The 899,354-nt window shown below is 62.5% G+C and carries 858 protein-coding genes, 15 tRNA genes, 9 pseudogenes and 1 riboswitch; of the genes and pseudogenes, 346 read left to right on the top strand and 536 right to left on the bottom strand.

The window, feature by feature from the left end:
• Positions 1-186 precede the first annotated feature (186 nt).
• Positions 187-774, top strand: coding sequence for a deaminase (locus AC5J09_RS19510; protein WP_494298272.1), 588 nt, complete (start codon positions 187-189; stop codon positions 772-774).
• Positions 775-777: 3 nt separating this feature from the next.
• Positions 778-1,611, top strand: coding sequence for a nucleoside triphosphate pyrophosphohydrolase (gene mazG, locus AC5J09_RS19505; protein WP_324763311.1), 834 nt, complete (start codon positions 778-780; stop codon positions 1,609-1,611).
• A 370-nt stretch (positions 1,612-1,981) separates the two neighbouring features.
• On the opposite strand, the gene AC5J09_RS19500 is transcribed toward mazG, so the two are convergent.
• The 10 genes from AC5J09_RS19500 to dusB all read right to left on the bottom strand — a co-directional run bounded on the left by AC5J09_RS19500 (position 1,982) and on the right by dusB (position 14,254).
• Positions 1,982-2,272, bottom strand: coding sequence for a GIY-YIG nuclease family protein (locus AC5J09_RS19500; protein ID WP_494298925.1), 291 nt, complete (start codon positions 2,270-2,272; stop codon positions 1,982-1,984).
• Positions 2,273-2,608: 336 nt separating this feature from the next.
• A complete protein-coding gene (gene hflX, locus AC5J09_RS19495) occupies positions 2,609-4,006 on the bottom strand; it encodes a GTPase HflX (protein ID WP_494298270.1) in 1,398 nt (465 codons plus the stop codon).
• A 6-nt stretch (positions 4,007-4,012) separates the two neighbouring features.
• Entirely contained in the window at positions 4,013-4,255 is a 243-nt protein-coding gene (gene hfq / locus AC5J09_RS19490; protein WP_003535434.1) for an RNA chaperone Hfq, read from the bottom strand.
• Between the two features lie 100 nt (positions 4,256-4,355).
• A complete protein-coding gene (locus AC5J09_RS19485; protein ID WP_494298268.1) occupies positions 4,356-5,219 on the bottom strand; it encodes a D-amino-acid transaminase in 864 nt (287 codons plus the stop codon).
• An 11-nt stretch (positions 5,220-5,230) separates the two neighbouring features.
• On the bottom strand, positions 5,231-6,607 hold the full coding sequence (gene trkA, locus AC5J09_RS19480) for a Trk system potassium transporter TrkA (RefSeq protein ID WP_003535437.1): 1,377 nt from the start codon (positions 6,605-6,607) through the stop codon (positions 5,231-5,233).
• Positions 6,608-6,781: 174 nt separating this feature from the next.
• On the bottom strand, positions 6,782-8,146 hold the full coding sequence (ntrX, locus tag AC5J09_RS19475; RefSeq protein WP_018097797.1) for a two-component system response regulator NtrX: 1,365 nt from the start codon (positions 8,144-8,146) through the stop codon (positions 6,782-6,784).
• The gene (gene ntrY / locus AC5J09_RS19470) at positions 8,136-10,451 is read right to left on the bottom strand and encodes a two-component system sensor histidine kinase NtrY (RefSeq protein WP_018097798.1); all 2,316 of its coding nucleotides are present in this window, start codon (positions 10,449-10,451) and stop codon (positions 8,136-8,138) included. The genes ntrX and ntrY overlap by 11 nt, the downstream gene beginning before the upstream one ends.
• Before the next feature lie 178 nt (positions 10,452-10,629).
• Positions 10,630-12,084, bottom strand: a complete 1,455-nt coding sequence (gene ntrC, locus AC5J09_RS19465; protein WP_018097799.1) for a nitrogen regulation protein NR(I) — start codon at positions 12,082-12,084, stop codon at positions 10,630-10,632.
• Positions 12,081-13,229 (bottom strand): two-component system sensor histidine kinase NtrB, encoded by a 1,149-nt coding sequence (locus AC5J09_RS19460; RefSeq protein ID WP_018097800.1) that lies wholly within the window; start codon positions 13,227-13,229, stop codon positions 12,081-12,083. The genes ntrC and AC5J09_RS19460 overlap by 4 nt, the downstream gene beginning before the upstream one ends.
• Positions 13,226-14,254, bottom strand: coding sequence for a tRNA dihydrouridine synthase DusB (gene dusB / locus AC5J09_RS19455; protein WP_018097801.1), 1,029 nt, complete (start codon positions 14,252-14,254; stop codon positions 13,226-13,228). Before dusB ends, AC5J09_RS19460 begins: the two co-directional genes overlap by 4 nt.
• A gap of 148 nt (positions 14,255-14,402) precedes the next feature.
• Between dusB and AC5J09_RS19450 the strand changes: the two genes are divergently transcribed.
• Both AC5J09_RS19450 and AC5J09_RS19445 read left to right on the top strand, forming a co-directional pair.
• Positions 14,403-15,635 carry a bifunctional 2-C-methyl-D-erythritol 4-phosphate cytidylyltransferase/2-C-methyl-D-erythritol 2,4-cyclodiphosphate synthase gene (locus AC5J09_RS19450; protein ID WP_494298924.1) on the top strand — a complete coding sequence of 411 codons (1,233 nt, stop codon included), beginning with the start codon at positions 14,403-14,405 and terminating at the stop codon, positions 15,633-15,635.
• Entirely contained in the window at positions 15,616-16,113 is a 498-nt protein-coding gene (locus AC5J09_RS19445) for a CinA family protein (RefSeq protein ID WP_494298267.1), read from the top strand. The genes AC5J09_RS19450 and AC5J09_RS19445 overlap by 20 nt, the downstream gene beginning before the upstream one ends.
• On the opposite strand, the gene AC5J09_RS19440 is transcribed toward AC5J09_RS19445, so the two are convergent.
• The 17 genes from AC5J09_RS19440 to tpiA all read right to left on the bottom strand — a co-directional run bounded on the left by AC5J09_RS19440 (position 16,101) and on the right by tpiA (position 32,823).
• On the bottom strand, positions 16,101-16,550 hold the full coding sequence (locus tag AC5J09_RS19440; protein ID WP_018097804.1) for a type II toxin-antitoxin system RatA family toxin: 450 nt from the start codon (positions 16,548-16,550) through the stop codon (positions 16,101-16,103). The two genes, AC5J09_RS19445 and AC5J09_RS19440, sit on opposite strands and share 13 nt — an antisense overlap.
• Positions 16,551-16,699: 149 nt before the next feature.
• Positions 16,700-17,671 carry a lipoyl synthase gene (gene lipA / locus AC5J09_RS19435; RefSeq protein ID WP_018097805.1) on the bottom strand — a complete coding sequence of 324 codons (972 nt, stop codon included), beginning with the start codon at positions 17,669-17,671 and terminating at the stop codon, positions 16,700-16,702.
• A gap of 134 nt (positions 17,672-17,805) precedes the next feature.
• On the bottom strand, positions 17,806-18,057 hold the full coding sequence (locus AC5J09_RS19430; protein WP_018097806.1) for a GlsB/YeaQ/YmgE family stress response membrane protein: 252 nt from the start codon (positions 18,055-18,057) through the stop codon (positions 17,806-17,808).
• Positions 18,058-18,132: 75 nt separating this feature from the next.
• Positions 18,133-19,578, bottom strand: a complete 1,446-nt coding sequence (gene lpdA, locus AC5J09_RS19425; protein ID WP_494298265.1) for a dihydrolipoyl dehydrogenase — start codon at positions 19,576-19,578, stop codon at positions 18,133-18,135.
• 17 nt (positions 19,579-19,595) lie between these two features.
• Positions 19,596-20,177: a GNAT family N-acetyltransferase gene (locus AC5J09_RS19420; RefSeq protein WP_494298264.1), complete on the bottom strand. Its 582-nt coding sequence runs from the start codon at positions 20,175-20,177 to the stop codon at positions 19,596-19,598.
• Positions 20,178-20,179: 2 nt separating this feature from the next.
• A complete protein-coding gene (locus AC5J09_RS19415; RefSeq protein WP_494298262.1) occupies positions 20,180-20,821 on the bottom strand; it encodes an SGNH/GDSL hydrolase family protein in 642 nt (213 codons plus the stop codon).
• Positions 20,822-20,877: 56 nt separating this feature from the next.
• On the bottom strand, positions 20,878-22,221 hold the full coding sequence (locus AC5J09_RS19410; RefSeq protein WP_494298260.1) for a pyruvate dehydrogenase complex dihydrolipoamide acetyltransferase: 1,344 nt from the start codon (positions 22,219-22,221) through the stop codon (positions 20,878-20,880).
• Between the two features lie 13 nt (positions 22,222-22,234).
• Positions 22,235-23,614 (bottom strand): pyruvate dehydrogenase complex E1 component subunit beta, encoded by a 1,380-nt coding sequence (locus AC5J09_RS19405; RefSeq protein WP_437407794.1) that lies wholly within the window; start codon positions 23,612-23,614, stop codon positions 22,235-22,237.
• A gap of 17 nt (positions 23,615-23,631) precedes the next feature.
• Positions 23,632-24,678: a pyruvate dehydrogenase (acetyl-transferring) E1 component subunit alpha gene (gene pdhA / locus AC5J09_RS19400; protein WP_003535472.1), complete on the bottom strand. Its 1,047-nt coding sequence runs from the start codon at positions 24,676-24,678 to the stop codon at positions 23,632-23,634.
• 136 nt (positions 24,679-24,814) lie between these two features.
• Positions 24,815-25,135, bottom strand: coding sequence for an FtsB family cell division protein (locus tag AC5J09_RS19395; protein ID WP_018097812.1), 321 nt, complete (start codon positions 25,133-25,135; stop codon positions 24,815-24,817).
• Positions 25,136-25,503: 368 nt separating this feature from the next.
• Positions 25,504-26,258 (bottom strand): IS5 family transposase gene (locus tag AC5J09_RS19390; protein ID WP_494298258.1). Its coding sequence is split into 2 segments (ribosomal slippage): positions 25,504-25,928 and positions 25,928-26,258, totalling 756 coding nucleotides; the frame shifts between segments, so codons are not numbered across the junction.
• A gap of 120 nt (positions 26,259-26,378) precedes the next feature.
• Complete coding sequence (gene eno / locus AC5J09_RS19385; protein WP_010969226.1) at positions 26,379-27,653, bottom strand: phosphopyruvate hydratase; 1,275 nt, start codon at positions 27,651-27,653, stop codon at positions 26,379-26,381.
• Between the two features lie 135 nt (positions 27,654-27,788).
• Entirely contained in the window at positions 27,789-28,631 is an 843-nt protein-coding gene (gene kdsA, locus AC5J09_RS19380) for a 3-deoxy-8-phosphooctulonate synthase (protein ID WP_198516847.1), read from the bottom strand.
• On the bottom strand, positions 28,631-29,521 hold the full coding sequence (locus AC5J09_RS19375) for a VOC family protein (RefSeq protein ID WP_018097814.1): 891 nt from the start codon (positions 29,519-29,521) through the stop codon (positions 28,631-28,633). Before AC5J09_RS19375 ends, kdsA begins: the two co-directional genes overlap by 1 nt.
• 151 nt (positions 29,522-29,672) lie before the next feature.
• Complete coding sequence (gene pyrG, locus AC5J09_RS19370) at positions 29,673-31,310, bottom strand: CTP synthase (RefSeq protein WP_164866966.1); 1,638 nt, start codon at positions 31,308-31,310, stop codon at positions 29,673-29,675.
• A 134-nt stretch (positions 31,311-31,444) separates the two neighbouring features.
• Positions 31,445-31,930 carry a preprotein translocase subunit SecG gene (secG, locus tag AC5J09_RS19365; protein WP_494298257.1) on the bottom strand — a complete coding sequence of 162 codons (486 nt, stop codon included), beginning with the start codon at positions 31,928-31,930 and terminating at the stop codon, positions 31,445-31,447.
• A 122-nt stretch (positions 31,931-32,052) separates the two neighbouring features.
• Positions 32,053-32,823 (bottom strand): triose-phosphate isomerase, encoded by a 771-nt coding sequence (gene tpiA, locus AC5J09_RS19360; protein ID WP_100673945.1) that lies wholly within the window; start codon positions 32,821-32,823, stop codon positions 32,053-32,055.
• A gap of 257 nt (positions 32,824-33,080) precedes the next feature.
• Between tpiA and AC5J09_RS19355 the strand changes: the two genes are divergently transcribed.
• Together AC5J09_RS19355 and AC5J09_RS19350 are read left to right on the top strand one after the other, a co-directional pair.
• Entirely contained in the window at positions 33,081-33,707 is a 627-nt protein-coding gene (locus AC5J09_RS19355) for a cytochrome b (RefSeq protein ID WP_494298255.1), read from the top strand.
• Entirely contained in the window at positions 33,704-34,309 is a 606-nt protein-coding gene (locus AC5J09_RS19350; protein ID WP_494298254.1) for a YceI family protein, read from the top strand. The genes AC5J09_RS19355 and AC5J09_RS19350 overlap by 4 nt, the downstream gene beginning before the upstream one ends.
• Here the strand turns inward: AC5J09_RS19350 and AC5J09_RS19345 are convergent.
• Together AC5J09_RS19345 and AC5J09_RS19340 are read right to left on the bottom strand one after the other, a co-directional pair.
• Positions 34,306-35,631: an FAD-binding oxidoreductase gene (locus tag AC5J09_RS19345; protein ID WP_494298253.1), complete on the bottom strand. Its 1,326-nt coding sequence runs from the start codon at positions 35,629-35,631 to the stop codon at positions 34,306-34,308. The two genes, AC5J09_RS19350 and AC5J09_RS19345, sit on opposite strands and share 4 nt — an antisense overlap.
• A gap of 147 nt (positions 35,632-35,778) precedes the next feature.
• A complete protein-coding gene (locus AC5J09_RS19340) occupies positions 35,779-36,714 on the bottom strand; it encodes an alpha/beta hydrolase (RefSeq protein ID WP_494298251.1) in 936 nt (311 codons plus the stop codon).
• A 192-nt stretch (positions 36,715-36,906) separates the two neighbouring features.
• Here AC5J09_RS19340 and parE point away from each other — a divergent pair, with 192 nt between their 5' ends.
• Positions 36,907-38,967, top strand: coding sequence for a DNA topoisomerase IV subunit B (parE, locus tag AC5J09_RS19335; protein WP_018097823.1), 2,061 nt, complete (start codon positions 36,907-36,909; stop codon positions 38,965-38,967).
• 15 nt (positions 38,968-38,982) lie between these two features.
• Here parE and AC5J09_RS19330 read toward each other — a convergent pair whose 3' ends face one another.
• Positions 38,983-39,453: a GNAT family N-acetyltransferase gene (locus tag AC5J09_RS19330; RefSeq protein ID WP_494298249.1), complete on the bottom strand. Its 471-nt coding sequence runs from the start codon at positions 39,451-39,453 to the stop codon at positions 38,983-38,985.
• Positions 39,454-39,725: 272 nt separating this feature from the next.
• Between AC5J09_RS19330 and AC5J09_RS19325 the strand changes: the two are divergent.
• A pseudogene (locus tag AC5J09_RS19325) lies at positions 39,726-40,155 on the top strand (hypothetical protein).
• A gap of 15 nt (positions 40,156-40,170) precedes the next feature.
• On the opposite strand, the gene AC5J09_RS19320 reads toward AC5J09_RS19325, so the two are convergent.
• Positions 40,171-41,301 carry a DUF2336 domain-containing protein gene (locus AC5J09_RS19320; RefSeq protein WP_494298248.1) on the bottom strand — a complete coding sequence of 377 codons (1,131 nt, stop codon included), beginning with the start codon at positions 41,299-41,301 and terminating at the stop codon, positions 40,171-40,173.
• Between the two features lie 72 nt (positions 41,302-41,373).
• Between AC5J09_RS19320 and AC5J09_RS19315 the strand changes: the two genes are divergently transcribed.
• Positions 41,374-42,117: an aldolase/citrate lyase family protein gene (locus AC5J09_RS19315; RefSeq protein WP_494298246.1), complete on the top strand. Its 744-nt coding sequence runs from the start codon at positions 41,374-41,376 to the stop codon at positions 42,115-42,117.
• 19 nt (positions 42,118-42,136) lie between these two features.
• Here the strand turns inward: AC5J09_RS19315 and AC5J09_RS19310 are convergent, their stop codons facing one another.
• Positions 42,137-42,739: a flavin reductase family protein gene (locus tag AC5J09_RS19310; protein ID WP_324763291.1), complete on the bottom strand. Its 603-nt coding sequence runs from the start codon at positions 42,737-42,739 to the stop codon at positions 42,137-42,139.
• On the bottom strand, positions 42,739-43,323 hold the full coding sequence (locus AC5J09_RS19305; protein WP_494298245.1) for a nitroreductase family protein: 585 nt from the start codon (positions 43,321-43,323) through the stop codon (positions 42,739-42,741). The genes AC5J09_RS19310 and AC5J09_RS19305 overlap by 1 nt, the downstream gene beginning before the upstream one ends.
• 100 nt (positions 43,324-43,423) lie before the next feature.
• On the opposite strand from AC5J09_RS19305, the gene AC5J09_RS19300 reads away from it, so the two are divergent.
• Positions 43,424-44,419, top strand: coding sequence for an RgsD C-terminal domain-containing protein (locus tag AC5J09_RS19300; RefSeq protein ID WP_379940964.1), 996 nt, complete (start codon positions 43,424-43,426; stop codon positions 44,417-44,419).
• 192 nt (positions 44,420-44,611) lie between these two features.
• Here AC5J09_RS19300 and thrS read toward each other — a convergent pair whose 3' ends face one another.
• The 5 genes from thrS to AC5J09_RS19275 form a co-directional block, all read right to left on the bottom strand.
• On the bottom strand, positions 44,612-46,594 hold the full coding sequence (gene thrS / locus AC5J09_RS19295; protein ID WP_494298243.1) for a threonine--tRNA ligase: 1,983 nt from the start codon (positions 46,592-46,594) through the stop codon (positions 44,612-44,614).
• Between the two features lie 113 nt (positions 46,595-46,707).
• The gene (locus AC5J09_RS19290; protein ID WP_494298242.1) at positions 46,708-47,247 is read right to left on the bottom strand and encodes a DUF1697 domain-containing protein; all 540 of its coding nucleotides are present in this window, start codon (positions 47,245-47,247) and stop codon (positions 46,708-46,710) included.
• Between the two features lie 5 nt (positions 47,248-47,252).
• Entirely contained in the window at positions 47,253-47,669 is a 417-nt protein-coding gene (locus AC5J09_RS19285; RefSeq protein ID WP_494298241.1) for a DUF2267 domain-containing protein, read from the bottom strand.
• Entirely contained in the window at positions 47,666-48,040 is a 375-nt protein-coding gene (yidD, locus tag AC5J09_RS19280) for a membrane protein insertion efficiency factor YidD (protein WP_494298240.1), read from the bottom strand. Before yidD ends, AC5J09_RS19285 begins: the two co-directional genes overlap by 4 nt.
• Positions 48,041-48,043: 3 nt before the next feature.
• Positions 48,044-48,490, bottom strand: coding sequence for an iron-sulfur cluster assembly scaffold protein (locus AC5J09_RS19275; protein WP_494298238.1), 447 nt, complete (start codon positions 48,488-48,490; stop codon positions 48,044-48,046).
• Between the two features lie 338 nt (positions 48,491-48,828).
• Between AC5J09_RS19275 and folE the strand changes: the two genes are divergently transcribed.
• The 3 genes from folE to AC5J09_RS19260 all read left to right on the top strand — a co-directional run bounded on the left by folE (position 48,829) and on the right by AC5J09_RS19260 (position 51,293).
• Complete coding sequence (gene folE, locus AC5J09_RS19270) at positions 48,829-49,443, top strand: GTP cyclohydrolase I FolE (protein WP_324763285.1); 615 nt, start codon at positions 48,829-48,831, stop codon at positions 49,441-49,443.
• A gap of 101 nt (positions 49,444-49,544) precedes the next feature.
• Complete coding sequence (gene hisI / locus AC5J09_RS19265; protein ID WP_324763284.1) at positions 49,545-49,997, top strand: phosphoribosyl-AMP cyclohydrolase; 453 nt, start codon at positions 49,545-49,547, stop codon at positions 49,995-49,997.
• Between the two features lie 330 nt (positions 49,998-50,327).
• Positions 50,328-51,293 (top strand): patatin-like phospholipase family protein, encoded by a 966-nt coding sequence (locus AC5J09_RS19260; RefSeq protein ID WP_018097837.1) that lies wholly within the window; start codon positions 50,328-50,330, stop codon positions 51,291-51,293.
• A 157-nt stretch (positions 51,294-51,450) separates the two neighbouring features.
• On the opposite strand, the gene AC5J09_RS19255 is transcribed toward AC5J09_RS19260, so the two are convergent.
• Both AC5J09_RS19255 and AC5J09_RS19250 read right to left on the bottom strand, forming a co-directional pair.
• The gene (locus tag AC5J09_RS19255) at positions 51,451-51,879 is read right to left on the bottom strand and encodes a CBS domain-containing protein (protein ID WP_018097838.1); all 429 of its coding nucleotides are present in this window, start codon (positions 51,877-51,879) and stop codon (positions 51,451-51,453) included.
• A gap of 387 nt (positions 51,880-52,266) precedes the next feature.
• A complete protein-coding gene (locus AC5J09_RS19250; RefSeq protein ID WP_494298236.1) occupies positions 52,267-53,007 on the bottom strand; it encodes a rhomboid family intramembrane serine protease in 741 nt (246 codons plus the stop codon).
• Positions 53,008-53,367: 360 nt separating this feature from the next.
• Here AC5J09_RS19250 and AC5J09_RS19245 point away from each other — a divergent pair, with 360 nt between their 5' ends.
• The 6 genes from AC5J09_RS19245 (at position 53,368) to AC5J09_RS19220 (ending at position 58,850) form a co-directional block, all read left to right on the top strand.
• A complete protein-coding gene (locus tag AC5J09_RS19245; RefSeq protein ID WP_494298235.1) occupies positions 53,368-53,949 on the top strand; it encodes a PAS domain-containing protein in 582 nt (193 codons plus the stop codon).
• 67 nt (positions 53,950-54,016) lie between these two features.
• Positions 54,017-54,625, top strand: a complete 609-nt coding sequence (locus AC5J09_RS19240; RefSeq protein WP_018097840.1) for a PilZ domain-containing protein — start codon at positions 54,017-54,019, stop codon at positions 54,623-54,625.
• Positions 54,626-55,109: 484 nt separating this feature from the next.
• Positions 55,110-55,718: a transglutaminase-like cysteine peptidase gene (locus AC5J09_RS19235; RefSeq protein ID WP_275598055.1), complete on the top strand. Its 609-nt coding sequence runs from the start codon at positions 55,110-55,112 to the stop codon at positions 55,716-55,718.
• Between the two features lie 216 nt (positions 55,719-55,934).
• Positions 55,935-56,663, top strand: coding sequence for a hypothetical protein (locus AC5J09_RS19230; protein WP_494298234.1), 729 nt, complete (start codon positions 55,935-55,937; stop codon positions 56,661-56,663).
• A 249-nt stretch (positions 56,664-56,912) separates the two neighbouring features.
• Positions 56,913-58,409: an SPOR domain-containing protein gene (locus AC5J09_RS19225; protein ID WP_494298232.1), complete on the top strand. Its 1,497-nt coding sequence runs from the start codon at positions 56,913-56,915 to the stop codon at positions 58,407-58,409.
• Positions 58,410-58,580: 171 nt separating this feature from the next.
• Positions 58,581-58,850 carry a hypothetical protein gene (locus AC5J09_RS19220; protein ID WP_100673964.1) on the top strand — a complete coding sequence of 90 codons (270 nt, stop codon included), beginning with the start codon at positions 58,581-58,583 and terminating at the stop codon, positions 58,848-58,850.
• A gap of 234 nt (positions 58,851-59,084) precedes the next feature.
• Here the strand turns inward: AC5J09_RS19220 and AC5J09_RS19215 are convergent, their stop codons facing one another.
• Together AC5J09_RS19215 and AC5J09_RS19210 are read right to left on the bottom strand one after the other, a co-directional pair.
• Complete coding sequence (locus AC5J09_RS19215) at positions 59,085-59,519, bottom strand: DUF1489 family protein (protein ID WP_324763281.1); 435 nt, start codon at positions 59,517-59,519, stop codon at positions 59,085-59,087.
• Positions 59,520-59,605: 86 nt separating this feature from the next.
• Entirely contained in the window at positions 59,606-61,006 is a 1,401-nt protein-coding gene (locus AC5J09_RS19210; RefSeq protein WP_018097846.1) for an L-serine ammonia-lyase, read from the bottom strand.
• Positions 61,007-61,615: 609 nt separating this feature from the next.
• Here AC5J09_RS19210 and AC5J09_RS19205 point away from each other — a divergent pair.
• The 3 genes from AC5J09_RS19205 (at position 61,616) to AC5J09_RS19195 (ending at position 63,982) form a co-directional block, all read left to right on the top strand.
• On the top strand, positions 61,616-62,350 hold the full coding sequence (locus tag AC5J09_RS19205; RefSeq protein WP_494298229.1) for a DUF599 domain-containing protein: 735 nt from the start codon (positions 61,616-61,618) through the stop codon (positions 62,348-62,350).
• A gap of 132 nt (positions 62,351-62,482) precedes the next feature.
• Positions 62,483-63,505, top strand: coding sequence for a heparan-alpha-glucosaminide N-acetyltransferase (locus tag AC5J09_RS19200; protein ID WP_494298228.1), 1,023 nt, complete (start codon positions 62,483-62,485; stop codon positions 63,503-63,505).
• Positions 63,506-63,508: 3 nt separating this feature from the next.
• The gene (locus AC5J09_RS19195; protein ID WP_100673969.1) at positions 63,509-63,982 is read left to right on the top strand and encodes a methyltransferase family protein; all 474 of its coding nucleotides are present in this window, start codon (positions 63,509-63,511) and stop codon (positions 63,980-63,982) included.
• A 166-nt stretch (positions 63,983-64,148) separates the two neighbouring features.
• On the opposite strand, the gene AC5J09_RS19190 is transcribed toward AC5J09_RS19195, so the two are convergent.
• Positions 64,149-64,535, bottom strand: coding sequence for a MerR family transcriptional regulator (locus AC5J09_RS19190; RefSeq protein ID WP_003536722.1), 387 nt, complete (start codon positions 64,533-64,535; stop codon positions 64,149-64,151).
• An 84-nt stretch (positions 64,536-64,619) separates the two neighbouring features.
• Positions 64,620-66,041 carry a magnesium transporter gene (gene mgtE, locus AC5J09_RS19185; RefSeq protein WP_100673970.1) on the bottom strand — a complete coding sequence of 474 codons (1,422 nt, stop codon included), beginning with the start codon at positions 66,039-66,041 and terminating at the stop codon, positions 64,620-64,622.
• 218 nt (positions 66,042-66,259) lie between these two features.
• Here mgtE and AC5J09_RS19180 point away from each other — a divergent pair, with 218 nt between their 5' ends.
• The 3 genes from AC5J09_RS19180 (at position 66,260) to AC5J09_RS19170 (ending at position 67,633) form a co-directional block, all read left to right on the top strand.
• Positions 66,260-66,778 carry a peptide deformylase gene (locus AC5J09_RS19180; protein ID WP_100673971.1) on the top strand — a complete coding sequence of 173 codons (519 nt, stop codon included), beginning with the start codon at positions 66,260-66,262 and terminating at the stop codon, positions 66,776-66,778.
• Positions 66,779-66,856: 78 nt separating this feature from the next.
• Positions 66,857-67,123: a hypothetical protein gene (locus AC5J09_RS19175; RefSeq protein WP_275600019.1), complete on the top strand. Its 267-nt coding sequence runs from the start codon at positions 66,857-66,859 to the stop codon at positions 67,121-67,123.
• A gap of 156 nt (positions 67,124-67,279) precedes the next feature.
• Positions 67,280-67,633 (top strand): hypothetical protein, encoded by a 354-nt coding sequence (locus AC5J09_RS19170; RefSeq protein ID WP_324763276.1) that lies wholly within the window; start codon positions 67,280-67,282, stop codon positions 67,631-67,633.
• 442 nt (positions 67,634-68,075) lie between these two features.
• Here the strand turns inward: AC5J09_RS19170 and AC5J09_RS19165 are convergent, their stop codons facing one another.
• The 4 genes from AC5J09_RS19165 to AC5J09_RS19150 form a co-directional block, all read right to left on the bottom strand.
• The gene (locus AC5J09_RS19165) at positions 68,076-69,623 is read right to left on the bottom strand and encodes a SpoVR family protein (RefSeq protein WP_494298227.1); all 1,548 of its coding nucleotides are present in this window, start codon (positions 69,621-69,623) and stop codon (positions 68,076-68,078) included.
• A gap of 12 nt (positions 69,624-69,635) precedes the next feature.
• Positions 69,636-70,952, bottom strand: coding sequence for a YeaH/YhbH family protein (locus AC5J09_RS19160; protein WP_018097853.1), 1,317 nt, complete (start codon positions 70,950-70,952; stop codon positions 69,636-69,638).
• A 24-nt stretch (positions 70,953-70,976) separates the two neighbouring features.
• On the bottom strand, positions 70,977-72,926 hold the full coding sequence (locus AC5J09_RS19155) for a PrkA family serine protein kinase (RefSeq protein WP_018097854.1): 1,950 nt from the start codon (positions 72,924-72,926) through the stop codon (positions 70,977-70,979).
• Between the two features lie 584 nt (positions 72,927-73,510).
• Positions 73,511-73,595: transfer RNA gene (locus tag AC5J09_RS19150), tRNA-Leu, on the bottom strand.
• Positions 73,596-73,753: 158 nt separating this feature from the next.
• Here AC5J09_RS19150 and lipB point away from each other — a divergent pair.
• From lipB to AC5J09_RS19100, 10 genes are all read left to right on the top strand, one after another.
• Complete coding sequence (gene lipB / locus AC5J09_RS19145; protein ID WP_018097855.1) at positions 73,754-74,512, top strand: lipoyl(octanoyl) transferase LipB; 759 nt, start codon at positions 73,754-73,756, stop codon at positions 74,510-74,512.
• Positions 74,513-74,695: 183 nt separating this feature from the next.
• The gene (locus tag AC5J09_RS19140) at positions 74,696-75,094 is read left to right on the top strand and encodes a helix-turn-helix domain-containing protein (protein ID WP_411923255.1); all 399 of its coding nucleotides are present in this window, start codon (positions 74,696-74,698) and stop codon (positions 75,092-75,094) included.
• A gap of 89 nt (positions 75,095-75,183) precedes the next feature.
• Complete coding sequence (locus AC5J09_RS19135; protein WP_275600017.1) at positions 75,184-76,311, top strand: S-(hydroxymethyl)glutathione dehydrogenase/class III alcohol dehydrogenase; 1,128 nt, start codon at positions 75,184-75,186, stop codon at positions 76,309-76,311.
• Positions 76,312-76,386: 75 nt separating this feature from the next.
• On the top strand, positions 76,387-76,827 hold the full coding sequence (locus tag AC5J09_RS19130; protein ID WP_494298225.1) for a YaiI/YqxD family protein: 441 nt from the start codon (positions 76,387-76,389) through the stop codon (positions 76,825-76,827).
• Positions 76,828-76,849: 22 nt separating this feature from the next.
• Positions 76,850-77,509: a DUF1345 domain-containing protein gene (locus AC5J09_RS19125; protein ID WP_324763274.1), complete on the top strand. Its 660-nt coding sequence runs from the start codon at positions 76,850-76,852 to the stop codon at positions 77,507-77,509.
• Between the two features lie 16 nt (positions 77,510-77,525).
• Positions 77,526-78,359, top strand: coding sequence for an S-formylglutathione hydrolase (fghA, locus tag AC5J09_RS19120; RefSeq protein ID WP_494298224.1), 834 nt, complete (start codon positions 77,526-77,528; stop codon positions 78,357-78,359).
• 33 nt (positions 78,360-78,392) lie between these two features.
• On the top strand, positions 78,393-78,770 hold the full coding sequence (crcB, locus tag AC5J09_RS19115; protein WP_100672253.1) for a fluoride efflux transporter CrcB: 378 nt from the start codon (positions 78,393-78,395) through the stop codon (positions 78,768-78,770).
• Between the two features lie 38 nt (positions 78,771-78,808).
• Positions 78,809-79,801: an RluA family pseudouridine synthase gene (locus AC5J09_RS19110; RefSeq protein ID WP_018099565.1), complete on the top strand. Its 993-nt coding sequence runs from the start codon at positions 78,809-78,811 to the stop codon at positions 79,799-79,801.
• The gene (locus tag AC5J09_RS19105; RefSeq protein WP_494298223.1) at positions 79,801-80,466 is read left to right on the top strand and encodes an HAD-IA family hydrolase; all 666 of its coding nucleotides are present in this window, start codon (positions 79,801-79,803) and stop codon (positions 80,464-80,466) included. The genes AC5J09_RS19110 and AC5J09_RS19105 overlap by 1 nt, the downstream gene beginning before the upstream one ends.
• Complete coding sequence (locus AC5J09_RS19100) at positions 80,459-81,244, top strand: ATP12 family chaperone protein (RefSeq protein ID WP_338279261.1); 786 nt, start codon at positions 80,459-80,461, stop codon at positions 81,242-81,244. The genes AC5J09_RS19105 and AC5J09_RS19100 overlap by 8 nt, the downstream gene beginning before the upstream one ends.
• A gap of 121 nt (positions 81,245-81,365) precedes the next feature.
• Here the strand turns inward: AC5J09_RS19100 and sugE are convergent, their stop codons facing one another.
• The 3 genes from sugE to AC5J09_RS19085 all read right to left on the bottom strand — a co-directional run bounded on the left by sugE (position 81,366) and on the right by AC5J09_RS19085 (position 84,550).
• Entirely contained in the window at positions 81,366-81,680 is a 315-nt protein-coding gene (sugE, locus tag AC5J09_RS19095; RefSeq protein ID WP_014529703.1) for a quaternary ammonium compound efflux SMR transporter SugE, read from the bottom strand.
• Positions 81,681-81,845: 165 nt separating this feature from the next.
• Positions 81,846-83,156, bottom strand: a complete 1,311-nt coding sequence (locus AC5J09_RS19090) for a replication-associated recombination protein A (RefSeq protein WP_100672250.1) — start codon at positions 83,154-83,156, stop codon at positions 81,846-81,848.
• The gene (locus tag AC5J09_RS19085) at positions 83,153-84,550 is read right to left on the bottom strand and encodes a DegQ family serine endoprotease (RefSeq protein WP_100672249.1); all 1,398 of its coding nucleotides are present in this window, start codon (positions 84,548-84,550) and stop codon (positions 83,153-83,155) included. Before AC5J09_RS19085 ends, AC5J09_RS19090 begins: the two co-directional genes overlap by 4 nt.
• Before the next feature lie 287 nt (positions 84,551-84,837).
• On the opposite strand from AC5J09_RS19085, the gene msrP reads away from it, so the two are divergent.
• Together msrP and msrQ are read left to right on the top strand one after the other, a co-directional pair.
• Complete coding sequence (gene msrP, locus AC5J09_RS19080) at positions 84,838-85,779, top strand: protein-methionine-sulfoxide reductase catalytic subunit MsrP (protein ID WP_494298220.1); 942 nt, start codon at positions 84,838-84,840, stop codon at positions 85,777-85,779.
• A 2-nt stretch (positions 85,780-85,781) separates the two neighbouring features.
• Positions 85,782-86,432 carry a protein-methionine-sulfoxide reductase heme-binding subunit MsrQ gene (gene msrQ, locus AC5J09_RS19075; RefSeq protein ID WP_411923627.1) on the top strand — a complete coding sequence of 217 codons (651 nt, stop codon included), beginning with the start codon at positions 85,782-85,784 and terminating at the stop codon, positions 86,430-86,432.
• A 190-nt stretch (positions 86,433-86,622) separates the two neighbouring features.
• On the opposite strand, the gene rplQ is transcribed toward msrQ, so the two are convergent.
• The 31 genes from rplQ to rpsL form a co-directional block, all read right to left on the bottom strand.
• Positions 86,623-87,048, bottom strand: coding sequence for a 50S ribosomal protein L17 (gene rplQ / locus AC5J09_RS19070; RefSeq protein ID WP_003536492.1), 426 nt, complete (start codon positions 87,046-87,048; stop codon positions 86,623-86,625).
• A 45-nt stretch (positions 87,049-87,093) separates the two neighbouring features.
• Positions 87,094-88,104 (bottom strand): DNA-directed RNA polymerase subunit alpha, encoded by a 1,011-nt coding sequence (locus AC5J09_RS19065; protein ID WP_003536494.1) that lies wholly within the window; start codon positions 88,102-88,104, stop codon positions 87,094-87,096.
• A 103-nt stretch (positions 88,105-88,207) separates the two neighbouring features.
• Positions 88,208-88,597, bottom strand: coding sequence for a 30S ribosomal protein S11 (gene rpsK, locus AC5J09_RS19060; RefSeq protein ID WP_003536496.1), 390 nt, complete (start codon positions 88,595-88,597; stop codon positions 88,208-88,210).
• Between the two features lie 230 nt (positions 88,598-88,827).
• The gene (gene rpsM, locus AC5J09_RS19055) at positions 88,828-89,196 is read right to left on the bottom strand and encodes a 30S ribosomal protein S13 (RefSeq protein WP_003536498.1); all 369 of its coding nucleotides are present in this window, start codon (positions 89,194-89,196) and stop codon (positions 88,828-88,830) included.
• A gap of 230 nt (positions 89,197-89,426) precedes the next feature.
• On the bottom strand, positions 89,427-90,005 hold the full coding sequence (locus AC5J09_RS19050; RefSeq protein WP_018099557.1) for an adenylate kinase: 579 nt from the start codon (positions 90,003-90,005) through the stop codon (positions 89,427-89,429).
• On the bottom strand, positions 90,002-91,342 hold the full coding sequence (gene secY, locus AC5J09_RS19045; RefSeq protein ID WP_018099556.1) for a preprotein translocase subunit SecY: 1,341 nt from the start codon (positions 91,340-91,342) through the stop codon (positions 90,002-90,004). Before secY ends, AC5J09_RS19050 begins: the two co-directional genes overlap by 4 nt.
• Positions 91,343-91,577: 235 nt before the next feature.
• Positions 91,578-92,048 carry a 50S ribosomal protein L15 gene (gene rplO / locus AC5J09_RS19040; RefSeq protein ID WP_494298219.1) on the bottom strand — a complete coding sequence of 157 codons (471 nt, stop codon included), beginning with the start codon at positions 92,046-92,048 and terminating at the stop codon, positions 91,578-91,580.
• A gap of 13 nt (positions 92,049-92,061) precedes the next feature.
• A complete protein-coding gene (gene rpmD / locus AC5J09_RS19035; protein ID WP_003536508.1) occupies positions 92,062-92,265 on the bottom strand; it encodes a 50S ribosomal protein L30 in 204 nt (67 codons plus the stop codon).
• Between the two features lie 12 nt (positions 92,266-92,277).
• The gene (gene rpsE, locus AC5J09_RS19030; RefSeq protein WP_003536510.1) at positions 92,278-92,847 is read right to left on the bottom strand and encodes a 30S ribosomal protein S5; all 570 of its coding nucleotides are present in this window, start codon (positions 92,845-92,847) and stop codon (positions 92,278-92,280) included.
• A 133-nt stretch (positions 92,848-92,980) separates the two neighbouring features.
• The gene (gene rplR / locus AC5J09_RS19025; RefSeq protein WP_003536512.1) at positions 92,981-93,343 is read right to left on the bottom strand and encodes a 50S ribosomal protein L18; all 363 of its coding nucleotides are present in this window, start codon (positions 93,341-93,343) and stop codon (positions 92,981-92,983) included.
• A 12-nt stretch (positions 93,344-93,355) separates the two neighbouring features.
• Positions 93,356-93,889 carry a 50S ribosomal protein L6 gene (gene rplF, locus AC5J09_RS19020; protein WP_003536514.1) on the bottom strand — a complete coding sequence of 178 codons (534 nt, stop codon included), beginning with the start codon at positions 93,887-93,889 and terminating at the stop codon, positions 93,356-93,358.
• A 40-nt stretch (positions 93,890-93,929) separates the two neighbouring features.
• A complete protein-coding gene (gene rpsH, locus AC5J09_RS19015; protein WP_003536517.1) occupies positions 93,930-94,328 on the bottom strand; it encodes a 30S ribosomal protein S8 in 399 nt (132 codons plus the stop codon).
• A 12-nt stretch (positions 94,329-94,340) separates the two neighbouring features.
• Complete coding sequence (gene rpsN, locus AC5J09_RS19010; protein ID WP_003536519.1) at positions 94,341-94,646, bottom strand: 30S ribosomal protein S14; 306 nt, start codon at positions 94,644-94,646, stop codon at positions 94,341-94,343.
• A gap of 34 nt (positions 94,647-94,680) precedes the next feature.
• Entirely contained in the window at positions 94,681-95,238 is a 558-nt protein-coding gene (rplE, locus tag AC5J09_RS19005; RefSeq protein ID WP_003536522.1) for a 50S ribosomal protein L5, read from the bottom strand.
• Complete coding sequence (gene rplX / locus AC5J09_RS19000) at positions 95,231-95,542, bottom strand: 50S ribosomal protein L24 (protein WP_003536524.1); 312 nt, start codon at positions 95,540-95,542, stop codon at positions 95,231-95,233. Before rplX ends, rplE begins: the two co-directional genes overlap by 8 nt.
• Positions 95,543-95,556: 14 nt before the next feature.
• The gene (gene rplN, locus AC5J09_RS18995; RefSeq protein WP_003536525.1) at positions 95,557-95,925 is read right to left on the bottom strand and encodes a 50S ribosomal protein L14; all 369 of its coding nucleotides are present in this window, start codon (positions 95,923-95,925) and stop codon (positions 95,557-95,559) included.
• 178 nt (positions 95,926-96,103) lie between these two features.
• Entirely contained in the window at positions 96,104-96,340 is a 237-nt protein-coding gene (rpsQ, locus tag AC5J09_RS18990; RefSeq protein WP_003536527.1) for a 30S ribosomal protein S17, read from the bottom strand.
• 13 nt (positions 96,341-96,353) lie between these two features.
• Positions 96,354-96,554 (bottom strand): 50S ribosomal protein L29, encoded by a 201-nt coding sequence (rpmC, locus tag AC5J09_RS18985; RefSeq protein WP_003536529.1) that lies wholly within the window; start codon positions 96,552-96,554, stop codon positions 96,354-96,356.
• A 12-nt stretch (positions 96,555-96,566) separates the two neighbouring features.
• Entirely contained in the window at positions 96,567-96,980 is a 414-nt protein-coding gene (rplP, locus tag AC5J09_RS18980; RefSeq protein ID WP_003536531.1) for a 50S ribosomal protein L16, read from the bottom strand.
• A gap of 38 nt (positions 96,981-97,018) precedes the next feature.
• Positions 97,019-97,732 (bottom strand): 30S ribosomal protein S3, encoded by a 714-nt coding sequence (rpsC, locus tag AC5J09_RS18975; protein WP_018099553.1) that lies wholly within the window; start codon positions 97,730-97,732, stop codon positions 97,019-97,021.
• On the bottom strand, positions 97,732-98,121 hold the full coding sequence (rplV, locus tag AC5J09_RS18970) for a 50S ribosomal protein L22 (protein ID WP_003536535.1): 390 nt from the start codon (positions 98,119-98,121) through the stop codon (positions 97,732-97,734). The genes rpsC and rplV overlap by 1 nt, the downstream gene beginning before the upstream one ends.
• Positions 98,122-98,123: 2 nt before the next feature.
• Entirely contained in the window at positions 98,124-98,402 is a 279-nt protein-coding gene (rpsS, locus tag AC5J09_RS18965; protein ID WP_002964358.1) for a 30S ribosomal protein S19, read from the bottom strand.
• A 15-nt stretch (positions 98,403-98,417) separates the two neighbouring features.
• Positions 98,418-99,254, bottom strand: a complete 837-nt coding sequence (gene rplB / locus AC5J09_RS18960) for a 50S ribosomal protein L2 (RefSeq protein ID WP_494298216.1) — start codon at positions 99,252-99,254, stop codon at positions 98,418-98,420.
• Positions 99,255-99,297: 43 nt separating this feature from the next.
• Positions 99,298-99,591 carry a 50S ribosomal protein L23 gene (locus tag AC5J09_RS18955; protein WP_003536621.1) on the bottom strand — a complete coding sequence of 98 codons (294 nt, stop codon included), beginning with the start codon at positions 99,589-99,591 and terminating at the stop codon, positions 99,298-99,300.
• Complete coding sequence (gene rplD / locus AC5J09_RS18950; protein ID WP_029964936.1) at positions 99,588-100,208, bottom strand: 50S ribosomal protein L4; 621 nt, start codon at positions 100,206-100,208, stop codon at positions 99,588-99,590. Before rplD ends, AC5J09_RS18955 begins: the two co-directional genes overlap by 4 nt.
• A gap of 12 nt (positions 100,209-100,220) precedes the next feature.
• Positions 100,221-100,907 (bottom strand): 50S ribosomal protein L3, encoded by a 687-nt coding sequence (gene rplC, locus AC5J09_RS18945; protein WP_010969195.1) that lies wholly within the window; start codon positions 100,905-100,907, stop codon positions 100,221-100,223.
• 122 nt (positions 100,908-101,029) lie between these two features.
• Positions 101,030-101,338, bottom strand: coding sequence for a 30S ribosomal protein S10 (gene rpsJ, locus AC5J09_RS18940; RefSeq protein WP_003507767.1), 309 nt, complete (start codon positions 101,336-101,338; stop codon positions 101,030-101,032).
• 142 nt (positions 101,339-101,480) lie between these two features.
• Complete coding sequence (gene tuf, locus AC5J09_RS18935; RefSeq protein ID WP_100672242.1) at positions 101,481-102,656, bottom strand: elongation factor Tu; 1,176 nt, start codon at positions 102,654-102,656, stop codon at positions 101,481-101,483.
• A 71-nt stretch (positions 102,657-102,727) separates the two neighbouring features.
• Positions 102,728-104,827 carry an elongation factor G gene (gene fusA / locus AC5J09_RS18930; RefSeq protein ID WP_018099708.1) on the bottom strand — a complete coding sequence of 700 codons (2,100 nt, stop codon included), beginning with the start codon at positions 104,825-104,827 and terminating at the stop codon, positions 102,728-102,730.
• A 29-nt stretch (positions 104,828-104,856) separates the two neighbouring features.
• Positions 104,857-105,327: a 30S ribosomal protein S7 gene (gene rpsG / locus AC5J09_RS18925; protein ID WP_003536198.1), complete on the bottom strand. Its 471-nt coding sequence runs from the start codon at positions 105,325-105,327 to the stop codon at positions 104,857-104,859.
• Positions 105,328-105,384: 57 nt separating this feature from the next.
• Entirely contained in the window at positions 105,385-105,756 is a 372-nt protein-coding gene (gene rpsL, locus AC5J09_RS18920) for a 30S ribosomal protein S12 (protein WP_003507760.1), read from the bottom strand.
• A gap of 706 nt (positions 105,757-106,462) precedes the next feature.
• Here rpsL and AC5J09_RS18915 point away from each other — a divergent pair.
• The gene (locus AC5J09_RS18915) at positions 106,463-106,759 is read left to right on the top strand and encodes a hypothetical protein (protein WP_010969192.1); all 297 of its coding nucleotides are present in this window, start codon (positions 106,463-106,465) and stop codon (positions 106,757-106,759) included.
• Between the two features lie 121 nt (positions 106,760-106,880).
• On the opposite strand, the gene rpoC is transcribed toward AC5J09_RS18915, so the two are convergent.
• The 14 genes from rpoC to AC5J09_RS18845 form a co-directional block, all read right to left on the bottom strand.
• Positions 106,881-111,086 (bottom strand): DNA-directed RNA polymerase subunit beta', encoded by a 4,206-nt coding sequence (gene rpoC, locus AC5J09_RS18910; protein WP_018099707.1) that lies wholly within the window; start codon positions 111,084-111,086, stop codon positions 106,881-106,883.
• Between the two features lie 184 nt (positions 111,087-111,270).
• Positions 111,271-115,413 carry a DNA-directed RNA polymerase subunit beta gene (rpoB, locus tag AC5J09_RS18905; RefSeq protein WP_018099706.1) on the bottom strand — a complete coding sequence of 1,381 codons (4,143 nt, stop codon included), beginning with the start codon at positions 115,411-115,413 and terminating at the stop codon, positions 111,271-111,273.
• Between the two features lie 265 nt (positions 115,414-115,678).
• A complete protein-coding gene (rplL, locus tag AC5J09_RS18900) occupies positions 115,679-116,059 on the bottom strand; it encodes a 50S ribosomal protein L7/L12 (RefSeq protein WP_014328058.1) in 381 nt (126 codons plus the stop codon).
• Positions 116,060-116,117: 58 nt separating this feature from the next.
• Complete coding sequence (gene rplJ / locus AC5J09_RS18895) at positions 116,118-116,636, bottom strand: 50S ribosomal protein L10 (protein WP_026169172.1); 519 nt, start codon at positions 116,634-116,636, stop codon at positions 116,118-116,120.
• Between the two features lie 332 nt (positions 116,637-116,968).
• Positions 116,969-117,667 carry a 50S ribosomal protein L1 gene (gene rplA, locus AC5J09_RS18890; protein ID WP_018099704.1) on the bottom strand — a complete coding sequence of 233 codons (699 nt, stop codon included), beginning with the start codon at positions 117,665-117,667 and terminating at the stop codon, positions 116,969-116,971.
• 4 nt (positions 117,668-117,671) lie between these two features.
• Complete coding sequence (gene rplK / locus AC5J09_RS18885; RefSeq protein WP_018099703.1) at positions 117,672-118,100, bottom strand: 50S ribosomal protein L11; 429 nt, start codon at positions 118,098-118,100, stop codon at positions 117,672-117,674.
• Positions 118,101-118,316: 216 nt separating this feature from the next.
• Positions 118,317-118,847 (bottom strand): transcription termination/antitermination protein NusG, encoded by a 531-nt coding sequence (gene nusG / locus AC5J09_RS18880; RefSeq protein WP_003536182.1) that lies wholly within the window; start codon positions 118,845-118,847, stop codon positions 118,317-118,319.
• 16 nt (positions 118,848-118,863) lie between these two features.
• Complete coding sequence (gene secE / locus AC5J09_RS18875; RefSeq protein WP_003536180.1) at positions 118,864-119,064, bottom strand: preprotein translocase subunit SecE; 201 nt, start codon at positions 119,062-119,064, stop codon at positions 118,864-118,866.
• Positions 119,065-119,247: 183 nt separating this feature from the next.
• Positions 119,248-119,323, bottom strand: a tRNA-Trp gene (locus tag AC5J09_RS18870).
• 224 nt (positions 119,324-119,547) lie between these two features.
• Entirely contained in the window at positions 119,548-120,441 is an 894-nt protein-coding gene (locus AC5J09_RS18865; protein WP_494298214.1) for an NAD-dependent epimerase/dehydratase family protein, read from the bottom strand.
• A 123-nt stretch (positions 120,442-120,564) separates the two neighbouring features.
• On the bottom strand, positions 120,565-121,230 hold the full coding sequence (locus AC5J09_RS18860; protein WP_379942270.1) for a hypothetical protein: 666 nt from the start codon (positions 121,228-121,230) through the stop codon (positions 120,565-120,567).
• A gap of 326 nt (positions 121,231-121,556) precedes the next feature.
• Positions 121,557-122,732 (bottom strand): elongation factor Tu, encoded by a 1,176-nt coding sequence (tuf, locus tag AC5J09_RS18855; protein ID WP_100672242.1) that lies wholly within the window; start codon positions 122,730-122,732, stop codon positions 121,557-121,559.
• A 261-nt stretch (positions 122,733-122,993) separates the two neighbouring features.
• Positions 122,994-123,067, bottom strand: a tRNA-Gly gene (locus AC5J09_RS18850).
• A gap of 23 nt (positions 123,068-123,090) precedes the next feature.
• Positions 123,091-123,175, bottom strand: a tRNA-Tyr gene (locus tag AC5J09_RS18845).
• 215 nt (positions 123,176-123,390) lie between these two features.
• Between AC5J09_RS18845 and AC5J09_RS18840 the strand changes: the two genes are divergently transcribed.
• Complete coding sequence (locus AC5J09_RS18840) at positions 123,391-124,266, top strand: TrmH family RNA methyltransferase (protein WP_494298213.1); 876 nt, start codon at positions 123,391-123,393, stop codon at positions 124,264-124,266.
• On the opposite strand, the gene AC5J09_RS18835 is transcribed toward AC5J09_RS18840, so the two are convergent.
• Both AC5J09_RS18835 and AC5J09_RS18830 read right to left on the bottom strand, forming a co-directional pair.
• Positions 124,256-124,540: a hypothetical protein gene (locus AC5J09_RS18835; protein WP_100672240.1), complete on the bottom strand. Its 285-nt coding sequence runs from the start codon at positions 124,538-124,540 to the stop codon at positions 124,256-124,258. The two genes, AC5J09_RS18840 and AC5J09_RS18835, sit on opposite strands and share 11 nt — an antisense overlap.
• Before the next feature lie 108 nt (positions 124,541-124,648).
• Positions 124,649-125,269 carry an FMN-dependent NADH-azoreductase gene (locus AC5J09_RS18830; RefSeq protein WP_494298211.1) on the bottom strand — a complete coding sequence of 207 codons (621 nt, stop codon included), beginning with the start codon at positions 125,267-125,269 and terminating at the stop codon, positions 124,649-124,651.
• Between the two features lie 206 nt (positions 125,270-125,475).
• Here AC5J09_RS18830 and AC5J09_RS18825 point away from each other — a divergent pair, with 206 nt between their 5' ends.
• Positions 125,476-126,417, top strand: a complete 942-nt coding sequence (locus tag AC5J09_RS18825) for a LysR family transcriptional regulator (RefSeq protein ID WP_411932877.1) — start codon at positions 125,476-125,478, stop codon at positions 126,415-126,417.
• A gap of 132 nt (positions 126,418-126,549) precedes the next feature.
• Complete coding sequence (locus AC5J09_RS18820; RefSeq protein WP_100672237.1) at positions 126,550-126,975, top strand: bleomycin resistance protein; 426 nt, start codon at positions 126,550-126,552, stop codon at positions 126,973-126,975.
• 173 nt (positions 126,976-127,148) lie between these two features.
• On the opposite strand, the gene AC5J09_RS18815 is transcribed toward AC5J09_RS18820, so the two are convergent.
• Positions 127,149-127,224: transfer RNA gene (locus AC5J09_RS18815), tRNA-Thr, on the bottom strand.
• Between the two features lie 194 nt (positions 127,225-127,418).
• On the opposite strand from AC5J09_RS18815, the gene AC5J09_RS18810 reads away from it, so the two are divergent.
• Both AC5J09_RS18810 and AC5J09_RS18805 read left to right on the top strand, forming a co-directional pair.
• Positions 127,419-128,192: an NAD kinase gene (locus AC5J09_RS18810; RefSeq protein WP_018094900.1), complete on the top strand. Its 774-nt coding sequence runs from the start codon at positions 127,419-127,421 to the stop codon at positions 128,190-128,192.
• Positions 128,193-128,280: 88 nt separating this feature from the next.
• Positions 128,281-128,781 (top strand): hypothetical protein, encoded by a 501-nt coding sequence (locus AC5J09_RS18805; RefSeq protein ID WP_494298209.1) that lies wholly within the window; start codon positions 128,281-128,283, stop codon positions 128,779-128,781.
• A 244-nt stretch (positions 128,782-129,025) separates the two neighbouring features.
• Here the strand turns inward: AC5J09_RS18805 and prfB are convergent.
• The 3 genes from prfB to AC5J09_RS18790 form a co-directional block, all read right to left on the bottom strand.
• Positions 129,026-130,157 (bottom strand): peptide chain release factor 2 gene (gene prfB, locus AC5J09_RS18800; protein ID WP_100672234.1). Its coding sequence is split into 2 segments (ribosomal slippage): positions 129,026-130,087 and positions 130,089-130,157, totalling 1,131 coding nucleotides; the frame shifts between segments, so codons are not numbered across the junction.
• A 97-nt stretch (positions 130,158-130,254) separates the two neighbouring features.
• The gene (locus AC5J09_RS18795) at positions 130,255-132,708 is read right to left on the bottom strand and encodes a penicillin-binding protein 1A (protein WP_494298208.1); all 2,454 of its coding nucleotides are present in this window, start codon (positions 132,706-132,708) and stop codon (positions 130,255-130,257) included.
• A 364-nt stretch (positions 132,709-133,072) separates the two neighbouring features.
• Complete coding sequence (locus AC5J09_RS18790; protein ID WP_494298207.1) at positions 133,073-134,305, bottom strand: N-acetylmuramoyl-L-alanine amidase; 1,233 nt, start codon at positions 134,303-134,305, stop codon at positions 133,073-133,075.
• Between the two features lie 758 nt (positions 134,306-135,063).
• On the opposite strand from AC5J09_RS18790, the gene AC5J09_RS18785 reads away from it, so the two are divergent.
• A complete protein-coding gene (locus AC5J09_RS18785; protein ID WP_494298205.1) occupies positions 135,064-137,838 on the top strand; it encodes an Rne/Rng family ribonuclease in 2,775 nt (924 codons plus the stop codon).
• Positions 137,839-138,001: 163 nt separating this feature from the next.
• Positions 138,002-138,217 (top strand): hypothetical protein, encoded by a 216-nt coding sequence (locus AC5J09_RS18780; RefSeq protein WP_494298203.1) that lies wholly within the window; start codon positions 138,002-138,004, stop codon positions 138,215-138,217.
• Positions 138,218-138,414: 197 nt separating this feature from the next.
• On the opposite strand, the gene AC5J09_RS18775 is transcribed toward AC5J09_RS18780, so the two are convergent.
• Positions 138,415-139,572, bottom strand: a complete 1,158-nt coding sequence (locus AC5J09_RS18775; protein WP_100672228.1) for a pyridoxal phosphate-dependent aminotransferase — start codon at positions 139,570-139,572, stop codon at positions 138,415-138,417.
• Between the two features lie 227 nt (positions 139,573-139,799).
• Between AC5J09_RS18775 and AC5J09_RS18770 the strand changes: the two genes are divergently transcribed.
• The 5 genes from AC5J09_RS18770 (at position 139,800) to aat (ending at position 143,623) form a co-directional block, all read left to right on the top strand.
• Entirely contained in the window at positions 139,800-140,567 is a 768-nt protein-coding gene (locus AC5J09_RS18770; RefSeq protein WP_100672226.1) for a DsbA family protein, read from the top strand.
• Positions 140,568-140,696: 129 nt separating this feature from the next.
• Positions 140,697-141,143, top strand: a complete 447-nt coding sequence (aroQ, locus tag AC5J09_RS18765; RefSeq protein ID WP_494298201.1) for a type II 3-dehydroquinate dehydratase — start codon at positions 140,697-140,699, stop codon at positions 141,141-141,143.
• Positions 141,144-141,166: 23 nt separating this feature from the next.
• Entirely contained in the window at positions 141,167-141,643 is a 477-nt protein-coding gene (accB, locus tag AC5J09_RS18760) for an acetyl-CoA carboxylase biotin carboxyl carrier protein (RefSeq protein WP_003533074.1), read from the top strand.
• 12 nt (positions 141,644-141,655) lie between these two features.
• Positions 141,656-142,999, top strand: a complete 1,344-nt coding sequence (gene accC, locus AC5J09_RS18755; protein WP_100672224.1) for an acetyl-CoA carboxylase biotin carboxylase subunit — start codon at positions 141,656-141,658, stop codon at positions 142,997-142,999.
• 9 nt (positions 143,000-143,008) lie between these two features.
• Positions 143,009-143,623, top strand: coding sequence for a leucyl/phenylalanyl-tRNA--protein transferase (aat, locus tag AC5J09_RS18750; RefSeq protein WP_018094889.1), 615 nt, complete (start codon positions 143,009-143,011; stop codon positions 143,621-143,623).
• 97 nt (positions 143,624-143,720) lie between these two features.
• On the opposite strand, the gene AC5J09_RS18745 is transcribed toward aat, so the two are convergent.
• The 4 genes from AC5J09_RS18745 to gatB all read right to left on the bottom strand — a co-directional run bounded on the left by AC5J09_RS18745 (position 143,721) and on the right by gatB (position 146,863).
• Positions 143,721-144,173: a DUF2155 domain-containing protein gene (locus tag AC5J09_RS18745; protein ID WP_018094888.1), complete on the bottom strand. Its 453-nt coding sequence runs from the start codon at positions 144,171-144,173 to the stop codon at positions 143,721-143,723.
• A 119-nt stretch (positions 144,174-144,292) separates the two neighbouring features.
• Positions 144,293-144,688, bottom strand: coding sequence for an NADH:ubiquinone oxidoreductase subunit NDUFA12 (locus tag AC5J09_RS18740; protein WP_018094887.1), 396 nt, complete (start codon positions 144,686-144,688; stop codon positions 144,293-144,295).
• Positions 144,689-144,860: 172 nt separating this feature from the next.
• On the bottom strand, positions 144,861-145,358 hold the full coding sequence (locus AC5J09_RS18735) for a GNAT family N-acetyltransferase (protein ID WP_494298200.1): 498 nt from the start codon (positions 145,356-145,358) through the stop codon (positions 144,861-144,863).
• 2 nt (positions 145,359-145,360) lie between these two features.
• Positions 145,361-146,863: an Asp-tRNA(Asn)/Glu-tRNA(Gln) amidotransferase subunit GatB gene (gene gatB, locus AC5J09_RS18730; protein ID WP_018094885.1), complete on the bottom strand. Its 1,503-nt coding sequence runs from the start codon at positions 146,861-146,863 to the stop codon at positions 145,361-145,363.
• 332 nt (positions 146,864-147,195) lie between these two features.
• Here gatB and AC5J09_RS18725 point away from each other — a divergent pair, with 332 nt between their 5' ends.
• Complete coding sequence (locus AC5J09_RS18725; RefSeq protein WP_018094884.1) at positions 147,196-147,450, top strand: YjhX family toxin; 255 nt, start codon at positions 147,196-147,198, stop codon at positions 147,448-147,450.
• 101 nt (positions 147,451-147,551) lie between these two features.
• Here the strand turns inward: AC5J09_RS18725 and gatA are convergent, their stop codons facing one another.
• From gatA to AC5J09_RS18710, 3 genes are all read right to left on the bottom strand, one after another.
• A complete protein-coding gene (gene gatA, locus AC5J09_RS18720; protein WP_100672220.1) occupies positions 147,552-149,033 on the bottom strand; it encodes an Asp-tRNA(Asn)/Glu-tRNA(Gln) amidotransferase subunit GatA in 1,482 nt (493 codons plus the stop codon).
• Positions 149,034-149,082: 49 nt separating this feature from the next.
• Entirely contained in the window at positions 149,083-149,370 is a 288-nt protein-coding gene (gene gatC, locus AC5J09_RS18715) for an Asp-tRNA(Asn)/Glu-tRNA(Gln) amidotransferase subunit GatC (protein WP_494298199.1), read from the bottom strand.
• 104 nt (positions 149,371-149,474) lie between these two features.
• Positions 149,475-150,179, bottom strand: a complete 705-nt coding sequence (locus tag AC5J09_RS18710) for a metal-dependent hydrolase (protein WP_494298198.1) — start codon at positions 150,177-150,179, stop codon at positions 149,475-149,477.
• 123 nt (positions 150,180-150,302) lie between these two features.
• Between AC5J09_RS18710 and ruvX the strand changes: the two genes are divergently transcribed.
• Positions 150,303-150,800 (top strand): Holliday junction resolvase RuvX, encoded by a 498-nt coding sequence (gene ruvX, locus AC5J09_RS18705; RefSeq protein WP_018094881.1) that lies wholly within the window; start codon positions 150,303-150,305, stop codon positions 150,798-150,800.
• Here the strand turns inward: ruvX and AC5J09_RS18700 are convergent.
• Both AC5J09_RS18700 and AC5J09_RS18695 read right to left on the bottom strand, forming a co-directional pair.
• Entirely contained in the window at positions 150,734-151,069 is a 336-nt protein-coding gene (locus AC5J09_RS18700; RefSeq protein ID WP_275596409.1) for a DUF6105 family protein, read from the bottom strand. The genes ruvX and AC5J09_RS18700 overlap by 67 nt on opposite strands.
• The gene (locus AC5J09_RS18695) at positions 151,066-151,221 is read right to left on the bottom strand and encodes a hypothetical protein (protein WP_100672279.1); all 156 of its coding nucleotides are present in this window, start codon (positions 151,219-151,221) and stop codon (positions 151,066-151,068) included. Before AC5J09_RS18695 ends, AC5J09_RS18700 begins: the two co-directional genes overlap by 4 nt.
• Before the next feature lie 201 nt (positions 151,222-151,422).
• Between AC5J09_RS18695 and AC5J09_RS18690 the strand changes: the two genes are divergently transcribed.
• Positions 151,423-152,358, top strand: coding sequence for an AEC family transporter (locus AC5J09_RS18690; protein ID WP_494298197.1), 936 nt, complete (start codon positions 151,423-151,425; stop codon positions 152,356-152,358).
• On the opposite strand, the gene AC5J09_RS18685 is transcribed toward AC5J09_RS18690, so the two are convergent.
• A complete protein-coding gene (locus AC5J09_RS18685) occupies positions 152,340-153,992 on the bottom strand; it encodes an acyl-CoA dehydrogenase family protein (protein ID WP_018094879.1) in 1,653 nt (550 codons plus the stop codon). The two genes, AC5J09_RS18690 and AC5J09_RS18685, sit on opposite strands and share 19 nt — an antisense overlap.
• Positions 153,993-154,134: 142 nt before the next feature.
• Between AC5J09_RS18685 and AC5J09_RS18680 the strand changes: the two genes are divergently transcribed.
• The 10 genes from AC5J09_RS18680 to rpmG all read left to right on the top strand — a co-directional run bounded on the left by AC5J09_RS18680 (position 154,135) and on the right by rpmG (position 166,085).
• Positions 154,135-155,076 carry an aspartate carbamoyltransferase catalytic subunit gene (locus AC5J09_RS18680; RefSeq protein WP_003533035.1) on the top strand — a complete coding sequence of 314 codons (942 nt, stop codon included), beginning with the start codon at positions 154,135-154,137 and terminating at the stop codon, positions 155,074-155,076.
• The gene (locus AC5J09_RS18675; protein ID WP_494298196.1) at positions 155,073-156,365 is read left to right on the top strand and encodes a dihydroorotase; all 1,293 of its coding nucleotides are present in this window, start codon (positions 155,073-155,075) and stop codon (positions 156,363-156,365) included. The genes AC5J09_RS18680 and AC5J09_RS18675 overlap by 4 nt, the downstream gene beginning before the upstream one ends.
• 29 nt (positions 156,366-156,394) lie before the next feature.
• Positions 156,395-157,006, top strand: coding sequence for a glycerol-3-phosphate 1-O-acyltransferase PlsY (gene plsY / locus AC5J09_RS18670; protein WP_100672215.1), 612 nt, complete (start codon positions 156,395-156,397; stop codon positions 157,004-157,006).
• Complete coding sequence (dprA, locus tag AC5J09_RS18665; protein ID WP_494298195.1) at positions 157,006-158,154, top strand: DNA-processing protein DprA; 1,149 nt, start codon at positions 157,006-157,008, stop codon at positions 158,152-158,154. Before plsY ends, dprA begins: the two co-directional genes overlap by 1 nt.
• A gap of 210 nt (positions 158,155-158,364) precedes the next feature.
• The gene (gene topA, locus AC5J09_RS18660) at positions 158,365-161,049 is read left to right on the top strand and encodes a type I DNA topoisomerase (RefSeq protein WP_494298194.1); all 2,685 of its coding nucleotides are present in this window, start codon (positions 158,365-158,367) and stop codon (positions 161,047-161,049) included.
• Positions 161,050-161,051: 2 nt separating this feature from the next.
• Positions 161,052-163,421 carry a ribonuclease R gene (rnr, locus tag AC5J09_RS18655; protein WP_324763252.1) on the top strand — a complete coding sequence of 790 codons (2,370 nt, stop codon included), beginning with the start codon at positions 161,052-161,054 and terminating at the stop codon, positions 163,419-163,421.
• A gap of 36 nt (positions 163,422-163,457) precedes the next feature.
• On the top strand, positions 163,458-163,913 hold the full coding sequence (locus AC5J09_RS18650; protein WP_100672211.1) for a DUF983 domain-containing protein: 456 nt from the start codon (positions 163,458-163,460) through the stop codon (positions 163,911-163,913).
• Positions 163,910-164,626, top strand: a complete 717-nt coding sequence (locus AC5J09_RS18645; protein WP_275596417.1) for an NUDIX hydrolase — start codon at positions 163,910-163,912, stop codon at positions 164,624-164,626. The genes AC5J09_RS18650 and AC5J09_RS18645 overlap by 4 nt, the downstream gene beginning before the upstream one ends.
• A gap of 12 nt (positions 164,627-164,638) precedes the next feature.
• Positions 164,639-165,823 (top strand): MFS transporter, encoded by a 1,185-nt coding sequence (locus tag AC5J09_RS18640; RefSeq protein WP_100672209.1) that lies wholly within the window; start codon positions 164,639-164,641, stop codon positions 165,821-165,823.
• A 94-nt stretch (positions 165,824-165,917) separates the two neighbouring features.
• The gene (rpmG, locus tag AC5J09_RS18635) at positions 165,918-166,085 is read left to right on the top strand and encodes a 50S ribosomal protein L33 (protein ID WP_003537640.1); all 168 of its coding nucleotides are present in this window, start codon (positions 165,918-165,920) and stop codon (positions 166,083-166,085) included.
• Between the two features lie 458 nt (positions 166,086-166,543).
• Here the strand turns inward: rpmG and AC5J09_RS18630 are convergent, their stop codons facing one another.
• On the bottom strand, positions 166,544-167,911 hold the full coding sequence (locus AC5J09_RS18630; protein ID WP_324763251.1) for a PleD family two-component system response regulator: 1,368 nt from the start codon (positions 167,909-167,911) through the stop codon (positions 166,544-166,546).
• 17 nt (positions 167,912-167,928) lie between these two features.
• Positions 167,929-168,300 carry a response regulator gene (locus tag AC5J09_RS18625; RefSeq protein ID WP_003537642.1) on the bottom strand — a complete coding sequence of 124 codons (372 nt, stop codon included), beginning with the start codon at positions 168,298-168,300 and terminating at the stop codon, positions 167,929-167,931.
• A gap of 156 nt (positions 168,301-168,456) precedes the next feature.
• Here AC5J09_RS18625 and AC5J09_RS18620 point away from each other — a divergent pair, with 156 nt between their 5' ends.
• The 3 genes from AC5J09_RS18620 to AC5J09_RS18610 all read left to right on the top strand — a co-directional run bounded on the left by AC5J09_RS18620 (position 168,457) and on the right by AC5J09_RS18610 (position 171,564).
• Positions 168,457-168,729, top strand: coding sequence for a DUF3572 domain-containing protein (locus AC5J09_RS18620; protein ID WP_494298193.1), 273 nt, complete (start codon positions 168,457-168,459; stop codon positions 168,727-168,729).
• Between the two features lie 206 nt (positions 168,730-168,935).
• Positions 168,936-170,228, top strand: coding sequence for a DNA polymerase IV (locus AC5J09_RS18615; protein WP_494298192.1), 1,293 nt, complete (start codon positions 168,936-168,938; stop codon positions 170,226-170,228).
• Positions 170,229-170,346: 118 nt separating this feature from the next.
• Positions 170,347-171,564 carry a L,D-transpeptidase family protein gene (locus AC5J09_RS18610; protein WP_494298191.1) on the top strand — a complete coding sequence of 406 codons (1,218 nt, stop codon included), beginning with the start codon at positions 170,347-170,349 and terminating at the stop codon, positions 171,562-171,564.
• A gap of 727 nt (positions 171,565-172,291) precedes the next feature.
• Here the strand turns inward: AC5J09_RS18610 and dnaE are convergent.
• The 32 genes from dnaE to AC5J09_RS18450 form a co-directional block, all read right to left on the bottom strand.
• On the bottom strand, positions 172,292-175,801 hold the full coding sequence (dnaE, locus tag AC5J09_RS18605; RefSeq protein ID WP_494298190.1) for a DNA polymerase III subunit alpha: 3,510 nt from the start codon (positions 175,799-175,801) through the stop codon (positions 172,292-172,294).
• Between the two features lie 477 nt (positions 175,802-176,278).
• Entirely contained in the window at positions 176,279-176,965 is a 687-nt protein-coding gene (locus AC5J09_RS18600) for an ABC transporter ATP-binding protein (protein ID WP_010969157.1), read from the bottom strand.
• A 17-nt stretch (positions 176,966-176,982) separates the two neighbouring features.
• Positions 176,983-178,296, bottom strand: coding sequence for a lipoprotein-releasing ABC transporter permease subunit (locus AC5J09_RS18595; protein ID WP_198516727.1), 1,314 nt, complete (start codon positions 178,294-178,296; stop codon positions 176,983-176,985).
• 15 nt (positions 178,297-178,311) lie between these two features.
• The gene (gene proS, locus AC5J09_RS18590; protein ID WP_324763248.1) at positions 178,312-179,640 is read right to left on the bottom strand and encodes a proline--tRNA ligase; all 1,329 of its coding nucleotides are present in this window, start codon (positions 179,638-179,640) and stop codon (positions 178,312-178,314) included.
• Between the two features lie 746 nt (positions 179,641-180,386).
• Positions 180,387-180,683 (bottom strand): hypothetical protein, encoded by a 297-nt coding sequence (locus AC5J09_RS18585; RefSeq protein ID WP_198516726.1) that lies wholly within the window; start codon positions 180,681-180,683, stop codon positions 180,387-180,389.
• A 21-nt stretch (positions 180,684-180,704) separates the two neighbouring features.
• Positions 180,705-180,968, bottom strand: coding sequence for a hypothetical protein (locus tag AC5J09_RS18580; protein WP_324763247.1), 264 nt, complete (start codon positions 180,966-180,968; stop codon positions 180,705-180,707).
• The gene (locus AC5J09_RS18575; protein ID WP_494298189.1) at positions 180,965-181,447 is read right to left on the bottom strand and encodes a c-type cytochrome; all 483 of its coding nucleotides are present in this window, start codon (positions 181,445-181,447) and stop codon (positions 180,965-180,967) included. Before AC5J09_RS18575 ends, AC5J09_RS18580 begins: the two co-directional genes overlap by 4 nt.
• A 36-nt stretch (positions 181,448-181,483) precedes the next feature.
• Positions 181,484-181,906 carry a DUF411 domain-containing protein gene (locus AC5J09_RS18570; protein ID WP_018094860.1) on the bottom strand — a complete coding sequence of 141 codons (423 nt, stop codon included), beginning with the start codon at positions 181,904-181,906 and terminating at the stop codon, positions 181,484-181,486.
• Between the two features lie 12 nt (positions 181,907-181,918).
• Positions 181,919-182,839, bottom strand: coding sequence for a WD40/YVTN/BNR-like repeat-containing protein (locus AC5J09_RS18565; protein ID WP_494298188.1), 921 nt, complete (start codon positions 182,837-182,839; stop codon positions 181,919-181,921).
• 218 nt (positions 182,840-183,057) lie between these two features.
• Positions 183,058-183,432: a hypothetical protein gene (locus tag AC5J09_RS18560; RefSeq protein ID WP_494298187.1), complete on the bottom strand. Its 375-nt coding sequence runs from the start codon at positions 183,430-183,432 to the stop codon at positions 183,058-183,060.
• Between the two features lie 69 nt (positions 183,433-183,501).
• Positions 183,502-183,771, bottom strand: a complete 270-nt coding sequence (locus AC5J09_RS18555; RefSeq protein ID WP_018094857.1) for a DUF1467 family protein — start codon at positions 183,769-183,771, stop codon at positions 183,502-183,504.
• Positions 183,772-183,853: 82 nt separating this feature from the next.
• Positions 183,854-184,258, bottom strand: coding sequence for a methylmalonyl-CoA epimerase (mce, locus tag AC5J09_RS18550; protein WP_018094856.1), 405 nt, complete (start codon positions 184,256-184,258; stop codon positions 183,854-183,856).
• Between the two features lie 53 nt (positions 184,259-184,311).
• Entirely contained in the window at positions 184,312-185,979 is a 1,668-nt protein-coding gene (locus AC5J09_RS18545; RefSeq protein WP_127709276.1) for a ribonuclease J, read from the bottom strand.
• A 27-nt stretch (positions 185,980-186,006) separates the two neighbouring features.
• Positions 186,007-186,774 (bottom strand): biotin--[acetyl-CoA-carboxylase] ligase, encoded by a 768-nt coding sequence (locus AC5J09_RS18540; RefSeq protein ID WP_494298186.1) that lies wholly within the window; start codon positions 186,772-186,774, stop codon positions 186,007-186,009.
• Positions 186,771-188,213, bottom strand: a complete 1,443-nt coding sequence (gene nuoN / locus AC5J09_RS18535) for an NADH-quinone oxidoreductase subunit NuoN (protein WP_003531859.1) — start codon at positions 188,211-188,213, stop codon at positions 186,771-186,773. The genes AC5J09_RS18540 and nuoN overlap by 4 nt, the downstream gene beginning before the upstream one ends.
• A 19-nt stretch (positions 188,214-188,232) precedes the next feature.
• Positions 188,233-189,744, bottom strand: a complete 1,512-nt coding sequence (locus AC5J09_RS18530; RefSeq protein WP_018094853.1) for an NADH-quinone oxidoreductase subunit M — start codon at positions 189,742-189,744, stop codon at positions 188,233-188,235.
• Positions 189,744-191,738 (bottom strand): NADH-quinone oxidoreductase subunit L, encoded by a 1,995-nt coding sequence (gene nuoL / locus AC5J09_RS18525; protein ID WP_494298185.1) that lies wholly within the window; start codon positions 191,736-191,738, stop codon positions 189,744-189,746. Before nuoL ends, AC5J09_RS18530 begins: the two co-directional genes overlap by 1 nt.
• Positions 191,739-191,745: 7 nt before the next feature.
• Positions 191,746-192,054, bottom strand: coding sequence for an NADH-quinone oxidoreductase subunit NuoK (gene nuoK, locus AC5J09_RS18520; protein ID WP_003531854.1), 309 nt, complete (start codon positions 192,052-192,054; stop codon positions 191,746-191,748).
• A 28-nt stretch (positions 192,055-192,082) separates the two neighbouring features.
• The gene (locus tag AC5J09_RS18515) at positions 192,083-192,697 is read right to left on the bottom strand and encodes an NADH-quinone oxidoreductase subunit J (protein WP_018094851.1); all 615 of its coding nucleotides are present in this window, start codon (positions 192,695-192,697) and stop codon (positions 192,083-192,085) included.
• Between the two features lie 150 nt (positions 192,698-192,847).
• Positions 192,848-193,339, bottom strand: a complete 492-nt coding sequence (nuoI, locus tag AC5J09_RS18510; protein WP_100672197.1) for an NADH-quinone oxidoreductase subunit NuoI — start codon at positions 193,337-193,339, stop codon at positions 192,848-192,850.
• A 64-nt stretch (positions 193,340-193,403) separates the two neighbouring features.
• Complete coding sequence (gene nuoH, locus AC5J09_RS18505; protein ID WP_018094850.1) at positions 193,404-194,447, bottom strand: NADH-quinone oxidoreductase subunit NuoH; 1,044 nt, start codon at positions 194,445-194,447, stop codon at positions 193,404-193,406.
• 20 nt (positions 194,448-194,467) lie between these two features.
• Positions 194,468-196,549, bottom strand: coding sequence for an NADH-quinone oxidoreductase subunit NuoG (nuoG, locus tag AC5J09_RS18500; RefSeq protein ID WP_411932856.1), 2,082 nt, complete (start codon positions 196,547-196,549; stop codon positions 194,468-194,470).
• A gap of 200 nt (positions 196,550-196,749) precedes the next feature.
• Positions 196,750-197,391 carry a helix-hairpin-helix domain-containing protein gene (locus AC5J09_RS18495; protein WP_494298184.1) on the bottom strand — a complete coding sequence of 214 codons (642 nt, stop codon included), beginning with the start codon at positions 197,389-197,391 and terminating at the stop codon, positions 196,750-196,752.
• Between the two features lie 6 nt (positions 197,392-197,397).
• On the bottom strand, positions 197,398-198,702 hold the full coding sequence (gene nuoF, locus AC5J09_RS18490) for an NADH-quinone oxidoreductase subunit NuoF (protein ID WP_018094847.1): 1,305 nt from the start codon (positions 198,700-198,702) through the stop codon (positions 197,398-197,400).
• A 14-nt stretch (positions 198,703-198,716) separates the two neighbouring features.
• The gene (gene nuoE / locus AC5J09_RS18485; protein WP_100672194.1) at positions 198,717-199,541 is read right to left on the bottom strand and encodes an NADH-quinone oxidoreductase subunit NuoE; all 825 of its coding nucleotides are present in this window, start codon (positions 199,539-199,541) and stop codon (positions 198,717-198,719) included.
• Positions 199,542-199,557: 16 nt separating this feature from the next.
• A complete protein-coding gene (locus AC5J09_RS18480) occupies positions 199,558-199,812 on the bottom strand; it encodes a hypothetical protein (RefSeq protein WP_018094845.1) in 255 nt (84 codons plus the stop codon).
• On the bottom strand, positions 199,812-201,002 hold the full coding sequence (locus tag AC5J09_RS18475) for an NADH-quinone oxidoreductase subunit D (RefSeq protein WP_018094844.1): 1,191 nt from the start codon (positions 201,000-201,002) through the stop codon (positions 199,812-199,814). The genes AC5J09_RS18480 and AC5J09_RS18475 overlap by 1 nt, the downstream gene beginning before the upstream one ends.
• A 56-nt stretch (positions 201,003-201,058) precedes the next feature.
• Positions 201,059-201,664: an NADH-quinone oxidoreductase subunit C gene (locus AC5J09_RS18470; protein ID WP_018094843.1), complete on the bottom strand. Its 606-nt coding sequence runs from the start codon at positions 201,662-201,664 to the stop codon at positions 201,059-201,061.
• Positions 201,665-201,681: 17 nt separating this feature from the next.
• On the bottom strand, positions 201,682-202,260 hold the full coding sequence (locus AC5J09_RS18465; RefSeq protein ID WP_003531828.1) for a NuoB/complex I 20 kDa subunit family protein: 579 nt from the start codon (positions 202,258-202,260) through the stop codon (positions 201,682-201,684).
• Positions 202,251-202,616: an NADH-quinone oxidoreductase subunit A gene (locus AC5J09_RS18460; protein WP_018094842.1), complete on the bottom strand. Its 366-nt coding sequence runs from the start codon at positions 202,614-202,616 to the stop codon at positions 202,251-202,253. The genes AC5J09_RS18465 and AC5J09_RS18460 overlap by 10 nt, the downstream gene beginning before the upstream one ends.
• A 301-nt stretch (positions 202,617-202,917) precedes the next feature.
• Positions 202,918-202,994 (bottom strand) — tRNA-Asp (locus AC5J09_RS18455).
• Positions 202,995-203,063: 69 nt separating this feature from the next.
• Positions 203,064-203,140: transfer RNA gene (locus AC5J09_RS18450), tRNA-Asp, on the bottom strand.
• A 442-nt stretch (positions 203,141-203,582) separates the two neighbouring features.
• On the opposite strand from AC5J09_RS18450, the gene AC5J09_RS18445 reads away from it, so the two are divergent.
• A tRNA-Val gene (locus AC5J09_RS18445) sits at positions 203,583-203,658 on the top strand.
• A gap of 92 nt (positions 203,659-203,750) precedes the next feature.
• Positions 203,751-205,307 carry a site-specific integrase gene (locus tag AC5J09_RS18440; protein ID WP_494298183.1) on the top strand — a complete coding sequence of 519 codons (1,557 nt, stop codon included), beginning with the start codon at positions 203,751-203,753 and terminating at the stop codon, positions 205,305-205,307.
• Between the two features lie 622 nt (positions 205,308-205,929).
• On the opposite strand, the gene AC5J09_RS18435 is transcribed toward AC5J09_RS18440, so the two are convergent.
• The 6 genes from AC5J09_RS18435 to AC5J09_RS18410 all read right to left on the bottom strand — a co-directional run bounded on the left by AC5J09_RS18435 (position 205,930) and on the right by AC5J09_RS18410 (position 213,005).
• Complete coding sequence (locus AC5J09_RS18435; protein WP_494298182.1) at positions 205,930-206,280, bottom strand: hypothetical protein; 351 nt, start codon at positions 206,278-206,280, stop codon at positions 205,930-205,932.
• A gap of 60 nt (positions 206,281-206,340) precedes the next feature.
• On the bottom strand, positions 206,341-206,826 hold the full coding sequence (locus AC5J09_RS18430; protein WP_494298181.1) for a hypothetical protein: 486 nt from the start codon (positions 206,824-206,826) through the stop codon (positions 206,341-206,343).
• Between the two features lie 18 nt (positions 206,827-206,844).
• Positions 206,845-207,240 carry a hypothetical protein gene (locus tag AC5J09_RS18425; protein WP_494298180.1) on the bottom strand — a complete coding sequence of 132 codons (396 nt, stop codon included), beginning with the start codon at positions 207,238-207,240 and terminating at the stop codon, positions 206,845-206,847.
• A gap of 524 nt (positions 207,241-207,764) precedes the next feature.
• Positions 207,765-208,163, bottom strand: coding sequence for a (R)-mandelonitrile lyase (locus tag AC5J09_RS18420; protein ID WP_275596463.1), 399 nt, complete (start codon positions 208,161-208,163; stop codon positions 207,765-207,767).
• 88 nt (positions 208,164-208,251) lie between these two features.
• A complete protein-coding gene (locus AC5J09_RS18415; RefSeq protein ID WP_494298179.1) occupies positions 208,252-211,713 on the bottom strand; it encodes an ATP-binding protein in 3,462 nt (1,153 codons plus the stop codon).
• The gene (locus tag AC5J09_RS18410; RefSeq protein ID WP_494298178.1) at positions 211,713-213,005 is read right to left on the bottom strand and encodes a metallophosphoesterase family protein; all 1,293 of its coding nucleotides are present in this window, start codon (positions 213,003-213,005) and stop codon (positions 211,713-211,715) included. Before AC5J09_RS18410 ends, AC5J09_RS18415 begins: the two co-directional genes overlap by 1 nt.
• Before the next feature lie 252 nt (positions 213,006-213,257).
• Between AC5J09_RS18410 and AC5J09_RS18405 the strand changes: the two genes are divergently transcribed.
• A complete protein-coding gene (locus AC5J09_RS18405) occupies positions 213,258-213,731 on the top strand; it encodes a MarR family winged helix-turn-helix transcriptional regulator (protein WP_494298177.1) in 474 nt (157 codons plus the stop codon).
• A gap of 70 nt (positions 213,732-213,801) precedes the next feature.
• On the opposite strand, the gene AC5J09_RS18400 is transcribed toward AC5J09_RS18405, so the two are convergent.
• The 7 genes from AC5J09_RS18400 to AC5J09_RS18370 form a co-directional block, all read right to left on the bottom strand.
• Entirely contained in the window at positions 213,802-215,994 is a 2,193-nt protein-coding gene (locus tag AC5J09_RS18400) for an esterase-like activity of phytase family protein (RefSeq protein WP_494298176.1), read from the bottom strand.
• A gap of 230 nt (positions 215,995-216,224) precedes the next feature.
• Positions 216,225-216,497: a DNA-binding protein HupB gene (gene hupB, locus AC5J09_RS18395; RefSeq protein WP_003531811.1), complete on the bottom strand. Its 273-nt coding sequence runs from the start codon at positions 216,495-216,497 to the stop codon at positions 216,225-216,227.
• 221 nt (positions 216,498-216,718) lie between these two features.
• Entirely contained in the window at positions 216,719-219,139 is a 2,421-nt protein-coding gene (gene lon / locus AC5J09_RS18390) for an endopeptidase La (RefSeq protein ID WP_100672188.1), read from the bottom strand.
• A gap of 470 nt (positions 219,140-219,609) precedes the next feature.
• Positions 219,610-220,887 carry an ATP-dependent Clp protease ATP-binding subunit ClpX gene (clpX, locus tag AC5J09_RS18385; RefSeq protein ID WP_003531807.1) on the bottom strand — a complete coding sequence of 426 codons (1,278 nt, stop codon included), beginning with the start codon at positions 220,885-220,887 and terminating at the stop codon, positions 219,610-219,612.
• 294 nt (positions 220,888-221,181) lie between these two features.
• Positions 221,182-221,808 carry an ATP-dependent Clp endopeptidase proteolytic subunit ClpP gene (gene clpP / locus AC5J09_RS18380; protein WP_003531805.1) on the bottom strand — a complete coding sequence of 209 codons (627 nt, stop codon included), beginning with the start codon at positions 221,806-221,808 and terminating at the stop codon, positions 221,182-221,184.
• Between the two features lie 275 nt (positions 221,809-222,083).
• Positions 222,084-223,640, bottom strand: a complete 1,557-nt coding sequence (locus tag AC5J09_RS18375) for a phospholipase D family protein (protein ID WP_494298175.1) — start codon at positions 223,638-223,640, stop codon at positions 222,084-222,086.
• Positions 223,641-223,751: 111 nt separating this feature from the next.
• The gene (locus AC5J09_RS18370) at positions 223,752-224,609 is read right to left on the bottom strand and encodes an endonuclease/exonuclease/phosphatase family protein (protein ID WP_018094833.1); all 858 of its coding nucleotides are present in this window, start codon (positions 224,607-224,609) and stop codon (positions 223,752-223,754) included.
• A 172-nt stretch (positions 224,610-224,781) separates the two neighbouring features.
• Between AC5J09_RS18370 and AC5J09_RS18365 the strand changes: the two genes are divergently transcribed.
• The gene (locus AC5J09_RS18365) at positions 224,782-226,029 is read left to right on the top strand and encodes a cytochrome P450 (RefSeq protein WP_494298174.1); all 1,248 of its coding nucleotides are present in this window, start codon (positions 224,782-224,784) and stop codon (positions 226,027-226,029) included.
• 6 nt (positions 226,030-226,035) lie between these two features.
• Here the strand turns inward: AC5J09_RS18365 and AC5J09_RS18360 are convergent, their stop codons facing one another.
• Genes AC5J09_RS18360 through AC5J09_RS18350 form a run of 3 tightly spaced genes read right to left on the bottom strand, consistent with a single transcriptional unit; the run spans position 226,036 to position 228,142 of the window.
• Positions 226,036-226,377: a cupin domain-containing protein gene (locus tag AC5J09_RS18360; RefSeq protein ID WP_494298173.1), complete on the bottom strand. Its 342-nt coding sequence runs from the start codon at positions 226,375-226,377 to the stop codon at positions 226,036-226,038.
• A gap of 28 nt (positions 226,378-226,405) precedes the next feature.
• Positions 226,406-227,686 (bottom strand): O-acetylhomoserine aminocarboxypropyltransferase, encoded by a 1,281-nt coding sequence (locus AC5J09_RS18355; protein ID WP_411923107.1) that lies wholly within the window; start codon positions 227,684-227,686, stop codon positions 226,406-226,408.
• A 27-nt stretch (positions 227,687-227,713) separates the two neighbouring features.
• The gene (locus tag AC5J09_RS18350) at positions 227,714-228,142 is read right to left on the bottom strand and encodes a CoA-binding protein (RefSeq protein ID WP_127709298.1); all 429 of its coding nucleotides are present in this window, start codon (positions 228,140-228,142) and stop codon (positions 227,714-227,716) included.
• Positions 228,143-228,333: 191 nt separating this feature from the next.
• On the opposite strand from AC5J09_RS18350, the gene AC5J09_RS18345 reads away from it, so the two are divergent.
• Positions 228,334-229,170: an EamA family transporter gene (locus AC5J09_RS18345; RefSeq protein WP_494298172.1), complete on the top strand. Its 837-nt coding sequence runs from the start codon at positions 228,334-228,336 to the stop codon at positions 229,168-229,170.
• An 80-nt stretch (positions 229,171-229,250) separates the two neighbouring features.
• Here AC5J09_RS18345 and AC5J09_RS18340 read toward each other — a convergent pair whose 3' ends face one another.
• A complete protein-coding gene (locus tag AC5J09_RS18340; protein WP_275596468.1) occupies positions 229,251-230,072 on the bottom strand; it encodes an enoyl-CoA hydratase in 822 nt (273 codons plus the stop codon).
• A 170-nt stretch (positions 230,073-230,242) separates the two neighbouring features.
• Here AC5J09_RS18340 and AC5J09_RS18335 point away from each other — a divergent pair, with 170 nt between their 5' ends.
• The 5 genes from AC5J09_RS18335 to argC all read left to right on the top strand — a co-directional run bounded on the left by AC5J09_RS18335 (position 230,243) and on the right by argC (position 233,965).
• Positions 230,243-230,674: a PaaI family thioesterase gene (locus tag AC5J09_RS18335; RefSeq protein ID WP_494298171.1), complete on the top strand. Its 432-nt coding sequence runs from the start codon at positions 230,243-230,245 to the stop codon at positions 230,672-230,674.
• Positions 230,675-230,894: 220 nt separating this feature from the next.
• On the top strand, positions 230,895-231,359 hold the full coding sequence (gene rplM / locus AC5J09_RS18330; RefSeq protein ID WP_018094825.1) for a 50S ribosomal protein L13: 465 nt from the start codon (positions 230,895-230,897) through the stop codon (positions 231,357-231,359).
• Positions 231,360-231,361: 2 nt separating this feature from the next.
• Positions 231,362-231,829 carry a 30S ribosomal protein S9 gene (gene rpsI, locus AC5J09_RS18325; RefSeq protein ID WP_003529231.1) on the top strand — a complete coding sequence of 156 codons (468 nt, stop codon included), beginning with the start codon at positions 231,362-231,364 and terminating at the stop codon, positions 231,827-231,829.
• 153 nt (positions 231,830-231,982) lie between these two features.
• The gene (gene speB / locus AC5J09_RS18320; protein WP_494298170.1) at positions 231,983-232,939 is read left to right on the top strand and encodes an agmatinase; all 957 of its coding nucleotides are present in this window, start codon (positions 231,983-231,985) and stop codon (positions 232,937-232,939) included.
• Positions 232,940-233,032: 93 nt separating this feature from the next.
• Positions 233,033-233,965 (top strand): N-acetyl-gamma-glutamyl-phosphate reductase, encoded by a 933-nt coding sequence (gene argC, locus AC5J09_RS18315; protein ID WP_494298169.1) that lies wholly within the window; start codon positions 233,033-233,035, stop codon positions 233,963-233,965.
• Between the two features lie 70 nt (positions 233,966-234,035).
• On the opposite strand, the gene AC5J09_RS18310 is transcribed toward argC, so the two are convergent.
• Positions 234,036-235,139 (bottom strand): COX15/CtaA family protein, encoded by a 1,104-nt coding sequence (locus tag AC5J09_RS18310; protein ID WP_494298168.1) that lies wholly within the window; start codon positions 235,137-235,139, stop codon positions 234,036-234,038.
• Between the two features lie 175 nt (positions 235,140-235,314).
• Between AC5J09_RS18310 and AC5J09_RS18305 the strand changes: the two genes are divergently transcribed.
• From AC5J09_RS18305 to AC5J09_RS18295, 3 genes are all read left to right on the top strand, one after another.
• A complete protein-coding gene (locus AC5J09_RS18305) occupies positions 235,315-235,527 on the top strand; it encodes a DUF2842 domain-containing protein (protein WP_003529239.1) in 213 nt (70 codons plus the stop codon).
• An 11-nt stretch (positions 235,528-235,538) separates the two neighbouring features.
• A complete protein-coding gene (locus tag AC5J09_RS18300) occupies positions 235,539-236,279 on the top strand; it encodes a metallophosphoesterase family protein (RefSeq protein ID WP_275596473.1) in 741 nt (246 codons plus the stop codon).
• 157 nt (positions 236,280-236,436) lie between these two features.
• Positions 236,437-237,684, top strand: a complete 1,248-nt coding sequence (locus AC5J09_RS18295; protein WP_494298167.1) for a GNAT family N-acetyltransferase — start codon at positions 236,437-236,439, stop codon at positions 237,682-237,684.
• Positions 237,685-237,686: 2 nt separating this feature from the next.
• On the opposite strand, the gene AC5J09_RS18290 is transcribed toward AC5J09_RS18295, so the two are convergent.
• The gene (locus AC5J09_RS18290; RefSeq protein ID WP_494298166.1) at positions 237,687-239,825 is read right to left on the bottom strand and encodes a GumC family protein; all 2,139 of its coding nucleotides are present in this window, start codon (positions 239,823-239,825) and stop codon (positions 237,687-237,689) included.
• A 208-nt stretch (positions 239,826-240,033) separates the two neighbouring features.
• Between AC5J09_RS18290 and AC5J09_RS18285 the strand changes: the two genes are divergently transcribed.
• The 8 genes from AC5J09_RS18285 to AC5J09_RS18250 all read left to right on the top strand — a co-directional run bounded on the left by AC5J09_RS18285 (position 240,034) and on the right by AC5J09_RS18250 (position 247,517).
• Positions 240,034-240,609, top strand: coding sequence for a polysaccharide biosynthesis/export family protein (locus AC5J09_RS18285; RefSeq protein ID WP_018094818.1), 576 nt, complete (start codon positions 240,034-240,036; stop codon positions 240,607-240,609).
• 5 nt (positions 240,610-240,614) lie between these two features.
• On the top strand, positions 240,615-241,784 hold the full coding sequence (locus AC5J09_RS18280; RefSeq protein WP_494298165.1) for a glycosyltransferase family 4 protein: 1,170 nt from the start codon (positions 240,615-240,617) through the stop codon (positions 241,782-241,784).
• A 58-nt stretch (positions 241,785-241,842) separates the two neighbouring features.
• Positions 241,843-243,405: an undecaprenyl-phosphate glucose phosphotransferase gene (locus AC5J09_RS18275; protein WP_494298164.1), complete on the top strand. Its 1,563-nt coding sequence runs from the start codon at positions 241,843-241,845 to the stop codon at positions 243,403-243,405.
• Positions 243,402-244,646, top strand: a complete 1,245-nt coding sequence (locus tag AC5J09_RS18270; RefSeq protein WP_494298163.1) for an O-antigen ligase family protein — start codon at positions 243,402-243,404, stop codon at positions 244,644-244,646. Before AC5J09_RS18275 ends, AC5J09_RS18270 begins: the two co-directional genes overlap by 4 nt.
• A complete protein-coding gene (locus tag AC5J09_RS18265; protein ID WP_494298162.1) occupies positions 244,643-245,818 on the top strand; it encodes a glycosyltransferase family 4 protein in 1,176 nt (391 codons plus the stop codon). Before AC5J09_RS18270 ends, AC5J09_RS18265 begins: the two co-directional genes overlap by 4 nt.
• 96 nt (positions 245,819-245,914) lie before the next feature.
• Entirely contained in the window at positions 245,915-246,124 is a 210-nt protein-coding gene (locus tag AC5J09_RS18260) for a hypothetical protein (RefSeq protein ID WP_324763213.1), read from the top strand.
• A 193-nt stretch (positions 246,125-246,317) separates the two neighbouring features.
• The gene (locus AC5J09_RS18255; RefSeq protein ID WP_494298161.1) at positions 246,318-246,596 is read left to right on the top strand and encodes a hypothetical protein; all 279 of its coding nucleotides are present in this window, start codon (positions 246,318-246,320) and stop codon (positions 246,594-246,596) included.
• 735 nt (positions 246,597-247,331) lie between these two features.
• The gene (locus tag AC5J09_RS18250) at positions 247,332-247,517 is read left to right on the top strand and encodes a hypothetical protein (protein ID WP_100672169.1); all 186 of its coding nucleotides are present in this window, start codon (positions 247,332-247,334) and stop codon (positions 247,515-247,517) included.
• A gap of 350 nt (positions 247,518-247,867) precedes the next feature.
• On the opposite strand, the gene AC5J09_RS18245 is transcribed toward AC5J09_RS18250, so the two are convergent.
• Positions 247,868-247,944 (bottom strand) — tRNA-Pro (locus tag AC5J09_RS18245).
• A gap of 183 nt (positions 247,945-248,127) precedes the next feature.
• Here AC5J09_RS18245 and AC5J09_RS18240 point away from each other — a divergent pair.
• Positions 248,128-248,343 carry a hypothetical protein gene (locus AC5J09_RS18240; protein WP_100672168.1) on the top strand — a complete coding sequence of 72 codons (216 nt, stop codon included), beginning with the start codon at positions 248,128-248,130 and terminating at the stop codon, positions 248,341-248,343.
• 63 nt (positions 248,344-248,406) lie between these two features.
• Here AC5J09_RS18240 and AC5J09_RS18235 read toward each other — a convergent pair whose 3' ends face one another.
• The 6 genes from AC5J09_RS18235 to AC5J09_RS18210 form a co-directional block, all read right to left on the bottom strand.
• On the bottom strand, positions 248,407-248,937 hold the full coding sequence (locus tag AC5J09_RS18235) for a MerR family transcriptional regulator (RefSeq protein WP_324763211.1): 531 nt from the start codon (positions 248,935-248,937) through the stop codon (positions 248,407-248,409).
• A gap of 335 nt (positions 248,938-249,272) precedes the next feature.
• A complete protein-coding gene (locus AC5J09_RS18230) occupies positions 249,273-249,611 on the bottom strand; it encodes an integration host factor subunit alpha (RefSeq protein ID WP_003529278.1) in 339 nt (112 codons plus the stop codon).
• Between the two features lie 93 nt (positions 249,612-249,704).
• Positions 249,705-250,676, bottom strand: coding sequence for a beta-ketoacyl-ACP synthase III (locus tag AC5J09_RS18225; RefSeq protein WP_100672166.1), 972 nt, complete (start codon positions 250,674-250,676; stop codon positions 249,705-249,707).
• An 18-nt stretch (positions 250,677-250,694) separates the two neighbouring features.
• Positions 250,695-251,738 carry a phosphate acyltransferase PlsX gene (gene plsX, locus AC5J09_RS18220; protein ID WP_275596481.1) on the bottom strand — a complete coding sequence of 348 codons (1,044 nt, stop codon included), beginning with the start codon at positions 251,736-251,738 and terminating at the stop codon, positions 250,695-250,697.
• A gap of 193 nt (positions 251,739-251,931) precedes the next feature.
• Entirely contained in the window at positions 251,932-252,483 is a 552-nt protein-coding gene (locus AC5J09_RS18215) for a YceD family protein (RefSeq protein ID WP_100672274.1), read from the bottom strand.
• 83 nt (positions 252,484-252,566) lie between these two features.
• Positions 252,567-253,103: a ubiquinol-cytochrome C chaperone family protein gene (locus AC5J09_RS18210; protein ID WP_100672164.1), complete on the bottom strand. Its 537-nt coding sequence runs from the start codon at positions 253,101-253,103 to the stop codon at positions 252,567-252,569.
• A gap of 137 nt (positions 253,104-253,240) precedes the next feature.
• On the opposite strand from AC5J09_RS18210, the gene AC5J09_RS18205 reads away from it, so the two are divergent.
• Complete coding sequence (locus AC5J09_RS18205) at positions 253,241-253,747, top strand: outer membrane protein assembly factor BamE (RefSeq protein ID WP_018094732.1); 507 nt, start codon at positions 253,241-253,243, stop codon at positions 253,745-253,747.
• Between the two features lie 73 nt (positions 253,748-253,820).
• Here the strand turns inward: AC5J09_RS18205 and AC5J09_RS18200 are convergent, their stop codons facing one another.
• The 4 genes from AC5J09_RS18200 to ribH all read right to left on the bottom strand — a co-directional run bounded on the left by AC5J09_RS18200 (position 253,821) and on the right by ribH (position 258,326).
• Entirely contained in the window at positions 253,821-255,956 is a 2,136-nt protein-coding gene (locus AC5J09_RS18200; protein ID WP_018094731.1) for a sodium-translocating pyrophosphatase, read from the bottom strand.
• A 198-nt stretch (positions 255,957-256,154) separates the two neighbouring features.
• Complete coding sequence (locus AC5J09_RS18195) at positions 256,155-257,381, bottom strand: MFS transporter (RefSeq protein ID WP_494298160.1); 1,227 nt, start codon at positions 257,379-257,381, stop codon at positions 256,155-256,157.
• 4 nt (positions 257,382-257,385) lie between these two features.
• A complete protein-coding gene (nusB, locus tag AC5J09_RS18190; RefSeq protein WP_003529296.1) occupies positions 257,386-257,868 on the bottom strand; it encodes a transcription antitermination factor NusB in 483 nt (160 codons plus the stop codon).
• Positions 257,865-258,326: a 6,7-dimethyl-8-ribityllumazine synthase gene (gene ribH, locus AC5J09_RS18185; protein ID WP_494298159.1), complete on the bottom strand. Its 462-nt coding sequence runs from the start codon at positions 258,324-258,326 to the stop codon at positions 257,865-257,867. Before ribH ends, nusB begins: the two co-directional genes overlap by 4 nt.
• Before the next feature lie 250 nt (positions 258,327-258,576).
• Between ribH and AC5J09_RS18180 the strand changes: the two genes are divergently transcribed.
• The 3 genes from AC5J09_RS18180 (at position 258,577) to AC5J09_RS18170 (ending at position 260,575) form a co-directional block, all read left to right on the top strand.
• A complete protein-coding gene (locus AC5J09_RS18180) occupies positions 258,577-259,080 on the top strand; it encodes a cupin domain-containing protein (RefSeq protein ID WP_494298158.1) in 504 nt (167 codons plus the stop codon).
• A 40-nt stretch (positions 259,081-259,120) separates the two neighbouring features.
• Positions 259,121-259,660, top strand: coding sequence for a GNAT family N-acetyltransferase (locus AC5J09_RS18175; RefSeq protein ID WP_100672160.1), 540 nt, complete (start codon positions 259,121-259,123; stop codon positions 259,658-259,660).
• Positions 259,661-260,224: 564 nt separating this feature from the next.
• Positions 260,225-260,575: a hypothetical protein gene (locus AC5J09_RS18170; RefSeq protein WP_440853713.1), complete on the top strand. Its 351-nt coding sequence runs from the start codon at positions 260,225-260,227 to the stop codon at positions 260,573-260,575.
• Between the two features lie 85 nt (positions 260,576-260,660).
• Here AC5J09_RS18170 and AC5J09_RS18165 read toward each other — a convergent pair whose 3' ends face one another.
• From AC5J09_RS18165 to AC5J09_RS18135, 7 genes are all read right to left on the bottom strand, one after another.
• The gene (locus AC5J09_RS18165) at positions 260,661-261,281 is read right to left on the bottom strand and encodes a riboflavin synthase (protein ID WP_494298157.1); all 621 of its coding nucleotides are present in this window, start codon (positions 261,279-261,281) and stop codon (positions 260,661-260,663) included.
• Positions 261,282-262,466: a bifunctional diaminohydroxyphosphoribosylaminopyrimidine deaminase/5-amino-6-(5-phosphoribosylamino)uracil reductase RibD gene (gene ribD / locus AC5J09_RS18160; protein WP_494298156.1), complete on the bottom strand. Its 1,185-nt coding sequence runs from the start codon at positions 262,464-262,466 to the stop codon at positions 261,282-261,284.
• Between the two features lie 17 nt (positions 262,467-262,483).
• On the bottom strand, positions 262,484-262,957 hold the full coding sequence (gene nrdR, locus AC5J09_RS18155) for a transcriptional regulator NrdR (protein WP_003529310.1): 474 nt from the start codon (positions 262,955-262,957) through the stop codon (positions 262,484-262,486).
• A gap of 12 nt (positions 262,958-262,969) precedes the next feature.
• Positions 262,970-264,265, bottom strand: a complete 1,296-nt coding sequence (glyA, locus tag AC5J09_RS18150; protein WP_018094723.1) for a serine hydroxymethyltransferase — start codon at positions 264,263-264,265, stop codon at positions 262,970-262,972.
• A gap of 184 nt (positions 264,266-264,449) precedes the next feature.
• Positions 264,450-265,781 carry a L,D-transpeptidase family protein gene (locus AC5J09_RS18145; RefSeq protein WP_494298155.1) on the bottom strand — a complete coding sequence of 444 codons (1,332 nt, stop codon included), beginning with the start codon at positions 265,779-265,781 and terminating at the stop codon, positions 264,450-264,452.
• Between the two features lie 422 nt (positions 265,782-266,203).
• Positions 266,204-266,716 carry a transcriptional regulator LdtR gene (ldtR, locus tag AC5J09_RS18140; RefSeq protein WP_018094721.1) on the bottom strand — a complete coding sequence of 171 codons (513 nt, stop codon included), beginning with the start codon at positions 266,714-266,716 and terminating at the stop codon, positions 266,204-266,206.
• Between the two features lie 130 nt (positions 266,717-266,846).
• A complete protein-coding gene (locus AC5J09_RS18135; RefSeq protein WP_033047253.1) occupies positions 266,847-267,284 on the bottom strand; it encodes a DUF6163 family protein in 438 nt (145 codons plus the stop codon).
• A 180-nt stretch (positions 267,285-267,464) separates the two neighbouring features.
• Here AC5J09_RS18135 and hemB point away from each other — a divergent pair, with 180 nt between their 5' ends.
• The 4 genes from hemB (at position 267,465) to AC5J09_RS18115 (ending at position 270,810) form a co-directional block, all read left to right on the top strand.
• Positions 267,465-268,478, top strand: coding sequence for a porphobilinogen synthase (gene hemB, locus AC5J09_RS18130; RefSeq protein ID WP_324763203.1), 1,014 nt, complete (start codon positions 267,465-267,467; stop codon positions 268,476-268,478).
• Positions 268,479-268,561: 83 nt separating this feature from the next.
• Positions 268,562-269,026, top strand: coding sequence for an RDD family protein (locus AC5J09_RS18125; RefSeq protein ID WP_003529322.1), 465 nt, complete (start codon positions 268,562-268,564; stop codon positions 269,024-269,026).
• 95 nt (positions 269,027-269,121) lie between these two features.
• Positions 269,122-269,901 carry an arginyltransferase gene (locus AC5J09_RS18120; RefSeq protein ID WP_100672152.1) on the top strand — a complete coding sequence of 260 codons (780 nt, stop codon included), beginning with the start codon at positions 269,122-269,124 and terminating at the stop codon, positions 269,899-269,901.
• A gap of 3 nt (positions 269,902-269,904) precedes the next feature.
• On the top strand, positions 269,905-270,810 hold the full coding sequence (locus AC5J09_RS18115; protein ID WP_494298154.1) for a DMT family transporter: 906 nt from the start codon (positions 269,905-269,907) through the stop codon (positions 270,808-270,810).
• Between the two features lie 81 nt (positions 270,811-270,891).
• On the opposite strand, the gene AC5J09_RS18110 is transcribed toward AC5J09_RS18115, so the two are convergent.
• Positions 270,892-271,230, bottom strand: a complete 339-nt coding sequence (locus AC5J09_RS18110; protein WP_100672150.1) for an ArsR/SmtB family transcription factor — start codon at positions 271,228-271,230, stop codon at positions 270,892-270,894.
• A 159-nt stretch (positions 271,231-271,389) separates the two neighbouring features.
• Positions 271,390-273,666: a DNA topoisomerase IV subunit A gene (gene parC, locus AC5J09_RS18105; RefSeq protein WP_494298153.1), complete on the bottom strand. Its 2,277-nt coding sequence runs from the start codon at positions 273,664-273,666 to the stop codon at positions 271,390-271,392.
• A gap of 183 nt (positions 273,667-273,849) precedes the next feature.
• On the opposite strand from parC, the gene AC5J09_RS18100 reads away from it, so the two are divergent.
• The 3 genes from AC5J09_RS18100 (at position 273,850) to groL (AC5J09_RS18090) (ending at position 277,193) form a co-directional block, all read left to right on the top strand.
• Complete coding sequence (locus AC5J09_RS18100) at positions 273,850-275,040, top strand: aq_1923 C-terminal domain (RefSeq protein ID WP_494298152.1); 1,191 nt, start codon at positions 273,850-273,852, stop codon at positions 275,038-275,040.
• A 172-nt stretch (positions 275,041-275,212) separates the two neighbouring features.
• Positions 275,213-275,431, top strand: coding sequence for a hypothetical protein (locus AC5J09_RS18095; protein ID WP_100672147.1), 219 nt, complete (start codon positions 275,213-275,215; stop codon positions 275,429-275,431).
• 133 nt (positions 275,432-275,564) lie between these two features.
• Positions 275,565-277,193, top strand: a complete 1,629-nt coding sequence (groL, locus tag AC5J09_RS18090; RefSeq protein WP_494298151.1) for a chaperonin GroEL — start codon at positions 275,565-275,567, stop codon at positions 277,191-277,193.
• 125 nt (positions 277,194-277,318) lie between these two features.
• Here the strand turns inward: groL (AC5J09_RS18090) and AC5J09_RS18085 are convergent, their stop codons facing one another.
• Both AC5J09_RS18085 and aspS read right to left on the bottom strand, forming a co-directional pair.
• The gene (locus AC5J09_RS18085; protein ID WP_494298150.1) at positions 277,319-277,699 is read right to left on the bottom strand and encodes a rhodanese-like domain-containing protein; all 381 of its coding nucleotides are present in this window, start codon (positions 277,697-277,699) and stop codon (positions 277,319-277,321) included.
• Between the two features lie 174 nt (positions 277,700-277,873).
• Positions 277,874-279,661, bottom strand: coding sequence for an aspartate--tRNA ligase (gene aspS / locus AC5J09_RS18080; protein ID WP_494298149.1), 1,788 nt, complete (start codon positions 279,659-279,661; stop codon positions 277,874-277,876).
• Between the two features lie 302 nt (positions 279,662-279,963).
• On the opposite strand from aspS, the gene AC5J09_RS18075 reads away from it, so the two are divergent.
• The 5 genes from AC5J09_RS18075 (at position 279,964) to AC5J09_RS18055 (ending at position 286,769) form a co-directional block, all read left to right on the top strand.
• Positions 279,964-281,199, top strand: coding sequence for an MFS transporter (locus tag AC5J09_RS18075; RefSeq protein ID WP_100672143.1), 1,236 nt, complete (start codon positions 279,964-279,966; stop codon positions 281,197-281,199).
• Positions 281,200-281,332: 133 nt separating this feature from the next.
• Complete coding sequence (locus tag AC5J09_RS18070) at positions 281,333-282,769, top strand: multicopper oxidase family protein (protein ID WP_494298148.1); 1,437 nt, start codon at positions 281,333-281,335, stop codon at positions 282,767-282,769.
• Positions 282,770-282,850: 81 nt separating this feature from the next.
• The gene (rnd, locus tag AC5J09_RS18065) at positions 282,851-284,002 is read left to right on the top strand and encodes a ribonuclease D (RefSeq protein WP_494298147.1); all 1,152 of its coding nucleotides are present in this window, start codon (positions 282,851-282,853) and stop codon (positions 284,000-284,002) included.
• 246 nt (positions 284,003-284,248) lie between these two features.
• Positions 284,249-285,340, top strand: a complete 1,092-nt coding sequence (gene cya2, locus AC5J09_RS18060) for an adenylate cyclase Cya2 (RefSeq protein WP_379942464.1) — start codon at positions 284,249-284,251, stop codon at positions 285,338-285,340.
• Between the two features lie 70 nt (positions 285,341-285,410).
• The gene (locus AC5J09_RS18055) at positions 285,411-286,769 is read left to right on the top strand and encodes an esterase-like activity of phytase family protein (RefSeq protein ID WP_494298146.1); all 1,359 of its coding nucleotides are present in this window, start codon (positions 285,411-285,413) and stop codon (positions 286,767-286,769) included.
• A gap of 67 nt (positions 286,770-286,836) precedes the next feature.
• On the opposite strand, the gene ppx is transcribed toward AC5J09_RS18055, so the two are convergent.
• The 4 genes from ppx to AC5J09_RS18035 all read right to left on the bottom strand — a co-directional run bounded on the left by ppx (position 286,837) and on the right by AC5J09_RS18035 (position 292,524).
• On the bottom strand, positions 286,837-288,360 hold the full coding sequence (gene ppx / locus AC5J09_RS18050) for an exopolyphosphatase (RefSeq protein ID WP_100672139.1): 1,524 nt from the start codon (positions 288,358-288,360) through the stop codon (positions 286,837-286,839).
• A gap of 11 nt (positions 288,361-288,371) precedes the next feature.
• Positions 288,372-290,582 carry an RNA degradosome polyphosphate kinase gene (locus AC5J09_RS18045; protein ID WP_018094702.1) on the bottom strand — a complete coding sequence of 737 codons (2,211 nt, stop codon included), beginning with the start codon at positions 290,580-290,582 and terminating at the stop codon, positions 288,372-288,374.
• Between the two features lie 63 nt (positions 290,583-290,645).
• Positions 290,646-291,335, bottom strand: a complete 690-nt coding sequence (gene hdaA, locus AC5J09_RS18040) for a DnaA regulatory inactivator HdaA (RefSeq protein WP_494298145.1) — start codon at positions 291,333-291,335, stop codon at positions 290,646-290,648.
• Positions 291,336-291,408: 73 nt separating this feature from the next.
• Entirely contained in the window at positions 291,409-292,524 is a 1,116-nt protein-coding gene (locus AC5J09_RS18035) for an AI-2E family transporter (RefSeq protein ID WP_324763193.1), read from the bottom strand.
• 245 nt (positions 292,525-292,769) lie between these two features.
• On the opposite strand from AC5J09_RS18035, the gene purM reads away from it, so the two are divergent.
• Both purM and purN read left to right on the top strand, forming a co-directional pair.
• Positions 292,770-293,840 (top strand): phosphoribosylformylglycinamidine cyclo-ligase, encoded by a 1,071-nt coding sequence (gene purM / locus AC5J09_RS18030; protein WP_018094699.1) that lies wholly within the window; start codon positions 292,770-292,772, stop codon positions 293,838-293,840.
• Positions 293,837-294,499, top strand: a complete 663-nt coding sequence (purN, locus tag AC5J09_RS18025) for a phosphoribosylglycinamide formyltransferase (RefSeq protein WP_275596496.1) — start codon at positions 293,837-293,839, stop codon at positions 294,497-294,499. Before purM ends, purN begins: the two co-directional genes overlap by 4 nt.
• A gap of 10 nt (positions 294,500-294,509) precedes the next feature.
• On the opposite strand, the gene AC5J09_RS18020 is transcribed toward purN, so the two are convergent.
• From AC5J09_RS18020 to AC5J09_RS18005, 4 genes and pseudogenes are all read right to left on the bottom strand, one after another.
• Positions 294,510-295,892 (bottom strand): virulence factor, encoded by a 1,383-nt coding sequence (locus AC5J09_RS18020; protein ID WP_494298144.1) that lies wholly within the window; start codon positions 295,890-295,892, stop codon positions 294,510-294,512.
• Positions 295,889-298,495 (bottom strand): bifunctional lysylphosphatidylglycerol flippase/synthetase MprF, encoded by a 2,607-nt coding sequence (mprF, locus tag AC5J09_RS18015; protein WP_411923194.1) that lies wholly within the window; start codon positions 298,493-298,495, stop codon positions 295,889-295,891. The genes AC5J09_RS18020 and mprF overlap by 4 nt, the downstream gene beginning before the upstream one ends.
• Positions 298,496-298,599: 104 nt before the next feature.
• On the bottom strand, positions 298,600-299,196 hold the full coding sequence (locus AC5J09_RS18010; RefSeq protein WP_018094695.1) for an NUDIX domain-containing protein: 597 nt from the start codon (positions 299,194-299,196) through the stop codon (positions 298,600-298,602).
• 174 nt (positions 299,197-299,370) lie between these two features.
• Positions 299,371-301,504: pseudogene (locus tag AC5J09_RS18005) on the bottom strand (molybdopterin-containing oxidoreductase family protein).
• Positions 301,505-301,572: 68 nt separating this feature from the next.
• Between AC5J09_RS18005 and AC5J09_RS18000 the strand changes: the two are divergent.
• From AC5J09_RS18000 to AC5J09_RS17985, 4 genes are read left to right on the top strand one after another with little or no spacing between them, the layout of a single operon-like run.
• A complete protein-coding gene (locus AC5J09_RS18000) occupies positions 301,573-302,442 on the top strand; it encodes a 23S rRNA (adenine(2030)-N(6))-methyltransferase RlmJ (protein WP_275600001.1) in 870 nt (289 codons plus the stop codon).
• Between the two features lie 51 nt (positions 302,443-302,493).
• Positions 302,494-302,937 (top strand): hypothetical protein, encoded by a 444-nt coding sequence (locus tag AC5J09_RS17995; protein WP_324763188.1) that lies wholly within the window; start codon positions 302,494-302,496, stop codon positions 302,935-302,937.
• Positions 302,938-302,992: 55 nt separating this feature from the next.
• Complete coding sequence (locus AC5J09_RS17990) at positions 302,993-303,751, top strand: ribonuclease T2 family protein (protein WP_494298143.1); 759 nt, start codon at positions 302,993-302,995, stop codon at positions 303,749-303,751.
• Between the two features lie 14 nt (positions 303,752-303,765).
• On the top strand, positions 303,766-304,356 hold the full coding sequence (locus tag AC5J09_RS17985; RefSeq protein WP_324763186.1) for a glutathione S-transferase: 591 nt from the start codon (positions 303,766-303,768) through the stop codon (positions 304,354-304,356).
• Positions 304,357-304,521: 165 nt separating this feature from the next.
• Here AC5J09_RS17985 and AC5J09_RS17980 read toward each other — a convergent pair.
• Both AC5J09_RS17980 and AC5J09_RS17975 read right to left on the bottom strand, forming a co-directional pair.
• Positions 304,522-305,879 (bottom strand): IS3 family transposase gene (locus AC5J09_RS17980; RefSeq protein ID WP_494298142.1). Its coding sequence is split into 2 segments (ribosomal slippage): positions 304,522-305,375 and positions 305,375-305,879, totalling 1,359 coding nucleotides; the frame shifts between segments, so codons are not numbered across the junction.
• Between the two features lie 79 nt (positions 305,880-305,958).
• The gene (locus AC5J09_RS17975) at positions 305,959-306,597 is read right to left on the bottom strand and encodes an outer membrane protein (protein ID WP_324763185.1); all 639 of its coding nucleotides are present in this window, start codon (positions 306,595-306,597) and stop codon (positions 305,959-305,961) included.
• A gap of 362 nt (positions 306,598-306,959) precedes the next feature.
• On the opposite strand from AC5J09_RS17975, the gene AC5J09_RS17970 reads away from it, so the two are divergent.
• From AC5J09_RS17970 to AC5J09_RS17950, 5 genes are all read left to right on the top strand, one after another.
• Positions 306,960-307,724, top strand: coding sequence for an SDR family oxidoreductase (locus AC5J09_RS17970; RefSeq protein WP_494298141.1), 765 nt, complete (start codon positions 306,960-306,962; stop codon positions 307,722-307,724).
• Positions 307,721-309,745 carry an excinuclease ABC subunit UvrC gene (uvrC, locus tag AC5J09_RS17965; RefSeq protein WP_494298140.1) on the top strand — a complete coding sequence of 675 codons (2,025 nt, stop codon included), beginning with the start codon at positions 307,721-307,723 and terminating at the stop codon, positions 309,743-309,745. Before AC5J09_RS17970 ends, uvrC begins: the two co-directional genes overlap by 4 nt.
• Before the next feature lie 234 nt (positions 309,746-309,979).
• Positions 309,980-310,567, top strand: a complete 588-nt coding sequence (pgsA, locus tag AC5J09_RS17960) for a CDP-diacylglycerol--glycerol-3-phosphate 3-phosphatidyltransferase (RefSeq protein WP_494298139.1) — start codon at positions 309,980-309,982, stop codon at positions 310,565-310,567.
• Positions 310,564-310,824: a molybdopterin converting factor subunit 1 gene (gene moaD / locus AC5J09_RS17955; RefSeq protein WP_494298138.1), complete on the top strand. Its 261-nt coding sequence runs from the start codon at positions 310,564-310,566 to the stop codon at positions 310,822-310,824. Before pgsA ends, moaD begins: the two co-directional genes overlap by 4 nt.
• Positions 310,825-310,828: 4 nt before the next feature.
• The gene (locus AC5J09_RS17950; RefSeq protein WP_494298137.1) at positions 310,829-311,296 is read left to right on the top strand and encodes a molybdenum cofactor biosynthesis protein MoaE; all 468 of its coding nucleotides are present in this window, start codon (positions 310,829-310,831) and stop codon (positions 311,294-311,296) included.
• Between the two features lie 19 nt (positions 311,297-311,315).
• Here AC5J09_RS17950 and AC5J09_RS17945 read toward each other — a convergent pair whose 3' ends face one another.
• Entirely contained in the window at positions 311,316-312,212 is an 897-nt protein-coding gene (locus AC5J09_RS17945) for a branched-chain amino acid ABC transporter permease (protein WP_324763182.1), read from the bottom strand.
• Between the two features lie 67 nt (positions 312,213-312,279).
• On the opposite strand from AC5J09_RS17945, the gene AC5J09_RS17940 reads away from it, so the two are divergent.
• Both AC5J09_RS17940 and AC5J09_RS17935 read left to right on the top strand, forming a co-directional pair.
• A complete protein-coding gene (locus AC5J09_RS17940; RefSeq protein WP_494298136.1) occupies positions 312,280-312,840 on the top strand; it encodes a CGNR zinc finger domain-containing protein in 561 nt (186 codons plus the stop codon).
• A complete protein-coding gene (locus AC5J09_RS17935; protein ID WP_494298135.1) occupies positions 312,837-313,340 on the top strand; it encodes a hypothetical protein in 504 nt (167 codons plus the stop codon). The genes AC5J09_RS17940 and AC5J09_RS17935 overlap by 4 nt, the downstream gene beginning before the upstream one ends.
• A gap of 52 nt (positions 313,341-313,392) precedes the next feature.
• On the opposite strand, the gene ndk is transcribed toward AC5J09_RS17935, so the two are convergent.
• Both ndk and AC5J09_RS17925 read right to left on the bottom strand, forming a co-directional pair.
• Positions 313,393-313,815 (bottom strand): nucleoside-diphosphate kinase, encoded by a 423-nt coding sequence (ndk, locus tag AC5J09_RS17930; protein ID WP_003531616.1) that lies wholly within the window; start codon positions 313,813-313,815, stop codon positions 313,393-313,395.
• 102 nt (positions 313,816-313,917) lie between these two features.
• Positions 313,918-314,607: a glutathione S-transferase family protein gene (locus AC5J09_RS17925; RefSeq protein ID WP_437408853.1), complete on the bottom strand. Its 690-nt coding sequence runs from the start codon at positions 314,605-314,607 to the stop codon at positions 313,918-313,920.
• A 152-nt stretch (positions 314,608-314,759) separates the two neighbouring features.
• On the opposite strand from AC5J09_RS17925, the gene AC5J09_RS17920 reads away from it, so the two are divergent.
• Positions 314,760-315,272 carry a DinB family protein gene (locus tag AC5J09_RS17920; protein ID WP_018094680.1) on the top strand — a complete coding sequence of 171 codons (513 nt, stop codon included), beginning with the start codon at positions 314,760-314,762 and terminating at the stop codon, positions 315,270-315,272.
• Here the strand turns inward: AC5J09_RS17920 and AC5J09_RS17915 are convergent.
• Both AC5J09_RS17915 and AC5J09_RS17910 read right to left on the bottom strand, forming a co-directional pair.
• A complete protein-coding gene (locus tag AC5J09_RS17915) occupies positions 315,213-317,864 on the bottom strand; it encodes a non-ribosomal peptide synthetase (protein ID WP_494298134.1) in 2,652 nt (883 codons plus the stop codon). The two genes, AC5J09_RS17920 and AC5J09_RS17915, sit on opposite strands and share 60 nt — an antisense overlap.
• A gap of 233 nt (positions 317,865-318,097) precedes the next feature.
• Positions 318,098-318,379, bottom strand: coding sequence for a hypothetical protein (locus AC5J09_RS17910; protein ID WP_003531620.1), 282 nt, complete (start codon positions 318,377-318,379; stop codon positions 318,098-318,100).
• Positions 318,380-318,689: 310 nt separating this feature from the next.
• Between AC5J09_RS17910 and AC5J09_RS17905 the strand changes: the two genes are divergently transcribed.
• On the top strand, positions 318,690-320,579 hold the full coding sequence (locus tag AC5J09_RS17905; protein ID WP_494298133.1) for an ABC-F family ATP-binding cassette domain-containing protein: 1,890 nt from the start codon (positions 318,690-318,692) through the stop codon (positions 320,577-320,579).
• 88 nt (positions 320,580-320,667) lie between these two features.
• Here AC5J09_RS17905 and AC5J09_RS17900 read toward each other — a convergent pair whose 3' ends face one another.
• Positions 320,668-321,507, bottom strand: coding sequence for a GNAT family N-acetyltransferase (locus tag AC5J09_RS17900; protein ID WP_018094676.1), 840 nt, complete (start codon positions 321,505-321,507; stop codon positions 320,668-320,670).
• A gap of 182 nt (positions 321,508-321,689) precedes the next feature.
• Between AC5J09_RS17900 and AC5J09_RS17895 the strand changes: the two genes are divergently transcribed.
• Entirely contained in the window at positions 321,690-322,616 is a 927-nt protein-coding gene (locus AC5J09_RS17895) for a Gfo/Idh/MocA family protein (RefSeq protein ID WP_494298132.1), read from the top strand.
• Between the two features lie 179 nt (positions 322,617-322,795).
• Here the strand turns inward: AC5J09_RS17895 and AC5J09_RS17890 are convergent, their stop codons facing one another.
• Together AC5J09_RS17890 and AC5J09_RS17885 are read right to left on the bottom strand one after the other, a co-directional pair.
• Positions 322,796-323,245, bottom strand: a complete 450-nt coding sequence (locus AC5J09_RS17890) for a DNA polymerase III subunit chi (RefSeq protein WP_494298131.1) — start codon at positions 323,243-323,245, stop codon at positions 322,796-322,798.
• A gap of 19 nt (positions 323,246-323,264) precedes the next feature.
• On the bottom strand, positions 323,265-324,758 hold the full coding sequence (locus AC5J09_RS17885) for a leucyl aminopeptidase (RefSeq protein WP_494298130.1): 1,494 nt from the start codon (positions 324,756-324,758) through the stop codon (positions 323,265-323,267).
• Positions 324,759-325,071: 313 nt separating this feature from the next.
• On the opposite strand from AC5J09_RS17885, the gene lptF reads away from it, so the two are divergent.
• The 6 genes from lptF (at position 325,072) to rsmA (ending at position 332,829) form a co-directional block, all read left to right on the top strand.
• Positions 325,072-326,244 (top strand): LPS export ABC transporter permease LptF, encoded by a 1,173-nt coding sequence (lptF, locus tag AC5J09_RS17880; protein WP_100672115.1) that lies wholly within the window; start codon positions 325,072-325,074, stop codon positions 326,242-326,244.
• Positions 326,241-327,323, top strand: coding sequence for an LPS export ABC transporter permease LptG (gene lptG / locus AC5J09_RS17875; protein WP_018094670.1), 1,083 nt, complete (start codon positions 326,241-326,243; stop codon positions 327,321-327,323). Before lptF ends, lptG begins: the two co-directional genes overlap by 4 nt.
• Positions 327,323-329,668 carry an LPS-assembly protein LptD gene (locus AC5J09_RS17870; protein WP_494298129.1) on the top strand — a complete coding sequence of 782 codons (2,346 nt, stop codon included), beginning with the start codon at positions 327,323-327,325 and terminating at the stop codon, positions 329,666-329,668. The genes lptG and AC5J09_RS17870 overlap by 1 nt, the downstream gene beginning before the upstream one ends.
• Before the next feature lie 348 nt (positions 329,669-330,016).
• On the top strand, positions 330,017-330,967 hold the full coding sequence (locus tag AC5J09_RS17865) for a peptidylprolyl isomerase (RefSeq protein WP_324763171.1): 951 nt from the start codon (positions 330,017-330,019) through the stop codon (positions 330,965-330,967).
• A 9-nt stretch (positions 330,968-330,976) separates the two neighbouring features.
• Entirely contained in the window at positions 330,977-332,005 is a 1,029-nt protein-coding gene (gene pdxA, locus AC5J09_RS17860) for a 4-hydroxythreonine-4-phosphate dehydrogenase PdxA (RefSeq protein ID WP_494298128.1), read from the top strand.
• Positions 332,005-332,829, top strand: a complete 825-nt coding sequence (gene rsmA / locus AC5J09_RS17855; RefSeq protein ID WP_494298127.1) for a 16S rRNA (adenine(1518)-N(6)/adenine(1519)-N(6))-dimethyltransferase RsmA — start codon at positions 332,005-332,007, stop codon at positions 332,827-332,829. Before pdxA ends, rsmA begins: the two co-directional genes overlap by 1 nt.
• 113 nt (positions 332,830-332,942) lie before the next feature.
• On the opposite strand, the gene gmk is transcribed toward rsmA, so the two are convergent.
• The 7 genes from gmk to fabD form a co-directional block, all read right to left on the bottom strand.
• Positions 332,943-333,602, bottom strand: a complete 660-nt coding sequence (gene gmk / locus AC5J09_RS17850) for a guanylate kinase (protein WP_003531657.1) — start codon at positions 333,600-333,602, stop codon at positions 332,943-332,945.
• Positions 333,603-333,605: 3 nt separating this feature from the next.
• Positions 333,606-334,493 (bottom strand): YicC/YloC family endoribonuclease, encoded by an 888-nt coding sequence (locus AC5J09_RS17845; RefSeq protein WP_275596516.1) that lies wholly within the window; start codon positions 334,491-334,493, stop codon positions 333,606-333,608.
• 247 nt (positions 334,494-334,740) lie between these two features.
• Positions 334,741-335,940 carry an endolytic transglycosylase MltG gene (gene mltG / locus AC5J09_RS17840; protein WP_324763167.1) on the bottom strand — a complete coding sequence of 400 codons (1,200 nt, stop codon included), beginning with the start codon at positions 335,938-335,940 and terminating at the stop codon, positions 334,741-334,743.
• Between the two features lie 321 nt (positions 335,941-336,261).
• Complete coding sequence (gene fabF / locus AC5J09_RS17835) at positions 336,262-337,527, bottom strand: beta-ketoacyl-ACP synthase II (RefSeq protein ID WP_324763166.1); 1,266 nt, start codon at positions 337,525-337,527, stop codon at positions 336,262-336,264.
• 305 nt (positions 337,528-337,832) lie between these two features.
• Entirely contained in the window at positions 337,833-338,069 is a 237-nt protein-coding gene (locus AC5J09_RS17830) for an acyl carrier protein (protein ID WP_003531676.1), read from the bottom strand.
• A gap of 336 nt (positions 338,070-338,405) precedes the next feature.
• Positions 338,406-339,143, bottom strand: coding sequence for a 3-oxoacyl-[acyl-carrier-protein] reductase (fabG, locus tag AC5J09_RS17825; RefSeq protein ID WP_018094661.1), 738 nt, complete (start codon positions 339,141-339,143; stop codon positions 338,406-338,408).
• 24 nt (positions 339,144-339,167) lie between these two features.
• Positions 339,168-340,112: an ACP S-malonyltransferase gene (fabD, locus tag AC5J09_RS17820; RefSeq protein ID WP_494298126.1), complete on the bottom strand. Its 945-nt coding sequence runs from the start codon at positions 340,110-340,112 to the stop codon at positions 339,168-339,170.
• Between the two features lie 336 nt (positions 340,113-340,448).
• Between fabD and AC5J09_RS17815 the strand changes: the two genes are divergently transcribed.
• Entirely contained in the window at positions 340,449-341,492 is a 1,044-nt protein-coding gene (locus AC5J09_RS17815; RefSeq protein ID WP_494298125.1) for an aldo/keto reductase, read from the top strand.
• 26 nt (positions 341,493-341,518) lie between these two features.
• On the opposite strand, the gene AC5J09_RS17810 is transcribed toward AC5J09_RS17815, so the two are convergent.
• Positions 341,519-341,851, bottom strand: coding sequence for a four-helix bundle copper-binding protein (locus tag AC5J09_RS17810; RefSeq protein WP_100672105.1), 333 nt, complete (start codon positions 341,849-341,851; stop codon positions 341,519-341,521).
• Between the two features lie 343 nt (positions 341,852-342,194).
• Between AC5J09_RS17810 and rpsF the strand changes: the two genes are divergently transcribed.
• From rpsF to rplI, 4 genes are all read left to right on the top strand, one after another.
• Entirely contained in the window at positions 342,195-342,644 is a 450-nt protein-coding gene (gene rpsF, locus AC5J09_RS17805; protein WP_018094657.1) for a 30S ribosomal protein S6, read from the top strand.
• A gap of 25 nt (positions 342,645-342,669) precedes the next feature.
• A complete protein-coding gene (gene rpsR / locus AC5J09_RS17800) occupies positions 342,670-342,918 on the top strand; it encodes a 30S ribosomal protein S18 (RefSeq protein WP_003531693.1) in 249 nt (82 codons plus the stop codon).
• Between the two features lie 193 nt (positions 342,919-343,111).
• Positions 343,112-344,065 (top strand): YybS family protein, encoded by a 954-nt coding sequence (locus tag AC5J09_RS17795; protein WP_100672104.1) that lies wholly within the window; start codon positions 343,112-343,114, stop codon positions 344,063-344,065.
• Between the two features lie 33 nt (positions 344,066-344,098).
• On the top strand, positions 344,099-344,674 hold the full coding sequence (rplI, locus tag AC5J09_RS17790; RefSeq protein ID WP_018094655.1) for a 50S ribosomal protein L9: 576 nt from the start codon (positions 344,099-344,101) through the stop codon (positions 344,672-344,674).
• A 91-nt stretch (positions 344,675-344,765) separates the two neighbouring features.
• Here the strand turns inward: rplI and AC5J09_RS17785 are convergent, their stop codons facing one another.
• The 3 genes from AC5J09_RS17785 to AC5J09_RS17775 are packed head-to-tail and all read right to left on the bottom strand — an operon-like array spanning position 344,766 to position 347,895.
• Positions 344,766-345,833 (bottom strand): HlyD family secretion protein, encoded by a 1,068-nt coding sequence (locus tag AC5J09_RS17785; RefSeq protein ID WP_494298124.1) that lies wholly within the window; start codon positions 345,831-345,833, stop codon positions 344,766-344,768.
• A 17-nt stretch (positions 345,834-345,850) separates the two neighbouring features.
• On the bottom strand, positions 345,851-347,446 hold the full coding sequence (locus AC5J09_RS17780; protein ID WP_494298123.1) for an MFS transporter: 1,596 nt from the start codon (positions 347,444-347,446) through the stop codon (positions 345,851-345,853).
• A complete protein-coding gene (locus AC5J09_RS17775) occupies positions 347,443-347,895 on the bottom strand; it encodes a MarR family winged helix-turn-helix transcriptional regulator (protein WP_100672101.1) in 453 nt (150 codons plus the stop codon). The genes AC5J09_RS17780 and AC5J09_RS17775 overlap by 4 nt, the downstream gene beginning before the upstream one ends.
• Before the next feature lie 322 nt (positions 347,896-348,217).
• Here AC5J09_RS17775 and AC5J09_RS17770 point away from each other — a divergent pair, with 322 nt between their 5' ends.
• Positions 348,218-349,717 (top strand): replicative DNA helicase, encoded by a 1,500-nt coding sequence (locus tag AC5J09_RS17770; RefSeq protein WP_003531702.1) that lies wholly within the window; start codon positions 348,218-348,220, stop codon positions 349,715-349,717.
• A 92-nt stretch (positions 349,718-349,809) separates the two neighbouring features.
• Here the strand turns inward: AC5J09_RS17770 and AC5J09_RS17765 are convergent, their stop codons facing one another.
• From AC5J09_RS17765 to AC5J09_RS17755, 3 genes are all read right to left on the bottom strand, one after another.
• Positions 349,810-350,112 carry an AzlD family protein gene (locus tag AC5J09_RS17765; RefSeq protein ID WP_411932820.1) on the bottom strand — a complete coding sequence of 101 codons (303 nt, stop codon included), beginning with the start codon at positions 350,110-350,112 and terminating at the stop codon, positions 349,810-349,812.
• Complete coding sequence (locus AC5J09_RS17760; RefSeq protein WP_100672269.1) at positions 350,109-350,762, bottom strand: AzlC family ABC transporter permease; 654 nt, start codon at positions 350,760-350,762, stop codon at positions 350,109-350,111. Before AC5J09_RS17760 ends, AC5J09_RS17765 begins: the two co-directional genes overlap by 4 nt.
• A 181-nt stretch (positions 350,763-350,943) precedes the next feature.
• Positions 350,944-351,801, bottom strand: coding sequence for an AraC family transcriptional regulator (locus tag AC5J09_RS17755; RefSeq protein ID WP_100672099.1), 858 nt, complete (start codon positions 351,799-351,801; stop codon positions 350,944-350,946).
• 132 nt (positions 351,802-351,933) lie between these two features.
• Here AC5J09_RS17755 and alr point away from each other — a divergent pair, with 132 nt between their 5' ends.
• From alr to darG, 7 genes are all read left to right on the top strand, one after another.
• A complete protein-coding gene (alr, locus tag AC5J09_RS17750; protein WP_494298122.1) occupies positions 351,934-353,073 on the top strand; it encodes an alanine racemase in 1,140 nt (379 codons plus the stop codon).
• A 123-nt stretch (positions 353,074-353,196) separates the two neighbouring features.
• Positions 353,197-354,600: a DNA repair protein RadA gene (radA, locus tag AC5J09_RS17745; protein WP_100672097.1), complete on the top strand. Its 1,404-nt coding sequence runs from the start codon at positions 353,197-353,199 to the stop codon at positions 354,598-354,600.
• 75 nt (positions 354,601-354,675) lie between these two features.
• Positions 354,676-355,275 carry a CvpA family protein gene (locus AC5J09_RS17740; protein ID WP_100672096.1) on the top strand — a complete coding sequence of 200 codons (600 nt, stop codon included), beginning with the start codon at positions 354,676-354,678 and terminating at the stop codon, positions 355,273-355,275.
• Positions 355,276-355,421: 146 nt separating this feature from the next.
• Complete coding sequence (gene purF, locus AC5J09_RS17735; protein WP_275596526.1) at positions 355,422-356,912, top strand: amidophosphoribosyltransferase; 1,491 nt, start codon at positions 355,422-355,424, stop codon at positions 356,910-356,912.
• 11 nt (positions 356,913-356,923) lie between these two features.
• Complete coding sequence (locus AC5J09_RS17730; RefSeq protein WP_494298121.1) at positions 356,924-357,664, top strand: SDR family NAD(P)-dependent oxidoreductase; 741 nt, start codon at positions 356,924-356,926, stop codon at positions 357,662-357,664.
• A 464-nt stretch (positions 357,665-358,128) separates the two neighbouring features.
• Positions 358,129-358,767, top strand: a complete 639-nt coding sequence (darT, locus tag AC5J09_RS17725; protein ID WP_494298120.1) for a type II toxin-antitoxin system toxin DNA ADP-ribosyl transferase DarT — start codon at positions 358,129-358,131, stop codon at positions 358,765-358,767.
• Positions 358,768-358,777: 10 nt separating this feature from the next.
• On the top strand, positions 358,778-359,812 hold the full coding sequence (gene darG, locus AC5J09_RS17720) for a type II toxin-antitoxin system antitoxin DNA ADP-ribosyl glycohydrolase DarG (protein WP_494298119.1): 1,035 nt from the start codon (positions 358,778-358,780) through the stop codon (positions 359,810-359,812).
• Positions 359,813-359,956: 144 nt separating this feature from the next.
• Here the strand turns inward: darG and pssA are convergent, their stop codons facing one another.
• The 4 genes from pssA to AC5J09_RS17700 all read right to left on the bottom strand — a co-directional run bounded on the left by pssA (position 359,957) and on the right by AC5J09_RS17700 (position 365,523).
• Complete coding sequence (pssA, locus tag AC5J09_RS17715) at positions 359,957-360,832, bottom strand: CDP-diacylglycerol--serine O-phosphatidyltransferase (RefSeq protein WP_100672094.1); 876 nt, start codon at positions 360,830-360,832, stop codon at positions 359,957-359,959.
• Positions 360,833-360,841: 9 nt separating this feature from the next.
• Positions 360,842-361,540: a phosphatidylserine decarboxylase gene (locus tag AC5J09_RS17710; protein ID WP_018094641.1), complete on the bottom strand. Its 699-nt coding sequence runs from the start codon at positions 361,538-361,540 to the stop codon at positions 360,842-360,844.
• A 105-nt stretch (positions 361,541-361,645) separates the two neighbouring features.
• Positions 361,646-363,529: an ABCB family ABC transporter ATP-binding protein/permease gene (locus AC5J09_RS17705; protein ID WP_494298118.1), complete on the bottom strand. Its 1,884-nt coding sequence runs from the start codon at positions 363,527-363,529 to the stop codon at positions 361,646-361,648.
• 284 nt (positions 363,530-363,813) lie between these two features.
• Positions 363,814-365,523, bottom strand: a complete 1,710-nt coding sequence (locus tag AC5J09_RS17700; protein ID WP_494298117.1) for a LysM peptidoglycan-binding domain-containing protein — start codon at positions 365,521-365,523, stop codon at positions 363,814-363,816.
• A gap of 242 nt (positions 365,524-365,765) precedes the next feature.
• Here AC5J09_RS17700 and AC5J09_RS17695 point away from each other — a divergent pair, with 242 nt between their 5' ends.
• Positions 365,766-366,383: an LOG family protein gene (locus tag AC5J09_RS17695; protein WP_018094638.1), complete on the top strand. Its 618-nt coding sequence runs from the start codon at positions 365,766-365,768 to the stop codon at positions 366,381-366,383.
• Between the two features lie 128 nt (positions 366,384-366,511).
• On the opposite strand, the gene rarD is transcribed toward AC5J09_RS17695, so the two are convergent.
• The 7 genes from rarD to cysS all read right to left on the bottom strand — a co-directional run bounded on the left by rarD (position 366,512) and on the right by cysS (position 373,201).
• A complete protein-coding gene (gene rarD / locus AC5J09_RS17690) occupies positions 366,512-367,453 on the bottom strand; it encodes an EamA family transporter RarD (protein WP_275596531.1) in 942 nt (313 codons plus the stop codon).
• Between the two features lie 212 nt (positions 367,454-367,665).
• Complete coding sequence (gene cimA / locus AC5J09_RS17685) at positions 367,666-369,282, bottom strand: citramalate synthase (protein ID WP_494298116.1); 1,617 nt, start codon at positions 369,280-369,282, stop codon at positions 367,666-367,668.
• Between the two features lie 54 nt (positions 369,283-369,336).
• Positions 369,337-370,299, bottom strand: coding sequence for a prolyl aminopeptidase (gene pip, locus AC5J09_RS17680; RefSeq protein ID WP_324763152.1), 963 nt, complete (start codon positions 370,297-370,299; stop codon positions 369,337-369,339).
• Positions 370,296-370,796, bottom strand: a complete 501-nt coding sequence (locus AC5J09_RS17675; RefSeq protein ID WP_100672087.1) for a GFA family protein — start codon at positions 370,794-370,796, stop codon at positions 370,296-370,298. The genes pip and AC5J09_RS17675 overlap by 4 nt, the downstream gene beginning before the upstream one ends.
• Positions 370,793-371,272 carry a GFA family protein gene (locus AC5J09_RS17670; protein WP_324763151.1) on the bottom strand — a complete coding sequence of 160 codons (480 nt, stop codon included), beginning with the start codon at positions 371,270-371,272 and terminating at the stop codon, positions 370,793-370,795. Before AC5J09_RS17670 ends, AC5J09_RS17675 begins: the two co-directional genes overlap by 4 nt.
• Positions 371,269-371,751 carry a GFA family protein gene (locus tag AC5J09_RS17665; protein WP_494298115.1) on the bottom strand — a complete coding sequence of 161 codons (483 nt, stop codon included), beginning with the start codon at positions 371,749-371,751 and terminating at the stop codon, positions 371,269-371,271. Before AC5J09_RS17665 ends, AC5J09_RS17670 begins: the two co-directional genes overlap by 4 nt.
• 49 nt (positions 371,752-371,800) lie before the next feature.
• Positions 371,801-373,201 carry a cysteine--tRNA ligase gene (gene cysS / locus AC5J09_RS17660; protein WP_127709444.1) on the bottom strand — a complete coding sequence of 467 codons (1,401 nt, stop codon included), beginning with the start codon at positions 373,199-373,201 and terminating at the stop codon, positions 371,801-371,803.
• Between the two features lie 414 nt (positions 373,202-373,615).
• Between cysS and AC5J09_RS17655 the strand changes: the two genes are divergently transcribed.
• Complete coding sequence (locus AC5J09_RS17655) at positions 373,616-373,765, top strand: hypothetical protein (protein ID WP_080662060.1); 150 nt, start codon at positions 373,616-373,618, stop codon at positions 373,763-373,765.
• A gap of 88 nt (positions 373,766-373,853) precedes the next feature.
• Here the strand turns inward: AC5J09_RS17655 and AC5J09_RS17650 are convergent, their stop codons facing one another.
• A complete protein-coding gene (locus AC5J09_RS17650) occupies positions 373,854-374,684 on the bottom strand; it encodes an SOS response-associated peptidase (protein WP_201269669.1) in 831 nt (276 codons plus the stop codon).
• On the opposite strand from AC5J09_RS17650, the gene AC5J09_RS17645 reads away from it, so the two are divergent.
• The 8 genes from AC5J09_RS17645 to AC5J09_RS17610 all read left to right on the top strand — a co-directional run bounded on the left by AC5J09_RS17645 (position 374,683) and on the right by AC5J09_RS17610 (position 379,827).
• Positions 374,683-375,147, top strand: a complete 465-nt coding sequence (locus AC5J09_RS17645; RefSeq protein WP_379942550.1) for an NUDIX hydrolase — start codon at positions 374,683-374,685, stop codon at positions 375,145-375,147. The genes AC5J09_RS17650 and AC5J09_RS17645 overlap by 2 nt on opposite strands.
• Positions 375,144-375,581 carry a TIGR02301 family protein gene (locus AC5J09_RS17640; RefSeq protein ID WP_100672084.1) on the top strand — a complete coding sequence of 146 codons (438 nt, stop codon included), beginning with the start codon at positions 375,144-375,146 and terminating at the stop codon, positions 375,579-375,581. The genes AC5J09_RS17645 and AC5J09_RS17640 overlap by 4 nt, the downstream gene beginning before the upstream one ends.
• A gap of 157 nt (positions 375,582-375,738) precedes the next feature.
• Positions 375,739-376,008 carry a hypothetical protein gene (locus AC5J09_RS17635; RefSeq protein ID WP_010969047.1) on the top strand — a complete coding sequence of 90 codons (270 nt, stop codon included), beginning with the start codon at positions 375,739-375,741 and terminating at the stop codon, positions 376,006-376,008.
• A gap of 15 nt (positions 376,009-376,023) precedes the next feature.
• The gene (locus AC5J09_RS17630; protein WP_275596536.1) at positions 376,024-376,770 is read left to right on the top strand and encodes a hypothetical protein; all 747 of its coding nucleotides are present in this window, start codon (positions 376,024-376,026) and stop codon (positions 376,768-376,770) included.
• Positions 376,771-376,879: 109 nt separating this feature from the next.
• Positions 376,880-377,728: a CAF17-like 4Fe-4S cluster assembly/insertion protein YgfZ gene (gene ygfZ, locus AC5J09_RS17625; RefSeq protein WP_275596537.1), complete on the top strand. Its 849-nt coding sequence runs from the start codon at positions 376,880-376,882 to the stop codon at positions 377,726-377,728.
• Entirely contained in the window at positions 377,725-378,333 is a 609-nt protein-coding gene (locus AC5J09_RS17620) for a YfbR-like 5'-deoxynucleotidase (RefSeq protein ID WP_028012012.1), read from the top strand. The genes ygfZ and AC5J09_RS17620 overlap by 4 nt, the downstream gene beginning before the upstream one ends.
• Positions 378,334-378,335: 2 nt before the next feature.
• The gene (locus AC5J09_RS17615; protein WP_494298114.1) at positions 378,336-378,869 is read left to right on the top strand and encodes a tyrosine phosphatase family protein; all 534 of its coding nucleotides are present in this window, start codon (positions 378,336-378,338) and stop codon (positions 378,867-378,869) included.
• Complete coding sequence (locus tag AC5J09_RS17610) at positions 378,823-379,827, top strand: NUDIX hydrolase (RefSeq protein WP_275596539.1); 1,005 nt, start codon at positions 378,823-378,825, stop codon at positions 379,825-379,827. The genes AC5J09_RS17615 and AC5J09_RS17610 overlap by 47 nt, the downstream gene beginning before the upstream one ends.
• A gap of 54 nt (positions 379,828-379,881) precedes the next feature.
• Here AC5J09_RS17610 and AC5J09_RS17605 read toward each other — a convergent pair whose 3' ends face one another.
• The 8 genes from AC5J09_RS17605 to AC5J09_RS17570 all read right to left on the bottom strand — a co-directional run bounded on the left by AC5J09_RS17605 (position 379,882) and on the right by AC5J09_RS17570 (position 390,073).
• Positions 379,882-380,400: a superoxide dismutase family protein gene (locus AC5J09_RS17605; RefSeq protein WP_100672078.1), complete on the bottom strand. Its 519-nt coding sequence runs from the start codon at positions 380,398-380,400 to the stop codon at positions 379,882-379,884.
• A gap of 102 nt (positions 380,401-380,502) precedes the next feature.
• Positions 380,503-381,402: a carboxylating nicotinate-nucleotide diphosphorylase gene (gene nadC, locus AC5J09_RS17600; protein ID WP_494298113.1), complete on the bottom strand. Its 900-nt coding sequence runs from the start codon at positions 381,400-381,402 to the stop codon at positions 380,503-380,505.
• 49 nt (positions 381,403-381,451) lie between these two features.
• Complete coding sequence (locus AC5J09_RS17595; protein WP_494298112.1) at positions 381,452-383,050, bottom strand: L-aspartate oxidase; 1,599 nt, start codon at positions 383,048-383,050, stop codon at positions 381,452-381,454.
• A gap of 49 nt (positions 383,051-383,099) precedes the next feature.
• On the bottom strand, positions 383,100-384,179 hold the full coding sequence (nadA, locus tag AC5J09_RS17590; protein WP_494298111.1) for a quinolinate synthase NadA: 1,080 nt from the start codon (positions 384,177-384,179) through the stop codon (positions 383,100-383,102).
• Positions 384,180-384,363: 184 nt separating this feature from the next.
• Complete coding sequence (locus AC5J09_RS17585) at positions 384,364-385,602, bottom strand: MFS transporter (protein WP_494298110.1); 1,239 nt, start codon at positions 385,600-385,602, stop codon at positions 384,364-384,366.
• 137 nt (positions 385,603-385,739) lie between these two features.
• A complete protein-coding gene (locus tag AC5J09_RS17580) occupies positions 385,740-386,582 on the bottom strand; it encodes an MOSC domain-containing protein (RefSeq protein ID WP_494298109.1) in 843 nt (280 codons plus the stop codon).
• Positions 386,583-386,660: 78 nt separating this feature from the next.
• Positions 386,661-387,317, bottom strand: a complete 657-nt coding sequence (locus AC5J09_RS17575; protein ID WP_494298108.1) for an HD domain-containing protein — start codon at positions 387,315-387,317, stop codon at positions 386,661-386,663.
• Positions 387,314-390,073 carry a DUF2339 domain-containing protein gene (locus tag AC5J09_RS17570; protein ID WP_494298923.1) on the bottom strand — a complete coding sequence of 920 codons (2,760 nt, stop codon included), beginning with the start codon at positions 390,071-390,073 and terminating at the stop codon, positions 387,314-387,316. The genes AC5J09_RS17575 and AC5J09_RS17570 overlap by 4 nt, the downstream gene beginning before the upstream one ends.
• Before the next feature lie 245 nt (positions 390,074-390,318).
• Here AC5J09_RS17570 and AC5J09_RS17565 point away from each other — a divergent pair, with 245 nt between their 5' ends.
• The gene (locus AC5J09_RS17565; protein ID WP_494298107.1) at positions 390,319-392,322 is read left to right on the top strand and encodes a PhoX family protein; all 2,004 of its coding nucleotides are present in this window, start codon (positions 390,319-390,321) and stop codon (positions 392,320-392,322) included.
• A gap of 112 nt (positions 392,323-392,434) precedes the next feature.
• Here the strand turns inward: AC5J09_RS17565 and recO are convergent, their stop codons facing one another.
• On the bottom strand, positions 392,435-393,178 hold the full coding sequence (gene recO, locus AC5J09_RS17560) for a DNA repair protein RecO (protein ID WP_100672265.1): 744 nt from the start codon (positions 393,176-393,178) through the stop codon (positions 392,435-392,437).
• Between the two features lie 223 nt (positions 393,179-393,401).
• On the opposite strand from recO, the gene AC5J09_RS17555 reads away from it, so the two are divergent.
• The gene (locus tag AC5J09_RS17555; protein ID WP_494298106.1) at positions 393,402-394,142 is read left to right on the top strand and encodes a L,D-transpeptidase; all 741 of its coding nucleotides are present in this window, start codon (positions 393,402-393,404) and stop codon (positions 394,140-394,142) included.
• A gap of 493 nt (positions 394,143-394,635) precedes the next feature.
• Here AC5J09_RS17555 and AC5J09_RS17550 read toward each other — a convergent pair whose 3' ends face one another.
• Positions 394,636-394,998 (bottom strand): hypothetical protein, encoded by a 363-nt coding sequence (locus AC5J09_RS17550; protein ID WP_324763131.1) that lies wholly within the window; start codon positions 394,996-394,998, stop codon positions 394,636-394,638.
• 9 nt (positions 394,999-395,007) lie between these two features.
• On the bottom strand, positions 395,008-395,490 hold the full coding sequence (locus AC5J09_RS17545) for an SRPBCC domain-containing protein (RefSeq protein ID WP_324763130.1): 483 nt from the start codon (positions 395,488-395,490) through the stop codon (positions 395,008-395,010).
• Positions 395,491-395,541: 51 nt separating this feature from the next.
• Here AC5J09_RS17545 and AC5J09_RS17540 point away from each other — a divergent pair, with 51 nt between their 5' ends.
• The 3 genes from AC5J09_RS17540 to rkpK all read left to right on the top strand — a co-directional run bounded on the left by AC5J09_RS17540 (position 395,542) and on the right by rkpK (position 398,430).
• Entirely contained in the window at positions 395,542-395,874 is a 333-nt protein-coding gene (locus AC5J09_RS17540) for an ArsR/SmtB family transcription factor (RefSeq protein WP_018094609.1), read from the top strand.
• Between the two features lie 70 nt (positions 395,875-395,944).
• A complete protein-coding gene (locus AC5J09_RS17535) occupies positions 395,945-396,970 on the top strand; it encodes an NAD-dependent epimerase (RefSeq protein WP_100672058.1) in 1,026 nt (341 codons plus the stop codon).
• 146 nt (positions 396,971-397,116) lie between these two features.
• Entirely contained in the window at positions 397,117-398,430 is a 1,314-nt protein-coding gene (gene rkpK / locus AC5J09_RS17530; RefSeq protein ID WP_018094607.1) for a UDP-glucose 6-dehydrogenase, read from the top strand.
• Between the two features lie 85 nt (positions 398,431-398,515).
• On the opposite strand, the gene AC5J09_RS17525 is transcribed toward rkpK, so the two are convergent.
• From AC5J09_RS17525 to cfa2, 3 genes are all read right to left on the bottom strand, one after another.
• Complete coding sequence (locus AC5J09_RS17525; RefSeq protein ID WP_100672057.1) at positions 398,516-398,830, bottom strand: hypothetical protein; 315 nt, start codon at positions 398,828-398,830, stop codon at positions 398,516-398,518.
• Positions 398,831-399,070: 240 nt separating this feature from the next.
• Positions 399,071-401,380 (bottom strand): Tex family protein, encoded by a 2,310-nt coding sequence (locus AC5J09_RS17520; protein ID WP_494298105.1) that lies wholly within the window; start codon positions 401,378-401,380, stop codon positions 399,071-399,073.
• A gap of 149 nt (positions 401,381-401,529) precedes the next feature.
• A complete protein-coding gene (gene cfa2 / locus AC5J09_RS17515) occupies positions 401,530-402,786 on the bottom strand; it encodes a cyclopropane-fatty-acyl-phospholipid synthase (protein WP_275596549.1) in 1,257 nt (418 codons plus the stop codon).
• A 571-nt stretch (positions 402,787-403,357) separates the two neighbouring features.
• Between cfa2 and AC5J09_RS17510 the strand changes: the two genes are divergently transcribed.
• Both AC5J09_RS17510 and AC5J09_RS17505 read left to right on the top strand, forming a co-directional pair.
• Complete coding sequence (locus AC5J09_RS17510) at positions 403,358-404,356, top strand: glycerophosphodiester phosphodiesterase family protein (protein ID WP_100672054.1); 999 nt, start codon at positions 403,358-403,360, stop codon at positions 404,354-404,356.
• Positions 404,357-404,424: 68 nt separating this feature from the next.
• A pseudogene (locus AC5J09_RS17505) lies at positions 404,425-404,496 on the top strand (arsenical resistance protein ArsH); the annotation flags it as partial.
• Positions 404,497-404,562: 66 nt separating this feature from the next.
• Here AC5J09_RS17505 and era read toward each other — a convergent pair.
• From era to rpoZ, 8 genes are all read right to left on the bottom strand, one after another.
• Entirely contained in the window at positions 404,563-405,492 is a 930-nt protein-coding gene (gene era / locus AC5J09_RS17500) for a GTPase Era (protein WP_026168570.1), read from the bottom strand.
• An 8-nt stretch (positions 405,493-405,500) separates the two neighbouring features.
• The gene (rnc, locus tag AC5J09_RS17495) at positions 405,501-406,217 is read right to left on the bottom strand and encodes a ribonuclease III (protein WP_018094599.1); all 717 of its coding nucleotides are present in this window, start codon (positions 406,215-406,217) and stop codon (positions 405,501-405,503) included.
• A complete protein-coding gene (lepB, locus tag AC5J09_RS17490) occupies positions 406,217-406,960 on the bottom strand; it encodes a signal peptidase I (RefSeq protein WP_275596552.1) in 744 nt (247 codons plus the stop codon). Before lepB ends, rnc begins: the two co-directional genes overlap by 1 nt.
• A gap of 158 nt (positions 406,961-407,118) precedes the next feature.
• A complete protein-coding gene (acpS, locus tag AC5J09_RS17485) occupies positions 407,119-407,538 on the bottom strand; it encodes a holo-ACP synthase (protein ID WP_018094597.1) in 420 nt (139 codons plus the stop codon).
• The gene (locus AC5J09_RS17480; RefSeq protein WP_234819226.1) at positions 407,535-408,092 is read right to left on the bottom strand and encodes a DUF2062 domain-containing protein; all 558 of its coding nucleotides are present in this window, start codon (positions 408,090-408,092) and stop codon (positions 407,535-407,537) included. The genes acpS and AC5J09_RS17480 overlap by 4 nt, the downstream gene beginning before the upstream one ends.
• 291 nt (positions 408,093-408,383) lie before the next feature.
• Entirely contained in the window at positions 408,384-408,536 is a 153-nt protein-coding gene (locus AC5J09_RS17475) for a DUF3563 family protein (protein ID WP_018094596.1), read from the bottom strand.
• A gap of 157 nt (positions 408,537-408,693) precedes the next feature.
• Positions 408,694-410,919, bottom strand: a complete 2,226-nt coding sequence (locus AC5J09_RS17470; RefSeq protein ID WP_494298104.1) for a RelA/SpoT family protein — start codon at positions 410,917-410,919, stop codon at positions 408,694-408,696.
• Positions 410,920-411,021: 102 nt separating this feature from the next.
• The gene (rpoZ, locus tag AC5J09_RS17465) at positions 411,022-411,429 is read right to left on the bottom strand and encodes a DNA-directed RNA polymerase subunit omega (RefSeq protein WP_018094594.1); all 408 of its coding nucleotides are present in this window, start codon (positions 411,427-411,429) and stop codon (positions 411,022-411,024) included.
• Positions 411,430-411,901: 472 nt separating this feature from the next.
• Here rpoZ and AC5J09_RS17460 point away from each other — a divergent pair, with 472 nt between their 5' ends.
• Positions 411,902-412,480: a LabA-like NYN domain-containing protein gene (locus tag AC5J09_RS17460; RefSeq protein WP_003527296.1), complete on the top strand. Its 579-nt coding sequence runs from the start codon at positions 411,902-411,904 to the stop codon at positions 412,478-412,480.
• Between the two features lie 221 nt (positions 412,481-412,701).
• Here the strand turns inward: AC5J09_RS17460 and smpB are convergent, their stop codons facing one another.
• Both smpB and dapA read right to left on the bottom strand, forming a co-directional pair.
• Positions 412,702-413,181: an SsrA-binding protein SmpB gene (gene smpB / locus AC5J09_RS17455; RefSeq protein ID WP_003527297.1), complete on the bottom strand. Its 480-nt coding sequence runs from the start codon at positions 413,179-413,181 to the stop codon at positions 412,702-412,704.
• On the bottom strand, positions 413,181-414,065 hold the full coding sequence (gene dapA, locus AC5J09_RS17450) for a 4-hydroxy-tetrahydrodipicolinate synthase (RefSeq protein ID WP_494298103.1): 885 nt from the start codon (positions 414,063-414,065) through the stop codon (positions 413,181-413,183). The genes smpB and dapA overlap by 1 nt, the downstream gene beginning before the upstream one ends.
• Before the next feature lie 301 nt (positions 414,066-414,366).
• On the opposite strand from dapA, the gene AC5J09_RS17445 reads away from it, so the two are divergent.
• The 4 genes from AC5J09_RS17445 to AC5J09_RS17430 all read left to right on the top strand — a co-directional run bounded on the left by AC5J09_RS17445 (position 414,367) and on the right by AC5J09_RS17430 (position 419,793).
• The gene (locus AC5J09_RS17445) at positions 414,367-416,412 is read left to right on the top strand and encodes a lytic transglycosylase domain-containing protein (protein ID WP_494298102.1); all 2,046 of its coding nucleotides are present in this window, start codon (positions 414,367-414,369) and stop codon (positions 416,410-416,412) included.
• A gap of 163 nt (positions 416,413-416,575) precedes the next feature.
• A complete protein-coding gene (locus tag AC5J09_RS17440; RefSeq protein WP_494298101.1) occupies positions 416,576-417,064 on the top strand; it encodes a BA14K family protein in 489 nt (162 codons plus the stop codon).
• Between the two features lie 591 nt (positions 417,065-417,655).
• The gene (locus AC5J09_RS17435; protein ID WP_494298100.1) at positions 417,656-418,687 is read left to right on the top strand and encodes a porin; all 1,032 of its coding nucleotides are present in this window, start codon (positions 417,656-417,658) and stop codon (positions 418,685-418,687) included.
• A gap of 173 nt (positions 418,688-418,860) precedes the next feature.
• Entirely contained in the window at positions 418,861-419,793 is a 933-nt protein-coding gene (locus AC5J09_RS17430; RefSeq protein ID WP_026168567.1) for a tyrosine-type recombinase/integrase, read from the top strand.
• A 105-nt stretch (positions 419,794-419,898) separates the two neighbouring features.
• On the opposite strand, the gene AC5J09_RS17425 is transcribed toward AC5J09_RS17430, so the two are convergent.
• Positions 419,899-420,936, bottom strand: a complete 1,038-nt coding sequence (locus tag AC5J09_RS17425; protein ID WP_379939026.1) for a porin — start codon at positions 420,934-420,936, stop codon at positions 419,899-419,901.
• An 846-nt stretch (positions 420,937-421,782) separates the two neighbouring features.
• Between AC5J09_RS17425 and AC5J09_RS17420 the strand changes: the two genes are divergently transcribed.
• Together AC5J09_RS17420 and AC5J09_RS17415 are read left to right on the top strand one after the other, a co-directional pair.
• Positions 421,783-422,037 (top strand): type II toxin-antitoxin system HicA family toxin, encoded by a 255-nt coding sequence (locus tag AC5J09_RS17420; protein ID WP_494298099.1) that lies wholly within the window; start codon positions 421,783-421,785, stop codon positions 422,035-422,037.
• On the top strand, positions 422,034-422,366 hold the full coding sequence (locus AC5J09_RS17415; RefSeq protein WP_494298098.1) for a type II toxin-antitoxin system HicB family antitoxin: 333 nt from the start codon (positions 422,034-422,036) through the stop codon (positions 422,364-422,366). Before AC5J09_RS17420 ends, AC5J09_RS17415 begins: the two co-directional genes overlap by 4 nt.
• A gap of 182 nt (positions 422,367-422,548) precedes the next feature.
• Here AC5J09_RS17415 and AC5J09_RS17410 read toward each other — a convergent pair.
• Positions 422,549-422,638 (bottom strand) — tRNA-Ser (locus AC5J09_RS17410).
• 261 nt (positions 422,639-422,899) lie between these two features.
• Here AC5J09_RS17410 and AC5J09_RS17405 point away from each other — a divergent pair.
• Positions 422,900-424,021, top strand: coding sequence for a pyridoxal phosphate-dependent aminotransferase (locus AC5J09_RS17405; protein WP_494298097.1), 1,122 nt, complete (start codon positions 422,900-422,902; stop codon positions 424,019-424,021).
• A gap of 21 nt (positions 424,022-424,042) precedes the next feature.
• Here the strand turns inward: AC5J09_RS17405 and AC5J09_RS17400 are convergent, their stop codons facing one another.
• Positions 424,043-424,309, bottom strand: a complete 267-nt coding sequence (locus AC5J09_RS17400; RefSeq protein WP_100672044.1) for a sel1 repeat family protein — start codon at positions 424,307-424,309, stop codon at positions 424,043-424,045.
• 591 nt (positions 424,310-424,900) lie between these two features.
• Between AC5J09_RS17400 and AC5J09_RS17395 the strand changes: the two genes are divergently transcribed.
• Positions 424,901-425,242, top strand: a complete 342-nt coding sequence (locus tag AC5J09_RS17395) for a DUF2147 domain-containing protein (RefSeq protein WP_018094582.1) — start codon at positions 424,901-424,903, stop codon at positions 425,240-425,242.
• Between the two features lie 81 nt (positions 425,243-425,323).
• Here the strand turns inward: AC5J09_RS17395 and AC5J09_RS17390 are convergent, their stop codons facing one another.
• Positions 425,324-426,025, bottom strand: coding sequence for a glutathione S-transferase family protein (locus tag AC5J09_RS17390; RefSeq protein WP_018094581.1), 702 nt, complete (start codon positions 426,023-426,025; stop codon positions 425,324-425,326).
• A gap of 235 nt (positions 426,026-426,260) precedes the next feature.
• Here AC5J09_RS17390 and AC5J09_RS17385 point away from each other — a divergent pair, with 235 nt between their 5' ends.
• From AC5J09_RS17385 to AC5J09_RS17370, 4 genes are all read left to right on the top strand, one after another.
• Complete coding sequence (locus AC5J09_RS17385; protein WP_003527318.1) at positions 426,261-426,434, top strand: hypothetical protein; 174 nt, start codon at positions 426,261-426,263, stop codon at positions 426,432-426,434.
• 13 nt (positions 426,435-426,447) lie between these two features.
• Positions 426,448-426,621, top strand: a complete 174-nt coding sequence (locus tag AC5J09_RS17380; protein WP_003527319.1) for a hypothetical protein — start codon at positions 426,448-426,450, stop codon at positions 426,619-426,621.
• Between the two features lie 76 nt (positions 426,622-426,697).
• Positions 426,698-427,018 (top strand): YnfA family protein, encoded by a 321-nt coding sequence (locus tag AC5J09_RS17375; protein ID WP_018094580.1) that lies wholly within the window; start codon positions 426,698-426,700, stop codon positions 427,016-427,018.
• 79 nt (positions 427,019-427,097) lie between these two features.
• Positions 427,098-428,600, top strand: coding sequence for an AMP nucleosidase (locus AC5J09_RS17370; protein WP_100672040.1), 1,503 nt, complete (start codon positions 427,098-427,100; stop codon positions 428,598-428,600).
• Between the two features lie 28 nt (positions 428,601-428,628).
• Here AC5J09_RS17370 and AC5J09_RS17365 read toward each other — a convergent pair whose 3' ends face one another.
• Positions 428,629-429,585, bottom strand: coding sequence for a lysylphosphatidylglycerol synthase domain-containing protein (locus AC5J09_RS17365; protein WP_494298096.1), 957 nt, complete (start codon positions 429,583-429,585; stop codon positions 428,629-428,631).
• A 95-nt stretch (positions 429,586-429,680) separates the two neighbouring features.
• Between AC5J09_RS17365 and AC5J09_RS17360 the strand changes: the two genes are divergently transcribed.
• Positions 429,681-430,700: a glycosyltransferase family 2 protein gene (locus tag AC5J09_RS17360; protein ID WP_100672038.1), complete on the top strand. Its 1,020-nt coding sequence runs from the start codon at positions 429,681-429,683 to the stop codon at positions 430,698-430,700.
• Positions 430,693-432,177 (top strand): ArnT family glycosyltransferase, encoded by a 1,485-nt coding sequence (locus AC5J09_RS17355; protein WP_494298095.1) that lies wholly within the window; start codon positions 430,693-430,695, stop codon positions 432,175-432,177. Before AC5J09_RS17360 ends, AC5J09_RS17355 begins: the two co-directional genes overlap by 8 nt.
• 15 nt (positions 432,178-432,192) lie before the next feature.
• Here the strand turns inward: AC5J09_RS17355 and AC5J09_RS17350 are convergent, their stop codons facing one another.
• Positions 432,193-433,119, bottom strand: coding sequence for a diacylglycerol/lipid kinase family protein (locus AC5J09_RS17350; RefSeq protein ID WP_127712297.1), 927 nt, complete (start codon positions 433,117-433,119; stop codon positions 432,193-432,195).
• Between the two features lie 139 nt (positions 433,120-433,258).
• A complete protein-coding gene (locus AC5J09_RS17345) occupies positions 433,259-433,660 on the bottom strand; it encodes a winged helix-turn-helix transcriptional regulator (RefSeq protein WP_100672035.1) in 402 nt (133 codons plus the stop codon).
• Positions 433,661-433,760: 100 nt separating this feature from the next.
• Between AC5J09_RS17345 and AC5J09_RS17340 the strand changes: the two genes are divergently transcribed.
• A complete protein-coding gene (locus AC5J09_RS17340) occupies positions 433,761-434,774 on the top strand; it encodes a zinc-binding alcohol dehydrogenase family protein (RefSeq protein WP_494298094.1) in 1,014 nt (337 codons plus the stop codon).
• 99 nt (positions 434,775-434,873) lie between these two features.
• Here the strand turns inward: AC5J09_RS17340 and AC5J09_RS17335 are convergent, their stop codons facing one another.
• The 3 genes from AC5J09_RS17335 to AC5J09_RS17325 form a co-directional block, all read right to left on the bottom strand.
• Positions 434,874-435,761: an ABC transporter permease gene (locus AC5J09_RS17335; RefSeq protein ID WP_018094574.1), complete on the bottom strand. Its 888-nt coding sequence runs from the start codon at positions 435,759-435,761 to the stop codon at positions 434,874-434,876.
• A 220-nt stretch (positions 435,762-435,981) separates the two neighbouring features.
• A complete protein-coding gene (locus AC5J09_RS17330) occupies positions 435,982-436,980 on the bottom strand; it encodes an ABC transporter substrate-binding protein (RefSeq protein WP_494298093.1) in 999 nt (332 codons plus the stop codon).
• 558 nt (positions 436,981-437,538) lie between these two features.
• The gene (locus AC5J09_RS17325) at positions 437,539-439,203 is read right to left on the bottom strand and encodes an electron transfer flavoprotein-ubiquinone oxidoreductase (RefSeq protein ID WP_494298092.1); all 1,665 of its coding nucleotides are present in this window, start codon (positions 439,201-439,203) and stop codon (positions 437,539-437,541) included.
• 269 nt (positions 439,204-439,472) lie between these two features.
• Between AC5J09_RS17325 and AC5J09_RS17320 the strand changes: the two genes are divergently transcribed.
• The 5 genes from AC5J09_RS17320 to AC5J09_RS17300 all read left to right on the top strand — a co-directional run bounded on the left by AC5J09_RS17320 (position 439,473) and on the right by AC5J09_RS17300 (position 443,756).
• Positions 439,473-440,762 (top strand): Hsp70 family protein, encoded by a 1,290-nt coding sequence (locus AC5J09_RS17320; RefSeq protein ID WP_324763111.1) that lies wholly within the window; start codon positions 439,473-439,475, stop codon positions 440,760-440,762.
• 72 nt (positions 440,763-440,834) lie between these two features.
• Positions 440,835-441,698, top strand: coding sequence for a uracil-DNA glycosylase (locus AC5J09_RS17315; protein WP_494298091.1), 864 nt, complete (start codon positions 440,835-440,837; stop codon positions 441,696-441,698).
• Positions 441,699-441,836: 138 nt separating this feature from the next.
• On the top strand, positions 441,837-442,013 hold the full coding sequence (locus tag AC5J09_RS17310; protein ID WP_100672030.1) for a hypothetical protein: 177 nt from the start codon (positions 441,837-441,839) through the stop codon (positions 442,011-442,013).
• Between the two features lie 37 nt (positions 442,014-442,050).
• Complete coding sequence (locus AC5J09_RS17305) at positions 442,051-442,206, top strand: hypothetical protein (protein ID WP_411922024.1); 156 nt, start codon at positions 442,051-442,053, stop codon at positions 442,204-442,206.
• 260 nt (positions 442,207-442,466) lie between these two features.
• On the top strand, positions 442,467-443,756 hold the full coding sequence (locus tag AC5J09_RS17300) for an MFS transporter (protein WP_494298090.1): 1,290 nt from the start codon (positions 442,467-442,469) through the stop codon (positions 443,754-443,756).
• A gap of 9 nt (positions 443,757-443,765) precedes the next feature.
• Here AC5J09_RS17300 and AC5J09_RS17295 read toward each other — a convergent pair whose 3' ends face one another.
• Complete coding sequence (locus tag AC5J09_RS17295) at positions 443,766-444,704, bottom strand: DMT family transporter (RefSeq protein WP_494298089.1); 939 nt, start codon at positions 444,702-444,704, stop codon at positions 443,766-443,768.
• A gap of 427 nt (positions 444,705-445,131) precedes the next feature.
• On the opposite strand from AC5J09_RS17295, the gene pepN reads away from it, so the two are divergent.
• Both pepN and AC5J09_RS17285 read left to right on the top strand, forming a co-directional pair.
• A complete protein-coding gene (pepN, locus tag AC5J09_RS17290; RefSeq protein WP_494298088.1) occupies positions 445,132-447,786 on the top strand; it encodes an aminopeptidase N in 2,655 nt (884 codons plus the stop codon).
• 324 nt (positions 447,787-448,110) lie between these two features.
• Positions 448,111-450,438, top strand: coding sequence for a PAS domain-containing sensor histidine kinase (locus tag AC5J09_RS17285; protein ID WP_198516714.1), 2,328 nt, complete (start codon positions 448,111-448,113; stop codon positions 450,436-450,438).
• 10 nt (positions 450,439-450,448) lie between these two features.
• On the opposite strand, the gene AC5J09_RS17280 is transcribed toward AC5J09_RS17285, so the two are convergent.
• From AC5J09_RS17280 to feuN, 12 genes are all read right to left on the bottom strand, one after another.
• Entirely contained in the window at positions 450,449-453,409 is a 2,961-nt protein-coding gene (locus tag AC5J09_RS17280) for a bifunctional [glutamine synthetase] adenylyltransferase/[glutamine synthetase]-adenylyl-L-tyrosine phosphorylase (RefSeq protein ID WP_494298087.1), read from the bottom strand.
• Between the two features lie 35 nt (positions 453,410-453,444).
• Complete coding sequence (locus tag AC5J09_RS17275; RefSeq protein WP_494298086.1) at positions 453,445-454,842, bottom strand: sensor histidine kinase; 1,398 nt, start codon at positions 454,840-454,842, stop codon at positions 453,445-453,447.
• On the bottom strand, positions 454,839-455,540 hold the full coding sequence (locus AC5J09_RS17270; protein WP_494298085.1) for a response regulator transcription factor: 702 nt from the start codon (positions 455,538-455,540) through the stop codon (positions 454,839-454,841). The genes AC5J09_RS17275 and AC5J09_RS17270 overlap by 4 nt, the downstream gene beginning before the upstream one ends.
• A 149-nt stretch (positions 455,541-455,689) precedes the next feature.
• Positions 455,690-457,240: a Do family serine endopeptidase gene (locus tag AC5J09_RS17265; RefSeq protein ID WP_127712289.1), complete on the bottom strand. Its 1,551-nt coding sequence runs from the start codon at positions 457,238-457,240 to the stop codon at positions 455,690-455,692.
• A gap of 270 nt (positions 457,241-457,510) precedes the next feature.
• Entirely contained in the window at positions 457,511-457,966 is a 456-nt protein-coding gene (locus AC5J09_RS17260; protein WP_494298922.1) for a cytochrome c-type biogenesis protein, read from the bottom strand.
• On the bottom strand, positions 457,966-459,948 hold the full coding sequence (locus tag AC5J09_RS17255) for a heme lyase CcmF/NrfE family subunit (protein ID WP_494298084.1): 1,983 nt from the start codon (positions 459,946-459,948) through the stop codon (positions 457,966-457,968). Before AC5J09_RS17255 ends, AC5J09_RS17260 begins: the two co-directional genes overlap by 1 nt.
• Positions 459,945-460,397 carry a cytochrome c maturation protein CcmE gene (ccmE, locus tag AC5J09_RS17250; RefSeq protein WP_029958929.1) on the bottom strand — a complete coding sequence of 151 codons (453 nt, stop codon included), beginning with the start codon at positions 460,395-460,397 and terminating at the stop codon, positions 459,945-459,947. The genes AC5J09_RS17255 and ccmE overlap by 4 nt, the downstream gene beginning before the upstream one ends.
• Positions 460,394-461,539, bottom strand: coding sequence for a c-type cytochrome biogenesis protein CcmI (gene ccmI / locus AC5J09_RS17245; protein WP_494298083.1), 1,146 nt, complete (start codon positions 461,537-461,539; stop codon positions 460,394-460,396). Before ccmI ends, ccmE begins: the two co-directional genes overlap by 4 nt.
• Before the next feature lie 171 nt (positions 461,540-461,710).
• Positions 461,711-462,157: an RT0821/Lpp0805 family surface protein gene (locus tag AC5J09_RS17240; protein WP_494298082.1), complete on the bottom strand. Its 447-nt coding sequence runs from the start codon at positions 462,155-462,157 to the stop codon at positions 461,711-461,713.
• A gap of 214 nt (positions 462,158-462,371) precedes the next feature.
• Entirely contained in the window at positions 462,372-463,757 is a 1,386-nt protein-coding gene (gene feuQ / locus AC5J09_RS17235; protein WP_494298081.1) for a two-component system sensor histidine kinase FeuQ, read from the bottom strand.
• Entirely contained in the window at positions 463,747-464,418 is a 672-nt protein-coding gene (gene feuP, locus AC5J09_RS17230) for a two-component system response regulator FeuP (protein WP_003527364.1), read from the bottom strand. Before feuP ends, feuQ begins: the two co-directional genes overlap by 11 nt.
• Before the next feature lie 40 nt (positions 464,419-464,458).
• Positions 464,459-464,710: a two-component system FeuPQ modulator FeuN gene (gene feuN / locus AC5J09_RS17225; protein ID WP_003527365.1), complete on the bottom strand. Its 252-nt coding sequence runs from the start codon at positions 464,708-464,710 to the stop codon at positions 464,459-464,461.
• Between the two features lie 343 nt (positions 464,711-465,053).
• On the opposite strand from feuN, the gene AC5J09_RS17220 reads away from it, so the two are divergent.
• Together AC5J09_RS17220 and AC5J09_RS17215 are read left to right on the top strand one after the other, a co-directional pair.
• Entirely contained in the window at positions 465,054-465,194 is a 141-nt protein-coding gene (locus tag AC5J09_RS17220) for a hypothetical protein (RefSeq protein WP_003527368.1), read from the top strand.
• A gap of 65 nt (positions 465,195-465,259) precedes the next feature.
• On the top strand, positions 465,260-465,595 hold the full coding sequence (locus tag AC5J09_RS17215) for an MmcQ/YjbR family DNA-binding protein (protein ID WP_018094552.1): 336 nt from the start codon (positions 465,260-465,262) through the stop codon (positions 465,593-465,595).
• Positions 465,596-465,638: 43 nt separating this feature from the next.
• Here AC5J09_RS17215 and AC5J09_RS17210 read toward each other — a convergent pair whose 3' ends face one another.
• Positions 465,639-466,106: a YcgN family cysteine cluster protein gene (locus tag AC5J09_RS17210; RefSeq protein ID WP_003527370.1), complete on the bottom strand. Its 468-nt coding sequence runs from the start codon at positions 466,104-466,106 to the stop codon at positions 465,639-465,641.
• 120 nt (positions 466,107-466,226) lie between these two features.
• On the opposite strand from AC5J09_RS17210, the gene AC5J09_RS17205 reads away from it, so the two are divergent.
• The 3 genes from AC5J09_RS17205 (at position 466,227) to AC5J09_RS17195 (ending at position 469,684) form a co-directional block, all read left to right on the top strand.
• Entirely contained in the window at positions 466,227-468,461 is a 2,235-nt protein-coding gene (locus tag AC5J09_RS17205) for a transglycosylase domain-containing protein (RefSeq protein WP_338278622.1), read from the top strand.
• Between the two features lie 97 nt (positions 468,462-468,558).
• On the top strand, positions 468,559-469,146 hold the full coding sequence (locus AC5J09_RS17200; RefSeq protein ID WP_018094550.1) for a DUF1214 domain-containing protein: 588 nt from the start codon (positions 468,559-468,561) through the stop codon (positions 469,144-469,146).
• The gene (locus AC5J09_RS17195) at positions 469,139-469,684 is read left to right on the top strand and encodes a DUF1254 domain-containing protein (protein ID WP_018094549.1); all 546 of its coding nucleotides are present in this window, start codon (positions 469,139-469,141) and stop codon (positions 469,682-469,684) included. Before AC5J09_RS17200 ends, AC5J09_RS17195 begins: the two co-directional genes overlap by 8 nt.
• 107 nt (positions 469,685-469,791) lie before the next feature.
• Here the strand turns inward: AC5J09_RS17195 and AC5J09_RS17190 are convergent, their stop codons facing one another.
• The 3 genes from AC5J09_RS17190 to AC5J09_RS17180 all read right to left on the bottom strand — a co-directional run bounded on the left by AC5J09_RS17190 (position 469,792) and on the right by AC5J09_RS17180 (position 471,342).
• On the bottom strand, positions 469,792-469,962 hold the full coding sequence (locus AC5J09_RS17190) for a hypothetical protein (RefSeq protein WP_013844138.1): 171 nt from the start codon (positions 469,960-469,962) through the stop codon (positions 469,792-469,794).
• 287 nt (positions 469,963-470,249) lie between these two features.
• The gene (locus tag AC5J09_RS17185; RefSeq protein ID WP_018094548.1) at positions 470,250-470,534 is read right to left on the bottom strand and encodes a hypothetical protein; all 285 of its coding nucleotides are present in this window, start codon (positions 470,532-470,534) and stop codon (positions 470,250-470,252) included.
• A 157-nt stretch (positions 470,535-470,691) separates the two neighbouring features.
• Entirely contained in the window at positions 470,692-471,342 is a 651-nt protein-coding gene (locus tag AC5J09_RS17180; RefSeq protein ID WP_494298080.1) for an SH3 domain-containing protein, read from the bottom strand.
• Positions 471,343-471,584: 242 nt separating this feature from the next.
• Here AC5J09_RS17180 and AC5J09_RS17175 point away from each other — a divergent pair, with 242 nt between their 5' ends.
• Positions 471,585-472,640 (top strand): DUF2336 domain-containing protein, encoded by a 1,056-nt coding sequence (locus AC5J09_RS17175; protein ID WP_494298079.1) that lies wholly within the window; start codon positions 471,585-471,587, stop codon positions 472,638-472,640.
• Positions 472,641-472,811: 171 nt separating this feature from the next.
• On the opposite strand, the gene AC5J09_RS17170 is transcribed toward AC5J09_RS17175, so the two are convergent.
• The 3 genes from AC5J09_RS17170 to AC5J09_RS17160 all read right to left on the bottom strand — a co-directional run bounded on the left by AC5J09_RS17170 (position 472,812) and on the right by AC5J09_RS17160 (position 475,736).
• The gene (locus tag AC5J09_RS17170) at positions 472,812-473,147 is read right to left on the bottom strand and encodes a DUF1491 family protein (protein ID WP_100672013.1); all 336 of its coding nucleotides are present in this window, start codon (positions 473,145-473,147) and stop codon (positions 472,812-472,814) included.
• An 86-nt stretch (positions 473,148-473,233) separates the two neighbouring features.
• A complete protein-coding gene (locus AC5J09_RS17165; protein WP_411932784.1) occupies positions 473,234-474,187 on the bottom strand; it encodes a peptidoglycan-binding domain-containing protein in 954 nt (317 codons plus the stop codon).
• The gene (locus AC5J09_RS17160) at positions 474,159-475,736 is read right to left on the bottom strand and encodes a sensor histidine kinase (protein ID WP_411932783.1); all 1,578 of its coding nucleotides are present in this window, start codon (positions 475,734-475,736) and stop codon (positions 474,159-474,161) included. The genes AC5J09_RS17165 and AC5J09_RS17160 overlap by 29 nt, the downstream gene beginning before the upstream one ends.
• A 515-nt stretch (positions 475,737-476,251) precedes the next feature.
• Here AC5J09_RS17160 and AC5J09_RS17155 point away from each other — a divergent pair.
• Entirely contained in the window at positions 476,252-476,689 is a 438-nt protein-coding gene (locus AC5J09_RS17155) for a DUF5330 domain-containing protein (protein ID WP_275596579.1), read from the top strand.
• Between the two features lie 180 nt (positions 476,690-476,869).
• On the top strand, positions 476,870-477,292 hold the full coding sequence (locus tag AC5J09_RS17150) for a SufE family protein (protein ID WP_324763099.1): 423 nt from the start codon (positions 476,870-476,872) through the stop codon (positions 477,290-477,292).
• Between the two features lie 201 nt (positions 477,293-477,493).
• On the opposite strand, the gene mucR is transcribed toward AC5J09_RS17150, so the two are convergent.
• The 8 genes from mucR to AC5J09_RS17110 form a co-directional block, all read right to left on the bottom strand.
• Complete coding sequence (gene mucR / locus AC5J09_RS17145) at positions 477,494-477,925, bottom strand: exopolysaccharide biosynthesis transcriptional regulator MucR (RefSeq protein WP_018094540.1); 432 nt, start codon at positions 477,923-477,925, stop codon at positions 477,494-477,496.
• A 405-nt stretch (positions 477,926-478,330) separates the two neighbouring features.
• A complete protein-coding gene (gene mnhG, locus AC5J09_RS17140; RefSeq protein ID WP_100672008.1) occupies positions 478,331-478,681 on the bottom strand; it encodes a monovalent cation/H(+) antiporter subunit G in 351 nt (116 codons plus the stop codon).
• Positions 478,681-479,067, bottom strand: coding sequence for a cation:proton antiporter (locus AC5J09_RS17135; protein ID WP_494298078.1), 387 nt, complete (start codon positions 479,065-479,067; stop codon positions 478,681-478,683). The genes mnhG and AC5J09_RS17135 overlap by 1 nt, the downstream gene beginning before the upstream one ends.
• Positions 479,064-479,540, bottom strand: coding sequence for a Na+/H+ antiporter subunit E (locus AC5J09_RS17130; protein ID WP_494298077.1), 477 nt, complete (start codon positions 479,538-479,540; stop codon positions 479,064-479,066). The genes AC5J09_RS17135 and AC5J09_RS17130 overlap by 4 nt, the downstream gene beginning before the upstream one ends.
• The gene (locus AC5J09_RS17125; protein ID WP_494298076.1) at positions 479,537-481,102 is read right to left on the bottom strand and encodes a Na+/H+ antiporter subunit D; all 1,566 of its coding nucleotides are present in this window, start codon (positions 481,100-481,102) and stop codon (positions 479,537-479,539) included. The genes AC5J09_RS17130 and AC5J09_RS17125 overlap by 4 nt, the downstream gene beginning before the upstream one ends.
• A 6-nt stretch (positions 481,103-481,108) precedes the next feature.
• A complete protein-coding gene (locus tag AC5J09_RS17120) occupies positions 481,109-481,486 on the bottom strand; it encodes a Na+/H+ antiporter subunit C (protein WP_003527393.1) in 378 nt (125 codons plus the stop codon).
• The gene (locus AC5J09_RS17115; protein ID WP_018094534.1) at positions 481,486-481,905 is read right to left on the bottom strand and encodes a Na(+)/H(+) antiporter subunit B; all 420 of its coding nucleotides are present in this window, start codon (positions 481,903-481,905) and stop codon (positions 481,486-481,488) included. Before AC5J09_RS17115 ends, AC5J09_RS17120 begins: the two co-directional genes overlap by 1 nt.
• Positions 481,902-484,277 (bottom strand): putative monovalent cation/H+ antiporter subunit A, encoded by a 2,376-nt coding sequence (locus AC5J09_RS17110; RefSeq protein WP_494298075.1) that lies wholly within the window; start codon positions 484,275-484,277, stop codon positions 481,902-481,904. Before AC5J09_RS17110 ends, AC5J09_RS17115 begins: the two co-directional genes overlap by 4 nt.
• A gap of 252 nt (positions 484,278-484,529) precedes the next feature.
• On the opposite strand from AC5J09_RS17110, the gene msrB reads away from it, so the two are divergent.
• Positions 484,530-484,937: a peptide-methionine (R)-S-oxide reductase MsrB gene (msrB, locus tag AC5J09_RS17105; RefSeq protein ID WP_100672002.1), complete on the top strand. Its 408-nt coding sequence runs from the start codon at positions 484,530-484,532 to the stop codon at positions 484,935-484,937.
• Positions 484,938-485,127: 190 nt separating this feature from the next.
• Complete coding sequence (locus tag AC5J09_RS17100) at positions 485,128-485,625, top strand: hypothetical protein (protein ID WP_100672001.1); 498 nt, start codon at positions 485,128-485,130, stop codon at positions 485,623-485,625.
• Positions 485,626-485,647: 22 nt separating this feature from the next.
• Here AC5J09_RS17100 and trhA read toward each other — a convergent pair whose 3' ends face one another.
• From trhA to AC5J09_RS17085, 3 genes are all read right to left on the bottom strand, one after another.
• On the bottom strand, positions 485,648-486,310 hold the full coding sequence (gene trhA / locus AC5J09_RS17095) for a PAQR family membrane homeostasis protein TrhA (RefSeq protein ID WP_100672000.1): 663 nt from the start codon (positions 486,308-486,310) through the stop codon (positions 485,648-485,650).
• Positions 486,311-486,573: 263 nt separating this feature from the next.
• Positions 486,574-486,918: a TraR/DksA family transcriptional regulator gene (locus AC5J09_RS17090; RefSeq protein ID WP_100671999.1), complete on the bottom strand. Its 345-nt coding sequence runs from the start codon at positions 486,916-486,918 to the stop codon at positions 486,574-486,576.
• A gap of 59 nt (positions 486,919-486,977) precedes the next feature.
• On the bottom strand, positions 486,978-487,400 hold the full coding sequence (locus AC5J09_RS17085; RefSeq protein ID WP_100671998.1) for a universal stress protein: 423 nt from the start codon (positions 487,398-487,400) through the stop codon (positions 486,978-486,980).
• A 342-nt stretch (positions 487,401-487,742) separates the two neighbouring features.
• Between AC5J09_RS17085 and AC5J09_RS17080 the strand changes: the two genes are divergently transcribed.
• From AC5J09_RS17080 to AC5J09_RS17055, 6 genes are all read left to right on the top strand, one after another.
• The gene (locus tag AC5J09_RS17080) at positions 487,743-488,633 is read left to right on the top strand and encodes a VOC family protein (RefSeq protein ID WP_494298074.1); all 891 of its coding nucleotides are present in this window, start codon (positions 487,743-487,745) and stop codon (positions 488,631-488,633) included.
• 174 nt (positions 488,634-488,807) lie between these two features.
• Entirely contained in the window at positions 488,808-490,916 is a 2,109-nt protein-coding gene (locus AC5J09_RS17075; RefSeq protein WP_494298073.1) for a S9 family peptidase, read from the top strand.
• A gap of 12 nt (positions 490,917-490,928) precedes the next feature.
• On the top strand, positions 490,929-491,456 hold the full coding sequence (locus tag AC5J09_RS17070) for a DUF1697 domain-containing protein (RefSeq protein ID WP_494298072.1): 528 nt from the start codon (positions 490,929-490,931) through the stop codon (positions 491,454-491,456).
• A gap of 88 nt (positions 491,457-491,544) precedes the next feature.
• Positions 491,545-492,501 (top strand): homocysteine S-methyltransferase family protein, encoded by a 957-nt coding sequence (locus tag AC5J09_RS17065; RefSeq protein WP_494298071.1) that lies wholly within the window; start codon positions 491,545-491,547, stop codon positions 492,499-492,501.
• 167 nt (positions 492,502-492,668) lie between these two features.
• A complete protein-coding gene (locus AC5J09_RS17060; protein ID WP_494298070.1) occupies positions 492,669-494,141 on the top strand; it encodes a protein adenylyltransferase SelO in 1,473 nt (490 codons plus the stop codon).
• A gap of 231 nt (positions 494,142-494,372) precedes the next feature.
• Positions 494,373-496,706 carry a glucose/quinate/shikimate family membrane-bound PQQ-dependent dehydrogenase gene (locus AC5J09_RS17055; protein WP_494298921.1) on the top strand — a complete coding sequence of 778 codons (2,334 nt, stop codon included), beginning with the start codon at positions 494,373-494,375 and terminating at the stop codon, positions 496,704-496,706.
• A gap of 124 nt (positions 496,707-496,830) precedes the next feature.
• Here AC5J09_RS17055 and bla read toward each other — a convergent pair whose 3' ends face one another.
• Complete coding sequence (gene bla / locus AC5J09_RS17050; RefSeq protein WP_494298069.1) at positions 496,831-497,721, bottom strand: class A beta-lactamase; 891 nt, start codon at positions 497,719-497,721, stop codon at positions 496,831-496,833.
• 288 nt (positions 497,722-498,009) lie between these two features.
• Between bla and AC5J09_RS17045 the strand changes: the two genes are divergently transcribed.
• Both AC5J09_RS17045 and AC5J09_RS17040 read left to right on the top strand, forming a co-directional pair.
• Entirely contained in the window at positions 498,010-498,423 is a 414-nt protein-coding gene (locus AC5J09_RS17045) for a MerR family transcriptional regulator (RefSeq protein WP_324763088.1), read from the top strand.
• Positions 498,424-498,612: 189 nt separating this feature from the next.
• A complete protein-coding gene (locus AC5J09_RS17040; RefSeq protein WP_018094517.1) occupies positions 498,613-499,116 on the top strand; it encodes a GNAT family N-acetyltransferase in 504 nt (167 codons plus the stop codon).
• A 21-nt stretch (positions 499,117-499,137) separates the two neighbouring features.
• On the opposite strand, the gene AC5J09_RS17035 is transcribed toward AC5J09_RS17040, so the two are convergent.
• The 3 genes from AC5J09_RS17035 to AC5J09_RS17025 form a co-directional block, all read right to left on the bottom strand.
• Positions 499,138-500,052, bottom strand: coding sequence for a c-type cytochrome (locus AC5J09_RS17035; protein ID WP_100674528.1), 915 nt, complete (start codon positions 500,050-500,052; stop codon positions 499,138-499,140).
• Between the two features lie 122 nt (positions 500,053-500,174).
• Entirely contained in the window at positions 500,175-500,621 is a 447-nt protein-coding gene (locus tag AC5J09_RS17030; RefSeq protein WP_494298068.1) for a c-type cytochrome, read from the bottom strand.
• Between the two features lie 204 nt (positions 500,622-500,825).
• A complete protein-coding gene (locus tag AC5J09_RS17025) occupies positions 500,826-501,464 on the bottom strand; it encodes a LysE family translocator (protein WP_494298067.1) in 639 nt (212 codons plus the stop codon).
• Positions 501,465-501,591: 127 nt separating this feature from the next.
• On the opposite strand from AC5J09_RS17025, the gene AC5J09_RS17020 reads away from it, so the two are divergent.
• On the top strand, positions 501,592-502,305 hold the full coding sequence (locus AC5J09_RS17020) for a helix-turn-helix transcriptional regulator (protein ID WP_275596592.1): 714 nt from the start codon (positions 501,592-501,594) through the stop codon (positions 502,303-502,305).
• Positions 502,306-502,399: 94 nt separating this feature from the next.
• Here the strand turns inward: AC5J09_RS17020 and AC5J09_RS17015 are convergent, their stop codons facing one another.
• Positions 502,400-503,002 (bottom strand): superoxide dismutase, encoded by a 603-nt coding sequence (locus AC5J09_RS17015; RefSeq protein ID WP_018094513.1) that lies wholly within the window; start codon positions 503,000-503,002, stop codon positions 502,400-502,402.
• Positions 503,003-503,233: 231 nt separating this feature from the next.
• On the opposite strand from AC5J09_RS17015, the gene AC5J09_RS17010 reads away from it, so the two are divergent.
• The gene (locus AC5J09_RS17010; protein ID WP_494298066.1) at positions 503,234-503,644 is read left to right on the top strand and encodes a VOC family protein; all 411 of its coding nucleotides are present in this window, start codon (positions 503,234-503,236) and stop codon (positions 503,642-503,644) included.
• A gap of 75 nt (positions 503,645-503,719) precedes the next feature.
• Here AC5J09_RS17010 and AC5J09_RS17005 read toward each other — a convergent pair whose 3' ends face one another.
• Positions 503,720-504,601: a branched-chain amino acid aminotransferase gene (locus AC5J09_RS17005; protein ID WP_494298065.1), complete on the bottom strand. Its 882-nt coding sequence runs from the start codon at positions 504,599-504,601 to the stop codon at positions 503,720-503,722.
• A gap of 153 nt (positions 504,602-504,754) precedes the next feature.
• Between AC5J09_RS17005 and AC5J09_RS17000 the strand changes: the two genes are divergently transcribed.
• From AC5J09_RS17000 to AC5J09_RS16980, 5 genes are all read left to right on the top strand, one after another.
• Positions 504,755-505,795, top strand: coding sequence for a zinc-dependent alcohol dehydrogenase family protein (locus tag AC5J09_RS17000; protein WP_018094510.1), 1,041 nt, complete (start codon positions 504,755-504,757; stop codon positions 505,793-505,795).
• A gap of 70 nt (positions 505,796-505,865) precedes the next feature.
• Complete coding sequence (locus AC5J09_RS16995) at positions 505,866-506,417, top strand: phosphatase (RefSeq protein ID WP_494298064.1); 552 nt, start codon at positions 505,866-505,868, stop codon at positions 506,415-506,417.
• Positions 506,418-506,596: 179 nt separating this feature from the next.
• Entirely contained in the window at positions 506,597-507,259 is a 663-nt protein-coding gene (locus tag AC5J09_RS16990; protein ID WP_100674536.1) for a haloacid dehalogenase type II, read from the top strand.
• A gap of 13 nt (positions 507,260-507,272) precedes the next feature.
• The gene (gene tam, locus AC5J09_RS16985; protein ID WP_338278570.1) at positions 507,273-508,046 is read left to right on the top strand and encodes a trans-aconitate 2-methyltransferase; all 774 of its coding nucleotides are present in this window, start codon (positions 507,273-507,275) and stop codon (positions 508,044-508,046) included.
• Positions 508,047-508,186: 140 nt separating this feature from the next.
• Positions 508,187-509,014 carry an aldo/keto reductase gene (locus tag AC5J09_RS16980; RefSeq protein ID WP_494298063.1) on the top strand — a complete coding sequence of 276 codons (828 nt, stop codon included), beginning with the start codon at positions 508,187-508,189 and terminating at the stop codon, positions 509,012-509,014.
• A 97-nt stretch (positions 509,015-509,111) separates the two neighbouring features.
• Here AC5J09_RS16980 and AC5J09_RS16975 read toward each other — a convergent pair whose 3' ends face one another.
• Positions 509,112-509,507, bottom strand: a complete 396-nt coding sequence (locus AC5J09_RS16975) for a DUF2780 domain-containing protein (RefSeq protein WP_018094505.1) — start codon at positions 509,505-509,507, stop codon at positions 509,112-509,114.
• A 290-nt stretch (positions 509,508-509,797) separates the two neighbouring features.
• Between AC5J09_RS16975 and AC5J09_RS16970 the strand changes: the two genes are divergently transcribed.
• Positions 509,798-511,360 carry a helicase HerA-like C-terminal domain-containing protein gene (locus AC5J09_RS16970; protein ID WP_100674540.1) on the top strand — a complete coding sequence of 521 codons (1,563 nt, stop codon included), beginning with the start codon at positions 509,798-509,800 and terminating at the stop codon, positions 511,358-511,360.
• An 87-nt stretch (positions 511,361-511,447) separates the two neighbouring features.
• Positions 511,448-511,661, top strand: a pseudogene (locus AC5J09_RS16965) (alkylphosphonate utilization protein).
• A 96-nt stretch (positions 511,662-511,757) separates the two neighbouring features.
• On the opposite strand, the gene AC5J09_RS16960 reads toward AC5J09_RS16965, so the two are convergent.
• A complete protein-coding gene (locus AC5J09_RS16960) occupies positions 511,758-512,180 on the bottom strand; it encodes an organic hydroperoxide resistance protein (RefSeq protein WP_010968954.1) in 423 nt (140 codons plus the stop codon).
• Between the two features lie 108 nt (positions 512,181-512,288).
• Here AC5J09_RS16960 and AC5J09_RS16955 point away from each other — a divergent pair, with 108 nt between their 5' ends.
• Positions 512,289-512,765 (top strand): MarR family winged helix-turn-helix transcriptional regulator, encoded by a 477-nt coding sequence (locus AC5J09_RS16955; RefSeq protein WP_100674541.1) that lies wholly within the window; start codon positions 512,289-512,291, stop codon positions 512,763-512,765.
• 142 nt (positions 512,766-512,907) lie between these two features.
• On the opposite strand, the gene AC5J09_RS16950 is transcribed toward AC5J09_RS16955, so the two are convergent.
• Together AC5J09_RS16950 and AC5J09_RS16945 are read right to left on the bottom strand one after the other, a co-directional pair.
• Positions 512,908-513,687 (bottom strand): L,D-transpeptidase family protein, encoded by a 780-nt coding sequence (locus AC5J09_RS16950; protein ID WP_494298062.1) that lies wholly within the window; start codon positions 513,685-513,687, stop codon positions 512,908-512,910.
• A 166-nt stretch (positions 513,688-513,853) separates the two neighbouring features.
• Positions 513,854-516,190: a putative bifunctional diguanylate cyclase/phosphodiesterase gene (locus AC5J09_RS16945; RefSeq protein ID WP_494298061.1), complete on the bottom strand. Its 2,337-nt coding sequence runs from the start codon at positions 516,188-516,190 to the stop codon at positions 513,854-513,856.
• A 264-nt stretch (positions 516,191-516,454) separates the two neighbouring features.
• Between AC5J09_RS16945 and AC5J09_RS16940 the strand changes: the two genes are divergently transcribed.
• Complete coding sequence (locus AC5J09_RS16940; RefSeq protein WP_494298060.1) at positions 516,455-517,114, top strand: glutathione S-transferase family protein; 660 nt, start codon at positions 516,455-516,457, stop codon at positions 517,112-517,114.
• A 30-nt stretch (positions 517,115-517,144) separates the two neighbouring features.
• On the opposite strand, the gene AC5J09_RS16935 is transcribed toward AC5J09_RS16940, so the two are convergent.
• The 3 genes from AC5J09_RS16935 to AC5J09_RS16925 form a co-directional block, all read right to left on the bottom strand.
• Positions 517,145-518,053 (bottom strand): LysR substrate-binding domain-containing protein, encoded by a 909-nt coding sequence (locus AC5J09_RS16935; RefSeq protein ID WP_440853140.1) that lies wholly within the window; start codon positions 518,051-518,053, stop codon positions 517,145-517,147.
• Positions 518,054-518,439: 386 nt separating this feature from the next.
• Entirely contained in the window at positions 518,440-519,060 is a 621-nt protein-coding gene (locus AC5J09_RS16930; protein WP_003536681.1) for a glutathione S-transferase family protein, read from the bottom strand.
• Between the two features lie 90 nt (positions 519,061-519,150).
• Positions 519,151-520,158 carry an asparaginase gene (locus AC5J09_RS16925; protein WP_494298059.1) on the bottom strand — a complete coding sequence of 336 codons (1,008 nt, stop codon included), beginning with the start codon at positions 520,156-520,158 and terminating at the stop codon, positions 519,151-519,153.
• Between the two features lie 71 nt (positions 520,159-520,229).
• Between AC5J09_RS16925 and AC5J09_RS16920 the strand changes: the two genes are divergently transcribed.
• Positions 520,230-520,967, top strand: coding sequence for a DUF3750 domain-containing protein (locus AC5J09_RS16920; RefSeq protein ID WP_100674550.1), 738 nt, complete (start codon positions 520,230-520,232; stop codon positions 520,965-520,967).
• A 301-nt stretch (positions 520,968-521,268) separates the two neighbouring features.
• On the opposite strand, the gene AC5J09_RS16915 is transcribed toward AC5J09_RS16920, so the two are convergent.
• From AC5J09_RS16915 to AC5J09_RS16905, 3 genes are all read right to left on the bottom strand, one after another.
• Positions 521,269-522,270: an NAD(P)H-quinone oxidoreductase gene (locus AC5J09_RS16915; RefSeq protein ID WP_100674551.1), complete on the bottom strand. Its 1,002-nt coding sequence runs from the start codon at positions 522,268-522,270 to the stop codon at positions 521,269-521,271.
• A 79-nt stretch (positions 522,271-522,349) separates the two neighbouring features.
• Complete coding sequence (locus AC5J09_RS16910) at positions 522,350-524,149, bottom strand: EAL domain-containing protein (protein WP_494298058.1); 1,800 nt, start codon at positions 524,147-524,149, stop codon at positions 522,350-522,352.
• A 107-nt stretch (positions 524,150-524,256) separates the two neighbouring features.
• Complete coding sequence (locus AC5J09_RS16905; protein ID WP_018094491.1) at positions 524,257-524,805, bottom strand: HdeD family acid-resistance protein; 549 nt, start codon at positions 524,803-524,805, stop codon at positions 524,257-524,259.
• A gap of 144 nt (positions 524,806-524,949) precedes the next feature.
• Between AC5J09_RS16905 and betI the strand changes: the two genes are divergently transcribed.
• From betI to betA, 4 genes are all read left to right on the top strand, one after another.
• Positions 524,950-525,570, top strand: coding sequence for a transcriptional regulator BetI (gene betI / locus AC5J09_RS16900; protein WP_338278545.1), 621 nt, complete (start codon positions 524,950-524,952; stop codon positions 525,568-525,570).
• 103 nt (positions 525,571-525,673) lie between these two features.
• A complete protein-coding gene (betC, locus tag AC5J09_RS16895; RefSeq protein ID WP_494298057.1) occupies positions 525,674-527,212 on the top strand; it encodes a choline-sulfatase in 1,539 nt (512 codons plus the stop codon).
• 1 nt (position 527,213) lies between these two features.
• On the top strand, positions 527,214-528,677 hold the full coding sequence (betB, locus tag AC5J09_RS16890) for a betaine-aldehyde dehydrogenase (RefSeq protein WP_494298056.1): 1,464 nt from the start codon (positions 527,214-527,216) through the stop codon (positions 528,675-528,677).
• Positions 528,678-528,829: 152 nt separating this feature from the next.
• On the top strand, positions 528,830-530,479 hold the full coding sequence (gene betA / locus AC5J09_RS16885) for a choline dehydrogenase (RefSeq protein WP_324763072.1): 1,650 nt from the start codon (positions 528,830-528,832) through the stop codon (positions 530,477-530,479).
• A gap of 1 nt (position 530,480) precedes the next feature.
• Here the strand turns inward: betA and AC5J09_RS16880 are convergent, their stop codons facing one another.
• Both AC5J09_RS16880 and AC5J09_RS16875 read right to left on the bottom strand, forming a co-directional pair.
• On the bottom strand, positions 530,481-530,960 hold the full coding sequence (locus AC5J09_RS16880) for a DUF6644 family protein (protein WP_494298055.1): 480 nt from the start codon (positions 530,958-530,960) through the stop codon (positions 530,481-530,483).
• Positions 530,960-531,346 carry a DUF6152 family protein gene (locus AC5J09_RS16875; protein WP_026168560.1) on the bottom strand — a complete coding sequence of 129 codons (387 nt, stop codon included), beginning with the start codon at positions 531,344-531,346 and terminating at the stop codon, positions 530,960-530,962. Before AC5J09_RS16875 ends, AC5J09_RS16880 begins: the two co-directional genes overlap by 1 nt.
• Before the next feature lie 155 nt (positions 531,347-531,501).
• Here AC5J09_RS16875 and AC5J09_RS16870 point away from each other — a divergent pair, with 155 nt between their 5' ends.
• From AC5J09_RS16870 to cysN, 4 genes are all read left to right on the top strand, one after another.
• Positions 531,502-532,854 carry a chloride channel protein gene (locus AC5J09_RS16870; RefSeq protein WP_100674572.1) on the top strand — a complete coding sequence of 451 codons (1,353 nt, stop codon included), beginning with the start codon at positions 531,502-531,504 and terminating at the stop codon, positions 532,852-532,854.
• 143 nt (positions 532,855-532,997) lie between these two features.
• Positions 532,998-533,792: a phosphoadenylyl-sulfate reductase gene (locus tag AC5J09_RS16865; protein WP_411921988.1), complete on the top strand. Its 795-nt coding sequence runs from the start codon at positions 532,998-533,000 to the stop codon at positions 533,790-533,792.
• A 47-nt stretch (positions 533,793-533,839) separates the two neighbouring features.
• Entirely contained in the window at positions 533,840-534,793 is a 954-nt protein-coding gene (cysD, locus tag AC5J09_RS16860) for a sulfate adenylyltransferase subunit CysD (RefSeq protein WP_275596613.1), read from the top strand.
• The gene (gene cysN, locus AC5J09_RS16855) at positions 534,793-536,289 is read left to right on the top strand and encodes a sulfate adenylyltransferase subunit CysN (protein ID WP_018094481.1); all 1,497 of its coding nucleotides are present in this window, start codon (positions 534,793-534,795) and stop codon (positions 536,287-536,289) included. The genes cysD and cysN overlap by 1 nt, the downstream gene beginning before the upstream one ends.
• Positions 536,290-536,403: 114 nt before the next feature.
• On the opposite strand, the gene AC5J09_RS16850 is transcribed toward cysN, so the two are convergent.
• Positions 536,404-536,547 (bottom strand): hypothetical protein, encoded by a 144-nt coding sequence (locus tag AC5J09_RS16850; protein WP_100674558.1) that lies wholly within the window; start codon positions 536,545-536,547, stop codon positions 536,404-536,406.
• A 193-nt stretch (positions 536,548-536,740) separates the two neighbouring features.
• Positions 536,741-536,817 (bottom strand) — tRNA-Pro (locus AC5J09_RS16845).
• A gap of 278 nt (positions 536,818-537,095) precedes the next feature.
• Here AC5J09_RS16845 and AC5J09_RS16840 point away from each other — a divergent pair.
• Entirely contained in the window at positions 537,096-537,509 is a 414-nt protein-coding gene (locus AC5J09_RS16840) for a hypothetical protein (protein WP_018094479.1), read from the top strand.
• A gap of 84 nt (positions 537,510-537,593) precedes the next feature.
• On the opposite strand, the gene AC5J09_RS16835 is transcribed toward AC5J09_RS16840, so the two are convergent.
• From AC5J09_RS16835 to AC5J09_RS16825, 3 genes are all read right to left on the bottom strand, one after another.
• On the bottom strand, positions 537,594-540,212 hold the full coding sequence (locus AC5J09_RS16835) for a DUF3772 domain-containing protein (RefSeq protein ID WP_494298054.1): 2,619 nt from the start codon (positions 540,210-540,212) through the stop codon (positions 537,594-537,596).
• Between the two features lie 343 nt (positions 540,213-540,555).
• Entirely contained in the window at positions 540,556-541,152 is a 597-nt protein-coding gene (locus AC5J09_RS16830; protein WP_494298053.1) for a hypothetical protein, read from the bottom strand.
• 337 nt (positions 541,153-541,489) lie between these two features.
• Positions 541,490-541,564, bottom strand: a tRNA-Gln gene (locus AC5J09_RS16825).
• Positions 541,565-541,797: 233 nt separating this feature from the next.
• On the opposite strand from AC5J09_RS16825, the gene AC5J09_RS16820 reads away from it, so the two are divergent.
• Positions 541,798-542,706, top strand: a complete 909-nt coding sequence (locus AC5J09_RS16820) for an MBL fold metallo-hydrolase (protein WP_494298920.1) — start codon at positions 541,798-541,800, stop codon at positions 542,704-542,706.
• Between the two features lie 53 nt (positions 542,707-542,759).
• On the opposite strand, the gene AC5J09_RS16815 is transcribed toward AC5J09_RS16820, so the two are convergent.
• Complete coding sequence (locus AC5J09_RS16815) at positions 542,760-543,668, bottom strand: DUF1499 domain-containing protein (RefSeq protein ID WP_494298052.1); 909 nt, start codon at positions 543,666-543,668, stop codon at positions 542,760-542,762.
• A 294-nt stretch (positions 543,669-543,962) separates the two neighbouring features.
• Here AC5J09_RS16815 and AC5J09_RS16810 point away from each other — a divergent pair, with 294 nt between their 5' ends.
• Positions 543,963-544,352 carry a hypothetical protein gene (locus tag AC5J09_RS16810; protein ID WP_100674560.1) on the top strand — a complete coding sequence of 130 codons (390 nt, stop codon included), beginning with the start codon at positions 543,963-543,965 and terminating at the stop codon, positions 544,350-544,352.
• A 168-nt stretch (positions 544,353-544,520) separates the two neighbouring features.
• The gene (locus tag AC5J09_RS16805) at positions 544,521-544,769 is read left to right on the top strand and encodes a hypothetical protein (protein ID WP_018094472.1); all 249 of its coding nucleotides are present in this window, start codon (positions 544,521-544,523) and stop codon (positions 544,767-544,769) included.
• A gap of 41 nt (positions 544,770-544,810) precedes the next feature.
• On the opposite strand, the gene ppdK is transcribed toward AC5J09_RS16805, so the two are convergent.
• The 6 genes from ppdK to AC5J09_RS16775 all read right to left on the bottom strand — a co-directional run bounded on the left by ppdK (position 544,811) and on the right by AC5J09_RS16775 (position 553,235).
• Entirely contained in the window at positions 544,811-547,507 is a 2,697-nt protein-coding gene (ppdK, locus tag AC5J09_RS16800) for a pyruvate, phosphate dikinase (protein WP_494298051.1), read from the bottom strand.
• A gap of 196 nt (positions 547,508-547,703) precedes the next feature.
• On the bottom strand, positions 547,704-549,122 hold the full coding sequence (locus AC5J09_RS16795; protein WP_494298919.1) for a coiled-coil domain-containing protein: 1,419 nt from the start codon (positions 549,120-549,122) through the stop codon (positions 547,704-547,706).
• Positions 549,123-549,153: 31 nt separating this feature from the next.
• Positions 549,154-551,163, bottom strand: a complete 2,010-nt coding sequence (locus AC5J09_RS16790) for a chromosome segregation SMC family protein (protein WP_494298050.1) — start codon at positions 551,161-551,163, stop codon at positions 549,154-549,156.
• A 196-nt stretch (positions 551,164-551,359) separates the two neighbouring features.
• The gene (locus AC5J09_RS16785) at positions 551,360-551,731 is read right to left on the bottom strand and encodes an endonuclease domain-containing protein (protein ID WP_494298049.1); all 372 of its coding nucleotides are present in this window, start codon (positions 551,729-551,731) and stop codon (positions 551,360-551,362) included.
• Positions 551,732-551,808: 77 nt separating this feature from the next.
• Entirely contained in the window at positions 551,809-552,618 is an 810-nt protein-coding gene (locus tag AC5J09_RS16780; RefSeq protein WP_494298048.1) for a DsbA family protein, read from the bottom strand.
• A 110-nt stretch (positions 552,619-552,728) separates the two neighbouring features.
• Positions 552,729-553,235 carry a DUF721 domain-containing protein gene (locus AC5J09_RS16775; RefSeq protein ID WP_026168555.1) on the bottom strand — a complete coding sequence of 169 codons (507 nt, stop codon included), beginning with the start codon at positions 553,233-553,235 and terminating at the stop codon, positions 552,729-552,731.
• An 89-nt stretch (positions 553,236-553,324) separates the two neighbouring features.
• On the opposite strand from AC5J09_RS16775, the gene mutY reads away from it, so the two are divergent.
• Together mutY and AC5J09_RS16765 are read left to right on the top strand one after the other, a co-directional pair.
• Entirely contained in the window at positions 553,325-554,425 is a 1,101-nt protein-coding gene (gene mutY / locus AC5J09_RS16770) for an A/G-specific adenine glycosylase (protein WP_494298047.1), read from the top strand.
• 72 nt (positions 554,426-554,497) lie between these two features.
• Entirely contained in the window at positions 554,498-555,154 is a 657-nt protein-coding gene (locus AC5J09_RS16765; protein ID WP_275596622.1) for an HAD family hydrolase, read from the top strand.
• A gap of 133 nt (positions 555,155-555,287) precedes the next feature.
• On the opposite strand, the gene AC5J09_RS16760 is transcribed toward AC5J09_RS16765, so the two are convergent.
• Positions 555,288-556,418 carry a site-specific DNA-methyltransferase gene (locus AC5J09_RS16760; RefSeq protein WP_324763059.1) on the bottom strand — a complete coding sequence of 377 codons (1,131 nt, stop codon included), beginning with the start codon at positions 556,416-556,418 and terminating at the stop codon, positions 555,288-555,290.
• A 169-nt stretch (positions 556,419-556,587) separates the two neighbouring features.
• On the opposite strand from AC5J09_RS16760, the gene AC5J09_RS16755 reads away from it, so the two are divergent.
• The 3 genes from AC5J09_RS16755 to AC5J09_RS16745 all read left to right on the top strand — a co-directional run bounded on the left by AC5J09_RS16755 (position 556,588) and on the right by AC5J09_RS16745 (position 559,428).
• Entirely contained in the window at positions 556,588-557,271 is a 684-nt protein-coding gene (locus AC5J09_RS16755) for an ArsR/SmtB family transcription factor (protein ID WP_100674577.1), read from the top strand.
• Between the two features lie 184 nt (positions 557,272-557,455).
• Entirely contained in the window at positions 557,456-558,151 is a 696-nt protein-coding gene (locus AC5J09_RS16750; RefSeq protein ID WP_494298046.1) for an HAD family hydrolase, read from the top strand.
• A gap of 170 nt (positions 558,152-558,321) precedes the next feature.
• Entirely contained in the window at positions 558,322-559,428 is a 1,107-nt protein-coding gene (locus AC5J09_RS16745) for an ABC transporter substrate-binding protein (protein WP_100674568.1), read from the top strand.
• 192 nt (positions 559,429-559,620) lie between these two features.
• On the opposite strand, the gene AC5J09_RS16740 is transcribed toward AC5J09_RS16745, so the two are convergent.
• Positions 559,621-560,166, bottom strand: coding sequence for a hypothetical protein (locus AC5J09_RS16740; protein WP_494298045.1), 546 nt, complete (start codon positions 560,164-560,166; stop codon positions 559,621-559,623).
• Between the two features lie 343 nt (positions 560,167-560,509).
• On the opposite strand from AC5J09_RS16740, the gene thrC reads away from it, so the two are divergent.
• The 4 genes from thrC to AC5J09_RS16720 all read left to right on the top strand — a co-directional run bounded on the left by thrC (position 560,510) and on the right by AC5J09_RS16720 (position 567,027).
• Positions 560,510-561,916 (top strand): threonine synthase, encoded by a 1,407-nt coding sequence (gene thrC / locus AC5J09_RS16735; RefSeq protein WP_198516904.1) that lies wholly within the window; start codon positions 560,510-560,512, stop codon positions 561,914-561,916.
• A gap of 15 nt (positions 561,917-561,931) precedes the next feature.
• Entirely contained in the window at positions 561,932-563,233 is a 1,302-nt protein-coding gene (locus tag AC5J09_RS16730; protein ID WP_127711663.1) for a M16 family metallopeptidase, read from the top strand.
• Positions 563,234-563,503: 270 nt separating this feature from the next.
• Complete coding sequence (locus AC5J09_RS16725; protein ID WP_494298044.1) at positions 563,504-564,115, top strand: GNAT family N-acetyltransferase; 612 nt, start codon at positions 563,504-563,506, stop codon at positions 564,113-564,115.
• Positions 564,115-567,027 carry an EAL domain-containing protein gene (locus AC5J09_RS16720; RefSeq protein WP_324763057.1) on the top strand — a complete coding sequence of 971 codons (2,913 nt, stop codon included), beginning with the start codon at positions 564,115-564,117 and terminating at the stop codon, positions 567,025-567,027. Before AC5J09_RS16725 ends, AC5J09_RS16720 begins: the two co-directional genes overlap by 1 nt.
• A gap of 145 nt (positions 567,028-567,172) precedes the next feature.
• Here the strand turns inward: AC5J09_RS16720 and AC5J09_RS16715 are convergent, their stop codons facing one another.
• Positions 567,173-567,778, bottom strand: a complete 606-nt coding sequence (locus AC5J09_RS16715) for a YqgE/AlgH family protein (RefSeq protein ID WP_018094455.1) — start codon at positions 567,776-567,778, stop codon at positions 567,173-567,175.
• A gap of 203 nt (positions 567,779-567,981) precedes the next feature.
• Between AC5J09_RS16715 and AC5J09_RS16710 the strand changes: the two genes are divergently transcribed.
• Together AC5J09_RS16710 and AC5J09_RS16705 are read left to right on the top strand one after the other, a co-directional pair.
• On the top strand, positions 567,982-568,809 hold the full coding sequence (locus tag AC5J09_RS16710; RefSeq protein ID WP_494298043.1) for a protein-disulfide reductase DsbD domain-containing protein: 828 nt from the start codon (positions 567,982-567,984) through the stop codon (positions 568,807-568,809).
• Between the two features lie 55 nt (positions 568,810-568,864).
• Complete coding sequence (locus AC5J09_RS16705; protein ID WP_018094453.1) at positions 568,865-569,350, top strand: peroxiredoxin; 486 nt, start codon at positions 568,865-568,867, stop codon at positions 569,348-569,350.
• A gap of 208 nt (positions 569,351-569,558) precedes the next feature.
• On the opposite strand, the gene rnhA is transcribed toward AC5J09_RS16705, so the two are convergent.
• The 12 genes from rnhA to coxB form a co-directional block, all read right to left on the bottom strand.
• Positions 569,559-570,020 carry a ribonuclease HI gene (gene rnhA, locus AC5J09_RS16700; RefSeq protein ID WP_018094452.1) on the bottom strand — a complete coding sequence of 154 codons (462 nt, stop codon included), beginning with the start codon at positions 570,018-570,020 and terminating at the stop codon, positions 569,559-569,561.
• Positions 570,017-570,997, bottom strand: coding sequence for a homoserine kinase (locus AC5J09_RS16695; protein WP_100669153.1), 981 nt, complete (start codon positions 570,995-570,997; stop codon positions 570,017-570,019). Before AC5J09_RS16695 ends, rnhA begins: the two co-directional genes overlap by 4 nt.
• 154 nt (positions 570,998-571,151) lie before the next feature.
• Positions 571,152-572,162 (bottom strand): 4-hydroxy-3-methylbut-2-enyl diphosphate reductase, encoded by a 1,011-nt coding sequence (gene ispH / locus AC5J09_RS16690; protein WP_127711675.1) that lies wholly within the window; start codon positions 572,160-572,162, stop codon positions 571,152-571,154.
• 92 nt (positions 572,163-572,254) lie between these two features.
• On the bottom strand, positions 572,255-573,022 hold the full coding sequence (locus tag AC5J09_RS16685) for an SURF1 family protein (RefSeq protein ID WP_494298042.1): 768 nt from the start codon (positions 573,020-573,022) through the stop codon (positions 572,255-572,257).
• A complete protein-coding gene (locus tag AC5J09_RS16680) occupies positions 572,991-573,374 on the bottom strand; it encodes a DUF983 domain-containing protein (protein ID WP_100669155.1) in 384 nt (127 codons plus the stop codon). The genes AC5J09_RS16685 and AC5J09_RS16680 overlap by 32 nt, the downstream gene beginning before the upstream one ends.
• Positions 573,371-573,472 (bottom strand): L,D-transpeptidase, encoded by a 102-nt coding sequence (locus tag AC5J09_RS16675; RefSeq protein ID WP_234819171.1) that lies wholly within the window; start codon positions 573,470-573,472, stop codon positions 573,371-573,373. The genes AC5J09_RS16680 and AC5J09_RS16675 overlap by 4 nt, the downstream gene beginning before the upstream one ends.
• Before the next feature lie 97 nt (positions 573,473-573,569).
• The gene (locus AC5J09_RS16670; RefSeq protein ID WP_494298918.1) at positions 573,570-574,448 is read right to left on the bottom strand and encodes a cytochrome c oxidase subunit 3; all 879 of its coding nucleotides are present in this window, start codon (positions 574,446-574,448) and stop codon (positions 573,570-573,572) included.
• A gap of 61 nt (positions 574,449-574,509) precedes the next feature.
• Positions 574,510-575,106 (bottom strand): cytochrome c oxidase assembly protein, encoded by a 597-nt coding sequence (locus AC5J09_RS16665; RefSeq protein ID WP_324763053.1) that lies wholly within the window; start codon positions 575,104-575,106, stop codon positions 574,510-574,512.
• A gap of 11 nt (positions 575,107-575,117) precedes the next feature.
• Positions 575,118-575,258: a cytochrome c oxidase system small membrane protein gene (locus AC5J09_RS16660; RefSeq protein ID WP_010968907.1), complete on the bottom strand. Its 141-nt coding sequence runs from the start codon at positions 575,256-575,258 to the stop codon at positions 575,118-575,120.
• Positions 575,258-576,208: a heme o synthase gene (locus AC5J09_RS16655; RefSeq protein ID WP_437408402.1), complete on the bottom strand. Its 951-nt coding sequence runs from the start codon at positions 576,206-576,208 to the stop codon at positions 575,258-575,260. The genes AC5J09_RS16660 and AC5J09_RS16655 overlap by 1 nt, the downstream gene beginning before the upstream one ends.
• 98 nt (positions 576,209-576,306) lie before the next feature.
• On the bottom strand, positions 576,307-577,995 hold the full coding sequence (ctaD, locus tag AC5J09_RS16650; protein WP_494298041.1) for a cytochrome c oxidase subunit I: 1,689 nt from the start codon (positions 577,993-577,995) through the stop codon (positions 576,307-576,309).
• A 19-nt stretch (positions 577,996-578,014) separates the two neighbouring features.
• Complete coding sequence (gene coxB, locus AC5J09_RS16645) at positions 578,015-578,899, bottom strand: cytochrome c oxidase subunit II (protein ID WP_100669161.1); 885 nt, start codon at positions 578,897-578,899, stop codon at positions 578,015-578,017.
• Between the two features lie 400 nt (positions 578,900-579,299).
• Here coxB and AC5J09_RS16640 point away from each other — a divergent pair, with 400 nt between their 5' ends.
• Positions 579,300-579,830, top strand: a complete 531-nt coding sequence (locus tag AC5J09_RS16640) for an invasion associated locus B family protein (protein WP_026168549.1) — start codon at positions 579,300-579,302, stop codon at positions 579,828-579,830.
• Positions 579,831-579,899: 69 nt separating this feature from the next.
• On the opposite strand, the gene ribB is transcribed toward AC5J09_RS16640, so the two are convergent.
• Together ribB and aroC are read right to left on the bottom strand one after the other, a co-directional pair.
• On the bottom strand, positions 579,900-581,000 hold the full coding sequence (gene ribB, locus AC5J09_RS16635) for a 3,4-dihydroxy-2-butanone-4-phosphate synthase (protein ID WP_494298040.1): 1,101 nt from the start codon (positions 580,998-581,000) through the stop codon (positions 579,900-579,902).
• A 115-nt stretch (positions 581,001-581,115) separates the two neighbouring features.
• A complete protein-coding gene (gene aroC, locus AC5J09_RS16630) occupies positions 581,116-582,213 on the bottom strand; it encodes a chorismate synthase (protein ID WP_100669165.1) in 1,098 nt (365 codons plus the stop codon).
• Positions 582,214-582,651: 438 nt separating this feature from the next.
• On the opposite strand from aroC, the gene AC5J09_RS16625 reads away from it, so the two are divergent.
• Positions 582,652-582,912, top strand: coding sequence for a DUF1344 domain-containing protein (locus AC5J09_RS16625; protein WP_003532345.1), 261 nt, complete (start codon positions 582,652-582,654; stop codon positions 582,910-582,912).
• Between the two features lie 10 nt (positions 582,913-582,922).
• Here AC5J09_RS16625 and AC5J09_RS16620 read toward each other — a convergent pair whose 3' ends face one another.
• The 4 genes from AC5J09_RS16620 to AC5J09_RS16605 form a co-directional block, all read right to left on the bottom strand.
• Positions 582,923-583,549, bottom strand: coding sequence for a histidine phosphatase family protein (locus AC5J09_RS16620; protein WP_494298039.1), 627 nt, complete (start codon positions 583,547-583,549; stop codon positions 582,923-582,925).
• A 102-nt stretch (positions 583,550-583,651) separates the two neighbouring features.
• On the bottom strand, positions 583,652-584,470 hold the full coding sequence (gene fabI / locus AC5J09_RS16615; RefSeq protein WP_100669167.1) for an enoyl-ACP reductase FabI: 819 nt from the start codon (positions 584,468-584,470) through the stop codon (positions 583,652-583,654).
• A gap of 199 nt (positions 584,471-584,669) precedes the next feature.
• On the bottom strand, positions 584,670-585,713 hold the full coding sequence (locus AC5J09_RS16610; protein ID WP_494298038.1) for a DnaJ C-terminal domain-containing protein: 1,044 nt from the start codon (positions 585,711-585,713) through the stop codon (positions 584,670-584,672).
• A gap of 216 nt (positions 585,714-585,929) precedes the next feature.
• Complete coding sequence (locus AC5J09_RS16605) at positions 585,930-586,385, bottom strand: RT0821/Lpp0805 family surface protein (RefSeq protein WP_198516561.1); 456 nt, start codon at positions 586,383-586,385, stop codon at positions 585,930-585,932.
• Positions 586,386-586,525: 140 nt separating this feature from the next.
• Here AC5J09_RS16605 and pdxH point away from each other — a divergent pair, with 140 nt between their 5' ends.
• Positions 586,526-587,146, top strand: a complete 621-nt coding sequence (pdxH, locus tag AC5J09_RS16600; RefSeq protein ID WP_018094438.1) for a pyridoxamine 5'-phosphate oxidase — start codon at positions 586,526-586,528, stop codon at positions 587,144-587,146.
• 23 nt (positions 587,147-587,169) lie between these two features.
• Here the strand turns inward: pdxH and AC5J09_RS16595 are convergent, their stop codons facing one another.
• Entirely contained in the window at positions 587,170-588,228 is a 1,059-nt protein-coding gene (locus AC5J09_RS16595; RefSeq protein WP_379938873.1) for a polysaccharide deacetylase family protein, read from the bottom strand.
• A gap of 211 nt (positions 588,229-588,439) precedes the next feature.
• On the opposite strand from AC5J09_RS16595, the gene AC5J09_RS16590 reads away from it, so the two are divergent.
• Complete coding sequence (locus AC5J09_RS16590; protein ID WP_100669173.1) at positions 588,440-589,669, top strand: D-alanyl-D-alanine carboxypeptidase; 1,230 nt, start codon at positions 588,440-588,442, stop codon at positions 589,667-589,669.
• An 86-nt stretch (positions 589,670-589,755) separates the two neighbouring features.
• Here the strand turns inward: AC5J09_RS16590 and tldD are convergent, their stop codons facing one another.
• A complete protein-coding gene (tldD, locus tag AC5J09_RS16585; RefSeq protein ID WP_275596636.1) occupies positions 589,756-591,171 on the bottom strand; it encodes a metalloprotease TldD in 1,416 nt (471 codons plus the stop codon).
• 102 nt (positions 591,172-591,273) lie between these two features.
• Positions 591,274-592,473, bottom strand: a complete 1,200-nt coding sequence (locus AC5J09_RS16580) for a winged helix-turn-helix domain-containing protein (RefSeq protein ID WP_494298037.1) — start codon at positions 592,471-592,473, stop codon at positions 591,274-591,276.
• Positions 592,474-592,605: 132 nt separating this feature from the next.
• On the opposite strand from AC5J09_RS16580, the gene AC5J09_RS16575 reads away from it, so the two are divergent.
• The 5 genes from AC5J09_RS16575 to AC5J09_RS16555 are packed head-to-tail and all read left to right on the top strand — an operon-like array spanning position 592,606 to position 597,158.
• The gene (locus AC5J09_RS16575) at positions 592,606-593,286 is read left to right on the top strand and encodes an energy-coupling factor ABC transporter ATP-binding protein (protein WP_494298036.1); all 681 of its coding nucleotides are present in this window, start codon (positions 592,606-592,608) and stop codon (positions 593,284-593,286) included.
• Positions 593,280-593,885 (top strand): CbiQ family ECF transporter T component, encoded by a 606-nt coding sequence (locus tag AC5J09_RS16570; RefSeq protein WP_494298035.1) that lies wholly within the window; start codon positions 593,280-593,282, stop codon positions 593,883-593,885. The genes AC5J09_RS16575 and AC5J09_RS16570 overlap by 7 nt, the downstream gene beginning before the upstream one ends.
• Before the next feature lie 31 nt (positions 593,886-593,916).
• Positions 593,917-594,480, top strand: coding sequence for a biotin transporter BioY (locus AC5J09_RS16565; RefSeq protein ID WP_100669183.1), 564 nt, complete (start codon positions 593,917-593,919; stop codon positions 594,478-594,480).
• A 4-nt stretch (positions 594,481-594,484) separates the two neighbouring features.
• Positions 594,485-595,981, top strand: coding sequence for a class I adenylate-forming enzyme family protein (locus AC5J09_RS16560; protein ID WP_494298034.1), 1,497 nt, complete (start codon positions 594,485-594,487; stop codon positions 595,979-595,981).
• Positions 595,965-597,158, top strand: a complete 1,194-nt coding sequence (locus AC5J09_RS16555; protein WP_494298033.1) for a thiolase family protein — start codon at positions 595,965-595,967, stop codon at positions 597,156-597,158. The genes AC5J09_RS16560 and AC5J09_RS16555 overlap by 17 nt, the downstream gene beginning before the upstream one ends.
• Here the strand turns inward: AC5J09_RS16555 and AC5J09_RS16550 are convergent.
• Positions 597,146-597,547 carry an acyl-CoA thioesterase gene (locus tag AC5J09_RS16550; protein WP_100669187.1) on the bottom strand — a complete coding sequence of 134 codons (402 nt, stop codon included), beginning with the start codon at positions 597,545-597,547 and terminating at the stop codon, positions 597,146-597,148. The genes AC5J09_RS16555 and AC5J09_RS16550 overlap by 13 nt on opposite strands.
• A gap of 13 nt (positions 597,548-597,560) precedes the next feature.
• Between AC5J09_RS16550 and AC5J09_RS16545 the strand changes: the two genes are divergently transcribed.
• The 7 genes from AC5J09_RS16545 (at position 597,561) to AC5J09_RS16515 (ending at position 605,083) form a co-directional block, all read left to right on the top strand.
• Entirely contained in the window at positions 597,561-598,529 is a 969-nt protein-coding gene (locus AC5J09_RS16545; RefSeq protein ID WP_494298032.1) for a zinc-dependent alcohol dehydrogenase family protein, read from the top strand.
• A gap of 62 nt (positions 598,530-598,591) precedes the next feature.
• Positions 598,592-599,521, top strand: coding sequence for a histone deacetylase family protein (locus tag AC5J09_RS16540; protein ID WP_494298031.1), 930 nt, complete (start codon positions 598,592-598,594; stop codon positions 599,519-599,521).
• Between the two features lie 3 nt (positions 599,522-599,524).
• The gene (locus AC5J09_RS16535) at positions 599,525-599,776 is read left to right on the top strand and encodes an exodeoxyribonuclease VII small subunit (protein ID WP_003535810.1); all 252 of its coding nucleotides are present in this window, start codon (positions 599,525-599,527) and stop codon (positions 599,774-599,776) included.
• Positions 599,777-599,975: 199 nt separating this feature from the next.
• A complete protein-coding gene (locus AC5J09_RS16530) occupies positions 599,976-600,899 on the top strand; it encodes a pirin family protein (RefSeq protein WP_100669193.1) in 924 nt (307 codons plus the stop codon).
• 219 nt (positions 600,900-601,118) lie between these two features.
• Positions 601,119-603,032 carry a 1-deoxy-D-xylulose-5-phosphate synthase gene (gene dxs / locus AC5J09_RS16525; RefSeq protein WP_494298917.1) on the top strand — a complete coding sequence of 638 codons (1,914 nt, stop codon included), beginning with the start codon at positions 601,119-601,121 and terminating at the stop codon, positions 603,030-603,032.
• A 51-nt stretch (positions 603,033-603,083) separates the two neighbouring features.
• Positions 603,084-603,839, top strand: a complete 756-nt coding sequence (locus tag AC5J09_RS16520) for a TlyA family RNA methyltransferase (protein WP_275596643.1) — start codon at positions 603,084-603,086, stop codon at positions 603,837-603,839.
• The gene (locus AC5J09_RS16515) at positions 603,836-605,083 is read left to right on the top strand and encodes a class I SAM-dependent RNA methyltransferase (protein ID WP_494298030.1); all 1,248 of its coding nucleotides are present in this window, start codon (positions 603,836-603,838) and stop codon (positions 605,081-605,083) included. Before AC5J09_RS16520 ends, AC5J09_RS16515 begins: the two co-directional genes overlap by 4 nt.
• A gap of 78 nt (positions 605,084-605,161) precedes the next feature.
• Here AC5J09_RS16515 and mcpU read toward each other — a convergent pair whose 3' ends face one another.
• The 3 genes from mcpU to AC5J09_RS16500 form a co-directional block, all read right to left on the bottom strand.
• Positions 605,162-607,258 (bottom strand): methyl-accepting chemotaxis protein McpU, encoded by a 2,097-nt coding sequence (gene mcpU / locus AC5J09_RS16510; RefSeq protein ID WP_494298029.1) that lies wholly within the window; start codon positions 607,256-607,258, stop codon positions 605,162-605,164.
• 294 nt (positions 607,259-607,552) lie between these two features.
• The gene (locus AC5J09_RS16505; RefSeq protein WP_100669201.1) at positions 607,553-608,305 is read right to left on the bottom strand and encodes a crotonase/enoyl-CoA hydratase family protein; all 753 of its coding nucleotides are present in this window, start codon (positions 608,303-608,305) and stop codon (positions 607,553-607,555) included.
• A gap of 9 nt (positions 608,306-608,314) precedes the next feature.
• Entirely contained in the window at positions 608,315-610,096 is a 1,782-nt protein-coding gene (locus AC5J09_RS16500; RefSeq protein ID WP_494298028.1) for an acyl-CoA dehydrogenase family protein, read from the bottom strand.
• 192 nt (positions 610,097-610,288) lie between these two features.
• Between AC5J09_RS16500 and AC5J09_RS16495 the strand changes: the two genes are divergently transcribed.
• Positions 610,289-611,278 carry a transporter gene (locus AC5J09_RS16495; RefSeq protein WP_494298027.1) on the top strand — a complete coding sequence of 330 codons (990 nt, stop codon included), beginning with the start codon at positions 610,289-610,291 and terminating at the stop codon, positions 611,276-611,278.
• A 14-nt stretch (positions 611,279-611,292) separates the two neighbouring features.
• Here AC5J09_RS16495 and AC5J09_RS16490 read toward each other — a convergent pair whose 3' ends face one another.
• Positions 611,293-611,712 (bottom strand): BA14K family protein, encoded by a 420-nt coding sequence (locus AC5J09_RS16490; protein WP_275596647.1) that lies wholly within the window; start codon positions 611,710-611,712, stop codon positions 611,293-611,295.
• Positions 611,713-611,914: 202 nt separating this feature from the next.
• Here AC5J09_RS16490 and AC5J09_RS16485 point away from each other — a divergent pair, with 202 nt between their 5' ends.
• Both AC5J09_RS16485 and AC5J09_RS16480 read left to right on the top strand, forming a co-directional pair.
• A complete protein-coding gene (locus AC5J09_RS16485; protein WP_324763945.1) occupies positions 611,915-613,249 on the top strand; it encodes an ISNCY family transposase in 1,335 nt (444 codons plus the stop codon).
• Positions 613,250-613,641: 392 nt separating this feature from the next.
• Positions 613,642-614,703, top strand: coding sequence for a glycoside hydrolase family 25 protein (locus AC5J09_RS16480; RefSeq protein ID WP_324763040.1), 1,062 nt, complete (start codon positions 613,642-613,644; stop codon positions 614,701-614,703).
• A 1-nt stretch (position 614,704) separates the two neighbouring features.
• On the opposite strand, the gene AC5J09_RS16475 is transcribed toward AC5J09_RS16480, so the two are convergent.
• Positions 614,705-615,805, bottom strand: a complete 1,101-nt coding sequence (locus tag AC5J09_RS16475; protein WP_494298026.1) for an FAD-binding oxidoreductase — start codon at positions 615,803-615,805, stop codon at positions 614,705-614,707.
• The gene (locus AC5J09_RS16470) at positions 615,802-617,046 is read right to left on the bottom strand and encodes an aromatic ring-hydroxylating oxygenase subunit alpha (RefSeq protein WP_100669209.1); all 1,245 of its coding nucleotides are present in this window, start codon (positions 617,044-617,046) and stop codon (positions 615,802-615,804) included. The genes AC5J09_RS16475 and AC5J09_RS16470 overlap by 4 nt, the downstream gene beginning before the upstream one ends.
• Positions 617,047-617,159: 113 nt before the next feature.
• Positions 617,160-617,362: riboswitch (cobalamin riboswitch) on the bottom strand.
• 320 nt (positions 617,363-617,682) lie between these two features.
• On the opposite strand from AC5J09_RS16470, the gene AC5J09_RS16465 reads away from it, so the two are divergent.
• From AC5J09_RS16465 to AC5J09_RS16455, 3 genes are all read left to right on the top strand, one after another.
• Positions 617,683-618,279, top strand: coding sequence for a DUF6656 family protein (locus AC5J09_RS16465; RefSeq protein WP_275596651.1), 597 nt, complete (start codon positions 617,683-617,685; stop codon positions 618,277-618,279).
• A gap of 65 nt (positions 618,280-618,344) precedes the next feature.
• Positions 618,345-619,319, top strand: a complete 975-nt coding sequence (locus AC5J09_RS16460) for an L-threonylcarbamoyladenylate synthase (protein WP_494298025.1) — start codon at positions 618,345-618,347, stop codon at positions 619,317-619,319.
• A 46-nt stretch (positions 619,320-619,365) separates the two neighbouring features.
• On the top strand, positions 619,366-620,799 hold the full coding sequence (locus tag AC5J09_RS16455) for an FAD-binding oxidoreductase (RefSeq protein ID WP_494298024.1): 1,434 nt from the start codon (positions 619,366-619,368) through the stop codon (positions 620,797-620,799).
• A 40-nt stretch (positions 620,800-620,839) separates the two neighbouring features.
• Here the strand turns inward: AC5J09_RS16455 and AC5J09_RS16450 are convergent, their stop codons facing one another.
• Positions 620,840-623,149 carry a DUF1217 domain-containing protein gene (locus AC5J09_RS16450; protein WP_494298023.1) on the bottom strand — a complete coding sequence of 770 codons (2,310 nt, stop codon included), beginning with the start codon at positions 623,147-623,149 and terminating at the stop codon, positions 620,840-620,842.
• A gap of 372 nt (positions 623,150-623,521) precedes the next feature.
• On the opposite strand from AC5J09_RS16450, the gene AC5J09_RS16445 reads away from it, so the two are divergent.
• Positions 623,522-624,088 (top strand): DUF6101 family protein, encoded by a 567-nt coding sequence (locus tag AC5J09_RS16445; RefSeq protein ID WP_100669217.1) that lies wholly within the window; start codon positions 623,522-623,524, stop codon positions 624,086-624,088.
• Between the two features lie 79 nt (positions 624,089-624,167).
• On the opposite strand, the gene ubiA is transcribed toward AC5J09_RS16445, so the two are convergent.
• The 3 genes from ubiA to AC5J09_RS16430 all read right to left on the bottom strand — a co-directional run bounded on the left by ubiA (position 624,168) and on the right by AC5J09_RS16430 (position 627,638).
• Entirely contained in the window at positions 624,168-625,127 is a 960-nt protein-coding gene (gene ubiA / locus AC5J09_RS16440) for a 4-hydroxybenzoate octaprenyltransferase (protein ID WP_494298022.1), read from the bottom strand.
• Positions 625,128-625,200: 73 nt separating this feature from the next.
• Complete coding sequence (locus AC5J09_RS16435; RefSeq protein WP_494298021.1) at positions 625,201-626,007, bottom strand: MipA/OmpV family protein; 807 nt, start codon at positions 626,005-626,007, stop codon at positions 625,201-625,203.
• A gap of 815 nt (positions 626,008-626,822) precedes the next feature.
• A complete protein-coding gene (locus tag AC5J09_RS16430; RefSeq protein WP_494298020.1) occupies positions 626,823-627,638 on the bottom strand; it encodes an AraC family transcriptional regulator in 816 nt (271 codons plus the stop codon).
• 114 nt (positions 627,639-627,752) lie between these two features.
• Between AC5J09_RS16430 and AC5J09_RS16425 the strand changes: the two genes are divergently transcribed.
• From AC5J09_RS16425 to AC5J09_RS16405, 5 genes are all read left to right on the top strand, one after another.
• Positions 627,753-628,949 carry an MFS transporter gene (locus AC5J09_RS16425; RefSeq protein WP_018094406.1) on the top strand — a complete coding sequence of 399 codons (1,197 nt, stop codon included), beginning with the start codon at positions 627,753-627,755 and terminating at the stop codon, positions 628,947-628,949.
• A gap of 105 nt (positions 628,950-629,054) precedes the next feature.
• Positions 629,055-630,095, top strand: coding sequence for a polyamine ABC transporter substrate-binding protein (locus AC5J09_RS16420; RefSeq protein ID WP_100669221.1), 1,041 nt, complete (start codon positions 629,055-629,057; stop codon positions 630,093-630,095).
• Complete coding sequence (locus AC5J09_RS16415; protein ID WP_494298019.1) at positions 630,092-632,464, top strand: putative bifunctional diguanylate cyclase/phosphodiesterase; 2,373 nt, start codon at positions 630,092-630,094, stop codon at positions 632,462-632,464. Before AC5J09_RS16420 ends, AC5J09_RS16415 begins: the two co-directional genes overlap by 4 nt.
• Before the next feature lie 127 nt (positions 632,465-632,591).
• Positions 632,592-633,863, top strand: coding sequence for a phosphoribosylamine--glycine ligase (gene purD, locus AC5J09_RS16410; RefSeq protein WP_494298018.1), 1,272 nt, complete (start codon positions 632,592-632,594; stop codon positions 633,861-633,863).
• A 116-nt stretch (positions 633,864-633,979) separates the two neighbouring features.
• Positions 633,980-634,462, top strand: a complete 483-nt coding sequence (locus AC5J09_RS16405) for a plant virulence effector HPE1-like domain-containing protein (protein WP_100669227.1) — start codon at positions 633,980-633,982, stop codon at positions 634,460-634,462.
• 110 nt (positions 634,463-634,572) lie between these two features.
• On the opposite strand, the gene AC5J09_RS16400 is transcribed toward AC5J09_RS16405, so the two are convergent.
• From AC5J09_RS16400 to AC5J09_RS16385, 4 genes are all read right to left on the bottom strand, one after another.
• A complete protein-coding gene (locus AC5J09_RS16400; protein WP_494298017.1) occupies positions 634,573-635,088 on the bottom strand; it encodes a 2-thiouracil desulfurase family protein in 516 nt (171 codons plus the stop codon).
• Positions 635,089-635,147: 59 nt separating this feature from the next.
• On the bottom strand, positions 635,148-637,313 hold the full coding sequence (gene glyS / locus AC5J09_RS16395; RefSeq protein WP_494298016.1) for a glycine--tRNA ligase subunit beta: 2,166 nt from the start codon (positions 637,311-637,313) through the stop codon (positions 635,148-635,150).
• Between the two features lie 91 nt (positions 637,314-637,404).
• Positions 637,405-639,339 carry a DUF2207 domain-containing protein gene (locus tag AC5J09_RS16390; protein WP_494298015.1) on the bottom strand — a complete coding sequence of 645 codons (1,935 nt, stop codon included), beginning with the start codon at positions 639,337-639,339 and terminating at the stop codon, positions 637,405-637,407.
• A gap of 118 nt (positions 639,340-639,457) precedes the next feature.
• Positions 639,458-640,006 carry a LemA family protein gene (locus AC5J09_RS16385; protein WP_018094398.1) on the bottom strand — a complete coding sequence of 183 codons (549 nt, stop codon included), beginning with the start codon at positions 640,004-640,006 and terminating at the stop codon, positions 639,458-639,460.
• A 239-nt stretch (positions 640,007-640,245) separates the two neighbouring features.
• On the opposite strand from AC5J09_RS16385, the gene AC5J09_RS16380 reads away from it, so the two are divergent.
• A complete protein-coding gene (locus AC5J09_RS16380) occupies positions 640,246-640,491 on the top strand; it encodes a hypothetical protein (RefSeq protein ID WP_345774906.1) in 246 nt (81 codons plus the stop codon).
• Here AC5J09_RS16380 and AC5J09_RS16375 read toward each other — a convergent pair whose 3' ends face one another.
• The 5 genes from AC5J09_RS16375 to AC5J09_RS16355 form a co-directional block, all read right to left on the bottom strand.
• Positions 640,492-641,454 (bottom strand): glycine--tRNA ligase subunit alpha, encoded by a 963-nt coding sequence (locus tag AC5J09_RS16375; RefSeq protein WP_018094396.1) that lies wholly within the window; start codon positions 641,452-641,454, stop codon positions 640,492-640,494.
• 99 nt (positions 641,455-641,553) lie between these two features.
• Positions 641,554-641,745, bottom strand: a complete 192-nt coding sequence (locus tag AC5J09_RS16370; RefSeq protein WP_018094395.1) for a hypothetical protein — start codon at positions 641,743-641,745, stop codon at positions 641,554-641,556.
• 148 nt (positions 641,746-641,893) lie between these two features.
• The gene (locus tag AC5J09_RS16365; RefSeq protein ID WP_102761391.1) at positions 641,894-642,760 is read right to left on the bottom strand and encodes a S49 family peptidase; all 867 of its coding nucleotides are present in this window, start codon (positions 642,758-642,760) and stop codon (positions 641,894-641,896) included.
• A gap of 138 nt (positions 642,761-642,898) precedes the next feature.
• On the bottom strand, positions 642,899-643,669 hold the full coding sequence (locus AC5J09_RS16360) for a tRNA1(Val) (adenine(37)-N6)-methyltransferase (protein WP_324763026.1): 771 nt from the start codon (positions 643,667-643,669) through the stop codon (positions 642,899-642,901).
• A gap of 34 nt (positions 643,670-643,703) precedes the next feature.
• The gene (locus AC5J09_RS16355) at positions 643,704-643,925 is read right to left on the bottom strand and encodes a putative signal transducing protein (RefSeq protein ID WP_100669239.1); all 222 of its coding nucleotides are present in this window, start codon (positions 643,923-643,925) and stop codon (positions 643,704-643,706) included.
• A 107-nt stretch (positions 643,926-644,032) separates the two neighbouring features.
• On the opposite strand from AC5J09_RS16355, the gene AC5J09_RS16350 reads away from it, so the two are divergent.
• The 5 genes from AC5J09_RS16350 to AC5J09_RS16330 all read left to right on the top strand — a co-directional run bounded on the left by AC5J09_RS16350 (position 644,033) and on the right by AC5J09_RS16330 (position 650,134).
• Positions 644,033-645,049: a polyprenyl synthetase family protein gene (locus AC5J09_RS16350; protein WP_010968861.1), complete on the top strand. Its 1,017-nt coding sequence runs from the start codon at positions 644,033-644,035 to the stop codon at positions 645,047-645,049.
• Between the two features lie 262 nt (positions 645,050-645,311).
• Positions 645,312-647,135: a tetratricopeptide repeat protein gene (locus AC5J09_RS16345; RefSeq protein ID WP_100669241.1), complete on the top strand. Its 1,824-nt coding sequence runs from the start codon at positions 645,312-645,314 to the stop codon at positions 647,133-647,135.
• Between the two features lie 7 nt (positions 647,136-647,142).
• On the top strand, positions 647,143-648,048 hold the full coding sequence (locus AC5J09_RS16340) for a 4-(cytidine 5'-diphospho)-2-C-methyl-D-erythritol kinase (RefSeq protein WP_494298014.1): 906 nt from the start codon (positions 647,143-647,145) through the stop codon (positions 648,046-648,048).
• A 6-nt stretch (positions 648,049-648,054) separates the two neighbouring features.
• Positions 648,055-648,597: a molybdenum cofactor biosynthesis protein B gene (gene moaB / locus AC5J09_RS16335; protein WP_018094389.1), complete on the top strand. Its 543-nt coding sequence runs from the start codon at positions 648,055-648,057 to the stop codon at positions 648,595-648,597.
• A 457-nt stretch (positions 648,598-649,054) separates the two neighbouring features.
• Positions 649,055-650,134 (top strand): hypothetical protein, encoded by a 1,080-nt coding sequence (locus tag AC5J09_RS16330; RefSeq protein WP_494298013.1) that lies wholly within the window; start codon positions 649,055-649,057, stop codon positions 650,132-650,134.
• A 65-nt stretch (positions 650,135-650,199) separates the two neighbouring features.
• Here AC5J09_RS16330 and AC5J09_RS16325 read toward each other — a convergent pair whose 3' ends face one another.
• The gene (locus AC5J09_RS16325) at positions 650,200-650,757 is read right to left on the bottom strand and encodes a glycosyltransferase family protein (RefSeq protein WP_411921947.1); all 558 of its coding nucleotides are present in this window, start codon (positions 650,755-650,757) and stop codon (positions 650,200-650,202) included.
• 166 nt (positions 650,758-650,923) lie between these two features.
• On the opposite strand from AC5J09_RS16325, the gene AC5J09_RS16320 reads away from it, so the two are divergent.
• Both AC5J09_RS16320 and rnhB read left to right on the top strand, forming a co-directional pair.
• On the top strand, positions 650,924-652,081 hold the full coding sequence (locus AC5J09_RS16320; protein ID WP_494298012.1) for a PA0069 family radical SAM protein: 1,158 nt from the start codon (positions 650,924-650,926) through the stop codon (positions 652,079-652,081).
• 187 nt (positions 652,082-652,268) lie between these two features.
• Positions 652,269-652,919: a ribonuclease HII gene (rnhB, locus tag AC5J09_RS16315; RefSeq protein WP_494298011.1), complete on the top strand. Its 651-nt coding sequence runs from the start codon at positions 652,269-652,271 to the stop codon at positions 652,917-652,919.
• Positions 652,920-653,157: 238 nt separating this feature from the next.
• Here rnhB and AC5J09_RS16310 read toward each other — a convergent pair whose 3' ends face one another.
• The 12 genes from AC5J09_RS16310 to AC5J09_RS16255 form a co-directional block, all read right to left on the bottom strand.
• Positions 653,158-653,643 carry a F0F1 ATP synthase subunit B gene (locus AC5J09_RS16310; protein WP_018094384.1) on the bottom strand — a complete coding sequence of 162 codons (486 nt, stop codon included), beginning with the start codon at positions 653,641-653,643 and terminating at the stop codon, positions 653,158-653,160.
• Between the two features lie 13 nt (positions 653,644-653,656).
• A complete protein-coding gene (locus AC5J09_RS16305) occupies positions 653,657-654,271 on the bottom strand; it encodes a F0F1 ATP synthase subunit B (protein WP_275596669.1) in 615 nt (204 codons plus the stop codon).
• Between the two features lie 73 nt (positions 654,272-654,344).
• The gene (locus AC5J09_RS16300) at positions 654,345-654,572 is read right to left on the bottom strand and encodes a F0F1 ATP synthase subunit C (protein ID WP_003533642.1); all 228 of its coding nucleotides are present in this window, start codon (positions 654,570-654,572) and stop codon (positions 654,345-654,347) included.
• Between the two features lie 84 nt (positions 654,573-654,656).
• Positions 654,657-655,409 (bottom strand): F0F1 ATP synthase subunit A, encoded by a 753-nt coding sequence (locus tag AC5J09_RS16295; protein ID WP_018094382.1) that lies wholly within the window; start codon positions 655,407-655,409, stop codon positions 654,657-654,659.
• 60 nt (positions 655,410-655,469) lie between these two features.
• Entirely contained in the window at positions 655,470-655,832 is a 363-nt protein-coding gene (locus AC5J09_RS16290; protein WP_275596670.1) for an AtpZ/AtpI family protein, read from the bottom strand.
• Between the two features lie 289 nt (positions 655,833-656,121).
• Positions 656,122-657,279: a cell wall hydrolase gene (locus AC5J09_RS16285; protein ID WP_494298010.1), complete on the bottom strand. Its 1,158-nt coding sequence runs from the start codon at positions 657,277-657,279 to the stop codon at positions 656,122-656,124.
• A gap of 205 nt (positions 657,280-657,484) precedes the next feature.
• Positions 657,485-659,386, bottom strand: a complete 1,902-nt coding sequence (locus tag AC5J09_RS16280; RefSeq protein ID WP_033047212.1) for a potassium transporter Kup — start codon at positions 659,384-659,386, stop codon at positions 657,485-657,487.
• 16 nt (positions 659,387-659,402) lie between these two features.
• Positions 659,403-660,383: a magnesium transporter CorA family protein gene (locus AC5J09_RS16275; protein ID WP_324763020.1), complete on the bottom strand. Its 981-nt coding sequence runs from the start codon at positions 660,381-660,383 to the stop codon at positions 659,403-659,405.
• A gap of 320 nt (positions 660,384-660,703) precedes the next feature.
• Complete coding sequence (locus AC5J09_RS16270; protein ID WP_100669261.1) at positions 660,704-661,855, bottom strand: Mrp/NBP35 family ATP-binding protein; 1,152 nt, start codon at positions 661,853-661,855, stop codon at positions 660,704-660,706.
• A 644-nt stretch (positions 661,856-662,499) separates the two neighbouring features.
• Positions 662,500-663,333: a LuxR family transcriptional regulator NurR gene (gene nurR / locus AC5J09_RS16265; protein WP_411921944.1), complete on the bottom strand. Its 834-nt coding sequence runs from the start codon at positions 663,331-663,333 to the stop codon at positions 662,500-662,502.
• A gap of 172 nt (positions 663,334-663,505) precedes the next feature.
• On the bottom strand, positions 663,506-664,246 hold the full coding sequence (locus AC5J09_RS16260) for a helix-turn-helix transcriptional regulator (protein ID WP_100669263.1): 741 nt from the start codon (positions 664,244-664,246) through the stop codon (positions 663,506-663,508).
• A 218-nt stretch (positions 664,247-664,464) separates the two neighbouring features.
• A complete protein-coding gene (locus tag AC5J09_RS16255) occupies positions 664,465-665,331 on the bottom strand; it encodes an IclR family transcriptional regulator (RefSeq protein WP_494298916.1) in 867 nt (288 codons plus the stop codon).
• Positions 665,332-665,451: 120 nt separating this feature from the next.
• Between AC5J09_RS16255 and AC5J09_RS16250 the strand changes: the two genes are divergently transcribed.
• From AC5J09_RS16250 to AC5J09_RS16220, 7 genes are all read left to right on the top strand, one after another.
• A complete protein-coding gene (locus AC5J09_RS16250; RefSeq protein ID WP_494298009.1) occupies positions 665,452-666,222 on the top strand; it encodes an SDR family NAD(P)-dependent oxidoreductase in 771 nt (256 codons plus the stop codon).
• On the top strand, positions 666,219-667,139 hold the full coding sequence (locus AC5J09_RS16245) for a 2-dehydro-3-deoxygalactonokinase (RefSeq protein WP_494298008.1): 921 nt from the start codon (positions 666,219-666,221) through the stop codon (positions 667,137-667,139). Before AC5J09_RS16250 ends, AC5J09_RS16245 begins: the two co-directional genes overlap by 4 nt.
• 14 nt (positions 667,140-667,153) lie before the next feature.
• On the top strand, positions 667,154-667,792 hold the full coding sequence (locus AC5J09_RS16240; RefSeq protein WP_494298007.1) for a 2-dehydro-3-deoxy-6-phosphogalactonate aldolase: 639 nt from the start codon (positions 667,154-667,156) through the stop codon (positions 667,790-667,792).
• Positions 667,789-668,673, top strand: a complete 885-nt coding sequence (locus AC5J09_RS16235; protein WP_494298006.1) for an SMP-30/gluconolactonase/LRE family protein — start codon at positions 667,789-667,791, stop codon at positions 668,671-668,673. The genes AC5J09_RS16240 and AC5J09_RS16235 overlap by 4 nt, the downstream gene beginning before the upstream one ends.
• A gap of 89 nt (positions 668,674-668,762) precedes the next feature.
• Positions 668,763-670,487, top strand: a complete 1,725-nt coding sequence (locus tag AC5J09_RS16230; RefSeq protein ID WP_494298005.1) for an IlvD/Edd family dehydratase — start codon at positions 668,763-668,765, stop codon at positions 670,485-670,487.
• A gap of 349 nt (positions 670,488-670,836) precedes the next feature.
• Positions 670,837-671,469 (top strand): PRC-barrel domain-containing protein, encoded by a 633-nt coding sequence (locus AC5J09_RS16225; RefSeq protein WP_324763017.1) that lies wholly within the window; start codon positions 670,837-670,839, stop codon positions 671,467-671,469.
• A gap of 288 nt (positions 671,470-671,757) precedes the next feature.
• Positions 671,758-672,801, top strand: a complete 1,044-nt coding sequence (locus AC5J09_RS16220; protein WP_494298004.1) for a hypothetical protein — start codon at positions 671,758-671,760, stop codon at positions 672,799-672,801.
• A 103-nt stretch (positions 672,802-672,904) separates the two neighbouring features.
• Here the strand turns inward: AC5J09_RS16220 and AC5J09_RS16215 are convergent, their stop codons facing one another.
• Positions 672,905-674,449, bottom strand: coding sequence for a trimethylamine methyltransferase family protein (locus tag AC5J09_RS16215; RefSeq protein WP_275596678.1), 1,545 nt, complete (start codon positions 674,447-674,449; stop codon positions 672,905-672,907).
• A 90-nt stretch (positions 674,450-674,539) separates the two neighbouring features.
• On the opposite strand from AC5J09_RS16215, the gene AC5J09_RS16210 reads away from it, so the two are divergent.
• Positions 674,540-675,514 (top strand): LysR substrate-binding domain-containing protein, encoded by a 975-nt coding sequence (locus AC5J09_RS16210; protein WP_324763015.1) that lies wholly within the window; start codon positions 674,540-674,542, stop codon positions 675,512-675,514.
• On the opposite strand, the gene AC5J09_RS16205 is transcribed toward AC5J09_RS16210, so the two are convergent.
• Complete coding sequence (locus AC5J09_RS16205) at positions 675,487-676,836, bottom strand: putative bifunctional diguanylate cyclase/phosphodiesterase (protein ID WP_324763014.1); 1,350 nt, start codon at positions 676,834-676,836, stop codon at positions 675,487-675,489. The two genes, AC5J09_RS16210 and AC5J09_RS16205, sit on opposite strands and share 28 nt — an antisense overlap.
• A complete protein-coding gene (locus AC5J09_RS16200) occupies positions 676,833-678,698 on the bottom strand; it encodes a response regulator (protein ID WP_494298003.1) in 1,866 nt (621 codons plus the stop codon). Before AC5J09_RS16200 ends, AC5J09_RS16205 begins: the two co-directional genes overlap by 4 nt.
• A gap of 240 nt (positions 678,699-678,938) precedes the next feature.
• On the opposite strand from AC5J09_RS16200, the gene mutL reads away from it, so the two are divergent.
• Both mutL and AC5J09_RS16190 read left to right on the top strand, forming a co-directional pair.
• Positions 678,939-680,747 carry a DNA mismatch repair endonuclease MutL gene (gene mutL, locus AC5J09_RS16195; protein ID WP_494298002.1) on the top strand — a complete coding sequence of 603 codons (1,809 nt, stop codon included), beginning with the start codon at positions 678,939-678,941 and terminating at the stop codon, positions 680,745-680,747.
• 93 nt (positions 680,748-680,840) lie between these two features.
• Positions 680,841-681,071, top strand: a complete 231-nt coding sequence (locus tag AC5J09_RS16190; RefSeq protein ID WP_018094360.1) for a DUF2093 domain-containing protein — start codon at positions 680,841-680,843, stop codon at positions 681,069-681,071.
• Here the strand turns inward: AC5J09_RS16190 and lpxK are convergent, their stop codons facing one another.
• The 6 genes from lpxK to AC5J09_RS16160 all read right to left on the bottom strand — a co-directional run bounded on the left by lpxK (position 681,072) and on the right by AC5J09_RS16160 (position 686,852).
• Entirely contained in the window at positions 681,072-682,112 is a 1,041-nt protein-coding gene (gene lpxK, locus AC5J09_RS16185) for a tetraacyldisaccharide 4'-kinase (protein ID WP_494298001.1), read from the bottom strand.
• A 141-nt stretch (positions 682,113-682,253) separates the two neighbouring features.
• The gene (locus AC5J09_RS16180) at positions 682,254-682,964 is read right to left on the bottom strand and encodes an HAD family hydrolase (RefSeq protein ID WP_018094358.1); all 711 of its coding nucleotides are present in this window, start codon (positions 682,962-682,964) and stop codon (positions 682,254-682,256) included.
• Positions 682,965-682,993: 29 nt separating this feature from the next.
• Positions 682,994-684,307, bottom strand: coding sequence for a lipid IV(A) 3-deoxy-D-manno-octulosonic acid transferase (waaA, locus tag AC5J09_RS16175; protein WP_100669293.1), 1,314 nt, complete (start codon positions 684,305-684,307; stop codon positions 682,994-682,996).
• 37 nt (positions 684,308-684,344) lie between these two features.
• Positions 684,345-684,581, bottom strand: coding sequence for a DUF4170 domain-containing protein (locus AC5J09_RS16170; protein WP_275596682.1), 237 nt, complete (start codon positions 684,579-684,581; stop codon positions 684,345-684,347).
• Between the two features lie 60 nt (positions 684,582-684,641).
• On the bottom strand, positions 684,642-685,460 hold the full coding sequence (locus AC5J09_RS16165; protein WP_494298000.1) for a 3'(2'),5'-bisphosphate nucleotidase CysQ: 819 nt from the start codon (positions 685,458-685,460) through the stop codon (positions 684,642-684,644).
• Positions 685,461-685,505: 45 nt separating this feature from the next.
• On the bottom strand, positions 685,506-686,852 hold the full coding sequence (locus tag AC5J09_RS16160; protein ID WP_494297999.1) for a TldD/PmbA family protein: 1,347 nt from the start codon (positions 686,850-686,852) through the stop codon (positions 685,506-685,508).
• A gap of 151 nt (positions 686,853-687,003) precedes the next feature.
• Here AC5J09_RS16160 and AC5J09_RS16155 point away from each other — a divergent pair, with 151 nt between their 5' ends.
• On the top strand, positions 687,004-688,830 hold the full coding sequence (locus AC5J09_RS16155; RefSeq protein WP_494297998.1) for a monovalent cation:proton antiporter-2 (CPA2) family protein: 1,827 nt from the start codon (positions 687,004-687,006) through the stop codon (positions 688,828-688,830).
• A 652-nt stretch (positions 688,831-689,482) separates the two neighbouring features.
• Positions 689,483-689,770: a type II toxin-antitoxin system VapB family antitoxin gene (locus AC5J09_RS16150; protein ID WP_494297997.1), complete on the top strand. Its 288-nt coding sequence runs from the start codon at positions 689,483-689,485 to the stop codon at positions 689,768-689,770.
• A gap of 534 nt (positions 689,771-690,304) precedes the next feature.
• Here the strand turns inward: AC5J09_RS16150 and AC5J09_RS16145 are convergent.
• From AC5J09_RS16145 to AC5J09_RS16135, 3 genes are all read right to left on the bottom strand, one after another.
• Complete coding sequence (locus tag AC5J09_RS16145; protein ID WP_494297996.1) at positions 690,305-691,204, bottom strand: patatin-like phospholipase family protein; 900 nt, start codon at positions 691,202-691,204, stop codon at positions 690,305-690,307.
• 72 nt (positions 691,205-691,276) lie between these two features.
• Positions 691,277-691,837 (bottom strand): 16S rRNA (guanine(966)-N(2))-methyltransferase RsmD, encoded by a 561-nt coding sequence (rsmD, locus tag AC5J09_RS16140; protein WP_494297995.1) that lies wholly within the window; start codon positions 691,835-691,837, stop codon positions 691,277-691,279.
• Positions 691,838-691,843: 6 nt separating this feature from the next.
• The gene (locus AC5J09_RS16135) at positions 691,844-693,541 is read right to left on the bottom strand and encodes a pseudouridine synthase (RefSeq protein ID WP_494297994.1); all 1,698 of its coding nucleotides are present in this window, start codon (positions 693,539-693,541) and stop codon (positions 691,844-691,846) included.
• Positions 693,542-693,615: 74 nt separating this feature from the next.
• On the opposite strand from AC5J09_RS16135, the gene AC5J09_RS16130 reads away from it, so the two are divergent.
• Positions 693,616-694,065, top strand: a complete 450-nt coding sequence (locus tag AC5J09_RS16130; RefSeq protein WP_100669311.1) for a nucleoside deaminase — start codon at positions 693,616-693,618, stop codon at positions 694,063-694,065.
• 52 nt (positions 694,066-694,117) lie between these two features.
• Here AC5J09_RS16130 and AC5J09_RS16125 read toward each other — a convergent pair whose 3' ends face one another.
• From AC5J09_RS16125 to AC5J09_RS16100, 6 genes are all read right to left on the bottom strand, one after another.
• Positions 694,118-694,597 (bottom strand): GNAT family N-acetyltransferase, encoded by a 480-nt coding sequence (locus AC5J09_RS16125; protein WP_018094345.1) that lies wholly within the window; start codon positions 694,595-694,597, stop codon positions 694,118-694,120.
• Positions 694,598-694,659: 62 nt separating this feature from the next.
• On the bottom strand, positions 694,660-695,280 hold the full coding sequence (locus tag AC5J09_RS16120; RefSeq protein ID WP_018094344.1) for a hypothetical protein: 621 nt from the start codon (positions 695,278-695,280) through the stop codon (positions 694,660-694,662).
• 132 nt (positions 695,281-695,412) lie between these two features.
• Positions 695,413-698,322 (bottom strand): isoleucine--tRNA ligase, encoded by a 2,910-nt coding sequence (gene ileS, locus AC5J09_RS16115; protein ID WP_494297993.1) that lies wholly within the window; start codon positions 698,320-698,322, stop codon positions 695,413-695,415.
• Positions 698,323-698,605: 283 nt separating this feature from the next.
• Entirely contained in the window at positions 698,606-699,589 is a 984-nt protein-coding gene (locus AC5J09_RS16110; protein WP_100669315.1) for a bifunctional riboflavin kinase/FAD synthetase, read from the bottom strand.
• Between the two features lie 13 nt (positions 699,590-699,602).
• Entirely contained in the window at positions 699,603-700,451 is an 849-nt protein-coding gene (locus tag AC5J09_RS16105; protein WP_411921929.1) for a TIGR01459 family HAD-type hydrolase, read from the bottom strand.
• Between the two features lie 63 nt (positions 700,452-700,514).
• On the bottom strand, positions 700,515-700,655 hold the full coding sequence (locus AC5J09_RS16100; protein WP_157813643.1) for a hypothetical protein: 141 nt from the start codon (positions 700,653-700,655) through the stop codon (positions 700,515-700,517).
• 246 nt (positions 700,656-700,901) lie between these two features.
• Here AC5J09_RS16100 and groES point away from each other — a divergent pair, with 246 nt between their 5' ends.
• Complete coding sequence (gene groES, locus AC5J09_RS16095) at positions 700,902-701,198, top strand: co-chaperone GroES (RefSeq protein ID WP_011970827.1); 297 nt, start codon at positions 700,902-700,904, stop codon at positions 701,196-701,198.
• A gap of 75 nt (positions 701,199-701,273) precedes the next feature.
• Positions 701,274-702,911 (top strand): chaperonin GroEL, encoded by a 1,638-nt coding sequence (groL, locus tag AC5J09_RS16090; RefSeq protein WP_010968823.1) that lies wholly within the window; start codon positions 701,274-701,276, stop codon positions 702,909-702,911.
• A gap of 196 nt (positions 702,912-703,107) precedes the next feature.
• Here the strand turns inward: groL (AC5J09_RS16090) and AC5J09_RS16085 are convergent, their stop codons facing one another.
• The 5 genes from AC5J09_RS16085 to hisS all read right to left on the bottom strand — a co-directional run bounded on the left by AC5J09_RS16085 (position 703,108) and on the right by hisS (position 708,592).
• Complete coding sequence (locus tag AC5J09_RS16085) at positions 703,108-704,334, bottom strand: NAD(P)/FAD-dependent oxidoreductase (protein ID WP_324763001.1); 1,227 nt, start codon at positions 704,332-704,334, stop codon at positions 703,108-703,110.
• A gap of 78 nt (positions 704,335-704,412) precedes the next feature.
• Entirely contained in the window at positions 704,413-705,120 is a 708-nt protein-coding gene (locus tag AC5J09_RS16080; protein ID WP_324763000.1) for a glutathione binding-like protein, read from the bottom strand.
• A 120-nt stretch (positions 705,121-705,240) separates the two neighbouring features.
• Complete coding sequence (hisG, locus tag AC5J09_RS16075; protein ID WP_324762999.1) at positions 705,241-705,936, bottom strand: ATP phosphoribosyltransferase; 696 nt, start codon at positions 705,934-705,936, stop codon at positions 705,241-705,243.
• Complete coding sequence (locus AC5J09_RS16070) at positions 705,933-707,072, bottom strand: ATP phosphoribosyltransferase regulatory subunit (protein ID WP_494298915.1); 1,140 nt, start codon at positions 707,070-707,072, stop codon at positions 705,933-705,935. The genes hisG and AC5J09_RS16070 overlap by 4 nt, the downstream gene beginning before the upstream one ends.
• 5 nt (positions 707,073-707,077) lie before the next feature.
• Positions 707,078-708,592 (bottom strand): histidine--tRNA ligase, encoded by a 1,515-nt coding sequence (gene hisS, locus AC5J09_RS16065; protein ID WP_324762998.1) that lies wholly within the window; start codon positions 708,590-708,592, stop codon positions 707,078-707,080.
• 232 nt (positions 708,593-708,824) lie between these two features.
• On the opposite strand from hisS, the gene AC5J09_RS16060 reads away from it, so the two are divergent.
• From AC5J09_RS16060 to AC5J09_RS16050, 3 genes are all read left to right on the top strand, one after another.
• On the top strand, positions 708,825-709,250 hold the full coding sequence (locus AC5J09_RS16060; protein WP_275596693.1) for a hypothetical protein: 426 nt from the start codon (positions 708,825-708,827) through the stop codon (positions 709,248-709,250).
• Between the two features lie 75 nt (positions 709,251-709,325).
• The gene (gene copM / locus AC5J09_RS16055; RefSeq protein WP_324762997.1) at positions 709,326-709,712 is read left to right on the top strand and encodes a CopM family metallochaperone; all 387 of its coding nucleotides are present in this window, start codon (positions 709,326-709,328) and stop codon (positions 709,710-709,712) included.
• Between the two features lie 420 nt (positions 709,713-710,132).
• Positions 710,133-711,590 carry an NCS1 family nucleobase:cation symporter-1 gene (locus tag AC5J09_RS16050; RefSeq protein ID WP_324762996.1) on the top strand — a complete coding sequence of 486 codons (1,458 nt, stop codon included), beginning with the start codon at positions 710,133-710,135 and terminating at the stop codon, positions 711,588-711,590.
• 72 nt (positions 711,591-711,662) lie between these two features.
• Here the strand turns inward: AC5J09_RS16050 and AC5J09_RS16045 are convergent, their stop codons facing one another.
• Positions 711,663-712,298, bottom strand: coding sequence for a DNA-3-methyladenine glycosylase I (locus AC5J09_RS16045; protein WP_324762995.1), 636 nt, complete (start codon positions 712,296-712,298; stop codon positions 711,663-711,665).
• Between the two features lie 288 nt (positions 712,299-712,586).
• On the opposite strand from AC5J09_RS16045, the gene AC5J09_RS16040 reads away from it, so the two are divergent.
• Together AC5J09_RS16040 and AC5J09_RS16035 are read left to right on the top strand one after the other, a co-directional pair.
• Positions 712,587-713,327, top strand: coding sequence for a L,D-transpeptidase (locus AC5J09_RS16040; protein WP_494297992.1), 741 nt, complete (start codon positions 712,587-712,589; stop codon positions 713,325-713,327).
• Positions 713,328-713,510: 183 nt separating this feature from the next.
• Complete coding sequence (locus AC5J09_RS16035; protein WP_100669341.1) at positions 713,511-714,206, top strand: L,D-transpeptidase; 696 nt, start codon at positions 713,511-713,513, stop codon at positions 714,204-714,206.
• A 150-nt stretch (positions 714,207-714,356) separates the two neighbouring features.
• On the opposite strand, the gene glcF is transcribed toward AC5J09_RS16035, so the two are convergent.
• The 3 genes from glcF to AC5J09_RS16020 all read right to left on the bottom strand — a co-directional run bounded on the left by glcF (position 714,357) and on the right by AC5J09_RS16020 (position 718,436).
• The gene (glcF, locus tag AC5J09_RS16030; protein WP_494297991.1) at positions 714,357-715,649 is read right to left on the bottom strand and encodes a glycolate oxidase subunit GlcF; all 1,293 of its coding nucleotides are present in this window, start codon (positions 715,647-715,649) and stop codon (positions 714,357-714,359) included.
• Between the two features lie 133 nt (positions 715,650-715,782).
• Positions 715,783-717,000, bottom strand: a complete 1,218-nt coding sequence (glcE, locus tag AC5J09_RS16025; protein WP_494298914.1) for a glycolate oxidase subunit GlcE — start codon at positions 716,998-717,000, stop codon at positions 715,783-715,785.
• Positions 716,997-718,436, bottom strand: coding sequence for an FAD-binding oxidoreductase (locus tag AC5J09_RS16020; protein ID WP_100669347.1), 1,440 nt, complete (start codon positions 718,434-718,436; stop codon positions 716,997-716,999). The genes glcE and AC5J09_RS16020 overlap by 4 nt, the downstream gene beginning before the upstream one ends.
• 199 nt (positions 718,437-718,635) lie before the next feature.
• On the opposite strand from AC5J09_RS16020, the gene AC5J09_RS16015 reads away from it, so the two are divergent.
• Positions 718,636-719,532, top strand: a complete 897-nt coding sequence (locus AC5J09_RS16015; RefSeq protein WP_379938740.1) for a LysR family transcriptional regulator — start codon at positions 718,636-718,638, stop codon at positions 719,530-719,532.
• Position 719,533: 1 nt separating this feature from the next.
• On the opposite strand, the gene AC5J09_RS16010 is transcribed toward AC5J09_RS16015, so the two are convergent.
• Positions 719,534-720,802, bottom strand: a complete 1,269-nt coding sequence (locus AC5J09_RS16010; protein WP_018094324.1) for a DUF3422 family protein — start codon at positions 720,800-720,802, stop codon at positions 719,534-719,536.
• A 214-nt stretch (positions 720,803-721,016) separates the two neighbouring features.
• Here AC5J09_RS16010 and AC5J09_RS16005 point away from each other — a divergent pair, with 214 nt between their 5' ends.
• The 6 genes from AC5J09_RS16005 (at position 721,017) to AC5J09_RS15980 (ending at position 727,506) form a co-directional block, all read left to right on the top strand.
• Positions 721,017-721,808, top strand: a complete 792-nt coding sequence (locus AC5J09_RS16005; protein WP_324762993.1) for a FadR/GntR family transcriptional regulator — start codon at positions 721,017-721,019, stop codon at positions 721,806-721,808.
• Positions 721,809-722,079: 271 nt separating this feature from the next.
• Complete coding sequence (locus AC5J09_RS16000) at positions 722,080-722,586, top strand: NUDIX hydrolase (protein WP_100669355.1); 507 nt, start codon at positions 722,080-722,082, stop codon at positions 722,584-722,586.
• A 180-nt stretch (positions 722,587-722,766) separates the two neighbouring features.
• A complete protein-coding gene (locus tag AC5J09_RS15995; protein ID WP_324762991.1) occupies positions 722,767-724,272 on the top strand; it encodes an inorganic phosphate transporter in 1,506 nt (501 codons plus the stop codon).
• A gap of 16 nt (positions 724,273-724,288) precedes the next feature.
• Complete coding sequence (locus tag AC5J09_RS15990; protein WP_324762990.1) at positions 724,289-725,026, top strand: 16S rRNA (uracil(1498)-N(3))-methyltransferase; 738 nt, start codon at positions 724,289-724,291, stop codon at positions 725,024-725,026.
• Positions 725,027-725,161: 135 nt separating this feature from the next.
• Complete coding sequence (locus AC5J09_RS15985) at positions 725,162-726,535, top strand: glutamate--cysteine ligase (protein WP_494297990.1); 1,374 nt, start codon at positions 725,162-725,164, stop codon at positions 726,533-726,535.
• A gap of 137 nt (positions 726,536-726,672) precedes the next feature.
• The gene (locus AC5J09_RS15980) at positions 726,673-727,506 is read left to right on the top strand and encodes a DUF937 domain-containing protein (protein ID WP_100669363.1); all 834 of its coding nucleotides are present in this window, start codon (positions 726,673-726,675) and stop codon (positions 727,504-727,506) included.
• A 362-nt stretch (positions 727,507-727,868) separates the two neighbouring features.
• On the opposite strand, the gene AC5J09_RS15975 is transcribed toward AC5J09_RS15980, so the two are convergent.
• Complete coding sequence (locus AC5J09_RS15975; protein ID WP_324762988.1) at positions 727,869-728,165, bottom strand: DUF1127 domain-containing protein; 297 nt, start codon at positions 728,163-728,165, stop codon at positions 727,869-727,871.
• Positions 728,166-728,375: 210 nt separating this feature from the next.
• On the opposite strand from AC5J09_RS15975, the gene AC5J09_RS15970 reads away from it, so the two are divergent.
• Entirely contained in the window at positions 728,376-729,326 is a 951-nt protein-coding gene (locus AC5J09_RS15970; protein WP_003527211.1) for a LysR substrate-binding domain-containing protein, read from the top strand.
• An 81-nt stretch (positions 729,327-729,407) separates the two neighbouring features.
• On the opposite strand, the gene katA is transcribed toward AC5J09_RS15970, so the two are convergent.
• Entirely contained in the window at positions 729,408-730,892 is a 1,485-nt protein-coding gene (gene katA, locus AC5J09_RS15965) for a catalase KatA (protein ID WP_494297989.1), read from the bottom strand.
• Between the two features lie 174 nt (positions 730,893-731,066).
• Between katA and oxyR the strand changes: the two genes are divergently transcribed.
• Positions 731,067-732,020, top strand: a complete 954-nt coding sequence (oxyR, locus tag AC5J09_RS15960; protein WP_494297988.1) for a hydrogen peroxide-inducible genes activator OxyR — start codon at positions 731,067-731,069, stop codon at positions 732,018-732,020.
• Here oxyR and AC5J09_RS15955 read toward each other — a convergent pair whose 3' ends face one another.
• The 4 genes from AC5J09_RS15955 to AC5J09_RS15940 form a co-directional block, all read right to left on the bottom strand.
• The gene (locus tag AC5J09_RS15955) at positions 732,021-732,896 is read right to left on the bottom strand and encodes a dienelactone hydrolase family protein (RefSeq protein ID WP_494297987.1); all 876 of its coding nucleotides are present in this window, start codon (positions 732,894-732,896) and stop codon (positions 732,021-732,023) included.
• A 114-nt stretch (positions 732,897-733,010) separates the two neighbouring features.
• Complete coding sequence (locus AC5J09_RS15950; protein WP_494297986.1) at positions 733,011-733,427, bottom strand: MAPEG family protein; 417 nt, start codon at positions 733,425-733,427, stop codon at positions 733,011-733,013.
• Positions 733,428-733,486: 59 nt separating this feature from the next.
• Positions 733,487-734,989: an IMP dehydrogenase gene (gene guaB, locus AC5J09_RS15945; protein ID WP_018094312.1), complete on the bottom strand. Its 1,503-nt coding sequence runs from the start codon at positions 734,987-734,989 to the stop codon at positions 733,487-733,489.
• Positions 734,990-735,179: 190 nt separating this feature from the next.
• Positions 735,180-736,160 carry an MBL fold metallo-hydrolase gene (locus tag AC5J09_RS15940; RefSeq protein ID WP_379938727.1) on the bottom strand — a complete coding sequence of 327 codons (981 nt, stop codon included), beginning with the start codon at positions 736,158-736,160 and terminating at the stop codon, positions 735,180-735,182.
• A 253-nt stretch (positions 736,161-736,413) separates the two neighbouring features.
• On the opposite strand from AC5J09_RS15940, the gene AC5J09_RS15935 reads away from it, so the two are divergent.
• Positions 736,414-737,826 carry a DHA2 family efflux MFS transporter permease subunit gene (locus AC5J09_RS15935; protein ID WP_100669373.1) on the top strand — a complete coding sequence of 471 codons (1,413 nt, stop codon included), beginning with the start codon at positions 736,414-736,416 and terminating at the stop codon, positions 737,824-737,826.
• A gap of 80 nt (positions 737,827-737,906) precedes the next feature.
• Here AC5J09_RS15935 and AC5J09_RS15930 read toward each other — a convergent pair whose 3' ends face one another.
• From AC5J09_RS15930 to AC5J09_RS15920, 3 genes are read right to left on the bottom strand one after another with little or no spacing between them, the layout of a single operon-like run.
• Entirely contained in the window at positions 737,907-738,290 is a 384-nt protein-coding gene (locus AC5J09_RS15930; RefSeq protein WP_494297985.1) for a VOC family protein, read from the bottom strand.
• 4 nt (positions 738,291-738,294) lie between these two features.
• On the bottom strand, positions 738,295-739,032 hold the full coding sequence (locus AC5J09_RS15925; protein WP_324762982.1) for an RlmE family RNA methyltransferase: 738 nt from the start codon (positions 739,030-739,032) through the stop codon (positions 738,295-738,297).
• The gene (locus AC5J09_RS15920) at positions 739,029-740,633 is read right to left on the bottom strand and encodes a Ppx/GppA phosphatase family protein (protein WP_494297984.1); all 1,605 of its coding nucleotides are present in this window, start codon (positions 740,631-740,633) and stop codon (positions 739,029-739,031) included. Before AC5J09_RS15920 ends, AC5J09_RS15925 begins: the two co-directional genes overlap by 4 nt.
• A gap of 317 nt (positions 740,634-740,950) precedes the next feature.
• Here AC5J09_RS15920 and AC5J09_RS15915 point away from each other — a divergent pair.
• Positions 740,951-741,024: transfer RNA gene (locus tag AC5J09_RS15915), tRNA-Gln, on the top strand.
• A 157-nt stretch (positions 741,025-741,181) separates the two neighbouring features.
• Positions 741,182-741,523 carry a DUF6538 domain-containing protein gene (locus AC5J09_RS15910; RefSeq protein ID WP_494298913.1) on the top strand — a complete coding sequence of 114 codons (342 nt, stop codon included), beginning with the start codon at positions 741,182-741,184 and terminating at the stop codon, positions 741,521-741,523.
• Here the strand turns inward: AC5J09_RS15910 and AC5J09_RS15905 are convergent.
• Positions 741,433-741,782, bottom strand: a pseudogene (locus tag AC5J09_RS15905) (SDR family NAD(P)-dependent oxidoreductase); the annotation flags it as partial. The gene AC5J09_RS15910 and the pseudogene AC5J09_RS15905 sit on opposite strands and share 91 nt — an antisense overlap.
• Between AC5J09_RS15905 and AC5J09_RS15900 the strand changes: the two are divergent.
• A pseudogene (locus tag AC5J09_RS15900) lies at positions 741,778-742,075 on the top strand (LysR substrate-binding domain-containing protein); the annotation flags it as partial. The pseudogenes AC5J09_RS15905 and AC5J09_RS15900 overlap by 5 nt on opposite strands.
• A 41-nt stretch (positions 742,076-742,116) precedes the next feature.
• Here the strand turns inward: AC5J09_RS15900 and AC5J09_RS15895 are convergent.
• The 6 genes and pseudogenes from AC5J09_RS15895 to AC5J09_RS15870 form a co-directional block, all read right to left on the bottom strand.
• Positions 742,117-742,413, bottom strand: coding sequence for a chorismate mutase (locus tag AC5J09_RS15895; protein WP_437408276.1), 297 nt, complete (start codon positions 742,411-742,413; stop codon positions 742,117-742,119).
• A gap of 139 nt (positions 742,414-742,552) precedes the next feature.
• A complete protein-coding gene (locus tag AC5J09_RS15890) occupies positions 742,553-743,140 on the bottom strand; it encodes a DUF308 domain-containing protein (RefSeq protein WP_494297983.1) in 588 nt (195 codons plus the stop codon).
• A gap of 265 nt (positions 743,141-743,405) precedes the next feature.
• Positions 743,406-743,663, bottom strand: a pseudogene (locus tag AC5J09_RS15885) (cytochrome b/b6 domain-containing protein); the annotation flags it as partial.
• A 108-nt stretch (positions 743,664-743,771) separates the two neighbouring features.
• A complete protein-coding gene (locus AC5J09_RS15880; protein ID WP_494297982.1) occupies positions 743,772-744,398 on the bottom strand; it encodes a hypothetical protein in 627 nt (208 codons plus the stop codon).
• Between the two features lie 68 nt (positions 744,399-744,466).
• Positions 744,467-745,057 (bottom strand): TetR/AcrR family transcriptional regulator, encoded by a 591-nt coding sequence (locus AC5J09_RS15875; RefSeq protein ID WP_100669451.1) that lies wholly within the window; start codon positions 745,055-745,057, stop codon positions 744,467-744,469.
• Positions 745,058-745,112: 55 nt separating this feature from the next.
• A complete protein-coding gene (locus AC5J09_RS15870) occupies positions 745,113-745,940 on the bottom strand; it encodes an oxidoreductase (protein ID WP_324762978.1) in 828 nt (275 codons plus the stop codon).
• A 93-nt stretch (positions 745,941-746,033) separates the two neighbouring features.
• On the opposite strand from AC5J09_RS15870, the gene AC5J09_RS15865 reads away from it, so the two are divergent.
• Complete coding sequence (locus AC5J09_RS15865; RefSeq protein WP_324762977.1) at positions 746,034-746,945, top strand: AraC family transcriptional regulator; 912 nt, start codon at positions 746,034-746,036, stop codon at positions 746,943-746,945.
• Between the two features lie 290 nt (positions 746,946-747,235).
• Complete coding sequence (locus AC5J09_RS15860) at positions 747,236-747,361, top strand: hypothetical protein (protein WP_324762976.1); 126 nt, start codon at positions 747,236-747,238, stop codon at positions 747,359-747,361.
• Positions 747,362-747,640: 279 nt separating this feature from the next.
• Here the strand turns inward: AC5J09_RS15860 and AC5J09_RS15855 are convergent, their stop codons facing one another.
• The 4 genes from AC5J09_RS15855 to AC5J09_RS15840 are packed head-to-tail and all read right to left on the bottom strand — an operon-like array spanning position 747,641 to position 749,433.
• Entirely contained in the window at positions 747,641-748,150 is a 510-nt protein-coding gene (locus AC5J09_RS15855; protein ID WP_324762975.1) for a hypothetical protein, read from the bottom strand.
• Positions 748,147-748,635 (bottom strand): TspO/MBR family protein, encoded by a 489-nt coding sequence (locus tag AC5J09_RS15850; protein WP_324762974.1) that lies wholly within the window; start codon positions 748,633-748,635, stop codon positions 748,147-748,149. The genes AC5J09_RS15855 and AC5J09_RS15850 overlap by 4 nt, the downstream gene beginning before the upstream one ends.
• A gap of 58 nt (positions 748,636-748,693) precedes the next feature.
• Entirely contained in the window at positions 748,694-748,918 is a 225-nt protein-coding gene (locus tag AC5J09_RS15845) for a DUF378 domain-containing protein (RefSeq protein WP_102763064.1), read from the bottom strand.
• A gap of 29 nt (positions 748,919-748,947) precedes the next feature.
• On the bottom strand, positions 748,948-749,433 hold the full coding sequence (locus AC5J09_RS15840; protein ID WP_324762973.1) for a fasciclin domain-containing protein: 486 nt from the start codon (positions 749,431-749,433) through the stop codon (positions 748,948-748,950).
• 160 nt (positions 749,434-749,593) lie between these two features.
• Here AC5J09_RS15840 and AC5J09_RS15835 point away from each other — a divergent pair, with 160 nt between their 5' ends.
• Positions 749,594-750,178 carry a helix-turn-helix domain-containing protein gene (locus AC5J09_RS15835; RefSeq protein ID WP_324762972.1) on the top strand — a complete coding sequence of 195 codons (585 nt, stop codon included), beginning with the start codon at positions 749,594-749,596 and terminating at the stop codon, positions 750,176-750,178.
• 191 nt (positions 750,179-750,369) lie between these two features.
• Here AC5J09_RS15835 and AC5J09_RS15830 read toward each other — a convergent pair whose 3' ends face one another.
• From AC5J09_RS15830 to AC5J09_RS15820, 3 genes and pseudogenes are all read right to left on the bottom strand, one after another.
• Complete coding sequence (locus AC5J09_RS15830) at positions 750,370-752,415, bottom strand: ATP-binding protein (protein ID WP_494297981.1); 2,046 nt, start codon at positions 752,413-752,415, stop codon at positions 750,370-750,372.
• Positions 752,399-753,907 (bottom strand): ATPase domain-containing protein, encoded by a 1,509-nt coding sequence (locus tag AC5J09_RS15825; RefSeq protein WP_324762971.1) that lies wholly within the window; start codon positions 753,905-753,907, stop codon positions 752,399-752,401. The genes AC5J09_RS15830 and AC5J09_RS15825 overlap by 17 nt, the downstream gene beginning before the upstream one ends.
• A 203-nt stretch (positions 753,908-754,110) precedes the next feature.
• A pseudogene (locus AC5J09_RS15820) lies at positions 754,111-754,212 on the bottom strand (LysR family transcriptional regulator); the annotation flags it as partial.
• A 198-nt stretch (positions 754,213-754,410) separates the two neighbouring features.
• Between AC5J09_RS15820 and chrA the strand changes: the two are divergent.
• A complete protein-coding gene (gene chrA / locus AC5J09_RS15815) occupies positions 754,411-755,832 on the top strand; it encodes a chromate efflux transporter (protein ID WP_324762970.1) in 1,422 nt (473 codons plus the stop codon).
• Positions 755,833-756,048: 216 nt separating this feature from the next.
• On the top strand, positions 756,049-756,231 hold the full coding sequence (locus AC5J09_RS15810; RefSeq protein ID WP_275596717.1) for a hypothetical protein: 183 nt from the start codon (positions 756,049-756,051) through the stop codon (positions 756,229-756,231).
• Positions 756,232-756,243: 12 nt separating this feature from the next.
• On the opposite strand, the gene AC5J09_RS15805 is transcribed toward AC5J09_RS15810, so the two are convergent.
• The 3 genes from AC5J09_RS15805 to AC5J09_RS15795 all read right to left on the bottom strand — a co-directional run bounded on the left by AC5J09_RS15805 (position 756,244) and on the right by AC5J09_RS15795 (position 758,785).
• A complete protein-coding gene (locus AC5J09_RS15805; protein ID WP_100669463.1) occupies positions 756,244-756,612 on the bottom strand; it encodes a DUF1236 domain-containing protein in 369 nt (122 codons plus the stop codon).
• A gap of 270 nt (positions 756,613-756,882) precedes the next feature.
• On the bottom strand, positions 756,883-757,527 hold the full coding sequence (locus tag AC5J09_RS15800; RefSeq protein WP_324762969.1) for a Vgb family protein: 645 nt from the start codon (positions 757,525-757,527) through the stop codon (positions 756,883-756,885).
• A 34-nt stretch (positions 757,528-757,561) separates the two neighbouring features.
• Positions 757,562-758,785, bottom strand: coding sequence for a helix-turn-helix domain-containing protein (locus tag AC5J09_RS15795; RefSeq protein ID WP_100669465.1), 1,224 nt, complete (start codon positions 758,783-758,785; stop codon positions 757,562-757,564).
• A 121-nt stretch (positions 758,786-758,906) separates the two neighbouring features.
• Here AC5J09_RS15795 and AC5J09_RS15790 point away from each other — a divergent pair, with 121 nt between their 5' ends.
• The gene (locus AC5J09_RS15790) at positions 758,907-759,719 is read left to right on the top strand and encodes a DUF899 domain-containing protein (RefSeq protein WP_275596720.1); all 813 of its coding nucleotides are present in this window, start codon (positions 758,907-758,909) and stop codon (positions 759,717-759,719) included.
• Between the two features lie 7 nt (positions 759,720-759,726).
• Complete coding sequence (locus tag AC5J09_RS15785; RefSeq protein ID WP_324762968.1) at positions 759,727-760,011, top strand: hypothetical protein; 285 nt, start codon at positions 759,727-759,729, stop codon at positions 760,009-760,011.
• On the opposite strand, the gene AC5J09_RS15780 is transcribed toward AC5J09_RS15785, so the two are convergent.
• Entirely contained in the window at positions 759,995-760,360 is a 366-nt protein-coding gene (locus AC5J09_RS15780) for a UCP034077 family protein (protein ID WP_018094296.1), read from the bottom strand. The genes AC5J09_RS15785 and AC5J09_RS15780 overlap by 17 nt on opposite strands.
• 200 nt (positions 760,361-760,560) lie before the next feature.
• The gene (locus AC5J09_RS15775; RefSeq protein ID WP_324762967.1) at positions 760,561-761,217 is read right to left on the bottom strand and encodes a DUF8692 domain-containing protein; all 657 of its coding nucleotides are present in this window, start codon (positions 761,215-761,217) and stop codon (positions 760,561-760,563) included.
• Positions 761,218-761,522: 305 nt separating this feature from the next.
• Here AC5J09_RS15775 and AC5J09_RS15770 point away from each other — a divergent pair, with 305 nt between their 5' ends.
• Together AC5J09_RS15770 and AC5J09_RS15765 are read left to right on the top strand one after the other, a co-directional pair.
• A complete protein-coding gene (locus AC5J09_RS15770) occupies positions 761,523-761,966 on the top strand; it encodes a hypothetical protein (RefSeq protein WP_324762966.1) in 444 nt (147 codons plus the stop codon).
• Positions 761,967-762,091: 125 nt separating this feature from the next.
• Positions 762,092-762,667 (top strand): MgtC/SapB family protein, encoded by a 576-nt coding sequence (locus AC5J09_RS15765; RefSeq protein WP_324762965.1) that lies wholly within the window; start codon positions 762,092-762,094, stop codon positions 762,665-762,667.
• A gap of 24 nt (positions 762,668-762,691) precedes the next feature.
• Here the strand turns inward: AC5J09_RS15765 and AC5J09_RS15760 are convergent, their stop codons facing one another.
• Positions 762,692-762,940 carry a hypothetical protein gene (locus tag AC5J09_RS15760; RefSeq protein ID WP_018094292.1) on the bottom strand — a complete coding sequence of 83 codons (249 nt, stop codon included), beginning with the start codon at positions 762,938-762,940 and terminating at the stop codon, positions 762,692-762,694.
• 429 nt (positions 762,941-763,369) lie between these two features.
• Between AC5J09_RS15760 and AC5J09_RS15755 the strand changes: the two genes are divergently transcribed.
• From AC5J09_RS15755 to AC5J09_RS15740, 4 genes are all read left to right on the top strand, one after another.
• Positions 763,370-764,713: a M20 family metallopeptidase gene (locus AC5J09_RS15755; protein ID WP_494297980.1), complete on the top strand. Its 1,344-nt coding sequence runs from the start codon at positions 763,370-763,372 to the stop codon at positions 764,711-764,713.
• A gap of 137 nt (positions 764,714-764,850) precedes the next feature.
• On the top strand, positions 764,851-765,618 hold the full coding sequence (locus AC5J09_RS15750) for an ATP-binding cassette domain-containing protein (protein ID WP_100669477.1): 768 nt from the start codon (positions 764,851-764,853) through the stop codon (positions 765,616-765,618).
• A complete protein-coding gene (locus tag AC5J09_RS15745; protein ID WP_324762963.1) occupies positions 765,615-766,658 on the top strand; it encodes an ABC transporter permease in 1,044 nt (347 codons plus the stop codon). The genes AC5J09_RS15750 and AC5J09_RS15745 overlap by 4 nt, the downstream gene beginning before the upstream one ends.
• A gap of 30 nt (positions 766,659-766,688) precedes the next feature.
• Positions 766,689-767,648: a substrate-binding domain-containing protein gene (locus AC5J09_RS15740; RefSeq protein WP_324762962.1), complete on the top strand. Its 960-nt coding sequence runs from the start codon at positions 766,689-766,691 to the stop codon at positions 767,646-767,648.
• 159 nt (positions 767,649-767,807) lie between these two features.
• Here AC5J09_RS15740 and AC5J09_RS15735 read toward each other — a convergent pair whose 3' ends face one another.
• From AC5J09_RS15735 to AC5J09_RS15725, 3 genes are all read right to left on the bottom strand, one after another.
• Positions 767,808-769,061, bottom strand: a complete 1,254-nt coding sequence (locus tag AC5J09_RS15735) for an NAD(P)/FAD-dependent oxidoreductase (RefSeq protein WP_100669483.1) — start codon at positions 769,059-769,061, stop codon at positions 767,808-767,810.
• A gap of 239 nt (positions 769,062-769,300) precedes the next feature.
• Positions 769,301-769,465, bottom strand: coding sequence for a DUF1328 domain-containing protein (locus AC5J09_RS15730; protein ID WP_003527150.1), 165 nt, complete (start codon positions 769,463-769,465; stop codon positions 769,301-769,303).
• 146 nt (positions 769,466-769,611) lie between these two features.
• Entirely contained in the window at positions 769,612-770,001 is a 390-nt protein-coding gene (locus AC5J09_RS15725) for a hypothetical protein (protein WP_234819184.1), read from the bottom strand.
• Between the two features lie 172 nt (positions 770,002-770,173).
• On the opposite strand from AC5J09_RS15725, the gene AC5J09_RS15720 reads away from it, so the two are divergent.
• Positions 770,174-770,422, top strand: a complete 249-nt coding sequence (locus AC5J09_RS15720) for a YMGG-like glycine zipper-containing protein (RefSeq protein ID WP_003527142.1) — start codon at positions 770,174-770,176, stop codon at positions 770,420-770,422.
• A gap of 77 nt (positions 770,423-770,499) precedes the next feature.
• On the opposite strand, the gene AC5J09_RS15715 is transcribed toward AC5J09_RS15720, so the two are convergent.
• Positions 770,500-770,688: a NepR family anti-sigma factor gene (locus AC5J09_RS15715; RefSeq protein WP_018094289.1), complete on the bottom strand. Its 189-nt coding sequence runs from the start codon at positions 770,686-770,688 to the stop codon at positions 770,500-770,502.
• Positions 770,689-770,935: 247 nt separating this feature from the next.
• On the opposite strand from AC5J09_RS15715, the gene rsiB2 reads away from it, so the two are divergent.
• Together rsiB2 and AC5J09_RS15705 are read left to right on the top strand one after the other, a co-directional pair.
• Positions 770,936-771,733, top strand: coding sequence for a PhyR-type response regulator RsiB2 (gene rsiB2 / locus AC5J09_RS15710; RefSeq protein WP_018094288.1), 798 nt, complete (start codon positions 770,936-770,938; stop codon positions 771,731-771,733).
• A 175-nt stretch (positions 771,734-771,908) separates the two neighbouring features.
• Positions 771,909-772,663, top strand: a protein-coding gene (locus AC5J09_RS15705; RefSeq protein WP_494296965.1) for an IS5 family transposase whose coding sequence is annotated in 2 segments (ribosomal slippage) — positions 771,909-772,259 and positions 772,262-772,663 — 753 coding nt in all. Because the reading frame shifts where the segments join, the coding sequence is not laid out codon by codon here.
• 159 nt (positions 772,664-772,822) lie between these two features.
• On the opposite strand, the gene AC5J09_RS15700 is transcribed toward AC5J09_RS15705, so the two are convergent.
• The 9 genes from AC5J09_RS15700 to rirA form a co-directional block, all read right to left on the bottom strand.
• Complete coding sequence (locus tag AC5J09_RS15700; RefSeq protein WP_338278284.1) at positions 772,823-773,953, bottom strand: AI-2E family transporter; 1,131 nt, start codon at positions 773,951-773,953, stop codon at positions 772,823-772,825.
• Positions 773,954-773,959: 6 nt separating this feature from the next.
• The gene (locus AC5J09_RS15695; RefSeq protein WP_494297979.1) at positions 773,960-774,220 is read right to left on the bottom strand and encodes a hypothetical protein; all 261 of its coding nucleotides are present in this window, start codon (positions 774,218-774,220) and stop codon (positions 773,960-773,962) included.
• A 143-nt stretch (positions 774,221-774,363) separates the two neighbouring features.
• On the bottom strand, positions 774,364-774,708 hold the full coding sequence (locus AC5J09_RS15690; protein ID WP_018094286.1) for a RidA family protein: 345 nt from the start codon (positions 774,706-774,708) through the stop codon (positions 774,364-774,366).
• Between the two features lie 64 nt (positions 774,709-774,772).
• Positions 774,773-775,600, bottom strand: coding sequence for a dipeptide ABC transporter ATP-binding protein (locus tag AC5J09_RS15685; protein ID WP_018094285.1), 828 nt, complete (start codon positions 775,598-775,600; stop codon positions 774,773-774,775).
• Entirely contained in the window at positions 775,597-776,451 is an 855-nt protein-coding gene (locus AC5J09_RS15680; RefSeq protein ID WP_018094284.1) for an ABC transporter ATP-binding protein, read from the bottom strand. Before AC5J09_RS15680 ends, AC5J09_RS15685 begins: the two co-directional genes overlap by 4 nt.
• A 1-nt stretch (position 776,452) precedes the next feature.
• Positions 776,453-777,361, bottom strand: a complete 909-nt coding sequence (locus AC5J09_RS15675; RefSeq protein WP_018094283.1) for an ABC transporter permease subunit — start codon at positions 777,359-777,361, stop codon at positions 776,453-776,455.
• Positions 777,362-777,371: 10 nt separating this feature from the next.
• Entirely contained in the window at positions 777,372-778,376 is a 1,005-nt protein-coding gene (locus AC5J09_RS15670; protein ID WP_018094282.1) for an ABC transporter permease subunit, read from the bottom strand.
• Between the two features lie 104 nt (positions 778,377-778,480).
• Positions 778,481-780,076, bottom strand: a complete 1,596-nt coding sequence (locus tag AC5J09_RS15665) for an ABC transporter substrate-binding protein (RefSeq protein WP_324762959.1) — start codon at positions 780,074-780,076, stop codon at positions 778,481-778,483.
• Between the two features lie 453 nt (positions 780,077-780,529).
• The gene (rirA, locus tag AC5J09_RS15660) at positions 780,530-780,994 is read right to left on the bottom strand and encodes an iron-responsive transcriptional regulator RirA (protein ID WP_494297978.1); all 465 of its coding nucleotides are present in this window, start codon (positions 780,992-780,994) and stop codon (positions 780,530-780,532) included.
• A 189-nt stretch (positions 780,995-781,183) separates the two neighbouring features.
• Here rirA and AC5J09_RS15655 point away from each other — a divergent pair, with 189 nt between their 5' ends.
• Positions 781,184-782,224, top strand: a complete 1,041-nt coding sequence (locus AC5J09_RS15655) for a Fe(3+) ABC transporter substrate-binding protein (RefSeq protein WP_338278275.1) — start codon at positions 781,184-781,186, stop codon at positions 782,222-782,224.
• 154 nt (positions 782,225-782,378) lie between these two features.
• Here AC5J09_RS15655 and AC5J09_RS15650 read toward each other — a convergent pair whose 3' ends face one another.
• Complete coding sequence (locus tag AC5J09_RS15650) at positions 782,379-783,875, bottom strand: CoA-acylating methylmalonate-semialdehyde dehydrogenase (protein ID WP_100669491.1); 1,497 nt, start codon at positions 783,873-783,875, stop codon at positions 782,379-782,381.
• A 115-nt stretch (positions 783,876-783,990) separates the two neighbouring features.
• On the opposite strand from AC5J09_RS15650, the gene AC5J09_RS15645 reads away from it, so the two are divergent.
• Positions 783,991-784,872, top strand: a complete 882-nt coding sequence (locus tag AC5J09_RS15645) for a LysR family transcriptional regulator (RefSeq protein ID WP_494297977.1) — start codon at positions 783,991-783,993, stop codon at positions 784,870-784,872.
• A 72-nt stretch (positions 784,873-784,944) separates the two neighbouring features.
• On the opposite strand, the gene AC5J09_RS15640 is transcribed toward AC5J09_RS15645, so the two are convergent.
• Complete coding sequence (locus AC5J09_RS15640; RefSeq protein ID WP_494297976.1) at positions 784,945-786,183, bottom strand: D-arabinono-1,4-lactone oxidase; 1,239 nt, start codon at positions 786,181-786,183, stop codon at positions 784,945-784,947.
• A gap of 10 nt (positions 786,184-786,193) precedes the next feature.
• Positions 786,194-786,961, bottom strand: coding sequence for an SDR family NAD(P)-dependent oxidoreductase (locus tag AC5J09_RS15635; protein ID WP_100669497.1), 768 nt, complete (start codon positions 786,959-786,961; stop codon positions 786,194-786,196).
• Between the two features lie 209 nt (positions 786,962-787,170).
• On the opposite strand from AC5J09_RS15635, the gene AC5J09_RS15630 reads away from it, so the two are divergent.
• Positions 787,171-787,974 carry a helix-turn-helix transcriptional regulator gene (locus tag AC5J09_RS15630; RefSeq protein ID WP_494297975.1) on the top strand — a complete coding sequence of 268 codons (804 nt, stop codon included), beginning with the start codon at positions 787,171-787,173 and terminating at the stop codon, positions 787,972-787,974.
• A 93-nt stretch (positions 787,975-788,067) separates the two neighbouring features.
• Here AC5J09_RS15630 and AC5J09_RS15625 read toward each other — a convergent pair.
• Together AC5J09_RS15625 and phaP1 are read right to left on the bottom strand one after the other, a co-directional pair.
• Positions 788,068-788,144 (bottom strand) — tRNA-His (locus AC5J09_RS15625).
• Between the two features lie 161 nt (positions 788,145-788,305).
• A complete protein-coding gene (phaP1, locus tag AC5J09_RS15620) occupies positions 788,306-788,752 on the bottom strand; it encodes a phasin PhaP1 (RefSeq protein ID WP_494297974.1) in 447 nt (148 codons plus the stop codon).
• A gap of 232 nt (positions 788,753-788,984) precedes the next feature.
• On the opposite strand from phaP1, the gene AC5J09_RS15615 reads away from it, so the two are divergent.
• Positions 788,985-792,380, top strand: coding sequence for a PAS domain S-box protein (locus AC5J09_RS15615; protein ID WP_494297973.1), 3,396 nt, complete (start codon positions 788,985-788,987; stop codon positions 792,378-792,380).
• Between the two features lie 122 nt (positions 792,381-792,502).
• The gene (locus tag AC5J09_RS15610) at positions 792,503-794,185 is read left to right on the top strand and encodes an ABC transporter permease (RefSeq protein WP_275596735.1); all 1,683 of its coding nucleotides are present in this window, start codon (positions 792,503-792,505) and stop codon (positions 794,183-794,185) included.
• 6 nt (positions 794,186-794,191) lie between these two features.
• On the opposite strand, the gene AC5J09_RS15605 is transcribed toward AC5J09_RS15610, so the two are convergent.
• Positions 794,192-796,144 (bottom strand): acetoacetate--CoA ligase, encoded by a 1,953-nt coding sequence (locus tag AC5J09_RS15605; RefSeq protein WP_494297972.1) that lies wholly within the window; start codon positions 796,142-796,144, stop codon positions 794,192-794,194.
• Between the two features lie 171 nt (positions 796,145-796,315).
• Here AC5J09_RS15605 and AC5J09_RS15600 point away from each other — a divergent pair, with 171 nt between their 5' ends.
• The gene (locus AC5J09_RS15600) at positions 796,316-798,142 is read left to right on the top strand and encodes an AsmA family protein (RefSeq protein WP_494297971.1); all 1,827 of its coding nucleotides are present in this window, start codon (positions 796,316-796,318) and stop codon (positions 798,140-798,142) included.
• A 202-nt stretch (positions 798,143-798,344) separates the two neighbouring features.
• Here the strand turns inward: AC5J09_RS15600 and AC5J09_RS15595 are convergent, their stop codons facing one another.
• From AC5J09_RS15595 to AC5J09_RS15575, 5 genes are all read right to left on the bottom strand, one after another.
• Positions 798,345-799,166 (bottom strand): ABC transporter permease subunit, encoded by an 822-nt coding sequence (locus AC5J09_RS15595; protein ID WP_018094270.1) that lies wholly within the window; start codon positions 799,164-799,166, stop codon positions 798,345-798,347.
• Between the two features lie 3 nt (positions 799,167-799,169).
• Positions 799,170-800,081 (bottom strand): ABC transporter permease subunit, encoded by a 912-nt coding sequence (locus AC5J09_RS15590; RefSeq protein WP_018094269.1) that lies wholly within the window; start codon positions 800,079-800,081, stop codon positions 799,170-799,172.
• 4 nt (positions 800,082-800,085) lie between these two features.
• Positions 800,086-801,228: an ABC transporter ATP-binding protein gene (locus AC5J09_RS15585; RefSeq protein ID WP_494297970.1), complete on the bottom strand. Its 1,143-nt coding sequence runs from the start codon at positions 801,226-801,228 to the stop codon at positions 800,086-800,088.
• A 115-nt stretch (positions 801,229-801,343) separates the two neighbouring features.
• On the bottom strand, positions 801,344-802,438 hold the full coding sequence (locus tag AC5J09_RS15580; RefSeq protein WP_018094267.1) for a polyamine ABC transporter substrate-binding protein: 1,095 nt from the start codon (positions 802,436-802,438) through the stop codon (positions 801,344-801,346).
• Positions 802,439-802,714: 276 nt separating this feature from the next.
• Positions 802,715-804,127, bottom strand: coding sequence for a helix-turn-helix domain-containing protein (locus tag AC5J09_RS15575; protein ID WP_494297969.1), 1,413 nt, complete (start codon positions 804,125-804,127; stop codon positions 802,715-802,717).
• Positions 804,128-804,354: 227 nt separating this feature from the next.
• Between AC5J09_RS15575 and aceA the strand changes: the two genes are divergently transcribed.
• Both aceA and AC5J09_RS15565 read left to right on the top strand, forming a co-directional pair.
• Positions 804,355-805,644 (top strand): isocitrate lyase, encoded by a 1,290-nt coding sequence (aceA, locus tag AC5J09_RS15570; protein ID WP_100669517.1) that lies wholly within the window; start codon positions 804,355-804,357, stop codon positions 805,642-805,644.
• A 108-nt stretch (positions 805,645-805,752) separates the two neighbouring features.
• Positions 805,753-805,992, top strand: a complete 240-nt coding sequence (locus tag AC5J09_RS15565) for an SMc00767 family acetate metabolism repressor (protein WP_003527087.1) — start codon at positions 805,753-805,755, stop codon at positions 805,990-805,992.
• 164 nt (positions 805,993-806,156) lie between these two features.
• Here AC5J09_RS15565 and AC5J09_RS15560 read toward each other — a convergent pair whose 3' ends face one another.
• Positions 806,157-807,032, bottom strand: coding sequence for a LysR family transcriptional regulator (locus AC5J09_RS15560; RefSeq protein WP_494297968.1), 876 nt, complete (start codon positions 807,030-807,032; stop codon positions 806,157-806,159).
• A gap of 89 nt (positions 807,033-807,121) precedes the next feature.
• On the opposite strand from AC5J09_RS15560, the gene AC5J09_RS15555 reads away from it, so the two are divergent.
• Positions 807,122-807,328: a hypothetical protein gene (locus AC5J09_RS15555; RefSeq protein ID WP_100669521.1), complete on the top strand. Its 207-nt coding sequence runs from the start codon at positions 807,122-807,124 to the stop codon at positions 807,326-807,328.
• Between the two features lie 51 nt (positions 807,329-807,379).
• Here AC5J09_RS15555 and AC5J09_RS15550 read toward each other — a convergent pair whose 3' ends face one another.
• Complete coding sequence (locus tag AC5J09_RS15550; protein ID WP_494297967.1) at positions 807,380-809,905, bottom strand: methyl-accepting chemotaxis protein; 2,526 nt, start codon at positions 809,903-809,905, stop codon at positions 807,380-807,382.
• Positions 809,906-810,654: 749 nt separating this feature from the next.
• Entirely contained in the window at positions 810,655-811,839 is a 1,185-nt protein-coding gene (locus AC5J09_RS15545; protein WP_494297966.1) for a BaiN/RdsA family NAD(P)/FAD-dependent oxidoreductase, read from the bottom strand.
• A 124-nt stretch (positions 811,840-811,963) separates the two neighbouring features.
• Between AC5J09_RS15545 and AC5J09_RS15540 the strand changes: the two genes are divergently transcribed.
• The 6 genes from AC5J09_RS15540 to AC5J09_RS15515 all read left to right on the top strand — a co-directional run bounded on the left by AC5J09_RS15540 (position 811,964) and on the right by AC5J09_RS15515 (position 820,681).
• The gene (locus AC5J09_RS15540) at positions 811,964-813,400 is read left to right on the top strand and encodes a glutamine synthetase family protein (RefSeq protein WP_018094261.1); all 1,437 of its coding nucleotides are present in this window, start codon (positions 811,964-811,966) and stop codon (positions 813,398-813,400) included.
• Between the two features lie 16 nt (positions 813,401-813,416).
• The gene (locus AC5J09_RS15535) at positions 813,417-814,703 is read left to right on the top strand and encodes an NAD(P)/FAD-dependent oxidoreductase (protein ID WP_100669529.1); all 1,287 of its coding nucleotides are present in this window, start codon (positions 813,417-813,419) and stop codon (positions 814,701-814,703) included.
• 197 nt (positions 814,704-814,900) lie between these two features.
• Positions 814,901-816,376, top strand: coding sequence for a glucose-6-phosphate dehydrogenase (gene zwf, locus AC5J09_RS15530; protein WP_018094259.1), 1,476 nt, complete (start codon positions 814,901-814,903; stop codon positions 816,374-816,376).
• Between the two features lie 8 nt (positions 816,377-816,384).
• The gene (pgl, locus tag AC5J09_RS15525; RefSeq protein ID WP_494297965.1) at positions 816,385-817,083 is read left to right on the top strand and encodes a 6-phosphogluconolactonase; all 699 of its coding nucleotides are present in this window, start codon (positions 816,385-816,387) and stop codon (positions 817,081-817,083) included.
• A 101-nt stretch (positions 817,084-817,184) separates the two neighbouring features.
• On the top strand, positions 817,185-819,005 hold the full coding sequence (edd, locus tag AC5J09_RS15520) for a phosphogluconate dehydratase (protein WP_275596749.1): 1,821 nt from the start codon (positions 817,185-817,187) through the stop codon (positions 819,003-819,005).
• Positions 819,006-819,508: 503 nt separating this feature from the next.
• Entirely contained in the window at positions 819,509-820,681 is a 1,173-nt protein-coding gene (locus AC5J09_RS15515) for an IS481 family transposase (protein ID WP_494297964.1), read from the top strand.
• A gap of 604 nt (positions 820,682-821,285) precedes the next feature.
• On the opposite strand, the gene AC5J09_RS15510 is transcribed toward AC5J09_RS15515, so the two are convergent.
• From AC5J09_RS15510 to AC5J09_RS15485, 6 genes are all read right to left on the bottom strand, one after another.
• Positions 821,286-821,696, bottom strand: a complete 411-nt coding sequence (locus AC5J09_RS15510) for a hypothetical protein (protein WP_275596750.1) — start codon at positions 821,694-821,696, stop codon at positions 821,286-821,288.
• A gap of 102 nt (positions 821,697-821,798) precedes the next feature.
• A complete protein-coding gene (locus tag AC5J09_RS15505; protein ID WP_494297963.1) occupies positions 821,799-822,887 on the bottom strand; it encodes an ABC transporter ATP-binding protein in 1,089 nt (362 codons plus the stop codon).
• Between the two features lie 18 nt (positions 822,888-822,905).
• The gene (gene bglA, locus AC5J09_RS15500) at positions 822,906-824,555 is read right to left on the bottom strand and encodes a beta-galactosidase BglA (RefSeq protein ID WP_494298912.1); all 1,650 of its coding nucleotides are present in this window, start codon (positions 824,553-824,555) and stop codon (positions 822,906-822,908) included.
• Between the two features lie 35 nt (positions 824,556-824,590).
• Positions 824,591-825,733, bottom strand: a complete 1,143-nt coding sequence (locus AC5J09_RS15495) for a carbohydrate ABC transporter permease (RefSeq protein WP_275596752.1) — start codon at positions 825,731-825,733, stop codon at positions 824,591-824,593.
• Position 825,734: 1 nt separating this feature from the next.
• Positions 825,735-826,745 (bottom strand): carbohydrate ABC transporter permease, encoded by a 1,011-nt coding sequence (locus tag AC5J09_RS15490; protein ID WP_003529835.1) that lies wholly within the window; start codon positions 826,743-826,745, stop codon positions 825,735-825,737.
• 149 nt (positions 826,746-826,894) lie between these two features.
• Entirely contained in the window at positions 826,895-828,262 is a 1,368-nt protein-coding gene (locus AC5J09_RS15485; RefSeq protein ID WP_275602597.1) for an ABC transporter substrate-binding protein, read from the bottom strand.
• 317 nt (positions 828,263-828,579) lie between these two features.
• On the opposite strand from AC5J09_RS15485, the gene AC5J09_RS15480 reads away from it, so the two are divergent.
• Entirely contained in the window at positions 828,580-829,611 is a 1,032-nt protein-coding gene (locus tag AC5J09_RS15480; RefSeq protein WP_338278224.1) for a substrate-binding domain-containing protein, read from the top strand.
• A gap of 93 nt (positions 829,612-829,704) precedes the next feature.
• Here the strand turns inward: AC5J09_RS15480 and folD are convergent, their stop codons facing one another.
• Positions 829,705-830,604, bottom strand: coding sequence for a bifunctional methylenetetrahydrofolate dehydrogenase/methenyltetrahydrofolate cyclohydrolase FolD (folD, locus tag AC5J09_RS15475; protein WP_275596753.1), 900 nt, complete (start codon positions 830,602-830,604; stop codon positions 829,705-829,707).
• A 318-nt stretch (positions 830,605-830,922) separates the two neighbouring features.
• Between folD and AC5J09_RS15470 the strand changes: the two genes are divergently transcribed.
• A complete protein-coding gene (locus AC5J09_RS15470; RefSeq protein ID WP_494298911.1) occupies positions 830,923-831,912 on the top strand; it encodes a glycosyltransferase family 2 protein in 990 nt (329 codons plus the stop codon).
• 35 nt (positions 831,913-831,947) lie between these two features.
• Here AC5J09_RS15470 and AC5J09_RS15465 read toward each other — a convergent pair whose 3' ends face one another.
• The 37 genes and pseudogenes from AC5J09_RS15465 to AC5J09_RS15285 all read right to left on the bottom strand — a co-directional run bounded on the left by AC5J09_RS15465 (position 831,948) and on the right by AC5J09_RS15285 (position 864,325).
• The gene (locus AC5J09_RS15465) at positions 831,948-832,514 is read right to left on the bottom strand and encodes a hypothetical protein (protein WP_411932657.1); all 567 of its coding nucleotides are present in this window, start codon (positions 832,512-832,514) and stop codon (positions 831,948-831,950) included.
• Positions 832,514-832,882: a hypothetical protein gene (locus AC5J09_RS15460; protein WP_003529850.1), complete on the bottom strand. Its 369-nt coding sequence runs from the start codon at positions 832,880-832,882 to the stop codon at positions 832,514-832,516. Before AC5J09_RS15460 ends, AC5J09_RS15465 begins: the two co-directional genes overlap by 1 nt.
• Positions 832,883-833,007: 125 nt before the next feature.
• Entirely contained in the window at positions 833,008-833,562 is a 555-nt protein-coding gene (locus AC5J09_RS15455; RefSeq protein ID WP_018094248.1) for a rod-binding protein, read from the bottom strand.
• 101 nt (positions 833,563-833,663) lie between these two features.
• Positions 833,664-834,072 (bottom strand): annotated as a pseudogene (locus AC5J09_RS15450) (hypothetical protein).
• Positions 834,073-834,076: 4 nt separating this feature from the next.
• A complete protein-coding gene (gene fliR, locus AC5J09_RS15445) occupies positions 834,077-834,829 on the bottom strand; it encodes a flagellar biosynthetic protein FliR (RefSeq protein ID WP_411923353.1) in 753 nt (250 codons plus the stop codon).
• A complete protein-coding gene (gene flhA, locus AC5J09_RS15440) occupies positions 834,826-836,913 on the bottom strand; it encodes a flagellar biosynthesis protein FlhA (protein ID WP_100669557.1) in 2,088 nt (695 codons plus the stop codon). Before flhA ends, fliR begins: the two co-directional genes overlap by 4 nt.
• Before the next feature lie 149 nt (positions 836,914-837,062).
• Positions 837,063-837,329 carry a flagellar biosynthesis protein FliQ gene (gene fliQ / locus AC5J09_RS15435; protein WP_018094245.1) on the bottom strand — a complete coding sequence of 89 codons (267 nt, stop codon included), beginning with the start codon at positions 837,327-837,329 and terminating at the stop codon, positions 837,063-837,065.
• A 6-nt stretch (positions 837,330-837,335) separates the two neighbouring features.
• Positions 837,336-837,752, bottom strand: coding sequence for a flagellar hook assembly protein FlgD (gene flgD / locus AC5J09_RS15430; protein WP_003529859.1), 417 nt, complete (start codon positions 837,750-837,752; stop codon positions 837,336-837,338).
• A complete protein-coding gene (gene flbT, locus AC5J09_RS15425) occupies positions 837,743-838,192 on the bottom strand; it encodes a flagellar biosynthesis repressor FlbT (RefSeq protein ID WP_003529861.1) in 450 nt (149 codons plus the stop codon). The genes flgD and flbT overlap by 10 nt, the downstream gene beginning before the upstream one ends.
• Positions 838,189-838,536 carry a flagellar biosynthesis regulator FlaF gene (flaF, locus tag AC5J09_RS15420; RefSeq protein WP_003529863.1) on the bottom strand — a complete coding sequence of 116 codons (348 nt, stop codon included), beginning with the start codon at positions 838,534-838,536 and terminating at the stop codon, positions 838,189-838,191. Before flaF ends, flbT begins: the two co-directional genes overlap by 4 nt.
• A gap of 37 nt (positions 838,537-838,573) precedes the next feature.
• Entirely contained in the window at positions 838,574-839,617 is a 1,044-nt protein-coding gene (locus tag AC5J09_RS15415; protein WP_494297962.1) for a flagellar hook-associated family protein, read from the bottom strand.
• A 2-nt stretch (positions 839,618-839,619) separates the two neighbouring features.
• Positions 839,620-841,038 (bottom strand): flagellar hook-associated protein FlgK, encoded by a 1,419-nt coding sequence (flgK, locus tag AC5J09_RS15410; RefSeq protein WP_494297961.1) that lies wholly within the window; start codon positions 841,036-841,038, stop codon positions 839,620-839,622.
• A gap of 85 nt (positions 841,039-841,123) precedes the next feature.
• Positions 841,124-842,332, bottom strand: a complete 1,209-nt coding sequence (locus AC5J09_RS15405) for a flagellar hook protein FlgE (protein WP_324762915.1) — start codon at positions 842,330-842,332, stop codon at positions 841,124-841,126.
• 91 nt (positions 842,333-842,423) lie between these two features.
• On the bottom strand, positions 842,424-843,095 hold the full coding sequence (gene rem, locus AC5J09_RS15400; protein ID WP_018094240.1) for a transcriptional activator Rem: 672 nt from the start codon (positions 843,093-843,095) through the stop codon (positions 842,424-842,426).
• Positions 843,096-843,366: 271 nt separating this feature from the next.
• On the bottom strand, positions 843,367-843,930 hold the full coding sequence (locus AC5J09_RS15395) for a lytic transglycosylase domain-containing protein (RefSeq protein WP_324762914.1): 564 nt from the start codon (positions 843,928-843,930) through the stop codon (positions 843,367-843,369).
• Positions 843,869-845,308, bottom strand: coding sequence for a flagellar hook-length control protein FliK (gene fliK, locus AC5J09_RS15390; protein ID WP_494297960.1), 1,440 nt, complete (start codon positions 845,306-845,308; stop codon positions 843,869-843,871). The genes AC5J09_RS15395 and fliK overlap by 62 nt, the downstream gene beginning before the upstream one ends.
• On the bottom strand, positions 845,305-846,624 hold the full coding sequence (motC, locus tag AC5J09_RS15385; protein ID WP_494297959.1) for a chemotaxis protein MotC: 1,320 nt from the start codon (positions 846,622-846,624) through the stop codon (positions 845,305-845,307). The genes fliK and motC overlap by 4 nt, the downstream gene beginning before the upstream one ends.
• A gap of 3 nt (positions 846,625-846,627) precedes the next feature.
• Entirely contained in the window at positions 846,628-847,806 is a 1,179-nt protein-coding gene (locus tag AC5J09_RS15380; protein WP_494297958.1) for a flagellar motor protein MotB, read from the bottom strand.
• A complete protein-coding gene (locus AC5J09_RS15375; RefSeq protein WP_494297957.1) occupies positions 847,803-848,450 on the bottom strand; it encodes a hypothetical protein in 648 nt (215 codons plus the stop codon). The genes AC5J09_RS15380 and AC5J09_RS15375 overlap by 4 nt, the downstream gene beginning before the upstream one ends.
• A gap of 354 nt (positions 848,451-848,804) precedes the next feature.
• Positions 848,805-849,770: a flagellin N-terminal helical domain-containing protein gene (locus AC5J09_RS15370; protein ID WP_494297956.1), complete on the bottom strand. Its 966-nt coding sequence runs from the start codon at positions 849,768-849,770 to the stop codon at positions 848,805-848,807.
• A 314-nt stretch (positions 849,771-850,084) separates the two neighbouring features.
• Positions 850,085-851,272, bottom strand: a complete 1,188-nt coding sequence (locus AC5J09_RS15365; RefSeq protein ID WP_018094233.1) for a flagellin N-terminal helical domain-containing protein — start codon at positions 851,270-851,272, stop codon at positions 850,085-850,087.
• A gap of 265 nt (positions 851,273-851,537) precedes the next feature.
• On the bottom strand, positions 851,538-852,725 hold the full coding sequence (locus AC5J09_RS15360) for a flagellin N-terminal helical domain-containing protein (protein WP_494297955.1): 1,188 nt from the start codon (positions 852,723-852,725) through the stop codon (positions 851,538-851,540).
• Positions 852,726-853,067: 342 nt separating this feature from the next.
• Entirely contained in the window at positions 853,068-854,255 is a 1,188-nt protein-coding gene (locus AC5J09_RS15355) for a flagellin N-terminal helical domain-containing protein (RefSeq protein WP_494297954.1), read from the bottom strand.
• Positions 854,256-854,524: 269 nt separating this feature from the next.
• On the bottom strand, positions 854,525-855,262 hold the full coding sequence (fliP, locus tag AC5J09_RS15350; RefSeq protein WP_018094231.1) for a flagellar type III secretion system pore protein FliP: 738 nt from the start codon (positions 855,260-855,262) through the stop codon (positions 854,525-854,527).
• Between the two features lie 7 nt (positions 855,263-855,269).
• On the bottom strand, positions 855,270-855,761 hold the full coding sequence (locus AC5J09_RS15345) for a flagellar basal body-associated FliL family protein (protein ID WP_494297953.1): 492 nt from the start codon (positions 855,759-855,761) through the stop codon (positions 855,270-855,272).
• Positions 855,762-855,777: 16 nt separating this feature from the next.
• Complete coding sequence (gene flgH / locus AC5J09_RS15340; protein ID WP_494297952.1) at positions 855,778-856,488, bottom strand: flagellar basal body L-ring protein FlgH; 711 nt, start codon at positions 856,486-856,488, stop codon at positions 855,778-855,780.
• The gene (locus AC5J09_RS15335) at positions 856,485-857,024 is read right to left on the bottom strand and encodes a MotE family protein (RefSeq protein WP_494297951.1); all 540 of its coding nucleotides are present in this window, start codon (positions 857,022-857,024) and stop codon (positions 856,485-856,487) included. Before AC5J09_RS15335 ends, flgH begins: the two co-directional genes overlap by 4 nt.
• Complete coding sequence (locus AC5J09_RS15330) at positions 857,021-858,136, bottom strand: flagellar basal body P-ring protein FlgI (protein ID WP_494297950.1); 1,116 nt, start codon at positions 858,134-858,136, stop codon at positions 857,021-857,023. The genes AC5J09_RS15335 and AC5J09_RS15330 overlap by 4 nt, the downstream gene beginning before the upstream one ends.
• Entirely contained in the window at positions 858,133-858,642 is a 510-nt protein-coding gene (flgA, locus tag AC5J09_RS15325) for a flagellar basal body P-ring formation chaperone FlgA (protein WP_275596769.1), read from the bottom strand. The genes AC5J09_RS15330 and flgA overlap by 4 nt, the downstream gene beginning before the upstream one ends.
• An 18-nt stretch (positions 858,643-858,660) precedes the next feature.
• Positions 858,661-859,449, bottom strand: coding sequence for a flagellar basal-body rod protein FlgG (gene flgG / locus AC5J09_RS15320; RefSeq protein WP_018094226.1), 789 nt, complete (start codon positions 859,447-859,449; stop codon positions 858,661-858,663).
• 11 nt (positions 859,450-859,460) lie between these two features.
• Complete coding sequence (gene fliE / locus AC5J09_RS15315; RefSeq protein ID WP_411923362.1) at positions 859,461-859,796, bottom strand: flagellar hook-basal body complex protein FliE; 336 nt, start codon at positions 859,794-859,796, stop codon at positions 859,461-859,463.
• Positions 859,796-860,215 (bottom strand): flagellar basal body rod protein FlgC, encoded by a 420-nt coding sequence (gene flgC, locus AC5J09_RS15310; protein WP_003529902.1) that lies wholly within the window; start codon positions 860,213-860,215, stop codon positions 859,796-859,798. The genes fliE and flgC overlap by 1 nt, the downstream gene beginning before the upstream one ends.
• Positions 860,216-860,221: 6 nt before the next feature.
• On the bottom strand, positions 860,222-860,602 hold the full coding sequence (flgB, locus tag AC5J09_RS15305) for a flagellar basal body rod protein FlgB (protein ID WP_003529904.1): 381 nt from the start codon (positions 860,600-860,602) through the stop codon (positions 860,222-860,224).
• A gap of 219 nt (positions 860,603-860,821) precedes the next feature.
• On the bottom strand, positions 860,822-861,373 hold the full coding sequence (locus AC5J09_RS15300) for a flagellar protein (RefSeq protein WP_494297949.1): 552 nt from the start codon (positions 861,371-861,373) through the stop codon (positions 860,822-860,824).
• Positions 861,370-862,773, bottom strand: coding sequence for a flagellar protein export ATPase FliI (gene fliI, locus AC5J09_RS15295; RefSeq protein WP_494297948.1), 1,404 nt, complete (start codon positions 862,771-862,773; stop codon positions 861,370-861,372). The genes AC5J09_RS15300 and fliI overlap by 4 nt, the downstream gene beginning before the upstream one ends.
• Positions 862,774-862,818: 45 nt before the next feature.
• A complete protein-coding gene (gene flgF, locus AC5J09_RS15290) occupies positions 862,819-863,544 on the bottom strand; it encodes a flagellar basal-body rod protein FlgF (protein ID WP_494297947.1) in 726 nt (241 codons plus the stop codon).
• Position 863,545: 1 nt separating this feature from the next.
• On the bottom strand, positions 863,546-864,325 hold the full coding sequence (locus AC5J09_RS15285) for a DUF1217 domain-containing protein (protein ID WP_026168531.1): 780 nt from the start codon (positions 864,323-864,325) through the stop codon (positions 863,546-863,548).
• A 224-nt stretch (positions 864,326-864,549) separates the two neighbouring features.
• Between AC5J09_RS15285 and motA the strand changes: the two genes are divergently transcribed.
• From motA to AC5J09_RS15255, 6 genes are all read left to right on the top strand, one after another.
• Complete coding sequence (gene motA, locus AC5J09_RS15280; RefSeq protein WP_018094219.1) at positions 864,550-865,428, top strand: flagellar motor stator protein MotA; 879 nt, start codon at positions 864,550-864,552, stop codon at positions 865,426-865,428.
• Between the two features lies 1 nt (position 865,429).
• Positions 865,430-866,377, top strand: a complete 948-nt coding sequence (locus tag AC5J09_RS15275) for a FliM/FliN family flagellar motor switch protein (protein WP_494297946.1) — start codon at positions 865,430-865,432, stop codon at positions 866,375-866,377.
• 55 nt (positions 866,378-866,432) lie between these two features.
• Positions 866,433-867,005 (top strand): flagellar motor switch protein FliN, encoded by a 573-nt coding sequence (fliN, locus tag AC5J09_RS15270; protein ID WP_494297945.1) that lies wholly within the window; start codon positions 866,433-866,435, stop codon positions 867,003-867,005.
• An 87-nt stretch (positions 867,006-867,092) separates the two neighbouring features.
• Entirely contained in the window at positions 867,093-868,130 is a 1,038-nt protein-coding gene (gene fliG, locus AC5J09_RS15265; RefSeq protein ID WP_018094216.1) for a flagellar motor switch protein FliG, read from the top strand.
• A 210-nt stretch (positions 868,131-868,340) separates the two neighbouring features.
• Positions 868,341-869,423, top strand: coding sequence for a flagellar biosynthesis protein FlhB (gene flhB / locus AC5J09_RS15260; protein WP_494297944.1), 1,083 nt, complete (start codon positions 868,341-868,343; stop codon positions 869,421-869,423).
• Between the two features lie 2 nt (positions 869,424-869,425).
• Positions 869,426-869,866: a BspJ family T4SS effector nucleomodulin gene (locus AC5J09_RS15255; RefSeq protein WP_033047238.1), complete on the top strand. Its 441-nt coding sequence runs from the start codon at positions 869,426-869,428 to the stop codon at positions 869,864-869,866.
• A gap of 55 nt (positions 869,867-869,921) precedes the next feature.
• Here AC5J09_RS15255 and visR read toward each other — a convergent pair whose 3' ends face one another.
• The 20 genes from visR to AC5J09_RS15155 all read right to left on the bottom strand — a co-directional run bounded on the left by visR (position 869,922) and on the right by AC5J09_RS15155 (position 890,640).
• Entirely contained in the window at positions 869,922-870,662 is a 741-nt protein-coding gene (gene visR / locus AC5J09_RS15250; RefSeq protein WP_494297943.1) for a transcriptional regulator VisR, read from the bottom strand.
• Between the two features lie 11 nt (positions 870,663-870,673).
• Positions 870,674-871,411 (bottom strand): transcriptional regulator VisN, encoded by a 738-nt coding sequence (visN, locus tag AC5J09_RS15245; RefSeq protein ID WP_437407837.1) that lies wholly within the window; start codon positions 871,409-871,411, stop codon positions 870,674-870,676.
• Positions 871,412-872,236: 825 nt separating this feature from the next.
• Positions 872,237-873,910, bottom strand: coding sequence for a flagellar basal-body MS-ring/collar protein FliF (gene fliF / locus AC5J09_RS15240; protein WP_494297941.1), 1,674 nt, complete (start codon positions 873,908-873,910; stop codon positions 872,237-872,239).
• A 320-nt stretch (positions 873,911-874,230) separates the two neighbouring features.
• Positions 874,231-874,605 carry a chemotaxis protein CheT gene (gene cheT / locus AC5J09_RS15235; protein WP_127598117.1) on the bottom strand — a complete coding sequence of 125 codons (375 nt, stop codon included), beginning with the start codon at positions 874,603-874,605 and terminating at the stop codon, positions 874,231-874,233.
• A gap of 30 nt (positions 874,606-874,635) precedes the next feature.
• Positions 874,636-875,187 (bottom strand): chemoreceptor glutamine deamidase CheD, encoded by a 552-nt coding sequence (gene cheD, locus AC5J09_RS15230; protein ID WP_018094208.1) that lies wholly within the window; start codon positions 875,185-875,187, stop codon positions 874,636-874,638.
• Positions 875,184-875,573: a response regulator gene (locus tag AC5J09_RS15225; protein ID WP_003529938.1), complete on the bottom strand. Its 390-nt coding sequence runs from the start codon at positions 875,571-875,573 to the stop codon at positions 875,184-875,186. The genes cheD and AC5J09_RS15225 overlap by 4 nt, the downstream gene beginning before the upstream one ends.
• Positions 875,573-876,622 (bottom strand): protein-glutamate methylesterase/protein-glutamine glutaminase, encoded by a 1,050-nt coding sequence (locus tag AC5J09_RS15220; protein WP_494297939.1) that lies wholly within the window; start codon positions 876,620-876,622, stop codon positions 875,573-875,575. The genes AC5J09_RS15225 and AC5J09_RS15220 overlap by 1 nt, the downstream gene beginning before the upstream one ends.
• Positions 876,619-877,527 carry a protein-glutamate O-methyltransferase CheR gene (gene cheR / locus AC5J09_RS15215; protein ID WP_494297938.1) on the bottom strand — a complete coding sequence of 303 codons (909 nt, stop codon included), beginning with the start codon at positions 877,525-877,527 and terminating at the stop codon, positions 876,619-876,621. Before cheR ends, AC5J09_RS15220 begins: the two co-directional genes overlap by 4 nt.
• Positions 877,524-877,991 (bottom strand): chemotaxis protein CheW, encoded by a 468-nt coding sequence (locus AC5J09_RS15210; protein WP_100669615.1) that lies wholly within the window; start codon positions 877,989-877,991, stop codon positions 877,524-877,526. Before AC5J09_RS15210 ends, cheR begins: the two co-directional genes overlap by 4 nt.
• A 5-nt stretch (positions 877,992-877,996) precedes the next feature.
• The gene (locus tag AC5J09_RS15205) at positions 877,997-880,273 is read right to left on the bottom strand and encodes a chemotaxis protein CheA (protein WP_324762896.1); all 2,277 of its coding nucleotides are present in this window, start codon (positions 880,271-880,273) and stop codon (positions 877,997-877,999) included.
• Positions 880,274-880,293: 20 nt separating this feature from the next.
• Positions 880,294-880,659 (bottom strand): response regulator, encoded by a 366-nt coding sequence (locus AC5J09_RS15200; RefSeq protein ID WP_018094203.1) that lies wholly within the window; start codon positions 880,657-880,659, stop codon positions 880,294-880,296.
• A 3-nt stretch (positions 880,660-880,662) separates the two neighbouring features.
• Positions 880,663-880,956 carry an STAS domain-containing protein gene (locus AC5J09_RS15195; RefSeq protein ID WP_100669617.1) on the bottom strand — a complete coding sequence of 98 codons (294 nt, stop codon included), beginning with the start codon at positions 880,954-880,956 and terminating at the stop codon, positions 880,663-880,665.
• Between the two features lie 24 nt (positions 880,957-880,980).
• The gene (locus AC5J09_RS15190) at positions 880,981-882,582 is read right to left on the bottom strand and encodes a globin-coupled sensor protein (protein WP_494297937.1); all 1,602 of its coding nucleotides are present in this window, start codon (positions 882,580-882,582) and stop codon (positions 880,981-880,983) included.
• 704 nt (positions 882,583-883,286) lie between these two features.
• Positions 883,287-884,675 carry an FGGY-family carbohydrate kinase gene (locus AC5J09_RS15185; RefSeq protein WP_494297936.1) on the bottom strand — a complete coding sequence of 463 codons (1,389 nt, stop codon included), beginning with the start codon at positions 884,673-884,675 and terminating at the stop codon, positions 883,287-883,289.
• The gene (rhaM, locus tag AC5J09_RS15180) at positions 884,672-884,986 is read right to left on the bottom strand and encodes an L-rhamnose mutarotase (protein WP_018094198.1); all 315 of its coding nucleotides are present in this window, start codon (positions 884,984-884,986) and stop codon (positions 884,672-884,674) included. Before rhaM ends, AC5J09_RS15185 begins: the two co-directional genes overlap by 4 nt.
• 10 nt (positions 884,987-884,996) lie before the next feature.
• Positions 884,997-886,001 carry an ABC transporter permease gene (locus AC5J09_RS15175; RefSeq protein ID WP_018094197.1) on the bottom strand — a complete coding sequence of 335 codons (1,005 nt, stop codon included), beginning with the start codon at positions 885,999-886,001 and terminating at the stop codon, positions 884,997-884,999.
• The gene (locus AC5J09_RS15170; protein WP_324762892.1) at positions 886,001-886,981 is read right to left on the bottom strand and encodes an ABC transporter permease; all 981 of its coding nucleotides are present in this window, start codon (positions 886,979-886,981) and stop codon (positions 886,001-886,003) included. The genes AC5J09_RS15175 and AC5J09_RS15170 overlap by 1 nt, the downstream gene beginning before the upstream one ends.
• Complete coding sequence (locus AC5J09_RS15165; protein WP_494297935.1) at positions 886,978-888,489, bottom strand: sugar ABC transporter ATP-binding protein; 1,512 nt, start codon at positions 888,487-888,489, stop codon at positions 886,978-886,980. The genes AC5J09_RS15170 and AC5J09_RS15165 overlap by 4 nt, the downstream gene beginning before the upstream one ends.
• Before the next feature lie 234 nt (positions 888,490-888,723).
• Complete coding sequence (gene rhaS / locus AC5J09_RS15160; protein ID WP_004436001.1) at positions 888,724-889,713, bottom strand: rhamnose ABC transporter substrate-binding protein; 990 nt, start codon at positions 889,711-889,713, stop codon at positions 888,724-888,726.
• A 114-nt stretch (positions 889,714-889,827) separates the two neighbouring features.
• Complete coding sequence (locus tag AC5J09_RS15155) at positions 889,828-890,640, bottom strand: DeoR/GlpR family DNA-binding transcription regulator (protein WP_018094194.1); 813 nt, start codon at positions 890,638-890,640, stop codon at positions 889,828-889,830.
• 201 nt (positions 890,641-890,841) lie between these two features.
• Between AC5J09_RS15155 and AC5J09_RS15150 the strand changes: the two genes are divergently transcribed.
• The 6 genes from AC5J09_RS15150 (at position 890,842) to AC5J09_RS15125 (ending at position 896,003) form a co-directional block, all read left to right on the top strand.
• Positions 890,842-892,941, top strand: a complete 2,100-nt coding sequence (locus AC5J09_RS15150; RefSeq protein WP_494297934.1) for a bifunctional rhamnulose-1-phosphate aldolase/short-chain dehydrogenase — start codon at positions 890,842-890,844, stop codon at positions 892,939-892,941.
• A gap of 13 nt (positions 892,942-892,954) precedes the next feature.
• Positions 892,955-894,247 carry an L-rhamnose catabolism isomerase gene (gene rhaI, locus AC5J09_RS15145; RefSeq protein WP_494297933.1) on the top strand — a complete coding sequence of 431 codons (1,293 nt, stop codon included), beginning with the start codon at positions 892,955-892,957 and terminating at the stop codon, positions 894,245-894,247.
• 152 nt (positions 894,248-894,399) lie between these two features.
• The gene (locus AC5J09_RS15140) at positions 894,400-894,654 is read left to right on the top strand and encodes a GlsB/YeaQ/YmgE family stress response membrane protein (protein ID WP_004435988.1); all 255 of its coding nucleotides are present in this window, start codon (positions 894,400-894,402) and stop codon (positions 894,652-894,654) included.
• Between the two features lie 70 nt (positions 894,655-894,724).
• Positions 894,725-894,913 (top strand): hypothetical protein, encoded by a 189-nt coding sequence (locus tag AC5J09_RS15135; RefSeq protein WP_018094191.1) that lies wholly within the window; start codon positions 894,725-894,727, stop codon positions 894,911-894,913.
• A gap of 78 nt (positions 894,914-894,991) precedes the next feature.
• Positions 894,992-895,453, top strand: coding sequence for a YbaK/EbsC family protein (locus AC5J09_RS15130; protein WP_494297932.1), 462 nt, complete (start codon positions 894,992-894,994; stop codon positions 895,451-895,453).
• A gap of 160 nt (positions 895,454-895,613) precedes the next feature.
• On the top strand, positions 895,614-896,003 hold the full coding sequence (locus tag AC5J09_RS15125) for a DUF930 domain-containing protein (RefSeq protein WP_494297931.1): 390 nt from the start codon (positions 895,614-895,616) through the stop codon (positions 896,001-896,003).
• Between the two features lie 283 nt (positions 896,004-896,286).
• Here the strand turns inward: AC5J09_RS15125 and AC5J09_RS15120 are convergent, their stop codons facing one another.
• The 4 genes from AC5J09_RS15120 to AC5J09_RS15105 all read right to left on the bottom strand — a co-directional run bounded on the left by AC5J09_RS15120 (position 896,287) and on the right by AC5J09_RS15105 (position 899,303).
• Positions 896,287-896,601: a hypothetical protein gene (locus tag AC5J09_RS15120; RefSeq protein ID WP_324762886.1), complete on the bottom strand. Its 315-nt coding sequence runs from the start codon at positions 896,599-896,601 to the stop codon at positions 896,287-896,289.
• 204 nt (positions 896,602-896,805) lie between these two features.
• Positions 896,806-897,888 carry a nucleotidyltransferase family protein gene (locus AC5J09_RS15115; protein ID WP_494297930.1) on the bottom strand — a complete coding sequence of 361 codons (1,083 nt, stop codon included), beginning with the start codon at positions 897,886-897,888 and terminating at the stop codon, positions 896,806-896,808.
• The gene (locus AC5J09_RS15110) at positions 897,875-898,975 is read right to left on the bottom strand and encodes a serine kinase (protein WP_338278105.1); all 1,101 of its coding nucleotides are present in this window, start codon (positions 898,973-898,975) and stop codon (positions 897,875-897,877) included. The genes AC5J09_RS15115 and AC5J09_RS15110 overlap by 14 nt, the downstream gene beginning before the upstream one ends.
• Positions 898,976-899,227: 252 nt before the next feature.
• Positions 899,228-899,303: transfer RNA gene (locus tag AC5J09_RS15105), tRNA-Phe, on the bottom strand.
• Positions 899,304-899,354: the final 51 nt, after the last annotated feature.

Raw genomic sequence — 899,354 nt, 5'->3', positions numbered from 1 at the left:
TATCCCCTATAGGCCGCAACAATTGAAGGAACAGAAATTTCAATGCTTTTCCGGTCACGTATTGTTTTGCTCGACAGCCGATCTTTTTGAGCAAATATCTCCGGAGCCCTGAACCACCGGTGGTTCGGCCATTGCGCCGATCGGCTGACCTCCGTTAAATGCCGGCTCAAAGCAGGAGACCGAGACATGAAACAAACCCGACTGGCAGAGCGCCTGCTGACCGTCATCGAAGAGGACATACTGCCGCTCACCGAGAAGGGCGTAGCCGACGGCAACAAGGTGTTCGGCGCCGCTATCCTGCGCAAGTCCGATCTGTCGCTGGTACTGGCCGAAACCAATAACGAGACCGAGAATCCGCTGTGGCATGGCGAGGTGCACACGCTCAAGCGCTTCTACGAGATGGCCGAGACGCCGGACACGCGCGAGCTGATCTTCCTGTCGACGCATGAGCCCTGCTCCATGTGTCTCTCGGCGATCACCTGGGCAGGTTTCGATAACTTCTACTACTTCTTCAGCCACGAGGATTCGCGCGACAGCTTCGCTATTCCGCATGACCTGAAAATCCTGAAGGAGGTCTTCCGCCTCGAACCGGGCGGCTACGCCCGGCAGAATGCATTCTGGAAATCGGCGTCCATCGCGGCACTGATGCAGGAGACCGATCCGGAAACGCGGCAGCGGCTCACCGGCCAGGACGCCCGCATCCGGGCACGCTACGATCGTCTGTCCGATACCTATCAGGCGAGCAAAGACACCAACGCCATACCGCTGAACTGAGCCATGGAAGCTTCCCGCGACATTCAACGTCTGCTCGACATCATGGCCGCGCTCCGCGATCCGGAGACGGGCTGCCCTTGGGACGTCGTGCAGACGTTCGATACGATCCGGCCTTATACGATCGAAGAGGCCTACGAGGTCGCAGACGCGATCGAGCGCCATGACATGGACGACCTGTGCGACGAACTCGGGGACCTTCTGCTGCAGGTGGTGTTTCACGCACGCATGGCCGAGGAAGCCGGCGCGTTTTCCTTCGGCGACGTCGTCGAAGCCATCACGCGGAAGATGATCCGCCGCCATCCGCATGTCTTCGCCCGCTCCGACGCCGATACCGCCGAGGCGGTGAAGCTGCAATGGGACGAGATCAAGCAGGCCGAGAAAGCCGACCGGCGGCAACGGCGCCTGCAGCGCGGCGTGTCGCAAGAGGAGCATGCCGGCCATCTCGGCTCGATCCAGCGCAGCTTTCCGGCGTTGGTCGAGGCGCTGAAGCTGCAGGAACGGGCGGCAAAGGTCGGCTTCGACTGGTCCGAGCCGGAGCCGATCCTCGACAAGGTCGAGGAGGAAATCGGCGAGCTGCGGCAGGCACTGAAGGACGGTGACCGGGGGAAGGTCGCGGACGAGCTCGGCGACCTGATCTTCGCGCTCGTCAATATCGGCCGCCATGTCGGCACCGATCCGGAAATGGCGCTGCGCGGCACCAATACCAAGTTCCGGCGCCGCTTCGGCCACATCGAAAAGGAACTGGAAGCCGGAGGCGAAACGCTCGACGCGGCATCGCTGGAGCGCATGGAAGAACTCTGGCAGGCGGCGAAGGCTATCGAAAGGCAGCTGACCTAGGCTTGCGGCGCTATCCGCTGCGTCATTGCCGTTCCTTGTATCTGCCTGTTGAGGAATCCAGCCAGGCCAAGTCATTGGACTGGAAAGACTCTTTCGCGCCGCAGACGCGGCGCTGCTGGATCCCTGTGACGAGCACAGGGATGAGGGTGGAAGGGGTGCGGTCCTTCAGAAAACTTCTCACAGCCCGTGCGATAGTGGACGAAGGTTTCCGTCACACCCGTGCCCTCCTCATTCCTGTGCTTGTCACAGGAATCCAGCCAGACCAAGTCCTTGGGCTGGAAAGACTCTTCCGCGCCGCAGACGCGGCGCTGCTGGATCCCTGTGACGAGCACAGGGATGAGGTGGAGAGGGTGCGGTCCCTCGGCGCGCTTCATAAACCGTGAAGATAGTGAGAGATATCTTCCCATTCCGGGTTCAATTCTTCTATCAACTGAAGCTTCCACTTCCTCGGCCATTTCTTCATCGTCTTCTCCCGCATGATGGCGGAAGTCAGCAGGTCGAACTCCTCGAACCACACCAAGGTCTTCACGCCGTATCTGGACGTGAACCCAGGCGTCAGATCGTTCTGGTGCTCCAGGAGGCGGCGCGGCAGGTCCCGGGTCACGCCCGTGTACAGCGTCCCGTTGCGCTTCGATGCGAGAATGTAGACGTAACCCTTCATTGCGTGAAAGGTTGACCATTCCCTCGCATATTCGCAAGCGCAAGTTGTAGCGCCCAAACCTCCCCGGCCCTCATTCCTGTGCTTGTCACAGGAATCCAGCCGGACCAAGTCATTGGACTGGAAGGACTCTTCCGCGCCGCAGACGCGGCGCTGCTGGATCCCTGTGACGAGCACAGGGATGAGGTGGAGAGGGTGCGGTCCCTCGGCGCGCTTCATTGCGCCGCAGACGCGGCGCTGCTCTCATCCCTGTGACGAGCACAGGGATGAGGGAAGGCCCTCGAAAAACTTCTCATAGGCCGTGCGGGAAATCAGGGAATGGCGCAACACGCCAGGATGCTACCAATCCTCTTGGACGGCCTTCGGGCCGTTGCCCAGCCGTCTCTCGAGCTCGGTGGCCTCTCCCTCCGTCAGACGGAGATCCAGGCTCACGCGCCCATCTTCGAGATCTTCGCGGCCGTCGACGATCGCATGCTGGTAAACCCAGGGCAGCAACTGTAGCTGATCGAGACCCAGAACGACGGTGCACTCGGTCATGACGCCCGAAAGACGCCTGCCTATTTCAGCGAGAAGATCGTCCACACCTTCGCCGGTCATGGCCGAGACGGCGACCGTGTTGTCGGCGCTCGCGGCCTTCTTCACCAGCGCTTCGCGCACTTCCGGCTCGACCTTGTCGATCTTGTTCCAAACCTCGACAATGCGCTCGGCCCCCTCCTTCTCGTCAATACCGAGATCGGCCAGGATGCGCAGCACGTCGCTTGCCTGCGCCTGATTATCCGGATCGGACAGATCGCGCACATGCAGGACCAGGTCGGCCTCGAGTACCTCTTCCAGCGTCGCCCGGAAGGCGGCGACCAGATGCGTCGGCAGATCGGAAATGAATCCGACGGTGTCGGAGAGGATGACCATACGCCCATGCGGCAGTTTCAGCCGCCTCAGCGTCGGATCCAGCGTCGCGAAGAGCATGTCCTCGGCGAGCACACCGGCCCCGGTCATCCGATTGAAAAGCGTCGATTTGCCCGCGTTCGTATAGCCTACCAGCGCGACGATCGGATGCGGCACCTTCTTGCGCTTCGACCGATGAAGCTGGCGCGTGCGCCGCACCTGCTCCAACTCGCGCTCCAGTTTGACGATCCTGTCCTGCAGCAGCCGGCGGTCGGCCTCGATCTGCGTTTCGCCGGGCCCGCCCATGAAACCCGCGCCGCCACGCTGCCGTTCGAGGTGCGTCCAGCTGCGAACCAGGCGACCCTTCTGATAATTGAGATGTGCAAGATCGACCTGCAGCGTGCCCTCCCTGGTGGAGGCGCGCCGGCCGAAGATTTCCAGAATGAGGCCGGTGCGGTCGATGACCTTGGCGTTCCATTCCTTCTCGAGATTGCGCTGCTGGACGGGCGTCAGCGGGTGATCGACGATCACGAGCCCCGCATCCTTATCGCTCAGAACGTGGCCGATCTCCTCGATCTTGCCGGTGCCGAGCAGCGTGCCCGGTTTCGGCTGGGCGACGGGAACGATCATGCCGTGAACGACGTCGAGGTCGATGGCGAGCGCCAGGCCCGTCGCCTCCTCCAGCCGGCTTTCGTCCGAACGCGTGGCGGGCTGCGCAACGATGTCGGCAGACGCCTTCCCGGTTTTTTTCAGGATCGGAACGATGACGACGGCACGCGAATCATCACGGAGCGTCTCGAGCTCCGGAATGATCGACGACGATTTTAAATCACGCTTGGTAATGTTCCTCACACCCCGTCAGGAGGCAGCTTCCTCATTCTCGAACATCTGCAACGGCTGGCCCGGCATGATCGTCGAGATGGCGTGCTTGTAGACGAGCTGAGAATGACCGTCGCGGCGCAACAGCACACAGAAATTGTCAAACGATGTTACGACACCCGTCAGCTTGACGCCGTTGATGAGGAAAATGGTCAAAGAAATCTTTTGCTTGCGGACCGTGTTGAGAAAGAGATCCTGCAAGTTTTGAGAACGTTCCGCCATCGCGCCGCTTCTTTCTTATTTGCCGGCGTTCTTGCGCCGGTGCATTTTGTTAATTCTTAAGGTGTCACGTACGATCCCGGCACCTCCGCAGGGTTTGGTATCAAATCACCGTCTTTTCCGCAATGTCGAAAAAGGCCTCGCGAATATTCTGTGCTATGCTTCCCGGATGACCGTTGCCGATTGTCTTTCCGTCCACGGAAACGACGGGAAAGCAGATGCTGGTAGCAGCGGTGATGAAGACCTCCCGCGCCGCGAGCATTTCTTCCACGGAGAAGGCCTTTTCCTCGATCCTGAGGCCCAGCGGCTTGGCTACGTCCATCAGGGTGGTGCGGGTCACGCCGCGCAGAATGCCGTTCTCCGCCGGGCGGGTGCGTAACGTCCCTTCACGGTCCACGATCCAAACATTCGTCGCCGCCCCCTCTTTGACCGTGCCGTCCACGTCGACGAAGATCGCCTCCTGTGCGCCGGCTTCCTTCGCCCGCTGACGGGCAAGCACATTCGGGAGAAGGCCGACGCTCTTGATGTCGACGCGGTTCCACCGGTTCTCCGGCACCGTTATCGCAGATATGCCCTCGGCATTCTTCCGGGCGATCGCCCCGGGGTCCGTGCGCTTGGCGGTGACGACGATCGACGGCGGCGTGTCCGCATCAGGGAAAACATGATCCCGCCGCCCGACGCCGCGGGTCACCTGCAGATAGAAGAGCCCGTTTCGGACCCGGTTTCGGCGCAGCACCTCCCGGATGACATGGATCAGCGCCGCACGGCTCATCGGCCAGCCTATCCTGAGCTCGCCCAGGGATCGCCCAAGGCGATCGAGGTGCCGGGTCAGGTCGATGATGAAGCCGTGGCGCACCTCGCAGACCTCGTAGACGCCGTCGGCAAACTGGTAACCGCGATCCTCGACGTGAATGGCGGCTTCGGCGTGCTGGACGTAAGTGCCGTTGACATAGGCGATTCTCGGCATGGCTGAGGCCCTCAGAAATATTGAATGCTGACGCGGAAGAGCTGTTCGACATCGCGGACGGTCTCGGCGGCCGCGAGGAGGACCACGCGGTCCTTCGCCTTGATCCGCGTGTTGCCGTCCGGGCGCACATAGGCTTTGTCGCGATAGAGCGCGCCAATGCGGATACCCTCCGGCAATTCGAGCTCGCGCAGCGCCTTGCCGACCAGCGGAGAGGTTTCGAGCGCCTCGGCCTCGATCACCTCGGCCATGCCGTTCTGCACTGCATAGACCGACCGGATGCGGCCTTTTCGCACGTGCTGCAGCACACGCGAGATGGTGACGGCGCGCGGATTGATATAGGCATCGACACCGGCGGCGCCGGCGAAGTCCTGATAGGCGGGTTCGTTGATCAGCACGAGGGTCGACTTCGCTCCCAGCCTCCTGGCAAGCATGCTTCCGAGGATGTTGATCTGATCGTTATTCGTCAGCGCGACGACGAGATCCGCCTCCTGGACATCCGCTTGCGCCAGGATCCGCTGGTCCATGGCCGAGCCGTGGAGGACCACCGTGCTGTTGAGCTTGTCGGCGACGAGCACGGCGCGGTCGCGGTCGTTTTCGACGAGTTTCACCCGCATGCGCGGCTGCTGTTCCTCGATCGTTCGGGCGACGAAATAGCCGATATTGCCGGCGCCGAGGATGATGATCCGCCGCGCCTCCTGTTCTTCATGGCCGAAGAGCGCCAGCGTGCGGCGGGCATGGTCGCGGTCGCAGACCACGTAGGCGAGATCGCCGGTCTTCAACTGGTCGGAGGAATGCGGAACTATCAGCTTGCCATCCCGGAAGATACCGGTGACGGTCGCGTGCAGATCGGGAAAGAGCTCGCTCAATTGCTGCAGCGGCGTGTCGACGACGGGGCAGTCTTCCATACATTCGATCGCAACCATCGCGATCCGATCATCCGCGAAGCGCACCACGTCTGTGGCACCGGGAAAGGAAATGCGGCGAAGCACGAGCCTCCCTACCTCGATTTCCGGAGAGATCGTCACGTCGATCGGGACGTTCTCGCGCGAAAAGAGGTCGGAATATTCGGGCGCCAGATAGCTCTGCGCGCGGATGCGGGCGACCTTGGTCGGTACGTTGAAAATCGCATGCGCTACTTCGCAGGCGACGATGTTGACTTCATCGTACAGCGTTACCGCGATGAGCATGTCGGCCTGATCGGCGCCCGCCTTCGCCAGTACATCCGGATGCGCCCCGTGGCCGACGTAACCGCGCACGTCCAGCGTCTCGGTTATGTAGGCAATCAGCGCGGCCGACGTATCGATCACCGAAACGTCGTTATTCTCGCGCGACAGCCGCTCGGCGATGCCGTAGCCGACCTGCCCTGCCCCGCATATGATCACCTTCATTGCTATTCCTTACGTCTGGGACGGATCTGCAGATGGCTCTAGAGCACTTCCAGCAAAAGTGTGTAACGGTTTTCCGTCCGGAAGTCGTTGGATCAAAGGGTCGGAGCGTTTCAGTGTCTCCATGAAACATTGAAATGCTCGAGATGGGGCGAAATACGCCCCTTCCGTTTTCAATTACACGCCCAACGACTTCAGCTTGCGATGAAGGGCGGAGCGCTCCATTCCCACGAATTCCGCAGTGCGCGAGATATTTCCGCCGAAGCGGTTGATCTGGGCGATCAGATAATCGCGTTCGAACATCTCGCGAGCCTCCCGCAGCGGCAAGGTCATGATGTGCTGATCGCTTTGCGCCGAAATCTTCGGCAGGGTGTCCCCCACCTCGTTCGGCAGCATGTCGGCGGTGATCGGCGTATCGGGACCGTCGCTGCGCGCAAGGATCATCAGGCGCTCGATGTTGTTGCGCAACTGGCGGATATTGCCGGGCCAATCATGCGCCTGCAGCACGGCCAGCGCATCCTCGCCTATCTTGCGGGGGCGGATGCCGGCCTGTTCGCTTACCTGTCGCATGAACATGTCGACCAGGAAAGGGATGTCCTCGCGCCGCTCCGCAAGAGCGGGAACGCGCACCGGAATGACGGCAAGCCGGTGATACAGGTCCTCGCGGAAAAGGCCTTCGGTGATCATGTTCTCGAGATTGTAGGCGGTCGAGGAGATGATGCGGACATCGACCTTGACGCGCTTGGAGCCGCCGACCCGCTCGAACTGCTGATCGACGAGGACGCGCAGGATCTTGTTCTGCGTTTCGCGCGGCATTTCGCCGACCTCGTCCAGGTAGAGGATGCCCCCATGGGCCTCCTCGAGCGCACCGGTTCGACGCGGCTGCCCCGCAGTTCCTTCGGTACCGAAAAGCGCGATCTCCATTCTGTCGGGCGTGATCGCAGCCGCATTGAGAGCGACGAAAGGACCGTTGGCACGCGCGGACTTACGATGGATCATCCGCGCGACCAGTTCCTTGCCGGAGCCGGACGGTCCCTGGATCATGATGCGGCTGTTGGTCGGTGCCACTTTCTCGATCATCTGGCGCAGCTGCGACACGGCAACCGAGGTTCCGATCAGCTCCACCGGATCGCCCGACTTCCTTTTCAGCTCGGAGACTTCGCGCTTGAGCTTGGAATTCTCGAGCGCCCGCTCGGCGATCAGGATCAGCCGGTCGGCCTTGAACGGCTTCTCGATGAAATCATAGGCTCCGCGCTTGATCGCGGAGACGGCGGTTTCGATGTTGCCGTGACCCGAGATCATCACCACCGGCAAGTCGGGGTGGCGGTTCTTGATCTCGTCGAGCAGTGCCAAACCGTCGAGCTTGCTTCCCTGCATCCAGATGTCCAGGAAGATCAGGCGTGGCACACGGTCGTTGATCGCCGCGAGCGCGCTCTCGCTGTCGAAAGCGGTCCGCGTTTCATGGCCCTCGTCCGACAGGATTCCCGAGACGATCTCGCGAATATCCTCCTCGTCATCCACAACCAGAATATCAGCCGCCATTGGTATTACCCTTATCCTTTAAATTATCTTCGCCCCCGGTCTCGCCGGCAGGCGGCAGAACCACCCGGATCATCGCCCCGGCGCCGCCGTCGAAGTCCGGCGGTGCGTCGTGCAGTTCCAGTTGCCCGCCGTGGTCCTCGATGATCTTCTTGACGATAGCGAGGCCGAGACCGGTGCCCTTATCCCGCATCGTCATGTACGGCTCCAGAATTCGGTGCCGGTTCTCGGTCGGAAGCCCCTTGCCGTTGTCGATGACGTCGACCACGAACCGGCCGGTGGTATCATCGCGACGGGATCGGATGAGGACCTTCGGCGCGCCTCGCGACGTTCCCGCGGGCACGGCTTCGATCGCCTCCACCGCGTTCTTCACGAGATTGCCGAACGCCTGACCCAGCATGCGGCCGTCGAACTGCCCCTCGAGCGGTTCGTCGCCGAAATCGCGGACGAAGTTGATGTGGGTGTTGCCCATCTCGCGCAGGAATACGGCGTCCTTCAGGATCGCCCGCAGGTCGGACTTCTCCTTCGTCGGCTTCGGCATGCGCGCAAAGGCGGAGAATTCGTCGACCATCCGGCCGATGTCCTCGACCTGGCGCACGATCGTTTCGGTGCATTGGTCGAAGACCGCACGATCCTCCTGGTCGATCTGCCTGCCGTAGCGGCGTTTCAGCCTCTCGGCCGAGAGCTGGATCGGCGTCAGCGGGTTCTTGATCTCGTGCGCAATGCGTCGAGCGACGTCCGCCCAGGCGGTGGAGCGCTGCGCGATTACCAGATCCGTGATGTCGTCGACGGTGATGACATAGGAGCCATGCGATTCGTCGCCCTCCTCCCGCGTCACCTGAACATTCATCGTGCGCTCGGTGCCGCCGCGCATGATGTTGATCTGCTTGCGGTAATCGTTGCGGTAGCGGCTCTCGGCCTCAACCAGAACCGCTTCGATTTCCGGGGCCACGTCGCTCAGATTCGCGCCGATGAGCTCCGGCGCCGCCTTTTTCAGCATCCCCTCCGAAGACGGATTGAAGATGGTGATCCGTCGATCCCTGCCGACGCCGATGACCGCTGCCGTCACGCCGGAGAGCACTGCCTCGATAAAGCGGCGGCGTTGGTCGACCTCGTCCTTCGCCACCAGGATCTGATCCTGCTGGGTCCGAATTTCGCTCACCATCTTATTGAACGTGCGCGACAGGTTGCCGACGTCGCCGTCGACTGCACGCACGGGAACGACGACGTCGAGATTGCCTGAAGCGACGCTGTCGGCCGCGCCGATCAGTTGCCGGATCGGCCGGACGATGCGGTCGGCGACCGCAATGGCCGTCCAGATCGCCGCCAGCAGCACGATCAGGGCAAAACCGATGTAAAGGACGCCGAAGGCGATCTGCAGGGAGGTACGCCCGGCCTCGAGCGTCTTGTATTCCGCAGTGTTCTCTTCCATCAGCCGCATCGATCGCATGACTTCCGGATCGACGTTTCTGACGGTGTAGAGATAGGTGCCCGGAATGTTTTCGAGCGGAATGACCGCCCCCACCAGGTTGGTCACGCCCGGGGGGATAAGTGTCGGCTGGCCGGCAATGGTGCTTTTCAGTGCATCCTGCGGGATCGCCGGAAGCGGACGATCGGTCGAAATATTGGCCTGGAGTATGGCGCTGCCGTCGGCGCGCACGAGGAATGCGCCGAGCATGCCGCGCCCCCTCGCCTGCCGTGTCATCAGCTCGACGAAGCCGGTACGGTCGAGGCTATAGAGCTGGCGATTGCGCTCCAGGTCGTTGGCCATCGACACCGTCTGACCCTGAAGGTAGCTGGCATTCTCGAGGACATAGGCCTGCGCGACGTTCAGGGAGGAACGGACGATCGCCTGCGTACGCAGCGAGAACCAGCGATCGAGGCCGACATCGAGGGTAATGCTGGCGAAGATCGCGACGAGGATCGCCGGCGTGATTGCGACGATCGAGAAGAGCGCGACGATGCGCACGTGCAGACGCGCTGCGGCCCTTCCCTTGCTGCGCGCCCTGAGCAGCCTGAATATCTCGCGTGCGATGAGATAGATCAGGCCCACGACGAAGAGTCCGTTGATGCCGGCGCAGGCGATCACGATGTTTCTCTCGGGACGGATCGGGGTCAGGCCGAGAAGAACGAGCAGCGACAAGGTGGCGCAGATCAGGGCGCCGGTGGCGAGCATAAGCCCCGGCAAGGCGAACGAGGCTCGCCGATCCTGGGCAGCAGTGACTCCGTCCTCCGTGCCCAATGGCAAGGCCATTCCATCCACCATGAAAAGTGCTACCCCCAACCGGCGTACCGACGACACCGGCATACGCCTGCGTCCCGGACCGAGACATTGAACCTTACAGCGCCGCGTCTCCTTTCGGACACGCTAAGCCCCCGCCCGCACCGGTCTGATCGACGGGCTGCGACCGAGCGCCGGCGAATCGGCGCTTATGCGAGGTTCAAGCAACGCATTGTGGCGAAAATGCAACGGTGTTGCATCTCAGTCAAGCGCTACGCGAGCTGCGGTACACCGAGACCCCGAGTTCGCGGATCTTCTTGCGCAGCGTATTGCGGTTTAGACCCAGGAGGTCGGCCGCCTTGATCTGGTTGCCGCGGGTCGCCGTCAGAGCCGCGAGAATCAGAGGATATTCCATTTCCGCAAGGACGCGGTCGTAAAGGCCGGAGGGCGGTAAGGCATCGCCAAAGCTCGCGAAATACTGCCGCATGTTCTCCTCGACCGCCTGCGATATCGACAGCGAGCCCGAGCGCGCCGAAGCCTTCTCGATCGGGCTGTCCGGTATCTCCGAGCGCAGTTCGTTCTCGATGATTTCGCGGGTAATGACATCCTGTGGATAAAGTGCCGTCAGACGGCGAACGAGGTTCTCGAGTTCGCGCACATTGCCCGGCCAGGGATGCGCCTTCATCAGCTCCAGAGCCTCCTGATCGAAGCGCTTGACGTCGAGCCCTTCCTTTTCGGCCTGCTGGACGAAATGGCGGACAAGGTCCGGGATGTCTTCGGCGCGGTCTCTCAGGGGCGGCAGACGCAGCGGCACGACATTCAGGCGATAGTAGAGGTCCTCGCGGAAAAGGCCCTGATTGATCGATTGCTTCAGGTCCTTGTTGGTGGCGGCGACGATGCGGACATCCGAGCGGATCGGCGTGCGTCCGCCGACGGTCGTATATTCGCCCTGCTGCAGCACGCGCAGGAGACGCGTCTGCGCATCCATCGGCATGTCGCCGATTTCGTCCAGGAAGAGCGTCCCCCCTTCGGCCTGCTCGAAACGACCGGTGGAGCGCGTCTGGGCGCCGGTGAAAGCCCCCTTCTCATGACCGAACAGCTCCGACTCGATGAGGTCGCGCGGGATCGCCGCCATGTTGATGGCGACGAAGGGACCGTTTCTCCGCTTGCCATAATCGTGCAGTGCACGGGCGACAAGTTCCTTGCCGGTGCCGGACTCGCCGGTGATCATCAGGGTGAGGTCGGTCTGCATCAGCCGGGCAAGCACACGGTAGATTTCCTGCATGGCGGCGGAACGGCCGACGAGCGGCATCCCGTCCTGCGAATCGTCCTCCAGCTTCGAGGGCCGCCGCTTGGGTTCGGCGAGCGCCCGGCCGATGATGCCGATCAGCTCGGTCAGATCGAAGGGCTTCGGCAGATAGTCGTAAGCGCCCTTCTCCGAAGCCTTGATGGCCGTCATGAAGGTATTTTGCGCGCTCATCACGAGAACCGGCAGATCCGGCCGGGCCTTCTTGATCCGCGGCAGGAGATCGAAGGCGTTTTCATCCGGCATGACGACATCGGTCACGACCAGGTCGCCGTCGCCGGCCGCTATCCAGCGCCAGAGGGTTGCAGCATTGGAGGTGATGCGCACATCGTATCCGGCACGGCTGAGCGCCTGGTTCAGCACGGTGCGAATGGCAGCGTCGTCATCCGCGACGAGGATCGTTGCGCCCGTCATCCATCGGTTCCTTTTGTCATCGGAGTTTCGTCATCGGCCGCCAACCCCTTGGATGCCGGCATGAGAACGCGGAAGGTCGTGCGGCTATGCTGGCTGTCGCATTCGACGATGCCGCCGTGGCCGCCGATGATCTTGGCCACAAGCGCCAGACCGAGACCGGACCCGTTCGTCTTGGTGGTGATGAACGGGTCGAAAAGATGCGGCAGCAGATCGGGCGGGACGCCTGGACCGTTGTCATGCACGCAGAATTCCAACGGCAGCGAAATCTTTTCGCGCGTTCCGGCGACCGACAGGCGAATGCCCGGCCGATAGGCCGTCGTCAGCAGAATCTCGCCGTCCGACCTGTCGCCGATCGCCTCGGCCGCATTCTTGATCAGATTCAGGAAGACCTGAACTAACTGGTCGCGGTTTGCGAAAACCGGGGGAAGCGACGGATCGTAATGTTCCGAGATCTTGATTCTCCGGGCAAAGCCGGCCTTGGCGATCGCCTTGACGTGGTCGAGCACCGCATGGATGTTGAGCGGCAGGCGGTCGACCGGGCGCTCGTCGGAGAAGACCTCCATCCGGTCTACGAGCGAGACGATGCGGTCGGTTTCGTCGCAGATCAGTCTCGTCAGGGCGCGATCCTCGTCATTGACGGAGGTTTCCAGGAGCTGCGCGGCACCGCGAATGCCCGAAAGCGGATTCTTGATCTCGTGGGCGAGCATCGAAGCAAGGCCGGTGACGGACCGCGCTGCGGCACGGTGGGTGAGCTGGCGGTCGATCTTGTCCGCCATGGACCGCTCCTGGAAGACGATCACCACCGATCCGGGTTGCGACAGTACCGGGGCCACATAAAGGTCGACGAGCTTGTCGGCTCCAAGGCGCGGAGAGCTGAGGTCCACCCGGTACTCGTTGACCGCCGCCCGCCGCTCGCGAACCTGCTCGATCAGCGTCAGGAGCGGGCTGCCGAACGGAATGAAGGCGCTGATATCGTGCCGCGCAAGATGGTTGGCGCTGGCCCCGAAGAAGGATTCGGCCTCCCAGTTCGCAAAGGCGACGAAGCCATTCTCGTCCACCAGGATGACCGGATTCTGGATCGCGTTCAGCACGGCCATGGAAAGATCGTTGGCGCCTTCCACCGGTGCCGTTGCCTTCTCCGTCATGCCGCAATCTCCTCCCTCGCCGCCGCATCGCCGGAGCGAGCAATGGCGGCTACCACGCTGTCGCGCACGAAAGCCGTATCGGTCGATGTCAGAATCGCGGCCTTCTCCGAAGCGGGAAGCTCGGGCGCGAAACGATCGAGATACCAGCCCGCGTGTTTGCGGGCGGTCCGCAGCCCGACCTCCACGCCGTAGAATTCCAGCATCATCTCGTAATGCTCCGCAAATATGCAGGCGACGCCCGACGCATCCGGGTGAGCCGCAGCGCCGGCGAGAACGCCGGCATGCCACGGCCGCCCCTGGCACGATCGACCGACCATGACGGCGTCCGCACCCGACCGGCGCAGGATCTCGTGCGCATCGGCAACCGAACCCACATCGCCATTGGCAATCAGCGGGACGGAGACCACCTCGCGGACGGCCCGAATCGCGTCCCAATCGGCCTTGCCGTTGTAGAATTGCATGCGTGTGCGTCCATGAATGGTGATCGCCTTCACGCCTGCCTCCTCGGCCCTGCGGGCAATCAGCGGCGCGTTGATCGAATTCTCGTCCCAGCCGAGGCGCATCTTGAGCGTTACCGGGACCGTGGCTGCGTTGACCGTCGCTTCGATCAGCGAAAGCGCGTGATCCGGATCGCGCATCAGCGCAGATCCGGAGTAGCCGCCGGTGACCTTCTTCGCAGGGCAGCCCATGTTGATGTCGATGATGTCGGCGCCATTGGCCTCGACGATCCTCGCCGCCTCGGCCATCCAATGCGCCTCACGCCCGGCGAGTTGCACGATGTGGGGGTCGATGCCGGAATTCTTCAGCCGCGCCCAGGATTCGGCGGCATTACCGACCAGTTCGCGGCTCGCCACCATCTCGGTCACGACGAACCCGGCCCCGAAACGCCAGGCAAGCGTACGAAAGGGCAGATCCGTCACGCCGGACATCGGCGCGAGTGCTACGCGATTGCGGATTTCGACATTCCCGATCAGAAGCGAGGGTGAAAAAGCCGTCGAGGGCAAATGCATATCTTTCAGGCATATGAAAATCGTGCACTATTTTTAGACATTGTTCTTCTGCTTGCCAAGCCTTTTCGACGCGCGGGACAAAATTCCTCGCATGGCTGGCCATGGCGGGACCTTCGCGGTACATCACGGCGAATATTGGCGAATGCGGGACCACATACAGAAGATGCAAGGCGAAGAACAGTTCTCCTGCGGCGTCGTGATCGTTGCGGCCGGCCGCGGCGAGCGCGCCGGCCAGTCGGCCGAGGGACCGAAGCAATACCGCACGATCGGTGATCGCCCCGTTATCGCCCATACGCTTGACATTTTCGCGACATGGCCCGGAACGGGACCTGTCGTCGTCGTGATCCACCCGGACGACGAAGAGCTGTTCGCGGCGGCCCGCCGGCGGATGGCGGCAACTTCGGAGCTGACAGTGGTCCACGGCGGAGCGACACGCCAGCTTTCGGTGCTCGCCGGTCTGGAAGCGGTCGCCGCTACAGGCGTGGAATACGTGATGATCCACGACGCGGTGCGACCCTTTTTCGATCATGCACTGCTCGATCGCTGCGGTGCGGCGCTTCGTGGCGGCGCCCAGGCCCTCCTGCCGGCAATTGCAGTCGCCGACACGCTGAAGCGTACGACGGCGGCCGGCCTCGTCGCAGAGACCGTTCCGCGAACCGATCTCTATGCCGCACAGACGCCGCAGTGCTTCCGCCTCGAGCCTATTCTCTCCGCTCACCGGCAAGCGGCGGCAAGCGGCAGGTCCGACTTTACGGACGACGCCTCGATCGCCGAATGGGCCGGCATCCCCGTCCTTCTGGTGGAAGGAACCGTGGACAATTTCAAGTTGACGCTCCGGAGGGACCTGTCGATGGCAGACGAGAAACTGACCCGCATGGCCATTCCCGATGTGCGCACCGGCAACGGCTATGACGTGCATCAACTCGTGGACGGCGACGGCGTGACCCTCTGTGGTGTCTTCATCCCCCACGACCGCAAACTCTCCGGCCATTCCGACGCGGACGTAGCCCTGCATGCCTTGACGGACGCCCTGCTCGCCACTTGCGGTGCCGGCGATATCGGCGACCACTTCCCGCCATCCGACCCGCAATGGAAGGGCGCGGCTTCGCGCATCTTTCTCGAACACGCTGCGCAGATCGTCCGCGAGCGCGGCGGCAATATTACCAATGCCGACATATCGCTGATCGCCGAGGCGCCCAAGGTCGGGCCGCACCGTCAGCAGATGCGAGAAAACCTTGCAGCGATACTCGGCATTTCGCTCGACCGCTGTTCGATCAAGGCGACGACCAACGAGAAACTCGGCTTTGTCGGGCGGAATGAAGGAATTGCGGCGATCGCCACCGCGACCGTCGTCTATGCATCACGGAGCAAGCCCGATGTGGACGACCGATACTGAAGAGAAAGCGCGGGCTTTAATCGGGGATCTCACCTCCCTCGGACTGAAGCTGGCGACGGCGGAGTCCTGCACCGGCGGCCTGATCGCAGGCGCCTTGACGGAAATCGCAGGCTCGTCCTCCGTCGTCGACCGCGGCTTCGTCACCTATTCCAACGAAGCCAAGGTCGAGATGCTCGGCGTTAATCCCGCAACGCTTGCCGCACATGGCGCCGTCTCGCGTGAGACGGCCATCGAAATGGCCCGCGGCGCGGTTTCGCACTCAGCCGCCGATATCGCCATAGCCGTCACGGGCATAGCCGGCCCGGCCGGCGGCTCCGCCGAGAAGCCCGTTGGCCTCGTTCATCTCGCCGCCGCCGCCCGTGACGGCGCGACGGTTCACCGGGAGATGCGCTATGGAGACATCGGCCGGGCTGCGGTGCGGCTTGCCACCGTGCACACGGCGCTCGATCTGGTCGCAGAACTGGCTCACGCCCCGTAGATCACGTCCGCCCGCTTTTCGAATGCTTCGGAGAACATGCGGAAGGCGCGATCGAACATCGAGCCCATGAGCGCGCCCAGAAGGCGGCTCTTGAATTCATAGTCGATGCAGAAATGCACGATCGATTGGTTATCGTTCACGGGCTCGAAACGCCAGACATTGTCGAGGTACTTGAACGGACCCTCGATATAATTGACGTCGATGATCCGCTCTTCCCTTTTGAGAAGCACCTGCGTCGTGAATGTTTCTCGGATTGCCTTGTAGCCCACGGTCATGTCGGCAAGCAGCAGCACCTTGCCGTCGCGCTCCTTGCGCGAGCGTACGCTCAGCGCTTCGCAAAGGGGCAGGAACTCCGGATAGCGCTCGACATCGGCGACGAGAGCGAACATCTGCTCGGCCGAGTGCTTGACGACGTGGTTGGTTTCGAAATGGGGCATGGATTGTGAGTTAAGGCTGCAGCGCGAGAAGATCAAGGAGGCGGCGCATTTGTGCTTGGCTTGTTGTCGATGGTCGTGGCGTGTTGCCACGAATCTCCTTCGCCCCGCCTGCGCGGAGAAGGTGGCAGGCAGGCCGGATGAGAGGCGGACTACTCCGCCGCAGCCGCCAGCTTCTTCTCGCGCGCCGCCTTCAGCCGGGCGAAGTCATCGCCGGCATGGTGGGACGAGCGGGTCAGCGGGCTAGAGGACACCATCAGGAAGCCCTTGGTGTAGGCGACCGTCTCGTAGGACTTGAATTCTTCCGGAGTGACGAATTTCTCGACCTTGTGATGCTTGCGGCTAGGCTGCAGATATTGGCCGATCGTCAGGAAATCGACATCGGCGGTACGCAGGTCGTCCATCAGCTGCAGCACTTCGTTGCGCTCCTCGCCGAGGCCGACCATGATGCCCGACTTGGTGAACATGGTGGGGTCGAGTTCCTTCACGCGCTGCAGAAGCCGGATCGAATGGAAATAGCGCGCGCCCGGTCTGACCGTCAGGTAGTTGGACGGAACCGTTTCGAGGTTGTGGTTGAAAACGTCCGGTTTGGCGGCCACGACACGCTCCAGCGCGCCGGGCTTGCGCAGGAAATCGGGCGTCAGGATTTCGATCGTGGTTTCCGGCGAGGCTTCCCGGATCGCGAAGATGACCTTCTCGAAATGCTCGGCGCCGCCATCGTCGAGGTCGTCGCGATCGACGGAGGTGATGACGACATGGCTCAGGCCCATCTGCTTCACCGCCTTGGCGACATTTGCGGGCTCGTCCAGATCGAGGGCATTGGGCTTGCCTGTCGCGACATTGCAGAAGGCACAGGCACGCGTGCAGATCTCGCCCATGATCATGAACGTTGCGTGCTTCTTGTCCCAACACTCGCCGATGTTCGGGCATCCGGCTTCCTCGCAGACCGTAACGAGCTTATGGCTCTTCACGATCGAGCGGGTCTCCTGATATCCCTTGGAGGTCGGTGCCTTCACACGGATCCAGTCCGGCTTGCGCAGGACCTCGGTGTCGGGCCGGTGGGCCTTTTCCGGGTGACGAACACGCTGCGCCCGATCCGAGACGGCGTCGAAAACCGTTACCATGTGTCTTCCTTCATAGTGACGGGCGAGCGGCAACAAGGCCGCCCGCACCTTGTCGCCTTATATAAACAGCCGGACATGAAAAGTCAGGCCACCATTTGCATGGCAGCCTGACGGCAAGCGATGGGTGAATGGCCCTACCCTCGGACGGCGCGGCCCGCTGCGATCAACAGGCAGGCACCGATGAATCCGATGATGAGATAGGCGATCCAGCCGCTGTAAGCCATGCCGAGCGCCGCGAGAATGAAATTCAACACCACGGCGCCGATAATGCCGAGAATGATGTTGGCGAACAGCCCCATCTGGCTGTTCATGAATTTTTCCGCCAGCCAGCCGGCAAGCCCGCCGATGATGATCGCCGCCAGGATACCTACGCCATTCAAGCTCATGAGAATCTCCCCGCATTGTAGATGTCATGCAATCAATGCGTGAAAAAGCCGAAAGTTCCGGACGGCCGCGCGTCATCAGGCGTTCAATACTCTGCCGTAGGCATCGAGCACGCTTTCCTTCATCATCTCCGAGAGGGTCGGGTGCGGGAACACCGTGTGCATCAGTTCCTCTTCGGTCGTCTCCAGGTTCATGGCGACGACGAAGCCCTGGATGAGTTCCGTCACTTCGGCGCCTACCATATGGGCGCCGATGAGTTCGCCGGTCTTTTTGTCGAAGATGGTCTTGATCAGGCCCTGGTCTTCGCCGAGCGCGATCGCCTTGCCGTTTGCGCCGAAGCTGTATCGGCCGACGCGGATGTCGCGGCCGAGTTCCTTGGCCTTCGCTTCCGTAAGGCCCACGGAGGCGACCTGCGGGTCGCAATAGGTGCAGCCCGGGATCTTGCCCTTGTCGAGTGCGTGCACGCCGGGAACCCCGGCAATCTTCTCGATGCAGATGACGCCCTCATGCTCGGCCTTGTGGGCCAGCATCGGCGGCCCGGCGACGTCGCCGATCGCATAGATGCCCGGGACATTGGTCTTGCCGTAGCCATCGGTGACGATGCAGCCGCGGTCGGTCTTCACGCCGAGAGCCTCGAGGCCGAGATTCTCGATGTTGCCCTGAACGCCGACGGCGGAGATCAGACGGTCCGCCTTGATCGGCGTGACCTTGCGGTCCTTCGTCTCCACATGCGCCGTGACGTCGTTCGCGCCCTTCTCGACCTTCGTCACCTTGGCATCGGTGATGATTTTCAGGCCGCGCTTTTCGAGCTGCTTACGGGCCAAGGCGGAAATTTCCGCATCCTCGACCGGCATGATCTGCGGCAGCAGTTCGACGACGGTCACGTCGACGCCCATCGAGCGGTAGAAGCTCGCGAATTCGATGCCGATCGCGCCGGAGCCCATGACGAGCAGCGACTTCGGGAACTCCTCCGGCTTCATCGCCTCGAAATAGGTCCAGATCAGCTTGCCGTCCGGCTCGATGCCGGGCAGCGCTCGCGGGCGCGCGCCGGTCGCGACGATGATGTGCTTGGCCGTATAGGTCCCCTCTCCCTTGACGCCCTTCGGAACCGGGTTCTGCGGCTGGACGGCCGGCTTGGACGGCGCGCCGACGACGATCTCGCCGGGTTTGGTGAGCTTCGCCTCGCCCCAGATCACGTCCACCTTGTTCTTCTTCATCAGGAAGGCGACGCCGCCGTTCAGCCGCGCAGAGACGCCGCGCGAGCGGGCGACGACATCCTTGACGTTGGCGGTCATCTTGCCTTCGAGGGTCAGCCCGTAGTTCTTGGCATGGTTGGCATGGTCGAGAATTTCGGCGGAGCGCAACAGCGCCTTGGTCGGAATGCAGCCCCAGTTGAGGCAGATCCCGCCCAAATGCTCCCGCTCGACGATCGCCGTCTTCAAGCCCAGCTGCGCCGAACGAATGGCGGTCACGTATCCGCCCGGACCCGAACCGACAACGATCACGTCGTAATTCTCAGCCATGTTTTTCCTACCTTTGGTCAAGCGGCGTTGCGGGTGAAAAGCACCCAGTGGTGTTTTCTGCTGTCTTCGAAGAGCGGCACGGCCTCGGCCCGCGCCACCTCCTCGAAGCCGTTCATCCTGTAGAGCGCCTGCGCCGTTTCATTGTGGCTTTCGGTGATCAGGCTCACCGGCTCCTGCCCAGCGCGGGAAAACTCGTTCTCGAGCAGAGCGCGGCCAATGCCTTTACCACGGTGATGGCGGTAAACGCCGAGGCTATCGACGAACCAGTGGCCGACCACCTGCTTCTGCAGGAAAAGCAAGGGCGCAAGCACGGGATGTTTCGGCTCGATCTCGAGAATCGATGCATCGATGCCGTAGGAAACCGAGATGCCGACGATCTCGTCTCCGATTTCGGCCACCACCGCATCGCGCCAGGCACCCGGCCCGGTATCCCGACGCAGCACGTTGCGGCCATGCTCGAAGGCGGTTTCCGCGGATTTGCTCAGAACGCCGCCGTACCAGAGCCATGAGGCAAAGCCGTGTGAGGCGATGTCGATGAGGATCGCAAGTTCCGCTGCCTCGCTTCGCTTCGCAGGCCTGAGGGTCGCGCCAGCCGTCATCGTCAAAGCCCGAGCATCATCCGCACGACAGGCTCCAATCCTCTGCCGACCGCCCGGGTGTTCTCCGCGTCGAGGTGGACACCGTCGATCGGCGTCGTCCTGGCCACTGATCCGCCGTCGAAGAAGCCGCAGTCGAGCTCGTCGGCGAGATCGCGATAAAGCGGCGCCAGCATTGCGGATTGCTCGACCCCACCCGCGAACATGGCGGCAAAAGCGCTGTTGGCCGTTTCGCAGAGCGGCGGCGGCGAGACGAGGAGGATTTCGGGCCCCTCCTCCGTTTCCGTCGGCCAGTCGTGCCTGCGCACCAGATTGACGAGGCGCTCGATACCCTTCACCGCACCGAAAGCGGTGCCGTGAATGATCGGCTTCATATCGTTCGAGCCGAGCATGAGGAGGATGAGATCGATTGGCGCGTGGGTGTGCAGGAGCGTCGGAAGGACACGCGCCCCGTTCCGGTCGCAATCGGCGAGATGGTCGTCATAGGCGGTCGTCCGCCCGTTCAGCCCTTCGGCGACGACATGCACATTCGAACCGAGCGCCTTCTGCAGCACGCTCGGCCAGCGGTCCTCCAGCGCATGCCGGCCGGAACCGCTTGCATCGTATCCCCAGGTCAGACTGTCACCGTAGCAAAGGACTGTCTTCATCTGCCTACTCGCTTTTCATGGGGAAAGGACCGGCTGGGAAGCCGGTCCGGATCGCATCAGACGAGCATGCCCATCGGGTTTTCGATGTAGCGCTTGAAGGCGGCGAGCAGTTCGGCGCCGAGCGCTCCATCGACGCAGCGATGGTCGGTCGAAAGCGTGACGGTCATCACATTGGCGATGACCATCTCCTTGTTCTTGACGACGACACGGTCCTCGCCGGCGCCGACCGCGAGGATCGTCGCGTGCGGCGGATTGACGACGGCGGCGAAGTCCTTGACGCCCATCATGCCCATATTCGAAACGGCCGTGGTGCCGCCCTGATATTCTTCAGGCTTCAGCTTGCGCTCCTTGGCGCGCTTGCCGAGATCCTTCATCTCGTTGGAGATCGCCGAGAGGCTCTTCAACTCCGCCTGGCGGACGATGGGCGTGATCAGGCCGCCGGGAATGGAAACCGCAACGCCGACGTCCGCGTGCTTGTGCTTGATCATGTTCTGATCGGTCCAGGACACATTCGCATCCGGAACGTCGCGCAGAGCCAGGGCAAGCGCCTTGATCACCATGTCATTCACGGAAAGCTTGTAGACCGGCTTACCGTCCTTTTCAGGTGCTGCGGCATTCAGCTGGGCGCGCAGCGCCAGAAGCGCGTCGAGCTCGCAATCGACCGAAACATAGAAATGCGGGATCGTCTGTTTCGATTCGACGAGGCGTTTGGCGATCGTCTTGCGCATGCCGTCATGCGGCACGAGTTCGTAGGAGCCCGGCTCGAAGAGCTTGAGAACCGCGTCCTCCGACATGCCCTTTGCGAGCGTCGCCGGGGCCGGAGCTGCTGCCGGCGTGGCGGCGGGCTTGGCTGCGCCGCCGGAAACGGCTGCCTCGACGTCCTTCTTGACGACGCGGCCATGCGGTCCGGAACCGGCGATCGCCGAAAGGTCGATGCCTGCCTCCTTAGCGATGCGGCGGGCCAGCGGCGACGAAAAGATGCGCTTGCCTTCGCCGTCGGCGGGTGCAGGAGAAGCCGGAGCAGCAGCCTGCGGTGCCGGCGCTGCGGCGGGTGCCGGAGCGGCGGCCGGTGCCGTTTCGGCTGTTTCCTGCGGCTTCGGTGCCGGGGCTGCTCCCGCTGCACCGTTGCCGCCCTTGGCGGCAGTCGCGACGTCTTCGCCCTCGCCGGCGAGAACCGCGATCAGCGCATTGACCTTGACGCCTTCAGTGCCGGCGGGAACGACGATCTTGGCGACCGTGCCCTCGTCGACGGCCTCCACTTCCATCGTCGCCTTGTCGGTCTCGATCTCGGCGATCACATCGCCGGACTTGACCTTGTCGCCTTCCTTGACCAGCCATTTGGCCAGATTGCCTTCTTCCATGGTCGGAGAGAGGGCCGGCATGGTGATGTTGATTGGCATCGAACGACCCCCTTTATTTGTAGCAGACGGCTTTCACCGCATCGACGACTTCCGCGACATTCGGCAGAGCAAGCTTTTCAAGGTTGGCCGCATAAGGCATCGGCACGTCCTTGCCGGCGATCGTCAGGATCGGCGCATCGAGATAGTCGAAGGCCTGCTGCATGACGCGGGTGGCGATCTCGGTGCCGACGGAGGATTGAGGATAGCCTTCCTCGACGGTAACCAGGCGGCCGGTCTTCTTGACGGATTCGATGACGGTCGGCAGGTCCATCGGACGGATCGTGCGAAGGTCGATGATCTCGACGTCGATACCCTGCGCCTCGAGTTCCGCCGCGGCCTTGATCGCATAGGTCATGCCGATGCCGAAGGAGACGAGCGTGGCGTCCTTGCCGGCACGATGAATGCGTGCCTTACCGATCGGCAGCACGAAATCGTCGAGCTTCGGAACTTCGAATGACTGGCCGTAAAGGATCTCGTTTTCGAGGAAGATCACCGGGTTCGGATCGCGGATGGCAGCCTTGAGCAGCCCCTTCGCGTCTGCCGCCGTATAGGGCATGACGACCTTCAGGCCCGGAATGTGGCTGTACCAGGCGGCATAGCATTGGGAGTGCTGCGCGGCGACGCGGGCAGCAGCACCGCTCGGCCCGCGGAAGACGATCGGCGCGCCCATCTGGCCGCCGGACATATAGAGCGTCTTGGCGGCCGAGTTGATGATCTGGTCGATCGCCTGCATGGCGAAGTTGAAGGTCATGAACTCGACGATCGGGCGCAGACCGGTCATCGCCGCGCCGACGCCGACGCCGGCAAAGCCATGTTCCGTGATCGGCGTGTCGACCACGCGGCGCGCACCGAATTCCTGCAACAGGCCCTGCGTGACCTTGTAGGCGCCCTGGTATTCGGCGACCTCTTCGCCCATGACGAAGACGTCCTCATTGGCGCGCATCTCTTCGGCCATCGCGTCGCGAAGCGCTTCGCGGACGGTCATCGTCACCATTTCGGTTCCGGCCGGAATTGCCGGGTCGGAAGGAACCGCCTTGGGCTGCGCCGCGACGGGCGCCGCGGAAGCAGCCGGCGCTTCGGCCTCGGCCGGCTTCGGTGCTTCCGCTTTCGGGGCTTCGGCCTTCATGGAATCGATGTCGCTTGCGGCTTCGCCATCCTGCAACAGCACGGCGATCGGCGTGTTCACCTTCACACCCTCGGTGCCGGCTTCAATCAGCAGCTTGCCGATCGTGCCTTCGTCTACCGCCTCCACTTCCATCGTGGCCTTGTCGGTTTCGATTTCCGCGATGACGTCGCCGGAGGACACCTTGTCCCCCTCGTTCTTCAGCCACTTGGAGAGCGTGCCTTCCTCCATGGTCGGGGAAAGGGCAGGCATAAGGATTTCTACAGGCATATTTGTCCCTCCCCGGATCAAAGCAGGATATCGGTGTAGAGCTCGGAGACATCCGGCTCCGGATCAGACTGGGCGAAATCGGCACTGTCCGCCACGATGTCGCGAACCTCCTTGTCGATCTGCTTCAGTTCGTCCTCGGTGGCCCAGCCTTTATCCGTCAGACGGGCCTTCACCTGCTCGATCGGATCATGCTCCGAACGCATCTTCTGCACTTCGTCCTTCGAGCGATACTTCGCCGGATCGGACATCGAATGGCCGCGATAGCGGTAGGTCAGCATTTCGAGGATGATCGGGCCCTTGCCGGAACGGCAATGTTCGACCGCCTCGTCGGCAGCGGCCTTGACGGCGCGGACATCCATGCCGTCGACCTGATAGCCGGGAATGCCGAAGGAAGCGCCGCGCTGGGAGAAATCTGTCTGCGCCGATGCCCGCGACACGGAGGTACCCATGGCATAACGGTTGTTCTCGACGATGTAGATCACCGGCAGCTTCCAGAGAGCGGCCATGTTGAAGCTCTCATAGACCTGACCCTGGTTCGCCGCACCGTCGCCGAAATAGGCGAGGCTTACATTGTCGTTGCCGCGATACCTGTTGGCGAAAGCGAGGCCGGTCCCGAGCGAGACCTGCGCACCGACGATGCCGTGGCCGCCATAGAAGTGCTTCTCCTTGGAGAACATGTGCATCGAGCCGCCTTTCCCCTTGGAAAGGCCGCCACGGCGACCGGTGAGCTCCGCCATCACGCCGCGCGCACTCATGCCGCAGGCGAGCATGTGGCCATGGTCGCGATAGCCGGTGATGACCTGGTCGCCCTCTTTCAGGGCCAGCTGCATCCCGACAACGACGGCTTCCTGACCGATATAGAGGTGACAGAAACCACCGATGAATCCCATGCCGTAAAGCTGGCCGGCCTTTTCCTCGAAACGCCGGATCAACAGCATTTCGCGGTAGGCCTTGAGATCGTCTTCCTTGGAGAATTCGGCGATCGTGCCGCCGGCAAAATCTTTCTTGGCCGGCTTGGCAGCGGTCTTGCGGCTGGAAACGGACGCGGATTTTCGCGGAGCCATTCGTTCCTCCCAATGGTTAGCCTTTGGCGGCTACCATAGGGAAAGAAAAGCGCGGCAGCAATGCTATATTTGCATGGCTATTATTCGCGTCAACACATTGATATATAACGCGATTTTTTGATTAACCTATTTCAGGTTAATCCTCGGAATGGTGGAAAATAACGATCTCGTCGCTCCGCGACATGTTGAGCGCGAGGCGAGCCTTCTCATCCAGCATGTCTCTCTCGAGCGAACCGTCGCTCATCAGCTCGACTTCCTTTTCCAGGATTTTTCGCGTCTGAGTGAGCTCGTCCAGCCGTGCCTGCCGCTCGGCAATCTGACGGTCAAACTCCTTCGTCGCCTCCAGACCATAACCGCCATGGATCGAATGATAGCCGAAATAGGAAAGGAAGGCGACCGCCAGCAACGGCACCACCAATCGCCCCAGTCTCCGCTTCTTGTGATGCCGTGTCCACATCGCTCATGCCCTGAATTGAGTTGGCGCGGGCTGCAGGAGATACTGCAAACCATTGTCCCGCGCCCGCTCCAATACGCAGTACGAAGATGAAGACTAGCGTCGATTGATTAACCGACGGTTGACCATAAACAATTTGCGAATGGAAAGAGAACTCGGAGGACGGAGCGGTCGGCAAGGAGACTCGTGACGACGCCGCTTTTCCCTTCTCCTCGTCAAAGGGCCAGGGCTGCTCCTCTGGCGGAACCGTTGCTACGGAGAGAAACCGGCTGGTCAGGCCGCTTGTCGTCTCCCCCACAAGGGGGGAGAACCTGTGACAGTTTTGGGCATGCGACGGTCAAACCGTTTATCGTATGCCCTAGGCTCCAGACTCAATTAGTCCACCAGATGACGATAGCAGCGATGTGGACGGCGGCCTGGAAGTTTGTGGCGAGCTTGTCGTAGCGGGTAGCAATCCGCCGCCAATCCTTGAGACGGCAGAACATCCGCTCGATGACGTTGCGCTGGCGATAGGCCCTTGCATCGAAGGGATGGCGGCGCTTTCTGGTCGGGTTGTTGGGAATGACCGGAATGGTGCCGCGTCCGGTCAGATACTGGCGCAGGGCATCGCTGTCGTAGGCGGTGTCGGCGGCGAGGAAATAGGCGGGTGGCAGGTGCTGGAGCAACGGCACGGCGGCGCGCACATCGCCCATCTGCCCCGGCGAGATCTGCAGACCGAGCGGCCGGCCGCGACCGTCTACGACGGCGTGGATTTTCGTCGTCCGGCCGCCGCGGGAGCGACCGATCGCCTGCGTCTGCGCCCCCCTTTTCCACCAGCGGCCGAGCGATGGACCTTCGCGGTGGTACTGTCGATCATCTGCATGTCGCCTGGACTGGCCGCGACCAGGGCCGAAAACAGCTTCAGCCACAGGCCGCGGCCGGCCCAACGATGAAAGCGATTGTAAATCGTGGTTGGCGGGCCATAGACGGCCGGGCAATCCTGCCAACGGCACCCGACACGCAACACATGGACAATGCCGCTGATGACGCGGCGGTCATCGACCCGGCGCGCACCGGGTCGGTTCTTCGGCAGCAGCGGTTCGATAACGGACCATTGCTGATCGCTCAACCAGAATTCGCTTCCCATGCTTCAACTCCGCTATTTTTCGGAAAAGAATCATGGAAATCACATGCCATCAATAGGCTGATTGAGTTTTGACCCTAGGGCAATCGTCCCGCGAGAGGATCAGTTGCCCCCGAGTTTCAATCAACCGCGCAACACGGAGCGGCCGGCATATTGCGCCTGCGGGCCGAGCTGCTCTTCGATACGGATCAGCTGGTTGTACTTGGCGAGCCGGTCGGAACGTGCGAGCGAGCCGGTCTTGATCTGACCGCAATTAGTGGCGACCGCGAGGTCGGCAATCGTCGAGTCCTCGGTCTCGCCGGAGCGGTGCGACATGACGGCGGTGTAACGCGCCTTGTGGGCGGTCTCGACCGCGTCGAGCGTTTCCGAAAGCGACCCGATCTGGTTGACCTTGACGAGGATGGAGTTCGCGACGCCCATCTTGATGCCGTCGCGCAGGCGCGCAGAATTGGTCACGAACAGGTCGTCGCCGACGAGCTGGCACTTGTTGCCGACGAGGTCGGTCAAGGATTTCCAGCCGTCCCAATCGTCTTCAGCCATGCCGTCCTCGATCGAGATGATCGGATATTTGCCGGCGAGCTCGGCGAGATACTCGGCCATGGCGCCCGGCTCCAGCGTACGGCCCTCACCCTCGAGGACGTACTTGCCGTCCTTGAAGAATTCGGTCGAAGCGCAGTCGAGAGCGACATACATGTCCTCGCCCGGTTTGTAGCCGGCCTTCTCGATTGACTTCATGATGAAGTCGAGGGCTGCCGGCGCGGAAGCGAGGCCCGGCGCGAAGCCGCCTTCGTCGCCGACATTGGTGTTGTGACCGTCCGCGGCAAGCTGCTTCTTCAGCGTGTGGAAGACTTCCGAACCCATGCGGACGGCGTCCTTCAGGGTCTCGGCGCCGACCGGCATGATCATGAATTCCTGGAAGTCGATCGGATTGTCGGCGTGAGCGCCGCCATTGATGATGTTCATCATCGGAACGGGCAGAAGATGCGCATTCGGGCCGCCGACATAACGATAGAGCGGCAGGCCGGAGGCTTCCGCGGCGGCCTTCGCGACGGCGAGCGAAACGCCGAGAATTGCATTGGCCCCGAGGCGCGACTTGTTCGGCGTGCCGTCGAGCTCGATCATGGTACGGTCGATCTGAATCTGGTTTTCAGCGTCGAGGCCGCCGATCGCTTCGAATATCTCGCCGTTCACCGCATCGACGGCGCGTTCGACGCCCTTGCCGAGGTAACGCGTGCCGCCATCGCGCAGTTCGACGGCTTCATGCGCACCGGTGGAGGCGCCCGAGGGAACCGCCGCGCGACCGAAACTGCCATCCTCGAGATGGACATCGACCTCGACGGTCGGGTTGCCGCGGCTGTCGAGTATCTCTCTGCCGATGATGTCGATGATTGCAGTCATGATCTCTTCCCTTATGGACGATGATAATGGTCGGCCTGTCTTAATTCACGGCCCCGAAATTACAATGGCGCCGGGAGCGCAAAATCCGGCCGCCGGCCCGCTTCATGAAAAATTCACGAAGCGGGACGCCGGGGCTCACGCTTTCGCAACGGCGTCGAAGGCCAGCAGCTTTTCAAGCAGCCGCGGCATGTCCTTCAGCGGCACCATGTTCGGACCGTCGGAAGGCGCGTTGTCGGGATCCTCGTGGGTCTCTACGAAGACACCGGCGACACCGACAGCGACGGCCGCGCGCGCCAATGTCTCGACGAACTCACGCTGGCCGCCGGTGGAGCCTCCCTGGCCGCCCGGCTGCTGCACGGAATGGGTCGCATCGAAGACCACCGGAGCGCCGAGTGCCGCCATGATCGGCAGCGAGCGCATGTCGGAGACCAGCGTATTATAGCCGAAGGAAGCGCCGCGCTCGCAGAGAAGCACGTTCGGGTTGCCACTCTCGGTGAACTTGGCAAGGACGTTCTTCATGTCCCAAGGGGCGAGGAACTGGCCCTTCTTTACGTTGATCGCCCGCCCCGTCTTCGCGGCGGCGACGAGCAGATCCGTCTGCCGTGACAGAAAGGCCGGGATCTGCAGGATGTCGACGATCTCGGCCACGGCAGCGCATTGCTCTTCCGTGTGGATGTCGGTCAGGACCGGAAAGCCGAACTCCCGCTTGAGGTCGGCGAAGACCTCCATCGCCTTGTCGAGCCCGATGCCGCGCTTGCCAGCGAGCGAGGTGCGGTTCGCCTTGTCGAAAGAAGATTTATAAACGAGTCCGAGCCCGAGCGATTTGCAGAGCTCGACGAGCTCCCCCGCAATCATGAAGGCGTGTTCGCGGCTCTCCATCTGACACGGTCCGGCGATCAGTGTCAGCCGTTCCTTCTGCGAGAACACCACCTGGCCGGCACCCTCGCCGACGACGACTCTTGAATTGGTTTCCATCATCATCCTCCAAAGGCGAAGATTACACCCTGCCCCGGCGCTTCCGGAACGATGAGGCGTCCGCCCATTTCTGCGAATTCGATATCGTTCTGCGCAAACAGCGCCCGCGTGGCCTCCAGATCGCTCACGCGGAAGACCACGGCGCGACCCCGCAAGCCGCGCTCTGCACCCTCGATTGAGCGACCGAAGAATGCCTGCACGCCGGCAGGGGTCAGGACGCTGATTTTGGCACTGCCTGCCTGGATGTCCATGCCGAAGGAATGGGCCGAGACCTCGCGCTCGTCCACGGCTTCCTGCAGAAGATACTGGAAATCCGTCGGGTTCTGCTCCGAAAGCACGACCTCGGCAATGCCGAGCACGCCGTTTCCATGGCGGTGAAGCGAGCTGCTGTCGACCGGCAGCGCACGCAGGCGCTGACAGGCAAAAAGGAAAAAGTCCGGCGAACGCAGATCCGCTGCAAAGGAAAGCCGGAAGGAACCGAGCCCTTCGCGCCCGTCGGGCAGCCGCATAGGCCGTGAGAATTCGAGCATTTCGCCGCCGGAGATGCCGCGGGAGCGGAACCGGATGTGATCTTCGGCAGCGTCCGGCGTCCCGAGCACGACGGCCGACAGACCCTCGGCCCCCTGGCGAAAGCGAAAAGCCTGGTCACGCGCCACGAAGGCGTTGCCTTCAAGCGCGGCTGCCTCGCATTCCTCCCGCGAAGCGACGGCGAGCGGCTCCAGATAGGTGTTATCCGAGAAGAAGACGCAGGCATTCGCGGTGCCGAACGGGTGGCGCGCCTCATCGGCAACCGTGAAGCCGAGCGCCGCCAGGCGCTGCCTCGTCCGCGCGAGATCGGCCACCGGCAGCACGAGATGATCGAGCGGGCGGGCGGTTCGCTTGGATTGGCTCATGGCGGATTCCCTGATGACCGGTTTGCCGCTGTTTGCAACTTTTGACCGCCGATTGCAAGCGCGGCGGCGGGCGCCCGGAACCGTGACCGGAAATGCGAACGGCCGCCTCTTGCAGGCGGCCGCAGAAGTGATTGCCCGTTCGGTGACCCGGCTACACGAGCCGCGACTGTTCGAGCGCTGCCTCGATGAAGCTCGAAAAGAGCGGGTGCGGATCGAGCGGACGCGACTTCAGTTCCGGATGGTACTGAACGCCGATGAACCAGGGATGGTCGGGATACTCGATCGTCTCCGGCAGAACGCCATCCGGGGACATGCCGGAGAAGATCAGGCCGCAGGATTCCAGGCGGCTCTTATAATCTACATTGACCTCGTAGCGGTGGCGATGACGCTCGGAAATATCGGGCGACCCATAGATCGCGGCGATCTTGGTGTCGGGCTTCAAGGCCGCGCGATAGGCGCCGAGGCGCATGGTGCCGCCGAGATCGCCCGCGGCGGACCGCTTCTCGAGTTCATTGCCCTTCACCCACTCGGTCATCAGGCCGACGACCGGCTCCTTGGTCGGGCCGAACTCCGTCGAGGACGCCTTTTCGATACCGGCGAGATTGCGCGCCGCTTCGACGACGGCCATCTGCATGCCGAAGCAGATGCCGAAATAGGGCACCTTACGCTCGCGGGCGAAGCGCGCCGCATTGATCTTGCCTTCCGAACCGCGTTCGCCGAAGCCGCCCGGAACGAGAATGCCGTGGACCTTTTCCAGATAGGGCGCCGGGTCCTCCTTTTCGAAGACCTCGGACTCGATCCACTCGAGCTTGACCTTGACGCGATTGGCGATGCCGCCATGGTAGAGCGCCTCGATCAGCGACTTATAGGCATCCTTCAGACCGGTATATTTTCCGACGATCGCGATCGTCACCTCGCCTTCCGGCGTGCGGATCCGGTGCGCCACGTCTTCCCAGGCTTCCATGCGCGGCTTCGGCGCCGGCTCTATGCCGAAGGCGGCAAGCACTTCGTTGTCGAGCCCTTCCTTGTGATAGGCGATCGGCACGTCATAGATCGAAGCGACGTCGAGCGCCTGGATGACCGCGGACTGGCGGACATTGCAGAAGAGCGACAGCTTGCGGCGTTCCGCTTCCGGAATTTCGCGGTCGGCGCGCACGAGCAGGATATCCGGGTGAATGCCGAGCGCCTGCAGTTCTTTCACGGAGTGCTGGGTCGGCTTCGTCTTCAGCTCGCCCGCGGCCGGAATGTAGGGCATCAGCGTCAAATGGACATAGACGGCGGTGCCGCGCGGGAGGTCGTTGCCGAGCTGGCGGATCGCCTCCATGAAAGGCATCGCCTCGATATCGCCGACGGTGCCGCCGATTTCGCAGATAACGAAATCGTAGTCCTCATTGCCTTCGGTGACGAAGTTCTTGATTTCATTTGTGACGTGCGGAATCACCTGGACCGTCGCGCCGAGATAGTCGCCACGCCGCTCCTTGTCGATAATGTTCTTGTAGATCCGCCCCGTGGTGATGTTGTCGGTCTTGGTCGCCGAGCGGCCCGTGAAACGCTCGTAGTGCCCGAGATCGAGGTCCGTCTCCGCGCCGTCGTCGGTGACGAACACCTCGCCGTGCTGGGTGGGGCTCATGGTGCCCGGATCGACGTTCAGGTAGGGATCGAGCTTGCGCAGCCTCACACGGTAGCCACGCGCCTGCAGCAACGCTCCAAGAGCGGCCGCAGCGATGCCTTTTCCGAGAGAGGAGACCACGCCGCCAGTGATGAATACATATCGCGCCATGGGAGTCACCGGATACCTTTTCACAAACGATTCCGCCACCGAAAAATTCGTCTTTCAGAATTTTCCGTGCGGAAGGGCGGATTTCACACAAAACAAAACCGGCGGATGAAGCCATCCGCCGGCAGATCTTCTGATTTGCGGCCTTACTGACCGCTCGGAACTTGCGATCCCGTATTGCCGTTGGCGCCAGCAGCCGGGGCTGCGGGAGCCGGAGCGGCAGGCGCGGCACCTGCCGGGGCCTGAGGCGCGGCAGTACCACCTGCCGGTGCGGCGTTGTTGGCGCCGTTGCCGTTGGCCGGAGTCTCGGTGTTTCCGTCGGCCGGTGCGGTCTGACCGCCACCGAGCGAATCGAGAACGCCGCCGCTCGAGCTCGTTCCCGGGATACGGTCGAGAATGTCGGTCGCCTGCGGCTCGTAGCGTGAAAGAATGCCCATGGCCAGCGCCAGGGCGAAGAAAAGGAAGGCCAGAATGGCGGTCGTTCGGGTCAGCGCATTGGCGGTGCCACGCGCAGACATGAAGCCCGAGCCGCCGCCGATCCCGAGACCGCCGCCTTCGGAACGCTGAATGAGAACGACGCCGATCAGGGCGACGACCACCATGAGATAGATGACGAGTAGTACGGTCTGCATCAGCTTCCAGTCCTGCCCTCTGCGGGGCATGCGAATCGAACGACGCCGGCCTCACCGTGGGGCCGCGTCAAATTTGGCGCCTCTTTATACCAAGCCGCCAGTTATTCCAAGTCCCGCGGCAATCAGGCAGTCAATTCTTCATAGGCCCTGTAGATGGCGAGGAAATCATCCGCTTTCAAGCTCGCGCCGCCGATCAGGGCGCCGTCGACATTGGCAACGCCCATGAGTTCCTTCGCATTCGAGGGCTTGACGGAACCTCCATAGAGGATGCGCATCTTGCCGCCTTCCGCGCCGAAGCGCGAGACGAGCTCGCGGCGCATGAAGGCGTGCGCCTCCTCGACGTCGGACACGGTGGGCGTCAGGCCGGTGCCGATCGCCCACACGGGTTCGTAGGCGATCACCGTGTTTTCGGACGTCGCCTGGTCCGGGAGGCTCCCGGCGAGCTGGCGCTTCAGGATGTCGAGCGTCCGGCCGGCCTTGCGCTCCTGTTCCGTCTCACCGACGCAAACGATCGCGACGATATCCGCGCCGTGCGCGGCCTCGGCCTTGGCACGCACCAGTGCGTCGCCTTCGCCATGATCGGTGCGCCGTTCGGAATGGCCGACGATCACATGAGTGCCGAAACAATCGGCGACCATTTCAGCCGAGACTTCGCCGGTATGGGCTCCCGACTGCTTCTGGTGGCAGTCCTGAGCCCCGATCATCAAAGGGCTGTCGTCGCAAAGCGCGGTCGCAACGTAAAGCAATGTGGCCGGCGGGCAGATCAGGGCGTCCACCCTCGCGGAAAGGTCGCCTTTGACGCCCTCGGCCATTGCCTTGATCTGATCGAGAGACGCGCGTGTTCCATTCATCTTCCAGTTGCCGGCGACGAGCGGGCGGATATCGGGCGTCATGGGGTCTCCTCCAGATCAGGTCTCTTCGTCTCGGCAAGCGGCGTAGCAAATCGCTCGCGTAAAAAAAAGGCACCAGCCGGATTATTCGGTGTCGACTCTCCGAGCACGGCGAATCCGCCCACCCCGTCCAGCGTTGCCGGCGCTCGAGCCAATGGGAAATCGTCCCGACGAAAGCGAATAAAAACGGCGCCGTGGGCGTCTAAGGCGGAGACGTTCTACCGCCACGTAGACGTACGCACCGGGCGTCGGAGTCTGCCATGCTGCGCAACAGCGACAACGGTTTCGGAACGGTGACGATCGCCCTTCACTGGACGATCGCCGTTCTGATCCTCGGGCTTATCCTCGCCGGCATCGTCATGCGGCGCTTCGAGATCGACCCGGCTTTGCAGTTCTCCCTTTACCAGTGGCACAAGTCGTTCGGCTTCACGGCCTTGGGACTGGCTGCGTTTCGGATGCTCTGGTGGCTCGTGGAAACCAGTCCGGCCGCCTCTCCGACCCTTGGCCCGATGGAGCACATGGCCGCGCGCGCCACGCATCTGTCGCTCATCGCGCTCGCACTCCTTGTGCCGCTGTCCGGCTGGGCGGTCGTGTCGGTCTCCACGCTGGCGATCCCGAGCTTTTATTTCAACTTGATCGTCATTCCGCATCTGCCGCTCCCGAAATCCGGGGCTTCGGAAGCGTTCTGGGCCTTCGCCCATGCAACGCTCGCCTATGTGACGCTTGGCCTGGTCGCAATCCACGCGGCGGCAGCACTCTATCACCATCTCGTGCGGCGCGACTTGGTGCTCATCCGCATGCTTCGCTCCGGGCCGATGCCGCGCACCGGCAGCACCGTCAACACTTCCGAAAAGGACGACACCGTTGTCGAGAGGAAACGCATATGACCAGCCCAGGCAAGCAGTCCATGGCAGTGGCCCTGCCGCTTTCGCTTCTCGCCCTTGGCCTCGCAGGGACGCCGGTTGAGGGCGCAAAAGCGCCGGCACTTGCGAATGCTGCCGGGAACTACCGCATCGCGAGCTCCTCGAGTATTCAGTTCAGCGTCGGACAAGTGGGTGGCAGCGGCGGCATTGCCGGCAGCTTCACTAAATTCTCGGGCGTATTCCGGATCGATGGCGATGATATCGGGCGATCCTCCGTGGAATTCACGCTTTTTCCGGAGAGCGTGAGGTCCACGGAGCGCCGGATCGAGGACTTCCTGCGCTCCAGCGCAGTGTTCGATGCGGCCAACCACAAGACCGTGACCTTCCACTCTACCGGCGTCAGCCAGACCGGCCCGGACACCGCAACGATCGAGGGCGTTCTGACCGCCCGCGGCAAGAGCCGCAAGGAGCGTTTCGACGTGAGGCTCACCGATTGGAACAGGCGGTCGATTTCCTTCACGATCCGCGGCAGCATCCGCCGCTCGCCCTACGGCATGACCGTCGGGACGCCCATTTACTCCAATGTCGTGGACTTCGACATGAACATAAGGGGGCAGAAGCGTTAGGTTTGGCCAGGCGCCAAAGCCGTGCGCCGCCAGAAGTCCGAGACCATTGCCGGATCGCGCAGTGCCTCCAGTCTTTTCCAGGCGGGAAATGATGCTTCGAAAACGGCCGGGCTCATGCGGACGTCCTGGGACGGATTGACCGCACCGCCGGCGACAACGGCAATCTCGTCGAGAGCGTCGAGCAGCTTGACCGTGGCCTCGCCTTGATTGGCAAAGTCCATGGTCAGGGTGAAGCCCGGCCTCGCAAAGGAGAGAAGCCCCGGGGAGGCTATGTCACCGAAACGCTGCAGCTTCGTCCCTACGGACGCATGACCGGCACGGCGGGCTGTTTCAAGCAACCGCGCCGTCGTCTCCGGCGCGGTCGCGACGGGATAGACGCTTTGATGCTGGCAGAGGCCACGCCGCCCGTAGAGCCTGCGCCACCCGCCGATCGCGTCGAGAGGGTGAAAGTAGGAAGTCCACGTCTCCGTCGACACGGTCTCACCACGGTCGTGCTTGCGAAAGCGGTATTCGTTCAGCAATCTCAGCGTCACGCTGTTGAACAGACTGAAGGGCGGAGAAAAAGGCACGGCGAGCCTCGGCCCCTTCGGGATGTCAGGATATTCGCAAGCGCCGTCGGCGTGATCCGCGGCGAACAGCACGCCCCTCCCCATGCGCCGTCCCGTCGCGAGCTGGTCGAGCCAGGCTACGGAATATTCGTGCTCCTCTTCGGCTCGTTCGGCCAGCGTGAAATACCGATCGAGGCTGTCGAAGCGATGCACGTGCCGCTGGACATGCGGCGACGGCACCTTCATCAGCCGAAGCTCGACGTCGAGGATCAGCCCGGTCAGTCCCAGGCCGCCGATCGTAGCAGCGAAGAGCTCTGCATTCTCCTCGGGCGAGCAGACCAGGCGTTCGCCCGTCGAACGCAGCAGGGTCAGGCGCCGGACGTGATTGCCGAAGGAGCCACGCGCATGGTGATTGCCGCCGTGGACGTCGTTGGCGACGGCGCCGCCGACGGTGACGAGGCCCGTCGCCGGCGTCACGGGAAGAAAAAAGCGGTGCGGGACGGCGCGCGCGAGCAGGTCGGCAAGGATAACGCCGGCCTCGCAGCGAATGGTCCCGCTCCCCGGATCGAAAGACAGGATGCGGTTGTGCCTCCTGCTTGCGATAAGGGTCCCAAGTTCATTGCGGCAAATGTCGCCATAGCTCAGGCCATTGCCCACGGGAAGAAACGCCATGGGGCCCACCGAGCTTATGCCGTCCTCGTAGTCATCGGGTGAAACGGTCGGTTGAGAGCGGTTTCCAAACCGCCCTGCGTTCTCGGAATCGTCCATCCTCATTGCCGCCGTCAACTCCACAACCGATCGCGTTAGTCTAGAGCGGGGTGAGGAAAAGTGTGTGCGGTTTTCCGCCCGCATCCCGCTCCAACTTCTTGGAATCGATCACGTTCATGTTTTTAGGCCGACCCGACCTAAAAACATCGTGATCTAGCGGTCGAGAATCCAGTTCAGCGCCTCTCGCCAGTCCGTCATCCTGATCGGAGTTCCATGCGAACCTGTTTCGAACAGGACGAAGCGGGCAGGATAGTCCTTCGATCTGAGGCTGCGATAGAACGCGATCTGGGACTCGGCCGGATAGACGCTGTCGCGGCTGCCGTGGCTGAAGAATATCGGCAGCCGCGCCCCGTAGGCGGCACTTTTGCGAAAGTCGGGGTCGGCTGGACCGCCCATGATCATCATGCCGCCAAGGGCCGAGACGGTCGCCTCTTGGCGGGCTATGCCCCAGCAGATGAAGCTTCCCATGGAGGCACAGGAAAGGACCACCGGCCGGCCGCCGGAGCGTTCCGCGGCGAAGCGGATCAGAGCCGAAATATCCGCTACGCCCGCGGCATCGAAGGACCTGACGCTTGGGACGTAATAGGTACCGCCATTGAGGACAGCCAGATTTTTGAGGCGATTGAAATTGCCCCCGAACGAGAAATCATTGACACCGAGACGTCGGTCGCCGCCGCGACCATGGATGAAGATCACGGTGAATGCGGCGCCGCGATCGGGGCCGACGCGAGTGACGTCAAGCCCCCGCTCGCCGAGACCGAGCGTCTCGTTCACCTGGACGCTCTTGACACCGAGCGACACGTAAGCGCGCTTCACCCGCCGCTCGGGTATCTGGTCGCGCTCGTTGATGTCGCGGAGCTCCTGGTAATCGACAACGCGGAAGTCGCCGCCATCCGCCTCCTGAAGCAGTTTGCTATAGCGAAACAGCGCATCCTTGTAGGGCTCAAGGGGTTCGGCACTTGCGGAAACGGCAAGGCTCGCAAAAAGAAGCGCGCCGATCAGATGCCGTATGGAGAAAAGAATTGTGGACATGGACACCCGATCGGCTCCCTCGTTCGGCGCATGCCTTGCCACCGGCGCCTCGGCCAAGCAACACTGGCGCGGCAAATCTGGCTCATTAAAGGGTATTTCTTCCTCCGGGGCATCGAAATTCGCCTTTTGTTCGCTCTTCCGGCGAGACTCTGGCAGAATTCCGGTGATTCGCGCGACAAAGGATGGCGGCCGCGCCGCGGTCTTGCTATGGCCTAGCCGACACTTAGACAGGAACGATCTGAACGCTTCATGGACGACAGCAGCGACCTTTTTTCCGCTATGCCCCAACAGCCGAAGCCGGCGGATGCCGCGCCACGCAAGCCCGCGGCCCCCGTCGCCGGTAACGAAGCGCCGCGCCCGGCACCCAAGACGAGCGACGGCAGCGACTACGACGCTTCGGCAATCGAGGTGCTGGAAGGTCTGGAGCCGGTCCGGCGCCGTCCGGGCATGTATATCGGCGGGACGGACGAAAAGGCGCTGCATCATCTGTTCGCCGAGGTCATCGACAACTCGATGGACGAGGCGGTCGCGGGGCACGCCAACTTCATCGATGTGAGCCTGGACGCCGACGGCTACCTGACGGTGACCGACAACGGCCGCGGCATCCCGGTGGAGAACCACCCGAAATTTCCCGGCAAGTCGACGCTCGAAGTGGTGATGACGGTGCTGCATGCGGGCGGCAAGTTCGACGGCAAGGCCTATGAGACTTCCGGCGGCCTGCACGGCGTCGGCGTTTCCGTGGTCAACGCTCTGTCGGACGACCTTGAAGTCGAGGTTGCACGCAACCGGCGGCTCTATCGCCAGCGCTTCTCCCGCGGCATCGCGCAGGGCGGCCTCGAAGACCTGGGTGACGTACACAACCGACGCGGCACCAGGGTCCGCTTCCACCCCGACCCGCAGATCTTCGGACCGCATGCCCGCTTCGAGCCGGCGCGGCTTTTCCGAATGGCCCGCTCCAAGGCCTATCTCTTCGGCGGCGTCGAAATCCGCTGGTCCTGCGATCCGGCGCTCCTGCCGGAAGGTTCGGAAATCCCGGACAGGGCCGTGTTTCATTTTCCCGGCGGTCTCAAGGACTATCTCGCCGCCACGCTCGGCAAGGAATTCACCGTCACCCGCGAGATTTTTGCCGGTAAATCGGAAAAGTCCGGCGGCCACGGTTCGCTCGAATGGGCCGTCACCTGGTATGGCGGCGACCAGCAGATCCATTCCTACTGCAACACCATCCCGACACCCGAAGGGGGAACGCACGAGGCGGGCCTGCGCATTGCGCTGACGAAGGGGCTCAAGAACTACGCCGAGCTCACCCAGAACAAGCGCGCTGCGATCGTCACCACCGACGATGTCATGATCTCCGCGGCAGGCATGCTCTCGGTCTTCATTCGCGAGCCGGAATTCGTCGGTCAGACGAAGGACAAGCTGGCAACGGTGGAGGCGCAGCGGATCGTCGAAAACGCGCTTCGCGATCCTTTCGACCATTATCTCGCCGACAATCCGGCAGAGGCGGCCAAGCTTCTCGACTGGGTGGTGGAGCGCGCCGAAGAGCGTGTACGCCGGCGCAAGGAAAAGGAAGTCAGCCGCAAGACGGCGGTCCGCAAGCTGCGCCTGCCGGGCAAGCTCGCGGACTGCGCCCAGAATACGGCGGAAGGTGCCGAACTCTTCATCGTCGAAGGGGACTCGGCCGGCGGATCGGCCAAACAGGCGCGCAACCGCGCCAACCAGGCGATCCTGCCGCTGCGCGGCAAGATCCTCAACGTCGCCAGCGCCGGCCGGGAGAAGCTCGGTGCCAATCAGCAGATCGGCGATCTCGTCCAGGCGCTCGGCTGCGGCACGCGCTCGAAGTATCGCGAAGAGGACCTGCGCTACGAGCGCATCATCATCATGACCGACGCCGACGTCGACGGTGCGCACATCGCATCTCTTCTGATCACCTTCTTCTACCAGGAAATGCCGGAGCTCATCCGCGGCGGCCATCTCTATCTCGCCGTGCCGCCGCTCTATCGCCTGAGCCAGGGTTCCAAGACGCTTTATGCCCGCGACGACGCGCATCGCGAAGAGCTGATGCGGACGGAGTTCAATGGCCGCGGCAAAGTCGAACTCGGGCGGTTCAAAGGCCTCGGTGAGATGCTGCCCGCGCAGCTCAAGGAAACCACGATGGACCCGGCCAAGCGGACGCTCCTCAAGGTCGAAATCGACGATGTCGACTTCGAGGGTACCCGGGATGCCGTCGACAGCCTGATGGGAACGAAAGCCGAGGCCCGCTTCCGTTTCATCCAGGAGCGCGCCGTCTTCGCGGACAACCTGGATATCTGAAACGCCTGATCGCCCTCACGCTTCCTGCCGAACCGGTTTTTCCATGAATAGGCTCAGCGGATCCGGCAGATAGGTGCCGAAGGGCGGGCGCTCCACGTAGCCGGATCCCCTGTACAGGCCGATCGCTTCCGGCTGATGGATGCCGGTCTCCAGGCGGATCGCCGTCAGACCGAGCTTTGCCGCCTTGGCTTCAAGAGCCGATACGAGCAGCTTGCCAATCTTCAGCCCCCTCGCCTCCGGGTCGACGAACATCCGCTTGATCTCGGCCGTACCGTCGCCTGCTTCGACGAGGCCACAGCAGCCGACGATTTCGCCGTGACGTCGGGCGACGAAAAACGATACGGTCGGCTGCTCCAACTGAGACAGATCGACCAGATGATTGCTTTCGGCCGGATAGAGCGATGCCGCATAGGCGTCGGACAATTCGAGCAGGCGGATGACGGCCGGCTGGCGCGGCGACTCTTCGGCGATGGTTACGGCGGTCATTTCAGTCTCTCCCCATACACGATCGTAAGCTGGATGTGAGCTTCCAAAGGACATCCATTCGGTCCCGCCCCGGAAGCGCCAGGTTCCAACGCTCTATCGCCGAAGGACGCCGGGACCAATACGCCAAACGACGCAAGTTCGCAGCTATCACAATCAATCCGCGTAACGGGGAGAAACAATTTGTTTCGGGGCCCGCCGGCTTTGCCCTTCTTTGGAGAGAATCGGACGGCCATAAACAGGGAGTCGCCATCATCTGAACGGAAAACGTGACCATGAAAGCCGCCCTGATCGTCATGACCATTCTCGGTTGCGACGACAACGTGACTCAATGCCATTACATCTCGACCGTGAACGGCGACTGGCCGTCGATCGTGCAGTGCGACGCGGAATCGCAAAAGGAACTGCCGCGGTTCCGACAGGAACTACCCGGTCGTGGTGGCCGTGTGCGAGAGCTCAGGGCCGGGCATGACGGCGGAAACCGAGCCGGTTCCGGAGATGAATGCAACGCTTCCGACCCAGCCGGACGTGCAGCAAAACACACCCCCAGCGGCGGAAGGCGGAGAACCAACCTTGCCGAGGCGCGCTTTGGCATTGATCAGCGGCGCGGTACCCGACCGGGAGAAACTGAAGGCGATCGTCAGCGCACCGGTCCACTACGTCGAAGACGGCTATTCGTGGGTGGCGCGCAGATTCGGCAATTGAGGTAATCAAGTCCTCTTACGCGGCCTGGCGGGATAGCGACGCGTAGTTGCGCGCCCTCTGCCGCTGCTCGGCAAAAGCCAGCCGCTCCGCCAGTTCGGCGACGACGTGATATGCGCCGCGGCTTCGGCGGCGAAGGCGATCCGAAAGTCTGGCGGCCACGGAGGGGGAGACTCCATCGTGATCCGCATCTGCCTCGCATTGGCAGAACAATACGGCCTCCGAAAACACTCCGCTTACTTCACGTCCAAGACCCGCAGTTTCGAGGAGAGCCCTGATCGAGTGGAACCGCCCGCCCGAAAGGATCGATCGGACGCGCTTTTCCGGGACTCCGGACAGATCCACGATCGCCGCGGAAAAAAACTCCGTCCTGCCGCTGCAAAGCGCCGTCAACAGCAGGGCCGGCGTCAGGCGGCCGGCTTTGCGGAGACCGGCAACCATCCGCTGCAATTCCTCCCGCGCGGAGGCCGAGGAAAGCGTCAGCGCTGCCGCATCGCAAGACTCCCGCACGACACGCTGCGCCCGCTCCTCGCCCACGACGGCGCGTACCAGGTCGGAGGCCGCAAGCGCCGCGCCGACTTTTTCGGCGAGGATCTGGCGCGCGTCGCTCGGCAGATCATGACGCTCGAGCAACAGGCCACGGGCGGCCACGCTATCGCCAAGGCGGTCGGCTATTCGCCGCAACGAGCCCGGAGACAGTCCAGCCCCCGGATTTTCCAACAGAATGAGCACCTCTTCCTCGCCGCCAATCTCGGCGATCGCAGCCGCAACCGCGCATGAGACGGCGCTGCGGGAGGCGATCATCGCCCGCATCTCCGCGCCGCCCTCCGCCGTCATGTCGACAAGATCTTCGTCGTTCAAGACGGGAGAGCGGGAAACGGTGATGTAGGCGATCTCGGGCTGATCCTGCGCAAGCACCTTGATGATCGAGCGCGGTACAATCGGGCAATCGGCCAGCGCCTCGGCGAGAGATCGACGCACCTTGGGCGAAGGATCGTCGAGGAGAAAGGTCATGGCCATTTCGGCCGCCTGCCGATCGATGCCGTTCACAGCGGCTTCAGCATAGGCGCGACCAAGCGCACTGGCAGCACTGGCACGTTCGCTGGCTTTCGCCGTTTCCACCCAGCGAAGAAATGCTTGTATGATCACCTATGCCCCACTAGTCACCCGAGCAGCCCCATGCTCGAAACCTAGCGGGCAAAGGTTTAAGATTGGTTCACCATGTCTGTTAACAGCGCGATAACCACCCTACCGCTCCTGTATCTGCCGGCCGACGAACCGCCGCCTCCGAAGGAGATCCTGACCGCCGTTCAAGCGGTCGTGATGACCGGCGGCCAAACTGGCCGGCCACTCTCGGACCTGCCTCGGCAGGATGCAGGCTGCCTGTTGCTCGCCCGAATCGGGACGAGCGGCGATCCCGGCGAAGACGAGCTTGCCGCTTTGATCGGCAACGGCTTCGATGGCATCGTTCTGTCCGGATGCCGCGGCCCCGCAGACATTCAGCGGCTCGATGTTCTGCTCAGGGTCGCCGAGGCGGCGGCCGGCAAGGCCGAGGGCCGAACGGTGATTCTTGCCGAATACGCGACGGCGCCGGAAAGCGTCCTGTCGCCGCATTCGCTGGCGGGTGCATCACCGCGCCTCTCGGCACTGATATTCGATGCTTCGGCCCTGGCGGAAGCGTGTGGTTGCAGGCGCGTCACCGAAACGGGCGATGTGCCGGCCGTCGTCCGGGCCGGCCGCGCGGCGGCGGTCCTGAGGGCTCACGAGGCCCGCATCGCGGCTTACGACATGCTGCCGGTCGACGCCGATGATGAGGCGGCCGTGCGACGCCTGTGGAAAAGCAGCGTAGAGAATGGCTTTTCCAGCGTTGCCATCCGCTCGCCGCAACAGATCGATCTTCTTGCCGCTGCAGGCGTTGCGCCCCAAGCCCAGACGGGATTAATCGATGACGACGGTCTCAGGTGATGACCTGAACCATCGTGATCTAGCGGACAGGCCGGATCATTTCGAAGACGTCGCCACCGTCGCAATAGTCCATGTAGCCGAGCCGGGCGAGCGGCTTCACGGTCGCCATATCGAACCGCCCGTCGCGAATGGCCTCCTCGCGGATGTGAATGCCGACCACTGCGCCGATGACGACATAGCTGTCGGAAGCCACGCCGTCGACGCCCTTGGGACGAAAGATATCCGTCATCCGGCATTCGAGCGCCGCGAAGGCCTCTCCCACGAAGGGAGCCTTCACGAGCGTTCCGTCGACGGGGGTCAGCCCGGCAATCTCGAACTCGCTTTCACCATGCGGGGCTGCCACCGAGGTAAGATTGACCGCCTCGCTCAGGCTGCGGCTGGCAAAGCTCGCGGTGAAATCCCCGGTCGCCTCGATATTGCGTACCGAATCCTTGTAGCCGCTGGATGCGAACATCACGAGCTTCGGCCGGTCGCTGATGGCGTTGAAAAAGGAATAGGGCGCGAGATTCAGCGCCCCATCGGCCGCGCGGGTGCCGATCCAGCCGATCGGTCTCGGCGACACGATCGCCTTGAAGGGATCGTATGGCAGGCCGTGTCCGTTTCCGGCGGTATCGTAGAACATCAGTCACCCTCCCCGACCCAGGTGACGATCTCCTCGAGTTCGGGCCTGGGGCGCTCCGTCGGCGGCACCATTGCAGTGCCGATGTGAATGAAGCCCGCAATCTTCTCGCCCGGCGCCACGCCGAGCAGCGGATAGGCCCGTTCCTCGAAGGCATACCACTCGGTCAGCCAGTTCGAGGCGTAACCGAGCGCATTTGCGGCCATCAGCAGATTGAGGCAGATGGCACCAGCCGACATCTGCTGCTCCCATTCCGGAATCTTGAAATGCGGCGCCGCCTTGCTGACCACGGCGACCACGACGGGCGCGCGCGTCAGCCGCGCCTCCTCGACCTTGATCATCTCTTCCGGCATGTCCGGCCTGGCGGCAAGCGCCATCTTCTTCAGTTCGGCGCTGATGCGCGCCCTCTCCTCGCCCCGATAGACAATGAAGCGCCACGGCGCCAATTTGCCATGATCCGGCACGCGCGAGGCGAGCTTCAGCATCTCCGCGACTTCCGCCTTGCTGGGTCCTGGCTCACCCATCTGAAAGGCCGGGATGGACCTGCGGGAGGCAAGATAGTCGACAAGCTTTATTTCGGTTTTCATATCGAGCGAATTCCACTAGTTTGCGGCCGGATCGGCAGCCACGAAAATGCCATACCGGCGTCCCAAGTGGAGTCACCCAGTCAAGAAGTCAACTGCTCTCATGCGTCTCCGTCATCGTATTTTCCTGAGAACCGTTCTGGCGATCACACTCGCCGGGACCGGTGCGGGACGCGCGCTTGCGGAGGATGCCACTGACGCCTTCAAGAGCTTTCCCTCGATCTCCGGCACGCACAAGATGCCGAAGCTTACCGGTTTCAGCCCGCTCATCACCGATCCGATGCAGGGCGGCCAACTGAAGGACGTGAAGCTCGAGGCGCTGCTGACGGATAATGGAAAGCCGGTCCAATCGGGCCTTACCTGGCGGGTCTTCAGCCCCATTCCGGGCAGCGACGGAAAGCTGCCGCTGCTCGCGACCTCCGAGGGCGGCTCCACCGCTTTCAATCTCGTGCCCGGCGAATATTTCGTCAATGTCGCCTTTGGCCGGGCGGGCGCGACCCGCAAGATTCGTGTGCCCGAAGACGGCCCGCTCGACAAACAGGTGCTCGTGCTCGACGCCGGGGGCGTCATGCTGAACGCCGTCTCCGGCAGCGATGTCCGCATCCCGCCGAACGAACTCAGCTTTTCGATCTTCTCTTCCGACGTGAGGGAGGATGGCGAGCGCGGCCTCGTGGTCGCCGACGTGAAGCCCGGTACGGTGGTTCAGCTCAATGCCGACACCTACCACGTCGTGTCGAACTACGGATCGGTGAATGCCGTCATCCGTGCCGACATCCAGATCGAAGCCGGCAAGCTGACCGAAGCGACGATCCAGCACCGCGCCGCGAAGCTGACCCTGAAACTCGTCTCGGAAGCCGGCGGCGAAGCCATTGCGGATACCGCCTGGTCGATTCTCACCTCCTCCGGCGACGTCGTCAGCGAGAGCGTCGGCGCCTTCCCGACCCTCGTCCTTGCCGAGGGCAGCTACACGGCGGTGGCGCGCAACAAGGACAAGATCTACCAGCGCGACTTCGCCGTGAAGGCCGGCGTCAACACTGATGTTGAAGTGCTGCTCAACGGCAGCGGCGAAGCCGACGAGGCCGCGGACGCGCAGGACTGAAGACGTAGCCCCACCCGGCCCCTCAACCGCCTGCCGGTACCTTCGCCCCATCAAGACGGGAGTAGGTGGCGGCAGCCGGATGAGCGCAACCGGGCGACAAGGGCCCCACAACAGTGCTCGCGAAATCCCACAGTTTCAGTTGCGGGCGTGCGTTCGAGCGTCTTGAAACGACGCACTTGCGCACGAAAACCGTTACACACCTCTCCTGGAATTGCTCCTGCGCTTTAGGTCCGGTGCCATGGCTTCGGCGGAGAGCGAAGCGACCGCCTCGTCCAGCGACATTGGCGTCTGCGCCTGAGAACCCAGGCGACGGATGTTGACCGAGCGCTCCTCCGCTTCGCGCTTGCCGCAGACGACGATCACCGGAACTTTCGTCACCGAATGCTCGCGGACCTTGTAGTTGATCTTCTCGTTGCGGAAATCGGTCTCGACCGTCAGCCCCGCATCACGCAAGCGTTCGGCGACGTCGCGGCCGTAATCGTCCGCTTCCGACGTGATCGTTGCGACCACCACCTGCAGCGGCGATATCCACAGCGGCATGTGGCCGGCATAGTTCTCCAGCAGAATGCCGAGAAAACGCTCCATCGAACCGCAGATGGCGCGATGGATCATCACCGGCTGGCGCTTCTCGGATTCGCTGTCGATGTAAAAGGCGCCGAAACGCTCCGGCAGGTTGAAGTCGACCTGCGTTGTTCCGCACTGCCATTCGCGGCCGATCGCGTCCTTCAGCGTATACTCGAACTTCGGGCCGTAGAAGGCGCCCTCGCCCGGCAGGATGCCGGTCTTGATGCGGCCTTCGGACTGCGCCTCGATGGTTTGCAAGACTTCCGTCATCACGGCTTCGGCGCGATCCCAAAGCTCATCGGAGCCCACGCGCTTTTCCGGCCGCGTCGACAGCTTCACGACGATCTCCTTGAAGCCGAAGTCCTCATAGACGGAAAGGATCAGGTCGTTGATCTTCAGGCATTCGGCCGCCATCTGCTCGTCGGTGCAGAAGATGTGCGCATCGTCCTGCGTGAAGCCGCGCACGCGCATGAGGCCATGCAGCGCGCCGGAGGGTTCATAGCGGTGGACTGCGCCGAATTCCGCCAGCCGAACAGGAAGTTCGCGGTAAGACTTCAGACCGTGCTTGAAGATCTGAATGTGTCCGGGGCAATTCATCGGCTTCAGCGCGAAGACGCGGTCATCGTCCGTATCGTCGCCGGCGACAGTCACCTTGAACATGTTGTCGCGATACCAGCCCCAGTGACCGGAGGTCTCCCACAGCGACTTGTCGAGAACCTGGGGAGCGTTGACCTCCTGGTAATCGCCTTCGAGCCGGCGGCGCATATAGGCGACGAGACTCTGGAATATCCGCCAGCCCTTTCCATGCCAGAAGACCACGCCGGGCCCCTCCTCCTGGAAGTGGAAGAGGTCCATCTCGCGGCCGAGCCGGCGATGGTCGCGCTTCTCGGCTTCGGCGAGCACGTGCAGATACTGATCCAGCTCCTCCTGCGTGTGCCACGCAGTGCCGTAGATGCGCGTCAGCATCGGATTGTTGCTGTCGCCGCGCCAATAGGCGCCCGCCACCTTCATCAGCTTGAACGCCGTACCGATCTGGCCTGTCGAGGCCATGTGCGGCCCGCGGCAGAGATCGAACCAGTCGCCCTGGTAATAGATCTTCAGGTCCTGCCCCTCGGGGATGGCATCGACGAGTTCCACCTTGTAATTCTCGCCCTTGGCGGCAAAGACCTCCTTGGCCTTTTCGCGCGACCAGACCTCCTTGGTGAAGGGCCTGTTGCGGGCGATGATCTCCCGCATCTTCTTCTCAATGACGGGCAGGTCGTCCGGCGTGAAGGGTTCGTTCTTGGCGAAGTCGTAATAGAAGCCGTTGTCGATGACCGGACCGATGGTCACCTGCGTTCCCGGCCACAACTCCTGCACGGCTTCCGCCATGACATGGGCCGCGTCGTGGCGGATGAGCTCGAGCGCGCGCTTGTCGTCGCGCGTGACGATCTCGATCCTACCTTCCGTCACGGCATCCGAGAGATCGCGCAGTTCGCCGCTGATGGCGATCGCGACGGCCTTCTTGGCGAGAGACTTCGAGATCGATTCCGCGACATCGCGACCGGTCGTGCCGGCGGCGAATTCTCGAACGGAGCCATCAGGAAATGTAAGGGAAACAGAATGCGACATCATGATCTCCTATCCAGTCCCGCCAACGAATGCGGGTGGTATGGTTTGCCGGCCAGGCCGGTTCGCGGGCCTGATAGAGCTTTTTCACCGTGGAGTAAAGGCGCGGCGGCCGCTCAACCGGCAACCATTTCACGCAGTCGCCTCACGGTGTTCCAGTTGCGCACCGTCCCGATGCCGAGCCGTTTGGTCGTTAGCGCCCCGAGCAACTTCGATTCGCTCGCCCTGCCGGCAAAATCGACCCAGAGATCGCCGTCGACGATGGCCACGCGCTCGCCCCTGGAGCAATGGCCGAGCAGTTTTTCCCGCATGTCGGCTTCGAGGGGAGAGCGCATCACCCGCACGTGGACGCTCGCAGGATCCCTTTCGCTTTCCACGAGAAAAGGGTTGCCTGCCGCAAGTCTCGACCAGTCCTCCGCGGAACGAAGGATGATGTCGACGTGACGGCCGAAGGTCTTCTCGAAAGTCCTTTCGAGTTCGGTCTCCAATTCCGCGAGCGGCTTTTCTGGCGACTTGAACAGAAGATTGCCCGTGGCGACGAGCGTGCGCGGCGCCCTGTAGCCGAGCGCTTCGGCCATCGCCTTCAAGTCGGCCATAACGACGCGCCGGCCGTCGGCGAGAACGATGCTGTGCAGCAAGGCGACGTAAGCCTTCATTCGCCTCAAGCCCGCCAGAAATCGACAGCGCCCGCGGGTAGGCGCGCGAGCAGCGTTTCGTCTATATTGCGCCGCAACGCCGCGGCTACATCTGCGATCGCCGTTTCCGGAGAGACGTTGTGATTGCCTCGGAAGGCCTGCACCTCGCGCGTCATCGCCCGGCGTTCGCAGAAGGGCACGGTCGGCTCCTCCAGGTCCCAGTCGGCGACGAAGATCGCTCGAAGGACCGGCGGTAGCGCCTTGGCGAAAAGCAGGGCGCCGGAGATGTCGAGGCGACGGCGGAAAGTGTAAAGCACCGCCTGCACAATGGTATAGGCCTGATTGGTTGTCTGAAGAGCGGCGATATCGCGTGCGTCGACGATGAACCGGTCGAAATCCGCAGAGGCCTGCCGGTACTCCATCGGAATGGTCACGGCTCTCATGCGTCCTTTGGGCGTAATTGCCAGTAGCGCCATGGCGTGTACCAGCGCTGGCGCGGTGCGAGGCTTTCCGGCACCGGATCGAATCCGTGGGTTCCGCCCGGGCCGCAGCGGATGACCCGGAACAAGGTCAGCCACCCGCCGGCCCAGAGGCCGTATCGGGCGATCGCCTCGAAGCCGTACTCCGAACAGGTCGGCAAGTGTCGGCAGGAATTGCCGATGAAACTCGACAGCGTCAGTTGATAGGCGCGGATCAGGGTGACGCCGACGAGGCGCCCCGGCGTCTTGCGGAACGGCCCGGACCAATTCCGCCCTCCGGCGGCACCGGCATCGCCACGGGTGAATGCATGATCGGCATGGGGCTGAGGACACATGGCTCAGACGGCCGCGGCGAGGCGCCTCGCCTCGATCTGACCGATGGCATCGACGACGGCATCGAAAGTCAGCATCGTCGAAGCATGACGCGCCTTGTAGTCCTTGACCGGCTTCAGAAAGCGCATGTCTTCGAAACGATCCGATGGCCCCTCCCCATCGGCCTTCAGCATGGCCAGCATGTCCTCGCGGGCTTGCCGGATCTCGTCCGCATGGGCACCCACGACATGGCGCGCCATGATGGATGAGGACGCCTGGCCGAGCGCACATGCCTTGACGTCATGGGCGAAGTCGATGACGACGTCGCCGTCCATCTTCAGCCAGATTCTCACCTTCGAGCCGCAAAGCTTGGAATGCGCGGCGGCTTCGGCGTCGGCATCGGTCAATATTCCGAGGCGCGGAATATTCCCTGCGAATTCGAGAATTCTGCTGTTGTAAATGTCGTCTATCATTTAGGAATCCGGTGGATTTTTCGCGGTTTCGGGCGTTCGGCGCATGATTTTCCCCAGGCGGCGGGAAAAAAGCAAGGCGTGGCGCATTCGGGCTCTTTTATCCATGTGGCACCATACTATATGCTATGTCGTGTTGGGGTGACAGTTCCGCAAGGGGATCAAATGTCGCCTGTTGTTTGGGAAACCGTGCCGGACGGTCGAGTGCACTGCTAAGCCGAGACCCGAAAGCCCCGGAGCCCGCCAACGGAACCCAAGCCTGCAGGGTTAGGCGTATGGCCAATGGCGAGTTGTCCGAAAAGATAAAACGTCAGCAATTTCGTATTGCTTGAAGGGGCCATATGGACGCCATAGTGAAGAATTTTCCTGTGCTCGACGACACAAGTCGTCCGACGCAGAAGGAAGCCGAAGAAGCCGTTCGCGTCTTGTTGCGCTGGGCAGGTGAAGATCCGGCACGAGAAGGCCTGAAGGACACGCCTTCGCGCGTCGCCAAGGCGTATCGGGAAATTTTCGGCGGCTACGATCTTGCGGCTGAAGACGTGCTCGGGCGAACCTTCGAGGAAGTCTCCGGCTACGACGATATCGTGCTGGAAAAGGACATCCCGTTCTATTCGCATTGCGAGCACCACATGGTACCGATCATCGGCAAGGCTCATATCGCCTATCTGCCGAACGGCCGCGTGCTCGGTCTTTCCAAGATCGCGCGGGTCGTCGATATCTACGCCCGTCGTCTGCAGACACAGGAAGCGATGACGGCGCAGATCGCCAAGGCCATCGACGAGACCCTCATGCCCCGGGGCGTGGCGGTGATGATCGAGGCCGAGCATCTGTGCATGGCGATGCGCGGCATCAAGAAGCAGGGCGCGACGACGCTGACGACCACCTTCACCGGTGCGTTCAAGAGCGAACCGGCCGAACAGGTCCGTTTCATGACGATGCTCCGGGGCTTCAAGTAAGCTCCGCCACCACATACTGAAAAGCATGCAGCAACCCCCAAGTGCTACAGCGATCTTGCGCGTCTGACCGAGACGCGCGGCGCTGTAGTGGAGCTCGGACTATGACGCTCACTTTTGCATCCCCCCCGCAGGACAAGGCCGAACTGGAAAGCGGCCCGGCCTTCACCCCGCGTTTCGACGAGAAGGGTCTGATCACGGTCGTCGTCACCGATGCCCGCGACGGCGAATTGCTGATGGTTGCGCACATGAATGCCGAAGCGCTATCCCTCACGCTCGAAACCGGAATCGCGCATTACTACAGCCGCTCACGCGAACGCCTGTGGAAGAAGGGCGAAAGCTCCGGCAATTTGCAGACCGTCCGGGAAATACGAACCGATTGCGACCAGGACGCCGTCTGGCTGAAAGTTTCGGTGGCCGGCCACGATGCGACCTGCCATACCGGGCGCCGCTCGTGCTTCTATCGGACGGTCGGCGTGGCCGATGGCGAAGCAAAAGTGGCGATCACCGACGACAACAGGCATTTCGATCCGGCGCAGATTTACGCCGGCAACTGAGCATCTGCATTTTCCTGGTTCACCTGGGTGATATATTCATCTTTTGGCAACCAAACGGGCATCTAATCATTAATCTTGTAAGTGGTTCTCGCGGTAACGGCGGAGTACCAAAATGTGTTGCAGGCTGTATCCAATGTTTATCGGGCGGGCCGCATTTGTAGCCGGTTCAGTGCTATATCTCGATTATGGTGTCAGACTTTCAGCGACTAAACCTGAAGCCGGCACCGGCATGTTTCGATGGCCGAATTGCTTCGGTTCCAGGAATATGCGGTAGTAGGGCTGCAGGGCCGTGTCGGAAGCTAATCTATTCGGCGGTGTCGGAGGTGCCGGATGCTGAACTGGACATTCACGCGTAACAGTCAGATCGCCGATCTTTCCGGCGCGAACGGGTCATCGATCACGACCACTCCTCCAGAACCACCCATTTCCCAGTCCGTGAAACCCAGGATCGCGCTCGCGCTCGGCGGCGGTGCTGCGCGAGGTTGGGCCCATATCGGTGTCCTGAAAGCCCTCGACGAGGAGGGCATCGAAGTCGGAATGATTGCGGGCACATCGATCGGCGCGCTGGTCGGCGGCTGTTATCTCGCCGGCAAGCTCGATGAATTGGAGGCTTTCGCCCGCTCGCTTACCGTGCGCCGTATTGCCGGCTTGCTCGATTTCGCGATCGGCGGCGGTGGCCTCTTTGGCGGTCTGCGGCTCACCAAGCGGATGCAGGAACATCTGCAGAACCTCAGTATCGAGGATCTCGACCGGCCCTTCGTGGCCGTCGCCACGGAAGTCTACAGCGGCCACGAGGTCTGGATCGAGAAAGGATCCCTCATTACCGCCATTCGCGCATCCTACGCCTTGCCTGGCATCTTCGAGCCCGTCAACGCCAATGGCCGGACGCTCATCGACGGCGCGCTGGTCAACCCCGTTCCCGTTTCGGTCTGCCGCGCACATGAGCAATTGCACGTCGTCGCCGTCAACCTGAACTACGACGTCTACGGCCGCTCGGCGGTCGTCAAGCACAGCGCCGGCATGGAAACGCCCGACGCGCCGGCGACGGAGACGAACCGTTTTTCGGCACGGCTCGGCATGACCAGTGTGATGGTCCAGGCCTTCAACATCATTCAGGACCGCATTTCGCGCGCCCGGCTGGCTGGCGATCCGCCGGATCTGTCGCTCCATCCGAAGCTGAACGATATCGGACTTTCGGAATTCCACCGCGCCGGCGAAGCGATCGAGCGCGGTTATCAGGAAGCCAAGATCAAGCTTTCGGAAATCCGGCGCATGCAGGAACCGCTGCCTCGTTGAAAGGCCGGGAGAACTTGCGGATCGGCCCAAGTGTTCCAGGCCCGTTGAGATCCGGACACCCGGCGCGCTTGTTTGATTTCCTCATTCCTGTGCTTGTCACAGGAGTCGAGTGGCGCATAGTCAGCCGTCACAAACTCAAAATGAGTCTCAACAGGCCTTAGCCGGAGATATAGGCCTTGATCTGTTCGGCCTCGTTCTCGATGGCGCGGATGTGATATTTCACCACGTCTCCAATCGAAATAATGCCGGCCAGCCGGCCTTCCCGCTCCACGGGTAGATGACGCGCGCGAAATTTACTCATCATCTCCATCAGCGCGTCGACAGACATTTCTTCGCGACAGCAATAGACGTTCTGCCACATGACGGAAGAAACCGGCTTGTCGAGGCAGGCGGCACCATATCGGGCAATCGAGGCGACGATGTCGCGCTCCGTCATGATGCCCACGATATGCTCTTCCGGATCGACGACGACAACGGCTCCGATATGATTTTCATGCAGTAAAGTCGCGACCTGCTGCACCGTCACCTGCGCTGTGACCGTGACGACGTTGCTGCCTTTTTCATTGAGAATCGCTTTCACCGACATGCGCACATCTCCCGTTGCGACAAAACCGGGCCGACGGGAAGAGTTTCCGTCCGTGCCGGTCACTGCACTTTCCTCCGGTGGAAGGAAGACCGCGATGACAGTGCAAATGGCCGCAGGAAACCCGTACCCATTCCGGCGCCTGCGCAGCCCCTTGGCACTCCTCGAGCACAAAGCTACGCCGGCACCCGGCCTTTTCCGCGGTCGCCTCGAGCAATTCGGCGGCCGTGATGAATGGTGCTCCAGCGACTTCAGGAAATCAAGGCTTCTGCAGAAAGCCGTCCGCCTCTGCGGCGAAATCAGTCATCACGAAAAATTCCGCGGTTGACACAATCGATTGTCGCACCCTCGCCCGAAGCCGGTGGAAGCTTCTTTCCGGCTTGCAGTGCCTCACCTTTCCTGCCTTCGGGGATCGAAGAATGCGAACAGAAGGAAGCCGAAGAGGAAACCGCCGATATGCGCCTCCCAGGCCACGCTTCCTGCCCCTCCGATCGACAGAATGCCAAAGCCCACCAGCAAATTTGTCAGGAACCATATCCCGGTGAAGACGAGCACGGACCGGTTGGTGAGCGTCTCCGCAAACGACAGCCGCCGATTGAGATGGGCAAACTGGCGGCTGATGCGACCGCTCGGGGAAAATACGAACCGGGCCGCCGCCCCCATCAAGCCTGACACGACGCCCGAAGCCCCGATCACCACCGCCATCTCGCCCCAATGGAAGATGATATGCAAGCCGACGGCGGCAGCCGCCGACAGGCACCAGAACAAGGCGAGCCTGGCCATCCCGATCCGTCTGACGACGGGTGCGCCGAAAGCGACCATCCAGAAGACATTGAAGATGAGATGCTCCCAACTGCCGTGCAGGAAGGAATAGGTCACCGGCGTCCAGAGCCAGACCAGCCCCTGCTCACCGAGCGGCAGCGTGTAGCGCACCGGCAGAAAGGCAAAGTTGAGGATCAGCTCCTGGTCGATCTCGGCCGGCAGAACATAGGTCCTCAAGATATGGACCGCGATCAGGAACAAAAGGATGCCGGTCAGCCCCGGCGGAAGATTGAAGGCGGGCTCGCGACTGCGGACGCCGGTACTTTCGACATCGGTTTCCGGTGATGTTGCCGCCTGATCCCGTTCCATAGCTGCCTCTTCCCTTCGGTCGCTGCGGTTGCGCTCAGACGGCGGCGAACCGCCCACAGCAGCGCGCAAGGGATAAGCAAACAAAAAAACGCCGTCCAGTGAAAACTGAACGGCGTCACGCGCCGTTCCGCGCGTATCAGTCGATGTGCTGAAGGCAATCCTTCGTGAAGTGCTGCCGAATGAAATGGCAGCCGCCGGCGTCGAGCGCAATCGAAACCGGCCGTTAACCTTAATTTCGCGCTGGCACGAAAATCGCTCCATGCACTCAAGGACCACGCAATAGGCCGCCGGCTATCCCGATCCGGGACGGCCTGCGCCGCAACAACGACCGATCGGGCAAAAATGCGCAGCAGAACGACAATGGAACTGTTTCAATACTGGAACGAAGTTCGCGGCGACCGCGATCTCCCGCGCCGTGACGAAATCCAGCCCGCCGATATTCGTTCACTCCTGCCCAACATCTTCATCCTCCAGGCGGAGGCGGACGGCGGAATACACTTTCGTCTCGCGGGCACCCACATCTGCGGCCTGTTCGGCGATGAACTCCGCCACCGTCAATTCTCCGCCTTGTGGCTCGGCGGACAGCAGGAGGAGGCTGCCGGTATCGCCGTTGAGGTCGTGAAGCGATGCACGCCGATGCTTCTGACCGCGTCCGGCGCAACCGCAACCGGAGATCGGCTGGACGTGGAAGTTCTGCTCACCCCCCTCGCCTCTCCCGACGGTACGGGCGACCGCATACTCGGGGCGCTGTCGCCGCTGTCCCGTCCGATATGGCTGCACATGAAGCCATTGCAGCACCTTGTCCTCGACAGCCGGTGTGCCGCATTCCCCGCGTCTGAATACTCCACTGCCGGTCTGACCGCCAGCCGCATCGATGCCTGCGATCGCCCCTTCCGCGTGACGCAGCACCTGCGCATCTTCGAGGGTGGAAGACGAAACTGAGCGAACCTTCTGTTAATCGGTGCGGTCTATACTTTCGCCTGCAAACTATATCCATCATAGAGTGATCATGTTCTCCTTCCAGCATGCGCAGAACAGCGCCCCGAAACCACATCAGGAAAGTGCGTTTCAGCGCGTTTCGGTCAATCTTTCGGGACGACTGATGCTTGCCAGTCACGAGGAGTATGACTGTACCGCCTTGGAGATGTCGCCGGGCGACGTTCTCTTAACCTCCCCCGCGCGTCCGCGCGGCGGGGAGCGTATCATTGCCTATGTCGACCATGTAGGTCGCCTCGAAGGCACCGTGTCACGCGTCGCGGACGATACGTTCGTGATTCAGCTCAATGCCACGGAGCGCAAGCGCGAGAAGCTTGCGGCACAGCTGACCTGGATCGCCAACAAACACGAACTCGGTCTGCCGGAAGACCGGCGCCATGATCGGCTTGCGCCCCGCAAGACATTGACGGAACTCACCGTCGATACCGGCGAGAGATACAGCTGTCGGATCATCGACCTCTCGCTTTCCGGCGCGGCGGTCGACATCGACACGCGGCCCGCCGTAGGATCGCCGGTCAGGCTGGGCAATATGAAGGGCAGGATCGTCCGTCATTTCCAGGAAGGCGTCGCCATCGAATTCTCCGGGATACAGTCCCGCGAGGCACTGACCGAGTTTCTGTAAGCGCACCCGACGTAGCCTGGAGTAACGTCCGCAGAGGCGGCGATTGCTCGGCGGACCGCCTGGACCAGGCCTCTGCCCTCGCCAGTGCAAATCGGCTCTTCCGCGGCGGGCCGGCAACAGAAATAGCTTCTGGTAAACCGGGCGTTACTCTTCCCAGCGATCTGGCACTACTTCCCGATGGCTCCGATGGGTCATACCGTCACCGGCTGCATGGCTGGCGGGACGCGCAATCGCGGCCATGCCACATGCGCCGCGACTATGTTTTTTCATAATATTCAATGTCTTACCCGAACTTTCACCGTAGTCGCCCCCGGTGAGCGCCGACAAGCGGAATAAAAAAGCGATAAAATTTGAATCGAATTTTATTACAGTTCTCCTCAATTTTTATTCTTATGTTATTCGAGTTTGTTCTTGTTTTTACTTCCGATCTTCGCTGCCGGTAAAAAACTCTGTGCCAATGTCGAACCACAACGGGGAGACAATCATGCGCACAATCATCACCATGGCGATCGCTGCCGCAGCCCTAGCCACCGGCCTCATCACCGGGGCGGCTTACGCGGCGCCGGCGAACATGACGGTCGGCGGCGCGACCAACCCGCCGATCGGGCATTACGAATTCTGCAAGGCCAATCCCTCCGAATGCCAGGCCATCGGCAAGGATCCGGGCCCGGCGGAGCTGACGCGCGAAAGCTGGAAGAAGATCCTCGAAATCAACTACGAGGTGAATCAGGCGATCGCTCCGATGACCGACATGGAGATCCATGGTGTCGAGGAAAACTGGTCCTACCCGGACGCCGTCGGGGACTGCGAGGATTACGTGCTGCTGAAGCGCCGCAAGCTGATCGAAAGCGGCTTCTCCCCCGCCGATCTTCTGATCACCGTCGTCCTGCAGCCGAATGGCGACGGTCATGCCGTCCTGACGGTGCGCACCGATCGCGGCGACTTCGTTCTCGACAACATGCGCAGCAAGGTGCTGCTCTGGTCGGACACGGAATATACCTACCTGAAGCGGCAGTCCTCGGACCATGCAGGCCGCTGGGTGAAACTGCAGGATGGTCGCGCTCTCGCCGTCGGCAGCGTCAGCGCGCAGTAAGGACATGAGCAGGCGCAGGCCATGGCCTGCGCCTCCGATCGGCCCCCGTCGGCACCCCGCCCGCGCCCGGGCGGATTTTCCCGGGCGGCCGCCACGCTTCACCCAAAATTAACCAAGTTGGACGAGCCTTGGCCGCGAGCGAGTTCCGCGCGGCGAGGTCCATTGGCCTTCGAGTGGATAGAACGCGCCCCTGATCAGGTATCCCACGGCGCAGCCATGAACCCGCCCCACATTCCCGAACCGGAACTCCTGCCGCTCCTTTCATCCCGCTCCGTATACACAGCTGCCGCAGCCGTCGTGATCCTCCTTGCGCTGACGATCGCCCTCTCCCTTTCCGGGCGCTGGTTCGGTCGACATCTCGCCCAGGCCGGCCACACTGCGAGCCGCGAAACCTACGACATCTTTATCGGCCAGGACCATTTGCGCCTGCCCGCGAATGTCATTCGCTTCGAAAACCAACGCAACACGAGCATCGTCGAGCGCGTGGATCTCTATCTCACCTGGCCGGGGCTCGAAGGCTACAGCGAGGAGACGCGGCCATTGTTCGACGATGTCAGCCGGCCGGAAAATCTGATCTTCCTGCAGGTCGCGCAAAGTACGATGTCTCGCGACATGTCGGGGCGTCTCGCCCCCGTCTACCGCCATGTCCTGCAGCACGCGCCGCAGGCCGGCCCCGAGGGCCTCACTAGGTACGACGCAAAGCCGGATTCCAGCTATGCCGGCGAAGTCTTCTTCACCGCCGAGAGGGACGGGCGCCCTGCCTATGTGCTGCGCTGCGTGCTTCCCGAGAACCCCGCGGCATCGACCAGCGCCGATTGCCAGCGCGACGTTCACATGGGCAAGGACCTCATCGTTCTTTACCGTTTCTCCAGCAGGTTGCTGCCGCAGTGGCGTACCATCGAAGATTCGATAGAAACTTACATCAGCACACATCTCGTGCCGTGATTTTGACGAAGAGTCGTGATGCAGCCAAGGCGCCGGCTAGAACGGGATGGGGGAGTATGCGCGGGGTTTCCGGCCGAGCCTACCAAGACATCATGATCTAGTGCGGGCTGAAGGTGTCGATCCTGAACAAAACGACCGGTGGCGGGCAACCAATCGTTCATCATAAACCGATTGGTAACGCTATCCCGATACTGTCTCGGGAAAGGTCGTATCCGGAGACGGCGTCCGGACGGCACCCCTGATATGTGAATGAAGAGCAATACAGTGTCTCAATCCGTTTTTTTTGATCTCGCGAAACGCCCGTTCGGCGTCTTTTCAGAAGTTGTGGGGCGGATTTTTCTTGCCGGCCTGATCGCCGTGCTGACCTTTTCGGCGCCCGCCTTCGCAAATTCCAAATATGCCGGCATCGTCGTAGACGCGAAAACCGGCAAGGTTCTTTACGGCGAAGACGCTGATCAATTACGCTATCCGGCTTCGCTGACGAAGATGATGACGCTGTATCTGACGTTCGAGGCGCTTGAAGCCGGACGGATCAGCAAAAGCACCCCTGTTCCTTTTTCCAAAAAGGCGTCGGCCGAGCCGCCGTCGAAGCTCGGTGTGCGCGCCGGCCGATCGATCACCGTCGAGCAGGCGATCCTCTCGCTGGTGACGCGCTCCGCCAATGACGCGGCAACGGCGCTTGGCGAGCTCCTGGGCGGTTCGGAGCAGCGCTTCGCCCGGATGATGACCAACAAGGCCCGCGCGCTCGGCATGACGCGCACCACCTATCGCAACGCCCATGGCCTGCCCAATTCCGAACAACGGACGACTGCCCGCGACCAGGCCCGCCTCGGTATCGCGCTCCGGCAGCATTTTCCGCAATATTACGACTATTTCTCCACGCGCAGCTTCCGTTTCGGCAAGCAGACGATCGGCAACCACAACCGGTTGCTCGGCAACGTCCGCGGAGTAGACGGCATCAAGACCGGCTATACACGCGCATCCGGTTTCAATCTCGTGACCTCGGCCCAGCTCGACGGGCGCAGCATCGTGGCAGTCGTCATGGGCGGCACGTCCGGTGGCGCCCGCGACGCGCAGATGCGCAAGCTCGTCGCGAAATACATGCCTTCCGCATCGCGCCGCGGCAGCGGCAATCTGATCGCCGAGGTTCCGGCCGAACCCGTGACGACGGTAGCCGAAGCCGAAGTTCGGCCGGCAACCGCCGCGGCTGTCGCGTCGGCAGCGATGGACCTGCCGAATACCGGCCCGGTCCCGGATTTCCGCTACACCGGCGAAAGCGCCGGCAGCGTCACAATGGCCTATGCATCGACGAAAGCGGCCTCGGACAATCCCGTGCTTGCAGCCAAGATTGCGCCGAACACGCTCGATTCACAGAGCGCCCGACTTGCCCAGGAGCCGGAAGCCGCTGGCGACGTCGATACGCAGATCACCAATTCGGTCGCCACCGCTGAAACCGCACCTGCCGCGGCCGAAGCGCGCACCGAAGCGAATGTCGGCATGCAGGGCTGGGTCATCCAGATCGGCGCCACGCCCGACAAGACGCAGGCCATGACGCTGCTCGACAATGCCAAGGAAAAGGGCGGCAAGGCACTGCGTAACGCCACCCCCTTCACGGTCGCCTTCAGCAATGGCGGAGCTCAGCTCTACCGCGCACGCTTCGGCGGCTTCGACGACCAGGACAAGGCCGTCAACGCATGCAGGGCATTGAAGAAGAAGGGCTTCGCTTGCTGGGCGAGCCAGCAGTAAGAGACGCCATCTACTGCATGTTTCCTTTGATCCAATCCGATCCAAGGACAAAGCATGCGACAACCAAAGTGCTACAGCGACCTTTGCGCGGCTGAGACGCGCGGCGCTGCAGCGGCAGCCGGACGTTTTCCGGCTGTCCTCCTCGGATTAGTACAGCGTAACGAGGTCAGCATGGCAATGAACGAGAACGTCCCCGGCGACAGCCTGATTTCCGACCGGAAAGCAAGGTCTTCGCGCATCCGGCTGCATCCATTGCATGAGGCGGCCATGCGCATCGCCGACATCGGTCTGAACAGGTCCAAGGCAAAGACGCGCGACCTAGTGGGTATGCTCCTTACACATGGCGCGCGCGCTTGGCGTTCGACCCAGCCTCGGGCCGACATCCATCTGCATGTCGCGGCACCGGGTCGTAGTCACCCTCTCAGAATGCGCCTGCAATAAACAACGAAGGCCTGCTTCCCCCCTCGTCTCTGTGCGTGTCACAGAGATGAGAGCAGCGCCGCGGCTGCGGCGCGGGAGGCGTTTCAGCCCAAGGACTTGGTCGGCTGGATCCCTGTGACGAGCACAGGGATGGGTTCAAGCAAGCGGCGGGTATCCTATCCCGAATCTCCACGCGCCTTAAAGCACCCAGGAGAAGCGCGTAGCGGTTAGCAAGCGCCTCTTCCCGCCCGCCGGCTATAACAGCCCGAGTTCGGCAAGTTCACGCCGCAATTCGAGCGGCATCTCACCGCCATCGGCGAGCGAGGCAAGATCGCGCGGGGCTTCCTTCTCCTCGAGGTAGCGCCAGCCCTGAAAAGCCCGACGCGGCTGTGTTTCCGTCTCCATGACTTCCGGGCCGAGCAGGAGATTGCAGCGGCCGATGCCCTCGCCGTCGGTGAAGGTCTCGATGCCGATCAGCGGCTGTCGCGCCTGAACGTATCCCTTGATCACCCAATAGAGCGAACCGCCGGCGAGAAGCTCTTCCGCCCGCTTCGGGACCATCCGGGTCGTGTGGAAGGAGTGCGGCTGCTGCCCGGCTGCGATCGCCGCCAGGGCCCTGCGCGCTACCCATTCGCGCAGGTCCTCGATCGATTCGGCACCGACACAGAGTTTGATGAGATGCAAAGCCATGGCAAATCTTGAACACCCGGCCGACGGCTGCGGTCAAGCCGTCCGGGCATATTCGTCCACAGCCCCATCGGCTTCAGACTTACCGCTCAGCACTCGACCACGTTGACGGCGAGACCCCCGGTCGACGTTTCCTTATACTTCTCGTTCATGTCCGCGCCGGTCTGGCGCATCGTCTCGATACAGGCGTCGAGCGGCACGAAATGCTTGCCGTCACCCTTGAGTGCGAGCGAGGCGGCCGTAACCGCCTTGACGGCGCCGAGGGCATTGCGTTCGATGCACGGCACCTGAACGAGACCTGCGACAGGATCGCAGGTCATGCCGAGATGGTGTTCGAGCGCGATCTCGGCCGCATTCTCGATCTGCTCGGGCGTTCCGCCCATGACGGCGGCAAGACCCGCCGCGGCCATCGCCGACGCCGATCCGACTTCGCCCTGACAGCCCACCTCCGCGCCGGAAATCGAGGCGTTGTGCTTGATGATACCGCCGATCGCCGCTGCGGTCAGCAGGTAATCCCGGATGCCTTCCTGATCGGCATCGTCGTGGAAATGCAGATAGTAGCGGATCGTCGCCGGAACGACGCCGGCCGCGCCGTTGGTCGGCGAAGTCACCACCCGGCCGCCGGCAGCATTCTCCTCATTGATCGCCATCGCATAGACGCTCAACCAATCATTTGCGAGGAGAGGATTGGTCTTGTTGGAGCGCCATTCCTCCTGCAGCTTGTCGTGGATCGCCCGGGCGCGCCGGCGCACCTTCAGACCGCCCGGCATGATGCCGTCCTGGCTGAGGCCGCGGTCGATGCAACTGCTCATCGCCGTCCAGATGCGGTCGAGCCCGGCGTCGAGCTCGTCCCTCGACATGCTGCATTCCTCGTTCGCGCGCTTCATCTGGGCGATCGTCAGCCCGGAGCGCGCGGCCATGTCGAGCATCTGTTGAGCCGTGGCAAAGGGATAGGGCACCTTTACGCCGGCGGGCTTGTTCTTCTGGGCCCTCATCGCGTCCAGTTCCGTATCGGTCACCACGAAGCCGCCGCCGATCGAATAGTAGATGCGTTTCAGAAGCAGCCGGCCGTCCCGGTCGAAAGCGGAGAAGGACATGCCGTTGGCATGGCCCGGCAGCGGCGTCTTCTTGTCGAAGACCAGATCGGTTTTCGGCTGGAATATATAGCCCGGATGGCCCGGCGGGGTGATGCGGCCCGTACGCTCCACCTGCTCGATGATCCCGTCCATCCTGTCCGGCTCGACGAGATCCGGCCGCTCGCCCATCAGGCCGAGAATGACCGCCCTGCCCGTTCCATGTCCGATGCCTGTATGCGCCAGCGATCCATGGAGGCTTACCTTGATGGCGCCGACAGCCGCGTGAGACGGTCGCGGCCATTCATCCGACAGGATGAGATCGAGAAACCTGTTGGCCGCCGACATCGGCCCCATCGTGTGTGAGCTCGATGGACCGATACCGATCTTGAAAACGTCGAAGACGGAAAGAAACATGAATTGCCTGCCCAGAGCCTGACGCAACGTTGCAGCCGATGAGCTCCACATTTACGTCGATGATAGGACCGAAGCCGACCGTTTTCCTGCTCGGGCGGTGTCGATCGTTCCTAATATAGGATCGAACCCTAAGCGATCCTATGCCGACCCGTCAGGCGACCGACCGACATCGGATTCTGTTGGTGCGACATGCCACTGAAGAACAGCGCATGTGATCGGCGATCGAGAGCGGTCAAAAAAAAGCGTTGCAGCCCGTGAACTGCAACGCCTGATATTTCAATCTGTCTTCAGAAGCCGCCGAAGAGATAGGCGAGAACGAGAACGCCCCCGAAACCCGCCACGGCGCGAACCGTCACGCCCCAGCACGACTTCTCTACTGTTTTGTCCATGATGTCTCCGAATACCGAAGCCCGGTAACCATTAAGTCGTGTGGCCGTCCAATAGCGAAGAATCTGTTAACGCGCAATGGTGAAATATGGCGAAATAGTGTCAAAGCGATGCGGGACAGCTTGGACGCGGACACAAAGCCGTGTGCAAGCGGTGGAATCTCCGGCGCGCCCGCTCGGTGCTGTCGCCTCGATTTCGCCGTGAATCTTAAGACAGGCCCACATGCGTCCATCTTGCATTTTCGGATGGCCGTGCCAAAACACCGCTATGACCTCTGAAGATTACCTCGCGCTCGCCATCTTCGTCCTCCTCTGGGCCGGCTTCAGCTGGGCTTCCGACGGAGGGCGCGGCTTCGACCGCGTCAGCCTGACGCGTTTGATGAACGAGCACAGGGCGCGCTGGATCCGCAATTCGCTCAATCGCGATCTCAAGATGATCGACACGCAGATCATCTCCGGGCTGCAGGCCGGCACCGCTTTCTTCGCCTCGACGACGATCTTCGCGCTCGGCGGTTGTTTCGCATTGCTCGGCGCGACAGACCAAGTGCAGATGATCTTCAGCGACCTTCCGCAGATATTCCGAAGCGGGCGGACCGCCTTCGAACTGAAAGTCGGCGGACTGACCTGCCTCTTCGGCTATTCCTTCTTCAAGTTCGGTTGGTCATACCGGCTGTTCAACTATTGCTCGATCCTGATGGGCGGCATACCGATGACGGCGGACATGCAACGCGACCAGAAGGCGGCCGAGCGCGCCGCGGAGCGTGCGATCCGCATGAACATACTTGCGGCCAAGCACTTCAATGCGGGGCTCCGGGCGATCTTCCTGTCGATCGGCTATCTCGGCTGGTTCATCAGCCCCTATGTGTTCATGGTGCTTACCGCCCTCGTCATCTTCGTCCTCGCGCGCCGGCAGTTCTTCTCCGAAGCGCGCGCCGCGCTGATCGAGAATGCGCCATAGGCTGCAGCGATTGCACCCGGTCGGCGGTTTGCGGTAAGCAATCGAATGACTGGCGGCCCTCCTTTCAACATATTCGCGACGCGACTGAAATGAGACGCCCTCGTAGACCTCCAGCAGCAGAGCGACTCTTCGATGTCCGAATACAGCGCGACGACGACCCCTCAAGTGCAAATGCGCACGGAGGTGACCGGAACCCACCGGATGGTCCTCCTGGATGCGCTGCGCGGGCTGGCCCTCGTCGCTATGGCCCTCTATCACTTTGTGTGGGACCTCGAATTCTTCGGCTATGTCGCGGCCGGCACCGCCGGGACGGGCGGCTGGCGGATGTTTGCACGCTTGATTGCCAGCAGCTTCCTGTTTCTTGCCGGTTACAGCCTCGTGCTCGGCCAGTTCCCGAAACTCCGTCCGCGCGCTTTCATCATACGTTTCGCGAAGATCGCCGGCGCAGCCGCGCTGATCAGCATCGGGACCTGGTTCGCCTTCCCCCAGTCGTTCATCTTCTTCGGGATTCTTCACGCCATTGCCGCGGCAAGCCTCGTCGGCCTCCTGTTTCTGAAATTGCCGGCCGCCGTTTCCTTTCTTGCAGCTGCCGCGGCCTTCGCGGCGCCCCTGTATCTGCGCTCGTCGTTTTTCGACATGCCGGCGCTCTGGTGGGTCGGCCTCTCGGAAGCGATCCCGCGCTCGAATGACTACGTTCCTCTGCTTCCGTGGGTTGCCCCTTTCCTGCTCGGCCTCGGCACCGCGAAGCTGCTCCACCCGCTATTTTCCGCCCGGCGCAGCCGAAGCGCCGGGACCCGTAAGCTCCCGTGGATGACGCCTCTCGCCTTTGGCGGCCGTCACAGCCTTCTGATATATCTCATCCACCAGCCGCTACTTATCGCGGCAGTCTATCTTTTCTCTCTCGCCGTTCCCGCCCCGACGCCGGATCCGGCACAGGTCTATCTGCTGAATTGCGAACGGGCATGCAGCAATGAAAATTCCGCGATCTCCTGCAGCGCCTTTTGCGGTTGCACACTCGCCGGCTTGAAGGAACAGAACCTGTTCGACGATCTGAACCTGGGCAAGATCGACGTGAGCACGGACGAACGCATTGCGCGAATCGCGGGTCAGTGCACAATGGATGCACAATCAGGAGAGGCACAGTCGGGGGACTAGGACATGAATGCCTTTCGTGCCAAGCCGCTGAAGTTTCCATGGCCGCCTCTGCTCTATGGCGCGGCCGTTCTCACCGCGCTGGCCCTGGGCCACCTTTTCCCGATCCCGGTGGCGCACGAGCACAGCTGGATCCTCTCGCTGGTGGGCTACGGCCTTGTCGTGCTGGCGATCACCATCGATCTCTGGGCCGTCAAAACCCTCCTTGACCGCCACACAGCCGTACTTCCGAACCGGTGCGCCACCTGCCTCGTTACCTGCGGCCCATTTCGTTTCACCCGCAACCCGATCTATTTCAGCTACACGCTGGCGATGACCGGCCTCGGATTGGCGACTATCAACCCCTGGTTCTTCATCATGGCAATCGCGGCGGTCGGATTGACCACGCTTTTCGCGATCCGCAAGGAGGAGCGGCACCTGCTGTCGCGCTTCGGTTTCGAGTTCGAGCGATATTGCCGGCACACGAGCCGTTGGATTTGAGCGGAGATGGAAGAGTTTGCCCAGGGCTTTGGGCTGGCTGGACTCCTGTGACGCACACAGGAATGAGGGAGTTTTTTGGGTGCCCTACGCCAGCGCTCGCGTATGCGAGCCGCCTTTCACTGGCTGCATCGGCGTACGAAACGAATACGCAGAAAATCAGGGATCGTCAGGTGCCGACGCCGATTTCGGCAAGGCGCGTGAGGCAGGCCTCTTCGACATTGTCGAGTTCGCTAAGTGTGTCTTCGATGTCCTTGCGCTTCTGCCGCAAGTCCTCGCGCTTCTCCTCGACGCGCTTGATCAAGAGCTGCAGCTGGCCCATCTCACCCGGCGGATCCTTGTAGACCTGAATGATCTCGCGAATTTCGGCAATGGTAAAGCCAATGCGCCGGCCACGCAGGATCTCCTTTATTAGGTGCCTGTCGGCGGGGCGGAACAGACGCGTGCGGCCACGACGCTCCGGATGAATCAGACCTTCATCCTCATAGAAGCGCAGTGTCCGGGTCGAGATGCCGAATTCCCGGGTCAGCTCGGTAATGCTATAATATTTGTTCACGCAGCCATTCCATCAAAGACGCGCCTTAACTATTGTTGACTTTGACGTAAAAGTCAAACACGGCGCCCCCGCGTGCGTCGCACCTCAGCTGATGCTGAACCACCATGTGGCAATGCCGAGAAAGCTGAAGAAGCCGGTTATGTCGGTGACGGTCGTCACGAAGACGGCGGAAGAGACCGCCGGGTCGGCGCCGTATCTTTCGAGCAGAATCGGGATCAGGATGCCGGCGAGCGCGGCGGCCATCATGTTGACCAGCATCGCGGTCGCGATGATGCCGCCGAGGTCGGGATTCTGGAACCAAAGTCCCGCAACAAGCCCGATGAACGAACCGAAGATCACGCCGTTCAAAAGTCCGACGCCCGCCTCGCGGCGGATGATTCTCGGCGCGTTGTGAATATCGAGCCCCCGGGTTGCGAGCGCACGCACCGTCACGGTCATGGTTTGCGATCCGGCATTGCCGCCCATGCCTGCGACGATCGGCATCAGGACCGCAAGTGCGACAATCTGCTGGATCGTCGCATCGAACAGGCCGATGACCGAGGCAGAAACGCAAGCCGTCATCGAGTTGATGAAAAGCCAGGGAACGCGTGAGCGCGCGGCTTCCGCGACCGAGTCCGACAGTTCTTCGTCGCCGACGCCGCTCAGGCGCAGGAAATCCTCTTCCGCCTCTTCCTGGATCACGTCGACCACGTCGTCGATCGTCAGCACGCCGACGAGCCGGCCGTTTTCATCAACGACGGCGGCCGAGAGGAGGTCATACTGTTCAAAGAGTTGCGCCGCCTCCTCCTGGTCCATTTCCGCTGGCACCGAATGGCTTGTGTCACGCATGATCGCATCGATCTTTACCGAGCGCTTAGCGCGCAGCACCCGGTCCAGATCGACTGCCCCCAGCAGCTTGAAAGTCGGATCGATGACGAAGATCTGCGTGAAACTTTCGGGAAGGTCGTCGTCCTCGCGCATGTAATCGATCGTCTGGCCGACGGTCCAGAAAGGCGGCACCGCGACGAACTCGGTCTGCATGCGCCGCCCGGCGGTGCTCTCCGGATAATCGAGCGAGCGGCGCAGGCGGACGCGCTCGGTAAAGGGAAGCTTGGCGAGGATCTCGTCCTGATCCTCCTCGTCGAGATCCTCGAGAATGTAGACCGCGTCATCGGAATCCATCTCGCCGATCGCCTCGGCAATCTGCTCGTTCGGCAGATGTTCGACAATGTCGAGACGGATTCCTTCATCGACCTCGGTCAGCGCAGCCAGGTCGAAATCCTTGCCAAGCAGCAGAACCAGTGCGATACGCTGCTCCGGCTGGATCGCCTCGATCAGGTCGCCCAGTTCCGACGCATGGAGGCCGGCGACATGCTGGCGAAGGTAAATGATATCGCGATCCGCGATTGCGGCGCCGACATGCATCAGGAAATCGGAGCGTACCGAGCCGTCTTCAGCGTAGATGTCCGAGTCGCCGTGGACAGCGATTTCGTCGGAACCGCGGTCGTCGTCGCCGGTGCTGCTCATGGCCCCCTCCAGAGATTACCGCCGACCGAGCCCGCGCCGGAACGGCTCCTCTGCCCTGCTAGCGCAAAGCTCCGCCTCAGTCCACAGTCGAGACGAGATCGGCGATCCGCCTCGGAACATTTATCCAAGCTGTTGCAAAAACATAGGAAATGATGAAACGAATGTGACGATCCCACCGGGCGCCGGCCCGACCACTCACCCGAGCAGAGACATTTCTCATGGCTGTCCGACCGATCATACGCTTTCCAAGTGCGCTGCTGACGACGTCAGCCGAGCAGATCAGCCGGTTCGATGGCGCTCTCCGCCAGCTATCAGACGATCTCGTCGACACCATGCGCGCAGCCCCCGGCATAGGCATCACCGCGCCACACATCGGCATTCTGCAGCGGCTGACCGCCATCGAAGTCGACCCGCAGATAGGACCGCGCAGCTTCGTCAACCCGGAAATCGTCTGGCAGTCGAGCGAGACGGTGCGCCACAGCGAAGGCAGTGTCTCGATGCCGGGTGTCACGGAAGAAGTGGAGCGGCCGGCGCGCGTGCGCGTCAGCTTTCAAACGCTGGACGGCGAGACCCGCGAGGAAGAAGCCGAGGGATTGATGGCGGTCTGCCTGCAGCATGAGATCGACCAGCTCAACGGTATCTTCTGGATTCGACGGCTTTCCAGACTGAAGCGCGAACGCGCCGTCAAGCGGTTCGAAAAATTTAACCGAGCCGAAGCTTTTCCCGGCACGCAATGATTGCGGCACCCCTTCGATCTGCCGTAAACCGTCTTCCGGTCGGCCATCGGCTCCAAACAGCAAGGCGAAGGACAATTGATGAACAAAATAGCCCTCATGCTTCTCTGCGTGGTTGCGCTTGCAGCCTGCACCGCGACCCCTCCCGACCTGGAGCCGCTTCCGGGAAGCCTCACCTATGGAGAAACTGCCTCCTCTCGGAAGACCCGTGCGGCCCCTGGGACCATGATCCAGAACCGGTTCCTTCATAAGGGCACCATGGTCTTCGAGACCTATGAGGTTCAACCCGACCATACATATAAGCTCGTTCGCCGTAGCGTCGCCGACTCCTGGCCGCCCGGCGACTGATCACGGAACATTGTTGGCCTCCGCTCCGTTCCCTACTGCATGTATCCTCGGATCCTAGCCGGTCCAAGGACGAAAAATGCAGCAATTCAAGGTGCTACACCGACCTTTCGCCTCTCTTGAGGCGCGGCGCTGTAGATAGCCAGTGGAGTCAAAGCGATGGCCAAATATCTTGACGAACGCGGCGATCCGGCCTCGGCAACGCACGGAGCGGATCGAGAGAATTTCACCGGTGAGGAAGCCAAGCAGGGTCGCACGGGCGTTCCGGTGCTTGGGGTCCTCGTCGGCGGACTGTTCCTCGCCCTCCTCGCCTGGGGCGCCGTCGAAATCTGGGGTGAAAGCACCGACAACGACCGCCTGACCGAAACCGAACAGGTCCAACCGGCGCCCTCGCCGGAGCAGACAGGCAGCGTCGGCACCGGACAGCCCGTCCCGACCGACCGGGATCCCACGGCACAGACCGGCACCGGCGGCCAGTCGCAGCAGGTTTCCCCGGACGGGACCGAGAAATAATCGCCGAGTCGACGGCCGGGCCAGTGCAGGCGCATCAGATCACTATGAGAGGCGGTATGCCGGCCGAACACCGCTCACACTCGGCCCGTCTCTCCTTTCCCCTGTCTGTGCTGGAGATTCGGGCCGCCGCCGCTTCTTTGATTTCCCTCATTCCTGTGCTCGTCACAGGAATCCAGCCAGACCAAGTCCTTGGGCTGAAAGAGCTCTTCCCGCGCCGCAGACGCGGCGCTGCTGGATCCCTGTGACGAGCACAGGGATGAGGCGAGGAGAGCATGACGTTTCCTACAGCGCCGCGCGCGTCTTATGAGACGGCAAAGGTCGCTGTAGCACTACTCAAGGAATTCAGCGCATCGCCATGCGTGCCGTACAGCCGACCAGAGCTTCAACGCCATTATCCATCTCGCAGCAGCCGTCATAAACTCGAACTGAATCTCAACAGACCTTAGTCCGACAGCTCCTCCGTCGAGCACTCGTAGAGCGTCTCGCCGCCCTCCATATCGACGCCGGCGAGGCTCACCTCATAGCCCCACAGACGGCGGACGTGGCGCAGAGTGGCATCGCGGCTGTTCTCCTCCAGGAGCACTCCATTCTTTACATTGTGCTGCAATCGCAGGTGCCGGTCGCCCAACAAATCGACATCCATCACCTGGATGTCCGGCTGGCTGCTTCCGATGTCGTAGCTGCGGGCGAGAGCGCCGCGAATCGTTTCGTAGCCACGCTCGTTATGGATGGATGCCACCTCGCAGAAATTGTCGTCCGCCTCGTCCGTCAGCAGGAACAGCCGAAACTTTCGGATCAGCGCAGGACTGAGGAATTGCAGGATGAAGGACTCGTCACGGTGGTTCGCCCAGGCATCGAGAAGCGTCTCGCGCCAATTGCCGGTGCCGGCGATTTCGGGAAACCAATCGCGATCCTCCGCCGTCGGCTCGACGCAGATGCGTTCGATGTCCTGCATCATGGCAAATCCCAACGCATAGGGGTTGATCCCCGGAAAGCGGGGATCGTCGAAGCCCGGCTGGAAAACGACATTGGTATGACTCTGGAGAATCTCCAGCATCGCGCCTTCGCTTATTTTGCCCTGGTCGAAAAGGCTGTTCATGATGGTGTAGTGGACGAAAGTGGCGCATCCCTCGTTCATGACCTTCGTCTGTCGCTGCGGATAGAAGTACTGCGCGATCACGCGAACGATTCGCAGTATCTCCCGCTGCCAGGGCTCAAGGATGAGGCTGGTCTTCTCCAGGAAATAGAGCAGGTTCTCTTCCGGGAGGTTCAGCGATTTTTTCCGCTCGGAGAGCTCCCGTTCCAATTGCGTGGGATCGTTGTTCTCTCCCGCGGGCGGAAGCGTTCTCCACAGGTCGCTAAAGGTCTGCTCTTCATATTCCAGCCTCTCGCGCATCCGCTCCTGCTCTTTTTCGGTCGACAGGCGCGGGGGCCGTCTGTAGCGGAACACGCCCTGCTCCATGAGTGCATGGGCAGAGTCGAGGATCGCCTCGACCGCCGTCGTTCCGTGCCGTTCTTCGCATTTGCTGATGTATTTCTTCGCGAAGTCCATATAGCTGAGGATTGCGCTGGCGTCGGTCCACTGCCGGAAGAGGTAATTGTTCTTGAAAAAATGATTGTGGCCGAAGGCTGCATGTGCGGTCACCAGGGCCTGCATGGCCATGGTGTTCTCCTCCATCAAGTAGGTGATGCAGGGATTGGAGTTGATCACCAGCTCATAAGCGAGGCCGCGCCGGCCCCTGCGATAGAGATGATCCTCGAAAACGAAGCGCTTCCCGAAAGACCAATGCTGGTACATGAGCGGCATGCCCACCGACGAGTAGGCATCCAGCATCTGCTCGGAGGAGATGATCTCGAGCTGATTGGGGTATACGTCGAGACCGAGATCGCCGAGCGCGATCTCCTCGATGGCATCGTAGGTGCGCGCCAGCGTCTCGAAATTCCAGTCGGAACTGTGGAACAGAAGGTTTGAGGCGGCGCCCTTTGACATCCCGGTCCCTTTTCACTTGCGCAATTGCATTTCCGGCTGCTTGCCGAAGAGTTTTCGGAAGACGGGGTAGATATCCGCCGGTTTCGCGATGCGGGTCATCTGAAAATTCGGCCATTCGCCGTCGACGGTGCGATAGGCCCGCCAGAGCGAAGTCCCGTTATCGGTAGTGCCGAAAATCTCCGTCTCTCGCTCATCGATAATCTCGACATAGGCGTAGTATTGGCAAAGTCCCATCAGTTCGTCGTGAAGAAGGGAAGCGCAGCGTTCGGAGTCGCCTGAGATATTCTCGCCGTCCGACGCCTGCGCAGCATAGATGTTCCATTCATGGGCAGGATAGCGCTCCCGGATGACGCGCAGCATCTCCTCCAGCGCGGTGGAAACGACCGTGCCGCCGCTCTGCTTGCTGTAGAAGAAGGTATTCTCGTCGACCTCGCCGGCCTCGTCGGTGTGCCGGATGAACACGATGTCGATCCGCTCGTAGCGCCGCTTGAGGAAGAGGTGCAGCAGCACGAAAAAACGCTTGGCGAGGTCCTTCTCCCGCTCCCCCATCGAAGCGGAGACATCCATGAGGCAGAACATGACCGCACTCGCATTGGGCAGCGGCTGCGGCTCGAACCGATTGAAGCGAATGTCCACGGGATCGACATAGGGAATACGCCGGCGCCGGCGCTCGAGACCGTCGAGCTTCTGGCGCAGTTCCTCCAGGCGCTGCCGGTGTTTGATGCGTCCGCGCGGCTCCGTCTCCAGCCCGGCAATCTCGTCGGCAATCGCCTCGATTTCCCGGCGCGACGGCCGCCGCAATGCGATGCGGCGTCCGTAGCTGTTGCGCATGGTGCGGCCGACATTGATGTTCGTCGGGGAGCCGCTTGCGCTGAAGCCGGCCCGCCGTCGCTTGAAGGTAACCGATTCCTTCAGATTGAGCTTTACCATGTCGGGGAGTTCGAGGTCCTCGAAGAAGAGATCGAGCACCTCCTCGCGCGAAAGGACGAACTGAAACTCGTCTTCGCTCTGACCGGTGCCGGCTCCCGCATTGCCCGCACCGCCGCCTGACCCCCTTTTGGGGATACGGTCTCCCGCCGCGAACTCCCGGTTGCCCGGCAGGACGTGGCGTCGCTCGCCGCTGTTGGAGTCCGGCTGGAAAGCCGGCTCGTTGACGCCGCGGGCGGGCATGGACACGTTCTGTTCGGCATCGACATCCGCGATCTTGCCCGACTTGACCCGCTCTTTGATGGTGCGCTTCAGTTCCTCTCGTGCCCGTTTCAGGAAGCGTTGCCTGTTACCGAGACTCTTATCCTTCGGATTGAGGCGACGGTCGATGAAATTCGGCATTAGCTAACCCCCGCATCCGCAGCCTCAACCCGCCTTGTTTACACGCATGTACCAGTCGACGAGACGCCGCACCTGCCGTTCGGTGTACCCACGCTCCTTCATGCGCTGTACGAATTCGACATGCTGCTTCTCTGTGGAGCTGTCCTTCTTCGACCCGAAGCTGATGACCGGCAACAGGTCTTCGACCTGACCGAACATGCGCTTCTCGATGACCTCGCGAAGTTTTTCATAGCTCGTCCAAGACGGGTTCTTGCCATGGTTCTTGGCCCGCGCCCGCAAGGTGAACTTGACCACCTCGTTGCGGAAGTCCTTCGGATTGGCGATGCCCGCCGGTTTTTCGATCTGAGACAGCTCGCTGTCGAGGATCTTGCGGTTGAGGATCTGCCCCGTATCGGGATCCTTGAAGTCCTGGTCCTCGAGCCAGGCATCGGCATAGGCGATATAGCGGTCGAACAGGTTCTGGCCGTATTCGCTGTAAGACTCGAGATAGGCCTTCTGGATCTCGTGACCGATGAATTCCGCATAACGCGTGGCGAGTTCCGACTTGATGAAGTCGAGATAGGCTGCCTCCGTTTCCTTCGCAAACTGCTCGCGCTTGATGGCCTGCTCCAGGATGTACATCAGATGTACGGGATCGGCCGCGACCTCCTTCGTGTCGTAATTGAAGGCCTCGGACAGGACCTTGAAGGCAAAGCGCGTGCTGACGCCCGTCATGCCCTCATCGACGCCGGCAGCGTCCCGATACTCCTGCACCGATCGTGCCTTCGGGTCGACATCCTTGAGGTTCTCGCCGTCATAGACGCGCATCTTGGTGTAGAGAGACGAGTTCTCGTGAGGAACGAGCCGGGTGGATACCGTGAAACGGCTCAGTATCTCCAACACCTCGGGTGCGCAGGGATTGCTGACCAGTTCGCTCTCGCGAAGAAGCTTTTCGTAGATCTGCTTCTCCTCGGTGACGCGCAGGCAATAGGGCACCTTGACCACCAGGATGCGGTCCAGGAACGCCTCGTTGTTGCGGTTGTTCTTGAACTGCAGCCATTCCGATTCGTTGGAGTGGGCCAGAATGGTGCCCTGAAACGGGAATGCGCCGAAGTTTTCCGTACCGTTGTAGCTGCCTTCCTGGGTCGCCGTCAGAAGAGGATGCAGGACCTTGATCGGCGCCTTGAACATTTCGACGAATTCGAGCAGCCCCTGCGTCGTGCGGTTCAGGCCGCCGCTGTAGGAGTAGGCATCCGGGTCGGCCTGGCTGTAGTTCTCGAGCTGGCGGATATCGACTTTGCCGACAAGCGAGGAGACATCCTGATTGTTCTCGTCGCCCGGCTCGGTCTTGGCGATGCCGATCTGACGCAGGCGCGACGGCATCAGCTTGACGACGCTGAACTTGGATATGTCGCCACCGACCTCGTCCAGCCGCTTGGCGGCCCAGGGAGAGATCAGGCCTGTCAGCCTCCTACGGGCGATGCCGTATTTGTCTTCCAGGAGATCGGCCATCCGTTCGGGATGGAACAGGCCGAGCGGCGATTCGAAAACCGGGCTGATCTTGCCGTCGACCATCAGCGTGTAGATCGGTCGCAGTTCCATCAGCTTCTTCAATCTTTCGGCGAGCGAAGACTTGCCGCCGCCGACCGGCCCCAGAAGATAAAGGATCTGCTTGCGCTCCTCGAGACCCTGCGCGGCATAGCGGAAGTAGCCGACGATCCGTTCGATCGTGTCTTCCATGCCGAAGAAGTCGGAGAAGGCCGGGTAGATTTTGATGGTTCGGTTTGCGAAGATCCGACCTAAACGCTCGTCAGCGCTGGTATCGACGAGAATCGGGTCTCCAATTGCGTCCACCATTCGTTCCTGAGCGGTGGCGTACATGCTTTTGTCATCGCGACATGCGAGGAGATATTCCTGTAGACTTATCTCTTCTTGCGCTGCACTCGTATAAATCTCCGAAAAGAGATCGAAGACGTCAGATTCACTCCTTTGCATCGTGCTCTCCCGCGGCGGGCCGCTTGGTTGAAACGGGCTCGCTGCCTTTCGGCATCTGCTTCAGGTGAACGGTTTTCCTAGCTTCAAAGTTCCTTCACGTAACCGACACTGAAACGGATACCGAAGCAGCAGCCAGCGACGAACATCCGCCTATCAGTTCGGGACCGACCGATCGGCGCCTCATCAACGTTATGAGGCGCACTCCGCAAGACTCGTCGCTCTGTCACCCCATCATGCCGGCGCTTCTCGCGAATCCGTCATGACAAGCGAATCATAACTTGTCCCTGCTCATTCGCCGACTTTTTTTTTGCGATTCCACGAATTTAGCCATCAACAACATCGTGTAGAACGGTGATTTCGTGATCGGGCACCGCCATGTCGATGTCGTGGCGGGCGCTCCGCATCGGCACGGAGCAGAGACCTGGACGACGCTGTGGCCCGAGGCATGACGCCGAGCTGTTTTGCGCCGTAAATCCGAGAATAGTCCTCGCGTCCTACCGCGTCCAGCAACAACGTCGTGAAAGAGGATTAAAAATAAAAAAACCCACGGAACCATTTGGTTACGAGGGCTTCTTCATCTTAGATGGTGCGGTCGAGAAGACTCGAACTTCCACGGGTTGCCCCACAGCGACCTCAACGCTGCGCGTCTACCAATTCCGCCACGACCGCATCGTGGTAGGTGCCGATTGCGTCGGCGGGGCTGCATGTAGCAAAAGGATTCCGGGTGCACAAGTGCGTGACGACAGAAATTTGACGAGAAACAAAACTATTTCGATCGGCTCCCCGCGAACCACTGGAAACGCTGGACTCTTGCCGTCGGCGACCCCATGTACAGGCCGGAAAAAATCAGTATTCGCAAGGTTCCCATGCAACGCGAAGATCTTATCCAGAGCATGTTCGCTCCGCCGGATGCACCGCCGGTGCGGTGGCGCATTGCGCCTTCCCTCGTGGAATATCCGGAGGCCGTCGAGACGATGGAGCGCGAAGCCGCCGCGATCGCGGACGGCACCGCCGACGAGCTGGTCTGGCTGGTCGAGCATCCGCCGCTGTTCACCGCGGGAACCAGCGCCAACGCCGCCGACCTCGTGATGCCGGATATGCTCCCGGTTTTTGCCACCGGAAGAGGCGGCGAATACACCTATCACGGTCCCGGGCAGCGGGTCGTCTACGTCATGCTCGACTTGAAGCGCAGACGCCAGGACGTCCGCGGATTTGTCGCCGCACTCGAGAGCGTCATCATCGCCACGCTCGATTCCATGAACGTCAAGGGCGAACGCCGTGAAGATCGTGTCGGCGTCTGGGTGCGCCGCCCGGAAAAGCCGCCGCTCATGGACGGCACGATGGCGGAGGACAAGATAGCGGCAATCGGCATTCGCTTGCGCAAATGGGTGAGCTTTCACGGATTGTCGTTGAACGTCGATCCGGACCTCGAGCATTTCGGGGGCATCGTGCCTTGCGGCATTCGCGGCTATGGCGTCACCAGCCTCGTCGATCTCGGTCTGCCCGTCATGATGGCCGACGTCGATATCAGGCTGAGGGAGGCCTTCGAAAGGGTCTTCGGCCCGACCCGCATCGAGAACGAATAGCAGGGTCCCACGGCACGTTGCTCCGTTCGGAAACGTCGGCAAAGCCGCTTTTAGCCGTCTTTTTGCCGCTTCACATTGCCCCATCCGCAAGGAAAAGCCTATAAGCTCCCCTCACCTTCGCCCCACCGCGGGCAGTCAGGGTGCCTCGGCACCCGACAACGACAACAGGCGAAAGGAGCTACCATGCTGTTATCAACCGAGAATGCGATTGCACGTCTGCGTGAGACAGGAGACGGCGATACGCTGGGCGGTCGTATCTGGAGAGCGCGTGACGCGACGGGACTCTCTACGAAGGAGCTTGCCAGCAAGCTCGGTGTCCGCAGCGACACCATTTCCTCCTGGGAACGCGATCGCGCCGAGCCACGGGCCAATCGCCTGTTCATGCTGGCCGGCGTGCTTGGCGTGACGCCCGCCTGGCTGATGGCCGGTATCGGACGCGCACCGGATGATAACGCCGGAGATGCTTCGGGGGACGAACTTCGCAAGCAGCTGGATCTCGTAAAGAAGCTGCACGATCAAACCGCCGAGGCCATTTCGGCACTCGAGATGGAATTCGAACGCCTGAACCAGGACGTTCGGTGATCGGATAGGATTTTTCCTCTTGCCGGTGGCGACCGGCGCGATATGACGGTCGCCCCGCCTCGTTGTTCTTAGTTTGATGGAGTAGAGAAATGGACGTACGCGCCGCCGTGGCCCTGGAAGCCGGCAAGCCGCTTGAGGTCATGACCGTGCAGCTCGAAGGCCCTCGGGCCGGCGAGGTGCTGGTCGAGGTGAAGGCGACCGGCATCTGCCATACCGACGATTTCACGCTGTCGGGGGCCGATCCGGAGGGGCTGTTCCCGGCGATCCTCGGTCATGAGGGCGCCGGCATCGTCGTCGATGTCGGCCCCGGCGTCACCTCGGTGAAGAAGGGCGACCACGTCATCCCGCTCTATACGCCGGAATGCCGCTCCTGCCCCTCCTGCCTCAGCCGCAAGACCAATCTCTGCACCGCCATCCGCGCCACCCAGGGGCAAGGGCTGATGCCGGACGGCAGCTCGCGGTTCTCGATCAACGGCGACAAGGTCCACCACTATATGGGCTGCTCGACCTTTTCGAATTTCACCGTGCTGCCGGAGATCGCGCTCGCCAAGGTTAATCCGGACGCCCCCTTCGACAAGATCTGCTATATCGGCTGCGGCGTCACCACCGGCATCGGCGCGGTGATCAACACCGCCAAGGTCGAGATCGGCGCCACCGCCATCGTCTTCGGTCTCGGCGGCATCGGGCTCAACGTCATCCAGGGGCTTCGCCTTGCCGGCGCCGACATGATCATCGGCGTCGACCTCAACAACGACAAGAAGCCCTGGGGCGAAAAGTTCGGCATGACCCACTTCGTCAATCCGAAGGAGGTCGGCGACGACATCGTGCCCTATCTCGTCAACCTGACGAAGCGCGGTGCCGACCAGATCGGCGGCGCCGACTACACCTTCGACTGCACCGGCAACACCAAGGTCATGCGCCAGGCGCTCGAAGCCTCGCATCGCGGCTGGGGCAAGTCGGTGATCATCGGCGTCGCCGGCGCCGGCCAGGAGATTGCCACCAGGCCGTTCCAGCTCGTCACCGGCCGTACCTGGATGGGCACCGCCTTCGGCGGCGCGCGCGGGCGCACCGACGTGCCGAAGATCGTCGACTGGTACATGGAGGGCAAGATCGAGATCGATCCGATGATCACCCACACCATGCCGCTCGAGGACATCAACAAGGGGTTCGAGCTCATGCATTCCGGCGAGAGCATTCGCTCTGTCGTTGTCTACTGAGTTCGCAATCTCATTCAGGAAAGCGCCGGAGGCCGATGAATCCGGCGCTTTTTTGCCTGCCGGAAGCTATCCCCGATGATCTATGTCGATGCCGATGCGTGCCCGGTAAAGCCGGAAATCCTGAAGGTGGCCGAGCGCCATGGCCTGGAGGTGACCTTTGTCGCCAATTCCGGCCTGCGCCCCTCGCGCGATCCGATGGTTCGCAACGTCATCGTATCGGCCGGTTTCGACGCAGCGGATGATTGGATCGCCGAACGCGCCAGGGACGGCGACATCGTCGTCACTGCCGACGTGCCGCTTGCCGTGCGCTGTGTCGGCGCCGGAGCGCTCGTCACCGGGCCGACCGGGCGCGTCTTCGACGCGACCAACATCGGCATGGCATCCGCGATGCGCGATCTCTCGGCCCATCTCAGGGAGACCGGGGAAAGCAAAGGCTATAACGCCGCCCTCACCTCCCGCGACCGCTCCGCTTTTCTCGAAACGCTTGACCGACTCTGCCGACGGGTAAAAAGGTAGAGCCGGCGAACGGAGGCGGCGAATGGATCGGAAGGCAGGCCTGCGGCACTGGCCGTTCTATCTCGCCCTGACGGGCGGGTTGGTCAGCCTGCCCATCGGTTTTGCATTCTTCCGCGCAGAAGCAATCGAGGTCGCGGCCATCCTCTTTTTCCTTATCTATCTGTCGATCACGGCTTTGCGGCTTCCCAAACTTACCGGCAGTTATCTCCAGGCCAATGCGCGCGACACGGGTGAGCCGGAGCCGATCATCTTCCTAGTGACGCTCGTTGCCGCGGCCACGTCGCTGGTGGCTCTGTTCCTCGCGCTGAACCGCGCCGGGGGCGGCGGCGCGGTGGGGCTGTCCATCGCCTTCGCAGCGGTTGCGCTCGGCTGGGCGACGATCCACACCATGGCCGCGCTGCATTATGCTCATCTTTATTGGCTTGCCGACCGCAATGATCCCGCCAGCAATCCCGCAGCGCGCGGTCTTGCATTCCCGGAGACCGACAGTCCCGGCGGATACGATTTCCTCTATTTCGCCTTCGTCATCGGGATGACGGCGCAGACGTCGGATGTCGCCATCACGACAACGGCGATGCGCCGCGTGAACCTGATGCACGCTATCGTCTCGTTCTTCTTCAACACGGTGCTCGTCGCCGCCGCCGTCAATGCCGCGGTTCAGCTTGCGGGCGCCACCCCATGAAATTCAGGAGCAAAGAATGAAAGTAATCTCGCAGAACACGGCCTTCGGCGGCATGCAGGGCGTCTACGCTCATGATTCCACGGCCTGCAAAGGCGAAATGACCTTCGCCGTCTTTGTACCGCCGCAGGCGATCACGGAGCCTCGCCCCGTTCTCTGGTATCTCTCCGGCCTCACCTGCACCCACGCCAATGTCATGGAGAAAGGCGAGTACCGGCGCATGGCCTCGGAGCTGGGGCTCATCATCGTCTGCCCGGATACGAGCCCAAGAGGGGCGGATGTTCCCGATGAGCTCACCAATTGGCAGATGGGCAAGGGCGCCGGCTTCTATCTCGATGCGACGGAGAAGCCCTGGGACGAGCACTATCGGATGTACAGCTACATCACAGAAGAACTCCCAGCCCTCGTCGGCCAGCATTTCCGCGTGGATATGAGCCGCCAGGGTATCTTCGGCCACTCGATGGGCGGGCATGGCGCAATGACCGTCGCTCTCAAGGACCCCGAGCGTTTCAAGAGTTGCTCCGCTTTCGCGCCGATCGTCGCGCCGTCTTCCGCCGATTGGTCGGTCGGTGCCTTCGAGAAGTATCTCGGTCCCGACAAGACCGCCTGGCGGAAATACGATGCCTGCGCCCTCGTAGAGGACGGGGCCCGCTTCCCGGAATTCCTGATCGACCAGGGCAAGGCGGATGGCTTCCTCGAAAACGGTCTGCGCCCCTGGCTGTTCGAAGAAGCCGTCAAAGGAACGGGCATCGGGCTTACGCTCCGGATGCATGAGCGTTACGACCATTCCTATTATTTCATCTCGACCTTCATGGACGACCATCTCAGGTGGCACGCCGAGAGGCTCGGCTGACAGGATGCAGCCTTCTCGGATCGGAACGATTTGATGAACCATATCCTCCTCGTCGGTGCCGGCGGCGCTCTTGGCTCCGTCCTGCGCTACCTCGTCGGCCTCTGGATGCTGCAGCGCGCCGGACCCGTCTTTCCCTGGGGGACGCTGTTCGTGAACGTTACGGGTTCCTTTCTGATCGGTTTTCTGGCGGAATTCATCATGCACAAGATGGGAGCCTCGCCGGAAATACGCGTGTTCCTGATCACCGGCGTGCTGGGGGGCTACACGACGTTCTCGGCCTTTTCGCTCGACGCGATCACCCTTCTGGAACACGGGCAGACGATGAGCGGCCTAGCCTATATCGTGGCGAGCGTCGGTCTTTCGATACTTGCCGTGTTCGCCGGGCTGGCCCTGATGCGCGCAATGGTCTAAAGCCAGCCTTTAAAGAAAAGAAGGCGGATTTCTGCAAAATGGCGGGCATAGAACACAGGCAGGTTGACAGCGACGAAGCGGGAATGCGTCTCGACCGCTGGTTCAAAGTCCATTTCCCCGGACTGGGTTTCGGTCCGCTGCAGAAGCTGCTGCGTTCCGGACAGATCCGCGTGGACGGGGCGCGGGCAAAATCCGACACGCGCATACAACCCGGCCAGACGATCCGCATTCCGCCGCTCGGCGTCGATCCCAAGGAAGCGAAATCCGGCCCGATCGGCGGCCGGGACCTGCGTCAATCGCCGGACGGAGAGCTTCTGTCGCGCATGGTGCTGCATGAGGATGCCAAGGTCATCGTGCTCAACAAACCGGCCGGCCTTGCCGTTCAGGGCGGCTCGGGCGTCAACCGGCATATAGACAAGATGCTCGAGGCCTGGACCAGCCAGAAGGGCGAAAAGCCGCGCCTCGTCCATCGTCTCGACCGTGATACCTCGGGCGTACTTGTCGTCGCCCGCACGCGCGGGGCTGCGCAACAGCTGACCGCGGCGTTTCGCGAGCGCGACACCAAGAAAACATACTGGGCCCTGGTCAGGGGCGTGCCGCGCAAGCGGGAAGACAAGATTTCCACCTGGCTGGTAAAGGAGCCCACGCCCGATGGCGACCGTGTCCGGATTGCCAAGCACGGCGAGAATGGCGCCGACCACGCCATCTCCTATTACCGGATCGTCGAACAAGCCGGGCAGAACCTCGCCTGGCTGGAAATGGAACCCTATACCGGCCGCACGCACCAGCTGCGCGTCCACGCCGCCCATATCGGCCATCCGATCATCGGCGATCCGAAATATTTCGAAGCGGACGTCAACTGGACCTTCCCCGGCGGCATGCAGAACCGGCTGCACCTTCACGCGCGGCACATAGACATTCCGCATCCGAACGGCGGGCGGCTGAAGATCACCGCTCCCCTGCCCCAGCACATGGTGCAGAGCTGGAACCTGCTCGGCTTCGACGAAAACGCCGCCGGCGAGGAAGAGTGATGAAGCTCGTCCTTTTCGATTGCGACGGAACGCTCGTCGACAGCGCGGGACTGATCCATGAGGTGATGGCCCGCACCTTCGAGGCCTTCGATCTGGATCGCCCGACATCGGATGCGACCAAGGCGATCATCGGCCTCACTCTCGATATCGCCATTGCCCGGCTCATGGGGCAGGAACACGTCGACGACCGGGCGACCGCAATGACGGCGCATTACAAATCTATATTCCCCTCGGTACGAGGCGAACCCGGCTGCAGCGAAGCGCTGTTTCCGGGCATTGCGGAGATGATGCAGACTCTGGCCGGACGCGACGAACTGCTGATCGGTGCCGTCACCGGCAAATCGAGGCGAGGTCTGACGCATATCGCGGCGATGCATGGACTCGACAAGATTTTCTTCGTCTCCCGCACGGCGGACGACTGCCCCTCGAAGCCGCATCCCGCCATGGTGACGGAGTGCTGCGCGGAGGCCGGAGTCGATCCCCGCGACACGATCGTGATCGGAGACGCGATCTATGACATGCAGATGGCGAAGGCCGCCGGCGCCGATGCCCTGGGCGTCGCCTGGGGTTACGCCAGTGTCCCGGAGCTGATGGCATCCGGTGCGGATCACATCGCCCGCGTTCCGGCAGACATAATCGAATGGATGGACCACAGCCATGCCTGATATTCGCGACGAACTGAGTGGTGCGCTGAGCCACGACGATCCTGTGCGTCGGGCCCAGATCCAGATGCAGAAACCGCTGCCGAAACGCTTCTACAAGCAGGCGAGCGCCGCACCAGCGGATGACGGCGGATACGCCGTGCTTCTCGACGGAAGGTCAGTGCGCACACCGGCCAAACGGGCGCTCACCGTACCCACCGAAAAGCTCGCAGGGCTGCTGGCAGCCGAGTGGGACGCCCAGACCGAAATCATCGATCCCTCGGCGATGCCGCTCACGCGGATCGTCAACACCGCGATTGACGGAGTTGCGCTCGACGATCGTGCGGTCTTCGACGATATCGTCCGTTTTGTCGGCAGCGATCTTCTCTGCTATCGGGCCGACAGCCCGAAAGAACTCGTCGCTCGGCAGAACGAGCACTGGAATCCGATAATCGACTGGGCCGCCCGGACGCTCGGCGCCCGGTTCATTCTCGTGGAAGGCGTGATCCATCAGGAACAACCGGCGGAGGCGGTCTCGGCCTTTGCCGAGGGCCTGCGCGGTTTTGCGACACCGCTCGGCCTCGCCTGCCTGCACACCGTCACCAGCCTGACCGGATCCGCCCTGCTCGCTCTTGCCCTCGCCATGGGCAGGCTCTCCGCCGAACAGGCATGGGCTGCCGCTCATGTCGACGAGGATTGGCAGATCGAACAGTGGGGAACAGACGAAGAGGCATTCAGACGGCGCGAAAACCGCTGGCGGGAAATGCTGGCTGCCGCGGTCGTACTCGACGCGCTGAAGTGACGTGAAGGGTCACTTGCTCCTCATCCCCCTGCCGGGGCGCCGCGAGTCTCGTTCGCCCCGCTGGCGCGAAGAGGGTGGCCGGCAGGCCGGATGAGGGGCAGACTTTCAGTGGTCGAACACGTCAGCCGACGAGCTTCAGACCCGCGATGCCCGCGACGATGAGGCCGATGCAGCCGAGGCGCATCGCCGTTGCGGGCTCTGCGAACAGAATGATGCCGAGAATGACGGTACCCACGGTGCCGATGCCGGTCCACACGGCATAGGCCGTGCCAAGCGGCAGCGAACGCACCGCTATTCCGAGCAGAACGACGCTCAGGATCATGGACCCGACCGTCAGCACAGTCGGCGTGAACCGCGTAAATCCATCCGTGTATTTGAGACCGATCGCCCAGCCGATTTCGAGAATTCCGGCGAGCAACAGCGTGAACCAGGCCATATCGAACTCCTTCATGTGGAGCGAGGCCGTCCCCGCGGAAGTTCGGATCCATTCGATCCGTGCAGCCGTCTGCGATGTGGTTCTTCTATGCCACGGGCTCATCGCGACAGCAAGGTATCCTGTGGCAAGGCAGCCCTGCGGGAGTGACGGAGCTGGGGCGAACCCTCACGAATTCCGGTCGCGCCGAAGCTTGTTCCACCACTCCAGCCGCTTGCGGATCTCACGTTCGAAGCCGCGCTCCGGAGGGTCGTAGAAGGTCTTTCTGCCCATCTTCTCGGGGAAATAATCCTGGCCGGAGAATGCGTCGGGCTCGTCATGATCGTAGCGGTAGCCGTCGCCGTAGCCTTCCCCCTTCATGAGCTTCGTCGGAGCGTTGAGGATATGCTTCGGCGGCAGCAGAGATCCGTTCTCCTTGGCCGCACGCATCGCCGCCTTGTAGGCGGTATAGACCGCGTTGGATTTCGGCGCCGTTGCAAGATAGACGCAGGCCTCGGCAAGAGCCAGTTCCCCTTCGGGGGACCCGAGATAATCATAGGCATCCTTGGCGGCGTTGCAGATCGCCAGTGCCTGCGGATCGGCAAGGCCGATATCCTCGACCGCCATCCGCACGAGCCGCCTGCCGATATAGAGCGGATCCTCCCCGGCATCGAACATGCGGCAGAGATAATAGAGCGCCGCGTCCGGGTCGGACCCCCGAACCGATTTATGGAGCGCCGAGATCAGGTTGTAATGGCCGTCCTGGCCCTTGTCGTATACCGGCGCGCGGCGCTGGACGATCTCCTGAAGCCCGGCGGAATCGAATATCTCGTCCCGGCGCGCCGCCCGCCATACCTCTTCCGCGAGCGTCAGCACCGCCCGGCCGTCCCCGTCCGCCATGCGGATCAGGCTGGCCCGCGCGTCGTCATCGAGCGGCAGCGGTTTGCCCTCGGCTGCCTCCGCCCGCTTCAGAAGCTCCTCGAGGCTGGCCTCGTCATGCGGCTTGAACGTCAAGACGCGCGCCCGCGACAGAAGCGCGGCGTTAAGCTCGAAAGACGGGTTCTCGGTGGTGGCGCCGACCAGGATGACGGTGCCGTCCTCCATGACCGGCAGGAAGCTGTCCTGCTGCGCCCGGTTGAACCGGTGGATCTCGTCGACGAAAAGCAGCGTCTGGCGCCCCGACATGCGCCGGGCGCGCGCAGATTCGAATACCTTCTTAAGATCCGCAACGCCGGAGAAGATCGCCGAAATCTGCTCGAATGCGAGACCTGCCTCGCCTGAAAGCAGACGGGCAACCGTTGTCTTGCCGGTTCCCGGCGGGCCCCAGAAGATCATCGAGCCGAGGGATCCGGAAGCGATCATCCGTGTGAGCACGCCGTCGGGGCCGGTCAGATGCTCCTGGCCGGTCACCTCCGCCAGCGTGCGCGGGCGCAGGCGATCGGCCAGCGGCCTTGCCGAGGCCATTTCAGGAGGTTCATGGGGGGCGAAGAGATCGCTCATCGGAAGAACTGACGGATGATCTGGCCGTTGCGCTCGATCTCGACACGCCAGAAGGAGGCATCCTCGGCGACGACGCCTTCCAGCGTCTTCGAACTATCGATTGCCGTCCCGTTGACTGAACGAACGATATCTTTCGGTTCCAGGCCGATACGTGCAGCCGGCGAGCCGCGATTGATCTCCGTGATGACCACCCCCTGCAGCGACGTGGGCATGCGCAACTCGTCCGCAAGCCGCGGCGAGAGATTTGCCACGACAGCGCCGGCGAAGGGGTTGCGCCCCTCGATCAGCCGTTCGTCTCGTGGCTGCGTTTCCGGCGCCCGCTCAAGCTTGAGGGCGATTTCGCGCGAACTGCCGTTCTCCGAGATCGTAACCCGCGCCTCGTGGCCGATCCCCACGGTGGTCAGACGATAACCAAGCGCATCGGGGTGTTCGACCGGTATGCCGTTGACGGCGGTGACCACCTGTCCGGGGCGCATGCCGGCACTCTCCGCCGGACCGCCTGCGACGACCGCCGTCACCAGCGCCCCGCGGGCCCGCTCAAGCCCGAGCGCCTCGGCCACATCGGAAGTCACCGGCTCGAAAGTCGCCCCGACGAAGGGACGGATGAACGAGCCGTTGCCTCCTTCAGCGGAGGCAACGAAAACCTTGACCAGGTTGGCGGGGATCGCAAAGCCCACGCCGTTGGAACCGCCGCCTCTCGAAAAAATCGCGGTGTTGATTCCGATCAACTCGCCCTTCATGTTGATCAGGCCGCCGCCGGAATTGCCCGGATTGATCGCCGCATCCGTCTGGATGAAAAAGCCGAAATCGCCGTTGGAAATCTGGTTGCGGGCGAGCGCCGACACGATGCCGCTCGTCACCGTCTGCCCGACGCCGAAGGGATTGCCCATCGCCAGAACCAGGTCGCCGACCTCCACCGCGTCGGAATCACCGATCGGGACGATGTCGAACGGACCGTCCGACTGAATTTTCATGACAGCCAGATCGAGGCGATCATCCTTCAATATGACCTTGCAGGGGAACTCACGCCCGTCGGCCAGCGCCACCTTGATATCGTCGCCGCCCTCGATGACATGGTTGTTGGTCACGACCAGGCCATTGCGGCCGACGATCACGCCCGACCCCAGAGACGACTGCTTCTCGGTGCGATTCGGCATCCGCTGCCCGAAGAATTCCTCGAAGAAAGGGTCTCCGGCAAAGATCGAGCGACGCTCAACCACGCGCTCGGCATACACGTTGACGACCGCATTCGCCGTCTGTTTGACGAGCGGCGCGAAAGAGAGCTGCATCTCCGACCGCGACTGCGGCACGGTCCTGGCATCCTGGGCCATCGCAGGTGTCGATATGGCAACAGCAAGCACGAGAGCCGCGAGAGCGCGATGGCCGAAAATCATGAAGCATTCTCCCTTTCGTTGCTGCTACGTTCAGATAGGATTTCGCACGGAAAAAGGCAAACCTGTCGCCCGACAATCCAACGCAATGCAGCCGTAAGGACGGGTCGTTTCATCAGGGAATTCATAGGAGTACGTGCTGCGCGCCGATTGCTCGGCCTTGCCACCCCAAAGACGCAGGCGACGTTCACGAGTCATGCACGAAAACGTGGTCTCGCCAGCCTTTTCCGGTGATCGAAACTCTGCTCATTTGTGTATTAGAAAAAGTCGAATGACACCGAGGAGACCCCATGCCCAGCTATCGCACGCCGAAGATTGCCGCTGCCGAAATCACCCCGGAGCGCTTCTTCCTGGATCGGCGGACCTTCATCGCCGCCGCGGCCGGAAGCCTGGCCCTCGCCGCGCCCAAGCCAAGCCGCGCTGCCGCACTCGACGCGTCCAAGAGCATATACAGGGTCGATGAGCCCGCCACGCCGGAAAAGGACGCCACCACCTACAACAACTTCTATGAATTCGGGACCGGCAAAGGCGATCCGGCTGCCAACTCCGCAAACTTCAAGCCGGCGCCCTGGACGGTGAAGGTCGACGGATTGGTCGGCAAGCCGCGGGAATTCGGCCTGGAGGAGCTCCTGGCCTTCCCTCTCGAAGAGAGAATTTACCGGATGCGCTGCGTCGAAGCGTGGTCGATGGTCATTCCCTGGGTCGGCTTTCCGTTGGCCGCGCTCCTCGACAGGGTCGAGCCGCTCGGAAGCGCGAAATATGTCGCCTTCGAGACCGTGGTCCGGCCGGAGGAAATGCCGGGCCAGTCCGGTTATTTCCAGCCCCTGGAATGGCCCTACCGGGAAGGCTTGAGGCTCGACGAAGCGCGCCACCCGCTGACGATCCTCTCCGTCGGGCTCTATGGCAAGACGCTGCCGAACCAGAACGGCGCACCGATCCGCCTGGTGGTGCCGTGGAAATACGGCTTCAAGGGAATCAAATCGATCGTGCGCATCTCTCTGACCGAGACGCCGCCGCCGTGCACCTGGAACCTCGCCGGGCCGACTGAATACGGCTTCTATGCCAATGTGAATCCAGCCGTCGATCATCCCCGCTGGAGCCAGGCGACCGAAAACCGTATCGGCGAAGGCGGCTTCTTCGGCGCCAATCGCCGCGATACGCTCCCCTTCAACGGCTACGCAGAAGAGGTTGCGAACCTCTACGCCGGCATGGACCTCAGGGTGAATTTCTGAGGATGCCGAGCTTTCCTGCCCTGCCGAAACGATTGCACGGCCCTTCGATCTGGGCGCTCTATACGCTCGGCCTCATACCGGCCGCCTGGGGGTTCTATCTTGGAGCCACCGGTCGGCTCCCCGGCAATGCGGTCAAGGAATTCGAGCACCTGCTCGGCATCTGGGCCCTCCGCTTCCTGATTGCCACGCTGACGATCACGCCGATTCGCGACCTCTTCGGCGTCAACTGGCTCAGATACCGCCGCGCCCTGGGCCTCCTCGCCTTTTACTATGTGATGATGCATTTCCTCACATATATGGTGCTGGACCAGACGCTCCTTCTCCCGGCCATTCTCGCCGACATCGCCCGCCGTCCCTTCATCACCATCGGCATGGCAGCCCTCGTGCTGCTCATCCCGCTGGCGGTTACATCGAACAACTGGTCGATAAGACGCCTCGGGCAACGATGGAACAAGCTTCACAGGCTCGTCTACGTGATTGCCGCGGCCGGCGCGCTGCATTTCGCCATGTCGGTCAAGGTCGTAGGCCCTGAGCAAATGCTTTATCTGTTCCTTGTGGCGGTGCTCGTCGCCTGGCGCGCCGTCAGAAAGCGGTTTCTGCGGTGGCGGCGCCAGGGCACCGCACCCGTACGGTCGCAAGCCCGAGCGGGATAAAGGCGCAACGTACAAGCCGGGAGAGCCGCACCGGCCAAAGCCCCGAAGACCTCTCCCGACCCTCATTTCTTCCTTTGCCTATCACAGGATTTGAGAGGCACAGGAATGAGGATCTACTGCTACTTTCAGTAAAACCAACAAAAAAAGCGGCCGGGGGCGGCCGCTTGAATGGTTTCGTCAACCGATCGGATCAGGCCGCTTCGGCTGCTTCGGCTTCGGCAGAAACGCGGGCGCGGTCCTTCGAACCCTTGGCGTCGACGTCGCGGTCAACGAATTCGATGACGGCGAGCGGGGCATTGTCGCCCTGGCGGAAGCCTGCCTTCATGATGCGCAGGTAGCCGCCGTTGCGGGTGGCGTAGCGCGAGGCAATCGCGTCGAACAGCTTCGAGACGACGGCAACGTCGCGGATCTGCGAGATCGCCTGGCGGCGGGCATGCAGATCGCCGCGCTTGCCGAGCGTGACGAGCTTTTCCACGATCGGACGGATTTCCTTGGCCTTGGGCAGGGTCGTGACGATCTGCTCGTGCTCGATCAGCGAAGCTGCCATGTTGGCAAACATCGCCTTGCGGTGGCTGGCGGTTCTATTCAGCTTGCGGCCGGCTTTACCGTGGCGCATGGCTATTCTCCTTTACTTGCAGGCATCCGCCCGCAGTCTAATAGGTTAGTACTGGTCTTCGTAACGCTTGGCGAGGTCTTCGATGTTCTCCGGCGGCCAGGACGGCACTTCCATGCCGAGATGCAGGCCCATGGAAGCGAGAACTTCCTTGATCTCGTTGAGCGACTTGCGACCAAAATTCGGCGTACGGAGCATTTCTGCTTCGGTCTTCTGAATGAGGTCGCCGATATAGACGATGTTGTCGTTCTTCAGGCAGTTGGCCGAACGGACGGAAAGCTCCAGTTCGTCGACCTTCTTGAGAAGCGCGGGGTTGAAGGCGAGTTCGGTGACTGCCTCTTCCTCGGTTTCCTTCTGCGGCTCGTCGAAGTTGACGAAGACCGACAGCTGGTCCTGAAGGATGCGGGCCGCGAAAGCGATCGCATCTTCGCCGGTGACGGAGCCATCGGTTTCGATGGACATCGTCAGCTTGTCGTAGTCGAGAACCTGGCCTTCACGGGTGTTTTCCACCTTGTAGGAGACCTTCTTGACCGGAGAGTACAGGCTGTCGACCGGAATGAGGCCGATCGGCGCATCTTCCGAGCGGTTGCGGTCAGCCGGTACGTAGCCCTTGCCGTTGTTGACGGTGAACTCCATGCGGATTTCCGCGCCCTCGTCGAGGGTGCAGATCACGTGGTTCGGGTTGAGGATCTCGATGTCGCCAACCGTCTGAATGTCACCGGCGGTCACGACGCCCGGACCCTGCTTGCGCACGACCATGCGCTTTGCGTCGTCGCCATCCATCTTGATGGCGATTTCCTTGATGTTGAGCACGATGTCGGTCACGTCTTCCCGGACGCCCGGGATAGAAGAGAACTCATGCAATACGCCGTCGATCTGAACCGCGGTTACGGCAGCACCGCGCAGCGACGACAATAGGACGCGACGAAGCGCGTTGCCGAGCGTCAGGCCAAAGCCGCGCTCAAGCGGCTCCGCGACCAACGTTGCCTTGGTGCGGCCGGAGGAGGCGAACTCCACCTTGTTCGGCTTGATCAATTCCTGCCAATTTTTCTGGATCATGTTTTCTGCCTTCCGTTCGTTGCCACCATCCAATCGTGACAACCGAGCCCCGAAGACCGGGAGGACACCGGAACGTCCTCACCGGAATGTTGAATACAGATGATCAGACGCGGCGCTTCTTGCGCGGACGGCAGCCATTGTGCGGGATCGGGGTCACGTCACGGATCGACGTGATCATGAAACCTGCAGCCTGGAGCGCGCGAAGAGCGGATTCGCGGCCGGAACCAGGACCGCAAACTTCCACTTCCAGCGACTTCATGCCGTGTTCCTGAGCCTTCTTGGCGCAATCTTCAGCGGCGATCTGCGCGGCGAACGGGGTCGACTTGCGCGAACCCTTGAAACCCTTCGCACCGGCGGACGACCAGGCAATAGCATTGCCCTGCGCGTCGGTAATGGTGATCATCGTGTTGTTGAACGACGAATTGACGTGTGCGACGCCAGACGTAATGTTCTTGCGCTCGCGACGGCGAACGCGGGTGGCTTCCTTGGCCATAGGATCCCTTTCTTAGATCTCTGCACCGCCGTAATTCCAGCGGCTCCACCGGGAAAAGGATTGGTCGTCCCCTGCCCTGCATCTTACAATTCGCGACAGCCGGCACACCGGCGTCGCGAGCATTCCGAGAAACCGGTAACGGCACTCGCATTGGTCGGACACTTGCCCTTCCCAAACTGCAAAAGGAGGCCGGCGCGTGCGCCAGCCTCCCGTTTTCCCTTTTCGGGAAATTACTTCTTCTTGCCGGCGATCGCCTTTGCCGGACCCTTGCGGGTGCGCGCATTGGTATGCGTGCGCTGACCGCGCACCGGCAGGCCGCGACGATGGCGCAGACCGCGATAGCAGCCGAGATCCATCAGACGCTTGATGTTCATCGAGGTCTCGCGACGCAGGTCACCCTCGACCTGATAGTCACGGTCGATCGTTTCACGGATCTGAAGGACCTCAGCGTCCGTCAACTGGTGAACGCGACGCTCGGCCGGAATGCCGACCTTCTCGATGATTTCCTGTGCGAATTTCGTGCCGATCCCGTGAATATACGTCAGCGCGATGACGACGCGCTTTGCGGTCGGGATGTTGACGCCAGCGATACGTGCCACGTCTATTCTCCTTGCGTTCCAGTTGCCTACAGGCAATAGGTGCTTCGTTACGCGACCTTAAGAGCCGCTCGTTGATTGAGGTTCGAGACACGTCAAAAACGACCGTACCCGGACTTCATTTCGTTGAAGACCGCGCCGATCGCTTCTCTTGTCGCGAGTTGACGCAGTCTTTGGAGGAATCGGCCGAAAAAGTCAACTCCCCGGCGCTTCCATTTTGGCAAGGGCAATGCCTATACCAGAATCTTCTCGATCTCGGCCGTAACCGTATCCACATCCGCCATGCCGTCCACGGTCTTCAACCGACCGGTTCGGGCGTAGTGTTCCGAAAGCGGAGCGGTCTTTTCCCGATATTCCTGCAGACGCCGCCGGAATGCTTCCGGATTGTCGTCCGAGCGTACGGTGCCGCCGGCCGCGACGGTTTCGGCTACGCGATTCTCCATGCGCCGCACAAGAGCTGCCTCATCGACTTTCAACTCGATGACTGCATCGAGCTTCAGGCCTTTTTCCTCAAGCATCCCGTCGAGCGCTACGGCCTGCGGGACCGTGCGCGGATAGCCGTCGAGAATGAAGCCCCTTGCGCAATCCGGCGAATCGATGCGGTCGGAGACGATCTCATTGACGATTTCGTCGGAGACGAGCTGGCCGGCATCCATCACGGCTTTCGCCCGCTTGCCGACCTCGGTCGCCTGAGCTACGGCCGCCCGAAGCATATCCCCCGTGGAAAGCTGCGGAATGCCGTATCTCTCCGTCAGAAGCTTGGCCTGAGTACCCTTGCCAGCGCCCGGCGGTCCCAAAAAAATTAACCTCATCGTCCCCTCTTTCCTCCGCGCAGCTTCGACTTCTTGATCAGCCCCTCATATTGCTGGGCAATGAGGTGACCCTGGATCTGTGCTACCGTATCGAGGGTCACACTGACAACAATCAAAAGCGACGTACCACCAAGGTAGAACGGCACCCCTGTCTGCGAGATGAGTATCTCAGGCAGGATGCAGACAAAGACCAGGTAGATCGCGCCGATGACGGTGATGCGCGTCAACACGTAATCGATGTATTCGGCCGTGCGTTCACCGGGGCGGATGCCCGGAACGAACCCGCCATGCTTCTTCAGATTGTCGGCCGTATCCTTCGGATTGAAGACGATGGCCGTGTAGAAGAAGGCGAAAAAGGCGATCATCGCACCGTAAAGGATCATATAGAGCGGCTGACCGTGAGCGAGCGCACCGACGATCGCCGTTGCCCAGTCGGGCATGGTCGCGGTGTTGGCAAAGCCGGCGAGCGTGGCGGGCAGCAGGAGAAGCGACGACGCGAAGATCGCCGGGATCACGCCCGAGGTGTTGAGCTTCAGCGGCAGGTGCGACGTGTCGCCCTGGAACATGCGGTTGCCGACCTGGCGCTTGGGATACTGGATCAGCAGGCGGCGCTGCGCGCGCTCGACGAAGACGATCAACGCGATCACGCCGACGACCATGACGATAATCGCAAGGATGAGAGGCGTCGACAGAGCACCGGTACGGCCGAGCTCAAGGGTTCCGGCAAGCGCCGAGGGCAGAGCGGCGACGATGCCGGCGAAGATGATCAGCGAAATACCGTTGCCGATGCCGCGGGAGGTGATCTGCTCACCGAGCCACATCAGGAACATCGTGCCGCCGAGCAGCGAAATAACGGTGGAAATCCGGAAGAACCAGCCCGGATCGTTGACGAGACCGCTGCCGCTTTCGAGACCGACGGCAATACCGTAGGCCTGCATCGCGCCCAACAGCACCGTGCCGTAGCGGGTGTACTGGTTGATGACCTTGCGGCCCTGCTCGCCCTCTTTCTTCAGCTGCTCGAGCGCCGGAACGACCGACGTCATGAGCTGCACGATGATCGATGCGGAAATGTAGGGCATGATGCCGAGGGCGAAGATCGCCATACGCTCGACCGCGCCGCCCGAGAACATGTTGAAGAGGCCGAGAATGCCCCCCGACTGCCCCTGAAATGCCTGCGCGAATGCGTCCGGGTTAAGGCCCGGCAACGGAATGTAGGTGCCAAGTCGATAGACCAGAAGCGCACCGAGAGTGAACCAAAGGCGCTTTTTCAGATCTTCCGCCTTGGCGAAAGTCGAAAAATTCAGGTTCGAGGCGAGCTGTTCCGCTGCAGAAGCCATGCAATTCTCCGCGTACCAAGTCTCGGAAACACGGGAAAACCCGGTCGTTCCGGATGGAATCAGTTTTCGTCGTGGAAAACCAGGCGCGAGGCGATTGTCGCTGCAATCGGATGCCTCACCGTGGTTTCCGTTATGTCCCGTCGCGGCAGCCGATTCGCTGCGCTTGGACGTGAGGCTCACATATGGGAGCAAAGCCGCCCGGCGTGAAGCACCCCGGGCGGTTCATCAGTCATATTTATTCAGCGGCTGCGGAGAGCAGCTTGACGGAGCCGCCAGCCTTTTCGATCTTCTCGACCGCAGGCTTGGAGGCGCCGGCAACTTCGAGCGAAACCTTCGCCTTCAGTTCGCCGTCGGCGAGAACGCGCACACCATCCTTGACGCGGCGGATAACGCCGGCGGCCTTGAGAGCGGCGGCATCGACGGTCTTGGAGGCGTCCAGCTTCTTGGCATCGACTGCGGCCTGAATCCGGCCGAGCGACACGACAGCGAACTCCGAAGCGAAGATGTTGTTGAAGCCGCGCTTCGGCAGGCGGCGGTAGATGGGCATCTGACCGCCTTCGAAGCCGTTGATCGCGACGCCCGAACGCGCCTTCTGACCCTTTACACCGCGACCGGCCGTCTTGCCGGAACCGGAGCCGATACCGCGGCCCAGACGCTTGCGGTTCTTGGTCGCGCCTTCGTTGTCCTTGATTTCATTCAGTTTCATATCTCGATCCCCCTCACTTCTCGTCGACGACGCGAACGAGGTGCTGGACGGCCCGGATCATGCCGCGAACGGCCGGAGTGTCTTCCAGCGTGCGTACCCGGTGCATCTTGTTGAGGCCCAGACCGACGAGCGTCTGACGCTGCACGGCCGGACGGCGAATGGGGCTACCGATCTGCTCGACGGTAACCGTCTTCTTGGCAACTTCCTTCTTAGCCATCTGTCAGCTCCCTTATTCTTCGGAAGCAACGCCGGCGGAAACGCGACGGGACTGGAGCGTGGCGTACTTCATGCCGCGCTGTGCCGCGATATCCTTCGGGTGCATCTGGTTCTTGAGCGCGTCGAAGGTAGCGCGAACCATGTTGTAGGGGTTCGACGAACCGGTCGACTTGGCTACGACGTCGTGAACGCCGAGCGTCTCGAAGACGGCGCGCATCGGGCCACCGGCGATGATACCGGTACCGGGCTTGGCCGAGCGCAGCAGCACCTTGCCGGCGCCATGACGGCCGTGCACGTCGTGGTGCAGAGTGCGGCCACCGCGCAGCGGTACGAAGATCAGGTCGCGCTTGGCGGCTTCCGTTGCCTTACGGATGGCTTCCGGCACTTCGCGTGCCTTGCCATGGCCGAAGCCGACGCGGCCCTTCTGGTCGCCTACGACGACGAGAGCGGCGAAACCGAAACGACGACCGCCCTTCACCACCTTGGCGACGCGGTTGATAGCGACGAGCTTATCGACAAATTCGCTGTCGCGCTCTTCGCGGTTCTGGCGATCTTCGCGAGAACCTCTTCTTTCTTGTGCCATTGTCCTCTTCCTTTTTCTTTTCCGGGTGCAATCGGCAGATTGACGAAAGCCGCCTCGCTTCCTTGGAAATCGAAGCGGCCGGGGATTTGCGAAGCCGGGTTACGCCCGGGCATTGCGGCCCGGGCGACGAACTTTAGAAGTTCAGGCCGCCTTCGCGAGCTGCCTCGGCCAGCGCCTTGATGCGGCCGTGGTAGATGAAGGCGCCACGATCAAAGACAACGTCCTTGATGCCCGCCTTGGAAGCACGTTCTGCCAGGAGCTTGCCGACAGCCGTAGCGGCTTCGGTATCGGCGCCGGTCTTCAGCGAAGACCGCAGATCCGTGTCGAGGGTCGATGCCGAGGCAATCGTCTTGCCGGCAACATCGTCAATGATCTGCGCATAGATGTTCTTCGACGAGCGATGAACCGACAGGCGCGGGCGGCCATTGGCAACCGCCTTGATTTGACGGCGCACGCGGCTGGCGCGACGCACAAGAGTATCTTTCCTGCTAGCCATTTCGCGTGATCCTTACTTCTTCTTGCCTTCTTTGCGGACGATCCGCTCTTCGGCATACTTGACGCCCTTGCCCTTGTAGGGCTCGGGGCCACGGTATTCGCGGATTTCCGCGGCAACCTGGCCGACCTGCTGCTTGTTGATTCCGGAGACGACGATTTCCGTCGGCTTCGGCACAGCGATCGTGATGCCTTCCGGCGTCTGGTAGACGACGTCGTGGCTGAAACCGAGCGCGAGCTGCAGGTTCTTGCCCTGCATGGACGCGCGGTAACCGACGCCGTTGATTTCGAGCTTGCGCTCGTAACCGTCCTTCACGCCCTTGAGGATGTTCTCGATCATCGTGCGGGACATGCCCCACTTTGCGCGAGCATCCTTGCTCTCGTTGAGCGGCTGAACGACAACCGTGTTGTTTTCGAGCTTCACCGAAACTTCGTCATTTGCGACGAAGAACAGTTCGCCCTTCGGGCCCTTTGCCGTTACCTTCTGGCCATCCACGTTAGCCGTGACGCCTGCCGGAACTTGAACGGGCTTCTTACCGATACGAGACATTTTTATACCTGTCTGTTCGCTATGGAGATCCTGCTCGATCTTAGAAGATCGAGCAAAGAACCTCGCCACCAACATTCTGTTCGCGTGCCTGGTGATCGGCCATCACGCCCTTCGGAGTCGAAAGGATGGTGATGCCGAGGCCGTTCGCGACCTGCGGAATGGACTTGACCGAGACATAGACCCGGCGGCCCGGCTTGGAGACGCGCGCGATCTCACGGATCACGGATGCGCCTTCGTAGTACTTCAACTCGATGTTCAGCTCGGCCTTGCCGTTGCCGAATTCGACCTCTGAGTATCCGCGGATGTAGCCTTCAGCCTGAAGGACATCCAGAACGCGTGCGCGAAGCTTGGAAGCCGGCGTCGAAACGCTCGACTTGCGGCGAGCAGCGCCGTTGCGGATACGGGTGAGCATATCGCCCAAAGGATCAGTCATTGCCATGTACCCGTCTCCTTACCAGCTCGACTTGACCACGCCCGGCACCTTGCCGAGATTGCCCAGTTCGCGAAGTGCAATACGCGACATGCGCAGCTTGCGATAATAGGCACGCGGACGACCGGTGACTTCGCAACGATTGCGGATGCGGGTCTTGGACCCATCGCGGGGCAGTTCGGCCAGCTTGAGGGTGGCCTTGAACCGCTCTTCGATCGGCAAAGACTGGTTCATGATGATTGCCTTCAGGACCGCGCGCTTGGCGGCGTGATTGGCAACCAGTTTGCGGCGGCGCTTGTTCTTTTCAACTGCGCTCGTTTTCGCCATAACAGTTATCCTTCTTTACGCTTGCCGTTACGGATTACTGACGGAACGGGAAGTTGAACTCTTTGAGAAGAGCGCGTGCTTCGTCGTCGTTAGTTGCCGTCGTGCAAACGATGATGTCCATGCCCCACATCTGATCAACCTTGTCGTAGTTGATCTCAGGGAACACAATGTGCTCCTTGATGCCCATGGCAAAGTTGCCACGACCATCGAAGGACTTCGGATTGAGGCCGCGGAAGTCTCGAACACGCGGAAGAGCGATGTTGATGAGACGATCCAGGAACTCATACATCCGAACGCCGCGCAGGGTAACCTTGGCACCAATCGGCATGCCTTCGCGAAGCTTGAAGCCGGCGATGGAGTTGCGAGCGCGGGTGATGACCGGCTTCTGGCCGGCAATCGCAGCGAGGTCGGCAGCAGCAACGGTCGGCTTCTTGGAATCGCCGGTCGCTTCGCCAACACCCATGTTGATGACGATCTTGTCGAGGCGCGGGATCTGCATTTCGTTGGCGTAGGAGAACTGCTCCTGCATCGCCTTGCGGATGCGCTCTACATATTCCTTCTTGAGCCGGGACTCATAAGCGGACTTAGCCATCGATCACATCTCCCGAACGCTTGGCCACGCGGACCTTTTTGTCACCATCGATCTTGAAACCGACGCGGGTCGGCTTGCCGTCCTTCGGATCGGCGATCGCGATGTTCGAAAGGTGGATCGAGGCTTCCTTTGTGATAATGCCGGCTTCCTGGTTCTGAGTCTGGCGCTGGTGACGCTTCACCACGTTGACGCCGCGCACGAGAGCCCTGTCTTCCTTCGGCATGACCTGAATGACTTCGCCGGTACGGCCCTTGTCCTTACCGGTCAGAACGACGACCTTGTCGCCTTTGCGAATCTTTTGCATCTCTGATCGCTCCCTTAGAGTACTTCCGGAGCCAGCGAGATGATCTTCATGTGGTTCTTGGCGCGGAGTTCGCGCGGAACCGGTCCGAAGATACGGGTGCCGATCGGCTCTTTCTTGTTGTCGATGAGAACGGCTGCGTTGGTGTCGAAACGGATGACGCTGCCATCCGCACGGCGGATGTCTTTCGCGGTGCGAACGACAACAGCCTTCATGACATCACCCTTCTTCACGCGGCCGCGCGGAATGGCTTCCTTGATCGAAACGACGATGATGTCGCCGATCGACGCGTATTTGCGCTTGGAGCCGCCCAGCACCTTGATGCACATGACACGACGTGCGCCGGAATTATCCGCCACGTCGAGGTTTGTTTGCATCTGAATCATGTCAGGTCGCCTTCTTGTTGTTACCAGGCCGGTTGGGTCGAAACCCCCTCGCCCGGCTTATTGTGCTCATCTCAAAGCAAAAGAACGCTCGAACTCGAGCGTTCCTCGGCTTTAATTGCGTGCTTCATACAGATATTTGCCCGAGACGCAAGGGTCCGGCGGTCAAAACCTGCAGAAATCAAGACTGGGCGGAAACGACCGTCCAGCGCTTGTCCTTGGAAATCGGCGCGCATTCCTCGATGGAAACGAGGTCGCCGACCTTGAACTGGTTGTTCTCGTCGTGAGCCTTGTACTTCTTGGAACGACGAACGGTCTTCTGAAGGATCGGGTGCGCAAAGCGGCGCTCGACCCGGACGACGACGGTCTTGTCGTTCTTGTCGCTGACGACGGTGCCCTGCAGAATGCGTTTCGGCATAGTGTTCTGGTCCTTAGGCCTTGGCTTCTGCCGCCTTCTGGCGGGCAATGGTTTTGATGCGTGCGATGTCCTTGCGGACCTCGTTGATACGCGAAGACTTCTCGAGCTGGCCAGTCGCCTTCTGGAAGCGCAGGTTGAACTGCTCCTTCTTCAGCTTGGCAAGCTCTTCCTTGAGTTGGTCGGCGCTCAGAGCGCGAACATCTGCGGCTTTCATGAGCTTCACTCCTTACTCTGCGATACGCTGCACGAAGCGCGTCTTGACAGAGAGCTTGGCAGCGCCGAGGCGAAGTGCTTCGCGGGCGAGCTCCTCGTTGACACCGTCGATCTCGAACATCATGCGGCCGGGCTTGACCTTGCATGCCCAGTATTCGACCGAACCCTTGCCCTTACCCATGCGGACTTCGGTCGGCTTTGCCGTGACCGGAACGTCGGGGAATACCCGGATCCAGACGCGGCCGGCGCGCTTCATATGACGGGTGATCGCACGGCGGGCCGCTTCGATCTCGCGAGCATTGACGCGGTTGGGCTCCTGGGCCTTCAGACCGAACTCGCCGAAGGCGAGGTCAGAGCCGCCCTTCGCGACGCCCTTGATGCGCCCCTTGAACTGCTTGCGATACTTCGTACGCTTTGGCTGCAACATTTTTTTACTTCTCCGATATTGGCTGCCACGCGCGAATGTTACGCGTTCTCGCGGCGACGCTCTCTGCCGCTACCGCCCTGGTTGTCACTCTCGGTCGCGCGACGCTCGGAAGCCATCGGATCATGCTCAAGGATTTCGCCCTTGAAGATCCAGACCTTGACACCGCAGATACCGAAAGCGGTTTCCGCTTCGGCCGTGCCGTAGTCGATGTCGGCGCGCAGCGTATGCAGCGGAACGCGGCCTTCACGATACCATTCGGTACGGGCGATTTCCGCACCGCCAAGACGGCCGGCGCAGGTGATCTTGATGCCTTCGGCGCCGAGGCGCATCGCCGACTGAACGGCACGCTTCATCGCACGACGGAACGCTACGCGGCGCTCGAGCTGCTGAGCGATCGACTGCGCAACGAGCGTTGCGTCGACTTCCGGCTTGCGCACTTCGACGATGTTGAGGTGCGTTTCCGAATTGGTCATCTCGGAAAGCTTCCTGCGAAGCTTTTCGATGTCGGCGCCCTTCTTGCCGATGATCAGGCCCGGGCGTGCCGAGTGGATCGTCACGCGGCACTTCTTGTGCGGACGCTCGATCACGACCTTGGCGATACCGGCCGACTTCAGCTCTTCCATCAGATAGGCGCGAATCTTCAGGTCTTCGTGAAGAAGCTGGCCGTATTCCGCGTTGTCCGCGAACCAACGGCTATCCCAGGTCCGGTTGATGCCGAGACGGAAACCGATCGGATTAATCTTCTGGCCCATTATGCGGCCTCCCCTTTGGCTTCCACTTCACGAACGACGATCGTCAAGTGCGCGAACGGCTTTTCGACCCGCGATGCACGGCCGCGACCACGGGCGTGGAAGCGCTTCATCACGATCGACTTGCCAACAAAAGCTTCTGCGACGATGAGCGAATCAACGTCGAGATCATGGTTGTTCTCTGCGTTGGCGATCGCAGATTCAAGCGTCTTCTTGACGGTGCCTGCGATGCGCTTGCGCGAGAACTCGAGTTCGGCCAGAGCCCGGTCCACCTTCTTGCCGCGGATCAGCGCGGCAACGAGGTTGAGCTTCTGGGGGCTGACGCGGATCGTGCGCGCAACTGCCTGCGCCTCATTATCCTTCAGCCGGCGTTCGGCTTTTGCCTTGCCCATCGTTACTTCCTCTTCGCTTTCTTGTCCGCGCCATGACCATAATAGGTCCGGGTCGGAGCGAATTCACCGAACTTGTGACCGACCATTTCTTCGGACACCGAGACGGGAACGTGCTTGTTGCCGTTGTAGACGCCGAAGGTCAGACCGACGAACTGCGGAAGGATCGTGGAGCGACGGCTCCACATCTTGATCACTTCGTTGCGGCCGCCTTCGCGGACCTTCTCAGCCTTCTTGAGAAGATAACCGTCAACAAACGGACCTTTCCATACTGAACGAGCCACTTGAGACTTCCTCTCTTACTTCTTGCGCTGGTGACGCGAGCGCATAATGAACTTGTCGGTCGACTTGTTGGAGCGCGTGCGCTTGCCCTTTGTGGGCTTGCCCCATGGCGTGACCGGATGGCGACCACCGGAGGTGCGGCCTTCACCGCCGCCGTGCGGATGATCAACCGGGTTCATGACGACGCCGCGTACGTGCGGACGCTTGCCGCGCCAACGCGAACGGCCGGCCTTACCATCATTGATGTTGCCGTGATCGGGGTTCGATACAGCACCGATCGATGCGAGGCAAGAGCCGTGCACCAGACGCTGCTCGCCCGAGTTCAGGCGCAGGATCGCCATGCCCTGGTCACGGCCGACGAGCTGAGCGTAGGTTCCGGCGGAGCGAGCGATCTGACCGCCCTTGCCCGGCTTCATCTCCACATTGTGGATGATGGAGCCGACCGGAATGTACTGCAGCGGCATCGCATTGCCGGGCTTGACGTCGACGGCCTTTTCCGAGGCAATCACCTTGTCGCCGACAGCCAGGCGCTGCGGCGCAAGGATATAGGCCTGCTCACCGTCCGCGTAGTTGACCAGCGCGATGAACGCCGTGCGGTTCGGGTCGTATTCCAGACGCTCGACCGTGCCTTCGACGTCGAACTTGCGACGCTTGAAGTCGACCAGACGGTAGGTCCGCTTGTGACCACCGCCCTGGAAACGAACGGTGATGCGGCCCAGGTTGTTGCGACCGCCCTTGGAGGACAGGCCCTCGGTCAGCGCCTTGACCGGCTTGCCCTTGTGGAGGCCGGCCCGGCTGACGATGACCAGTTGACGCTGGCTCGGCGTCGTCGGATTGAAACTTTTCAATGCCATTTTCTTGTTCCCTTTTGGGTTTTTACCCTAATGGGCCTATCCGTTAGAGACCGGTGGAAACGTCGATGGACTGACCGTCGGCGAGCGTTACGATCGCCTTCTTCACGTCCTTCTGCTTTCCGGCGAAGCCGCGGAAGCGCTTCAACTTGCCCTTGCGGACGAGCGTGTTCACGGCCGTGACCTTCACGCCGAACAGCGCTTCGACGGCAGCCTTGATCTCAGGCTTCGAAGCACCCTTGGCGACATTGAAGACGACCTGGTTCTGTTCGGAGACCAGCGTCGACTTTTCAGTGATCGAGGGAGACACGATCACGTCGTAGTGGCGAAGATCCGTCATTTGAACCGCTCCTCCAGAGCTTCCACAGCAGCCTTGGAAAGCACGAGCTTGCCACGGCGCAGAATGTCGTAAACGTTGATGCCCTGAACCGGCAGAACGTCCACATTCGGGATGTTCTGGGCGGCGAGCTTGAAGTTGCCTTCGATCTCGGCTCCGCCGATGATCAGGGCGTTGGTGAGGCCGAGCGAGGCGAATGCGCCGGCGAGCGCCTTCGTCTTTGCTTCGTTGGCGACGAGATCGTCGATGACGATGATGTCCTCGGCCTTCAGCTTGGCAGACAGCGCATGGCGCAGGCCCAGTGCGCGGATCTTCTTCGGAAGATCGTGCGCATGGCTGCGGACGACCGGCCCGTGAGCCTTGCCGCCGCCGCGGAACTGCGGAGCACGAGCCGAATGGTGGCGGGCGCGGCCCGTACCCTTCTGCTTGTACATCTTGGCGCCGGTGCGGGAGACTTCCGCACGGCCCTTGGCCTTGTGCGTACCCTGCTGGCGCTTTGCGAGCTGCCAGCGAACGACGCGGGCAATGATGTCTTCACGAGGCTCGAGACCGAAAATGGCGTCGGAAAGGGAAACCTTTCCCGCGTCCTTGCCCTCGAGGGTTTTGACGGTGAGATCCATTATTCGGCTCCCTTACTTCGATTCTGCGGCGCGCACTGCGGCAGGGCGCGGTGCGCCTTCCGGAGTGCCCGACTTGATGGCGTCACGGACGACGATCCAGGAACCCTTGGAGCCGGGAACTGCACCCTTGACCAGGATCAGACCGCGGTCTTCATCGGTCGATACGACTTCGAGGTTCTGCGTGGTGACGCGCGTCTGGCCCATGTGACCAGCCATGCGCTTGCCCTTCCAGACGCGGCCCGGATCCTGGTTGGAACCGGTCGAACCATGCGAACGGTGCGAGACGGACACGCCGTGCGTTGCACGCAGGCCGCCGAAGTTGTGGCGCTTGATCGCGCCGGCAAAACCCTTACCGATGGTGGTGCCGGTAACGTCCACGAGCTGCCCGGCGACGAAATGGCCCGCCGTAAGCTCGGCGCCAATGTCGATCAGGTTGTCGGCGCTCACGCGGAACTCGACGAGCTTTGCCTTCGGCTCAACGCTGGCAGCGGCAAAATGGCCGCGCATGGCCTTCGGCGTATTCTTGACCTTCGAACGGCCGGCACCCAGCTGAACTGCGGTATAACCGTTCTTCTCTTCCGTGCGGTGGGACACTACCTGGCAGTTCTCCAGCCGCAATACTGTTACCGGGATATGCTCGCCGGCGTCGTTGTAGACGCGGGTCATTCCCACCTTCTGTGCAATCACACCTGAACGCATCGGTTCACGCCTCTTGTTTAGGGTTCCCGTCCGGCGCTTCACACACCTTCCGGTTTCCTGTTCCTGGAAGCCGTTGGAGAAACTCCACGTACCTTCCTTGTTATTTCGGCTTGCGCCGGGTCTTACAGCTTGATCTCGACGTCTACGCCGGCGGCCAGATCGAGCTTCATCAGCGCGTCCACCGTCTGCGGGGTCGGATCAACGATATCGAGAAGACGCTTGTGCGTGCGCATCTCGAACTGTTCGCGGCTCTTCTTGTCGACGTGGGGCGACCGGTTGACCGTGAATTTCTCAATCCGGGTCGGAAGCGGCACGGGCCCGCGCACACTCGCACCGGTGCGCTTGGCCGTCGACACGATTTCGCGCGTGGAGGCATCGAGGATCCGGTGATCAAACGCCTTGAGGCGGATGCGGATATTCTGGCCGTTCATTCGACTTGTCCTTGCTCGTGTTTTCCGGTGTGCTCACGAAGCACACACTTGAAGTATTCGTTTCGCTTAGCCGCTTCTTTTCAAAAATCGCAGGGACATGGCCGACCATGTCCCTGCCGAAACGGCTCAAGCCGTTTTCTTGTTACTCGACGATGGAGGCGACGATGCCTGCGCCGACGGTGCGGCCGCCTTCGCGGATAGCGAAGCGCAGCTTTTCTTCCATCGCGATCGGCACGATCAGCTCGACGTCAACCGTGACGTTGTCGCCCGGCATGACCATTTCCGTGCCTTCCGGAAGCGTCACGATGCCGGTCACGTCCGTCGTGCGGAAGTAGAACTGCGGACGGTAGTTGGTGAAGAACGGCGTGTGACGGCCACCCTCTTCCTTCGTCAGGATGTAGGCTTCGGCCTTGAACTTGCGGTGCGGCTTGACCGAACCCGGCTTGCACAGAATCTGACCGCGCTCGACGCCGTTGCGGTCGACACCGCGAAGCAGCGCGCCGATGTTGTCGCCGGCCTGGCCCTGGTCGAGCAGCTTGCGGAACATTTCAACGCCCGTGCAGGTCGTCTTCGTCGTCGGACGGATGCCGACGATTTCGATTTCCTCACCGACCTTGACGATGCCGCGCTCGACGCGACCGGTCACGACCGTACCGCGGCCCGAGATCGAGAACACGTCTTCGATCGGCATCAGGAACGGCTGGTCGATCGGACGCTCAGGCGTCGGGATGTAGGCGTCGACCGCAGCCATCAGCTCGCGGATCGCGTCTTCGCCGATCTTCTTGTCCGAATCTTCAAGCGCAGCCAGAGCCGAACCCTTGATGATCGGAATGTCGTCGCCCGGGAATTCGTAGGACGACAGCAGCTCGCGCACTTCCAGCTCGACCAGCTCGAGCAGTTCAGCGTCGTCGACCTGGTCGACCTTGTTCAGGAACACCACGATCGCCGGAACGCCGACCTGGCGGGCGAGCAGGATGTGCTCGCGCGTCTGCGGCATCGGGCCGTCAGCGGCCGAAACAACCAGGATCGCGCCGTCCATCTGCGCCGCACCGGTGATCATGTTCTTGACGTAGTCGGCGTGGCCGGGGCAGTCGACGTGCGCATAGTGACGGTTCGGCGTCTCGTATTCGACGTGCGCCGTCGAAATGGTGATGCCGCGCGCCTTTTCTTCCGGCGCAGCGTCGATCTGGTCATACGCCTTGAACTCGCCGAAATACTTCGTGATCGCTGCCGTCAGCGACGTCTTGCCATGGTCAACGTGGCCAATCGTGCCAATGTTGACGTGCGGCTTATTGCGCTCAAATTTGCTCTTTGCCATTTCCGGCTCTCCGTTTCCTGTCCCCTAGAGGGGAAATCTTTTCATTCTGTTTCAGCGCTAGGCTATTCCGGTCACTTCTGACCGGAATACTTCGCCTGGATTTCCTGCGCGACGTTCGACGGAACCGGCGCGTAGTGATCGAACAGCATCGTGTACTGAGCGCGGCCCTGCGACATCGAGCGCAGGTTGTCCACGTACTTGAACATGTTCGCGAGCGGCACGTGGGCATTGATCACCACGGCGACGCCGCGTGCTTCCTGACCCTGGATCTGGCCACGGCGAGAGTTCAGGTCACCGATAACGTCACCGACGTAATCTTCCGGCGTCACGACCTCGACCTTCATGATCGGCTCGAGGAGCTGAGCTCCAGCCTTCTTCGCGGCTTCACGGAAGCATGCACGGGAAGCGATTTCGAAGGCCAGGACCGACGAGTCGACGTCGTGGAACGCACCGTCGATCAGCGTCGCCTTGACGCCGAGCATCGGGAAGCCCGCGAGCGGACCCGAGGAAAGGACGCTTTCGATGCCCTTCTGAACGCCGGGGATATATTCCTTCGGAACAGCACCACCGACAATCTTCGATTCGAATGCGAAGTCTTCGCCTTCCGGGTTCGGTTCGAAGACGATCTTGACGCGCGCGAACTGGCCGGTACCACCGGACTGCTTCTTGTGCGTGTAATCTTCCTCGTGCTTGCGCGTAATGGTCTCGCGGTAGGCAACCTGCGGAGCACCGACCGAAGCTTCGACCTTGAACTCGCGACGCATGCGGTCGACGATGATGTCCAGGTGAAGTTCGCCCATGCCGGCGATGATCGTCTGGCCGGACTCCTCGTCGGTCTTGACGCGGAAGGACGGATCCTCGGCAGCCAGGCGGTTGAGCGCGAGGCCCATCTTTTCCTGGTCGCCCTTGGTCTTCGGCTCGATGGCGATCTGGATGACCGGCTCCGGGAATTCCATGCGCTCGAGGATAACCGGCTTCAGCGGATCGCAAAGCGTATCGCCCGTGGTGGTTTCCTTGAGGCCGGCCAGAGCAACGATGTCGCCGGCGAAGGCTTCTTCGATGTCTTCACGCGAGTTGGAATGCATCTGCAGCATGCGGCCGACGCGCTCGCGCTTCTCCTTGACCGTGTTCATCACCGACGTGCCCTTTTCGAGCTTGCCGGAGTAGATGCGCGCGAAGGTAAGCGAACCGACGAAGGGGTCGTTCATGATCTTGAACGCGAGCATCGAAAGCGGCTCGTTGTCGTCGGCCTTACGGGTGATCTCGCCTTCGGTCTTGACGTCGATACCCTTGATCGCCGGAATGTCGATCGGCGACGGCAGGTAATCGACAACGGCGTCGAGCAGAGGCTGAACGCCCTTGTTCTTGAAGGCGGTGCCGCAGAACATGGGGTGGAACTTGACGTCGATCGTACCGCGACGGACCAGTTCACGGATCTTGTCGTTATCCGGATAGGTACCTTCCAGGTAGGCTTCCATCGCCGCTTCGTCGATCTCGACAACCGTCTCGATCAGCTTTTCGCGGTATTCTTCCGCCTTTTCCTTCATGTCGGCCGGGATTTCGACGACGTCCCACTGGGCGCCGAGCGATTCGTCGCGCCATACGAGAGCATTCATCTCGATCAGGTCGACAACACCCTTGAAGTCGCTTTCAGCGCCGATCGGCAGCTGCATAACGACGGCCGTCGCGCCGAGGCGCGTCTTGATCATCTCGACCGAGCGGTAGAAGTCCGCACCGGTCTTGTCCATCTTGTTGCAGAAGATCATGCGCGGAACATGATACTTTTCGGCCTGGCGCCAGACGGTTTCCGTCTGCGGCTCGACACCGGCGTTGGCGTCGAGAAGCGCGATCGCACCGTCGAGAACGCGCAGCGAGCGTTCGACTTCGATGGTGAAGTCGACGTGGCCGGGAGTGTCGATGATGTTGAAGCGCCGCGTCTTGCCGTCGCGACCCTTCCAGAAGGTCGTCGTCGCAGCAGACGTGATCGTGATCCCGCGCTCCTGCTCCTGCTCCATCCAGTCCATCGTCGCGGCGCCGTCATGGACTTCGCCGATCTTGTGGGACTTGCCGGTGTAATAGAGGATACGCTCGGTCGTCGTCGTCTTGCCGGCGTCGATGTGCGCCATGATACCGAAATTTCGGTAGTCTTCGATTTTATATTCGCGAGCCATGAGAGACTGCCTTTCGGAACCTGTTCTGATTACCAGCGGTAGTGCGAGAACGCACGGTTGGCATCAGCCATCTTGTGGGTGTCTTCGCGCTTCTTCACTGCGCTGCCGCGATTGTTCGCCGCGTCCATGAGTTCGCCGCACAGGCGATCGACCATGGTCGTTTCATTGCGCTTACGGGCAGCTGCGATCAGCCAGCGGATAGCGAGAGCCTGACGGCGCTCCGGACGAACGTCGACCGGAACCTGGTAGGTAGCACCACCGACGCGGCGCGAACGCACTTCGACATGCGGAGCGATGTTGTCGAGCGCGGAGTGGAACACGGCGACCGGCTCCTGCTTCAGCTTCGACTGGACCGCATCGAACGCACCGTAGACGATGCTTTCCGCAACGGACTTCTTGCCGTGCAGCATGATTGCGTTCATGAACTTCGTGACGACCAGATCACCGAACTTCGGATCCGGGTTGATCTCACGCTTTTCTGCTCTGTGACGTCGGGACATACTTCTCGTCTCTCAACTTTAAATCTTATGACCAGCGAAATGGCGCCGGTTGCGATGTTATTTCGGACGCTTCGCGCCGTACTTCGAGCGGCGCTGCTTACGGTTCTTCACACCCTGCGTATCGAGAACGCCGCGGATGATGTGGTAACGAACACCCGGAAGGTCCTTCACGCGGCCGCCGCGGATCATGACCACGGAGTGCTCCTGAAGGTTGTGGCCTTCACCCGGAATGTAGCCGATCACTTCGAAGCCATTCGTCAGGCGGATCTTGGCGACCTTACGGAGAGCCGAGTTCGGCTTCTTCGGGGTCGTCGTGTAGACGCGGGTGCAAACGCCGCGCTTCTGCGGGTTCTCCTGCAGTGCAGGAACCTTGTTGCGCTTTACCTGTGCCTGACGCGGCTTGCGGATCAGCTGGTTTACGGTAGGCATCTAACCATCCCTTACAAAAACTTGTCTCGTTACCCTTTCGGGCGGATCGCTTGCCGTCGCCGGCAACAACGAACGCCTATGAAATGCGCAAAACGAGGGCCGATCCGCTTTTTCGCAGATGGCCCCACAAAAAGCAGAGGACGCACTATTTCGCGCGTCTTGCGTGCAGCATTATGTCGTCAGCGTGCGTTTTGAACCTTGTTTGAGGCGAACTCCAGAACGCGTCGTTCCGAACCAGCCAGCCTCACATGGGCTCTGATGCGGCGGGGTGTACTGATTTCGGGGCGATCCGTCAAGGGCAATTAAGAAATATCTGGGCGTTGCAGCCCTGATATGCCCGAGAAACAAGGCTTTGCGCGCTTGCCGTGCCCTAGGTCCGGCCGAATGCCGGCCCGTGTCGTCGCATAGTCGTCCCCGCTTAAGGAATCAGCAACCTCTTTCTGTCGTTTTCCACGACCGCGAGTCGCCCCTGCCCGATATCCTGCCTCGACGTCATCCCTGACCAAAAATGTTTCGGGCCATCGTACGATTCGTGGAACGGGTTTCGGTCTGGCGCAATATGCAGTAGAGCAGGATGAGGCAAAGTGTATCCGGTTTCCCCGCATCCCGCGTCTCAACGCTTGAGAATCGATCGCGACGGTTTCGGCCTCTTTCGACTTACAAGAAACGCGATCGCCCGTTACTATTCTTCAAAGAGGATGTTTCCATGTCTGTCACACCGGATAACGACAACGCACCCGACGAACCGCTGATCTTCATCGTTATCGGCAAGGCCTACGAGACCGACGGCGATGCCGAGGGCGTCGACATCCATGTGATGCTGCGGGCGCCCGATGACGATACGGCCGTGCGCGAGGCGCTGAACGCACTCGCCGAGGAAGGCTTCCTTGAAGCCGATCTCGACCAGATCGGCACCTTGGACGGCATACCGGACGAGGAGCCGCACGCTTCCGCCTATCAAGGCGCCCTCGAGGGCGAAGTCGCCATCATTCGCTTCGGTTGAGAGATCCGGCGGCATCTGGAGCCGCATCGACGCCAAACACATCGACCTGAAAAAGCCGCCCGGATCGCTCCGGGCGGCTTTATCGTTTCGCCAGGGAGGGCAGATACCCTCCCCTTTTCGCTTATTCCGCCGCGGCGGGATCGTTTGCCATGTCGGCGAGCATCGGCGTGGCGCTTTCCGCACCGGTGCCCTTGCGGCGCTCTTCGAGGATCAACTCGTCGCGGGCCGTAGCGATGCGGCGGATCTGCGTCATCGTGCCGCCCGTACCGGCCGGGATGAGACGGCCGACAATGACGTTCTCCTTCAGACCCTGCAGATTGTCCGTCTTGCCTGCGACCGCAGCTTCGGTGAGGACCTTGGTGGTCTCCTGGAACGAAGCGGCCGAGATGAAGGACGGCGTCTGCAGCGATGCCTTGGTGATACCCAGCAGCACCGGCTCGCCAAAGGCGGGCTTCTTGCCTTCGGCCAGCAGAGAGTCGTTGACGTCCTCGAGCTCGATGCGGTCGACGTTGTCGCCGACGATATAGGTCGAGTCACCGGCGTCGGTGATTTCGACCTTCTGAAGCATCTGCCGGACGATCACCTCGATGTGCTTGTCGTTGATGACAACGCCCTGCAGTCGGTAGACTTCCTGGATCTCGTTCACGAGATAGGAAGCAAGTGCTTCCACGCCCTTGATCGCCAGGATGTCGTGCGGTGCCGGATTGCCGTCGAGGATGTAGTCGCCCTTCTCGATGTAGTCGCCATCCTGAAGATGGAAGGGCTTGCCCTTCGGGATCAGGTATTCGACCGGTTCGACACCGTCTTCCGCCGGCTCGATCATCACGCGACGCTTGTTCTTGTAATCGCGGCCGAAACGGATCGTTCCATCGATCTCCGCGATGATGGCGTGATCCTTCGGACGACGTGCCTCGAACAGTTCGGCAACACGCGGCAGACCACCGGTGATGTCCTTGGTCTTGGCGCTTTCGAGCGGCGAACGGGCAAGAACGTCGCCCTGGCTGACCTTTTGTCCCGGCTCGACCGAAAGGATCGCGTCGACCGAGAGCATGAAGCGGGCTTCGCCGCCGCGGGCAAGCTTGGCGATGTTGCCATTCTTGTCCTTGATGACGATCGCCGGCTTCAGGTCGGTACCGCGTGGCGTCGAACGCCAGTCGATAACCTGGCGCTTGGTGATGCCGGTCGACTCGTCGGTCGATTCCAGAACCGAGATGCCGTCGACCACGTCTTCGAAGTGAACGGTACCTTCCACTTCCGTCATCATCGGACGGGTGTAGGGATCCCACTCGGCGAAACGCTGTCCGCGCTTCACCTTGTCGCCATCGTCGACGAAGATCTTCGAACCGTAGGCAACGCGCTGCGAGGAGCGCTCGACACCGCGTTCGTCGAGGATCTGGATCGCCATGTTGCGGCCCATGGCGACGAGTACGCCATCGGAGTTGCGCAGCATGTTGCGGTTCTTGATCTGAACCGTGCCCTCATAAGAGGCTTCCAGGAACGACTGGTCGACCACCGTTGCCGTCCCACCAAGGTGGAACGTACGCATGGTCAGCTGCGTGCCCGGCTCGCCGATCGACTGAGCCGCGATGACGCCGACGGCTTCGCCCATGTTGACAGGCGTACCGCGAGCGAGGTCCCGGCCGTAGCAAACGCCGCAGACGCCGGTCTGGATCTCGCAGGTCAGTGCCGAACGAATGCGGACGGACTGGATACCGGCCTTTTCGATCGCGACGACGTCCGGCTCGAGAATCATCTTGCCGGCATCGACGATGCGTTCACCGGTGACCGGGTTGTCGATGTTGTCGAGCGCCGTACGGCCGAGGATACGCTGGCCGATCGAGGCCACGACCTGACCGGCATCGACGATCGCAGTCATGGTGAGGCCCTTGTCGGTGCCGCAATCCGTATGCGTGACGATGCAGTCCTGTGCCACGTCGACGAGACGACGGGTCAGGTAACCGGAGTTCGCAGTCTTCAAGGCGGTGTCGGCGAGACCCTTACGGGCACCGTGCGTCGAGTTGAAGTACTCGTTCACGGTCAGGCCTTCCTTGAAGTTCGAGATGATCGGCGTTTCGATGATCTCGCCCGAGGGCTTTGCCATGAGGCCGCGCATGCCGCCAAGCTGACGCATCTGGTTCGGCGAACCGCGGGCGCCCGAGTGCGACATCATGTAGATCGAGTTCATCGGCTTCTGGCGGCCGCTGTCGTCGAACTCGACGGCCTTGATGCGCGCCATCATCTCTTCGGCGACCTTCTCGGTCGCCTTGCCCCAGGCGTCGACGACCTTGTTGTACTTTTCGCCCTGGGTGATGAGGCCGTCATTGTACTGCTGCTCGTATTCCTTCACGAGCGCTTCGGTGTCGCCGACGATCTTCACCTTCGTGTCCGGAATGACCATGTCGTCCTTGCCGAACGAAATGCCGGCGCGGCAGGCATGCGAGAAGCCGAGCTGCATGATCCGGTCGCAGAAGATGACCGTGTCCTTCTGACCGCAATGGCGATAGACCGTGTCGATCATCTTGGAGATGTTCTTCTTGGTCATTTCCTGGTTGCAGATTTCGAAGGGGACGTTCGGGTTCTTCGGCAGGAGTTCGCCGATGATCATGCGGCCAGGCGTTGTTTCATAGATCTTCGAAACCGGGTTGCCCTCGGCATCGACGGTCTTGTAACGGCCACGGATCTTGGCGTGCAGGGTGACGGCCTTGGTCTCCAGCGCATGGTGCAATTCGCCCATGTCCGAGAAGGCCATGCCTTCGCCCGGCTCGTTCTGGTTCATGATCGACAGATAATAGAGGCCGAGAACCATGTCCTGCGACGGCACGATGATCGGGGCACCGTTTGCCGGATGCAGGATGTTGTTCGTCGACATCATCAGCACGCGTGCTTCGAGCTGTGCTTCGAGCGACAGCGGCACGTGAACGGCCATCTGGTCGCCGTCGAAGTCGGCGTTGAAGGCCGTGCAGACGAGCGGGTGCAGCTGGATCGCCTTGCCTTCGACCAGGATCGGCTCGAAGGCCTGGATGCCCAGGCGGTGCAGGGTCGGCGCGCGGTTTAGAAGGACCGGGTGCTCGCGGATGACCTCGTCGAGGATATCCCAGACTTCCGGCTTTTCCTTCTCGACCAACTTCTTCGCCTGCTTGACGGTCGAGGAGTAACCCTTGGCGTCGAGGCGGGCGTAGATGAACGGCTTGAAGAGCTCGAGCGCCATCTTCTTCGGCAGGCCGCACTGGTGCAGCTTGAGTTCCGGACCGGTCACGATGACCGAACGGCCGGAATAGTCGACGCGCTTGCCGAGCAGGTTCTGACGGAAGCGGCCCTGCTTGCCCTTGAGCATGTCGGAGAGCGACTTCAGCGGACGCTTGTTCGCACCCGTGATGACGCGGCCGCGGCGGCCGTTGTCGAACAGCGCGTCCACGGATTCCTGCAGCATCCGCTTTTCGTTGCGGATGATGATGCCCGGCGCACGCAGCTCGATCAGCCGCTTCAGGCGGTTGTTGCGGTTGATGACGCGGCGATAGAGATCGTTGAGGTCCGACGTCGCGAACCGGCCGCCGTCAAGCGGCACGAGCGGACGCAGGTCCGGCGGGATCACCGGAACCACCTTCATGATCATCCATTCCGGACGATTGCCGGATTCCATGAAGTTCTCGACGATCTTCAGCCGCTTCATCAGCTTCTTCTGCTTCAGATCGGACGTCGTCTCGGCCATCTCCGAACGCAGATCACCCGCGATCTTCTCGAGATTCATCGATGCGAGCATCTCGTAGATCGCTTCGGCGCCGATCATTGCGGTGAACTGGTCCTCACCGAACTCGTCGACCGCGATCATGTATTCTTCTTCGCTCAGGAGCTGATTTTCCTTGAGCGACGTCAGACCCGGCTCGGTGACGATGTAGTTCTCGAAATAGAGAACGCGTTCGATATCCTTGAGCGTCATGTCGAGCAGCGTTGCGATGCGGCTCGGCAGCGACTTCAGGAACCAGATGTGAGCAACCGGCGCGGCGAGCTCGATATGGCCCATGCGCTCGCGGCGAACGCGCGACAGCGTGACTTCGACGCCGCACTTTTCGCAGATGATGCCCTTGTACTTCATGCGCTTGTACTTGCCGCACAGGCACTCGTAGTCCTTGATCGGACCAAAGATGCGGGCGCAGAAAAGACCGTCGCGTTCCGGCTTGAAGGTACGGTAGTTAATCGTCTCCGGCTTCTTGATCTCACCGTAAGACCAGGAAAGAATCTTCTCCGGGGACGCTATCGAAATCCGGATGGAATCGAAGGTCTGTGCAGGCACCTGCGGATTGAAAAGATTCATGACCTCTTGGTTCATGCCTGTCTCCTTTGCGGGCATTTAAGCCCTGAGCTTGGCGAGGGTGCCGGCAATCCCGGGCGCCGGCCCCTGCCCCATAAACAGCTAAAACCGCATCGGGTGCGGCCCTTTTCCTGCCGCGGACAATCAGGTGCCCGACGGCGGAAACGGTGCGCGCCGCTTAGCGGCACGCACCTGATGACTCTTACTCCGCCGCGTCCGGCAGTTGCGCCGTGCTACCGACGTCATCGACCTTGGAATTCTCCAGCTCGACCGAAAGGCCCAGCGAGCGCATTTCCTTGACGAGAACGTTGAAGCTCTCCGGAATACCCGCTTCGAAGGTATCGTCGCCGCGGACGATCGCCTCGTAGACCTTGGTGCGGCCGGCCACGTCGTCCGACTTGACCGTCAGCATTTCCTGCAGCGTGTAGGCGGCACCATAGGCTTCCAGAGCCCAGACCTCCATTTCGCCGAAGCGCTGACCGCCGAACTGCGCCTTGCCGCCCAGCGGCTGCTGGGTAACGAGCGAGTAAGGACCGATCGAACGGGCGTGGATCTTGTCGTCGACCAGGTGGTTGAGCTTCAGCATGTAGATGTAGCCCACGGTCACCTGGCGATCGAAAGTCTCGCCGGTACGGCCGTCATAGAGCGTCGACTGACCGGTTACCTTCAGGCCAGCCTGCTCCAGCATCTCGTTGACGTCCGCTTCGACAGCACCGTCGAAGACCGGTGTCGCGATCGAAACGCCGCGGCGGGTCTGCTCGGCAAGCCGAACGATCGATTCATCGTCGTACTGCTTGATCGGCTCGCCCTTCGGGCCAGATCCGATGACGCTGTCGATGGTATCGCGCAGCGGCTGAATGTCAGCGCCCGCCTTATATGCATCGAGCATCGCTCCGATCTTCTTGCCCATGCCGGCGCAAGCCCAACCGAGATGGGTCTCGAGGATCTGGCCGACATTCATGCGCGACGGCACGCCCAGCGGGTTCAGAACCACGTCGACATGCGTACCGTCTTCGAGGAACGGCATGTCTTCGATCGGGACGATCCGCGACACGACACCCTTGTTGCCGTGGCGGCCGGCCATCTTGTCGCCCGGCTGGATCTTGCGCTTAACGGCGACGAAGACCTTGACCATCTTCATGACGCCCGGAGGCATCTCATCGCCGCGCTGAACCTTCTCGACCTTGTCCATGAAGCGCTGTTCAAGGCGCGACTTGGATTCGTCGTACTGTGCGCGAAGCGCTTCGATCTCGCCCTGAGCCTTCTCGTCCTCGATAGCGAACATCCACCACTGCGAGCGGGGATATTCACTGATGACGACGTTGGAGAGCTCGGTGCCCTTCTTGAAGCCCTTCGGACCGGCAACGGCGACGTGGCCGCGAAGCATATCGACCAGACGCGCATAGACGTTGCGGTCGAGGATCGCCTGTTCGTCGTCGCGGTCCTTCGCAAGACGCTCGATTTCCTCGCGCTCGATCGCCATCGCGCGCTCGTCCTTCTCGACGCCATGGCGGTTGAAGACGCGCACTTCTACGACCGTGCCGAAGGTGCCCGGCGGCATGCGCATCGACGTGTCGCGAACGTCCGACGCCTTCTCGCCGAAGATGGCGCGCAGAAGCTTTTCTTCCGGCGTCATCGGGCTCTCGCCCTTCGGCGTGATCTTGCCGACGAGGATGTCGCCCGGCTGAACTTCGGCGCCGATGTACACGATACCGGCTTCGTCCAGGTTCTTCAGCGCTTCTTCCGAAACGTTCGGAATGTCGCGGGTGATTTCTTCCGGACCAAGCTTGGTGTCGCGCGCCATCACTTCGAATTCCTCGATGTGGATCGAGGTGAAGACGTCGTCACGCACGATCCGCTCGGAGAGCAGGATCGAGTCTTCGTAGTTGTAGCCGTTCCAGGGCATGAACGCGACGAGCGCGTTGCGGCCGAGCGCCAGATCGCCGAGGTCGGTCGACGGACCGTCCGCGATGATATCGCCCTTGTTGATCACGTCACCGACAGTGACGAGCGGGCGCTGGTTGACGCAGGTGTTCTGGTTGGAGCGCTGGAACTTCTGCAGGCGGTAGATATCGACGCCCGACTTGGACGGATCCAGGTCTTCGGTGGCGCGGATAACGATACGAGTCGCGTCCACTTGGTCGACGATACCGCCGCGGCGGGCAGCGATCGCAGCACCGGAGTCACGCGCGACGACCGGCTCCATGCCGGTACCGACGAAGGGAGCTTCCGCACGCAGCAGCGGCACGGCCTGACGCTGCATGTTCGAGCCCATCAGCGCGCGGTTGGCGTCATCGTTCTCGAGGAACGGAATGAGCGCGGCCGCGACCGAGACGAGCTGCTTCGGCGAAACGTCCATCAGGTTGATATTGTCGCGAGGTGCCAGCATGACTTCGCCGGCGTGGCGGCAAACGACGAATTCTTCGGAGAAGGAGCCGTCGTCGTCCAGAACCGAGTTTGCCTGTGCAACGTGATACTTGGCTTCTTCCATCGCCGACAGATAGACGACGTCGTTGGTCACCTTGCCGTCCACGATCTTGCGGTACGGGCTCTCGATGAAGCCGTACTTGTTGACGCGGGCGAAGGTCGCAAGCGAGTTGATCAGACCGATGTTCGGGCCTTCCGGCGTCTCGATCGGGCAGATACGACCGTAATGCGTCGGATGCACGTCGCGCACTTCGAAGCCGGCGCGCTCGCGGGTCAGACCGCCCGGACCCAGTGCCGAAAGACGGCGCTTATGGGTGATTTCCGACAGCGGGTTCACCTGGTCCATGAACTGCGAAAGCTGCGAGGAGCCGAAGAATTCGCGAACGGCCGCGGCAGCCGGCTTCGCGTTGATCAGGTCCTGCGGCATCACGGTGTCGATCTCGATCGAGGACATGCGTTCCTTGATCGCACGTTCCATGCGCAGGAGACCCAGACGATACTGGTTCTCCATCAACTCGCCGACCGAGCGGACGCGACGGTTGCCGAGATTGTCGATGTCGTCGATCTCGCCCTTGCCGTCACGCAGCTCCACGAGCATCTTGACCACGGCCAGGATGTCTTCCTTGCGCAGCGTGCGAACCGTGTCCGGAACGTCCAGATCGAGGCGCATGTTCATCTTCACGCGGCCGACGGCCGAGAGGTCGTAGCGCTCCGCATCGAAGAAGAGCGCATTGAACATGGCTTCGGCCGAATCCATGGTCGGCGGCTCACCCGGACGCATGACGCGGTAGATGTCGAACAGCGCGTCCTGACGGTTCTCGTTCTTGTCGGCCGAAAGCGTGTTGCGGATATAGGCGCCGATATTGATGTGGTCGATGTCGAGCACCGGGATCTCATCGAAGCCGGCGGAAAGGATGACCGGAAGCGTCTTCTCGTCGATCTCGTCACCGGCCTCGAGATAGATCTCGCCGGTCTCGAAGTTGACGACGTCCTCGGCGAGATAGTTGCCGTAGAGATCGTCGTCGGTCGCCTTGAGTGCCTTCAGGCCCTTTTCCTGCAACTGCCGGAGCAGGCGCGGGGTCAGCTTCTTGCCGCTCTCGACGACGACCTCGCCGGTATCGGCGTCGATCATGTCTGACAGTGTCTTCTGGCCCTTGAGCGCATCCGGCTGGAACGGCACGCGCCAGCCCTCGCCGTCGCGCTGGTAGAGCGACTTCGTGTAGAAGGTGTCGAGGATTTCCTCGCCGTCCATTCCGAGCGCCATCAGCAGCGAGGTCACCGGAATCTTGCGGCGGCGGTCGATGCGCGCATGGACGATGTCCTTGGCGTCGAATTCGATGTCGAGCCACGAGCCGCGATAGGGGATCACGCGCGCGGCGAAGAGCAGCTTGCCGGACGAGTGGCTCTTGCCCTTGTCATGGTCGAAGAAGACACCCGGCGAACGGTGCATCTGCGAGACGATGACGCGCTCCGTGCCGTTGACGATAAAGGTACCGTTGTCCGTCATGAGCGGCATGTCGCCCATATAGACGTTCTGTTCCTTGATATCCTTGATCGACTTGGCGCCGGTGTCCTCGTCGATATCGAACACGATCAGCCGCAGCGTCACCTTGAGCGGCGCCGCATAGGTCAGGTCGCGCTGACGGCACTCCTCGACGTCGAACTTCGGCGCCTCGAATTCGTAGGAAACGAACTCGAGCATCGAAGCGCCCGAAAAATCCTTGATCGGAAATACCGATTTGAAAACGGCTTGAAGCCCCTCATCCGGCCGCCCGCCTTGGGGCTCATCGACCATGAGGAACTGGTCGTAAGACGCCTTCTGAACCTCGATGAGGTTCGGCATCTCCGCGACTTCGGGAATTTTACCAAAAAACTTGCGTACGCGCCTACGACCGTTAAACGAAAGGGTCTGAGCCATCGTCGCTCCTTGTCAATCTTGCATCCGGGCCTGCAACGGACGGGAACCGATGGCCAGTCGACCCCGTCAATCAATGGGTAGTTCAATCTCGTCCAGCATTCGAAAGACGCCAGCGCGGAATGCTGTGCTGTCCTTCGATGGAGACCATCCTCTTGAAGAACCCATTACCCAAAAGCCGTTTTCGACAGGCTTTTGGGTAATATGTTCTAAAAACGGTCAAAGAGAGGCGGCCACGAAGGCCACCTCCCTTTCGCATTTCGTCGAATTACTTGACGTCGACCTTCGCGCCAGCGTCTTCGAGCTTCTTCTTGAGGTCAGCAGCTTCCGCCTTGGAAACGGCTTCCTTGACAGCCTTCGGAGCGCCTTCGACGAGGTCCTTGGCTTCCTTGAGGCCGAGGCCGGTGATGGCGCGGACTTCCTTGATGACGTTGATCTTGTTCGCGCCGGCATCCGTCAGGATGACGTCGAACTCGGTCTTTTCTTCTTCAGCCGGAGCAGCAGCGCCAGCAGCACCACCGGCAGCAGCAACGGCTACCGGAGCAGCGGCGGAAACGCCCCACTTTTCTTCGAGAAGCTTGGAAAGCTCAGCAGCTTCCAGGACGGTCAGCGAGGAGAGGTCTTCAACGATCTTTGCGAGATCAGCCATTTTACTTTTCCTTTTGTTCGGTTCGAACTGGTTTTAAATACAACAGCGAAATTCCGCCTCAGGCGGCTTCGTCCTTCTTGGCATAGGCCGAGAACACGCGGGCAAGCTGGCTTGCCGGTGCTGCGACAACCGTCGCGACGCGGGTTGCCGGGGCGTTGAGAAGGCCCAGCAGCTTCGCGCGCAGCTCGTCGAGAGAAGGCAGGGTCGCAAGCGACTTGACACCTTCGGCGTTGAGCGTGGTTGCCCCCATGGCGCCGCCCAGAACAACGAGCTTGTCGTTGGTCTTGGCGAAATCCACGACGACCTTCGGAGCCGTTACGGGGTCTTCGCTGAAAGCGATCAGCGTCTGACCCTTGAAGAGATCGATCATCCCTTCAGACTCCGTGCCCTGAAGAGCGATCTTGGCCAGGCGGTTTTTCGCGACTCTGACGGTGCCGCCAGCAGCGCGCATCTTTGAACGGAAGTCGTTCATCTGCGCGACTGTGACACCAGCATAGTGGGCCACGACAACCGAACCGGAAGCCTTGAAGACTTCGTTCAGCTCCGTGACGAATTCGCGTTTTTCCGCTCTTTCCACTGTCTGTCTCCAGTTGGCAGGGTTGCTCATCGCAGCCCTGCCGGGTTTGCCTTTGTCACCCGGGATCATTCTCGATCCCAAGCAACGCTTGAGGATCCTGTCCCTTGGCGTTCCCGGAAAGCCGGGTCTGACACAAGGCAAGCGAGGTTCGAACCGAATTCCGACGCGTCCGCGTCTTCATGAAATTCAGATCTTACCCGTCTCATGCGGGCCAGGTGATTAAGGTAAAACCACCCGCAATCTCGGACAGGAGTTCCGGGCGGTAGGCCCGGAATTTCCGGCCCCGAAAGGCCGGAAATCTGGTTACGGGCCGAAGCCCGTCAAATCGTCAATCAGGCAGCGCTGATCGTTGCCGGGTCGACCTTGAGGCCGGGGCCCATGGTCGAAGAAACAGCCACGCGCTTGACGTAGTTGCCCTTGGCGCCGGTCGGCTTTGCCTTGATCACGGCATCTGCGAAGGCGCGGATGTTCTCTTCGAGCGCCTTGGCATCGAAGGAAGCCTTGCCGATGCCGGCGTGAACGATACCCGCCTTCTCAACGCGGAACTCGACCGCGCCGCCCTTCGAAGCCTTGACTGCTCCGGCGACGTCCATGGTGACGGTGCCGACCTTCGGGTTCGGCATCATGCCACGCGGGCCGAGAACCTTACCGAGACGGCCGACGAGCGGCATCATGTCGGGGGTCGCGATGCAGCGATCGAAGTCGATCTTGCCGCCCTGTACGATTTCGACGAGCTCTTCCGCACCGACGACGTCGGCGCCGGCAGCCTTGGCTTCGTCAGCCTTCGCGCCACGGGCGAAAACGGCGACGCGAACCGACCGGCCGGTGCCGTTCGGCAGATTGACCACGCCGCGGACCATCTGGTCGGCATGGCGCGGATCGACGCCGAGGTTCATAGCGACTTCGATCGTTTCGTCGAACTTGGCCGTCGCACGCTCCTTGACCAGCGTTACGGCCTCGGTAAGGCCATAGAGCTTCGCCGGATCGATGCCCTCGCGGGACTTCTGTACACGCTTTGCAATCTTCGCCATGGTCTTAGCCCGTCACTTCCAGGCCCATGGAGCGGGCCGAGCCCTCAACCATCGCCATTGCGCCTTCGATATCGGCCGCGTTGAGGTCCTTCATCTTGGCCTCTGCGATCGTGCGGATCTGAGCCTTGGAGATCGAGCCGGCCTTGGCCTTGCCCGGGGTCTTGGAGCCCGCCTGGACCTTCGCTTCGCGCTTCAGGAAGTAGCTGACAGGCGGCTGCTTCATGACGAATGTGAAGGACTTGTCCTGGTAATAGGTGATGACGACCGGGATCGGCATACCCTTTTCCATTTCCTGCGTGGCGGCGTTGAACGCCTTGCAGAATTCCATGATGTTAATGCCACGCTGACCAAGCGCAGGACCGATCGGCGGCGACGGATTCGCCGAGCCGGCCTTTACCTGCAGCTTGAGCTGGCCTGCAACTTTCTTAGCCATTTCTCTCTGCCTTTCACTGCTCCTTTGCGGCGAGGCCGAAAAGGGAGCTCATCAGCCGGTTACCCGGCCATTTGCCGATCGATCGATCGGCGGCTGCGGTTGCGTGGTGCGGATGAACCGACCCGGCTTAAGGTCGGAAACCTCCCACGCGATGCGGATCGCTCCGCCGAACAAGCCGACAAATCGACCTGCCCATTCGTATTCGCTTACGCTCTATCAGACCTTTTCGACCTGGCCGTATTCCAGCTCGACAGGCGTCGCGCGGCCAAAGATCGATACCTCGACCTTCAAGCGCGACCGCTCTTCATCGACATCCTGAACGGTGCCGTTGAACGATGCGAACGGGCCGTCGGAAACGCGGACCTGCTCGCCGATCTCGAAGGAGACCGAAGGCTTCGGGCGCTCGACTCCGTCCTGCACCTGACCGAGAATACGGTCGGCCTCGTGATCCGGAATCGGCACCGGCTTGCTGTCCGTACCAAGGAAACCGGTCACTTTCGGCGTGTTCTTGATAAGGTGATAGGCCTCGTCGGTCAGATCGGCGCGAACGAGGACATAACCCGGAAAGAACTTCCGCTCCGCATCGACTTTGCGCCCGCGACGTACCTCGACCACCTTCTCGGTCGGGACGAGAATCTTTTCGAAGAGATGGGTGAGGCCCTTCTGCTTGGCCTTCTCCTCGATCGATTCGGCGACCTTCTTTTCGAAATTCGAATAGGCGTGAACAATATACCAGCGCGCAGCCATGCTACTCTCCACCCAATCAAGCGCCAACGTTGAGGATCAGGCTCATTACCCAACCCAGCAACTGGTCCGCACCAAAGAAAAAGGCGGCGGCAAAAGAGACCATGACGAAAACCATCAGCGTCGAGATCGTCGTCTCGCGCCGCGAAGGCCAAGTCACTTTCGACGTTTCAGCGCGCACCTGCTGCAGAAACGCAAATGGATTTGTTTTGGATGCCATATAATGCTCACGCCATTACGGCGCGTAAAGCCGACATGTCAGCCCCACGCACCGCGTGTCTGTTTGGACCCTACATAAAGACCGATTGCGAAAACCACAAGAGCCAATCAGCCTTTTTTGTGAATATACAAAGACGGCAATGCCGCCTTCCCCACGCATCCCAACACGGCAGGATTGGGAGAATGGCAGGGGCAGAGGGGCTCGAACCCCCGACCTGCGGTTTTGGAGACCGCCGCTCTACCAACTGAGCTATACCCCTACGGTGCCGCGACGCAACCGAACCGGTTGCATCCCAAGTCAGCGGCTTAATATTCAGTTTGCCGGACGCTTTCAAGCGCATTCGCAGCAAAAGAGAAAAAAGAATCAACAAAATTTCAGCCGCCCTCTCCGCGGGTGCCCGAACGGCGGCTGCGACGCCGCTCGAGGGACGAGGAAAGCGTGAGCGGCATTCCGACCGCTACACGCGCCTCAACTCATCGTGATCTACTCGTTCAGCCGTACATATTTCCGCCAATCGTGCTCTTCCTTGAAACCGAGGACCTCGCGGATCTTGCGATTGGAAAGCAGCCCTTCGAATTCGCCGATCTCGCGCGTGAAGGGAACATTTGGATAGAACTGCCTGGCCAGTTCGCGCGAAGGCGTGTTGGCCGATACCGTATCGTTCGCGGCGTTGAATATCGCGAAGCCGAGACCATCCTTCTCAACGCAAAGCTTCACGATCTGGCCGAGGTCACGGGCATCGATATAGCTCCAGGCGATCCTTTTGCGGATCTCCGGATGGGCGAAATAGTGCGGGAAGTCCGCATATTCATGCGGCTCGATCACGTTGCCGATGCGCAAAGCGTAAATATCGAAGCCGGAGCGCTCGGCGAAGGCCCTCGCCGTCTTCTCGTTCACCACCTTGGAGAGCCCGTAGGAATCCATCGGATCGACGTCGTAATCCTCTTCGAGGGGAAAGTGATGGAAGTCCCGGTGCCCTTCCGCAAAGCAGACGCCATAGGTCGTCTCGCTGGAAGCGACGATGATCTTTCGGATGCCGAGCTTCACCGCCGCCTCGATGACGTTGTAGGTACCCATCACGTTGACCCGGAAGGTTTCGTTGTCGGGCTTGATGAGAATGCGCGGAATGGCCGCGAAATGCACGACGGCGTCGAAGGGCTGCATGCCCTGGTCGAGATCGGGGAAGTCCCGGTGCATCGACAGCGCATTGAACATCTGGCCGCTGTCGGTGATGTCGGCGATCAGATTGGTGACGCCGGGGCTGTCGAGCGGCACGAGATCGACATTGTGCACCTCATAGCCGGCCTCGATGAGGTAGGGCACGGCGTGCCGCCCGGCCTTCCCCGAGCCGCCGGTAAACAGAATTCGCTTTTTCATGATATATCCCCACGCAGAAGAAGACGTGCTGCAGCGACTTTGCTGTATGCGCCGCTCTGTAGGTTAGGTACTTTGCGCCCTTGCGCAAGATCGATCGTGCGTGGCGCCGAGTGTTCCTGCGATTCACCACTTCAGACTATAGCGGACATCGACCACGCTGCGCGGCTCCAGCAACGGATCGGCGACGGCCGCGCCGAGGCGCAGATTTCCGAAATTCTGTTCCACCCCAATCCGGCTCACACCGCTGACGCCGTCACGCGAAACCTGGCTCTGCACGGTGAGCGACGTTCGGCTTGCGGGAGACACGAGCTTGGCGGATTGAGTGAGCTTCGGTTCGCTGCACCGGCTCTCATAGGCGTTGCATTGGATAGCGATGCTCCGGTGGACCTCCGCATCGAGCGTGGGCGTGACGATCCAGCTGCGCGCGGTACCGGCGCCGAAGTTGCCGGCCCCTCGCAAAGCATTGTAGTCCACGCTGACCTGAGAGGAACGCGTGACCGCCCCTCGCCCGCTTCCGCGCGAAGCCGTTCCCCAGAGGCGGACCGGCGCGCCGGGTGGATTGATCTTGCCAGAGCGTGTGGCGTCCATCGAGACTTCGGCACCGGCGGACGTGTTCCACCGGCCCGTGCGGCGAACGCCGAACCGGAACTTGTAGGAGTTGGCTCCGGTCTTGGAAGGCGACCAGATAAGCGGGCGGTCATCGGCGGCCGAGGCAAATTGCGGGGACTTCCCGACGCAGATCAAAACGATGCCAGCCGCGGCAAGCCGCGTGGGAATACGTCTTTTCATTGGCTTCCGATCCTGCTGCATATTTCCGCCAATCGGAGCCGATTGAGGACAAACATGCTGCAATTCAAGCGCTCAAGCGACCTTTGCGCGCCTAAAACGCGCGGCGCTGTAGGTCGCATTCGGCAAATCGTCAGGGCCGGAAGGTAACACGGACCGGCGGCAAGGTCCCGTAATATTCGGGCGATGCGTGCGGGACTATGCAAGCACTGTTGCAGACATCACACGCGAAAGAGATCGCCCGCCGCTTCAAAAGCGTTGATTGGTAGACGGCCAAAAAGAAAAACCCCGCGGTTGCCCGCGGGGTTCGAAGTCCGGTCCGACCGGAATTACTCGACGATGGAGGCGACGATGCCTGCGCCGACGGTGCGGCCGCCTTCGCGGATAGCGAAGCGCAGCTTTTCTTCCATCGCGATCGGCACGATCAGCTCGACGTCAACCGTGACGTTGTCGCCCGGCATGACCATTTCCGTGCCTTCCGGAAGCGTCACGATGCCGGTCACGTCCGTCGTGCGGAAGTAGAACTGCGGACGGTAGTTGGTGAAGAACGGCGTGTGACGGCCACCCTCTTCCTTCGTCAGGATGTAGGCTTCGGCCTTGAACTTGCGGTGCGGCTTGACCGAACCCGGCTTGCACAGAATCTGACCGCGCTCGACGCCGTTGCGGTCGACACCGCGAAGCAGCGCGCCGATGTTGTCGCCGGCCTGGCCCTGGTCGAGCAGCTTGCGGAACATTTCAACGCCCGTGCAGGTCGTCTTCGTCGTCGGACGGATGCCGACGATTTCGATTTCCTCACCGACCTTGACGATGCCGCGCTCGACGCGACCGGTCACGACCGTACCGCGGCCCGAGATCGAGAACACGTCTTCGATCGGCATCAGGAACGGCTGGTCGATCGGACGCTCAGGCGTCGGGATGTAGGCGTCGACCGCAGCCATCAGCTCGCGGATCGCGTCTTCGCCGATCTTCTTGTCCGAATCTTCAAGCGCAGCCAGAGCCGAACCCTTGATGATCGGAATGTCGTCGCCCGGGAATTCGTAGGACGACAGCAGCTCGCGCACTTCCAGCTCGACCAGCTCGAGCAGTTCAGCGTCGTCGACCTGGTCGACCTTGTTCAGGAACACCACGATCGCCGGAACGCCGACCTGGCGGGCGAGCAGGATGTGCTCGCGCGTCTGCGGCATCGGGCCGTCAGCGGCCGAAACAACCAGGATCGCGCCGTCCATCTGCGCCGCACCGGTGATCATGTTCTTGACGTAGTCGGCGTGGCCGGGGCAGTCGACGTGCGCATAGTGACGGTTCGGCGTCTCGTATTCGACGTGCGCCGTCGAAATGGTGATGCCGCGCGCCTTTTCTTCCGGCGCAGCGTCGATCTGGTCATACGCCTTGAACTCGCCGAAATACTTCGTGATCGCTGCCGTCAGCGACGTCTTGCCATGGTCAACGTGGCCAATCGTGCCAATGTTGACGTGCGGCTTATTGCGCTCAAATTTGCTCTTTGCCATGGGTACGCTTCCTGTGGTCAAATCGGATGGATCAGCCGGCGGGGCCGGTTTGTCGAGCCGTTTAAGGGTTTCGTCGCATTTGCGCAAGACTTAATTGCGTGCGCCGGAACGGCAAGGTCTCGCCTCTTCAGAAAGGCAGCGGCAAGCGGCGGCAGAAGTACCCAAAGCGCGACGCCTCTGGCCGGAAAATAGAACGTAAACAAGCGCGTGCGGCAAAAACCTGAAGTGCAGCGGATTTTTTTAATACTTTGAAAAAGAAGCTGGAGCGGGTAGCGGGAATCGAACCCGCGTATTCAGCTTGGAAGGCTGCTGCTCTACCATTGAGCTATACCCGCGGGCCTTCGATCCTGAAGCAGAATGGTGGAGGGAGTTGGATTTGAACCAACGTAGGCTGAGCCAACGGATTTACAGTCCGTCCCCTTTAACCACTCGGGCATCCCTCCATTTTTCTGTCGGGATCAATCGACCAAGCATTTGAGATCGCGTAAGAACCGGCGTCGTTTGTCGCCGCCCCGCGATCTGCGCCGGGTATATGACCGCCTGCATTCGTCCTGTCAACACGGCGAAATGCAAATTCTCAGAATTTCTCCACTGCCGACCGCAGCGGCGATTTCCGAAATCAGTTTCAACCGGAGGCGAAGCTCACTATAAGACCGGCATGAGCAAGGACAAGACCGGCGACAAGAGCGCCAAAGACACCCATTATGCAAATCTGCGCCGTGCGCACCGGGACGCCCGGCGCGAACGCGGGGAGATTCCGACTCCGCGCCAGGACAAGCGCGGAAAGCTGCCCGCCGACTGGAAGCCGCCGGCGCTTGCCCCGGACCAGGTGCTCCTCTACGGCCTGCACACGGTCCGCGCCGCCCTCGACAATCCGGAACGCCGCATCATCCGCCTCTCGGTAACGCAGAACGCCGCCGCGCGCCTGGAGCTCGGCGATCTGGCGGCGCTCCCCTTCCCGGCCGAGACTGTAACGCCGCAGGAGCTCGACCGCATGCTCGGGCCCGATGCCATTCACCAGGGCGTGATGCTGGAGACGCAGCCTCTGCCGCACCGCAAGCTCGAGGCTCTTCGCGACTGCCCCTTGATTCTCGTTCTCGATCAGGTGACCGATCCCCACAATGTCGGAGCGATCATGCGCTCGGCGGTCGCCTTCGACGCAGGCGCGCTCATCACGACGATGCGCCACAGTCCAACCGAATCAGGTGTGCTGGCGAAATCGGCCTCGGGTGCGCTGGAGCTCATTCCTTATATCCAGATCACCAATCTCGCCGACACCCTCGAGGAGCTCCACGAACTCGGCTTCATGACGATAGGCCTCGATTCGGAGGGGCCGCAGCCGCTCGAAGGCACATTCGCCGGCGACAAGATCGCGCTGGTGCTCGGTTCGGAGGGTAAGGGGCTGCGCCAGAAGACCCGGCAGACGGTCAAGGCGCTCGCACGGCTCGACATGCCCGGCGCGATCAAGTCGCTGAACGTGTCGAATGCCGCCGCCATCGCAATGTACGCGGCAAGACATCATCTTAGGGGATAGGAGCCGGCGGGACGATCGTCACGGCGAGCCCCGCCGTCGGGCAGCCGTCCTGCAATCTCTTCCAGGTCGTGACGTTGAGGTTCATTTCGCAGCGCGCGAGATAGGAGACGTCGCCGATGCGGATGCACGCAGTCTGGCCGAGTTCGTATTTGCCCCCATCGCGGTGACGACAGGTGCACCGCCCGCCCGGCGCAGACGCGGAAACACTTCCGGCCACCAGGGCGACGGCCGCGAGCGACAACGCCAGAAACCGCAGGGCGCGCACGCATTTCATGCCCGACAGAATAGCGCAGTTTCGACCCGATCAGAAACGGAGAATGCCGGCTGATTGCTCGGCCGGCATCCTCCGCAACGAACCGGCGCCACGGCGCCGGCCGAATGATTAGCTTGCGAGCTTCAGAACGTTGCCCTGAGCAATCGTCTTTTCGGCTTCGGCTATGGCGAACTGCTTCTGGTCGGGGCCGAGATTCAGGCCCTCTGCGCGGATGAACTCGATGTCCGTTATGCCGAAGAAACCGAAGACCGACCGCAGATAGGTTTCCTGGTGGTCCATGGCGGAAGCCGGGGCGACCGAATAATGACCGCCACGGGTGGAGGCGACGATCACCTTCTTGCCCTTGGCGAGGCCCTCCGGTCCTGCTTCGGTATAGCGGAAGGTTTTGCCGGCAACGGCCAGACGGTCGATCCACGCCTTGAGCTGGCTCGGGATCGAGAAGTTATACATCGGCGCACCGACGACGACCGTGTCGGCAGCCAGGAATTCCTCGAGCATCTGGCGGCCGATGCGCACATCGGCGGCCAGAGCGGCATCGACACCATCGAGATCTGCAGGCGCCATGATCTGTGCGCCGGTCAGGTGCGGAACGCGTTCGGATGCGAGATCCCGATAGGTGATCTCCGCATCGGGCTGGTCGGCCTTGAGCTGCGACACGATTGCCGACGTCAGGCGGCGGGAGACGGAGTGTTCGCCGAGAATGCCGGAGTCGATATAAAGGATTTTCATGGGAAGCACCTTTGCTTACGTTGCGGTGCATCACATATGATCTGCAAACAATCATTCGATAAGTCAGCGAATATTTGACATTCCGTTTCCCCAGGGAAACAATTCGGCATATATCGCGGCAGATGGCCCCCTGAGCTCCAATCGTCACCCTCCAATCGACGGGGAGCCGCACCGAACGTCGATACCGCCTTTGATGGGAGGCACTCATGCAGGATCTCAACGATATCGCGCTCTTCGCCGCAGTCGTCAAACACAATGGCTTCAGCGCCGCCGCGCGCGACCTGAACGTGCCGAAATCGAAGCTCAGCAAACATGTCGCACGCCTGGAGGAGCAATTGGGCGTGCGTCTGCTCGAGCGCTCGACGCGCAAGCTTCGAATGACCGAAATCGGCCGTATCTTTTACGAGCACGCCCAGGGGCTGCTCGACGGCGTGGCCGCCGCCGAAGCCGAGATCGCCGCAGTGCGCGCCGAGCCGACGGGCGTCGTCCGGCTCGCCTGTCCTATCGGCTTCACACCGATGCTCGCCGACATCCTGCCCGCCTTTCACCGCCGATATCCGGGTGTCCGCCTGTTGATCACCGCCTCCAACCGGCGGATCGATCTCATCGAGGAACGGATCGACGTGGCCTTGCGCGCACGCGACCAGCTCGACACCGACAGCCAGCTGATCGTCCGCAAATTCGGCGAAGTGCGCCAACGCCTCGCCGCCAGCCCGACGCTTCTCGCGCGCCTCGGTGAGATCACGACCGACAATCTTTCGCAAATGCCGACGCTGTCGATGAACGAGCAGCACCCCAATGATGTCTGGCGGCTCGTACACGCAACCGGGGGAGCGATCGAGATCGCTCACCGGCCCATCGTTGGCTGCAGCGATTTTCTCATCCTCGAGCGCGCGGCCATCGAAGGCATGGGCATAGCGCTGCTGCCCGACCATATCTGCGAGCGCGCCTTCCGAACCGGCGCCCTCGTTCCGGTCCTGCCGGAGTGGACCTCCGGCAACGTCATGGTCCACCTCGTCTTCCCCTCACGCCACGGCCTGCTGCCCGCGACCCGCGCCCTCATCGACTTTCTGGCGGAAAATCTGATCAAGGCGCTGGAGCGCTGCCGCGAGGTCGACCCGAGGCCGGCCGCGTCGTTCGAGATTTGATGATGGTGTTTCGTGCGTCCCGCCCGTATTCGCCTCGAAGCGAAGCGTTATCGGGCGCCGAGGACGAGGATGATCGGTAAGGCGAGGCATGTGGGAACCCGGAGGACTTGAAGATGTCCGGAGGACTTGAAGATGAGTAACGCGCTGGTACCAGAGTTTGCTGTCTCCGATTGGCAGGCTTCCAAAGAATTCTACTGTAATATCCTCGGTTTCTCGTGCGACTACGAACGGCCGGAAGAGGGCTTTTGTTATCTCAGTCGGGACGGCGCGGAACTCATGCTCGATCAGATCGGCGCGGGGCGCACCTTCGATGACGGCCACCTTCCGCAGAGTTATCCCTTTGGAAAGGGGCTGAACGTCCAAATTCGCGTTGCCTCAGCCGATGCCCTTGTTCGAGCCTTGACCGACAAGGGAATCGCGCTCTACCTCCCCCTCGAGGAACGCTGGTATCGACGGGGTGAGGAAGAGGTCGGCAATCGCCAGTTCGTGGTCGCAGATCCCGACGGATACCTGCTGCGGTTCTATGAGCCTTTGGGGCTGCGCCCCGGAGCTTCATGAGGCTGCTTCGCTTCTCATGTTGGCCCGCCGAAGCGGAGTGCAGCAGGGCCATATGAGGGCCTGTTGGACATAGTGCGGCCGCCCTCCGGACAAATCGGCGAGAGGATTTCCGCGTCTCCATTCCGAGTACGGATCAATACCAAAGTGAAGGAAAAACAACGGCGGAAGCGATATGGTGCCCCCAGAGAGACTCGAACTCCCGACCTACTGATTACAAATCAGCCGCTCTACCAACTGAGCTATAAGGGCATATTAGGGCTGGGAGTTACCATATTCTCTCCCGGTGTAAAGCAAAAATGCGGCTTCTCCCAATTTTTCGGATGCGTTCGTGCCGAGGCCGTGCCAGAAAAAGCGACCGTGGCGTCTACAGCGCCGCCCGCCTAAATTGACGCGAAAACAAGCGGAAGCGCCCCTGCCCCCGCAATGACAGACGGACTGAGTTCATGGCCCGCAAGTTCAACTCCCTCGCCTTCATCGCATCGCCGGCAGAGGAAGCGCAGAAGGCGGCCGAGGATCTCCGGGCCCTCTACGGAGATCATGATGCGGACAAGGCCGAAGTGATCGTCGCGCTTGGCGGCGATGGCTTCATGCTGCACACGCTCCACAGGACGATGAATACCGGCAAGCTCGTCTACGGAATGAACCGCGGCTCGGTCGGGTTCCTGATGAACCGCTACAGCACCGAGAACCTGCATCAGCGCATCGCCAATGCGGACGAAAACGCATTTCATCCGCTCGAGATGCGCACCACGGACGTCAACGGCGACAAGTTCACCGCGCTTGCCATCAACGAGGTCTACCTTTTCCGCCAGTCCTACCAGGCCGCGAAGTTGAAGGTCATCGTAGACGGAAAGACGCGGCTCGACGAACTGACCTGCGACGGGCTGCTTCTGGCGACGCCTGCGGGCTCCACCGCCTATAATCTTTCTGCGCACGGGCCGATCCTGCCATTGGAAGCGCCGCTTCTGGCGTTGACGCCCGTCAGCCCTTTCCGGCCGCGGCGCTGGCGCGGGGCGCTGTTGCCGAATCACGTGACGGTGGACATCGAAATCCTCGAGGCCGACAAGCGCCCGGTCAACGCCGTGGCAGACCACCAGGAAGTCAAGTCCGTCGTGCATGTCCGCATCGCCGAATCGGAGAAGCTCACGGCGCGGATCCTTTCGGATCCGGATCATTCCTGGTCCGATCGCATTCTCGCCGAGCAGTTTTCCAATTGAAATCACACGTTGCAAGACCGATATGGTATGATCACGGGCGGTAGCGTGCCTCGCGGTCCCGGCGTTCGGTTGCGAAGGATTATCCACAATGCACAAGGCCCTGCTGATAGCGCTCTGCCTGACCCTGCCCTCAAGCGCGCTTTTTGCTCAGGACAATGGCCTCCTGCCCCCGAACGTCATCTTCGTGACGAGCACGGGCTTTTGGGAGGAGAGCGGCGGCGCGCCGCAGCCGGACGAAAGCAGGGATGGCGAAAAGGGTGCGAAGACTGCGGCGCCCGGTGGGCGGCGCGGCTATTATAAACTGATTGCCGTTCGACAGGAGGACGGCACCGCGCACGTCCATCTGCAGCAGATCGCCTCCACTCCGACCGGTCCCGAGGTGGTTTCCTCCGCGGAACTGGAGGAATTCACGGCGCTGAAGCCCTATGTCACCGATATTCGCCCCGAAACCTCGACAGGGATCACGCCGCAGCCGGGAATGTTCGCGACGGTTTATCTGAAGACCGAAGCGGGCGCGACCGAGCCCGAGTCCTGGACGGTCCTCATCGACGAGCTCGGCGACATCAAGATCGAGCGCGCGACGAATTGAGGGTCACTGAACTTCGCCCCTCATCCGCCTGCCGGCACCTTTATAACTTGTCATTAGCCAAATCCGCCATGCTTGTGGATGCGGTGGCGAAGGGGACTAGGGCCCGCCGCGAGCCCCCTTCGCCCCGCTTGCGGGGGAGAAGGTGGCCGGCAGGCCGGATGAGGGGCGGCTTTCAGCGCAGACCGCACGCCGCCCATCCCGAAAGGAATTTCCCCTCGCCCCCTCAATACCGGGGCAACGGCAATCAGCTCAGGTCGTCGACGGCCGCATCCGCGCCACCGCTGACGCGATGTGCAAGGGCTGCCTCCATGAACTCGTTCAGTTCACCGTCGAGCACGTCGCCCGGGCTGGTGCTTTCGACGCCCGTCCTCAAATCCTTGACCAACTGATAGGGCTGAAGGACGTAGGAGCGGATCTGGTGACCCCAGCCTATATCGGTCTTCGACGCCGCCTCGACGTTGGCGGCCTCCTCGCGCTTCTTCAGTTCAGCCTCGTAGAGCCGCGCGCGAAGCATGTCCCATGCCTTGGCGCGGTTCTTGTGCTGCGAGCGTTCCTGCTGGCACTGCACCACGATGCCGCTCGGCATATGGGTGATGCGCACGGCCGAATCGGTCGTATTGACGTGCTGACCGCCGGCGCCCGAGGAGCGGTACGTATCGATCCGGCAATCGCTTTCATTGATGTCGATCTGGATCGATTCGTCCACGACGGGATAGACCCAGATGGACGAAAAGGACGTATGGCGGCGAGCGTTGCTGTCATAGGGAGAAATGCGGACGAGGCGATGCACGCCCGATTCCGTCTTCAGCCAGCCATAGGCATTGTGCCCCTTGACGAGAAGCGTAGCGGATTTGATGCCTGCTTCTTCCCCGTCCTGGATTTCCATGAGCTCGACCTTGTAGCCCTGGCGTTCGGCCCATCGCGTATACATGCGAAGCAGCATGTTCGCCCAGTCCTGGCTTTCCGTGCCGCCGGCGCCCGAATGGACTTCGAGATAAGTGTCGTTCTGGTCGGCCTCGCCCGAAAGCATGGCCTCGACCTGCTTCTTCGCCGCCTCGCCGCGCAATTGGCGAAGCGCTTCCTCGGCCTCCGAGACGATCGCCGAATCGCCCTCCTCTTCACCGAGTTCGATGAGCTCGATGTTGTCGTTGAGCTGCTGCTCGAAGCGGCGCAGGCCATTGATGCCATCGTCGAGCTGCTGGCGCTCGCGCATCAGTTTCTGCGCCTCGGCCGCATCGTTCCAGAGCGACGGATCTTCCGCCTTGTTGTTCAACCAGTCCAGTCGTCTTACCGCCTGATCCCAGTCAAAGATGCCTCCTCAGCAGGCTTATGGCCTGCTTGATTTCGTCGACGATGTTCTCGATTTCGCTGCGCATGATCCTGCTTCTTCAGGTGACTTTTCCAACGTGACGGTCAAATAGCGGTGCCCGCCGCCGATGTAAAGGCGACGGGCACCGCGTGCAATGGAAAGGGTCAGAACAGTCCGTTGGAGCCGGAGGTTACCGCCTGGTTGGCCTGCGGAGAGGTTCTCAATATTTCTTCCGGCGGCGCATATTCGTCGAGGTCGCCGATGACCGAGAAGGTGTCCGCAGGGCCGGTGCCCGGCTTGAAGGCTTCGATGATCGTGTCCGGCTCGCCCTCGACGGCCGCCATGCCGGTCTTGCGGTTGACGGGAATAAGGCTCATGCCTTCCGGCACGACGAACTTGCCGGGACGGGTACCCTCCACCGCCTTCTGCATGAAGGCGTTGAAGATCGGCGCCGACAGGCCGCCGCCGGTCGACCCGCGCCCGAGCGGTGCCGGGTCGTCGAAGCCGAGATAGAGCCCCGCGACGAGGTCGGGAGTGTAACCCACGAACCAGGCGTCCTTCTCGTCATTGGTCGTGCCGGTCTTGCCCGCGACAGGGCGATCGAGTTTGATCTTGCCTGCCGCGGTCCCCCGCGCGACTACGCCTTCCATCATGGAGGTGATCTGATAGGAGGTCATCGGGTCGAGGACCTGCTCGCGATTGTCGATCAGCACCGGCTCTTCCTGAGCTTCCCAATGGTCGGCATTGCAATTCTCGCAGGCCCGGTCCTCGTGGCGGAAGATGGTCTTGCCGTAACGGTCCTGGATTCGGTCGATCAGCGACGGCTTGATCTGCTTGCCGCCATTGGCGATGACGGCATAGGCGGACACGAGACGCAGCACCGTCGTTTCGCCGGAACCGAGGGACATCGCAAGAAGCGGCGCCATCTTGTCGTAGATCCCGAAACGTTCGGCATATTCGGCGACGATGTTCATGCCCAGGTCGTTGGCAAGCCGGACCGTCATCAGGTTGCGCGATTTTTCGATGCCGAGGCGGAGCGTCGACGGTCCGGCAGAGCCGCCGCCGTAGTTTTCGGGCCGCCAGACCTGACCGCCCGCGACGATCTCGATAGGCGCATCCAGAATGACCGATGCCGGGGTATAGCCGTTGTCGAGGGCGGCCGCGTAGACGAAGGGTTTGAAGGCGGAACCGGGCTGGCGCATCGCCTGAGTCGCGCGGTTGAACTCGGACTGTCCGTAGGAAAACCCGCCGACCATCGCCAGCACGCGGCCGGTATGCGGGTCCATCGCGACCAATCCGCCCTGAACCTTCGGCGGCTGGCGCAGCCGATATTCGCCGGGCTCTTGCAACGGCTCGACATAGACGACGTCGCCCGGCCCGAAGACCCCCTCCGGCGACTTGGCGTTCTTGCGCTTTCCGCCCGCGGAGCGATAGGCCCACTGCATGTTCTTGGCGGCAATCCGCCCGGTCACCCGTTCAGGCACGATCTTGCCCGAGACTTCCTTTTCCGGCTGGACGCCGATTTCGGCGCCTTCGCTGTCTACAGAGAGCACGACCGCCAGTTTCCATTCCGGCACGTCGCTGAGCATGGGGATCTTGCTCAGCGGCTCGCCCCAGTCGCCGCCGATCTCGATTGTCTTCACCGGACCGTGAAAGCCTCGCCGCTCGTCGTAGTTCAAAAGCCCGTCCTGAAGCGCCTTGCGCGCCGCAATCTGCAGCCGCGGATCCAGCGACGTGCGCACGGAAAGCCCGCCCTCGTAAAGGGCCTTGTCGCCGTATTTCTGGATGATCTGACGACGCACTTCTTCGGCGAAGAAATCGGAGGCGAAGAGGTGCGCGCCGCCGCGCCGCGGCTTGACGCCGAGCGGTTGTTGCTTTGCCTCCTCGCCGTCAGCCTTGGTGACGTATCCATTTTCGACCATCCGATCGATCACCCAGTTGCGGCGCTCGATCGCAGCCTCGACCTCGCGGAACGGGTGATAATTGGCCGGCCCCTTGGGCAGGGCCGCAAGATAGGCGGTCTCGGCAATCGTCAGTTCCGTCACCGACTTGTCGAAATAGGTCAGCGCCGCCCCGGCGATGCCGTAGGAATTCAGCCCGAAGAAAATCTCGTTGAGATAGAGTTCGAGAATGCGGTCCTTGCTGTAGGCCTGTTCGATGCGGAAGGAGAGGATCGCTTCCTTGATCTTGCGATCGAGCGTCTGGTCGGAGCTCAGAAGGAAATTCTTGGCGACCTGCTGGGTGATCGTCGACGCTCCGACCGGGCGCCGACCGGAGCCGAAATTCTGCACATTGACGACGATGGCGCGCGCAAGGCCCGTCACGTCGACACCCGGATGCCGGTAGAAATTCTTGTCTTCCGCCGAGATGAATGCGGCCTTGACGCGATCGGGTATCGCCTGAATGGGCAGATACAGCCGGCGCTCGCGCGCATATTCGGCCATCAGCGCGCCGTTACCCGCATGGAAGCGCGTCGTCACCGGCGGTGCATAATTGGCCAGCACCTCATAGTCGGGCAAGTCCTTGGTGATGCCGCCGAGATAGATCGCGACGGCCGCGGCTGTGCCAAGCAGCAGAAACGCACCAATGCCAAAAAAATATCCAATCAGTCTGATCATCAGTCAGGTACCGGTATCTAATTATCGTCCCATTGCGAGGTCGCCGAGTGCCCGAACGCTCGTTTTCCGCGAAAGGAAGCCGACTTCGCCAAACTCTTCCAAAGAAATCGTCCGGCATTTTCAGTTACACGCGTTTGGGCTCCCTCATATGGCCAGGAACCTGAAGCATCAACACCGTTTCCCACAAATCGGGACGCCCTCCCCCTAAGGGGCCCGGATTGTGAGTAAAATAGGGCTGTTACCGGATTATACAGTGCGCATCCGCTGAAAAGCATATCGCTGTTACCGGCTCGACACAAATCACATCCCCATTCCGTGGCGCCGGGCTGGGACGAGATCAGCGATCCCGGAATGCCCTGCGCATTCAACCGCCGTTTGCAACCGCGGTGTTCCGGTAGCGCTGAACGGCGTCCGCAAGCAGCGCGGATACCTTCTTCCGCCATTCCGCATCGAGCAGTTGCTTCTCATCTTCCTTGTTCGACAGGAAGCCGAGCTCGAGCAGCACCGAGGGCACGTCCGGCGCCTGCAGGACCCGGAACCCCGCATGGCGGTGCGGATTGTTGATCAGCTTGATCTGCCCTTCGAACGAGGAAATGACGCTTCGGGCGAGGTTGACCGAGAAAGCCTGCGTTTCGCGGCGGGTGAGATCGATGAGGATATCCGCGACTTCGGCCGGCTCGCTTTCGAGCGGAATCCCGGCAATCTCGTCGGAGAGATTCTCGCGTGCGGCAAGATCGGCTGCGAGGTGGTCGGACGCCTTGTCGGAGATCGTGTAGACCGTGGCTCCCCGAATATCCTTCTGCCGTAATGTGTCGGCGTGAACCGAAATGAACAGGTTGGAGCCTCGCTGGCGTGCAATCTGCACGCGTTGAGGGAGGGAGAGAAATTCGTCGCGCTCCCGCGTCAGAAACGCCTCGATGCCGGGTTCGTGATTGAGCCGTTCCACCAGCTCCTTCGCGAAGGCCAGGGTCACGTGTTTCTCTTCGGTTTTCGTGACGCCACCGATTGCACCGGTATCGATTCCGCCATGGCCGGCATCTATCGCAACCACGAAGACGCCGGCCTTCGGGGGTGGCGCGGCGGCAGGCCGGTCGGTCTTGGCGGAGGGCACCGTGCCGGTCCACTGCTGCTCGGCCAGGAGCTTGTCGAAGCGGTCCTGGCCGATCCTCTCCGCATCGAGCACGAGGCGAAAGCCCTTCCCGTCCTCCACCGGCTTCACTTCCGCATGGGTCACCTCCGTCGGCCCCTTGGCGGAGAGCACAAGCCGCGAGGCCCCTGCCCCCATTCCGCCGTAGCGGATGGCGTCGAACAACCCGCGAGGCTGCAGGCTCTCCGGTTTCAGTCCGAACGACGTTTCCGGCAGATCGACGATGACGCGAAAAGGATTGGCGACGTAGTGGATGGAGAAGGCCGGCTCGCGATCGAACTCGATGACCAAGCGCGTGCGGGCATCGTCGCCGGCAATCCGCGCGGCATAGGCGAGGAGAGGCACCGGCTCGCCGGCGCGCACGCCCGCCACGGGCGACAGGAGAAGCAAAACGGCACCAAAGGCAGCGACGAGCGCGCGCATACCGCGACGACGCCCGATCGCCTCCATGGAACACAGCCTAGTCGCCGAACGCCTCACCTGAAACCCCGCATTCATCCAATCAACGTACCGGCGAAGGTCTCCCCGGCACCCCCTATCCGCCCCTCAACCAATGAACCCTCAGGGTTAACCAAAGCTTGACGCGGAGGCCGTCGCACCGCCCGTCAGCCGGCGCTGTCTTCTCCTGAAGGTCCGGTTACACCCGCGCAAGCGAATCGATCAATATTGTGGCGGTAAAGGCTTTTCCCTTGCCAATGTGACATGGAAAACATAAAAGCGTCACAAGGAGAAAGTGTTGACGGGATAGAATCGTCGGCCGGGCAGCCGGAGCTTTTAGACGAGCTTGGCGCCAGGGAGTGATCGAGCCGGAACAACCGGTTGCAACCGTATCAAGCTTCCGCGGCCGCAGGAATTCATCCGCCGTCGCCGCATTTCCTCCTCCGTATACTGGTTCGCAAATTTCCGGCGGTGGCCGGAGTTCTTGATGGTGAATTTCACCGGATGCCCGCAAGCGGGCGCATTCATCGGGCCTCTTCCAGAGGTCCAGGACATTGGCATTCTTGTTTGGTCTTTGATGTGACTCAGCAGTATCGGTCAGAAGTAGAGCGGCCCCGGGACCCCAGCGTTCCGGCTGCCGTCTGGCTGCTGCACCATCGCCTGCGCCAAACAGGACCTTTCATATCCGGCGCAGCCTCCGACGTCTTCGACAGCCTTCTTGAAAAAGGCACTCTGTCTGTCGTCCCGCCGCGCCGAGGAGCACAGCTTAGATGGCAGAGAAAATGCTTATCGATGCGTCTCACTCAGAGGAGACGCGCGTCGTTGTCGTACGCGGGAACCGCATAGAAGAATTCGATTTCGAATCGGAACATAAGAAGCAGATCCGCGGCAATATCTACCTGGCGAAGGTAACCAGAGTGGAGCCGTCGCTCCAGGCGGCCTTCGTCGATTACGGCGGCAATCGCCACGGGTTTCTGGCCTTCGCCGAAATCCATCCCGACTACTACCAGATCCCCCTCGCCGATCGTCAGGCCCTGTTGAAGGCGGAAGCCGAAGAGGCTCGCCGCGACGATGACGAGCCGAACGACACCGTGGCGGAACAGAAATCCGCGCCGGCCGGCGATACGGTTGCCGAAGTCGTGGCACAGGCCGAAGCCGCCGAGGCAGCCGGAGAAGCCGCCGAGGCCGCTGCGGAGAAGCCGAAGGCCAAGGCCAAGCCGAAGCGTACCCGCCGCGCGAAGCCGAAGGCCGGCGAAGAGCCCGTGGCGCCTGAGGGCGGCCCGTCGGAAGACGGTGAAGGCGACAAGAACGAAATGGCCGCGGTGGTCGATACCGATTCGATCTCCGAGGATATCGACGCGCGTCGTCAGCGTGACGACGACGATGACGACGACAATCACGACGGCGAAAAGGAAATCATCGAATCCGTCGGCGCCGAAGATGCCATGGAAGAGGTAGCGGATCGTCATATCCGCAAGCCGCGCAAGCAATACCGCATTCAGGAGGTGATCAAGCGCCGGCAGATCCTGCTGGTTCAGGTCGCAAAGGAAGAGCGCGGCAACAAGGGTGCGGCACTCACGACCTATCTTTCGCTCGCAGGCCGCTACTCCGTTCTCATGCCGAACACGGCGCGCGGCGGCGGCATTTCGCGCAAGATCACCAACCTGCAGGACCGCAAGCGTCTGAAGGAAATCGCCCGCGGTCTCGACGTGCCGCAGGGAATGGGTGTGATCCTGCGCACCGCCGGGGCCAATCGCACGAAAGTCGAGATCAAGCGCGACTTCGAATACCTCATGCGGCTGTGGGAGAACGTCCGCACGCTGACGCTGAACTCTACTGCCCCCTGCCTCGTCTACGAGGAGGGCAGCCTTATCAAGCGATCGATCCGTGATCTCTACAACAAGGACATCAGCGAGATCGTCGTTTCGGGCGAGGAAGGCTACAAGGAAGCCAAGGGCTTCATGAAGATGCTGATGCCGAGCCACGCAAAGGTCGTGCAGCCCTATCGCGACGTGCATCCGATCTTCTCCCGCTCCGGCATCGAAGCGCAGCTCGATCGCATGCTGCAGCCGCAGGTGACGCTGAAGTCTGGCGGCTACATCATCATCAACCAGACCGAAGCTCTGGTTTCCATCGATGTGAACTCCGGTCGTTCGACGCGCGAACACTCGATCGAGGATACGGCTCTCCAGACGAATCTCGAGGCAGCCGAGGAAGTAGCGCGGCAATTGCGCCTTCGCGACCTTGCCGGCCTGATCGTGATCGACTTCATCGACATGGAAGAGAAGCGGAACAACCGCTCCGTCGAGAAGAAGCTCAAGGATTGCCTGAAGAACGATCGGGCCCGTATCCAGGTCGGCCGCATCTCGCATTTCGGCCTGCTCGAAATGTCTCGCCAGCGCATTCGCGCCTCGGTGCTGGAAAGCACGATGCAGACCTGCCCGCACTGCAACGGCACGGGCCATATTCGTTCGCAATCCTCCGTTGCCCTGCATGTTCTGCGCGGCATCGAGGAACATCTGCTCAAGAACACCACGCACGACATCAGCGTGCGCACGACACCCGATATCGCGCTCTACCTGCTCAATCAGAAGCGCAGCTCGATCACGGACTACGAACAGCGCTTCGGTGTCTCCATCTTCATCGAAGCGGACGCCCATGTCGGTGCGCAGCACTTCGCGATCGATCGCGGTGAACCGGTCGAAAATCCGGTGAGGATCGACCAGATCCTGCAGTTCGAGCCGGAGCCGGAAGACGAAGAAGAGGTCCTCATCGAGGAGGAGACCGACGAAGAGGAAGCGGAAGAGATTGCTGCCGAGCGTCAGGACCAGAAAAAGGGTCAGACCGACGAGCAAGGCGGCCGCAAGCGCAAGCGTCGTCGCCGCCGGCGCGGCAAGGGTACGGGTCAGGGGGCGGACGAAGCCTTCGCTGAGGCCGCCGACGCGGCTGAGGACGAGACCGGCGATGAAGGCGCCGTGGACGATGCCGAGGATGAAGGCGACGCCACGGATGCCCTGAATGGCGATAGCGAGCAGAAGCGCAAGCGTCGCCGCCGCGGCAAGCGTGGCGGCCGCCGCAGTCGTCAGGATGAACTTGCTGAAGCCGAGGGCGAGGCCGGCGTGGCTGCAGAAGCCGGCGAAGCGGCCGGTGACGACGCAGAGGCGGAAGTCCTCCCAGCCGCGGCAGCCGAGGAGACGTCGCCGGATATCGCGGCAGCCGCTGCCGTCGAGGCAGCAGCGGAGGAGCCGAAACCGGCAAAACCCCGGCGCAGCCGCAAGAAGGCAGTCAAGGCCGAGGCGCCGGCCGAGAGTGTCGACGAAGGAGCCGAGAAGGCCGTCGAGTCCCAACCCGAAACACCCGAAGCCGCCCCTGAGGCGGTGGAGGAAGCTGTTGCCGATCTGGAAGGTGCAAAGCCTGCGCGCGCAAACCGGGATCTGTCGGCGATCGCTACCGAGCCGGTCGTGACGTCCAGCAAAAGCGAGGGCGAAGAGGAGCCGGCAAAACCCAAAAAGGGCGGCTGGTGGCAGCGCCGCGGTTTCTTCTAAGAAGCAAAGAAATAGCCCGGAGCGATCCGGGCTTTTTCATGGCCGGGACGCGTGGCGGCTCAGGTGTGAGCTGCCCCATTGAAAAACTCCGCCCTTTCCGGACGGAAAGCCGCACATAGTTTTCCTTATCCCGCTCTATACTTTCCAGAGGGAGGACGAGGCCATGCACAAGTTCACAGTCATCGTTACGGAAGAGTTCGAAGCCGACACTGCCGAGGAAGCTGCCTTGCTCATGTATCAGCAACTGACCAACGGGCCGGCCCCTTTGCATTATTCGGTCACGGATGAAACGAAGCTCGCAACCAACCTGACACTGGACCGGAAAAAGGCAGATGAGTTTGCCAGTGTCGATCACACCGCAGACCCCGGCAACTGGTAAAAGCCGGCGCAACTACCCGCGACGGCTTGGTTGATTTCCTCATTTCTGTGCTTGTCGCAGGAATCCAGCCAGCCCAAGTCCTTGGGCTGAAAGAACGCTTCCCGCGCCGCAGACGCGGCGCTACCCTCATTCCTGTGACAAGCACAGGAATGAGGAAATCAAACAAGCGCCGCGGGCGGCCCGAATCTCAACAGGCCTTAGGCCAGCCAGCGCGCGATGCGGTTCATCGCCTCCTCCATCTCGATAGCCGCGCCCGCATAGGAAAAGCGCATGGTGCGATGCCCTTCGACGGGATCGAAGTCGAAGCCGGGCGTTGCCGCGACGTCGATCTCGGCCAGCATCCGACGGGCGAAGGCCATGCTGTCATTGGTGAAGCGGCTGACATCCGCATAGGCGTAAAATGCGCCGTCCATCGGCGAGGCGATCGAGAAGCCGATCTGCGGCAGCCGTTCGAGCAGCAGTGCCCGGTTCGCGGCATAGGCACGCTTGTAGCCGTCGAGCTCCTCATGTGCGCCGAGAGCCGCCTCCGCGGCAATCTGTGACAGCTCCGGCGGCGAAATATAGAGGCTCTGCGCAATGCGCTCGAAGGCACGCACCCGCGCCTCGGGTAGAACCATCCAGCCGATGCGCCAACCGGTCATACAGTAATATTTGGAGAAGGAGTTGATCACGACGGCGTCGTCGGCGACTTCAAGCGCCGTCGTCTCCTCCCCGGCGAAAGTAAGGCCGTGATAGATCTCATCGGAAATGAAGGCGATCGAGTGGTCCCGGCAATAATCGGCGAGCGCCTTCAGCTGCGCCTTGCCGGTCACCGTTCCCGTCGGGTTCGCCGGGCTTGCGAGAAGCACGCCCTTCAACGGTTTTCCGCCCCGTGCGGCGGCGCGCTCCAGGCTGTCCGGGGTCAAAGTGAAGCCGGCATCGGCATTGGCTTCGATCTCGACCACTTCGAGCCCGAGCGCGGCCATGATGTTGCGATAGGCGGGATAGCCCGGGCGGGCGATAGCCACGCGATCGCCCGGATCGAACAGGGCGAGAAAAGCGAGATTGAACCCGGCCGACGATCCGGTCGTCACCGCAATCCGCTGCGGATCGAGCGTGATGCCGTGTCGGCTGTGATAGTGAGCGGCAATCGCCCTCTTCAGGGAGAGTGTGCCAAGAGCGTCCGTATAGCCGAGCCGACCGTGATCGAGTGCCCTCCTTGCTGCATCGAGTGCCGCTTTCGGCGCCGGATGCGCGGGCTGACCGACCGCCATGGATATGACCGGGTGGCCGGAATCGCGCCGCCGCGTGGCCTCGGCCAGCACATCCATGGCGTGGAACGGCTCGACTGCGCTGCGTTTCGACATCTGTGCCAAAGGAAGGTCCTCGCGAGTTTCTTGATGCCCTTTGCCCCATCGCTCGCGGCTTCACAAGTCCGCGAACGCCGCAATTCGGCCGATTTTGCCGTTTCGTTTCCCTCCGCCACGCCCTATGCTTCAACCAGTCGGCGCAAGCCGGGACTTGTCGTCGTCTTCAAACTGGCGCATTGACGCAAGCGTGCGGAGCCTACGACCGACATAGAACAGCAGACCACGAGGAAAGAATGACGCTCAAGATGAAGATGATTGCCGCAGCATCCCTGATCGCGCTTGCTGCCGGCGTCGCCCTGCCCGGTCCCGCGGCGGCGCTCGATGCCAAGCAGAAGGAGGAATTCGGCGCCTTCATCAAGGAGTACCTGCTCGCCAATCCGGAGATCATGCTGGAAGTGCAGGAAGCCCTCACCTCCAAGCAGCGGGCCAAGCAGCAGGAAACCGCTCAGGCGGCAATCGCCGACAACAAGAAGGCGATCTTCAACTCTGCCTACGACATTGCCCTCGGCAATCCGGACGGCGATGTGACGATCGTCGAGTTCTTCGATTACAACTGCGGCTATTGCAAACGGGCTCTCTCCGACATGGACGACATCCTCGCCAAGGACAAGAATGTCCGCTTCGTTCTCAAGGAGCTCCCAATTCTCGGGCCGGACTCGCTCGCGGCCCACAAGGTCAGCGCCGCCTTCCGCGTGATCGCACCAGAGAAATACGGCGATTTCCATCGCGCCCTGCTCGGGGGAGAGGAGCGCGCGACGGAGGAAACCGCGATCGCCGTTGCGGCCAAGCTCGGCGTGACGGAAGCGCAGTTGCGCGAAAAGATGGATGACGGGCCGTATGATGCCTCGATGCGCGAAGCCTATACGCTCGCCAACGAGCTCGGCATCACGGGAACGCCTTCCTACGTCGTCGGCAACGAGGCGGTCTTCGGCGCTGTCGGGGCGCCAGAGATCGAACAGAAGGTCGCCAACATGCGTGCGTGCGGCAAGACCGCCTGCTGACGCCCGGCCGGCCACCGCCCCTATCGGAACAGCACGACTTGTGGACAAAGCCCGCGGGTACCCAGGGGGCTTTTCCTCGGGGAACCATCAGTCTATAGGTAACCCTCCATCACCGGACCGGATTCCCTTATGCCTTCGACTATCTTTGTGCTGAACGGCCCAAACCTGAACGCGCTCGGCAAACGCGAACCGAGTATCTATGGCGGCAAGACGCTTGCCGACATCGAAGCGATGTGCAAGGAGGAGGCCAGACACCTCGGCTTCGACGTCGACTTCCGGCAGTCGAACCATGAAGGCACGTTGGTCGACTGGTTACACGAGGCTGGCGAAAAGGCAGTCGGCATCGCCATCAATCCCGCCGCCTACGGACACACCTCCATCGCCATGCACGATGCCATTCGGGCGATCACCGTCCCCGTGGTGGAGCTGCATCTTTCCAATATTCATGCGCGCGAAGAATTCCGGCACAAGTCGATGATCGCGCCAGCCGTCAAAGGCGTTATCTGCGGTTTCGGCGCACAGAGTTACATTCTGGCGCTGCATGCGCTAAAGAACCTGACGGAAAAATCCAAATAAGAAGAACACGAGGCTCATATCCCATGGCTGAAAAGAAACCGGGTATCGATCAGGCGCTGATCCGTGATCTCGCCAATATCCTTAACGATACCGACCTCACCGAGATCGAAGTGGAGCAGGACGATCTGCGCATCCGCGTTTCGCGGAACGGCACGCCTGTTGCCATGTCCATGCCGGCGATGCCCGCCTACCAGGTGCCGCCCGCCATCGCCGCCGGCCAGCCGGCTGGTGCGCCCCAGGGTGCCGCCGAAGGCGGTCACAATGCCAAGAACGCAGTGACGGCCCCCATGGTCGGCACCGCCTATCTCGCCCCGGCTCCGGGCTCCCGCCCCTTCATCGAAGTCGGTGCGGTGGTAAAGGAAGGTCAGACGATCCTGATCATCGAGGCAATGAAGACGATGAACCAGATTCCGGCCCCCCGCTCCGGCAAGGTGACGGAAATTCTCGTGCAGGACGCCGCCCCGGTCGAATATGGCGAACCCCTGATCGTGATCGAATAGGGCACGGTGGCGATGATCTCGAAAATCCTCATTGCCAATCGCGGCGAAATTGCTCTGCGCGTCCTGCGCGCCTGCAAGGAGCTCGGCATCGCGACCGTGGCCGTGCACTCGACGGCGGACAGCGACGCCATGCATGTCCGGCTCGCCGACGAGAGCGTCTGCATCGGCCCGCCGCCTTCGCGCGAGAGCTATCTGAACATCCATCAGATCGTTGCCGCCTGTGAGATCACCGGTGCGGATGCGGTGCATCCGGGTTACGGCTTCCTCTCGGAGAACGCCAAGTTCGCCGATATCCTCGATGCGCACGGCATCACTTTCATCGGACCGACTGCCGAGCACATCCGCCTCATGGGCGACAAGATCACCGCCAAGAAGACGGCGGAAGAACTCGGCATTCCGGTGGTTCCGGGCTCCGATGGCGAAGTGAAGCCGGAGAACGCCCTGGAGATCGCCCGCCAGATCGGATTCCCCGTGCTGATCAAGGCGACGGCGGGTGGTGGTGGCCGCGGCATGAAGGTCGCCCGCACCGAGGAGGAACTCGAAAATGCGGTTGCGACGGCACGTTCCGAAGCGGCGGCCGCATTCGGCAACGACGCGGTCTACATGGAGAAGTTTCTCGGCAAGCCGCGCCATATCGAAATCCAGGTCGTCGGGGATGGCGAGGGCAATGCGATCCATCTCGGTGAACGCGACTGCTCGCTGCAGCGCCGCCATCAGAAGGTCTGGGAAGAAGCCAATTCCCCGGCCCTGAACGTCGAACAGCGCATGAAGATCGGTCAAATCTGCGCCGAGGCGATGAAGAAGTTGAAATATCGCGGCGCCGGCACGATCGAGTTCCTCTACGAGAACGGCGAGTTCTACTTCATCGAGATGAACACGCGCCTGCAGGTCGAACACCCGATTACCGAAGCGATCACCGGGATCGACCTCGTGCACGAGCAGATTCGCGTGGCGTCCGGAGCCGGCCTCTCTGCCAAGCAGGAGGATATCGTCTTCTCCGGTCACGCCATCGAATGCCGCATCAATGCCGAAGATCCGCGCACCTTCGTTCCTTCTCCGGGCACGATCACGCATTTCCACGCCCCGGGCGGCCTCGGTGTGCGCGTCGACAGCGGCGCCTATCAGGGTTACCGTATCCCCCCCTACTATGACAGCCTGATCGGTAAACTGATCGTCCACGGCCGGACGCGCGTCGAATGCATGATGCGGCTTCGCCGCGTACTCGATGAATTTGTCATCGACGGCATCAAGACGACTCTTCCCCTTTTTCAGGACCTGATCAACAATCAGGATATCGCAAACGGCGATTATGATATCCATTGGCTGGAGCACCATCTGGCCACAACATCCGCATAGGATACGACATTGAAGGAGACGCGCAGCAAACAACCGGATATCACGCCGGACATGTTGTTGCGCGCCTACTCGATCGGTCTCTTCCCCATGGCCGACTCGGCCGACGATCCTGAACTTTTCTGGGTCGAGCCCGAGATTCGCGGCATCATTCCGCTGGACCGGTTTCACGTCTCGCGCAGCCTCGCCAAGGCGATCCGCAGACGTCCCTTCGACATTCGCTTCGATACGGCCTTCGCTGAGGTCATGGAGGGGTGCGCGCAGCCCGCACGGGACAGGCCGACGACCTGGATCAACGACACGATCCGCTCCCTCTATGCGGCCCTGCACCAAATGGGCCATGCGCACAGCGTCGAGGCATGGGAGGGAGACGTACTCGTCGGCGGGCTCTACGGCGTTTCACTCGGCGCAGCCTTTTTCGGCGAGAGCATGTTCTCGCGGCGCACCGACGCATCGAAGATCTGCCTCGTCCATCTGGTCGAGCGATTGAGGTCCAAGGGATTTCGGCTCCTCGACACGCAATTCACGACCGAACACCTGAAGTCCTTCGGCGCAGTCGACGTGCCCAAGGCTCAGTACGAAGTTCTGCTCGCGAAAGCCATAGCTTCGCCAAATCTCGAATTCTGAGGATCATGCCTTCTCAAGGAAAGGCTTATGCTTTGCGTCGCTCCAGTGAGTGGCAGGCAAAGAGAGATGGATCGCAGGAGGCGCCTTGCCAAGTGCTCTATTGCTTTGCCGCCGTGTCCGGCGGGGGGACGTCCGACGAGGTCTTGCAGGACTGCAGCCAAACGTCATAGACGGGGTGCTCGACCGCATTGAGCCCCGGGCTGTCGGCAAACATCCAGCCGGTGAAGATGCGGCGGATCTTCCGGTCGAGCGTGATTTCGTCCACCTCCACAAAAGTGGTCGTCTTCGGCGCTTCCGTTTCGTCGCGGCTGTGGCAAACGCGCGGCGTTACCTGCAGCGCACCGAATTGCACCGTTTCGCCGATATAGACGTCAAAACTGGTGATGCGGCCGGTGATCTTGTCGATGCCGGAGAAGACCGCGACGGCGTTGGAAAGGCGCGCCGCCTGCGCGGTTTCGACGGCAGACGTCACCGGAGCGGCAAGGAGAAGGGCAATGGCAGCAAACCGCCCTCCCCGGCCAATCAAATCCCGCAGACAGAAACCCGCCATTACCGCCAATCCCCCGCACATTGCTGTTAGTCCCGGATGGACTTCAGGCGCTAAACCCGAAATGTGGCTGCGCCGTGATCGTCCCGAATGTCGCGGGATGATACCCGAAGAGCCCAGGCTCAGGAGCGCGGCGTCCAGGCGTCGTAGTCGCCGGTCACACGCGGGCGCTTGCCGGCGCCGGCAATCGACCCCTTCGGCCGATAGGCACCGGGCGTGCCGGTCGGGTTGGCGCGGTGGGGCTTCTGCCACTCGCGTACGACATATTTCTCGTCGGCGGGGGAGACGTCGGTGCGGTGGTGCATCCAGCCATGCCAGCCCGGCGGGATCGCAGACGCCTCGGCAGGGCCGTTGTAGATCACCCAACGCCGCGTCCGGCCCTCGGAGTCCGTGCCGCCCTGGTAGTAGACGTTACCGAACTCGTCTTCCCCGACGCGCTGGCCATGGCGCCAGGTGTGAAACCGGGTACCGATCGTCTGTCCGTTCCACCAGGTGAAAATCTGCAGCAGGAGCTTCATAGGCATCGTCCTTTACCGGCCGATGGGAGCCAGCCGGATGTCAAAATCTCGCCCCAGCTTATGCCGCGCCGCTTCCGGCTTGTCCAGTGATTCCGCTCTTGGCTGCGGGGCATTTCACCTGCATCTGGCGGCCGAAGCGGGTGTGTCGCATCGATGCGAGCGGCGTCAAAGGTCAGGAAAGACGCTTTTCGAAGATGAGCGCCGGTATGCCGGACTGCTCGTCGCCGCAACTGGATGTTTTTGCGACTTCCACAAATCCGTGCGCGCGATAAAAGGCGAGCGCGTGCAGGTTCTGCGGCTCCACCTCCACCCGCATGCGTTCCGCGTCCGGGAAACAGGTCTCGAGCTCCGCGAACATGTCGCGACCGACGCCATGGCGTTGATACTTCGGCAGCACATAGAGCTGGTGCAACACGGCTGTCTTTTCCAGCGACTCGGACATGGCGGCATAGCCCATCCCGGCAAGCTCGCTGCCGTTGTCGGCGACGACAAACTCGGAGTGCTTGCGCTGCAAGCGCGCGCGCAGGGCCTCGACGGAATGCCACTTCGCCGTCAGTTCATTGACCTTTTCGACACCGTAGAACGTATCGTAGGTCGCGTGCCACGTCTCGGCTAGCAGAGCGCGAACCTTTTCGAGGTCGCGCTCGCTCGCGGTACGGACGAAGAACATCGTCACTCCTCGATGCCGAGCTTGGATTTTACGAGGGCCTGCACCGCCTGCGGATTGGCCTTGCCGCCGGTTGCCTTCATCACCTGCCCGACGAACCAGCCGGCGAGCGACGGCTTCGCCTTGGCTTTTTCAACCTGGTCGGGATTGGCGGCGATGATCTCGTCGACCGCCTTCTCGATCGCACCGGTGTCGGTGACCTGCTTCATACCGCGGCTCTCGACGATCTCGGCCGGATCGCCTCCCTCGCTCCAGAGGATTTCGAAGAGATCCTTTGCGAGCTTGCCGGAAATGGTGCCGTCCTTGATGAGATCGATGATACCGCCGAGCTGCGCCGGCGAGACCGGCGTTTCCTCGATGGTCTTTCCGGCCTTGTTCAGCGCGCCGAGAAGATCGTTGATCACCCAGTTCGCCGCCGCCTTGCCGTCACGGCCTTCGGCCACGGCTTCGAAGTAATCGGCAATCGCCTTTTCCGAGACGAGAACGGACGCATCGTAAACGGACAGACCGAGATCGCGAACGAAGCGTTCCTTCTTGTCGTCCGGCAATTCGGGAAGATCGGCCTTGAGAGCTTCCACGAAGGCATCGTCGAACTCGAGCGGCAGGAGATCCGGATCGGGGAAGTAGCGGTAGTCGTGCGCCTCTTCTTTCGAACGCATGGAGCGGGTCTCGCCCTTGTTGGCATCGAAGAGACGGGTCTCCTGGTCGATCGCGCCGCCGTCTTCGAGGATGGCGATCTGGCGACGGGCCTCATATTCGATCGACTGGCCGACGAAGCGGATCGAGTTGACGTTCTTGATTTCGCAGCGCGTGCCGAAAGCTTCGCCCGGGCGGCGAACCGAGACGTTGACGTCCGCGCGCATCGAGCCCTCGTCCATATTGCCGTCGCAGGTGCCGAGATAACGCAGGATCGAGCGGAGCTTGGTGAGATAGGCTTTCGCCTCGTCCGACGAACGCAGGTCCGGCTTCGAGACGATCTCCATCAGCGCGACGCCCGACCGGTTGAGGTCGACATAGGACATGGCGGGATGCTGGTCGTGCATCGACTTGCCGGCATCCTGCTCCAGATGCAGGCGCTCGATGCCGATCTCGACGTCTTCGAACTGCCCCTGGCGATCCGGACCGACGGAAATGATGATCTTGCCTTCGCCGACGATCGGATCCTTGTATTGCGAGATCTGATAGCCCTGCGGCAGGTCCGGATAGAAATAGTTCTTCCGGTCGAAGATCGAGCGATTGTTGATCTTTGCCTTCAAGCCGAGGCCGGTGCGCACGGCCTGCTTGACGCATTCCTCGTTGATGACCGGAAGCATGCCGGGCATTGCGGCATCGACCAGCGAAACATTGGCGTTCGGCTCCGACCCGAACTCGGTCGACGCACTGGAGAACAGCTTCGAATTGCTCAGCACCTGCGCATGGACTTCCATGCCGATGATGACCTCCCAGTCGCCGGTGGCGCCTGGAATGAAGCGTTTCGGATCAGGAGTGCGGACGTCGACGATGCTCATGTCATGCTCTTCTTTGAAGCCTGAATTCGTGGTTTCTCGGTAGAGCAATTGATCCCACGGTGCAAGCTTGTAAGGCGCGGCCGCACATGGGGCACTGGACAATGCCGGCTCTCGCAGCCGGTCATTGCAACCTTGACGATTGCGCGGCGATCTCCTAGAAAGCGCGATATCCGACAGGAGTCTTTATGTTCCATCAGTCTGAGTCCCGGTAAGGGCCCTGCCCGCTTCCACTGAAAAGCGTGCATGGGCCGGAAACGTAAACCCCGCTCTTCTCACGAAGAACGGAACGTTTTCCTGCGTTCTGACGAACGCCATTCCGGAACACTCCAACGATGGACATTTCACGCGCCGAACAGCGCATTCTTCACCATTTGGCCCAGGGCGGCCGCATTGAAATCACGCGCGAAGGCAAGGCGATCGCGGACGTTCGCTGCTTTACGAGAGACGGCTGGGTCTATCCCGGTGTCGATCTCGAGCTTTTCCGTAAGCTGAAACGAAAGAGAGCGATCAAATCGTCGGCCGGTAAGCCCTATCGCATCACCGAACGCGGACTGCATCTGGTCAGATCGGAGCTCAACAACCGCTGAGCGCCGGCGATCCGAATTGCACCGGATGCCGGAGATATCGTCTCCGGCATCCGATGCGGTCGGTTTGCCGCGATTTCGACAGATTACGCCTCTTTACGCCGTCACCACCATTTGGAGGGCGTGAAGCGGCCGGCTGCCTGTTCGATGACATGGGCCGTCTTGAACAGCGTTTCTTCTTCGAAGGGCTTGCCGATGAGCTGCAGACCGAGCGGCAGCCCCTTGCGGTCGAGCCCGCCCGGCACCGCGATACCCGGAAGGCCGGCCATGTTCACCGTCACGGTGAAGATGTCGTTCAGGTACATCTTCACCGGATCGGATGCGAGGTCCTCGTCGGCAATGCCGAAGGCGGAGGACGGCGTGGCCGGCGTCAGGATCGCATCGACACCCGCCTGGAAGGCGAGCTCGAAGTCGCGCTTGATCAAAGTCCGGACCTTCTGCGCGCGCAGGTAATAGGCATCGTAATAGCCGGCGGAGAGTACGTAGGTGCCGATCATGATACGACGCTTGACCTCCTGGCCGAAGCCGGCGGCGCGCGTCTTTTCATACATGTCGATGATGTCCTTGCCGTCGACGCGCAGGCCGTAGCGAACGCCGTCGTAACGCGCGAGGTTGGACGACGCTTCGGCCGGAGCGACGATGTAGTAAGCGGGCAGCGCGTATTTCGTATGCGGCAGCGAGATATCGACGATTTCGGCGCCGGCATCCCTGAGCCAGGCGATGCCCTGCTGCCAGAGCGCCTCGATATCCTCCGGCATGCCGTCGACGCGGTATTCCTTCGGAATGCCGATCCGCATGCCCTTGATCGACTGGCCGATCGAGGCTTCGTAGTCCGGCACCGGCAGATCGACGGATGTCGTGTCCTTCGGATCGATGCTCGCCATCGACTTCAACAGGACCGCCGCATCGCGCACGTCGCGGGCGATCGGGCCCGCCTGGTCGAGCGACGAGGCGAAGGCGACGACGCCCCAGCGCGAGCAGCGTCCGTAGGTCGGCTTGATGCCGACGGTGCCGGTGAACGCCGCCGGCTGGCGAATCGAGCCGCCGGTATCGGTCGCGGTGGCGCCGGCGCAAAGACGCGCCGCGACCGCGGCCGCCGAGCCGCCGGAAGAGCCGCCGGGAACCAGGTCCAGATTCGAACCTTTAGCGCGCCACGGGTTCTTGACCGGTCCGTAATAGGAGGTCTCGTTAGACGAGCCCATGGCGAACTCGTCCATGTTAAGCTTGCCGAGCATGACGGCGCCGTCGTTCCAGAGGTTCTGGGTCACGGTCGACTCGTAGCGCGGCTCGAAGCCGTCGAGTATGTGGCTGCATGCCTGCGTGTGGATGCCCTCCGTGCCGAAGAGATCCTTGATACCAAGCGGGATGCCCTCGAGCGCGCCGGCCTTACCGGCCGCGATGCGGGCGTCCGATGCCTTCGCCATCTCGCGCGCCTTTTCCGGAGTGACGGCGACATAGGCGTTGATCGTCTGGTTGGCTGCCTCGATCGCGGCAAGATAGGCGTCGGTCAACTCGACCGCGGTGATCTCCTTGGCGGAAAGCTTCGCGCGGGCTTCGGCGATCGTGAGGCTCGTAAGGTCGGTCATGGTGCAATCGGACTTTCGCATTCAAAACGGCGGGGCGGACGGCGGGTGGTTATTCGACCACCTTCGGAACGAGGAAGAAGTTGCGATCCGAGTTCGGCGCGTTGGCGACAATGTCGTCCGCCTTGTCACCATCCGCGACGATGTCGTCGCGCTTCTTCATCTTCATCGGCATCACCGACGTCATCGGCTCGACTCCGTCGACATTCACTTCGGAGAGCTGCTCGACGAAGCCCAGGATACCGTTGAGTTCGCCGGTCATCCGCTCGGCTTCCTCATCGCTGACGGCGATGCGGGCAAGGCGCGCGACGCGCTTCACGGTGGCAAGGTCTACGGACATGATCGTCTCCGGTATCGCAAAGTTTCCCCCGCTATAAAGGCGAGTTGCACAACGTGCAACTCGCGAATAGCGCCGACCGGTTTCCGGTTCGGCTGCGCTCCTCTTCAGAGGGTTACTGCGCCACCGACCTCGGGGAGGGCGACCAATGTCGAGGCACCGTCCATGCCCGCAACGAAGGTCTCCGGCGTCTGGTCGATGATCGGGAAGGAGCCATAGTGGCAAGGGATCGCCGTATTGAACTTGAAGTAACGCTGGCATGCGAGCGCGGCCACGGCACCGCCCATGGTGAAACGGTCGCCGATCGGCACGATGCCGATTTCCGGCTCGTGCAGTTCCTGCACGAGCGCCATGTCGGAGAAGATGTCCGTGTCGCCCATGTGATACAGCGTCGGCTCGTCGTCGAAATGGAGAACAAGGCCATTGGCGTTGCCGAGCGAATGCGAAACGCCGTCGTCGGTGATTTGCGCCGACGAGTGCAGCGCGTTGACGAATGTGGCCGTGAAGCTCCCGAGCTGGATGGTTCCGCCCGTATTGCCCGGCTCCAGCTTCGAAATACCCTGCCGGCCGAGCCACATGCAGAGGTCGAAATTGGCAAGGACCGTCGCCCCCGTTTCCTTGGCTATGGCAACGGTGTCGCCGACGTGGTCGCCGTGGCCGTGGGTGAGCAGAATGTGGGTCAGTCCCGCCGTTGCGGCCTTGCGCTCCTCGTCCCGAAAGGCGGGATTGCCGGTGAAAAACGGATCTATCAGGATTTTGGCTTTCGCCGTTTCGATGTGGAAGGCGGAATGTCCCAGCCATTTGATGTTCATGATGTTCTCCTCAGATCGCGCGCGGCACCCCGGACGAGTTGGGCGATAAAATCGTTCGATTTATGTCTAGGACAAGCATATGGATCAGACCAGCGCACTGGAAAGATCGAATCGGTAAATCCCATGGCAATTCTCACGATGGAGGAACTCGCGGAGCGGCTGCCGCCCTATCGGTCGGTGGCCGGCCTGGATCTCGGGACGAAAACGATCGGCCTTTCGGTTTCCGATCTGGGGCGGCGCTTTGCGACGCCGCGCGATGTGATCCGCCGCGTCAAGTTCGGCGCCGACGCGCAGGCGCTCCTGGCCTTTGCGGAGAAGGAAGGGATCGCGGCCTTCATCATCGGCTTGCCGGTGAACATGGACGGATCCGAGGGGCCGCGCTGCCAGGCGACGCGTGCCTTCGTGCGCAATATGGGGGAAAAGACGGATATCCCCTTCGTCCTATGGGACGAACGCCTGTCGACGGTGGCAGCCGAGCGGGTACTGATCGAAATGGACGTATCGCGTAAAAAGCGGGCCGAACGTATCGACTCGGCAGCCGCTTCCTTCATTCTTCAGGGGGCGCTGGATAGATTGGCATCGCTGGCGAGAGGCGCTTCCGGCGATCGTGACGCACCGTAACGGCGCCGATACCAGGCCGCGATCTGCCGCCGCTTCCTGAGCGCGACAAGGCCGAACACGATCAGGCTGTCGACGATCATGGCCCGGGCGACGAGCGGCGGAATGGTTTCCGGCGGCATTCCCAGGATTTTCCCGTAAACCCGGAAGACGAGCTCATGCGCCTCCCGCGTCAGCATGAAGACGCCGAAGCTCATGTCGTAATAGGAGAGCCCGTACCAGCCCGTAAGCAGCATCACGGGACCGCCCCAGAAGATCAGCAACCACTTCATGAAGCGCCCCTCTCCGGCTGATGGCCGCGCAGAAGCGAGCAGATCGCACGATCAAGCAGGACGAACGTGGTCAGGACGGCCGCGAGGCTCGCTATGTCGAGCGCCAGGCCGGCAAAAAACATCACCATGATGATCAGCAAGGCAGCTCTCACCGGCCGCTCCGTTCCATCCTTGAAAAAATCGCACCGCCAGTATCTCCGCCTCGGAGGCAGAAGCGCAACGTAAACCATTTGTTAAGGTTAATATTCACGGTGAAAGGCGGCTTGCGGCCGCCGGTCCAGCGGCCTACAGCGAGTTCTGCGCACCTCATAAGAACGCGCGGCGCTACGTGCGTGAACCTGCCTGGAGCCCTGATGACCATCGTCTTCGAAAGCATTCTGCCCGTCTTCCTGCTGGTGATCCTTGGTGTCGCGCTCCGGCGCTCTACGCTTATAGACCAGGGGCTATGGATCGGGCTCGAGCAGTTCGGCTATTATTTTCTCTTTCCCGCGCTGCTCTTCTCGACGCTGGCGAAGGCGGACTTGGCCGGACTCGAGGCTGATGCGACGGCCGTCGCGACGGTCGGCAGCGTGACTTTGATGTCGGCCGCCCTCCTCTCGGCCTGGCCTCTGCTGCGTCGAAGCGGCATTTCGGGCCCCACCTTCACGTCGGTCTTCCAGACGGCCACGCGATGGAATGCCTTCATTGCACTGGCGGTCGCTGAAAAACTCTTTGGCGCGGTTGGACTCAGCCTGACGGCCCTCGTCATGGCACTGCTCATCATCCCGATCAATTTCTACAATATCGCCGTTCTAACCTGGTTCGGCGGCGGCAGCCGTGGCATCGGTTTTTTCTTTTTGAAGATCATCACCAATCCCCTGATCATCTCGTCGGCGCTCGGGATATTGTTCAACTTGACGGGCATCGAACTCTATGAGCCGGTGATGACGGCGGTCGACATGCTGGCGAGCGCTTCGCTCGGGCTTGGTCTGATCCTGGTCGGGGCCGGCCTCAAGGTCGCCGACGCCCTGAGCCCGAGCATCCCAGCCCTGTTCGCGGTCGTGCTCAAGCTGATCGTCATGCCGGTGTTCATGGTGGGCGGCAGCGCGCTTCTCGGCATCCGGGGGGATGCCCTGCTCGTCATCGCCGTGGGTGCGGCCGTCCCCACCGCCATGAACGGCTATCTTCTGGCCAAACAGATGGGGGGTGACGCGGAGCTTTACGCCTCCGTCGCCACGATCCAGACGGCGGCCTCCTTCCTGACGATACCGCTCGTGCTCTTCGTTACGGGCTATGTCGCGGCCGGATAGAGCAAATCGAGGACATAGGCCGAATCGAAGCGCGAATCGAGCATGCCGTAAGTCGAGCGCCAGCCGGCGGCCAGGCGCGATTCCAGAAACGCATCGGCGATGCGCCCGGCCCCGAGCCTGTAGAGTTCGGCAGCCGCCGCCGCCAGCGCCAGTTGCTCGACCAGCATGCGTGCCGCGCCCTCGTCGCGCTCGCAGAGCGACATGGCGGCACGCAGAACCTCGATCGTCTTGCGCCCGGCGGGACCCAGATCGCGGCCGATCGTTGCGAAGAGCTGCTCGAACAGTTCCTTGCGGCGCCCGAGCACCCGCAGGACGTCGAGCGCCATAACGTTGCCGGAGCCTTCCCAGATCGCATTGACCGGCGCTTCGCGGTAGTGGCGCGCAAGCGCCCGCTCCTCGACATAGCCGTTGCCGCCCATGCACTCCATGGCCTCGTAGATCAGCGCGGGGGCGATCTTGCAGCACCAGTATTTCGCGACCGGCGTCATGATGCGGGCGTAAGCGGCATCCTCGGCGCTGCCATGGGCATTATCGAAGGCTTCGGCCAGGCGGAACGACAGCGCGCTTGCGGCCGCGACATCCAGGGCCATGTCGGCGAGCACTCTGGTCATCATCGGCTGGCTGACAAGCGCTTTGCCGAAAACCTTGCGGCCGCGGGTATGATGGACGGCTTCGGCGAGCGATGCGCGCATCATGCCGGCCGAGGCCAGCGCGCAGTCGAGCCGCGTCAGCGTCACCATGTCCAGGATCGTACGGATACCGGCATCCGGCGTACCGAGCAGGAAACCGAAAGTGTCGGAAAACTCGACCTCGGAGGACGCATTGGATCGGTTGCCCAGCTTGTCCTTCAGGCGCTGGAAACGCAGACCGTTGGCCCCACCGTCCTCCAGCAGCCGTGGGACCAGGAAACAGCCGAGCCCCTCCCGGGTCTGTGCCAGCATGACGAAAGCGTCGCTCATCGGCGCGGACATGAACCATTTGTGTCCGGTGAGGCGATAAATGCCCTCCCCCACCCGTTCGGCCGTGGAAGTATTGGCGCGCACATCCGTGCCGCCCTGCTTCTCGGTCATGCCCATGCCGATCGTGACCGCGGATTTCTGCATCCACGGCCGATTGGACGAATCATATTTGCGCGAGAGGATCTTCGGCGCCCATTCCTTCTGGACGGCGGGGGAAGCGGTAATCGCCGCGACCGAGGCACTCGTCATCGTCAGCGGGCAGAGATGGCCGCATTCGAGCTGCGCGGTCAGATAGAAACGGATCGCCCTTACCTTGTGCGAGCGGCCGCGCTCATCGGGCAGGTTCTCCCAGGCGGAAGAATGCAGGCCGGTCGTCATGGATCGGCGCATCAGCGCATGCCAGGCGGGATGGAACTCGACGACGTCGAGGCGCTCCCCGCGCGGCCCGTGCGTCTTCAGCTTCGGCACGCCTTCATTGGCCATTCGGGCCAGTTCCTGCGCCTCGGGCGAAGTCACATAGCGCCCAAGCCCATCGAACTCGTCGCGCAGCGTCTTCGGCATGCTGGACGTGATGTCGACCACCAGCGGGTCGGAGCGAAAGGCGTTGACACCGGACCAGGGCTTGGGCTGGTTCAGTTCTGCAAGTTTTTGTTCTGTCCGGTTCATCTGATTCATGGGCCGGTTTTAGAGCCTTTCCTGTCCAAATGGAAACAATTCTGTCGGCCCAAGTTTTCTTCGGAACGGGCGGCGCGCCGCTTGCCGCGCCGGGGTCCACGTTCTATAGAGCGACCGAATTCCAGAAATGCAAGGGCGGCCCATGATCACCTTCCCGCATCGCCACCTGCTCGGCATCAAGGGGCTGACGGAACAGGATATCACGCTCCTGCTCGATCGCGCCGACGAGGCCGTCAAGATCTCTCGACAGAGGGAGAAAAAGACCTCCTCGCTGCGCGGGCTCACGCAGATCAATCTGTTCTTCGAAGCCTCGACCCGGACCCAGTCTTCATTCGAGCTCGCCGGAAAGCGGCTCGGCGCCGACGTCATGAACATGTCCGTCGGCAATTCCTCGGTGAAGAAAGGCGAGACGCTGATCGATACGGCGATGACGCTGAACGCCATGCACCCGGACGTGCTGGTCGTTCGCCACTCGTCGGCCGGGGCTGCCTCGCTGCTTGCCCAGAAGGTCTCCTGCTCGGTCGTCAACGCCGGCGACGGCCAGCACGAGCACCCGACGCAGGCGCTGCTCGACGCGCTGACGATCCGGCGCGCCAAAGGCAAGCTCTCGCGGATCATCGTGGCGATCTGCGGCGACGTTCTCCACTCGCGCGTCGCCCGCTCCAACATCCTGCTTTTGAACCAGATGGGCGCCCGCGTGCGGGTCGTCGCGCCGGCGACGCTGCTTCCCGCCGGCATCGCCGAGATGGGCGCCGAGGTCTACCACTCCATGGCCGAGGGCCTCAAGGATGCGGACGTGGTGATGATGCTGAGGCTCCAGCGCGAGCGCATGGCCGGCTCATTCGTGCCTTCGGTGCGCGAATACTTTCATTACTACGGGCTGGACGCCGAGAAGCTCAAGGTCGCGAAGGACGACGCGCTCGTCATGCATCCGGGGCCGATGAACCGCGGTGTCGAGATCGCCTCGGAGATCGCCGACGGGCCGCAAAGCGTGATCGAACAGCAGGTCGAGATGGGCGTCGCCGTGCGCATGGCCGTGATGGAAACATTGCTTCTCTCCCAGAACCAGGGGCCGCGCCTATGACCAGACCACTCGTTCTGCAGAACCTCCGCATCGTCGATCCTTCGCGGAACCTGGACGAAACCGGCACCGTCATCGTCGGGGACGACGGCCGTATCCTCGCGGCGGGGAAGGATGCGCAGAACCAGGGCGTACCTGCGGACGCCTTCGTCAAGGACTGCGCCGGTCTCACCGCCGTTCCGGGCTTGGTCGATGCGCGCGTCTTCGTCGGCGAACCGGGCAGCGAACATCGCGAGACGATCGAGTCGGCCTCGCGTGCCGCGGCGACCGGCGGCGTCACTTCTTTCATCGCCATGCCGGACACCGATCCGGTGATCGACGATATGGCGCTGGTCGAATTCGTGCGGAAGACCGCGCGCGACAAGGCGCTCGTCAACGTGCATCCGGCGGCGGCCCTGACCAAGGGACTGCTTGGCCAGGAGATGACCGAGATCGGGCTGCTTCGCGATGCGGGCGCCGTCTGCTTCACCAATGGGCGACAGCCGGTACACGATACGCTCGTGCTTCGCCGCGCGATGACCTACGCGCGCGAGTTCGGTGCCGTCGTTGCGCTCGAGACCCGAGACAGGTATCTCGGCGCCAACGGCGTCATGAATGAAGGGCTGCTGGCGAGTTGGCTCGGCCTTCCCGGCGTTCCGCGCGAAGCCGAGATCATTCCGCTCGAACGCGACCTGCGCATCGCCGGCCTGACGCGTGCGGCCTATCACGCAGCCGAAATTTCCGTTCCCGAATCGGCCGAGACCATTCGCATCGCCCGCGAGAACGGCACCAACGTCACCTGCGGGATCTCGATCAATCATCTGACCCTGAACGAGAACGACATCGGCGAGTACAGGACTTTCTTCAAACTCTCGCCGCCTTTGCGCACCGAGGACGATCGCGTCGCAATGGTCGAGGCGCTGGCCAACGGAACGATCGATATCATCGTCTCGTCCCATGATCCCCAGGATGTCGACACCAAGCGCCTGCCCTTCGCGGATGCGGCGGACGGGGCGATCGGTCTCGAAACACTGGCGGCAGCGGCGCTGCGGCTCTACCACAGCGGCGAAGTGCCGCTGATGCGGCTGATCGATGCTCTGTCCACCCGTCCGGCCGTGATCTTCGGCCTGGATGCCGGCACGCTGAAGCCCGGCGCCCGGGCCGACATCGCCGTCATCGACCTTGACGAGCCTTGGGTTCTCCACAAGGAGACACTCGTCTCACGCTCCAAGAACACGCCTTTCGAAAATGCACGCTTTACCGGACGGGTCGTCCAAACCTATGTTGCGGGCGAACTCGTGCATTCGGCATAACCGGCGCGAGTCAGCGGAAGGGGGGACCGGTGGACATGTTTTCCTGGCAGTTGGGGCTGCCTTCGACGCTCGCATGCCTTGTTTTCGGTTATCTGCTGGGCTCGATCCCGTTCGGCCTCATCCTGACGCGGATGGCCGGCCTCGGTGACGTACGCAAGATCGGCTCCGGCAATATCGGCGCGACGAACGTGCTCAGAACCGGCAACAAGAAGCTTGCCGCCACGACGCTGCTGCTGGATGCGCTCAAGGGCACGGCTGCCGCGGCGATCGCATCCTACTGGGGTGTCGAAGCGGGCATCGCCGCCGGTTTTGCCGCCTTTATCGGGCACTTGTTTCCGGTCTGGCTTTCGTTCCGGGGCGGCAAGGGCGTTGCCACCTATATCGGCGTACTGCTCGGCCTGGTGCCGGTGATGGTGCTCCTCTTCGCAGTCATCTGGCTGGCAATGGCAAAGATCACCCGCTACTCATCCCTGTCGGCGCTCGTCGCTACCGCTGTCGTCCCCATCGCGCTCTATGCAGCCGGCCACGGCAAGGTGGCCGTGCTCTTTGCGGTCATGACGGCCATCGCCTGGATCAAGCACCGCGCCAACATCCAGCGCCTTCTGAGCGGCACCGAAAGCCGGATCGGAGAAAAGGGCTGATGCCGCCGGGCGCTCGACGTGCCGGGATGGCGCTGAGCGAACGGCAGAAAATCGCATGGTTGCGGCTGATCCGAAGCGACAATGTCGGCCCCGCAACCTTCCGCGATCTGATCAGCCATTTCGGCAACGCAGAGAAGGCGCTCGAGGCGCTGCCGGAACTTTCGCGTCGTGGCGGGGCGGACCGGTCCTTTCGCGTCGCTACGGTGGATGAAGCCGAGCGAGAACTCGAGGCCGCACACCGGTTCGGCGCCGTATTCGTGGGCATCGGCGAGCCCGATTATCCGGATGCGCTCAGACAGATCGACGGCGCCCCGCCTCTTCTCGCGACGAAGGGCAATTTGAAGGCGGCGGCCCGCCCCTCGCTTGGGATCGTCGGCTCACGCAATGCCTCGGTCAGCGGCGCGAAGTTCGCGGCGATGGTCGCCCGCGACGCCGGAGCTGTCGGCTATGTCATTACATCAGGGCTCGCCCGCGGCATCGACACCGCCGCCCACCGCGCCAGTCTGCGGACAGGCACGATCGCCGTGCTCGCGGGTGGGCTCGACCGCCCCTACCCGCCGGAAAATCTCGGCCTGCTGCAGGAAATCGTCTCCGGCGAGGGGCTGGCGGTCAGCGAGATGCCCTTCGGCTGGGAACCGCGCGCCCGGGATTTCCCGAGGCGGAACCGGCTCGTCGCGGGCATCAGCCTCGGTGTTGCGATCGTCGAAGCCGCGAGCCGTTCAGGGTCACTGATCACTGCGCGTTACGCCGCCGATTTCGGCCGCCTGGTCTTTGCCGTGCCCGGGTCGCCTCTCGATCCGCGCTGTCACGGCACCAACGATCTCTTGAAACAGGGCGCGACCGTCACGACCTCTTCGGCGGACGTGATCGAGGCATTGGCGCCTCTCAGCCGCGACGATCTTTTCTCGCGGCTGGACGTGAAGGAACCGGGTATCGAGGAACCGCGATCGGTGCCGCCGGCCCCGGACGACACCGATCGCGCGCGCGTCGTCGAGGCTCTCGGGCCGACGCCGGTCGAGATCGACGATCTCATTCGGTATACGGGGCTTGCCGCACCGCAGATCCATATGGTGCTCGTCGAACTGGATCTTGCCGGTCAGCTCTGCCGGCACGGAGGCAATCTCGTATCGCTCGCGACCGCCGAATGACGGCTCGGATCCTTCGCTCCGCCGCGCCAAAGACAACGGCAAGAATGACGACCACCGGTTGAGCCGATTCGAATGTTGCCGCTTGGTTGCGGTCGAGCGCGATATAGCTATTTTCGATCAAACCCCTTGACCGCGCCCGAATCCCTGTCCATGTCGTGGCGTCGGTATTGGCGCGCAGGGTCGCCAAACAAGTTGTCTCAGAGAATGTCGATGAATGTTGTAGTGGTGGAATCGCCTTCCAAGGCCAAGACGATCAACAAGTACCTGGGCCCAGGCTACAAGGTGCTTGCCTCGTTCGGCCATGTGCGTGACCTGCCTGCCAAGGACGGATCGGTTCGCCCCGACGAAGACTTCGAGATGTCCTGGGAGGTCGACGGCGCCTCTGCCAAGCGGATGAAGGACATCGCCGATGCGGTGAAATCGTCCGACGGTCTCATTCTCGCAACCGACCCCGACCGCGAGGGCGAGGCGATCTCCTGGCATGTGCTCGACCTTCTCAGGAAGAAGAAGGTCATCGGCGACAAACCGGTCAAGCGCGTCGTCTTCAATGCGATCACCAAGAAGGCCGTGCTCGATGCGATGGCCGAACCCCGCGACATCGATGCCTCGCTGGTCGACGCATATCTCGCACGCCGCGCTCTCGACTACCTCGTCGGCTTCAATCTTTCGCCCGTGCTCTGGCGCAAGCTGCCGGGCGCACGCTCCGCGGGCCGGGTGCAATCGGTGGCGCTGCGCCTCGTCTGTGACCGCGAGGCGGAAATCGAGCGCTTCGTCACCGAAGAATACTGGAACATCTCGGCGCTTCTGAAGACACCGCGCGGCGACGAATTCGAAGCGCGCCTCGTTTCGGCCGACGGCAAGCGGCTGCCGCCGAAGGCGATCGGCAATGGCGAGGAAGCCAACCGGTTGAAGTCCCTGCTCGAAGGCGCGAGCTACGTCGTGGAGAGCGTCGAGGCAAAGCCGGTCAAGCGCAACCCCTCCCCGCCCTTCACCACTTCGACGCTGCAGCAGGCCGCCTCCTCGAAACTCGGCTTCTCGGCATCGCGCACCATGCAGGTTGCGCAGAAGCTCTATGAAGGCGTCGATATCGGCGGAGAAACCGTAGGTCTCATCACCTATATGCGTACGGACGGCGTGCAGATGGCGCCGGAAGCGATCGCCGCCGCGCGCCAGGCGATCGGCAGCCAGTTCGGAGAGCGCTATCTTCCGGAAAAGCCGCGCTTCTATTCCACCAAGGCAAAGAACGCCCAGGAAGCGCACGAGGCCATTCGCCCGACGGATTTCGACCGCACGCCGGACCAGGTTCGGCGCTTCCTCGACGGCGACATGCTCAGACTCTACGATCTCGTCTGGAAGCGCGGCATCGCGAGCCAGATGGCATCTGCGGAGATCGAGCGCACCACCGCCGAGATCGTTGCCGACAATGCCGGCAAGAAGGCGGGCCTCAGGGCAACCGGTTCGGTCATCCGCTTCGACGGCTTCATCGCAGCCTATACCGACATGAAGGAAGACGGCGAGCAGTCGGATGACGGCGACGAGGGCGGCCGCCTTCCGGAAATCAACGCGCGCGAAAATCTTGCCAAGCAGAAGATCAACGCCAGCCAGCACTTCACCGAGCCGCCGCCGCGCTATTCGGAAGCGACGCTCATCAAGAAGATGGAAGAACTCGGCATCGGCCGTCCGTCCACCTATGCGGCGACCGTCACGACCCTCATCGACCGCGACTATGTGGAAATCGACAAGCGCAAGCTGGTGCCGCAGGCGAAGGGCCGTCTGGTCACGGCGTTCCTCGAAAGCTTCTTCACCCGCTATGTCGAATATGACTTCACCGCGTCGCTCGAGGAGAAACTGGACCAGATTTCGGCGGGCGAGCTCAATTGGAAGGACGTGCTGCGCGACTTCTGGAAGGACTTCTTCTCCCAGATCGAGGACACCAAGGAACTGCGCGTCACCAACGTGCTCGATGCGCTCAACGAGGAATTGGCACCGCTCGTGTTCCCGAAGCGGGAAGATGGCGGCGACCCGCGCCTTTGTCAGGTCTGCGGCACCGGCAAACTGTCCCTGAAACTCGGAAAGTACGGCGCTTTCGTCGGATGCTCCAACTACCCGGAATGCAACTACACGCGCCAACTCTCCTCCGACAGCAGCGGTGACGCCGAAGCAGCCGCAGCGAACGAGCCGCAAAGCCTCGGCAAGGATCCGCATACCGGCGAGGAGATCACGCTACGCAACGGCCGCTTCGGCCCCTATGTTCAGCGCGGCGACGGCAAGGAGGCGAAACGCGCCAGCCTGCCGAAGGGCTGGACGCCTGCAGCGATCGATCATGAGAAGGCCCTGGCTCTTCTCTCCTTGCCGCGCGACATCGGGCCGCATCCGGAAAGCGGAAAGATGATCTCCACCGGCATCGGCCGTTATGGCCCCTTCGTGCTTCACAACGGCACCTATGCCAATCTGGAGTCGGTCGAAGACGTCTTCTCGATCGGTCTGAACCGCGCGATTTCCGTCCTTGCCGACAAGCAGTCCAAGGGCGCCGGCGGCGGTCGCACCGCCGCGGCGGCCCTCAAGGAGCTTGGGGAACATCCGGACGGCGGCGCGATTACTGTTCGCGACGGACGCTTCGGACCCTATGTCAACTGGGGCAAGGTGAATGCCACGCTGCCGCGGGGCAAGGACCCGCAATCGGTGACGGTCGAGGAAGCGCTTGCGCTCATCGCCGAGCGCGAAGCGAAGGGCGGCGTGACCAAGGGCAAGGCGGCAAAGGGAAAATCGGCCGCGGCAAAATCGGCCGGAGCGAAGTCTGCCAAGGCTGCATCGGCCGGAACCGCGAAAGCGGAGAAGCCGAAATCAGCAGCGAAGACGAAAACGAAAGCGGCCGCGAAGGCCAAGAAGGACTGACTTTGACCAGGATTCCGCGCGACCCGACCGAAACGCCCGCAAAGGGCGCAGGCAAAAAGTCCGGCCGCGCGGCCAGGACGGCACCGGCCGGAGAAAAGGAGACGATCGTTCACGGCGTCGTTCCTTCCCGCGAGGTGCTGATGCGCTTCATCGCCGAGAACCCGCAACACGCCTCGAAGCGCGATATCGCCAAGGCGTTTGGCCTGAAGGGCGAAGCACGGGTAGAGCTCAAGCGATTGCTGCGCTCGCTCGAGGAGGACGGACTCCTCGAGAAGAAGCGCAAGTCGCTCGTTCGTCCCGGCGGGCTCCCGCCCGTCACCGTTCTTGACATTACCATTCGCGATGTCGATGGCGACCTGATCGGCCGCCCGGCCGAGTGGCTCGACGACGACGGCGTCGCGCCCGCAGTCCTGATCAAGCAATCAAGCGTCGCCAGGGCCAAGGGCAAGACGCCCGTAGGCGGTCTCGGCGACCGGGTGCTCGCAAAGATTTTCCCGGCCAAGGAACGCGGCGGCCCCGCCTATACCGCGCGTATCATCAAGGTGCTCGACAAGCGCAAGGACGCGGTGCTCGGCGTCTTCCGCGCCACGCCGGGTGGTGGCGGCCGACTGATGCCGATCGACAAGCGGGGCGAGGAACTCCTCATCGATCCGGACTTCACCGGCGACGCCAAGGAAGGCGATCTCGTCGAAGCGCATCTCTCGCGGATCGGCCGCTACGGTCTGCCGCGCGCGCAGGTGCAGAACGTCATCGGCTCGGTCGCATCTGAAAAGGCGATCTCGATGATCGCCATCCATGCGCATGGTATCCCGCACGTCTTTCCGGAGAAGGTGTTGCAGGAGGCGGAAGCCGCGCGTCCTGCAACAATGGCCCATCGCGAGGATTGGCGCACCCTGCCGCTCATCACCATAGACCCGGCAGACGCCAAGGATCACGACGACGCGGTCTACGCGGAGCCGGATCCGTCGCCGGACAATCCCGGCGGCGTCATCGTCACCGTCGCGATCGCCGACGTCTCCTGGTACGTCCGGGCACGCTCGGCACTCGATCTCGAGGCGTTGAAACGCGGCAACTCGGTCTATTTTCCGGACCGGGTCGTACCGATGCTGCCCGAACGTATATCCAACGACCTCTGCTCCCTGAAGGAAGGCGTCGACCGCCCGGCGCTTGCGGTCCGGATGCGCTTTTCCAAGGAAGGCCGCAAGGCCGGCCATACGTTTCACCGCATCATGATGCGGAGCGCGGCCAAGCTCTCGTACCAACAGGCGCAGACCGCGATCGACGGTGCTCCCGACGACAAGACCGGCCCCATACTGGATACGATCCTCAAACCGCTCTGGGAAGCCTATCGTATCCTCACACGCGGAAGGGAGCGCCGTCAGCCGCTCGAACTCGACGTGCCGGAGCGCAAGATCATCCTGAAACCGGACGGAACGGTCGATCGGGTGTTCGTGCCGGAACGCCTCGATGCGCACAAGCTCATCGAAGAGATGATGATACAGGCGAATGTCGCCGCCGCCGAGACGCTGGAACAGAAGCGTCAGGTTCTGATCTATCGTGTCCACGACCAGCCGTCGCTCGCCAAGCAGGAGAGCCTTCGCGAATTCCTTGCGACACTCGAGATCGCGCTCGCCAAAGGTGGCAACATGCGGGCGAACCATTTCAACGGGATTCTCGCCAAGGCCGACGGAAAACCTTACGAGACGATCGTGAACCAGATGGTACTGCGCTCGCAAAGCCAGGCGATCTACAGCCCGGAAAATATCGGTCATTTCGGCCTGAACCTGCTGCGCTACGCCCACTTCACCTCGCCGATCCGGCGCTACGCGGATCTGATCGTGCACCGCGCGCTCGTTTCCGCGCTCGGGCTCGGCGATGGCGGCATCATGCCCGAGGAAGAAGCGACGCTCGACGATATCGCCGCCGAAATCTCGACCTTCGAGCGGCGTGCCATGGCGGCTGAACGCGATACCGTCGATCGCCTGATCGCGCATCATCTGAACGGCCGCGTCGGCGAGGAGTTCGACGGACGGGTTTCCGGCGTCACAAAGGCGGGACTATTTGTCACTCTCCCCGCCTATGGCGCCGACGGATTCATCCCTATATCTACGCTCGGGCGCGACTATTTCATCTATGATGAAGCGCATCAGGCCCTTTCCGGCGAGAAGTCCGGGCTGGGCTACCGTCTCGGAGACCCGGTGCAGGTCAAGCTTGTAGAAGCGGTGCCGTTGGCCGGTGCACTCCGTTTCGAAATGCTGAGCGAGGGACGAAAGATGCCGACGGCAATGCGTTCCTTCCACAAGGCCGGCCGCCGCGACCGGACGGGTGCACGCAAACGGCCGGGGACGCGACCGCCCCGCGGCAGGCACTGACAGCCGGACGCGCGACGTCCGGCACGAGGATGGGACATGAAGGCAACGGCGACAGACATGCTTCAGCTCGGCGGAGCGGAGGGCGACAAAAGGCCTGTCGGCCGCTCGATCAAGCGGGGCCTTTTCGGGACCTGTCCGGCCTGCGGCCGTGGCCGGTTGTTCCGCGCCTTCCTTAAATCGGTGGACGCCTGCGACGCTTGCGGCGAACGCATGGACCACCACCGCGCCGACGACTTCCCGCCCTATATCGTCGTCACGATCGTCGGCCATGCCGTGCTCGGCGGTTATATGATGACCGATCTCGTGCTGCCGCTTACGACATGGCAGCATCTCGCTATATGGGCGCCGGTTACGCTTGCCAGTTCGCTCGCCCTGATGCAGCCGGTCAAGGGCGCGGTCATCGGCCTGCAGTGGGCGTTGAGAATGCACGGTTTCGGCGGTCACGACGATCTGCCTGAAGACGTCCTTCCGCCGCGAGATCCTTCGGCATGACCCCGGAGCGGCTTGGCGGCCGCGCTTTCGCACTCGACGCCGAAGCGGAGAGTTGTCCGACGGTCAGGACGCGCGATGCGGCCTCCATCATGCTTCTCGACAGATCGGGCAAGGACATTCGCGTGCTGATGGGCAAACGCCACAGCGCCCACGTCTTCATGCCGGACCTTTACGTCTTCCCGGGTGGCCGCCGCGATCCCGGCGACCATCGCCTGAGATTTGACGGCGATCTTCATCCGGCGGTTCTGCGATCCCTCAGGGCAGGCGAAGGGCGGGCTATCACGGTGGCTCGCGCACGCGCGCTAGCACTTGCGGCCGCGAGAGAACTCTACGAAGAAGCCGGGATAAGCCTCGGCCGGACACACGAGCGCCAAGGCTCGGCGCTTCCGTTTCTTCCCGATCTTTCGAATTTGCGCTATATGGCGCGGGCCATTACTCCTCCGGGACTGCCGAGGCGATTTGACACGCGGTTCTTTGCCGTTTTCGCGGACGAGGCTGAGATCGATCCCTCACTGGTGGCGGAAAGCCGGGAGCTTCAGGATTTGCAATGGATCGATGTCAACGACTTTTCCGCGCTTCGCGTGCCGGAGATCACCGCGATCATCCTCTCGGATCTGAGAAACGATCTCGAATCGGATCCTTCGCTTCCGCCTGAAAGAACCGTTCCATTTTATTTTACGCGCCATGGGCGCTTTCACCGTACGCTTCTCTGAGGGCCCTATCGCATGTCGAAGCCGCCGCCCGGTACGTCAAGACCGGTTGACGAAATCCACTGGCCTTCATTGATCGCCGCGCTCGCGTCGATCACTGCCGTCGGCATCGCGATCGGCCTGGGGCTCCCGCTGCTCAGCGTCATCATGGAAAAGCGGGGCATCGCGCCCACGCTGAACGGGCTGAATGCAGCAATGGCCGGCCTCGCATCGATGGCCGCCGCCCCGTTTACCATGAAATTCGCCCATCGCCACGGCGTCGCTCCGACCATGCTGCTGGCAATAGTGTTTGCGGCGGCGAGCTCGCTCGGTTTCTACTACCTCACGAATTTCTGGCTCTGGTTTCCCCTGCGCATCGTCTTTCACGGCGCGATCACTGTCCTCTTCATCCTTTCGGAGTTCTGGATCAACGCCACCGCGCCCCCCAACAGGCGCGGCTTCGTGCTCGGGATCTACGGCACGGTACTCTCGCTCGGCTTCGCGAGCGGTCCCCTGCTCTTCTCGATCCTGGGCAGCGAAGGCTTCCTGCCCTTCGCGGTCGGCGCGGGCGTCATCCTGCTTTCCGCGATTCCGATCTTTCTCGCGCGCAATGAAAGCCCGGTGCTGGACGAAAAGCCGAAACGCCATTTCATGCGTTATGTCTTGCTGGTGCCGACCGCGACGGCCGCCGTCTTCATCTTCGGGGCGGTGGAATATGGCGGCCTTTCCCTGTTTCCAATCTTCGGGACACGGGCGGGCTTCAGCGAATCGCAGGCAGCGCTGCTGCTGACGGTCATGGGCGTCGGCAATTTCATCTTTCAGATCCCCCTCGGTATGCTTTCCGACCGCGTGAAGGACCGCCGTACGATCCTGTCGGCGCTGACCCTGATCGGGCTCGTAGGCGCCCTGTTCCTGCCTATGCTGGTCGAAAACTGGTTTCTGATGGCGCTTGTTCTTCTGTTCTGGGGCGGATGCGTCTCCGGTCTCTATACGGTCGGCCTCAGCCACCTCGGCTCCCGTCTCCAGGGATCAGACCTTGCGGCCGCCAACGCCGCCTTCGTGTTCTCCTACGCGGTCGGTACGGTAGCGGGTCCGCAGGTGATCGGGGCGGCCATGGATGTGACGGGCAATGACGGATTTGCCTGGGCAATCGCCGGCTTCTTCGGGCTTTATGTCGTACTTTCCCTGGTCCGCATCGTTTTGAAACCAAAACGGTCTTGACTTTTCGATCGTGATTTGTAGTTTCGCGGCAACTTGACCGTGGCCCGCAATAGGTTGTCCACGGCTTTCAATTTTTCATAAAGGCAGGACGACCATGGCGAAAGCTACCACCATCAAGATCAAGCTGCTGTCGACGGCCGACACCGGTTACTTCTACGTCACCACCAAGAACAGCCGCACGATGACCGACAAGATGACGAAGACGAAATACGATCCGGTCGCGAAGAAGCACGTCGAATTCAAGGAAGCCAAGATCAAGTAAGGTCGCCGCTTTCTTCGATCCAAAAGCGCCGCCCGCGGGGCCGGCGCTTTTTCTTTGCCCTCTCCGGAGGGACGGAACGAAGGGATAAAACGAAAACGCCGCCTCTTTCGAAGCGGCGTTTTCGAATGGGGGTCGACTGGTCCGGTTGCAGCACGAGGAATCCGCAAGTCCGAGGCCAGCCGACCGACCCCACGACCCAGGAGATGCGGCGGACCTGAGCATCATGGGGTAACCGAATTCTGTGGAAGTTTCCTTCCTCGCTTATCAGCATTGCCTGAAACTAAAAAAAAATCAACGCATTCTTAATCGCCGAGCAGGGGTTGCTCGGTGTTTGGTTAATTCTGTTCCAAAATCGGACAGTGTCGCCTGCGGATGTGCTTACTCCGGCACGGCCGCGCGAAGAAGAGCGCAACTGGAAGAGCCCGCGAGGCCCTGAATAGCACAGCATGTGCGGCGGATCAGGCCGCGGCAGCGACAACCCGGTTCCGTCCGCCGTTCTTCGCCTGATAGAGCGCCGTGTCGGCGCGCTTCAGCAAAGCCTCGGCCGTATCGCCATCCGGCCTCAGGGTTGCAATGCCGAGCGAAGCCGTCACGTTCAGGACCGTCGCGGCCTGCGGAATGTCGAAGCCACGGCTCTCGACCGCCAGTCGGAGTCTCTCCGCAACGATCGCTGCCATTTCGGGCGTCGTATCCGGCATGACGACCACGAACTCCTCCCCGCCGAAACGGCAGGCGAGATCCGCGCCGCGCACCGTGGCGCGAACGCGGTTGGCAAATTCGCGCAGTACATCGTCACCGGCATCATGACCGTAGGTGTCGTTCACACGCTTGAAGCGATCGATATCCGTGATGCAGATCGACAGCGGACGCCCCCTTGTGGTTGCGCGATCGATCAGCAGCTTCAGGTGGTTTTCCAGATAGCGCCTGTTGTGGAGGCCGGTGAGATCATCGGTCACGGCCAATTCGATCGTCTGTTGTACACTGGCGCGCAGGCGATCGTTGCAATGCTTGCGCCGGATCTGCGTTAGGCAACGGGCGACAAGTTCGTTCGGATCGACGGGGCGCATGATGTAGTCCGTCACGCCCAGTTCGAGTGCGCGGACGATTCTCTCATCGTTTCCCTGCTCGGTTACCAGCAGGATCGGAATGAAGCGGGTCCGCTCGAGCGACCGCAATTGCGAACACAGACGCAAGGGGTCGTAATCGTCGAAATTCGCGTTGACGATGATCAGGTCGAAACTGCTTTCGGCAGCCTCGAACAGAGCGGCCTGCGGGTCCGATATGACGGCGACATCGGCGATCGGCTTCAGGGCACGCGTCAGCCGCTCCTGTGAGGAAGCACGGCCATCGACGAGCAGAACGCTGCCGGGCTCGTCCGGCCGATCGACGCGGGCCGTCTCCTGCAGCCCGATCGTTTGTGCCGTCTGAGCTCTGAGACGCAGCTCGTCGCTGACGTTCTTCAGGCGTACGAGACTCTTCACGCGCGACATCAGCTGCAGATCGTTCACGGGCTTGGTCAGGAAGTCGTCCGCGCCGGCCTTCAGCCCGCGCACGCGATCGGACGGCTGGTCGAGTGCCGTTATCATCACGACCGGAATATGCGCGGTCCGGCTGTTCGCCTTCAATCTTTCACAGACCTCGAAACCGTCCATCCCCGGCATCATGACATCGAGCAGGACCAGATCCACCGGCGTCTTTTCGCATGTCGCCAAGGCGGCATTCCCGTCCGGAGCCGTCAGCACGTCGAAATATTCGGCCACCAGCCGCGCTTCCAGGAGCTTCACATTGGCTGGTACGTCATCAACGACGAGGATGCGCGCAGTCATATCGATCTTTCCGGCAGTCAGGCATCGCCCAGATATGTTTTGATGGTCTCAATGAATTTTGGAACGGAAATCGGCTTGGAAACATAGGCCTCGCATCCCCCTTGGCGGATGCGCTCCTCGTCGCCCTTCATGGCAAAAGCGGTTACGGCAATAACCGGAATCACGTGAAGCTCATCGTCTTCCTTGAGCCATTTCGTGACCTCGAGGCCGGAAACCTCCGGCAACTGGATGTCCATCAGAATCAGGTCGGGACGGTGCTTGCGCGCGAGTTCGAGGGCTTCCATGCCGTTGCGCGTCTGGATCGTCGCGTAGCCCGAAGCCTCAATCAGGTCGCGGAAGAGCTTCATATTCAGCTCGTTATCCTCAACAATCATCACCTGTTTGGGCATGTCGATCCCTTGCTGTCTGCCGCCGCCTTGCAAGTCTCCGGGAGAGATTTAAGTTGCAACAACGGCGACTCGACCCTTTTCGTCGATCGCCAGGCTAGCGCGATTTGGTTGAAAAATAGGTAATTGCGGCCGGCAAACGAGAAGAGAGCGGATATCATGAAGAACGCTGAGGATACGGCGATCGCCATCCTGACCTGGCTCGCGAACGAGCCTGAGCTGATGTCGCGCTTTCTGGCGCTCACCGGCACCGATCCCGCCTCCCTGCGCGGCGCCGTCGGCGAGCCGGCCTTCATGGGTGGCATCGTTGCGTTCCTGATGGAGCACGAGCCGACGCTGATGGCCTTCTGCAACGAAACGCAAACCTCGCCGGACGAGGTCGTTCGGGCGCACCATGCCCTCTCCGGCCCGCGCGATTTCGAGGAAGGCTGAATGCTGCCGGCACGCGGCGTGCGCAGCGCGGTGCACCGCCCGATGCCGAGTGCGCCGTGCCGACTAAAGAGCATCCCGAAGTCCGGCCGGCGATCGGCCGGCACCGTCTCAAGTTTAACAACGATATCCAAAACAGCCTCCAGCCGCCGCCTTGAGACTCAGCAGCGTAGAGCGTAAAGTCGCCGCGTTCAACATTTGTTCCGGATATGATCGACAGCGCCGCCCCACCCTCCGGCTTCTGCCGTGACTGCCTCAAGGAGCAAGCCGCCCAGGCACGGCGGTGCCTCGCCTGCGGCAGTCCGCGGCTCCTCCGGCACCCCGAACTCTACCGGCTGACCCTGGCGCACATCGACTGCGACGCCTTCTATGCCTCGGTCGAGAAGCGCGACAATCCGGAGCTCGCCGACAAGCCCGTGATCATCGGCGGCGGTAAGCGTGGCGTCGTCTCCACGGCCTGTTACATTGCCCGCATCCACGGCGTGCGCTCCGCCATGCCTATGTTCAAAGCCCTCGAAGCCTGTCCGCAAGCCGTGGTGATCAGGCCCGACATGGAGAAATACGTGCGCGTCGGGCGGGAAGTCAGAGCGATGATGCAGGAGCTGACGCCTCTCGTGCAGCCGCTGTCGATAGATGAGGCCTTTCTCGATCTGAGCGGCACCGAGCGGCTTCATCACGATCCGCCCGCTCGAACGCTTGCCCGCTTCGCCAGGCGTGTGGAGCAGGAAATCGGCATCACCGTCTCCGTCGGGCTCTCCTACTGCAAATTCCTGGCCAAGGTCGCCTCGGACCTTCAGAAGCCGCGCGGCTTTTCGGTCATCGGCCAGGCCGAAGCCATCGATTTCCTGAAAGCCAAACCCGTTACACTCATCTGGGGCGTCGGCAAGGCCTTCGCCGCCACGCTCGAAAGGGACGGAATCCGCGCGATCGGGCAGCTCCAGACGATGGAAGAGGCGGACCTCATGCGCCGCTACGGCACGATGGGCCGGCGGCTCTACAGGCTCTCGCGCGGCCTGGACGAAAGATCCGTGGAAATCGAAGGCGAAGCGAAGAGCGTCTCCTCCGAGACGACCTTCAACGACGACCTGGCGCGCCAGGAAGACCTCGTAACGCATCTGAGGGGCCTCAGCGAACAAGTGGCATTCCGCTTGCGAAAATCCGCCCTCGCCGGACAGACGGTGGTGCTGAAGCTCAAGACCGCGGACTTCAAGACCCGCACGCGCAACCGCAGGCTGGACAGCCCCACCCGCCTTGCCGACCGCATCTTCCGCACCGGCCTGCAGCTGCTCGAGAAGGAGGTCGACGGGACGAAATACCGGCTGATCGGGATCGGCGTCAGCGATCTGGCCGATCCCGACCTCGCCGATCCGCCGGATCTTGTCGATCCGCAGGCATCCCGGCGTGCCGCCGCCGAGGACGCGATCAACAAGCTGCGCGACAAGTTCGGCAGGACGAGCGTCGAGACCGGCTACACATTCGGCAAGGGGCGGCGCCGGCAATAGCCCGACCGGACGGCTGACGCATCGTATGGGGCAATTCCTTAAATATTGAACGCTAGCCTGCTTCCACGGCTCCGTCGTCCGTTTTGCGGTGCCGCCACTGTCTGAATGAGGGTAGGTGTTGCGTTTCGCTCTCCGGATGGGATTCGCGGTTTTCGTCATGGCGTCGCCGTCCGCGCTTGCGGCCGGCGCCAAGGCGCCGTTGCAGATCGTCGTCTCGAGGGAGCAGCAGTCCCTCGTCGTCTATGACGGCGACACGGTGGTCGCCACGTCGAAAGTGTCCACCGGCAAGGCCGGGCACACGACGCCGACGGGCATCTTCTCGATCCTGGAGAAGCGCCGACGTCACGAGTCGAACATCTATTCGAATGCGCCGATGCCATTCATGCAGCGGCTTACCTGGTCCGGCATTGCGCTGCATGGCTCAAACCATGTACCGGATTATCCGGCTTCGCACGGTTGCGTGCGGCTGCCGAGCAAATTCGCGGCGAGCCTGTTCAAGATGACGGGCTACGGCATGCATGTGGTCATATCGGATCGGCAGATCGCCCCGGTCGAGGTCGCGCACGAAATGCTTTTCCAGCCGAGCCAGTCGCGACCGCAGGGACCTGCCCTGTCGGACGTCCCCCTGCGGCCGGCGATCGGGGAGTTCAACCGGAGCGCAGTTGAAGTCGCCATGACCGATAAACGCCCCTCGCCCGTCACATCCGACGAGGCGAAGGCCCCGATACGTATTCTGATTACCCGGCGCGGTACGCAGGAGAGCGTGCGCGACCTCCAGACGCTCCTCAATACGCTCGGCTACGATGCAGGTCTGCCGGATGGATTCAACGGTCCGGCAACGGCCGCCGCAATCGAAGCGTTCCAAAGGGCCGAAGCTCTGCCCGACGATGGCAAGATAACGCCGGAGCTGATCGAAGCCGTCTTTCGCAAGGCGGGCCGCAGTGCACCGTTGAATGGCGTGTTGCGAGTGCGCCGGCAATTCCAGCCGCTTTTCGAAGCCGAGATTGCCATCGCGGAGCCGGAAATGGCGCTCGGGACACATCTGCTGCAGTTCCAGGATCTCGACACGAAAACCGGACAGGGCAAGTGGTTCGGCATGTCGCTCGAGAACAAGCTGCCGAAAACGACCAAGAAGCGACTTAGCATCACAGCGGAAGGCGAGCCCGACACGCTGGAGCGAACGCTGAGCCGCCTCACCGTGCCCGAAGACGTCCGCGAACGCCTCGCCGGCCTCCTTGCAAACGGCTCGTCACTCTCGATCACCGATACCGAATCGGGGCTGGAGACGGGCAAGGGAACGGATTTCATCACCGTGACGAGGGAGCGGCGCGGGTGAAAGGCATGGGGTGATTTCCGCACCCCGGTTTGCCCTTATCGCCCTGCCGGGACCTTCTCCCCGCAAGCGGGGCGAAGAGACAAGCGGCAAGCGCCCGCTTTTCGAGGGGGTGATATAGTAGCCTATCAATGGACAAGACATAGAGCAGCTCAAAGTGCTGCAGCGACCTTTGCGTGTCTGATAAGACGCGGCGGCGCTGTAAGAAACTTTTCGGAGAGCTCTGTGCTTGTCACAGAGATGAGGTGGAGAGGGTGCGGCCCCTCGGCGCGCTTCATAAACCGTGAAGATAGCGAGGCGACACGACGGGTCCCGGGTCACGCCCGTATGCAGCGTCCCGCTTCGCTTCGATGTAGTAGCCGCACATCCCAGTTCCTCATTCCTGTGCTTGTCACAGGAATCCAGCCAGACCAAGTCCTTGGGCTGAAACAGCTCTTCCCGCGCCGCAGACGCGGCGCTGCTGGATCCCTGTGACGAGCACAGGGATGAGGCGAGGAGAGCATTGCAGTCCTCCGATACGTTTCCTACAGCGCCGCGCGCCTTACGCGCAAGGTCGCTGTAGCACTGTGAGCTGCTGCATGTTTTTGTCCTTTGATCGGCTACGATCAAAGGACAAATGGAGTGGCGCACGGTCGGTACTCGAGATATTCAAGCGACAAAACCGACCCGAGCTTCAACGCCATTATCCATCTCGCTGCCGTCATAAACTCAAAATGAATCTCGACATGCCCTAAACCAGCTCGACGTCCACCACCCCGGGAGCGGAGCGAAGGGCGGCGGCGATCTCGGGTGAGATCCGGTATTTCTCGTTGAGCTCGACTTCGATCTCCCGCTGCCCGTTGTCCTTGATGACGATAAAGGAAACCAGGCCGTCCCCCTTGGCGTTCAGATGCGAGGCGATGGAGCGCAGCGGTCCGCAGTCGCGCACATAGACGCGCAAGGCCTTCTGCATCTGCAGCGATTCTTCCTCGAGCGAACGCAGGGTTCGGATGCGGAGGCCGATCCCTTCCGGCCGCTCTTCGGCGTCGACCGTCATCACCAGCGATTTGCCGGGCTCCAGAAGGTCGCGATACTGGTTCAGCATTTCGGAGAAGAGTACGGCCTCGAATTGGCCCGAAGCGTCCGAGAAGGCGACGATCCCCATCTTGTTGCCGGTGCGCGTCTTGCGTTCCTGCTTCGACGTCACCGTCCCGGCGAGGCGGCCCGCCGCCGCTCCCTGTTTTACGGCTGCCGAGAAATCCGCAAATGTCTGCACGCGCATCTTGGCGAGCAGATTGTTGTAGGTGTCGAGCGGATGGGCGGAGAGATAGAAGCCCAAAACCTGGAACTCGCGATGCAGCTTCTCCGAAGCGAGCCACGGCGTATAGGGCGGGAGCGCGATCTTCTCGGGCCCCGTTGCGGCACCCGCGCCGAACATGTCGCTCTGGCCGCTCACCTTGTTTTCCTGGGCGCGCTGGGCGAAACCGAGGATACGATCGAGGCCGCCGACGAGCTCCGCCCGGTCGTAGCCGAAGCAGTCGAAAGCACCGGCGGCGATCAGACTTTCGAAAACACGCCGGTTCAAGAGCTTCGGATCGATCCTCAGGCAGAAATCTTCGAGACTTGCGAAAGGCCGATCGCCACGCACGGCGACGATGTGGTCGACGGCGGACTCGCCGACGCCTTTGAGGGCGGCGAGCGAATAATAGATGCGGTTGTCGCCGGTCTCGAAGTGGCGGTGCGAGGTCTGCACGGACGGCGCTACCACCTGGATGCCGAGGCGCATCGCGTCCTGGCGGAAATCGTTGATCTTGTCCGTGTTCGACATGTCGAGCGTCATCGACGCTGCGAGGAACTCGACCGGATAATGCGCCTTCATGTAGGCGGTCTGGTAGGAGACGATGGCGTAGGCGGCTGCGTGCGACTTGTTGAAGCCGTAATTGGCGAACTTGGCGAGAAGGTCGAAGATCAGGTCGGCCTGCGGCTTCGAGACGCCATTCTTGACGGCACCGTCAACGAACCGGGCGCGTTGCTTGTCCATCTCCGCCTTGATCTTCTTGCCCATGGCGCGGCGCAGAAGGTCGGCCTCGCCGAGCGAATAGCCCGAGAGCACCTGTGCGATCTGCATCACCTGCTCCTGGTAGACGATGACGCCCTGCGTCTCCTTGAGGAGGTAATCGATCTTCGGATGGATCGATTCGATCTCTTCCTCGCCGTGCTTGCGGGCGTTGTAGACCGGGATGTTCTCCATCGGTCCCGGGCGATAGAGCGCCACAAGCGCGATGATGTCCTCGATGCAGTCCGGGCGCATGCCGATCAGCGCCTTTCGCATGCCGGCGCTTTCCACCTGGAACACGCCGACCGTCTCGCCGCGCGAAAGGGTCTCGTAGGTCTTCAGATCGTCGAGCGGAATGCTTGCCAGGTCGATGTGGATGCCGCGCTTGCCGACGAAGTCGACGGCCGTCTTCAGAACGGTCAGCGTCTTCAGGCCAAGGAAGTCGAACTTCACGAGACCCGCCTGCTCGACCCATTTCATATTGAACTGAGTGACCGGCATGTCGGAGCGCGGATCGCGGTACATCGGCACGAGCTGCGAGAGCGGCCTGTCGCCGATGACGATGCCGGCCGCGTGCGTCGAGGCGTGGCGGTAAAGCCCCTCGATCTTCTGGGCAATGTCGAGGAGGCGGGCAACGACCGGCTCCTTCTCCGCCTCCTCCTGCAGGCGCGGTTCCTCCTCGATCGCCTTGGAAAGCGGCGTCGGGTTGGCGGGATTGTTCGGCACCAGCTTGCAGATCTTGTCGACCTGGCCGTAGGGCATTTCGAGCACGCGGCCGACGTCGCGCAGTGCTGCGCGCGCCTGCAGCGAACCGAAGGTAATGATCTGCGCCACCTGCTCGCGGCCGTATTTCTGCTGCACATAGCGGATGACCTCCTCGCGCCGGTCCTGGCAGAAATCGATGTCGAAATCGGGCATCGATACGCGTTCGGGATTGAGGAAGCGCTCGAAAAGCAGAGAGAAGCGCATCGGGTCGACGTCGGTGATCGTCAGGGCATAAGCGACCAGCGAGCCGGCACCCGAGCCGCGGCCCGGCCCGACCGGAATGTCATGCTGCTTGGCCCATTTGATGAAGTCCGCAACGATGAGGAAGTAGCCCGGAAACTTCATCCGCTCGATGACGCCGAGTTCGAAGGCCAGCCGCTCCCGATAGTCCTCTTCCTTGTAGCCGGGCGCCATGCCGAGTTTGGCGAGCCGGCCCTCCAGCCCCTCCTCCGCCTGCCGGCGCAGCTCCGCCACCTCCGCGCGTTCGGCCTCCTCCGGATCATCCGAAGCGCCGGTAAAGCGCGGCAGGATCGGTCCGCGGGTCTTCAACATGAAGGAGCAGCGCCGCGCCACCTCGATCGTATTCTCCAATGCCTCGGGCAGATCCGCGAAGAGCGCCGCCATCTCCTTGCGGCTCTTCAAATAATGATCCGGGGTCAGACGGAAACGGCTGTCGTCGGACACCATCGCATTGTGAGCGACGGCCATCAGCGCATCGTGGGCATCATAGTCGGACGGCGACGGGAAAAACGCCTCGTTGGTGGCAACGAGCGGAACGTCGAACCGGTAGGCGAGATCGATCATGCGGTTCTCGTGACGCCGGTCGTAATTCCCGTGCCGCTGCAGTTCGACATAGAGGCGATCGCCGAAAAGCTCGATCAAGACTTTCAGGCGTGCCTCGGCCAGGGCCGGCGAACCCGACTTCAGCGCCAAGTCGACCGGGCCGGCTCCCGCCCCGGTCAGCGCGATCAGCCCGGACGTACCGCCTGCGGCGAGCCAGGAGCGGCTTATTCGCGCCTGCTGGTGTCCCTCGCCTTCGAGATAGGCGCGGCTGACGAGCTCTACCAGGCGAGCGTAACCGTCATCGGTCGCCGCGATCAGCACGATCGCGGGAAGCTTGACGAACTGATGCGCGTTTCCACGCCGCTCGCCCTCCGCTTCGTCCTCCATATCGATGGAGAGTTGGCAGCCGATGATCGGTTGCAATCCGTCGTCCGCGGCCTTCTGCGAGAATTCGAGCGCCGCGAATAGATTATTGGTGTCGGCGATGCCGATCGCCGGCTGATCGTCGGCGACCGCCTTGCCGATGATCTTCTTCAAAGGCAGGGCGCCTTCCAGCAACGAATAGGCGGAATGCACCCGCAGGTGAACGAACTGCGGATCCGCCGCAGCCCCTGTGCCGTGCCCGATACTCTGCCCGATACTCTGGTTGCCTGTCATCGCCGCACTCCGATTCTTGTCCGGCGCCGAGGATATCCTGTTTCCCGTCCCAACTGTCCAGTCTCAAGGACGGGCCGCCGGGGTTTTTGCCCGGCGTGTGGTGTTTAGTGTGCGTTCGACAGGAACGCGGAGCACGCTCGATAAATGCCGGTCACAGGCCGAGAGCGATTACCGAGATGCTCACGATGAAAAGGCTCATCGAGGCGAAGGCAGCAAGATCACGTACGAAATCAGCCATAACTTGTCTCCTTTCCGCTACTGTTCCCTTTTTGTTCTAATTTTGTTCGATAGTCAAGGAAGTCTGCATAGAAGGCCCGCTATTCAGTGGCTATGGTTAACGTGCACCGGCGGCCCGCATTCGTGCATGCCCTTCCGAGGGTCGACACGCCTCGAATGGAACATGCAAGGAGCGCAGCCCGAGGCGGGTGACCGCGCCGCGAGTGAGGTCGGAGCCAAGTAGGCGCAGCGGCGGCCGAACTATTTCAGTTCGACGACCTTACCGTCCTCGATGGTGACGCGGCGATCCATGAGTGAAGCGAGTTCGTGATTGTGGGTGGCGATCAGCGCCGCGAGCCCGGACTGGCGCGCCAGGGCTTCCAGCGCCTCGAACACATAGCCGGCCGTCTCGGGGTCGAGGTTGCCGGTCGGCTCGTCCGCCAGAAGGATGAGCGGCGCATTGGCGACCGCCCTGGCGATGGCGACGCGCTGCTGCTCGCCGCCGGAAAGCTCGGTCGGGCGGTGGCTGCCGCGATGGCCGATGCGCATATAGTCCAGGAGGGCCGATGCCCGCTCCGCCGCCTCGGCCTTGGGCAATCCGGCGATCAGTTGCGGCATCATGATGTTCTCCAGCGCCGAGAATTCCGGCAGGAGATGATGGAACTGGTAGACGAAGCCGATCTCGTTGCGGCGGATGGCGGTTCGCCGGTCGTCGCTGAGCCCGTTGCAGGAGGTGCCGTTCACGAGCACCTCGCCCTCGTCCGGGTGTTCGAGCAGCCCGGCGATATGAAGCAATGTCGACTTTCCGGTACCGGACGGGGCCACGAGGGCGACCGTCTCGCCGCTTCGCAACGTCAGGTCGGCTCCCTTGAGGATCGGCAGAAACGTGTCGCCCTCGCCATAGTGCCGCTCGATGCCGGAGAGCTGCAGTGCCACGCGCGCATTCATTTAAGCTGTTGTCCTTGTTATTCGTACCGCAGAGCCTGCACCGGATCGAGGCGCGAGGCGCGCCAGGCCGGGAAGATCGTGGCAAGGAAGGAAAGCGCAAGCGCCATGACGACGACGGTGACGGTCTCGTCGGCGTTCATATCGGCCGGAAGCTGGCTGAGGAAATAGAGCTCCGGATCGAAGAGCGTGGCGCCGGACACCCAGGAGAAGAACTGGCGGATCGACTCGATGTTGAGGCAGACGACGACCCCGAGGACGACGCCCGCGATGGTTCCCGTGACCCCGATTGCGGCGCCCGTCATGAAGAAGATGCGCATCACCGAGCCGGAGGTCGCGCCCATCGTCCTAAGGATCGCGATATCGCTGCCCTTGTCCTTCACCAGCATGATCAGGCCGGAGATGATGTTCAGCGCCGCGACCAGCACGATCAGCGTCAGGATCATGAACATCACGTTCCGTTCCACCTCGAGCGCGGAAAAGAATGTTCTGTTGCGCTCGCGCCAGTCCGTAATGAATATCTGCCGGCCGGCGGCATCCTCCACCGGCTTGCGAAGCTCATCGACCGCGTCCGGATGCTCGGCGAATATCTCGATCGACTGGACGAGGCCTTCGGCATTGAAATAGAGCTGCGCTTCCTCGAGCGGCATGAAGATGATGGTGGCGTCGTATTCCGACATGCCCATCTCGAAGATGGCCGAGACGGTATAGGCCTTGACCCTCGGATTCATGCCCATCGGCGTGACGTCGCCGTTCGGCGAGGTGAGCGTGATCGTCCCACCCACCCGGATGCCCAGCTGCTCGGCCATGCGCGAGCCGATGGCGACGCCGCTGCCCGAGGCGAAGCCGACGAGGTCGCCGGACTGAATATTTCCCGAGATCGACTTCAGCTTGGTGAGGTCGTCGGCGCGTATCCCACGAACGAGCGCACCCGTCGACGCATCGCCCAGGCCTTGCGCGAGAACCTGGCCCTCGACGATCGGAATGGCCATGGTCACGCCCGGAACGGCGGAGAAATTGGTGGCAAGATCGGCATAATTGGTGAGCGGGCCGTCCAAAGGCTGGACGATCATATGGCCGTTCATGCCGAGAATGCGCGAAATGAGCTCGGTTCGGAAGCCGTTCATCACCGCCATGACGATGATCAGCGTTCCCACCCCAAGCATGATCCCTATGAAGGAAAAGCCGGCAATGACCGAGATGAACGCTTCCTTGCGCCGCGAACGCAGGTAGCGCCAGGCGACCATACGCTCGAAGGCGGAGAAGGGACGGCTGGAAGATATGCTGGATGGAGCGGCAGCCTGCACTTGCTCATCCGTCGCCGCGGTCATCATCGATCCCTTCGTCTGTTATCTCGCCGCGACCAGTTTGTTGATCGCCGCTTCGACGGTCATCGTCTCCCGCGCGCCGGTCCTGCGGTCCTTCACTTCGACTTCGCCGTTCGCGATCGAACGCGGTCCGACGATCACCTGCACCGGCACGCCGATAAGGTCGGCGGTCGCGAACTTCCCGCCGGCGCGCTCGTCGGTGTCGTCAAGAAGAACGTCGAATCCAGCCTTGCCGAGATCGGAGTAGACCCTGCCGCAAGCCGCATCGCAAGCGTCATCGCCCGTTTTCATGTTGATGACGACGACGTCGAAGGGAGCGATCGCTTTCGGCCAGATGATGCCGTTCTCGTCATGCGAAGCTTCGATGATCGCCGGCACCAGGCGGGTCGGACCGATACCATAGGAGCCCATGTGCACCGTGTGTTCCTTGCCGTCCGGCCCGAGCACCTTCGCACCCATCGCCTCGGAATATTTGGTGCCGAAATAGAAGATGTGACCCACCTCGATGCCGCGCGCGGACAGGCGTTCGCCTTCGGGGATGGCGCCGAAGGCGGCCTCGTCGTGCATTTCCGAGGTCGCCGCATAGCGCGACGTCCACTTGTCGAAGATCGTCTTCAGGCCCGCGACGTCGTCGAAATTCGTATCCTCGCCCGGAATGTCGAAGCCGAGGAAGTCCTTGTGGCAGAACACCTCGGACTCGCCCGTGTCGGCAAGGATGATGAACTCGTGGCTGAGATTCCCGCCGATCGGGCCCGTGTCGGCACGCATCGGTATGGCGCGCAGGCCCATCCGGTCGAAGGTGCGGAGATAGGCGGCAAACATCTTGTTATAGGCGTGCTCCGCCCCTGCCCGGTCGAGATCGAAGGAATAGGCGTCCTTCATCAGAAACTCGCGCGAGCGCATGGTGCCGAAGCGCGGACGGATCTCGTCACGGAACTTCAGCTGAATATGATAGAGGTTCAGCGGCAGATGGCGGTAGGACTTGACGTAGGAGCGGAAGATGTCGGTGATCATCTCCTCGTTCGTCGGTCCGTAAAGCATCGGCCGGTCCTGCCGGTCCTTGATGCGCAGCATCTCCTTGCCATAGGCGTCATAGCGCCCGCTCTCCTGCCAGAGCTCCGCCGACTGCAGTGTCGGCATCAGCAGTTCGATGGCGCCGGAACGGTTCTGCTCCTCGCGAATGATCGCATTCACCTTGTCCAGCACGCGCTTGCCGAGCGGCAGCCACGTATAGATGCCCGCGGACTGCTGGCGGACCATGCCTGTCCTCAGCATCAGTCGATGGGAAACGATTTCCGCTTCCTTCGGATTTTCCTTCAAGATGGGCATGAAAAAGCGGGACAGGCGCATGACGGGTTCCAGAACTGGTGAATTCGCACTATCGACGGATTCAGGCAAAATGACGTTGTGCTTCGGCCGCTCCTTCGCCTGAGATCAGGGTAGGCAGCTGTTGCCATTCTAACAGGGCTCTTGATTTTCCCGGCGACGCATCGACGGGAGCCTTTCGAGTTCAGCGTTCATAGCCGCTTCGCGCGCGGAAGGGAACCCTGCCTTAAGGCCGGCTATCGCTGCGTCGACACATAACCCGGATGAGAAATACGGGTCGTGACCCTGCGGCAAAAGAGCACGCTAGTAACAGGACGAAGACAGTTGGTGTCAACGGAAAAATTTTACCCGACTGTAGCAAAAATGCAAAAAAAGCAGATGACAGCGCACAAGGTTTGAGCTAATTTCGGCTCACAAAACAGGCAGGAAGACCAAATTCTTGCCGAAATTCGCGGTCAAGTCTTGGGAGGATAAGATCTTAGGCGCGCTCGTTCGCTGCCGCCGGAAACGGATTAAAGATCACGCGACACTTAAAAAACAAGGCTTTGGCCTTGTTTTTTTTTGGTTTTTCATCGCCCCCTCCTGGCGAAGCAGGCGCGAGAAAACGTCAATAATCTGTCTGTCAAGTGCGCAAACGCGCCGGCCGGCCTGCAAGCTTCCCGCCCCCCCCGGTTCTGCTACGTCATATTTTAGGGGTGAAAGAGCGTTGAAGGCGGCCCCCCGTTGGTCCTTCGAGAGACCGCCCTCGTCTAATATCCTACGGAGTTGCGTCAGCGGTCCTGCGGCAAAGGCTTTGCTTCCCGTTCGGTGGCCGGAGCCGCTTCGTCGCCGTGCAGCGGATGATGATGAGCCATCTGCTTCATCATCCCCGCGCATGCCTCCATCATCGGCCCCATGGCGCGCATCATGTCCATCATGCCCTTCATTCCGGACATGTCGCCACCCATCATATCCATGCCGCCCTTAACCGCCTCGTCTTTCGCGACGGGGGGCGCGCTATGGTTCGCATAGGCGGCGGTTGCAATGAGCAGTGCTGCTGAAAGCGTTAGCTTCGTAATGGTATTCATCCTGGTCTCTCCTTTCTCTGGTCACTTGGTTCGTTCATCGGTGGCCGATGCATCGGCCGGCTTCTTGCTTCGGCACATGACGCAATATCCGGTGGCACACATCACCGCGCAGGGCGCGAGGCTCAAGAGAATGGGGGCCACACCCGCCGCTGCGAGCCAGTCCCAGTTTGCGGCCAGGCCGGTTCCGGCAACGCCCAGTCCGACAAGGATCCAGCCGCGGCGGCCGAACGGCATCCGCAGGCCAGCTACTTGCCTCGTGCTGGCGGTTTTTACGATTTCACTCATTTTCGAGTCTCCCGTTGTTCTTGGCTCTGCCCGTCGCCCGCGGTGATCCGGGTCTGTATTTTGCGCTGGCGCTCCGGCCACCTGCTCTTGATGAACCCCAGAACCGCGGTGATCTCGGCATCGGTCAGCAGCTCCCCAAAAGCGGGCATATCGCTTTCGTAGTCCGGTAGAACCGCGCCGAGACCCGATTTGGTGAAGGTGAACAGCTCCTGATCCGAATGATGCCAGGTATGTCCGGTTGCATCATGCGGCGGCGCGGGCATGCGGCCGCTCGCCCTTCTCCGTCGCCAGTCAGGCTCTCCTTCCAGCCGCACTCCGTGGCAAGAGGCGCAATGGTCCTGGTAGATCGCCTGTCCAAGGTCGATCTGTTCGGACGTGACGGCCTCCCCCAGAAAGGTCAGGCCGTTGGCCACCGGCCGCTGCGCAGCGGCGGCAAACCAGCCCGCAGCGCCGATGCCCGCCGCGACAAAGGCCGTCATGAGTTTGCGCACACGCATCGGCCCCGCCTCCGCTGCTCACTCATCGGAATAGACCGCCGGGCCGTCGGGACCGAAAGAAAAGATGCGCAGCGACCCCGTCTTTTTGGAAGCCATACCCGGCGCATTCGCCGGCATGCCCGGCAGCGTGATACCCGTGACGGCGGGGCGTTCATGGAGCAAACGCCGGATGATATCGGCCGGTATCAGGCCGCTCAGGGTATAGCCGTCGATTTCCGCCAGGTGGCAACCCATGCCACGCTCCGGCACCCCCGCCGCCACCGAACGGTTGACGAAGTCCCGGTCATCGATCACGTGAACCTCGAAGTTCTCGGAGCGCAGGTAATCGACGTAGGCGTCGCAGCAGCCGCAATCCGGATCGCGCCAGACCGTCATCGGTTTTTCGGCAAGGGCCGGGGTCGCCAAGGCGAGAAAAACGGCCAGGGAAAGTTTATTTCGCAAGAGAGTTCTCCTTCAGAGCTTCGTCCAGTTTGTGCCGCCATCGCGGCTGACTACGACCGCATCTTTCGTGACGGCGGCAAGCTGTTCGGGGTTTTGTGGATGCGATGCCAGGGCGAGCGCATTCAGCTCCGAGCTGCGGGACCAGTTCACGCCCGCATCTGCGGAAGTCCAAAGACCGGAAGGCATCGCGGCGAACAGCCTCTCGGATTCCGCGAGGCAGGAGACGAGCGCGCGGACCGCCTCCCCCTTGGGCAAGGGTGCTTCCGGTTTTTGCGGGCCGCCGGCAATCAAAGCGTCCATCGCGTCGCCCGCTACGATCGCCTGCCAGCGGCAGAAGCAGTCAGGCACCCGGATCAAGCCGGCCTCGGTTGCGGCATAGATCCAGATGCCCCCCATGCCCGAGGCGGTGTTCACCGAGGCGAGCCCGACGATCTCGCGTTCCCCGTCCCCCATCCAGGGCCGGTCCATTGCGAGGCTCCAGACCGCCCCGTTGTCTGTGCTGTGCCAGAGCCCGTCACCTGCAACGGCGGCGTAGAGCGTGTCGGGTGCTGCGGCGGATGCGGCCAATGCAGTTACGGGCGCCCCCGGCAGTCCCTTTCCCGGGAATTGCCAGCTGCTGCCGCCATCCGAAGAACGTGCGATGCCGCCCCCCGCCAGACCGGCGACGATCTCGCCCGGCCGCGCGGGGAGGCTGGCGAGCGCCGTCACGAAACCGGGTGACTTCAGGACCTGCCAGCCGATAACGGGAGCGAACCGTCGGATCTCTCCTTCGATCGCAGTTACGAGCGCATCGCCATCGAAAGCGATCGCGCGCGGGACAGAGGTCGCTGCCCCGATCCTGTATGGCAACAGGACGAAGCCGGCGCCGGTGGCAAGCAAGCCGACAACACTTCGCCTGGATAGGCCGGCGCATGCGGCCGTGGAAAAGATCATTATCTTCCTCATATACGATTTCGATTGCAGCTATCGTCCTGCCTGAAGGCCGGCATCGGAACGACGTGGCTGAGATGGCGCATGTCTGGCCTGGCCGCGTGCCCGGGCCGCCAGCGCCTATCAAAGCGACGGGGGACGGCTGAAACCTTGCTTCGGCGACGGTCGCCGTGGCACGGAAACTGACCGTTCCACGCGCCTCTCAGGCATTGCGCGTCAGATCAGGCGAAATGTTTTGGGGGAAGAGGGTCCGGCGGTCCGATACGGCCAGGCCGATCTTCAGCCGCAGCGGGGCCGAAGTCTTTCGACGGGACGATCGGTCGGTATCCGGGATAATCGACGGGCAGGCCCGACCAGAGGGAGGTGCAGTCGACGTTGCAGGCAAAGCCGTCAGCGTCGGCAGGCTCATCATCGCAATCCGGGCAGCCTGCCATCTGCGAGCCGGCCTCGGCTGCCATGGCGATCATCATCGCCGTGCTACCTGCCGCCTGCGCAACGGTACTCGCGGCAAAGGCGGCGAGCCAAAGGCACAGGAGGAGGCGGGCAAAATACAGCATGCCCTTTATTAGCCGGCGGGCGAGTGGCTGTCGATTCACGAAACCGTGTCGCTGCGTTCCCGGCGCGCCGGCTTGATTCATCGGCGCCGGGAACGTTGCGAAACGGCGTCAGTAGAATTCCGGCGCGAAGCGTGGGATTGCATCGATGTCGTAGCCGAGCTTCACCGAAACAATGTACCAGCCGAGATGGATGACGGCGGCAATGACCGTGGTCAGCAGTACGACCCTGAGGGCGCGGAAACGGGCTGGAGCACTCTCGACGGAGCCGGGGACGACGTCATTCTCTTCGGCTTGCGTACGCACACCGAGCGGCAGCACGACGAAAAGCGTGATCCACCAGATGATGAAGTAGATTGCAAAGGTAGAGAAGAGAGGCATCAAAAATCTCTGCGGTGGAGCGTTCGGCCGCGTTATAACCCCGCACGGCTCAACCGGCAAACCTCTTCCCCGCGCCCGACTGTCACACCTCTTCGAGCTCGATCAAGGTGCCCTGAAAGTCCTTGGGGTGAAGAAACAGGACAGGCTTGCCGTGCGCGCCGATTTTCGGATTGCCGTCGCCGAGGACACGCGCTCCCGCCTGCCTCAGCCGGTCGCGCGCGGCGATGATGTCTTCCACCTCATAGCAGATATGGTGCATGCCGCCGGCCGGGTTTTTCTCGAGGAAGGCGGAGATCGGCGATGTGTCGCCGAGCGGCTCGAGCAATTCGACCTTGGTATTGGGCAGCGTCACGAAGACGACGGTCACGCCGTGTTCAGGCAGGGCCTGCGGCTCGGAGACCGGCGCCCCCAGCGTGGCGCGATAGCTTTCGATGGCGACTGCAAGGTCGGGCACGGCGATTGCCACGTGATTCACTTTTCCCAGCATCCGATGCTTCTCTCCCTGCCCCGCAGTTCACGATTTCGGAGGGTGCCGCCGGATCAGACCTTGGTGATGAACACCGTGACGACCGGCTTCTTGCCCCAGACCTGGTTCGTAGTGCTGCGCACGGCGCGGCGAACGGCTTCCTGCAGCATCGCGAGGTCTTTCCGCTTTGCCCGCGGAATGCTCTCTACGGCGCCGAGCACCGCATCATAGAGCGTGTCCTCCATCGCCTCGCCTTCGTCGTCGTATTCCGGAAGGCCGATCGGCACGACGTCCGGGTCGCCCAGAAAGTCGTAACGGCTGTCGAGGACGACACTGACGGAGACGTGGCCGGCAAAGGAAAGCTTGCGGCGTTCGCCGATCCCCATCTCCTCGAAATCGCCGATGAGGGTGCCGTCCTTGTAGATGCGGCCGTGCGGCGCCTCGTCAATGACTTCCGCGGGTCCGGGCGCAAGCCGCAGCATTTCGCCATTGCGCAGCCGCGGCACGCTCGGGATACCCGATTGCAGTCCAAGCTCCGCATGCGCCGTCAGATGCGCCGCCTCGCCATGCACCGGCACGAGGATCTGCGGCTTCACCCACTGGTACATCTGCTGGAGCTCGGTGCGCCGCGGGTGGCCGGAAACATGCACCAGCGCCTCGCTGTCCGTGACGATGTGGATGCCTTGCTCGATAAGCCCGTTCTTGATGTCGTTGATCGCCTTTTCGTTGCCGGGGATGGTGCGCGACGAAAAGACGATCGTGTCGCCGGCCGAAAACGCCACGTTGCGCATCTCGTCGCGAGCGATCTTGGCAAGGGCGGCGCGCGGCTCGCCCTGGCTGCCCGTCAAAATGACCACGACCTTGTCGCGCGGGACATAGCCGAACTCGTCCTCTGCCAGGAACGGCTTCACGCCTTCCATGAGCCCGACATCGCGCGCAACGTCGACGACGCGCTTCATCGAACTGCCGAGTAGAAGCACCTCCCGCCCGGCAGCCTCCGCCGCTTCGGCAACGGAGCGGATGCGCCCGACATTGGAGGAGAAGGTGGTGATCCCGACCCGGCCCTCGGCATCGGCAATGATCTTGGCGAGACTTTCGGAGACTTGCTGTTCGGACGGCGACACCCCCTCGCGCAGGGCATTGGTCGAATCGCAGACGAGAGCGAGGACGCCTTCCTCACCGATCTGGCGAAACCGCGACTCGTCGGTCAGCGGCCCGAGCGAAGGCTCGAGGTCGATCTTCCAGTCGCCCGTGTGCACGACCGTGCCGAGCTGCGTGCGAATGACGAGCGCCATCGGCTCGGGGATCGAATGATTGACCCCCACGGCTTCGACGCTGAAAGGTCCGACATTGATGCGGTCGCCCTGCTTGAAGATCGTGATCGGGATCTCGCTGCGGGACTTTTCGAATGCGCGCTTCGCCTCCAGCATGCCCGCGGTAAAGGGCGAGGCGTAGACGGGAACGTTCAGGCCCGGCCACAGATCGTTCAGGGCCCCGTAATGGTCCTCATGGGCATGCGTGATGATGATCGCCTTCAGGTTGCGGCGCTGTTCGGCCAGAAAGGCGATATCGGGCAGAACCAGATCTACGCCCGGCAATTCCGGGCCGGGGAAGGTCACTCCGCAATCGACCATGATCCATTGGCGGTGACCTGGCCTTCCATAGCCGTAAAGGCCGAGATTCATGCCTATTTCGCCGACGCCGCCGAGCGGCAAGAACACCAATTCTTCATCATGCGCCATGTCGTGATGCGCCTTTGCTTTTTTCAATCATCCAAAAAATACGTCGCCCGCTGCAATGGTTTGCGGCGGGCCGGAACCCGTGTCGAGTAGAAGCCGGCCGTCCCGATCGATACCTGCAAAGCGGCCGGAAAGCGAGCGGTCCGGCAGGTTGACCGTGATCGCCTCGCCGATGCCCTTGGCCGCGGCGCGCCACTGATCGATGATTGCGGCGACGCCCGCGCCACGGTCCCATACGGCGAGGGTTTCGGCCATGGTTACGAAAAGATGCGCGAACAGCTCCTCGGGAGAGGTTGTCGCGCCCTCCCGCCGAAGCGATGTGACGGGGTAAAGTGCGTCTTCAGGCATGACGGCGACGTTGATGCCGCAGCCAATCACCAGGGCCCGCCGCCCGTCGGCCAGAACCTCGCCTTCGAGAAGAATGCCGCAGGTCTTCCGCCCGTCGAGAAGAATGTCGTTCGGCCACTTGATCGCGGCCTCGGCTCCGCCCGGTGGCATCACCCGGCGGATGGCCCGATGGACCGCGACCGCTGCGGCGAGCGGCATCGCATGCAGCCTGTCCACCGGCGCCGGATCGATGAGCAGCAGGGATGCGTAGAGGTTCCCCGGCTCCGAGAACCAGGCGCGGCCACGCCTGCCCCTGCCTCCGGTCTGGCGCACCGCGGTAATCCAGAGATTGCCGGGATCACCCTCGCGCGCCCGCAGAAGGCACTCGTTGTTGGTCGAGACCGTTTCGGCGAACGCGACGTGCCGGAAATCTTCAGGCGAACTCCGGCCGCCGCTTCGTCCGCCGGTCAAAAGAATGTCCGCGCCGCGGCTTCGGCAGCGGTTCCGAGCGGACCGCCGATGAGCACGTAGCCGAGCACGAAGAGGCCGGACAGACCGAACACCAGCCTAAGCTCGCCCGCCGTTCGGGCAAACTCGCCTCTCGGCTCCTCGAACCACATCACCTTGATGACCCGCAGATAGTAGTAGGCGCCGACGACGGAAGCGAGCACGCCGATGATTGCCAGGCCATAGAGCTGCGCCTCGATCGCCGCAACGAAGACGAAGTACTTGGCGAAGAAACCTGCCAGCGGAGGGATGCCGGCGAGCGAGAACATGAGGATCGTCAGCACCGTCGCCATGAACGGGTTGGTCTGCGAAAGACCGGCAAGATCGTCGATACCTTCGACATGCTCGCCTTCCCGCCGGCGCATGGCAAGAATGCAGGCGAAAGTGCCCAGCGTCATGACCATGTAGATCAGCATGTAGAGGATCACGCCGCGTACGCCGGCCATCGAGCCGGCAGCCAGACCGACGAGCGCATAACCCATGTGGCCGATCGAGGAATAGGCCATCAGCCGCTTGATGTTGCGCTGGCCGATCGCGGCGAAGGAGCCGAGCAGCATCGAAGCGATCGAGATGAAGACGACGATCTGCTGCCAATCGGCGACCACCGGCTCGAAGGCGTTGATGACGATGCGCACGAGGATCGAAATGGCCGCGACCTTCGGTCCTGCGGCGAAGAATGCCGTCACCGGCGTCGGGGCGCCTTCGTAGACGTCCGGCGTCCACATATGGAAGGGGACGGCGGAGATCTTGAAGGCGAGGCCCGCAAGAATGAACACCAGCCCGAAGACGAGGCCCAGCGACCGGCCCTCGGCCGTGAGCGCCGCCGCGATCTCGTCGAAGCCGGTATGCCCGGTGAAGCCGTAGACGAGCGACATGCCGTAAAGCATCATGCCCGAAGACAGCGCGCCGAGAACGAAATACTTCAGGCCCGCCTCCGTCGACCGGACGCTGTCGCGGTTGATTGCCGCCACGACGTAAAGGGCGAGTGACTGCAGCTCCAACGACAGGTAGAGCGAGATGAGATCGTTGGCCGATATCATCAGCAGCATGCCGAGGGTGGCCAGAACCAGAAGCACGGGGAACTCGAACCGGTCGATCTGAGCCGAACGCGCGTGGCCGACGGTCATCACCATCACGGTGATCGAGCCGATCAGGGCGAGCACCTTCATGAATTTGGCGAAGGGATCCGACAGGAAGGCGCCCCCATAGGCCTCCCCCTCGCCCGTCTTCAGGACGAGCCACAGCCCGGCGATGATGAGCACAGCGACCGCAAGCCCGGTCACGGTCGGTGTGGCTCTTTCGCCCGAAAAGACGCCGATCATCAGGAGAGCCATCGCGCCGACCGCAAGGATCAGCTCGGGCATCGAAAGTTGCAGGCTGGCGATAAGGGTTTCAGCAGTCATGTCACATCACGTCCCTTGATCATTGCACCGAAAGCGCAACGTCTTGCGCTGCCTGCAGGGCGGCGGCGTAGTTGTTGACGAGCAAGTCCACGGAGGCCGCGGTCGCGTCGAAGACCGGTGCCGGATAGACACCAAAGAAGATGGTCAGGATCACCAGCGGATAGAGAATGAGTTTCTCGCGCCCCGACAGATCGAGCAGCGCCTTCAAGCTTTCCTTTTCCAGCGCACCGAAAATCACCCGGCGGTAGAGCCAGAGCGCGTAAGCCGCCGACAGAATGACGCCGGTCGTCGCGAACAGGGCGACCCAGGTGTTGGCGCGGAAGGCGCCCACCAGCGTCAGCACTTCGCCGACGAAGCCCGACGTTCCCGGAAGGCCCACATTGGCCATGGTGAAGACCATGAAGGCGACGGCATATTTCGGCATGTTGTTGACGAGGCCGCCATAGGCCGCGATCTCGCGCGTATGCAGCCGGTCATAGACGACGCCGACGCAAAGGAAGAGCGCGCCCGAGACGATGCCGTGCGACAGCATCTGGAAAATCGCTCCCTGGACGCCCTGAACATTCGCCGCGAAGGTTCCCATCGTCACGTAGCCCATATGCGCCACCGATGAATAGGCGATGAGCTTCTTGATGTCGGTCTGCATCATTGCGACCAGCGAGGTGTAGATGATCGCAATGATCGACAGGGTGAAGACGAACGGCGCGAAGAAGTCGGACGCCAGCGGGAACATCGGCAGGGAGAAGCGCAGGAAGCCATAGCCGCCGAGCTTCAGGAGGATGCCGGCCAGGATGACCGAGCCTGCCGTCGGCGCCTGCACGTGCGCATCGGGAAGCCAGGTGTGCACCGGCCACATGGGCATCTTCACCGCGAAGGAAGCGAAGAAGGCAAGCCAGAGCCAGGTCTGCATTTCGCGCGGGAACTGATAGGCGAGCAACTGCGTGATGTCGGTGGTGCCCGCCTGCCAATACATCGCCATCATGGCAAGCAGCATCAGAACGGAACCGAGCAGCGTGTAGAGGAAGAACTTGTAGCTTGCGTAGACGCGCTCCTTGCCGCCCCACACGCCGATGATGATGAACATCGGGATGAGGCCCGCCTCGAAGAAGACGTAGAAAAGGATGATGTCGAGCGACACGAAGACGCCAAGCATCAGCGTTTCCAGGATCAGAAACGCGATCATGTATTCCTTCAGGCGCTTCTCGATCGTCACCCAGCTTGCCAGCACGCAGAACGGCATCAGGAACGCCGTCAGCGGGACGAAGAGTATGGAAATGCCGTCGACGCCCAGATGATAGGAAATGCCGGTGCCGAGCCACTCCCGCTTCTCGACCATCTGGAAGCCCGGGTTCGACGGGTCGAACTGGTACCAGATGTAGAGCGACACGAGGAAGGTGAAGACCGTCGTCAGCAGCGAGACGTTCAGGATGTTGCGGCGGCCGTAGGCGCTGTCTTCCCTTGTGAGCAGGAGAAGCAGAACGCCGACGAGCGGCATGAAGGTGACCGCGGAAAGTACGGGCCAATCGGTCATCAGAAGGAACTCCCGAGCATCATCCATGTAACGAGCGCTGCAATACCGATCAGCATGGCGAACGCGTAGTGGTAGAGGTATCCGGTCTGCAGGCGGACCACCCGGTCGGTCACGTCGAGAACGCGCGCAGCGATCCCGTTCGGGCCGTAGCCGTCGATCACCCGTCCGTCACCCTCCTTCCAGAGGAAGGTACCCAGGCGCTTGGCGCTGCGGACGAACAGGAAATCGTAGAGTTCGTCGAAATACCACTTGTTGAGCAGGAACTGGTAAAGCCCGCGATGCTGCTCGGCGAGATATTTCGGCGTCTCCGGCGAACGGATGTACATGTACCAGGCCGTGAAGAGACCGAGCGCCATGGCCGCGAACGGGCTCCATTTCACCCATAGCGGAACGTGGTGGTACTCCTCGAGAAGCTCGTTTTCGGCGGACGTGAACAGAGCGCCCTGCCAGAACTCGGCGTAGTGGTGACCGAAGAAGTAATCGTGGAACAGGAAGCCCGCGACGAGGGCGCCGGCGGCCAGGATGTAGAGCGGCACCAGCATGACCTGCGGCGACTCGTGGACGTGATGCATGACGTGGGAGGAAGCGCGTGGCTTGCCGTGGAACGTCATGAAGGTCAGGCGCCAGGAATAGAAGCTGGTGAAGAGCGCCGCGATGACCAACAGCACGAAGGCCAGACCGGAAACGACGCTATGCGACGCGAAGGTGGATTCGATGATCGCGTCCTTCGAGAAGAAGCCCGCCGTGCCGATGACCGTACCGGGAATGCCGACGCCGGTGAGCGCGATCGTACCGATGAACATCATCCAGTAGGTGACCGGAATATGCGTGCGCAGTCCGCCCATGTAACGCATGTCCTGCTCGCCGTCGACGGCGTGGATGACCGAGCCCGCGCCCAGGAACAGGAGCGCCTTGAAGAAGGCGTGCGTGAAGAGGTGGAAGATCGCCGCGCCATAGGCGCCGACGCCGAGCGCGACGAACATGTAGCCGAGCTGCGAGCAGGTCGAATAGGCGATGACGCGCTTGATGTCGTTCTGGACGAGACCGACGGTCGCCGCAAAGAATGCGGTGATCGCGCCGATCAGGGTGACGACCGTCAGGGCGTCCGGCGACAGCTCGAAGAGCGGCGACATGCGGGCGACGAGGAAGACCCCCGCGGTCACCATGGTTGCGGCATGGATAAGGGCCGAAACCGGGGTCGGGCCTTCCATGGCGTCCGGCAGCCAGGTGTGCAGCAGGAACTGCGCCGACTTGCCCATCGCGCCCATGAAGAGCAGCAGGCAGGTGGCCGTCAGGGCATGCCCCTTGTCCAGCTGCATTCCGAAGAGATTGATGACCGCGTCCCCTGCCGCAGCACCCTCGGCCGGCAAATAGTTCTGGGCGGCGGCGAAGATGGTCTCGAAATTGATCGAGCCGAAGAGGACGAAGACGCAGAAGATGCCGAGCGAGAAGCCGAAGTCGCCGACGCGGTTGACGATGAAGGCCTTCATCGCCGCCGCATTGGCGGACGGCTTCTTATACCAGAAGCCGATCAGCAGGTATGATGCGAGACCCACGCCTTCCCAGCCGAAGAACATCTGCAGCAGATTGTCCGACGTGATGAGCATCAGCATCGCGAAGGTGAAGAGCGACAGATAGGCGAAGAAACGCGGCCGGTTCGGATCGTGGTGCATGTATCCGATCGAATAGATGTGCACCAGGGTCGAGACGGTGTTGACGACGACGAACATGACGGCCGTCAGCGTGTCGACGCGGAAAGCCCATTCGACATCGAAGCTTCCGGACTGGATCCAGCGCAGCACCGAAACCTTGATCATCTCCTCTTCGCCGAGGGCGACGTGGAAGAAGACGAACCAGGAGAGCGCTGCGGTGACAATCATCAGGCCGCTGGTCACATATTCGGATGCTTTGGCGCCGATCTGCGTGCCGAGAAGGCCGGCGATCAGGAAGCCGATCAGAGGCAGGAAGACGATAGCCTTGACGATGGTATCCATAGCCCTGTCAGCCCTTCATCATGTTGACGTCTTCAACGGCGATCGAGCCGCGGTTGCGGTAGAAGACGACGAGAATTGCAAGTCCGATGGCGGCTTCAGCCGCCGCAACGGTCAGGATGAACAGCGCGAACACCTGGCCGGTGATGTCGTTCAGGAAGGCCGAGAACGCCACCATGTTGATGTTGACGGCCAGCAGGATGAGCTCCACCGACATGAGGATGATGATGACGTTCTTCCTGTTGAGGAAGATGCCGAAGACGCCGAGCGTGAACAGAATGGCGCTGACGGTCAGATAGTGGGAAATTCCGATTTCCATAAGTGTAGTCCCTCGACCTCGCGTCCGATTAGATGCCCTGCCCCGGCTTGACCGTAACCACCTCGACGGCGGTTTCGGGGGTGCGGGCAACCTGCTGCGGAATGCTCTGACGCTTGATGTTCTGACGGTGACGCAGGGTCAGCACGATGGCGCCGATCATGGCGACGAGCAGCACGAGCCCCGCGATCTGGAAGAAGTAGACGTAATGGGTATAGAGGACATCGCCGAGCGCGGCGGTGTTGGTGCGGTCGCTCGGCGCCGGTATCGGCATTGAGATGCCCTTGGCGATTTCGGGCGAGAAAGCCGAGCCGCCGACAACGACGATAAGCTCGGCGGCAAGGATCAGCCCGATCAGCGCGCCGATCGGCGCGTATTCGAGCACGCCGGCGCGAAGCTCGGCAAAGTCAATATCGAGCATCATGACCACGAAGAGGAAGAGAACCGCGACGGCCCCGACATAGACCACCAGCAGGATCATCGCCAAGAACTCGGCACCGGTCAGCAGGAAGAGCCCGGCCGCATTGAAGAAGGTCAGGATCAGGAACAGAACCGAATAGACCGGATTCCTGGCCGCGATGACCATGAATGCCGACGCCACGGCGATGAAGGCAAAAAGATAGAAAAAAAGAGCCTGCAGACCCATGATCGGTGCCTTTTTCGTCTTGCTGGCGTGAAGGCACGCAGGCCCGCACTCCATGAGGCAAAGCCGGACCACCTGTCCGCCGATGCCCAAACCCGTTTTGCATGCACCGTCTTCGATCAAGCGGCGCGATGCTGCGTTGCGCGAATGGCCTCAGCGGTAGGGCGAGTCCATCGCAATGTTGCGCGCGATTTCCCGCTCCCACCGGTCACCGTTGGCGAGCAGCTTCTCCTTGTCGTAGTAGAGCTCTTCGCGCGTCTCGGTGGAGAACTCGAAGTTCGGCCCCTCCACGATCGCATCGACCGGGCAGGCTTCCTGGCAGAAGCCGCAATAGATGCACTTCACCATGTCGATGTCGTAACGCACCGTGCGGCGCGTGCCGTCGTTGCGCCGCGGCCCGGCCTCGATGGTGATGGCCTGCGCAGGACAGATCGCCTCGCACAGCTTGCAGGCGATGCACCGCTCTTCGCCGTTGGGATAACGGCGCAGCGCGTGCTCGCCGCGGAAGCGCGGGCTGATGGGCCCCTTCTCGAAGGGATAGTTCAAGGTCGCCTTCGGACGGAAGAAATAGCGCATCGACAGAAGGAATGCGCCGACGAATTCCTTGAGGAACAGCGAGCTGACGGCGTTCGAAAGACCGGCCATCATTAACCTCCAAACTTGCCGGTTGCGGAGAAACCGGCGGTATGCAGCGAAGCGTGAGCGGCCATCATGCCCAGCCCGTCAGCTTCAGAACGAATGCGACGATGACGACCATCGCCAGCGAAAGCGGCAGGAAGACCTTCCAGCCGAGGCGCATCAGCTGGTCGTAGCGATAGCGCGGGACGAAGGCTTTCACCATGGCGAACATGAAGAACACCAGCGACGCCTTCAGCACGAACCAGATGATGCCCGGGACCCAGTTCAGGAGCCAGATGTCGACCGGAGGCAGCCAGCCGCCGAGGAACAGAATCGTCGTCAGCGCACACATCAGGCAGATCGCCGCGTACTCGCCGAGCATGAACATCATGTACGGGGTCGAGCCGTATTCGACCATGAAGCCGGCGACGAGTTCCGATTCGGCTTCCGGAAGGTCGAAGGGCGGACGGTTCGTCTCGGCGAGCGCCGAGATGAAGAAGATGATGAACATCGGGAAGAGCGACAGCCAGTGCCAGTCGAGGAACGAGGCAGGCAGGCCGAGCATGGTGCCGACGCCGTCGTTCTGCGCGTTTACGATGTCCGTCAGATTGAGCGAGCCGACGCAGAGCAGCACGGTGACGATGACGAAACCGATCGAGACCTCGTAGGACACCATCTGCGCCGCGGAGCGCAATGCGCCGAGGAAGGGATATTTCGAGTTCGACGCCCAACCGCCCATGATGATGCCATAAACCTCGAGAGAAGATATGGCGAAGACGAAGAGGATGCCGACATTGATGTTCGCGATCACCCAGTTCGCATTGAGCGGAATGACCGCCCAGGCGGCGAGCGCCAGCGTCACGGAAACGAGCGGGGCGAGCAGAAAGATCGTCTTGTTGGCGCCGGCCGGAATGACCGGCTCCTTGAAGACGAATTTCAAAAGGTCGGCGAAGGACTGGAACAGCCCCCATGGGCCGACGACGTTAGGTCCGCGGCGAAGCTGCACGGCCGCCCAGATCTTACGGTCGGCGAGCAGGATATAGGCGATGAAAAGCAGCAGCGCGACCAGAAGCAGGAGCGACTGGCCGATCATGATGGCCGTGGGCCAGACATAGGTCGAAAAGAAAGCGTCCATGATGCTCTATTCCCTCGCGCTCATTCCGCGGCAGCTTTGAAATTGTTGCGCGCCAGGGCCGAGCATTCGGCCATGACGGCGGATGCGCGCGCTATCGGGTTCGTCAAATAGAAGTCTTTGACCGGAGACGCAAACACGGATTTCGCCATCGCACCGGCTTTTTGTGCAAGTGCGGCAATTTCGTCGCTGCCGCCGGCGGCGATCTCGTCGACTGCGGCGAAATGCGGATAGGCCGCATAGAGCTTCGCGCGCAATTCGCCGAGCGAGTCGAAAGGCAGCTTCCTGCCGAGCACGTCGGAAAGCGCGCGGATGATCGCCCAGTCCTCGCGGGCTTCACCCGGTGCGAAAGCGGCGCGGTTGCCCATCTGGACGCGCCCTTCGGTATTGACCCAGGTGCCGGACTTTTCCGTGTAGGTCGCGCCGGGAAGAATGACATCCGCCGCATGCGCGCCGTTGTCGCCGTGCGAGCCGATGTAAACGGTGAAGCCGGCCTTCTTGGCCGAGAGATCGATTTCGTCGGCCCCCAGCAGGAAAAGGACATCCATGGCGTCGGCCATTTCGCCCGCCGACTTGCCGCCCTGACCAGGCACGAAGCCGAGATCGAGACCGCCGACGCGGGCGGCCGCGCTGTGAAGCACGGCAAAACCGTTCCACTCGGCGTTCACCGCACCAACGGCAGCGGCGAGCTTCGCCGCATTGGCGAGAACGGCCGCACCGCCCTCCCCTGCCAAGGCGCCCTGGCCGACGATGATCAGCGGACGCGCGGCCTTTTCCAGCGTTGCGAAGAACGTCCCCTTGCCGGAAACGAGTTCGGCGAGCGTGTCGGTACCCGCACCCAGATATTCGTATTCGTAACGAAGCTCACCCGCCTCGCCGATCACACCGATGGGGAAGTTGGCCATGCGGTAGCGCTTGCGGATGCGGGCATTGAGGACCGACGCCTCGAAGCGCGGATTCGAGCCGATGATGAGCAGTGCATCGGCGCTTTCGATGCCCTGGATCGTCGGGTTGAAGATGTAGCTCGAACGGCCGAACGACGGATCGAGCGCTGCGCCGTCCTGCCGGCAGTCGAGGTTCGCCGAGCCGAGCGAGGAGACGAGCTCCTTCAGAGCGTACATTTCCTCGACCGAAGCGAGATCGCCGGCGATCGCGCCGATCCTGTCGCCCGACGTGCCGGCAACGGCGGTCTTGATCGCCTGGAAGGCTTCGCCCCAGCTTGCCGGCTGCAGGCGTCCATCCTTCTTGACATAGGGGCGATCCAGGCGCTGCGTCTTCAGCCCGTCCCAGATGAAGCGCGTCTTGTCGGAGATCCACTCTTCGTTGATCTCCTCGTTGACGCGCGGCATGATCCGCATGACTTCGCGACCGCGCGTATCGACGCGGATGGCAGAGCCGACCGCGTCCATGACATCGATCGATTCGGTCTTGCCGAGCTCCCACGGGCGCGCGGTGAAGGAGAAGGGCTTCGAGGTCAGCGCGCCGACCGGGCACAGGTCGACGACGTTGCCCTGCAGTTCCGAGGTCATCGCCTGTTCGAGATAAGTGGTGATCTCGGCATCCTCGCCGCGGCCGATCAGGCCGAGTTCGGCGATGCCGGCGACTTCCGTCGTGAACCGGACGCAGCGCGTGCAGTGGATGCAGCGGTTCATCACCGTCTTGACGAGCGGACCGATATACTTGTCCTCGACCGCGCGCTTGTTTTCCTGATAGCGCGAGCTGTCAATGCCGAAGGCCATCGCCTGGTCCTGCAGGTCGCATTCGCCGCCCTGGTCGCAGATCGGGCAGTCGAGCGGGTGATTGATGAGCAGGAACTCCATGACGCCTTCGCGCGCCTTCTTGACCATCGGCGTGGTCGTGAAGACTTCCGGCACCTCGCCGTTCGGACCGGGACGAAGGTCGCGCACGCCCATGGCGCAGGAGGCCGCCGGCTTGGGGGGGCCGCCCTTGACCTCGATCAGACACATGCGGCAGTTGCCGGCAACCGAAAGCCGCTCATGGAAACAGAAGCGCGGAACCTCGGCGCCGGCCTCCTCGCATGCCTGAAGCAGCGTGAAATGATCCGGGACCTCGATCTCTTTTCCGTCGACTTTCAGCTTTGCCATCTTCGTACTCAATCCTGTCTTCAGTCCGTCTGCTCTTCTACAGCGCCGCGCGTCTTGATCTGGCGCGCAAGGGCCGCTGCAGCACTTTGGTTTGCTGCGAGTTTCCTTTAATCGGCTACGATTAAAGGAAACATGCAGTAGGCAACGGACAATTCCTTCACGGTCTCGCCGCTTGCCGTGACCACCGCACGGTCGTCACGTTATTTCTCTCGCGCTCCCGTGAGCGCCTTTGCCTGCCCGATCCAATCGTCGCGGACGCCGCGGCCGGCAAGGCCGAGTTCGCTATCCAGTCGCTCCATGTCGGCCTTGCTCAGGGCGGCGATGTCGGCGAAGCGGAATATGCCCCTGCCGTTCAGCACCTGCTCGAGCTTGGGGCCGATGCCGGAGATTTGCTTCAGGTCGTCGTTTGCGAGGCCTGCCGCCGGTGCCGCAGCCCGCTTGACGGGTCTGCGCGGTTTGCGCGTCTCGCCCGCGGAGACCGGAGCTTTCCGCAACGCTGCCTTTTGCGGCCTTGCGACCGGAGCAGGCTTGGAGATCTCCGCCTGATCGGGCGCGGCGACGCTCTTCCTGAGCGTGCTGGCCGCCCCCTGCATCGCGCCGAACATCATGCCGGCGATGTGACTGGACAGACCGAAGCCAAGAGCCGTCGCTGCCGCGACGGCCGCCGCCGGATGCGCCATCAACGGATGCAATCCGACGCTCGGCAAGCCGGCGTTCGACAGGTTCTTCATCCATTCGCCCATGCCGAAAGGATCGGCCGGGTCGGCGCCCTGAGGCCATGCGAATGAACCGGCCGCGCTCGCGGCTGTCCTCTCCTGTCCGTCCTTGCGTGCCCCAGCCATGGTTTCTTACTCCGCCGCCTCCAACACGGCGCCATGCGAGGTCGCATTGCGCGTGTATTCGTCGATCCGCTTCTCCATTTCCGGACGGAAATGCTTGATAAGGCCCTGGATCGGCCATGCCGCCGCATCGCCGAGCGCGCAGATCGTGTGGCCCTCGACCTGCTTCGTCACGTCGAAGAGCATGTCGATCTCGCGCTTCTGGGCGCGGCCCTGCACCATGCGCTCCATGACGCGCATCATCCAGCCCGTGCCTTCGCGGCAGGGCGTGCACTGGCCGCAGCTCTCGTGCTTGTAGAAGGCCGACAGCCGCCAGATCGCCTTGATGATGTCGGTCGACTTGTCCATGACGATGACGGCAGCCGTGCCTAGGCCCGAGCCCAGCTCGCGCAGGCCGTCATAATCCATGATCGCGTCCTTCATCTGCGCGCCGGGCACGCAGGGAACCGACGAGCCGCCGGGGATGACCGCCAGCAGGTTGTCCCAGCCGCCGCGAATGCCGCCGCAGTGCTTCTCGATCAGCTCGTGGAACGGGATCGACATCGCGTCCTCGACCGTGCACGGGCGATTGACGTGGCCGGAAACCGAATAGAGCTTGGTGCCGTGGTTATTGGGCCGGCCGAAGCTCGTATACCAGCCGGCGCCGCGGCGCAGGATGGTCGGCGTCACCGCGATCGACTCGACATTGTTGACCGTCGTCGGGCAGCCATAAAGGCCCATATTCGCCGGGAAAGGCGGCTTCAGGCGCGGCTGGCCCTTCTTGCCTTCGAGGCTTTCGAGCAGCGCCGTCTCTTCGCCGCAGATATAGGCGCCGGCACCGTGATGCACGTAAATGTCGATGTCGTAGCCGAGCTTGTTGTTCCGGCCGAGCAGGCCGTATTCGTAGCATTCGTCGATCGCCGCCTGCAGCGCTTCGCGCTCGCGGATGAACTCGCCGCGCACGTAGATATAGGCGGCATGCGCACCCATGGCGAAGCTCGCAATCACGCAGCCTTCGATCAGCGTGTGCGGATCGTGGCGCATGATGTCGCGGTCCTTGCAGGTACCGGGCTCGGACTCGTCGGCATTGACGACGAGGTAATGCGGGCGCCCGTCGCTTTCCTTCGGCATGAAGGACCATTTGAGACCGGTCGGGAAGCCGGCGCCGCCGCGGCCGCGCAGGCCGGAGGCCTTCACCTCGTTGATGATCCAGTCGCGGCCCTTCTCGAGGAACTGCTTCGTGCCGTCCCAATGGCCGCGCGCCATCGCGCCCCTCAGCGACTTGTCCTTGAGGCCGTAGATGTTGGTAAAGATGCGATCTTCATCTCTAAGCATGGGGTATCACCTCTTCACCGCGGCTTCTTCGCGGGCTTCGACTTATCGACCGTTTCACCTTCGATCTTGACGTTCTTCGCTGCCGCCTTCCTGGCGGTGGCCGGCGTCTTCAAGGTCGGATTGGTAACGTCCGTCGCGGTCGAAGGCTTTGCCGCATTCGACGGAGGCACGCTCACCGCCTGTTCGTCCTTCGACTTGCGGACCGATTTCTTCTTCTCTTCGACCGGCTCGGGCCCCTGCAGCGTCGTCAGGCCGCCGATCGGCGCGGAATAGATGCGGTCGATCTGCGGACCCGGCACGACTTCCGCCCCCTTGCCGGCCTCGAAGCGGTCGATGATCTCCTCGAGCCGCTCCGGCGTCAGATCCTCGAACGTGTCCTTGAAGATCATGACCATCGGCGCGTTGACGCAGGCGCCCTGACATTCGACCTCTTCCCAGGAAAGCGTGCCGCCCTCGTTGAGGGTGAACGGTTCGCTGGCGATCTTCTTCTTGCAGATCCTGATCAGGTCTTCGGCGCCGCGCAGCATGCAGGGCGTGGTGCCGCAGACCTGGACATGGGCACGCGTTCCGACCGGCTGCAGCTGGAATTGCGTATAGAAGGTGGCGACTTCGAGAACGCGGATATAGGCCATGCCGAGCATGTCGGCGACCGACTCGATCGCCGCCCTCGTCACCCAGCCATCCTGCTCCTGAGCACGCATCAGCAGGGGGATGACCGCCGACTGCTCGCGGCCCTCGGGATATTTCTTGATCGTTGCCTCGGCCCAGGCAGCGTTTTCCTTGCTGAACGCGAAGGCCGCTGGCTGGACTGTGTCTTCGGCTAGTCGACGAACGGACATTCTAGTGGACACCTTATCAGTTAATCGAACCGCACCGCGATTTCGTCAGCGAGACAAATTCGCAGGCATAGGCTGACTGGTCTTTCTGCAAAAACACGATGTAACGCGCGCCGTTGTTGACGGCTGCCTTGATCTCGTAACCCCTCGACAGGAGCGCCGGCATGGTGCCGCCCCTGAGCGCTGCGGATGACTCGCTGCCGACGTCCTCCTGGGCCGAGGCCCCGGAGGCGAGCGCAAGAAGTCCGACGGCGACGAGCGGCACCAGACGCATCAGCGATCCACCTCGCCGAAAACGATATCGAGGGAGCCCAGCACGGCCGAAACGTCGGCAAGCTGGTGTCCGCGACAGAGGAAGTCCATCGCCTGAAGATGCGCGTAACCCGGAGCGCGGATCTTGCAGCGATACGGCTTGTTGGTGCCGTCGGAGACCAGATAGACGCCGAACTCGCCCTTGGGCGCCTCGACCGCGGCGTAGACCTCCCCGGCCGGCACGTGATAGCCCTCGGTATAGAGCTTGAAGTGATGGATCAGCGCCTCCATCGACCGCTTCATCTCGCCGCGCTTCGGAGGCACGATCTTGCCGTCGAGCGAGGAGACCGGACCGATTTTGGCATCGCCGAGCAGACGGTCGACGCACTGGCGCATGATACGCGCCGACTGGCGCATCTCGATCATGCGGATCAGATAGCGGTCGAAGCAGTCGCCGTTCTTGCCGATCGGAATGTCGAACTCCAGGTCGGAATAGCATTCATAGGGCTGCGAACGGCGCAGATCCCAGGCCGCCCCCGAGCCGCGCACCATCACGCCCGAGAAACCCCAGGCCCAGGCGTCCTCGAGGCTGACGACGCCGATATCGACGTTGCGCTGCTTGAAGATGCGGTTGCCGGTCAGAAGCTCGTCGATATCGTCGACGGTCTTGAGGAACGGGTCGATCCAGTTGCCGATATCTTCGACCAGCTGGTGCGGCAGGTCCTGATGCACGCCGCCCGGACGGAAATAGGCCGCGTGCATGCGCGCGCCGCAGGCCCGCTCGTAAAAGACCATCAGCTTCTCGCGCTCCTCGAAGCCCCAGAGCGGCGGCGTGAGCGCGCCGACATCCATGGCTTGAGTCGTCACGTTGAGGAGATGCGACAGGATCCGGCCGATCTCCGAATAGAGAACGCGGATCAGCTGGCCGCGGACCGGCACCTGCGTACCGGTCAATCTTTCGACCGCAAGCGCGAAGGCGTGCTCCTGGTTCATCGGCGCGACATAGTCGAGCCGGTCGAAATAGGGTATCGCCTGCAGATAGGTCTTGGCCTCGATCAGCTTTTCCGTGCCGCGATGCAGGAGGCCGATATGCGGATCGACGCGCTCGACGATTTCGCCGTCAAGCTCCAGCACCAGACGCAGAACGCCGTGCGCCGCCGGATGCTGCGGGCCGAAGTTGATGTTGAAGTTGCGGACGTTATGTTCGGTCATACCGATTGCTCCAGGCCGGATGGCGTCCTTCGCGGATCGCCGCGGGCCGACTTAATTCAGCGTGGTCTCGCCTTTTCGTCACCGGGCAGCACGTATTCCGTGCCTTCCCAGGGCGAAAGAAAGTCGAAATTGCGGAATTCCTGCTTCAGCTCGACGGGTTCGTAGACGACGCGCTTGGCCTCGTTGTCGTAACGCACCTCGACGAAACCGGTCAGCGGGAAGTCCTTGCGCAGCGGATAGCCTTCGAAGCCGTAGTCCGTCAGGATGCGCCTCAGATCCGGGTGACCGGTGAAGAGGATGCCGTACATGTCGTAGGCTTCGCGCTCGAACCAGTCGGCGCCGGGATAGACCGACGTCGCCGAGGGGACAGGCTCGTTCTCGCCGGTCGCAACCTTCACGCGGACGCGCTGGTTCTGGCGCGGTGAGAGAAGATGATAGACGACATCGAAGCGGTCCGGGCGCTGCGGATAATCGACCCCGCAGACATCGATGAAGCTGACGAAACCACACTGGACGTCGTCGCGCAGGAAAGTCAGGAGCGCGACGAGGTTCTCGGCTTTCGCCGTCAGCGTCAGTTCGCCGTATTTGACCTCCGCATCGGCGATCAGCGCGCCACGCGCCTCGCGAAGATAGGAGGCAAGCTCGTTCAGGGCTTCACTCATCTTAAGTTCCCCTGCCCTTAGCGCTCGATCGTGCCGGTCCGGCGGATCTTCTTCTGCAGCAGAAGCACGCCGTAAAGCAGCGCTTCTGCCGTGGGAGGACAGCCTGGCACATAGATGTCGACGGGCACGACGCGGTCGCAGCCGCGCACAACCGAATAGGAATAGTGATAGTAGCCGCCGCCATTGGCGCAGGATCCCATCGAGATCACGTAACGCGGCTCGGGCATCTGGTCATAGACCTTGCGCAAGGCCGGCGCCATCTTGTTGGTCAGCGTGCCGGCGACGATCATGACGTCGGACTGGCGAGGCGAGGCGCGCGGCGCAAAGCCGAAGCGTTCGGCATCGTAACGCGGCATCGACATCTGCATCATTTCGACCGCGCAGCAGGCGAGACCGAAAGTCATCCACATCAGCGAACCGGTGCGGGCCCAGTTGATCAGCTCGTCGGTCGAGGTGACGAGAAAGCCCTTGTCGGCGAGCTCGTTGTTGATCTCGCCGAAGAACGCGTCATTGCTGCCGATCGGCTTGCCGGTCGCGGGATCGAGGATACCCTTGGGCTGCGGCGCAACGAGCGTGGTGCCGGATGCTAATTCCATTCCAGCGCTCCCTTCTTCCATTCATAGATAAAGCCGACCGTCAGGACCAGAAGGAAGACCATCATCGACCAGAAGCCGAACCAGCCCAACTCCTTGAACGAAACCGCCCAGGGGAAGAGGAAGGCGACCTCGAGATCGAAGATGATGAAAAGGATCGACACGAGATAGAAGCGGACGTCGAACTTCATGCGGGCATCGTCGAACGCATTGAAGCCGCACTCGTAAGCCGACAGTTTTTCCGAATCAGGCGCCTTGAAGGCGACGGCGAAAGGAGCGACCAGAAGTGCGAGGCCGATCACCAGCGCGATCCCAATGAAAATCGCGATCGGTACGTAGGAACCGAGAAGTTCTGTCATTTTATCCGTCCCTGCCTGCGGAGGGCGCCATGAAAGCGCTTCAACGAAGAATGCCGCAGGCCGAAAAGCATGTTGCAACGCCAGAGTGGTTAGCGCAGCCGGCGCCCGGGCGCAAGCCTCGAAGGGGCATTTAAACCGGTTCGCAGCGCATAGCGGGGATGCGCCCACCGCAGGATGCGCGGCAAGGCGCGCAATCGCGGGAAGCCGGGCCTCCCGGCGCCAGGAATTCCGCGGCGAGGCACTTTGCCGCAATGCAAAAAAGGAAGCACAATTAGGGGGAGACGGCCACTTGAGAAGAGAATGGCGCGAGTGACGGGGCTCGAACCCGCGACCTCCGGCGTGACAGGCCGGCACTCTAACCGACTGAGCTACACCCGCGCATTATGGCCATCGCTGGCCATTATCTCATCATCGGCACTTTTTGAGAATGCCGCATTCTTTCAAGAGTGGCGCGAGTGACGGGGCTCGAACCCGCGACCTCCGGCGTGACAGGCCGGCACTCTAACCGACTGAGCTACACCCGCATCTCTTGACCTTCCAGACGCGCTCGCGCGCCCCTGCCCGAAGCGGCCTTGCCGTTCGATGAGCGGCTAACTAAGCGGTTCGCTTTGGGGTGTCAAGCGCGATTGAAAACAAATCGGTGACGGAACGTTTTTTGGTCCACAGCATGGCTTCAGGCAAGGATTTTGCCGTCTGCGAAAGCGCGCACCAAAGGGTGAGCACGCCCTCACCCCCTCGGGGGCTCGCCCTTCCTTTATATGCGGGCGCAGCGGAGCGACCAACAATGCGCCGCCTGCCTCGCCAGCCGCCTCCCTTCGCCGCCCAATTTGTCCACAGACTTCCTGACGGGTGCCCCGGTCCGCGATAAAAAATTCGAAAAAATCGCTCGAACGCTCTTGCGGTTTTCGCCGGTTACGCATAGATCACGCCCACCGACGCGGCGGACACTCGTCCGGCAACGCGATAGGGCGATTAGCTCAGTTGGTAGAGCGCCTCGTTTACACCGAGGATGTCGGGAGTTCGAGTCTCTCATCGCCCACCATTCTTTCCGTTTGAAATCGTTGGAAGCCCTTGCGTTACAAGGCTTTCCGCCCATATTGACGTCACAAAACACGTCACAAAGTGGGTTTTCGAATGGCTGGCAATATCCGGCACTGGAAAGAACGAAACGGACGCTACTCGGCGCGGATTGTCGTTCCGCCCTATCTCCGGCCCTATCTCGACGGCAAGACGGAACTCGAAATTCAGCTTGGCGGCGACCGGCGCACGGCCCTTCGCAATCACGCCGCAGCGGTCGCGTCGATACAGCGGCAGATTGGTATAGCGCGCGAGAAGCATGAGGCGGCGACCGGCCAGAAGGCGAAACAGCCCTCCTACCCGCTCACAGCGCAGCAGATCGCGCTTCGCGACTACCAGAACCAAATTGACTTTGATGCAGAGCTGCGGGCGCACGATTCCCGTTATGCCCGGATCGAGCCCGATCCTGATGAGGCACGGCGCTTCCGCAACGGCTTCGCGGGTAAGCTTTCTGATAACGAGCTGCAGGAGCTTGTAGGCGCTCGCCTCGAACGTGCCCGGCTGGCTGGCAACACTAGTGCAGTCAAAGGGACGAGCGAATGGCGAGCGCTGGCGCAGGCGCTTTGTGTTGCATCCTACGAGGCCATGCGCCGCGAGGACGAGCGCAACGAAGGCGACTTTACCGGCCAGCCATCACACCCGATCTTAGCAAAGGCCCCGCCCCTACCCGAAGACGCACCGGCCCCGGTCACCTTTGACAATATAATAGATGACGAGGTTAAGCGCCGGGCACGGGGCAAGAACGCCAAGCCCCTGCCCCATCGCACCGAAAAGAAGTATCGCGATCATTGCGCCGCGTTCGCGAAGTGGCGCAAGAGCAAGAACGCCCTGACCGTTACCGCCGCAGAGGGGAAAGGCTGGATTGAGTCTTTGCAGGACGCGGGCGAACTCAGCAATCGCACCGTGAAGGCCATGGTTCAAAACGTTCGCACGGTGATGAATTGGGGAAGACAGAACGACCCCGCAAACTTCTTCCCGGCTGGCAACCCGCTCAATGGCATCAAAGCCCCTGATTACACAACACTACCTTCCTATCTCCGCGCATTCACGATGGATGAGGCGAAGCTTGTGCTTGCCGCAGCGCGCAAGGAAGAGAAGCCTATGTTCCGCTGGATACCCTGGCTGTGCGCCTATTCGGGAATGCGCGTCAGTGAGGCCGGAAATCTCCGCAAGGAAGACTTCTTTGAAGTGGGTGACCGATGGTTCTGGAAGGTGACCACCGTTGGCGCGCGCTCTTTGAAGACGGCCAGTAGTGAACGCCGCATCCCGGTTCATAAGGCGCTTGCCGAAGAAGGCTTGCTTGATTTTGTGAACGCAGCGAAGCCGGGGCGGTTGTTCAGGGGCGATACCAAGGACGCGGTTCTTATCCAACCCCGTATCAGCACATGGGTTCGCGGCTTCATACCGTTCGACAAGCGGCCCGAACTCTCGCCTAACCACGGCTGGCGGCACCTATTTGAAGACTTCTGCCGCCGAGACGGCGTGCCGGAAGATGCTCGAAACTACATGACCGGGCGCGCAGATGGCCGTTCACAAGAGCTATATGGCCGAAGTGATGTCATGCTTCCCGGTTTGGCTGCTGCAATGGACCGAATTGAAGCGATTGCGATCTAATCAACGATAGGGTGGGAATTGAGGAAGACGCACGTCGCGGATGGTTAAATGCGGCGTCCCCGTATTCCACAACCCGTCAACACAACAAACGCGCGCTCAAAACTTCCGTCACAAACCACCCCTTGACGCTTTCAGGCGATTCACGGTTATTGGTTGTTGCCTACGCGATGGGAGACAGTGACCGGCGCTGCAACGCCTTAAAGTCACTGCCTCGCACTTGTGCCCGTGGGATGGCTCCCCGGACCACGATAGAACCGCCATCGGGTTCTTATCCGGCACCCTAATACGAATTGCATTTTTTCCAAGACCTTGACCGACATTTTGTCGGCGTCCACAGCGGCGATTCGCAAATTGTTACGTTATTACATATCATTTCGCTTGCGAAACAAGTTTCGCTATGGGAGAATCTTCCTCAAGTTGATTGAGGAAGGACCGCATGAGTTTTGCTGGCTTTGTTTCGAGTGCAAAGAAAGCCCTTGGAAGCCTTTGACGGCTTGTTGACCTCATATGGTCTGAAGCGCGACGAGTCCGGGAAGCATCGTGAAGATTGACGAAGCGTAGCCGCGATTCGCCAGCCTAACAGAAGCCCGCCGGTGAAGATCGGCGGGCAATCATTTGTGGATCAAAAACAGCCATTTTTCTTCTGGATCGCGTAAATTTCACTGTCCATATAGTCGTTCCAGTATTCCAGCCACGAGGCCCGCAGAGCTTCAAGCATTTGCGGGGTATCCTTTGCTATTTCACGCCTGTAGTTGAAGTAGATGTCGATCGGCCCCTTGCACGCCTTATCATAGACCTCCATGCGAATCGTCCATTTCGAGAAGCACCGTGGATCCTCGGCCCTGACGTAAAGTTGATCTAAGAGGCAGTTGCGAGCATTCTCATGGAGCCGGCGCTGCTTATTGTCGTCAGCCTGGGCTAATGCCGGACCGACGACTATAAGCATGACGAGCATTAGCATTTTGTGTTTCATGAGATTCTTCATATGCGGATTCTAATGCGCAGACCGGCTGATCATGGCGGGCTACTGTCACTAAAAGAGGTTTTGTATCGCTCTGGCGAGTCCAGCGACATTGAATGCCGTCATGTCGTCACGCCATTCAACCGCGCCTTTTTCCCTGTTGTAGATCGTCTCAACGAGGGTTCTTTTCCGATTATCTTCGGAGAGCGAAACTATTAACGCGTCGTCGCCCTCGTGCTCTGGAGAGATGACCGCAAAGCCTTCGACGTTGATCGTTCCAATAAAAGGCGCGGCCTCGATGACAATCTCTTCAATAGCGCTCAGGTATTCACTTTCACCGGCCCTTTGCACCCATCCATCGATAGTGTCAAAGATCGCGTGATTCTGAATATTCGAAGAGTGGCCGATTCTGTCGCCGATATACTGAATCGCCAGCTTCTTTGCATCATCCTTTGTTTTCGCGAACAGATAGAAGTCCGTCTGTTCCGTAAGACGCCTGACCTTTTCACCCCGCCCAATAAAAGCGCCCTTGTCAGCCTTGATCTCAAATATTCCCATTAAGGTTCGCCTTTAAATTTAGATGTTGCTAAGATTTTCAAGCTCAGGGAACCGCTGATAGCGCATCTGCGGCATGGCACATGCTGGCGCGTTTTCAAGCGTGCTCATCGGCTTTCCCTTCAGAAGGCGGACAGACGTTGCCGTGCGGCCCGTATAACCGCCCATGCGGTTCTTGGCGTTTGCCTTCACGCAAACCGCCTCAAGCCCCTGATCGTTCAGCCGCACAACGCTCGATATCTCAGCATCGCGGATGGAATAAGGGTCTACGAAATAGTCACGCGCGGCGCTCACTATCGCTGCCCTTTCGGCCGCGCTAGGTGGACGTTGTGTCGCCATCACCTTGTCAAATTGCTCTTGGGTTACGCACCCGGACAGCGCCAGGGCGGCGGCAAACATTAGCAGTTTGGTTTTCATGAGGAATCTTCACGGGAAGGTTAGCGGTGCGCAAACCTTAGTTGTGGATTTTTAGCTTTGCAAGTCTCCGCTGTTGGGCTGAACCTGTGGATAACTCCCTGCCCGGTCCCAAAATTCGGACCGTCACAACGTCACAAAACGTTTTATCCTATTCTTCTAATATAGATTATATTTGAAATGCTTAGTTGTCCCCATGATGAGAGATTTGAGTTTTCGAGTCTCTCATCGCCCACCATTTCTTGCATATGTCAGGCAGTGTTTTGCGCAGGTTTCTCTTGCGAGCCGCCTCACCGCTTTGAAGCCACAGCGATTCCGGACGCCGCGCTGCCCTGCGTAGCGCACGCCCTTCGACCGTCATTTCTGCGCCAGGGACTAGCCAGGCCAGTCCTGGGCTGAAAAACTCTACCGCGCCGAAGGTGCGGCGCTTCCGGATTGCTGTAACGAGCACAGGCATGAGGGAGACGACGGCGCCGTCAGTCATCAATGCAGCACTGAACGCTCCAGTCATTCGGAGCCGCGCAAGCTTACCCGCCCCGATACTGCTCCTCCGTCACATGTTCGAGCCAGTCCACCGCCTTGCCGTCGAGCGCCTCCTGAATTGCGATATGCGTCATTCCCGTTTCCGGCGCGGCGCCATGCCAGTGCTTTTCTCCCGGCGGGAACCAGACGACGTCGCCGGCGCGGATCTCGCGCGGCTCCCCGCCCCAGCTCTGCGCGAGGCCGCGGCCTGCGGTGACGATCAGGGTCTGGCCGAGCGGGTGCGTGTGCCAGGCGGTGCGCGCGCCGGGCTCGAAAGTCACGGTCGCGCCGCGTACCCGTGCGGGTGACGGTGCCTCGAAGGCCGGGTCCACGCGAACGGAGCCGGTGAAATACTCGGCCGGGCCATGCGCCGAGGGTCTCGATCCGCATTCGAAGATATCCATTGGAGCCTCCTTTGAGGGACTTCGCCGGGCCAGCCGACGGGTGATGCAGGGGCAAGGCGCATGCAGCTTACCTCTTTCCGGCAAGCGGCTACAACCGATGGATCGTCACGCCCGGGCAGGCGCTCCGCGCAATGTCGCAAAGGTGCTCGTGGTGGGTCAGATAGATCACCTGTCCGACATCGGCCATTTCCGCCATCAGCTCGAAGGCGCGGCCGGCGCGGCCGTCGTCGAAGGTTTCCATGATGTCGTCGGCGATGAAGGGCAGCGTTTCCCGCGTCGCCGCGACTTCGTGGTAGCCGGCGATCCTGAGCGCGAGATAGAGCTGGAAGCGCGTGCCCTTGGAAAGATCGCGGGCGAGCTTCGATCCGCCGGCGGCGGTATTTGCTATGAGGAATTCCTGGCCCTTGTCGGCTTGCGTCGAGAGACCGGAATATTCGCCGCCGCTGATATGCATGAAGGTTCGCGAGGCGCGTTGCATCATGGCGCTGCGGTGGCGCTCGCGAAACAGCCTGAGCGCCTGTTCGGCGGCGATCACGCCCGCGCGCAGGCGGAGATAGCCGATCGCCTTGCTCTCGATGTCGAGAAGCAGCGTGCGGCGCCGCTGTTCGAGCTCCGCCACCCGGTCGCCGCCCTCGACGGCGGCAAGCGCCCTCTCCCGGGTCCTGACATCGGCGTGCAGCTCGCTGACATCCCGGTCGGCCGCCTCGATCGCCTCCTCCAGCCGCGCCAGTTCCAGCCCGAGTTCCCGGTCGTCGAGTTCGGCGAGCAGCGCTTCGGCCTCGGCGGCGCTGGCGACGCCGAGCCGCGCGGCCAGATCGCTTTCCATTTCCGAGCATCGCTGTCGCAGCCGCTGCTCTTCGCGGGTGGCTTCCAGGCAGGCGGCCGCTTCGTCGAGAGTCCCGCAGCCGAAGAAGTCGAGGACCCTCTGCCTGTTGGCGGCGTGAAGTCGCTCCTCGGCGCGCAGCGCGTCGAGGCTCTCCTCCATGCGCTCGATATTGCCTTGAAGCGCCAGACGGCGCTCCTCCTTCTGAAGTGCGGCGGCAACGCGGTCGCGCACCGCGGAAAAGAGCGTGAGGACATCGCCGGCCCGTTCTTCGCCCAGTGCGGCGGCCACGCCGACGACGTTTTCCGTGAAGGCCGCCTGATCCCTGCGCATCCCCGCCACGCGATGATCGAGCTCCGCTTTCTTCTGCATCAGCTTGTCGAGGTTCTGAAGCACGGCGAGCACGGGACCGATTTCCTGCGGCAGCGGGCGCTCCACCTGCCGGGAAAGCCACGTGCCGGCGAGCGCCTCGTCCCATTCCCCGCACCAGGATGCCATCGCAGCCTCCGCGGCCGCAAAAGCGGTCCGCCGCTTTTCGAGCGCCTCCGAGGCGCGTTGGAGCTGCGCCACGGCATTCCGGCAAGCAGTGGATGCGGCCTCCGCTCGGGAGGAGACAAGTTCCGCTACCGCGAGCAATGCGTCGAGGCGCTCCGGCAGCGCATCGGTCATCCCGAGCCGCGCCAGCTCCGCCCGAAGACTGCAGACCGCCGCCTTCTCTTCGGCGACCGCCCGGTCGCGCTCCTTCAGCGCAGTGCGAAGTTCCATGCGCAATTCGAGCGCGGATGCGCGGGCGGCAAGCCACGCCTCCAACTGGGGCAGCCCCGTTATGCAGGGCAAGCCACAGGCGCGTGCGGCGGCGCCGATCTCGGCGTTCAGCCTCTGCCGCCGCTCCTCCGCGGCTTTCCTTTGCACGTCCAGCGACTGCAGGCGGGCGCGCCGCTCGGTCACGGCCAGCGTGAGGCTGCGTATCTCGGCCACGCGCTCCGCCTGGGCAAGCCGAAGCGCCGTGGTTGCATCATGCTCGTGCAGTGCCGTCTCGAATGCGATCGCCGTCTGCTCGTCCAGACCGGCACGATGGCGCTGCCAGGCAGTATTGCGGCGGCGCCTCAGTTCGCAAACGGTCGCGTCGTCCACGACGCCGCCATTGGCCGCAATGGCGGCAAGGCGCGCCTCGTCTCCGGCCTGGCGTTCGCTTTCGTCGGCGATCCTGTCGCCGAGGCGCAAGCGCCGCTCCGCCTCGGCGTGGTCCTCGGCCCGCCACGCTTCCACGACGGGCGGTGCCGGAGCGGGAAGCGCGGCCAGATCGTCGATCGTGCCGGCGAAAGGCCGCAATTCATCCAGTCGGTCGCATATGGCGGCATCGAGCCGGTCGATCTCCCTTGCCGATGACTGCTGGCGCAAAAGGCAGTCGCTCTGCCGGAGAAGATGCACGCGTTCGGCGAGGAACGCCGGGTCGGCCGTCCCCTCCTTCAGCCGGGCAACTTCGCGCTCGGCGTCGCCGTGGTTCCCTTCCGCGGTTTCCATCTCCTCTCGCGCCGCTGCCAGCCTTTCCGAAAGGCTTGCGTGCCGGCGCACCAGATCCTGCAGTCGGAGGGCGCGCGCCGCCGGCAGCAGGAGCGAGGCCAGATCGGGATTGCCCGCCTCGCCCAGGCGGATCAAACAGGCATCGATCTCGGCGGCCGTCTTCGCCAGTTCCTCCAGACGAGCCGGCATGTCGCGGTCCGCCGTGAGATAGCGGGCTTCGAGTGCGCTTTCGCGCAGAGCCCCGAACCGTTCCGCGATCGCCAGCGCCTGCTCGTCGCGAGGCAGCCCGGCAAGCTCTTCGCGCCGCCGGGTGAGTTCCTCGTGCAATTGCCGGAGCCGCGCGGCGATTTCCGCATCGCTGCGGCGAAGAACCGGCAATTCCTCCTGCCACTCGGCCGGCGGCACCGGCAACGGGTCCCGCCCGGCAAGCTCCTGCCGCACGCCGCGAAGCCGCGCGAGAAGCGGCAGGGCGTCGCGCTGAGCCCGCATCCGGTCCCGGTCGGCACGCAACTCGTTGCGCTGTCTCGCCGCTGCCTCGTGGCGTGCGCGCATGCTCGCCAGGGCCTTGCGGAGTGCTGCGTATTCGCGTGCATTCACGTCGACCGCGTTCCGCTCCGCCTTCAGCGCGTCGAGCTCCGCCTTCAGTTCGGCGAGCTGGTGCTTGCGCGCCTGCGGGCGGAAGAAAGAATCCGCTTGGGCTCGAAGCCCGGCAAGCACGGCGGTGCTGTCCGGCAAACCGGAACTCGCGGAAAACAGGAGAGACCCCAGCTCGCCCTCGCTCTTCAGTATGGCTTCCCCGCCCTCTTCGATGCTGTCGTCGTCGAGCGAGAACATCGTGCTGTAGGTTGCCCGGTCGATCGAGCCGAGGGCTGTGGAAAACAGGCCATCGGGCAGCGGCTGCTCGTCGGGGCCGATCAGGCTGTTGGCGTTGCGCTTGATGCGGTAGGCGTGATGCAGGCGGTTACCGGCCGCGACGATGCCGCCGATCCGCATCGTGTGATAGGGATGCAGGAAGCCGTAGGGGCTCGAACGTTCGATGCCGAAGACGAGGTCGAGGAAGCCGGAAAAGAGGGTCGACTTGCCGGCTTCGTTCGGGCCGTAGATGAGGTGAAAATCCGGCTCGCCCAGCCTCGCCTCACCGAAATCGAGATGCCGCTCCGTGAATTTCCCGTAGCGGACGAGCTCCAGTCGCTGAAGCCGCATCAGTCGATGCCTCCGGCGCCGGCACGGCCGTGAAGATGCGCCAGCACATCCGCACTCCCCGCAAGTGCTGCCTCCAGCGCCAGCCGCTCCAGCGCCTCCTCGTCGCTCGCCAGCACCTGCCTGAGTTCAGGCGGCAGTTGCTGCAGGAGCTCCTTGGCAACTCCGCTCAGCTCGCCGCGAAAGCCGAAGGAGGGCAGAACGTCGTTTTCGACGAGTGCCGCCAGTTCGCCGACCGGGTCGGCCGCACTTTGCTCCGCATTGCCGATTGCCTGGCAGCCCAATTCCGTCTTCTCGATCCAGCATCCGCCGATCCCGGCCGCGATGTTGACGATCTCCGCTTCCAGGAGATCCGCGTCGCGCCTGAGGCGCCAGGCAAGCGGCGTCGCGCCGGTCAGCGTCAAGCGCAGGATCAGATTGTCCGCCGCCATGTTCTTTCGAAGGCGGATCAATTCACGGCCCACCGCATCCAGCATGTCGCGCCAGTCCGCAATCCCGCTCACGTCGATCTCGTGTCGCTCGAACGCGGCGGTGCCGGTCGGCCGGTCATCCAGCGCAACCAGCCCTTCATCGTCGATCGTCACGATCGTGACGCCCTTCGTCCCCGCTTCGTTGATGTCTCGGCCCTGCGGCATGCCGGGCATGACGATGCAGGGCTTTTCGCAGTGCACCTGCCGCTGATGGACATGACCGAGCGCCCAATAATCGAAACCGTGCCGCTGAAGCTCGGCGACGCTGCAGGGCGCGTAAGGGTCGTGGGCCGCGGATCCGGAGAGACTGGTATGCAGCATGCCGATATTGATGCCGCCGGCGACCGGCGGATGGAACTGGGGCAGCAGGCTTTCCGGCGCGTGCGGATCGGCAAAGCTCACGCCGTGGATGTGCACCGTGCGGCCGTTCGCAAGCGTCTTGACATGAACCGCCCTGCTCCGGCCGGCAAATACATGCACCGAAGACGGCAGGGTGAGTTCGCGCGTCACCTGCGACTGGGCATCGTGATTGCCGCGAATGATGAACGTCCCGATGCCGGCCTCGTCGAGCCGCCGAAGCTCGGCCGCCAGGAAGAGCGCCGTGTTCATGGAGGTCTGGCTGCCGTCATAGAGATCGCCGGCGATCAAAAGCGCATCGACCCTTTCGGCAATGCAGAGATCGACGATGCGGACGAGCGCATCGCGCGTCGCGCTTCGAACGAGGCCGGCAAGCTCCGCATTCCGGAGTGCCAGGCTGCGCAAGGGCGAATCGAGATGGAGGTCTGCGGTGTGAACAAATCTGAAGGGCATGGCCGGGCGGACCATGACCCGGCGCCGCCGCTTTCGTCAATGGCTGCAGGACCGGGTATCCACGGAATGCTTGAACGCCGGCAGCGTTGCGACGCGCCGCCGACAACTCTTCGCTTCGCAAACAACGGCATCGCGACCAGGGCGCGTTTCTTGTCGCCGCCGGTCATTCCCAAGTTTTAGGTGGTTTTGGTCGACAAATGCGGCAATTGTGACTATCAATAATGTCACTGCCATTTCACATGGCCCCTCATAATAACTCATAAGGTCATGAAGAAGACATTCGAGGTTTCCGATAAGCTGTTCGAGCTCTACCATCGCGTTCATCGTCTGGTGAACGAGTCCATGACGGAGGAAGGCGTATCGCTTGCCAGGAGCAAGTTCCTGTTCTTCCTGAGCAAGCTCGGACCCTGTCGGTCTACCGACATAGCCTGTGCGCTGAATTTCGCTCCGCGAACAGTGACCGAGGCGATCGACGGACTGGAACGCGACCGTCTGGTCATGAGAAAACCCGACCCCGAGGATCGCCGCGCAAAGATCGTCTCCATAACAGAGACCGGCCGGACCGTTCTTCAGGCTGCAGAACATCCGCGCAAGCAGCTCATCGAAGAGATCTTTTCGGCGCTCGATGACGAGCAACTGGACCAGTTGTACGATATCGTCAGCAAACTCGTCGAGAAAACCGACGATATCCGCAAGCGCAAGGAAGAAGCGGAAGCGACGGAGATAGCCGTCGCGCGCTGAACGCCGTGTCAAGAATCAGGAGGCCGGGACATCATGTCCCGGCCTTTTTCGTTTTCTCCGTATCGGACGCTTACATGGCGTCCATCGCGCCTATGGAGAAGAACAGCGTTTCGCCGGAGGAGTCGTCGACGCCGTCATTGTCGGTGACGACATAACCGTTGCCGGCCGCGTCGATTGCAAAGCCTTCGACCTTGTCGACGACATAGCCGTTCAGCGACTGCAGGTCCGGAATGAGGTCGCGCACCTCTTCCTTGTTCACGACAGGCAGTGCCCCGCCGAGTGCCCCGGGTTTGAGATCCGCAAGCGCGACGCGGTAGAGCCTCTTGAGCTTGGCGGCTTCGCCGACCAGATTGTCACGCTCGAGAATATAGGCGTAGGCTCCATGAACGGAGATTTCCGACAGGCCGACCCAGCCTTCCTCCGCCTTTTCAAGCGGATAGCGCACGGCGCCCCATTCCTTGCTCGACGGCTTGTAGGAGACGAGCTTGACGAAGCCCTTCTCGTCATCCTTCCATTCGCGCTGCACAGCCATCCAGAGAACCTGATCGTCCCCTTCGTCCACGACCGCTATGCCTTCGAAGCCGTAGCGGATCTCGCTGGCGCGCAACTCCTCCGGTAGTGCGATCTCCTGCTTGATCTCGCCCTTCCTGTTCACATGCAGCAGCGCATGGCTGTAGAGCTTGTCGGAGTTGCCTTCCGAAGCGAGCCAGAAGCCGCCTTCGCCGTCAATGGCGATGCCTTCGACGTCGAGCTTCTGGGCGGGAGCGCCGTCACGGGTGACCGGCAGGGCTTCCGTGATCAAAGCGGGCTTCTGCGTAGCGTCGATCGTGAAGATGGTCGGCTGCGACGAGTAGACTGAATCATTGACCGCATGCAGGAAGCCGGGCTTGTCGGCAGCGGCAAGGCCGGAAAGCGCCCCGAAGCCGATGGGTAGCCCGTCCTTCTCCACGGAACGGATCTGCGGATAGGCAGCCTCCCCTTCCCCGCGCTCGTAGATCATGACATGCGCCCGCGCCCCGCCGTCTTCGACGAGATCGACCTCGTTCGCGGTCGCAAACAGGTTGCGCCCGGGAATGGCGACAGCGCCCTCGGGGGAAACGCCGGAGGGCAGAAGCTGCACGAGCTCCGGTTCGCCGCCCGTATCCTTGTAGACGCCGACGATCGAGGCGCGTTCCGAAAGAACGAAGAAGAGCTTGTCTTCGCCGAATTGCGCCATTTCAAGCCCTTCCGGTTCGACGCCCTTCGCCGAAGAACGCTTTTCCGGATAGTGGCCGATCGACGCGACAGCGTGTTCGAAGGCTGCTCCCGATTCGTAGAGGACCTTCCCGGTCGTGTCGAAGATCGTGAAGCCGCGGCTCCCGCCCTCATAATCGCCCTCATTGGCGACGACCAGGCGATCGTCGTCGAGCCACTTGATCGCATCGGGCTCGCGCTTGCGGCCCGCCTGCTCGCCGGTAAAGGCGATGGAGCCGTCGCGCTTTGTGTCGATACCTTGGAGATCGACCGTGCCCGCAGGGAAATGCGTCTTCACGGTTGCGGACTTACCGTCGATGATGACGATGTGGTTGTTCTCCTGGAGGGTGAGCGCAATCTCGTCCCGGCCGTTGAAGGCTACGAATTCCGGCTCGGGATCGTCGCCGGCGACCTCGGCGAGACCGGTCAGCGTCACATGCTTGATGGTCGCGCAATCGGCCGCCCCGTCCTTCAGCGACAGGATCACGAGATCTCCTGCAGGCATCTGAGGGATCTGCCCGTCATTGACGTCCTCGTCGCGCTCGTTCTCGATCGCGATTGCGGCAAGCGTCCGATCCTTGTTCACGGCCACCGAGTCCGGCTGGCCACCGAGATCGCAGGTGGCATCCACCTCCCTGCCGGCAATGTCGACCACGGCGAGCACGCCGGACGGATTGGTAAAGCTTTCGCTCGTGTTGACGGCAACGAGCGCTTTGGCACCGGCTACCGCAACCGAAGTCGGCTCCCCGTCGAATGAGACGATACCGCCTGCCTCAGGCGCCCTGGCGTCGGTGATGTCGATGAAACCGATGCGTTTGCCGGGACTGTCGGAATAGATCAGCGTATTGCCGTCTTCGCTTGCGGTGATGATTTCGGCCGATGTCGGGGCGTTCCGCTCGGCTCCCTCGGGCAAATTCGTGGCCACCGCAAAGGATGCGATGCGATTGAATACCTGTTCGGCCTGAACGACCGATGCCGTCGATGCGGCAAGTGCCGCGGCCAATGCCGTGGTGATGGAAATTGCTTTCATCTGTCCCTCCTTGTCGCGGCACGCCGTTGCGCTACCGCGTGCGTCCGAAAACGTCGGACGGGAGGCTTTTGCAACTGTCCTGTAACAGCCGGATGACAGGGAAAGCCGGAATGAAAAGAGGCCCGGATGACCGGGCCCCAATCAACCTGCCGAATGCCGCCTGGGCGGTATCGCGACAGATGGAACATGAACCAGTAGCGGACGGAGGCACCCGCCGCTCCATCGGTAAATTAGTTGACGGCGTCCTTGAGGCCCTTGCCGGCCGTGAACTTCGGCACGTTGCGTGCCGGGATGTCAACTTCCGCACCCGTCGACGGGTTGCGGCCCTTGCTGGCTTCGCGGCGCGATACGGAGAAATTGCCGAATCCGACGAGGCGGATGTCGCCGCCGTTCTTCAGTTCGCCCTGAATGGTCTCAAAAACTGCATCAACGGCAGAAGACGCATCTGCCTTCGAGAGTCCGGCCTTGTCGGCTACGGCAGCCACGAGCTCATTTTTGTTCATGTTTCCACCCCTTTCATGCTGGTTCGAAACGACTGTCTTCTTAAGGCGGGGCTGCGAAAGCAATGCCCACGTCTTGCCATTCCCAATTGCGCCTAATCCCTTGGAATGCAAGGGTTGCAGCGTGCTTTTACAACAAAAAAGACCGGCAGAACGCCGGTCTTCCTTGTTTTTCTGGCCGAAGGGCGCAAGCGGGACACACTTGTCACCCTATCTGCACTGCCTCAGTGGGCAATCGAAGTGCCCGCTTCGTCCTGCGAATCAACGGACGGCAGGGCGGCCGGCTGGCTTGCCGGGTCCCATTCGATGGGCTCCGGAAGCCGCAGCAACGCGTGCTCGATCACCTCGCCCATCCGCGAAACGGGGATGATTTCGAGGCTGTTCTTGACGTTGTCAGGGATGTCGGCGAGGTCCTTGGCGTTCTCCTCGGGGATCAGCACCTTCTTGATGCCGCCGCGCAGAGCTGCCAGCAACTTCTCCTTCAAACCGCCGATCGGCAGCACGCGTCCACGCAGGGTGATTTCACCGGTCATCGCCACGTCCTTGGAGATGGGGATACCGGTCATCACCGACACGATCGCCGTCGCCATGGCGACACCGGCCGACGGGCCGTCCTTCGGGGTCGCGCCCTCCGGCACGTGGACGTGAATGTCGCGCTTGTCGAACAGCGGCGGCTCGATGCCGAAATCGATCGCGCGCGAGCGGACATAGGATGCCGCCGCCGAAATGGATTCCTTCATCACGTCACGCAGGTTGCCGGTAACCGTCATGCGGCCCTTGCCGGGCATCATCACGCCTTCGATCGTCAGCAGTTCGCCGCCGACCTCAGTCCAGGCAAGACCGGTGACCACCCCGACCTGATCGTCACGCTCGGCTTCGCCGTGGCGGAAGCGCGGCACACCGAGATAGTCGTGGATGTTCTCGGCCGTCACTTCGACCTTCTTGGTCTTGCCCTTGAGGATCTCCGTCACCGCCTTGCGCGCCAGCTTCATCAGCTCGCGCTCGAAGTTGCGGACGCCCGCTTCTCGCGTGTAGTTCTGGATGACCGCCATAAGAGCGCCATCCGTGACGGAGAACTCGTTCGTCTGGAGCGCATGGTCGCGGATCGCCTTCGGCAGCAGGTGCCGCTTGGCAATCTCCCGCTTTTCGTCTTCGGTATAGCCGGCAATGCGGATGACTTCCATGCGGTCCATCAGCGGCGGCGGAATGTTGAGCGTGTTCGCCGTGGTGATGAACATCACGTTGGAGAGGTCGTATTCCACCTCCAGGTAGTGATCCATGAACGTCGAGTTCTGTTCCGGATCGAGCACCTCCAGGAGCGCCGAAGACGGATCGCCACGGAAGTCCTGACCCATCTTGTCGATCTCGTCGAGCAGGAAGAGCGGGTTGGACTTCTTCGCCTTCTTCATCGACTGGACGACCTTACCCGGCATGGAGCCGATATAGGTCCGCCGATGGCCACGAATTTCGGCCTCGTCCCGAACGCCGCCCAGCGCCATGCGGATATATTCGCGGCCGGTCGCCTTTGCGATCGACTTGGCGAGCGACGTCTTGCCGACGCCGGGAGGGCCGACGAGGCACAGGATCGGCCCCTTGATCTTGGACGAACGGGCCTGCACCGCCAGATATTCGACGATGCGTTCCTTTACCTTGTCCAGACCGAAGTGATCGGTATCCAGCACCTTTTCGGCATGGTTGAGATCGGTCTTGATCTTCGACTTCTTGCCCCAGGGCAGGCCCAGCAGCCAGTCGAGATAGTTGCGCACGACCGTCGCTTCCGCCGACATCGGGCTCATCTGGCGCAGCTTCTTCAGCTCCGCATCGGCCTTTTCACGGGCTTCCTTGGAGAGCTTTGTCTTGGAGATGCGCTCTTCGAGTTCGGCCATCTCGTCACGGCCGTCCTCGCTGTCGCCGAGCTCCTTCTGAATCGCCTTCATCTGCTCATTCAGGTAGTACTCGCGCTGCGTCTTCTCCATCTGGCGCTTGACGCGCGAACGGATGCGCTTTTCGACCTGAAGAACCGAGATCTCGCCTTCCATGAAGCCGAGCGCCTTTTCGAGCCGCATCTTCACGCTCGTCGTCTCCAGCATTTCCTGCTTTTCGACGATCTTGATCGACAGATGCGATGCGACGGTATCGGCGAGCTTCGAGTAGTCTTCGATCTGGCTCGCGACGCCGACGACTTCCGGCGAAATCTTCTTGTTGAGCTTCACATAGCTTTCGAATTCGGAAACGACCGAACGGCTCAGCGCCTCGATCTCGACCGGATCCTCGTCCGGTTCGGGCAGCGCATGGGCGACTGCCTCGTAGAAATCGTCACGCGGCGTATAGCGATCGATCTCGGCACGCGACCGTCCTTCGACCAGAACCTTCACGGTTCCGTCGGGGAGCTTCAGAAGCTGCAGCACGTTTGCAATCGTGCCGACTTTGTAAATGGCGGCGGGTTCCGGATCGTCATCCGTAGCGTTGATCTGGGTCACGAGCATGATCTGCTTGTCGGTACCCATGACCTCTTCGAGTGCACGGATCGACTTCTCCCGGCCGACGAAGAGCGGCACGATCATGTGGGGGAACACCACGATGTCACGCAGCGGCAGAACCGGATAGGTCGCGCTTTCAGTCGCCGGAGACGTTTTGTTCGTCATATCATTTCCTTTCCGTCCCGATGTTCGGGCCCGTTTCCGGGAGCCTCTGCGGCACTCCCGGCTGTCACATTTCGTACATGAAAGTGGAGTGCAAGAGAGGCCTTTTCAAGGTACGGCGCAATCCCCGCCTTCATGGATAATCCCCGACCTTTAAGCTCGGATGCTGTTGCAGACCTTGCGAGCTGCCCGGATATCGCGGCCTGCAAATGCGCATCCATTGAATCTGCGCATCATCGCGTTGTTGCGGCACTTTAGCAACAATCGATTGGTGCGATCACCATGATTTTGAACTGAAACATTCGAGGGAACGGGCCCGAACGGCGGCTGCAGAGCCGCCCTCCAAAATGCCGGTTCCGGACCGCTTCGCCGGCACGATCGCAACGGCGTCACATGAAAAAGCCCCCACGCGGGGGGCTCTTCAAACAATCGTGAGGGCCAGCGCGCCCGATAAGACGCGCTGCGCTTGAGGCTCAAGCCGAAACGTTGGTCTTCTCCTCGGAACGCTCCGAGTAGATATAGAGCGGCCGCGCCGTTCCCTTGACGACCTCGTCCGAAATGACGACTTCGCGAACGCCTTCCAGCGTCGGCAGCTCGAACATGGTGTCGAGCAGGATCTTCTCCATGATCGAACGCAGGCCGCGTGCGCCGGTCTTGCGGACGATGGCACGGCGGGCGATCTCACGCAGCGCGTCCTCGTGGAAGTTCAGTTCGACGTCTTCCATCTCGAAAAGCCGCTGATACTGCTTGACCAGAGCGTTCTTCGGCTCCGACAGGATCTGGATCAGCGCATCCTCGTCGAGGTCCTCGAGCGTCGCCAGAACCGGCAAGCGCCCGATGAATTCCGGGATCAGGCCGAACTTCACCAGATCTTCCGGTTCGAGCTCGCGCAGCACCTCGCCGACGCGCCGGTCTTCCGGAGCGCGCACCGTCGCGCCGAAGCCGATCGACGTCTTCTCTCCGCGGGCGGAGATGATCTTGTCGAGGCCCGCAAAAGCGCCGCCGCATATGAAGAGGATATTCGTCGTATCCACCTGCAGGAACTCCTGCTGCGGATGCTTGCGGCCGCCCTGGGGCGGGACCGATGCGACGGTACCTTCCATGATCTTCAGAAGCGCCTGCTGCACGCCCTCGCCCGAAACGTCGCGCGTGATCGACGGGTTGTCGGACTTACGGGAAATCTTGTCGACCTCATCGATGTAGACGATGCCGCGCTGGGCGCGCTCGACGTTGTAATCGGCCGCCTGCAGGAGCTTGAGGATGATGTTCTCGACATCCTCACCGACATAGCCGGCCTCGGTCAGCGTCGTCGCGTCCGCCATCGTGAAGGGAACGTCGATGATTCGAGCGAGCGTCTGCGCAAGATAGGTCTTGCCGCAGCCGGTCGGCCCGACCAGCATGATGTTCGACTTCGCCAGCTCCACGTCGCTGCTCTTTGCCGCATGGGCAAGGCGCTTGTAGTGGTTATGCACGGCGACCGACAGGATACGCTTGGCCTGCTGCTGGCCGATGACGTATTCGTCGAGGACCTTGATGATCTCCTGCGGCGTCGGAACGCCGTCGCGGGACTTGACCATCGAGGTCTTGTTCTCTTCGCGGATAATGTCCATGCAGAGTTCGACGCATTCATCGCAGATGAACACGGTCGGTCCGGCAATCAGCTTGCGGACTTCATGCTGGCTCTTGCCGCAAAACGAACAATAGAGAGTATTCTTCGAGTCACCGCCGTTGCTACCGCTGACCTTGCTCATTTCCACTTCCTTCCAGCACGCCGGACACCTTCGGAAAGATATCACGGACACTCAGTTCGCCTTGCACGTCGGCTCCAGGCGCCGCCCAAGGCTCTTGGGAGTACTCACCGTACCGGGCGAAGGCCCGATCACCGGTTGCAACGACTCTCCCCATCAAATCCGAATGCTATGCTCCTTGTTCCAACATAGCATTAAGGATTCATATTAACGGCTTTGCCCCTTGGATAAAGCCCCTTCGCCATTACAAATGTGTCACAATTACATCTGTGGCGACACAAAAGCCCGTGTTCGAACCTATTCCATGCCCTCGACCGCATCGCGCGACGTGATCACCTTGTCGATCAAACCCCAGTCGAGCGCCTCGTCCGCACTCATGAAATGATCGCGGTCGAGCGTCTGCTCGACTTCTTCGTAGGTGCGGCCGCAATGCTTGACGTAAACCTCGTTCAACCGGCGCTTCATCTTGAGAATGTCGCGTGCATGCCGTTCGATGTCGGACGCCTGGCCCTGGAACCCGCCGGAGGGCTGGTGGACCATGATGCGCGAATTGGGCGTTGCGAAGCGCATGTCCTTGTGGCCGGCGGCAAGCAGCAGCGAGCCCATCGACGCCGCCTGACCGATGCAGAGCGTCGAGACCGCCGGCTTGATGAACTGCATGGTGTCGTAGATCGCCATGCCCGCTGTCACGACACCGCCCGGAGAGTTGATGTAGAGAGCGACTTCCTTCTTCGGGTTTTCCGCCTCGAGGAACAGCAACTGTGCGCAGACCAGCGTCGCCATGTGGTCTTCGACAGGCCCCGTCAGGAAGATGATGCGCTCCTTGAGCAGTCGCGAATAGATATCGTAGGATCGCTCGCCGCGATTGGTCTGCTCAACAACCATCGGCACCAGCGCCATGGCCGTATCAACTGGATTTCTCATATCGAACCTTCATCAATCGGGACCGCATCCCTTCGCGGACCGGAATCATCGGATAAGCCTCAGACCTTACATAGAGTGTCAATGCCCTTCACTTCAAGACGCGAACATTCGATAAACTGAATAGTCGCGGGCCCGGGGTCCAGAGCTTTTTATCGGCGTGGCGGATTGGCGGTAGAACAATTTTCCAATTCTTTATGCCGTCGCGCATGCCCCGGGCGCCTTCCTCACAGGCATTCGCAGAGGCGCGGTAAACGACTGGTAAATTCCGACGCCTTTCAAAGCTGGGACTCCAACGGCAGAAAGCGGATCACGCCGGCGATCAGCCGGCGGAGAATGCTTGCGTCCGGCTCGCGCCGCAGCAGCCGCAGGGAGCCGTTCGTCCGGTCCCGCCACGCGGGCCGGCCGTCCTTAAGCATCAGGCGATAGCTTCGCTCCGGCGCCGTTTCCTCGTCGAAGATCGACTGAAGCTCGGCGGCGAGCGCCTCGTCGGAGAAGACGATGCCCATCTCGGTGTTGAGCGACGCGGAACGCGGATCGAAATTCATGGAGCCAACATAACCGCAGAGGCCATCGACGACGAAGGCCTTGGTGTGGAGGCTCGCGTTTCGCGCTCCGAACAGCGACATACGGTGACGATCGAAGAAATCGCCGCGCTCCTTGAGCTCGTAAAGCTCGACACCGCCGTCAAGCAGGCCTTTGCGATACTTCACGTAGCCGCCATGCACCGCCGCGACGTCGGTTGCCGCGAGCGAATTCGTCAGCACCGCCACCCTCGCGCCCTTTCCCGCGAGCAGCGCCAGCACGCGCGTCCCCGCTGCGCCGGGGACGAAGTAAGGCGAGATGATCCGCAGATCACGCCTGGCGCCCTTGATCAGCGGGAACAGTTCGCGCAACAGCCAGTTCTGCCGCTTCTGCATCAGCGCCTTTTCCGGCGGGTCGAACGCCATGCGCATATCCGCGCTGCGATGGAGGGTCCGGCTCCCCCAATAGGGGCCGGGACCCGCGTCTGCGACCCTTTCGAGGTAGAAGCGCGCGGCCGCCGTGCACGCCAGCGCGTCCAGCGCCTCTCTCAGCGCCGGAAGGTACTGCTTGCGCGGCGTCCTGAGCGCGGCGATCGGCAGCACCGACGTGCTGTTCCAGTAGAGATCGAACATGGCCGTCGCCTGGTCGACGACCGGCCCCGCCATCCAGACGTCGAGGTCACGGAAGTTCGACAGTTCCGCCGCGTCGAAATAGGCATCGCCGATATTGCGCCCACCGGATATCGCCAGCCGGCCATCGGCAACCCACAGCTTGTTGTGCATCCGGCGCGTCGCACTGAAGGCCCGTATCGCCATTTCGAACCCGCGGCGGAAGCGGTCCGTTCGTGCCCGGCTTGGATTGAAGAGCCGCACGTCGACATTCGGATGTGCGTCGAGCGAAATGCAGAGACGATCATGGATGCCCGCATTGATATCATCGAGCAGCAGGCGGACGCGAACGCCGCGGTCGGCCGCTCGGATGATCTCGCGCGTCAGCAGAAATCCCGTCAGGTCGTCCTTCCAGTAGTAGTATTGCAGGTCCAGGCTGCGCCCCGCCCGGCGGGCCGAAAGCGCCCGCGCAACGAAGGCTTCGATGTTATCCGAAATGAGCGAGACCACGCTCTCGCCGGGTTGGGCGGCACCCAGCAGCGGGCCGAGATGCCGATCGATGCGCGTCTCGTCTCCGCCGATGGGGAGCGCGAATGATGGTTCGATCCGCGGCCTGCGACCAAACCAGCCGTAAACGTAGAGGACCGCGACCAGGAAGAGCCCGCAGAGCGCTACGAGAAAAAGTGCAATCCACGACAACATCAGACGCTGCCCTGCCGCAAGTTTCACCGGAGCCGATCAAGGATGAAACATGCGGAAACCAATATACGACGGCGACCAGCGCGCCCCCACCGTGGAGCGCGTGCGACACCGCTATCCCTGCCCCGCATCGGCCAATCGGGCTTCCTCACCCTCGGGGCCGTCCTTCTGGACGACCTTGAGATCGATCGAGGCCTTGACGGGCAGATGGTCCGAAGCCACTCGCGCCAGGGGCGTGTCGTGCACGGCCACCGAGGTTACAAGATGATGCGGATTGCCGAGCACCCGGTCGAGCGGCAGCAGCGGAAAACGCGAGGGGAAGCTGGCAACGGCTGAATGCGACGGGTCGAATATAGGACTGAGGAAGCTGAGCGAGGAGCGTTTGCCCATGCGCCATTCGTTGAGGTCGCCGATCAGCAGCGTCGGACGGCCGGCGCCGTCCGCCGTCGCCTTCAAAAGCGATTCCGCCTGGCGCGCCCGGGAATGACGCAGCAGGCCAAGGTGGGCGGCGATCACCCGCAACGGACCCGCCTTCAGGTCGAGATCGACGACGAGGGCACCGCGCGGCTCGACGCCCGGCAATTTCAGCTGCCTTACGTCGGAAACCGCACCCTCACGGATAAGCAGGACGTTGCCATGCCATCCGTGGCCCTTCTCGCTGAAAGGCGAAATCGGAACGGAGACAAGATGCGCCTCACGGCGTAGGTGCTCGAGATCGAGGAGCCCCGCGCGCTCACCGAATCTCTGGTCGGCCTCCTGAAGCGCGACGATATCCGCACCGATCTCGGCGATGACCTGCGCAATTCGCGGCGGGTCGAAGCGCCCGTCGGTGCCCACGCATTTGTGGATATTATAGGAAGCGATCACGATGTCGCCGCGGTTCACGGCGGCATCACGGTTGACGACCGTCGGCCGCCGCTTTCGTATCGCTGCCATGATGCCCGCGGATAGATTGCCTTGCGTCTTTGCCATGCCGCTCCCTGCTTGCTGCCGCATCATGCTCAAATAGGTCGGGCGGTGCTACCGGAAAAGTAGCTAGCGGCGATGTTGTTCCTTCCGGTGCCGAAGGCACTTGCAGTCAGCCCTCATGGCGCAATAGAGATGCGGATCGCCATCCGATCGCAGCATTCGAAGAGTCGATATCATGTCCATCGCCCCCGGTATCACCATCGACGGCCCCGCCCGGCGCGTCTCCCTGGACGTCCGCAACCCCCGCTTCTTCCGCAATCCGCTGCCGGCCTACGCGGCACTCCATGCGCAATGTCCGGCCTTTTTCTGGGAGGAGCCGCAGCAGTGGTTCTTTGCGGGCTACGAGCAGGTGAACAGTCTATTGCGCGACCGCCGCTTCGGCCGACAGATCCTGCATGTCGCCACCCGGGAAGAACTCGGCATGCCGAAACCGAAACCGCATCTGAAGGCTTTCGATGCGCTGGAGGAACACTCGCTGCTCGAACTGGAGCCGCCGGCCCATACGCGGCTGCGCACGCTCGTCAATCGCGCCTTCGTCTCCCGTCAGATCGAACAGCTCAGGCCGGAAATCGAGGCGCTCTCGCATGCTGTGATCGACGGCTTCGAGAAGGATCGCCAGACCGAGCTGTTGAAGACCTATGCCGAGACGATCCCGGTCACCATCATCGCGCGGATGCTCGGCATCCCGGTCGAAGCGGCGCCGCGTCTGCTCGACTGGTCGCACCGCATGGTGAAGATGTACGTGTTCAATCCCAGCCTGGAAACGGAGTTCGACGCCAACCAAGCATCGGCGGAGTTCGCCGACTACCTGAGAGGAATCATAGCGGAGAAGCGGGCGAACCCCGCCGACGACCTGCTCACGCATATGATCACCTCGGAAAAAGACGGCGAGCGCCTGTCGGATGCGGAGCTGATTTCGACCACGGTCCTCCTTCTGAATGCGGGCCACGAGGCGACGGTTCATCAGATCGGCAATGCCGTGCACACGATCCTGCAGTCCGGCCTCTCCCCCACCGAGCTTTTTTCGGACGAGAAGGCGACGGAGCGCACCGTGGAAGAGTGTCTGCGCTTCGCCGCGCCCTTGCATATCTTTCAGCGCTACGCGCTCATGGATATCGAGCTGGAGGACGGCATCGCCCTCAGGAAGGGGGACAAGATCGGCCTCATGCTGGGGGCGGCGAACGTCGATCCGCGCAAATTCTCCTCTCCCGATACGTTCAAGCCGGATCGCAACGAAGGCGCCAACGTCTCTTTCGGCGCCGGCCTGCATTTCTGCATCGGCGCACCGCTGGCACGGCTGGAGCTGCAGATTTCCCTGCCGATCCTGTTCCGGCGGCTTCCCGGAATGCGGCTCAAGAACGAGCCGCCGGTCAAGGACGCGTTCCACTTTCATGGTCTGGAGCGGCTCGATCTGGTCTGGTGAGCGGCGTCAGACGCGGATCACGTAGTCCTTGCGAGTCGTTTCAACGACTTCCCAGGTTCCCTTGAAGCCGGGTCTCAACACCAGGCTGTCGCCGGCTTCGAGATGAAGGGGCTCCCCGCCCTCTTCGGTCACGATCGAATGACCGGAGAGGATGTGGAAATATTCCCACTCGTCATAGACGATCCGCCACTTGCCGGGGGTGGCTTCCCATATGCCCGCATAGAGCCCGCCGGCCTCCTCGATATTCCAGGTGCGAAATTCCGGATTTCCAGAAATCAGCCTGTCGCGCGCCGGCGCCCCGATCTCAGCCTCGACGCAAGACGGATCGAATTTCAGCATATGGCCCATAAGAAGCCTCTACGTCCTGCCGTGCCTCTCAGGCCTTGCCCAGCGCCTGTTCCAGATCGGCAATGATGTCGGCCACGTCCTCGATGCCGACCGACAACCGGATGACGTCGGGTCCGGCGCCTGCGGCGACCTGCTGCTCCGGCGTGAGCTGCCGGTGCGTGGTCGAGGCGGGGTGGATCACGAGCGAACGCGTGTCGCCGATATTGGCAAGATGGGAGAACATTTCCAGTGCCTCGACAAAGCGCTTTCCCGCCTCGTATCCGCCCGCGAGCCCGAAAGTGAAGACGGCTCCCGCCCCCTTCGGCGAGTAGCGCTGCTGCAGCGCGTGGTTCGGATCGCCTTCGAGCCCGGAATAGCGGACCCAGGACACCTTCTCATGCCCCTTCAGCCATTTGGCGACCTCCAGCGCGTTGTCGCAATGGCGCTGCATCCTCAGCGGCAGCGTCTCGACGCCGGTCTGGATAAGGAAGGCGTTGAAGGGCGAAATCGCCGGACCGAAATCCCTCAGACCCAGGACCCGCGCGGCGATGGCGAAGGCGAAGTTGCCGAAGACCTGGTGCAGGACGATGCCGCCATATTCCGGCCTGGGCTCCGAGAGCAGCGGATACTTGCCGGATTTCGACCAGTCGAACGTACCGCCGTCGACGATGATCCCGCCCATCGAATTGCCATGACCGCCGATGAACTTGGTGAGCGAATGGACGACGATATCGGCGCCGTGTTCGAGCGGCCGCATCAGATAGGGCGTCGCCATCGTATTGTCGACGATGAGCGGCAGTCCATGCCGCCGCGCGACGTCTGCGATCGCGGCTATATCGACGAAGGTGCCGCCCGGATTGGCGAGGCTTTCGATGAAGATCGCCTTGGTGCGTTCGTCGATCTGCGCATCGAAGCTTTCGGGCTCCGCCGAATCGGCCCAACGGACCTGCCAGTCGAAGGCCTTGAAGGCATGGCCGAACTGATTTGCCGACCCGCCGTAAAGCTGTCTGGCGGAAACGAAATTGTCACCCGGCCTCATGATCGTATGGAAAACCAGCAGCTGGGCCGCATGCCCCGAGGAAACGGCCAGGCCGGCGGTCCCGCCTTCGAGCGCCGCGATCCGCTCCTCCAGTACCGCCTGGGTCGGGTTCATGATGCGGGTATAGATATTGCCGAATTGCTGAAGGCCGAAAAGTGCCGCCGCATGATCGGTGTCGTTGAAGACGAAACTGGTCGTCTGGTAGATCGGCGTCGCCCGCGCGCCGGTCGTCGGGTCCGGCTGGGCCCCGGCGTGGATTGCAAGCGTGCTGAACCCGGGTCCGGATTTCATCGTCGTTCCTCCCTCATTTATTAACGATCAACCGATCAGTCGCGGATATTCGATTGCCGGGCAGCGGTCCATGACGACCTTGATGCCTGCGGCCTCGGCCTTGGCCGCAGCTGCATCGTCGCGGACGGACAGTTGTCCCCAGATGACCTTGGGCAGGGCCGGCAGCGACAGGATCTCGTCGACGAGCGCCGGCAAGGCCGAAGCCGCACGGAAGACGTCGACCATGTCGATCGCCTCCCCTATTTCCGCGAGGCGCGCTACCACCGGCTGGTCGAGAATCGTACCGCCCGCATGGCCGGGATTGACCGGAATGACGCGGTATCCCTTGCGCAGAAGAAAGGCCATGACGCGATAGCTCGGCCGCTCCGGCTTCGGCGAAGCGCCGACAAGCGCGATGGTCTTCGTCTCGCGCAGGATGTCGGCAAGATAATAATCCGGGTAGGCATCGTGGTGCATGCTTGTTGTCCGCGCATGTTTATCATGCGGAGCGATAGTTGGCGTGGAGCGGCTGCGAGTCTAACCAAGGCACCTTCCCCGGCTATGCATTTGCACCGTTTCGTTGCGATCGATCTGTAATTCCGGTTGCATTTCGGCAAATGCGAGCCCACAACCGGCTTTCCCGCCCAATCACCCCGCCGAGGTTCATCTTGCCGCCGGACGTCATTGCGCTCGTACTTCTCGGAGCGCTGCTGCACGCGACCTGGAACGCGCTCGTCAAGGCCGGCACGGAAAAATCGCTCGACGCCGCCATGGTGTCGCTTGGCGCCGCGGTCGTGGCGCTCCCCTTCCTGCCCTTCCTCCCGATGCCCGGTTCCGAGGCCGTGCCCTACATTCTGGTTTCGGCACTTTTCCAGTTCGCCTATTTCCAGCTGGTCGCAGCCGCTTACCGCGCAGGCGACATCGGGCTGGTCTATCCCTTGATGCGCGGCGTCGCTCCTCTTCTCGTCGCGGCGACGAGCAGCCTCGTCATCGGCGAGAAACTGAGCGGCGGCGCGATGGCCGGCATCATGACGATCTCCGCGGGCGTGCTCACGCTCGCCTTCGAATCCCGCAAGGGCGGCAGGCACGCCATCGTTCTGGCACTGCTCAATGCCTGCGTGATCGCGAGCTATACCTATGTCGACGGGATAGGCGCCCGCATTTCCGGCAATGCCATATCCTACACGCTCTGGATGGCATTGCTGCCGCCGGTCCTGCTCTTCGGCTGGGCCTTCGCCCGGCGCGGCGTCAAGCCGGTCGCGCGGCATGTGAGCCGTCACTGGTGGCGCGGGCTTGTCGGCGGCGCCGGATCGATCGGCTCCTATGGCCTTGCGCTCTGGGCGATGACGAAAGCCCCGGTCGCCACCGTCGCCGCCCTCCGCGAAACGGCGATCCTGTTCGCCGTCGTCATCTCCGTCGTGTTCCTCGGAGAACGCGTCAGCGCCTGGCGCATCATCGCCGCCTGCATCATCGCGCTCGGTGCCTTGCTCCTCAGGCTCGCCTGAGGCCCAGGACCTAAAGCGCGTCGCGCTCGTTACTGCATGTCGTTATCCCAAAACCGCTGCACACTTTTGGGCGACATGCACTATTCCTCCTTCCATTCCGGCATGCGCTTGCCGAGAAAGGCACCGATACCTTCCTCGGCATCGCGGGCGAGCATGTTCTCGACCATCACGCCGACAGCGAAGTCGTAGGCGTCGGCAAGCGGCATTTCCGTCTGACGGTAGAAAGCCTCCTTGCCGATCTTCAGCGCCTGCGGCGACTTCGAGGCAATGATCGACGCATATTTGTCGATGACCTGGCGCAGATATTGTTGTGGGACGATGCGGTTGACGAGACCGAACTCCTTCGCTGTCCCGGCATCGATCGTCTCACCGGTCAAAAGCATCTCCATCGCCTGTTTGCGATGGGCGGCGCGCGTCAGGGCGACCATCGGCGTAGAACAGAAAAGACCGATATTCACGCCGGGGGTGCAGAAGGTCGACGTGTCGGTGCAGATCGCGAGGTCGCAACTGGCGACCAGCTGGCACCCGGCGGCGGTCGCAAGGCCGTCGACTTCGGCGATGACCGCCTGCGGCAGCCTGGTGATCGTCAGCATGACTTCGGCTGCGAGGCGAATCGTTCGCTCGAAGAACGCCCGGCCACCGTCGGCGTCGGCCCTGTGCGAGGTCATTTCCTTGAGATCGTGGCCGGCGGAGAAGAGCTTGCCGGTCGCCGCGATCACGACGACCTTGATCTCCTTCGAGACGGCCGCTTCTTCGAGAGCCGCCAGCAGTGCTTCCATCAGGGCGATCGAAAGCACATTCGCCGGGGGATTGTTGAGGGTAAGCCGAAGGACCGGGCCATCGAACTCGCGCAGCAAGGGTCCGTTCGACTCTTCTTTCCTGAATGAAACGACGTCCGCCATGGCTCTCTCCCATATCGAAGTTCGTGTCGTGGTACGCCGCCGTCGCCGCTCTTTCAACCCCGCGCTCCCGACTGACCTATGACTGCCTTAGACCAATTTCCGGCTTGCACGGCGCTCCAGGACGTTTTGTAACGGGTGCAACCGAGGCAAGTAACACGGGAGAGAACGCGATGACCTTGCAGCCGGTCATGACCGTCGAGGAGCTCAACCGCTTTCTCGACACCGATTTTCCGCAGGTCCACACCGACGGAAAGGTCTTCGCGGTGACCGAGACCGGACCGGGCTTCGCCACGATGCGGCTCGACCCGAACGAGCGCCACATCCGTCCGGGCGGTACTGTCTCGGGCCCGACGCTCTTCGCGCTGGCGGACGTGTCGGCCTATGTCGCGCTCATCGCGCATATCGGTCCGGTCGCGCTTGCCGTCACCACCAGCCTCAACATCAACTTCCTGCGCAAGCCGGAACCGGAACCACTCGAATGTACCTGCCGGATTCTCAAACTCGGCAAACGGCTGGCCGTTCTCGACGCCTCGATAAAGACGGTAGCAAGTCCCGATTTGATCGCGCATGCGACGGCGACCTATTCGATTCCGCCCCGTTGAAGTGCGGTATAATAATACCACACTTGTAACTATATGAATTTGCTTCATCTTCTTTCACGGTGCGCGGAAAGTCGGCCTTGACCTTGATGGCGAGCTTCCTTATAAGCTGCCCCAGATCGCGGTCCGACTGGGCCGCCTTCTTTTTTGCCCTCATCGAGGTCAAAGCAAGCAACAAGAAACGCCCGGCTTCGTTTCCGGGTCCAAACGAAAGAGTTTAGATATGGCAACCTTCGTTCAGAAGCCTGCAGAGGTGGAGAAGAAGTGGATCATCATCGACGCCGAAGGCCTCGTTGTCGGTCGCCTCGCTTCCCTTATCGCAAACCGCCTGCGCGGCAAGCATAAAGCCACCTACACGCCGCATGTCGACGACGGCGACAACGTCATCGTCATCAATGCAGAGAAGGCCGTCCTCACCGGCAAGAAGTACACCGACAAGAAGTACTACTGGCACACCGGTTACCCCGGCGGCATTAAGGAGCGCACCGCGCGCCAGATCATCGAAGGTCGCTTCCCGGAGCGCGTCATCGAGAAGGCCGTCGAGCGCATGGTTCCGCGCGGCCCGCTCGGCCGTCGCCAGATGAAGAACCTGCGTGTCTACGCCGGCTCGAACCACCCGCATGAAGCACAGCAGCCGGCCGTCCTCGACGTCGCCAAGCTGAACAGCAAGAACACAAGGAGCGCCTGATAATGGCTGACCTTTCCGCTCTCAAGGAAATCGCCACGACCGCGGAACCGGCTGCTCCGGTTCACGTCAAGAAAGTCGACGCCCAGGGCCGCTCCTATGCGACCGGCAAGCGCAAGGACGCCGTCGCCCGCGTTTGGATCAAGGCCGGTTCCGGCAAGATCACCATCAACGGCAAGCCTTTCTCGGACTACTTCGCCCGTCCCGTTCTGCAGATGATCCTGCAGCAGCCGGTCGTCGCGGCAGCCCGTGACGGCCAGTTCGACATCGACGCGACCGTTGCCGGCGGCGGCCTTTCCGGCCAGGCCGGTGCCGTTCGTCACGGCATTTCCAAGGCCCTCACCTACTTCGAACCGGGCCTGCGTCCCGTTCTGAAGCGCGGCGGCTTCCTCACCCGCGACAGCCGCGTGGTCGAGCGCAAGAAGTACGGTCGTGCCAAGGCACGTCGTTCGTTCCAGTTCTCCAAGCGCTAATCGCTTGCAGACTGCACTTTCGAAGGCCGGGCTCGTCCCGGCCTTTTTTCATGTGCATCCATAGCGTCCCCGTGCACATGATTTTTTGACGCCGGGCTCTTGCCTTGCCCCGATCGATTGGCCAACGTCCCGCACATCTGTCGGGAGAACAGCATGGCCAACAAGTCGATCGACCACGCGATCACTGCAAAATCACTGACGGCGGCGGCCTCCGATCCGACGCATGCCGGCATCCTTTCCTTCATGCGGCGGAAATACACCAAAGAGCTCAAGGGTGTGGAGGCGGTCGTCTGGGGAATCCCGTTCGATGCGGCGACGTCGAATCGCCCCGGCGCGCGCTTCGGGCCACAGGCGATCCGACGCGCATCGGCGATCTTCGACAACGATCCGCAATATCCGTTCCAGCGCGACCTGTTTGCCGACATGGCGACGATCGATTACGGCGATTGCCTGCTCGACTACGGCAACCATGCGAAGACTCCCCAGACGATCGAGCGCGAGGCGTCGAAAATCCTGAAGTCCGGCGCCTACCTGCTGACGCTCGGCGGCGACCACTTCGTCACCTATCCCATCCTCAGGGCCCATGCAGCCCTGCACGGGCCCCTCGCCCTCGTCCAGTTCGACGCCCATCAGGACACCTGGCCGGACGAGAAAGGCCGCATCGATCATGGCTCCTTCGTCGGCCGCGCGGCACGCGAGGGACTGATCGACGTGGAACGCTCGATCCAGATCGGCATCCGGACGCATGCTCCGGACGATTGCGGCCTTCGGATCGTCTACGGCGACGAGCTCGAGGAGATGCGCGCCGAGGAGATCGCCGATACCATCATCCGCCATGTCGACAGCCGCCCCGCCTATCTGACCTTCGATATAGATTGCCTTGACCCGGCCTTTGCGCCCGGCACCGGCACGCCCGTGGCCGGCGGCCCGTCAAGCGCAAAGATACTGTCGGTCCTGCGCAAACTCGGCGCGCTTCATATCGCCGGGAGCGACGTGGTCGAGGTGGCGCCTGCCTACGACCACGCGGACCTCACCGCCATTGCTGGCTCGACCATCGCCATGTATATGCTGGGCCTGCGTGCCGAGTGGCTGGCGGAGAGGCGCGGCTGATCGAAGCGGCGGCGAGCACCCAAGAAATTGATTCAATTCTATGCCAGACTGATTCCGGAAACGCCGCTAACGGACTGCAGGAGCAGGAAAATCATGAAACCGAAGATCTTTATCGATGGCGAACACGGCACGACGGGCCTGCAGATCCGTGTGCGCATGGCCGGCCGTACGGATCTCGAACTCCTGTCCATTCCGGAAGCGGAGCGACGCAATGCAGCGATGCGCGAGGATCTCCTGAACCGCGCCGATATCGCCATCCTATGCCTGCCGGACGACGCCTCGCGGGAGGCCGTTGCCATGGTTGCCGGAAACAATCGCGTCCGCATCATTGATACGTCGACCGCGCATCGCGTCGCGCCCGACTGGGCCTATGGCTTTGCCGAGATGGACAAGGCGCAGCCCCAGCGGATCCGCGACGCGCGCCATGTCGCCAATCCCGGCTGCTACCCGACTGGAGCGATCGCCCTAATTCGCCCTCTGCGCCAGGCGGGTATCCTGCCGGACGGCTATCCCGTCACCGTCAATGCGGTGTCCGGCTATACCGGCGGCGGCAAGCAGATGATCGCGCAGATGGAGGACGACAAGAATCCGGACCACATCGACGCGCCGCATTTCCTCTACGGGCTTACGCTGAAGCACAAGCACGTGCCGGAAATGAAGATGCACGGGCTTCTCGAGCGCGCGCCGGTCTTCAGCCCTTCCGTCGGCAAGTTCGCGCAGGGGATGATCGTGCAGGTGCCGCTTTATCTCGAGGACCTGGCAGCCGGTGCAACGCTGGAAACGATCCATCGGGCCCTCGTCGACCATTATGCGGGACAGTCGATCGTTGAAGTCGTGCCGCTTGAAGAGAGCGCCAAGCTCGCCCGGATCGATGCAACGGAGCTCGCCGGCAGCGACGCCATGAAGCTTTTCGTTTTCGGTACCCAGGGTGGAGCGCATGTCAATCTGGTCGCGCTGCTCGACAATCTCGGCAAGGGCGCCTCGGGCGCCGCCGTCCAGAACATGGACCTGATGCTGTCCGCCTGACACGGCGAGTCAAGACGAAAACCCCGGCAGCGTTCCTGCCGGGGTTTTCGTTCGTTCGATCGCAGGCAAATCAGTCGCGCATTTCTATCGCCGTGTCTGTCGGATAGGTGCCGACGAAACCGCGCCAATGGGCGATCGCGAAGCCGAGCACGACGAGGGCGCCGCCCTGATGCAGCACGCCCCAGCCGATCGGTACCTGCAGTAGCAACGTCGTGATGCCGATTGCCGCCTGCACCGTCACCAGCGCGAACAGGAGCACCGAGCGGCGGGCATGTGTCGTCTCCGGCGCGGCGCGGAGGGACGCGATCATGTGCCAAAGCGCCAGTGCAAACAGCAGATAGGCGCCGAGACGGTGGACGAACTGCACCGTCTTCGGATTTTCGAAGAGATTGATCCAGGCGGGCTGCTGCACGAACAGACCGCCCGGCACGATCGCCCCGTCCATCAGCGGCCAGGTGTTGTAGCTCAGACCCGCATCGAGACCCGCGACGATCGCGCCCAGATAAATCTGGACGAGGCTCATGATCGCGATGGCCGCCGCCATGCCTTGCGACCTTTTCGTCGGATGCGCGTCGTCGGAATGCGGACACAGCCCCCGGTAAATCCACATGCAGGCGGCAAAGATCAGGCAGGCGATGGTCAGATGCGTGGCAAGCCGGTACTGGCTGACTGCAGTCCGTTCCGCCAGACCGGAGGATACCATCCACCAGCCGATGAATCCCTGAAAACCGCCGAGCGCCAGGATTCCGAGAAGCGGCAGCCGCAGACGCCGCTCGATCCGCCCCGTGATCCAGAAGAAGAAGAACGGCAAAGCGAAGATCACGCCGATGCCGCGCGCGAGCAGCCGGTGCGCCCATTCCCACCAGAAGATGGTCTTGAACTCGTCCACCGTCATGCCTTTGTTGATCTGCTCATATTGCGGAATGCGCTGGTAGAGGCGGAATTCCTCCTCCCATTCCTCCGCGGAGAGCGGCGGTATGACGCCGTGGACGGGTTTCCACTCGGTGATCGACAAGCCGGATTCGGTCAGTCGCGTCGCCCCTCCGACGAGCACCAGTGCAAACAGAGCGAAAAGAACGGCGGCGAGCCAGCCGCGGATTTGCCGGCGGTTGCGCTCGGTTCTGCCGATCTCTTTGAGCAGCATCTGTTCTGTTGCCAATTCGGCGTGGGCCATGGCACTTCCTCATCTGTCGCCGGAAACGGTACCGCTGTGCCGGCATTGCCGGTCAGGACGGTCTCAAAGCCGTTGATTTGCACCAGAGTGCCGTGCAAAACAAGGCCGAACCCTTTGCGGCATGCCGTCGCGGGCCGCCCGAGTGCCAACGCTGCCGCCACCGAAAGATCGAAAAATGCCCGTACGCCTCCGAAAACTGATCGGTACCGTCCTGCTCATCATCCTCGTCGTCGTCTACGCACTTGCGGCCGTTACCTTCGCTTCCCTGCTGCTCGGCGCGTCTCCCTGGTGGGTGCATCTGCTTTATTTCTTCTTCACCGGCCTGCTGTGGGTCCTTCCCGCCATGCTGATCATCAAATGGATGGAAAAACCCGCCGCCGATCACTGAGGTTTCCGAGCATGAGAATCGCGGTGATTTCCGATGTTCACGGCAACGATCTCGCGCTCGAGGCCGTGCTTGCCGACATCGATGCACAGGGCATCGACGAGATCGTCAATCTTGGCGATCATCTGAGCGGCCCGCTGAATGCCGCGCGGACAGCGGAGATCCTGATCCGCCGCCGTACCGCTGCGATACGCGGCAATCACGACCGCTATCTTCTCACGCTCGACCCTGCCCGCATGGGATTGTCCGACCGCTCCGCCCATGAAGAACTCGATGAGCGCCACCTCGACTGGCTGGCCGCTCTGCCGGCGACCCTGGTCTATCGGGACGCTCTCTTTCTCTGCCATGGCACGCCGACGAGCGACGAGGCCTACTGGATGGAAGCGCTGACGGGCGACGGCATCGTTCACATGGCGCGGCGCGCGGAGATCGAGCGCTTTGCCGACGACATCGAGCACCCCGTAATCCTCTGCGGCCACACGCATGTTCAACGTGCCCTGCGGCTTTCGGGCGGGCGGCTCCTGGTCAATCCGGGCAGTGTCGGATGCCCGGCCTATGGCGACGACCGGCCAGTCGCGCACAAGGTCGAAACCGGTTCGCCGGATGCCCGCTACGCCATCGTCGAGATGGCATCCGGCGACTGGAACGTCACCTTCCGCTGTGTCGGCTACGATCACATGGCGGCGTCGCTCCTCGCGGCCGAACGCGGCCGCGCCGAATGGGCAACGGCGCTCGCGACCGGATTCCTCGACTGAATTCTACCGGCCGCCTTGCCAGCATTTCCAGCGGCCGCCTGTTCCGGCTTCATATTCTCCTAACCCTGTTGTCTGCCGGGCAGGCGCGTGCCTGCCGGATTAATCAGATCTATCAGAATTCCCGTTTCAATGGCTGCATCACGCATGCGGATCGACAATGATGGCAAGTTCCGATTTCACCCTTTCACCGGAAGCCAGCGCCGGGCGGTATCTTTCGGCCGCGAGCGTCGCCCGTGAAGGCAGCGCTGCCGGCCGGATCACCATCTCCGTCCACGCGGACATGGACGAGATCGAAGCGGAATGGCGCGCGCTTGACGGAAGCAGCGGCAATTCGCTGCACCAGAGCTTCGACTGGTGTGCGGCGTGGACAAAGACGCATGGCAGCGAACTGCTGATCGTTCGTGGTGCGGCTGGCAGGGAGCCGCTTTTTCTCCTCCCGTTCGAGATCGAACGCGGCCGGCTTTTCCGCGCGGCGCGCCTGATCGGCTCGGAGCACAGCAATCTCAACACCGGCCTGTTCGGCCCCGGCATCGACAATGCGCCCGCTGCGGAGCTCACGGCAGCGCTCACCGGCGGCATCGGTCGCCAGCTCCGCCGTTTCGCGGACGTGATCGTGTTCGACCGGACGCCGCAGATCTGGCGCGGCGCGCCGCACCCCCTCGCCGCTCTGTCCGGCATCGAGAACCCGAACGCCTCCTTCCAATTGCCGCTTCTCGGCACCATCGAGCACACACTCGCCCAGATCAATGCCAAGCGGCGGCGCAAGAAGATGCGCATATCCGAAAGGCGCCTCGCCGAGATTGGCGGCTATGATTATGTTATCGCTCGCGAAACGCAGGAGGCCCACGCCCTGCTCGAGACTTTCTTCCGCCAGAAAGCCGCCCGCTTCGAGACACTCGGCCTGCCGGATGCCTTTCGTGATGCCGAGACGCGCGCCTTTTTCCATGCGCTGATCGATGCTGGGGCGCCCGAGCCCCTCCTCGAACTCAATGCGATAAGACTGAGGGGCGAATATGCCGGCCGAATTCTCGCGGTCGCCGGTCTCTCACGCAAGGGCGACCACGTCATCTGCCAGTTCGGTTCGATCGACGAGGAAATCGCCGCGGACGCCAGCCCGGGCGAGTTGCTGTTCTACAGAATGATCGAGCGCCTCTGCGCGGAAGGCGTCGCCGTCTTCGACTTCGGCATCGGCGACCAGCCTTACAAGCGGTCGTGGTGCACGGTGGAAACCCCGTTGCGCGACATCGTTCTGCCCCTCACGTTCCGCGGTCGGCTGGCCGCCGGCGGTTTCCGGGCGATCGCCGGGGCGAAACGGTTGGTCAAGGCCAACGAAACGCTTTATGCCTTCATTCAACGGCAGCGGCAGCGGCGGCAGGCATCGGCTGCAAGCGCGGAAGAACCGTGACGTTAGGCAGCGCGGCGGTCGGGAAAATCGGGGCCGTCCTGCCCCTTCCCGGTCATCAGCACGACGTCGCGATATCCGGCTTCCCCGAAACTCATCAGCATCTCGACGATCTGGTCGTCGCTGATCGACGGTGCCGACAGAATGATCTCGGTGCCCTCGTGCCGTGCCACCTTGGCGACGGCCTCCGCATCGGCCGACCCGCATTCGATCAGGACGAGATCGTAGGCGTTGGCGAGCGCGTCGATGATGATCTGCAGCCGGTCGATGCCGCGCATCGCCGCATGAGGATCGGCGTCGCCATGGGGTACGATATGTGCTTGGGACAACCTGTCCGAATGAATCGACTCGGAGAAGGCGACTTCGCCCATGAGCAGATTCGTAACCCCGGCAAGGTCCTGCGATTGTGCCATGAGCCGCGTCGGACAGGCCGAACCGGAAAGGTCGATCAGCACGACTTTCTGCTCGTCCTCGGCCAGAACGCGCGCCAGCATCACGGTGGCCGTCGATCCCTCGTCGCCGCCCGGGGATACCGAGACCGCAATCCGCACGCCATTGGCACGAAGATGTTCGGCCACCGACTCGATCGAAAAATCGTGCTTCGATGCCGCATTTCCATCGCCGCCGTTTTCCTCAGGCGCAGGTTCCGCCGGGACGAGGACAGGTGCGGGAATTTCTTCGACCACGCCAGCGACTGAAGGCATTTCTGCGAGCTGACGCGGGGCCGGTGCTTCGGGGAGCGAGACCGGCCTTAGCGCCCGGCCGCTGAAAAGTTCGCCAAGCATGACGACGACGCAACTGACCAGGAGGCTTGCAAAGGCAGCGACGATCGTGATCGGCAGCACCTTCGGAAAGCTCTGGGCGGTCGGGACCACGGCGCGCGAAATCACGCGTGCATCGGCCGGAGTTGCGTTCGCAACGGTACGCGACGTCGCCTCGCGGTATCGGGCGAGATAGGTTTCGAGCAGTTGGCGCTGCGCCGTCGCCTCGCGCTCGAGCGCGCGGAGCCCGACCTCCTCCTCGCCCGCCTGCGCCGATTGCGCCTTGAGCGTGTTCATTTGCTGAACGAGCTGCTGCTCGCGCAGTTGCCCGACCTTCGCCTCATTTTCGAGGCTCGCAAGAATCTTCCGCGTCTCCGACCGGATCTGCCCTTCGATCCCTTCGAGCTGGGATTTCAGCCCCTTCAACCGCGGATGGCCATCGAGCAGTGTCGTCGACAGGTCGGCGATCTGCGCCTGGACGTTGGCGCGGTTCTCCTTGAGACGCTGGATCATCGGCGAACCGACGATGTCGGCAAGCGTGTCCGCCGGACGGCCGTCGGCGAGCGCCGTCCGCATACCCTCGGCGCGCGCAGCCGTGTTCGCCCGCTCCGACCGCACCCGTGCAAGCTCCGTCGAAATGTCGGTAAGCTGGCGCGTGGCAAAATTCTGCGTCTCGCCGGTCGGAAGCAGGCCAGACTCGGCGCGGTAACCTGCGACCTTCGCCTCCGCCTCGCGCACCTTCTCGCGCAGGTTGGCGATCTCCGGCTCAAGCCAGCGGCTCGCCTCGGAGTTCGAGTCGAGCTTGGCTCCGCTCTGCAACGAGAGATAGACATTGGCCATTTCGTTCGGAATGGCGGCTGCGAGCTTCGCGTCCTTCGAGGTGAAGGCGATGGCGATCACACGCGATTTTTCGACCTGATAGACCTGCAGCTTCTCTTCGAACTCCTTCAGCACCCGTTCTTCCGGCGGCAAATCGAGAGGATTCTTCTTCAGACCCAGCATCACCAGGAGATCGGACGCGGCAGAAGGCCGTGCCGAGGGATCGAACTCGTCGAGTTCGTGAAGCTTCATGTTGCGCGCGACCTGCTTGATAAGGTCCGCCGAACGCAGGACCTGCACCTGGCTGAGGATGCCCGACTCGTCGAACATCCGGTCGGAGCCATTCTGCGAAACTTGATTGGTGCCGCTGAACTCGGGCTCACGCGACTCTATCAGAACGCGCGTTTCGCCCTCGTAATCGGGATCGACCATCTTGGCAGCCGCGAAGGCGACGGCAGCGGCCCCGACCGTGGCGAGCAGCACCCGCACGCGGCGTTGCCAGATGGCGCGAAAAAGCCCGCCGAGATCGATATCCACATCCTGCTGTCCGCCGATGCCCGACATGCCTGCACTCCAAAGCTTTCTCGTTTGGCGGGAAGGTAAACGAACATGGTAACCCAAGGGTTAATTTCCGCTGCAACCAGAGGGTGGCATGCGCCATGACGGGAAGGGCATTCGATGCGGGAAATTCTCGTGGCGGATTTACCGGCCATTAACCCTAACGGATCGATAACATCGGCCAACGGTGATCGTTTCCGGAGCCCCTGACCGCATGTCGACCGCAGCCAACAAGAGAACAAGCGTCTTCGCCGTGGCGATCCTGTCGGCGCTCGTCGGCGGTTGTACGAACTACCAGCCCGCCCCCAAGGGCTTCAGCCAGGCCACAGTGCAGCCCTATCGGCTGGACAGCGGCGATCGCCTGCGCATCAACGTCTTCGAACAGGCAAGCCTCAGCGGCAGCTATACGGTCGATCAGGCCGGCTATGTCGCCTTCCCGCTGATCGGGGCCGTTCCGTCGCGCGGGCATACGCTTCCGGAACTGGAGGGGATGATCGCGGCGAAGCTCCGCCAGGGTTTCCTCAAGGATCCGGACGTCACGATCGAGGTCGACCGCTACCGCTCCGTGTTCATCATGGGCGAAGTGGGACAGGCCGGCCAATACGCCTACGTTCCGGGGATGACGGTACAGAATGCGATCGCCGTCGCAGGCGGCTTCACGCCACGCGCCAACCAGGCGACCGCCGACATCACCCGCAAGATCAACGGCCGCATCATCACCGGACGCGTTCCGGTAACCGACCCGGTTCTCGCCGGCGACACCGTCTATATACGCGAACGACTGTTCTGATCGCCATGAGCGAACGCCCCTTGCGCATTCTGCATTGCTTCAGATCCCCGGTCGGCGGCATATTCCGGCACGTGCGCGACCTTGCCGAAGCGCATGCGGACGCCGGACATCAGGTCGGAATCCTTTGCGACAGCACCACCGGCGGGGCCCACGAGGACGCGCTCTTCGAAGAGGTTCGCCCGCATCTGGCGCTCGGCATCATCCGTGTTCCGATCCATCGTTCGATCGGGGCATCGGACGCCGCGGCGCTCTGGCGCGGCTACAAAGAAATCAGAAGTTTGCAACCGGATGTATTGCACGGCCACGGCGCCAAGGGCGGCGTGCTGGCGCGCATCGTCGGTTCAGCCCTGCGGGTCAACAAGTATCGCGTAGCCCGCCTCTATTCGCCCCATGGGGGCAGCCTTCACTTCGAGCGCCGGTCCCTGGCTGGTTCGCTCATTCTGCGCGTCGAGCGCCTGCAGGAACGCCTGACCGACGCCCTCGTCTTCGTCTGTGAATACGAACGCCGCACCTACGGCGCCAGGGTCGGCCCTCCACTGGCGCGCAACGAGCTGATCTATAACGGCATCGACGATGCGGAATTCGAACCGGTCGAGACGGGCCCGGGCGCTGTCGATTTCCTCTATATCGGCATGATGCGGGACCTGAAGGGTCCCGATCTTTTTATCGAAGGATTTGCCGCAGCCGAAGAGATCGCCGGCCGCAGGCTTTCCGCCTTGATGGTCGGAGATGGCCCGCAGCAGCGGCAATACGAAGAAATGACCCTGCGCATGGGTCTCGCCGATCGCGTCCGGCTGCTGCCGGCAATGAGGGCGCGCGAGGCTTTCGCTCTGGCCCGCAAGGTCGTCATTCCCTCCCGCGCAGAATCCATGCCCTATATCCTGCTGGAAGCGCTCGCCGCCGGAAAGCCCGTAATCGCGACTCGCGTCGGCGGCATCCCGGAGGTTCTCGGGTCCGATAGCGAGGCGCTCGTCCAACCCGGCGATGCGGGGGCGCTTGCCCGTCTCATGGCAGACGCCGTCCTGGACGCCGGCTGGGCTGCCCGGACGATGCCCGACGCGGACCGGTTCAAATCCCGCTTCGCCGCATCGGTGATGACCAGACACGTGATGCAGCTTTATCGAGACCTCACCGAGGAATCACTTGTGCCGCAGGGGCGGCTGCGTACAACGTAAGCGTTTCTTAGTGGCTTTCTGCTATCCGGGCGAAGGACTTCAGCGCCGGAAAGCGACCATGAACCAGTTTGACAGGCCAGAGAGCTTCAACCCCGAAGCGCTTCGCAAGAAGGTCTCGGAGATCCGCAAGACCACCACCGAACAAAAGACCGGGACAGGGGGAAATGCGGGGCTCAACCCGCTGGCGAAGCAGATCGCCCTTCAGTTCCGTGCGGACACCTACACACCGGCGATGATCACCGGACTTATCCGGCTTCTCGACTTCTGCGCACTTTTTGCCATCGGCTACGGCATCAATGCACAATATGTCGCGCCGGCGCTGGAGCAACTGCCGGTCTATCTCCTCATCCTCGCCGGGGGGCCGGCGCTCGCCGTTGCCGCCATGCAGGTCGCCGACGCCTACCAGGTGCCGGCACTGCGCGCCTGGCTGAGGATGACGCCGCGCGTCCTCGGTGCCTGGACGGCTGCGTTCGGCGTGATTGCGCTTGGCCTTTTCTTTCTCAAATCGGGCCACCTCTATTCGCGGTTCTGGATCGGCGCATGGTTCCTCGCCGGCGGGTTTTTCCTCGTCGCGGAGCGCGCATTCATCGCCTATTCGATCCGTCACTGGTCGAGAAACGGCACCATGGAACGCCGAGCCGTCATCGTCGGTGGCGGGCAGCCCGCGAAGGACCTGATCCGGGAGATCGAGCATCAACCGGACAACGATATCCGCATCTGCGGGATCTTCGACGATCGAGACGAGCGCCGGTCCCCGAATGTGATTGCCGGCTATCCGAAACTCGGGACGGTGGACGAACTGGTCGAATTCGCCCGTCTCGCCCGCATCGACATGCTGATCATCTCGCTGCCGCTGACTGCGGAAAAGCGCATCCTCGCACTCCTCAGAAAGCTGTGGGTGCTTCCGGTCGACATCCGGCTCGCGGCGCACGCCAACAATCTCCGTTTCCGCCCACGCAGCTATTCGCATGTCGGGCAGGTCCCGATGCTCGACATCTTCGACAAGCCGATCGCCGACTGGGATTCCGTCGCCAAGCGCTGCTTCGATATCTTTTTCAGTCTCGTGGCGCTCGCTTTGCTCTGGCCCGTCATGCTCGCTGCCGCCGTCGCGGTGAAGGTCACCTCGCCCGGTCCGATCATCTTCAAGCAGCACCGCCACGGCTTCAACAACGAGACCATAGAGGTCTACAAGTTCCGCTCAATGTACACGCATATGAGCGACCCGACCGCGCGCAACGCCGTAACCAAGAACGATCCTCGCGTAACCCCCGTCGGACGCTTCCTGCGCAAATCTTCGATCGACGAATTGCCCCAGTTCTTCAATGTGCTGAAAGGCGAGCTCTCGCTCGTCGGGCCACGTCCCCACGCCGTGCTCGCGCAGACGAAGGACCGAACCTATTCCGATGTCGTCGAAGGCTATTTTGCCCGCCACCGCGTCAAGCCGGGAGTGACCGGCTGGGCACAGATCAACGGCTGGCGCGGTGAGATCGACAACGACGAAAAGATCCGGTTCCGAACGGCATTCGACCTCTACTATATCGAGAACTGGTCGCTGCTGCTCGACCTGAAGATTCTCATCCTCACGCCGTTTCGGCTGCTGAACACGGAAAACGCCTATTGACCGCCGTCACCGCATCGCGGCCGGCTATCCTTCGCCCGCAGCTTGCCGCGATTTCGCTCGTCGGCTCCTGCCTGGTGACGATCGGCGTCTTCCTGTCCGGGTTCGTCATCGCCGAGCCCGCGCCCTACGAGATCTTCATGGCGGGGCTCATCGGCCTCTGGGCGCTTTTCGGCCTCAGGATCTCCCGTGCCACGGCTCCGCTCACGGTCCTTCTCGCCCTGTTCATGATCGGCGGCATCCTGTCGCTGACGGTGATGGCCGACCTTGGGACCGGTCCGATGTATATGGCCGTTACCGGCTTCCTCTGCCTCACGGCGGTGTTTTTTGCGGCCATCATCGAAGAGAGCTACCAGCGCCTGCCGCTCATCCACAACGCCTGGGTGGCAGCCGCAGTCATCACCGCCCTCCTCGGCATCCTCGGCTATTTCGGCGCGATACCGGGTGCGGCGAACTTCACGCTGTACGATCGGGCAAAGGGAGCGTTTCAGGACCCGAATGTCTTCGGACCGTTTCTCGTAGCCCCCACCCTCTACCTCCTTCACGGCCTGCTGACGCAGCAGATCAGCCGGGCGCCCTTGAAGATCGCCGGGCTGCTGGTGCTCACGCTCGGCGTGTTCCTCTCCTTCTCGCGGGCGGCCTGGGCTCTCGACCTCTTCTGCGTCGTCGCTCTCGTCTTCGTCATGCTGCTTAAGCAGCGCAGCGGTCTCTTCCGCCTCCGGATTCTCGTGCTGACCCTCTCCGGCGCCCTGTTCGTGGTGGCAGCACTCGTGGTCGCCCTGCAGTCGGACCAGGTTGCCTCTCTCTTCTCGAGCCGCACGCAGCTCGTTCAGGATTATGACGGCGGACATCTCGGGCGTTTCGACCGGCACCGTATCGGCTTTCTGATGGCCATGGAAAAGCCGCTCGGCATCGGCCCCATGGTGTTCAGCACCATGTTTCCTGAAGACGAGCACAACGTGCTTCTGAAGAGCCTGACATCCTATGGATGGCTCGGCTTCGTCGCCTATGTCACGCTCATCCTCTGGACGCTGTCGCTCGGCTTTCGGTTTCTGCTGCTCGAGAGGCCGTGGCAACCATATCTGATGATCGCCTGGATCACGCTTATCGGCCATGTCGGCATCGGCAACGTGATCGACACCGACCACTGGCGCCATTTCTACCTGCTTCTCGGCATCCTCTGGGGGTGCGCCGCGCTCGAATATCGCCATAGAAGGCAGATCCGTTCCGGAACGACCGCATGACCACGGGTAGCGAGCCGCTCGACGCCCCTCTGCGCCTGCTCGAGGTACTGGAACCCAGCGGCGGCGGGTCCGGGCGCCACTTTCTCGATCTCTGCCGCGGCATGCATGCGCGCGGTCATCATGTCGAAGCGATCTATTCTCCTGTTCGGGCCGAAGACGGTTTCGTGCGCGAACTCCAGGCACTCGGCCTTCCCGCCATTCACGCCGTCGGCATGTGCCGGGCGCCCGCCCCCTCCGACTGGTCCTGCTTTCGCGCCATAAATCGCATCATCCGCACTGCCGGGCCGTTCGACGTCGTTCACGGGCACAGTTCCAAGGCCGGAGCCTTGACGCGCCTGCGCCTGCCGGGAAGGCACGTACCGCGCGTCTACACGCCGCATGCCTTCAGGACGATGGATCCCACGCTCGGCCGCAGCGGCCGGATGATATACGGGGGCATAGAGGCGCTTCTCGCCCGTTTCTTCACCGATCATCTCGTCACCGTCTCCGGTGACGAACTCGCTCATGCGCTGTCGATCGGCATTTCGAGACAGGGCATGTCCGTCATCGTCAACGGCGTCGAGACCCCCTCGACCGGCATGGCGCAGACGGTGCGCGCCAGCTTCGGCATTCCACCTGACGCCTTCGTTTTCGGCTTCATCGGTCGGCTCTCGGCGCAAAAGGCCCCCGAGCGTCTCATCAACGCCTTCGGCAAGGCCGCGACGGCGATCAGGAACGGTCACCTTGTGCTGGTCGGATCGGGAGAATTGGAGGAAGAGGTCCGCGCCGCGATCGCCGCAAGCGGTTTGCAGAACCGCATCCATCTGACCTCGGCCTTTACGGGCCCTCAGGCGGTGCCCGCATTCGATCTCCTCGTCATGCCGAGCCGCTACGAGGCAATGTCCTATGTGATGCTCGAAGCCGCCGCCGCCGGCCGGCCGATCATCATTTCCGACGTCGGCGGAGCCAGAACGGCCGTCGATCACGGAGAGAACGGCTACGTCGTTCCGAACAGCGAGGACGCCTCACCGCTTGCAAAAGCGATGATAGCGGCGGCCGACCCGGATATGTTTCGACGCTTTGCCAGCGCGGCTTCGGCACGCCGGGACCGTTTTACACTGAAACGCATGCTCGACGAGACGGAAGAGGTTTACCGGCGAATGGCAGCGCAGCGACGCCGACAGCAGCCATAGGATCGAATCAGCCCAGATTTGGCCACAGACGTTCAGTACATTCCATTACACTTTATTAGGCATTTATAATTCTATTTATATTGTATGGGGGCAATCATGGGACCGGTAACACTGGTACTAACGGTGTGCCTTATCTCGGCGCCCGAAAAATGCCGTGAGGAGCGCCTGCACCTGGAGATCCAGGAAACGTTGATGCAGTGCATGTTCCGCTCCGTAATGTATGTCAGCCACTGGTCGGGACAGCATCCAGCTCTTAGTGTCAAAACATGGCGATGCGAGCTTTCAGTGGCGAACAGGAGCACTTAGGCGTCCTACGACGCACCGGAGCACCTGCGGTGCATGCTCGACAATGAAAAATGGATCGGGGCCAAATCAGCCGTTGCCGACGCGGGAGCAGATTTCGATGAATTCTCAAACGCGGCGAGCCTATATTGATCGCTATATCGCAACACATTAGAGATGTCTTTAAAATAGCCCTCGCCAACAGGAGGGCACAGAGATGGAGAAAATTCGGGCCGAACTGCCTCAGAGCGACGAAGACAGACGCGAGTTTCTAAAAGCTTGCGGCCGATTCGCGGCAGTCACGCCACCTGCTGTGACCATGTTGCTTTCTGCCAGCCTCACCTCGGATGCCATCGCTGCATCCGGCAGCGGCAGCTCGAACCTGGGAAAGGGCGGCGGAGGCGGGAATAGTGCAAAGGGCGGTAAGGGCGCCAATGGCATAAAGGGCGGCAAGGGCGGAAACAACGCAAAAGGGAAAGCCAAACCCGGCAAATAATGTGCAGCCCTCCAGCATTAAAAGATGAACGCCACGGTGGCTCTCGTCACCTGCTACAGCGTTCGAAGGCCCCAGATCTGCATGGGTCGTCCAATCGCCGAGTACCAGCCACGTAAGCGGCATCACCGAGCACCAGCTGCTGCAACGGCTGTTGACACGGCTCGGCGATCAGCGGGCGAAAGAGGCACTCGGTGACGATCGGCAGGGTTGGTGGCCGGACGATGATCGAGGCGACGGCGGCAACCCGCTCCTCCAAACCGAAAGATGGCCTGACACAAATAGAGCTGCAGCGGGGGACTTGCTGCAGCTCCGGTCGCGACGTGTCATCTTCTAGCTGGGGCGCATTTGCCCTGTTCCATTCAAGGGAACCGCTTCGAACGTCGCTTGGACATATTGTACTCTCAGCGGAACAGGAATCAAGGGAAAGCGCCTGTTTTGCCGGTGCCGGGGCTCACGCTTTTCAAGGCCGGGAATGGCACTCGCCCCATGGCCCGAGGGCGATGTTCCGATAGCCGTGCCAGCGCTTCCCGCCGACGGCATATCGGACCTTGGTCGGGTGTATCGATGGCAAAGGTCTTAGCCACGCCGCCGAGCGAAACCTTTCAGACCGAATTGGAGTTGTCACCGTCGAGCGGCCCCCAGCCGCTTGGGTGAGTGATGACCTCAGAGCTGTAAAGATTGTCCCTTCTCCGCAGCTCTGAGGCTCCCACTCCCCAGCGCATTAGGAATTGATTGATGCAAGACAGAGACGACTACGCGTTGCCGGAGCAAAGTGCCTCACGCGACGAGAACAAGGATTCTGACACTCCAAAGAAAACGATGGCACAGCGGCGGAAGTCAGTTGGAGTGACCCGCGGAGCCGATCACAGTCGCCTGAAGGCCTTGGAGTATCTCGGCAGAAGGTGGTTGTCACATCGATGACTGAGTGAGAGCAAGCGGGCTTACTCTCCCCGAAGCAAAAACACAAAGCGCCAGTCGGAACCATCTGTGCGGCTGACCGTTAAAGCCCGTCTCCGGACGGAGCGGCAGCGTCCTCATCTCCTCCCTCGCCCCGAGGATGCTGCCACTTCCGGGCAACTTGAGCACACGCTGGCACAGCTCGATCAACGCCGCAACCGAGCGCCGTCTCGAAGGAGATGGGGAGGAAGAAGGGCGACGGTATCCGATCGCCTCTAGCGGGCTCAAGATGCAGTGGAAACGAATCAGGCGAAAGCCAAGATCCAGGATTGCGCGAGGGCGCCCATCGTATCGCGTTGAAACCAAAGCGGAAATGGTCGGAGCGGCGGGATTCGAACCCACGACCCCTTGACCCCCAGTCAAGTGCGCTACCGGGCTGCGCTACGCTCCGACCCGCTTGGTTACAAGCCCGCTCTCATTAGTCGGAACACACGCCCGGCGCAAGGGGGAAAATGGAGCTCGCCCATCACAGGAGGCCGCCGACTGTATCGGAAGCGGCACGACAACAGTTTTGTGATTTGGATCGATGTCCCGTGCTGGATAAACTGCGCCTGCAAACCACAGGAGAAGCCCGATGAAGAGCATTCTCGTACTTGCAGCCGCCTTCGCTTTATCGGCGACGGCAGCGTCAGCCGATTGCCTGGGCCATTCCAATACCACGGCATCGATCGACAAAGTCGACAAGGAGATCACGACCGCGAGCGTGGCAAAGGCCGAGCAGTCGACCTCTGACGATCTCCTCCTGAAACAGAAGAATGCACAGCAGTCGACGGAAGAAGCGGCCGAATAAGTCGATCACGACCGAGTTGGGCCTCGGCACTGCTTTCGAGGCCCCCTTCCCGTGTCTTCCCTACTACCGAACCTGATCGAGCAGACGCTTGCATTCCAGGAGGTCGTAGAGCGCTTCCTGCAGCAGCGCCCTGTCTTCCTTGCCGACCGACGTCTTGCCGACGGTTATCTCGGCATCGTCGCCTCCGGTGCCGAAAGAGAAGAAACGCCGGCTCGCCGGTGCCTTCGGACGGCCGACGATCTGGTCCTCCTCCGCCACGCCCGCCTTGGGCGGCGCCGGCTCTTCGTTGCTGGAAGCGGCAAGCGCCTCGACGGTCGCAAGATCCCCGCTCGCGATGGCGGCGACGAATTTGTTGCCGTTGGCTTTCAAAAGCTTCTGCACACCCTTGATCGTATAGCCGTGATCGTAGAGGAGGTGCCGGATGCCCTTGAGCAGGTCGACATCCTCGGGGCGATAATAGCGGCGCCCGCCACCGCGCTTCATCGGCTTGATCTGCTGGAACCGGGTTTCCCAGAAACGAAGAACGTGTTGGGGGAGATCGAGTTCGTCCGCAACCTCGCTGATGGTGCGGAAAGCATCCGGGCTTTTCTCCATGTGGTCCCCATCTCCATAAGGCGCGTCGGGATCTGAACCGATTCCTGCGACGTGTTTTACGTCCTCTGTCTGCGTATCCGCCATCCAAATCGCCGCTAGGACCAGCGCTTTCAGCGTTTCATGGAAAGACTGAAACCCTCTAAGTCCTTGAAGCTCCGCACTTCCGTACGGAAAACCGCTAAGCACTTTCCTGGCAATGCTTCGGGCGGCGCTTGCTCGCCGCGCAAGATCGGCTACGCGACGCACGGATCGTCAGGCGATGATTACACGAATCATGCCTATTTCAATGGCTTATGGATGGGTTTTCAACCACATTTGTGGTGGTCGACGGCGCTTCAGCCGGCCGGGTTGGACGGTTTCAACTTGGACTTGCGGCTCAGATGCGCCTTCAGGACCCGCTGCTTCAGGACATTCGAAGCCTTGAAGGTCATCACCCGGCGCGGAGAAATCGGCACTTCCTCGCCGGTTTTCGGGTTCCGGCCGATGCGCTCGTTCTTGTCGCGCACCTGGAACGTTGCGAAAGAAGACAGCTTCACGCTCTCGCCACGCACGATTGCGTTGCAGATCTCGTCGATGACAGTTTCCACGAGTTCGGCGGACTCCGTGCGAGACAGACCCACCTTGCGAAAAACCGATTCAGCCAAGTCTGCCCGCGTTACTGTTTTTCCGCTCATCTTCCCCCACCGATGTCTGGCATGCCGATCAGCGATTGAAGACTATTGCCCTTGTCTTTTCCGGTCAAGCGCCTGCCGTAATTCATTATTTTCTTACCAGCGTAGAAGAACGGAGCCCCAGGTGAAGCCCCCGCCCATCGCTTCGAGCATTACGAGATCACCCTTCTTGATCCGGCCGTCGGAGGCGGCGGCATCAAGGGCAAGCGGAATCGACGCCGCGGAGGTGTTGCCATGCAGATCGACGGTAACCACAACCTTTTCGAGAGGGATGCCGAGCTTCTTGGCCGAGCCGTCGATAATGCGGCGGTTGGCCTGGTGCGGAACCAGCCAATCGATGTCGTCGGCGGTCGTCCCGGTTGCCTCGAAAGCCGCCTCGATCACGTCGGTGATCATGCCGACCGCATGCTTGAAGACCTCGCGCCCTTCCATCCGGAGATGGCCGACGGTGCCCGTCGTGGACGGCCCGCCGTCGACATAGAGCTTGTCGCGGTGGGCGCCGTCAGAGCGCAATTGCGCCGTCAGAACGCCTCGATCAGCCTTCGTGCCGGCCCCCTCCTGCGCCTCCAGGACGATCGCACCGGCGCCGTCGCCGAAGAGCACACAGGTCGTCCGGTCGGTCCAGTCTAGAAGTCGCGAGAAGGTCTCAGCGCCAATGACCAGCGCGCGTTTGGAGAGACCGCCGCGAATATAGGCGTCAGCCGTCGCGACCGCGTAGACGAAGCCGGAACAGACCGCCTGCATATCGAACGCCGCACCGTGCCGCATGCCGAGGCGGTTCTGGATGTTCACCGCGGTTGCAGGGAAGGTGTTGTCCGGAGTGGAGGTCGCGACGATGATCAGGTCGATGTCGTCAGGCGTCAGCTCGGCTCTCGCGAGCGCCGCACGCGCCGCCGCCTCGCCGAGAGAGGCGCTCGTCTCCTCCTCGCCTGCGATATAGCGCTGGCGGATGCCGGTCCGCTGCACGATCCATTCGTCGGACGTGTCGACCTTGGATTCGATTTCCTTATTGGTCATCACTCGCTTCGGCAGTGCTGCCCCGAAGCCGCGCACGACAGAACGGATCATCTACTCAAACCTCATCATTCATGCCCGCGGAAGGGCTTCGGACGGCTGGGCGCCATGATACCGTGCCAGATCGGTCTCGATCTTCGCCTTCAGGCCGTTCTTCACCATATCGTATCCGACGTCGATGGCCGCGGCGAAGCCCTCGGCATCCGCGCCACCATGGCTCTTGATAACGATGCCGTTGAGACCGAGGAAAACCCCGCCATTGACCTTTCGCGGATCCATCTTCTCGCGGAGCCGGTCGAAGGCTCCCTTGGCGAAGACATAGCCGACCCTTGCAAGAAGCGTGCGCGACATCGCGGCGCGCAGATATTCGGCGATCTGACGCGCCGTCCCCTCTGCTGCCTTCAGCGCGATATTACCGGAAAAGCCCTCGGTCACCACGACATCGACGGTGCCGCGGCCGATATCGTCGCCTTCGACGAAGCCGTAATATTCGATCCCCTCGACGTCGGCCTCACGGATCAGGCGCCCGGCCTCCTTTACCTCTTCCTGGCCCTTGATCTCCTCCACGCCGACATTTAGAAGGCCGACGGAAGGACGCTCAACTTCGAAGAGCGCCCGGGCCATTGCGCCGCCCATCAGGGCGAAATCCATGAGTTGCTGCGCGTCGGCGCCGATCGTAGCGCCGACGTCGAGAACGATGCTTTCGCCCTTCAGCGTCGGCCAGATGGCGGCGATCGCCGGCCGCTGAATGCCCTGCATCGTCCTCAGACAGAAAACCGACATCGCCATCAGGGCGCCGGTGTTCCCGGCCGAGACGACCACATCCGCTTCGCCGGCGTTGATCGCGTCGATCGCCTTCCACATGCTCGATTTGCCGCGTCCGCGCCGAAGCGCCTGGCTCGGCTTTTCGTCCATGCCGACGGCAATCTCGCAATCATGGAACGTGCTGCTCGCCTTGAGCTTCGGGTGCTTGGCGAGCAGTTCCACGCACCGCGCTTCCTGGCCAAAAAGAACGAACTTTATGTCCGGGTGACGTTCGAGCGCTCTCGCTGCGCCCGGGATGACGACTTCAGGACCATAGTCGCCTCCCATCACGTCAAGTGAAATTCTGACCACGCGTGTCTTATCCTTTTTTCCCGCCACGCAACATGTTTCGCCCCTCAAGCATCAAGCGGCGGCGATCCATGTTCCTTCTGAAGTGGGGCCGGCATGCAATGTCTCGGCGTAGCGGCCCCCTTGGCTGGAGTCGGGCCAAAATACTGCTTTTCGTCGGCGTGACAACCGAATTGTAAGCCGGGGCTCAGCCGTTTCAATCCTTTTTCCAGTCCTTCAGCACCGCGAACGGGTTCGGCCGTTCGTCGTCCGCGGCGGAGCTTTCGATGCGTTCGCCGAAAGCGGCGCCCGGCTTGCGCGGATAGGGATCGATGGCGAGCGCGACGTGCTCGCTGACGACCACGCCGGCATCGACCGTATCGCCTGTGAAGGTATCTGGCAGGTCGGGTCCGTCCGGATCGACGATCATCTCGCCGCCGTCGGCGTCGGCCTGCCGCGCGAGACGTGATCCCTCGGGTACGAGGATCGCCTCCACCGGTTCGCGGATATCAGATTCGACCGGCTCGAGCGTCACGACGCAGGACTGGACGATATGCGCACGAACCTCGCCCTTGATCTTCACACCGTCCTTTTTCCAGCGCGCAATCTGCAGGTCGGCGGCAAGGGAAGAGACGCCTTCCACGCGCCAAAGCTCGGCAAGAGCCCGCAGTTCGGCATCGTTCGCCGACATATGCACGGTCACAGGATTTGCCGAAATATGCCCCACCTTCACCGGGTAGGAGAATGCCGGTTTGCTCTCTTGCTTCATGTTCAGGTCCTTCCTCGCGCCGGCACCGCTGCAGGGCGGCGGTCGGCGCGCTGCCATTTGATCGACGAACGATCGCGGCGCTTTTACGTTCCGGCCGGGGGGATGCGCAACTGACCCGTCTCGACGGCCTCTTCCGTGGTATCCGAGAGTACGGACTCGACCGCAAGGAGGTAGGAGGCGAGGCCCTGCATGGACGGCGCGTCCTCTACGTCGGCGTGAAAATTGCGCCGCAATGCGGCCGCCAGTGCGCCGGCGTCGCGTCCTTCAAGGGCCGCCGCGTAGGATTCGAGGCGGCCGTAGAACATGCCGGCAAGTTTCTTCATCTTCTTCGGCACGCTCATGTCGCCGACGCCGAGCTCGCGGATGGAATGGTCGACATCCTCGAAGAAGGCGTCGACAATCTCCTGCGCGATCTCCTGGCCGGCTCGCGCCGAGCTGCGCGTGCGGCGGAAATAAAGGATCAGAATCGCCGACAACATCTCGAAGCGCCCCATGACCGTGTCGGGCACATCGAGGTCGGTATAGAGAAACGGTTGGCGCGCCGCCGCGGTCAGTGCCGCATATTGGCGCTTCACAATCGCAATATTGCCGCTTTTTTTCTTGAACAGTCCAAAAATCATCACAGAGGCCGGCTGGCTTTCTCGAAATCAGGGGCAAGCGCCCATGATCATGTTGCATGATAGCCGAAGCTGGTTTACCGAAGCGGGCACGAATTGCAATGGCCGATCTGCCAATCGTTACTCCAGGGGAGCAGTCCTTGACGAAGCGGTATTTGACGACAAACCTCAAAGTCCTGGGCCGTGCCGTGCTCGTGGCTTCCCTGTGTACTACCGCCCTTTCTGCCTGCATGTCCGCGAATGTGGGTGAAGTCCTGCATCAGGGCTATGTCGTCGACCAGGAAACGCTGGCACTCGTGCCGGTCGGATCGAGCCGCGAGCAGGTGCTGCTTTCGCTCGGCACGCCTTCGACCACCGCGACATTCGACAATGAGGTGTTCTACTACATCTCCCAGACCCGTAAGCGGCCGGTCGCCTTCATGAAGCCGAAGATCATCGATCAGTCCATCCTCGCCGTCTATTTCGACAAGGAAGGCACCGTCAGCCAGCTCGCGCACTACACGTTGAAGGACGGGAAGGTCTTCGACATGCTGTCGCGAACGACGCCGACCGGCGGCAAGGAATCGAGCTTCCTCGGCCAGCTCCTGAGCGGCCCCGGCGCCGGACAGGCCGCCGCGCGCAACCTGTTCAAGGACTTCGGCAAGTAATCGAGCCGCAACGGATCGAAAAAGGCCCGCGAGACCAGGTCCCGCGGGCCTTCCGTTTTTCAAGACGCCTGCGTCAGGCTAGGACGGCGAGCAGGAGAAGGGCCACGATGTTGGTGATCTTGATCGCGGGGTTGACCGCCGGACCGGCCGTATCCTTGTAGGGATCGCCGACGGTGTCACCCGTCACCGAGGCCTTGTGCGCTTCGGATCCCTTCATGTGGCGGGTGCCGTTGCGGTCGACGAAGCCGTCTTCGAAGCTCTTCTTGGCATTGTCCCAGGCACCGCCGCCGGACGTCATCGAGATGGCCACGAAAAGGCCGTTGACGATCACGCCGAGGAGCGAGGCACCGAGCGCCGCGAAGGCAGACGCCTTCGAGCCGGAGATCAGCAGCACGCCGAAATAAACGACGATCGGCGCCAGCACCGGCAGCAGCGACGGGATGATCATTTCGCGGATCGCCGCCTTCGTCAGCATGTCGACGGCCCGGCCATAGTCCGGCCGATCCTTGCCTTCCATGATGCCGGGCTTTTCCTTGAACTGACGACGAACCTCCTCGACGACGGCGCTCCCGGCACGGCCGACGGCGGTCATTGCGATGCCGCCGAAGAGATAGGGGATGAGACCGCCGAAGATCAGCCCGGCGACGACGTAAGGATTGGACAGATCGAAGGAGATCGTCCCGACGTCGGCGAAATAGGGATGCTTGTCGCCATTGGCGGCGAAATAGGCGAGGTCGTTGGAATAGGCCGCGAAGAGTACCAGGGCACCAAGCCCCGCCGAACCGATCGCATAACCTTTGGTCACGGCCTTGGTGGTGTTGCCGACGGCGTCCAACGCGTCGGTCGACTTGCGCACCTCGGGCGGCAGATGCGACATCTCGGCAATCCCGCCGGCATTGTCGGTCACGGGGCCGAAGGCGTCGAGCGCTACGATCATGCCGGCAAGACCGAGCATGGCGGTCACGGCGATTGCCGTCCCGAAGAGGCCGGCGAACTGGTAGGTCGCGATGATGCCGCCGACGATGACGATTGCCGGCAAGGCCGTCGATTCGAGGGACACGGCGAGACCCTGGATCACGTTGGTGCCGTGGCCCGTGACCGAGGCCTGCGCGATCGAGTTCACAGGCCGCTTGTTCGTCCCTGTATAATATTCGGTGATCACGACGATCAGCGCGGTGACGATAAGGCCGATGATGCCGCAGAGAAACAGATTCCAGCCGGTGATGTCCATGCCCGCGACCGTTCCGATCGAACCCCATCCGATCGTCAGCGATGTCGCCGCGCCAAGGCCGAGGATCGACAGAGCGCCCGTAACGATCAGCCCGCGATAAAGCGCTCCCATGATCGAGGCGTTTGCGCCGAGCTTGACGAAGAAGGTGCCGATGATCGAGGTGATGATGCAGGCCGCGCAGATCGCCAGCGGATAAGTCATGACGGTTGCGAGCATCGGGGTCCCGGCGAAGAAGATCGATGCAAGCACCATCGTCGCCACGACGGAAACCGCATAGGTCTCGAACAGGTCGGCGGCCATGCCGGCGCAGTCTCCGACATTGTCGCCGACGTTGTCGGCGATCGTCGCCGGATTGCGCGGATCGTCCTCGGGGATACCCGCTTCTACCTTGCCGACGAGGTCGCCGCCGACATCGGCGCCTTTCGTGAAGATGCCGCCGCCGAGACGGGCGAAGATCGAAATCAGCGACGCCCCGAAGCCGAGCGCGACAAGCGCATCGATGACCTCGCGCGCGGCCGGCTCATGCCCCAGGCCTGCGGTGAGTATGAGATAGTAGACCGAGACGCCCAGGAGGGCGAGGCCGGCCACCAGCATGCCGGTGATTGCACCGGATTTGAATGCGATGTCGAGACCGGAGGCGAGGCTGACCGAGGCGGCCTGGGCCGTACGGACGTTGGCCCTGACCGAAACATGCATGCCGATGAAGCCTGCGGCACCCGAGAGCACCGCACCGATAAGGAAGCCGATGGCGGCTGCACCCGACAACAGGACCCATGCGGCGATGAAAACGACGACACCGACGATGGCGATGGTTGTGTACTGACGCGTGAGGTAGGCCTGCGCCCCCTCTCTGATAAAACCTGCGATTTCTTGCATGCGGGCATTCCCCTGGTCGGCGGCAAGCACCGACCTTGTCGCCCAGATGGCGTAGACCACCGAAAGCAACCCGCATGCGATAACGCCCAACAATATGGTCATTTCGCACTTTCCTCCGTTACAACCTGCGGGCTCATCCCTGCCGCAGGCCCCTCTCCGCGAATCACACGCCGCCTCCTCAAGCGACGCGTTTTCGCGGCGCGGCCAGAGTGCTGTTGCCGATGTGGATCGTCAAGCCCCTGAAATTGCCCGCATGCCGGCCTTTTTCAGGGTCCGGGAAGCATTCGGATAAACCGGCTTTCAGGCAGTGGCTTGCTTGCCCGCCCGCAGGAGCGGGAGAAGGAGAAGAAGGCAAAAACCGGCCACTGGCCAGACTACCGCGCTCAGCATGTCCCAACCATAGGCGGAAAGCACCTTGCCGGAAGCGAAGGAAGAACAAGCGACGGCTGAGAAGAGAACGATGTCGTGAAAGCCCTGGACCTTGTCTGCCTCATGCGGCCGGTAACTCTGCGCGACGATCGCCGTGGAGCCGATGAAACCGAAATTCCAGCCGAGGCCGAGCAGCGACAACGCGCCCCAGAAATTCCAGAGTGCGACGCCGAGGTGAGCCACGGCAGCGCAGGCCATCAGCAGGAGGAGACCGCATGCGACGATGCGTTCGGCGCCGAAGCGGCTGATCAGCCAACCCGTGACGAAACTCGGAGCGAACATCGCAAGCACGTGCCATTGGATTCCGAGCGTCGCGAGATCGCTCGAAAAGCCGCAGCCGACAACCATGGCGACGGGCGCGCCCGTCATCATGAAGGTCATCAGGACATAGCTGGAAATCCCGCAGATCATTCCCGTCATGAAACGCTGGCTGCCCGCAATCTCGCGCAGCGGACGCGCGAGAGGCTGCTCATGATGGGTCGATGCCGATGTGTGGTCCGGCAGCCGTAGCGGCACGAAGAAGAAGAGCGCGACGAGGCAGACCGGTACGAGAGCGACGAAGGCGCCCGCGAACCACACGGGCGCAAAGTAATCGCCCGCGAAGATGACGATCTGCGGTCCGAGGATCGCCGAGACGATGCCGCCTCCCAGAATCCAGGAAATCGCCTTGGCCTTGTAGAAGGAGGGCGAAGCGTCGGCTGCGGCAAAGCGGAGCTTCTGCGTAAAGCCGTTGGAAGCGCCGAGCACGGCGAGGCCGCAGGCGAAGAACCAGAAACTCTCCCGGAAAAGTGCAGCCGTGGCGAGCACGCCGCCGAGCGCAGCGATCGACGCACCGGCGATGAAGGCGAAGCGCCGGCCAACGAGTCGCGACAACACCGCAACGAGCACGACTCCGAGCGCCATGCCGAGATTGTAGGCGGTGAGCGGCGCCGTCGCGAGCGACTTGTCTTCGCCGAGCAACTGGTGGCCGGCAACCCCACCGACGGCAAAACTGATCGGCCCGACAACGCCGAGCAGTGCCTGGGCCACGGTAAGCAACTGCACGTTGCGACGCGCCTCGCGGAGGACCGTTCGGATTTCTGCCGGCTCGGTGGCCATCCGCTTACTTTCTCTGGTCGCCGCGAACTTGTTTGGCGATCCGGTCGAGGACGGCGTTGACGAGCTTCGGCTCTTCGTCCTGGAAGAAGGCCTTGGCGATCTCGACATATTCGGTCACGATCACCGGAACCGGCACGTCCTTTCGCTCCAGTATCTCGAAGGTGCCGGCGCGCAGGATTGCGCGAACGGTGGAATCGAGCCGGGAAAGCGCCCAATCATCCTGAAGCGCCGAGCCGATCAACGGATCGAGCTTGCGCTGGTCGCGCACGACGCCCGCAACGATCGAGCGAAACCAGGACGCGTCTGCCCTGAGATAGGTGTCACCGTCCAGTTCCTTGCCGAGGCGATGTTCCTCGTATTCGGCGACGATCTCCAGGACGCCGGTCCCGCCGACATCCATCTGATAAAGCGCCTGAACGGCTGCAAGGCGCGCGGCGCCACGCTGGTTGACCTGTTTCAGCGGCTGATCCGAAGGGGTGTTCGTCACTTCTCTGCGCCCAATCTTTGCTTCAGTTCAATCATGGTCAGGGCGGCGCGCGCGGCGAATCCGCCCTTGTCGCCTTCCGTACGGCGGGCCCGTGCCCAGGCCTGATCGTCGTTTTCAACCGTCAGAATGCCGTTGCCGAGCGCCAGGCTCTCGCTGACGGCGAGATCCATCAGCGCGCGCGCGGACTCGTTGGCGACGATGTCGAAATGGTAGGTTTCGCCGCGGATCACCATGCCGAGCGCAACGAAGCCGTCATATTCCGCACCGCCTTCGTCGGCGCCGTCGAGCGCCATGGCGATCGCCGCGGGAATTTCCAGCGCCCCCGCAACCGTCACAATATCATAAGTGGCGCCGGCCGCATCCAGCGCATGTTTCGCTCCATCGAGGAGCGCGTCGGCCATATCGTCATAGAAACGCGCTTCCACAATCAGGATGTGGACGGGCTTGATCTTCGCCATGGATCACCTGTCTTGAAAAATTCGGACCGGACTTGGCCGGTGCAGGCGGCGGTCAAACCATGCCCGGCACGGAATGGCAAGTAAATTCCGTTAACCGAAGGGCATTTGCCGTACCGCAATCTTCGATATTGGTGGAGCCGAACAGCAAACCCGCTTGTAACGGCGCCAACTGTCTCTAATCCTTAAGCGCGCCCAGACCGATTCCGCGAGGTCGAGCCGGGCATGCGACGCGACCAGGAGGACGACTGCGATGACGGACGCGCAAAAGCCCATCGTCAATCCGAAGAACCTGAAGCTCGACCACTGGCGCCGTGGCTCGTTCTTCGAATCCAGCGACGTCTCTTTCGGGTCGCTTCTCGGCCTCAAGGATATCGGCATAGGCTACGGCGAGGTTCCGCCCGGCAAATCCGGGTGTCCATTCCATAACCACCATGTCGAAGAAGAGCTGTTCATTATCCTCGAGGGGCAAGGTACCTATCGTTTCGGCAGCGAACGCCATGCGGTCGGACCAGGCGACATACTCGGAGCCCCCGCTGGCGGCCAGGAGACCGCGCATCACCTCATCAATACCGGCACCGTCCCGCTCAAATACCTGTCCATTTCCGCCATCGCAGCGACCGAAATCTGCGAATATCCGGACTCCGGCAAGTTCCTTGCCCGGACCCGGCGTCCGGGCGAAAGCCAGGCATCGTTCGACTTCATCGGCCGCGCGCCCTCGGCGGCCGACTATTGGGACGGTGAACCGGGCTTCTGAGAACTCTACTCCTTCCCCTGTCAGAACAAGCGGAGCGACAATGCACAGCGTCCCCACGATCGAGACCGAGCGGCTATTCCTGCGCCCCTACCGGCGCGACGACTTTCCTTCCTATTGCGCACTCTTCGGCGACGAGGAAGTGACCCGCTATACCGGCGGCGTGCCTTACACCCGCGAACAGTCCTGGACGCGATTCCTGCGCCAGGTCGGCATGTGGCACTACTTCGGCTTCGGCTTCTTCGCGATCCAGGACAAGCAAAGCGGCGCCTTTATCGGAGAGGCCGGCTTCCACGAAGCGCATCGCCAGATCACGCCCTCGCTGGAGGGAACGATGGAGACGGGCTGGGCGATTTCACCGAAAAACCACGGCCGCGGACTGGCGACGGAAGCCGTGACCGCCGCCCTCGCCTGGGCCGACCGTCAGTTTCCCGTGCTGAGGAAGACCTGCATCATCGAACCGGGCAACCAGGCTTCGATCAATGTCGCCCTGAAACACGGTTTCAAGGAATTCTGGCGCACGACCTATAACGGCCGGCCGATGGTCATGTTCGAAAGGCGGCCGAAGGGATCGGAAGCTTAGACCGGAAAAAGTATGTGGGGTTTTCCGCCCGCTGAAGGAAGCTTTTCGAAGGACTGCAACCTCTCCTCTTCCTCATCCCCTGTGCTCGTCACAGGGATCCAGCAGCGCCGCGTCCGCGGCGCGGGAAGCGTTCTTTCAGCCCAAGGACTTGGTCTGGCTGGATTCCTGTGACAAGCACAGGAATGAGGAAATCAAACAAGCGGCCGCGGTGGCCCATTCTCAACAGGCGTTAAAGCACTTCCAGGAAAGCTTCCTACGGCGCCGCGCGGATCGCAGAAGCGGAAGATGAACAATTCTTAATTATTTTCAGCCGTTTACGCCACCGAAACGGCCACATTCCGGTCCACTTTCATGACCGTTGGCACGGCGCGAGATCCTAGTCGGACGCAAACAAGGCGCAGTACCAACCAGTCGAAACGGTCCAGCTTTCTTCGCTGCGGGTGACATCACCCGTAAACGACCCGTGCTGGCCTGCAGGCTGCGCCTCAGAGAAGCAAAACGGCCGTGGCAGATCTACGGACCGATCGTCACCGGGGGCAGCCGCAAAACCAAAGGAGCATGACAATGAACAGCATTGCGAAAATCTCCGTCATCGCCACCCTCTCCGCCCTTACCTTCGCCGGCATCTCCCAGGCGGCGAGCGTCGAAATGAACTGGCCTGACCGGATCGACCAGACCGTGCGCACCTTCAAGGGCGACAATTTCCGCGTCGTCGATGTCGACACGTTGAGCCGTCTGAATCAGACCCGTATGCGGGTCGACGAGGCGACACCGGGGCAGCGTGCCGCATTGCGAGCCGCCGTCGAAGCCAACAGACCGCTGCTCGCTTCGCTCAGGGCGCGCAATGTCGAACTCGACAACGTCGCCGCGGCGACGCAGGCGGCCGATGGCGGACTGACGATCTATCTGCGCTGACTTTTCGGCCGGCCGCCCGGCAAACTCGTCCGCCCCCATTTTCGGGGGCGGGCTCTTTTGACGGACGATTTCTTTCGGCCGGACGTTACTCCTCCTTGGGAGCCGGGAATTCCGCCAATCGCGCCGCGTAGCGCGCCATCGTGTCCACCTCGAAATTGACGAGATCGCCGGACTTGCGTTCGCCCCAGGTCGTCACTTCGAGCGAATGACGGATCAGCAATACGTCGAACTCGACGCCATCCACCTTGTTCACGGTGAGCGACGTTCCGTCGAGCGCCACCGAGCCCTTGGGGGCGACGAATTTCGCGAGATGTTCGGGTGCCCTGAGGCGGAAGCGCACCGCCTCCCCCTCCGCTTCGACCGCGAGGATCTCCGCCTTACCGTCGACATGGCCGGACACGATGTGGCCGCCCAGTTCGTCGCCGATCTTCAGCGAGCGCTCGAGATTGATGCGCGTCCCCTCCCGCCAGTCGCCGATCGTCGTCAGCCTCAGCGCTTCCTCCCATGCCTCGACCTCGAACCAGCGCTCGTTGCTGCCCGCTTCCGGCAGTGACGTGACGGTCAGGCAGATGCCGGCATGGGCGATGGAGGCGCCCAGATCGATGGTCTGAGGGTCGTAATTGGTGGCGACACGAAGCTTGATGCCTTCCTTGAGGGGTGAAGCTTTCTCGACCGTGCCGATATCGGTGATGATGCCTGTGAACATTCAGCTTTCTCTCTCATAGTCCTCGAACAGATCGTCGCCGTAGCGCGCCGCGCGGCGAAGCGTGAAGCCCTCCGGCACCGACGTCCTCTGAAATGGGGACGGAATGCCGCCTTCGCCAATCGCCGGCGGGCAGGTGAAGAGCAGGATTCGGTCCACCAGATCCGCATCGAGAAACGAACGCGCCGCCCGGGCCCCACCCTCCACGAGCAGGGAGGCGATGCCCCGGGACGCAAGTGCGGCCAGGAGGTCGGGGATGGTATCGGCGTTCAGCAGCTCGGCTCCTGCCGCTTCGAGGCCAGCTCGCCTAGCGTCGTAATCGACCTCTCTCTCCGCGAGCGCAGAGAGAGGCATCTGCGCGCCGCCTGGCTGCCCCTCATCCGCCCTTCGGGCACCTTCTCCCCGTATGCGGGGAGAAGGGAATCCTGCATCACCCGCAAGGACAATCAGCGGAACGTCGCGCGCCGTGCGGACCAATTTCGAGTCGAGCGGCAGATCGAGCCGGCGATCGAGCACGATACGGATCGGAGAGCGCTCCTCCAGTCCCGGGATCCGCACCGTGAGTTGCGGATCGTCGGCAACGGCCGTACCGATACCCACAAGAATCGCGTCCGTCTCGGCTCGCAATATCTGCACCTGGGCGCGAGCGACGGCACCGGAAATCCTCACCTGCCCCTCGCCTTTCCGGCCGATCATGCCATCGGCGGAAACCGCAAGTTTCAGAGTCACATGCGGACGTTTCTTCTGCTGACGCATGAGGTAAGCCTCGAGCACGCGCCCGCCCTCTTCATGGAGCGTGCCGATGTCGACGGCGATCCCCGCATCGCGAAGCATCACCACCCCGCGGCCGGCAACGCGTTCGTCGGGATCGAGGATGGAAACGACGACACGGGCGATCCCCGAAGCGATCAGCGCATCCGCGCAGGGCGGGGTCTTGCCATGATGCGAACAGGGTTCGAGAGTGACATAGGCGGTGGCTCCCCTCGCCTGTTCGCACGCCTCAGCAAGCGCCTGTGTTTCCGCATGCGGCCGCCCGCCCGGGGCGGTCACGGCGCGGCCGACGATCGTGCCTTCGTTGACAATGATGCAGCCGACCGAGGGATTGGTGGAGGTCAGGCCGAGATTGCGTCTTGCAAGCCGCAGCGCCGCCGCCATGAAACGTTCGTCTTCACGTGTCGGCTCGCCCATACCCCGTGGTCTCCGGCCTATTCGCCCGGATCGCGGGCAATCTTGGCGCTTATCTCGGCAATCACCTTTTCGAAATCTTCCGCATGGGAGAAATCGCGATAGACAGACGCGTAGCGCACGAAGGCAACGTCGTCGAGGCTCTTCAACGCCTCGAGCACCTGAAGGCCGATTTCCTCCGAGGGAATTTCGGTTTCGCCCGAGCTTTCGAGCCGGCGGACGATGCCCGACACCGCCCGTTCGATCCGGTCGCGATCCACCGGGCGCTTGCGAAGCGCGATCTCGAAGGAGCGCAGCAGCTTATCCCGGTCGAAAGGAACCTTCCGGCCGGTCTTCTTGATAATCATCAGCTCACGCAGCTGCACCCGCTCGAAGGTCGTGAAGCGGCCGCCGCAATCCGGGCAGATGCGGCGGCGGCGAATGGCGTTCCCGTCCTCTGCCGGACGGGAATCCTTCACCTGACTGTCTTCGGAACCGCAATAGGGGCAGCGCATGCAGCCGTCCGATCACATATAGCCGTACATCGGGAAGCGGTCGGTGAGCTTGATCACCTTCTCGCGCACGCCAGCCTCGACTGCGGCATTGCCCTCGTCGGAATTGGCGACCTTGAGACCGTCGAGCACCTCGACGATCAGTTCGCCGATCTCCTTGAACTCCGCCTCCTTGAAGCCGCGCGTTGTACCGGCCGGTGCACCGAGGCGCACGCCGGAGGTGACGAAGGGCTTTTCGGGGTCGAAGGGAATGCCGTTCTTGTTGCAGGTGACGTAGGCACGGCCGAGAGCAGCTTCGGCACGCTTGCCGGTCGCGTTCTTCTTGCGCAGGTCGACCAGCATCAGGTGGTTGTCGGTACCGCCCGAGACGATGTCAAGGCCGTTGGCCTTCAAGGTTTCGGCAAGGGTGCGGGCGTTTTTGACGACCTGGGCCGCATAATCCTTGAAGGAGGGCTGCAGCGCCTCGCCAAGCGCGACTGCCTTGGCGGCAATCACGTGCATCAGCGGACCACCCTGGAGACCGGGGAAGACCGCGGAATTAATCTTCTTGGCGATTTCCTCGTCATTGGTAAGGATCATGCCGCCGCGGGGCCCGCGCAGGGACTTGTGCGTGGTGGTCGTCGCAACATGGCAGTGCGGGAACGGCGACGGATGCTGGCCACCGGCCACGAGGCCGGCAATGTGCGCCATGTCGACCATCAGCCACGCGCCCACCTCGTCGGCGATCTCGCGGAAGCGCTTCCAGTCCCAGATGCGGGAATAGGCCGTTCCGCCGGCGATGATCAGCTTCGGCTTTTGCTCGCGCGCCTTCTTGGCCACCTCGTCCATGTCGAGAAGGTGATCGTCTTGACGCACGCCGTAGGAAACGACGTTGAACCATTTGCCCGACATGTTCACCGGGGACCCATGCGTCAGGTGGCCGCCGGAATTGAGGTCGAGGCCCATGAAGGTGTCGCCCGGCTGCAGCAGCGCCAGGAAGACCGCCTGGTTCATCTGCGAGCCCGAATTCGGCTGAACGTTGGCGAAGTTGACGCCGAAGAGCTTCTTGGCACGCTCGATCGCGAGTTCCTCGGCGATATCGACATACTGGCAGCCGCCGTAATAGCGCTTGCCCGGGTAACCCTCGGCATATTTGTTGGTCATGATCGAGCCCTGCGCCTCGAGCACGGCCCGTGAAACGATGTTCTCGGAGGCGATCAGCTCGATCTCATGGCGCTGGCGACCCAGCTCCTTCTCGATTGCACCGAAGATCTCCGGATCGCTGTCGGCGAGAGAGCGGGTGAAGAAAGCGTCGTTGGTCTGTGAAAGCATCGGCTCGAGGCTCCTCTGAAGGGTGGCTGTTCTTTAGCTTCCTCGCACGCGGAGAGCAATATCCGCTATGCGGATTGCGTCATTTCCGCCATCCGCCGCGCCGGGTTCGCACAGCCGTCTCCAATTGAAAAAGCCGCGCGTTCGTGGAACGCGCGGCCTGTGATGAGGAATGCGGCTTCTCTGCTTATTGCGGCAGGGCGTCTGCGTCGATGGGACCGGCAGATTGCTCGATCCCCGTCGTCGTTTGCAGCGCGAGTTCGGCCGCACCGTCGCGCTGGTAGATATCGTCGCGGAACTGGACGACACGGTCTTTTGCCGACCAGGCGGTTATATAGGTGAAGTAGACCGGGACCTCTTCGGCAAGCTTGATCGGCGTGTTGACGCCGGACTTGATCGTCGCCTCGATCTGCTGACGCGCCCAGCCGGGCGTTTCCTTGAGCAGCCAGGTGGAGAGGTCGCGCACGTTCTGGACGCGCACGCAGCCGGACGATTCGAAGCGCATCAGCTTGTTGAACAGGCCCTGCTGCGGCGTGTCGTGCATGTAGACGGCGTGCTCGTTGTGGAAGTTGATCTTCGTCGAGGACATAGCGTTGATCTTGCCGGGGTCCTGGCGGAACATCAGGTTCGGCGCCTTCTCGGCCTGCCAGTCGATGGTTTCCGGCGACACTTCGTTGCCGTTGCCGTCGAGAAGGCGGATCGCGTTGCGCTCGAGATAGGTCGGATCCTTGCGCATCAGCGGCATGATATCCTTCTGGATGATCGAGCGCGGCGCCGTCCAGTAGGGGTTGAGGATGACCTCATAGATCTTTGAATTGAGGATCGGCGACTGGCGGTCGATCTTGCCGACGATGGCCGTATGGCGCAACGCGACGCGGCCGTTCTCCACTGCTTCGATATAGGCCGCAGGGATGTTGACCATGACGTAGCGCCGTCCGAGGTCGCCGGACATCGACTGGAGCCGTACGAGGTTTGTTTCGAGCTGGGCGAGCCGGGTCGAGGCGTCGACGTTCATGGCCTTGAGGGAATATTCGCCGATCACGCCGTCGGCCGGAAGGCCGTGGCGCGCCTGGAAGCGCTTGACCGCGCCGTCGACGTAGGAGTCGAAGGAAGAGGAAATGCCGGCAGACTGCGGCAGATCGCCGGAGATCATCAGGCGCTGACGCAACTGCTGGACGGAAGGATCGGTAACGCCGATTTCGAGCCTTTGGGTGCTCGCAGGCGTGACCATCGGCCAGCCTCCGGCGGATGCGATCTGCTGATAATCGAAGATCGCCTGCTGCAAATGTGCGATCGTTTCAGGGCCGAAGACCGGCGTGTTGGAGAGGACCGCAGTAGCCGTGCGCGAAGCCTTCGCATCGAACTGGTCGTCCCAGGAGCCGCGGCGCGGCGAATTGATGATTTCGTTCAGCGCATCCTGGGCGCCGGCGGGGCCTGCCCATGCGGCGGCACCGAAGGTTGCGGCCGAGCGCAGAAATGCGCGGCGCGAGAAAGCATCAATTCCGTTCTTTTTCGACATAGTCCCACCGTCTCAATGCGCCAGAAGCGCGCTGCCCGAGCCCTAAAGCGCATTACGCGATGCGCTTTACGTCTTTGCATTCATGCAAGTCGCGTCCCAAAACCGATCTGCGCTTCTGGGCGACATGCATTAGCACGGCTATGGTTAACAAAGGTAAACCCGCGTGCCACCCGGCCCTCAAATCGCTTCACGTTCCCGCGAACAAGAGCCGCCCCGGCAGGCGAGCCGCGCAACCGACTTCCGTCACATGGACGCAATTGCGCATCTGCCGCACCCAAGCGTCGCTGTCACAGCAATATGGCCAATTCGTGTCTCCGCGCCGTCGGCGGGGCGTGGCGCTGCAACTCCATGGCGCAAAAGGCAGCAAAGGTCGGACACGCAGGGATTGCGCCCGACCCTTGAGACTGGAGGGGTATGCCCGATTAAAGGCGATAGAGGATTTGATCGTTCCAGAAGCGGTCGAGACGCTGCAGGAGCTTATTCATCTGGGTGAACTCGTCGCTGCCGATCCCGCCGACCTTCTGGATCGAACCGATGTGGCGCTCATAAAGCTTGGCGACGGTTTCGGCGATCTCCTGCCCGTCTTCCGTGAGGCTGATGCGAACCGAACGGCGGTCGACACGCGAGCGTTGGTGGTTGATCAGGCCGAGATCGACGAGTTTCTTGACGTTGTAGGAAACGTTCGAGCCCAGATAGTAACCGCGGGAGCGAAGTTCGCCGGCGGTCAGTTCGGAGTTGCCGATGTTGAACAGGAGCAGAGCCTGGACGGCATTGACGTCGCTGCGTCCCTGACGGTCGAACTCGTCCTTGATGACGTCGAGCAGGCGGCGATGCAGGCGCTCGACGAGGTGGAGGGATTCCATGTAGAGACCACGGATGGTTTCTTCCTGCGGGTCTCTGGGCGCAACAACCTGCGGCTTCATCTTGGTGTTCATTTTCGTGCCTCACTGTTTCGTTTGGCGGTGTCTCTTTGTCTTCCCGCCTTGAGTGAGACCCTATCGAATACGTATAAAATTCTACTTAAACCGCAGCCTTAACATGAACTTACCGCCGACCGAGCCTGTCTCAGGGTGAATCAACCCTTACCTTCCGCACCTGGCGCAGCCGCTGATAGAGCAGCGCGGCGCGGAAAAGCACGAAAGTGACGGCGACGGATCCGTGGAGCACGATCAGCAACGGACGGTGGCCGAGGATGCCGGGATAGAACTTGTCCATGGCGATCTCCGTCGCGGCGGCAACCACCCAGACGACCGGCCCCCAGGAGACCAGAAGCCAGAGCCCAATGGCGGCAACCGGGTAGACGACTGCAAGGGCCGTGGCGGCCGCGCGCCACTCCGGCGACAGAAGATCGAAACGGCCGGCGCCGCTATGGGAAAATCCGATCAGCATGGCCCAATAGCTCAATGCGAACCAGAAGCAGGACGCACCGACCAGGCGCAGGAACCAGGCGAAGAGCACCTCGGTGAGCGACGGTTTCGGCACGTGAACAGAATCATGAAGCATGGCCGGCAAGATAGGCCGGGCGTCTGCGAACCACCAGCGCGAAGGACGGGAATGCGCCGCGATGTACTCGACGGGCGGAAGAAATGCCGCAGGCGAATGGCTGGCTATGCGGGTTTTCAACCCCTGAAGGCGCGTGATAAACCGCCTTCACGCACGATCAGGAAAGAGGGACGCGGCGCGATGAACGACAGGACAAATCTTGTGGACAGGATCACCGGACACCGCCGCATGCGCCGCAACCGCAAGGCGGATTGGACGCGCCGGCTGGTCCGGGAGAACCGACTGACGGTGGACGACCTGATCTGGCCGATCTTCGTCGTGCCCGGCAGCGGCATCGCCGAGCCGATCGCTGCGATGCCGGGCGTCAACCGCATGAGCGTCGACAAGGCAGTCGAAGCGGCGAAGGAGGCGGCCGGCCTCGGCATCCCGGCTATCGCCACCTTCCCCAATATCGAAATGGCGCTTCGCGACGAGACCGGGTCCGACAGCCTCAACGCCGACAATCTGATCAATCAGGCGACGCGGGCGATCAAAAAGGCCGTACCCGACATCGGGATCATCACCGATGTCGCGCTCGATCCGTTCACCAGCCACGGGCACGACGGCATCCTGCGGGGCGGCGAGATCGTCAACGACGAGACGGTGGAGGCGATCGCCAGGGCGGCGGTCATTCAGGCCGACGCCGGCTCCGACATCATCGCGCCCTCCGACATGATGGACGGGCGGATCGGCGCGATCCGCGAGGCGCTCGACGCTGCCGGCCACCAGAATGTCGGGATCATGTCCTATGCGACGAAATTCGCCTCCGCCTTCTATGGCCCTTATCGAGAGGCGATCGGCACGGGCGGTCTGCTCAAGGGCGACAAGAAGACCTATTACATCGATCCGTCGAACGGCACGGAGGCGATCCGCGATGCGGCACTCGATGTGGAGGAAGGCGCGGACATGCTGATGGTGAAGCCCGGCCTGCCCTATCTCGATATCTGTTGGCGGATGAAGGAAGCCTTCGGCCTGCCCGTCTTCGCCTATCAGGTTTCCGGCGAATACGCGCAGATCAAGGCTGCCGCCGCCAATGGCTGGATCGACGGGGAGCGGGTGATGCTTGAGACGCTGCTCGCCTTCAAGCGTGCCGGTTGCGACGGTATCCTCAGCTACTTTGCCGTCGACGTAGCTCGCATTCTTGCGAAACGCTGACGCCGGCGTCAGACCGGCCAGTGCATTGTTTTACCGCATTCGCTCCCCATATCTTGGGTGGATAGCAATTTTGGGGCACGCGCATGAGCATGCATAATGAAGAACTGAGGCTTCCGAGCGAGGACTGGCGCGCCTACCAGGGCGTATTGTCACGCAGGATATTCGCCTTCATCATCGATTACCTGATCGTCGCGCTGCTGTGGATACCGGCGGCCGTCGTGGTCTTCTTCCTCGGCATATTGACGCTCGGCCTCGGCTTTCTCCTCTACCCGGTCCTCTTCGCTTTGGTGGCGATGCTCTATTTCGGACTGACCGTCGGCGGCCGCGAGCAGGCATCACCCGGTATGAGGATCATGGGCGTGGCGATCGCCCGGACGGATGGTCGGCCAATGGATTTCCTGACGGCAATCGTCCATCTGGCGATATTCTGGATCGCCAATGCGCTGTTGACGCCGCTCATCCTGCTGATCGGCCTCTTCACCGACCGTGGCCGGCTGTTGCACGACCTGCTGATCGGCACCGTGGCCGTTCGGCGCGACATGTACTGACGGGACCGTTACGCCGAACGAGTGTGTTGACGTTTTCCATTCTTCGGCCATGCTATTACGATGAGCAACCGCACGAAGAGTGATCCGCCCGCTCGATGAACACGCAGACCGCACCGTCTCCTCAGTTCTACCTGACCGCACCGGCAGCCTGTCCCTATCTGCCGAACCAGATGGAACGGAAGGTATTCACGCATATGGTGGGAGAGCGGGCGCCGGAGCTCAACGACCTGCTGACGCAGGGCGGCTTCCGCCGCTCGCAGAACATCGCTTACCGCCCCGCCTGCGAGACCTGCCGGGCGTGCATTTCCGTGCGCATACTCGCCAACGAATTCGCGCCGACGCGATCCATGCGCCGCGTGCTTGCTGCCAATGGCGACATCGTCTCCGCGGAATATCCGGCCGAGCCATCGAGCGAGCAGTACAATCTCTTCCGGCGCTATCTCGACTGTCGCCATCAGAAAGGCGGCATGTCCGACATGTCGGTGCTCGACTATGCGATGATGGTCGAGGATACCCATGTGCACACGAAGATCATCGAGTACCGGTTGCGGGTCGAAGGCGACGGCATCAACGACAAGGCGCGAGGCCCCCTGATCGCCACGGCGCTCACAGACCGGATGAGCGACGGTCTCTCCATGGTCTATTCCTTCTTCGATCCGGCTCTCTCCGAGCGTTCCCTCGGCACCTATATGATTCTGGATCATATCCGCCGGGCGAAAGAACGCGGTCTGCCGCATGTCTATCTCGGCTATTGGGTCAAGGGATCGCGTAAAATGGGGTATAAGACAAAGTTTTTGCCGCAAGAGCACCTTATGGCCCGCGGCTGGGAGCGCTATTCTGGCGAGCACGATTCCACCAAACCCGCCACGGATTGAAAATTGACCCCATCCACTGACGCCGCCCGGCACCGGCGCGGCCTTGCCATCACCGGCCTCGGCGGCCTTGCGCTCTCCTTCGACATTCCGCTGATCCGGTCGGCAGATGGCGAGGTCTGGTCGATCCTTGCCGTGCGCAGCCTTTCGACCTTCCTCGCCGCGCTCGCCACATGGGTGGTGATCAACCGCCTGCTCGGCCGCCGTGTCGCCCTGATCCCGGGAAAGGCCGGCCTGATCGCCGGTCTCTTCTACGGCATCAACTCCTTCACTTTCCTGCTCGCCGTATTCAATACGTCGACCGCCAACGTCGTTTTCATCCTGGCGTTCACTTCGATGTTCGCGGCAATCCTCTCCTGGATATTTCTTGGGGAGCGCCCCTCCAACGCCACCTTCCTGACGATGGCGGTCATGCTCGTCGGCGTCGGTGTGATCGTCAGCGACGGACTCGAAAGCGGGCATCTCTTCGGCGACGCGATGGCGGCATCCTCGGCCTTCCTGCTCGCAAGCGCGATCACGATCAGCCGCGCCAGCGGCCGCGACATGTCGCTCGTGCCGCTGACGACGGCGGTCTTCCCGGCGATCGCCGGCTTCATGCTTTTGCCGTCCGGCGGCCTCGCGATCGCCGAACCCGCATACATCCTCTTCAACGGACTGGTGATGATCCCGCTTGCCTTCTTCTGTCTGGCGACGGGGCCGCGCTACCTTTCCGCGCCGGAAGTCGGCATGTTCTACCTGCTGGAGACCATTCTGGCGCCGATCTGGGTATGGGTCGTCTTTGCGGAGACGCCGACGAACCGAACGCTCCTCGGCGGCACGATCCTCATTCTCGCTTTGCTCGGCCATTCGTTTTGGCAGATGCGGATCAAGGCGGCCAGGGCGCGCATCGCCTGCGTGGAAATTGCGGGATAGGATAGCGCCTCATCCGCCTGCCGGAGGAGGCGCGCTTGCACCGAGCATGCGAAGCGACGACTTTACGTCGCTGTTCGGCTCCTATCGCTGTTCGGGCGACCCTTCATCCCTGGAGGATTCCTGCATCTGCGACTGCATCGCCCAGAGCTCGCGATTGGTGTCGATCCACTCCGCGGCAATCTCGAGCGGCGCAGGATCGGCCTTGACGAGTTCTTTCCCGCCATTCCACCGCCGGGCAACCAACCCGGCTGTCTCCAGAACCGCCAGATGCCCTGAAAGGACGTCCTCCCCGATGCCGATGGCCGCAGCGATACTCGCCGCAGGCGTCTCGCCGGCAAACAGGACTTCGAATATGCGGCGGCGCATCGGATCGGCCAGCGCCAGCAATGTATCGTCAAGAGCCGAGGTCATCGCGTTCATCTCGCCGCCGCATGGTTGCTCGAATTGGAGCCGATCTAGGGGACATGCAGGAGATCAAGGAATTGCAGCGACATTCGGGATAGCGAGGACACCGGCCCGGGGCTATCCACCAACATTGATCCACGAACGCTCCGCCCTTGCAAGCCCGGTGTTATCGATCTAGCCGCTGAATTTGCCGCTCCGTGGGAAGCCCTTCGGGACGACCCTCCCGGCGCCGGCGCGATCACCCATCCACTCGATCAATTCGTCCCTGGTCTTGGTGAAGACACGGCCGGCGCTGTCTTCCCAGCTAAGCCCTTCGGCGATTGCGAAAGAACGGATATCGGAAACGCCGCCATCCTTGTAGCGCTGGAGACGCACGCCCTTGCCGCGTGCCATCTCGGGAACCTGGACCAGCGGGAAGACGAGCATCTTGCGGTTCTCGCCGACGACGGCGAGATGATCACCCTTGACCGGAACGACGAGCTTGGCCTCGTCGGGCATGGTGACGTTCATCACCTGCTTGCCCTTGCGCGTGTTGGCCACGATATCGCTCTCGGTGACGACGAAGCCATTGCCGGCCGTGGAAGAGACGATGAGCTTGCGTGCCGGATCGTGCACGAAGGCCGTCAGCACGTCCTGGTCGTTCTCCATATCGACCATGATGCGCAAGGGTTCTCCGTGGCCCCGCCCGCCGGGCAGCTTGTCGCCGCCAAGCGTGTAGGCCTTCCCGCCCGTCGTGAAGATGAGAATCTTGTCCGTCGTCTGCGCGGGAAACGAAACCTTCAGGCCATCGCCATCCTTGAACTGGAGCGAAGACGTATCGGCGATGTGCCCCTTCAAGGCCCGGATCCAGCCTTTCTCCGAGATGACGACGGTGATCGGCTCTTTTTCGATCATCGCCTGCTGAATGGCTTCGACATCCGCGTCGGGCGCGTCGGCGAAGGTGCTGCGGCGCTTGCCGAGTTCGGTCGCCTTGGCGAATTTCTTCTTGACCTCGCCGATCTCCCAGGCGACCGCCTGCCACTGCTTTTCACCAGAGGCGAGCAACGCCTCGATTTCCGCCTTCTCTTTCGACAGCGCGTCGAATTCGGTGCGGATTTCGAATTCTTCGAGCTTGCGCAACGAGCGCAGCCGCATGTTGAGGATCGCTTCGGCCTGGACATCGGTGAGCCCGAAGCGCTCGATCATCACGGCCTTCGGCTCATCCTCCTCGCGGATGATGCGGATGACCTCGTCGATGTTGAGATAAGCGATGAGATAGCCGCCGAGAATCTCGAGCCGGCGATCGATTGCGGCGAGCCGGTGGCGCGAGCGCCGCTGCAGGACCTCCCGGCGGTGCGCCAGCCATTCGCTGAGCACCTCGTTGAGTGCCATGACGCGCGGTACGCGGCCCATCGACAGCACATTCATGTTCAGCGGAATGCGGCTCTCGAGTTCGGTAAGTTTGAAGAGCGATTCCATCAGGATATTGGCATCGACCGAGCGGCTCTTCGGCACCAGCACGACGCGGACGTCCTCTGCCGATTCGTCTCTGATGTCCTCGAGAAGCGGCAGTTTGCGTGCGATGAGCAGTTCGGCGATCTTTTCGATCAGGCGGGACTTCTGGACCTGATAGGGAATTTCGGTGACGACGATCTGGAAGCCGCCGCGCCCAAGATCCTCTACCGCCCAGCGTGCCCGGACCCGAAAACCGCCGCGGCCGGTCCGATAGGACTCGGCCATGCTGGCGCGGCTCTCGACGATCACGCCCCCGGTCGGGAAATCCGGCCCTTCGATGCCGCCGCGCTGCGGATTGGCCGGATCGAACAGCAGATCCTCCACCGTCGCATCCGGATGCTTGATGAGATGGAGCGCCGCGTCGCAGAGTTCATGCGCATTGTGCGGCGGGATGGAGGTCGCCATGCCGACGGCGATACCGGACGCGCCATTGGCGAGCAGATTCGGGAAGGCACCGGGAAGCACGGTCGGCTCCTGGTCCTCCTCGTTGTAGGTCGGGCGGAAATCGACCGCGTCCTGGTCGATTCCCTCCAGAAGGAGGGCTGCGACCTCGGTCATTTTCGCTTCGGTGTAACGGTAGGCGGCAGCGTTATCGCCGTCGATATTGCCGAAGTTGCCCTGGCCGTCGACGACCGGATAGCGCTGGGAGAAGTCCTGCGCCAGGCGCACCAGCGCATCGTAGACCGACTGGTCGCCATGCGGGTGGAACTTACCGATGACGTCGCCGACGATGCGGGCGCATTTCTTGAACGAGGAATTGGGCCGCAGGCCCATCTCGCTCATGGCATGAATGATCCGGCGATGGACCGGCTTCAGGCCGTCGCGAACGTCCGGCAGCGCGCGGTGCATGATGGTCGACAGCGCATAGGCGAGATAACGCTCTTCCAGCGCCGCCTTCAGGTCAACCGGCTGAATGTTGTCGTCCCCGCCAGACGGCGGCAAAAGGCTTTGTCCCATATGTCCTTGCTACCTCAACAGGCGCGGGACGGCAAGAATTCCGGGCTATGCCACTGTGGAGAACGTCACCGGCGGGTGATCCCTGCCCCGCCCCCGCACGAGTTTGCACTTGGCGGCAGAACGGCGCTTGCGTATCGTCCCGGCATGATCGACGCAATCAGAACAATTTCACAAGGAACTCCGATGATGCATACGCGCAAAGTCCGCCTGATGCTGGCCAGCGCCGCCCTCCTTACCCTCGCCGGACCGGCCATGGCCCTGGACGGCGCGGACATGATGCAAAAGCTCAATGCGGCGACGTCACCCAACGGCACTTCGGTGACCTACGACAAGGCGGAGGTCGACGGCGACGTGGTGACGGTCACCGGCATGAAGCTGCAGGTGGTGGCAAAGCCCGGCACGTCCATCGACATAGGCGAGGTGACGTTCGAAGGCGTCGAGGAAAAGGACGGCGGCTACTATGCCGAAACCGTCTCCTTCCCGGATATCGCTGTCAGTGACAAGAATTCAAGCTTCTCGGTCAAGGACATCTCTATCGGCGGCCTGTCCATTCCGGGCAACGCGGCCGGTACCACGATCGATGACATCCTGCTTTACGAAACAGCCGGCACCGGCCCTATGACCGTAAACGTCGAAGGCAAGAACGTCTTCACCGCCGAAAGCACGGAAACCAATCTGACGCGGCAGGAAAACGATGCGGGCTTCGACTTCGACGCGACGCTTGCCGGAATCAAGGCGGATCTGTCGCAAATCGAGGATGCCAAGACCAAGGAGGCGGTCGAGAAGCTTGGGCTGACGACGCTCGATGGCGGAGTCACGATGAAGGGCAGTTGGGAATTGGAAACCGGCAACCTTGCCCTCGACGAATACGCGCTGGACTTCAAGAATGTCGGCCGGCTGAATATCGCCATGGACTTGTCCGGCTATACGCTGCAATTCATGAAGTCGTTGCAGGAGGCAGCCCAAGCGGCTGAGGCCAACCCGAACAAGAAGGAAGCCGATCAGGCGATGGCACTGGCGATGCTCGGCCTGATGCAGCAGCTTACCTTCAATAGCGCCTCGATCCGCTTCGACGATGCATCGATCACGAAAAAGGCGCTCGACTACGCCGGCAGCCAGCAGGGCGTCACCGGCGAACAGCTGGCGCAATCGCTGAAGGGGCTCGTGCCGATCATGATGGCGCAGCTCAATATCCCGGAGCTGCAGAACCAGGTCTCCAGCGCCGTCAGCGCCTTTCTCGACAATCCGAAGAGCCTGACGATCAGCGCGGAGCCGGAAAAGCCCGTGCCGTTCCCGATGATCATGGGTGCTGCAATGGGGGCTCCCAACACCGTCCCGTCCGTGCTCGGGGTCAAGGTGACGGCAAACGACTGATGGCGCTTATGGCGCGGCCACATGCTGACCCCCGGCGGCCTTGTCGCCGGGGTTTTTTTCATCCGCCCGATCGATGATATGATGCATGCTTGATGCTCGCACGCGATCGCCTATCTATTTTTTGCGTGCCGACAGTTCGCATTCCCGACCGACCAAGCGGAAGGAGGACGCCATGGGACTGAAGCATTCGGATATCACCGCCATCCTCGGCCCTGTCGACGAAACGCTGATGGCTGAACTTCTCGCGACGGGCGCGACCGCGAGTGAACTTGCCGAAGCAATAGCATGGGTCAACAACGACGAGGCGCTGATCGGCGAAGGCCGCCACCTTCCGGCCGGCCGCGTTGCGGCGCTGATCGATATCCTGACGCCCGCCGACGACGAGGAGTGAATGCTATCGGCAGCGGCGGGGAGCACGGCATGCCCTGCTCCCCGCCGACACGCGGCGCTCCAGGAGGAGCGTGCCGGCGGGACGCGAAAGAAGCACGAAGACATTCGGGAATTCCGTTTGGAGGGAGGCATAAATGGCTGCCAAGGAAGTCAAATTCACCAGCGATGCCCGCGATCGGATGCTGCGCGGGGTCGACATCATGGCCAACGCGGTGCGCGTGACTCTGGGACCGAAGGGACGGAACGTCGTCATTGACAGGTCCTTCGGTGCACCGCGGATCACCAAGGACGGGGTTTCGGTCGCCAAGGAAATCGAGCTCGAGGACAAGTTCGAGAACATGGGCGCGCAGATGCTGCGCGAAGTGGCGTCGCGCACCAGCGACATCGCCGGTGACGGCACCACCACGGCCACCGTACTCGCGCAGGCTATCGTCAGGGAGGGCGCCAAGGCCGTCGCATCGGGAATGAACCCGATGGATCTGAAGCGCGGCATCGATCTTGCCGTCGAGGCGATCGTCAAGGAACTCAGGAACAATGCCCGCAAGGTCTCCAAAAATGCCGAAATCGCCCAGGTGGCGACGATTTCGGCCAATGGCGATGCCGAGATCGGCCGTTACCTGGCCGAAGCGATGGAAAAGGTCGGCAATGAGGGCGTGATCACCGTCGAGGAGGCCAAGACCGCCGAGATCGAACTCGAAGTCGTCGAGGGAATGGAATTCGATCGGGGATATCTGTCCCCCTATTTCATCACCAATCAGGAAAAGATGAGGGTGGAGCTGGAAGACGCCTATATCCTGCTTCACGAGAAGAAGCTCTCCAACCTGCAGGCGATGATCCCGATCCTCGAATCCGTCGTCCAATCCGGCAAGCCGCTCCTGATCATTGCCGAAGATGTCGAGGGAGAGGCGCTCGCCACCCTGGTCGTCAACAAGCTTCGCGGCGGCCTGAAGATCGCTGCGGTCAAGGCCCCGGGCTTCGGCGACCGTCGCAAGTCCATGCTGGAAGATATCGCGATCCTGACCGGCAGCACCGTGATTTCCGAGGAACTCGGGATCAAGCTCGAAAACGCCACGATGGATACCCTCGGCCGTGCGAAACGCATCATGGTGGAGAAGGAGACGACGACGATCGTCGACGGCGCCGGATCGAAGGAGGACATCGGCGGCCGCGTCGCACAGATCAAGGCGCAGATCGAGGACACGACTTCGGACTATGATCGGGAGAAGCTGCAGGAGCGGCTTGCCAAGCTCGCGGGCGGCGTCGCCGTCATCCGCGTCGGCGGCTCGACCGAAGTGGAGGTCAAGGAGAAGAAGGACCGGGTCGACGATGCGCTGCATGCAACGCGCGCGGCGGTCGAGGAAGGCATTCTGCCCGGCGGCGGCGTGGCGCTGTTGCGGGTCGTGAGTGCGCTCAACGGTCTTGCGACCGCCAATGACGACCAGCGCGTGGGCATCGAGATCGTCCGCCGCGCGATCGAGGCACCCGTGCGTCAGATCGCCGAGAACGCCGGCGCCGAGGGATCGATTATCGTCGGGAAGCTGCGCGAGAAACAGGATTTCGCCTTTGGCTGGAACGCACAGACCGGAGAATTCGGCGATCTCTTCCAAATGGGCGTGATCGATCCGGCGAAGGTCGTGCGCGCCGCGCTTCAGGACGCTGCCTCCATCGCCGGTCTCCTCGTGACGACGGAAGCGATGATCGCCGAGAAACCGCAGAAGGACGGGCAGCCGCAGATGCCGCCTGGCGGCGGAATGGACTTCTGAGAAGCGTCCGCGGGCGGCGCAGGCGGCGAGCGCCAGCAACGTATGCCGGAGGCGGAGCGCCCCGCGAGACGCCTTCGCCTACCTGCGAGGCCGACGAGGGGCGAAGTTCCGTTTGATATGCGCGTTCACGCCGGTTCTGTATCGATGCCCGCCTCGGCCAGATCCTTGAAGCCGCCGATGTTGTAGACGGCCGAGTATCCCATGTCCTGCAGGGTCTTGCCCGCAAGAGCGGAACGGCCGCCGGAGGCACAATGCAGAAGGATGGTCTTGTCCTTCTGAAAGAGCGGATTGTGGTACTGGCTTTCCGGATCTGCCCGAAACTCCAGCATGCCCCGCGAGACGTTTACCGCCCCCTTGATCCTGCCGGTTTGCTGGACTTCTGTCGGATCACGGACGTCCACGATCAACACATCACCGGCGCGCATCTTCTCGGCCGCCTCGGCGGGAGACAATTTCGGGACTGCACCGTTTGCTTCCGCGAGCAGATCCTTGACGGTCTTGATCATTGTTCCCCTCCAACCGATGGTTTGCACGGAAAGGAAACGCCTCGAAACATCCGCTGTCAAGGCGAGCGTCACGGAGCGCGTTCGGGGACACACTCCTCCCGCGCTTCGCAACAAGAACCGGATCAAAAAAAACCCGGCGAGATCATCGCCGGGTTCGTTCGGTGTCGAAGAAGATCAATCCTTCTTCTGCGGGATCGGTCGGATCGAGAGTTCCCTGAGTTGTGCAGGCGTCGCCTGAGAAGGCGCGCCCATCAGCAGATCCTGGGCCTGCTGGTTCATGGGGAACAGCGAAATCTCGCGCAGGTTCTTGGCGCCGACGAGCAGCATGACGATGCGGTCGATGCCGAAGGCCATGCCGCCATGCGGCGGGGCACCGTACTGGAACGCACGGTAGAGACCGCCGAACCGCTCTTCGACGTCGGCCTGGCTCAGGCCCACATTCTCGAAAGCCTTGACCATCAGTTCCGGCGACTGGTTACGGATCGAGCCCGAGGCGATCTCGAAGCCGTTGCAGACCATGTCGTACTGGAACGCCTTGATCGACAGGAGATCGTCGCTCGAAAGCGCGGTCAGACCGCCCTGCGGCATCGAGAAGGGGTTGTGGGCGAAGTCGACACGCTTTTCCTCCTCGTTCCATTCATAGAACGGGAAGTCCACGATCCAGCACAGCTCGTAGCGATCGCGGTCGACGAGGTTCAGTTCCTCGCCGGCCCTGGTGCGAGCCTCGCCGGCGAATTTGTAGAACTTCGCCGGCTCGCCGGCCACGAAGAAGCAGGCGTCGCCATCTTCGAGGCCGAGCTGCGTGCGGATCGCGTCGGTTCGTTCCTCGCCGATATTCTTGGCCAGCGGACCGGCGCCTTCGAGCTTCTCGCCCTCCTTGCGCCAGAAGATGTAGCCGAGACCCGGCTGACCCTGGCTCTGGGCCCAGGCGTTCATACGATCGCAGAATGCGCGGGAGCCGCCGGTCTTGGCGGGAATGGCCCAGATCTCCACCTTCGGATTGGAAGCGATCATGTTGGCGAAGACCTTGAAGCCGGATCCGGCGAAATGCTGCGTGACTTCCTGCATCTCGATGGGGTTGCGCAGATCCGGCTTGTCGGAACCGTATTTGCGGATCGCCGTGTCGTAGGGAATGCGCGGGAACTTGTCGGTCACCGGCTTGCCGCCGGCGAAGTCCGAGAAGATCGCCCGGATCATCGGCTCCATGGCGTCCCAGACGTCTTCCTGCTCGACGAAGCTCATTTCGAGGTCGAGCTGGTAGAACTCCCCGGGCAGCCGGTCGGCGCGCGGATCCTCGTCGCGGAAACAGGGCGCGATCTGAAAGTAACGGTCGAAGCCGGCGACCATCAGAAGCTGCTTGTACTGCTGCGGCGCCTGCGGCAGCGCATAGAAGTTGCCAGGGTGGATGCGGCTCGGCACCAGGAAGTCACGCGCACCTTCCGGCGAAGAGGCCGTCAGGATCGGCGTCGTATATTCGGTGAAGCCGATGTCGCCCATCCGCCGGCGCATGGCGGCGATGATCTCGGTGCGCCTGACGATGTTCTTGTGCAGCGTCTCGCGGCGGAGATCCAGGAAGCGGTATTTCAGGCGCACGTCTTCCGGATAGTCCGGCTCGCCGAAAACCGGCAGCGGCAGTTCCTTGGCGGCCGAGAGAACCTCGATCTCGCGGGCATAGAGTTCGACCTCGCCGGTGGGCATGTTCTTGTTGACCGTATCGTCGGTGCGCGCCTTGACCGCACCATCGACGCGAATGACCCATTCGCCGCGCACGGTCTCGGCGGTCTTGAAGGCCGGCAAATCCGGATCGGCGACGACCTGGGTCATGCCATAATGGTCGCGCAGGTCGATGAAGAGCACACCGCCGTGATCGCGGACGCGGTGAACCCAGCCGGAAAGGCGAACGGTGGAGCCGACATCCGACTTGCGGAGGGCGGCACAGGTGTGGCTGCGGTAACGGTGCATCGTATAGTCCCGGAATTGCTTAAAGGCCGCGCAGCTCGCAGAACGGCGCAGGGCGGCAGGTCAAAGTTGGGCGGAAAAGCGCATGATGCGCCGGTTTTGTCAAGGCCGCGGCGCGCCGGCGGCAGGAGCGCTGGCCTGGTCGTACAAGTTGCCCGCGTCGACCACTGCCGCAAGGGGTAGTGCGCAAATTTGGACACGAGTGGTCACAAATTGCTACTGTTCCCGCGCGTCAGCCACGGTTAAACAGGGGCAAGGGTCGCGTATCGCGCGAGTCGCGGCCGCAATCGGATCCCTTCTGTTCCATGTCCCAGATTCGCCCGCTCATCCCGCTGCTCGTCACCGCAGGCATTCTGATCGGCGGCAACGGGTTGCAGGGCACGTTCATCTCCTTGAGAGCGCTCGAAGAAGGCTTCTCGACCTCGCTGATCGGCGTAATCGGCGCCGGCTACAATGTCGGCTTTGCAATCGGCTGCGTCTACGTCACCCGCATTCTGAGGGCGATCGGCCATATCCGCACCTTTTCGGCGATGGCAGCCATCGCCTCCGCCGCTGCGATCGCCATGGTGCTGGTCATCGATCCGTGGTTCTGGTTCCTGATGCGGCTCGTCGCCGGCATCTGCTTCGCGAGCCTCTTCGCTACGGTCGAGAGCTGGTTGAATGCCAGCGTCACCAACGGCAACCGCGCGCGCACCCTATCGATCTATCGCCTCGTCGATCTCGGCTCGGTGACGGCTGCACAATATGCAATTCCCGGCATCGGAATCGGCGGCTTCGAGCTTTTCGCCATCATCTCGATGGCGCTGACGCTTTCGCTCGTGCCGATCTCCTTTGCCGACCGGTCGAGCCCGGTTGCACCGGAAGCGATACGCTTCGACGTGAAGGCGCTCTGGAACATCTCGCCGCTGGCCACCATCGGCTGCATTGTCGTCGGCCTCACCAATGCCGCGTTCCGCTCGCTCGGCCCCATCTATGCGCAGGAGATCGGCCTTTCGGTGACGGCGATCGCGACCTTCATGAGCGCCGGCATCATCGGCGGCGTCGTGCTTCAATATCCGCTGGGATATTACTCCGACCGGATCGACCGCAGGCTGATCATCCTGATCGCCACCTTCGGCTCCCTTCTCGCGGGGCTCTTCCTCGCCTTCGTCGCCGGGAACGACGAGTGGTTGAACTTCGCCGGCATCTTCGCCTTCGGCGCATTCGCGATGCCGCTCTTCTCGCTCTGCTCCGCGCATGCCAACGACCATGCGGCCGAAGGCCAGCATGCGCTGGTTTCCGCCGGGATGCTCTTCTTCTGGTCGCTCGGAGCCATCATCGGGCCGCTCCTCGCATCCTTCCTGCTCGAGATCTTCGAACCGCCGGTGCTCTTCATGTATACGGCAGCAATCCTGGCGCTCTTCATGGCCTATACGATCAGGCGCATGACTGCGCGCAAACCCGTTCCAGCCGAGGAAAGGTCGATGCCGTTTCGCAGCCTTCTGCGCACATCGTCCTTCTTCAACAAGCTTGCGGGCGGCCAGACGCGGAAAGAGCCTTGATCCAACAGGGTGGCAACGAGGCGTGGGCTGCCGAATTGCTGAAAGTGAAAATCAGGTTTAATAACGGGCCGGATCATTTTTCGGAGGCCGATCGGCTTTGCCCCTTCTTCCGGAACAGACAAGCAAGATACAGATGCTCAATCGCCGAATGTTTCTCCAGGGTTCAGCCGCACTTGGCGGCGCCTTCGTGCTCGGCGCCGGCCTTGCCGCGCGGGCGGGCGCAGCGCCCGATCCGCAGATCCTGACGGCGCGGTTCACCGAGGCACAGATAGCGGCCGGCGGCATCACGCCCCGGGTCATGACCTATGATCCCCGGGTCATCCTGCATGATCCCCGGGTCATCCTGCATGATCCCGGCAACCCGGCAAGCGCCGCCATGCCGCCCGTCTTGAGGATGCGCAAGGGCGAACCCTTCGCGGCGAGACTGGTCAACCGTCTCGACGAACCGACGACCGTTCATTGGCATGGCCTGAGGATCGCCAATGCGATGGACGGCGTGCCGGAAATGACGCAGCCCTATGTCTATCCCGGCGACGGATTCGACTATCTCTTCACACCGCCCGACGCCGGCACCTTCTGGTACCACCCGCACTGCAATACGCTGATGCAGATGGGGAGCGGCCTGACCGGCGTGATCGTCGTCGAGAACCCGGAGGATCCGATCTTCGATTCCGAGATCGTTCTCAACCTTAGGGACTGGCGGCTCGGCGCCAGCGGCGAGTTCATCGCCCCTTTCAAACCGCGGGATGCGGCGCGCGGCGGAACCTATGGAACGGTGAGAACCGCGAACTGGCAGCGCGAGCCGGTCTACGACGTTCCCGCCGGCGGGCTCGTCCGCGTGAGGATCGCCGCAACCGACGTCACGCGCATCTACACGATCGGGCTCGAAGGCGCTGAGGCCCGGGTGATCGCGCTCGACGGCAACCCGGTCGAAATCCCCTTCGCGCTCGACCGGCTCGACCTCGGCCCCGGCCAGCGCGCCGACCTTGCGCTTCGCATGCCGCAAAGCGAGGGCCAACGGGCAAGGCTTGGCAATTTTCGCGGCTCCAGCCCCTGGACGATCGCAGCCTTCCGGGCAGTCGGCACTTCGCTGAAGCGGGACCTCCGGGATGTCGCACCCCTGCCCCTGAACCCCATTGCCGAAGCCGACATTTCCACCGCCAGGCGCATCCCGATCGAACTCACTGCAACGGCCGAGCACGAGCCGGCCCCCTCGATCTGCGGCTCGCTCGGCTATACTTTCTGGGCGATCAACAAGGTACCTTGGCCCGGTGACACGCCCGATCCGGTCGCCCCGATCGATGAACTCAAATTCGGGAAAAGCTATGTCCTGGAGATCGCCAACCGCACGCCGCATGCCCATCCGATCCATCTGCATGGGCTGAGCTTCCGCGTTCTCGCTTCGAACAAGCGGAGCCTGTTGCCGCCGCCGACCGACACGATCCTGCTCTTGCCGGACGAACAGGCGCAGCTCGCACTGGTCGCGGACAATCCCGGCGACTGGGTGTTCCATTGCCATATCATCGAACATCAAAAGACCGGGATGTCGGCTTATTTCCGGGTCGCCTGACAATTTCCATTGTGACAGGTGCCGTGAAACGGTACACGGGGAAACTCAAAGCCGCATTTTTGCCACAGTGATTAAAGCCCGATGATTCAAACGACAGCAGATCTTGAGGCCGCCTGCCAAGAGCTGGCCCGTTCAAGCTATATTACGATCGATACGGAGTTCCTGCGCGAAACCACGTTCTGGCCGGTGCTGTGCCTCATCCAGATGGCAAGCCCGGATATGGCAGTGATCGTCGATCCAATGGCACCCGGAATCGACCTCGCCCCGTTCTTCGCGCTCATGAGCAACCCGGATGTCGTGAAGGTGTTCCACGCCGCCAGGCAGGACATCGAGATCATCCATCATCTCGGAAACCTCATTCCTCATCCGATCTTCGATACGCAGGTGGCTGCGATGGTTTGCGGCTTCGGTGACAGCGTTTCCTATGATCAACTCGTCAACCGCATCAAGAACGAGCAGATCGACAAGTCGTCTCGTTTCACCGATTGGAGCCGCAGACCGCTCACCGACAAGCAGCTCGACTATGCGCTGGCGGACGTGACGCATCTGAGGGATATCTACCAGTACCTCACCAAGGAACTGGATCGCGAGGGACGCTCCTCCTGGCTTGCGGAGGAAATGGCGATCCTCGAAAGCCGGGAAACCTACGACCTCCACCCCGACAATGCCTGGCAGCGGCTGAAGATGCGGGTGAAGAAGCCCATCGAGCTCGCCGTCCTGCAGAAGGTGGCGGCGTGGCGCGAACGCGAGGCGCGGGCCCGCAACGTGCCGCGCGGGCGAATTATCAAGGATGATGCGATCTATGAGATCGCGCAGCAGCAGCCGAAGGATGCCGAGGCGCTCGGACGCCTCAGGACCATTCCCAAGGGCTGGGAACGCTCGAGCGCGGGGACGGCCCTCATCGAGGCCGTCGGCGAAGCCTTAGCGATCCCGAGGGGCGAGCTGCCTCGTCTGCCGCGCCAGAACCACGCACCCGAAGGCGCTGCGGCAGCGAGCGAGCTGCTCAAGGTGCTGCTGAAACTCATCTCCGAAAAGGAGGGAGTCGCGGCCAAGATCATCGCCAACAGCGACGATCTCGACAGGATCGCAGCAGAGGGCGAAGACGCCGACGTCGCCGCCCTCAAAGGCTGGCGGCGTGAGCTCTTCGGCATGACGGCGCTGAAACTCATCAATGGCGAGGTGGCATTGCGCTTTGTCGACAAAAAGGTCGAGGCGGTGGAAATCGGCGGTTGAAAACCGCCGCTCGACGACAATTTTCCGCCCGAATCTGAGCTTAGCCGAGTCGTTTCGACGGCTGCTCGCCGCAAAACGGCGCCGATCAGCCGTTTCTACATGCCGAGCGGGACCGCCCGGCCCCGCATGCTTCAACTGCATGTGTCCTTTGAGGACAAAACATGTAGCAATTCCACTTGCTCCAGCGACCTTTGCGTGCCTGATAACACGTGCGGCGCTGTATATTCTCGTTTTCGAGGCTGTCACATGCGCTGGAGATTTTCCACGCTCGAGATCATCCTGTTGCTGCTCGTCGTCGCCGGCAGCGGCATGGCCTATGCGTGGGTCGTCTACGGCGGCGGCGGTCTGATCGGCGCAACCTATGCGCTTTTCATGTGCATGCCGATTCTCGCCTTTGAACGGCACATCATCTTCCGGCGCCTTTACCGGAGGATCCACGGATCGCCGACGCCGGCGTTTCTTCTCTCGTCCCTCGCCGTCTACTTCATATTCGTCAACGTCGGATATGCAGCCGCCGGGCTGCTTTTGCACGTCGCCGGCGTCATGCGTGAAAGCAGGACGGACGCGATGCTGCCATCGCTCAACGTGCTGGTGTACGCACTTGCGACCTCCGGTCCGATCATCTTCGTGCTCAGGGTGCGCGAATTGCTCGGCCGCGATATTTTCCTGAGCCTCCTGACTGGGCGATACCGCAAGCCGGTGCAGGAGGAACGCGTGTTTCTTTTCATCGATCTCGCCGGATCGACATCGCTTGCCGAGCGCTTCGGTGACCTGCGCATGCAGGAATATTTGGGAAAGCTGTTTGCAGCCATGGCTGATCCCGTGCTGCGCTATGGCGGATCCATCGACGACTATGTCGGCGACGCTGCCGTGATCACCTGGCCTTACGATCGCGCTGTCGCGGATGCAGCCTGCATCCGCTGCGTGTTCGACATTCTGGAGCAGATCGAAGCGGACGCCCGTCGCTGGCGAAAAGACTACGGCGAGGTGCCGCGCCTGCGTGCCGCTCTGCATGGCGGCACGATCGTTGCCGCGGAGATCGGCGTCGACAAACACAAGATCACCTATTTCGGCGACACCGTGAACACGACGGCACGCCTGGAGGGCCTGTGCCGAACGCTCGACCGTCAGGTCTTGATCTCAGCCGATCTGCTGCGGCGCTTGCGCCCGCCCGTCTTCGTGCGCGCCGAGGATCTCGGCGAGCATGAGGTCAAAGGTCGTGGCCAGAAGCTCGCGGTTCTGTCGCTCACGGCCGGTCCGCTCAGCGGCGACGGCGCCCTGGACCCAGACGGGAAGCCCGTTAGCAGTCCGTCCGTCGGGGCATTCACCTCGCTGTAAGACAAACTTCAAACAGCTGTCATCGAAGCCGCCTATCGGGTTCACCTGCACTCCAACCCGAGGTGAACTTATGACGAAACCCATCCTTGCCGCCATGGCGTTAACCCTTCTGGCGTCGAGCGCCGCGCTTGCCGAGGAAAAGGCCTTTCCTGCAACGCTCGAGGCGCACGCGATCCTTCCCGCAAACACCATTATCGCCGCGCCGGCGGATGCCGCGGAGTACCTCGAGACCTCGGGCAAGTTCTCGACTGCCGACCGCAAGCGCGCCGCCGAACTGGGCAGCGTCGCGGGCAAGGATGGCGTTCGCCCGACCGGTCTGTCGCTTCCCTTCAACGGCCAGCCGATGCAGGGCTTCTCCGGCATCAAGGCGATGGAGGACGGCACTTTCTGGAGCCTTTCGGACAACGGCTTCGGCAACAAGCTCAACTCGACCGACGCAATGCTGATGCTCCACCACCTCAAGATCGACTGGGACGCCGGCAAGGTCGAGGCGTTGAAGACCCTGTTCCTGTCCGACCCAGAGCGCAAGGCGCCCTTCCCCATCGTCATGGAAGGCTCGGCCACCCGCTACCTCACGGGCGGCGACTTCGACGTCGAATCGATCCAGCCGGTGGCCGACGGCTTCTGGGTCGGTGAGGAATTCGGACCCTACATCCTGAAGTTCGACCTTGACGGCAAGCTCACCGATGTCATCGCGACCGTTGTCGACGGCAAGCCCGTGCTCTCGCCGGACAATCCGGCACTGACGCTGCAGGGAAATCCCTCCAAGAAGGCACCGGACTTCAACCTGAAGCGCTCCGGCGGTTACGAAGGACTGGCACTTTCGAAGGACGGCGCGAAGCTCTACGGACTGCTCGAAGGCCCGATCTGGGCGGACAGCGAATCGGTGGAAGAGGCGGAGGGCCGGCCGGCGCTGCGGATCGTCGAGCTTGACGCCGGCAGCAAGGCCTGGACCGGGCGCAGCTGGCTGTATCCACTCGCCGAAGGCGGCGAAGCGATCGGCGACTTCAACATGCTCGACGAGAAGACCGCGCTCGTGATCGAGCGCGACAACGGCGCCGGCACCGTCGACAAGGCCTGCGCGGATCCCAAGAACCCGCAGCCGGATTGCTTCGCCGTCGGATCGAAGCTGAAGCGTGTCTACAAGATCGCCATGAGCGACGAAAACGTCGGCAAGGCCGTGCGCAAGATCGGCTATGTCGACCTGCTGAAAATCGCCGATCCGGACAACCGCAAGCGCCAGGGCGGCGGCGAGGGCTATTACGACATGCCCTTCGTCACCATCGAGAATGTCGATCGCGTGGACGAAACGCATATCATCGTCGGCAACGACAACAACCTGCCATTCTCCGCCGGGCGTTCGCTCGACAGGGCGGACGACAATGAATTCGTGCTGCTCGAAGTCGGCGAATTCCTGAAGGCCGAATAAGTGCCGCAGTGCCGCGCATCGTCAGATGCGCGGCACCCTGCTGTGGCAGGAACGAGCCGGAAAGGGTTCAGCGCTCGAAGGAGAAGGCGAGCTTCTTGCCGGTAAGCTTGCCGAGTTGCTGGAGCCGGCCGTCAAGGCGTTCGCCCTCGAAGTCGGCATAGGCTGCCGGGACGACGAATTCGAGATCGATGTCGGGCTTCGAAGATCGCCGGAGCGTGAGGTGGCGCGCCACACCCGGCATGGAGGCCGAAAAGAGATAGGCGACGCGCAACAATCCGCCCAGGAGCTTCGCCAGTTCGAGCAGGCGCGGCGTCGTGATGCCTGCGAGCGGGCTCGTGGCGCCGTCGTCGTTAAGCCCCTCGAAGCGGTAGTAATTCGCGAGCGCGATATAGGCCCGTCCCGCATGCGTGATGCCGGTGAACGCCGAGTGCGCAATGATGTTCAGCGCCTGCAGACCGCGATAGTCCGGATGCGCCCGCCAGCTGATATCCGCCAGCAGACAGGCTGCCTGGCGGTAGCGCCTCTCCTCTTCCGTTTCTTCGATGCCGAAGAACGACACGAGGCGGCCGGTCCATTCGGCGAGCTCTCGCGCATGCTCGGGCGAACGGGCCCGAAGGATGGCGAGTTCGTTGGCAGCCGTCAGCAGCGGATCCTGCTGGCGTTCCTCACTGGAAAGCAGCGAAAAGAGATACCCTTCGCGGACGCCGAGCGCGGAAAACGAGATGCGCTCGGGCTTCATGATGGAGATTGCCTCGTGCATCGTCACCGCACCGAAGGGCAACAGGCTCCGGCGGCTCTTGGAAATCGTCGCATAGGCGGAGGGCTTGATATTCTTCGGCTCCATCACTTCGGCAAGGATCGCCAACGCCTCGTCATAGGAGATCTCGTAACCCTGCATCATGTGCAGCGGGTAGTTGTGCATCTCCATGTGCAGCTTGGCGATGGCTCGCCAGGTTCCGCCCACGGCGTAGAACGTGCGTCCGGTCCCCTTCTTCAGGACCTCGGCGTCTTTCATGACTTTGCGTACCCAGGTCCGCGCCTTGCTGAGCGAGCCGCTCGAATGTTCGAAGAGGCGGATGCCGCCCAGAGGCAGCGTTATGCCCTTGCCGATCCGCTTGCCGTCTACATCGACAAGCTCAAGCGAGCCGCCGCCGAGATCGCCGACGACGCCATCCGGCTCATAGTAGCTGCTGACGATGCCCATCGCCGAGTAATGGGCCTCCTCCTCCCCGCTCAGGATCTTCACCCTTTGCCCGAGGATGGCTTCCGCCCTTTCGATGAAGGCCGCTCCGTTGGTGGCCTCCCGCGCCGCAGCGGTCGCGATCACATACATCTCGGTCGCGCGCGCCTGGTCGGAGAGTGCACGAAAGCGGTGCAGCGCCCTCAGCGCCCTCGCCACGCTTTCCTCCTCCATGCGGCCGGTCGCATCTATGCCCTTGCCGAGGCCGCACATCACCTTCTCGTTGAAAAGCATTGCCGGCGAACGGCTCAGCCCTTCATAGACGACGAGACGAATGGAGTTGGAGCCGATATCCACAACGGAGACCGGGCGGATGCCGGGCAGACGTCCCTGCGCTTCAGATTCGACCATGCAATTCCAGTTTACTTGTGCCAGCCGCTCTTCCAGCCGGCGATCAGCTTCGGTGCACTGGATTTCAGAGCCTCACCCCGGCCCGAAAGGCTCGGATTGGTCATGAAATAATGCTGAGCGTTGAACGGCTCGGCGTCCTTGCCGACTTCCATGCGGCGCGAGGTGCCGTCCGGAAGAATCTCGTAGCTCTGCTGGTTGTCGATGAGATTGCCCAGCATGATCTGCGAAAGAACCTGTTCGTGCACAGTGCGGTTGATGAGAGGAACGAGCGTCTCCACCCGCCTATCCAGATTGCGCGGCATCATATCCGCCGAGCCGATATAGACAAGCGCATTCTCCGATGGAAGTCCATGTCCGTTGCCGAAGCAGAAAATTCTTGAATGCTCCAGGAAGCGACCGACGATGGACTTGACGCGGATGTTGTCGGAGAGCCCGGGCACCTGCGGCCTGAGGCAGCAGATGCCGCGCACGACGAGATCGATCTCGACGCCTGCGCAGCTTGCCTTGTAGAGCGCATCGATGATTTCCGGGTCCACCAGGGAGTTCATCTTCATCCAGATCGACGCCGGCCGCCCGGCTTGCGCGTGGACGATCTCCTCCTCGATGTGCTTGAGGATGCGCGGACGCAGCGTATGCGGTGACACTGCGAGTTTCATGCCCCCTTCCGGCTCGCCGTAGCCGGTGATGAAGTTGAAGATGTTCGCCATGTCGTGGGCGATCACCGGGTTGCAGGTGAAGAACGACAGGTCGGTATAGATTTTCGCCGTGACCGGGTGGTAGTTTCCGGTGCCGAGATGGCAATAGGTCCTGAGCTTGCCCTCCTCACGGCGCACGACCATCGACATCTTGGCGTGGGTCTTCAACTCGATGAAGCCGAAAACCACCTGGACGCCGGCGCGCTCGAGGTCGCGTGCCCAGCGGATATTCGCCTCCTCGTCGAACCGCGCCTTGAGCTCGACAAGCGCCGTCACCGACTTGCCGGCCTCGGCGGCATCGATCAGCGCGCGCACGATCGGGCTGTCGTTCGAGGTTCGGTAAAGCGTCTGCTTGATCGCGAGCACGTCCGGATCGCGCGCAGCCTGCAGCAGGAACTGCACGACGACATCGAAGGATTCGTAGGGGTGGTGGACCACCATGTCCTTTTCACGAATGGCGGCAAGACAGTCGCCCGCATGTTCGCGCACACGCTCCGGGAAGCGCGGATTGTAGGGCTCGAAGCGCAGATCCTCGCGCGGCGCCTTGGTGATCTCCGAAAGCGTGTTCAGCGCCAGCAGGCCCGGCAGTACCGCGACGCGATTTTCCGGGACGCCGAGCTCCTGCACGACGAACTGGCGCAGCGAAGCCGGCATCTCCGAATCGGTCTCGATGCGGATCACCGACCCGCGGCGGCGGCGCTTGAGGGCGGTCTCGAAAAGACGCACGAGGTCTTCGGCTTCCTCCTCGACTTCGATATCGCTGTCTCGAATGATGCGGAACGTGCCCGACCCTTTCACCTCGTAGCCCGGAAAAAGCCGGTCGATGAACTGGCTGACGACATCTTCGAGGGTGATGTAGCGGATGACGTTCTTGACATCCGGCAGGCGAATGAAGCGATCGAGCGCCACCGGCAGGCGCAGCAGTGCCGTCATCGGATCGCGCCCGGTCTTGCTGACGAGCTGCAGGCCGATGGAGAAGCCGAGATTCGGAATGAACGGGAACGGGTGCGCCGGATCGATCGAGAGCGGCGTCAACACGGGGAAGATCGCCTGGTCGAATTCGTTCGCGAGCCAGCTGCGATCCTGCGCGGAAAGCGAAGCCGGACGGACGATGAGGATGTCTTCCTTGGCGAGATATTGCTGCAGGACGGCAAGCGATGCCTGCTGCTCCATCTGCAGATTGTCGACTTCCGTCAGAATGCTCTCGAGCGTTTCCGCCGGCGTCAGGCCGTCCGGGCTACGCAGCGAAAGCCCGGAACGGACCTGGCCCTCCAGACCCGCGACGCGAACCATGAAGAATTCATCGAGATTGGCGGCGGAGATCGACAGAAAACGGACGCGCTCCAGAAGGGGGTGCGCCGTGTTCAGCGTCTCCTCGAGGACCCGGCGGTTGAACTGAAGCCAGGAGAACTCGCGGTTGACGAAGCGCTCGGGGCTCTTGAGAAGGTCCAGCGCTTCGGCCGGCGCCTCACGCTTCTGCTCAGCAGATGCCTCGTGTTCCGTGATTGCAGACGTTGCGCTGTCCATGCCTGTAAAGCCCCATTACTCCGAACGACGAGCTACCCCAGTTTGACGACGGAACTGTGACAGTCAATCGGAGAGGCTTGTATTTGCAAGCTCTTCCAGAACTTCCGCGGCGAGCGCACGGGTCGGCCGCGTTCCACGCGCCAGCGCCAGGTGATCTATCCGCTCGACGATGGTCTGCGCCGCCTCCAGCGAGCGCTCCATGCGCGCGACGATGTAGCCGACCAGGCGCTCGTCCACGAGGAGCTGGCGGTCGGCAAAAAGCTTGGTGAGCACCTGCGCGAGCAATTCGTCGTCGGGCTCGCCGATTTCGACCACGGTGGCAGCCTTGAGGCGCGACTTGAGGTCAGGAAGCCGCACCGGCCATGACATCGGCCATAGCCGAGACGTCATCAAAAGCGCCGTACCGTTCTGTCGCACGCTGTTGATGACGTGGAAGAGAGCCGTATCGTCGAAGCCCTGGCGATCGGCATCCTCGAAGAGGACCGGCTTTTCCGCGGCGATATCGGCAGCGTTCGAGCCGGCAAAGGGATGTATCGGCTCCGCCCTCGCCTTTTCGCGCCAGATGCCCGCAAGATGCGATTTGCCGGAACCGATCGGCCCGCAAATGATGACCACCGGCGACGGCCAGACGGGCCAGTGATCGACGATGGAAATGGCCGCGCTCAACCGGTCCGAGACGAGCAGGTCGTCGCGACCGGTTGCGGGCGCATGGCCGAAGACCAAAGGCAATTGTTCGGACAGATGTCTCTTCATGCATTACCCGTGAGCATTCACCTTTTGCAGCTACGCACGTCCGCACGGAAAACCGCTATGCACTGGAAGTGCTCTAGCCGTTGCTCTCCGGCTCCTTGTGAACGGCTGTTCTATGCCCGTGATAGAGATCGCTATCAAGGTACCGCTGGATGCCGAAGCGGACAAGCACACCGATCGCGGCCGCTGCGGGCACCGCCACGAGCAGGCCGACGAAGCCGAAGAGCGCGCCGAACGCAAGCAGGGCGAACATCAGCCAGACCGGGTGCAGCCCGACGCTTTTGCCGACCAGTTTCGGCTGCAGAATATTGCCTTCGAGAAACTGGCCGCTGAAGAAAACGGCGAGAACCACAAGGATCCAGACATAGTCCGGCCAGAACTGAACGAGCGCGACGCCGAGCGCAAGCACGAGACCGACCAGCGATCCCACATAGGGGATGAAACTGATCATGCCGGCGAAGAGGCCGATCAGGAGGCCGAAATTGAGGCCGACCATGCTCAGCCCGATCCCGTAGTAAAGGCCGAGGATCACGCAGAGAGAGCCCTGGCCGCGTACGAACCCGGCAATGGTCGTATTCATGTCGCGAGCGATCTGCCGCACGACCTCGACGTAATCGCGCGGTATCCAGCTGTCGACCCTGTCGACCATCCGGTCCCAGTCGAGCAGCAGATAGAAGGCGACGACAGGGGTGATGACGAATAGGGACAGGATATTGAGAAGTGCGAGGCCGGAATTCCAGATCTGCTGGAACAGCGTGCCGAGGAAGCTTGCGCCTTGCTCTAAGAGCTTGGCCGAGTTCTGCTTGATGGTCGTCATCTGGCCGGCGAGCCAGTCCGGTAACAGCGTCGACTGGCTGTCGGTCAGGAACTCCTGAAGCCTGGTGATGTAACCCGGCATTTTCTGAATGAATTCGGCGGCTTGCGTGACGACCAGCGGAACGATGATCATCAGCGACAGCGCCAGCACGACGACGAAGGCGACCAGGATGGCGATCGTCGCCATCAGCCGGCTCAGACCGAGCCGCTCCAGGCGATCGGCTACAGGATCGAGAAAATAGGCGAGCGCCATGCCGGCGAGAAAGGGCAGAAGGATGGAGCTGAACACCAGCAGGAAGGCAATGAAGGCGACAAGCACCAGCAGCCAGAAAAAGATCTGGCGCTGAAGTCCCATACTGCTGACCCGATCGCCCATGACGGCCCCCGTTGCGCGCGGCACACCGCACCTTCCGCGTCGTTCGTTCGCACGAGATAGGGCTTGGGGCGCGCCAAGGTCAAGTCCGGCGGCGGTCACGGGACAAACGGCCTGTGACCGGCAGAAGGCGCTGACCACAGGCAGATTCACGAAAAAAGCAGGATCGGGCGCGCCTCCGCGCTTGCACTCCTCGCTTCTCCGTGCCAATCGCATCCGCAATCAGCGACGAGCCTTGGAGAGCGAGCATGAGCCAGTCGGGAAAGAACGGCCTCACCTACAGCGACGCAGGTGTCGATATCGATGCCGGCAACCTGCTGGTCGAGAAGATCAAGCCGCATGTCCGCTCGACCCGGCGCCCCGGCGCCGATGGCGAGATCGGCGGGTTCGGCGGCCTTTTCGACCTGAAAGCCGCCGGTTTCAGCGACCCGGTCCTCGTCGCCGCCAATGACGGCGTCGGCACGAAGCTCAAGATCGCGATCGACGCCGACAAGCATGACACGGTCGGCATCGACCTCGTCGCCATGTGCGTGAACGATCTCGTGGTGCAGGGCGCCGAACCACTGTTCTTCCTCGACTACTTCGCGACCGGCAAGCTCGATCCCGACCAGGGCGCCGCGATTGTCGCGGGAATTGCCGCCGGCTGCCGCGAGGCCGGATGCGCGTTGATCGGCGGCGAGACGGCCGAGATGCCGGGCATGTATTCCGGCGGCGACTACGATCTTGCCGGCTTTGCCGTCGGCGCGGCCGAGCGCGGGCAGCTTCTGCCTGCCGGCGACATCGCCGAAGGCGACGTCATCCTCGGGCTTGCCTCGTCGGGCGTGCACTCGAACGGCTATTCGCTGGTGCGCAAGATCGTTTCGCTCTCGGGCCTTGCCTGGGATGCTCCGGCACCTTTCGGCGAAGGCACCCTCGCCGACCTCCTGATGACTCCGACGCGCATCTATGTGAAACCGCTCTTGAAGGCGATCCGCGGGACGGGTGCGATCAAGGCACTGGCCCACATCACCGGCGGCGGCTTCCCCGAGAATATTCCGCGGGTGCTGCCGAAGCATCTTGCCGCCGAGATCGACCTCGGCGCCATCAAGCCGCCGGCCGTCTTCTCGTGGCTCGCAAAGACCGGCGGCGTTGCCGCCAACGAGATGCTGCGCACCTTCAATTGCGGCGTCGGCATGATCGCCGTGGTTCCGGCGAGCGAAGCGGAAAAAGTTGCGGCCGTGCTTGCCGGCGAAGGCGAAACGGTCTTCACGCTCGGCCGCATGGTCGCACGCGCCGAGGGCACACCCGGCACGATCTACAAGGGCAATCTCGCCATATGAGCTTGATGACCGGCAAGAAGAAGGTCGTCGTGTTCATTTCCGGCGGCGGCTCCAACATGATCGCGCTGGCGAAGGCTGCCGCCGCGCCGGATTTTCCGGCCGAGATCATTGCGGTGATCGCCGACAAGGCGGATGCAGGTGGCCTCGACAAGGCGGCCGGGCTCGGCATTCCGACCTTCGCCTTCGTTCGCAAGGATTTTGCGAGCAAGGAAGCGCACGAGGGAGCAATCCTGGCCGAGCTCGACCGCCTCCAGCCGGACGTGATCTGTCTCGCGGGCTATATGCGCCTTCTTTCTGCGGCCTTCATCCAGCGCTACGAGGGCCGGATCCTCAACATCCACCCGTCACTGCTTCCGCTCTTCCCAGGGCTCCACACCCACCGCAGGGCGATCGACGCCGGGATGAGGATCGCAGGCTGCACCGTGCACTTCGTGACGGAGGGTATGGATGACGGGCCGATCGTCGCCCAGGCCGCCGTACCGGTCGTTTCCGGCGACACGGCGGATACCCTCGCCGCCCGCGTCCTTACCGTCGAGCACAAGACCTATCCGATGGCGCTTCGGCTCGTGGCTGAAGGCAAGGTGCGGATGGAAGCCGGCCGGGTGGTCAGCCATGCCGTGGGCGAGGCAACGGGTACGCTCATTTCCCCCGTCATCTGACGTAAGCGGGTCATCTTCCCATCGCCAGCCGCCGGTCGAGCGCATCAAGGACGCGTCGTGTCAAAGCGGCATAATCGCCATCGAAATGATGGCCTCCCTCGATGGGAACCACCTCGATACCGGAGGATTTCAGATCCGGGCAAGCGTCGTCCTCCTCGTCGGTGCCGTAGATGCACTGAACGAGTGGCGGCTCGATCGCCTTGATGTCGTCGACCGGGTCGCCGGCATTCCCCTCCCCGTCGGCGCCGAGCCAGCCGAGGACGGAGATCTTGTAGTCGGCGCGATGCGACAGTGCCATGAGCGTGACCTGCCGTATGCGTGCGCGGGTCGCGGGCGCAAGCAGGTTGTATGTGCGCGGCAGGATGTCGGCGCCGAAGGAATAGCCGATCAGCACTACGTTGCGGACGCTCCACCGCTTGCCGTAATAGGTGATGACACGGGCGAGATCGTCCGCCGTCGCCTGCGGCTGGCGCTCCGACCAGAAATAGCGCAGCGAATCCACGCCGACGACGGGCACGCCCTGCTGCTGCAGGGCATTGCCGACCTCCTTGTCGATGTCGCGCCAGCCGCCGTCGCCGGAATAGATCACCGCCATGGTATCGCGCGTTGGCTTCGCATCGAGAACGGTCAGGGGGAGCCCGAACGGGTTGTTCCCGTCGTCCTCCTGCTGGATGTACCCGGCGAGCGTGCCGGAGAGTGCGGCATAGACGTCTTCGTCGCTCGCCTGGATTTCGACGTCCGGATGCTTGGCTGCGAGAGCGGCAACGTGCTCGCGCCCGGCGGGCGACGCAGACGGCGAAGAGATTACGGTTACCGGGTCGGGTAAGGCGCCATCGGTCAGGCCGTAGACCATGCGGTCGCCTTTTCGAGTTTTTTCGGCAGGAGTGCAGAGCTGCTTCGTCAGGGCGATACCCTCTTCGGGATCGACCGCGAGCGTCCGGCCGATGGTCGCTGCGGGCGACTGTGCGGCGATTGCCAGCGCCATGGCGCCGCCGGCCCCCACTCCGGCGACGATCGGCGGCCGATAGGCGCCGCTGCCGGCCGCGCGCTGCACCTGCTGACTCAAGGATTCGATGTCCGAAACGGTGTAGACGCATTCCCCGTCATCCCTGGCAAGGGCTGCCAGATAGGCCTTGAGGTCGATGCCGATGACGAGCGCTTTCTCGCTCGAAAGCTTTCGGGCCACGGCATCCTCCCTCTCAGTCCAGCCGCCGGCGTCCGAAAGCAGCACTACGGCGCCGGAAGGCGCCTCTTTCGGGAACAGGATGTGCGGTGCGGGGATCATGCCGGTGTCGAACTTTGCCGCGTCTTCGGCAAAGGACGGAAGGGATGCAGTGCCGGCAATCAGGGCCGCCAGGGCTGCACGCTTCAATATCCTTTTAATGGGGGTCATTTCCCGATCACTCCCTTCAGACCGCCGCCGATCAGGAATGTCGCATCCATCAGCGCCAGGATCGGGTTGAAGCCGCCGCTCGCCACCAGGTAGCGCGGTTGCCACTGCGGGTGAAACTTGGACTTGAAGGCACGCAATCCCTTGAAGTTGTAGAAGCGCTCGCCGTGCTCGTAAAATGCCCGGCCGGCGCGGTCCCATACGGGCGCCAGCCGCCGCTCCGACATTCCCGACAGCGGTGCCATTCCGAGATTGAAACGCCGATAGCCTTCGTTTTTCAGATATTCCATCAGTTGCGCGAACAGGAAATCCATCGCCCCTTTCGGCGCCTCGGGCGAGAAACGCATGAGGTCGACCGAGCCCTCCTCCTTCGTGCCGGTGATCAGAATATTGGAGAAGGCCACGATGCGACCCTGCCATTTGAGGATCGCAACAGGCTGCGCCGTCAGATATCGCGGATCGAAGGCGCCGAGGGAAAATCCCTTTTCCCGCGCATTGTGGTGGGCGAGCCAAGCATCGGAAACGGCCTCGAGCTCCGGAAGGATCGCCGATACCTCCGCAGGCGCGACGACCGAGAACTCCAGCCCGTCGCGAAGGCCACGGCTCACCTGCTGGCGCAGGTTTGCCCACTTGCCGCCCTTCATCTCGAAGCGCGTGAGATCGACCTCGGCAAGTTCGCCGAGGCGGAAGGCTCGCAAGCCCGCATCTGCGTAATGGGCAAGCCCGCGGGCCGAGACCTGGTAGAAGACGGCCCGGCAACCATTGGAGCGCGCCGCCTCGATGAACTGCCAGATCAGGTCCGGCCAGGCATCCACGGGCCCGACCGGATCGAACAACGCAATCCAGGAACGCGCCCAGCGGCCATACATGATGAAGGCCCGGCCGTCGGCGGAGAACATGATGCTCTTGTCACCCATGCGCACGAGGTTGGCATCGGACATGTCCTGCGCGTCGACGATGGCGATAGCCCGTTCCATCTCCTGCCGGCAGGCGGGCGCAACCGCCGCAGCGGCCGGGCGCATCAGGCTCCAGGTCGCTACAGCACTTGCGCCGATCGTCACTCCCAGAAGGGCGCGGAGCCCGCGCGGCGCCTCGGCGGAGAATTCGAACTGCCACCAGAGCTCATGACTATATGCGACGTCGCGATAGACGAAGAGCAGGACGACGAATGCGCCGAAACAGATGACGCCGAGCGCGGTAAGCCACGGCAGCGTCAGCGCCTGTCCGAAAAGCGAGGCGGGACGGTTGAAGAGCCGACGACTCGCGAGCAGCCCGACAAGGAGGAAGGCGAGCATGCCGGCTTCCCCGAGCGCCACCGCCTTCACCAGGGAAAGCAGGATTGCGGCCAGCGCGATCGCGATCGATGCCCACCAGGCGCCGTCGAGACGTAGCGCCAGCCCCCGAGCGACGATGAACAGCGCCAGCCCCAACAGGCTCGCCAGGAAATGCGCCCCTTCAATGATCGGAAGAGGCACGTAATTCGCAAGAAAGTCCAGGTTCTCGTCCGGCGTCGGCGTCACGCCCGAGAGCACCAGCATCAAGGCGAGGACGAGCGCCAGCGTGGCAAGCAATAGCGGCGTCATCCGGCCGCCGGCGCGACGAAGGCTGGAGGCTGCCGGGTGGCCCGCCAACTGGCGGAGTTCGATGCCGATCATCACGACGATGGCGATGAGCAAGGGCAACAGGTGGTAGATGACGCGGTAGAGGACGAGTGCACCGAGCACCGCGTCGACGCCGGCTGCGCGGCCCAGGCTCGCAACGATCACCGCTTCAAAAACGCCGAGCCCCGCCGGCACGTGGCTGAGCACCCCGAGGCCGACCGCCACGGCGTAGATCGCCAGGAAGGCGGGCCAGCCCACCGTTCCGGCGGGCAAAAGGACATAGAGGACGCTCGCCGACGCAGCGAGATCGAGCGCCGTCACGAGGAACTGGCGCGACGACGTCCGTGAGTCCGGCAGACGAAGGACGAGGCGGCCGATGCGGACCTCGCGACCGCTGCGGGCGGCGACCAGCACCGCCAGCAAGCCGGCAAGGACGAAGGCGGCGATTGCCCGCAGCCATACCGCATCGATCCCGGTCAACGGCGCCACGTATTCGCCAACGGCAAGCAGGCTCAGGCATGTGACCGTCGCGAGCCCCAATCCGAAGGCGAGCGTGACGAAGGCGATGATACGGGCGATCTCCTCCGGTTCCAGTCCAAGGCGCGAATAGGACCGATAGCGGATTGCGCCGCCGCTCAGCGGACCGAAGCCCGCGGTGTTGCCGACCGCATAGGCGCAGGCGGCGGTGAGCGCGACGGCGGGATAGGGGAGCTTGCGTTCGATGTAGTCGAGCGCGCTGACGTCATAGAAGGTGAGTGCGAGGAAGCTCAGGCCCGTGAACAGGATCGCCGTTGCCACCGATCGCCGGCTTGTTTCCGACAGCGCCGACACGACATCGTCATATTGCACCTCGGCCGTCAGGTGAAAGATCGCGGCCCCGAAGAACGCGATCACGAGGAGTGTGCCTAGCGCGGAGAGATAGCGCTGGTTGCGCTTCAGAAAGAGCATCCATGCGCCCCGCGGCCGCTGGTCTTTCTCTTCAAACTCTTCAGAGGAGGACGCCATTGGATCGCCCGTGTCGTTGAAGGAGACGACAAGGACTTACCGCAGCGTAGCGCGATCAAACAGTGAAATATCGGTAATGTAGAATATTGCAGAGTATCAGGCGATTACTTGGCCAGAGAGGCACGGTTGAGCATAGCCCACTGCAGAAGCATGATGGTTTTCGCGTCGCAGATCTCGCCGGTGCCAATCCCCGCGACGGCTTCGTCGAAGGAAATTTCCAACACCTCGATGTCCTCGCCTTCATGCGCAAGCCCGCCGCCCGCCGCCACCTTCTTCGATATATCGATGAGACCGAGGAAGAAGCTCGTGCGCTCCGTAATGGAGCCGGGGCTCATATAGGCATCGAAGAGATGCATAGCCGTCTCGATGCGGTAGCCGGTTTCCTCCATCGCCTCGCGGCAAATGGCGACTTCCGGCGCTTCGCCGTCGAGGAGGCCCGCCGGCGCTTCGAGGAGATATCCCTTTTCCCCCTGCAGGAAAACCGGCAGGCGCAGCTGGCGGACGAGAACCACCACCTGCCGCTCCGGATCGAAGAGGAGGATCGTTGCGGCGCGACCGTGGTCGTGGACTTCACGCACGAGGCGCGCGGTGCTGCCGTCGGACATTTCCTGCTCGATCGTGATCTGCTCGAGATTGATGAAACCATCCCAGACCGTCTTGCGATCGATGATCCGGAAGCGCGGGTCTGCGTTTTTGATCATAAGAAATCCTTCAAGGCCCTGTTGAGATTCGGGCTACCCGCCGCCGCTTGTTGATCGCCTCATCCCTGTGCTCGTCACAGGGATCCAACCGGACCAAGTCCTTGGGCCGAAAGAACTCTTCCCGCGCCGCAGATGAGGGGGGCCATAAAATCATCGTGATCTGGAGAGCGGCGGTCAGGTCCGCCGCATCCAGACCCGGTTGTCGTGGAATGCAGCGCCGCCATAGGGTGCCACGGCATCGGCACCGGTCAAGACGTTGATCCCCTCCCCGTCCAAGTGGGCGCCATTGGGCCAAAGCCCTTCGGCGATGACGACGCCGCGACGGGCACCCCCTCCGATCTTCGCGTGCAGGCGAATTTCACCACGCCCGTTGCCAAGCCTGACGACGTCGCCCTCGGCGATACCGAGTTCGGCCGCATCCTCCGCATGAATCATGACTTGCGGCCGGCCTTCCTTCTGGATCGAGGACGGGGTTTCGGCAAAGGTGGAATTGAGGAAGGACCGCGCCGGCGACGTTGCCAGCCGGAACGGATGCCGCTCGTCGGCCACCTCGATGAGGTCGACATGATCTGGGAACTCGGGAAGCTCACCGTGCGGCCCCTGAGCCCCCATCGCCTTCGGTGGCCGGTTCGGCGCGGGCGTACCGGTCCAATCCGCCTTGAAGCGGAACCTGCCGTCCGGATGCGCGAAACCGTTGAGGAAATGCGCCTCCTCGAAAGCCGGTTGGCAATCGAGCCATTTCCGCTCCTTCATCTCGTCGTAGCCGATGCCGTAATTGGCGAGCAATCGATCGATATGCTGACGTTCCGTCATCCCGAAGCCGGGACAGTCTGCGACGCCGAGACGCTTTGCCAGCTCTTCGATGACGAAAAGATTGGTGCGCACGGTCGGCGGCGGCTCGACGACTTTCGGCCCGAGCAGAACATGCTGGTGGCCGCCACCGCGATAAAGGTCGTCGTGCTCGAGGAACATGGTGGCCGGCAGGACGATGTCCGCGAGTTGCGCGGTGTCCGTCATGAATTGCTCGTGCACGGCGACGAAGACGTCGTCGCGCAGAAAGCCGCGCTTCACCAGCCGCTGCTCCGGCGCGACATTGACCGGATTGGTGTTCTGGATGAGCAATGCCGTCACGGGACCGCGATGGCGAAGCGCCTCGGCGTCTCCGGTCAGCACGCGGCCGATCTGCGACTGGTCGAGCATGCGCACATCCGGATCGTGAAGGGTGCTGCCGACGAGCTCGCGCTTGTCCAGCCGGAAAATGTCGTTGTTCGAATGGAAGGCACCGCCGCCCTCGTGCTTCCAGGAGCCGAGCACCGTGGCAACGGAGGCTGCGGCATGGATCGCGACGGAACCGTTGCGCTGGCGGGTGAAGCCGTAGCCGAGACGGAAATAGGTCCGCGGCGTCGTCCCGACGAGTCTTCGCGAAAGCTTCGATCTCCTCCACCGAAAGCCCGGTGATCGCGGAAGCCCATTCCGGTCCGCGCGTCTTCAGATGCGCTTCGAGCCCCGCGGGATCGTCGGCGAATTCAGCCATATAGGCGCGGTCCGCATGACCGTCGCGGAAGGCGACGTGCATGACGGCGCAGGCGAGCGCCGCGTCGGTCCCCGGCTTCAGGACCAGTCCCATATCGGCCTGCTTGATCGTCGGATTGTCGTAGACGTCGATGACGACGATCTTGGCGCCGCGCTCCTTTCGCGCCTTGACCGCGTGGGTCATGACGTTGACCTGCGTCGCAACCGCATTGGTGCCCCAGATCACGACGCAATCGGACTTGGCCATCTCTCTTGGGTCCGGTCCGCGCAGGGTACCGGTCGCCATGGTGTAGCCGGTCCAGGCCATGTTGGTGCAGATGGACCCGAAGAAGCCGGAATAGCGCTTGGCGTGGCGCAGCCGCTCGATGGAGTCGCGCTGCACCTGCCCCATCGTGCCGGCATAGAAATAGGGCCAAACCGCCTCCGAGCCGTGTCTCTGCTCGGCTTTGACGAACCGGTTGGCGATCTCGTCCAGGGCCGTCTCCCAGGAAATCTCCTGCCAACGCCCCTCGCCCTTCGCACCGAGCCGGCGTTGCGGCACCATCAGCCGGCCAGGATGATAGATGCGCTCTGCATAGCGGGCGACCTTGGCGCAGATCACCCCCGCCGTATAGGTGTTTTCCGCCGCGCCGCGTACGCGGCCGATCCGGCCCTCGGCGGTGAGGTCGACCTCCAGAGCGCAAGCCGAGGGACAGTCGTGCGGACAGACCGAATGGCCGATGGTTTTTTCTTGTCTGATAGGGGTCGCAACGTTCATGGCTTTTCTATATGGCATGGCCAGGGACGCTCAAAGCCCCATTCGCCATTCATCGAAACAATTGATCGCGGCCATCGGCAACGCTTATGAACTACCGGCACATTTACCACGCGGGCAACTTCGCCGATGTCTTGAAGCACGCGGTGCTGGCACGGCTCGTCACCTATCTGAAGCAGAAGGACAAGGCCTTCCGCGTGCTGGACACCCATGCGGGGATCGGCGTGTACGACCTTTCGAGCGAGGAAGCGCAGAAGACCGGCGAATGGCGCGAGGGCATCGGAAGGCTGATCGAGGCCGAGCTTCCCGCCCCGGTCGCCGCCATTCTCGAACCGTATCTTTCCGCCGTTCGCGACCTCAATCCAGAGGGCGGCCTCATGCATTATCCGGGGTCGCCGAAGCTCGCTCGCATGTTGTTTCGCCCGCAGGACCGGCTGTCGGCCATGGAACTTCATCCGGAGGATCACGAGGCGCTGCACCGGCTCTTCGAAGGTGATTTCCAGAGCCGCATCACCCGGCTCGACGGCTGGTTGGCGCTGGGCGCACATCTGCCGCCGAAGGAAAAGCGCGGCCTCGTTCTCGTCGATCCTCCCTTCGAAGCCGAAGGCGAGTATGAGCGGCTGGTGGACGGGCTGGCCAAGGCATACCGCCGCTTCACCGGCGGCATCTACTGTCTCTGGTATCCGCTGAAGAAGGGCGCGCCGATCAGGGATTTTCACGAGTCGCTCAAGGCTTTGGAAATCCCGAAAATGCTTTGCGCCGAACTGTCGGTGCGCAGCGATCGCGTTACCACGGGACTCGCGGGATCCGGCCTCGTCATCGTCAACCCGCCCTTCACGTTGAAAGGCGAACTCGACATTCTCCTACCCTATCTGAAGACACAACTCGCCCAGGATCGTTTCGCTTCGGGGCGTTGCTTCTGGCTGCGCGGCGAGGCGCCGCTCGATCGAGGGCCTTGACGGATAAGGTTCTGTGGCTTCAATCTCTTACGACGACTCAGGGAGGTAGCCATGACTTGCAAGCTTGCCGCAATGCTTCTCACCTCGCTTTCCCTCGTTGCCGGCGTGGCCAGCAGCGCGGTCGCCGCAGACTTTGCGGAAGTTCCCGTCGCCCGGCACACCTACGACGTCGGCGTTTGCGGCAACCCCTCCGTCCTGGGTTTCATCACCCGGCGCTTCGACTACAAGGCGGCGAACTATCTGCGCGCCAACATCGCCATCGCCGAGATTCGCGAAATGGGTCAAAGCCGCTTCGAACCGCGCGATTACACCCATCTGGTGGAACGCGAATATTGCTACGCGACCGCGGTGACCACGGACGGCGTTCGGCGCCCCATGTGGTATCTGATCGAACGGCCATGGGGCTTTGCCGGCGTCGGGTCCAATATCGAGTTCTGCGTCGGGGGTCTCGACCCATGGTATGTCTACGGCGCCAACTGCGCTTCGCTTCGGTGATCGCAGCACCTAACGCATGTGGCCCAAAAGTGCGCAGCGGTTTTGGGACAACGACATGCATCGGTACGAAAAGCTGAAGCGCATCTCACGAACTCGATCGAATGCGACGCGTTTCAGGCTGCTGCCGACAATCGTCGTCCTTGGCACGCTTGTCGGCTGTAGCGGTGAAGAAGGCAGCCAGACTGCCCCGAACGCCTCGGATGATTTGGCGAAACGAGCGTCAATGGCGCCTGTGCCCGTCGGCACGGGTTTCGACTTCTATGTGCTTTCCCTCTCCTGGTCGCCGACCTGGTGCGACGCCAACGACCCGAAAGGCAAGTCCGACCAGTGCGAAACCGGCCGCGGGCATGGCCTGATCGTACACGGGCTCTGGCCGCAGAACGAAGGCAGCTATCGGGAATATTGCCGGACGCGGCACTCGGATCGCGTGCCCGAATCACTCGGACGGCAATATTTCGATCTCATCCCCTCGATGGGCCTTATCGGCCACCAGTGGCGCAAGCACGGCACCTGTTCCGGCCTCGGCCAGAGGGATTATTTCGCGGTCACGCGGGCCGCGCATGAGAGGCTCGCCATTCCTTCGGAATTGACGGCTGCGGACGGCGCGGAGAACCTCTCCGTCCAGGCGATCGAAGCGGCCTTCGAGAAGAAAAATTCCGGGATGACGAGCGAGTCGATCGCTGTTACCTGCGAAGGAAGGTTACTCGAAGAAATCAGGATCTGCTTCGACAAGGAACTGAAATTCAGGGCTTGCCCTCAAGTCGACCGACAGGCCTGCAGACGAGACACCGTCTCGTTGCCTCCAGCACCATGATGGAAAGACATCGCATGAAGATACTCTACTCGCCCGCCTCCCCCTATTCGAACAAGGTCCGCATGGCGGCTCATCATGCCGGAATCGCGGCGGAAAGCGTTCTCACGGAAACCAATGCCAATCCGCCGCAGCTGATCGACAACAATCCGCTCGGAAAGATTCCGACGCTGATCACTGACGACGGCCTGGCAATCTACGACAGCCGCGCGATCATGCATTTCATCGATCGCGAAACCGGGGGCAAGCTCTATCCGAAGAATCACGAGAAGCGTACCCGGATCGAGATCTTCGAGGCACTTTGCGACGGCATTTGCGACAGCCTGCTCGCGATCGTCTACGAGAAACGCTTCCATCCGCCTGAAAAGGTGCACCAGCCCTGGATCGACCGGCAATGGGAAAAGGTGGAACGGGGCCTCGACTACCTCGAAGCAAACCTGCCCAAGACCGGAGGGAAGCTCAATGCCGGTCATTTCGCACTCGCCGCCACGCTGCGCTACATCGAACTGCGCTTCGCCGGCGAATGGCAGAAGGGCCGGCCCAAGCTCAAGAACTGGCCTGCCAAATTCGAGAAGCACTTCCCGGATTATTCGAAGTTCAAGGCTTGAGCATCGCGAAGCTTGCTCTTGCTTGCATCGCCCCTCATCCGGCCTGCCGGCCACCTTCTCCCGCAACGGGGTGAAGGAGACTCGTGGCGCGCGCCGCAGGATGCGGCTCAAAACAAAAAAGGCCGGGGTTATGAACTGACCCCAAAAGGTTGGACGGTTGCTGGGCTACGTTACGAGGGACTGGGTTCTGTATTGCACAGGGCTCAGTCCTTTCAGTTTCAGCTTGATGCGCTGATGATTGTAATAGGTGATGTAGTCGGCGATGCCGTCCTTCAGGCTCTGGATGCTGTTGAACCGGTTGGGGTGGAAGAACTCGGATTTGAGCACGGCAAAGAAGCTCTCCATGGCGGCGTTGTCGAGACAGTTGCCTTTGCGCGACATGCTCTGGGCGATGCCGCGCGCCTGCAGCCGGCGCCGATAGGCCGGCATCTGATAGTGCCATCCCTGATCGGAATGCAGGATCGGTCTGTCTTTGCCCTTGAGCCTCTCCATTGCCTTGTTGAGCATGCCCTCGACCAGCTTGAAGACCGGACGTCTGGCGGTTTCATAAGCGATGATCTCACCGTTGAACAGGTCCATGACCGGTGAGAGATAGAGCTTCTCGCCGGCCACATTGAACTCGGTGATGTCCGTCACCCATTTCTGATTCGGCCCCTCGGCCTGGAACTGGCGTTTGAGGAGGTCGGGCGCCACCCGCCCGGCGTCGCCCCTGTAGGAGCGGTACTTCTTCGGCCGCACCAGCGATTTCAATCCCATCTCGACCATCAGGCGCTGGACCGTCTTGTGATTGATCTTCTGCCCGGGCTGGCGGATCGCCGCCGTCACCCGACGGTAGCCGTAGCGGCCCTTGTGCAGGGCGAAGATCGCCTTGATCCGCTCCCTGAGCACGGCATGCCTGTCGGCAAGCGACGCCAGCTTCAGTCGATAATAGAACGTACTGCGCGAGAGCCCCGCCAGCTTCAGCAGCGCGGCAAGCGGATAAAACGGCCTTAACGCCTGGACGACTTGCGCTTTCTCGGCGCCGCCTGGTCCCGCGTTAAGGCCTCCAGTTTTTTTAGATAGGCGTTCTCCATGCGCAGATGGTTCAGTTCCGCCAGCAACTCTTCGCGGCTCTTCGTCTCATCGTTCTGCGGCGCTTGCGGCTGCTTGCGCACCGGCGGCTCGGGCATCGATCGGGGCCTTCCTCTGCGGCGCGGGGCCAGGGCATCAAGCCCGCCAGTCTCGTAGCGCCGCTCCCAATCCGGAAGGCAACCCGCATTGCGGATGTTGAACAACGCCGCCGTCTGGCGGTAGGAAAGCCCATCCTCCCACATCCGTTCGAGAACCGATAGCTTGAACGCTGCATCATAGCGGCCGAACTTCTTGGCAAGCCCCGCAGCTCCATGTGCCTCGTAGCTCGCCACCCATTTGCGGACCGTCGAATGATCAATGCCATAAGGCCGGCCAGCGCTGCTATAACTCTCCTCGCCGTTCAGGCATCGCTCGACAATCGCTCGCTTCAGACACTCGCTGTACTTGGACATGCAAAACCCCCGAAAGTGGATGTCCAACTTTCGGGGGTCAGTTCATTAGCCCGGCCTTTTTTCGATCGCGTTGGACGGATCAGAACTTGACGCCCATACCGAGTTTGACGCTGTGCTCGTCGTAGCCGGACGAGACCGTCGAACCGCCGGCGCGGAAGTCCTTGGAGCCGTAATCCGTGTAGCGGTATTCGGCACGCGCGGTGATGTTGTCGGTGACGAAGGTTTCGGCGCCGACACCTGCGGTCCAGCCGACAAGCGTCTTGTCGTCGGAGCCTGCCGGAGTCGAAAGCTTTGCATTGCCGAGTGCGACACCGGCCGTGCCGTATACGAGAACCGGGTTCAGGTCGACACCGACGCGACCGCGGACCGAGCCGTTGACACCCTGCTTTACGCGGCGGCCGCTGGAGCGGGCATCGTTCCCGGTGTAGTTTACGTCGGCCTCACCGCCATAAACCATCTGGCCGTCCTGAACGTTGTAGCCGCCATAGAGACCGCCACCGAAACCGACCGACTTATTGTTGCCGGTCGCATCGGCCTCGCCATGGTGCCAGTCGATGGTGCCGCCGACATAGGCGCCGGACCAGTTGCGCACCGCCGGTTCGGTATATTCGGCAGCCGGAGCAGCCGGAACTTCGTCGACCACGTCAGCGGCGTGGGCGGCCTGGAAAGCAACGAGGGCCATGGCCGAGGCCATGAGGGTGGTGGTGAGCGTACGCATACTATTCTCCTTTCGAACCGGCGTTCCGTTTTAGGTGTTTCCCGGCGGAACACCGGACATCTGTAATTAACCCGCCCGGTTGACCCGAAATTGATCAGGAAATGAGGAATCTCAAGAGCCAAAATGTGAAATTTTAGTGGCGGCAACGCGACTGAAAAGCGATGTTGCAGCGCAGACACAGGAGTTTTATTAACCATGATTCAGGATTAACGAAAGATATACTATAGCAATACAAACTAATGCAAATTACGGCTTCCGCGTTAATTTTTCAGAAATGAATCCTCCGGCGAGAGTTTCGGCGAGCGTTTCCAGTCTATATCTTCTGCCACTCGGCATCAGGATTCGAAGAACGGGACGAAACGTTGAAAAGGACACTCAAGGCGGCGCTCGTTACCGGCGGCGCCCGACGCATCGGCAGGGCAATAGTCGAGGATCTGGCGGCGCACGGTTTCGCGCTCGCCATTCACGCGAACGGATCGTTCGCAGAAGCGGAGGCGCTCGCCGAGAAGCTGGGAAAGACCGGCGCGAGGGCGGTCGCACTCAGAGCCGATCTTACCGAAGTCGGCGCTGCCTCCGGGCTCATCGCGCAGGCAACGGCCCTGCTCGGTCCGCTGGATCTCCTCGTCAACAATGCCTCGGTGTTCAACAAGGACAGCCTCGCCGAGTTCGACGAAGCGGTATGGGAGCGGCACTTCGCGCTGCATGTCAAAGCCCCCTCCCTGCTCGCCCGCGATTTTGCCCTGCAGCGGCCGGCCGACGTATCCGCTCTCATCGTCAATGTGATCGATCAGCGCGTCTGGTCTCCAAATCCGCGCTTTTATTCCTATATGTTGTCGAAGTCGGCGCTGTGGACGGCAACTCAGACGATGGCCCAGGCGCTCGCCCCCGACATTCGCGTCAACGGCATCGGACCTGGGCCGACGCTGCCGAACGAGCGACAGAATCCGCGTGATTTCGAGGCCCAGGTCGAGGCGCTGATCCTCAGGCGCGGTCCGGCGCTCGATGAATTCGGACGTGCGATCCGCTTCCTTTTCGACACGCCGTCGGTTACCGGACAGATGATTGCACTCGACGGCGGCCAGCACCTTGCCTGGGAGACGCCGGATATTCGGGAGATAGTGGAATGAACGGGCAGACGCCCACCGATGGCGGCATCCTTTACGACGCCACGGAGACGGACGACGAAGACGATCTGGTCGAAGTGACCGAGCCCGAACGGCCGGCGCCGGCAATAGGATGGGCGGAGAGCCTGCCGGAAGCGGCGGGCCTCAAGGGAGCCGAACTCATCCAGGCCTTCGTCAAGCGCCTGCCGAACGGGCCCGGCGTCTACCGGATGCTCAACGAGGCCGGCGACGTGCTCTATGTCGGCAAGGCCCGCAGCCTGAAGAAGCGGGTGAGCAACTATGCGCAGGGGCGCGGCCACTCGAACCGCATCGCGCGCATGGTTCGCGAGACCGCACATATGGAATTCGTGACGACGCGGACGGAGATCGAGGCGCTGCTGCTCGAAGCGAACCTCATCAAGCGCCTGCGCCCGCGCTTCAACGTGCTTCTGCGCGACGACAAGTCCTTCCCCTATATCGTCGTCACCGGCGATACGCGTGCGCCGGCGCTCTACAAGCATCGCGGCGCGCGCAGCCGCAAAGGCGACTATTTCGGCCCCTTCGCCTCGGCCGGAGCAGTCGGACGCACCATCAATTCGCTGCAACGCGCCTTTCTTCTCAGAACCTGCACGGACAGTGTCTTCGAAACACGCACGCGCCCCTGTCTGCTCTACCAGATCAAGCGTTGTTCCGCGCCGTGCACGAACGAGATCAGCGATGCGGACTACGTGGAACTGGTCAGCGAAGCCAAGGACTTTCTCTCCGGCAAGAGCCAGGCGGTGAAGGCGACCATTGCCTCCGCCATGGCCGAGGCTTCGGAAAACCTCGATTTCGAGCGTGCCGCGCTTTACCGCGACCGGCTGGCCGCGCTGAGCCACGTCCAGAGCCACCAGGGCATCAATCCGGCCGGCGTCGAGGAAGCGGACGTCTTCGCCATTCATCACGAAGGCGGCATCTCCTGCATCCAGGTGTTCTTCTTCCGGACGGGGCAGAACTGGGGCAATCGCGCCTATTTTCCGAAAGCCGACCCTTCGATCCCGCCGGCCGAGGTGCTCAGCGCGTTTCTTGCACAGTTCTATGACGACAAGCCCTGTCCGCGGCAGGTCCTGCTCTGCGCCCCCGTGGAGGAACAGGAACTGCTTGCACAGGCGCTCAGCGAGAAATCCGGCTACAAGGTCTCGATCCTCGTGCCGCAGCGCGGAGAGAAGAAGGATCTCGTCGAGCATGCGCTCGCAAACGCCCGCGAGGCGCATGGCCGCAAGCTCGCGGAAACCGCTTCGCAGGGGCGCCTGCTCGAAGGCTTTGCCGCAACCTTCCAACTCCCTTACGTGCCGCGCCGCATCGAGATCTACGACAACTCGCACATCATGGGCACCAATGCGGTGGGCGGCATGGTGGTCGCCGGCCCGGAGGGCTTCGTCAAAGGCCAGTACCGAAAGTTCAACATCAAATCGACCGACATCACGCCGGGCGACGATTTCGGCATGATGCGCGAGGTCATGACGCGGCGCTTTTCCCGTCTCCTGAAAGAGGAGGGCAAGCCGGATCGGTCCGCAGAGCCGGGTGAGGATGCCGGTTTCCCCGCGTGGCCCGACGTCATCCTGATCGATGGCGGCCAAGGGCAGATGACGGCGGTTCGTGCGATTCTCAAGGAACTCGGCATAGAGGACAGCGTGGCGGCGATCGGCGTGGCCAAGGGTGTCGACCGCGACGCCGGCCGCGAACGTTTCTTCGCCGAAGGCCGGGAAAGCTTTACTCTGCCGCCGCGCGATCCGGTCCTCTATTTCATCCAGCGCCTGCGCGACGAAGCGCACCGCTTCGCGATCGGCTCGCATCGGGCTCGCCGGAAGAAGGAAATGGTCAAGAATCCGCTCGACGAGATCGCCGGAATCGGCCCGACGCGCAAACGCGCGCTCCTCACCCATTTCGGAACCGCCAAGGCAGTCTCCCGCGCCGGCATCAACGACCTGATGTCGGTAAACGGCATTTCCGAAACGGTCGCCCGTATCGTCTACGAGCATTTCCACGAAGACGCCGCCAAATGACGGCGCGGCGCGGTTCAGCCTGCATTCAGGCGAAATCCGCCAATTATGACAGGCGTCACGCAATGATCTGTTGACCTTATGGTCGCAAAGTCATTCTGTACAGCTGAACCCGGAGGGGATGAGGAAAGGCATTCGGCGTTTCCGCCCGCATCCCGCTTCGACCACTAGAATCGATCGCGCCGAGACCCCAGATGGCGGGAAATGAGGACTGTCGTGTCCAGAGAAACCGAATCCATGCCAACGCCCCTAGCCTATAGCATCCCGAATCTGCTGACCTATTTCCGCATCCTGATCGTGCCGCTGATCGTCTTCTGCTTCTTCATCGAAGGACGGCTTCACAGCTCGGACTTCGCGCGCTGGACCGCGCTTATCCTCTTTGTCGCGGCTTCGATCACCGACTTTTTCGACGGCTATCTCGCCCGCATATGGAAGCAGACCTCCAATATCGGCCGCATGCTCGACCCGATCGCGGACAAGCTGCTGGTCGCCTCGATCCTGCTGCTCGTGGCCGCCGACGGGACGATCGCCGGCTGGTCGATCTGGGCTGCCATCATCATCCTCTGCCGCGAGATACTGGTTTCCGGTCTGCGCGAATATCTTGCAGCTCTCAAGGTCAGCGTTCCGGTGACGCGGGTTGCCAAATGGAAGACGACGATCCAGATGGTGGCGATCGCGTTCCTGCTCGCCGGTCCGGCCGGTGACAAGATCGTGCCCTATGTGACGGAAGCCGGGATCCTGCTTCTGTGGATCGCCGCGGCCATCACACTCTATACCGGCTACGACTATTTCCGCGCCGGCCTGAAACATGTGGTCAACGAATGAGCACGGTAAACCTCGTCTATTTCTCCTGGGTTCGCGAACGCATCGGCAGGCCTGAAGAAACACTGGACCTGCCGGAGGATGTCGTCACGATCGCCGATCTGCTTGGCCATCTGAGGACCCGCGGCGAGGAGTATGCCGCGGTGTTCGAGCACGCGAACGTCATCCGCGCGGCGATCGACCAGGAACATGTGGAGCACGGCGAGCCGATCGCCGGCGCCCGCGAGATCGCCCTCTTCCCGCCGATGACGGGCGGCTGAGATCATGGCTGCCGCGGTCACCGTGCGCGTCCAGCGCGACGATTTCGACATCGCCGCCGAAGTCTCGGCGCTTTGCCGTGGGCGGACTGACATCGGTGCGGTGGTCACGTTTGCGGGGCTGTGCCGCGACGAGGCCGGAGCCCTCGGCGCCCTCGAGCTCGAGCACTATCCCGGCATGGCGGAGGCGGAAATCGAACGGATATGCCAGGAAGCGGTCGAGCGCTTCGGCCTGCAGGCCGCAACCGCCATCCATCGCTTCGGCCGCATGGAGCCGGGAGCGAATATCGTCCTGGTGATAACCGCCTCGCCGCACCGGCGGGCGGCATTCGATGGCGCGAATTTCATCATGGATTTCCTGAAGACCTCGGCCCCCTTCTGGAAGAAGGAACATCGCACCGACGGCAGCGCAGGCGATTGGGTCAGCGCGAAGGATGCGGACGACGCGGCGCGCGATCGCTGGACGCGTCGCTGATCTCACATCGCCTAGCGGTTCATGGAATGATTTTTTCCCGGCGCGTGATCGCGAGCACGATCACCAGAAAGCCGAATATGGCGAAGTCCCGCCAGAGGATGGGTCCATAGGCGCTCCACAAGGTCTCCATGAGGCCGATGCCGGCTGCGCCCAGTGCCGCGAATAGCGGCGAAGCCTGCCCGCCGATGGCCGCGATGAACAGGACCTTGACCCCGAAGGTCAGGCCGGTGCCGAAATCCATGTTGCCGTAATAGGAAGCAGCGAGAATCCCGCAGAACGAAGCGATCAGCGACGCCACGCCGTAGGCGGCGACATAGACCACGCCGGGATCGATACCGCAAAGCGCGGCGGCCTTGCGATCCTCGGAAACGGCGCGCCAGTAGCGGCCGGCGTAGGAACGGGTCAACAGCCAATGGCCGCCGGCGACAAGGGCCACCATGAGCGCGGTATTGACGAGTTGTACGACCGTCAGCGCGACCGGAAAGGCAGGATTGGGCCAGAACACCACCACGTCGTTCAGGAAGGGCGGCAGCCAGAGGCTTCTGGTGTCGGAGGCGAGCCGGGCTGTTTCCATCAGCACCAGCAGGCTTCCGAGCGAGGCGACGACCACCGCGTTGGCGGAGGAAAAAGCCAGGGGCCGCATGATGTAGCGGCCGGCAACAAGGCCGGCACCGAGCCCGAATGCGAGCGCCGCTGCCGCCCCCAGCGCGAGAGCCGCCGGCAGTACCAGCCACAGCCGGCTCCAGCCGACATCGGCGAAGAGCACGAAGATTTGCCCTGCAAAGGCGAAGAGTGCGCCATAGGTCAGATCCGCCCGGCGTGTGACGGCAAAGGCGATGGCGTATCCGAAGGCGAGCGCCGCATAAAGCGCGGCCACGGGCACGGCATTGGCGATCTGCTGCAGAAAATAGGCCATGGCACATCCGCGTGATGACAAGCGTACTATAACTGGTAAAATAGCTTTTACCAGTTAGGATTTTCGCATGAGCTTCACCTGGACCGCACATCGATTCTCCGGCGGCGCGCTCGCACTGGACGTCGCCAATTCCGTGGTCCTGCGCTTCGACGCGGAGCGCCGGATCGATCGCTTCGACGATCCGGCGGCGATCGACAGCTTCGCCGAGGCCGCAAATCTCTACGGCGCCGAACGGAGCCGTTTCGGCACGCTCGTCCCGGCAAAATCAGAGCGCCGCAATGCGTTCATCGGATTGCGCGAGGCGACGGATCGCCATTTCCGCGCGCTGGTGCGGACTGAGGACCGGCCGGATCTCCTGGCCGATCTGCTCGAGGCGATCGCCACCGTCCTGCGTCAACCCGCGACCACGGGCAAAGGCACGCCGCTCGATGTGGCCACGGCGCATTCGGCACTTGGTCTCATTGCCGGACCGGAGAGGGAACGCCTCAAAATCTGCCCCAACTGCGCGTGGCTGTTTCTCGACCGCAGCCGCAACCGAAGCAGGACGTGGTGCGACATGGCGGTTTGCGGCAACCGCACGAAGGCCAGGCGTCATTATCGCCGCAGCAGAGAGGAACCGAAGCCATGAAGAGAGCCATGATATCCGCTCTGCTCGCCGCAGCGGTCGCTGCCGGCTGTCGACGCGAAAGCGGCAGGGATCCGCTCGAACTGACCGGCAAGATGTTCGTGTTCAACTATCGGCTGGCCTATGCGACCTATATGGTCACCCTCAACAAGACGGAGCCGGTTCCGGATGGGAGCACTGTCGTCGCAACCTTCGAAAACCCTGCCGGCGGCAATCCGCTGACCCTTGAACGGCGGCTTTTCCCGAAGCTGAACAAGGTGGTGCTGGAAAGTCCGGACATCACCTGCGTGAAGAAGCAGAGACCCTATGCCGTGACCATCGAGGTCAAAGGGCCGGACGGGACATCGCTTCAGAGATTGGAGACCACTGTCATTTCGGACATCGATCAGGACGTGATGCCGGCGAAGCCCCTTGTCGAAGGTCCGGCCTACGACAAGAACCCGGAGGTCTTCAAGGACGGCAAGGCGCCGGCGCGCTTCGAGACCGCCACTTGCCCGACGTAAAAAGCCGGAGCGTCACCGCCCCGGCTCGAAAATCACGTCCCTGCTTTAAAGATCAGCCGACGATCTCGGTGCCGGAGAACCAGTAGGCGATTTCCTCGGCAGCCGTTTCCGGGGCATCGGAACCGTGAACCGAATTTTCGCCGATCGAAAGAGCGTGGACCTTGCGGATCGTGCCCTCGGCGGCGTTAGCCGGGTTGGTAGCGCCCATGACTTCACGGTTCTTGGCAATGGCGTTTTCGCCTTCGAGAACCTGGACCACGGTCGGGCCGGAGGACATGAATTCGACGAGCTCGCCGAAGAACGGGCGCTCCTTGTGGACGGCATAGAAGCCTTCGGCTTCGCGGCGGCTCATCCAGACGCGCTTCGAGGCGACGACGCGAAGGCCGGCATCCTCCAGCATCTTGGTGATGGCGCCGGTCAGGTTGCGCTTCGTCGCATCCGGCTTGATCATCGAAAAGGTACGTTCAATCGCCATTGGCTCAATTTCCCTTGCTCTTGAGAAGTGGCGGTTCATTAGCCGCCAATTCCGCGCAAAACAAGGGGGCGCGGCGATGATTCGCCCCCTCGCGCTGTAGTTTCACGCCGCTGTCACGCTGCGGCCCAAGCCGTCGTGAAGGTCGAGGCAGCGCTCGAACCAGTCGGTGACGACGTCGCCTGCGGCAAGCAGGCGGCGTGGCGAAGCGATACGCGCCCATTGCAGCGCGCCAAAGACGATATAATCGGCAAATAGCGGCCCGTCGCCGCCGAGGAACGGCTGAAACTTCAGCATGTGGCGGAGCGGTTCGAGCTTCGCCGAGAAGCTTTCGAGGTCTCCACGCCCGGCCTCGGCAACCGCCTCCAGCGGCCTTCCGAAGCGCTCCTCGCGGCTCGCCCGGAAATAAGCCCGGTCGATCGGGTCGAGGCTGTCATGAATGTCCATGATCGCGATACGTCCGATCGCGGGATGCAAAACCGTTTGCGACCAGCCCTCGACGAAGCGAGCCATGGCCTTTCCGCCTTCGCCGGAAAACAGCGGGGGACGATCGGGATAGGCCTCTTCGAGATAGAGAGCGATATCGAAGCTGTCGCTGACGAGTTTCTCCCCGTCGCGCAGCAGGGGAACGATCTTCGTCGCCCCCTGCTCCAGCCTCGGAATCTCGGTGAAGCCGACGGGCGCGATGTCGAAGGCTAGGCCCTTGTGCGCGAGCGATAGCTTCGTCTTCCACACATGCGGCGAAAAGGGGCGGCTCCTGTCGGTTCCGGAGAGTGCATAGAGTTTGCGTGTCATTCAGGCTCCTGTATTTCGCTACTGAGGCACATAAGGGGAGCACCGCTTGCGGATCAAATCACTTAATTTCATCAGTAGCATTCGACACCCTGATACGGATTCGCGATAGGTTGCCGACCACACGAGGAGCCGACCACACGAGGAGATTGCCGATGCTCGACCACTACCGGATGTTTGCCGACTACAATCGCTGGGCGAACCGGCGTGTCTACGCTGCCGTCTCGGAACTATCGGATTCGGAATACCGGGAGGACAAGGGAGCCTTCTTCGGCTCGCTACACGGGACGCTGAACCATATCCTCGCGGCGGACCGGATCTGGATGAAGCGGTTTACGAAAGAGGGCGAGGCGCCGTCGCAACTCGACGCCATTCTACACGAAGATTTCACCGGACTGGCGGCGGCGCGGGCGGCCGAGGACGACCGCATCATTGCCTGGGTCGACAGCCTCGACGAGGCGCGCCTTGCCGGGCACTTCACCTACTCTCCGCTCACCAATCCGGTCGAGGTCACGGAACGGCTCGCACGGACGCTCGCTCACTTCTTCAACCATCAGACCCATCATCGCGGCCAGGCGCATGCGACCTTGACCGCGCTTAGGCAGCCCTCACTGACGCTGGACCTGGTTTTCTTCCTGCGGACCGAGGGCAAGAAGTGGGCCGATTGAAGCGAGGCCGGAGCCGCCCTCCGTGGCAAGCGAGATGCGCCTGTCTCGGGCACCGGCGAGCCACGCGATAAGTCGACCCTGCCCCAGCCAGGCGGCAATGCCGAGCGCGATGCCCCCCAGGATTGAGCAGAAGGCAAACGCCAACGGCGAGAGCGACGGCCGGATCGGCAGCAACAGCAACTCCGGCACGAAGCGGTGCAGGATGTAGATATGAAAGCCCGCTGCGGAAAGCGGCAGGATCAGCCGCGTACCCCATTGCGGCATGCGAATGCGCGGCAGGAAGAGCAGCGCCGCCAGGACGGCGATCTGCAGCAGATATTTGACTTTCGTCCCGATCCAGACGCCCTCATAAAGCCCGAGGAACAGGAAAACGCCTGTTCCTGCCAGCATTACCATCGAGCGTTCTTTCCACGTTTCGGCAACTGCCGCACACCAGCCGAGCACCGCCATGTAGAAGATCCATGGAAGGGTGAATATCTGGCGGTTGCCGATATCGACGAGAAGCGGAAACGCCATCCGGGCAGCGAAGGCCGCGGCAAACAACGCCATGCCCACGGCAAGAGGTCTTCTGGCCGCGGCGCGCCGGACGACCGGAACGGCAAACAGAGCGCCAAACACCAGCAGCATCTGACAATAGGCTTCGATGAACCAGTAGAGATAGGGCACCATGCCGTGGCGCCCGGGGTCGGCAAAGCCGAAATTCCCGACGAGAAAGACCGACGCCCAGGGTACCTGGCCCCAGGCGAGCGTGTAGCCCGCCACGATCAGATAATAAGGGACGAGAATCTGGACGAGCGGCCGCAGCAGCTTGTCTATCGCGCCGGAGAGCAGTGCGCCGCTCTGGAAGCGCGCTAGACCGAAGCCGGCGAGAATGACCATGGCAGCCGATCCTCCCGGAATCGGCCAAAGCGTCTCGTGGTGGACCACGACCAGCAGGATCGCCAGCGCCCGGATCAGGAGATCCGCGCCGATCCGGCGGCTCTTTCGCTCACGGCTGCCGAGGGCGGCGAGTTCGCCGATCGAGAGCTTTTCCCAGGCCTCCGGCAGTTCTCCGAGCCTCCTCTCGAGGCCGATCGAAAGCTGGACGAAACGGAGCGAGTCGCCACCAAGCGACAGAAAGCTGTCCTCCCGTCGAACCTTCTTCGGATAGAAGAGCTGGGCAAAAAGCGGCTCGACGTCCCCCTCTTCCGAACTGCCGCACGTTGCCGCGGCCGGCCGCTTGCGAAGGGCCGGGTAATCGATCTTGCCGGATGTCAATCTCGGCAACTTGTCGAGGCGGGAAGCCCCTACATGCATCAAGGTCAAGCCGCTCGCCTCGACGAGCAGGCGGCGAACTTCATCCGGATCGCGGTTTCCCACATAGTAGGCATGAATTTCGGTGTCGCTGCCGACCACGGCCGCGGCGACGCCGTGCCGCTCCAGGGCCGCCTCCAGACCGTCGTGACCTATTCGGAGGCCGGCAATCTTCGATATCCGCTTTGTTCGTCCGACGATCCGGAAGAGCCCGTCCGCATCTCTTACGGCCAGATCGCCGGTCCGCAATTCCGACAACTCGGCCCCCCGCGCGAGATCGGCGCGTGACGACGCGTAGCCCATCATCACGTTCGGCCCGCGATAGACAAGCTCGCCGGGCTGATGGGCGCTGGAGATTATCCTTCCACCGTCGTCCTCTATCGTCAGGCTGCCGCCCGGGATGGCGATGCCGATCCGGTCTTCCCTGCCCCGGAGGCGGTCCGGCGGCATATAGGCCATGCGAGCGGTTGCCTCTGTCTGGCCGTACATCACGAAAAGGCACGCGTTGCGCGCGGAGAGATGCTCATTGTAGCGGCGAACGAGTTCCGGCGCCAAACGTCCGCCGGCCACAGTCATGAAGCGCAGCGCCGGAAAGTCCCGCTCCCGGAATCCCGCCATTTCCAGGAGGTCGTAGGAATAGGGGACTCCGGCAAAATTGGAGCTGCCGCTCTGCGCAAGTTCATCGAGGAAGCCCTCGTCGAGGATGGAACAGCCCGGCATATAGACGCTCGCGCCCACGGCGAGGTGGGCGTTAAGGACGGAAAGCCCGTAGGAATAGTGGAGCGGCAGGATGAGGCAGCCTCGGTCCGCTTCCGTCAAACCGAGATATTCCGCGATTGATCGCGCATTGGACTGGATATTCATGTGCGACAGCCGCACCCATTTTCCCTGCCCGGTGCTGCCGGACGTCGAGAGCAGGACGGCAAGTTCGGGATGCGGCGCGATCGCATTTCCCGCCAGCCGCTCCATGCGCCAGCGATCGCCGAAGCGGCGGTAGCAATATTCCGGTTTGAAGACGTCGCGATCCTTGGCCATGGAAGCGGTGCCGCACAGGGCGACCGCGTGGCCCGCCTCGAGTGCTGCGAGATAAGCGACGATAGCGTGTTCGGAAAGATCGGCCTCGATTATGACCAGGCCGCGATCGCCGCGCCACCGAGAAGCGAGCCGCTCGATGCGCTCGGCAAGTTCGCTGTAACTCACGATCCGCCCGCCGCGCAAAAGCAGCGCCGGCCGGTCGCCCCGCGCAGCAAGACTTGCAACACCGAACGGAGACACCGGAACTTCGCCTGAGCCGCCCAAGACCACCTCCATTTTAGCAAGGCGGCATATTATTGCTGACTCCCATCGTCAAGTATAAAGGGCGAAGCGGAGAGAGGACGTTGTGCGAAACGGTTTTGCGCGCGGAGTGCGCCGTTTGAAAAGGCCACCCCGGAGCACGAAAGGCCCGGTTCGGGGGAACCGGGCCTTTCGTTCGGGCGGAGCCAGAGGCGCGTGGGAGGCCGCGCCCGCTCCGTGACTCGTCGGCTGTGGCCTTAGCGGCTGAGGCCCTGGTAATATTCGCCTTCACCGCCGGAAACGACCTTCGGCTGCGGAGCATAGCCGACGGAACCGGTGGACGTACGGTCGAGGGAGCCGTCGGCACGGCGAACGGCCGTCTGGTCACCGGCTCGCGCTGCGCGTTCGGTGTAGAGCGGCTTGTCGCTGACACCCTGATAATAGCTGCCGCCGGCAAAGGCTGCGGATGCACCGCCGAGAACGGCTGTGGCAACAAGGGTGGCGGCGAGAGCAGTATGGATTGCGTTCCTCATGATCATCACTCCTGATCGGTCGTTCGCTTGAACGAAGGTTTCGTCGCGACCGCCTTGATCGGCACCATTCCGGACGCGGTGGCCTCGCCGATGGCGCCCGGTCCGATCAAAGGGTCAGGAGAGCATTCTCGTGCTCTCCGTCCGAAGATGTGGGGCCTCATGATGAGGATGGGAAGTATTGATTATCGGAACACGTTGTCCATGAATCCATAACAATCCTTACTTGAAAATGCCTTCGGCATCCTTATCCGAGCGATCGCGAGAGCAGTGGCGCGAGTCTCTTGCCTTCCCGAAAAAGTCCGGGCAAAAGGCCCGGATGATCCAGATATCCGGCCTCTCCGCCCGCATTGCGGGCCGTCTGCTTATCGACAACGCTTCCGTGACGCTTCCGGCGGGCACGAAGGCCGGGCTCGTCGGGCGCAACGGCGCCGGCAAGTCCACACTGTTTCGGGTCATCACCGGCGAGCTTGCGGCGGAAGCCGGCGGTGTTTTCTTGCCGAAGAACGCGCGGATCGGGCAGGTCGCACAGGAAGCGCCGGGGACGGAAGAGCCTCTGATCGAAATCGTGCTCAACGCCGACAGGGAACGCACCGCGCTCATCGCAGAGTCGGAGACGGCGATCGACCCGCACAGGATCGCCGAGATCCAGACGCGGCTCGCCGACATCGGCGCCCATTCGGCGGAAGCGCGCGCGGCAAGCATTCTCGCCGGTCTCGGCTTCGACCACGAGGCGCAGAAACGCCCCGCCTCCTCCTTTTCCGGTGGCTGGCGCATGCGCGTGGCGCTTGCCGCGGTCCTTTTTTCGGAGCCCGATCTGCTGCTCCTCGACGAGCCGACCAACTATCTCGACCTCGAAGGAACGCTGTGGCTCGAGGACTATATTCGCCGTTATCCGCACACCGTGATCATCATCAGCCACGATCGCGACCTCCTGAACACCGCGGTGAACGCGATCGTTCACCTCGATCAGAAGAAGCTCACCTTCTACCGCGGCTCCTACGATCAGTTCGAGCGACAGAAGGCGGAAGCGGACGAACTGCAGATGAAGGCGAAAGCCAAGAACGAGGCGGCCCGCAAGCATCTGCAGAGCTTCATCGATCGCTTCAAGGCCAAGGCTTCCAAGGCCCGTCAGGCCCAGAGCCGCATCAAGGCATTGGAGCGGATGGGCACCGTTGCAGCCGTGATCGAAGACCATGTCCAGGGCTTCACCTTTCCGGACCCGGAGAAGCAGGTGGCCTCGCCCATCGTCGCCATCCAGGGCGGCGCGGTCGGCTACGAACCGGGCAAGCCTATCCTGAAAAGGCTCAATCTGCGCATCGATGCGGACGACCGGATCGCGCTTCTCGGGTCCAACGGCAACGGCAAGTCCACTTTTGCGAAGTTCATCGCCGGACGCCTCCCCGCGCAAAGCGGCGAGGTGCGGATCGCCCCGGGCCTGAAGGTGGGTTTCTTCGCCCAGCACCAGCTCGACGACCTCGTGCCGACGCAGAGTGCCGTGGAGCACGTCCGCCGCCGCATGCCGGAAGCGCCGGAAGCGAAGGTGCGCTCCCGCGTGGCGCAGATGGGACTTGCAACCGAGAAGATGGACACCGCGGCCAAGGATCTCTCCGGTGGCGAAAAGGCGCGGCTTCTTATGGGCCTTGCCGCCTTCGAGGCGCCAAGTCTGCTTATCCTTGACGAGCCCACCAACCATCTCGACATCGACAGCCGCAATGCACTGATCGCCGCCCTCAACGACTTCTCCGGCGCGGTCATCCTCATTTCGCATGATCGCCACCTGATCGAAGCGACGGCCGACCGGCTGTGGCTGGTGCGCGAAGGAACCGTCACGAACTACGACGGCGACCTCGAGGACTATCGCGGGCTGATCGTCGGCGGGCCGAAGCCCAGGGACGACAAGTCCAGGGTTAACGGATCGGATGAGGCGCTCTCCAAGGCAGACCAGCGAAAGGTGAATGCGGACAGGCGAGCCTCACTGGCACCGCTCAGGAAAAAGATCAATGAGATCGAGTCCTTGACGGCCAAACTGGAGAAAGTGATTCAGGCCCTTGATACGGAGCTTGCAGATCCCGCGCTTTACGAGAAGGCCCCGGCAAAAGCGGCTCAGCGCGCCAAGGAGCGCGCCGATGCCGTCGAGAAACTTGCTGCTGCGGAAGAGCAATGGCTGGAGCTGTCGGCGGAATACGAGGAAGCGATGGCGGGATAATCAGCCCGGCTGCTCTCGATCACGATGTCTTTAGGTCGGGTCGACCTAAAGACATCGGCGGAAATGGCACAGTTTTCCTCATCCCGCTCTAACCGAGCTCGAAGGTCGTGATCCCGTAAATCCGTGCTAGCGGCAGATCCGGTGCCGGTCCGCGATACATACGGGCGGTCTCGAAAACCGGCTTCATGTTGTAGCGCGTGCAAAGTGCTCGGGCGGACGCATTCGGCTCGGGAACGTCCAAATAGATCCGTTCCCCGCCGGTGCCGGTTGCGAGCTTGCGAAACAGGAGATCCGCACCGGTCTCGCTGTCGGCGAGCAGCGGACCGATCTTGTAGCCTTCGCGGCACTTGCGGATCGTTCCGTACCCCGTGATTGCGCCGTCTCGCAGCAGGACCACGCTTCTGCGCGTCTGCAACTGCTTGGTCCATTCGCGCAGAAACGCCTCGCGCCGCGTTGGATTGAACCTCATGTCATAATCGATCAGCGTCGCCGAATGCACCGGCGCCACGTCGACAAGCTCGGTGCCGGGCGGCTCGGTCACGTTCACCACGCCGCCGTAGCGTATGTTCGCGTGCGCCCAGCCGAAACCCGATTTCCGATAGTTTCCCTGCTGGCCCACGACCCCGTCGAGGCCGATGGTCCGCCCCTCGGCCCTTGCAATCGCCCACTTCCAGAGATCGAGGCCGATGCCCCTGCCCCGATACGCCTCGTCGGCGATGAAAAAGCCGAGAAACGCGTAACCGCTGCCATAGCGCACGAGCGAAATGGCGGCGGCAAGCCGCTCTTCCTCGACCGCGACCCAGTAGCCTTCTGGATCGGCGGCCCAGAAAGCATTGCCGTCGTCAGTACCGGGATTCCATCCCTCCCTGGCGGCCCAGTCGATGATCGTGTCGAGCTCGGCCCGTGTCGCAAGACGAATATGTGGCATCTGAAATCCTGACTTCGGAGACCCCCCTCGAGAGGCAAGAAGACGGACAAGATAGATTTGGGTTCCATCTTGTCCACCCAAGCGGCTAGGCTAATTTTTGCAACGGGATGCGGGCTTGTCGGCATTTCCCAATCTGCTAAAAGGGTGCGGAATAAATCATACTAATCAGGGCGGAAAACACCATGTCCCCAATCAACATTGCCATCGTTGGCGTCGGCAAGATCGTGCGCGATCAACATCTGCCGGCGCTTGCGAAGAACGCGGACTACCGCCTGATCGCAGCCGCGAGCCGCCATGGAACGGTGGACGGCATCGACAATTTCAAGTCGATCGAGGCCATGCTCGAGGCCGTGCCGGGGGTCGAGGCGGTTTCGCTCTGCATGCCGCCGCAATACCGCTACGAGGCGGCGCGTACCACACTTGCCGCCGGCAAGCATGTCTTCCTCGAAAAGCCGCCGGGCGCGACTTTGAGCGAGGTCGCGGACCTGGAGGCGCTGGCGGACGAAAAAGGCGTTTCGCTTTTCGCGAGCTGGCACTCGCGCTATGCGCCGGCAGTGGAGGCGGCAAAGACGTTTCTGGCGTCGACCGCGATCCGCAACGTCCGGATCATCTGGAAGGAAGATGTTCGCCACTGGCATCCGAATCAGGAGTGGATCTGGGCAGCCGGCGGGCTGGGCGTCTTCGACCCCGGCATCAATGCACTCTCGATCATGACCCACATCCTGCCCCGGCCGGTCTTCATCACCTCCGCGACACTCGAATTTCCCGAAAATCGCGACGCGCCGATCGCCGCCACGATCGCCTTCAGCGATGCCGAAAAGCTCGATGTCGCTGCCGAGTTCGATTGGCGCCAGACAGGCAAGCAGAGCTGGGACATCGTCGCTGAAACCGATGCGGGCGAGATGGTCCTCTCCGAGGGCGGCGCCAAACTCGCGATCGACGGCAAGATCGTCCACGAGGAGCCCGAGCAGGAGTACCCCATGCTCTACCGGCGTTTCGCCGAGATCATCAAAGCCGGGAGATCGGATGTCGACCTGGCGCCGCTCCGGCACGTGGCCGACGCCTTCATGCTCGGCCGCCGCAAATTCGTCGAGGCATTCCACGACTAAGTGTAGCGTGTGCGGACATGGTGCTGCTGCCCTCGCCGCCGCTGCTGATGCCGCTCTCCCCGGTTAAACCCGAGGGGGACGAGTACGGCGCTGCCGCGAGTCTTCTTCGCACCGCCTGCGGGGGAGAAGGTGGAAGGCAGGCCGGAGGGGGCAACCGGTTCCGGCCTGATTCGCGTCGATCACGCCTTCTTTTCCCATCTTCCGTCACGGTTCTGCTGCCAGTAGGTGAGATTGTGCCCCTCGCCCTTTAGCCGCTTCCACTGATCGCGCGCCGCTTCGAGCTGCTGCTGGTCGTAGCCGTCGAACATGAAAACAACCCGCTCATATTCCGAAACCGGCGGCGGCCCGGCGCCGTCGACGACGAAGCGCACAGTCGCGGCGTTCCGGTTGCCGTCATCGGCGACGACGAGAATAGGTTGTTCCGCCGCGAAATCGCCGGCGTCCGTCCCATGCGGCAGGAAGCTGTCGTCCCGATAGACCCATAGATGCGTATCCAGCGCATCACGCCTTTCGGCGTCGATCGTCTGCACGACCACCCGCCAGCCGCGCTCGATGCTCTTGTCGAGCAGCGGCGGCAGGGCGTCTTCGAGCTTCGATTCCGTCAGGTGGTAAAAAAGGATCTCGGTCATTCCGATCTCGGGCCAACGGTCACGATTCGTAGTTCGCGCGCACCAGCTGGTCGAGGAGACGAACGCCGAAGCCCGAGCCCCATGACTGATTGATCTCGTCGGTCGGCGAGCCCATGGCGGTGCCGGCGATGTCGAGATGCGCCCAGGGGGTGTCCTTGACGAAGCGTTTCAGGAACTGCGCCGCGGTGACAGAGCCGCCGTGCCGGCCGCCGGTGTTCTTCATATCGGCGAACTTGCTGTCGATCATCTTGTCGTATTCCTTGCCGAGCGGCATCCGCCACAGTCGCTCCTGCGTCGCCAAACCGGCGGCGAGCAACTGCTCTGCCAGCCGGTCGTCGTTCGAAAACAGCCCCGCGTAATGATTGCTGAGCGCTACCATGATGGCGCCGGTCAGCGTTGCCAGATCGATCATCAGCTGCGGCTTGAAGCGATCATTGCAGTACCAGAGGGCATCGCCGAGGACGAGCCTGCCTTCGGCGTCGGTGTTGATCACCTCGATCGTCTGCCCGGACATGGACGTCACGATGTCGCCCGGCCGCTGGGCACTTCCGTCCGGCATGTTCTCCACGAGCCCGATGATACCTATGGCATTGACGGCTGCCTTGCGCGCGGCAAGGACATGCATGAGGCCGGTCACTGCCGCCGCTCCGCCCATATCGCCCTTCATTTCCTCCATGCCGGAAGCCGGCTTGATCGAAATGCCGCCGGTGTCGAAGACGACCCCCTTGCCGATGAAGGCGACCGGCTTTTCCTTGGCCTTTCCGCCCTTCCACTGCATGACCACCAGCCGCGGCGGACGGGACGAGCCTTGCGCCACGCCGAGGAGTGCGCCCATGCCGAGCTTCTTCATCTCCCGCTCGGTCAGGATCTCGACATCCACGCCGAGTTTTTCCAGTTCCTTCGCGCGCGCCGCAAACTCGACGGGGCCCAGCACGTTGGCGGGCTCGTTGACGAGATCGCGCGCCAGAAACACGCCTTCTCCGACCGCCTGGGCCGTCGTGAAGGCCTTTTTCGCTGCGATCACCGTGCCGGTGACGATGGTGACCTTGACCGGTTTCTGCGCCGCCTTCGGCTCGTCATCCGATTTCCGGGTCTTGTAGCTCTCGAAGCCGTAGGCATTCATTTCCATGCCAAGGGCGAAATCCGCAGCTGCCTTGCCGGTGACTTCGAGCCCCGGCGCATCGAGGAAAACCGTGATCTTTTCGGCAGACCGCGATTTCGCAGCCGCGGCGCCACCGGCCTTCAGCCAGTCGTGATCGCCGACGCCGCCCGCGTCCCCGAGGCCGAGCAGGACAATCCGATCGGCCGGCGAGCCGTGCGGCGCAATGACGTCGAGAGTCGAGAGCGCCTTGCCCGTGAACTTCCCGACCTTCGCCGCCTTCGCCAGGACGCCCTCCGGATCGGCGACAGCCGCCCCGGCCGCTTCCTTGGCTCCCGCAACCTGCAGGAGTATCGCGACGCCGCCGGCCGGGCGGTGGGATTTGCTGAAAGAAAACTCGAATTTCATCGGCATGCAGGACTCCAGGCACTTTCTGACGGTGGCGCCCGGCCTGTTACCGGACGGCTACAGTGACCGACATTCGCGACGTCGGCGGTGATCGAAGCTGTGGGGCGCACCCTTCTCGCTTTTCAGGCGCTTGGCAAGATGCTCGCACATGTTTACATGCGGTTAACCGAAATTCTTCGGCTTATATTTTCCCTGTTGTCGCAGATTCCGATTCGCGGCACGGGGACGAAGACGGCCACCTCGGCCGGCAAGAAATTGCGCGCTCGTCCGCAACCGAACGGCATACGAATTTGAGCAGGACCTTGGACCGGATACGGCTATGAAGCTCATCGAACGCTACATATTCCGGCGCGCCACGATCATGTTCCTGGCGACGCTCCTGCCGTTGATGGGCATCGTGTGGACCACGCAGGCGCTCACCAATGTCAACCTCGTTACCGACAGCGGTCAGTCGATCATCGCCTTCCTGAAGCTCGCGACGCTGATTCTGCCCTCGGTCGTGCCGATCATCCTGCCCTTTGCCCTGGTGATTGGCGTGACGCAGACGCTGAGCGCGATGAACACCGATTCAGAGCTTACGGTGCTGAGTGCCGCCGGCAGTTCGCGCATGTCCATCATCCGGCCGGTGATGTTTCTCGCGGCAGGACTGAGCGTCCTCTCCTTCGCCATCGACAATTTCGTCGAGCCTTATTCGCGCGTTGCGGTACGCAAGATGATCGCGACGGCCCATGCGGATCTGCTCGCCTCCGTCGTCCAGGAGAACGCATTCCGCAAGATTACCGACGGGCTTTACGTTCAGGTCGGCGCCCGCCGCAGCGGCGGCGTGCTGCAGGGCATCTTCGTCGCCGATGCGCGCGATCCGAATTTCGAACTCGTCTACTATGCGCGCGAAGGAGCCGTCGACGAGGAACGCTCCGCGCTGGTGATGAAGGACGGAGAGGTCCACCGCAAACTGCCGGACGGCGACGTTTCCATCATCAAGTTCGACTCCTACGCCTTCGATCTGACCGACCTGACCAGGATGGCCGGAGAGGCCAATATCCGCGCCAAGGATCGCGATCTCTTCTATCTGCTTGACCCCGATCCCGACGACGAAGCCTACAAGAGAGCTCCGCGCGCCTTTGCGGCGGAGCTGCACCGGCGCTTCACCGAATGGACCTTTCCGCTGCTCTTCGGCCTCATTGCACTCGTCGTCAGCAGCGATGCCCGGTCGCATCGCGAAGCACGCGTGCACCCGATGGTCAGCGCCCTTGGAGCGGCTCTGGTCATCCGGTGGATGACGTTCTACGCGGCCAACAGCGCCGAAGATTCGGTATGGTTCGTGCCGCTCATGTATCTGATCCCGCTGGTGACGGGAGCGCTTGCCATACAGCAGCTTGCCAGCAACCGGCGCCTCGACATCCCCATGACCTGGCAGGAAAAGCTCACGGACCTCATGGTCAGGCTACGGCTCGTGCGGCCGGCGGGTGCCGACGGGGAGCAGCCCTCATGATTTTCAACACGCTCGGACGTTATTTCTTCAAACGTTATGCACGCACCACGTTTTGGTTCCTCGTCGGCATTTTCGCGCTGATCTTCATCATCGACTTCAGCGAACTGACCAGCCGCATGTCGAACCTGCCACATTACACGGTGTCGGGCGCGCTGCTGATGACTGCGTTCCGCATTCCGACGATTCTGCAGCAAACGGTGCCCTTCGTCGCGCTTTTCGCGGCGATGGCGGCGTTGATCTCCCTTAACCGGCGCTATGAACTCGTCGTAACTCGGGCGGCGGGCATTTCGGTCTGGCAATTCCTGCGTCCGTTCGTCGTCGGCGCGCTGCTCTTCGGCGTGCTTGCAGTGGTCGTGATCAACCCGCTTGCCGCCTGGGGAACCAAGAAGGCGGAAGCGCTGGAGGCGGAGTGGGGCTCCACCCGTTCGGCCGCCGCGAACTCGATTCCCTGGCTCCGGCAGATCTACGACGGCACCGACACGATCATCGGCGCACGCTCCGTCCAGAACGGCGGCACCGAGCTGATCAACGTGACCGTTATCCACTTCGATCCACAGGGCGCAATCACGCTCCGGCAGGATGCGAAGTCGGCGAAACTCGAAGATGGTTACTGGCTTCTTAATGGCGTCGTCGAGACGGAGGTCGGGCGCCTGCCGCGTCGTATGGAAACGGCACAGCTCCGCACCAACCTGAAGCCGGATTTCGTCCAGGAACGTCTGGCAAAGGCTGATTCTATTCAGTTTTTTGACCTTCCGCGGAAAATCGAAGTGGCACGGTCCTTCGGCTTTTCCACCAACGGCCTGGAAACGCAATTTCACTCTCTCATGTCGCTGCCGCTGCTGCTCGTCGCCATGACGCTGATCGCCGCCTGCGTCTCGTTAAAATTTAGCCGGTTCAACCAATCTCGATCGGTGATTCTCGGTGGAATCCTGTCGGGCTTCGTGCTTTATGTCGTCACCGTGCTTGTCAAAGCATTCGGGAGCAGCGGCATTGTGCCTCCGTTCGTTGCAGCCTGGCTGCCGGTTGTTGTAGCAATGGCGCTGGGCTCGACGATTCTACTGCATCAGGAGGATGGCTAGTGGCGGCAGGCAACCGCAAACGCATGAAGCTTACCAACGCTGCCCTGCTTGCAGGCGTGGCGCTGCATATGCTTGCCATCGGAATGAATGCGCCAGCCAAGGCGCAGGACGCAGGGACGCGAATCGACGAACTGCAGCCGAATATTCCTGCCGACGCCAAGCTGCTGCTGACCGCCAATGAGCTCGTCTACAATCGCGACACGGAAAAGGTGACCGTACGCGGCAATGTGCAGATCGAATACGGCGGCTACAAGATGGTGGCCCGGCAGGTCGATTACGACCAGAAATCCGGCCGCATCCTCGCGACCGGCGACATCCAGCTCATCGAGCCGGGCGGCAACATCGTTTATGCCGACAGAATGGACGTCACCGACGACTTCGGCAACGGCTTCGTCCAGGCCCTCAGGATCGAAACGACGGATCTGACGCGCCTGGCGGCGGAAACCGGCGAAAGACGCAATGGCGAGGAATTCATCCTCAACAAGGCTGTCTACACCGCATGCACGCCGTGCAACACCAAGCCGGAACATCGCTCTCTGTGGCACATCAAGGCCCAGCGAATCATTCAGAACGGACGCACCCGTACCATTCGGCTCGAGCACGCCTATTTCGAGCTCTTCGGCAAGCCGATCGCCTACATTCCGGTGATGGAAATCCCGGACCATACGGTCAAGCGCAAGAGTGGCTTCCTGTTCCCGCAGTTCCGCTACACGCAAAAGCTCGGCGCCGGCGTAGGAGTGCCCTACTACTGGGCGATCTCGCCCTACATGGACGCGACGATCACCGGCACCGGGCTGACCCGCCAGGGTTTTCTCCTTGAAGGTGAGTTCCGGCAGCAGTTCCACAACGGCCTGCATACGCTGAACGTCGCCGGCATCAGCCAGCTGGACAGGGAGCAATTCACACCGGGAACCGTGGACGCGCTGGAAACCAATCGCGGCATGATCGCTTCGCGGGGCAAATTCGAGATCAATCCGCGCTGGAGCTTCGGCTGGAACGTCCTCGTCCAGTCGGACAACAACTTCGCCAAGACCTACGATCTGTCGACCTTCGACGGCACGACCTATGTGAACCAGGCTTATCTCACGGGCCTTGGAAAACGCAATTATTTCGACCTGCGGGCCTTCTATTTCGACATTCAGGATGCCGACCCAAACAGCCTCGACGAAAACAAGCAGCCGATCGCGCAGGTCCTCGACTATTCCTACACTGCACCGGAGCCGATCCTGGGCGGCGAACTCAACGCCGATTTCAACCTTACCAACATCAAGCGCAACCGGCTCGACAGGATAAACGTGCTGGGGGTCGAGCGCTTCCGCGGCCTCGAGGGTACCTCGCACAGGCTCACCGGCGAACTCGAATGGAAGCGAACCTTCATTGCGCCCGGCGGACTTGTGCTGACACCGCTGCTCGCGGCACGCGGCGATGCCCTCGGCATGAATGTGGATGACCCGGTCGGTTACACCGGCAACTTCAGCAGCAGCGATGCCGAGACCCGTAGAATGTTGACCGCCGGTCTCGAGGCACGCTATCCGATCCTCTTCGCTGGAGAGACGAGCACCCACGTTCTCGAGCCGATCGGGCAGCTGTATGCGCGTCCGGACGAGCAATATGCGGGCGGACTGCCGAACGAAGACGCGCAGAGTTTCGTCTTCGATGCGACCAACCTCTTCGATCGCGACAAATTCTCCGGTTACGATCGTATCGAGGGCGGTACGCGCGCGAATATCGGCCTGCGCTATACTGGAAGCTTCGACAGCGGCTTCGGCCTGCGCGCCATAGCCGGCCAGTCGTTTCACCTTGGCGGCCTCAATTCCTTCGCGACGAACGATCTCGTCAAGGTCGGGGCGGATTCGGGCCTCGAAACCGACAGTTCCGACTATGTCGCCATGTTGGGTATCGATGCCCCGTCCGGTCTGATGGCGAGCCTCTCCGGACGGCTGGACGAAAGCGACTTCTCGCTGCGCCGCGCCGATGCAACGGTCGGCTATCTCGGGCTGAACTGGCAGGCCGCTCTCACCTATACGCGGATCGAAGCGCAGCCGACCTATGGCTCACCGTTCGATCAGGACGAAATCCAGACCGCTGCCGCCTACCGATTCCACGAGTATTGGTCGGTTTTCGGCGCAGTGACCTACGACATCGACGCGGGCGTCGTCTCCCGCAACGGCCTCGGCATCACCTATGACGACCAGGACACGCTGTTCTCGATCGTCTACAAGCAGGAGCGGGACACCGACAGTTCGCTCGCGAACGATTGGTCGATCGGCGCCCGCATCAGCTTCCGCACGCTCGGTGACGTCTATGTCGGCGACACCAAGTTCGACGAACTGGACTACTTCTAGAGCGTTTGAAACGGCGCACTTCCGGACGGAAACCGTTCTACGTTTTTCCTGGAAGTGCTCTGAAGTGGCCATGTTCCACCCTTGCCGCATTGGCCCGATCGGAATCGACTTTCGGAAAGGACGGTTCCATAAGTTGAAGCGTCCTTCCGGCGTCCGCTCGAACGCACGGCGCTCCGGCGTGAATCGATCATGCGGTCTTGTCATTGTTTGGCCGCATGTATTATGCATTTCCCTCGCATTGACACCTATGACGCCCCGCGACTTGCGGAGCGCGCAGAGCTCGCCGTAGCAAGGTCGGCAGTGTGGCAACTGAAGCCGCCGGCAACGGGAGGCAGAACGAACAGGGGAATGATGATGGGCGGGAAAAACGCGATCGTGAGGTTGCTTTCGGCGGTTGCACTGGCGGGTGCGCTGAGTGTTGCAGCGGGTACGGCTACCACGGTAATGGCGGCGAGTACCGTCGAGGTGGTCGTCAACGGCACCGTGATCACCTCAGGCGACGTAGCCAAGCGGGTCGCTTTCCTTCGGCTTCAGCGGCAAAGCGGCGGCGCGGCCGAAGCCAAGCAGCAGCTCGTCGACGAGGTACTGAAGCGCGCCGAAATCGCGCGCGTTCAGCAGTCCGTCAGCACGGATGAGGTCGATGCCGCCTTCGCGCGTTTCGCTGCCGGGAACAAGCTTTCGCCGGAGCAGCTCGGCAAGATCCTTGACCAGGCCGGCGTCGGCATCGATCATTTCAAGCAGTATATCGCAGTCCAGATGAGCTGGCCGCGTGTCGTCAACTTCCGCTACGGCAGTGCCAGCCGCCTTTCCGGCGGCGACCTCGTCAAGCGCATGATGCAGGGCGGCGGCAACAAGCCGGTCACGACGGAATATTTCCTGCAGCAGGTCATCTTCGTCATTCCCGAATCGAAGCGCGGCGCCATCACGGCGAAGCGGCAGGCTGAAGCCAATGCCTCGCGCTCGCAGTTTCCAGGTTGCGACACCTCAAAGGCCTTCGCGGCGAACTACCGCGACGTCTCGATCCGCAGCCTCGGCCGGATTCTGGCACAGCAGCTGCCCGAAGATTGGAAGCCGCTCGTCGAAAAGGCCGGCGACGGCATGACGACGGGTACGCGCGTTACCGAAAAAGGCGTCGAATATCTGGCAATCTGCAAGAAGCGTCAGGTCAACGACGATGCCGCCGCCGAGATCGTCTTCCGCGCCGAGGATCTCGGCAAGAAGAAGGCCGAGGGGGAAGACCCGAACAGCGCCAAATATCTTGAAGAACTGCGCTCGAAGGCGCAGATCGCCAACAAGTAACGAGCCGGTATGAGCGAGACGAGCATCGGGCCGGTCGCCCTGACCATGGGCGATCCGGCCGGGATCGGCCCGGACATCAGCCTCTCCGTATGGGCGAAGCGGGCCGATCGGGCGACGCCGCCGTTTCTCTATGTGGGCGATCCGGCGGTACTCGCCGCCCGTGCCAAGCTCCTGGGTCTGACCGTGCCGATATGCGAGACCGATTGTCTCGGGGCCGTCGCCGCATTCCGGCAGGCGCTGCCCGTTTGGCCGGTCCGCTCCCCTGCCCCCGTCGTTCCCGGTAATCCCGATGCGGCGAATGCTTCCGCCGTAACCGATGCGATCGACACCGCCGTCCGGCTCGTGCTGGCGGGAGAGGCGTCCGCCATCGCCACCAATCCGATTGCCAAGGCAGTGCTCTACGAGGCCGGGTTCCGCTTCCCGGGCCACACCGAATATCTCGCGGATCGCGCCGCGCGCGCAACGGGCGTTGCCGCCCTGCCGGTGATGATGCTCGCCGGACCGAAACTGCGCGCGGTCCCGGTCACGATCCATATCCCGCTCAAGGACGTTCCAGCCGCGCTGACGCCGGAGTTGATTTACGAGACCTGCACGATCACCGCGGCCGACCTCAGGAGCCGTTTCGGCCTGCCGGCGCCGCGCCTGGCGATTGCCGGTCTCAATCCGCATGCGGGCGAAGGCGGCGCGCTCGGCCGCGAGGACGATGCCGTCATCCGCCCCGTCATCGATCGGCTGCGCGCCGAGGGGCTGGACGTCGTCGGACCCTTGCCGGCGGACACCATGTTTCACGATCGCGCGAGAGAAAGCTACGACGTCGCCATCTGCATGTATCACGATCAGGCATTGATCCCGGCCAAGGCGCTCGGTTTCGACGACAGCGTCAATGTCACGCTGGGCCTGCCCTTCATCAGAACCTCTCCGGATCACGGAACCGCTTTCAGTCTGGCCGGGAAAGGGACCGCGCGCGAGGAAAGCCTTCTTGCGGCACTGCGGCTTGCAGAAGAACTTGCCCGCAACGCCGGCAGGACGAAGCGCTGATGACGGCTCTCGACGGTCTGCCGCCGCTACGCGACGTCATCCAGCGCCACGGTCTCGACGCGAAGAAGGCGCTCGGCCAGAATTTCCTCCTCGATCTCAACCTTACCCAGAAGATCGCGCGCACCGCCGGTCCGCTGGAGGACGTGACGGTGATCGAAGTCGGTCCGGGTCCCGGCGGCCTTACACGGGCGATCCTCGCTCTGGGGGCCAAGAAGGTCGTCGCGATCGAGCGCGATTCGCGCTGCCTGCCGGCACTCGCCGAGATCGGCGCCCATTATCCGGGGCGGCTCGACATCATCGAGGGCGACGCGTTGAAGGTGGACTTCGAATCGCTTGCCGACGGCCCGGTGCGCATCATCGCCAATCTTCCCTACAACGTCGGCACCCAGCTTCTCGTCAACTGGCTGCTGCCAGGGCACTGGCCGCCCTTCTGGCAATCCCTGACGCTGATGTTCCAGCGCGAGGTCGGCCTCAGGATCGTCGCCGGCGCCGATGACGATCACTACGGCAGGCTCGGCGTCCTCTGCGGCTGGCGTACAAAGGCGCGTCTGGCATTCGACGTGCCGCCGCAGGCCTTCACACCGCCGCCCAAAGTGACGTCGACGGTCGTCCATCTCGAGCCTGTCGAAGCTCCGATCCCCTGCTCGCCCGCGGTCCTCGAAAAGGTCACCCAGGCAGCCTTCGGCCAACGGCGCAAGATGCTCCGCCAGAGCCTGAAACCCCTCGGTGGCGAGGCGCTGCTTGCGAAGGCGGGCATCGATCCGCAACGCCGCGCGGAAACCCTGACTGTGGAAGAATTTTGCCGACTGGCCAATTGTCTGTAGAGCCGGACGCTTGCGACAGCGCAGGAGCGAGCCCGCAGTCGCCGGCCGTCTTCCCCTCATACGCCTGCCGGCACCCTCTTCCCGCAAGGCGGCCGAAGGGATAAGCGGCGCGCTCAGAGTGGATTTTCCGTCAGCAGTCCGTTGACGAATTCGAAGAGGCCGGGGCGCCGGTCGCGGCGAAGGCGCTCGGCTTCGACGATCGCCCTGACGGAGGAGAAGGCCCGGTCGAGATCGTCGTTGACCACGATGTAGTCGTATTCGCGCCAGTGCTCGATTTCGGCGCGCGAATTGGCCAGCCGCGTCGCGATGACCTCTTCACTATCCTCGGCGCGCCGATGGAGCCGCGACTGCAGCTCCGCCATGGACGGCGGCAGGATGAAGATCGATACCACGTCGCCCGCCATTTTTTCCTGCAGCTGCTGGGCGCCCTGCCAGTCGATGTCGAAGAGCATGTCCCGCCCTTCGCCCATCGCCTTCTCGACGGCGTCACGCGGCGTGCCGTAGTAATTGCCGTGCACTTCGGCCCATTCGAGCAGCGAGTCCGTTGCCCTCAGTGCCTCGAACTCTCGGATCGACTTGAAAAAATAATGCCGCCCCTCGATCTCGCTCGGCCGCCGCGAACGCGTCGTCACGCTCACTGAAATGCTCAAGTCCGGATCAGCTTCGAGCAGGTTGCGCGCGATCGTAGACTTCCCCGCACCTGAGGGCGATGAAATCACGAGCATCAGCCCGCGGCGAGCGATCTTGATGGGCGAAACGGTCGCCGGTTTCATATCCTACTCCAGATTCTGAACCTGTTCGCGGAACTGGTCGATCACGACCTTCAATTCGATACCGGCGGCAGACACGGCAGCGGCATTCGATTTCGAACAGATGGTATTCGATTCTCGGTTAAATTCCTGTGCAAGGAAATCGAGCTTGCGTCCGACCGGCCCGCCCTTTGTCAGGAGGTCGCGGGCAGCGCCGATATGGGAACCCAGCCGATCGAGTTCCTCCCGAAGATCGGCCTTCGTCGCAAGCAGCGCGACCTCCGCATGCAGCCTTTCGCGGTCGATGCCGGACGCGTTGGCCATGATCACCGAAACCTGCTGCGCCAGCCTGTCGGCGATCGCCTGCGGGCTGCGGGACGGATCGTTTTCGACTACCGCGGTCAGCTTCTCGATGCGCTCCACCTGGGCGAGCAGCACCTGCCCGAGCGCCTTGCCCTCGTCTTCCCGCATCGTCCGCAGATCGGCGAGCGCGCCTTCCAGGCCGGCGAGTATCTCCGCGTCGCGTTCCGCGCGCTCGTTCTCGCTCTCCTCCGGCTCGCGGAAGTCGACAATGCCGCGAATGGAAAGCAGCGTATCGAGTTTGAGCGGCGCCGGATCGATGACATCGCCCAATCGTTCGCGAAGCTTCAGGACGGCGGCGAGCGCTTCCTCGTTGAGAACTGCCTCCGCCGAAACTTCCGTACCGCTCAGTGAAAGGCCGACCTGCAGGTTCCCTCGCGAGAAGTACTGCGAGGCGAGACGTCGGCAGTCGGGTTCGATACGTTCCAGTCCCGGCGGCAGGCGAAGCCGCATGTCGAGACCTTTGCCGTTGACCGAACGGAGTTCCCAGGCCCAGCGATACCGTCCGGTGCTCCCCTCTTTCCTGGCAAAGCCGGTCATCGATTGGAGCGGCATCGTTTCCTCCGTTGGCAGTGATTCGTTAAAGTGACAACGATTTCTGTACCTCCGAGGGAGGCACGACATTGTCGTTGAGGGAAGCACTATGGCGACAGCGCCGAACTCCGCAAGGAATATCCGCGCGGCGGCGAGCCCGTCCACATGAGGCTGAAGCGCGCCGCATTTAATTCATGCGGCGCGCCTCAGGTTCTGCTTTCGTGCATTGTCGTTATCCCAAACCGCTGCGCGGTTTTGGCGACCTGTATTATTGCTGGGTTCCGGTCTGCGTGACGGCATCCTGTGCCGCCTCGATGGCCTTCGCCGCCTCCGCTGCCCTCTCCGCCTCGATCTTGCGCCAGCGCCGCACATTGGCATTGTGCTCGTCGAGCGTCTCCGCAAAGACGTGTCCACCGGTGCCGTCGGCGACGAAGTAGAGTTCGGGCGTGCGCGACGGATTGGCGACGGCTTCGAGCGCCGCCCGGCCCGGATTTGCGATCGGCGTCGGCGGCAGACCTTTGATGAGATAGGTGTTGTACGGCGTCTGCTTGTCGAGGTCGGACCTCAGGATCGCCCGGTCGGCGGGTTTGCCTTCGCCCCCGAAGATGCCGTAGATGATGGTCGGATCAGACTGCAGCCTCATGCCCTTTTCCAGGCGATTGATGAACACGGAAGCGACCCGCGGTCGCTCGTCCGCGCGGCCGGTCTCCTTCTCCACGATCGACGCAAGAGTTACGAATTCCTCTATGGTCGACACGGGAAGATCCGGATCCCGCTTCTCCCAGATCTGCTGCACCAGCGCCTTCTGGGCAGCGGCCATCTGCTTGATGATCTCGTTACGGTCGGTTCCGCGGGTGAACTTGTAGGTGTCCGGCTTGAGGGAGCCTTCGGGCGGCAGCTCCGCCGGCAGATCGCCGACAAGAACCGGATCGTCGGCAAGCCTGTGGAACATCTGCTTCACGGTCAAACCCTCGGGCAGCGAGACGGAGTAGAGGATCGACTTGCCGGATTTCAGAAGCTCCATGATCTCCTGCATCGATGCATGCGCCTTGATTTCGTATTCGCCGGCCTTGAGCGTGTCATTGCTCAGATAGGCTTCCGAAACGAACCGGAATACGCGGCTGTCGGTAATGATCTCGTTGCGCTCCAGGTTGCTGGCAATCTCGCTGATGCCCGCGCCGCTGCGAACGATGAAGTTCTTGTTCGCCTCCAAGGGACCCGGCTTCTCGTATTCGTGCATGGCATAATAGACGGCCCCGGCGGCCGCGAGTGCCACGAAGACGACCACAGTCATGACGAAGTTGAGAAAGATGACGACTTGGCTGCGCGCCTTGCGTGAACGCTTCGGCGGATGGGGAACTCTTTCGGGACGCAGCGCTTCGTTGGCCGACTTCGGAATGATCGGCCCGTTGCTCCCGGTTTCATTGCGGCCGAATTGCACCGCGCTGTTATCGTTTGAGTCGCTCACGATTATCCCGATTCCGAAATTCGCAACCTTTTCAAACCGCCGCCGGTGCGAATTTCGGATTAGACCGGCGACCAGTGAATGTTACGGCGGCCTCTGCGGCTCCGGTGAAAGAACGGCCTGCCCTGCGATGAATATCCTACATTTACCAGATGTGGCTTGCGCGAACATAGCCCTTGGCGGCCCCGAGTCGTCGCCACTCCAGCGACAGCTTGTAGCGAGCATTGCGGCAAAAAGCGGGATCGCGGGTCGATGCAGATCGGAAGATCTGCCCGAATTCCGCTTACCTTGGCAACCCGTTTCGCAACACGCCCGCTCGAGGGATCAATGGCCGGTGTAACGGCGCAGAATCAGCGACGCGTTGGTGCCGCCGAAACCGAACGAGTTCGACAGGGCCACATTGATCTCGCGCTTGCGCGCGACATGCGGCACCAGATCGATCTTCGTCTCGACGGATGGGTTGTCGAGATTGAGCGTCGGCGGGGCGATATTGTCGCGAATTGCGAGCGCCGAGAAGATGGCCTCGACCGCGCCGGCCGCTCCGAGCAGATGCCCGATGGCCGATTTCGTCGAGGACATGGAGATCCTCGAAGCGCTGTCTCCGACCAGCCGCTCGACCGCGCCGAGCTCGATCGTGTCGGCCATCGTCGATGTTCCGTGGGCGTTGATATAGTCGATGTCAGCAGCCGTGACGCCCGCGCGCTTCAACGCCATCTGCATGCAGCGGTGAGCGCCTTCGCCGTCTTCGGACGGAGCGGTGATGTGGAAGGCGTCGCCGGACAGGCCGTATCCGATCACTTCGGCGTAGATCTTGGCACCGCGCGCCTTTGCGTGCTCCAGTTCTTCCAGAACGACGACGCCCGCACCTTCGCCCATGACGAAGCCGTCACGATCGGCGTCATAGGGCCGCGAGGCCTTTTCAGGATTGTCGTTGTGCTGGGTCGAGAGCGCCTTGCAGGCGGCGAAGCCTGCGAGCGATATCCGACAAATCGGAGATTCCGTACCACCGGCAACCATCACGTCCGCATCCCCAAGCGCGATCAGCCGGCTGGCGTCGCCGATCGCATGCGCGCCGGTCGAGCAGGCCGTCACGACGGAATGGTTGGGACCGCGCAGCTTGTGGCGGATGGAAACCTGACCGGCTGCGAGATTGATCAGCCGGCCGGGAATGAAGAACGGGGAAATACGCCGCGGGCCCTTGTCGCGCAAGGTGTAACCCGCATCGACGATACCCTCCAGCCCGCCGATGCCGGAGCCGATCAGGACGCCGGTCGAAATCTGGTCTTCGTCGCTTTCGGGTTTCCAGCCGGCATCCGCCAGCGCCATATCGGCAGCGGCCATCGCATAGACGATGAAGGGATCGACCTTGCGCTGTTCCTTGGGCTCCATCCAGTCGTCGGCATTGAACGTGCCGTTGCTGCCATCGCCGAAGGGAATGCGGCAGGCAATCTTGGCGGGAAGGTCCTCGACCTCGAACTCGGTGACCTTGCGGGCTGCATTGTCGCCGGCCAGAAGACGCGCCCAGCTGACTTCGGTTCCGCAACCCAGAGGAGATACCATGCCGGTACCGGTGATAACGACACGTCTCATACCCGTGACCCACCCTGACTGTTCAATTCAACCGCCGGACCGGACCACGCGACGATCGCGACCCGCGCATGCATTGCAAATCTCGTTACAGCGTCGTGAAGACGCGCAAAGGTCGCTTTGACCTTATGGTTCCTTGCATGTTCTTGTCCCTGGACGGACTCCAATCAGGAGACATGCAGTAGTGACGACCAGAGGGAAAGGCGGGACGCTTTACCGATCGCAACCCGCAGTGAATGCAGGCCAGCCCACTGCCCCAGGGCTGAACGGGCCGCGAGTGCGGCCCGCCAAATACTCAAGCCAGAAGGTCAGGCCTGGGCTTTCTCGATGAACTTGACGGCGTCGCCGACGGTGAGGATCGAATCTGCAGCGTCGTCCGGGATTTCGACACCGAATTCTTCTTCGAATGCCATGACCAGTTCGACGGTGTCGAGCGAGTCCGCGCCGAGGTCATCGATAAAGCTTGCGCCTTCGCTGACCTTTTCGGCGTCGACGCCAAGATGATCAATAACAATTTTCTTCACGCGTTCTGCGATATCGCTCATGTCGGAGTTCCTCGACCTTATGTTTCTCTACGGCGCTGTTACCGGCACCGGCACTCTATCACGCCTGATAGACCAAGTTGGTCCAACGGGCAATCCATCCAACCGAAACCGCGGAAACCTAGGGCAACAAGAGCTGCCGGACACCTGGCCGGAACGGTCGACTGCGCGCAGTCATGGCCCGATTAACACGGTTTATGCCTGCCGCAAAGTGCGAAAATGCCCGATATTCCCTTGGTCAACATTGATTTTCAGGCATTTGGCACAAACAAACGAAGAGGCTGATCGGAGCTCGCGGCACAGGCCGAAGACCAAGGTACCGCACACTCCATCGCCTCGTCAGATCATCGCCATGCCGCCGTTGACGTGGATCGTCTGACCGGTGACGTATCCCGCTTCGTTCGAAGCGAGATAGGCGACGGCGGAGGCGACCTCGGCTCCGCTTCCCATCCGCCGCATCGGGATCGCAGACATGATCCCTTCCTTTTGCTTGTCGTTCAGCTTGCCGGTCATCGCGCTTTCGATGAAGCCCGGCGCGACGCAGTTGACCGTGACGTTGCGGGTGGCGATTTCCTGTGCAAGCGACTTGGAGAAGCCGATCATGCCGGCCTTCGAGGCACAGTAATTCGCCTGCCCCGGATTGCCGGTGACGCCGACCACCGAGGTTATGTTCACGATGCGGCCGAAGCGACGGCGCATCATCGGATGCGTGAGCTCGCGCGTCAGCCGGAAGACGGCCGTGAGATTGACTTCGATGACGTTGTCCCAGTCTTCGTCGCTCATGCGGACGAAGAGCCCGTCCTTGGTAATGCCGGCATTGTTGACGAGGATGTCCACGCCGCCGAGATCGGCTTCCGCCTTTTCACCGAGCGCCTTGACTTCAGCGCGGTCGGAGAGATTTGCCGGGAATATCTGAACCCGTTCGCCGAGGGTGTTGGCAAGAGCTTCGAGCTTCTCGACGCGGGTACCATGCAGTCCGACGACGGCGCCCTGAGCATGCAGCATGCGGGCGATTTCCTCGCCGATACCACCGGAAGCACCGGTAACGAGAGCCTTGCGGCCTGAAAGATCGAACATGGATTTCTCCTTATAGTAGGGCGCTCAGGCCAAGAGGACGGCAAGCGCCGCTTCGATATCGGCGGGCGAATTGACGGCGATGCCGGTGACGGTCTTGTCGATCCTCCGGGCAAGTCCCGTCAGGACCTTGCCCGAGCCGATCTCGTAAAGCGTCGTCACGTCATGGGCCGCAAACCACTCGACCGTCTCGCGCCAGCGCACCTGCCCGGTCACCTGCTCGACAAGCAGGCGTGCGATGTCGCCCCCATCGCTAACCGGCGCGGCAAGCACGTTCGCGACGACCGGCACCACGGGATCGCGCTTCTCGACCGTTGCGAGCGCCTTGCGCATGGCTTCTGCGGCCGGTGTCATCAACGCGGAATGGAAGGGGGCGGACACGGGCAGCATCAGCGCGCGCTTGGCACCCTTCTGCGATGCGAGAGCAGCGGCCTTCTCCACAGCCGGCTTCTCGCCCGAGATCACCAGCTGGCCGCCGCCGTTGTCGTTGGCGATCTGGCACGAGCCGAGCGATGCGGCGTCGCGGCAGATCGCTTCGACATCGTCATGCTCCAGACCGATGATCGCCGCCATCGCGCCCTTGCCGACGGGCACGGCCGCCTGCATGGCATCGCCGCGAATGCGCAGAAGACGCGCCGTGTCGGCGAGCGAGAAGGTACCGGCGGCACAGAGCGCCGAATACTCCCCGAGCGAGTGGCCCGCAACGAAGGAAACCTTGCGCTTGAGATCGACGCCCTTGGCCTCGAGCACGCGGATGACCGCCATGGACACCGCCATCAGCGCCGGTTGCGCATTCGACGTCAGCGTCAGCGTGTCCTCAGGCCCGTTCCACATGATGTCGGAAAGCTTTTCGCCGAGCGCCTCGTCGATCTCGGCGAAGACGGCGGCAGCCTCCGGAAAGGCCTCGGCCAGATCCTTGCCCATGCCGACGGCCTGGCTGCCCTGACCGGGGAACGTGAATGCGGTGCTCATCAAGAGTGCCCCTTCCATGGGTCGCGGCTGGTTCGGAGCAAGCCAGCAACCGTGACCGTTTCAATTGCGCGGGCGGGTGCAGATGAACCGCCCGGACCTTTGGCGCCGCCCCGCATTTTCCTCTCCATTCACATTCCTGAACCGCAAGTCAAGCGCGGAAGCCGCGCTTCGCCGGCTGGTTACGGTCTTTTGCCCTTGATCTTCGCCAATCAAGGCTTAAGTTTGCCCCGCTTTGCCGCCGCGCCGTTCCGGAACTTCCCGGCCTGCGGCCAACCGTCATTTCCAAGGCGGAGCGCCTTCCTCCCATGGGCGCTAACCCGCCCCACAAGGAACGTCATGCGCTACAACAAACTCGGCCGCACCGGCATCAAGGTTTCGTCCATCTGTCTCGGAACGATGACGTGGGGCTCGCAGAACACGCCGGCCGAGGCCCATGAACAGCTCGACTATGCCTTCGATCATGGCGTCAACTTCATCGATACGGCCGAACTCTATCCGACCACACCGCTTTCAGCGGAGACCTACGGCAACACCGAGCGCATCATCGGCGATTGGCTGGCCGCACGCGGCCGCCGTGACGACGTGGTGGTTGCAACCAAGGTCGCCGGCTCCGGCCGTGCCTACATCCGCAATGGCGGCCCGGTCACCCCGCAAGGGATCGCCGAAGCGGTCGATGCGAGCCTCGCGCGGCTCAGAACCGACTATATCGACCTTTATCAATTGCACTGGCCCAACCGCGGTCATTACCACTTCCGAAACGCCTGGTCCTATGACCCTTCCCACCAGAACAAGGAGGAGGTTGCAGCTGATCTCAAGGCCATTCTGGACAAACTCGGCGAACTCGTCAAAGCGGGCAAAATCCGCGCGGTCGGCCTTTCGAACGATACGGCCTGGGGCGCGATGAAGATGATCGACCTGGCCAACAGATACGGCTTCCCGCGCGTCGCAACGATCCAGAACGAGTACAGTCTGCTCTACCGCAGCTACGATCTCGATCTGGCGGAAGTGTCGCACCACGAAGATATCGGACTGCTCGCCTATTCGCCGCTGGCGGCCGGGCTGTTGAGCGGAAAATATCTGGACGGGGCCAGGCCGGCCGGATCGCGCCTGTCGATCAACGGCGACCTCGGCGGCCGCTACACGCCGCATCAGGAGCCCGCCGTCGCCGCCTATGCCGCACTCGCCCGCGAACACGGTCTTGACCCCGCTCAAATGGCGATCGCCTTCTGTCTCACGCGCCCCTTCATGGCCTCGGCCATCATCGGCGCCACGTCCATGGAGCAACTGAAGAATGACCTCGGCGCCGCCGACGTCACTCTCTCCCAGGACGTGATGAACAGCATCCGGCGGCTGCACCGGCTCTATCCGGCGCCGATCTGAAACACTCTCCCGCCGGAGCGGCGGCTTCATGCCGCCATCTGGCGGCAGCTCTCGGCACAGCGCCTGCAGGCGTCGACGCAATCGCCCATGTCGCCGATGCGCTCGCAGTCGTCCGCGCACTCCGCACAGATCTCGGCACATTCGCCGCACAGGTGCTTGTGGTGCGGCGTACCCAGCAGCATGAAATGCGCCGCGTCCCTGCAAATTTCCGCGCAGGCCATCATCAGCCGGAAGTGCGGCGGCTCGGTATGCTCGCCGCCGGTCTCCAGGCAATGCGTCATCGCCGTAGAAAGGCAGACGCGATAGCAGGCAAGACAATTCTCGATGCATTCCTGCATCTTCGGATCGAAGGGGGCCATTTTCTTCTCCCGGATGGGTGGGAGCCCACTCAACAGCGCAAGGGCGCTTTTGTTCCGGATGAGTGCAGCCGGGGGGCCAATCCGACGAGAGCGCTTGCATTTCGGGTGAAAACCCGTATAAGCGCGCTGTTCGAAACGCCCGGTCTTCTGGCTGGTGGCTGAACGGAGGGCCGGTTTCCATTCGGAAACCGCGAGGAATGTAAGGCATTCCGGCCTCCCGTGTCTCCGCTCTCGACCGTCTCGATACAACACTTTCTTGCCGGCTCTTAGTGGCCTTTAAGAACAGTCGTTGAGGCTTAGCCGCCGAGGTCCGGGCTGATTAACGCAAGAAAGGCAAGCCACAATGGCTCTTTATGAACACGTATTCCTCGCTCGGCAGGACATCACGCCGCAGCAGGTCGACGCTCTGGTCGAGCAGTACAAGGGTGTCATCGAATCGAACGGCGGCAAGGTCGGTCGGGTCGAGAACTGGGGCCTGAAGTCCCTCACCTACCGCATCAAGAAGAACCGCAAGGCTCACTACGTCCTCATGGACATCGATGCCCCGGCACCGGCCGTGCACGAAGTCGAGCGTCAGATGCGCATCAACGAAGACATCCTGCGCTACATGACGATCGCCGTCAGCAAGCACGAGGAAGGCCCGTCCGCGATGATGCAGAAGCGCGACCGCGACGATCGTCCGCGCCGCGACGGCGACCGCCCGGACCGTGGCGGGTTTGGCGACCGTGGTCCGCGTCCGGACCGTGGCGACCGCGATGACCGTCCGCGCCGCCCGCGCGAAGACCGCGCTTAACAAGAAGCTTTAGGAGATAAAGACAATGGCTGAAGTTTCTTCCGCTCCGGTACGCCGTCCGTTCCACCGTCGCCGCAAGACCTGCCCCTTCTCGGGCGCAAACGCTCCTCGGATCGACTACAAGGACGTCCGTCTCCTGCAGCGCTACATTTCCGAGCGCGGCAAGATCGTGCCGTCGCGCATCACGGCCGTTTCCCAGAAGAAGCAGCGCGAACTCGCCCAGGCGATCAAGCGCGCCCGCTTCCTCGGCCTGCTGCCCTACATCGTATCGTAAGGCGGCCGGCGCTCCGTTGATCGGTTGACTCAACGGAAACCAGCTTCGATCGAGGCGCGCTTTCAAGTGTGCCTCGATCCCTCCCTTCCGCGGTGGGCGCGGATCGGAAACGCGCCGGAACGGCGCGCAAATCCCATGTTGGGGCAATGGCCGGACGGCCGCCCCTAACTGCATCTCAAGCAGGACAGCGAACGTGAAGAACTGGAACAGGACATCGCTGCTGACCGGCGTTCTCGCCGGCATTACCGCCGCCCTCTTGTCGATGGGCGCGAATACGCAGTCGTCTCTTGCGATCGTTCTCTACGCCGCCTCCGCGCTGCCGATCCTGATTGCGGGTCTCGGTTGGGGAAACGCCGCCGCCATCGCTGCCATCGTGGTCGCGGGCGGGGCAGCAGTGGCACTCGTGTCACCCTATTTCGCACTGCTGATCGTCGTCGTGACGCTCGTCCCGGCCGGCTGGCTCAGCCACCTCTCCAATCTTGCGCGCCCGGCTTCCGAACTCGGCGGTCCCGAGGGTTCACTCGCCTGGTATCCGCTCTCCGACATCCTCGTGCATCTTGCCGGACTGGTGACGGTCGGCATGATCATCGTCGGCTATATCGTCGGATACGACGCGAGCGTCTCCGACATCATGGTCGATATGGTGGTCGAGGCGATAAAGGCGCAGGAACCGCTCTACAATCCGGATGCCGCGGCGATCGCTCAGCTCAAGTCGATATTCACGCTGGCGCTGCCGCTCGTGCAGGGTGCCATCTGGGTATTGATGCTGTTCGCCGCCTACTATCTCGCGACCCGCATCGTGCAGCTGTCCGGCAAGGCGCTTCGGCCGCGGGAGGACGTTCCCTCGTCGCTCAGGATGCACCGCAACGCCATCTTCGTTTTTCTCGGCGGCCTGGCCCTCACCTTCTTCGGCGGGGCGCCGGCTGTGATCGGTGCGCTCGTCTGCGGTACCTTCGGCGCCGGCTTCCTGCTGTCGGGCTTCGCCTCTTTTCATTTTCGCACGCGCGGCAAGTCCTGGCGGCTTCCCGTGCTGTGGATCGCATACCTGTCGGTGTTCGTCTTTACGATTCCGGCTTTCTTCTTCCTCCTGTCCGGCTTGATCGATACGCGCCGCGCCATCGCACTCACGCCCACGGGAAAAAACTGACCAACGACACGAACAAACTGAAAGGAAATCAAAATGGAAGTCATTCTCCTCGAACGCATCGCCAAGCTCGGCCAGATGGGCGAAACCGTAAAGGTTCGCGACGGCTTCGCGCGCAACTACCTGCTGCCGCTCGGCAAGGCGCTCCGCGCCAATGCCGCCAACAAGGCCCGTTTCGAATCCGAGCGCTCGACGCTCGAAGCCCGTAACCTCGAGCGTAAGTCGGAAGCCCAGAAGGTTGCCGATTCGCTTGACGGCAAGTCCTTCATCATCGTCCGTTCCGCTGGCGAGACCGGCCAGCTTTACGGCTCGGTTGCCGCCCGCGACATCGTCGAGACGCTGGCTGCCGAAGGCTTCAACATCAACCGGAACCAGGTCGACCTCAACCAGCCGATCAAGGCTATCGGCCTGCACAAGGTCACGCTGCACCTGCACGGGGAAGTCGACGTGGCGATCGAAATCAACGTCGCCCGTTCGGCAGAAGAAGCCGAGCGCCAGGCCAAGGGCGAAAGCCTGACCTCGGCCGATGCCATCTACGGCGTGGACGAAGACGCCCTGAAGCCGGAAGATTTCTTCAACCCGGAAGCCGAGATCGAGTCCGAAGAAGAATAAGTCCCGAGCGAACCTCAAGGAAAGAAGCCCGGATCCGATCGGATCCGGGCTTTTTGTTTGCGAGCGATTCCTTGCGGAACCTGGAATTGCCCTACCCGGCGGACGCGATCGCCGCCTGAGGTTCGGCCGCCTTGTCGACCCTCACCACCACCGAAAGCCCGGGAGCAAGGCGGTCGGCCATTGGCTGTTCGGGATCGACGGCGATGCGCACGCCGAGACGTTGCGCCACCTTGGTAAAATTGCCGGTGGCGTTATCGGGCCGTATGATGCTGAATTCCGATCCGGCAGCAGGAGAGAAGCGCTCGATGTGGCCTCTCAGCACCTGCCGGTTCAGGGCGTCTACCGAAATGGTGACGGGCTGACCAACCCGCATCCCGTCAAGCTGCGTCTCCTTGAAGTTGGCGACGATCCAGACGTCGTGCGGCACGACCGAGAGCAGCTGTGTGCCGGCGGTGACATATTGCCCGACACGGGCACCGATCTCGCCGAGCCTGCCGGCACGCGGCGCAACAATCCTGGTGTTGTCGAGGTCGATCTCGGCGAGTTCCACGGCCGCCTCGGCGCCGGCTACCGCACCCTCGAGGCCGGCGCGGCCGCCGAGCGTCGTCGCAAGCGACTGGCGCGAAACCTCGAGATTTGCGATCGCCTGTTTGACACCCGCGTCCGCCTGCTCGAACGCAGCCCGGGCCTGGTCGGCGTCGCTCCGCGTCGCGACACCTTTATCGGCGAGCGGACGAATGCGGTCCCAGGTTGCTCTCGCCGTTGCCAGAGCCGCTTTGGCCCCGTCGAGCTGGGCCTCGCTCGCGGCGATTCCGGCCTTTGCCGATAGCTCCTGTTCGAACGAATTCGCCAGTGCCGACCGTTGTGTCGCAAGCGTCGCTTTTGCCTGCGCAAGCTTCTGGACGTAAATCCGGTCATCGATCCTGACGAGGAGCTGACCAGCCCTCACCTCCTCGTAGTCGCGCACCGGTACCTCCGCGACGTAGCCGGAAAGTTGCGGGCTGATGGTCGTGACATAGCCGCGGACATAGGCGTTCTCCGTGGTTTCGACGGAGCTCGCGAAGGGCGGCAGACGCCAGGCGTAGAGAACGAGCGAAAGACCGGCGAGGCCGGCAAGAAGCACGATGAGCGTGGTAGGAGAGCGGAAGTTTTTCAGCATGATAACGACTTCATTGTTCAAGATATGGCCGCCGGTACGATGTCGGGATCGCGCCCGGCAAGCCGTTTGACAGCGATTTGGATGAGCAGCACCGCGAGCGCGAAAAGCGCTATGATCGCCGCCAGCAGGAAGGCATCGTTGTAGGCGAGGATGTTGGCCTCGCGGGTGATCGTCTGCCCGAGCAGGGCAACGCCTTCCCCGTTCAGCAACGCCCTGTCGCCGATTGCCTTGGCGTAGGCGCCCGACAGCTGCCCGATGCGCTGCGCGACCAGAGGATTGGTCAGAACGATCTGCTCGGCCAGAATGTTGGCGTGGAACTTCTCCCGCAGTGTCACGAAGGTTCCGAAGGCGGCAGAGCCCATCAGGCCGCCGATGCTCTGCGTGAACAGAAAGACGACGATAAAGCTCAGGATGTAGCTCGGGCCTTTCGCGAGTGCCGCCGTGAAACCGCGGGCCATGGCCGGCGGCAGGAAAAGGGCCGTGCCGGCGGCGACCAGCGCCTGGCTCACATACATTTGTTCCGGACGCGTAAGGCTCGTCGCATGGCTGTCCATATAGGCGCCGCCAGCGAGCATGCCGAGGGCGAACACGTGGATGACGTCCGCGTGCCCCGGCTTCATCAGCGCCGCACAGAGCAGACCGCCCCCGAGCGATGCGGCCAGAATGATCCAGTAAAGTGTCGCGAGCTGGTCATACTGCAGGCCGAGCAATTGGTAGAAGTTGGTGGCGATCGCCGACTGTTCGGAGGCGACGAGGCGGAAGATCAACAGTACGGCAGCAAAATGCACGATCTCGCGCGAGGCCAACCAGCGTATGTCGATCAAGGGCTGCTCGCGATTGAGCTCGATCAGGACGACGGCCGTGAGGGTAACGACCGACAAGGCGAGCAGCATGCCGAGCCACGGTGCCTCGAACCACCAATAGAGCCTCCCCATCGCGAGGACGACGGCAACGCAGCCGAAGCCGACGGCGAGCAGCAGGTAGCTGAGGATGTCGGTACGCTGGATGACTTTGGCATGAGGCACCGGCGTCAGCGGCAGCAGATAGATGACCGGCAGCGCGATCAGCGCGAGCGCCATCTCAAGCGTGTACAGCCCGTGCCATTGTCCGATCTCGATGAGCCGCGGCGAGATCAGCCGCGTGATCGGAGCGGCCAAGGTCGTGCATGTCAGGGCGAGTGCGAGGCCCACCGTCAGCTTGCGCGCCGGCGGAAAGGCTTCCAGCATATAGAGAAAGCCGAGGCTCGACATCGGCGCGGCCGCAATGCCGCTGATGAAGCGGACGACGACCGCCGAATGAAGGTCCGAGACGAAGACGTTCATCAGTGAAGCGATGACGAAGCCGACTATGCCGATCTCAGCGAAGCGGCGAAGACCATATTGGGCGCGGATCTTCACGAGAGCGGCCGAAAGGCTGACATTGGGCGCCATGTAGGCAGCCGCAAGCCAGGCAGCCTCCACCGACGTGGCCGAAAGCGACCCCTGGACCTGCGCAAGATTGGCCGACGCGAGATTCAGGCCGAGGCCCTGAGTCAGAAAGAGGAGAGCGGAGCCGGCGACATAGAGAGCCGATCTCCCGATGCGCATCGAGTCGGGAACGGCAACGGCATTCATCGGTCGCCACTCCGCCCGATCGACTGGATGTTCGTCGCGATCTTGCAAACGACCTTCAGCGCGACGGCGATTTCCTGTGGCTGCAGCCCGCCCAGGACCTCCTCGCGGATGTCGCTCGCGAGCTTCTGAATCTCATCCGCCACGGAGCGGCCGATGTCCGTCATATGGATCTGCTTCGCACGCCGATCGGAAAGCTCGACCCGGCGCTCGATGAATCCCTGCTTTTCCATGCCGTCGAGAAGGCGAACGATCGTCGGCGTCTCGATATCGAGCTCTTCGGCCAACTCGCGTTGATTGAGACCTTCTTTCCTGGCGAGCGCGAACAGCATCCGCGCACGCGGCAGCGTCAGGCCGCGCTCCTTCACCCGCGCGTCGAACACCGACCGCAGTTTGCGATTGACGGTCGCAAGTGCGTCGAACAGTTCACGATTGTCGCTTGGATTCGGCATTTAGTATCGTTTCCATATTACTAGCATGCTAACTATCTGGACACTATTTAATCCGGCCATGGGCATTTTTCAAGATGCCCATCGAGGACGCGGGGACGCGAATCAGGTAGTTTTTACCCATGGCCGCTGCGTCAACCAGTGTCGCGTGAGAATGTATTTTTTTACAACTTCTCCCTTGCCTCCCTGTGGATCAGTCGAACAACGGGCAAAGGCGACAGGCGGGGTTGTATGGCACGCCACTGTTGCGTGCCTGCACTAGACGCGACGGGCAACAGTCAGCAAACCGGGTGCCTCACGGGATCATAAGCGGAAACGGAAAACGATGAACGACGCAGCGCGAAAGCTCGCCCCTTTGGCCAAGGATCAGGCGGAACAGCATTATCGCGAGGCGCCGAACAATCTGGAAGCGGAACAGGCCCTGCTCGGCGCCATTCTCGTCAATAACGACGCCTTCTACCGGGTGTCGGACTTCCTCAAACCCGTACACCTGTATGAGCCGTTGCATCGCAGGATCTTCGAGATCGCCGGCGAAATCATCCGCATGGGCAAGACTGCCAACCCGGTGACGGTCAAGACCTTTCTCAAGGCCGACGAGAAGGTCGGCGACCTGACGGTTGCGCAATATCTCGCGCGCCTCGCCGCCGAAGCCGTGTCGATCATCAATGCGGAGGACTACGGCCGCGCGATCTACGACCTGGCGCTCCGCCGGTCGCTGATCACCATCGGTGAAGACATGGTGAACATCGCCTATGACGCACCGCTCGACATGCCGCCGCAGAGCCAGATCGAGGATGCCGAACGGCGCCTGTTCGAACTCGCCGAGACCGGGCGCTACGACGGCGGCTTCCAATCGTTCAACGACGCGGTCGCGCTCGCGATCGACATGGCCGGACAGGCGTTCGAGCGGGACGGTCACCTCTCCGGCATTTCCACCGGCATCCATTCCCTCGACGGGAAGATGGGCGGATTGCAGCGTTCGGACCTGATCATCCTCGCCGGCCGTCCGGGCATGGGCAAGACCTCCCTCGCGACGAACATCGCATACAACATCGCCGCCGCCTACGAGCCGGAGGTACAGCCCGACGGCTCCTTCAAGGCCAAGAACGGCGGCGTAGTCGGCTTCTATTCGCTCGAAATGTCGTCCGAACAGCTCGCTACCCGTATCATCTCCGAGCAGACCGAAGTCTCCTCCTCGAAGATCCGCCGCGGTGACATTTCGGAAGCGGATTTCGAAAAGCTCGTCGCCTGCTCGCAGATGATGCAGAAAGTGCCGCTTTATATCGACCAGACCGGCGGTATCTCGATCGCCCAGCTTGCCGCGCGCGCGCGCCGATTGAAGCGGCAGCGCGGCCTGGACGTGCTCGTGGTCGACTACATCCAGCTCATGACCGGTTCGAAGAAGTCGGGCGAAAATCGCGTACAGGAAATCACCGAGATCACCACCGGCCTCAAGGCGCTCGGCAAGGAACTCAACGTGCCGATCATCGCGCTGTCGCAGCTTTCGCGCGCGGTGGAAAGCCGCGAGGACAAGCGGCCGCAGCTCTCCGACCTGCGTGAATCGGGCTCGATCGAACAGGACGCAGACGTGGTTCTCTTCGTGTTCCGCGAGGAATATTACGTGAAGAACATGGAACCGCGCGACGAGTTCGATCCGAAATACGAAGAGTGGAAGATGCAGATGGAAAAGGTGAAGGGCACGGCAGACGTGATCATCGCCAAGCAGCGCCACGGACCGACCGGCACCGTGAAGCTCGCCTTCCAGTCGGAATTCACGCGCTTCTCGGATCTCGCCGATCCGTCGTTTACGCAGTACGAGCACTGAGGGGCGGACTGAGAGCATTGCAATGTTTCATGGAAACACTGAAATGCTCTAAGTCTCTGGTCCAACGCACTTCCGGACGGAAAACGGGCTCTCTACCCTACGAACACCCTCGCAACCGCCACGACGATCACGCCGGCCGCCACGGCGGCCAGCAGCGGAAGCCTCGTGGCGACAAGCGCTGTCGCGAGGGTTGCGAGCGTTTCGGCCGGCCCGGTGACCAGCGCCGTCGGCGCGATGACGGCCATCAATACGGCCGGTGGAATCGCCTCCAGCGCCCGCTTCTGCTTCTGACCTATCGTGACGAAACGGATGAGGACGAGACCGCCGATCCGGGTCAGCACCGTCGCAACGGCCATCGCGAGGATCGCAAGAAGCGTGTGCGGATCGAGCGTCATGCGCGGGCCTCCTGACGTTCCCCGGTGAAGAGCGCCGCAATGACGCCCGCCCCCGCGCCGGCTGCGATGTACCAGACTCCGGGGAGGAGTTGGTGCGCGAGGACCGCGGCCGCAGCGCTCGCAGCGAGAACCGCGCCGGTCTCTCGTCCCTTCCAGAAACCCATGACCAGGACGATGAAGACCGCGGGAAACGCAAAATCGAGACCGAGCGCTTTCGGGTCTCCGAGGAACGCGCCGGCGAGCGAGCCGGCAAGGCCGGCAAGCACCCAGACCAGGTAGAACGGGACCGCGAGGCCCGCATACCAGGCGGGCGTGAGGCGCGACTCACCGGCTCGGACCTCGGCCATGGCCCATATCTCGTCGGCAAGGAGAAGCATCGCGGCATATCTCGCCGGCCCCGAGAAGGCCGGCATCTTCGTCCCGATCGATGCGCTCATCAGAAGATGGCGGATATTGACGAGCAGAGCCGAAAATCCGAGGGCCGCCCAGGAGGCCGGATGAGTCCAGATGTCCAGCGCGACGAATTGTGAACCGCCGGCGAAGACCAGCGCGCTCATCATCACGACTTCGAGGGTCGACAGGCCCTTGGTTGCGGCGACGGCCCCGAAGACGAGCCCGATCGGCATCACCGCCACGATAAGCGGTGCCATCGCCCTGAAACCTCCCCAGAATTCCTCGACTGCCCGCACCTTTTTCACGCCAGGGATCTCCCGTACCTGCAACACCAATCTTCTGAAATTGCGCACTCCCGGAGGAAAACCGTTACGCGCTTTTCCTGGAAGAGCGCCAGCAGGTAGCCCGGCAGAAGACACCCGTCTTGAACGAAAGTGATCAGCCTGAGCGATAGGTGCCCGGCGTGACGCCGGTTCGAGCCTTGAAATGGCGGCTGAAATGCGCCTGATCGGCAAAGCCGCAGTGATAGGCGGTGTCCGCCGCAGACCAGCCCTTGCGCAGCAGGGCCTTGGCTTCCCGCACCCGCTTGTCGGTGAGAAAAGCATGCGGGGTGATGTGAAATTCCTTTCGGAAGGCGCGGATCAGATGGGCGCGGCTGAGCCCCGCCAGCTTCGCAAGTTCCTCCAGCCCGATATCGTGCGTGTAATTTTCAACAAGATAGTCGCGTGCCCGGTGCACGGCTGAACTCTCGCGCGTCTGCAGAGGGACGATGATAGCGTTGCCGTGGCGCTCGAAGAGCCTGGCCAGGAACCCGAACATGCTTTCGTCCGCTTCGAGCGTACCGACCTTGCCTTCCAATGCGCGGTGCGCACGATGAAACCCGATCGCAAGCTCTCTATCGGTGAGAAGCAGCCGCGAGAAGGACGGCGTTCCCTTGAAGGAGCGGCCGGTCACATCCTCGAGTATCTCCACCAGCAGGTCCGTGGATGGATAGATCATCCGGTAGCGGTAGCCTTCATGACCCGGATGCCCGTCGTGGATTTCATCCGGATTGATGAGATAGAGATCTCCCGGGCCCGTCTGCGATCGTTCCCCCTTGATCGTGCTGATCTGGGAACCCGCTTCGATCGCACCTATGCTGAAGGTGTCGTGCGCGTGGGGGGCGAATTCGTGTGTGATGAAGGTCGCGCTCAGGCACTCCATGCCCTTGAAGCGCGGGTCGCGCCAGAAACGAGTCCGCTCGGCTCCCTCGAGCGGCATGGCCTCGATGGCCTTTTCCTGTGAGATCGTTTCCATCGGCCGATCTTATCGGGCGAGGAAAGGCTCGTCTTGCATAAAAGTGCTTTCGGCCGGAGCATTGCGTCGGCGGTTTGCGGCACGGAGCACTTGGATGTATTGCTGCGGGTATCACCCACGCAGAGTTCCAGTATGCAAAGCCCCGAGTTTCTTTCCGCCTCCAGCAGGCTCACCGTCGACCTCACCGCGCTTGCCGACAATTGGCGGGCGATGAACGAGCGGTCCGGAAGAGCCCGCACCGCCGCCGTTCTGAAGGCCGATGCCTACGGCCTCGGCGTCGTGCATGCCGCACCGGCTCTTTATACCGCCGGCGCGCGCGATTTCTTCGTGGCCAGCGTCGAAGAAGGGGCCGAGCTTCGCCCGCTTGTTCCGGATGGGCGAATCTACATTCTCGCCGGAATGTGGCCCGGCAACGAGGAACTCTTCTTCGAGAACGATCTCGTGCCGATCATCAACTCGGAGGAGCAGCTGGCGGTCTTCATGGCAGCGCTTTCCGAACGGGGCGACCACCCCTGCGTTCTCCACGTCGACACGGGCATGAACCGGCTCGGCCTGTCGCCTGAGGAGGCTGTTGCCCTCGCCCACGACCCTGCGCGGCCTGCGAGTTTCTCGCCGGTCCTCGTCATGAGCCATCTGGCCTGCGCCGACGATCCTGGACACCCGATGAACCGCTATCAGCTTCAGCGTTTCCGCGAGGTTACGGCCGCCTTCGAGGGCGTGCCGGCAAGCCTCGCAAATTCCGGCGGCGTGTTCCTCGGTGCGGACTACCACTTCGATCTCACCCGGCCCGGTATCGCGGTCTATGGCGGCGAAGCGATAGACGGCGCCGTCAATCCGATGAAAGCGGTCGTCACCGCCGAAGCGCGCATCGTGCAGGTCAGGACGGTTCCATCCGGCGAAACGGCAAGCTACGGCGCCTCGGTCCGCTTCGGCCGCGACAGCCGCATTGCGACGGTCGCGATCGGTTATGCCGACGGCTACCACCGTTCGGTTTCGGGCGGCGGCGTCACCCTCAGACAGGCGATGCCCTCGGGCGCCTTCGGTTTCCTGCATGGTATGAAGGTGCCGCATGTCGGGCGGGTGACTATGGATCTGAGCCTGTTCGACGTCACTGACCTGCCGGAAACGGCCGTGCGTGCCGGCGATTACATCGAGGTCTTCGGGCGCAATGTCGCCATCGATGACGTCGCGCGCGCCGGCGGCACCATCGGCTACGAGCTGCTGACGAGTCTCGGCCGCCGGTATCATCGGACCTATGTCGGAGGCGCTTGAACAAGGCGCAAAGGAATATCGTCCTTTCAATCAGGAATTCGCGGCATTATGTGACCGCCAAGAGTGATTCTCGGGCGGCGGCAATTCCGCCATCCGCCCGCAAACATCCGAAAGCCGACATCCATGGCGAAAGCCCGCACCCAGTTCGTCTGCCAGAATTGCGGCACTGTCCATTCCCGCTGGGTGGGCAAGTGCGACGGTTGCGGCGAGTGGAACACGATCATCGAGGATGACCCGACGGGGGGGATCGGCGGCGGTCCCATGCGCACGCCGAAGAAGGGGCGTCCCGTCGCACTTACCACGCTGTCCGGAGAGATCGAAGACGCGCCGCGCATCCACACCGGCATTTCGGAACTCGATCGCGTGACCGGCGGCGGCTTCGTTCGCGGATCCGCACTGCTCGTCGGCGGAGATCCGGGCATCGGCAAGTCGACCGTACTGATGCAGGCGGCCGCGGCACTTGCCCGCCGGAAGCATCGGGTGATCTATGTCTCGGGCGAAGAAGCGATCGCCCAGGTCCGCCTGCGTGCTCAGCGGCTTGGCGCCGCCGACAGCGACGTGCTTCTTGCGGCCGAGACAAATGTCGAAGATATCCTCGCGACGCTTTCCGAGGGCAAGCGCCCGGACCTCGTCATCATCGATTCGATCCAGACGCTTTGGAGCGACATCGTCGACTCCGCCCCCGGCACGGTGACGCAGGTCCGCACCGGCGTGCAGGCGATGATCCGCTTCGCCAAGCAGACGGGCACGGCGGTCGTGCTGGTCGGCCACGTGACGAAGGAGGGCCAGATCGCCGGCCCGCGCGTCGTCGAGCACATGGTCGATGCCGTCCTTTATTTCGAGGGCGACCGCGGCCATCATTACCGCATCCTCAGGACGGTGAAGAACCGCTTCGGACCGACCGACGAGATCGGCGTTTTCGAAATGTCGGACAAGGGCCTGCGCGAGGTCGCCAACCCGTCGGAGCTGTTTCTCGGCGAACGCAACGCGAAATCGCCGGGTGCCGCGGTCTTCGCCGGCATGGAGGGCACGCGGCCCGTGCTTGTCGAGGTACAGGCGCTGGTCGCGCCGACATCGCTCGGAACGCCGCGCCGCGCGGTGGTCGGCTGGGATTCGGCCCGCCTTTCGATGATCCTCGCCGTGCTGGAAGCCCATTGCGCCATTCGCCTCGGCCAGCACGACGTCTACCTCAATGTCGCGGGCGGCTATCGCATTTCCGAACCGGCGGCCGATCTCGCTGTGGCTTCCGCACTGGTTTCGTCGCTTGCCGGGCTTGCCCTGCCGGCCGATTGCGTCTATTTCGGCGAAGTCAGCTTGTCGGGTGCAGTCCGGCCGGTTGCGCATACCGCCCAACGTCTCAAGGAAGCCGAGAAGCTCGGTTTCTCCCAGGCCGTCCTGCCATCTGCATCGACCGAGTTGCCGAAGAACGGCAACGGCCGCTGGAGCGAGATGGAAAGCCTGCCGGATCTGGTGGCGCGTATCGCGGGATCGCGGCGTGCCCTGCAGCAGACGAATGACGAGGACTGACGGAATAGCCGCGCCCTGGAGCATCAACAGGATGTGCCGCCTGGCGATTGGCGGTGAAGTCGGAGTAAGGACAACATGCCCATCACAATTCTCGACGGTATCGTTCTCGGCGTCGCGCTGTTTTCGGCCATCCTCGCGATGGTTCGCGGCTTCTCGCGCGAGGTTCTGTCGGTGGCGAGCTGGGTCGGCGCAGCCGCCGCGGCCTATTTCCTCTATCCGCATCTTCTGCCCTACGCCAGCCAGTACACGACCAGCGGAACGGTCGCGATGATCGGCTCGGCGGCCGTAATCTTCCTGATCGCACTGATCATCATCTCCTTCATCACGATGCGGGTGGCCGATTTCATCATCGACAGCCGCATCGGCGCGCTCGACCGCACGCTCGGCTTCCTGTTCGGAGCCGCTCGCGGCATTCTGCTCGTCGTCGTCGCCATGCTGTTCTTCAACTGGCTGGTGGCGCCGCAGCAGCAGCCTGTCTGGGTGACCCACGCGAAGTCGAAGCCGCTGCTCGACAATCTCGGCAATCAGTTGGTAGCGCTGCTGCCGGAAGAGGCCGACGCCACCATTCTCGACCGCTTGCGCGGAAAGGATACGACCGGCGAAGGCGAAAGCGAGACGCCGCCGGCTCAGACGGAACAGGCGCCCGGCGAGGAAGCGCCGGCGACGAACGGCTGAGATCGACAGGAAAGTTTGCGACAAAGCCCGCTGTGCGGGCTTTGTCCATTTGGAATGACGCTTGTCAGTGTTTTCGGGTAAGATCGCTTGAAGACTGGCGGCCCGATCACGATATGCGCACCGGCACGTAGCAAAGGCGAATTGCGATGACCGATCTCAGATCCAGCGAAATTCATGACGAACTCGACGGCGACACCCTTCATGAGGAGTGCGGCGTTTTCGGCATTCTCGGGCATCCGGACGCCGCCGCGCTGACGGCGCTCGGCCTGCATGCGCTCCAGCATCGCGGGCAGGAAGCCGCCGGCATCGTCACCTTCGACGGGCGGCAGTTCTATTCGGAGCGCCGCATGGGTCTCGTCGGCGACCACTATACCGATCCCACGACGCTCGCGAAGCTGCCCGGTTCGATGTCGATCGGCCATGTACGCTACTCCACCACCGGTGAGACGGTCCTGCGCAACGTCCAGCCGCTATTTGCCGAGCTGCAGGAAGGCGGGATCGCAATCGCGCACAACGGCAACTTTACGAACGGCCTGACGCTCCGGCGCCAGATCATTGCAGACGGTGCCATCTGTCAGTCGACATCCGACACCGAAGTGGTGCTGCACCTGATCGCGCGGTCGAAACACGTCTCCTCCAGCGACCGCTTCGCCGACGCGATCGCCCAGGTCGAAGGCGGCTATTCGATGCTGGCTCTGACGCGCACCAAGCTCATCGCCGCCCGCGACCCGAACGGCATTCGCCCGCTCGTCATGGGCGAACTCGACGGCAAGCCGATCTTCTGCTCGGAGACCTGCGCGCTGGATATCATCGGCGCCAAGTTCGTTCGCGATATCGAGAACGGCGAAATCGTCATCTGCGAGATTCAGCCGGACGGGTCGATCACCATCGATGCCCGCAAGCCGCAGAATCCGCTGCCGGAACGCCTTTGCCTTTTCGAATACGTCTATTTCGCCCGGCCGGATTCGGTCGTCGGCGGCCGCAACGTCTATGTCGCCCGCAAGAACATGGGCAAGAACCTCGCCATCGAAGCCCCCGTCGAGGCGGATGTCGTGGTGCCCGTTCCGGATGGCGGTACTCCGGCTGCAATCGGCTACGCGCAGGAAAGCGGTATCCCCTTCGAACTCGGCATCATCCGCAATCACTATGTCGGGCGGACCTTTATCGAGCCGACGCAGCAGATCCGTGCCTTCGGCGTCAAGCTCAAGCATTCTGCGAACCGGGCGATGATCGCCGGCAAGCGCGTCGTGCTCGTCGACGATTCCATCGTCCGTGGCACCACTTCGGTCAAGATCGTCCAGATGATGCGTGACGCAGGCGCGCGCGAGGTGCATGTGCGCGTCGCGAGCCCGATGATCTTCCACCCGGATTTCTACGGCATCGATACGCCGGACCGTGACAAACTGCTCGCCAACCAGCATGCCGACCTCGCCTCGATGTGTCGCTTCATCGGCGCCGATTCGCTCGAATTCCTCTCTATCGACGGGCTTTATCGTGCCGTCGGCGGCGAGACGCGCAACCCACAGGCGCCGCAGTTCACCGATCACTATTTCACCGGAGACTACCCGACCCGCCTTCTCGACCAGGGGGCAGCGAGCAACGTTCGCAAACTCTCGGTTCTCGCAAGCAACGGATAACGAACAACAACATGACGCCCAATCTGAAAGACCGGATCGCCGTCGTCACCGGCGCATCGCGCGGGATCGGCTATTTCACTGCGCTTGAACTCGCCCGGGCCGGCGCCCACGTCGTCGCCTGCGCCCGCACCCTCGGCGGCCTCGAAGAACTGGACGACGCGATCAAGGCTTTCGGCGGTTCGGCAACGCTCGTCCCCTTCGATCTGTCGGACATGGCCGCTATCGACAAGCTCGGCGGTGCCATAAACGAGCGCTGGGGCAAGCTCGACATCATGGTCGCCAATGCGGGCGTCCTCGGCACGATCTCGCCGATCGGCCATGTGGAAGCCAAGGTCTTCGAAAAGGTGATGGCCATCAATGTCACCGCGACCTGGCGCCTGATCCGTTCGCTCGAACCGTTGCTCGTCCGTTCGGATGCCGGCCGCGCCCTCATCCTCTCCTCGAGCGCGGCGCACAAGTGCAAGCCCTTCTGGGGGCCCTACTCCGCCTCCAAGGCTGCGGTCGAGGCGCTGGCACGCACCTGGGCCTACGAGACGCAGCGCCTGCCGCTGCGCATCCTCAGCGTCGATCCGGGCGCCACGCGCACCGCCATGCGGGCGCAGGCCGTGCCCGGCGAAGAACCCGAGACCCTACCGCATCCCTCCGAGGTGGCTCAGGCGCTGTTGCCGCTGCTCGGCCCCGAGCAGACCGAGACGGGAAAGCTCTTCATCGTTCGGGAAAAGAAGATCGTCGACTACCGCATGCCGGAATAGGCCGGCGGCGCTTCCCCGCATCCGGCCTGCCGGCCACCTTGCAAGTGGGGCGAAGCGGACTCGCGTTCGATGCTCCGCCCCCGGCATGCGCGCACAAATGTTCTTTCCGGCGTAAGCCCGAGCCTTCAACTTGATGTGAACGGTTAGCAGGAAGCGGAATCATTTCCGCGAGTTCCATACGCTGAAGGCGGCTGACTTAATGCATCGCAGTTCTGGAACGGTGACAACGTAGATGGGACTTGCAGCATGTCTGCGACGTGTCGGGTAAACAATTTCCACACAAACCATCATTGCCGCCGCTTGCCATTTTGGCCAAATTGGCCAAACGTCGGCCCGGCGGAGGGGCGGACTCAGATGCACATCATGTCTGCGAAGGATGCGAAGTATGGCTTCGATCGTTTGATCGACATGGCCGTCAACGAAGTTGGTGGCGAAACCAAACACGAGGAGGTCGCCGCCTGACGATGACCGTTCCCGCCGAGCCGAAAATCTATCACATCGTTCATGTCGACAATCTTCCGTCGATCGTCGCGGATGGATGCTTGTGGCCGGATTCCGTGATGGCACAGAGAGCGGGCGGCGGGCAGGTGATCGGCAACAACGAGATCAAGGCGGACCGCCTGAGGCTTCCGGTTGCATGCCACGGCGGAACCTATGTCGGCGATTATGTCCCCTTCTATCTCTGCCCTCGCTCAGTAATGCTCTACGTCATCTCACGGCGAAACCATCCCAACGTGGCTTTTCGGGAAGGGCAAAAGCCGGTGGTTCACCTGATGGCCGACATGCGTGAGGTCGTCGACTGGGCAACAGCCAACAACAGGCGATGGGCATTTACCGACATCAACGCAGCCAACAGGGCGGCGGATTTCTACAGCGATCTCGATAGACTCGACCGGCTCAATTGGGAGGCTATCAACACGCAAAAGTGGGTTTCATGCCGCGACTACAAGATGGCGGAATTTCTCATGCACCAGAGTTTCCCGTGGGAACTGGTCAGAGGAATAGGCGTATACTCGCAAGCGGTTGGCGCACGGGCCGTCGCGGGATTCGGCAAGTCTGCTCATCGACCAACTGTCAAAGTGAAAGCAGAGTGGTATTACTGAAGGGATGGCGATGATCGAATTCAAGACCGGGGACATCCTTCAGGCGGACGTGGAAGCGCTCGTCAACACCGTCAACTGTGTCGGCATCATGGGCCGAGGGATCGCGTTGCAGTTCAAGAATGTCTTTCCGGAGAATTTCAAAGCGTATGAGGCTGCCTGCGCGCGCGAAGAGGTGCAGCCGGGCAGGATGTTCGTGTTCGAAACCCATACCCTGACCAACCCGCGCTTCATCATCAATTTCCCGACCAAGCGGCATTGGCGCGGCAAGAGCCGAATGGAAGACATCGATTCCGGCCTGAAGGCGCTGGTCGGCGAAATCCGGGCACGAGGCATTCGATCGATTGCAATTCCGCCGCTCGGCAGCGGCCTCGGCGGCCTGAAATGGGCTGACGTGCGCCCGCGTATCGTCGAGGCGCTGGGCAGATTGAACGAACTGCAGGTGATCGTGTTCGAGCCGAACAGTGCTCCGGTTGCGACCAAGTCGCGCGAGGTTCCGAAGATGACGCCAGGCCGTGCGGCGCTTGTCGTGCTCATGCATCGCTATCTCGGCGGCCTAATGGATCCATTCGTCACGCTGATCGAGATACAGAAGCTCATGTACTTCATGCAGGAAGCCGGACAGCCGCTGAAGCTGAACTACATCAAGCATCACTATGGTCCCTATGCCGATAATCTGCGGCATGTGCTGACGACGATCGAAGGACATCTGGTTTCCGGCTACTACGATGGCGGTGACGCGCCTGATAAGCAGCTCGAGCTGGTTCCGGGAGCCGTCGGGGAAGCCGAAGCCTTTCTGCAGGACGACAGCGCCACCAAGGCCCGGTTCGACCATGTCGGTGATCTGGTTGAAGGGTTTGAGACACCCTTCGGCCTCGAGCTTCTGGCGACCGTGCACTGGGTCGTGAAGAATGAAGGCGCTGTTGATGCTAACGATGCGGTTACCAAGGTTCACGCCTGGAACGACCGCAAGACGCGTTTCTCACCTCGTCAGATCGGCATCGCATTCGAGACGCTTCGCAACAAGGGATGGCTGGCTGCCGCATGACAACAGACACCTTGGAAAGGCGCTGATCGTCAGGGATATGACGGGTATAGTGCCGCCGAACCGAGGGGTTCGACGCATCCGGGTTCGCCAACGATCCGGACCGATTCGTCGGGCTTCATAACCTCGCGCGCGGAAACCTATCAGCTATTCGCTGTCCCCCGGCAAACCGTCGTTCCCGTGGCCACCCGGCCAGTCGCCGTATTTGCGCTGCCAGGATCGGGCACCGAAGGGCAGGCTCACCAGATAGGCCACCGCAGTCACGACCATCGTCTCCCAGGTATAGGTCATCAGCGTCGCCACGTAGAAGACGACGACCAGGATGACGGGAAGGACCAGATCCCGGCGGACGCGGTTCTCCGACTTGCCGGACCAGACAGGAAGACGGCTGACCATAAGGAAGGCGATCAGGACCGTATAGACCGACGCGATCAGCGCAAATGTCCTTTCCGGCGCAAGACCGAGCAGGCCAAGATAGACGGGCAGCAAAACCAGCATCGCACCGGCCGGCGCGGGAACGCCGACGAAATATTCCGACTGCCAGGACGCCTTGACCTGGCGCTCCGCCATCACGTTGAAGCGCGCCAGCCTCAGACCGACGGCAATGGCGTAGATCAGCGCCGCAATCCAGCCGAGGGAACGCGCCTGATCGAGCAGAAACACGTAGAGGACGAGCGCGGGCGCGACCCCGAAATTGATGATGTCGGCAAGCGAGTCCATCTGGACCCCGAAACTCGAGGTCGCCTTGAGAAGACGCGCGATGCGCCCGTCGATACCATCGAGGAAAGCGGCAAGGAGAACCATCGCAACCGCGAGCTCGAACCGATTCTCGAATGCCAGCCGGACGCCCGAGAGGCCGGCGCAGATCGCCAGGACCGTGATCATGTTCGGGACCATCAGCCGTAGCGGAATCTCCCGCAACCGGGGCCCGCGGGCCTTGTCGTGGGTGCCGGTGGCGTCCACGTGCTCAGCGGCGGACTGTTCAGGGCTTCCTGCGGATTGTTCGTGGCGGGGCTCTTCCATGACCTGTCCTCACGCGCGCCGGCTGATGACCGGGCCCTTCGCCGATCCGAATTCGGCGAGCACCGTCTCGCCGCCGGTGGCCGTCTGACCGACCGTCACGCGCGGTTCCGCACCGGCAGGCAGGAACACGTCGAGCCGCGAGCCGAAGCGGATGAGGCCGAAACGCTCGCCCGCCTCCAGCGACGCGCTCTCCCGCGTCCAGCAGAGGATGCGGCGGGCCACGAGACCGGCGATCTGGACCACGCCGATCTGGCCGTGTTTCGTTTCGATGACGAGACCGTTGCGCTCGTTTTCCTGACTTGCCTTGTCCAGCTCGGCATTCACGAACTTGCCGGCACGGTAGGCGATCCGTCGTACCGTGCCGCTCATCGGCGCGCGGTTCACGTGGCAATTGAAGACGTTCATGAAGACCGAAATGCGCAGCATCGGCTCCGATCCGAGGCCCAGTTCCTCAGGCGGCGTCACGGTGGCGACCGACGATACGGTGCCGTCCGCCGGGCTGATGACGAGATCGTCGTCGATCGGCGTCATGCGCTCCGGATCGCGGAAGAAATAGGCGCACCAGGCGGTCAGAACGAAGCCGATCCACATCAGCGGCTCCCAGAGGAAGCCGAGCGCCAGCGACACGACAAAGAAAATCGCAATGAAGCGGTAGCCTTCCCTGTGGACCGGTACGAGCGTGTTGCGCACTGTGTCGATCAAACTCATGAACTCTACTCTCCATATTTGCTTTGCGACGTGAACTAGCGCGAATCAGACAGCCCGGCAATGTCGAGGCCGGGAGATAGAGGACTCTCTGTAACCTCATTCCGGTCAGAGCGCCGGCATTCCCCGGTCGACGATGCCGAGATCGTCGCTCTCACGCACGCGTTTCAACTGTTCTTCGGCCTGCGTTGCCTCGCGCTGGCGGCTCCACATGGATGCATAAAGACCGCCGCGGTCGATCAGTTCGCCATGGGTGCCGCGTTCGGCAATCACGCCGTCCTTCAGGACGATGATCTCGTCGGCGTTGATGACCGTCGACAGGCGATGGGCGATGACGAGCGTGGTGCGATTGCGCGACACGATATCGAGCGCAGCCTGGATTTCCTGTTCCGTCTTCGTGTCCAGAGCCGACGTCGCCTCGTCGAGGATCAGAATCGGCGGCGCCTTCAGGATGGTTCGCGCAATCGCGACGCGCTGCTTCTCGCCGCCCGAAAGCTTCAGACCGCGCTCGCCCACCATGGCGCGGAAGCCTTCCGGCAGGTCGCGGATGAAATCGGCGATCTGCGCCGCCTCGGCGGCTGCCTCGACCTCCGTATCGCTCGCAGTCACCCGGCCGTAACGAATATTGTAGGCGATCGTATCGTTGAAAAGCACAGTGTCCTGCGGCACCATTCCGATCACCGAGCGCAGGCTCTTCTGGGTGACGTCACGCACGTCCTGACCGTCGATGGTGATCGAGCCTTCCTGGACATCGTAAAAGCGGTAGAGCAGCCGCGACAATGTCGACTTGCCGGCTCCTGAGGGGCCGACGACTGCGACCGTCTTTCCGGCGGGCACATCGAAGCTGATCCCTTTCAGGATCGGCCGTGCCGGATCATAGGCGAATTGGACGTTCCTGAAGGCGATTGCGCCTCTTTCGATCTCGAGCTCCTTCGCGTTCGGCCGGTCGACGACCTCCGCCCGAACGTCGAGCAGATCGAACATGTGCTCGATATCGGTCAGGCCCTGGCGGATTTCGCGATAGACGAAACCGATGAAGTTCAGCGGGATCGCGAGCTGGATCAGCATCGCGTTGATGAAGACGAAGTCGCCGATGGTCTGTTCGCCGCGCTGTACGGCGAGCGCCGATATCGTCATCATCACCGCCGTGCCGGCACCGAAAATCAGCGCCTGGCCGAAGTTCAGCCAGCCGAGCGACGTCCAGACCTGCGTCGCGGCCCGCTCGTAACGCTCCATAGACTTGTCGAACCGCTTCGCCTCCATCTCCTCGTTGCCGAAATATTTCACGGTCTCGAAATTCAGGAGCGAATCGATCGCCTTGGTGTTCGCATCGGTGTCGCTGTCGTTCATCGAGCGTCGAATGGCGATGCGCCAGTCGCTCGCACGCACCGTGAACCAGATGTAGAGCCATACCGTGACAGCGGTCACCAGGAGATAGGTGAAGCCGTAGCCCCACCAGAAGATCACCGCCGTCAGCAGGAACTCGATGAGTGTCGGTACGCTGTTGAGGATCGTGAAGCGGACGATCGTCTCGATGCCCTTGGTGCCGCGTTCGATTATGCGCGAAAGCCCGCCCGTGCGCCGCTCGAGATGGAAGCGCAGCGAGAGCTGGTGCATGTGAACGAAGGTCTTGTAGGCAAGCTGCCTGACGGCATGCTGGCCGACACTGGCGAAAAGCGCGTCGCGCAGCTGGTTCAGGCCCGCCTGCAGCAAACGCGCGAGATTATAGGCGAGTACCAGCATGACGGCGCCGGTCAGGAACTGCGGCAGGAAGCCGAGTGCGTCGGGCTTGTTGTTGAGCGCATCGGTCGCCCATTTGAAGAAATAGGGGACGAGGATGAGCACCATCTTGGCGATCACCAGGATCACCGTCGCCCAGACGACCCTCAGCTTCAGATCGATCCGGTCCGCCGGCCACATGTATGGCCACAGATTCGCTATGGTTTCGATGGGATTGGCACTGTCGGCGGAAACCGTCTTCTTCTGGGGCACGTCTCAGTCCGCTTCATGATTTGATTGACGAAGACATGCGGGCGAACCACTACGTCGCGCGCCTTCATCCCGCACCAGCTTCAATGAAAAGCGGCGCCTTTTTAGAGGACGCCGCTTTTCCTGACAGATAGGTCCACCTCCCCGCCAACGCAATGGAAGTGCCGGCAAAAGACAAACTTAGAGCGGGATGAGGAAAACTATATGCGGATTTCCGCCCGCATCCCGCCCTTGGGAACGATCACGTCAATGCTTTGAGGCCGAACCGATCTCAAAAGCATCGTGATCTAGTGTCGCATATGCTTGCGGTGGATTTCCCGCGATTCTTCCTCCGACAGCATCTCGTCCGGAACCCCGAAAACCTGGCCCGGTCGGATCAGATCCGGATTTTCGATCTGTTCGCGGTTGGCGAGATAGATGGTGGTGTAGCGCAGACCGGCACCGTAGACGCGGCGCGAGATCTGCCACAGCGTATCGCCGCGGCGGATGATCACCGACGTCTTGCTTTCCTTGAGCGGTGCCTGCTCGATGGTGGCCGGCTGTTCCTTCGCAGCATCCGAAGCCGGCGCCGCCGCCTGTTCGACCACGGTCGCATTTGTCTCGCCCGCTGCCGAAGGCTCCGGCTGCTTCGAGGCATCGCTCGCCTGCACCGCCAAGGGTTCGGCGGATGCCACCGAGGTGCCGACATTCTGGCGCGTCAATGCGTTCCCAAGAGCGCCATCGACCTTCTCCACCGCCGCTGCGACGCTTGGCGGGTCCTGCGGCGCAGCCTTGAGCGCGTCCAGCGCCGTTGTCGCCGCCTTGGATGCTTCAGCGGCGGCCGCCGCCAGATCGGCATCGGAGCCGTCGGCCGGCTTGAATTCGGCCAGCGACTGGAGGGCGAATTCGGTTGCCGAGCGGGCTGCGGCGAGCTGCTCCACGGAGGGCTGCTTCCCGTCGGCAAAAAGCGCTTTCAAAAGGGTAAGCGCCTTGCCCGCTTCCGCCTTCAAACGGTCGAGACCCATCGTGGGTGCTGCAAGCGTCGAACCGGCGATGGCGGCAACCTGCGCGCCCGCCGGCCTGTCGAAGGGAACGGAGGCGCGCATCGCCACCTTGCTTGCATCTTCGTTCATCATATCGGCGCGGATGATATGGCTGCCGACCGAGAGCTCGATCGAACCGTCGACGACGAAATGTCCCTTGTCATCGGCTTTCACCTCACCCAGCAGCTCGTCGTCCGCGTAAATGCGGACAAGGGCACCGGGCTTGGCGTTGCCTGCGACATACATCATGCCGCCTTCGATCTCGACCGCAGTCACCTGCAGCCCGGGAATGGTTGCCGGTGCGGCGGGAGAAACGGAAGCGCCGGCGGGCTCGCCGGCCGGTACCGTGCCCGGATCGGCGGCTGCCTGCATCGGCTTCGGCTCGGCTTCCGGCGTCGTGATCAGCCGGCTCGCTTTGCCCGCCTTGGATACCATCGCCAGCAGCTGCCCGCTCGAATCCTTCGGTACCGAAACAGTCGCAACCTCCTCCGACGTCTTGCTGTGTCCGCCTGAGCCGACGCTTCTGAGCGTCAGCTGGTGGTCGCCTGCCGAGAGCGGCTTGTCGAAGACGGCGGCAAAATCGCCGCCCGCGCCGACATTGGCGGTACCGACGACCGTGTCGCCGCTCAGGATCTCGAGCTTCGTGCCGGGCTGGGCTCTGCCCGCGACGACCGTCGAGCCGTCCGGTTCGACGCGCAGGACGTCAAATCCCGGAACCGTCCAGTTCGCCACCGGGTCGGATGCGGCCGCATTGCTGCCGGAGGCCGCTGTCGCTTGTTGTGCTGCGTTGCCTTGCGGGGCGGACGGATCGGTCTTCGTCGCCGCCGCCGTTTGGCCGGGCTGCTCGCCTGCGCCCGATTGGGCCACCGCCCCCTTGTCGCTTTCACGCAGATTCGGCTGAACCACAAAGATCATCAATGCGGTCGCGATTGCCAGGACGCCAAGCGCCACCCAGCTGGCCTTATTCTTAATCATGCCACTCTCCACAGGGCGGAGCGCCTTGATGCTCCCCGCATGCCCCATCGGCCGGCGCTGCGACGCCCGGTGCATTATAGCGCAACCGCAGCACACTGTCCGAATTCTTCAATGTATTACTGAAATTGCTAACGTTTCTTATAGTTCTATACAAGCGCTCACTATGATTCCGGCGCTCGACAGCCGGAGATTTTTCGTCCATTTTCCTTGACCCGTGCTGCACTGCAATTTCTGGTGGGACCATGAACGAGGAAACCACGCCGATTCTATCCGTTTGCGTTTATTGCGGTTCTCAGCCCGGGCGTGACGAAGCCCACATGCAGGCCGGCCGCACCCTCGGCAGATCGATCGCCGATCATGGCCTGCGCCTCGTCTATGGCGGCGGCACGCGCGGGATCATGGGCGCCGTGGCGAGCGGCGTGCTCTCATCCGGCGGACACGTGACCGGCATCATTCCCGAATTCCTGATGGACAAGGAAGCGACGCGTCACTCGCTAGGCCAGCTGAACGAATTGATCGTTACCGCCGACATGCATGAGCGCAAGCACAAGATGTTCGAGCGCGCCGACGCCTTCGTCGCCCTTCCGGGCGGGATCGGCACGCTCGAGGAGATCGTCGAAATCATGACCTGGGCGCAGCTCGGCCGCCACAGGAAGCCGATGGTCTTCGGCAATGTCAATGGCTTCTGGGATCCGATGCTGCAGCTGATCGACCACATGCGCGGCCAGGGATTCGTTCACACCGCGCATCTCGTGCAGCCGCTGGTGATCGACCGTGCGGAAGACATCATCCCCGGCATCCTTGCCTCGGTCCGCGCCAACGGGCGCGAAGGCGAAGCCGAGATCATCGCCAGGCTCTGATCCAGATCGGGACGAGGAAAAGTGTGGGCGGGTTTCCGCCCGCATCCCCGCTCTAAGTTCTTAGAATCGATCACGTTCATGGCTTTAGGTCGATCCGACCTGAAGTCATCGTGATCTGACTCTGCCGATTATTCGGCCGGCGTCGGTTGAGCCGCGCGCCGCGCCCTGCTCTCCGCAAGCATCGCTCCCGAATAGATGAAGAGCGCGGCCCAGATCAGGGCGAAGGCGACGAGTTTTGCCGTTCCAAAGGGTTCGTGGAAAACGAAGACCGCGATCAGGAAGATCATCGTCGGAGCGATGTATTGCATGATCCCGATCGTCGAAAGCCGGAGCAGCTTCGCGCCATTGGCATAGATCATCAGCGGCACGGCGGTGACGATCCCGCAGGCGAGGAGCAGCAGGACATCCGTCATGTTGGCGTCGCCGAGGAAGTGGCCCTGCCCCGTCGCCTCGAGCCAGATGACGTAGCCTGCAGCCGGGATGCTGAGCAGCAAGACTTCGAGGAAGAAGCCCTGGTTCGGCCCGACCGGCAGCGTCTTCCGGAAGAACGCATAGAAACCCCAGGAAAAGCACAGCCCGATCGAAACCCAGGGAAGACCGCCCGCGTCGAAGGCAAGCACGCCCACGGCGAGCGCGGCGAGGCCGATCGCCACCATCTGCGCCGGATTTGGCCTTTCCTTCAGCAGCAGCGCACCGAGGAAGATGGAGAACAGAGGGTTGATATAGTAGCCGAGCGCGGTCTCGATGGCCCGACCCGCCCCGATCGCCCAGACATAGATGCCCCAGTTGACCGTGATGAGAGCCGCCGTGATCGTGGCCATCATCAGCACGCGTGGAGAGCGCAGCGCTACCTTCACGTCCTGCGTGCGGCCGAGCCACACGAGCACGAGGCCTGCGAGCGGTACCGACCAGACGATACGATGCGCCACCACTTCCGCCGCAGGGATATGCGACACCGCCTTCATGAAAAAAGGCAGGAAACCCCACAACAGGTAGGCTGCCAGCGCGAAGGCGAAACCCTTCGGGGAATCGACATTCTCTGCGGGCAAATTCGCGTTCGGCTCGGCCATGATTTTGATCCTGAAATTCCACCGGAGCCGAGCGGGAAGTGCTCCGGTCGCAATCGACGGCCAACCCTCTCGGGAGCAATTGCCGTCAGTCCTCCTGCGTCCTACTCCAACGGACGGTGATGCACCAATTCATTTCCGTGAACCGATGGATGAACGGCGTTGATACGACGGAACCGGACATCCCGCGCAACCCGAATTCATCGTGATCCAAACTACTCGGCCGCGATCGATCCGACCTGATCGCGGTTTTTGAGCAGCTTGTAGACGATACTGTCCATCAATGCCTGAAATGAGGCGTCGATGATGTTGTCGGACACGCCGACCGTCCACCAGCGCGCCCCTGAGCGATCCGTCGATTCGATCAGAACGCGGGTGACGGCCTCGGTGCCGCCGTTGAGGATGCGCACCTTGTAATCGGCAAGTTCCAGATCGGCGATCTCGGACTGGTACTTGCCGAGATCCTTGCGAAGCGCGAGGTCGAGCGCGTTGACCGGGCCATGCCCTTCGGCGACCGACATCATCGTTTCGCCGTCGACGATCACCCTGACCACGGCCTCCGATACCGTCTTCAGCTTGCCGTTCGCGTCGAAGCGGCGCTCGACCATCACGCGGAAGCTCTCCACCCGGAAGAAGTCGGGCACGGTGCCGAGAATACGGCTCGCGAGCAGCGTGAAGCTCGCATCCGCACCTTCATAGGCATAGCCCGTCGCCTCGCGTTCCTTGACGATCGAGATCAGCTTGTCGAGCCGCGGATCGTCCTTGGAGACCGTGATGCCGCGCCGCTTGAGGGCATTGATGAAATTGGCCTTGCCTCCCTGATCGGAGACCATGACCTTGCGCAGGTTGCCGACGCTTTCCGGTGCGACATGCTCGTAGGTCCTCGGGTCCTTGAGCAAGGCGGAGGCGTGAATGCCGGCCTTGGTGGCAAAAGCCGAAGCGCCGACATAGGGAGCCTGGGGATCGGGAGAGCGGTTGAGCAATTCGTCGAAGGCATGGGCGAGCTTGGTCAGCTCCTGGAGCCTCTCGGCATCGACTGCCGTCTCGAAGCGGTTCGAATAGGTTTCCTTCAGGGCAAGCGTCGCAATCAGCGTCACGAGATTGGCGTTGCCGCAGCGTTCCCCGATGCCGTTGAGCGTGCCCTGGATCTGACGAACGCCGGTTTCGACCGCAGCCAGCGAGTTGGCCACCGCCTGCCCCGTGTCATTATGCGCATGGATGCCGAGATTTGCACCGGGCACACCCGCCGCAACCACGGCCGAGACGATCTCGCGGATCTCGCCCGGCTGCGTGCCGCCATTGGTGTCGCAAAGGACGACCCAGCGCGCGCCCGCCTCGAAAGCCGTTTTCGTGCAGGCGAGCGCATAGGCGGGATTCGCCTTGTAGCCGTCGAAGAAATGCTCGCAATCGACCATCGCCTCGCGCCCGGACGCGACGACCGCCTTCACGGATGCGCGGATATTGTCGAGATTTTCCTCGTTCGTGCAGCCGAGCGCCACCTCGACATGATAATCCCAGCTCTTGGCGACAAGACAGATCGCATCGCTCTTGGCGCTCAGCAGCGCGCTCAGTCCCGGGTCGTTGGAAGCGGAGACGCCGGCGCGCTTGGTCATGCCGAAGGCCACGAAGGAGGCCTTGTCGGTGCGCCGGCACTTGAAGAACTCCGTGTCCGTGGGATTGGCGCCGGGATATCCGCCCTCGACATAGTCCATGCCGAATTGATCGAGCAGCGTCGCAATCGCGATCTTATCCTCGACGGAAAAGTCGATGCCCGGCGTCTGCTGCCCGTCCCGAAGCGTCGTGTCGAAGAGATAGATGCGTTCCCTGGTCATGTCTCGGTTCCAACGTACAAATCACTGATCGATTGCGGGTTCTTCGCACCCGCTCTATTCGGCCTTGCCGGCAAATTTATCGGTCGCCCCGATGAGCCGGTCGAGAATGCCCGGCTCCGAATAGGCATGTCCCGCCCCCTCGATGAGGTGGAATTCGGCATGCGGCCAGGCCTTATGCAACTGCCAGGCATATTTTGCCGGGCATGGCATGTCGTAGCGGCCATGCACGATCACGCCCGGAATTCCGTGGAGCTTATAGGCATCGCGCAGCAATTGCCCGTCTTCCAGCCAGCCGGCATTGACGAAGAAATGGTTTTCGATGCGGGCGAACGCGTGAGCGTATTCGTCCTCCTCGAAGGGCGTGCTGGTGTCCGGCTCCGGCAGAAGCGTGATCGTCTCCCCCTCCCAGATACTCCAGGCCTTGGCCGCGGCAAGCCGCGTCGCGCGGTCCTCGCTTGTCAGGCGGCGGTGATAGGCTCGCATCATCTCGTGGCGTTCTTCCGGCGGGATCGGTGCGATGAAGCGTTCCCACTTGTCGGGGAACATTTCCGAGACGCCGAACTGATAGTACCAGTCGAGCTCGGCCTTGGTCAGGGTGTAAATGCCCCTGACGACGAGTTCGCTTACCCGCTCAGGATAGGTCTCGGCATAGGCCAAGGCCAGAGTCGAGCCCCAGGAGCCGCCAAAGACGAGCCACTTGCCAACCCCGCAAAATTCCCGCAGCCGTTCGATATCGGCCACGAGGTGCCAGGTCGTGTTGGCTTCGATCTCTGCATGCGGCGTCGACCTGCCGCAGCCGCGCTGGTCGAACAGCATCACATCGTAGAGCGACGGATCGAAGAGCCGGCGGTGGTTCGGCGAAATCGTACCGCCCGGGCCGCCGTGTAGGAAGACCGCCGGCTTGGCGCCGGGCGTGCCCGCCCGTTCCCAATAGATCGAATGGCCGTCGCCCACATCGAGGTGCCCGGATGCATAGGGTTCGATTTCGGGATAGAGGGTACGCAATGGAGAACTCACGATAGATCTTCCTCGGGCGGCCAGTGCACCGTGTCGTAGTCGGGGTGCTGGCGGTTGGATTCCAGGACTATGAGGTGGCGCTCGGCGGCCGCTTCGCTGCCGTCGTCGGTCTCTGTTTCGGGAAGCTGCGGCAGATGCGAAAACCAGAACATCCGCGACTCGACGCCGGACTGGTAGACCGGCTGGACGTCATCCGGATCGTCGAGCGAACCGAGCGCGATGTTCAGGAAGCTCGCATGCGGCATGTCATAGAAGAGCGGCGTCCCGCAATCGCGGCAAAAGCCGCGGCGCACGAGATCGGACGAACGGTACCAGGCGGGCTGGCCGCGCACGATGCGGAAATCTTCGCGCGCGATATTGGCAAGCGGCAGAAAGTAGTTGCCCGCCGCCTTCTGGCACATGCGGCAATGACAGATATGCGGATCGTCCAGCGTGCCCTCGGCGCGGTAGCGCACCGCGCCGCACTGGCAGCCGCCGGTGAAGATGCGTCCGATCATCGTGCCCAGACTCCGCCCGGAGGCCACTGCTCCGTCTCATGGTCCGGATGCTGAAACGAGATGATCTGCTCCTGCCGCCCATAATAATCGGCATCGTCGTGAACCGGCTGCTCGAAGATCGATTCGACCCAGGGAAGCCGGGACCGGTAATTGACCTGAATTTTCGGCGCGAGATCGGAGCGGTCGTCGAAGGCGCCTATGGCGATTTCGAGGCCGCCGGGATGCCGATAGGTCATCGGCGTACCGCATTTCGGGCAGAAGCCGCGATCGATATTGACGGATGACTGGAAATAGCTCGGCTCGTCACGGGTCCACTCGACCCCGTCCTTCGGCGCCGTCACCAAGGCGGAGAAGAAAGAGCCGAACTGTTTCTGGCACATGCGGCAATGGCAGATCGAGGGACGCCCGAGCTCTCCGTGGATGCGGAAGCGAACGGCCCCGCACTGGCAGCCTCCAGTCCTGACGGTATTGCTCATCCTTTTTCCTCCGGTGGCCAGGTTTCGGTGTCGTGGTCGGGGTGCTGATAGGAAACGAGGTCGGCAAGAACGGAGACAGCCTCGGCGTCGGCCATGGTCTCTTCGCCGGGCAGCTCGGATACATGATCCACATAGGGCAGTTTTCCTTCGACGCCCCATTGGATGGTCGGCACGATGCCTTCCGACCTGTCGAATGCAGCGATCGCGAGCGCCATCCCGTCCGGGGCCTCGTAGGTCAGCGGTGTTCCGCAGTCGCCGCAAAAGCCGCGCCAAACCACATTCGAAGACCGGAAGCGCTTGCGCTCGCCGCGGGTCCATACGAGCTTCGCGCCGCGTACGGAAACGAGCGGCAGGTAGAAATTGCCGCTCGCCTTCTGGCACATGCGGCAATGGCAGACGGAAGCATCGCCGAGTTTTCCCTCGACGCGGAAGCGGACGGCGCCACACTGGCATCCGCCCATATGGATCTCGTCAGCCATCTCGCCCTCCTCTTTCCTCCGGCGTGCCGGCAGCGCGAACATCCTGAAACTAGACCTGAGACCGCTTCACCTCCCAGGTGGTCACTCTTTCGCCGGTCTCGGGATCCTTGCCGTCCTTGAGCTGGATGCCTCTCGCCAGGAGATCGGCGCGGATGCCGTCGGCCTGCGCGTAGTTCTTGGCCTTCAGAAGCTCCAGACGCTCACGTACACGGCCATCGATCTCGTGAACGACCGCCTCGTCGAGTTCGACCTCCTTCGGCACCACCCCGAGAAGCGCCGCGCTCGCGGCGAAGGCCCCGAGATGGCGCGTATCGGCGGAAGCCTTTTGCGCCAATGCATGCAGCGCCTGAACGGCCGCCACGGTGTTGAGGTCGTCGGCCAGGGCGGTGACGACGGCCGGATCCGCCTCGCCTGCAGCGTCGCCGTAGACCGGCCATTTCGACAGCAGATGCTCGGCCTCCTCCAGCCGCTTGATCGAGAAGTCGATCGGTTCGCGGTAATGGGTCATCAGCATTGCCAGCCGAAGGACCTCGCCCGGCCATTTGCGGCCGCCGAATTTTTCCGTGTGAAGAAGCTCGTAGATAGTGATGAAATTGCCCTCGGACTTCGACATCTTGCGGCCTTCGACCTGCAGGAAGCCGTTGTGCATCCAGACATTCGCCATCATCTCGGTGCCGTGGGCACAACGCGACTGGGCGAGCTCGTTTTCGTGATGCGGGAAGATCAGGTCGATGCCGCCGCCGTGGATGTCGAACACGTCGCCGAGATAGCGCCCGCTCATCGCCGAGCATTCGATGTGCCAGCCCGGCCGCCCGCGGCCCCAGGGGCTGTCCCAGCCCGGCTCGTGCTCGGCGGAAAGCTTCCAGAGCACGAAATCGCCCGGGTTTTTCTTGTGCGCTTCGACGGCGACACGGGCACCGGCCTGCTGCTCGTCGAGATTGCGCTTGGAAAGCTGGCCGTAATCGTCCATCGACCGTGTATCGAAGAGCACCTCTCCCTCGGCCTCGTAGGCATGGCCCTTGGCGATCAGCTTTTCGATGATTTCGATCATCCCGGCGATGTTTTCGGTCGCGCGCGGTTGCACGGTGGGCTCGAGGCAGCCGAGCACCGCCGCATCTTCGAGGAACTGCGTCTCGGTCTTCTCGGTCACATGCCGGATCGCCTCGTTCAGCGGCAGCCCGGGATAGTCGCGCAATGCCCGCGCGTTGATCTTGTCGTCCACATCGGTGATGTTGCGAGCATAAATGACGTGATCCGCGCCATAGACGTGACGAAGCAGCCGGAACAGGACGTCGAATACGATGATCGGCCGTGCATTGCCGATATGGGCATAGTCGTAGACCGTCGGGCCGCAGACATACATGCGGACGTTCTGAGGATCGATCGGCCGGAATTCGGCCTTTTCCCGCGTCAGCGTGTTGTACAGTTTCAAAATCGGCATTCCGCCCATCCCAGATCTCCAAGTCTGCATGCTGCCGTCGCAATATAATCGCCGGGTGGCCCCGCGCGTTTGTCATCTTGGATTTTTGGAGACGAAAACGGCCAGGCCAGCGGTTCGCTAGCGAATAATCTTCCGGCAAATAATGCAGATAACCGTTTTCATGGCGACCCTTATCGCGCGTCACCCGGCGCCGGTCAAGAGGCGAGCCACGTGCAAGCGAAAGTCGGCATTCTGCAACCATGACGGCCATGGATTTGTCACGATTTGGCTTATCTGGAAATCGTCAGAGGGGAAGGAGATACGCCAATGCAGCCCGGCACGGCATCAGGTCCTGTTTCCCGAGGAACAACAGGGACATGGTTTTCGTTGAAAATTCACGAGGGCTAATGCTCCCGATAGGGAAAACACCAAGGAAGACATGCAATGAAGGCCGCCAAAATTGCCGAACGCAACCCGCCGCCATCCGATCTGCTGACGAAATACCGCCCACTTGGCCTGAAGGCCGTCCTCGCAGCCGCGCTGCAAGTCAGGGCTAAACCGGCTGACAAGAAGATCGCGAAGCGTTCGGCTTAGTTCCGACCTGGGGCAGCGCCGCGCGTCCCCTTCGCCCCGCTTGCGGGGAGAAGGTGGCCGGCAGGCCGGATGAGGGGCGGTCCATGGCTCAAAACAACGACATCTGCCCGCCATCATCCCGGTCGTCGGAGCGCCCCCTCTTCGGGACCGGCGCTATCGGCGTGACCTCGTCCTGGAGCTCAGGGCCGGTGTTGGCGACCTTGTTGACCTTGTCCGACACGGGGATTGCTTCGAAATAATCCTCCGCCGCCGGCACCATGAGGTCGGCCACCTCGCGAGGTTCCTGGCTCTTGCAATCGAGCCAACGGGAAAAGTCTTCGGGCTGGATCACGACCGGCATGCGGTCATGGATGTGACTGACGGCGCCGTTCGCATCGGTGGTGAGGATCGCCGCGGTGTCGACCTCCGAACCGTCGGCGGAAGACCACGTCTCCATGAGCCCGGCAAAGGCCACGATCCCGCCCTTTTTCGGCCGGACCCAAAAGGCTTGCGAGGCCTCCCGGCTGCCCTTGACGGGGCGGCGCCATTCGTAAAAACCGGACGCCGGCACCAGCACACGGCGATGGCGCATTGCGGCGCGGAAGGCGGCCTTGCCGATCGCGGTTTCGGCCCGAGCGTTGATGAGCAGCGGAAACTTGCGCGGGTCCTTGACCCAGCCTGGCGTGAAACCCCAACGGACGAGCACAGCCTTGCGTTCCGGCAGGTTGCTGCCCGGTTCCGGCCGATCGGAGGCCACGATAACGACTATCGGCTGCGTCGGCGCGATGTTGAAGCGCGCAGGAAAACCCTCCGCTTCAAGCAGGCCAAACAGTTCCAGCAATTCCTCCGGCGTTGCCGTAAGCGCAAAACGTCCGCACATGACATCGATGTGGCACTTCACGTAGTATGGGTCAACGACCAAGGTGATTTTCGATTCCATGATTACGAAGCAACCCGAGCGCGCCTCCTCCGCCATTCTCGAACGGAACGGCCGCTATCTTCTTGTCCGGCGGGCCAATCCGCCGTCAGCCGACATGTACGCTTTTCCCGGCGGCAGGGCGGAGCCCGGGGAGACGCCGGCGCAGACGGCATTGCGCGAACTCGCCGAGGAAACGGGCATCAGCGCCCGCGATCCCGTGCTCTTCGAAATCTATGACCTGCCCGGTATAGGCCCGCAGGAGCGTCACTTCCTGCTCTCGGTCTTCACCGTCCAGGCCGATCCTGATTTGGTCGCGATCGCCTGCGATGATGCCGCCGGCGTTGGCTGGTTCACACCGGAGGAAATTTTGACCTTGCCCATTCCGGAAAGCGTGCGCGACTGCGTGGAAAAGCTGGCTGCCGGCGGGCCAAGGCGTATTCCTCAGTCGGCGACCGGCGTCAGTTCGGATTTGAGGGGCGCATGACCGATAAACGGCTCCCGTTCAGACTGTTGCTTACAGGCATTCTCCTCGCCACCGCCGCGGGCGTGGCGGCTCAGGAAAAGCAGCCTGCCCAGCAGACGGCCGCTCCCTCTCCGGCGCAGGAGGAAAAGCCGACCCCTTACGACCGGCGGCTGATCCGCCTCGCCGAAATTCTCGGCTCGGTGCATTATCTGCGCAATCTCTGTCTCGACCAGCCCGAGGACGGCTGGCGCCGCTCCACGCAGGAATTGATCGACAAGGAGGCGGCAGGAGAGCCGAAACGGCGCGAGCGCATAACCGCGGCTTTCAACCGGGGCTATCGGACCTTCGCCTCGGTCTATACCAGGTGTACGGAGCCCGCGACGCTCGCGGAAGAACGCTACCGTGCCGAAGGTGCAACACTCGTTTCGGAAATCGTCGCCCGCTTTGGAAATTAGGAAGATATTAACCTCTTTTTCCCTGACCCCGTGTCGTTTCGGGAAAAGGCTGCTAAGTTTGTTAAGAGAGTGATAAGAAGTAGCCGGCCTGTCTGCCCGTTCAGTTGCGGTTCAGCGGATAGGCGTTAGGTTAGCCAGTGCACGTAATGGAAGCCGCATGGAACGAATGATGGAACCAAGCCTGACAGACATCGACGACATGATCGTCCACGAGAAGATGCAGGCGGCGCTCGAGCACCAGAACGAGGCTTGGGCGGATGGCATGGCCGACGGCATCGAGCCCGAAATCATCGCCGATGCGGCGATTGCGCTGGCCATGCGCGAAACCGTTCGGCTTCATGGCGAAGAAGGTGCCGAGGCAATGCTTAATTCGCTTCGCGAGCGCATGCTCGCCGGAGAATTCTCGCCAGAGCGGACGATTCAGTAACATCAGGACTGCCCGATGAACCGGAACCCTGCAAACCGGGCCCTCCCGGTTGGTCTTGTCGTGTTGCTGCTGGCGAGTGCGACGATGCCCCCTGCGCCCGCGTTCGCGCTCAGTGAGTTTCAGGGCGCCCCTGCCCCCATTGCCGGCGAACAGAACGCAGCCCCAGGCGACGAGGCCGAAGAGTCCGCGCCGGAAGAACGGGCCCCCCTCGAAATTCCGATGCCAGACCCTCTCGTCGACAGGACGGCCGTCGAGTCGAAGGACGATGAGATCGCCGCGCCTGACGTTGTGGAGCCTGTCGAGGTCCTGACGGATGTTTCGAAGATCCCGGTGCCGGTCGCACGCATGCGCGAACTGATCGTCGAGGCCGCGGCTTCGGGTGACATCGAGCGGTTGCGCCCGCTGCTCGGCAAGGGCCCCACCCAGACCCAGGTTACCGCCACCGCCGGGGAAGACGACCCGATTGCCGCACTCAAAAGTCTTTCCGGCGACCAGGACGGCATCGAAATTCTGGCCATCCTCCTCGACGTCATGTCGACGGGCTTCGTGCTTGCGGACAAGGGTACTCCCGAGGAGGCCTATGTCTGGCCCTATTTCGCCGAGAAGCCGCTCTCGTCGCTGACCGCCCCGGAAAAGGTCGACCTCTTCCGACTGGTGACCGCCGGCGATTTCGCCGGGATGGAAGAGTTCGGCACCTACAATTTCTACCGCGTCGGCATCACGCCGGATGGAAAGTGGAAGTTCTTCGTCGCGGGCGATTGAGCGCGTCTCGTGCCGGAGAGACGGAAATGCTGGCGGTTCCCGCTCGGGCGTGCTTGCCCTTCCCCGGCAGACATCCTACCTCTTCGGAATAGAGAATAGGACTCGACATATGCCAATGGTTTGCCTCGACGGCCGCGCAATCATTCGTGTCTCCGGAAAGGACGCGGAGACCCTTCTTCAGACGCTGATCACGACGGATATCGCCTCGTTGACCCCGAACGAGGTCAGGCCCGGCGCGCTGCTGACGCCGCAGGGCAAGATCCTTTTCGATTTCCTGATCTCCCGCGACGGCGAAGCGTTGCGTCTGGAGACGACGGAGGATCAAGCCGAAGCGCTCGTCAAGCGCCTGACGATGTACAAGTTGCGATCGGCAGTGGAGCTGTCGCTCAATTCGCCGGCGCCGGTCACGGTCGTATTCGGAGAAGATGCGCCGGCCGAGAGCTATCGCGATCATCGGTTCGAGAAGGCGGGCATTTCCGCTTTCCGCCTCTATCGCGACATGCCTGCAGCGGAAGCGGGCGTCGCCGATCTGGACCGGCTCAGAATCGCGGCGGGCATCGCCGTTGCCGGCCGCGACTACGACCTGCAAGATGCCTTTCCGCATGATGTTCTCATGGACATGAACGGCGGCCTTTCCTTCCGCAAGGGCTGCTATGTCGGGCAGGAAGTCGTTTCGCGCATGCAGCACCGAGGCACTGCGCGACGCCGCCTCGTCATCGTCGCCGGCGAGGCGACGCTGCCGCCGAGCGGAACCAACATTTCCGTCAACGGACGGCCGATCGGTTCACTCGGCACCGTACTGGATCGGGACGGCCTGGCGATCGTCAGGGTCGACAAGGCAGGCGAAGCGATCGCCAAGGGTGAGGCCATTCTTGCAGGCGATGTGCGCCTTACCCTCACGCTCCCCGCCTGGACGGGGCTCGTCTTTCCGGGCGAGGCAGGCGAGGCGAGCGCATGATGAGTGCGCGTGCGTGGCAGCGTATGCTTTCCGGGCGGCGGCTCGATCTTCTCGACCCCTCACCGCTCGACGTCGAGCTTTCCGATATCGCCCACGGACTCGCCCGCGTGGCGCGTTGGAACGGGCAGACTTCCGGCGACCACGCCTTCTCCGTTGCCCAGCACAGTCTCGTTGTCGAGGAGATTTTCCGCCGCACCAATCGCTGCGATGCCCAGGATTGCCTGATGGCCCTGCTTCACGACGCGCCGGAATACGTCATCGGCGACATGATCTCGCCGTTCAAGGCCGTCGTCGGCGGCGGCTACAAGACCGTGGAGAAGCGCCTGGAGAATGCGGTCCACCTGCGCTTCGGGCTTCCGGCACATACGCCCCGGGAACTCAAGGAGCGGATCAAGAAGGCCGACCGTATCGCGGCCTATTTCGAAGCGACGGAACTTGCCGGCTTTTCCGCAGAGGAGGCCCGAAAGTTCTTTGGTCAGCCGCGCGGCATCACCCGCGAGACGTTGCTGATCGACCCTCTGCCCGCGGTCGAGGCGCAGCGGCTCTTCGCCACGCGTTTCAATGCGCTGGAGTCCGAACGCGCCAAGGCGAGACAGGAGGCGTGACCATGACGGCAATCGTCGTCTCGCCGCTTCAGCGTATCGCGGAAATGGCCGTCCGGCACGGCTGCCGCGAAATGCTAAGCCTGCTTGCGAAGGATCAGAACTTTCATCGCCCAGCCGTCATCGATCATGCGAAACATCTGACGATCGGCGTCAACGACATCAGCTTCGCCGGAACGGGCGACCTGATTGCGCCGCAGGAAGAACACGTTCATCGAATCATCGATTTCGCCCGCAAATGGGACCGGACGCGGCCGATGCTCATACATTGCTGGATGGGCGTCTCCCGCTCGCCTGCGGCCGCGCTGATCGCCGCACTCGCCGTCGAACCGGAGCAAGACGACCACGCGCTCGCGAAGCGCCTCCGGCTTGCCTCGCCCTATGCGACGCCGAATGCGCGGCTCGTGGAAATCGGCGACCGGGCGTTGTCGCGCAAAGGTGCGCTCGTCGCCGCAGTGCGAGCCATCGGCCGCGGCGCGGATGCCGACGGCAATGCTCCGTTCATCCTGCCCCTGCAAGACGTGCAACATGCCGGGTGAAGCGCAGCCGGTCACGGTCGAGATCGGGCTCAATGCCGTGATCGTCGCGGTCGTCAGTCGCAGCCCGCGCATCCTCGCGGTCAGCGAGGCGGACGGGGACGCTCGCGACAGCCTGCCCTTCGGCCCGTTCGATCCGGCCCGCCACCGCACTTTCGAGGCCAGCCTGCGGGCCCGCGTCGAAAAGCGTACGGCGCTCAAGCTCGGCTATATCGAGCAGCTCTACACCTTCGGCGACCGCGGGCGCCAGCGTCTGCCCGGCGAGGAAGGCAAGCACATGGTGTCCGTCGGCTACCTGGCGCTGACGCGCACGGACGCGGAGAACAACGAGAGGCTGGCCGAAGCGGGCGCCCATTGGCGCGACTGGTACGGCTATCTGCCCTGGGAAGACTGGCGTCTCGGACGTCCCGCGATCCTCGACCAGACCATCCTGCCGGCGCTTGTTCGCTGGGAGTCCGGCGACGAAAAGCCGGCCTCGGCGCAGCGTCGTTCACGAGTACGCCTCGCCTTCGGCCTTGACGATTTTCCCTGGGACGAAGAGCGCGTGCTGGAGCGCTACGAATTGCTCTATGAGGCGGGTTTGGTGCGCGAGGCCGTGATCGACGGCCATTGCCGCGATCCGGAAAATCCCGCGGCAGGACTGGCGATGCGCCACGACCATCGCCGGATTGTCGCGACCGCTGTCGCGAGACTGCGCGGCAAGCTCAAATACCGGCCGGTGGTCTTCGAGCTGATGCCGCCGGCATTCACCCTTACCGATCTGCAGGCAACCGTCGAGGCGATTTCAGGCCGCCATCTCCACAAGCAGAACTTCCGCCGGCTGGTCGAAGGAGCGGAGCTCGTCGAGCCGACGGGAGAGACCCTGGCATCCACCGGTGGCCGTCCGGCCGCGCTCTTCCGCTTCCGCCGCCAAATCCTCGACGAGCGGCCCGCGCCCGGCCTCAAGGTCGGCGGCCGCTGATCCTTACACCGCGTTTGTGTTTTGCCAAACCCGCGGCGCACCGGGCGAGATGCACTATTTCACCACCGCGCAGGCCAGCCGGTCGCCGGCATCGCCGGAGGGCTGGCTGCGGTTGTCGTCCGAATGCATGTGGATCACCAGGGCCCGGCCGCGAAGGGCGGTGGCCTTGTCGTCGAGAGACACGAAGCTGTTGAAGACCTGGGCGCGCAGGATGCCATCGGCGCCGACATACTGGTTCGGCATGTCGCCGGCATGCGGGCCATTGGAAGCGAGGAAGCCGTGCTCGGAATTTTCATCCTCGCCGGCAAAATGCTTTCCCGCCGACTCGAACCCGTCCTTGGGATCGCAGCGCCCCATTTCGTGAGCGTGAAAAGCGACCCACGTATCCTTCGGCAGGCCGCTTATCTCCATCTCGATCAGCACGCCCTTGCCACCTGCCGTCAAAGTGGCCCGCCCGATGTCGGTGCCGTCCTTGCCCACGAACTCGGCCGTCGCCGTTTGCGAGGATTGTTGTGCCGAAGCGGCACCCGCCATGCCTGCCGCACAGGCGATCGCGATCATCGTTCTCATCATCGGAGTTCTCCCTCTCACTCGCGGGTCGATAGAAGACAACGCGCGGCTGCCGGGGTCGTTCCGCAAAAACGCGGCTGAGTTGCAGTGATCCGGCGAATTGAGCTAAATCGACACGTCCAGACCGATGTCGAGCGTCGGTGCGGCCATCGTGATCTTCGATGTCGAGATGTAGTCGACGCCCGTCTCGGCGATTGCCCGAATGGTTTCGATCTTCACGTTTCCCGACGCCTCCAGCCTGGTGCGGCGCAGGTCACCGGCATAGGAAGCGGCGGACAGTTCCCAATGTGCCGCGTTGATCGCGACCGCCTCGCGGAGCAGTTCCGGCCCCATATTGTCGAGCAGGACCACGTCCGGCGAGGCGGTCAGCGCCTCGCGCAACTGGCCGAGGCCGTCAACTTCGACCTCGACCTTGACGAGATGGCCGCAATAGGCTCGCGCGGCGCGGACGGCGCCGGCAACACCGCCGGAAACGGCGATGTGGTTATCCTTGATCAGCACCGCGTCGTCGAGGCCGTAACGATGATTGGAGCCGCCGCCGAGGCGAACGGCGTATTTTTCGAGAGCGCGAAGGCCGGGGATCGTCTTGCGCGTGCAGCAGACCTTGGCGCCCGTATGGGCGATCTCGTCGGCGAACGTTGCCGTGTAGGTCGCGACCCCCGAGAGATGCATGAGAAAGTTGAGCGCCACCCGCTCGGCCGAAAGGAGTCCTCGGGCACGGCCGGAAATTCGCGCAATCGTCGTACCTGGCGCCACCCGGTCGCCGTCCGCAGCGAGCGCCTCGAAGCGGATCGACGGGTCGATCAGGCGAAAGGCGGTTCGCGCCAGTTCCAGCCCGGCAACCACGCCCGCTTCGCGCACGCTCATATTCGCGGCGGCTGTCCGCTCCGGCCCGATCGTCGAGAGGGTGGTGATGTCACCGGCCCGGCCGAGATCTTCCAAAAGGGCCGCTTTCACCTGCTCCTCGACCATGAGAGCGGGCAGTTCCGGGCGAAGGGCGGTCATTATGTCGTTCCTGCGGTTGGAGTAGCTTCTAATTTTGCGTTTGCCGCCCTCATGCCGGCTCGCTCTCGGCCACGTCTGCGGCCAGACGCTCCGCCTGGGCAAGCGTCAGATAGGTCCGACGCCGCCATTCCGGCCGCTCGTCGGGGCAATCGGCTCGAAAATGACCGCCGCGGCTTTCCGTCCGCTGCAGGGCGGCGATCGCGATGAGCTTGGCCGTGGTGACGATATTGGCGAAGCGCAGGCGCTTGTTCGACCTCTCGAGTTCCGCAATCCCCCGGATCGCCCGGGTCAGGCTTTCGCGCGTACGCACGACCCCGACGCAATCGCTCATCAATTGCCGCAGCACCTTGAAAGGCGGGCTGTCCTCGACCGTCACGGGATCGTCGTTCTCGCCGGCATTGTCGCCCCAGGCAGTCAGCTTCGGGGCCGGCAAGCTGCCCTTGATATTTTCCGCGATCCGCGCCGCGAAGACGACCGCCTCCAGCAGCGAATTCGAGGCAAGACGGTTCGCGCCGTGAACGCCGGTCGATGTCACTTCGCCCGCCGCCCAGAGGCCGTCGATGGAGGTACGCCCCTCCCCGTCCGTCAGCACGCCGCCCATGTGATAGTGCACGGCAGGCGTGACGGGGATCGGCTGTCTGACCGGATCGATGCCCGCTGCCATGCATGAGGCGTAGACGGTCGGGAACATCTCAGGAAAATGCCTGCCGACGGCCTTTGTGCAATCGAGGAAGGCGCCGCGTCCGGCCTGGACTTCCGCAAAGACCCCGCGCGAAACGATATCGCGCGGCGCGAGCTCTCCATCGGGATGGATGTCGAGCATGAAACGACGGCCTTGCGAGTTCACCAGGGTGGCGCCATCTCCGCGCAACGCCTCGGTCGCAAGCGGCGCCGGGTCCTTGCCGATGTCTATCGCGGTCGGATGAAACTGGACGAACTCGGGATCGGCAATGATGGCGCCCGCCCGCGCCGCCATGCCGACGCCCTGGCCGCATGCTTCCCATGGATTGGTGGTGACCGCATAGAGATGGCCGACACCGCCCGAGCAAAGAACGACGGCGCGCGCCGGGAAGGAAACGCGGCTCTTCGACTGGCCGGCATCCGGCCGCGCGATCACGCCGGAGATGAACCGGCCCTCGCGCACCAGTTCCTCGACCACATAGCCCTCGATCACCCGGATCGACGGGGTATTGCGCACCGCGGCAATGAGCGCCTCCATGATCGACTTGCCGGCCATGTCGCCCTTGACGCGGACGATGCGCCGCTCGGAATGCGCGGCTTCCCGCGAAAGCAGGAGCTTTCCCTCGAGGTCGCGGTCGAAGGGCACCCCGAATTCGAGCAGATCGTGGATGCGGGCCGGGCCCTCTGCGACCATCATGCGCGTCATCTTCTCGTCGACGATACCGGCACCGGCCGCAACCGTGTCGGCGACATGCTTCTCGAATGTATCGCCCCTGCTCATCGCGGCGGCGATGCCGCCTTGCGCCCAGGCCGAGGAGGCGCCGTAGCCGATCGGTGCGGCGGCAAGGATCGTAACGGGACGCGGCGCCAGTTTCAGCGCGCAGAAAAGCCCGGCAAGGCCGCCGCCGACGATGACGATGTCATCGATTCCGTTGAAGGACTGCGGGCGGAAATGGTCGGTCAGCATGGCTCGATAACTCCTCCACGGGCCTGCGCCGGGTTTGCCCCGGCATTGATCACTGCTTGAGGTTCACCATGCGCTCGACCGCCAGCCGCGCGCGGTCGGCGATCGCCGGATCGACCAGAACCTCTTCCGTCATGTCGAGCAGGCTGTCGAGGATCTTCGGCAAGGTGATGCGCTTCATGTGCGGACACAGGTTGCACGGCTTGACGAAATCGACGCCCTTGACCTCCGCCTGGATATTCGAGGCCATCGAGCATTCCGTCACCAGCAGCACCCGTTGCGGCCGCTTGTCCTTGACGTAATTGATCATGCCCGAGGTGGAACCGGAGAAATCGCAGACGGCGATGACATCGGGGTGGCATTCCGGATGGCCGACGATCTCGATGCCGGGATTGGCTTCCTTGTAAGCCAGGAGTTCGGCTGCCGTGAAGCGCTCGTGCACCTCGCAATGACCTTTCCAGGTCAGGATCTTCTTATTCGTCTGGCGCGCCACGTTCATCGCCAGATACTCGTCCGGGATGCAGAACACGGTGTCGGACTCGAGGCTTTCGACTACTGCCAGCACGTTGGAGGAGGTGCAGCAGATGTCGGTCTCCGCCTTCACGTCTGCCGAGGTGTTGACATAGGTGACGACCGGCACGCCGGGATAGCGTTCCCTGAGGAGCCGCACATCCGCTCCGGTGATCGAGTCCGAAAGCGAGCAACCTGCTCTGGCATCCGGAATGAGCACCGTTTTTTCCGGATTGAGGAGCTTCGACGTCTCGGCCATGAAGTGCACGCCGCACTGGATGATGATTTCCGCGTCGACCTTGGTGGCGTCGCGGGCAAGCTGGAGCGAATCGCCGACGATGTCCGCCACGCAGTGAAAGATGTCCGGCGTCTGGTAATTGTGGGCCAGAATGACCGCGTTGCGTTCCTTCTTCAGCCGGTTGATCGCATGAACGTAAGGCGCATATGCCGCCCACTCGAACGCAGGAATGAAGTCCTTGACCTTTTCGTAAAGGTGCTCGGTCTCGCGCGCGACAGCCGGGGTGAAGGCGAGATCCGGCTTTTCGATGACGCCGAAGCGTGCCGCAGCGCTTGCAAAGGCCGGAGCGGGCGCCGCTTCCTTGCGAAGGTCAAGAGTGGTCATCGGGCTCTCCTCTCTCGCCGTTTCCGGCAATTTCTAATTATGCTCAAAATGAGCATAATTAGATCAAAACAAAAGCGGCTGAGCCGCCGGAACTGATTTAGAAAGTTTTGTGACAGATTTCAAGCGCGCAGGGTGGAAACGATACGCCCGCATATCGCACGGGCGCATCGCGACATTTTGGTGATCAGGCCATTGCCGGGCGGGCGACGGAACTCTCCTCGATCGGCCAGTGCACGATGGCCGCGAACACTCCGAGCGCGACGCCCACCCACCAGACCGGATCGTAGGATCCGAACCGGTCGTAGAGATAGCCGCCCATCCATACGCCGAGAAATGAACCGATCTGGTGCGACAGGAACACGATGCCGCCGAGCAGGCCGAGATGCCGCGTGCCGAACATGATCGCCACCAGCCCGTTGGTCGGCGGCACCGTCGAGAGCCACAGGAGGCCCATGGCGACCGCGAAGACGATGACCGATGTCGGCGTTTGCGGCAGCAGCAGGAAGGCCGAGACGACGACTGAACGGGCCAGATAGATCAGCGCCAGGAAATAAGGTTTCGAATAACGCTGGCCGATGATGCCGGCCGAGAAAGAGCCGATGATGTTGAAGAAGCCGATCAATGCCAGCGCGATTACCGCATAGCGGGCGTCGATTCCGATATCGCCGATATAGGCCGGAAAATGTGCGGTGATGAAAGCGACCTGATAACCGCAGACGAAGAAACCCGAGACGAGCAGAAGATAGCTCTTGTGCCCGAGCGCTTCCTTGAGCGCTTCCACGACTGTCTGCTTGAACAATGCCTCCGGCTGGCGCCCGGAGGAGGCATTGCCGCGCAGCGGAATCGCAAAGAGCGGAACGAGCAGCATCATGAGGCCGAGATAGACGAGGCTGTCGGACCAGCCATAGGCGGAGATGAGACCTTGGCTCAGCGGCGCGAAGAGGAACATGCCGGCCGAGCCGGCTGCGGTGCCTATGCCGAAGGCGAGCGAGCGCTGCTCGGGCGCGACGTTGCGGGCAAAGGCGGAAAGCACGATGCCGAAGGAACCCGACGCAACGCCCAGACCGACCAGTACGCCGCCGCCGATATGCAGCCAGATCGGCGCATCCGCGAAGGCCATCAGGATCAGCCCCGCTGCATAGACGAGGCCGGAGAGCGCGAGCACGCGCCAGGTGCCGAACTTGTCGGCGATCGCGCCGAAGAACGGTTGGCCAAGGCCCCAACAGAGATTTTGAAACGCCATTGCCAGGCCGAAGGTCGTCCGGTCCCAACCCTTCTCGGCAAGCATCGGCAGCTGGAAGAACCCCATGGCGGAACGCGGCCCGAAGGTCAGCATCGCGATGATGGAGCCGGCGACGATGATGAGCCACGGCAGGCCGCTGCGCTCCGCCGGACGGGTGACTGCGGGAGAAATGGCAGACATGGGCAAGCTCCTGATGATGAGGGGCCATCCTATGGCGGCGGCGAGCCCGGGGGAAACCAATTATATTGAGGGTGGCATCACAGGAATTGATCCGCCGGCCGCTCGCACGTTTTCGCACGGCCGCGTTTTAAGCCGGCTCAGCGCACCTTCATCGGCCAGCGCTCCTCGCGACGGCGCAGGACCTCGACCGTGTCGCCGAGCCTGACAATGCCCTCCCCCCGCGGCACGGCGTTCCAGCCGAACAGCACGCCGGGCACGCGCCGGTCCGCAGACATGCGCTTTACCGAAAGACCCTGGATCGGGTTGCCGCCGACGCGTTCGCCGGTCGTCTGATCCTGCGTCGTCATGATGCACCGGGCGCAGGGCTTTACGAGATCGAAGGTAATCCCGGCAATCTCCAGGCTCTCCCAGAAGTCCTCGGCCCAGGCCTCGTCGCAATCGATGACGATATTGGTGCGGAAGCGCTCCATGCCGACCGGCTCCTGCCCCTTTTCCATCAGGGTGCGGTTGAGGTCGGCGAGCGAGCCAGTGGTCGTAACCAGAACCGGGAAGCCGTCGGCAAATGCGACGGGGGCCGCCGCTCCCGCCCATTCGGCGCCGACGAAGCGCTCGGCCTCATCGTCCATGCGGACGAGCTTGACGGGGCGGCCGAACCAGCCGGACAGCATGTCGTTTGCAGCGCCCCCGGCGACCGCCGCATTGACGTCGCTCGACCAGACCCGGACGTCGAGGCGGTCATTCGGGTCGAAGCGAACGGAAAGCTCCTTGCCGTTCATCCGCAGGCGCACACCCCCGGCGACATGCTCCGCCTCGACCTGCGCGAGCGCCTGCAGCTCGCGCTGCGTGATGAAATGTCCGTCGGGCGCGACCAGCATGAAGCGCCGGTCGCCGGCGAGCCCATCGAGATTGACGGTAACGGCCGTTTGCGGCACCGCGCGACCGCTCTTCAGGGGATGGATGTTCAGGCCGGTCACTTGCATGTCAATTTTCCGAATTCAGAAATCGAGTCAGGCCGTTGCCAATCTGATTCACCGGGACGGGCCAACCCATTGAAGCTTTTAGATTTCATCCAGCATCATGGCAAGCACGCCGCGAAGCCGCTCCTGCCGCTCGACAGCCAGCCGCCGCCCCGCTGCGGTCTGAAAATTCTTCGCCAGGCGGAAGAGCTTCGCCTCGAAATGGTCGATCGCGAAAGCCTTGTCGTCGAGCGGGCGGGCTTCGGCCAGGGGATCGAGGGGATCATAAAGCGCGCTGTTCATGCGCCCGGCGATGTAAAAGCAGCGAGCAGCGCCGACCATGCCGATGGCATCAAGCCGATCGGCATCCTGCAGGATCTGCGCCTCCAGCGTTTCCGGCGGCAGATTGGCCGAAAAGCTGTGTGTCAGAACGGCGTGGGCGACGGATGTGATATCGGCCGCACTCCAGCCGAGCCTCTCGAGGATTTCGGACGCCTTTTCGGCCGCCAGCCGAGAAGCCGCTGCACGCTGTGGGGAATTTTTTTCGACCGACACGCAGTCGTGCAGCAGCACGGCGGCGGCCAGCAGGCGGGTGTTGCCACCCTCCTCCGACTGGATGCGGAGAGCGTTTTTCCAGACTCGGATGAGATGCGAGGCGTCATGGGAACCATCGTCCGCGGCGAAGGCATGCGGGAGGAGCTCGCCGGTGAGCCGGTCATGGGGTGCGAAGGCGGCCGCGAGTGCAGGAAGTCGGCTCATGCGCGGTGAGCTCCGTTGCCAGCGCTGCTCGACAATATCTTCTGGTAGAAGAGCCCGATGCCGATCAGTACCGCCCCCAGGCCGATGAAGGACAGCGCCCGCAGAAAGCCTTCGAGATTGGACATGTCGACCAGGAATACCTTGAGCACGGCGATGAAGACCAGCACCGCCGAGGCGATACGGATGCTCTTGGCATTCATGCGCGAGCCGACCACGAGAAGCAGCACGCCGAGAACCAGCCAGACCACCGAATAAGTGTAGGTCTCACCCTGCAGGAAGCCCTTCCAGTCGGCGACGTTCTGCCCTTGCCAGAAACGGCGCACACTGAGGCTCGCCCAGGCGAAGGCGAGAACGGCGCCACTGACGGCGAGCGCCGCCACATAGGGCAGCGGGCGACGGCCCCGCGCATACCGGGCAAGCCCCGCATAGCCGATGGCGGGGAGCAGATAACCGATGAGGAGCAGATCGAAGAAGGGAACGCTTCCAAGCAGTTCGCCGCTGAAATACGGGTTCAGGCCGACGAGGTGGGCGGCAAGCACGGAAAGCATCGACAGGACCCCGAGCGCCATGCCGCCATAGCGGAACACCGGACTCGGCGACCTCCCGTCGAGGGTCATGAATATCCCGGAGGCGCCGATCGCGAGAAGCGTGTAGATCGCCTGCTCACCGAGTGTCGGGACGGAACTGTCGAGCACGCCGCGGTTCATCGCGTGGCGAACGAGGATCGCGACCGTCAGAAGCACGAAAAGGCTCGCCAGCGCCTGCAGCAGGTTGCGCACCCGCACATCCGGCAAGGTCCTCAGGAAATAGGCGGAGGCGACGAGCAACAGCGCCGGGATGCCGTAGCCCGGGAGCAGCGCATTGAAGACCGGCACCGTTCCGAGGCTGCCCGGCCCGACGATCGTCGGCTCCCAGGCGATCCGCGCGAGAACGACGACCGCGCCGGCGACCGTCACCCAGGGAAGAACCGGCCAGGAGCGAAGACGCGTCGCAAAGCTGTATGCGGCCCCGAGGAAGGCGATCGCCAGTGTCGTCACCAGGCCGTCGGTCCAGGCGTGAAGCCCGATGACGAGAAGACCGAAGGAGCCGAGCGCCAGCAGACCGCCGGGAACGTCGGCTTCCCCCGCCTCTGTGCCGCGGCGATCGAGCCATTCGACCAGCGCGAGAAGCAACAGCCCGCCGGCGAAGGCGACGAGGCCATGCGGCAGGTCGAAGGTGAAATTGCCCGTCATCAGGAACGACATGGCCAGAAGCGCATTTGGCACTGCCGCGGCGAGCCCTGCCCAAAGAACGACGAATGGCCGATTCCCTGCCGGGCGCCGGGCAAGCACGAGGGCGCCGAAGAGGACGAAGAGCGCCGAAAGTACCATTGCGCTCAGCATGGCCGTGTGGCCGGGGACGACGATCTCGGGCGGCAAATCGGCCAAAGACGGATCGAGATAGGACAGAACACCACTCAGCGCAGTCAAGCTCCAGGTGCCTGCGATGGCACCGAAGGCGGCGAGCAGTGCCCCATAGACCGCGTTTGGACGCAAGGAGCCTGCAGCGGCAAGCGCCGCGACGACGACCACGAATTCGGGCACCGGGAAACGCTGGGCGTCGACGGCCGGGCTGATGAACAGCAGCGCGAGAACGGCTGCGACGATCGCCGCCGAGATGGAGATGGCAAGTCGGGGCGGCTTGAAGAGCCGTTCCCAGGCACCCGCCGCCGCCGGCGCTCCGCTCGGCTCCGCGTCCCGCTCGCCGAGGCCCGGCCAGATCAGCGCGACACCGGCGATCATCACCAGGAGCGCGAAGGTAACCGGAGGCGCCTCGAAAGGCGTCGCGAGCGCTACATAGGCAAGGCCCCAGAGACCGAGGCCGGCATCGGCAAGCGTCGGAACGACCGACCAGCGGCGCAGACGCGACGCGGCAAGCGTGGCGAGCCATGCGGCCGCAAGGAAGCCGAACAACACCCAGGGGCGCGGCTCTCCGCTGGAGACGAACAGGGGCGTCAGAAGCGATGCGAGAAGACCGAGGCCGGCAAATGCCTGACCGTGCAGCAGCGACAGCCCCACCGTCGCAAGCGAAATCACCGCCAGCAGAATGAAAGCGGCTGCAGTGCCGATGAAGCCGTAGATGCCATAGGCGGCATAGACGACGCCAAACAGGGTGACGGCACCGGCAGCGGTCAGAACGCCCGGTATCATCGCGTTGCGGAAGCGGTCCGCGACAGCAGGCACGGCGCGCCGGCGGATCACCTCGCCGGCTGCTCCGAGCGCGACCCCGAACAGCGCGGCGAGGGTCAAGCGGACCGTGGGGCTCAGCAAGCCGGCATCGATCGAATACTGCACGAGGAAATAGCCGCCGAGCGCCAAGGCGAGCCCCCCGACCCAGACCGGCCACCTCCCGCCGATCCGGCTCTCCAGGCTCTCGGTCCGCGCTGCCGCAGCCGAGGGTACCGCCGGTGGCGCGGCCTCCTCGTCGAGGCTTTCGGCAGCACCCCTGGTTTCGTCAGCAACGGTGTGAGCGTCCTGCCGCGCCCGCGCCCATGGACCGTCGGCCATCGCCTCGGGCTCGGCAGCCTTCGCAACGTCAACCTCAGTCCTCACGGATTCGATATCCGGGGAGCCCTGTTCCGTCGACTCTCTCCCGAGCCGCGCGATCTCCGCCTTCAGGCTCTCGATTTCACGGTCAAGGCGCTCGGCCGTCCTGCGGCCGCCGAGGAAAGCAGCGAGCGCCATCACGAAGGCTAGAAGAGCTATGGCCTCGAGCATCAGTTCCCCCGGCATCACCACGATCAGGATCGATTCGGACAACGTTAGCGCGAAACGGGCGCCGAAAATATCCTGCGGCAGATATCCGCGGATTTACGGAGCCGTGGGGAGCGTCGCGGCATCGCGACCCTCTGCAGCAATCTCTTCATCCAATTGTCGCAGAGCTGTCATGAACTCGCTGGTAAAGCGAGACCGGGACGCCCGGGAGATCGGGCGCGTCTACCGTCTCAATGGGGAGAATTGCCATGGACAAATATCTCGGCCTTGCCGAAGAAGCCGAATTCAAGACGCTGACGGAGCGCAGGGAAGAACTGGAAGACGTCGGCCATAACTGTTCCACCAACCCGACCATGGGCGACATCATCAATCGCCGCTTCTCGCGCCGGTCGTTCATCGGCGGCTCTCTGGCCGTGGCTGCCATATCCACGACGGTAAGCCCCCTCGCCCTGCTGACGGCTGACGAAGCACGGGCAAACGGCGAAGCGTCGCGATTCGCCTTCAAGGAGATCGAAGCCGGTGTCGACGAGACCCATCATGTAGCCGAGGGTTACGACGCCGACATCCTGCTGCGCTGGGGCGACAAGGTCTTTGCCGACAGCCCGGAATTCGACCCGCTGAACCAGACAGCCGAAGCCCAGAGCCGGCAGTTCGGCTACAACAACGACTATGTCGGCTTCATTCCGCTCGAAGGCAATCCGGACCACGGCCTGCTGGTCGTCAACCACGAATACACCAATGCCGAGATCATGTTCCCGAACTTCGCCCGCGTCGAAAAGGTGACGGAGGACGGTAAGGAGGAGGACAAGGTCGTGCTCGGCGAGTACACCAAGGACCTCGTCGATATCGAAATGGCCGCCCATGGCGGCACCGTCATCGAAATCCGCAAGGTCGACGGGAAATGGCAGCCGGTCCTCGACGGCAAGTACAACCGCCGCATCACGGCCACGACCGAGATGCAGCTTTCCGGCCCTGTCGCCGGCCACGAGCGGGTCAAGACCCCGTCGGATCCGACCGGCAGGAAGGTCTTCGGCACGATCAACAATTGTGCCGGCGGCGTCACCGCCTGGGGCACCTACATGATGGCCGAGGAAAATTTCAACGGCTATTTCGGCGGCGAACTCGCCGAGGATCATCCGGAATTCAAGCAGATGAAGCGTGTCGGCGCGCCGGGCGGGCAGTATGAATGGTCGAAATTCTACGACCGCTTCGACGTATCCAAGGAGCCGAACGAGGCCAACCGCTTCGGCTGGGTGGTCGAAGTCGATCCGCTGGACCCCACCTCCGTCCCGAAGAAGCGCACCGCGATCGGACGCTTCAAGCACGAGGGCTGCGAGTCGATCGTCAACAGGGATGGCCGCGTCGTCCTCTACAGCGGCGACGACGAACGCTACGATTATGTCTACAAGTTCGTGACGAAGGGCACTTACAACCCTGACGACCGCGCCGCGAACATGGATCTCTTCGACGAAGGCACGCTCTACGTGGCGAAATTCGACGAAGACGGCACGGTGACCTGGATGCCTCTCGTCCACGGCGAAGGGCCGCTGACGGCCGAGAACGGCTTCGCCTCCCAGGCCGACGTGCTGATCGACACCCGTTTTGCTGCCGATGCGCTCGGCGCGACCAAAATGGACCGGCCGGAGGACGTTCAGCCCAATGCGAAGACCGGCAAGGTCTATGTGATGCTGACCAACAACACGAAGCGCAAGGAGGACGAGATCGACGCCGCCAATCCGCGCGCCAAGAACGCCTTCGGCCACATCGTCGAAATTTCGGAAACCGACGGCGATTTCGCCTCGACGAAATCCCGCTGGGACGTCCTCCTGAAGTGCGGCGATCCGAGCGTCGCCGAGGTCGGTGCCTCCTTCTCCACCGCGACGACCAGGAACGGCTGGTTCGGCATGCCGGACAATTGCGCCATCGATGCCGATGGCCGTCTCTGGGTCTCGACCGACGGCAACAATGAAAAGGTCACGGGGCGCACGGACGGTGTCTGGGCCGTGGAGACGGAAGGCGAAGGCCGCGGTACCTCGAAGCTGTTCTTCCGGGTACCGGTCGGTGCGGAAATGTGCGGCCCGAGCTTCAACCCGACGAGCGACACCTTCTTCCTCGCGGTTCAGCATCCGGGCGATGCCGGTCTCGCAACCTACGAGAAGCCGGCGACGCGCTGGCCGGATTTCCGCGACGACATGCCGGTGCGCCCGGCCGTCGTCGCCGTCACCAAGCAGGGTGGCGGCAAGATCGGCTGAAGCGTTCGGAGCGCCACACGCTCTGCGACCTCCCATCCCTGTGCCCGTCACAGGGATGGGAGAAAAAGGCATCCGCCACCCGTCGCCACCGCGGTCGCCTTCTCAAAAACGCTCAAGCCTCCGACGATGCGGCCTTCAGCGCCTTCAGCGTCGCATGGACGAACCCGTCCCGCGCCGACGCGGCGTCGACGCCCCGCGGCTCGTAAACATGGCGGTTGAGGAAATAGGCGGTAAGGCGGAAGGCGGCGGCAAGGCTTTCGTGATCGGCAGCTCTGCTTCCTCCCGACAGGAAGTCCGGGAGGGCGAGCATGCGATCGGCGTAAGGGGCACCCGCTTCGCGGCAGATCGCGCGGCCCGATTTCGGCGATACGAAGACAAGGTCGCTTTGCGCACCCGTCGCCCCACATTGAGAAAGATCCAGGCCGAAGCCGAGATCGTTCAGCACCGCGAGTTCGAAGCGCACGAACAATTCGCCGGCATCTGCCGGGTCCTGGAGGTGATCGACGATGACGGCGAGCGCCTCGTAGAGATGGGGATGCGGGTCGCGCTCCGGCAGGAGCCGCAAGAGTGCGCCGATCGCCTGAATTCCGTAGACGGAAGTCGCCGTCTCGATCAGCCTCGCGGCACGCAATTGCAGCGGCTCGACGCGGAATTCGCCGAGATGCTCGTCCAGCCTCGCCCGCCAGCTCACCTCCACGGAATTGCCCGGCTGCAGCACCGGCTGCATCGCACGCGAGCGGCCCGAGCGCACGAGCCCGAGATGCCGCCCGTGCCCGGGCGTCATCACCTCCGCGATGACAGAGCTCTCGCCATGCCGCCGGATGCCGAGAATTATGGCTTCATCGCTCCATTGCATGAAAAAGGCATACACCCGCCGCCGAAACCGGAGCAAGCGAAGAAACGCGCCCGGTTTCGATCCTCGTCCGGTGCGGCGGAAGCAAACTGTAGCCTTTCCGCTACACTTGCTGTGCGCCGCAAATCCGTTGTCGTTTTTGCCGCATTGCGACGCCTTTCAATGCGGGTTGCGAGGCCTTAGACGTGCCTCCTCAAGAATGACAGTCAGCAGGAACAATTCGACTATGTGTGTGTCCGGGAATCGCGCCAGCCGTCTGATGCAGCTTTGCGCCGCTTTGGCCCTCTCCGCCGCGCTGGCGGGTTGCGTGAGCAGCAACCAGCCGGTCCGGCCGAAAGGGCCGGATCCCTATTTCGTAGCAATGTATGGGGCGAAGCCGGATGAGACGTTTCCGCTTCCGGCCACCGACATCAGCAAGGTCGAACCGCGTTTTCTGCGGCAACAGGTGCCTTACGTCACGCATGAGCCGCCGGGTACTGTCGTGATCGACACGGAAAACCGCTTTCTCTATCTCGTGCAGGGCGGAGGCATGGCGCTTCGTTACGGCATCGGCGTCGGCAAGGCCGGGCTGGAATTCGAGGGCGAGGCGCGCGTCGGCCGCAAGGCGGAATGGCCGCGCTGGACGCCGACATCCGACATGGTCGCGCGCGAACCCGAGCGCTACGGACCGCTCGCGGGAGGCATGGACCCCGGCCTGCGCAATCCGCTCGGACCGCGCGCGCTCTATCTCTACCAGGGAAACCGCGACACGCTGTTCCGCATCCACGGCACCACGGAGGCCTGGTCGATCGGCAAGGCGGTCTCGAGCGGCTGCATCCGCCTGTTCAACCCGGATATCATCGACCTTTACAGCCGCGTGCCGGAAGGCTCGCGCGTCGTCGTGCTCCAGGCGGAACCGCCGATGAGCCAGCCGATGGATGCACCGATGTCGACCGCCGCCGACGGCAGCGGAACGCTTTCGTTCTAAGGCCTGTTGAGATTCATTTCGAGTTTATGACGGCTTCTGCGAGATGGATAATGGCGTTGAAGCTCTGTTCGGTTTTGTCGGCACGCATGGCGATGCGCTTGAATTCCTTGAGTACCGACCGTGCGCCACTGCATCTCAAAGTGCTACAGCAACCTTTGCGCGTCTCATAAGACGCGCGGCGCTGTCGGAAACGTATCGGAGGACTGCAACCTCTCCTCGCCTCATCCCCTGTGCTCGTCACAGGGATCCAGCAGCGCCGCGTCCGCGGCGCGGGAAGAGTTCTTTCAGCCCAAGGACTTGGTCTGGCTGGATTCCTGTGACAAGCACAGGAATGAGGAAATCAAACAAGCCGCCGCGGGTGGCCCGAATCTCAACAGGTCTTAGAGCACTTCCAGGCAAAGTGTGTAACGGTTTTCCGCCCGGAATTGCGTCGGATCAAACGCTTAGAGCATTTCAGTGTTTCCATGAAACACGTTGAAATGCTCTCACTCGCTTACCAGGCATCCGGCTCGCGCACGAGGTGCACGATATTGGCGGGGTTCATAATCCATCCGCCGCGAAAGCCCTCGCCCAGTTCCTCGACCTGCTCGCAGCGCACGACCTTGTGCGCTGCGAGACGATCGAGGGCTGCCTCGTGATCTTCGGTAAAGAGTTCCAGCCATATTTCCGCCTGGCTGTAATGCGGCGCTTCGTCTATCCACAAACGATTGGGGCCGAGAACGAAGCCTTTCGCCGGTGCCTTTTCGTCGAAAGGCGCGAGACCGACGACGTCGCGGTAGAAGGCGATCACCGCTTCGTATTGATGGCTCGGAACTTTCATGGCGATGTTGATACCGCCCTTGATTTCGGTGGACATCGCCCCCTCCTACAGTTGCGGCTCGAGTGCCGGCTTGCCGGAGAGTTCGCTCACATAATAGCCCTCCCGCAAATTGATGCCGTATTCGACCCAGGCCTTCATGCAGGCGAGCATCTGCGACCAGCCCTCGCAATTGAGATAGGAGCTCTTCTGCCCCTGTTCGTTTTCCCGCCAGCCGCTCTCGGCGATCGTCACCATGGTGGCGCCGTCGTCGAGCGACTGAAAGCGCATTTCAACCCGCGTCTGGTAGGGAGACTCGCCCTCACCGGTCATGGCATCCCAGCAAAAGACGATCCGCTCGTTAGGCTCCACGGCCTCGACCCTGATGGGAACCTCGCCCCACCACGTCACGGTGGTGCCGGCAACCAGCGGTCCGCTGATGCCGCCGAGCGTTACGAAATAGCGGCTGAGCTGATCCGGGTTTACCACCGCGTCGAAGACCTGCTCGACGGGACGGGCAATACGTCCATTCACACGAAATTCGAATGCCATGACGTCCTCCTCACGATTGTATCGGTGGATAATATGTTATAAAAACATAACATGTCAAACGATTCGAAAGACGATGCGGTTTTCAAAGCGCTGGCGAACGGCCTGCGGCGACGGATGCTCGACGCGCTGAAGGAGAAACCGCAAACGACGGGCATGCTCTGCGAGCTCTTCCCGAACCTGGATCGCTGCACGGTGATGCAGCACCTGAAGGTTCTTGAGGAGGCCGATCTCGTTCTCGCCAGGCGCGAGGGCCGCGAGCGGTGGAACCACCTGAACGCCTTGCCCATCCGTGCCATTCACGATCGTTGGATCAGTCAGTATGCCGGCCACGCAATGTCCGTTCTGACAGCCCTCCAACGTGAGCTCGACGAGCCCCGCGAGTGACGGAATTGACTTTTCATCGGCCGGCTTTCTGCGTATGAACTGTGGAGTGGGGCAAACTGGGGAAATCGTCATGCGTTACCTCATCACCGGCACTGCAGGATTCATCGGTTTTCATGTTGCAAAACGACTGATCGACGAGGGGCATTTCGTCGTCGGATTCGACGGCATGACGCCCTATTACGACGTGACGCTGAAAGAGCGCCGACACGCGATCCTTCAGCGCTCCAACGGCTTCAAGGCGGTGACCGCCATGCTCGAGGACAGGGCCGCACTGGACCGGGCGGCGGAGCTTGCCGAGCCGGAAGTCATCATCCACCTCGCCGCCCAGGCAGGCGTCCGCTACAGCCTCGAAAACCCGAAAGCCTATGTGGACGCAAATCTCGTCGGGTCGTGGAACATGCTCGAGCTCGCCAAGGCGATCGCACCGAAGCACCTGATGCTCGCCTCCACCTCTTCGATCTACGGCGCCAACGAGAAGATCCCGTTTGCCGAAGCGGACCGGGCCGACGAACCCATGACGCTCTATGCCGCGACGAAGAAGTCGATGGAGTTGATGGCGCACAGCTATGCGCATCTCTACAAGGTGCCGACCACCGCCTTCCGCTTCTTCACCGTTTACGGCCCCTGGGGGCGGCCGGACATGGCGCTCTTCAAATTCGTCGACGCCATAGACAACGGCCGGCCGATCGACATTTATGGCGAGGGCCGGATGAGCCGGGACTTCACCTATATCGACGATCTCGTCGAAAGCATCGTCCGGCTGTCGCATATTGCGCCTTCGGAGGAGAACCGGGTGGCACCGGAAAAGGCCACGGACACGCTTTCGCGCCATGCGCCGTTCCGCGTCGTCAATACCGGCGGTGGCCAGCCGGTAGAATTGATGACCTTCGTCGAAACGGTCGAGAAGGCTGTGGGGCGTCCGGCGGTCCGCAACATGCTGCCGATGCAGCAGGGCGACGTACCGCGCACCTTCGCTTCGCCGGACCTGCTCGAAGCCCTGACCGGATTCAAGCCATCCGTTTCGGTCGAGGAAGGCGTTGCGCGCTTCGTCGAGTGGTATGAACAGAATTATCGCCGTGCACCCACGACCGTCTGATGGTAAAACAAACGATATTTGTGCGAAGCGCATGCTTCCGCACGCAATTGCAATTTGGTTTTTCTTTACTTTTTTCTCGATGACATCCTTTTATTAGATAAAACTTAATTGATCAGCGTTCTCAAGCACATTCAAAGGAAAAGCGGATGAAAATCACGATGATCGGTGCCGGCTATGTCGGCCTTGTTTCCGGTGTTTGCTTTGCGGATTTCGGCCATGACGTCGTCTGCGTCGACAAGGACGAAGGCAAGATCTCGGCGCTGAAGAAGGGTCAGATTCCCATCTTCGAACCCGGGCTGGACCATCTCGTCGCCAGCAACGTCGCGTCCGGGCGCCTGAACTTCACCGATGATCTCAAGACCGCCGTGGCCGCCAGCGACGTCGTTTTCATTGCCGTCGGAACGCCGTCGCGGCGCGGTGACGGACATGCGGATCTTTCCTATGTTTACGCAGCTGCACGCGAAATCGCTGCCAACCTTCAGGGCTTTACCGTCGTGGTGACCAAGTCCACGGTTCCGGTCGGTACCGGAGACGAGGTCGAGCGCATCATCCGCGAAACCAACCCTGCGGCTGACGTCACCGTCGTCTCCAACCCGGAATTCCTGCGGGAAGGCGCCGCGATCGAGGATTTCAAACGGCCCGACAGGATCGTCATCGGGGTCGACGGCAGTGACGGTCGCGCGCGAGAGGTAATGACGGAGGTCTATCGGCCGCTCTATCTCAATCAGTCGCCGCTCGTATTCACGACACGCCGCACGTCGGAACTGATCAAATATGCCGGCAACGCCTTCCTGGCGATGAAGATTACCTTCATCAACGAGATTGCCGATCTCTGCGAGAAAGTCGGTGCCAATGTGCAGGACGTCGCCCGCGGCATCGGGCTGGACGGCCGCATCGGGTCGAAGTTCCTGCATGCCGGGCCGGGATATGGCGGCTCCTGCTTCCCCAAGGACACATTGGCGCTGGTTAAAACCGCCCAGGACCACGACACCCCCGTGCGGCTCGTCGAAACCACGGTCGCCGTCAACGACAACCGCAAGCGGGCGATGGGACGCAAGGTGATCGCGGCGGCCGGCGGCGATATCCGCGGCTCCAAGATTGCAGTCCTCGGCCTGACCTTCAAGCCGAATACCGACGACATGCGCGACAGCCCTGCGATCGCGGTCGTTCAGGCGTTGCAGGACGCAGGCGCCCGCGTCACCGGCTACGACCCGGAAGGAATGGAAAACGCGCGCAAGCTGATAGAGGGCCTGGACTGCGCGAGCGATCCCTATGAAGCGGCGGCCGAGGCGGATGCTCTGGTGATTATCACGGAATGGAACGAATTCCGGGCGCTGGATTTCGACCGTTTGAAATCCGCGATGAAGACACCCCTGCTCGTCGATCTGCGCAACATCTATCGCAAGGACGAGGTCGCAAGGCACGGCTTCCGCTATGCGAGCATCGGCAGGCCGGACTGACCGGCACCGCACCGTCGCATTCAATGGTCAGCAGAGGGAAGCTGCACGGGCTTCCCTCTGCGCGTCTCGCGCAGGAGGCTGGCGGTCAGGCCTTCGGGCCGACTTGGATGACCTGTTCCCAGCTTTTTCCGGCAAGGAAGACGCAGCTGCGGCCGGAAACATCGGTCACGATCAAAGTCCAACTGCCGCCGTCGGCCGCATAGAGTTCCATGACCGCTTGCGGATTGATCTGCCCGAACGCGGCCTGCTTTTCTTGATATTGTCGAGCCAGCAGCTCGATGACCTGCGAACGCTCAGCGCAATTCACAACGGCCTGTGAGTCTGCCGCATGGGGGTAGGCTGTCACTGCGGCCGTCAGAAGGACGGCAAGAGAAAGGCCGCGGACCACATTGCGTACCATGACGCACCTCCTTTAGCCGGGAAGCCCCGGCGGAAGAGGATTTCCGCTGACCTGTTCCGCCGTATACCGGCATTCGATGGTCGACACCTTCACGAGACGGAGCAATGTCGCCATCTGAAAAGTGTGACGGAGGCGGGTTACATCTCAGTTGGCTAAATTATCGAACGCAACCTGAGCCATCACACGAGCATCGATGCTCGGGTAACGATCCTTCCATGCGGGCCGTTCCATCGAACGCTCTCATTTTTTCTTCATCGCCGCCATCAGCGCCGCACCGAACGCGCCCTGCGCCGGCTCCTGCGGTGTTTGCGACCGAGCCGTCCCGCCCCGGTTCCCGCCCTTCGGTGGCGCCCCCCTCGCCTCACGAGGCGTGTCGGCGCTACTACCTTCCCTGCGCATGGAGAGCCCGATGCGCTTGCGCGCGACGTCGACCTCCGTGACGCGGACCTGCACGACGTCACCCGCCTTGACGACCTCATGCGGATCCTTGACGAAGCGGTCGGCCAATTGCGAAACGTGGACGAGGCCGTCCTGGTGCACGCCGATATCGACGAAGGCGCCGAACGCTGCGACATTGGTCACCGTGCCCTCGAGCCGCATCCCGACTTTCAGATCCTTGATGTCGTCCACGCCTTCCGCGAAGGTAGCCGTCTTGAAGCTCGGGCGCGGATCGCGACCCGGTTTCTCGAGTTCGGCCAGGATGTCCTTGACCGTCGGCAGGCCGAAGCGCTCGTCGACGAAAATGCGCGGATCGAGTTTTTTCAGCTCGGCGCTGTCTGCCATCAGCGAGCGCACGTCCCGCCCGCAGGCTGCAACGATCTTCTTGGCAACGCCATAGGCCTCCGGATGCACCGCAGACGCGTCGAGCGGCTCGGAACCGTTCGGTATCCGCAGAAAGCCGGCGCACTGCTCGAAGGTGCGGGCGCCGAGACGCGGCACTTTCAAAAGTTCCTGGCGGCTGGCGAAGGCCCCCATCGCATCGCGGTGCGCGACAATTGCCTCGGCCGAGGACTTGCCCAGTCCGGAGACACGCGCCAGGAGGGGCGCCGAGGCGGTGTTGAGATCGACCCCGACGGCGTTTACCGCATCCTCGACAACGGCGTCGAGCGAGCGGCTGAGCTTCGACTGATCGACGTCGTGCTGGTACTGACCGACGCCGATCGATTTCGGTTCGATCTTGACGAGCTCGGCCAGCGGATCCTGCAGCCTGCGGGCGATCGAAACGGCGCCCCGCAGGGAAACGTCGAGGCCCGGAAACTCGGCAGCCGCCGTCTCCGAAGCGGAATAGACCGATGCACCCGCTTCGGACACGATCACCTTGGTAGGCTTCGGCGCCGGCATGGCAGCGAGCATGTCTGCGACGAGTTTCTCCGTCTCACGGCTACCGGTGCCGTTGCCGATCGCAATCAGTTCCACCTTATGCTTGCGCACGAGCGCCGCAAGCTCTGCCTGGGCGCCGCGAATGTCGTTCTTCGGCGGAAAGGGATAGACCGTGGCGGTGTCGAGCAGCTTGCCTGTGCCGTCGACCACCGCGACCTTGACGCCGGTGCGGATCCCGGGATCGAGGCCCATGGTCGCGCGCGAGCCCGCGGGCGCCGCGAGCAGCAGGTCCTTGAGATTGCGTGCGAAGACGCGGATTGCCTCTTCTTCCGCGCGCTCGCGCAGCTCGCGCATCAGGTCCAGCGACAGCGAAAGCGAAAGCTTGACTCGCCATGTCCAGCCGATGACCTCCAGCAGCCATCTGTCGCCGGGCAACCGATCGCCGACATTGTAGGCCGCCGCGATCATCCGCTCGGTCGGCCTGTGCGAAGGCGCGGCCTCCTGATCGACCACGATATCGACCGAGAGGACCTCTTCGTTCCAACCGCGCAGCATCGCCAATGCGCGGTGCCCGGCCACCGTCGCCCAGCGCTCGGAGTGGTCGAAATAGTCCGAGAATTTGGCGCCGGACTCCTGCTTGCCGTCCACGACCCGAGCGCGCAGGAAGGCTGCCTCCCGCATATAGTTCCGCAACCGCCCGAGAAGGTCGGCGTTCTCGGTCATGGCCTCGGCGATGATATCGCGGGCGCCATCGAGTGCGGTCTTGACGTCCGGCACATCGGCGGTGAGGAAGGCGGCCGCGCGTTCGGCCGGCGCGATCGAGCGATCGGAAAGAATTGCTTCGGCCAGTGCACCCAGCCCACGTTCGCGTGCGATTTCCGCCTTGGTGCGGCGCTTCGGCTTATAGGGCAGGTAAATGTCTTCGAGTTCCGCCTTGGTAACCGCGCCGGCGATCTTGCCTTCGAGCTCGTCGGTCATCTTGCCCTGGCCGCGGATCGAATCGACAATCGACGCCCGTCGCGCTTCAAGCTCGCGCAGATAGGTAAGCCGCTCCGACAGGACGCGCAGTTGCGTGTCGTCGAGACCGCCGGTGACCTCCTTGCGATAGCGCGCGATGAAAGGCACCGTCGCTCCGCCGTCCAGCAATTCGACTGCCGCTGTGACCTGGGCGGCGGTCGCCTTGATTTCGCTGGCGATGATGGCGGCGATGGGCTTTGCGGTCGTGACCATTCTCTCGTTCCGTTTCCTGTTTCGGCCGGACCATACTGGCGCAGACCATCAAGGCCAAGTGAAGGCCGATGGCCGCCCGGGCGAACTCCACAGAAGATCAGGAGACGGTGCCGTCGCGGGGGCGGATGAGGAGGCTTTCGCCCGCCCCCTCAGACCGCGACGAGTTCCAGCCGTTCGCGGGTCTTTTCAAATTCCAGCAATTCGCGCTCCTTGATGGCGATATAGTCGCGCGACACCGGCACTGTCGCGAGTGACGGCGAGAGCTGGAGCTGGAAGACAAAATGCTTGTCGTAGAGGAAGGCCGTTTCCGAGGCGGCGAGATAGAACTCCCACATACGGAAAAAGCGCTCGTCATAAAGCCTGACCGCCTCGTCCCGCTGCGCCAGGAAACGCTCGCGCCAGGCCCTGAGCGTCCAGGCGTAATGCAGCGGCAGAATCTCGATGTCCTTGACGAGCAGCCGGTTGCTCTCGACCCGTGGCAATACCTCCGACAGGGCGGGAATGTAGCCGCCGGGGAAGATATACTTTTCGATCCACGGGTTGGTCGCCCAGGGTTTGTAGATCTGCCCGATCGAATGCAGCAGCATCACGCCGTCCGGCTTCAGCAGTTCTTTCATCTTGCGGAAGAAATTGCCGTAATTGCCGATGCCGACATGTTCGAACATGCCGACGGAGACGATGCGGTCGAATTGCCTTCCCTGCATGGTGCGATAGTCCTGCAGCTCGAAACGCACCCGGTCCGAAAGCCCGCGCCTTGCGGCGCGTTCGCGCGAGACCTTCAACTGCTCTTCGCTGAGCGTGATGCCCGTGACTTCCACACCCGACGACTCGGCGAGGTACATCGCCATGCCGCCCCAGCCGGAACCCACTTCCAGTACCTTCTGGCCGGGCTCGAGCAGCAGCTTTGCCGCTATGTGCCGCTTCTTGGCGCGTTGCGCCTCATCAAGCGAGATACCCGGCGGATGGAAATAGGCACAGGAATATTGCCAGTCCTCGTCGAGGAAGAGATTGAAGAGCTTGCCGTCCAGATCGTAATGGTGGGCGACGTTGTAGCGGTTGCGGTTTACCGGCAGCCGGCTCTTCATCTGCTGGCGAAAGATGTGTCCCAGCGCGACGATCGAATTGGTGAAGGTTGCCGCCTTGTCGAGATCATTGCTCTTGACGATGGCCAGCACGTCGAAAATATCGCCCTCCTCCACGAGAACGCGACCGTCCATGTACATTTCGCCGAATTTCAGCCCTGGATCGTGAAGAACGGCTTTTTCCGCTCCGGCATCAGCGAAACGGATGGCCGCCGGCTTGCCCGTACCATCGCCCAGAACCACCTTTTCACCCGACGAGAAAACGACCGTCAGCTTGCCTTTCTCGACAAGCCGGCGAAGTAGATTCAACAAACCCGCATTCATATCCTACCTCAGCTCAGACCTAAACGAACCATCGGTTCCTTCACAGGGGGAGCGGGTGAGCGGCTGGTCGGCTTCAGGGCAGACATGCGGCAGCTTGGAGGCGGGCGGCCACATCCAGAAGCGGCGAGAAACCGGCTCGAGCGCGACCTCACGGTTTCCGGCGAGTCCTCGCGAAACAAGGCAAGGACCAGCTGCGGGAATTCGTCAGGCCAGCCCATCGGGCTCCTATCCATCAGAACTTCCATTAACTTAGCTGTGTTCGGCGGTTATTCAATGGGGCTTTTTTGTGGCCCCTCAAAGATTTGTTTGCTTAGCAAATTCGAAAGCACTGGGACAAGACCGTCAGCGGGCGCAAACCGGTGCATCGAGGCTATTGCTCTCGTCCCTTCGAAACGAGCTCTCGTCGGATGTTGCGGGGCCGCTTCCGGGCGCCTACCTGCGCTTAGTGGTGGCCGACCGGTCACGGACCCGGTAACAGAGTGGTGCCGGTCCTTGTAACACTCGTACACCAACCGGTAACATCGTCACGCCACATTGTCGCGGCAAGCCCGTCGCGAGAGGAGGATACACGATGAAGAAGATCGCCGTGGTTGCGCTCATCGTCGTCGCCATCGTCTGGCTTCTCAACACGTCGCTTCTGGCGCCGCCTCCCTCCGGCAATGCAAAGATCCTCGCTCATCGCGGCATCCACCAGGTTTTTTCCTCGGAAGGTCTCGACAACGACACCTGTACCGCCGAGCGCATCGAAAAGCCGCGCCACAGCTATCTCGAAAACACGATTGCCTCGATGCGCGCGGCGATGGAGAGCGGCGCCGACGTCGTCGAACTCGACGTCCACCTGACACCGGATCGCCAATTTGCCGTGTTTCACGACTGGACGCTCGACTGCCGGACGAATGGGAGCGGCGTCACCCAGGACACTCCGATGTCCGAGCTGAAGACACTGGACATCGGCTACGGCTATACGGCCGACGGCGGCAAGTCCTTCCCCTTCCGCGGCCAGGGGGCTGGCCAGATGCCGACGCTGACGGAGGTTTTCAAGGCCCTGCCCGAGGGCCGCTTCCTTATCAATTTCAAGAGCGAGCGGCGGGAGGAAGGAGCGACCCTCGCGGTCCTCCTCCGGTTCCACCCGGAGTGGCGCAAACAGGTGTTCGGCGTCTATGGCGGCACCGCTCCGACGCAGGAAACGCTCCGGCTGGTTCCGGGGCTCAGAGGCTATGATCGACAATCCACGATCGCCTGTCTTGGCCGCTATGCCGCCTATGGCTGGACCGGCATCGTACCGGACGCCTGTCGCGATACGCTGATCATCGTGCCGAGTAATTATGCAAGTTTTCTGTGGGGCTGGCCCGACCGGTTCGCGGCCCGCATGCAGGCCGCCGGCAGCGAAATCATCCTGCTTGGCCCTTACAGCGGAGGCGATTTCACCTCCGGCATCGACAGCACCGATGATCTCGCTTTCGTTCCCGAGCGCTTCTCCGGCTACGTCTGGACCAACAGGGCGGAAACAATCGCTCCCCTTCTCGGAAAGCGCCCCGGCGCAGCGACCGACCAGGCCAATCGACAGTAGCCGAAGCGCGCAACAACATATGTCGACATATGGATTCTCGCGGACTATGCCGCCTTTGCTGCTCTCGCCGCATGCTAGGCCGTTGGATGCGCATGATCACGGTTCCGCATCAGTCATCCGTCGCCAAGGCATTCCAGGAAGGCTGGTAAATCGGCTGCGGAGCTCGAACGCCGCATGACGTTGAAGAGGATCTGACGTCCTTCCCGCTATTTCGGAAAGTCGAGCCCCATTTCGCGGAAGCGTTCCGGATCGTCGCCCCAGTTCTCGCGCACCTTGACGAACAGGAAGAGGTGCACCGGCTGCTCGAGAATTTCGGAGATTTCCTTGCGCGCGGCGGTCGAGATCGCTTTGATCGCCTCGCCGCCCTTGCCCAGGGCGATCTTCTTCTGGCTGTCCCGTTCCACGTAGATCACCTGTTCGATGCGCACGGAACCGTCCTTGCGCTCCTCCCATTTCTCCGTTTCCACGTGAGATGCATAGGGAAGCTCCTGATGCAGACGAAGGAAGAGCTTCTCGCGGGTGATCTCGGCGGCAAGCTGGCGCATCGGCAGATCGGAGATCTGATCCTCGGGATAGTACCACGGGCCTTCCGGCAGCGTCTCGGCGAGATAATCCATCACGTCTTCGCAGCCGGAACCCGTCAGCGCGGAGATCATGAAGGTGCGCTCGAACGCGACCACTTCGTTCGCAGCGGCCGCAAGCTTCAGCAAATCCTCGCGGCGAACCTGATCGACCTTGTTGAGGACGAGAACCTTCGGCTGATGTACCTCCTTCAGGCCCTCGAGGATCGCCTCCGCGTCACCCTTGATCCCGCGCTCGCTGTCGATCAGCAGCATGATCAGATCGGCGTCCTTGGCTCCGCCCCAGGCCGTGGTGACCATGGCGCGGTCGAGCCGACGCCGCGGCTTGAAGATGCCGGGCGTGTCCATGAAGACGATCTGCGCGCTGCCGTGGATCGCAATGCCGCGGATGATCGCCCGCGTCGTCTGCACCTTGTGGCTGACGATCGACACTTTCGCGCCGACAAGGCGATTGACCAATGTCGACTTGCCGGCATTCGTCGCCCCGATCAGCGCCACGAAGCCCGAGCGCGTCGGCACTGCGCCGGCGGCCGTATCCTTTTGAGTATCCGTCATGATATCCGTCAATTTCCGGCAGAGCGCTTCTGCCACACACCTTCGCGTTCCAGCAATTTCATCGCGGCGACCTGCTCGGCCCCGCGCTTGGAACGATCGACCCCCGTCTCCGGCGCGATCCCGTCGACCTCCACCGTCACGGTAAAGCGCGGATCGTGATCAGGCCCGGAACGGTCGTCCGTCCTGTATTTCGGCGCGACGCCGAATCTGGCGTGCGCCCATTCCTGCAGTTCCGTCTTGGCGTCCCGCCTGGCGCCGTCTGCGCTTGCGGCTCGATGCGTCCAATGCTCGAGCACGAAACGTCGCGCCGCGTCGAGGCCGCCATCGAGATAGATCGCGGCGATCAGCGACTCTACCACATCGGCGCGCACATTCATCATGTGCTTGCCCGTGATTTTCTTCACATCCGAGCCGGTGCGGATGAATTCGTGCAGCGAGAGCTCATCCGCCACCTTCGCGCAGCTCTCCGCGCTGACGAGCTGGTTCAGACGCACCGAGAGCTCGCCTTCGTTGGCATCGGTGAAGGTCTGGAACAGGAGTTCCGCGACGCAGAGCCCAAGCACCCGGTCACCCAGGAATTCGAGCCGCTGATAGTTGATCGCGCGGCCGCTGCGAGCGCTCGAATGCGTCAGCGCCCGGTCGAGACGTTCCTTCTCGGCGAACCGGTAACCGATCGCGGCCTCGAGCCGCGCCCGGTCCTCCCCGTTCAACGAGCGGCCCTTCATCAGTGGACGACCTTGAATAAACGATCGTAACGCAGGTTCGCCGGCCATTTCCAGATCTGCCGGAACGAGGTGTCGTTGCCGAGCGAGAAGAAGATCAGGCTGGCCCGGCCGACAAGGTTTTCAGCCGGCACGAAGCCGACGTCGAAACGGCTGTCGGCGGAGTTGTCCCGGTTGTCGCCCATCATGAAATAATGACCTGCGGGGACGATGAATTCACGGGTGTTGTCGCCGCGCGAATCGGGAAACTGGTCGAGCGTGTCGTAAGTCATGCCGTTGTCCATCGTCTCGCGATAGACAGGAACATCGCCGCCCGTGTCGTACTGATCGTCAGCGCGGAACGTGCCGTCCGGCACCCGTTCGACCGGCTTGTCGTTGACGTAGAGAATGCTGTTCCTGACCTGGATGCGGTCGCCCGGCAGGCCTACGAGGCGCTTGATATAGTCGATATCGGGATTGGGCGGGAACCGGAAGACCACGATGTCGCCCCGCTCCGGTTCGCTCGCAAAGATCCTTCCGCTGAAAAGATCCGGCGAAAAGGGCAGCGAGTATTTCGAATAGCCGTAGGCGAACTTGTTGACGAAGATATAGTCGCCGACAAGGAGCGTCGGCATCATCGAGCCGGAAGGGATCGTAAAGGGCTGAAAGAAGACGGTGCGGATGACCACGGCGAGGAGCAGCGCCTGGATGATGACCTTGACGTTCTCCCAGAGACCGCTCTGCTTCGCTTCTGTCTTTTCTGCCACGCTCAGTCTTCCTTGTCATCCTGCCCGGGGGCACCGGGCCTAACGCTTCAACGTTCGTCTGCGCCCGAACTCAAGCGCACGCCGCCCCGCAACTCGATGCTATATGTCGCGGGAATGCCGTGCTTCAAGCGACCGCGGGCCGGTCTTCGGCAAGTGCTCTAAACCGTTCCCTCGGCGGGGGCAACCGGGAGCGCCTCGATAATCACGAAAGCTTGAGCAAGCGGGAAGTCGTCGGTGATGGTCAGATGGATTGCGGCGCGGTGGCCGACCGGCAGCAATTCCTGAAGGCGCGCGGCCGCGCCACCGGTCAGCTGCATCGTCGGCTTCCCGCCAGGCAGGTTCACGACGCCCATATCTTTCCAGAACACGCCTTGAGCCAGGCCGGTGCCCAGTGCCTTGGAACAGGCCTCCTTTGCGGCGAAACGCTTGGCATAGGAGGCCGCACGATTTTTGCGGCCCTCGGATTTGGCGATCTCGATATCGGTGAAGCACCGATTGACGAAACGCTCGCCGAAGCGTTGGAGCGAGTTTTCGATGCGCCTGATATCGATCAGATCGCTGCCGATGCCGATGATCATGTCGGATGTCCAAATTTGTGCGCGCGGGCCTGCCGGCGCCGCTTCTGGAAGAGGCGGGCCGTCTGAAAGGCAAACGGGTAGAATATCAAGGCGCCCGCCACTGAAAGAGGGAGCGAGCCAATGAGCATCGGCTTGAAGACCGGGCCCCACAGGCTTGCAAAATCGAGATGTTCGATCATCCGCATGATCTCTTGGCCGCCGATCACCTGAGCGGCTTGCGGCTGCGTGAGCATCGTGCCGACCTCGTAGGAAGCCGTCAGGATGACCGGTATCGTGATGGGATTGGCGAGCAGCGTCGTGATCGCGGCGGCGATGAGATTCCCGGAAAACGCCGACGCCAGAAGGACGGCGAGAACGATATGCAGGCCGAAGAACGGCGTCAAGGACGACGCAGCACCCGCCGCCACCCCGACGGCGATCGAGTGCGGAGACGAGTTCAGCCGGAGAATTCGAAGGGCAATGTAGCGCGGAGCGCGCGTCAGCCCCTTGCGCGGCCAGAAGAAAGCGCGAAGCCTCTCGGATAGTGTGACCGGTTTTCTGCGCCTGAATAACATTATGCCGTCATGATCGCATTCGAAACCGCCGCCGGCGCAAGACGGACCGCCCGCCTTACGATGGGCGCAAGATAGGCGCCGCACACGCCGTGTGCAAGCTGCTGCATGTTTCCTTCAATCCTTGAAGACTGAGGCGTGCGGCAGATCAAAGCGTTACAGCCGCAGGACACGCAGCGTCGCAAGGCGTCAGACTGAGAGATAAGGCAAGAGAGCCATTCGTAAAACGCATAGCTCAGGCTACCGCCGGGCGCAGCAGCCGTGGCGCGCCTTTCGGGCGCGCCGCATTCGCGATCAGAAGCCCTTCCGGAAAAGGCCGCGGTCGATCTGACGCTGACGGTATTCCAGGTCGATCCGGTCGACGGAGCCATTCAGATAGGCGGTCTCGCGCTCTTCGATGCTCGGAATGTGCAGGGCACGGGTGATTTTCTTCAACTGCTTGAACATGGCAAACCCCTTTCGTTCACCTCCCGATGCGAAAGATAGTTCACCAGCCGAACCACCACCAGTCCCGCGAAGCGTCGGCAGCCATGCAATGAATGCATGGCGCGGCTCATCATTGTTACGAGATGCTTATTTCTGAGGCAGATTGCACGGAAACCGGCTACTCGAAGAGGCGCTTGACCATGGATATGCTCGGCAGCTCCTTGAGCTGCGCCATCAGATGGTTGAGCTGACGCAGGTCCCAGACCTCGAGATCGAACTGCAATTCGCTGAAGTCCGCGGCGACGCGCCCCATGGAAAGCGAACGGATATTGACGTCGGTGGTCGCGATGGCCTGTGCGACCTCTGCCAGCGTGCCGGGTTCGTTCAAGGCGCTGACCGCAATCCTCGCCATGAAACGGCTGTTGTTCGCCTCGTCGAGATCCCAACGAACGTCGATCCAGCGCTCGGGCTCTTCATCGAACTTCTGCAGGATCGGCGACTGGATCGGATAGATGGTGATGCCTTTGTCCTTGTCCATGATGCCGACGATGCGATCGCCGGGAACGGCGCCGGCCGGACTGAAATGGACCTCGGCATTGCCGGAGAGGCCACGGATCGGCAGGGCTTCCGGCCCCTCCGCCTGCTCGGCGGCGGCCATTTCCTTCGACCGCTCCGGTAGCTTGAAGATCATGCCCGCGGCGCTGCGCATGTTGAACCAGCCGTCGTCGGCGCTGGGTTTCACGGTGACGCGCTCGTCCTGATGATCGGGAAACACCGCGCGCAGAACATCGAGCGAGGAGAGTTCGCCGCGCCCGACCGCGGCGATGGCGTCCTCGACGTCCTTCTGCCCGAGCCGATGCAGCACCGGTTTCAAAGCCTCGCGCGAGAAGGTCTTGCCCGCCCGTTCGAAGGTGCGTTCGAGGATGCGATAGCCGAGGCCGGCATATTGCTTGCGGATGGCGGCGCGGGTCGCGCGGCGGATGGCGGCTCGCGCCTTGCCCGTGACGACGATCTCTTCCCAGGCCGGCGGCGGCACCTGAATACCCGAGCGGATGATCTCCACCTCGTCACCGTTGTTGAGCCGCGTCACCAGCGGCATGATGCGACCGTTGATCTTGGCCCCGACGCAGGTGTCGCCGATATTCGTATGCACGGCATAGGCAAAGTCGATCGGGGTGGCGCCGCGCGGCAGCGCTATCAGTTGTCCCTTCGGTGTGAAGCAGAAGACCTGATCCTGGAAGAGCTCGAGCTTGGTGTGCTCGAGAAACTCCTCCGGATTGTCGCCCTCGGCGAGCGATTCGATCGTGCGGCGCAGCCAGGAATAGGCATTCGATGTCGGAGTGCGCGTCAGGTCGCCGGAAACAGTGTCGCGATCCTTGTAGAGTGCGTGGGCCGCGATACCGTATTCGGCGATCTCATGCATGCGCTTCGTGCGGATCTGCAGTTCGATGCGCTGGCGCGACGGGCCGATGATCGTCGTGTGAATCGATTGATAGTCGTTCTGTTTCGGGGTCGAGATGTAGTCCTTGAAGCGTCCCGGCACGACACGCCAGCGGGTGTGCACGATACCGAGCGCGCGATAGCAGGACGGGATGTCGTTGACGATGATGCGGAAGCCCCAGACATCCGAGAGCTGCTCGAAGGAGAGTGATTTCGACTGCATCTTGCGGAAAACCGAATAGGGCTTCTTCTGGCGTCCCCTCACCTGTGAATCCGTCAGCCCCTCGGCCTGAAGGAGGTCGCTCAGTTCCTCCTCGATCTTCTTGATCAGCCCCTCATTACGCTCGGAGAGCTCCTGGAGGCGCCTGGTAACGGTCTCGTAAGCCTCCGGATTGATGTGGCGGAAGGACAGGTTCTCCAGCTCCTCGCGCATGTCCTGCATGCCCATGCGCCCTGCCAGGGGCGCATAGATGTCCATCGTCTCCTCGGAGATGCGTGCGCGCTTTTCGGCCGACATGTGGTCGAGGGTGCGCATATTGTGGAGGCGATCGGCAAGTTTGACCAGGAGCACGCGGACGTCATCCGAAATGGCGAGCAGCAGCTTCCGAAGATTTTCCGCCTGCTTGGCCTTCTTGGTGACGAGGTCGAGCTTCTTGATCTTGGTGAGGCCTTCGACCAAGGCGCCGATATCCTCGCCGAAGAGATCGTCGATCTCCTGCCGCGTCGCGGTCGTATCCTCGATTGTGTCGTGCAGCAGCGCGACGGCGATCGTGGATTCGTCCAGATGCATTTCGGTCAGGATCGCCGCCACTTCCAGGGGATGGGAGATGTAAGGATCGCCGCTTGCCCGCTTCTGCTGCCCGTGCTTCTGCATGGCGTAGACATAGGCCTTGTTCAGCAGCGCCTCGTTGACGTCGGGCTTGTATTTTTGCACGCGCTCAACGAGCTCGTATTGGCGCATCATCCGCTAGCGGCTCCGTGAAATCAGGCAAATAAAAAAGTGCGCCAATCATATGAGTGGCGCACTGCTTCGATAACACGTCGGAACGTTGTTCCGGAACGAATCTCAGTAGTCGTCGCTCTTTTCCGGAGGAACGAGGCCTTCGATGCCGGCCAGCAGTTCTTCTTCGGACATGCGGTCGAAGGTCAGCGCTTCCGGCTGGTCTTCCTCTTCGGCGGCCTCAGCGAAGGCAGGCGCTGCTTCCGTCTGGGCGAGCGATGCCGGATCGGGTTCCGGCTCGTCCACTTCCACATGCTTCTGCAGCGAGTGGATCAGGTCCTCCTTCAGGTCGCCGGGCGACAGGGTTTCATCGGCGATCTCGCGCAGTGCAACGACCGGATTCTTGTCGTTGTCGCGGTCGACCGTAATCGGGGCACCCTGGGAAACCAGGCGTGCGCGGTGGCTGGCAAGAAGGACGAGTTCGAAACGGTTTTCGACCTTGTCGATGCAGTCTTCGACGGTGACGCGGGCCATGGCCTGTCCTTTACGACTCAAGAGATGCGGCGGCATTGCCGCGGCAGGTTTAACGACGCGAAACCGGAACGTCCGCTGACATGCGGCTCCATCAGCTCCGATTTCTGGAATTAGGCGTCCGATACAATCAAAACGGCATAAGTTCAAGTTTTTCCTGCATCCGGCTCACGTCATCGCCCGGAGCATGATAAAATGCCGCGTCTGTGGAACGCTCCCATAGGGTCACAGACATCCCCTGTATTTCGTGATAATTTCGAATACGTATCCAGCAACAATTATAGATTGAAAATGTGGACGAACTGCAGCAACTGCTAAAACTAGCTATAGGCGCCGCGCCCTAGTTGGAATAATGCGTTGGCATGACCACATTATTTGCAGATAAGTGAGCTTTAATTTAATCCGCCAATTGTAAGCGTGACGCTCCGCGGGGTTGGTCCGGTCACTGTGCAGGGTACGGAAAAAGGAAGTAACGATGTTCGATCCTCGCGAGAAAATCGCTCTTTTCATCGATGGCGCCAACCTCTACGCCGCGTCGAAGAGCCTCGGCTTCGACATCGATTACCGCAAGCTGCTCAAGGCCTTCCAGAAGCGCGGCTACCTGCTCAGGGCCTACTACTACACCGCACTCATCGAGGACCAGGAATATTCGTCGATCCGCCCGCTGATCGATTGGCTGGACTATAACGGCTATAAGGTCGTGACAAAGCCCGCCAAGGAGTTCACCGATTCCCTCGGACGCCGCAAGATCAAAGGGAATATGGACATCGAGCTGGCGATCGACGCCATGGAGCAGTCCGAATCGGTCGACCATCTGGTGATCTTCTCCGGAGACGGTGATTTCACGACCCTGGTCGAAGCGTTGCAGCGCAAGGGCCGAAAGGTTTCCGTGGTCTCGACCATGTCGACGCAGCCGCCGATGATTGCCGACGACCTGCGCCGTCAGGCCGACCACTTCATCGATCTCGCGACGCTCAGAGGAGAGATCGGCCGCGAACCGTCCGAACGCGTTCAGCGCCCTGTCGAGCCGGTCGCCGACGACGTCGAGCTTTAAAGCCTGTCGGGATTTTTCCTCGTCCCTGTGCTTGTCACAGGGACCCGGCCGGACCAAGCCTTGGCTGAAAATGGCTTTTCCGCGCCGCAGACGCGGTTCCGCCCGCATCCCGCTCCAATTCATTGGAATCGATGACCTTCTTGGTTCAGGTCGACCCGATCTGAGATCATTGTGATCTCGTCTGCCGGATGAAGAGCAAATACCCCAGAGATCGACGGGACTCAGCCGCGCTCCTTGAGGAGCCTGTTCTTCTGCCGGTTCCAATCGCGTTCCTTGGAGGTCTCTCGCTTGTCGTGCAGCTTCTTGCCCTTGCCGAGCGCCAGTTCCAGCTTCGCCCTGCCTCGCTCATTGAAGTATATCCGGAGCGGTATCAGCGACATTCCCTCGCGGTTGACCGCACCCTGCAGACGGTTCACTTCCCTCTTCGACAGGAGCAATTTGCGGCGGCGGCGCGTCTCGTGATTGAAGCGGTTGGCCTGCAGATATTCGGGCAGGTAGGAGTTGATGAGCCAGATCTCGCCGCCTTCGTCGGTCGCGTATGATTCCGCGATATTGGCCTTTCCCTCGCGCAACGACTTGACCTCCGTGCCGGTCAGAACCAGACCGGCCTCGTAGGTGTCGACGATCTCGTAGTTGAAGCGGGCCTTGCGATTTTCCGCGACAACCTTCTTGACCGTGCGTTCGCTGCCTTTCGGTGCCATCAGTTCATCAGCCCTGCATGCCTGAGCGCCGCGTCGATAGCCGACGCCGTGGCCGGCTCAAGCGCCGACAGCAACGGCGAGCGGACAGTAAAGCTCATCCGCCCGAGACGGTTCAACGCATATTTGGCGCCGCAGACGCCCGGCTCAAGGAAGATGGCCTTGTGCAGCGGCATCAATTTGTCTTGAAGCTCCAAGGCCTTGGCATAGTTGCCGGCAAGGGTTGCCTCCTGGAATTCGGCGCACAGGCGCGGAGCGACATTGGCGGTGACGGAGATGCAGCCGACGCCGCCATGCGCATTGAAGCCGAGGGCGGTCGCATCCTCTCCCGAAAGCTGCACGAAAGCCTTGCCGCAGCCTATGCGCTGCTCGGAAACCCTCTCGATCTTTCCGGTCGCATCCTTCACGCCGATGATCGTGGGATGGGCCTTCGCCAGCGCCGCCATGGTCTCGACGCTCATGTCCACGACGGAACGGCCGGGAATGTTATAGATCACGATCGGCAGCTTCACGCTTTCGGCGATCGCCGCGTAGTGGGCGAAAAGGCCCTTCTGCGTCGGCTTGTTGTAATAGGGCGTGACAACGAGGATCGCGTCCGCACCGGCCTTTTCCGCATGCTGCGCAAGCTCGATCGCTTCGATCGTGTTGTTGGACCCAGCACCGGCGATGACCGGTACGCGCCGCGCCGACGCCTCTACGCACAGTTCCACGACCTTCTTATGCTCGTCGTGGGAAAGCGTCGGAGATTCACCCGTGGTGCCCACCGGCACGAGGCCGTGGCTGCCCTCTTTTATCTGCCACTCCACATGCGCGACGAAACTATCCGCATCAACCGAGCCGGCGGCGGTGAACGGCGTTACGAGTGCGGAAATGGAACCCTTGAACATGCACAACTCCTGACGACCGAGGGCGCAGAATACGCTCACGCTTTGGCCGCAATCGACGGTTAAAAAACTGCCGCACCATAATCATGTGACGTGTCTGCGGCAAGCGCTGAGAGGATGCATTTCGCTTTCGTTTCCGCGCAAACGCCGCCCGTAGGCGGGACCGCAATGGGGCGCCGGGTTTCGGGGAACACGCATGGGCCGGCCGGTCAGCAGTCCGACAGATGTGGCTGGGTTTTCGCCGACCGATCGGCTGTAATGGAGCGGCAATGAAGTCGAGGGATGGGGGACCACGGGGCTCGTGATGCGGCGAACAATTTTTCTGCCGGCCGCCGCCATGATCGGTGCGGGGATGCTGGCTTTTTCGGCCGAGGCAGCCGAGGGGCGGGTTCCGGTACCGACGAGCAAGCCGGATGCTGCCGGCAAGATCGGCAGCCTCGCAACCGGCGAACTCTCAACTATTCTCGGCGCCAATCTGAAAAGCGGTCTCGATGCCCTCTCCGATCGGCAGCCGGAAAAGGCGATCGCCGTTCGCGACCGCATGCCGGCAGGAACGCTCGACCGCCATATCCTGGCCTGGGCGATCGCGGTGTCCGGACAAAGGGGCATTCCCTCCTATGACATTGCCGAGGCGCAGCGGGAACTCCAGGGCTGGCCGGGCCTGAAGTCGCTGCGCTCGCATTCGGAACGGGCGCTTTACCGCGAGAACGCTCCCGCCGCCGATGTGGTCGCCGCCTTCGGCACCACCCGGCCCGAGACCGCTGAAGGGGCGATCATCCTTGCACGCGCACTTGCAGCGCAAGGGCAGAGCTCGGCGGCCGCCACGCACCTGCGCGCATTCTGGCTGAGCGAAGCCCTGGACAAGGACACTGAAACGAAGATCCTTTCCGAGTTTTCCGGTCTGTTGACGACGGAAGACCACAGGCAGCGGATGGAAATGCTTCTCTACCGCGCCCGCATAGACCAGGCCGAGCGGTTCAGCGATCTCGGCAAGGCGCAATCGCTGTTCCGCGCCTGGGCCGCAGTGACCCGCGGCGGCAGCAACGCTGCCTCGCTCATCGAAGCGGTGGACGCTTCCTGGCGCAGCAGGCCTTCCTACCTCTTCATCCGCATCGAGCATTTACGCAAGCAGCAGAAATACGCCGAGGCGGCCCGGCTTCTCGACCAGATGCCGAAGGACGACGGCGCCCTCGTCAATCCCGGAGAATGGTGGGTCGAGCAACGTATCGTCAGCCGCGGCTTGCTCGACGCCGGCGACTTCCGCGGCGCCTATCGCATCGCCGCCAACCATGCGGCAAGGCGCGCCACGGACCGCGTCGACGCGGAATTCCATGCGGGCTGGTATGCGCTTCGCGGCCTCGAGGAACCCGAGACGGCGGCGCGTCACTTTCGCAGGATCGTCGAGGCATCGAGCCGGCCGATCTCCGCCTCGCGCGCCTGGTATTGGCTGGGCCGCGCCGCCGAAGCGGGCGGCCCCGGCGACGCGCGCGCGTATTTCACCAATGCCGCGCGCTACCCGGCCACCTTCTACGGGCAACTCGCCGCCGCACGCCTTGGCCAGGCGAAACTCGATATGAGCTATCCCTCGCCGACGGAGCAAGACCGCATCCGGCTGGAGGGGCGCGAAGCCGTTACGGCGATCGGCCGGCTCGAAGCTGCCGGCCATGGCTGGCGCGCCGACAGTCTTTATCGGGCGCTTGCCGAGGAACTGACCAGCCCCGGCGAACTTGCGATCCTGGCGGAGCGGGCCGAGAAGTCGGGCAATCACCAACTCTCGCTGCAGATCGGCAAAATCGCCTTCGGCCGCGGCATCGAGGTGGCTGCACTTGCCTTTCCGATCGGGGTCATTCCGCCGAGCGCCGATATCGACGGGGCCGGCAAGGCGCTCGCCTATGCCATCGCCCGGCAGGAAAGCGCTTTCAACCCGGCCGCTGTTTCTGTGGCGAATGCCCGGGGGCTCCTGCAACTCCTTCCCGGCACGGCCAAGGCCGTCGCCAGCCGCTATGGCCTCGCCTATTCGAAGGACCGCCTGACGAGCGACGCCGGCTATAATGCGACGCTCGGAGCCCATTACCTCGGCGAACAGATCGACAGCTTCGGCGGTTCCTACATCCTCACCTTCATCGCCTATAATGCCGGCCCGCGTCGTGTTCCTGACTGGCTCGCCCGCTATGGCGATCCACGCGGAAAGCCCATCGACGAGGTCGTGGACTGGATCGAACGCATCCCCTTCGAGGAGACGCGCAACTATGTCCAGCGGGTGATGGAGAACTACCAGGTTTATAAATCGCGGCTGGGACAGGATACGGACATCGTTGCGGATTTGAGGTTGGGACGCCGTTTGCCTTGAGCCGGAGCTGCGGGGGCAAACCGGACGGTCGCGCCCGACTGCCGGTCCCCGCGGCAGCTCTGCCGAGAGAGGATCACATCATCGTGATCCTTTGGCGGCGTCCGGCACAAAATACGATTTCGGCCATTTTCCCCTTGAAGGGATTACTTTCTCCTGAGAGGAAATGGTGAGGCCAATGAAGACCTTAGCAATTGTTGCCCTGTCGCTGGCCACGGCCATCAGCAGCGTTCCGCCCGCAGAGGCATTTCCGATCGTTCCGGCACCGAAGCCGCAGGCTGCCGACGTGCAGTTGGCGCAGTTTCCCGACAGGGCGCGTTGCCCGGGTGTTGGCTGCCCGCGTATGGGACGGGGGCGCTGGCGTGGCGATAGGCATCACTATCGTGGAAATCGCTATTACGGGAACCGTTACCACCACCGTCGCTATTATCGCGATGATGACGACGATCTCGGCGCGTTCTTTGGCGGCCTGGCAGCCGGTGCGATCGTCGGCGGCGTGTTGACCCAGCCGAGATATGCGGCTCCGAGGTATTACAGCGGCGGCAATGCACATGTGGAATGGTGCTACTCGCGCTATCGCTCGTATAGAGCCTGGGACAATACATTCCAGCCCTATAACGGTCCGCGGCGCCAGTGCTATTCGCCCTATAGCTGACGTCACTGCGCGCGGACAAATTAAGGCCTGTTGTGATTCGGGCCCTCCGCTGCGGCTTGTTTGATCGGCTCATTCCTGTGCTCGTCACAGGGATGAGGCCGGAGGGGGTGTGGCCCCTCGGCGCGTTTGATAAACCGTGAAGATATCGAGGCGGAAGGTCGCGGGTCACGCCCGTATACAGCATCCCGCTTCGCTTCGAGAATGTAGACGTAACCTTTCATCTCGGTCCCTCATTCCTGTGCTCGTCACAGGAATCCAGCGAGGCCAAGTCCTTGGGCCGGAAAGGCTCTTCCGCGCCGCAGAGGCGGCGCTGCTCTCATCCCTGTAATGAGCACAGGGGCGAAATCTCAACAGGCCCGAAAGCGCGTGGCATGAAGTTCTATTTGAACGCGACGCGCCTCCCCTCGCCTTCTCCCAATTTGAGGAAAAGGCGGTGCTGGCGCTTCCCTCTTATTCGTCAGCGCCGCGGCCTAGCCCATGCGCCCTGGCGACCGCTCTCACCCGTTCGTAATGAACTCGGCGGCCTTTGCGAAGCCTTGCCGGACTTTCCAGCCATAGGATTTCTTTCCCACGACTGACTGGAGGTCAGAAATGAACATCAAGAGCCTTCTTCTCGGCTCCGCTGCTGCTCTCGCAGCAGTCTCCGGCGCCCAGGCTGCCGACGCGATCGTCGCTGCCGAGCCGGAGCCCATGGAATATGTCCGCGTCTGCGACGCTTTCGGCACGGGCTACTTCTACATCCCCGGCACGGAAACCTGCCTCAAGATCGGCGGCTTCGTCCGTGTTCAGGGTGAATTCGGCCGTGACGAAGCTAACGACCGCTGGAAGAACCCGAAGCAGTCCACGTCGGATTGGGACATGTTCTCCCGCGCCTATCTCTCGTTCGACGCGAAGAGCGACACCGAATACGGCACGCTCACCGGCTTCTTCGCCGCTGAATTCAACGCCGACAACGATTCCGACGAAGGCGACAGCCTGATCGACGTCGACGAAGCCTACATCCAGCTCGGCGGCTTGAAGGCCGGCTTCTTCTACAGCTGGTGGGATAAAGGCCTGAACGGCGAAACTGACTCGATCGGTGAAAACACCGAATTCAACTCGCTCGCCTATATGTATGACGGCGGTACCTTCCAGGCTGGCATCGCAGTCGATGAACTCGAGGCAACGACCACCAAGGCCAACGGCATCGGTGTTGAAGGTATCGTTTCCGCTTCGGTCGGTGGTGTAAGCTTCGACCTGCTCGGCGGCTACGACACCGAGTACGAAGAAGGCGCGATCCGCGCACTGCTTTCGGCCGATGCCGGTCCGGGTACGTTCCAGATCGCCGGCATCTGGGCATCCGACCCGAATGCTTACTGGGCCGACTCGGAGTGGACCGTTGCTGCGTCGTACCGCTTCAACGCTTCCGAAAAGCTCGCAATCACCCCGGGCGCACAATATTGGGACGCTCTGAACAACGGTGCTGGTGGCTTCGACTCGAGCGAAGAACAGTGGCGCGTCGGTGTCACTGCCGACTACAAGATCACCGATGGTCTCGCCTCGCGCTTTGCCATCAACTACACGGATGCAAGCAACAAGCCCGACGCTGTCAGCGGCTTCCTCCGCCTGCAGCGGGACTTCTAATCTGACCTAGTCAGGTTCAAAAAAGCCCGCAACCCAACATTGAGTTGCGGGCTGTTGCTGTTCTGCAACGAATGTGCGCCGCCAAGGCGTTGAGATTGTTTGACTATAAGCACTGACTTGATGGTCAGTGGTTTCTTGGCTCGTTCACGGAGAATGGGGAGGAAACGGCAAACGTGACGTCGGACGCTGAAAAACGAGCGAGTGACCTTGGATTCCCTGGAATGGGGTCCGGATACGAGGTCAATTATAGCTTCGGCCGGCAAGGTCCCATGGGGGTGGTGAAGGAAGCCACGCTCGCCGAATTGCTTCAGCGCTATGCCGACATCCTGTGGGACGAAGGCAAGCACAAATACAATGTGAAGGCCTTCGTCGGAGAGCTGGACGAGATTCTGCTCGGCAAGCGTTTCTCCGTCTTCTCGCAGGAGATGCTCGACGGCCTCATCGGTGCGCTGCGAAAGCGCGGCAACAGCAACGCGACCATCAACCGGAAGATGGCGGCGCTGCGAAAGCTGCTGCGGAAAGCGTACAAGATGGGGGATGTACACAATCTACCGGAGTTCAAGCGCCAGAAGGAGAAGGCGGGGCGCCTACGCTTTCTGGAGGCAGACGAGGAGGAACTGCTCTTCCGGGAGATCGCGAGCCGCTCTGAACTGTACCTTTATCTCTCGATATTCCTGGTGGATACGGGTGCGCGCCTGGGCGAGGCCATCGCTCTCAAATGGAACGACATCCATGAGGGCCGGGCGACATTCTGGGTCACCAAGTCGGGCCGCAGCCGCACGGTCCCGCTCACCTTGAGGGCAAAGGACGCCCTGAAGAAATGTGCCGACAGAGCCCCAGGCCCCTTTTCGAGAATTGATCAGCAGAAGTATCGCGCCGTCTGGAACGCTGCAAAGGTGGATGCGCGCCTCGGTGACGAAGAAGACGTCGTTCCGCACATCCTGCGGCATACCTGCGCCTCACGCCTGGTCAGAGGCGGGATCGACCTTAGACGGGTTCAGATGTGGCTTGGCCACCAGACGCTCGAGATGACGATGCGCTACGCCCATCTCGCCTCCCACGACCTCGATATGTGCGTGCCCGTCCTGGAACGGCACCTCAAGTAAATCGCGAAACGCGCCGCACTAGCGCGGCACTCACAATACTGTCCCAAAAAGAGAAAGCCCGGCTTTGAGCCGGGCTTTCCTTCCACTGACCGAGGTCAGGTCAGATTAGAAGTCACGCTGCAGGCGGAGGAAGCCGCTGACGTAGTCTTCGTCGTTGTCCGCATCGGTGTAGTTGATCGTGAAGCGGGTAGCGAGACCTTCCGTGATGTCGTAGTCGGTCGTGATACCAACGCGCCACTGATCATCGTTGCCGAAGCTGGTGTTCGAGTCTTGCAGGCTACCCCAGTACTGAGCAGCCGGAGTGATGTGGAACTTGTCGGTAGCGTTGAAGCGGTACGACGCAGCAACGGTCCATTCGGAGTCAGCCCAGTAAGCGTTCGGGTTGGACGCCCAGATGCCGGCGAGCTGGAAGGTGCCCGGGCCGAGGTCTGCAGAGAGCAAGCCGCGGACAGCGCCTTCTTCCCACTCGGTGTCGTAGCTGCCGAGCAAGTCGAAAGCAACGCCGCCGAGCGTAGCGGAGACGATACCGGTAACGCCAACGCCGTTGGCCTTGGTGCTCGTGCCTTCGAGTTCGTCGACCGAGATACCGGCCTGGAAGGTGCCGCCGTCATAGATGTAGGCCAGCGAGTTGAACTCGGTGACGTTGCCGAGCGAGTCGGTTTCGCCGTTCAGACCCTTATCCCACCAGCTGTAGAAGAAGCCGGCCTTGAAGCCGCCGAGCTGGATGTAGGCTTCATCGACGTCGATCAGGCTGTCGCCTTCGTCGGTGTCGTTGTCGGCGTTGAATTCAGCGGCGAAGAAGCCGGTGAGCGTGCCGTATTCGGTGTCGCTCTTCGCGTCGAACGCGATGTAGGCGCGGGAGAACATGTCCCAGTCCGACGTGGACTGGCCACCGAAGTCTTCCTGGTTCCAGCGGTCGTCAGCTTCGTCACGGCCGAATTCGCCCTGAACGCGGATGAAGCCGCTGATCTTGAGGCAGGTTTCCGTGCCGGGGATGTAGAAGTAGCCCGTGCCGAAAGCGTCGCAGACGCGAACGTATTCCATGGGCTCCGGCTCGGCAGCGACGATCGCGTCGGCAGCCTGAGCGCCGGAGACTGCTGCGAGAGCAGCAGCGGAGCCGAGAAGAAGGCTCTTGATGTTCATTTCTGACCTCCAGTCAAAAGTTTAAAACGGGTCTGGGTTTTTTGCTGAAGGACAGCGTTCCCTGCCCCATCCCCAATGTTCAAGAAGTCGGACGATCAACCGCCCTTGCTTCCGGAGTTGAAAATACAAAACCGGGTGGGGCGCGCAACGACCAACTTACCAGATCGACTCCTTTGCCCTGCCCTTCCCTGATCCCTGTTGCTGAAACGACACAAAATCGCCCCAGACGGCCCGAGGAAATTAACAGAGCGTTAAGAAAATCCTTTAGCGACGAGGGGTTAGCGCAGGATGTCGGGCTGTGATCTGTGTCGGAAAGGGGCAAAAAATGGCCGGAAAGGGGGTCGAAACCGGGCGAAGCCCCTGCCCAAGTCCTATCTTTTCGAGAGCCATCGACGCGTCGATCCCGGGCCCGCGCATCGAAGTCGGGCCGCTTCCCGGCCGATTCACGGAAGAATCAGCGCACAGGGATTCGCGAATCGAGAAGCACTCACGAGCGCAATCGGAATGGCTGCGCCGGCTCCACTCTTTACCCGGTGTTTTAAAAATGAGCTGATTGGCCATGACGGTGAGTGCCGTCACGCGCTGCATGTCGCCTCCCCGGCGCCGGGGCCATCGTCGATCGCTTTCGACAACGGAGATTTGCCCCGAAGGGAAACTGGCCGCGACCGATGGTGATGATCACCACGTTCGCTCTATAGCCCTATAATCCGCCCTCTCCCCGGCAGGCCGGCCGGGTACGACCTCGACGACCTGCTTGATGAACTGCTCGCCCTGATACCGGATCGCCCGACGACAGGGTCGAAATCGAACTTGAAAACGGTACCAGAAAATGGTACTGGACATTCCATGAAAAAGCGTCACAGAGCCACGCTGGAACTGATCTTCGCCCGCCCGGTCAACGGCTCGATCCGCTGGGCCGACATAGAGGCGCTGTTTGTAGCCCTCGGGGCGGAGGTCAGCGAGCGGCAAGGTTCGCGGACAGGCGTGTTCCTGTTCGGCGAAGTGCGCGTCTTTCATCGCCCGCATCCTTCACCGGATACGGATAAAGGTGCGGTTGCCAGCATCCGTAAATGGCTGGACGATCACGGAGTAAAGCCATGAACAATGTCGTTGAAATCAATGGCGAGAAGGCGGTCATCGCTTTCGATCCCGAGATTCAGATGCTGCGCGGCGAGTTTGTCGGCCTGAATGGCGGGGCCGACTTCTATGCCGAGAGCGTCCACGATCTGATTGAGGAAGGCCGCAAGTCGCTGGCCGTCTATCTCGAAATGTGCCGGGAAAAGGGTATTGAGCCTCGCCGGAAGTTCTCTGGCAAGTTCAATGTCCGCCTCACCCCTGACGAACATGCCGCAGCAGTCATTGCTGCCGCAGCCGCGGGCAAGAGCCTGAATGAATGGATCGTCGGGACCATCAGGGAGGCCGCTGGATAACGGCAATGCTGCGCATAGGAGCGCGCATCGGGCCGAACTAAACGGTTGGCCTGTTTGAAGGAGACAGAACACGCTTCGAGGTTGGCGAAGGCGAGGCTCGCATCATGGGACCGAAGTCCCGGCTGCTACATAGGCCTTGCGGCGGGAAGTGGCGGAAACTCAGTGCCCACTCAAGGACTGTATGGCGGAGAAGAAGGGATTCGAACCCTCGATACCGTTTCCGGTATACTCCCTTAGCAGGGGAGCGCCTTCGACCACTCGGCCACCTCTCCGTTAGCGCCTGACTAGTGTCACCGCGTTTCCAATGCAAGATTTTTTTGTCGAATTTCGGGAAATCATCCCATTTTCATCCGCTTCGGCGCGGTCACCACCCGATCGGGATATGGTGAAATCGTGTTGCCTGGGAGTAAGAGTTGGGAGAAGCCCCTTCGAGGCGGCTGTTCTTCTGCCGATTCTTCATCGCATCGATTCCGCTTCGCCTTCTTATGCGATAAGTTCCGCCGGCATTTCCGAACGGAGTACGTTTTACCAACATGTCCGCATTCTCACGCTTCACGCCACTCGTCCAATCCCTGCCGGCCACCGTCCCCTTCGTTGGCCCTGAGGCGCTCGAGCGTCAGCACGGCCGCGAGATCGCGGCGCGCATCGGCGCGAATGAGAGCGGGTTCGGCCCGGCACCATCCGTGTTGCTGGCCATTCGTCAGGCGGCCGATGAGACCTGGAAATATTCCGATCCCGAGAATCACGATCTGAAGCAGGCGCTCGCCGGCCATCTTCGTGTCCCAGCCGCCAATATCGCGATCGGAGAGGGAGTCGACGGCCTGCTCGGGCAGATCGTGCGCCTCGTCGTGGAACCGGGCATGCCGGTCGTGACCTCACTCGGAGGCTATCCGACCTTCAACTATCATGTCGCAGGACATGGTGGACGGCTGGTCACGGTCCCCTATGCCGGCGATCGGGAGGATATCGATGGATTGCTCGCCGCCGCGAAGCGCGAGAATGCGGCGCTCGTCTATCTCGCCAATCCGGACAATCCGATGGGCAGCTGGTGGCCCGCCGAACGCGTGATCGCCTTTGCGGACGCTCTGCCGGAAACGACACTCCTCGTGCTGGACGAAGCCTATTGTGAAACGGCGCCGCGGGAGGCAATTCCTTCGATCGAGAGCCTGATCGACAGGCCTAACGTCATACGCACGCGCACCTTTTCGAAGGCCTACGGACTGGCCGGGGCCCGCGTCGGTTACGCGCTGTCGACGCCCGGGACGGCTCAGGCCTTCGACAAGATCCGCAATCATTTCGGAATGAGCCGAATCAGCGTGTCGGCAGCGATTGCCGCACTGGCCGACAAGGAATACTTGAAGGAAGTCACGCGCAAGATCGCGAATTCACGGGAGAGGATCGGCCGGATCGCTGCCGACAACGGCCTCGGCCCTCTTCCCTCAGCCACAAATTTCGTGGCTGTCGACTGTGGAAAGGATGCGGCCTATGCGCGGGCGATCGTCGATCGGCTGATGAGCGATCATGGCATTTTCATCCGCATGCCCGGGGTCGCGCCGCTCAACCGCTGTATCCGCATCAGCACTGCGCCCGAAACCGAACTCGATCTTCTTGCGGCCGCGCTTCCGGAGGTGATCAGGAGTTTGGCTGCCACCTGAACCGGCGGCAACCGCCACGCATCAGTGCATCGTCATCCATTCGCGTGCTGCGCGCAGCGCGGCGGCGAGATCCGCCTTGCTCATCGTGGCCGCGAGGTCGGCTCGCAGGTCGGCCGCACGGTCCGAGCCCCTGATCGCGGCGATGTTCAGCCACTTGTGCGCGGCTACCAGATCCACGGGCCTGCCGCGGCCCGTCGCATAGGCGAGGCCCATCTCGCACAGAACGTCGGCGCGGTTGCCGCCGCCGATGGCGTCATCCGAAACGATCTCAATGTTAAAGAGTGCCATTTTTCTTGTCCCTGTCTTTTCTTCGTTTGAGCGAAGCGGCCCGCCCGTAGGGGCGAGCCCGGCTTCAGCTGGTATTCCTGGTCCCTGTTTCATCGAGCCTCTTGGCGGGCTTTCCGGGACATCGCGCCGTCTTCTGCAGCGTCGCTTTCCGGTTGGTCGGCGGCTTGTTTCGCCGCTCGTCTTATGGATGTGAATATGCCTGACGGCCTTCAATGGCCGCTTAAAATCCATGCTTAATTTGACGCAAACAAAGTGCAAATGCTTGGTAAACTTGGGTTTTCGTTAAGCATCGCAGGCCCTGCAAAGGCACGCATTCGCCTCGAATTTTACGAAAATTTCACGTTCGGATTTCAACCGAACGCTAACCATGAGAACAACTGCTCTTTCAAGGACGGTGCCGCCGCGCGCGCAAGAAGCCCCTTGGAAGGCATGGCAACGCCCGGATATTTACCTTTACGTACGCGTAATATACTGTCTGTGCCGGAGTGATCTTCATCCGCCCGATAGCCCGTGCGGCAGCAGGAGTTCGCGCTCCACAGGGAACAAGCACGCGGCAGGACCGAAGAGCCTGCCGACTTCGGAGGAAATTGCATGATTCGCACATTGCTCGTCGCAGCAGCGCTTGGCTTTGCAGCAGCCGCCCCGGTCCACGCTGCCGAACCGATCCTCGGCAAGTGGAAGACGGCGAGCGGCTCCACCGCGGAAATCGCGGCTTGCGGCACAGCCTTCTGCGTCACGCTGAAGACGGGCAAGCACGCGGGCAAGCGTGTCGGTTCGCTGTCCGGAACCGGCGGCAGCTATAGCGGCGTGGTCACCGATCCCGAAAGCGACAAGACCTATAGCGGTACGGGGTCGGTGGACGGCAATCTGCTGAAGATGCGGGGCTGCGTGCTGAAGGTGCTTTGCAAATCGCAAACCTGGACGCGTCTTTAAGCCTCCGCAGCAAGAACACGGGCGGCGCTGCACCAGATACGCCTATGGAGGGGCATTGTTCGCCCCTCCCGCGCCCCCGCATTAGCGGGCGCGCTGGCCGAATAGGACCTTCTGCGCCTCTTCGTCCTCGGCGAGGCTTTTCTGGCGAGCCCGCTCTTCCTTGCCCACTTCGATGGCCTTCTTCACCGCGGGGCGCGCAAGTACGGCGTCGAACCAGCGCTTCAGGTTAGGGAATTCGTTGAGGTCCTGGCCCTGGTTCTCGTGCGGAATCACCCAACCGATCGCGGCCATGTCTGCGATCGAGTAGTCGCCGGCGAGGAACGGCCGGTCGGCGAGCCTCTTGTTCATCACGCCGTAGAGGCGGTTCACTTCATTGGTATAGCGGTCGATGCCGTAGGCGATTCTTTCCGGGGCATATTGGCGGAAATGATGTGCCTGCCCCGCCATCGGGCCGAGGCCGCCCACCTGCCAGAAGAGCCACTCCTCTACCTCGACGCGGGCGCGCTCGTCGGACGGATAGAACTTGCCGTATTTGCGGCCGAGATACTGCAGGATCGCTCCTGATTCGAATACGGAGATGGGCTCGCCGCCCGGACCGTCCGGATCGACGATCGCCGGCATCCGGTTGTTCGGCGAGATCTTCAGGAAGTCCGGCTGGAACTGATCGCCCCGGCCGATATTTATGTACTTGACGACGTAGGGAACGCCGAGCTCCTCCAGCATTATGGTGATCTTCCAGCCGTTCGGCGTGGGCCAGTAATAAAGCTCGATCGGAGCGGTCATCGCGTCTCTCCTGATTTGTCGGAAGGACAGACTTAGGAACACGACGGCTCATCGGCAAGGCCGCAGTCCGGCGCGCATTCGTTTAAGTGCATGATCGTTCTCCCTAAACCGCTGCACATCTCCGGCGCTGCTTAGATGAACGCCAGATGAACGGACGTCTCAGCCAGAGTTCAGTTTGGTTGTGCGAAAAGACAATCAATCGATTTGAACGTGTCTCGCTTCAACGGACGGAACCATGGACATTCTCGCTCGCCGCCTCACCATTATCAGCCTGCTCATGGTCGTCTTCGCGATGACGCTTGCCGCCGCAGTCGGCGCCGACACGGAACGCCGCCGCCAGAACACCTATATCGGTTCGCTCACGGATTGCACCGCTCACACGGCGCAATACTGCCAAGCCAAACTCTGAAGGAAGCTGTGGAATGGCCGCGCTCGTCTCCTCTGCCATTCTCTCGCTCAGGCTCCTGATTCTCGCGGGCCTGCTGATCGCTCCCATCGGAGCGGTCGCTTACAGCAAAGCCGCCGGCTACGGCATCGGCAAGAACGGTGCCGGCTTCGTTCTTTTCGTCACCCTCCAGCGCCAGGCGATGAGCTGATTTCGAGACGCCGCCTTCGGTCCTTGCATATCGGTTGAAAGTGCGCTCCTCTCCTGATCGGGAGGACCTGTAAGCCATGCCCGCATACGCGATCTACTTTGCCGCAGCTCTTGCCGAAATCGCCGGATGCTTTGCCTTCTGGTCCTGGCTGAGACTTGGCAAATCCACCCTGTGGCTCATTCCCGGCATGGCTTCGCTTGCGCTTTTCGCCTGGCTGCTGACGATGGTGGACGCGGCAGCGGCGGGCCGCACCTATGCCGCCTATGGCGGCGTCTACATCGTCGCGTCGCTCTCTTGGCTCTGGCTTGCCGAAGGCGTCCGGCCGGATCACTGGGACATGACGGGCGCCGCCGTGGCGCTCGCCGGCAGCGCGATCATTCTCGCGGGGCCGCGCTGAAGTACAACGTGCGGCGCTGTAGAACAAAAAACAGCACTCTTGTCGTTTGCTTGTCGAAAGGTGCTGCATATAATGCGACATGAACAAGCGAATCTCTTCACACTCCGTCCTCTCCGTCGCCACCCCTGAACCCTTCGAGCCGCAGCTCTTCGACGATGCGACCCAGGCCGTCGATTGTCTGGAAGCGCTCTACGAACGCAACACCCGCTTCCTCTGCGAAGCCTTCGAAGGTCTCGGGAAAAGCGGCAGGCCCCTCACTCGTTTCCGCGCCTGCTATCCGCAGGTCAGCATCGAGACGAGCAGTTTCGGACATGTCGATTCGAGGCTTTCCTTCGGCTATGTCAGCGCGCCCGGCGTCTACACGACGACCATCACCCGGCCCAAACTGTTCCGGCACTATCTGAAAGAACAGCTCGGCCATCTCATGCGCAACCACGGCGTCGCCGTCACGGTGTCGGAATCCTCGACACCTATTCCCCTCCATTTCGCCTTTGGCGAAGGGGCGCATGTCGAAGCGTCTGCGGCCGACGGCATCGACATTCCGCTGCGCGACCTTTTCGACGCGCCGGATCTTACGACCACCGACGACGAGATCGCCAACGGCTCCTACGAGCCGGGTCCGGGAGAGCCGTCGCCGCTCGCGCCCTTCACGGCGCAGCGCATCGACTATTCGCTCGCGCGCCTCAGCCACTATACCGCGACGAGCGCCAGGCACTTCCAGAACTTCGTGCTTTTCACGAACTATCAGTTCTATGTCGACGAGTTCTGCGCCTGGGCGCGCCAGCAGATGGCGGAGGGCGGCAACGGTTACACCGCCTTCATCGAACCCGGCAACATCACCACCCCCGCGGGTGCCGACCGGCCGGATGCCGACTATTCGCTCGCCCGCCTGCCGCAGATGCCCGCCTATCATCTGAAGAAGAAGGGGCACGGCGGCATCACTCTCGTCAATATCGGCGTCGGCCCATCCAATGCCAAGACGATCACCGACCATATCGCCGTGTTGAGGCCGCATGTCTGGCTGATGCTCGGCCATTGCGCGGGCCTGCGCAACAGCCAGCGGCTCGGCGATTACGTGCTGGCGCATGCCTATATGCGCGAGGATCACGTGCTCGATGACGACCTGCCGGTCTGGATTCCCTTACCCGCACTGGCCGAGGTGCAGGTTGCCCTGCAGGACGCCGTCGCCGAAGTGACGGGCTACAAGGGCTACGACCTCAAACAGATCATGCGCACGGGTACGGTCGCGACGATCGACAACCGCAACTGGGAACTGCGCGACCAGCGCGGGCCGGTCAAACGACTCTCGCAGGCCCGAGCCATCGCGCTCGACATGGAATCGGCTACCATCGCCGCCAACGGGTTCCGCTTCCGCGTCCCCTACGGGACGCTGCTCTGCGTGTCCGACAAGCCGTTGCACGGCGAACTGAAGCTGCCCGGCATGGCGAGCGCCTTTTACCGGACCCAGGTGAGCCAGCACCTGAAAATCGGTATCCTGGCCCTGCAGAAGCTGGCGGCGATGCCTTCCGAGAAGCTCCATTCACGCAAGCTCAGAAGCTTCTACGAGACTTCGTTCCAGTAGAGCCCGCATCCTGTCGCTCAGAAGCGTTTCACGCTTTCGGCCGCAGGAGGAGCGACAGCAGCGTGCCGACCACCGCCGACACGATTACCATGAGGTGGGCATTGACACTGGCGCGGCCGAGCGTCTCGAGCGTCGCCTGATCCGCCGACGCTCCGAAGGAAACCGCACCGGCGACGATCGCCGCTGCGTAGGTTCCCACACCCGCCGGCGCGTGCACCGGCAGGACGGAAGACAATTCGCCGCCGAGCGCCCCGCCGAAGGAGGCGGCGAGCGGAGCGACCCCCATGATCGCGAGCACCCAGGCGAGAACGACGACTTTTACCGCCCAGTTCAGCATCGTCATCGCCCAAGCCCGCAGGAAAGCGGGAATGTCGATCGGCAGGCCCGCCTCCACCTCGTCCAGATGCGGACCGACCTTCGCCGGCGCGAAACGGCGCATCCCGGTGAGAGCTTTCTCCTTCATGAGAAAGAAGGCAAGAGGCGACAGAAAAGCGACCAGCCAGAGAACCCAGCCGATCGCCCCTGGGCCCCGCCCGGCCACCAGACCCACCGCAGCGACGGTCAGCAGGGCGTGCAGGTCCAGAAGCCGCATGACGAAGAGCGCTGCGGTACCACGCACCAGCGGCACACCGAATTCGCTGCGCATGAGCAAGGGAAAGCTCGTTTCGCCCGCTCTGAACGGCAGCATGATGTTGAGCAGATTGTGAACCTGGGTCACACGGAAGAGAGACAGAAACCGGCCCCTGGTTTCGCCCGGGAAGTAGTCGTGGATCCGATAGCAACGGATGAGATAGGTGGCGACGAGAAGCGCTAGCGCCGAGAGCACCGGCACGACGCCGATTTCGGCCCATTGCCGCAGCAATACCGGCCAGCCCCAGACCCACTCCACGAAGACGGCATAAGCCGCGATTGCCGCAGCGGAAATCAGTGCCAGACGGTTGCGCGCGAGCCACGACCGCCGGCTGCGCTCCCAGTTCGTATTCATCGAGACCGTTTTCCTGTATCAGCAATGCGATTCGACATTGGTTATAACCTCAGAAATATGCAAGAAAACCTGCCAGCCCACCGGAGACTGCCCTCTTGAATCGCATCGAAGAACCCGTGAAGCCGATGACCGAAGTCCTGGAGGGTGTCGAGCTCTCCATAGTCGTGCCGGTGTTCAACGAGGAGGAGAGCGTCGGACCGCTCGTCACGCGCATCCGGGCGGCAATGGCCGGGTTCCTGAAGTCATGGGAACTCATCCTCGTCGACGACGGCAGCACGGACCGAACCCTGCCAAACGCGCGCAAGGAGCTTTCACACCCCGACCTGCAACTGAAGATCATCGAACTCCAGAAGAATTTCGGCCAGACGGCCGCAATGCAGGCGGGGATCGACGCGGCGTCCGGCCGGCTGATCGCCACGCTCGACGGCGACCTTCAGAACGATCCGGCGGACATTCCCAACATGGTCGCGGCGATAGAAGAGCGCGGGCTCGACCTCCTTGTCGGCTGGCGGCAAAACCGACGCGATGCACTGATTCTGAGGAAGATCCCGTCCTGGTGCGCCAACGTTCTGATCGGCAAGATCACGGGCGTGAGATTGCACGACTATGGCTGCAGCCTGAAGATCTACCGCGGTTCCATCATCAAGCAGGTGAAGCTGATGGGGGAAATGCACCGCTTCATTCCGGCCTGGGTGGCGGGTGTCGTGCCGAGCAGTCGGATCGGCGAGATGCCGGTGACCCATCACGCGCGGCATTACGGCAGCTCGAAGTACGGGATCTCGCGCACGTTCCGCGTTATTCTCGATCTGCTCGCGGTCTTGTTCTTCATGCGCTACAAGGCGCGGCCCGGGCACTTTTTCGGCTCCATCGGCCTGGCTGCCGGCGGCCTCAGTGTGCTGATCCTTCTCTATCTAGCGATAGACAAGTTCATCTTCGGCAACGACATCGGCACCCGTCCGATGCTGATCGTCGGCGTGATGCTGTTCCTCTCTTCGGTCCAGCTGATCACCACCGGCATTCTCTCGGAGATGATGGCGCGCGCCTATTTCCGCGACGATGAAATGACGAGTTACATCGTGCGCCAGACTTTCGAGCGGGAGCAGCCGCGTGCTTGAAGCGGTCAATCGACGCCCTGGAGCGGTCGTCCTGGCGGTTGCCGGCTATTTCCTGCTGTGCATCATCCTGCGGGTCTCCGTCTCGAGCTCACTGGAAATCGACGAGGCGGAACAGGCATTTCTGTCTCAGTTCCTCGCCCTCGGATACGGACCGCAGCCGCCCTTCTACAATTGGCTGCAATATGGACTGGCAGAGGTAATCGGGACCTCGCTGGCGACGATGACCATCCTCAAGAACGGGCTCCTATTTCTCTGCTGTCTGTTCTACGGCCTTGCGGCACGGCTGGTACTGACCGACCGCCGTCTGCCTCCGATCGCAATGCTCGGCGTTCTTACGCTGCCCCCGATCTTCCTACTCGCACAGCGCGATCTTTCCCATACGGTCGCAGCACTCTTCGCCGTCTCGCTGTTTCTCTACAGCTTCCTGAAAACGCTGAAGCGGCCCAGCCTTTTCTCCTATATTCTCACCGGCGTTGCGGTGGGTATCGGCCTGATGGCGAAGTACAACTTCCTCCTCGTGCCGGTCGCGGCGATCGTCGCCGTTTTGCCGGAACGGGAGCTGCGGGCGCGGATACTCGACTGGCGCATTCTGCCGGCGATTGCGGTAGCAACGCTCATCGTTCTGCCCCACGCCTACTGGATGCTGCAGAATTTCGGTTTCGCCTCGGGTGGGACCTTGAACGAGATGCGGGAGCGCGAGGCGGAGGGATTTCTGCTTCAGGCCTTTTACGGGGTCTACTCGCTCGGCTCCGCCGTCATCGGCGGCAGCCTGGTGCCGCTGCTCGTATTCGGCCTCGTCTTCCGCGGCAAGTTGCGCGCGATCTGGCAGGCGGAAAGCCCGTGGAGCAGGATCGTAGGGCGGATGCTCGCCCTTTGTCTGATCGCGGTCCTGCTGGTCGTACTCGGCGTGGCCGCCACGCATGTGCGCGAAAAATGGCTGGTCCTCTTCCTCGTTCTCATTCCGCTTTATCTCTGCCTGAAGATCGAGGCGGCGAATATCGACCTTACAGGCAGCCTCAGGCGCTTCTTTCTGCTGGTCTTAGTCATCGCGCTGGGCGCACTCGTGCTCGTGTCGGCGCGAGCGGTCGTGCGGCCGTGGTTTGGTGACTATTCGAGGCTGAACATACCCTACGCCGCATTGGCCGAAGCGGTGGCACAGGCAGAAGGCCAGCCGGCGCTTATCCTCGCCAATGACAAGCAGATCGCGGGAAATCTCCGAATGCAGTTCAGCGGAGCACAGGTCACGATGCCAAGCCTCTCGAATGCGCTTCCGGTCGATATGTCGAAAAGGCCCCTTCTCGCGGTCTGGCATGACGACGCACAGCCGGAAGCACCGGTTCCCGACCTGTTGCGGAACGCTCTCTCCGCACTTGGCATTCCGGACGCGGCCGCGGCACCGCGCCACCTCGCGCTGCCCTATCTCTACGGGACCGGCGAGGACCGCTACAGCTTCAGCTATATCTGGGTCGCGGAATAGACGCGCGGGAAGCCGCTACACGGGGTTCCCGAAATTGCTCTCCTGCGAGCCGACCAGCAGCTTCAATTCACCGGGGTGAACGCGCAATGCAACCTTGCCGCTTCTGATCGGGATAAGCTCGCCGTCGATGACGCAGTTGATCTTCCGATCCACCTTCGGAAAGTGCAGGTCGACCGTCAGAGCGCTCATCTCGGTGATCAGCGTGCTGCTCCTGAATTTTCCGCGCAGGATGTCGAAGGAGAGCTTCGCCACGCCCGCAGGGCTTAGCGGCGGCGCCGTGTAGAAGCCAAGGTGGCCGCTCGTCAGGTCTTCCGCATACATCAGCGTGTCGTGGCCGAAATGGTTGTTTGAAACGGAAATCGCCGAAACATGCCGGCGCTCGCGGTGCCCGTCCGCGTCGAATTCGATCTCGAAATCCGGCGGGTTGAAGATTACCCCGATGGCGGCGCGTACGCTGGCGCTGATCTTTCCGAGTCGCGACGCGAAACGATAGGACTGACGATAACGCACCATGCGGGCGTGGAGCCCCATCGAGAACTGATGCACGAATGCGCGGCCGTCAGCGCTGCCTATATCGGCATCGATGATTCGGCCATTGGCCAGCACCTCCGGGACCTTCCAGATATCGAGCGGCAGCTTCAGGGAGCGCGCGACGAGATTCATCGTCCCGGCGGGGACGATGCCCAGCGGCATGCCGGTTTTCCAGGCCACGCCTGCTGCCGCAGAAATCGTGCCGTCGCCGCCGCCGGCGACGATCGCGTCGAGATCGTCCCGTCCGCAAGCGGTCTCCAACGCGTCCCGCATCTCATCCGCTGCGACCACGGCGATCTCGATCTCGTGGCCGGCCGCCCGAAAGTCCTCCTCGACCTTCCTGCTGTAGGCATCCATGTCCGTCGTGCGGAAAGTTCCCCCATCTCGATTGAAGATGGCTTTGACTTTCAAGGGCTGCTGCCTCCGTCATGCGAGTGCGTTCAGCTTCTCAGATAAGAGCGGCAGCGGGGGTTTCCAGAGCTATGCGGACGAAAAGTGCGGGCGGCCTTATCGCCGGCCGCTTCGGCGTACGGAAGTTTCAACGAAGCGATCACGCGCGCTTGAGTTCGGGCCCCGAGCGGGATTCGAGCGGCTTCAGTGTCATGCGATCGCCGTCGCAGAGGACATTCTCGTCGCCCCAGGCTTTCAGGGCCATGATCACCGGTTTCAGGCTTTCTCCCCTCGGCGTCAAGGCGTAGTCGACACGCGGCGGAACGACCGGAAAGACCGTACGCGACAGAAGCGCCGCCTCCTCCAGCTCACGCAACTGCCTGGTCAGCATACGCGGCGTCACGCTCGGCAGCCTCCTGCGCAGTTCGTTGAAGCGCAGGACGCCTTCGCTCATCAGGTGATAGAGGATGACGCCCTTCCATTTGCCGTCGATGAAACTCAAGGTCGACTCGACCGGGCAGCCCGGAAATGTGTTCGTCAGCTTCGCGCGCGGCCGGGACATACGGTATCCTTTTCGACACTATAGGCCAAATTTGTGCATTCTTGCGTCCATTGAGCATAGGGCCCATGTAGCTCCTGTTCAATTTAAAAAGGAGCATTCCATGCGTGCCGTCGCCTACAAGACACCGCAACCCATCGCCAATGAGACCGCGCTGATGGACGTGGACCTGCCTGTGCCGACGCCGGGGGAGCGCGATCTCCTGGTGGAAGTCAAGGCGGTTTCCGTCAACCCGGTCGACACCAAGGTGCGCGCCGGCGTTCAGCCGGAGCCGGAGCAGCTGAAGGTTCTCGGATGGGATGCCGCCGGCGTCGTCAAGGCGGTCGGCCCGAAGGTTACGCTCTTCAAACCCGGCGACGAAGTGTTCTACGCAGGCGCCATCAGCCGGCCCGGGACGAATGCGGAGTTTCACCTCGTCGACGAGCGGATCGTCGGGCGGAAACCGCATTCGCTCGATTTCGCGGCCGCCAGCGCCTTGCCGCTTACGGCGATCACCGCCTGGGAGTCGATTTTCGATCGGCTCAGGGTCAATGATCCCGTACCGGGAGCAGCGAACGCGGTGCTGATCATCGGGGGCGCCGGCGGCGTCGGCTCGATCGCCATTCAGTTGCTGCGCGCTCTGACCAATGTCACCGTCATCGCCACCGCTTCACGCGCCGAAACCCGCGAGTGGGCCTTGAAGCTCGGTGCCCATCATGTGCTCGACCACAGCCGCCCGCTTGCGGCCGAGGTAGAGCAGCTCGCCCTCGGCGCGCCGGCCTTCGTGTTTTCAACGACCAACACCGACAAGCATGTCGACGAGATCGTCAAGCTGATCGCGCCGCAGGGGCGCTTTGCGCTGATCGACGACCTGGCGGTCCTCGATGTCATGCCGTTCAAGCGCAAATCCGTCTCGATCCACTGGGAAATGATGTTTGCGCGTCCGCTGTTCGGGACCCCGGACATGATCGAGCAGCACAACCTCTTGAACAGGGTCGCGGAACTGGTGGATGGCGGCAAGATCCGCACGACCTTAACGGAGACGCTCGGCCCCATCGACGCGGCAACGCTCAGGAAGGCGCATCAGATGATTGAAACCGGCCGCACGCGCGGCAAGCTGGTGCTCGCCGGATTCTGATCCGGTGGCGATGTGGGCCGTCTGCAAGGCCCCTCCCCAACCCCTCCCCACAAGTGCCACAAGTGGGAGGGACTGGGGAGGGGAAGTTCTTTGGTGCTTCTATCCGTGAATGATTTCGCGGTGGCGCTGGAGCCGGCGCCCGTAAGCCTGGCTCACCCGGTCGAAGATGATGGCGATTCCGACGATGGCGAGGCCGTTGAAGATGCCGAGCGTGAAATACTGGTTGGCGATCGCCTTCAAGACCGGCTGACCCAGGCCCTGAACGCCGATCATCGAGGCAATGACGACCATGGCGAGCGCCATCATGATGGTCTGGTTGATCCCGGCCATGATCGTCGGCAGCGCCAGCGGCATCTGCACGTTCTTCAGCTTCTGCCAGTTCGACGAGCCGAAGGCGTCCGCCGCCTCCAGCACATCCTTGTCGACCAGCCGGATTCCGAGATTGGTGAGGCGGATCATCGGCGGGATCGCGTAGATGACGACGGCTATAAGCCCCGGAACCTTGCCGATGCCGAGAAGCATCACGACGGGAATGAGGTAGACGAAGCTCGGCATCGTCTGCATCACGTCGAGCACCGGATTGACGATGTTCTGGAAACGATCGGAACGTGACATGATGATGCCCATCGGTATGCCGATCGCTATCGACAGGACCGTACAGACGAAGATCATCGAGATCGTCTTCATCGTGTCGTCCCACATGTCGAGATAACCGATGAGGAGCAGGGTACCGACGGCGCCGGCAACGATCTTCCAGTTGCGGCTGGCAAACCAGGCGATCACGGCAATCAGTATGAGAATGATCGGCCAGGGCGTTCGTGTCATGAACCGTTCGGCGTGGATCAGGAAGAACTGGAGCGGGTCGAAGAACGATTCGATCGCGTCGCCATAGGCGCGTGTGAAGCTACGGAACCCTTCGTCGATTATCTTCTTCAACTGCCGAAGCCGATCGTCGTCCATGTGCGGAAATTTGGTCAGCCATTCCATGTGTCGATTCCCCTTCGCACTCTTTTGGGCGGCTTATGGTTGTTATTGCTTTGCCGCCTGCCTCTTAACGCTAACGCGCGGTGTAAACGATGAAGCCGCGCAATCTTATTCTCAAACCGACATGCGGTGAACGAAATCTTGCGCCTTCCTTCGAAAACTACGCAGCAGAAAACAAAAAACGGCGCGCTTTTACGCGCGCCGTTCATTCGAGGCGAGTCGATCAGAGGGCAGCCTTGATCTTTTCGGCGACTTCGGGCGAAACCCACTTGGTCCAGAGGTCCGGGTTTTCCTCGAGGAAGTGCTTCGCGCCTTCCTCGCCGCTCGCCTGATTGTCGGTCATCCAGGCCATGAGCTTGTTGACCGTGTCGTTCGTCCAGGCGCGGGTGTTGAGATACTCCATGGCCGGGCCGGCGCGGTCGGCGAATTCCTTGGTTACCAGTGTCTGGACCTTGTCCTTCGGCCAATCGTTCTTCTTCGGATCCGGGCAATCCGCAACCGTATTGCAGCGCTTCCATTCGGCCATGTCGTTGGGGACGCCATGCTCGAGCTTGACCATCTCGTACTTGCCGAGCAGCGCTGTCGGGGCCCAGTAGTAGCCGACCCAACCCTGCTTGCGCTCGTAGGCCTTGGCAATCGAGCCATCGAGGCCGGCCGCCGAGCCGGTATCGACCAGCGTGAAGCCCGCCGCCTCGGCGCCATAGGCCTTGTAAAGCTGCGTCGTCACGACCGTGCCGCCCCACCCTTGAGGACCGTTGAAAATCGCGCCCTTGTTCGGATCCTCCGGATCGGGGAAGAGTTCCTTATGCTTCAGGACGTCGTCGATCGTCTTGATGTCCGGGTTGCCATCGACGATGTACTTCGGAACCCACCAGCCCTGTACGGCGCCATCCGAAAGCGCGACTGCGGCGCCTACGAGCTTGCCTTCTTCGAGGCCGCGGTTCACCACGTCCGGCAGCAGGTCGACCCAGCCCTCCGGCGCGATGTCCGGCTCGCCCTTCTCGATCATCGACGTGATGGTCGGCACCGTGTCGCCGACGACGAGCTCCGCACTGCAGCCGTAGCCTTCGGTCAGAATGAACTTGTCCACACTCGCCAGGACTTCGGCGCTCTGCCAGTTCATGTTGGCAATCGTCACATCGCCGCATTCCGCCGCCGATGCCGCGCTGCCGAGTCCCAAAAGACCGGCGGCCAGGCATGTCGTTGCAAGAAGTTTCTTCATTTCGGCTCCCTCTGTTTTGGCGGTGTCTCTATGGCGGACTGCCAGCCTCACCGCAGCTGCTGACAGTGAACGGAACAAGCACCCGCCCCGATCCGATGCCGGGGCGCGACAGCTCGTGGGTCAACCGATACCTGTTCGGACCGGTACCGCCCACATTGCTATCGTGTCTTTCCGGCGAACACTTTCCCATTTGCGTCAGCGGCTGACATTCCTGCCGTTTGTCAAACTACACAAATAATTGATGGGTTTAACCCCCTTTTTTAAATTCATTTGCCGGCAGCCCCCATCATCCACGTCGGAAGCTGGACGACTTAGAAGGACATGCGAAAAGGCCGGCGAACGCTCGCCGGCCTTTCCAGAAGTGCAATTGCGTGTTCGGACAGGGGCGTTCGACCTGCCTCCACGAACATCACATGTTGGGATAGACCGGCCCTTCGCCCCCTTCTCATCACGGGAGTCCGTGCGGGCCCGCCTCCACGAACATCACATGTTCGGATAGACCGGCCCTTCGCCCCCTTCTCATTACGGGAGTCCGTGCGGGCCTGCCTCTCCGAACATTCACATGTTCGGATAGACAGGCCCCTCGCCCCCTTGTGGCGGCACCCAGTTGATGTTCTGGTTCGGGTCCTTGATGTCGCAGGTCTTGCAGTGGACGCAGTTCTGGGCGTTGATGACGAAGGTGGGCTCGCCGTCCTTCTCCACCCATTCATAGACGCCGGCCGGACAGTAGCGCGACGACGGGCCGGCATAGACCTCGTATTCCGAGCGTTTCTGCAGATCCCAATCCTTCACCTGAAGATGCACCGGCTGGTCCTCCTCGTGATTGGTGTTCGACAAGAACACCGAGGAGAGCCGGTCGAAGGTCAGCACGCCATCCGGCTTCGGATAGTCGATCTTCTCGTGCTTGGCGGCCGGCTCGAGCGATTGCGCATCGGTCTTGCCGTGCTTCAGCGTGCCGAAGAAGGAGAAGCCGAAGAGCTGGTTGGTCCACATGTCCAGACCGCCGAGCGCCACGCCGACCGCGGTGCCGAACTTCGACCAGAGCGGCTTGACGTTGCGGACCCGTTTCAGGTCCTGGCCGATGGCGCTCTCGCGCCAGCCGCGCTCGATCTCGATCGGCTCGTCATTGGCGCGGCCGTGGGCGATCGCCTCGGCGAGCTTCTCCGCCGCGAGAATGCCCGACAGCACCGCATTGTGGCTGCCCTTGATGCGCGGCACGTTGACGAAACCGGCTGCGCAGCCGATCAGAGCCCCGCCGGGGAAGGAAAGCTTCGGCACAGACTGGTAGCCGCCCTCGGTAATGGCGCGTGCGCCGTAGGAGAGCCGCTTGCCACCCTCGAAGGTGCCGCGGATCGCCGGATGCGTCTTGAAGCGCTGGAACTCCTCGAACGGATAGAGATACGGGTTCTTGTAGTTGAGATGGACGACGAAACCGACGGCGACCAGATTGTCCTCGAGGTGATAGAGGAAGGATCCGCCGCCGGTCTTCATGCCGAGCGGCCAGCCGAAGGAATGCTGCACAAGGCCGGGCCTATGATTTTCCGGCTTCACCTCCCAGAGTTCCTTCAGGCCGATGCCGAATTTCGGCACATCGCGCCCCTCGTCGAGCTTGTATCTGGCGATCAACTGCTTGGCGAGCGAGCCGCGCACGCCCTCGCCGATGAGGGTGTACTTGCCGAGCAGCTCCATGCCGCGGGCGAAGTTCGGCCCCGGCTCGCCGTTGCGCTCGATGCCCATGTCGCCGGTGGCAACGCCGATCACCGCGCCCTCGTCATTGTAGAGGACCTCGGTCGCGGCAAAGCCCGGATAGATTTCGACGCCGAGCGCTTCCGCCTGGGTGGCCAGCCAGCGACAGACATTGCCGAGGGAGACGACGTAGTTGCCGTGATTGTTCATCAGCGGCGGCATCAGGAAATTGGGAAGGCGGACCGAGCCGGCGGGGCCGAGAAAGAGGAACTGGTCGTCGGTGACTTCCGTCTTGAACGGGTGGTCCGATTCGTCGCGCCAGCCGGGCAAGAGCCGGTCGATGCCGATCGGGTCCACCACGGCGCCGGAGAGGATATGCGCGCCCACTTCGGCGCCCTTCTCCAGAACCACGACCGAGAGTTCCGGATTGACCTGCTTCAGCCGGATCGCCGCCGCAAGACCAGCCGGTCCCGCCCCGACGATCACGACGTCGAATTCCATGCTCTCGCGTTCGGGGAGTTCTTGTTGCTCGGTCATCACACTCTCCAGTTCTGCCGGTCTTCTGCCGGCTCCGTTCCCGGCCAAATCATCCCGTCATGACAAATGCCGTAAACCTTGTCGAGCCGGGATGCGACAGACTGTCTCTGCATTTGCGCATGAGTTCATGAGATTACTATGTTACTTGAACGTATACGTAAATCCATCTGGGCGGATCCGGCCGATGGGCAGCTTGCTTTTGCAGCGCTCGCATGCGAGGAGGCCCGCCCCACCCCGCAAGCCGCATCACCGACAAGACGGAGACGATCATGGCATTCGCCCTAGGCCTCGACTTCGGCACGACCAATTCGGTACTGGCGCAGGCCGACGGCGCCTCGACGCGCTCCATCGTCGTGGAAAGCCCGATCGGGAGATCGGACACGACGCGCACGGCGCTCTCTTTCCTGAAGGATGCCGGTCCCTCGCCCTTGAAAGTCGAAGCAGGACAGGCGGCAATCCGCGAATTCATCGACAATCCGGGCGAATGCCGCTTCCTTCAGTCGATCAAAACCTTTGCCGCGAGCGCGCTCTTCCAGGGCACGCTGATCTTCGGCAAGCGCTACGAGTTCGAGGACCTGATGCAGCGTTTCCTGACGCGGCTCAAAGACTATGCCGGCAGTAACTGGGAGTCCACCTTCAGGCGTGTCGTCATCGGCCGTCCCGTGCAGTTTGCGGGCGCCAATCCGAACGAGAAACTGGCCCTCGAACGCTATAATCGCGCGCTTACCCGCATGGGTTTTCCCGAAGTCCATTACGTGTACGAACCGGTCGCGGCCGCCTTCTATTTCGCGCGCAACCTCGATCGCGACGCGACGGTGCTCGTCGCCGACTTCGGCGGCGGCACCACCGACTACTCGATCATCCGATTCGAGAGCCAGGCCGGTCGACTGACGGCAACGCCGATCGGACATTCCGGCGTCGGCATCGCGGGAGACCATTTCGACTTCCGGATTATCGACAACATCGTCTCGCCGCTCATCGGAAAGGGGAGTCTGTTCAAGAGCTTCGACAAGCTGCTTGAGGTGCCGTCGAGCTACTACGCGAATTTCGGCCGCTGGAATCAGCTTTCTATCTTCAAGACCTTGAGAGATTTCACCGAATTGAAAAAACTGGTGCGCGCAAGCCTGGAGCCGGAAAAGCTGGAGTCCTTCGTGGAGCTCATCGAGCATGACGAAGGCTATCCACTCTATCAGGCGGTCTCGGCCACCAAGATGCGGCTCTCGCAGGCTGAGGAGACCGAATTCGCCTTTGCGCCGCTGGGCGAGCGCGCACGCCGTACCGTTCACCGGGAAGAGTTCGAAGCCTGGATTGCGCCTGACCTTGCCCGCATCGAGGAGGCGCTTGACGAGGTCCTTTCAACGTCTGCGACAACACCGGACGGGATCGACAAGGTGTTTCTGACCGGCGGGACATCCTTCGTGCCGGCGATTCGCCGTCTCTTCGAGAACCGCTTCGGCAAAGAACGCATCGAGAGCGGCGGCGAGCTCCTGTCGATCGCCCATGGCCTGGCGCTTATCGGCGAGCGCGACGACATCGCGGCCTGGACAGCGGCGGCCTGAAGGCAGTCCCTGCCACCACAGATTTGAGGAACGTGCAGTGGACCACGCCCACCGATCTGTTACATTCGCCCCATGATCTCGGCCAACGACCTCTCCCGCTCCGAACTCGCTGCCCTTCTCGCCTTCCATGCGGAGGCGGGTGTCGAGTGGCTCCTCGAAGAAGAACCGGTCGATCGGCTCGCTGAATTCGAGGCAATGAGAATCAGGCGCGCGCAAAGCCGCGCCGTGCCGCAAACCAGCGCGACCGCAGTCGAACCGCAGCAGCCTCCTCCCCTTGCCGCCCCCTCGCGCGAGCGTCGCCCCGCGCCTCCGGCATCCCCTCCGGTGGTTGCGATACCGGACGAGCAGGCCATCAAGGAGGCGCAGTTCGTCGCCGATGCCGCGCGATCGCTGGGAGAGCTACGCACGGCCATGGAGGCCTTTGCCGGCTGCAACCTCAGGAACAGCGCCCGCAACCTCGTCTTTGCCGAAGGCAGTGCTGCTTCGGGTGTCATGATCATCGGTCCGATGCCCTATGCGGATGACGACCGCGACGGCCGCCCTTTTGCGGGGCGGCACGGCGAGATGCTCGAACGGATGCTGTCCGGCATCGGCCTCTCGCGCGAGGACGTCCTTCTTGCCAATGCCGTGCCCTGGCGGCCACCGGGAAACCGCGTTCCGAGCGCTCGCGAGGCGGATATCTGCCGGCCGTTCATCGAGCGTCAGATCGCGCTGGCCGAACCCAAGCAGTTGCTTCTGCTCGGCAACTTCACCGCCCGCTTCTTCTTCGGCGGCGAAACGATCCATCAACTGCGCGGCGAATGGCGAGAGCTCACCTTTGGTGGCACCCGCATTCCAACGCTCGCCACCTTGCATCCGCAGGACCTTGTCGCCGCTCCCGTCAACAAGCGCTTTGCCTGGCTGGACCTGCTGGCGTTCAAGTCGCGCCTCGGCTGATCCAACTGCTCGATTTATGAACAAGGTGTGAAAAAAGCCATGCGATTTGCGCATGTCTGAGCGGCGTTTTAGCGCATTGCAAAATCAATGCTGCACCGCAATATAGCACGACGGGAGGAATGGATAAGGATTTGAACCATGACTGCCCGCTATCGCCCGATTCACAGCAGCTTCGAGACGCTCCGCTACGCCGGTGCCTCCTCGCGCGCGCCGTTCAACAGCTTCGGGTCGGCTGCCAACGAGCAGCTGACAGCAATCGGTCTCGCGCGGACGACCCGCCCGGCTCAGATCTTCGCCGAATTCATCCAGCGCTGAACGCCCTGCGCCGGAAAGACTGCAGGAGAGAACGATCATGTCCAAGCCGCTCGACAGCATTCGCGGTCTCGTCGACACGATCTCCGACATTCGCACCGCCGTCCGCGCGTCTCGCGAGTACAGCCGCCTGAGCATCGCCAGCGACGGGCGCCGCGCCGATCACGGCGCGGCGAGCCAGTTGCTGCCGAGATAGGGCTCGTTTGGGTCCCGGATCGACCTGAAACCAACGTGATCGATTCCAATTGGTGGAACGCGGATGCGGGCGGAAATCCGCACACACTTTCCTCATCCCGCTCCAGCCTTTCCGGCTGCGCCATTTCGCCATTCCCTGTCGCAATCGACAGCGCCCCGGAACTTCGTTACAGCCACTCTCGATTCGTTTTGACGGAGTGACGAAGTTCATCGGCCGAGCCGAAACGAAGCCGCTCCTTAATCCCCTCTCCAGGAGCGCCGATGCTGGCGAACTTCGCTTCCGTTTTCAGCCTGATGCTCTCGACCTTCCTGATGATGGTCGCCTTCGGGCTGCAGAGCTATGTCATCCCTGTACGCTCCGTGGCGGAAAGCTGGTCGACCCTCACCATCTCGATCTTCGCAACCGGCTACACGCTGGGGTTCACCCTTTCCTGCATCGTCACGCCTAAATTCGTCCTGCGCGTCGGCCATGTCCGCGTCTTCACAGCCCTGATAACGCTCCTTTCCATCGCGATACTGATGTGCGGGCTCGTCGTCGATTGGCGCGCCTGGATCGGCTTCCGTGCCGTGTCGGGCTTTGCGATTGCCGGAAGCTATCTCGTCATCGAGAGTTGGCTGAACGAGCGGGTGACGAACGAAAATCGCGGCCTGCTCTTCTCGCTCTATCTCATCACCAGCATGGTCGGCACGATCGGCGGACAGTACCTGGTGCCGCTCGGCGATCCGAGCAACACGTCCCTGTTCATCCTTTGCGGCGTGCTGTTCTCGCTCGCCCTGCTGCCGACCGCCCTTTCCTCCTCGCCGATGCCGGCCCCCCCGGCACGGGCAAATTTCGATATCCCCGCACTCTATCGCCGCTCGCCGGTCGCCGTCGTCGGCGGCTTTCTCGCCGGTGCGCTCTCGGGCGCGTGGCTCAATCTCGGCGGCGTCTTCACCCAGAAGATCGGCCTTTCGACCGGCGAGGGAGCGACACTACTCGCGTCGCTTCTGGCCGGCAGCGCGATCTCGCAGGTCCCGATCGGCCGCGCCTCGGACCGGATGGACCGGCGCATCGTCATGGTTGCCTGCGGCATCGCCGGCGTCGTGTCGTGCCTTGCCATGTCCGTTTCGATTGCGAGCAGTCCCCCGGTTCTCTATGCACTCGCCGCCTGCATCGGCACGGTCCTCTTCCCGATCTACGCGCTGAACGTCGCGCATGCCAACGACCTTGCCCGCCCCGACGAATATGTGGAGATTTCATCCGGGCTGATGATCACCTACGGCCTCGGCACGATCTCCGGTCCGCTGATGGTCGGTCCGGTCATGGACCGGTTTGGCCCCGTCGCACTGTTCATCGCGCTTGCCGTGTATTTTGCACTCTACAGCGGCTATGCCGCGTGGCGCATCCTTCAGCGCGAGCAGCATGACGGCCTCGTCGCGAAGACCGATTTTCAGGCGACCACGGTGCTGCCGACCCCCGGTCCCGACGTCACCGGTCCGCTCGCACAGCAGGACGCAGGCGACCTCATCGAGGACGATACCGTTCCTGTCTGGGAGCAACGCGCCGAGTAGCCCATCCCTTTATCCCTGCGGCGTCACGTGCTTGCGCGCGCCCTTGCGTTCCAGTCCCAGCCGATGTTCCCGGTAGATGATGAAGATGCCCGCGCCGACGACGATCGCCGTCCCGGCAAGCATGGTCAAGGTCGGCACGTCGCCGAAGAGGAAGTAGCCGATGACTATGCCGAGCACGATCGACGTGTATTCGAAGGGAGCGATCGTCGACATATCGGCGTGGCGATAGCTCTCCGTCAGCAGGATCTGCCCGACGCCGCCGCAAAAGCCGGCGATCGTCAGGAGAACGAAGGCCTGCCAGGAAAGCTCGGACCAGCCGAAAGGCAGCGTCGCGAGCGAGAACACCGCGGCCGAAAGGGAGAAGTAGAGGACGATGGTATGCGTGCGCTCCTTCTGCACGAGCTTGCGCACGAGCACCATCGCCGTTGCCCCGAGCGCTGCCGAAAGCAATACGGCGACCGCACCCTTGGCCTCGGCCGACCCGAAGCCGCCTTCGTTGAACAGCGTAAGCCGCGGCCAGGAGATGATAAACACCCCGACGAGCCCGACAAACACCGCAGACCAGCGATAGAGCCGCACGATCTCGCCCAGAAAAATTGCCGCGAAAGCGACAGCGAGCAGCGGCATGGCATAGCCGATCGCAATCGCCTCCGGCAGCGGCAGATGGACGAGGCCGTAAAAGCCGCAACTCATGGCGAGAATGCCGACAAAGCCGCGCACCAGGTGTCCGGTGATATCATTGGTCCTGAACGCATCCCGCAATGCGCCACGGCATGCCAGAAATCCAAGGATCGGCACCATCGCAAAAGCCGAGCGATAGAAGGTGATCTGGCCGGTGGGGATATCGTCGCCCGCAGCCTTGATGCAGGTCGACATGCACACGAAGACGACGACGGAGAGCACCTTGAGCACAATCCCCTTCATCGGGCTCACATCGTCCGCATCCATGAAACGCAACTTTTCAAACTGACATCGGCGAACCGGTCGGAAGGCCAACAGAAACGGGAGGACGCGGCGGCAAGGCCGCGAAAGGACCACGCCACCTTAGCCGTGCTTGCGCAGCATGTTGGATCAAATTTCGTGATGGAGCTGGTTTTTTCGTGATGAATTCGCCGGCATATGCAAAGCTTGTTGCCGGAGAAAGATGCCTGCAGGTTATTTAGCAAGCCCGAAAAAATCGTCACGGATTTAGTTCTTGTTAGTGCCGCTCCGATAAACCTTCGGTCAATAAGAGGCGGGAGTGGCCCTGCGTTTTTGCTGCCGGATGTACTGTCGCCGGCACCACATTCGTGCGTAAATCTCGGATCTTGGCTTTTCACCATCACGAGCGCCCTCTACAAATCAAAAGAGCAAGAAGGCGCAAGCAGGACTGACCATGCGGACAAACACTGGCCAGATCGTTCATCTGGAAAACTACCGGCCGACCGATTTCGTACTCGAGAGGGTGGACCTGACTTTCGAACTCGACCCGAGGGAAACGAAGGTCGAGGCGCGCATGATCTTCCATCGCCGCGAAGGCGTCAGCCCCTCTGCACCGCTCGTTCTCGACGGCGACGAGCTCACCATGACCGGCCTGCTGCTCGACCAGGAAGCGATTCCCGGCACGCTCTATGAAGCGACGGACGACACGCTTACCATTCGTGGCCTGCCGGAAGCGGCGCCCTTCGAGATCACCGTCACGACGGCCTTGTCGCCTGAGACGAACACCAAGCTGATGGGCCTCTACCGCACGAGCGACGTCTATTGCACCCAGTGCGAAGCCGAAGGCTTCCGCCGCATCACCTACTTCCCGGATCGCCCCGACGTGCTGGCGGTCTATACCGTGAACATCATCGCGGACAAGGCTTCCGCACCGCTCCTGCTTTCGAACGGCAACTATCTCGGCGGCGCCGACATGGGCGACGGCCGTCATTTTGCCTCCTGGTTCGATCCGCATCCGAAGCCGAGCTACCTGTTCGCGCTCGTTGCCGGCGATCTGGGCGTCGTCGAGGGCACCTTCACCACCGCTTCCGGCCGCGACGTCGCGCTCAAGATCTATGTCGAGCACGGCAAGGAGCCGCGTGCCGCCTACGCCATGGAAGCGCTGAAGCGGTCGATGAAATGGGATGAGGAAGTCTTCGGCCGCGAATACGATCTCGACATCTTCATGATCGTTGCCGTTTCCGATTTCAACATGGGCGCCATGGAGAACAAGGGGCTCAACATCTTCAACGACAAATACGTGCTCGCCGATCCCGAGACGGCGACCGATGCGGACTATGCCAATATCGAGGCGATCATCGCCCACGAATATTTCCACAACTGGACCGGCAACCGCATCACCTGCCGCGACTGGTTTCAGCTCTGCCTGAAGGAAGGCCTGACCGTCTATCGCGACCACGAGTTTTCCGCCGACATGCGTTCGCGCGCCGTGAAGCGGATCGCCGAAGTGCGGCACTTGAAATCCGAGCAGTTCCCCGAGGATGCCGGCCCCCTCGCCCATCCGGTGCGCCCGACGCAATACCGCGAAATCAACAATTTCTACACGACGACGGTTTACGAGAAGGGATCCGAGGTCACGCGGATGATCGCGACGATCCTCGGCCGCGACCACTTCAAGAGGGGAATGGACCTCTACTTCGAGCGGCACGACGGCCAGGCGGTGACGATCGAGGATTTCGTTGCCTGCTTCGAGGCTGCGAGCGGCCGCGACCTCAAGCAGTTCTCGCTATGGTACCATCAGGCCGGAACGCCGCTCGTCACCGCTGCCGGCACCTATGACGCCTCCAGCCAGACATACACGCTATCGCTGGAGCAGACCGTTCCGCCGACGCCCGGGCAGAGCAGCAAGGCACCGATGCATATCCCGCTCCGCTTCGGATTGCTGCTTCCGGACGGAAGCGAGGCAAGGCCCTCGGCCGTCTCCGGCGCCGAGATCACCGGCGACGTACTGCACCTGACCGAGCGCAAACAGACGATCACCTTTTCCGGCATGCCATCAGAGCCGGTCCCCTCCTTCAATCGCGGCTTCTCCGCGCCCGTCAATCTGCACCTGGCGCAAAGCGCCGAGCAGCGTGCGCTGATCGCACGCCACGAGACCGACCTCTTCGCACGCTGGCAGGCGCTGAACGCGATGGCCCTCGACAATCTCGTCAAGGCGGCAGCGGAAGCGCGTGTCGGCCAGCCGGTTGCCTGTGACGATGCGCTCGTCGACGCCCTGCTTGCAGCGACCGGCGACGACCGACTGGAGCCGGCGTTCCGATCGCAAGTGCTGTCCCTGCCGAGCGAAACCGACATAGGCCGCGAAATCGGCGGCAACAACGACCCGGATGCCATTCACGCCGGCCGTCAGGCTATTCTGGCCGCCATCGCCACGGCCGGCAAAGACACCTTTGCGCGACTGGTGAACGAAATGTCCCTGTCCGGCCCGTTCCGTCCCGATGCCGACAGCGCCGGGCGGCGGGCGCTGCGCAATTCCGGGCTCACCTACCTCGTCTATGCCGACGGAAAACCGGAGAAAGCCGCTGATGCGTTTCGGTCCGCCAACAACATGACCGACCTCAGCCAGGCGCTGACGCTTCTTGCGCATCGGTTTCCGGGCGCCGAAGAGACGGCGGACGCCCTGGCCGCGTTCAAGAAGCGCTTTGCCGACAACGCGCTGGTCATCGACAAGTGGTTCGCCATTCAGGCGACGATTCCCGGAGCATCGACGCTCGACCGCGTTCGGGCGCTGATGTCGGATCCTCTCTTCAATGCCAGCAATCCGAACCGCGTTCGCTCACTGGTCGGCACATTCGCCTTCGTGAATGCCACCGGCTTCAACCGCATCGACGGTGAAGGCTATCGTTTCCTTGCCCGGCAGATTCTGGACATCGATGCGCGCAACCCGCAACTTGCGGCGCGTATTCTGACGTCGATGCGCTCCTGGCGGTCGCTCGAAAAGATCCGGGCCGGCCACGCCCGGAGCGCGCTCGAGTATATCGCGCGCGCCTCCAATCTTTCCGCCGATGTCAGCGACATTGTCGACCGCATGCTCAAAGACAAGCACTGACCAGAGCACCGGCACACCGCCGATCACGACGGTTTCAGGTCGGATCGACCTGAAACCGTCGTGGATCTGGCCCGAAGTCGGCTCTGGCAGTCCGGCTATCATTTCCCAACGATGAAATATGGTTAACAAATCTTTACCGTTACCTCTGGACAAGGCGAATCGCCCTGTGATTCATTGAGTCAGATTCGGGCGAGCGGCGCGCCGAATCACTGAAACGCCCGCTTCCGGGAAACCGATAAAGACGGGACCGACGTTTCGGACTGAGAAGAATCAAGCGTTCCTTGCGGCATGGTCGCGTGCGGATCGCTTTTCGAGGACGACAAATTGGATAAGATGGCGGACGCGCGACGGGGAAGCGCAGCCGAAGGGCGGTTGCGACTCAAGTTTCCGGGCTTTTCGAGCCTCGAACGGGAGTTCATCGAGCAGGCAAAGATATTTGCCGAACCGGCCTCGCAGAAGCTCGCAATGGCCGAGCCGATGCTCAAGCGGTCCATCCCGGTCCTCATTATCGCTTTTCTTCTCATCGTGGCGATCTCACGGATGTCGGGCATCATGGACGAGCATGCCCGCATGGAAGCCTCCTCCCGCCGGACGGTCAGCCTCGCGGCCGCAGCGGCAGCCGGTGTTTTCCAGACCGGCGGATCGGAACTCTTCGCCGATGGCCGCCGCTGGGAGGTCGAACGCCGGCTCACCGAACTTCTGCCTGCCGAAATCCTGGACGCCGGAATTTTCCTGCTGACGGTCCGCAGAGACGGACGCGTCTTTGCCGGGACGCAGGATGGCGTCCATCTCATCGGGCGCACGCTCTCCGCAATCGCTCCCGAGGTCGCGACGCTGCAATATTACGGCGAGGGTGCCGGCGTCGTAAGAGCGTCGATCGACGGCATCGAGCATTTCATCGCTCTCCGGCAATTGCCGGATTCCGGCGGCGCGGTTCTGGCGGCGACGTCGATCGCCAGATTCGAAGCGGCCTGGCGCGACGAAATTTCACTCAACGTCACGCTGTTTGCCGGCGTTTCGGCGATCCTGATGGTCGTCCTCTATGCCTATTACATTCAGGCAAAGCGCGCCCGAGATGCCGATGCGGTCTTTGCCGAATCGAACCTGCGCGTCGAAACGGCGCTCTCGCGTGGACGCTGCGGCCTCTGGGATTTCGATCTCGACAACCGGCGCCTCTTCTGGTCCCGCTCGATGTACGAGATGCTGGGAATGCCGGGCGACGCGAGCGTGCTTTCGTTCGGCGATGCCGCCCGTCTCATGCATGTCGAAGACCGGGGCATATACCGGGTCGCTCGGGCGATCGCGAAAGGCAACGAGCGCCAGATCGATCAGGTGTTCCGGATGCGCCATGCGGATGGCCACTATGTATGGCTTCGAGCGCGTGCCCAGGTGATCCGCACCGTGTCGGGCCGGACGCATCTGATCGGCATTGCGATGGACGTGACCGAGCAACACAGGCTTGCGCAGCGTTACGCCGAGGCCGATCAGCGCCTGGCGGACGCGATCGAGTGCACCTCGGAGGCCTTCGTGCTCTGGGACAAGCACGATCGCCTGGTGATGTGCAACACCCATTACCAGCAAGCCTGGCAGTTGCCCGACCACGTGCTGGTGCCCGGCACCGAACGCACGATCGTCCATGCGGCGGCGGCAAGGCCCGTTGTCGAACGGCGCGTCGCCGATCCGGACCGGAGCAATCACTCGCAGACGAGCGAGGTTCAGCTTGCCGACGAACGCTGGCTGCAGATCAATGAGCGGCGCACGCGCGACGGCGGGCTCGTCTCGGTGGGCACGGACATCACGCTCCTCAAGCGGCATCAAGTTCGCCTGCGCGAATCTGAGCGGCGGCTGATGGCAACCATCGGAGATCTGTCCGCCTCCCGCGTAACGCTCGAGCAGCAGAAGGCCGAACTTTCCGTCGCCAACGCGAACTATCAGGCGGAGAAAGAGCGCGCCGAGGCCGCGAACCGGGCAAAGTCCGAATTCCTCGCCAACATGTCGCACGAGCTGCGCACCCCGCTGAACGCCATTCTCGGCTTTTCGGAAATCCTGCAGGACCAGATGTTCGGCCCCCTCGGCTCGGAGAAATACCACGAGTATTCGCGCGACATATTCGAGAGCGGCAAGCATCTGCTCAACGTCATCAACGACATACTCGACATGTCGAAGATCGAGGCCGGCCATATGCGCATCACGCGCGAGCGGATCGATCTCGCGCCACTCATCGAGGAGACCCTTCGTTTCACGGCGATTCCGGCAGAGCGAAAGAACATCCGCGTGGTCCAGCAGATATCCTCCGGCCTGACGATGTTCGCCGACCGCCGGGCGATGAAGCAGGTCCTGCTCAATCTCCTCTCCAATGCGGTCAAGTTCACCAATGAAGGCGGCCGCATCTCCTTGCGGGCGCGCAAGGTGAGGGGCGCCGTCACGCTGACGATCGCCGATTCCGGCATCGGCATTCCCAAGGGCGCGTTGCAGAAGATCGGCCAGCCCTTCGAGCAGGTGCAGAGCCAATATGCCAAGAGCAAGGGCGGCTCCGGGCTCGGGCTCGCCATATCCCGTTCGCTGACGCGGCTTCACGGCGGGACGATGAAGATCCATTCGGCAGAGAATGTCGGCACCATCATATCGGTCAGGATTCCCGACCGCGGCTGACTACGCCCGCTTACGCTGCAGCGACGACCCCCTGGAAGATCCGGCGCACGGCCTTCGAGAAACGGCGAATGTCGGCTTCGAGATGCGTCAGATCCGGATAGTCTCCGGCACGGCAGACGAGATCCACGAGACCGGCCGGCGCTTCCTTCGGATCGAAGTCGCCGTCGATGCAGAGGCGCACGAGTTGCGACAGCTCTGAGAAGAGTACGAGCGCTTCGGCGGCCGTATCGAGATCGTTCGCATTCATCATCCCGGCGCCGAGCGCCTTCAGCGCCTCGAGCGTATGCGTGCCGGCCGGAGGGGACGTCACTCCCCTCGCCGGCGCGATCAGGGCGAGGTACTGGGCGATGAACTCGATGTCGACCAATCCGCCGGGAATGAGTTTGAAATCCCAGATGTCCTTCGGCGGCTTCTCCTTGTCGATCAGGCCGCGCATCTCCTCGACGTCCTTGCGGATCTTCGCGATGTCGCGCTTTTCAGTGAGGATCTCGGCAAAGATCGCCTCCGCTTCGCCGACGAGGCTCTCGTCGCCGCAGATGCAGCGCGCCCGCGTCAGCGCCAGATGCTCCCAGGTCCAGGCTTCCGTTCGCTGGTACTTGGCGAAGGCGGTTATGCGGGTGGCAACCGGCCCCTTGTTCCCGGAGGGTCGCAGCCTCATGTCCACGTCGTAGAGGATGCCCTCGGCGGTCGGGGCGGAAAGCGCGGCGATCAGCCGCTGCGTGACCCGCGTAAAATAACGCACCGGATCGAGCGGCTTGGCGCCGTCGGATTCGAGCACTTCGTCGTCGTAATCGTAGAGCAGGATGAGGTCGATGTCGGAGCCGGCGGTCAATTCGTGACTGCCGAGCTTGCCCATTCCGACGATTGCGACCCGCCCGCCGGGGAAACGTCCGTGCGCCGACCGGACCTCCTCCAGAACCGCATCGAGCGCGGCGGCAATGATCAGATCGGCAAGGTCGGTGAGAGCGCGCCCCGCCTGAAGGCCGGTGATCGCGCCTGTGAGCAGCCGGATACCGATCAGGAAGCGCTGCTCGGCGGCGATGATGCGCAAGCGGTCCAGCACCTCCTCATAGTGCCGGCCTGCGCCGACGAAGGTCGCGATGCGCGGCGCCAGATAATCCCTCGTCGGCAGTTCGGCAAGCAGCCCCGGCTCCAGCATGCCGTCGAAGACATGCGGCTTGGCGGCGATGATGTCCGCCAGGCGCGGTGCAGACGACATGATATTGACGATCAGCGACAGGAGGCCGGGATTGTTGCCGAGTAGCGAGAAGAGCTGGATCCCCGCGGGCAGACCGGAGAGGAAGTGGTCAAAACGCAGAAACGCTTCGTCCGCCCGCCTGCTTTCGCCGAAGACGCGCAGAAGCTCCGGCGTCAGTTCCGTCAGCCGCTCGCGCGCCTCGACCGATTGCGTTGCCCGATAGCGCCCGTAGTGCCAGGTGCGGATGATATTCGCTATGTCGGACGGCCGCTGGAAACCGAGCTTCTTCAGTGTTTCGAGCGTATCCGGATCGTCCTGCTGACCGGTGAAGACCAGGTTTCCGGTTTCGGTGGATAGCTTCGCCTCCTGCTCGAAAAGCTGCGCATAGCGCCGCTCGACCGCGCGCAGCACGCGCGACAGCGCATCCGAAAAGGAAGCCGTATCCTCGAAGCCCAGCATATAGGCGATCCGCCTCAGCTCCGGCTCGGTTTCCGGAAGGAGGTGGGTTTGCTCGTCATGCACCATCTGGATGCGGTGCTCGACGTCGCGCAGGAACCAATAGGCATCGGTAAGCTCCTCGGCCGTCGCCGCGTCGATCCAGCCGCTCTCGGCGAGCATCCGCAGCATCGCTTCCGTTTCGCGCAGACGCAGCGCGGGCGTGCGGCCGCCGGCGATCAGCTGCTGGGTCTGAACGAAGAACTCGATCTCCCGGATGCCGCCGCGCCCAAGCTTGATGTTGTGTCCCTTCACGGCGATTTCTCCGTGCCCCTTATGGGCATGGATCTGCCGCTTGATCGAGTGAATGTCGGCAATTGCCGCATAGTCGAGGTACTTGCGGAAGACGAAGGGCGTCAGTTCCTTGAGGAAGCGTTCGCCCGCCTCCAGATCGCCCGCGATCGGCCGCGCCTTGATGAAGGCGGCCCGTTCCCAGTTCTGCCCCCTGCTCTCGTAATAGAGCATTGCCGCCTCGACCGGGATGGCAAGCGGCGTGGAGCCCGGGTCTGGCCTGAGCCGCAGATCCGTGCGGAAGACATAGCCGTCGCCGGTTCTCTCCTGCAGGATGCGAATCAAGCGCCGCAACAGCCGGGCGAAGGTTTCCGGAGCATCGTCGCGATTGGTGATGATGCCCGACTGCGGATCGTAGAAGACGACAAGATCGATATCGGAAGAATAGTTGAGCTCGCCGGAGCCGAGCTTTCCCATTCCAAGCACGACGACGCCGGAGGCGGTAGACGGCGCGGAACTGTCCTCCAACACGAACTTGCCGCTTTCATGCGCGCCGAGCAGCAGATGATCGATCGCCGCCGAAACGGCCGCCTCTGCAAAATCGCTGAGCCACCGTGTCGTCTCACGTCCACCGAAAAGCCGCGAAAGGTCCGCAAGCGCGACGGCGAAGGCGACCTCGCGCTTCGCCCGTCTCAATCGCGTCATGATCTCGGCATCCGGCAGCGCCGCCCCGGGCGCATCGCCCCGCCAGGACACCCTCGCGGCCTCGATCCTGCGCTTCAAAAACGTCGGCAGCGCCTCGGATAGCAATGCTTCGAGGATCGCCGGGTGGCTACGCGCCGTGTCCCGCAGGAATGGCGAAAGCGCGAAGGCGGCAACGAGAAAATCCTTGAGCGGCGCGTCCGAGGCAATGAGCTTGGCAATCTGCTCGCTGCCTTTCGCCGCATCCTTGAGTACGGAAAGGGCGGCTTTGGCGTCCGCCTGGCTCGCCGGGCGAATCGCCACCACATCGATATCGGACAAAGACCGCTCGATCGCTTCCGCCATGCACAATCCCCCCTTCGGTTCCCGTCATGGGTTTATCAGGTCGCAACCGCCGGGAAAACCATGCGCACCGCCAGGCCCCGACCTTCCTCCTCCGTCGCCGACAGTTCCAGCGAGCCGCGGTGCATCTCCATGACGGCCTCGACGAGCGAGAGGCCGAGGCCTGTCCCCGGCTTCGACCGGCTTTCGTCCAGGCGAACGAAACGCTTGACGACCTCCCCGCGCATATTCTCCGGAACGCCGGGCCCGTGGTCGGCAACGGTCAACACGACGTGACGAGCGCTCCTCTTCAATTCAACCCGTATCAGCGGATTTTCGGCACCTTCCGCATATTTGATCGCATTGTCGATCAGGTTGCCCAGCGCCTGGCTGATCAGTTCGCGGTTGCCGGAGATCGCCGCCCCCGCCGCCGCCTCCGCTTCGATGCGCATTTCCTTGTCTTCCGCCAGCGGCTCGTAGAGTTCGACGCAATCCGCCACGATCTGCGCCAGGTCGACCTCGTTCATCTCGGCGACGGCGGAGCCGGCTTCGACGCGGGAAATCATCAGAAGCGCGTTGAAGGTACGAATCAGCTGATCGGACTCGGCGATGATCTGTTCGAGCGCACCGCTCTGGTTGCCCCCTTCGGTATCGGCGAGCGCCGCCTCTGCCTTGTTGCGCAAGCGCGTCAGCGGTGTCTTGAGATCGTGCGCTATGTTGTCCGAGACCTGTTTCAGTCCTTCGTTCAGCTTTTCGATGCGCTCGAGCATCGCGTTCAGCGATTCCGAAAGACGGTCGAACTCGTCGCCGGAACCGCTCGTCGGCAAGCGTTGCGAGAGGTCGCCGGCCATGATCTTGGTGCTCGCCTCCGACATGCGGTCGATCCGGCGCAGGGCGTTCCGGCCGATGCCGAACCAGATCACCAGCGCACCGAGGCCCATGATGCCGAGCGCGACCATCAGCGCCTGACGGACGAGCGCACGGAATTTTTCGGGTTCCTGCAGGTCGCGGCCGACGAGGACTCTCAACCCGTTGTCGAGCATCAGGACCTGGGCAAGGGCGACATGCCTGTCGGCGCGGCTCTCGTCGGTGAAGCGCCGATAACGGAACGGCTCGGATTTCCATCCTTCGTCATCGAGCAGCCCCGGCTCCAGCGCGGCCACGTTTCCGGCGAGGATCTCTCCGTTCGGACCCGCAATGACGTAGAGATTGGCTCCCGGCTGACGTGCCCGGCGCTCGAGCGAGCGAAGCAGCCCGTTGATGCCGGCCCGATCGTATACGCCGGCGATCTGCGCCACTTCGGCGGCGATCGCTTCCCGCGTCTGCTGCTGTAGGAGGCGCTCCGACATGCCGGTCACGTAGAAGACGAGGAAGGCCGCACACAGGGAGAAGAGGACCAGATAGAGCGCAGAGAGCCGGACTGCGGTCGTCCTGAACAGCACGCCTACCCTGCTCATGTGTCCGTGGTCCGGTCGTCCTTGATCATGTATCCGGCGCCCCGGATCGTCCGCAGCAGGGGAGGATCGAAATCCTTCTCGATCTTCGAGCGCAGGCGCGAGACGTGCACGTCGATCACATTGGTCTGGGGGTCGAAGTGGTAGTCCCACACGTTTTCGAGCAGCATGGTTCTCGTCACCACCTGCCCGGCATTTTTCATGAGGTATTCGAGCAGCCGGAATTCGCGCGGCTGCAAGGGTATCTCCTTGCCCTGCCGCCGGACTGAATGGGACAGGCGGTCGAGTTCGAGATCGCCGACGCGATAGACCATGTCCTGCTCGGGTGCGCCTTTTCGGCGGCCGAGCACCTCGACACGCGCGAGGAGCTCGCTGAAGGCGTAGGGCTTCGGCAGGTAATCGTCGCCGCCGGCACGCAGACCGGTGACGCGGTCGTCCACCTGCCCGAGTGCGGAGAGAATGAGCACGGGCGTGTGGATGTCCTTGCGCCTGAGTTCGGTGATCAGCGAAAGACCGTCGCGGCGGGGGAGCATGCGGTCCACGACGAGAACGTCATAGGCATTCTCGCTCGCCATGAACAGGCCGGCCTCGCCGTCGCTCGCGTGATCGCAGACGATGCCTGCCTCACGGAATGCCTTGGCCAGATAGGCGGCCGCCTCCAGATCGTCTTCAACAATCAGAATCTTCATACGGGTGACCATAGTCCCGGACCTCCGTTCGTCTCAACCGGTTTCAGCCCGCTGCGGCTGACGGGATTTGAAACACCAAGCGCCGCGACATGTTTTCGATGTCGCGGCGCCTTCCAAGTCGGAGCGGGGTTCGGAAAGTCCGCGCCCCTTCCTGCGGCGTCTCAGCCCTGAGCGATGGGGAGTGCGACGAAGCGGCTGCCTTCCTGAGCCTCGATCTGGAACAGAGCCTTGGTCCGTCCATCCTTCTTGGCGTTGTTGATGACCTTGAGAACGTCGTCCGCCGATTTCACGTCCTGATTGTTGACGGAGACGATCTTCTCGCCTTCCTTCAGGCCGCGATCGCTGGCGGCGGAGTCCGGATCGACGGACGTGATCGTGACGCCACTGTCGTCGTCCGACGGGGTTACCGTCAGGCCGAGGTCTGCCAGCGCCTCCTCGCCTGCCTGACCTTCATCGGGCTGCGCTTCGCTGGTCGCCGGCGTTTCCTTGGTATCGCTCGGCAGCGTGCCGATTTCGAGCTTGACCGTCTCCGACTTGCCGCTACGCCACAGCGTGACCTCGGCGGTGGAGCCGGGGCGCAATGCCGCAACCCGACGGGCAAGATCGCGCGGATCCTTGACCGGTTCGCCATTCAGGGCCGTCACGATGTCACCGTTCTTGATGCCCGCCTTTTCACCCGGCGAGCCTGCCTGAGGTTCGACGACGAGGGCGCCCTTCGCTTCGGACAGGCCGAGCGACTCGGCGATGTCCTTCGTCACCGGCTGTATCTGGACACCCAGCCAGCCGCGCGAAACCGTGCCGTCCTTCATCAAGGAGTCGACGACGTCTTTCGCGACCGTTGCGGGAATCGCGAAGGCGATGCCGACATTGCCGCCGGAGGGCGAGAAGATGGCCGTGTTGATGCCGACCACTTCGCCTGCGAGGTTGAAGGTCGGGCCGCCGGAGTTGCCGCGGTTCACCGCTGCGTCGACCTGCAGATAGTCGTCATAGGGACCGGAACCGATATCGCGTCCCCGGGCGGAGATGATGCCCGCGGTCACCGTGCCGCCGAGGCCGAAGGGGTTGCCGACGGCGACCACCCAGTCGCCGACGCGGACCTTTTCGTCGTCGGCGAACTTGACATAGGTGAACTTGCGCTTGTCGTCGACCTTGAGCACGGCGAGATCGGTCCGGCTGTCCTTGCCGACGAGCTTGGCATCGAGCTCGGTACCGTCGTTCAATATGACGGTGAAGGCCGAGCCGTCGGAGACGACATGATTATTGGTGACGAGGTAACCGTCCTCGGTGATGAAGAAGCCGGAGCCTTGCGCCCGCGGACGGAGACGACCCTCGCCGCGGGGGCCGCGACGGTCGCGCCAGCGATCCGCGCGGTCGCCGTCACCGGGGCCGAATTCGCGGAAGAAGCGCCGCAGCGGATGGTCTTCGGGCAGATCCTCGAAGCCGCGGCCGCCGAAATCGAAGGTGAAGTTGCTTCCATCGTCGCTGACGCGCTCACGTGCCTGCACGCGGACGGAGACGACCGCCGGAGAAACGGCGTCGACGACGTTCGCGAAGCTTGGAACAGCCGGAGCGGGCACGCTGACGGCTTCGGCGAAGGACTTGGTGACCTCTGCCGGGAGGCCGGTGGTCAGCAGCACGGCCGCGACACCCGCAACCGTCGTTGTCTTCAGCACTGTCTTCAAGGAGGGCCGGGAAGTTTTGATCGTGGACATTCGCTTTGCCTTCTCTCTTTCAGGAAGCCCGCCTGCAGGGGCAGGCGGCTTCGAAACCTTTCTCCGAGCCGGACCAACGGCGTGACTGCCGGAGATCCGCTCGTCTGGCTGTCCCCTGGGGAAACAACCTGTGTCGAAAGATGTAACGGGTTGGACCTTACTGAGTTCTGTCCGGCAGATGAATTTTTGGTAATGTTCCGCTCGGCCCGGCAAGCTGCCGGAGTCCCTGCGCCGGATCGTGCGCCGCAACGCCGGGAATCCCGCTCGAGATCAGGGCCGCAGGAGCTTGTCCAGCGCTTCCTTTTCCTCGGCGGAAAGGGGTGCGCCGGGAATCCGCGCGGCGCGGCGCCGCGCCGCCAGGGCGAGGGTGACGATGCCGGCCACGAGAAGAATGGCGGGCATGCCCCACAGCACGAGCGTCTTGGCCTCGAAGCGGGGATTCAAAAGGACGAATTCGCCATAGCGCGAGACGACGTAGGAAATCACGGCTTCGTCGGAATCGCCGTTCTTCAGCCGCTCGCGTACGAGGAGTCGCAGGTCCTTGGCGAGTTCGGCATTGGAGTCGTCGATCGACTGGTTCTGGCAGACCATGCAGCGAAGCTGGGCGGAAATCGCACGGGCACGCGCCTCTAGCGCCGGATCTGCGAGCACCTCGTCAGGATTGACGGCAAGGCTCGGGACGACCGAGGCAAGGAGAAGGAAGAGCGCGAGCAGCAGCCGCCTGATCATTCGGCAGCTCCCATCGCCAACGCCTTTCTGGCACGCGCCGGTGCGCCCACGCGAAGGCGCCGATCGCTGAGCGAGACGATGCCGCCGGCCATCATCACGAGCGCGCCGCCCCAGATGCAGAGAATCAGCGGCTTCCACCAGATGCGGACGACGATGCCGCCATCCGCCATGTCGTCGCCCAGCGAAACATAGAGCTGACTGAGGCCGAAGGTCCGGATCCCGGCTTCCGTCGTCGGCATGCGGCGCGCGGAATAAAGCCGTTTCGACGACCAGATATCGCTGACCGCGACGCCGCCCCGGCTGATGGTGAAATGGCCGGCATCCTCGGTATAGTTCGGCCCGCGCCCTTCACGCATGCCGTCGAAGCGCAGGCTGTAGCGTCCGACGTCGACCACCGCGCCGGGCTTCATCTCGACGACCGCTTCCGTTTCGAAAGCCGTGACCGTGACTATCCCGATCAGGGTGATTCCGAGCCCGATATGGGCGAGCGCCGTGCCGAAAGCCGAGCGCGGCAATCCCGAAAGCCGTCTCCAGGCGACGCCCGCCGCCACTTTGCCGAGACCGGAGCGCAGAACCAGATCGGTAAGCGCTCCCAGGATCAGGTAGACGCCGAGGCCGAGGCCGAAGGGAGCCAGGACCGGGCCGCCGTGCAGCGCGTAATAGCAGATCGCGGCGGCGAGCAGGCCCAGGGCGGCAGCCACAAACAGACGTTGCGCCGCACCGGCAAGGTCGCCGCGCTTCCAGGCAAGCAGCGGACCGAAGGGAACGACGGCGATGAGCGGCAGCATCAGCAGACCGAACGTCATGTTGAAGAACGGCGCGCCGACCGAAATCTTGTCGCCGGTCAGCGCTTCGAGTACCAGCGGATACAGCGTGCCGGTCAGCACCGTCGCCGTGGCCGTCGTCAGGATCAGGTTGTTCACGACGAGCGCACCCTCGCGCGAAACCGGCGCGAATATTCCCCCGGCCTTGAGATGGGAGGCACGGAAGGCAAAGAGCGAAAACGCACCGCCGATGAACACGACCAGAATGGCGAGAATGAAGACGCCGCGGGTCGGGTCGGTGGCGAAGGCATGGACGGATGTCAGCACGCCGGAGCGCACCAGGAACGTGCCGAGCAGCGACAGCGAAAAGGTCATGATCGCCAGCAGCACGGTCCAGATCTTCAACGCCTCTCGCTTCTCCATGACCAGGGCCGAGTGCAGAAGTGCCGTTCCGGCAAGCCAAGGCATGAAAGAGGCGTTTTCGACCGGGTCCCAGAACCACCAGCCGCCCCAGCCCAACTCGTAATAGGCCCAATAGGAGCCCATGGCGATGCCGGCGGTAAGAAAGGTCCAGGCGGCGAGTGTCCACGGCCGCACCCATCGCGCCCAGGCCGCGTCGATCCGCCCCTCTATGAGGGCGGCGACCGCGAAGGAGAAGCATACGGAAAAGCCGACATAGCCGAGATAAAGCAAGGGCGGGTGGATCGCGAGCCCGATATCCTGCAGCACGGGGTTGAGGTCCCTGCCCTCGCCCGGTGCCGGCACGAGCCGCGCGAAGGGATTGGAGGTCAGCAGGACGAAGAGCGCGAAGGCCGTCGCGATCCAGGCCTGCACCGCAAGCACGTTCGCCTTCAACGTCTCCGGCAGGTTGCGGCCGAAGAGCGCCACCATCGCGGAAAAGAAAACGAGAATCAGCAGCCAGAGAAGCATCGAGCCTTCATGGTTTCCCCAGACCCCGGTGATCTTGTAGATCAGCGGTTTGAGGGAATGCGAGTTCTCCCAGACGTTCTTGACCGAGAAATCCGATGTCACATAGGCGAATGTCAGCACCGCGAAGGAGAATGCCACCAGCAGGAAGCAGACGAGCGCCGCGTTTGCTGCCAGGCCCATCAAGGAAGGGTCGCCGCGCCGCACTCCCAGGACCGGCAAGACGCCCTGGATGATCGCGGTCGCGAGCGCCAGGACCAGTGCATAGTGCCCGAGTTCGATGATCATCGGATGTTTTCCTCCCCGCCGAGCGTGACGCCCTGCGCTTTGAGGCGGTCGGCGACATCCTTCGGCATGTATGTCTCATCATGCTTTGCGAGGACGGTGTCGGCAACGAAAACCGGGCTGCCGCCGACGAAGGCTCCCTCGGCCACCACGCCCTGGCCCTCGCGGAAGAGGTCGGGCAGGATGCCCGTATAGGTCACCGGAACGGTCGCAAGCGTGTCCGTCACCGTGAATGTGATAGTCCTTCCCTCGCCGCGCTTTACGGAGCCCGCCTCGACAAGTCCGCCGAGGCGGATGCGCGTCCCCGGCGCGACGCCGGCCTTCGCAAGGTCGCCCGGAACGTAGAAATAGGCGACCGCCTGGCTGAAGGCGAACATGACGAGCAGCACCGCGGCCGTCAGAAATGCCACGCCGCCGCCGATTATCGCCAACCTTTTCTGCTTGCGTGTCATTCAGTCTCTCCGCCCGCGTCGATCCCCAGTTCCCGGGCCAAGGCCAGCAACTGCTTTCCCTGCTCCCCCGTTTCCGGGAAGGCTCTCAGCCCGTCATGCAACGCATCTTTCGCCCTGTCCCTTTGGTCGAGCACCACATAAGAACGGATCAGGCGCATCCACCCCTCCAGGTTGGCCGGATCCTCCTTCAGGCGGCTTGCCAGGCTGTCGACCATGCCGCGGATCATCGCCTGCCGGTCGCCGGCATTCATTTCCTCTGCGGCGGCAATATCGCCGGGAGCCGGATTTCCGGGCGCGGCAGGGCCTGGACCAGCCGGGGCGGCGGCGAGCTCCGCGATATGCTGGTTCACCAGAGACAGCCAGGGCGCATCGGCCGGTGAGCCCTCCGCGAGCTTGCGGAAGGCTGCGAGCGCATCGGTGTGCTTGCCCTCCTGCTTCAGGCCGAGTGCGAGATAGAATGCGGAGCGCGGATCGTCGGGGTCGAGCGCCAGCGCCTTTTGCAGCGCGTTCTGCGCCTCGGATGTGACCAGGCCGCCGGCCTGCGCCACAAGAGCCTCGGCGTAGCCGCCCATTCTTGCCGGGGTTGGCCCGAGCAGGCGGATCGCGCGGTCGTAGGCGGCGACGGCGTCGTCCACGCGGCCATGGCGCATGTAGATCGGCGCCAGCAGATCCCAGCCGGCCCCGTCCTGCGGATTGAGGGCCAGGTGGTTTTCGGCCTTCGCGATCAGGATGTTGACGTCGTCGCCGGGGTCGGCAAGGCGAGCCGCGAGCGGCTGTGCCGGCACACCGGGGCTGCCGGTCGTCAAATAGAGACAAAGGCCGACGGCCGGAAGACAGAGGAAAATGAAAGCCTGCGCCAGGCGGTTGGATAGAAGCCGCTTCGGCGTGCGCTCCGCCACAGCCTGATCCGCAGCACTGGCGGCCAGCATGCGGCGGGCGATCTCGGCCCTGGCCAGCTCGGCCTCATCGCTTCCGATCAGACCGGCCTCCCGGTCCCGCGCCAACTCGCCGAGCTGATCGCGATAGACTTCGATGTCGTGACTATGGCGAGACGGCAGCGGTTCTACCGCCCGCATGAGCGGCAGAAGAAGCACGGCTGCGACAGCCGCCGTCAGAATGGCGACGAGGATCCAGAACAACATGCTTGGGGAATACTATGAGGGCCATGTCATTCCAACTCGAAAACCGGCAATGACGTATATTTGAGGCGTTTCGCCGCAAGAATGCCGCCGCGCAAGAAGAATCCGCTCGCCCAAAGCAGCCCCCGCGATTCAACTCCTTCCACGGTTCGCGATATCCGAGGGCGGTGCCGCTCAGGTGAGCGGCGTCCAGCTTCCATCGCTGTTGCGACAGGCGGCGCCGCGTGCCGTGGTCTGTTGGCTCTTGATGGTCACCGTATGGCTGTACTGACGGCAATTCTGCGACCCGACCTGATAGGGTGCGGCAGCGACGACCGAGCCGCTGACACCCCGCCCTTGCCAGGCGACGGGCTGCCCGCCCGGCGCGGCTTCGAGGGCGCGATACTCGGCCTCGAGCGCCCGCTGCCGATCCGACTTGCCGAGCTCGACGCCGCCGAGACGCGAAACGACGCCACCCTGCAGGGCTTCAATATAGGTGGCGGACGATGCAACGCGGGTGGACGCTGCTCCGAGTCCGGCAACCGCCCCACCCTGACCGGACGAGGTCGTGCCACAGCCGGCGAGGGCTACACCCGAAGCCACCACCGCGATCCTACCGCGTGACGCGAAAGCTCGCGTCATTTCTGCGTAATTCCTCATGATACGCGCTACTCATTCCTCTTGTCGGTCGCCAGTCGCGCCTCGGGAATATCCATCGAAACGGCTGGCTCCGGTCGGGTTCTTTTTGCACCACCTGCGGATGGAGGCAACCGCCTGCCGTCAGCGCCGGCATTTTCAGGTCCGGGTGTGACCGCCGGATCACGATCGTCCCGCATCAGTCGTATCCGACCGGCGCTCAGACCGCGGCCGGCAGTACGAGGGTAGCCCGCAACCCTCCAACATCGCGACGGCTGAGCTCCACACTTCCCTGATATTCACCCACGATTTCGCTTACGATCGAAAGACCGAGCCCGGTTCCGGGCTTGCTCTCGTCGAGCCGCTTGCCGCGTTTCATCGCCAACGCGATCTGATCGGGGTCGAGCCCCGGTCCGTCGTCGTCGATCTGGAGCACGATCCACTGGCGGCCCGGCTCCCTTTCGCGCGCATCTTCGGGGGCCGGCTCAACATTCAGCGAAATCCTATCCTGCGCGTAACGGGCGGCGTTTTCCAGCAAGTTGCCGACCGTTTCCTCGACGTCCTGCTGTTCCATCGCCAGCACCAGTCCGGGCGGGTTGATGGAGAGGCTGAATTGCTTGTCGGGGTTGAGCCGCCGCATCACCCGCATGATTCTTTCCAGTGCCGGCTGGGCTTCGGTCCGCGCCAGAACCGACCCGCGCTGGGCGGCAATCCTGGCACGGCTGAGATAGGATTGCACCTGTGTCTGCATGGCGTCCGCCTGGGCCCTGACCAGTTCGCCGTGCGGCACCTCCAGCACTCTCGCCTCGTTGAGCAGCACGGCGATCGGCGTCTTGAGCGAGTGGGCCAGATTGCCGACCTGCATGCGCGCGCGTTCGACGATACGCCGATTGCTGTCGATCAGCGCGTTCACCTCGTTGGCAAGGGGTTGGATCTCCCGCGGGAACGCGCCATCCAGCCGTTCGCTTTCGCCCGTGCGGATCTTTTCGAGCGAGCGGCGTACCTGGTCGAGCGGCTTCAGGCCGAACAGGATCGTGAGCGCGTTAACGCCAAGGCCGCCAAGACCGAAAATGGACAGGGCGATCGTGAGGTTGCGCGTGAAGCGATTTATGTCGGCCTCGAGGACATCGCGATTGCCTGCGACGCGGAAGCGGGCGGCGTGGCCCTGAATGTCGAGAACGACCTCGGTTTCGGCCACCTCCACCGCGTTTCCGAACGGATCCGTGGTGGTGTAGAACCGCTCGTAGCGGATATCGAAGGGGACCTCGTCGACGCTGACGATCGGCAGTTTCGCCGTGCCGAGCGAAGTCGATATCAGCGGCGGCGTGTCGAATTCGCCGATCGGCTCGACGATCCAATACCAGCCCGTCTGCGGCTGGGAAAAGCGCAGGTCGCCAAGCTGCGGGCTCCCGGAGAGCGCGGCCTTCTCGTCGACAGAGATGGAGTTGATGACGTTGTAGAGCTGCGCCCGCAGCAGGTCCTGAAAGCCGCGCTCGGAGCCCTGCCGATAAAGGGCGGAGATGACCACCCCGATCACCACGAGGGCAACGACGGCCCAGACGGTCGAAACCGCCAGAACGCGCGCCGTGAGCGATCTAATGGCCATTGCCGGGTGCTTGCATGCGATATCCGAGGCCGCGCACCGTTTCGATCAGATCATTGCCGATCTTCTTGCGGAGCCGGCCGATGAAAACCTCGATCGTGTTGGAATCGCGATCGAAGTCCTGATCATACATGTGTTCGACCAGCTCGGTGCGGGAAACCACCTGTCCCATATGATGCATGAGGTAGGAAAGCAGACGGAACTCGTGCGATGTGAGCTTCAGCGCCACGCCTGCGACGGTCGCCTTGGAGCCCTTGGTGTCGAGACGGACGGGGCCGCAGACGATCTCGGAGCTTGCGTGCCCGGCGGCCCGCCGGATCAACGCACGGATGCGGGCCAGCACCTCCTCTACGTGGAAAGGCTTCGCCACATAATCGTCCGCGCCGGCATCGATGCCTGCGACCTTGTCGCTCCATCGATCGCGGGCGGTCAGGATCAGCACCGGCATGGTCTTGCCGTCTGCGCGCCACTTCTCGAGAACGGTAATGCCGTCCATCTCCGGAAGGCCTATATCGAGAATTACCGCATCATAGGGCTCCGCATCGCCCAAATAGTGGCCCTCTTCGCCGTCATAAGCCTGGTCGACGACATAACCGGCCTCCTTGAGAGCGTCGGCCAGCTGCCTGTTCAGATTGGTATCGTCCTCGACGATCAGAATGCGCATTCTCGTCCACTTCCCTTGCCTTCGGGTACCCCGAAAAAGCTTACATAGGCACTTTCACCGTGACTTTCTTGGGGCGCCCCCCGTTTCCCGGGATGAGCACCGTCACCACGCACTGCCCATCGCCGGTTGGCTGGGCAGAAAGCAGCTCGCCACCCGTCTGGGCAACCACCTGCGCGGCGGCCGCGCTGCAATCACCAGCCACGCGGACGACAACCGCAGGCATGTTGACGGCAGGCGGAGAAAAGCCTGCGAGGCCTGCGGCGAGCGCGGCTATGGTCAATGCTGAAGACATGAACGCACTTTCGACTTGGGAAGCACTATGCCGGAATCATTAACCGATACAGGCTGAATGGCAAATGAATGTCGGCCTTGAGGATCCGCGGACCCGCGTCCGGCGGTTGTCTGACCTCAGTCACGGGGATCGACCACAGATTGCAGAGGGTGGCGAACAAATCTTTCGGATAGCTCGGCGCGGGTATCAATGAGACTGCTGCCACCTTTCTGTGGATCGGCTGGGAAATTAATCGATTTAAATTTTTTTCAATCGTTTAAATGCTTTAAACCGCTGATTTACAAAGTCTTTATCCTGTGGAATCGTCCGCCCAGTCCAACAGTCTCGCCCAAAGGAGGACCGGATGAAGACACTCGCGAACAAGCCGCCGGTATCACCGCAATCCAGAATCCCGCAGTCGCTGCTCGAGCGGTTCGAGAACGAGTGGCGCGAAATGCGCACGGTCGGCGAGGCTGCACAGAAGACCGTTCCCCCTGCAGAGTGAATTGCCCCGGCGGCCCGGCGCCGCCGGTTTTTTGCCAATCGGCAATTCCGTGCTACTCTCCTTCCATGCTGTCCGAAGAAATCGAAAAGCTGGCCCTGAGCCTTCCGGGAACCCAGGAAAATGCCCATTTCGGTGCACGGGATTTCCGTGTGGGCAACCGGATTTTCATGACCCTACCGGAAGCCGGTCGCGCCGTATTCAAGTTCACGCCGGACCAGCAGCGAATGCTTCTGGAAATGGAGCCCGGCGTCTGCGCCGCCGTTCCCGGCGGCTGGGGCGCACGCGGCTGGACATCATTCTATTTCGTCGGTGCCGACGACGAACTCGTTCGCCAGTCCATGGAAACCGCATGGCGCAACGTCGCGCCGAGAAGCCTCGTCAGCAAAAACGGCCGTCACTGAAGGCGACAGTACGCATAGTCGCTGCAGCACTCTGAGGCGTGCCCTAATCGGCCGGCTCCCTGCCCACCTCCAGCGGCCAGGTCACGAGATAATCTTCATAATCTTCGATGTCGATGCCGTCCTCCGCGACGGTGCGTCCGCGCACGGATATGCCGGCCGCATGGACGGTCTCCGGATCGCCGGAGACGAGCGGGTGCCACCAGTAGAGATCTCTGCCTTCGGCGACCAGACGGTAGCCGCAGGTCGGCGGCAGCCAGCTGATTTCGCGCACCGCTTTAGGCGTCAACTGAATGCAGTCCGGGACGGTTGCCTGGCGATTGTCGTAGTCCTTGCAGCGACAGCTTTCGCCATCCAGCAGGGTGCAGCGGATCGAAGTCCAGGCGATCTCGGAACTGTCCCAATCCTCGAGCTTGTTGAGACAACAGAGCCCGCAACCATCGCAGAGACTCTCCCACTCCGCGCCGGTCATCTCCTCGAGACCTTTCGTCTTCCAGAAAGGCATTTCGCCCATAAAGTCACACTTTCGTAAAATTCGAGCCAACATGGAAACTTCGCAGAAAATTGCCGGTTTTTTAAGGCGGGTTGCGCGATATGCAAGTAGATTGGATTGCCGCCCCGTGCAAATATCGTCATGAGGCAGAACCTTCGGGACATGAAAGCCGTGCAGGAACCGAGGAAAGAGGACAACCGGCCGAAAAGGCGACACATCTTTCTTCGGATCGATTCCTGGATCGATTCGACCGTATGGAGTGCAGGATTCCGGCTCGGCGAGTGGTGGGAGGACACCACCATCTTTTTCCGCCGTTTTCGCGTGCGCGGCTGGAAAAGAGCGTTCTTCGAAGTGCTCGGCGAGGGAATGACCCTCGGCGCGGCGGGCTCGGTGCTGATGCTGGCGCTCGCCCTTCCCGCTTTCGAGGAAACCAAGGGCAACTGGCGGGCGCAAAGCGATTTCGCGGTCACCTTTCTTGACCGCTACGGCAACGAGATCGGCCACCGGGGTATCATCCACGAGGATTCCGTCCCGATCGACGAACTGCCCGATCACCTCATAAAGGCGGTCCTCGCCACGGAAGACAGGCGCTTCTTCGACCATTGGGGCATAGATTTTCTCGGGCTCGCACGCGCCATGACCGAGAACGCTCGCGCCGGCGGGGTCGTTCAAGGCGGCTCGACACTGACGCAGCAACTGGCCAAGAACCTTTTCCTCTCGAACGAGAGGACGATCGAGCGCAAGATCAAGGAAGCCTTTCTTGCCGTCTGGCTCGAATCCAACCTGTCGAAAAAGGAAATCCTCCGCCTCTATCTCGACCGCGCCTATATGGGCGGCGGCACCTTCGGTGCGGCAGCGGCGGCGCAGTTCTATTTCGGCAAGGCGATTACCGACGTCAATCTTGCCGAGTCGGCGATGCTCGCCGGTCTCTTCAAGGCGCCGGCGCGCTATGCCCCCCATGTAAACCTGCCGGCGGCTCGTGCCCGCGCGAACGAGGTCCTGAGCAATCTCGTACAAGGCGGGCTGATGACGGAAGGCCAGGTGATCGCCGCCCGCCTGACCCCAGCCTCGGTGGTCGATCGTGCCCAGGTCAAGGCACCGGATTTCTTCCTCGACTGGGCCTTCGAAGAGGTCCAGCGCATTGCCGCTCCCTTCGCGCAGCATTCGCTGATCGTGCGCACGACGATCGACATGGGGCTGCAGCAAGCAGCCGAGGAAGCGGTCGAATCGGGCCTCAGGCAATATGGCGAGAGCTACAAGGTCAAGCAGGGCGCTCTCGTCATGGTCGAGCATGGCGGCGCGGTGCGGGCGATGGTGGGCGGCCGCGACTACGGCGAAAGCCAATTCAATCGCGCCACGCGCGCGCTGCGCCAGCCGGGGTCGTCCTTCAAGGTCTATACCTACGCTGCCGCGATGGAAAAGGGCATGACACCGGAAACCATCGTGGTGGACGCGCCAATCACCTGGCGCGGCTGGTCGCCGCAGAACTACGGCCGCAAATATGCCGGCCGGGTAACGATGATGAACGCGCTCGCGAGATCGATCAACACTATTCCGGTCCGCCTCGCCAAGGACAAGCTCGGTACCGAAATCATTGCCGAGACCGCCAGGAGAATGGGCGTCGAGACCCCGGTTCGCACCGACAAGACCATGCCGCTCGGCACCTCCGAAGTGACCGTGCTCGATCAGGCGACGGCCTATGCGGTCTTTCCGGCGGGCGGGTTCCAGTCGCAACGCCACGGCATCAGCCAGATTCTCAACTATGACGGCGACATTCTCTACGACTTCGGGCGCGACGCGCCGCCGCCGCGCAGGGTTCTGAGCGAACAGGCGGTCTCGTCGATGAACCGCATCCTGACGCAGATCCCGGTCATCGGCACGGCGCGGCGCGCAGCCCTCGACAACGGGATCGTCACCGGCGGCAAGACCGGAACGACACAGGCTTATCGCGACGCATGGTTCGTCGGCTTCACCGGCGACTACACCACGGCCGTCTGGTTCGGCAATGACGACTATACCTCCACCGATGAAATGACCGGCGGCTCTCTCCCGGCGATGACCTTCAAGCGGCTGATGGACTATGCCGAACAGGGGATCGAGCACCGCGCGATTCCGGGCATCGAAATCGCGCCCGCCAAACCGGCGAAGGAGCGGGTCGCCGAAACTGCGAAGCCGGACGAGAACGCCCTGCCGCCGCTCGTGCGGCCGCGGTCGCTATCCGCGGACGTAACCCGGCTCTTGAAAAAGATCGGCGACACATTCGAGAAAGCCCAACCGCTCAAGGCGCGCGAAAGGCCCGGCGGCAAGGTGGCCGTGCTCGAGCCGACGGATCGCGGCGTGAACATGCGGACCATGCCCGGCACGACAAACAATTGACTTTGCAGTCAGAAATCCGTTCTCTGGCGAACAGGCCGAGCGGCGCCCCTACGAGCGCCGACAGGGTAAACGACGCAACATTCGATAGAGCCGCCACTTGTTTCGAGTTCCCCTCCTTGTCGCTCTTGCCCTCATCGTCGCGTTCGGCGGCGGAATCGGGACGGCCGTATGGGCGCTGAAGGCGACCGTCGGTTTCGGCTCGATCGCGATCGGTCCCTGGATCGCTTTTCCCGAAGCGCAGACCGTCTCCGCCGATCCCTATGCCAAGGCGCACCGCGCCCGGGCCGGCGAATTGCTCTATGGCGGCGCCGAGGGACTGGCCTTTACCGCGCTCACGGACGATACCGGCGCGCGCCTCTCAGCCGCCTGCTCATATGACATCTCGGGTATGACGCCGCCGGCGCGGTTCTGGACCCTTTATGCGGCGGCGGCGGACGGGACCGCGCTACGGCCGGGACCGGAACTGCCCTCCGCAATCAATTCCTGGACCGTCCTGCGCGCCGAGGACAGCCGCTTCGTCATCCACGTTTCCCCGGTGGCCCAGCCCGACAACTGGCTGGCGATACCCCGGACGGGCAGCTTCGCGCTCGTGCTGACCCTCCTGGACACGCCGACGGCAGGCTCCTCCGGCTTGATCGACCTCGCAATGCCGAAGATCGTAAAAACCGGGTGCGGGCATGCGTAGCATCATCTTCGCCATTCTCGTCGGTCTCGTCGGAGCGGCGCTACTTCATATCGTGATCGTGCTCGCCCTGCCCCAGTTCACCGGCCGCGATGCCTATACGCGCGTGCTCGGCCTGCTCGAAATGGACAGCTTCTTTCCGCTGACGGCCGAACCGGGGCCGACAGGCCTGAACAACGCCGACCCCTTCCTGCGTACGGCCGTCTGCAGCTTCTCGGTGGCGGATGCTCCGGCTCGCTTCGTCGGGCGCGGCGACGTGCCCTTCTGGTCGCTTGCGATCTTCGACAGCGGGTCGAACGAGGTCTTCAGCATGAACGACCAGACAGCCGTCCATGGCGATCTCGATCTCGTGGTCGCCACACCGATCCAGCTCGTCGAGCTGCGCAAGTCGCCGCCCGAAGCGCTGGCGCAATCGATCATGATCGAGATGAAGGACGAGGAAGGTTACGCCGTTCTTCGAGCCCTGGCACCTCTCGACAGCTTCGAGGACCTGGTTCGCACATTCCTTGCGGAGTCGAGGTGCGAGCCCTTCCAGCGGTAGAGGCGAAGGTAACGGCGATTTGGGGGAAACTGAAATCGAAGTGGTCGAAGTCGGGCGGCGAACGGGCGCACCGCCCGGGCGGGCGCTGCCGGCGCTTTGCCCGCGGTTTACTGCTTCTTGGCCTGGCGGCCAGCCGGGGCAGTTGGCTGCGGTCCGCGGCCGTCCAGCCTCTCGTAACGGATTCCTGTGAAGAACAACACCTTGGCGCCGCCCTTCCCGACAGGACGCCGTCGAGGGCGTTTGACGATCCGGTCCTGCATTCTGATTACGTCTGCCATGCTCGTCTCCATAGTCTCACGAGACGGATGAACTACCGTACAGATTTCACCCTGCCCGTTTTCGGGCTGACGCATTTTCCGGTGCCCGGACAGACGCGCCCTTCTCAGTCACTCCTTCTTCCGGTCACCCGGATGTCGTCCGTTTCGGCATAAGAGGCGAGGCGATAATAGCCGCCTTGTGCCGATTGAGCCACAGCCTGGTTAACCGTTTGTTAATCCAGACCATGACGCATTAACCTCGCGCAATCCTCAATCCTGGGGGATTTGCAAATCCGGCAATCCGTCCGTCAGCGCCTTGCAATCAGACCGAAAAGGAAAGCTACACCCGCGACCGTCAGCAATGTCGAAATCGGTTCTTCCCGAACGCGCTCCCGGACGCGCTGCGTCATCAGTTCCGCTTCCCCCTGCACGACCGCCTTGGCTCCGGTGCCAATGGCCGAGACGGTCTCCGTCAGCCGGGCGATCTCTGCCTTCAGTTCCTGGACCTGGGATTCCAATTCGGCCTGTGCGCCGGACGCCCGCGTTTGGGCACCCGTCTCTGCACCGACTGCCGCCAAATTCTTCTCCGCCATCTCTCCGCTCCTTGCCATTCCGGTATCACCCTTTGCGCGATTTCAACGCGTCGAGGCCGGATTGGTTCCCATGGAGGACGACGCAAGAACCAGCGGCTCAAGGAAGGGCGGCGACGATCGCCGCCCACCCTGGAGTGAAGCGGCCGAATCGCCGCGCCTACTCTTCGCAGCGGAAATCGCCGCCGTCGCATTCCGCGATCGTCCTCTGCCCGTGGTAACGGCGCTCGCGGCGCGACTGTTCCCGTTCAGCGCCCTCGATCCCCCGCCGCCAGCGGTCATCGTCACGGCCGCGCTCCAATTCCCATTCGCGCCGCTCCCTTTCCCGGTCACGCTCCCAGTCTCGGCGTTCCCGCACCTGGCGGCGATCCCATTCCGGCCGGTCGCGTTCACGCTCGCGATCCCAATCGCGGTCATGCCTCCAGCGGTCGCGATGGCGATAGAAATCCCGGCCGCGGTAGTTCCGATCCCAATAGCTGTCGAACTCGAAAACGACCGTCGGAATGCCGAGCGGACGGTAGTATTCCGGCTCCACATAGACCCGGCTGCTGCGATAGGCGGCCTGCACGTATCGGCCTGCGACCCATCCCCGCCCGCCATAGAAGGAAACGTCGCACCAGGGGCTTTCCGACAGGCAGCCGTGAATTTCCACCGATTCGCCGACCGGAATGACCGTTACAGCCGGATAATATGTACTCGGTCCCGAGCGCATATTGACATTGGCAGTGGCAAAACCTTCGGCCGCCGATGCGGCCGCGGGCATGAGCAGCAGCGCAAAGGCAGCCGCTGCCCGCAAGAATATTTTCTTCACAAATCAACTCCCACATGAGAGGCCGCAGCCCGACTCGCTTCCGGCGTTTGCCGTCAATCGGATCAAATAGGAGCGCTTGTGGACTTTTTATGGCTGAGGAAAGCGGCCTCCGCTGCCGGGGCGGCTCGTCACCAGAATGACGCAAGCCTGAATAAAGCCCCAACGTCCATAGTTAATGCTGCGCTAACGATTTCGATCTAGTTTTAGACACGTGTGTCGTTCCGAGCCATCGGAATGCCGTCATGCTTTGCGTTTTAGGATATGTCGTGACAAACCGGTTTCGTGAGTTGGAACGGCCGCAGACGGGGCGGTTGAAGGACGTCGTGCTGATGGCGACCGTCACCGGCTTCGAGAGCCTTCGGATTCCAAGCAGGTCCGACATGAAGCAGTTTGCCGAGCTGTTCGAGCCGCTCTTCCTCGGCTCCAGCAACGAGGCCCGCCGACAGGCGGCGGCGGCACTATCCCAATGCCCGCACGTGCCGGAGCCGGTGGCCCTCCTGATCGGCAGCATGCCCATTTCGATCGCCGCCGCATTCCTCGCCCGTGCGACAGCGATTTCCGACGGCGTGCTCATTTCCGTCATTCGCCAGCAAGGGCCGGGCCATGCGAACGCCATTGCCCGTCGGGAGAGCCTTTCGCCTTCGGTGATCGACGCGCTCGTCGAGCATCATCAGTCCGCTCCTCTCCCTGCACGTCTTCACGACGGCGCCAGTCGCCCGGCGGCGAGCGATCCGCAGCCGGCTGCCGCAGCCGCCGATCGCGAAGAAAAGCTGCGCGCGGAAATCAAGGCGCTGGCGCGCGTCGGATCACAGGAGAAGAACGGCACCTCGTCGATCCAACCCGTCAGCGAGCTGCATTGCGCGCTGCTCGTCCGTTTTGCGCGCAATGGCGAAGCGACCCTCTTCTCCACGGCCCTGGCAGACGCGCTCGGAGCAAGCCGCGCACTCACCGACCGGATATTGCTCGATGTTTCCGGCCAGCAACTCGCCGCGACGCTTGCAGCTCTCGCCTTCCCGGCGGACGAGGAAAGCCGCGTGCTCGAGGCGCTCTATCCCCATCTTTCCGAAAGAATCGGCGGCGGCAACCGCGCCGAAGCGCTGATCGGAAGTCTCGACCGGCAGGCGAGCGGCGAACGGGTGGCGTCCTGGGTTCGCGCCGATGCAAACGGGCCGAAGCCAGGACGGCATGAGAGCCTGCTTGCGGATAATCGAGCCGCGGACCCGCGCCGGCACGACGCGCAACCGATTGCGCGTCAAAGCAAGGCCGTCCAACCAAAGCGAGGCTTCGGCCAGTTCTAGATCCGTTGATCGTAGCCGATCAAAGGACAACGACATCCAGCAGCTCAAATTGCTACGGGCGCGGGAGGAGTTCTTTCAGCCCAAGGACTTGGTCTGGCTGGATTCCTGTGACAAGCACAGGAATGAGGAGAGCGAGCAAACTGCGGCGGGTGTCCCGAATCTCGACAGGTCTCAAACCAGATCGAACAGATCGCTGCAGTCGTCGAGTTCCAGCTCTACGATCCAGCAGTCCGGGTCGAAGCGGATTTCCGAGGAAAGCGCCCGTTCGACGGCGTCGGCCTCGGCGCCACGCAATCGCACCTCGAAGCGGCGCGACGTATCTCCTTCCTCATCGAAGAAATTCTGCGGCGCCGGCGCATAAAGCGTCTCGTAGCCCGATCGTCCGCGCTGCCGGATGAAGATCGCGCCGGCATCCTCCGCTCCCCTGCGCAGCACAGCCGCATACCCGCCGCGTCCAAAGGCGTTCCGCAAAAGCGAGGAGACGAAAATGTGGGACTTCAGGCGCATGCACAGCTGATACACGCGCCACCGGCGAGATGCAAACGGAGCGGTCGACCGGCAGTGGTGCGCAACTGCTCCTCTTGCTCTGGCCGTCAGAGCGCTCCGATTTCCTTAAGCTTCTTGAGAACCTTGGGGTTGGGCTCTCCGGTCTGAGGAAGACGATAGTGTTTTTCGAAATGGCGGATGGCGGCGCGTGTCTGATCGCCGGCAACGCCATCGACGACGACATCCGCATAGGCGAGATTGCTCAGCCCCTTTTGGATGTTCATCACCATTTCGCTCGACACGGGAACCTCCGTGCGGGAGCCGAGCGCGTTGTCCTTCTCGGCGCTGCGGATGGCAGCGGCAACCGGATCCGCCTCTGCCGGAACAGTCTTCGGGTCGGCATAGGGCCGGTTGGCGGGCGTCGCAACTGCCGGCGGGGAGCCGCCGGCGTTGCGCAGTGCCCGAAGCAGATCGTCACTCGGCGCACCCGTCTCCATACGGCCGGCCTGCTTTTCGAAGCGGAGGATCGCCGCCGAGGTCTTCGGACCGCTTCGGCCGTCCGGCGCTCCTTCGTAGAAGCCGAGCCTTGCCAGTTCCTTCTGGATGTCCGCAACCAGCGTCGAGACCGTGCTGCCGGGCGCATCCGGTGAGTCCTGCGCCGGAAGCGACGCCTGCCGTTCGTTGGGCCCGTCCGTTGCCGCATCGCCGGCTTTCGCGTTCCCCTCCCGCTCTATGACGAAGGTGGTAACATCGCGCTGCTCGACCGGCTCGCCTTTGGCAGCCGCAAGGCGTTCGGCCACTTCGGGACTGACGAGGGGCACGCGGGTACGCAGAAGCGGCGAGGGATGAGTACCGTTCTGGTACCACATGGCGTTTGCGGCGACGAAACTGAAGACGACGGCAAAGATCGCCGACCCGCCGGCGCTCACCGGATGGCGGGAGATCAGGCGACCGGTGAGCACCAGACCACGGCCGACGACAGCGAGTCCGCGCAAGGCCAGACCCGCTCCGCGCCGCGCCGCCCGCTTGCGCTCAGGCTGTTTTCGCTTGCGCGGCGCCATGTCCCCCTTCCCTGTCAATTTCTCCGGTGTGGAAAGCCTCGGAGAGCGCCGGCACTCCGGTTTCGCTCTTTCCGTCTGCGTGCTGCTTCAATCGCGGCGGAAACTCCACTGTAACGGGCGCATCCGCGCACTCCCTTTCTGCCGCGCCTGCGGCATCGCTGGGAATGGTTACGACGATAACGGTACCCTCCCCTTCGGCGCTGCGGATCGCAAAATCGCCGCCATGCAGTTCGGCAAGTCCCTTGACCAGCGAGAGGCCGAGTCCGGTACCCTCGTAGCGGCGGGTATAGTCATTCTGAATCTGGACGAAAGGTTGGCCGAGCATTTGCAGCTTGTCCGCAGCGATCCCGATCCCGGTGTCGCTGACCGTCAGCTTCAGCATGTTGCCTTCAAGTGCGGCATCCACCGTGACAAGCCCGCCGCGGTCGGTAAACTTGATGGCGTTGCCGATGAGATTGATGAGGATTTGCTGGAAGGCGCGCTGGTCCGCATTGATCTCGCCGACGGAACGGGTGACGCGGCTCGTCAGCCGCACGCCTTTTTCGCGCGCCTGGTGCGACAGCATGGCCTCGCAGGCGGCGATCGCCTCGGCGACACGGAATGGTTCGAGGAGAAGCTCGTAACGGCCCGCTTCGATCTTGCTGATATCGAGCATCGTGTTGACGACCGAGAGAAGATGCGTGCCGGATTGATGGATCAGCGACACGTATTCGCGCTGGCGATCGTTTTCGAGCTTGCCGAAATATTCGCCTGCAAGCACGTCCGAAAAGCCGAGGATGGCATTGAGCGGCGTGCGCAATTCATGGCTGACGGCCGCAAGGAACCGCGTTTTGGCATCGTTGGCCGACTCGGCATGTGCTGCCTTGGCGGCCGCCTCTGCCTGCAAGCGGGCCTCTTCGGAAACATCGCGAGACTGGGCGACAATCGCAAGGAGATTTCCTTCAGCGTCTCGAATCGGCGTCATCTCGCAGTAGATATGTGCGAATTGAGCGCCATCCGCCGACGTCCGTTCGAGACGGATGTCCACGGCAGAGCGCTCGCTGTCCAGGCGCAGCGAATCAATCGCTCTCAGGAAGGCGATGCGATCCGACACGTGGATCTGCTCGATGAAGCCGCGCCCATGCGGATCGCGCATCAGTTTCAGATACTCACTCGCATCGCGGCCGTGGACGGACAGGACGTGGCCCCGGGTATCGTGGACGGTCACCAAACCCGCAAAGAGATTGTATGCCGCATTGAGATCGGGCAGTTCCGGTGCAGGCGCGAGTTCCACCTCGCCGGCCGCCGGGAAATCGCGGCCGCTCGCAATGGCTGCAGCCGCGGCCAGCAGGGACGCCGAGGCCCAAAGCGCCGCTCCCGCCGGCAGCGCGGCGGATACGGGCAATGCCAGGGTCAGCGCGAGCGGGACGATCGGCAGCGCGGTCAGGGATACGGCAGCGACGGCACGCAAGCGTCTGAAGTCGTGACGCGCAATTGCTGGGCCCAGGCCGCCGCGCGGCAGCCAGGGTGCGGCCGCTTCATCCACAAAGGATGTCCATCTGCCAGCCATGTCATGCAATAAACTCACGCCTTGCCCTGCCGAATTTGTCGTTCTTGCGAGGCAATTTCGGACCGTTCCGCGTCGTCGCGGACGACCGCCTCGTGATGACCCGAATCTCGCACCCCTGACTTAATGAAAGAATAAACGGCCGCTCTCCGGAGGCGTCCGGGGCGACCGAAAGTTCCCGATTTGAGGCAATCCGAGCGAGCATCGTCAGATGTGGTTAACGGTGCGTAAGCAGCGGATTTTCGTGGATTTTTCGGCTCGCGTTAACGATTTGGGCAGGCATCGCCACTATCCGGTGCCGGGAACGCGAGGCTTGAGGCCGAGACCTCAGCCACGAGCGTTAACGACGGCCGCTGAAATGCAGGGAAAAGCGTCTGCACGAATATGCTGATCCCTGTATTTCAATAAAATTTGAAGCAAATACCGTTGTTTCTGGAAAAGCGGCCTTGTGATTCCCGCGCTAGTTTCGAAGCGTAAACACCACGGCCGGAGCCGAAGGCAAAAGAGGATGGCGCAAGATGTGGTTTCTCGTAAAGGCGACGTTCTGGTTCTCGCTGGTGCTGGTGCTGCTGCCGTTTCTCGATCCGTCGAGCAGCGAGAAGCTCGAGCACGGCCCGAAGATGGAGATCGGCGGCACATTCTCTGCCGCGAACGAAGCCTTTCAATATATAAGCGCGATCTGCGTAGAGAAGCCGGACGTCTGCGAGAAGGGTGCGGAGACTTTCGTCGCCCTCGGACATCGCGCCCGCGAAGGCGCTCGCATCGCCTATGAGTTTCTCAACACCCAGTTCGCGGAAGGCGACGCCGCCGCTCCCGACGTCAAGGTCATGACCGGTACCGTCGCACCGGCAGAAAGTATCCCTTCGGCGGAAGCGACGGAGAAGGCCGAACAAGCGTTCAAGCGTATGCCGGTTCCGGAACACCGCCTCGATCCCGGTCCGGCTTCCGGGAAGTAAGCCCTGCCGCGGAGAAGGCAAGACTGATCGTTGGGGCGTGGCAGCGCGGGGAAACGCGATTGCCTGTTCTCTTTGCGGCCCGCCTCTCCTATATGAAGGTGAAACGATGCGCCCGAACTGCGATTGAAGCAGTTTCACGCGGACTGCGCTACGCAGCGGGCGCCGAAAGCCGGACATAGCATGACTTCACTTGACCAGATCATCGACGACTTTGCATTTCTCGACGAATGGGAAGATCGCTACCGCTATGTGATCGAACTTGGCAAAAACCTGCCCGAGATGCCGGAAGCCTCGAGGACGAGCGAGAACAAGGTGCAGGGCTGTGCCAGCCAGGTCTGGCTCGTGACCCATGCGACCGGCGATACGGAAGACCCGCTTCTCACCTTCGAGGGAGAATCGGATGCGCATATCGTGCGCGGCCTCGTGGCAATCGTCCTCGCCATCTTCTCCGGCAAGCGTGCTTCGGAAATTACCAAAACCGACGCTCTCGACATCTTCGGCAAGATCGGCCTCATCGAACACCTTTCCTCGCAACGCGCGAACGGCCTGCGCTCGATGATCCGGCGTATCAAGAGCGAAGCCGAAGGACGCCTGCCTGCCTGACCGGCGAAGAGTCATAGCACTTCCAGGACAAGTGCGTAACGGTTTTCGTCCGGAAGCGCGTAGCTTCAACGGGTGGCAGCGTGTCAGTGTTTCAATGAAATACTTAAACGTCCTGAAAAAGCCGGCCCGAATGAACCGGCCGGCCTTTATGACACAACTCAGGCGTCGCGCGTTCCCGATGGCCCCGTGGGGCCGCCCGGATCACTTGCCGCGGCGCTTCCGACGCTGTCCCAAACCCATTTCCTTGGCGAGCCGCGAGCGTGCTTCCGCGTATGCCGGCGCGACCATCGGATAATCCGCAGGCAAATCCCACTTGTCTCGGTAGTCTTCCGGCGAAAGGTTGTGGTGCGTCATCAGATGCCGCTTCAACGACTTGAAGGTGCCGCCGCATTCGAGACATGTGATCTGGTCGTCCTGCACCGACTTTCGGACCGAAACCGCGGGCTTCGGCTTTTCCACCGGGACGACCACCGGTGCAGGAGCCGTGGTGTTGTTGAGAGCCGAATGCACGTCGGCTATGAGCGTCGGCAGCTCGGCAACCGGAACCACGTGGTTGCTTACATAGGCGGCAACGATCTCCGCCGTAAGCTCAACCAGGAGTTCATTGCTCGCACCGAGCGAAGTCTCTGTCATTTCTTTCTCCTATCGGAATCCAGCGACGAAACCTGAAACAGAGTTCCAGGGGGAGGATGTACAAAATGCCGTCAATCAGCGCTTGCCGCCTCGGAACCGACCGCGATCTCGCAATGGAGACTGCGGTTCTGCCGCAACATCAAGGCTCGAATTGCGAGAGGGAAGAACCGTCACCAAGGCGCCAAAGTGGCCGACACCTCAAAGCAACGGACAAGCATCACAACTCAGGCTGGAATTTCATCTCAAAGTATTTTCCACGACGACACTTTGCATTTACTGCATTAACACTGATCTGCCAAAAGTCCAAACATAAATTTATCGGCATGCAGCAACTTTATTCCGAGTTGCTAAAATTGTCACGCTCGGCAAAATTGTCCTCAAATACAGAGTCAGAAATGCTGCCCGTCAATGCCCGCGCGGCTCTTCCTTATGGGGAAGCTGATCTATCACCGATCGTTTTGTCATCCTGTAGCCCGCTTGATGCGCGGCTTTTGCCAATAGATGGGCCGAGATCGGTGCCGTCAGCACGAAGAAGCCAAATCCCGCAAGTGCGCGCACGAAGACGGCGGCATCGAGCGAATGCAGCCCGGCCGCAAAGAGCAGCAGACCCGAACCGACGGTACCGGCTTTCGAGGCCGCATGCATGCGGGTGTAAAGGTCGGGGAAGCGGATGAGGCCAACCGCGGCAAGCAGCGAGAAGCAGGCGCCGACAATCATGATCAGCGCAACGAGGTAGGCGATGATTTGCAGAACCATCAACGCGCTCCCTTGCGTTTGCGGCGCCCAGCCTGTCCCGCGCGCGAGCGCGTCGACGACGGCTTTGCCTGGGGCAGGTCAGTTGCGCCCGGCGTCATGCGCTCCGGCGAGAGACCGCGCGCCAGGATGAAGCGGGCGAAAGCGACCGTCGCAAGAAAGCCGACGAGCCCGAGGGCGATCGCGATATCGATGTAGAGATAGTAGCCGGTTCTCACGGCGATCACCGCGATCAGGCCGATCGCAATCGCCACCAGCATATCGAGGCCCAGCACCCGGTCCGGAAGCGTCGGCCCGCGAATGATGCGCAGCACCGTCAACAGCAGCGCGAGAGAGAGAAGCACGAGCGCCACGCCGGAGGCCGTGCTCAGGACTGCAGCGGGCGTCATGGTTCGAAGGCCTCCCGAATTCGACGTTCGAAGCCGCCGGCGATGTCTCGCCGTAGAGCCCCCGGGTCGGCGCAATCGAGCGCATGAACGTAGAGGGTCTTGCGATCTTCGGAGACATCCACCGACAGCGTACCCGGCGTCAGCGTGATCAGATTGGCGAGCAGCGTTATCTCGAAGTCACTCCTGAGCGCGAGCGGATAGGCAAAAATGCCAGGCTTCAGCGCCATGTTCGAGCGGAGAACCAGAATCGCGACCTTCGTTGCGGAAATCGCGAGCTCCTTGAAAAACAACAAGGCGAGCAGCAGGAGCCGCAACGGTCTCAGCGGGTAAGCCACCGGGCGCAGCTCACGCCGGATCAACCAGAGCGACAAGGCGCCGGCCGCGAAGCCCAGCAGGAGGTTCGCGGGCGTGAAGCTGGCGCTGATTGCTCCCCAGATAAGCGTAAAGACCAGGTTGGTCAGCAGGAATTTCATTGCGGACCTCCTGTGGGAAAGACTGAATTCAGGTAAGCGGACGGCTCTGCAAGACCGGCTGCGGCGCTCTGGATCATCGCAAGCAGCGGTTCGGGATAGAGGCCGAGCGCAAGCGCCAGAAGCGTAAGTGCTGCAAGCGGACCCAAGGCCGTCGCGGACAGGGGGGCCGGGCCGGCAGCCGCCTCGGGGATCGCGCTGTCTCGCCAATAGGCCAGGAGGAAAAGGCGGCCGGTCGCAATCATGGTGAAGAAGCCGACGAGAAGGAGCGCGGCGGCAAGCCACCAGGCGCCGATATCGATGGCCGCCTTCACCAGCATGACCTTCGGCCAGAAGCCGGAGAAGGGCGGCAGCCCCGAAATGGCGAAGCACAGCATCAAGGTCAGCGCCGCAAACCCCGCATGCTTGCGGTAAAGGCCCGCAAGCGTTGCGATCGAGCTGTCTGCACCGAGGCGCATGGCGATCCCGGAGGCGAAATAAAGGCCCGTCATCACCAGCATCGAATGGAGCGCGTAGAAGATCGCGCCGCCAATGCCGCCCGGTCCGCCGATGGCTAGGCCTGCGAGCATCGAACCGATGCCCGAAACGACGAGGTAGCCGAGAAGGCGACGAAAATCCGTTTGCGCGAGCGCACCGAGAACGCCGACCATCATCGTCAGGGCACCGACGAGCGCCAGTACGAAGCTCAATTCCTCCCTTTCGATCGGAAAGAGCATGACCGTCACGCGGATCAACGCATAGATACCGACCTTGGTGAGCAGGCCGGCAAAGAGCGCCGACACGACGACGCGAGGGGTATGGTAGGAAGCAGGCAACCAGAAGTTCAAGGGAAACGCGGCCGCCTTCATGCCGAAGGCGAGAACATAGAGTCCGACCAAAGTCATCAACGGCGCATTGACGCGCAGTTCGTCGGCCTTACGCGCGATGTCGGCCATGTTGAGCGTGCCGAACACGGCGTAGAGGAAGCCGGTAGCGACCAGGAACAGCGTCGTTGCGACCAGGTTCAGAAAGCCGTACTTCACCGTCCCGTCGATCTGCCCGCGCTCGGAGCCGAGGACCAGAAGCCCGAAGGAGGAAATCAGCAGGACCTCGAACCAGACATAGAGGTTGAAGATATCCCCCGTGAGGAAGGCTCCCGATACGCCGGCCATCAGCAGCATCAGCAGCGGATAGAAACCATAGCGCCGGCCGCTGTCGTTGATATCGGCCAGCGAAAAGATGCCGGCCGCAAAAGCGACCAAGGCCGCCACCAGGGCAAAGAGCGCACCGGTCAGGTCGACCGTGAAGGCGATACCGAACGGCGGCAGCCAACGCCCCATCACCATGGTCGTCGGCCCGTTTCTCGCGACGTGATCGAGCAGCGCCACGTCGATCAACACCAGAACGGCCAGGCTCGCAAGCGCTATTGCGGGCTGGAGGCCGGCCCAGCGACGAAGCATCACGAGGAGCGCGCCGACGGCCAGGCACCAGGCGACGGGCAGAACGACGAGCCATTCGACGGCCGACGCGGGGGCAAGCATCAGGGCTGCGGAAAGATCGACATGAGCGGGGGTGGAAACGGCCATGGTGCGTCAGTATCCCAGTGGCGGCGCCGGCTCGTTCACCGGTTCCGCAACACGCATCTCGTCCGTGTTGTCTGTCGCGAGGTCTTCATAGGCGCGCCAGGCGAGAACGAGGAGAAAGGCGAAGAAGGAGAAGGAAATCACGATGGCGGTCAGGATCAGCGCCTGCGGCAAGGCATTGGCCGCCGGACCGGAAAGCACATCGGCACCCTCCGCTATGACCGGCGGTACGTCACGCGTCAGGCGGCCGCCGGTGAAGATCAGAAGGTTTACCGCATTTCCCAGGATCGCCACGCCCAGCAGGACGCGGATGATGGATTTCGACAGAAGCAGGTAAATGGCGACGGTGAAGAAGAAAGTGACCAGCAGGGAAAACCAGGTCTCCATCAGGCGCCCCCTCTTTCTTCAAGCGACAGCGCGATCGAACTGATGGCACCGACGACGACCAGGTAGACCCCCGTATCGAACAGCATGACCGTGGAGAGCGGAACTTCGACGCCGAAAAAGGAGGGATATATCCACAGCCCGGTCATGAACGGCACCCGCGCGAAAAGGGACGCCAGTCCGGCCAAGGTCGCGGCGAAAAGGCCCGCGCCCGCGATAGCCATCGGGTGGAAGAATATCGCCCGCCGCACCGTCTCCACACCGTGGGCGATGCCGTAGATCGCCAGCGCCGAAACGGCGATCAAACCGCCTATGAAGCCGCCTCCGGGCTCGTTGTGGCCGCGCAGCAGCACAAAGATCGAAAAAAGCATCATCAATCCGGCGAGGAAGGGCGCGACGGTCCGAAAAATGATCGACTTCATACCGGCTCCTTCGTGTTCGCTTCAGCGGCGGCGATCTCGCGCGTTTCGCCGCGTCTCAACGATCCCGCCCGCAACCGCACGAGGGAAAGGATGGACAGGCCAGCAACCAGCACGACGGCAATTTCGCCGAGCGTATCCGTACCGCGGAAGTCGACGATGATGACGTTGACCACGTTCGCGCCGTGCGCGATCGATTTCGAATAGAGGTTGAAGAATTCCGTCAGCGTCGAATCGAACGGCACACCGGTAACCCGGAGGAGGAAAAGGCCGAATCCGATTCCGCAGGCGAGCGCGATCGTGAAGTCGGGAAGCTTCTGTCTGAGTGGTCGGTGATCGGAGGGAGACAGCCGCAGCCGGGTCATCACCAGTGCCAGCACGACGACGGACAGCGTCTCTATCATGAACTGGGTGAAGGCGAGATCCGGAGCGCCGTAAAGCAGGAAGAGCATCGCAACGGCGAAGCCCTGAATTCCGAGCGACACGATCGCCGTCAGCCTGTCCGCGGCCAGCACCACGGCGAAGAGGCCAAGCACGGCGATCGCCATGATCGCGAATTCGTGCAGCGGAACGTCGCCCGGAAAGAAAGGTGCGCGCGGGAATTCGCCATAGCGCAGCGGCAATGCGAGCATGACGGCGGCGACGAGCAGGAAAGTCACGGTCATGTAGTTATCGAGACGGCCGCCCTGCAAGCGCCGGGTCGCGGCGACCGCAAACCGCACGAGGCCGCGTATGAACTGGTCGAAGCCTCGATCCGGTCCCCAGCCGATATCGGCGAGGATCACCGCCATGGCCGCGCGCAGCCGCGTCAGATTGAGGAACAGAACGACGCCGACCGCCAGCGTCACCACGGAGAGCAACAATGGCACGCCGACATGCGGTGCGAGCGATATCGTCACGGTTCTCGGCTCGCCGGCAACGGCCGAGGCCATGGGCGAGGTCACGAACCGATGAACGAGGCCCGACATCAGCGCACTGGACAGGCCCATCGCAGCCAGGATAGCCGGGCCGATCCAGAGGAGCACCGGTGCCTCGTGGGCATGCTTCGGCGTATCGACCTTAGGGCCGAGAAACGGTTTTAGAGCGATCGCGAAGCCGACGGCGAACATCAGGCCGTTGCCGAGGATGGTCAAGGCCGCGAACACCATGGACCGACGGTCGAAACCGGAGAGTGCGGCGTAGATTTCCTCTTTCGCAAGGAACCCGAAAAAGGGCGGAAGGCCGCCCATCGACAGGGCCGCCGCAAGAGCTATGGCGAAGGTCAGAGGCATGGCGCTGCGCAGGCCGCCGAGCTTCGTCAGGTGGCGCGTACCGGTTTCATGATCGATAATGCCGGCCACCATGAACAGCGCCCCCTTGAACAGGGCATGCGCCACCAGGTAAAGCACTGCGGCTTCAATGGCGTAGGGCAGGCCGAGCCCGGTCAGCATCACCAGAAGACCCAGCGACGACATGGTCGTATAGGCCAGCATCATCTTCAGGTCCGTCTGGCGCACTGCCAGGGCGGCTCCGGCGACGAGCGTCGTCACGCCGAAGAGCGGCAACAGCACCTGCCACTCCGTCGTGCCGCCGAGCACCGGGTTGAGCCGCATCAGAAGATAGACGCCCGCCTTCACCATCGTCGCCGAGTGCAGATAGGCCGAAACGGGAGTCGGCGCTTCCATGGCGTTCGGCAGCCAGAAGTGAAACGGAAACTGTGCCGACTTGGTGAATGCGCCGCCGAGGACGAGGAGCAGCGCCGCGAGATAGAAGGGGCTCTGCTTCAGTTCGTCTCCGAAGGACAGCAGCAGCGAAAATTGCGTGACGCCGCTGACGTTCCACAGGATGAGGAGCCCGGCAAGCAAGGCAAGTCCGCCTCCCCCGGTCACGACCAGAGCCTGCAAAGCCGCGCGGCGCGCCGCCTCGCGGCCGTGATCGAAGCCGATCAGCAGGAACGAAGTGATCGACGTCAGCTCCCAGAAGACGAAGAGCATCAGGAAGCTGTCCGAGACGACGAGCCCCTGCATCGAGCCCATGAACATCAGAATGAACGAAAAGAAGCGGCCCTGGTCGGGATGCCCCTTCAGATATCCGCCCGAATAGAGGACGATCAGTGTGCCGATGCCCGAAATCAGAAGTGCGAATGTCAGTGACAAGCCGTCGATCAGCCAGGAGAAGCTGACGTTGAAGGACGGTATCCAGATATAGCCGCCGGTGACGATCTCGCCGGCGGCGACCTCCGGAATGAAGCCTGCGAGATGCATGAAGACGGCGAGTGGCGCCAGCGCCAAAAGCCAGGCGGCATTCCCGCCGAGAAGCCGGGTCAGGGCCGGCGCGACGACGGCCGCGGCAAAGGGAAGACCGAGGGCCAGGAATGTCAGGGCCGCGGCATCCATCGTATCGACACGCTCCTTCTCATTGATCTTTCAGTCAAGCTTTAACCGGACATAGAAGATGGTCGGGCCTGCCTCAAGGGAAATCGGCCGGGGTGTGAGGTTATGCCACGTTTATACTGTGTAGAGGGCAGCGGCTTCGTCCCGCCCCTGATCAGTATCCTGTCCAAAACGCGGAGCTCCTGGCATCGACCCGCATTTGTGCCCAAGCAGAACCCATCCTATATATTCGCTGCAATCGAAAGGAGCGCAGCCATGTCCGAAAACCGGATGCCGAAGATTACGAAGACGAACGAGGAGTGGCGGGCAGCGCTGACGCCCGAGCAGTACCGCGTCACACGCGAACATGGCACCGAGCGACCCTTCACCGGCCCCTTCCTCGACAATAAAAGGCATGGCACCTACAAGTGCGTCTGTTGCGGCCGCGCGCTGTTCCGCTCGGATACCAAGTTCGATTCCGGCTGCGGCTGGCCCAGCTATTTCGCCCCGGTCGATCCGGACGCGATCTCTGAATATGTGGACCGCTCGCACCACATGGTCAGAACGGAGATTCGCTGTGCCGATTGTGACGCCCATCTCGGCCATGTCTTCCCCGACGGGCCTCCACCGACGGGCCTGCGCTATTGCCTGAACGGCACCGCGATGACATTCGAGGAGGATTGACCACGGGCCTGTTTCGGCGGCACTTTCCAGCCTGCGTGTGGTCTGTCGCATGCCCTTAAACCCGGAACGTTTTGAAGATAAGATGGTGCAGCAGTTCAAAGCCGTTGCGGCGGCCCTCGGCGTCCAGAACAAAACGCGCGGCGCGGTGAGGAGAAGCGGCAGGTCGAACGAAGCCTAGAGGACGCCCCGCATGCGCCGTGCCTGTATCGCATCTCTGCTCCTCGTGACGCTTGCCTCGCCCGCTGTCGCCGAGGACGACTGGCACCCTTACGCCAATCCCCGCTTCGGTTACACGGTCGACATCCCGCCCGGATTCGAGATGGGCCTCGAGGCCGATAACGGCGACGGTGTCAGATTTCACGCCGATGACAACGGTGCGACGCTCATGGTGTTCGGCACCCATCCGCCGGATGGCGACTTTGAAACCGACGTCGCCGAAAGGATCGGCTACGAGAAGCAGGACGACTGGCGAATCATCTTCTCGCGCGTCACGTCCGCCTGGGCGAGCTTTTCCGGCGCGCGCGAGAGCGACGTCTTCTATACGCGGGCGATTGCGCTCTGCGACGGCAGCGCCGCCTATTTCAGGCTCCAGTATCGGAAGAGCAAACTGACCAGTTTCGATGGGGTCATCTCGCGCATGGCCTCGGCACTCAGGCCGTCGGAAGAATGTCAGCCTGCTGCAGACTGAAGCTGCAGCTCTGACTCCAAGCTTAAGATACGGCGGCGCTGCTGATGCAGGTCAGGACTGCGGAATAGTGCACAGCAGCTCCCGTGACGACGAAGCCGTGCCAGATGGCGTTCTGGAAGCGCAGGCGCTCCCAGACATGGAAGATGACCCCGACCGAATAGATGACGCCACCAATGACGATCAGAGTGAGCGTCGTTGCGCTCAAGGCGGTAAAGAGGGATTTCGCGGCGAGCAAGCCGCTCCAGCCCATTGCGAGATAAAGCAAGATCGCCAGCCGATCGAAGCGCCCGGGCAGGAGGCACTTCATGGCGATGCCGGCGGCTGCGATAAGCCAGATGGCGACCAGCATCGAGAAGAGGAACGGATCATCCCAGCCGCGCTGCAGAAACGGCGTGTAGGTTGCAGCGATCAGCACGAAGATTCCGGAGTGGTCCAGCCGACGCAGCAGCCACTTGGCCCGGCCGACCGGAAAGAGATTATAGACGAATGAGATGGACAGAGCGGCGATGAGCCCGCCGCCATAGATCGAAGCCGCGGCCAATTGCCCGGACGTGCTCCAGACGGTGGCGTAAAAGATCAGGGCGGTAACACCGACGAGCGCCGCCGAAAGGCCGATCCCATGGACGATTGCGTCGGCGATCATCTCCGATCGGTCGTAGTCCCATTTGACGCCGGCAACCTTCACGCGGCCCCTCCCGCTCCGCTTCCGATATCCGTGCAGCCTGCAGCAGCAACGAAATACCTCATGATCGATCAGGCGAATTCGAACGGTCCGTAACGCCGCACAAGACCACTGGTTCGGTTCATCCTGCCACAGGGCAGCGGCGCGGCAAAGCACCAGGATCGGGCGAAAGGATCAACTTTTGCAACGCATTACAACAAATACCGCACCCTCCGCCGGAGCGTGCGGCAGCGGCTTCCTCTGGAGCAGGTGGGAGCTTTGGGCGGCTATCTCCCGCCGGTCGCGATCTCGGCGGCGCAGGTCTGACAGAGCGGAGCATGCGGCACGGCGCGCAGCCTTTCCGGGGATATGGGGTCGCCGCAACGCACGCAAATGCCGAAGGTCCCTGCTTCGATGCGGTTGAGTGCAGCATCGATCGCGCGAATCTCGCCCTGGCCGGCCAGGCCGAGTCCTTCCAGGACCTCATCGCTCTCCCGTTCCGTTACGCGATCCGGCACATCGGCATTCATCGGCTGCTCGAGATCTTCCTCTATCTGCATCAACCGGCCATGAAGTTCGCGTTTGCGGCGCAAAAGCTGTTCGCGAAAGTCGTCAAGCGCATACTTATCCATTGCGTGACTCCTTCGGATCGCGGCGCAGGGGGCCTGCACCGTGCCGTTTATTCCCAGTGTTACCGGTCGACGAGAACCGCGCAGGGGCAATGGCTGACGACACGGCTGGCGGTCGACCCGATGAAATAGTCGATCAGGCCCGGGCGGTGGGACGCGATGATCACCAGGTCGGCCTTCTCTTCCTCGGCCAGTGCATTGATGCTGCCGGCAGCTCCGCCGGTGCGGATTTCGACGCGTCCGTTGATGCCATGCTTGGTTTTCAGCGCTTCCAGGGTCTTGACCGCGTGCTTGCGCGATTCCTCGATCATCTCCAGCGGAAAATCGACGATCATGTACCCTTGTGCATAGGCGTTGAGATCCTCGACGACGTTGAGCAGAATGATCTCTCCCCCCTCGTCGATCAGTTTCTCGGCGATGCCAAGGACGGACTCGCCGTGCTCCAGTTGATCCATGGCGATCGGCACGATGATCTTCCTGTACATGCTGCTACGTCCTTTTCCTATGTTACCACGTCGCACGCCGAATGCGACGGCCGCTGGCTCCCGATAGAGACGGAAACCACATCACGTACGCCGTCCTGCGCCGGACCGACATCGAACGGTGACGGCTGTACGGGCCTTGACTTGGATCAAAGTGACCGCCCCTCTGCTCCCATCGCTCCCACCGTTAAAGGTAGCGCGGCCGCGACGACTGTCAACGTTTGTCGAACACAACATCAAGTAATATAAGAGCTTCCGCCTACCTGTTCACGTACTCATATTGGATTGAGGGCAGCAGATCACAGTCTCGGGCGTCGCCCTCCCGCTGTCCGAAAGGCGAATAGGATGAAGGACACCGCACAACCGAAGCTGCAGGCCAGCGTTCCCGCCGATCACGCGACCGCGATGCCCGCTTATGTCGATCGGTCGCATCTTGTCGTCAGCGACCTGGAGACGGTCTCGTCCTGGTACCAGCGGATAATCGGTCTGTCGCCGATCGAGGCGAACAAAAGCGGCGTGACGCTCGGCGTCGCCGGAAGACCGCTCCTGACATTGACGGGCGACGGCAATGCCGTAAGGGCTCCGCGAAGTGCACCCGGTCTCTTCCATCACGCATTCCTGGTTCCGGACCGCACCGAGCTCGGACGCTGGCTCGTGCACGCCGCCGAAAACGGGGTGCAGTTGCAGGGAGCCTCCGATCACCTCGTCAGCGAAGCGATCTATCTCGCTGATCCGGAAGGTAACGGAATCGAGATTTATCGCGATCGCCCACGCGCCGAATGGAATTACGGAGCGGACGGCATGGTGGCAATGAACACGCTGCCGCTCGATCTGCAGGCACTCTACCACGAGGTGCCGAAGAACAGCTGGGACGGCTTGCCGGCCGGCACCACGATCGGTCACATTCACCTCCAGGTCTCGGATATCCCGCAGGCGGACGATTTTTTCCGCAATGGCCTGGGGCTCGACCTCATGGCACGCTACCCTGGAGCCAGCTTCTTCGCGACCGGCAAGTACCATCACCACGTGGCGGCCAATATCTGGAATTCTCGCGGAGCGCCGAAACGCCAGGGCAACATGACCGGTCTCGCCGACTACACGATCCGCTTCCGGGACCCGGAGGCCCTCGACGCGGCGATCCAGAAGCTCGACGCGCTCGAAATAGCGAGGGACAGGCAGGGCGACACGCATAGCCTCACCGACCCGTGGGGCATCGGCCTCAAACTCGTCGCCTAGGCGTCTCGGCGGCCCTTTCCGCTTGATCGCCGCGCTGGTGCCCTCTATCTCATTGTCTCCCCATACGGCGCCGCACGTCTCGTCAGACGCGCAAGAGGTCGCTGTAGCGCATTAATCTGCTGCCTGTTTTCCCCTCCGGAAGACATGCAGCAGGACCGATCCCGGAGACATGCCTTGTCCGTATTCAAGAACCTGCCCGCCGCACCCGTCGCCCCGAAAAAGCCGGCAACGGATACCCGCCACGGCATGACCCGCACCGACGATTACGCTTGGCTCAGGGCCGAAAACTGGCAGGCCATGTTCAAGGATCCGTCGATCCTGGATCCCGAGATCCGCCGCCATCTGGAGGCGGAGAATACCTATATGAACGCCGCGATGGCGGACACGAAGGATCTGCAGAAGACGCTGTTTGCCGAAATGCGCGGCCGGATCAAGGAAGACGATTCATCGGTTCCGATGAAGGATGGCCCTTTTGCCTACGGGACGTCCTACGTCACCGGCGGCGAGCATCCGCGCTATTTCCGGATCCCGCGTGAGGGTGCTGCGGGCGACGAGACGATCCGCAAGGTGCTGCTCGACGGCGACAGGGAGGCTGAAGGTAAGGCCTATTTCCGTATCGCCGGGCTCGACCATTCGAGCGATCATTCCCGCGGAATCTGGGGGTACGACGACAAAGGGTCGGAATATTTCACTTTGAAGGTGCGCGATCTTTCGACCGGCGAGGACCTCGAGGACCTGCTCGAAAATACGGGCGGCGGCGGCGCCTGGGCGCCGGACGGCAAGAGCTTCTTTTATACCGTGCTCGACGAGAACCACCGGCCATCGAAGATCTTCCACCACGTCATCGGCACGCCGCAGTCGGAGGACCGGCTGGTTTATGAGGAGCCCGATGCCGGCTTCTTCATGTCTGTCGGCGGTTCGCTCCTCGACGATTTCATCTATATCGACATCCATGACCACGAGACGAGCGAGTATCGGCTCATCCCGACCAGCGACCTTGCCGCGGAGCCCAGGCTCGTGGCGGAGCGCGTAACCGGTCTGGAATATTCCATGACCGAGGGCGGCGACGTCTTCTACATTCTTACCAATGCCGACGGCGCCAAGGATTTCAAGATCATGGAAGCGCCGGTGGAAGCGCCGCAGAAGGAAAACTGGCGCGAGGTCGTGCCGCACAAGCCGGGAACGCTGATCCTCAGCCATATGGCCTATGCTCGGCATCTGGTCTGGCTGCAGCGCCGCAACGGGTTGCCGGAAATCGTCATCCGCGACCGCCGAACCGGCGAGGAACACGCCATCGCATTCGCCGAGGAGGCATATTCTCTGGGGCTTTCGGGTGCGGCCGAATACGACACCGACATCATCCGCTTCTCCTATTCGTCGATGACGACGCCTTCGCAGCTGTTCGACTACGACATGCAGACGCGCAAGCGCACGCTGCTCAAGACGCAGGAAGTCCCCTCCGGGCACGATCCGGACGCCTATGTGACCCGCCGGGTATTCGCCCCGGCGCATGATGGCGAGCAGGTGCCGGTCACCCTGCTCTATCGCAAGGACACACCGCTCGACGGATCCGCCCCTTGCCTGCTTTACGGCTACGGTGCCTACGGCATCACCATTCCCGCCAGCTTCAACACCAACTGCCTGTCGCTCGTCGACCGCGGCTTCGTCTATGCGATCGCCCATGTCCGCGGCGGCAAGGACAAGGGCTTCCACTGGTACGAAGACGGCAAGATGGCGAAGAAGACCAATACGTTCAAAGACTTCATCGCAGCCGCCGATTATTTGAATCAGGAAAAGTTCACCTCCTACGCGAACATCGTCGCCGAGGGCGGCTCGGCTGGGGGCATGCTGATGGGCGCCATCGCCAATATCGCGCCGGAGAAGTTCCGCGGCATCATCGCCGCGGTGCCCTTCGTCGACGTGCTCAGCACGATGCTGGACGACACGCTGCCGCTGACACCCCCGGAATGGCCCGAATGGGGCAACCCGATCGACAGCCAGGAGTTCTACGACATCATCGCGAGCTACTCGCCCTACGACAATGTCGGTGCCAGGCCGTATCCCGCCATTCTGGCGCTCGGAGGCCTGACCGACCCGCGCGTCACCTATTGGGAACCGGCGAAATGGGTGGCGAAACTGCGCGAGGAGACGACCGGCAGCGAACCCATCCTGCTCAAGACCAACATGGATGCGGGCCACGGCGGCGCTTCCGGTCGCTTTCAGCGGCTGGAGGAGATCGCCTTCGAATATGCCTTCGCCATCAAGGTCGCAGGCAAGGCGTAAGGGGAAGAGCCGGTGCCGGTCTATGTAGCACTGCTCAGGGCCGTCAATGTGGGCGGCACCGGCAAGCTGACGATGGCGGACCTGAGGGCCGCCTGCGATGGGCTCGGCTTCGCGGGGGCCAAGACCTATATCCAGAGCGGCAACGTCGTTTTTCGCTCTGACCTGCCTGAGCCCGCAGTGCAGGCGAAACTCGAACAGGCGCTGGCGGCGAAAATGGGCAAAGCGCCGGGAGTCTTGCTCCGCAGCCGCCGCCAACTGGAGGACGTCGCCGCCAGGGCGGAGCGGTTTCTCGATGCCAAGCCGAACTTGCTGCTGATCACCTTCCTGCCGGAGCCGCCTCCCCGCGACGCGCTCGACAGGCTGGTGGCACCCGATGGAGAAAAGGTGCGGATCGACGGGCGCGAAATCTATATCCACTATCCGAATGGATCCGGACGATCGAAGCTGAAGCTTCCGGCGCTCAGACCGGGCACGGCGCGCAATCTCAACACAATACGCAAGCTGGCGGAAATGGCCGCCGCGATGGAAGTGGGTTCCTGACGTTACAGCGAGACGCCTGTGCATACTCTGCTGCGCCCCTGCCAATTTGGCAGGAGAACAAACGCAAGGAGGGATAAAGGTGGAGGACTTGGCCAGGTACAGACACGATCTGCCGCTTGTACGGGGCGGCATGTTCTTGAGCGACGGTGGCATGGAGACCGCGCTGATCTTCCAGGAGGGGATCGAACTCCCGCATTTCGCGTCCTTCGTCCTGCTCTCGACGGCGGAAGGCCGGCGGCGGCTTCTGCGCTACTACACGCGCTATCTCGAAATCGCCAGGCGCCACGGCACCGGCTTCGTGCTCGATACCGCCACATGGCGCGCCAATGCCGATTGGGGTGAAAAACTCGGCTACGATGCGGCGGCATTGAGAAAGGTCAATCAGGATGCCGTTGATCTCCTCACGGGGTTGCGCACCGAGTACGAGCGGCCGCAGGCTCCGGTCGTCCTCAATGGCGTGATCGGCCCGCGCGGCGATTACTATCAGGCGGGCCGGATTACGGCCGACGAAGCGGAGGACTGTCATTGCGCCCAGGTCGCCACCTTTGCCGACAGCCAAGCAGACATGATCACGGCCGTCACGATGACGAATACCGAGGAGGCGATCGGGGTCGTCCGGGCCGCCAGGGGCCATGACATGCCCTGCGCCATCTCCTTCACGGTGGAGACCGACGGCCGCCTGGTTACCGGTCGCTCGCTACAGCACGCGATCGAGACGGTGGACGCCGAGACCGGCGGTTATCCGCACTACTACATGATCAATTGCGCCCATCCGACCCATTTCGAGAATGTGCTGGAACGGCAGAGCGCCTGGGTCCGGCGGATCGGCGGCATTCGCGCCAATGCCTCGACGAAGAGCCATGCCGAACTCGACGAGAGCGAGACATTGGATGCGGGCGACGCGTGCGACCTTGCAGAACGTTATCGTTCGCTCACCCGCCGCCTGCCGCATTTGCGGGTGCTCGGCGGCTGTTGCGGTACCGACCACCGGCACATGGCGGCGATCTGCGAGGCGTGCCTGCCACGAGCTGCGCTCAGTGCCTGATCGCGACGGCCCCTTCGCACGAAGGAGCGAGGGGGCTCATATAGGCGTCCAGGCCGAAAACTCGCGAAAAGCGCGAGGCTCGTGTAGACTTGCTGCGAAAGGGCGGCCGACTTTCGGCGTGCCGCTGTATCGCGATGAGTCCCGTTCCAACGCAGCCAATTTCAAAGATGACCGCATTCCGCTTCGACAACAGCTACGCCCGGCTGCCGGCCAATTTCTACGCCCGTGTGGAGCCGACGCCGGTCGCGGAACCGTGGCTGATCAAGCTCAACCGACCGCTGGCCGTCGAGCTTGGGCTCGACTCCGAAGCGCTCGAACGCGACGGCGCGGCGATCTTTTCGGGTAATCTCGTCCCCGAAGGTGCCGAACCGCTCGCCATGGCCTATGCGGGCCACCAGTTCGGCGCTTTCGTGCCGCAGCTCGGCGACGGACGTGCCATCCTGCTCGGAGAGGTGACCGACGCCGGCGGACGGCGACGCGATATCCAGCTCAAGGGAGCTGGCCAGACGCCCTACTCCCGCCGCGGCGACGGACGGGCGGCGCTCGGGCCTGTCCTACGCGAATATATCGTCAGCGAGGCGATGCACGCGCTCGGCGTGCCGACGACCCGTGCGCTGGCCGCCACGGTCACGGGTCAGCCCGTCTACCGCGAACAGATTCTCCCGGGTGCCGTCTTCACCCGGGTCGCGGCAAGCCACATTCGTGTCGGCACGTTCCAGTTCTTCGCGGCACGCGGCGACATGGAGTCGATACGGACGCTCGCGGATTATATGATCGACCGTCATTATCCGGAGCTGAAGAAGGATGAGAAACCCTATCTCGCGCTCTTCAAGGCGGTCGCGGCGCGTCAGGCTGCACTGATCGCGCGCTGGCTGCATGTCGGCTTCATCCATGGGGTGATGAATACCGACAATATGACGATTTCGGGCGAAACGATCGATTTCGGCCCCTGTGCCTTCATGGACGTTTACGATTCGAAAACGGTGTTCAGTTCGATCGATCAGTTCGGCCGTTATGCCTATGCCAACCAGCCGGCGATCGGTCAGTGGAACCTCGCCCGCCTCGCCGAGACGCTGGTGACGCTGTTCGATCCCGTGGCGGACACGGCCGTGAACCTCGCCAACGACGCCCTTGGCGGATACGGGAGTATCTTCCAGAACCATTGGCTCGGCGGCATGCGGCGCAAGATCGGCCTGTTCACGGACGGAGACGAGGATCTCGACCTCGTTCAGTCGCTGCTGACGCTCATGCAGAACGGGAAAGCCGATTTCACTCTCACCTTCCGCCGGCTGGCGGCATCCGCGGAAAACGCGGCCGCCGATACGGAGCTTGCAAGCCTCTTCGAAGAACCGCAGGCACTCTCACCCTGGCTCGTGGATTGGCGCCGAAGGCTCGAACGCGAACCGCAACCGGCAACCGAACGCGCTGCCGCGATGCGCGCCGTCAATCCCGCCTTCATTCCGCGCAACCACCGGGTGGAACAGGCGATCGATGCGGCAACGCAAGACGCGGATTTCTCGCTCTTCGAAGCGCTCGTCGAGGTGACCTCCCGTCCCTATGAGGACCAGCCGGGCCGCGAAGCCTACGCCGCGCCACCCAAGCCGGGCGAGGAAGTGCTCCAAACCTTCTGCGGCACCTGACACTCCCTGTCGATCGTCATGCGACCATGCGCCGACAATCTCGGTCTCCGTCGGATTGTGGCCATTGAAAGGCACGCGTTTTGCGTTAACTTCGAAATAGCGCACCGACCGGGCTCCGCACGGAGCCGCGCCTTCGTCGTCGGCAATGCGCGTTCTCCTCCAGGCCCGGCCGGGCCTGCCCGCGGAATCAGTGGTGTCCACGGCACGTCCTCAACTCGGGAGTTCTACTTGATGCTCATCGTCCTGACCGCCATCGTCTTTGCCGTGATCGGCCTCGCCCTCGGTGCGGGCGGAACGCGGCTCCTGCTGCTCGGCGGCAGCCCTTACTACCTCGTCGCTGGCCTGGGCTTTCTGCTCACCGCGTTTCTGCTCTTTCGCCGACGCGCCGCCGCGCTCTGGGTCTATGCGCTGGTCGTCCTGGGCTCGCTTGCCTGGGCGGTCTGGGAGGTGGGATTCGATTGGTGGCAGCTCGGGCCTCGCGGCGGCGTGATTATCCTGCTCGGGCTGTGGTTGCTCACACCCTGGATACGGCGCCCCCTCGGCTTCGTCAGCCCCACGGGCGAGCAATACGGCGCGCGCGCCTGGCCGCTCGCCCTGGCCAGCCTTCTATCGATCGGCGTTGCGCTGTTTTCGATGACACAGGACCCCCACGACATCAGGGGCGATCTGCCGGGCGAGGTCGTGGCAAACCCGAATCTCGGGGGCAACGTGCCGCAGGGCGAATGGCATCAATACGGGCGTACGCCCTTCGGCCAGCGTTATTCCCCGCTCGACCAGATCCGCCCGGAGAACGTCTCGAACCTCCAGGTGGCATGGCAATATCAGACCGGCGACGTGAAGCTGCCGGAGGACGTCAGCGAAACCACCTACCAGGTGACGCCGCTGAAGGTGAAGGACACGCTCTATGTCTGCACACCGCACAACTGGGCGATCGCGCTCGACGCCGCCACCGGCCAGGAGAAGTGGAAGTACGATTCGAATTCCGGCATGAACCCGGACCGTCAGCACCAGACCTGCCGCGGTGTCACCTATTGGGCCGATCCGGCCGCAGCGCCCGGCAGCCCCTGCGCCGAACGGGTGTATCTGCCGACGTCCGACGCCCGCCTGATCGCGCTCGACGCGACGAATGGAGAGGTGTGCACCAGCTTCGCCGATAACGGAGTCCTGCATCTGGAGCAGGGCATGAAGTACAACCCGGCCGGCTATTACTATTCGACGTCGCCGCCGGTCGCCGTCGGCGACAAGATCATCATCGGCGGTGCCGTCAACGACAACTATTCGACCATGGAGCAGTCGGGCGTGATCCGCGCCTTCAACATCAACACCGGCGCCCTCATCTGGAACTGGGACAGCGGAAATCCGGACGTGACGACGCCGCTGCCTCCGGGTGAAACCTACACCACCAATTCGCCAAACAGCTGGTCGGTCTTCAGCTATGACGAGGGGCTCGGCCTCGTCTACATTCCCATGGGCAACCAAGTACCCGACCAGCTCGGCATGGGACGCAGCGAGCATGTGGAGAAATATTCCTCCTCCATCGTCGCCCTCGACATCAACACGGGCGCGGTTCGCTGGGTACGGCAGACGGTGCATCACGACCTTTGGGACATGGACGTGCCCGCCCAACCCGCCCTGCTCGACATCACGAGAGAGGACGGGACCGTCGTGCCGGCACTCGTCGGACCGACCAAGCAGGGCGACATCTATGTGCTCGACCGGCGAAACGGGGAGCCGATTATCCCGATCGAGGAAGTACCCGCGCCCGGCGGCGCGATCCCAGAGGATTTTACTGCGCCTACCCAGCCCGTCTCGGGCCTCACCTTCATGCCCCCGCCGCTCATGGAGCGCGACATGTGGGGGATCAGCATGTTCGACCAGCTTGCGTGCCGTATCGAATTCAGATCGCTGAAATACGAGGGGCGCTACACGCCGCCTTCCCTCGAGGGGACGATCGTCTATCCCGGGAATTTCGGGACTTTCAACTGGGGCTCGGTCGCCGTGGATCCGGAACGCCAGGTGATGTTCGGGATGCCGACCTATCTCGCCTTCACCTCGCGGCTCGTTCCGCGCGACCAGATCGCCCCGAAGGGCGAGGGCGAAAAGGGTAGCGAACAGGGCCTCAACCGCAATGAAGGCGCACCTTACGGGGTCTTTATGGGTCCGTTCCTCGGCCCGCTCGGGATTCCCTGCCAGGCCCCGCCATGGGGCTATGTCGCAGGCGCCGATCTCAGAACCGGCAAGATCGCCTACAAGCACAAGAACGGCACGGTCTACGACATGACGCCGCTGCCGCTGCCCTTCAAGCTGGGCGTACCGGGCATCGGAGGACCCATGATAACCAAGGGCGGTCTCGCTTTCCTGGGTGCCGCCGTCGACGATTACTTCCGGGCTTACGACCTGACCACGGGTGAGCAGCTCTGGGAGGCACGGCTTCCTGCCGGCGGCCAGTCGACGCCGATGACCTATACGGTCGGCGACAAACAATATGTGCTCATCGTTGCGGGCGGACACGGTTCGGTCGGCACCAAGCCGGGCGACTATGTCATCGCCTATACGCTGCCCTGACGCACGAACCGGAATGCGCGCGCCCGCATGGGCGTTTCGGAGGACTGCAATCTCATCTCAGTGCTTGTCACAGAGATGAGGCGATCAAACAAGCGGCGGCGGGCGGCCGGAATCTCAACAGGCCTCAGGCCATGTCGGCGACGATACTGCCGATATCGGCGAAGACAGGGTTCAGGTCGTCGAGCGGCGCCTTGGCCTCGCCCATGTAGACGCAGATCAGGATCGGGCCACGGCCCTGCGGCCAGGCGACGGCGATATCCGAGACGGCACCGGTCATACTCGTTCCCGTCTTGTCTCCGATCCGCCAGTCCTTGGGCAGGCCCGCCCGTAGCCGCGCATCGCCGGTCTTGTTCGCAACCAGCCAGTCGATGAGCTGCTGGCGCCCTTCTTGCGAGAGGACCGGACCCAGGACCAATTTCCCGAGCGTGTCGAGCATGGCGGCCGGTGTGGTGGTGTCGCGCGGATCGCCCTTCCTGGCCTCGTTCAGCTCGGGCTCCGTTCGGTCGAGCCGCGTGGTCTCGTCGCCGATCGAGCGCAGCCAGGACGTCAGGCCCTCGGGACCCCCGAAGCTTTCGAGCAGCAGGTTGCCGGCGGCATTGTCGCTGATGGTGATCGCCGCCTCGCAGAGTTCCGCGACCGTCATGCCGTTGCCACCCACATGCTTTTCCGTCACCGGCGAGTGAGGCAGCAGGACCTCCCTGCCGAAGGTGATCCGCCGGTCGAGCTTTTCCTCCCCGCGATCGACGCGTGCCAGCGCGCAAGCCGCCGCAAGCGCCTTGAAGGTCGAACACATGGCGAAACGCTCGGCCTCCCGGTGCCCGAACGAGATGTTGGTCTCGGTATCGAGCACGGCAACCCCGAGGCGTCCGCCGGTGCGCTCTTCAAGCCGGCGAAGCCGTTCCGTGACGTCATCCTCCGCCGCGCCGGCCGCAAGCGCGGGCGTTCCGAGCACGAATGCCGGATAGAGCATGGCCGACGCGGCCAGCATTGCTCGGCGGGTTATGTGCAAAGGCATGTCTTTCTCCGTCTGTGCGGCTCAAGCGCCGAGACATAGCTAAATTATTGATCTGGAATATTATTCCTGTCGCTTCCGACGATCGAATCGCTAAGGGGCGATTGCGGCGGGCTTGTGCCCGAAGCTGCGCTCTTCGACACGGAACGAGCCCGGATGCCGCTTTCAAGGCTTGATCGACGGCAGGTCCCTGTCCATATAAAGCTCTAGAGACTAGAGGATAAGGAAGCGGTGTGACGGTTTCCGTCCGGAAACACGCAGTTTCAAAATGTTGGAGCACTGGGCCATCGCATGTACACGATCGGCGACCTTTCCCGTCGGACGGGCGTAAAAATCCCGACCATCCGCTATTACGAGCAGATGGGTCTGCTTGCGGCGCCGGAGCGCTCGGAGGGTAATCAGCGGCGCTATGAAAAGCACGAGCTCGAAAGGCTCGCCTTTATCCGCCACGCACGCGACCTCGGACTTTCGATTGAGGCGATCCGGGACCTTCTGGCATTGAGCGAACATCCGGAACGCCCCTGCGGCGAGGCGGACCGCATCGCGACCGAGCATCTTGCCTCCGTGCGGGAAAAAATCGCCCGGCTCAGAAGGCTGGAGCATGAGCTCGAGCGCATCGTCGCCTGCCATGGCGATCACACGATCGGCGATTGCCATGTGATCCGCGCGCTTGCCGACCACTCGCTGTGCGGAAACGAGCATTGAAATTCCTCGTTGACAAATTCCGGGATTTGGACAATCTACGCGCATGATCAAGAACGCGCCCATTTCCAGCGTATATTTTTGGCTGTTCCGATAGGAGCGGCCTGCTGATCATATTCAACAAGGCCGCCATCAGGCGGCTTTTGTTTTTCACGGCACCTGATGGCGGAAGAGAACCATTAGGAGCCGAGAATGCTGCAGACCGTCACCCCTACCCTTCAGCCCGTTCCGTCGGCCCGTGCGCCGATGGTGACGATCCGTTGCGCCAAGCCACGTGATCTCGCCGAATTGCGCGAGATGGTCGCCGAGCTTGCCGCCCATCACGGCGATGCCGCAACGGTCACGCCCGAACAGCTCGAGCGGGATCTCTTCGGACGCACGCCCTGGATCACGGCGCTGGTCGCCGAAGCCGGCGGCGCGTTGATCGGCTATGCCATTCTCGTCCCGCAATACCGGGCGGCCGAAGGTGCCCGCGGCATGGAAATGCACCACCTCTTCGTCCGCCCCGGTCACCGCGGCACCGGCATCGGGCGCCACCTCGTGGCCAAGGCTCGCGAGCAGGCGAAAATGGCGGGCTGCGATTACCTCTCGGTCAGTGCCGCCACCGGAAACTTCCAGGCGCACCGTTTCTACGAGTCCGAGCGTTTCGTACCGCGCCCGGTAACCGGCATGCGCTACCTGCAGAGACTCGGGTGACGGAGCCGCGGTCGTTCCGGTTTACAGCGCCGGCAGCGCCTTGAGGTAGGCCGCGATCGCATCGCGGTCGGAGGCCGGCAGCTCCGCCATGTTCTTCTGGACCTCGACCATCGAGCCGCCGACCGTGTCGAAATCCGGCGTGAAGCCGGTTTCGAGATAGGAGGCGATGTCGGATGCACTCCAGCCGCCGATGCTTTTCGAAGACGGGGTGATGTCGGGAATTCGGCCTTCGCCTTCGGGATTGGGTGCGCCGGTGAGCCACCGGCCCTCCTCGAAGCCGCCAAGCGCATCGCGCGGCGTGTGACATTCGCCGCAATGACCAGGGCCCTCCACGAGGTATTGCCCGCGGGCGAGCTTGGTGTCGGCGGTATTGACCTGAGTACGCGGCTCCGCGTTCAGATACAGCAGCTTCCATGCTCCGAGCGCCTGGCGGACATTGTAGGGGAATGCCAGGTCGTGCGGAGGTGTCGCGTTGCCGCTCTTCGGCAGCGTCTGCATGAAGCCCCAAAGGTCGTTCACGTCCTTCGCGGTCATCCGGATATAGGAGCCGTAGGGGAAGGAGGGATAGAGATGCTCGCCGTCCTTTCCGACGCCGCGGGTCATCGCGTCGCCGAACTCCGCAAGCGTCCAGTTGCCGATGCCAACGGTTTCATCGGGGGAGATGTTGGGCGGATAAAAGGTGCCGAAAGGGCTCTTCAGGGTGCGGCCGCCGGCAAGGACGAGCCTCTGGTCGTCCTTGGCGCCCGGAGCGGCGTGGCAGCTGACGCAGCCGCCGGCCCAGAAGATCCGTTCGCCATTTGCGAGATCGGGCTCGCCGAGCCCCTCCCAATGAGCGGCGTCCCAACGATCGGGCTTGGTCAGCCACCAGGCGAGACTCCCTCCCGCCACCACCAGCAGGACCAGACCAGAAACCAGATACCTCGCGCGCCGGCCCATGGGCTCCTCTTGAAATCACGAATGCGGATGACAACGGCCGGAGGGCTTTTCGACCTGCTTGCGGAGAGATCGCGCCGGCGAACCGGCGCGGTTCAAATCGGGTTGGAAGAACCGTCTGATCGTCAATTCTTCTTCAGGCGGTAGGTCTCGTGACAGCTGCTGCAGTCCTTTCCCAGAATGCCGAGCGCGGCGCCGACACCGGCCTGATCTGCCGGCAATTGGGCAAGGATCTTTTCTGCGTCACCGCCGAGCTTGGCGGCCTTTTCCTTGAAGTCCTCCATGTTCTCCCAGATTTTCGGACTTGCTTCGGTTTCCATTCCCGTTTCGGAGCCGGCCGGGAAGTGATTCGGGAAAACCTTCACCGTCTCGCTTATCGTCGCCAGAGATGCTTTGACGATCTCGGCGTCATAAGGCTTTTCACCCTTGGCGATGCCGCTGAGTTCGCCCGTGGCCTTTCCCACCTTTTTCATCAGCTGCTGACGCACCGCCTGCGGCTCGTCGGCCGCCGTCACGGCGGTCACGCCCAGGCCCGCCATGGCTGCGGCAAGCATAAGAGCTCGTATCTTCATCATGTTCTCCGGTCTGACCCGCTTCCGCGGCGTGGTGTTCAAGCGCCGGCATGATGGCATTTTGGGTTTTCTACGGAAGTAACTTTTTTTTGATGTGCTTGTCGATTCAGCACAATTCCCGACGCAATACCTGGCTGCGTGGCGACGCCTTCAGATATTCAAATATGATTACAGAACTCATCTTTATACTTGTTCGACGGCGTCTTAAACAGCCCCGCTCCAGCCATGCCATACCGTGAAGATGGCGATGACGACGAGGAGGAGACCGGCGAGCCGGCCGATGGTGACCGTGGCACCGGGGCTGCCCACGAGGAAATCACGCGCGCGGCCGGCGGCAAGTGCAAGCCCGCCATAGACCGCAAGCTGCGTCAGCGCGATCATCACGGCCATGACAGCCGCCTGGGACCACACCGGGCCGAACTGCGGCTTGAGGAACTGCGGGTAGACCGCAAGCATGAAGAGATAGGCCTTGGGATTCATCAGGCTCGTCAGGGCGCCCTGCCGAAAACTCGCCCAACGCGACAGCCGTGCCCCTCCTTCGACGCCGCTGATGGTGATGGAACTGCGCAGGAGCGAAAAACCGATCCAGGCGATATAGGCCGCGCCGGCAGCGAGCAGCAGGTTGAAGAGCTGGGGCACCAGATGCAGGACGACGCTGACGCCAAGGGCTGCATAAAGCGTGTGCAGCACGCCGCCTGCCACGATTCCGGCCGTTGCCGAAAGCCCGGAAGCGCGCCCGCCGGTCATCGCATTGGCGAGGACGAAAACCATGTCCATGCCGGGAACGATGATGATGCCGAAGAGCAGGGTGAAAAAGAGCCAGAGGTTTTCCGCATAGGTCATGTCAGTTGCTCACCCGATTTCCGTGCTATCCCAGGAGCGGATTGTTTAGTTTCAACCCGTTGGCGCGTGTTATATCTCTCTCCTACTGACAAGGTCGTGTCAGGAGTGAGCAGGTAGAGGCCGCTTCATGCGCAAGGCGTCGCGTCTTTTCGAAATCATCCAGATGCTGCGGCTCGCTCGTACACCGGTGACGGCGGCGCAAATCGCCGACGCCCTGGAGGTGACGCCCCGCTCTATCTACCGGGATATTGCCGCCCTGCAGGCGATGCGCGTGCCGATCGAGGGCGAGCGTGGCATCGGCTATATCCTGAGGCCCGGCTTTGACCTGCCGCCGCTGATGTTCTCGATCGAGGAGACGGAGGCGATCGTGCTGGCGCTTGCGCTTCTGGCTCGCACGGGCGACGAGGAGCTGAAGGCGGCGGCACGGCGCGTCAATCAGAAGATCACCGGCGCCGTGCCGGAACCGCTGCGCAAGGCCTTCCAGTCACAGGCGCTGCACGCCTGGGGCACGATCGCCTCGCCGCCGCCGGCGGTCGACTTGGCCATGATCCGGCGGACGATCCGTGACGAACAGAAGCTGGTGCTGGACTATCGCGACGAGCTCGGGCGCGCGACCGAGCGCACAGTACTACCGCTTGCGCTGATCTATTATTCCGAACACGCGATGATGGTCGCGTGGTGCGAATTGCGGCAGGATATCCGCAACTTCCGCGCCGACCGCGTTGAACACTGCGAACCCGCCGACGCCTATTTCCGCGGCGAAGGCAACCGGCTGAGGCAGATGTGGATTGCGGGATGGCAGGCGAATGCGGTTCGGCCGCTCGAGGCGGCGGACGGGTAGAAAACTGTGACGAGATGGCCGCTGAAAACCGCCCCTCAAAACGAAAGGCCCGGCGCAAGCGCCGGGCCGATTTCCCGCTGGTAGAAAGCAGTGCTTACTTTGCAGCCGCTTCGTACAGCTCGAGGACGTAATCCCAGTTGATGAGATTGTCGACGAAGGCTTCCAGGTATTTCGGACGCGCGTTGCGGTAGTCGATGTAATAGGAATGTTCCCACACATCGACGCCGAGAATCGGGGTTGCGCCGTGGACGAGCGGATTTTCGCCGTTCGGGGTCTTGGAGATTTCCAGCTTGCCATTCTTAACGGAAAGCCAGGCCCAGCCCGAGCCGAACTGACCTGCGCCGGCAGCAATGAAATCGGCGCGGAACTTGTCGTAGCCGCCAAGATCCGATTTGACCGCCGCATCGAGCTTGCCGGGCAGGCTGGTGCCGCCGCCGCCCTTCTTCATCCACTTCCAGAAGTGAACATGGTTGTAGTGCTGGCCGGCATTGTTGAACAACGGCTGGTTGGTGCCGTAGGATTTCTTGACGATATCTTCCAGCGAAAGATCGGAAAGACCGGCTTCCTCGGCGAGCTTGTTGCCGTTCGTCACGTAAGCGAGGTGGTGCTTGTCGTGATGGTATTCGAGCGTTTCGCGCGACATGTAAGGCGCAAGCGCATCGTAGTCATAGGGAAGGTTCGGCAATTCGAAAGCCATTGTGGCATCTCCTCTTGGCATGGATTTCGTCGGGGAAATCTGTCAGCGGAACATAGGCACCGCCTTGCAGGGAGGCAACCGATGCCGCGCCAAATTTTCGCTAACCCACGCAAAATACTTTCATTGCTTTCGTGACTTCCGTCTTCGCGCGCAAGCGCCTCGACGCGCCGCCTTGCGGTCCTATCTTACGTTATCGAGGGCATGTGCCCAACCGTGCCACAGGAGAAGACGATGGAATTTCACCAGGGACGGCTCATCGACCATGTGCATCTTCGCGTCGGGGACCTCAAGGCGAGCAAGCGGTTCTATCAGGCGGTGCTCGGCGCGCTTGGCCACCAGCCGACCTACGAGACCGACGAGTTCTTTGCGTTCGACGAGTTCTTCGTCGACGCGGCGGAGGATTACCGCACCCGCGTCCACCTCGCATTCCAGGCCTCGGGCGCCGATGCGGTGCAGCGGTTCTACGATGCCGGACTGGCCAATGGCGGCACCGACAATGGACCGCCCGGAGAGCGAAGCTACCATCCGGGCTATTATGCCGCGTTTCTCCTCGACCCGGACGGCAACAATGTCGAAGCGGTCTATCACGGACCGAACACGCGCTCGTCCGCCGATGTGGTCGTCCGTCCGCTTGAACCGTGACCTTCGAAGAGCGACTGGCGATGCCTCGCGCGTTCAGGGCGGCGGAGAAATAACGCCGGCTGAACTGAGAGCAGATCACTTCCCTCCGGTCGCGTGCGCCCAGTCCAGATAGAGATCGCGCGTCTTCGCCGCGACCGGACCGGCCTGCAATTCGCGCTGCTCGAGACGGGTGACAGGCAGCACCTTGGAATAGTTGCCCGAGGTGAAGATTTCGTCGGCCCCTTCGAAATCGGCCATGGTCAAGCTGGTTTCGATCACTTCGAGGCCTGCCTCCCCGAGAAGAGCCATGACGCGCGAGCGGGTGATGCCGGCGAGGAAGGTCCTGTTGGCGGCCGGCGTGAAGACGACGCCGTCCTTCACCATGAAGATATTCGAGGAGCCGGTCTCCGCGATGTTGCCGAGCATGTCGCGCACCAGCGCGTTGTCGAAGCCGCGCGAACGTGCCTCGTTGAGGATGCGGGCGTTGTTGGGATAGAGGCAGCCGGCCTTGGCATCGGTCGGCATGCATTCGAGCGTCGGCCGGCGGAAGGGAGAGAGCGTCAGCGACGAGCCGGCACGGCCATTGCCCATCGGCGCCTCGAAAAGGCAAAGCGCGAAGCGTGTCGATTCGGGATCCACCGCAACGACGCTCCAGGACCCGTGCTCGCCCCAATACATCGGCTTCACATAGATCGCCGTCTTGCCGTCGAACTTCTTCACGCCTTCCCAGGTCAGTCCCTCGATCTCCTCGGCCGACATCGTTGGCTTGAGACCCAGAGCCTCGGCGGAGCGGTTGACGCGCCGGCAATGGAGGCCGAGGTCCGGCGCGATGCCGTCGAACCAGCGGGCGCCGTCGAATACGGTCGAACCGAGCCACATCGCATGGGATGTCGGGCCGATCAGCGGCGGGTTGCCGGCAAGCCATTCGCCGTCGACAAAGGTCCAGGTGGTGGATCGTGGGGATGTATCGACGGCCATCGGCGCCTCCTTCTTTCTTCACGCACTTCCGCTCTAGCCGGAAAAAGCAGCATGAGGGTGAATGGGTACATCAAAAAATGTCATGGCGTCCATTCTGGAGCCCTCCCGGGCGACGTGTCAGAATGATGAAAACGCCCAAAGGAAGAGATCTCGATGAAAGCGATGTATTACGATGCCTTCGAGAAGATGCCGGAGATCCGGACGCTTCCCGATCCGGCGCCGACCGAGAACGGCGTCGTCATCAAGATCGAGGCGACCGGCCTTTGCCGCAGCGACTGGCACGGCTGGATGGGGCACGACCCGGACATTCGTCTTCCGCATGTGCCGGGCCACGAACTGGCAGGCACGATCGCGGCGACCGGGCGCGGGGTCCTCCGCTACAGGATCGGCGACCGGGTGACGGTACCCTTCGTTTCGGGTTGCGGCCGCTGCTTCGAATGCAGCTCCGGCAACAGCCAGGTCTGCGAAGCGCAGTTTCAACCGGGTTTCACCCACTGGGGCTCGTTTGCGGAATATGTAGCGATCGACTTTGCCGAGCAGAACCTCGTGCATCTGCCCGAGAACATGGATTTCGCAACGGCGGCGAGCCTCGGCTGCCGCTTCGCAACCTCTTTCCGTGCGGTCGTCGACCAGGCCCGCGTCAAGGGCGGCGAGTGGGTGGCTGTGCACGGCTGCGGCGGTGTCGGCCTCTCCGCAATCATGATCGCCGCCGCACTCGGCGCCAACCCCATCGCCATCGACATCTCGGAGGAGAAGCTCGCCTTCGCCCGGACGCTCGGGGCGGTCGCCACCATCGACGGCCGCGAGACGGAGGACGTCGCGGGAGCTGTCCGGGAACTCACCCGAGGTGGCGCCCACGTCTCGCTCGATGCGCTCGGCTCGCCCGTTACCTGCTTCAACTCGATCAAAAATCTGCGCCGCCGCGGCCGGCACGTCCAGGTCGGGCTTATGCTGGCGGAGCACGCGACGCCGCAGATTCCGATGGCGCAAGTGATCGGCCATGAGCTGGAGATCTATGGAAGCCACGGAATGCAGGCCTGGCGTTACGATGCGATGCTGGCAATGATCACCGCCGGGAAACTGAACCCGAAGCAGTTGATCGGCCGTGAGATATCGCTCGAAGAGGCGGCGCCGGCGCTGGCTGCGATGGACCGGGCGACAGACCTCGGCATCAGTGTCATCACGCGGTTCTGACCGGATTTCGGTTGCGTGCCGGCGCTGCTATTCTGCCGGCAACCCGAGGACGAAAATCAGGAGGCACGTCATGGCCCTTGCGGTTCAGGCTATCGAGAGCGCCTATTTTCGGCCCCTACTCGACGCGAATCCGGCGCATCCGAACGGCTGGCCGTTGCGCCTCATCGTGAGCTCGCAAACCGAGGCGCGGCACAATCGCGCGCTATGGGCGCCGACGCATCTCGTCTCCATCCGAGCGCCAGCGACGCGTCTGCTTTCGCTGATCGACCTGCCGCCGGAGCGGCATCTGGAACTCCGCTTCGGCGACACCATCGACCCGGATGCGCCGGATGCCGCGCGTCCGGCGGCCATCGAGGCGACATTTGACTTCATCGACAGCCTGCCCGGAGAGGCGCACCTGCTGGTTCACTGCCTCAGAGGCATCGGACGTTCGATAGCGCTGACCCTCGGCGTTCTGGCGCGCTATATGGGACCGGAGGAGGCTGCGGCAGCGCTTCACGCGCTGCGCCCGGAGGCGAAACCGAACCGGCACGTGCTCGGCCTTTGCGACGCGGCCCTCGGCCTCAAGGGCAAACTTGCGAAACAGGCGCTGCGTTTCCCGGCAAAGGTTTGGAAAGATTGAACGAAGGCGGGCGACGAAGACATTGTGCGGCGCACAAAGTTTTGACATGATGCGCGCAAAAGAATGCTGTGGCACAGCGTCTCCGACGCAGTGCCGCAAGCCCCTGCCCGGCGGCCGCTCGCGCAAACGGTGAAAACCTCCGGCGCGCCGACCGGACGGTGGATAGACGGGAGAACTCGATGTCTTACGCGGCCTATGTCTTCGACGCCTATGGCACGCTTTTCGACGTGCATGCGGCCGTACGCCGGCATGCCGATGCGATCGGGCCGGACGGCCAGGCCTTTTCGGAACTCTGGCGCGCCAAGCAGCTCGAATATTCCTGGGTGCGCTCGCTGATGGGCGCCTATGTCGACTTCTGGGAATTGACCGAGCAGTCGCTCGACTACGCCTTTCAGCGCTTCCCCTCAGCCGACCCCGGGCTTAAAAAGCCGCTTCTCGACGCCTACTGGGCGCTCGACTGTTATCCTGAAGTTCCCGCGGTCCTCAAGGGATTGAAGGAACGTGGCGCCCGCATCGCCATTCTTTCCAACGGTTCGCCGGCCATGTTGGCCTCGGCCGTCAAGAACGCCGCACTCGATATCATCATCGACGACGTTTTCTCGGTCGATGCCGTCAAGGCGTTCAAGACGGCACCGGCTGTCTACGACCTGGTGACGACGAGCTACCGGCTCTATCCGCAGGCGGTCTCGTTCCAGTCCTCGAACCGGTGGGATATCGCCGGCGCCACGAAATTCGGCTTTCGCACCGTCTGGATCAACCGGGCCGACGGGCCGGATGAATACAAGGACCATGGTCCTTCGCTGATCCTCCCCTCGCTCGAAAGCCTGCAATTCGGCGTATGAAGGAGCCCCGCCCATGGCCTGGTCTGCAGCGCAATATGCCAAGTTCGAGGACGAACGGACGCGTCCGGCGCGCGACCTGCTGGCGCAGGTACCCGATCTGCCCGCCGGTCCGGCCTTCGACCTCGGCTGCGGCCCGGGCAATTCGACCGAGTTGATCCTCGAACGATTTCCGGGCAGCCCGCTCACCGGCATCGACAGCGACGATGACATGCTTTCGGCCGCCCGCACCCGCCTGCCGGACCTTCGCTTCGAAAAAGGCGACCTCGCCGCCTGGGCGCCGCCGGCGGAAAGCGCGCTCTTCTTTGCCAATGCGGTCTTCCAGTGGCTGCCGGAGCATGTCACTCTTTTCGAGCGGCTCATACTGGCGCTTGCGCCCGGCGGAACGCTTGCCGTGCAGATGCCGGACAATCTCGATGAATCGTCCCATCTTCTGATGGAGGAAACGGCAGAGGAGGCCGCCTTCGCCCCGGCCTTCGCGGGCCGCACCATTCGGCGCAGGTCCCTGCCGTCACCGGCTACCTATGTCGAAAGGCTCACCTCGAAGGAGGTCCGCGTCGATGTCTGGCACACCGTCTACTATCACCAGCTCGCAAATGCGAACGCGATCGTCGAATGGGTGAAGGGCACGGGATTACGCCCCTATCTGGACGCGCTGCCCACCACCCAGCGGGCGGGCTATCTCGCCGCCTATGCCGAAAAGATCAGGAAGGCCTATCCGGCGATGAAAAACGGGCGCGTGCTCCTGCGTTTCCCGCGGCTTTTCATCGTGGCGACAAAAAATCGCTAGAGCGCGAGTGCGTGCGGGTTCTCGCCGCTCCGACAGGCGCGGCCCTGTTTTCCGGACAAGCTTGAAGGCGCGCCTTGCGCGGACAAGTATAAGGAGATCGCGCTTCGGCCCGCCGGGCGCTCGCAGTGAAGGAGTTCTCAATGCATGCAGTCAGTTCAAATGGCGCCAATATTCCCGCGCTCGGCTTCGGCACATTCCGTATGTCCGGAGCGGAGGTGCTTCGCATCCTGCCGCAGGCCCTGAAGCTCGGTTTCCGCCACGTGGACACCGCACAGATCTACGGCAACGAGGCGGAAGTCGGCGAGGCCATCCAGAAGTCCGGCATTGCACGGGCGGACATCTTCCTGACCACGAAGGTCTGGGTCGACAATTATCGCCACGACGCCTTCATCGCCTCGGTCGATGAGAGCCTGAGAAAGCTGAGAACCGACCATGTCGATCTGCTGCTTCTGCACTGGCCGGGGAGCGACGTGCCGATGGCCGAACGCATCGGCGCCCTGAACCAGGTGCGGAATGCCGGCAAAGTACGCCATATCGGCATCAGCAACTTCAACGCCGCGCAAATGGAAGAGGCGACGCGTCTCAGCGATGCGCCGATCGCCACGAACCAGGTCGAGTATCATCCTTATCTCGACCAGACGAAGGTCCTCCAGACGGCGCGGCGGCTCGGAATGTCACTCACGGCCTACTATGCCATGGCCAACGGCAAAGTGCCTGCCGACCCGCTGCTTGCGGAGATCGGCGGCCGCCACGGCAAGACGGCGGCGCAAGTGGCGCTGCGCTGGCTCGTGCAACAGCAGGACGTGATCGTGCTTTCGAAGACGGCGACGGAGGCGCGGCTCAAGGAGAATTTCGCGATATTCGACTTCGCGCTGACACGGGAGGAGATGGCGGCAGTCCGCGAGCTTGCCCGCCCGTCCGGGCGGATCGTCAATCCGCAGGGTCTTGCTCCCGAATGGGATGCGTGAGGTGAAGGCCTTTAGCGGCCCCCATGCCGCACCCCGGCCGTTACCTCCTCCGGCTGCCGGCCAGAGGGGGTAACGGCCTGCCTGCGCATCAGAGCAATCAGACGAACTGGCTGAGGCCCGGAACGGAGGCGACCACCTCGTCGACGACTTCCTCGCCCGCCTTCTCCTTGGCAAATGCGATCGTCTCTTTGGCGAGCGCCGTAATCTCCCCCATGCCAAGACCCTGGCTCATCAATTGCTGCCCCAGCGCCATGACGCCGCCGCCTCCGCCGATCGCCGACATCAGGCCGCCAAGAAGGCCGCCACCACCGCTGCCCTCGCCATTGTACTGGGCGACCAGTTCGGGCGCACCGGGGATCGCCTCGATCATCTGGGCGACCGGGCCTTCGGCTGCCTCACGCTGCAGGAAGCCGAGGATCATCCCCACTGCCTTTTCCGCCGTTGCGGTCTCAATTCCGACATTTTCCGCCACGCGCGTGACCAGTTCACTCATGGAAATCTCCTCGATCGAATTTTGACGTTAACGTCAAGGTAAATGAACGATGCCGGAATGACAAGAGCATCGAAACGCACGCCGAATACCATATTCCGCCACCTCGCAGCATCGTTTCACTGGGCTCGCCAGATAGCAATCCGGCCTTGTTCGCGCCCGCAATCATGTTGCCGGGAACAGACGCACCGCCTATAACAGATGCACGCTATGTTTCGATGACCGACTTTGTGCGACATGCGGGAAATGCCCGCTTTCATTGATAAAATTGACAAGACGGAGATGAAGCCCCCATGCTGCAGGAAGGCAAGATCTATATCGGAACCAGCCGCAAGCCGGACGATTCGATCAACAAAGGCGAATATCTGGAGCTGAAGTTCGGCAACCGCCACGGGCTGATCACCGGCGCCACTGGGACCGGCAAGACCGTGACGCTGCAGATCCTGGCCGAGGGTTTCTCGAATGCGGGCGTTCCGGTCTTCTGCGCGGACGTGAAGGGCGACCTGTCCGGTATCGGCGCCATGGGCGAGCCCAAGGACTTCCTGCTGAAGCGTGCCGAGCAGATCGGCCTCGAGCCTTACGATTTCCAGGAATTCCCGGTGATCTTCTGGGATCTCTACGGCGAGAAGGGCCACAGGGTCCGCACCACCATTTCCGAAATGGGCCCACTTCTTCTGTCGCGGCTGATGAATGCGACGGACGCGCAGGAAGGCGTGTTGAACATCGCCTTCAAGATCGCCGACGAGGGCGGCCTGCCGCTGCTCGACCTCAAGGACCTGCAGGCGCTGCTCAATTACATGGGCGAGAATGCGAGCGAGCTTTCCAATCGGTTCGGCTTCATCTCCAAGGCCTCCGTCGGCTCTATCCAGCGCGAACTCCTGATTCTGGAGCAGCAGGGTGCGGAGCATTTCTTCGGCGAGCCGGCGCTGAAGATCACCGACATCATGCGGACCACAAATGACGGGCGCGGCGCGATTTCGGTGCTTGCCGCCGACAAGCTGATGATGAACCCGCGTCTCTACGCGACCTTCCTGCTGTGGCTCTTGTCCGAGCTGTTCGAAGAACTGCCCGAAGTCGGCGATCCCGACAAGCCGAAGCTGGTGTTCTTCTTCGACGAGGCACATCTGCTCTTCAACGATGCGCCGAAGGTTCTCGTCGAGCGTGTCGAGCAGGTCGTCCGCCTGATCCGCTCTAAAGGCGTCGGCGTCTATTTCGTCACGCAGAACCCGCTGGACGTACCGGAGACGGTCCTCGCCCAGCTCGGCAACCGCGTCCAGCACGCGTTGCGCGCCTATTCCCCGCGCGAACAAAAGGCCGTCAAGACGGCTGCCGACACATTCCGCCCGAACCCCGACTTCAATTGTGCCGACGTGATCACGAATCTTGGCACCGGCGAGGCTCTGGTCTCGACGCTCGAGGGCAAGGGATCGCCGTCGATCGTCGAGAGAACCCTGGTCCGGCCGCCTTCGTCGCGCCTTGGCCCGCTCACGGATGCGGAGCGGCAGAAGGTGGTGGACGTGAGCCCGGTGCGCGGTCTCTACGACGAGGACTTCGACCGCGACTCGGCTTATGAGATGCTTGCCAAACGTGCAGCCAAGGCAGCGGAACAGGCGGAGGCTGCCCGGCAGGCAGAAGAAAAACCCGCCGAGGAGACTTCCGGCGGCAGCCGCTGGACCCTGCCCGGCTTCGGCGACGATGCGGCCGAAGCGCCTTCCGGCAAGCAGGCCCGGCCGCGATCCTCCGGCTATAAGCGGGAAACCATTATGGAAGCTGCGATGAAGTCGGTCGCGCGAACGGTTGCGACCCAGGTGGGGCGAGCCCTTGTGCGCGGAATACTCGGCAGTCTGAAGCGCTAGATCACGATAGTTGAGACGCGGGATGCGGGCGGAAAACTGCACATAGTTTTCCTCATCCCGCACTAGACAAGCCGGGGAGCATCGGCCATGGACGTCAAGGATTTCGAACGGCGCCGTTCTCAAGGACGGCGACAATGTCATCCTGATCAAGGATCTGAAGGTAAAGGGAACTTCCGCCACGCTGAAGCGTGGCACGTTGGTCAAGGGCATCCGCCTGACGGACGATCCGGACGAGGTCGAATGCCGGGTAGAAAAAATCAAGGGACTGGTGCTGCGTACCGAGTTTCTGAAGAAGGCGTGAGACCTCCCGATCGATCCCCGACACTTGCTTGCGGCGGAACTGCCGGGGCAGGCCGAAGCCCGGGGTTACGGGCTTCGGCTATCTGCAACGGTCCTATCAGGCCACCGTCAGCTTAACGTCGACATTGCCCCTGGTCGCATGGCTGTAAGGGCAAACGATATGCGCCTTCTGGACGAGGTCTTCCAGGACCGCCTTTTCCACGCCGGGAGACGAGATTTCCAGCGCCGCGTCGATAAAGAAGCCTGTCCCGTCGTCGCGGGGTCCGATGCCGACCGTGCCCGTCACCGTCGTGTCTTCCGCAAGCTTTACCTTCTCCTTGCCGGCGACGAATTTCAGTGCACCGAGGAAGCAGGCGGAATAGCCGGCGGCAAAGAGTTGCTCGGGATTGGTGCCGCGCGCGCCGTCGCCTCCGAGTTCCTTCGGAACGGTCAGCGTCACGTCGAGAACGCCGTCCTTGCTCTTGGCCTGGCCGGCGCGGCCGCCGGTCGCGGACGCGGTAGTGCGGTAGAGGATGGGCATGACAGTCTCCTTCCTTGTGGTTGCCGAATTTATATATCGCAAGATTAAATAGCGCGCAAATTAATTTTGCAAATTGCTTTGCCGGCGTGAATTTGCGACAATGACATCATGACGAGGAAAGCGGCAAAATTCGACGCAGATTCCGATGAGGTGCTGGCGCTCGGCCGCCAGCTCTGTTTCGCCGTCTACTCGGCGGCGCATGCCTTCAATCGCGCCTACAAGCCGTTGCTCGACCGCTTCGGGCTGACCTATCCGCAATATCTCGTGCTGCTCACGCTCTGGCAGCAGGACCGCATGACGGTGAAACGAATCGGCGAAGAACTGGGCCTCGATTCAGGCACCCTTTCGCCTCTGCTCAAACGGCTGGAAGCAGGCGGATATGTCCGCCGCGTACGCGATGCGGCGGACGAGCGGCAGGTGATCGTCAGCCTGACGGATGGCGGCCGGGAGCTGAAGGCCGAAGCCTTCGGAATTCTGCGCGACATCGGCAGTGCATCAGGCTGCAGCCTGGAGGAGGTCGGCGAATTGCGCGACGCGCTGCACAGGCTGACGCAGCGGCTGGCCGGGAGTCGACACGAAAGCTGACAAGAGCACCTGCGGGAAAAGTGTGTACGGCTCTCCGTCCGGAAGTTCGCAGTTAACGCTTTCGCTGGTCATCAAAACGCAGAAAGAAGCGATTTTCGCTTCCGAAACGAACGGCCCCTTCGTTACGCTCCCGGAAAGGCCGTCAGATGACGAGGATCGGCGTCTTGTTGCGCACGCGATCGTAAAGATCGATCACGTCCTGATTGACCATGCGGACGCAACCGGAAGAGACCGCCTTGCCGATCGATTGCCATTCGGGCGTCCCGTGGACGCGATAGAGCGTATCCTGGCCGTTCTGAAAGATGTAGAGAGCGCGCGAGCCGAGCGGATTGTCGAGTCCCGGCGGCATGCCGCCATTATCGGCAGAATATTTCGCCAGTACCGGCTGACGGGCGATCATTTCGTTCGGCGGCGTCCACTTCGGCCATTTCTGCTTCCACTGGATCAGACCGCGGCCCGACCAGGCGAAGCCTTCGCGGCCTAACCCGACGCCATAGCGCATCGCCCGCCCGCCCGGCTGGACGAGGTACAGATAGCGGTCGGCCGTATCGACGACGATCGTGCCCGGGGCCTCACCGAAGGGATCGCCGACCTCCTGGCGATAGAAGCGCGGATCGATCTGTCTGAAGGGCACCTCCGGGATGAGAAAGCCGCCATCCTCCCGCGCCGCATAGATCTCCGCGTAATAGGCATCCTGCGGCGGCAGGCCGATCGGCCCCTCGCCGACCGGTCCCTCGAATATCCCGCCCGGCGGCCCGTTCCAGCGGCTTTCGAGCGCAGGATTGCGGTAGACCGGCATCGTCTGCTCGCGGAAGCGGTTCGTATTCATCGAAGAGGTGCAACCCGCAAGTCCGGCGGAGGCGATTGCCAAGCCGGATGTGCGGAGAAACTGACGTCGGGACAAAGCTGGCAGTGATGACATCTAACTCTAACGGGGTTGTGCTGCACGGAAAGAGTCCAGGTGCTCCATTCCGAGGGCCGGATCAAGGTGCTTCGAAAGTGAATCGTTGCGAAGCCGTCTCGAATGGTTATCGGCAAGTCGGAATGGGACGCAAGCGGAAACCGCTCCCTGTGGCACCAGATTGCATTTACGGCCGCTCGCGAACATCACGGCCGCTGGAAGAAAGCAGCGCTTCGAAATCCTCACCCGACAAGGGCTGGCTGAAGAAGTAGCCCTGGATCTCGTCGCAGCCGCTTTCTTTGAGAAACTCGACTTGGGCCTTTGTCTCGACACCCTCGGCAATGACGCGCAGGCCGAGCTTCTGTGCAAGCGAGATGATCGCGGACGTAATCGCCATGTCGTCGGCATCGTCCGGAATGTCCGTCACGAAGGACCGGTCGATCTTCAGCCGGCGCACCGGGAAGCGCTTGAGCGCGCTGAGGCTCGAATAGCCTGTCCCGAAATCGTCGATCGCTAGGTGCACGCCGATCGCCTCCAGCGCATGCATCGTGGCGATCGCCCCCGGCACGTCCTGCATGATCAGACTTTCGGTGAGCTCGAGTTCGAGGTAACGGGCCTCGAGGCCGGTCTCCTCCAAAACCGCCGCCACACGCGCCGCCCAGTTGCGCTCGCGGAACTGCCGCGCGGAAACGTTGACGCTGACGATCAGCGGCGGCAGACCGGCGTCCTGCCAGGCCTTCAACTGGCGGCAGGCGGCGCGCAGGACCCAGTCTCCAATCGGCACGATCAGACCGGTTTCCTCGGCGAGCGGAATGAATGCCGCAGGCGAGATGGTGCCGCGCATCGGGTGCTGCCAGCGCAACAGCGCCTCCGCAGCGAAGATGCGGCCGGTTTCGAGGCTCATCTGCGGTTGGAAATGCAGCAGGAACTCCTCCCGCGCAAGCGCCTCGCGAAGCTCTTCTTGCGACTGGAGTTTTTCATGGGCTCTGGCGGCCATCGCCTCGGTGAAGACCTGGATGTTGTTGCGGCCGAGCTCCTTGGCGCGATACATGGCCATGTCGGCATTGGCGAGAAGTTCGCCCGCCGTCGTGCCCTGGTTGGGGAAGCAGGCCACGCCCATGCTGCAGTTCACCTGCAGGGAGCGGCCCTGCAACTGCACCGGCATGGCGATTGCAGCGCGGATATCCTCCAGCCGCGACAACACGACGTCGCGCTCCTTCGGCAGGCCGTTCAGGAGGATGATGAACTCGTCGCCGCCGACGCGCACGACGGAATCGGACCTGCGCACGGCACCCCGCATGCGCCCGGCTACGACCTTCAGGAGCTCATCACCTGTGGCGTGCCCAAGGCTGTCATTGATCAGTTTGAAATCGTCGAGGTCGAGAAAGGCGAGCACGGCCCATTGATCCCGCTCGCGGATCTCCTCGAGCATGCCGGCGACCTGCTCCTCGAAAAGCACGCGGTTCGGCAGCCCCGTCAAGGCGTCGTGATGGGCCATGAAACCGATGCGGTCCTCCGCCCGCTTGCGCTCGATCGCTATTCCGGCGAGATGAGCGGCCATGGCAATCAGTTCCTGCTGCTGCTCGCTCGGCGCTCCAACCTCCTGCGCATAGAGCGCGAATGTTCCGAGCACATTGCGCTCGCGCGACAGGATGGGCGTGGACCAGCAGGAGCGGAGGCCGGAAGGCCTCAGGAGAGGCGCGTATTCCTCCCAGAGCGGGTCGGCGAAGACGTCGGAAACGATCACCTGTTCGCCGCACCAGGCAGCCGTTCCGCAGGAGCCGGCCGCAGGGCCGATCTCGACGCCATGGATGGCGGCGCAATAATCCGCGTCGAGGCTGGGGGCAGCGCCGTGCAGGAGATGCCCGCCATCCTCTGAAAGGAGCAGGATGGAGGCCTTAATCCCGGGCAGCAGCGCTTCGATCAGCAGCACCAGCTCGTGGAAGAACTCACCAAGGGGCCTGCCCTTGGCGATCATTTCCAGCAACCGGGCCTGACCTTCGAGCAGGCGCTCCGCGGCCTTGCGATCGCTGATATCGCGCGAGATGCCGACGATACCGATGATCCCGCCGCTCTTGCTGCGCAAGGGCACTTTCGAGGTCATCAGCCAGCGATCGCGGCCCTTGGTCACGATGGCGCGTTCCTCGATGCCGAAGATCGGTTCGCCGGTTTCCAACACGCGTCGCTCAGTATCGGCGACGGCCTGGGCGAATTCGTGCGGGTGCAGATCGAAATCGGTCTTGCCGACGAGGTCCCGCAGGCTTTCAAGGCCGTTGTCGGCGACCGTCGCCTCGTTGGCGATCAGGAAGCGCCCCGCCGTATCCTTCGCATAGATATAATCGGGAACGTGGTTGATCATCGCTTCGAGCCAGTAGTGGCGGTCGGCCATGTCGGGTTCGGGCGGAAAAAGACGCGCGACCTCGTCGGCAAGGCGGCTGCCGGCATCGATCAGCCGACGCGTCTGCGCATTGTCGTCCGCGTTCAGGTCGGCATATCGGATGCTGCGGGACGTTTTTCTTGCCAAGCGAAACCTCCGAAGGAGCGGCGCTCGCGCAGATTTAGCGAAAAGAGGTTATCCTTCCCTAAACTCCACAGCGAAATATCGTCTAAAGGTTGCGCAGAGCCACTTCGCATCAAAAGAATTCATGCGACCTATCATTGCCGGCGGCTTCTGCCGAGGACGGCGATGGCCTACAGCATGACCATGCAGGAGTTACAGCGACCTTTGCTCGTCGGTCCGACGCGCGCGCTGCAAGGAGCTGAACGTACAATCGGAGGACGGCGGGAAATGCTGACGATCTATGGAGTTTACCGTTCGCGCGCGTCGCGCAACTATTGGATGGCGGGGGAACTCGGCCTGCCCTTTCGATCGGCGCCGGTTGTCCAGGCGCGCCGGGTCGCCGATCCGCTGGCCGCGGATGCCCCCCTGAATACGAAGTCGCCGGGCTTCCTCGCCATAAACCCGATGGGCCTCATACCCGCGATCGAGGATGACGGGTTGGTGCTGACCGAGTTGCTCGCCAACAATCTTTATCTCGCCCGCAAACACGGCGGACCACTGGCACCGGCCGATATCCGGGAGGAAGGGCAGATCGGTAACTGGACGATGTGGGCGGCGACCGAGGTCGAGCCGCATGCGGTGAAGATCGTTCTCGCCTATGACAACGGGATCAAGGACACGCCGGAAGGGCGGGCGGAGATCGCGGCCTGCGCCCGCTCCCTTGAAAAAGCCTTTTCCGTACTCGAAACGCACCTCGCCGATCGTGACTACGTTGTGGGTGACCGCTTTACCGTCGCGGACCTTAATCTCGCGGAGGTTTTCCGCTACACGATGAGCCAGACGGACCTTTTCGAAAAGCACCGCCAGGTCAAGGCCTGGCTGGCGCGCTGCCAATCCCGCCCCGCCTTCAAGGCGATGATGGAGGAACGGCTGAAGGAACCGGAATAAGGCACCTGGCTGGGTGAGCGAAGGCTCTTCTCATCCCGTCATCGCCGCGAGCTGCCGCATTCCGTCCTCGACTTCCTCGCGCACCCAGCGCTTGAAGGCGGCAGCGCCCTTGCTTTCGCGGCGTGAGACGGAGGTGACGAAGTAGTGCCCGAAGCCGGTCTTGGCGCGAATGCCGAACGGCGCCACGAGAGACCCCCTCAGCAGCGCGTATCCGGCAAGCGTCTGCCAGGCAAGCATCACCCCCTGCCCGGCAATCGCCGCATCGAGCGCCAGGGAAGCGTCGTTGAAGGTGTGGCGCACCGTCATGGCCGCACCGGTGAGGCCGGCGGTCTTGAGCCATAGTTCCCAGGAAAACATTGCGTGCGCATCGATCACCGCGGGCAGTTTCAGTATGTCCGCGGGCTCACGAAGTCCGGCGGCCAGTGCCGGCGAGCAGACCGGGAAGACCTCCTGCTCGAGCAGCAGTTCCGATCGCACGCCCGGCCAGCGTCCAGCCCCGACGCGGATGCCGAGATCGACATCGGAGGTCTCCAGATTGGCGAGCGTCGTGGTCGCGTCGATCCTCAGCCGGATATCCGGATTACGCTCGGCGAAGCGGTCCAGCCGGTAGACGAGCCAGCGCGCCGCAAAGACCGGCGCGACCGACACCGTCAATACCGAATCGTCACGACGGCGTGCCTGCGCGACTGCCTCGGCGAGCTCCCTGAACGCGCTCGACAATCGCGTCAGCAGCGCGCGTCCGCTATCCGAAACCACAAGCCCCCGCGGCGAGCGCTCGAAAAGCGTACGACCGAGTTGCGCCTCGGTCTTTGCAATCTGCTGGCTGACTGCGCCGGCGGTGACGCCGAGCTCCTCCGCCGCAGCGGCGAGCGAGCCCAGGCGGCCGACCGCTTCGGCCGCGCGCAGTCCGTTCAGGTGAACCTTGTTCAGGTCTTTCATATAGTTTTTCTAAACCGCTGCCGTCGCAATCTCAATTGCAAACTTCGACAAAGAGGTGGATTCTCCTTCAACAGGTTAAAGGGTTGGGCGGCCGGCGTGACCGGCCGCGCTACTCCAATCCGAGCTGAACGGTGACGACATGCTGAAGGTTTTCTCAATACTGAAGCGCCCCGGGGCCTCGTCCGACAGTGTTCGAGGACTCGCCTCCGACTGGACGCGCGACCCTCTCCAGCATCCGGATCTCTTCCGTATGGGTGAACGCGAACTCGCGGATCTGCCGTTCCCCGGATGGCCTTGGCCGCGCACTGGGGCGGAGAACCTCTGCAACTGAGGGCGACCAACGCCCGTTTCAACGCTTCGGCTCTGCCGATCCCGGCCGATTGCCGTTACGACTGCACTTCGGCCAGAACCTTGGCGACGGCCGGACGCTCGGCCATCCGGTTGCGATGGTCGAGGATCCGCGGAAACCGGGCCGGATCGACACCGTCCGACTCGAGCCAGCCGGCGATGGTGAAGAGATAGGGATCGGCGACCGAATAGGCGTCACCCCTGACAAAGGGGCCGACGAACATCGTGCGCTCGATCAGCGCGAAGCAGTCGGCCATGTTCTGCGGCACCTTGGCCTTCATCGCCTCCTGCGCCGCAGGGTCGTCTGCCCACCGTGCGGCCCGGCGCGCATGGGCATGAGCGACGTGAACCGTCGAGCAGAGATAGCTCAGAAACGACTGCAGCCGCGCGAACTCGAAAGGATCGTCAAGCGGCGCAAGCCGCGCCTTCGGGAAGCTTTGGGCGATATAGGCGAGAATGGCCGGCGTCTCCGTCAGGATACCGCGGTCGGTCACGAGGGCGGGCACCCGCCCCTTGGGGTTGATGGTGAGGTAGTCCGGCTTGGTCTGCTCGGCTTTGGAAAAATCGACCCGATGCACTTCATAGCCGGCACCGGCTTCCTCTAGCGCGATGTGCGAGGCAAGCGAGCAGGTTCCAGGCGTATAAAACAGTTTCAGCATCGTTCTTCCTCCCAAATTGCGCGGCTGACGGCGGCGCCGAAGCACAGAAGATCGAATCGCCGCGATTGACAAGTCCTGAGCGAGATCGCGTCAGGCGGCAAAGGCTTCCGTCACCCGCACGTCGCCGACGTGCATTCCGTTCCAGTTGCGCATCGCGTGATTGGCCTGAGCCATCAACGCCTCATGGATTTCGTCATCGTCCGAAAAGAAGCGCGCAAGCGTCGCGGCGACCATCGCCTCGGCGGCCCGGGTCGTGCCGTCCTCGCATTTCAGCGCGATGCCGATACCCTTTTCCGGTATCGCCGCACAGAATACGCCCTCGGCGCCGGTCTTCGCAAAAATGCGGCCGGGTGCCGTCTTCATCAGCCGCGTGCAAGCGCGCTTGGTGCCGGCGACGTAGAAGGGTTCGGCCATGCAGGCGTCGATCAGACGCTTCGAGGCCCGCGCCCGCTCCGTCCCGAGACCGACTCCGCTCGCCATCCTGGCAAAGCCGTGAGCAAGTCCTTTCATCGAGAGCGCGTAGGTGGGGATCGAGCAGCCGTCGACGCCGCAATTGTCGCGATCAAGAATCGCTCCGGTCAGCTCCGCCATGACGCCGCGGATTTCCTGCTGGATCGGGTGGTCATAGCCGATATAGCCTTCGACCTCGGTCCCGGAATGGCAGCAGGCGCAGACGAAGCCCGCATGCTTGCCCGAGCAGTTGTTGTGAAGCGCGCTCGGCGCTTCGAGTGAGCGGGCCTGGGCGATCAGCGTCTTCTGGTCGGAGGACCAATGGGCGCCGCACTCAAGCGCCTGGACGTCCCGCCCCGCAGCCGCCAGCATTTTGGCGGCGAGCGCCACATGTTCCGGCTCCCCCGAATGCGACGAGCAGGCCAGCGCCAACTCCCGATCGCCGAAACCGTAGGCGTCGGCGGCACCGCTTTCGATCAGCGGCAGCGCCTGCATTGCCTTGCAGGCGGAGCGCGGAAAGATATGAGCATCCGTTTGGCCAAGGGAAAACAGCATCTTTCCGTCGCCATCGACGGCGACGATCATGCCCCGATGGCGGCTTTCGACCAGATTTCCGCGCGTTACTTCGACCAGAACCGGATTCGACATCGGCTGCCCTCAATTTTCCAAGTTTCGGATATGCATCTATCAGGAATCCCACGGCAGAAAAGTCACCGCAGATGAAATTCCTCCGCAAGCTCTTTCTCGTTTTCGCCGTCGTCTACCTGCTTCCGGCGCTCGCCTCGGCGGGCCTGTGGTACCTCAAGGAGCGGCCGCAGAGCTGGCACGACGCGGACTGGTCGTCGTCGGGTATTCTGGCGGATGCGGCTGCGAGCCCGCAGGCGGCGATATACGTCTTCTCGGCGACCACTGGAGGCATGAAGGGCGCGGTGGCAAGCCACGCCTGGATCGTCACCAAAGACGAAGGGGCGCCTACCTATAACCGTTATGAGAAGGTCGGCTGGGGCAAGCCGATCCGCAAGAACGCCTATGCGGCCGACGGACGCTGGTATTCCAACGAGCCGCGCATCGTCGTGGCAGTCAGCGGCGAGGAAGCCAAGCGCCTGATCCCCAAGATCGAAACGGCGATCGAGGCTTATCCCTATTCTTCGCCGGGCGCCTATCGAATCTGGCCCGGGCCCAACTCCAACACTTTCGTCGCCCATGTCTTGCGATCGGTGCCGGAGCTCGACGTCGTGCTGCCGCCGGATGCGGTCGGGCGCGACTATCTGCCGGAGGGGAAACTGTTCCATGTCGATGCCGACGGTCGCGACCTGCATGCGACGCTTTACGGCCTCGCCGGCGTCTCGGCCGGCTGGCGCAGCGGGCTGGAACTGCACTTCATGGGACTGGTGGCGGGCTTCGACGTCGCGCGGCCCGGCATCAAGATTCCGGCACTCGGCCGCTTCGGAATCTGAGGGGATGGCACGCTGGCGGAAAACCGCAAACATTTTTCCTCATCCCGCTCCATAGGAAAAGGGCCGCCCTGCGGCGGCCCTTCCATGAGCTTTGGCCTCACAATGGCCGGGTGCTGAGACCCTAAGGAAGGCGGCTATCAAGCCGAGGGCTGCCTCGACTCCTTCACCTCTCCCATGTCCATTACGAGGTCCGAAATCTCATTAGACATTGGATCACCTTCCTTTCTGTTCGTTGACGTTGACCCCAACGTAAGCGATCTTTGGGCCAATACAAGGGCGACCATCGTCTTATTGTCTTTTGCTATCCGATCCGCATCACGATCTTGCCGATATGATCGCCCTGCTCCATCAGCCGATGAGCGCCGGCAATCTCGGCGAAGGGCAGGATCGCCTGGATGACCGGCGCAACTTCGCCCCCTTCCAGCAGCGGCCAGACCTTTTCCGCCAGCCCGTCGCGGATTGCCTGCTTCTCGGCGGCGGTGCGCGGCCGGAGCAACGAACCCATTATCTGCAGGCGCTTCATGAGAATTGGCGCAATGTTGGCGTCCTCCACCCGGGCGCTACCGAGGAAGGCGATGATCGACAGGCGCCCGTCCTTGGCCAGGCTGCCGATGTTGCGATCGAAGTAGCGCCCGCCCACCATGTCGAGAATGACGTCGACCCCGCGACCGCCGGTTTCTTCCAGCACGACGGCCCTGAAATCCTCCTCACGATAATTGATCGCACGTTTCGCCCCGAGTGCCTCGCAGGCCTCGCACTTCGCAAGGTTGCCGGCGGTCGCGAAGACCTCTGCACCGAGTGCCTTGGCAAGCTGGATGGCGGTCGTGCCGATACCGCTGGATCCTCCATGGACAAGGAACGTTTCGCCGGCCTTCAGGCGGGCCATGTCGAAGACGTTGGCCCAGACCGTGAAGAAAGTCTCCGGCAAGGCTGCCGCCTTCGCGGCATCGTAGCCCTTGGGCCAGCGAAGGGCCTGCGTGGCGGGAACGGCGCAATATTCCGCGTAAGCGCCGCCATTGGCCAGAGCGCAGACCTTGTCGCCGGTCGAGAAGCCGGCCGCTCCCTCGCCGAGAGCAACCACTTCGCCTGCAACTTCGAGCCCGAGGATGGGGCTCGCCCCAGCGGGCAGCGGGTAGTCTCCCTTGCGCTGCAGGACATCCGGCCGATTGATGCCGAAGGCTTCGACGCGGATCAGAATGTCGCCGGGCCGGACCTCAGGCATCGCCCCCCGCGCCAGCACCATATTCTCCGGCCCTCCGGGGCCAGGCAGATCGACATAGGTCATTTCTGTCGGAAGGGTCATGACGGCATCCTCGCAAAACGGTTCCGCCTATACCTATAGCCCTCTTGCCGTTCGGGAAAGTTCGTCGTGCATCCGCTGCTCAGGTCCGGTCGAGGGGCTCCATGACGAGGCCTTCTTCGCTCGCCTTGGCGCGCGCCTTTATCTCCGCGATCCGCTTGCTCACGGTCTGCCCGTCCGAGAGGACAAGGCCTTCCGGAAGCAAAAGCACCGCGATCGAACAGCGCATCAGGGGGAAAGCCTTCGTGGTGCCGTCGCGGCCATATCCGCTGATCCGTCCCGCCGACAGATGCTCGGGCGAATAGAGCTGGCGGACGTCCGAGCGAAAGTCGTCGATCAGACGTGAAAGGACGCCCCGGATATCCTCCTCGGTAGAACCCTCGATGCCGACGAAGAAATCGTCGCCTCCGACGTGACCCAGGAACTTCCCTTCGCCTATGAAGTGGCGCCGCAGGAGCGCCGCAAAGAGCGTGATCGCGAGATCCCCCTTCTGGAAGCCGTAGGTATCGTTGAAGGGTTTGAAATCGTCGAAGTCGCAGTAGCAGAAGTAGCGGGCCTGGTCGCCGTCCAGGATCGCGTGCTGGACATAATCGCGGATCGCGCGATTGCCGGGGAGGCCCGTCAACGGATTCTGCTCCTGGGCCGTCTTCAACTGCTTCTCGTTGATGATCTTCAGGAGCGACGAAGCGGAGAGAATGCCGGCATAGCGCATGTTCTCCGTGAGGATGACGCAGTCGCTCCCGTTCATGCCGGCGAAGATCTTGAGCATCTCGTCGGCGGGCGTGTCGAGATCGGCGATCGGCGCGGGCGTGACGAAATGCGAGATGCGGCGCTGATAGAGGCGGTTCTTCAGGAGGTCGCGGCCGAAGGGATGATAGATCATCTCCTTGACGTGATACTCGTGCAGGATGCCGCGCGGTTCGCCATTGGCATTCAGGACCGGAAAGAAAGCCTGGCGTGGATTGAGCCGGAAAAGGTCGAACACGGAATCGAGGTCGTCGCTCTCCCTCGCTGCCGGAAGCTGCTCGATCTCCTTGCGGATCAGGATGCCGTCAAGGGTCGCAGACGGGCGCCGAGCGCCGGCCGCCGGTTCGAGATGAGCGTAGACGGCCTGCAGCTCCGTGACGTGCGTCGTCGGTCGGGCGATGAAGTAGCCCTGCATCAGATCGCAACCGAGATCACGGCAGACGAGAAACTCCGCCTCCGTCTCCACGCCCTCGGCGATGACCCGCGACCCGAGCACATGGGCCATGTTGACCGTATGCCGGACGAGGTGCCGCTTGCGGGAGTCCTTGTCTATATCGCAGATGAAGTGCCGGTCGATCTTCACATAGTCGACCGGCTGGTCGCAGAGCAGTTTCAGCCCGTTGAACCCCGCACCGAAATCGTCGATCGCGAGCTTGAATCCCGCAAGCCGCAGCTGTCGCACGAGCGCGGAAAAGTCAGGCATTTTGCTGCTGTCGAAACGTTCCGACAGTTCGAAGCAAAGGGAGGACGGCGCGATATTCGCACGCTTCAAGTGATTGACGAGGCGATCGACGATGTCGCCCTCGGCACCGACGAGCCGCGCATCGAAATTGAGAAAGAGCGTGCGCGCCGAAAAGTCCGGGAGCGTGGCAAACGCGGCGACGGCGCGGCTGTTGATCAGGTGCTCGAGCGCGAGCAACTGCCCCGCGCTCTCGGCCCTGTCGAGCAATTCGACCGGCGAGGCAAAACCCAGGCGCTCGAAACCCCGCATCAGGGATTCATAGCCGAACACCGCCCCGGTCGCTGCTTCCACGATCGGCTGGAGGGCATTTTCGATGACGAGTTTGGCAAGGGTCACGATCTGGTCGTCGCCGAAACGGCGAAGCGACAGGATTTCTGCGGGGGCGGCCGACATGCCGGGCTCCAGGGATAGGACACACAAACGCGCGCCAGCATCGGAGCCAGGCGTCAACGAAATCTTTCGCGAATGTGAAAGTTTGATGAAGCTTCGGAAAAGCTTGCTCAGCCCCTAGCGAGAACCCCGAAGGCGATCGAGGCCAGCCCCTGCATGACGAGATCGACCGCCAGGAAAAGACCCAGTATCCAGAGGCTGTCGACCGGCCAGCCGGCAGCGATGATGAGGCCGGCTAGCAGGGTCACGAGGCCGCCGATGACCATCCACCCCCAGCCTCCAAGAGGCCGAAGCCTGAACCCTACCCAGATGCGGGAGCAACCGGCGGCGATCAGCGCCACCGCCAGCAGGAACGTCAGCACGGAGGAGGCGAGGACAGGATTGATGAAAGCGAACAGGCCTGCCGCAGCATAAAAGGCACCGCTCAAGATCCAGTAAAGGACACTCCCCCAGTTTTTGACCTGAAAGGCGTGGGCGAGGTTGAGCAGGCCGCCGATCAGCATGATGAGACCGACGTAATAGACGGAGGCGACTGTCGCCATCAGCAGGTTTCCGAAGGCGATGCCGCCGCACATGATCAGAAGCACGCCGAGTGCGACGAACCACCCCCATTTTCCGGCAAGGGCCTCTCTGCCGGCGGGATCGAACGCGTGAACCATTTCAACCTCCAGTCATGCCTATGCGCATGGACGCCTCCCGCTGATTGAGCCGGATTTCCAAGCAAAAAGAAAGAGAAAAGCGCAGGATTTTTTTATTGATTGATGGATCAATCAAAAATAAGCTAGAGCCAGAGGAGTTCGAAGATGCCCAAGGTCGGAATGGAGCCGGTGCGCCGCAAGGCGTTGGTCGATGCGGCGCTGCGCGTGATCGGCGACCAGGGGACGCTCGCGGTCACCATGTCGGATATCGCGCGGACGGCCGGCGTTTCGCCCGCGCTCGCGCATCACTATTTCGGCAGCAAGGAACAGTTGCTGATCGCCACGATCCGCAGCCTTCTCGGTAAGCTGCGCGACGACGCCGTGTCTGCGATGAAGGCGGCCTCGACGCCGCGCGCAAAGGTGAGTGCTCTGATCAGCGTGAGTTTTCGCGCCGATCAGTTCGCGCCGGAGACGGTCGCAGCCTGGCTCGCCTTCTATTCGGAGGCGCAACGGTCGGAGGAAGTGCGGCGGCTGCTGGTGATCTATGCGCGCCGGCTGCGCTCAAACCTGCTCGCGGGTCTGAGAGCGCTCTGCCCGGCAGATGACGCGGAACGCATCGCCGAGGGCGCCGCTGCGATGATCGACGGGCTCTACATCCGGCAAAGTTTGAAATCGGCGCCGATCAGCATCGAAGCCTCGGTGGCGCTCACGGAAGATTACGTGAATGCGCATCTGAGGGCGAGCGACGGGAAAGGCTCCCCTCCCCGGGTTTACTCCGAGGATTAGCCCCTCCCTCCCGGCGGGCAGAAGGTGGCGGCAGCCGCAGCTGACAATCGCCGACCGGCCAAGCAAGACGAAGCAAGAATTCGAACCACGAGGAAACGATCAAGTGACCACCGGGAAGCCGAATATTCTGATCATCATGGTGGACCAGCTGAACGGAAAGCTTTTTCCGGACGGGCCTGCAGACTTCCTGCACGCGCCCAACCTGAAGGCGCTGGCCAAGCGATCGGCCCGTTTCCGCAACAACTACACCTCGTCGCCACTATGTGCCCCAGCCCGAGCATCCTTCATGGCCGGGCAATTGCCGAGCCGCACGCGGGTTTATGACAATGCCGCCGAGTACCAGTCGTCGATCCCGACCTATGCACATCACCTGCGCCGGGCCGGCTATTACACCGCGCTTTCCGGCAAGATGCACTTCGTCGGACCGGACCAGCTGCACGGCTTCGAGGAGCGGCTGACGACCGATATCTATCCCGCCGATTTCGGCTGGACGCCGGATTACCGCAAGCCGGGCGAGCGGATCGACTGGTGGTATCACAATCTCGGCTCCGTCACCGGCGCCGGGGTCGCCGAGATCACCAACCAGATGGAATACGACGACGAGGTGGCATTCCTCGCCAACCAGAAGCTCTACCAGCTTTCGCGGGAAAACGACGATGCGAGCCGGCGCCCCTGGTGCCTCACCGTCTCCTTTACCCATCCGCACGACCCCTATGTCGCGCGGCGCAAATTCTGGGACCTCTACGAGGATTGCGAGCACCTCACGCCCGAGGTCGACGCTATCCCCCTCGACGAGCAGGACCCGCATTCGCAGCGCATCATGCTGTCCTGCGACTACCGGAACTTCGAGCTGACGCAGGAGAATGTCCGCCGCTCTCGCCGCGCCTATTTCGCCAACATCTCCTATCTCGACGAGAAGGTCGGCGAACTGGTCGACACCCTCACGCGGATGCGGATGCTCGATGACACCCTCATCCTCTTCTGTTCCGACCACGGCGACATGCTCGGCGAGCGCGGCCTCTGGTTCAAGATGAACTTCTTCGAAGGCTCTGCGCGCGTGCCGCTGATGATCGCCGGCCCCGGTATCGCACCCGGCCTGCATCTGACGCCGACCTCGAATCTCGACGTGACGCCGACGCTTGCGGACCTCGCCGGCATTTCGCTCGAGGAAGTGAAGCCCTGGACCGATGGCGTCAGCCTCGTGCCGATGGTCAACGGCGTCGAGCGCACCGAACCGGTGCTGATGGAATATGCGGCCGAGGCCTCCTATGCGCCGCTGGTCGCCATTCGCGAGGGCAAGTGGAAATACATCCACTGCGCACTCGATCCGGACCAGCTCTTCGACCTCGAGACCGATCCGCTGGAGCTCACGAACCTCGCAGCGAAGCCGAGCGGACCTGTCGACCAGGCAACGCTTACCGCATTCCAGGACATGCGCGCCGCCCATTGGGACATGCAGGCCTTCGATGCTGCCGTACGCGAAAGCCAGGCCCGCCGCTGGGTCGTCTACGAGGCGCTGAGAAACGGCGCCTATTACCCTTGGGATCACCAGCCGCTGCAAAAGGCATCGGAGCGATACATGCGCAATCACATGAACCTCGACAATCTCGAGGAGTCCAAACGCTATCCGCGAGGAGAATGAGATGAGAGCCCAACCGAAAGCCTCGCACTTCATCGACGGCGAATATGTCGAGGACACCGGCGGCACGGTGATCGAGAGCATCTATCCGGCGACCGGCGAAGTCATCGCCCGCCTCCACGCGGCAACGCCTTCGATCGTCGAAAAGGCGATCGCAGCGGCGAAGCGCGCACAGCCGGAATGGGCGGCGATGAGCCCGACCGCGCGCGGGCGTGTCCTGAAGCGGGCCGCCGAAATCATGCGCCAGCGCAACCGCGAGCTTTCCGAGCTCGAAACGCTCGACACGGGCAAGCCGATCCAGGAAACCATCGTGGCCGACCCGACGTCCGGTGCCGACAGTTTCGAATTTTTCGGCGGCGTCGCGCCCGCCGCACTCAACGGCGATTATATCCCGCTCGGCGGCGACTTTGCCTATACCAAGCGGGTGCCGCTCGGCGTCTGCGTCGGCATCGGCGCCTGGAACTACCCGCAACAGATTGCCTGCTGGAAGGGTGCGCCTGCGCTCGTCGCCGGCAATGCGATGGTGTTCAAGCCTTCTGAAAACACCCCGCTCGGCGCACTTAAGATCGCCGAAATCCTCATCGAAGCGGGTCTGCCGAAGGGCCTCTTCAACGTCATTCAGGGCGACCGCGCGACGGGCCCGCTCCTCGTCAACCATCCGGACGTCGCAAAGGTGTCGCTCACCGGCTCCGTGCCGACCGGAAAGAAGGTGGCCGGCGCCGCCGCCGCGGAACTCAAGCACGTCACCATGGAGCTCGGCGGCAAGTCGCCTCTGATCGTCTTCGAGGATTCCGATCTCGAAAGCGCGATCGGCGGCGCAATGCTCGGCAATTTCTACTCGACCGGCCAGGTCTGCTCCAACGGTACCCGCGTCTTCGTGCAGAAGAAGATCAAGGAGCCCTTCCTCGCCCGTCTCAAGGAACGCACCGAAGCGATCGTCATCGGCGACCCCCTGGACGAGACGACGCAGCTTGGGCCGATGGTCTCGGCGGCGCAACGCGACAAGGTCTTCTCCTATATCGAGAAGGGCAGAGCGGAAGGGGCGCGCCTCGTCACCGGCGGCGGCATTCCCAACAATGTGAGCGGCGAAGGCACCTATATCCAGGCGACCGTCTTCGCCGACGTCACCGACGGTATGACGATCGCGCGGGAAGAAATCTTCGGACCGGTCATGTGCGTGCTCGATTTCGACGACGAGGCGGAAGTCATCGCACGTGCCAACGCCACCGAGTTCGGCCTATCGGCCGGCGTCTTCACCGCTGACCTCACCCGCGCCCACCGGGTCGCCGACCGGCTCGAGGCCGGCACGCTCTGGATCAACACCTATAATCTCTGCCCGGTAGAGATCCCCTTCGGCGGGTCCAAGCAATCGGGCTTCGGACGCGAGAATTCGGTCGCGGCACTGAACCACTATACCGAGCTCAAGACCGTCTATGTCGGCATGGGGCCGGTCGAGGCGCCGTACTGAGCTTTGCAGTTATGCCCTCTCCTCGGGTTTGACTCGAGGACTAACCCTCTCCCCGCGCGGGGAGAGGGGACCGGCGCGGCATATGCCTTTTTCCTGGCGCGGGAGAAGGCCGCGGCAGGCGGGCCATCCCAGAAGCAAGAAAGACCACGCTCATGCAGGCAGATTTCGTCATCATCGGTTCCGGCTCGGCGGGCTCGGCGCTCGCCTATCGCCTGTCGGAAGACGGCAGGAATTCGGTCATCGTGCTCGAGTTCGGCGGCTCCGATGTCGGCCCGTTCATCCAGATGCCGGCGGCGCTTGCCTGGCCGATGAACATGAACCGCTATAATTGGGGCTATCTCTCCGAACCCGAGCCGAACCTCAACAACCGGCGCATCACCGCGCCGCGCGGCAAGGTGATCGGCGGCTCCTCCTCGATCAATGGCATGGTCTATGTCCGGGGCCATTCGGAAGACTTCAACCGCTGGGAGGAACTCGGCGCCAAAGGCTGGGCCTATGCGGACGTGCTGCCCTATTACAAGCGGATGGAGCATTCGCATGGCGGCGAAGAGGGCTGGCGCGGCACCGACGGGCCGCTGCACGTCAAGCGCGGCCCGGTCAAAAATCCCCTTTTTCACGCCTTCATCGAAGCGGGAAAAGAGGCCGGCTTCGAAGTCACCGAGGACTATAACGGCTCGAAGCAGGAGGGCTTCGGGCTGATGGAGCAGACGACGTGGCAGGGCCGCCGCTGGTCGGCCGCTTCCGCCTATCTGAGGCCGGCCCTCAAACGTCCGAATGTCGAGCTCATCCGTTGCTTCGCCCGCAAGGTCGTGATCGAGAACGGCCGGGCGACGGGCGTGGAGATCGAGCGGGGCGGACGGATCGAGGTGGTGAAGGCCAACCGCGAAGTGATCGTCTCCGCCTCCTCCTTCAATTCGCCGAAGCTGCTGATGCTTTCCGGCATCGGACCGGCCGCCCACCTCAAGGAGATGGGAATTGACGTGAAGGCCGACCGACCCGGCGTCGGCCGGAACCTGCAGGACCACATGGAATTCTATTTCCAGCAGGTGAGCACGAAGCCGGTTTCACTCTATTCCTGGCTGCCATGGTTCTGGCAGGGCGTCGCCGGTGCGCAATGGCTCTTTTTCAAGAGAGGCCTCGGAATTTCCAACCAGTTCGAGTCCTGCGCCTTCCTGCGTTCGGCACCCGGCGTGAAGCAGCCGGACATCCAATACCACTTCCTGCCGGTGGCGATCAGCTATGACGGCAAGGCGGCGGCGAAGTCGCACGGCTTCCAGGTGCATGTCGGCTATAACCTGTCCAAGTCGCGTGGTGACGTCACTCTTCGCTCGTCCGATCCCAAGGCCGACCCGGTGATCCGCTTCAATTATATGAGCCACCCGGAGGACTGGGAGAAGTTCCGCCATTGCGTGCGGCTGACGCGCGAGATTTTCGGGCAGAAGGCTTTCGACCTCTATCGCGGCCCAGAAATCCAGCCCGGCGAAAAGGTGCAGACGGACGAGGAGATCGATGGGTTCCTGCGCGAGCATCTCGAAAGCGCCTATCATCCCTGCGGCACCTGCAAGATGGGTGCGAAGGACGACCCGATGGCCGTGGTCGACCCCGAAACCCGGGTTATCGGTGTCGACGGGCTTCGCGTCGCCGACTCCTCGATCTTCCCGCACATCACCTATGGCAACCTGAACGCCCCCTCGATCATGACCGGCGAAAAGGCCGCCGATCATATCCTCGGCAAGCAGCCGCTCGCCCGCTCGAACCAGGAGCCGTGGATCAATCCGCGCTGGGCGGTGAGCGACAGGTAAGTTATTCCGAGAGGAAACCTATCCAGCGCCCGGCAAGGACCGCACCGGTCCAGATCGACATGGAAAGCAGCGCTGAAAGGCGGACCCTCGGGGAGAGCGGCCCGCCTTTGATTGCGTCGCGCCATTGCGGGGTCAGGTGCAATATGGCGGCGTTGAGTACGCCGAGCACGAGCAGCGTCATCTTCGTCAGGAAGGCGGGGTTGCGGGCATACTCAACCGGGCGAACGCTGAAGAGACAGAAACCGGTGGCGATAGCCAACGCGATGCCGATCGCAGCCGCGCGTGAAAGATAGGGGCCGACCACTGCGATCGGCACGTCGCGGAAGAAGCCGAGCAGCCGCAGGTCGAGCGGCAGGATCGAACCGACGATTATCCCGATCGAGAGTATGTGGGCGGCGTTCACGAAGATGTAGAGCACCGCGGAGCGCCGTATCGCCAAAGCGAAGGGCAACGCCCCGATCCACGTCAGCGCCTCCTCCATCAATTCGTCCGTATGCGCTCCGGATAGATGTCGTAGACCTTGCCGGCGACGGTGATCCGCACGGCCTTCATCCTCTTCTCGTTCCGGTCGAGCGAGCGGTTGCCCAGCACCACGATCGGATCGCCGGCCTTGGCTACCCCCTCCACAAAGCCCGAACGCTGGGTGAGCCGCGGGTTGCCGAGTTCGACCCGCCAGGTGCCGTCATCCGTCGTCTCGACCTGAAGGGTCGGATGCGGCGGCGCCATGGAGATCTCGCGGATCGTCCCTGAAAGCTCGACCTGATCGGCCTCCGCCCAGGACCAGCCGTGATGCGCGTAGGCGCCCGTCACCAGAAGCAGGCTCAGCAAACCGGCCGCGGGGAGGCGTGACGACAAAGACGTAGCCATCGGCATTTCCTTCTCCTGCGTTGATGATGCCTGAACATGGAGCACGCATGGGGCAAGAACAGCGCGCTCACCGATTGTTGAACGGCAGGGTCTCGCGATCCTCAGGGGCAGACTCCCGATTTGTGTTCGAAGGGCATACTCGCTAAGAGAACATGATGCCTTCGGCCTACACCAAATCGAAACTCCTCCGCCGGTCCAGAGTCCTTTGGGGATCCTACGGCGTCTGGCGGCCAAGACTGGTCTTCTGGGTCGGCGCAATTGCGATCGGCGTGATCAGCGTCGCCTTCGCCGAAGCCGCCGATTGGGCGCAACACGCCTTCCGCCGGCTGACGGATGCCGGGGAGTGGAGCTTTCTGCTTCCCCTGCTCCTCACACCTGCGGTTTTCGTCCTCTCTGCCTGGCTCGCCATACGCTTCTTCCCCAACGCGCAAGGCAGCGGCATCCCGCAGGCCATCGCTGCAAGGCATCTGCATGGCGAGGAAGAGCGCTCGCGCCTGCTGTCGCTGCGGCTTGCCTTCGGGAAGATCCTGCTTACGGTCCTCGGGCTCTTCGGCGGGGCATCGATTGGTCGCGAAGGCCCTACCGTCCAGGTCGGCGCCTCGATCATGCTGCAGGCCGCCCGCTGGGGCGGAATGGCTCACGCGCGCGGGCTCATACTTGCCGGCTCCGCCGCGGGGATCGCGGCCGCATTCAACACACCGCTGGCGGGCATCGTATTCGCGATCGAGGAAATGAGCCGGACCTACGAGTCTCGCGCAAACGGACTCGTTCTGACCGCAGTCATATTGTCTGGCCTCGCGGCCCTGAGCCTCTCCGGCAACTACACCTATTTCGGCACCAGCTCGACGACGGCGAGCGGCGCCAAAGATTTCCTGCTCATTCTCGCCTGCGGAATAGGCGGCGGGCTTCTTGGCGCCGCCTTTAGCGCGGCCAGCCTTCGGCTGACGCGGCGTATTCGCCGCTGGGCGCAGCCGGCCCCCGTGAAGCGCATGCTCATGCTGGCTGGCGGATGCGGCGTCGCCACCGGCATCGTCGGGGTCCTGTCGGGTGGTGCCACCTTCGGAACGGGCTACGAACAGGCGCAAGCGGCGGTCGCAGGTGAGCCGCTTCCCTATTTCTTTTTCCTGGGCAAGCTGTTCGCGAGCTTCGCGGCGATGATCTCGGGTATCCCGGGCGGCATCTTCGCCCCCTCTCTTGCGATCGGCGCAGGACTCGGCAGCACGATGAGTTCACTTTTCGGCACCAGCATCGCCTTGGGAGCCGTGCTCGGCATGGCCGGTTACTTCGCCGGCATCGTCCAGGCGCCGATGACCGCCTTCGTCATCATCATGGAGATGACCGGCAACCATCAGGGCGTGATCGCCCTGATGGCCGCATCGATGCTTGGCTATGTCACCGCCCGGCTGGTTTCGCCCGAGCCGCTCTATCACGGTCTTTCCAGAACATTCATCGCCCAGAGCATTCTCCTGCGCAGGAGCAGCGCGAAAAGCGAAGCCGCACCTCAGTGAGGCACCGGCCACGGGCGCCTTTTTCAAGGCCTCTGGGGATCAGAGAGATATTTGCTCCGTTCGCGCGGCATTAGAAACCGCTATTTCTGTCCATTGTCATGAACGGCTGCCATATTCCGTGCAAATCGCAACAGGATGCAGCCATGACGACGCAATCCCGCAAAGCAGAAGTGGCGGTCGACGCGGAAGAGTTTGCCCTCGAGGCAGAGGCCAAGGCCATCAACGACGAGCTCGAAGGGCTGGATCTTTCCGGCCGTCTGGCATTCATCGCCGGGCTGGAAGGCCGCGCGGTCTTTACCACTTCGCTCGGCATCGAGGACCAGGTCATTACCGCCGCGATCGGCAGCAACCATCTCGATATCGAAGTCGCGACGCTGAAGACCGGCCGTCTTTTCGACGAGACCGTGGCCCTGATCGACAAGACCGAGGAGACCTATGGCATCCTCATCAAGCGCTATTATCCCGAGAAAGCCGATATCGAAGCTTATGTGGCGCAATACGGCATGAACGGGTTCTACGAAAGCGTCGAAGCCCGGCATGCCTGTTGTGGCGTGCGCAAGCTGAAGCCGCTTGCGCGCGCACTCGACGGGGCAAGCTACTGGATTACCGGCCTGCGGCGCGGGCAGTCGGGCAACCGTGCCACGACCCCTTTCGCTGAAGCCGACGTCGAGCGCGGGCTCATCAAGATCAATCCGCTCGCCGACTGGGACATCGAGACGATCCAGGCCCACGTCGCGGCAGAGGCCATCCCCGTCAACCCGCTGCACAGCCGCGGCTATCCGTCGATCGGTTGCGAGCCCTGCACCCGGGCCATCAAGCCCGGTGAGCCGGAGCGCGCCGGGCGCTGGTGGTGGGAGAACGATGAGAAGCGCGAATGCGGCCTGCATGTGCCGGAAGCGGCTTCCTCGATCATCCCCAACGCCAGCAACGCGGCCTGAGCGCCACGCGCGCACCCGAAGACCACGATCTTCCCCCGGAGTTAGCAATGCCCCACACTCTTCCGGAAACGGAACTGCATAATCCGCAGAGCACGAAACCGCCGCTCGATCCGCATCTGAAGGCGCTGGAGAACGAAGCGATACACATCTTCCGCGAGGTCGCGGCCGAATTCGAGCGCCCCGTAATGCTTTACTCGATCGGCAAGGATTCGTCGGTCCTGCTGCATCTTGCGCGCAAGGCCTTCTATCCCGGCCGCATCCCCTTCCCGCTCCTGCATATCGACACGGGCTGGAAGTTCCGCGAGATGATCGCATTCCGCGACGAGATGGCCGCGAAATACGATCTCGACCTCGTCGCCCACACCAATCCGCGCGGTGCAACCGAAAACGTCACGCCGTTCACGCACGGATCGGCGCTCTATACCGACATCATGAAGACCGAAGCGTTGCGCCAGGCGCTCGACGCGGGTCAGTACGACGCCGCATTCGGCGGCGCGCGCCGCGACGAGGAGGCAAGCCGTGCCAAGGAGCGCATCTACTCCTTCCGCACGCCCGATCATCGCTGGGATCCGCGCAATCAGCGCCCGGAACTCTGGAACGTCTACAACGGCATGATCCGCAAGGGCGAGAGCGTCCGTGCCTTCCCTCTGTCCAACTGGACCGAGGTCGACATCTGGCGCTACATCCAGGCGGAAGAGATCCCGATCGTTCCGCTCTATTTTGCCAAGAAGCGCCCCGTCGTAGAGCGCGACGGCATGCTGATCCTCGCCGAGGATCCTCGCCTCGAGCTGCTTCCCGGCGAGGTCAAGCGCGAGGAAGTCATCCGCTTCCGCACGCTCGGCTGCTTCCCGCTCACCGGCGCGATCCGCTCCGAAGCCGACACGCTCGACGACATCATTGCCGAACTTGAAACCGCGACCGTCTCCGAACGTCAGGGCCGCGCGATCGATCGCGATCAGGCCGGTTCGATGGAAAAGAAGAAACGCGAAGGATATTTCTGATGACCGCACCGGCAGCAGCGAACGCAGTCCTGGATCAAACCGTCGTATCCCTTCCGATGCAGGAGACTGCGCGGGTCGTGCGCGACACGCGCCCCCTTCGCCTCATCACCTGCGGCAGCGTCGACGACGGCAAATCGACGCTGATCGGCCGGCTGCTTTGGGACACCAAGGCGGTCAAGGAAGACCAGGCGGCAAGCCTTCAGCGCGATTCCGGCGGCAAGCAGAACGATCTCGGCCTTCCGGATTTCGCTCTCCTGCTCGACGGCCTTCAGGCCGAGCGTGAACAGGGCATCACCATCGACGTGGCCTATCGCTATTTCGCGACCGACAAGCGCTCCTTCATCGTCGCCGACACGCCCGGCCACGAGCAATATACCCGCAATATGGCGACCGGCGCTTCGACCGCCGACCTCGCGGTGCTGCTCGTGGACGCGCGCGTCGGCCTTCTGGAGCAGACCCGCCGCCACGCGACGATCGCGACGCTGATGGGCATCCGCCAGTTCGTGCTCGCCGTCAACAAGATCGACCTGACGAATTACGATCGCGCCCGCTTCGACCAGATCTCGCACGAGTTCCGGGAGCTGGCCCTTTCGCTCGGGGTGCGCCAGGTCACCGCAATCCCGGTCTCGGCGCTCAAGGGCGAGAACGTCGTCTATGACGGCCGCGCTTCCATGCCCTGGTATGACGGCCCGACGCTCATCGAAATTCTGGAGCTTGCCACGACCCGCTCCGCCCAGACCGTCGGCTTCCGCCTGCCGGTGCAGCGCGTATCGCGCCCGGGAGAGAGCTTCCGCGGCTATCAGGGCACGGTTGCCGGCGGCTCGGTGAAGCCGGGGGACTCCGTCGTCATCCTGCCGTCGGGCATGGTCGCCAATGTGAGCAAGATCGTCACCTTCGATCTCGTGCGCAATGCGGCGGTAGCGGGAGACGCGATCACGCTGGTGCTCGACCGCCAGGTGGACGTTTCCCGCGGCGACGTCATCGCCTCGATCGACAGCCAGCCGATGACCGGGCTCGCCTTCGATGCGCAACTCGTGGCGCTGCAGCCGGAAGGCATCCAGCCGGGCAAGCGCTACTGGCTGAAGTCCGGCAGCCGCCGCCAGCGCGTGCAGGTGCAGCCGGTCAGCCAGCTCGAGCTCAAGAGCGGCAAGTGGAACCACGCAGACGAACTGCCGATGAACGCGATCGGCAAGGTGCACCTCGCCTTCGACGAACAGGCGATCTTCGACACCTATGAGCAGAACCGCACGACCGGCGCCTTCATCCTGATCGACCCCGACACCAACAACACGGTGGCGGGCGGCATGATCACTGCCAAGCGCGCCGCGCTCGGGGGCATCCATGCCGAGGAAAGCCGGGTGATCCTGTCGCTGCCGGCAGATCTTGCCGATCAGCTCATGGCAACGGAGCTCTTCGCCGCCCGCCGCGAAGACGTGGAGGTGCGCCGGATAACCGCCGCGAAGGCGGTGGGTATCATCGACTCGATCGACGGCTGACGCTCTTACCGTTTGCCTATCAGCAAAGGGGCCGCATGGCCCCTTTTTGCTGCTCTGATCGGTAGACGGTCGGAGTGCAAGCACGCGCTTCTAAGGTGGAGGCCGTCAATACGGTCAGGCCCGCCGCTCGACCGTTGCGAGGTCGATCGTCAGCGGCTGTGGATCGGCATGATTCCAAAGCTGGTAGCCGACTACACTGCCCAGAATGGCGGCCCAGACGACAATTTCGCGCAGAGTGAAGATAGGTTCCTTCGACATCGCTGCCTCACGGGTTTGCGTTTGAAGGATATTCGCTCCGATTGTTCACTCCGATAAGACGGATTTTCAGGAACAACCCGTTTCTCTGTGAACAATAAAGGTGCGGCAAAGGCATCGGCCGCCGCAATGCGAGGGCGAGCCGGCAAACCGGCAGAAAGCCGGACAAAAGATACGGTTGGGGGAGATTTACAGCTGGTCGGAGTGGAGTGATTCGAACACTCGACCCCCACGTCCCGAACGTGGTGCGCTACCAGACTGCGCTACACTCCGTGACCAGCGGCGCCTCTATAGAACAGCATTTTTGATTTCACAAGCGCCTATCGCAAAAAAGACCGCGCTGAAGGTGAAAATGTTCCGGCCGCCGGCACGTCCCATCTCATAAGCGATAGGGCGTTTCTGCAACGCTCTCCAATTTCCTCTGCGGCAATGCTCCGAGCCGATTTTCTTTCATAGCTTTTAGCGCTAGAGCCTCGGCGGACTGCAAGGAAAACCGGGGATTCCGGCCCTTCCGCGCCGCAGGTTTCAGGACATATCTAAGGGACAGACACATGAATTTCCGCATGATGACGGCGGGCGCCCTCGGGCTGCTTCTTGCCGGCTGCACGACGACGACCGGGATCACGAGAAATGCGGTCGAAGCACGCTGGCTCGGCCAGCCGGCAGGGCCCTTCTTCGCTCAGTTCGGCCCACCCATTTCCGACGTCGAAGCGGGCGGCGACACCGTTTATAGCTGGAAGGGCGGTTACAAGACGCGCAGGATCCCGGCGGAATACGAAAAGACCGCCGACGGCAAACGCGGCAAGCGCATCTCTGCCGCGCGCACGGAATATCTGAGCTGCTCCGTTCAGCTGACCGTCTCCTCCGACTACGTCATCCGCGCGATCCGGATCGCCGGCGACCGCAAGCGTCCGAACGGGCCGAGCTGGTGCGAGGAGTTTTTGGGCGGCGCAAAGGCTGAATAGTCAGCTCGAACCGTCTCGGCTACCCCCGGGCCCGCTGCCGAAAGCCAGCGGGCCTGCTTCGTCATCCGGGACTGCCTTTCATACTCATTCGCTGGCGGCCTCGGCCGCACTCTTCCGACGTTTCGCGCGCGTTTGCCCCGGCCGAGACGCCGCGGCCGGCGCGGCGGTGCGGCCATCAAACAGCTCGCGGACCAGCCCCTCGATGCTGGCGAGATCGCGAAGATGGATGTCGCGCTGGCCGAAGGGCATTTCGATCTTTTCCTCGCGGAAGCGTTTGGCGATTTCGAAACGCATATCGCTCGCCGCCCCCGCATCGGCGTTGATGTTGCCGACGTGGCAGAACAAGGTGAACTGCAGTGCATCGGCCCCGAAATCGGTGAAGGAAACGAAAGGCTCCGGAATTCTCAAGACGCGCGGATTGTCCATGGCGATTTCCAGCAGAACCCGCCGCACCTGCTCCGGGTCCGATTCATAGGAGACCCCCACCGGAATCTTCAGGCGCGCCGAGAAGTCGCCATGCATCCAGTTGACCACCTGGCCGCTGATCAGATCGGCATTGGGTACGATCACGGTCACATTGTCGAAGGTCTGGATCTGGGTAGCCCTGACGCTGACGCGCTGGACGATCCCCGTATTCGGGCCGACCTCGATGCGGTCCCCGACCTTGAAGGGCCGTTCAGCAAGCAGGATGATCCCGCTGACGAAGTTGTTGACGATGGACTGCAGGCCGAAACCGATGCCGACGGACAGGGCGCTGGCGACGATTGCGACGTTCTGGAGGTTGAGACCCGCATAGGAAAAGGCCACGAGACCCGCGATTGCAGCGCCGACATAGCCCACCCCCGTATGGATCGACGTCCTGAGGCCGGTGTCGAGGCTGGTTTGCGGCAAAAGGCGGCCGTCGAGCCACCTCTGGAAACCGCGTGTTGCGACGATCACGACGACGAAAACGACGATCGCGCCGAGAATCGCAGAAGGCGAGAACGAAAATCCGGCGATCTCGAATCCGAAGAAGGCGGAGGTGAAGGTGCCGACCACATCCTCCGACTGGATGCCCCAGGGCGCGAGAAGGGCCATAACGGCTACCATGATCACGATCAGGCGCGCGAAGCCGGCAAGGATCACACCGATCTGGCTGATCGTGTTGGGCTTCAGGCCGATCGCCTGCCGCATGAAGCCGCCGATCCGCGTCTGTACCGAAAAGCCGTAGGAAATCGCCTCGTCCGCAAGACGCAGCAACAGCACGAGGCTCATCAGCACCGCCGTCGTGAAGACGATCTGCAGCGCGGCGAAGCGTCCGAAAGCCACGAAGCCGGCGAGCGGCGCAATAACGGTGAGCGCGGCGACCGCCCAGGTAACCGGAATGAGCAGGCGCCAGGCCGAGCTCGTTCCCTGCGGATTCTCGTCATCGTCTTCGCGCGCGACAAATCTGAGCGCGACCATGGCGAGAATGCCGAGCGCGATGGCACCGAGGCCTTGGGCCGCGACGGCAAAGGAGAGGGGCGCATGGGTCGCCTTCAGGAACGCGTCGAGGGCAAGGCCGCCGACATTCACCACAGCCATGGCCACTATTATCGGAATCAGCCGCTCGGCCGCCGTGTCCGTAACCTCGACGAGCCGCCAGCTCGGCCGTTCCGGTGCGAGAACGGCGATCGAGAGTCCGTAAAAGAAGGATGCGAAGGTCAGCCCGAAAAGGACCGGCCGCAGGACCGTCGCCAGATCCGCCGGGAGAACCTTCAGAATGGACATGGCTTGGTAGAGCACGAAGAAGGCGACAGCCGGGATCAGCAAGTTCGCAAGCGTGATGGCCGCCGCTGCGGTCGCCTTGGCGAGCCCCGACGGGTGGAGAACCGAAGGGTCGCGGCTCGTGCGCCGAGTAAGCCAGCGCCGGCCCGGCGACAGGAGAAAGGCGGCGAAGCCAATCACGACCACGAGAATGCCCGCGGCCGAACGGCCCGTGCGTTCGACGAGGGCGCCGAACCAGTACCCGACCACGCGGGACTGGTCTGCCAGCGTCTCCGGTGTCGCGGCGGCCAGATCGAACCAGAAGGAAGGATCGGCAAGGCTCTGCGAGCGCTGAAGAATGGAGCTCGTAAAGAGGGCCCGCCGCCGCTCTCCGATCGTGTCTATATCCTGCTGGCCGCGAAGCGCGATGAGATCGGCCTGCTGGACGACGCCCTGCAGGCCGGCCGCCTCCGACTGTAGTTGCGCCTGTTCGGATTTGATCGCTTCGGTCTGGTTGCGGGCGGCCTGCTCGTCGGCCGGCTTCAACTGCTCGATGCGCTGATTGACGAGCTGCAATCGCGGCTGCAGGGCTGCCTTGAGGCCGGCGGCTTGCATGGGAATCTTGGCGATCTGGCTGCGCAGCTGTGAAAGAGTGACGTCGTCTATGCGTTCGGCCTGGAGCGCGGCCTCCACACGCTCCAGCGTCGCTTGCCAGGCATCGATGCGTGCCTGCTCCTCCGGAAAGGCTTTCGGCGGCACCTCCGGTAAGGCACTACTCTGGCCCTGCACATCGGCTGCTGCGCCGGCTTCCGGCTGTCCGCCGCCGTCCTGGGCAAGGGCAGCCGGTGCAAATGTCAGCAGGAATGCGACGAGAAGCAATCGAAGCAATGTGCTGACCGAACGGGCCTGATCCAAAGCTCTTTCGAAGGTTGGGCCCGTCGCGGATGTGCGACGAAGAAGGAACCGCATGCTCGTCATTATCAGTCCTATTCCGGTGTTCTGCATCGTGCCTCTGCCGAGCGCGGTGAGCCGAGCCCGGGGTTTGCAAAGGCGCACCATAAGGTTGCCGACCGGATTATCCAACCTCACCCCGCCGATTTGCGCCGGCTATCCGGCCGGGAGCGCCTCGCAGACGCCGGCACGACGGCCGCATTCCGAACGAGACACCGCTCGGAGATTCGACGCGTCGGCTTTCGCCGGCAGCCATTATCGGCATATTGCAGGAGGTTGTTGCCCGCCTCGATCCGTCCGCGTCCGAGGCAGCCCTCACGAAATTTCCGCCGCGCAAATCTCGGCCGTCAGGAGGCGAGGCGTTGCGCCATCACAGGGTGCTTGCGAGATTCTGTGCTTTCTCTGCGAGGCACTTGTCACGGTTCTCGAAGTCGTATTCCAGGGCGATGAACGATACGTCCTCGCCGATGCCCTGGACTCTCAGCTTTATATATTTGATCCCGTCCTTGAGTTTCGAACCATGCGCGACGGACCATTCGTAACTGTGCATCCGCTCGTTCTGCGTTATGGACATCACCCAGTCACGCCTTTCATGCCAGCGTGGACCTGCCTTCAAGTGCTTGAAGCGCTTTCCCCTGCCGTAAATATCTTCGAGTTCCTGTACAATCTCTTCGAACTTCGATCGAACGTCCGTTCCGAACCGATCCTTCCTGAACATCATCGATCCCGCACTGACACGGCAAACACCAAATCTTTCGCTGATTTCTGCTGCGTATACTTCGAAATCGGGGTGACGCCTCGGAACGGAACGAAGATTATATATGCCGCCGTGTGGCGCTACGTTTCTTAGTTCAAGAGCATTTTTACTCTGCCCCTGCTCTATGCCGAATGGACCAGCGCACGCGTCATATACGATAATCAACGATGCAAGGCAGTGTGCGACATTGACAAGAATAATCGCTTTCATCTTCGCTATCCCCAGCGCGAATACACCTACAGGAAATAGGCGAATACGTTTCTTGTCAATCATAAATACTAAAATGCATTTCAGTCCTCGATGAGACCGCCAAAAATATGCATTATTTTATATAACTTATAAGGGTATAAGATTTCTGCCGAACCCGCATTTTCTCTGGGACCTATTCCCCCAGGGGCGCCAAATACGTCTGAATATGACTGCCGCAGAAGAACGGTGCTTTTCGGTTTTCATGCCGGTAAACCGAATTACCGTCGGCAGCTCTGTCGTCGAGCGCGTCGACCACGCCGTCATCTTCGGCAAGGTATAGGTTCGGTGGTGTGAAGTGTGGCTGGGGCGCCTGGATTCGAACCAGGGAATGGCGGTACCAAAAACCGCTGCCTTACCGCTTGGCTACGCCCCAACTAAACTGGCAGGTAATCTCCTCGCCAAATCGAGCGCCTGATTAGCAAAGCTCGTGCGCGCTCACAATGCTTAACTTCGTTTGGCGCGCAGATTTATCGCTCGCGGTCCGGCAGCAATCTCAGGCCCGAACCGATGTTTCCTCCGCCCGGCCTTTGGCCTATGGTCGCGCCGCCCCTAAAACTCCCGAGGGTGACGTGCAAGCGGGAGGCCGAGTGGATGACAGGCCAGGACATGCAAGCTCCGGAATTCGACCTCGATTTCAAGCCCGCCTATGGCGAACCGGTGAGCGTAGCCGAGAACGTACAGCGCATCACGGTCAACAATCCCAGTCCGTTTACCTTCCACGGCACGAACACCTATATTGTCGGCCGAAGTTCGGTCGCGATAATCGACCCCGGCCCCGAGGACGAGGCACATTTCCATGCGCTGATGGCCGCACTCAAAGGGCGCGAGGTGACGCATATCGCCGTCAGCCATACCCATCGCGACCACTCTCCGCTCGTCGGCAGGCTCGCCCGGGCAACCGGCGCGATGGTCGTGGGCGAAGGACCGCACCGGGCAGCCAGGCCGCTGCATGCCGGCGAGGTCAATCCCTTCGCCGAAAGTTCGGACATGGACTTCGTGCCCGATGTCGCGCTTTGCGACGGGGCACACGTCGAAGGCGACGGCTGGAGCCTGACGGCGGTAGCGACGCCGGGGCACACGGCCAACCACATGGCATTTGCGCTCGATGGAACCGGAATCGTCTTTTCCGCCGATCATGTGATGGCCTGGGCGACGAGCATCGTCGCGCCGCCGGACGGAGCCATGGCCGATTACATGGCCTCGCTCGACAAGCTGCTCCAGCGCGACGATCGGATCTACCTGCCAGGCCATGGCGGTGCGGTCAACGAGCCTGCCTCCTTCGTGCGGGCGTTGAAGGCGCATCGCAGGATGCGCGAGCGCGCGGTGCTCGAACGCCTGCGTGCGGGCGACCGGCAGATCGCCGAAATGGTCAAGGTGATCTATGCCTCGACCGATCCGCGGCTGCACGGCGCTGCGGCACTCTCGCTGCTGGCGCATATCGAAGACCTCATCGAGCAGGGGCGCGTCGAAACAGAGGGGCCGCCGTCGCTCGCCAGCGCATACCGGCTGGCGTGACGCGGTTGGATCGCTGAAAGGCGCAATCCGCGGCAGAAAACCGCGCGCACTCTCTAATCGCCCGCGATCCCCAGGAGCTCGGCGTCGAGGTCGCGCAGGAACTCCTCGGCGAACATGGGTCCCATGCCGAGGTCATGGCGGCCGTAGCGCGAAGCCACGCGCAGATCGACGAAGGTCGTTTCCGCCTCTTCGCGCAATCTGATCAGCACGTCGAATCGGAAGCCGACCACAAGGCTCCGCCATTCGCCTTGCAGGACGACGTCGCTGGATCGCCGTCCCGGTATGCCGTCGTCGACCAGTTGCGTGGGTCGAGCGGTTGGAACGGGGATGACGTTCGGCCCGGCATTCGCATCCCCGCCTGCCTCGGGTCGTACGGCGAGGTCTTCGAGGTCCGCCCGCGCGTTGTCGGCGCCGAACTCAGCAGTGATGGTGATCCGCGTCTGCTCGACGACCTTGCGCACGCCCTGGAATACACGGTCCAGCGCCCCTTCGTAGCGCCGGCCCGTAAGCCCCGGATAGGCTTCAACCTGCGCCTCGCGGTCTTCCCGCGTCACCGGACGCTTGCGCCCGAGCCAGCTTTCCCCTGATGCCGGCGTCCTGATCCAGGGCGGGGGCGTCGAGGTATCGGTACTGACCTCGTAGAGCGCCGGTCGCGTCAGGTATTGCACGGCCCCATAACCGAGGAACCCGAGCGGAACCGCCGCGTAGAAGAGCGCCGAAACGGAAGCGGCCCCGCCGATCGCTGCCACCTGCCAAAGACGCGTGAGCCCGACCGTTGCCAGCACGACGCTAAGGAGAGCCAAGCCCCCGGCGATCAACGCCAGCGTCAGAAAGTGCGGCGTCGTCAGAGGACCGAAACGATGCGACAGCAGCGACAGCAGAAAAACGATGAAGGCGATGCGGGCGATGCGGCGCGCCCAATGTGCCGCGTAGGAATAGGGACGCTCGTACCGGACAATCATCTAACGGAATCAATCCCCGAGGCGGAAAAGGACCTCGCCTTTCTTAGACCATGGCTCGGGTAGTGCAAACCCCGTATCTTTCCCCCATCGGCGATGGAGATCGCCCCATGGAGGCCAAAGAGAGAATGCGGGCGGCGAATATGGCGGCGCCACTCACACGGGTGCCGCAAATTTGCCATTCTCGTTAACCACCTATTCAGGTTTACTATTTGGCCGGACACACGGCGCTGTAGCATTTGGAGGCATCGGCCGTCGTCGCCGGCAAGAGGCGCGGCAAATCAACGGAGAGACATCATGGCCGCACAGCAGTCTACCATGGAGATCGCCATCCCCGCCCCTCCGCCCCCGGTCGGCGAAGCCGCGATGCCCATGGCACTTCTCGAGTTGGAGCTTTCGCTCGATCGCTTTTCCGGCGACAAGGACGATTTCGTCGGCTTCACACATAAGGTGGCTCACGACATCGGCGCCGAGCTGCTCTTCGTTCTGCCGGCTTCCGGTCTCGTCGACGATTGCGTGACGATCGCCGCGATACGCCACGGCCAGGCGGAGGATAAGACACCGATCATCCTGTTCATCTGTCTCGCTCAGGACGGCACCACCATCCGCGTCGAGCAGCCGAGCGAGCACACCGCCGGTCTCAAGAGCTTCGCCAACTCCTTCGTCGGCGTCCTCGAGCGTATCTGAACCGCACTCCGTGGGGCGATTGACCAGCTATGCGCAACGGGCGCATGATGTCGACGAGTTGAATCGCGCCCACGGATTTCGTCTTATGCGTTGCATTATCATGCCTGTCGTCCAGCGGAATGCCATCGGACTCTGTCCCCGCGAATGGGTGCCGGTCAGGAGGCAAGGATGACGACGATGACCATGAGACTGCTTGGCCTTGCGGCCGTGGGGCTGGTGCTTGCCGCGTGCCAGTCGATGTCGCCGCAGGAACGTCGAGCGAGAGACGAAAATACATGCGCCTCCTACGGCTTCAGAAGGGGCACGGATGCGTTCGCGAACTGTTTGCAGCGCATAGATCTCGACCGTCGCGCGGAAGCGCGCGCTTTCCGGTACGACAACGACGTCTTCCTGCGCGGCCCCTATTACTGGCACTGACCGGCGAGACGGCCCGCAACTCCGGACAAGGTCGACGACCGTCAGCTCGCCGCCAGAGCTTGAACCTCGGCGACCTCGCGGCCGTTGATCGTCGCCTGTGCGGCCGCAAGTCTCGCGATCGGCACTCGGAACGGCGAGCAGGAAACGTAATCGAGACCCGCTTCCTCGCAGAACCGAATCGAGACGGGATCGCCGCCATGCTCGCCGCAGATCCCGAGCTTCAAACCGTTCTTGGTCCGCCGGCCCCGCTCCGCCGCGATCTGGATCAGTTCGCCCACGCCGTCCAAATCGAGCGAGACGAAGGGATCCTGCTCGATGATCCCCTTCTGCTGATAGGTGGCCAGGAACAGGGCCGCGTCATCGCGCGAAATGCCGAAGGTGGTCTGCGTCAGGTCGTTGGTGCCGAAAGAGAAGAAATCCGCCGATTCGGCGATCGTGTCCGCCCTGAGGGCCGCCCGCGGCAACTCGATCATCGTGCCGATCAGATAGTCGATGTTCACGCCAGCCTCGCCGACGACCTCCTTGGCGACCGCCTCGATCCGCGCCTTGACGTAATCGAGCTCGGCGCGCAGGCCGACGAGCGGCACCATGATCTCGGGAACGACGGCAGCGCCGGTATCGCGGGCAGCCTGGACCGCCGCCTCGAAAATCGCGCGCGCCTGCATCTCGGCGATCTCCGGATAGGAGATCGCCAGTCGGCAACCGCGATGCCCGAGCATCGGATTGAACTCGTGAAGCGCATCGACCCGCTGACGAAGTTCCGCGGGATCGATCGTCAGCACGCGCGCAACCTCTGCGATTTCCTCGTCGGTTTTCGGCAGGAACTCGTGCAGCGGCGGGTCGAGAAGACGGATCGTGACCGGCAGGCCGTGCATGATCGAAAAGAGCTCGACGAAATCGGAGCGCTGCATGGGCAGAAGCTTGGAAAGTGCTGCCCGCCGCCCTGCTTCGTCTTCGGCCAGGATCATCTCGCGCATCACATTGATGCGGTCATCCTCGAAGAACATGTGCTCCGTACGGCAGAGTCCAATGCCTTCGGCGCCGAAGGAGCGGGCGGCGCGCGCATCCGCCGGCGTCTCGGCATTGGTGCGCACGGTCATGCGGCGGCTTGCGTCGGCCCATTGCATGATCTTGCCGAAGTCGCCCGAAAGTTCCGGCTGCAGCATGGGGATCTCGCCCTTCAGCACCTGACCGGAAGAGCCGTCGATGGTGATCACGTCGCCCTTCCGCAGCGTGACGCTCGCGGCGATCAGGAGCTCGTTTCGCTGATCGACGCGGATGCTGCCGGCGCCCGATACGCAAGGCGTACCCATACCGCGCGCGACGACCGCCGCGTGGCTGGTCATGCCGCCGCGGGTCGTCAGTATGCCTTCAGCCGCATGCATGCCGTGAATGTCTTCAGGACTCGTCTCGACGCGAACGAGGATGACCTTGCGGCCTTCCTTGACCGCCTGCACCGCCTCGTCGGAGCTGAAGACGATCTCGCCCGTGGCGGCACCCGGCGAGGCCGGCAGGCCGGAACCGATAATGTCACGGCGGGCATGAGGGTCGATCGTCGGATGCAGAAGCTGGTCGAGCGAAGCCGGATCGATGCGCGCCACGGCCTCCTCCTTCGAGATCAGCCCTTCCTCGGCCATGTCGACGGCGATCTTCAGCGCCGACTTGGCCGTTCGCTTGCCGGAACGCGTCTGCAGCATCCAAAGCTTGCCGCGTTCGATCGTGAACTCGATGTCCTGCATGTCGCGGTAGTGGCGCTCGAGCGCGTTGCATATCTTTTCGAACTCGGAAAAAGCCTCCGGCATCAGCTTTTCCAGTGACGGCTTGTCCGAACCGGACGCGATGCGGGCCGCTTCGGTGATGTTCTGCGGCGTGCGGATGCCGGCGACCACGTCCTCGCCCTGAGCATTGACGAGAAACTCGCCATAGAGCTCTTTCTCGCCCGTCGACGGGTTGCGCGTGAAGGCGACGCCCGTCGCCGACGAATTGCCGAGATTGCCGAAGACCATGGCCTGGACGTTGACGGCCGTGCCCCAGCCGGCCGGTATGCCGTGAAGGTGTCGGTAGGTGATGGCCCGCGGGTTCATCCAGCTCGAAAAGACGGCACCGATCGCGCCCCAGAGCTGAATTTCCGGGTCCTGCGGGAAAGGCACGCCGAGCATCTCCTCGATCGCCTCCTTGTAGCGCGAGATCACGTGCTGCCATTCGACGGCGGAAAGCTCCGTGTCCTGCTCGTGACCGAGGCGCGCCTTCTCGTCCTCCAGAACTTCCTCGAAAACCTCGTGGTCCACCCCCATCACCACATCGCCATACATCTGGATGAAGCGGCGGTAACTGTCCCAGGCAAAGCGCGCATCGCCGGCGTCGTGACCGAGCGCATGCACGGATTGATCGTTGAGGCCGAGGTTCAGGACCGTGTCCATCATTCCCGGCATGGAGGCGCGCGCGCCGGAACGGACCGACAGAAGCAGCGGGCGGTTCGTATCGCCGAAGACGCGCCCGGTGATTTTCTCCATCCGCGCGATGCCCTCGCGGACCTGCTCGCGCAGACCCTCGGGCATGCAGCGGCCCTTCTCGAGATAGCTGTTGCAGGCAGCGGTGACGATTGTGAGCCCCGGCGGCACCGGCAGGCCGAGATTGCACATCTCCGCGAGGTTAGCCCCCTTGCCGCCCAGCCGGTCGCGGTCTTCCGCGCCCCCTTCGGCCTCTCCCGCACCGAAGGTATATACCCATTTCGCCATGCCTGTTCTCCACCCGAAACAGTCGCCGACCTAAAATCATGAACGTGATCGAATCTAAGAAGTCAGAGCGGGATTCGGGCGGAAAAGCGCACGCACTTTTCCTCACCCCGCTCCAGACCATCTACAGTATATGCTCCGGCCTGAAAATGCACTCGGCGAAGATTTTGTTGCAGTGCACCAAATTGGAGGGTCGCCATCAGACGGCTTCGCGCAGCCGCTCTGCCGTCTGCAGGTCGACCGAGACGAGCTGCGAGACCCCCTGCTCCGCCATCGTGACCCCGAACAGGCGGTTCATCCGGGCCATGGTGATCGGATTGTGGGTGATGATGACGAAGCGGGTCTCGGTGGAGGCCGCCATTTCGTCCATCAGGTTGCAGTAGCGCTCGACATTGTGGTCGTCGAGCGGCGCATCCACCTCATCGAGAACGCAGATCGGGGCCGGATTGGTGAGGAAGACGGCAAAGATCAGCGCCATGGCAGTCAGCGCCTGCTCGCCGCCGGAAAGCAGCGTCATCGTCTGCGGCTTTTTGCCGGGCGGCCGGGCAAGGATTTCGAGCCCCGCTTCCAGCGGGTCGTCGCTTTCGATGAGCTGCAGTTCCGCCGTGCCGCCCCCGAAGAGATGGGTGAAAAGCCGCTGGAACTGCACATTGACCACGTCGAACGCGGCAATCAGCCGCTCTCGGCCGTCGCGGTTGAGGTTCTGGATGGCACTCCTCAACCTGCGGATCGCCTCGATGACGTCGTCACGTTCCTTGAGCAGCGCCGCGAGCCGCTCCGAAAGCTCCTTCTGCTCCTCGTCGGCGCGCAGGTTGACGGCGCCGAGCCTTTCCCGCTCGATCTTCAGCCGCTCGAGTTCCCGTTCCACGCTGCGCATATCCGGCAGTCCTTCGTCGGGGCCGAGGCCGGTAAGGCGCATCACTTCATGGGGGGCGCAGGACAATGCTTCGAGGATGCGCGCCTCTATCTCGACACGCCGCTCCCGCGCAGAAACGAGCCGCTCTTCGGCGCGGCCGCGCTTTTCGCGTACCTCTGCCAGCTCCGAGAGCGCGATGGCGGCCTGGCGATCCGCTTCGCGCTGGTGGTTTTCCGCCTCGGCGAGTCTGTCGGCCGCCTCTCGGCGCGACGCCTCCGCCTTTTGCAGCTCGTTCATCAGCGCGCGGCGCTTGTCGTCGAACTCGTCAGGCGCATCGAGCAGTTCCTCGACCTCCTCGCGCGCCTCCGCCTCGCGCTCGCGAAGCGTCGCAATGTGATCTTCGGCGCTCGCCGCCCTCGCTGCCCAGGTCTCTCGCTCGCCGGCGATGGCCGCAAGCCGCCTGAGGCGCCCATCGTTTTCGCGTGCGAGACCGTCATGCGCGGCGCGAGCCTCGGCCGCCGCCGCACGGTCGGTCGCGACTTCGGCCGTCCGATTGCTCAGCCGCAGGTCGAGCTCTGCAAGATCCGGCTGACCGGCAGAGGCCTGCCTGGCCGCCTCGATCTCTTCGGCGATCTCCTCGGCCTGCCCCTCGATCTGGAGCTTCGTCTCGGCAAGCACCGCGCGGCGCCGGGCAAGATCGCCGGAGGCCCGCTCGGCGGCTGCCAAGGCATCGCGCGCCTCGGAGAGCTGCCGTGCAAGCATGCGTTGCGCCTCGCGCGAAAGCCTCAGCCGCTCATCCTCGGCTCGGATGTGCGCTCCGGCAGCGGCAAGATGCGCCTCCGCCTTCAGCAATGCCTCGCTCGCCTCCTCGGCTGTACCTTCCAGTTCGGAAAGGCGGTTCTTCTGGGCGAGCCTCAGGGCCGCAGCACTCGGCGCTTCCGAGCCGGTAACGTGGCCGTCCCACCGCCAGACGGCGCCTTGCCTCGTCACCAGCCGCTGGCCGGTGCTGAGGAGCGGCAGCAGTCGCTCCGCCTCCTCGTCGCTCTCGATGATCCCGATCTGCCGGAGCGCTCGTCTCAGCGCCTCCGGTGCCTGGACGAAATCGATCAAAGGGAGGGCGCCAGCCGGCAATGCGGGATCGTTCGCATCGTCGCCGGGCATGCGCCAGTGCGCCGGCGCCGCCTGTTCCAGGGGCGAATCGAGGTCGTCGCCAAGAGCCGCGCCGAGCGCCGTTTCGAAGCCGCGCTCGACTTTCATCTCCTCGACGACGGCCGGATAGGTGCTGCCGCCGGCCGCCTCCAGCATGCGCCGGATCGTTCGCGCTTCCGTCTCGATGCCGTTCAGCCGCGCCCGGGCCTCGTCGACGGGCGGGCGCGCGGCGGCTTCGTCGGCGCGCGCCTCGGCGAGTTCTCTTCGACGGCGGCGACGGCGGCCTCGGCCTCCTCCAGCGCCGCCTCCGCAAGCTCCACCTGCCCCCTCTTTCGTCCGGGTCGGGGAGTCGCGCCATCTGACCGTCAAGCTCGTCGACTTCGCGCCCCTGATCCGCAAGCTGGCGTGCAAGGCGCGCCTGCCGCTCGGAGAGATCGCGCAGCGCTCTCTCGATCTGGTTGCGCGCGGCTTGCGCCTCGGCGCGCTCGGCCGTAATGCGGGCGAGACCGGCTTCGCTCGCCGCTAGCTTTTCATTGGCCTCGTCGAGCCTTTCACGCGCCTGAGCGCCGCGATCATCCGCCTCGGCCAACGCGTCTCGCAGATCTTCCTCCTCCTGATCGAGGCGGGCGAGAATGCCGGCATTGTCGGCGACCAGCCGCTCTTCGCGGGCAATGTCTTCCGCAAGTTGCGCCAGTCGCCGCTGCAGTTCCTCACGGCGGCGCAGGATCCGGCCGGCATCCTCCTCGAGCTGCGCGCGAGCGATCTGCAGGCGCTGCAGCCCGGCAGCGAACTTCGCCTCGCTTTCACGCAGTTCCGGCAGCTTGAGGCTCGCGATCGCCTGAGCCTTGGCGGCTTCCATCTGCGCCTGCGCCTTCTCGGCGACGAGGGCAGTGATCTGGTTCAGCTGGCTGGTCGCCTCGGCCTCCGCTTCCTTGGCCTGCACCCAGCGGGTATGGAACAGGATCGCCTCGTGCCGGCGGATTTCCGCCGACAGCATCTTGAACCGGTTGGCCTGGCGCGCCTGGCGCTTGAGGCTCTCGATCTGGCTTTCGAGCTGCGAGGTGACGTCGTCGAGGCGCTCCAGATTGGTTTCGGCCGCCTTCAGCCTGAGTTCCGCCTCATGCCGGCGCGAATGGAGACCGGAAATGCCGGCCGCCTCCTCGAGCAGTTGCCGGCGCGCCTGCGGCTTGGCGGCGATCAGCTCGCCGATGCGGCCCTGGCCCACCATCGAGGGCGAGCGCGCACCGGTGGACGCATCGGCAAACAGCAACTGCACGTCCTTGGCGCGCGCCTCCTTGCCATTGATGCGGTAGACCGAGCCCTGCTCGCGCTCGATACGGCGCGTCACCTGTATCTCGTCGCTGTCGTTGAAGGCTGCGGGCGCGGTGCGGTCGCTATTGTCCAGGTAAAGGCCGACTTCGGCCGTGTTGCGCGCCGGGCGGTTGCCGGATCCGGAAAAGATCACGTCGTCCATGCCGGAGGCACGCATGTTCTTGTAGGAGTTCTCGCCCATCACCCAGCGGAGCGCCTCGACGAGGTTGGACTTGCCGCAGCCGTTCGGTCCGACGACCCCGGTCAGGCCGCGCTCGATGACGAATTCCGTCGGTTCGACAAAGGACTTGAAGCCGAGCAGGCGCAGCCGGGTGAATTTCATGAGGGACACGCTGGGGTGGACGGCGGCGCATACCCCCCTCTGCCCTGCCGGGCATCTCCCCCACAAGGGGGGAGATCGGCAAGGAGCAAAGCCCCGCATACGAGACCAGCGGTTGAAGGAGACATTGCCACCTGCCAATCTCCCCCCTTGTGGGGGAGATGCCCGGCAGGGCAGAGGGGGGTGAACCACGAACGCCTCACTCGAACGCCCCCTTCCCGATCACCCGGACAATATGCTCGCAGACATTGTCGATGTCGCGCAGCACGTCATCGTTCCAGAAACGCAAAATCGTCCAGCCATCCGCCTCAAGACGCCGAGTACGCTGCCGGTCGTAGTCAGCACTTTGAGGTCTCGCATGCTGCGAACCATCGACCTCGACGATCAATCGATGCGCGGCACAGGCGAAATCCACGATGTAACCGGCGATCGGAACTTGCCGGCGAAAACCAAGCCCCATCAGCCGATGCGCACGCAGTTCATTCCAGAGCTTGGTTTCCGCCTCCGTCATGGCACTGCGCATGCGGCGGGCGTTGCCGCGAACTTCCGGCGATATGTCAGCGTGAGGCATGGCGAAGCCCCACCGACCGGAGACAAAAAACGGGCGCACGGCTGCCGCCGTCGCCCGTCGGAATTGAAAGCGAAGGATCAGAGCTTGCTGTCGATGAGGGCCGACATAACGTCAACCGACATGTCCCCCGAATAGTGCTCACCGTTGACGAAGAAGGTCGGCGTCGACTTGACCCCGAATTCCTTGGCGCCCTTCTGCATGACTGCATTCACATCATCCAGAAGTTTCTGGTTCGTCAAGCAGGCCTCGAAGCTCTCCTGTGTAAAACCGGCGAGTTTCGACAATTGCAGGAGTGCATCGCGGCCGTTCTGCGCAGCCGCCCACTGCTCCTGCTGCTTGAACAGCATGGAAACCATCGGGAAATACTGCCCCTCCGGCGCACAGCGCGCCAGCATGAAGGCGGCTGCCGCGCGCGGATCGAACGGGAATTCGCGGACGATGAAGCGTACCTTGCCGCTGTCGATATACTTCGCCTTGATCGCGTCGAATGTTTCGTTGTGGAAATTGGCGCAATGCGGGCAGGTCATCGACATGTATTCGACGATGGTGACCGGCGCATTGGCTTCTCCGAGCGCCATTTCCGGCAGCGCTCCGGGCTCCAGGAGCTTCGCCATGTCGACGCTGCCCTCCGACTTCGGCAACTCGACCTTGGCGGCAGGGGTTGAGGCCTGCGCCACTTCGGTCGCCGGCTTCGCCTCGCTCGCGGCGGCAGGCGCCTGAGACGTCGAGGCGGTGGTCGTCGCATCGGTGCTCGCCGTGGTCTCGGCGGGCGTCGTTGAAGCCGCCTCCTTCTTTTCATCGCTGCAGGCTGCGAGCGCCAGAGCGAGCGCTGCAACGGCGACGCCGCTCAGCAGGCGTTTCGGAAGGCTTGTTTGGGAAGCGGACATGGACAGGACCCGTGTTCTACTCGAGGGAAATTGAAGCGTGATTTCGATAACTTGCCACGTGCGGGGCGACAAGAGGGGGTGTTTCGACAGCGTTCAAACAATCGTGACCGTCATCGCCGCGGCGTCGACAGAACGGCAGTGCCGAGCCGCTTCAGCGCCGCCTTCAACGCGTCGCTTTCGACGCCTTCCACCATGGTTTCGAGCCGCCGGGCAGCCTCGCCGACAAGGGGCAGCGGGCGGCTGTAGCGCTTGGGCGGCGGTGCGACCGGCTTCTGGACGATGCGCAACTGACCGATTGCGTGGAAACCGAAGAAGCCGTTGATGCGCTGGATCAGCTCGCCCTGGGCATGGGTCAGGAAAAGCGCCCGGGCGCCTTCGCACGCGACCGTCAGCACACCCGGCTGGTATCCGCCTTCGCCGGCGATCTCCGAAGCGCGGCGCGGCCAGGCAATTCTTTCCGGCCGGGTGCAATCGGCAAACTCCGCGCCGGCGATTTCGTCCCACGAACCGAGCAGCATCGTGTTGATGCCGGCCCGCTTCGCCAGCACCGGATCGATCAGGCCGTTGGCAACTTCGCTGATCTGAACGACGCCCTTGCGGGCCTTTCTCTCACTCACGGAACGACTTTCTGTTTGCAATTTCGATCGAACCTTGCGGCTCAAGCCGGCATCGGCCAAGTATAGGCCGCAAAAGGATCTCCCTGCAAATGATGCGCGATCTTCCACAGGCGGCGAGCGCCGCACTTCTTCTCGAATGGTACGATCGCCACCACCGCGTCCTTCCATGGCGGGTCTCGCCGGCAGCGGCGCGGAAAGGTGCTGTTGCCGACCCCTATCGCGTCTGGCTGTCGGAGGTGATGCTTCAGCAGACGACGGTCCAGGCAGTCAAAGCCTATTTCGAGAAATTCCTCACCCTGTGGCCGACGGTCGGCGACCTTGCCGCTGCGGACACCGAGGATGTGATGAAGGCCTGGGCCGGCCTCGGCTACTACGCCCGCGCGCGAAACCTGAAGAAATGTGCCGAAGCGGTCGCCCGCGATCATGGCAGCCGTTTTCCCGATAGCGAAGAGGGGCTGAAAGCGCTGCCGGGCATCGGCGACTACACCGCCGCAGCCATCGCCGCGATCGCCTTCAACCGGGCAAGTGCCGTTCTCGACGGAAATGTGGAGCGCGTGATCTCGCGCCTCCATGCCGTCGAGACGCCGCTGCCCGCGGCCAAGCCCGAAATGCGGGCCCTCGTCCACGCGCTGACCCCGGCTGACCGGCCTGGCGATTTCGCGCAGGCGATGATGGATCTCGGCGCCACGATCTGCACGCCGAAACGGCCTGCCTGTTCCCTCTGTCCCTTTCGCGCTGATTGCCGGGCCCTGAAAACAGCCGACCCGGAGACATTTCCGCGCAAGGCAGCCAGGAAGGAGAAGCCGCTGCGCCGGGGTGCGGCCTTCGTCGCCGTCGACGGCTTCGAGGCGGTCTATCTTCGCAAGCGCCCCGAAACGGGCCTCCTCGGCGGCATGACAGAAGTGCCAGGCACGGACTGGACGGCGCGCCGCGACGGCGACACCTCGATAGACGCTCATCCCTTCCCCGCAGCGTGGGAGCCGTGCGGGACCGTCAACCACGTCTTCACGCATTTCGAGTTGCACCTTTCCGTCTTTCGGGCCAGGGTCTGGCGCGCCAATGTCGGAGAGGTGCGGACCGGCACGAGCGGATGGTGGGAGCCGCTCGCCTCGCTCAAGGCGCAGGCGCTTCCGACTGTCATGAAAAAGGCAATCGCCAAGGCTATACCGCACGCGTTCGAAGCGGGCTAAATGCAAGGCGGAGCGCTTTGCGGCCGCTCCGGCCCAATTTCCGTCGCAAGCCAAGGATCGGCAGGAATACCAATGAGCAGCATCGACATCCGCCACATCGTTTTCGACATCGGCAAGGTGCTGATCCATTACGATCCGAACCTTCCCTATTCCCGCCTCATACCGGACGAGGCGGAACGCAACTGGTTCTTCGCCAATGTCTGCACATCCGACTGGAACATAGAGCAGGATCGCGGCCGCTCCTGGGAAGAGGCGGAGGCACTCCTCATCCGCAACCATCCCGAAAGGGAAGATCACATCCGCGCCTTTCGCCGGCACTGGCATGAAATGGTGCCGCACGCCTATGTGGGGACGGTCGCCATCATGGAAGGCCTGATCGCCGACGGCTGGGACGTCACGATGCTGACCAATTTCGCCTCCGACACCTTCCGGGAGGCGCAGAAGCTTTATCCCTTCCTGACCCTGCCGCGCGGGGTTACGGTCTCCGGCGACGTGCGGCTCATCAAGCCCGATCTCGCCATCTACCGGACCCACGCGAAGGCCTTCGATCTCGATCCGGGCGCAACGCTTTTCATCGACGACAGCGCCGCCAATGTCGAAGGCGCACAAGCGGCCGGCTGGCACGCGGTTCAGTTCACCGGCGCAGAAAGGCTGAAGGCCGATCTGGCGGCCTACGGTATCCAGCCTTCCGAGGCGGCACCCTCGCTGACAGCGGCCGCCGTGCTGTAATCGGCCGACGCCAGAATTGATACAAACGCCCGGAATCCTCTTCGGATTCCGGGCGTTTAAAGCGCTCATCCGGGACTGAAGGTACAAAAACCGGAGGGGGGCGCTTATCGAAGACCCAGGCGGAACTGGTTGATCAGTTCAGTTTTGCCAGGTCGTTTCGAATGACGGATCTGAGCTCGTCGATCGGTTTCAACGCGCTTCCCTCCTCGAAGTGCCAGAAGGTCCAGCCGTTGCAGGCATCGAGGCCCTGCACTTTCGCGCCGAGGCGATGAATGGATCCGGCCTCGCCGCCGGACGCAAGCGTGCCGTCGGCGCGAACGATCGCGCTGTAGCGGCGCTTCGCATCCGTCAGAACCGTGCCGGGCTTGATGAGCCCGCTTTCCACCAGAGTGTTGAAGGCGACGCGCGGCTCCGCCTTCTTGCCGGTCATGACCGAGAGCGTGGCCTTGCCGAGCGGCTCCACGGCCGCGATACGCTCGGCGGCGGCGTCGATATAGTCCTGCTCGCGCTCGATGCCGACGAAGTGCCGGCCGAGGCGCTTGGCGACCGCCCCGGTGGTGCCGGAGCCGAAGAACGGGTCGAGCACGACGTCGCCGGGCTTGGTCGAGGCCATCAGAATGCGGGCAAGCAGCGCTTCCGGCTTTTGTGTCGGGTGTACCTTCTTACCGTCGTCTCCCTTCAGCCGCTCGGAACCGGAGCAGATGGGGAACAGCCAGTCGGAGCGCATCTGAACGTCGTCGTTCGCCGCCTTCATCGCTTCGTAGTTGAAGGTATAGCCCTTGGCTTTGGCGTTCGGCGTCGCCCAGATCAGCGTTTCATGTGCGTTCTGGAAGCGGCGGCCCTTGAAGTTCGGCATCGGATTGGTCTTGCGCCAGATGATATCGTTCAAGACCCAGAAGTGCAGGTCCTGAAGGATCGCGCCGACCCGGAAGATATTGTGGTAGGAACCGATGACCCAGAGCGTGCCGGTGGGCTTCAGGACACGCCGGCAGGCAAGCAGCCAGGCCCGGGTGAAAGCGTCATAGGCTTCGAAGGAGGCAAACTGGTCCCAATCGTCGTCCACTGCATCGACCAGCGACTGGTCGGGCCGGTGCAACGTGCCGCCGAGCTGAAGATTATAGGGCGGGTCGGCGAAGACGACATCGACCGAATGATCGGGAAGCGCGTTCAGCGCGGCCACGCAATCTCCCTTGATGATGCTGTCCAGCCAGTTCAGCGGACGGGCGGCACGGGAGATTTCGGCAAGCGAAACAACTGATGACATTGGCAACTCGCAAATACGCTTACTCGGACTGACGATAGGCTTATGGTTACCGAAGATGGTTACCAAAGCCTGAAGGCGCCGGAAAAATTTGCGTCGCTGCAGGGGGTCATCGTCCAGGCGGCGTCGTCCGGGACTTGCCGGCCCGCGATACTTCGACTACCATCGAAGTATGAAGGAAGGTCCGGACATAGCTCTTATCGGCTCGTTGATCGGCGATCCTGCACGCGCGAACATGCTGACCGCTCTGATGGGCGGCCAGGCGCTGACGCCGACGGAGCTCGCAGCCCAGGCCGGCATCACGCTGCAGACCGCCAGTTCGCACCTCGCCAAGCTGGAGGCAGGCGGCTTGCTGACACAGCGCAAGCAGGGCCGGCACCGCTATTACGCGCTGAGCGAGGACGAGGTCGGCCTCATGCTCGAAAGCCTTATGGGTTTTGCCGCCGGGCGCGGCCTGACGCGCTCGCGGCCCGGACCGAAGGACCCGGCACTACGCAAGGCACGCGTCTGCTACAACCATCTTGCCGGCGATTACGGCGTGCGCATGCTGGACAGCCTGATCGCCGCCCGGCAGATGGAAATGACGGGCGACGACGATCTGGCCCTGACCGATGCCGGGCGTGTCCGCATCGAGTCGCTCGGGATCGACTACGCCGCGCTCAGGAAATCCAGGCGGCCGATCTGCCGCACCTGCCTCGACTGGAGCGAGCGGCGGTCGCATCTCGCCGGTTCGCTCGGGGAGGCGTTGCTGACGCTCTTCATCGACAAGGGCTGGGCGAAACGGGAGCAGAGCAGCCGGGCGGTTCGCTTTACGGCGCCAGGCGAGAAGGCCTTTCTCGAGCTCTTCCCGAGGTGATCACGACGATTTGTACCGTCGGCTGCAGCGATTGTGAGTTGAATCGGCCACAATCCCCGGTTCTCCATCTCCTGCCCCAGGTTGAGCTTTGATCCGCCATCGTATAAAGCTGCGACCACCGTTTCCCGCGCCGCTTTTCAGCTCCTCCCCTGCCGGCGGCGCCTTTCTCCCAAGGAACCGATTTATGACCGGTATCGACCTCATCATCTTCGACTGCGACGGCGTGCTCGTCGATTCGGAAATCATCGCCTCGGAAGTCGAGGCCGGACTGCTGACGGAAGCGGGCTATCCGATCAGCATCGAGGAAATGTCCGAACGCTTTTCCGGCATGACCTGGCGCGACACGTTGCTGGCGGTCGAGAAGGAAGCAAGCATTCCGCTCTCCGCCTCCCTGATCGACAAGGTCGATGCCATTCTCGACATGCGGTTTGCCCGCGACGTCAAGATCATCGAAGGCGTGCGGCCGGCACTCATGCAACTGACGCTTCCGCATTGCATCTGCTCCAACTCCACTTCCAAACGGCTTGCGATGATGCTCGGCAAAGTCGGAATCAAGGATCATTTCGGCAAGCACATCTATTCCGCGCGCGATCTCGGGCCGGATCGCGTCAAGCCGAAGCCGGACATCTTCCTGCATGGGGCCGCACAGTTCGGCGTCGATCCGGCACGCGTTCTTGTCATCGAAGACTCGGTTCACGGCATTCATGGCGCACGCGCGGCGGGCATGCGCGTCGTCGGTTTTACCGGCGGTTCGCATACGTTCGCAGCCCATGCGGACAAGCTGACGGAAGCCGGTGCCGAAACGGTCATCTCGCGAATGGCGGCGCTTCCCGGAGTAATCGCCGCGCTCGCGGAATGGTCGGAGTCCATGACGGCTTAGGGGGGACGGCTTAGGGGGACGGCTTAGGGGGGAACGGCTTAGGGCGGGCGAGGATTCCATGCCGCATTGAAGCCGCATGGACTTCCTCCGAGAATCGGCCGATTTTCAGACTGCGCGCGGGCATATCAAGCAAACCCCCAGAAGGGGGAATTTTCCAAGGAGGAAACACAATGCGTCTTTCACGATTGACCGGAATGGCCCTGGCGGCCAGCGTCGCGTTTGCGCCGCTCGCCCATGCCGACATCACCATCGGCGTCATCACGCCGCTCACCGGTCCCGTTGCGGCCTTCGGCGAGCAGGTCAAGAACGGCGCCGAAGCGGCGATCGAAGCGATCAACAGCGCCGGCGGCGTCAATGGCGAGAAACTTGTCGTCAAGATCGTTGACGACGCGGGCGAACCCAAGCAGGCCGTCTCGGTCGCCAACCAGCTGGCGGGCGAAGGCATAAAATACGTGGTCGGACCGGTGCTTTCCGGCACCTCGATGCCGGCATCCGACGTGCTGGCGGAAAACGGTATCCTGATGGTCACGCCGACGGCAACGACCCCGGACCTGACCACCCGCGGCCTGTGGAACGTTCTGCGCACCTGTGGACGCGATGATCAGCAGGCCGTGGTCGCCGCCGACTACGTCGTCAAGAACTTCAAGGACAAGCGCGTCGCGGTCCTTCACGACAAGGGAGCCTATGGCAAGGGTCTTGCCGACGGCTTCAAGGCTGCGATCAACGCAGGCGGCATCACCGAGGTGGTCTATGAGGGCCTGACGCCCGGCGAGAAGGACTTCGGGGCGATCGTCACCCGCCTCAAGTCCGAGAACGTCGACGTCGTCTATTTCGGCGGCTATCACGCGGAGGGCGGGCTGCTCGCTCGCCAGATGCATGACCAGGGCGTGAAGGCGCAGCTCCTCGGCGGCGACGGTCTTTCCAACACCGAGTTCTGGGCAATCGGTGGCGAAGCCGCATCGGGCACCGTCTACACCAATGCCAGCGACGCCACCCGCAACCCGGCCGCCGCACCGGTGATCGAGGCCCTCAAGGCCAAGAACATCCCCGCGGAAGCCTTCACGCTCAACGCATATGCCGCCGTGCAGGTTCTCAAGGCGGGCATCGAGAAGGCGGGCTCGCCCGACGACGCGACTGCCGTTGCCACCGCCATCAAATCCGGCGACGCGATCGACACGGTCATCGGCAAGCTGACCTACGGCGAAAGCGGCGACCTCACCTCGCCAAGCTTCTCGCTTTACAAGTGGGAAGGCGGCCAGAGCGTCGCGGTCGAGTAAGCGGCCGCTGAACGGAGTTGAGCTCGCCCCTCATCCGCCTGCCGGCACCTTCTCCCCGTCTTACGGGGAGAAGGGACAAGCGGCATCGTCTCCGCATCTTCAACGTTAAGAGAGAGCTGGGAGCGTGCCGCTCGCGTCCTTCGCCCCGCCTGCGGGGAGAAGGTGGCCGGCAGGCCGGATGAGGGGCGGGTATTACTTGGTCCTGTACGGACCTTCGTCAAATCCTACGAAGACCTTCGCTTCGGCGCCGGCGCCGGCAGGAAGCGTCACATCGGCCTTGGTGAAAACGAACTGGGTGGTGGCGCTGCCCGCCGGCACTTCGACCGGATATTGAGTGAGCTCCGAATAAAGCGTCTTCTCGCCATCCGTGGCGGCGACGCGGATCGGCAGCGTCACCTTGCCCGGCCCGCCGGCGGGACCGGCGACCACGCGACCCTGCACCACGACCGTCATCGTCAGCTTGTCCGGGCTCTGCACGCATTGGCGCGTCGTGTCGGCAAGCGAGGCCTGATAGACGATCTTGCTCGGATCGTCCTTGGCACCCTTTGCATAGGTGCGGTAGGAGGAGGTACCGTCCCGGAGGCTGATCGGCGGGCAGGCCGCCTGGATCACCGCAGGCGTCGGCGCCGTCGCGCTTCCGCCGGCGTCGATGGCGCCACCCGATTGCGTCTTGTTACAGCCGGCAGCGGCCAAAAGAAGGGATACTGCGAGAACACGGCGAGATACTTTGCCAGACACGTTGCACAACCTCTACTGAACGGACGAACTCCCAAACCGCGATGATTTCGGCTTATAACAAAGCCAAACTCGCCGCGGCCGGCTTCAACGGGCGAGAGCTCGAGACCGCCTCGGGTCAACTCGAGCTCAGGGCCGAAAACGGCTGGAGGCCTTTCTTGACCTTCGGGCATCGTCTATATCAGCGGCGAAATCAAAAATCGACCGGTCCACGCTCCCCAACCGAAATTTCCGAAACCGACGTGAAATTGCCACGGTGACAAGAATGGCCGCGCGATTTGCCAGGGACTGACGCAAAAGCGCCTGCAGCGCCGCGCGTCTCATTCAGACGCGCAAACGACGAAGGATGACGACGGTGAAGTATATTTCGACACGGGGAGAAGCGGCCTCTCTCGGTTTTTGCGATGCTCTTCTGGCGGGACTTGCCCGCGACGGCGGACTTTACCTGCCGAAGGAATGGCCGGCGCTCTCGAAAAAAGAGATCCGGGCGCTGCGCGGCAAATCCTATCAGGAGATCGCCTTCACCGTTCTCGAACCCTTCACCAATGGTGAAATCCCGGCGGCCAAGTTCCGCGAGATGATCGACGAGGCCTACGCCACTTTCCGTCATCCGGCCGTAGCACCCCTGGTCCAGACCGGACCGAACGCTTTCGTGATGGAGCTCTTTCACGGTTCGACGCTCGCCTTCAAGGACGTCGCCATGCAGTTGCTCGCCCGGCTGATGGACTATGTCCTTGCCGAACGGGGTGAGCGGGCGACGATCGTGGGAGCGACTTCCGGCGATACCGGCGGCGCCGCGATCGACGCCTTCGCCGGCCGCGATCGCACCGATATCTTCATCCTCTTTCCGCAGGGCAAAGTGTCGCCGGTGCAGCAAAGACAGATGACCACGTCCACGGCATCGAACGTGCACGCGGTCGCCGTAAAGGGCAATTTCGACGATTGCCAGAACCTGGTCAAAGCCATGTTCAACGACCAGGCCTTCCGCGACCGCGTGAAGCTTTCCGGCGTCAATTCGATCAACTGGGCGCGCATCATGGCTCAGATCGTCTATTACTTTACGACGGCGGTCGCTCTCGGCGCGCCCGACCGGAAGATCTCCTTCACCGTGCCGACCGGCAATTTCGGCGATATTTTCGCAGGCTACGTCGCCAAGCGCATGGGTCTGCCGATCGACAAGCTGATCATCGCCACCAACGAAAACGACATTCTGGCGCGCACCCTGAAGAACGGCCGTTACGAGATGCGCGACGTCAAGGCGACGACCTCGCCTTCGATGGACATCCAGATCTCGTCGAACTTCGAAAGGCTCATCTTCGAGGCGAACGAGCGCGATCCGGCGGAAGTCCGCGCAGCCATGGCGAGCCTCAGGCAATCCGGCTCGTTCACGCTCGGCGACGCAGCGCTGAAAAAAATCCGCAAGGAATTTCGCGCGGGCCGCGCCTCGGAGAAAGATGTGGCGAAGACGATCCGCAAGACCTTCGACGAAACCGGCTATCTCCTTGATCCGCATACGGCAATCGGCGTTTTCGTGGCAGCCAAGCACGAGAAGAACTCCGCCCCGATGGTCACCCTTGCGACTGCCCATCCGGCAAAATTCCCCGCCGCAGTAAAATCGGCAAGTGGTATTGACCCCGCGCTTCCGACGTGGCTTGCTGATCTCATGACTAGGGCGGAGCGTTTCGACATCCTGGATCCGGAGCTCAAGAGCGTCGAAACCTTCATCGGCGAGCGTACCCGCGTTCGGGAATAGAGCGAAAGATCACGGATGATGAAAGTTGAGTGCACCCGGCTCCCTTCCGGGCTGACGGTGGTTACCGAGCGAATGCCGCATCTGGAAAGCGTGGCGCTCGGAGTCTGGATCAAGTCCGGTTCGCGCAACGAAACCGTGAATGAACACGGAATTGCGCATCTCCTGGAGCACATGGCTTTCAAGGGCACGAGGCGGCGCAGCGCCCGCCAGATCGCCGAGGAAATCGAGAATGTGGGCGGCGAGGTCAACGCCGCCACCTCGACCGAAACGACTTCCTACTATGCCCGCGTGCTCAAGGACCATCTGCCGCTGGCGGTCGATATCCTCGCCGACATTCTGACGGAATCGACCTTCGAGGCGGACGAGCTCCGTCGCGAGAAGCAGGTCATCCTGCAGGAGATCGGCGCGGCGGACGACACGCCGGACGACGTCGTCTTCGATCGCTTCGCCGAGACCGCCTATCGCGGCCAGACGGTCGGCAGGCCGATCCTCGGCACGCCGGAAACGGTGATGTCCTTCAGCGCGGATCAGATCCGCCAGTATCTCGGCCGCAACTATACGACCGACCGCACCTTCATCGTTGCCGCCGGCGCCGTCGATCACGACACCATCGTGCGCCAGGTGGAGGAGCGTTTCGCCTCCCTGCCCGCCGAACCCGTTTGCGCTCCCGTCATCGAGACCGCGCGCTACACCGGCGGCGACAGCCGCGAGAGCCGCGACCTGATGGACGCGCAGGTTCTGCTCGGCTTCGAAGGCAAGGCCTATCACGCGCGTGATTTCTATTGTTCGCAGATCCTTGCCAACATCCTCGGCGGCGGCATGTCTTCCCGCCTGTTCCAGGAAGTGCGCGAACACAGAGGCCTCTGTTATTCGGTCTACGCCTTCCATTGGGGCTTTTCCGATACCGGCATCTTCGGCGTACATGCGGCAACGGGCGGAGAAAACCTGCCGGAATTGATGCCGGTGATCGTCGATGAATTGCGCAAGTCGTCCTTGAGCATCGATCAGCAGGAGATCGAGCGTGCCCGCGCACAGATCCGGGCGCAATTGCTGATGGGCCAGGAAAGCCCGGCCGCGCGTGCGGGACAAATCGCACGGCAGATGATGCTGTACGGCCGGCCCATTCCTAATGAGGAACTGATGGAACGCCTGTCGGGCATCACCATCGAGCGCCTCACCGACCTGGCCGGCCGCCTGTTCTTCGACACGGTTCCGACGTTGTCGGCCATCGGGCCGCTCGGGCAGCTCGCTCCCCTGAACGACATATTGTCCTCGCTGACCGCGAAGGCGGACGCGATTCATGCTGCGGCGAGCTGACCGGTCGTTGCCGGTCGCATGCCTTCCTTCAACGTCCTCGTTTTCCTTGTACAATTCTTAAAATCGGATTCGATTTGGGCGTAAACTTGTGCAACGTTTCGCATTGAGACAGTGCCCTGAAGCGCGTCGCGTTCGATCGGACTCACCCGACGCGCATTAGGGCATTGTTCTCGTGCAGGTCGTCCCAACCGCCGCATATTGTCTGGGCGACATGCATTCGGTTCGACCGAACTGCGGCGGCGCCGACGCGGTATTGGCCTGGAGGCATAGATGACAAGATCGGTTTTTCGGTTCCTTTCGCGGCAGCCGGATACGGTCGAGATCGCCAGCCAGCATTACCTGCTCCGCCTCCCCCGCTACTCCGACTACCGGCAATGGTATCGGTTGCGCAGCGAAAGCCGCGCCTTCCTGGAGCCGTGGGAGCCTACCTGGCGCGCCGACGAAATGACCGAAGGCGCCTTTCGCAGCCGCGTCAATCGCAACGAGCAGGAATTTGCGTCCGGTCAGGCCGTACCGCTCTTCCTCTTCCACAGGCCGGACGAAACGCTGCTTGGCGGTCTCACCATCGGCCATATCCGCCGCGGTGCTGCGCAGAACTGCATGATCGGCTACTGGATGGGCCAGAAACATGCCGGACAGGGTCATATGTACGAGGCCTTGAAGCTGACGATCCCCTACATCTTCACAGGGCTCGAGTTGCACCGTATCGAAGCAGCCTGTATTCCAGAAAACGCTCGGAGCATCCGGCTCCTTGAAAAGGCCGGCTTTGAGCGTGAAGGCTATTTGAGACAATATTTGAAGATAAACGGGCAGTGGCGAGACCATTTGATGTTTTCGCTCCTCTCCGTCGATGCCGTACCCAACAGGAATTTGCCCCTTTGATGCCCCTGACCCGTAAGCCGCTCGCATGGCCAGCCGCAAGGCTGGCGGCGTTTCTGGTCGCACTCGTCGTTTTCGCCCTTGGTCTTGGCGGCGGCGTTGCGCATGCGCTCGAGCCGGTGAAGATCTCGCGCGAGGACACGGCGCTCGACCTTACCGCCACGACGGAGATCTACAGCGGCAGAGGCGATGCCTTTCAGGTTTCGACCGCCCCCGGCACGGACGGCATCGTCAGACGCATCGAAGTGCGTTCCAGCACGGAAAACCACCAGGGCGACTGGGCCGTGTTCGCGCTCGCGAATGTATCTGAAGAGCAGCTCGAACGCGTTATCGTCGCACCGCATTTCCGGCTCGTGAATTCGAAGCTCTTCTGGCCCGACCTCGGCTCGCAGCGAATACTCTCGATCACGCCGAGCGAGGGTTTTGCGCTGGACCGGCAACCGAGCGAAGAAGCGGATGTCTTCCGGATCACGCTCAATCCGGGTGCGGTCATCACTTTCGTTGCCGAACTCACCACGCCGGAGCTGCCACAGATCTATCTTTGGCAGCCGGACGCCTACAAGGATACCGTCAACGCCTTCACCCTGTATCGCGGTATCGTGCTCGGCATCGCCGGGCTGCTCGCGGTGTTCCTGACGATCCTTTTTGTCGTCAAGGGCACGTCGATGCTGCCGGCCACCGCCGCGCTCGCCTGGGCCGTGCTTGCCTATATCTGCGTCGATTTCGGCTTCCTTTCGAAGCTCATCACCGTGACTGCCGACGACGAGCGCATATGGCGAGCGGGCACGGAGGTGTTCCTCGCAGCCGGTCTCGTGGTCTTCCTGTTCACCTATCTCAATCTCAATCGCTGGCATCAGCATCTCGGCTACGCGACGCTCGCATGGATTCTCGGCCTCGGGCTGCTCTTCGGCGTCGCCGTCTACGATCCGGCGATCGCCTCCGGCATCGCCCGCCTGTCCTTCGCGCTGACGGCAACCGTCGGCATCGTGCTGATCGCCTATCTGGGCTTCAACCGTTATGATCGCGCGATCCTTCTCGTTCCCGCCTGGCTGTTGATCCTTGTGTGGCTGTTCGGCGCCTGGCTCGCGGTGACCGGTCAACTCGCCAACGACATCGTGCAGCCGGCACTCGGCGGCGGCCTCGTACTCATCGTGCTTCTGATCGGCTTCACCGTCATGCAGCACGCCTTTTCCGGCGGGGCCTATCAGCTCGGCCTGTTCTCCGATCTCGAGCGCCAGGCGCTGGCACTCACGGGATCAGGCGATACCGTCTGGGACTGGGACGTGGCGCGCGACCGGGTCGTTACCATTCCCGATATCTCGCACCAACTCGGGCTTTCGCTCGGAACGATGAATGGGCCGGTGCGCAATTGGGTGCCGCGGCTGCACCCCGACGACCGCGACCGTTTCCGCGCAACGCTCGACGTCCTGCTCGAGCATCGCCGCGGGCGGCTCAACCACGAATTCCGCGTGCGCGCCGAGGATGGCCATTATCATTGGCTCTCGATCCGGGCGCGCCCGGTGCTCGGCGCCAATGGCGAAATCATCCGATGCGTCGGAACCATCAACGACATCACCGAACAGCGCAATTCGGTCGAACGGCTCCTGCACAACGCGCTTCTGGACAATCTGACCGGCCTGCCGAACAGACAGGTCTTTCTCGATCGCCTGCAGGCGATCCTCCTGATGGGCGACGGCAGCAACTCGATACGCCCGACCGTGCTTGCCATCGATATCGACCGCTACAAGCAGGTCAACGACATGCTGGGGATCGCCGCCGGCGACAACGTCCTCATCGCGCTGACGCGCCGCCTGCGCAGGCTTCTGCGCCCGCAGGACACCCTCGCGCGTCTCGGTGGCGACCAGTTCGGCTTGATCCTCATGTCCGAACGCGATCCGCCCAAGATCGCCGACTTCGCCGATGCGGTCAGCAAGGCGATCATGGTCCCGCTCAACTACGGAAATCGGGAGATCAACCTGACCGCTTCGATCGGCCTCGTCTCATGGCTCGATCAGGAGCAGAGCGCTGCTGGACTGCTCGACGATGCCGAGCTTGCGATGTTCCGCGCCAAGAAGGCGGGCGGCAACCGGGTCGAACCGTTCCGTCCGGCTTTCCGGACCTCCGGCTCGGACCGCCTACAGCTCGAAGCCGACCTGAAACGCGCCATGGAACGCAAGGAGCTTTCCCTCGTATACCAGCCCATCGTCCGCCTCAGCGATGCCGAAATCGCCGGCTTCGAAGCGCTCATGCGCTGGGAGCATCCGAAGCGCGGAAATATTTCACCGACTGAATTCATCCCCATTGCGGAGAATTCCGACCTGATAAACCAGCTGGGTCTGTTCGCCTTCGACAAGGCCACGAGCGATCTTGCCGAGTGGCAGGCGCAGACCGGCGACCTGCCGATCTTCATCTCGATCAACCTGTCGAGCGCGCAGCTTCTGAACAACGAACTCTATGACGACATGCGCGCGATTCTCAGCAAGAGCCGCTGCGATCCGGCGCAGATCAAAATGGAACTGACGGAATCGCTTGTCATGGAGAACCCCGAGCAGGCCAGGCTCGTGCTTGAAAAGCTCCGCGAAGCCGGGCTGCGGCTGGCGCTCGACGATTTCGGCACCGGCCACTCGTCGCTCTCCTATCTCACCCGCTTCCCTTTCGACACGATCAAGATCGACAAGGCGCTGGTCCGCGATCCAAGCGACAAGCGCGCGGTCATCCTGCGCTCGGTGATCACGATGGCGCGCGAGCTCGACATGCGGGTGGTCGCGGAGGGAATCGAATCCGAGGAGGATGCGATCCAGCTCGCGCAGATGGGCTGCGACTACGGTCAGAGCTTCCTGTTCGGTCCGCCGGTGGGATCGGAATCGATCCTGAGGCTCCTGAAGGAGCGATTTCCGCTGATGAAGCGGGCGTGAGGCATCTGCCCCCTGATGGCCCATTGGGCGAAGGGACAAGCGGCACGCTCCTCCTGCTGCTGGCTTGAGAGATGATCGAGCGACTGCCGCTTGCCGCTTCCCCCCGCCTGCGGGGAGAAGGTGCCGACAGGCGAATGAGGGGCAATCAAGCGTGGCCTGAGTCCGTCGAGAGCATCGCCGGGCTGACACCCATCAGGGCCAGCGCTCTGTCGTACTTCTCGTCGAGGTCCCGGCTGAAGATCAGCTCCTCCTGCGCAGGGCAGGTCAGCCAGCCGTTCTGGGTGATTTCGGCCTCCAGCTGGCCTGGGCCCCATCCCGCATAGCCGAGCAGCATGGTGGCCTTGAGAGGTCCCTCGCCGCGGGAGATCGCCCTGACGATGTCGAGCGTCGCCGTCAGGCAGATGTCGTCACTGACGGGAATGCTGGAGTCGCTCAGATAATCGTCCGAATGCAACACGAAGCCGCGCCCGGTCTCGACGGGGCCTCCGGCCTGGATCTGGAACTCGCGCGTAGCCGACGGCAGGCGGATGGCCTCATCCGGGTCCAGAAGCTGCAGGTGCAGCAGAACATCCGGGAAGGTCAGGCGCTGCGGACGATTCAGAATGAAACCCATCGCCCCGTCTTCCGAATGGGCGCAGACGAAGATGACCGTCCGGGCGAAATTGGTGTCGAACATGCCGGGCATGGCGATCAGGAATTGACCGTCAAGGAAGCCACGTTCGCGTATCGTATTCAGCACGTTTTTCGCCATGATGATGATAGCCTATCAATTCGCGACGAAATGAAAAGCGCTTCTACGTGGCGTTCGCCGATATTTGCGCCCACGCAAGCGACACCCTGTCCATGCTCTCGCCTTGCCGATCAAGCAATTATGATCGCAGCGGCATATCGGGACCGCTGGAGGCCAAGGGCGAAACGCGATACAGCTTGGCCATGACCCGACGCTCGACCCCAATGAAGATGGCCCAGCGCATCGCAACGGCAAGCCTTCTCCTCGCTTTTTTTCTGCCTGCCCAGTCCTATGGAGCCGCCAGCGAATGGGTGACCTCGCCCGGCGGCGCTTTCCGCATTGTCGCTTCGCACCCGAACCCGGATGGTATCATTCCCGCCATTCTTGAAGTTCGACTGAACCCCGGCTGGAAGACCTATTGGCGCGATCCCGGCGCAAGCGGCATACCACCACAAGTGACCATCGATCCCTCCGGCGGCGTCTCGCTGCGGTCGATCCGCTTTCCAGTGCCGAAGACGTTCGGCGAAGGGCCCGGGCGCTACACCGGATATGACGCGCCGGTGGCTTTCCCGCTGATCCTCAGTAAGACCGGCAACGGCGGCGACGTCACCATCCGCGCCTCCGTCTTCCTCGGCATCTGCGAAGATATCTGCATCCCCGTGCAGGGCGATGTGACGCTTGCGCTCAAAAGCGGCGAGTTCGACAATCCGCTCGACGGTGCGCGCATCGAGAAGGCGCTCTCCGCGCTGCCGGAACAGCCATCCGAGAACTTCAGGGTGGTCACCTCGAAATTCGATGCGTCCGCCGGCAAGCTACGGATTGAGTTCGTGTTGCCGCCGGATGCGGCTGCCGGGTCAGCCGATCTCTTTCTCGCCGGACCGTCGGGCGTCTTTTTCGGCGCGCCGGTTTTTCACGATGCGCAGGGCGCCGAGCGCCGGGCCGACATTCCGGTGAAGCTCTCCGGCAAGGACAAGAACGTCGCGGGAAAGCCGATCACGCTCACCCTGCGCGCGGGCAGCCGCAGCATGGAAACGACGCTTGCCTTTGATTGAGCCGACCCTATAGTCCTGCGACACACCGCTGCTGCATAGAAACGAGGAGATACCAGTGACCATTGCCGTCGGAGACAAGCTGCCCAACGCCACCTTCAAGGAGAAGACCGCAGACGGCCCGGTCGAGGTAACGACAGAGCAGCTCTTCAAGGGCAAACGCGTGGTCCTTTTCGCGGTGCCGGGTGCTTTTACCCCGACCTGCTCGCTCAACCACCTGCCCGGCTATCTGGAAAATCGCGACGCCATACTTGCGCGCGGCGTCGACGATATCGCCGTGGTTGCGGTCAACGACCTGCATGTGATGGGCGCCTGGGCGACCCACTCCGGCGGCATGGGCAAGATCCATTTCCTCTCGGACTGGAATGCCGCCTTTACCAAGGCGATCGGGATGGAGATCGATCTTTCGGCCGGCACGCTCGGCATCCGCTCGAAACGCTATTCGATGCTGGTCGAAGACGGCGTCGTCAAGGCGCTGAACGTCGAGGAAAGCCCAGGACAGGCGACCGCTTCCGGTGCGGCCGCGATGCTTGAGCTGCTCTGATTCTGAAGGCGCACTGCAAGCATCTGCCCCTCATCCGGCCTGCCGGCCACCTTCTCCCCGCACGCGGGGCGAAGGGACAAGCGGCATGCCCCGAAGGTCCCGCTTCCCCGCCTGCGGGGAAGAGAGGACTGGACTAGTCCGGGTCGAGCCCTAGGAAGAGGGGCAGCCGCAAGTGAAATCACAGCCTCGCATTATATCCCATTCGAATTCACTTCACCGCGTCGGCGCGACGCGCTCTCTTGAACGGTTCCATGCCCTTGCGGGCGAGTTCGTCGGCGCGTTCGTTCTCCGGGTGACCGGCGTGGCCCTTCACCCAGTGCCAAGTCACGTTGTGACGATTCCTCGCCTCATCGAGCGCCTGCCACAACTCGCCGTTCTTTACCGGCTTCCGGTCGCCGGTTTTCCAGCCGTTGCGCTTCCAGCCGTGTATCCATTTGGAGATCCCGTCCATGACATATTTGCTGTCGGTATGGAGATCGACCTCGCAGGGCTGCCTGAGCGCGTTGAGGGCAGAGATCGCCGCAAGAAGCTCCATGCGGTTGTTCGTCGTCTCCGCCTCCCCGCCGGACAATTCCTTCTCCACGTCGCCGTAGCGCAGGACCGCGCCCCAACCGCCCGGTCCCGGATTTCCCGAGCACGCACCGTCGGTAAAGATGTCGACGTGCTTCATGCCGAGGCCTCTTCGCGTCTGAGGCCGTATTCGGCGCTCGAGACGATGGCGCGGTGGAAGCGGATCTTCGTCAGATATTCGAGCGGATCTTTCTTGACCACAAGCGCGCCCGGCGGCGTCGTCAGCCAGTCATAGAGGCGCGTCAGGAAGAAGCGGAGTGCGGATCCGCGCGCAAGCAGCGGCAGCGCCTCTACTTCTTCCGCCGTCAATCTCCGCACGCTCTCATAGCCGGAAAGCAGCGCCATGCCCTTGGTGATGTTGTAGGAGCCATCCTTCTCGAAGCACCAGGAGTTCAGGCAGATGGCGACGTCGTAGGCGAGGAAGTCGTTGCAGGCGAAGTAGAAATCTATAAGGCCGGAAAGGCGATCGCCGAGGAAAAACACGTTGTCCGGGAAGAGATCAGCGTGGATCACGCCTTTCGGCAGATCCTTCGGCCAATGCTCCTCGAGAAAGGCGAGCTCCGTCGCGATCTCGTCCTTGAGGCCGGCTTGAACCTCGTCGGCACGCGCTTCGGAGTTCCGCCATAGCGGTCGCCAGCCTTCGACGGAGAGCGCGTTGGGGCGCTTCAGGGCAAACCCCTCGCCTGCCTGGTGCATCGATGCGAGCGCCCGGCCGACTTCGCGGCAGTGCTGCGCCTCGGGCTTCCTCAGCCACATGCCTTCCAGAAACGAGATCACCGCCGCAGGTCTTCCGGAGAGCGTTCCGAGAAGCTTGCCGTCGGCGCGTGGAAGGGGCAGCGGGCAGGAAAGCCCCCGCTGGGCCAGGTGATGCATGAGGCCCAGGAAAAACGGCAGATCGTCGGCGTTTACCCGCTTCTCGTAAAGCGTGAGGATATAGGCTCCTTCCGTCGTGTGGAGAAGGAAGTTCGAATTCTCCACGCCTTCGGCGATCCCCTTGTAGGAGGTCAGCGATCCAACCTCGTAGGCGGCGAGGAAACGGATCAGCTCGTCTTCCGTGATATCGGTATAAACTGCCAAGGCGCGCTACTTTCCAGAGATGCGAATTGCGAGATATTAAGCGGCTAGAGCACTTCCAGGGAAAGGCGTGTAACGGTTTTCCGTCCGGAAGTGCGTTGGTTCAAATGGGGAGCATTTCAGTGTTTCCTTGAAACATCGACATGCTCTGGCCGAGCTACTCGCCGTTGACGAAGGCCATGTCGGCCCCCGTGAGTTCGACGTGCCGGAGCTCGCGGTTGACGAGAAAGTGCTCGTTTTCCTCCACCGTGTCGGCAAGCTCGACCGTGGCATCGTAGCGCTCGCGGAACGCTTCGATGATCTCGTTGACGATCACCTCCGGTGCGGAAGCACCCGCCGACAACCCGACCATCGAGATATCCCCCACCGTCGCCCAGTCGATTTCGGAGGCGCGCTGGACGAGAACGGCTTTCTTCGCCCCTGCCCTCAACGCAACTTCGACGAGGCGCTTCGAGTTCGATGAGTTGGGTGCGCCGACGACCAGGAAAAGGTCGCAGCCGGGCGCCGCCTGCTTCACCGCTTCCTGCCGGTTCGTGGTGGCATAGCAGATCGAATCGGCCGCAGGCGCCGTCAGGTTCGGAAAGCGCTCATGCAGCCGTTTGATGACGCCGGCGGTGTCGTCGACCGAGAGCGTCGTCTGCGTGACAAAACCGAGATTGTCAGGGTCCGGCGGCATATAGACCTCCGCATCCTCGACGGTCTCGACGAGGGAGACCGCCCCCTCCGGCAATTGTCCCATGGTGCCGATAACCTCCGGGTGTCCGGCATGGCCGATCAGCACGACGTGGCGTCCCATACGATGATGGCGCATCGCCTGCTTGTGCACCTTCGAGACGAGCGGACAGGTGGCGTCGAGATAGAAGAGATTGCGCGCGTCCGCATCGGCCGGAACGGATTTCGGCACTCCATGGGCGGAGAAGACCACGGGCTGCTCGCGGTGCTCGGGCGGGATCTCGTCGAGCTCCTCGACGAAAATCGCCCCCTTGGCTTCGAGCCCCTCCACGACGTAACGGTTATGCACGATCTCATGGCGGACATAGACCGGCGCGCCGAACTCCTTGAGCGCGAGCACCACGATCTGGATCGCCCGGTCGACGCCCGCGCAGAAGCCACGCGGCCCGCAGAGGCGGATGGTGATCGGGGTTTTTGCTGCTGCGGATGGGGCCATCATGAAAACGCCAGTGGAACGAACAAACCAGATGTCGGCATGCGCCATATATAGCGGCAACGACCGGGCACACAAGGAAGAACCGGCGCGCCCTATCGCCTGCGCCGATAGACGTAGATGCCGCTGACGGCGACGAGGGCGGCTGCAAGGCCGTACCAGGTCAGCGCATATTGCAGGTGATTGTTCGGCAGATCGAACTGGGTCACGCCGCCGATCGGAAGGCCGCCGGGATTTTCCGATGCATCGGCATCGATAAAGAAGGAAACGACGCGATCGGATGCGATGCCGGCAGAGTCCGCCATCGCATCGAGGTCCTTCCAGTAGAAGATGTTCTTGGCGGCGTCGTTGTCCGGTACCAGCGACGACGGCTTTCCGGAAAGCTTCGGCCGCGCCAGGCCGTCGATCGCCACGCTTCCGGCGGTCTGCCCTTCGGCCCGCGTGGAGGCGTCCTTCTTTTCGAAGGGGACGAAGCCGCGGTTCACGAAAATCGCCCGGCCATCGGCCAGCATGAGAGGCGTGAAGACGTAGAAGCCGGTACGGCCTTCATGGGTGGCGAAGAAATGGCGCTCCTTGCCGTGGTCGTACACGCCGGACACATGCACCGTCCGGTAGTCGATGTCTTCGCCGGCCGCGGCCATGGCCTCGATCTTGTCGAGCGAGACGGCCGGCGCCGAACGCCGCTCGGCAATTGCACCGATCAGCGCCTCCTTCCAATGCAGCCGTTGCATCTGCCAGGTACCGAGCGACACGAGGACGGCGAAAGCGGCGAGCACCAGGAGAACGCCCGCCAGACGGCCGGCGCGGCTGTGCGGGGCCGGCATGCGCTCGTCAACCACGGTCGATTTCACCCGGGCGTGCATTGTTTCGGTATTGCAGATTGATGAGCACGCCCTTCAGCAGGCGCGTCAGCGCCAGGCTCAAGATGGTTGCAAGCGGTATCCACAGGAGGAAATGCAGCCAGAGCGGCGGGTTGACATTGATCTCCATCCAGAGCGCCGCGCCGACGACGACGAAGCCGACGATCAGGATGACGAAGACGACCGGGCCATCGCCGGAGTCCGCGAAACCATAATCGAGCTCGCAACTGCTGCAAGCCGGCCGAACCTTCAGCAGGCCGTCGAAGAGCTTTCCCTGGCCGCAGCGGGGGCAAAGACCCTTGATTCCCGTCATCACGGGATCGACGGGCGGGTAGAGCGCCTTGTCTTCGTTCATGGCGTGGTCACGATCGCGGTATTGTCGGGAACCATGTCCCGGATTTCGTCCATCTCGGCATTGGTAACGGCAATGCAGCCATTCGTCCAATCGAACATCTGCGTCAAAAACGCCGGCCAACCGAAATAGCCATATGTTCAAACGAAACGGGGCGACCTCTCAGCCGCCCCCGTCATCAACAAAGCAAAAACGGCATCAGCCGTGGGCGATCGGCGCGCCCCAGCCACCCCAGATGTAGATGGAGAAGAAGAGGAACAGCCAGACGACGTCGACGAAATGCCAGTACCAGGCCGCCGCTTCGAAGCCGAAGTGGTGCTTCGGCGTGAAGTCGCCCCGCAGGGCGCGCAGCAGGCAGACGAGCAGGAAGATCGTGCCGACCAGCACGTGGAACCCGTGGAAGCCGGTCGCCATGAAGAAGGTCGCACCGTAGATCGAATCCTTGAACGCGAACGGCGCGTGCGCATATTCGTAGCCCTGCACGTAGGAGAAGAGAACGCCGAGCAGGACCGTGAGCGTCAGGCCGTAGACGAGGCCCTTGCGGTCGTTGTGCAGCAGCGCATGGTGCGCCCAGGTCGCCGTCGTGCCGGAGAGCAGCAGGATGACGGTGTTGTAGAGCGGCAGGTGCCAGGGATCGAGGACCTCGATGCCCTTGGGCGGCCAGACGCCGCCGGTGAACTCGGCGCGCGCGGTCTGGATCGCTTCGCCGGGAAAGAGGCTGGCGTCGAAGAATGCCCAGAACCAGGCAGCGAAGAACATCACCTCGGAAGCGATGAACATGATCATGCCGTAGCGCAGGTGCAGCGACACGACGCGGGTATGGTGGCCCTCATGCGCTTCCTTGATGGTGTCCGACCACCAGCCGAACATGGTATAAAGGATCAGCGCCAGACCGATGAAGAAGACCCACGGGTTGGCGAACTCAAGCCCGAACAACTTGAACGAGCCGCCGGAGAGATAGCGCATGTAGCCGACGCCGCCGAAGGCCATGACGAAGGCTCCGATGGAGGCAAGCAGCGGCCACGGGCTCGGGTCGATGATGTGATAGTCGTGTTGCTTCTGATGCGCTCCGGCCATGTCGATAACCCCCGATAGTCCTCTCTTGTCGCCGCCCGGCATAGCCGAAACGGCGCGCATGTCAAAGTTTGTTTTCTGCCTTCGCCTTCACTTGCGCGACCGGCTTGGAGGGTTCGCGCGGATAGAAGGTGTAGGACAGCGTCAAAGTCTTGATGCCCTTCGTCTCGACCGGCTTGACGATCTCCGGATCGACGAAGAAGACGACCGGCATCTCCATTTCCTCGCCCGGTTGAAGCGTCGTCTCGGTGAAGCAGAAGCATTGCACCTTGTTGAAATAGGCACCGGCCGCCATCGGCGTCACGTTGAACGTCGCCTGGCCCGTCGTCGGCGTGGAAGCCAGGTTCTTCGCACGGTACATGATCTGCACCGTCTCGCCGATCCTGATGTCGATATCCCGCTGAACCGGGACGAACTCCCAGGGCAGTCCGGCGGCGACATTGGCGTCGAACGTTACCTTGACCTTCTCGTCGAGGATGAGGTCGGATGCCTGCTCGACCCGCTGCGTCGTGCCGTTGTAGCCCGTGACGCGGCAGAACATGTCGTAGAGCGGAACGGCGGCATAGGCCATGCCGATCATGCCGGCCACAAATGCAAGGCACGTGCCGACGATCATGCCGTTCGAGCGTTCCTTCCGATCTGCCTGTCCATTCTCCGCCATGCGCAACGCCTTCAATTCACCATGCCGCCGCCGACCTTGACCAGCGTGACGACGTAGAAAATCGCGACCAGGGCCGCCAGCACGATACCGAGCGCGATGTTGCGGCCGCGGCGAGACTTCTTCTGAGCCTCGTTGAGTTCGACGGTTTCCATCAGACAATACCTCCAAGCCAGATCCGGGCGATCGCGTAATCGACCAGAAGCGCCGAGAATATCGCGAAAAGATAGGCGATCGAGAATGCGAAGAGCTTCTTCGCCGGTACCATGCGCTTGTCGCCTTCGGGCATGCGCAGCACACCCAGCGAATACCAGACGAAGCCGAGCCCCATGGCCGTGGCAAAGGCTCCATAGCCGAGGCTCGCGAAGCCGAGCAAGGTGGGACAGACGCCGCTGATCGCGGTGAGCACGGCATAGATGACGATCTGCCGCTTGGTCGTCGCCTGGCCGCAGACATTCGGCATCATCGGCACGCCGACGGCGCCGTAATCGCCCATCTTGAAGAGAGCCAGGGCCCAGAAATGCGCCGGCGTCCAGAGAAAGATGATGAGGAAGAGCACGATGCTCTCGACCGACACGCCGCCGGTCACGCAGGCCCAGCCTATCATCGGGGGGAAGGCCCCGGCGGCTCCGCCGATGACGATGTTCTGCGGCGTCGAGCGCTTCAGCCACATCGTATAGATGGCCACGTAGAAGAAGATCGTGAAGGCGAGCAACCCGGCTGCGAGCCAGTGAACGGCGAGCCCGAGGATGATCACCGAGAATGCCGACAGGGTCAGCCCGAAGGCAAGCGCCTCCTGCGGCAAAATCTTGCCGGCCGGAATCGGACGCTTGGCCGTGCGGCTCATCACCGCGTCGATATCCGCGTCGTACCACATGTTCAGCGCACCGGAAGCGCCGGCTCCGATGGCGATGCAGAGAATGGCGGTGAAGCCGATGAACGGATTGATATGACCGGGGGCAAGGACGAGCCCGGCGAATGCGGTGAAGACGACGAGAGACATGACGCGCGGCTTCAGGAGCTCGAAATAATCGCGCGCAGAGGCCTCGGAAAGTCGCGGTGCGCCTTCCATGCCAACTACCTCGTGATTGTCGATGACCGTCATGTCCATACCTTGAACTTGCTGCGGCAAAAACAGCCGCGTCACGCCGGTATCCCGGCGGGGAGAAGCCGCCGAAACCGGCGGCTTCTGTTCGTTACCCGTCACTTGATCCGCGGGAGCTGCTCCCACTGGTGGAACGGCGGCGGCGAAGACAGCTGCCATTCCAGGGTGTTGGCGCCTTCGCCCCAGGGGTTATCCCCCGCAACGCGCTTCTTGGCGAAAGCTTCGGCGACACAGAAGAGGAAGATCAGCACGCCGACCGCCGCGATGTAGGAGCCGTAGGACGAAACCATGTTCCAGCCGGCAAAGGCGTCCGGATAGTCGATGTAACGGCGCGGCATGCCTGCGAGCCCGAGGAAGTGCTGCGGGAAGAAGATCAGGTTCACGCCGACGAACATCACCCAGAAATGCAGCTTGCCCAGAAACTCCGAGTACATGTAGCCGGTCATCTTCGGGAACCAGTAGTACCAGGCCGCGAAGATGGCGAAGACGGCGCCGAGCGACAGCACGTAGTGGAAGTGCGCCACCACGTAATAGGTGTCGTGCAGCGCACGGTCGAGGCCGGCATTGGCGAGCTGAACGCCCGTCACGCCGCCGACGGTGAACAGGAAGATGAAGCCGATCGCCCAGACCATCGGTGTCGCGAAGCGGATCGAGCCACCCCACATCGTCGCGATCCAGGAGAAGATCTTCACACCCGTCGGCACAGCGATGACCATCGTCGCGAAGACGAAGTAGCGCTGCGTCTGGAGCGACATGCCGACCGTGTACATGTGGTGCGCCCACACGATGAAGCCGACGGCGCCGATCGCGACCATGGCGTAGGCCATGCCGAGATAACCGAAGATCGGCTTGCGCGAGAAGGTCGAGATGATGTGGCTGACGATGCCGAAGCCCGGCAGAATCAGAATGTACACTTCCGGGTGACCGAAGAACCAGAACAGGTGCTGGAACAGGATCGGGTCACCGCCGCCTTCCGGCGCGAAGAAGGTCGTGCCGAAGTTGCGGTCCGTCAGCAGCATGGTGATCGCGCCTGCGAGAACCGGCAGCGAGAGCAGGAGCAGGAAGGCGGTGATCAGAACCGACCAGGCAAAGAGCGGCATCTTGTGCAGCGTCATGCCCGGAGCGCGCATGTTGAGGATGGTGGTGATGAAGTTGATCGCGCCGAGGATCGACGAGGCGCCGGCAATGTGCAGGCCGAGGATCGCGAGATCCATCGCGGGCCCTGGCATGCCGGATGTCGAGAATGGCGGATAGATCGTCCAGCCGCCGCCCGCGCCATAGGCGCCTGCAGGGCCTTCGACGAACATCGAAAGGAGCACCAGCAGGAAGGCCGGCACGATCAGCCAGAACGAAATGTTGTTCATGCGCGGGAACGCCATGTCCGGCGCACCGATCATGATCGGCACCATCCAGTTGGCAAAGCCGCCGATCAGCGCCGGCATGACCATGAAGAAGATCATGATCAGCGCGTGAGCGGTCGTGAAGACGTTGAACATGTGTTTGCCGCCGTCGATGGCAGCATCACCCTCGAAATCATAGACCATCTGGGCCAGACCGTGGAAGATCTGGATGCCCGGCTCCTGCAGTTCGGCGCGCATGAAGACCGACAGCGTACCGCCGATAATGCCGGCGATGATCGCGAAGATCAGGTAGAGCGTACCGATGTCCTTGTGGTTGGTCGACAGGAACCAGCGCTGAAAGAAGGTCAGCGGCTTGTGCGCGTGGTCCGCATGGCCATGATCGGAATGATCATGGCGTTGATCGTGATGAACGGCTGTTCCAGCCATGGTCAAGCTCCACTTCCGATTACTGTGCGGCGTTGTCGGCGACGTCAACGGCCTTGGCCGCGCCGTCTACGGACGCCATGAGCGCCTTGTTCGCTTCGCCGACATTGGTTGCGGCGGCGGCGAGCCAGGCGTCGTATTTATCCTGCGCAACAACGCGGACGGCGATCGGCATATAGGCGTGATCCTTGCCGCAGAGCTCGGAACACTGGCCGTAATAGAGACCTTCGCGATCGGCCTTGAACCAGGTTTCATTGAGGCGGCCGGGAACCGCGTCGATCTTGACGCCGAAAGCCGGCATGGCGAAGGCATGAATCACGTCGGCAGCCGTGACGAGCAGGCGAACGGTCTTGCCGACCGGCACGACGACTTCGTTGTCGACGGCGAGAAGACGCGGATACTGCGCCTTATCCTCCTTGCCGAGGCCCGCACGATCCTCGTCCTTCAGAAGCAGGCTATCGAAGGAGAGCGGGCTTTCGCCGACTTCATATTCATAGGACCAGTACCACTGGTTGCCGGTCGCCTTGACCGTGAGGTCCGGATTTTCCGGAGGCGTGAGCTGCGCGGTCAAAAGCTGGAATGACGGAATCGCAAGGAAAAGCAGCACGATGACCGGGCCGACCGTCCAGATGACTTCGATCAGCGTATTGTGGCTGGTCCTCGACGGAACAGGATTGGCACTCTCGCGGAATTTGACGACCACGATGACCAGCAGCAGGAGAACGAAAAGTGTGATCGGAATGATGAACCACAGGGTATAGTGTTCAAACCACGTGATTTCTTCCATGATGCCCGTAGCAGCCGCCTGAAAGTTCGTCTGCCAGTCGACAGGCTTGTCAGCAAAGGCGCTCGAAGCAAAAAGCAGACAGGCAAGCGCTGCCAGAACTGCATAGGCCTTGTTTTTCACAATTACGTCTCCCCAATGCGCTTGATCAGGATCAAACCCGGAACGCAGAATCCCTGCGATACTGAAGCGCTTCAAACCACAGTTTGACCAGCGCCGCAACATCTGTCCAAGCAACCTCGTGCGGCATTTTTGCACAAAGCGGAAGTTTTCGCACAGGAGACCTCGCAACCGGTCGAAAGCCCTCCCACGCACCGGCGCCCGCGCGCGGGCCGGTATTCGCCGCCCCATTTGCGGGCAGCCACGCTCATCGGCGGAGAGAAGGCGGCCCTCGCCAGGCCTATTTCGTGCCGGGAGGGCCCAATTTCGGCCATATGACACTGGAATGTAACGACCAGGGCTTTTCATTTATCCTCGCGCGCTTCAAGAATAGCCCTAATGATTCGAGGTTTTTGAGGTTTACATGGGCCTGTCCCTCTTCTCCCGGCTGCCCGCCCTGGCCGCGCTCGCAATTGCCGCCTTCGCACTCCCCGCAGCAGGCTTGGCCCAGCAATCCAACGCAACGCCGGGCACGGTGAAGTCAAACCACGGCGCGTGGTCGATCGTCTGCGACCAGCCGGCGGGCGCCTCGGCCGAACAGTGCGCGCTGATGCAGAACGTCATCGCCGAAGACAGGCCGGAAGTCGGCCTCTCGGTCGTCGTGCTCAAGACCGCCGACCGCAAGGCGAAAATCCTTCGGGTGCTTGCGCCGCTCGGCGTGCTCCTGCCGAACGGCCTCGGCCTCAATGTCGACGGCAAGGACATCGGCCGCGCCTATTTCGTGCGCTGCTTCTCCGACGGCTGCTACGCCGAGGTCGTGCTCGAAGACGAACTCCTCAAGACCTTCCGCGCCGGCGCGACGGCGACCTTCATCGTTTTCCAGTCGCCCGAGGAAGGCATCGGCATCCCCGTCGACCTCAAGGGCTTCGACGAAGGCTACGACGCCCTGCCGTAACGGCAGCTTTCTTTAAAGGCGAGGAAGCCGCGTCCGGTGACGCGGCTTTTATTTCGGGCTCTTCCGGATTTACAGAATCTCGGTCGCCGCGATCTTGATGCCGAAGCCCTCCAGGCCGACATAATGCCGCTCGCGCGACGAAAGAAGGCGAATGGAGGTGATGCCGAGGTCTTTCAGGATCTGCGCGCCGAGGCCGATCTCCAGCCACTCGCTTTCGCGCTCCTGTGCCTCCGGGTGGGCTTCCCTCTCGTGCTTGCCCTTTCGCGCGGTCTGCGAAATTCCGACCCCCACCGAGCCCTCTCGCAGATAGACGATGACGCCCCTCCCCTCAGCGGCGATGCGCTTCATGATCTCGTCGATCTGGCGGCCGCGGCCGAAGACGTCGGCTCCGACGTTCTCGAGGTGGAGACGCACGGGAATGTCGACGCCGTCGCGAATGTCTCCGAAAACCACGGCCAGGTGCTGCATCGTATCCCAGGGCAGCGAATAGGTGTGGCCCTTGGCCTTGCCGTAGGGCGTGTCCATCTCGAAGGAATGGCCCTGCTCGATCAAGGTCTCCTTGCGCTGGCGATAGGCAATGAGATCGGCCACGGAGACCTGCTTCAGGCCATGCGTTTCGGCAAAGGCTTCGACCTGCGGTCCACGCGTGACAGTGCCGTCATCGTTGACGAGTTCGCAGATGACGCCGATCGGCGGCAGGCTCGCGAGCCTGCAGAGATCGACGGCGGCCTCGGTATGGCCGGAGCGCATCAACACGCCGCCTTCGCGCGCCACGAGAGGGAATATGTGGCCGGGCCGGACGAAATCCGTCGGCCCGACATTCGGATTGGCGAGGTTTCTGACCGTCAGCGTACGATCGTCGGCGGAAATGCCGGTCGTGGTCCCGTGCTTGAAGTCGACCGACACCGTGAAGGCAGTGGTGTGGGCGGAGTCGTTCTCCGCAACCATCGCATTGAGGTTGAGGCGTTTTGCCTCCTCGCGCGGCATCGGCGCGCAGACGATGCCGGACGTATGGCGCACGATGAACGCCATCTTCTCAGGCGTGCAGTGCACTGCCGCAACGATCAGGTCGCCCTCATTCTCGCGGCCGCCGTCGTCGGTGACGACGACGATCTCGCCTGCTTCGAAGGCGCGAATGGCTTCGACGACGCGCTTCTGGTCGTAGGACATGTCTTGTCTCCGCGAATATCCTGTTTGGTGCAATTCCAGACGGAAAACCGCTGCGCACCTTTTCCTGCAGCGCCGCGCGTCTTTCAGAAACGCGAAGGCCGCTGCAGCAGTCGAGTTACTTCAGCCGGCCGGTCTGGCCGCGGTCACGCAGATAGTGATCGGCGATGGCGCAGGCCAGCATGGCCTCTCCGATCGGCACCGCCCGAATGCCGACGCAGGGGTCGTGACGGCCCTTGGTGCGCACGTCGACCTCCTTGCCGTCGCTGTCGATCGAACGGCGCTCCGTGAGAATGGACGAGGTCGGTTTGATGGCGAAGCGCGCAACGACCGGCTGCCCGGTCGCGATCCCGCCCAGAATGCCGCCGGCATTGTTGGACAGGAAAACCGGTTCGCCCTGCGCTCCGATGCGCATCTCGTCGGCGTTCTCCTCGCCGCTGATCTCGGCTGCGGCGAAGCCGTTGCCGATCTCGACGCCTTTGACCGCGTTGATGGACATAAGATTGGCGGCGATATCCTGATCGAGCTTCGCATAGATCGGCGCGCCGATGCCGGCCGGAACGCCTTCGGCAACCACCTCGACCACGGCGCCGATCGACGATCCCGCTTTACGGATGCCGTCGAGATAGTCTTCCCAGACGGGCACAATCGCCGGGTCGGGTGCGAAGAACGGATTGTTGTTCACTTCCGCCCAGTCCCAATTGGAACGGTCGATCCGGTGCTTGCCGATCTGGACGAGTGCACCGCGGACCACCAGGCCCGGCACGACCTTGCGGGCGATGGCGCCCGCCGCCACGCGCGCAGCGGTCTCGCGCGCCGAGGAGCGGCCGCCGCCGCGGTAGTCGCGGATGCCGTATTTCGCATCGTAGGTATAGTCGGCATGGCCGGGACGGTAGCGCTTGGCGATCTCGGAATAATCCTTGGAACGCTGGTCGGTATTCTCGATCATCATCGAGATCGGCGTGCCGGTCGAAATCATCGTCTCGCCGTCGTCATCGAGCATCACGCCGGAAAGGACCTTCACAAGATCGTCCTCACGACGCTGGGTGACGAAGCGCGACTGGCCGGGCTTGCGCTTGTCGAGCCAGGCCTGGACTTCGGCGAGCGTAAAGCGAATTCCGGGCGGACACCCGTCGACGACACAGCCAAGTGCGGGACCGTGGCTTTCGCCCCAGGTCGTGACGCGGAAAAGATGACCGAATGTATTGTGCGACATGGCGGCTACCGAACTCCGGATCGCGAAGGGCCGGTGAGCCGCCTCGCGTCTATTCCAATTACCCCGGAGCCGCAGCTGGCCCGCTCCGAGGGCCACGCGAAAGACGCGCGTGCCCTCTCTTAGTGGAAAGCGGGCACGCGGGAAAGTCCTTCTGCGGCGGCGGCTGGCACCCGTGCCGTCTCCCCTGCCCCCAGGCTCGGCGCCTTGAGTAAGGTGCCGCTAAATTCCCGTGGAAAACCGGGAGAGTTCGGCTGCCGCCGAGCCGCTCCGCCGCTTTCACGGAAACATCGGGTTGCAATTCGCCGAACCGGCCTTCACCCTCCCATGCGGCGGGCAACTGCATCGAAAAAGCAACGACATAGGGCTACTTTTGCCACAATCGGGGATCAAAGCGTGAGAACAACAAAATTCGCAAAATCATTGATGAGGGCAACAAGGATGCGATTTGTCATTGCCACGCTCATGGCCACCGCAAGCCTGCTTTCGCCGCTCTCCGCGCTTGCCGAGAGTGCCGATGTCGAAGCCGTGATCACCAGCGTCGATACCGACCGGCTGAGCCTCTCCCTCGATGACGGCAAGAGCTATCAGGCGCCCGAGGAGTTCAACTTCGAAGGGCTGGAGGCCGGCGTCAAGGTGCTTGTCTTCTATACCGAGGTCGACGGCAAGCGCGTCATCAACGACCTGGAGATCCTTCAGTAGGCTTGTGGCGTCAGAGCCAGCCTATAGAGCCATCCAGGATTTTCAGCAGGCGGTCCTGCGGGATCGCTGCGGCCGCCGCCTCATCGGCATCCATCTCCCCAAGCAGCTTGAACAATGCCCTGATAACGCCGCCATGGCTGACGCAGACGGTAGGCCGCGTCACGCTCCTGAGCCAGGCACCGACACGCCAGGACAGGATTTCGTAGCTTTCGGCGTCGGGACCGGGCGGGATGAAATCCCATTTCGAGACGCGCCTCTCTGCGATCCGCTCGGGCACGAGCCGCTTCAGTTCGGGAAGCGTGTAGCCTTCCCAGTCGCCGAAGGACACCTCCTTCAGACGCTCGTCGGTGCGGTAGGCCAAGGGATCGAGATCCATGGCGCGCCGAAGACGCTCCATGGTTTCGCGCGTACGGCCGAGCGGGCTGCTGACGAAATCGAAGTCGGCGGCGCCACTCCCGAGGAACCTCCTCAGCGCGACGCCGTTCCCGGTCGCCTGCTGCCGTCCGGTCTCGTTGAGGGGGATGTCCTTCTGGCCCTGAAGGCGGCTCTCCGCATTCCAGTCCGTTTGTCCATGGCGAACCATGTAGATGAGCACAATGTCCACTCCGGGCGAGCCGCCGCGATCCCTGCCGCACATTCCGCAAACCGCAGCCGGTTTGAGGATAGAACATGCAGCAGTTCAAAGTGCGACAGCCGCCATGCGGCCGAAGGACGCATGGCGGCTGTCGAGCAAAGGCTGTCAATCCTTCACAACGCTGATGTCCGGCGCGTCAACGGCCTTCATGCCGACCGTGTGGTAGCCGGAATCAACATGATGGACTTCGCCGGTAACGCCGCTCGACAGGTCGGAAAGCAGGTAGAGGGCAGAATTGCCGACCTCCTCGATCGAGACGGTGCGCTTCAGCGGGGCGTTGTATTCGTTCCACTTCAGGATATAGCGGAAATCACCGATGCCGGACGCAGCAAGCGTCTTGATGGGCCCGGCGGAGATCGCGTTGACGCGGATGCCGCGGTTGCCGAGGTCCACCGCCAGATAGCGAACGCTTGCCTCGAGGGCCGCCTTGGCGACACCCATGACGTTATAGTGCGGCATGACCTTCTCGGCGCCGTAATAGGTGAGCGTCAGTATCGAGCCGCCGTCGTTCATGACGCGATCCGCACGTGCGGCGACCGCCGTGAAGGAATAGACGGAAATGTCCATCGTACGCGCGAAGTTGTCGCGGCTCGTATCCAGGTAGCGCCCGGTCAATTCGTCCTTGTCGGAAAAGGCGATCGCGTGCACGACGAAATCGATCTTGCCCCACTTCTCTTCGAGAGCCGAGAATACGGCATCGATCGTGGTGAGGTCGGTCACATCGCAATGGCCGGCCATGAAGGCACCAAGCTCCTGCGCCAGCGGCTCGACGCGCTTCTTCAAAGCGTCGCCCTGCCATGTCAGCGCGATCTCGGCCCCCGCCTCGGACAAGGCCTTCGCGATGCCCCATGCAATCGAGCGATTGTTTGCGACGCCCATAATGACGCCGCGCTTGCCATTCATCAGACCCGATGCCTGAGCCATGGAATGTCCCCAATACTGTCTGCCTCCACCAGCTGCTGCCGATGGCAAAATTTCACGAATGCCAGGATGCCGCGCCTCCTGCAGCGGGTGCGGCAATTGTCGAGCATTGCCTATGGCATAGGCGCCACAGCGGTTCAAGCAGGAGGCAGATCAGGAACTGTTAGTCCCCGTAATATTGGTTCAGCTTGTCAGAAAAGCTTCATAAAAAGAGGCCGTCACGCTGGGATCGCATGAGGTCCGTCACCTTGTCGTCCGGTTTTTCGTGCAGCACCACCCGCAATTCGACGACCAGGTCGCCGCTGTCCCCGTCCGCCCCGCGCAAGCCTTTTCCGGCGATGCGGATCTCCTTGTCGGAGCCCGACCACGCCGGCACCGTCACCGTGAGCGGTCCGTTCGGCGCATCGATCGTCGTTTCGCAGCCGAGAACCGCGCTCTGAAGATCGATCGGCAATGTGGTGACGAGGTCGAGACCGCGGGTCCGGAACGGGCCGTCCTGGCGGAGGCGCAGGGTTGCCACCACATCGCCGCGCGCCATACCGGCAACGCGGTAGCCCTGCTCCTTCAGGCGGATCGCCTGGCCGTCCGTAGCGCCGGCCGGGATGGGGACCTTCAGCAGTTCTCCGTCCGGAAGCTCCACCGGCACCCGCGCGAGATTGATCACGTCCTCGACGCTGGCGTGAACGTCGACGGCAAGATCCGGCACCTTCTCGGCCGTCTTCGCGATGCGTCCACGAATACGCTGAACGATCGCCGCGACCAGATCCGCCGCCGGCATGATCGAGCGACGGGCAAACGCGTCGGCTTTCGGCTGCTCTTGTTTTGCTTCGGCGGCGAGCTCGGTTTTGGCTTCCACCGGCGCACGTTCCCGTTCGGCGGCACGCACGGAGGATTTCGGCCTGGCGGCAGCGGGCTGCGGCTCGACGCCGAATATGCGCGAAATCGCTTCCTCGGCCGTTTCGGTGGCGACAGGGTCCTCCGGCACCTCCGCGCCTCGCATCTTCTCCTTCATCGCCTCCATGCGACGAAGCTCCGCCTCGCGCCGCGCCCAATCGTAACGGCTTCTGCGCACCGGATCGCGAAGCAGCTCATAGGCCCTGCCCGCTTCCGCGAAGCGTTCGTTGGCGGAGGGATCGTCCTGATTGTGATCGGGGTGGACCGCTCTGGCGACGGAGCGCCAGGCCGCCTTGATTTCCTCTTGCCCGGCGGTGCGACGCACACCAAGAATTGCATAGGGATCGCGCATGGCTGCTATCGTTTTCTCTACTCGGCGGTCCTTCCCCGGATGCCCGCCTGACACCTCACGACGAGCGAAGAGGGTCTGCGAGACCTTCTCCGTCACCGGGCGATGATCGGGCGAAGTTGCTAACTATCGGTTAGTCGGAAGCGGGGACGCGGTGCCGAAAACATCGTCCGGGACGCTTCGCCGGCCGCTTTGCGGCAATATGGTTAACCTGCGATTTCAGCTCCGCGGGCCGAAGCTCGTCAGGTACCATTCCCCGTTGCCGAGCTGGCAGGTGTTGCCATCGAACTTGGCAATGCCCTCGAAGGAGTGCCGGGTCGTCGTGAAGCGGCGGCAACGCATGCCCGAGGCATGGTCTTCCTGGATGCTGCTGATGACGCCGGCGCTGCCGGAATTTGCATTTGCCCAGGGGATGGTGCTGTCCTTGCCCTGACTGATGTCGGCAGCGGTAACGAGGTCGCGCACGGCTATGGCATCGGAAAGGCCGTCGGATGTCTTCGCCACCGGCACGGTTCCGGTCGAGACCGAACGATCGACGCCCGATCCCCCGAAGACGTCGAGGCCCGCGCCCATGCACCCCGGCAGGGCGAGAATCGTCACGCAAATTGCCGCGCTGCGCAGCAATGCGAAGGAAAGACCCTTCTTGCCATCGTTCCGCTTTGCTATGTCTTGCACGGCATTCCTGTCAGACTCGCCAGAGCGCACCACGTCCCAAGGAAGTCCGCAGGCAGGCTCTGACATTATTACGATGCGGAAACGCCACTCGGCTCATCCCGAAGCGTTCCCGCGCCAGACACACGGCATTGGAAAACAATATGACCGCGAACGAGTTAACAACCGGTGACTTCACGGAAGCAAGCGAGCCCTTTTCCCTTTTTGGCACATGGCTGAAGGAAGCCGAAAAGAGCGAGGTGAACGATCCGAACGCCGTCGCCCTTGCGACCGTCGACCCGGATGGCATGCCCAATGTACGCATGGTCCTGCTCAAGGGGTTCGACGAACGCGGCTTCGTCTTGTACACGAATTTCGAAAGTCAGAAAGGCCGGGAAATGCTTGCGACCCCAAAGGCGGCCCTGTGTTTCCACTGGAAATCGCTGCGCCGCCAGGTGCGTCTGCGCGGTCCGGTCGAAGTCGTCTCCGACCAGGAAGCCGACGAATATTTCATGAGCCGGCCCCGCGGCAGCCGCATCGGCGCCTGGGCATCGAAGCAGTCCCGGCCGCTCGAAAGCCGCTTTGCGCTGGAGAAGGCCGTCGCCGAATACACGGCGCGGCATGCGATCGGCGAGATTCCACGTCCGGACTACTGGTCCGGATTCCGCATCCGTCCACTGTCGATCGAATTCTGGCACGACCGTCCCTTCCGGCTGCACGACCGTGTCGAGTTCCGCCGCGAAACGCCGGATGGCGGTTGGACGAAAGTGCGGATGTACCCCTGACGGAAAGACGCTGTCACCGCGCCTCAAGCTGCCTGGCGGGCAAAGAGCCGGAACGGGATGCCGGAACCGAGCGCGGTCACATAGCGCGCGGCCTGGAAATGGCCGTTGAGCGAAATGCGCGGCAGCGCATGAGGATTGGCAGCCTCGGACAACATGCCGGGCTGCGTCGTCACCGCCACGGCAAAACCGAGTTCCGCCGCCAGCCGATGATCGCGGGGCGAAACCGCGAGCCTGTCCCCATAGGGATAGGCGAAGCTCGTGGGCCGGCGACCGGTGATCGTCCCGACGCGTTCGGCGGAGGCTGAGATTTCGCGGCTGGCCTCGTCGTCTCCAAGCCGCGCAAGTGCGCGATGACTGATCGTGTGTCCGCCGAGGCTCGCAAGCGGGCTTCGGATCAGGCTCCGAAGACCCACTTCATCCAGCGTCAAACGCTCGGTGATGGCCAGCGGATCGATGCCGTGCTCCTGCGCGGCCCTGTTTAGTGTCGCGAGCGCATGGGCCTCATCGCTGCCATGGACGTAAGCGGCGATCCGATCGAAGGCGGCCTGCTTCTGCGCAAGGTTTTCGCTCGCCACCGCTTCCTCACCTGCGCCGAAATCGAAGCGAAACCTGCTGCAGACGGACAGAAGATCGGCGAGCGTTTCCCACCAGAGCGTATGGCTGCGGTCGATGTAACCGGCGGTGACGAAAACGGTGAAGGGCACGCCGTGGCGCTCGAAGACCGGCAGGGCGTGATCGAGATTATTGCGGTAGCCGTCATCGAGAGTGAAGCAGGCGAAGGGCCGGGTATCGGCGGAAGCAAGGCAGGCGGGCAGGTCGTCCAGCGGGATGAAGCGATAGCCGTCCCGCTTCAAAGTCACGATCGCCTCTTCGAGGAATTCCGGTGAGATTTCCAGATGGGCGTTGGGATCGAAAGCCCGCGCAACCCTCGGGCGAACATGATGCAGGGTGAAGATCGCCCCGCGCCCGCGGGCCGCCCCCATCAGCCGTGCCCGCGCAAGCAGATGCGCAGCTTCGAGCCCGCCGGTGATAGCGGCGCGCTTGGCATGGTAGCGGACCAAACCCGCAAAGCCGTGTTTCATCTTCTTCCGTCTTCTCAAATCGTCCTGTCGAGCGTGGACGGGCGTTGCGGCCCGGACGGTAACTTCTGCGGGGTTAAGCCTTGCTGAATCGGCCGGGCGGTGCGAAAGAGCGGGCCGCCTTTTGTGCGGCGAGGTTGCAACGACGCCTCGAGCCTGTCAAAACAGCGTACCGCGTCGATATCGGCCGCACATCTCTATGAGGGGGAGTTCGATGACGAGCTTTCGATTGGCTCTGGCGACGATCGCCGTGCTTTTCTTCGGTGCCGTTCAGGCAATGGCAGGCAACGCCTCTCTTGTCGTCGACGCTCGGACGGGCCGGGTTCTCTCTGCCGAAAACCCCGACACGCTCCACCATCCCGCGTCTCTCACCAAGATGATGACGCTCTACATGACCTTCGAAGCGCTTCACCGTGGCCAGATCGCCTGGAAGACGCCTGTGCCCATGTCCGTCACCGCTGCACGCAAGCCGCCGACGAAGCTCGGCGTCAAGGCTGGAGGAACGATCACCGTCGAAGAGGCTGTCTACGGCATGATCATTCGTTCGGCCAACGACGCGGCGGCAGCGATGGCCGAACGGCTTGGCGGTTCCGAGGAAGGCTTTGCGAGAATGATGAACGCAAAAGCACGCCAACTCGGCATGAACCGCACATTCTTCGTCAACGCTTCGGGTCTACCGGCAAGCGAACAGGTGACCACGGCTCGCGATATGGCGCGGCTCGCCGTTGCCCTCATGCGACACTATCCGCGCGAGTACCGCCTGTTCTCGGTCCAGAGTTTCGCCTTCCGCGGCCGTGTGATCCGAGGCCACAACAATCTGATGTATCGATACCAGGGGATGGACGGCATCAAGACCGGCTACACGAGGGCCTCCGGCTACAATCTCGTAAGCGCGGTGAGCGACGGCAACCGCCGCATCATCGGCGTGGTGCTCGGTGGGCGAAGCGCGCGAAGCCGTGATGAGAAGATGGCGGCGCTCCTCGACCAGCACCTGGGCAGGGTCTCCTCGCCCGGCCGCCCGATGATCGCAGCGGCAAGCGCACCCCGCCTGGCCGACGTGGCGAGCTTGCCTGGCGTTTCCTTGTCCTATGTGGGTACCCAGCCCCCGGTCGAAGCTGTCGCCGCAGCGCCGACGGAAGCTATCGTCCCGGCGGACCGGCCAACCGCAGTGGCGGCCGCGGGCACGAAACCACCGGCGAGCGGCTGGAGAATTCAGATTTCCTCCGCACCGACCGCGGAAGGCGCGCGCAAGATGCTCGTCGAGGCACAATCGGCTGGCGGCGCGGCCCTTCTCGGCGCCGCCCCCCACACCGAGGCCGCAGGCTCGGGCGGAGCCTATCGCGTAGGTTTCGTAGGCTTCGCCAGTCGCGAAGCGGCGACGACCGCCTGCAGCATCCTGAAAAAGCGTTCCTATGACTGCGTCTTGCTTCCTGATGGGGGGTGAGTCTGCAACAGCTGAAAGAACGCTTCCCCCGCCGCAGTGGCGGCTGCCCTCACATCCGTAACAAGCACAAAGATGAGGGCACGTTGTCAGGCCTGCGTGCCGCCGACGGTGATCTGATCCATGCGCAGGTGTGGCTGGCCGACGCCGACCGGCACCCATTGGCCGGCCTTGCCGCAATTGCCGATGCCGGTGTCGAGCTTCGTATCGTTTCCGACCATCGTCACCCGCTTCATCGCATCCGGACCGTTGCCGATCAGCATCGCACCCTTGACGGGCGCTCCGACCTTGCCGTTCTCGATCAGATAGGCCTCGGTGCAGCCGAAGACGAATTTGCCTGAGGTAATATCGACCTGGCCGCCGCCGAAGGAGACGGCATAGATGCCCCTCTTCACCGACGAGATGATTTCATCGGGCGTGCGGTCGCCGGCAAGCATGTAGGTGTTGGTCATGCGCGGCATGGGCACGTGGGCGTAGCCCTGGCGGCGGCCGTTTCCGGTCGGTTCCATGCCCATCAGACGGGCGTTCTGCCGGTCCTGCATATAGCCGACGAGCTTGCCGTCCTCGATCAGGACATTGTAGCCGGACGGCGTTCCCTCGTCGTCGATCGAGATGGAGCCCCGCCGCGCTTCGATCGTGCCGTCGTCGACGACCGTCACGCCCTTCGCAGCGACCTGCTCGCCGAGCAGCCCGGCGAAAGCGGAGGTCTTCTTGCGGTTGAAATCGCCCTCCAGGCCGTGGCCGACGGCTTCGTGCAGCATGACGCCCGGCCAGCCGGAGGCAAGCACGACATCCATGGTGCCGGCCGGCGCATCGATCGCCTCGAGGTTCACGAGCGCTTGCCGCAAAGCCTCTTCCGTCCCGCTTTTCCAGTTTTCCTCGGTTATGAAATCGCCGAAGCCGCGCCGTCCGCCGATACCGAAGGAGCCGCTTTCCTGACGGTCGCCCTCGCCGACCACGACGGAAATGTTGATCCGCGTCATCGGCCGGACATCGTGGACGCGGTGCCCGTCGGCTCTCAGAATATCCACGACCTGCCAGCTCGCCGCGAGCGTCGCGGTCACCTGGCGGACCTTCGGCTCCTTGGCGCGCAAATAGGCGTCGATCTCCTGAAGCAGCTTGACCTTGGTCTCGAAACTCGGCTCGCCGATGGGGTTCTCGTCGCCGTAGAGCTTTTTGTTGGTGCGCTGCGGGGCTGCCGCGTAGGAGCCGGAATAGCCACGGGTCACCTGCTCCACGGCGTCCGCCGCCCTCTTCAGGGCCGCAAGCGACAGCTCGCCGGCATGGGCATAGCCGACGGCTTCGCCGGCGACGGCCCGCAGACCGAAGCCCTGGTCGGTGTTGAAACTGCCGCCCTTCAGGCGGCCATTGTCGAAGGAAAGCACCTCCGCCTGCGCATGCTCAAGGAAGAGTTCGCCGTCATCGGCGCCGGCAAGCGTCTCAGAGAGAACCTTGCGGACCGTCGCCTCGTCCGCATCGAAGAGGCTCATCAGGTTGGTGTCCATGGTTCTGCTCCCTGCCGTGAAGGATTGGGTCGTGAAACTTACTGGCTCCATTTAGGGAGCGCCGGCCCGCAAGCCAAGAAAAAACAAAGCACGAAAAATCGGTCAGGAAAGGGCAGCGTTCCAGCCATCGAGCAATTTGACCTGCTCGACGCCGGCAAAGCGGGCGATGCGGTAGAGTTCGGCCATAAGCTTTTCCATCCGGCCCGAAGAGGGTTTGACGCCGCGCTCCAGCCAGAGGCGCCGAACGTCGAGGCTTCCGCGTTTGCGATCGGCCTTCATGTCGATGCGGCCGATCAGCCGGTCGCCTTCGAGCAGGGGGAAGACATAATAGCCATATTCCCGCTTCGGCTCCGGTACGAAAACCTCGATACGGTAGAAGAAATCGAAGAGCCGTTCGGCCCGGTTCCGGTCGCGCAGCAGCGGATCGAAGGGGCTCAGCACCCGGACGCGGGCGGGCGGGTCGGGAATGTCGCCGAGCCCGTCGGGAAAGCCGGCGAACGCAAAGGACGGGCGCGGCTTGCCACCATTGGCAGATTCGATGACGATCTCGCACAGTTCGTCGCGATGGGCAGCGACCCAGTCCTTCGCCTCGTCCGGCGATACGAGATCCCAGAAGGCGGCGATCTCGCCGTGGGTGGCGAAGCCCAGCCGCTCGAGCGCGCTGCGGCAGGCCCAGTCGATGAACTCCTCATGCGCGACCTCGCCGTCGTAATGGCGAGCCGGAATGACGCGTTCCGTCAAATCATAGACCTTCTGGAAATTTTCGCGCCGGGCGATCGCAAGCTTGCCCTGGCGCCAGAGCACCTCGAGTGCCGTCTTCGACGGGTGCCAGTTCCACCAGCCGCCGGATTCGTGGCCGTCCTCCTTAAGGTGGCGCGCCATGACGGCGCCATTGTTCGCGATCCTCGCATAGGTCTCCTCGCAGCCCGCGTCGAAGTCTTCTCCGCGCCATTTGCGCCAGCGCTCGCGGAGCGTTTCGCTCTCCCATTTGAAGCGATGCTTCCAGTAGACGAAGAAGGTGCTCGGTATGATCGAAGCGTCGTGGGTCCAATGTTCGAAGAGCTCGCCGTCCTTTTCGAGAAGCTCGGCCAGATGCTCGCGGCGATAGGTCTGATTGCGGGAAAAGAGAATCTGATGATGGGCCCGCTCGACGGTCGCTATGCTGTCGACCTGCACGAAACCGATGTCGTGGATCAATTGCAGCAAGCCGTCCTTGCCGAGCGCGCGATGCGGCGCGGCCGAGAGCCCCTGCTTGGCGAGAAAGATGCGCCGGGCATCGCGATTGGAAAGGCGAATCGTCATGAACAGAGAGTAGGCTTTTATTCCCAAGTTTCAAACGTGAGTCGGCAACAGACGTGTTGTCCACACTACATTGCCCTTTACGATCGACTTGTCCTATAGAGCGATCACGCAAAACATCGCGAGGACCGACGCTTGGAAATCCGCTTTACCGATTGCTCGGTCAGCTTCGGCGGACGGGTCGCGCTTCAACCTCTGAGCCTTGCCCTCGATGAGCGGCGGGTCGGCGTCATCGGTCTCAACGGCTCCGGAAAGACCACATTCGCACGGCTGATAAACGGGCTCGTCAAGCCGACGACCGGACGGGTCAAGGTCAACGGCCTCGACACGGTCGAGGACGACAGGGCAGTGCTCGCCGAAGCCGGTTTCATCTTTCAAAATCCGCAGCACCAGCTGATCATGCCGATCGTCACCGACGATATCGCCTTCGGGCTCAAGAACCGGGGGCTGCCGGCGCATGAGATCGCGTCGCGGACCGAGGCAGTCCTTGTACGCTTCGGCGTCAGCCACCTCGCACGAAGGCGGGTGCACGAGCTTTCCGGAGGCGAAACGCAACTCGTCGCCATGGCGAGCGTCATCGTCACCGGGCCGAAAATTCTGATCCTCGACGAGCCGACCAATCAGCTCGACCTCAGAAATCGCCGGATGGTCGCCGAGACGATCGACACGCTCGACGAAGACACGATCGTCATCACCCATGATCTGGCGCTGGCCGAGAGCGCCGAACGGGTCCTGCTCTTTCACGAGGGCCGCCTTGTTGCCGACGGTGGGCCGGCCGAAAGCATCCGGCGCTATCACGAGGTCGCCGGATGCTGACGAGCCTCTATGTCGAGGGAGGTAGCTGGTTTCACCGCGTGCCGGTGCGCGGCAAGCTTGTCGCGCTCGCCGTCTTGAGCATCGCGCTCTTCGCGACAGACTCACCCTTCCTGCTGCTGCCTGCCTTTCTCCTCAGCGGTTGGCTTTACCTCTCGCTCGGGCTGAAACCGCGCGAATCGCTGTCGCGCGTCGGCTTCGTTTTCTTCACCATTCTGATCCTTGCCGCGGTCAATCTGTTCCTCGTTCCCGTGCCGCAGGTCGCGGCGCTGGTCTTGCGGCTGATGGCGCTCGTCCTCTTTGCAGCCGCGGTCACGGCGACCACGACGATCGGTGCTTTCATGGACGAGGTAACGATCCTCCTGAAGCCGCTGGAGCGCCTCGGTCTCTTGAGGGCGGCAGATGTCGGTCTGGCGCTTGGCCTCGTGCTGCGGTTCGTGCCCGACATCTTCGCCCGGTATCAGGCACTCGCCGAAGCGCATCGGGCACGCGGACTGCCGGTCCGGCCGTTGACCATCATCGGCCCGCTGATCATCCTGACGCTGAAAGATGCGGACACGATCGCGGCCGCCATTGACGCGAGGGGATTTCGCCGTCAATAAATTCGCGTTTTCTAATAAAAGGTAGGGCTATATGAACACCAGAGACCTCGTCCTCGTTGCGCTTTTCACTGCCATCATCGTTGTGCTCGGCCTCGTACCGCCGATCACGCTCGGCTTCATTCCCGTTCCGATCACGGCGCAGTCGATGGGCGTGATGCTCGCCGGCTGCATCATCGGCGCGAAGCGCGGCGCCCTCGCCTTCCTCCTGCTCATCCTGCTCGTCACCATCGGACTGCCGGTACTTTCCGGCGGCCGCGGCGGACTCGCCGTCCTGGCCGGCCCCTCGGGCGGGTTCATCTTCGGCTGGGCAGTTGCCGCCTTCGTTACCGGCCTGATCGCCGAGCGCTTCGTCCAGTCCACGAATTCGGAAGCGCGCCAGTTTGTCGGTTTCTTCCTCGCCTCGGTCCTTGGCGGCATCGTCGTGCTCTATGCGATCGGGGTTCCGTGGCTCTCTGCCGTCACCGGCACACCTCTGATGGCCGCCGCAACCGGTTCGCTCGTCTTCATTCCGGGCGACCTGTTGAAGGCCGCGATCGCGACGCTCGCCGCCCGGGCAGTCTACGCCGGCTATCCGCTGCTGCCCGCGCGCGTCTGACGCAGTGCCGCTCTCCGAGGCAATCGCGATCCATGCGAGCGAACGCCCGTATTCCCCGGCCTTCCGCATGGAAGGCCGGGTTTTCACCTTTGGCGACCTTGCCGCGGAGGCCGGACGCATCCTCTCGGCCATCCACCGCTCAGGTGCACAGGCGACAGAAGAAGGCATACTTTCCGGGCGCGTGCGGCTGGTCGCGCTCGAAACGGGAAATCACCCGCTTTTTCCCGCCGCTTTCATTGCCGCGACCGCGGCCGGCCATTGCGCCGCCCTGATCGACCCGCATCTGCCCGAGACCGCGCGCCAACGGATGAAAGAGCGCCTGCGGCCGGAGATCGTCATCCGCGCCGAACGCGATCTCTTGCGCATCGACGTGCCGTCGGCAGGACAAAGCCGTCTGCTGCAAGGCGCCTCCGATGCTCTGCCCGCAATCCCCGCCGGCTGCGGCGGTGATCCGTTTCTCGTGGTCTTCACCTCGGGCACGACAGGCGATCCGAAGGCGATCATCCGCGACCGCCGGTCCTGGCGGGTGAGCCTTGAGACCGGGCAGAGCTTTTTCGGGCTCGGGCCGGAGACGACGACTTACGCGCCGGGACCGTTGGCGCACGGCCTGACGCTTTACGCGCTCGCGGAGACCCTGACGGCCGGAGCGGAATTCGTGGGCGCTCGGCACTTCGAGGCGGATCAGGCTTTAGCCACGATCGCGGCCACCGGAGCGAAACGGCTGGTGCTGGTGCCGACGATGCTGCGGCGGCTCTGCGAGCGCGCGGCCGGTTCGCCGTTGACATCGGTCAGACGGATTACCGTCGCCGGAGCCAAGCTCACGCCGGCGGATCGGGAAGCGGCGACACCGGCTTTTCCGGAGGCTCAGGTCACGGAATATTACGGCGCCTCGGAACTCGGCTTCATCAGCGTTTCCCGGCCGACGGACAGGCACACGCCGACCGCAGTCGGAAAGGCCTTTCCCGGCGTTCGCCTGGAGATCCGGGACGAGAAAGGCGAGCGCCTTCCCGCAGGAGAAACGGGCACGATCTTCGTCGAAAGCGAGCTCATATCCGACGGTTACATCGCGGGCGGCGACGGAGCGGGATTCCGCCGGCAAGGAAAGCTCGCGACGGTCGGCGACCTCGGTTTCCTTGACGAGGGCGGCACGCTGCACCTCATCGGCCGGGCGGGCGGGATGGTGGTCTCGGGCGGGAACAACATCTATCCATCGGAGGTGGAGATCGTGATCCAGGGAGCCGGCGGCGTGAACACGGCCCTTGTCTTCGGTCTCGATCATCCGGATCTCGGCAGCGAGCTTGCGGCGGTGATCGAGCCCGGCGCCGGATTCGACCATGCGGCACTCGAACGTCATCTTGCCGCCGCCCTGCCGCGCTACAAGCGCCCGCGCAGGATATGGCTCTGCCGGAAGATGCCGATGACCGCCTCCGGCAAGGTCGCGGCGGGAGAGCTTCGGCAATGGATCGCGGAGGAGAACAGTGCCCTTGAACGCCTCCTCTGACCCCGATCGCACCCCGGTCGTCATCGCCGCACTGCGAACGCCGGTCGGCCGCGTCAACGGCAGCCTTGCCGCGATCGAGCCTGCAAGCCTTGCCGCCTTGCTGATCGAAAGGATCATTGCGGATACCGGCATCGACCGGAAAGAGATCGACGACGTGATCGTCGGCAATGCCGCCAACAGTGCCGGCAATCTCGCACGTCTCGCCGCGCTGGAGGCAGGATTGCCCGTCGCAATTCCGGGCGTCACCGTCGACCGTCAATGCGGCTCCGGGCTCGAGGCGATCGTCCTTGCGGCTCGGCAGATCCAGGCCGGCGCGGGTCGTTTCTATCTTGCCGGAGGCACCGAGAGCGCCAGTCGCGCACATATCCGCCTTCGGCCCCCGCTCACGCGCGGCGAAGAGCCACAGCCGGTCCAGCGCGCGCGGATGGCCCCCGATTCGATCGGCGATCCGGATATGGGCGTTGCAGCGGAGAACGTCGCCGCGGCCTGCGGCATCTCGCGTGAGCGGCAGGACCGGTTTGCGCTCGAAAGCCACCGACGCGCCGTCGCGGCCGAAGCGGCGGGCCGGTTCTCGCGCGAGATCGTGCCCGTGCCGACATCATCAGGGCCTGTCGCAAGGGATGAGTGCCCTCGCGCAAACGCATCTGCCGAGACGCTCTCGCGACTGAGGCCGGTTTTCGTTGCTGGCGGCACCGTCACCGCCGGAAATGCATGCCCGGTCAATGACGGCGCGGCGATGGTACTGATGACGAACCTCGCGGAGGCGCGCAGGCGCGGCGTCGCCTTCGGTCTCGTCTTCGCCGATGCGGCGACGGCCGGCGTCGAACCGAAGCTGCTCGGCCTTGGCCCCGTCCCCGCCATGGCGAAGCTTCGCGCGCGCAATCCCGCGCTCGATGTGGCCTGCGTCGATTTCATCGAATTCAACGAGGCCTTCGCCTCGCAGGTTCTCGGGAGCCTCGACCAGCTCGATATCGCACCCGAACGCGTCAACAGCGACGGCGGCGCGATCGCGCTCGGCCACCCTTATGGTGCTTCCGGCGCCATTCTCGTCGTCCGGCTGTTCTCGCAGATGTTCGCGGCCTCCTCCCCGGCGGAAGGGCTGGCCATGATGGGCATCGGCGGCGGCATGGGGATCGCCGCCCACTTCAGCAGCTACAGACCGGATCAGGCGGCATAGCCGGCGAGCCATTCCCGGGTTGGGGCCGGCACCTGTACCGGTTGATGGCGGGCACGGTCGACGGCCACCCAGACGATCTCCACCTCGGCGGCAAGTTTGTCGCCGGTCTCGACGCGCACGGCAAAACCTATGGAGCTGCCGCCGATCTTCGCGACGGTCACCGTAAAGCGCGCGGGATCGTCGAAGCGCAGACCACGATGGAAGATGCAGGCGGAGCGGCGGACGAGATAGGCCGGTTCTTCCGCAATTGCCGGCCGGTGCCGCCAGAGATTGGCAAGTGCGGCCTCCGCATGCGCATAATAGGCCGCATTGTGCATATGGCCGTGCATGTCTATATCGCGGAACGGAATGCGGACTTCCGTGACATTTTCCCGCTCTGTGCCGTCCATGCGAGGCTCCCCGATGCGCTCCACACTCGTTAGACAGTTTGGCGACCCCGGACAAGTCATCGAGCTCGTGGACGCACCCCGCCCTGCCGCAGGCGCGGGCGAAGTCGAGATCGAAATATCGCTCGCGGCAATCAATCCTTCGGACCTGATCCCCGTTACGGGCGCCTACAGCGCGCGCACCGTCCTGCCTTTCGTCCCCGGCTTCGAGGGCGTCGGCATCGTCAGGCGCGTCGGGCCGGACGTGCAAGTCATCAAGGCCGGAGATCGGGTCGTCCCGATCGGCGCGTGCGGGCTTTGGCAGCAATTCCTCCTCCGCCCCGCCGAATGGTGCTTTCGCGTGCCGGACGGGATCGAAGACGCGCAGGCGGCGATGAGCTATGTCAATCCGCTAACGGCGTTGAGGCTTGTCGAAGCGCTGCGGGAGCATTTCGGATCGCTCGAGGGCATGGATGTCGGCGTGACCGCTGCGGGCTCTGCCATCGGCGGCATGCTGATGAAGCTGCTTGCGCTCGAAGGCGCGGTGCCGACGGCCATGCTTCGCAGCGAGAGGAGACGCGGCCGTCTCGGCGAGGCACACCGGATCCTGGTGGCCGAGAGCGGCGATCTCCTCATGGACAGCCAATTCGATGCGGTGCTGGATGCCGTCGGCGGCGCGCTGGCGGGCGAGCTGATCGGGCGGTCCATTCGCCCCGGCGGAACCTTCATCCAGTATGGAGCGCTCAGCGGCGCACCCGTGCCTCAGACGGCGATCAGCGGCCGGCCCGACATACGTTTCGCCTTTCTTTGGCTGAGAACCTGGGTGCATTCCGCCGGCCGGGAGGCACTCGAAGCCGCTTTCCTGCGCAGCTTCGCCGGGCTGCAGAGCGGCCTCTTTGCCAGCCCTGTTGCCGCCACCTACCCCTTGAGCAGGCTCGCCGACGCCCTTGCGCATCAGGCCGACCCGGATCGCGACGGCAAGATCCTGCTCGATCCGCGCTGTTGAAAATCGGCAGTTTCGCGTCGCGCGCCATGGATTTTGACAGGCATGCGCACTAGTTTCGCCGGATGACCACGCATCTCTACGAAAATCCGGTCTTCCTGAAGCACCAGGTCCCGGAAGGGCACCCCGAACGGCCGGATCGGCTGAAGGCCTTGAATCTTGCGTTGGAGCATCCGAATTTCGCGGATCTGGAGCGGGTCGAGGCATCGAAGGGTGACGAAAATCTGGTGTTGCTCGCCCACACGGAAGAGCACCTGCTGCGAATCAAGCGGGACATCCCGGACGAGGACATCAACCAGCTCGAGGCCGATACCTATGCAGGCCCGCAAAGCCTTGAGGCCGCGTTGACCGGCATCGGCGGTGCTGTGGCGGCTGTCGACGCGGTCTTCGCCGGGGAAGCGGACAATGCCTTCGTCGCAGCCCGCCCGCCCGGCCACCATGCCGAGAAGAACAGGGCCATGGGCTTCTGCTTTTTCAACAATGTAGCGATCGCCGCGCGCCACGCGCAGACGGCGCATGGTGCCGAACGCGTTGCCATCGTCGACTGGGACGTCCACCACGGCAACGGCACACAGGACATTTTCTGGGACGACCCGTCGGTGCTCTTCTGCTCCACGCATCAGATACCGCTCTATCCCGGCACCGGTGCCAAGGACGAGACGGGCGTCAGGAACAATGTCGTCAATGCGCCGATTTCGCCCAACAGCGGCAGCGAGCATTTCCGAGATGCCTTCCGTTCGCGCGTACTGCCCGCGCTTGAAAATTTTCGGCCCGACTTTCTTCTGATTTCCGCCGGCTTCGACGCCCACCACCGCGATCCATTGGCCCAGATCAATCTGGTCGGCGAAGATTTCGACTGGGCGACGGGTCGTCTCATTGACGTTGCCGGCAGGAGCGCCGGCAACCGCATCGTCAGCCTGCTCGAAGGCGGCTATGACTTGCAGGGCCTGGCCGAGTCGGCCGGCCTGCATATTCTGAGATTGATGAGAGGGTAATTCATGAACAACAATGCGCAACCGGACGTTTCCGCCCTCTCCTTCGAGCAGGCCGTCGAGGAATTGGAACGTATCGTTTCGGCGCTTGAACGCGGCGACGTCGCACTCGACAAATCGATCGAGATCTACGAGCGCGGCGAGGCCCTGAAGAAGCACTGCGAGGCCCTGTTGAAGGCGGCAGAGGACCGTATCGAAAAGATCCGCCTCGACCGCGCCGGCCGGCCGCAGGGAGTCGAGCCGCTCGACGCGGAGTAGTCTTCATTCCAGGCGAGATTCGCCCCTCATCCGGCCTGCCGGCCCTCCCCGCAGGCGGGGCGAAGGGACAAGCGGCACGCATCGGTGCAAACCCGCTTGCGGGACTCCAAACAGAAACACTCCGTCTCCCGATTGCCGCTACCGAACCGGAAGCACTGACGGTAATCTTCAGTGAATGCCATCAACCGGAGCGCCTGCCATGTCCTTCTTTCCCGGTCCCGATCCGCTCGCCGGCGACAAGCCCGCCTGCGACGCAATCGAGCATCTGATCATCCCGCGTACCAGCGATATCGGCGGCCTGCAGGTCAGGCGGGCGCTGCCGACGGCAAAACGCCGGCTCGTCGGTCCTTTCATCTTCTTCGACCGGATGGGCCCGGCGCTGCTGCGTGCCGGCCAGGCGATCGACGTCCGCCCGCATCCGCATATCGGCCTTTCGACCGTCACCTACCTGTTCGACGGCGAGATCAAGCACCGCGACAGCCTCGGCACCGAAATGGTCATTCGCCCGGGCGACGTGAACCTTATGACCGCCGGGCGCGGCATCGTGCATTCGGAGCGCTCGCCGGAAAACCAGCGCGGGCACGAACGCTCTCTTTCAGGACTGCAGACCTGGCTGGCGCTGCCCGACGCCATGGAGGAGATCGATCCGGTCTTCGCGCATACCGAGGAACGCATGCTGCCGCATCTTGCCGATGGCGGGGTTCGCGCGCGCGTCGTCATCGGTCAGTTCGAAGGGGCGGCTTCGCCCGTCTCCACCTTTACCGATACGATCTATGTCGACCTGATGATCGAGCCCGGCAAGAGCGCGCCGTTCGCGGCCAACTGGGAAGAGCGCGCGCTCTACATCCTTGCCGGCGAAGCGATCATCGCCGGCGACCATTTCGACGACAATCAACTGCTCGTCTTTCGTCCCGGCGACGAAATCACCATCACCGCGGGGCCTGCAGGCTGTCACGTGATGCTCTTCGGCGGAGCAGCGCTCGGCTCGCCGCGCCATATCTGGTGGAACTTCGTTTCCTCCTCCAAGGAGCGGATCGACAAGGCAAAGGAAGAATGGCGCACGGGACGCTTCGATATCGTGCCGGGAGACGAGGAAGAGTTCATACCCTTGCCCGCAAGCTGACCCCGTTAAGCTCGTTTTCAGGCATTGGTTCGCGATGCGGCGGAAAACCGCGCAGGTTTTCCTCATCCCGCTCTTGGTTGAAGCCGCAGGAAAGCCTAATTTTGCATTCAACGGCGATTACCTCTAAGAAAGAGCCGTTCCGACGACCCAACAACAATGCGCGCGCCTAGCTCCGGCGCGCATGAGGCATGCAGCGTGACACAACTGCCAACCAATCCGATGCCGGCAACTCCCCTGCTCGATAAGGTCGAATATCCCGACGATCTGAAGAAGATCGACGACAGGGACCTGCCGCAGCTGGCGGCCGAATTGCGTGCCGAGATGGTCGATGCCGTGTCGCGCACCGGTGGACATCTGGGCGCGGGCCTCGGCGTCGTCGAACTGACGATCGCCATCCACAAGATCTTCGACACGCCGCATGACCGCTTGATCTTCGATGTCGGACACCAGTGCTATCCGCACAAGATCCTGACCGGCCGGCGCGATCGCATCCGCACGTTGCGCCAGGAAGACGGGCTCTCGGGCTTCACCCGGCGGGCGGAAAGCGAATACGACCCCTTCGGCGCAGCGCACTCCTCGACCTCGATCTCGGCCGGTCTCGGCATGGCTGTCGCCGCCGAACTCGACGGCAAGAGCCGCAATGTGATCGCGGTGATCGGCGACGGCGCGATGTCGGCCGGGATGGCCTTCGAAGCGCTCAATAATGCCGGCGCGCTCGATGCGCGCCTCATCGTCATTCTCAACGACAACGACATGTCGATCGCACCACCGACGGGCGCGATGAGCGCCTATCTGGCGCGGCTCGCCTCCGGGCGGACCTATATGGGCATTCGCGAGGTCGGCAAGAAACTCACCGCCTATCTCGGCAAGACCGTCGACCGGGCGATCACCCGCGCGGTGGAGCATGCCCGGGGCTACGTCACCGGCGGCACGCTCTTCGAGGAGATGGGTTTCTACCATATCGGCCCGATCGACGGACACTCCTTCGACCACCTGCTTCCGGTCCTGCGCAACGTTCGCGACAATGCGAAAGGCCCGGTCCTGATCCATGTCGTCACGCAGAAGGGCAAGGGCTACCCGCCAGCCGAAGCCGCGGCCGACAAGTATCACGGCGTCAACAAATTCGACGTGATTACCGGGGCTCAGGCGAAAGCGAAGCCCAACGCCCCCGCCTATACTTCCGTCTTCGCGGACGCGCTCACGCAGGAGGCGACCCTCGACGACAAGATCGTTGCGATCACTGCCGCCATGCCGTCCGGGACGGGCCTCGACAAGTTCGCCTCGGTGCATTCCTCGCGCTGCTTCGATGTCGGCATAGCCGAGCAGCATGCCGTGACTTTCGCCGCCGGCCTTGCGGCGGAAGGATACAAACCCTTTGCGGCGCTTTATTCCACCTTCCTGCAACGCGCCTATGACCAGGTTGTCCACGACGTGGCCATCCAGGGTCTGCCGGTTCGCTTTCCGATCGACCGCGCCGGCTTCGTCGGCGCCGACGGGCCGACCCATGCCGGCTCCTTCGACACGACCTATCTGGCGACACTGCCGGGCTTCGTCGTCATGGCGGCGGCCGACGAGGCGGAGCTGAAGCATATGGTGCGCACCGCCGCGGCCTACGACGAGGGTCCGATTTCGTTTCGCTATCCGCGCGGCGAAGGGGTCGGCGTCGAGTTGCCGGAGCGCGGCGAGATTCTTGCGATCGGCAAGGGCCGGATCGTCAAGCAGGGAAGCAAGGTGGCGCTGCTTTCCTTCGGCACACGTCTCGCCGACTGTCTGCTGGCGGCGGAAGACCTGGATGCAGCCGGCCTCTCGACGACCGTCGCCGACGCCCGCTTCGCCAAGCCGCTCGATCATGATCTGATCCGTCAGCTTGCCCGCCATCACGAGGTTCTGATCACCATCGAGGAAGGGGCGGTCGGTGGCTTCGCAAGCCACGTGCTGCAGTTCCTCGCGGAAGAAGGCCTCCTCGACGGCGACCTCAAGGTACGCCCCATGGTCATGCCCGACATATGGATGGAGCAGGCAAAACCGGAAGCGATGTACGCCCGTGCCGGCCTCGACCGCGCCGGCATCGTATCCACCGTCTTCAAGGCGCTCGGCCAGAAGCACGGCGTCGGCCTCGGCGCCGCCGGCTGAGCCGTCCAAGAGTTCGCTTGCATTGCGCGGCGGGACGCGCGATGACGACCCATGTCCCAAGATACACAGATGACGATCCGCCTCGATCAATTGCTCCTGAACAGGGGCTTGGTGGCCAGCCGCGCACGCGCACGCGACGCGATCCAGCGGGGAACCGTGAAGGTCGACGGCCGCACCGTGACCAAGCCGGCCTCGACCTTCGCGCAAAGCGTTACGCTCACCATTGACGATCCGGCGCAGGATTATGTTTCGCGTGCGGCACTGAAACTCGTCGCGGCGCTCGATCACTTCGGCCTCGATCCATCGGAGCAGACCTGTCTCGACGTCGGGGCCTCGACCGGCGGCTTTACCGAGGTGCTGCTGAAGCGCGGCGCCGCGCATGTGGTCGCCGTCGATGTCGGCCACGGTCAGATACATCCGCGCGTCGCCGAAGACCCGCGCGTGACGAACATCGAAGGCCTGAATGCCCGGTCCATGACGCGCGGCGACGTCGGTGAACGCGCCATCAATTTCATCGTCTCGGATGTCTCCTTCATCTCGCTGAAGCTGGCGCTGCCGCCGGCCCTCGGCCTGGCGGAACCGGGCGCCTGCTGCATCCTGCTCGTCAAGCCGCAGTTCGAGGCCGGCCGCGATGCGATCAGCAAGGCCGGGCTGCTGAAGGATCCGGAGAGCGCTCCGGCGGTGGCAGCCGAACTCGAGCGGTGGCTTGTCGAAGACATGGGCTGGCGAAGCCTCGGCCTGATCCCCTCGCCCATTGCCGGCGGTGACGGCAACAGCGAATTTCTTCTGGCGGGGCGCAAGCCATGAGCACCGGGATCGTGACCATCGATCGTCTCGGCGCCCAAGGCGACGGCGTCGTTCGGACAGAAGCCGGTCTCGTCTTTGCGCCGTTCACGCTCCCCGGCGAGACCGTCTCGCTCGCGGTCAACAAGGCGAGCGGCACGCTGATATCGCTGAAGGAGGCCTCCCCGGAGCGGGTCGAGCCGCCATGCCGGCATTTCGGGCCGGACGGTGTCAACGGGACGTGCGGCGGCTGCACGCTGCAGCACGCATCCGACGCGCTCTACCACGCCTTCAAGCGCAATCTCGTCATCGACGCCTTGAGGTCGAAGGGACTGACGCCGGAGGTCGCCCCGCTGATCATCGCACGGCCCGGCGATCGCCGCCGTGCCGTTTTCACCGCCCGGCGGACGGAAAAGGAACTGCTGCTCGGCTATAACCAGATGCAGAGCCATCATATCGTTTCGATCGGCGAATGTCCGATCACCAGCCCGGGCATCGTCTCGCGGCTGGCGACCATCCGCAAGATCGCCGCGGCCATGGCGTCGAGCGCCGAACCGTTCCGTATCACCGTGCTCGAAACCGATACGGGCCTCGATCTCGCCTTCGAGGGGGTGAAACTCAGCGACCCGCAGCGGCGCTCGACCGTCGATGCCGTTCTTGGCGAGCGAGGCATCGCGCGCGTCAGCTTGAACGGCGAGATCGTCGTCGAGCCGATCAAGCCCGCCATCGATTTCGGCGGTGTGACGGTTTTGCCGCCGCCCGGCGCCTTCACTCAGGCGACACGGCCTGCCGAAGACGCGATGGCGAAGCTGGTGCTGGCTCACGTCGGCAAGGCGAAGCGCGTTGCCGATCTTTTCGCCGGCATCGGCACTTTTGCGCTGAGGATCGCACGAACGGCACGCGTTCACGCGGTCGAAGGCGACGACAGGGCCGTGAAGGCGCTGGATTTCGCCGCACGCAACACCCAGGGGCTGAAGCCGGTGACCGCCGAGAAGCGCGATCTTTTCCGCCGGCCGATGATGGCGCAGGAATTGAAAGCCTTCGACGCCGTGGTCTTCGACCCGCCCCGGGCCGGCGCCGAAACGCAATGCCACGAGCTTGCCCGATCCGGCGTGAAGAAGGTCGCCGCCGTCTCCTGTAATCCGGTGAGCCTGGCGAGGGACCTTTCGATACTGACCGCAGCCGGTTATCGCATTACCGGGGTGACGCCGATCGACCAGTTCCTCTGGTCGGCGCATGTGGAAACGGTAGCGACGCTCGAAAAATGAAAAAGGCCCGGCGACGAACCGGGCCTTGTTGGTTCAAGCTGTTCCACGGAAACCGCTGCACGTTCCCCGGGATTGCCGTCAGGCCGCGCGGCGGCGGCTCGCGGCCTGGTAAGAGGCCGCTTGCGTCTCGCCCAGTATGAACTGGGAGAGCAGCGCGTTGAGCGCCGCTGCCTCGGATGCGAGACCGTGACTGGCGGCCGTCTGCTGCTCGACCATCGCGGCGTTCTGCTGCGTGCCCTGGTCCATCGTGTTGACGGCCGTGTTGATCTCCTGGAGACCGGTCGACTGCTCGCGAGTCGCGGTCACGATTGCGCTTACGTGCTTGTTGATCTCCTGCACCTCGGCGACGATCGCCTGCAGCGCCCGTCCGGTATCGCCGACCAGCGTCACGCCCGAATGCACCTGCTCGCCGGAGGTCGTGATCAGCGCCTTGATTTCCTTGGCCGCATTGGCCGAGCGTTGAGCGAGCTCGCGCACCTCCTGGGCGACGACCGCGAAACCCTTGCCCGCCTCGCCTGCCCGTGCCGCTTCGACGCCGGCATTCAGCGCCAGGAGATTGGTCTGGAAGGCGATGTCGTCGATGACGCCGATAATGTTCGAGATTTCTCCTGATGATTTCTCGATGGCATGCATGGCCTCAACCGCATTCTGCACCACTTCCCCGGATTTTTCCGCACCGGCACGGGTACGGGCGACCAGCGCACCGACTTCCTCGGCCCGGTGGGCGGAATCGCGGACGGTCGTGGTGATCTCCTCGAGCGCAGCGGCCGTTTCTTCGACGGATGCCGCCTGCTGTTCGGTGCGGCGTGCGAGGTCGTCGGCGGCCGAACGGATTTCGCTCGCACCCGCGTCGATCGCGCGGGCATTCGCCCCGACGGCGCAAAGCGCGTCGTGCAGCTTGGCGACCGAATTGTTGAAGTCTTCCCGGAGGCGATCCAGGCGATCGGCAAAGGGACTGCCGATCCGATAGGCGAGATCGCCGTCGGCCAGCCGTCCGAGACCCGTTGCCAGCGCATCGACCGCATGCTGAACCTCGGCTGCGTCGCGGGTCTTCTGCGCCTCGCGCTCGAGGCGCTCGCGCTCCGAAAGCGACCGGTTTAAATCGGCCTCGTCTTCCAGGCGCTTCCGTTCGACCGCATTGGCGCGGAAAACGGCGACGGCCGCCGCCATCGACCCGATCTGGTCGCGCCGCTCCTCACCCGGAATCGTAACGTCGAGACTGCCGGCTGCGAGCTTCTCCATGGCGCCGGTCATGTCGGTTACCGGACGGATGACGAGGCGGCTCAGAAGCGTCGCGAGGAAGGCGATCATGGCGCCGACCGCCAGGATCGTGGCGATCGTCGCGGCGACGCGGAACTGGCTGATCGCCGAATAGGCGACATCCGCATCGAGCGCGAAGCCGACATACCATTCGACCGACGGGAGCCCCTTCACCGGCACGAAGCTCACGAGCATCGGCTTGCCGTCGAGTTCGGTGTGCATGATCCCGGTGCCGATCGCCGGCGTATCCGCCGGGAAGGCGTCGGCGAGCGTCTTCGTCACGAGCTTGGCATTCGGATGAACCAGTATCTGGCCGTCCTTGTTGGCAAGGAACGCAAAGCCTTCGCCGCCGACATCGATGCCGTTGACCATGGAAACGAGGGCCTTCAGCGAGAAATCGCTGCCGGTCACACCGTAAAGCTTGCCTTCGTGCTTCACCGGCACAGCGGCGCTGATGATCAGGTCGCCGCTCGACGCGTCCACATAGGGTTCGGTGAGGACGCGTGCATCGGCTTTCACCGCCTGCTGATACCAGGGGCGCTGGCGCGGATCGTAGCCGTCGGGCATCTTCGAATCCGGCCAGATCATGAACCGGCCGCTCTCGTCGCCGACATAGGTGGAGATGAATTCGCCGGTCAGCACGTCGTTCTTCAGGACGCCCTGAATGGCCGCTTCGTCAGCCACCCGGCCGGCAGCGTCCGCCGCCATCGCGGTCAGCGTCACACGGCCGTTCAGCCAGTTGGCGACGCTCTGCGCCGCCTGATTTCCGGAGGAAGCGATATCCTCCTCCACTGCTTTCGTGGTCGTGGCGCGCTGGAGGCTGTCGATATAGACGGAAAAGCCTGCAAAGGCGCCGACGACGACGCAGGACGCGGCAACGAGAATGCGCGTCATGAGATTCGATCGTTTGGACAAGGTGGGGCTCCCTGAAAGAGGCGGCAACGCCGCCGGGATGAGCTCGCGATGATCTTCCCGGGCGCGACGGATCGGCCGCTGAGCGACTTGAAGGACGGCGGGAAAACGATGGGACATGCCGCAAAGGCGGAGCCGGCAATGCTTCATGCGGCCGGGGGTCTCGCGTGCCGCACAATTCCTGCGGCGCCGAGGGAGACCTACTGCGGCTGGACGCTAGCGGGAGCTATTTAAGAAGCGATTAAAATTGATCCATGCAAAGTCGCGATGGCTGGAAGCGACCTGGCGAATTGCCGCCTACCGGCGCATGAAGGCCTCGAACGCGGCGCGCGCCTCGGCGCTTTTCAATTGCGCGGCAAAATGCTTCGCCTCCTCCTCGATCCGGGCAAGCACATCGCTGCGATCGCCGCGAATGAGGTCGCGGGCGATGCGCAGCGCTTCCGGCGGTTTTTTTGCCAGGCGCGCTGCAGCTGATAGCGTTTCCTCCTCGACGGCGGTCTCTTCCACGATCTTCCAGATAAGCCCCGCCTCGCGCGCACCGGCCGCGTCGAGCGGCTCGCCGGCAGCAAGCAGGGCAAAGGCGCGCTGATGGCCCATGATGCGCGGAGCGCTCAGGCTTGAGGCCGCTTCCGGAACGAGCGCCAGATCGACGAACGGGGTCTTGAACACCGAGCGGGCCGAGGCGACCGTCAGGTCGCAATGGAGGTGGATCGTCGTGCCGATGCCGATGGCCAGTCCGTCTACGCCGGAAACGATCGGTTTCGTCGCGCCGGCAAGCGCCCGCAGGAAGTCCAAAACCTCGTCCCCCATGCTGCCCCCCATGGCGAAAGCGAGGAAGTCGGCCATGTCGTTGCCGGCCGAGAAGCACCCTTCCGTTCCGAGGAATGCCATCGCGCGGATGGCGGGATCCGTTCCGGCGGCGGTCAGCGCCTCCGTCATCCTGGCGTACATCTGGCGCGTGATGGCGTTCTTCTTCTCCGGCCGATTGAACCGGATAAGCTGAACGCCGGGATAGGCTTCCGGCCGTTCGACGAGCACGTGGTCGGTCATGGGTTTCCCTCAGTCGAGTATGGAACGGGCTGCGGCGAGACTTTCCGCCCCGTTGACGACACGGTCCTTGAGCGCGCTCGTCTCCGAGAGCAGATTTTCCGCTGCGAAGCGGCAAAGCGCAACGCGCCGATCCTGCCTCCCGTCACCGGCTTCGGCAAGACCGCCTTTGGCGAGATAAACTCCGGTCAGCACGAGGCCGAACAGGCGCTGATAGGCAGTCGCGCCGGCGAGCGCCTCGGCGAGCTTTCCGTCGCGAAGCCTCGAAAGCAGCCAGTCGGTCGCCCCTTCGAGATCCGCAATTGCCGCATCGAGCCGTGCGGCCGTCTCGCCGAAGCCTTCCCTGTTCGACGCGGCAGCGGCAGCGGCGACCTCTCGGAGTTCGGCGACGAAGCCGCGCACCTGTGCGCCATCGGAGAGCGTCAGCTTGCGGGTGACGAGGTCGATCGCCTGAATGCCGTTGGTGCCTTCGTAGATCGGCGCGATTCGGGCGTCGCGCAGATAGCGCGCGGCCCCGGTCTCCTCGATGAAGCCCATGCCGCCATGGACCTGAATGCCCATCGAGGCGACGTCGACGCCGGCGTCGGTGGCGAAGGACTTGGCGATCGGCGTCAGCAGGCTCGAACGCTCCTGCCAGTGGCGGGCGTCCTCCCCTTGCGCGGCATGCGCCATGTCGACGGCGTGGGCGCAGGCATAGGCGATGGCGCGCGATCCCTGCGTCAGCGCTTTCATCGTCAGCAGCGTGCGGGCGATATCCGGATGCTCGATGATCGGACTCATGCCGTCGCCGCTCCACCCCGGCGCGCGGCCCTGCGTGCGCTCCTTGGCGTAGGCGATCGCTTTCTGGGTGGCGGCCTCCGCGATGGCGACGCCCTGCATCCCGACCGCGAGCCGCGCATTGTTCATCATCGTGAACATGCAGGCGAGACCGCGGTTTTCCTCACCGATCAGATAGCCGATCGCCCCCTTCTCGCGGCCGAATTTCCCGTCCCCGTAGATCATGGTGCAGGTCGGCGATCCGTGGATGCCGAGCTTGTGCTCCAGCGAGTGGCAGAAAACGTCGTTGCGCTCGCCAAGCGAACCGTCCTCGTTGACGAGGAACTTCGGCACGAGAAACAGCGAAATGCCCTTCGTTCCGGATGGCGCATCGGGCAGCCGCGCGAGTACCAGATGGACGATATTGTCGGTGAAATCGTGCTCGCCCCAGGTGATGAAGATCTTCTGCCCCAGGATGCGATAGGTACCGTCGTCGCGGCGCTCGGCGCGGGTCTTCAGCACGCCGAGGTCCGAGCCGGCATGCGGCTCGGTCAGGTTCATGGTCCCCATCCATTCGCCCGAGACCATCTTCGGCAGGAAGGTCGCCTTCAGAGCGTCGGTGCCGTGCTTCTCGAGCGCTTCGATGGCGCCCATGGTAAGCGTCGGCGCAAGGGCGAAGGCCATCGAGCCGCTGTTCCACATTTCCATGGCGGCGACGTGCAACATATGCGGCAGGTTCTGCCCGCCGAAAGCTTCCGGAGCCGTCAGGCCGTTCCAGCCGCCGGCGATCCAGTTGCGGTAGAGCTCCCGCCAGCCCTCCGGCGTCTTGACGGCGCCATCGACGAGCCGCGATCCCTGCCGGTCGCCCACCTCGCCGAGCGGCGCCACCTCTTCCGAGGCGAAGCGCCCGGCCTCGCCGAGGATCGCGTCCACAAGGTCCTCGCCGAGTTCGCCGAACGTCCCGGCGTCGAGCACCTCGGACAGGCCGGCGACGTGTTTCAGGGTGAATGCGATCTCGTCGACCGGTGCCTTGTACATGGTGCTCCTCCCTGCATCCGCCGCCGTCCGCAGCCGGCGCCTTTTAGATGCGCAGCAGACTAATCATTTTTACGTGAACGTCAACGTCAACTCGCCACGGGCGGCTGGCGGTTACGGCCAGGGAAACTGTAACAAAACTGTCATGGGCCGCGAATAGAAGCCGACTCGGCCGCTCCGGGCCGAGGCACTCCGATGAACCTGATTTCACCCGAAATACCGGGCCTCGTCTGGGCCTACCGGTTCGCACCGGGCGAAAGCCGGTGTCAGCGCATAGCTGCCGATTCGCCCGTTGAAAGCCTTAAGGCAGGCGAAGACTGGGTCTGGTTGCACCTCGCGCTCAGCGACGCGCGCACACCGGCGCTGATCGAGCGCATCGGCAATCTTCCGCAGGAGGCAATCGCGACCCTTACGAGCCACGACACGCAGGCGGCGATCACGGTCGCGGATGATGTCGTGCACGGCACGCTGGTCGATTTCGAGCGGACATTCGACGCGGTGACGCAGACGATCGGCTGGCTTCATTTCGCCGTCAGCGACCGGATGATCATCACCACGCGCCTGCATCCGCTAAGGAGCATCGACCGGGTGAAGGCGGCCGTGGAAAAGAGCTCCAAATGCAGCCGCCCGATCGATCTCTTCGAAATGCTCGTCGTCGAGTTCCAGCGCACCCTGATCACGCTGGTGCTCGAATTGACGGAGGAATTGAACATCATCGAGGACCATGTCTATGGCGAGGCGGGACACAGGAAACAGCCGGGGCTGGCGCCCTTGCGACGGACCGTCGTGCGGCTGCACCGGCACTTAAGGACCGTGCTCGCCCTGCTGCGCCGGGCCGGGGCACTGGAAGAGGATGAGGTGCCGCCGGGCTTCATCGACGTGACCGAGAGGCTCTCCGATCGGCTGGAATCCGTCGACCGCGATGTGTTCGCTCTTCAGGAACGCGCACGGCTGCTGCACGAGGAAATCGACAGCAAGATTTCCTCGGAAACGAACCGCCATATCTATATCCTCTCGCTGATGACAGCCTTCCTTCTGCCGCCGACGCTGGTGACCGGCTTTTTCGGCATGAACACGGGGGCGCTACCCTTCTCCGAGGGCAGCGGCACCGTTTTTGCGGGAATGTTCATTGCGTCGTCGATGGGCGTTGCCTGGCTCGTGCTCAAGCGCATCGGCATTATTTGAGCGAAGCGGACCGTTCAGCTATAGGGAGAATAGCACTGCCGGCGGGGGCCGTTATAAGGCTGATAGCTGTTGTCGTAAGCCCTGTAAGAGCGATAGCGATCATAGCACCATTGGATATGCCGGCTGCCGTAGCGCACCGGCGGGCGAACGGCGGGACGGCGCTCGATCACGATGCCGGGTCGGAAGGCAGCCCCCGGGTACCACCAACCGCGGTAATAGCGATAGCCGGGCCGCTGATAGCGGTACCCACGATAGCCGTTATAGTAATAGAAGTCGCCATACCGATAATAACCGCGCCGCGGCGCGTACTGAACGTCCGTGACGGCGCTCTCGACGGCAACCCGCGGGGGTAGAGGCGTGAAAGCCTGAGACGGCACCGCCGATGCCGCCAGCGTCATCGCTGCAAGCGCGCCCGAAAGCCATTTCAGTGACATCATTTCCTCCTGCCTTCGATTTCATGTACAACCGGCCCTTGCAAGGGCGACATACCAAGACTAGTGCCCGTCCATAAACGGTAAACTGCTGAATTTATTGAGTGAATCGCGATATCTGCGTGGGCAAAGCCCGGCGGTTTCAGGTATACTTTAGATCAAGCTACTGATTCTAAAGACAAACCCGTCACCGCCGGAGCCGACAATGCGCCAAGAACGCACCGTCCAAGCCAGCATATTTGATCTTTTCGCCGAACACGAGATCGGTCGTGAACTGAAGGCGATGTCGGAATGGCTGGATGAGCATGGCGATTTGCTCGGGCTGGTGGCGCGGGACCTGCGCCGGCATGGTCTCAGACAGACTGGCCGCGAGGGGCTACCAGCCGAGGCTGTGCTGCGCTGCGCGCTGCTCAAGCAGCATCGCCAGTTGAGTTACCAGGAACTGGCCTTCCACCTCGAAGACTCCGCCTCGTTCCGGGCGTTTGCCCGGCTGCCGTGGGGCTGGAACCCGAAGAAGTCGGTTTTGCACAAGACGATCAGCGCGATCCGGGCGCAAACCTTTGAAGAGATCAACGGGGTGCTGCTGGCGAGCGCCCGGCAGGAGAAGCTGGAAAGTGGCAAGGTCGTGCGCGTGGACAGCACCGTTACCGCCGCACTGATCCATGAACCGAGCGACAGCAGCCTGTTATGGGACGCTGTCCGGGTGACGGTGCGGCTGTTGCAGCAGGCCGAGGCACTGGGTAGCGCCATTCCATGGCACGACCATCGCCGCGCGGCAAAGAAGCGGGCCCGGGCGATCGAATATATCCGCGGCCGCCCTAAACGGATCAAGCACTACCGCGAACTGCTCAAGATCACGCGCACGACCTTGAGTTATCTGCAGCAGGCCAGTGAACAGTTGCCGCTGACGGCGGGCCCGGCCGGCGAACTGTGGCAGGCCCAACTCCGCCACTACCGGCCGCTGATCGAGCGGATCATCGCCCAGACCGAACGGCGGGTCCTGGCCGGGGAGCCGGTTCCGGCCGGCGAGAAGCTGGTGAGCCTGTTCGAGCCGCATGCCAACATCATCGTCAAGGGCAGCCGCGACGTCGACTACGGCCACAAACTCAATCTGACCACCGGCAGAAGCGGACTGATCCTCGACCTCGTCATCGAAGCCGGCAACCCGACCGACAGCGAGCGCTTGCTGCCGATGCTGGAACGCCACATCGCCTTTTACGGCGAGCCGCCGCGTCAGGCGGCGGCCGACGGCGGCTATGCCAGCCGCGAAAATCTGAGCGGAGCCAAAGCTCGCGGCATCCGCGACATGGCCTTCCACAAGAAGCGCGGCCTCAGCATCGAAGACATGGTCAGCAGCCGGCGGATCTATCGCAAGCTGCGCAACTTCCGCGCCGGCATCGAGGCCGGCATCTCTTGCCTGAAACGCGCTTATGGCTTGGGGCGCTGCACCTGGCGTGGGCTCGACCACTTCAAGGCTTATGTCTGGTCCTCGGTGGTCGCTTACAATCTCGCCCTCTTCGCCCGCCTCAGGCCGACCTGACGCTCCTGATCCGGTGGCGTTCAGAGTAAGTCCGGCGAGCGTCGGCCCATACCCTATGACCTATTGCCGCCAGATCGCTCTTCGGGACATAACCTGCGCCGCCTTGTGCCATCGCGCGTCCCAAGAAACGGTGTCAGCCGGCAAACTACCTTTCAAAACCGCCGAAAAACAGGCGTTTATGGACAGGCACAAGACTAGGGCAGAAGTCGCCGGAAGCAACCATCGCGCGCGGATGCAGCAAAGGAAAAATCTCGCCGTCGATACAATCCTGGGCGGAATCGGGCCGTCGACTTTGCCTCTTGAGGTCGGTGTACAGAAGCGTCCGCCTCGCGCAGATTGAGGCCGGGGCTGAGATTTACGACCTCTTAACTCTAAGTCGGCAATCTCAGAGAATGGAAAAGCGGGGAATCTCGATCATAGGGATGATCTTGCGCCTGGCGGTCCTCATGGGCCTGACCTTCGCGGCGGCGAACGCACGCGCGAGCGAAGTGGAGCCGTGGAAAGAGCGGCGCAACGCCCTCATCGTCGACGCTTACGAGTTGAACAGCATCGACTGGGAAGCCATGCTGAAGGACAAGCGGATAGCGGGCTTCATCGCGAAAGCTTCCGACGGCCTGCCGGAAAGCTACACCTGTACCGGTGACCACGGCGGCGATACGGTTGCACACTGCAAGACGATGTGGCGCAAATATGCGGTCAGCCGGGAACTCTATCAGACGCGCCGGATGATCGCGCGCTCGCATGGCCTGCTCTGGGGCGCCTATCATCTGGCAAGGCCCGGCAACCCCGTCGATCAGGCGAACCACTTCATCGACTATGCCGATCCGCGCGACGACGAGCTGATGGTGCTCGATATCGAAGGGATCGATCCGGAAAAATACATGTCGCTCGAAGACGCAGCAATCTTCGCCGGCCATGTGAAGGCCCGGACGGGGCGCTATCCCGTCCTCTATACCAACCACGCAACAGCGAAACACATTGCCGCCAACCGCTTCAAGCATCGGCTTCTAGCGCGTCTTCCGCTCTGGTATGCGCGCTATAAGCCCGATATCCGCAAAGTCTTTCCGATGGGCAACTGGGACCGCTACGCGCTCTGGCAATTCTCGTCGGCGCATAATTGCGGAAAGAAGCGTTGCCCCTATCGGGTGCCCGGCACCCTCGACGATATAGACGTGAATGTCGCAGCGATGAGTGCATCGGCACTGAAGAGAATCTGGCCCCATGGCGCGCTTCTTCCGGAGAAGCCGCCGGTGCTCACCGTTATCGCCTCGGCCACCGTCGGCACGATCCCGGCGTTGAATGCAAGTGCAACGGCCGCTCTTTCGCGGCCGCTCGTGATAAGCCGCGCCGAGGCGGAGAGCGGATCAGGGGCGGGAGCCGACGAGACGGTTACCGGCTCCATCGCCGTCAGGGCCGCCGAGGCACGCCTGCCCTACCAATCCGAGCGGCGGTAACTCAGGCCTCGATCTGGACGTCGCTTGTCGGCCGCGAACAGCAGGCGAGGATGTAGCCCTCCTCGATCTCATCGTCGAGAATGCCGCCATTGTGGTTCATCTCGACATCGCCGGCGATCTTCATCACCCGGCACGTTCCGCAGATGCCGCCCTCGCAGGCGGCCCCGATCCTGACGCCGTTGGCCCGGGCCGTCTGCAGAATCGTCTGGCCGGGAACGGCGGTCGCCTCCTTGCCGCTCATGGTAAAGGTCACCCGCGCCGCACCGGCCCCGGCATCGGCCGCCGGCCCCGCCCGAATTGCAAGCTCCTCGGCCGCCGGCGCCGCGGCGGGCTGGAAGCTCTCCTGGTGATAGCCGGCCATGTCGAAGCCCGCCGATTCCAGCATCGTCCTAACATTGCCCATGAACGGCTCGGGCCCGCAGCAGAAAACGGTTCTTTCCATGAAATCCGGTGCGAGCATCGGCAGCTTCGCCGCGTCGATGCGCCCGCGCAGACCATGCCAGCCATGCCGTGCCTCATGCCCCTCCACGAGGAAGCCGAGATTGAGCCGCGGCATTTGACGCGCGAGAACTTCGAGCTCCGTTCTGAAGAGGAGATCGTCCGGGCGGCGGGCGCAGGAAATGAAGGTGACATCCGTTTCCGGTGCGCAGTCGGCCATCCAGCGCGTCATCGACATCATCGGCGTGACGCCCGACCCCGCCGAAATGAAGAGATACTTTTCACCGGGATGACGGACGAAGCTGAAATCGCCGAGCGGCCCGAACGCCTTGAGCATCATGCCCGGTTTCAGATTGTCGAACATCCAGCGGGTGCCGATGCTTCCCGGCTGCGCCTTGACCGTGACCGCGACCGAAAGCGGGCGCGAGGGCGAGGATGACAGCGTATAGGTGCGCATCACCGGCTCGGCCGAGACGGGCAGTTCGAGCGTCACGAACTGCCCGGGCAGGTAGCGGAACCAGGCCGGCTTGTCGGAGCGGAAGGTGAAAGTCATCACGTCGGCGGCTTCGGCTACGGCCGACGTGCACTCCAGCATGTGCTGACGGTCTCTCCAGGGATCGAGCTCGTCGAAATGGTGAAAGGAGCGAGGCATTTCCATGGTCATGCCACCCGCGAGAGCTGCGTGGCCCCGCCCTGAAGGCGGTCCAGCATGAAGTTCGAATACCACTCGACGAACTGCATGACGCCGCCCTCGTGTTCGGCCGAATATGGACCCGGCTCATAGGCCGGCGAGCGGATCCCGAACGCGTTTTCCTCGACTATCTGCCGGTCCTGGTCGTTGGTCTCCGTCCAGACGTGCGTCAGCTCGTCTATCGTATAGTCGACGCCCTCCACCGCATCCTTGTTGACCAGCCATTTGGTCGTAACCTGTGTCAGTTCCGGCCCGAGCGGCAGAACGCGGAAGGTGATCGCATGATCGCCCAGAATGTGGTTCCAGGTCGTCGGATAATGGAAGAGGAGCAGCGTGCCGATGCCATCGGCGTCAAGCCCGGCGGAGAGCTGCCTGCGTACGGCCTTCTGTCCGGACATCGTATAGCTCTCGGCGCCGTTGATCAGCGGCATTCTCGTCATGCGGAACTGGCCGGTGGGCGCGATCCTGAAAGCGCTCGGAAGGCCCGCCGCCTCGCATTTCTGCCAATGGGCGCCGATTTCCGGGTCGTTCATCGCCCCCTGGACACCGGTGACGGTCGGCGCTTCGGGATAGGTACGGCAGAGTTCCGGATGATTGGCGGCGCAGTGGTAGCACTCGCGATTGTTCTCCCAGACCAGCTTCCAATTGCCCTTCTCGACGATCGTGCTCTCGAAGGCGACCTTCGTTTCCCCGAGGCGGTGCGGCGCGAGATAGGCCGCGACCGTCTCGCGGAACGGCCGGAAGTCCATCGGTTGTTCGGCAAGGCTGATGAAGATGTAACCGCCGACGGTTTCGCAGTGGATCGGCTTAAGACTGTGTTCGGCCGGGTCGAAGCCCTCGGGCATCTGCCGCGCGAAGAGCAGGCGGCCGTCGAGCTCGTAGGTCCACTGGTGGTAGGGACAGACGAGTTTGGCGGATGAGCCTTTGTGCTGCGTGCAGACGCGCGAGCCGCGATGGCGGCACGAATTGTGCAGTGCCCGCACCGCGCCCTGTCTGTCTCGAACGATAACGACCGGGTAATCGCCGACCTGCACCGTGAAATAGTTCCCCGGCCGCGGGACTTCACAATCATGGCCGATGAACAGCCAATCCTTGTACCAGATCTGCTCCAGGTCCTGGCGATAATAATCAGGATCGACGTAGAAGGCGCGGTCGAGGCTGTAGCCATCGCGACGGGTCTTCAGCTTGCGCAGCATTTCGGTCTGAATTTCCATGCCCTTATCCTCGTTTTCCGCCGTTTCGGAGAGGCAGGACTGGAACCCGCGCCGGCCGCATGGACCCGCAACGCAATTGGCTCCGATCCGGCTGCCCGCCGCAACCAGCTACGGTCTGTTTCTGCTTCAAGGCTGGTTTCCGGGCTCTGGAGCTGTCCGCAAGGGACCTGCCCGGCGCCTTCCCGGACGCTGTGTCCAGTGGCCTTCTGCCGTGGCTGTTCGCTCCACCACCGTTGCGGGGGCAGCGCCGGGATTTGACCGGCTTCCCAATTCTCCGCCTTCCCTTCGAGGCAGCACCTTGAGTGTCCTCATCTAAGCCTCAGGGCCGGTCCGGCAACTGCCAATAGACGACATCCGCTTCCAGAAAGACGACAGCCATTCGCGGCGCAATCGGCACGATTGGCAGACGGATATTATCCATAACAAACAAGGAAGTAGGTGAATCTCCGCGCAGCCGGCGGAATTTTCGGCAGCGCCGTTCATGGCGCGAAGGCGACTGGCCATTTTACGACACGGCCCACCGACACAAGGTCTGATTGATGCTCGCACGGCCGCAAACGAACCAATTCGTTAACTGTGATGATTTACGTTCGCTACCATCAACCAGCTTTCGGACAGGACGGCGCGACGACGCCCATGGCAAAACTCCGATATTACGACGCTGCCGACAAGGCGCCGGCCGCACCGGCGAAAGCCAAGGCTCACACCGAGTTCCTGCGGACCGGCCGGATCGATAGACGCCGGTGGATGGCGAACGAGCGTCAGTATCTCAGTTATGCCGAGGTTGCGCAGCAGACGGCGCGGAAGCTGACGACGGCGGGCGAGACGACCCACAGCCGAATCAACGGGTTTCATGCCTCGATCCAGTTCCCGAAGATGGTCTTCCATCGCACGCTCGCCAACAGTCCGCATCTCGGCTACTGCCACGTGACCGCCGCGAAAACCTGCCTCGCCAAGGGACATGAGATCACCTGGTCCTTTTATCTCGCGAACTTCTTCTGCGACCTCGGGAACGAGACCCATTTCTTCGACCGGATCCAGCCGGGCTATTCGCGCATGTATTTCGCCGTCGCGATCGAGCCCGATGCCGGCGAAGAGCGGATCGTCGTCAACCGCAACGTGCGCGGCAACGGCCTGATTTTCCGGACGCAGGATCCGAAGGTGGCGCTGAAGAACGTGCTGATGCTCGGCGCACGCGACGAAGCCTTGCGGCGGATCATTCGCAGCCTTTGACCAAGAAAATCGTTCTGTTTTTGCAATCGCTCCGTTAAGGAAGCGACGGAAAGGATCAGAACGCCATGGCCGAAATCATCGACACGCGCATCGAACCGGAGCGGGCAATCGAGACGGCTTGCGCAGTGCTTTCGGACGGGGAACCCGTGGCGATCCCCACGGAGACCGTATACGGCCTTGCCGCCGATGCCACGACCCCCGATGCGATCAGCCGCATTTACGAGATGAAGGGGCGTCCGCGGTTCAATCCGCTGATCTGTCACGTCTCCGATCTGGCGATGGCGGAGGCACATGTGACCTTCGATCCGGTTTCGAGACGTCTGGCCGAGGCTTTTTGGCCTGGCCCCCTCACGCTGATCCTGCCGCAGCGGCGGGAAAGCACCGTGCACACGCTCGCATCCGCCGGTCTCGATACGCTCGGAATTCGGATGCCCGACGGCTTCTCGCGTCGGGTGATCGCCCGGTTCGGACGGCCGTTGGCGGCGCCGAGCGCCAACACCTCGGGCAAGATCAGTCCCACCAGTGCGGCCCATGTGCAGGCGGATCTCGGCTCCAGGCTGAAGCTCATCCTCGACGCAGGCCCGGCCGCGATCGGCCTGGAATCGACCATCGTCAAGGTCGAGAACGGAAGGCTGCGGCTGCTGAGGCCCGGCGGGCTCGACGCGGCAGAGATCGAAGCTTTGACCGGTCTCGCCATCGAGCGCCCGGAGACCGCCGGCGCTGTCATCGAGGCGCCCGGCATGCTCGCCTCGCATTACGCTCCCGGTGCCGCTGTGCGGCTCGATGCCGATGAGGTCCGGAAAGGAGAGGCCCTCATCCGCTTCGGCGGAAAGGCACTTCCCGGTGAAGGCGATGCCGCGATCGTCTTGGATCTCAGTCCGGGCGGCAGCCTGCGGGAAGCCGCGGCCAATCTTTTCGATTATATGAAAAAGGCGGATGCCAGCGGCGCCGCGACCATCGCTTTCGGCCCGATCCCGAGCGTGGGGCTCGGCGAAGCGATCATCGACCGGCTGCAGCGCGCGGCCGCGCCGCGGGGCTGATGGCCACCGGCACGCTTGAAGCAACCACGTGATCCGAGGCAGGGCCATGACCACCATCCTTCCATCTCCCGAACTCATCGCCTCCTTCGTCGACATCGTCGGGCCCGGCAATGCCCTCACCGCACCCGCCGACACGGCCCCCTACCTGGTCGAGTCCCGCGGGCTCTATCACGGCACGACGCCGCTCGTGCTCAGGCCCGGCTCCGTCGAGGAAGTTTCGCTGGTCATGCGGCTTGCGAGCCAGACCCGAACGGCAGTCGTGCCGCAGGGCGGCAACACCGGACATGTGGCCAGCCAGATTCCGCGCGAGGGCAGAGCCGACGTGGTCCTTTCCCTCGAGCGGCTGAACCGCATCCGCGACATCGACCCGGTCGGCAACGTGATCGTGGCCGATGCCGGTTGTATTCTGGCGGATATCCAGAAGGCCGCCGATGACGTCGACCGGCTTTTTCCCCTGTCACTCGGCTCGGAAGGCTCTGCCAGGATCGGCGGCAATCTTTCGACCAATGCCGGCGGCACTGCCGTGCTTGTCTATGGCAATATGCGCCAGCTTTGCCTGGGGCTGGAGGTCGTGCTTCCGACCGGGGAGATCTGGAACGGGCTCAGACGCCTCAAGAAGGACAATACGGGCTACGATCTGCGCGATCTTTTCATCGGTGCCGAGGGAACGCTCGGCGTCATAACCGGCGCCGTTTTGAAGCTCTTCCCGAAACCGCGGGGCCACCAGGTGGCTTTTGCCGGCCTCAGAAGCGTCGAGGACGCACTGGCGCTTTTCGATCGGGCATCGAGCCTCTGCGGGCCGGCCCTGACGGGCTTCGAACTGATGCCGCGGCTCGGCATCGAGTTCACCACCCGGCACATCGCCGGCGTGAGAGATCCGATGGAAACGACGCATCCGTGGTACGCGTTGATCGATATCTCCACCTCGGATACCGCCGAAAGCGCGGAGCGGATGGTGCAAGACCTTCTCGAAGCGGTCATCTCCGACGGTCTCGTCGAGAACGCCGTCATTGCCCAGAACGAAGCGCAGCGCAGAGCCCTCTGGCACATGCGCGAAAGCATGTCGCCGGCACAAAAGCCCGAAGGCGGCTCGATCAAGCATGACGTTTCGGTCCCGGTATCGAGCATTCCGGCCTTCATGACGGAAGCGGATGCGCTGGTCTCCAAGGCCATTCCCGGCGCACGCATCTGCGCCTTCGGCCATATGGGCGACGGCAATATCCACTACAACATCTCCCAGCCCGTCGGCGCGGACAAGCAGGGCTTTCTCGACCGGTGGCGCGAGATCAATGCGATCGTTCACGCCGTCGTGCTCAAGCATGAGGGCTCGATATCTGCCGAGCATGGCATCGGCCAGTTGAAACGCGACGAACTCGCGGCGATCCGCTCGCCGATCGAGATCGAGCTCATGCGGCGGATCAAGCACGCTTTCGACCCGGCGGGGATCATGAACCCCGATAAGGTGCTGCGCGAGGATTGAGGCGAGTAACGACGCGTGCCGGTCCGGCCGCCGTTAAGCCCTACCCGCCCTTCCTGAGCTGCGACAGTTGGAAGAGCGTATCGGCGCTGATGCCGATATTGCTGCCGCTGCCCGAGAGCACCACCACGGCCGGATCGACTTCCATGTTGTTCTCCAGATCGTAGAGCACGGTGAAGCGCGCGAGGAGCTTCTTCAGCTCGGCCGGATCGCTCAGCTTCTCGAGCTCGAGGTTCTTCTCGACGATCTTTGCCTGCTGGTCGATGTCCATGGAACTGAATTCGTCGGGCAGGCTGAAGATCGTGCGGAACACTTCGGCGAGCGCATCATCGGCCAGGAGATCGTAAGCGTCGACGAGCGAGCCTGCCTGGCGCTCGAAATAGAGTGCCAGGCGGACACCTGCATTGTCCTCGCCGGCCTGTTCTTCCAGCGTCTGGTGCAGATACCGGTCGAGGGTCTCGTAAAGCCCCTGCCGCGTGATGATGACGCTCTTGTCCTCGCGCAGCACGTTGCCGCCGCGGTCGAAATTGAACGAGGTGACCAGGGCGATATAGGCCCCGGAGTTCTGATGCTGATTGATGAAGCTCTTGGGATCGTCCAGATCGGAGGTGAAGATGTCGCGAAGGAAATCGACGGTGACATTCTCGGGATCGATGCCGTTTGCCGCCAGAGCGAAATCGACCAGGCGGGAATCGGCCAGAAATTCGTCGAGAGAGGAGAGTTTGGCGACCTCGGCCGTATAATATTCGGCATCCGCTTTGGCCTTGGTCTTGTCCTCCTCCGAGCCAAAACGGGACTTGTTGACGATGTAGGTCTTGGCGGTCTCCTGAATCAGCGTCTCCGACTGCGCCAATGCCGGAACGCCGATGTCGCCCGCTGTCGTAAAGTTGAACAGCTGGGCGAGCTTCAGGTAACGCTCGTCCTTCAGCGTGTAGACGAAGCTTTCCGGATCGGTGAGATCGCTGGTCAGAACCCGCTTGATCGTCCGTGAGCTTTCGGCGTCCGGATCGAGACCGACGGCTTGCAGCGCGAAATCGTAGATCGAAGCCGTGTCGATGAAGTCGCCGACGGACGCCACCTTCTCGACGGCAAGCTTATAGGCGCCGATCGCCTTCGCGTCCGCTGCGTCGTCCTTGTCGTTGTAGCGCGTCATGTAACGGCTGGAGGTGAGTGTCGTCTGTTCCGCGGTCTGCGCCGCATCGCCCGCCGCGAGCGTGCCGTCCGCCTGGAAGTTGAAGGCCCTGGCGAGCGCCTTGTAGTTCTCGTTCCCCTTGCCGATCGTATTGATGTAGCTGTTCGGGTCGTCCGGATCGCTGGTCAGGATATTCTTGATCGTAGCCGGCACGATGGTGACCTCGTTGAGATCGAAGGCCGTGCGGATGTAGTTATAGAGGCGCGTATCGGCGACAAGCTCGCTGACGGTCGTGATGCTCGCGATCTTTTCCTCGAAATAGGCCTTGTTCAGGAGCGCTGCCTGGGGGGTGATCCGCGGATTGCTGGAGACGTAGAGTTCATTCATGGTCTTCTTGTGCGCGGCGGTCTGCGCCGATCCCGCAGCCACCGTGCCGTCGGCGTTGAACTGGAAAGCCGCCGCCATCGCCAGGTAATTGCTGACCGTGGAAATCGACTTGTTGTAGGTGGCTATCTTCGCCCGGAGTTCCAGCTTTTCCGCCTCCGTCGTGCCGCTCTGCTGGAGCTTCGCCTGAGCGTCGGCTCTGGCAGCCTCGAGCTCCGATAGTCTGGGTTCGAGCACGGTTTTCTCATAGCTGTCCGGATCGTCGGCATTGCTGGAGAGAACGTTGCGGAGCGTTTCACGGGAGTACGTGCTCTCGTCGATACCGAAGACGGTGAAGACATAGGTCCGCAGACGCTCATTGTTCAGAAGCTGATCGACGCTCGTTACCTTGTCGATCATGACGTTGTAGTAGCGCGTCTCTTCCTTCTGGGTTTCCCCGATGCTGGCGATACTCGTATTGTAGAGGCCGATCATCTCGTCGAGCTGCGCTTCGGTCTGGGAAACCGCCGTTCCACCGCTGAAGCTGAACGCCATCGTGAATTCGCGGTATCGTTCGTCCGTCAGCTTGTTGGCAAAGCTGTTATCGTCGGACAGGTCGCTTTCGAGCACCTTCCTCATGAAGGCGACCGACTCGATCATATCTGCCAGGCCATAGGCCTTCATCGCGTAGGAATAGAGGCGGTAGTCGGCGAGGAACTCGTCGACGGAGGCCACACTGCCGATGTTCTCCCTGTAATACTGCGTGTCGCGGGCGACGATCGTCTGCTCCGACACGCGCTTCAGGCTGAGCTTCATGTCCCGTGCGATCAGATTGTAGTCGAGATAAGTCGAAACCATGCGTCGCCCGCCAGCAAGGAACGGGGACCGCCGGCGCGCCGACATCCCCTGAAACCACTCCGATGATGGCGAAGATCGCGCAGCATGCTTGTGTGTGGCTTTTGCCGCTGGAGCGGATGAGAAAAAACGTGTGCCCGTTTTCCGTCCGCATCCCGCCCTGGCAAAGCACATCGAAAATGCCTGCGGTTTCATTGACGAATGAGAAACCTTGCGGCCTCGGCTTTTGCTAACCATCGGAGACAGCAAAGTTTTTTTAACCGCGAATTTTAAGCCGCCCGGAACGGAGCCCGCCTATCCTCCGCCCCTAGAGGACGAAAAGTCCCGAGAGGAAAGCCGGAAACGGCTCTCAAGGAAAAACAAGGGCGATATGAAATGCGCAATACACTCTCTCAGCCGGCTTGGGTCGGAAACACGCTCAGACTTGACCCGAAGCGCTTTCCGCAGCAAGCAAGCTACGTGCTGCGCGGGCACACGGGGAATGTCAGCATCAGCCTTGACGAGCGTGGCGCTGTTCTGCGCAAGGTGCTACCATTCAGCGGCCTGCCGCTTTCGATCGCTCTGCCGGCGCGAGCTTTCAAGGGTGTGGCGGCACGGGCAATCGACCATGGCGACGGGGAGGTTACAGTGACGCTCGAACTTCATCACGATGATCCGGATCTCTGTATCCCGCTGCTCGTGGCTCATGATCTTTCGGACATCGCAGCCGATTGGCGCGCCTGGGCCGAAGCCTATCGCATTCCGATGCTCATGGTGGAAGCCGACGGGGTCGCACGGCCGCTCGAGGAACATATCGGCGATGTTCGCACCGCTCCCGCAAAGCCGCGCCGCCGCCATTCCTTTTTCGCCGAGCGCCGGCCGCGCTTTCTCGTGCGCCGCTCCACCGGCAGTCTCGGCATCCAGATGAAGATCGACGGCCGCGAAATCATCGCCCGGGCGTGACCGCAGCGTTCCAAGTTACAAGACAACGATCAGCAAGCCGGCCCTTCGACGCTCCGCGCCTTAGGGCCGGCTTCTGCGTTCAAATGAGCCGCACGAGAAGCGAGAGCACAAGTCCGGCAAAGATGATCAGGCCGACGACGCCGTTGAACTTGAACAGCGCGAGACATTGTAGCGGATCGTGAATGTTCAATACGAGAATCTGATAGGCGAGCATCACCGCGGCCACCAGAAGCCCGACATAGGCGAAAAATCCGGCACCGGCGGACAGGAAGGCGAAAAGCATCAGGAAAACCGCAATCCCGTATAGCCCGATAAGCCAGGGCCGCGGGTTCTCGCCGAAACGGCGGGCGGTCGAGCGAACGCCGATCAGCTCGTCGTCCTCCCTGTCCTGATAGGCATAGATGGTATCATAACCGATGGTCCAGGCGATGGCGGCAACGTAGAGGATGATCGCGGCCAGGGAGAGGCTGCCGAACTCAGCGGTCCAGCCCATGATCGCGCCCCAGGAGAAGGCGAGCCCCAGGAAAAACTGCGGCCAGTCCGTGAAGCGCTTGGCGAAAGGATAGATCGCGACCAGCGCCAGCGAAAGGAAGCCGAGAAAAATCGTGAAACCATTGAACTGCAGCAGCACGACGAGGCCCACAAGGGCCTGCAACAGCATGAATGCCTTCGCCTGAAAACGGGTGACGCGGCCGGAAGGCAGCGGTCGGGAGCGCGTACGTGCCACTTCCATGTCGATGTCGTGATCGACGATGTCGTTGTAGGTACAGCCGGCGCCGCGCATGGCAATCGCTCCGACAACGAACAGAAAGACATGGAAGAGAAATCGCCCAGCCGAAAAGCTGCCGAGCGATGCCGCCGTTCCGGACGCCAAGGCCGCCGACCAGAGGCACGGCCACAAGAGCAATTGCCAGCCGATCGGCCGGTCCCAACGCGCGAGCTGCGCATAGGGCCACAGCGCTCGCGGCAGAACCCGATAGACCCAATTGTTGGACGGCGCGTCGTGCACGCGGCCGGAATCGATGGAAGAACTGTTCATGGCCTCTGTTTGGCCCCGCAAAACCTGCCGGTCAAGCGCTCCATTTCATCCCGCCGCCATCCAGGCCGACCCGTCAGGGGAGCGTGAAATCGAAGCGATAGGTCGCGGTCACCCCGACGAGGAACTGGTCGGGGCTGCCGCGCTCGCGTACGAGGCTTGAATCGGCGGCAGCGCCCATCAATCGCCGATATTCGGCATAGACACCCGTTTCGAGCTTCTCGGTCGCCATCCAGTTGATCTCCGCCCCGAGCCCAGCGGAATAAATACCGCCACCCGGATCGTAGGTGCCGAGTCCCGAAGCAGCGGATTCCGCTGCGTTGACGCCATAATAGGCGTCGAAATAATCGCTCGATGCCGCCGTCAACCGCGGTCCGGCGGAAATGCGGACGGTTTCGCCGAGATCGGCGAAGGCATCCGCCGCGACATCGGCGACGACCCCGTGATGGCTGCGGATACCCTGACGTATCTCTGCGCGAAGGCGCATCCAGTCCGTGGGGTAGACTTCCGCGAAACCGCCGATTTCGCCGCCGAATTTCGGATGGTCGAGGCCTTTAAGATCGCTCGAATCGTCCTCGTCACGCTCGAAAATCAATTTGCCGACGGCGCCCGCGCGGAAATGTCCCTGGTCGAGCAGGGCGTAGGACATGTTGTCGTTGCGCGACGAAAAGCGCACGGCGCTGCCAGCCTTGCCGAGCGAAACGAGCGGCGCCGCCTGAAGCATGCGCTTCGAACCGCCTTCATACTCCGGACCGAGAAAACCAGTGGCGCCTATCTTCAGATACCAGTCTCCAGACCAGGGGTACCGGCGTTCTTCGGCGGCAACGACTCCGGCTGCAAGAAGAAAAGCCTGAGACGCAAGAAAAACAACATGAGTTCTCATCTATACTCCGAAGAATAATTTATTGGGCTGGCAAACCCAGGACGTGCCCAAAGCACGTATAATGGGTGTCTACCCATTCATACAACGCCTTCTTATCTTCGGCAAGTCCATGAGATTCCGTTAATCCGATCTGTTCAGCTTCGGGATTCATACCGAACCGCGGCTACGTCGCAAATTGAACTAGGGCCTGTTGAGATTCAATTTGAGTTCATGACGGCTGCTGCGAGATGGATAACGGCGTTGAAGCTCTGGTCGGTTTTGTCGGCACGCATGGCGATGCGCTGAATTCCTCGCGTAACGACCGTGCGCCACTGCATGTTGATCGTAGCCGGTCAATGGACAGAAACAGCAGCAGCTCAAAGGGCTACAGCGACCTTTGCGCGTCTCATAAGACGCGCGGCGCTGTAGGAAACGTATCGGAGGACTGCAACCTCTCCTCTCCTCTCCTCTCCTCCCCTCATCCCTGTGCTCGTCACAGGGATCCAGCAGCGCCGCGTCTGCGGCGCGGGAAGCGTTCTTTCAGCCCAAGGACTTGGTCTGGCTGGATTCCTGTGACAAGCACAGGAATGAGGGATCGGGATGTGCGCCTACTACAACATTTGATTTCGAATATGCGAGGGGATGGTCAGCCTGTGACGCGATGAAACGCGCCGAGGGACCGCACCCTCTCCGCCCTCATCTCTCTCTGTGCTCGTCACAGGGATCCAGCAGCGCCGCGTCTGCGGCGCGGGGAATGAGGAAATCAAACAGGCCGCCGCGGGTGGCTCGAATTTCAACAGGCCTTGGCGCATTTCAACGAAAATTGCCGACGCCGTTCAGGTCCGCTGGTCACGCAGATAGACGCTCGGCGGCGCACCCAGCATGCGGCGGAACATGGTCGTGAAAGCTGCGACGTTCTCGTAACCGGCGTCGAGCGCCACCGTGGTGATCGGCTCGCCGTCCGCAATGCGCGGCAGCGAGGCGAAGATGCAGGCATGCTGTCGCCACGTGACGAAGCTCACGCCCGTCTCCTGCCGGAAAAGCCGCGTGAAGGACCGCCGGCTGATGCCCATGCGCGCCGCCCACGCGTCGATGTTCGCGGATGCCGATGGCGCTTCCAGAAATTGCCGGCAGAGGGCTGCAAGCTTGCGGTCGCGCGGGAAAGGCAGGCCTAAAGGTCGCTGGTTGAGCCGCGGTATTTCCGTGAGCAGCAATTCCATGATCAGGCTTTCGCGCCGTTCGGACGACGCTTCGTTCCCGGCGCCGACGAGTTCGTCGATGAGGCTGCCGACGAGCGCGCTCATTTCCAGGACGAGGGGCCGGCGCGCTTCGCTTGCCTCCGGCGGGATGTAGATGGAATGCATACGCACATCGCTGACCATCTCGGCCGAATGCTCGATTCCCGCGGGAATCAGCAGGGCGTGTCCCGGGGGAATCATCCAGCGTCCCTCCGACGTATAGACGAGCACCACCCCCGAACGCGCCCACCAGAGTTGAGTCCGGCTGTGACTGTGGGAGGGCACGGTGAGCCCGCAGGCGTAGTCCCTCCCGATCGCGAGAACGGGCGCGTTCGCCTTCTCGATCCATTCCAGGCTTCTGAAATGGTCCGCGTCCGGCAACTTTGGCAGGTGATGTCGGGCGGATTTCGCCATATGGCCCACTCTCGAAAGAACTCGACCAAATCACAAAAGCAGGCCAGCGACAACCCGTCTAGAGATGGCCGAAAAGGCTCCGTTGGCGGGCCGCCCCCTAAGGAAACATTCTCCATGGCAACGGTCACGTCGGCGGGCACCATCAGCCCGGAAAAGACAGCATTTTCGGTCATCCTGGCGGTCAGCTTCTGTCATATGCTGAACGACATCATGCAATCGCTGCTGACGGCGCTCTATCCTTTGCTCAAGGAAAACTACGCGCTCGATTTCGTCCAGATCGGACTTCTGACGTTCACGTTTCAGGTGACGGCGTCGATGCTGCAGCCGGCCATCGGCATCGTGACGGATCGTTGGGCGCTACCCTATTCGCTGCCGTTCGCCATGCTCTCGACCTGCATGGGTCTCCTGCTTCTCGCCAATGCCGACCACTTCTGGATGCTTCTCTTGGCAGCGAGCCTGATCGGCATCGGGTCGGCGATCTTCCACCCCGAATCCTCCCGCGTGGCCCGGCTTGCGTCGGGCGGCCGCCACGGGCTGGCTCAGTCGCTGTTCCAGGTCGGCGGCAATGCCGGAAGCGCGCTTGGCCCGCTGCTGGCCGCATTCATCGTGCTCCCTTTCGGCCAGGGCAGCCTCGGCTGGTTCTCCATCGTCGCCATCACCGGGTTCTTCGTGCTTTCCTGGGTGAGCATGTGGTACGTCCGCCACCGCCGCGCGACCATGAGCCGTCCCGTCCCCAGCCGCGCGCTGCCCTTGCCGAAGGCGCGGGTCCTGTGGACGATCGCGATCCTCGTCCTGCTGACGGCTACGAAGAACGTCTATCTCACCAGCATCTCGAGCTATTTCACCTTCTTCGTCATTGAAAGGTTCGGCACCAGCGTACAGCAGGCGCAGCTGATGCTGTTCCTCTTCCTCGGTTCGGCGGCCGCAGGAACCTTCCTCGGCGGCCCGATCGGCGATCGATACGGCGCCCGCTTCGTCATCTGGTTCTCGATCCTCGGCGTCGTTCCGTTCACCCTTCTGCTGCCTTATGCGAACCTGTTCTGGACGGGCGTGCTGAGCGTCATCATCGGCCTCATCTTCTCGTCCGCTTTCTCGGCGATCGTCGTCTTCGCGCAGGAACTCGTTCCCGGCCGGGTGGGGCTCATCGCCGGCGTTTTCTTCGGTTTCGCCTTCGGCGCCGGCGGCATGGGCGCCGCGGTCCTCGGCGTCTTCGCCGATCGGCAGGGCATCGAGTTCGTCTATAAGATCTGCTCCTATCTGCCGCTCCTCGGGCTGCTCACCGTATTTCTGCCGAAGCTGCCGGCGCGATGAACAGGCGTGCGGGCGCCTCGCGCCCGCACGATCTTGCTCCGGACGTAAGCATTCCTCAATCATTGCCGGATAGCGTCCGGCGATGGGGGTGTGCAGGGGCAGAACATGAAGGCACGCAGGGCTATTTCCGTCTTTCTGGCGACACTGCTTTGCGCTTCTGCGAGCCGCGCCGAAACGCTCAACCTGCTTATCTGGGAAGACTATATCGCCGAGAGTCTCATCGACCGCTGGACCGAAAAGACGGGCGTTTCCATCCGCCAGATCAATTTCGACAGCGACGATGCCCGCGACGAGATTCTTGCCGATCCGGGCCGTAACATCGATCTGGTCATCGTCGATGAGAACGGCGCGACGCTTTTCGGACGAAAGGGCATCATCGAGCCGCTCTCCGAGACCAATCTGCCCGCGATCGCGGACTATGCGCCGCAATGGCGCAAATCCTGCGCCGGTTACGGCCTTCCCTACTTCTGGGGCACCGTCGGCATCCTCTATCGCTCCGATGTGGTCACGCCGCCACCGACATCCTGGCGTGACATGATGCGTCCTGCACCGGCGTTGCAGAAGCACATCGCCATGTTCGCCGACCACAGCGAGATTTTCGTGCCCCCGCTGATGCTGCTCGGCGCCTCCGTCAATGCCGACGACACGGCAACGCTGAAGGCCGCATTCGCGCTCCTGAAGACGCAGGCCCCATCCGTGCTGACCTACGACTACGTCGTCACCTCGATCCAGGATCCCGCCTTGGCCGGAAATATATATCTGGCGCTGGGCTATAGCGGCGATCAGCATGTGCTCAACAGTAAAGCCGGCAAGGCGGGGCTATGGCGCTACGCGGTCCCGAAAGAGGGCACGTTGTCGTGGCTCGACTGTTTTTCCGTCACGGCCGCATCCCCTCGCAAGCAAAGGGCTCTCGAATTCCTGAACTTCATCGGATCGCCGGAGGCCGCCGCTGCCAACGCGATCGCGCTCAACATGCCGACCGCAAGCGGCGCGGCTCTCAAGCTCCTTCCGGAGACCATGCGCTCCGATCCGGAAATCTACCCGCCGTCCGAAATCATGGCGAAAAACCAGCATCACCAGGAACTGTCCGTCAGGTCGATCGAAGCGCGCCGGCGAATCATCAACACTTTGGCGAACTTCCAGTGACCCTCGGCAAGCGTGCGCTCATCCTCATCTTTCCGGTCGTGCTCGCAGGTTATCTTCTCGCGGCTCTCTCCGTACACGTCGCCCAGAGCCGCTCCATCCGCGCACTCGAGCACGCCAAGCTCTCACAACGGCTCGAACACGCCGCCTCCGTCTTCCAGAACGAGGTTCGGCGCAGCCGCGGTGCCCTCAACGCGCTTCTGAGCGGCAACGCGCTGCGGCAATACGTGGCCGAAACCGACAAGAAATACCGCGCCAATGCGCTCGGTGTGCGGCTGCAGGAGAGCCTGACGTCGCTGTCCGACGATCCTGCGGGTTTTATCTCCCTGGCCGTTCTCAACAGCAAGCTGGAAACGGAGTACTACTTCGAGAACAGTTGGGATCCCTTTGCGGAAATCGACCCGGCACAGCTGGATCTCGCGCGCCAGTTGCTCAACGGATCGAAACTCGGCGACTGGAGCTATGTCGACTCCGCCGGCGACCGGCCGCGGATCGTCTATTCGCTGTTCGTCGATCCGGTAACCTTTGGCCGGCCGGCCCCCAGCAACAGGGCAAATGCGCTGCTGATGCAGGTTGCGGTACAGCCCGACCGCTTTCTCAGGCTGCTGGCCCCGCTGAAAAGGGAATATGGCGCCGATATCGTCCTCCAGCCGTGGCCGCTTGCCGTGACCGACGATCTGTCGGCAAGCGTTCCTCTCGGGCCCGCCTTGCATGCGACGCTGACGGTTTCTGATGCGCATTTCGAAGCCCAGATGATGCGGCAGAAACTGCTCCTCGCCCTCGGCGCTTTGGCCATGAGCCTCTTTTCGATCTGGCTGATCATCGTGCTCATCCGCCGCTTCATCACGGGCCCGATCGCAACGCTCGATACCAATGTCATGGCGGTGATGGCCGGCGCGCGCGCGGAAATCGCCGAGGTGGACGAGGCCGGCGAAATCGGCCGTCTGACCCGAAACATCCGGGAGATGCATCGACAATCCGTCCAGTCGCTCCAACTCGTGCAGCGGAGTTCCTGGACCGACACGTTGACGGGCATCAGCAACCGGGGACGCTTCAACATGCTTGCCGCGCAGGCCGTCCAGGAGGCTGTCGCATCCGGCGAGAAATGCAGCCTGCTTTTCATCGACATCGACAACTTCAAGTTCGTCAACGACAAGCACGGCCACGATGTCGGCGACGAGCTCTTGAAAACGCTCGCCGCCCGGATCGCACGCGATGTCGGAGCGATCACCCGCAGGCGCGGACAGGAGCCGGCCATCCTCGCGCGGCTCTCCGGCGACGAGTTCGCGGTTCTGTTGCGTTCGCAGCTCGGCGACGGCGCGGTGCGGGAGGTTTGCGGCGCGATCCTCGCCCTGTTTTCAGATGGGTTCGAGCTTTCCGGCAAGCGTTATCCGGTCACGGCAAGCATCGGCGTTGCCGCATGTCCTGATGATGCGAGCTCGGTCGCGGAGCTGATCTCGAATGCCGACGCCGCCATGTACCAGGCGAAGAGCGCCGGCAAGAACCGGTCCGCCCGCTTCTCCCGCGCGCTCAACGACAAGCGCACCCGCCAGCGGCAGATCCAGGATGAGCTGCGCGCGCTCGATCCCGACGAGCAGTTTCACCTGGTCTACATGCCGATCGTCGACGCCGGCGGAAAAGTCACCGGTTGCGAGGCTCTGTTGCGCTGGCACTCGCCGGTCCTGGGGCATGTGACGCCCGACGAATTCGTTCCGATAGCCGAGAGCTCCGGTCTGTTTACGAAAATCGACTGGTGGGTCATCGACAAGGCGATGTCGGATTGCCACCAGCTGAAGGCGCTGTTCGGCCCCGATACGGTTCTCGCGATCAACATCTCCTCGGCCGAACTGCACTCGAAGTCGATCAACGACCATTTTTCGGACTGCCTCGCGCGCCACGGCCTGGAGGCGCGATCGATCGACATCGAGCTCACCGAAACATTCGCCGTCCAGATCAGCGATCAACTGCGCCTGAATATGGAAGAGCTCAGGAGCAAAGGCTTCCGGCTCTCGATAGACGACTTCGGCGCCGGCTACACATCGGTTCAGCAGATCATCGATTATGCCGCCGACACGATCAAACTCGACCGGGCGCTCGTCTCCAACCTGGCCGCTTCGCGATCGCTGGCGGTACTCAAAGCGGTCGTCGCGCTCTGCCACGCGAAGGAGATGACCGTGGTCGGCGAAGGCGTCGATACGCCGGAAAAGCTCGCCATGCTCACGGCGGCGGGCTGCGACCGCTTTCAGGGCTATCTGATCAGCAAGCCGCTCCCGCTTACCGAGCTGGCGATCTGGGCGCTCTCCCGGGTCGCGCTCGCCGCAGACAAGCCGGCTGACGACGACGGCTGGCCGGTGGCTGCAAGCCGGCGCTGACGTTACTCCCCGACAGAATCACGCTGGCTGGCACCAGGAAATTTGCAGCGCGGGCCGCTTTTTCCTTGACCTCGTCCCGCCGGCCGTCTTAACCGCAGCGCAACAATTCCTGACGGCGAGGATGGCGATGAAGGTTCTTCTGATCGGATCGGGCGGCCGCGAGCATGCGCTTGCATGGAAGATCGCGCAATCGCCGAGGCTGACCCAGCTTTATGCCGCCCCCGGTAATCCGGGCATCGCCGAGGAGGCCACGATCGTCGACCTCGACACGGAAGATCACGAGGCCGTCGTCGATTTCTGCAGGACCCATGCGATCGATTTCGTGGTCGTCGGTCCCGAAGCGCCCCTGGTCGCCGGTCTTGGCGACGTGCTTCGCGCGGCCGATATTCCCACCTTCGGCCCTTCGGCCGCAGCGGCCCAGCTTGAAGGCTCCAAGGGTTTCACCAAGGACCTCTGCGCGAGATACGGGATTCCGACCGGGGCCTATAGACGCTTTACCGATGCCGCGTCCGCCAAGGCCTATGTCCGCCAAGAGGGCGCACCGATTGTCATCAAGGCCGACGGGCTTGCCGCCGGCAAGGGCGTGACGGTGGCGATGAGCCTCGACGAGGCCCTTGCCGCAGTCGACGAATGCTTCGCGGGCGCCTTCGGCGCGGCCGGCGCCGAAGTGGTCGTCGAGGCCTATCTCGACGGCGAGGAAGCCAGCTTCTTCTGCCTTTGCGACGGCAAGAGCGTGCTGCCGCTCGCCTCCGCGCAGGATCACAAACGTGTCGGCGACGGCGACACCGGGCCGAACACCGGCGGCATGGGCGCCTATTCGCCCGCGCCGGTCATGACCGCCGAGATGGTGGAACGGACGATGAAAGAGATAATCGAGCCCACCGTCCGCGGCATGGCCGAAAGCGGTCATCCCTTCGCCGGCGTGTTCTTTGCCGGCCTGATGATCACGGACAAGGGCCCGGAACTCATCGAATACAATGTCCGCTTCGGCGATCCCGAATGCCAGGTGCTGATGATGCGGCTCGAGAGCGACCTCCTGCCGCTGCTCTACGCGGCGGCCACCGGAGCGCTCGAAGAGACGAAAGCGGAGTGGCGCGACGACGTTGCCCTGACCGTGGTGATGGCCTCGCGCGGCTATCCGGGCGCCTACGAAAAAAATACACCGATCGAGGCCCTGCCCGACGCGTCCGCCGCGACCAAGGTATTTCATGCCGGAACCGCAATGAAGGAAGGCGGGCTGGTCGCAACCGGCGGCCGGGTGCTGAACGTCACCGCCACGGGAAAGACCGTCGGTGAGGCGAAGGACGCAGCCTATGCGGCGGTTCGCGGCGTTCGCTGGGAGAACGGCTTCTATCGCAGCGACATCGGCTGGCGGGCGGTCGCGCGCGAGACTGCCTGACGGCTTCAGCGAGCGGCGCTGCAGGAAAGGCCGTATCGTTCAAATTTTATGATTTCTCCTGACCGGAAGGTAAGGGGAGACCGCTATTCTCACCTTGACCAATCGAGGAGAGATCAATGCGTTCCCTGCTGATCACAGCCGCTCTCGTCTATACCGCCGGTCCCGCGGCAGCCTCTTCGATCGACAACATCACCTCCGGCGAGGCTGTCAATTCGAGCGTCGCGACGGTTTCCTGCGCGGCCTGCCCGCCCTTGCAGCCAAAGAGGAAGCCTTCCTACGTCGTCCCGGATCTTGCGCCGGGCACGGATCGCGTGGAGCTCAAGGAAATCCATGGAGAGGTGAAGTCGGTGCGCACGGAGGCGTGGCTGGGCGGCTCGCCGGTGATTTTCGTCAACGATGCATCGGATGTCGCGATCCGGGCCGCGGGAATGCAGACCGGCGAACCGGCAGTGGCCGACGTCCCGGCAAGCACCCACCGCGGCGAGATCGCGGAAATCTCCATCGACCATACCGCAAAAACCGCCGCGGTTGCTGCCTCGATGGCCAGCGGCGGTTCACGGAAAATTGATCCGGCTATTTTCGATCTTCGCCTAGATTGATACCATATTATTAACGTTCCCTGCCCCAGTCAGTCGACGTTCAAGGCTGACGGGCAAATTCGCTGCAAAAGCGAGAGGTTGCGCCCCTGAGAGAAGCAGGGGCGTAATCTTTAGAGCGATACCCCAACTTCGTTGCCGGCATCGCCGACCCTTGCGACCAAGGTCTCTATCTCACGATCGGAATAGATTTCAATGCCGTTGGCCCGCAGCAGCGCGGCCGTCACGCCCTCACCCGCAATACGTTCGCCGCTGAACCGGCCGTCATAGATGAAGCGGGAGCCGCAGGATGGACTGCCGTCGATCAGCAGGGCAAACCGGCAATTCGTCTCGCGTGCCAGCGCAAGCGCATTCTCCGCTGCGCGACGAAACGCCGACGTCACATCGCCGCCCGTGTTTTCGAGGACGCGCGTCCTGCCGGCGAGCACGTCGGCGCCCGTCCTGCCCCCTTCGATCTCGGCCGGCGGACGCGGCACCGGCATGCCGGCCGACATTTCCGGACAGATGGTGACGAGCCGCCCTTCCCTCCTCCAGCGATCGATCGCCGGGTGAATGAGCGGCTTCGATGCGCCGTCGTAACGAACGGCATGTCCCATGAGGCAGGCACTGACGAGAATCCTGGCGGTCATGAGTTTTCATATCGGCCGGTCGTCAACGCGGCAACCTCTGCGGTGCAGAGCGCTTCGAGTTACCCCGATATCTTCGAGAAGTCCGCCACCTCACCCGTCGCCGAGCGGATGAGGCCCAGCAGCGCGAGGCGGTTGGCACGGATCGCCTTGTCCTCGTCATTGACGAGAACATCGTTGAAGAAATCGTCGACCGGCTCGCGCAGTTTCGAGAGCGCCTCCATGGCCGAGCGGAAATCCTCCTTGACGATCGCGTCGCGCGCATCGTCCGACGCGACCTTGATCGAAGCGTGCAGCGTCCGCTCGGCGTCGAGCCGGAACAATGCTTCGTCGACGCTCTCGGCGACTTCCGTACCCTTCTTCTCTTCGGCAGCGAGAATCTGCGTCGCACGTTTCGTGCCGGTGAGCAGGTTCCTGCCCTCCTCAGCCGTGATGAAGGCGGTCAGCGCCTCGACGCGGCGGGCGATCATCAACAGATCGTCCGCATCCGACGCGAGCACCGCATCGATCAGATCGTATCGCGCGCCGAGATCGCGCAGGTAAACCTTCAGGCGATCGTGGAAGAAGGCGAGCAGATCGGCGGAAATCTCGGCTGCGATATCCGGACGCTGTGCCTTCAGGGCGGCGAGCGCCACATCGAAACAAGGCAGAAGCGGCAGCCGCGCACTTCCCTCCAGAATGAGCCGGATCACGCCGAGTGCCGCACGGCGCAGCGCATAGGGGTCCTTGGAACCGGTCGGCTTTTCGTCGATTGCCCAGAAGCCGACGAGGGTATCGAGCTTGTCGGCAAGCGCCACCGTTACCGAGACGGGATCGGTCGGCACACGGTCGGATGGTCCCTGCGGCTTGTAGTGATCCTCGATCGCATTGGCGACGGCCGCGCTTTCACCCTGCAGAACGGCATATTTGTGGCCCATGATGCCCTGCAGCTCCGGGAATTCGCCGACTGCCTCGGTGCGAAGGTCCGCCTTGGCGAGCACGACTGCGCGATCGACGGAGGCGGGATCGGCACCGGTGAGCTTGGCGAGCGCTGCGGCGAGCGAGCGGATTCGGACGACACGATCGCCCTGCGTGCCGAGCTTGGCATGGAAAGTCACGTTAAGGGCGTCGAGCTTCGCCATCCGCTGGTCGAGAGGCTTTTTCAGATCGAGGCCGAACTTCTCGGCAGACGCCGTCAGCGTTTCGAGATCCGGCAAATCGCCCTGGTCGCGCTTCCAGAAATGCGCCGCGTCGGAGAGCCGCGCACGCACGACCTTGCCGTTGCCGTGAGCGATCTCCTTGCCGCCGTCCTTCGCCTCGATGTTCGAGACGAGAATGAACCGGTTGGACAGCGTTTCGGCGCCGGGCTTCCGCGTGACGAAGCATTTCTGGTTGGACTTGATCGTCAGTCGGATGATTTCGGACGGGATTTCGAGATAGCTTTCCTCGAAGCTGCCCATCAGCACCCTCGGCCATTCGACGAGACCGGCGACTTCCTCCAGGAGGCCCTCGTCTTCAACGAGCTCGAGGCCGTTGGCGAAAGCGATGTTGTGGGCGTCGGCCGAGATGATCTCCTTGCGGCGCTCCGCATCGATCACGACCTTCGCCTTTTCAAGCTTCTCGGCGTAGTCGGCGAAGCGGCGGACCGTGATCGCCTCCGGCGCGTGGAACCGGTGGCCGTAGGTGACGTTCGAGGCGACGATGCCATCGATTTCGAAGGGGATCACCTTCGTCTCGTCGTGTTCCGCGCCGAACGTGCAGACGATCGACTGCAGCGGCCGGACCCAGCGAAGACTGCCCGGTTTGGCCGAAGCGGCACCGGAGCGCATGGATTTCGGCCAGGGAAAGTCGCGGATGATCGCCGGCATCACATCGGCGATGATCTCTTCCGCATCCCGGCCGGGCTTTACGACGTGCGCCACATAAAAATCGCCCTTCTTCGGGTCGTTATGGACATGAGCCTCGCTGATGGAGGAGAGGCCCGCGGCGCGGAGAAAGCCTTCGATCGCCTTCTCGTTCGCGTCGATGCGCGGGCCCTTGCGCTCCTCGCGCAGGTCGGCGGAGCGCGCGGTCAGGCCGCGGATGTCGAGCGCCAGCCGCCTGGGCGTCCAGTATTCGCGCGCGCCTTCATAGGTGAGCCCCGCCTCAACCAGAGCGTCCGTCACGAGCTTCTTCAGATCGCCGGCCGCCTTGCGCTGCATGCGGGCGGGGATTTCTTCGGATCGCAATTCAATAAGGAGATCGGGCATGGATTCGAGACTTCGTTCTGTTCCGGAAGGTTGCGGCGGACTTAGCAAGCTCTGGCGAAAATGTCATCACGGCCGGCGAGGAAATCCGCCGTCACCAGCCGCCACCGCCACCGCCCCCACCGCCACCGCCGGAAAATCCGCCGCCGGAAGAAAAGCCCGAGGACGAACTCTTCGCAGGCGGCGGCAAGGAAGACGTCATCGTATCCGCCATCGAACCGGCGAAACCGCCGATCGTGTCGGTGAAGGATCCAGGCCCGAAGCTGTCGCCGTGATACCAGCTCGGCTGATAGGCGGCTGCCGCCGCGCCCGCCGAAGCCGCAAGCAGCCAACGCTCGAAGGTCTCGCTCCAGGGCTTTTCCACACCGAGCGCGACGGCATAGGGGAGCAGGGTCTCGAAATGCCGCGGCGACATTTCCGGCGCGCCCTGCATGTTCAGACGGTCTTTCTCGGCGAGCGTAAGATATTGCCTGAGTCCGTCGATGCCATCCATCATGCGCGTGCCGAGCGGCGTCGGCGCGCCCATGAGGTAATAGAAAAGCCCGTTGACGAGGACGATGCCACCGATCGCGAAGAACAGCGGCAGGTCGCCCGGATCGCTGGCCGAAAAGACGAGCGCGGCGAGAATGCTCGAGAAAACCGTGAACAGCACGAAGCCGATGAAGGCAAGCACGACGATCGACAGAATGCGGCGTGCGAGACTCGAGCCGCGCCGGAGCGATTTACCGACCGAAACGGCGAAGGCGGAAATGAAGACGGCGAGGAAGACCGGGACGATGACGAAAGGAACGCTGTCCTCGCTCAGGTCACCGAAGACGAACAGCGCCGCGAGAGTGGCGACGGAAAGTACGATGCCGCCAACCACGTATCCGGTATTGGCGCGGTAATACTTGCCGCGATGCTCGCGCTCCATCGCGCTGCGGAAGCCGGAGCCCGCCGCCTCTATCTTCTTGCCGTTCGCCCTGTCGATGGTGAGCTTGCCGCCGGCCGCGTCCACCGCTTTCATCAAGGCCGCTTCGCCGGTCGGCAGCTTCTCGCCGTTCTTGCCCGTGGCGGTGATGACGACCGCCTTCTTCAGGTCTTCGAGGATGACATGCCCCTTGACCGCAAGGTTGAGCGCCGCCGCGGAAAGCGCTGTCCATCCTTCGCCGGAAAAGCCCTTGTTATCGATATAGTTGACGAGCGCGGGCGAGACGCCGTGCGGAGGGTCCCAGCGCGGGACCATGACGCCGCGGGCCGGGTCGCGGCCGACACGCACCCAGGCGCGCCCGTAATAGAGCAGGACGAGGAGGAGGCCGGACCCGGCGATGACCAGAGTCATGTGATCGCGCAGCCACCAGATATTTTCCTGGGAGGCGGTCGGCCGTTCGATGCTGCCCTTGGGCAGCTTGATCGCGACGGTCAATCCCTCCTGCGGGCGCAGTCGGCGCGTGGTCGCGAAGAAGATCTCGTCGCCCTCCTCCACCGCGCGCGCATCCTTTTCGGTCGCGCCGTAGCCGCCGGTAAAGACATCGAGCGCCTCCGCCTTCACGCCCTTCGGCAAGGTGACGGTGGCGGTCGCCTCCTCGATCGGGAATGCCCATTCGGTTCCGGTCACGTTCCAATAGAGCTCGTCGTGGTCGTCGAAGAAGCGGATCTGCCGGCTCGTCTCGTAGGTGATCTGAAAGATGTGTTCGCCATGCGGCAGGAGCACGTCGGCGCTTCCCGTATAGATGCGGATGCCGCCGCTGATCGATTCCGTGCGGTATTCCTCTTCGTCGCCGTCCCGCTCGACGGAGAGAAGGTTGAAGTCGACCTTGCTGCGGCCACCGCGCTCGTCGACGAAGGTCAGCGGAAAGTCGCGGTAGATGCCGCGCCGGATACGGTTGCCTTCGACATTCGCCGTGATGGTCTCGGTGACCGTGAGCGTGCCGTCTTTCGCGACCTCTATGACCGAATGGTAGGCGGAGATGAACTCTTCCGCCGCCGCGACGAGCGGCGCTGCAAGAACGAAGGTGACGAGCGCAAGCGCCGCGAAAAGCCGCCTCATCGGGATTTCCCTTTTTCAGGCCCACCGGAGCACTTCCAGAGAAGTATTTAACGGTTTTCCGTCCGGAAGTGCGCGGTTTCGAACCGATAGATCGTTTTATTGATTCAGTGAAATTGATCTAGAACTTGACCGAGGGAACCGCGCGGTCCGCCTCGTTGGTGATCTCGAAATAACTGGCCTTGACGAAGCGGAAGGCGTTGGCGATCAGGTTCGACGGGAAGCTCTCGACCTTGACGTTGAGATCGCGCGCTGCGCCGTTGTAGTAGCGCCGGGACATTTGGATCTCGCCCTCGATCGTTTCCAACGAACGCTGGAGTTCTGCGAAATTCTCGTTGGCCTTCAGGTCCGGATAGGATTCGGCCAGCGCGAAGACGCGGCCAAGCGCCTGCGAAAGCGCGCCTTCGGCCGCGGCCCGCGCCGCGACATCGCCTTCCGGCACCGCCTGAGCCCGGTTGCGCAGTGTAACGACCTCCTCGAGCGTCGACTTCTCGTGAGCGGCGTAACCCTTCACCGTCTCGATCAGATTCGGGATGAGATCGGCGCGCCGCTTCAACTGCACGTCGATGCCGGACCAGGCCTCCTCGGCCATCTGCCGCGCCTTGACGAGGCCGTTATAGACGAAGACGAGATAAAGAATAACGGCGACGCCAATTGCCAGCCCGATCATCAAACCCTCCTTTGGATCACGGCGATCCTACTGCATGTTTTCTTAAATTCTATTCGATTCAAGAACAAACCTGTCAGCAATTCAAAGTTCTACAGCGGCCGATCACAAGACCGCCCCCAGCCCCTGCCGAACGGGTGGTGCCGACGTCTGCAGCCTCAGGCTGTTCCACCGGTAACGGCAACGCGTCGGCGGATGCTCGATAGTCTATCCATCGAACAACCTCAACGCTTAGTGCCGCCATGAACACCCCCGTGAGCTTCATCAACGTGATCGCCTTTGCCGCCCTTTTCGCGACCCATGCAAGCGCGGGTCCGATCGAAAGGCCGAGCGGTGTGCGCCGCGCGCTGCAAATCTATGCCGGCGAGTTGTCGAGCGTCAGAGCGCCGGCGCCGAAGTGGCGGCTCGACGGGAGCGAGCACATCTGCTCGCAGCGATCGGACCCGCTTGCCCCGCCATGCGGCCGGAGGACCTCTGCGACCTCCTGATCAGGCCGCTTCCCTGTTCCAGTTGGCGCCGCCGGCCTCGGTCAGCAGGAAGGCTTCGCCGCAGGCTTTCGCGAGCGTACGCACGCGCAGGATGTAGCTCTGGCGCTCGGTTACCGAAATCACGCCCCGGGCATCCAGAAGATTGAAGACGTGGCTCGCCTTGATGCACTGGTCATAGGCGGGGAAGACGCATTTGTGCAGGCGGTTGTTGCTGGAGTCATCAGGCGCACCGGCGGCCAGCAACGCCAGGCATTCCTTTTCCGCATCGATGAAATGCTGATGCAGCATCGCCGTGTTGGCGTATTCGAAATTGTGCCGCGAATATTCCTGCTCCGCCTGCAGAAAGACATCGCCATAGCTGATCTTCTCGGCGCCCTCGCGGCCGTTGAAGTTGAGGTCGTAGACATTGTCGACGCCCTGGACATACATCGCCAGGCGCTCGAGGCCGTAGGTCAGTTCGCCGGAAACCGGAGAGCATTCGATGCCGCAAACCTGCTGGAAATAGGTGAACTGCGACACTTCCATGCCATCGCACCAGCATTCCCAGCCGAGGCCCCAGGCGCCGAGCGTCGGGCTCTCCCAGTCATCCTCGACAAAACGGATATCGTGCAGCAGCGGATCGAGGCCGATCGCCTCGAGCGAGCCGAGATAAAGCTCCTGCAGATTGGAAGGGTTGGGCTTCAAGATCACCTGATACTGGTAATAGTGCTGCAGCCGGTTGGGATTTTCGCCGTAGCGACCGTCGGTCGGGCGCCTCGACGGCTGCACATAGGCCGCGCGCCATGGCTTCGGCCCGAGCGCCCTGAGGGTCGTCGCCGGATGGAACGTGCCTGCGCCGACCTCCATGTCGTAGGGCTGAAGCACGGCGCAACCCTTGTCGGCCCAATAGTTGTGCAGCGTCAGGATCAGAGCCTGAAAGGAGCGCTTCGGGTTCATGTGGTCCGGGAGGGGTGCAATCGTCATGGGATCCGGGTCCGAATTCGTCAAGATTTGCGGGGACAGGTGCCATGCCGCAGGGCGAGGGTCAAGCGCCTTCACCCGCCGGTATTCGGTCAGGCAGCCTCACTCGTCGTCGCGCTTCAGGCGGTACTCGCCGGTCTCGGCGTCCTTGACGAGCGTGCCGTTTGCGCCAGTCTCGCGCTGCCGGCGCAGGCGCTCACGCTGACGCGTCAGCTTCTCGGCGTCTGCGACGAACTTGCGATAGCCGATCCAGGCGATGACGGCGATAATCAGAAGCAGGATGATCTGCGGCATGGTTCCTCCTCTGCATTTCCCTCCGATGGAACGGTGGCGCGAGGGAATGCAGCAAATCGCAGTGTTAGCGCGCTCATGCGGTACTGGCCAGATGCTGCCGCGAGACCGTTCTTCAAAAACACACGCTCACGCAAGGAACAGGGCCGATTCAAAGACCGAAACGCGCCCAGAGCGCCCGTTCCTCGACGGCGTCGACAAGACCTGCAGCCGCCGTTGCGACGAGCGGCCCCGCGATTGCTCCGGCTACGGCTGCCCCGGGCTGACGTCGCCCGAAGAGGCTTCGGGCCGGCTGGATCAGCTCCAGCCGCGCTTTTTCTCCATAGCGCTTCTTCACCTCGCCCCGCATGTCGCCGAGAGCGTCGACCAGGCCGAGTTCCTGGCCACGTTGCCCCGTCCAGAACAGCCCCGAGAAAAGATCGGGATGGTCGGCCAGGAGCGAACCGCGCCTGCTCTTGACCATCTGGATGAAGATGTCGTGGATCTCGAGCTGCAGGCCTTTGAGAAATTCGATGTCACGCTCCTTCTCCGGCTGGAAAGGATCGAGAACCACCTTGTTTTCGCCCGCCGTGTAGACCCGTCTCTCGACGCCGATCTTCTTCAGGAGATCGGGGAAGCCGAAGCCGCCCGAAACGACGCCGATCGAGCCGACGATCGAGGTCGGATCGGCGATGATCTCATCGCCGGCCAGTGCGATCATGTAACCACCGGACGCCGCCACGTCCTCGACGAAGATCAGCACGCGCTTCCTCTTCTCCTGCGCGAGATCGCGGATGCGCTGATAGATAAGACGGGACTGCACCGGCGAACCGCCCGGAGAGTTGATGGAGATGGCAACGGCCGGGGCCTCTTTGACGGAGAAGGCCTTTTCGAGCAGCGGCGCAACCGTCGCAAGATTGAGAGCCGGGCGCAGCGGGCTGCCGCCGGCCATGATTGCGCCATGCAGCCTGATCGCCGGAATCGTCACACCATCCCTGCGGAAGCGCTTCGGCATCAGCTTTCTGAAGAATCCGGCCATTTCAACTCCTGCCCGCTGCAATCTCTGCATATCTTCTTAAATCCTAGCCGATTTAAGAACAAAGACATGCAGCAATCCAAATCGTCGTCGTGCATGTATGCATTGGCGTCGCAAACGCAATGCCCTGCTTACGGTTAATCATCGGCGATGATAGGCCGCGCGGCCGTTGTTGAGATCGTCGACCTCGGGCGAGAACCGGTGGCCCTCCCCGTGCATCACGAGCGGCGCGCGCAGCGCCAGCCGCTTGCGGCTCTGCTTGATCGCGGATACGAGGATGCGCACGGCATTTTCGCCTGCCCGCGGCAGAAGCGGGGTGATCTCTATGCCGCCGAAGCGGCGGCCGCAGGCTTCGATGATCCCGGCGATCGATTCGGGCCGGGCGATCAGGGAAAGCTGCCCGCCCGGCTTCATGATTGCTCCGGCCGTTTTGATCCACGCTTCGAACAGGTCGCCGCTCATTGCATGGGCCTCCGCCTTCAGCCGGTCGGGCGTCCTGCGATCCGCGGCGTCGTTGAAGGGTGGGTTCATGATCACGTGGTCGAATGTGTCGTCCGGGAGACCCGCGGCCGCGCGCGCCTTGCCGCTCAGCGCGACATCGGCTTCGAGCACCGAGACCCGGCCGGCAAGATGCGCGTTCTCAGGCAATGCGAGGCTGCGGCGCGCAAAATCCGCCATGACCGGCGAACGCTCGACCAGCAGCACTTCGGCCTCCTCGATCCGCGACGCGACGGCCAGGCCGGCCGCACCGGCGCCGGCGCCGAGATCGGCGACGCGGCACGCGCTGCGGCAGGAAACGAGGGATGCGACCAGCATCGCATCCATTCCCGAACGATGCCCCTGACCCAGAGGCTGGATCAGGTGGAACCTGCCGCGGTGGAAAGCATCCACCGTCTCCGGAATTCCCGTCATGCCGCTTTCCGCCTCGCGGAAGGGCCGCAGCCGATCATTGCCGCAACTCCCGTTCAAGGCCCGCATCGATCAGAATGCGCCGCGCCCGGTTGGCATCGTCCTCGGCGACCAGGAAGCGCCGCGGCAGGAGGCCGAGCGATCCTTCGAGTATGCTCATGTCCTGATCGGCGATGAAGCATCCGATCCCGGCATCCTTCATCAGGCTTTCCGCAAAGGAAAGAAGGACGGCATCATTGGTGCGGATCAGCTCTTTCATCCGGCTCTATTTTCCTGTCTTAAAGCTGCGGGCGGGACAATTCGCCTCTTGCCGCCCGAAGCCCCTCTTTCTATTGTCGAACCCGCAACGAAACAGGAGTCCGGGCGTTGGGCGTAGTGATACCGCTGGAAGACAATAAAAACAAACAGGCATCTGTGAAGCCGCTTGTCGACCTGACGCTGTCCGACATGGAGCGGGTCAACCAGCTCATTCTTTCCAAGGCGGGTTCCGACGTCCAGATGATCCCGGAAGTCGCCAACCACCTGATTTCCTCGGGCGGCAAACGGCTCCGGCCGATGCTGACCCTCGCAGCCGCTTCGATGTTCGGCTACGAGGGCGATGGTCACATCAAGCTCGCGACCAGCGTCGAGTTCATGCACACGGCGACCCTTTTGCACGACGACGTGGTCGACGAGAGCGATCTGAGGCGCGGCAAATCGACGGCGCGGACGATCTGGGGCAATCAGGCAAGCGTGCTCGTCGGCGATTTCCTGCTCGGGCAGGCTTTCCGCATGATGGTCGACGTCGGCTCGATCGATGCGCTCGACGTCCTTTCGACCGCCGCATCGGTGATCGCGGAGGGCGAGGTCCTGCAGCTTTCGGTCGCCAAGAACATGGAGACGACCGAGGACGACTATCTGCAGGTCATCCGCGCCAAGACAGCGGCCCTCTTCGCCGCCGCCTCCGAGGTCGGGCCGATCGTCGCAGGCGGAAGCAAAGCCGACCGCAACGCGCTGAAGTCCTACGGCACCAATCTCGGCCTTGCCTTCCAGCTGGTCGACGACGTTCTCGACTATGGCGGAACGTCGAGCGATCTCGGCAAGAATGTCGGAGACGATTTTCGCGAAGGCAAGATCACGCTGCCGGTCATTCTCTCCTATCGCCGCGGCACGCCGCAAGACCGGGCGTTCTGGCGCGAGGCGATCGAGGGCGGCGCAAGCGACGCGGCAAATCTCGAAAAGGCGCTGGGTCTCATCCGTCGCTACGGCGGGCTTACGGATACGATCGCCCGTGCCAAACACTACGGCACGATCGCCCGCGACGCGCTCGCGCCGCTGCCGGCTTCCCCATGGAAATCGGCGCTCGTCGAGGTGATCGATTTCTGCATCGATCGGGTAAGCTGAGCCACTTCATGTTTCCTTGCATCGCGGCCGATCCAAGGGCAGAAACAAGCAGCAATTCAAAGTGTTGCCGCGAGGCTTACGCTTCCGGCACGGGACCCGGCGCCACAGCAGCGGCGGACGAAGACCTCTCCGGAGGATTTTCTTGCCGCGCTGCGCCAAAAAAGCCATTCTATTCTTGAAGACTTGCGCCCGATTTCCAATCGGCTCCGGGCCAACCAGCGGTGGCGTCTCGAATCGTACCACCGGCAATGAAAGGTTTGATATGCGGCAGAATACATTCCTTCGCCTTCTCAGCGGCGCGGCAATGCTGGTTCTTGCAACGGTGACCGGCAACCAGCAGGCTTTTGCCGAGGAGAAGGCGCCGGTCGAAGACGCCGAGCCTTTCGATATCAGGAGCGTCAACACCTTTGCCGGCGCATTCCTTGCGGCGCGCACGGCAGACGTCGATCGCGACTTTGCGGCGGCAACCGAACTCTATCGCACCGCACTCAGGTTCGAGCCCGGCAATAACGATGTCAAGCAGCGGCTGATGATCACGCTGCTGATGAGCGGCAAGTTCGATGAAGGCGCCAAGATCGCCGAAGAGCTGAAATCGGATCCCGCCGTCGAAAGGATCACCACGGTGGTCCGCGCGATCGAAGCCATCCGCAAGCGAGAATACCGCAACGCGCAAAAGCTCTTGAACTACGACGGTCCGAACGATCTCGACCGGCTGATGAGCTCGCTGCTTTCCGCCTGGGCCAAGTTCGGCCAGGGCCGACCGAAGGAAGCGCTGGCGCAGATCAAGAATTTGGATGGCCCGGAATGGTTCCGGATCTTCAGGAACTATCATGCGGGGGCGATTGCGCTTGCGGCCGGCGACAAGACGACGGCGCGCGCCCGGCTCAACGACGCCATTCTTGACCGAGAAGGCGGCGGCGCCGCGCCCGACACTTTCATGCGGGCCGTCGAGGCGCTGGCGCGATTCGAAGCGCGCGAAGGCAACAAGCAGAAGGCGTTGGATACAATCGCTGTCGGCGAAAGCCTCGTCAACAACTACACTCCGCTCGAGGCGCTGAGGAAGAGTGTCGAGGAAGGGAAGCCGCAGGAGCAGCAGGTACGCAACGCCGTGCAGGGTGCGGCCGCCGTTCTCTTTTCGATCGGTGGCGCGCTCAACCGCGAAGGCGCGGAAGACATCGTTTCGCTCTACCTTCAGACGGCGCGTCGGCTCGACCCGGAAAGCGCCGATATTCTCGTGATGCTCGGCGGCATCGCCGAAAACCTCAAAAAGCCGGAAGAGGCGATAGCGCTTTACAAGAGCGTGCCGGAGAGCTCGCCGATGCGCCGCCTTTCCGAACTTCAGCTTGGCCTCAGCCTCGCCGGCATCGGCAAGGTAGACGAGGCGAAAAAGCATCTCAAAGGGCTGATCGACGTCGATCCCAAGAACATCCGCAACTATCTCGCCTATGGCAGCGTGCTTTCCGACGCCAAGGACTACAAGGAGATGGGCGAGCTTTACGACCGTGCGGTCGCCGCGATCGGCCCCGTGCCGAAGCGGAGCGACTGGACCGTCTTCTTCCAGCGCGGCATTGCCTACGAACGCCAGAAGCTCTGGGAAAAGGCCGAGCCGAACTTTCGCAAGGCACTGGAGCTCAACCCGGATCAGCCGCAGGTTCTGAACTATCTCGGCTATTCCTGGGTCGATATGAACATCAACCTCGAGGACGGGCTTGAGATGATCCGCAAGGCGGTCGAGCTCAAGCCCGACGACGGCTATATCGTCGACTCGCTCGGCTGGGCCTATTTCCGCATGAACCGGTTCGACGAGGCTGTGACCGAGCTCGAGCGCGCTGCCGAACTGATGGCCGGCGACGCGACGATCAACGACCACCTCGGCGATGCCTACTGGCGCGTCGGCCGCAAGCTCGAAGCCGTGTTCCAGTGGAATCAGGCGCTGGAACTGAAGCCCGAGGAAGCGGAAATTCCGAAGATCAAGGCGAAGATCGAAAACGGTCTGCCGCCGCTTAAGGAACCGGTCCCGGCCGCGGCGGATGCCAAGGAAATACTGCCGAAAAAGACCGAGACAGCGCCGGACAAGAAGTCCTGACCGTAACATGCAGGCAGACGGCATTCCGGGCTTCGCACTGACCTTTGCGGCGCCCGCCAAGATCAATCTCGCGCTGCACGTCGTCGGGCAGCGCGCCGACGGCCACCATCTGCTGGAAAGCCTGGTGACCTTCGCCGAATGTGGCGACCGGGTCGGGCTGACCGCGGCGGAAAGGGACCGTTTCACGGTGTCGGGCCGCTTCGCCACCGACCTTTCATCCGAGGGCAATGGTGGTAATCTCGTGCTTTGCGCCCGGGACCTGTTGCGGCGCGAGCTTTCGGCGCAGGGTGGAATGGCCGGCCCGGTTCATCTGCATCTCGAGAAGAACCTGCCGATAGCATCGGGGATCGGCGGCGGCTCGGCCGATGCCGCCGCGACTCTGCGCGGGCTGCTGTCGCTCTGGGGCGCGACCGTCGAAGCGGCAAGGCTCGACAGCCTTGCGCTGCAGCTCGGCGCGGACGTTCCGATGTGTCTCGACCGAGGCCCCCTCGTCGCGAGAGGCATCGGCGAAGAGATCACGCCTTTTCCCGAGCTGCCGCCCTTCGACGTCGTCCTCGTCAACCCCCTCGTCGCGGTCTCCACGCCGGTTATCTTCCGATCGCTCGTCAGGAAGACCAATCCTGCGCTGGTCTTGCCTGAGGATGCCCGCTCGACTGCCGAATGGCTGACGGCCATGGCGGCCATGCGGAACGATCTGGAGCCGCCGGCACGTGCGCACGAGCCGATGATCGAAACCGTCTCGAACGCACTGCACGATGCAGGCGCCGCGCTCGTGCGGATGTCCGGCTCAGGCGCCACCTGCTTCGGACTGTTCACGGGGACGAAAAGCGCCGAGCGTGCCGCTGAGACCATTTCCGCCGACCACCCGCGATGGTACGTTCAGGCGACGCGAACCGCGGGAAAATCAGGATAACGCCAAATGCCCGGCCTCGATGAAAGACGCCCCTTCATTCCCATCGGCATCGCCGTGCTCACGGTCTCGGACACGCGCACACGCGCGGACGACAAGTCCGGCGATGTGCTCGAAGCAAGAATACGGGAGGCCGGCCACCGGCTCGAGGCGCGGACAATCGTTCCCGACGAGCGCGAGAAGATCTACGGACAGGTAAAGGCCTGGACGCTCGATGCCGCGATCGACGTCGTCATCACCACCGGGGGCACCGGCTTCACGGGCCGCGACGTGACGCCGGAAGCGCTGGAGCCGCTCTTCGAGAAACGCATGGATGGCTTTTCGGAGGTGTTCCACCGGATCTCTTACGAGAAGATCGGCACGTCGACGATCCAGTCGCGAGCCACGGGCGGGGTCGCCAACGCGACGTTCATCTTCGTCCTGCCCGGATCCCCCGGTGCCTGCAAGGATGCCTGGGACGAAATCCTGAAGCAGCAACTCGATTACCGGCACATGCCGTGCAATTTCGTCGAGATCATGCCGAGACTCGACGAGCACCTGAAGCGCGGCTGACGAAATTCGTGTTCCGTTTGGAACAGCCCAGCGCCCAGAATCCCGTTAGTTTGCCTTCGTCGGCTTGGCTCGAAGCGGGCAAGGCAAGCACCGTTTAATTGCTTCGAGCGAATGTCCGGCCTCTTTTCTGGGGCAATATCGGGAAAAGAGAGAAGGCTACGACGTGCTGCCCGTTCGCAACGGTGGGCCTGCATGGCAAGACATTTTCACAGACGATTATTTGCATAAACAAGGTCATTTGAGAGCCACTTTGGGGGGTACCGCAAGGTACGCCCCATTCTTGCTTCGGAGAAGAGGCTCAGCTCGGGGCTGCCACCGGCATATGACGGCTTCTCGTCGCCGGAGAAACCCCATTCCTGTTTACCGCCTCGGAGCCCCTTTTCCCGGTTTTCACTAACGACGCAGGCGCGCCCCTCGAGGCTCCGCGCCGCGACCCCGCGCGGGTAAGGAGGAGGTCATGGGAACGGCAGAGCATACATATTCGAAAACGGATTGGCCTGAGGCCGAGATTCCGCTGGGGCTGCGGGCGCTCTACGAAAGGCGGCGGAAGGATGAATGGCAGGCAACGGTGGACAGGCTGAACGCATTGCGCCAGTCCTTCGCGGAGCAGCGACGGCATATCATTGCACCTGAACTGCGCGACAGGATCAAGAATGTTGCAAGGTCGGGCTTGCGGGATGATCCGCGCGGCCCCGGTCTTCGATACAGGTCGTTCGTGGAGGCCAGGAATGCCGACCTTGATCTGAACGCGCTCAAACGGCTTCATAAGCGCGCCTATAGCGACGTCGGCGCGTTGGTGAAGAGCCCTGAAGCCTTCCACCGCCACGAAACGGTGGTCGGCAGCGTGACCGACATCTTCAAACAGCCACCGATCGTGTACGTCGCGCCCGATCCGGACAAGGAAAAGCTGTTTCTCCCTCCCTTTGGAGGTTGCTGGGACAGACTCGATCAGAATCAGGCAACCGGCGACGGAGCAATCGTGGAGAACAGTTCCTATCTGGACTGTGCCGGCCGGTTTGGATCGAAACTGATCGCCCGCAACAGCTATGCCTCCGACGTGGATCTTCTCTGTGCCTATCGGGAGAACGGCTATCTCGTGCCGTTCAAGACGCTTCGCACCGGGATACTGCAAGTCAAGGCCGACCTGTCGGCCCTCATCTGCCGCCATCACATTTCGACCTACGACGAGTTCGGGTGGTCCGACTTTCACGCGACGACGCGCGGCCGCCTCGTGTTGGCTGTGTTCTGGAACTGGGAGGATGTCGAACCGGCGAACGAGGTGAGCGACCAGTGGTTCGCCTCGGGCCTCGACTGCAGCGGCGATGGCGAGAGCTTCCCCGGCACCTCAATCCAGGCCGTTCCTGGGGAACGAAGAATCATCAACCTCTTCACCGAGATGGCCTTCCCCGCTGGCCGCGAGCTCTGGATCTATGTCGGCGTGGCTGATCGCATCTGGGCACTCCTCAATGACGTCAGCATCGACATTTCGATCGACTCGGCCTGGCAATTGAACTCGCTTGCAGTCCGCTCGCTCTGACGACGATGCCATTCGGGTCCCTCCGACACCTCGGTCGGGGGGCGAATGGACAACCTATCGCAAGCTCACATCTTGGAATCAGGCGTCCGATGCCGTTCACCGGTCGACCGGTTCCCCATTGCGACCCAAGCTGGGACGAGCTCGGTCGCAAGTTTGCGGGCAGCTCGTCCGCTCGTAAGGCCGCTGAGCGGCATGTTGCCGCGCGCAGCCGCGACTGCATCACCCTTCGGCATCAGAAATCCGGACTCCAGCGGCGGCGACCTGTGCGCCAGGCGCTTGAGAAGCGGGCGCTTATGCATTCGCGAGGGAGAAAACTGCGCCGGGCTCCTGTTCAAAGAGACGTATTCGGCCAGTTCATCCACCCAGCGGCCGATGGGGCGGGCACCAGGCTCCAGCAGCATCAGCCACTCGCCGCGGGCCGAACGAAGGACATCGCCGAGATCCCAGTCGAGGCAGAAGCGGCAGCCGGCCGCATCCGCGATCCTGGGAGAGCCGTCGGTCGATCCGTGGTCCAGGATTATGACATCGCTGACGAGCCCTTCCACCGCACCGGCAACGAGCGCCGAGAGCGTCTGCGCGAGCTCCGCTTCGTTGTCCTTCGTTTCCATGATGACCGTCAGCATAGCCGTTCCTACCGCATCGCAGCGCAGATTGCTACAAGCGCCGTTCCGCACAGGGTGCGGGATGATCACGGACCTGTGCTGAATATTTGTTCTTGATTTGTTCCATCTTCTGCGCTAGGAAAATAATCAGCACCAAGCGAACCGAGCATGGTTCCGGGAGGTTTAGATGAACGATCTGTCTCAACTCAAGCAGGGCATCTATGCGCCCGGCAACAGCGCGGATGTGGCGGAGGCCCTCGTCGCCGGAACCGGCATCAGAATCGACGTCGATCGTCGGCGCGGCCGCGGTGCCGCCCTCAACATCTCCGGACGCTTCGAGCCGATGACGCGCGAAGTCTTCGATGACGGGTGGCAAACCCTCGAGGAGCTGCCGCCGTTCAAGACCGAGGTCCAGATAGAAAAGCCGAAGACCGCGATCACGCGCAACGATTCTCCCGATATATCTTTCGACCGATCGATCAATCCCTATCGTGGCTGCGAGCACGGCTGCATCTACTGCTTCGCGCGGCCTACGCACGCCTATATGGGGCTCTCGGCAGGGCTCGATTTCGAAGCCAAGCTCTTCGCCAAGCCGGACGCGCCACGTCTTCTCGAGCGCGAACTGGCGAAGCCGGACTATAAGCTCCGTCCCATCGCGATCGGCACAAATACCGATCCCTATCAGCCGATCGAAAAGGAATGGCGGATCATGCGCCAGATCCTGGAGGTGCTCAAGGACGCCAATCATCCGGTCATGATCGTTACCAAATCGGCCATGGTGACGCGCGACATCGACTTGCTGGCGCCGATGGCGGAAAAGGGGCTTGCCCGGGTCGGGATTTCCGTAACCACGCTCGACCGGAAACTGGCGCGCAGCATGGAGCCGCGCGCGTCGACGCCCACCAAGCGGCTGGAGGCGCTACGCGCAATTTCCGAAGCCGGCATTCCCGCTGGCGTTCTGGTCGCGCCGATCATTCCGGCGCTGAACGACCACGAGATCGAGCGCGTGCTCGATTCGGCGAAGACGGCCGGCGCGTCGGATGCGAGCTACGTCCTCCTCCGGCTTCCGCTGGAGGTGAGCCCCCTGTTCCGTGATTGGCTTCTCAGAAACTATCCGGACCGCTACCGGCATGTCATGTCGCTCATCCGTTCCATGCGCGGCGGCAAGGATTACGATGCCGAGTTCGGTAAACGAATGAAGGGCAGCGGACCTTACGCCTGGCAGATCGGCCGTCGGTTCGAGCTTGCCGCCAAGCGGCTCGGCCTCAATCTGACGCGCCGGCAATTGCGCAGCGATCTCTTCGTGCCGCCGCTCGGGATGGGGGTTCAACTGTCGCTGCTTTGATGCAGACATTTTCGACAGGCCATCGCACCGGAGATTGAAAAAACGTCGCGATCTCGACCGCCGATGTGCCTTAGAACTTCCAGTGTCCGCCCTTTGCCTCGGGGGCGGTGCTGGTCTTCCCCGGCAACCGCCGCAAACCGAGCCGGGGGCTTGAAGGGAATCGGGCGAGTATGCCAATGTCGCCCGCATGACACGCAGCAAACAGCCCGATTCCCCTCTTTTCCCTCTTCCGCCGGCCGTTCCGGATTTCGCGTTCGAACGCGCGGCGCAGCGCGACGGTCTCTGGCCGGTGGCGGGCGCCGACGAGGCCGGGCGTGGTCCGCTCGCGGGCCCTGTCGTCGCTGCGGCTGTCATCCTCAATCCGGAGGCGATCCCGGCGGGCCTCAACGATAGCAAGCTCTTGAGCGCGGAGCAGCGCGAGGCGTTGTTCGAGGAGATTCTGGCGACGGCGACGGTCTCGATCGCCTCGTCCTCGTCGGCCCGCATCGATACGACCGACATACTGAAAGCCAGCCTCGATGCGATGCGCCGCGCCATTCATGGCCTGGAGCTGGCGGCCCGCATCGTTCTCGTCGACGGCCGCGACGTCCCTCCCGGGCTTACCTGTCACGCCAAGGCCATCGTCAAAGGCGACAGCCGCTCGGTGTCGATCGCCGCCGCATCGATCGTTGCCAAAGTCACCCGCGACCGGATGATGGCCAGGGCCGATGCAACCTTTCCCCTCTACGGCTTTGCCCATCACGCGGGCTATGCGACGGTGAAGCATCGCACCGCGATCGAAAGCCACGGCCCCTGCTCCCTGCACCGCATGAGCTTCCGCCCGTTCCGACAATTGTAGTCGACGCCGGCCTTGGCCCTTGATCGGGGGCGTAAACCGGAAGCTTTCTTCCGCGCCGCGCAAAGCGGCTCCGCCGCCCTGATCCACGCTGTAGGCATGAGCGTCCCTCCCGGCAAGGGCTTGGTCGACACGATCACAACCGCTGAACCCGACCGGGGGATGTCGGAGACAACCTCCCATGCGCGCAACGAAAAAACCCCGCCGAAGCGGGGCCCTTGAATCTCGGTCGAACCGACTCTCAGTTCAGGCGCGACTTGACCTCGCCGAGCGCCTTCTTGAAGAGCGACTCCTGAGCACCTGCGTCGGCCTTGCTCGCGATCACTTTCTCGGCTGCGCTGATTGCCAGGTCTACGGCAGCAGCACGAACCGCATTGATCGCATCGCTTTCGGCCTGCTTGATCTTCTGTTCGGAAAGTGCCGTGCGGCGCGCGACATATTCTTCGGTCTTCTGCCTTGCTTCCGCCGTCAGCATCTCTGCTTCGCGCTGGGCAGCGGCGACGATGCTCGCGGCTTCCGCCTCGGCATCCTTGCGCTTGCGCTGATATTCGGCAACGAGGCTCTGCGCTTCCTCGCGCAGACGCTTCGCTTCCGCCAGTTCGTTGCTGATCTTGTCGGCGCGGGCGTCGAGTGCCTTGCCGACCATGCCCGGAACCTTGAGATAGGCGATGAGGGCAAAGAAGAGAATAAGGCCTACGAGGGCATAGAAAGTCGCATCAAGAGCCATTGTTCTCTTATCCTCAGTTGCCGGCCGAAGCCTTGAACGCCGCAGCGATCTCGGCCTTGGTGACGGTTCCGCCGATCAATTGCTTGACCACGGCCGTTGCAGTTTCCTCGGCGATGGCGCCGACATCGGCAAGCGCTTTTGACTTGATGTCGCCAATGCGCGCCTCTGCGGCGGCAATCTTCTTCGCGAGTTCGGCTTCCACACCGTCGCGATCGGCTTTGGCCTTCGTCTTGGCAGCTTCGCGTGCGGTGTCCGCAATCGAATGGCCTTTCGCCCTTGCGCCTGCCAGTTCCTGCTCGTAGGCGGCGATGGCCGCATCGGCCTCGCCCTTCAGACGAGATGCCTCGTCGAGGTCCTGAGCGATTCGGTCATGGCGCGTCTCGAGGATACCGCCAATGCGGGGGATGATGACTTTCGACATCAGGAGATAGAAAAGCCCGAACGTAATCGCGAGCCAAAGAAGCTGCGAAGCGAAATGGGTCGAATCGAAGGGCGGGAACACGCCGGAGCCATGCTCGCCTTCGTGGGCCACACCCGTTTCGGTGTGCACCTCACCGGCCGCAGCGGCATCGTGTGCTTCGGCGCCTTCGGTGGTGGATGACTGGGCATATGCCTCGGTCACAAACATGCTCACCTCCAGGTGCACTCAAGAATATGCGCGGCCGCGGCCCGACGGGCCGCGGCCAAAACTTCTGCCGATATCAGACGGCGAAGAGGAGGAGGAGTGCAATGAGCAGCGAGAAGATGCCCAGAGCTTCCGTAACGGCGAAGCCGAATACGAGGCGGCCGAACTGGCCGTCAGCTGCCGACGGATTGCGCAGAGCGCCGGACAGGTAGCTGCCGAAGATGTTGCCGAGGCCGAGAGCCGTGCCGGCCATACCAAGGCATGCAAGACCTGCACCGATGTACTTTGCTGCTTCCGCTTCCATGATTGACTCCTTCGAAATGGTGTTGCGGCTTAGGATTTGCGCTTCCGGCGGCAAGCCGACCGGAAACCAGCGACTGTTTATTCCTTAGTGGCCTCCGGGGTGGACCGCATCGTTGAGGTACATGCAGGTCAGCACCGCAAAGACATAGGCCTGGAGGAAGGCGACAAGGAATTCAAGACCGGTGAGGGCGACGGTCATGATGAGCGGCAGGATCGCGCCGCCGATGCCGAGCGCTCCAAAAGCGCTGAGCGATGCGACGAAGCCTGCGAAGACCTTCAGCGTGATGTGGCCCGCCAGCATGTTGGCGAAAAGACGGACCGAGAGGCTGATCGGACGGGAAAGGAATGAAATGATTTCGATCGAGACGACAAGCGGCAGAAGCGCGCCCGGCACGCCTTGCGGCACGAACAGCTTGAGGAAGCCGAAGCCGTGCTTGTAGAAGCCGTAGAGAAGGACGGTGCCGATCACGAAGACCGCAAGCGCGAAGGTGACGATGATCTGGCTGGTGACGGTGAAGAAATAGGGGACCATGCCGAGCAGGTTCGCCGTCAGGATGAACATGAACAGCGAGAAGACCATCGGGAAGAATTTCATCCCGTGACTGCCGGCGCCCTCGCGAAGCATCGAGGCGATGAATTCGTAGGACATTTCCGAAACCGACTGCATGCGCGTCGGGATCAGCCCACGCTGCGACGTCGTCAGATAGAGGAAGCCCGCGGCCGCACCCACGGTCGCGACCATGAACAGCGACGCATTGGTGAAGGAAAAGTCAATTCCGCCAATCTCGATCGGGACAATCTTGTTGACCAGGAACTGGTGGGTCGGATCGTTTGACACCGCGCTTCTCTTTCGTTTTGCCCGCCCGCGAGCGGAAATCCTGTTCTTCCCGGCGACGTATCAGACGCCGCCGCCATCCTCTTTGTCCGTGCCCGGCTCGCCCTTCCGCTCGTCGGGCTTCGCCACCAGACCGGCGGAACGCAGCACGTTCAACACGCCGGCACAGAAGCCGAGTAGCAGGAGGACGATCATGCCCCACGGCCCTGTACCCGCAAAGTGGTCCAAAAGATAGCCCAGAAACGCCCCGACCAGGATGCCGGCGATGAATTCGCTCGAAAGCTTCATCGCCGCCGCGTACCCCTTGCGGCTTTCATCGGCGCGCCCATCCGCCCCTTCCGAGACATCCGCCCGCTTCTTGGACTTGATGTCGTCGCCGAGACGCTTGAGCCGCGCTTCCAGACTTTCTTCCGGCTTCTCCGTCACATGGCTCCCCTTTGCACCCCCACGCGGTCGAACGCGATCTCGGTCATACAAACGGCCGCTGTTCAAGCCACGCTTCGGCCCCATTTGAAGTCGCGCGCAACATAGTTTTAGGCACCCGCATAGTCAAGGCATGGAGGCACCTTCGACGTGGACAATATTATTGTTTTAATTCAACGACTTAATGATAAATCCGGCAAGCTGCGACAAAGGTGCAGAGGGAATCGCCGCCAACGGCGGGGTCACGCCCGCGGCTCCGGCGGCTGGCAGGGGCGCGGAGGCGGCCACGCCGTCAGCTCCAGCCGCCGCCATAGGTTCTGTAGAAGATGTGCAGTCCGATCTTGCCGACCCGCTTCATCGTCTTGGCCCAGGCGGGATTCACATAGGTGGCGTGATAATGGGTCGCCGAGCCGACTTCCGACAGCCATATCCTTCCGGAGGTAACCGCCAGCGCGACTTCCTTGGCCGTCTTCCAGTGCGATCGCGAATAGATCAGGTCGCGGATCATGTCGCAGGCGAAAGAGAACTGGCAGCGGTTGCGCCAAGCCTTGTTCTGGTAGACGACGCCGCAGATCGTCTTCGGGTAGGTCGGATTGCGGACGCGATTGAGAATGACCTGCGCCACCGCGGCCTGACCCTTGACGGATTCGCTGCGTGCCTCGAAATAGATTCCCTCGGCCAGACAGGTCTGCTCTTCCTTGCTGAAGACGGTTGACGGCAGCGGCGTTGCCGCCCAGGCATGATCGTCGGGCGCGATATCCGGAATGAAGCGCCCTGCATTTTCGTCGTTCCGCAGGATCGAATCGAAGGGTGATTCACGCGCATAGTCCGGCTCGGGCCGGACATAGGCAGTCGCAAGAATGTCGGGCTTGTCGTTGGTGACGAGCTTGGCCAGCATCGGCGAGAGGCCCGGTTCCGGCTTCGGCGGCGTCTTGCGGTAAAAGACCGTGGCGATCTCGATCTCCTTGCCTTTGATCTTCGGCTTGGCGAAGACCATCTTCTCGGGGCCGTCGAGGGCCGGGCCGATAAGCGAGCTCGTGCGCTGAAGGATGGACCCGGCGCTGAAGTCCTTGGGCGGGGTCACCGGCGTTACCGCGACGATTCGCCCCTTCTTCAGCTTCCGCGTCACGCGATCCTCGTCCGGCGTCCCCTGGTGTTTCGATTCGGCGGTCAGCGCCACGCGGCCGCCTTCCGGCAGGGTCATGCCGGCGCCGCCATCGAGCGCACCGGTGGTGATCGGGTCCGTGAAGACCATCTCGACTTCGTGGAGAGAGCCGGCCGGCGAAGGAGTGAGATAGGTGCGCCAACGCTCGCCGCCGCGGTTGATGCCGGACAGAAACGTCGCAATGTCCGAATAGGCGACCGCCGAGGGAAAGCCCAGGAATACGGCAAGGCCTAGGATCGCCGGAGCGCGCCAGGCCGAGAACGAAAACCGAAACTTGTCACGCAACTTCCAACTCTTACGCACCGGTCGGCTCCAGGAACTCTTTCTCAAGCACGCGCTCTCGCAAGCCGGCGATGAGCCAGCGACAAGATTCCATGCAGGACGCTAGGGTTTGGAAGCGGCCGGCCGGCTCGCCGGGACCGCTTCGCTTGAGCCTTGAAAATGCGGCATTAACCTTGATGTTTGGTTAATGCGGACGCAGTGAAACGGATCAGATGATCACGTGAGAGCCGAGTTCGACCACCCGGTTCGTCGGCAGGCGGAAATAATCGGAGGGATCGATCGCAGCATTGGCGAGTGCGATGAACAGACGGTCCTGCCAATGCGGCATGCCGGACTGGGCGTCGGGCACAAGTTTGCGGCGGCCGAGATAGAAAGAGGTGGACATGATGTCGAATTTCAGGCCCGATTTTCTGAAGAGGCCCAGCGCCTGAGAGACATTCTGCGTCTCCATGAAGCCGAACTTCATTTCCAGCAGAGTGAAACGCTCTGACAACCGCCGCGCGCTGACCCGCTCTTCCCTCGGCACCTTCGGCGTGTTTGCCGTCCGGATCGTCAGAATGAAGTTCTGCTGATGCAGAACGTGGTTGTGTTTGATGTTGTGCAGCAGGGCGGCAGGAGTTGATTCCGGATCGCTGGTCAGGAATATCGCCGTGCCGGTCACCGACACCGGCGCGTGCTCGCTCTGGCGCTCGACCGATTTGATGAAGCTTGCCAGCGGAATGTCGATATGGCGGGTCTTGGCGTGCAGGATTGCTGTGCCGCGCTTCCAGGTCCACATGATGACGATGAAGGTCGCCGCAATGAGGATCGGCACGTAGCCCCCGTCGTGGATCTTCAGCATGTTGGCGCCCAGGAAGACGAATTCCAGCGCGAACAGGGGCAGCAGCGCACCCGCTGCCCACCAGCTCGGCCAGTTCCACCGCATACGCAGGAATTCGAAGGAAAGCACCGTGGTGACCACCATCGCACCGGTGACGGAGATGCCATAGGCGGTCGCGAGCGCCTCGGAGGAGCCGAAGAGGAAGACGAGCGCCATGACGCCGAACATCAAAAGCGTGTTGACGTTCGGCAGGTAAATCTGGCCCGTATGGGTCTCGGACGTATGGAAGATCGCCATGCGCGGCAGGAAACCAAGGTGGATGGCCTGGCGCGTCAGCGAAAAGGCGCCGGTTATGACCGCCTGACTGGCGATGATGGTGGCCGCTGTCGCGAGAATGACGGCGGGCAGCAGCGCCCATTTCGGAAACATCAGGAAGAAGGGATCGGACATCGCCTCCGGGTTCTTCAGCACGAAGGCGCCCTGCCCCAGATAGTTCAGCGTGAGCGCCGGGAAGACCACGGTGAACCAGGCCCACTGGATCGGCCGCCTGCCGAAATGGCCGAGATCGGCGTAAAGCGCCTCGGCACCCGTGACCGTCAGGAAGACGGCGCCGAGTACGACGATACCGACATAGCCTTCGTTGAACAGGAAGGTGACGGAATAATACGGGTTGAAGGCTCTGAAAATCGACAGGTCGTCGGAAATATGCACGAAACCGATCGCGCCCATGACGACGAACCAGATGAGCGTTATCGGGCCGAAGAAATTGGAAACCGCGGCAGTACCCTTGGACTGAACGGCGAAGAGGAGCAGGAGGATGACCACGGCGATCGGAACGACGTAGTCCGAAAGGGCCGGGGTCACCAACTTCAAACCCTCGACGGCCGAGAGCACCGACAGTGCCGGTGTTATCATCGCGTCGCCGATGAAGAGTGCGGCGCCGGCAATGCCCATGAAGAACAGTATCGCCGTGTGACCATTGGCGGTCTTCATGAGCAGCGCAAGCAGGGAGAGCGTGCCGCCCTCGCCCTGATTGTCCGCCCGCAGCAGGAAAAGCACGTATTTTATCGTGACAATGATCGTCAGCGCCCAGATCATCAGCGAGATCAGACCGATAATCTCGACGTCCGTCACACCGTCGTGCGCGACGGGGCGCAACGCCTCGCGGAAAGCATAGAGAGGGCTGGTGCCGATATCGCCATACACGACGCCGACGGAGCCAAGCGCCAGAACCAGCAGGCGGCGGATATTCTCCACCCCAGGTGTAGCGGGAGCAGACAATTGAGACATGTTGCTCAACAGGCCCTTAGAGCCAGCCTTTCCAGCGGAAGAAGAAAAAGGGGATCACGGCCGAAAGTACCATGGCCGCAAGCGCCCACGGATAGCCGAACTGCCATTCAAGCTCAGGCATGATGCGAAAGTTCATGCCGTAGACAGAAGCGACCAGCGTCGGCGGCAACAGAACGACCGAAGCGATCGAGAAGATCTTGATGATCGCATTCTGCTCGACATTGATCAGGCCGAGCGAGGCATCGAGCAGGAAGGTGATATTTCCAGAGATGAAAGCCGTGTGTTCCGAGAGCGACTGGATGTCCCGCGATACCGTACGGCAAAGTTCCCGGCTTTCCTTGTCTGCTTGAACGTCGGGAACCGTATAGACGAAGGTCAGCAGCCTGGAGAGCGAAGCGAGGCTGTCGCGCGTTTTCGCAACAAGCCGGTGATGGCCCGCGACGTCGCGCAGGCGTGCTTCGAGAAAGTGCGGTGGCCGGTGCCGCCGGCCAGACGCCTTGTCGCCGAAGACCTGGAGCGCCAGGTCGTCGATCCTGTCGACGGCCTGCTCGAGAATTTCCGCCGTCCTGTCCACAATCGTCTCGAGCAGGCGCGTCAGAATCACCGCGCCGTTGCGGCAGCCGCCGGGGATACGATGCATGCTGGCCTTGAACAGGCCGAAGGCCCTCGGCTCGGCATAGCGGACGGTGACAAGGCGCTTGCCTGCCAGAATGAACCCGACATCCGTCAACCCCGGCATTTCCGTGTCGCTTCGATAGACGAGCGAAGCAGTCATGAAGACGGCACCGTCGTCCGTATAAAGCCTGCTCGAAGGTTCGATGTCCCTCAGATCGTCCCGCGTCGGAATGGGAATTCCGAGCAGTCCCTCGATCATCAGGTCTTCCGCCTTGGTTGGCTCGACAAGATCTATCCAGACGAGATCGGGACGCAGGGCCGACGGCGGTTCGGCCGTGGAGAGAGCGACCGCTTCACCGTTGACACAATAGCCTGTGATCATGCGGCCGCCTTTTTCATGCAGCCGACGACGATGAACCTTGATGATTTCGCAGGATCAGCCGCCACAAGATTTTCCACAAAGCAGATTCATCCGATGAAGGCTTTCAGCCGTTTCGACGCCGCATGACGGCAGTCGGGTGACCAAAGTCTCCGGCGATGGCAGTGGCTCGCTTTGACTTGCCTATACGAGCCAAGGGGATATGACTCAACCCCGGCGCAAAATCAATGGCCTTCGGGGATCCGGTGCTTCCCTGTCGGATGTCTCGGTCGCGCCGCACTGAATTCCCCGGCATGTCGCTTGGGCATGACCGCGGCGAAGCGCTATTCGAAGACGATGTTCGGCATCGCACGGCTTTTGTCCTGCCGGGCAGCGGTGACCTCTCCCCAGACCCGCGCCGCGATGTCGCGATAGACGCGCGCGACCTCGCCATCGGGCTCGGACGCCACGAGAGGGGTTCCCGCATCGGAGGTCTCCCGGATACCCATGGTCAGGGGCACCTCTCCAAGGAACGGTACGCCGATGCGCTCGGCTTCCTTGCGCGCGCCGCCATGACCGAAGATGTCATAGCGCCTGCCCGTATCGGGTGCCACGAAATAGCTCATGTTTTCGACGATCCCGAGAACCGGAACCTCGACCTTGCGGAACATGGCGAGACCCTTGCGGGCATCCACGAGCGCCAGGTCCTGCGGCGTCGACACGATGACGGCGCCTGCGAGCGGCACCTGCTGAGCCATCGTCAGCTGTGCGTCACCGGTGCCGGGAGGCATGTCCACGACCAGGACGTCGAGGTCCCCCCACGCCACCTCGCGCAACATCTGCAGGAGCGCCGACTGGATCATAGGGCCGCGCCAGATCATCGCGACCTCCTCGTCCACGAGGAAGCCCATCGACATGACTTTCAGGCCGTAGTTTTCCATCGGGCGGATAAGCCGCCCCTCGATCTGTTGCGGGCGGCCGGAAATCTTCAAAAGCCGCGGCATCGAAGGGCCGTAGATATCCGCATCGAGGAGCCCGACCTTCAGCCCGTTTGCCTGAAGCGCCAACGCCAGATTGACGGAGGTGGTGGACTTGCCGACTCCGCCTTTGCCGGAGGCGACGGCGATAATGGCGCCGACGCCGGGGATGCCCGCCTTTGGTGCCGCACCGCCCGCCCGCTGCGCCGGCGCATGGCCCGTCGGGGCCGGCCGGGGCCGCTCCACCGGGCCCTTCTGCGGCGCGGCCTTGCGGTCGGCAGTCAATGCCACCATGGCGGCCTTCACGCCGGGAATCTCGCGCACGACTCGTTCGGCGGCCGCCCGCATCGGTTCGAGCTCCTTCGCCCGATCCGCCGGCACGGTGATCGAGAAGTAGGCCTTGCCGTCGGAAATGAACACATCGGACACAAGGCCGAGGTCGACGATGTTTCCTTCCATATCCGGACCGCGGACGGTCCGTAGCTTCTCCAAAACCATTTCCCGGGTGACATCCGGCATGTCGGCCTCTTGCTCTTTCGTTGGCGCGCAACGCTTTCGACTGCTGTATCGCTAGCCCAAATCGCACCCGATTTAAGGAACTGGGTATTAGATAGTCGAGCCGGGGCACTTCGCCAATGCGACAGGTGGGAAAATGAGAGGGCCGCCAACCGATCATCGTGTCCGTACATCCGGGATCACGGGCGATCGGCGGCGGCCCTTGTCGCGACCTTCCTGGGCGCTGTCTTATTATGGTCCCCTCTGGACACGGAACTGAATATGCACAATGCGTGCCAGTTGGCGCCTTCCGCAAAAAACCATAGTTTTCAATGAGTTGCCCTTCATCTATGGCGGATGCGCAAGAGACTGCGCTGCTCATTTCCTGAGCAGGCGCGCCATTTGGATACGAAATGCTCGCAGATGCCCCGGCTCCGAATCGCGGAAACTCTCCAACTCCTTATTTTGCCGCAAACTCCGGACGGAGAACCGCTAGGCACTTTTCTTGGACGTGCTTTGTTTTATTTCCTCATTCCTGTGCTTGTCACAGGAATCCAGCCAGACCAAGTCCTTGGGCTGCAAGAACGCTTCCCGCGCCGCAGACGCGGCGCTGCTTTCATCTCTGTGACAAGCACAGAGAAATGAGAGCGGAGGATGACTCTCATGCCCTAGCTGATATAGCCCTTTTTCATCGCCTTCACGACCGCCTGCGTGCGGTTCACCGCGTCGAGCTTCTTCGTGACGTGGTTGAGGTAATGATTCACCGTGTGCTCCGACAGGCCGAGGATACCGGCGATTTCCGAGCTGGTCTTGCCGGCAGCCGTCCAGCTCAGGCACTGGATCTCCCGTTCGGAAAGAACCGTGTTGGTGTTCTTCCAGACAGAGCCGATCTCGGCAAGCCGGTTATAGACGTGAATTGCGATCATCTGCAGTTCCATCGCCGCCGTCATCGGTAATTCCGCTTCCGGGCCCATGAGGATGACCGCGCCGCGGCCACCTTCGGCATCGTGGACCGGGAAGTAATTGGCTTGGAATATGCCGTTGTCGCGCAACATGGCGATGTAATCCGCGGCAGAGTCGGGCTTGCCTCCCTCCCTCTCCCAGTCTTCAAGCATGATCTGAAACGGCGTCGTCGTCTCTCTCAACCGTCGCACCCCGGTGCTGAAGCGCAGCATCGAAAGGCTGTCATATTTGTTGAGGAGCTCGGCCGGCATGTTCGAGATCACCGTGGTGGCGGAGAGCCGCTCTACCTCGACTGCAGGGATCGAACAGATGAGAAACGTCTTGAAGCCGAAAATCGGCGTAATCCGCCGCATGTAGCGGATAATGTCGAACTGGGTCTCGAGCCTTGCTATCTCAGGCGCGAAATCGCCGCCCCGGGGCAGATCGATATCAGTCGTCCCCCTCGTGATCATCTCTTGCATCGGTGCGGTTCCATCGCAGTCATCGACTATCAAATAGCCCGAGCGGCCGAGCAATGCCAACAGGTGATTGACGATCATCACCTCTGACGCGCAAAACCCTGTGCATTTCGACCGTGCCGATGAACGCCGACGCCGCCTTCAGCCGCTCGCGCCGTAAGACGGCCGCGTACGGGTTCGCGTGCCTCCATTTCCCGTGCTTGTCACAGGAATGAGAGAAAAAGGGCTCTGTTCATGTCCCGCCCGGCGTCGATCAATTGATCAAGCCCGCGCGTATCGCCTTGGCGACAGTTTGGACGCGATTGACCGAGTCGAGCTTGCGCGTCGCACGGTTGAGATAGTGGTTCACCGTATATTCCGACAGTGCCATGATACGGGCCATCTCCACCGTCGTCTTGCCAGCCGCGGCCCAGCGCAAACACTCGATCTCGCGGCGGGAAAGGCTGCCCGGGCCGCGTCGGTCGCGCGTCCGGACTTCGCTCAGCCGGCTGTATAGAAGGCCGGCCCAGAGGTTCAGAGCCTGCATCTCGTCGTCGGACACGGCGGACCTGTCACCGCCGAAGGCGATGGCGGCGCGGTGACCCGCGGCATCATGGACCGGGAGATACACCCCGCGCGGCATGTTCGCCTGTTCGAAAACGCATATGGCAGCTTCGCCCTTTCCGTCCACACGCCCGCGCGCCAGCAGATGAGCATCATAGGTGAAGGGAATTGTGCTGCGCCGCAACCGCTGTATCACGGGACTGCCGTCGATCAGGCGGGCACTGTCATAACGCCTGAGGAAATCCATCGGCCAGGTCGTCATGAGCGCCTGCGCAGTGAGGCTGTGGGACCCCGACTCGGGAATGGCGAGGACCATGAAGCCTCGAAAACCGAAACCTTCCGACACCCGGCCGAGCGCGCTCCGCACATCATCCTCGCTGTCGATCGACCCGCTGACAGCGTGACCGTCAGGGAGGACCAATGAGGATATATCCACGCTGAAATCGATCATCTTCCGCCCGCCTCTCACATCCGCGTTCCAGCTGGAGCATGACGCTCGCGCTGTCATACCCACGCCTTCGCTTCCACCAGAATTCCGCCCGATGCAACCAGCCGTGGCAGCAGACCGGCATTGAAGCTACTTATCTTGAACCTTTTCGTCCAGTCGAAACTTCTAATTTACCGTAAAGCGGTCCCGCGCACTTTTTCGTGGAAAACATGCTGTAATCCTTAACCGTCACGGCGACCTTGCTCGTCCGGCAGGTCACGCGGCGCCGCAGCCCCCTTTTCCCGCCCGGGGCCAAGCCGGATCCGGACCTCTTCCTCGATCTCTGCCGCCACCTCGCGCACGTCCTGCGCCCAGGCGGTCAGCTGCTGCAGGCTGACCCGATAGGAGGGACCGGTCACGGAGATCCCTCCGACCAGGTCGTGTTCCGGAACGCTGATCGGGGCGGCCACGCAGCAGATCTCCGCCTCGTGCTCCTCCCGGTCGAAGGCATGGCCGTCGTGCCGGATTTCCTCGATCTCGGCAAGGAGCGATTCTATCGAACGATGCGTTTGCGCCGTGAACGGGTGAAACTCCATTCCGGTCGATATCCGCTGCAACTCGCCTGCGGGAAGAACCGACAGAGCCGCCTTGCCGATACCCGTACAATAGGCCGGCGACGCCTTGCCGATCTGCGAACTCATACGGACGGTCTGCCGGCTTTCCACCTTGTCGACATAGATGATCTCGGTCTCCCGCAGCACGCCCAGATGCACCGTCTCGCCGGTCAATTGGTGCAGGTGCAGGAGATAGGGGGCGGCAATCTCGCGAAACCGGTTCCCCGACCAGGAGCGATAAGCGAATTTCAACAGGCGAAGCCCGGGCTCGTAGGACAAGTCCCGGCGCTGCACCAGCAAGCCCTCTTCTACGAGATGGCCAAGCAGCCGGTGCAGGGTTCCGCGGGGCTGACGAACGGTCTGCAATATATCCGTGAAGCGCTGAGGGCGGTCGGCCATGGCTACTGCTTCCAGCACGGCCATTGCCTTGCCAAGCGTGCCGGTGCCGACGAGGTCACCTTCCATGTCGTCTTCATTCTTCCGCTTCATTCTTATCCGCTTTCCGCTGCGCTATCTTGACAGGGTAAAAGCATTGGCGCGATAATTCCATATAATAAAACACAGTTCCGAATATTGGAACAACCAATCCCGCAGCCGCGGTATCAGGGAGAAGCCATGACCTTGCCGAGCAGCCAGTTTCCTGATCTGCGCGATCGCGGAGTTCTGGTCACCGGCGGCGGCTCCGGCATAGGGGCCGCACTGGTGGAGGCGTTCGCCCGGCAGGGCGCCCACGTCGCCTTCGTGGACATCGCAGCGGAAGCGAGCCTGGCGCTCTGCGAGAAGGTCGCGGCGCGGACCGGGCAGGCGCCGCATTTCATCCAGGCAGACCTGCGCAATGTCGAGGCCGTGCGGGCCGCAGCCGACGAGGCGGCCGCCAAACTCGGCTCCGTCCGTGTCCTCGTCAACAACGCCGCGCGCGACGACCGGCAGGCGCTCGAAGCGGTCACTGAGCAGAGCTGGGACGAAAGCCTTTCCGTCAACCTCAGGCATATCTTCTTCATGTGCCAGGCGGTCGCGCCCCACATGCAGCGGCAAGGCGGCGGATCGATCATCAATTTCTCCTCGATCGCCTTCATGCTCAATATGCCGGAAATCCCCGCCTACTCTGCAGCCAAAGCCGGGATCATAGGCCTCACCAAATCGCTCGCCGGCAAGCTCGGACCGGATAACATCCGCGTCAACGCGATCCTGCCCGGCATGATCGTTACGGAGCGGCAGCGGCGCTTGTGGCTCACGGAAGAATCGATCGCGCGGATGCAGGAAAGGCAGTGCCTCAAGCGCATGCTGGTCGCCGACGATCTCGTCGGCCCATGCCTCTTTCTGGCGTCGGACAGTTCGGCGGCGATGACCGCACAGACCATGATCATCGATGGAGGCGTGTTTTGACGACGGCAGGCTATTATGCCGCAGTGGATTGGGGAACATCCAGCTTCCGACTGTGGATCATCGGCGAGGACGGTACGGTGCTGGCCGAACGCCGCAGCGCCGAGGGCATGACGACGGCCGCAAAGACCGGTTTTCACACGATTCTGGACGGCCATCTCGCCGCGGTCGCCGCGCCTGCGCATCTGCCGATCATCATCTGCGGCATGGCTGGCGCCCGTCAGGGCTGGAAGGAGGCCGGGTATATCGAAACTCCCGCAGCACTCGCCGAGATTGCCGGCCGTGCCACGGCCATTCCCGATGTCGACCGCGACATCCGCATTCTCCCCGGCCTCGCCCAGCGCGACCGACGGCATCCGGACGTCATGCGCGGCGAGGAGACGCAGCTCCTCGGCGCTGCCGGGCATCTCGGCGCCGGCAGCCATCTCGTCTGCATGCCCGGCACGCACAGCAAATGGGTCCGTCTTGCCGACGACAGGGTCGAGGGCTTTTCCACCTTCATGACCGGCGAGCTCTTCGACACCATCGCGCGCCACACCATCCTCAGCCACGCGGTGGCAGAAGCGGAAACCTTCGCGACCGGGAGCGCAGCCTTTACGGATGCAGTAAGCCGCACGAGGGAGAACCCGGCGCTCGCAACCAATCTGCTCTTCTCCGTTCGTGCCGGGCAGCTTCTGCACGGCACCGGCGCCGCCGATGCGAGAGCGCAATTGTCCGGGACCCTGATAGGCCTGGAGATCGCCGGAGCGCTCGCGGCGTCGGGCACGGTGGACGGCGTATGCCTCGTCGGCTCCGGTGGGCTCGGCACGCTTTATCGTACTGCCCTCGAAAGCCAGGGCCTCAACGTCCGGGCCGTCGACGCCGATGAGGCGGTGCGGGCCGGTCTTTCCGCAGCCGCCCGTGCGATTTGGCCTTTGTGATAGAAAGAAAGAACATGGACAGAATCCCCCTGCCCCCGATGAAACGCCCGTTGATCGCGATCCTGCGCGGCCTGAAGCCGGAGGAGGCGGAAGGCGTGGTCGGCGCCCTCATCGAAACAGGCTTCACGGCGATCGAAATCCCACTGAATTCGCCGGACCCGTTTCGCTCCATCGAGACGGCCGTCAAAATGGCTCCGGCCGGGTGCCTTATCGGCGCCGGTACGGTGCTGACGACGGCCCAGGTGGAACGCCTCGCCGATGTCGGCGGGCGGCTGATGGTGAGCCCCAATGTCGAGCCGGCAGTCATCCGACTTGCTGCGACGAAAGACATGGTGACGATGCCAGGCGTTTTCACGCCGACGGAGGCATTGGCCGCCGCCGCCGCCGGAGCCAGCGGCCTCAAGTTCTTTCCGGCAAGCGTGCTCGGCCCCTCCGGCATCGCGGCGATCCGCGCGGTGCTGCCGGGCGATCTCGAGATCGCGGCGGTCGGCGGCGTGTCGGAGGTCAATTTCGCCGACTATGCAGCGATCGGGATCCGCAGCTTCGGGCTCGGTTCGAGCCTTTACAAGGCCGGAATGAGCGCCGGGGATGTGCGGCAGCGGGCCATTGCCACGCTCGCAGCCTATGATGCCGTCTATGGAGGCCAGCAGTGACCGATCTCGTTCCCTTTTCCGGCCGAACCCTTTCGGAAGCCGTGTGCGAACTCGGCGAAGGCCCCACCTTCGACCCCGACACCGGAACGGCCTGGTGGTTCAATATAACGGGCCGCGAGTTGCATGAGCTTCATCTCGAAAGCGGACGGAAGGCGATCCATCCCCTGCCCTTCCTCGGCAGCGTGCTTGCGACGATCGATCCGCTACGGCAGTTGATCGCCTCGGATCAGGGCCTTTTCGTGCGCGACACCGAAAGCTCGAAGCTACGCCATTTCGCGACGCTCGAGGAAAAGCCGGGCAACCGCTCCAACGACGGACGCGTCCATCCCTGCGGCGCGCTTTGGGTCGGCACCATGGGGCGCAGCGCCGAGAAACATGCGGGTGCGATCTACCATGTGGCCGGCAGCCGCGTCACGAGGCTCTATGGCAACATCACCATTCCCAACGCGATCTGCTTTTCCCCGGACGGGGCTACCGCCTATTTCACCGACACCGACGTCAACCAGCTGATGCGCGTCGACATAGATCCGGCGACGGCGCTCCCGACCGGCGATCCGGTGCTGCTTTCGGACGAAAGCACGAACCCGGGCGGCGTCGACGGCGCCGTCTGCGATGCCGACGGGCTGATCTGGAACGCCCGGTGGGGCGCAAGCGCCGTGGAGGTCTATAAACCGGACGGCCGGAAGGTCGCCCGCTACGCCGTGCCGGCGACGCAGCCGAGCTGCCCGGCTTTCGTCGGCGCCAGGGCCGAACGGCTGCTGGTGACATCGGCCTGGCAGGGCATGGACGACGCCGCGCGGGCAGCCAACCCGCAGGGCGGGAAAACCTTCGACCTCGGGATCGAGGTCAAAGGGCGCTTCGAGCCCGCATTCCGACTTTAAATCCGCCGAACAACAAAGACTGGCGTCGCGCCGGCGAAAAATCATACAATTGCTCCATTGCGCTGAATCGCGGTGGAAGGAGTGCTCGGATGAGCGACAAGAAAAAAGAACTGAGAAGCCGTCACTGGTACGGCGGCACGCACAAGGACGGCTTCATTCATCGGTCCTGGATGAAGAATCAGGGGTTTCCCGACCATGTGTTCGACGGCCGGCCGATCATCGGCATATGCAACACCTGGTCGGAGCTCACACCCTGCAATAGCCATCTGCGTATCCTCGCCGAAGGCGTGAAGCGCGGCGTGTGGGAAGCGGGGGGCTTTCCGGTCGAATTTCCGGTGTCGTCGCTCGGGGAGACGCAGATGCGTCCGACCGCCATGCTCTTCCGCAACCTGCTCGCAATGGATGTCGAAGAGGCTATCCGCGCCTATGGCATCGACGGCGTCGTGCTTCTCGGCGGCTGCGACAAGACCACCCCGGGCCAGCTGATGGGAGCGGCCTCGGTCGACCTCCCGACGATCGTCGTTTCCTCCGGCCCCATGCTGAACGGCAAGTGGAAGGGCAAGGATATCGGTTCGGGCACGGATGTCTGGAAGTTTTCGGAGGCGGTGCGCGCCGGCGAGATGAGCCTGCAGGAATTCATGGCCGCCGAAAGCGGCATGTCGCGCTCGCCGGGCGTCTGCATGACCATGGGCACGGCGACGACGATGGCATCGATCGTGGAAGCCATGGGCCTGTCGCTTCCGACGAACGCCGCCCTGCCCGCGGTCGACGCCCGCCGCATGGCGCTCTCGCACATGACCGGCAAGCGCATCGTCGAGATGGTCCACGAGGACCTCAGACTGTCGAAAATCCTGACAAAGGAGAATTTCGAGAACGGCATCATCGCCAACGCCGCCGTCGGCGGATCGACCAATGCCGTGGTCCACATGCTGGCGATCGCCGGGCGCGCGGGTATCGACCTCTGTCTCGAGGATTTCGATCGGGTGGGCGGTCAGGTGCCCTGCATCGTCAACTGCATGCCGTCGGGCAAGTATCTGATCGAGGATCTCGCCTATGCGGGCGGCCTGCCGGCCGTGATGAATCGGATCCAGCACCTGCTGCATCCCGACGCACCGACGGTTTTCGGCGTTCCGATCAGCAAATATTGGGAGGGCGCGGAGGTCTATAACGACGATGTCATCCGCCCGCTAGACAACCCGTTGCGTGCGGCGGCGGGCATTCGCGTGCTGAAGGGTAATCTTGCGCCCAACGGTGCGGTGATCAAGCCGTCTGCGGCAAGCGAACATCTGCTCGCCCACGAGGGGCCCGCCTATGTCTTCGACACGATCGAAGACCTCAGGGCCAAGATCGACGATCCCGACCTGCCGGTCACCGAAGACACGATCCTCGTTCTCAAGGGTTGCGGACCGAAGGGCTATCCCGGCATGGCGGAGGTCGGCAACATGCCGATTCCGCGCCGGCTCGTCGAAAAGGGCGTGCGCGATATGGTGCGCATCTCCGATGCGCGCATGTCCGGCACCGCCTTCGGCACCGTCGTTCTTCATGTGAGCCCAGAAGCCAATGCCGGCGGGCCCCTGGCGATCGTCAGGACCGGCGACCGGATCCGCCTCGACGCCCTGAAAGGCGAGCTGAACCTGCTCGTCAGCGAGGAAGAACTGGCGGCCCGCATGGCGGCCTGGCAGCCACCCGAACAGAAATGGCATCGCGGCTACTACAAACTCTATCACGACACGGTGCTGCAGGCCGACAGGGGCGCAGACCTCGATTTCCTCGTCGGCAAGAGCGGCAGCGAGGTTCTGCGCGAAAGTCACTGATCGAGCCTTCGCCCCCCGGACGCTGGAACCATGAAGGCGTCCCCTGCGAAAGACAACCGGAATGCGAGCTTCTGCGCCGCGTGTTCACCCGAGCATGCGGCGCAGCCGCATCGAGCGCACACCAATGGAAGCCTCGTGCCGGCCAGCTCGGCGTTCACTTTTTCCGGAACAGTTTGCGTTGCCGGGCGTTGCTTGAGTGTCATCGGCGCAGCATCCCTGGCCCAACTTGAGGCTGCGCCTGGATCACGGTGATGACATCGTGATCGATGCCAAAGGGCTGGAAGGGAATGCGGGCGAAAAGCGCACGTAATGCCCTCTAGCCGACAACGTCAACGAAAGGCAGTCTGACATGAAAGAGAGACTTATATCTTCCGTTGCCGCTGGCGCGCTTCTCGTGGGCGTTGCCGTTGCCCCGATGAGCTTCGCACAGCAAACCACGACGCCTCCGGCTACGGCACCTGAAACCCAGACCATGGAACCCGCCCCGGCTCCGGCTACCCCGCCGGCCGCCGACGAGCAGGCGCAGACACCGGATACGGCAGACAAGACGACCGATATGGCGGCTGGTGACGCCAGCTACCTGACGGAGCAAGCGGAAGACCAAGTGTCCGCGAATACCTATATCGGCCAGTCCGTCTACAATGCCAGCGATGAAAGCATCGGCGAGATCAACGACCTGATCATCGAGAAGGAAGGCGGTATCGCTGCTGCCATCGTCGGAGTTGGCGGCTTCCTCGGCATCGGGGAAAAGAACGTCGCAGTTCCGTTCGACAAGATCGCTATTGCCGACCAGCCCGATTCGGATGACATCAAGCTGACGACCACCGAAACGGCCGACTCCCTGAAGGCCGCGCCGGAGTTCAAGACGAAATCGCAGGTAATGGCCGAGCGTAACGCCGACCAGCCGGTCGATACGTCGACGACTTCGGCAACGGGTACGACGCCGGCACCGGCGCCTGCGGAACCTGCCCCACAGCAGTAAGCTGCGTACGCGTTACAATGATAAAGAAGGAGCGGCGCCGACTGGCGCCGCTCTTTTTTCATGAACAAATTGGTACAGACATCAGACACCAATTACTTCGTTTGTATTAAATAATAATAATTTGTAAAATATATGGAGATGTACTTAGAAATAACGGAAATATTCGATACTTTAATTACTTTAGCTCTCATATGTTCTTTTGAAATAGATTCGTTTGCGAAATAGCCCTTGTGAATTACTGAAATTTTAGGTAGAGGTCCGGGAGGGCTTTCGCGATGAGGGATCGACATGAGGACACGAACTTTTCTTGCTGTGGCAGGTTTTCTGGGAATTGCGGCATCACCGCTAGCTGTCGGCAGTGCGCGGGCAGCCGAACCCCAGACAGAAACCATTGAGACCACAGACGGGTTGATGAATATCTGGCTCGGCGCCGCCTATGTTGACATGAACGTCACGAACGGGTTCGGAGCTGCCATCGACCAAGGCAGTTTCCTCTTCATCACTCAGCCGGATAGCGGCTTGGACATTTCGTCCGCTGGCGCTGAGGTCGGCGGCGATTACTGGGGTTCCGGCCTCGGGCTGGGAGACGTTTACCTTGCGGCAGACTTCCTGATCGCCAGGGACGACGACGACATTCGGCTGGCACTGCCGACGACGGGCGCACGTCCTTTTCTGGACACGCTCCCGCTGGACGGAACCCCTTCCCCCGGTCTCATTATCGCAGGCGCGGGAAGCCAAGCGAACATCTCTGCCGACGCCGACTTCCGTCGCACCTCTGTTGCCGCAGCTCATAAGCTCGCTTTCAGTCCGCTGGACGCCGATATCGCGCTTGGCGCATATGGCGCCCTCAGCCGGTTGAACTTCGGGTCGTCCGTGCGCGGCGTCGGCGGCGGCTTCATAACACTTGACGAAGAGGTTGACGCCGTCTCGGTCGGTCCGATGATCGCACTCCGGAAGACGACGGCGCTAACACCCTCGATCGAGGGCTTTATCGAGGGGCGTGCTGCCGTCCTCTACGCGCATGGCGCGTTCGACGGGGTGCAGACCGCGTCGAACCTACCCGCGGCGTTGAATGTCGAGGATGAGCGTGACGATCTGGCCGGCATGGCTGAAATTCGTGCCGGTGTCTCGCTCCTGGCATTGGGGGCCGGCAAGTTGAGTCTGTACGGCGGACTTGGTGTGCGCAACGATGCGTATGAGATCGTTAATCCCCGTTCACGGACTGGGCTCGTCGCCAGCGATTCCGATTCGTACTCTCCTGGCCCGGCGCGAATCGAACAAACAACACAGTTTACGGGCTCAATCGGCGCAAGGTTCACCTTGAACTTTTGACACGAAAAATGCGGCTGCGCTTCGGCGCGTGCGCCGCTCTACCCAAGTAGGCCGCCCTGCATTCAGTTGCGCTGGGCGGCCTACTCCATTATTTTCTTTGCATTTAGTACCACGCGTCGGCCATGCCGTTCTTGCGCGTTGCGACATAGTCGTTCAGCGCTTCGTCGATGGCCGCATCCAAGGGCGGCGCCTCGTATTCGGCGAGAGCCTTTTTCCAGCTCCTGTTCGCGCGCAGCGCCATGTCGGTTTCGCCCTGTTCCACCCATTTCTCGAAGGGTTCGTTATCGGAAAGGGCGCTGTCCCAGAAGGCGGTCTGATAATTGCGCATCGTGTGGCCGGAGCCAAGGAAGTGGCTGCCCGGGCCCACTTCCAGGAAGGCGTCCATGGCGAGCGTATTGTCGTCGACAACGACGCCGGCAAGATAGGAATGCAGCGCCCCGCAGAAATCCATGTCCATCATGAATTTTTCGTAGGACATGGCCAGCAGGCCGTCGGCGAAGCCTGCCGAGTGCAGGACGAAATTGGCGCCGCAATGTACGGCCGACAGCATCGACATGACGCCTTCCTGCATCGCCTGTGCATCCGGGCGCTTCGAGTTGGAGAAGTTTCCGGCGCAGCGCAACGGCAGGCCGAGCCGGCGCGCGAGCTGGCCGATGACCATGCTGCCGATCGCCGGTTCCGGCGTGCCGAAGGTCGGCGAGCCCGAGCGGAGCGACATCGAGGAAAGAAAGTTTCCGAAGATGACGGGCGCGCCCTTGCGTTCGAGCTGCGTCAGCGCACAGCCGGCAAGCGTTTCGGCATAGGATTGCGCAATCGCCCCGGCATTGGTGACCGGCCCCATCGCGCCGCCGAGGATGAACGGCACGATCACCGCGGCCTGGTTGGCCCGCGCATAGGCCCGCAGCGACTTCGTCATCGTGCCGTCCCAGACGAGCGGCGAGTTGACGTTGACATTGCCGAGAATGACACAGTTGCCGTCGACGAATTCGGCACCGAAAAGAATGCGGGCCATTTCGATCGAATCCTCGGCACGTTCCTCCGAGGTAATCGACCCCATGAAGGCGCGATCGGAGTATTTTATGTGGCTGTAGACCATGTCGAGATGACGTTTGTTCACCGGTACGTCGCACGGTTCGCAGATGGTGCCGCCGGAGTGGTGCAGCCAGGGGCTCGACTGGGCGAGCTTCACCAGATTGCGGAAGTCCTCGATGGTGCCGTAGCGCCTGCCCTTGTCCAGATCCATGACGAAGGGGGAACCGTAAGCCGGAGAGAACACCACGTTGCGGCCGCCGATCTCGACGCTGCGGGCAGGGTTGCGGGCGTGCTGCGTGAATTGCGCCGGCGCCGAACGGACGATCTCTTTCAGCATCCCGGGCTCGAAGGTGACGCGAAGGCCTTCGATTTTGGCCCCGGCGCGCCGCCAGTGGTCGAGCGCCACCGGGTCGTCGCGAAACTCGATGCCGACTTCTGCGAGAATGCGGTCGGCCACCCCTTCGATCCGCTCCAGGTTCTCCTCGCCGAGGATGTCATAGGTCGGTATATTGCGGGCGATGTAGGGTACGCCGAGATTCTTGCTGCCCTCGCGTCGCTGCGGTCGCCCGCTCCGGGTCCGTTTCGGCGCCTCGCCGGTTGCTTCCAACACTTCCATGGTCGATCTCCCATCATTTGCAATGATGGTATTGACGAGAGAGGCTATTGTAACGCAGGAAAAATTCGACGCTTGATATAAGTGGTACTTATGGAAAACCTGCGCCGTCTCCTACCGTCTGCCGCAAGCCTCATCGTCTTCGAGGCAGCCGGCCGGCATCAGAACTTCACACGCGCTGCCGGTGAGCTCGGAATGACTCAGGCAGCGGTGTCCTACGCCATTCGAGGACTCGAGAACCAGCTGGGCGTGCCGCTGTTCCACCGTGTGCACCGGGCCGTCGAACTGACGGAGGCGGGAGAAAAGTTTCACGCGGATGTCTCGGTCGGCCTCGCGCGGATCCAGAAGTCGGCCGAAGACATCCGCGCCAAAGGGCGCGAGACCAATGTGACGCTGGCGGCCTCGACGGCCTTCACCTCCATGTGGATGCTGCCGCGGCTAGCCCGGCTGCGCGAAGACCTGCCGGAGATCGACCTTCGCATCCAGACAAGCGTGCGCGACCTCGATCTGGATGAGGAGCCGATCCCGCTCGGCATTCGTGGCGGGGACCCCAGCCATTGGCCGCGCTATCACGCGGCGGTGCTGGCCGATGAAGTCATTCAGGCCGTGGCGACACCCGCCTATATCGAGACGCATGGGCTGCCGGCAACGCCCGCGGACCTCATCAGGCACAATCTTATCCACCTCGAAGAGCCCGTAAGGCGGGCCTGCGACTGGACCGAATGGTTCGCGAGCGCGGGCCTTGCCTATCCGGCGCAAGGCAAGCGGCTCGCGATCAACGATTACGTGCTCGTGATCCAGGCCGTGCTGGCGGGAGAGGGCATTGCGCTCGGCTGGGAGCATCTGACCGCCCGGCAGGTGCGCTCCGGCGCGCTGGTGCCGGTCGGGGGGCATGTGCTGAGGACGGGCCAGGCCTTCTACGTCGTCTGGCCGCGGTCACGCGAACTCAACAGTCAGGCGCGCCGCATCCGCGACTGGCTTTTGGAGGAGGGCCTCCGCGACCGTTCGGGGGCCGGAACCGCAAGCGGGCATGAGGCGCTTCAGCGCGCCGCCGCCATATCCGGGTAATGCTCGGAAAGGTAACGCAAGGTGGCATCGGCATCGGCGGGCTTGCCGTAGAAATAGCCCTGTCCCAGGCCGCAGCCGAGCGCCTTGAGCTTCAGCGCCTCGGATGAATGCTCGATGCCTTCGGCGACCACGGCGAGTTCCAGCCCCTCGCACATCGAAACGATAGCCTTGACGATATGTTCTGAAGTCCGGTCGGTGGAAATCCCCGAAACGAAGGTCCGGTCTATCTTCACCTTGTCGAGGGAAAAATCCCTGAGCCGCCCGAGGCTCGACTGGCCCGTTCCGAAATCGTCCAGCGACACGCGCACGCCGGCCGCTCTCAATTCGGTGACGATCCTCTGGGCAGTGCCGGCGTCGGCCATCGCAGCGGTCTCGGTGATCTCGAGTTCGAGGCGCCGGGGATCGAGGCCCACCTGAGCTGTGATTGCCAGGAGCCGAGCGCTCGTCGCCGGATCCATCAGCTGGACCGAGGACAGGTTGAAGGACAGGAAGAGGTCCTCCGGCCAGGACAGGGCAGCCCGCGCCGCCTTGCGCAGAAGCATTTCGGAAAGCGCGTCGATGAATCCGCGCTCTTCCGCGAAAGGCACGAACACCGCCGGCGAGACATAGCCGAGGTCGGCGTCGCACCACCGCGCCAGCGCCTCGAAACCCACCGGACGGTCGCTGCGCAGATCGACGATCGGTTGAAAGTGGACATCGATCCCACCGGCGATGATCGCATTGCGCAATGCCTGCTCAAGCTGCGTCGCGTGCTTCATCTCCTGTGCGATCTCTTGCGAGTACACGGTGATCTGTCCGCGGCCGCGCCGTTTGGAGCGGTAGAGCGCGGTATCGGCGCTCTTCAGCAAGTCGTCGAACGTGTCTCCGGCAAAGGGATAGACAGCAAAGCCGAACGAGGCCGAGAGCCGAACGTTCCGGTCGCCGAGTGCGAAGGGCGAAGAGAGCACTTCCTTTAACATCTGGCCGCGCTTCTCCGCACTCCTTCGTTCAAAGACCAGCGGCAGGACGATGGCGAATTCGTCATCCGCGGTACGCGTCACCGTCGCGCCCTCGGGAACGCAGGCCTTCAGCCTGTGCGCCACCTGGCGCAGGATCTGATCGCCGGCCTCAGGGCCGAAGAGGTCGTTGATCGGCTTGAACCCGTCCAGATTTGCGAGGGCGATGGTAAAGGGTGCGGGATCGCTTGCCCGTTCGGCCGCGAGGGCGCAGACGGTTTGCTTGAGGTGGCGTGCATTGCCGAGCTCGGTCAATGGATCGACGAAGGAGGCACTATACGGCCTGTCCCGCTTCGCCCGATCGATACCGAGCTCCTGCAATGTCATTGTGATCCGCTCCGACCAGAACCCGAAACGCGCCTTTCGGCCGCCGGCAGGTGTTTCCGCAGCAGCATCTCGATCATATCCGGGCTGACCGGCTTCATGATGTGGTCATCCATTCCCGATGTCCTGCAGCGCTCGAGGTCGATATCGATCGCCTGGGCGGTCACGGCCACGATCGGCGTGCGACGGCCCGTGCCCTTCTCGGCCTGTCGAATGGCAATGGCGGCTTCAAAGCCGTTCATCACCGGCATGGAGACGTCCATCAGAACCAGGGCGGGCTGGAGTTCGTGCCAGAGGTCCACCGCTTCTCTTCCATCCGCGGCGATCCGGTGGGAAATCCCGAGCCCCTCCAGGATCTGCGCGAAGACGAACTGGTTGACGTGGTTGTCCTCCGCGACGAGGACTTCCACCGTCGGCGCATGCGTCGCGGGCGCGAGATCGCGGTCGAGCGCAATCCCCCATTCGGGCTGCAGCAACGGCGAACGCGCGTCGCGGGCGCGGACAGCGAAGATCTCCGCAAGCAGGATCGTCGCATCCATATCGCTCGATACCTCGACCCACGTACAGGCGCGCCAGGAGGCGAGAGCGCGATGCTTCTCCGGAAAAGCGGTGTCGAGCAGAAGAAGGTCGATCTCCAATCCGCGGGCTTCGGCAGCCAGCGCGAAGGCGTCGAGTTCCCCGCCATTGCGGACCGCACAGGCGTCAAGCCCGGAGCCGCGCAGCCGCGCCACGAATCGCTCTTCCATGTCCCGGTCGGCGGTCGCCAGAAGTACGCGCAATTCCCGAGCCGGCAGCATGTCGATCTTCGATCCGGCGTGGGCGAGTTGCTGCAAGTCGAGCGACCGGAAGGGATCGTAAAAATTCTGCGCGGGCGTGAAGATGCTATAGTCCCGGATCTGCAGGCCGGTGTCGCCGCCCTTTTCCGAGCCGTCATACCAGACGGCGATATCGGTGACGTCGGTCATGCAGGTGACGACGAAATGGCGGCCGGGCAGGCCGATACGATATTTGCGCGTCACGACCCAAAGGTCGCTGCCGTCGGCGCGAACGATATGCTCCGCCTCCGAATGCGGCATGCCTGTCTCCAGGACGTGGCGGTCCGATCGTTCGAAGTGCTCCGCAAGCTCCGTTTCTACGAGGTCCGAGGCGGAACGTCCGAGCATGGCGTCCGGCGCGAGATCGTGGATGACGCAGAAGGCCTTATTTACGGCGATGTAGTGGAGGTTGCTGTCCTTGACGCAGATGGGATTGGGCTGAGCGTTGAGGATCTCTTCCGTCAGGGCGATCCGCTGGAGATCGGTCCGGGCCTGCACGTCGCGCTTCTTCTGTTCGGAGACGTCGCTGACGGCGAGAAGGCCGATACCGCTCGACAGCCGCCGCTGACGCAGAGAGAGCCAGCGCGTACGGCCGGCCCTCTCGACATTCTCGTAGCGTTCCCGCCAGTGGAGCGCCATCTGCTCGGCGATCCAGTCTTCGCGGTTCGGCCTGTGCCGGCTGGACTCCGGCAAGGTTCCTGGGCGCACGCCGGTATCGTATACCGCCCCCAGAAAATCGCGCAGCCGCGTCCCGGGAACCAGCATGGCGGCTGGCACGGGGAAAAATTGCAGTATCGAGGCGCTTGCGAAGGTGATGGTGTCGTCCCGGCCGAAAACGAGCAAGGCGGCGCCAAGCGTTTCACCGCTTGCCTCCAGAATGATCCTGCTGATGTCTGCGCCGCCCGACGCCACATCATTCATCGCGCTGCCCTCGTTCCCGCTACAGCGCCAGTCGTCCTTGGACGCATAACGGGTGCTGTAGCACTCTGTCCGCTGAACGGCCTTCCCGGCCCGGCTACGGTCCGGCCAACCGATCAGCAGCGGTTTCATTTCGGGACATGCTGGCCGCCTTTGAGGCATCCTTTTGAAGGGATGCGGGCGGCGTCCAGCAACGCCGCGGTGCTCCAGAGGCAAAAACCCGACGATCATTCAGGTTGCTGTGGAAAATTGCAGCAGAACGTTAAAGCCCGATTAAGTCGCAATCCCGCTTTTTGCAGGTGCCGGCCGGCAGCCTTGGAGAAGTGTGCGCGCGGGGCTTTCCCTCCCTCTCCGAATCCTGGAAAATAGGGCATGGCCATCAAGCAACTTTCTGAAACGCTCATCAATCAGATCGCCGCCGGCGAAGTCATCGAACGACCGGCGAGCGCCGCGAAGGAACTGATCGAGAACGCGCTCGATGCGGGCGCGACGAGGATCGAGATCGCGACCGCCGGTGGCGGCAAGACGCTCCTCAGGGTCACCGACAACGGCATCGGCATGTCGCCGGCCGATCTCGAACTGGCGATCCGCCGCCATTGCACCTCCAAGCTCGACGACAGCCTCGCCGATATCCGGACGCTCGGTTTCCGCGGCGAAGCCCTGCCCTCGATCGGATCGGTCGCGCGCCTGTCGATCACCACGAGGACGGCGGAGGCCCGGGAAGGCGCGGCGATCACGGTCACCGGCGGCAGGAGCGAGCCCGCCCGTCCGTCGGCCGCTATCGTAGGCACCGTGGTCGAGGTGCGCGACCTCTTCTTCGCGACCCCGGCGCGGCTGAAATTCATGAAGTCGGAAAAGGCCGAGGCGGCTGCGATCTCGGAAGTCGTCCGGCGTATGGCGATCGCCTTTCCGAGAGTGCGTTTCGTGCTTTCCGGCTCCGATCGCACGACGCTCGAATTCCCAGCAACAGGCGACGACCGGCTGGCGCGGATGGCGCAAGTGCTCGGCCGCGACTTCCGCGACAATGCCATCGAGATCGACGCCGAGCGCGAGGATGCGCGGCTGACGGGCTTTGCCGGCGTGCCGACCTTCAACCGCGGCAATTCGCTTCAGCAATATGCGTTCGTCAATGGCCGGCCGGTCCAGGACAAGCTGATCATGTCCGCGATCCGCGCCGCCTATGCCGAGACCATTCCGCAGGGGCGCTACCCGATCGCGGTGCTGTCGATCACGCTCGATCCGGCTCTCGTCGACGTCAATGTCCATCCGGCAAAATCGGACGTGCGCTTCCGCGATCCCGGACTGATCCGCGGCTTGATCATCGGCGCCATCCGCGAGGCGTTGGCGCGTGAGGGAGACCGGGCGGCGACGACCGGGACCCATGGGCTGATGCGCGCCTTCCGTCCCGAGTTCCACCGGGCAGACCGGCCGCAGGAACCCTGGACGGCCGCCGTCTCGCCCTATCGGCCGCTGCGCTTCGACGAGGCCGCGCGGGGTTTTGCAGAAGCACCCCAGGCGGCCTTCTCCGATTTCGCCCAGCCGTCCGCGCGCAGCGCCGCCGCCGTCGAGGCGACGCGCGCCGACGATGGACGGGCGGTTTCCTTCCCGCTTGGTGCCGCCCGCGCCCAGCTTCATGAAAACTATATCGTCGCCCAGACCGACGACGGGCTCGTGATCGTCGACCAGCACGCCGCCCATGAGCGTCTCGTCTTCGAGACGATGCGAACGGCGCTCCACGCCCGCCCGGTACCGGCGCAGGCGCTGCTGATCCCCGAGATCGTCGACCTGCCGGAAGACGATTGCGACCGGCTGATTGCGCATGCGCAGGAATTCACGCGCCTGGGACTGGCCATCGAGCGTTTCGGCCCCGCGGCGATCGCCGTCCGCGAAACGCCGGCGATGCTCGGAGAAATGGACGCCGCCGGACTGGTTCGCCAGCTTGCCGACGAGCTTGCGGAATGGGATACGGCCGGTGGGCTCGCCGGCCGGCTCGAATATCTCGCCGCCACCATGGCCTGCCACGGCTCGGTGCGCTCGGGCCGCCGGTTGCGCACCGAAGAGATGAACGCTCTGCTTCGCCAGATGGAGGCCACGCCCGGCTCCGGGCAGTGCAATCACGGCCGGCCGACCTATATCGAGCTCAAGCTGGCTGACATCGAGCGGCTTTTCGGGCGGAGCTGAGACCCTGCTGGAACCATCTTCCGAAACCGCTGGTTTTTTGCAGGGCGCCGCGATAGATCAGGACGTCCACGATTAGACGAGGCCCGTTCAGGCATGATGAACCGTTTTGAAGGAAGCTCCTCCCGGGAGGCGAAGATCCGCTATCTCGACGGAGACTTCCAAGTCGTACTTGCCGGCTCGCACGTGATCTGTGCCGTTACGGGCAAGCCCGTTCCGGTCGATGAACTCAGGTACTGGAGCGTCGCGCGCCAGGAGGCTTACGCCGACGCGGACGCCTCGCTCGAAGCGGAACGACGCGCCGGCGGCCTGGCGGGTCAGGCTTGACTAACCCGTCTTGCGCTCGCGCAATCGGCGGGCGCGGGCGGAGGCAAGTGTCGCGTCGATGATTGCACCCGGCGCTGCCGGATCGTCGAAGCGCACCTCGATCTCGATCACGCGGCTTTTCGCCGCCAGTTCCCCTGCCCGCCCGTGTCCGGGCTCCAGGCGAACCATGTCCTTGGCCGTGGTCACCAGCGTATAGCCCCGGCTTGCGGCGCGGTCGATCAGATCGGCAATCTCGTCTTCGGAGAAATGGTGGTGATCCGGGAAGGTCCGGGTCTCTTCGATCACCGCGCCGGTCTCGCGAACGGTCTTGAAGAACTTTTCCGGATCCGCGATTCCGGCCCAGGCAAGGACCTTGACGCCCTCGAGCGGCCCTGTATCCGTGCGCACCGTTTCGGCCACATAGACGGGCTTGCCGGCCCGCGCCGCCTGGCGGACGAGAGAATCGGCGGCGGAGCCGTGGCCGAGTTTCAGGAGAGCGTTGGCATGGCGCAGCTGATTGCCGATCGGCGCCCGAACCGGGCCGGAAGGCACGAGATGGCCATTGCCGATGCCGCGGCCGGAATCGACCACCAGAAGGGCGAAATCGAAGACGAGCCGGGCACTCTGGAAGCCATCATCCATGATGATGATATCGGCGCCTTCCGCAGCAAGCTTGCGTGCGCCATCCACCCTGCGTCGGCAGATCACGGTGAGGGCCTCGCGGGCAAGCAGCAGCGGCTCGTCGCCGACGTCGCGCGCGCGATGGTGCTCGGGGTCGACCACCGTCGTGACGTCCAGCGACCCGCCATAGCCGCGGCTCAGGAAAGCGGGCTTCAGGCCCCGTGCCCTGGCGGCACGTGCAATCGCGATCGCCGTCGGGGTCTTTCCGGCTCCGCCGACGGTGAAGTTGCCGATGCAGATCAGCGGCACGGCGGAGGTCGCCCGGCGCGCCCGGTCCATGCGCATCCCGGCGATCCGGCCGTAAACCCAGGAAAAGGGCCAAAGAGCATAGGCGCGCCAGTCGGCCTTGGTCCACCAGAACGGGGGCGCTTCTGAAACCATCTTTACCCGTAAATATCCGTGCGGCCGCTCCTGCACATCGAGGGCAGGAACGGCAAATCCAGAACTTTCCGCCGCGGGCATCGGCCGTGAGCGGTGTGACCGGCGACAAAGAACGTCAGAACGGAGAAAAAGGCAAGCCGATCAGTTCGTGAGCACCGCTTCCAGCTCGGTAATATCGGCGAGGCAGTGGTCGCAAGACGCGGCAAGCGACTGGCGCGATCCGGTGCCGGTCAAAACGGCAACCGTCATGCCGACGCCGGCACTGCGGCCCATATGCATGTCGTGATTGTTGTCGCCGACTACGGCCACCTCGTCGGGTGCAAGCCCCGTTGCGGCGCAAAACCCGAGCACCATGCCGGGCTCCGGCTTTGTGCCATAGCCGCTATCGTAGCCGGCGACGTAATGGAGGTAGTCCTCGAAACCGAAGCGTTTGGCGGTTTCCCGGATCGAGCGCTCGTTATCGCTGGAGGCGACGCCGAGCCGGTAGCCTTTCGCGTGCAGCCCGGCAAAAAAGGAAGCGAGATCGGTCACCGGCACGGCATAATGCGCGGATTGTGCAAAGAGCCCGTCGAACAGCGCCGTCAATTCTTCTACGGTAAACGGCGCGCCGGCGCCGACCATGCCGGTGGCAATCTCCACCGTATTCCCGGCCGCAAGCAGGCTGTCGGGAACGACATATCCGGTCTCCGGGTCCATCCCGCCCGCCTGAAGGAGGACACGCGCAAGGCTCTCATTGCCCTTGGCGGCGATCCGCGCCAGCTCGTAATTCACCGGCACCCAGCTCTTCACGTAGTCGAGAAGGGTGCCGTCCTTGTCGAACAATATGCCGGCGATCGGTTTCGTTGCGGGCATGGTCCCTTCCAGAGTCGAGGCTTCACGTTTCAGGCTTCGGGGCGCGGCTCCAGCCGCGCCTTCACCACAAGCGGGTTGATGTAGGGGTCGAGGCCCTTCATCGTCGCCGTCAGCGCGCCCCGCATCTGTTGCACGGTTTCGAGTCCGGCATCGATCATCGAGCGACGCATGTCGTCGTTGGCGAGCAGGTAGTTGACCCCCTTGGCGAGCATCTCCGTATCGCGCACGATCTTGGCGCTGCCGTTCTTCGCGAGCATCTGGTAGGTCTCGCGGAAATTCTGCACATTCCCGCCGGAGAGCACCGCGCAGCCGAGCATTGCCGGCTCGAGCGGGTTCTGGCCGCCCTCGGCGAAAAGCGAACGTCCGACGAAAGCGACTTCCGTCAGCCTCAGATAGAGCCCCATTTCGCCGATCGTGTCGCCGAGTAGAATGTCGACTTCCGGTGTGACCGGATCGCCGCGCGTGCGGCGCGCGACGGTCAACCCCTTCGCGACCAAGGCAGCCTCGATCGCGTCGCAGCGCTCCGGATGGCGAGGAACGATGATCGTCAGTAGGCCGGTTCTCTCCTTCAGCGCCTGGTGAACGGTCCCGGCCGCATTCTCCTCCCCCTCGAAGGTCGAGATCGCAGCCCAGGTCTTTCGTGCACCGATCTGCTGGCGGTATTCGCGCAGGTCCCGGGGATCGTGCGGCGGCGCGTCGTTGTCCACCTTGAGGTTGCCGGAGACCGTAACCGGGAGCGCACCCAGCGTGCGGAAACGCTCCGCATCGACATCGGACTGAGCGATGACGAGCGCGAGATTTTCAAAGAGAGCATCGGCGAGCGACGGCCGGCGCCTCCATCGGGCGAAGGTGCGGTCGGAAAGACGGCCATTGACCAGAACCTGCGGAATATGGCGCCTGCCGAGCTCGATGATCGTCATCGGCCAGATCTCCGATTCGGCGATGATCGCCAGATCAGGCTGCCAATATTCCAGAAAACGGCTCACCGCCGGCTTGAAATCGAGCGGCACGTACTGGTGCACGACGGCCGAGCCCAACCGCTCCGCGGCGACGCGCGCCGAGGTCGTCGTACCGGTGGTCAGCACCACGGCGATGCCGCGGCGGCGGATTTCCTTGATCAGCGGAGTGACTGCATTCGTCTCTCCGACACTGGCGGCGTGGAACCAGACGAGAGGGCCCTGGGGCCGCGGCGCACTAGCATAGCCATAGCGTTCGCGCCGGCGTGCCGGGTCCTCCTTGCCCTTCGCCGCGCGGAGCGCAAGATAGGACCAGAAGAAGGGATAGACGGCCGTTCCGAGCCAGCGATAGCCGGAAAGTGCCAGCCTTGCGCGCAGGCTGCTCATGAACGCTTGCCCTCCGCCGCGTCCGACGCCGACGGCATTACTTCGCTTCCGGATCGAGCAGGCGATGCATGTGGACGATGAAATAGCGCATATGCGCATTGTCGACGGTCATCTGAGCCTTGGCTTTCCAGGCGACATGCGCGCTCTCGTAGTCCGGGAAGATGCCGACGATATCCAGATTTTCCAGATCGCGAAACTGCACGTCGGTGAGCGTTGCCAATTCGCCCCCGAAGACGAGGTGCAGCCGTTGTTTTTTCTCGGAGTCGTGAGCCATCGAAATTCCATCTGTGTTCTTATTGGTGTTGGGGTGGTTTGCGGCATTCGCCCCTAAAGGTCAATGGGGCTCAAGCGGCCTGGAGGCGGCGAGCAACGCCGGCAGCGCGGTTCCCGAGGCCGCTCCCAGAACGCCGTGGGTGACAGTCGGGCGGTTGTAGGACAAGGGCTCGCCATCGAGACTGCAAAGCGCGCCCCCGGCGCGCGAAAGGATGAGGTCGGCGGCCGCCAAATCCCAATCGTGCGAATTCCGCTTGACGATCGTTCCATCGATGCGTCCATCCGCGATCATCGCAAGGCGATAGGCGAGCGACGGCACGTGCGACACACGCATCATCCTGTTGCGATAGGGCAATGCCAGCCTGCCCATGACATCCTCGGCCGCCGCCACCTTCAGCACCGCGCCGGACGCCGCCTCCCGCACGGCAATCGCCTTGCCGTTCTTCTGCGCTTCGCCATCGCGGGTCGCCTGGAATATCTCGTCGAGGGCGGGCGCATAGAGAACGCCGGCCACAGGCTGGCCACGGTGGACGACGGCGACGCTGACGCACCAGAGATCCTTGCCGGCGATGAAGGCCCGGGTGCCGTCGATGGGATCGACGACAAAGACGGTCTCGCGGACGAGACGGCTTTCGTCGTCGTCGGTCTCCTCCGAAAGCCAGCCATAGTCCGGCCGTGCGGCGAGCAGCCGCCCCTTGAGGATGTCGTTGGCGGCGAGGTCGGCCTCGCTTACGGGGGAACGGCCCTCATTTTTCCAGCGGACGTCCAGCGTCTTGCGGAAATAGCCGAGCGCAGTGTCGCCCGCCGCGACTGCAGCGGTAAGAATGAGTTCGAGGTCCTCGTCCCAGGCCGGGCGGATCGAAAGGGCTGTTTCTGACATGCAAATCCTTACACGCGGCGCTGTAGTGCAACGCACCGCCCACATTCAAGTTCCGGCGATCGTCATGCCTTCGATCGCAAGCGTCGGCGCGGCGATGCCGAACTTCCTGTCGATGTCGTCGGCCGGCGTCAGCGCCATGAACATCTGCTTGAGATTAGAGGCGATCGTCACCTCGGAAACGGGATAGAGGATTTCGCCGTTTTCAATCCAGAAGCCGGAGGCGCCGCGACTATATTCGCCCGTCACCATGTTGACACCCTGGCCGATGAGCTCGGTGACATAGAAGCCGGTGCCGACGCCGCGGATCAGATCGTCGCGCGAGACGGAGCCGGGCTCGAGGGCGAGATTGGTGGAGGCCGGGCTGACCGCCGGACCGCCGCGAACGCCGCGCCCGTTGGTCTCGAGACCGAGTTCCCTGGCCGCAGACGTGGACAGGAACCAATGGCGCAGCACGCCATCCTCGACCATCGACAATTTCGAGCCGCTGACCCCCTCCCCGTCGAAAGGACGCGAGGAGGCGCCGCGGACGATCAACGGATCGTCGGTAACGGCAATGCCCGATTTCATGATCTGCTTGCCCATCATGCCGCGCAGGAAGCTCGTCTTGCGGGCGACCGACGCTCCGTTGATGGCTCCCGCAAGATGTCCGACGAAGCCGCGTGCGACGCGCGGGTCGAAAACGACCGTCACGTTCTTCTGCGTCGCGACGCGGCGGGGGTTGACGCGCGCCGCCGCCCGCTCGCCGGCGACCCGGCCGATATCCTCGGCAGTGCGGAGCTCATCGAAATAGAGGCGGCTGTCGAAGTCGTAATCGCGTTCCATCTTGGTGCCTTCGCCGGCGATGGCGCTGACGGAGCAGCCGAAACGGGTGGCCATATAGGAGCCGGAGAAACCATGAGACGTGACGAGCACGAGCCCGCCCATGCCGGCCGATGCGCCCGCCCCGCTGGAATTGGTGACGCCTGTGACCGAAAGCGCGGCTCCTTCGGCAGCGAGCGCCGCCTCCGTGAGTGCTTCGGTCGATACGTCCCGGTTGTCGAAAAGTTCGAGATCCGGATAGGACTTCGCCAGGCGATCGGGGTCGGCAAGCGATGCGTAAGGATCCTCCGGCGACGCCTTGGCCATCGCCACCGCACGCTCTGCCAGGACCTTCAAATCGAAGCCCGGATTGGCGGAAACACTGGCGACGCGCCGCCCGACAAAAACCCTGAGCGAGAAATCGTCGCTCTCGGAAGCTTCCGTCGCCTCCACCTTGCCGAGCCGCACCGAAACCGAACGGGAGCGGCCACGCACCACCACGGCATCCGCGGCATCCGCGCCGGCGCGGCGCGCCTGATCGACAAGCTCGGCGGCACGTTGCTCGAGGACGGCGGAATCGATCGTCTCAGACATGATTTTGGCCTTTCATTCCTGTCCCATTTATTGTGCACTGAAGCATGCATCAAGGGCATCATCGTGATTCCCGCCCCAGCAGCAAAATGATATGCGGCGGAATACGCCCTCTCCCACGGGTCCCCCGGCCGTTATAGCGGAAGCACCGAGCATGGAAACGACAACGATAATCTATTCGCAGGCGCTGATGCTGCTTGCCGGCGCCGTGATCGCAGCGCCGCTGTTCAAGCGTCTCGGGCTCGGCACCATCCTTGGTTACCTCGCCGCCGGCATCCTGATCGGTCCCGTCGCCCAGCAAATCACGGAAGGCGAAGAGATTCTGCATGTCTCGGAACTCGGCGTCGTCTTCCTGCTGTTCATCATCGGCCTCGAGCTGAAACCGTCGCGGCTGTGGCAGATGCGGCGCGACATCTTCGGTCTCGGTACGGCACAGGTCGTGATCACCGGCGCCGTTCTTTCGTTCCTGATCGCGTTCAGCGGTCTTCTCGGAGGCGCCGGCAGCGTCATCGCCGGCTTCGGCCTGGCGCTATCCTCCACGGCCTTCGCCATGCAGATCCTGGAGGAGAACAACGATACCAACACGCGCTATGGCCAGCGCGCCTTCTCCATTCTCCTGCTCCAGGACCTGGCGATCGTGCCTCTGCTTGCGATCATTCCGCTGATGGCGGCGCAGGCACCGGAGGATACGACCACGCCGATCGAGGACTTCGCGATCGCCATCGCCGCCGTGGCCGCGCTTTTCGCCGCCGGTCGCTATCTTCTCAATCCGCTGTTTCAGGTGATCGCGCGCACCGGCGCGCGCGATGTCATGATCGCAGCCGCGCTTCTCGTCGTCATGGGCGCGGCGACGATGATGCAGCTCGCCGGCCTTTCCATGGCGATGGGCGCCTTCCTTGCCGGGGTGTTGCTGGCGGAATCGTCCTATCGTCACGAGCTGGAGGCCGACATCGAGCCATTCCGCGGCATCCTCCAGGCGCTTTTCTTCATGGCGGTCGGCCTGTCGCTCGAGCTCCATGTGGTGGCAGAGAACCTGCTGAGCATCATCATCGCCGTTCCCGTGCTGATGCTGGTAAAGAGCCTGGTCCTTTACGGACTGTGCCGGGCCGCCGGCTCACGCCACAACGACGCCGTGCGCATCGGCCTGCTTCTGCCGCAGGGCGGCGAATTCGGCTTCGTGCTCTTCACCGCAGCCGCCGCGGCCGGCGTCTTCTCGCAAGCCACGTCCTCCCTGCTCGTCGCCATCGTCACGCTCTCCATGGCGTTGACACCCGTGGCAGCGATGCTCTCCAGGCGGCTGATGCACAAGCAGGACGAACTGGCCGAGGAAATGGAAGAGGATTTCGAGGGCGCCGGCGCCGACGTGCTGATGATCGGTTTTTCCCGCTTCGCCCAGATCGCTTCGCAGATCCTTCTCGCCGGCGGCCGCGATGTGACGATCATCGACCATTCCGCGGCGCGCGTGCGTCAGGCGGCCACATTCGGCTTCCGCATCTATTTCGGCGACGGCACACGCCTCGACGTCTTGCGAGCGGCCGGAATAGAGAAGGCGAAGATTGTCGCCGTGTGCACGCAGAAGAAGGAGGTCACGGACAAGATCATCGATCTCGTCCATGCCGAATACCCGAATGCCCGCATCTTCGCGCGCTCCTACGACCGCCTGCACACGCTGGAACTGCGCGCACGGGGTGTCGACTACGAATTGCGCGAGACGTTCGAGTCGGGTCTGCTTTTCGGCCGAAAGACGCTCGAGGCGCTCGGCGTGAACGGCGACGAAGCCATTGGCATCATGGACGATATACGCCGCCGCGACGAGGCAAGGCTGGTGCTCCAGGAAGCGGAGGGCATCACCGCCGGCCGCGACATGCTGCATTCAAGGCCCGTCCGGCCGGAACCGCTGGTAAAGCCGAAGCGTGAAGTCACTCAGCCTGACGATGCTCTGCCGGATCTTGCCGACGAGACGCTGGAAAAGGCGGAGTGATATCAGGGCCTGTTAACACTGGTGCTAAGGCCTGTTGAGATTCATTTTGAGTTTATGACGGCTGCTGCGAGATGGATAATGGCGTTGAAGCTTGTTTCCTTTGATCGTAGCCGATCAAAAGACAAAAACATGCAGCAGCTCAAAGTGCTGCAGCGACCTTCGCGCGTCTCATAAGACGCGCAGCGCTGTAGGAAAACGTATCGGAGGACTGCATCTCTCCTCCGTCCTCATCCCTGTGCTCGTCACAGGGATCCAGCAGCGCCGCGTCTGCGGCGCAGGAAGAGTTCTTTCAGCCCAAGGACTTGGTCTGGCTGGATTCCTGTGACAAGCACAGGAATGAGGAAATCAAACAAGCCGCCGCGGGTGGCCCGAATCTCGACAGGCCTTAGAGCGGGAGAAAAGTGTGTGCGGGTTTCCGCCCGCATCCCGCGTCTCAACTTCTTGGAATCGATACGCTCATGTTTTAGGTCGATCCGACTTAAATCATCTTGATCTAAGAGAAAGGGCCCTCTCTGTCAGGGCCGAAATGATCTCCAGGAACTCCGCGTCACGACCCGTCGACCGTCCCTGCTGCCGCAATATGGACGTGCGTTCTGGATATCAATGTTTCATTCCGGTAGAATATAGACTGGTGGGAACCAGGAAGCCTCTAATGGCGCGGAGCATCAAGGATATAGAAACCGAGCAGCTTGCCCGCACACTTGAGCGGCGGACAGGGGAATCCATCACGCTGGCTACCAAGCGTGCCCTCGAAGAACGATTGCGCCGAACCGACACCGCTGCCCGGCGCGCGGCTCTTCTGAAGGATCTGGAGGCCATTCAACGCCGCTGGAATGCCATGCCCGTCCTCGACGGTCGCAGCTCCGATGACATCATCGGTTATGACGAGGATGGACTCCCCTCAAGTGATTTCTCGCAAACCGATATCCCGGCGGCGTAAGACTCGCGCAGTTGGTCCTGCAGGAAGCGGAGGGTCACCGCCGGCCGCGACATGCTGCATTCAAGGCCCGTCCGGCCGGAACCGCTGGTAAAGCCGAAGCGTGAAGTCACTCAGCCTGACGATGCTCTGCCGGATCTTGCCGACGAGACGCTGGAAAAGGCGGAGTGATATCAGGGCCTGTTAACACTGGTGCTAAGGCCTGTTGAGATTCATTTTGAGTTTATGACCGCTGCTGCGACATGGATAATGGCGTTGAAGCTTGTTTCCTTTGATCGTAGCCGATCTGTGCTCGTCACAGGGATCCAGCAGCGCCGCGTCTGCGGCGCGCAAGAGCCTTTCCAGCCCAAGGACTTGGGCTGGCTGGATTCCTGTGACAAGCACAGGAATGAGGAAATCAAACAAGCCCGCGGGTGGCCAGAATCTCAACAGGCCTTAGAGCGGGAGAAAAGCGCGTGCGGTTTTCCGCCCGCATCCCGCGTCTCCGACCGGGGATGTTTTCAAGCCGGTTGAACAGATCATTTGCCCCTCGGTCGCCTATATCCCCTTCTTCCACCGATCGATACGCTCTGCTAGCGCGCGCTTCACCTCGTCCTTGGTCCCGCTGGTGGCGGTAAGCAATTCCTGCGCCCGCAGGAAATCCAGGACGCGGAACCGCCCGACATCGGGACGCAGGAGAATATCCGGTGCGCCGGCCTGCATCTTCATCGTGATGATCGACTGCATCATCAACTGGGTCGCGCCGAACAGGCTGTCGATACGGCTCGGGATCGTCTCCCCGTCGCCATCCGGCCCGCCGACGACATCGACGGCGACGACGATATCTGCCAGTCCGCGCAGGTGATCGAAGGGGATCGGATTATAGATGCCGCCGTCGATCATCACGCGGCCGTCGATCTTCACCGGCATGAATACCGCCGGCAGGGCGCAGGAGGCAGCGAGCGCCTTATAGAGGTCGCCGCTTTCGCAGACCCGCTCCGTCTGCCCGTAATAGTCGGTGACGATGATTTTCAGGGGGATGGCCAGATCGGAGAAGCGGACAGGCACCGCCTCAGGCAGGAAGGCCTTCAGCACACGCTCTATATTGAACTGGCCGACGCGGAAGCCGCTCGCCACAGCCTCGGCAAGACTGGTCGGCCTCAATCGCCATAGGCGGTTGAGAACCTCCCCACGCCTGCCGACGGTCGAAAGCACGTGTTCGCGGATTTCCTTCCCGCTCATGCCGGCGGCCACGCCCGCGCCCATGAGAGCGCCGATCGACGAACCGGCGACGACCGCCGGCCGAAGCCCCATCTCATCAAGCGCCTCGATGACATGGATGTGGGCAAGTCCGCGCGCGCCGCCGCCGCCGAGGGCAAGCGCGATGGTCGGCTCCCCCTCGCTACCCGCGGCTTTGCATATCGTGGACAGGTTCTGCTCCATCGCCACCTCCGTCATCGGCCATCCTGCACGAGGGGCAGGCCGAGATCACGCGGAATCTGAACAGCTCCAACCGACTTTGCGCCGGTCTCAGGCGCCTCGGAAACGCAGAAAATGCATGAGCGTATCGCCGAAGGCGCGTTCGTCGACCGATTCGAAACTTTCGGAGAACTGCGGCCGGACGTCCGCGCGCTCCTCCAGGATTGCAAGGGCACCCGGAACGAGCCAACCGCCGCGGGCGGCCGCGGCCAGAGCGCGTTCGCCGAGACCCCTGCCATAGGGCGGATCTGCGAACACCAGATGAAACGGCTCCATCGTCCCGACCGGTCCGAGATCCGTCGCGTCGCGGCGAAAGATCTTGGCCCGCCCCTGAAGGCCGAGCGCTTCGATGTTGATCCGCAGCAGCCCGCGTCCCTCGACCCCCTGCTCCACGAAGAGAGCCTGCCGGCAGCCGCGCGACAGCGCCTCGAGCCCGACGGCCCCCGTGCCCGCGAAAAGATCGAGAACGCGCGTTCCGTCAAGCGCCTCCGGATAGGCGTGGCTCAGGATGTTAAACAGGCTCTCGCGCGCGCGGTCCGTGGTCGGACGGATATCGTCCGATTTCGGCGCGGCCAGCGTGCGGCCGCGAAATTCTCCACCGACGATGCGCACGGCCGCCTACTTCCCCCTGCCCTGCGGCCCCTTGCCCGGCGGCTTACCGCCGCCCGGACGACCGCCGGGCTTGCCTCCGGCCGGTCTGTTGCCGGCGGGTTTTCCGGCACGCGGGCCGGACGAGCGATGGGCGGCCGGCTTTCCCGAAGCCGGTTTTCCAGCAACCGGTTTGCCGCCGGCGTTCGCACGTGGCCGGTCGCCGGCGAAGCTCTTCTTGCCGTCGCTACGCGGCGGCCGAGCGTTCTCCTTGCGTCCTTCGGACGAGATGCGGTCGTCGGCCGGGCGGGCCGCTCGCTCGCCGCTGGGCCGGCGCGGCGGGCGGTCGCCATGGTCGCGGGATTTCCGCTCCGCGCTTTCGAGCGGTCGACGCCTCTCGAAGCCGCCGGCACCTGCGGCATCCTTGCGGCCGGCGGATTTACCCCCCTTGCCCTGGCGTTCCGCATCGAAGCCGCCCGCTGCTTTCGCCGCAGCGTCCTTCGGCCGGTCGCGCCGTTTGCCTTCCGCAGGCGCGCGCCGCGCCGCCTTCGGCGACAGCTCGTCCTCCGCTGCCTTCGGCTTTTTCTCTACGGTCGGACGCGCACCCGGCGCCATCCAGACGTTGGAAGAGCGGTTGCGCCGGACCGGCGGGCGCACCGGACGCTCCTCCGGCTTACCGCGGCTGCGGCCGCGTTCATTCGGGCGACCATCGTCGCGTCGGGTATCGAGACGGGCAAGAGCACGCTCCCGCTTGTCCTCGGCCTTTTCGCGCTTGTTGCCCCATTCCGCCTTTGCGTGGTTGGCGGGCTCCGCTTCAGGCTCGGCAGCAGCCGGCTGATCGTTATAGATCGGCGCGTCGAAATTCGCCTTGGCATCGGCGATCAGCCGAGGCCCCAGCTGCTCGCGCAGCGTGCGGCCGCGTATTTCCTGAACCTGACCGATCGGCAGCTCGCCAAGCTGGAACGGACCGTAGGAGATGCGGATCAGCCGGTTGACATCGAGGCCGAGCGCGCCGAGCACATTCTTGATCTCGCGGTTCTTGCCTTCCCGCAGGCCCATGGTGATCCAGACGTTCGAGCCCTGCACCCGGTCCAGCGTCGCCTCGATCGCTCCGTAGAGAACGCCTTCGACCGCGATGCCCTCCTTCAGACGGTCGAGCGCCTCCTGATCGATTTCCCCGTGCGCCCGCACGCGGTAGCGGCGCAGCCAGCCGGTCGACGGCAACTCGAGCACGCGGGCAAGCCCGCCGTCGTTCGTCAGGAGCAGCAGGCCCTCGGTATTGATGTCCAGGCGGCCCACCGACAGAACGCGCGGCAGATCCTCGGGCAGGTTCTCGAAAACCGTCGGACGGCCTTCCGGATCGGCATTGGTCGTCACGAGGCCGCCCGGCTTGTGATAAAGCCAGAGCCGTGTCCGTTCGATGCCGCGGATCGGATGGCCGTCGACCTCGATCCTGTCGGCAAGGGTCGCATTGACGACCGGCGTGTCGAGCACGACGCCATTGAGGCTGACCCGCCCTTCCATGATCATCCGCTCGACGTCGCGACGCGAGGCGACGCCTGCGCGCGACAGGATCTTCGAGATGCGTTGCGGCTCGTCCGCACCGGCGGGCGCTGCCGGACTGTTGCCGGCTGCCCGTGCCGCAGGCTTCTCGCTGCCGGAATGAGGTTTCTTGTCGCGACCCTTGGCCTTGCCGCCGGGCCTCGTGGGCTTGTCTTTGGATGTCATTTGTGTTGCCTGCCTTTTGCGGCTGTCCTATCAGGTCGTAGGCCGTGGGTTAAGAGGAAATTATCGAACGAACGATGGCAGAAACGGCACGCTTCATGCAGGCGGCCCTTCAGGAGGCCCGAAAGGCGGCGGCACGCGGCGAAGTGCCGATCGGCGCCGTCATCGTGCTCGACGGCAAGATGATCGCCGCGGCCGGAAACCGCACCCGCGAACGCAGCGACATCACCGCCCATGCGGAGATCGAGGCGATCCGCCAGGCGGCGGCCGCCGTCGGCGACGAGCGTCTTTCGGGAGCCGATCTCTATGTCACACTCGAGCCCTGCACCATGTGTGCGGCTGCGATCTCCTTCGCTCGCATCCGCCGCCTCTATTATGGCGCGGAGGATCCCAAAGGCGGCGCGGTCGACAACGGCGTCAGGTTTTATGCTTCCCCCACCTGCCACCACGTGCCGGATGTCTATTCCGGTCTTGCCGAGCGGGAGGCAGCCGACATTCTGCGCGAATTCTTCGCCAGCCGACGTTAAAAATCACCTCGGGGAAAACTGTGTTGCGATTTCCCCGGGACCGCGTGAAGTGTCAGTCCGCTGCGAACGCTTCCAATCCCTTGCCGGCGAGCCGGTAACGCGTCCATTCCGACATGGGCTCCGCCCCGACGGCCTCATAGACGCGGATGGCTGGCTCGTTCCAGTCGAGCACGCTCCATTCGAAGCGGCCGCAGCCTTCCGCGACTGCCGTCCGCGCCAGATGCTTCAGGAGCGCCTTGCCGGCGCCCGAGCCCCGAAACTCCGGCGAGACGTAAAGATCCTCCAGATATAGTCCCTTGCGCGCCTGCCAGGTGGAATAGCTGTAGAACCAGACGGCAAAGCCTGCGGGCTTGCCGTCGGCCTCGCAGATCACGGCGCGCGCGACGGCATCGGCTCCGAAGAGCGACTCGTGCACGCGCTCGACAGTCGCCTCGACCTCGTGCGGCGCCTTTTCATAAGTCGCGAGTTCCGTGATGAAACGGAGGATCGTCGCAGCGTCACCGGGAAGGGCATCGCGAATGCTGATAGCCATGGCTTTGGACCAATTCTAAAACTTGGATGCGAACGGAGCCGCACGCAGTTTCTCATTCCGCTCTAAAACGGCCAGTACCACTTGCTTCCGGAGTTCTTGATCTGCGCCTCCTTCTTGCGGCGGCGCGCCTTGTCCTTTTCGGGCTCTCCGAGATCGGCTTCAGCCCCCTCCGGCAGTCGACGGTATTCGAGCGGCGGATCGCTCAGGAAACGGCGCTTGTCCGCATAGGCGCCCTGCTCGATCTTTCGCGCCTCGCGATAGGCCTCCTGCTGTTCCTTGGCGGAAAGACGGCGGCCGTTGGCATTCGCTTTTGCCAGCGGCGAGACGTAGTTGGGATCGTTCTTGTTGGCGTCCGCCTCTTCGCGCAGACGCGCGCGCGTCTCCTCGGGAGACTCGACCCAGGCCGGGTTGGCCTCGCGGCTTGCAAGCGACTGCTGCGGCTCGACCAGAGCGGTCTGCTGCTGTTGCGGCGGCAGCACCAAACCGGGGCGCGGCTGATACTTGACCGGATCCTTCTTCGCGGGAGCGAGGCTGACCGCGCTGCCTAGATCGTCGAGCAAATGCTCGCCGGCCGTCTTGTCCGTTCCGTAGGTCGGGCCGCCGATGCAGCCGGAAAGCACCAGACCTCCCGCCAGGATGGCGGCAATGCCGGCGGCCGCTCGCAACTCTCGCGTCATTCCCATGAGATTCCTTCCAGCCGGCCGCGCGTCGCTAAAACGGCCATTCAGCGCCCCATGGCGGAAAAATCCGCCAAATTTCGGGCAGGTTTTACCGGATGAAGAGCCTGAACGCAATTCACCCGGTAAACCGATCGATTACGGCTTGAAGCCGAGCTCCCGCAGGGCGGCCGCGTCGCGCGCGGAGACGTCCGGATAGAGCGGATCGGAGCCGACATCGGTGGTGATTCGCCAGGAGCGGGCGCATTTGCGGCCCTCGGCGAGTTTCGGTACGACGCTGACTTTCGCGACGTCCGGCAGCCTGAACGCATCCTCCGGGCCCTCGCCCCCGTCGACTTCGATCCCCGAGGTGATGCAGATCTCGGCGAAGTCCTGGCCGTTGAGCGCCTGGAGCAGATCCGGATCGGCGACATGGACGACCGGCGCCGCCTCCAGCGAAGAGCCGATGCGCTTTTCCTTGCGCTCGATCTCGAGCGCGCCGGTCACCACCTTGCGGACTTCGCGGATCTTCCGCCACTTCTCGGCAAGCGCGTCGTTCCGCCATTCCGCCGGGACCGTGGGGAACTGTTCGAGATGCACGGAAACGACTTGCGGGTTGCGCGAAAGCCAGGCCTCCTCGGCGGTGAAGGGCAGCATGGGTGCAAGCCAGGTCACCAGGCAATCGAAAAGGGTGCGGATGACCTGCAGGGCCGCGCGGCGGCGCAGCGACGACGGCGCGTCACAATAGAGCGCATCCTTGCGGATATCGAAATAGAAAGCCGAGAGTTCGACATTCGAGAAATCGATGAGCGCCCGGGCGATCCTCTTGAAGTCGAAGGCGTCGTAGCCTTCGCGCACCAGCCGGTCGAGTTCGGCAAGACGATGCAGCATCAGCCTTTCGAGTTCCGGCATGTCGGCAAGCGCTACGGCCTCACCCTTGTCGTGGGCGAGCGTGCCGAGCATCCAGCGGATCGTGTTGCGCAGCTTGCGGTATGCATCGATATTCGTCTGGATGATGGTCTTGCCGAGGCGCTGGTCTTCCCAATAGTCCGTCGTCATGACCCAGAGGCGCAGGATGTCGGCGCCGGCATCCTTCATCACCTCCTGGGGCGTGACGGTATTGCCCTTCGACTTCGACATCTTCTCGCCCTTCTCATCCATGGTGAAGCCATGGGTGATGACGGCGTTGTAGGGCGCGCGGCCGCGCGTCGCGCAGCTTTCGAGCAGCGAGGAATGGAACCACCCGCGGTGCTGGTCGGAGCCTTCGAGATAGACGTCGGCCGGCCATTTCAGGTCCGGACGGTCCTCCAGCGTGAAGGTGTGGGTCGATCCGGAATCGAACCATACGTCCAGGATGTCCGTGACCTGGTGCCAGCGGGCATGGTCGTGGTCGTTGCCGAGAAAGCGCTCTTTCGCGCCTTCGGCGAACCACGCGTCCGCTCCTTCCTTCTCGAAAGCGTCGAGGATGCGGGCATTGACCTCGTCGTCAACGAGGATTTCGCCCTCGTCGTCGGCGAAGATCGCGATCGGCACACCCCAGGCGCGCTGGCGCGAAAGCACCCAGTCGGGGCGCTGTTCGATCATCGCCCGGAGACGGTTCTGGCCGGCGCCGGGCACGAAACGGGTTTCGTCGATCGCGTTCAACGCGCGCGAGCGCAGCGTCGTGCCGTCGCCGAAATCCTTGTCCATGGTGACGAACCATTGCGGCGTGTTGCGGAAGATGACCGGCTTCTTCGACCGCCAGGAATGCGGATAGGAATGCTTCAAACGGCCGCGCGCGAAGAGCGCGTGACGGCCGATAAGGGCCTTGATGACGCGGTCGTTGGCGTCGCCCTTCTTGCCCTTGTCGTCTATGACGCGGCCGGCGCCGCCTTCCGCATCCGGACCGAAGCCGGGCGCATCGGCAGTGAAATAGCCGGCATCGTCGACCGGGAACGGGATCGTGGACGAGATGCCGCGTTCCTCGAGGACGCGCACATTGTCCATCCACGCTTCGAAGTCTTCGCGGCCATGGCTGGGTGCAGTATGGACAAAGCCGGTGCCGGCATCGTCGGTGACGTGCTCGCCGTCGAGAAGCGGCACGTTGAACGCATAACCGCCACCCAGGCCGTGCAGCGGATGGGCGCACGTAATCGCGGCCAGATCGGCCGCCTCCACATCGCGCACGAAGTTGAAGGTGACCTTCGCCTTTGCGGCCGACTCTTCCGCCAGGCGCTTGGCGAAGATCAGCTTCTCGCCCGGCTGCGGGCCGTAGTCGTTCTCGGCGGTCGCGACTTCATAGAGCCCATAGGCATAGCGCGACGAGTAGGCGATCGCACGGTTGCCCGGGATCGTCCAGGGGGTCGTCGTCCAGATGACGACGAAGGCGCCGGCAAGCGCATCGGGGCCTTCGGTCACCGGGAACTTCACCCAGATCATATCGCTTTCGACGTCGGCATACTCCACCTCGGCCTCGGCCAGTGCGGTACGCTCGACGACCGACCACATGACCGGCTTGGAGCCGCGATAGAGCTGACCGGACTTGGCGATCTTCATCAGTTCGCCGGCGATGCGTGCTTCCGCGTGGAAGTTCATCGTGGTGTAGGGGTTTTCGAAGTCGCCCTCGATGCCGAGGCGCTTGAACTCCTCGGTCTGAATCCCGATCCAGCCGCTTGCGAATTCACGGCATTCCTTACGGAACTCGTTGACCGGCACCTCGTCCTTGTTCTTGCCTTTCTCGCGGTACTTCTCTTCGATCTTCCATTCGATCGGCAAACCGTGACAGTCCCAGCCCGGCACGTAATTGGCATCGAAGCCGCGCATCTGGAAAGAGCGGTTGATCACATCCTTGAGGATCTTGTTCAGGGCGTGGCCGATATGGATGTTGCCGTTGGCGTAGGGAGGGCCGTCGTGCAGGACGAACTTCTCGCGGCCGGCAGCGGACGCGCGGAGCTTTTTGTAAAGCTCCATCTTCTGCCAGCGGGCGACGGTCTCCGGCTCCTTCTGCGGCAGGCCGGCCCGCATCGGAAAGTCCGTCTGCGGCAGGTAAAGGGTGGAAGAATAGTCGGTCTTTTCAGCGGTCTCGGTCATGGTTTTCGCATTCGTCTTTTCCGCGCGGGGCAGTCACGCAGGCGGAAGGGTTCGGTAATCTCGAAGATGATGGGGGCGTTGAAACGCCGAAATCCCGGACCTTCCGGCGCAGCCTAGAGCGCGCGGAAAGCCGGGCCAATAATTCGCTGATCGACGATCACTCGATGGAACCGGGTCATTATGGCCGGTTCTTTAAGGCGTTTTCCGCCTTTTGAAAAGGGTCCGCCGGCCGCACATGTCCGAAATCTTTGACGCATCGGGTGGCGTAAGGCCCTGCCGCCGCTCAGGCGAAATTGAGCCTGCGGTCGATCTCGCTCAGGGGCTGAACGCCCGCAAGCAGCGCGCGCGCCTCGCTCTCGTCCTTGCGCATCTGGACCATCAATGGCTCCAGACCGTCGAACTTGAGTTCGTCTCGCAACCGGCCGAAGAAGGATACGGCGCAGATCTCGCCGTAGAGATCCGCGGAGAAATCGAAAACGAAGGTCTCCAGCAAGGCTTCGCCGTCGCTGTCGACGGTCGGGCGACGGCCGAAGCTTGCGACACCGTCATGGAGCGACCCGTCCGCCCTCCGGAAACGCACCGCATAGATGCCGCTTTTCAGCTCCGCCTCGGGCGGCAGGCGCATGTTCGCGGTCGGATAGCCGAGCGTGCGGCCGAGCTTCTTGCCGTCGATGACTTCGGCTTCGACCGTATAGCGATAGCCAAGCAGCCCGGCCGCGTGCGAAACGTCGCCCTCGGCCAGCAGGGAGCGGATGAAACTCGAGGAAATGACGGCGGCGTTTTCGTCGCGGAATGCATCCACAAGCGTCACGCCGAATCCCTCGCGCTCCCCGGCCGCCATCAGGAAGGCCGGCCCGCCTTCCCGCCCCTTGCCGAAATGGAAATCGAAACCGGTGACGACATGGGAGGCGTGCAGCCATTCGCGCAGGATGCTATGAATGAAGTCGGAGGCCGAAAGCTCCGAAAAGCTCCGGTCGAAAGGATATTCGATGACGGCACCGAATCCCATTCCCTCGAGTATGCGGGCTTTCAGCGGTGCCGGGGTGAGGCGGAACACCGGCGCGTCGGGCCGGAATACGGTACGCGGATGCGGCTCGAAGGTGAGCACGAGCGCCGGAACGGCCCGCTTCACCGCCTCCTCCAGCGCGCGGTTCAGCACCGACTGATGGCCGCGATGCACGCCGTCGAAATTGCCGATCGCGACCACACCGCCGCGAAGATGTTCGGGCAGCGGATCGCGGGTCTCGTTGCGGTGAAAAACGGTCATGCCGATCGTCCCGTCATGCCAGCCGCGGCATCCACCATTTCGGCTGCGCCCCATTCTGCCTCAGGAAGGCCATGAGCCTCGCTTCGTCGGTGCGGCTTTCGTGCATGTATTCCTGCGCATGGATGCCCGCGCTGATGTAGAGCAGGTCGAAGCCGGCATCCTGCGCACCCTTGACGTCGGTCGGCATCCCGTCACCGATGGCGATGACGCGCGAAAGATCGAAATTACCCCTGGCGGACTTGGCCTGCGCGAGAGCGGCCTGATAGATCGCGATATAGGGCTTGCCGGCAATGCGGGCCTCGCCGCCGAGCTCTTCATAGAGTTTGGCGATGGCACCGGCACAGGGGATGAGCCTATGCCCGCGCTCCACGACAAGATCGGGGTTGGCGCAGATGAACGGTATTTTCCGCTTGGCGAGCCCCGTCAGCGTCGCGCGGTAGTGCTCGGGCGTCTCGGTCTCGTCGTCGTAGAAGCCGGCGCAGACGATCGTCTCGGCCTCGTCGGCGGATACGATCTCGGTGCCGAGCCCTTCGAGCAGCGGCAGATCCCGGTCGGCTCCGATGAAGAAGATGCGTTTGTCGGCCGCCGCAATCAGCGCCTGCGTCACGTCGCCGGAGGTCACGATACGGTCATAGGCTTCGTCAGGGACGCCGAGGCCGCGGATTTGCACCGTAACGCCCGGATGCGGCCGGGGTGAATTGGTGATGAGAACGACGGTCAGCCCCTGGGCGCGCGCCTCGGCCAGCGCTTCGCAGGCGGATGCAAAGGCTTGAATGCCGTTGTGAAGCACGCCCCAGACGTCGCAAAGGACCACGTCGTAACGACCGGCGATTTCCCGAAAACTGTTGATCCTGACGGCCATGCTGGCTTCCTGCAAACTCGGCTTTCCGGCTGACATCGCAAGGAAGGGGCAAGAATACAAGCCTCACGCCGAGAAAAACGCGGCACTTCCCAAGGATTTTAAAGCAATTCCAGGAAGCGGCGCGTCGAAGCTCAGGTCGGTTTTGCCGGCACGCATGGCGATGCGCTTGAATTCCTCGCGTGGCGACTGCGCGGTCTCCGGCATGTTCCTTTGGCAGGAAACGGATCCTGCAGTCTCGCCTCTTACAGGATGAGATAATCAAACAAGCCGCGGCGGGGGCCCGGCGCTGTCAACGATCGCGGCCGGCAAAAAATCTCGGAACCGATCCTTGACTCATTTCACGGCCACCCTTATCTCGGCTGGCGCTAGCACTCACTTGATAAGAGTGCTAACACCCATCCGGCGGGTCCATTCGCGACCCGCAGTGTCATTTGATCGAGGGATTAGACAATGGCAAGCACCAATTTCCGTCCGCTGCACGACCGCGTTGTCGTCCGCCGCGTCGAGTCTGAAGAAAAGACCAAGGGCGGCATCATCATTCCGGACACCGCTAAGGAAAAGCCGCAGGAAGGCGAGATCGTGGCTGTCGGTTCGGGTGCCCGCGACGAAAGCGGCAAGGTTGTTCCGCTCGACGTCAAGGCCGGCGACCGCATTCTGTTCGGCAAGTGGTCCGGCACCGAAGTCAAGATCGACGGCGAAGACCTTCTGATCATGAAGGAAGCCGACATCATGGGCGTCATCGGCTGATCGGCCGGCACCCCTTCAAATTCCGTAATTTGAAACCGGACCAGTTCCGGAGTTTCGAAACCAGGAGCTTTCAAAATGGCAGCTAAAGAAGTCAAGTTCGGCCGCAGCGCGCGCGAAAAGATGCTGCGCGGCGTCGACATCCTCGCCGACGCAGTCAAGGTGACGCTCGGCCCGAAGGGCCGCAATGTCGTTATCGACAAGTCGTTCGGCGCGCCGCGCATCACCAAGGACGGCGTTTCGGTCGCCAAGGAGATCGAACTCGAAGACAAGTTCGAGAACATGGGCGCCCAGATGGTCCGCGAAGTCGCTTCGAAGACCAACGACATCGCCGGTGACGGCACGACGACTGCAACCGTTCTCGCCCAGGCGATCGTTCGCGAAGGCGCGAAGGCCGTTGCCGCCGGCATGAACCCGATGGACCTGAAGCGCGGTATCGACCTGGCTGTCGCCGAAGTCGTCAAGGACCTGCTCGCCAAGGCCAAGAAGATCAACACCTCGGACGAAGTCGCCCAGGTCGGCACGATCTCGGCAAACGGCGAAAAGCAGATCGGTCTCGACATTGCCGAAGCGATGCAGAAGGTCGGCAACGAAGGCGTCATCACGGTTGAAGAAGCCAAGACTGCCGAAACCGAGCTCGAAGTCGTCGAAGGCATGCAGTTCGACCGCGGCTACCTGTCGCCCTACTTCGTCACCAACCCGGAAAAGATGGTCGCCGACCTGGAAGACGCTTTCATTCTCCTGCACGAGAAGAAGCTCTCCAACCTGCAGGCGATGCTCCCGGTTCTCGAAGCCGTCGTTCAGACCGGCAAGCCGCTCCTCATCATCGCTGAAGACGTCGAAGGCGAAGCACTCGCAACGCTCGTCGTCAACAAGCTGCGTGGCGGCCTGAAGATCGCTGCCGTCAAGGCCCCGGGCTTCGGCGACCGCCGCAAGGCCATGCTCGAAGACATCGCCATCCTGACGGGCGGCACGGTGATCTCGGAAGACCTCGGCATCAAGCTCGAAAGCGTCACGCTCGACATGCTCGGCCGCGCGAAGAAGGTTTCGATCACCAAGGAAAACACGACGATCGTCGACGGTGCCGGCCAGAAGTCCGACATCGAAGGCCGCGTCGCTCAGATCAAGGCCCAGATCGAAGAAACCACCTCCGACTACGACCGTGAGAAGCTGCAGGAGCGCCTTGCCAAGCTCGCCGGCGGCGTCGCCGTCATCCGCGTCGGCGGTGCGACGGAAGTCGAAGTGAAGGAAAAGAAGGACCGCATCGACGACGCCCTCAACGCGACGCGCGCTGCAGTTCAGGAAGGCATCGTACCGGGCGGCGGTGTTGCCCTGCTGCGTTCTTCCGTCAAGATCACCGTCAAGGGTGAAAACGACGATCAGGACGCCGGCGTCAACATCGTTCGCCGCGCTCTGCAGTCTCCGGCCCGTCAGATCGTCGAAAACGCTGGCGACGAAGCATCCATCGTTGTCGGCAAGATCCTCGAGAAGAACACCGACGACTTCGGCTACAACGCCCAGACCGGCGAATATGGCGACATGATCGCCATGGGCATCATCGACCCGGTCAAGGTCGTTCGCACCGCGCTTCAGGACGCAGCCTCGGTTGCTTCGCTGCTCATCACCACCGAAGCCATGATCGCCGAACTGCCCAAGAAGGACGCTCCGGCAATGCCGGGCGGCATGGGCGGAATGGGCGGAATGGACATGATGTGATAAGGCGACAGCCTTAGCACGATCCATCCGGATCCGAAGGGCGGCTCTCGAGCCGCCCTTTTTGTTTTATAATGCCGGAGCGCATGCGGCCGCGCTGGAGCATTTCAATGTTTCATGGAAACACTGAAATGTTCTGACCCTTTGGTCCAACGCATTTCCGGACGGAAAATCGTTACACACTTCTCCTGGAAGTGCTCTAAGTCAGCAATGCCTTCAGATCGACCTGCGGATTGGCGAGCAGCACACGGTCCGGCGTGGCGCCCGCCTCGAGAAGCTTCTTTCCCGTCACATAGGCCTTGGCGTCGTTGATAGCATCGACGGCGACCAGCTTGCCCTGGCGGAAATACCAGACCGAGACGCTGCCCTCGCGCTGGCCCTGGCGGACGAGCGTTTCGTCGTGGCCGAGGCCGAAGCCGGCAATCTGCAGTTTGACGTCGTACTGGTCGGACCAGAACCAGGGCTTCGGGTCGTAGGGTTCGGTGCTGCCCGCGAGAACCGCGGCAACCGCTTCCGCCTGGTCGACGGCATTCTGCACGGATTCGAGGCGGATGCGCATGCCGTCCCACGGCAGGACGGCGCAGTCGCCCATGGCGAAGATCGTTGGATCTGAGGTCCGGCCGTGGCTGTCGACGACAATGCCGTTTGCGGTTTCGATGCCGGCTTCGTGCGCCAGCGCATCATTCGCCGCCACGCCAATGCCGACGATCACGATATCGACGGGAATGACGGAGCCGTCGGAGAGTTCCGCCGCCGTAACGCGGCCGTTGTCGCCGATCAGACGATGGAGCCCTGTGCGTTCACGTATATCGACGCCGTGCGAGCGGTGAATTTCGCGGACGATCGCCGAGGTGGCGCCGGAGGCGACACGCTGAAGGATCCGGTCGGCCATTTCGATGACTGTGACCTCGAGCCCCGTGGTCCGGGCAACCGCCGCAGCCTCGAGGCCGATGTAACCTCCACCGACGACCAGCACCCGCCGGCCGGGCTGCATCTCCTCTGCCAGCCGGTCGGCATCCCGGAAATCGCGCACGACGAAAACGCCCGCGAGATCGCCGCCCGCCGCAGCCGGCAGCCGACGCGGCGTGGCGCCGGTCGCGAGGGCAAGCGTCTCATAGGCAAGTTTGGAGCCATCGCTGAGCGTCACGCGTTTGGCGGCGCGATCGATCGCCGTCGCGGCGGTCGAAAGACGTATGTCGACCTCGTGCTCCGCATACCAGGGCTCCGGCCGGTAAAGCAGGCGATCGAGGGTCATTTCGCGCAGCAGATATTTCTTGGAGAGCGGCGGCCGCTGGTAGGGCAGGCTCGCTTCGGCGGCAACCACGGTGATCGGACGCATGTCCTTGAGGGCGCGAAGCTTGGCGACCAAAGCGAATGCGGCTTGACCGCCACCGACAACAACAAGTCTTCCCGACACCTGCTCCATCCGTCTCAATCGTCTCTGCCCATCGCTATCCTCCCGGCCGGCACCCGGTCAATCTCCGGCGGAGGCCCCCGCCCGAAACTACTCCTTGCGCGGGATCTCCATGCCCTTTTGGGCGGCGGGGCGTGCCAGGCCGCGATCCACCCAGTCCATGACGTTCGGGAAGCTCTTATAGTCGAGCACCTCGGCGCCGCCATAGAATTTGCGAGCCCCTTCCACCCAAGGATAGGTCGCGATGTCGGCGATGGTGTATTCGTCCCCCATCAGCCATTGACGGCCCTCGAGCCGCGCTTCGAGGACGCCGAGAAGACGCTTCGCTTCGTCGCGATAGCGCTGAACCGGATAGGGGTTGTTGGCGACCTTGTCGGCGGCAAATTTGAAGAAATGGCCGAACTGCCCGAACATCGGTCCGATGCCGCCCATCTGGAACATCACCCAGCACAGCGTCTCGTAACGGCGGGCCGCATCCGCTGGGAGAAGCTTGCCGGTCTTTTCTGCAAGATAGATCAGAATCGCGCCGGATTCGAAGAGGCCGATCGGCTTTCCGTCGGGTCCGTTCGGATCGATGATCGCCGGAATGCGGCCGTTCGGATTGAGCGACAGGAATTCGGGCGACTTCTGCTCGTTGGTATCGAAGGAAATGCGGTGTGCCTCATAGGCCAGGCCCAGTTCTTCGAGCGCGATCGAGACCTTAACGCCGTTCGGCGTCGGGAGCGAATAGAGCTGGATGATATCGGGACTTTTCGCCGGCCAGCGAGCCGTGATCGGAAACGAGGAAAGATCAGCCATGACGGATGCCTCTAGGTGGGAAATCGAAAGGGTGTCTGCCGCCCCAACATAGGGAGCGTCGGTTGCATTTGTCAGGGTCGAAGGCAAATTTGCCGGTCTTCACCTTCGCCGTCCTCGCGCTCAGAGCACGGCCTGCACGGCAGCAACGATCCGGCCGATCACCGGATTGCCCTCGTGGGCGGCCTTGCGCGCCCGCACGAGGCAGGCCTCGGAGCGCAGGATCACGCCGTCAGAAAGGATCTTCAGATGGTTGGCCTTGAGCGTCGAGCCCGTCGAGGTGATGTCGACGATGATGTCGGCGGAGCCGGACGCGGGCGCGCCTTCGGTCGCTCCCAGGCTCTCGACGATGCGGTAGAGCTGGATGCCGTGGCTGCCCGAGAAGAAATGCTGCGTCAGACGCCAGTATTTGGTGGCGATCGCAAGCCGGCGGCCATGGCGGGCGCGGAAGTCCGCCGCGACATCGCCGAGGTCGGCCATGGTGTCGACGTCGTACCAGATCTCGGGTACCGCGACGACCACATCGGCGTGACCGAAGCCGAGCCGGGCGGCGAAGTCGACCCGGGTGTCGGCGTCCGCCAGGCCTTCGCGCACGAGATCCTCGCCCGTGACGCCGAAATCGACCGCGCCGCTGCCGATCTCACGGGCGATTTCCGAGGCGGACAAATAGGCGATCTCGACGTCGGCCCACCCTTCAACGCGGCCGCGATAGGACCGGTCGCTGCCGACTGCCGCAATCTTCATTCCGGCGCGTTCGAAGATCGCCGAGGCCTCATCCTTCATTCGCCCCTTGGAGGGCAGCGCAATGGTGACGGTCATTCCGCCCTCCCCGCAGCGATCACCTGTTCTATCCGGTCGAGCCAGAGGGAAAAGCCGACGGCCGGAATATGCTCGCGGGCACCGAGCAAAGTCAAAAGGCGGTCGAACCGGCCGCCGCCGGCGAGCACCGCCGGCGTGCCTTCGACCCCGATTTCGAAGACGAGCCCGGTGTAGTAATCAAGCGGCCGTCCGAAGGCGGCGCGGTAACGCATCAGGCCGGGATCGGCGCAGGTCCTTGCAAGCGCGGCCACGCGCGCGTCGAAAAGCGCCAGCGCATCATCGATCTTCAGGCCCGCCTTGCCGGCGAAGCGGTGGAGCGCCGCCGGAGCATCGGCGAGCGGCAGATCGAAAGCCAAGAACGCGCGCATGACGCCGAGCGCCTCCTTGTCCAGCCGGGTGGCGGCGAGTTCGACTTTTTCCTTCAGGCGCCGCGCTATATCGCGGGGCGAGCGGCTCGCATTGGTCGAATAGCCGGTCGCCTTCATCGTCTCGCCGATATGGGCGACGAGCCGCTCCTCGTCCTCGAGCATGCCGAGCGACGCGACGCGCTCGACGTCGTGACCGAAGACGCCGGGCGACTTCGGATCGGCGAGCGCCGCCAGGAGCCGTTCCAACTGCTTCTGATCGCCGAAGGCATGGATGAGGCGCTTCTGCCAGCCCCCGGGCAGGCCGCATGCGGCAATCACCGCTTCGAACACCGACTGGTCGCCGAGCGTCACGTTCAGCCGCTCGCCCGGCAACCGGTTGGCGAGAACGAACATAGCGTCGCCGACCACGCGGGCGTCGGCAGCGGCCGTATCCGGATCGCCGAGGTCTTCGATGCCCGCCTGGTAGAATTCACTCGATCCTTCGCGGCGCTGCCGGAACACCTCGCCCAGATAGGCGTAACGCTGCGGCGTGCCGGTTGCGGTCTCGATATGGCGGAGGCAGACGGGAATGGTGAACTCGGGGCGCAGGCAAAGGCTCTCGCCGGTCTCGCTCTCGGTCATGAAAATGCGCCGGCGCAGATCTTCGCCGGCCATGTCGAGGAAAGGCTCCGCCGGCTGGATGACCGGCGTATCGACGCGCAGCGTGTTCCGGCGCTCGAAATCTGCGAGAAGGTCGCCGGCAAAGGCGGGAAGATTGATCAGAGGCATTGCGGTCAACCCGCCCTTTTCCGGTCCTCGGCCTGTTCCGCCAGAATTTCGCGCACCTTCGCGACGAGTTCGCCTTCCGGGACGGAAACCTGCGCGACACGCGCCTCGCGCCAGGCGACATTATCCTCGATTTCGCCCGAAAGGCGCTTGCCTTCGATCAGGTCCTTGATCTGCACAACGCCGGAGGCGCGCTCGTCGCCCCCCTGAATCACGGCGATCGGCGATCCGCGACGGTCGGCATATTTGAGCTGGTCGCCGAAGTTCTTCTTGTTGCCCTGGTACATTTCGGCGCGGATGCCGGCATGCCGCAGATCCTGCACGAAGCGCTGGTAACGCCCCATGCTTTCGATATCGCGATCCATGACGCAAACGACAACCGGAGCGGTGACCTGTTCGGCGCCCAGCTTGCCCAGATTCTTGAGTGCCGTCATCAGCCGCGACACGCCGATGGAGAACCCGGTCGCCGGTACCGGCTGTCCCATGAAGCGCGACACGAGGCCGTCGTAGCGGCCGCCCCCGCCGACGGAGCCGAAGACGACCTGCTCGCCCTTTTCATTGGTGACGGCGAACTGCAACTCCGCTTCGAAGACCGGGCCGGTATAATATTCGAGGCCGCGCACGACGGAGGGGTCGATCTTGATGCGGTCCGCCTCGTAGCCGGCGCTGAGTACAAGGCTGCGGATCGTGTTCAACTCGGTGACGCCCTCGGCGCCGCGGGCCGTTCCGGCGACGAGCGCCGCCAGATCGTCCGCGCTGCTCGCATAGTCCGTGATCCCAACGAAGAAAAGGATCTTGCCGATCTGCTCCTCGTTCAGCCCGGCGCCCTTGGTGAAGTCGCCGCTCTCGTCCTTGCGCCCTTCACCCAGCAACAGCCGCACGCCTTGCGGACCGAACTTGTCGAGCTTGTCGATGGCGCGCAGCACCGTCAGCCGCGTATTCGTCTGCTCGACTCCGCCGAGACCGATCGCCTCCAGAACGCCGTCGAGTACCTTGCGGTTGTTGACGCGGATCACGTAATCGCCGCGGGCAATGCCGAGCGCCTCCATCGTGTCGGCCATCATCATGCACATTTCGGCATCGGCCTGTACGCCGGCGGCACCGACCGTATCGGCATCGAACTGCATGAACTGGCGGAAGCGGCCCGGGCCCGGCTTCTCGTTGCGGAAAACGTAACCGGCGCGATAGGTACGATAGGGAAGCTGGATTTCGTTGAAATTCTCGGCCACGTGACGTGCGAGAGGCGCAGTCAGATCGTAGCGCAGGCTCAGCCACTGGTCGTCGTCGTCGGTCAGCGAAAAGACACCTTCATTCGGCCGGTCGCTGTCGGGCAGGAACTTGCCGAGCGCGTCGGTATATTCGAAAAGCGGCGTCTCCACCGGATCGAAGCCGTAACGTTCGTAAACTTCGCGGATTTTCGCGATCATCTCGTCGACGGCGCGAATGTCCGCGGCCGACCGGTCGACGAAGCCGCGCGGCAGGCGTGCCCTGAGCTTCTGCGTTTTCTTCTGTTTTTCATTCATTGAAAGCATTCCGGACTTCAAGCTTGGTCGGTGCCTTCCCTACCGGATCATGGCAGGGGCGGCAAGGGCGGCGACAAGCCGCAAGACCGCGCGCGTGCGGCCTTGCGGAACATTGCGGCGTTGCATGCGTTCCTGCGCGAACGGCCCGATCACAATGCCGTGATTGTATATCTCGCAATTTACGCGTATAGGTTACGCAGCAGATCGAGGGCGACTTTGGGGACTGAGCGATATGCTGAACTTCATGACACCGGGATCCGGATCCATAAAACCTTTGAGTCCGGAGACGCACAGAGCCTGGACCCGCCGCGTCTCGCAGGCGGGTTGCCTGGTGGAGCCATGGCGCTGCGACCTTTCCAGCGGCGCTTTCATGATAGGTTCCAAAACCGCTGCCCTCCTCGGTCTGCGGCGCAATCCCTGCGGCATCGTCGACCTCGTCAGGGCCTATGACAGAGGCGACCGGTCCACGATCCTGAACATTCTGGAACAGGCGACGGAAAGCTCCTCGTCCTTCTGCTTCTCGACCACCGTCCGCGGCGTAACGGGACATCCTTCGCCACTCTATTGCATCGGCAATTCGACGCTTACGGACGAGGGCGCAGAGGGTTCGCTCGAAGGCGTGTTCGCCCTTCCGGATAGCGACAATACGGACGCCTGACGGCGCGTGCCAATTTCCATCATCTTTGCATTTTGTCCGCCCCTGTGAGCGGCGGACTCGATGAAAGGAAACGAAATGGTCCTCAAACGATCTCTGTCTGCCCTGTTTCTCGCCGCTACGCTCGCTGCTGTTCCCGTGCTGGCGCAGGAAACCGACCACGGCAGCATGCATCACGGTTCGGCAGAGAGCGGCGCGGCGGGTGACGCGTCCCCGTCGAGCAAGGCCTTCGCCGAGGCGAACGCCAAGATGCACAAGGACATGGACATCGCCTTCAGCGGCAATGCCGATCTCGATTTCGTACGCGCCATGATCGCTCACCACCAGGGAGCGATCGACATGGCGAAGGTCGAGCTCGAACACGGCAAGGACGAAGCGATCCGCAAACTCGCGGATGACATCATCAAGGCCCAGGAAGCAGAGATCAGGATGATGAAGGAATGGCTGGCCCGCAATGGCGGCTAGATCACGATGCTTTTAGGTCAGGTCGACCTAAAAGCATGAACGTGATCGATTCCAAGAAGAGCGGCACGCGGGCGGCGCACAGTTTTCCTCATTCCGCTCTAAGGCCTGTTGAGTTTCGGGCCACCGGCCGCGCTTGCTTGATTTCCTCATTCCTGTGCTCGTCACAGGAATCCAGCCAGACCAAGTCCTTGGCTGAAAAAACGCTTCCCGCGCCGCAGACGCGGCGCTGCTGGATCCCTGTGACAAACACAGGGATGAGGGTGGAGAGGATGCAACCTCCGATACGTTTCCTACAGCGCCGCGCGTCTTAATGAGGCGCGCAAAGGTCGCTATAGCACTCTGAGCACGCAGCGATATTGACAGCGGGCGGCAAGCTCCTCTTCCATAGGCACAGGTGCCATGACGTCAAGAGGGGAAACGATGACGATACCACCCGGTGCATCTCCACAATTGTATAACGAAGACCTCGCGCCCGCCAAAGAACGCAACTGGGGCGCATTCTCCATTTTCAACGTCTGGACATCGGACGTGCACAGCCTGTGGGGCTACTATCTTGCCGCCAGCCTGTTTCTCTTCTGCGGCAGCTTTATGAACTTTCTCCTGGCGATCGGCATCGGCTCGCTCATCATCTTCTTCCTGATGCAGCTTGTCGGCGTTGCCGGCGTGCGCACCGGCGTGCCCTTCCCGGTCCTGGCCCGGGCGTCCTTCGGTATCTGGGGCGCGAACTTCCCGGCAATCGTCCGCGCCATCGTCGCGTGCTTTTGGTACGGCGCCCAGACGGCGGCAGCCTCGGGCGCCATCGTCGCGCTGCTTGTCCGCAATGAAAGCCTGCTTCAGTTCCACCAGTCGAGCCACATGCTCGGTCATTCCACCCTCGAACTCGTCTGCTACGTCGTCGTTTGGGGTCTTCAACTGCTGATCATCCAGAACGGCATGGAGACGGTTCGAAAGTTCCAGGACTGGGCCGGTCCAGCAGTCTGGGTGATGATGCTGCTGCTTGCGATCTATCTCGTCGTCAAGGCGGGCGGCTTCTCGTTCAGCCACACGATCCCGATGGACGTGTTGCTTGAAAAGACCAAGAATGCCGGCGTGCCCGGCGTACCGGGGTCGCTCGCCGCACTTGGCGCAGTGGCGGCGATCTGGGTGACCTATTTCTCCGCGCTCTATCTCAATTTCTGCGACTTCTCGCGCTACTGCCCGAGCGAACGGTCGCTGAAGGTCGGCAACCTCTGGGGCCTGCCGGTCAACCTCATCCTGTTCTCGCTGGTCGCCGGCGTTACAACCATCGCCGCCTTCAATGTCTATGGCGAGGTGCTGCTGCACCCCGACCAGATCTCGGCCAAGTTCGACAGTTGGTTCCTGGCGCTGCTCGCCGCACTGACCTTCGCGGTGGCGACTCTCGGCATCAACGTCGTCGCCAACTTCGTCTCGCCCGCCTTCGACTTCGCCAACGTCTTTCCCAAGCACATCGACTTCAAGAAGGGTGGCTATATCGCGGCGCTGATCGCCCTCGCGCTCTATCCATTCGCGCCTTGGGAAGGCGGGGCCGCGCACTTCGTCAACATGATCGGTAATACGATGGGCCCGATCTTCGGCGTCATGATGGTCGACTACTACCTCATCCGGAAGGGCCGCGTGGATGTGGAGGCGCTCTACCGCGAACACGGCGAGTTCCGCTTCGAGAACGGCTGGCACGTCAACGCGCTGATCGCCGCCGGCATCGGGATCGTCTTCTCCTCGATCCTGCCGGGGCTTACATCCGTCATGCCGGCATGGTGGGGCGTCTACGGTTGGTTCTTCGGCGTCGCCATAGCGGGTGCGATATACTACGCGCTCCGCTCCTTCAAATCGGCCAGGCCATACCCGGCCCAACCCTAGTAATTTACCTGCTATCAGCGAACATCGCCCTCCCATTGAATGGGAGGGCGATGCTCTTGCCGGATGCGGCAATCAGGCCGCCGGACGTGCGAAGCGCCGGCGCAGGTCCTCTATCGGCGCGCGGCAGAAGCAGCCCTCGATATGGTCGTTGACGAGGCCCATCGCCTGCATGAAGGCATAGACGGTGGTCGGGCCGACAAAGGTCCAGCCACGCTTCTTCAGATCCTTCGAAATCCGCACTGAGGCCGGCGTCGTCGGATTGGCGATGAGGGTCTCGAAATCGACGATCTTCGGACGCTCGCTTCCATCGGGCTCATGCGACCAGAAATAGGCCGCCAGCGAACCGAATTCCGCGCGCAGCTCCTTCGCCCGGCGGGCATTGTTGATGGTCGACACGATCTTGCCGCGATGGCGAACGATGCCGGTATCGGCGAGGCAACGCTCGACGTCCTCCTCGCCGAACTCGGCGACCTTGTCGAAATCGAAGCCCGCAAATGCGGCGCGAAACGCATCGCGCTTTCTCAGGATCGTCAGCCAGGAGAGGCCCGACTGAAAGCCTTCGAGGCATATCTTTTCGAACAACCTGTGATCATCGGCGACCGGCCGGCCCCATTCTTCGTCATGATAGCGGCGGTAATCCTCCAGATTGCCGTGCCAGGCACAGCGATCAAGGCCGTCTTCCCCCGTAATCAAGCCCCTGGCTGCCATTTCGCCTCTCTCCATCGTTTCTCTTTTGTTCCATTTACCATTTGCAAACCACATCGATAAAGAGGCGAATAACCCTACCCAAAGCTTTATTGCCGAGGCCGCCCTTGAGCGCCGCACCGTTTACGGTTCGGTTGCGGACAGATGAGAGCATCGCGCCATTGCCGGAGCGCTGCAACGCGCATGCGATTTCCCCAGAGCTCCGCCCCACTGAATTGAACGCAAGGGCCTTGGCGGGACAACTCACCCGGGCTCCTCCAGATTGTTCCGGCCAAGTAGCGAGTCCGTCCGATGCTGAAAAAATCCCTTTGTTTTGCCGCATGCTTCTTTTCGATCCTTTCCGGGGTTGCAGGCGCACAGGATCGGTATCAAAACCGTCCGCCTGTCATCGTCAGCCCGGATCTGACCGCCCCCTGGGTGATGCAGCTGACGGGCAAGCGCGTGGTCTATCGCCAGCAGGTTCCCACGACCACCCGAAAGCGGGTCGAGCGGCGCGAGCTCAGCCGCCGCCCCCCCAACGCGGCCGTTCAGCCAGCCTCGATCGCGCGCAGACAGAAGCCGGCAAAGTCGAGAATCGATCCACAGTTCCTCCCGCAGATGGTCGCTTACGAGACGAAGGAGAAGCCCGGGACCATCGTCATCGACACCAACAACCGCTTTCTCTATCTCGTCACCGGCAACGGCGACGCGCGGCGCTACGGCGTCGGAGTCGGCAAGCCGGGCTTCGAATGGGCGGGAGAGCACAGGATCACGCGCAAGGCCGAGTGGCCCAACTGGACGCCGCCGCAGGAAATGATCGCGCGTGAGGCAGCGCGGGGCCACTATCTACCGGCCCGCATGGACGGCGGACCGGAGAATCCGCTCGGGGCTCGCGCCATGTATCTGGGCTCGACGCTCTATCGCATCCACGGCACCAATGCACCCTGGACGATCGGCTACGGCGTTTCCTCCGGCTGTATCCGCATGCGTAACGAGGACGTGGTCGATCTCTATGAGAGAGTTAAGGTCGGCACAAAAGTCGTCGTGATATAGCGACCATGGATGCACAATACTTCTTTTCCCTCTTCATCGCCGCAAACCGTGGTTTTGAAGCAACAGATGTTCCCTCAGATACAAGTCTCGTCGAAATCGTTGCACTATAGAATGTATCGCGGGCGCCCACTTGCGGTTAAATCGCGTGGCTTGCTTGCAACGAGGGTTCAGAGGGAAATCGTAATGAGACGTCATGTCACGGGGATGGCCGCGCTTGCAGTTGCGGCCGCTGCTCTTCTTGTCTCCGGAAACGCTTCGGCATTTACTCCGGCCGATACTGTCGGCGCGGGCGTAAAAAGTTCCGACATCATTCAAGTCGCCAAGCAGAAGAAGCCGCCTCAGAGATACTGGCGCACCAAGGTGCGCTTCCGCACGGACGAGGCTCCCGGCACCATCATCGTCGATACCAACAGCAAGTATCTTTATTACATCGACGGCCCGAACCGGGCGACGCGCTATGGCATCGGCGTCGGCCGCGACGGCTTCGGCTGGTCCGGTGTCGTCAAGGTTGGCCGAAAGGCCGAATGGCCGAGCTGGACGCCGCCGGCCGAGATGCGCGTGCGCGAGAGAGCGAATGGCCGCATCCTGCCGATCACGCAGCCCGGCGGCATCGACAATCCGCTCGGCGCCCGCGCGCTCTATCTCTACAAGGGTGGCCGCGACACGATCTTCCGTATCCACGGGACCAACCAGCCCTGGACCATCGGCCAGAACATGTCCTCGGGCTGCATCCGGATGATGAACGAGGATGTCGAACACCTCTATGAGCGCGCCGGGATCGGCACGAAAGTCGTCGTCATCGGCCCCGGCAGCAAGCCTGGCGACACCTATTTCGACGATCGCGGCGTCGACATTTTCCGCACCATTTTCGGCGGCTGACGGCGGCACTGGACCTCTCCTCACCCGAGGACCAGCCCTCTTCCCGCACGCGGGGAGAGGGGACAGGGACCTTTCCGCGAGTCCCATCTCGCACTCAAAATGGGAGAAGGTGCCGGCAGGCGGATGAGGGCCCTGCTCACCTCCTGGCAGTCACAACCCCGCCGGCTTCGGACCGCCATAGGCCCAGTCGAGCAGCTCCACCGTGTGCAGGATCGGTATCTCCGTGCCGCTGGCGATCTGGGTGATGCAGCCGATATTCCCGGTGGCGATCACTTCAGGCTTGGTCGCCTCTATATTTCTCACCTTCCGCGCCTTCAGCTTCGCCGAGATCTCCGGCTGCAGGATGTTGTAGGTGCCGGCCGAACCGCAACAGAGATGACCCTCCGCCGGCTCGCGCACCGAAAAGCCCGCCCGTTTAAGGAGCTGCTTCGGTGCCGCGGTGATTTTCTGCCCATGCTGCATCGAGCATGCGGAGTGGTAGGCAACGGTGAGATTCCGTGCCCCCTGCTCCGGCAGGTCGAGGGTCGCGAGATATTCGGTGACGTCCTTGGCCAGCGCGGAAACCCTCGCAGCCTTCTCAGCATAGGCCGGGTCGAGCCGCAGCATATGGCCGTAATCCTTGATCGTCGTCCCGCAGCCGGATGCGGTGATGATGATGGCGTCGAGCCCATCCTCCGCCGCCGCCTTCAGCCAGACATCGATGTTGTGCCGGGCAGCCTTCAGCCCCGCCTCATCCCGTCCCATGTGGTGGACGAGTGCCCCGCAACAGCCCTCTCCCGCCGAAACGACGACCTCGACTCCTTGGCCCGTGAGCAGACGGATGGTCGCATCGTTGATTTCCGGCCGCAGCACCGGCTGCGCGCAGCCGGTCAGAAGCGCGACGCGGGCGCGCGGCGTGCCCTTTGCCGCGTAGACCGCCGGCTTTGCCCCCCGCGATACCGGCAGCGCGCTCGGCGCCAGATCGAGCATGACGCCGAAGGTCCTGAGGAAGGGAACCCTCTTCAGCAATCCGGCGAGCGGGCGCGCAAGACCGGCAGCCCCGAGCGCCAGCCGGAACCGTGACGGATAAGGAAGAGTGGCGGCAATGACGGCGCGGGCGAGCCGGTCCTTGAACGGCCGCTTGTAGGTCTTCTCGATATGGGCGCGGGCGTGGTCGACAAGATGCATGTAGTCGACACCCGAGGGACAGGTGGTCAGGCAGGAAAGACACGAGAGACAGCGGTCGATATGGGTGACCGTCTCGCTGTCTGCCGCACGACCGTTTTCGAGCATGTCCTTGATCAGATAGATCCGCCCGCGCGGACTGTCGAGTTCGTCGCCGAGAACCACGTAGGTCGGACAAGTGGCCGTGCAGAAACCGCAATGCACGCATTTGCGCAGGATCGTTTCGGATTCGGCGACATGCGGGTCGGCGAGCTGCTCAGGGGAGAAGTTGGTCTGCAACCGAGTACTCCATGTGGCGCCTTGCGCCTTGGATCACTTTGATCTCCGTCGGGCTGGCCGGAAATCGCCATGATCGATTCTCTTCGTCTTAGGCCGATCTTTTAGACCGCACGATGGCGAAAGGTCCCTTCGCCTAGTTCTGGACCAACGCGGCCGCGCGCCCTGGATTGAATATGCCCGACGGGTCGAATTGGGCGCGGATACGTTCCGATAATTGTGCCACGGCCGGGGACTGCGGTTCGAAGGCCGGAATGCGGCCGCGCGCCTCCTCGTCGGCACGCAGAAGCGCCGCATGTCCGCCGCCGACCGCGCCGATATAACGGCGGAGCAGTTCCGCCTCCGGGTCTGCCTCCATGCGCAGCCAGACCAGACCGCCCTGCCAGTCGTAGAAGGCATCGACACCGGTCTGCAGGCGCAATGCGGCGACGAGCTGATGGCCCGCCGAAGGGGCGACCGATACGCGCCACAAAGGCCGTCTGGTGCCATCGGCATAAGGCTTCACATCGCGGATTTCCGTCCAGAGGGTTCCTGTCTGCGCCTCGTCGAGTTGCGAAGTCCGCCCGAAGCGCGACAGTTTTTCGCCGAGCTTTTCCGCCCGAATGGCAACGGATGCCGCGAGGCCTTCGAGCCGGAGCACCGTTGCGGCGCCATCCGGCAATACGCCGTCGAGAAAGCGGCTGCGCACGCTTTCCGGCAGATGCGACGCACCCGAAACCTCCACCGGCTGCGCCATGGCCTCCGCCATCACCGCAGCGGCTTCCGCATCGTTCAGCCCGGAGACGACGACGGTCGCCGCCGCCGGCGGGAGTGGCTGCACCTTGAAGGTGACTTCGGTCAGAATGCCGAGCGTGCCGTAGGATCCCGCCATGAGCTTGACGAGATCGAGCCCGGTCACGTTCTTCATCACCCGACCGCCGGCCTTGATGAGTTCTCCCCGGCCATTGACGAAACGCACCCCGAGCAGGCTGTCGCGAGCGGCACCGGCGACGTAGCGGCGAGGCCCGGAGACATTGGCGGCGAAGACCCCGCCTATCGTCGGTTCGCCCGTCGTTGCGAAAATCGGCCGGTGGTCCATCGGTTCGAAGGAGAGCATCTGGCCCTTGGCGTGCAGTGCTGCCTCGACTTCGGCGAGCGGCGTTCCGGCAAGCGCACTCATGGTCATCTCGGCCGGGTCATAGGTGACGATGCCGGAAAGGCGCCTGGTCGAGAGCGTTCTGTCCGCACGCGTGGGGTTGCCGAGGCCTGCGCGCGTGCCGCCGCCGACCACGGCGAGCGTGACGCGCTCGGCCGCCGCGGACCGCACGACGGACGCGATCCCCTCCTCGCTTGCCGGCTCGAAATGGACGATCATGCCGCGGGCCGCCCTTCGAGCGGAAAAACCTTCGACGGGTTCATAAGCCATTGCGGATCGAAGGCGGCGCGCGCCGCCATCTGCTGACCGAGATCGGCCCTGCTGTACTGGTGCAGCATCAGATCGCGTTTCTCGATGCCGACGCCGTGTTCCCCGGTCAGGCAGCCGCCCGCCTCGACACAGAGCTTCAGTATGTCGTTGCCGGCAGCTTCCGCGCGGGCAGCTTCCTCCGGATCATTGATGTTGTAGAGGATCAGCGGATGCATGTTGCCGTCGCCGGCATGGAAAACATTCGCAACGCGCAGGCCGTAGCCGGCGACGATCTCGCCGGTCCGCCTCAACACATGGGAGAGCTGGCTCAGCGGCACCGTTCCGTCCATGCAGATATAATCGGCAATCCGGCCGGTTGCGCCGAAAGCCGACTTACGCCCCTTCCAGATCAGTGCCGCTTCCAGAGCCGATTGCGATTCCTTGATCGTCATCACGCCGTGGCGGCGGGCGATCTCGATAATGCCGGCGAGCATTGCATCCATTTCGGCCTCGGAGCCTTCCACTTCGACGATCAGCAATGCTTCGACGTCGAGGGGATAGCCGGCCTGGGCGAAAGCCTCGCAGATCTCGATCGCCGGCTTGTCCATGAATTCGATTGCGACGGGGATGATGCCCGATCCGATGATATCGGCGACGCAGCTGCCGGCGGACTCGGAGGAGGCAAACCCGAAGAGGACGGGCCGCGCTCCTTCGGGCTTCGCAATCAGCCGCACCGTCGCTTCCGTGACGATGCCGAGCTGTCCCTCCGAACCGCAGACGAGCCCAAGCAGGTCGTATCCCGGCGCGTCGAGCGCCTTGCCGCCGAGTTCGATCACGGTGCCGTCGAAAAGCACCATCTTGACACCCAGAAGGTTGTTGGTCGTAACCCCGTACTTCAGACAGTGCGCGCCGCCGGAATTCATCCCGATGTTCCCGCCTATGGTGCAGGCGAGCTGCGAACTCGGATCCGGCGCATAGAAGAAGCCGTCGGCCGAAACTGCATCGGAAATATTGAGATTGGTCACGCCCGCCTGAACCGTCGCCGTGCGATTGAACAGGTCGATATCGAGGATGCGCGACATCTTCGACAAACCGACGACGATCGCGTCCTCCTGAGGAATGGCGCCGCCGGAGAGAGAGGTGCCCGCGCCCCGCGGCACGATCGGAATGCCGTAGCGGCTGCAATATTTGAGCACCGCGGCCACCTGCTCCGTCGTCTGAGGAAGGACGACCGCGAGCGGCATCCGCCGATAGGCGATAAACGCATCCGTCTCGAAGGGCTTGAGGCCGCGCTCGTCGCTGATGAGGCCGCCTTCCGGCAACAGATCGGCAAGATCGGCGACGATTTCCCGCCGACGGTCGAGGACGGCCTGCCTTGGCTTCAGAAAGCCGATCGTCTCCGGCATGAGCGCCTCCCATTCACAGCAAAGTGGTATTTTTTGCTTACCACTAATGCATGTCGCCCAAAAGTGTGCGGCGGACTTGAGACGAGGACATACACAAGCAATGACCTCAGCGCATCCCGCTCTAACCTTTTACAGGGCTGGACGGACACCCGGCAAATGTTAATGATCTTTTCGCCTTTGGAAACAATGATCAGGATTGATGACGAATCTAGGCGATCTCGAAATTTTTGCGCGGGTGGTGTCGACCGGCAGCATGTCGGCGGCGGGACGCGCGCTCGGTTTTTCCGCAGCCGTGATTTCCAAACGTATCAAGCGGCTCGAAGACAGGCTGGGCACGCGGCTCCTGCAGCGCACGACGCGGCAGATTTCGCTGACGGAGGCCGGCCAGGGTTTCTATGACCGCGTTCTCGGCATTCTCGCCGGGCTGGAGGAAGCGGAGGCCTATGCCTCGGGCCGTTCGTCCCAGGTCCAGGGGACGCTGCGCATTTCCGCGCCGACTTCCTTCGGGCGCATGCACATCGCACCGCATCTGACCGGTTTCATGAAGGACCATCCCGACCTGAAGCTGCACATCGTGCTGACCGACGATTTCACCGACATCGTCGCAGAAGGTTTCGACCTCGCCATCCGAATAGGCGAACTCAGCGATTCGAGCCTCGTCGCCCGCAAGCTCGCGCCGGTGCGCCGGCTTCTCTGCGCGGCGCCGAGCTATGTCGCCCGTCATGGAACGCCGACGGAGATCGGCGAACTCGCGCATCACATCTGTCTGCCTGCGCACAACAACGACAACTGGAAGCTGGAGGGGCCTGACGGCAGCCTCTCCTATCGGCCGGAGGGACCGCTCGTCACCAACTCGTCGGAAATCATCCGCGAAGCGGTGATTGCCGGTGCCGGCATCGCCCTGCGGTCCACCTGGGACATCGGCAGGGAACTTCGGGAGGGGCGCCTGGTTCAGGTGCTGCCGCAATGGGAAGGATCGCACAAGCTGACGCTTTCGGCGGTCTATCCAAGCCGGCAATTCCTGCCGGCCAAGGTCAGGCAGTTCATCGACTATCTCGCCGCACTCTACGGCCCGGTGCCCTACTGGGAGCAATAGACTATCCGTGCTCGTCGTGATGCCGGCGAATGCGCCGCACCACCAGCCAGACCCCGGCGACCGCGAAGGGAACGGCGAGGCCAGTCAGGAGACCGGGGTCAACGGGTATTTCATGACTGACGGCCTTGGCGAGGTAGCCGAAGAGCCCGACGACATAATAGGAAATCGCCGCCACCGACAATCCTTCGACGGTCTGCTGCAGGCGCAATTGCAGCTTGGCGCGGCGATCCATCGAATTCAACAGGGCGCTGTTCTGCCGTTCCAGTTCAACGTCGATCCAGCTTCTCAGGAGAGCCGTAGCGCGGGCGAGCTTGCGCGAGAGGTTCGCCTGCCGCTCCTCGACCGACTGACAGGTGCGCATTGCCGGCGCCAGCCTGCGCTCGAGGAAGGTGCCGATGGTCTCGTAACCGGGCACCGGCGTCTCGGAAAGCGTGCGGATGCGTTCCTGGACAATGCCGTAATAGGCGCGGCTGGCGCCGAAGCGATAGAGGCTGAGGGCGGCACCCGCTTCGAGATCGGCGGCAAGGCGGGTGATCTCCGCCAGCATCTCGTCAGCCTCCTCGCGGACATTTTCCTTCATGCGCTGCGTCACCGCCGTCAGGCCGTCCTCGGTGCGGCGGATCTCCGGCGACAGCGACTGTGCAAGCGGCAGGCCGAGAATGGCGAGCGTGCGGTAGGTCTCGATGTCGAGCAGGCGCTGCACCAGGGCGCCCGTTCCCGCCTCCGTCATGCCGCGATCGATGACCAGCACCTGGGTCAGCCCGTCGCCGTTCTGGCGAAAGTCGGTCAGGAGCACCGCCTGGCCATTCTTGGTTTCGCTGTAACAGAGGCTCGTGGGATCGAAGGCCGCGATCGCCTCGCGGGTCTCCGGCGTATCGGGACGGATTTCCAGACGAACTCCGGAAATCAGCGAGCCCGGGGGCGAAAAACCGTCGCCGAACGGATGGATCGGCACCTCGCCGCCGAAGCTTTCAGGCGCGGGCGCGTCCCAGAAATAGGTGGAGAATTCCGTGTGCCGCTCCCAGCGCAGCGTTCCCTGTCCCCAAGGGATCGCGTGGTGATTGGCGTCGCGACCGGGCGGGGCGATGCCGCGCGAACGCGACAACTCGGACATCACGGCGTGATCGACGATCGACCCGCCCTCCGTCATGAAGGCGAGTTGAAAGATGACGCGCGGAGTCGTCACCAGTGCATAGGGCCGTGAATGGACCTCGCCGAGCGCCTGGGCGCGCATGGGCGCCACCGGAAATGCAAAACTGCCCTTTGGCATGAAGCGCTTCTTCCCCCTCACGCGTTCATCATCACCTTCTTATCAACGGATAAGGTAAAAAGAACAGGGCGCTTTGACGCAGTTCGATCTTTGTCAACACCGCCAGAGTGGACAATCAATTTGACCACTTGATGGGTCCTGTTAGATTGCCGAATGGAAGCGGAGGCCGGCGACACCTGTGCACAAAGCCCTTGGCGCTCCGGGAGACGTGGCCGTGACCGAAGACCAGGACGACCTTTATGCCCGCATCAGCCATGGCCGGACGGCCGACGAGGTGGTGCAGCAGATCGAGCTTCTGATCCTCGAGGGCGTATTACGCGACGGCGATCGCTTGCCGGGCGAGCGAGAACTCTCCAGGCGCTTCGACGTGTCGCGGCCGATCCTGCGTGAGGCGCTCAAGGAGTTGGAGGCGCGCGGTCTCGTCGAAAGCCGGCATGGCGGCGGCACGTTCGTCGCCGACGTGGTCGGCCAGATCTTTTCCAAACCCCTGATCGAGCTCATCGGACGCCACCACAAGGCGACCCAGGACTATCTCGAATACCGGCGCGAACTCGAAGGCTTGACGGCGGAACTGGCGGCGACCCGCGCAACCGACTTCGACCGCGACATTCTTACCCGCGTCATCAAGCGCATGCGCGCCGCACACGAGAGCGGCAACTTCGCCGAAGAACTCGAAGCCGATATCGAACTGCACAATGCTATCGGCGAAAGCGCTCATAATATCATCCTGCTTCACACCCTCAGGGCCTGTTACAGGCTGCTGACCCAAGGCATCTTCTTCCACCGCAATTCCGTCTTCGACGCGCCCGGCGCACGCGACCAGCTTCTCGCGCAGCACGAGGCGATCTATGCGGCGATCATGGTCGGCGATCCGCAAACCGCCAAGGCAGCCGCGCAGAGCCACATCGATTTCGTCGCCACGGCAGCGCGCGAGGCCGAGCGCAGCGGAGAGTGGGTGCGCATTGCCCGCCTGCGCCTGCAGCAGCGTGATCGCGCGGGTTCCTGACCCGTCGCGCGCCCGACAAGCGCAAAAGTACGGATGGCGAGTGCCCCGTGGTAAAATTCCAGCCGATTTCCTAAATATGGTCGTGGGACAGTGGTTCGGTCGGAACCGCGACTCCGCGCTTTGCGTTAGCTGGGTGATGTATAGTCCCGAAAAGGAAGAGCGTGAATCCGAATGAATGCGGCGCGTTTGACGAACGCATTTACAGCGGCATGCGACGGTTCATACTCGGGTCGCGCGGTAACCACTGATTCGTTGAGGAGTATCGGGAATCTTGAACTTTCTGCACCGGCTCGCTTCTGATGTGCAACTCATGCTGCGTCGCCCGGCGCGCATGCAGTATGCGGCGCTATGCTATCGGCTTGCCAGGAAGACGAATGCGCTGGAAATCCTGGTGATCACCAGCCGCGACACCGGCCGGTGGGTCATCCCCAAGGGGTGGCCGATGCAGGGCAAGCAGGCACACGAGGTCGCCGAGCGCGAGGCCTATGAGGAAGCCGGGGTGAAGGGCAAGGTGCAGAGGGCCGCCATCGGCGCCTACGTCTATCAGAAGCGGATGGACCACGGCTTGGAGATCTCCTGCAAGGTGCAGGTGCATGCGCTCGAAGTCGAGGATTTCTGCAAGAACTTCCCGGAGAAGGGCAGCAGGCGGCTGGAATGGGTCGACTATCGTGAGGCGGCAAAGCGCGTTGCAGAGCCTTCGCTGAAAGAGCTTATCCTCGATTTCGGCAAACGCCTCGGCCCCGACCCGGAGCAGCGGCCGAAAACCTCCAGCAACTGACGGCGAGGCGGAAGCCCACGGCACCCGCCCCGACGACTGGTCGGACACGCAAGCTCGCCGCAGGCTGCGACATGCCGGATCGGGTAACGCCCCGGCCGCCCCCCTCGCCCCCTCGTCAATTCCTCTTGAATACGCCCGTTTGTGCCGCTACTGGCGAATATTACAGTTGGAGAACAGCCATTGGCCAAGCCGCGACCGCGCCTCGAAAAGCTGACGCTCGACAAGGATCTCGACAAGTTCAGCCTTGCCGAGGAAGCGTCGCATCACGTCATGCGCAGATTGGCTGCTCCCGGACTTGCCGCTCTCTTCCTGGTCCTCAGCATGGGTTTCGCGGCGAGCTATTTCACCGGCGCCTCCGGTGCGGCCGTGGTGATTGCAGCAGCGGCGGTCGCGGGCTACATGGCGATGAACATCGGCGCCAACGACGTCACCAACAACGTCGGAGCGGCGGTCGGCGCAAAGGCGATATCGATGCCCGTGGCGCTGGGGATTGCGGCGGTGTTCGAGATCGCCGGAGCGCTGATCGCCGGCCGTAAGGTCACGCTGACCGTAGAGGCCGGGATCATCGACGGCACGCAGGTGGTCGGCGCCGAAGGGCTGGTCTGGGTGATGCTCTCGGCGCTTATCTCATCGGCGATCTGGATCAATATCGCGACCTACTCGCGTGCGCCCGTTTCGACGACGCATTCGCTCATCGGCGGCATTATCGGCGCAGGGGTCGCCGCCGCCGGGCTTTCCAGCGTCAAGTGGTGGGCGATCGCCGGCATCACAGCGAGCTGGACGATTTCGCCCGTGCTCGGCGGGATCATTGCCGCACTCTTCCTCGCCTTCCTGAAGGAGTTCGTCATCTACCGCGATGACAAGATCTCGGCCGCCCGGCGTTGGATGCCTGTCGTCCTCGGCGTCACTGCCGGTTCGTTCACGGCCTATGTCGCGGTCTTTGCAATCGACCATCTGGCTTCCGTTCCGCTTCCGACCGGCCTGGCGATCGGCGGACTGGCCGGGATCGCTTGCTATATCGTGTCGAGGCCGTGGATCCACCGCCAGTCGGAAGGTCTCGAAAACCGCAACCAGTCGCTTCGCAAGCTGTTCCGCCTGCCGCTCATCTTCTCGGCCGCCCTGCTCTCCTTCGCCCATGGCGCAAACGACGTATCGAACGCCATCGGCCCGCTGTCGGCGATCGTCTCGGCTGTCGACGGCGTGATCTCGACCGCGGATTCGGAGGCCCCCTTCTGGGTACTCCTCATCGGCGCACTCGGCATTTCGGTGGGTCTTCTGCTCTACGGTCCGCTGCTGATCCGCGTCGTCGGCGAGGAAATCACGCGTCTCAACCCTATGCGCGCCTTCTGCGTGGCGCTTGCAACCGCCGTGACGGTTCTGCTTGCCTCGGCTCTCGGCCTGCCGATCAGTTCCACCCACACGGCGGTCGGCGCCGTGTTCGGCGTCGGCTTCTTTCGCGAGTGGTACACGCGTCACTCGCAACGGCGGCTCGAATATGTCCGGCGCAAGACGGGCCAGACCGAATTCATGGAAAAGGGCGAGACGAACTTTGCGGAAGTGCGCCGCCGGCGCCTGGTGCGGCGCTCCCACTTCCTGACCATCGTCGCCGCCTGGGTCATCACGGTTCCCGTGTCGGCGCTGCTCTCGGCCTTTCTCTATCTCGTCCTCTCCGGTCTGTTTCTCTAGAAGGTACCCGATACCGATGCGCGCCAATTTCCGCATGCAGCGACTGTTCATCGAGAACCCGCTCCACGCCGGAGCGAAACATGAAGCCACCAGGGAGCAGTTCAACTATCTCATCAACGTCCTGCGCCTGGGTGAAGGCGCATCGCTTCTGGTCTTCAACGGCCGGGACGGCGAATGGCGGGCGGAGATAGCCATGCCTTCGCGCAAGCAGGCGGTTCTCGTCGCGGTCGAGCAGACGCGCCCTCAGCCCGCCCCTTGCGATCTCGTTTACCTGTTTGCGCCTCTTAAGGTAGGGCGGCTCGATTATCTCGTGCAGAAGGCGGTGGAAATGGGCGCCGGCGTGCTGCAGCCAGTCATGACCCAGCATGTCCAGGGAAAGATCGGCAGCCTCGAACGCGTTCGCGCCAACGTCATCGAAGCGGCGGAGCAATGCGGCGTGCTCGGCATCCCGGCAGTCGAAGAACCCCGCAAGCTCGAGGACCTTCTCATGGACTGGCCGCGCGACCGGCGCATCGTCTTCTGCGACGAGGGAAACGACAGCCAGAATCCACTGCCCATCCTCGAGGGAATTGCCGAACGCCGGCTGGCGCTTTTAATCGGGCCGGAGGGCGGCTTTTCGGAGGCGGAGCGGGATCTGCTGCGGAGCCGTGACTTCGTGACGGCGATCCCTCTCGGGCCGCGCATCCTGCGCGCCGACACCGCGGCAGTGGCTGCGATGGCCGTCATTCAGGCGACGCTTGGCGACTGGCGATGATGCGTCATCCGCTTGCTCCTAGTTTTTTTGAGGGCATCTTGAAAGAAATTGACTTGCGCCGCACTTGATTACGGTTCAAGCACTCCATCCGATCCTGCTGACCCCGCAGGAGCCGCCCAGGCAAAGAAGACGAATATGGCCCGAGACACTACCGACCAGACGCCGGTTACCTCTGTCGCTGAACTGACCGCCTATCTGGCATCCGGATCGAAGCCGAAGGAAAAGTTCCGGATCGGCACCGAACATGAGAAGTTCGCCTTCTTCAAGGCGGACAACAGCCCGGTGCCCTATTTCGGCGAGGCCAGCATCCAGGCGCTCCTGAACGGTATGGCCGAAAGGAACGGCTGGGAGCCGATCGTGGACGAGGGGAATGTGATCGGCCTTGCCGAGCCCTCGGGCAATGGAGCGATTTCGCTCGAGCCGGGCGGGCAATTCGAGCTTTCCGGCGCACCGCTCGAGAACCTCCATCAGACCTGCAAGGAATCCAACCAGCACCTTGCCGTGCTTCGGGAAATCGCCGAACCGCTCGGCATCCGTTTCCTCGGCATCGGCGGCAGTCCGAAATGGAGCTTCGCCGAGACGCCGCGCATGCCGAAGTCGCGCTACGCCATCATGACGCGCTACATGCCCAAGGTGGGCAGCAAGGGCCTCGACATGATGTATCGCACCTGCACGATCCAGGTTAACCTCGACTTCTCCTCGGAAGAGGACATGCGGCGGAAGATGCAGGTCTCCCTGAAGCTGCAGCCGCTCGCCACCGCCCTCTTTGCGAGCTCCCCCTTCACCGAAGGCAAGCCGAACGGGCTGCTTTCCTGGCGGGGCGACATCTGGCGCGATACCGACAACCGGCGCTCGGGCCTGTTGCCGACGGCCTTCAAGCCGGACTTCGGCTTCAGCGACTATGTGGAATGGGCGCTCGACGTCCCCATGTATTTCGTCGTCCGCGACGGGCATTACCATGACTGCACCCATGTCACCTTCCGTCAGTTCATGAACGGGGCGCTGAAGGGCGAAATCGCCGAGTGGCAGCCGACGATGGGCGACTGGACCAATCATCTGTCGACTCTCTTTCCCGACGTCCGTCTGAAGCGTTTTCTGGAAATGCGCGGGGCAGACGGCGGCCCCTGGCGGCGGATCTGCGCGCTGCCGGCGTTCTGGGTCGGCCTGCTCTACGATGACGAGGCCTTGTCGGCGGCCGAGGAATTGACCCGCGATTGGGGTTACGAAGAGGTCCTGGCACTCAGAGATGCCGTGCCCGCAAAGGCGCTCACGGCCGAATTCCGGTCGAGGTCGCTTTTCGATGTCGCGCGCGAGGTTCTCGCCATTTCGCGCAGCGGTCTCAAGCGCCGCAACCGGCTGAACGGCGACGGCATCGACGAAAGCCAGTTCCTGGCACCGCTTGACGAAGTGCTGGCGAAGAAGGCGACGCTCGCGGAAGACATGCTCTCGCTCTATCACGGCCGCTGGAACGAATCGGTCGAACCGGTTTTCGCCGACTACCAATACTGAGCGGACCCTCTACCCGGACGGAGCAGCCGACATGCTCCTTCCGCCCCCTATCCGGCGCTTCAGAAAAAGCGGTTTCCAGCCCTCCAATTCCCGTTATAGTGCAAGGACATGCGTCGCTCGTCCCGGGAGGAACGCCAATGGCACCGCTTTTTGACATGTTCGCGCAGGCGCAGAACGGCCACGCCATCGAACTGATGGCGAAACAATTCGGGCTCGCGCAGGAGCAGATGGCGAAAGCCACGGCCGCGCTGATGCCCGCATTTTCCACTGGCTTCAAGTACAATACGACGAACCCCTACGACTTCGGCGCGCTGCTGACGGCGCTCTCGACCGGCAATTACGCCCGGTATTTCGAAGACATGAGCCAGGCGTTCACACCCCAGGGTGTCGCAGATGGCAACGGCATTCTCGGCCAGCTTTTCGGCTCGAAGGAAATGTCGCGCGCGATTGCGGCGCAGGCGGCACAGATGACGGGGATCGGTCAGGAGATCTACAAGCAGATGCTGCCGGTGATGGCGAGCACGCTGATGGGCGGGCTCTTCAAACAGACCACGGGGCAGATGAGCGGTGGGCTCGCCGACAATCCGATGATGACGCTGATGCAGCAATGGATGGAGGCGACAGGCCTCGCCAAGAAGCCCGAACCGCAGTCCAACCCCTTCGACAATCCTTTCACCCAGGCGATGCAGGGCTTCTTCGGCATGGGCAAGCCGGGAGAAACGGGCAAGGCCGGCGATAAGCCGAAAGCAGCCGATCTTTTCGCCGACAATCCGTTCTTCAAGGCCTATGCGGAGATGATGCGGGGCGCCGACACGGCGCAGAAAGCGCCGGCCGATAACCCGGCCTTCGCCCAGTTTTCGCAGGCGATGAACAGTCTCTTCGACAGCGGGCTGGAAATGCAGAAGGAATATCAGAAGAGCATCGACGCCCTGTTCGAGAGCTACAAGGGCGGCTCGGGCGGCAAGGCCTAGCCGCCGGGATTGCCCCTCTCCTCGGGTTTAATGCGAGGACGAACCCTCTCCGCGCGACGGGGCACGCGCCCGACTGGCCTTCGCCATGATTTATTCCCAAACTGGAAACATGCCGACAAACTCGATGAGGAAAGCTGCGTCCGAGCACCGCGCCGCGCCTTATCGGACGCGCAAAAAAGCCCGGTACACGTCTTGGCATGTACCGGGCAAGGAGCAGGGTCTATTGGCTCATACCCTGCGGGGAACTTTTACGACGTGCCATCGGCACGATCCGAAATTCGCGGCATGATCCGCGCGAGGCGAAGATTTCGCAGATCATGCCGCACTGGCGCATCCGAGGCGGCGGGACGCGCCATGAGGGGTCAATCGTGGCGCACTCCCCTGTAGAAGAGGTTCGCCCGATTGCGTGAGGCGCGCGTCAGGTAGTTGCCCGGGTTTTCGAAGAAGGCCGAGGTCAGCGCCTCGCGCAGGTCTTCGCGTTTCAAACCCATGTCCAGCAACTGGCGATCGTCGAGATCCTGCAGGCGGGCAATCTGGCAGCGGTTTCGATAAAGGCGCCAGACGGCCGTCAGCACGCCGATGATGCCTGTTGTGCGGGCTGCAGGCGACTGCCTGCTCGCAACGAGGCCGAAACCGGAGGCGTGGTGGGTCGTGCGCATGACGGAACTCCTTTTCGCGGGCACGAAGAAACCCGTCCCCTGCGGGGAGGTCTTTCGCAGGGGCAGGCGGAAATACTTTTGGCGAACCGGCGACTATTTTGGCCGGAAAGATTGACGTGGTTTGCGGATTATCATTCGCAAATCCTTATTGATCAGTCCAACGAATGTTTTTAATGATATTCATCAAACAATCTTATAGGTATTCCGGCCATGTCCGCACCGCTCGATATCGACCAGCTGCAAACCTTCGTAGCAATCGCAGACACGGGCAGCTTCACCAAGGCGGCCGACCGTGTCTTCAAGACTCAATCCGCCGTGTCGATGCAGATGCGACGCCTGGAAGAACGGATCGGCAAGCCGCTTTTCATGAAGGATGGCCGGGGCAACCGGCTGACAGTCGAGGGCGACAGGCTCCTCAATTTTGCCCGCCGGATGATCCGCCTCAACAATGAGGCAATCGCCTCCTTCGACGACAACCGCCTCGAGGGAACGCTGCGGATCGGCACACCGGACGACTACGCGGACCGCTACATGCCCGAAATCATCGTCCGCTTCGCCAAGACGCATCCGAACGTCGAGCTCTACATCATTTGCGAGCCTTCGGTGGACCTCGCGGAAAAAATGGCGAAGGGCGATCTCGACATCGCGCTCGTCACCCACAATCCGCGTGCGCGGGCTTCCGACGTCGTACGAACCGAGCCGCTCTGCTGGGTAAGCTCCATCAATCATCCGCTGCCCGAGAATGCGCCAATACCGCTTGCGGTCGGCCGGCGCGACTGTCAGTGGCGGCAGGCTGCATGCGCGGCGCTCGATGCGACCGGCAAGGAATATCAGATCCTGTTCACGAGCTGGTCCTCGACCGTCGTTGCGGCCGCGGTGCTCGCCGGCATGGCGGTATCCGTCCTTCCGGAGTCGGCACTGCGACCGGGCATGAAGGTGCTGACGCTGGCCGACGGCTTCCCGTCACTGGCGCCGGTGCAGATCGGCATCATGAAGCGCCCCGGCCTTTCGCCGTCGCTGTCGAACGCGATCACCAATCACATTACCGCCTGCCTGGACAACATCACGCCGATCACCGTCAACGACGATCTCGAAGGCGATCTCAAGGGCTATCCCCGTTATCCGCGCCTCCGGCAGAGCCATATGCTGCCGGGCTGGTGAGCCGCTTACATATCTCCTTCAATGACGAAGGCCACGCCTTGCTGAGGCGTGGCCTTCGCGCTTGCCGGAACGGGCGCCGGACTACTCGGCCGCCGTGCTGATCGTGTCCGCCTCGTAACCGTGGGCGGTCCTCAGCGCCTGGCGGACGCCCGCCTCGTATTCCGGGTGGACGCGGGCGAAATGAACGAGCTGCCGCTCGACGATCTCGCCCGGGACGCCGCCCATGGCGGCCGCGATGTTGGAGAAGAGGCGCGACTTCTGCCCCTCGTCGAAGAGGTCGAACAGCGCCCGCACCTGAATGTAGTCGTCATTGCCGACGCGGTGGTCGTAGCGGGACATGTCGCCGTCTATTCTGAGCGGCGGTTCCTTGGCCAGCGGCTGTTCGGCCGGTCCATTGAAGGAGTTCGGCTCGTAATAGGCGTCCGGATTGCCGGTGCGGATGCCGCCATAGGTGTTCATCTGACCGTCGCGATGGTAGTGGTGAACCGGGCAGCGCGGCTGGTTGACCGGGATGTGCTCGTAATGCGTGCCGAGGCGGTAGCGGTGGGCATCCGCGTAGGAGAATATGCGGGCCTGCAGCACCTTGTCCGGCGAGAAGCCGATGCCGGGAACGATATTGGAGGGCGAGAAGGCTGCGTTCTCGATCTCGGCAAAATAGTTTTCCGGGTTGCGGTTGAGCTCCAGCACGCCGATCTCGATCGGCGGGTAGTCGGCGTGCGGCCAGACCTTGGTCAGGTCGAACGGGTTGTAGGGCGTCTTCTCCACGTCGAGCTCCGGCATGATCTGCACCTGAACCGTCCAGCGCGGGAAAGCCCCGTTCTCGATCGCGTAGAACAGTGCCTCCTGATAGCCCTCGCGGGTCTTGCCGATGACCGTTTCGCCTTCCTGGTTCGTGAAGAACTTGTGGCCCTGCTGCGTCTTGAAGTGGAACTTGACCCAGTAGCGTTCGCCCGCGTCGTTCCAGAAGGAATAGGTGTGCGAGCCGTAGCCGTTCATATGCATCGGCGTCTGCGGGAGGCCGCGGTCGGACATCAGGATCGTCACCTGATGCAGGCTTTCCGGCGACAGGGACCAGTAGTCCCACATGGCAGTGGCGGAACGCAGATTGGTCTTCGGATGCCGCTTCTGCGTGTGGATGAAGTCGGGGAACTTGTAGGGATCGCGAATGAAGAAGACCGGCGTATTGTTGCCGACGAGGTCCCAGTTGCCTTCCCCGGTGTAGAATTTAAGCGCGAAACCGCGGACGTCGCGCTCGTGGTCGGCGGCGCCCTGTTCGCCGGCGACGGTCGAGAAGCGGGCCAGCATCGGCGTTTCGGCGCCGGGCTGGAGACATTTCGCTCTGGTGTATTGCGAGATGTCACCGGTGATTTTCAGCGTGCCGAAAGCACCCCAGCCCTTGGCATGGACGACGCGTTCCGGAATGCGCTCGCGGTTCTGGTGCGCCAGCTTCTCGATGAGCTGATAGTCCTGCAGCATGATGCCGCCGCGCGGCCCTGCCGTCAGCGAATTCTGGTTGTCCGGCACCGGCGCCCCGGCGGTGGTGGTGATCGTCGGACGATCTGTCATCGCATCCCTCCTGTTTCGACGTTTCGGCTTCCGATGCTCGCTGAAGAGCGTGACGGCTGACGACAGCAGCCACGATCGGCATAGCGCATGGAATGCCTTGGCACTGGTTTCTCCCATCCCGGGACGATAATCTCCAATTGTATTTCCTGCTGATTACGATAAGATTTTCCTATCATGTTGACACTCAGGCAGATGCGTTACTTCGATGCCCTCGCGGCCACTCGCCACTTCGGCAAGGCGGCCGAACTCACCCATGTCAGCCAGCCGGCGCTCTCTGCTCAAATCATGGAGATGGAAGAACATCTGGGTGTGAAGCTGGTGGAACGGAGCCGCGCCGGCGTTTTCCTGACCGTCAAGGGCGAGGAAGTGCTGGCCCAGGTGCGTTCCATCCTCGCGGATGTCGGCAGATTGGAGGAGAGCGCCCGGACAAACACGGGCACTCTCGAGGGGCGGGTCCGCCTCGGGGTTATCCCGACGCTCGCGCCCTATCTCGTACCGAGGCTCATTCCCTACCTGCGCGAACGGTATCCGGCGATCGAGATAGAGCTGAAGGAGTCGCTTACCGACCGGCTCATCGCCGATCTCGGCGACGGCCGGCTGGATGCGGTCGTGGCGGCGCTGCCGGTCGACGCGGACGGCATCGTTACCCGGCCGCTGTTTTCCGACCGCTTCTATATGGCCGTGGCGGAGAACGACCGGCATGTGCTCATGTCGCCGATGACGGAAGAGCAGGTGGATATATCGCAGCTGCTGTTGCTCGAAGAAGGCCATTGCCTGCGTGATCAGGCGCTGGCCGTCTGCAATACGGCCGGCAAACGGCAACTCCTGAGTTTCGGCGCCACGTCGATGGCAACGCTTTTGCAGATGGTTGCAAACGGCATGGGAATGACACTCATCCCCGAGATCGCGATACCGAGCGAAGCCGCACGCAACGCGATCCGGATCGTGCCCTTCGCCGCCCCGGAGCCCTCTCGCGAGATCGGGCTCATCTGGCGGCGCAGCAACCCGCGGCCGCGCGACATGGACGCGCTTGCAGACGCCATATCGGCCTGCGCCCGGGAGATCTCGCGGGACGCTGCCGCGGCCGGACGGGGCGCGGCGAAAGCTGCGCCTCGTCCAGCCGCATGATCAAGCCAGCTTCGTCTTCAGGAATTCGACGGTCCGCTGCCAGGCGAGGTCGGCCGCCTCCTTGTTGTACCGCGCCGCCGAGGTGTCGTTGTTGAAGGCGTGGTTCACACCTTCATAGACGTGGATCGTCACGTCCTTGCCGTTTTCCGTCAGCGCTTTGCGGTAGGCCTCTATGCCGGCATTGATGCGCTCGTCGAGCCCGGCATAATGCAGCAGCAGCGCCGCCTTGATCTTCGGCACGTCCTCGGCCTTCGCCTGGGCGCCGTAATAGGCCACGCCGGCCTTGAGATCGGGTGCGTTCACGGCAAGCCTGTTAACGAGACCGCCGCCCCAGCAAAAGCCGATCGCGCCGACATTGCCGGTGCTTTCCGCATGGCCTTTCAGAAAGCTCACGGTGGCGACGGCATTCTCATTCGTCTCGGTTGCGTCGATTGCGCTGATCATCTCCCGCGCCTTGTCCTCGTCGGCCGGTGTCCCACCGTCGGGCGACAGGAAATCGGGCGCAAGCGCCACGAAACCTTCGAGCGCCATGCGGCGCGCAACGTCTCTTATGTGTGGGTTCAGGCCACGATTCTCGTGAATGACGATAACGGCGGGAAGCTTGCCGGACGCATCGGCGGGTCTGACGAGATATCCCTTCATTTCGCCGTCGGCGCCGGGATAGGTGATGTCCTCTCCCTTGATGCGCTCGTCCGTCTCGGCAATCACTTCGGCTTTGGCACTATCGGCAGCCAGCATCGGCGCGATTGCGGCGGCAGCCGCAGCCGTACCCGCGAGCGCCGTCAATCTCTCCATGAAACGGCGGCGATCCAAAGTGAGATGCGTATATTCGTCATAGGCATCGATCATCGCCTGGGTGATGACAGGCTTGTTCATGACGCTCTCCCTGGGGCTATGGCAGATCAAATGTCGCTGTAGCAGGCGGCAGCAGACCACCCGGCGACAGGATAGGTCAGCGGCACGGTCACGGACTTACAAAACTGCGTTACCTCAGCTCATCGCCATCCAGACGGAAAGCCATGTCCACATCGCGAAGAGCACGATGAAACCTGCCATGAACAGCGGCTGGCGAAAGCGAAGCCGATTGCTGGTGACGTGGATGAAGGCGTGAGCATAACGGAGCGCCACGAAAAGCCAGGCGAGACCAAGCGAGAGGAGATTGTCCGCCTCGGTGACGTAGAGCAGCACGCAGCAGAGATGGAAGAGAACCGGCAGCTCGAACTGGTTCGCTATGCTGTTTCGCACGATAAGGCTATCGCCCGGCTCGCCGCGGTTTTCCCGGAACAGGGAAGCGTCGATCTCGCCCGACCTGATGAGCGATGCCCGACGCGTGGAGAGGAGCGCATAAAGCGCAAAGACAAGCGCGACATGGGCCACCATCGGCCAGAATATTTCGAAGCCTGTCATCGATGCTCTCAGCGTCAGCAATGGACAGGGCGGACGCCGGACGGCGCCCGCCGATGATATCAGGCGCCGCCCGGATAGTTCGGGCTCTCGCGGGTGATCGTCACGTCATGGGCATGGCTCTCGCGGAGGCCGGCGCCGGAGATGCGAACGAAGGTGGCGCGCTCCTGGTAATCCTTGATCGTGGCCCCGCCGACATAGCCCATGGAGGCGCGGAGGCCGCCGGCGAGCTGGTGCAGGACGCCGGAGACCGGCCCCTTGTAAGGCACCTGCCCCTCGATGCCTTCCGGCACGAGCTTCAGCGTGTCGCGGACTTCCGCCTGGAAATAGCGGTCGGCCGAGCCGCGCGCCATGGCGCCGACGGACCCCATACCGCGATAGGCCTTGAAGGACCGGCCCTGGTACAGGAAGACCTCGCCAGGGCTCTCCTCGGTTCCGGCGAGCAGCGAGCCGATCATCACGGCCGAAGCGCCGGCGGCGATCGCCTTGGCGACATCGCCCGAATATTTGATGCCGCCGTCGGCGATGATCGGGATGTCCGCGGCCTGTGCGGCCTCGACGGCCGCCATGATCGCGGCGAGCTGGGGCACGCCGACCCCGGCGACGATGCGCGTCGTGCAGATCGAGCCGGGGCCGATGCCGACCTTGACCGCATCCGCGCCGGCGTCGATCAGCGCCTTGGTACCGTCTCCCGTTGCGACGTTGCCCGCCATGATGCGCACCGAGTTGGAAAGCTTCTTCACCCGCGCCACCGCATCGAGAACGCGCTGCGAATGGCCGTGGGCGGTGTCGACGACGATCAGGTCGACGCCGGCATCGATCAGCCGCTCGGCGCGCTCGAAACCGTCGTCGCCGACGCTGACGGCGGCGGCGGCGCGAAGCCGGCCCTGCGCATCCTTGGCGGCGTTCGGGTTGAGCTGGGACTTTTCGATGTCCTTGACCGTGATCAGGCCGACGCAGCGTCCTTCGGGATCGACCACGAGGAGCTTCTCGATCCGGTGCTTGTGCAGAAGGCGCTTTGCCTCCTGCTGATCGACGCTTTCCTTGACCGTGATAAGGTTCTCCCGCGTCATCAATTCGTAGATCTTCTGGGAAGGATCGGACGCGAAGCGGACGTCGCGGTTGGTAAGGATGCCGACGAGGCGCCCCTGCTTCTGCCCGCCGAGACCGCCGTTCTCCACGACGGGAATGCCGGAAATGCCGTGCGCCTTCATCAGTCCCAGAGCATCCGCAAGCGTCGCATCCGGGCCGATCGTCACCGGATTGACGACCATGCCGCTTTCGAACTTCTTGACCTGCCGGACTTCTTCCGCCTGTTCGGCGGGCGTCAGGTTGCGGTGGATGACGCCGATGCCGCCGGCTTGAGCCATGGCGATCGCGAGCCGCGCCTCGGTGACGGTATCCATGGCCGCCGAGAGGATCGGAAGATTGAGTTCGATGTCCTGTGCGATGCGGGTGGCGATATTCGTCTGACCCGGCATCACCTCGGAATGTCCTGGCTGGAGCAGAACGTCGTCGAAGGTCAAAGCCTCCAGACCGGTTGCCGTTTCGATGATGCGCGCCATGGCCAGTTCCTCTTCAAATAAACGAAAAATCCCCGGGGACGCTCAGCGACTTGTCCACCGGGTGACTTCAAGGCTTTTCTTGGAAGTTGGCGAGGGCTGGTAACACGGATATGCCGGAATGAAAATAGCCAAGGGGCCCAAATCTTATGGGCCCCGGCGAATTGTTGTCGCATTGCAGCAAGCCGTCTCTTCATATGTCGAACTGATAGCTCGCCGGTACGAAGCGATAGCCCTGATCCTGGCTCTCGACGAAGCCGACGGACGGAAACGGCATATGATAGCCGATGAAGGGCAGCCGGTCGGTCGCGATCATGTCGAAGACCTTTTTTCTGCTCGCGCTGGCAGCCGCCTTGTCCATGTCGAAGCGAACCTCCCAATCCGGCCGCTGCAGCGACAGGACATAGTGGTTGGCCGTGTCTGCGGTCAGGATCATGGCCTTGCCGTCGGATTCGAGCCGATAGATCATATGCCCCGGAGAATGACCGAACGCAGCCATCGCAGAGATGCCGGGGACGACCTCCCCGCCATCCGCGACAAAGGTGATCTTTTCCGCCAGCGGCACGACCTTCGCCAGCACCGCCTTGTGCCCGTTTTCGGCGGGCGTGCCGACGCGGGCGCCGTCCTTCCAGAAATCGTACTCGACCTGCCCGGTCACATAGCGCGCATTGGCAAAAGCGGGCTTTCCACCCTCCGTCAGGCCGCCGATGTGGTCGCCGTGCATGTGGGTGATGACGACGACCGTCACCTGTTCCGGAGCATAACCGGCAGCTTTCAGCCCTTCCGCAAGCTTGCCCGTGCCCGCCTCGCGACCTCCCTCGCCAAGCCCGGTGTCGAAGAGAACGACCTCGGATCCGGTATCGACCAGAACCGGGGAAAAGCCGTTGACGAAGCCGCTGGTCGGCAGGAAATTCTGTTCCAGAAGTTTGGAGACCGACTCCGCAGGCTGATTGGTACCGAAGATCTCGTGCGGCTTGTCCGCGGCGCGCGTCCCGTCGCTGATCACCGTCACCTTGAAACTTCCGAGTTTCAAAGTCCTGAAGTCCGCACTCATCGCCGCGCCGCCCTTTTCCGTCGTTTCCTGAGCACCGGCAATGCCTGCCAGCAGACTTGGTGCAGCCAATGCGCCCGCGCCTGCTGCGAACAGCGTCCGCCGCTTCAATTGAAAAGCCATCGTCATTCCCTCCTGTTGACCGGCGCTGCCCGCGCGCCGGTGATCACAGGCGAAAAGTAGTGCCTTGACAGAAATGGACAGGACGGATCACACGCATGTGATCTTCAATCTCCGGTTTCGCCCCGACAAAGCCATCGGAACCGCTTACCGGCGACCAGCGCGCTCGAGTTTCTGATGATTTTGTCCTCAAATCGATTTCGAATTAAGAACCAATGGGGCTAACGCCCGCAGTGACAGCCCCAAGGCGCCTTTCATGAACCGCATCGTCCCGTTGATCCTCGCCGTCGCTCTCTTCATGGAGCAGATGGATTCAACCGTCATTTCGACATCGCTGCCGGCAATCGCGCGCGATATGGGCGTCGGGCCGATCACGCTGAAGCTCGCACTGACCTCCTATATGGTGGCGCTGGCGATCTTCATTCCCCTGAGCGGCTGGATGGCGGACCGGTTCGGCGCCAAGCGCATCTTCCGCGCAGCGATCCTCGTCTTCATCGCGGGCTCCCTCTTCTGTGCGGTGGCGGATAGCCTCTTCGCCTTCGTCCTTGCGCGCTTCCTGCAGGGCATGGGCGGCGCCATGATGACGCCGGTCGCGCGGCTCGTCCTCGTGCGCAGTGCGCCGCGCAGCGAGCTTGTCTCGGCAATGGCTTTGCTGACGATACCCGCACTGGTGGGACCGCTTGCGGGCCCGCCGCTCGGCGGCTTCATCACGACCTATTTCTCCTGGCACTGGATCTTCCTGATCAACGTGCCGGTTGGAATTGTCGGCTATTTTCTTTCGGGCATCTACCTGCCCGAGATGGAGCGGCGAAATCCGCCCCCGGTGGATATCATCGGTTTCCTGCTCGGAGGCATTGCCGCCGCGGGCGTGGTCTTCGGGCTTTCGGTCATCAGCCTGCCGGCCCTGCCGCCGGCGATCGGTATCGCTTCCGTGTCGGCCGGCGTCGCCGCCTCGCTCCTCTACATCTTCCATGCGCGCCGGCATCCGGCGCCCGTGCTCGATCTCAAGCTCTTCCGCGACGGTGCCTTCCGCGCCGCGTCGATCGGCGGCACGATCTTCCGCATCTCCGTCGGCGCAGTGCCTTTCCTGATGCCGCTGATGCTCCAGGTCGGCTTTGGTCTCAGCCCGTTCCAATCGGGCCTCATCACCTTCGTCGGCGCCGTCGGCGCCATCACCACGAAGTTCCTCGCGCGCCGCGTGTTCGCTTTCGCCGGCTTCCGCACGACGCTGCTCATCGCCGCCGTGATTGCGGCCGTCACGACTTTCGCGAACGGCTTCTTCACGCCGGCGACGCCCTATCTCCTGTTGATCTCCGTCCTGCTGATCGCCGGCTTCGCCCGCTCCTTCTTCTTCACCGGCGTCAACGCACTCTCTTTCGCCGACATCGACGATGCCGACGCCAGCAAGGCGACATCGATGAGCGCCGTGCTGCAGCAGATCAGTCTCGCATTGGGGGTCGCAGTCGCAGGCGCCATTCTCGAATTCCAGACGGCGCTCAGCGGCAGGCCGCTTGAGCTGGAAGACTTCCACGTCGCCTTCATGATCATTGCCATCGCCAATCTTCTGGCGGCAATTCCCTTCGTCGCAATGGCGAAGAATGCCGGCGCCTCCGTTTCGGGCCATCGGCTGGCCGTGCGGGAAGTGGAAACGACGGCTGCCGGCAAATGATCTGCTGCAGCCTCCGATCGGGCAGCGCTGTCAGCGAGGAAAGCTCCGCCCTTTGCCCTCTCAAGCAAGCCTCGTAACGCCTATTCCGCCCGCTCGCAGACCGCCGAAAGCTTGTTGCCGTCCGGGTCACGGACGTAAGCCGCGTAAAAATTTGCATGGAAGGGGCGCAGCCCCGGCGCGCCTTCATCGGTGCCGCCACCGGCGAGCGCCGCGGCATGGAAGGCGTCCACCGCCGCGCGGCTTTGCGCCTCGAGTGCCACCATCGAGCCGTTGCCGATGGTCGCGGCCTTGCGATTGAACGGGGTCACCACCCAAAGCCGGCAGCGGAAGTCACCCTCCGCGCCGTAACCAATCTCCACCTCATCCTCCTTGCGACGCTTGAGGCCGAGGGGCGCAAGCGCCGTGTCGTAGAAAGCGCCCGCCCTTTCGAGGTCGTTGGAGCCGAGGGTCACATATAGCAGCATGGCACTATTCCTCCGCAGCACCCTCTGCCGGCTCGTCGGTCTTAAGCCCATGGCGGCCCTTGAAACCCTTGGCGAGCAGAAACATCTCGACCGATTCGGCACGGGAGGACGCCGGCTTCACGTGGACGACCTGGCGGAAGTTCTGCTTCAGCATGTTCAGGAGGTCGCGCTCGGTGCCGCCCTGGAAGGTCTTCGCCAGAAAATGTCCGCCCTCCGCGAGTACCTCGACGGCGAAATGCGCCGCCACCTCGCAGAGATGCATGGTTCTGATATGGTCGGTCTGGCGATGGCCCGTGGTCGGCGCCGCCATATCGGACAGGACGAGGTCCGGAGCTCCGCCGATCGCCTGCTTCAGCTTTTCCGGCGCCTCGGGATCCAGGAAATCCATCTGCAGGAAGCGGACGCCCGGGATCGGATCCATTTCGAGGAAATCGATCGCCGCAACCCGCGGATCGGCATCGGTCGAGTTCGTCACCTTGGCGGCGATCTGAGACCAGCTTCCGGGTGCCGCGCCCAGATCTATGATGCGCTTGGCGCCAGCAAGAATCTTGTGCTTCTCGTCGATCTCCAGGAGCTTGAACGCCGCTCTTGCGCGGTATCCTTCGAGCTGCGCCCGCTGAACATAGGGGTCGTTGATGTGGCGCTCGATCCAGCGGCGCGAAGACGCCTTCAGCTTGCCCTTCTTGACCTTCTGTCCGAGCTTGCGGCCGCTGCGATTGCCGCCGATCGGGGATTTCGTCATGCGTCGGTTCCTTCGTGGCGCTTTACCCGTTCCTCGCCCGCCTGCGGAGAACCGAAGCTGCGCTGATGACGGCGCGGACGCCCCCGGCGCCAGGCCCCGTCATCCGCCATCATATCGGTCAGCAGCCCTTCGCGAAGCCCGCGATCGGCGACGCGCATGCGGCTCGACGGCCAGCGGCGGCGGATCGCCTCGAGGATCGCGCAGCCGGCAAGCACCAGATCGGCCCGGTCCGGACCGATGCAAGGGTTGGCGGCACGTGCGGCGAAATCCCAGGAGAGGAGGCGCGCCTGCATGGCCGAGACCTCGTCATCGGAAAGCCAGAGGCCGTCCACGCGGCGGCGGTCGTAGCGCGGCAGGTCGAGATGCACGCCGGCAAGCGTCGTCACGGTTCCCGACGTTCCGATCAGGTGGAAGCCGCCGCCATAGGAGCCGCTTGCCAGCGCGTCGACGGAGGGGCTCTCGAAGCCGGCAAGCATGGCCTCGACCTCGCGCACCATCACCTCGAAACTCTGGGGCGTCACATGCTCGCCGCCGTGGCGCTCGGAAAGGGTGACGACGCCCACGGGCAGCGAAGTCCAGTGGGTAATGTGATTGGCAAGCCGGCTCGAGCGATTTTCGCCTATCCGGATGACCGCAATTTCCGACGAGCCGCCGCCGATATCGAAGAGCACGACCGACCGGGTTTCGCGGTCGACGAGCGACGAGCAGCCGGACACGGCAAGCCGTGCCTCCGTCTCGCGATCGATGATCTCGAGTTCGAGACCGGTTTCCTCGGCGACGCGGTTCATGAAGGCTTCGCCGTTGGCAGCCGCACGCGCAGCCTCGGTCGCGATCAGCCGGCGCCGGCGGATCGATCGGGCACCGAGCTTGGCGGCACAGACCTTGAGCGCTTCGACCGAGCGCTCCATCGCGTCCTCCGAAAGCCGCCCGCTGGCGCCGAGCCCCTCGCCCAACCGGACGATTCGAGAAAACGCATCGACCACACGGAACTGGCCCGGCCGGGTCGGCTGCGCGATGAGCAGCCGGCAATTGTTGGTGCCGAGATCGAGGGCCGCATAAAGCGGTGCCGGCGGCTCGCCCGGCGCGACGAATGGTGCACCGAGCCTCTCCGGTCGCGCCTGCTGCTGCGCGGCGGCTTCGCCGCTCCGCGGCCGCGGAGCATCGCCGGACCGCTCGCCCGGCCGGCCTCCCGGCCGCAGGTTTGTCGTCGGGTTGCTCGCGGAAGCAAGCGGCCGCCCCTGAAGGCCGCGCCGATGGCGCGCCTTCCTGTTGCGCTTTTGGGCGCCCCTCTTGTCGCTGAGGGCCGCATCCGACGCCGGCGCGCTTGCACCGGAGGCAGCGGACTGATCTTGCGGTCTTGCTGATTTCGAACGCCGGCGCCGTTTGCGCTTGCGCGACGGCTCCGCCTCGTTCAGTGCTGCGGGACGCCCTGCTTCTCCGGACGGACCGGATCCGCTGGCAATTGCAGACGGGGAACCGGACGGCTTGCGCCGCCGCCGCTTGCCCTTGCCGCCCCGCGACGCGCCCATGCGCCCCTCGCTGCGGCCTGCTGCCGACGCCCCGGATTCAGACGGCTTATCGCCGTGATCGGGGTCTTTCACTTGTCTCAACCATGGCGCCGCGCGAAGCCTGACGGCCGCTCAAGGCGCTCTCTCGATTTTGCGTTGGCGCGACTGTACCAGCGCCGCCTCCTTTCGCCAAACTTTTTTTGGGTCCATAGCGGAGCCGGCGAACCCGACCGCCCTTCCCCTTTCGGTTGCCGAAGACCGACCAAGGGCGAGACCCTTATCGAGGCTCAACCCAGAAGCGGAAGGACACAGCCCGGCCGCATTTTTTTGGCAAAAGGTATTTGCATTGGGCGTTCTTTTGTTTATAAGCCCGCCACACCGACGCGGCGCCAACACACCGCCAGCGGCCTTGGGGAATAGGTTAACGGTAGACCAGCGGACTCTGACTCCGTTAGTCCTGGTTCGAATCCAGGTTCCCCAGCCAATTCTCGCTAAATGCCCTTGACTCCTTGATTTCCAGTCGTGCCGGATCCCGTTTTGGCATCATTGGCGACCTGATGCCCAGAACTGTAGCCCACAGGTGATGCCCACGCGAAATATGCGCGGCGGCCGCGCCGGTGGCAGGCAAGGGCAAGGTACCCATGGCAGTCCGCCACGACGTCGAAAATCTCATTCGCCGCGGCAACATCTTTTACTGGCGAGCACGCGTCCCCATGTCGTTCGGGCGGTGCCGACCGGGCAGCCGGCTTTCACTGAGCCTTCACTGTTCCGACCATAAGAAGGCGCAGGCGATCGGTCGGAAGCTCAACATGCTGATGGCCGAGCTGAAGATGAAATCGAAGGAACCGATGTCCAAGGAGCAGCTCCAGAAACTCTGCGAACACGAGCGCGACGGAGCATTATCGGCATCGACCGCCTTTAGGATCACCGCGATTGCCTTGTCGGGATCGCCCGCCTGGTTGCCGTCGTTGCTTTCGCGATAGTGCCTGCGCGAGCTCGCTGCATATTCCGGCATTTCGTTGGCCACCATAGTGATCGAACGCCAAGGAAATCGGTACGAAACGGTCCGGGCTCGACGATCAACACGCGGACGCCGAAGGGCTTCAGTTCTCCGGCGAGGGCTTCGGAAATTCCTTCCACGGCAAACTTTGCGGCATTGTAATATCCGCCGCCGCCACTGCCCGCGATACCTGCGCCGGACGACATGTTGACGAATGTTCCACCGGAACGTCGCAGGACGGGGCAAGTCCCAGATATCGCTTGGCTCATCCAGAGTTTCCCCAACGCGAGACCCGTCCTTCGATCAAACAACCGCAACGTCCAGGGGCGCATGTGTAGGCAGGGCGTCGGGATCGCTGTTCTGCCCCGCGTGGTCGGCGATCAGATCGCAGGCATCCGCAGAATGGAACTGCCCAAGTCGCCGCCCGCGCGAAACATCTGGATGGGATATCATCGAGACCTACGACGTCTTCAGAGGCTTCGGGCCTTCATTTCCACCGTATCGGACCCATCTCGTGAATGTGACAGCAAGATGAGCGAGCCGGAGGCGATCAAGCCTGCCGAATCTCCAAGATGTCTACCTCTCGGCCGCAATCTCCTTGTGCCGTTCCACGACAGCACCCACGATCAGTTTCATCAGGCTTTCGACGAAGTGCTCCCTCAATCCGACATCATCGGCGATGTTCTTTAGTCGATCCATTTGCCGTCGCTCCCGCTCATCATCTGTCGCCGGCATCACCTGTGCCGCTTTTAACTGGCCGACTTGCTCGGTACAGCGAAAGCGTTCGGCCAGGATATGAAGGAGAGCTGAATCCAGGTTGTCGATGGTCTTTCGGTAGGACGCAAGTTGCTCTGCCGTATCATGTGTCGTCATTTGAGTTCTTCCAAAGTGCTCTGACAGGCACGACGTGGGGCTGAAGAAATGGGACATCGAAAAGTGTAATACTGCGCTCTCGATAACTCTGGCTTTCAGATGGTCGCCTTACGCTCATACACCACCGAGCTACGGCACCTCACAGTTCTGCTCTGCGCATACCGCAACGCGAGACCGAAACACTCAGCCATATCGCCGAAACCAGGAAGTAGAATGCCCCGACACCAGCGTAGCCCGTGACCGTGGAGATAGAAGGCTCCTGAGGCATTTGCGCTTGAAAGATAAAGAGCGCGCCCGCTAACGCCGATTGGCCACCGCTCAATATCATCGCCCACTGACCGCCGTTTGTTTTCCAACGACGAACTGCAGTCCCAAGCTGCAGCAGCCCCGAAAAGATGGCCCATAGGCCGAAGGCGCCGAGGACCCAGTTCATGTTCATCATCAGCGCCAGGATCACCGCAATCGTCATAATCGAGCTCGCTGTGACGTTGATCACCTGGCTGCGGTTCACCGCAAAGCCACCGCTCCTCGCCGCATCAACGACGTTAGCGGCTGCATCCCAAGCCGGATAGATGATCAGGAGGGCGGCAGCCACTGCAAATGACTGCTGTCCGGCGGTCAGTGCAGCCGCAACCCACAGCACCGAGAACGCCGCCCGGGTAAAGTAATACTGCTTGAGCCATTGGTCATTGCCGCGCGTGGCACTGGCTTTCTGTTCGTTCGACATTGGTTTCTATCCCTATCTTTGATTGATGAAATTGCTGGCGTGCGTTTTTCACAAGAAGCAGACATGCTCGCCCAATGGGGTGTACTCGTCCCACTCAAGTCGGCCGATCCGATCGCTTTCGCCGGAGAGTTTCGCGGATGCATCGTCTGGCATCGCACCATCATGCTGAGTATTGTGGGACGCAATCGTTGCCCCAGCACCCTGGCTGTTCTCCGAGCGTCCACGTTTTTCGAACGCCTCGTTGATCGCTCCTTGACGCTTTGCGACCCATCGGCCGTCCGGATCCGAGAGGATTGAATTCGTTTGGCTGATCTCGGCCTGTCAATATCGCAGGATCGCCATTCGCACCGTAGTGACCCCAGTAGAGTTCAGGGTGAGCGTTGAAGATCTGCAGCCCGCTCAAGAGAAGGAAACTTAGGCAGAGCACGTTCAGCCACTGCGTGAGCCGTGTCACAATCGAGTGCCGGCGGATGAAGACCGTCCGGGGAGAGCGGATATTGTCATTGGAAGCTTGTGCTCTCATCTCAACGTCTTTCGTCAGTGACATCTCACGGCTGCGGAGAAAGCAGCATCGACCTGTAGTCGCTGGCCGGAGCAGTGGGGCGGCGGCTCCGGCCAGCGACGGCGTGGCTTACATGGGCGGAACCACGCCATTCTTGCCGACAACCACCTGATGGGCGATGGGGCCGGCTGCAGCCTTTTCGGCAGTGATGAAGACGGCGGCGCCAGGCACAAGATCGTCCTTGGCCGCCGCAGCAATGGTCACGACAGGCGTGCCGTCCGGAATGGCGATCTTCTTTTCCTTGCCGTGATAGGTCACGGTAACGGTCCGGCCATCGACGCCTTTGACCGCATCCGCGACCGTCGCATTCGTCATGCTGCTGTCGGGCTTGAGATCCCAGCCGTAGCTGCCCTCGCCAAGGCCTTTCATCGCCGGAGGGAAGATCAGGACTTCGAGTGCGCCATCGCCACCGCCCGCCTTTGGCAAGGATGCGATACCGACAAAATCGCCCGGCTTGATGTCGGTCACCTTGGCTTCCGCGACACTCGCGACCTTCCAGTCGTCGGCAAACGCGACGTCAACAGTCTCACCCTCGCGGGTTTTCACCCTCAGTGTGGAGCCCGCATAGGTGACGATGCTGCCGCGCACGTGGATCGGCACGGCTTTCTTATCCTCGGCATGGGCGGGTGCCGCAAAGGCTGTCATGGAAAGGATGCCCGTCAGGCCGAGAGCTAGGGTACCGAAAAACGTCTTCATTTATTCTTCCTACTAGTTGGTAGTTTCGTTGGATGCGATTATGCCTGAGGAGCGTAGCGACCGCAGGATCAGTGAGAGACTGTGGGCGTAAGACGATGGAGAGCAGGTTCGAGTATCATCGAGAATACTTCCGGTTTCCCGTAGGCTCTGGCCGACAGCATCGCCCCATAAACCGTCGCCAGAAATGCTTCGGCTTCGACGTGAGGCTCGCTGGCGAGGGTGAGGGTCCCTTGCCTGGAGCCACGCTCCATCACTGTCGCCAGCCAAGTAGAGATGAAGCGGAAGAATGCCGTCACCTCCTTTGCGACCTCCGGCGGCAGAGACGGCAGCTCGCTGGCAAGCAGCGCACAGACGCAGTACGGCCTGCTAGCATCCTCAATGCATTTGGCCCAGTGATTTGCATAAACCTTGAGGATGTCGAATGCATCCGGAACGTTCCGCTCAAGGACTGCCACGGTTGCCTGGCCATCTTCGCGGTATCGCTTGACCAGCTCACGCACCAGATCGACCTTGCTGGGAAAATGGTGGTGAATACTAGCCTTACGAATCCCGACCACCTCTGAGATATCGGCGTAGCTGAAGCCATTGTAGCCGCCGCTCATGAGAAGATTTCGAGCGGAAGCCAGGATGTCGTCGGAGGTCGTAGAAAGATTGCTCATGCCGCCTATCTACCTTCTAGTAGGCAGACGGTCAAGAACAGAATATCGCCTCGCGTCAGCCGTCGGTCGAGACCGTCACATCCTTCCACGCCTCGACTTCCTGTTGCAGACGCTCAATCCGTGCCGTCACATGCCTCAGCGCATCGCTGCCAAGAAGAAGTTGCGGCGGGGGATTGTCGGACTCGATGAGGGTCAGAACCGCAGCGGCCAGCTTTTGCGGATTGCCGAGCTGCTTGCCGCTCACGGCCTGACGCGCCTCGCGGATCGGATCAAACAGGCTATCGTAATCCGCAATGGAACGTTCCGTGCGGATCATGGATCGACCTGCCCAGTCTGTTCGAAACGAGCCGGGGCAAAGCGTCGTTACGTGGACGCCGAACGGCGCCATTTCCGAGCGCATGACCTCCGAAATGCCCTGCAGTGCAAACTTGCTACCGCAGTAATAGGCGATGCCGGGCATGGTGATCATGCCGCCCATCGAGGTGACGTTGACGATAAAGCCGCTGCGGCGCTCCCGGAACCTCGGAAGAAACGCCTTGGCCACCGCGACGGCGCCGAACACATTCACGTCGAACTGGCGGCGCATCTCTTCGATGGGCGATTCCTCGAGTACACCCTCGTGCCCGTATCCCGCATTGTTGATCAGCACATCGACTGGACCGTGATCGTCCTCCGCTTGCTGAACCACGGCGGGGATGCGATCGAAATAGGTGACGTCGCAAAGGACCGGGTGAAGCGGCGGAAGGCTCTTTGCCAAAGCTTCGCGCGAAGCTTCAGAGCGGACGGTCCCGACAACCTTATGGCCAGCCTCGATTGCGGCAGTGGCAATTGCCAGTCCAAAGCCCGAGTTCGCCCCCGTGATAAAGAAGGTCTTTTGCGACATTTCTGAAACTCCTTGATTAACCGTTGATGTGACAGATAATCTGGAAATTTAGCGAATTCGATTGCGGATTATCTCAGATTCTTGCCAAATCCTATGAATGAAGAAAAACAGCTATCAGGACATGACCGGCTCATAGCACTCGCCGGGCAACTCGCACCCCGCCTCGGGTATAACAAAACAGCGCTCCATTGTGTGCGGATCCTGCGCACGGAGGCGGTGCTCAACGACATTCCCGTTCTTTATAAGCCAGGCGCTGTGTTCGTATTGCAGGGGAGCAAACATGGCATGCTAGGTGGGGAAATCTACCTCTACGACGAGGACCACTACCTTGCCGTCTCGGTGCCCGTTCCCTTCCGGATGACGTCTACGGCCAGTCCACAGCGGCCACTGCTGGCAATCTATCTGGAGTTCAACATGCAGATGGCGGCTGAGATCGCCATGCAGCTCGAAAAACTCGCCAATCCCGTAACCACCAGGCCGAGGGGGCTCTACTCCAGCAGAATGGATAGCAGTACAGAAGACGTCCTGCAGCGCTTGCTGATGGCACTCGGAAGCCCGGTCGAGGTCGCCGTACTTGGAGACTCCATCCTGCGTGAACTGCATTACCGGGTCATGTCGGGCCCGCAAGGTGGCGCAGTGATCGCGGCCCTGCAGCGGAAAGGGACGTCGGGAAAGCTGGTCGAGAGCGTGGCTTGGCTACGGGACAATTACGCAGGCGAAATTGCTGTCGCGGATCTCGCCAAAGCCGTGGGAATGAGCGTCCCTTCGTACCACGTTCATTTCAAAGACCTAACGGGCTCAAGTCCGATGCAATATGTCAAAGCTCTGCGGCTCCATGAGGCAAGGCTGATGATCGCCCGCCAGACAGGAACAATCGCGGAGGTGGCGGCTTCAGTTGGCTATGTCAGCCCGGCGCAATTCAGCCGCGACTTCAAACGGCATTTCGGGCGAACCGCATCGGAAGAGGTGAAGTGGGTCCAGCATCACCTAGGAGAACAGGTTTGACGGTCGCCTCTGAGGACTCCGCAGGCCGGCCGGTGGCGCAAGAGGCCACAGAGCTCCGCTTCATGTCAATGCTCAGGCGCTGATGCCGCCGTTGACGAGAATGCCCCAGGCAGCACCGGGGCCGGCGAGGAAGGCGACCGCCTCTGCGACTTCCCTGGTTTTTCCGTATCGAGCAAGCGACAGGCTCGGCAGGATAGCAGGTGCGAGAGCACCATCGGCAGGGGTACCTCCTGGGGGTTTACCTCTAGGTTACAACAGGGAGAAGACCTAGCCCGACCGGGAGGACGTCCTTGACGATAACGCTCCTAACACTGCCGTGTGAGTTGGATGTCCGCTCCTGGGGACTGGCAGCGGATGTCGGAACGGCTGTAATGGAGCGCGAAGCGGCCATCCGCGCGGTGGCCGCGGCAGCGTAAACTTCAGCCCGAAAGCGGAAATTATTTCCGCTTCAGACCCGTGTTGACTGATGCCCAAAGCCAGGGCACAAAAGTGGCATCCACGGTCGCTCGCTATGGGAAAACAGAGGGAATTTCAAAGCTTTTATTTAAAGCCGTTGATCGGATTTGGCGACACCCCGCAGATGCCGTACGAGACAGACAGCATCGATCGCATGATCGTCGCCCAAGTCGTGTGGCGGGTGACCACCTTGTGAAAAATGCAGAGGCTCCGGGCGTTTTTGAGCACCGGCACAAAAGTCAAATCGAACGGCTGTCATATGCCCAATGCAGCAGAGCCTGGCGCTGACGCGGCCGGCACCAGCAATCCCCAGGCTCGCAGGCTCGGCGAAGCTGAGCGACATGGCGGCGAATAGCTTTCCAACGGGCGATCTGTCTCTCGTCCTCGCCGGGCATGCGACGTCCTTGGTGATACCGACAGTACCACTGGAACCAGCCACGCGGATCGTCGGAATGTATCCATCCCTTGGCTCGCCAGACGCTGAGCGGTTGGCTGGCGTCGACACCGAACCAGTTGAGTGATGGGTCTTTGCGAAGCGGCGACAGCCGGGCCTCTGCAAACCAGCTGTTGGGGAATTCGTTACGGCAGTCGGTCATGTATTTGCCACCGAACACGCCGAGCGCAAGCATCTCGGCGGGTGTCAAGTCTGGCTGGAAATCGGGATGAAAGTCACGGCCAACGGGTGCAACGAGAGCGTACCGGTAGCCTTGCTGCATCCGATCATTCACGAGGATCCATCGGGTTCTCATCGGACGCCCTGCAACATTGGCTTCGAGCGGTTGCGCCGCCAGATCGACATGTTAAGTGCCGCCGCAAAACTCACCCAGGCGAGGTAAGGAGCAAGCAGCAAGGCAGCCACCGCATTCACGGGGTAAAACACTATAATTGTCGCGAGGATCGAGGCCCAAAGCAAGACGATCTCCACCACGGCCAGGCCGGGTCGGTGAAGTCCGAAAAAGATCGGCGTCCACGCAGCATTGAGCAGAAGTTGCACTGCATAGACACCTAGAGGCAGTGCTGCGCCGGCAATACCTGCCTCAATCAGTACGAGCCAGCCCGACAGTCCGATCGATACATAGAGAACGGTCCAGACCGGAGCGAACAGCCAGTCGGGCGGGCGCCATCTTGGCTTGTCGAGCTGCTGGTACCAGGCGCCCGGCCTGAAGATCACGCCGGGAGCCGCCGCAGCAAAGCTCGCAACCTCGAAGCCGGCCAGCAGAAGGAGGGAGGACATGTCCATCGGCAAAAGATGAAGGGAGCCGCCGACGAGGAAAGCGGGTCCCTCCCAAGTCCTATCGGTTCTGCCCGGCAGCGAAATTGCCGGAGCCCATCGTAGAAAAGAGGGGGATGATCTGCCAGGCGGCCGACAGCCCCACCAGAATGTAAACGATCCGGGCGAGCCCCGAGCCAGCCCCAAAGATCGCGGCCACGAGGTCGAAGCTGAATAATCCGACCAGCCCCCAGTTCAGGCCACCTACGATTAGGAGGATGAGAGTGAAAACGTTGATTAACTTCATGGTTCTTCTCCAGGTCGAGGGATGAAAGGTCAGCCCTCCGGCGGCATGATCACCTCGTCGATGACGTGGATGACCCCGTTCGAGGCAGCAATGTCGGCAGCAGTGACGGCGGCGTCGTTGACCTTTACGGTGGAGCCCTCGACTTCGATGTCGATCATTTTGCCATTTACCGACTTCGCTTGATCGAGACCGGCCACGTCCGCGGCCATCACCTTCCCCGCGACCACATGGTAGGTGAGGATGGCAGTAAGCTTTTGCTTGTTCTCCGGCTTCAGCAGGTTTTCGACGGTACCGGCCGGCAACTTGGCGAAAGCTTCATCGGTGGGAGCAAAGACCGTGAACGGACCAGTCCCTTTGAGAGTGGCGACCAGACCTGCCGCCTCGAGCGCTGCAGCCAGCGTCTCGAATTGACCCGCCGCAATGGCGGTGTCGACGACGTCCTTCTCCGCGGCGAACGCGCTGACGCTGCCTCCGAGCGTGATCGCTGCCGCGAACAAAAGGCTTCTCAACTTCATGGCAATCTCCTCTCGATCAGGGGTGCGAAATGCACCGCACCTTTTCATGTGGAGCAAACCGATTTTCTTTCTACTCAAATTTTCGTGAAAAGAACGCCAATTCTCTTGTGAAGATAATTCTCTTTGTGATAGTTTCACGACATGAAAAGGAGTTTGAGACGTGCTCTCTGACACACTGTCCAATGAGCTCCAGCGCTACGCAATCGGCCCTCGCATCAAGGCGCTGCGTCTGAGAAAGAAGCTGGGGTTGGTGCAGTTGGCCGGGCACACGGGGCTCTCGCCTGCGATGCTCTCAAAGATCGAGCGCGGGCAGATGTTTCCAACGCTGCCCACGCTGCTTCGGATCGCCATGGTTTTCGGCGTCGGCCTCGATCACTTCTTCAATGTCGACAAGGAGGAGCCGCTCATCGCGGTCGTCCGAAAGCGGCAGCGTCTCAAACTTCCAAGCCCGCCGGGCGAAAAGACCCCCGCCTTTCTATTCGAAAGCCTGGACTATCCCGCTTCCGACCGCCGCATGGAGTCGTTCTACGCCGAGTTTCCGGTCGATGCGCCGCCGTCAGAGCCGCATCAACATGGCAGCGCCGAATTCATCTACGTGCTCAGCGGTCGGCTTATAGTCAATGTGGATGGTAAGGAGGCAGCGCTGGATACGGGGGACGCTATGTATTTTGACTCTAGCGTTCCGCACAGTTACCGCCGTGAAGGCAAGGAAATGTCAACGGCTATCGTTGTGACTTCTTCGTAGGCGGCCGTCGACTGAATACTCCAGAAACTCATCCCCATGCATTGCCAACATAAGGATTCACGGAGGCCGGAAGCTGCACGTCTGCTATGGACAGGCGATCCCAAGGAGCTGCTGCGGTGCGCGAGCCGCAACCATGGGATCGGGCTCATGCCCTAAAGGTCACGCCTGTGACAGTTCGTACTGTCGAGAAGCTACAATAGCTTTCCAAGCATGTGAGCCAGTTGGTCCTGGGAATACGGCTTTGGCAGCCTGGCCACGTCGATTTCCACGCCCGACGGTAAGTCCGCGTAGCCAGAGGCCAGCACGATGGGTAACCCCGGCATACGGTCACGCGCCGCTTTCGCCAGTTCCGCTCCCGTCATGCCCGGCATCGAGTAGTCCGTGATTAACAGGTCGAAGGTGGCGCCGCCATCGATCAAGGCGAGCGCCTCCTTTCCTGAATAGGCTTCCACGACCTCGTGGCCGAGGTCAGCCAGCATGTCAGCCGAACTCATGGCAATCAGGACGTCGTCGTCGACGAGAAGGATCCGCTTGGGGCCGGCTTCGTTCCGTGGGCCTACTGCCGCGACCTCCTGCTTTTTTTCGTGACTCTCAGATGTCGACACCGGAATCCATAGTTCCGCAGTGGTCCCATGACCGAGGGCGCTTGTCAGCTTCAACCGGCCGTCCAACTGCAAGGCCAGTCCGTGAACCATGGAAAGACCAAGGCCTGTACCCTTGCCGAGTTCCTTGGTGGAAAAGAACGGCTCGATCGCCTTCTCTAGAGTTGCTGAGTCCATGCCCTGGCCCTGGTCGATAACCGACAGGAGGACATAGCGTCCGGGTGCAAGGGATTCCGATCCCGCGGGCTGCTCCGCTTCCCTCAGCTCGATCCGGATCGTTCCGCCATCCGGCATCGCGTCGCGGGCATTGACGGCCAGGTTGAGGAGGGCGAGCTCCACCTGGTTGGCATCGGCCGACACGGGCGGGAGGCGCTCCGGAGCGGCCACCTCTATGGCGATCCGGGATCCGACCGAGCGCTGCAAAAGATCCTCCATCTCTGTCACGAGTCCGGCGAGGTTAACCGGGCCCACCTGAAGGTCCTGCCTGCGGGCGAAGGCAAGCAGCCGCTGGGTAAGCGACGCGCCGCGCTGTGCGCCCTGCAAGGCTCCGTCGATCAGCCGCGTAGCCTTCGCATCGCCGGCAACATGCTTTCGGATGAGTTCAAGGTTGCCGAGCACCGCCATCAGGAGATTGTTGAAGTCGTGCGCCACTCCGCCGGTGAGCTGGCCTATCGCTTCCATCTTCTGCGCGTGGCGAAGCTGCTCCTCGGCCCGTTCCCGCTGACTGACCTCCGCCAGCACGAGCCTGTGCGCCTCTTGCAGCTCGCGCGTCCGCTCCGCCACGCGTTCCTCGAGCATCTCGTTGAGATGCCGCTGCTGTTCTTCGGCCTGCAGGCGCTCGGTTATGTCGGCTGAGACCCCGACCAGCCTGATCGGCCGCCCGGTGCGGTCCCGGTGGAGTTGCGCGCGGATTTCAGCGCCGTGCACAGAGCCGTCAGGCCAGACGGTCCGGTAGGCGATGGCATAGTCGGCCCCCGTTTCAATCGTGTTGCGCACCGCCTCCGTCATGCGTGCCAGGTCATCCGGGTGGATCGCTTGCAGCAAGTCCTCGTAGGTGAAGCCGTCCTCCGGCGCGCGGCCGAAGATTTCCCTGCAGGTGGGCGAGGTGGTCAAGCCGTTTGTGGCGAGATCGAGTTCCCAAGCCCCGAGGCGGCCGGCCTCCAGCGCCGTTTGAAGGCGACGCTCCCCTTCGTCCAGTGCCTCCATACGGGCACTCGCCTCGTATTGCCGGCGTCGCGCGCGCATCGCGGAACGCGCGACGCTGATGAATGTCGTCGGGTGGAAGGGCCGCTCGACGAAACTGACATTGCCGAGGACTTCCGATAGTCGGGCGGCGGCTGGGTTTCGCTCAGGACCACCGCCGCGCGCGGTGAGTATGATGAAGGGAAGGTCGGACCAACTCGGCTGCGTCTCGATCCACGAGACAAGCGGACGCAGGTCGACCGACCGCAACGCCTCTTCCGTCATCACGGCGAAGGCGGCGTTCTCGTTCAAGTCCGCCACCAGCGCGTCCAGGGTCGAGGCAATTTTTGCAGCCAAGCCCGCTTCCTGCAGCAACGCCGCCGCAATCTGCCCATCGCGGCCCAGCGGGGCGTGGATCAGGCCAAACACATCTCGCTCAGGAATGGGTGCCATCCTCGTCAAGTGTTTGCAAAAGGGGCTGTCGGTCTCCCACGAAAACAGGAACACCACGCAGGACTCCCTGGAACCCGGAAAGTGGTTCGCCGAGCGCCAACCCCTTTGTTCCGATCTTGTATTCGCGGATCGTATGCTCGTGTTGTCCGGTGCGCTTCTTGATCACCGAGATTGCTCGGCGAACCCGACCCTCCGCCTCGAAGTAGCGCAGCAGGATGACTGTATCTGCAAGGTACGTCACGTCCACCGGCGACTTCATGTCGCCGACGAGGCCGTGCTGCGCGACGGTGATGAAGGTGTTGGCACCCTGCCTGTTCAAATATTGCAGCAGCTCATGCATGTGCAGGATAAGTGCATTCTCCTCAGGCATCGCAGCCTGATAGCCGTTGATGCTGTCGATGACGACTGTCTTGGCGTCGAAGCTGGCTACCCTGTCCCTTACGCGCTGTGCGAACTCGCCGGGTGACAGTTCGGCGGCGTCGAGCTGTTCGATGTGGATCAGGCCCTCCTCGCGCAGGGCCTCCAGGTCGAGCCCCATCTCCTTCGTGCGGGCAAACAGCAGCCCCAGTTCCTCGTCGAAGACGAAGATCGCCGCCCGCTCGCCGCGCCGGATCGCAGCCTCTACGAACTGAAGTGCAAACAGGCTCTTGCCGGTGCCGGCAGGGCCGATCAGCAGCGTGCTGGAGCCGCGTGCGATGCCGCCGCCGAGGAGATCGTCGAATTCACTGATGCCGCTCGCCAGTACGGTCCGCTGAAAGCCCGACCTGTGCTCCGAGGCGCGCAGCCGCGGGAAGACCGCCACGCCGCCGGTCTTGATGATGAAGTCATGATAGCCACCGCGGAACGCCTGCCCCCGATATTTGAGAACCCGCAACCGGCGACGCTCAGACCCGTAGTCCGGAGCAAGCTGCTCAAGGTGGATGACACCATGCACCACGCTATGGACAGTCTTGTCCATGGCGTCGGAGGTCATGTCGTCGAGAAGCAGAACTGTTGCGTCCGAGCGCGAGAAAAAGTGCTTCAGCGCAAGGATCTGGCGGCGGTAGCGCAGCGAACTCTGGGCCAGCAGCCGGATTTCCGAGAGGCTGTCGATCACCACCCGATGGGGTTTCACCCGCTCGAAGGCTTCGAAGATAAGCTTTGTAGTCTCCCCGAGCTCCAGGTCGGAGGAGTACAGGAGGCTTTGCTGCTGGTCGGCATCAAGAAGGCTTTCCGGCGGAACGAGCTCAAAAATCTCGACCTGATCGCCGATGTCCTTCCCATGCGAGAGGGCACTGTCGCGCAGTTCCTCTTCTGTTTCCGAAAGCGTTATGTAGAGACAGCGCTCGCCAATGCTGGCGCCTTCGAGGAGGAACTGCAATGCGACCGTCGTCTTCCCCGAACCGGGAGCCCCTTCGAGCAGGAAGACGTGGCGGCGTGAGAGCCCGCCGGACAGAATGTCGTCGAGGCCCTCCACCCCGGTCTTCGCTTTTGCACTTGAACTGTCTGTCATACATCCTCCATGGCGGCCTATGAAGTAGAGTAAACGCGCTGGTTTCCTAGAGGGAAGACGTTGAAACCGGGAGATTCGTTCCGCCATCGCAGCCAAACTCAGCCGGAGCGGCGAGCGGTTGTGAGCGTCTGTTGAGCCTGAGGCAGAGCGGTCTGTTCGAGCGAGGCAGCAGGTGAGGTGACGCCGCAGCAGGTCCTTGGCGGGTCTACGCTCTCTCCCAAACGAACGCCGGCATCGAAGCGCTTCTCCACGATGTTGCGCATCCCGTTATCGCTGTAGAGCTCCACCTTGATGTTAGGGTAATCCGGCGCCGACACGGCTCGCCTCGATCTTTCTCCGCAAGCACCGGGCCTTCTCGCCGCATCGCTGAGGCTGTCGCGCATGAACGCGGGCGACAATGAACAAGTTGAGGCAGGCTTACTTCCGTACGACGCCTTCTATCGTGGTGCCGTGACGCGACTGATGAGATACACAATGGCTGTCGCCGAAGAAGGGAGCGTGAATTGACCGAAACTGCAAAGAACACGACCACATCGGCTCAAGGTCAGGCTTTGAGCCACGGTATTTCCTTTGGCGAGGCGCTCCGGGTCTGGGCACGCGTGGCGGCTTTGAGCTTCGGTGGCCCAGCCGGGCAGATTGCGATGATGCACCGCATCATTGTCGAGGAGAAGCGCTGGATTGGCGAGACCCGATTTCTACATGCGCTGAACTATTGCACTCTACTGCCAGGGCCGGAGGCACAGCAGCTAGCCATCTATATCGGCTGGCTCATGCACAAGACCAAGGGCGGTCTGGTTGCAGGGGCCCTATTCGTACTCCCCGGCGCCGTTGCCATCATGGTGCTGAGTTGGATCTACGCCCTCTTCGGAAATGTCGGCGCCGTTCAGGCGCTGTTCTTCGGATTGAAAGCCGCGGTTCTGGCGATCGTGCTCGAAGCGGTTCTTCGTATCGGCCGTCGGGCGCTCAGGAACAGCACCATGATAGCCCTTGCTGCCGGGGCATTCATCGCGCTTTTCCTGTTCCGCGCCCCATTCCCACTGGTCGTCCTCGCTGCGGGTCTCATCGGCTTTGTCGGCGGTCGAGCCGGCTGGGCTGCCTTTCAGGCGGGCAACGGACACGGAAAAGTCGGCAGCAGGCAAGTCGCTGATATCGAGACCGCGCTTGGCGAAGAGATTCCGCCCCATGCACGCCCCCCAATCAGTTGGTCGATCAAGGTTGCCGGTGTCGCTCTCTTTTTGTGGTTCGCTCCGGTGCTTGCACTTGCCGCGTTTTTTGGCCCAGGCAATGTCTTTACCGACATCTCGATCTTCTTTTCGAAGATGGCGATGGTCACCTTTGGCGGCGCCTATGCGGTTCTCTCCTATGTCGCTCAACAAGCCGTCGAGCACTATCATTGGCTGAAGCCCGGCGAGATGTTGGACGGCCTCGGCATGGCTGAGACAACGCCAGGCCCGTTGATCATGGTCACCCAGTTCGTGGGCTTCATGGGCGCCTACCGCGACCCCGGTCTGTTTCATCCGTTGCTCGCTGGCACGCTGGGCGCGCTGCTCACGACCTGGGTGACTTTCGTGCCCTGCTTTCTCTGGATTTTCCTCGGCGCGCCGTTCATGGAAACGATGCGCAGCAACAGGGCGCTGTCCGCCGCGCTGGCGGCAATCACCGCGGCGGTCGTCGGGGTCATCCTGAATCTGGCGGTCTGGTTCGCGCTGCACGTGCTCTTTCGCGAACTCTATGAAGCGCGCGGATTCGGCATGACGGTCGATGTGCCGGTTCTGAGTTCCGTGAACCTGGCCTCTCTCCTTCTGACCGTCGGCGCGATGGTCGCGGTGTTCCGGTTCAAAATCGGCATGCTGACGGTCTTAGCCGGCTGCTCCCTCATCGGCCTTGTCTATGGATTGTTCATGGAGTGGATCCAGCTCCTGTAACGCGATCCGGCAGCGCTTCGACTCGCAGATCGATGTTCCGACGCATTCATCCTATGTCATTGCGGTCGTGACCGAGGCGGACGCGCCGCGGCGGCAAGCTCACCTCGGTGCCGCGTAGTTCCTTGAAGACGTCGCTATAATCGCCGTACCCAGGCGCCCGGCATCAGGAACCCCGCCGCGGCTGGCCCGTTTTCATTCTGCCGAAAGGAGAAGACGATGAGTACCAAGGATACCAATGCGACCCCAGAACAGTCTGAACCAGCCGATATTCGTCAGCCGGCAAACCGAAAGAAGCACCGCGACGAGGAGTCGATCGCACCACCAACGGTCCAGCCTCCAGGGGCAAAGGACACGAGTGAGAAACCCGAAGTGAACCCGGTCACCGGCGGGGCGCTATAGCGCTCGCCGCGCCTATTTGACCACCTGCACGACGGTGCGGCTCTTCACATCCGCGATGACGCGCTTCTCGTTGACCACCGCAAAGCCATAGCGCCTGTCGGCCGGAACCGTATTGAGAAAGACTGTTTCAGGTACCGGTTTGCCAACGGATATCTGCTCCTGCAGCACAAGCGGCCGTTGCGGAAGCGGCTGCAGTTCGACGTATTGCGTCACGCCTGGGGGCGGTGGGTCGATCGCCGCACCCTCGACGGGTCCTGCGGCAGCGACCACCGTCGTACCGGCAGCGCCGATTTCGTTTGTGCTTTGCGCTTGGACAGGAGCCGCGGTCAAGAAAACCGCAACACCCAATGCAACGGAGCTCTTGACGAGGACAATTGTCATGAGAGCTACTCCAGCTACGAATCCCTTCTCGTGAAGAATCGCCTGCCGCGAGCTTTGTTCCGGCGTGTTGGCGGTATCGGACCTTGGTCCTACACGGGAAGGTTAAAGGTCCTAGAACCATTGCACGCTGCTCCTCGTGACGCATATCGCTCTGAGACGACCACGCGGCATCCTCGTCAGCCGTCCACGTCGTCTGAAGGTCCCAGAGTCAACGCGATTGTCCCTTCTAAACGCTCTGGGACCTTCATTGCCGTCCATCTCCGTGACCCTCTATGCGGAAACCCGGTTTGGCCTGCGCACGGCCCTCACCTTCCCGCTGCTTCCTCCGCCACAGAAAAAGCGATCGCCGCCATCGGATTCAAGGCCGGAAACGCCTGCACCCGGGGGCATTTCGAGCGTTTCGAGGACCTCTCCCGTTTCCGGGTCAAGGCGTCTCAAGTCGCTCTCGTCGCCCTCCCATGTGGCATGCCAGAGTTCGCCATCGACCCAGGTGACGCCGGTGACGACCCGGTTGGATTCGATGGTGCGGAGAATCTTCCCGGTGTCGGGATCCACCTGGTGGATCTTCCGCCCTCGATAATGGCCCACCCAAAGCGTTCCTTCCGCCCAGGCTAGGCCTGAATCACCGCCCTCGGCAGGCGCCGGAATGGTGGCAAGCACGCGGCCGGTCTCCGGATCGATCTTCTGGATACGATCTTCCGCAATCTGGAACAGATGCCGACCGTCGTAGGCCGTTCCCGCATGTGCGGCGACATCGATCGAGCGCACCGTCTTGCCGCTCTCCGGATCCAGGGCGTTCAGCCTGTCGCCGGACGCGAACCAGACGTGCCGGCCGTCGAAGGTGACGCCGGCCACCTGCTCGGTATTCGGGAAAGGTCCGTACTCCTGGAGAATTTCGGCTTTCGATCGTTTCATTTTTCCATCCTCGTCGCTGTAGGTGCCTCGCATCCTAGTCGCTCGGTAGCGGGCCCGGGAGTAACAAGACTGTCGGGAAGCCCGGGACGGGCGGGGTCATCCAGCGAAGCGCCCGTCCGCGGCCGAAGGACTGTACCTTGCCGGCCGACGCAAGCTGCTCGAGTGCGCGCTGCACGGTGCGCGGGCTCGCCCCGAGCGCAATCGCCAGTGCCGAACTCGACCACGACTCTCCGTCGGCCAGCAGGGCAAGGACCCCCGCATGCTGCTCTTCTACCGGTGGCGTCAACACGACGACCTCGCCCGCGCGGCGCGGCGAAAGCACAAAGCCCTGTTTCGTCGCCCACACCTGCGCCAGCGCATGAAGTTCCGTGCGGAGCCGTCCGATCTCCACGCGCAACCGGGCGCGGTGCGATTCGTCCGCATGTCTTGCCCGAAAGGCGCGTGCGAGGAGCGTGGCTCTCGGTACGTCTGCCGGCCAGGCTTCGCCGAGCGCGCGGGCAAGCGCGAACAGCACCGGGCGCGTCGCGAGCGAGACGACCAGCCTTTCGTCCCGCACCACATTGCGGCAGGCATCCACCACGAGCGCTCCCGACGCGAGCAGCGTTTCCACTTCCTCGATGAGGAGAGAGCGCTCGCCACCGCTGCCGATCAGGCGCGCGACGGGCGCATCGAGCACGAGCGATGCGCTTTCGACCTCGGCCGTCAGTGCCGGGATATTGGCTTCGCGCGCGGCGCGTTCGGCTCGGGCGAGCGCTATCCGCGCGGCTTTCGCCTGCAGACGCCGTATGGCGATGCCGGCGACGACGAGTTCGCGGGCCGCCCGCGTCGCCGGGGGGAGCGTCATGCCGGAGTCCAGCTCTGCAAGCGCGCGTTCTGCCTCGTCCAGGCGGCCGATGAGAAGCAGGCGCCGGGCCTCGAGATTGCGCGCATGCGCTGCATTGACGTGATCGCCATGCGCTTCGAGCGTCGACCTCGCCGCTTCGAGCGTTTTCGTGGGCCAGCCGAGATCCCGCGAGACGAGCGCAATCTCGGCCTCGGCGACGATGCAGCGCGCGCGCGCCACCGCCTGTCTCTGGCCGAAGGCATGCGCAGCGCTTCTGAGAAGAGTCTTCGCCCGGCCGAAATCTCCGAGCTGCGCCATCGCAATGCCCCGAAGCGCGAGCGCATGCGCGTCGTCGCGCAAAGCCACGCGGTTCAGTACGCCGAGGAGATCGCCGGCCGCGAGCGCCCGTGCCGCAGCGGTGATCAGCGAGTCCATCGAAATCCCGTCACACTTGTCACTCTCACCATGCGATCTCCGGCTCTAGTCTGGGTTCCTGTCGGTCGAGCAACCCGCCCCCGGGCAATGTACGACGACAAATGGCCAAAGGAGAAGAATGATGACGGCACATGCAATCGGAACACGGGAAGAATGGCTGGCAGCGCGGCTCGACCTGCTCGAGGCCGAAAAGAACCTGACGCGGCGAAGCGACGAGCTGGCGCGGTGGCGCCGGGAGTTGCCCTGGGTACGGATCGACAAGGCGTACCGGTTCGAAACCGACGAGGGCGAGGCCTCGCTGCGCGACCTCTTCAAGGGGCGCTCGCAACTCCTCGTCTATCATTTCATGTTCGGCCCCGACTATACGGCCGGCTGCCCGTCCTGCTCTGCGATCGCCGATGGGTTCAACGGGATCGTCGCTCATCTCGAAAACCACGACGTCGCCTTCTCCGCGGTTTCGCGCGCGCCGCTTGCGAAGCTCAAGGCCTATAAGCAGCGGCTGGGATGGAGCTTCCCCTGGGCTTCTTCGGACGATGGCGACTTCAACCGCGATTTCTGCGTCTGGTTCACCGAACAACAACAGCGCGAGGGCGGCATCGAGTATAATTTTCGCCGCGAGCCGCCAATCCCCGAACAACCGGCATCTGAGCCGCTCGCGGGCAGGACAGTCCGGGATTGGGACCCGAGCGGCAGCGAGGGGCCGGTCGCACAGATTGCAGCCATGACGGGAACCGACGTCGCCACCTATACACGCGACAGGCCCGGCGTCAGCGCCTTCGCGCTCGAGGACGGAATCGTCTATCACACCTATTCCAGCTATGCGCGTGGACTGGATGGGCTATGGGGCATGTATCAGTGGCTCGACCGGGCTCCCCTCGGACGCAACGAGAACGGCATCTGGTGGCGCCGCCACGACGAATATGCCCAAAGGTGACCGTCCGATGCGGCTTGAAACGGGTACCGTCGTGCGAGGCCTCGGCGACTGGCTGGGCTTCGCCGCCGCACCGACTTTCGCGGTTATGGCGCTTCTGGCCGCCGGCGGCGATGCGGATATCTGCTCATCGATACAGGGCGCTTCGATACAGGGCGCTTCGCTGCTGAACGGGATGAGTAGCATGTATTTGCTGATGTCGGTCTTTCACCTGGCGCCATGGCTGAAGCTGATTTCCGCAAGACGGGAAGCGCCAACTGATCCGGCGCTTCCGCGGATCACTCCGCCGACTTGAACTGCAACGTGAACACGTTGCCTGCGATCTCGTCGGAGAGTGATTTCGAAAATTCCAGCGGCACGCAATTCTGCAGCGCCTCGGTGGCGGCGGTCACGAATGCCTGCCGCTGCTTTTCGTCGCCGTTCACCTTGATCGCAGTCGGCCGGGGCGGGCCCATCAACGTACCGTCGCCGCGGAACCCGAACCTAAGGGTGACGAAGGAATCCGTGAAGCCTTGCGGCGGAGTCCAGCATCTGCCAAGCGCGGCTCCAAGGTCGGCCACCGTATAAAGCGGTTCGGCATGGAGCCTTTCAGCCCCCGACACGGCAAGGATCAGACCAGTGCAAGCCAATCTCGCCATCTGCATCGTCTTCAGCCCCTATCCCAGAGGATGGTGTAGCGCGGGATGAGTAAGAGTGTGTGCGCTTTTCCGCCCGCATCCCGCTTCTCAACCTATTCGAATCGGCCACGCTCGTGATTTTAGGCCGACGCGGCCCAAGGTCGTTATGATCTAGCAGATTTGGAAGCGCCTGCAACAGGCCCGCATATCCCCCTGCCGACTGCGTTTCAGCGGTGCTTCGTTTTCAGTGCCGCATGGCTCGTGAGGCTGAGGAAGACGGCCAGGAACATGATGCCGAGGATCTTGAAGCCCTCCTCGACGAAAACCAGTCCGGCGAAGTGCTCCGAGACCGCGTCCACCAGGAAGGAACAGCCGAGCGAGGCGACGGCGGCGGCAAGAAGGACCCACTGAATATCCCGGCGGACAAACCAGGCGTGATAACAGAGCGTCGCCAGCAACAGCATATGGGGAACAAGGACAAGCGGCTCCGGGACGCCCGCCGTGGCAATCGCCTCGTGAAGCATCAGGAGATCGTCGATGCCCATCAAGCCGGAAAAGAGCCCGCCGGCGAGAAGCGTGCGTCGCAGATGCGGCGCGCCAAAGCCTGCGCCGGACCAATAGGCCTGGAGAGCCGCAATCCCTCCCGTAAACCAGAGAATGACGCCGAGATTGGAGACCAGGCCGAAATACTTCGGCTGCCCGGCAATCGCGTTGGGGTCGCGTACGAGGTCGTAGTAGTCGATGCCGAAAAGCCGATCGGCGATGACCATCGACGTCAACAGCACGATGCAGGAGCAGATGACGAGAAGGGCGTAGTGGAAATCACCCTGTATTCGCCTGTCGCGTGTCAGGGCTTTGGCCGTGGTGATGCCTTCGACATCCATCTCGATCCTCCGCAACAGCCCCAGCCATGCCACCGCGGACGGTCAGCTGCCTTTGTGACAGTTTTATGACAAGACGCGACCGGCGGTTGCGGATCTCCCGGCGAGGTTGCCGGAGACGGGCGGCACGGTTCCGAACACAACGGAACCTTGCAGGTTTTCGGACGTTAATCGTTGCGTCGTGTGCCCACCGGGGCGCGATGAGGCCGCAATTTACTTGCGGTGGTACGGAACCCCTCCCCTTAGGTCATGCTGATTTGGGGATCTATGCAAAGGCGATTTTGCAGGCGGGGTGACGGAGAGAAAGGATGTACGTCATGAACCAGCACGAAGAATTGCGGGATAAACCGCCGCTCGATCCCGCCACCGGCCAACCGACGCCGCGGGACCCGGAAGCGCCCGTGACCAGATCGCGCCGTAGCAGTTGGCCTTTGCTGGTCATCATTCTTGCTGGCCTGATACTCGCGCTGATCGCCTGGCTGCCGGCAGAGCTGACAAGGGACGCCGAGAACGAGCCGGTCGCGCCGAGCCAATCCGAGACGACTCCCGACGCCACCCCGCCGGCCGCCGCGCCTACGGATCAGGCCGCGCCTGCCGATCAGGCCGCACCTACGGACCAGGCGACGCCGCCCGCCGGAGGAACGACGGCGCCGGCAGCACCTGAGACCCAGACCCCGGCAGCGCCCGAGACGCCAGCTGCACCGGCAGCACCTGCCACGCCGGCCCAGCCGCAGAGCACTCCTGCGCAGTAGATCGACGAACGCCCCTTGTCGGGCGGGATGAAGTCGAGCGGGATGACGCGGTTTGCCGCGCCGTCCCGCACTTCTGCAATCAGATCCGCCCCGAGCGGTCGAGTGACGGAGCGCGTTCGTCTTTCATGAACGAAGTCTTTAACGACATCCTTGTCGATACCCAAACACCTTACTCAGTGATATTCGCGCGGCTCTTCGGCGCCATCCTGCTCGGCGCGATGATCGGCGTCGAGCGTGAAAAGCGGCAGCGGCCGGCCGGGCTCAGGACCCACATTCTCGTCAGCCTCGCCTCCGCGATCTTCGCGGTGGTCGCCATCGAAAGCGTGCACATGAAAAGCCTTTCCGGCCCCGAGGTGCGCATCGATCCCATTCGCGTCGTGGAAGCCGTAACCGCGGGAGTGGCCTTTCTCGCCGCCGGCATGATCGTCTTTTCGAAGGGTGAGGTGAAGGGCCTGACGACCGGCGCAGGCATGTGGCTTGCCGGCGCCGTCGGTCTCGGAGTTGGGTTCGGCTTCTGGCTGATAGCGGCCTTCGCCGCCATTGCGAGCCTCGTCGTGCTCTTTGTCCTCGGCCGGCTGGAGGTGGCGTTGCAGTGGAAGGCGCCGGACGAGTTCTTCGACACGGACGCTACGTCGCAGAAGAATGAAGATCCAGGAGAAGAAGACCGGCTACGAGACCGGGTCGATGTGCGCGAACGCTGATCGGAGCCGCCAATGGCCGCCCGATCAGCGCAGTTCGGAAATTGGGGTTGTCTGATACCCGCCCAAGGGGAGCGGACGGTTGTCGAAGACCGACCTACCCTCCTTCAGGCCATGAATGACAGCAACGGCCTTACGGGCTTCGTCCGGCGTCGCGAACAACTGGCCTTCCAGGGACCAGACGCTGAATTTCACGGCCATGAACCGCAATCGGCCGTTCTCCGGAATCAGCGCACCGACAGCCTCGCCGGCAAACTCCACCGTGTGCTTGCTCATCGTGTTTGAAACTCCTCCCGCGGCCGGGCAAAGCCCAAGCCGGCCGACGCTCGCGGTCAGCCGGAGGAGAAACACGCGAAGACCAGGTTGGTTCCGGCGCCAGAACAAAAAAAGCTATGACCATCGCCTCTCCTCATAAAGGCGCGGCCTCAAATCACCTTGTTGTAAGACAACTGACATGCACATGAGCTTTCGTCTCCGCCCGAATAAATCACTTGCCGTTGCAGCCGACTCAGGCCCGGCCGGCTTAACGCAGCGCCCGTTTGCGCGTTCCTGAGATCGGTCGCTCATATTTTTTGTTGACAGATGTCTGACAATTGCGCAATTTTTCATTCGACAGGACCGCGCCTAGGGCGAGCGGCCGGCAAGCCTCCTGGCGCCGGCCGAGAACAAGAAACGGCCTGCGGGAACGAAAACTTGGGACCGGATATGCACTCACCCAAAATAGGCGTGCAGGCTTCTGCACTTTCTGAACGCATCGACGACGCGATTGCTCGCCTCGCCCCCGGCGCGGAGCACCTTCTTGAGCAGCTTGTGTCGGTCAACAGCATCAATCCGGGCTTTCCCGGCATTGCCCGTGAAACCGTGATCGGCGGAGAGACGGCCTGTACGCGCCTCATCGGCGCCTATCTCTTCAACCTCGGCTTCGAACTCCATGACATCGCAGTCGATCCGCAGCGGGTCAATCTGGCGGCAGTATTGAAGGGCACCGGCGGCGGGCGCTCCCTGCTCTTCAACGGCCATGTCGACACGGTCGCTCCGTTCAAGCCCGAAGCCTGGATTTCCGGAGATCCGTGGAAGCCGGTACGGCGCGGAGAGGAGCTCTTCGCTCTCGGGTCCACCGACATGAAGGGCGGCCTTGCCGCTGCCTGTCTCGCCATCGCGGCGCTCAAGGAGGCCGGCGTCCTGCTGAAGGGCGACCTGCAGGTCCATGCCGTCGTCGGCGAAGAGACGATGGACCACGAAAACGGCACGACAGCCGTGATCAAGGCCGGCTTCCGGGCCGATGCGGCCATCGTTGCCGAACCCTCCTCCCAACCCGAGCCGCTGACGATCGCTCCCGTCTCGGCCGGCAACTTCAACCTTGAAATTTCGGTCAAGGGTCATGGCACCCATGCCGGCAACCGCGGGGCCGCTATCCGCGCCGGCGGCGAAGGCTCGAGCGCCGGCGTCAACGCCGTCGAGAAACTGATCAAGGTCGTGCAAGCGCTACAGGATCTCGAACAGGAGTGGGGTATCAGCAAACGCCATCCGGCCTTTCCGCCGGGGCTGTTTTCGCTCGTGCCGGGCGTGTTCCACGGCGATGTCGGTGTTCCGAGCGTCGGCTACATGGCCGACCACGCCTATGTCGGATACCTCGTCTGGTACGCGCCGCAAGAAGACCCCGAGGCGGTGAAGGCTGAAATCGAGCGCCATGTGCACCACGCGGCCCAACTCGACCCCTGGCTTCGCGATAACCCGCCGAGATTCACCTGGCGCAGCCACTGGCCTGCTGCAGACGTTCCGACGGATCACCCACTTGTAGACGTGCTCGTCGAGGCCCGTTCCGCAGTGCTGGGTGCCCTCCCCCCAGGGCGGGCCAAAACCGCTTCCTTCAATGCCGTAAGCGATGCGTCCTTCCTTCAGGCTCAGGGCATTCCAGCGATCGTGCTCGGCCCCGGGAACATCCGCTACGCTCATGCTGTCGATGAACGCATCAACATGCGCGAATGGCGAGAATGCGCCCGCATCTATGCCCGCGCCATCGTCGAGTGGTGTGGCCTCGCCAACTGACTGCTGCTGCTTTCGAACCGACACCCGCCATGGAGGCGGGCGGAAAGCACCGTCGGGTGGCGCCGACCGTGCAACGCGCACCTGAACGTTGTTGGAGCCCGACGAACCATGATCGCTTTTCTAGTCTGGAGACTGCCATGACAACCCCGATCCTCGCTGCTCGCAATATCGAAAAAAGCTTCGGGCAGATGCGCGCCATGCAAGGCGCAAGTTTCGATGTCCATGAGGGCGAAATCGTCGCCCTCATCGGCGACAACGGTGCCGGCAAATCGACCTTGACTAAAATTCTTTCCGGCGTGCTCCAGCCGGACAGCGGCGAGATCCTTGTCGATGGAAAGCCGGTCCATTTCGACAGCCCGCTCGACGCCCGCACACACGGCATCGAAACCGTTTACCAGGACCTATCGCTGGCGGTCGATCTCAATGCGGTGCAGAACCTCTATCTCGGCCGCGAGATCGCCGCCCCCGGACTGATGGGCCGCCTCGGCTTTCTCGACAAGACGCTGATGCGGCGCAGGGCCCAGGAGTCCTTTACCCGTCTGGGCGTGCGCGTTCCCGACCTGCGCGCGGCCGTCGCCAATTTCTCCGGTGGACAGCGTCAGGGCATCGCGGTTGCACGCGCGCTGATGTGGGCGAAACGGGTGGTGTTCATGGACGAACCGACCGCAGCGCTCGGCGTTGCGCAGACGCGCAACGTGCTCGACCTCATCCGCCGCGTTCGAGACACCGGCATCTCCGTCGTGCTCATCAGCCACAGCATGCCGGATGTCCTTGCGGTGTCGGACCGCGTCACCGTGCTTCGCCACGGTCGTCGCGTTGCGACCTATGCCACCGGTGCGGTTACCTCCGACGAGCTCGTCGCAGCGATGACCGGCGCCCTCGAACGCGAAGGAGCCGCGGCATGACCGTCGAAACCGCATCCGACCACACGACGACCAAGGACCAGCCTTCCATGCTGCATGACACTTCGCCGCCAAAGCCCCTGATCCGCCGGCTGTTGGACGGTCCGGAACTGATGATCTTCGGTTCGCTTATCATCATCATAGCGATCTTCACGGTCATGGCGCCCGCCGCGTTTCTGAGCGGTATCAACCTGCGGAACATGGCGATCGAGGCTTCGATGATGATGATCCTCGCCGTGGGCATGACCTATGTCATCATCGCCTCCGGTATCGATCTGTCGGTTGGCGCCGTGCTTGTCTTCTCAAGCGTCGCGTCGCTGATCGCCATGCGTGCAACTGGCTCGGATGCGTCCTGGGTGCCGGTGCTCGGGCTTTTCGTGTCGCTTGCCTCCGGAGCGATCTGGGGGCTCGTCAACGGCCTCCTCATCGCCAGAGCCCGGCTTACGCCGCTGATCGTCACACTTGCCAGCATGGGCATCGCGCTCGGGTTGGCCCGGCTGATGACCGGCGGCGTCGACCTGACCGGGGTGCCTCGATCAATCGTTACCTCGATCGGCATCGGCCGTCTCGGGGGCATTCCGGTCATCGTGCTGATCGCCTGCGTCTTTACGGCCATCGCCGGCATCGCTCTGCATATGACCCGCTTCGGCCTCTATACCTATGCAGTCGGATCCAACGAGCAAGGCGCGCGCCGCGCCGGCATCAAGGTCGATCGGCATATCGTATCGATCTATGTGATTTCCGGCGTTTGTGCCGGCTTGGCCGGCTATCTCACCCTCGCCCGCTTCTCGTCCACGACGATTTCGGGCCATGCCATGGACAATCTGAAGGCGATCACGGCTGTCGTCCTCGGTGGCGCAAGCCTCTTCGGCGGCGTCGGCTCCATGTACGGTACGGCAGCCGGGGTGTTCATCCCTGTCGTCCTGGCTTCGGGCCTGATCATCGTCGGCCTGCCGAGCTTCTGGCAGGAAGTCGCCGTGGGCATCGTCCTTCTCGCGGCCGTGCTGCTCGACCAGTACCGACGCCGCTCCCGCTCCTCCTGACCTCCAACCACAACCACAAGAGGGAACACAATGACGAAGATGACCAAGAGACTTGCTTTCCTGCTTGCCGCCACCACGCTGTCGGCAACAGTCGCCGCGGCTTCGGACGACATCAGCGTGTCGCTGGTTCTCGGCCAGCGGAACAGCGGCTTCCATGAGGCCATCGCCTGCGGCGCCCGCGCCGCCGCCGAGGAGCTAGGCGTGAAGGTCAACATCCAGGCCGCCCCGACTTACTCAGCTTCCGAACAAATCCCCGTATTGAACTCCGTCATGGCGACGAGTCCTTCCGCCATCGTGCTCGATCCGACGAGCTCGACCGCACTGATCGCGCCGCTTATGGAGGCGGCGGCCAACGGTGCCAAGATCGTTGCCGTCGACACCACCCTTGATGACCCCTCTGTACTGGCTGCCGTGGTGGGCACCGACAATGAAAGTGTCGGCCGGGAAACCGCCAAGGCGCTGGCGAAAGCACTGGAAGGAAAGTCCGGCAAGGTGGCGCAGATCAACAGCATTCCCGGCATCTCCACCGTCGATGCCCGGATCAGGGGCTTCGAGGAAGAGATCAAAAATCATCCGAACCTTACCTACATCGGAAATCAGTTTGCCAGTGAAGACATACCGAAGGCGCAGCAGGCCTTCGTGTCGCTCATGAGCGCCCATCCCGACCTCATCGGCGTCGTATCGCAGTCCAACAACCCGGCGATCGGCGTCGCCGGCGGCATTCGTTCAACCGAGACCGCCGACAGCGTCGTCGCCGTCGCAGTGGATGCCGACGATGCCGAGATCGAGGCCCTGAACGAAGGTCTGCTCGACGCTCTCGTCATCCAGCAGCCCTTCGAGATGGGTTATATTGGCTTCAAGCAGGCCGTCGCTGCCGTCAAAGGCGAGCCCGTCGAGACGCCGATAGGCACCGGCACCGTAACCGCGACCAAGGCGAACATCGCCGAGCCGGACGTCGCCAAATACCTCTACAAGGGAAATTGCATCTGATCGAAAGTTCAGGCGACAGGCGGGGGCCGACAATCTCCCCCCCGTCTTTTTATGCCTCTGGAGAGCCCGTGGTCAGTTGGAGGCACAAAGGGCGCTCCAGATCACGATGGTTTTAGCTCGGCTAAAGCTAAAACCATCGAACACACTCCTCCTCATCCTCTATGCGAGGAAGCGCTCCGGCCGATACGGCGCGATGTCGATTACGGGCTTCTCACCCGTCATCGCCTGTGCCAGCGCGCGGCCGGTGACCGGCCCTAGCGTCATGCCGTGATGCGCGTGGCCGAAGGCGAACCAGAGGCCTTCGTGTCGCGGAGCCTTGCCGATAACGGGCATCATGTCGGGCGTGCAGGGTCGCGCGCCCATCCACGGCTCCTCGTCGCGCCGCTCGGCGAGCGGGAAGAATTCGCGAGCGACCCGCTCCGCCCGCGTCAGCTGCACCGGCGTTTTCGGCGCATCGCGCAGTGCGAACTCGGCGCCGGTCGTCAGCCGGATACCGCGCAGCATCGGCGCCAGGAAATATCCCTTCTCGGCGTCGAGCACCCAGTTGTTGAGTTGAGCGCCCTCCCGGGCGCCGTAATGCATGTGGTAGCCGCGCTTCACGGCGAGCGGGAAATGGTAGCCGAGCTTTCGCGTCACCGTGTCGGCCCACGGCCCGAGCGCGACGACGACCTCCCGCGCCTCCAACGGGCCGTCCGGTGTGGCGACACGCCAGCCCGCCCCTTCCAGAATGTGCTCCAGTGTCGCGGCATCGCCCGAAACGAGCCGGCCGCCGAGCGACTGGAAGTAGGCGAGATATGCCTTGTTCAGGCTGTGCGGATCGCGGATCGACCACGGATCCGTCCAGCGCAGGCCGCCGGCGAGTTCGACCTGGATGGATGGTTCGATCGTCTTCAGCTCGCTGGTCGAAAGCTTCTGGTGATTGACTCCGAACCCGGCGGAAAGCCGTTCTGCGTCCTTATAGGCCGCGTCCCGCTCCTTTTCGGTGCGGAAAACCTTCATCCAACCATCCTTGCGAATGAGGTCGCCGGCGCCGGACGCGTCGATCAGGTCCTGATGTTCCGCGATCGAATGTTCGATAAGCGGTGCATAAAGATGAGCTATCTTCTGGTGCTGGGTGAAGCCCGAGTGCCACCAGTAGCGCGCGAGGAACGGCACGAGACTGGGCAGCGCACGGAAGTGATAGCTGGCGTCGATCGTGTTGTTCAGGGCGTAACGGAAAAGCGCTCCGAAATTGTGCGGGAAGCCGTAGGGGAAGACGCCCTCGCGCTGTATCAGGCCTGCATTGCCGAAGGACGTTTCCTCCCCGGCGCCGCGCCGATCCAGAAGCACCACTGACTTTCCAAGCCGCGCCAGATGGATCGCGCTGGAAATGCCGACAATGCCGGCACCGAGAACCACTACGTCCGTCTTCATGTGCAGATGCTCCTATCCGTCATGCCGCCGTGCCGCGTCACTTCACGACGACAACTTCCAGGGATTTCATGGGAGATGGTGTCCTGACATGCGCGGCGGATATTCGCATGAATAGCCAAGCGGACCCGACAGGGCAAGGGAACAGAGCGTCACACCACAACTGGAAAGGGGTGGAGACGAGAGCTCCACCCCTTATCGATCGGCACCAATTTTGCGGGCGGCAAGCCCCGCCTGGAGGCTCACGTTCGGCGGATGAGACCCGCTACGAGCGAGATCACGAGGAATATGAGGAACAGGAAGAACAGGACTTGCGCAATTCCCGCCGAAGCGCCGGCAATTCCGCCGAAGCCGAGGACGCCGGCGATGATCGCGACGATCAGGAACACGAGAGCGTAATAGAGCATCTGCTATCTCCTTGTCTGCGTTACCGAAATCGAAACGCGTGTCGGCTCGCCTTTGTTCCCGGGCCGGCCGTGGCTGCGCGGTGCGAGGTTGTCTGCCCGGTTCAGAAAGCATTGATTAACCAAGAGAACCGCAAATAGAACGGAACTTATATTTCGCGTGCAAGCGAGAGGAACCTTCGAAAGCGCTTGGCGTTGTTCGGATTGAAAGAATCTCCAGGAAGACAATGAAGATACCATCGCGACATATCTGGAAGACCGTAAACGATGCGGGCCGTTATCAGGCCGATCTGCGTGATCGGAATCTCCATATCGGCAGGACGATGCGCGACCTTCAGCGGCACTCCGAGGAAAAGTACAACAAGCGGATCCAGGCGCTGCTCGAAACTCTGGAACGTGCCGAACGCCAGTCGCATAAATGACGACCGCTCCGTGTCCCTCCGGCAACAGGCATGCGCGCCGGCGTCATCGCGCGCGGAACAAAAGGCGCCAATCGGCGTTTTGGCGACAATAACAAGCGCCGCGGCGGCGGCATCCATGGGAGATGGGAATGCCAGCCTTGGCGGCGCCTGTTGTGACCACCCCTCCAGTGGGGACCGACGCTCAGATGAGCATCGCAGCGGCTCCAGCCATGCCTCGGTGCGCATTTCCAACGAAGACTATGCTCGGCATCTCCAGCAGTTCTGTGTCAACCCTGAATAGGAACGCGTCATGAAGAAGTTACTCGTCGTCGCAAGCCTGATCCTTCCCTTGGCTGCCTGCACGCAAACGGAACGAGGTGCGGCAATCGGCGCTGCCTCCGGCGGTATCATCGGCGGTGCCATATCCAATGATGTCAGGGGAGCTGCGGTAGGTGCCGCTGTCGGCGGTGTCGCCGGTGCCCTTATCGGTCGTGCGAACGAGCCCGGCTATTGCGTCTATCGCGACCGCTACGGCCGCCGCTACACGGCGCGCTGCTGATACGGATAGCTCTCCGAGCCGAGCTCCTGCCGGCGCGGCTCGTTTTGTCGGTGGCCGCCAGCGTGAAAGCTGCGGCGTCACTCGCGCGGTCGTTCTTCGGCCTCATCCAGACGGTGCAGAAGGTCCAGAAAGTGCTGCGGCACGGGTTCGTTCTCCACCGCCTGGTAGAGCGCCTTCAGCTTCGAAGCGATTTGGCCATGAGGTTGCGTCGTCTCGGCGCGGTCGATCCCCGCTGGCACGGCGCCTTTCTTTGAGGACTTCTTCATCTTCCCGTTCCGTGCGGGCTGCAGTTCCGCGCCATTTCAGATCCGCGGTACCCTGATGCGGCGCTTTTCGTGCCTGTCGGAATAAGCTTCAGCCAATCCCATCCAAGGTCGCAGCAGCCGGTCGCCCAATTCATTTGCCGCGATTGTTTCTCAAGGCTTTCCATAAACCGGAATACGTGCTCAAAACATTTGAGGTATCCTGCTTGCGCCGTCGGCAAGATATGCACAATAGTTTAGGAAGGTCTAAATGCCACTTTCCACAAGGATTGCGCCCCACCTCCCCTATCTTCGGCGTTACGCCCGTGCCGTCACCGGCTCGCAGGCAGCCGGCGATGCCTATGTCTCTGCCGTGCTCGAAGCGCTGATCGACGACCTGGGGCTTTTCCCGGCCGCGTCGAACGATCGCATCGGTCTTTACAAGCTGTTCTGTTCCCTGTTCGGAAAACTCAAGATCGACCGAACTCAGCTCGCCTCGCCTTTCGCATGGGAGCAGAAGGCGGCTTCCAATCTCTCCCTCATCGCGCCGCCCCAGAGACAGGCATTCCTTCTCGTCGCCCTTGAGGGTTTCTCGACCGGCGAGGCAGCGGAAATCATGGGGCTGGACCACGGCGCCTTCGGCAAGCTGCTGACCAGCGCCTCGGAGGAGATTTCGCGCCAGATCGCGACCGACGTGATGATCATCGAGGATGAGCCTCTCATCGCGTTGGACATCGAGGACATGGTGACGAGCCTCGGTCACCGGGTCACCGGGATCGCCCGCACGCGCCGCGAGGCGCTTGATCTCTATCACCAGACATCGCCGAAAATGGTGCTCGCGGATATCCAGCTGGCCGACGGCAGTTCGGGCATAGACGCGGTCAACGACATCCTGACGCAGGCGGCCGTACCGGTCATCTTCATCACCGCCTTTCCCGAACGGCTACTGACCGGCAAGAAACCCGAGCCGGCCTTTCTGGTGACCAAACCCTTCAACCCGGAAACCGTGAAGGCGCTGATCAGTCAGGCTCTTTTCTTCGACGAACATGCGCAGGCCGGAGCGAGCTAGAGCACTTCATGTTTCATGGAAACGGTGAAATGCTCCAACCCTTTGGTCCAACGCGCTTCCGGACGGAAAACCGTTACACGCTTTTCCTGGAAGTGCTCTAGGGTCAAAACTCAATCAGCCTATTGATGGCATGTGATTTCCATGATTCTTTTCCGAAAAATAGCGGAGTTGAAGCATGGGAAGCGAATTCTGGTTGAGCGATCAGCAATGGTCCGTTATCGAACCGCTGCTGCCGAAGAACCGACCCGGTGCGCGCCGGGTCGATGACCGCCGCGTCATCAGCGGCATTGTCCATGTGTTGCGTGTCGGGTGCCGTTGGCAGGATTGCCCGGCCGTCTATGGCCCGCCAACCACGATTTACAATCGCTTTCATCGTTGGGCCGGCCGCGGCCTGTGGCTGAAGCTGTTTTCGGCCCTGGTCGCGGCCAGTCCAGGCGACATGCAGATGATCGACAGTACCACCGCGAAGGTCCATCGCTCGGCCGCTGGTGGAAAAGGGGGGCGCAGACGCAGGCGATCGGTCGCTCCCGCGGCGGCCGGACGACGAAAATCCACGCCGTCGTAGACGGTCGCGGCCGGCCGCTCGGTCTGCAGATCTCGCCGGGGCAGATGGGCGATGTGCGCGCCGCCGTGCCGTTGCTCCAGCACCTGCCACCCGCCTATTTCCTCGCCGCCGACACCGCCTACGACAGCGATGCCCTGCGCCAGTATCTGACCGGACGCGGCACCATTCCGGTCATTCCCAACAACCCGACCAGAAAGCGCCGCCATCCCTTCGATGCAAGGGCCTATCGCCAGCGCAACGTCATCGAGCGGATGTTCTGCCGTCTCAAGGATTGGCGGCGGATTGCTACCCGCTACGACAAGCTCGCCACAAACTTCCAGGCCGCCGTCCACATCGCTGCTATCGTCATCTGGTGGACTAATTGAGTCTGGAGCCTAAGGCCTGTTGAGATTCGGGCCACCCGCCGCCGCTTGTTTGGTTCCCTCATTCCTGTGCTCGTCACAGGGATGAGGTGAGGAGAGATTGCAGTCCTCCGAACATTTTCCTACAGCGCCGCGCGTCTTATGAGACGCGCGCATGAAGGATCAGCCCGGCAACTGGCGTTCCGGCTGCGGCAGCAGGGTCTGCTCGAATATGATCATCGCGATCAGCGAAAGCGGAAAGGCGAGGAGCGCCCCGACAGCACCCCACATCCACGTCCAGAAAATGATCGCGACGAAGACCAGGAACGGGTTGATATCGAAGCGTTGGCCGAGGATGGCGGGCACCAGCAGATTTTCCATGGCGAGGTGAACGGTGAAGAAGGCGACCGCCGGGGCGATGGCCACGATGAGCGCATCATGCGTCATCAGTCCGCCGACGAGCAAAGAGAGGGTCATGAAGGTGACCCCGAGATAGGGAATGAAACTCGAGACGAAGGCGAACAGCCCCCAAAGCGGGGGCATCGCCAATCCGCCGACCAGCGCAATGACCATGGTTATGAAGCCCAGCGCCAGATAGATCAGGCTGGCGGTCGAGAAATAATGCGTAAGCGCATCCTCCAGGGCGTTCATGATCCGGATCGCGCTCAGGCGACCTTCGCGGCTGGGAAAAGCGAGAATGATCGTGCTGCGCAACTGAACGCGCCCCAGCAGGAAGAGCACAAGGGCGGCCAGGAAGATCAGGGTCTGCACCAAAGCGGGCGTCAGGCTTGCCGCCGCGCCGCCGATAAGCGGTCCCGCATTCTTGACGATGACGTCGGCGAAAGCCTCTTCTCCGCTGCCGCGGGCAAGCGCTACGTTTATCCATTCGAAGCGCTGCAGATAGGGCAGTATCCGCTCCATGAGGCCTTCGACCAGCCGCGGCGCCTCGCGCGCGACCTCGGTGATCGGCCAGAGGATGGCATTGACCAGGTATGACAGGCCGAGCAGAAAGCAAAGTGCCAGCAAAAGGCCGCCGAACATGGGCGGCAGCCCGAACCGGGCCAGTTCATCGGCAGCGCGGCCGAGAACGATGCCGATGACGACGGCGAGCGTGATCGGCAGGAGGATCGCTTCCATCGCATAGACGACTGTCGCGCAGGCGATCACGAACAGTCCAATGACGCTCCACGCGCCGGCGAGATCGATGCTGTCGCGTTTTCGGGCGACGATCGCCGATGCCTCGGCCAGCGCGATTTCCCTCTCCGCTTCGCGCTTTCGTCGACGCTCGGCCGTCGTCCGCCCGACTATGTCCATCGGCACCTACCTCTCAAACGCTCTTGCGGCGAACAGCTCGTTCGCGAATGCGGGACGGAGGTGGCGCACTCCACCGCGGATGCCCCCCGCGAAGCGTTGCTCAATGTCGCTCAAGCGGGACAGGTGAAGCGTGGCGGAAAGCAGGCCAGGCCCACCGATGATGATCAGCAATGTATAGGCCACGCCCTGCGGCGTGCGCGGGAAGAGATCCATGCCGAATACCGGCACGTCACGACGGGTCGGGGCACCCGGTAGAGCATGTCTCATCCTCCTTGCGGAACGCACCCATAAACGCCGCAACTGCGGAAATCGTTCCTGCGCGACAAGCGTGTAAGGACGGCAGCAAAACGCCGCCGGCCCAGGGGCCGACGGCGGGGAAAGTGGAGCGTATGTCTGCTTGCGTGAAAGGCTTAGAGAGCTGCCGTCACGATGACTTCCACGAGATATTCCGGGGTTGCGAGTTTCGCTTCGCCGGTCGCGCGCGCCGGCGCGTGGCCCTGAGGCACCCAGGCGTCCCAGACCGAGTTCATCTTGGCAAAGTCCGCCATGTCGGCGAGCCAGACGGTCGCGGAAAGAATGCGCGTCTTGTCCGTGCCTGCGAGCGCCAGCAGACGATCGACCTCCGCCAGCGCCTGCTTCGTCTGGGTGACGACGTCGTCGCCGGCATTGCCGACCTGGCCGGCGAGATAGACCGTGTTGTTGTAGACCACGGCCTGGCTCATCCTCGAGCCGCTTTCGAAACGCTTGATTTCCATAATCCTCATCCTGGTGTTGGGCCGAACAACGGTCTGCCGGCATTTGGGTGATACGTATTTCCGCTCAGGCGGCATTCTTCCGGGCGAGCCGGGCCTTGATGCTGGCAACATCCGCCCGCGGCGTCGCCGCGAACAACGTCTTCGTATAATCGTGCTGCGGGTCGGAGAATACCGCGTCCCGGCTGCCATACTCGACCGCTTCGCCGTAATACATCACCATTACGTCATCGGCGATGTAGCGCACCACCGACAGATCGTGACTGATGAAGACATAGGTGAGCTTGAATTCGTCCTGCAGATCGGCGAGCAGGTTCAGAACCTGCGCCTGTACGGAGAGGTCGAGCGCCGAAACCGGCTCATCCAGAACCAGAAGCTTAGGATTGAGCATCAGCGCACGGGCAATCGCAATGCGCTGCCGCTGGCCGCCGGAGAACATGTGCGGATAGCGATTGTAGTGCTTCTCCTCGAGGCCGACCTTCTTCAACATCGCCATTGCCCGCTCTCGGCGTTCGCCTGCCGGAACCTTGGTGTTGATGATGAGCGGTTCCGCGAGAATATCGCCGATCTTCTGGCGAGGATTGAGGGAGCCGTAAGGGTTCTGAAAGACGATCTGAACCTTGCGGCGCATCTCCGCCGTCAGCCCCTCGCGCGCGATGTCGACCGTCTTGCCGTCGATCGACAGCTCGCCCGCCGTCGCCGGGTCGATGAGCGTGATGATGCGTCCGAGCGTAGACTTGCCGCAGCCGCTTTCGCCCACGATCGCGAGCGTCTTGCCCTCGTCGACCGTGAAGCTTACGCCCTTCAGCGCATGAACGGTGCGCGCCGCACGGAACAGGTTTCCGGGAATATGATAGTCGCGCACCAGGTTGCGGGCTTCGAGAACATGGGTCATCGAGCAGCTCCCTCGAGCATCTGTTGCTCATTGAAAAGTTCGGAAATCGTCGGCAACCGGTCTCCCGTCGCATTCTCCGGCAAGGCCGAGAGAAGCGCGCGGGTATAATTGCTCTTCGGCGACTCGAACAGCGAAAGGACATCCGCCTCTTCGATCTTCCGGCCCTTGTACTGCACGATGACGCGATCCGCCGTCTCCGCTACGACGCCCATGTTATGGGTGATCATGATGAGGCCCATGCGGTATTCCTGCTGCAGCTTCATCAGGAGATCGAGGATCTGCTTCTGAATCGTCACGTCCAGTGCGGTGGTCGGCTCGTCCGCGATGAGCAGTTTAGGATTGCAGGCAAGCGCGATGGCGATCATCACGCGCTGGCACTGCCCGCCCGACATCTGGTGCGGAAAGTGCCCGAGGCGCTCGGCGGGGTCGGGAATGCCGACCGCATCGAACAGCTCGATGGCGCGCTTGCGCCGCGCTGCCCGGTCGAGACCCATATGTATGCGCAGCACTTCCTCGATCTGGAAACCGACCGTGAAGCACGGATTGAGGCTGGCGATGGGCTCCTGAAAGATCATCGCAATGTCCTTGCCGACGATCTTGCGACGGTCGGAGGCCGGCATCTTCAATAGATCCCGTCCGTTGAAGGCGAGCTTGTCCGCGGTCACCTTGGCGGTCCAGGGCAGAAGCCCCATGGCGGCAAGCATGGACACGGATTTGCCGGAGCCCGATTCCCCGACGATCGCCAGGACCTCGCCCTCATGCACCTTGAGCGAGACGCCGTCGACGGCTCGGAACGGCCCGGACGCCGTCTGGAATTCGACGACGAGGTTTTCGATTTCGAGAAGCGCCATGTCAGGACCTCTTCAGCTTGGGGTCGAGCGCGTCGCGCAGGCCGTCGCCCATCAGATTGATTGCCAGAACGGTCACGAGGATAGCGAGGCCGGGAAGCGTCACGACCCACCAGGCACGGAGGATGAATTCGCGTGCTTCCGCCAGCATCGTTCCCCATTCCGGCGTCGGCGGCTGCGCACCCATACCCAGGAAGCCGAGTGCCGCCGCATCGAGGATCGCACTCGAAAACGAGAGCGTCGCCTGGACGATGAGCGGGGCCATGCAGTTCGGCAGGATGGTCTTGAACATCAGCCTCGCATGTCCGGCTCCGGCGACCTTCGCCGCCACGACGTAGTCGCGCGTTTTCTCCGTCATCACCGCCGCCCGCGTCAGGCGGACGAAATGCGGCTGGAACACCAGCGCGATCGCGATCATCGCATTGGTGAGGCCCGGCCCCAGCACCGCAACCAGGACGAGCGCCAGCAGGAGCGACGGGAAGGCCAGGATGATGTCCATGATCCGCATGATGACCGTGTCGATCCACCCGCGGAAATAGCCGGCGATGACGCCGACGAGGATTCCGCCCGTCAGGGACAGAACCGTCACGATGACGCCCACGAAGAGCGAGAAACGTGTGCCGTAGATGAGACGGGAGAGCATATCGCGGCCCACGGCGTCGGTCCCGAGCAGGAAAGTCGCGCGGCCGCCTTCCTGCCAGACGGGCGGGAGCAGCACCGCCTCGCGGAACTGGATGGTCGGGTTATGGGGTGCCACCAACGGAGCGAAGATGGCGAGCAGCACCAGGAATAGGAAGAAGAACAGGCCGATAACGGCGCCGCGGTTCTCCGAGAAATAGTACCAGAATTCGGCGAGACGCGCCCGGCGCGTCGGATCGGTCGATATGGCGGTTGTCGCGGTAACTTCGGTCATATCGCTCTCCTCAGTGCCGGATGCGGGGGTTGATCAGGCCGTAGAGCAGATCAACGGCGAGGTTCACCAGCATGATGACCGCGGCTATGATCAGAAGCCCGCCCTGTATGACGGCATAGTCGCGCCGGAAGACCGAATCGACCATCCACTTGCCGATCCCCGGCCAGGAGAAGATTGTCTCCGTCAGGATCGCGCCCGCCAGCATCACACCGACCTGCAGGCCGATGGTGGTGACGACAGGGATCATCGCATTGCGGAGCGCATGAATGCCGACCACACGGAAGGTGGAGAGCCCCTTGGCACGTGCCGTGCGCACATAGTCCTCGGAAAGCACTTCGAGCATTGCAGAGCGGGTCTGGCGCGCAATGACGGCGAGCGGAATGGTGCCGAGAACGATCGTCGGCAGGATGAGGTGATTGAAGGCCGACTGGAACGCCCCTTCCTGGCCGGACAATAGCGAGTCGATCAGCATGAAGCCGGTGACCGACGGGAAGAAGAACATCAACGAGATACGCCCGGACACCGGCGTCCACTGCAGAATGCCGGAGACCACGATGATCAGCAGCAGGCCCCACCAGAAGATCGGCATCGAGAAGCCGATGAGCGCGGTGCCCATGATGATCTGGTCGAAGATGGATCCGCGCTTGACTGCCGCGACGACACCAGCGGGGATGCCGACGACCACCGCGAAGATGATGGCGCAAAGCGACAGCTCGACGGTCGCCGGGAAGAGCTCCATGAACTGATCGATCACCGGCTTCTTGGTGACGATCGACGTTCCGAAGTCGCCCTGCAGAACGCCCCAGAGATAATCCAGGTACTGCATGACGATGGGGCGGTCGAAGCCCAGTTGGTGGGAGATCTCGGCGTGCCGCTCCGGCGACATGACCCGTTCGCCGGAAAGCAGCGCCACGGGATCGCCGGGAAGCAGGCGGATGAAGGAAAAGGCGATGATGGAAACCCCGATGAAAGTCGGGATCAGCACTGCCAAACGCCCCAGAAGGAATCGGAACATAGTCAAACCTCATGCCAACCGTGCCCGCATGAGTGGCGGCACTGGCAAAAAGGAAGAGGGGCGCTCGCCAGCGGCAAACGCCCCCTTCGGATCTGTCGATAAGATTACTCTACAATATCAACGCCGTCGAAAGCAAAGTCGCCGAGCGGGCTCTGCACGAAGCCTTCGACATTCTTGCGCATCGGGACGATGGAGAGCGAGTGGTCGAGCGTTGCCCAGGGAGCTTCGCGCTTGAAGATGACCTGCGCTTCCTCGTAGAGCTTGGTGCGCTCTGCGACGTCGGAGGCTTCCTTCGCCTTCGTGACGAGGTCGTCGAACTCCTTGTTGCACCACTGCGCGCGGTTGTTGCCGCCGACGGCATCGCAACCGAGCAGAGTGTCGAGGAAGTTGTCCGGGTCGCCATTGTCGCCCGTCCAGCCGAGGATGACCGCACCGTCGCGGTCCTTCGCCTTGGACTTCTCGAGATATTCCGCCCATTCGTAGGAGACGATTTCGACCTTGACGCCGACCTTTGCAAAGTCCGCCTGCATCAGTTCGGCGGCGCGACGGGCGTTCAGCATGTAGGGACGCGCGACCGGCATCGCCCAGACCTTCATCGAAAGGTCCTTGACGCCGGCATCCTCGAGCATCTTCTTGGCCGCTTCCGGATCGTAGGTGTCGTCTTCGATCTGTTCGTTATAGGACCACATGGTCGGCGGAATCGGGTTAACCGCCGGCTGCGCCTGTCCCTGGAAGACGGCGTCGACGATCGCCTGCTTGTTGATCGCCTTGTTCAGGGCCTTGCGCACTTCGACCTTGTCGAAAGGCGCCTGCGTCGTGTTGTAGGCGAGATAGGCGACGTTGAGGCCGGCCTGCTCCATCACCTTGAGGTTCGGATCGGCCTTCATGGCTTCCACATCGGCCGCGTTCGGATAGGGCATCAGGTGGCATTCGCCGGCCTGCAGCTTCTGAAAGCGAACGGCCGCATCCGTGGTGATCGCGAAGACCAGATCATCGATCTTCTGTTTTCCGCCCCAGAAGTCCGGATGAGCCTTGTAGCGGATGACCGCGTCCTGCTGGTAACCGACAAAGGCGAAAGGACCGGTGCCGAGCGGCATCTGGTTGAGCTGGTTCATCTTGTCTTCGGCCTGCAGCTTGTCGGCATATTCCTTCGACATGATCGACGCGAAGGGCATGGCAAGATTGGCGAGGAACGGCGCTTCCTTGCGCTTCAGCTTGATCTTGACCGTCATGTCGTCGACCTTCTCGACCGACTCGAGCAGTTCCGGCAGGCCCATGCCGGCGAAATATTCCCAGGAGCCGCCGGTTACGTAGCCGTGCCACGGATGGTCGGACTTCCACTGGCGCTCGATCGAGAAGATCACATCGTCGGCATTCAGTTCGCGGGTGGGGGTGAAGAACTCGGTCGTCTGGAACTTGACGCCGGGACGCAGCTTGAAAGTATATTCAAGGCCGTCGTCGGAAATCGTCCAGCTTTCGGCGAGCCCGGGCTCGGTCTCCGTCGTGCCCTTCTTGAACTCGAGAAGACGGCTGTAAACGGTATGCGCGGCAGCGTCGAAGGTCGTGCCGGCCGTATAGAGGCCGGGATCAAAGCCCTCCGGCGACCCTTCCGAGCAGAAGACGAACGTTTTCGACCAGGCGGTGCCGGCCATCAGCGTGGCAATCGCCGTCGCTGCCAAGAGAGTAGTGAGCTTTTTCATGAGCTTGCTTCCCAGATTTGTTTTTGTTCTCGCAATTTATCTGACACGGCATGACGTTTGCACCCGGTCAAGGGCGGATGGAACGACATTTGGCGTCGCAATGCAATAAGTCGCTTTGGAATTTTGTCTATGCGAAAAATTCTTCCGCAAACAGAGCATGCGGAACTATCCCCGACTTTCGCCGGCAACCGCGGTTCCGGGGCGAGCAATGCGAGTCGCGAACTCTCAAGGGGAATGCAGATAAACTCTAAGCTGCGCTGTCGAAGGGAAACATTCGACCTCGAAAGTGCGCTACCTTCAAGGTGCCGAGATCGCCCGCCGGAAGCAAGACCTGTCGACTGGAAGCAGCAGTTCGCGGGTGAGTTGCCGCCAGCGTGCGCGGGTTTTCCGTCCCGCTCTCACGCTGCTTCAGGGCAGAGCCTCTCGGCCGCAAGCTCGCGGACGCGAGTGAACTCAGGCGGCCGAGGTCTGCGGGCGCACCGGCTCTTCCAGGCCCAGGAGGAAGTTGATCTGCGGCCGGGCCTTGACCAGGTCGTCGATCGTGTATCCCTGAAGCACTTCGAAAAAGGCGTTCAGCGCCTTGCGCAGCGCGGCGTTGAGGCCGCAGCTGTCCACCAGCGGGCAGTCGATCTCGCCCGCCTCGAAGCATTCCGCCATGGCGAAACTGTCTTCCGTGACTTTGACGACGTCGAAAAGTGTGATCTCCGACGCCGGCTTCGGCAGGCGGACGCCGCCGTTGCGGCCGCGCACCGTCTCGACCAGGCCGGCTCTCGTGAGCGGCTGCAGAATCTTGAAGAGGAACAGCTCGGATACGCCGTAAGCCCTGGCAATCTCGGGAATGCGGCTGAGCTTCTCGCCGTTCGCACCACAGTACATCAACATGCGTACCGCGTAGTTGGTTTGCTTCGTCAGACGCATTTTTTGCTCCGGATTCGATAAATTCGTGCCTCATCATATAGGACGGATCGCAGTTTGGAACAATTCCAAAAAGTGGAAATATTCACGAAGGTTATCTCTTCACCTTTTCGCTGTTGACTGATGCGCCGGCGGACGGCAGAAATATGATTGAGTTAGTTAAGTTTAAAACACGAAAAAGGAGAGAGCACCATGCAAATTTCAAAAGCGCTGATCGGAGCGCTGTCCGTAGCGGCGACGTTTCTTGCCTCTACGGCGGTCCGAGCCGACGGAGAGGTCAACATCTACTCTTACCGGCAGCCGGACCTCATTAAGCCGCTTTTGGACGCCTTCACCGAGAAGACGGGCATTGCGACCAACGTCCTCTTTCTCGACAAGGGTCTTGTCGAGCGCATCCAGGCTGAAGGCGCAAACTCTCCAGCCGACGTGATCCTGACCGTGGACATCAGCCGCCTGACCGAAGCCAAGGACGCGGGCGTGACACAGCCGGTCGTCAACGAGACCATCAACAAGGACATTCCCGACCATTTCCGGGATCCGGACGGCAACTGGTTCGGCCTGACGACACGCGGCCGCGTCGTCTATGCCTCGAAGGAGCGCGTCGCGCAGGACGACATCACCTACGAGGAACTCGCCGACCCGAAGTGGAAGGGCAAGATCTGCACCCGCGACGGCCAGCACTCCTATAATGTCGGCCTGTTCGCCTCCATGATCGCGCACCACGGCGAAGCCGAAGCGGAAAAATGGCTGACCGGCCTCAGGAACAATCTCGCCAAGAAGCCGGACGGCGGCGATCGGGACCAGGCCAAGGCGATCTTCGCCGGCGAATGCGACATTGCGCTCGGCAACAGCTACTATGTCGGCCTTATGATCACCAACGAGAAGGAGCCCGAGCAGAAGGAATGGGCTTCGGCGATCAAGGTGCTGTTCCCGAACACCAAGGACCGGGGCACGCATGTGAACATCTCCGGCATGGCGCTCGCCAAGAACGCGCCGAACAAGGAGAATGCCCTCAAGCTCATGGAATTCCTGTCGGAAGGCGAAGCGCAGAAAATCTATGCCGAACAGGTCTTCGAGTATCCGGTTCTGCCGGGCGCCGAACCATCGGACGTCGTTAAGTCCTTCGGTGAGATCAAGCCGGACACGCTGCCGCTTGCCGAAATCGCGGCAAACCGCAAGAAGGCCTCGGAAATCGTCGACAAGATCGGCTACAACGACGGCCCGCAGGACTGAGACCGACCATCGAAGCAATACGTGGACGGCGGGCGCATGCCCGCCGTTTTCGTGCCGGCTCCAGTGGGGCGAACGGTTATTCGCGCCGCCTCCTCGATCCAATCGGAGGGCCTCCCGAAGGAGGCCCCGGTCGAAGCAGGCGTTCGCTGCCGCGTTATCGCATCGTCGGTATCGAGAACTCGGCTCCATCCTTGATGCCGGACGGCCAGCGGGATGTGATCGTCTTCGTCCGCGTCCAGAATTTGATCGAGTCCGGCCCATGCTGGTTGAGGTCGCCGAAGGACGAGGATTTCCAGCCGCCGAAGGAATGGTAGGCGAGCGGAACCGGGATCGGAACATTGACGCCGACCATGCCGATATTGATGCGGGAGGCGAAGTCGCGCGCCGCATCGCCGTCGCGGGTGTAGATGGCGACACCGTTGCCGTATTCGTGCTTCATCGGCAGCGACAGGGCCTCTTCGTAATTCCTGGCGCGGACGACCGACAGGACGGGTCCGAAGATTTCGGTCTTGTAGATGTCCATGTCGGGTGTGACGTCGTCGAAGAGGCAGCCGCCGATGAAGTGGCCGTTCTCATAGCCCTGCAGCTTGAAGTCGCGGCCGTCGACCACGAGCTTCGCACCCTGCTCGATGCCGCTGTCGATCAGGCTGCGGATGCGCTGCTCCGCCTCCTTGGTGACGACGGGGCCCATATCGGCCTTTTCGTCGGTATAGGGACCGATGCGCAGGCTTTCGACCATAGGCACAAGCTTGTCGATCAGCCGGTTTGCGGTTTCCTCGCCGACCGGAACGGCGACCGAGATCGCCATGCAGCGCTCGCCCGCGGAACCGTAGCCGGCGCCGATGAGGGCGTTGGCCGCCTGGTCAAGGTCGGCGTCCGGCATGATGATCATGTGGTTCTTTGCGCCGCCGAAGCATTGCGCACGCTTGCCGTTCATCGCCGCCGTGCCATAGACGTAGCGGGCGATCGGGGTCGAGCCGACGAAGGAAACGGCGGCGATATCGGGATGCGTCAGGATCGCATCGACCGCGCCCTTGTCACCGTTGACGACGTTGAGGATGCCCGCCGGCAGACCGGCTTCGATCATCAGTTCGGCAAGGCGGATCGGCACGGAGGGATCGCGTTCGGAAGGCTTGAGGATGAATGCATTGCCGCAGGCGATCGCCGGGGCGAACATCCACATCGGGATCATGCCGGGGAAGTTGAACGGGGTGATGCCGGCGCCGACGCCGACCGGCTGGCGGATCGAGTACATGTCGATGCCGGGACCGGCGCCTTCGGTGAATTCGCTCTTCTGCAGGTGTGGAATGCCGATGACGAATTCGCAGACTTCGAGGCCGCGCACGATGTCGCCCTTGGCGTCGTCGATGGTCTTGCCGTGCTCGCGGGAAAGCATCTCGGCCAGCTCGTTCATGTTGTCGTTCAGGAGCTGGACGAACTTCATGAAGACGCGGGCGCGGCGCTGCGGATTGGTTGCGGCCCATTTGGGCTGGGCAGCCTTGGCGCTCTCGACGGCGGCGGCCAGGTCCGCGTCGCTCGCCAGCGCTACGGTGCCTTGAACTTCGCCCGTTGCCGGGTTGAAGATGTTGCTGACGCGACCGCTCGTGCCGGCAACGCGCTTGCCGTCGATGAAATGACCGAGTTCATACATGAGTGTTTCTCCTGACCCTTGATTGTGCCCTCATGATCGCACTACGATTTCAACAATTCAATTTCCGAATTTCAGGAACCGTTGTGCGCAAATTAAAGCCCATGAAAGCGTTCGCATGAACTGGGACGACGTCCGGGTATTTCTGGCCGTCGCGCGGACGGGCCAGATCCTCGCCGCCTCGAAAAGGCTCGGCATCAATCACGCGACGCTCAGCCGGCGGGTTACCGCGCTCGAGGAAAAGCTGAAAGCGAAGCTCCTCATCCGGCGTCCCAACGGCTGCGAACTAACGGCCGAAGGCGAGGTCTTCTTTGCCGCGGCCGAGCGCATGGAAACCGAGATGCTCGCCGCCCAATCGCAGGTCGGGCGGATCGACACGGCGATCGCGGGCACGGTGCGCATCGGCGCCCCTGATGGTTTCGGTGTCTCGTTCCTGGCGCCGCGTCTCGGGCGGCTCACGGCACGTTACCCGGAACTGAAGCTCCAGCTCGTTCCTGTTCCGCGCTCCTTCTCGCTGTCGCAGCGCGAGGCCGATATCGCGATTACCATCGAACGGCCGGAACAGGGGCGGCTCGTCTCGTCCAAGCTTACCGATTATACACTGGGCCTCTACGCATCGGCAGAATATCTTGGCCGCTACGGCACGCCCGGGACTGTCGACGATCTCAAGAGCCATCGGCGGATCGGCTATGTGGAGGATCTGATCTTCACACCGTCGCTCAATTTCTCCAGCGAGGTCATGCGCAGCTGGAATGCCTCCTTCGAGATCTCCAGCGCCACCGGCCAGACCGAAGCCGCCCGCTCCAGCGCCGGCATCGGCATCCTGCATAACTACATCGCCCGGCAATATCCGGAGCTTGTACGCCTGCTCCCCCAAACGACGATCCGCCGCGCCTATTGGACGACCTATCACGAGAGCGCCCGCGACCTGGTGCGCGTGCGTACGGTCGCAGCGTTTCTACAGGAACTGGTGACGGCGGAGCATCAGATCTTCGTTTAGAGCGGAATGAGGGAAACTGTGTGCGGTTTCCGACCGCATCCCTCGTCTCAACTCGACCTGACATCATGAACGTCAGCCGAGCAGCATCTTCAGGTGGTCGTTCAGGAAGCGCCCCTTCGGGTCCAGTTCCCTTCGCAGCGAACGGAAGTCCCCGGCGCGCGGATAGAGATGCGTCACATCGTCGGTGTCCAGAAAATGCATCTTCCCCCAATGCGGCCGCGAGTCGTATCCGCGCAGGATCTGGTCGACGTCCTTCAGAAACGCCCAGTAATCGATCCCCGGGCCCCCCGAGACGGAGAGCGTGATGCTGTCCTGGTGATGGAAGGGGCTCATCCACGTCGGATCGCCGGCGGTGAAGCGATATTCGATCGGATAGATGCAGTTCGTATGCTTGTTGAGCATGAGATCGCGCACGGCTCTGACCGCTGCCTTGCCGTGTTCGAGGGGCACCGCATATTCGAGTTCGACGAAGTTGGGGACGTATTCGATGGGATAGACTTCCGAACTGTAGGCGATCTTTTCGAACTCGCTCTCCATGGGCGCCGCGTCGGTGATATCCATCACCTTCATTTCGCAGACATCGGCCAATTTGTTCGTGGACGAGACGGCCGAGGTATCCGGCAGGCAGTAGAGGTGACGGCTTTCCGGCGTCGGGCACCAGAAAAATCCGAAATGCCGGTGATTTGCGGCCAGTTCGTCATGGCGCTCCATGCAGGTCTCGAAGTCGTCACGCCACAGCCGCTCGTGCAGGTTATAGGCGTCCATGACGTTGAGCGTCATGGACGAGATGACGCCGAGCGTGCCGACCGAGACCTGGGCCGCGTGGAGCAGTTCTTCGTCGCTCCCATCGATGTCCAGAATTTCCCCGTTCGCCTTGACGATCCTCATCCCGGCGATCGAAGACGCCATGTTTCCGAGCTTGATCCCGGTCCCGTGGGTTCCGGTGGTAAAGGCGCCGGCCACCGCCTGGCTGTCGATATCGCCCTGATTGATCAGGGACAGTCCGTGCTGCTTCAGCGTCTTGCCCACCTCGTTGATGCGCGTTCCGCCTGCTACGGTAATTTGCTTGCGCGCCTTGTCGACGTTCTGAACGCCCCTGAGATTTGCCAGCGACAAAAGGAGACCGCTGGTCCCGACGACCGGCGTGAAGGAGTGGCCCGAACCCGAAACGCGCACTCCGAGATCCCGCCTGTCCGCCTCTGCGACCAGCTCGGCCAGTTCGGATTCGGTTTCGGGCGAGGCCTTGTATTGCGATACGCAGTACTGATTGCCTACCCAGTTCCGCCAGACTCCACCCTTCTCGAAAGCCATGTTTCTCCCCTCACACCGCTGTAAAACAATTGTCGACGAACAGATGGGCGCCGCTGACGAAGCTTGCGTCGTCGCTCGCAAGATAAAGGGCGGCCTTGGCGACCTCGTCCGGCCGGCACATCCGCCCCTGCTGGGCGGCGATCGCCGCCTCGGAGACATCGACCCCGTAGCGGGTCAGCTCCTCGACTTCCCTTTGGCCGTGCGCCGTCTGGATGAAACCGGGGCACACCGCATTGCACCGGATGTTCCGATCCCTGAACTCCACGGCGACGGATCGGGCGAACATGTGGCACGCCCCCTTGGTCGTATTGTAAAGGACCTCCATCGGCGTTGCGGCCACCGCCGATATGGAAGAGGTGCAGACGATCGATCCGCCTCCGGCGTCGATCATCTGGGGAAGGACGGCGCGGGTCATAAGGAACATGCTGCGCACGTTGACGGCCATCAGCCGGTCCCACTCGTCGACCGTGGTCTCCAGAAACGGCCGAATGACGATGGTGCCCGCGTGATTGAACAGGACCGTGATCGGTCCGAGTTCTCCCGAGACCCTCTCCACCGCTTGCGTTACCTGACGTTCGTCCGACACGTCGGCCGAGGCGAATGCCGCTCTGAAGCCCTCGCTGCGGAGGCGGGCGGCGATGGCCTCGCCATCGCTCTGCGGGAGATCCACGATCCCGACCGCTGCGCCCTCCCGAGCGAAAAGTTCGGTGGCGGCGAGACCACACCCCCCTGCCCCGCCGCTGATAAGCGCAATTTTTCCGTCCAGTCGACCAGCCACGTGCTCCTCCAGCCGTCGTCGTGCTGCCTGCCGGCGCGGACTGGAGGACAGCTCTCTCGGCGTCTTGATGTCCAGGTCGGCTAAGGCAGCTATGATGCTTGTTCCACTTGGTCAGATTGCCGCAGCGTGACGAAGCAGTCTATATTCCAAAGGTGATAAGGTCGGGGCCACATCCCCGACGCAACGAGGATCGAGTGCAGAAGACCGAAGTGCCAGACCTATCGGCCATTGCCACTGTCGTGGGACAGATCGGCAGGCCGACATTGCCGGACGCGCTGGACGACATGCTCGCGAGAGTGGCACCGTTCGACCTGTCGGCGATCTTCGGCTTCCCCTTTGATTCAAGGCCGCTGCTCTTGCACGACGGCTATCGGCAGCATGCCGAGGCCTCGGCGCTCAAAGCCTATCTCGACGGCGCATATCTGTTCGACCCTTTCTACACTGCCTGCACAGAGAACCTTCAGCCGGGGATCTGGCGAATGCGGGAGCTCGCCCCGGACGAATTCTTCGATTCCGAATTCTACAGTTCCAGAGAGGTTCACCCCTGCATCTCCATGCAGGCCGGCTCACTCGTGGAGGAAATCGGCTTTCTCATCCCGCTGGAGGGAGGCTTCAATGCCGTGTATTCGCTCATGCGTTCGCAAGGCCTTCCTTTTTCAGCCGACGAGGTGGAAAGACTGAAGCAGATCGAGCCCTTCGTTCGCGAAACGGTGCGCTCGCACTGGCGCGATGCGCGCGCGAATGACCGTCAGCTCCGTCTGGACGACCTCATGGAGACGGCCTTCGCTTCGTTTTGCGAGGATCGCCTTACTTACCAGCAGCGGCGAATCGTGCAGCTTATTCTGAGGGGGAACAGCAATTATGCGATTGGACAGATACTCTCCGTGACGGAAGGAACCGTCAAACTGCATAGGCAGAACATCTACAAGAGACTGAACATCTCGAGCCAGCGGGAACTTTTTGCGATGTTCGTGGAGCAGCTACTGCCCCCACTTCCTCCGGAAGCACGGTAATAACCTATCGGCTCTTTCGCCGTCCGGGCATTCGACCACAAACACGAGCCTTGCGGATCGTGGACCGGCTGGAAGGGTATGCCTTGAAAGAAATGGTACGGTTGGGTGGTCTCGAACCACCGACCTCAGGTGCCACAAACCTGCGCTCTAACCAACTGAGCTACAACCGCACTCGACAGGCGACTCCAATGTTATTCGGGTCGTCGCTTGGCGGCTCACATACGGTCACTCACACCGATTTGCAAGCCTTAAGTTCAGATTATCCAGCAAAAAGACCGGATGGCAAGCCACCCGGTCTTTGCTTCGAATCCGATTGATACGGCGCGGCCGATCAGCCCTTCTTGAGGCTGGACATCGCCTTTTCCGCGGCATCCTTGCCGGGCTTGGCAACGTTCTCGGCGACCTTGCGCGTTGCTTCCTGCATCGTCTTCGCCTGCTCGACGGCAAGCTCTGCCTGCTTGCGGATGAAGGCGGTCTGCAGTTCGACGAGTTCGGAGAGCGACCTTACGCCGAGCAGAGCTTCCATGTGCGAGAGCGAGCTTTCGGCATTGGTGCGCAGCGCGTCGATGGCCTTGAGGCCGAGTTCGACGGTGCCCGATTGAGCGCTCTCGACCGTCGCTTCGACAGTCTTCGCTGCTTCTTCGGTCGCGGTCTTCATCTTGGCGTAAGCTTCCTTCGACTGCGCGGCGCCCTTTTCGGCGAACTCGCGGAAGCTGTCGGCAAACTTGGTCGGGTCGAAAGTGAGGGAAAATGCGTCTTCGGTCTTCCTGGTAGCCATTTCATGCGCTCCTTGGTGTGGCCCTCTTCAGAGGCGCCGTTTTGATTGATGGCGGTTCTATAGCCGATTTTGTTGTGCGTTGCAATAAATTTGTGCATCGCACAATAATCGGTGCACATTAACCTTCCGCGCCGAAAGACGTGGCCGAGGCCGCACCGTTGCTGGACCCTCGCCGATGGGCTGGGTATTAATAGAGCGTTAACGCGCAAGCGATCCGTCAGTAGGTCTGCCGATGCCCGAAAGACAGTACCCCTTCATCGACATTGCCGTGCATGCACGGGTGCGGGAGCATTTTGCCCGGGGGGATGCGTCCGTCCTTTTTTCGAAAAGTGTCGCGCGGGTGCTATGGGCCAACGACCAGGGCGCAAAGCTGTTCGGGACGGCCTCGGTCTACGATTTCATCGATACCGACCTCGATCCGAGCGATCTTTCGCTTCGCCAGCTGCGCGCCGCCGCGGCGCAGCTCGCCGCCGTCGGGGACCGCCGGCAGCTTCTGATCCGTATGGCATCGGGCTTTCGCCGGCTTCCGCTCAACGCCGCCGTGGAGATGATCCGCATCGCGCCCGGGGAAGAGGCAATTCTGTTCACCGCGCCGAACAACGGCAAGGCGCTTTCGGCCGAGGCCCGCGCCGAGGCTATGATTGCCGGGCTCGACGGCCCGGACACGCACATGGCCGTGCTCGATAGCGACGGGTCCATCATTGCCGGCTCGCCCGGCTTCGAGAGTCTTGGCCTTTCGGCGGATATTCGCCGAACGCTCGTTGCAGCCGCTGCGAACGACAAGGATCGCCTGATCAAGCGTCCGGTCGCGACGGAAAAAGGGCGCCTGCCGGCTGCAGTCGGCAAGATTTCGGACCACCCGGCCCTCCACCTGCTCTTCGCGGTGGAGGCAATCCTCGAAAAACCGGAGACCGGAGAGGCTGTCGGCGAAACAGCGCAGGAGCAGGCGATCCCCGCCGCACCTGCGCCGTCGAGCGAAACACGAGAGGCGGTTCCTCCGTCCGCGACACCGGCGGAGACGGACCAGGCGGAGGCGCCCGTTGAGGAAGCCGAGGCCCCGGAGGCGGCTGCAGCGAGAGAACACGAAGTGCCTGTCGAGAACGGCACCGCGGAGGATGCGCAAGGGGAGCTCGCTCCGAAGGACGAGGCCGAGGCGGCCGATCTCGCCGAGCCTGAAACGCCGCTTGAAGCCGAACCGGCTTCCGGCGAACCGGCTGGCGATGCGAATCGTGGCGGCGAAACCGCCGACTTTGCCTTTGCGGCCGGCGGACGGGCGGTTCGGTTCGTCTGGAAGATCGACGCGGAGGGACGTTTCAGCGAAATCTCCGAAGAGTTCGCGTCAGCCGTCGGCCCGAAGGCCGCCGACGTGATCGGCGTGACCTTCACCGATCTCGCCGACCGCTACGATCTCGACCCCGACGACAAGATCAACGAGCTTCTGCACCGCCGCGATACCTGGTCCGGCAAAACGATCTTCTGGCCGGTCCAGGGCACCAATCTCAAGGTGCCGGTCGATCTCGCCGCCCTTCCCACCTATTCCCGTTCGCGCGAGTTCGACGGCTTCCGCGGCTTCGGCATCGTCAGGGTCGCCGACGCCGTGCCGGACGCGAAGGCGGCCGGGCTTTCCCTCGACCGGCCGGCGCCGGCGCAGATCGCGCAGCCTTCAAGCGACATGTCGGCTGAGGGCGCAGATGCGCCGCAGGCTGAGGCTGGCTCCAGGACCGGCCCTGCCGCCGGCAGTGGGAAAGATGCGGCCGAGGTTGCACCGGACGTATCGGAAGACCCTTTCCGCGGCGAACAGCCCGCGTTGCGGGTCGTCGAAACGACCGGACGGCAGGCCTCCGACAAGGTCATCGACCTCGACGAGCGCCGACCGGCGGGAGCCGGCGCGCTGACCCGCGGCGAGCAGGCGGCCTTCCGCGAGATTGCAAGGCAGCTCGGCGAGCATTTCGCCCCTGATCCGCTGCCGCAGGAGGGCAGATCCGAAGGCCGGCACGCAGCGGACACCTCCCTGAGCACGCCGGCTGCCATGGAAGAAAGCCGACAGACGGAGGAAGCCGAGGCGCCAGGCGGACGGCACGATGCGGCGCCGGCGGGCGAAACCCCTGCTGCGGCAACGGAGCCCGGCTTCACCGCACGCAACGGCGCAGCCATGAGCAGCGAGATTCTCGACAGGCTGCCGGTCGCGTTGCTGGTTCACCACGGCGACGCCTTGCTGCATGCCAATGCGGAATTCCTGCGGCTGACCGGATATGAGGATCTCGAAGCCTTCGAGCAGGAGGGTGGCCTCGAGGCCCTGTTCGCTCTCGGAAACGAGGCAGGCGCGGCAAAGCCGAACGGAACCATGACGCTGGTCCGCAAGGATGGCAGGCTCGTTCCCGTCGGGGCCCACCTGCATTCAATCCGCTGGGAAGGAAAGAGCGCGCTGATGCTTGCGCTGACCCCGGCCGGCGCAAGCGAAGCGGAGAAGCAGGCGCTCGAAGACGAAGGAGCGGCAGAAGCAAGCCGGCTCCGGATGGAGATCGACGAGCTCCGATCGATTCTGGAGACCGCGACCGATGGGGTCGTGGTCCTCGGACGAGACGGCGACATCCGGACGATGAACCGCTCCGCAAGCGCGCTTTTCGACTATGACGAGGCCGATATGCGCGGAAAGCCGTTCGCCGCGCTCTTCGCCCATGAGAGCCAGAAGGCGGTGATCGACTATCTCCAGGGCCTTTCCGGCCACGGCGTCGCAAGCGTGCTCAACGATGGCCGGGAAGTGATCGGCCGCGAGGCCGCCGGCGGCTTCATTCCGCTGTTCATGACCATCGGCCGGCTCTCCTCCTCCAATGGTTACTGCGCCGTCATCCGCGACATCACCCAGTGGAAGCGGACCGAGGAGGAACTTCGCAACGCCAAGCGCGCCGCCGAGACGGCAAATGCTCACAAGACGGAATTCCTGGCCCGGGTCAGCCACGAAATCCGCACGCCGCTCAACGCCATCATCGGGTTTTCCGACATGATGGCCAGCGAGCATTTCGGCCCCATCGGCCATCCGCGCTATATCGAATATGCCGGCGACATCGGCCGGTCGGGACGGCATGTCCTCGACATCGTCAACGATCTGCTCGACATCTCGAAGATCGAGGCCGGCGAGATGGATCTCGACTTCGGCGCCGTTGATCTCAATGAGGCCGTTTCCGAGGCCGTGTCGCTGGTGCAGCCGCAGGCCAATAGCCAGCGCGTGATCATCCGCACCTCGCTGTCGGGCTCCGTGCCCGAAGTCGTCGCCGACGACCGTTCGATCAAGCAGATCGCCCTGAACATCCTCGCGAATGCCATCCGCTTTACGCCGTCGGGCGGCCAGATCGTCGTGTCGACGTCCTACGAGGCCAATGGCAGCGTCATGCTGAGAATCCGCGACACCGGCATCGGCATGACCCGCAACGAGCTCGACCAGGCTATGAAGCCCTTCCGTCAGGTCACGACCGGCGGCCGCAAGCGCGGCGACGGCACCGGCCTCGGCCTGCCGCTGACCAAGGCGATGGCGGAAGCGAACCGAGCGCAGTTTGCCATCACTTCCGCCCCGAACGAGGGCACACTGGTGGAAATATCCTTTCCCTCACAACGCGTCTTGGCCAATTGAAACCGAATGCTGTAAGGAAATGTTGACCTGAAGGAACCAGTTTGTCGGTTCTCGAAGGTTGAGGAAACTGCGGGCCGTTTCCTCACTCGTCATTTCGATCGGCATTGCTTCGGACGGATCGTTTGCACTTCACCGCCAAAAGCCTCAAGCGGCGCTACGCCAGCTCCGGCACCGGCCTTCACCATCCGCTGCTCACCGGCTGGGCCGGACTCGCCTCCGCCGTCGTGCTCATGCCGATTCTTGCCATTGCGTGGCTCGCCATTTCCGGCGGCACCGCAGACTGGCCGCATCTCATCGAAAACGTGATCCCGCGCGCAACCGGTCGCACGCTTCTCCTGGTCCTGTTCACCGGCACCGCCACCGCCGTGATCGGCATCGTCACCGCCTGGCTTGTGGCAACCTATGAATTTCCGTTACGCCGCTTCCTTTCCGCGGCCCTGGTGCTGCCGCTTGCCATACCGGCCTATCTTTCGGCCTATGCCTTCGGGGAGCTGCTCACCTTCACCGGCCCTGTGCAGGGCCTGATCCGAGCCCTCTTCGGATTTCAGACGAGCCGCGATTACTGGTTTCCCGACGTGCGCTCCCTCGGCGGGGCCGTGCTCGTGCTGAGCTCGGTGCTCTATCCCTATATCTATCTCGCCTGCCGCTCCATGTTCCTCATGCAGGGCCGCGCTGCCGCGGACGTAGCCCGGACGCTCGGCGCCGGACCGCTGAAGGTCTTCTTTCGCGTCCAGCTTCCGATGGCGCGGCCGGCGATCATGATCGGCCTCACGCTCGTTGCCATGGAAACGCTGAACGATATCGGGGCGGTCGAATTTCTTGGCGTGCAGACCCTGACCTTCTCCATCTTCGACACCTGGCTCAACCGCGGCAGCCTCGCCGGCGCGGCGCAGATCGCCTGCATCATGCTGGTTTTCGTCATCGCGCTGATGATGGTCGAGAGGGCGGCGCGCCGCAGACAGCGCTTTGCGAGCCAGAAGACCACGGCCGCAGTTCACGACGCCGCGCGGCTGAAACTTTCCGGCTGGAAGAAATGGGCAGCGACGGCCGCCTGCCTTTTGCCGACACTGTCGGGCTTTGCCGTTCCCTTCCTCGTTCTGGGCGACTATGCCCTGAAACGCCTCGACCAGTTCCTGGCGCCGCGCCTCCTGAGTGCGCTGCTGCACAGCATCCTCGTCTCCGGCCTGACGGCGTTTGCGACCGTGCTCCTAGGTTTCGTGCTCGCCTATGCCGCGCGCACCGGGCGTTCGCGCATCAGCGATATCGCCGGGCGGCTCGCCTCCTTCGGCTATGGCGTGCCCGGGACGGTCCTGGCAATCGGGGTGCTCTTTCCGCTCGCGGCCCTGGACAACGCCATCGACGCCGAGATGCGGGGGCTTTTCGGGATTTCCACCGGCCTGCTCATGAGCGGCACCGGCTTTGCCATCATCTATGCCTGCACGGTCCGGTTCCTGACCATGGCCGAAGGGACGCTCGAGGCCGGCTTCCAGAAACTGTCGCCGCATCTGGACATGGCCGCACGCGCGCTCGGTCGCACGAGCGGCCAGACGCTGCGGGCGGTCCTCCTGCCGATGATGCGGCCCGCAGTGCTGACGGCCGCGCTCCTCGTCTTCATAGAGACGATGAAAGAGCTTTCCGCGACCATCATGCTGCGTCCGTTCAATTTCAATACGCTCGCGACGCTGGTCTACGAGGATGCCTCGCGGGCGAAGGTGGAAGACGCCTCCGTTGCGGCGATGATCATCGTCCTGGCCGGGATGGTCCCCGTCATCCTGGTGTCCCGGTCGCTCGAGCGCAGGTCATAGACGAATTCAGCTTTTGAGTTCCTCCAGCCCCGCGAAGAGGTCGAGAGCGTCCGGGTTCGCCAGCGCTTCCTTGTTCTTGACCGGACGGCCGTGCACCACGTCGCGCACAGCCAGTTCGACGATCTTGCCGGACTTGGTGCGAGGGATGTCGGCGACGGCGATGATCTTCGCCGGCACGTGCCGCGGCGAGGCGCCGGACCGGATGCGGTTCCTGATCTCCCTTGTCAGTCCTTCGGTCAGCTCGACTCCGGAGGCCAGCCGCACGAACAGGACGACGCGGACATCGTCCTCCCAGTCCTGGCCGATGCAGAGTGCTTCGGCGACTTCATCCATCTGTTCGACCTGGTTGTAGATTTCCGCCGTGCCAATGCGCACGCCGCCGGGATTCAATGTCGCGTCGGAGCGGCCGTGGATGACGATGCCGCCATGCGGCGTCCATTCGGCAAAATCGCCGTGGCACCAGACGTTGTCGAAGCGGTCGAAATAGGCGGCTCGATACTTCGAGCCGTCCGGATCGTTCCAGAACATGACTGGCATCGACGGAAACGCCCTGGTGCAGACGAGTTCGCCCTTTTCGCCGCGCACCGGCTTGCCTTCGTCGTTCCAGACATCGACGGCGAGGCCGAGGCCGGGGCCCTGGATCTCTCCGCGCCACACGGGCTTCAGCGGATTGCCGAGCACGAAGCAGGAGACGATGTCAGTCCCGCCGGAAATCGAGGCGAGCTGGACATCGGCCTTGATGCCGTCATAGACGAAGGAGAAGCCCTCCGGCGAAAGCGGCGAGCCGGTGGACGTGATGAGCCGCAAGGACGACAAGTCGTGCGTCTTTGCCGGAGTGAATCCACCCTTGCGCACGGCGTCGATATATTTTGCCGACGTGCCGAACACGGCGAAGCGTTCGGCGGCGGCATAATCGAAGAGCACGTTGCCGTCGGGGCAAAAAGGTGAGCCGTCATAGAGGCACAGCGTTGCGCCTACGGCGAGGCCCGAGGCCAGCCAGTTCCACATCATCCAGCCGCAGGTGGTGAAATAGAACAGCCGCTCGCCGTCCCTCAGCCCGCAATGGAAGCGATGTTCCTTGAGGTGCTGCAGCAGCGTTCCGCCGGCAGAATGGACGATGCATTTGGGTACGCCGGTCGTGCCCGAGGAGAACAGTATATAGAGCGGGTGGCTGAACGGCAGGCGCTCGAAGGCAAGCGGTCCGGCCTGGAATTCGGCGATGAAATCGGCAAGCGTCACCCCGCCATCGACGGTCGGCGCAAGCGCGGCACTGTCTCCGGCATAGGGAACGATGACGGTCGGCGCCCCGAGCGCCTTGGCCACCGCACGCACCTTCGCGTCCACGTCCTGCCGCTTGCCGTTATACCAGTAGCCGTCGCAAACGACGAAGAGCTTGGGGGCGATCTGGCCGAAGCGATCGAGAACGCCCTGCTCGCCGAAATCGGGCGAACAGGACGACCAGATGGCGCCGACCGAAGCGGTCGCAAGCATGAGGGCGATCGTCTCCGGCATATTCGGCATCATAGCGGCGACGCGGTCGCCGACGCCAATCCCCTGCGCCTTCAGCGCCTGTTGCAGACGCGACACCAGGGCGCGCAGTTCGTCCCAGGTCAGCCGATAGCTCACCTGGTCCTCGCCGCGGAAGATCAGGGCATCGCCGGTCCCCGACTTCCGCAGCAGGTTTTCGGCGAAATTGAGCTTCGCTTCCGGAAAGAAGCGGGCATCGAGCATCCGGTCGCCGTCGACGAGCGCCCTTTCTCCGCCTTCGCCGATCACCTTGCAATGCTCCCATACGGCGGTCCAGAAATCGCCGCGCTCGGTCACCGACCAGTCATGAAAGGCATCATAGTCGGAAAAGCTGCGCCCGAAGCGCTCCCCGCACCAGGCGATGAACTCAGCCATCGGGCTGCGCTCGAGAATTTCCCTGTCCGGAACCCATAAAGGTCGTTCTGCTTGCATGCTTTCCTCCACTCTTCGGACTTTCTATATCATGCTGCAGCGCGGAACAAACAGTGCGGATGCGGCTCCTCATGATCGCGACGGCGACATTTCCATGTCAGTGGCATTTGCATTATGCAGGCCGAAGTCCTATCCAAGCGGCTTACCCGAGGCGATGGCAGTCCGACCGAAATGACGAGGAAGATGTTCCAGATATTGGGCGATTCGCGCCTGTGGGCGCGGCTTCGCCGGCGCCACCTCGTTTGGTCGGCCGCCATAGGCATCGCCCTCGCCGCCGCATACAATGCCGCGCTGCCGCTCGTGGTTTCGACGACCGAGGCCCGCGCGGCGATGGAGCAGATGCTCGACGACTGGTCGGGCGGGAAAAGCACGATCAGCGGCGAGCCGGAAGTCCGGTTCTGGCCGGAACCCGTGGTGACGCTCCCAGCCACGACGATCGTCTCCACCGGACCCGAGCCGCGCCCGCTCGCCGAGATCGGCCGCATCACCGCTTCGTTCAGCCTGCTTTCCGCACTTCGTGGCGAACAGGCTCTCGACGAGATCACGCTCGTCGATCCGGTCCTCACGCTCGAGCGCGCGGCCGACGGCGCGTTCAACTGGCAAAAACCGGACTGGCTGGTGCCGCCGGGGAATACCGCGCCGCGTGACGAGGCTCCCTTCGGAGACATCACCATCGAGAATGGCCGCTTCCGCGTTGTCGACCACATGGCGCCAACCGGTGAGGGAATAGACGTCGCGGGGATTTCCGGTACCCTCAAATGGCCTTCCTTCGGAGGGCGGCTGAGCGCACAATTCTCGGCGCTCATCGGCGGCGAATCGGTGGGCTGGGCCTTCGTATGCGAGGAGCCGCTCGCCCTCTTTGCCAGGCGCAACGCCGCTCTCAAGACATCGCTCACCTCGGCTCCGTTGACCTTTTCGTTCGAGGGTACCGGCAATTTCTCGACCCAGCCTTTCGCCTTCGGCCATCTGCAGATGTCCGCACCTTCACTGGCAGCACTTGCCGCGTGGTACCGCGGGGCTCCGGATGCGGGATTGCCTCCGGGCGGGTTCAGTATCGATACGAGGGTGACCACCGGTGAGACGGCGTTGAAGCTCGAGGACCTGCAGCTGGCGGTCGGCGAAGCCACGGCGACGGGCGTTCTGGATGTGCAATTGCCGTCCGGCAAGGAGCCGCGCGTGGAAGGCACGCTCGCCTTCGACCGGATCGACCTCAACGGCTTGCCCCTGACAACGCTGAAGCCGGCGCAGGAGGACGACCGCGGATGGCGGATGGCCCAGGCTCTTGTCGGGGGCTGGCGTCTGGATGTCCGGCTGTCGTCCCAGGAAGTCCTGGCCGGTCCGTTGCACCTGACCGATGTCGCTGCCGGGGTGATGATCGATGGAAGCCGGGTTTCGCTCGACATCGGCGACAGCACCTATGCGAATGGCAGGCTGAGCGGCCGCGCCGTGCTCTCGGACAAAGGGCTGGGGCAAGGCGGCAAGCTGCAGATGAACCTGAAAGACGCCGACTTCGCTGCCGTCCTCGACAGCTTCGGCCTCAAGGGTCCCGTTCCGACCGGCCGGGGCGTTCTCAGCATCGATCTTGCCACCGGCCGCCCCCTCTGGGAGACGGGGATCGCCGATGTCTTCGGCCGTCTCGATTATTCGCTCACCAACGGCAGGCTCGCCGATTTCGACGTTCACGCCTTCACCGATCTCGTGCGCAAGGGGGAATTCTTCTCCCTGTCGCAGGCAAGCGACGGCACGCTCGAGTTCCAGACGGCAGACATCGAGGCGACCTTCGGCAGCGGCACCGCGCGGCTGGACCGGGCCGCTTTCGTCGGCCCCGCCGGCAATATTTCGGTGACCGGCGTCATCCCCTATCGAAGCGGCAGTCTCGCCCTGGCGGGAACGCTCGCAGGCCCCGAGGCCGGCAAGGAGCCGCTGCAATTCTTCATCGGCGGGTCCTGGCCGAACGCAGTAATCTCACCGCTGTCGGTTCTCCTCAGTCCACAGTAACATCTTTGAGACAACGCACTTCCGGACGGAAAACCGTTACACACTTTTCGTGGAAGTGCTTTGAAGCCTGTTGAGATTGGGATTCTCGCCGCGGCTTGTTTGATCTCCTCACCCCTGTGCTCGTGAGAGATGAGGAGGAAAAGAGATGGCACTCCTCCGAGCAGCCGTCACAAACGCGAGATGAACCCCAACACGCCCTCGCTCAACCAATCGCCGCGAAGGCTGCTCGCTCGTCCTTTTCGCGCTGGACTTCACGACGCTTCGTGACGATCGATGCGACGATCACACCCAAAGCGACGATGCCGATCAGGATCGTGCAGATGGCATTGATTTCCGGCGTCACGCCCAGGCGGACCTGGCTGTAGATCTTCATCGGCAGCGTCGTGGCGCCCGGCCCGGTCGTGAAGCTTGCAATCACGAGATCGTCGAGGGAGAGCGTGAAAGCGAGAATCCAGCCGGAAAAGACCGCCGGCGCGATCACCGGCAGCGTGATCGCGAAGAAGGTCCTGACCGGGGTCGCGCCGAGATCGAGCGCCGCCTCCTCGATCGACTGGTCGAAGCTCAGAAGACGCGACTGAACCACGACCGCGACGAAGCACATGGTGAAGGTGATATGGGCGAGCGTGATCGTCCAGAAACCGCGGTCGAACCCGATCGCCACGAAGAGCAGCAGCAGCGACAGGCCGGTGATCACCTCCGGCATCACCAGAGGCGCATAGACCATGCCGGAAAAGAGAACACGGCCGCGAAATCGGGTGTAGCGCACCAGCGCGAGTGCCGCCAGAGTTCCGAGGACGGTCGCACAGGTCGCCGAAAGGAACGCCACCCGGATCGTTACCCAGGCCGCGTCCAGAAGGCCCTGGTTATGCCAGAGCTGACTGTACCATTTGGTCGAGAAGCCCGCCCAGACGGTGACCAGTTTCGACTCGTTGAAGGAGAAGATCACCAGGAGCACGATCGGCAGATAGAGAAAGCCGAAGCCTAGAACGACCGAGGCGATGTTGAAACGGGACCACTTCTCCATAGCTCACCTCCCCTCGCCGTCGGTTCTGGCCTGGATGTTCTGGAAATAGACGATGGGTATCACCAGGATCATGAGCAGGATGATCGCCACGGCAGACGAAACCGGCCAGTCGCGATTGGAATTGAACTCGCTCCACAAGGTCTTGCCGATCATCAGCGTTTCCGAGCCGCCGAGGAGGTCGGGAATCACGAATTCGCCGACAGCCGGAATGAAAACGAGCAGGCAGCCGGCCACGACGCCGGGGAGCGACAGGGGAAAGGTCACGCGCCAGAAGGCGGCGGCAGGCGTGCAGCCGAGGTCTTGGGCGGCTTCGGTCAGCGAATGGTCCATCTTCTCAAGGGCCGAGTAGATCGGCAGCACCATGAAGGGCAGATAGGAATAGACGATGCCGATATAGATCGCCCAATTGGTGTTGAGGATGATGAGCGGCTGATCGATCAGGCCGACCGCCGACAGAAACTGGTTGAGCAGGCCCTCCGGCTTCAGGATGGCGATCCAGGCATAGACGCGGATCAGAAAGCTCGTCCAGAAGGGCAGGATCACCATCATCAGCAGCGTGGGTCGCAGCGAACGCGGCGCCTTCGCCATGCCATAGGCGATCGGATAGCCGATCAGGAGCGTCAGAAGGGTCGAGATGGCGGCGATGACGACGCTCGATATATAGGCGTTGAAATAGAGGACGTCCTCCGTCAGCCATACGTAATTGTCGAGCGAGAATTCGCCGAGCTTCTCCACGATGCCGGAAAGGCCGCCCGCCAGGTCGAAGACTGGCATATAGGGCGGCATAGCGACGGCCGTCTGCGACAGCGAGATGCGGAAGACGATGAAGAAAGGAATGAGGAAGAAGAACAGGAGCCAGGCATAGGGAATGATTATGACCAGGCGGCTGACGATGGCTGAGGCGAGTTTCGCCATGGCTTCAATCCTTCAAAACGACGCCCGCATCTTCACCGAAGGAGATCCAGACCTGCTGGTCGTAACCGAGCGGGTCCTCGACCGCCCGCACCGCGTTCAGCGATGACGCCTTGACGACCTTGCCGTCCTTCAGCCGGATGTGAAAAACCGTCATATCGCCGAGATAGCCGATGTCCCATATCTCGCCCTCGGCGGCGTTCACCGGCGCATGCGCCGGCGGCTGTCGGCCAATTCTGATCTTCTCGGGCCGGATGGCGACGGCCGCCTTTGCGCCGTTTCCCGGTGTTTCCGGCGACGCCATCCGGACCGGTATACCGCCCGTCGTCTCGACACGTATATAGCCGTCTCCGGCCGAGGTGACCTTGCCGTCGAATATGTTCACGTCGCCGATGAAATCGGCGACGAAGCGCGAATTCGGCGCTTCGTAGATCTCCGCCGGCGTCGCCACCTGGACGACCTTGCCGTGGCTCATGACGGCGATGCGGTCCGCCATGGTCATCGCCTCCTCCTGGTCGTGAGTGACGACGACGAAGGTGAGGCCGAGTTCCTGCTGGAGGTCCATGAGCTCGAATTGCGTTTCCTCGCGCAGCTTCTTGTCGAGCGCGCCGAGCGGCTCATCGAGCAGCAGCACCTTCGGCCGCTTTGCCAGAGAACGGGCAAGGGCGACGCGCTGGCGCTGGCCGCCGGAAAGCTGATGCGGCTTGCGCCTGGCGAACTTCTCGAGCTTGACGAGCTTCAGCATCTGCGCGACGCGTTCGGCGATGTCCGCTTTCGGCATTCCGTCCTGCTTCAGGCCGAAGGCGACGTTGTTTTCGACCGTCATGTGCGGAAACAGCGCATAGGACTGGAACATCATATTGACCGGGCGGCGGTAGGGCGGGATGCCCGCTAGGCTCTGGCCGTCGAGGATGATTTCGCCCGATGTCGGTTGCTCGAAACCGGCCAGCATCCGCAGGAGGGTGGATTTGCCGCAGCCCGAAGCGCCGAGCAGGGCGAAGAATTCGCGCGTGTAGATGTTCAGTGAAAGATCGTCCACGGCGGTGAAGTCACCGAACTTCTTGGTGACGTTCTTGACGGAAATGAAAGGCTTGGAGGCGGGGTCCGCCCATGGCGCGAAAGAACGCCGGATACTTCCGAGAGACTTCATCATCTATCCTCGAATGGCACAGCCCATACGCAATGGACGGCGCCGACACGTCGAGAGTTGAGCGCAGAAACATGCAGAAAATTGCCCGGATTTGAGGTCCGGGCAATTCGTTTTCCTACTGACCAGTGACGATCTTGGTCCAGAGCCGGGTCAATACCCTCTGCTCCTTGGCCTCGAAGGGCGTCGTGGTGAAGAGTTTCTGCATCACGGCATCGGATGGATAAATGGCGGTGTCTTCGAGCACTTCCTTGTCGAGGAACTCCTGCGAGGCCTTGTTGCCGTTGGCGTAGAACACGTAGTTCGAGGCCTTGGCGATGACTTCCGGCTTCATCATGTAGTTGATGAACTCATGCGCCTCGGCGACATGCGGCGCATCGGCGGGGATAGCCAGCATATCGAACCACATCTGGGCGCCCTGCTCCGGGATCGAGTAGTCGACGGTTACGCCGGCCTTGGCCTCGGCCGCCCGGTCGCGCGCCTGGAAGACGTCGCCGGAGAAGCCGACGGCGAGGCAGATGTCGCCGTTCGCCAGCGCGTTGATATATTCGGACGAATGGAACTTGCGGATATTGGGCCGGACCTTCATCAGCAGGTCGGCTGCCTTTTCGAGGTCCGCCTGGTCGTGGCTGTCGGGATTGAGCCCCAGATAGGCGAGCGCCGAGGGCATGATGTCGGTGGGCGAATCGAGGAGATGGATGCCGCAGTCCTTGAACTTCGCCGCAATCTCCGGGTCGAAAATGACATCCCAGTTCGGCTTCTCGTCCGTGCCGAGAATCTCCTTCATCTTCTCGACATTGTAGCCGATGCCGGTCGTGCCCCACATGTAGTCGACGGCGTATTCGTTGCCGGGATCGTACTGCGCGGTACGCTCCATGACCATGTCCCACATGTTGGAAATGTTCGGCAGTTTCGACTTGTCTAGCTTCTGGAACACCCCGGCAGCAATCTGGCGCTGCAGGAAATAGGCCGTCGGAACGACGACGTCGTAACCGGAACCGCCGGCGAGCAGCTTCGTTTCCAGAATCTCGTTCGAGTCGAACACGTCATAGACGACCTTGATGCCGGTCTCCTTGGTGAAATCCTCGAGGATACTGTCATCGATATAGTCCGACCAGTTATAGACGTTGACGACCCGCTCCTGGGCCGAAGCCAGCATGGTCGATCCCGCAAGCACCGCGGTGGTCAAGGTTGCGACGATGAGTTTGGACATGCAACTCCCCTCTTGATTATCGGCTCGGGACAGTAATTTCTTCTCCAGTGCCGTTACGCCCCGTCTTTTGATCGTGCCGATGCGGAGGTTAGGCATCTTTCTCGATAAGCTCAAGGAGTTAGAGCGGTTCCAGGAAAAAAGTGGTTCGCGGTTTTTCACGCGAAAATTCCTCCTCTTACCGCACTCTGTCCTTGTCGCAGGGATGGGGAGCGCTTCGGGGAGTTGCTGGCGTCATAACGACATCAGCCTGCGGATTGCGTGCCATTTCGCGCGGCCTCACTGAAAGTCGAAGACGCTCAGCCCGGTGGCCATTTCGTCGAGACCGAGCGGTCGGGTGATCGGCGGTTCGGCGCGCGCCAGGCACCCCTGCCGCTCGCAAAGCCGGCAGGCCGGACCGATTGCGATCGCCGGCATGACTGCGGCGGCGCCATAGACCATCTCGTTCGCGAAGGCGGCCTCGCAACCGACGAGGATCGCGGTTCGCCGAACCCGTTCGTGGAAGGCGGCCTGCGGACCGTCGACGGTGCGTGCGACAGTGATGAATTCAGTGCCGTCAGGCATTCCGACCCGATCGACGAGAACCTGGCCAGGCACGGCAAAGGCAGCCTGGACGTTGAGCTTGGGACAGCCGCCGCCGAACCGGGCATGGGGAAATCCCTGCGCCCCGGCGCGACGCAACCTGTTGCCGGCGCTGTCGATCTCGATGAGAAAAAACGGAACCCCCGCCGCACCGGGCCGCTGCAGCATCGTCAGACGGTTGGCGACCTGCTCGTAGGAGACCTGGAAACGCGCCGCCAGGACAGCCACATCGTATTTCATCCGCTGCGCGGCGGCGAGAAATGCCGCATAGGGCATCATCAGCGCATGGGCGGCATAGCGCGCGAGTTCGAAGCGGCCGATGCGCCGCGCTTCGGCCGTGGCAAAGCGGAACTGCTCGAGCTCGGCGGCAATCGCCTCATGGCAGGCGATCGAAGCCACCTCGATCGCGATCTCGCGCAGCTGATCGAAGGGCGACAGGCGTTCGGAGACGAAGAGGCGCATCGAGTGGCGGTCGAAGCGGCGGCGCAGGGTGGGCATCACGTGCACCGGCAGCGTCCGCACCGCCAGTCCGTGCTCCCTTCTGAGCCAAGCCTTCATTGCGCCTGAAAGATCGTCTCCGGGCGAGAGGCTTGCATGCAGGGCCTCCGCCGCCTCCTCTATGCGGGCGAAGTGATTGGCCCGTGCCTCGAACGCCTCGCGGACTTCGTCCATCGGCAGGCGCGTATCCGCAAGTGCCGCCATGTGTCCCTCGCCCGCCAGCAGGGCGGCGAGATCCCTCAGCCGCGACGCCTGTTCGCGGTAGGCGCGATGAAGTTTGACGATGCCACCCGAGACGTTCGGCGCCGCTTCGGCGACCTCCACCAACTCCTGATCCCCCGGCAGTTCGCCGGCAAGCAGCGGATCGGCAAAGACCTCGCGTAGCTGCGCAAGACCGCTGCCCGCCTCGCCCTGGAGCTCTTCGAGGTCGACCTTGTAGACGGAGGCCAGTTTCAAGAGCAGTTGCACCGTCAGCGGCCGCTGGTTGCGCTCGATGAGGTTCAGATAGGAAGGAGAGATGCCAAGCGCCTCGGCCATGGCCGTCTGCGTCAGCTGAAGGCCGTTTCGGATTCGCCTGACCCGCGGCCCGGCAAAGATCTTGTTCTCGGCCATTGTAATTCCCTTTACAAATTCGGCAAATGATCCGCTTTGACATCTTTTACAAATTTACTTCCGCATACTGTCAAAGGCAAGACAAGCTAACCCGTTTCCAGCCGCCAGCTACGGGAATTCGATAGCAGGTTTATGCAGCGCAATGTAAAAACTGTCACATGATCTTTCGGCCTAGAGGCGCCGAAAGACGAAAGCCGAAGACGAAGCGATTTCACCAGGAGGCAAGTATGACTGATTTTTACAAGCTCGTTCCAAATGCGCCGGAGGGGCGCTTCGATGGAATCGAGCGGCCCTATTCCGCCGAGGACGTGAAGCGGCTCAGGGGCTCGGTGGAGATCCGTTATTCGCTTGCCGAAATGGGTGCGAACCGCCTCTGGAAGCTCATCCATGAGGAGGACTTCGTCAATGCACTCGGCGCGCTTTCCGGCAATCAGGCGATGCAGATGGTGCGCGCGGGCTTGAAGGCGATCTATCTCTCCGGCTGGCAGGTCGCAGCCGACGCCAACACCGCTTCCGCCATGTATCCGGACCAGTCGCTCTATCCGGCCAACGCGGCTCCGGAACTTGCCAAGCGCATCAATCGCACGCTTCAGCGCGCCGATCAGATCGAGACGGCGGAAGGCAAGGGTCTCTCCGTCGATACATGGTTCGCTCCGATCGTCGCCGATGCGGAAGCCGGCTTCGGCGGGCCGCTCAACGCCTTCGAGATCATGAAGGCCTTCATCGAAGCGGGTGCGGCGGGCGTCCACTACGAGGACCAGCTCGCGTCGGAAAAGAAGTGCGGGCATCTCGGCGGCAAGGTGCTGATCCCGACCGCGGCGCATATCCGCAATCTGAACGCGGCACGGCTTGCCGCCGACGTAATGGGTACGCCGACGCTGGTCATCGCCCGCACCGACGCGGAAGCGGCGAAGCTGCTCACCTCCGATATCGACGAGCGCGACCGCCCCTTCGTCGACTACGATGCCGGCCGCACCGTCGAGGGCTTTTACCAGGTGAAGAACGGCATCGAGCCCTGCATCGCCCGCGCGATCGCCTATGCACCGCATTGCGATCTCATCTGGTGCGAGACCTCCAAGCCCGATCTGGAGCAGGCGCGCAAGTTCGCCGAAGGCGTGCACAGGGCGCATCCGGGCAAGCTGCTCGCCTATAATTGCTCGCCGTCCTTCAACTGGAAAAAGAACCTCGACGACGCGACGATCGCCAAGTTCCAGCGCGAATTGGGTGCCATGGGCTACAAGTTCCAGTTCATCACGCTCGCCGGTTTCCACCAGCTGAACTACGGCATGTTCGAACTGGCGCGCGGCTACAGGGACCGGCAGATGGCGGCCTATTCGGAACTGCAGGAAGCGGAATTCGCAGCCGAAGCCAACGGCTATACGGCGACCAAGCACCAGCGCGAAGTGGGGACCGGCTATTTCGATGCCGTGTCGGTCGCGATCACCGGCGGCCAGTCGTCGACCACTGCCATGAAGGAATCCACCGAGCACGATCAGTTCCGCCCGGCAGCAGAATGAACGAGCGGGACGCGCGGCACCCCTGCCCCGCCGCGCGTCCCCAACCAGACCTCGAAACTGAAGCGGGTCGAAGATGTCCCCGCGACCATCGCCCAGAGGAGCACTCCGATGACTGTACAGACACGCGTCAAGGAACGGGCCGAGGAACAATCGTCGGCCATGACACCGGAACAGCAGGCGGCGATCCGCATGGTCGCCAACGACCTGCACCGCCTCAACCAGGCCGTCATGAAGGCCGTGGACGCCGGCGTTTCCGTCGAACTGGTCCGTTCGGCCCGCCATCACGGCGGCGACGGCAACTGGGGCGATCTGCTGATCCCCGTCATCGTCACCCAGGGACGGCACTGATGGCTGTCGTCACCTGGACAACGGTAGCACTCATCCTTTCCGCCCTGAGTTGCAGCCACTTCAACAGGCAAAGGCCGGCGGTCCGCGAGGTCCGCGCCGGACGAGGTCGACACAAATGAAACGTGACCGGCCGGCCGCAGCGCCGGCCGGTCCCGTTTGGAGGCTCATGCCGAATTGCGCGGCGGGCGCTTGCCGGCAAAAAGGTCCGTGTGGCTGCGCAGGAAACGCGTCATCCGGTCTACGACGGTTCGGATGTCGCGCCTGTAGCGATCCTCGTTGTTCATGACGATCCACTGCCGGTGTCTGAGCGGCTCGATCTCGTCTCCCACCCGCTCGAGCAAGGGATCGAGATCGCCGACGAAACAGGGCAGCACCGCCCGTCCCGCGCCGGCTCGCGCGAGGTCCAGCAATGAGCGAGGCCGTGTGACGGTTGCAACGATCCGGCCCGGCGCATGCTCGTGCGGCCATCTCAGATAGGCCGATATTGCATCCCCTTCGGCGACTGCGACCCAGCGTTCCATTCCGCCCGGCGCGTTCTTCTGCCGGTAGGCGGCATAGGCGACTTCGCCCACCGGCCGCGCCGCAAGATAACTTTCCTCCGGTTCGAAGGCACGGATGCCGATATCGCTTTCGCGATAGGCCAGATTCGCTCGCGCCTCGCCGATCGTCAGAGAAAGGCCGAAAGCGTCCCTTTCCGTGCAGATGGCGGGAAAATTCTCGGCGATCAGCCAGGAGACCCATGTGCCGGCCGCGATGCGGACAACGGTCGCCCCCTCGCCCTCCTTCTGCCAGCTTTCGACCTTGCGGGCCGCCGCCTCCATTTCCTGCAGCTGTTCGAAGAGAAAGCGGCCGTCTCCCGTCAGCGTGTAGCCGGTCTGGCTGCGGATGAAGAGCGAGCGGCCGGTGCGCTCCTCGAGCTCCAGCATCCGGCGGCCGACCGTCGCGGGGCTGAGCCCCGTCGCCTGCGCCGCCCCGGTCAACCCGCCGGTACGCGCCACCGTGACGAAGCAGCGGTATATGTCCCAGTCCGTGTTTTTCATAACTGAAAAACATATGGGGAAATCGGCTGTATGTAAAACAATTCCGGATGCATAAAAAAGGGGATGCCCAAGAATGAAGGAGCATCACCATGGATATGATGGCAATGGCACTGCTGTTCGATATGGCTTCGAGGAACCGTCCCTGGGACGAGAGGTTCGAACCCCCACCGCAGAGCCGTCGGCGGCCCTTCGCGAAGCGCCTGCTTGCGGCAGTGTTCCGCAAGCGGCAACCGGCGGAGACAAGCGATGGTTGTGGCGGCAGCTTTACTGTTTCCTGCGCCGGCGGCGCCAAATGAAAGCGCCGCGCATCCGGGATGCGCGGCGCCATTCAATGCGTTTGAATCCGGCTATGCCGCCCGGTAGCTGTGGTCGGCTGCGGCCGGCGGCTCGAGCCGGAACTGCTCGACGAGCATCATCAGCGTATCCGCCTGATTGGCGAGCGCCCGACTGGTGCCGGTCGCCTCCTCGACCATCGAGGCGTTCTGCTGCGTCATCTGGTCCATCTGGTTGACGGAACCGTTTACCTCGTTCAGGGCCGCAGCCTGATCGCGGCTGGCCGTGGCGATCATCTCGACATGCTGGCTGATCGTGACGATCTCGGCGCTGATCGAGGCGAGCACCGCGCCCGTTTCCTTGACGAGACGTGAGCCGGAACTCACCTCTTCGGTCGATTTATCGATCAGCCCCTTGATCTCTCGCGCCGCCTCGGCCGAGCGCTGCGCCAGTTCGCGTACTTCCTGCGCGACGACGGCAAAGCCCTTGCCCGCCTCGCCGGCACGCGCCGCTTCGATACCGGCATTGAGCGCCAGAAGGTTGGTCTGGAAGGCGATATCGTCGATCACTTCGATGATCTGCTCGATCTGACGGGAGGCCGCCTCGATGCGTCCCATGGCGGCGACGGCGCTGGTGACGACCGTTGCCGAACTGTCGGCGCTCCGCTTCGTATGAGACACGGCCTGGTTCGCCTCGTGCGCCCGCTCCGCCGAGGAGCGTACCGTCACGGTGATCTGGTCGACGGCCGCGGCCGTCTCCTCGAGCGAGGCGGCCTGAGCCTCCGTCCGTTTCGACAGCGCGTCGGCGGACCGATGCATGTCGGCGCCACCCTGCTGGATCGCCTGGGCATTGGCGCGAATCTGCGCCAGCGTGTCCTGAAGGCGGACGAGCGATCCGTTGAAGTCCAGCCGCAACTGTTCGAGGCGGCCGGCGAAGGGCACCTCGATCTGACGCGACAGGTCTCCCTGGGCCAGGCGTCCGAGTCCGGCTGCGAGCTCGCTCACCGCAAGATCGATCTGCCTGTCGAGCTCGCGCTTCTCCGCATCGTTGCGGCTGCGCTCGGCTTCCGCGCGGGCACGCTCTTCGGCGCTTTCCGCCTCGATGCGCACCTTGGAGAGCGCATTTTCCTTGAAGACGCCGAGAGCACGCGCCATGTCGCCGATCTCGTCGCGGCGCGTGCCGCCGTCGATCGACGTATCGAGCGCGCCGTCCGCCAACCGCCGCATGGCGGCGGTGATCTGGCCGATCGGCTTTTTCAGCGTGAGCGTGAGCGCGATGCCTGCCAGAAGCGCGATCACGACGCCGGTGATCGTCGCCGCAACGGAGATCTGATTGGCTTCCGCGCGTTCGCTGCCGGCGGCGACCTTCTGCTGCTCGGCAAAACCGGTGAGATCGCTCCAGATCTCGTTGATCGCGGCGCCTGCGGCCTCGAATTCCACAGTGCGCTTATCCGAGATCTTGACCAGCGCAAGGCCATCCTTCTTCATCCCCTCGATGATCGGCAGAAGTGCGCCGGCGGCCTGATCGAAGAAGCTCATGCCGCTCGCGATGCCGCGCAGAGTGGTGAGGTTGGACTGGACTGCAAGGAACTTGTCGAGAAGCTTCTTGCGGCTTTCCTCGCTCGTCGTTCCGAGAAATGCCGCGGCGGCGATCTGGATGTCCGTAAGCGATGTGGAGAGCCTGCGTGTCGCGGTCAGCACCGACTCGGTGCCCGCGATCTTGCCGTCGAGCTCGCTGAATATCTGCGTCGCCTCGCGCATCTTGCCGACCGAAGCTGCCTCCAATCGGAAACTGGCGGTGCGGAAACGGTCGACATATTTGGAAAGGCCGGCGAGCGTTTCAGGGCCGGGCGGCGCCTTGATAAGTGCGCCGATCGTCCCGGAAGCAGAATTGACGGTTTCGGCAAGAGATTTCTCGCCCTTCGGCAAAAGCACGAAGATATCCCGTTGCGTGCGGCCTATGGCCGGGTAGTGGCCCTCTGCGACCTTGAGCTTCTCCTCGACCGTTATCGCCCCGCTCACCTCGGTCGCGAATTCGGCATAGAAGCGGCTGGCGCGCATGAGTTTTTCGGCGTTGCGCAGCATCGTCTTCGCCGCATTCTCGTCCTTGCGCACCGCGTATTGCAGCCGGTTCGCCTCGTCGTTGATCTTCGCCTGTTCGGCCGCCAGGCGCTCCAGACCGGCCCTCGTCTCGGCCCGGAGCTTCTGCTCGCCTTCATGCAATGTCCAGAGCCCGTCGATGCGCGTCTCGATGTCGCTGGTCGCGGCAATGGCGGCAGCCAGCTCGTCTTGGCCGTTTCCGCCCGCAACCTGCGCCGCAGTTTCGGCCAGAACTTCCTTCTGCGTGACGATTGCATCCTTGAGCATCCGGCGACTTTCGTCGGTCGTCCGCTGCAGGAAGCTGTTCATCTGGGCATAGACGTCCTTGAAGCCGCTCAGCGTCTTGAGGACGCTGTTCGAAATCTCCATGCGGCCCTGCAGCAGTCCGGAGGCATAGAGTCCGGTTATCCCGACGGCCGAGATGCTGACGACGAAGGGCAGGATGAAGAACAGAACCTTCGTCTGAATCTTGAAGCGGGCAAGTATCCTGTCGATGAGCATGGAAAACACCTTGGCTACAGCGCGCGTTCGCCTCCCCGATGGCTCGAAGCGCTCCGGGGCGCGTCAGGTGAACGCACCAAAGGCGCTCGGGCGCCACCCGATGCGCAAACAGGCTGATGTTTTTCGGAAAGTCATGCGACGCACGCCGCCAGCCCGCCAGCAGTCATTGCGGGACCGCGCAGCCGGCTTGGCGGCGAGGACCTGGCGGTGCTCATTTGCTCGCCATAATCGTTTCAAACGATTAAGAATTCCATAAGCGGAATTGGCCCCGTGCGGAGGGAATACCGGTCCCCCGGCGTATCGACGGGGTTCGTCGGAAGCGACGCTTTAAAGCCAGGAAAAGAGAGCAACGGCCGTGACGGCAAACAGAGCGAGCGTCGCGAGGTAAGCCGTCAATTCGTTCTGCCCGCGGCTTTTCTCTGCGCGGGCTATGGCTATTGCACGGGGACGGCGGCGTTGCTGGTTCATGGCCTCTTGTCCTTGTCGCTGCAGCACCGAGCGTCTCGGGCGCGCAAAGGTCGCTGCAGCACTACGAGTTGCCGGCAAAGACCGGTCTGCCTTTGCCGTTACGATCATGGTGCATCCATCCTGCGGCTGAAGAAAGTCCCCGAAATGGAAACAATGTGGTTTCCGCTTGTTGACTTCCGCTGCCTTCGCGGCTGTCGCGCCATGATAAACAGGTTCAGTAATTTCCGTTATATTTCCCTTAAGAATGGCTGAAGAAGCAAATCACCAATTTTGCCGCACGGTTACACGTCTTGACCGGCGACGAAGCCCGACGCCCAGGCCCATTGGAAATTGTAGCCTCCGAGCCAGCCGGTCACGTCGACACACTCGCCGACGAAGTAGAGGCCGGGGATCTCGTTTGCCTGCATGGTCCGGGAGTCGAGCGCACGCGTATCGACGCCGCCGAGCGTGACCTCGGCCGTCCGGTAGCCTTCCGATCCCGCCGGCTTTACCGCCCAGGCCTGGATGGAGCTGGAAAGCGCGTCGATCGCCTTGTCGGAAAGGTCGGCAAGCAGGCGCCCCGTCAGCTTCGCTTCGTCGGCGAAGAACTGCGCGAGCCGGCGCGGCAGGATGTCGGCAAGTGCCGTCTGGACTGCCTGGCGGCCGTTCGTCCGGCGCATTCCCTTGAGGATCGAGGCGATATCGATGTCCGGCATCAGCCGGAGGACGATCTCCTCACCCTCACGCCAATAGGATGAAATCTGCAGGATAGCCGGCCCGCTCAAGCCTCGATGGGTGATGAGGACAGCTTCGCGGAAGGCGGCCTTCCCGAACCGCGCCTCGGCATCGGCCGCGACGCCGGCAAGCGCGCCGAGCTTGGTGAGCTGCGCCTGGTCGAGTGTCAGGGGAACCAGTGCCGGGCGGGTTTCGACAACTGGCAAGCCGAACTGCTCCGCGATGCGATAGGCAAGACCCGTCGCTCCCATTTTCGGGATGGACTTGCCGCCGCTTGCCACGACCAGCGAGGCGGCGTCGACCGCGCCGGCGCTCGTCGTCACACGGAACCCGGAGGCGGTCCTCTCAACCTCCCCGATGCTGGTTTCGAGCCTCAGTTGCACTCCCGCTGCCCTCATCTCCGCCATCAGCATGCGGATGATGTCCTTGGCCGAATGATCGCAGAAGAGCTGGCCGAGCGTTTTCTCGTGCCAGTCGATGCCATGGCGCTCGACCAAAGCGACGAAGTCCTGCGGCCGGTATCGGGCAAGCGCCGACTTGCAGAAATGCGGGTTGCCGGACAGGAAGTTCCTGGGGGACGCATGGATATTGGTGAAATTGCAGCGGCCGCCGCCGGAGATGCGGATCTTCTCGCCGGGCGCCCGGGCGTGGTCGATGACGAGCACCCGGCGCCCGCGCTTGCCCGCCTCGATGGCGCACATCATGCCGGCGGCGCCCGCCCCGATGATCACCACGTCCTGCATTTGCGCCACGGAAGCTCCCTTCTGTTTCCGTACCCTCCTTTCCGGTGAGCAGGGCGAAAGTCAATCGCGTGCATCTAGCTAATTGCCGAACTGCGGCTATGATTGCGCTATCCGAAGCCAAACCCGGTGATTTATGTCTTCCAAGAGAAGTGTTGCCCAAGAGACAGCAAAGGTCAGCAAGAGTTCGAAAATACCCCTCGCCCTGCATGCCGCCCGTGGCGTGAAGACCTGGACCGAAGCGGTCGACTGGCTCAAGATCCGCGGCATCGAAGATATCGAGTGCATCACGCCCGACCTTGCGGGCGTTGCGCGCGGCAAGATGATGCCGACGTCCAAGTTCACGTCCAATACCTCCCTTGCCTTGCCCTCGGCGATCTACCGGCACACGATTTCCGGCGAATATCCGGAGGAGACCGGGCAATTCCGCTATGATTCCCGCGACAGCGACATCAAGCTCGTTCCGGACCTGTCCACCCTTTCCATCGTTCCATGGGAAAGCGACCCGACGGCCCAGGTTATCTGCGACATCGTCGGCTCCCAGGGCGAGCAGATCAGCTATACGCCGCGCAACGTGCTGAAGCGCGTCATCGAGCTCTACCGGCAGAAGGGATGGAAACCGGTGGTCGCGCCGGAGATCGAATTCTATCTCGTCGCCCAGAACGACGATCCGGACTATCCGCTGCGGCCGCCGAAGGGCCGGTCCGGCCGTTCGATCCTCGGCGGCCAGGGCTATTCGATCGCCGGCATCAACGAGTTCGACGAGCTCATCGACGACATCTACCATTTCTCCGAAAAGCAAGGCCTCGAGATCGATACGCTGATCCACGAAGAGGGGCCGGCGCAGCTTGAGATCAACCTCAGGCACGGCGATCCCATCGAGCTTGCCGACCAGGTCTTCCTTTTCAAGCGAACCATCCGCGAAGCTGCGCTGAAGCACGGAATCTATGCGACATTCATGGCGAAGCCCATGCAGGGCCAGCCCGGCTCCGCCATGCATATCCACCAATCGGTGGTCGACATCGAGACCGGCCGCAATATCTTCTCCAATCCCGACGGCTCACCCTCCCAGGCGTTCTTTTCCTTCATAGGCGGCATGCAGCTTTACGTGCCGCGGACGTTGTCGATGATGGCGCCCTATGTGAATTCCTATCGGCGCCTCACGCCGGACATGTCGGCGCCGGTCAACACCGCCTGGGGCTATGACAACCGGACCACGGCGTTCCGCATCCCTGTCTCGGATCCGGTCGCCCGGCGCATCGAGAACCGCCTGCCGAGCTCGGATGCCAACCCCTATCTGGCGCTCGCGGCCTCGCTCGGCTGCGGCTATCTCGGCATCATCGAGGGCCTGCAGGCGACACCGCCCACGGAACACACCGCCAATGAGGGCGAAATCGAACTGCCGCGAGGGCTGCTCGAGGCGGTTTCGCTGCTCGAATCGGCTCCCGCGCTGGCGGAGGTCTTCAGCGCCGAGTTCATCGCCATCTATGCCGGCGTGAAGCGCGGCGAGTTCGAAACCTTCATGCAGGTCATCAGCCCGTGGGAACGCGAGTTCCTGCTCCTGAATGTCTGATCCGGAATAGGTTTCCATGACCTGGCAAAGCCCGATTTCGCCCGGATATTCCTGGTACGAGGCGACGACTCCCGAGCGGCCCGCCTTCCCGGTCATGCCGGGCTCCCGCAAGGCCGACGTCGCCATTATCGGCGGCGGCTATACCGGCCTGCAGGCCGCCTGCAATCTCGCTCGGAGCGGGACCGACGTCACCCTGATCGACGCCTGCCGCTTCGGCGACGGCGCCTCGGGCCGCAATGGCGGGCAGTTCGGCACCGGGCAACGTGTCTGGGCCGACGAAACGGAGGAGGTGCTCGGCCGCGAATGGGCGCAGCGGCTCTTCGATATGGCCGAGAACGCCAAGCGCTATGTCCTGGGATTTGCCGAAGAGCACGCGATCGACATCGAATTCATGCCGGGCCAGCTCTCGGTCGGCCACAAGGCAAGCCTCGAAAGGGACTATCGCAACCACGTCGAGGCGATGACCGAGCGCTACGGCTATCCGCACCTTTCCTTCATGGATCGCGAGGAAACCGTGAGCCGGCTCGGCTCCAGCCATTACCACTTCGGTATCCGCGACACCGGGACCGGCCACATCCACCCGATGAAGCTGGTTGTGGGGCTCGTCAGACAGGCGGCGCTCGCCGGCGCCAATCTCTACGAGGGAACGAAGGCGCTCAAGATCGAGAAGAAGGGCGGCGCGGTCGTCATCGAGACGACGAGCGGCACGATCACGGCCGACCGGGCGCTAATCGCCTGCAACGGCTATATCGGCAATCTCGAGCCCGTGACCGCGAGCCACGTCATGCCGATCCGCTCCTTCATCGGCGCGACGACGGTGCTGCACGGCCATACTGGGATTCTGCCGGGGGGCGAATCGGTCGACGATTCGCGCTTCGTCGTACGCTATTTCCGAAAATCGAAAGACGGGCGGCTGCTCTTCGGCGGGCGCGAGGCCTACACTGCCGACAATCCGCGCGACATTTCGGCGCACATACGCCGGCAGATCTGCGAAATCTACCCGGATCTCGCCGATGTGGAGATCACTCACGCCTGGGGCGGCTCGGTCGGCATCACCATGCCGCGCCAACCCTTCTGCCGCGAGGTCATGCCGGGCGTCACCACGATCGGCGGTTACTCCGGCCATGGCGTCATGCTCGCCAATTATTGCGGCAAACTCTATGCCGAGCTCGCGCTCGGCAAGTCCACCGAGCTCGATCTGCTGAAGCAGCTTAAAATCCCGGCCTTCCCCGGCGGAACGCGGTTCCGCTCGGCACTCCTGTTCCTGGCGCTCAGCTGGTACGCACTGCGCGACCGGTTCTAAAGGGAAGGCCCCCCGAGGTTCCAGGCGGTGAGCGCAAAGTCCTTGAAATGCTGCATATTTCTGTTCCCCGGGCGGTGATGATATAAGGAGCGGTGTGTCGGCAGCCGTGCGGCCAGCCATTTTGTTGCGGTGCACCCTAGCCATTTTAAATCGATTAGATTATACCAGCCCAGACCTCAACGAGATCGAGACATCCCATGAGCAGCCAGATCATTCCCGTCGAACCGTTTGACTATGTGGTGTTCGGGGGCACCGGCGATCTTGCCGAGCGCAAGCTGCTGCCGGCACTCTACCACCGTCAGATGGAAGGCCAGTTCACGGAGCCGACGCGGATCATCGGCGCCTCGCGCGCGAGCCTTTCCCATGACGAATACCGCAAGTTCGCGAGCGACGCCCTGAAAGAACACCTGAAGGCCGGGGAGTTCAACGAGGCGGAAGTCGAGAAATTCACCTCACGTCTCTACTACGTCTCCGTCGACGCCAAGTCCGAACAGGGCTGGGACGATCTGAAGAAGCTCCTGGAAGAGGGCAAGGACCGTACCCGTGCCTTCTATCTCGCCGTCGGACCGGCGATCTTCAGCGACATTTCCGAAAAGATCCGCGATCACAAGCTCATCACCAGGAACACCCGAATCGTCGTCGAGAAGCCGATCGGCCGCGACCTCGCTTCCGCGACGGAGCTCAACGACACGATCGGAAAAGTCTTCCGCGAAGAGCAGATTTTCCGCATCGACCACTATCTCGGCAAGGAGACGGTGCAGAATCTGATGGCCCTGCGCTTTGCCAACGCGCTGTACGAGCCATTGTGGAATTCCGCCCACATCGACCACGTGCAGATCACCGTTTCTGAAGCCGTCGGGCTCGAGAATCGCGCAGGTTACTACGACAAGGCGGGCGCGCTGCGCGACATGGTGCAGAACCACATCCTCCAGCTCCTCTGTTTCGTCGCCATGGAGGCGCCGACGTCGATGGACGCGGAGGCCGTGCGCGACGAGAAGCTCAAGGTGCTTCGCGCGCTGAAGCCGATCACCGCCTCCAATGTCGAGCAGGTGACGGTCCGGGGCCAGTACCGCGCGGGCGCATCGTCCGGAGGTCCGGTCAAGGGTTATCTCGAAGAGCTCGAAGGAGGCGTTTCCAACACGGAAACCTTCGTCGCGATCAAGGCCGAAATAAGCAATTGGCGCTGGGCAGGCGTGCCCTTCTATCTGCGTACCGGAAAGCGCATGGCGGGCCGCATGTCGGAGATCGTCATCACCTTCAAGCAGATTCCGCACTCGATCTTCGATCAGAGCGCCGGCCGCATTTCGGCCAACCAGCTGATGATCCGCCTGCAGCCGAATGAAGGCGTCAAGCAGTCGCTGATGATCAAGGATCCCGGACCGGGCGGCATGCGGCTGAGGAACGTGCCCCTGGACATGAGCTTCGCCGAGGCCTTTGCGGTTCGCAATGCGGACGCCTATGAACGCCTGCTGCTGGACGTCATCCGCAACAACCAGACCCTGTTCGTGCGCCGCGACGAAGTGGAAGCGGCCTGGCAATGGATCGACCCGATCCTCAAGGCCTGGGAAGCAACCGGACAGCAGGTGCAAGGCTATACCGCCGGAACCTGGGGTCCGAGCCAATCGATCGCGCTGATCGAGCGCGACGGCCGTACTTGGAACGACGCGATCTAGGGCCGATCATGAGCGCAAACATGCACATATTCGAAAATCCGTCCGCACTGGCCGAGGCCCTCGCGGATGACGTCGGTGCAAGGCTCGCCGCCGCGATCGCTGCGAGAGGCACGGCAAGCTTCGCGGTATCGGGCGGCTCGACCCCGAAGGCCTTTTTCCGGTCGCTGTCGCGTCGCGAGCTCGATTGGTCGAAAGTGACGGTCACCCTCGTCGACGAGCGTTTCGTGCCACCGGAAAACGAGCGCTCCAACCACCGCCTGGTTGCCGATAACCTGCTCAAGGACGGGGCTGCCCAGGCGCGTTTCGTTCCGCTCTATCACGCGGCCGAGACTGCGGAAGCGGCCGCGGCGATCGCGAGCGACAGGACGGCAAGTCTCGGCGCACCCTTCGATGTCGTGGTGCTCGGCATGGGAACGGACGGGCATACGGCCTCGTTCTTTCCCGGGGGGACGCACCTTGAAGAGGCGCTCGACCCCACGACGCCGCGCGGCGTGATCACCATGGAAGCGGAAGGAGCCGGCGAACCCCGCCTCACCTTCACCTTCTCCAGCCTGCAGGATGCCGGCTATCTGGTGCTGCATATCGAAGGCAGCGGCAAGAAAGAGGTGCTTGCCCAGGCCCAGGCGCCCGGCGACGAGGCAGAGATGCCCATCCGGGCCGTGCTTCGGCGGGCCACATCGCCGCTGCAGATATACTGGGCGCCCTGAGGCGACCCGGAAAGCGCCGCAACGCTCCCCGCACGCTGTGGCGCTCGAAGCCGATGATCGATGAAGAAAGGAGTCGTAAGACTCCGGAAGAGGATGTGTCCATGTCCGCCGATTCCCGCATAGCCGCCATTACCGCCCGCATCGTCGAACGCTCGAAGCCGTACCGCGAGCCCTACCTCGATCGCGTCCGCAGCGCTGCGACGAACGGACCGCACCGGACCGTTCTCGGCTGCGGCAATCTTGCGCACGGATTTGCGGTCTGTTCCCCCGCCGAGAAGGTGGCGCTTGCGGGCGACCGCGTCCCCAACCTCGGCATCATCACCTCTTACAACGACATGCTTTCGGCGCATCAGCCGTTCGAAACCTATCCGGCACTGATCCGGGAGGCCGCGCACGAGGCGGGCGGCGTCGCTCAGGTCGCCGGCGGCGTTCCGGCAATGTGCGACGGCGTCACCCAAGGGCAGCCCGGCATGGAGCTGTCGCTCTTCTCGCGCGATGTCATCGCCATGGCGGCCGGCATCGGCCTGTCGCACAACATGTTCGACGCGGCCGTCTATCTCGGCGTCTGCGACAAGATCGTGCCCGGGCTCGCGATCGCGGCGCTCACCTTCGGCCATCTGCCCGCGGTCTTCATCCCCGCCGGACCGATGACCACGGGCCTGCCGAACGACGAGAAGGCCAGGGTTCGGCAACTCTTCGCCGAAGGCAAGGTCGGCCGCGACGAGCTCCTGGAGGCGGAGTCCAAATCCTATCACGGCCCCGGCACCTGCACCTTCTACGGCACCGCCAACTCCAACCAGATGCTGATGGAGATCATGGGCTTCCATCTGCCCGGCGCCTCCTTCATCAATCCCGGCACGCCGCTTCGCGACGCGCTGACCAGGGAAGCAACGAAGCGGGCGCTTGCGATCACCGCGCTCGGCAACGAATTCACGCCCGCCGGCGAGATGATTGACGAGCGGTCGATCGTCAACGGCGTCGTCGGCCTGCATGCGACCGGCGGCTCGACGAACCACACGATGCATCTCGTCGCGATGGCCCGCGCCGCGGGGATCGTGCTTACCTGGCAGGACATTTCGGAGCTTTCCGATCTCGTGCCGCTGCTCGCGCGCGTCTATCCGAACGGGCTGGCCGACGTGAACCATTTCCACGCCGCAGGCGGCATGGGCTTCCTGATCGCCCAGCTCCTCAGGAAAGGCTTGCTGCACGACGACGTCCGTACCGTCTACGGGCAGGGGCTCAGCGCCTATGCGATCGACGTGAAGCTCGGCGAAAACGGCAGCGTCAAGCGCGAGCCTGCGCCGGAGACGAGCGCCGACCCGAAGGTGCTCGCGACCGTCGAGCGCCCGTTCCAGCACACCGGCGGCCTCAAGATGCTGAGCGGAAATATCGGCAAGGCGGTCATCAAGATCTCCGCCGTCAAGCCGGAGAGCCACGTCATCGAAGCTCCGGCCAAGATCTTCAACGATCAGGCGGAACTGAACGCCGCCTTCAAGGCGGGAAGGCTCGAAGGCGATTTCGTAGCCGTCGTGCGCTTCCAGGGGCCGAAAGCCAACGGCATGCCGGAACTGCATAAGCTGACGACGGTGCTCGGCATCCTGCAGGATCGGGGCCAGAAAGTCGCGATCCTTACAGACGGGCGCATGTCAGGCGCCTCCGGGAAGGTTCCGGCAGCGATCCATGTGACCCCGGAAGCGAAGGAAGGCGGCCCGATCGCACGCATCCAGGAGGGCGACATCGTCCGCATCGACGCGATCAACGGCAAGGTCGAGGTGCTCGTCGAGGACATCGCGCTGAAAACGCGCGTGCCGGCGCATATCGACCTCTCCGACAACGAATTCGGAATGGGCCGCGAGCTCTTCGCTCCGTTCAGGCAGATCGCCGGCGCGGCCGACCGCGGCGGAAGCGTGCTGTTTCATTAGGGCCCGTTGCGATTTATTTCGAGTTTATGACGGCTTCTGCGAGATCGATAATGGCGTTGAAGCTCTGGTTGGTTTTGTCGGCTCGTATGGCGATGCGCGTCTCATAAGACGCGCGGCGCTGTAGGAAACGTTTTGGAGGACTGCGACGTCTCCTCCCCTCATCCCTGTGCTCGTCACAGGGATCCAGCAGCGCCGCGTCTGCGGCGCGGAAGAGCCTTTCCAGCCCAAGGACTTGGTCTGGCTGGATTCCTGTGACAAGCACAGGAATGAGGGACCGGGATGAGCGGTTGCTACATCGAAGCGAAGCGGGACATACACCGGCGTGACTCGCGACCTTCCGCGCCTCGCTATCTTCACGGTTTATGAAGCGCGGCGAGGGGCCGCATTCTCTCGACCCTCATCCCTGTGCTCGTTGTATAGCCCGGACACATGACTGACAGGTGTTCGGGGAGATGGCTGACACGTTCATACTGGCATGGATCGGCTTCGCGAGGAGGTTGTCCATGCCGTGGAAAGAGGTGTCGGTTATGGGAGAGAGGCAGGAATTTGTGCGGCTGGCGCTTGCGGAGGGTGCGAACCGCCGGGAGCTGTGCCGGCGGTTCGGGATCAGTGCCGATGTGGGCTATAAATGGCTGGCGCGGTGGCAGGCAGGTGACCGGGAGCTGGCTGATCGCTCGCGCCGCCCGCATGTGAGCCCGTTGCAGTCGAGCGCGGCGGTGGAGACAGAGGTGCTTGCGGTGCGCGATGCGCATCCGGCGTGGGGCGCACGCAAGATCGCGAGCGTTCTGAAAGACCGGGGGCAGCATGCGCCGGCGCCTTCGACGGTTCATGCTATCCTGAAGCGCCATGAGCGGATCATGCCGCCGGTCGGTGGCGCGCCGGCGACCCAGCGTTTCGAGAAGGAGGCGCCGAACCAGCTCTGGCAGATGGATTTCAAGGGCTGGGTTCGGCTCGGCGATGGCACGCCCTGCCATCCGCTGACGATGGTGGACGACCATTCCCGCTTCGTGCCTTGCCTGGCGGCCTGCGCCAACCAGCAGGGAGTGACCGTGCGCGGCCATCTGGAGCGGACATTCCGGCGCTACGGCCTGCCGGACGCCCTTTTCGTCGATAATGGCGCGCCCTGGGGCGAGGCCTCGGGCGAGCGTTGGACAAGACTTGGCGTGTGGCTGTTGAAGCTCGGCGTCGGCCTCCTGCATAGCCGGCCCTATCATCCGCAGAGCCGCGGCAAGAATGAGCGCTTCCATCGCACGCTCAAGGCCGAAATATTCGATTTCGCCCGATTTTCCGATCTGGCTGCCGTCCAGCGCGCCTTCGATGCCTGGCGCGAACTCTATAATTTCGAGCGGCCCCATGCCGCGCTCGATCTCGACGTGCCGGCCCGTCGCTATCGTCCCAGTTCGCGCCCCATGCCCGAGCACCTCCCAGAGGTGATCTACGATGAAGGCGAGGTCGTCCGCACCGTCCCCAGCACCAAGGCCTATGTCAGCTTCAAAGGCCGCAAGTGGAAAGTCCCAAAGGCCTTCTGCGGCGAACGCATCGCCATTCGCCCGCTCGACACGGACGGGCGATACGGCATCTTCTTCGCTGCCCTCCGCATCGCAGCCATCGACTTGACAACCAAGCAATCCGTCAGTGATCTATCCGAACAGGTGTCAGCTATCTCCCCGGGCTAAACACTCGTCACAGGGATCCAGCAGCGCCGCGTCTGCGGCGCGGGAAGCGTTCTTTCAGCCCAAGGACTTGGTCTGGCTGGATTCCTGTGACAAGCACAGGAATGAGGGACCGGGGATGTGCGGCCACTACATCGAAGCGAAGCGGGACATACACCGGCGTGACTCGCGACCTTCCGCGCCTCGCTATCTTCACGGCTTATGAAACGCGCCGAGGGACCGCACCCTCTCGACCCTCATCCCTGTGCTCGTCACAGGGATCCAGCAGCGCCGCGTCTGCGGCGCGGGAAGCGTTCTTTCAGCCCAAGGACTTGGTCTGGCTGGATTCCTGTGACAAGCACAGGAATGAGGGACCGGGATGTACGGCTCCTACAACATTCGCTTGCGAATATGCGACGGGATGGTCAATCTGTGACGCAATGAAACGCGCCGGGGGCGGTGGCTACTCTGAACTGTCTGCGCCGGCGACAGCGCTCCTTGCATTCGCGATCTACGCAGTTGGCCTGATGTTTGCGCGACGCGAGTGGTTTTTGCAGCCGAGTAACCTGCCGAGACCATCCGCGCAGCGGTTCCCCCGGTCCCTTGCGACCGGAGGGCCGCGTCATTCTCAGCGATAGATGTCGAGCGTGCGGTTCCGGTGGTTCGGATGGGTGCTGTAGACGAAGATCCGGTTGAGGTCCCGCTCGCTCAGGAGCCGCAGGAACCGCGCCTCGATGATGTTGTTGGCATGCACCCGCCTCAGGAGGCAGCCGATCAGGGGGATGCGGGCGCTCGGTATGTCGAGATAGAAATTCTGCGGCAGCTGGAACTGGGTCAGAATGCCGATCAGGGCGCTGCTCCTGGAGAGCTTGATGATCTCGCAGCGGCGCGACGAGAGATTCTGCATACCCTTTTCGGTGAATTCGATCCGCGCCTCGTTCCGCGTGTCCTCCATCGGGAAATTCGCCTCCCGATCGTACATGAATGACTCTTCCTTGTTGAGAAAGTGCCGGTTGATCACGGGGGCTGCACTGCTCATCGAACTCGCCTTTTCGCATTTCACTGCGACGACGCTAACCCATGAAATTTAACAGAGGGTTCAGGGCTGCAGGCCGAAAATGCCCCCGGCCCTGCAGCCGAACTACGCCCGATAACTCTGTCCCTTTGTGTCGAAGAGATGCAGCTTCGCCTTGTCGGCCGTGAACCGCACCTTGTCGCCGCGGCCGACGCGGGCGATCCCCGGCATCTTGGCGATGATCGGCTCGTTTTCGACCAGTCCTTCGATGTAAAGCAAGGTCACCTCGCCCAGCGCCTCGACGATCGAGACCGTGCCCTCGAAAAGGAAATCGTCGGTCTCGGTCACCTGCAGGTCTTCCGGGCGCACGCCGAAGCTTGCCGTCTTGCCGTTTTCGGAGGCATTCGTCGGAATGTCGAGCGTCACCGATTTTCCGCCCGCGAGCGTGACGGCGGTCTGTTGGCCGGTCCCGGTGATCGTCGCCGGGATGACGTTCATGGCCGGGGAGCCGATGAAGCGCGCAACGAAGAGATTTGCCGGCCGCTCGTAGAGTTCGAGGGGCGCCCCGACCTGCTCGATGTGACCGGCGGAGAGAACCACGATCCGGTCGGCCAGCGTCATCGCCTCCACCTGGTCATGGGTGACGTAGATCATGGTGGTGTCCGATAGCCGCTCGCTGAGCTTGGCGATCTCGATGCGGGTCGCCACCCGCAGCGCGGCGTCGAGGTTTGAGAGCGGCTCGTCGAAAAGGAAGACCTTGGGATTGCGGCAGATCGCCCGGCCGATCGCCACGCGCTGCCGCTGGCCGCCGGAAAGCGCCTTCGGAAGCCGGTCGAGATATGGGGTGAGCTGAAGCATGTCCGCGGCTCCACGCACACGGCGGTCGATCTCCTCCTTCGATTCCCTGGCGATCCGCATGCCGAAGGCCATGTTGTCGTAAACGGTCATATGCGGATAGAGCGCATAGGACTGGAACACCATGGCGATGCCGCGCTTGGAAGGCGGCACGTCGTTGACCCGCTCGCCGTCGATGAACATGTCGCCGCCGGTTATTTCCTCGAGCCCGGCGATCATGCGCAGAAGCGTGGACTTCCCGCATCCGGACGGTCCGACGAAGACGACGAACTCGCCTTCCTTGATGTCGAGATCGATGCCGTGAATTACGTCGACGGCCCCGTAGGACTTGCGGATATCTTTCAGCAGCAGGCCTGTCATGGCACCCTCCCTCGGTTCTCAGGCCAGGCGCGCGAAAAACGCGCCCCAGGCCGGCAGCTTGACCTCGTGATCCAGTATCCCCGTGACGAAGCCGTGGCCCTCGAGCGGCTCCAGCCGCTTCATCGGCAGTTCCTTCGTCGCAGCTTCGTCGCTCATGTTGAACAGGCAAAAGATTCTCTCATTGCCATGGCTGCGCAGGAAGCCGAGCAAGGAGCCCCTGGTCTCGACGAATTCGATCTCGCCCTTGGCCAAGGCCGGATGCGCCTTTCTGAAGGCGAGAAAGCGGCGGTAGTGATGCAGCACCGAGGCCGGGTCGCCCTCCTGCACGGCAACCGCCCGCGGAATGTGGCTCTCGGAAATCGGCAGCCACGGCCTCGCGCTGCTGAAGCCGCCATCGGGCAGGCTCTCCCATACCATCGGCGTGCGGCAGCCGTCCCGGCCCTTGAAGTCGGGCCAGAACTGAATGCCATAGGGATCCCGGAGATCCTCATAGGCGAGCTCCGCCTCGGCGAGCGCAAGTTCCTCGCCCTGATAGATGCAGACGGTACCGCGCAGCGACATCAACAGGCTGGCGAGCAACTTCGCATGCGCGTGATGATCGGTACCGCCATCGGCCCAGCGGCTGACGTGGCGGACCACATCATGGTTCGAGAAGGCCCAGCAGGCCCAGCCTTCGGGGGCGGCCCTCTGGAAGTCGCGCAGAACCTCGGCCACGCGCTGCGGCGTCAGCCGATCGGGCGCCAAAAACTCGAAGGCGTAGCACATGTGCACCTTGTCGCCGCCCGAGGTGTATTCGCCTGCGATTTCGAGGCCGCGCTGGCTGTCGCCGACCTCGCCGACGGCGGCGATCGCCGGGAACTCGTCCATCACCGCACGGAAGCGCTTCAGGAACTCCAGGTTCTCCGGCCGGTTCTTGTCGTAGATATGCTCCTGATAGTTATAGGGATTGACCGCCGGCGCAGTCGAGGCGTTCCGGCGCTCCGGAACGAGCGCGGGGTTGTCGCGCAGTTCGCGGTCATGGAAATAGAAGTTGATGGTGTCGAGCCGGAAACCGTCGACGCCGCGCTCCAGCCAGAAGCGCTCGACTGCAAGCAGGGCCTCCTGAACCTCGGCGTTATGCAGATTGAGGTCGGGCTGCGAGGTGAGAAAGTTGTGCAGATAATATTGCAGGCGGGTCGGATCCCACTGCCAGGCGGAACCGCCGAAAATCGACAGCCAATTGTTGGGCGGTGTGCCGTCCGGCTTCGAATCCGCCCAGACATACCAGTCCGCTTTCGCATTGCTGCGGCTGGAGCGGCTTTCGACGAACCAGGGATGCTGGTCGGAGGTATGCGACAGCACGAGGTCGATCATCACCCGGAGGCCGAGCCGGTGGGCCTCGGCGATCAGCGCATCGAAGTCTTCGAGCGCCCCGAAGATAGGATCGACATCGACATAGTTCGAGACGTCGTAACCGAAGTCCCGCATCGGCGACGTGAAGAAGGGCGAAACCCAGATCGCGTCCGCGCCGAGCCCCGCAATGTGGGGCAGACGGGCGGTGATCCCCTGCAGATCGCCGATGCCGTCGCCATTGGTGTCCTGAAAGGAGCGCGGATAGATCTGATAGATCACCGCGCCGCGCCACCAATCCCTGTCGGGCTCGAGGATTGAGCTCGTCGTTTCGTTCATTGTCATGCTGTTCAGGATTCCTTGTCTGAAGTCGATCAGCCGCCCTTGACCGACCCAGCCAGCAGGCCGCGCACCAGGTAGCGTTGCAGGGCGAAGAAGACGATCAGCGGAACGACGATAGTGATGAAGGCGGAGGCGGTGAGAATTTCCCAATTGCCGCCGCGCGAACCGAGGAGATTGACCAGACGCCCGGTCAGCACCAGCTTGTCGTCCCCCGCGCCGAGGAAGACGATGGCGACGAGAAGGTCGTTCCAGGTCCAGAGAAACTGGAAGATGGCAAAGGAGGCGAGCGCCGGAAACGACAGGGGCAGAATGATCTTGACGAAGATATCGAAATCGCTGGCGCCGTCGACGCGCGCCGATTCCATGATCTCGCGCGGCAGGCCGGCCATGTAGTTGCGCAGGAGATAGATGGCGAGCGGCAGGCCGAAGCCGGTATGGGCGAGCCAGATGCCCATATAGGTCTTGGCGGACACGCCGAAGAAGGCGCCGACGCCGTTATAAAGCTGCAGGAGCGGAATGAGCGACATCTGCAGCGGCACGACGAGAAGACCGACGACGACGGCGAGCAGGATCGCGCGGCCGGGAAAGGGCATCCAGGCGAGCGCGTAGGCGGCGAAGGCCGCGATCAGAATGGGAATGACGGTTGACGGTACGGCGACGGTCAGCGAATTCAGGAAGGATCTGCCGATGCCCGCAGCACTCAGGACCTCGGCATAATTGTCGAGCGTGAAGCGCGGTGGCGTGGTGGCCGTAAAGAAGATCCGCTGGCCGCGCGAGCCCTCCATCCGCTGATCCGAAACGATCTCGAAACTGCCGTCTGCCTGCACCGTCAGCTTTTCGCCGTCGTTGAGCTCGGCCGTTTCGCCGGGTTTGAATTTGGTGGGTTCGCGGCTGGAAAATCCGAAGGCGGAAACCTCTCCCCGGCTCTCCAGCAGGTTCCCGGAAATCACGAACTTGCCGTCGCGCTCGACCTGGTTCTCGGCCGAGGGCGCGCGGGCGACGGCATTGCGCGACGAACTGGAAAGGGCCGTCCACCAGCCGGAAACGGCGAGCTGGTCCTTGTCGCGCAAGGAGGAAATCAAAAGGCCGGCCGTCGGCAGGGTCCAGAGCAGGACCAGAAGCAGGACGGAAAGATGCACGGCCCAGGTGAGTGGAGAACGCCTCGACGGATTCATTTCAGTGCCCCCCGGATTCCCTGGTCGCGTTGCGGATGTTCCAGATCATGATCGGGACGACCAGGATCATGATGACCACCGCGATTGCCGCGCCCCGGCCGAAGTCGCCGCCGCCGCGGAACATCCAGTCGAACATGAGGTTGGCAAGCACCTGGCTCTGCCATTGCCCGTTCGTCATCGCGAGCACGATATCGAAAACCTTGAGGACCAGGATGGTGATGGTCGTCCACACGACGGCGATCGTGCCCCAGATCTGCGGCACCATGATCTTGAAGAAGATCTGCCAGCCATTGGCGCCGTCGATGACGGCCGCCTCGATCGTCTCCTCCGGAATGCCGCGCAGCGCAGCCGAAAGGATGACCATGGCAAAGCCGGTCTGGATCCAGATGAGGATGACCATCAGGAAGAAGTTGTTCCAGAAGGGCAGCGTGATCCAGGCCTGCGGCTCGCCGCCAAGCGCGACGACGATGGCGTTCAGGAGACCGATCTGTTCGGAGCCTGCGGCACGGTAATCATAGATGAATTTCCAGATGACGGCTGCGCCGACGAAGGAAATCGCCATCGGCATGAAGATCAGCGTCTTGGCGATATTGCCCCACCAGATGCGGTCGGTCAGTGCCGCAATGATCAGGCCGAAGAAGGTCGAAAGCGCCGGCACGACGAGAAGCCAGAGGAAATTGTTGAAGATCGACTGGCGGAATTCGCCGTCATTGATCATCCAGGAATAGTTGCTCAGGCCGACGAAGTTCTGGCCTCCCCGCCCATGAAGGCTCAGCCAGACCGATTGGACGACGGGGTAGACGAGGTAGAGCGTCAGCGCCAGCAGTGCCGGGGCGAGAAACAGCCAGGGACGAATGCTGTTGGCGATACGCAGGTTGCGCGAGGCGACGGCACCGAACTTGCCCTTGGATGGGAAGATCCAGTCGAGAACGAGATTCGTGCTCCAGAAATAGGCTGCGCAAACCAGAACGCCGGCCACCATCGTCAGAATGGCAGCAATCAACTGCTCCATGACACATTCCTCCCCTCTCACGCCTTCGCGGGCGTCTGCAGGCGCTTTGCATAACGGCCGCTGCCGTTGTTATCAGGCGGCCCTCCAGCCGGAGGACCGCCGAATGAGGAACAGGCAGACGATGCCCCCACCGTCCGGCTGACCGGATTTTACTTGATGGAGTCCCATGCCTTCTGTACGCCGGCCGCGACGTCGGCCGAGGACTTGCCTCCGACGAAATCGACCATGCCGGTCCAGAAGGCGCCGGCCCCGATCTTGCCGGGCATCAGGTCGGAGCCGTCGAAGCGGAACGTCGTGGCGTTCAGCAGGATTTCACCCTGTTTCTTCAGCGGCGGATTTCCGTAGACGTCGACATTGACGCTCTTGTAAGGCGTGAGGAAGCTCGTCTGCGCCATCCAGACCTCGTGCGCGATCGGGGTCTTCAGGAACTCGATGAAGGCGCGTGCCGCCGGCGTGTCCTTGGTGATCATCGCAAGGGTGCCTGCGCCGAGCACCGGATTGCCGAGCTCCTTTTTGCTTTCATAGGGCGGCATGTAGAAGAAGTCGGCATCCTCTCCGACAACCTTGCCTTCCGGGAAGAAAGACGGAATGAACGAGGCCTGATGGTGCAGGTAGCACTTCGGCGGAGAACTGAAGAGCCCTTTCGGGCTGTCCCGGAAGTCGGTCGACGCCACCGCCGCTGCACCGCCGTCGACGAAGGCGTCATTGCGCGCGAACCAGCCGAACTCCTCCAACGCACCCGTGACCGACGCATCCGTGAACGGTATCTCGTTCTTCACCCATTTGTCGTAGGTCTCGGCGGGCTGGGTCCGCAGCATCAGGTCCTCGACCCAGTCGGTCGCCGGCCAGCCCGTCGCGCCGCCCGAACCGAGACCTATGCACCACGGCTTTTCGCCGTCTTCCGCGATCTTCTCCGTCAGCGCTTTCAGTTCTTCCATGGTCTTCGGGACTTCGTAGCCGGCATCCTCGAAGTTCTCCGGCACGTACCAGACCAGAGACTTGACGTCGATCTTGTACGGGAAGGCGTAAAGCGCCGGCGTTCCGTCCTTGCCGTTATAGGTGGAGAGGTCGACCCAGGACTGGCCTGCAGCATAGTTGTCGAGAAGCCATTGCTTGGTTTCGTCGCCGAGCGGCGTCAGAAGGCCCTTGGCGGCCAGATCGGCGATGAGACCCGGCTGCGGCAGGATTGCGACATCGGGCGGGCTTCCCGCCTGCGTATCGATGACGATCTGCTGCTCGTAGTTTTCCGAGGAGGAATATTTGAGCTCCACGCCGGTCGCCTCGACGAAATAGGCATAGACGCTCTTGAACAGAGCCTCGTCCTCGCCGCGCCAGGGGCCAAAGATCGTGAGCGTCTGACCCTTGAGGTCGTGACCTTTCTTGAACTCCTCCAGGCTCGCCCAGTTGAACCTGGAATCCTCTCCCGGCTTGAACTTCAGGTCGGCGGCGCCCGCAGTCCCTGCAAGCCCTGCAAGCAATGCGAATGCAGCCACGCCGATCAGCAACGATCTCTTCACCTCTTGTCCTCCCCAAAAAGAAGCCCGGGCGGACGCCTCGGGCGAATGTCAAAGCGCGAATTAATGGCTCCGTCTAGGAGGAGCATTCAAAGCGCTTTGAGCTCGCTAACACTCCATCGCTGCAGAGAAAGAGTCAAGAGCTTTCCTTCTCGTCCGGAATTGTGCGGGATTTTTGCTCTGCGGCAACGTTTTGCGGCGCAAGATGCTGGTTTTTCGCTTTTTTGAACCCGATCCCGATGATACAGGACATGAGAGGTGCTTGCCGAAGCAAGAAAAATGAAAAAGATATTCAAAGCGCTTTGGAAGGGATTCTCGCCATGCCGGTCAATCTCAAGCAATTGGCGGAACTGCTCGGTCTGTCCCAGACCACGGTCAGCCGGGCGCTGAACGGCTATCCGGAGGTCAATGCGGAAACGCGGGCGCGGGTGCTGGAGGCGGTGCGCGAAACGGGTTACAGGCCCAACCGCGCCGCACAGCGCCTCGCGACCGGAAAAGCCTATTCGATCGGGCTCGTCATGCCGATCGCATCGGGAATCGATTCGGACATCCATTTCGGTGAATTCCTGGCGGGGCTGGCGGAGGAAGCGGTCGAGCACGATTTCCACTTCGTGCTGAACCCCAGTGCGCCCGAAGACGAGGAGGCGACATTCCGCCGGCTTGCGGCGAGCGGCAATGTCGACGCTGTCTTCACCGCCTATATGCGCGCAAACGATCCCCGCATCGAGATGCTGAAGGCTCTTTCCATTCCCTTCGTGGTGCATGGCCGCTCCATCGGCGGTCCCCGGGACTATCCGTTCCTCGACGTGGACAATACCGGCGCCTTCTACGACGCCGCCAGGCTTCTCATCCAACTCGGCCACAGCCGCATCGCCCTGATCAACGGGCCGGAACACCTCACCTTCTCCATCCGCCGGAAGAAGGGGCTGGTGCGCGCGCTTGCGGAAAAGGGCCTCAACCTCGACGATGCGCTCGTCCATCACTCTGCGATGACCGACGAGCATGGCTATCGGAGCATGCAGCGTTTCCTCAAACGGCCGAACCCGCCGACCGCCGTCCTTTGTTCCAGTACCGTGCTGGCGCTCGGCGCGGTGCGCGCGATCAACCAGGCCGGACTCACTATCGGCACCGACATCTCGCTCATCGCCCATGACGACGTCCTGCCGATGCTGAAGCCCGAGAACTTCAGCATACCACTGACGACGACGCGCTCCTCGCTTCGCGCAGCCGGTGCACGCATCGCCAAACGGCTGATCGGCGGCATACTCAATCAGGCAGACTATCCCGAGCAGGAGCTTTGGCGCGCCGAACTGATCGTGCGCGCCTCGACGGGGCCTGCACCGGACAGGTAGAGCCGCGATCGTTACGCAAGCCGCTTCCCCCTCCCCAACCCCTCACCACAGGTGGAAGGGGTTGGGGATGGACTGTCTAGTCCCAAGCGGCAGTCAGAATTTCGGAGGCTTGCGGCCGGCCATGCGGCAGGCGGCGATGATCGTGTTCGCCATCAGCATCGCGATCGTCATCGGCCCGACGCCTCCCGGGACCGGCGTGATTACGCCTGCGACCTTCGCACACTCCTCGAAGGCGACATCGCCGACGAGCTTCGTCCTGCCCTCGCCGCGTTCGGGCGCCGGGACGCGGTTGATGCCGACGTCGACCACCATGGCACCGGGCTTCACCCAGTCCGCCTTGACCATCTCGGGGCGCCCGACCGCGGCCACCAGGATGTCCGCCTTGCGGCAAACGGCCGCGAGATCCTTGGTGCGCGAATGCGCCGTCGTGACCGTTGCGTTGGCCGCAAGAAGCAGGGCGGACATGGGCTTGCCGAAGAGGTTGGAGCGGCCGATGACGACGGCGTCGAGACCGGAAAGATCATCGCCGTAAGTCCGGCGCACGAAGACCATGGCGCCGGCCGGCGTGCAGGAGACGAGCCCGCCTTCGAGATCGCCGGTCGCCAGCTTGCCGGCATTGACGACATGCAGTCCGTCTACGTCCTTTTCCGGAAGGATCGACTGGATGATCGGTTCCGAGCGGAGGTGTTTCGGCAAAGGCAACTGCACGAGAATGCCGTGGATGGACGGATCCGCATTGAGCTCGGCGACCAGCGCCGCGAGTTCCTCCTGCGACGTCTCCTCCGGGAGCGTATGCTGAACCGACAGGAAGCCGCATTCCTTCGCCATCCTGCTCTTCGCCGACACGTAAGTGTGGCTCGCGGGATCGTCCCCGACGATGACGACCGCGAGACCCGCGCGCACGCCGGTTTCCCTTTCCAGTGCGCTCGTGGCGGATTTCACGGTTTCGATGACCGAAGCAGCAACGTCCTTGCCATCAATCACAGTCGTCACGGCGTATCTCCCGATTAGTCCCGAACGCGGCACACTCTAGATCAAGCCGCATCCGGCGATTGCCTGCATGCGCCCTATGCTGTTCCAAACGCATAATTGCAAGTGCCCTGCGCGTATGGAAGCGCCATCCGCTTCGGTGCGGCAATTTCCTTGCACGATGAGAGACAGCCCCGGATCCTGGGTGGCGCATCCACGATTCCGGCTTTTGCATTGCCGAGACCGGGCGTAAAATCCTCATTCGAAAGGCCGTTTTGGATTCAACCTCTGTTTAGGAAGATTTGCTGTACTCATTGCATCGAATCGGCGCGGGCTTTGACGATGACGTCGGACGGCCAGGACAGTTTCATTCATTTTCAGACGAAGCTGGAAGACGCGTCGGATATCGAGCTCGTCGTGATCGTGCCGACGTTCCGGCGTCCGGATCATCTCGTCAAGACGCTGAAGACCATCGTCTCACAAAGGCCCGATGTCCCCCTCGCGACCATTGTCGTCGAAAACGACGCGGACGGATTTGCCGGCGCGCGGTCGGCCAAAGACTTCCTAAGCGGCCATTCTTTCGATTCCGCCGTCGTCGTGGCACGCCGCCGCGGATATGCCCATGCCTGCAATGCCGGATTGACAGCCGCTCTCGAACTCTTTCCGAGCCTCGGCTTCGCGGCTCTCATCTATGATGACGAGATAGCCGCTCCCGAATGGCTCGATGGCCTGATGGCGGTGCAGGAAGCCCATGATGCGGACATCGTCGGTGGTCCGCAGCTTCCCGTCCTGGGGCATCCTCAGGAGCAGACGTGGAAGCGGCACCCCGTCTTCGCACCTCCCTACCACGGGAGCGGGCCCGTACCCGTCCTCTACTCCGCAGGCAACGTCCTGATCACGCGACGGGTGCTCGACGGCATGCCGCAGCCGTTCCTGGATCCGGCGCTCAATATCGTCGGCATCGGCGACGCGGATTTCTTCGACCGGTGCAGGGCAAAAGGCTTCTCGTTCGCCTGGGCTGCGGAGGCCTGGGTGGCGGAGTCGGTTCCGGCGCATCACACGACGGCTTCCTGGACGCGTGCCCGCAGTCTCGAGAAAGGTGCGATCTCGACGCTGATGGAACACCAGCGCGATGCGACCTTCTCCGGGCGATTGAAAGCCCTCTGCAAGTCCCTATGGCTGCTCGCCTCATCGCTGCCGGTAGGCCTCAGGCTCTGGAGAGAGACCGGCCTTGCCGCGGCCAGCCTCTATCCCCTCCACGTTGCGATCGGCCGGCTGACCGCCCGGATCGACGCGGCCGATACGCGGGACGGCAATCGCGACAGGGACTGACGCTGTCGCCGGCAAGGCGCGCTGCCCTATCGGCGTCAGTGCGCGCTGGTCGCCTGCACCGCGTTCTCCGGAAGCCGGTCGGAGGCCGCCTGGCCGTTCCTGTCGAGGATCGGCACAGGCTTCTGATAAGGGCGGTTCTGGCTGTTGGCGACGCGTTCCACGTCGTCTTTGGTCAGATATTCAAGCTGCTCGACCAGAACTTCCGAAATGACCTCGCTCCCGAGCTTCCTGTTGAGGCCATCCTTGACCGCAACCTTGAACCCGGGCAGATCGAACGTAGCGGTATCGGCGACATCGATGAATTTCGAGCCCACCAGCATGTCGTAGAGCTCGTCGGTGACGAGCTGGCGCAGAGGCGCATGCAGCTTGGCGATACCTTCCCGCGATGCCGAGAAGGAGAGCTTCGCAAGGAAATAACCCTGCACCGCGCCGTCCTTGATGGACGGGATCGTTATCATCTCACCGGGGACATATTCCTGCGACGCGCGCCGGTCCGCCTCCGCATCCGAAACCACCGGCGCCGAGGCGTGCTGCATCGAAAAATAAACCGACCCGAGCGTCACGGCGCAGACCCAGACCCCGGTGAGAACAAGCTTCAACATCAGAAATCGCTGTAGCGGAATTGTGCTTCGGTATAGATGCCGTCCGCATCCGCGTCCTGGGCGGCGGTCTTGAGGAGGTCGACGACGGAGCGGACCGCTTCCAGATGCGCCGCCACCTTCTGCGCATTGACCTGCAGCTTGCTCCTGAGATGGCGCGTCTGCGCGGCGAAGGCCGGCGAGATCTCACCGGGTCCGGCGTCGCGATGAAGCATGGTCAACTCGTAGAGGCACCGGCTCTTGTGGGCGTTCGAGGTCTTGAGGTCGAATTCTGGGTCCGCACCGATACGGCTGTTCTCATTGTCGATGATCATCTCCAGTCGGCCGAGAACATTTTGGATCCGCAGGTCGTTGGATGCCACAGCTTCCATAATCAACTCCCATATGCACTATCGCAGGGCGCGGGCGGAACGATGCCCAGGCATTCTTTTCGCCCGCTTGTTTCCATTGGTATGAATGTATTTCGCCAGGCCGCTTCGCGGTCCGGGCGACGGCATCAGGCCTGCTTCTTCTTTTCGTCGTTGGGCAGGAAGGACGAGAGCGCCTTGCGCTCATATTCCTGGACCATGCCAGCGGCGAGGTTCCGGCTGTCGCCGTCGAGCGAGGCGTTCACCCGATCGGTCGCACCGTCGCCTACCATCTGATCGGCGATGCCGATCCCGCCGCCCTTGGCGAGCACATCGCCGATCTGCTCGGCCATCATGCTCTTCCAGATGTCGCCGGAGGTGCCCTTGCCGAAGACGTTCTCGCTTTCGCTCGGAAGCATGGATTTCACGAAATTCTGCAGGACCATCGCCTCGAATTTCCGATAGGTCTCCGGGATCTTCTTCGCTTCGGCGCGATTGCTGATGTCTCCAAGCCCGCTCGATCCTTCGGAAGAATTAAGCACCGAAGAAACGTGCGCCGCGAAGCCATCGCCGTTTTCTGCGAGGCTGGTCGCCTGGAAAGCGGCGCGATTCGCCTTGAGCCGCGCCTGCGCCTCCTGGACCTCAGCCGGATCGGCCGCGCGGACGACGTCCATCACCAGATCGCTGGGCGGAGAAATAGCCATGTCAGATCCTCTCAAAGCCGAAGCCGGCATTTCGTTTGCCGGACAACGCGATGTTCGTGAAGCGGAAAGCCACCCTTGCTGGCTCTCCGGTTGAAGCATTATCACCCGTCAACCTTACCGGAGGCTGGCGCCGCCCGAGACGTGCTGGTCGATCAGGTCGAGGATCGAATTGTCGGCGGCCTCGCGGTCCTCCGACAGCCGGGCGTCCTTCATGTGTTCCTCGAGCCGGTCGCCCTTGGCGCGTTCCTTCATCATGCGGGCTTCATGCACCTGCTGGATGCCGAGCAGCATCTGGTCCTTCTGCACGAGGCGTCCGAGTTGGGAGGCATAGTGACCGGAAAACACGCGATGCATCGGATGGGCCGACCCCATGGCGTCGACCACGACGTCGATCGTTCCGGCAAGTTCGGTCCGCTGCCGGGCGGTCTCGGCCACTTCGCTTTCGGCCATCCGCTCCAGATGCCGCTGGACGGCGACCAGGCGTTTCAGCTTTTCCGACCGCGCCTTCATCGAGCTAGCCACCCTGCATGACGGGCGCGAAGCCGTCGGCGAACAGACGCAGCATCGCGGCGATGCCGAGATAGAGAAGGAACAGGCCGCCCATGATGAGGTAGGGCTGGGAAATGAAGTAGACCGGGATCTGCGGCGCCAGCTTGTTGACCATGCCGATCGCCACGTTGAACAGCAGGCCGTAGATCACGAAGGGGCTGGCGAGCCGGAGCATGATCATGAAGGTCTGACCGAGCGAATTGGTGAGCGTGATCAGCGTGCCCTGCGGATCGAAGCCGGCGCCGATCGGCATCACCCGGTAGGACTGCGCGATCGCCTCGAAAATCACATGGTGGAAATCCAGCATGAAGAGAATCATCAGCCCGGCAAAACCGATCATGCTGGTGAGCTGGTTTTCCGCCGTATCCTCCAGCACATCCGCCGTCGGCGGCGGGCTGAACCCCATCAGCATGGTCATTGCGGTGCCGGCAAACTGCAGCCCGAGCACATAGTAGCGCGCGACGAGCCCGATCACGGCGCCGATGGCGGTCTCGGTCGCGACGAGATAGAGATAATTGTGACCTTTGCCCGTCACCTGCGGATAGATATCCGTCCACATGATCGGCAGGATGGCCATGGAGAGCGCCACCGCGATGAACAGCCTGATCTGCATGGGGACGCGCGCCGTCGAGAAGCCCGGCATGATCATGACGCAGCCTCCGATCCGGCAGAAGGCCGCAAACAGCGCCAGGACCGTGCCCTCGGGGTCAGTGATCATGAAATCGAGCCGATGATCTTGATCTCGAGTCCCTTGGCGAGCTCGACATGCGAGAGCACGGGCAATGTGGCGAAGAGGCGTTCGATGATCATGCGCACATAAGACCGGGATTCGGGCGAACTTACCAGTACGAAGGGCATGCCGCGATCGAGATGTTCACGGATTACCTTCGTCGCCTGCTCGCTGAATTCCTCGAGATGGCGCGGATCGATATCGAACTCGACGATCTCACCCTTGGCGTCGCGCTTCAGCGCCTGGTGGAAGACCATGTCCCACTTGTTGCCGAGCCTCAGCACGCGCAGCACGCCGTTGTCGGCGAGGTCGCCGCAGAGCTGCTGCGACATGCGCACCCGCACGTGTTCGACGATCTGCTCGGTCTTGCGCACGTGCGGGGCCAGCTCCGCCACGGCTTCGAGAATCAGATGCAGATTGCGGATCGAGACGCGTTCGGCAAGCAGCAGTTTCAACACCGCCTGCAGACCGGAATAGGACATGTGCGAGGTACAGATCTCGTCCGCGAGCTTGCGGTATTCCGGGTCGAGCCGTTCGATCAGCACCTTCACGTCCTTGTAGGAGAGAAGCTGCGGCAGGTTGTTGCGGATCACTTCGCTCAAATGCGTCAGCACCACCGACACGTTGTCGATCGGGTGGAAGCCCTCGCGCTTCAGGTCTTCCGTGAACGTCTCGAGGATCGACACCGCCGGCATGCCGAAAGCCGGTTCCCGGATGTCGTCGCCGGGCACGCTCGGCCGCCGCCCGCCGCCGGTAACCACCAGCACTTCGCCCACGCGGACCGTGTTGGAAGCGATCGTGGTGCCGTGGATGCGGACATGATAGGCCTTGTCGGGAATGGTGATGTCGTCGGAGACCTTGATCTCCGGAACGACGAGGCCGTATTGGAGGGCGAACTTCCGGCGCATCTTGCCGACGCGGAAGGCAAGCTCCTGATGCGCGCCCAGCAGCCTGGTGGAGACCTGCTTGCCGAGCAGCAGCTCGATCTCCGCGGTCTTCAGCACCGATTTGACCGAATCCTTGTCGCTTTCCTTGCTCTGCTGCGCCTTCGCCGCCTCCTCGTCCCGTTTTGCCGCCTTCTCGGCCTCGATCTGCTTCGGAATGAACCAGCTGAGGAAAGCCATGCCGCCGCCAAGCGCCGCAAAGGGAAGGAAAGGCAGGCCGGGCGTGACGGAGAGCAGGACGATCAGCCCGGAGGCGACCATCAGCGCCCGGGGATAACCGCTGAGCTGGCCGACGACCGCCTGGTCGGTGGAACCGGCGGTGCCGCCGCGCGAGACGAGCAGGCCGGCGGCGAGCGAAACGATCAGTGCCGGGATCTGGGAGACGAGACCGTCGCCGACGGAAAGCTTGACGAACACGTCGGCCGCTTCGCCGATCTCCATGTCGTGGCGCAGGTAGCCGATGATGATGCCGCCGAAGACGTTGATCGCGGTGATAATCAGGCCGGCGATCGCATCGCCGCGCACGAATTTGGATGCACCGTCCATGGCGCCGAAGAAGGAGCTCTCCTCCTCCAGCTCGCGGCGGCGGCGCTGCGCTTCCTTCTCGTCGATCAGGCCGGCTGAGAGGTCGGCATCGATCGACATCTGCTTGCCGGGGATCGCATCGAGGGTGAAGCGGGCGCCGACTTCGGCGATACGCGTGGCACCCTTGGTGATGACGATGAAGTTCACCGTGATCAGGATGAGGAAGACGATGAGACCGATCACGAAGTCCCCGGACATGACGAGGCTGGCGAAACCGGAGATGACCCCGCCGGCGGCGCCATGGCCCTCATGCCCATGGGAAAGGATGACGCGCGTGGTGGCGATGTTCAGCGCCAGGCGGATCATGGTCGAGATCAGCAGAATCGTCGGGAAAGACGAGAAATCGAGCGGCCGCTGGATCCAGAGCGCGACCATCAGGATCAGCACCGAGAACGAAATGGAGAAGGCAAGCCCGAGATCGATCAGGAAGGGGGGAATGGGCAGGAACAGGATCGACAGGATCATCACGATCCCGAGCGCAAAGCCGATGTCCCGGCTCTTGGGTGCAAGTTTCGGGATGGTCAGCGTCGCCTGTTGTGCCATGTCTCTTCCGTCTCTTCATGAGAGGCGGGCAGCGATCGTAAGATCTGCCCAAGGGTATGGCAGAGTCCTAGAGGGCCAAGCTTGCGCGAAGGTGGTATCCGGGGGAGATGCCCGGCAGGGCAGAGCGGGATATTTCGCCGCTCCCCGAGCTAAAATCCGCTCTGTATTCGCGAGAACACGATATCTGTGAAGATCGAAATCTGCGCGCCGACGAAGGGCGCCGAGATGGCGGCGGTGACCATCACCGCCAGGATCTTCGGCACGAATGTCAGCGTCATCTCCTGAACCTGGGTCAGGGCCTGGAGGAAGGCGATGCCGACCCCGACCACCATTGCGGCGAGAACGGCAGGGCCCGAGGCCACGATCACTGTCCAGATCGCCGCCTGTACGATGTCGAGGGCATCTGCCTCATTCATGGGAACTCACTTCATTATGACGCCCGGACCGATAACGAGCTCCTTGCCCGTATCGAGCACCGCGATGATTCCATCGGAGTATAGTTTCACCTCCTTGACGACGCCAGTGGTCTTGCCGTCCGCGCTGGTGACCGTCCTGCCGATCACGGCGTCCGCCTCGCTGAGCGCGGTGCGCTGCAGCAGGCTTTCGAGGTTCTTGTTGGTCTTGATCGTCTGCTCCACCTGCGAGAAGGTCGCAAGCTGCGCGATCTGCTGCGTCGCGTCCATCGGCTGCGTCGGATCCTGGTTCTTCATCTGCGCCACAAGCAGCTTGAGGAAGCTCTCGTAGTTGAGCGTCGCCGCGCTGGCGTCGCCCGCCGAATCCGTGGCCGAAACCGTTGGCGTGTAGCTGTTGGACGTGTTGTTGACGCCGCTCACCGCCATGGCGCAATCTCCTTGCGTATCTGTTCCACCGTCGCAGGCGTCAGTTCCTGCGCGTTGAGGATCTGGTCCTCGATCGGATAAAGCCCCCGGATCGCCTTCAGCGCCTCGAAGGCCCGACCCTGCGTGACCAGCCCGTCGATTCGCTTCAGCTCGGCCAGCACCTCGTCGTGCTTGAAGCAGTTGAGCAGCATGACGATCGACTTGCGGAACATCGCGGTCGACTGGTCCGCGCCTTCCGGATTGATCAGGATCATCTGGGCGATGAAATAGAGCTGCCGCAGCGGTGTCGTCGCGTCTTCGGGCTGCAGGACGTGGTTTTCCAGCAGGAAGGTCACGTCGTTCAGGAATTCGATCGCGACCTTGCGGTCGACGCGCAGCACTGCGCCGTTTACAAAGATCCTTTCGCCCGATTTCAGCGAAATACGCAGTGTGCTCTTCATTTCAGTCCATCCCTGATGATGGTGGTTATGTCGATAATGCCCTGGAAATTGGAAGACTCGCGTTTGCGGATCTTCTCCGTCTCGTTCAGAATCCAGATTCCGATCGAAATCAGGTTGGCGCGCAGCTCTTCGTTGAGCTGATTGTCCGGCGCGCGCAGATCTTCGATGAAACGTATCCAGAGACGCCGGGTGAAGTAGACCGCTTCGATCGCCTCCCGGGTGTATCCGTCCTTTTCCTTCGCCGCCTGCAAGAGCGCGATGGAACGATCGAGAACCTGCTTCTCCCGATCCTTGGAAACGGCTACGCCTTCCTCCATGATCTCGGCGTATGCAAACTGATACATTCAGACATCCCTCATGCTTGTCCGCATCCTCTAGTCATTAGAGGAAGTCTATCAAACTCAACCGCTGGATCCGCGCCGTCAGTGTGTAGGAGGTCTCTACCTGCGTCAGCAGCGTGTTCATCCGTGTCGAAGCCTCGTAGGTGTCGACGCCTTCGAGATCGGTAATATGTGTGTTGATCAGCTTGATCTGGGCCTGGAGGGAGGTATTCGCCTTTTTCACGCGCGCTTCGGAGATACCGAGAGTGCTGCGCTCCGCCGTGACCTGCGTATTGGCCTGCTCGACATAGCCGAGCGCGGTCTCACCGATATAGGCCCGGACTTCGGAGCTGACATTTTCGTCCATCAGTTCCAGGGCGATCACGCTGGCGAGCGCGAATTTCCGGAAGCCTTCCGTCGTCGCACTCGTGGAGCTCTGCACCACTTCCGTCGTGCTGATGCGGCTCGTCATGTTCTGGCTCGAGGCCTTGGACCAATCCGTGGCCCATTGCGCATCGCTTGCATAAAGCGGCTCGAGCGTGTTGGTGATGAAGTCCTCCATCTCGGCCTTCGTGAAATCGCTCATGGAGGCAATGCCGTTCGCCGACATGTACGTGGCGAGCGCGGTGTCGAAGGTCGACTTCGCCGCAGCGCCATAATCCTCGAAGGGCCTCACGTCGGTGTTGATGCCGGCAAAGAGAAATTCGCCGTTGAAGGACAGGTTCGCCGCCGAAGAGAAGGCCGACATGGCGCTCTGTATTTCGGTCTTCTGGATCGCGAGCTGATCGACGGCATCATTGCCCTTGAAGGTGACGAGGGTGTTGCGCACCTGCTGCGCCGCTTCGGCCATCGTGGCGAGAGCGGATTGCGAAGCGGCAAGCCGCTGGGTGACGACGGAATTGGTATCGACGAGCGTATCGAGTCGCGCCAGCTCGCGCTGCAGGCTCACCGACCGCGCCGCCGAGGAACCGAGCGCCAGGCCCACATCCGCATGGCGCCCGGTCGTCACCTCGGTCTGCAGCTTCAGAAGTTCCGCCTGCCCCTGTTGGATGGTCAGCCGCATGGCGTTCTGAACGGCCAGGTTCGAAACGAAGGACGTCTTCATGATTACCTCACGGCTTCGAGAAGCGACGCCATCATGGCGTCGACGGTGCTGATCAACTTGGCCGAAGCCTTGTAGGACTGTTCCAGATCGAGAAGCAGCGACAGTTCCTCGTCGATGCTCACCCCGGTCACGCTGCCGAGCGCCTCCTGCGTGCGCGCCAGCAGCGCCGCCTTGTTGTCATCGGCCGTGGAGGCGCCGCTGCGTATCTGCTCGAACCAGCCGACGGAAGACGCGGCGAATTCCATGATCGAGCTCGTGGCGTCGAGCCCGGTCGCGCCGTCGAACGCCATGTCGCCGTCCAAAGCAGTGATGAATCCGTCGAGCAGGTCCGTAAAACCGGCATTGCCGTCGGGGTTCGAAACGACGCCGTTGAAGCCGCCGTCGCGCAGGAGGAAGGGGTTGGCCTTCGCTGCGGGACTGACCGAAAGGCTCGCGGCGATCCCCGGCTGGACGGCGCCCGCAACCGGTACGCTTCCGCCCGACCAGGTGAAGAGCCCCGGCAAGCCGCCTTCCCGGAAGAGGGTGACGAGGCCGCGCGCCATCTCGTCGAGCTGCGACTGAAACTTCGGAGCGATGTCATCGCGCAGCTGAAGCAGGCCCGCGAGCTTGCCCTGGGCACTGGTATCAGCGCCGCTGCCGGCAGCGAGCGGCACGCCGTCGATGAATATGCCGTTGCCCGTGACAGTGGCATCGTAAGCACTCTTCGGCGCAAACGTGACCTCTCTCGGAAGCGTCTCGAAGAGAACGGTGCCGCCCGAGGTGTAGATGACGGTATCGTTGTTCGCCCGCGTGACGGTGGAAATGCCGACAAGCTCCGATATCTGCTTCAGGGTCTTGTCGCGATCGTCGAGCGCAGCGGTCGCGTCCGTGCCTGCGGCCGTCGCCTGCTTGACGGCGTTGTTCGCCGTCTCGAACTGCGCGAGAAGGCGGTTCAGATTGGCGACCTCCTCGGCGATTTTCTTGTCCGAGTCGAGACGAAGGCCCTGAACGGCGGCCGACGTCTTGCTGATCGAGTTGGCAAGGTCCGATGCATCCGACACCACCGTGGCGGCGATCGTCGCATTGCCTGGCGTCGACGCGAAAGTCTGCAGGCTGTTGCGGAAGGCCGAGAGATAGGTGGAGGGCGACGATTCGTAGTCGTTCCCGCCGAGCGCCGATTTCATGATCTCCAGCCCGGACAGGAGACTGCTCTGCGCGGAAGACTGCGAGATGCCGATCAGGTTCTGCTTGAGGAGCGCCTCGTTCTGCGCCCGATAGATGGAAACGATCTGGGCGCCGCCCGGGGTGGTCCCGAGCATCGCCATGCGGCGCGAGTAGTCCGCATTGCCGGAATTGGCAATGTTCTTCGAGACCGTGGCGGTTTGTTGCGCCGTGGTGCTGAACGCGGATTGCGCGATGGCGATTGCAGAAGACAGCGACATGCCGGGGACCGTTTTTCTCAGTGCACTCCCGGGAAGAGCCCGTAATGGGCCTTACGTCCGGAAGTACGTAGTTTCGAAGTTGGAATTACCGCTTCAGATTGACGAGAACTTCGAGCAGTTCCGAACCGGTCTGGAAGACCTTGGAGTTTGCCGTGTAGTTGCGCTGCGACTCGATCATCGCCGTCAGTTCCTCGGCGATATCGACATTCGAGCTTTCGAGCGCGCCGGAGAGGATCTCGCCGAAATCGCCCGAGCCGGCGAAGCCGGTGATGATGACGCCGGAGTCGACGCCCTGCGAATAGACGTTACCGGATTCCGGCTTCAGCTTGTCCGGGCTCTGGACATTGGCGAGCGCGATGCGATAGCGCGGATCGAGCTCGCCGTTCTCGTATTTTACGTAGACGATGCCGTCGGAGTCGATCTGGTAGCCGGCGACCTTGCTCGGCGCGTTGCCGTCGATGTTGCCGCCGTCGGCGTTGAACGCGTAGCCGAGCTGCGTCGTCTTCGTCAGATCGATCGTGAGGGCCGAGAGGTTCGCCCCGGTGCCGGGAAGAGCCGCCATCGCCGATGTCGTCAATGTGGCAGGGGTCGCGGTAAGGGATCCGTCCGGGTTGAAATTCAGCGTCTGTGTGCCGAGGACCGTTGACGACGTCCGGTCGACGACCTCGACGGACCAAGCATTCGCCCCGGTTTTCTCGTAATTGAAATCCAGAATGCGGGTATTGCCCTGGCTGTCATAGACGACGAGCGAAGTGGTGGAAACATCGCCCACCGCCGCGCCCGAGGGCAGGTTCGCGCCCATGGAACCCTTGGTCGAACCGGTCGCGATGAGCCCATCCGAAGCGAGATTGACCCTGGTCAGGCCATCGAATCCGTTGACGACGACGGTCGGGTCGACGCCGGCCTCGTATTCGTAGCCCATCAGCGTGAAGCCGGCGGCATTGACCAGATTGCCTTGGCTGTCCGGAACGAAGGAGCCGGCGCGAGTCAGATATTCCTGGCCGTTGGCGCCTTCGACGATGAAGAAGCCGCCGCCGTCGATCGCCAGGTCGCTGGCCGAGGTGGTGAAGGTCGTCGCGCCCTGCTGCGAGATGCTGTAGCGCACCTCCGTCTGTACGCCGCCTGAATTATAGGATCCGTTGCCCGACGGCAGGATCATCGATGAGAATTCCGTCGATGCGCGCTTGTAGCCGGTAGTGTTGGCATTCGCGATGTTCTCGGCGACTGTGCTGAGCCGGTTGGACTGGGCGTTCATGCCGGACACGCCCGTTCTCATGGTACCGTAGAGACTCATATCGGATCCTCATTTCCTTGTTGCGGCGACACTAGAGACCGGGCCTTGCGTGAACCTGTCTTGAGCTGTTCTCGCCCTGCCGTTTCTGCGCTCAATTCCAGTCGATGCAGTAGCCAAGGAAACGCTTCGAATCGATCGGGTCGAAGCCGAGCTTCTTGCGCAGTTTCTTGCGCAGCTTGCTGATGTGGCTTTCGACGACATTCTCTTCGACGTCCTCGTCGAAGATGCCGTAAATCGCGTTGAATATCTGCGACTTGGACACCCGGCGCCCGCGGTTGGCGACGAGATATTCGAGAATGCGCCGTTCGCGACGGGGAAGCGCGAAGACTTCGCCATTGATCTCCGGATCGCGCCCGTCGGCGAAAACGCGGATGGGACCGATATCCGTGAAATTGGCGATGGCCGTCAAACGCCGGCGGATCGCTGCGACGCGTGCGAGGATTTCCCTCGGATGCACCGGCTTGCGGACCACGTCGTCGACGCCGCAGTCGAAGAGCGCAAGCGTGTTTTCCAGCGACGGCGTGTCGCTCATGGCGATGACCGGTGCACGGGAGCGATCCCGGATCACGCGCGGCAGGGTCAATGTGCTCTCCCCCTGCCCGATCAGGAAGGCTTCGACAGCGTCGATATCGGAATCGGCGGCGGAGCTTACCCACTCGCCGAACTCCCTCGGATCGAAGCCCGTCGAGGGAATGCCCTCGCGGCCGAACAGGGACGCGTAGCCGTCCTTCACAAGAGCTCTATCATCAACCACCACGATCATTCGCCCGCCTCCGAATCAGTATGGATGCCACATTGAGACAGAGGTACGAATCCCGGGAGTCGCGAACAACTAGAGGAAGTTAATGGGGGATTTTAATAGTTGATTAAGAATTCCGTGCCGATTTGGCCTATATCTAGTAGGTGACCGTTAACCTTACCACTAACATGGTGTTGAAAAGTTAACGCGATATGCCGAAATCGCTTGCGATCACAATCTGTCCGCATTGTCGCCACAATGAGGCAGCGGCTGCGGCAATGCAACCATAAGTCGGTTATCGGCAAAACTGCTGCGCGTTCGGCGTCCACTTGCCATACCCGGTCGCGACCAGGTTTGCGATGACGCGGCAGACGTATTTTTTCTGCGCCGGGTCGTTGTTGGGGCCGGCGTGATAGCGAGCGACCGCCATCGTCCAACTCTCGTGCCGGGCGCGCAGATTGGACAGGAAGCGGGCGGCATATTCGACATTCCTGCGCGGATCGAGCATCTCCTCGGGAGAGCTGAAATGCTCGCCGTGAAAGTGGTAGTTGATCTGCATGCAGCCGAGATCGATGAGCTTGGCGCCCTGGGCACGCGCCGCGCCGAATCGTGTGAGAACATCCTGGACGCTTGCCCCGAAATAGGCCTTGCCTTCGATGTTCATCGCATAGGGCTGCAGGGACCCTTTGCGGCCCGTCTCGGTCAATCCGACGGAATATAAGATCCCGGTCGGCACGCCGTATTTGGAGGCCGCGGACGCGATCTCGCGCTCGCACACGCCTGCGCTCGCAAGGGCGCTACATGTAGACGTGGCCAGAGCGAGAACGCTCGGCACCGTCAACCATATCGTCCGTAGCATCATTGCCCGCCCACCTTTCCGCCGCCGCCCGGCCGCCATCCCGCGGCTGACGCCCCTGTCCATCATCACCTGCCCGCTCACGGCCCTCGTAGCCGAGCTGTGACTGAGCCTGGGCCTGAGACTGGGACTGGCCACCGCCGCCATTTGCGGAATCTCCGCCGCCGTTGAAGACGATGTTCACCTGGTCGACCGCAAATCCTTGCGCCCGCAGGGCCTTCACCAATTCGCTCTGGTCGTCGCTGAGCTGGCGGAAGGCCTCACCGGTTTCGACCTTCAGATCGACCTGCAGCTCGTCGTCCTTCAGTCTCAGTGTCGCCGTCACCATGCCGAGGTCGACCGGATGCATCTGGATCTTCAGCGTATTGAGCGTCTTGCCGGCCTGGCTCCAGGCTCCGGGCTTCGTCGTCGCGGCGCTCGATTGCAATGCCTCGGCCCATCCGCTATCGCCGGCGATCGCGCTCGTCACCGACGCAGCGTTCTCGTTGAGCGCAAGGCCGAGATAGCGGCGCGCCTCCAGAACGGTCACGGTTTCCACTCCGGATTTGACCGACGATCGGCTGTTCTCCACGACTGCCCGCTCGCCATCCCGCGAAATGCTCATGGAAACGGCCTGCCCCTTGCCGTCGGCACGGGCGAAGCGGAAAAGCCGGTCCGGCTCGCCGTCGCCGTTCACCTCCCCGATCTGCGGATGCTCGCCGTCCGCCACTTCCGGCGATATGCCGCCTACAGTCTTTGCCAGACCGTCGGAGCCTTCGCGAACCGCGGAGGCGGGCTTTGGCCGGCCTTCCGGCTGCGAAGCCGCGGCCACCGCCGGTGCGGCGCCGGCGAGCATCGACAGGAGATCGGAGACGGTTCCGCTGGCAGGGTCGCCGTTCTCCCCGCCTTCCCTCGCCGTCACGACCGACGCTTCGTCAACGGTCTCGCGCGAGGTCTGCACCGATCCACGCGAGCGGATCACCGCCCGCTCCGCCGGCTGGTCGATTTCCTCTTGGCCACCTTCACGTTCCCGCGACAGATGCGGCGTGCCGGCAGGGTGGCCGTGCTGCGATGATTTCGTCGCCTGACCCGGTGTCACGATCGCGCGCTCGGAGGCGGGCCGAGCGTCGGGCGCCGCAGCATCCGCCATGAATGCCGCATCATCCGCTCCAAAGCCGTCGACCTTCGTCACAGCCGAGGCGTTGCCGCCGTTCGCGACGGGGTCCCGTCGCGCGTCATCGGCAGATGCCTGGCCGCCTTGCCCCTGCGTCCTGCGGCGGCCTGCATCGGCGATCGCCTCGCCAAAGGCCCCCGGTTCGGCCTCCGGCTGACCCCGAACACTCAGCGACTGTGCCGGCCTGTTGGCGGCGGGCGCGCGCAAACTCTCGTCAAGAGGCCTCATTGTCCTTCCCTCTTCAGCAGCGCATCGATCTCGTCGATCTTCGAACGACCGCTGGCTAGAAAGCCTTCGAGCACCGGATCGCCTGGAGCGGCGATATCGGCTTCGGCCGTCCCGGCCTCGGCCGGCATCTCGGTTGGCCGGTCGGACGCCCCCTCGAAAGGCTGCCCGAAGGGGCTCATGCCGCTTCCGCTTTCCTCCGCAACCAGCTCGCTTTGCTCCCCGGCCGGTCTTTCCGCTATAGGCCCGGGTGCTTGCGCCGGGCTTTCTCCCAATGGTGGCCGCACCACCGCATCGGCTACGGCCTTGGCCGCCTCGCGCAGGGCGCGGTCGCGCGGGGACAGGTTTTCGTCGGGGATCGCTTCGAGGGCTTCGGCGGCCGAAAAGACATCTGCGGACGGCACGGCAGCCAGCCCCTCGTAGAAACTCGCAAGCACCTGCGATCGGGAACTGTCATCCCCTGCCAGTTCCTCGGCGCGCCTGGAGGCCAGCCGCGCCAGGGCCTGCTTGCCGGCAATCGCGGCGCGGCGCGCCACCCGCAGATAGACCTCGCGCTGGCGCGCACTGTCCATGAAGGAGAGTACCTCCGAGACGCGCCCATCGGCCGCCTCGTCGAAATGGGCGACCGCCAGCTCGACGAAGACATCGGCAAACTGGCTCGCATAGGGTGAGGTCAGATAGCGCCGCGCGTAGTTCAGCGCATATCGAAAGCCCTTCTCCGGAAGGCCGGCCCGCGCCGCCAGCGAGACCGAACGGCGAAGGGCAGCCTCCTCGATGATGGTGCCCGGTGCCGTCAGGCGCGCCCAATCGTAATGTTTCATCGCCTCGACCGGATCCTGCTGCGACATGGCGTTGCCAAGGATCAGGAACAGATACGGACCGATGCGTGAATTCTTGTATTCCGGGGCGGCCTTGGTGAGATTCTCGACGATCAGAGGGCCCTTGCCGTTCAGATAGTGCCTGAGCGCCTCGGTCACCCGAGAGTCGAAATTGCCCTCGATGTCGCGGTCGGCCAGAAGGTCGAGCGTCGCCGGATTGCCGCCGCTCATGACATAGACGAGAGCTGCGTCGACATTGCGCGGATCGCGAAACGCCGAAGGATCGGCGGCCCTCAGCCGCTCGTCGATCGCGCCGAGCATGAAGCGTTGCATCTCGATCGCCGAATGGTCGCCGAGCACCACCGAATCCTGCACATATTGCAGCGACCTTATCATCTTGTAAGGCGTGAGCTCCTCCTTCCCGCTCGCGCGGGCAGGGCCAAGCGCGAGGGGAGCGGCAAGGGCCGATGCCGCAAGAATGGTGCAGAGCCGCTTCAGCATTTCTCAGCCCCGGCCCGACTGCAGCAGGATTTCGATCCGCCGGTTCGCAGGCGCATAGGGATCGTTCGGCACCTGGAGCCGCCGGTCGGCAAAGCCGCTGATCTGCTTCACGCGCTCTTCCTTCAGGCCGCCGCGCACCAGCATGTAATAGGCGCTCTGGGCACGTGCCGCCGAAAGGCGCCAATTATCGTAGGTGCCGTCCTTGAACGGCCGCCCGTCGGTATGGCCGCGAACGGCCACAGCGCCCGGGCGCTCGGCAAGCAGCCTGCCGATCTTTTCCATCGCGAGCACCAGTTCCTTTTGCGGCACGGCGGATCCGACCGCGAACATCGGCGCATCCGTCTGCTCGCTGATCGTCACGAGCAGGCCGCCCTCGGCCGGGGTTACGGCGAGGCTTTCGAGAAGCCGCCCGGCATCGCCCCCGAGTTCCTTTTCGATTTCAGCCTTTAGGGCTTCGGCTTCCTTCTGCGGATTTTCAGCCGGCGCTTGGTTCTCAGGTGCATCCGCGGCCTTTGCGCCCTCCGCGCTGTCCGGCGCTTTCGGCCCGGAGGCGGCTTCGCGGGTGCTGTGTGCCGCTGACGCCATGTTGCTTTCGGCCGTGTTGCCGGCGTCCTTCACTTCCACCTGCTTGGTCCAGAAGTCCGGGTCGAAGGGATCGCGATAGGCTTCGCCCCCGGCGGCTCCGGTTGACGGCCCGGACTGGGCCGCCCCGCCGTCGCCCTTGACGCTGATATTCGCCTCGTGGCCCACTTCGCGGGCGATCTCGGACAGGACCGAGTAAGGATTTTCGAAGAAATCGGCATCCGAATATTTGGTCTCTTCGCCCGAGGTCGCCGTCAGCTGATCGCCGGTCTTCGCCGAACCGCCCGACTTGGCCTGTTCGCCGTCGACCTTGGAGCGCTGCTGCGTCTGTTCGCCCTGCGCATCCTTGGCAGGATCCTTGAGGCCCTTTTCCGCCGGCTTCTGATCGGTCAACTGCACCGGATTGAAATAGGCGGCGATCGCCGCCTTGGTCTCCTCGTTCGCGGCGTTGATCAGCCACATGACGAGGAAGAAGGCCATCATCGCGGTCATGAAGTCGGCATAGGCGATCTTCCACCCGCCGCCGTGATGGCCGTCGTGGCTCTCTGCCGAACGCCGGACGATGATGATTTCGTTCTTGCCGTTGCTCTCGTCGTTCATGCCAGAACCTTGCGAACAGTATCGGACCACGCGGCCATTCGCGTCACCAGTATCGCCTCGCCCATTTCGACGGTCAGGTCGACATCATCGCTTTCGACGTGACGGAACGCGGTCGCTTCGGGCAGCAGGGCCTTCAAAGCCTCGAAAAGCGCAAGCGGGCCCCGCACCGTGATCGCGATCCCTTCACCGGCAGCGAGGCCGTGCCGGACCATGCCGGCCAGGTTCTCGACCGCGCGCTTGGCGAGCGCCTCGTCCATGACCGGAGCGAGGACGCGCGCCGCCTGGTCGCCGAGCGCAAGCGCCAGCCGATCCGCCATTTCGCCGAAACCAGCGGCGATCCTGGCGGCTGCCTGTTCCTCGAGGCGCTGCTTCAGGGCGTCGATCTCTTCTGCGTGGCGCGCCTTGAGATCGGCGATCTCTTTCTGATGTTCGAGAGCGAGTTCGGCGCTGGCCTCGGCACGTCCTTTCGCAAAGGCTTCGCTGCGCTCGGCGTCGATATCGATCTCGGGCATGACCGGCTCCGCCCATGCACGGTTCTGCGAAAGGTCGGTGTCGAGATCCGGAAAATATCTCGGCGTTACCCGCGTCAGCTCGATCTTCGGCGGGCTGAAATCCTTGAGATAGCGGGACAGCGACGCGCTCATCGGCACGCCTCCCGGCTCACCTCGGCGAAGGCCGATATTGCCAGCCGCATCTGCGAAGGCTCGCTTGCCGCCCGGAAATCCATAGAGCCCGACACGTCTTGACCGTCTCCTTAGGCCCGTTCGCCCGAATAGCGACGGACCGGCATTCTTGATTCTGCAGCGGTTCGCGGAAGGCGAAACGCGATGCAAGCGGCAGCCGGAGTGGTTTCCGGCCGGCAATTTCCAACATGACTGCGAAGGAAGGCTATCCGGTCAAACTTGTGCGAAGGTGTTGGACCGCGCCAGGGCAATAGCGCGGTCCAACCTTTCTCCGACCGATGCCGATGACCGGCGGCACGGCGGAAAGCGATGTCGTTACTCCTGGAACAGGCGGAGAATGTTCTCGGAGGTGGTGTTCGCGATCGAGAGCGACTGGATGCCCAGCTGCTGCTGCGTCTGCAGCGCCTTCAGCCGTGTCGATTCCTCGTTCATGTCGGCATCGACGAGACGCCCGACGCCCTTGTCGATCACATCCATCAGATTGGCGACGAAGCTTTCCTGCATCTCGATGCGGCTGGTGATGGCGCCGAGCGTGGCGGCGGAGTCGGTCAGCTGGCTGATGAGCTCGTCGACGACGCTGATCATGTCGCCCAGCTGCGCAGCGGTCGTTGCGTTGTCGATCTCGATCTCTGTCGCGCCCGCGGGAGCTGCACCTGCATCGATGAGATAGTAGTTGCGCGCCGTGCCGGTCGGAGTGGATTGAAGCGCGTCCGCATCAACCGCCTTGGTGAGCATGCCGCGCGCCGGATCGGTGACGTCGATCAGGACGGATTTGGCGGTGTCGTAATTGAGCGTCGAGACCGTAACGCTGCCGTCGGCGCTGCGGTTGAAGGAGGCGACGATGGATTTGGTGCCCAGTGCTGCTGAAGCACCGTTATAGAGCCAGTTTTCGCCGGAAAATGAGGCGGACTGCGCGGCCGAGTTCAACTGGCTCTTGAGCTCGGCCACCTCCTTGTTGATCTTATCCCTGTCGACGCCCGGCTCGCTTGCCGCGACGAGCTTGGCTTTGATCTCGGTCATCACGTCGATGACCGTATCCATCGCCGAGTAAAAGGTATCGACCTTGGCGGCGCCGAGGCCCAAGGCGTCGTGGACCGTCGACAACGCGGCATTGTCCGATCGCATCGTGGTTGCGATGGACCAATAGGCGGCATTATCGGCGGCAGTTTCCACGCGAAAGCCGGAGGAGATGCGGCCCTGAGTGGTCTCGAGATTATGGTTGATCGCGCGCAATGTCTGCAACGCCGCCATGGCGGCGGGGTTGGTCATGATGCTGGTCATTGGTGGTCACCCTGGGGCTGTGCTGCCCTGGTTGGGGAAATCGGACCATTCCGGAAAGCCGGCAACGACGGTGAGGCGTCATGCGCGCTGACACCTTTTTGCCCTGGGTGACAGACCGCCGTTCTTAACCAACCATTAACGGAAATGGTTAAGAAAAGGTTAACCGCGTTAACGAACCAATAACAAGCATGAAGGATTCATTCCGGCAAGTCTGACGCAAGGTCGCCGCTGGAATGCAAAAACCGCGGCCCTTTGCGAGCCGCGGTTTTTCTCCTTCAGAGCGGGACGAAGCCGCCCCCTAGCCGAGGCGCCCCTTACTGACGGAAGAGTTGGAGGATGTTTTCCGAATTGGTGTTGGCGATGGAGAGCGACTGGATCGCGAGCTGCTGCTGTGTCTGCAGCGCTTTCAGCCTGGTCGACTCCTCGTTCATGTCGGCGTCCACAAGGCGGCCGATCCCCGAATCGATCGAGTCGGTGAGCTTCGATACGAACTCTTCCTGCATGCCGATGCGCATGGAAATCGAGCCCAGCGCCGATGTGGCACTGATCAAATCCTCGAGCGCTTCATCGACGCCCCTGATCAGGGCATCGAGGTTCGCTGCCTGCGCGGCGTTGGTGATATCGATATTCTCGATCGAAGCAGGTGCAGGTACGCTGGTAGCCGGCCCCGCCGTCGTGTCTACGACCCAGGAATCGGCGGTAATGGGAGCTGCAGCGGTCGTCACGGCAGCGACTTCCTGACCCGGGGCGGCGGACGATGCAACCGCTTCGACCCAAACGCCCTCTACCTTTACATAGTTCACACCTCCGGCAAGGGCGTAGTTGCCCTGGAATACCGCGCCGGCGGCGATGAGGTTGTCGACCGTGTAGGCCGCCACCGTGTGTTTGGAGACGACGCCGCCGGTGTTGATCGAAAGCGTCACGCTGGACTCGGAGACATCGTAAACCTTGTCCAGAATCCCGTTGTTGCCAACGGTATCGAATAGGACGGAGTTGCCGTCGAGAACATAGTCGATTGTCTTTACGGACACGACGCCCGAGGAATCGCGGACGAAGGACCCGACTACGCTCTTCGTTACAGGCGTGGTGATATCCGCCTGGAGCCAGTTCTCGCCGCTGAAGGAAGCGGCCGTTGCAATGCTCGTCAGCTGTTGCTTGAGCTGTTCGATCTCTTCCTGGATCTTGGCCTTGTCGACGCCGTCTTCGGTCGCAGCGACGAGCTTGGCGCGAATTTCCTTCACCACCTCGACGGCATTCTCCATACCAGCATAGGCCGTGTCGACCTTGGCCGCACCGAGACCCAGGGCATCCTGAACGGCGGAAAGCGCCATGTTGTCCGATCGCATCGTGGTCGCGATCGACCAATAGGCGGCGTTATCCGAGGCCGTGCCGACGCGGAGACCCGAGGAAACGCGAGCCTGCGTTTCCTCCATATTGGAGTCGATGCCGCGGAGCGTCTGGAGTGCAGCCATCGCTGCAACATTGGTGAGAATGCTGGTCATTACGGGCCCCTTTGAATGGCTAGTTGGAAAGGGACATCCCGGCCACCCCGGGGGAACGAACGCGAGGCATCATGCCGTTAACCGCTTCTTCGTCTTGGTTAACCGTTCGTTGCGTTGAGCCCACTTAGCGCGGTTATGGTTAACAAAGGTTAAATGGTTGTTCGCCGAGGAAACGAAGAAAGGGGCCACGCTCGATGAGCGTGGCCCCTTTGAAGGTCAGGTCAGGGTGCGGTCGCTCGGTTCGCGACCGCCTTTCCGTGTCGGATTAGCGGAAGAGCGTAAGGACGTTTTCCGAAGCCGAGTTGGCGATCGACAGCGACTGGATGGCGAGCTGCTGCTGAGTCTGCAGAGCCTTCAGGCGGGTCGATTCTTCGTTCATGTCCGCGTCGACGAGACGGCCGACGCCCGAGTCGATCGAGTCAGAGAGCTTGTTGACGAAATCGCTCTGCAGGTCGATGCGCATGGCGATCGAGCCGAGGTCCGCCGCGGCGCTGGTCATGTCTGTCAGCGCAGCGTCGACACCGCTGATCAGGGCGTCGAGGGCGGCTGCACCCATACCGACGATGTTGATCCCGGCAACGGACTGGCCGGCCGAAACGTTGGCGGCAGGGCCGTTGTCGACATCGACAACCCAGCTGTCCGCGGTGATCGTGCCGGCTGCCGTCGTGGTCGCGGCAAGCTCCTGACCGGTGGCACCGGTCGCGGCGGTCTCGGCGCGGACCCAGACGTTGTCGACCTTGACGTAGCTGTTACCGCCCTGAAGAGCGTAGTTGCCCTGGAATTCCGCACCGGCCTGCGTCAGGGATTCGAGCGAGTAGGCGGCAACCGTGTGCTGGGATGCGACACCGTTGGTATTGATCGTCAGGGTGACGCTTGCCTGCGAGACGTTGTAGACCTTGTCCAGGATGCCGGTGTTACCCACCGTATCGAACAGAACCGAGTTGGTGTTGAGGCTGTAGTCGACCTTCTTGACGGATACGGCGCCGCTTGCGTCACGGACGAACGAGCCGACCACGCTCTTGGTGACGGCGCCGCCGCTGAGGTCCGCCTGCAGCCAGTTCTCGCCGGAGAAGGAAGCCGCTTCGGAAATGCTCGTCAGCTGATCCTTGAGCTGATCAATTTCTTCCTGGATCTTGGCCTTGTCGACGCCGTCTTCGGTAGCGGCAACGAGCTTTTTCTTGATTTCCTTCACGACTTCGATCGCAGATTCCATACCGGAGTAAGCGGTATCAACCTTGGCGGCGCCGAGGCCGAGCGCGTCCTGTACGGCGGAAAGAGCCATGTTGTCGGAGCGCATGGTGGTCGCGATCGACCAATAGGCGGCGTTATCAGCAGCCTGGCCGACGCGCAGACCGGAGGAGACATGCGCTTGCGTCTCTTCCATGTTGGAGCCGATGGTACGCAGGGTCTGGAGAGCGGCCATGGCCGCAATGTTGGTGAGAATGCTCGTCATGGTTTAGTGCCCCTTAATGGCTGATGAGAAGGGACATTCCGGTTCCACCGGCGAAAGACGGTCAACGTCATGCTTGCTAACCCGCCGTTTTGCTGGGGTCAGCCCGTCCTTTCGATGCGCTTAGATAATCCTGGCTTGGTTAATGAAGCCCTAAGCCGCTCCAGACTTTTGTAAAATTTCAACCTTTACGCGTACGCGCGCGTGCCATAGCATGTTTAAGAATTGGTGAAGTGCCGCTTGCCGGAGGAGCAAAACAAAAGAAACCGCGCCCGGTCTTCGGGCGCGGTTCGAGGACCCGAGTGCAGACAAAAGCTTGCCTGCATCCGGCTATCGCGTGTCTTCTTAGCGGAAGAGCGACAGGACGTTCTGCGAGTCGGAGTTGGCGATCGACAGAGCCTGAATGGCGAGCTGCTGCTGAGTCTGCAGGGCCTTGAGGCGGGTCGACTCCTCGTTCATGTCCGCATCGACGAGGCGGCCGACGCCCGAGTCGATCGAGTCAGAGAGCTTGTTGACGAATTCGCTCTGCAGGTCGATGCGCGAGGAGATGGAGCCGAGCGAGGCGGCGGCGCTGGTCATGTCTGTCAGCGCAGCGTCGACACCGCTGATCAGGGCATCGAGCGCAGCAGCCCCCATGCCGACGATGTTGATGTTCGCGACGGACTGGCCGGCCGAAACGTTGGCGGCAGGGCCGTTGTCGACATCCACAACCCAGCTGTCCGCGGTGATCGTGCCGGCTGCCGTCGTCGTTGCGGCAATTTCCTGGCCCGTGGCGCCGGTCGCAGCAGTCTCGGCGCGAACCCAGACGTTCTCGACCTTGACGTAGCTGTTACCGCCCTGAAGGGCGTAGTTGCCCTGGAACTCCGCACCGGCTTCGGTGAGGGATTCGAGCGAATAGGCGGCAACAGTGTGCTGCGCTTCGACACCGTTGGTGTTGATCGTCAGGGTGACGCTTGCCTGCGAGACGTTGTAGACCTTGTCCAGGATGCCGGTGTTACCCACCGTGTCGAAGAGAACCGAGTTGGCGTTGAGGCTGTAGTCAACCTTCTTTACGGATACGGCGCCGCTCGAGTCACGGACGAACCCCCCGACGACACTCTTGGTGACGGCGCCACCGCTGAGGTCCGCCTGCAGCCAGTTCTCGCCGGAGAAGGAGGCCGCTTCGGCAATGCTCGTCAGCTGGTCCTTGAGCTGGGTGATTTCTTCCTGGATCTTGGCCTTGTCGACGCCGTCTTCGGTGGCGGCAACGAGTTTGGCCTTGATTTCCTTCACGACTTCGATCGCCGATTCCATACCGGAATAGGCGGTGTCGACCTTGGCAGCACCTAGGCCGAGCGCGTCCTGAACTGCGGAGAGAGCCTGGTTGTCGGAGCGCATGGTGGTCGCGATCGACCAGTAGGCGGCGTTGTCGGAGGCCGAGCCGACGCGGAGGCCCGAGGAGATGCGGCTCTGCGTGTCTTCCATGTTGGAAGAGATCGAGCGCAGCGTCGAAAGCGCGGCCATTGCGGAGTTGTTGGTGAGAATGCTGGTCATATTCGTTGTCCCTACGAAATACTGATTGGGGGGACATACCGGACTTAGAAACGCTACCGGTCCCGACGGTCCGGCATCATGCCACTCGGCTCCGCTCAACTCGTGATGGATACCAAACCCGTCGTGTGAGGACGAAATTCGCAGCCATTCATTGCCAACTGTTTAACCGCAGAAGACGCACCTAGCCTCGGCGAAAGGTGTGGTTAATCGCCTGTGAAATCCTATGTTTAACAGATTCTTATCGCGCCGGCGTGCCTGGCGGCGGGGTCTCAGATAAACGAGCGCACCAGGCTGCCGACGAGCAGGTTCCAGCCGTCGATCAGCACGAAGAACAGGATCTTGAAGGGCAGCGAAATCGCCGTCGGGGGAAGCATCATCATGCCCATCGCCATGGTGATGGTCGCGACGATCAGGTCGATCACGAGGAAGGGCAGCATGATCAGGAAGCCGATCTCGAAACCGCGGCGGATCTCCGAGATCATGAAGGCCGGCACGACGGCGCGCAGGTCCACCTTCTCGTCGACGACGACGGTCTGGCCCTTCTCCCGGGCGATGTCGATGAAGAGCTGCAGGTCCTTGTCGCGGGTGTTGGCCAGCATGAATTCGCGGAAGGGCTCGGACATCCGCTGCATCGCCTCCGTCTCGGAGATCTCGTTCTTCAGGAGCGGATCGATGCCGTCGCTCCAGGCGCGGTCGAAGGTGGGCGCCATGACATAGAAGGTCATGAACAGCGCGAGCGACACCATGATCATGTTGGAGGGTGTCGTGGCGAGCCCCATCCCTGAGCGCAGGATCGCGAAGGCGATGACGAAACGCGGGAAGCTCGTCACCATGATCAGGATACCCGGGGCCACCGAAAGGACGGTCAGGAGGCCGAAGGTGCGGATGATCCACGAGGCGACGGAGCCGTCGACCGGCGTGTTCAGGATATCGGCGGGGAAGCTCTGAGCCCCGGCAATTCCCGACATCGCCATCATGGCGATTATGAAGGTGGCAAACCGGAGCATCAGCGAATCATTGGATGACGAAGGTGCGGAACATCACATTCGTTACGCGGCCCTCGGAGCGCAGGTCAACCCGCTCCTGGATGTCATCCCGGAGATATTGAAAGCCGCGCGGCCCCTGGATCTGCTGCAGCGACACGGTCTTCAGATAGGCCGCAATATCCTGGTGTATCGTCTCCGCCAGCGCAACGTCGGGAGCGCCATCGAACTGGAGCGCGACCTCCAGGCGAACCCAGTTTTCGGTCGGATAGGCAAGGTTCGTCGTAATGGGATCGAGCTGCACGATGCCGTGTGCCGCCGCGGCGATTTTCGGTATGTCCTCCTCGCCGGTCGCGTTGGCGGGAAGCTCGGCCGGGATTTCCGTCTTCTCGGCCGGCGGCGGCGCGAGCAGCATGCCTGCAAGCCAGCCGCCGCCGCCGGCGACAAGCGTCAGCACCACCACGGCCGCGATGGTCGTCAGCCGCGAGGGGACCTTCGTTTCTTTGCTCTCGATTTCTTCCATTGTGCGTTCCGGCCGATCAGAGGGGCGAGACGAGATCGACGAGCTGCTGACCCCACGGCGGCTGCTGGACCTCCGTCAGGCGGCCGCGGCCGCCATAGGAGATGCGGGCCTCGGCGATGCGGTCGTAGGAAATGACGTTGTCGGCGTCCACGTCGCGCGGTCGGACGATGCCTGCGACATTGAGGATGCGCAGCTCGTGGTTGACGCGCACTTCCTGGGAGCCGCTGATCAGCAGGTTGCCGTTTTCGAGGACGCCGGTCACAACCGCGGCGACCAGCAACCGGAGCTTCTCCGAACGCTCGGTCTTGCCGTCGCCTTCAGTTTTGGTGTTGGAGCCGTATTCGAGATCGCCCGACCAGGCGAAGTCGCTCGTCTGGGACTGCCCGCTGGCGCCGAGACTGAAGCCGCTCGAATTCTTGCGGCTGCGGTCCGTCTCGTTTTCGAAGGAGGCCTTGTCGTCGATACGGATGTCGACCGTCAGAATGTCGCCGATATTGATCGCGCGCGCATCCTTGAAGAGGGCCGCCTGCTGGTCGTTCCACAAGGAGTAGCCGTTGGTGACGTGGCGCGGCTGCTTCGGATACATGGCAAGCTGCGGCGTCTGCGTATATTGCAGGCCGCTGCCGATCGGGCTCATGGCCGGCGCCCGCCCGATCTCGTTGAAGGCCTGATTCTGGCAACCCGCCAGGAGCCCTGCGGCCAGTACGGCCGTGATGCGCGTTCTCATGATGGCTCCTTGGAGGTATTGGGGTCGCTCGCGCTCGAAATGATGTTGGTCAGCACCGCTGCCCTTTCGTCGCTCATCTCGCTCAGGATCAGCGACGACTGGCGTGGCGGCAGCCGCATGACGATCGCCGCCGCGATCTCGGGACGCACCATTTCGAGCTTACCGGCGGCGGCATCCGGCTTCATCGTCTTGTAGATGTCGACGAGGCCGAGCTCCGCCTGTTTGAGGAAATCGTTGCGGCGCTTAAGCCAGTCCTCGTATTCCGCCCGGCGCGCCTCCAGCGTCGCAATCCGTTCGTCGACATTCGCTTTCAGCTTCTCCAGGTCCTGGCGCTGCAAAACGTAGCGCTGGTCGCGCGCGGCGTCGGCGATATTGGTGCAGAACTTTTCGATTTCGCTCGCGGTCGCGCTGTCGGCCGGCGGCGACGTGACGTCCTGCGCAAAAGCACCGGGCATCGAAAGCATGAGCGCGGCGGCGACCGAGCCCAGGAGAACGCGGCGTGCCTGGCCGAAAAGACGATTGAAGTTTCCGGTCATTGCAGAACAAGCTCCGCCTGTAGGGCTCCCGCCGATTTGATGCTCTGGAGGATCGCGATGATCCCGTCCGGCTTGACGCCGATGCTGTTCAGGCCCGCGACGAGCGAACGCAGGCTGGAGCCGTTGAGGATGGCGACCGTGCCGCCGTCGGCCTGCGCTTCGATCGTGGTGTTGGGCTCGTAGGCCGTCTGACCGCGCGAGAACGGCTCCGGCTGGACGATCGTCGGCGTCTCGCTGACCTGCACCGTCAGCGTACCGTAGCTGACGGCCACTTCGGCGACGCGGACGTCCTGGCCGATGACGATCGTGCCGGTGCGCTCGTTGATGACCACCCGGGCCGGCGCGTCGGTCTCGATCACCAGGTTTTCCACGTCCGCCATCAGGCGCGCGAGATCCGCCATCTTCGGCTTCTGGACCAGGACGGACTGCGAGTCCAAGGCTTCGGCGATGCGGCCGCCAAATTGGGCCGCGGCATATTTGTTGATCGCCGCGGCCATGCCGACGGCGGTGGAAAAGTCCGGGTTGCGCAGCTGCAGCACCAGGTTGAAGCCGTCCTTGAATTTCGACGGCAGTTCCCGCTCGATGATGGCGCCGTTCGGGACACGTCCCGCCGTGGTCACGCCCTGGCTCAATTGGGCGGCTTCACCTTGCGCGTTGAAACCGCTGACGACCACCGAGCCCTGCGCCACGGCGTAGATCTGGCCGTCGGCGCCCGAAAGCGAGGTCATGACCAGTGTCCCGCCGCGCAGCGACGTCGCATCGCCCAGCGAACCGACGGTCACGTCAAGCCGGCTGCCGGGGCTCGCGAAGGGCGGGAGCGTGGCGGTGACGAGCACCGCGGCGACGTTGCGCGTGCGCGACTGGCCGCCCTGCGTGGAAATGCCGAGGTTCTGCAGCATGGCGCGGATCGACTGATCCGTGAACGGAGACGAGCGCAGGCTGTCACCGGTGCCCTGCAGGCCCACCACCAGGCCGTAACCGATGAGCTGGTTGTCCCTGCCCGACTGCAGGGACGCGACGTCCTTGATCCGCGAGGCCGCATAGGCGGAGGTCAAGCTCGCGGCGAAGACCACCGCGAGCGTCAGCAGCCACTTGCATGCATTGATGTTCATTTCGCCACCACATGGATCGTGCTGTCCGCCATCACCGTCCCGGAGACGATCACGCCGGTATCGACGTTGCGCACGCGGATCAGATCGCCGACCGCGGCATCCTGCAACGGCGAGCCGGCGGCCGTTATCGTCAGACCGCCATTGTTGAAGACGAGACGAACGGTGGAGCCGCGCTCGACCGCATATTGCTCGCGCAGCGCCGAGGCCAGGATGACCCGCCCGGGAAGAAGGGTCCGCTTGGTCACCATGCCGTCGACCTCGTCGATCGAGCGCACATAGCCGTCGCGCAGATCCGGATTGGTCACGTCGACCACCTCCAGCATGCTCGCATCGAGCTTTTCGCCGGGATAGATCGTCTGCTTCGGAATGACGGCCGTCGGCGGCTCGGCAAGAGCTGCGGCCGGCGAAAGCAGGCAACCCGCCATTGCGGCAAACAGAACGGCACGCGCCGGCTGCGCGAGGCCGCCTGAAATTGCTTTTCCTCCGGGGGATCGGCGAAACATCATGTTTGCCTCCTCTTCCTGTTACCTCAGGTTCTTGCTCACCGTGGCGGCCATTTCGTCCGCGGCCTGGATGATCTTCGAATTCATCTCATAGGCACGCTGGGCCGAGATGAGGTCGGTAATTTCCTTGACCGGGTCGACGTTCGAAGATTCCAGGTAGTTCTGCTTGATCTGTGCAAAGCCCGGATCGGCCGGCGTGCCGACGATCGGATCCCCGGACGCCGGCGTCTGCCGGAACAGGTTCTCGCCCATCGGCTCGAGGCCCGCCTCGTTGACGAAGTTTGCGATCGTCAGCTGTCCGACTTCCTGCAGTTCCGTGTCGTTGCCGATCCGCACCATCACCTGGCCCGACGAGGTGAAGACGATCTCGGTCGCGTCCTGCGGCACGGTGACGCCCGGAACCACGGTATAGCCGTCGATGGTGACGAGCTGGCCCGTAGCATTGGTGTTGAAAGCCCCCGAGCGGGTGTAGACCGTCTCGCCATCCGGCGTCTCGATCTGAAACCAGCCGCGGCCGACGAGCGCGAGGTCGTAGTCGTTGCCGGTATTGACGAGGCTGCCCTGGATATGAAGGTTGCGCACGGCGGAGGTCTGGACGCCCAGGCCGATGATCGCGCCTTCCGGCACGATCGCCTGGTTCGAGCGGTTGGGGACGCCCTGCGCCCGCTCGGTCTGGTAGAGCAGGTCGGAAAATTCTGCGCGCGCCCGCTTGTAGCCGGTCGTGTTGATGTTCGCGATGTTGTTCGCGATGACTTCGAGATTCAATTGCTGGGCGTTCATGCCCGTGGCGGCGATGGAAAGGGCCTTCATGTGTCTTTTCCTCAGATCTGCATGCGCGCGATTTCGAGATAGGCGGTGACCACCTTGTCGCGGATGGCGATTGCGGTCTGGAGAGACTGCTCGGCGCTCATGACGGCATCGACGACTTCGCGGGTATTCGCTTCTCCGCGGATCGCCTGAAGCGAGACCCCCTCGGCCGACTTCATCGAACGGATGGCGTCCGTGGTCATGTTGCCGAGGACTTCGGCGAAGCTCCCCGCCTGAGGCGCGGCCGCGCCGGCACCCGGCATAACGAGCGAGCCGGAAGAGGCCGAGCCGGCACCTTCGGTCTCCCTGATGGTGGAAAACGCCCCTAAGGACTGAATTGCGTCGATCATTATTGCGAAGCCCTCAACAGGTCGATTGTCTGGGAGATGAGATCGCGAGACTGCTTGATGGTCTGCAGGTTGGCCTCGTAAGCGCGGTTGGCCTCGCGCATGTCGGCCATCTCGATCAGGATGTTGACGTTCGGCAATTTCACCATGCCCTTTTCGTCGGCGGCCGGATTGCCCGGGTCGAACTCGATGTTGAAATCGGAATCGTCCGTGCCGAGGCGTTCGACCTCGACGAGGGACGCGCCGCTTGCCCGGTCGACCTCCGCGGCGAAGCTGATCGTCTTGCGGCGGAAAGGATCGGCGCCGGGGGCGTCGCCGGTGGAGCGGGCATTGGCAATGTTTTCCGAGACGATGCGCAAGCGCGTCGATTCCGCCTGCAGACCGGAGGCGGAAACCTTAAGGGCGGAGGTCAATGGATCCATGGTCGCTTACTTCCGTACCGTCATGAGAATCATCCGGTGAAAGGACTTCACCAGCCCGGCATTGAGCTCGTAGTCGCGCTTGATCGCGCCGGTCTTCATCAATTCCTCTTCGAGGGCGACCGTATTGCCGGACTGCTGCACCGCGACATCGTCGAGAGCGCTGACTTCGGTCACATGGGCGGCTTCCGGGCTCTCGGTGAAATGGGCGCGATGCGTCGCGGCCATTTGGATGCCGGTGTTCTGGAGCACGCTTTCGAAGGGCTGGACGTCTTTTGCCCTGTAGTGCGGCGTATTGGCATTGGCGATGTTGCCCGCCACCACGTTCTGGCGGACGGTGAGCCACTGGGCCTGCCGCGACGCGAGTTCGAAAAGCTGAATCGGTTCCATCAAGAGCTCCTGCTGATGATGGCGAACCTAGGCCGGTAATCTTGCGTGGGACTTGTCGAAGATGCGGAAGGAACGGTTTGGGGCGTCTCATAAACCCCCTCCCCAACCCCTCCCCACGAGGGGCGGAGCTACTTCTGCCGCACCCTCGCCGCCCGAAAAGCCCCTCCGGAGGGGTTGGGGAAGGGTCTGGACGTCCTTCGCCACGCCTCGCCAAAGGCGCTACTTCGCCGCGAAAATCTCGCCCTTGGACGTGATCATCACCCAGCGGCCGTCGCGCTCCTCGAAGGTCGCAAGCCGGCTGTTGTCCGGCAATACCGAACCGATACGGACGATATACATGCCGCTTGCATCTTCGATGAGCGCGCGGCCATTGGCGACGTGCATGAGTTTGAAGCTCTCTTTTGCGGGGAACGGCTGATCGGGAGCCCCCATGTCCGTGCTTTCGGCGGGATCCTGATCGAGTCCCGGCACCGTCGCGGTCGTCAGGCGATCGACCGCGGCGGCGGTCTCCTCGTCCATGTCCGTCATCGCCAGCGGCGACACCGACAGGATCTGCCGTTCCGGGCGCTCCGGCAGATCGCGCGTCGTGCCCTGCCAGAGCGAAGGCATCGAGAATTTCTCCGGATGCAGATAGACGTACCAGGGCAGCAACGTCGCGCAGGCAGCCATGGCCAGGCCGATCGCACCGAGTATCTTGTCGATCAGCGGCATCCCGGTTTCGCGGCGGCGTTGGCGCACGATCTCGTCTGCTTCGAAGTCCGTCAAATTCATCCCCTTCCGCGCAGGCCGGCGGCGCCCGGCTGATTGCCCATTGCGGCTGCCTTCAGCGCGTTGGCGAGGTCCGTGAAGGCGTCGAAGGCGGGCCGTTCGCCGGGCATCTGCTTCAATACGTCGTAGATGACCGGCACCTGCTTGATCGCCATGTCGAGATCGGCGTCGCCGCCTGGCCGATAGCCGCCGATGAGCCGGAGGTCCCGGGTTTCCTCGAAGCGGTGGATCAAGGACTTCAGCCGGGCGACCAGCTTCTCCTGGTCCGGCGTCCAGGCCTTTCTGGCTAGGCGCGAGATGGAGGCGAGCGGATTGACCGGCGGGTAGCGCCCCTCTTCGGCAAGGCTTCGGTCGAGGACGATGTGCCCGTCGAGAATGCCGCGCGCCGAGTCGGCGACCGGGTCGTTGTGATTGTCGCCGTCGACCAGGATCGAAATGATCGCCGTGATCGTGCCCGTTCCCTCGGCGCCGGGCCCGGCGCGCTCGAGCAGCCGCGGCAATTCGGTGAAGACCGAGGCCGGATAGCCGCGGGCGATCGGCGGCTCCCCCGCTGCCGTCGCCACCTCGCGGATCGCATGAGCGAAACGGGTGACGCTGTCGACGATGAGCAGCACGTTGTCGCCCTTGTCGCGATAATGTTCGGCAATCGTGACCGCGGTCAGCGGAGCCATTTTTCTCAGCATCGGACTCTCGTCGCTGGTGGCGACGACGGCAACCGATTTCGAAAGATTGTCGCCCAGCGTGTCCTCGATGAACTCGCGCACTTCGCGGCCGCGCTCGCCGACCAGCGCGATCACCACTTTGTCGAAAGCGTCGGCGCGGGCCAGCATGGAAAGCAGCGTCGATTTGCCGACGCCGGAGCCCGCGAAGATGCCGAGGCGCTGCCCGAGGCAGAGCGGGGAGAAGATGTCTATTGCCCGCACGCCCGTCTTGAACCCCTGCTCCACCCGCTTTCGCGTCATGGAGGGCGGCGCGGTGTTCGCGATCGAGCGGCGGATGTCGCCCTGCAGCAGCGGGCCCAGACCGTCGATCGGCTCGGCCAGCGCATTGATGGTGCGGCCGCACCAGTTGTCGGTCGGCGCTATGCGGAAGGCGCCCTTGCGGATGACGACGTCATGGATGCCGATCGGGTCCCCCGGTTCGATCGGGCAGACGACCACCCGCTCGGGCTCCACGCGGACGACTTCGCCGAGATGGGTGCCGGTCGTGCTCTTGTGCGCGACGAAGTCCCCTAGCCGGACATGCCGCGACAGGCCGCTGACCGTGTAGTGCCCCGGCGAAATCGTCTGGACATGACCGCCCGGTGCGATGGCAAAGTCGGGATTTGCATAGCGCTCGACCAGCCCGGCGAGCGCTGCGAGCGACGTCGACGTTGCAGTTTTTTCAGCGGCTTCGCGTGCCATCCGGCTTTCCGTTCCGTCCCGCCCTAAATTCCGTCGACAGAATCATCAACGGCTGCCGCCGAGCGTCTCGATGGCTTTGTCGAGCGATCCCTCACTGTCGCGCATCAGTGCGGTGACGTTGTCGAAGGCGCGGGTGATCATGATCAGCTGCGACATTTCCTGTACGGCGTTCACGTTCGACTCCTCCAGGAAGCCTTGCATCACGCCGACATCGAACCGATCGACGACCGGTTCCGGCTGGGCAGCCGGCATAACGGAACTGTTGTCGTAACGCATGAAGCCTTTGCTGAAATCCGTCTCGTAAAGCCCGAGCAGGGCGATCTGCACGCCGTTCTGGTGAATGGCTCCATCGGCACCGACGGTAATTTCACCGGCACCGCCGTTCAGCTGGATCGGCGCGCCGCCGGCATCGAGCACCGGATATCCCTTGATGGTCACGAGCTCGCCGGTCTCCGTCAGCGTGAACCGGCCGTCGCGCGTCAGCGCCGGGCCGCCGGGCGTCTCGATCGAGAACCAGGCGTCGCCCTTGATGGCGAAATCGAGCGCGGAGCCGGTGCGCGCGAGCGCGCCGGTTTTGCTGCTCAGGAATTCCTCGCCTTCCGACACATAGGAAACCTTGGTCGGCCTGGTGTCGCCAAGCACCTGGTTGAACTTCACTTCCGTGGCGCGGAAGCCGACCGTGTTGGAGTTTGCGACATTGTCGGCCAGCGTGTTCAGGCGCTTTTCAAGCGCCATCTGCGACGAAAGCGCGACATAAAGACCGGTCTGCAAATCAGCGTCCCCCGAGTTTGAGATTGTTGATGGTCAGAAGCAGGTCGGGAGAAATTCCGTAGCCGCTCGACGCGCCGAAAACCGCAAGCGGGTCATAGCCGCCGGAAGGATTGTCGATTTCCCAAAGGGCGGTGAAACGGTCCAGGAACTCGGCTGTTTTCTGAGGGTCCTGGAAATCCTTGAAATCGATCGCCGCCTCGTAGGCCTCCGCCTGACGATCCACATCGGCGGCCGCGAATTCGGCCGGCAGCTGCAGGACGGTACGGACCACACTCGAGAGGGCCTCGTCGGCGATGATTTCGTAGCCATTGGCAATCGTCGGCGCCATTCGCTGGAAATAGAGCGCCAGCCGCACGCCGGTGTTTTCCTCGCCGGCTTTCTGTTCCAGCGTCTGCCGCGTGTACTTTTCGGACACGCCCTTCTGCGCCCTCTCGAAGGCAGTAGCGGCTTCGCCGTGCCGGGCGAAATTCAACGACTCCACCAGCGCCTTGTAGCGCCCGTCGGCCAGCTTGTTGGCGAAGGCGTCGTCACTGTCGATGCCTTCGGCGAGCACCTTGCGCATGAAGGCCTTGGCATAGGCCATGTCCTCGAGGCCGTGCGCCTTCATGGCGTAGTTGTAGAGCCGGCTGTCGGCGAAGAAATCGTCGAGCGTTTTGATGCTGCCGATCTTCGACAGATAGTACTCCGTCTCGCGGGCGACGTCCGGCTGCGCCGAAACGCGCTCCAGCGATTTCGTCAGATCTGCAGTGATCAGCCTGTAGCTCGTATAGGTCGTCGTCACGATCGGCTCGCCCTGTCGCATGAAGCGTGAGGAAATGTGTGCAGTCTTCAGCCCGCACCGACTGTCGGGGTTCGGAACGCCATGCGATCCGACCCTGGCCAACAACCCTGACGGCGTTGGCTTGCGCGAACCTGTCCCGGACGCCGGGTCTCCGCGGCCAGCCTCACGCAAGGATCGGACCCTATTTCATCGGGGGAAAATCACGATCGCGACAGGTATCGGCAATGAACATCATCATCGGGCTTCTTGTGACTTTCGGCTGTATCCTCGGCGGTTACATGGCGATGGGCGGCCACCTGGAAGTCCTCAACCAGCCCTTCGAGCTGATGATCATCGGCGGGGCGGGCATCGGCGGCTTCATCATGGCCAACTCGATGAAGGTGGTCAAAGACACCGGCAAGGCGCTCGGCGAGGCCTTCAGGCACAAGGTGCCGAAGGAACGTCAATACCTCGACACGCTCGGCGTCCTCTACAGCCTGATGCGCGACCTGCGGACGAAGTCTCGCAACGAGATCGAGAGCCACATCGACAATCCGGAAGAATCCTCGATCTTCCAGTCCGCACCCACCGTCCTGCAGAACAAGGAGCTGACCGCCTTCATCTGCGACTATGTGCGGCTGATCATCATCGGCAACGCCCGCTCGCATGAGATCGAGGCGCTGATGGACGAGGAAATCCAGACGATCACCCACGACAAGATGAAGTGCTACCACGCGCTGACGAGCATGGGCGATGCGCTGCCGGCGATCGGCATCGTCGCGGCGGTTCTCGGCGTCATCAAGGCGATGGGCGCGATCAGCGAAGCACCGGAAGTGCTGGGCGCCAAGATTGCCGCCGCACTCGTCGGAACGCTGCTCGGCGTGTTTCTTTCCTATTCGATCGTCGGTCCCCTCGTCGCAAACATCAAGTCCGTACGGGAAAAGCAGAACCGGCTCTATGTCATCGTCAAGCAGACGCTGCTTGCCTACATGAACGGTTCGGTTCCGCAGGTCGCACTCGAATACGGCCGCAAGACCATCTCCGCCTATGAACGGCCGTCCATCGATGCGGTCGAACAGGAAATGATGAATCCCGGCGGCGGCAGCGAAAGCAAGGCGGCCTGACATGAGCACAAGCACCGCATCGAACGTCCATGCATTCGACAGAAGGCTGATCGCGCGCATGACCGGCGCGCTCGGCGACGACAAGGCCATCGGCCGAACCGCACTCGAGCTTGCCCAGGTGTTCGACGAACTCCTGCCCGGTGTCCTGCAATCGGAGACCGGATGCGACGTCACGATCGCCTATGCGGGCTTCCGGACGGGGCTCCGCAACGAGCTCATCGCTGCTCTCGGAGACGGAGTCCTGCTCGGCGATCTCTCCCTGCGAAACTGGTGCGCGGAATTCCAGGTCGGCTGCGACAGTCCGGTTCTGATCGCACTTGTCGAGGCTCTGCTCGGGGCCGAACCGACGAGCATCGAGGAGCCGGCCCCACGCTCTCTGTCGAAGATCGAGATCGATGTCGCCTTGCCGGTGTTTCATGGCATCGCCGAGGTCCTGCGCACTGCAGTGAACGCGCCCGGCGGGTTCGAGCCCGTTGTCGGCCGTCCTTACAACAGCGCGGAACGGGCAAAGCCCGATCCAGTGCTTGAAGACGTCTTCGCAGCCTCGATCTACATGACCATAGGCCTCGGGCCGGTGCTCTCCACTTTCTCGGTCATCGTCCCGCAAAGCACGCTCCTCAAGACCCGCATCATCTCTCGGAAGGGTGCCGGCGAGGACCGGAACGCGAAAACCGAATGGACGGAACAGCTGGAGGAGCAGGTCCGCCGATCGGCCGTCGCGCTCGAGGCACGCATCCGGTTGGAAAGCCTGACGCTCGACACTCTCAGCCGCCTGCAGCCCGGGGATGTCATCCCTTTTCACGACGGGCAGGATGTCCGCGTGGAGGTGAGCGCCAACGGGCGCGACCTCTATGTTTGCGAGTTCGGCCGTTCGGGCTCGCGATATACGGTCCGGGTCAAGGATACCCACGGCTCCGAGCAGGACATCCTTCGCCACATCATGAGTTAATCCTCCCTCGCCTGGCAGAATGCCTGAGGCAAGCTTCAACTGGAATATTCGGCACATGGCACCCAAGAAAGCAGCACCCATCGCAGAACCGGCCGCATTCGCGGCAGACGCCGAGCTCGACCAGGCGATCGACGACCTGCGCGGCGTTCTCAAGAAGGACGGCGAGGCTGACTTCGGCGCCGATTTCGCCGCCGCCGGGCCGCTCGAACAGCCCATGGAATTCGGCAGCGACTTCGGTTCCGCCGACAGCGCTGGATTCGGCGGGGATTTCGGCGGCGACTTCGCGGAATCGGGCTTCAGCGCGGACTCCGCGGTTGCCGGCGGGGATTTCGATGCGGCGCCGGCCGCCGGTGAAACAGCGCCCGGCAGCGGAATGACCGCGAATATGGACTTGATCATGGACATTCCGATCGATGTCCAGATCGTACTCGGGACCAGCCGCATGCAGGTCTCCGGCCTCATGGCGCTCACCGAGGGCGCAACGATCGCGCTCGACCGCAAGATCGGCGAGCCGGTCGAGATCATGGTCAACGGCCGGGTGATCGGCCGCGGAGAAATCACCGTTCTCGAGGGCGATGTGACCCGCTTCGGCGTCAAGCTCCTGGAGATCAAAGGCAGCAGGAAATAAAGCGGGATGAGTAAAGGTGTAAGCGGTTTTCCGCCCGCATCCCGTTTCAACTCACTTGGAGCCCGATGACCGGGCGGGGATGAATCCATGACGGATTTCGGAAGTTTCGAGGCACAGGCTCAGGCGCTCGCACAACCGCTGAGCCAGACGGAAAAGGCGGCGGCGGTGCTGCTCGCAATGGGCAAGTCGATTGCCGGGAATCTGTTGAAATTCTTCACCCAGAGCGAGCTGCAGGCCATCATCGCCGCGGCACAGTCGCTCAGAGCCGTGCCGCCGCACGAACTGGAAGCGCTCGTCAACGAGTTCGAGGATCTCTTCACCGAAGGTGCAGGCCTCATGGACAATGCCAAGGCCATTGAGAGCATTCTGGAAGAGGGCCTGACGCCCGACGAGGTGGACGGCCTCCTCGGCCGCCGCGCCACCTTCCAGTCCTACGAGGCGAGCATCTGGGACCGGCTGATGGATTGCGATCCTGCGATCATCGCGCAATTGCTCGCCCGGGAACATCCGCAGACGATCGCCTATGTTCTGTCGATGATGCCGTCGAGCTTCGGCGCCAAGGTGCTGCTGCAGCTGTCCGACAAGCAGCGGCCCGAGATTCTCAACCGTGCCGTCAACATCAAGAACGTCAACCCGAAGGCGGCGGCAATCATCGAGGCGCGGGTGATCGAAATCATCGAAGAGATGGAGGCCGAGCGCAACTCGCCCGGCCCGGCGAAGATCGCCGAAGTGATGAACGAGCTCGATAAGCCGCAGGTGGACACGCTGCTCGCCTCGCTCGAAACGATCAGCACCGATTCGGTCAAGAAGGTCCGGCCGAAGATATTCCTCTTCGACGACATCCTTTTCATGCCGCAGCGCAGCCGCGTGCAGCTCTTCAACGACGTCTCCACCGACGTCATCACCATGGCGCTCAGAGGTTCTGCGGCGGAGTTGCGCGAGTCTATTCTCGCCTCCATCGGCGCCCGCCAGCGGCGCATGATCGAATCGGACCTCGCCGCCGGCGATGCCGGCATCAATCCCCGCGATATCGCGATCGCGAGGCGCTCGATCACGCAGGAGGCGATTCGCCTCTCCGCAAGCGGGCAGCTCGAGCTCAAGGAAAAGGAAGCGGAGGCCGCCTGACGCCTCCGGCCTGCCGATATATCGCGTTTCGTTTCCGATTTCTGTTGACCCGCGCGAGCTGCCGCACACCCGCACTTGCGCAGGGGCCTGTCCGGGTTCACCACAACAGCGAGCGCTTGCGTCTGCTGCCACGATTCCCTCGCGAATTCGGGTCGAGGGGTAAGCGGAAGCGTCGTTCGGATCGTCGCCTGCTGAGGAGCTTGCTGTTTCATGGCGGAAGAGCAGGACAAGGACAGTAAAACAGAAGCGCCGTCGGAAAAGAAGATTTCCGACGCGACCGAGAAAGGCAACGTCCCTTTCTCGCGTGAGGTGACCGCTTTCGCCTCGACGCTGGCGATCTACATTTTCGTCGTCTTTTTCCTTTCGGACGGCGCGGCAAACATGGCCGAGGCGCTGAAGGACATTTTCGAGCAGCCGGAAGCCTGGCGCCTCGACACCGCAACCGACGCCGTCGCCCTGATTTCGCATGTCGTTCTGAAATGCGCCGCGCTGGTTCTGCCGGTTTTCATCCTGCTCATCCTCTTCGGCGTCGGGTCGTCGATCTTCCAGAACCTGCCGCGGCCGGTCCTCGACCGCATCCAGCCGAAATGGAACCGGGTATCGCCGGTGGCCGGTTTCAAACGGATCTACGGCGTTCAGGGGCTGGTGGAGTTCGGCAAGTCGCTGTTCAAGATCATCATCGTTTCGATCGTCGTCGTCCTCGTGCTCTGGAACGATTATTTCGCCACGCTCGACATGATGTTCTCCGATCCGGTGACGATCTTCACGACGATGATCTCCGACCTCAAGCAGATCATCATCGTCGTTCTCTTCGCCACCGCGACGCTCGCCATCGTCGATCTCTTCTGGACGCGCCATCACTGGTACACGGAGCTCAGGATGACGAAGCAGGAGGTCAAGGACGAGCTGAAGCAATCGCAGGGCGACCCGATCGTCAAATCGCGGCTCAGATCGATGCAGCGCGACCGTGCCCGCAAGAGGATGATCTCCTCGGTTCCGCGCGCAACCCTGATCATCGCCAATCCGACCCACTATGCCGTAGCACTGCGCTATGTGCGCGAGGAGAGTGACGCGCCGGTCGTCGTGGCCATGGGAAAGGACCTGGTGGCCCTGAAGATTCGCGAAATTGCGGAGAAGAACGGCATCCCCGTCTTCGAGGATCCGCCGCTTGCACGCTCCATGTTTGCACAAGTCTCGGTGGATAGTGTCATTCCACCGGTGTTTTACAAGGCAGTCGCCGAACTGATTCACCGGGTTTATGCAGCTCAGCCGCAACAAAGACGGGTGACATGATCTTGAAAAAGTGCCAATTCTCCGAAGAACGAGAACAGATAGTTGCGGAGGCGATCCGTCCGGTTGCGACCGAATTGCGCCTCATCGATGCTGCGGATTTCATCGCGCTCCTGCGCTTCGAGTCCTATGCGAGCATCGCCGATTTGGTGGAATCGGCGGCAGAGCTCTATTTCCTGCCCGGTACCGTGAACTTCGGCCTCGGCGGCAACTATAATCTCGACTGGGACAGTCGCCCGGAGGTTATCCTCGACCTCGAACTGAAGCCCCGCGGCGTGACGGTCTATGCGCGACTCGTGCTCGCGGGCGATACGGCCGGCATCGAGATCAGCCACATCAACTTTCAACAGTCCTCCGGCAATCCGGACGAGAACACGGCCTTTCTCGCCAAGAGCCTGGCAGAGGCGAAGTTCGTCAAAACCTATCCGCTGCCGCTGGCGAGTTGAGGAAATCGAACAGGCCGCCGTGGGAATTCCGGATCTCGACAGGCCTTAGCTATGGCTAGCTGATATAGCCAAGGCGGATCGCCTTGGCTATCGCCTGGATCCGGTTGACGGAGTCGAGCTTCGTCGTCGCGGCCCCGAGATAGGCATTCACCGTATGTATCGAGAGGCCCATCTTGTCGGCGATCTCCTCGCTGATATGTCCGTCGCCGGCCATTTGCAGGCAGGCGATCTCGCGATCGCTCAAAGCTTCGGTCTTGAACAGGCGCTTCTCGTCGGCGGCCAGGAGGTCTGTCATGATCTGCGCGCTGCGGCCGTGCAGCTCGACGACCTGTTCGCCCGAAACATCGAGGTAGCTGCCGGCGAAAATCACGTAGCCGTTGCCCTGCGCGCCGAGCCTTATCGGAAAGGCGATGCCCGAATAGGAAAGCTTGCGCTCTCTCAGCCGGCGCGTGAACGGGCCGAAATCCGAGGCTTCGGCGGTCTGATGCTCGCCCTGACCGTTCCAGAGCACCGGCAGCAGGGAAAGATCGAGATGCTGGAGCAACTCGTCGCCGTAGAGAATAATCAGATCACGCGCGTTTTCCTCGCAAGCGGCTCCCCAGTTGTGGAGGACGCAGGTGAGCTTACGCGTTCCGGGGACGCCCCTGCCATTCGTTCGCAGAACGGCGAAATTCTTGGCGTTGATCTGCCGTTGCATGGCCTGCAAGCGCGTCACCAGCGTCGCCGCCCGCGCCGCGCGGACGTTGCGACCCGACCGGCCGGCGTCGTCACGATCCTGCGTCACGAGATAAGCCATCGTCACCGCTCCTAAACCAGATTGTTGCGCACGGCGTGGGCGATCGCTTCCGACCGCGTTCGCGTCGCGGTCTTGCGCATTACACTGGTGATGTAGTTGTTGATCGTGTTGCGGGAGATCCCGAGTATGACGGCGATCTCATCGCTCGTCTTGCCTTCGGCAATCCAGAACAGACATTCGAGCTCGCGCTCGGTCAGTTCGCATTCCCGGTCGTGGCGCACATCGGCCTTGATCTTGTGACTGGCGACATAGCCGGCAAGCACCGCGATGTCGCGCAGCGCCTCCTGGGAGAGGATCACGTCCTCCGGGAAGAGCAGCATCAAGGAGAACCGCGTGCGCCCTACGCTGAAGGTCACGGCGCAATAGCTCCGGCTAACCCCGCGCGGCAGACCGATATCGTCGGGCATCGTATGGAAGGCCGGCTGCAGTTGGGCGAGGCACTTTTCCAGTTCGGTGCTCTTCGCATGGAGCCCGGCGATAATGCCCGAAAGACGCCGAACGATGTCGAACGGCCAGTCGGAACAGACGACAAAATCAAGTCCGCCGTCCTGCGAAACATCCTGCCGGGCGAGAAGGTAATGGGTTGCGCCGACATATTCCGTCAGCGCTGCCAATCCGTTGCCGAGTCCCGTGCCCGAGGCCACTTCCCCAAGCCTTCGGATCAGTTGCTCCCTTGATATTTTGCGTCCACAAACCCGCGGAGCAGCGGTCTCCGAAGACCAGACTGCGTCCGACCGCGACATTTCCATAACACTCAGCCCCCGTGCCGGATTCGACGCCCTGGAATGTCACGCTTGCCCTGTCGTCCCCGACAGCCGGCTTCGCCGGTATTCTTGCCACCAAGCGAGCATCAGGACGCGAATCAATTGCTAAACTGTACATCGCTGCCCCCAAAAAGACAGGGCGTCCTGTTGCGGGATTACTTGCCAACCCTGCCTTGAGCCATTCACGTATGCGTGAGCCGGTGGGCGGCCGGTCACGCTTCCACTCCGACCAATTCTCTAATCAAGTTGTTGATAATAAACGCCATCCTGCGATCGTTGTTTGTGGCTGCGCGGTTGAAAATCCGTGACATAGGACGGGAGCTCGCCCTTTCGTTGCAGATCGGTTGCTTTCGGGACGCCTCAACTGTTCATCCAAGACTTACTTTAAGCCGGGGAATGTTGCCGAAATGCATCAAATCCTGGCGGGCTCAATGACAGCAACGCCGGGAATGCGGAAAGTCTGTGCTTGAAATTATATTCCACCTTTTCGAATATATATTTCAATATTCCTCCGGAACCCGCAAACAACGCGGAGTAACTGTTTGTGCGAGCCGCAGCACGGAAAGCGGCGTGCGAATCTAAATTAATTAAAAATTGGTTTAAATTTGCCGACGGCCATCTGACGGAGTCCATGACGAGGGGCGGATTCTTTGACCGGACTCCGCCATGTCGTCGCCAGCCGGAGCTAGACTCGCCAATACTCTCGGAAGGCCCTTGCGCCGGCGCGGGCCGGAGCGAGGCGCGCGCAATAGGCAAAGTCCCGCCTGTTGGGCGGGACTTCGTTCCAGTTCAGGTTTCCGCCGGCATTTTTCACGCCGCCCGATCGACCGCCCATTTTCGCAGGATCTTCGCCGCCCGCTCTTCGCTGATCTCGACCATCCGGGCGAGACGCCGCTCCGGCCCTTCCTTGACGCGGCGGTTGAAGCCCGCCTCGTCGCCGAGATTGAGCAGATCGTCGCCGCCGTCGAAGCCGAAATCGGAGCCGAACCCCTCCATGAGGGCACCCCCTGCGCCGGCGCCGGCGGGCGAGAAGTCCGGCAGTTCGAGCCCTGCGGCTTCGCCTTCAAGCTTGCCCGCCTGGCCACCGAAGCCCAGCTGGCGGGCAAGCGGCCGCATCCCGAACCACACGACCAGGAAAGCGACTGCGACGAAGGCGAGCGCGTTGATGATGCCGCCGAGGTTGCGCGTCAGCATTTCCATGATCCCCGGACCCGGCACCGCCTGGTCGAGGAGCTGTGTCTCCACGAAATCCATGGCGTTCAACGTCACGACGTCGCCGCGGCCCGGATCTATCCCGGCGGCAGAGGAAACGATCTTCTGCATCTCCTGCAGATAGGCATCGATCTTCGCCTGATCCGCCGGTTCGCCAGCCATGGCCGCGAGGCGCCCGCGATTGACGACGACCGCGATCGACAGCCGCTCGATCGAATAGCTGTTCTTGACGGTGGCGATCGTCTTGCTGTTGATCTCGTAATTCGTCTGCTCTTCCTTCTTCTCCGCCTCGTCGCTCGACTGCTGACCGGCTCCGCCGCGCGGGGCGGCCTGGGGGACGTTCTGCTGGACCGTCGCGGCATTGTCCGGCTGTTGCTGGCTGGACTTCTGCTCTTCCTTGATCACGCGCGTCGAGCGCTCGACGCGCGATTCCGGATCGAAGACCGTCTCCTGAATCTGCTGCGCATCGGTGTTGAGCCTGGCGGTGACGCTGGTGCGGAAATTGTCCATCCCGAGGAATGGCGCCAGCGCATTGTCGATCTTCTTTTCGAGATCGGACTGAACGTTCTGGACGACGCCGAGTGACTGATTGAGCGCGCTGTTCGACGGGTCGTCGCCGGATGCGAGCAGTTGGCCGGTCGAATCGAGGACGGTGACGTCGTCGACATCGAGGCCCGGCACGGACGACGCGACCAGATGCCGGATCGAGGACGCGGCGCCGCGGCCGACCGTGGCGCTTGCCCGTATCATGACCGAGGCCGTCGGCGTCTGCTCGGCCTTGCGGAAGCTGCCGCGCTCCGGCATGACGATGTGGACGCGTGCGGCGGCGATGCCGGAGATCTGCTGGATCGTGCGGGCGATTTCGCCCTCGAGCGCCCGAACGCGGGTCACTTCCTGCATGAAGGACGTGAGCCCGAGCGAACCGACATTGTCGAAGAGCTCGTAACCGGCATTGGCGCTGCTCGGCAGGCCGCGCTCGGCAAGCAGCAGACGGGCCTTGCCGGTCATGCCCACGGGCACCTGGATGCTGCCGCCGTCGGTGCCGACTTCGAAGTCGACGTTGGCCTCTGCTAGCGCAATGCTGATCTGGGTGACATCGCTGCGTTCGAGACCGACATAGAGCGTCTCGAAGGACGGCCGGTTCACATAGATACCGGCACCGAGGACGAAGCCGATCGCCACGACGCCGGCCACGGCAAGCGCGATGAGCTTTCCTTGTCCGAGATCGCTCAGATTTTTCGTGAACATCGAGAATTGATCGAACAGATTCATTCTGTTTCCGCACCCAGTATCGCAAGGCATCCGCTCCGATTATCCGGTCGGTACCCTGCGCAGATCCAACATTCGGGTTTGCTGGAAAACGGCTTGCGCTCAGCCGTTCTGCATTAGCCGCGAATCTACCAGCCCCGGAAGCGAAGCTAGGACACGAAACTTGCGCGAACTTGGCGAAAGGTCAGGTATCGGCGAACTGTCGCGCAGCGCACCGTCCCGATCGCGCGGCCCCCCTCGTCCGCCAGTCGGGAGAGGGTTAGCCCTGGGGTTAAACCCGGGTGCGACCCGAAGGAAGGGGCACTCCTCTGCGACGGCGCCCCTCAGAAGGCCTCGAAGTCGCCGGCCGCCTTGGTCAGCGGCTGCGAATGCCCATGCCGGAGAATGCCGCTGCCGAGCGCTTTCTTCATGTCGGCAAGCTTGACGAGGCTGACTGCGGTGGTGACGTCGACCAGGCAGGTGTCGGGAATGGAGGCGGTGATGGTATCGATGAACTCGGCGAGCCCGCGCGTCTTCTGCACCGCAAGGTCGATGCCCTGCAGCACCATGATCCTGTCCGCGCCGGCGCCGTCGTCGCTCATGAGTTGAGGCTCTATGCGCTCGATCAGATAAGCGACATCGTGGAGCTCCGTGACGACGCGCATCAGCACGTCCGGCAGAGATTCTTCCGCGTGAGGCTGGTTGTGGTCTTTCTGCATTGTTTCCTCACGTGGCCTCGGCCGGTATGATCAGAAGAATTCGATGGAGCTTTCGGCCGGCTTCGGCACGGCGGGCCGCTGGTCCATCTGAAGCGCCCGCTGTGCCTCCACGCCCGTCAGCGCATATTGGCGCGCGCGCCCGGACGACGGCCAGTATTCGAGCTTGCGTCCGTGGTCGCCGCCGGTGCTTTCGCCGACGATGCGGATACCCTCGTCCATCAGGAACTGACGCGCGAAGGCGGCATTCTGCTCGCCGACGTTCGAGAAACGCGCAATCGTCCTGGCGCCGCCGAAGATCTTCGCCTCCAGCCGGTCGCGCCGCGCCCCCTGCTTCAGGAGGCCGTTGATGAGAAGCTCCATCAGGTGCACGCCGTAGCGCGTGGCGTCCGCGCCGGAGCTCGGCGAGGTCGCCGATCCCGGCAGCAGGAAGTGATTCATGCCGCCGACGCCGGCCACCGGATCGCGCATGCAGGCGGCCACGCAGGAGCCGAGAATGGTCGAAAGCACGATATCCGGATCGTTGACGACCTTGAACTCGCCCTGAATGACATGAACGCGCCTGCCGGCAGCCTCGGTGTTCATTTCAGCGCCCCGAACACGGCCTCGATCGCGGCTTTCATCTTTTCGATCGTGAACGGCTTGGCCAGCACGTTGTTGGCGCCGAGCGCAGCCGCCTTCTGCACCAGGGCGCGGTCGCCCTGTGCCGTGAGGATGATGAAGGCCGCCTTCTTCGTGGCCGGGTTCGCACGTACCGCCTGGAGCAGGCCGAGCCCATCCATTTTAGGCATGTTGAAATCGGAGATGACCAGATGATGGGGATTCTGAGCCATGATCTTCATGCCCTGTTCCCCGTCACCGGCTGCGGTGATCTGCTTGAAGCCGAGCTGCTGCAGTGCGTCGCCCAAGAGCAGACGACTCGTGACCTGATCGTCGACGATCAGAACTTTTATCTTTTCGGCGAGAGACATTATTCGATTCCTTCTTTTCGGGCTGCCGCCGTCTTCAAAATCTCCTCCCCGATCGATCCGAGGGGGAGCTGCGTTTCGACCGCGCCCAATTCATAGGCGACGCGCGGCATGCCGTAGACGACACAGGTCTTTTCGTTCTGACCGAAGGTGCGTGCCCCGGCATGCCGCAATTTCAGAAGACCGGCGGCGCCATCGCGGCCCATTCCGGTAAGAATCACCCCGACGGCGTTGCGGCCCGCCAGTTCGGCGACGGAACCGAACAGCACGTCGACCGAGGGTCGATGTCCGTTGACCGCCGGCTGATCCACCAGGCGGCAGCAGGGCGCGGCGGCATTATGCACCTCAAGATGCCGTTCGCCGCCGGGCGCCAGGTAGACCTTTCCGACCTCGAGCCGCGCGCCATCCGTCGCCTCCTGGACCGTGGGGGCGCAAAGCCGGTTCAGCCGCTCGGCGAAGCTCTTCGTGAAGGTGTGCGGCATGTGCTGCGTGATCACCGTCGGCGGGCAATTCGCCGGGAATTTCTGCAGGACCGTGATCAGAGCCTCGACCCCGCCGGTCGAAGCTCCCATCGCGACGATCTTGCGCCCTGCCCGGTAGTCGGAAACGGCTGTCACCGCCGGCGCGGCCGCCCTGTTGCTGGTGATCATGGACTTGCGCTGCGAACGCGCGGCCGCCTTGACCTTGTCGGCGAGATCGCGGAACGGATGCGGATCCCCTTGCTGCGGCTTGCTGACGCAGTCGAAGGCGCCGATCTCGAGCGCGGCGATCGTGGCTTCCGCGCCCCTATGCGTCAGCGTCGAGACCATGATCACCGGCATGGGCCTCAGCCGCATGATCTTGTCGAGGAATTCGAGGCCGTTCATATTCGGCATCTCGATGTCGAGGGTCACGACATCGGGGTCGAGCTGCTTGATCGCCTGGCGCGCCTCGAGCGCGTCGGCAGCCTGACCGACGACCGTAATGTCCGGATCGGCATTGAGCACGGCGGAGATGAGGCCGCGCATGGTGGCCGAGTCGTCGACGACGAGAACACGTGCGGGAGTGCTCATGCCCGACCTCCGTGGAACTTGCCGGTGTGGCGATAGGTCGTGATGCCGATATTGTCGAAGAGCGCCTTTGCATCCCCCGACACACGTTCCGAGTGGCCGATATAGAGGTGCCCGCCATTGTCCAGCACGCCGGCGAAGCGCGACCAGATCTTCATCTGCGTCGGCTCGTCGAAATAGATCACGACGTTGCGGCAGAAGATCACGTCGAACGGCCCCTTGAGCGGCCACTGCGCCATCAGGTTGAGCTCGTTGAAGGTGATCAGCCGCTTGACGCGATCGTCGACCTGCCACTTGCGGCGGCCGCCGACTTCGACCTCGCTGAACCATTGCTTGCGCATGGCAGGGTTCACCGTCTCGATCGCCGTCGCGTCGTAGGCGCCGGCCCGCGCCAGCGCCAGGATCTTCGGGTCGATATCGGTCGCGAGGATGCGAAAGTCGTAGTCCGCGGCATTGGGCAGCAGCGACAGCACCGTCAGCGCCATCGAATAGGGCTCCTGGCCATCCGAACACGCCGCAGACCAGATGCGAACGCGACCGCCGTTCTTCGCGCGGGCGATGAGACCCGGCAAAACGTCTGTTTTCAGGTGCTCGAAATGATGGTTCTCGCGGAAAAAGCGGGTGAAATTCGTCGTGAGATGCGAAAGCATGTCGCGGCGCGCCGCCGCCCCGGCAGGCGAAGCGACGAGCTGGCAGTATTCGCGGAACCCCTTCAGTCCGAGATTGCGGATATGCTTCGAAAGCCGCGAATAGACGAGCGATGCCTTCGATTCGTTGAGATAGATGCCGGCATCCGCGTAGATCATCGCGGCGATCTCGGTAAGATCGCGGCGGGTCAGCGGATATTCTCCGCTCGCGAGACATTCCTCCGGATACGGACTCTGATCGATGTTGGCCCGGACCCTCATGCCGCCTCCCTTTCCTCGCTCGGGAAGACCGAGTCGAGCTCTACGAGGCAGATCATGCGCCCCTCTATAGCCAACACGCCACGTGCGAAACTCCGCTCGAAATCGGACGCGATGTCCGGTGTCGGCTGAATATCGCGGTCGGAGACGGTGAGAATGTCGGAAACGGCGTCGACCAGCAGGCCGACCACCCTGCTGTTGACCTGTGCGACGATGATCACGTGCCGAACCGTCGGCTCGGCCGCCTTCATGCCTAGCCGGGCGGAGAAATCGACGATCGGCAGCACGGCGCCGCGCAGATTGATGACCCCGAGCACGCAGGCGGGCGCATGCGGCATGGGGGTCGCCGGCGTCCATCCGCGAATTTCGCGCACCGACATGATGTTGACGCAGAATTCCTGGTCGCCGACGCGGAAGGCGATCAGCTCCCGTCCCCCACTGGTCAGATGTTTTGCGGCATTGGTCATGGGGATTATCCGGCGGCAGCAAGAGACATTTCGGGTTTCAGGGATTGCCCGCGCGACGCAGCAACGATGGCGTCGACATCGAGGATGAGTGCCACGCGCCCGTCGCCGAGAATGGTGGCCGCGGCGATGCCGGGCACATGCGTGTAGTTGGCTTCGAGGCTCTTGATCACCACCTGGCGCTGGCCCTGGATGGCATCGACCATCAACGCGCGCTGGCCGCCGCCTTCGGATTCGACGAGAAGCGCCACACCTTCGACCGGGTTGGCCTGTGCCCCGCGAAAGTTAAGGATGCGGCCCACATCCACCAGCGGGCAGAAGGAGTCGCGGATCGAGATCAGCCGCTGGCTGGACCCGAAGCTGTGAATCGCGGAGGCCTCCGGCTGCAGCGTCTCGACGATTGCCGTCAGCGGCACGACGAGCGTCTGGTTGGCGACGGTCACCACCATGCCGTCGAGGACGGCGAGCGTCAGCGGCAGGCTCATGGTGAAGATCGAGCCCTGGCCCGGCTTCGAAGAGATGTTGATGCGGCCGCCGAGTGCCTGGATGGAGCGCTTGACGACATCCATGCCGACACCGCGGCCGGAAATGTCGGAGATCTTGTCGGCCGTGGAGAAACCCGCGTGGAAGATCAGGTTGTCGACCTCCTCGTCCGAAAGGTTTGCGTCCGCGGCAATGAGATCGTTGTCGATCGCCTTCTGGCGCACCTTCTCGCGATTGATGCCGGCGCCGTCGTCTGCAAGCTCGATGACGATGCGGCCGGAGCGGTGCTTGGCCGTCAGCCGCACCGTTCCTTCCGGGTTCTTGCCCGCGGCAACCCGTTTTTCGGGCGTCTCGAGACCGTGATCGACCGCGTTGCGGATCATGTGCGTGAGCGGCTCGGCGAGCTTGTCGATCACCGTCTTGTCGACTTCCGTATTTTCACCCTCGGTGATGAGACGGACGGACTTGCCGGTCATGTCGGCGATTTCGCGGACGATGCGGGACATGCGCTGGAAGACCGGCTTGACCGGCTGCGCGCGGATCGCCATGACGCTGTCCTGGATTTCGCGCGTAAGCTGCTGCAGTTCCTCCAGGCCCATATTGATCGACGACGTGCCGTTGGTGTCGTTTTCGATCACGCTCTGCGACAGCATCGCCTGGTTGATGACGAGTTCCCCGACGAGATTGATCAGGCGGTCGACCCGATCGAGATCGACGCGAATGGTCGGGGTCGCGGCGGAAGCGGCCTGCTGGGCGGCAGCCTGTGCCGCCGATGCCGACTGGGAATTGCGGGCATTCTCCGGGGAGACGCGCGCCGTAGACTGCGCCATTTGCAGGACGTTGCTCGCCGTCTGCGCCGCCGCGACGGCCGCATTCCGGGGGTCGCCCTCGCTGGTGGCGGCGCGGTTCTCTTGCCCGGCAGGCGCCTGGGCTTCCTCATCGAGGATCGAAAGGTCGAAGGGGACGGGCTGCATCGGCAGGTCCTCGTCCATCCCGACCATACCGCCGGCAAGCGCGACGTCGAGGTCGCAATCCCACTCGGCGAATTCGAATACGGAGCGGATCGCCTCTTCGCCCTGGTCGGTCTTGAGCGAAACCTTCCAGGAGAAATAGGCCTCCTCCGGATTCATCCGGTCCAGCGGCGGCAGAGTGTCCATCTCGCAATGGATGCTCATTTCGCCGAGGCGCGAGAGATCGCGCAGGAGCAGCGTGGCGTCGTTGCCCTTGGAATAAAGATCCGACTTGGGCTTGAAGACGATCTCATAGGTGGACGGTTCGATCGTCGGCTCGTCGCCTGTCTCGAAATCGTCAAAGGAGAAGGCAACCGGCTGGAAGCCTTCCTCGTTGACGGCCGGAGCAGCCGGGGCAATGCCGACCGGCGCCGTCTTCGGCGCGGATTCGGCGGCGGCTTGCGGCAATTCGCCGTTGGCGAGTGCTTCGAGTTCCTTGATCAGTTGCCGGCTGCGCGCCTCGTCGACGCCGCCGCCGTCACGGGCGGCGTTGGTGAGATCGGCAAGCACGTCCGCCGATCTCAGCATGACTTTCAGAACGTCCTGATTGGGTTCCAGCCTGTTGGATCGAACGCAATCGAGCGTCGTCTCGAACACATGCGCGAAGGAGACGAGATCGTCGAGCCCGAAGGCGCCGGCGCCACCCTTGATGGAATGGACCGCACGGAAAACGGCATTCACCGTTTCCGGATCGCGATCGCCGTCATTGAGCTTGAGGAGACCCGATTCCAGTTCCGCGAGTTGCTCCTCGCATTCCTGGAAGAAAATCTCTTTGATTTCGTTCATGTCCATTGGATGGCTGTCCCCGGAATTCAGGCCGTTACGCGCTCGATGGCATCGATCAGCTTGGTCGGGTCGAACGGTTTGACGATCCAGCCGGTGGCGCCCGCCTGCCGCGCACGGTTCTTCTTGTCCGCATCGCTCTCGGTGGTCAGCACGAGGATCGGCACCGCACGGTAGCGATCGTTCTTGCGCACACCCTCGATGAAGCCGAAGCCGTCGAGGCGCGGCATGTTGATGTCCGTTACGATCACGTCGGGGTTGGCCGTGTCGAGCTTCTCGAGGCCCTCGACGCCATCCTCCGCCTGGATCGTTTCGAATCCGGCATTGTTGAGGGTGACGAGAAGCATGTTCCGGATCGTCCGGGAATCGTCGACAGTCAGAACTCTCTTCTTCATTGCTCAAATCTCCTTTGCCATCAGGGGACCGATGTCCGCCCCGATGAGCTGTGTCGTCTTGATGAAAGCGTCGGACACCTCGGCAAAGGTGAAAGACAAGCGATCCGCTTCCCAGCTTCTCGCGGCGGCCATGAGCACCTGGACACAAAGCGCCCCGACGCGCTCGACGGCGGACGCGTCGATCGCCACGGCGCCGCCTTTCAGTGCCAGGAGGCTTTCATGCAGCACCGTTGCCTCGTTCAGGTCCAATACCGGAGCGAGCTTCAGCGTATTTCGTGCGGAGTTTCTGCTGGCCATTTTTCCCTCGCTTGACATGCCCTGCTAGCGCCGCCATCCGGCCAGATGACGTTCGGAAGTGACTTCGACGAACGGGCTCGTCGTCTCGTCTTCCGGCGCTTCTATCCTCATCCGCGGGGCGAAGCTCGCGGCCGATCTCGCCTGACGGTCGAGATGAAAGCGACGGACGGTCTCGCCCAGCTCCACGATGACACCGTGAAGATCGTCGGCCGATGCGAGTGCCGCGCCCCCGAGTGCGGCGTTTCGGTTCATCGCCCGCGCGATCCCGTCGATTTCCGATGTTGCGGAGGCAAGATCGCTCACCTGACATTCGGCCTCGCGGGCAATGCCGGTGACGGCCTCGTTTATGGAGATTACCTGTTCGGCGATGCTGCTGATCGCGTGCTGTGTCCGGCCGACGATCTCGACCCCGGCCACGACCTGGCCCTTGGTTCCGGTCACGAGTTGCTTGATCTCGCGCGCCGCTTCGCCGGAGCGTTGCGCGAGCGCACGCACCTCCTGCGCGACGACCGCGAAACCGCGGCCGCTTTCGCCCGCCCTTGCGGCCTCGATTCCTGCGTTGAGGGCCAGGAGATTGGTCTGGAAGGCGATCTCGTCGATCACGCCGATGATCTGACCAATCTTCTCGGCGGAAGCCTCGATGTCCGCCATGGCAGAGATCGCCTGACCGGCGATCTCGCCGCTGCGTTCCACGGCGATCCGCGTCTCGCCTGCCTTGGTCTCGGTCTCGGCGATCCGGATCGATCCGGTGCGAATCCGCTCGGTTACGGTGCCGAGGCTCACGAGATGCTGGTCGATGGCTTTCGCTTCTGCGCCGGCATTGCCCGAGAATTCGGCGGCACTGCCGCGCAGCTCCGAGACGATGGCCTCGGCCGCCGTGGCGCGTTTGTCGGCCGCAAGCAGCGCATCCCTGATCTGGCCCAATGCCGTGTTGAGGCCTGCCACGATCGGCTGGTAGGCATCCGGCGCATCTTCCGGAAGACGCGCGGTCAGGTCGCCCTCCCCGATAGCCCGAAGAAAATCCGAGAAGAGTGTCTTCAACTCGCTTTCGTCGTCCCGGCGCTGCTCCGAAAGCTGCCGCTGGTGCTGCTGGCGCAGCGCGTTGAAACGCAGCGAGACTGCAATCTCCGTATCGACGAAGGCAGTGCGCACGAGAGCGGCGACGAGATCGCGGAGTTCTTTCCTGCGTGCCTTGCCGAGGGAGAGGATCGATTTCGGCCAGGCATCCTCGATCGCACCGAGGATAAGGTGCTCGAGCACGATCGCATGACTTGCGATCTGCCAGCGCGGGTCGAGACCCATGCGGCTTTCGGTATCGGCGAGGACCTTTACGCGCTCCGCATAAAGTCCGTCGAAACGCGCATCTGTGAGCACGTTCCAGTGTGACGATTGAAGATCGTGCAGGCGGTCGATCTGGCGGTCGCTGTCGAAGTGCCGCGCCGCGTCGGGGCTCGCCTGCAGGCGGTGCGAGAGGGCGCGCAACGCCAGGTCGATGCGTGGCGAAAGAGCCTGGCGGTGATCGCGCAGCAGCGCGCAGGCATCCTCGTCGAGACCGGCAAAGCGCAGGCGTTCCAGCAGGCTGCCCGCCTGGCCCTTTCTCGCCTGTTCTGACGCTTCCTGTTTCACCCTGGTCCCCGGCTGCTGATACGTCCCGCATTCGAAATCTGCTGGGGAGGGTCGCCGCCGGCGGCCGGTCACGCCCACCCGATAGAGCAGCGCGCCCGGAAGCGCCCGCCATCGTCCGTCCCACAGTGATTTCAATGAAAGTGGATACCGGACCGAAACCGGTACGGCGGTGCGGCATCATGCCTTGAGGAGAAGTAGAGACTTCCTATTCCGACGTGCTGGACCATGTTTATGGTTAATTCCTTGCTTGAAAGTTAATGCCTCATGCCTCCTAACCGGAATCGCTAAAATTCAACCGGAGCTTTGCCGTCCGCTAGCGATGCAACGTTTTCTTTGAACGCAGCCACAGGTTTTCAATGATGAGAGTTTAGAATTGCGGATCTGCCTGCCGTTCAGTATCGAAGCATACAGCGTCATGCGTCTCCCATCGGACGGGCAGTGGTCGCTATAGCATTTGAAGTGCTGCATGTTCCTGGTGTCGGCTGCGATTCAGAACATGCAGGTGTGATGGCGCGAACTACGCGTTGAGTAGCATCTTCAAGCAATGGGCGGCATCATGACGGTGCGCCACGGGACGTGAACAATGATTGTTCTTGGAATAGGCGCCATCATCACCGCAACGCTCGCAATGGCAGCGATATCGATCGTCGTCAACCTTGAGTATGGCCGCGCAGCGAGCAGAACGTCCGTCTTCTGAAATTCCTTTACGGATCACTCCGGACATGCGCAGCAGTGCGCCGGCGCCATGTCTCGGCATAAGCCGCACAGGCGTCCGGATTTGCGGCCGGTATCGGCGCGGTCCCCGTCCTGACGCGGGCGCCCGCAACGAGGCAGGCGGCGCCGAGGCTCGTTCCCGTGCTGTTCAGCCTGTTGGCAAGCACAGGCCGGCCGGTGGCGGCGGCAAGCATCCTCAGATAGGCGTCGTTCAAGGCAAACGGCCCCTCGACCAGGATCTCGCCCCTTGCCCCGATCAGATCGAGGCAGGTCGCCGTCATCAGTGCAAGATGAAAAGAGACGACGGCGAGCCGTTCGGCGGCAGCGAGCTTGCCTTCGTCCGTCGTCCAGCAGGGGCGCGCAGCCGGAAACGGCCCCGAACCACCCGGCAGCGACGGCAGCAGCATATGCCCTTGTTCCAGGACACGGGCTTCGGCCTCGGGCGAGGCCGGCGGCGGATCGTCGCCGATCAGCAGGGAATAGGCGCGCCCGCCCATGAAGCGGGCCGAAGGCACCGGATCACCGAGTGCGTTGACGTTGATGAGCGTGTCGCGCCGCTCGTCGAGTTTCACGGGAACGGCGCCGACGGCGAGCATCACAACCCAGGTTCCGGTCGAGACTACTGAGAACGGCGCCTGGCGCGTAATGAGATGCGGCAGCAGCGAGGCGTTCGAATCGTGAATGCCGCAGTGGACCGGCGTTTCCGGCGGCAGGCCCGTCTCATCGGCAACCTGCCGAAGCAGGGGACCAAGCACGTCGCCCGCCCTTCGCACCGGCGCGAAAAGAGAGCGCCAGCCCTGCTCATCGACCATCGACGAGAAGGTTGCCGCCTTCGGATTCCAGAGATCGGTATGGCAGCCGAGCGAGGTCAACTCGCTCGTCCTGACCCCCGTCAGCCGGTAGGACCAATATTGCGCATAGGTGAGGATCGTCGCGACGCGGGCGAAATGCTCCGGAAACATGCGCTGCTGCCAGAAGAGCTGAGCGCCGACATTGAGACCCATCGGCAGGCGCGCCGAACCGGTCTCCGTGAAGAGAGGGCGCGCCTTCTCGTATTCCTCCGCGAGCGCATCCGGACCGGCGAATTCATAGTCCAGAACCGGCAAGGCGAGCTCGCCCGCTTCATCGAGCAGCACGGCGGTCGCGCCGTGCGTGGTCACCGAAATCGCATCCACCGGGTGCTCCCCGTGAAGCGCGGCCAGACTGTCGAGAATGAAACGCCAGAGGCGCTCGGTGTCGAAATGCGGGTAAAGCCCGTCAGCGCTGACACCATTGCCGGCTTTGCGAACGGCGACTTCCTCGAAGCGCTCGAGATCGACGAGTGCGACCTTGGCGTTTGTCTTGCCGATATCGATGACGGCGACGGTTTTCATCATCATTTGAGGTGGAAGACGGTTTTGAGCGGCACGGCGACCGGCTCGTTGTCGGCGCGGGTCTCCATGATATCAGCCATATGGGCCCACCATTTACGCATCACCGGGTGCGACGGCAGATCGGCCATCCTGTGATCGTCCGAACGCCAGAGGACGCCGAAGAGCAGGCCGTTCTCCTCATCGAGGTGGATCGAATAATCGGAGACACCGGCGTCCTTCAGGAGCGTGACCAACTCCGGCCAGATCGCGTCGTGACGCGCCTGGTATTCGGCGGCCTTGCCGGGATGGAGTCGCATGCGGAAGGCGTATTTTTCCATGACTTGCATCTCAACGAACGGAACGGCGGCGGGCGCGCTGCCAGAGAATCGGCAGCGCGATCACCGAAATCAGGAGCAGGCCGATGAAGATCGACATGACGATGCCGGGCACGTTCAGGAGGCCGAAGCCGAAAGTGACCATGCCCATGATCAGCGCCGCCAGCACGACCCCGGGTATCGTGCCGGAGCCGCCGAGAATGTTCACGCCACCGAGCACCACCATGGTCACGACCTCGAGCTCCCAGCCGAGTGCGATCGAGGGCCGTGTGGAGCCAAGCCGCGAGGTGAGGCAGACGGAGGCGAGCCCGGCCATAAGGCCGGTCAGCAGGAAGAGCGTGAACTTGACCCGCCCGACTCGCACGCCGGAAAAGAGTGCCGCCGTCTGGTTGTTGCCGATGGCATAGACGGCACGGCCGAAATTCGTCCTGTGCAGCAGGACTGCGTAAATGACGGCGAGCACGACGAAGAGCGTGAACTCGAAGGAGAAAACCCACCAGACATAGCCTTGGCCGAACCAGGCGAAGCTCTCGGGATAGCCGGTAAAGGCCTGGTCGCCGAGCACGATGAAGGACAGGCCGCGAAACAGGCTCATGGTGCCGATCGTCACCACGATCGACGGCAGACCCAGGCCTGTGATCAGGAGCCCGTTGACGAGACCGCAGAGGAGACCGACGCCAAGGCCGGTCGCGACGAGCGCGGGTGTGCCGAACCCGAGTTGCACCGCATAGCCCATGGCTGTCGAGGCAAGGGCGATTATGGAAGCGACCGAGAGGTCGATCTCGCCGGAGATGATCACCAGCGCCATGGCGAAGGCGATCATCGCCTTTTCGGTGAAGTTGAACGTGGCGTCGGACAGGTTCCACGGATCGAGGAAATAGGGCGACGCCAGCGAATTGCCGAGGAAGATCACGGCGGCGACTACGAAGAGCAGCGCTTCCCAGCTCTTCAGAAGGCGAGCGCCGCCTCCTTGCAGGCGATCGGGAATGTGGCGGGAAGAAATTTGCGCGTCCGCCATCAGACCGCCTCCGCTTTCTTGAGAATGACCCTGCCCTTGCGCCGCTCGGCGCGGGCGTTGACGGCGACCGCGATGATGATGACCGTTCCGGATATCGCCAGCTGTGCGAAGGGCGAGATATTGATGACCGGCAGGGCGTTCTTGATCACGCCGAGGAAGAGCGCTCCGAGGACGGCGCCCGCCACAGAGCCGATGCCGCCGGCAATCGAAATGCCGCCGATGACACAGGCCGCGATGATGTCGAGCTCGAAGCCGGCCGCGATGTCCACATAGGCGACCGCATAGCGCGATACCCAGAGGTAGCCCGACAGGCCCGCAAGCGCGCCCGAGAGGCAATAGGCGAAGAAACGCGTGCGCCCGACATCGATGCCCGTATAGACGGCTGCGTGCGGATTGCCGCCGACGGCATAGAAGGCGCGTCCGAGCGGCGTGCGACCCATGACCAGGAACATCAGCGCGACCATGACGAGCGAGAGCCAGGAAAGCACCGGCATGCCGGCCACATCCAGCCGCGGCAGCGCCTTGAAGGCGTCGCTCATCTCATGGGCATTGATCCACTTGCCGTTCGTCAGCACGAAGATCAGGCCGCGATAGATCGTCAGCGTTCCGAGCGTGACGACGATCGGGGGAATATCGAGCTTCCAGACCAACGTGCCGTTGATCGCCCCGAGGAAGCCGCCCAGCACCATGACGGCAACAAGGATGAGCGGTATCGGCAGGTCGGGAAAGGCGTTGTTCAACATGGCCGCGACCATGCCGCAGAGCGCGAGGTTGGCCGCCATCGACAAATCGATGCAGCGCGTGAGAATGACGGCCATCTGCCCCAGCGCCAGAATGACCAGGATAGAGGTGTCGCCATAGACGCGCGCAAGATTGGAAGGAGCCACGAAAGCCGGAAAGCGCAAGGCGATCAGGGCAAGCAGTACGGCAATCGCGACGACGAGCAGGATTTCTCGGTTCTTGAGGAGCCTGGCCATCATGCGGCCCTCCCATCGGCTTGCGTTTCTATGCCGGCTGCGGCGCGCACCAGCTTCTCGGCGGTCAGTTCCGACCGCTCGTATCTTCCGACGACGCGCCCCTCGCGCATGACGATGACGCGGTCCGACATCCCCATGATCTCGGGAATTTCCGAGGACACCATGATGACGCTCAAACCTTGCGCCGCAAGCTCGCTCATGAAGGCATGAACGGCGGCCTTGGAGCCGATGTCGATGCCCTTGGTCGGCTCGTCGAGGACGATGACCTTCGGCCGGGTGGCGAGCCACTTGGCGATGACCACCTTCTGCTGGTTGCCGCCGGAAAGCGTGCCGACGTCCTGATCCAGCGCGGCGGCCCGCAGATCGAGGCGGGAGGTGTATTCGCGCGCCAGCGCGAATTCCTCGGCAAGCCGCAGGAAGCCCGAGCGCGAGGTCTGTGAAAGCGAGGGCAGCGTGACGTTCTGGAAGATCGGCATGCCGATGATCGCTCCCTGCCGTCCGCGCTCTTCCGGCACATAGACGATGCCGGCGCGGATCGCCTCCGCCGGGCTGCGGATGACCAGCACCTCGCCGTCGAGTTTCACGGCACCGGCTGACGGGCGGGTGATGCCGATCAGCGACTGCATGAATTCCGAACGCCCGGCGCCGACAAGGCCATAGAAACCGAGGATCTCGCCGCGCCTGAGTTCGAAGTTGATGTCCTCGAATTCGGTCGGGTGGCGATAACCGGAAACGGTAAGCACCGGCTGACCGATCGTCACCTCCTTCTTCGGATAGACGGAGCCGACGGCGCGGCCGACCATCATGCGGACGAGATCGTCCTGGCTGACGTCGGCGATCAGCCCTTCGCCGACCATCGCTCCGTCGCGAAAGACGGTGTAGCGGTCGGCGATGCGGAATATCTCATCGAATTTGTGGCTGATGAACAGGATGGCCTTGCCGTCGGCCTTGAGCCGCTCGATCAGTTCGTAGAGCTCGTGAATTTCCTTGTGCGACAGAGCGGCCGTCGGCTCGTCCATGATGACGACGCGCGCATCGACCGAGAGCGCCCGGGCGATCGCGACCAGATGCTTCTTGGCGATGCCGAGATCGCGGAGGCGGATGGTCGGGTCGAAATCGGCGCCCGCGCGGCGCAACAGGGCCTGAGCGTCGGCGTTGAGCTTCTTCCAGTCGATGAGACCGAACCGGTTGCGCGGAGCGTGGCCGAGAAAGATGTTTTCCGCGACGGAGAGCTCGTCGAAGAGCACCGTCTCCTGATGAATTGCCGTGACCCCGGCGCGGGACGCAGCAAGGGCGGTCGGAAAGATGGTCTCCGTGTCGCCGAGCCGGATGCTGCCCGCATCGGGCTGATAGATGCCGGTCAGTATCTTGACCAGCGTCGACTTGCCGGCGCCGTTCTCGCCGACGAGCGCCGTCACCGAACCGGGATAGAGGGCGAGCGAGACATCGGAAAGAGCGCGCACGCCCGGAAAGGACTTCGATATGCCCTCAAGCGCAATGGCGGGCTTCATCCGCGATGTGGTTGTGTCCTGCAACAAGAGTGGATCCACCAGTTCAGTCGTTTCAATTGGAGGGCGGCCAGGTCCTCGATCGCATGAGGCTGCCCCTCATCCTGTCCCTATCCCTCTTTCCGCTCGCGGGGAGAGGGATAGGAGAAGATTGCCGCACGTCGCTTCTCCCCGTCAGAACGGGGAGAAGGTGGCCGGCAGGCCGGATGAGGGGCGGACGCCGCCTCCTGGTGACGATCAGAAGATCTTCGCGAATTCCTCGACGTTCGAGGCATCATAGACGAACGGGTCGGCCATGGCGCCTTCGTTGTTCTCGTCGAGCTTGACCGTGCCCATGCGGCCCATCTTGAGTTCCGCGCCGGGCTTGGCTTCGGCACCGTTGATGAGGTCGTAGGCGATCATCGTTGCCGAATAGCCGAGGTCGATCGGATTCCAGATGGCGAAGGACTTCGAGGCGCCGGACTTCACGTGTCCGGCCATTTCGGAGGGAAGGCCCAGACCGGTGACGTTGATCTGGCCGATCTTGCCGGCGTCGGTCACGGCCTGCGCCGCGGCGACGATGCCGACGGAGGTCGGCGCTATGATGGCCTTCAGGTTCGGATGGGACTGGATGAGCCCTTGCGTCTCGCGATAGGACTTGTCGGCCAGGTCGTCGCCATAGACGGTGGCGACCACATTGATGCCCTTGTAGTTGCCCTGGACCTTCTTCATTTCGGCGATCCACGTATTCTGGTTGGTCGCCGTTGCGGAGGCCGAGAGCACTGCGACGTCGCCGCCTTCGGGCAGATTGTCGGCGGCGAGCTTGATGATCATGTTGCCGATCAGCGGGCTCGAGGACGGGTTGAGATGCATCAGGCGGCCTTCCTTGGCCACACCCGAATCCCAGGAGATGACTTTGATGCCGCGGTCCATCGCCTTCTTCAGCGCGGGGACGAGCGCGTCCGTGTCGTTGGCAGAAACCGCGATCGCATCGACTTTCTGGGCGATCAGCGAGTTGATCACTTCGATCTGGCCTTCGGCCGTCGTCGAGGTCGGGCCGGTATAGATGATCTCGACGTCGCCGAGTTCCTTGGCCGCTTCCTGAGCGCCCTTGTTGGCCGCTTCGAAGAAGCCGATGCCCAATGCCTTGACGACAAGGGCGATCTTCTTGTTCTCCGCATGAGCGGCGTTTGCCATCAGCGCCACGGCGACGGCGGCCGTAACCATCAATGATTTTAGGACTTTCATCGTTTTTCTCTCCTCCCATGGGCCCGCATCCGGAGTGGCTGCGTCTTCCTGCCCGAACAATCATTTCCCGATCTTCACCTGGAAGCTCGGGACATCAGCTCCTCTCCCCATGCTTCATGCGGGTGTCGAAGCCTTTTCGGCGTCGGCCTTGGCGCTCTGAGCGGCGACGATCAGGCTGACGCCGGCATTTTCAAGCATCGAGGCATGTCTGTCCTCGATACCCGAATCGGTAATGACGGTGGCGATGCGCTTGAGACCGCACAGAATGAGACTCGAGCGCCTGTGAAATTTCGAGGAATCGACGAGCACGACGAGGTCGTCGGCCTGGTCGATCAGCTTCTGCTCAGCCTGGATCAGCAGCGGATCGGCCTCCATCAGCCCGAGAGGCCCCAGCCCCTGCGCCCCCATGAACATGCGCCGCGCATAGAAGTTGCGCGTCACGTCGTTCTCGAAGGGGCTCAATATGATGTTCTGCTCGCGATAGATCGTCCCGCCCGACAGCATGACGGTGTTCTTGGAATGCTTGAGCAGGTGCTCGGCGATCGGGAAGGAATTGGTGAAGACCTGCATCCGGCGATTGGCGAGGAAATGCACCATCTGAAAGGTCGTGGTGCCGCCGTTGATGATGATCGGTTCGCCGTCCTGACAAAGCGCCACCGCTTCCCGGGCGATCGCCTGCTTCTCCCGCGCATGCAGGCCTTCGTTCACCCGGAAGGGGCGGCCGGCAAGGCCTACGAACTGCGGAGGGTTGATCGCTTCGGCACCGCCCCTGACACGGCGCAGCCGCTTTTGCACATGCAGTGCCGCGATGTCGCGGCGGATCGTCGCCTCCGAACTGCCGGTGAGATCGACCAGTTCAGGCACGGTTGCGACCGGCTTTTCCTGCACCGCCGACAGGATGATCCTGTGTCTCTCTTTCTCGTGCATGCGCTCCTCCGATGCTCTGCATGCTTCCATCCCTTCCGAGCATTGTCAATCACAACCAATCATGTTTTTTCATTGTGCGGCGCATCATGAAAGTTTTTGATCGTTTTTGATTGACACCGGGGTAATCACCGTGTGATCTGGTGCCAATCATAGGGCCGCGGTTCCAAGTTGCGGCAGCCAGATCAGCGGGAGGAGTTCGACATGCTCGACAAGCACCAGGGCGCGCGCCTTGCCAATCTTTGGGATGAGGGTAAGGCGGCAGGAATGACCGAGCCGGAAAAGCTCCTCTACCGCTCGAACCTCCTCGGATCGGACAAGCGGATCACCAATTACGGCGGCGGCAATACCTCCGCCAAGGTCATGGAAAAAGATCCGCTGGCCGGCGAAATGGTCGAGGTCCTCTGGGTCAAGGGCTCCGGCGGCGACGTCGGCACGATCAAGATGGACGGCTTCTCCACCCTCTATATGGACAAGCTCCGCGCGCTGAAGGGCATTTATCGCGGCGTCGAATTCGAAGACGAGATGGTCGGCTACCTGCCGCACTGCACTTTCAACCTCAACCCCCGCGCCGCCTCGATCGACACGCCGCTGCACGCCTATGTTCCGAAGCCCCATGTCGATCACATGCATCCCGATGCGATCATCGCCATCGCCGCCTCGAAGAACAGCAGGGAACTGACGAGCAGGATCTTCGGCGACGAGATCGGCTGGCTGCCGTGGAAACGGCCCGGCTACGAGCTCGGCCTCTGGCTTGAAAAGTTCTGCAAGGAAAACCCGGATGCGCGCGGCGTCGTGCTCGAAAGCCACGGCCTCTTCACCTGGGGCGACACGGCGAAGGAAGCCTACGAGACCACGATCGAGATCATCAACCGCGCCATCGCCTGGTTCGAGACCGAGAACACGGGTCCCGCCTTCGGCGGTCGGTCCAAACCGGTGCTCGCCGCCGCCGATCGCGCCGCGATCGCCAAGAAGCTGATGCCGGTGATCCGCGGTCTCATCAGCGCGGGGGAAAGCAAGGTCGGTCATTTCGACGACAGTCAGGCGGTGCTCGATTTCGTGACCTCGACCAGCCTCGAGCCGCTGGCGGCGCTCGGCACAAGCTGCCCCGACCACTTTCTTCGCACCAAGATCCGACCGCTGGTCGTCGATTTCGACCCGACGCAGCCGGATGTCGGAAAAACCCTTGCGGGCCTGCCCGAGGCGATCGCCACCTATCGCGCCGACTACGCAGCCTATTACGAGCGCTGCAAGCGCGCCGACAGCCCGGCCATGCGCGATCCGAACGCGGTCGTCTATCTGGTGCCCGGCGTCGGCATGATCACCTTCGCCAAGGACAAGGCGACGGCGCGCATCTCGGCCGAGTTTTACGTCAATGCGATCAATGTGATGCGCGGCGCGTCCGGCGTGTCGACCTATGTCGGGCTGCCGGAGCAGGAAGCATTCGATATCGAATACTGGCTGCTCGAAGAAGCCAAGCTGCAGCGCATGCCGAAGCCGAAGAGCCTGGCCGGGCGCATCGCGCTCGTCACCGGAGGCGCCGGCGGGATCGGCAAGGCGACGGCCAACCGGCTGATGCAGGAGGGCGCCTGCGTGGTGCTTGCCGATATCGACGAGACGGCGCTCGAAGCGGCTCAGACCGAGCTTTCCACCCGCTACGGCAAGGACTTCGTCCGCTCCGTCAACATGAACGTCACGAGCGAGGCGGCCGTCGAATCGGGCTTCGGGGACGCGATCCTCGCCTTCGGCGGCCTCGATATTCTCGTTTCCAATGCCGGCCTCGCCACGTCGGCGGCGGTGGAGGACACGACGCTGGCGCTCTGGAACAAGAACATGGACATTCTCGCGACCGGCTACTTCCTGGTCTCGCGCGAGGCTTTCCGCATCTTCCGCAACCAGAAGGCCGGCGGCAATGTCGTTTTCGTCGCCTCCAAGAACGGGCTTGCGGCCTCGCCCGGCGCGTCGGCCTATTGCACGGCCAAGGCGGCCGAGATCCATCTCGCCCGCTGCCTGGCGCTCGAGGGGGCGTCGGCGCAGATCCGCGTGAACGTGGTCAATCCCGACGCGGTTCTGCGCGGCTCCAAGATCTGGACCGGCGAATGGAAGGAGCAGCGCGCAGCTGCCTACAAGATGGACGTCGACGAGCTGGAGGCGCATTACCGCGAACGCTCGATGCTGAAGCTCAGCGTCTTCCCGGAAGATATCGCCGAGGCGATCTACTTCCTGGCTTCCGACATGTCGGCGAAATCCACCGGCAATATCGTCAATGTCGACGCGGGCAATGCCCAGTCCTTCACCCGCTGACCGGGAGGCTCCGATGACCCTGATGATCAGCACATCCCTCCTCGATTTAGAGAATGCAAGCCGCCGGGACGGGCTCACACGCGACTACGAAAGCCTGGGCGAGCGGCTCGCCCGCCGCGGCATCGATATCGATGCGGTGAAGGCCAAGGTCGCGGCCTACGGCGTTGCCGTCCCCTCCTGGGGCGTCGGCACCGGCGGCACGCGCTTTGCCCGCTTCCCCGGCCCCGGCGAGCCGCGCAATATCTTCGACAAACTTGAAGACTGCGCCGTCATCCAGCAATTGACGCGGGCGACGCCGGCCGTGTCGCTCCATATCCCTTGGGACAAGGTCTCCGATCTTGGGGCCCTGAAGGAGAAGGGCACGGCGCTCGGCTTGAGCTTCGACGCGATGAACTCGAACACCTTCTCGGATGCGCCCGGCCAGGCGCATTCCTACAAGTTCGGCTCCCTCTCCCACACCGATCCCGCGACCCGACGCCAGGCGATCGAGCATAATCTCGAATGCGTCGAGATCGGCAAAGCGCTCGGCTCCAAGGCACTGACCGTCTGGATCGGCGACGGCTCCAACTTCCCCGGCCAGAGCAATTTCACCCGGGCGTTCGAACGCTATCTCGACTCGATGAAGGCGGTTTACGCGGCGCTTCCGGATGATTGGCGCATCTTCACCGAGCACAAGATGTTCGAGCCGGCCTTCTATTCGACGGTCGTGCAGGATTGGGGCACGAACTACCTGATCGCACAGGAACTCGGGCCCAAGGCCCTCTGCCTCGTCGACCTCGGGCACCACGCACCGAACGTCAACATCGAGATGATCGTCGCCCGGCTGATCCAGTTCAAGAAGCTCGGGGGCTTCCATTTCAACGATTCGAAATACGGGGACGACGATCTCGACACCGGATCGATCGACCCCTACCGCCTGTTCCTCGTTTTCAACGAGCTCGTCGATGCGGAGACACGCGCCGCGGACGGTTTCGATCCGGCCCATATGCTCGACCAGAGCCATAACGTGACGGATCCGATCGAAAGCCTGATGACGAGCGCCATGGAGGTCGGCCGTGCCTATGCTCAGGCGCTGATCGTCGACCGTAACGCACTTGCAGGCTATCAGGAGGAGAACGATGCGCTGATGGCATCAGAAACACTGAAGACTGCCTTCCGGACCGACGTCGAGCCCATCCTCGCCATGGCCCGTCTGGAAAATGGCGGCGCCATTGCGCCGGTTTCCGCCTACCGGGCAAGCGGCTACCGCGCCAGGGTGGCAGCCGAGCGTCCTGCAGTCGCCGGCGGCGGCGGCGGCATCGTCTGAACCGCGCCGGCAGCGACTCCCTGCCAGAAGGGGAGAAAGTCGCGGGCGGCGGCGAAGAAGGCATTCCCCGCCGTCAAAAATACGATGCGCGACTTCTATCGCATTCGAAAAGATGGTTTATCCTCTCCTCAGATACAACGAGAGGGTGATTCATGGGCATTGAAAGCATTCTGGTATTCCTGATCGTCGGCGCGGTTGCAGGCTGGCTTGCCGGTTTGATCGTCAGCGGAGGCGGCTTCGGTCTGCTCGGGAATATCGTGATCGGCATCGTCGGCGCCTTCATCGCCGGCCTTCTCTTCCCGGCCATCGGGATCAGCATCGGCACCGGCATCTTTTCTGCCATTATTCACTCGACGATCGGAGCCGTGATCCTTTTGGTGCTGATTCGCGTCGTCAAACAGGCCTGATCCGCGTTACCCCCATACGGTCCGCGCCAAACGCGGACCGGCCATCGCAAGCCAACGAGCGGAGGCGAAAATGACCGAACTCTACGCGGAAAAGATCGAGGACGCGCTCAAGTCCTACATCGCGGACCACCCCGGCACCCTGACGCGCGAACAGGCGATCTCCACCATCCTCGAAACCTGGTTCGCAAGCAACGGCTACCTGCCGTCGCAGCAGGAAGGGATGCGTCCCGAAGATCTCGATGCTTCGAACGACGACTGAAATGTGCCGCGCCTGAACGGCGGTTTTTAGCCCTGTGCCGCGCCGACGCAAATTTGATCCAAATTACAGATTGCCGAAATGAGCCTCGCTTCCGTCAAACAGTTCTTTTCCCGGCACGCACCGGACATCGACGTCATCGAGCTGGAGCAGAGCACCGCCACCGTGGCGCTCGCGGCAGAAGGCCATGGCGTCGAACCGGCGCAGATAGCCAAGACGCTCGCGCTCCGGGTGGGCGACGAAATCATCCTGATCGTCACGCGCGGCGATGCGCGCCTCGACAACAAGAAATACAAGGCGCGGTTTGGAACCAAGGCGCGCATGCTCGGCTTCGACGAGGTCGAGGCGGAAACGGGCCATCCGGTCGGCGGGGTCTGCCCCTTCGGGCTCGCCAAGCCTCACAGCATCTATTGTGACGAGTCTCTCAAGGCTTTCGACGTGGTCGTGCCCGCAGCTGGTGCGACCAACGCCGCCGTCCATATCAGCCCGAAGCGGATGGCCGAGCTGACCGGTGCAAAATGGATCGACGTCTCGGCGGTGTAGCGTCTACATGCCGCGGCACGCAGTGGTCTTGGGCAGTGGTCTTGGGCAGCGGCCTTGGAATGGCCACATAGTTTAACTGAATGCTGACAACTCCCCCACCCCGCGAAGCAGGCCGATGAGTCGGAATGCACCGCGCTGTAGATCTGGAGCGGTACGGAGAATGAAATCACGCGCATGCGCCCTCGCCCTCGCCACATTGGCGGCATGCCCAACGCAAGCGATGGACCGGTCCCTCGTCCGGCAATTCGAGAAGCTCGATCCCCAGACGCGGCTGGAGCAGCGTTGCGATACGGAAGCGATGGAGCGGATCGGCGCCGACAAGAGCCGGTTCAAACCGGACAAGGTCATCGCCTATACCTTCGCCGATCCCGTCATGAAAGGCGACAGGATGAAGGCGACGGGCGCGGTATTCCGAAGCAAGGGCGACTGGTACAAACTGGCATTCAGGTGCAAGACGGATTCCGAGCACCTTGAGGTGCTGTCCTTCGAATACAAGATCGGAGAACGTGTGCCGCGGGAGAACTGGGACCAGCTCTATCTTTATCCCTAAGGGAGCCGCACAGTCATCGCGATCTAGACGATCGCCATCAGGAACACCAGGGACCCGAGCGACAGTGCGGCGATGATGCTCATCAGCACCTTCATCATGTGTTCCGTCATTTCGTACATCCTACCCAGCTCCTCAGGAAGACGAATGCCGCACCTGCGCCGGATCGACGGGCCAGCCGGCCCGTGATCATCGGCGTCAAGAATTTTGTAAGAAATTGGTTAACAAATCACCTTCATTGGCGTGATCCGGCTTGCTCCGGCCCACGACCCGCATTGGCGAGCGATTAACGCAAGACCCCGCCTGACTTCGAACCGCCCTGCGACTGCCCGGCTCCCGGGCCGCCCTGCGACACGCCGCCGCCATGCGAGCTACCGGGATTTGTTCCGTCCGGTCCGTTGCCGTAGCCATTGTTGCCCTTCGGGCCGCCACCGCCGCCGCCACCACCCGACTTGGCAATTGCATTCGATGTAAGGCTGGTCGAAAGCAGCATGGTGACTGCGGGGGGCGTCACCACCGCGAAGCGCCCACAATTCTTCAGAAATTCACGCCGGTCTTCGTCGCTGCGCGACGGCAGTCCGTTTGGCATTTCGGAACTCATGGACGCCTCCCCCTGTGCGTTGACTATTTCGCCGAATTTACAGTAAAGTTTTTCTGGACAATAGTGTTACATTTGGGTGCTTCCCGCAATATAGAATACTATATAATCAATTATAATTAGTCATATATAGCTACAAAGATTTATTCTGGTGTACAATCAAGAACGTTACAGGAAATCGGCACCCTTCAGTCATCAATGTCCACTCTAGATCTTTCCGGACGGTCTCGACCGAAAGATGCGTCGGAGCTCGCGGAGTTTCCGCTTAGCCTCCTGGCGCCGCGACGGGTATGACTCACCGCCGTACCGGTCCCAGGACGGGTAGTGGGCGATCTCGGTCAGGAGCGTGAAAACGGTGAAGGGGACGAAGAGATAATCCCTTCCAAGCTGGACGCGTCTGCGTTGCAATTGAAGCCGCGGCAGCTTCCCGGCGGACAAAGCGGACGCCCCACCTATCCCGAACAGCATGTCGGCTGTCAGAATTTGCGTCTCAACCGCATGTCTTTCGTACCCTCTGGCGAAAAGCGACATCAGATGTTCCCAGTCGACGCTGTCCGAAGCTGCGAGCTTCGACAGATCGAGAAGGTGCCGTAGATCGATCAGGCCGCGCCAGTAGTCGCCATCCTGGAACTGATCATGCAAGATCAGGAAGACGATCTGGGCAAAGGGCGACGGAACGCGAACGTCTCCCCCATCGAGGGCGATCCTCCGGCTGTGCCCATACAGCCATTCGATATCGCTGAAGGAGGCCGGCCCTTTAGGCCGGCATTGAAGATCGATGCTCCCTGCATCCGTCGGCCGCTCCAGGACTGCGGGCAGATGGAATTTGGGGTTTCCCGGCCATGAGCCGCTGCCGGCGGCAAGGCGGATCTCGTAACCGATGTCCTGCAGTGCTCCAATCGATGAAGCCATGTCGGCGGGGCGGACGAGAATATCGAGGTCGGTCAGCATCCGCGCGCCGATCTCGTCCGGCTTCTGTGCAACCAGGATTGCCGCACCCTTCATGAGAACCGGCTCAACGCCGATGCGGTCGAGGCATTGGACCGCCTCGGTCAGTTGCGCCAACAGTCTCCTGTTGCGCTCCGCGTTCCTGTCGTAAATCAGAGAGAGGTAGCGGCGGACATCCTCGGGCAGGTCCACCGCATATTTCCTCGCCGCGAGAGCGAGCGAGGATATCGTCAGGCTATCATTCGCAAGCGCGATGACGTGCTCCCAGTCCACGTCAGCCGGAGGCTTGCCGTTGAGGCAGGATGTGAGCGCAAGAAGGTTTCGATAGCTACGTCCCGTCATGGTGCCTGCTCAGTATTTCTACGGCCTCGTCCAGCCGCATATAGGAAAGCTCTACGGCACTGGCGCCGCGAATGGCGTTCAGCAGGGCGTCGAACTGCGACAGATCGAGGCGCCGTGTCGGCGTAAAGGCGCCGAGAAAGAGTTCCGACAGAACCCGCGCCGGTTCGACCGCGGCAAGCTCCGTCCGGCCTTTGCGCCGGCGCAGCAGCACGATGGTGCCAAGCGGTACTGCATCGTCAGACGCAAAGGGGATCGACGCGAGGTAGCGGACATATCGATTGTCGAGGCGGCGATGAACCGGCGCCGCTTCGATCGTGCCGCGCAGGCCTTCGAGGAGACCCCATGAGCCGCGCTTCAGAGCAGGGGCGAAGGGAACGCCCCGCAGCAGGCCGTCCGGCCTCATCAGCGCGATATCGTCGCCGCCGCAGGCAAAGCCTGCTTCGAGGAGCGCGAGCGCGAGCGTCGACTTGCCCGCGCCCGGCGCGCCGCAAATCAGAAGCCCCTTCCCGCTCTTCACCAGGAGCGCGGCATGAAGCGCGACCGTCGTGCCGAGGCTTGCAAGCACATCCTCCGTCAGCAACGCTTTCAGCGCCGGCACCGCTTCGTTGGCCGCGACGATCATGCCGGGGGAACGGTTGCGGCTGACGCACACGCGGTTGCCGAACTTCGCCACCGCATAGGAGACCGAAGGCTTCAGGCCCTCTGACGCCTGATGATCGAATACGGGCAGGATGAGATCGAGGAGGCCTCTATCGTGATATGCTATCGAGACGGCGGCTCCATGCATGTCCAGCACATGCGTGTGTATCGGCTCCCCGTCCTCGGCGTCGAAGGCAATCTCCAGCAGACCCTCGCGGGACATATAAAGGAGATAATCCCGCACCGATTTTCGCGCTTCGGCCCGGCCGGCGCCGCGTGCCACGAGATCGGCCTCTAGCCGGCGCTGCGACATGGGTTCGCCGAGAAGGCAGGTGAGATACGCGGTAAGGTCGTCAACCTCAAAAATCTGCTGCGACGCTTCGACGAAAATCGTCTTGCGCTGTCCGAGCAGAAAAAATCGTGCCCCGTCGGAGACGCGGAATTTCATTCCAACCCCCTCGCGCTGCCGCGTGCCTCGGCATGTTTTCGTATTTGTGGTCGAAAATTCGCGATCCCGCCAGCCCCGACACGGCGTCCACGGCAGAGGATTCAATGGGATACTGCTAAAGATACATCGTTCGGCAGCGAAAATAAGCAGCTCGAGTTAAGGCCGCGGATGGAGTGCCGTGGCCTCGGGCTGTCCGCGCGCATCGGAAGGCTCAAGGAGCTTCTTAAAAAACTCAATGATTTGAAAGTAAAATGGTGCCCGGAGGCGGATTTGAACCACCGACACGCGGATTTTCAATCCGCTGCTCTACCAACTGAGCTATCCGGGCATCCTGCCTTGACGGCGGCAGTCTCCTTCGGGAAACCGCTGGGGCGTGTCG

It is taken from the genome of Sinorhizobium sp., from assembly GCF_059070375.1.
Note: the sequence above shows the minus strand (reverse complement) of the source record. Positions and strands in the feature narration are given on the sequence as shown.

Excerpts from the sequence above, each read along its gene's own strand:
- AC5J09_RS19510 (WP_494298272.1), top strand. The coding sequence starts at position 187 with ATGAAACAAACCCGACTGGCAGAGCGCCTGCTGACCGTCATCGAAGAG.
- mazG (WP_324763311.1), top strand. The coding sequence starts at position 778 with ATGGAAGCTTCCCGCGACATTCAACGTCTGCTCGACATCATGGCCGCG.
- AC5J09_RS19500 (WP_494298925.1), bottom strand. The coding sequence starts at position 2,272 with ATGAAGGGTTACGTCTACATTCTCGCATCGAAGCGCAACGGGACGCTG.
- hfq (WP_003535434.1), bottom strand. The coding sequence starts at position 4,255 with ATGGCGGAACGTTCTCAAAACTTGCAGGATCTCTTTCTCAACACGGTC.
- AC5J09_RS19485 (WP_494298268.1), bottom strand. The coding sequence starts at position 5,219 with ATGCCGAGAATCGCCTATGTCAACGGCACTTACGTCCAGCACGCCGAA.
- trkA (WP_003535437.1), bottom strand. The coding sequence starts at position 6,607 with ATGAAGGTGATCATATGCGGGGCAGGGCAGGTCGGCTACGGCATCGCC.
- ntrX (WP_018097797.1), bottom strand. The coding sequence starts at position 8,146 with ATGGCGGCTGATATTCTGGTTGTGGATGACGAGGAGGATATTCGCGAG.
- ntrY (WP_018097798.1), bottom strand. The coding sequence starts at position 10,451 with ATGCCGGTGTCGTCGGTACGCCGGTTGGGGGTAGCACTTTTCATGGTG.
- ntrC (WP_018097799.1), bottom strand. The coding sequence starts at position 12,084 with ATGACGGGCGCAACGATCCTCGTCGCGGATGACGACGCTGCCATTCGC.
- AC5J09_RS19460 (WP_018097800.1), bottom strand. The coding sequence starts at position 13,229 with ATGACGGAGAAGGCAACGGCACCGGTGGAAGGCGCCAACGATCTTTCC.
- AC5J09_RS19450 (WP_494298924.1), top strand. The coding sequence starts at position 14,403 with ATGCAAGGCGAAGAACAGTTCTCCTGCGGCGTCGTGATCGTTGCGGCC.
- AC5J09_RS19445 (WP_494298267.1), top strand. The coding sequence starts at position 15,616 with ATGTGGACGACCGATACTGAAGAGAAAGCGCGGGCTTTAATCGGGGAT.
- AC5J09_RS19440 (WP_018097804.1), bottom strand. The coding sequence starts at position 16,550 with ATGCCCCATTTCGAAACCAACCACGTCGTCAAGCACTCGGCCGAGCAG.
- lipA (WP_018097805.1), bottom strand. The coding sequence starts at position 17,671 with ATGGTAACGGTTTTCGACGCCGTCTCGGATCGGGCGCAGCGTGTTCGT.
- AC5J09_RS19430 (WP_018097806.1), bottom strand. The coding sequence starts at position 18,057 with ATGAGCTTGAATGGCGTAGGTATCCTGGCGGCGATCATCATCGGCGGG.
- lpdA (WP_494298265.1), bottom strand. The coding sequence starts at position 19,578 with ATGGCTGAGAATTACGACGTGATCGTTGTCGGTTCGGGTCCGGGCGGA.
- AC5J09_RS19420 (WP_494298264.1), bottom strand. The coding sequence starts at position 20,177 with ATGACGGCTGGCGCGACCCTCAGGCCTGCGAAGCGAAGCGAGGCAGCG.
- AC5J09_RS19415 (WP_494298262.1), bottom strand. The coding sequence starts at position 20,821 with ATGAAGACAGTCCTTTGCTACGGTGACAGTCTGACCTGGGGATACGAT.
- AC5J09_RS19410 (WP_494298260.1), bottom strand. The coding sequence starts at position 22,221 with ATGCCAATCAACATCACCATGCCGGCCCTCTCTCCGACCATGGAAGAA.
- AC5J09_RS19405 (WP_437407794.1), bottom strand. The coding sequence starts at position 23,614 with ATGCCTGTAGAAATCCTTATGCCTGCCCTTTCCCCGACCATGGAGGAA.
- pdhA (WP_003535472.1), bottom strand. The coding sequence starts at position 24,678 with ATGGCTCCGCGAAAATCCGCGTCCGTTTCCAGCCGCAAGACCGCTGCC.
- AC5J09_RS19395 (WP_018097812.1), bottom strand. The coding sequence starts at position 25,135 with ATGTGGACACGGCATCACAAGAAGCGGAGACTGGGGCGATTGGTGGTG.
- eno (WP_010969226.1), bottom strand. The coding sequence starts at position 27,653 with ATGACTGCAATCATCGACATCATCGGCAGAGAGATACTCGACAGCCGC.
- kdsA (WP_198516847.1), bottom strand. The coding sequence starts at position 28,631 with ATGATGGAAACCAATTCAAGAGTCGTCGTCGGCGAGGGTGCCGGCCAG.
- AC5J09_RS19375 (WP_018097814.1), bottom strand. The coding sequence starts at position 29,521 with ATGAGCCAATCCAAGCGAACCGCCCGCCCGCTCGATCATCTCGTGCTG.
- secG (WP_494298257.1), bottom strand. The coding sequence starts at position 31,930 with ATGCAGACCGTACTACTCGTCATCTATCTCATGGTGGTCGTCGCCCTG.
- tpiA (WP_100673945.1), bottom strand. The coding sequence starts at position 32,823 with ATGACGCCCGATATCCGCCCGCTCGTCGCCGGCAACTGGAAGATGAAT.
- AC5J09_RS19355 (WP_494298255.1), top strand. The coding sequence starts at position 33,081 with ATGCTGCGCAACAGCGACAACGGTTTCGGAACGGTGACGATCGCCCTT.
- AC5J09_RS19350 (WP_494298254.1), top strand. The coding sequence starts at position 33,704 with ATGACCAGCCCAGGCAAGCAGTCCATGGCAGTGGCCCTGCCGCTTTCG.
- AC5J09_RS19345 (WP_494298253.1), bottom strand. The coding sequence starts at position 35,631 with ATGAGGATGGACGATTCCGAGAACGCAGGGCGGTTTGGAAACCGCTCT.
- parE (WP_018097823.1), top strand. The coding sequence starts at position 36,907 with ATGGACGACAGCAGCGACCTTTTTTCCGCTATGCCCCAACAGCCGAAG.
- AC5J09_RS19330 (WP_494298249.1), bottom strand. The coding sequence starts at position 39,453 with ATGACCGCCGTAACCATCGCCGAAGAGTCGCCGCGCCAGCCGGCCGTC.
- AC5J09_RS19315 (WP_494298246.1), top strand. The coding sequence starts at position 41,374 with ATGTCTGTTAACAGCGCGATAACCACCCTACCGCTCCTGTATCTGCCG.
- AC5J09_RS19310 (WP_324763291.1), bottom strand. The coding sequence starts at position 42,739 with ATGTTCTACGATACCGCCGGAAACGGACACGGCCTGCCATACGATCCC.
- AC5J09_RS19305 (WP_494298245.1), bottom strand. The coding sequence starts at position 43,323 with ATGAAAACCGAAATAAAGCTTGTCGACTATCTTGCCTCCCGCAGGTCC.
- AC5J09_RS19300 (WP_379940964.1), top strand. The coding sequence starts at position 43,424 with ATGCGTCTCCGTCATCGTATTTTCCTGAGAACCGTTCTGGCGATCACA.
- thrS (WP_494298243.1), bottom strand. The coding sequence starts at position 46,594 with ATGTCGCATTCTGTTTCCCTTACATTTCCTGATGGCTCCGTTCGAGAA.
- AC5J09_RS19290 (WP_494298242.1), bottom strand. The coding sequence starts at position 47,247 with ATGAAGGCTTACGTCGCCTTGCTGCACAGCATCGTTCTCGCCGACGGC.
- AC5J09_RS19285 (WP_494298241.1), bottom strand. The coding sequence starts at position 47,669 with ATGAGAGCCGTGACCATTCCGATGGAGTACCGGCAGGCCTCTGCGGAT.
- yidD (WP_494298240.1), bottom strand. The coding sequence starts at position 48,040 with ATGTGTCCTCAGCCCCATGCCGATCATGCATTCACCCGTGGCGATGCC.
- AC5J09_RS19275 (WP_494298238.1), bottom strand. The coding sequence starts at position 48,490 with ATGATAGACGACATTTACAACAGCAGAATTCTCGAATTCGCAGGGAAT.
- folE (WP_324763285.1), top strand. The coding sequence starts at position 48,829 with ATGGACGCCATAGTGAAGAATTTTCCTGTGCTCGACGACACAAGTCGT.
- hisI (WP_324763284.1), top strand. The coding sequence starts at position 49,545 with ATGACGCTCACTTTTGCATCCCCCCCGCAGGACAAGGCCGAACTGGAA.
- AC5J09_RS19260 (WP_018097837.1), top strand. The coding sequence starts at position 50,328 with ATGCTGAACTGGACATTCACGCGTAACAGTCAGATCGCCGATCTTTCC.
- AC5J09_RS19255 (WP_018097838.1), bottom strand. The coding sequence starts at position 51,879 with ATGTCGGTGAAAGCGATTCTCAATGAAAAAGGCAGCAACGTCGTCACG.
- AC5J09_RS19250 (WP_494298236.1), bottom strand. The coding sequence starts at position 53,007 with ATGGAACGGGATCAGGCGGCAACATCACCGGAAACCGATGTCGAAAGT.
- AC5J09_RS19245 (WP_494298235.1), top strand. The coding sequence starts at position 53,368 with ATGGAACTGTTTCAATACTGGAACGAAGTTCGCGGCGACCGCGATCTC.
- AC5J09_RS19240 (WP_018097840.1), top strand. The coding sequence starts at position 54,017 with ATGTTCTCCTTCCAGCATGCGCAGAACAGCGCCCCGAAACCACATCAG.
- AC5J09_RS19235 (WP_275598055.1), top strand. The coding sequence starts at position 55,110 with ATGCGCACAATCATCACCATGGCGATCGCTGCCGCAGCCCTAGCCACC.
- AC5J09_RS19230 (WP_494298234.1), top strand. The coding sequence starts at position 55,935 with ATGAACCCGCCCCACATTCCCGAACCGGAACTCCTGCCGCTCCTTTCA.
- AC5J09_RS19225 (WP_494298232.1), top strand. The coding sequence starts at position 56,913 with ATGAAGAGCAATACAGTGTCTCAATCCGTTTTTTTTGATCTCGCGAAA.
- AC5J09_RS19220 (WP_100673964.1), top strand. The coding sequence starts at position 58,581 with ATGGCAATGAACGAGAACGTCCCCGGCGACAGCCTGATTTCCGACCGG.
- AC5J09_RS19215 (WP_324763281.1), bottom strand. The coding sequence starts at position 59,519 with ATGGCTTTGCATCTCATCAAACTCTGTGTCGGTGCCGAATCGATCGAG.
- AC5J09_RS19210 (WP_018097846.1), bottom strand. The coding sequence starts at position 61,006 with ATGTTTCTTTCCGTCTTCGACGTTTTCAAGATCGGTATCGGTCCATCG.
- AC5J09_RS19205 (WP_494298229.1), top strand. The coding sequence starts at position 61,616 with ATGCGTCCATCTTGCATTTTCGGATGGCCGTGCCAAAACACCGCTATG.
- AC5J09_RS19200 (WP_494298228.1), top strand. The coding sequence starts at position 62,483 with ATGTCCGAATACAGCGCGACGACGACCCCTCAAGTGCAAATGCGCACG.
- AC5J09_RS19195 (WP_100673969.1), top strand. The coding sequence starts at position 63,509 with ATGAATGCCTTTCGTGCCAAGCCGCTGAAGTTTCCATGGCCGCCTCTG.
- mgtE (WP_100673970.1), bottom strand. The coding sequence starts at position 66,041 with ATGAGCAGCACCGGCGACGACGACCGCGGTTCCGACGAAATCGCTGTC.
- AC5J09_RS19180 (WP_100673971.1), top strand. The coding sequence starts at position 66,260 with ATGGCTGTCCGACCGATCATACGCTTTCCAAGTGCGCTGCTGACGACG.
- AC5J09_RS19175 (WP_275600019.1), top strand. The coding sequence starts at position 66,857 with ATGAACAAAATAGCCCTCATGCTTCTCTGCGTGGTTGCGCTTGCAGCC.
- AC5J09_RS19170 (WP_324763276.1), top strand. The coding sequence starts at position 67,280 with ATGGCCAAATATCTTGACGAACGCGGCGATCCGGCCTCGGCAACGCAC.
- AC5J09_RS19165 (WP_494298227.1), bottom strand. The coding sequence starts at position 69,623 with ATGTCAAAGGGCGCCGCCTCAAACCTTCTGTTCCACAGTTCCGACTGG.
- AC5J09_RS19160 (WP_018097853.1), bottom strand. The coding sequence starts at position 70,952 with ATGCCGAATTTCATCGACCGTCGCCTCAATCCGAAGGATAAGAGTCTC.
- AC5J09_RS19155 (WP_018097854.1), bottom strand. The coding sequence starts at position 72,926 with ATGCAAAGGAGTGAATCTGACGTCTTCGATCTCTTTTCGGAGATTTAT.
- lipB (WP_018097855.1), top strand. The coding sequence starts at position 73,754 with ATGTACAGGCCGGAAAAAATCAGTATTCGCAAGGTTCCCATGCAACGC.
- AC5J09_RS19140 (WP_411923255.1), top strand. The coding sequence starts at position 74,696 with ATGCTGTTATCAACCGAGAATGCGATTGCACGTCTGCGTGAGACAGGA.
- AC5J09_RS19135 (WP_275600017.1), top strand. The coding sequence starts at position 75,184 with ATGGACGTACGCGCCGCCGTGGCCCTGGAAGCCGGCAAGCCGCTTGAG.
- AC5J09_RS19130 (WP_494298225.1), top strand. The coding sequence starts at position 76,387 with ATGATCTATGTCGATGCCGATGCGTGCCCGGTAAAGCCGGAAATCCTG.
- AC5J09_RS19125 (WP_324763274.1), top strand. The coding sequence starts at position 76,850 with ATGGATCGGAAGGCAGGCCTGCGGCACTGGCCGTTCTATCTCGCCCTG.
- fghA (WP_494298224.1), top strand. The coding sequence starts at position 77,526 with ATGAAAGTAATCTCGCAGAACACGGCCTTCGGCGGCATGCAGGGCGTC.
- crcB (WP_100672253.1), top strand. The coding sequence starts at position 78,393 with ATGAACCATATCCTCCTCGTCGGTGCCGGCGGCGCTCTTGGCTCCGTC.
- AC5J09_RS19110 (WP_018099565.1), top strand. The coding sequence starts at position 78,809 with ATGGCGGGCATAGAACACAGGCAGGTTGACAGCGACGAAGCGGGAATG.
- AC5J09_RS19105 (WP_494298223.1), top strand. The coding sequence starts at position 79,801 with ATGAAGCTCGTCCTTTTCGATTGCGACGGAACGCTCGTCGACAGCGCG.
- AC5J09_RS19100 (WP_338279261.1), top strand. The coding sequence starts at position 80,459 with ATGCCTGATATTCGCGACGAACTGAGTGGTGCGCTGAGCCACGACGAT.
- sugE (WP_014529703.1), bottom strand. The coding sequence starts at position 81,680 with ATGGCCTGGTTCACGCTGTTGCTCGCCGGAATTCTCGAAATCGGCTGG.
- AC5J09_RS19090 (WP_100672250.1), bottom strand. The coding sequence starts at position 83,156 with ATGAGCGATCTCTTCGCCCCCCATGAACCTCCTGAAATGGCCTCGGCA.
- AC5J09_RS19085 (WP_100672249.1), bottom strand. The coding sequence starts at position 84,550 with ATGATTTTCGGCCATCGCGCTCTCGCGGCTCTCGTGCTTGCTGTTGCC.
- msrP (WP_494298220.1), top strand. The coding sequence starts at position 84,838 with ATGCCCAGCTATCGCACGCCGAAGATTGCCGCTGCCGAAATCACCCCG.
- msrQ (WP_411923627.1), top strand. The coding sequence starts at position 85,782 with ATGCCGAGCTTTCCTGCCCTGCCGAAACGATTGCACGGCCCTTCGATC.
- rplQ (WP_003536492.1), bottom strand. The coding sequence starts at position 87,048 with ATGCGCCACGGTAAAGCCGGCCGCAAGCTGAATAGAACCGCCAGCCAC.
- AC5J09_RS19065 (WP_003536494.1), bottom strand. The coding sequence starts at position 88,104 with ATGATCCAGAAAAATTGGCAGGAATTGATCAAGCCGAACAAGGTGGAG.
- rpsK (WP_003536496.1), bottom strand. The coding sequence starts at position 88,597 with ATGGCCAAGGAAGCCACCCGCGTTCGCCGTCGCGAGCGCAAGAACATT.
- AC5J09_RS19050 (WP_018099557.1), bottom strand. The coding sequence starts at position 90,005 with ATGAGGTTAATTTTTTTGGGACCGCCGGGCGCTGGCAAGGGTACTCAG.
- secY (WP_018099556.1), bottom strand. The coding sequence starts at position 91,342 with ATGGCTTCTGCAGCGGAACAGCTCGCCTCGAACCTGAATTTTTCGACT.
- rplO (WP_494298219.1), bottom strand. The coding sequence starts at position 92,048 with ATGAAACTGAATGAAATCAAGGACAACGAAGGCGCGACCAAGAACCGC.
- rpmD (WP_003536508.1), bottom strand. The coding sequence starts at position 92,265 with ATGGCTAAGAAGGAAGTTGCCAAGAAGACGGTTACCGTCGAGCAGATC.
- rpsE (WP_003536510.1), bottom strand. The coding sequence starts at position 92,847 with ATGGCACAAGAAAGAAGAGGTTCTCGCGAAGATCGCCAGAACCGCGAA.
- rplR (WP_003536512.1), bottom strand. The coding sequence starts at position 93,343 with ATGGCTAGCAGGAAAGATACTCTTGTGCGTCGCGCCAGCCGCGTGCGC.
- rplF (WP_003536514.1), bottom strand. The coding sequence starts at position 93,889 with ATGTCTCGTATCGGTAAGAAGCCCGTTCAAGTTCCGGCAGGCGTCACG.
- rpsH (WP_003536517.1), bottom strand. The coding sequence starts at position 94,328 with ATGGCAATGACTGATCCTTTGGGCGATATGCTCACCCGTATCCGCAAC.
- rpsN (WP_003536519.1), bottom strand. The coding sequence starts at position 94,646 with ATGGCGAAAACGAGCGCAGTTGAAAAGAACAAGCGCCGCCGCAAACTG.
- rplE (WP_003536522.1), bottom strand. The coding sequence starts at position 95,238 with ATGGCTAAGTCCGCTTATGAGTCCCGGCTCAAGAAGGAATATGTAGAG.
- rplX (WP_003536524.1), bottom strand. The coding sequence starts at position 95,542 with ATGCAAAAGATTCGCAAAGGCGACAAGGTCGTCGTTCTGACCGGTAAG.
- rplN (WP_003536525.1), bottom strand. The coding sequence starts at position 95,925 with ATGATTCAGATGCAAACAAACCTCGACGTGGCGGATAATTCCGGCGCA.
- rpsQ (WP_003536527.1), bottom strand. The coding sequence starts at position 96,340 with ATGCCGAAACGCATTCTGCAGGGCACCGTCGTCAGCGACAAGAACGAC.
- rpmC (WP_003536529.1), bottom strand. The coding sequence starts at position 96,554 with ATGAAAGCCGCAGATGTTCGCGCTCTGAGCGCCGACCAACTCAAGGAA.
- rplP (WP_003536531.1), bottom strand. The coding sequence starts at position 96,980 with ATGTTGCAGCCAAAGCGTACGAAGTATCGCAAGCAGTTCAAGGGGCGC.
- rpsC (WP_018099553.1), bottom strand. The coding sequence starts at position 97,732 with ATGGGCCAGAAGATTAATCCGATCGGTTTCCGTCTCGGCATCAACCGG.
- rplV (WP_003536535.1), bottom strand. The coding sequence starts at position 98,121 with ATGGGCAAGGCAAAAGCCGAACGCCGGCTGAAGGATAATGAGGCGCAG.
- rplB (WP_494298216.1), bottom strand. The coding sequence starts at position 99,254 with ATGGCATTGAAAAGTTTCAATCCGACGACGCCGAGCCAGCGTCAACTG.
- AC5J09_RS18955 (WP_003536621.1), bottom strand. The coding sequence starts at position 99,591 with ATGACGGATCTTCGCCACTACGACGTGATCGTGTCTCCCTCGATCACT.
- rplD (WP_029964936.1), bottom strand. The coding sequence starts at position 100,208 with ATGGATCTCACCGTCAAAACCCTCGAGGGCAAGGACGCGGGAAAGGTT.
- rplC (WP_010969195.1), bottom strand. The coding sequence starts at position 100,907 with ATGCGTTCAGGTGTGATTGCACAGAAGGTGGGAATGACCCGCGTCTAC.
- rpsJ (WP_003507767.1), bottom strand. The coding sequence starts at position 101,338 with ATGAACGGCCAGAATATCCGCATCCGCCTCAAGGCGTTTGATCACCGG.
- tuf (WP_100672242.1), bottom strand. The coding sequence starts at position 102,656 with ATGGCAAAGAGCAAATTTGAGCGCAATAAGCCGCACGTCAACATTGGC.
- fusA (WP_018099708.1), bottom strand. The coding sequence starts at position 104,827 with ATGGCTCGCGAATATAAAATCGAAGACTACCGAAATTTCGGTATCATG.
- rpsG (WP_003536198.1), bottom strand. The coding sequence starts at position 105,327 with ATGTCCCGACGTCACAGAGCAGAAAAGCGTGAGATCAACCCGGATCCG.
- rpsL (WP_003507760.1), bottom strand. The coding sequence starts at position 105,756 with ATGCCTACCGTAAACCAGCTGATCCGCAAGCCGCGTCAGGCACAGGTA.
- AC5J09_RS18915 (WP_010969192.1), top strand. The coding sequence starts at position 106,463 with ATGTCTGTCACACCGGATAACGACAACGCACCCGACGAACCGCTGATC.
- rpoC (WP_018099707.1), bottom strand. The coding sequence starts at position 111,086 with ATGAACCAAGAGGTCATGAATCTTTTCAATCCGCAGGTGCCTGCACAG.
- rpoB (WP_018099706.1), bottom strand. The coding sequence starts at position 115,413 with ATGGCTCAGACCCTTTCGTTTAACGGTCGTAGGCGCGTACGCAAGTTT.
- rplL (WP_014328058.1), bottom strand. The coding sequence starts at position 116,059 with ATGGCTGATCTCGCAAAGATCGTTGAAGACCTCTCCTCGCTGACCGTC.
- rplA (WP_018099704.1), bottom strand. The coding sequence starts at position 117,667 with ATGGCGAAGATTGCAAAGCGTGTACAGAAGTCCCGCGAGGGCATCGAT.
- rplK (WP_018099703.1), bottom strand. The coding sequence starts at position 118,100 with ATGGCTAAGAAAGTTGCAGGCCAGCTCAAGCTGCAGGTAAAGGCCGGC.
- nusG (WP_003536182.1), bottom strand. The coding sequence starts at position 118,847 with ATGGCTGCGCGCTGGTATATTGTTCACGCCTATTCGAATTTCGAAAAG.
- secE (WP_003536180.1), bottom strand. The coding sequence starts at position 119,064 with ATGGCATCCAAAACAAATCCATTTGCGTTTCTGCAGCAGGTGCGCGCT.
- AC5J09_RS18865 (WP_494298214.1), bottom strand. The coding sequence starts at position 120,441 with ATGAAAAAGCGAATTCTGTTTACCGGCGGCTCGGGGAAGGCCGGGCGG.
- AC5J09_RS18860 (WP_379942270.1), bottom strand. The coding sequence starts at position 121,230 with ATGAAAAGACGTATTCCCACGCGGCTTGCCGCGGCTGGCATCGTTTTG.
- tuf (WP_100672242.1), bottom strand. The coding sequence starts at position 122,732 with ATGGCAAAGAGCAAATTTGAGCGCAATAAGCCGCACGTCAACATTGGC.
- AC5J09_RS18840 (WP_494298213.1), top strand. The coding sequence starts at position 123,391 with ATGAGCAAGGACAAGACCGGCGACAAGAGCGCCAAAGACACCCATTAT.
- AC5J09_RS18835 (WP_100672240.1), bottom strand. The coding sequence starts at position 124,540 with ATGAAATGCGTGCGCGCCCTGCGGTTTCTGGCGTTGTCGCTCGCGGCC.
- AC5J09_RS18830 (WP_494298211.1), bottom strand. The coding sequence starts at position 125,269 with ATGAAAATCCTTTATATCGACTCCGGCATTCTCGGCGAACACTCCGTC.
- AC5J09_RS18825 (WP_411932877.1), top strand. The coding sequence starts at position 125,476 with ATGCAGGATCTCAACGATATCGCGCTCTTCGCCGCAGTCGTCAAACAC.
- AC5J09_RS18820 (WP_100672237.1), top strand. The coding sequence starts at position 126,550 with ATGAGTAACGCGCTGGTACCAGAGTTTGCTGTCTCCGATTGGCAGGCT.
- AC5J09_RS18810 (WP_018094900.1), top strand. The coding sequence starts at position 127,419 with ATGGCCCGCAAGTTCAACTCCCTCGCCTTCATCGCATCGCCGGCAGAG.
- AC5J09_RS18805 (WP_494298209.1), top strand. The coding sequence starts at position 128,281 with ATGCACAAGGCCCTGCTGATAGCGCTCTGCCTGACCCTGCCCTCAAGC.
- AC5J09_RS18795 (WP_494298208.1), bottom strand. The coding sequence starts at position 132,708 with ATGATCAGACTGATTGGATATTTTTTTGGCATTGGTGCGTTTCTGCTG.
- AC5J09_RS18790 (WP_494298207.1), bottom strand. The coding sequence starts at position 134,305 with ATGGAGGCGATCGGGCGTCGTCGCGGTATGCGCGCGCTCGTCGCTGCC.
- AC5J09_RS18785 (WP_494298205.1), top strand. The coding sequence starts at position 135,064 with ATGGCAGAGAAAATGCTTATCGATGCGTCTCACTCAGAGGAGACGCGC.
- AC5J09_RS18780 (WP_494298203.1), top strand. The coding sequence starts at position 138,002 with ATGCACAAGTTCACAGTCATCGTTACGGAAGAGTTCGAAGCCGACACT.
- AC5J09_RS18770 (WP_100672226.1), top strand. The coding sequence starts at position 139,800 with ATGACGCTCAAGATGAAGATGATTGCCGCAGCATCCCTGATCGCGCTT.
- aroQ (WP_494298201.1), top strand. The coding sequence starts at position 140,697 with ATGCCTTCGACTATCTTTGTGCTGAACGGCCCAAACCTGAACGCGCTC.
- accB (WP_003533074.1), top strand. The coding sequence starts at position 141,167 with ATGGCTGAAAAGAAACCGGGTATCGATCAGGCGCTGATCCGTGATCTC.
- accC (WP_100672224.1), top strand. The coding sequence starts at position 141,656 with ATGATCTCGAAAATCCTCATTGCCAATCGCGGCGAAATTGCTCTGCGC.
- AC5J09_RS18745 (WP_018094888.1), bottom strand. The coding sequence starts at position 144,173 with ATGGCGGGTTTCTGTCTGCGGGATTTGATTGGCCGGGGAGGGCGGTTT.
- AC5J09_RS18740 (WP_018094887.1), bottom strand. The coding sequence starts at position 144,688 with ATGAAGCTCCTGCTGCAGATTTTCACCTGGTGGAACGGACAGACGATC.
- AC5J09_RS18735 (WP_494298200.1), bottom strand. The coding sequence starts at position 145,358 with ATGTTCTTCGTCCGTACCGCGAGCGAGCGCGACCTCGAAAAGGTTCGC.
- gatB (WP_018094885.1), bottom strand. The coding sequence starts at position 146,863 with ATGAGCATCGTCGACGTCCGCACTCCTGATCCGAAACGCTTCATTCCA.
- AC5J09_RS18725 (WP_018094884.1), top strand. The coding sequence starts at position 147,196 with ATGGACATTTCACGCGCCGAACAGCGCATTCTTCACCATTTGGCCCAG.
- gatA (WP_100672220.1), bottom strand. The coding sequence starts at position 149,033 with ATGACCGACCTTACGAGCCTCACGATCGCCGAAGCCCGCGCGAAGCTT.
- gatC (WP_494298199.1), bottom strand. The coding sequence starts at position 149,370 with ATGTCCGTAGACCTTGCCACCGTGAAGCGCGTCGCGCGCCTTGCCCGC.
- AC5J09_RS18710 (WP_494298198.1), bottom strand. The coding sequence starts at position 150,179 with ATGAACATCAAATGGCTGGGACATTCCGCCTTCCACATCGAAACGGCG.
- ruvX (WP_018094881.1), top strand. The coding sequence starts at position 150,303 with ATGGCAATTCTCACGATGGAGGAACTCGCGGAGCGGCTGCCGCCCTAT.
- AC5J09_RS18700 (WP_275596409.1), bottom strand. The coding sequence starts at position 151,069 with ATGAAGTGGTTGCTGATCTTCTGGGGCGGTCCCGTGATGCTGCTTACG.
- AC5J09_RS18690 (WP_494298197.1), top strand. The coding sequence starts at position 151,423 with ATGACCATCGTCTTCGAAAGCATTCTGCCCGTCTTCCTGCTGGTGATC.
- AC5J09_RS18685 (WP_018094879.1), bottom strand. The coding sequence starts at position 153,992 with ATGAATCAGATGAACCGGACAGAACAAAAACTTGCAGAACTGAACCAG.
- AC5J09_RS18680 (WP_003533035.1), top strand. The coding sequence starts at position 154,135 with ATGATCACCTTCCCGCATCGCCACCTGCTCGGCATCAAGGGGCTGACG.
- AC5J09_RS18675 (WP_494298196.1), top strand. The coding sequence starts at position 155,073 with ATGACCAGACCACTCGTTCTGCAGAACCTCCGCATCGTCGATCCTTCG.
- dprA (WP_494298195.1), top strand. The coding sequence starts at position 157,006 with ATGCCGCCGGGCGCTCGACGTGCCGGGATGGCGCTGAGCGAACGGCAG.
- topA (WP_494298194.1), top strand. The coding sequence starts at position 158,365 with ATGAATGTTGTAGTGGTGGAATCGCCTTCCAAGGCCAAGACGATCAAC.
- AC5J09_RS18650 (WP_100672211.1), top strand. The coding sequence starts at position 163,458 with ATGAAGGCAACGGCGACAGACATGCTTCAGCTCGGCGGAGCGGAGGGC.
- AC5J09_RS18645 (WP_275596417.1), top strand. The coding sequence starts at position 163,910 with ATGACCCCGGAGCGGCTTGGCGGCCGCGCTTTCGCACTCGACGCCGAA.
- AC5J09_RS18640 (WP_100672209.1), top strand. The coding sequence starts at position 164,639 with ATGTCGAAGCCGCCGCCCGGTACGTCAAGACCGGTTGACGAAATCCAC.
- rpmG (WP_003537640.1), top strand. The coding sequence starts at position 165,918 with ATGGCGAAAGCTACCACCATCAAGATCAAGCTGCTGTCGACGGCCGAC.
- AC5J09_RS18630 (WP_324763251.1), bottom strand. The coding sequence starts at position 167,911 with ATGACTGCGCGCATCCTCGTCGTTGATGACGTACCAGCCAATGTGAAG.
- AC5J09_RS18625 (WP_003537642.1), bottom strand. The coding sequence starts at position 168,300 with ATGCCCAAACAGGTGATGATTGTTGAGGATAACGAGCTGAATATGAAG.
- AC5J09_RS18620 (WP_494298193.1), top strand. The coding sequence starts at position 168,457 with ATGAAGAACGCTGAGGATACGGCGATCGCCATCCTGACCTGGCTCGCG.
- AC5J09_RS18615 (WP_494298192.1), top strand. The coding sequence starts at position 168,936 with ATGATCGACAGCGCCGCCCCACCCTCCGGCTTCTGCCGTGACTGCCTC.
- dnaE (WP_494298190.1), bottom strand. The coding sequence starts at position 175,801 with ATGACAGGCAACCAGAGTATCGGGCAGAGTATCGGGCACGGCACAGGG.
- AC5J09_RS18600 (WP_010969157.1), bottom strand. The coding sequence starts at position 176,965 with ATGAATGCGCGCGTGGCACTGCAGCTCTCCGGCATCGAGCGGCACTAT.
- AC5J09_RS18595 (WP_198516727.1), bottom strand. The coding sequence starts at position 178,296 with ATGATGACCGCGGCGACGGATGAGCAAGTGCAGGCTGCCGCTCCATCC.
- proS (WP_324763248.1), bottom strand. The coding sequence starts at position 179,640 with ATGCGCCTGTCCCGCTTTTTCATGCCCATCTTGAAGGAAAATCCGAAG.
- AC5J09_RS18585 (WP_198516726.1), bottom strand. The coding sequence starts at position 180,683 with ATGAATACCATTACGAAGCTAACGCTTTCAGCAGCACTGCTCATTGCA.
- AC5J09_RS18580 (WP_324763247.1), bottom strand. The coding sequence starts at position 180,968 with ATGAGTGAAATCGTAAAAACCGCCAGCACGAGGCAAGTAGCTGGCCTG.
- AC5J09_RS18575 (WP_494298189.1), bottom strand. The coding sequence starts at position 181,447 with ATGACGGCCTTTGTCGCGGCGGGCATCGGCGCTGCGGGCTGGTTTGCC.
- AC5J09_RS18565 (WP_494298188.1), bottom strand. The coding sequence starts at position 182,839 with ATGATCTTTTCCACGGCCGCATGCGCCGGCCTATCCAGGCGAAGTGTT.
- AC5J09_RS18555 (WP_018094857.1), bottom strand. The coding sequence starts at position 183,771 with ATGCCTCTCTTCTCTACCTTTGCAATCTACTTCATCATCTGGTGGATC.
- mce (WP_018094856.1), bottom strand. The coding sequence starts at position 184,258 with ATGCTGGGAAAAGTGAATCACGTGGCAATCGCCGTGCCCGACCTTGCA.
- AC5J09_RS18545 (WP_127709276.1), bottom strand. The coding sequence starts at position 185,979 with ATGGCGCATGATGAAGAATTGGTGTTCTTGCCGCTCGGCGGCGTCGGC.
- nuoN (WP_003531859.1), bottom strand. The coding sequence starts at position 188,213 with ATGACTGCTGAAACCCTTATCGCCAGCCTGCAACTTTCGATGCCCGAG.
- AC5J09_RS18530 (WP_018094853.1), bottom strand. The coding sequence starts at position 189,744 with ATGACCGATTGGCCCGTACTTTCCGCGGTCACCTTCATGCCGCTCGTC.
- nuoL (WP_494298185.1), bottom strand. The coding sequence starts at position 191,738 with ATGGATACCATCGTCAAGGCTATCGTCTTCCTGCCTCTGATCGGCTTC.
- nuoK (WP_003531854.1), bottom strand. The coding sequence starts at position 192,054 with ATGGAAATCGGAATTTCCCACTATCTGACCGTCAGCGCCATTCTGTTC.
- AC5J09_RS18515 (WP_018094851.1), bottom strand. The coding sequence starts at position 192,697 with ATGGGTCTGCAGGCTCTTTTTTTCTATCTTTTTGCCTTCATCGCCGTG.
- nuoI (WP_100672197.1), bottom strand. The coding sequence starts at position 193,339 with ATGGCCGGTCTTTCGAACGCCGTCAGCTCGCTGTTCCTCAAGGAATTC.
- nuoH (WP_018094850.1), bottom strand. The coding sequence starts at position 194,447 with ATGGACGCTTTCTTTTCGACCTATGTCTGGCCCACGGCCATCATGATC.
- nuoG (WP_411932856.1), bottom strand. The coding sequence starts at position 196,549 with ATGGCAAAGCTGAAAGTCGACGGAAAAGAGATCGAGGTCCCGGATCAT.
- AC5J09_RS18495 (WP_494298184.1), bottom strand. The coding sequence starts at position 197,391 with ATGGCTGGGGCACGCAAGGACGGACAGGAGAGGACAGCCGCGAGCGCG.
- nuoF (WP_018094847.1), bottom strand. The coding sequence starts at position 198,702 with ATGCTTAGAGATGAAGATCGCATCTTTACCAACATCTACGGCCTCAAG.
- nuoE (WP_100672194.1), bottom strand. The coding sequence starts at position 199,541 with ATGTCCGTTCGTCGACTAGCCGAAGACACAGTCCAGCCAGCGGCCTTC.
- AC5J09_RS18480 (WP_018094845.1), bottom strand. The coding sequence starts at position 199,812 with ATGCGTCTGGTGCCGCTCGTCGCCGTCGGACTTCTTGCGCTCGCCTCC.
- AC5J09_RS18475 (WP_018094844.1), bottom strand. The coding sequence starts at position 201,002 with ATGACCGAACATAACGTCCGCAACTTCAACATCAACTTCGGCCCGCAG.
- AC5J09_RS18470 (WP_018094843.1), bottom strand. The coding sequence starts at position 201,664 with ATGAGTGAAGCCCTGAACGAGCTTGCCTCCTATCTTCGCGAGGCGCGT.
- AC5J09_RS18465 (WP_003531828.1), bottom strand. The coding sequence starts at position 202,260 with ATGGAATTAGCATCCGGCACCACGCTCGTTGCGCCGCAGCCCAAGGGT.
- AC5J09_RS18460 (WP_018094842.1), bottom strand. The coding sequence starts at position 202,616 with ATGACAGAACTTCTCGGTTCCTACGTACCGATCGCGATTTTCATTGGG.
- AC5J09_RS18440 (WP_494298183.1), top strand. The coding sequence starts at position 203,751 with ATGGCTGGCAATATCCGGCACTGGAAAGAACGAAACGGACGCTACTCG.
- AC5J09_RS18435 (WP_494298182.1), bottom strand. The coding sequence starts at position 206,280 with ATGAAACACAAAATGCTAATGCTCGTCATGCTTATAGTCGTCGGTCCG.
- AC5J09_RS18430 (WP_494298181.1), bottom strand. The coding sequence starts at position 206,826 with ATGGGAATATTTGAGATCAAGGCTGACAAGGGCGCTTTTATTGGGCGG.
- AC5J09_RS18425 (WP_494298180.1), bottom strand. The coding sequence starts at position 207,240 with ATGAAAACCAAACTGCTAATGTTTGCCGCCGCCCTGGCGCTGTCCGGG.
- AC5J09_RS18420 (WP_275596463.1), bottom strand. The coding sequence starts at position 208,163 with ATGGATATCTTCGAATGCGGATCGAGACCCTCGGCGCATGGCCCGGCC.
- AC5J09_RS18415 (WP_494298179.1), bottom strand. The coding sequence starts at position 211,713 with ATGCGGCTTCAGCGACTGGAGCTCGTCCGCTACGGGAAATTCACGGAG.
- AC5J09_RS18410 (WP_494298178.1), bottom strand. The coding sequence starts at position 213,005 with ATGGTCCGCCCGGCCATGCCCTTCAGATTTGTTCACACCGCAGACCTC.
- AC5J09_RS18405 (WP_494298177.1), top strand. The coding sequence starts at position 213,258 with ATGAAGAAGACATTCGAGGTTTCCGATAAGCTGTTCGAGCTCTACCAT.
- AC5J09_RS18400 (WP_494298176.1), bottom strand. The coding sequence starts at position 215,994 with ATGAAAGCAATTTCCATCACCACGGCATTGGCCGCGGCACTTGCCGCA.
- hupB (WP_003531811.1), bottom strand. The coding sequence starts at position 216,497 with ATGAACAAAAATGAGCTCGTGGCTGCCGTAGCCGACAAGGCCGGACTC.
- lon (WP_100672188.1), bottom strand. The coding sequence starts at position 219,139 with ATGACGAACAAAACGTCTCCGGCGACTGAAAGCGCGACCTATCCGGTT.
- clpX (WP_003531807.1), bottom strand. The coding sequence starts at position 220,887 with ATGAGCAAGGTCAGCGGTAGCAACGGCGGTGACTCGAAGAATACTCTC.
- clpP (WP_003531805.1), bottom strand. The coding sequence starts at position 221,808 with ATGAGAAATCCAGTTGATACGGCCATGGCGCTGGTGCCGATGGTTGTT.
- AC5J09_RS18375 (WP_494298175.1), bottom strand. The coding sequence starts at position 223,640 with ATGTTGTCGTGGATTGCACTTTTTCTCGTAGCGCTCTGCGGGCTCTTC.
- AC5J09_RS18370 (WP_018094833.1), bottom strand. The coding sequence starts at position 224,609 with ATGGCAAAGACGCAAGGCAATCTATCCGCGGGCATCATGGCAGCGATA.
- AC5J09_RS18365 (WP_494298174.1), top strand. The coding sequence starts at position 224,782 with ATGTCCATCGCCCCCGGTATCACCATCGACGGCCCCGCCCGGCGCGTC.
- AC5J09_RS18360 (WP_494298173.1), bottom strand. The coding sequence starts at position 226,377 with ATGGGCCATATGCTGAAATTCGATCCGTCTTGCGTCGAGGCTGAGATC.
- AC5J09_RS18355 (WP_411923107.1), bottom strand. The coding sequence starts at position 227,686 with ATGAAATCCGGACCCGGGTTCAGCACGCTTGCAATCCACGCCGGGGCC.
- AC5J09_RS18350 (WP_127709298.1), bottom strand. The coding sequence starts at position 228,142 with ATGCACCACGATGCCTACCCGGATTATTATCTTGCCGACATCCTGCGC.
- AC5J09_RS18340 (WP_275596468.1), bottom strand. The coding sequence starts at position 230,072 with ATGGCGGACGTCGTTTCATTCAGGAAAGAAGAGTCGAACGGACCCTTG.
- AC5J09_RS18335 (WP_494298171.1), top strand. The coding sequence starts at position 230,243 with ATGACCTTGCAGCCGGTCATGACCGTCGAGGAGCTCAACCGCTTTCTC.
- rplM (WP_018094825.1), top strand. The coding sequence starts at position 230,895 with ATGGCAACCTTCGTTCAGAAGCCTGCAGAGGTGGAGAAGAAGTGGATC.
- rpsI (WP_003529231.1), top strand. The coding sequence starts at position 231,362 with ATGGCTGACCTTTCCGCTCTCAAGGAAATCGCCACGACCGCGGAACCG.
- speB (WP_494298170.1), top strand. The coding sequence starts at position 231,983 with ATGGCCAACAAGTCGATCGACCACGCGATCACTGCAAAATCACTGACG.
- argC (WP_494298169.1), top strand. The coding sequence starts at position 233,033 with ATGAAACCGAAGATCTTTATCGATGGCGAACACGGCACGACGGGCCTG.
- AC5J09_RS18310 (WP_494298168.1), bottom strand. The coding sequence starts at position 235,139 with ATGGCCCACGCCGAATTGGCAACAGAACAGATGCTGCTCAAAGAGATC.
- AC5J09_RS18305 (WP_003529239.1), top strand. The coding sequence starts at position 235,315 with ATGCCCGTACGCCTCCGAAAACTGATCGGTACCGTCCTGCTCATCATC.
- AC5J09_RS18300 (WP_275596473.1), top strand. The coding sequence starts at position 235,539 with ATGAGAATCGCGGTGATTTCCGATGTTCACGGCAACGATCTCGCGCTC.
- AC5J09_RS18295 (WP_494298167.1), top strand. The coding sequence starts at position 236,437 with ATGATGGCAAGTTCCGATTTCACCCTTTCACCGGAAGCCAGCGCCGGG.
- AC5J09_RS18290 (WP_494298166.1), bottom strand. The coding sequence starts at position 239,825 with ATGTCGGGCATCGGCGGACAGCAGGATGTGGATATCGATCTCGGCGGG.
- AC5J09_RS18285 (WP_018094818.1), top strand. The coding sequence starts at position 240,034 with ATGTCGACCGCAGCCAACAAGAGAACAAGCGTCTTCGCCGTGGCGATC.
- AC5J09_RS18280 (WP_494298165.1), top strand. The coding sequence starts at position 240,615 with ATGAGCGAACGCCCCTTGCGCATTCTGCATTGCTTCAGATCCCCGGTC.
- AC5J09_RS18275 (WP_494298164.1), top strand. The coding sequence starts at position 241,843 with ATGAACCAGTTTGACAGGCCAGAGAGCTTCAACCCCGAAGCGCTTCGC.
- AC5J09_RS18265 (WP_494298162.1), top strand. The coding sequence starts at position 244,643 with ATGACCACGGGTAGCGAGCCGCTCGACGCCCCTCTGCGCCTGCTCGAG.
- AC5J09_RS18260 (WP_324763213.1), top strand. The coding sequence starts at position 245,915 with ATGGGACCGGTAACACTGGTACTAACGGTGTGCCTTATCTCGGCGCCC.
- AC5J09_RS18255 (WP_494298161.1), top strand. The coding sequence starts at position 246,318 with ATGGAGAAAATTCGGGCCGAACTGCCTCAGAGCGACGAAGACAGACGC.
- AC5J09_RS18250 (WP_100672169.1), top strand. The coding sequence starts at position 247,332 with ATGCAAGACAGAGACGACTACGCGTTGCCGGAGCAAAGTGCCTCACGC.
- AC5J09_RS18240 (WP_100672168.1), top strand. The coding sequence starts at position 248,128 with ATGAAGAGCATTCTCGTACTTGCAGCCGCCTTCGCTTTATCGGCGACG.
- AC5J09_RS18235 (WP_324763211.1), bottom strand. The coding sequence starts at position 248,937 with ATGGAGAAAAGCCCGGATGCTTTCCGCACCATCAGCGAGGTTGCGGAC.
- AC5J09_RS18230 (WP_003529278.1), bottom strand. The coding sequence starts at position 249,611 with ATGAGCGGAAAAACAGTAACGCGGGCAGACTTGGCTGAATCGGTTTTT.
- AC5J09_RS18225 (WP_100672166.1), bottom strand. The coding sequence starts at position 250,676 with ATGATCCGTTCTGTCGTGCGCGGCTTCGGGGCAGCACTGCCGAAGCGA.
- AC5J09_RS18215 (WP_100672274.1), bottom strand. The coding sequence starts at position 252,483 with ATGAAGCAAGAGAGCAAACCGGCATTCTCCTACCCGGTGAAGGTGGGG.
- AC5J09_RS18210 (WP_100672164.1), bottom strand. The coding sequence starts at position 253,103 with ATGATTTTTGGACTGTTCAAGAAAAAAAGCGGCAATATTGCGATTGTG.
- AC5J09_RS18200 (WP_018094731.1), bottom strand. The coding sequence starts at position 255,956 with ATGACCATATTGTTGGGCGTTATCGCATGCGGGTTGCTTTCGGTGGTC.
- AC5J09_RS18195 (WP_494298160.1), bottom strand. The coding sequence starts at position 257,381 with ATGGCCACCGAGCCGGCAGAAATCCGAACGGTCCTCCGCGAGGCGCGT.
- ribH (WP_494298159.1), bottom strand. The coding sequence starts at position 258,326 with ATGGCGAAGATCAAGCCCGTCCACATCCTGATTGTGGAAGCGCGTTTC.
- AC5J09_RS18180 (WP_494298158.1), top strand. The coding sequence starts at position 258,577 with ATGACGGACGCGCAAAAGCCCATCGTCAATCCGAAGAACCTGAAGCTC.
- AC5J09_RS18175 (WP_100672160.1), top strand. The coding sequence starts at position 259,121 with ATGCACAGCGTCCCCACGATCGAGACCGAGCGGCTATTCCTGCGCCCC.
- AC5J09_RS18170 (WP_440853713.1), top strand. The coding sequence starts at position 260,225 with ATGAACAGCATTGCGAAAATCTCCGTCATCGCCACCCTCTCCGCCCTT.
- AC5J09_RS18165 (WP_494298157.1), bottom strand. The coding sequence starts at position 261,281 with ATGTTCACAGGCATCATCACCGATATCGGCACGGTCGAGAAAGCTTCA.
- ribD (WP_494298156.1), bottom strand. The coding sequence starts at position 262,466 with ATGGGCGAGCCGACACGTGAAGACGAACGTTTCATGGCGGCGGCGCTG.
- nrdR (WP_003529310.1), bottom strand. The coding sequence starts at position 262,957 with ATGCGCTGCCCCTATTGCGGTTCCGAAGACAGTCAGGTGAAGGATTCC.
- glyA (WP_018094723.1), bottom strand. The coding sequence starts at position 264,265 with ATGCTTTCACAGACCAACGACGCTTTCTTCACCCGCTCTCTCGCCGAC.
- AC5J09_RS18145 (WP_494298155.1), bottom strand. The coding sequence starts at position 265,781 with ATGTCGAAAAAGAACGGAATTGATGCTTTCTCGCGCCGCGCATTTCTG.
- ldtR (WP_018094721.1), bottom strand. The coding sequence starts at position 266,716 with ATGAACACCAAGATGAAGCCGCAGGTTGTTGCGCCCAGAGACCCGCAG.
- AC5J09_RS18135 (WP_033047253.1), bottom strand. The coding sequence starts at position 267,284 with ATGCTTCATGATTCTGTTCACGTGCCGAAACCGTCGCTCACCGAGGTG.
- hemB (WP_324763203.1), top strand. The coding sequence starts at position 267,465 with ATGAACGACAGGACAAATCTTGTGGACAGGATCACCGGACACCGCCGC.
- AC5J09_RS18125 (WP_003529322.1), top strand. The coding sequence starts at position 268,562 with ATGAGCATGCATAATGAAGAACTGAGGCTTCCGAGCGAGGACTGGCGC.
- AC5J09_RS18120 (WP_100672152.1), top strand. The coding sequence starts at position 269,122 with ATGAACACGCAGACCGCACCGTCTCCTCAGTTCTACCTGACCGCACCG.
- AC5J09_RS18110 (WP_100672150.1), bottom strand. The coding sequence starts at position 271,230 with ATGAACGCGATGACCTCGGCTCTTGACGATACATTGCTGGCGCTGGCC.
- parC (WP_494298153.1), bottom strand. The coding sequence starts at position 273,666 with ATGGGACAAAGCCTTTTGCCGCCGTCTGGCGGGGACGACAACATTCAG.
- AC5J09_RS18100 (WP_494298152.1), top strand. The coding sequence starts at position 273,850 with ATGATGCATACGCGCAAAGTCCGCCTGATGCTGGCCAGCGCCGCCCTC.
- AC5J09_RS18095 (WP_100672147.1), top strand. The coding sequence starts at position 275,213 with ATGGGACTGAAGCATTCGGATATCACCGCCATCCTCGGCCCTGTCGAC.
- groL (WP_494298151.1), top strand. The coding sequence starts at position 275,565 with ATGGCTGCCAAGGAAGTCAAATTCACCAGCGATGCCCGCGATCGGATG.
- AC5J09_RS18085 (WP_494298150.1), bottom strand. The coding sequence starts at position 277,699 with ATGATCAAGACCGTCAAGGATCTGCTCGCGGAAGCAAACGGTGCAGTC.
- aspS (WP_494298149.1), bottom strand. The coding sequence starts at position 279,661 with ATGCACCGTTACCGCAGCCACACCTGTGCCGCCCTCCGCAAGTCGGAT.
- AC5J09_RS18075 (WP_100672143.1), top strand. The coding sequence starts at position 279,964 with ATGTCCCAGATTCGCCCGCTCATCCCGCTGCTCGTCACCGCAGGCATT.
- AC5J09_RS18070 (WP_494298148.1), top strand. The coding sequence starts at position 281,333 with ATGCTCAATCGCCGAATGTTTCTCCAGGGTTCAGCCGCACTTGGCGGC.
- rnd (WP_494298147.1), top strand. The coding sequence starts at position 282,851 with ATGATTCAAACGACAGCAGATCTTGAGGCCGCCTGCCAAGAGCTGGCC.
- cya2 (WP_379942464.1), top strand. The coding sequence starts at position 284,249 with ATGCGCTGGAGATTTTCCACGCTCGAGATCATCCTGTTGCTGCTCGTC.
- AC5J09_RS18055 (WP_494298146.1), top strand. The coding sequence starts at position 285,411 with ATGACGAAACCCATCCTTGCCGCCATGGCGTTAACCCTTCTGGCGTCG.
- ppx (WP_100672139.1), bottom strand. The coding sequence starts at position 288,360 with ATGGTCGAATCTGAAGCGCAGGGACGTCTGCCCGGCATCCGCCCGGTC.
- AC5J09_RS18045 (WP_018094702.1), bottom strand. The coding sequence starts at position 290,582 with ATGGACAGCGCAACGTCTGCAATCACGGAACACGAGGCATCTGCTGAG.
- hdaA (WP_494298145.1), bottom strand. The coding sequence starts at position 291,335 with ATGAAGAGACATCTGTCCGAACAATTGCCTTTGGTCTTCGGCCATGCG.
- AC5J09_RS18035 (WP_324763193.1), bottom strand. The coding sequence starts at position 292,524 with ATGGGCGATCGGGTCAGCAGTATGGGACTTCAGCGCCAGATCTTTTTC.
- purM (WP_018094699.1), top strand. The coding sequence starts at position 292,770 with ATGAGCCAGTCGGGAAAGAACGGCCTCACCTACAGCGACGCAGGTGTC.
- purN (WP_275596496.1), top strand. The coding sequence starts at position 293,837 with ATGAGCTTGATGACCGGCAAGAAGAAGGTCGTCGTGTTCATTTCCGGC.
- AC5J09_RS18020 (WP_494298144.1), bottom strand. The coding sequence starts at position 295,892 with ATGACCCCCATTAAAAGGATATTGAAGCGTGCAGCCCTGGCGGCCCTG.
- mprF (WP_411923194.1), bottom strand. The coding sequence starts at position 298,495 with ATGGCGTCCTCCTCTGAAGAGTTTGAAGAGAAAGACCAGCGGCCGCGG.
- AC5J09_RS18010 (WP_018094695.1), bottom strand. The coding sequence starts at position 299,196 with ATGATCAAAAACGCAGACCCGCGCTTCCGGATCATCGATCGCAAGACG.
- AC5J09_RS18000 (WP_275600001.1), top strand. The coding sequence starts at position 301,573 with ATGAACTACCGGCACATTTACCACGCGGGCAACTTCGCCGATGTCTTG.
- AC5J09_RS17995 (WP_324763188.1), top strand. The coding sequence starts at position 302,494 with ATGACTTGCAAGCTTGCCGCAATGCTTCTCACCTCGCTTTCCCTCGTT.
- AC5J09_RS17990 (WP_494298143.1), top strand. The coding sequence starts at position 302,993 with ATGCATCGGTACGAAAAGCTGAAGCGCATCTCACGAACTCGATCGAAT.
- AC5J09_RS17985 (WP_324763186.1), top strand. The coding sequence starts at position 303,766 with ATGAAGATACTCTACTCGCCCGCCTCCCCCTATTCGAACAAGGTCCGC.
- AC5J09_RS17975 (WP_324763185.1), bottom strand. The coding sequence starts at position 306,597 with ATGCGTACGCTCACCACCACCCTCATGGCCTCGGCCATGGCCCTCGTT.
- uvrC (WP_494298140.1), top strand. The coding sequence starts at position 307,721 with ATGAACGGGCAGACGCCCACCGATGGCGGCATCCTTTACGACGCCACG.
- pgsA (WP_494298139.1), top strand. The coding sequence starts at position 309,980 with ATGCCAACGCCCCTAGCCTATAGCATCCCGAATCTGCTGACCTATTTC.
- moaD (WP_494298138.1), top strand. The coding sequence starts at position 310,564 with ATGAGCACGGTAAACCTCGTCTATTTCTCCTGGGTTCGCGAACGCATC.
- AC5J09_RS17950 (WP_494298137.1), top strand. The coding sequence starts at position 310,829 with ATGGCTGCCGCGGTCACCGTGCGCGTCCAGCGCGACGATTTCGACATC.
- AC5J09_RS17945 (WP_324763182.1), bottom strand. The coding sequence starts at position 312,212 with ATGGCCTATTTTCTGCAGCAGATCGCCAATGCCGTGCCCGTGGCCGCG.
- AC5J09_RS17940 (WP_494298136.1), top strand. The coding sequence starts at position 312,280 with ATGAGCTTCACCTGGACCGCACATCGATTCTCCGGCGGCGCGCTCGCA.
- AC5J09_RS17935 (WP_494298135.1), top strand. The coding sequence starts at position 312,837 with ATGAAGAGAGCCATGATATCCGCTCTGCTCGCCGCAGCGGTCGCTGCC.
- ndk (WP_003531616.1), bottom strand. The coding sequence starts at position 313,815 with ATGGCGATTGAACGTACCTTTTCGATGATCAAGCCGGATGCGACGAAG.
- AC5J09_RS17925 (WP_437408853.1), bottom strand. The coding sequence starts at position 314,607 with ATGACACGCAAACTCTATGCACTCTCCGGAACCGACAGGAGCCGCCCC.
- AC5J09_RS17920 (WP_018094680.1), top strand. The coding sequence starts at position 314,760 with ATGCTCGACCACTACCGGATGTTTGCCGACTACAATCGCTGGGCGAAC.
- AC5J09_RS17910 (WP_003531620.1), bottom strand. The coding sequence starts at position 318,379 with ATGATCATGAGGAACGCAATCCATACTGCTCTCGCCGCCACCCTTGTT.
- AC5J09_RS17905 (WP_494298133.1), top strand. The coding sequence starts at position 318,690 with ATGATCCAGATATCCGGCCTCTCCGCCCGCATTGCGGGCCGTCTGCTT.
- AC5J09_RS17900 (WP_018094676.1), bottom strand. The coding sequence starts at position 321,507 with ATGCCACATATTCGTCTTGCGACACGGGCCGAGCTCGACACGATCATC.
- AC5J09_RS17895 (WP_494298132.1), top strand. The coding sequence starts at position 321,690 with ATGTCCCCAATCAACATTGCCATCGTTGGCGTCGGCAAGATCGTGCGC.
- AC5J09_RS17890 (WP_494298131.1), bottom strand. The coding sequence starts at position 323,245 with ATGACCGAGATCCTTTTTTACCACCTGACGGAATCGAAGCTCGAAGAC.
- AC5J09_RS17885 (WP_494298130.1), bottom strand. The coding sequence starts at position 324,758 with ATGCCGATGAAATTCGAGTTTTCTTTCAGCAAATCCCACCGCCCGGCC.
- lptF (WP_100672115.1), top strand. The coding sequence starts at position 325,072 with ATGAAGCTCATCGAACGCTACATATTCCGGCGCGCCACGATCATGTTC.
- lptG (WP_018094670.1), top strand. The coding sequence starts at position 326,241 with ATGATTTTCAACACGCTCGGACGTTATTTCTTCAAACGTTATGCACGC.
- AC5J09_RS17865 (WP_324763171.1), top strand. The coding sequence starts at position 330,017 with ATGATGATGGGCGGGAAAAACGCGATCGTGAGGTTGCTTTCGGCGGTT.
- pdxA (WP_494298128.1), top strand. The coding sequence starts at position 330,977 with ATGAGCGAGACGAGCATCGGGCCGGTCGCCCTGACCATGGGCGATCCG.
- rsmA (WP_494298127.1), top strand. The coding sequence starts at position 332,005 with ATGACGGCTCTCGACGGTCTGCCGCCGCTACGCGACGTCATCCAGCGC.
- gmk (WP_003531657.1), bottom strand. The coding sequence starts at position 333,602 with ATGAAACCGGCGACCGTTTCGCCCATCAAGATCGCTCGCCGCGGGCTG.
- AC5J09_RS17845 (WP_275596516.1), bottom strand. The coding sequence starts at position 334,493 with ATGCCGCTCCAATCGATGACCGGCTTTGCCAGGAAAGAGGGGAGCACC.
- fabF (WP_324763166.1), bottom strand. The coding sequence starts at position 337,527 with ATGAGACGTGTCGTTATCACCGGTACCGGCATGGTATCTCCTCTGGGT.
- AC5J09_RS17830 (WP_003531676.1), bottom strand. The coding sequence starts at position 338,069 with ATGAGCGATATCGCAGAACGCGTGAAGAAAATTGTTATTGATCATCTT.
- fabG (WP_018094661.1), bottom strand. The coding sequence starts at position 339,143 with ATGTTCGATCTTTCAGGCCGCAAGGCTCTCGTTACCGGTGCTTCCGGT.
- fabD (WP_494298126.1), bottom strand. The coding sequence starts at position 340,112 with ATGAGCACCGCATTCACGTTCCCCGGTCAGGGCAGCCAGGCCGTCGGC.
- AC5J09_RS17815 (WP_494298125.1), top strand. The coding sequence starts at position 340,449 with ATGCGCTACAACAAACTCGGCCGCACCGGCATCAAGGTTTCGTCCATC.
- AC5J09_RS17810 (WP_100672105.1), bottom strand. The coding sequence starts at position 341,851 with ATGGCCCCCTTCGATCCGAAGATGCAGGAATGCATCGAGAATTGTCTT.
- rpsF (WP_018094657.1), top strand. The coding sequence starts at position 342,195 with ATGGCTCTTTATGAACACGTATTCCTCGCTCGGCAGGACATCACGCCG.
- rpsR (WP_003531693.1), top strand. The coding sequence starts at position 342,670 with ATGGCTGAAGTTTCTTCCGCTCCGGTACGCCGTCCGTTCCACCGTCGC.
- rplI (WP_018094655.1), top strand. The coding sequence starts at position 344,099 with ATGGAAGTCATTCTCCTCGAACGCATCGCCAAGCTCGGCCAGATGGGC.
- AC5J09_RS17785 (WP_494298124.1), bottom strand. The coding sequence starts at position 345,833 with ATGCTGAAAAACTTCCGCTCTCCTACCACGCTCATCGTGCTTCTTGCC.
- AC5J09_RS17780 (WP_494298123.1), bottom strand. The coding sequence starts at position 347,446 with ATGAATGCCGTTGCCGTTCCCGACTCGATGCGCATCGGGAGATCGGCT.
- AC5J09_RS17775 (WP_100672101.1), bottom strand. The coding sequence starts at position 347,895 with ATGCCGAATCCAAGCGACAATCGTGAACTGTTCGACGCACTTGCGACC.
- AC5J09_RS17770 (WP_003531702.1), top strand. The coding sequence starts at position 348,218 with ATGAACGACGCAGCGCGAAAGCTCGCCCCTTTGGCCAAGGATCAGGCG.
- AC5J09_RS17765 (WP_411932820.1), bottom strand. The coding sequence starts at position 350,112 with ATGACGCTCGATCCGCACACGCTTCTTGCGATCCTCGCGATGGCCGTT.
- AC5J09_RS17760 (WP_100672269.1), bottom strand. The coding sequence starts at position 350,762 with ATGGCACCGCTTATCGTGGCGGTGATGCCGATCGGGCTCGTCTTCGGG.
- AC5J09_RS17755 (WP_100672099.1), bottom strand. The coding sequence starts at position 351,801 with ATGGAAACGATCTCACAGGAAAAGGCCATCGAGGCCATGCCGCTCGAG.
- alr (WP_494298122.1), top strand. The coding sequence starts at position 351,934 with ATGCAAAGCCCCGAGTTTCTTTCCGCCTCCAGCAGGCTCACCGTCGAC.
- radA (WP_100672097.1), top strand. The coding sequence starts at position 353,197 with ATGGCGAAAGCCCGCACCCAGTTCGTCTGCCAGAATTGCGGCACTGTC.
- AC5J09_RS17740 (WP_100672096.1), top strand. The coding sequence starts at position 354,676 with ATGCCCATCACAATTCTCGACGGTATCGTTCTCGGCGTCGCGCTGTTT.
- purF (WP_275596526.1), top strand. The coding sequence starts at position 355,422 with ATGACCGATCTCAGATCCAGCGAAATTCATGACGAACTCGACGGCGAC.
- AC5J09_RS17730 (WP_494298121.1), top strand. The coding sequence starts at position 356,924 with ATGACGCCCAATCTGAAAGACCGGATCGCCGTCGTCACCGGCGCATCG.
- darT (WP_494298120.1), top strand. The coding sequence starts at position 358,129 with ATGACCGTTCCCGCCGAGCCGAAAATCTATCACATCGTTCATGTCGAC.
- darG (WP_494298119.1), top strand. The coding sequence starts at position 358,778 with ATGATCGAATTCAAGACCGGGGACATCCTTCAGGCGGACGTGGAAGCG.
- pssA (WP_100672094.1), bottom strand. The coding sequence starts at position 360,832 with ATGGAAGAGCCCCGCCACGAACAATCCGCAGGAAGCCCTGAACAGTCC.
- AC5J09_RS17710 (WP_018094641.1), bottom strand. The coding sequence starts at position 361,540 with ATGAGTTTGATCGACACAGTGCGCAACACGCTCGTACCGGTCCACAGG.
- AC5J09_RS17700 (WP_494298117.1), bottom strand. The coding sequence starts at position 365,523 with ATGATTAAGAATAAGGCCAGCTGGGTGGCGCTTGGCGTCCTGGCAATC.
- AC5J09_RS17695 (WP_018094638.1), top strand. The coding sequence starts at position 365,766 with ATGAACGAGGAAACCACGCCGATTCTATCCGTTTGCGTTTATTGCGGT.
- rarD (WP_275596531.1), bottom strand. The coding sequence starts at position 367,453 with ATGGCCGAGCCGAACGCGAATTTGCCCGCAGAGAATGTCGATTCCCCG.
- cimA (WP_494298116.1), bottom strand. The coding sequence starts at position 369,282 with ATGACCAGGGAACGCATCTATCTCTTCGACACGACGCTTCGGGACGGG.
- AC5J09_RS17675 (WP_100672087.1), bottom strand. The coding sequence starts at position 370,796 with ATGATCGGACGCATCTTCACCGGCGGCTGCCAGTGCGGCGCGGTGCGC.
- AC5J09_RS17670 (WP_324763151.1), bottom strand. The coding sequence starts at position 371,272 with ATGAGCAATACCGTCAGGACTGGAGGCTGCCAGTGCGGGGCCGTTCGC.
- AC5J09_RS17665 (WP_494298115.1), bottom strand. The coding sequence starts at position 371,751 with ATGGCTGACGAGATCCATATGGGCGGATGCCAGTGTGGCGCCGTCCGC.
- cysS (WP_127709444.1), bottom strand. The coding sequence starts at position 373,201 with ATGGGCGGAATGCCGATTTTGAAACTGTACAACACGCTGACGCGGGAA.
- AC5J09_RS17655 (WP_080662060.1), top strand. The coding sequence starts at position 373,616 with ATGAAGGCCGCCAAAATTGCCGAACGCAACCCGCCGCCATCCGATCTG.
- AC5J09_RS17645 (WP_379942550.1), top strand. The coding sequence starts at position 374,683 with ATGATTACGAAGCAACCCGAGCGCGCCTCCTCCGCCATTCTCGAACGG.
- AC5J09_RS17650 (WP_201269669.1), bottom strand. The coding sequence starts at position 374,684 with ATGGAATCGAAAATCACCTTGGTCGTTGACCCATACTACGTGAAGTGC.
- AC5J09_RS17640 (WP_100672084.1), top strand. The coding sequence starts at position 375,144 with ATGACCGATAAACGGCTCCCGTTCAGACTGTTGCTTACAGGCATTCTC.
- AC5J09_RS17635 (WP_010969047.1), top strand. The coding sequence starts at position 375,739 with ATGGAACGAATGATGGAACCAAGCCTGACAGACATCGACGACATGATC.
- AC5J09_RS17630 (WP_275596536.1), top strand. The coding sequence starts at position 376,024 with ATGAACCGGAACCCTGCAAACCGGGCCCTCCCGGTTGGTCTTGTCGTG.
- ygfZ (WP_275596537.1), top strand. The coding sequence starts at position 376,880 with ATGCCAATGGTTTGCCTCGACGGCCGCGCAATCATTCGTGTCTCCGGA.
- AC5J09_RS17620 (WP_028012012.1), top strand. The coding sequence starts at position 377,725 with ATGATGAGTGCGCGTGCGTGGCAGCGTATGCTTTCCGGGCGGCGGCTC.
- AC5J09_RS17615 (WP_494298114.1), top strand. The coding sequence starts at position 378,336 with ATGACGGCAATCGTCGTCTCGCCGCTTCAGCGTATCGCGGAAATGGCC.
- AC5J09_RS17610 (WP_275596539.1), top strand. The coding sequence starts at position 378,823 with ATGCTCCGTTCATCCTGCCCCTGCAAGACGTGCAACATGCCGGGTGAA.
- AC5J09_RS17605 (WP_100672078.1), bottom strand. The coding sequence starts at position 380,400 with ATGATGAGAACGATGATCGCGATCGCCTGTGCGGCAGGCATGGCGGGT.
- nadC (WP_494298113.1), bottom strand. The coding sequence starts at position 381,402 with ATGACCGCCCTTCGCCCGGAACTGCCCGCTCTCATGGTCGAGGAGCAG.
- AC5J09_RS17595 (WP_494298112.1), bottom strand. The coding sequence starts at position 383,050 with ATGCTGACCGACCATTTCCGCCCGCAGTCCTTCAACGGAATCGATGAC.
- nadA (WP_494298111.1), bottom strand. The coding sequence starts at position 384,179 with ATGACCACTCTTGACCTTCGCAAGGAAGCGGCGCCCGCTCCGGCCTTT.
- AC5J09_RS17585 (WP_494298110.1), bottom strand. The coding sequence starts at position 385,602 with ATGTCTGCCATTTCTCCCGCAGTCACCCGTCCGGCGGAGCGCAGCGGC.
- AC5J09_RS17580 (WP_494298109.1), bottom strand. The coding sequence starts at position 386,582 with ATGCAAGTGACCGGCCTGAACATCCATCCCCTGAAGAGCGGTCGCGCG.
- AC5J09_RS17575 (WP_494298108.1), bottom strand. The coding sequence starts at position 387,317 with ATGAGCCGACTTCCTGCACTCGCGGCCGCCTTCGCACCCCATGACCGG.
- AC5J09_RS17570 (WP_494298923.1), bottom strand. The coding sequence starts at position 390,073 with ATGCTCGAGGCCATAGCTCTTCTAGCCTTCGTGATGGCGCTCGCTGCT.
- AC5J09_RS17565 (WP_494298107.1), top strand. The coding sequence starts at position 390,319 with ATGGACAAATATCTCGGCCTTGCCGAAGAAGCCGAATTCAAGACGCTG.
- recO (WP_100672265.1), bottom strand. The coding sequence starts at position 393,178 with ATGCAATGGAGCGATGAAGCCATAATTCTCGGCATCCGGCGGCATGGC.
- AC5J09_RS17555 (WP_494298106.1), top strand. The coding sequence starts at position 393,402 with ATGTGTGTGTCCGGGAATCGCGCCAGCCGTCTGATGCAGCTTTGCGCC.
- AC5J09_RS17550 (WP_324763131.1), bottom strand. The coding sequence starts at position 394,998 with ATGTCCACCGAAATCAAGGGCGGTATCAACATCGCCATGAAAGTTCCG.
- AC5J09_RS17545 (WP_324763130.1), bottom strand. The coding sequence starts at position 395,490 with ATGGCATTCGAATTTCGTGTGAATGGACGTATTGCCCGTCCCGTCGAG.
- AC5J09_RS17540 (WP_018094609.1), top strand. The coding sequence starts at position 395,542 with ATGTCAAACGATTCGAAAGACGATGCGGTTTTCAAAGCGCTGGCGAAC.
- AC5J09_RS17535 (WP_100672058.1), top strand. The coding sequence starts at position 395,945 with ATGCGTTACCTCATCACCGGCACTGCAGGATTCATCGGTTTTCATGTT.
- rkpK (WP_018094607.1), top strand. The coding sequence starts at position 397,117 with ATGAAAATCACGATGATCGGTGCCGGCTATGTCGGCCTTGTTTCCGGT.
- AC5J09_RS17525 (WP_100672057.1), bottom strand. The coding sequence starts at position 398,830 with ATGGTACGCAATGTGGTCCGCGGCCTTTCTCTTGCCGTCCTTCTGACG.
- AC5J09_RS17520 (WP_494298105.1), bottom strand. The coding sequence starts at position 401,380 with ATGGTCACGACCGCAAAGCCCATCGCCGCCATCATCGCCAGCGAAATC.
- cfa2 (WP_275596549.1), bottom strand. The coding sequence starts at position 402,786 with ATGAATGCGGGTTTGTTGAATCTACTTCGCCGGCTTGTCGAGAAAGGC.
- AC5J09_RS17510 (WP_100672054.1), top strand. The coding sequence starts at position 403,358 with ATGAAGAAGATCGCCGTGGTTGCGCTCATCGTCGTCGCCATCGTCTGG.
- era (WP_026168570.1), bottom strand. The coding sequence starts at position 405,492 with ATGACGGATACTCAAAAGGATACGGCCGCCGGCGCAGTGCCGACGCGC.
- rnc (WP_018094599.1), bottom strand. The coding sequence starts at position 406,217 with ATGAAGGGCCGCTCGTTGAACGGGGAGGACCGGGCGCGGCTCGAGGCC.
- acpS (WP_018094597.1), bottom strand. The coding sequence starts at position 407,538 with ATGATCATCGGCATCGGCAGCGATCTGATCGATATCAGGCGCATCGAA.
- AC5J09_RS17480 (WP_234819226.1), bottom strand. The coding sequence starts at position 408,092 with ATGTTATTCAGGCGCAGAAAACCGGTCACACTATCCGAGAGGCTTCGC.
- AC5J09_RS17475 (WP_018094596.1), bottom strand. The coding sequence starts at position 408,536 with ATGTTCAAGCAGTTGAAGAAAATCACCCGTGCCCTGCACATTCCGAGC.
- AC5J09_RS17470 (WP_494298104.1), bottom strand. The coding sequence starts at position 410,919 with ATGATGCGCCAATACGAGCTCGTTGAGCGCGTGCAAAAATACAAGCCC.
- rpoZ (WP_018094594.1), bottom strand. The coding sequence starts at position 411,429 with ATGGCCCGCGTCACCGTCGAAGACTGCATCGACAAGGTCGAAAACCGT.
- AC5J09_RS17460 (WP_003527296.1), top strand. The coding sequence starts at position 411,902 with ATGTTCGATCCTCGCGAGAAAATCGCTCTTTTCATCGATGGCGCCAAC.
- smpB (WP_003527297.1), bottom strand. The coding sequence starts at position 413,181 with ATGGCACCGAAAGGCAGCGAACGCACGGTCAAGAAGGTTGTCGCGGAA.
- dapA (WP_494298103.1), bottom strand. The coding sequence starts at position 414,065 with ATGTTCAAGGGTTCCATTTCCGCACTCGTAACGCCGTTCACCGCCGCC.
- AC5J09_RS17445 (WP_494298102.1), top strand. The coding sequence starts at position 414,367 with ATGCGGCGAACAATTTTTCTGCCGGCCGCCGCCATGATCGGTGCGGGG.
- AC5J09_RS17440 (WP_494298101.1), top strand. The coding sequence starts at position 416,576 with ATGGTGAGGCCAATGAAGACCTTAGCAATTGTTGCCCTGTCGCTGGCC.
- AC5J09_RS17435 (WP_494298100.1), top strand. The coding sequence starts at position 417,656 with ATGAACATCAAGAGCCTTCTTCTCGGCTCCGCTGCTGCTCTCGCAGCA.
- AC5J09_RS17425 (WP_379939026.1), bottom strand. The coding sequence starts at position 420,936 with ATGAACATCAAGAGCCTTCTTCTCGGCTCCGCTGCTGCTCTCGCAGCA.
- AC5J09_RS17420 (WP_494298099.1), top strand. The coding sequence starts at position 421,783 with ATGAAAAAGCGTCACAGAGCCACGCTGGAACTGATCTTCGCCCGCCCG.
- AC5J09_RS17415 (WP_494298098.1), top strand. The coding sequence starts at position 422,034 with ATGAACAATGTCGTTGAAATCAATGGCGAGAAGGCGGTCATCGCTTTC.
- AC5J09_RS17405 (WP_494298097.1), top strand. The coding sequence starts at position 422,900 with ATGTCCGCATTCTCACGCTTCACGCCACTCGTCCAATCCCTGCCGGCC.
- AC5J09_RS17400 (WP_100672044.1), bottom strand. The coding sequence starts at position 424,309 with ATGGCACTCTTTAACATTGAGATCGTTTCGGATGACGCCATCGGCGGC.
- AC5J09_RS17395 (WP_018094582.1), top strand. The coding sequence starts at position 424,901 with ATGATTCGCACATTGCTCGTCGCAGCAGCGCTTGGCTTTGCAGCAGCC.
- AC5J09_RS17390 (WP_018094581.1), bottom strand. The coding sequence starts at position 426,025 with ATGACCGCTCCGATCGAGCTTTATTACTGGCCCACGCCGAACGGCTGG.
- AC5J09_RS17385 (WP_003527318.1), top strand. The coding sequence starts at position 426,261 with ATGGACATTCTCGCTCGCCGCCTCACCATTATCAGCCTGCTCATGGTC.
- AC5J09_RS17380 (WP_003527319.1), top strand. The coding sequence starts at position 426,448 with ATGGCCGCGCTCGTCTCCTCTGCCATTCTCTCGCTCAGGCTCCTGATT.
- AC5J09_RS17375 (WP_018094580.1), top strand. The coding sequence starts at position 426,698 with ATGCCCGCATACGCGATCTACTTTGCCGCAGCTCTTGCCGAAATCGCC.
- AC5J09_RS17370 (WP_100672040.1), top strand. The coding sequence starts at position 427,098 with ATGAACAAGCGAATCTCTTCACACTCCGTCCTCTCCGTCGCCACCCCT.
- AC5J09_RS17365 (WP_494298096.1), bottom strand. The coding sequence starts at position 429,585 with ATGAATACGAACTGGGAGCGCAGCCGGCGGTCGTGGCTCGCGCGCAAC.
- AC5J09_RS17345 (WP_100672035.1), bottom strand. The coding sequence starts at position 433,660 with ATGTCCCGGCCGCGCGCGAAGCTGACGAACACATTTCCGGGCTGCCCG.
- AC5J09_RS17340 (WP_494298094.1), top strand. The coding sequence starts at position 433,761 with ATGCGTGCCGTCGCCTACAAGACACCGCAACCCATCGCCAATGAGACC.
- AC5J09_RS17335 (WP_018094574.1), bottom strand. The coding sequence starts at position 435,761 with ATGGAATGGCTGACCAAATTTCCGCACATGGACGACGATCGGCTTCGG.
- AC5J09_RS17330 (WP_494298093.1), bottom strand. The coding sequence starts at position 436,980 with ATGAAGAAACTTCTTGCAACGACATGCCTGGCCGCCGGTCTTTTGGGA.
- AC5J09_RS17325 (WP_494298092.1), bottom strand. The coding sequence starts at position 439,203 with ATGACCGAGCAACAAGAACTCCCCGAACGCGAGAGCATGGAATTCGAC.
- AC5J09_RS17320 (WP_324763111.1), top strand. The coding sequence starts at position 439,473 with ATGGCATTCGCCCTAGGCCTCGACTTCGGCACGACCAATTCGGTACTG.
- AC5J09_RS17315 (WP_494298091.1), top strand. The coding sequence starts at position 440,835 with ATGATCTCGGCCAACGACCTCTCCCGCTCCGAACTCGCTGCCCTTCTC.
- AC5J09_RS17310 (WP_100672030.1), top strand. The coding sequence starts at position 441,837 with ATGACTGCCCGCTATCGCCCGATTCACAGCAGCTTCGAGACGCTCCGC.
- AC5J09_RS17305 (WP_411922024.1), top strand. The coding sequence starts at position 442,051 with ATGTCCAAGCCGCTCGACAGCATTCGCGGTCTCGTCGACACGATCTCC.
- AC5J09_RS17300 (WP_494298090.1), top strand. The coding sequence starts at position 442,467 with ATGCTGGCGAACTTCGCTTCCGTTTTCAGCCTGATGCTCTCGACCTTC.
- AC5J09_RS17295 (WP_494298089.1), bottom strand. The coding sequence starts at position 444,704 with ATGGATGCGGACGATGTGAGCCCGATGAAGGGGATTGTGCTCAAGGTG.
- pepN (WP_494298088.1), top strand. The coding sequence starts at position 445,132 with ATGCGGACAAACACTGGCCAGATCGTTCATCTGGAAAACTACCGGCCG.
- AC5J09_RS17280 (WP_494298087.1), bottom strand. The coding sequence starts at position 453,409 with ATGGCGGAAGCGATCGAGCGGTCTTTGTCCGATATCGATGTGGTGGCG.
- AC5J09_RS17275 (WP_494298086.1), bottom strand. The coding sequence starts at position 454,842 with ATGAGCAGGGTAGGCGTGCTGTTCAGGACGACCGCAGTCCGGCTCTCT.
- AC5J09_RS17270 (WP_494298085.1), bottom strand. The coding sequence starts at position 455,540 with ATGGTCACCCGTATGAAGATTCTGATTGTTGAAGACGATCTGGAGGCG.
- AC5J09_RS17265 (WP_127712289.1), bottom strand. The coding sequence starts at position 457,240 with ATGTCCACGATCAAAACTTCCCGGCCCTCCTTGAAGACAGTGCTGAAG.
- AC5J09_RS17255 (WP_494298084.1), bottom strand. The coding sequence starts at position 459,948 with ATGATCATCGAACTCGGGCACTATGCACTGGTCCTGGCGCTCGCGACC.
- ccmE (WP_029958929.1), bottom strand. The coding sequence starts at position 460,397 with ATGACACGCAAGCAGAAAAGGTTGGCGATAATCGGCGGCGGCGTGGCA.
- ccmI (WP_494298083.1), bottom strand. The coding sequence starts at position 461,539 with ATGTTGTTCTGGATCCTCGTCGCCATTCTGACGGCGGCTGTCGCAGCC.
- AC5J09_RS17240 (WP_494298082.1), bottom strand. The coding sequence starts at position 462,157 with ATGACGCGAGCTTTCGCGTCACGCGGTAGGATCGCGGTGGTGGCTTCG.
- feuQ (WP_494298081.1), bottom strand. The coding sequence starts at position 463,757 with ATGGCCATTAGATCGCTCACGGCGCGCGTTCTGGCGGTTTCGACCGTC.
- feuP (WP_003527364.1), bottom strand. The coding sequence starts at position 464,418 with ATGCGCATTCTGATCGTCGAGGACGATACCAATCTGAACAGGCAGCTG.
- feuN (WP_003527365.1), bottom strand. The coding sequence starts at position 464,710 with ATGTCTTCAGCATTGACCATAGCCGCGCTCGCCGCAGGCCTCGCAGGC.
- AC5J09_RS17220 (WP_003527368.1), top strand. The coding sequence starts at position 465,054 with ATGAAGACACTCGCGAACAAGCCGCCGGTATCACCGCAATCCAGAATC.
- AC5J09_RS17215 (WP_018094552.1), top strand. The coding sequence starts at position 465,260 with ATGCTGTCCGAAGAAATCGAAAAGCTGGCCCTGAGCCTTCCGGGAACC.
- AC5J09_RS17210 (WP_003527370.1), bottom strand. The coding sequence starts at position 466,106 with ATGGGCGAAATGCCTTTCTGGAAGACGAAAGGTCTCGAGGAGATGACC.
- AC5J09_RS17205 (WP_338278622.1), top strand. The coding sequence starts at position 466,227 with ATGAGGCAGAACCTTCGGGACATGAAAGCCGTGCAGGAACCGAGGAAA.
- AC5J09_RS17195 (WP_018094549.1), top strand. The coding sequence starts at position 469,139 with ATGCGTAGCATCATCTTCGCCATTCTCGTCGGTCTCGTCGGAGCGGCG.
- AC5J09_RS17190 (WP_013844138.1), bottom strand. The coding sequence starts at position 469,962 with ATGGCAGACGTAATCAGAATGCAGGACCGGATCGTCAAACGCCCTCGA.
- AC5J09_RS17185 (WP_018094548.1), bottom strand. The coding sequence starts at position 470,534 with ATGGCGGAGAAGAATTTGGCGGCAGTCGGTGCAGAGACGGGTGCCCAA.
- AC5J09_RS17175 (WP_494298079.1), top strand. The coding sequence starts at position 471,585 with ATGCTTTGCGTTTTAGGATATGTCGTGACAAACCGGTTTCGTGAGTTG.
- AC5J09_RS17170 (WP_100672013.1), bottom strand. The coding sequence starts at position 473,147 with ATGCGCCTGAAGTCCCACATTTTCGTCTCCTCGCTTTTGCGGAACGCC.
- AC5J09_RS17165 (WP_411932784.1), bottom strand. The coding sequence starts at position 474,187 with ATGGCGCCGCGCAAGCGAAAACAGCCTGAGCGCAAGCGGGCGGCGCGG.
- AC5J09_RS17160 (WP_411932783.1), bottom strand. The coding sequence starts at position 475,736 with ATGGCTGGCAGATGGACATCCTTTGTGGATGAAGCGGCCGCACCCTGG.
- AC5J09_RS17155 (WP_275596579.1), top strand. The coding sequence starts at position 476,252 with ATGTGGTTTCTCGTAAAGGCGACGTTCTGGTTCTCGCTGGTGCTGGTG.
- AC5J09_RS17150 (WP_324763099.1), top strand. The coding sequence starts at position 476,870 with ATGACTTCACTTGACCAGATCATCGACGACTTTGCATTTCTCGACGAA.
- mucR (WP_018094540.1), bottom strand. The coding sequence starts at position 477,925 with ATGACAGAGACTTCGCTCGGTGCGAGCAATGAACTCCTGGTTGAGCTT.
- mnhG (WP_100672008.1), bottom strand. The coding sequence starts at position 478,681 with ATGGTTCTGCAAATCATCGCCTACCTCGTTGCGCTGATCATGATTGTC.
- AC5J09_RS17135 (WP_494298078.1), bottom strand. The coding sequence starts at position 479,067 with ATGACGCCCGCTGCAGTCCTGAGCACGGCCTCCGGCGTGGCGCTCGTG.
- AC5J09_RS17130 (WP_494298077.1), bottom strand. The coding sequence starts at position 479,540 with ATGAAATTCCTGCTGACCAACCTGGTCTTTACGCTTATCTGGGGAGCA.
- AC5J09_RS17125 (WP_494298076.1), bottom strand. The coding sequence starts at position 481,102 with ATGGCCGTTTCCACCCCCGCTCATGTCGATCTTTCCGCAGCCCTGATG.
- AC5J09_RS17120 (WP_003527393.1), bottom strand. The coding sequence starts at position 481,486 with ATGGAGACCTGGTTTTCCCTGCTGGTCACTTTCTTCTTCACCGTCGCC.
- AC5J09_RS17115 (WP_018094534.1), bottom strand. The coding sequence starts at position 481,905 with ATGAAGTCGATCATTTTTCGGACCGTCGCGCCCTTCCTCGCCGGATTG.
- AC5J09_RS17110 (WP_494298075.1), bottom strand. The coding sequence starts at position 484,277 with ATGGATGCCGCGGCCCTGACATTCCTGGCCCTCGGTCTTCCCTTTGCC.
- msrB (WP_100672002.1), top strand. The coding sequence starts at position 484,530 with ATGTCCGAAAACCGGATGCCGAAGATTACGAAGACGAACGAGGAGTGG.
- AC5J09_RS17100 (WP_100672001.1), top strand. The coding sequence starts at position 485,128 with ATGCGCCGTGCCTGTATCGCATCTCTGCTCCTCGTGACGCTTGCCTCG.
- AC5J09_RS17090 (WP_100671999.1), bottom strand. The coding sequence starts at position 486,918 with ATGGATAAGTATGCGCTTGACGACTTTCGCGAACAGCTTTTGCGCCGC.
- AC5J09_RS17085 (WP_100671998.1), bottom strand. The coding sequence starts at position 487,400 with ATGTACAGGAAGATCATCGTGCCGATCGCCATGGATCAACTGGAGCAC.
- AC5J09_RS17080 (WP_494298074.1), top strand. The coding sequence starts at position 487,743 with ATGAAGGACACCGCACAACCGAAGCTGCAGGCCAGCGTTCCCGCCGAT.
- AC5J09_RS17060 (WP_494298070.1), top strand. The coding sequence starts at position 492,669 with ATGACCGCATTCCGCTTCGACAACAGCTACGCCCGGCTGCCGGCCAAT.
- AC5J09_RS17055 (WP_494298921.1), top strand. The coding sequence starts at position 494,373 with ATGCTCATCGTCCTGACCGCCATCGTCTTTGCCGTGATCGGCCTCGCC.
- bla (WP_494298069.1), bottom strand. The coding sequence starts at position 497,721 with ATGCCTTTGCACATAACCCGCCGAGCAATGCTGGCCGCGTCGGCCATG.
- AC5J09_RS17045 (WP_324763088.1), top strand. The coding sequence starts at position 498,010 with ATGTACACGATCGGCGACCTTTCCCGTCGGACGGGCGTAAAAATCCCG.
- AC5J09_RS17040 (WP_018094517.1), top strand. The coding sequence starts at position 498,613 with ATGCTGCAGACCGTCACCCCTACCCTTCAGCCCGTTCCGTCGGCCCGT.
- AC5J09_RS17035 (WP_100674528.1), bottom strand. The coding sequence starts at position 500,052 with ATGGGCCGGCGCGCGAGGTATCTGGTTTCTGGTCTGGTCCTGCTGGTG.
- AC5J09_RS17030 (WP_494298068.1), bottom strand. The coding sequence starts at position 500,621 with ATGAAGATACGAGCTCTTATGCTTGCCGCAGCCATGGCGGGCCTGGGC.
- AC5J09_RS17025 (WP_494298067.1), bottom strand. The coding sequence starts at position 501,464 with ATGACCTATGCGGAAAACCTCTGGCTCTTTTTCACCCTGCTCTTCGGC.
- AC5J09_RS17020 (WP_275596592.1), top strand. The coding sequence starts at position 501,592 with ATGCGCAAGGCGTCGCGTCTTTTCGAAATCATCCAGATGCTGCGGCTC.
- AC5J09_RS17015 (WP_018094513.1), bottom strand. The coding sequence starts at position 503,002 with ATGGCTTTCGAATTGCCGAACCTTCCCTATGACTACGATGCGCTTGCG.
- AC5J09_RS17010 (WP_494298066.1), top strand. The coding sequence starts at position 503,234 with ATGGAATTTCACCAGGGACGGCTCATCGACCATGTGCATCTTCGCGTC.
- AC5J09_RS17005 (WP_494298065.1), bottom strand. The coding sequence starts at position 504,601 with ATGGCCGTCGATACATCCCCACGATCCACCACCTGGACCTTTGTCGAC.
- AC5J09_RS17000 (WP_018094510.1), top strand. The coding sequence starts at position 504,755 with ATGAAAGCGATGTATTACGATGCCTTCGAGAAGATGCCGGAGATCCGG.
- AC5J09_RS16995 (WP_494298064.1), top strand. The coding sequence starts at position 505,866 with ATGGCCCTTGCGGTTCAGGCTATCGAGAGCGCCTATTTTCGGCCCCTA.
- AC5J09_RS16990 (WP_100674536.1), top strand. The coding sequence starts at position 506,597 with ATGTCTTACGCGGCCTATGTCTTCGACGCCTATGGCACGCTTTTCGAC.
- tam (WP_338278570.1), top strand. The coding sequence starts at position 507,273 with ATGGCCTGGTCTGCAGCGCAATATGCCAAGTTCGAGGACGAACGGACG.
- AC5J09_RS16980 (WP_494298063.1), top strand. The coding sequence starts at position 508,187 with ATGCATGCAGTCAGTTCAAATGGCGCCAATATTCCCGCGCTCGGCTTC.
- AC5J09_RS16975 (WP_018094505.1), bottom strand. The coding sequence starts at position 509,507 with ATGAGTGAACTGGTCACGCGCGTGGCGGAAAATGTCGGAATTGAGACC.
- AC5J09_RS16970 (WP_100674540.1), top strand. The coding sequence starts at position 509,798 with ATGCTGCAGGAAGGCAAGATCTATATCGGAACCAGCCGCAAGCCGGAC.
- AC5J09_RS16960 (WP_010968954.1), bottom strand. The coding sequence starts at position 512,180 with ATGCCCATCCTCTACCGCACTACCGCGTCCGCGACCGGCGGCCGCGCC.
- AC5J09_RS16955 (WP_100674541.1), top strand. The coding sequence starts at position 512,289 with ATGACGAGGAAAGCGGCAAAATTCGACGCAGATTCCGATGAGGTGCTG.
- AC5J09_RS16950 (WP_494298062.1), bottom strand. The coding sequence starts at position 513,687 with ATGTCATCACTGCCAGCTTTGTCCCGACGTCAGTTTCTCCGCACATCC.
- AC5J09_RS16940 (WP_494298060.1), top strand. The coding sequence starts at position 516,455 with ATGCTGACGATCTATGGAGTTTACCGTTCGCGCGCGTCGCGCAACTAT.
- AC5J09_RS16935 (WP_440853140.1), bottom strand. The coding sequence starts at position 518,053 with ATGAAAGACCTGAACAAGGTTCACCTGAACGGACTGCGCGCGGCCGAA.
- AC5J09_RS16930 (WP_003536681.1), bottom strand. The coding sequence starts at position 519,060 with ATGCTGAAACTGTTTTATACGCCTGGAACCTGCTCGCTTGCCTCGCAC.
- AC5J09_RS16925 (WP_494298059.1), bottom strand. The coding sequence starts at position 520,158 with ATGTCGAATCCGGTTCTGGTCGAAGTAACGCGCGGAAATCTGGTCGAA.
- AC5J09_RS16920 (WP_100674550.1), top strand. The coding sequence starts at position 520,230 with ATGAAATTCCTCCGCAAGCTCTTTCTCGTTTTCGCCGTCGTCTACCTG.
- AC5J09_RS16915 (WP_100674551.1), bottom strand. The coding sequence starts at position 522,270 with ATGACCCTTCCGACAGAAATGACCTATGTCGATCTGCCTGGCCCCGGA.
- AC5J09_RS16910 (WP_494298058.1), bottom strand. The coding sequence starts at position 524,149 with ATGTCGGCCGCCCCCGCAGAAATCCTGTCGCTTCGCCGTTTCGGCGAC.
- AC5J09_RS16905 (WP_018094491.1), bottom strand. The coding sequence starts at position 524,805 with ATGGTTCACGCGTTCGATCCCGCCGGCAGAGAGGCCCTTGCCGGAAAA.
- betI (WP_338278545.1), top strand. The coding sequence starts at position 524,950 with ATGCCCAAGGTCGGAATGGAGCCGGTGCGCCGCAAGGCGTTGGTCGAT.
- betB (WP_494298056.1), top strand. The coding sequence starts at position 527,214 with ATGAGAGCCCAACCGAAAGCCTCGCACTTCATCGACGGCGAATATGTC.
- betA (WP_324763072.1), top strand. The coding sequence starts at position 528,830 with ATGCAGGCAGATTTCGTCATCATCGGTTCCGGCTCGGCGGGCTCGGCG.
- AC5J09_RS16880 (WP_494298055.1), bottom strand. The coding sequence starts at position 530,960 with ATGGAGGAGGCGCTGACGTGGATCGGGGCGTTGCCCTTCGCTTTGGCG.
- AC5J09_RS16875 (WP_026168560.1), bottom strand. The coding sequence starts at position 531,346 with ATGGCTACGTCTTTGTCGTCACGCCTCCCCGCGGCCGGTTTGCTGAGC.
- AC5J09_RS16870 (WP_100674572.1), top strand. The coding sequence starts at position 531,502 with ATGCCTTCGGCCTACACCAAATCGAAACTCCTCCGCCGGTCCAGAGTC.
- AC5J09_RS16865 (WP_411921988.1), top strand. The coding sequence starts at position 532,998 with ATGACGACGCAATCCCGCAAAGCAGAAGTGGCGGTCGACGCGGAAGAG.
- cysD (WP_275596613.1), top strand. The coding sequence starts at position 533,840 with ATGCCCCACACTCTTCCGGAAACGGAACTGCATAATCCGCAGAGCACG.
- cysN (WP_018094481.1), top strand. The coding sequence starts at position 534,793 with ATGACCGCACCGGCAGCAGCGAACGCAGTCCTGGATCAAACCGTCGTA.
- AC5J09_RS16850 (WP_100674558.1), bottom strand. The coding sequence starts at position 536,547 with ATGTCGAAGGAACCTATCTTCACTCTGCGCGAAATTGTCGTCTGGGCC.
- AC5J09_RS16840 (WP_018094479.1), top strand. The coding sequence starts at position 537,096 with ATGAATTTCCGCATGATGACGGCGGGCGCCCTCGGGCTGCTTCTTGCC.
- AC5J09_RS16835 (WP_494298054.1), bottom strand. The coding sequence starts at position 540,212 with ATGACGAGCATGCGGTTCCTTCTTCGTCGCACATCCGCGACGGGCCCA.
- AC5J09_RS16830 (WP_494298053.1), bottom strand. The coding sequence starts at position 541,152 with ATGAAAGCGATTATTCTTGTCAATGTCGCACACTGCCTTGCATCGTTG.
- AC5J09_RS16820 (WP_494298920.1), top strand. The coding sequence starts at position 541,798 with ATGCAAGCTCCGGAATTCGACCTCGATTTCAAGCCCGCCTATGGCGAA.
- AC5J09_RS16815 (WP_494298052.1), bottom strand. The coding sequence starts at position 543,668 with ATGATTGTCCGGTACGAGCGTCCCTATTCCTACGCGGCACATTGGGCG.
- AC5J09_RS16810 (WP_100674560.1), top strand. The coding sequence starts at position 543,963 with ATGGCCGCACAGCAGTCTACCATGGAGATCGCCATCCCCGCCCCTCCG.
- AC5J09_RS16805 (WP_018094472.1), top strand. The coding sequence starts at position 544,521 with ATGACGACGATGACCATGAGACTGCTTGGCCTTGCGGCCGTGGGGCTG.
- ppdK (WP_494298051.1), bottom strand. The coding sequence starts at position 547,507 with ATGGCGAAATGGGTATATACCTTCGGTGCGGGAGAGGCCGAAGGGGGC.
- AC5J09_RS16795 (WP_494298919.1), bottom strand. The coding sequence starts at position 549,122 with ATGCTTGCACGGCAGCTCTCCGAGGCGCGCGATGCCTTGGCAGCCGCC.
- AC5J09_RS16790 (WP_494298050.1), bottom strand. The coding sequence starts at position 551,163 with ATGAAATTCACCCGGCTGCGCCTGCTCGGCTTCAAGTCCTTTGTCGAA.
- AC5J09_RS16785 (WP_494298049.1), bottom strand. The coding sequence starts at position 551,731 with ATGCCTCACGCTGACATATCGCCGGAAGTTCGCGGCAACGCCCGCCGC.
- AC5J09_RS16780 (WP_494298048.1), bottom strand. The coding sequence starts at position 552,618 with ATGTCCGCTTCCCAAACAAGCCTTCCGAAACGCCTGCTGAGCGGCGTC.
- mutY (WP_494298047.1), top strand. The coding sequence starts at position 553,325 with ATGATGCGCGATCTTCCACAGGCGGCGAGCGCCGCACTTCTTCTCGAA.
- AC5J09_RS16765 (WP_275596622.1), top strand. The coding sequence starts at position 554,498 with ATGAGCAGCATCGACATCCGCCACATCGTTTTCGACATCGGCAAGGTG.
- AC5J09_RS16760 (WP_324763059.1), bottom strand. The coding sequence starts at position 556,418 with ATGTCATCAGTTGTTTCGCTTGCCGAAATCTCCCGTGCCGCCCGTCCG.
- AC5J09_RS16755 (WP_100674577.1), top strand. The coding sequence starts at position 556,588 with ATGAAGGAAGGTCCGGACATAGCTCTTATCGGCTCGTTGATCGGCGAT.
- AC5J09_RS16750 (WP_494298046.1), top strand. The coding sequence starts at position 557,456 with ATGACCGGTATCGACCTCATCATCTTCGACTGCGACGGCGTGCTCGTC.
- AC5J09_RS16745 (WP_100674568.1), top strand. The coding sequence starts at position 558,322 with ATGCGTCTTTCACGATTGACCGGAATGGCCCTGGCGGCCAGCGTCGCG.
- thrC (WP_198516904.1), top strand. The coding sequence starts at position 560,510 with ATGACGACGGTGAAGTATATTTCGACACGGGGAGAAGCGGCCTCTCTC.
- AC5J09_RS16730 (WP_127711663.1), top strand. The coding sequence starts at position 561,932 with ATGATGAAAGTTGAGTGCACCCGGCTCCCTTCCGGGCTGACGGTGGTT.
- AC5J09_RS16725 (WP_494298044.1), top strand. The coding sequence starts at position 563,504 with ATGACAAGATCGGTTTTTCGGTTCCTTTCGCGGCAGCCGGATACGGTC.
- AC5J09_RS16720 (WP_324763057.1), top strand. The coding sequence starts at position 564,115 with ATGCCCCTGACCCGTAAGCCGCTCGCATGGCCAGCCGCAAGGCTGGCG.
- AC5J09_RS16715 (WP_018094455.1), bottom strand. The coding sequence starts at position 567,778 with ATGGCGAAAAACGTGCTGAATACGATACGCGAACGTGGCTTCCTTGAC.
- AC5J09_RS16710 (WP_494298043.1), top strand. The coding sequence starts at position 567,982 with ATGAAGATGGCCCAGCGCATCGCAACGGCAAGCCTTCTCCTCGCTTTT.
- rnhA (WP_018094452.1), bottom strand. The coding sequence starts at position 570,020 with ATGAAGCACGTCGACATCTTTACCGACGGTGCGTGCTCGGGAAATCCG.
- ispH (WP_127711675.1), bottom strand. The coding sequence starts at position 572,162 with ATGGCCCCATCCGCAGCAGCAAAAACCCCGATCACCATCCGCCTCTGC.
- AC5J09_RS16685 (WP_494298042.1), bottom strand. The coding sequence starts at position 573,022 with ATGCACGCCCGGGTGAAATCGACCGTGGTTGACGAGCGCATGCCGGCC.
- AC5J09_RS16680 (WP_100669155.1), bottom strand. The coding sequence starts at position 573,374 with ATGAACGAAGACAAGGCGCTCTACCCGCCCGTCGATCCCGTGATGACG.
- AC5J09_RS16675 (WP_234819171.1), bottom strand. The coding sequence starts at position 573,472 with ATGTTCGATTGGACGAATGGCTGCATTGCCGTTACCAATGCCGAGATG.
- AC5J09_RS16670 (WP_494298918.1), bottom strand. The coding sequence starts at position 574,448 with ATGGCCGGAGCGCATCAGAAGCAACACGACTATCACATCATCGACCCG.
- AC5J09_RS16665 (WP_324763053.1), bottom strand. The coding sequence starts at position 575,106 with ATGGCGGAGAATGGACAGGCAGATCGGAAGGAACGCTCGAACGGCATG.
- AC5J09_RS16660 (WP_010968907.1), bottom strand. The coding sequence starts at position 575,258 with ATGGAAACCGTCGAACTCAACGAGGCTCAGAAGAAGTCTCGCCGCGGC.
- AC5J09_RS16655 (WP_437408402.1), bottom strand. The coding sequence starts at position 576,208 with ATGACGGTCATCGACAATCACGAGGTAGTTGGCATGGAAGGCGCACCG.
- ctaD (WP_494298041.1), bottom strand. The coding sequence starts at position 577,995 with ATGGCTGGAACAGCCGTTCATCACGATCAACGCCATGATCATTCCGAT.
- AC5J09_RS16640 (WP_026168549.1), top strand. The coding sequence starts at position 579,300 with ATGGGCCTGTCCCTCTTCTCCCGGCTGCCCGCCCTGGCCGCGCTCGCA.
- ribB (WP_494298040.1), bottom strand. The coding sequence starts at position 581,000 with ATGTCCTACGACCAGAAGCGCGTCGTCGAAGCCATTCGCGCCTTCGAA.
- aroC (WP_100669165.1), bottom strand. The coding sequence starts at position 582,213 with ATGTCGCACAATACATTCGGTCATCTTTTCCGCGTCACGACCTGGGGC.
- AC5J09_RS16625 (WP_003532345.1), top strand. The coding sequence starts at position 582,652 with ATGCGATTTGTCATTGCCACGCTCATGGCCACCGCAAGCCTGCTTTCG.
- AC5J09_RS16620 (WP_494298039.1), bottom strand. The coding sequence starts at position 583,549 with ATGTGCGGCAGGGATCGCGGCGGCTCGCCCGGAGTGGACATTGTGCTC.
- fabI (WP_100669167.1), bottom strand. The coding sequence starts at position 584,470 with ATGGCTCAGGCATCGGGTCTGATGAATGGCAAGCGCGGCGTCATTATG.
- AC5J09_RS16610 (WP_494298038.1), bottom strand. The coding sequence starts at position 585,713 with ATGCGCGATCCCTATGCAATTCTTGGTGTGCGTCGCACCGCCGGGCAA.
- pdxH (WP_018094438.1), top strand. The coding sequence starts at position 586,526 with ATGACCGCGAACGAGTTAACAACCGGTGACTTCACGGAAGCAAGCGAG.
- AC5J09_RS16595 (WP_379938873.1), bottom strand. The coding sequence starts at position 588,228 with ATGAAACACGGCTTTGCGGGTTTGGTCCGCTACCATGCCAAGCGCGCC.
- AC5J09_RS16590 (WP_100669173.1), top strand. The coding sequence starts at position 588,440 with ATGACGAGCTTTCGATTGGCTCTGGCGACGATCGCCGTGCTTTTCTTC.
- tldD (WP_275596636.1), bottom strand. The coding sequence starts at position 591,171 with ATGGACACCAACCTGATGAGCCTCTTCGATGCGGACGAGGCGACGGTC.
- AC5J09_RS16580 (WP_494298037.1), bottom strand. The coding sequence starts at position 592,473 with ATGACGATTCGCCTTTCCAATCGCGATGCCCGGCGCATCTTTCTCGCC.
- AC5J09_RS16570 (WP_494298035.1), top strand. The coding sequence starts at position 593,280 with ATGCTGACGAGCCTCTATGTCGAGGGAGGTAGCTGGTTTCACCGCGTG.
- AC5J09_RS16565 (WP_100669183.1), top strand. The coding sequence starts at position 593,917 with ATGAACACCAGAGACCTCGTCCTCGTTGCGCTTTTCACTGCCATCATC.
- AC5J09_RS16550 (WP_100669187.1), bottom strand. The coding sequence starts at position 597,547 with ATGGACGGCACAGAGCGGGAAAATGTCACGGAAGTCCGCATTCCGTTC.
- AC5J09_RS16545 (WP_494298032.1), top strand. The coding sequence starts at position 597,561 with ATGCGCTCCACACTCGTTAGACAGTTTGGCGACCCCGGACAAGTCATC.
- AC5J09_RS16540 (WP_494298031.1), top strand. The coding sequence starts at position 598,592 with ATGACCACGCATCTCTACGAAAATCCGGTCTTCCTGAAGCACCAGGTC.
- AC5J09_RS16535 (WP_003535810.1), top strand. The coding sequence starts at position 599,525 with ATGAACAACAATGCGCAACCGGACGTTTCCGCCCTCTCCTTCGAGCAG.
- AC5J09_RS16530 (WP_100669193.1), top strand. The coding sequence starts at position 599,976 with ATGTCCTTCTTTCCCGGTCCCGATCCGCTCGCCGGCGACAAGCCCGCC.
- dxs (WP_494298917.1), top strand. The coding sequence starts at position 601,119 with ATGCCGGCAACTCCCCTGCTCGATAAGGTCGAATATCCCGACGATCTG.
- AC5J09_RS16520 (WP_275596643.1), top strand. The coding sequence starts at position 603,084 with ATGTCCCAAGATACACAGATGACGATCCGCCTCGATCAATTGCTCCTG.
- AC5J09_RS16515 (WP_494298030.1), top strand. The coding sequence starts at position 603,836 with ATGAGCACCGGGATCGTGACCATCGATCGTCTCGGCGCCCAAGGCGAC.
- AC5J09_RS16505 (WP_100669201.1), bottom strand. The coding sequence starts at position 608,305 with ATGACCGACCACGTGCTCGTCGAACGGCCGGAAGCCTATCCCGGCGTT.
- AC5J09_RS16500 (WP_494298028.1), bottom strand. The coding sequence starts at position 610,096 with ATGTACAAGGCACCGGTCGACGAGATCGCATTCACCCTGAAACACGTC.
- AC5J09_RS16495 (WP_494298027.1), top strand. The coding sequence starts at position 610,289 with ATGAACCTGATTTCACCCGAAATACCGGGCCTCGTCTGGGCCTACCGG.
- AC5J09_RS16490 (WP_275596647.1), bottom strand. The coding sequence starts at position 611,712 with ATGTCACTGAAATGGCTTTCGGGCGCGCTTGCAGCGATGACGCTGGCG.
- AC5J09_RS16485 (WP_324763945.1), top strand. The coding sequence starts at position 611,915 with ATGCGCCAAGAACGCACCGTCCAAGCCAGCATATTTGATCTTTTCGCC.
- AC5J09_RS16480 (WP_324763040.1), top strand. The coding sequence starts at position 613,642 with ATGGAAAAGCGGGGAATCTCGATCATAGGGATGATCTTGCGCCTGGCG.
- AC5J09_RS16475 (WP_494298026.1), bottom strand. The coding sequence starts at position 615,805 with ATGACCATGGAAATGCCTCGCTCCTTTCACCATTTCGACGAGCTCGAT.
- AC5J09_RS16470 (WP_100669209.1), bottom strand. The coding sequence starts at position 617,046 with ATGGAAATTCAGACCGAAATGCTGCGCAAGCTGAAGACCCGTCGCGAT.
- AC5J09_RS16465 (WP_275596651.1), top strand. The coding sequence starts at position 617,683 with ATGGCAAAACTCCGATATTACGACGCTGCCGACAAGGCGCCGGCCGCA.
- AC5J09_RS16460 (WP_494298025.1), top strand. The coding sequence starts at position 618,345 with ATGGCCGAAATCATCGACACGCGCATCGAACCGGAGCGGGCAATCGAG.
- AC5J09_RS16455 (WP_494298024.1), top strand. The coding sequence starts at position 619,366 with ATGACCACCATCCTTCCATCTCCCGAACTCATCGCCTCCTTCGTCGAC.
- AC5J09_RS16450 (WP_494298023.1), bottom strand. The coding sequence starts at position 623,149 with ATGGTTTCGACTTATCTCGACTACAATCTGATCGCACGGGACATGAAG.
- AC5J09_RS16445 (WP_100669217.1), top strand. The coding sequence starts at position 623,522 with ATGCGCAATACACTCTCTCAGCCGGCTTGGGTCGGAAACACGCTCAGA.
- ubiA (WP_494298022.1), bottom strand. The coding sequence starts at position 625,127 with ATGAACAGTTCTTCCATCGATTCCGGCCGCGTGCACGACGCGCCGTCC.
- AC5J09_RS16435 (WP_494298021.1), bottom strand. The coding sequence starts at position 626,007 with ATGAGAACTCATGTTGTTTTTCTTGCGTCTCAGGCTTTTCTTCTTGCA.
- AC5J09_RS16430 (WP_494298020.1), bottom strand. The coding sequence starts at position 627,638 with ATGGCGAAATCCGCCCGACATCACCTGCCAAAGTTGCCGGACGCGGAC.
- AC5J09_RS16425 (WP_018094406.1), top strand. The coding sequence starts at position 627,753 with ATGGCAACGGTCACGTCGGCGGGCACCATCAGCCCGGAAAAGACAGCA.
- AC5J09_RS16420 (WP_100669221.1), top strand. The coding sequence starts at position 629,055 with ATGAAGGCACGCAGGGCTATTTCCGTCTTTCTGGCGACACTGCTTTGC.
- purD (WP_494298018.1), top strand. The coding sequence starts at position 632,592 with ATGAAGGTTCTTCTGATCGGATCGGGCGGCCGCGAGCATGCGCTTGCA.
- AC5J09_RS16405 (WP_100669227.1), top strand. The coding sequence starts at position 633,980 with ATGCGTTCCCTGCTGATCACAGCCGCTCTCGTCTATACCGCCGGTCCC.
- AC5J09_RS16400 (WP_494298017.1), bottom strand. The coding sequence starts at position 635,088 with ATGACCGCCAGGATTCTCGTCAGTGCCTGCCTCATGGGACATGCCGTT.
- glyS (WP_494298016.1), bottom strand. The coding sequence starts at position 637,313 with ATGCCCGATCTCCTTATTGAATTGCGATCCGAAGAAATCCCCGCCCGC.
- AC5J09_RS16390 (WP_494298015.1), bottom strand. The coding sequence starts at position 639,339 with ATGAGGCGGCTTTTCGCGGCGCTTGCGCTCGTCACCTTCGTTCTTGCA.
- AC5J09_RS16385 (WP_018094398.1), bottom strand. The coding sequence starts at position 640,006 with ATGATCGGGCTGGCAATTGGCGTCGCCGTTATTCTTTATCTCGTCTTC.
- AC5J09_RS16380 (WP_345774906.1), top strand. The coding sequence starts at position 640,246 with ATGAACACCCCCGTGAGCTTCATCAACGTGATCGCCTTTGCCGCCCTT.
- AC5J09_RS16375 (WP_018094396.1), bottom strand. The coding sequence starts at position 641,454 with ATGACGATTGCACCCCTCCCGGACCACATGAACCCGAAGCGCTCCTTT.
- AC5J09_RS16370 (WP_018094395.1), bottom strand. The coding sequence starts at position 641,745 with ATGCCGCAGATCATCCTGCTTCTGATTATCGCCGTCATCGCCTGGATC.
- AC5J09_RS16365 (WP_102761391.1), bottom strand. The coding sequence starts at position 642,760 with ATGGCCGGATTCTTCAGAAAGCTGATGCCGAAGCGCTTCCGCAGGGAT.
- AC5J09_RS16360 (WP_324763026.1), bottom strand. The coding sequence starts at position 643,669 with ATGACGGGAATTCCGGAGACGGTGGATGCTTTCCACCGCGGCAGGTTC.
- AC5J09_RS16355 (WP_100669239.1), bottom strand. The coding sequence starts at position 643,925 with ATGAAAGAGCTGATCCGCACCAATGATGCCGTCCTTCTTTCCTTTGCG.
- AC5J09_RS16345 (WP_100669241.1), top strand. The coding sequence starts at position 645,312 with ATGCGGCAGAATACATTCCTTCGCCTTCTCAGCGGCGCGGCAATGCTG.
- AC5J09_RS16340 (WP_494298014.1), top strand. The coding sequence starts at position 647,143 with ATGCAGGCAGACGGCATTCCGGGCTTCGCACTGACCTTTGCGGCGCCC.
- moaB (WP_018094389.1), top strand. The coding sequence starts at position 648,055 with ATGCCCGGCCTCGATGAAAGACGCCCCTTCATTCCCATCGGCATCGCC.
- AC5J09_RS16330 (WP_494298013.1), top strand. The coding sequence starts at position 649,055 with ATGGGAACGGCAGAGCATACATATTCGAAAACGGATTGGCCTGAGGCC.
- AC5J09_RS16325 (WP_411921947.1), bottom strand. The coding sequence starts at position 650,757 with ATGCTGACGGTCATCATGGAAACGAAGGACAACGAAGCGGAGCTCGCG.
- AC5J09_RS16320 (WP_494298012.1), top strand. The coding sequence starts at position 650,924 with ATGAACGATCTGTCTCAACTCAAGCAGGGCATCTATGCGCCCGGCAAC.
- rnhB (WP_494298011.1), top strand. The coding sequence starts at position 652,269 with ATGACACGCAGCAAACAGCCCGATTCCCCTCTTTTCCCTCTTCCGCCG.
- AC5J09_RS16310 (WP_018094384.1), bottom strand. The coding sequence starts at position 653,643 with ATGGCTCTTGATGCGACTTTCTATGCCCTCGTAGGCCTTATTCTCTTC.
- AC5J09_RS16305 (WP_275596669.1), bottom strand. The coding sequence starts at position 654,271 with ATGTTTGTGACCGAGGCATATGCCCAGTCATCCACCACCGAAGGCGCC.
- AC5J09_RS16300 (WP_003533642.1), bottom strand. The coding sequence starts at position 654,572 with ATGGAAGCGGAAGCAGCAAAGTACATCGGTGCAGGTCTTGCATGCCTT.
- AC5J09_RS16280 (WP_033047212.1), bottom strand. The coding sequence starts at position 659,386 with ATGTCTCAATTGTCTGCTCCCGCTACACCTGGGGTGGAGAATATCCGC.
- AC5J09_RS16275 (WP_324763020.1), bottom strand. The coding sequence starts at position 660,383 with ATGATCACAGGCTATTGTGTCAACGGTGAAGCGGTCGCTCTCTCCACG.
- AC5J09_RS16270 (WP_100669261.1), bottom strand. The coding sequence starts at position 661,855 with ATGCCGGATGTCACCCGGGAAATGGTTTTGGAGAAGCTACGGACCGTC.
- nurR (WP_411921944.1), bottom strand. The coding sequence starts at position 663,333 with ATGATCGTCAATCACCTGTTGGCATTGCTCGGCCGCTCGGGCTATTTG.
- AC5J09_RS16260 (WP_100669263.1), bottom strand. The coding sequence starts at position 664,246 with ATGATCGATTTCAGCGTGGATATATCCTCATTGGTCCTCCCTGACGGT.
- AC5J09_RS16250 (WP_494298009.1), top strand. The coding sequence starts at position 665,452 with ATGACCTTGCCGAGCAGCCAGTTTCCTGATCTGCGCGATCGCGGAGTT.
- AC5J09_RS16240 (WP_494298007.1), top strand. The coding sequence starts at position 667,154 with ATGGACAGAATCCCCCTGCCCCCGATGAAACGCCCGTTGATCGCGATC.
- AC5J09_RS16230 (WP_494298005.1), top strand. The coding sequence starts at position 668,763 with ATGAGCGACAAGAAAAAAGAACTGAGAAGCCGTCACTGGTACGGCGGC.
- AC5J09_RS16225 (WP_324763017.1), top strand. The coding sequence starts at position 670,837 with ATGAAAGAGAGACTTATATCTTCCGTTGCCGCTGGCGCGCTTCTCGTG.
- AC5J09_RS16220 (WP_494298004.1), top strand. The coding sequence starts at position 671,758 with ATGAGGACACGAACTTTTCTTGCTGTGGCAGGTTTTCTGGGAATTGCG.
- AC5J09_RS16215 (WP_275596678.1), bottom strand. The coding sequence starts at position 674,449 with ATGGAAGTGTTGGAAGCAACCGGCGAGGCGCCGAAACGGACCCGGAGC.
- AC5J09_RS16210 (WP_324763015.1), top strand. The coding sequence starts at position 674,540 with ATGGAAAACCTGCGCCGTCTCCTACCGTCTGCCGCAAGCCTCATCGTC.
- AC5J09_RS16205 (WP_324763014.1), bottom strand. The coding sequence starts at position 676,836 with ATGACATTGCAGGAGCTCGGTATCGATCGGGCGAAGCGGGACAGGCCG.
- AC5J09_RS16200 (WP_494298003.1), bottom strand. The coding sequence starts at position 678,698 with ATGAAACCGCTGCTGATCGGTTGGCCGGACCGTAGCCGGGCCGGGAAG.
- mutL (WP_494298002.1), top strand. The coding sequence starts at position 678,939 with ATGGCCATCAAGCAACTTTCTGAAACGCTCATCAATCAGATCGCCGCC.
- AC5J09_RS16190 (WP_018094360.1), top strand. The coding sequence starts at position 680,841 with ATGATGAACCGTTTTGAAGGAAGCTCCTCCCGGGAGGCGAAGATCCGC.
- lpxK (WP_494298001.1), bottom strand. The coding sequence starts at position 682,112 with ATGGTTTCAGAAGCGCCCCCGTTCTGGTGGACCAAGGCCGACTGGCGC.
- AC5J09_RS16180 (WP_018094358.1), bottom strand. The coding sequence starts at position 682,964 with ATGCCCGCAACGAAACCGATCGCCGGCATATTGTTCGACAAGGACGGC.
- waaA (WP_100669293.1), bottom strand. The coding sequence starts at position 684,307 with ATGAGCAGCCTGCGCGCAAGGCTGGCACTTTCCGGCTATCGCTGGCTC.
- AC5J09_RS16170 (WP_275596682.1), bottom strand. The coding sequence starts at position 684,581 with ATGGCTCACGACTCCGAGAAAAAACAACGGCTGCACCTCGTCTTCGGG.
- AC5J09_RS16165 (WP_494298000.1), bottom strand. The coding sequence starts at position 685,460 with ATGTCAGAAACAGCCCTTTCGATCCGCCCGGCCTGGGACGAGGACCTC.
- AC5J09_RS16160 (WP_494297999.1), bottom strand. The coding sequence starts at position 686,852 with ATGTCTGAGACGATCGATTCCGCCGTCCTCGAGCAACGTGCCGCCGAG.
- AC5J09_RS16155 (WP_494297998.1), top strand. The coding sequence starts at position 687,004 with ATGGAAACGACAACGATAATCTATTCGCAGGCGCTGATGCTGCTTGCC.
- AC5J09_RS16150 (WP_494297997.1), top strand. The coding sequence starts at position 689,483 with ATGGCGCGGAGCATCAAGGATATAGAAACCGAGCAGCTTGCCCGCACA.
- AC5J09_RS16145 (WP_494297996.1), bottom strand. The coding sequence starts at position 691,204 with ATGACGGAGGTGGCGATGGAGCAGAACCTGTCCACGATATGCAAAGCC.
- AC5J09_RS16135 (WP_494297994.1), bottom strand. The coding sequence starts at position 693,541 with ATGACATCCAAAGACAAGCCCACGAGGCCCGGCGGCAAGGCCAAGGGT.
- AC5J09_RS16130 (WP_100669311.1), top strand. The coding sequence starts at position 693,616 with ATGGCAGAAACGGCACGCTTCATGCAGGCGGCCCTTCAGGAGGCCCGA.
- AC5J09_RS16125 (WP_018094345.1), bottom strand. The coding sequence starts at position 694,597 with ATGGCTATCAGCATTCGCGATGCCCTTCCCGGTGACGCTGCGACGATC.
- AC5J09_RS16120 (WP_018094344.1), bottom strand. The coding sequence starts at position 695,280 with ATGGGAATGACGCGAGAGTTGCGAGCGGCCGCCGGCATTGCCGCCATC.
- ileS (WP_494297993.1), bottom strand. The coding sequence starts at position 698,322 with ATGACCGAGACCGCTGAAAAGACCGACTATTCTTCCACCCTTTACCTG.
- AC5J09_RS16110 (WP_100669315.1), bottom strand. The coding sequence starts at position 699,589 with ATGACCGTTTTTCACCGCAACGAGACCCGCGATCCGCTGCCCGAACAT.
- AC5J09_RS16105 (WP_411921929.1), bottom strand. The coding sequence starts at position 700,451 with ATGGCCGTCAGGATCAACAGTTTTCGGGAAATCGCCGGTCGTTACGAC.
- AC5J09_RS16100 (WP_157813643.1), bottom strand. The coding sequence starts at position 700,655 with ATGCCGGAGACCGCGCAGTCGCCACGCGAGGAATTCAAGCGCATCGCC.
- groES (WP_011970827.1), top strand. The coding sequence starts at position 700,902 with ATGGCAAGCACCAATTTCCGTCCGCTGCACGACCGCGTTGTCGTCCGC.
- groL (WP_010968823.1), top strand. The coding sequence starts at position 701,274 with ATGGCAGCTAAAGAAGTCAAGTTCGGCCGCAGCGCGCGCGAAAAGATG.
- AC5J09_RS16085 (WP_324763001.1), bottom strand. The coding sequence starts at position 704,334 with ATGGAGCAGGTGTCGGGAAGACTTGTTGTTGTCGGTGGCGGTCAAGCC.
- AC5J09_RS16080 (WP_324763000.1), bottom strand. The coding sequence starts at position 705,120 with ATGGCTGATCTTTCCTCGTTTCCGATCACGGCTCGCTGGCCGGCGAAA.
- hisG (WP_324762999.1), bottom strand. The coding sequence starts at position 705,936 with ATGACCGTCACCATTGCGCTGCCCTCCAAGGGGCGAATGAAGGATGAG.
- AC5J09_RS16070 (WP_494298915.1), bottom strand. The coding sequence starts at position 707,072 with ATGCCTCTGATCAATCTTCCCGCCTTTGCCGGCGACCTTCTCGCAGAT.
- hisS (WP_324762998.1), bottom strand. The coding sequence starts at position 708,592 with ATGAATGAAAAACAGAAGAAAACGCAGAAGCTCAGGGCACGCCTGCCG.
- AC5J09_RS16060 (WP_275596693.1), top strand. The coding sequence starts at position 708,825 with ATGCTGAACTTCATGACACCGGGATCCGGATCCATAAAACCTTTGAGT.
- copM (WP_324762997.1), top strand. The coding sequence starts at position 709,326 with ATGGTCCTCAAACGATCTCTGTCTGCCCTGTTTCTCGCCGCTACGCTC.
- AC5J09_RS16050 (WP_324762996.1), top strand. The coding sequence starts at position 710,133 with ATGACGATACCACCCGGTGCATCTCCACAATTGTATAACGAAGACCTC.
- AC5J09_RS16045 (WP_324762995.1), bottom strand. The coding sequence starts at position 712,298 with ATGGCAGCCAGGGGCTTGATTACGGGGGAAGACGGCCTTGATCGCTGT.
- AC5J09_RS16040 (WP_494297992.1), top strand. The coding sequence starts at position 712,587 with ATGCTGAAAAAATCCCTTTGTTTTGCCGCATGCTTCTTTTCGATCCTT.
- AC5J09_RS16035 (WP_100669341.1), top strand. The coding sequence starts at position 713,511 with ATGAGACGTCATGTCACGGGGATGGCCGCGCTTGCAGTTGCGGCCGCT.
- glcE (WP_494298914.1), bottom strand. The coding sequence starts at position 717,000 with ATGATCGTCCATTTCGAGCCGGCAAGCGAGGAGGGGATCGCGTCCGTC.
- AC5J09_RS16020 (WP_100669347.1), bottom strand. The coding sequence starts at position 718,436 with ATGCCGGAGACGATCGGCTTTCTGAAGCCAAGGCAGGCCGTCCTCGAC.
- AC5J09_RS16015 (WP_379938740.1), top strand. The coding sequence starts at position 718,636 with ATGACGAATCTAGGCGATCTCGAAATTTTTGCGCGGGTGGTGTCGACC.
- AC5J09_RS16010 (WP_018094324.1), bottom strand. The coding sequence starts at position 720,802 with ATGCCAAAGGGCAGTTTTGCATTTCCGGTGGCGCCCATGCGCGCCCAG.
- AC5J09_RS15990 (WP_324762990.1), top strand. The coding sequence starts at position 724,289 with ATGCGCGCCAATTTCCGCATGCAGCGACTGTTCATCGAGAACCCGCTC.
- AC5J09_RS15985 (WP_494297990.1), top strand. The coding sequence starts at position 725,162 with ATGGCCCGAGACACTACCGACCAGACGCCGGTTACCTCTGTCGCTGAA.
- AC5J09_RS15980 (WP_100669363.1), top strand. The coding sequence starts at position 726,673 with ATGGCACCGCTTTTTGACATGTTCGCGCAGGCGCAGAACGGCCACGCC.
- AC5J09_RS15975 (WP_324762988.1), bottom strand. The coding sequence starts at position 728,165 with ATGCGCACGACCCACCACGCCTCCGGTTTCGGCCTCGTTGCGAGCAGG.
- AC5J09_RS15970 (WP_003527211.1), top strand. The coding sequence starts at position 728,376 with ATGTCCGCACCGCTCGATATCGACCAGCTGCAAACCTTCGTAGCAATC.
- katA (WP_494297989.1), bottom strand. The coding sequence starts at position 730,892 with ATGACAGATCGTCCGACGATCACCACCACCGCCGGGGCGCCGGTGCCG.
- oxyR (WP_494297988.1), top strand. The coding sequence starts at position 731,067 with ATGTTGACACTCAGGCAGATGCGTTACTTCGATGCCCTCGCGGCCACT.
- AC5J09_RS15955 (WP_494297987.1), bottom strand. The coding sequence starts at position 732,896 with ATGAACAAGCCTGTCATCACCCAGGCGATGATCGATGCCTATGACGAA.
- AC5J09_RS15950 (WP_494297986.1), bottom strand. The coding sequence starts at position 733,427 with ATGACAGGCTTCGAAATATTCTGGCCGATGGTGGCCCATGTCGCGCTT.
- guaB (WP_018094312.1), bottom strand. The coding sequence starts at position 734,989 with ATGGCGCGCATCATCGAAACGGCAACCGGTCTGGAGGCTTTGACCTTC.
- AC5J09_RS15940 (WP_379938727.1), bottom strand. The coding sequence starts at position 736,160 with ATGGCTTTTCAATTGAAGCGGCGGACGCTGTTCGCAGCAGGCGCGGGC.
- AC5J09_RS15935 (WP_100669373.1), top strand. The coding sequence starts at position 736,414 with ATGAACCGCATCGTCCCGTTGATCCTCGCCGTCGCTCTCTTCATGGAG.
- AC5J09_RS15930 (WP_494297985.1), bottom strand. The coding sequence starts at position 738,290 with ATGCTGCTATATGTGACCCTCGGCTCCAACGACCTCGAAAGGGCGGGC.
- AC5J09_RS15925 (WP_324762982.1), bottom strand. The coding sequence starts at position 739,032 with ATGACGAAATCCCCGATCGGCGGCAATCGCAGCGGCCGCAAGCTCGGA.
- AC5J09_RS15910 (WP_494298913.1), top strand. The coding sequence starts at position 741,182 with ATGGCAGTCCGCCACGACGTCGAAAATCTCATTCGCCGCGGCAACATC.
- AC5J09_RS15895 (WP_437408276.1), bottom strand. The coding sequence starts at position 742,413 with ATGACGACACATGATACGGCAGAGCAACTTGCGTCCTACCGAAAGACC.
- AC5J09_RS15890 (WP_494297983.1), bottom strand. The coding sequence starts at position 743,140 with ATGTCGAACGAACAGAAAGCCAGTGCCACGCGCGGCAATGACCAATGG.
- AC5J09_RS15880 (WP_494297982.1), bottom strand. The coding sequence starts at position 744,398 with ATGAAGACGTTTTTCGGTACCCTAGCTCTCGGCCTGACGGGCATCCTT.
- AC5J09_RS15875 (WP_100669451.1), bottom strand. The coding sequence starts at position 745,057 with ATGAGCAATCTTTCTACGACCTCCGACGACATCCTGGCTTCCGCTCGA.
- AC5J09_RS15870 (WP_324762978.1), bottom strand. The coding sequence starts at position 745,940 with ATGTCGCAAAAGACCTTCTTTATCACGGGGGCGAACTCGGGCTTTGGA.
- AC5J09_RS15865 (WP_324762977.1), top strand. The coding sequence starts at position 746,034 with ATGAATGAAGAAAAACAGCTATCAGGACATGACCGGCTCATAGCACTC.
- AC5J09_RS15855 (WP_324762975.1), bottom strand. The coding sequence starts at position 748,150 with ATGAGAACCCGATGGATCCTCGTGAATGATCGGATGCAGCAAGGCTAC.
- AC5J09_RS15850 (WP_324762974.1), bottom strand. The coding sequence starts at position 748,635 with ATGTCCTCCCTCCTTCTGCTGGCCGGCTTCGAGGTTGCGAGCTTTGCT.
- AC5J09_RS15845 (WP_102763064.1), bottom strand. The coding sequence starts at position 748,918 with ATGAAGTTAATCAACGTTTTCACTCTCATCCTCCTAATCGTAGGTGGC.
- AC5J09_RS15840 (WP_324762973.1), bottom strand. The coding sequence starts at position 749,433 with ATGAAGTTGAGAAGCCTTTTGTTCGCGGCAGCGATCACGCTCGGAGGC.
- AC5J09_RS15830 (WP_494297981.1), bottom strand. The coding sequence starts at position 752,415 with ATGGCACCCATTCCTGAGCGAGATGTGTTTGGCCTGATCCACGCCCCG.
- AC5J09_RS15825 (WP_324762971.1), bottom strand. The coding sequence starts at position 753,907 with ATGACAGACAGTTCAAGTGCAAAAGCGAAGACCGGGGTGGAGGGCCTC.
- AC5J09_RS15810 (WP_275596717.1), top strand. The coding sequence starts at position 756,049 with ATGAGTACCAAGGATACCAATGCGACCCCAGAACAGTCTGAACCAGCC.
- AC5J09_RS15805 (WP_100669463.1), bottom strand. The coding sequence starts at position 756,612 with ATGACAATTGTCCTCGTCAAGAGCTCCGTTGCATTGGGTGTTGCGGTT.
- AC5J09_RS15800 (WP_324762969.1), bottom strand. The coding sequence starts at position 757,527 with ATGAAACGATCGAAAGCCGAAATTCTCCAGGAGTACGGACCTTTCCCG.
- AC5J09_RS15795 (WP_100669465.1), bottom strand. The coding sequence starts at position 758,785 with ATGGACTCGCTGATCACCGCTGCGGCACGGGCGCTCGCGGCCGGCGAT.
- AC5J09_RS15790 (WP_275596720.1), top strand. The coding sequence starts at position 758,907 with ATGACGGCACATGCAATCGGAACACGGGAAGAATGGCTGGCAGCGCGG.
- AC5J09_RS15785 (WP_324762968.1), top strand. The coding sequence starts at position 759,727 with ATGCGGCTTGAAACGGGTACCGTCGTGCGAGGCCTCGGCGACTGGCTG.
- AC5J09_RS15780 (WP_018094296.1), bottom strand. The coding sequence starts at position 760,360 with ATGCAGATGGCGAGATTGGCTTGCACTGGTCTGATCCTTGCCGTGTCG.
- AC5J09_RS15775 (WP_324762967.1), bottom strand. The coding sequence starts at position 761,217 with ATGGATGTCGAAGGCATCACCACGGCCAAAGCCCTGACACGCGACAGG.
- AC5J09_RS15770 (WP_324762966.1), top strand. The coding sequence starts at position 761,523 with ATGTACGTCATGAACCAGCACGAAGAATTGCGGGATAAACCGCCGCTC.
- AC5J09_RS15765 (WP_324762965.1), top strand. The coding sequence starts at position 762,092 with ATGAACGAAGTCTTTAACGACATCCTTGTCGATACCCAAACACCTTAC.
- AC5J09_RS15760 (WP_018094292.1), bottom strand. The coding sequence starts at position 762,940 with ATGAGCAAGCACACGGTGGAGTTTGCCGGCGAGGCTGTCGGTGCGCTG.
- AC5J09_RS15755 (WP_494297980.1), top strand. The coding sequence starts at position 763,370 with ATGCACTCACCCAAAATAGGCGTGCAGGCTTCTGCACTTTCTGAACGC.
- AC5J09_RS15750 (WP_100669477.1), top strand. The coding sequence starts at position 764,851 with ATGACAACCCCGATCCTCGCTGCTCGCAATATCGAAAAAAGCTTCGGG.
- AC5J09_RS15745 (WP_324762963.1), top strand. The coding sequence starts at position 765,615 with ATGACCGTCGAAACCGCATCCGACCACACGACGACCAAGGACCAGCCT.
- AC5J09_RS15740 (WP_324762962.1), top strand. The coding sequence starts at position 766,689 with ATGACGAAGATGACCAAGAGACTTGCTTTCCTGCTTGCCGCCACCACG.
- AC5J09_RS15735 (WP_100669483.1), bottom strand. The coding sequence starts at position 769,061 with ATGAAGACGGACGTAGTGGTTCTCGGTGCCGGCATTGTCGGCATTTCC.
- AC5J09_RS15730 (WP_003527150.1), bottom strand. The coding sequence starts at position 769,465 with ATGCTCTATTACGCTCTCGTGTTCCTGATCGTCGCGATCATCGCCGGC.
- AC5J09_RS15725 (WP_234819184.1), bottom strand. The coding sequence starts at position 770,001 with ATGGATGCCGCCGCCGCGGCGCTTGTTATTGTCGCCAAAACGCCGATT.
- AC5J09_RS15720 (WP_003527142.1), top strand. The coding sequence starts at position 770,174 with ATGAAGAAGTTACTCGTCGTCGCAAGCCTGATCCTTCCCTTGGCTGCC.
- AC5J09_RS15715 (WP_018094289.1), bottom strand. The coding sequence starts at position 770,688 with ATGAAGAAGTCCTCAAAGAAAGGCGCCGTGCCAGCGGGGATCGACCGC.
- rsiB2 (WP_018094288.1), top strand. The coding sequence starts at position 770,936 with ATGCCACTTTCCACAAGGATTGCGCCCCACCTCCCCTATCTTCGGCGT.
- AC5J09_RS15700 (WP_338278284.1), bottom strand. The coding sequence starts at position 773,953 with ATGGACATAGTCGGGCGGACGACGGCCGAGCGTCGACGAAAGCGCGAA.
- AC5J09_RS15695 (WP_494297979.1), bottom strand. The coding sequence starts at position 774,220 with ATGAGACATGCTCTACCGGGTGCCCCGACCCGTCGTGACGTGCCGGTA.
- AC5J09_RS15690 (WP_018094286.1), bottom strand. The coding sequence starts at position 774,708 with ATGGAAATCAAGCGTTTCGAAAGCGGCTCGAGGATGAGCCAGGCCGTG.
- AC5J09_RS15685 (WP_018094285.1), bottom strand. The coding sequence starts at position 775,600 with ATGACCCATGTTCTCGAAGCCCGCAACCTGGTGCGCGACTATCATATT.
- AC5J09_RS15680 (WP_018094284.1), bottom strand. The coding sequence starts at position 776,451 with ATGGCGCTTCTCGAAATCGAAAACCTCGTCGTCGAATTCCAGACGGCG.
- AC5J09_RS15675 (WP_018094283.1), bottom strand. The coding sequence starts at position 777,361 with ATGACCGAAGTTACCGCGACAACCGCCATATCGACCGATCCGACGCGC.
- AC5J09_RS15670 (WP_018094282.1), bottom strand. The coding sequence starts at position 778,376 with ATGTTCCGATTCCTTCTGGGGCGTTTGGCAGTGCTGATCCCGACTTTC.
- AC5J09_RS15665 (WP_324762959.1), bottom strand. The coding sequence starts at position 780,076 with ATGAAAAAGCTCACTACTCTCTTGGCAGCGACGGCGATTGCCACGCTG.
- rirA (WP_494297978.1), bottom strand. The coding sequence starts at position 780,994 with ATGCGTCTGACGAAGCAAACCAACTACGCGGTACGCATGTTGATGTAC.
- AC5J09_RS15655 (WP_338278275.1), top strand. The coding sequence starts at position 781,184 with ATGCAAATTTCAAAAGCGCTGATCGGAGCGCTGTCCGTAGCGGCGACG.
- AC5J09_RS15650 (WP_100669491.1), bottom strand. The coding sequence starts at position 783,875 with ATGTATGAACTCGGTCATTTCATCGACGGCAAGCGCGTTGCCGGCACG.
- AC5J09_RS15645 (WP_494297977.1), top strand. The coding sequence starts at position 783,991 with ATGAACTGGGACGACGTCCGGGTATTTCTGGCCGTCGCGCGGACGGGC.
- AC5J09_RS15640 (WP_494297976.1), bottom strand. The coding sequence starts at position 786,183 with ATGGCTTTCGAGAAGGGTGGAGTCTGGCGGAACTGGGTAGGCAATCAG.
- phaP1 (WP_494297974.1), bottom strand. The coding sequence starts at position 788,752 with ATGGCTACCAGGAAGACCGAAGACGCATTTTCCCTCACTTTCGACCCG.
- AC5J09_RS15615 (WP_494297973.1), top strand. The coding sequence starts at position 788,985 with ATGCCCGAAAGACAGTACCCCTTCATCGACATTGCCGTGCATGCACGG.
- AC5J09_RS15605 (WP_494297972.1), bottom strand. The coding sequence starts at position 796,144 with ATGCAAGCAGAACGACCTTTATGGGTTCCGGACAGGGAAATTCTCGAG.
- AC5J09_RS15600 (WP_494297971.1), top strand. The coding sequence starts at position 796,316 with ATGACGAGGAAGATGTTCCAGATATTGGGCGATTCGCGCCTGTGGGCG.
- AC5J09_RS15595 (WP_018094270.1), bottom strand. The coding sequence starts at position 799,166 with ATGGAGAAGTGGTCCCGTTTCAACATCGCCTCGGTCGTTCTAGGCTTC.
- AC5J09_RS15590 (WP_018094269.1), bottom strand. The coding sequence starts at position 800,081 with ATGGCGAAACTCGCCTCAGCCATCGTCAGCCGCCTGGTCATAATCATT.
- AC5J09_RS15585 (WP_494297970.1), bottom strand. The coding sequence starts at position 801,228 with ATGAAGTCTCTCGGAAGTATCCGGCGTTCTTTCGCGCCATGGGCGGAC.
- AC5J09_RS15580 (WP_018094267.1), bottom strand. The coding sequence starts at position 802,438 with ATGTCCAAACTCATCGTCGCAACCTTGACCACCGCGGTGCTTGCGGGA.
- AC5J09_RS15575 (WP_494297969.1), bottom strand. The coding sequence starts at position 804,127 with ATGGCCGAGAACAAGATCTTTGCCGGGCCGCGGGTCAGGCGAATCCGA.
- aceA (WP_100669517.1), top strand. The coding sequence starts at position 804,355 with ATGACTGATTTTTACAAGCTCGTTCCAAATGCGCCGGAGGGGCGCTTC.
- AC5J09_RS15565 (WP_003527087.1), top strand. The coding sequence starts at position 805,753 with ATGACTGTACAGACACGCGTCAAGGAACGGGCCGAGGAACAATCGTCG.
- AC5J09_RS15560 (WP_494297968.1), bottom strand. The coding sequence starts at position 807,032 with ATGAAAAACACGGACTGGGACATATACCGCTGCTTCGTCACGGTGGCG.
- AC5J09_RS15555 (WP_100669521.1), top strand. The coding sequence starts at position 807,122 with ATGGATATGATGGCAATGGCACTGCTGTTCGATATGGCTTCGAGGAAC.
- AC5J09_RS15550 (WP_494297967.1), bottom strand. The coding sequence starts at position 809,905 with ATGCTCATCGACAGGATACTTGCCCGCTTCAAGATTCAGACGAAGGTT.
- AC5J09_RS15540 (WP_018094261.1), top strand. The coding sequence starts at position 811,964 with ATGTCTTCCAAGAGAAGTGTTGCCCAAGAGACAGCAAAGGTCAGCAAG.
- AC5J09_RS15535 (WP_100669529.1), top strand. The coding sequence starts at position 813,417 with ATGACCTGGCAAAGCCCGATTTCGCCCGGATATTCCTGGTACGAGGCG.
- zwf (WP_018094259.1), top strand. The coding sequence starts at position 814,901 with ATGAGCAGCCAGATCATTCCCGTCGAACCGTTTGACTATGTGGTGTTC.
- pgl (WP_494297965.1), top strand. The coding sequence starts at position 816,385 with ATGAGCGCAAACATGCACATATTCGAAAATCCGTCCGCACTGGCCGAG.
- edd (WP_275596749.1), top strand. The coding sequence starts at position 817,185 with ATGTCCGCCGATTCCCGCATAGCCGCCATTACCGCCCGCATCGTCGAA.
- AC5J09_RS15515 (WP_494297964.1), top strand. The coding sequence starts at position 819,509 with ATGCCGTGGAAAGAGGTGTCGGTTATGGGAGAGAGGCAGGAATTTGTG.
- AC5J09_RS15510 (WP_275596750.1), bottom strand. The coding sequence starts at position 821,696 with ATGAGCAGTGCAGCCCCCGTGATCAACCGGCACTTTCTCAACAAGGAA.
- AC5J09_RS15505 (WP_494297963.1), bottom strand. The coding sequence starts at position 822,887 with ATGACAGGCCTGCTGCTGAAAGATATCCGCAAGTCCTACGGGGCCGTC.
- bglA (WP_494298912.1), bottom strand. The coding sequence starts at position 824,555 with ATGAACGAAACGACGAGCTCAATCCTCGAGCCCGACAGGGATTGGTGG.
- AC5J09_RS15495 (WP_275596752.1), bottom strand. The coding sequence starts at position 825,733 with ATGAATCCGTCGAGGCGTTCTCCACTCACCTGGGCCGTGCATCTTTCC.
- AC5J09_RS15490 (WP_003529835.1), bottom strand. The coding sequence starts at position 826,745 with ATGGAGCAGTTGATTGCTGCCATTCTGACGATGGTGGCCGGCGTTCTG.
- AC5J09_RS15480 (WP_338278224.1), top strand. The coding sequence starts at position 828,580 with ATGCCGGTCAATCTCAAGCAATTGGCGGAACTGCTCGGTCTGTCCCAG.
- AC5J09_RS15470 (WP_494298911.1), top strand. The coding sequence starts at position 830,923 with ATGACGTCGGACGGCCAGGACAGTTTCATTCATTTTCAGACGAAGCTG.
- AC5J09_RS15465 (WP_411932657.1), bottom strand. The coding sequence starts at position 832,514 with ATGTTGAAGCTTGTTCTCACCGGGGTCTGGGTCTGCGCCGTGACGCTC.
- AC5J09_RS15460 (WP_003529850.1), bottom strand. The coding sequence starts at position 832,882 with ATGGAAGCTGTGGCATCCAACGACCTGCGGATCCAAAATGTTCTCGGC.
- AC5J09_RS15455 (WP_018094248.1), bottom strand. The coding sequence starts at position 833,562 with ATGGCTATTTCTCCGCCCAGCGATCTGGTGATGGACGTCGTCCGCGCG.
- fliR (WP_411923353.1), bottom strand. The coding sequence starts at position 834,829 with ATGATCACTGACCCCGAGGGCACGGTCCTGGCGCTGTTTGCGGCCTTC.
- flhA (WP_100669557.1), bottom strand. The coding sequence starts at position 836,913 with ATGGCACAACAGGCGACGCTGACCATCCCGAAACTTGCACCCAAGAGC.
- fliQ (WP_018094245.1), bottom strand. The coding sequence starts at position 837,329 with ATGAATGAGGCAGATGCCCTCGACATCGTACAGGCGGCGATCTGGACA.
- flgD (WP_003529859.1), bottom strand. The coding sequence starts at position 837,752 with ATGGCGGTGAGCGGCGTCAACAACACGTCCAACAGCTACACGCCAACG.
- flbT (WP_003529861.1), bottom strand. The coding sequence starts at position 838,192 with ATGAAGAGCACACTGCGTATTTCGCTGAAATCGGGCGAAAGGATCTTT.
- flaF (WP_003529863.1), bottom strand. The coding sequence starts at position 838,536 with ATGTATCAGTTTGCATACGCCGAGATCATGGAGGAAGGCGTAGCCGTT.
- AC5J09_RS15415 (WP_494297962.1), bottom strand. The coding sequence starts at position 839,617 with ATGAAGACGTCCTTCGTTTCGAACCTGGCCGTTCAGAACGCCATGCGG.
- flgK (WP_494297961.1), bottom strand. The coding sequence starts at position 841,038 with ATGTCGCTGTCTTCTGCAATCGCCATCGCGCAATCCGCGTTCAGCACC.
- AC5J09_RS15405 (WP_324762915.1), bottom strand. The coding sequence starts at position 842,332 with ATGAGTCTCTACGGTACCATGAGAACGGGCGTGTCCGGCATGAACGCC.
- rem (WP_018094240.1), bottom strand. The coding sequence starts at position 843,095 with ATGATCGTGGTGGTTGATGATAGAGCTCTTGTGAAGGACGGCTACGCG.
- AC5J09_RS15395 (WP_324762914.1), bottom strand. The coding sequence starts at position 843,930 with ATGCTACGGACGATATGGTTGACGGTGCCGAGCGTTCTCGCTCTGGCC.
- fliK (WP_494297960.1), bottom strand. The coding sequence starts at position 845,308 with ATGAGGCCTCTTGACGAGAGTTTGCGCGCGCCCGCCGCCAACAGGCCG.
- motC (WP_494297959.1), bottom strand. The coding sequence starts at position 846,624 with ATGCTGAAGCGGCTCTGCACCATTCTTGCGGCATCGGCCCTTGCCGCT.
- AC5J09_RS15380 (WP_494297958.1), bottom strand. The coding sequence starts at position 847,806 with ATGAACGACGAGAGCAACGGCAAGAACGAAATCATCATCGTCCGGCGT.
- AC5J09_RS15375 (WP_494297957.1), bottom strand. The coding sequence starts at position 848,450 with ATGAGCGCGTCGCTGTCCCGCTATCTCAAGGATTTCAGCCCGCCGAAG.
- AC5J09_RS15370 (WP_494297956.1), bottom strand. The coding sequence starts at position 849,770 with ATGACCAGCATCATGACCAACCCCGCCGCCATGGCGGCGTTGCAGACA.
- AC5J09_RS15365 (WP_018094233.1), bottom strand. The coding sequence starts at position 851,272 with ATGACCAGCATTCTCACCAATGTTGCAGCGATGGCTGCACTCCAGACG.
- AC5J09_RS15360 (WP_494297955.1), bottom strand. The coding sequence starts at position 852,725 with ATGACGAGCATTCTCACCAACATTGCGGCCATGGCCGCTCTCCAGACC.
- AC5J09_RS15355 (WP_494297954.1), bottom strand. The coding sequence starts at position 854,255 with ATGACCAGCATTCTCACCAACAACTCCGCAATGGCCGCGCTTTCGACG.
- fliP (WP_018094231.1), bottom strand. The coding sequence starts at position 855,262 with ATGCTCCGGTTTGCCACCTTCATAATCGCCATGATGGCGATGTCGGGA.
- AC5J09_RS15345 (WP_494297953.1), bottom strand. The coding sequence starts at position 855,761 with ATGGAAGAAATCGAGAGCAAAGAAACGAAGGTCCCCTCGCGGCTGACG.
- flgH (WP_494297952.1), bottom strand. The coding sequence starts at position 856,488 with ATGAGAACGCGCATCACGGCCGTACTGGCCGCAGGGCTCCTGGCGGGT.
- AC5J09_RS15335 (WP_494297951.1), bottom strand. The coding sequence starts at position 857,024 with ATGACCGGAAACTTCAATCGTCTTTTCGGCCAGGCACGCCGCGTTCTC.
- AC5J09_RS15330 (WP_494297950.1), bottom strand. The coding sequence starts at position 858,136 with ATGAACATCAATGCATGCAAGTGGCTGCTGACGCTCGCGGTGGTCTTC.
- flgA (WP_275596769.1), bottom strand. The coding sequence starts at position 858,642 with ATGATGTTTCGCCGATCCCCCGGAGGAAAAGCAATTTCAGGCGGCCTC.
- flgG (WP_018094226.1), bottom strand. The coding sequence starts at position 859,449 with ATGAAGGCCCTTTCCATCGCCGCCACGGGCATGAACGCCCAGCAATTG.
- fliE (WP_411923362.1), bottom strand. The coding sequence starts at position 859,796 with ATGATCGACGCAATTCAGTCCTTAGGGGCGTTTTCCACCATCAGGGAG.
- flgC (WP_003529902.1), bottom strand. The coding sequence starts at position 860,215 with ATGGATCCATTGACCTCCGCCCTTAAGGTTTCCGCCTCCGGTCTGCAG.
- flgB (WP_003529904.1), bottom strand. The coding sequence starts at position 860,602 with ATGGAACCGATTCAGCTTTTCGAACTCGCGTCGCGGCAGGCCCAGTGG.
- AC5J09_RS15300 (WP_494297949.1), bottom strand. The coding sequence starts at position 861,373 with ATGAATTTGACGGACTTCGAAGCAGACGAGATCGTGCGCCAACGCCGC.
- fliI (WP_494297948.1), bottom strand. The coding sequence starts at position 862,773 with ATGGCACGCGAAGCCGCTGAAAAAACTGCAACGTCGACGTCGCTCGCA.
- motA (WP_018094219.1), top strand. The coding sequence starts at position 864,550 with ATGAACATCATCATCGGGCTTCTTGTGACTTTCGGCTGTATCCTCGGC.
- AC5J09_RS15275 (WP_494297946.1), top strand. The coding sequence starts at position 865,430 with ATGAGCACAAGCACCGCATCGAACGTCCATGCATTCGACAGAAGGCTG.
- fliN (WP_494297945.1), top strand. The coding sequence starts at position 866,433 with ATGGCACCCAAGAAAGCAGCACCCATCGCAGAACCGGCCGCATTCGCG.
- fliG (WP_018094216.1), top strand. The coding sequence starts at position 867,093 with ATGACGGATTTCGGAAGTTTCGAGGCACAGGCTCAGGCGCTCGCACAA.
- flhB (WP_494297944.1), top strand. The coding sequence starts at position 868,341 with ATGGCGGAAGAGCAGGACAAGGACAGTAAAACAGAAGCGCCGTCGGAA.
- visR (WP_494297943.1), bottom strand. The coding sequence starts at position 870,662 with ATGGCTTATCTCGTGACGCAGGATCGTGACGACGCCGGCCGGTCGGGT.
- visN (WP_437407837.1), bottom strand. The coding sequence starts at position 871,411 with ATGGAAATGTCGCGGTCGGACGCAGTCTGGTCTTCGGAGACCGCTGCT.
- fliF (WP_494297941.1), bottom strand. The coding sequence starts at position 873,910 with ATGAATCTGTTCGATCAATTCTCGATGTTCACGAAAAATCTGAGCGAT.
- cheT (WP_127598117.1), bottom strand. The coding sequence starts at position 874,605 with ATGCAGAAAGACCACAACCAGCCTCACGCGGAAGAATCTCTGCCGGAC.
- cheD (WP_018094208.1), bottom strand. The coding sequence starts at position 875,187 with ATGAACACCGAGGCTGCCGGCAGGCGCGTTCATGTCATTCAGGGCGAG.
- AC5J09_RS15225 (WP_003529938.1), bottom strand. The coding sequence starts at position 875,573 with ATGTCTCTCGCCGAAAAGATAAAAGTTCTGATCGTCGACGATCAGGTC.
- AC5J09_RS15220 (WP_494297939.1), bottom strand. The coding sequence starts at position 876,622 with ATGAGCACTCCCGCACGTGTTCTCGTCGTCGACGACTCGGCCACCATG.
- cheR (WP_494297938.1), bottom strand. The coding sequence starts at position 877,527 with ATGAGGGTCCGGGCCAACATCGATCAGAGTCCGTATCCGGAGGAATGT.
- AC5J09_RS15210 (WP_100669615.1), bottom strand. The coding sequence starts at position 877,991 with ATGACCAATGCCGCAAAACATCTGACCAGTGGGGGACGGGAGCTGATC.
- AC5J09_RS15205 (WP_324762896.1), bottom strand. The coding sequence starts at position 880,273 with ATGGACATGAACGAAATCAAAGAGATTTTCTTCCAGGAATGCGAGGAG.
- AC5J09_RS15200 (WP_018094203.1), bottom strand. The coding sequence starts at position 880,659 with ATGAAGAAGAGAGTTCTGACTGTCGACGATTCCCGGACGATCCGGAAC.
- AC5J09_RS15195 (WP_100669617.1), bottom strand. The coding sequence starts at position 880,956 with ATGGCCAGCAGAAACTCCGCACGAAATACGCTGAAGCTCGCTCCGGTA.
- AC5J09_RS15185 (WP_494297936.1), bottom strand. The coding sequence starts at position 884,675 with ATGATGATGAAAACCGTCGCCGTCATCGATATCGGCAAGACAAACGCC.
- rhaM (WP_018094198.1), bottom strand. The coding sequence starts at position 884,986 with ATGGAAAAATACGCCTTCCGCATGCGACTCCATCCCGGCAAGGCCGCC.
- AC5J09_RS15175 (WP_018094197.1), bottom strand. The coding sequence starts at position 886,001 with ATGGCGGACGCGCAAATTTCTTCCCGCCACATTCCCGATCGCCTGCAA.
- AC5J09_RS15170 (WP_324762892.1), bottom strand. The coding sequence starts at position 886,981 with ATGATGGCCAGGCTCCTCAAGAACCGAGAAATCCTGCTCGTCGTCGCG.
- AC5J09_RS15165 (WP_494297935.1), bottom strand. The coding sequence starts at position 888,489 with ATGAAGCCCGCCATTGCGCTTGAGGGCATATCGAAGTCCTTTCCGGGC.
- rhaS (WP_004436001.1), bottom strand. The coding sequence starts at position 889,713 with ATGAAAGTCCTAAAATCATTGATGGTTACGGCCGCCGTCGCCGTGGCG.
- AC5J09_RS15155 (WP_018094194.1), bottom strand. The coding sequence starts at position 890,640 with ATGCACGAGAAAGAGAGACACAGGATCATCCTGTCGGCGGTGCAGGAA.
- AC5J09_RS15150 (WP_494297934.1), top strand. The coding sequence starts at position 890,842 with ATGCTCGACAAGCACCAGGGCGCGCGCCTTGCCAATCTTTGGGATGAG.
- rhaI (WP_494297933.1), top strand. The coding sequence starts at position 892,955 with ATGACCCTGATGATCAGCACATCCCTCCTCGATTTAGAGAATGCAAGC.
- AC5J09_RS15140 (WP_004435988.1), top strand. The coding sequence starts at position 894,400 with ATGGGCATTGAAAGCATTCTGGTATTCCTGATCGTCGGCGCGGTTGCA.
- AC5J09_RS15135 (WP_018094191.1), top strand. The coding sequence starts at position 894,725 with ATGACCGAACTCTACGCGGAAAAGATCGAGGACGCGCTCAAGTCCTAC.
- AC5J09_RS15130 (WP_494297932.1), top strand. The coding sequence starts at position 894,992 with ATGAGCCTCGCTTCCGTCAAACAGTTCTTTTCCCGGCACGCACCGGAC.
- AC5J09_RS15125 (WP_494297931.1), top strand. The coding sequence starts at position 895,614 with ATGAAATCACGCGCATGCGCCCTCGCCCTCGCCACATTGGCGGCATGC.
- AC5J09_RS15120 (WP_324762886.1), bottom strand. The coding sequence starts at position 896,601 with ATGAGTTCCGAAATGCCAAACGGACTGCCGTCGCGCAGCGACGAAGAC.
- AC5J09_RS15115 (WP_494297930.1), bottom strand. The coding sequence starts at position 897,888 with ATGACGGGACGTAGCTATCGAAACCTTCTTGCGCTCACATCCTGCCTC.
- AC5J09_RS15110 (WP_338278105.1), bottom strand. The coding sequence starts at position 898,975 with ATGAAATTCCGCGTCTCCGACGGGGCACGATTTTTTCTGCTCGGACAG.